The sequence below is a fragment of the Pelagovum sp. HNIBRBA483 genome (assembly GCF_040931995.1).
Classification (GTDB): domain Bacteria; phylum Pseudomonadota; class Alphaproteobacteria; order Rhodobacterales; family Rhodobacteraceae; genus JAEPMR01.
Genome location: NZ_CP162412.1, coordinates 1,629,787 through 2,390,000 on the forward strand (window position 1 = coordinate 1,629,787; position 760,214 = coordinate 2,390,000).

Consider the following 760,214-nt stretch of genomic DNA (forward strand, 5'->3'; position numbering starts at 1 on the left):
GGCAGGGCGGATGCTGAACATCCATCCGTCACTTCTGCCCAAATACCGCGGACTTCATACACATCGCCGTGCGCTTGAGGCGGGTGACCATGAGCATGGCTGTAGCGTGCATGAGGTGACAGCAGAACTTGATGGCGGGCCGGTTCTCGGGCAGGCGCGCTTGCCGGTGCTGCCAGACGACACCGAAGAAACGCTTGCTGCCCGCGTGTTGGAGATGGAGCATAGGCTCTATCCGGAGGTTTTGCGCCGCTATGCCGCTGATGACCGGACCCCGGTGGTGATGTCCAGTTCTTCCTGAATGAGACTGCCCTCATAGGCTTTCAGACAGGGGCGAACGGTTTCGGGGATCCTTTGACCATCGCGGACATCGGGGAAGAGGTCCAAGATTTCCCGCGCAGTTTCTGCGCCGAGAAGTTTGAGAGACTCCTGTCCGAGATGGAGTGACTCGGTCGCGATTCCTTCGGAGAAGATCGCTTGGTGGCTGTCGAGCGCCAAATGGTAATACCGCACAGTAGGGCGCGGATCGAAACGGACAGTCTTTCCGTTTACGAGATATTTGGCAGAGACAAGAACTTGCGGATCACCAAAAAACAGCGAATTATTATGATTATTGATTAAAATGCGATGCAGCGGCGAGACGTATAGATCGCGGTAGTTCCCCAGTACCCCAGCAGCAAAGCGAACGGGCGCATAGTCGCCAGATGCGTCGAATTCAGAATTGCCGATCCAGCGGATTGCCATCGGGCCGTTATCAAGCGTCATAACGCTATCGCCGGGGCGCAACGTTTCGATCGGCAGGGGGCCGTATTCTGTCTCGATCAATGTGCCACGCACAAAACAGGTCGCCTGATCGCGCTGCAAATGCGGCGGTTTGGCCTGTTCTGGTAAATCAAGGCTTTCGAGGACTTCGTTGCTCTTGCCACGAATCTTAGGAGGCATCTGCGCCTCCTATTAGCCGAACGCTGATCGGATCCTGCCTTAACGCCGCTTTAGCGACCTGATCGTAATGGTTGCCCACTATGCTGCCTATTTGCCAAGTGCCCCCCCAGGCGTGGCGATAGCAATATCTATATGTATACATGCACTACCACTAATGAGCAATATCCATGGGTCACCCACAATCTTTGGCATGCACTTCCATTCCTGCTTGCCTTGACCTATCAGGGGCAGGAGATGTTTCATCGCAGTGTAGAAATCGAGATCTGACGCCAATGGATATTATTCGTACAACCGAAGCACTGGCCGCGTTTTGCGACCGGGCCGCGCAGCGCCCATATGTCACTGTTGATACGGAATTCCTGCGGGAGCGGACCTACTACTCGAAGCTGTGCCTGATGCAGATGGCCTATTCAGACGAAGACGGCGGCGAAGCGGTGTTGATTGACACCTTGGAAGAGGGGCTTTCTCTTGCGCCGGTTTACGAGCTGTTCCGCAATACGAATGTCGTGAAGGTGTTCCACGCTGCGCGGCAGGACATTGAAATTTTCGTTGTAGACAAGGGTGTTGTGCCTGATCCACTGTTTGATACGCAAGTTGCGGCTATGGTTTGCGGCTATGGCGAACAGGTTGGCTACGAGACACTTGTGCGAAAAATTGCGAAAGCTGATCTCGACAAATCTTCCCGTTTTACCGACTGGTCGCGGCGACCGTTGACCGATGCGCAGGCACAATATGCTCTTGGGGATGTTACGCATCTTCGTCAGATCTACGAGGTTCTTTCAAACAGGCTGGAGAAGACTGGCCGCGCGCGTTGGCTCGCTGAGGAAATGGCGATCCTGAAGGATCCGGATACCTATCGCGTTCACCCTGATAATGCATGGAAACGGGTTAAGACGCGCACGCAATCAGCCAAATTCCTCGCTATTGTGAAGGAGCTTGCAGCCTTCCGAGAAGCCTACGCCCAACAGCGGGACATTCCGCGCAACCGCGTTTTCAAAGATGATGCTTTGGTTGAGCTTGCTTCCACAAAGCCGCGAAATGAAAAGGATTTAGGCCGTTCGCGCCTGTTGTTAAGAGAGGCGCGGAAGGGCGATATCGCTGAAGGTATTCTGAAGGCGATCACGGCGGGGGTTGAAATGCCTGCCGATCAGATGCCGCAGCCCGACAAACATCCGAAATCCGGCGCGCAGGTCAATTCGGCGCTCTCGGATATGCTGCGCGTACTGCTGAAAGCCAAATCTGAAAATGCAGACGTGGCGCAGAAGCTGATTGCCAGCGCTTCCGACCTTGACCTGATGGCAAGTGGCGAGCGCGACCTGCCCGCACTTAAGGGTTGGCGGCGCGAGGTATTTGGCGACGATGCATTGCGTCTATGCGAGGGGAAGATTGCGCTCGCGGTGCAAGGTCGTCGGGTCATCACAATGGCCATTGATGCCTGAGTGATTTGCCCCCGCATAGCGGATTTTTCGGGTTCCAGAACAGGCATATCATTGCAAGCTGTACACTTGGAAGCGTGAGGGCGTACTGGACCTTTGCGGGGTTGGCACCTAGATAAACCGAAAGAAAGAGGTGGCACCAATGACGACCGATGCTTTTGAAGAAATCGCGGATACTTTTGACTTCCTCGATGATTGGGAGGACCGCTATCGTCATGTGATCGACCTTGGCAAGGCGATGCCGCCTTTGGAGGATGCATTTAAGGTCCCTGCAACGAAAGTTGACGGCTGTGCCAGCCAAGTTTGGCTGGTTCCTGAAATCAGTGGCGAGGGGAACGCCGCGACATTTGATTTCCGCGGGGATAGCGACGCCATGATCGTGCGTGGTTTGATCGCGGTTCTGAAGGCACTTTATGGTGGGGTTGCGGTTGGCGAGGTTGGCCGGATCGACGCACATGCAGAACTCGGGCGTCTGGGCCTTAACGACCACCTGTCGGCACAGCGGTCAAACGGTGTGCGCGCGATGATCGAGCGTATTCGCAGCACCGCAGCGGCACATCATTCCTGAGCAGAAAGGGCTGTTTCGAGGTCGCCATATCCAGTGAAGCGGCGCTCGAATTGAAGGCCAAGACGCTCCGCGCAGTCCTTGGCTTTGCTCGTTAGTGCCGGATCATCGGTCTGTGCCTGATAAACAAGCTTGGTGTAATTGCCGAAATACATGTCGCGCAATTGCGGATGACGGTCGAGGCCGAGAGGTTTCCAGACAAAGGCATCGAACTGGCGTACAAGAAAATCGGTGAGGTAGAACGCGGTAATCTCGTCACGCGCTGAGAAAGCCGCGTTGCCTTCGAAAAACGAATAGCAATGTGGCCCCTCGATCATCTCGACGCCCAGTTCGTCGCAGGTTTTTTGAAGGTGACCGCCGGTGCCGCAGTCCGCGTAGACAACAAAGATCTTTTGATAGGCTGCGCGATTTTTCATCACTGCGTCGCGGACCCCATCGGGGAGTTTATCAGGCGTGTTGTGCCATATGGCAGGCAGGCATGTGAGGTCGAGATGGAACCAGCTGTTTGCTTCTTTGATGGCTAAGATCTCACTCGCAAGTGCGCCGCAAGCCACGAGAAGAACGCGACCTTTGCCTTCGGGCGAAAGGCCATTCTCTGTTAGCTCCTGATCGGTCAGTGTCATTCGGTGATCACCGCTGTCCCGTAGGCCACGATTTCAGAGGCGCCGCCCATGATCGTCGATGTTTCGATGCGGATCCCGATGATCGCGTTCGCACCGAGCCGGGAGGCTTCGTCACACATCCGATCGATAGCCTGTTCTCGAGCACCGGCAAGAAGCGAGGAATAGCTAGCGATTTCACCGCCGACCAAATTTCGCAGGCCGGCAACGATATCGGTGCCGATATGCTTTGCGCGCACCGTTGAGCCCCGCACAAGGCCCAGGGTTCGGATGATTTTATGATCAGCGAGGGTATCGGTGGTGACGAGCAGCATTATTTCTCTATCCTGTCATAATGGTCGTCCTCACGGTTGGAGAGGCGGTCGTTGATTACCCTCACAACGATATAGAGGACGAGAGCGATCGGGAGCAGAACTGCGATAGAGAGAACCGGATTCAGGCTGAAAGCCGCTAGCAGCATGCCGGCAATCCAAATAGTCAGACCCGCCGCAGCAATGACGGCGACCAAAATCAGAACGAGACGATCCAAAGGCATGATAGGCCTCCCTTCGCACTCAAGATGGGGATGAAATGGCCAAAAGAAAAGGCTCCGCAAAAGCGGAGCCTTCAATAACTTTCAGCAGGATCAAGCAGTCGCGCCTTGATTATGCTTTCTGGCGACAAGTGTTTTTGCGGTTTCCACTGCGACAGCGGCGTCACGGCAATAGGCGTCCGCGCCGATGGCTTTGCCAAATTCTTCGTTCAGCGGGGCGCCACCAACCAGAACGATGTAATCTTCACGAATGCCTTTTTCGACCATCGTATCGATCACGACTTTCATATAGGGCATTGTGGTTGTCAGCAGAGCAGACATGCCGAGGATATCGGGCTCTTCAGTTTCCAGAGCCTCGAGATAGTTTTCGACCGGATTATTGATACCGATATCGACAACTTCGAATCCGGCGCCTTCCATCATCATCGAAACGAGGTTTTTGCCGATGTCGTGAATGTCGCCCTTCACGGTGCCGATCACCATCTTACCGACGCGCGGAGCGCCAGTTTCTGCGAGAAGCGGCTTGAGAATGGCCATGCCGCCCTTCATCGCGTTTGCTGCAAGAAGCACTTCAGGAACGAAAAGAATACCGTCGCGGAAATCCTGACCCACGATGGTCATCCCGCCGACCAGTGCTTCAGTCAGAATGCGGTATGGTGCCCAGTCCCGCTCCAGCAGGATGTTCACACCTTCTTCGATTTCCTCTCGTAGACCATCGTAAAGGTCGTCGAACATCTGTTGGACGAGCTCTTCGTCATCGAGCTCGGAAAGGATGATGTCGTCTTCGTCGGACATGGGCATTCTCTCATTCATGTGCGGCATGGCGCAGGTTGATATACGGATTTGCCCTTTTCGAGCGCAATCGGTCTGAACCGATTGCGACACTGCCTGCCCCTGAACCGACCAGATTACAAATGAATAATTTTGAACACTTGGCTGATTATGCTTCATTTGTTCTTCTTATGTTCTATACTGGCGCAATGAGCGAGCCAATTACGACTATCCCAGCAAAGTATCGGCGCGGACGCGGCGCCTTGGGCAATCCTGCGAACCGGTTTGAAGCCAGATCGGTTGAAGACCTGCCGGAGCGTTGGGAAGCAGACGGGGAGGGTGCTGGCCGAAGCATTGTTTTCGAAGAAATTGCGAAAACAGCGATTACTTACAACAGGTCACCAGACATCTCGTTCGACCGCTCAATCAATCCGTATCGTGGGTGCGAGCACGGCTGCACTTACTGCTTTGCCCGCCCGAGCCATGCCTATCTTGGCTACTCGCCGGGGTTGGATTTTGAGCGAATTTTGGTGGCGCGACCGAATATCGCCGACGTTTTGCGCAAGGAGTTAGCCGCAAAGCGATATGCACCTGCACCTTTAGCGATTGGCACCTCAACTGATCCATATCAACCCATTGAAAACGAGCGCAAAATCATGCGCGATGTGTTGCAGGTTTTAGGCGAAACCAATCACCCTGTTGGGATCACAACGAAGGGGTCACTTATCGAACGCGATATCGACCTGATCGCGCCGTTGGCAGAAAAAGGGTTGGCGCGGGTCGGGATCTCAATCACCAGTTTGAACAAAGATATTTCGCGCGCAATGGAGCCGCGCGTCCCCAGCCCGCAAAAACGCTTGCAAACAATAGAACGGTTAGCAAAGAGCGGGATCCCTGTGCGGTTGATGATCGCGCCAATCGTTCCGGGCCTGACCGATAGTGAGCTGGAGAGGATCATTGCAGCGGGTGCGGACGCAGGCGCTTGCGCTGCTTCGACGATCAATTTGCGCTTGCCCAGAGAGGTCGCGCCGATATTTGAGCAATGGCTCAGAGAATCCTTCCCCGAGCGGGCTGAAAAAGTGCTGGCAAGAGTGCGAGATGTGTACGGCGGCAAGCTATATGACTCGCGCTGGGGACATCGGTTCAAAGGGCAGGGCATCTGGGCGGACTTACTGCGACAGCGTTTCGATGTGGCCATTGCCAAGAACCGGCTAAAACATCGGCTGCCCCCTCTGCGCACGGATTTGTTCCGTCCGCCGAGGGGTGAGAGTGCTCAATTATCGCTTTTCGACGAGATGCCCTAAGAGCGGCTCCTACGGCGGCCGCCACGCGCGGCGCGTTCCGGGGTGGCACCGTCTGTCCCGTCAGACGCAGACGAGAAGGCGCCGAGTTTTTCGGTGATCAACTCAAGCGAAGGGCGTTCACCGCGGGGCTGTGTCTCCAGCGCGGCGCGCATCTTCACGAGGTGTTCTGCGGTCGTACCACAGCAACCACCAATAATCGTTGCCCCGCTATCGCGTGCGAGAACTGCGTAGTCTGCCATCAGTTCCGGCGTACCGTCATAGTGGATATGACCGTCGTGATATTTGGGTATGCCGGCGTTGCCCTTCGCGATGATCGGGGTTTCCGGCCCAGCAGCGGAAAAACCCAACACCGTCCGTAAAAGATCAGATGCGCCAACGCCGCAATTTGCGCCAAATGCCAGCGGCGGCCAGTCAAGTTTTCCTACGAGCTTCACCAGCTCCGCTGAGGTCAGGCCCATCATTGTCCGGCCAGCCGTATCGAAGCTCATAGTCCCGCACCACGGCATGCCGGCCAGTTTGAAGGCTTCAGCGGCGGCTTTAAATTCCTCGCCCGCGGAGATTGTCTCGACCCAGAGTACATCAGCGCCGCCAGCTTTGAGGCCTTCTGCCTGTTCATGGAACATTTCGACAGCGGCATTATGCGTGAGGCTGCCCATTGGGGCCATGATCTCGCCAGTCGGGCCAACAGACCCAGCCACGACAACCTGACGCCCCGCGGCATCGGCGACTTCACGCCCGATTTCCGCGGCGATCTTGTTCAGTTCATGCACGCGCCCTTCAGCCCCGTGCAGTTTGAGCCGAGATGCATTGGCGCCGAAGCTGTTCGTCAAGAAGATATCCGAGCCTGCATCGACCGCGCTCTCGTAAAGTTGGTGAATGCGGTCGGGATGATCGACGTTCCACATCTCGGGCGCGTCACCTGAGGCGAGGCCCATGTTGAACAGGTTCGTACCGGTCGCACCATCCGCGAGCAGCCAATCGCGGGTCTGGAGAAGTGTTGAGAGCGCGTTTGTCATATTCATCGTCCTATTGCAGGGCCGAGCGAGCGGCGATCACCTATTCAATCGCATGGGGGAGCACTGAAACACAACGCGATTGAAATGCTGTGCAGTACTGGCCAATTTCCCATAGAAAAACGGCCCGACAACGGGCCGCTTCAACAATCGTAGAGAACCATCAGTGCTCGTTAAGGAGCTGATCTTTAGCGACGGCGAGCAGTTCTTTCATCTTGGCGCGAATGGTCGCTTCATCGCAAGCCTCGCCCAAGTCGCCCGCAAGTTTGCGGTAGACGTCTTCGTCGCCTGCCTCTGCGAAGTCGGCCTTGATGACGTCCTGTGCATAAGCATTGGCGTCGTCGCCTGTTTTGCCCAGAAGTTCAGCCGCCCACAGGCCGAGCAGCTTATTTCGGCGCGCCTCGGCTTTGAACTGCATTTCAGCGTCATGGGCGAATTTGGCTTCAAAGGCGTGTTCGCGGTCGTCAAAAGTGGTCATTTGCCAGCCCTCGTTATGATTTATCGTCAAAAGAGATATGCCTGTGGTTCCGCTTGCCCGCAAGGGGGGCATCGCGTATGACGCGCTCAATTCGCCGTGTTAGAGGCCCTGCCACCGAAGGCCGCCGGCGTTTGAGAGGTCACTATGGCACGTCGCAAAAAGATTTACGAAGGCAAAGCTAAGATTTTGTATGAAGGCCCCGAGCCGGGCACAATCGTGCAATACTTCAAGGACGATGCGACTGCTTATAACGCAGAAAAAAAAGCTGTTATCGAGGGCAAGGGCGCGCTGAACAACCGCTTGTCTGAGTACTTCATGACCGGCTTGCAGGCGATTGGCATTCCGACTCACTTTATCAAGCGACTGAACATGCGCGAGCAGTTGGTGCGGCAAGTGGAGATCATCCCGCTTGAGGTGATCGTGCGCAATTACGCCGCAGGGTCGATGGCGAAGCGTCTCGGGCTTGAGGAAGGTACCCAACTACCGCGCCCGATTGTTGAGTTCTCCTACAAGGACGACTTGTTGGGCGACCCGCTGGTGCCGGAAGAATACATCATCGCTTTTGGCTGGGCGTCGCAGCAGGATCTGGATGACATCGTGTCAATTGCACTGCGGGTCAATGATTTCATGTCTGGCGTGATGCATGGCGTCGGCATTCGTCTGATCGATTTCAAGATCGAGATTGGCCGCATTTGGGAGAACGAATTCCAGCGGCTTGTCGTTGCGGATGAAATCAGTCCTGATTCCTGCCGCCTGTGGGACATCGAAACCAAACAGCGGCTTGATAAGGACGTGTTCCGGCGCGATTTGGGAAATTTGGCGGATGCCTACACCGAGGTTGCGCGGCGCTTGGGTGTTCTGCCTGCGGCAGCCACCCACGCGACGAAGCCGACGCTGATCAACTGAGACACAACTCCAAGGGAAGAAAAATGAAGGCCAAAGTACACGTTATGCTGAAGAATGGCGTTCTTGACCCGCAGGGCGAGGCAGTGCGGCACGCACTTGGTGCTCTCGGCTTCGAGGGTGTCGAGGGTGTTCGTCAGGGAAAGGTGATCGAGCTGGAACTGAGCGAAACCGATCCGGCCAAAGCGGAAGAGAACGTGCGCGCTATGTGTGAGAAGCTGCTCGCGAATACGGTGATCGAAAGCTACTCGGTGAAGTTGGCCTGAACCGATGCGCGCCGCCGTCCTAACCGGCTTTCGCCAAGAGCTGACGGTCGGGACGACCGCGGATCCTGCCTGCCCATCTGACGGTGTTGTCATTCGAGTCCTGGCGTCGGGTATTTGCCGATCTGACTGGCATTGCTGGACTGGTGCTGATCCTGACGTCAGCCTCCCCCACATACCCGGTCATGAATACTGTGGTGAGATTGTTGAGATTGGGCCAGAGGTTCGGAGCTGGTCAGTCGGAGACAGGGTTATTGCGCCGTTCATTCTAGCGTGTGGGCGCTGCGCGGATTGTTCTGCCGGACATCAAACAATTTGTTCCACCCAAGTTCTGCCCGGTTTCACCGTGAATGGAAGCTTCGCGGAATACGTTGCGGCGCCGCATGCCGACGCCAATCTGAGTCGCCTACCGGATGATCTAGACCCTGCAGTTGCGGCCGCACTTGGCTGCCGTGTGACGACAGCTTGGCATGCGCTTACAGGTCGAGCGGCGTTGAAAGCTGGCGAGTGGCTGGCGGTTTTTGGCGGCGGCGGTATTGGCATTTCTGCGTTGCTCCTCGGACGAGCCATTGGAGCACGGGTAGCGGTTGTCGATGTAGTACCTGCGAAACTCGACTACGCGAAATCGCTGGGCGCTGATGCGGTTTTCGATGCTCGTAGCGGCAATGCACCAGAGGCGATCCGTACGCTGACCGGCGGTGGTGCGGATGTTGCGGTAGAAGCGCTGGGGATTGCGGAGACAACGCGCGCTGCCTTGGGTTCGCTGCGGAAACTTGGGCGCATGGTGCAAGTCGGGATGCCGACAGGGCCGCATGCAACCATGGAAATCCCGATGGATCAGCTCTATGCAGACCAGCTTGCAATTTACGGAACGCGCGGAATGCCGAGCTGGCGTTATCCAAGTCTGCTGTCGCTGGTTAGTGCGGGGCATGTGGACTTTGCACCGCTGGTGACGCGACGTGTTAAACTATCGGATGTGACAACAGAACTTGCCGCATTTGACGGACCGGCAGCGCCGGGCGTCGCGGTCATTACGGAATTTTGAAAGTTAGGATCAGGCACATGAAAGCTGCAGTCATCGTATTCCCCGGCTCCAATTGTGATCGTGATATGGCGGTTGCGCTGCGTCAGGCTGGTGCCGACGTTTCGATGGTTTGGCACAAGGATGCCGATTTGCCGAAAGTGGACATCGTAGCGGTGCCGGGTGGGTTCTCCTTTGGTGATTACCTGCGCTGTGGGGCGATTGCGGCACAGTCACCTATCTGTAAAGCGGTCGTGTCGCACGCGGAAGCTGGAGGCTATGTGCTTGGTGTTTGCAATGGCTTTCAAGTTTTGACCGAAACGGGGCTTCTCCCCGGCGCATTGATGCGCAACGCGGGGCTTAAGTTTGTGTGCAAGACTGTTGGGCTGAACGTCGAGACGACAGACAGCCCGTACACCAGCGAGTATAAGGCTGGGCAAGTTGTGGATATTCCGATTGCGCACCATGATGGCAATTACTTCGCCGATGACGACACGCTTGCGCGTTTGAAGGGCGACGACAGAATCGCGTTTACCTATAGCCAGAATCCGAACGGTTCAGTTGCGGATATTGCTGGTATCCTGTCTGAAAACCGTCGCGTGCTTGGCATGATGCCGCATCCCGAGCGCGCTGTAGAAGCGGGTCATGGTGGGACAGATGGACAGGCGCTTTTCCGCGGATTGGCGGGGATTTTGGCCGACGCCTAACGAGCGCGATTGCGGGTCCTTCCAACGAGTCATAAACTGACAGGATGGACGCGAAACACTTTGCGAGAATTGCGCGGAATTGGTTTTGGGTGTGGGCGAGCAGGCTTGCACTCATCGCATTCTGCATCGTCGCTGTCGCTGTCATCTACTTTACGAATGCACTGCTGACAGAGCGGTACACTGAAGCAACGCGCAATCGCGCAGAGGTGCGCCTTACACTTTATGCAGGAAACCTGATCAGTGAACTGCAACGGAACTCAATTGTTCCGCAGCTTCTTTCGCGCGACCAAGAACTGATAAACGCGCTCAGAAACAATGATTTTTCGACCTCAAGCCAAAGGCTTTTGTCTTTCGTGGACGAAATTGGTGCGGCCTCGTTGATGATGTTTGACCGTGATGGTCGGATCGTGGCCGCCACAGATCGCAACCGGCTGGGGGAGAACCATCGCGGCACCCCATATTTCCTTGATGCTTTGCGCAGTAATCAAACTGTATTTACCTCTCAAGTCGAGGAAAACGGTGCGTATGCGTTTGCCTACTCTCGGCGGATCGAGGACGCAGGAGCGGGTCTCGGCGTGATCGTTGTCGAGGTTGACCTGCGCAAGCTGGAGCGTGGTTGGGCGAGCATTTCAGATGCGGTCTTTGTGACCGATAGTGAAGGCAGAATCATTCTTTCAACCGAGGGGCGGTGGCGCGGTAAGATGGAAGAGGAGGCGCTGGCTACGCTGTCTCCTTCAGTTGCCATCGAGCGTTCTATCCAGCGCCAAATCGACTGGACAACCATCCCGATCGACGCGTTCTTGCGTGGGGATAGCCTGTTGCGCAGGGAGATGCGGATTCCGTTTCAAGGTTGGCGGATCGTCGGTTTTACGACCTACGCCTCGGTGCGCGAGCGGGTGAATGGTATTCTCGCGCTCGAAATTATGGGATTTGCTATCCTTTTGTCGGTTGGAGTGTGGTTGTCGTCGCGCAAAACAGCGTCTCGGATGGTGTTCTTTCAGCGTGAGTCTGCCGAGCTGAGAAAGTTGAACATCCGCATGCAACGCGAGATTGCCGAACGTCAAAAGGTCGAGCGAACACTTGAAGTTGCGGAACAGACATTGGCGCAATCATCAAAGCTTGCAGCCTTGGGGGAGATGTCCGCTGCGGTGAGCCACGAGCTGAATCAACCTTTGGCTGCAATGAAAACATATCTTGCGGGTGCGCGGCTTTTGCTAACGCGGAATCGCCCGCAAGAGGCGCTGGCATCGTTTCACAGGATAGATGATTTGATCGACCGGATGGGCGCGATCACGCGTCAGTTAAAATCCTACGCGCGCAAGGGTGCGGAAAAGTTCAGCGCAGTCGATGCAAGAGAGGCAGTGATTTCAGCGATTTCGATGATGGAACCGCAACTGCGGAGCAGGAAGGTCGAGATTACGCGGACTCTCCCCAACGGTCCTGCAATGATTTACGGAGATCGGCTGCGATTGGAACAAGTGATCGTGAACCTCTTGCGCAACGCGCTCGATGCGACCAAGTCTTCTCCTGAGCCGCGCGTGGATGTGATCCTTGCCGTTGGTGAAACCGTTCACCTGATGGTGCGGGACAACGGACCGGGTATCGAAGACCTGGATGCGCTCTTTGAGCCCTTCTACACGACCAAGCAACCGGGTGATGGTGTTGGTCTTGGGTTGGCGATCAGTTCTGGGATCGTCGGCGATTTGGGTGGGCGGTTGACGGCGCGAAATGGCAGTTCACAAGGCGCGGTGTTCGAAGTCGAACTACCGATTTACGAAGAAGAGATTGACGTAACAGCGGCTGAATAGGAACGACGCATGAGCAAAGCGATGAAAATTGCCATCGTGGACGATGAAAAAGATATGCGGCAGTCGATCAGCCAATGGTTGGCGCTGTCGGGCTTTGATACAGAGTCGTTTTCCGGCGCGGAAGAGGCATTGAAGGTGCTTGGTCCGGACTACCCTGGCATTGTCGTGACCGACATCAAGATGCCCGGCATGGACGGGATGCAGTTCTTACGCAAAATCAAAGGCGTGGACAGTTCGATTCCGGTGATCATGATCACAGGTCATGGCGATGTGCCGATGGCGGTGGAAGCGATGCGGATCGGGGCGTTCGACTTCCTTGAAAAACCATTCAACCCCGACCGCATGACAGAGCTGGCCAAAAAGGCAACGCAGTCGCGCAGGCTGACCTTGGATAACCGCACGCTGCGTAGAGAGCTTTCGGATGCCGGTGCATTGATGAAGAAGCTCGTGGGGGAAAGCAGCCCGATGAAGCGGTTGCGCGAAGACATCCTCGACTTGGGACAGGCTGACGGGCATGTCCTAATCACTGGGGAGACTGGAACCGGCAAAACGCTCGTCGCGCATGCTCTCCACGCGGTAGGTGCGCGTGCGAACAAACGGTTTGTACTATTTTCTTGTGCCGCATTTGATGAGGATACATTGGCCCGTCGATTGTTGGGGCCAGCGCAGGATGATGAGCCGATCCCTGCGATTGAAGAAGCACGCGGCGGTACACTTGTGCTTGAGGACATCGAAACGCTCAGTCCAGCATTGCAGCTCAAGTTACTGTCCGTCATGAACGAGCAGGGCACACCACCGGAAACCCGCATTATTGCGATCTGCAACCTTCAAGAACAGGGAAAAACCTGTGAAAGCGTGTTGCGACCGGATCTGTTCTACCGTCTTGCAGCACTGCAAATCACGGTGCCGCCCCTGCGCCAAAGGGGTGAAGATATTCTTGTGCTATTTACCCGCTTGGCGGAAGAATTTGCCGACGAATATGGATGCGAAACGCCGCAGCTTTCTGCGCAGGAAGCCGCTCAGGTCTTGCAGGCGCCTTGGCCGGGTAATGTGCGCCAATTGATCAACATGGCCGAGCGCGCCGTTTTGCAGAGCCGTCGCGGTAGCGGTTCGATTACTTCGTTGCTGATGGGCGATGAAGAACAACAGAAGGCAGCGATTACTACCGAAGGGAAGCCTTTGAAGGAGTTCGTCGAGGCTTTTGAGCGCATGCTGATCGATAACACGATGCGACGGCATAAAGGGTCCATTGCGTCAGTAATGGACGAGCTATGCTTGCCGCGCCGGACACTGAACGAAAAAATGGCAAAATACGGCCTTCAACGCTCGGATTACCTCTAATCTTCGTCATCGTATCGTTTGACCATTGTCATTTGCGCCGCGCATCACTTATGTAGAGGATACGGTTGGCCGTGCGATGCTGCGCGGTGGCGACCGGACAGTTTCAAGGTTTCGGACAGGTCGGCGCATTGTTCGCTGCGTCCTAAACCAAGAGATTTGGCCCCAAAAGGCCAGAGGAACGCCCCGAAGCGGCATGAAAATGGCGGTTGCGGGCATATAACGGGCGCTGACCAACACAAGGCAGCGTCGGAGACCAAACGCGATGAACCGCGCAGAACAGAGATACCGCGAGATAGACGCCGATTCCGGCCGCCGCGCTGTCTGTGAGCGGATCGCCTCAATACATCACGCCTTCGATCAACTGACCCCACCCGGGCGGCAATCAAGGCGTGGATCGGGATATAATGGCAAAGAAGATGTTAATCGATGCCACGCACGCGGAAGAAACCCGCGTCGTCGTGGTAGATGGCAACAAGGTCGAAGAATTTGATTTCGAAAGCCAGTCGCGCAGGCAGCTGGCAGGAAATATCTTTCTGGCAAAAGTGACACGGGTAGAGCCGTCACTACAAGCCGCCTTCGTAGACTATGGTGGAAACCGGCATGGTTTCCTCGCGTTCTCGGAAATCCATCCGGATTACTACCAGATTCCTGTCGCGGATCGGGAAGCGCTGATTGCTGAAGAAAAAGCTTATGCAGAAAGCCTCGCCGCAGAGGCGGAGAAGGAAGCTGAACAACCATCGAGATCCAAGCGGCGGCGCCGTTCGCGCGGCAAGGCAGCCGCGAAGGAAGGTTCAGCAGATGCAGTCCTGACACAAGAAGTGGCGAATGAAACCGTGGATGGCAGCATCACGGGTATGGAAACCATCGATTTTGGTGACGATGACGCCGATGACAATGCGCTGGTTTCTGAAGTTGCTGCAACTGAGCCTGAAGGCGAGGCAGGCGCAACTGAAGTCAGTTCCGTAAATGCGAGCGAAGATCAGACCGGCTCTTTCTCCGAGCAGGACGATGATGGCGTCGAGGAAAATGATGACAGCGCGGATGACGAGAACGCCGCTGATGACGACGGGTCCGAGGACGATGGTATCGAGAGCGTTGCTGACGAGGATGACAGTGACGATGTGCGCCCCGTTCGTAAGCCGCGCCCGAAGCGCTACAAGATTCAAGAAGTTATCAAGGTCCGTCAGATCCTGCTGATTCAGGTTGTGAAGGAGGAGCGCGGCAACAAAGGGGCGGCGCTGACGACATATCTTTCTCTGGCTGGCCGATATTGTGTCTTGATGCCGAACACTGCGCGCGGTGGTGGGATCAGCCGCAAGATCACCAATGCCAACGACCGCAAGCGTCTGAAACAAATTGCCAACGAACTGGATGTGCCCGAAGGTGCCGGACTGATTGTGCGGACAGCGGGTAGCCAGCGGACGAAGGCGGAAATCAAGCGCGACTATGAATATCTTCAGCGTTTGTGGGAGCAGATTCGCGAACTGACGCTGAAATCTATCGCGCCAAGCAAGATCTACGAAGAAGGCGACCTGATCAAACGGACAATCCGTGATCTCTACTCCAAGGAGATCGATGAGGTGATTGTCGCGGGTGAGCAGGGTTATCGTGTGGCCAAGGACTTCATGAAAATGATCATGCCGTCCCACGCGAAGAACGTTAAACAATATGCCGACCAGCTGCCGCTTTTTGCCCGTTATCAGGTTGAAGGGTATCTTGCGGGAATGTTCAATCCGGTGGTTCAGCTGCCCTCCGGCGGCTACATCGTAATCGGTGTGACCGAGGCGCTTGTGGCGATTGATGTCAACTCTGGCCGCGCCACCAAGGAAGGCTCAATCGAGCAGACCGCGCTCAAGACCAACCTTGAGGCCGCTGCTGAAGTTGCCCGTCAATTGCGATTGCGTGACCTTGCGGGTCTGATTGTAATTGACTTCATCGATATGGACGAACGGCGTAACAACAACGCTGTTGAAAAGCTCCTGAAAGACAAGCTCAAAACGGACCGCGCCCGTATTCAGGTGGGCCGGATTTCTGGCTTTGGCCTGTTGGAAATGAGCCGCCAACGTTTGCGCCCGGGTATGCTGGAGGCCACGACGCAACCTTGTCCGCATTGTCATGGGACCGGCTTGTTGCGTTCGGATGAAAACGTGGCACTGGCAATCCTACGGCAGTTGGAAGAAGAAGGTGTGCGTGGTCGGACCAAGGAAGCCTTGGTCAGGGCACCGATCAGCATCGTCAACTTCCTCATCAACCAGAAGCGCGAGCATGTTGCCGATATTGAAGCGCGCTACGGGATGTCGGTCCGTATTGAGGTGGACCCGTCGCTGGTGTCGCCCGATTTTGCGATTGAGAAATTCAAGACGGCAACCCGCGTTGTCGCGGAGGTAGAGCCTGTGGTGACGGCAACGTCCGAGATGATGGATAGTGTCGACGACGAGCCTGAGGTTGAACAGGAAGCCGAAACCACGGAAGACGACTCCGCGAGCGACAAGCCCAAAAAACGGCGCCGGCGGCGGCGGCGGCGGCGGAACTCGGGCGGCGAAGATGAGAACGGCACAACGCAGAACACCGAGGAACAGAGCGAGTCTTCTACTGAAGCTGCGAGTGCGACGGAAACCAGCGGGGCCGAAGAAGGCACAACTGAACCGGCAGAGGAAGACAAGCCCAAGAAACGGACCCGTTCGCGCCGGAAGAAGACGGATACCGTGGTTGAGGCGGCCGAGACTTCTGAAGACAGCGCCCAAGCTGATGACACCGCTGCGGCACCTGCGGTGGAGCAAGCTGAGGAACAAGAGAAGCCAAAGCGCAAACCTCGCGCCCGTAAAAAGAAAAGCGAAGTAGATGAGGTTGCGACGCCTGCGGCAGACGGTGCGGAAACCGCTACGGTAGAGCCTGCGGCTGCCGAGGCAGAAGAGAAACCGAAGCGTCGCCGCACCCGCAAGAAAGTGGAACCTGAGAAGGCGCAAGAGGCACCTCAGAGTGCGCCGGAGGCGGCGGCTGAGCCAGAGAAGGGCGCTTCAGAAGAGGCGCAGCCGGGAGCAACTGAAGCACAGCCAACTGTTGAAGAAGCGGTGGCTGTGGTCGAAGAACCGCCTGCGGAAGCGAAGCCAAAACGCCGCGGCTGGTGGTCTTTGGGAAAATAGAGACTTAAAAACAAAGGGCGGGGATTTGGGTTCCCGCCCTTTTGGTTTTTCACGGGATTGTCAGGTTTCGGCAGTGCGATTTCCAATGACAGTTTTTCGCTTCTCGCGTATCTCACGATGACGGAGGACGATAAATGATCGACGCTGGACTTGTGCTTGATGCAGGGCTGTTGCCCGCGATGTTGGTGGCCGCGCTGGCAGGGCTTCTGTCGTTCATGAGCCCATGTGTTTTGCCGATTGTGCCGCCGTATCTGGCCTATATGGGCGGGGTAACGGTGTCGGAGCTTGACGGCGGGAAAGAGGCTCGCAGGAAAGTGTTTCTTGCGGCGTTATTTTTCGTCCTCGGGTTATCGGTCGTTTTTCTGACGCTCGGGTTTGCCTTTTCGGCCATTGGGCGGCTCTTCCTACAAGCGCAGGATGTTTTGTTGATGGTCGCCGGTGTGACCATCATGATTTTTGGTGCGCATTTTGTGGGCGTGTTCCGCATTCCATTCCTTGACCGTGATTTGCGCGTTGAAGCAGGTGATCAGGGTGGCTCTGCATTCGGCGCGTTTATTCTTGGCCTCGCGTTTGCCTTTGGTTGGACGCCATGCCTTGGGCCAATCCTGGGGGCTATTCTGGGCTTGGCAGCCACTGAGGCAGACATGGCGCGCGGCACAGTGTTGCTGGGGATGTATGCCGCCGGATTGGGTGTTCCGTTCCTGCTGGTGGCGGCATTCTTCCCGCGTATGAAGGGAGCCATGAACTGGATGAAAAGGCATATGGGGCGCATTGAACGCACTTCCGGCCTGTTGCTTTGGACGGTCGGACTGATGATGCTGACCGGACAATTCACTGCATTCAGCTTCTGGCTTCTTGAGACATTCCCGTTTTTGGCAAGCGTCGGCTAAAAACTGACGAAACGGCTTATTCTTGCCCAAAGGCCGCGTTACAGTCGTGACAACGACAGCGGCCAAAGGCACAGGCATGAGCGATACCGGCAGCAGGATTGGGCAAAGGGTCAGGAAACGGCGGGTGTTTTATATCCCCGGTTATGATCCGTTTCATCCGCGCCGCTATCGCGAGCTTTACCGCAGTGAAGGGGCCGAGCAGGCGCGGATCAGTGGCTATAGCATTGCCGTTGCGGGCCGGTCTGGAGAAGGTAAACCGCACAGCTGGCACGTTGAGACAGAGATCGAGGGCTTACGAACGGAAGCCGATGTCGATGTGCTGGTGTGGTCGGACATTGTGCGCGACTCGATGTCGAACAGCATTCCGGCGACCTATTGGCAATTGGTCCGGACCGCGTGGACTTATATCGCTTCGGGTGCATTGCGCCGGTTAATGTGGTTGCGCAAGGGGCCGGTGATTGCTGCACTGTACCCGATTGGAATGCTCTTGCTACAACTGGCGCTTGCTATCTTAATTGGGTGGGGGAGCAGTGCACTCGTCGCGTGGATGGTCGATTCTCTGCTTGGCCTTATTGGGGTTCACTTGCCTGCCATTGCGCATGGCGCGCGGCTGGCCGTGGGGCTTGCCTTGGCGGTGTGGATCCTTCGTTGGTTCAAGAAGAAGGACGGCAAGTTCTTCGCCTATTATTTGATGCATGATTACGCCTATTCCGCCCGCTGGAAGGGCGGGAACCCGCCAGAGTTGGAAGAGCGTATGGCGGCGTTTGGCGAGACGATTACGGAGGCGTTCGCCGACCCAGAAGTGGATGAGGTGCTGGTTGTTGGCCATTCGTCGGGCGCGCATTTGGCTGTGTCCATTCTGGCGGACCTTATTCGCGATGAACGCCTGAAGGAGCCACGCGCGAAGCTGGGCTTTCTGTCGCTTGGGCAGGTGGTGCCGATGGTGAGCTTTTTGCCGAAGGCCTACAGGCTCCGCAATGATCTGTATTTCTTGTGTCAACGCGATGAACTGACATGGCTTGATGTCACGGCACCGGGTGATGGCTGTGCCTTCGCGCTATGCGATCCGGTTTTAGTGACGGGGCTGAAGCCACCTGCGAAAAAATGGCCGCTCATCATTTCGGCAGCCTTCACCCAGTCCCTGTCGCCGGAACGGTGGAAGGAATTGCGGTGGCGGTTTTTCAGACTGCATTTTCAGTACCTTTGCGCGTTTGATCGACCGAAAGACTATGACTACTTCCAGATCACGGCAGGCCCGATGACGCTTGCGGAACGATATGCTGAGCGGGTGCCATCAAAGAGCCGGATCGATGTTGCCGCGTCGAAATATAGGGCTCTTGCGCCATGATCCCGCCCAAGCCGGAAAGCCGTCAGGAACGGGTGTCTCTTTGGCGCTATATGCGACTGTTCCGGCGGGACATCCTCTCGGCGCAGCCGCAGAAGCTTTATCATGCTTGGATGGCCGAGTTTAAGACGCCGTTTTTTCGGAGCTATATGGTCAATGATCCAGCGCTGATTGATGTGGTTTTGAAGCTGCGGCCTGACGATTTCCCGAAGTCGGATCGTGTTGGGGCAGGCTTGCGGCCGGTGTTGGGGAACTCTGTCTTCCTGACCAATGGGGAGGTTTGGAGGCGCCAGCGACGCATCATTGATCCTTCTTTTGAAGGCGGGCGGCTGCGCGAAACATTCGACGCGATAAATGCGGCAGTGGATGCCGCACTCGTGCGGTTGGCGGCGGCACGGAACCCTTGTGAGGTGGAGTTCGAGGCCAGCCATGCAACGGCGGATGTGATCTTTCGTACGCTGTTCTCGGTGCCGATCGAGGACAAGATCGCGGCGCAGGTTTTTGATGCGTTCCGGCGGCATCAGCGGAGCCAGCCGATCTTGAATCTTGCGGCGTTCATTCCACTTCCTCGTTGGGCGCCACGGTTTTTTAAACGAGAGTCACTTGAGACGGCGCAGACCATCCGCAGCTTGATCCGTGAGATGACCGAGAAGCGGCTGAAGGAAATAGATGCCGGAACCGCGCCGGATGATCTGGCAACGAAGATCATGACGACCGTTGATCCGGAAACAGGTGACAGGTTCGACGTGGAGGAAATGATTGATCAGGTGGCGATCTTTTTCCTCGCCGGTCACGAGACGAGTGCTGCGGCGCTCTCTTGGGCGCTGTACCTGTTGGCGACACATCCCGAATGGCAGGACAGGGTTGCCGAGGAGGTGGCGGATTGGGAGCCGTCATTCGCGGCGCTATCGCAATTACGGGTGACGCGGAATGTGTTTCGGGAGACGTTACGGCTTTATCCGCCGGTGCCGATGATGGTGCGGGAGACAGTACAGCCTGAGGAGTTCCGCAAACGAGTGGTGCGCAAAGGGGCGCAGGTGGTACTGTCGCCTTGGCACTTACACCGGCATGAGCGGCTTTGGGATCGGCCCGATATTTTTGACCCTTCGCGGTGGGACGACCCCGCTTCGCAAGAGAGCCAGCGGCAAGCCTATATGCCGTTTTCGGCAGGGCCACGGGTGTGTACGGGGGCGGGATTTGCGATGGTGGAGGGTGTACTTCTCATCGCGCGGTTAACCAAATATTATCGATTTGAGCCGGTTGATGGGCGTGTTCCGGTGCCGGAAGCGCAACTGACCGTCAGATCGCGCGATGGAATTTGGCTGAAGGTCACTCCGCGCGGGTAGCGGCGGCACTGCGATAATGCTCCAATACAAAAAGTCGGATCGCGGAGGCGAGGCCGATGTCACCGCGAGATTCGTCGATCTGGGCAGCAAGTTCGTTAATCGGGGTCTGCTGCTGGTCAGCGATTTCGCGAAACGCTTTCCAGAACGGGTCTTCCAACGAGACACTGGTACGATGCCCGCGCAGGGTTAGGGAGTGTTTAACGGGGCGGTCCGTGCTCATTCGTCTTCGAACTTTAGATTGTCGAGCCGCTTCTTGGCCTGTTCGGCGCGGGCGACATCGAGCAATCTTTCGGCTTTTGTCCGCCCGAAGGCGACTGCATTCTCATTCGCTTTGGCAACCCGCTCTTCGCGGGCTTTTTGTTTGCGAACTTTGTTGAGATTGATCGGAGCGGACATAACGACCTGCAAGGAAGAGGGAAGTGCCAACCGGCCCGAACCGGTTGGCCAACGGGTTATTTGGGGCCGATCATATCTTCGGGACGGACGATACGGTCGAAGGTTTCCTCATCGACGAAGCCCAGCTTGACGGCCTCTTCACGCAGCGTGGTGCCGTTTTTATGCGCGGTCTTGGCGACCTTGGTGGCGTTGTCGTAGCCGATGGTCGGTGCCAGAGCGGTCACGAGCATCAGCGACTCGCGCATGAGCTTTTCAATCCGTTCAACGTTGGCCTGTGTTCCATTGAGCATACGCTCGGTGAAGCTATCTGCCGCGTCACCCAAGAGCTGCATGCTTTGTAGAAGGTTGTAGGCCATCATAGGGTTATAGACGTTCAGCTCGAAATGCCCCTGCGAACCGGCAAAGGAAATAGCTGCGTCATTGCCGAGGATATGAGCGCAAACTTGCGTGAGCGCTTCGGCCTGTGTGGGGTTCACCTTGCCCGGCATGATCGACGAACCTGGCTCGTTTTCGGGCAGGATCAGCTCCCCCAAGCCGGAGCGCGGGCCGGAGCCGAGGAAGCGCATGTCATTGGCGATCTTATAAGCTGCCATTGCGGTTGTTTTGATCGCACCTGACATGAACACCATCGCGTCATGAGCGGCCAGCGCTTCGAATTTGTTGGGCGCGGTGACGAAGGGCAGGCCAGTGATCTCTGCCATATTGGCGGCGACGGTGGTGTCCCATCCTTTGTCAGTGTTGAGGCCGGTGCCAACGGCAGTGCCGCCTTGGGCCAGCTCATAGATGCCGGGGAGGGCCATCTTGATCCGCTCGATGCCGTTGCGGATTTGCTTGGCATAGCCGGAGAACTCCTGCCCCAAGGTTAGCGGTGTTGCGTCTTGTGTATGGGTGCGGCCGATCTTGATGATATCTTTGAATTCTTCCGACTTCTGCTCCAGCGCGGCGGCGAATTTCTCAAGGCCGGGGAGGAGCACGTCGCGCGCGGTCATTGCGGCGGCGATGTGCATGGCAGTTGGGAAGGTGTCGTTCGAGCTTTGACCCATATTGCAGTGATCGTTCGGGTGGACGGGGTCTTTGGAGCCGATCACGCCGCCGAGGATCTCGATCGCGCGGTTAGAAATCACCTCGTTGGCGTTCATGTTCGACTGGGTGCCAGAGCCAGTCTGCCAAACCACTAGCGGGAAATGGTCGTCCAGTTTGCCGTCAATCACCTCGCCAGCGGCCTCGATCATTGCGTCGGCCAGTCTCGCATCAAGATTGCCGGACGCCTTGTTCGCCATAGCGCAGGCTTTCTTGATGACACCAAGCGCGCGGACGATGGCGACGGGCTGCTTTTCCCAACCGATGGGGAAGTTCATCAACGAACGCTGGGTCTGGGCGCCCCAATAGCGATCGGAAGGAACTTCAAGGGGGCCGAAACTATCGGATTCCGTGCGGGTGCTGGTCATGGTCGATCCTTGGATTGGTATACGCTTGTATGCCGTTTACAAGCTGGCGCGTTTTGCCGCAACGCTCAGGTTGCCGCTGGTTATTTGCGAAAGCTGTCGAGGCTGACGACTTCGGCGTCCTTGTGGCCGGTATCTTCATCATCCGCTTCGGCCATTTCGTCCATTGGGGCTTCGTCATCATCGTCGACATCATCGCTGTCGTCGTCTTGGGTTTCGAAGCGGAGGCCAAACTCGACGGAGGGATCAACGAACGTTTTGATCGCCTCGTACGGAATATAAAGCGGCTCGGGCGAATTGCCGAAGTTCAGCGTCACGGCGAAGCCTTCGTCGGTGACATCAAGGTTATCGAACCAATGCTGGATAACGATTGTCATTTCACCCGGGTAGCGATCAGACAGCCAGTCGGCCAGTTCCACATCAGGATGAAGCGTGTCGAAGGTGATGAAGAAATGATGCGCGCCGGGCAGGCCTTCCTCGGAAATACGGGTCAGCACCTTCTGGATAAGGCCACGCATGGCCTCGTGCATCAGGTTTCCATAGTCGATTGACGCGGTCACGTCTGTTCTCCCCTTGGTGTGTGCTCAGCATACGGGATTCGATGGCGGATGAAAGAGGGGATCAAGGCATTCCCGTCAGGAAAACCGAGAGGCCAGCACAAATGGCAAGGCAGAAAGGCAGCGGGGTTTTGCGCCACAAAAGCAGGGCGGCGGCCACCAGCGAGAGGGAGAGCGGTACTGGCAAGATGGTGCCGATGGCGGGCAAGGTCAGGGTGCCGAGGGGCAGGGGAATTGCGTGGGTGTGCGCGAACCAGACATTCAGCGCGAACCAAACGGAGAGGTTGAGAATCACGCCCACGACGGCGGCCGTGACACCGGCAAGCGCGGCTTGCAGGCGCGGGTTTCCAGCGATGGATTCAAGGGAGGGGCCGAAGAGGAAAATCCAAATAAAACAGGGGATAAACGTCACCCACAGGACCACCAGACCGCCCTTGAAACCGGCGGATAGGGTGCCGACGAACTGGGTGACGAGGATCAGCGGGCCGGGCGTGGTTTCGGCGAGGCCCAGCGCATCAATCATTTGGGTGGTGGTGATCCAGCCGTAATCGCGCACCACTTCTTGGGTCATGTAGGTGAGGACGGCGTATGCGCCGCCGAAGGTGACGACCGCTAGCTTGGTGAAGAAGAGGCCGATCTCTTGCAGCAGCGTGTCGCCCGCAAGTGCTGCGGCGAGGATGGGCAGCGGCCAGAGGAGGAAGCCAGCGATGATGGCGGGCCAGTTCCGTGTGGGGGTGTGCCTGGCGGGGGGTGATGGCGTGTTGTTGGTGGGGCGCTCAGTCACGGCGGCGATCAGGGCCGCGGCGGCGAGTACAAGCGGAAAGGCGAGGTTGAACACATAAAGCGCGATGAAGGATGCCAGTGCCAAGCCCTTGAAAAGCGGGCCTGAAAGGGCTTTGCGCGACAGTTTGAGAAGCGCGGAAATGACGATGATCACCACGCAGGCCTGAACGCCGGTGAACATCGCGGCCACCCACGGCACGCTGCCGAACCCCATATAGGCCCATGCCAGCAGGAAGATCACCAGAGCGCCCGGGAGGATGAACAACCCGCCCGACACCAAGCCGCCGAGAATACCCCGTTGCTTCCAACCGGCATAGGTGGCGAGCTGCATGGCCTCGGGGCCGGGGAGCAGCATGGTCAGCGATAGGGCGCGGAGGAATTCGTCCTCTGCGAGCCATTTGCGACGGTCGACATATTCCTCGTGCATCAGGGCGATCTGGGCGGCGGGGCCACCGAAGGACAGGAGCCCGATCCGAAGGGAGACGCGAAAAATGTCGCTCAAAGGGGTCATATCGCGCCTGTCTTGGAAAGGATTTATTAAGCTCTCAACAATCTCCATGCATATAAAAATGTCAAATCGTGACCGGCGCATTTGCTGCATTGCGGCAAAGAAGCCAGCCAAGACCACAATACACTGCCGCGCTTACGGCGGGGTTAAGCCATCGGCGTAGCGAGAAAGTGCAGGAAAAACAGGAGTTTGAAATGCAGGCTTCTGTTGCCAGGTGCCTGCGAACCCCGCCAGACCTTGCTAGAGGGCTGGGCTTAATTTTCGGTTTTTCGCACCGCTTACGCGGCGAGAGCTACCGGAGCACGATTGTCGTTGGCAATTATGCTTAACGGACCGATATCGGTGGTACCTCACCGAGACAAAGCATTCCTCTTTACACGTTCGTCTATCCTGTTTCGGCCCCTAACACCCTCCAACGAAAGGGAATTTGGTGGAGCCGCCGGGTACCGCCCCCGGGTCCGATCCGCTTATTACAGGCGCGTTTATGTCCATAGTCCCGAAGGACAGTTTCAATATAGGGACGCAGAGGCGCAGGCTCAAGGGGCGATCTGCGGAGCCGGAACCGGCGATGCACAAGTGATGCACAATCCATGCACATCCTATGCATATCGCACCCGCAGAAAGATGAAGGAAGGGTTAAGGAATGGGGGAACTGGGTGCGAGACTAGTCTCTTGTGAATTTCAGATTTTGCCAAAACTCATCTGCGCGGCTCCTACAAATTCTTCGAACGTCGTTATTCAAATCGTAAGAGATGCCATTCACACTGCTGTATAGAATTTCACAAACTGCGACCGTGTCCTGCAGTAACTCATCGAGGTCCGTAATGGTCAGTTGAACAGATTTACTACTTTTAGGATCGCGAAGATATTCGAGAAAGTGAGCGCTGAGGTCACGGTATTTTTTCGCGTTTTCCACTACACTTTGGCTCAAAATTGCTCGCGCATCGGCGATGCAGTTGTAAAGGTTTGTAGTGTTTGCGACTGCCATATTATTTGCTCGAGACTGCTGACCTTCCGATACAGCTTCGATCATTGCTCGTTGAAGCGAGGGGTCATGCTGGTTATTGAGAATTCTGAGCTGTCTGGCCCCAATCTTTTCCTTCATGCGGTTTTCGAGCGCCGCAAAAACTCTGTGATCGTCAACGAGTAAAATAATTGTCGGAATTGAGTAGGAATTCTCGGCTGGCTTTTCCCAGATAGAAAGGAGCCGAATAATACTAAAGGAAAGGGCATCGTGTCGAAGTTGATCAAATGCTATCGATGCTGGTCAAATAATACTTTCGAGGAACAAGTTTTGTTCCAAGAACATGTGTCTAATGTTCTCCCAACGTTGAAGGGACTGGTCCAGTTCTTTCGTTACCTCTTTAATAGCTATCTCTGCGCGTTCTATGCGCTTTCCAGGCGACCAATTCGAAATCGTGGAATTGAAATTTCTCCTCGTCATCGACTGTTGCCTTGTGCAGAAAGAGGTCAGCGCAAATTTTTGATATCTAGTTAACCTAAACAGCACAGAAATTAGCGTGGCGTCAACGAACGTTCAACCTTGCGCAAGCCGCGCGTCGGCGGGTAGCGGTGCGGCGAACGGGCGTTGGACAGGCAGTGCTTTATGCCGTCACATCCGAATGAGGTCAGATCATAGCGCTTGCGACAGACAAATCGCCGCGCCGGGGGGCGGCCCGGCGATGCGCGGCGGCCTTCGGCCTTGATCCCGCGCGGAAGAGCACCGGGGGAACTTGGGGTATTCACGTCCGCACGGAAACGTGGGGGCTTCAATTGTAGAACCACTTCATCCCTTGAGTTGAAGTGGCTCCTTTGCCGACTGCGACATTAGATGCAGTGTGAGTTTCACACCGTGAAAGGCCAAGCCATGCGCGGGCGGGCATGGCGGCTGACAGGGTGGCACCGAGCATCGGCGGGGCGCGGTGCGGCGAGGGAGCGTCTGAGCGCCAGCGCTTTATGCCGACACGTCCGCGATAGATCAGATCATAGCGCTTGCGACAGACAAATCGCCGTGCCGGGGGGCGGCCCGGCGATGCGCGGCGGCCTGCGGCCTTGGTTCCGCGTGGGCCTGATGGGGGGCGGACGCGCCGGAGGAGACTTTAGATCGCGGAGATGTTGAGGCCGAGGGCGAGCGCTGCGACAGCGGCCTCGATGCCGAAGAAGACCCATTTCTTTTGGGTTTGGCCGTCGAGCACCAGAGAGGTTGCGCGGCCCAGAGCGGCACCGGCCCAGCAGGCGCCGAGCATGGCGTAGGCCTCATAAGAGCCGAAAAACAGCGCGCCAAGCCCCATGCCGACGAAGAGCGCACCGGCGCTGGCGCGAATTTCGGAATAGCCCATCGTCGTCGTTCCGGCTTGCAGATCGACGACGGTCAGCGTGTAGCGGGGGAAGAGCCAGCCGTAGACTCCGAGCACAATACTGAACAAGGCAAATAGCGGGTTGAGAATATCCATCGTAGTCTCCGTCGACAGGTTCTTTTCTGCTTATACGGGAGGTTTCACCCCGTTGGATCAAAATGAACGAGCAAATCTTCAAGAAAATGTGAGGGGCCGGAAAATGTTGCACAACAAGGCGTAGGGGGCTGCCGAAGGGAGCTTAAGAATATTGCCCAAAAAGCCGCATTCGCGGGCCTCAAACCGGCGCGGACACGGGCATTTCGGGCGGTAGAACATCATAAAAGCGACATGTTTTATGTCGCTTTTTGGGCAAATGTTACCTCCTTTGGTTGTTTTTTGCGACTACGGGCTGTTAGCATGGGTGTGTGCTCTGGGTCGTAAATGACCTTGAAACACCCATAAAACGGCGCGTGAAACCGGCGAACAGGCTGAATTTCATCCAAAAAGCGCCAGATTAGGAGGGAAGAATGTTCAGCAAGATCATGGTTCCGGTCAATTTGGAACATGCCGACAAGCTGACAGCGGCTTTGCAGGTCGCGGCGGATCTCACGAAAACCTATGGCTGTGGGCTCTGCTATGTGGGGGTGACGGCCGCAGCCCCTGGCACGGTGGCGCATAATCCGGTGGAATATGCGGACAAGCTCGCCGCCTTCGCGGCGTCGCAAGCGGCACTGGCAGGCATTGAGGCCAGCAGCCATGCCGTTGTCACCCACGATCCGGCCGTCGATATGGACGCGGCGTTGGTGCAGGCGGTGGCGGATATCGGGGCAGATCTGGTGGTGATGGCAAGCCATATCCCGAATGTGGCCGATCACCTGTGGCCGAGCCACGGAGGACAGCTTGCGCGGCAATCGGCGGCATCCGTCTTCCTCGTCAGGGCGTCCTGAGCACGCTGGAACCAAAAAGACCGCAAGCCGGAACGCGCGGCCTGCGTGACATGCAACAAAATACAGGAGGGGCCATCCTATGGCCGACACATCCAACAATCAGGGGATTCCCGAGCCGGAAGGCGCGTCGGACCTCATTGAGACCGATTACGAGATCGGTCAGGACAATATTGAAACCACGGTGGGGCCGATTCCGCTCGACATTCACAATCCAGTCTTTCTGATTTCCGGTCTGTCTGTCGTCGCCTTCGTGATCTACGCGCTGCTGGCGCCGGATCAGGCGGCCAGTTTCTTTGGCTGGTTGCGACCGACGCTGACGAGCAGTTTTGACTGGCTGTTCTTGATGGCGGCGAATGTGTTTGTGCTGTTCTGCCTGCTCCTGATCGTCACGCCTGTGGGGTCGATCCGGCTGGGCGGCGCGGATGCGCGGCCCGACTATGGTTATCTGGGCTGGTTTGCCATGCTGTTTGCCGCCGGTATGGGCATCGGGCTGATGTTCTTTGGCGTGTTGGAGCCGGCTTACTATTTCGGAACCCCGTGGGGTGACGAGCCGCTTGGGGCTGTCCGACCCTTTGGCGAAGACGGTGCGCTGATCGCCGCGAATGTCGAAGAAGCGCGGCGCATGGCGCTGGCGGCGACCTCCTACCACTGGGCGCTGCATCCTTGGGCGATTTATGCAGTGGTGGCGCTGTCGCTGGCGCTGTTCACCTATAACAAGGGCTTGCCGCTTTCGATCCGCTCGGCGTTTTATCCGATCCTTGGAGATCGCGTTTGGGGCTGGTGGGGCCATATCATCGACACGCTGGCGGTTTTTGCGACGCTGTTTGGCCTAGCGACATCGCTGGGGATCGGGGCGCAACAGGCGAATGCCGGTCTGGAATTTGTCTATGGCATTCCCAACAACATCACGGTGCAGGTGATCCTGATCATCGGTATTACCGCTATTGCGCTGGTATCGGTGCTGCGCGGGCTTGATGGCGGGGTGAAGGTGCTCTCCGAGATTAACATGGTGATCGCGACGCTGCTGCTTCTGTTCGTGCTGTTCGCAGCGGGTGCTGGTGGCATTCTGGCGGATTTCGTAGCGGGGCTGGGTGCCTATGCGCGCGAAGTGGTGCCGCTGTCGAACCCGTTTGGCCGCACCGATGACGGCTACCGCGAAGGCTGGACCGCGTTCTACTGGGCGTGGTGGATCAGCTGGTCACCGTTTGTTGGTATGTTCATCGCGCGCGTTAGCCGTGGGCGGACGGTGCGCGAGTTCGTGACTTGCGTGCTGATCATTCCGAGCCTTGTCTGTGTGTTCTGGATGGCTGTTTTCGGCGGCACGGCAATCAACGACATGATCGCCAATCCCGAAACATCGCTGGTGAAAGCCAATGTGATCGACGCCTATAAGCCGGAGCTGTCGCTCTTTGCGATGCTGGAGAGCCTGCCACTGACGGCGATCACCTCGACCATCGGGATCGTTCTGGTGATCGTGTTCTTCGTCACCTCATCGGACTCGGGCAGCCTCGTGATCGATACGATTACAGCGGGCGGCAAGGTCGATGCGCCGGTGCCGCAGCGGGTGTTCTGGTGCACGTTTGAAGGGCTTGTTGCGATTGCGCTGCTGATCGGTGGCGGGCTTGGCTCGCTACAGGCGATGGTTATCTCGACCGGACTGCCGTTCACGATCGTCCTGTTGATGATGTGCTGGGCCATCTGGAAGGGGCTGCAAGCCGAACGCAGCTAGACCCGCCTACATCAACGATAATAACGTCCCCGCCAGCATGTTTGGCGGGGACTTTTTTATGCAACACACTTGCCGCGAGGTGATCTGCGCTAGCTAATGCCCAAAATACCGAGGGCAGCATGGCAGATATGTCTCCGATCCTGATCTGGTACCGCCGCGATCTGCGGTTGGGCGACCATCCGGCGTTGTACGCCGCCGCCGAGAGCGGGCGGGCGGTGATCCCTGTGTTTATCCATGATGAAACGGTCGAAGCGCTCGGCGCGGCCCCGAAGATGCGGATTGGCGCGGGGGTGGCGCATCTGGCGCAAGCGTTGGAGGCGAAAGGCAGCCGGTTGATCCTGCGGCGCGGCACGGCGCTGGACGTGCTGCAAGCATTGATCGCGGAAACCGGCGCGGGCGCTGTCTATTGGACACGGTGCTATGATCCCGAGGCCGTTGCGCGCGACGCGGAAGTAAAGGCGACACTGAAAGAGCAGGGCATCGAGGCGCGCTCTTTCGGGGGGCATTTGCTGTTTGAGCCGTGGACCGTGCAGACGGGAACCGGCAGCTATTACAAGGTGTATTCCCCCTACTGGAAGGCGGTGCGCGGCAGAACGGTCGAAACCCCATTGCCTGCACCCGAAACACTTTGCGCCGCAGGCGCGTGGCCGGAGAGCGACGCGCTGGAAAACTGGCAAATGGAGGCCGCGATGCGGCGCGGCGCGGATGTATTGCGTCCCTATATGGTGGTGGGTGAACACGCGGCGCAGGAGCGGCTCGCGCGGTTTATCGACGCGAAAGTCAACCGCTATGCGGCGCAGCGCGACCTGCCAGCGGTGGACGGCACATCGGGCCTGTCCGAAAACCTCGCATGGGGGGAGATTTCCCCGCATCAGTGTTGGCACGCTGGGATGCGGGCGATGCAGGACGGTGCGCAAGGTGCGGAGACGTTCCTTAAGGAACTTGTCTGGCGCGAGTTTGCCTATCACCTTGTGCATCATACGCCGCAAATCACAACGCAGTGCTGGCGGGCGGAATGGGAAGCCTTCCCGTGGTCAACAGACGAGACACGCGACGCGGTGCAGCGATGGAAGCAGGGGCGCACCGGCATGGGCTTTGTCGATGCGGCGATGCGGGAGATGTATGTCACCGGAAAGACGCACAATCGCGGGCGGATGATCGTGGCCTCCTACCTTACCAAGCACCTGATGGCCGATTGGCGGATCGGACAGCGGTGGTTTGCGGAGTGCCTGATTGACTGGGATCCGGCATCGAACGCGATGGGATGGCAGTGGGCTGCGGGTTGTGGGCCGGATGCGGCGCCTTATTTCCGCGTGTTCAATCCCGAAACGCAGCTGAAAAAGTTCGATCCGGACGGAGCCTATAGCCGCGCGTGGATCGCGGAAGGGACGCGCACTCCGGCGGCGACGGCGCTTGCCTATTTCGACGCGGTCCCGAAATCATGGGGGCTGACAGCCACGCAAGGCTACCCTTTGCGGCCTATCGTGAGCGCCGAGGACGGGCGACGGATTGCACTTTCTGCCTATGAAAACCGTCACTTCTAAGCCACGGCTGAAGCGAAGTGATATGAAATTGGTGACTTCTCGGAGCGGCGTATTAGAATGTTGCCGACATTCGGGGCCAACTCGAAGATGAACAAGGATGTAGGGGGGACCATGATCCTGACGACGACCAAAGGGCAATCGAATTTGCCGCGTTACTTTGCGCCGGTTTTCGACGTGATCCGCACGCTCAAGCGGGGGCGGGTCGATATCATTTTGCCCGATGGCCGCCATTTCCGCGCCGAGGGGCAGGAACCGGGCTATGTGGCCGAATTGCATGTGCATAATGCGGATTTGTTCGCGCGGACGGTGCGCGAGGGCGATCTGGGCTTTTGCGAAGCCTATATGGATGGCTGGTGGTCAACCCCCGACCTGATGGCTTTCATGGACCTGATCCATGACGATGCCGACCAGATCTATGACGGCTTCCCGGGCAAGGCGCTGGTGCAGGCCTATGAGCGCCTGCGGTTCTGGCTGCAATCGAACACCAAGCGGCAGGCGAAGAAGAACATCTCTTATCATTATGATCTGGGGAATGATTTCTACGGGCTGTGGCTCGACGAGACGATGACCTACTCCAGCGCCAAGTTTGAAACGGGGCAAGAGAGCCTCGAAAAGGCGCAGACGCAGAAATATGCCAGCATGATCGATCAGATGGGGGCGCAACCGGGCGATCATATCTTGGAGATTGGCTGCGGTTGGGGCGGGTTTGCGGAATATGCCGCCAAGGAGCGCGGTATGCAGGTGACATGCCTGACGATCTCGGAGGAACAGTATAAATACGCAGTGGAGCGCATTGAAAAGGCGGGGCTTTCGGATCGCGTCACCTTCAAGTTGCAGGATTATCGCGACGAAACGGGGATGTATGACGGGATTGCTTCGATCGAGATGTTTGAAGCTGTGGGCGAGAAATACTGGCCCGTCTATTTCGAAACTTTGCGCGAGCGGTTGAAGCCGGGGAAATGCGCGACTTTGCAGATTATTACCGTATCTGATGCCCGCTGGGAGATTTATCGCAGGGGCGTGGACTTCATTCAGAAATACATTTTCCCCGGTGGGATGTTGCCCGCGCCGAAGGTGCTGCGCGCCGAGATCGAGAAGGCGGGGCTGGAATATGTAAAGTCCATCGAGTTTGGCGAGAGCTACAGCCAGACCCTGCGCCGCTGGTACGATACTTTTAACGACAAATGGGACGAGGTTGCGCAGCAGGGGTTTGACGAACGGTTCAAGCGGATGTGGAACTTTTACCTCACCTCCTGCGCGGGCACGTTCCATGCGGGCAATTGTGGTGTCACCCAAGTCACCGTGGCGCGCCCTGCACAATAAGCGCGCAGCTTCAAACCGCGCGGCCAAGGGCTTGCGCGGTGCGGCGGCTTGGACCATCCTGTGACAAAGCCGCGAAAGGCGGCGATTGAGGGAGGGCGGACCATGCCAACCGCAGGACGGCTTGCAGGAGCGATCACTTTTGGCGCATTGGCGCTGTACCTATCCGAACTGTTGCGGCCCGTCTTTGAAGAAGAAGGGCTGACATTGACCTTCACTTTGGCGAATGGCGTGATCGGCATTCTCGTCGGTTGGGTCATTGCGGGGAGCCGCGCGGGGCGGGGCTATCCGGCCGCGATAGGCTACGGGATCACCGCAGGGGTGGCGCTGGTGTTCTGGATCGCGTTCGTCTGGAGCTTTCTGGAAATGCTCGAACGCTCGCTGGCCAAGCGCTATCGCGGGGCGCTGGAGGCGGTGACGGATATTTTCCAGTTGAGTATGGATTCGGTTGTTGAAGGGGCCACGCCGCAAGTGCTGGTGACTTTGGCCGTTGGGGCGCTGATCGCGGCTTTGGTGACGGATTTCGTAGGGCAGCGCCTTCCGTGAACCATCTTTTCGTTTATGGAACATTGTGCCATCCGCCATTGATGGCCCTGATCGCGGGCGGCCCGCATGGGCGCGCCGCGCCTGCGCGGCTGCGGGATCATGCGGTCTATCGGCAGGCGGACGGGGTTCTGCCCGTTTTGGCCCGCGCGGAGGGGCATCTGGCGCAGGGAACGCTGTGGCGCAATGTGGGGGAGCGGGCGCTCAAGCGGATCACCGATTACGAGGTGCCGTTTGGCTATGTGCCGGTGATGGTATCGGTCGAGACGGATCTGGGCAGGGAAGCGGCTGTGTGTTTCTTCCCGCCGGCCGAGCTGCGCCGCAGTGCGACGTTTTGGGATCTGGACGCATGGCGGGAGGCTGACGGCGCGGTGACGCTGCACATGGCTGCTGAGCTGGCCGCGCACGACCCAATGCCCGACGCAGACGCGCTGCGGCGTGAATGGCGGATGATGCGGCATCGGGCGGAGGCGCATCACCGCGCTGAAACCGAACCGGCACCGACCACGCTCCGCCGCGCAATGGAAGCGGGGGATGCGGAGATTATCGAAGAGGCACCAATTGCAGGGGCGTTCTTCAAGTACCGGACGGTACAACTACGCCATAAGCGGTTTGACGGTGGTGATAGCGGCCCGTTGAGCCGTGAAGGGTTTCACGGGGCCGAGGCGGCGCTGTTGCTGCCCTATGACCCGAAAACCGACAAGGTTCTGCTTGTTGAACAATTTCGCGTTGGGCCGTTCCTGCGCGGAGATGCCGAGCCGTGGACGCTGGAGCCGGTGGCGGGCATGATCGACCCCGGCGAAAGCCCAGAGGCCTGCGCCGTGCGGGAATGCCGCGAGGAAGCGGGGCTGGAAGTCTTGCAGACGGTATTCATTGCTGGTTTCTACCCCTCACCGGGAGCCAGCACCGAATACCATCATGCGTATCTCGGGATCGTGTCGTTGGAGGGGGAGATCGCCACCAGCGGCGGCCTTGATGAGGAGGCAGAAGACCTGCGCTTGCATGTCCTACCGTTTGACGCCGCGATGCGGCTGGTAGAGACTGGGGAAATCAATGCAGGACCGTTGATAACGATGATGTTTTGGCTGGCGGGCGCACGCGCGCGGTTGCGTGCTTGAGTTCCCTGACGGGGACACATAGAGAAGGCACGAAAGCAGAGAAGGCGACACGCGATGATGATAAAAGCTGACCTCCCCGATGCGATCGGAAACACGCCGTTGATCAAGCTGCGGCGGGCATCGGAAGAGACTGGATGTACGATCCTTGGCAAGGCCGAATTCATGAATCCCGGTCAGTCGGTGAAAGATCGCGCGGCCTATTTCATCATCAAGGATGCGTTGGCCTCTGGCGCGTTGAAACCGGGCGGAACGATCGTTGAAGGCACGGCGGGCAACACCGGCATCGGGTTGGCGCTGGTGGGTGCGGCGATGGGCTTCAAGACGGTCATCGTGATCCCTGAGACGCAGAGCCAAGAAAAGAAAGATATGCTGCGGTTGGCGGGTGCGGAACTGGTGCAAGTGCCGGCAGCGCCGTATCGCAACCCGAACAACTATGTCCGCTATTCGGGCCGCTTGGCCGAGGAACTGGCGAAGACGACGCCTGAAGGCGTGATCTGGGCGAACCAGTTCGACAACGTGGCGAACCGTCAGGCGCATGTGGAAACCACCGGACCGGAGATCTGGACCCAGACCGGCGGCAAAGTTGATGGATTTATCTGTGCTGTCGGTTCCGGCGGGACGCTGGCGGGTGTGGCCCAAGCGCTCCAGCCCAAGGGCGTGAAGATGGGCTTGGCCGATCCCGAGGGCGCGGCGCTTTACAGCTATTTCACCACTGGCGAATTGAAATCGCAGGGTGGGTCGATCACCGAGGGGATCGGGCAGGGGCGGATCACCGCGAACCTTGAAGGGTTCACGCCTGATTTCAGCTACCAGATCCCTGACAGCGAGGCGCTGCCCATCGTTTTTGACCTGTTGGCGGAAGAAGGCCTTTGCCTTGGTGGGTCGTCGGGTATCAACGTGGCCGGCGCGATGCGCATGGCCAAGGAAATGGGTCCGGGTCACACGATCGTAACGATCCTGTGCGACTACGGCACGCGCTATCAATCCAAACTGTTCAACCCCGAATTCCTGAAGGATAAGGGCCTGCCGGTCCCAAGCTGGCTGGACGCTGCGCCTTCATCGATCCCGGGTGTATTCGAGGACGCATGACCGCTCCACGCCGTTGGCTGACAGGCATTCTTGCCGCGTTGTGCGTGGCAGGGTTGGGTGTTGGCGCGGCACAGGCGCAGGATGCATCGGGCGCGGCGGAGGCCGAGGCGCCGCCTGTTGAGGTAACTGTCGACGCGGCTGCCCAGAACTTCACCGATGTGGATACCGGCGAGACAGGCATTGATTATGTGCTGTGGGACCGGCTGGCGACGCGGGTTGAGCAATCGGTGACGCAGGACGCCAGCTCGACATTTTCGTTGGAGCGGCTGCGCAATGAGTTGGTCACATGGCGGGATCGCTTTCTGGCCGCGCAATCGCTCAATGACGGGCGCATCGCGACGGTGCGGGCACAGCTGGACGCCTTGGGCGCGGCGCCCGACGACGGCAGCACCGAAGATCCGAGTATCGCCGGACGGCGCAGCACGCTGGAAAGCCAGTTGGCGCGGCTGCGCGCGCCTGTGGTTTTGGCGAACGAGGCATATGCGCGCGCTGACGGGCTTATCAGCGAGATCGACCGGATTCTGCGCGCTCGCGAGGCAAGCCGCCTGACGACGCGCGGACCATCGCCGCTGAACCCCGAACATTGGCCTTCGGGGCTATCGGCACTTGGTTCAGGATTTGCCGGGGTCTGGAGTGAAATCTCGGCCGCATTCGTCAGCCGCGCGCGCAACGGCACGCTCACTGAAAACGCCCCGCAAGCAGTGCTGTGGCTACTGGTGGCAATCGGGCTTTGGGCGCGGGGACGCACGATATGGGACGGTTTGCGCGGCCAGGTGGTGCGCCGCGATGGACGCGGTGCGCGGGCGTGGAATGCATTCTTTTCGCTCGGCGTGGTGATTGTGCCTTATCTGGGGCTGGTGGCCTTTGCCAAGGCATTGACCGCGCTTGATATTCTGGGGTTTCGTGGAAACGCGCTGCTGGACCTGTTGCCGGATGCGGGGCTGTATGTGCTGGTGGGGCGCTGGCTCAGCGGGCGGTTCTTTGACCGTGGCGCACATGGGGAGAACCTGCTGAAACTGCCGCCGGAGGTGCTTGAGCGCGGGCGACGGATCGTGGCGGGGCTTGGCTGGGTGCTGGCCTTTGGTGCGCTGTTCATTCCGCTGGTGCGGATGGGCGATGCCTCGACCGTTTCTGCGGCGGTCATGACGTTGCCGGTCGAGATCGTGATGGCGGTATTCTTGTTCAGACTGGGGCGGCTCTTCGTTAAAAACGTAGACGACGCGCCGGACACGCAAGAGAAAGGCGATGACTGGATCGCTCCACCGCCAAGCTACCGTAGCCGGTTCATGGGGCTGCTGGGCCGAGCAAGCATGCTCGTGGCGGTGGTGGCGCCGGTGCTCTCGTCTGCGGGCTATGCGGCGGCCTCGGAGGCGATCCTCTATCCGGCGGTGACGACGCTGGCGCTGCTGGCAATGTTGTTGCTGTTGCAGCGCTTTGTTTCCGACGTTACCGAAGCCTTCTCAGGGCCGCGCGAGGACGGCCAAGACGCCCTGTTGGCGGTGCTGCTGGGGCTATTCCTGTTCGTGCTGGCGCTGCCGGTATTTGCGGTGATCTGGGGCGCGCGGGTCGAAGACCTGCTGGAGATCTGGACCCGTTTCCGCGAGGGGTTCGAACTGGGTGAGACACGCATTTCGCCAAGTGACTTCCTGACATTCGCGATGGTGTTCGTGATCGGCTATATGGCGACGCGGCTGGTGCAAGGCACGTTGCGGGCGTCCGTCCTGCCGAAAACCAAGCTGGATATCGGCGGGCAGAATGCGATTGTCAGCGGGCTGGGCTATGTGGGTATTTCGCTAGCGGCAGTGGCGGCGGTCACGGCGGCGGGGATTGATCTGTCGTCGCTGGCGATTGTCGCTGGTGCGCTTTCAGTCGGTATCGGCTTTGGCTTGCAGAATGTGGTGTCGAACTTCATCTCCGGCATTATCCTGCTGATCGAGCGGCCGATCTCGGAAGGGGATTGGATCGAGGTGTCGGGGCAGATGGGCTATGTGCGGGATATTTCGGTGCGCTCGACGCGGATCGAAACTTTTGACCGCACGGATGTGATCATCCCCAATGCCGACCTGATCAGCGGGCAGGTGATCAACTGGACGCGGGGCAACTCGGTCGGGCGGGTGATCGTGCCGGTGGGTGTGGCCTATGGCACCGATACGGACCGCGTGGCAGAAATCCTGCAAGAGATCGCGGAGGCGCATCCGATGGTGGTGATGTCGACGCCGCCGGCTGTGGTGTTCCAAGGCTTTGGCGCGGATAGTCTGGACTTCGAGATCCGCGCGATCTTGCGGGATGTGAACTGGGTGCTGAGCGTGAAATCGGACCTTAACCACGCGATTGCCAAGCGCTTTGCGGAAGAAGGCATCGAGATCCCGTTCGCGCAGCGGGATATTTGGTTGCGGAACCCCGAGGTACTGCGCGGGGCAGACGGACAGAAAACAAAAAACGACGGAGGAACAGAAGCGTGAGCTACATGCTGTTTCGCAACAATGCCTATCAACGCGATGCCAAGGGCATGGTTCTGGCGCTGACGGGGGAAGGTGGGATCATCCTCGACCAGACGATTTTTTACCCCACCAGCGGCGGACAGCCGGGTGATAGCGGGCGGCTGGAATGGGACGGCGGCGCGATAGAGATTGCCACGACGGTGAAGGGCGACGGCGCGGACATCATTCTGGTGCCTGCGGAGCCTGCACCGTTGCCGCCAGTTGGCACGGAAGTCAGCCAAGAGCTGGATTGGGAGCGGCGGCACCGGCACATGCGGGTGCATACAGCGCTACATCTGCTCTCGGTCGTGATCCCGCTGCCGGTGACGGGTGGGTCTATTGGGGCGGACAAAGGGCGGCTCGATTTCGACATGCCGGAAGCGCCAGAGGACAAGGACGCGCTGACGGAAACCCTCAACAAGATCATCGGGCGCGATTTGTCTATCACCGAGGAATGGATCACCGACGAGGAGTTGGACGCCAATCCGGGGTTGGTGAAAACCATGTCGGTGCAGCCGCCGCGCGGCAGCGGGCGCATTCGGTTGGTACGGATCGGGACCGAGAGCGAAACGGTGGACCTACAGCCCTGTGGTGGCACACATGTGGCGCGCACGAGCGAGATCGGGCGGGTGCGGATCGGCAAGGTCGAGAAGAAGGGCAAACAGAACCGGCGGGTCTATCTGCACCTCGAGTGAGGGTCAGGCGCTGGCGGCGTCGCGCGCTTGGGCCAATGCATCCAGCGTGGCGTCGAAAGCCAGCAGAATCGAAGCGTGGCGGTTCTTGTAATCGCGGGCCGGTTCGAGCACTTCCAGCCCGTCAAAGGGCGCGGCGGGCGCGGGGCCGTTTTCCTTCAGCATGGCGAAAAGTTCATCGCGGCCTTTTTGGACCTCGGCCTCGGTGCGGCCAATGATATTGGAACCAATGACGGACGCGGCGGCCTGACCGAGCGCGCAGGCTTTGACGTCCTGACCGAAATCGATGATCACGCCGTCGTTGACCTGAATATCAACGGTGACGTTCGACCCGCAGAGCGGCGCGCGCTTTTTGGCGCTGGCGGTTGGCGCGGTCAGACGCGCGGTATGCGGGATCTCGGTGGTGAGTGCGAGGATCCGTGCGGAATAAAGCTTGATCAGGTCGGTATCTGACATGTTGGCCTCTTGCCTGTGACCTGACATAGATAGGCAGGAATGCCGGTAATTCAAAAGGAAAATCTGATGACCTTCGCCCCCGATACCCTGCGCTACAATGACGCCGGACTGATCCCCGCAATCGCGCAGGATGCCGAAAGCGGAGAGGTATTGATGATGGCGTGGATGAATGCCGAGGCCGTGGCAAAGACGCTGGAGACAGGCCGCGTGACCTATTGGTCCCGCTCACGGCAGGCATTTTGGGTGAAGGGGGAAAGCTCGGGCCATGTGCAGGAGCTGATTGACTTCCGCGTGGATTGCGACAGGGACTGCCTACTGGTGATGGTGCGCCAGACCGGCCCCGCCTGCCACACCAACCGGCGCAGCTGCTTCTATACCGCCGTGCGCGAGGGCGCAGAGGTGGAGCTGATGGCGCCGGAGGGGTGACGAGACTGAAGCATAATAAAAAAGCCGGCCACTGGGGCCGGCTTTTGTGATTTTGGGCGGAGGATTATTCCGCCGCAATTTTGATAACGGGTTCCATAGAGTCGAGTTCCTCCTGCGAGAGGTGGCATTTGACCTGATGGCCGTCTGCCAATGTGCGCATGGGCGGCACTTCCTTTTCACAAAGGCCACCGCCGACCTTATCCTTCCAGCGGCAGCGCGTTTGGAAGGGGCAGCCCGGGGGCGGGTTCATCGCGGAGGGGATGTCGCCTTCGAGGACGATGTGCTTCTTTTGGACCTTGGTATCAGCGATGGGAACTGCCGATAGCAGCGCCTCGGTATAGGGGTGGTAGGGAGGCGAGAAGACCTGATCGGTCGTACCAAGTTCCACCACATGGCCGAGATACATCACCATCACGCGATCGGAGAGGTAACGGACGATGGAAAGATCGTGGCTGATGAAGAGGAGAGTTGTCTTCTCTTCGCGCTGGATCTCCATCAGGAGGTCTGTCACCGCTGCCTGAACGGAAACGTCGAGCGCGGAGACGGGCTCGTCCGCGACCACGATCTTGGCGCCGCCGGCGAAGGCGCGGGCGATGCCGACGCGCTGTTTCTGCCCGCCCGAAAGCTGGCGCGGCATACGATCCGCGAAGGCGCGGGGCAGCTTGACCAGATCGAGTAGGGTGAGCATTTTTTCGCGGCGCTCGGCGTCGTTCTTGCCGATGCCGAAGATCTCCAACGCGCGGATGATCTGGCGGCCAACGGTCATGGACGGATTGAGCGTATCGAACGGGTTCTGGAAGACCATCTGCACATCGGCGACCGTGCGGGTGTCGCGCCGTTCGATGGGGATATCCTGAATTTCGCGGTTATCAAGGATGATCTTTCCGTCGGTCGCGGTTTCGAGGCCCATCAGCACCTTCGCGAAGGTGGATTTGCCGCAGCCCGATTCCCCCACGATGGCGAGGGTTTCAGATTCACGAGCCTCGAAAGAGAGCGTTTCGTTGGCTTTGACGACCTTTTTGTTGCCGCCACCGAAGAGGGCATTGGCGGCGACCTCGTAGTATTTCTTGAGGTTGTCCATCTTCAGGACCACGTCGCCAATCTCGCCTTTGGTTTTTTGCTCCATCAGCTCAAGCGGGGCTTGCCAGTCGATTTCCTTGAACTTCAGACAGCGGGTTTGGTGGCGGTCATCACCTTCGACCTCGACCATAGCGATATCGCCCGCATCGCAGCGGCCCGCTTCGAAATAATCGCAGCGGGGGCCGAAGTTACAGCCGCGTGGGCGTTCATGCGGTAGCGGGAAGTTGCCCGGAATGGCCTTGAGCGGGCGGGCGTTTTTGTCGGCGCCCGGAAGCGGGATCGAGCGGAACAGCGCCTGCGTGTAGGGGTGCTGCATCTTGTCGAACACGTCTTCGATGGAGCCGCGCTCGACGGCCTCGCCGGAATACATCACGCAGATACGGTCGCAGGTTTCGAGCACCAAACCGAGGTTGTGCGATATGAACAGCATGGAAGTGCCGTATTTCTTGCCCAAGTCCTTGACCAGTTCGACCACGGCGGCCTCGACCGTTACGTCGAGCGCGGTGGTCGGCTCGTCGAGGATCAGGAGCGATGGCTTGGACATCAGCGCCATAGCTATGACGATACGCTGCTGTTGACCGCCCGATAGCTGGTGCGGGTAGCTTTTCAGCATCCGTTCAGGGTCCGGCAGCTTCACGTCGCCAACCACTTCGAGGGCGCGTTTGTAGGCCTCCTCTTCGGAGATGCCTTCGTGGATCATCGGCACTTCCATCAACTGGCGACCGATTTTCATCGCCGGATTGAGGGAGGCCATCGGCTCCTGATAGATCATGGCGATTTCGGAGCCGCGAATATCGCGCAGCTCTTCTTGCGTCATGGTATTCAGGTCGCGGCCCTTGAACTTGATCGAACCGCCGACGATGCGGCCGTTGACGCCCAAATCCTGCATCACGCCGAGCGCGACGGTGGATTTACCGCAGCCGGATTCGCCCACGAGGCCCAAGGCCTCGCCGGGCATGATCTTGGCGGAGAAATCCATCACCGCCGGAATTTCCCTCAAACGTGTGAAGAAGGAGATGGACAGCTGGTCGATGTCGAGGATCGGGCCGTCATAATCCGATTTCTGCATGTCTCTCTCCTTAGTCCTTCAGGCTTTCTTCGCGCAGGCCGTCGGCCAGCAGGTTCAGACCGAGCACGAGGCTGAGAAGCGCAAGCGCGGGCGGCAGAACGGGATGGATGTAGATCTGGAGCAGGCGGCGACCTTCGTTGATGGTCGACCCCCAGTCGGGGCTTTCGGGCGGGAGGCCCAGACCGAAGAAGCCCAAAGTCCCCAGAAGGATGGTGGTGTAGCCGATGCGCAGACAGAAATCGACGATCAGCGGGCCGCGCGCGTTGGGAAGGATTTCCCACAGCATGATATACCACGGGCCTTCGCCACGGGTTTGGGCAGCGGCAACGTAATCGCGGGTCTTGATGTCCATCGCGAGGCCACGGACGATCCTGAACACGGTGGGCGAGTTCACGAACACCACCGAGACGAACACCACGAGGATACCGCCCGGAACGTTGAAGAGATCAAGCCCTGCGGGCAGGAAGTTCATCACCGTGGCGGGTTGCGAGATCAGTGACAGGTAGAGCCAGACCATGACCACGAGCGCTATGCCAAGCATGATGTTGCGTTTCTGTGGCTGAGTGTGGAAGCGGCTGTTGATCAAAACCGTCACGAAGATGATCGGGAACAGGAACAGGGCAGCGGCCATGAAGCTGGGCAGACCTGTCTGGGTCATCTCCGGCGTGACGAGCAGGTAGAACAGCAAGATCACGGGGAAGGCGAGGATCAGGTTGGCGAGGAAGGACAGGAAAGTGTCCAGCTTGCCGCCGTAGTAGCCAGCGGGCAGGCCCAGCGTGATGCCAACCATGAAGGCGAACATCGTTGCCAGCGGCGCGATCCGCACCACCACCCACGAGCCGTGGATCATCCGGCTGAAGTTATCCCTCGCGAGGTTATCGCCGCCGAGCAGGTAATGCGGCCAGAGGCCTTCGTCCTCAGCGCCGCGAATGTAGGTGCCGGGGACTTTGTTCTTCATCACCGCTTCTTGTGCCAGCGGATCATGCGTGGCGATCAGGTCGAACACGCCGGCAAAGACGGCGGTGAACACCCAGAACATGACAAGCGCGAAGCCGATCATGCCGACGGTGCTGTCAAACAGCTTACCATAGAGGCCGAGGCGGCGCTTGTAGGTGATCGACAGGGCGAAGGTCACGACCAATGCGACCCAAACCGGCAGGAATTGTTTTGCCATCGCACCGATGATGCCTGCCGCGCCGTAGGGCATGACGACACCGCCGATGATATAGGCGGAGAGGACTGCGACCGTGCCGAGAAATGACCAGTTGGTCACTTTCGACACAAGGCCATAGGCGCCGCCACGGGCGATGAGGCTGCCGTCGGGGTTGGATTGCAGGGTCGGTGCCTCGATGAACAGCGACATGATGATTTGCACCACGATGCTGATGGCGAGGATGGTGACCAGAACGAAGAGGATCGGGTCAAGTATGGTTCCAAGGGAACCGGTCCAAGTCAGATTATCCATAATCTCGGCTCCTTAGGAAATGCGAATGCGCGGGTTGAGGAAAACGTAGCCGATATCGGAGATCAGCTGCGTAAACAGAACCACGAAGACCGACACCACCGAGACGCCGAGCAAGAGCTCGATGTCGTTATTGCCGGCAGCCTGCACTAGCGTCCAGCCGAAGCCCTTGTAGTTGAAGAGCGTCTCGACGATGACGACGCCGTTCAGGAGCCACGGGAACTGCAACATGATGACGGTGAACGGGGCGATCAGCGCGTTGCGCAACGCGTGGCGCATCACGATATTGCGGAAGCTCACGCCCTTGAGGCGCGCGGTGCGGATGTATTGCGCGGTCATCACCTCGGTCATCGACGCGCGTGTCATACGGGCGATGTAGCCCATGCCGTAGAGCGCGATCGTCATCACCGGCAGGGTGAAGTTGACGAACGTAATGTCATCGGTGGCGCTGGTAGCGGAGCCGTTGAACCATTTGAGGCCAACAGCAGAAGAGGTGAAAATCGCGATGAATACAACGCCGGAGACATATTCTGGCGTGGCGGTGGTGAGGATCGACACGGTGGAGAGGGAGCGGTCAAGCTTGGACCCTTCGCGCATACCCGCCAGAACGCCGATGATCAGCGCACCGGGCACCATGACGAGCATCACATAGAGCATCAGCCATGCGGTGAGGCCAAGGCGCTGGGTCACAATCTCCCACACACCGTCCTTGAACACGGTGGAGAAGCCCCAATAGCCCTGCAAGACACCGCAGAAGCGGTCTGAATCTTCGGCAGTTCCGTCGCTTGGGATACAGCGGCCGCGGACTTTGCCTTCTTCATCTTCGATCACATAGCCGGGGAGAACGCCGAGCCATTCGCCGTATTTAACAAATACATTGCGATTGTAGCCACGATTCTCGAGCCACGAGACAACCTGCTCGTCGCTCATCCGCATGCTTGCTTCGGTTTTTGCGAGTTTTTCGAGGTTCGGTTGGAGGTTCGTGAGAAAGAACACCACGAATGTGAGGCAAAGCGCCGTGAGGAGCATAACCCCTAACCGGCGAATGATGAAAAGTCCCATGGACGCCCCTGTCAGTTCTGTTTGCAGTGGCGCTGGCCGCCACTTTTTCATTTGCAAGTTGAGTGCGCGACTCAAAAAAGGCCGCCCCCGAGGGGACGGCCCATGTTCACTGAGAGATTAGGCCGAATAGCCGATCTTGTGTACGTGAATTTCGAATGCCGGATGCATATCGGCGCCGAACATACCCGGACGATAGTGACGATAGAGCGAACGCCAGTAGGACTGGATGATCACTGCATCGTTCTGGAAGATCGTCTCGATCTCGCGCATCACTTCGCGGCGTGTATCCGCATCCGCGATGGAGAATGCCTTGTCCAGAAGGGCATCGAACTCGGGGTTCGCGTAGCCAGCTTCGTTCCACGGCACGCCGGACTTATAAGCCAGAGCGAGAACCTGAACGCCGAGTGGGCGGTGGTTCCACTCCGTCGCGGAGAACGGGTACTTGGCCCAGTCGTTCCAGAAGGTGGAGCCGGGCAGAACTGTCCGCTTGATGTTGATGCCAGCATCACGCACCTGCGCTGCAACTGCATCGCCGGTGTTCTTGTTGAAGCCGTCATCGAGCGTGATCAGTTCGAACTCGTAATCCGCCATGCCCGCTTCGGCCATCAGGGCCGCAGCGCCATCGGGGTCATACTTCGGACGACCGATATCGGCATATTCGGGGTGAACAGGGGCGACGTGGTGGTTGTCGGCCTGAACGCCGCGGCCGTTGTAGCCCAGTTCGAGAACGACGCTGTTATCAACCGACTGGCTGATTGCCTGACGGACGCGGTGATCTGCGTAGATCGCCTTGCCGTCAACTTCGGTCTGCTGGTTGAAGCGAACAACGACGGTCGCGCCGGTGACAACTTCGGACTTTTCCCAGCCGATGGCGTCTGCGATGTCGATGAACTCGTTGACGTTCTGGTAGAGCAGATCAACTTCATCGGATTCGATGGCTGCGAGCCAGGAAGACGGGTCGGTGCCGTAGTCGATGAACTCGATGCTATCGACATAAGCGCCGTTGTAGCCGTCTACGCTGTTGCCCCAGTACTCGTGATCAGCATTTTTGACCAACGTGCCTTTGACGCCCACTTCCATCTCGGTCGGAAGATAGGCACCCGTGCCAACCGGCGTCGACATAATGTCGTCGAGGTTGGTGCTGGGGTGGATAACGGCCGCCGGATAGTCAGCCATGCCGGGGATGATGGTGATGTCTGGGTTGGGCAGGTTCAGCGTAACGCTGTGGCTGCCGGTGACTTCGATCGCGCCGTCGCGGGCAACGCCGGTATCGGGGTCGATCAGCGAGCCCATGCGGGTGGCCATCGAGTTACCTTCAACGCCGCTGTCACACCAGTAGTTGATCAGCCATGCGATGTGCTCGGCGTTCAGTTCTTCGCCGTTGTTCCACATCACGCCCTGACGGACGTTGAGAACATACTGGGTGGCGTCGTCGTTAACATCCCAGCTTTCGAGAAGCATCGGGCGGACGGAACCGTCGGTCTGTGTTTCGACGAGATATTCAAGCCAGCCGCGGCAGAAGTTGGAGATCTGGGTCCAGTCCCAAGTGCGCGGATCTTTCAGCGGGCGCACTTCCTGCTGGATGCGCAGAACGCCGCCCATCTGGGCGTGTGCCGCCGCCTGCACCGGCGCTTCGAGGCCGAGCAGACCATATGCAGCGGCCGTCGTCACACCGAGTGCGGTGGTACGGGTGAGGAATTCACGGCGGCTGAGTTCTCCGCGCTTGACCTCGTCTGCATACATATAAGCCGCGTGGTGCAGCTTCTTGGTTTCGTGCGTCATATTTATCTCCCTGTGACACATCATTCGTTTAGGGCCGGAAATCCAGTTCGCAATCCTCAAGAGAAACCGCGCAGAACTCCCCACTCGTGCCCATTGCGCATCTTTTTTAAACTGGCGTCAATGATTGCTTTCGTCATATTGCGCACCAAAAGCGACGGCACCCTAGCAAAATAACGACATTCTGCATCTTAAAATTTCTGTGTTCCTACAGATTATCCGCAGCACTTTCAGCGGAATTGAAATAATATACGGCAGGATTGAATTTTTTACCCGCGAGAGGCTAGCCGCGCCGGAAAGCCGAGGGCGTTTGCCCTGTCGCGGCTTGGAAGCTGCGGGTGAAATAGGCCGGAGAGGTGAAGCCAAGCGATTTCGCGATATCCTGAATCGGCGTGCGGGTTTCCCGCAGGAGAACACGGGCCTCGAACAGCACACGATCATTCAGCAAACTGAGCGCGGAACGGCCGCAGGTTTGTTTGCAGCAGCGGGTCAGGTGGGTGGGGGTGACGCCGAGGGCGGCAGCATAGTCGGCAACGCCATAAGACTTGCGGAAATCCCGCTCGATAAGATCGGAATAGGCCGCGACAAGGCGGGCGGAGGCGCTGCGGGCGCGCTCGAGTTCGCTACTGTTATCAGGCTGAAGCGCGAGCTGACGTTCAAAATAAACACTGAGGATGCCAAGGTAATGATGTGCCGCGCGGCTGTGGCCAGAGCGATCAGACTTCAATTCGCGCTCGAGATTATCGAAATGGCCGACCAGCTCTTTTTGGGTAATCACATCCCGCAGACGCAGGTGAACAGGCTCCTCAGGCCAGTCAGCGGCCATAGCAGAGGGGATCGTGAGCATCTGGCCGTAGACAGTGGGGCCAGCCTCGTAGCCGTACATGGTGCCGGCCGGAATGAAGATCAGGTTATTCGGGCCGTAGCCTGACGTGAGGCCCGCGATGGTGATCCGGCCTTGGCCTTTACCGATATACATCAGGCGGGGTGAGGTGTGGCTCCGCATGGCTTCGGTGCGCCATTTACCCGCCTGAGCGTTGTGCGAAATCGGCGTCAAAGACAGGCGCGCTGCGGCAGAATGCGATGTTTCAGGGCGATCAAGGGCCATTTTTCCCCTCCGCGTAGGTTCGATAAGTGAAATTGTTGCGCGGAATATGGCCTCAGACAATGGCAGAAATGTGGAAATAGAGAAATAACTGGGGGTTAACCTGTGGATAAGTCGGGGATAACCCGCCAATTGCGCATGCGCGCCTTGAACCATGTGCGCTGTCGCTTGGCGAATTGGCGCGTGGCGATGACCGCCGCTTGACGGGCCTCGTCGAGGGTCATTTCGCCGCGCAGATGGGCGATCAACTCCGGTGCGCCGATGGCTTTGGAGGAGAGGAGCGCGGGATTCCAGCGGGGCAGCATGGCGCGGGCCTCCTCCAACGCGCCGCCCGCGAGCATCAGATCGAAGCGCCGTTCGATGCGGGGATCGAGCCAGTCTTTGGGCGCGTCGAATAGGAACGGTTCGGCCTGTGACAGCGGCAAAAGCGGCGGTGGTGTCTCGTCCTGCCATGTGGCGAGCGGGCGGCCTGTGGCGTGGAGCACTTCCCATGCGCGCTGGACACGCGCGCGGTTCTTGAGGTCGATCCGGCTAGCAGTTTCGCTATCGAGCGCGGCAATCAGAGCGGGGAGGGGGAGCGCGTCTGCCTCTTGCCTGATGGCGGGAGGGGTGGGGGGTATCTCTGCCAGACCCTCGGTCAATGCGGTGAGATAAAGGCCGGTGCCGCCGACGATAATGGGGCGCGTATCGCCCGACAGATAGGGCGCCACTTCGCGGAGCCAGTGACCGACAGAGTAATCGCCATCGTACGGAATATGGCCATAAAGGGCGTGTGGCGCACGGGCGAGATCAGCGGCCTCGGGGCGGGCGGTGAGCACTTGCCAGCCGTCAAACACCTGCAACGCATCGGCATTGAGGATCACACCGCCTGCGGCTTCGGCAATTTCCAGCGCCAGAGCGGATTTGCCGCTGGCGGTCGGCCCTGCGACGAGGACCGGACGGTCGGGCGGCAGGTGCTCCAGACCGAGACGGGAAATTAGGGATGCATTTGCGGCCATTTCAGTTTCATACGCCATTGAACCTCACAGCCTTTTGGGACATTTTGCACGGCAGTAAAAGACTCCCCAGCGAAAAGAGGTCCGCGATGAGCCAAGAACCCAAGACAACGTTCAAGAGGGTGATGCTCAAAATCTCGGGGGAGGCTTTGATGGGGGATCAGGGATTTGGCCTGCATCCGCCGACCGTTCAACGCATCGCCGAAGAAGTGAAATCCGTCCATGATATGGGCGTTGAGATTTGCATGGTGATCGGTGGCGGCAATATCTTTCGCGGGTTGCAGGGCAGCGCGCAGGGTATGGAACGCACCACGGCGGATTACATGGGTATGCTTGCCACGGTGATGAATGCGCTGGGGATGCAAGCCGCGCTGGAAGGCTTGGGTGTATACACCCGCGTGATCAGCGCGATTCCGATGGATCAGGTGTGCGAGCCTTACATCCGCCGCCGCGCGGTGCGCCACCTAGAGAAAAAGCGGGTTTGTATTTTTGCGGCTGGGACCGGCAACCCGTACTTCACCACCGATACGGCCTCGGCGCTGCGGGCGAGTGAAATGGCCTGTGAAGCGATCTTCATGGGCAAGCAGGTGGATGGCATTTATGACAGCGACCCGAAAACCAACCCCGAAGCAAAGCGCTTTGACCGGATCAGCTATGACGAGGTTTTGCGGCAGAACCTGAAGGTGATGGATGCCAGTGCAATTGCCCTTTGCCGTGACAATAAGATGCCGCTGATCGTGTTCTCGCTGGACGAACCGGGCGGGTTCAAGGGCATTCTGGCAGGGGAAGGCACCTATACAACGGTACATGCCTGAGGCTATAGCGGGGCGGAGCGGCCGCGCGGCCAGAGATGAAAGACCCGAGAAGAAGGGGAAGAGCGGATGAGCGACGATTTCGAACTCGATACTGATGACCTGACACGCCGGATGGACGGGGCGCTTGCGGCGCTGCGTACGGAATTCGCCTCGCTGCGGACGGGGCGGGCATCTGGCTCGATGCTGGAGCCGATCATGGTCGATGCCTATGGGAGCATGACCCCGATCAACCAAGTGGGCACCGTTAACGTGCCGGAGCCGCGCATGGTGACGGTCAACGTGTGGGACAAGAGCCTTGTGGGTAAGGTCGAAAAAGCGATCCGCGAGAGCGGCTTGGGCATTAACCCGCAGCTCAATGGCACGATCATCATGTTGCCGATCCCCGAGTTGAACGAGGAGCGCCGCCGCGAACTGACCAAGGTTGCCGCGCAATATGCAGAACATGCCCGCGTTGCGATCCGAAACCTGCGTCGCGACGGGATGGACCAGATTAAGAAGGCCAAGGCCGACGGTCTGTCCGAGGACGATCAGAAGTTCTGGGAATCCGAAGTGCAGGAATTGACCGACACTTATGTCAAGAAGGTCGATGACGCGCTGAACACCAAACAAGAAGAGATCATGCAGGTGTGACCTGCGTGATCGTTCGCGAGGAATACGAATATGGCTGCCGCTGAGGGTGCTTGGTCCGATCTGAGGACGCGGCTGCTCTCGGCGGCAGTTCTGCTTTTGGTGGCGGGTTTTGCCGTGGCGCTTGGCGGTGTGTGGTTCACGCTCTTGGTGCTGGTGGCTGTCGCGCTGATGGTGTGGGAATTGGTGCCGCTCTTTGGCACGGCACAGATGCCCGTGCGCGGCGGTTTGGCGGCCTTGGGCGCGGGGAGCGTGGTTTATCTTGCCTTCAGCCAGACGGAAATGGCGTTTCTCCTCCTTCTGACCGCGCCGGTTTTGCTGGCAGTGCGGGCAGCGCGCGACCGGATTGCTGGGTTTTGCTACGCATTGGCGGTGCTGGCGGCGGGGGCGGGGTTGATCTTCCTCCGGCAAGAGGGATTGGCCGCGGTTTTGTGGCTGATCGCGGTGGTTATAGCCTCTGACGTTATGGGATATTTCGCAGGGCGGATGCTGGGAGGGCCAAGGTTCTGGCCCGCAGTCAGCCCGAAAAAGACATGGAGCGGCACGATTGCCGGATGGATCGGCGCGGCGCTGGTTGGCGCGGGGTTCGTGATCTGGGCCGATGCGGGCTGGGGGCTGGTGCTTTTGTCGGCGGTGACGGCGCTGGCGGGGCAGATGGGCGACATTGCCGAAAGCGCGCTAAAACGGCGGGCAGGGGTGAAGGACAGTTCCAACCTGATCCCAGGGCATGGCGGTGTATTGGACAGGTTTGATGCGATCCTTGGCGCCGCTTTGGTGTGGCTGGTGATTGCGGGCACGCCCCTCGCGGGAGTGCTGCCGTGAGGCGGGTGTCAATCTTCGGTGCGACGGGGAGTATCGGGCAAAACACCATCGACCTGATAGCGCGAGACAAAGACGCCTATCAGGTGGTCGCCTTGACGGGCGGCAAGAATATCCACCGCTTGGCGAAAGATGCGATCCGACTGGGGGCTGAGGTCGCTGTGACGGCTGACGAAAGCTTGCTGACGCCGTTACGAGATTTGCTGGCTGGATCGGGCGTTGAGGCTGCGGCGGGCAGGGCGGCGCTTATTGAAGCTGCTACGCGACCGGCGGATTGGGTGATGTCGGCCATCGTTGGTGCGGCAGGGCTGGCACCGGGGCTGACGGCGCTGGAGCAGGGCGGGACATTGGCCCTCGCCAACAAGGAATCGCTGGTGACAGCAGGCCGTTTGATCATGAACACCGCCGAGCAAAACGGCGCGACGATCCTGCCGGTGGACAGCGAGCATTCGGCTGTGTTTCAGGCGCTGGTCGGTGAGGCGATCGACGCGGTGGAGCGGGTCATCATTACCGCATCGGGCGGGGCGTTCCGCGACTGGCCGTTGGAAAAACTCGTGGAAGCCACGCCGGAGCAGGCCGCCACGCACCCGAACTGGGATATGGGGCAGCGGATCACGATTGATTCCGCCTCGATGTTCAACAAGGCGCTGGAGCTGATAGAGACGCGCGAATTTTTTGGCATTGATCCGAAAAAGATCGAAACCATCGTGCATCCGGAAAGTCTGATCCATGCGCTGGTTGGCTTTAATGACGGGGCGATGATGGCGCATGTCGGTGCGCCGGATATGCGCCATGCGATCGGTTATGCGCTGCATTGGCCGGAGCGCAGGGAACTGCCCGTCGCGCGGCTCGACCTTGCCACAATTGGGACTCTGAACTTCCGCCCTGCGGATACCGCGCGGTATCCGGCGCTCGATATTGCGGCAAATGTGATGGAAATCGGGGGGTTAGCTGGCGCGGCCTTTAATGCCGCCAAGGAGCAGGCGCTCGATGCGTTTATCGCGCGGGAAATTGGATTTACCCAAATGGCCGAGATTGTTGGCCGTGTTATTGACAAATTGTCGTCCCGCGAGGGGCTGCAAAATGTCGAGATGACGTTAGATATAGTGGAAGAAGTAGATCGCGCGGCCCGCAGAATGGCCGTGGCGGAAATCAACAATATTTAGGTTTGTATCAGTGGATCTTTCGACTTTCTTGCCCAGCTTTGGAAACCTGAGCCTGACGCTTCTGGCTTTTATCGTGGCACTTTCAATCATCGTCGCCGTGCATGAGTACGGTCATTACATCGTTGGCCGGTGGAGCGGCATTGATGCTGATGTGTTCTCGCTCGGTTTCGGGCCGGTGTTGTTCAGCGTAACAGACAAGCGCGGCACCCGTTGGCAATTGGCGGCGATCCCCTTGGGCGGCTTTGTGAAGTTTCGCGGCGATTCTGACGCGGCGAGCGCATCGGGAAAGAATTTAGGCCGCAATACCATGCTGGGCGCACCGCTGTGGGCGCGTTCATCGACTGTGGCGGCGGGGCCGATCTTCAACTTTATCCTGAGTATCGTGGTTTTCACCGGCATCGTGATGAATACCGGCATCGCCACCGACCCGATGGTGCTGCGCGGCACGCCGGATTTACCGCCGCATTACCAGAATGAATTGCAGGCAGGCGACGAAATACTGGCGATCGACGGGATTGCGATCAACAGTGTGAGCGAGGTTGAACGGATCGTTGACGAGATATCGGAACAGCCGGTGCTGGAATACGACATCCGCCGTAATGGCAACCGGATGACCGTAACCGGCCCGTATCCGGTGACCACAATGGCGCTCAATGTGAGCCCCACCGGCGCGGCGCAAGTTGCGGGCATCCGGCGCGGGGATGTTGTCACCGCGATTGACGACCAGCCTGTCTGGAAGTTTGACCAGATGGTGGAGATAGTCTCTGCCTCTGAAGGCCGTGTGCTGGATGTGGATGTCTGGCGGAATAGTGAGACGCTGCGATTCGAATTGGAGCCTGCGTTGCTCGACCTGCCGCGCGCGGATGGGAGCTTTGAGCGGCGCTACCTGATCGGTATTACCGGTAATGTCTTTTACGATGTGGAGACGGTATCGCCGGGGTTCTTTACCTCGATCCAGCTGGGTGCAGAGCAGTTGTGGTATATCCTGCGCATTTCGCTTTCGGGCATGTGGAAGATGGTGGCGGGAGAGCTTTCGACCTGTAACCTTTCCAGCCCTGTACAGATCGCCCAGACATCGGGTGCAATGGCGCAGGCGGGGTTGGTGGATTTCATCAGCTTTATCGGGTTCTTATCCGCTGCTGTCGGTTTGCTGAACCTGCTGCCGATACCGGTGTTGGATGGCGGGCATCTGGTGTTTCATGCCTATGAAGCCGTGACACGACGCAAGCCAAGCGATACAGCGCTGCGGGTGCTGATTGCCGGAGGGCTGGGCCTGATCTTTACGATCATGGCAGTGGCGCTGGCGAATGACCTCGGGATCAATGCTTGCCCCTGATTTGACGACAGACTGCCATTTTTGCGCCATATTCCGGCGTGACTATCAGCTTACAAGCTGAATGGAGAGGTCTTATGCAAACCCTATCGAGCGGCGTTCGTAGTCTATCTTTCCTCATTGGTCTGAATGTGGATCGGCTGATTTATGCGGCCCTGATCCTCGGTGCTCTGTTTTTGGGCGCTGCCTTGGGGGGCATCTAGACCGTTTGCATATCTTCTTTGACAGGTGCGCGCTCCCTCAAAAGGGGGCGCGTTCTTGTATGGGCGGCACGCTTCCGCTTTTGCGCGCACCGGAACGAATGAGCGCCGCCAGCTAACACCTTGCAAGAAAACGCTCGGATGCGTGGCGGCGGGTTACTTGCTTTTGACAAGCGGGCTGGGAGCCGATACTCATTTGGATACCTGGGATGTCTGAAGTTGGCGGTATCAATGAACGCTCAAGAAAGAGGCGTGACTGCGCGCCTATCGTCGTATGCACGCGGTCTGATTGTTGTTTCTTTTGTTGGGCTTAGTGGCCTGACCTCCAGCGCTGCTCTGGCGCAGGATTTTGCCTTTGGGTCGATCCGCGTTGAGGGAAATACGCAGATCGAGTCGGCCAATATCCTCGGGATCGGGGGAATCGCCGCAGGGCGGAGCTATTCGGCGGCAGAGCTGAACGCGGCGGCGCAGGCGATCCGTGAAAGCGGGCTGTTCGAGTCGGTGGATGCGATCCCTTCGGGCGGGACGCTGATCATTCGCGTGGTAGAATACCCGATCATCAACCGCATTAATTTTGAAGGGAACCGCGTTCTCAGCGACGCGGAACTTTTCAGACTGATCGCTTCGCAGCAGCGCCGTGTGTACAGCCCGTCGCAGGCCGAGGCGGACGTGCAGGCATTGGTTGACGCCTATGCCGCCAAGGGCCGCATCAATGCGATGGTCACGCCAAAAATCATCCGGCGCTCGGAGAGCCGCGTTGATCTTGTGTTCGAGATTGACGAAAGCACTGAAACCGAAGTGGAGCGGATCAGCTTTATCGGCAACCGCAGCTATTCTGACCGCCGTTTGCGCAGGGTATTGGAAACGAAGCAGGCGGGTTTCCTACGGGCTTTGATCGGGAGCGATACCTTTGTTGAGGACCGGCTGGAATTTGACAAACAGGTGCTGACCGATTTCTACCAGTCGCGTGGCTTTGCGGATTTCGAAATTCTGAGCGTCGATGCGACCCTGACCAATGAGCGCGACGGTTTCCTGATGACCTTTGCGGTGCAGGAAGGGCGGCAGTTCCGTTTCGGGGATGTGAGTGTCGTCAGTGAGATCGAAGGGGTCGACGCTGCGGCCTATGAAGCGGCGCTGCGGTTCCGCGAAGGCGCGGCATATACGCCGGTGATGATCGACACGAACATCGCGCGGCTGGAGCAACTGGCGCTGCGCGAGGGTGTGAGCTTCTTGCAAGTTGAGCCGCGAGTCACCCGCAATGACCGCGCATTGACGCTGGATGTCGAGTTTGCGCTGGTGCGCGGGCCGCGTGTGTTTGTTGAGCGGATCGACATTTCGGGCAACACCTCGACGCTGGACCGCGTGGTGCGCAGCCAGTTCCGCGTCGTGGAAGGTGATCCGTTCAATCCGCGCCTGATCCGGCAGAGCGCGGAGCGTATTCGGGCGCTTGGCTTCTTCTCCGACTCATCGGTGCAAACGCGCGCTGGCTCGGCCAGTGATCAGGTGATCATTGATGTGGATGTGGCCGAGGCGCCGACAGGCTCGTTCACCTTTGGGGGCAGCTATAACACCGATGTGGGCTTTGGCCTGCTGGCAGAGTTCAGCGAGCGCAACTTCCTTGGACGCGGGCAGCAGCTTGATTTCCGGATCTCGACGGCGCTGACCAACCGCCGGTTCAACCTGAGCTTCACCGAGCCGTACCTGCTGGGCCGCGACTTGGGCTTTGGGCTAGATACGTCTTATACGACAACGGACAACGAGAACGCGGATTTCGACACGACCGAGTTCCGGTTCAGCCCGTCGATCAGCTTCCCCGTGAGCGAAGATGCGCGGCTGAAGCTGTATTACGGCCTGAACTACGGCAACATCACTGATGTGTCGGCCTCGGCATCTGACTTCCTCAAGGCGGATCGTGATCTGGGCGGCATCTGGACCAATTCGCTGGGCTACAACTTCAACTGGGACAACCGCTTGACCGGCCTGAACCCCAGCGGCGGCGTTGTGCTGCGCTTTGGGCAAGAGCTGGGTGTGGGTAGCACGTCCTTCCTCAAGACAACGGCGCTGGCCGGTATCGAGCAAAGCGTGTTGAGCGAGGAAGTGACCCTGCGTGCCAGCGTTGAGGGCGGGCATCTGGCCTACTTCACCGGCCGCAGCCGGATCATCGACCGTTTCAGCCTGAACTCGAACACGATGCGCGGCTTTGAGCCGGGTGGAATCGGGCCGCGTGATACGGCGACGGGTGACGCGCTTGGCGGCGAGACCTATGCGGTTGCCAGCGCGGAGGCGGAGTTCCCGCTCGGACTGCCGGAGGAGTTTGGCATCAAGGGCGGTGCGTTCGTGGATTACGGCGCGTTGTGGAACACAGGGCTGGGTGCTGGTGTTGAATATGACGCCTTCACGCCGCGCTCGGTCGCGGGTGTCTCGGTGTTCTGGGATACACCGATCGGGCCGCTGCGGTTCAACTGGACGCAGCCGTTGCAGACGGAAGCCAATGACCAGACGCGGAACTTCGACATCACTATCTCGACGAGCTTCTGATATGCGTCTCGCGGTGCTGTTGCGCCATTGCTTAGCGGGCGTCGCGCTGGCCATCGCGGTGGCGAATGGCACGGCAGCGCAGCAGGCGGACGCGGGGCAGGAAGCGTCTGCGCTGCGCAGTCCGGTTCTGCTTATTGATCCGGAGCGGTTGTTTCAGGAATCGCTTTTCGGGCAGAGAGTGCTGGACGAACTGCGGGCCGAGAGCGAGGCACTGGCCGCCGAGAACCGCCGCATCGAAGCTGACCTGACCGAAGAGGAACGCAGCCTGACCGAGCGCCGCCCCACGATGGAGGCGGAGGCTTTCCGGCAGGCGGCAGACGCTTTCGACGCCAAGGTGCAGGACATCCGCCGCGCGCAGGATGCCAAAGAAAAAGCCCTGCAAAACGCGGTCACCGAGGGGCGCGAAGCGTTCTTTGCCGCCGCGCAAAACATCATCGGGCAGTTGATGGTCGATGCGGGCAGCGTTGTGGTGCTGGACAGGCGCAGCGTGTTTCTGTCTGTCGGGGCGATCGACATCACCGACAGCGCATTGGAGACGGTGAACGCGACGCTCGGAAGTGGTGAGGAGACTGCCGCGCAGTGAGTGGGCAATCTTGCTCCGTCGCGCGGGGGCTGCTACGCAAGCGGTAACAAAGAATGCGCCCGATGCGCACCGCAACGAGAGGACACCCAATGCCCGAGGCACCCACATCCGCAGATATCCAGCTGATCCAGCAAATCCTGCCGCATCGTTATCCGTTTTTGTTGGTGGACCGCGTGCGTGACATCAACGGCACAAGCTCTGCCGTGGGAATCAAGAACGTGACGATGAACGAGCCGCATTTTCAGGGGCATTTCCCCGGATCGCCGATCATGCCGGGCGTTACCATCGTTGAGGCGATGGCGCAGACAGCTGGCGTGATGGTCGGCGCGACGATGGGGCTGATCAATGGCGATCTGCTGATCTATTTCATGGCAATCGACAAGTGCAAGTTCCGCCGCAAGGTCGTGCCGGGTGACGTGCTGGAGATGCATGTGGAAACCACGCGCGGCAAGCCGGGCGGTAAGGTTTGGAAGTTCAAAGGCGTGGCCACGGTCGAAGGCGAAATGGCGGCGGAGGCCGAATTTACCGCCATGCTCGACCTCTGACGCTGATGGGGGCGATCCATCCTTCTGCCGTCATCGAGGACGGGGCCGTGTTGGGGCAGGGCTGTCGCATAGGCGCGTTTGCCTATGTGGGTCCGCAGGTCGTCTTGGGCGACAATGTGGAGCTGAAACCCTACGCGATGGTCACAGGGCGCACGGAGATCGGTGCCGAGAGCACGGTGTTCTCTTTCGCCGTGGTGGGGGAGATCCCGCAAGACCTTAAATTCAGCGGCGAAGACACGCGGCTGGAGATCGGCGCGCGGGCACGTATCCGCGAGCATGTGACCGTCAATACCGGCACCGAGGGCGGTGGTGGCCTGACGAAGATTGGCGATGATGTGCTGCTGATGGCGGGGTGCCATGTAGCGCATGACGCGCATCTGGGCGACCGCGTGATCATCGTCAATAATTCCGCCGTGGCGGGGCATTGCATCATCGAGGATGACGTGATCGTGGGGGGCTTGTGTGGCATTCACCAGTTTGTCCGCATCGGGCGCGGCGCTATCATTGGTGCGCTGAGCATGGTGACGAAGGATGTGATCCCTTATGGGCTGGTGCAGGCGCCAAGGGCGGAGCTGGACGGGCTGAACCTTGTGGGCCTGAAGCGGCGCGGCGCGGATCGCGCCGAAATCGCGGCGCTGCGGGCGGCGCTTGAAGAATTGCGCAGCGGCGAAGGCACCTTCATGGAGCGGGCTGCGCGGTTGGAAACGGGCGCGGATGCAGAAAAGGTCAAGGAAATCATGGCCTTTATCCTTGGGGACAGCGACCGCAGCTTCCTGACGCCGAGGTGACGCGATGCTGGCTCTGATCGCCGGACGCGGGCAACTGCCGGTAAATGTGTACCATCAAGCCACGGGGGCGGGCGAAGAGGTGATCGTTTGTGCCTTGGATGGTATCGACACCGATTTGCCCGTCGATATCCGGTTCAGGATCGAGAAACTTGGCGGATTGCTGAAAACTCTGCGCAAGCGCGGTGTGACGCGCGTGTGCCTTGCCGGTGGCATTGACCGGCCGAAGGTGTCGCTTGCCGCGCTGGATGCGGCGACCTTGCCGCTGCTGCCAAGGGTAAGAGCGGCGCTAAGCAAGGGAGATGATGGGGCGCTGCGCGAGGTGATCGCAATCCTTAAGGACAAAGGGTTTGAGGTGGTCGCGGCGCATGATCTGGTGCCGGATGCGCTGCCGGCGGCAGGTGTGCTGGCTGGTGCCGCGCCGACACCCGACATCGAAAGCGATGCCGCGAAAGGGGCGGTGGTGGCGGCGGGGCTTTCGGCGCTGGATATCGGGCAGGCATGTGTGATCCGTGGCGGGCAGGTCGTGGCCGTTGAAGCGCAACCCGGGACGGACTGGATGTTGCGCAGCCTTGCGGGGGGCGAGGCTGTGGGGGGTATCCTTTATAAAGCGCCCAAGAGCGGGCAGGACCGGCGCGCCGATCTGCCGGTGATCGGGCCGGAAACCGTGCGCAATGCTATTGCCGCGCAGCTTGCGGCGATTGTGATCGAGGCGGGCGGGGTGATGATCCTCGATCTTGCCACATGCCGCGCGGAGGCCGATTCTGCGGGTCTGACGATCTGGGTGCGCGGCTGATGCGGGTTTTCCTGATTGCCGGTGAACCGTCCGGCGACGCGCTCGGCGCGGCACTGATGGCGGGGCTGAGGCAACTGGTTCCAGATGTGCGGTTTGACGGGGTGGGCGGCCCTGCGATGCAGGGCGCGGGACTCACGAGCCGTTTCCCGATGGAGGAGCTGTCGGTGATGGGGATTGCCGAGGTGCTCCCCAAATACAGGGCGCTGAAACGGCGGATTGCACAGATGGCGGATTTAATCTGTGCCACGTCGCCGGATGTGGTGGTGACAATCGACAGCCCTGACTTCTGCCTGCGGGTGGCGAAGATGGTGAAGGCAACGCGGCCAGATATCCGCATCGTGCATTATGTGGCACCGTCGGTCTGGGCTTGGCGGCCCAAACGGGCGGACAAGATGGCGGCGCGGGTGGATCAGGTGCTCGCGCTGTTGCCCTTCGAGCCACCCTACATGGAGGCGGCGGGCGTGGCGTGTGATTTCGTCGGGCATCCGGTGGCGACGATGCAAGTGGCGACGGAGGGCGAGATCGCGGCATTCCGATCGCGCTACAGCTTGGGCGACGGGCCGGTGCTGCTGGTGCTGCCCGGATCGCGGCGCGGCGAGGTGCAGCGATTGACCGAACGATTTGGCGCGGCGCTGGCGGAGTTTTGTGCGCGGCACCCTCAGATGCGGGTTGTGCTGCCCTGCGCGGCGCCTGTGGCTGGCCTTGTGCGGCAGCTGACTGCTGAATGGCCAGTGAAGCCCGTATTGATTGATCCGGCGGAGGACCGTGACGGCGCAATGAAGCGCGCGGCATTCGCGGTGGCTGATCTGGCGCTGGCGGCTTCAGGCACGGTGTCGCTGGAACTGGCCGCCAATGATGTGCCAATGGTAATCGCCTATGACATGAGCCCGGTCAGCCGCGCGATCATCAGCCGGATGGTGAAGATCGACACGGTGACGTTGGTTAACCTTGTCTCGGATACACGGGGGGTGCCGGAGTTCATTGGCAAAGCCTGCACGCCAGAGAAAATCGCGGCGGGGCTTGAGGCGGTTTGGTGCGCGCCGGAGGCCCAGAAAGACGCGATGCGGCTGACGATGGACCGGCTGGGGCGGGGTGGCGAGGCACCGGGGCTGCGCGCGGCCCGCGCGTTGTTGGCAGGGCTGAAATAACAGGCAAAATGAAAACGCCAGACATGCGGACTATGCACGAGGCGCAAGGCGGACATTCCGTTTTGTCTGTTTTTTCTGCGCTGCGGCGAGACTATCTCTCCTTTAACATAAAGGAGCAAAAAAGATGACTGTCGATCACATTGCAATTCTCAATCAGGCACAAGCTATGCGCGCCGCTTACATCCGCACTCTTTTCGTGCGGTTCTTCCAGCGCAACACGGGCAAGGTTGTGGCTGCACAACACGCCTAAGCTGCGGCTTGGAGAGACGAAAAGGCCTCTGCGTTCTGCCGGACGCGGGGCCTTTTGCTTTGGTGCGGTGTTAAAGGGTAGGGGCGCGGGCAGGTTGTCTGCCAAAGGGCAGGAGCAGCACCGCGAGGAATGCCGCATTGCCGAGGATATTGAGCGGCGCACCGGCGGCGAGTGACCCTGCGCCATCCACCAAAAACCAGACCCAATAGGCGCGGATGACGATCAGGCGCAGCGCGTCGGGCTGGGTCGCGCCGAAACTGCGGGCGAGGCCGATTTGCAGCACGCCCCATGCGCAGGCAATACCGCCGGTGACAGCAACGACGAGGCGTGCCTCGGTCACGGTGAGGTAGCTGCCATGGTCTTTTTGCCAGATCACCAGATCGAGCATCCGATCCATGTAGGGATTGAGGCCCGGCAGGTTGCCGATAGAGAGGATCAGGCCGAAGCCGAGGATCAACCAGCCGCCGATCAGCGTGGCAGAGCGTGTGTCATACATGGGATGTCCTTTCGCATTTGTCCTGTACAGTGAGCCGGAGCGGGCGCGGCAAAACAATTACGTCGGAGGTAAGTGTTTTGCGATGGCAAGTGGCGTAAGCTGGGGGCATGACAGATTTCGCGACCCTTTTGCGCCAGTGGCGGCGCAGCCAACGCCACAGCCAGTTGAGCCTTGCCCATGAGGCGGGGATTTCGGCGCGGCATCTTTCGTTTCTGGAATCGGCGCGCGCGCGGCCCAGCCGGAACATGGTCATGCAACTGGCACAGGCGCTGGACCTGCCGCGCGTGCGGGTCAATGAGTTCCTCACCGCCGCCGGATTTGCGGCCGCTTACAGCCAAACGCCGCTCGATGCCGAGGCGCTTGCCCCAGTGCGGGCGGCATTGGAACGGGTGATGGAGAACCATGCGCCGTATCCGGCGGTTCTGATGGACCGTGACTGGGGGATTCTGGGTATGAACGGTGCGGCGGAGCGGCTGTTTGGCATGGCGGGGATCGGCATGGGCGGCAGTGGGCTGGCGCTCCTCGATCTCCCGGAGGGGCCGGCGGCTTGGATCGAGAACTGGCCGGAGGTTGGGCATCATTTGCTAACGCGGCTGGAGGTAGAAAGCCGCGCGCTGGGTGGGCGCAGGGTGTTGGATCGGGCCGCGGATCGGCTGCGCAGCGATCCGGCGGTCGCGGAGTTTGCGCCGGAAGGCCCGCTGCCGCCGCTGATCCCGACGATCTATCGCGCGGGTGAGATGCGGTTGTCGCTGTTCTCGACCTTCATGCAGCTTGGCGGAACCGAGGACATCACGCTCAGCGAATTGCGTGTCGAATTGATGTTCCCTGCTGATGAGGCCAGCAAAGCTGTGTTGGCGGCGATGGGTTAGGCACCCTTCCAGATCCAGCCGCCGCCGAGGATGCGGCTGCTGTCAGGGTCGTAGAACACGCAAGCCTGACCGGGGCTGACGCCTTCTTCGGCGACGGCAAGTTCTACCTCGGCCTCGGTCGCGGAAATGGGGCGGATGATCGCCTCGGTCGGCGGGCGGGTCGAGCGGACCTTGACCGCGACGTGGTGTTCGGCGGCATCAGTGAAGGGGGCATCGCCCAGCCAGTTGATCTCCCGCACGGGAACGCGGCGGGTGGCGAGCATGTCTTTCGGGCCGACGATGACGCGGCGGTTTTCCACATCGAGCTTCACCACATAGAGCGGGTCAGCCAAGCCGCCGATGCCGAGGCCACGACGCTGGCCGATGGTGTAGTGGATCACCCCGCGATGGGCGCCGAGGACGTTGCCCTCATGATCGACGATCTCACCCGGCTCAGCGGCGCCAGGGCGGAGTTTTTCGATCACGCTGGCGTAATTGCCGTTGGGGACGAAACAGATGTCCTGACTATCGGGTTTGTCGGCCACGGAGAGGCCATAGCGGGCGGCAAGCGCGCGGGTGGCGTCCTTGGAGGGCAGGTGGCCCAGCGGGAAGCGCAGGTAATCAAGCTGCTCCGGTGTGGTGGAGAAGAGGAAATAGGATTGATCGCGGTTGGCGTCGGCGGCGCAGTGCAGCTCCGGCCCGTCGGAGCCCATCTTGCGCTGGATGTAATGGCCGGTCGCCATGCAATCGGCATCTAGATCGCGGGCGGTTTCCAACAGATCCTTGAACTTGACCCGCTCGTTACAGCGGATGCAGGGAACGGGGGTCGCTCCGGCGAGGTAGCTATCGGCGAATTCGTCAATGACGGCGTCGCGGAAGATATTCTCGTAATCGAGGACGTAATGCGGGAAGCCCATTTCCTCGGCCACGCGGCGGGCATCGTGGATATCGCGCCCCGCACAGCAGGCGCCTTTTTTGGCCAGAGCCGCGCCGTGATCGTACAGCTGGAGGGTCACGCCCACCACATCGTAGCCTTCCTCGGCCAGTTGCGCGGCGACGACCGAGCTGTCCACGCCGCCGGACATGGCAACGACCACGCGGGTTTCGCTGGGCGGTTTGGCAAAGCCAAGTGAGTTAAGTGCCGGATCAAGGGGCATGACATATCCGTTCGCGGACAGGAGGAGATGTCGCGCAATATATGAAAATGCTGCCTATTCTCAAGGGGCGGTTTGGTTTGTTGTTTACCCCTTTGGCGCAGGCTGTTGCCATCAACACAAGGGGTGAGTGATGTATCTAAAGAGAGTGGACGGGCCGCGCACGGTGCGGCTGAAGGACGGGCGCAGCCTGACCATGGCAGATTTGCCACCGGCGGATGTGCGCCGCTGGGTGGCCTCGCGCAAGCGGGTGGTGGTGGAGGCCATTGGCGCGGGGCTGATCTCGCGCAAGACCGCCTGCAGCCGCTATGCGCTGACGGATGAGGAATTACAGTCGTGGGAGGCGGATTTTGCCGCGCATGGGCCGGACGGCTTAAAGGTCACATTGCAACAAAGAATGAAACAACCCGGAGTTGATTTGCGCCGTTCGTCAGTGGTAACCAGAGATTAACCTTGTTGCCTTTACACTTGCGGTGAACAAGTGATGACGGAGCAAAAAGCATGCGAATTCTGTTGGTTGAGGATGATCCGACAACGGCGAAAAGCATCGAAATGATGCTGACCCACGCCAATCTCAATATCTACGTCACGGATATGGGGGAGGAAGGTCTCGATCTTGCGAAGCTTTATGATTACGATTTGATCCTTCTTGATCTGGATTTGCCGGATATGAGCGGGCTGGAGGTGCTGCGTCATGTGCGGATGGCACGGGTTGAAACGCCGATCCTGATCCTCTCTGGCGATGACGGCACGGAGGCGAAGCTCAAGGGCTTTGGCCTTGGCGCGGATGACTACCTGACGAAGCCGTTCCACCGCGATGAATTGATCGCGCGTATTCATGCAATTATTCGCCGCTCGAAAGGGCATTCCCATTCGCAAATCCAGATTGGCAAGGTTGCGGTCAACCTCGATGCCAAAACGGTCGAGGTGGCAGGCGATCCGGTGCATCTGACCGGCAAGGAATACCAGATGTTCGAACTGCTGGCGCTGCGCAAGGGGACGACGCTGACTAAGGAGATGTTCCTCAACCATCTTTATGGCGGGATGGATGAACCGGAGTTGAAGATCATCGACGTGTTCATCTGCAAACTGCGCAAGAAGATCAGCGTGGCGACAGGCGGCGACAACTACATCGAAACGGTCTGGGGCCGTGGCTATGTGCTGCGCGATCCGAACCCGAAAACACAAGACCCTGCGCCGCTTGCCGTCAGCGCCTGACGACACCCGAGGCGCCGCGCAAACGTATCAACGGACTGGACGCGGGGCAGGTGCCCGCCTAGAACCTCACCAAAGAGGCGGTGAAACCGCCGGAAGTGGGGAGGCCGGATACGGTGGCGCAAACAGGCGAGGATCACGAAAAAGCCGTTGAAACGCTGACGGAGGCAGAGGCCGCGCAGGAACTTGCGGAACTGGCCGAAAAGCTCGGCGCCGCCAACCTTGCCTATCACCGCGATGATGCGCCGGAAATCAGCGATGCCGCCTATGACGCGCTGAAGGCCAGAAACGCGGCGTTGGAAGCCCGCTTCCCCAAGCTTAAACGCGCCGACAGCCCCAGCGAGCAGGTGGGTGCCCCACTGGCGGAGGGATTTGGCAAGGTGCGCCATGCGGTGCGGATGCTGTCGCTCGCCAATGCGTTTGACGATGAGGATATCACCGATTTCGATGCCCGCATCCGCCGCTACCTCAACCTCGCTGATGACGCGCCGCTCACCTATACCGCCGAGCCAAAAATTGACGGGCTGTCGCTGTCGTTGCGCTATGAGAACGGCACATTGGTGCAAGCCGCCACGCGCGGCGACGGCAGCGAGGGCGAAAACGTCACCGAGAATGCCCGCACCATCGCGGATATCCCTCAAAAGATCGAAGGCGCGCCGGAACTGCTGGAGGTGCGCGGCGAGGTGTTCATGAGCCACGCCGATTTCGAGGCGCTCAACACCCGCCATGCCGCCCAAGGCGGCAAGACCTTTGCGAACCCGCGCAACGCCGCTGCCGGATCTTTGCGCCAACTTGACCCTGAGATCACCCGTGCGCGGCCCTTAAGCTTCTTCGCTTATGCGTGGGGGGCGCTTTCCGCACCGCTCGCCGATACACAATCAGGCGCGATTGCGCGGCTGGCGGCGATGGGCTTGCGCACCAATCCGCTGACAAAGCGCTGCGAAGGGCCGATGGAACTCCTCGCGCATTACGGAGAGATCGAACAACAGCGCGCAACGCTCGGCTACGATATCGACGGGGTGGTCTACAAGGTCGATGTTCTGGCGTTGCAGGGGCGGCTCGGCTTCCGTTCAACAACGCCGCGCTGGGCGATTGCGCATAAATTCCCCGCCGAACTGGCGTGGACGCGGCTTGATGCGATTGACATTCAGGTGGGCAGAACCGGCGCGCTATCGCCCGTGGCGCGGCTGTCACCCGTGACCGTTGGCGGGGTCGTGGTCAGCAATGCGACGCTACACAACGAGGATTACATCGCAGGGATGGACAGTACCGGCGCACCGATCCGCGACGGGCGCGACATACGCATAGGCGACTGGGTGCAGGTCTACCGTGCGGGGGACGTGATCCCGAAAATCAAGGATGTGGACCTAAGCCAAAGGCCAGCAGATGCCGCGCCGTACAGCTTCCCCGAAACCTGCCCTGAATGCGGATCAGAGGCGATCCGCGAGCCGGGAGATTCGGTGCGCCGCTGTACGGGCGGGATGGCATGTCCTGCGCAAGCCATTGAAAAACTGAAGCATTTCGTGGGACGAACGGCTTTTGATATTGATGGCCTCGGCGCGCGGCAGATCGAGATGTTCTTTCATGACGAGAGCCTGCCGATCCGCGAACCGGCGGATATTTTCACGCTGGAGGCCCGTGACGCAAAGAACCTCGCCAAGCTGCGCAACCGCGACCGATTTGGCGAAAAAAGCACGGCCAATCTCTTTGCGGCGATTGACGAAAAGCGCCGCATCCCACTGGCGCGGGTGATCTTTGCGCTTGGCATCCGCCATGTGGGGGAAAATGCCGCGAACTTATTGGCCAATCACTACAGCTCGTGGACAGCTTTTGCCGCGGCGCTGGACCAAATCGAGATCGGGGCAGGGGCCGAGTGGGAGGAGCTGATCAGCATCGACGGGGTTGGCGCGGTGATGGCGACATCGCTGGTGACGGCTTTCCGGCAAGAGGCGGAACGCGCGGTCATTGATCGGCTGGTTGCGGAACTGGACATCCAAGACGCGGAAGCGCGGAACACGGACGGTAGCCCCGTCGCGGGGCTGACAGTGGTGTTCACCGGCACGCTCGAAAAGATGACCCGCGCCGAAGCGAAGGCCCGCGCCGAGGCGCTCGGTGCAAAGGTCGCAGGTTCGGTCAGCGCGAAGACCGATCTGGTGATCGCGGGGCCAGGCGCGGGGTCAAAAGCGAAAAAGGCCGAGGATCTGGGTGTCGAACTGATCGACGAGGATGCGTGGCTGGCCTTGATCGACGGCCAATGAGCGGGCGGCCGGAAGCCCTTTTCCCGCTTTTCGGGGCGGTGGAGACGCTGGACGGGATCGGCCCGAAGACGGCGCAAATCCTTGAAAAAGCAGGCGTCACCAAGCCGCGCGACATCCTGATGACTCTGCCGCATAACGCGATTGACCGCAGCAAGCGCCAGAGCGTTGCCGATGTCACGCCGCCCGTCACGGTGACGGTGGTTGTCACGGTCGAGGCGCATTACCCACCGCGCGCCAAGGGGCGGCCCTATCGGGTGGCGGTGCGCGATGCGGCGACGCAGTTCCAATTGGTGTTCTTTCATGCACGCGGCGACTACCTCAAAAAGCAACTGCCGGAAGGTGGGCGGCGGGTTGTTTCGGGTAAGGTCGAGAGCTTCGACGGGGTGTTCCAGATGGTGCATCCGGATTACATGCTGCTCGAGGAGAAGATCGACACGATCCCGACATTCGAGCCGGTCTACCCGCTGCATGCGGGCATCACCCAAAAAGCGATGTGGAAAGCGACGCGGTCAGCGCTGGCGATGGCGCCGGAACTGGCGGAGTGGGCGGACCCGACGCTGCTGGCGCGGCAAGGCTGGCCTGCATGGCGCGAGGCATTGGCGCAGTTACATGCGCCGGAAGATGCGGGCGGGCTGTCGCTCACGCATCCGGCGCGGCAACGGCTGGCTTATGACGAGTTGCTGGCGCATCAAATGACGCTGGCGCTGGCGCGACGAAAGGCGCGACGGCGGGCAGGGCGCGCCTCCCAGGGAACGGGGCGGTTGACGCAAGCCGTGATCAAGGCGCTGCCCTATGCGCCGACAGGTGCGCAGACGCGGGCATTTGCCGAGATCGCCGCCGATCTGGCGGATGAATTTCGCATGAACCGCCTGCTGCAAGGCGATGTGGGCGCGGGGAAAACACTGGTGGCGCTGGTGGCGCTGCTGACGGTGGTAGAGGCCGGCGGGCAGGGCGTGATGATGGCGCCGACGGAGATTTTGGCGCGGCAGCACTATGACGGGCTGGCGCCTTTGGCGGCAGAGGCCGGTGTGCGGATCGAATTGCTGACGGGCCGCGACAAGGGCCGTGAGCGGGCCGAGAAACTCGCGGCGCTGGCGGCGGGTGACATTCACATTCTGGTCGGTACGCATGCGGTGTTTCAGGATGATGTGCATTTTGCCGACCTGAGGCTCGCGATCATTGACGAGCAGCACCGCTTTGGCGTGGCGCAGCGCATGGCGCTGGGGGCCAAGGGGCAGGCGGTGGATGTGCTGGTGATGACAGCGACGCCGATCCCGCGGAGCCTCGCGCTGGCGCAATATGGCGATATGGATGTGACGGTGCTGGACGAAAAACCACCCGGACGAACGCCAGTGAAAACCGCGCTGGTATCAAAAGGACGGATGGAAGAGGTCGTCTCGCACCTGCAAAAGGCGATTGCAGATGGGCGGCAAGCCTATTGGGTTTGCCCGCTAGTGGAGGAAAGCGAGGTCGTCGAAATGACCGCCGCCGAGGAGCGCTTCAAACGGTTGCGGGCGGCATTGGGCGAAGGCGTTGTGGGGCTGGTTCATGGGCAAATGCCTCCGGCGGAGAAAGACGCCGCAATGGCAAGGTTTGTTGCTGGTGAGACGAAGGTGCTGGTCGCGACGACGGTGATTGAGGTTGGTGTGAACGTGCCAAATGCGTCGATCATGGTGATCGAACATGCGGAAAATTTCGGGCTGGCGCAGCTACACCAGTTGCGCGGGCGCGTCGGGCGCGGATCGGACGCCTCGACCTGCCTGCTGATGTATGAAGCGCCGCTGAGCGAGACGGAGCAACGGCGACTGGAAATTCTGCGGGAAACCGAGGACGGCTTCAAAATCGCGGAAGAAGATCTGAGCATGCGCGGTGCGGGTGATATGATTGGCACCGCGCAATCGGGTCTGCCGCGTTTCAGGATCGCGGATATCGAGCGGCAACCGGACTTAATGCGGATCGCGCAAACGGATGCGCGCGCGTTCTTGGAAAAAGATCCGGACCTTGCGAGCCCGCGCGGGCAGGCGATGCGCCTTCTTTTATGGCTTATGGAGCAGGACAAGGCCATTCAGCTGATTGGAGTTGGTTAGGGTTTACTTCTTTTGTTCTCATTTGTTCTTTACTTGTTCTCAAATTTGTGGAACATAATGAGAACAGATGAGGAGGTAGACCCATGGCTAAAGACATCAAACGAGCGATTTTCCGTTCGAAATCAACGCTGCTGGGTGATTTCGCTGGTGCGGCCTCATTGATGGGTCTGCTTTACGCGGCACTGTGGATCCCGGGGATCGGTTGATCTAGGGCGCTGCGTGAGAAATCCACTGTAAGCTTATGATTTAGAATGCAATTTAATGAAATGCTATCGCCTATATAGGCGGTACCGCTTGGCTGAATGCATATCCACGGCAATACAATATTTAACATAATACATATTATGCGAATTACGGATATGGGGATTTAGGGTACCCTGCCTATGGTTTGCACAGCTCTGGCATCTCGGCGCTGGCATCGATTGACAACCCGCTGGGCACAGATACCGGTATCCCGAACCGCCCTGAGAGCGCGTCGCAATCTGTCAGCGCATCGAGGAACGCGACGATCTCGCCCACTTGTGCATCCGAAAGCGCGACCGGCACGATATCTTGCGCAGCGCGTTGACGTGGCATTTCGCGGCTGTCTTCCCAGATCACGAAATCGACGAACTCCAGCTCCGGCGCGGGTGTGAGGACCACCTGCCCCCGATCCCATTCATCGAAGCTCTTTTGTGGATCAAGATGATGGCGGACGATGCCCTCAAGCGTTGCGAAAGTGCCGTTGTGCCCCCAAGGCCCCGTCATCGCGACGTTGCGCAAGGATGGCGTGCGGAAACGGTATGCGTCCTCAAGGAGATCAGATTCAGACATGCGCCCGACATCGCGCGCAATATGCTCAAAACGCCGATTGCGGCCCGGGCCAAGTGGCGGCAGCGTCAGGGCGTGGAAATCCTGATCGGTCAGCAATGGGCCGCTGTGACAGTCGGCGCAGCCAGCATCACCGTAGAACAGCGCCATCCCTGCCCGCGCATCGTCGCTCAAAGCGCTCTCATCGCCTGCGAGATAGGCATCAAACGGGCTTGAGAAGCTGCGCCATTCGGCGTTTTGGAAATCGTCGAGGGCATTTGCGATGTGAACTGGCGAGATGTCGCGGGCGTCAGACAGCTCGGAATAGGCTTCCATGAACAGATCGACATACTCCGGCACCGCCAGAATGCGGGCCACGATCGCGGGCCACGCCTGATCAATGCGGCGGTTGATGGCGGCGGCGAGCTCGTTTTCATCGGTTTGGCCGGCCATTTCGACCTTGGAAATCACAGGCATGAGCGCTTGCGCCGCGACGACGCTTTGCAAGCCTTCGGGCAGCCATTCCTCGACCGGAGAATTGAAACCAACGCCGTAGCTGTCATCGGCCGATACGCGCCCGTCATGGAACATGATATCAATCGAACGGTGGCCGAGATTGAACAGTGATGTGGCGTTGCGCGGGACGCGCTTGAACGGGTGATCTGGGCCGGACACCACGCGCCGTTCGGGGCCGAGGCCGACGCCCCCTTCCCCGATTCCGAGCGACAGGCCATCAGATGTGCCATGCGCCACGGCATGACAGGTCGAACAGGCGATATTGCGGTTGCCTGACAATATCTTATCATAAAACAATAGCTGGCCGAGGGCTGCGCGCTTTTCATCGAACGGACGAAAATCCGAGGCGGAAATCGGCGCAGGAAGTTCAAGGCCAGAGGGCTGATCCGCGTGGGAAACAGACGCGCCAAGGAGGACACCGCAAGCGATGAACGTGCAAGTTTTGAAACGGGCAGCCTGTATCATGGCGCTGAGTATTGCGCCTAATTTTGCGTTTTCCAATAGTGCTTTAGAAGAGGCGCGTGATTTAATGGAGAGCGATCAATACGAGGCGGCGATGGAGGCGATGCTGCCCCTCGCCCGCGCTGGGAATGCCGATGCGGAAGAGCTGATCGGCGTGATGTATGCGCTTGGTTTGGGCGTTGAAAAGGATCAGGAACGGGCGTTTGAATGGTACTTACGTTCAGCCATGAAGGGCCATCCCGGGGCGCAATCGGGCGTGGGCTGGTATTATGAGGTTGGCCTCGGCATGCCGTCGCCCGATTTGGTGCGGGCATATATGTGGTATGTGCTGTCGGCGATGGGCGGGGACGTGGATGCGGCGATCAGTCAGGAAGAAGTCATTAAGAAAATGACGAAAGAAGAGATCGACCGCGCGCATGTGTTGGTGAAGGACTATCAGGGCTGGATGTACCCGTTCCGCTGACCCCTACCCGACGGGCTTGGCATAGCGCTTTGGGGCGCCGGTGGCCGGGTCAATGATGACCTCTGGCGAGTATTGCGCGATGAAGGCGCGGCGGGGTGCATCGGTGGTGTTTTCGCCGGAGCGGTGTAAGGTCAGACTGGAAAAGGCCACGACCGAACCGGCGGGACATTCAACAGGAATGCCCGGTTCATCGCCGAAATAGCCGTTCAGTTCGTTCGTCTCATCCTGCCATTTATGCGGATCGAGGTGCCCTTCGGTACGCAGATCACGCGGGAGGATTAAAACGCAGCCATTGGCGACGGTGGCTTCGTCGAGCGCAATCCAGATGGTGACATAGGGTTTGTGATCGAAGCCGACATAGGCGCCATCCTGATGCCATGCGAAACTGGCCCCCTTGCGCGCGCCCTTGACGACGAATTGTTCGTTGAAGAGATAGGCACTGCCGCCCAGAAGCTCCGCCGCGATGCGGGCGGGCGTTCCGCGCAGGAGGCATTCTTCGAGTTCGGGGAACTCTTCGTGGCGGTGGGCCAGAAAGCGGCGGCGCTGCCCCAGCCCGATGGTGTGTTTGCCCTCGCCACCATCCTCGGCAGGCTCGGCAAGCAGGGTTTCACACACATGACGCATGAGATCCAGCTCGGCCATTGTGAGCGAAACAGGGCTGACGGTGTAGCCGGTTGCGGTGAAGTCGTCCCGTGTCTGGTGCATGGTGGTTGGTCCTTGCGAAGTATCCTTTGGATTACATTAATGGCGGTTAAGGCTAATAATCCTTGCGTTTTTCGCGCAGAACTTCTCATAATTTGATATGGGAACTGACCATCCCCTTCTCGAAGGACATCCGCTGAAGCACTGGCGGCGGAGCACGCGACGCCGTTTTGCCGCGCGGCCCGAAAGCCATGACCTGCTGGTGGTTCTGTTGGGGATTCGGGGACGGATGAACTACCTGATTGATGGGCAAGTGGTGGGCGTTGAACGGGGCTCGCTGCTCTTCGCTCATGCCGGACAGGCGCATGTGTTGCTGTCGGAAACGCGAAACTTTGACATGTGGGTTGTCCTCGCATCCGAGCCGGCGTTGGCGGCGGAGGGGCTTCCGCCTTTCGCGGTGCCGGAAGGGTTTGGGCAAGGGCCGCGCCGTATTGGCGAGGCTGGCTGTGCAGAGTTGGAACAAATGGCACAAGGCTTGACCGAAACGGCGGGAGACGCGGTACGGTGTGACGGGCTGCGCTATTGGTTGGCGCGGGCCTGGGCGCTTTGGTGCAAGGCAGATACAGAGAGCGGGGCGCATCTTCACCCCGCCGTAGAAAGTGCCGTGCTGGCACTGAAAGCGGACCTGACTTTGGGCGCCGCGGCGCTGGCTGAAAGATCAGGCATACGCGCCGAGACACTTGGGCGGCTGTTTCGCGCGCAGATGGGGGAAAGCCTTGTTAAGTTCCGTAATCGCGCCCGATTGGAGGCCGTTGACCGGATTGCAGAAGGCAAAACCGCACGAAACTTGACCGATGCGGCGCTGGAAGCGGGGTTTGGCTCCTACGCGCAGTTCTTTCGTGTGTTCCAGGCATTGCGGGGAATGGCGCCACATGCCTACTATCAGGAAAAAAGGGGGCCATTCGATGAGCAACGCGCGAAACGCCACGATGTATCAGGATCTTGACCCGACCACCCGCGCGGCGCTGCAGTTGTCGCGGGCGGATCTCTCTGTTCGTCTGCGGGAACGGGCGCGGATTTATCAGAGCAATGAGGACATGATCGCCAATATGGCCGAAAAAATCCTAGAGGATTATCTGGCGGCATTGGCGACGGGCCGCGAACAGGTGGCGATGATCGTCCCTGTCGGACCTGTTGGACAATATGGGCAACTGGCCGCGCTCTGCGTTGAACGTGATGTGTCGCTCGACCGGCTGACGCTATTCGTAATGGATGAATATCTGACCGATAGCGGCGCGTGGATCTCTGAGGATGATCCGTTGAGCTTCCGTGCGCATATGTGGCGAAATTTGCTGGATAAGCTGCCTGATGATATGCGCCCTGCCCTTGTCGTCCCCGATCCGCATGACCTTGGCGCTGTGGGGCGGTTGATCGCGGATGTGGGGGGGATCGATGTCTGCTATGCAGGGGTCGGGATCACGGGGCATCTGGCATTTAACGAACCGATGACCGGCGCCGTTGATGCGGCCTATTTTGCTGATTTGCCGACGCGGATCGTACCGCTTTTGCCGGAAACACGGCTGATCAATGCGGTGACGGCAGCGAGGGGCAATGTGGCGCGGATTCCGCGAATGGCGGTGACGATCGGTATGCGGGAAATCCTCGGCGCGCGAAAGCTGCGCCTGTTCATGAACCGTGAATGGCAGTCGGCGGCGATCAGGCGTTTGGCGGCGGGGCCAATTACGGCAGATTTTCCGGCATCGTTGGTGCAGACCCATGCTGACTGGAGCTTACATGTGGTGGAGCATGTTCTGGACGCGCCCGAACCGAGGCTGGCATGAAACTTCTCGCGCATCTTGATGACGTTGGATGCACGCATGGATCGGTGGTCGCGTGGCAAGCACTGCGGGCGGCAGGAACGGTGCGTTCGGCATCGGTCATGGTCCCCTGCCCTTGGTATCCGCTGGCGCGGGACGATTGGCGCGAAAATCCGACGCAGGACATGGGCGTGCATATCACGCTGACATCGGAATGGAGTGCTTATCGCTGGAGGCCGATGCTCGGGGCGCGTGGCGGCTTGGCCGATGCGGACGGGTTCATGCACCACAGGCCAGAGCAAGTGGTGGCCGAGGCCGACCCGATTGCGGTGGCAGACGAGATGTTGGCACAGGTGGAACGGACACTGGCAGATGGGTTCCGCCCTACGCATCTGGATGCGCATATGGGAACGGCTTTGCTGCCGGAATTCGTCTGGTCGCTGATGGATGCCGGATCGCGCTATAACATTCCAGTGCTGGCTTGTGCCGATCTCGGCCCGCTCTCAAATGCGGTGCGTATGCAAGGTGTGGATGCGGGCTTCCTTTCGGAAGTTGCGGCAGAGGCGAAGCGGCGCGGTTGGCCGGTATTTGATCGGTTCATGATCGGTTTCTGCCCCGAAGACATGCCGTTTGAAGCGCATCTGGAAGGGCTGCTTTCGGAAAGCGGCGACGGGATGGTCTATTACGGGATGCATGCCGATACTGCCGAGGGCATGGATGCTTTCGCGCCGCACCACACCCGACCACGGCGCAAGGAATATGATTTTTTCAGTGCGGCCGCCTCCGCCAGCTTTCTTGAAAAACGCGGCGTTGAGGTCATCACTTGGGGCGAGGCAAACGCCCAATAAAAAAGCCCCGGTCACTGCCGGGGCTTTCTCTTTTCAACGCGACCGCGCTTAGTTGGCGGAGAGATCGTTCAGAGCGTCGATCTCGGCTTCGGCTGCGGCTGCGGCTGCAACCATTGCGTCAAACACTTCTTCGCCACCGTCAACATTGGCTTTGAACCAGTCATAAACAGGAGCCGCAGCGTCACGGAACATCTGCTTTTCTTCAGGTGTCGGGACGTAGAGGCTACCGCCGCCAGCGACAAAGTCCTGATAGGCTTGGATGGACTTACGCTTCGGCGAGGCGAAAGTTGCCTGCTGGAGTGCATAGAAGCCATCGGCCACGACACGGCGCAGACCTTCCGGCAGGCCCATGTAGGATTCGTTGTTCATCCACCACAGGGCGCCCATGTAGGCGTGACCGTCGAGGGTGACGTACTGGAGGCCCGCATCGGGGAACTTCATGCCCATGATGTCAGTGATGCCGTTCTTGGAACCCTCAACAACGCCGGTCTGGAGCGAGGTGAACAGTTCGGGCCACGGGATCGGGGTCGGCGATGCGCCGAGGGCGCGAACCAGTTCCTGCGGCAGGTCAGCCACAACGGTGCGGATCTTCATGCCAGCTAGATCGTCTGGGGTTTGCACAACACGCTGGGTGTTGGCGAAGTTGCGCCAGCCGCCGGTGTTGCCGATGGTCATCAGGCGGATGGTGCCGCCGGAATCCTCAAGCGCCTTCTGGCGGAGGAGGTTGACGAATTCGCCGCGCAGAACTTCCTCGGCCACGCGGTCGTCACGCAGCAGGTACGGAAGATCGAAGATCTGCACATAGGGGAAGATGCCCGCAGCACCGCCGGAGGTGGAGATATACACATCAAGCGAGCCGTCAGCGATACCTTGCAGACACTCAGCACCGTTGGCGCAGAGCGAGGTGCCAGCGAAGATTTCAACCTCGATCGCGCCGTTGGACGCGGCTTCGACGAAATCTTTGAACACCACGATGCCGTCGTAGTCTTCGTCGTTGACGTTCGAGCCGACGACGGCGCGCAGGTTATAGTCCGCTGCGAATGCCGGAAGGGCAATCGCTGTCGCGGCCAGTGTTGTCATAAGTTTTTTAATCATATTTTCCTCCCTTTGGATTCTTCAGTAGGTGTTTTCGGGCTATTTCAGGAACCCGAAGAACTCGGGCACTGCCAAGGACAATGCCGGAATGTAGGTGATCATAAAGATCACGACGATTTCGATGGCCAAGAACGGTAGAATGGTCTTGGCGATGGTTTCCACCTTTTCGCCGCTGACCGCACTGGCCACGAATAAGATCAGCCCCATTGGTGGGGTTGCCAGTCCCACCGTAAGGTTGACGCTCATGATGATCGCGAAATGGACGGGATGAACGCCCAGCTCGATAAAGATCGGCGCGAGGATCGGTCCGAGGATGATGATCGCAGGCCCAGCATCAAGGAACATGCCGATGATGAACAACAGGATGTTAATCAGGAACAGCAAGATCAACGGGTTGTCAGTGAGCGAGATCACCCATTCCGCCAGCGTCTCAGGCAGGTGCGACAGGCCTACGACCGCCTTGAACGCCATCGCGGCGCCCACGAGCAGCAGCACAACCGCGCTTGTCATCGCCGCGCGAGACAGTACGGCGGGGAAGTCTTTGAGCTTCATCGTGCGCAGAACGAAGAGCGAGATGACGAACGCGTAGCCGACGGCAACGGCGGAAGCCTCGGTCGGGGTGAATACGCCGCCCAAGATGCCGCCGAGGATCAGAACCGGCGTTTGCAGCGGCAGGACCGCCCGCTTGCCGGTGAGACGGAACGCAGGCGAGACAACACGGCGCAAGGCGATCAGGGCGAAATGGGCCACGATCAGAGCGCCGAGGAACACGGCCCAACGGCTCGTGGTGCTTGCTTCCTCTGCCAGCGGCCAGACCAGATAAACAAAACCGCCGAGGTTGAGCCGCGCGAGCACGAAGCTTAGCCAGTATTCCGGCGCCTTGAGCGGGGTATCATCCAGCTCGACCTTTTTCGCGGCGGGCAGTTCATATTTATCGGCCAGCAGCCGCACCATGACCATGAGGCCGATGCCAACCATCAAGCCGGGGATGATGCCGCCGAGGAACAGGGCCGCGACGCTCTCGCCCATCACATAGGCGTAGATGATCATAATGCCCGAAGGCGGAATGATCGGTCCGATGACGGAAGATGCAGCGGTGATCGCGGCGGCGAAGCGGCGGGTGTAGCCTTCCTTCTCCATCGCGGGGATAAGCATCGAGCCGAGCGCAGAGGTATCCGCCACGGCAGAACCGGAAAGGCCCGCGAAAAGAATGGATGACAGGATGTTCACCTGCGCCAAACCGCCACGCAGATGGCCCATCAGCGCTTGAGAGAATTGGACAAGGCGGGTGGTGATGCCACCGCGGTTCATCAGCTCGCCCGCGAGCATGAAGAACGGAATCGCCATCAGGGGAAAGCTGTCCATCCCGTTGTAAACATTGCGATAAAGCAAGTTCCAGTCGCGGGTGGAATCGGTGATCAGCAACAAGATACCGGGTGACGCCAGCATCGCGAAGAATACCGGCATACCGATCAGTAGTAAGACGAGGAAAAGCGGAAGAAACCAAACGAGCATAGCGTTACTCCGCCGACATGACACGTTGGTCAGGGACATCGCCGTAATCGACATCGCTGAACAGCATGTGAAGGTTTTTGAGGATCATTTCTACGTTCACGATGATCATGCCAATGAAACCGACGTAAACGGACATATACATCCAAGCGAGTTTCAGGCGGATCGGATCGCCGCCGATCAGGTTCAACGGAACTTTAAGCGAGCTGGAATTGAACAGCCAGCCGGAATTGATGTGCTTGAGGCCGAGTTGCATGGCGATCATCAGCACACCAAAGGAAATGACAAGGATCACGAGGTTAAGGATCAACCCTGCCCTGCGGCCGAGCATATCACGGAACATATCAATCGAGACGAAACCGCCCCAGCGATAGGCAGACGGCGCCATGAAACCTGTCATCCACAGCATGCAAAAGCGCGCGGCTTCATCGGGCCATGCTTGGGCGTTGTTCAACACATACCGGAAAAAGACCTGAATCAGGATCACGATCACCATCACGGCAATCGCACCCGTTGCGATCCATCTCCCGAGCCGCAACCCATAAGTGATCACGAGCTCTAGTGGGCTGATAATCACATGCATCGGCGTAGCCTCATGCTTCCCTCCCAAAAAGCGCGCCCTTTTTCGGCGTCTGGGATGATCCTGTGAGACTTTTCCCGTTCGCGCAAGCCGCACGTTCACTCTTGCCATTCGAAAAGCGAGATTCGATAGCGCAATCGGCGCGTTCCTTTCTTTACAAAGGGTAAAATTTTTCGTTTTAATCGAAAAACGAAAAGGATGCCCCATGTCAAACGCGAAGCGACACGAGCAAATTCTGACATTATTGACTCATCAGGGCCGCGCATCCGTTGAGGAAATCGCAACCGCAATCGGACGGACACCGCAGACGATACGCCGTGACCTGACGGAACTGGCCGGTCAGAACAAGATCGTTCGTTATCATGGCGGCGCATCCCTTCTGGCGGGGATCGAATATACCGGCTATGAGGCCCGCCAGAAGATCGCCGCCGAACAGAAGGCTCGGATCGGGGCGGCTTGTGCGGCGCTGATCCCCAATAACGTGGCGCTGATGATAAATTCAGGCACCACGACCGCTGCCGTGGCGCGGGCGCTTTCCGGCCATACTGGCCTGCGGGTTGTGACGGATTCAGTCAAAATATCCCATGAGATATGCGGTTATTCCGGTGTCGAGGTTATGGTACCCGGGGGGCGGGTGCGCCCCTCGGATGGCGCTATTGTCGGCCACCATGCGATTGAGTTCCTCTCCCAGTTCCGGCCCGATTTTGCAATCATCGGGGCCTCGGCGATTGCGCGAGACGGGGCATTGTTGGATTACGACATCGCGGAAGTCGCAGTGGCACGCGCCATGATCGCGCATGCGCGCAATGTGATCTTGTGCGTGGACAGCGCGAAGTTCAATAAGATGGCACCCGTTCGGGTGGCGGGACTGGCCGAGGTCGATGTGATGGTGACAGACACGCGCTGCTCGGAAGTCTTGCGACAAATGTGTCAGGCAGAGCGCGTAAAAGTGATTGAAGCATAGTTTCGATAATATTTTCGTTTCGAAAAATTACTGAAAATAACGATCACAGTAGCGGTTCGGACGCTTGGAACTGCTCGGGCGCTCGCGTTTAATGCGTGGTGACATGGCCCAGAACACCGAGACACCAGTGCGCGACGCGAAACATCCAATTTTGGCTTCATCAGCTGGCCGGAGGCAGGAATGACCTGCGTTTATGTGGTGGGTGTTGCGGTGGTGGATTATGTGTTCACGGTGGCCGATTTCCCAAGCGGGGCAGAGAAATACCGTGCCGAGCATGCAACTGTCGTTGGCGGCGGATGCGGCGCAAATGCTGCGGTAGCGATTGCGCGACTAGGCGGGACGGCGCTGCTCGCCGCGCGGTTGGGCGGCGACTCGGTTGGTGAGGCGATTCTCTCCGATTTGCGGCGGGAAGGCGTCAATGTGAGCCATTGCGACCGGACGGGGGAGATTTCTTCGTTTTCATCCGTTTTGGTGAATGGCGAAGGCGAACGGCAGATTGTGAATTTTCGCGGCGCGGGGCTGGTGGAAAGCACCGGACATCTGGCCCCTCCCCCCGAAACGCACGCGATATTGGCTGACACTCGTTGGAGCGCTGGCGCGCTTGCAGCGATGGAAACAGCGCGAGAGCGCGGCATTCCGGGCGTTCTCGATATTGAGGCACCAGCAGAGCGCGCGCCGTTTGATGCGGCGAGCCATCTGGCCTTTTCCGAGCAGGGATTGGCGCATTTTCATCCCGACCTGTCACCAGAGGAAGCGATCACGCAGATCGCCGCGACACATGGCGGCTGGGTGTGCGTAACGCGCGGTGCGGATGGGGTGAATTACTGTGGCCCAGATGGCGCCGGGCATATCCCGGCCTACAAGGTAGAGACAGTCGATACGCTTGGCGCAGGGGACGTGTGGCACGGAGCTTTTGCCATGCGGCTCGGCGAAGGCGCGGACGAGATTTCAGCGGTACGATTCGCCAACGCGGTATCGGCCATCAAATGTACACGGCGCGGCGGGCGCAGCGGCACACCGACACGCGCCGAAACCGACGCATTCATCAAGGAGACAGGGCCATTCAACTGACATCAGGAAAGCTATGGGGCCTGCGCAGAATGGCTGATGCGCGGGGAATTTTCAAAATGACGGCAGTGGATCAGCGCCCGCCGATCAAGGGGCCGATTGCCAAGCACCTTGGCGTGGAGCAGGCACCTTGGGATCAGGTGGCGCGGTTCAAACGGCTGTTGGTAGAGACGTTGCAGGACCAATCCACGGCGATGCTCTTGGACCCGCATTACGCGATCCCGCACGGGATCGATGCGCTCTCCCCCACCAAGGGGCTGATCGTGACGTTGGAGGATTCGCTGTTTGAAGAGCAGGACGGCGGGCGACTTTCGGCAAATATCGACGATTGGTCGGTGGAAAAGATCAAGCGGATGGGCGGCGACGCGGTGAAGGTGCTGGCGTGGTATCGCCCTGATGCCGATGCCAGTGTCTGCCAAGCGCAGCAGGATTATGTGAAGCGGATTGGCGAGGCTTGTGCAAAGTTCGACATCCCTTTCCTGTTTGAATTGCTGGTCTATCCGCTGGCGAAGGACGCGCATCAAACCAAAGATTACATCGAGATGCAGGGCAAAAAGGCGGATGACGTGCTTGGCTCTGTAGAAGAATTTGCGAAGCCCGATTACGGGGTGGATGTGTTCAAGCTCGAAAGCCCCGTGAATGCGGCGGATGCGGATGGTTCAGCGGCGGTGCAGGCAGTGTTTGACGAAATGGGCCGTTTGGCGGGCAGACCGTGGGTGATGCTCTCCGCAGGGGCAGGCAAGCCGGAATTCAAAGCGGTGCTGGAGCATGCTTTTGCGGCGGGTGCTTCGGGCTTTTTGGCGGGGCGCGCGATCTGGCTGGATGCGTTCAACCATTACCCCGATTGGGACGCGATCGAACGTGACCTGCGGGATGGGGCGAGCAGCTACATGCAGGAGATCTCTGACCTTGCGGACCAGCAAGCGGCAGCGTGGCAAAGCCATGCCTGTTATGGCGCGGGTGGTGCGCGGTTCTTGCCGGATGATGCAAGCTTCCGGCATCAGTATTCGGGGTTTTAGCCATGAAAATCGGCATTCTTCCTTTGGGACGCCCGACCTTTGACGTCCCCTTTGCGGAGGAGAACCTTGCCGCAATGCTCGCCGCACTGGATGGCAGCGGGCATGAGATCATCGGCCCGCGGGGGCTGTTGTTTGACGGCACGGCGACGCGGGCGGCGATTGCAGAGCTGAAGGCCGCGGAGATTGACTTCCTGTTGCTCCTGCAAGTGACCTTTACCGATGCCTCAATGACAGTTGAGGCGGCGGCGGCGCTCGATATGGATATGGGGATTTGGGCAATACCAGAGCCGCGTATCGGCGGCAGGTTGCGGTTGAACTCCTTCTGCGGGCTTAATCTGGCAAGCCATGCGCTAGGGCTGAACGGGCGGCGGTTTTCGTGGCTCTATGCCGACCCGAAGAGCGATATTGCCGCTGACTTGTCGGCGCTGCTGGCTGGTGAGCGGGAAGCGGGCCGGTTGGAAGGCAAAGCAGCTGGTGACGGTTCCGCGGAGGCGGCGGCGCTGGTCGCGCGGATTTCGGGGCGGCGGATCGCGCGGCTGGGGGCGCATCCGGACGGGTTTGATACCTGCGCGTATGATGCGGAGAATCTGAAGGCGCTGGCAGGCGTGGAGGTGGATGCGCTGGAATTGGAGGCGCTCTTTGACGAAGGGCGCGCGGCGAATGCGGCTGATGTTGCAGTTCTGCGCGAAACCGTTGCCGCGCAGGGACTGGAAGAGGTTGACCAAACCGAGCTGGACCGCTCGCTGCGGCTGAAGCTGGCGTTGGATGCGATCCGTGCGCGGGGGGCTTATGATGCCTTCGCAATCCGGTGCTGGCCCGAAACCTTTACCGAATATGGCGGCGCGGTGTGTGGGCCTGTCTCCTTGATGGGAGAAGCGCGGGTGCCTTGCGCCTGTGAGGCGGATGTCTATGGCGCGCTGACGCAGATGATCTTGCAGGAAGCCTGCGGAAGTGCAGTTTTCCTTACCGATCTGGTGGATATGGACAGCGCGGATAACACGGGCGTGGTGTGGCATTGCGGGCAAGCGCCGCTTTCCATGCTGGCGGAAGGGGATGCGGCGGAGGCCACGATCCATACCAACCGGAAGATGCCTTTGCTTTTCGAATTCCCGCTGAAACCGGGGCGGGTGACGTTCATGCGGATCAGTCAGGCTTTTGGCACGCCGAAGATGGTGCTGTCGGGTGGCGAAATGCTGGACAGGCCGAAATCCTTTACCGGAACATCGGGTGTTGTGCGGTTCGACCGTGCCGCATCTGCGGTGCTGGACGATCTGATCGACAGCGGATTGGAGCATCATATGGCGCTGGCTTACGGCGAGCACCGCCCTACCCTTTGCGCAGTGGCGGCCGAGATGGGCCTGCCCGTTCTGGAGCTTTAACAAAATGATAAGATACGGATTTGTCGGCGCGGGAATGATGGCGCAGGAGCATATGCGTAATATTGCTTTGATCGACGGTGCATGTGTGACTGCCTATGCCGATCCCAACGAGGGGATGCGGGGTTTGTCGGCACAATTGGTGCCGGAGGCGCAGGGCTTTGCCGATTATAAGGACATGCTGTCAGCCGATCTGTGCGATGTGTACATGGTGGCAAGCCCGAACGATCACCATCACGCCGCGATGCTGGACCTTTTGCCGACGGGCAAACCTATCTTGTGTGAGAAGCCTGTTTGCACAACCGGCGAAAATGCGCGCGATTTGCTGCAGCGGGCTGAGGGGCGCGCCGCGCCTGTTTGGGTGGCGATGGAATACCGCTACATGCCGCCCGCGCAGCGCCTTTTGGCGGAGATAAAGGCAGGGCGCATCGGCACGCCGCAGATGTTTGCGATCCGTGAGCATCGCTTCCCGTTCCTTGATAAGGTGGATGCATGGAACCGTTTCTCGGCCCGCACGGGCGGAACGATGGTCGAGAAATGCTGCCATTTCTGGGACTTGATGCGCCTCGTGTTAGAGTGCGATCCGGTACGGATTTACTGCTCCGGCGCGATGAATGTGAACCATCAAGGAGAACTTTACGAAGGGCGCAAGCCGGACATCATCGACAATGCCTATGCTGTCGTGGATTTCGAGAGCGGCGCGCGGGGGATGTTGGACCTGTGCATGTTTGCCGAGGGCTCATATTGGCAAGAATTGTTGACCGTGACCGGCGAGAAGGCGCGAATCGAGGCGCGGGTACCCGGCCCTGCCCGTTTCTCTGCCGATAAGAAGGAACGCCATTCGGAGATCTGTATTTCGGACCGCGCGACCTTGCGGGAGAAAACGTTTGAGGTTGAAGTGGATGCGTCGATCCTGCAAGCAGGCGATCATCATGGTTCGACCTTCTTCCAGCATCAGAAATTTGTCGAACTGGTACGCAGCGGCAAGGGAACGCCGGAGGTGAGCCTGAAAGACGGATTATGGGCCGTGATCATCGGTGAAGCGGCAGAAGAGAGCGCCCGCACCGGACATGCCATCGACCTGAAGGGGCGTATTTAATGACCGAAGTGTTCGGAAAAACCACCAGCGGCGAAGATGTTCATCGCGTGGTGCTGGAGGCCGGCGGCCTGCAAGCGAGTGTGATTACATGGGGTGCCGTTTTGCAGGACTTGCGGCTGGCAGGGCATGCGCCCGCCTTGGTCTTGGGGCTGCCACGGTTCGACGATTATCCAGTACATTCGCCCTATTTCGGTGCCTTAGCGGGGCGTTGCGCGAACCGTATTGGCGGCGCGGCGTTCGAGCTGGATGGAAAGCACTATGAGCTGGACGCCAACTTCCTTGGCAAACATCAGTTGCATGGCGGCAGCGTGGGGTGCGGCAAGCGCAACTGGACGCTCGGAGGTTATGACAAACGCAGCGCCCAGCTGACGCTTGAAATGGCCGATGGCGATATGGGCTTCCCCGGCGATCTGTCGGTGCAGCTGACCTATACGCTGCTTGACGGTGGGGTGCTGGATATTGACATCAAGGCGACCACCAACGCGCCGACCTTGTGTAATTTCGCGCATCACAGCTATTTCAACCTTGATGGCAGTGCCTCGATCCTCGATCACAAATTGCAGATGGCGGCTGAAGGCTTTTTGCCGGTGGATGGGGAGCTGATCCCGACCGGCGAAGTGACGCCCGTTGCGGGAACACCGTTTGATTTCCGTTCCGGCCAATCGGTGCGCGTTGCCAGCGAGAGCGGGCTGTTGGATCATAACTTTTGCCTTTCCGAGCGCGCAGGAGCGATACGCCCTGTAGCGACGCTTTCGAGCGCGGCATCGGGCGTGGAGATGGAAATTCGCACGACCGAGGCGGGGCTTCAGGTTTACGACGGGGCGAAGCTGGATGTGCAGCCCTTGGGGCTGGACGGGCAGGCAATGGGCAAGCATGGAGGAATCGCGCTTGAGCCGCAGTGCTGGCCGGATGCCATTCATCATCCGCACTTCCCGCAGGCGGTGTTGCGACCGGGTAAGCAATATCACCAGCACTCGCAATTTGCGTTTTCCAAATAGGGTTGGGGCGCGGAATGAAAATCATCATCAGTGAATTCATGGATGAGGCAGCGGTTGCGGAGCTGTCCGCGCGGTTTGATGTGACCTATGACCCGAGCCTTGCCGATGCGCAGGAGACGATCCCTGCCCTGTTGGCCGATGCATCCGCGCTGATTGTGCGGAACCGGACGCAGGTAACGGACGCCTTGCTCGCTGCCGCGCCGCAGCTGCGCTGCGTCGGGCGCTTGGGTGTCGGGCTCGACAATATCGACCAAGAGGCCTGTGCCGCGCGGGACGTCACCGTTTATCCGGCATTTGGGGCGAACAACCTTTCGGTGGCGGAATATGTGATCACCACTGGCGCGATGCTCTTGCGCGGGGCCTATGACCGGCGTGCGGAGATGTGCGCCGGTGCTTGGCCGCGGCAGGCCGCAAGTGGGCGCGAGATTTCCGGCAAGGTGCTCGGGCTGGTGGGCTATGGCGCGATTGCGCGTGACACCGCGCGGATCGGTCGTGCGCTGAGCATGAAGATTATCGGTTATGACCCGTTCCTGCCCGCCGATCATGCGGCGTGGGAAGGTGCAGAATGCGCGCCCCTTGGCGAGGTACTGAAAGCGGCGGATGTGATCAGCTTGCATGTGCCACTGACCGACTCAACGCGGCATATGATAGATGCGGTCGCGCTTGCGGGGATGAAAGAGCGCGCGGTTTTGATCAATGCGGCGCGGGGCGGCGTGGTGGATGAACTGGCCTTGGCAGCCGCGCTGAAAGCCGGAAAACTGGCCGGTGCGGCGCTGGACGTTTTTGAAAACGAGCCGTTGGATGCCGAAACCGCAGCACGCTTTGCCGATGTGCCGAACCTGATCCTGACACCGCATATCGCTGGGGTAACCGAGGAAAGCAACGAACGCGTGAGCGCGATGATTGCCGAACAGGTCAGCGCACATCTGACGCAAACCTAAAAAAAGGGAGCGCCGGAGCGCTCCCTTGCAGGATCAGATCCCGCCGATACAGACGTATTTGGTATCGAGATAGTCGGCAATGCCTTGGCTGCCGCCCTCTTTGCCCAAGCCACTTTCTTTCATGCCGCCGAAAGGGGCCTCGACGGTGGTGATCAGGCCCTCATTGATACCGATAAGGCCGTATTGCAGGCCGGTATTCATCCGGAAAGCGCGGGCGAGATCGGTGGTGTAGACATAGGCAGCCAGACCGAAATCGGTGTCGTTGGCAGCGGAGACAACTTCCTCTTCTGTCTCGAACTTGAAGATCGCGGAAACGGGTCCGAAGATCTCCTCGCTGGCGATCTTCATATCGGTGGTGACGCCGGTGAGAACGGTTGGCTGGAACCACGTTCCGCCGAGGGCGTGACCCCCGCCGCCAGCGGTGCAGGTTGCGCCGTGGGCCATCGCGTCGTCCACCAGTTCTTTCACCTTATCGAAGGCGCCCTGATCGACGAGCGGGCCCTGCTCGACGCCCGCCTCATTGCCGGGACCGACTTTCAGCGCGTCGGTCGCCTCGCTCAGGCGCTTCACGAAGGCATCGTAGATGCCGGACTGAACGTAGATGCGGTTGGCGCAGACGCAGGTCTGGCCGGAGTTGCGGTATTTGGCGATCATCGCGCCGGCAACGGCACGGTCGAGATCGGCATCATCAAAGACGATGAACGGCGCGTTGCCGCCCAGCTCCATCGATACTTTCTTCACCGTGTCGGCGGACTGGCGGATGAGTTCCTTTCCGACCTCAGTAGAGCCGGTGAAGGTGACTTTGCGGACGCGGCTGTCTTCCATGATCGTGCCGCCGATGGCGCGGGCGGAGCCGGTGACAACGTTCACGACGCCTGCGGGATAGCCGACATCCTCGGCCAGTTTACCCCATGCGAGGGCGGAATAAGGCGTGAGCGACGCGGGCTTGACCACAGTGGTACAGCCAACCGCCAGCGCAGGCCCGAGTTTGCGCGCGAGCATGGAGGACGGGAAGTTCCACGGTGTGATTGCGCCGACGACACCAACGGGGTGGTGCGTGACCAGCAGGCGGCGGCCATTGACCGGAGAGGGAACGATTTCGCCCTTGGTGCGGCGCACCTCTTCGGCAAACCACATGACATAGGCGGCACCGATGGCGATTTCGCCACGGGATTCGGCCAGCGGCTTGCCTTGTTCGGCGGTAAGAAGCGCGGCGAGCGCTTCCTGATTATCCATCAAGGCATCATGCAATTTGCGCAGGAGGCCGACGCGGGTGTTGAGATCGCTGGCGGCGAAATCAGGAAAAGCAGCATGTGCCGCATCAATCGCCTCGCGCGTTTCGGCAGAGCCGAAATTCGGGACCGTGCCGAGCACCTCGCCGGAAGCCGGATTGGTGACCGTGATCGCGCTGTCAGCAGCAGGCGAACGCCACTCTCCGCCGATCAGGTTTACGTCGATCTTGAATGCTGAAAAGTCCGTCATTCGACTGTGTCCTTCTGCTTTTGAGGCATGGCGATTTGCGCGAAGTTTACGGGGGATTTCCAAAGAGGCAATGGGCGGAGCGACCCTATTGCCGATTTTTGATCAAATTCCGTATTTTTGCGCCAAATAATCTATTTCATCAGCTTTTAAGGGGGATCGCACCGGATCAAATGACCAGTTACGAGCGGCAGATAACGCCAGTTCGCGCCGGATATTCGCGGCGCATAAAACCAGCCCCAAATGAAAAAGGGAGCGGAATGTCCGCTCCCTTTATTACTGTGCAAATTTCTAGCGCTTTTTATTGACCGATGGTCTTTCCGGCCTCAAACGCGGCGCGGGTTTCTGCCAATTTTGGATCGGCAACCAAGCCAAGTGGCTGGAGCGTGCCGCCGGCACCGGCGACCGCATCAGAGATGAAGAAATTCACCCAATCACGCAGGCTTGGGACCACATCCAGATGCGCCGCCTTCACATAGAAGTACAGCGGGCGACCAAGGTGGTAGGAGCCGTCTGCGATTGTTTCAGCGGAGGGATAGACACCCATCACCGTGGAGGGCAGCAGCTGGGTAAAGTTATCGAGGAACATGCTCAGGGAGAACGCACCGATGCCGTTCACATCTGCTTGGAGCATGGTCACAGTGGTCGCAAGAGTGGGCGTGTTATTCTCCATCACGACGCCGTCCGTCCGGAGTGCGAGGCAGGCATCATCAGCGCGCGCAACGCCGAGGATCTTGACGAACTCGTCGCGAGCGCCGCTTTCGACGCAGCCTTCTTCCATCATCTTTTCGTCAAGAAGTTCACGCGTGGCATGGATGGTGCCCGGAACGTGAATGCTGAGCGGCAGCGGTGAGAATGCTGGGTTTACATCCGACCACATGCTGTTGGGGTTGGGAACCAGCTGCCCGTCGACTGGTAGCTGTTCGACGGTTGCCGCGAAGTAGTCAGATGGGGTCAAATCAAGCGCCGAACCGCCGAAACCGGAGGCAAAGACAACGCCATCATAACCGAAGCGAATTTCGATGATGTCGGTCACGCCGTTTGCTGCGCAAGTGGCGATTTCACTTGCCTTGATCGGGCGGGATGCATGGGCAATGTCTGACGTTTCGACGCCAACGCCCGCACAAAAGAGCCGCAGACCACCCGAGGATCCACCAGAGGAGATCTCGGGGGCGGGGCCGGAGAAATTCGCGGCAACTGCATCTGCAAACGGGCGCACAGTTGACGAACCGGCAGCGACGACATTGTCGCGGGCCACGGCGGAGCCAGCGGCGGCGACTAACGCAGCGGCGATAATTGGGAAGGCATAACGCATTTTCTGTCCTCTCGATAAACTCGAATAGAACAACGGTGCTTTGCGCCAGAAAGTTAGCGGAGTTTCTGCATCATACGATTAGAGCGCTAGACCAAAGGGAGTAGTACCTTGATTGTGGTCCCCTGCCCTAATGTGCTTTCGATCCGCATGCGGCCACGATGGCGGTTCACGATGTGCTTGACGATCGCGAGGCCAAGACCTGTTCCGCCGGCCTCGCGCGCGCGGTGACTGTCAACACGGTAGAACCGCTCCGTCAGGCGGGGAAGGTGATGCGACGCGATTCCCGGACCTTGATCGGCAACCCGAAGGCACACGCCCTGCCCGCTGAGAAGACTCTCCACTTGGGGGCCTTCGAGCGACACGGTGACAGGTGTACCGCCACCGTATTTCAGGGCGTTTTCAATAAGATTCGAGACGACCTGTTCAAGTTGCTGCGCCGAACCGCGCACTTGCTGGAAATCTTTCGATACGGACACTTCAACGCGGGAGGCGCTCTGCGCAATCATTGGTTCAAGTCGCGCCACGACATTCTCGATCACCTTGGGCAAGTCCACTGGATCGGACGGGCGCTGGCGCTCGGTGGCCTCAACACGGCTGAGAGACATGAGATCTTCGACCAGCATGATCATCCGCCTGCTCTCACGTTCCATGATCGCCAGCAGGCGCTGCTGGCCCTCGGGATCGTTCCGCGCAGGCCCGCGCAGGGTTTCAACAAAGCCGATCAGCGAGGTTAAAGGAGAGCGCAATTCATGGCTGAGATTGGCGATGAAATCGCTGCGCATGCGGTCTGCTTCCTCGACGGCGCTGGTATCTTCGAAGGAGACGAGAAGTGCTTCGTTTCGGCCCTCGATCGCCAAAGGCGCGATGGTGACACGAAACGCAATTTCCTGACTGCCGGATCGCCCGAGGTAGCGTGCATCACGTCGCGTACCGCTTTGCAATGCCACTTCGATTTCATCGAGAACAGCAGGCTGGCGCACGGCGCGGATGTAATGGCGGCCGATCATATCCGGCCCGAATAGCGCCTCGGCGGCGGCGTTAATCGCAACGATACGCTCATCGCCCCCAATTGCGATTTGGGGCAAGGGAGAAGCGGCAAGCAGATCGTTCAAATCAACTTTCATGCGCGAGCCATAGCGGAGAACCGCACCGCTTTGAACACAAATATCAAAAAAGCATGCGGCGTACTTTGCAGGGCGCAAACATGCGGATATGCTCGGATTCGGGGAAGAAAGCTGAAACCGCATCAGGGTTTTTGCACAAAAGGGTTTGGCTTTGTTTTGGGGGAGTGTGCCGTGTTGGGGATGACCAGCGCCGCTGCGAAACCGAGTGAATTGCCGTCGATGCTCATCGTCGGCAGGTATCGGTTTGGAGATGTTTATAAGCTGCCTGCTGTGCGCAGCGACGGGTATCACTTTGTTGATATTGCAGATTTGAGTGTTGAGACGGTGCGAAAAATCACACCGGATGTGGTGTTATCCGCGCTGATCGGCAATGGGTTTGACGCGACGGAGATCGCGCAGGTGCTTGAGGCGGCAGGTTTTCCGGGACGGTATCGGGTGATTTCTGATCCGGTCGAAAGCAGCGGCTTGATCGTGCAAGAGGTGACACGGCTCGCACCGAGCGTCGATTTTGAAATCCTAGAACTGACGCCGGAACTGCTGCAGACGATGGCGCTCTAGCGGGAAAGAACTGTCAGCCCACTGCGGAAGCGGCGGGCATTGCTCTGATAACCGAGCGCAGATTTACGCAAGCCCTCTATGGCGGCCTCGTCCAGCGTGCGGATCACTTTGCCGGGCGCGCCGACGACGAGGCTGTTATCGGGGATTTCCTTGCCTTCTGTCACCAAAGCCCCTGCCCCGATCAGGCAATTGCGCCCGATCTTGGCGCCGTTGAGCACCGTTGCGCCCATACCGATCAGCGAATTCTCACCGATGATGCAGCCGTGCAGCATCGCTTTATGCCCGATGGTACAGCCCGCGCCAATCACCAACGGGAATCCCATATCGGTATGAAGTACGGCGTTTTCTTGCACGTTGCTCCCCTGCCCGACAGTGATGTCTTCGTTGTCGCCGCGCAGCGTTGCGCCGAACCAGACGGAGCTGTCAGCCTCTAGAATGACCCCACCGATGATATTGGCATCTGGCGCGACCCAAGCAGTGGGGTCAATTTGGGGTGTACGGCCATCGAGCGCGTAGATCATTACTGTGCCTCATATTCTGCGTTCAGTTTACGCACGAACTCGTTGAGCCAAGGCTGGCGGTCGCGGCGCAGACGCTCGGCTGTGAGAATTGTTTTCAGCTCTTCGGTGCATTGATCGACATCTTCGTTAACCAGCACATAGTCATATTCGGCCCAATGGCTGACCTCGGCCAAGCTCTTTTGCATGCGGCCATCGATGACCTCGGCGCTGTCTTGCCCACGGTCGCGGAGGCGGCGCTCCAGCTCGACCATTGAAGGCGGCAGGATGAAGATTGATACGACATCCTTCCCAAGGCTGGAATTTCGGATCTGTTGGCCGCCCTGCCAATCGATATCGAAGAGCGTATCGCAACCTTCGTGCATCGCGTCCTCAACGGGGCCGCGGGGACTACCGTAGAGATTGCCAAAGACCTCGGCATGTTCGAGCATATCACCGTTGCGGACCATTTCCTGGAAAGTGTCGCGGCTGCGGAAGTAGTATTCGCGGCCATCTTCCTCGCCCGAGCGCGGGGCGCGGGTTGTGGCGGAGACGGAAAAGCGGATGGAGGGATCCCATTCCCGCAACCGGCGGGAGAGCGTCGACTTTCCGGCGCCGGAGGGTGATGAAACAATGATCAGCAGGCCACGGCGGGCGCCGGTATCGGTCATGGTTACTCCAAGTTTTGTATTTGCTCGCGCATTTGTTCGATCGCGGCTTTCAAATCAAGCCCTATGGAGGTGAGCTCCTTGGACTGGGATTTTGAACAGAGGGTATTGGCCTCGCGGTTAAATTCCTGCGCGAGAAAATCCAGCTTGCGCCCGACAGCGCCACCTTTCTCCATCAGCGCACGCGCGGCGGCGATATGGGCGCGGAGACGGTCGATCTCTTCGGTGACATCGGCCTTGATGGCGATCAGGGCAAGTTCTTGATGGAGGCGTTCGGGATCAACCTCTGCGCCGGTATCGAGCACGCGGGCAAGCGCATCGGTGACGGCTTGTTTTTGGACGTCGCGGCGGCTCTCGGCGGCGGTTTGGGCTTGAGCGACGAGGCTTTCAATTTCGGTCAGTTGACCGATGAGCACATCGGCGATCAATGCCCCTTCGCGGGCGCGCATTGCGAGGAAATCTTTGAGGAGGCTCTCAAGGTCGGCTTGCAAAGTGGGAAGCAGGCTCTCGGTAGTGCTGTCATCCTCACGGGCGGTCATCACGCCGCGCTGGGATAGGATTTCGGCGGGCGACGGGGCAGAAAGATTGACCCCGATGCGGCCTGCGCGCTCTTGCACAAGGCGAAGCGCTTCAAGTGTGCGGTCGAGTTGCGCGGGATCGAGGGTCAGTGGGACGTCGCTGGCTTCGCGCGCCATCTTCAAGCTGAGCGAGATACTGCCGCGCTTCATCGCCGCGCTGATCGCGCCGCGCACAGCTTGTTCGAGCCCTTCAATGCCTTCGGGCAAGCGCAGCCGTATATCGAGGCCGCGTGCGTTGACGCTGCGCAGATCCCACACCCAAGCAAGGCCCTGCTCGGTGCTGCGTTTGGAGGCGAATGCCGTCATTGAATGGATCATGGCTGGCCCTCCGATAAATCGAAAAGCGGCCCGCGGCGATCTTGCAGCGGGCCGTTTGCTGTGTTTTCCGCGCCTAAACTGCCGCGGCGTCGGCCAGCTTGGTGCGCCGGTTGGAAAGCTCCTCGGCGACAAGGAAGGCCAGTTCAAGCGATTGCGAGGCATTCAAACGCGGGTCGCAAGCGGTGTGGTAGCGATCGGAGAGGTCTTCATCCGTTACCGCACGGACACCGCCGGTGCATTCGGTCACGTCCTTGCCGGTCATCTCGAAGTGGACACCGCCGGGGATCGTGCCTTCGGCATTGTGCACTTGGAAGAACTCGCGGACTTCGCGCAGAACGCTGTCGAACGGGCGGGTTTTGTAGCCGGAAGTGGATTTGATCGTGTTGCCGTGCATCGGGTCACAGGACCACACAACATTTGCGCCCTCTTCCTGGACTGCCTTCACGAGGCGCGGCAGGTGCTCGCCTACCGAACCCGCGCCGAAGCGTGCAATCAGGGTCAGGCGACCCGGCTCGTTTTCGGGGTTCAGCGCGCTCATCAGCGCCTTGAGGTGACCGGAAGTCATCGAGGGGCCGCATTTTAGGCCGATCGGGTTTTGCACGCCCTTGCAGAACTCGACATGCGCGCCGTCAGGCTGGCGGGTACGATCCCCGATCCAGATCATGTGGCCGGAACCGGCGAGCCATTTGCCGGAGGTGGAATCGAGACGGCAAAGCGCTTCTTCGTATTCCAGCAAGAGCGCTTCGTGGCTGGTGTAGAAGTCAACGGTGCTCAGCTCGTGGTTCGTCTCGCCGGTCAGGCCAGCGGCAGTCATGAAATCCAGCGAGTCAGAAATGCGCTGGGCCATCTCGCGGTACTTCTCGGCCTCGGGCGCATCGGTGAAGCCAAGGGTCCACTGGTAGACGCGGTGGATATCGGCAAAGCCACCCGTGGAGAAGGCACGCAGAAGGTTCAGCGTGGCGGCCGCTTGGGTGTAGGCTTGCAGCATGCGGTCCGGATCAGGGATGCGGGCATCGGTGTTGAAATCGAAGCCATTGATGATGTCGCCGCGGTAGCTGGGCAGTTCGACGCCGTCGATCGTCTCGGTGGGAGCCGAGCGCGGTTTGGCGAACTGGCCGGCCATGCGGCCAACTTTGACTACCGGAACTTTCGCACCGTAGGTCAGGACCATCGCCATCTGCAGCATCACCTTGAAGGTGTCGCGAATTTGGTCGGCAGAAAATTCAGCAAAGCTTTCGGCGCAGTCACCGCCCTGAAGCAAAAACGCTTCGCCACGGCTCACGGCACCAAGATGGGCTTTCAGGCGACGTGCCTCCCCTGCAAACACCAACGGCGGATACCCTGCCAGCTTGCCTTCAACGGCTTTCAGGCTGGCTTCGTCGGTATACTCGGGCATCTGAACGCGAGGCTTGTTGCGCCAGTCAGATTTTTGCCACTCACTCATTGGTGTCTCCATTGTTCACTTTAACAGGTGCTTTCGCTGGTTAGCGGTATCAGGACGCGCTTATAGACCGGCTGGCGTGGAGGGCCAATCGAAAAAGGCGGTCCGGCGATGCCGCAGGGGAGCGAAACGACACGGTTTGACGCTTTCAATACCCCTTGAACCGCGCGTGTAAAACTGGTCATGGTGAATTCATTGCCATTTGTAGAAGTAAAAGTTGCATGGAAATCCAGCCACAGATCGTTGAAGTGGATGCGCCAAGTAAGCCAAAACGTTACGTTTTTGTGCTTCTCGACAATTTCACAATGCTTTGTTTCGCCTCGGCTGTCGAGAGCCTGCGAATCGCTAACCGCATGGCGAACAAGAAACTCTACGATTGGGTGCTTGCAGGCGAAGATGGCGATACCGTGATCTGCTCGAACGGAACCGAGTTCAAACTCCAGATGGAGTTGGGCGAGTTGTCGCGTGACGACGTGGTTATGGTTTGCGGCGGTGTGGATGTGCAAAAGGCCACCACCAAGCGGATCGTCAGCTGGCTCCGCCGCGAAGCGCGGCGCGGGGTACGGATGGCGGGCCTTTGTACCGCTGGCTACACATTGGCAAAGGCGGGCCTGCTGGATGGGAAGAAAGCAACGATCCACTGGGAAAATCAGGACAGTTTTGCTGAAGAATTCGAAGAAGTGACGCTGACGAAGTCGGTCTTTGTGGTGGATGGCAACCGCATGACAACCGCGGGCGGCACGGCCTCCATCGACCTGATGCTGAAGATCATTGCGGACGATCACGGCGAAGAACTGGCCAATGCCGTGGCGGACCAGTTGATTTACTCGTCCATCCGCACTGACCAAGATACGCAGCGCCTTTCGATCCCGACGCGGATCGGGGTCCGGCATCCGAAACTGAGCCGGGTTATCCAGATTATGGAACAAAACATCGAAGAGCCGATCAGCCCTGCTGTACTGGCAAAGGATGTGGGCATGTCGACGCGGCAGCTTGAACGCTTGTTCCGTCGCTATCTGAACCGCAGCCCGAAGCGCTACTACATGGAACTGCGCCTGCAAAAGGCGCGCAACCTGTTGATGCAGACGGATATGAGCGTGATCAACGTGGCCTTGGCTTGTGGTTTTGCCTCGCCGTCGCATTTTTCGAAGTGCTACCGGTCCCACTATGACACGACACCCTATCGCGAGCGGGGCAGCCACGCGACGCGGCTCTCGATCTGATCACCTGCGATTGCGCAGTGACGCGGCGTCAATTTCCCGCAACTTACCAAAAAACAGGCCGATTTCCTGCGCGGGAACGCTTCCATTTTGTATTTGGGCTGCGTAATCTGGCGAACGGACAATGATCCGATAGGGAGAAAATGATGAAAAAGATTCTGACTGCCACCGCGACGATGGCACTGCTTGCCGGAGCCGCGCAGGCCGACGAAATCAAACTCGGTGTGCTTTTGGGCTTCACCGGCCCCGCTGAATCGCTCGCCGTTGGTATGGCTGGCGGAGCTGAAGCAGCGATTGCCGAAGTTTCCGAAAGCGGCCTGCTGCTGGGTGGCACGACTGTTTCAGCCGTTCGCGGCGACAGCACGTGTATTGACGCCAGCCTTGCAACCGCCGCTGCTGAACGCTTGATCACCACTGAGGGTGTATCCGGTATCGTTGGTGCGCTGTGCTCCGGCGCGACCACCGCAGCCTTCCAGAACGTTGCACGGGCAAACGGTATGGTGATGATTTCGCCGTCCGCGACCTCGCCTGCGCTTTCGACGATCGAAGATGACGGCCTGTTCTTCCGTACCGCTCCATCAGATGCGCGTCAGGGCGTTGTGATGGCTGAAGTGCTGCTTGAGCAGGGCATCAACTCGGTCGCTGTGACCTATACCAACAACGACTATGGTAAGGGCTTGGCCGACAGCTTCCAATCTGCTTATGAAGAGCGTGGCGGCACTGTCACCATCAACGCCGCACACGAAGACGGCAAGGCCGACTACTCGGCTGAAGTGGCGTCTTTGGCTGCTGCTGGCGGTGATCGCCTCGTTGTTGCCGGTTACATCGACCAAGGTGGCCCGGGCATCATCCGCGCCGCGCTCGACACCGGTGCATTCGACACGTTCCACCTGCCTGACGGCATGATCGGTGACTCCCTGCAGGAGCGTTTCGGTGATGAGATCGAAGGATCGACCGGTCAGGTTCCGGGCACAGACAGCCCGGGCGCTGCGATGATGGAAGAGGTTGGTGCGAAGTACGATTTCCAGGGTACGGCACCGTTTGCACCTGAGAGCTATGACGCAGCTGCGCTGATCATGCTCGCCATGCAGGCAACCGGCTCCACCGACCCGATGGTCTACAAGGATGCGGTGATGGATGTTGCCAACGCTCCGGGTGAAGTGATCTATCCGGGTGAACTGGCCAAGGCACTGCAAATCCTCGCCGATGGCGGCGAAGTGGATTATCAGGGCGGCTCGGCTGTTGAGCTGATCGGTGGCGGCGAGAGCGCCGGTAACTACCGCCAGATCGAAGTGATCGACGGCGTTATCACAACTGTTCAGTTCCGCTGATCGTGCACCATTAACGACAGAACGGCGCGGGGGGCCCCCCGCGCCGTTTGCATAACCGATGACTGCCTATTGGGGCAAAACTGGGGGCAAACGCGATGATCGTCGTCGAGGATCTTCACAAGCATTTTGGCGGCTTTCATGCCGTGGACGGGGCGACCCTGAAGATCAATCCAGGCTCCATTACCGGCCTGATCGGACCAAACGGTGCCGGAAAAACAACTCTTTTCAATGTGATCGCTGGCGTTCTTAAACCAACGAGCGGGCGTGTCACGATGGCAGGTGAGGATATCACCGGCCTGCCGCCCCATGAGCTGTTTCATAAAGGATTGCTGCGGACCTTCCAGATCGCGCATGAGTTCCATTCGATGAGCTGCCGCGAAAATCTGATGATGGTGCCGAGCGGCCAATCGGGCGAACAGCTCTGGAATACTTGGTTTGGCCGCAAGCGCATCGCCGATGAAGAGCGCGCGTTGCGGGCGAAAGCCGATGAAGTGCTGGAATTCCTGACCATCGAGCACCTTGCCGATCACAAGGCGGGGCAAGTCTCTGGCGGGCAAAAGAAGCTCCTCGAATTGGGACGCACGATGATGGTGGATGCCAAGATCGTGTTCCTTGACGAAGTGGGTGCGGGCGTGAACCGGACGCTGTTGAACACAATCGGCGATGCGATTGTGCGCCTGAACAAAGAACGCGATTACACCTTCGTCGTGATTGAACACGACATGGATTTCATCGGGCGGATTTGTGATCCGGTGATTTGTATGGCCGAGGGCAAGGTGCTCGCAGAAGGAACGCTCGATGAGATCAAAGCCAACGAGCATGTGATCGAGGCCTATTTGGGCACAGGGCTCAAGAACAAGGATAAGGTGGGGGCATGAGCGAACCGTTTCTCATCGGCGACAGCATGACCGGCGGCTATGGAAAAGGGCCGGACATTCTGCATGACTGTACGATTGCCGTGAACCCCGGCGAGATTGCCGTGATCGTTGGCCCGAACGGCGCCGGAAAATCGACCGCGATGAAGGCGGTTTTCGGGATGCTGGATGTGCGTTCCGGCGCAGTTCGGCTCGGTGGTGAGGACATCACCAAGCTGACGCCGCAGGAGCGCGTGGTGAAGGGGATGGGCTTTGTGCCGCAGACCTCGAATATCTTCACCTCGATGACGGTGGAAGAGAACCTCGAGATGGGTGCGTTCATCCGGCGGGATGACTTCCGCGACACGATGGAGCAGGTCTATTCGCTCTTTCCCATCCTCAAGGAAAAGCGCAACCAAGCGGCGGGCGAACTTTCAGGCGGGCAGCGCCAACAGGTCGCCGTTGGCCGCGCCTTGATGACCCAACCGAAGGTGCTGATGCTGGACGAACCGACCGCGGGTGTGAGCCCGATTGTCATGGACGAGTTGTTCGACCGGATCATCGAAGTGGCCCGCACGGGCATTCCGATCCTGATGGTCGAACAGAATGCACGGCAGGCGCTGGAAATCGCGGATCGCGGCTATGTTCTGGTGCAAGGTCGCAATGCACATACGGGCACTGGCAAGGAGCTTCTTGCCGATCCCGAAGTGCGCCAGAGCTTTTTGGGAGGATAAGGGATGATCGACTTCCTGAACGGGCTGGTGGCCCTGACCAATTTTGTGATCATTCCGGCCACGGCCTATGGCGCGCAGCTGGCGATCGGCGCGTTGGGCGTGACGATGATCTACGGCATCCTGCGGTTTTCGAACTTTGCGCATGGCGACACGATGGCCTTTGGAACGATGGCGACGATCCTCGTGACGTGGTGGTTTCAATCGATGGGGCTTAGCTTGGGGTTCTTGCCGACAGCCTTGCTCGCCCTGCCCTTTGGGATCGCGGCGACCGCGGCGCTGGTGCTTTTTACGGATAAGACTGTTTATCAGTTTTACCGACGCCAGAAGGCCAAGCCGGTGATCCTCGTGATCGTGTCAATGGGTGTGATGTTTGTGCTCAACGGGGTGGTACGCTTCATCATTGGTGTGGACGATCAAAACTTCAATGATGGCGAACGCTTCATTATTACCGCGCGTGAGTTCAAGCAGATGACGGGGCTGAGTGAGGGTTTGGCCTTTAAGACCTCGCAAGGGTTGACCATCGTAACGGCGGTGATCGTTGTGGCGGTGCTGTTTTGGTTCCTCAACAAGACCCGCACCGGCAAATCAATGCGCGCGTTTTCGGATAACGAGGATTTGGCGCTGCTTTCGGGGATCAATCCAGATCGCGTTGTAATGGTGACTTGGCTGATCGTTGCAGCACTGGCGACCGTGGCAGGGACGCTCTACGGGCTTGATAAATCCTTCAAGCCGTTCACCTATCTGCAATTGCTTCTGCCAATTTTTGCTTCGGCCATCGTAGGCGGCTTGGGAAGCCCGCTTGGCGCGATTGCCGGCGGTTTCGTGATCGCGTTTTCGGAAGTGACGATCACATATGCATGGAAAAAGGTGCTGACCTACTGGGCGCCGGAATCGTTGGAGCCTTCGGGCCTGATGCAACTTCTTTCCACCGATTACAAATTTGCGGTGTCATTCGCGATCCTTGTGGTCGTTCTTCTGTTTAAGCCCACAGGCCTGTTCAAGGGGAAATCGGTATGACCAACAACATGCGAACTGTTGCGCTTTTCGCCGGTATGGCGGTTTTGCTGATTGGCACCGGAATGGTGCAAGGCTGGAACACGGCGCTCCTCGTCCTGAACATGGGGCTGATCTCGGCGATCATGTCGCTGGGGGTGAACCTGCAATGGGGTTTTGCGGGGCTGTTTAACGTCGGTGTGATGGGCTTTGTCGCGCTGGGTGGCTTGGCCACTGTGCTGGTCGCAATGGCGCCCGTAGGCGAGGCTTGGGCTGCTGGCGGGTTGCGGGTGCTGGCGGGGCTGGCGCTTGGTGCCGCGACGATTGTCGGCATGGTGCTTATTGCAAAGCGGATGGCCGCGGGGCGGACCCGCACCATCGCGATGATCGCGTGGCTGATTGTGGGCTTTTTCCTCTACCGTGCGGTGTTTGACGGTGGCGTCGGCGCTGTTGAGGCGATTGACCCCGCAGCGACGGGCTATCTCGGCGGGCTGGGGTTGCCAGTACTGCTCGCGTGGCCGGTTGGCGGGGTGCTGGCGGCAGGTGCAGCGTGGATCATTGGCAAAACGGCCTTGGGCCTACGGTCGGATTATCTGGCGATTGCCACGCTGGGGATTGCAGAAATCGTCATTGCCGTCATGAAGAACGAGGACTGGCTGGCGCGTGGCGTGAAAAACGTCATCGGTATACCGCGGCCGGTGCCTTATGAAGTTGACCTCCAGCAAAGCGAGAGCTTTGTCGAGCGTGCAGCCGGATTGGGGATGGACCCGACCTATGCCTCCACGATCTTTGTGAAGCTGTCTTACGGCGTTTTGTTCACCATCGTTCTCGTCATCCTGTTGTGGATGGCGCAATCGGCGCTCCACAGCCCTTGGGGCCGGATGATGCGGGCGATCCGTGACAACGAAACCGCCGCTGAAGCAATGGGCAAGGATGTCACGCGGCGGCATTTACAGATCTTTATTCTGGGGTCCGCTGTCTGTGGTATCGCTGGCGCGATGATGACGACGCTGGACGGGCAGTTGACACCGGGCACCTACCAGCCACTGCGCTTTACCTTCCTGATCTGGGTGATGATGATTGTCGGCGGTTCGGGGAACAACTTTGGCGCGGTGCTGGGCGGTATGTTGATCTGGTGGCTGTGGGTGATGGTGGAGCCGATGGGCCTGAGCTTTATCCAGTTCATCACTTCGGGCATGGCCGAGGATAGCGGCCTGCGGGCGCATCTGCTGGACTCGGCTGCGCATATGCGCCTGATGACGATGGGCTTGATCCTGATTTTGGTTCTGAGATTTTCGCCGCGCGGGTTGATCCCCGAGAAATAAGCATTGCATAAGCACGAAAAAGGGCTGCGAAATAGCTTCGCGGCCCTTACTATTTGGAGGGATTACTCAGCTGTCGAGCTTGCGCAGGCGGGCAAAGAGCGAGGAGGTATCCCATCGGCCACCGCCCATCTTTTGCACTTCTTTGTAGAACTGATCGACAAGCGCTGTGACCGGAAGGCTGGCGCCGTTTTCCTCTGCTGTATCGAGGCAGATGCCCAGATCCTTGCGCATCCAATCAACTGCAAAGCCGTGCTCGAAATGACCGTCAAGCATCGTTTCGTGACGGTTGACCATTTGCCAGCTACCAGCGGCACCACCGCCGATTACCTCGATCACGGCGCGACCATCCAGACCGGCCTTTTCGGCGAAATGCAGCCCCTCAGACAGACCCTGAACGAGGCCCGCGATGCAGATCTGGTTTACCATCTTGGCAAGCTGACCTGAACCGCTCTCACCAAGGCGCTTGCACAGCTTGGCATAGGCATCAATCACCGGCTCGGCGCGGGCATATTCGGCCTCATCGCCACCGCACATGACCACAAGCTGGCCGTTCTCCGCACCCGCTTGGCCACCGGAAACAGGGGCATCAACGAACGCAATCTGCGCATCGGCCGCAGCGGCGAACATTTCGCGGGTGACAGCGGCGGAAACGGTGGTGTGGTCCACGAAGACAGTCCCAGCCGCCATCGCGGAGAATGCGCCATCTGCCCCAGTGCAGACAGAGCGGAGATCATCGTCATTGCCGACGCATGCCATGACAAACTCTGCGTCCTTGGCCGCCTCGGCAGGTGTTTTGCCGAAGTTGCCACCAAATTCGGCAACCCATTTTTCGGCCTTGGAAGTGGTGCGGTTATAAACTGTGACCTCGTGTCCGGCCTTTGCCAAATGACCGGCCATTGGGTAGCCCATCACCCCTAAGCCAAGAAACGCTACTTTCGCCATAACTTCTCCACTCCCTCTTTCCCGTTGATGTTGTTCCAGATAGGTAACGACAAGCAAGGCAGGGTCAATAGCAGACAAGTAGACGCGGGATGGGCACAGTCATCAAATGGCTTTTCAGAGTGACGGCAGGGCTGTTTGGCCTGCTGGTCGTGGCTCTGTGGATCGCCTATCTTTTTGCCGCGCGTTCGTTACCCGATTATGACGAGGATTTCACGGTGCGGGGGATCATGGCCCCTGTCGAGATCGTGCGGGACAATTCCAACGTGCCGCATATCTTTGGGGCGAGCGATCCGGATGTCTATTATGCTTTGGGGTTTGCCCATGCGCAGGACAGGTTCTGGCAGATGACAATGCTGCGGCGCACCGTACAGGGCCGCTTGTCTGAACTGTTCGGGCCGCGCACGCTGGAAATCGACAAACTGTTGCGGCGGCTTGATCTGCACAGTCTGGCGCGGGAATCGGTCGCGGCGCAAGATGACTACACGACCGCCGCGCTGGAGGCCTATGCGGCCGGTGTGAATGCGTGGCTGGAGCAGATCAACAACGGCGCGCGTGGGCGCGGAGCGCCGGAGATGTGGGTGTTCAATCACCCTGTCGCGCCGTGGCAACCCGCGGATTCTATCGCGATCTCGAATCTGATGGCGGTTCAACTATCAGGCAACATCCAAGACGAGGTTTTGCGGGCGCGGCTATCGCTGATGGCGGGCGCGGAGAGCGTACCGGACCTGATGCCCGACGCACCGGGGGACGCGATCACGGCCCTGCCCCGCTATGCGGAACTCGTGCCAAATACGCCGCTCTACACGCCTAACATGCGGATGGCAGAAAACGCGCTGTCACCTGTTTCGACGCGGGAGCTTGCAGGTGCATCGAACGCATTCGCGGCCGCGCCATCGCGCTCAACAACCGGATCGACCCTGCTGGCAAACGATCCGCACTTAGAGCTGACAGCGCCCGCGATCTGGTATCTTGCGCGCCTTGAGCTGCAAAGCGGTGGGGTCATCGGCGCGACGATCCCCGGGATACCTGTGATCCTGAGCGGAAGGAACACGAACCTCGCTTGGGGGGTGACATCGGCCTATCTCGACGATCAGGATGTGTTCATCGAGGAGGTCAATCCGCGTAACCCCGATGAATACCGCACAAGCGAGGGCTGGGCGCCGTTCCGCACGCGGGACAGTATTATTCCGGTTGCTGGTGAGCCTGCGGTCACGATCAAACTGCAATGGACGGAAAACGGGCCGGTTCTACCGCCCGATCAATATGACCTCGGGACGATCCGGCCCCCCGGCCATGTGACGACCGTTGGCTGGACCGTCTTTGACCCTGCAAACACGAACCTGACCGCCGCAATGCGGTTGATGCGGGCCGATAGCGTTGAGGCGGGCATCGCCGCGATGGAGGGTTATACTGCGCCCGCGCAAAACCTGATGCTGGCAGATCGCAACAGCATCGGTTTCAAGCTTGTTGGGCGCATGCCAGCGCGTGACCCGAACCATCAGAGCCTCGGACGCCTGCCCACCTTCGGCTACCTGCCTGAGAACCAGTGGAAAGGCACCCTGCCCTATGCCGCCAATCCCGAGTTCATCGACCCTGATGGCGGCATTTTAGGAAATACCAATAACAAGACGGTTGATCGCCCCTTCCCCGAGCATGTGTCGTTCAATTGGGGAGATACGCAACGGATCAACCGCTGGCGGCGATTGATGCAGGTGCGCGAAGTGCATACGCGCGAAAGCTTTATCGAAGCGCAACTTGATACGGTAAGTTTCACCGCGCGCGCGCTGTTGCCGTTGGTCGGCAAAGATCTGTGGTTCACTGGCGAAGCCGCGCCAGAGGGTACGATCGAACGCAAGCGGCAGATCGCGCTGGAAATGCTCGCTGAATGGAATGGCGAAATGAACGAACACCTGCCGGAGCCGCTGATATACGCGACGTGGATGCGGCATTTGCAGGATCGCTTGATCCGCGACGAGCTAGGCCCGTTGGCGGATGAGTTTACGCATGTCGAGCCGCTGTTTATCGAGCGGGTGTTCCGCGACACCGATGGCGCAGCGCGCTGGTGTGATGTGCTCCAGTCGGCGCCGGAGGAAAGCTGTACCGATCTGGCGCGGATTGCGCTGGATGAGGCGATCATCTGGCTGGACGAACGCTACGGCACCACGCTGGAATCCCTGCGCTGGGGAGATGCGCATGAGGCGACACATGATCACCCTGTACTGGGCGAAGCGCCGCTCCTGAACTGGTTCGTGAATATCCGACAATCGACATCGGGCGGCGACAACACCCTGATGCGCGGCAAAACTGCCGGTGAAGGGCCAGATCCGTATCAGAATGTGCACGCGGCGGCCTATCGCGGTGTTTATGATCTGGCGGACCCTGATAGCTCTGTCTTCGTGATCTCTACAGGACAATCGGGACACCCACTGAGCCGCCATTATGACGATCTGGGTCAGCTTTGGAGGCGGGGCGAATATGTGCCGATGGCGCTTGATCCCGCGTTGGCGCGGGCGGCGGCGGTGGGGATTTCTGTCCTCACGCCGGAAAGTAGCGCCCGCTAGAGGCGCGAAAAGCGGGTTGCCTGTAGGCCGCTCCAGAGCACGTTCAAGCGGTAGCCTTCATCGGTCATTTCTTCGCTTTGCACGACGCCTTGATCATAGAGCCAAGCGCGCTTGCGGCCCTCGTTGAAGCCGAGTGTGAACTCGGCCTCGGTCCGCGCGGGTTTGAGACGCTCGGCAATCGTGGCAACGAGGTCGTCGATCCCTTCGCCCGTCCACGCTGACAGCGCAAGGATGTCATCGCGGCGCGCGGCAACCTCGCGGGTGGCGGCGCGCTCTTCGTCTGGCAACAGGTCGATCTTGTTCCAAATCTCCAACTGCGGCGTTTCGTTTGTTACGCCGAGACTGCCAAGGATGGCGAGCACGTCCTCGGATTGCTCATCGGATTGTTCGTGACTGATATCGCGGACGTGCAGGATGAGATCGGCCTCGAGCACCTCTTCCAGCGTGGCGCGGAAAGCGGCGACAAGCTCTGTTGGAAGATCGGAGATAAAGCCCACGGTATCTGACAGGATGACCTCGCTGCCATCTGGCATTTCCACGCGTCGCATCGTTGGGTCCAATGTGGCGAAGAGCATATCTTTCGCCATCACATCGGCACCCGTCATACGATTGAAAAGCGTGGACTTTCCGGCGTTGGTGTAGCCGACCAGCGCGACAATCGGGAAAGGTACCTTAGCGCGGGATTTGCGGTGCAGTTCGCGGGTTTTGACGACGCGGTCCAGCTGCCGCCGCAGCCTGACAAGTTGTTCGTCAATGGCGCGCCTGTCGGCCTCGATCTGGGTTTCGCCGGGACCACCGACGAAGCCAAGGCCGCCGCGCTGACGTTCGAGGTGGGTCCATGCCCTGACGAGGCGCGTACGCTGATAGCTGAGCGCCGCCATTTCGACCTGAAGCACGCCCTCGCGGGTCCGTGCGCGGTCGCTGAAAATTTCGAGAATGAGGCCTGTCCGGTCGAGAATTTTGACCTTCCACGCCTTTTCGAGATTGCGCTGTTGGACGGGCGTCACCGGACCGTCAATCAACACCAGCTCCACCTCATTATCGCTGAGCAGCGTTGCAAGCTCCTCGACTTTGCCGGAGCCAAACAACATGCCGGGCTGCGCCTTTGGCAAGGGCACGACGGTCGCGCCGACGACATCGAGATCGGGCAAAGCGGCAGCAAGCGCCACGGCTTCTTCGAGCGCAGGCCCGCTATCACGCCGCGACCTGTCGTTCTTCAGCTCGGGATGCAGAACCCAGGCCCGTGTGACGGGCCTATCATGCTCCATTCCGGTTACTCTTCCCCATCATAGAGATTGATTGGCTGTGCCGGCATGATCGTGGAAATCGCGCTTTTATAGACCAATTGCGACTGCCCATCGCGGCGCAGCAACACGCAAAAGCTGTCAAACCAAGTGATGACGCCTTGCAACTTCACGCCATTGATCAAGAAAATTGTGACTGGAACTTTTATCTTCCGGACGTGATTCAAGAACGCATCCTGAAGGTTTTGTTTATCGGCAGCCATCGATTATCCCTTTATTCTTGTCGTCGTGGACCGGTCGCCCTCGTGCTGTAAGTATGTAGAAGCTATGGCGGAGTTTCCAGAGCAAAATTCAACCGATCAGCGACGCCAGAATTCCGGATTCAGCATCGCAATAATGGCAAGCGCTTCGAGACGCCCCAAGATCATTGCCAAGGAAAGCACAACCAATGCGGGATCAGGCAAGCCAGAGAATGCAATCGGCGCTTCGCCTGCGATCTCTGCCAGCGGGCCTGTATTGGACAGTACAGCAACGGTGAGCACCATGCCTGTCTCGAATTGGACACCGAAGAGCGAGAGCAGCACGATGGTGGCGGCGATGGAAAAGGCAAACAGCATGAAGAAGATCCACGCGACATATGCCCCCTCGCGCCGAATCCGGCGTGCGGTCTGCCCTGCGCCACCGATGGAATGGGGATGGACGAGGCGCTCCAACTCGCGCTGGCCATGTTTCATCAAAGCGTAAACCCGGAGGAGTTTGACCCCGCCTGCCGTGGTCGCGATACCGCCGCCGATGAGGGACAAGCCGACAAGAAGTAGCCCCGGTGTCGAGAGGCCGGACCAATCGGTCGCCCCGAGCCAATGGGCAGATTCGAAGCCGGTCGTCGTCAGAAACGAGGTGACGGTGAATAACCCGCCCCAGAACGCGAGAAAAATATTCGTGGCTTCTCCAGATGCCTCGGCATCGTAAGCGCCAAGGAAATGCCGCGCAAAAAGAGCGACCGAGACAAACCCTGCAAGAGAAAGCCCGAGCCGCAATTCGGAATCACGCCAAAAAGGGATGCGTTCCTCCGCAATAAGGCCACGGCTGTAAGTCAGGCGCGATAAGGCGAAGACAAAAAAAGCAAAGACCAGAACTTCACCTACCAGCCCTGACTCCGCGCGATAAAACCCGCCAACGGCAGAAATGCCAGAGGTGGATAAGGTCGACATCGCATGCACCAGTGCGGCTGTTGGGGCCTCACCGGCGATGAGAAGCGCGATCCAGAGCACGACCGTTAACGTTGCATAGAGCGGTGCGAGAGCAACACTTATCCGGCGCAAGCGGTCGGCGGGCGCGACGCGCTGCACGCCGCCAATTTCCGACCAATCTGACATCTCGGAAAACCGGTCACGAATTTCGAACCCACCGATCGACATTGGTGCAAAAATCGCCAGCGCGCAGATCCAGAACAGTAAACCACCCAGCCATGCGACAATGCCACGCCAGAGATGGATCGTGGAGGGCAAGAGCCAATAGGCATCGAAAACCGTTGCGCCTGTTGTCGTCAGGGCGGACACCATTTCGAACCACGCATCAAGGAAGGAGGCGTATTGCACCACCTCGTTCACTGGCACAGCCAAGACAGCGGGCAATACCACGAAGGCAGCCAGAAGCCCGACAAGCAAAGACGGCGCCTCCCGCGCGGGGCGGTAGTTTAAGGTGCTGATGACGAGAAGCCCTGTGAAGATGACGACCAAGAGGCCGGAGTAAAAGAACACCCGGCTTGTTTCGATGTCACCGATCGCAGCGCCATGAGCCGCGGGAACGAACATCGCCAGACCGCCGATGCCGATCAACACGACGAGGAATGGAAGCTCTGCAATCCGCGCGAACATTAGAAGTAGTCAATCGACACTTGCAGGAGGCGCTCAACCTCGGGAACATCACTTGCCATTGCGAAGATCGCGATGGAGTCGCCTTCGTCGATGCGCAGAGAGCCGGTTGGCTTCACGACCTTTCCGTCCTTCAGCACACCACCCAAGAGCACGCCTTCGGGAAAGGCGATATCGCGCAGTTTTTGCCCCGCGATGGGGCTGGTGCCGAGAACTTGCGCTTCGATCATTTCAGCCTCGGCATCACCGATGGAATAGACACCACGAACGCGCCCATGACGGATGTGGCGGAGGATGGAGCTGACGGTGGTGGCGCGCGGGTTGATGTAGGCGTCGATATCCAGCGGGCCCATTAATGGAACCAGAGTGGGATCGTTCGTGAGACAGATCGCCATCGGGCAGCCTTGCGACTTCGCCCGCACTGACGCCAGCATGTTGGTCTTATCGTCATCCGTAACCGCCAGAACCGCATCTGCGGACGAAACGTTCGCTTCCTCCAGAAGGGCGGCATCCAGACCATCGCCGTGGAGCACGATTGTCCGCTCAAGCGCGTCGGCGGCGCGTTCGGCTTGTGCGCGGTCACGCTCGACCATCTTTACGCGCACGCGGTCGGCGCGGCGCTCAAGGCGCTTGGCAACGGCGAGGCCCACATTGCCGCCACCGATAATCACCACACGCTCCTGTTTGGCTTGACGTTTACCAAAAATTTCCAATGTGCGGTTCAGGTCTTCGCGGTCGGTAAAGACATAACAGCTATCACCGGCAAATATCTGATCGCCCGCCTCGGGCGCGAAGAGCGTACCATCGCGGCGGATTCCGACGACGATTGCTTTCAGCGTCGAAAAGAGATCGGTCAACTGGCGCAGCGGTGTGTTGATTACAGGGCAGGTTTCATCAATGGTGATGCCGATAAGCTGGCCCTTGCCATCGAAGAAGTTCTCCGTATCGAACGCCGCAGGTGCTGCGAGGCGCTGCAAAGCGGCTTCGGCGACCTCTTTCTCAGGAGAGATCACCACGTCAATCGGCATGTGATCGCGGCGGTACAGATCGGAATAGATCGCGTCCAGATAGCCCTGCGCCCGCAGGCGGGCAATCTTGCGCTGGATCGAAAACACCGAATGCGCGACCTGACAGGTCACCATGTTCACTTCGTCGGAATGGGTGGCGGCGATGATCATATCCGCATCGCGGGCGCCGGCGCGGTCGAGCACGTTGGGGTAGCTGGCATGGCCCACGATGCCGTTCACATCCAATGTCTCGGATGCGCGGCGCACCAATTCGGGATTGTTGTCTACCACGGTGACGTCGTTACGCTCACCGGCAAGGTGACGCGCGATTTGCCAACCGACCTGCCCTGCGCCGCAGATGATGACCTTCATGATCCAAGACCCCGTCTGTCAGAGCAAAAGGCATGGCAGATGGCTGTTGTTGGGTCAATTCCAATGTGCATTTTAGCTGTCGTTACTATCGACGTGGGCCACGCGCGCGCCGGATTTGTTGGAGGTGACGACGCCAAGCGACTTCAGTTTGCGATGCAAGGCGGAGCGCTCCATTCCAACGAATGCGGCGGTACGGCTGATATTGCCGCCGAACCGATTGATCTGGGTAAGCAGATACTCCCGCTCGAACAGTTCTCGGGCCTCCCGCAACGGCAAAGTTGCCAGTGCGCCACCGAGAACGATCGGGCCTTCAGCATGATCGCCTGAAGGATCGTTTTGCGGCAATTCACGGGCCGAAATGGGGGACTCGCCATCGCCGAGGATCAGCACCCGTTCCATAAGGTTCTTCAATTGGCGCACGTTACCGGGCCAGTGCATCGTCTGCAAAAGGGCGCGGGCATCATCAGCCAGTTCGCGGATGGGGAGCCCTTGAGTCTCTGATAGCTCCTTTATGAAATGCTCCGAGAGAAGCGGGATGTCCTCTCTGCGTTCTTCAAGTGAAGGCACCGAAATGGGCACCACATTCAGCCGATGAAACAGTTCCTCGCGGAAGCGGCCCGATTGAATTTCGGCTGTTAAGTCCTTGTTTGTGCTTGAAACAAAGCGGATATCAACCTGAATTTTGTCACTGCTGCCAACCCGCTGGAAACGCTGGTCTACAAGAACGCGCAAAATTTTGGACTGCGTTCCGAGGGGCATATCCGCCACTTCATCTAGGTAGACGACTCCACCATTCGCCTGCTCAAGCATGCCCAACTCGACGGCGCCCTCCTCGCCCTCACGCCCGAAGAGAATGACCTCCATCTGCTCCGGTTCTATGCTGGCGCAATTGATCGTCACGAAGGGCGCAGAGGCGCGCGAGGAATTCTGGTGGATATAGCGGGCCGCAACCTCCTTGCCCGACCCTGCCCCGCCGGAGAGCATCACACGGCCGTTCGACTTGGTGACCTTGTCGAGCTGGATACGCATGGCCTTGAAAGCGGCGCTCTCACCGATCATCTGCGCGACAGGCTTATCTGCTTGCTTCAATTCCTTGTTTTCGCGCCGCAAACGCGAAGTTTCCATCGCGCGGCGGATGACGACGAGGAGCTGGTCGATATTGAAGGGCTTTTCGATGAAATCGTATGCGCCCTGCTTGATCGCTGCGACGGCAATTTCGATATTGCCGTGGCCTGAGATGATCACCACTGGCACCTCGGGGTGATCGCGTTTGACGCTTTTGAGGATGTCGATGCCGTCCATCCCGCTGTCCTTGAGCCAGATGTCGAGGATCATCAAAGCAGGCTTGCTCTTTTCAATCTCTGCCATGCATTCATCGGACGTCCCCGCAAGGCGTGTTGTGTAGCCCTCATCCTTGAGAATGTCCGAGATCAGTTCGCGAATATCACGTTCGTCATCAGTAATCAGAATATCGCCCATATCATCCTCATCCTTTTTCTTCACTGCCCGTGACGCTATTGGCTGCGGCTTCGAGTACTGGCAAAATCACAACGACCCGCGCGCCTGCGTGGCCGGTTCCATCGAAGGCCTCGGCGGTTTCCAGAACCAGAGTTCCGCCATGTTCCTCGATGATCTTCTTCACGATTGGCAAGCCGAGGCCGGTTCCCTTGTCGCGGGTGGTCACATAAGGCTCGAAAAGCTTTGCACGGTCCTCCGGCAGACCAATTCCGTTATCTTCGATCTGGATCCGTGCCGTGGCGCCATCGACCGTCAGGGAAACACGGATTTGCGGATCTACAGGAAGAGTAACAGACTTTTCTACCCTTGTTTCAATAGCTTCACCGGCATTCTTCAATAGATTTGTGAAGGCTTGAGTGATCATCGTCGCATCGATATCCGCCTCTATTTCTGCATCAGGCAGCGCGACAGTAAAGGCAACGTCGGGTTGCCCTGCCTCCTGTAGCGAGAGAACATCGGCGAGAACCGCGCGTAAATTATTGCGGATCCGATCGGGTTCCGGCATCCGCGCAAATTTTGAAAATTCATCAACAATGCGCCGCAAGTCATTGGTTTGCCTTACAATAACGTCGGTCATCTGAGCTAGATCAGCGCCATCATCGCCGAGCGCGGGCGTGAATTTGCGTTTGATCCGCTCGGCTGAAAGCTGGATCGGGGTGAGCGGGTTCTTGATCTCATGCGCAATCCTGCGCGCGACATCGCCCCAAGCGGCCAAGCGCTGTGCTGACACAAGGTTCGTGATGTCGTCAAAGGCGACGACATAGCCTTCCAGTTTGGCGTCGTCCCCGCGCCGCGTCGATAGCCGGACCAGAAGCGATTCCTGCTGACCGTTGCGGACCAAATTGATTTGATCTTGCACCACTTCGCGCCCTTCGGCGCGGAGACGGTCGAAGAGCGGGCCGAATTCAGGAACGGCAACAGAAAGCGCGTGTGTGCCATGATCATCTTTAGCGATATCAAGCAGACGCGTGGCGCTCTTGTTGACGAAAGCAATATCACCGGATGCATCAAGCCCAACCACACCGGAGGTGATGGAACTGAGAACAGAGTCGAACAAGCGCCCGCGCCGTTCGATCTGGCGGCTGTTTTCGACGAGACGGTCACGCTGCTCCCGCAATTGGGCCGTCATATCATTGAAGTTTTTGCCAAGAAGCGAAATCTCATCATCGCCGTCGTCTTCGATCACGCGGACGTTGAGATCCCCTGCACCGACCTGCTGCGAAGCCGTGACAAGGCGCCCAACGGGGCGCGAGAGACGCTCGGCAAACCACAGCCCAAGCCAAATGGCGGCGAGAATGAGGATCGCGGCAAAGCCAAGGTACAAGAGGCCAAACTCGAAGAGGAGACGCCCGCGATCCGCTTCAAGCTGCTCGTAGAGGCCAACTGTTTCGCGGGTATCGTCCAGAAGCGAGAGAATCTCGCCATCCACCTCGCGGCTAACGAAGAGGAAACGATCCACGAAGGTTTCCAGCGGGATCAGGGCGCGGAACTCGTTATTTTCCCAATCTTCGATAATTAGGATGCCCTCGCGCAGGGCAGTGTCGATCTCGGCGGACGTGACGGGTTCATAGTCAAAAAGATATGAGCGCGTGCCGCGGGCGGTTATCTCGCCTGCGCCATCCAGGACAAAGACTTCGCTCAAACCGCGTTCGATTTGCGCCTGTACTCTTCCGAGCGCTTGGCGTACCTCGCCGTCGCTCATGAAGAAGGTCGCCTGCCGCTCAGTGTTCAGATAGGCAGCAAGGGCCAGACCATCGCGCTGCAATTCGCTGCGGTGCTCTTCCTCATAGGCTTGTGCAGCACGAAGGGAGGTCGCGAGCACATTGCGCACGCGATCGGAAAACCAGCCTTCAAGACCGATATTGATGGAAAGGGTGGCGAAGACAGCGACGAGGATAGTTGGGATCAGCGCCAATAGCGCGAAAACACCTGTCAGGCGCAAGTGCAGCCGCGAGCCAGCAGATTTGGCGCGGCGGGCGGCAATCATGCGCGCAACCCGCTGCATGACCAGCGCTGCGATCAGCAAGACGTAGACCAAATCCGCAAGGAGCGTCAGCCTTAGCCCCAACGCACTGGCGCCTTGGTCAAGCGGCCCGAGCACGATAAATGTCAGCCCTGCGAGCACGGGACCGAGCACCACCAAGCTCAGCGTCAAGGCGTTTTGAACACCTTTACGCCGCCGCAAATGTGCGACACGAGATAAACTCAGACCAGTTCCCGCTCGTAGCAACAAATCCGCCTGTTCCGCGGGTGAACCCCGCTTTTTCATCACCGCGACTCATGGATGCGGCATGATGGACACATTGTGTTGCGGTTTTACATCAATTTGCGGCGGCGTGTCACCTCAATATCGAGGTCGGTGATCTTCTTTCGCAATGTATTGCGGTTAATCCCAAGAAGATCAGCGCATTTGGCCTGATTTCCGCCGGTTGCATCCAATGCGATTTCGAGCAGCGGGCCCTCAACTTCGCGCAAGATACGCTGATAAAGACCGGGTGGAGGCAATGCGCCGCCGTGCAGATCGAAATATCGGCGGAGGTGCCGCCCAACGGAGGCAGAAAGACGGTCGCCCTCGCTCTCCCCACGCAGCGGTTCCATTGCGGGCTGGTTGGAAAGCATCAGTTCCATTTCGGCGCGTGTGATCTCTTCTTCCGCGGCGGTCACAACGAGCCTGCGCATGGCGTTTTCCAGTTGCCGGACGTTACCCGGCCAGCTGTAGGCGCGGGTCAGATCGACAGCTTCCCGCCCTAGACGGCGTAGCGGGAAGCCATCTTTCTCGGCCTTCAACAGGAAGTGTTCAGCGAGGAGTGGAATGTCATCGACCCGCTCACGCAAGGCAGGAACAGCGAGGGTTACGCCGCTCAAACGGTAATAGAGATCTTCGCGGAAGGTGCCATTTTGAATACGGGTGGTCAGATCATCCTGACTGGTGGCCATAATCCGCGGAGAGGTATCATCAAGCACGTCCAACATACGAACGATCCGGCCTTGGGTCGCGTCATCGAGATCGCCCACTTCGTCAAACAGGATCGACCCGCTGCGAGCACGCGCAAGAACGCTGGCAGGGCCATCCATGCCTTGGAGATCAGAAGCGCTGACCACAACGAATGGCGCGTTACGACGATCCGAGAAATCATGGATTGCGCGCGCGATGAGGGATTTTCCGGTGCCGCTCTCGCCGGTAATCAGAACCGGCAACGGTGCGTTCATCACCCGCGCAACGACACGGTAGAGCGCCTGCATCGCTGGGGTCCGTCCGACCAGCGGTAGGTCTGTCGAGCGGTCATCAGGGATACTTTCGCGCTGGCTTGGCGCACGGCGCTTGACCTCTAACGCACGGGCCGCACGCTTCATCAGATCGGGGAGGTCGAACGGTTTAGGCAGGTAGTCATATGCCTCGGCCTCGGCGGCCTGAATGGCGGTCATGATCGTGTTCTGAGCGGAGATGATGATCACCGGCAGACCTGGCCGCGCTTCGGCGATCTTTGGCAACTGCTCAAGACCGTTGCCATCGGGCATGACGACATCCGAGATGACCAGATCGCCTTTTCCCTCTTCGACCCAGCGCATCAGGGTCATCATGGAGGAGGTGGCGTGTACCTTGCATCCAGCGCGGGTCAGCGCTTGGGTGAGCACAGTACGAATGGTGCGGTCATCATCAGCGACCAAGACGGTCCCGTCCATCAGCTGTCTCCTTTATCGGAAGTGTGGGAAAGGTCGCGGGGCACAAGGGGCAAGGAAATGCGGAACACCGTTTTGCCCGGAGAAGAATCGACAGATATCCAACCTCCGATATCGCCAATGAGTTTTGACACCAGCGCAAGGCCAAGGCCGGTGCCGTTCTCGCGCCCTGAGACGAAAGGCTCGAATACATCGCCCGCGATCTCGGGCGGCAAACCGGGGCCATCGTCGACCACCTCGACCTGAAGCGGCAATCTTGCGTGGTTGCCATCCGCCCGACGGATGCGCAGCGACGGATCGTAGAATGTACGCAAGCGGATGGAGCCGCCGTCCCCGCCTGCCTCGGAGGCGTTCTTCAGCAAGTTGAGAAAGACCTGAAGCAGTTGATCGCCGTCCGCGAAGGTTGGAGGCAGGGATGGGTCGTAATCCTCGATGAACATCATATGCGCCCCGAAGCCCACGGACGCGGACTGACGTGCGCGGTCGAGCACATCGTGGATGTTGACGGGTCTGCGCTCAGCCGGACGGAGATTGCCAAACTGTTCGACCTGCTCGAGCAGCTTCACGATGCGGCGGCTTTCTTCGACGATGAGATCGGTCAATTCCTGATCCTCGGGCGGCAGGTTCATTGACAAAAGCTGCGCGGCGCCGGTGATACCTGCGAGCGGGTTCTTGATCTCGTGCGCGAGCATTTCGGCCATGCCGATGGCGGATTTCGCGGCTCTGCCGGAATGGGCATTCGTCGTCATTCGGCTCGCGATTTCGCGGGGGCTGATCATCATGATCATGATGTTGTCGCTGCCGGTCAGAGGGGCGAACTGGATGTTGCATTGCATAGGCGGGCGCTCGCCGGAGCCGACATCCACATCATTAACGAAGAGCGAGGAGAGATTGGCGCGCGCGCGGACGAAGGCCTCCTCGAGCGGACTGTCGATCATCACCTTGTCCCAAACCGGCGCACCGATCAGGGATTTGGCGGAGAGGTTGAGAAAGCTTTCAGCGGCGGGGTTGGTGTCGAGAATGCGATCATCCGCACCAAGCAGCAAAGCGGGGACAGGAAGAGACACCCAGAGAGGTTTATCGACAATCATACTGGCTCACTTTCCGGACAGAGCAGCGCGTCTTCAAGGTTCAAAAACACCTCTTTGGGGGAGGCCGTAAGGATTTTGCGACGCAGCGAAGCGGGTGTGCCCGCGTCGTCCATGTACCAACCCAGATGTTTGCGGGCGACGCGGGAACCGAGATCAGTGCCGTAGAAGGAGAGCATCGCTTCATAATGGCCTTTCACCATCTCGACGAGCGCCGCGCCGCGCGGGATCACCGGAGCGGGTGTGCCAAAAAGCCGAAACGCGATCAGAGCCGGCATCCAAGGGCGCCCCTGCGCCCCACGACCGACCATCACACCAGATGCACCAGACGCCGACATCGCTTGCAACGCTGCTGCTGCATCGGTGATGTCGCCATTGGCGATGACGGGAATTTTCACCGCCGTGACGACCGCACGGATCGCAGCCCAATCGGCCCTGCCCTTGTAAAATTGACAGCGGGTGCGGCCATGAATCGTGAGCATCTTAACTCCGGCGGCCTCTGCCCGCGCGGCCAGTTCAGGGGCGTTGAGCAGCGTATCATCCCAACCAAGGCGCGTTTTGAGCGTTACGGGGATGGAAACGGCGCTGACGACCGCTTCGATCAAAGACACCGCGTGATCGAGATCCTTGAGAAGGGCCGAGCCGGAGTAGCCGTTCGTGACCTTCTTTGCGGGGCATCCCATGTTGATGTCGATCAGACGGGCGCCCTGCCCTTCGAGCTGGCGCGCGGCTTCGGCCATCCAATAGGCTTCGCGGCCCGCGATCTGCACGGCGGTACGCGCTTGATCTGCGCCGATCTCGGCGCGTTCGCGAACGCCGGGCCTGGCCTGCACCATTTCCTGGCTGGCGACCATCTCCGAGACGACCCAGCCAACTCCAAACCGCGCGACAAGCTGACGGAAAGGCAGATCAGTGATCCCGGCAAGCGGCGCAAGCGCCACTGGCGGCTCAAGAATGAGATCTCCTATTGAAAGCGGGGCGGGTTGCACAATTCTTCACCGGTTGACGCGACTACAGATCATGTAGACGCCCAATCGACGGGCTACAATCAAAACAGTGCATTTTTTGTGCATAAATATTACTTTGCCTATTTTTTAACCACAAACATTTCTGAACAATCTATTTCATCGCCAGCATCCGGAAAGTATGAGAACGCAATGAGAGTGGAGTTGGCATGACGACAGATGCGGTCATCGTTGCGGCGGGACGCGGCATCCGCGCAGGCGGCGGGATACCGAAGCAATGGCGGATGCTCGCCGGACGACCCGTGCTCACGCATGCCTTCGAGGCGCTTGCAAATTTGGCTGAGATCCGCCGCATCGCCATCGTGGTCCACAAAGACGACATGCAGCAAGCTACAGAAATATTGGGGCATTCTGGCGCCCTGCTCGTGGCTGGCGGGGCCAATCGAGACGACTCCGTACGCGCTGGCTTGGCGGCGCTCGCGGCATATGACGACCGACCCAAAAATGTACTCATACATGACGGCGCCCGCCCCAACCTGCGGCCGGAAGTCACCCGCCGCGTACTGGCAGCGCTCGAAACCGCCGCCGCCGCCGCGCCGGCGATTCCGGTAAGTGACGCGCTGTGGAAGGGCGAGTTCGGCCATGTGCGTGGCGTTGTCCCGCGTAACGCTCTGTTTCGGGCGCAAACACCGCAGGGATTTCACTTCGAGGCAATCTATGCAGCACATCAAGAGCAGGACACGCCTGCTGCTGACGATGTGGAAGTGGCGCGGCGTGCGGGGATGGACGTGGTCATCGTGGAAGGCGACGAGGCCAACATTAAAATCACGCGGCCCGAGGATTTTGCACTTGTGGCGCCCTTTCTGAAAGCGACGGTTGATATGGATATACGCACGGGCAATGGCTACGATGTTCACCGCTTCGGGGAAGGCGATCATGTTTGGCTTTGTGGGGTAAAGGTGCCGCACATCAAGAGCCTAATCGGTCATTCGGATGCGGATGTGGGCATGCACGCAATTACTGATGCGATTTATGGCGCGCTTGGCAAAGGCGACATTGGACAGCATTTCCCACCGTCCGACCCGCAATGGAAAGGCGCGGAAAGCCATATCTTCCTCCGGCATGCTTGCGCTTTGGCCACGGAAATGGGCTACCGTATTTCAAACGTTGATTGCACTTTGGTCTGCGAGCAGCCCAAGATCGGCCCGCATCAGGCGGCCATGCGCGGAGCCCTCGCCGAGATCATGCAGCTTGATGAGAGCCGGATCGGGGTGAAGGCGACCACTTCCGAAAAACTGGGCTTCACCGGACGTGAAGAAGGCATTGCGGCACTGGCCACCGCCACATTGATCGGGAAGAGCGAATGAACAAACTGATCGCGACAGTCTGCTACACTGGATACCTCAGGCCGGCGCCGGGGACATGGGGATCACTGGCGGCATTGCCTCTCGCGTGGCTGATCTATGAAGCGGGCGGTTATTGGCTGCTCATTGTTTTGGGTGTTGTGGTGTTCTTCGCAGGGGTGAAGGCAACAGAACATATGGCCGCAGAAACCGGCGATCACGATCCTTCATGCGTGGTGGTTGATGAAGTTGTCGGCCAGTGGGTGGCGCTGTTGCCAGTCGTAATTGGTGCCAGCAATGCGCAGGTGGAGATCACGGCCCTCTGGCCCGGCTGGGTCGCGGCCTTTATCCTGTTCCGGCTGTTTGACATCTGGAAGCCCGGGCCGATCGGCTGGGCCGACCGGAAGGAAACCGCGGTGGGCGTGATGCTCGACGATGTTTTCGCAGGTATTTTCGCGTCGATTGGAGTGGTGGTCTTGGCAGGTGTTGCGCATCTATGGCTGATGTAGCGCCCCTCGGACAGCGCCTCTTGGAAAAGGCTCGGATGGCAGGTGTGCAGATCGCCACTGCCGAGAGCTGCACCGGCGGCATGGTGGCAGCGGCGATAACTGATTGGGCCGGCAGCTCTGCCATTTTCGACCGCGGCTTCGTCACCTACACCAATGAAGCGAAACAGGAGATGCTTGGTGTATCCGCAACGACGCTCGATGCGCATGGCGCCGTCTCGGAGCCGGTTGCGCGGGAAATGGCGCACGGCGCCCTGAAGAATTCCAACGCGACAGTCGTTGTCTCAATCACCGGCATCGCAGGGCCAGGTGGATCTGAGTTCAAGCCCGAGGGACGGGTCTGTTTCGGCCTCGCCTCAGATGGTCGCTGCCAGACCGAAACGATAGAATTCGGCGCGTTGGGGCGTGCGGAGGTACGGACGAAAGCCCGCGATCATGCGCTGGAACTCCTCCTCACAGCCTGCGAACACGTTTTGGCTAAATAACGCGCACCTGCCCTAAATTACGCCTTCTTTTTAGGCTTTTTCAGAATTGCGTATGTTTTTGGCACTTAATCTAAACATTGCTTCTTTTCTCCGCTGTTGGTTCGGGCTTTCTGCCCCAAAATCAAGATAACCTCGGAAGGAAAGATCCATGAACGGAGCAGATACCGCCTGGATTATTGTGGCAACGGCACTTGTCCTCTTCATGACATTGCCGGGCCTTGCGCTCTTTTACGGCGGGCTTGTGCGTGCACGAAATGTGCTCAGCGTATTTATGCACTGCTACGCGATTGCCTGTTTGATGAGCATTTTGTGGTTGGTTGCCGGCTACTCTATCGCCTTTGGCGACGGTAACGCGATCTGGGGCGGGCTTGGTAAGATGTTCTTGAACGGCATCACGGCCGACAGTCTGTCAGGCACTTTGCCAGAGGTGCTCTTCTTTGCCTTCCAGATGACTTTTGCGATTATCACGCCCGCGCTGATTGTCGGCGCTTATGTGGAACGGATCGGTTTCGGTTTTGTGTTGCTGTTCTCTGCTTTGTGGATGCTGTTCGTTTATGCGCCAGTGACACACTGGATCTGGGGCGGTGGGTTCCTCGCCGATGGCGGGATCTTCGGTGAAACCGGCGTGAAGGACTTTGCCGGTGGCATCGTCGTTCACGAAACGGCGGGTATCGCCGCGCTCTTGCTGGCTGTCTTCCTTGGACCGCGCAAAAACCGCACCACACCACCGCATAACCCTGGGATTGTGATGATCGGTGCCGCGATGCTTTGGGTTGGTTGGTTCGGCTTCAATGGCGGGTCGCAATTGGCGGCTGATGGTGGAGCGGCGATGGCACTGACCGTGACGCATATCTCTGCCGCGACTGCGTCTCTTTCTTGGGCGCTGTGGGAAAAGATCAAGTTTGGCCGCGCATCGCTTGTTGGCATCGTGACAGGAACGATTGCCGGTCTGGCCTCGATCACGCCTGCATCCGGCTTTGTTGGCCCCGTTGAGGCGCTGGTCATTGGCGCGATTGCTGGTGTGCTGTGTCAGGAAGCGGTCAATGTGATCCGGAACTGGCTCAAGATCGACGATACGCTAGACGTTTTTGCAGTACATGGCGTTGGTGGCATTTTTGGAACGATCATGATTGCGGCCTTCGGCGCTGGCAGCTGGGCGGCGCAGCTGGGCAGCTTGATTATCGTCGGTGTGTTTACCATTGTTGCGACGTCGGTTCTGATCATGATCGTGAAAGCGATCACGCCGCTGCGGGTTGATCAGGAGACAGAGACAAACGGTCTGGACCTGAGCGTCCACGGAGAACGGGCCTACGAATTCAATTCGTAATCCGCCAAAACTTTTCGAAGCCGGCTCCGTTTCGACGTGGGGCCGGCTTTTTTGTGCCTTAGCCGTAAAGCTCTTTGGCGCGCGCCTCGAAGGCAGAAACGATGCGGTGCATAGCCTCGTTGAAGAACATGCCTGCCGCGCCCTGTAGAAGGCGGTTCTTGAACTCGAAATCGACCGAGAAGAACACCTCGCAACCGCCTGCGCATTCCGTGAACTGCCAAGTGCTTTCAAGGTGGTGGAACGGGCCATCAATGTATGACGTGTCGATTTTCTTCACGTCACGCCAAAGTACCACGCGACTGCCAAACGACTCGCGGAACACTTTGAAACTCACCACTAGATCCGCGAGCATAATCTCATAATCTTCGTGTTGGGTTCGTGAGCGGATGCGGGCGGCCGCGGTCCAGGGGAGGAACTTCGGGTAGCTGGCGACATCCGCGACGAGATCGTACATTTGCTGCGCGCTGTACGGTAGTTTTCTCGTTTCGGAATGCTTGGGCATGCGGCTCGGTCTTCGTCTGGATTGCGTTACCGTGATGTCGTAGAGATGGGTGTGGAAATCAACCCATGAATCGAAAGACAAAGGAAGACTGTCCATGTCCAAGCCAGCATATGTCATCGACGAGATGATCTCGGCAAAATCCATTGCCGCACGGATCGAAGAGTTGGCGCGAGACATTAGCAGCGAGTTTGAAGATACCGACAAGCTTGTAGTCGTCGGACTTTTGCGAGGGTCTTTCGTCTTTATCGCCGATCTCGTGCGGGAGTTGGACTTGCCCATCGAGGTCGATTTCATCGAGGCGTCATCATATGGCGACGGAATGGAATCGACACGAGAGGTGCGAATTCTTAAAGACTTACGCGGGCAGATCGAGGGGCGTGATGTGCTTGTTGTCGAGGATATCGTCGATACAGGGCATACGCTTTCGCATATCACGGAATATCTCGGAACGCGCCACCCTGCCCGCCTCCGCACCATTGCGCTCTTGGATAAGCCAGCGCGGCGGGAGGTGGATTTCAAAGCGGATTGGACCGGTTTTGAGATCCCTGATGAGTTCGTTGTCGGTTACGGGATCGACTACGCCCAGCGGAACCGCAACTTGGGCTTTATTGGCAAGGTGCGTTTCGTCGGCGAGGATGGATGAACCAGATCCGGCTGCTCCTTCGCGCCAAACGGTTAGCGCAGAACCCGCCGCCGGCGCGGAAGGCGGCTTTTGTATTGGCGGTCATTTTGATCTTTGTGGGCATGGCTATGGCTGAAAAGGCGGGTTGGTTGCCAGAATGGTTCGCCACAAAACCACTCATGCTGATCGTCTGACGGAGGCAGTGCTGCCGATGCGCATCGCAAGGATGGGGGAATTGGGGGCACGCAATTCTGGTGTAGAGCCAGCGACGAAACACCTGCCGATCATTGCGTCCGAACTCACGCAGAGCTGACCGTAACACGGCATCAAATTTCTCAGGGTTTGCACCGCGGATGATCGTAGGACTGGTACTTGAGTGCTTATATGGGGCGCATTTCGCCCTACCATGAAGCACCGCCTTACCCTGCCCACCTCGAGCTAAGTTTCTCTAATTGGAGCCGATGTAGGCGTTGCCGTCTGATCAGATCCCTCGCCGATTTGATCCGATAGAACCCCTATTGACGAAGCGGCCAAGTGTTCATCGCCTCAATCGTATCCTCAAAGGAGGAAAGCTGGCCCATTGAACCCAAACCCATCGCAACTTTCGCGGCTACAGCGTTTGCAAAACGGGCAGCTTCTCGGATTGACCACCCCTTGGACAGACCAACGATGATTCCGGCGGTGAAGCTGTCACCGCAGCCAGTGGTATCGACCACATCTATTTCGTGTGCGGGGAGATGAAATGGCGCGCCCTCTTCCGGATCGACCCAAACGCCATCACCTTCTAGGGTTAGAATGGCGTTCCTGACACCTTGCGACTTGAACCATCGCGCCACGGTTGCAGGATCCGTTTCGCCCGCCATCGCCGCCGCCTCAACGATCGAGGGGACAAAATAGTCGATGTAGGGCAGCAAAGGCTTCACACAGGCAATCGTTTCTGGCGTGGCTTGGATCAGGTCAAAGACGGTGGTGCGGCCCAGTTCCCGCGCGCGCTTAAGAAGCGCCAGCGAGGGTGCCCCATCAAGTGCCGTCAGCAAACCACTGCCGCCAAGGTGGATAATCTCGGCGTCTAGAACATCGTCAAATTGCTCTGGTGTAATTGTAAGCGTCTCGGTCGTACCTGGAACGAAGAAACCCGAACGCGATCCGTCTGGCCGGATTGGTAACATGCTGGCAGAAGTCTGAATGGTGTCGTCAATTTGAATCAAGTCAGTATTGACGCCGTATGCTGCGATCTTCCGGCGAAGGAACTCACCCATGTCATCATTTCCGACGCGCGCGACCAGTTGTCCGTTCAATCCCAGAATTGCGCAATCGACCGCTGTTGCTCCCGCCGTTCCAGCGACCGTCATCGTGATTTGCTCAACAAAGGTCGCGCCACCTGGTGGCGGCATTTCTTCAGCGTAGCGACAAAGAACGTCGAGGACCACGAATCCGACGGCGGAAAAATCATGGCTTGGCATCTGCGGGCTCCTTCTTGGCAGTGTCGCTGAGGCCGTAGCCTGCAATCTTGTCGATAACGTCCTGAATTTGCTGATCCGATAACAGTGGAGGCTCGCCGATTTGCAAGGCTCCGTGATATTGCCGCGCCAGCGTCTCTAGCTCGGTCGCCATCCAAAATGCTTGCTCCATGGAGGAGCCGACGGCGATCATCCCATGGTGCTCAAGCAGACAAGCGGTGCGATCTTTCAATGCAGATACCGCAAAATCCGAAAGCTCCTGACTGCCGTAAATCGCGTATGGGGCCACGCGGATGTTTGGCCCGCCGAAGATGGCCATCATGTAGTGAATTGCAGGAATTTCGCGGCCGTGGATTGATAGAACCGTGCAATAAGTCGGATGCGCATGCACAACCGCCATCACATCCGGTCGCGCAGCCAAAATATCGTGATGGAACCGCCACTCGCTCGACGGGTTCCAGCGGCCTGTCGCCTCTCCGCCGAATGCAACATAAACAATATCTTCCGGGGTCATGCTGTCGTAGGGGCGCGAAGCGGGCGAGATCAACATTCCATCCCCGTGCCGAATGGAAATGTTCCCAGAGGTGCCCTGATTTAGCCCGCTGCTGTTCAACTTGCGGCAATGCTCGATGATTGACGCGCGTTTCTTGAGTTCTTCTGGATCAGTCGTCATCGATGATGGATCCTTCCATTGATAGAGCGGCTCCCTCGGTATTCAGCGTGAAAACGGGCGCGCCCGCGATCACCCGCCGATATGGCCATCCAAGGGACAGCATCAAACGCATCTTTTGCCCCCGTCAACGCGACGCTTGGTTCATCAGCGCCAAGCTGCACGATCGTTGTCACGCCACCTCCATCGGATGGGTTCAAAACATTGATGGCGTCGGCACTTTCACCTTTTTCCGCGCTTGTGCGGAGGGTTTGTCCGGCGGGGCTAAAGACCGCACTTTTCGGGAAGAGTGCATGGTTAGACATGAGACATCATCCGTGCCTGTTCCCTTTCGCGCAGGGCGCGCCGGCTGATCTTGCCAGAAGATGTCAACTCGAAAGCATCGACGAACTCGACCTCTCGCGGAGCCTTATAGCCAGCCAATCGGGTCTTTACATGGTCCTTCAGCGACTGGGCCAGAGCGTCATCGCCTGTCACACCTGCCCGCGTTTTGACGATTGCTTTGACGATGGACCCTCGGTCGAGATCAGGCTTTGCGATCACCGCTACCTCTGCGACGCTCCCGTGCGAAAGAAGACATTCCTCAATCTCAGCCGGGCCGATGCGGTATCCAGACGACTTGATGAGATCGTCTGACCGCCCCTTGTACCAAAAATACCCGTCTTCATCCCGTATCGCGAGATCATGCGTGCGCCAGTAGTCGCCCAGCTTCATCTCGTCGGTCTTTTCCGAATTGTTGTAATAGCCAAGGAATTGGGTTGGCGAGCTTAGTGGCGTCACCACTTCACCAGGTTCACCATCGGCAACTTCCTGACCGTCCGCGTCAACCAGAAGAACCTTGTGGCCGGGATAAGCGCGCCCCATCGACCCCGGCTTGCGCGGGTAGAGCGCGGCGCAGTTTCCAATCAGGTGATTGACCTCGGTCATGCCGTAGAACTCGTTGCACACGACACCCAGTTTGGTTTCGGCCCAGTTGAGCGTTTCGGAGGCCAGTGCCTCGCCGCCGGTGCAGATGACCCGCAGTGACAGATCATACTGCTCGCGAGGGTTGGCTATTTGAGCCAACCGTTTGATTGCCGTGGGGGCGAGAAATGTATGCGTAACACGGTGCCGGCTCATGAAATCGTAGGCATATTCAGCGTTGAACCGCTCGAGCGAGGTCACAACAGGTCGCCCTGCCATCCACGCAGGAAACAGCATATCAAGCAGGCCACCGACCCAAGCCCAATCAGACGGTGACCAGAATACAGCGTCCTCATCCTCAATCGAAAGGTCAAAGAACAAATTTATCGAGGGCGTATAGGCAGCAAGAATACGATGCGCATGAATGATGCCCTTTGGCTTGCCGGTGGAACCCGAGGTATACATCAACAGGGCTGGGTCATTGGCCCCGCCAAACGCTGGCTCAAAGTCATCTGGAACCGTGTTCATTGCCGCTTCAAGGTCAAAATCGTCCGCGCCGGGATCACGCATAAGGACGTGAGTCAGATGCGGAAAGGTTTCTGACCTCAGGGGCTCCCATGCAGTGCGACACGTCAGGATAACGGCTGCCTCACAATCGTTAAGCGCATGTGCCAATGTATCGGGGCCATAAAGCTGCGATAGAGTCACTGCGATACCGCCGATTTTGCAGATTGCCATATGGCCAATCGCCGTATCGGGATGCTGCCCAGTATGAAGCGCGACCGGATCACCTTTGCCATACCCCAGATCCCGAAGTTTCGCAGCAAGCCCAGTGGCGGCGGCATCCACTTCCGCGAATGTCATTCGAATGACGTTGCCTTCGCTGTCTTCAAAGATCATCGCGGGGCGGTCACGATGCTCCGGATCAAGATATCGCCCAACGGTGGCGCCGTAGAGGTTGTAGTCCGCTGGCCATGTAATATCGAAATACCCCTCTGAGTTTTTCATCAGATTGAGTTCGGCCAAGCGGTCTTGGCCGAGGGTTTCGAGCGCATTGGTCATCTGGTGTCATCCGATTCCAGCTGTAGAGAGGGGGGGCCGTCGATACTGGCGCGCAATCTGCCAAGTTCCGCGCCGAATGGCAGGTGGTCGGCGCGTAGCACCGTGGAGCCTTCAGCCCCTTCGAACTGGGCGAGCACAAAATCACCATCGGCCCCGGACGTGCGAAAGAGGACTTCTGCACGTCCCGAAAGGGAGATCCAGCTATCCGATTGCGCGCGACAGTTGGGACATGTTCGAAGAGGCGGGAAACGAGATGAGTGGCACGCCGAGCAATGTGATGCCACGGCCTGACCCTTGCGAAGGCCATCGATCCAAGGGCTCAACCAGCCTTCAGCCAGTTCATAGTCAAGCGTAAGTCGGTGTTTCATGCATTCGCCCCCGCGCCCAGAACCGTGACAGCACAGGTTGTGGCAAGGCCACCGTGGGACTCGGCCAGAGCATAACCAAGGGGGGACTTTGGCTGTAAATCCGGATGGTAGCGCCCCTCTAGGAGTAGAGCACAGGTTGCCGCTTGGCCCACTCCGGTTGCGCCCACCGGCGCGCCCTGCCCCATAAGACCGCCGGACAGGTTGATGGGACACGCCCCGTCTGCGTCAAATACCCCGTCACGCAGGGCCGCGAGGGGATCATCGACAAGGCCAAGCGCGGCAATCGCCTGCAATTCGGCACCTGCATAGGCGTCGTAGACTTCGGCCAGAGCAATGTCGGAAGCGCTGATGCCTGCCATTGCCAGCCCGCGCGCAGCGGCGTTGGACTTGGCCCTAAAGAAACCCGGAGCGGACCGGTGCCCCAGCCCCGGTAGGTCCGATCCAGCGCCAAGCCCCATGATCAGCGGCGCGACGTCCTTACGGGCCTCAGGCGCTGCATCCTCGGAGCAAAGGATGAGGGCGGCAGCGCCATCACTTAGCGGCGAACAATGCAGGCGCCGATACGGTGAAGCAATCAGCGGTGAGGCGTTGATTTCAGCGAAACTATGATCTCTTGGAAGATGTGCGCCAGGATTGTGCTGCGCATTCCTGCGGTTTTTGGCGGTAATGAGGGCAAGATCCTCTTCGGACCCTCCGGTCACCGCCGCGAAAGCCTGCCATGACAGTGCATATAACGCGGTCGATGTGGCGCCCGACAAGCCATCGGTCCAAAAATCAAAAGAGTAGCCATATAATTCTCGGATACTGTAGCCGCCGAGCGCACTCGCCGAAGGATCGACCCCCACGACCGCCACCCGCTTGGACCGCCCCGACAGGATCCGCTCAACCCCAGCATGGACCGCGAATTGTCCAGACCCGCCACCGCCCTCAACACGAAGTGTCGCGGCACCTACCAGGCCAAGATCTTGCGCGAGCACGGATGCAGGGTTGAGCTGCAAGGTGAAAAAGTCGCTCTCAGAAGATACGATCAGGGCGTCGATGTCACCGGGACCAAGACCCGACATCTGCAGCGCGTTGGTGAACGCCTGAAGCGACCAATCGCGAAAGCTCGATCCATCGCGTCGCCGGTTGAATGGCGTCAATGCTGCTCCGATCACGAGAACCAAGGTCTGTTCCTCCTGACTTTTATATTGACTCATAAAATTTGTTCATACAAGTCTGTATACGCAAATCGCTTTGGAGACCCAAGGCTTGACGGGTTCTAACCAATCTTGGATGAACGCCACCCTGCCGATCTTGGGCTGCTTCGGTGGCGGCAGCCTCTATGGTTGGTCCGGCTTATCACCGACCGTACAGATCGCGTTCAACGTCGGCAGCGGGCTGGCATCGATGGTTTTTTCGTTTGCGCTCGCGAGCTTCACAATCGGTGTATTGCTCAGCCCAATGCTGTTAGGCCGCATTCCGAGCCGTTACCGCCTTTCCTTCGCAACGGCGCTCGCAGCGGCGAGCCTTGCCGCCTCATGCGTGGCGCCAAGTTTTGGCATATTTGTAGTGACCTACGGCATTGGGTTCGGGTTTTCGTCGGGCGCCATTTACAGCCTTGCGATTGCACATGCCTCTGCATCGCGCCGCCCAAATCTCTTCGTGCCGATTAGCGTGGCGGCTTTCGGATTAGGTGGTGCGGTTTTTGGCCCGATGGGCATCTGGCTCGCCGCGCTGGGCTGGTCAGTTTGGTCGACGCTCCCAGCACTATGTTGCCTCGCATTTGTTGCGACCGCCAACTTGCTAACCACGCAAAAACCACACGAATACAGTTTAGTAGCTGATAATAAACATATTTTTGTCAATCCAGGCAGGACAATCCTGATACTCTGGATGGTTTTCGCGACTGGATCATGCGCCGGCTTGATCGTCCTAGGGCTGGCATCGAACTTCTTAGTAACGAACCCCGCAAGCCAAGCCGCCGCGATCTTTGCAGCTGCCGCTGGCAACACAGCAGGCAGACTTTCGGCCTCGGCAGTTGCCTCTTGGTGCGGCCCAAAGCCGGGCATCCTGGGCGCCCTCTCGGCCTCGATACTATCTTTGACCGCTCTCGGCTTTGCCACGGCTCCGGTCATGATCGTGGCGTGGCTGTTCTTAATAGCTTTTTCCTACGGTCAAGTCGCATCTCAAACGCCTTTGCTCGTATCGAGGCACTTCTCTGGTTCAGCGTTTCCAAGTGCTTTTGGCTGGGTATTCACGGGCTGGGGCGTCGCAGGATTGCTCGGCCCGTGGGGCGCCGGCTGGGTGCTGGAGATGACGGGCGACCTGCGTTTTGCGCTCCTTGGATGCATCTTGATTTGCCTTCTTGGCCTTTGGCTCACCATCCGCCTTCCCGAACCCAAAGCGAAGATTGCGGAAGGATAATTCATATTGACAGGTTTAATTTGTTAATACTAATGTGAATCGACAACGATAGCTGGGGAACCCGCCTTCGACTTTACGCAGAACCGAGAACGTCATCCGTGACCTGGGAGGAAGCTCTATGGAAAATGCAAAGTACAAACAGGTTCAGGATGAAATTCTAAGCCGGTTGCAGTCCGGTCAGTATGTCATTGGAATGCGCCTTCCCACCGAAAGCGAAATGTCCAAGTCCTTCGGGGTCAGCCGTGTCACCGTGAGAAAAGCGCTAGAGCTGTTGGTGCGCGATGGGTATCTGACCTCTCGTCAAGGCAGCGGCTACAATGTTGCGGCAGTATCTCCGCCCACGACGACCTGCCTTGCGTCTTACACGGATCAGATCCTTCGCGAGGGTCGCGTGCCGGGCGCGAAACTCCTGCGTTTGGAGGCGCATGCGGAACAAGTGCCCGCGTCGGTAAAGAGCTTCTTTGATGAGCCATTGTCGATGGTCGAGCGATTGCGAACCGTGGATGGGCAGCCGACGATGCTCACCCAGACCTGGATCCCACGGCGCCGCGCACCGAGAATTCTCGAGAGCGACTTTCCGGAGTCGGGTCAAAACCAATCGATTTTGCGCATCTTGCGACAGGTCTTTGAGTTGGCGTGGACCAGCGCCTGCGAGTCTATGGACAGCATAATCCCAGACCCTGAGATGGCGCGGCTGTTAAAGCTCGAACCTGGCACACCGATCCTGTCCCAAGCATGTACCGCCTTCGATTCAGATGGGCGTCCGGTTTTCTTCGATCAGGTCTATCGCAAAGGACCAATAACATTTGATCTGGCTGGGCCTGCCCCTCGCCAGACTTCCTGAGTGATCAGCTTATGTCACTAACGATCGGCCTCATAAATGCATCGCTTCCGAGCTACTTCCCGCAGAAGCACGGAGTATTTCACGCATGTGGCGATTGGCTTGAGGCACTTGCAACGGCGCAAGGCGCCTCCGTAGTCACGGCCGGCGCCATCCCGATGAACGCAGCAGAAGCACGCGCCGCGGCGCAGGAAATGAGCGAAAAGGGTGCGGATTTCATCTTACTTCTGCACGGCGGCTTCACGATGGGCGACGTGATCCGAGAATTGGCCCGGATTGATCTGCCGCTTGGGGTATGGGCAACGCCCGAACCAACATTGGTGGATGACATTCAGCTGAATAACTTCGTCTCACTCAATATGTCCATGTCCATTGCGCGGGGTGTACGCGACCTGAAGGCCTACCCTGTACAATGGTATTTGGGCGCTCCCGGTGACGATGCACTTGCCGAGCGTTTGGGACAGACCATCCAAGCCCTGACAGCGCGAAAGGCGCTGAACGGGGCGCGCATCGGCGTCATCGGTGGTCTGGCGATGACGTTCTACAACATGGAAGTATCGTCAGACAGTTTGTTCCGGCAGCTGGGTGTCTGGTCAGAACACATTGATATCCACCACATGACCGACCTGATGGAAGCGCAGTCCGATGCGGATGTTGCCACCGAACTTGCGCGCATGACCCAGGCAGCGTCGGTTAAGGGGGTTTCGGACGACCAAATGAACCTTACGGCCAGGGCTGCGCTTTCGCTGCGGCGAATTGCGGCCGAAGGTGGTTACGATGCTCTGGCCGTCTCGGACTGGCCAGCACTGCAGAAGAGCCCAGGAATGCACCCTGGCGCGGCTTTCAGTTGGCTGGAAGAGGCTGACCGTCTGCCCATTGCCTCCGAAGGCGACATCCTCGGCGCCGTTACGCAGCTTGTTGCAAAATCCCTGACCGGAAAGGTCGGCTGTCTGCACGACATGACATCCCCGGACCTTGAGAATGACCAGATTTTGATGTGGCATGGCGGCGGTGGGCCGCTGTACATGGCGCGTGATAACGCGAGTTGGATCAATCACCCGATGATCGGGCGCGGGACGGATGCCGGCCCGATCTATGGCGCCATTGCCGACTTCGAATTTGCCTATGGGGCTTGCACGGTCCTGAGAGTGGCCCGCAACGGTACTGCATACTTTGCAATTGAAGGCGAAGTCGCCGAAGGACCGGCCTCTGGCTTTACCGGGTGTCGGGGATGGGTTGGGCGCTTTTCTGATGAGGTTGGCCCACGCAGCGCGCGCGACGTGGTCACGACTGTGCTGGAGCACGGGCTTGAGCATCACTTCATCCTTTTGCCGGGGCGCCATCGCGCTGTTTTTGACGAATTTTGCGGGTGGTGCGGGCTTTCGGCTTTGCCAGTCCTTCCAGCTCACAACTCTCTGCCACGAGGGAGCGCAATATGACCACAGTTCTGCTGAAGGGCGTTCGCAAGGACTTTGGATCTTTTACCGCCATCTCTAACATCGACCTCGACATTGCGTCGGGCGAGCTTGTGGCCTTGCTTGGCCCGTCGGGATGCGGCAAGACCACAACACTTCGCATGATTGCCGGATTAGAGATCCCTTCGGCAGGTCAGATTTGCTTCGATGGGAAGGACGTATCCGAAGTCCCTGTGCAAGATCGCAACGTCGGCATGGTATTCCAGCGGTATGCCCTATTTCCGCATATGACAGTCGAGAAGAACGTCCTTTTTGGCCTAAAGGTACGCGGGGTGGGCAAGACCGAAGCGGCTGAGCGGCTCGAAGAGATCCTCGATGTCGTGCAACTTCAGCAGTTTCGTCACAGGTTCCCAGCTCAGCTATCGGGCGGACAGATGCAGCGTGTGGCGATCGCTCGTACCTTGATTACAAACCCGTCCGTTCTGATGATGGACGAACCACTGGCGAACCTTGACACGAAGCTACGCGGCGAGATGCGGCGGTTCATCCGAGATCTGCAACAGCGCCTTGGCATTACAACGATATTCGTCACCCATGACCAGATCGAGGCGATGGAACTGGCTGACCGCGTTGCGGTAATCTTTGACGGCAAACTGGCGCAATTCGATACGCCGGACACACTCTACAAGCACCCCAACAGCATTGAGATCGCGGACTTCATGGGAGCTACCAATGTGTTTCCCGCGCAGATCAGCGGAAACTCTGCTGTGCTGGAATTCGGTACGCTTACGCTCAACGGAAATCCTCCAGAGGGAAGCCAATCCGTCATGCTGCGAAGCGAGGCAATTGACCTGCATTTGGAGCAACCGGAAGGAGCCCAGAACGTCGTTGAGGGAACAATAGCTACCCGAGATTTCTTTGGCGCCAACATCACCTACGGCGTGACGTGTGGCGGCAATACGGTGAACGTCACAGAACAATCTCGGCGGATCGTCGACGTCGGTCGTCCGGTCTGGCTGTCAATTTCGCCCGAACGCATCTGGGCCATCAAAGGGACTGCCTGAACGTATCGAAACCTAGGAGGAGAAGACCATGAAGAAGCTAAGCTATACGGTCGCGCTGATTGGGGGGCTGATGAGCAGCACCGCAATGGCGCAGGATCTTGAGGCGTTCCGCGACGCTGTCACGTCCGGTAATGCCACATGGGAGGACATCGAAGCCCGCGCCAAGGAAGAGGGTGTCGTCAACCTCTACTATTGGGGCGGAAGCGATCAGATCAACATCTGGATGGATCGTTTTGCGACGCCGGGCCTTGCAGAGTCGGGTGTCACACTGAACCCGGTGCGTATCACCGGCACCAAGGATGCCGTCGACCTCGTTCTGGCAGAGCTTGGCGCTGGCAAGGGCCTCGGGGAAGGCAGCGTAGACGCGATTTGGGTCAATGGTGAAAACTTTGCCACCCTAAAACGGCAGAACGCCCTGTTTGGCGCCTTCGCAGACAAGCTGCCAAACAGCGCGAATATCGAGTGGAACGCTGAAGATCCGCGTGCACTCTTGAACCTGCGTGACTTTGGCATCGAAACCAACGCATCCGAAATGCCCTGGTCTGGCGAACAGTATGTTTGCGCGGTGAATACCGCCCGGGTGGCCGAGGACGACATCCCGAACACGTTTGCCGAACTGAAGGACTACCTGACCGCCAATCCCGGCAAGTTTTCCTATGTCAAACCGCCCCATTATATCGGGAATACCTTTGTCCAGGCGGCTGTCTACGCTCACAACCCAGATGGAAACGGCGCGGTGCCGTTCCAAAGCTCGGTTGACGAGCTTGGCGCGGCCGAGCTGGCCCGATTGATCACCCCTGGCCTTGAGTATCTGAAGGAACTGGATGGCTTGGTTTTGGGCGGGGCGAGCGGAAACGCACGGTACCCTGAAGACCCCTCGGCGCAGGATGGTCTGTTCTTAAATGGTGAGATCGATTTCTCTTGTGGCTTCGGCCTTTATCGTGTGGCCGTCGGCTTGCGTGACGGCACCTATCCTGAAGGCGCTGAACAGTTCGTCTTTCCAGAAGGCAACATGATCAAGAACAAGAACTATCTCGTTATCCCGGCAAATGCCCCCAATCCTGCCGCGGCATTGGTCATGACGAACTACATGGCGTCGGTTGCGGCACAGGCCTCTAAGCTGGAGATCGCTGGCATGCCTCCGGGAATCGATCCGTGGCTTCTTGCGGATAATGCGGTTGCCGCACTGACCGAGGCGTCACCTGGGTTTGTTGGCATCACTCAGGCGGAACTGGACGCAAACACAGCGCCAGACACGAACGCGACGCTGGTTGATGTCATCGAAGCCACTTGGCTGGAGTACATCGAGCGCGACAGCTCCGATCCGATCGACGTGATCGTAGAACGCGCGGTGGCAAACCTGAAGTAGTAACGCAAACGCGTGGCCCCTGCCCTGCGCAGGGGCCTCCTTCAAGGGGAGATCACCGGATGAGCAACACCCATGAATTGGCGCGTCTGCGTCGAGAAAAACGATTGATGTGGCTTCAGCTGATGCCGGTCATGATCGTGCTCGTCGTCCTGTTTGGGGGCGCTTTGGTTCTTGGCGTTGCGCAATCACTGGGTTTTGCGCCGTGGTTCGGCGTCAACACATTTCCTGATTTCACCTACTTTGGCGCCCTTTGGGGCGACGCTTCATTTTGGACATCGCTTTGGCTGACGCTCTATTACGCGATTGTCTCAACCGTTCTCTCACTCATATTCGGGATTCTTTTGGCGCTTGCACTGGTGCGCAAGTTCCCGTCCAAAACGCTGTATAAGTATCTCTACAAACTCCCACTCATGATCCCCTACACCGTTGGGATTGCGCTGGCTGTTATCATGCTGGGCAATGGTGGCATGCTGTCACGGCTGATGGCTTTTGTCGGGATGATCGACGACCCTTCGCAATTTCCGCAGATTTTGAAAACCCATATGGGCTGGGGAATTATTGCGGTCTACGTCTGGAAACAGACACCGTTCGTTGCACTGACGATCTATGCAGTTCTTCTCGGGGTTGGACGAGAAACTGAAGAGGCCGCAGCAATCCTTGGCGCAAATAAACGGCAGATCTTTTTTCAGGTTACGTTGCCGCAGATCCTACCCGGCGTGATCTCGTCGACCCTCATCATTTTTGCTTTTAACATCGGCGCATTTGAAGCACCGTTCATCCTCGGTGGCGGCTTCCCTGACACGTTGCCGGTCGTCGCATGGCGGTATTTCAACGATGCCGATTACACGCTTCAACTGCAGGGCATGGCGACGGTCGTTTCCATTGCGCTTATCGCCGGCGGCATTCTCTATTCGTACCTGGCGATCTATCGCCGCTACGAACGACGGATCGGGAGGCAATGATCATGGCCAATAAACGCGCGTCGGTCATCGCGCTCAGCGACCGCTTATCACCATTTCAGAAGATCTATCTTTGGCTTGTTGCCGGTTTCATCCTCGGGCCATTCATCCCGCTGATCATTCAGAGCTTCGCGTTCCGCTGGGCTTGGCCTGACCTATTGCCCAGCACCTGGTGGCTCACCCAACGTGAAAAATCACCGCTTCCACTTGCTTGGGACTACGTCTTTTCACCTTACAGTCTGGTCGTGGAAGCAACGCTCAACACGGTCTTCATCGGATGTGTTGTAACGGTGATCTGCTTGATGATTTGCCTCCCTGCCGCCCGCGTCCTTGCACGCGAGAAATTCCGTGGAAAATCATCTTTCGAATTCTTCCTATCAATGCCCTTGATCGTACCCGAGGCAGCCATCGGCATCGCCTTATTGATGATCTTTATCTATATCGGTCTGGCAGGCACCTACCTCGGCATCATCATCGTTCATCTTATCCCGACGATCCCTTACATGATCCGGATGCTGACAGCCGTATATCAGGGGCTTGGCCGCGATTTCGAGGAACAGGCGATGATCCTTGGCGCGAACCGCTGGCAAATCCTCCGCATGGTCACTTTGCCGATGCTGCTTCCTGGTGTTGTCGCGGGCGCACTCTTCACGTTTCTGGTGTCGACCAACATCTTCCTGCTGACGTTCTTCATGGGGCAAGGAAAGATCATCACGCTTCCCACCCTTTTGTTCTCGAAGATTTCTGGCGGGACATTGGATGCGTCGGCGGCAGGCATCACGCTGGTGGTGACCGTGCCTGGCATCATCCTGCTACTCATCACCGAACGTTTCATCAAGGAAGAAGCCTTTGGAAAAGGTTTCGGAAACTAGGAAGGTTTTCACATGACCACATTGGAAGAGGCCGTCAGGCTGTTCAAACCGCTTGATCCCAGCTTGATGAAGCAACGCCTTGCGCGTCCCGGGGCGATGCCAAGGGTCATTATCGATACCGACACCGCGAATGAAATCGACGATCAATACGCGGTGGCATGGGCACTTTTGTCACAAGATCGCATGCGGCTCGAAGGTGTGACCGCAGCTCCATTTTCTTTCACGCATCATCGCGAGGGCCTTTACCAGGCCGTCGCCGCTCTACAGTCCGGCGCTGAGAGCAACCATGATAGCAAGTTCGTTGGCCCATTCGCAGGCTGGGCAAAGCGGCTTCTAGCGGATGGAAGAACCGCAGATGACATAGAATTTGTTACCGCTGACGTGGGTGAACAGCGTTCATACGAGGAAATCTTGCGCGTCTTTGATGCGTGCGGAGAAGACGCAACCGGCAAGGTCTTTCGCGGCTCCCCCCGCCACCTCCCGTCCTACGACGAACCCGTTGAATCTGATGCCGCGCGATTCATTATTGATCAGGCACGCAAACGTGACGACGGTCCGGTCTATATCCTCGCAATGGGTGCGTTGCCGACTATCGGCTCGGCCTTGCTGATGGCACCCGATATAATTGACAATATCGTCGTGGTTTGGACGTCAGGCTTTCCCAGCTATGCGCCGTTTTCGAACGAACCGTCATTGAATCTGGTGCAAGACCGCTTGTCGTCCCGTCTGCTTTTTGAATGCGGGGTGCCGCATGTCTATTTGCCGGGTTATCATGTGGGCGCCCAACTTACCATTTCACATCCCGAGATGGAAAAATTCGTCAATGGGCGCGGCGATATTGGAGACTACCTCTGGGATCTTTACACCAACAATCCCTTGCACAAGAAATACGCAATATCTGATCACGAGACGAAGACATGGGTGATTTGGGACATCATAAATGTGGCGTGGCTCCTCAACGACGCCTATGTGCCCACATATTTGACGACGTCACCGCATCTGAACGAGGACCTCTACTGGCAAGGTGATGCGTCGCGGCACATGATGCTGGAAGCCTACGATGTCGCGCGGGATGCCATTTTTGAGGACTTTTACGATACCCTGAAGCGCGCGCCACGGAAATAATGCTCGCCGGCCGTTGGTTGGCGTTCGGCGTTGACATGTTCTTGGACGCAGGAATTCACGGCGACAATCTTCTGAAGAGTTCACATTCGATGGAACCGCAGCATCGCGTGCTCCCTTCGTCGGAAAGTCAGATGGCATTGGTAGACCCCATTTAACCCAAGAATGGCCCGCGCTTAGACCTCATCGAACGTAAGTGAATGGATTATGGCGGAGCGACAGGGATTCGAACCCTGGAGACGGTCTCCCGCCTACACACTTTCCAGGCGTGCGCCTTCGACCACTCGGCCACCGCTCCGTTGGCGCCGTTTACCCAGAAACCCGCACCCTTTGCAAGGGCTTCTGACGTTAAATTCTAGTGCATTGTCAATCGCGACAACTCGGCCATATGATGAGGTAATGAACGAGACGCCGACACAGAACAAACGCAGGAACCGGCCGCCCCTTTCCAACGAGGAATGGTCGCAGCATCGGCGCATCCAAACGGCGGCGCTGATCATAATCGCTTTTGCTGTTGTCCTTTTTCTACTGGTGCAGGCGCGGTTCCTTCTGATCTCGTTGGCGACCGCGATTATCCTGTTTTCGCTGACCTCGGATGTTATCAATTTCATCGCAAGGCAACGTATCGGTGTGCTGCGAATACCCAATTGGCTGGCCAGCCTGTTTGCCCTCGCTCTTATCACGACGGCGCTCTTGACGCTGAGTTCGATTCTTCTTGCGCAGGTGAACACGGTTCTGATGACGACGCTCTCCTATGCCGAACGGGCTCCGAGTGCGATCGCTTCGCTGTTTAGGTGGATGGGAGAGGATGTCGAGGTTGCTGTGCTGAACTCGCTCCGCTCGATTGAAGTTTCCGGCTATGTACGCACAGTCGCCGGACAGGCAGGCAACCTGACATCGGCGACGGTTTTGGTGATCCTTTTTGTGGGCTTTCTTTTTGCTGAACGCATTTGGTTTGGCACCAAGCTCAACAACTTCTTTCAAGACGAGGCGCAGGCCGAACGTGTCAGCCTAATCATCGCCTCGATCATACATCGGGTTAACTATTACCTCCTCGTCAAAGGATTTGTCAGCCTCGTCACGGGTGTGATGGTCTATGTTGTTGCCACCCTGTTTGAATTGGAACTCGCTGTGGCGCTGGGTGTGCTGACCTTTGTGCTGAATTTCATTCCGAATGTCGGCTCCATCGTTGCGACCGGCATGGTGGCGCTGGTGGCCTATGTACAGACCGCCGATGCAACCGTGACGACTGCGATCTTCATCATCACTGGGGTGATCCAGTTCGTGAACGGCAATGTTATCGACCCAATGCTCATGGGGCGGGCGCTGAGATTGTCGTCTTTCGGTATCATCATCAGCCTTGCCTTCTGGGGCGCGGTGTGGGGCATACCCGGGATGTTCCTTTCGGTGCCAATCATGGTGATGATGATGGTCGTTTGCAGCCAAGTGCCGACGCTGCGGCCGGTGGCTGTGCTATTGTCCCGCGAAGGGTTGCCGGAAGAAGAGCAGGATTTGCGGCAACCAGTCAAAACGATGGGACGCCAAAATTCAAAGTTGCGGGAAACCGGATAGATGGACAAAAAGGTCGCTGATCGGGGTCTGCACCCCTGTGAGGGGAGTATGCCCAAGCACAGGAACCGGCCCGCGAAGGATCTGGCGGTGCTGCTCAACAGCTATGCCGAGGCAGAAAGCATCGAAGAGTTGTGGTCGTTGCATACTGGAGAGATGGCTTCATTCGGCCTCCCTCTTCTGCTTTATGGCTTCACATATGAGTTTTCAGATCCTTCGTTCGGACGGCCAGACGACCTGATCATCCTGTCCAATCACAGCCGACAGTATCTTGAACCCTACATCGCAAAACAGATGTATCTGCATGCGCCAATGATGCGCTGGGTCAAGCAGGACGCCGGCGCTTACAGTTGGCGCCTCGTTCAGGAAATGTATCGAAACGGCGAATTGAGCCATCAGGAACAGCGCGTCGTGGCCTTTAACCGCTCGATGGATGTTACGGCAGGTTATACCTTGAGCTTTCGCTCCGCCAACAAGCGAAACAAAGGTGGCATCGCCCTTTCCCCTCCGCCGGGTACGTCACAAGACGGGGTTGAAGCGATCTGGCGGCGCAACGGTCGCGAGATCACTGCCATCAACAACTTCTTTCACCTGAAGCTCCATACAATGCCCCGCAAGGCGGGACAGACGCTCACAGTGCGGCAGCGTGAGGTGTTGGAATGGGTTGGCGACGGAAAGACAATTCAGGACATCGCAACATTGATGGACCTGAACCCCAGTACAGTTGAGAAACACCTCAGGCTCGCCCGCGAAGCGCTGGACGTGGAAACAACAGCGCAGGCAGTCGTCAAGGCGACTTTCTTCAATCAGATCCATATCCTCGAACCGAAAGAAGATGGCTCGAGGTAAGGTTTCCCTTACTTTTGTAAAAACGAGGTCAGTGGCAAACTTAGGCTGTTCCGTGAGTGATAGCCTAAGGCTATGGAACTGGTGAAAAAGAGGTCACGATATTTCAAGTGATTTCTAATTCGCTTTCCGGGCGACCGGTTTGTTAGCGGGTGATGTATTCCCAATCGCTTGCCAACAATTGTTCGGACGGTGCTTCTTCCCATCGCATTGTTCGCGCAGATTAAGCGGTGCCGAGGTTCGCCTTGGTGCCGCTTTTTAATTGAAAAGAAACAAAAAAGGCCCGCAGAGGACTGCGGGCCTTTCGTGTATTTAGTCTGGAAGGCAATTAGCCCTGAACGGCTTTCGCCACTTCAGCAGCGAAATCTTCCTGCTCTTTTTCGATGCCTTCACCGACTTCGAGGCGCACGAAACCAGTGATCTCAACACCGGCTTCTTTTGCTGCTGCGCCGACAGTCAGATCGGGGTTGATGACGAATGCCTGATTCACCAGCGTGATCTCTGCCATGAACTTTTTCATGCGGCCTTCGATCATCTTCTCGATCACGGCTTCCGGCTTGCCGGATTCGCGAGCGATGTCGATCTGGACCTGCTTTTCCTTCTCAACGACAGCGCCATCCAGCGATGCCTCGTCGAGCGCGGCAGGATTCGTTGCGGCGATGTGCATCGCGACCTGACGGCCGAAAGCAGCGTTATCGCCATTCATGGCAACGAGAACACCGATCTTGCCCATGCCGTCAGCGGCAGCGTTGTGGACATAGGAAACAACGGTCGCGCCTTCGACAGAAGCCATGCGGCGCAGCGTCATGTTTTCGCCGATCTTGGCAATGGCGTCGGTCACAACGGTTTCGACCGGCTTGCCACCCATATCGGTAGCTTTGAGCGCATCGATGTCGGAAGCGCCGAGTGCAGTCTGGGCGATGCCAGCAACCATTGCTTGGAATTCGCTGTTCTTAGCGACGAAGTCAGTCTCGGAGTTCACCTCGACAGCAACGCCCTTGCCGCCTTCAACAGCGACAGCGACAAGGCCTTCGGCGGCAGTACGGCCGGACTTTTTCGCGGCCTTTGCGAGGCCTTTGGTGCGGAGCCAATCGACTGCGGCTTCCATGTCGCCATCAGTTTCGGTCAGGGCTTTCTTCGCATCCATCATGCCTGCGCCGGTGGATTCACGCAGTTCTTTCACCATTGCTGCGGTGATTGCCATTGTTCTTCTCCTTAGAAAGGTTCTACCGGGCGCGTAGCAGCGCACCCGGCTCACACTCTTCGATTTACGCGATTATTCAGCGGTCGCTTCTTCTGCGACAACTTCCTCGACGAGATCTTCAACCGCGCCAAGGTCAACACCAGCGGCGCCGAGCTGTGCGGACATACCGTCAAGAGCGGCACGAGCGACGAGATCACAGTAAAGGGCGATCGCGCGCGCTGCGTCGTCGTTGCCCGGGATGACGTAATCAACACCAGCAGGCGAGCAGTTGGTATCGACAACGGCAACAACCGGAATGCCGAGCTTCTTGGCTTCGAGGATCGCGAGGTCTTCTTTGTTGACGTCGATCACGAAGAGAAGGTCCGGAACGCCACCCATTTCGCGGATGCCGCCGAGGGACGCTTGCAGTTTGCCCTGCTCACGCTCCATACCGAGGCGCTCTTTCTTGGTAAGGCCTTCGAAGCCGCGCTCGGCAGCCTCGTCAATCGCCTTGAGACGGTTGATCGACTGGGAGACGGTCTGCCAGTTGGTCAGCGTGCCGCCGAGCCAACGGTGGTTCATGTAGTATTGTGCGCAACGCTCAGCGGCATCTGCGACGGGCTTCTGAGCCTGACGCTTGGTGCCGACGAAGAGGATGCGACCGCCTTTGGCGACGGTTTCACGCACAACGTTCAGCGCAGCATCGAGCATCGGGACCGTCTGTGTGAGGTCCATGATATGGATGCCGTTACGGCTGCCGTAGATAAATTCTTGCATCTTCGGGTTCCAGCGCTGGGTCTGGTGGCCGAAGTGAACACCAGCTTCAAGCAGCTGGCGCATGGTGAACTCGGGAAGAGCCATGTCCGTTTCCTTTCCGGTTTAGCCTCAGCGGGGTATCAGGGCATTTGCCCAACCGGTGGACGATATGGGATGTCTCCCCATAGCGCCCGACCCCACCTGCGGGTTTCGAGTGCCGCGCGTATAGACAGGGTTTGGGTGCTTGGCAAGAGCTAGAGGAAGGTTCTTTCAATAAACCACCACGACGCGATCAGAGCGATCGCTGCGGACCCGGGAGTGGAAATGACACGCCGGTACCAGCTCTTGTTCCGGAACCACAATCCGACCGCTAAGAAAGCCACCGCGATGACAGCCAATTGGCCAACCTCAACCCCGATGTTGAACCCGATCAATGCCGGAATAAATGCGCCTTCAGGTAAGCCAAACTCGCCCAAGACACTGGCAAAACCGAGCCCGTGCAAAAGGCCGAACCCGAACACAACCAAAGGGCGCCAGCGATTGAGGTGATCTGTCATCATGTTCTCAACCGCGACGAAGACAATAGACGCGGCGATCAAGGGTTCCACGATATTGCCCGATACGTTGACATACCCCAGCGCGGCAAGCGCGAGCGTGATCGTATGCGCAAGCGTGAATGCCGAAATCTGCCAGAGCAGCGGACGCATCCGCGCGGCGAGGAAATAGAGGCCGAGGACAAAGAGGATATGATCCAACCCGAGCGGTACGATATGTTCAAAACCGACGGGAATATATCGAAAGAAAGTTTCCCATCCGCTTGCCTGATCACCACCCGCGAGCTGGATTGGCCCCGACATTGAACCCGCATCGAGATAGCCGTCATAGGGCGCCGCTACGCCCTGCTGCCGGAGGATCAGGGTGCCAAATTCCTTGGCCCAACCGACGTCCACAGATGTTGCATCGGCCGGAAGAGTCGCCGAGAAACGCAGCTCAGAGGTGCGGACGAATTCAGGATCGCCAACCTCCGGCACCGCGAGAGAATCGAGGCTGAGCGGCAGCGCTGACCCATTGACGATCACAGAAATACCTTGCTGCATTTCCGGCCAAAATCGTGAGAAGCGCGCGGAAATATCGTTGCTCTCCAAAGCCCTCAGTTCATCGTAATCATTTGCTTCAGGGGCCGCATTGGTATCTTCCACCTCGCTAAGGTCGATGCCAGCCAAAAGCCCCTCGATGTTCAGACGCACATTGAATTCAAGACGCCCATCGACCTGTGTCATGTCAGCGATGGCCGGCAAGACCTCATGCGCACGCAACGGGCTGGAAAGAAGTACCAAGATGAGAGTGATGCTTGACAACACCTTGCCAAGGGTCACCCTTGGGCCATCAAGAAAGGACTGTTCCATGCGCCTCATCCCCACGTTATTTGCCTGTTTGTCCGCGTTACCGGCGACAGCCCATGAATTATGGATCGAACCACTGGCATTTCAAATTCAGCCGGACAGTAAGTTCGAAGCGCATATTGTCAACGGCCAAGAGTTCAACGGTATGCGACTTGCCTACATTCCGCGCCGGTTCGAAAACTTTGTTGTTGTAAATGACGCAGGGATACAGGCTATCGATGGCCGCATTGGCGACGTACCTGCCGTACAAGCTGACGCCCTGCCCGAGGGGCTGAACGTCTTGGCCTATAAGTCGCGGGTGGCAACGGTCGAATACGAAACCTATGATAAGTTCCAATCGTTCGTCGATCACAAAGCACTTGGGATCACGCAGGAAGACCACGAAGCGCGCGGTCTGCCGGTGGAAAACTTTTTTGAGGCCTATTGGCGCTATTCCAAATCACTCGTGGCGGTCGGTGACGGCGCAGGGGCGGATCGAAGATTGGGGCTGGAGACGGAAATCGTCGCTTTGGAAAATCCGTATGCCGACGAGATAGGCGATACGCTTGATGTCCAGCTTTTCTATCTCGAACAACCCGTCGCGGATTATCAAATCGAAATCTTTGAGCGGGATATGGAAGGCGCGGTCACAATCCAGACAGTGCAGACCAACGACGAAGGTATCGCATCGATCCCGGTCCGTGCTGCACATGACTACATGCTGGATGCGGTCATTCTGCGCGAGCCGTCGGCGGAACTGGCCGAAAAAACCCAAACGGTTTGGGAAACACTTTGGGCAAACATGACTTTCACGGTGCCTGAGTAACGATATGCAGGAGGACATTCTCTGTATCGGTTCGGTGCTATGGGATGTCATAGGCCGATCAGCCTCGCACATGCGGGCAGGCTCTGACGTCCCCGGACGTATCACCCGCGTACCAGGTGGCGTGGCAATGAACATCGCCATGACGCTGCGCCGTTTCGGGATGAAGCCGGTACTGCTGACCGCAATCGGGCGGGATGCCGAAGGTGACGGGCTTGTAGCGGAGGCGAAGCGGATGGGGCTAGACACCGCATTTGCCTATCGCTCGGAGGATTTACCAACAGACGTATATATGGCGATCGAAGGCGCTAACGGCCTGATTGCAGCAATTGCCGATGCACATTCTCTAGAGGCGGCGGATGACAAAATCCTCAAGCCGCTGTTCGACGGACGGCTTGCCACTGAGATGACCCCATATGGCGGCGTGGTCGCGCTGGATGGCAATTTGACCACAGACCTCCTCAGCCGGATTTCGCAAAGCGCTGTTTTTTCAGCGGCAGACCTGCGTATTGCACCGGCCAGCCCCGGAAAGGCCAACCGCCTGCTGGCGCTTTCAACACATCCGCGCGCGACCTTTTACGTCAATAAGGAAGAGGCCGGACTGCTCTGCCAAACTGAGTTTGAGGATGCGGCAACCGCTGCGGGACGGCTGGTCAGCTCAGGTGTCCGGCGCGCACTGGTGACCGACGGCGGAAAAACGGCTGCCGAAATGACCGCTGGTCAGGAGATAATCACCGCAGAACCGCCAGAGGTTATGGTGACGCGGGTCACCGGCGCGGGCGACACCTTCATGGCGGCGCATATCGCCCATGAGATGGCTGGCGCCGACCGGCAAACGGCGCTACGACAGGCGCTGCAAGCTGCCGCCAACTACGTCGCCGGAGAGACCCCTTTATGAATACGCTCAAAGTGGAAATGAAATTTTCCGAGGACGTTGCCAAGGCTAAAGAAACCGGCGGCCCAATTGTTGCGCTTGAAAGCACCATCATTACCCACGGGATGCCCTACCCGCAGAACGTAGAGACGGCGCGCTTGGTCGAAGATACGGTCCGTGCAGCTGGCGCGACACCAGCGACAATCGCCGTGATCGGTGGCTGCCTTCACATCGGGCTGGACGACAACGAATTAACCGAACTGGCCCTTAGAGACGATGTTGCCAAGCTGTCACGCGCAGATATTGCCGCGTGCATGGCACGCAAAGGAACAGGTGCCACAACCGTCGCTGCGACGATGATTGCGGCACATTATGCAGGCATCGCGGTCTTTGCCACCGGCGGGATCGGCGGGGTCCATCGCGGGGCGGAGAGCAGCTTCGACATTTCAGCCGATCTGCAAGAGCTGGCGCAAACGCCCGTGAATGTTGTTTGTGCAGGCGCAAAAGCGATTTTGGACCTTCCCAAGACCTTTGAAGTTCTCGAAACACTTGGTGTCCCGGTCATTGCATACGGACAGGACGAATTGCCTGCCTTCTGGTCCCGCCAATCGGGTTTACCAGCCCCGCTTAGGTTCGACACTGCGGATGAAATTGCTGCCGCTTTTGTCATGCGCCGAAATTTCGGGGTTCCAGGCGGGCATCTGATTGCCAATCCGATTCCCCAAAAAGCGGAAATTCCCGCCGAGACTGTCGCGCCGTGGATCGAAACCGCGCTTGCAGAAGCTGCAGAGAAAGGCATTTCCGCAAAAGCAGTCACGCCATTCCTTTTGCAACGATTGTTCGAACTGTCCGAGGGTGCCAGTCTTGCGGCAAATATTTCACTTGTCTTGAACAACGCGCGGCTTGCGAGTGAGATTGCAATTGCATTGTCGCGCTTGCCGGAAGACGCCGTGGCGACCATATAAGGCGCGACAACGCGAAGAGCTTTTCCCGCAGGAGAAAATGACGTGCCCAACGAGCCACAAATCGAGCTGCATCGCCGCAGGCATGGTATTTTTACCGGCCTGCGCAATAATTTCCTCGCTGGGCTCGTCGTCATCGCGCCGATTGGACTGACCCTCTGGGTGATCTGGAGCGTAGTCGGCTGGATCGACGGGTTCGTCCTGCCATTCGTTCCCTCGGCCTATCGACCTGATACGTTCATCCAACATTGGTTCGGCGTCGAGGTGCCAACTGATGTGCGCGGTGTCGGCGCGATCATCTTCATAGTTTTCACGGTTTTTGTCGGATGGATCGCCAAGGGTTTGATCGGGCGCTCATTTCTGCGTTGGGGTGAAGAGCTCGTGGGGCGGATGCCGATCGTGCGTTCGATCTACAACGGTGTCAAACAGATTGCCGAAACAGTCTTTGCGCAGTCGGAATCTAACTTTGATAAAGCCTGTCTGATTGAGTATCCGCGAAAAGGCATTTGGGCCGTCGCGTTCATATCGACGAAAACCAAAGGGGAAGTGGCCGAGAAACTTCCAGGTGACGAGTTGGTTACGGTGTTTCTGCCTACGACTCCAAATCCTACATCGGGCTTCCTTCTGTTCCTCCCCAAAGAAGATGTCAGGGAACTTGATATGACGGTTGAGGATGCTGCAAAGCTCGTCATATCTGCGGGGCTTGTATACCCTGACGGGAAGTCGAAGCGCCCATCACGAAAGCGCGGCGAGGAGTAGGCTATAACGCCGTCCAGCCGCCATCTACGCTGATCGTCGTGCCAGTGATTTGCGCCGCCGCTTCGGAGCAGAGGAACGCGGTGGTGCCGCCAATTTGCTCAACCGTCGCGAACTCTTTCGATGGCTGTCGCGCGAGCATGACGTCCCTGACCACCTGCTCACGGTCCATGCCGTGCGTCTTCATCTGATCAGGAATTTGCGCCTCGACCAGTGGCGTCAGAACGTAACCTGGGCAGATCGCGTTACAGGTGATCTTTTCCTCGGCCGTCTCAAGCGCGGTAGTTTTGGTGAAACCAACGACACCATGCTTTGCTGCGATATATGCGGATTTGAATGGTGAGGCCGTGAGGCCATGAGCCGACGCCACATTCACGATGCGCCCCCACCCGCGCGAACGCATCAATGGCAGCGCTGCAGCGGTTGTATGAAAAACCGAGGACAGATTGATCGCGATGATCCGGTCCCATTGCTCCACCGGAAAATCCTCGATGGGCGCAACATGTTGAATACCTGCATTATTGACGAGGATATCGCATGCGCCAGCGTTTTCGATCAGCTGCCGCGCCGCGTAGCCATCGCTGAGATCGGCCTGAATATAGCGTGCTTTGACGCCAAATTCAGCAGCGATTCCCTCTGCGAGGGCGTGATCTTCGTCTCGATCAGTGAAAGAGTTCAGGACCAGTTTCGCGCCTGCCTCGGCGAGGCATCTTGCGACCCCCAAGCCAATTCCAGAATTCGATCCGGTAACAACAGCGGTTTTTCCAGCAAGGCTCATCTGCTTCTCCTGTCAGCGACCAGGCGAAGCATCGCATGCTGCAGGTGCAAAGAAAATGATTCCGCGAACCCAATTAACCAAAAAAACGCCGGCACGAAGCCGGCGCTAAGTTATTGAGGCAGGTTTCATACAGGCAAGAAACCTATCGAGCAGTGAGTCCGTTATAAGGGGTTCTTTAAGTTGATCCAAGTGCTAATTGCGGGGCCCACGAATTTAATCGCATGAGCCTTCGCCTGTAACCCGCTGTTTTTCATAAGATTGTATTAAAACAGGAACCAATCTTCGCACTCTCGATCCGATTGCCGTTTTTCGACTTCGATGCGACCGCCACGGGAAGAATAAAGTGCTCTCTTGGGGCGGGATGGCGAACAGATACTGGATATTGTGCCTTGGGCCTGAATTGCCATTCCCACTCTTCCAGCCACGCGAATCATCTACGAGAGGGAAGTGACCCAGAGAATCGTTGCGTCCTCTGCACTGGTTGAGATGACATTGTGCCCCATAGCGGCATCGTAATAGACGCTATCGCCCCGCTTCAGATCCATCGGTTCGTAGAATTCTGTGAAAAGCCGAATCGTTCCTGTCAAAACGTAAAGGAACTCTTCACCCTCGTGCCTCACCCAGCCGTCAAATTCCTCAAACCGGCGGGCACGGACCCGCGCGCGGTAGGGCAACATCTGCTTTTTCGTCAATTGATCAGCCAGAAGGACGTGCTCATAGGTGGTGGTATTGTGAGTGGCACCCTCGCCCAAGCGGTTCACAGCCAGCCGACCGTTTACCTGATTGGAAGCAGTCGGGGTGAAAAGTTGGGGAACGGTAATCCCCAGCCCAACCGCAAGCTTTTTCAGCGCGTCAAAGGTTGGTGACATCTGGCCGTTTTCAACTTTGGACAAGGTTGAGCGCGCAAGCCCTGCGCGTTTGGCAGCTTCTTCAAGCGTCCATCCTTTCGCCCGCCTCAGCTCACGCACCCGCACTGCGAGGTCAACCGGCGCGGCGGTTTCTGCCTCGCCGCCTGCGCGCGCGACATGAATGAGTTGGCTGGGGCTGCGATCCGTCATTGGCTTCTTTTCATCCTCTCGGGTGCTTGCAACAGTCCGGCACCGGATATAGCGACATAACATGATCTCGGAACAAGACACTAGCCCAGCACCCGCTTGCCCGTCGCCTTTCAACATGGCGGCTGCGATCTTGGCCCATGCAAACGAAACCCCTGATAAGATTGCGCTTTCAGTGGTTTCGCTGTCAAAATCCCAGCGCTGGAGCTACGCTCGCCTCAAATCGGCGGTACTGGCAGCAGGAACCGGTTTCTTGCAGGCGGGGCTTTCGGCAGACGACCGGATCATGCTCAGGCTCGACAATACGCCCGATTTCCCCATCGCATTTCTTGGTGCGATTGCGATAGGCATGATACCGATCCCGACCTCGCCGCAGCTTACCGCGCCCGAAATCACAAAACTCGCCGCGAAAACCAACCCCAAATTGATCATTGTTGGCTCGGCGCAGATTGCGCTCCCGAATGGCGATTGGCCGGTGATTGATGTCACGACGTTCCGCACATGGGAAGACTTGCCCGAGGCGGACATCGTTCTGGGTGATCCTAACCGCCCTGCATATATCATTTTTACCTCCGGCACTGGCGGCACGCCGCGCGCCGTTGTCCATGCGCATCGAGCGATCTGGGCGCGGCGCATGATGTGGCGCGGGTGGTACGACCTCAAACAATCCGATCGGATATTGCACGCGGGTGCCTTTAACTGGACCTTCACATTGGGCACTGGCCTGATGGACCCTTGGAGCATCGGTGCAACCGCCTTAATCCCCGCGCCGGGTATTACACCGCAGGAGTTGCCGCTCCTCCTCAAGCGCCATGATGCAACGTTATTTGCCGCTGCACCGGGTGTTTACCGTCAAATGTTGAGGGGCACCTTCCCTACCCTCCCGAAGCTGCGGCACGGGCTTTCAGCCGGTGAAAAAATGCACGAAAAGACGCGACAAGCGTGGATCAACGCAACCGGCACGGCTGTCCACGAAGCTTACGGAATGTCCGAATGCTCGACTTTTATCTCAGGCTCACCTGACCGCCCCGCACCAAGCGCCAGCCTCGGTTACGCGCAGGACGGGCGACGGATTTCGATCAGGGAGTCTGGAAAAGCGGTTCCCTTGAATGAGCACGGCATGATTGCTGTCCACCGCAGCGACCTTGGCTTGATGATTGGCTACCTTGATGATGAGGAAGCAATGAATGACAAGTTTGAGGGTGAATGGTTCCTGACCGGGGATCTCGGCGTGATGGGCGAGGATGGCGCAATCACATATGCTGGCCGCGCTGATGATATGATGAATGCAGGCGGGTTTCGTGTATCGCCACTCGAGGTTGAAAACGCGATGCTCGAACATGCCGCAATCAGCGAGGTGGCGGCGTGTGAACTCACCGTGAACGAAGGGGTCGGGATTATTGGCCTTTTTTATAAGGCGCATAAAGCAATCGACTCCGCTGAACTCGAAGAATTTGCACGCACTCGATTGGCCCGCTACAAGGTGCCGCGCGCCTATATCGCGGTTGATCAGCTGCCCCGAGGCACAAACAACAAACTTCTGCGTCGTAAGCTGCGTCAGGATTGGGAGTCCCAAAATGGTCAAACTTGATATTCTTTCCGATCCGATTTGCCCGTGGTGCTATATCGGCAAAGCCTATCTTGATCGCGCGTTGGAAAAGGCAGGAGATCACCCATTTGCAATCGAATGGCACCCGTACCAGCTGAACCCAGAAATGCCTGCCGAAGGGATGGATCGCCGCGAGTATCTCGAAACAAAATTCGGAGGGAAGAAAGCAGCTGTCGATGCTTACGCACCGATCGCGGAGCATGCGGAAAAGGCCGGTATCAAGCTCAATCTTGATCAGATCCAGAAAACGCCAAACACAATTGATGCACATCGCCTGATCCATTGGGCAGGGATCGAACAAAAGCAGACTTTTATCGTTTCGGCACTGTTCAAGGCCTATTTCGAGGACGGCCGCGACATCGGAGATCGAGACGTACTTGCGGATATTGCTGACAGCTCGGGCATGGATGCGGCGCTTGTGCGGCGCTTGCTCGGATCGGACTCAGATATCGAGGATATCCGCGCGCGCGACGCACATTCGCGCAAGATGGGCATTACTGGTGTGCCAATGTTTATTGTGGGTCAGCAACATGCTGTACCCGGCGCCCAACCGACCCATCTTTGGGAAACCGTGATTTCCGAGATCATGGAGCAAGAAAAAGCGGAGACTGACTAGGACGCTGCTTTTGCTTTCTTGGCGGCAACAGCCTTTTCAGCCAGATCGCGCGCGATGGCGAAAGCGCCTTTGATCTTGTCGCTGTCCTTCTTCCAGTCGCGGCGCACCACGATCTTGTTGTCTTTTACCTTCGCCAAGCCGCGTTGATCATTGATGAATTCAACAAGCCCTTGGGGTGAGACGTATTTATCATTGTGGAAGCGGATCGTCGCGCCTTTTGGCCCGCCATCAAGATGAGAGATTCCAGCACGCTTGCACATTGCCTTTATCCTGACGATCAGCATGAGGGTGTTCACCTCTTTGGGTAATTTGCCAAAACGGTCAATAAGCTCAGCGGCGAAGCCTTCCAGTTCTACTTTTGTCGTTAGATCGGAAAGCCTGCGATACAGGCCGAGACGCACATCAAGGTCGGGAACATATTCCTCGGGGATCAGCACGGGAACGCCGAGATTGATCTGTGGCGCCCATTGGTCGCCGTCGTCGACGATGCCTTCGGCCTCGCCAGACCGGATCTTGGCGATCTGCTCCTCGAGCATGGACTGATAGAGCTCGTAACCCACCTCGCGCACATTGCCGGACTGTTCTTCGCCCAGCAGATTGCCCGCGCCGCGAATGTCGAGATCTTGACTGGCCAGCGTAAAGCCAGCGCCGAGTGTATCGAGGCTCCCAAGAACGCGGAGGCGTTTCTCTGCAGCAGGGGTCAGACGCGCGCGTGGCTTGGTCGTGAGATAAGCATAGGCGCGGGTTTTGGAGCGCCCGACACGGCCACGGATTTGATAAAGCTGCGCCAAGCCGAACATATCGGCGCGATGAATGATCATTGTGTTGGCGGTCGGAATATCGAGCCCGGACTCGACGATGGTTGTTGCCAAAAGAACATCGTACTTACCGTCGTAGAAGGCGTTCATTCGGTCGTCGAGTTCGGTGGGTGTCATTTGCCCGTTTGCCACCACAAAACTCACCTCGGGCACTTCGCGGGTGAGCCAGTCCTCAATCTCTGGCAAGTCAGCGATACGCGGCACGACAAAGAAGCTTTGCCCGCCCCGATAATGCTCGCGCAACAGCGCCTCGCGAACAGTGATCGTGTCAAATTCACTGACGTAGGTGCGGATCGCTAGACGGTCGATCGGTGGCGTACCGATGATCGACAATTCACGCACGCCCGAAAGCGAAAGCTGCAACGTGCGCGGAATTGGCGTAGCCGTCAGAGTGAGGACATGAACATCCGAACGAAGTTGTTTGAGCCGTTCTTTATGTCGAACGCCGAAATGCTGCTCCTCGTCGATGATGAGAAGGCCAAGGTTCTTGAATTTGACGCTTTTTGCCAAAAGAGCGTGCGTGCCGACGACGATGTCCACCTGCCCTGCGGCGAGGTTTTCGCGCGTCTTGTTCGCATCAGAGTTGGTGACAAACCGCGACAGTGGCGCGACATTGATTGGAAAGCCGCGAAAACGCTCGGCAAATTCCTTATAATGCTGGCGGGCAAGCAAGGTCGTTGGAGCAATGAGCGCGACTTGCACGCCTGACATGGCAGCTACAAATGCCGCGCGGATGGCGACTTCAGTCTTACCGAAGCCAACATCGCCACAAACGAGGCGGTCCATGGGACGCCCACTTTCCATGTCGTCCAGAACATCACTGATCGCTTGCAGCTGATCATCGGTTTCCTGATATGGAAAGCGGGATAGGAATTGATCCCACATCCCATCTGGCGGGGTGAGAACCTGCGCAGTGCGCAGTTCGCGCTCGGCTGCAACGCGGATCAGCCGTTCTGCCATCTCGCGGATGCGTTCTTTCAGCCGCGCTTTTTTCGCCTGCCAAGCACCTCCGCCTAAGCGATCCAGCAACCCTTCGTCGTGCCCGAAGCGCGACAAAAGTTCGATGTTCTCGACAGGCAAGTAAAGCTTCGCCCCTTCCGCATACTCAAGCGCAAGGCATTCATGCGCAGCGCCGGCAGCGGTAAGCACTTCCAAACCGATGTAACGCCCAACGCCGTGATCCACATGGACAACCAGATCACCGATATGCAGGCTTTGGGTTTCGGTTAGGAAGTTCTCTGCGCGGCGCTTTTTCTTCGTCTGGCGGATCAGCCGGTCGCCTAGAACATCCTGTTCTGAAATCACCGTGAGTGAGTCTGTTTCAAAACCGTGATCCAGCGACCAGACAGCAAGGTGCAAACCGCGCCCACGGATGCCGTTGAAATTCTGAATCTGGATCGTTTCAGCCAGACCTTCATCTTCGATCAGGCCTGCCAAACGCTCGCGGGCGCCATCCGAATAGGATGCGATGACCACAGGGCCGGTTTGCATTTTTTTGCGCAGATGATCTGCGAGCGCACCGAAAAGACTGATTTTTTCCTGCTGTCGCTCAGGTGCGAAATTGCGCCCGATCCGGCCACCTGCATCAATGACCCCAGGGCCGCTGGCCTTGGGCAGAGGGCTAAACTGAAGGATACGTCGACTTTCTACTGCCTGTTCCCACGCGCCGTCGTCCAGATAAAGACCGGCTGGCGGGGCCGGCTTGTAGACCGTATCCACCCTACCCTTTTGTTCGAGAGCAAACTTTCGCGCCTCGTATTGATCAATTATGCTATCCCAACGGCTCAGACGGGCGGCAGTTACCTGATCATCCATCGTGATAGAGGCGGTCGGTAAATAATCGAAGAGCGTCTCCAGCCCGTCATGAAAGAACGAAAGCCAATGTTCCTGACCAGCGTGCTTGCGCCCTGCGCTGACCGCTTCGTAAAGGGGGTCGTCGGTCCCCGCAGCGCCGAATTCGATGCGGTAATTCTGCCTGAAACGGGTTATCGACGCATCATCGAGAATAACCTCTGACACAGGTGCCAGCTCGACCATTTCCAGCTTCTCGGTCGTTCGTTGCGATACCGGATCAAAGCGGCGGGCTTCGTCCAGAACGTCCCCGAAAAGATCGAGCCGTATCGGACCGGCCTCGCCCGGCGGGAATATATCGATGATCCCGCCGCGCACCGCAAAATCACCCGGTTCCATGACCGTTGAACTTTGGCTGAAACCCATGCGCGCGAGATAGGATCGCAGTGCAGCTTCGTCGATCCGGCTGCCGACGCGGGCAGTAAAGGACGAATTCTTGATGACAGCGCGGGAAGGAATCCTTTGCATTGTCGCATTTATGGTCGTGAGAAGAACGAACTGCTTTGGTGCTCCGTGACAAAGCGTTGCCAGCGTTGCCATCCGCGCCGCAGACAAATCGGGGTTTGGCGACACGCGGTCATAGGGAAGGCAATCCCACGCGGGGAATGTCAGAACAGGCATTTGCGGTTCAAAGAAGCGCAGTGATTCCTGCACAGACTGCAAGCGCTTGTCGTCGCGGCAGATGTGCACAACGGGTGCCGCGCCACGCTGCACCTCTTGCAAGATCAGTTGCGCATCAAGGCCCTCGGGGGCACCGCCGACGGTTATTCTGTTTTTCTCAGCCATAGCGCCTGACCTACGCGCGCGGGGGCCGGAGTCAACATCCGGACAAAGCTTTTATCGCTAGAAACCGGGCATTGAGGCGAGGTTCTGGTACATGCCCCACATAGCAGTCACAAAAATCGCGATCATGCCGATGATTTGCGTTTTTAAACGATGTCGCATGAGGATCTTTTGCAAATCCGCGCCTTCTGGTGCTGACGTTTCAATGAACCGTGCGGTCGACAGGCTCACGGCCCCCACGAGCGACATCGGTACTGCGATGAGCGCAAGCGCCTGCGCAAATTCCACATCATACCACCAGCCAAGCACGATCAGGGCTGTGTGCAAAAAGCTGACAAATCCAAGCAGCCATATCCCCGCGCCACGACCGATATACAGCAGACGGTTCACGTTGATCCTAACGAGATCCTGCAAGTCGCCTTCTGCCTGCCCGCCTTGGCGAGCGGCGCGTTGAATCAAGTCGAAAGGAACGCCAAGCACCCAGTGGCTCGCTGTCGACCAGAAAACAGCAAGCGCAATCCAATACCAAAGGTTGGAAAAGGATCGCATATCGATCACTTCGAAAACTGTTTGCGTCCAGTCCAAGAAACACCGCTCCGTTTATTTGAACCAAAACTAGCCTTCCCGAAAAGGATTGCCCATAGTCAGCAATTGGGAATATCGACCATATTCAGAAAAAGCGACAGAAAGATCATCGGCATGACACCACTGGTTCCCTCTTTTCCAGCAGCGCGCCTGCGGCGGCTGCGGAAATCGCCAGCACTCCGAGCAATGGTAAGCGAGAATCATCTTTCGCCAGCTGACTTTATCTGGCCGGTCTTTGTGATGGCAGGGTCGGATGACGAGACTGCCATTCCCTCGATGCCAGGGGTGACACGAAAAACGGTGGATCGCATCGCCGAAGCCGCTCGCGAAGCGGCGGATCTCGGTGTGCAGGCAATGTGCATTTTTCCATATACCGCGATGGAGCACCGGACCGAAGACTGCGCCGAAGCATGGAACCCCGACAACCTATCGAACAGAGCAATCCGCACGATCAAAGACGCTGTCCCCGAAATGGCGGTAATGACAGATATCGCTTTGGACCCATATAACATCAACGGGCATGACGGGTTTGTCGAAAACGGTGAGATCGTCAATGACCGCACCGTCGATGCTCTTGTGAAAATGGCTTTGGCACAGGCCGAGGCAGGTGCGGATATTCTTGGCCCGTCAGACATGATGGATGGCCGCATCGGCGCCATCCGCACAGCACTTGAGGAAAACCACAACCCTGACGTCGCGATCCTGAGCTATTCCGCCAAATATGCCTCCGCCTTTTACGGCCCGTTCCGCGATGCCGTTGGTGCCTCTTCCGCCCTCAAAGGGGATAAAAAAACCTACCAAATGCAGCCTGCAAACTCCGATGAAGCGATGCGGTTGATCGCGCGCGATATTTCCGAAGGCGCGGATATGGTGATGGTGAAACCGGGGATGCCGTATCTCGACATCTGCCGCAGGGCAAAAGACACATTTGGCGTGCCGACCTTTGCCTACCAAGTGTCAGGCGAATACGCGATGTTGACCGCCGCCGCGCAGAACGGCTGGCTTGATCGCGAAAAGGTCATGTTAGAGAGCCTTTTGGCATTTAAGCGTGCCGGGTGCGACGGTATCTTAACATATTTTGCCATCGACGCCGCAAAGGCACTGAATGGCTGAACTTCGCCTACCTCTTCGAACCGCGTGACAGGCAACCAAACAACAGCTAATATACTACAAAATCCCGCGTTAGACGGGCAAATTAGTGAGGCAAATCATGAGCATTCTTTCACGACGGAATTTTGCATTGGGCACCGTCGCTGCTGGCGCATTAGCTGCCTGTAGCAATGGTATCGGCGGTTCAGGCCAGCAGACAATCGATGCACGGGTTCAGCGAACCCTCAACTACATGTACCAGACCTATCCCGGCACGCGGGATCTGGCAGAAAAATCGGCCGGTATGATCGTCATGCCGGTGATGACCGAAGCCGGTTTCGGGATTGGCGGCTCCTATGGGCGCGGCGCGCTCCAGATCTCTGGAACCACGGTGGACTATTACTCCGCAGCTAGCGCCAGCGCTGGGCTACAAATTGGTGCGCAGCAGTTCAGCCATGTGCTCTTTTTCATGACGAATGAGGCGCTGATGAACTTCCGCCAATCCAGCGGATGGGCGGCAGGTGCTGACATAGAATACGCCCTCAACGACACCGGCGACGGCATTCGCGCCGACACGACGACGACGCGGTCGCCTGTTATCGCGGTGGTTTTTGCTCAGGCAGGCATCCGCATCGGTGCCTCGCTTGAAGGCATCAAATATTCCCGCATCATACCTTAACCAGCGCAGATTTCGTGCCGTGAAGGCTCCGTCTAGTGACGGAGCCTTTCGCCTTTCGGGTCGAAGGGTGGCTCGGCCAAAACCACACCGCGATGCGGCTGGCCCAGGATCATGACGTCGACCTCTGCCCCTGGGGCAACGCCCTTCAGGTATCCAAGCGCTAGGCTCATGTTGACGGTGTAGCCAAAAGTTCCGCTTGTGACGCGACCGACAGGTGTGCCGTCGGGCAGAAAGATTGGTTCGCCGCCAGTCGCATCCGCATCGCTGACATTCTGCACATGAATGAGCGACAGCTGCTCTCGCGGCGCATTATCCTTTAGCTTGAGGTAGGCGTCCTTGTTCAGGAAATCCTTTTCGAGCTTGATCAAACGATCCAAGCCGACCTCCTGTGGCCAATATTCGGGGCTGTATTCGCGGCTCCACGATCCGTAACCTTTCTCAACCCGCAGGGACATCAGCGCACGACTACCGACAGGGCCAGCGCCGAACTCTTTTCCTGCTTCAAGAAGGGCGTCGTACAGGCGCAGTTGATCTTCGCTCTGGCAATGCAGCTCCCAGCCGAGATCACCCGTGAAAGAGACGCGCAAAGCCACGACTTCCACGCCGGCAATTTCGATGGTCTTCGAACGCATGAAAGGAAAGGCTTCAGTTTCAAGTGATGCGTTCGTCAGGCGTTGCAGCAAGGCCCGAGACTGCGGACCCGCGACGTTGAATCCGCAGTAATCTTCTGTACAGCTTTCGAAAGTCACACCGTCTGGCAAGGGCACTTCTGCCCAGAACCGCTGGTGGTAGCGCTCAGCCATACCTGAACCGATGATCCAGAACTCGTCCTCTGCGAGGCGAGTGACAGTAAAATCACCTGCGATACCGCCGCGAACCCCGATGAGCGGCGTCAAGCAGGAGCGCCCGACCTCCTTAGGCATATTATTGGCAAAAACGGCATTGAGCCAAATATCCGCTTTCGCACCTTTGACGCGGTATTTGGCGAAGTTGGAAATGTCGATAATGCCTGCAGACTCTCGCAGCATACGGCATTCCCGCCCCACTGGCTCAAACCAATTCTGCCGCGTGAAGCCGTTGGTATCTTTCGCACCTGGCGCATCGGCGAACCACAGCGGATGCTCCCAACCGTAATTCAGGCCAAACACAGCGCCCAATTCCTGTTGCCGCTCATAAACAGGGCGAACACGCACTGGACGACCTGCTTCGCGTTCCTCGTTGGGGAAATGGATAGAGAAACGATGCGCGTACTGGTCGCCCACACGCGCCTTGGTGAACGCATGATCAGCCCATTTGCCAAAGCGCGCGACATCCCATGCAAACATATCATACTGGCTTTCGCCTTCGATCATCCATTGCGCGGCCATCAAGCCCATGCCACCGGACTGGCTGAACCCTGGGATAATGCCATTACAGCAGAAGTAATTCCGCAGATCGGGATGTGGACCGTAAAGCACGTTCGAGTCAGGCGACCAGATCATCGGTCCATTTATGACGCGCTTGATCCCCGCCATCCCAACGGCAGGTACACGATCAATCGCGCGCATCATGTTCTCTTCAATCCGCTCAAGATCATCTGGGAACAGATCATGCGCGAAATCGAGCGGCGTGCCGTTTTCGGCCCAGAGGCGGTAGTCACGCTCGTAGGCGCCGACCAACAAGCCCTTTCCTTCCTGCCGCAAATAGTACTCGCCATCGCGGTCAGCCACGGACGGCAAACGGCGATCGAGCGCCTCGATTTCGGCGATGGCCTCGGTCACGAAATATTGGTGCTCGGTGGGCTGGAGCGGCAATTCGATACCTGCCAGCCGTGCCACTTCCCGCCCCCATAGGCCCGCCGCGTTGACAACCCATTGGGTGTGGATGTTTCCCTTTGGCGTTTCAACAATCCAGCTGCCATCCGGTTGCTGCACTGTTGCCGTCACCGGCGTAAAACGATGAATCTCCGCACCGCGTTGCCGCGCACCAACGGCATAAGCATTTGTCACGCCGGAAGGATCAACATTACCGCCATCGGGTTCATACATGATGCAGCGAATCCCGTCGAAATTTACCAATGGATGCAGTCGCTCAGCCTCATCCCGCGAAATTTCATGGAAGTTCATCTTGTAAAACTTGGCCTTAGCCGCCTGCAAGCGCAACTGATGCTCTCTGGCCTCGGTCTGAGCAAGATAAAGCGAACCGGGCTGGAAGACACCACAGCCCTGCCCCGTTTCAGCCTCCAGATCCTTGTACAGGTTCATCGTGTAGTGCTGAATACGGCTGATATTCGTACTGTCGTGCAGACCGTGGATATTCGCCGCGGCGTGCCAGGTGGAGCCGGAGGTGAGTTCATCTCTTTCGAGCAGAACGACGTCACTCCAACCAAGTTTGGTCAGATGATAGAGGATTGAGCAACCAATGACACCACCGCCAATAACAACGGCTTGTGCGTGAGTCTTCATATCGCGGGCCTTTCGGGCACAGTTTGAGTCGATGCCGAGACTGCCCTCTGTCTCCTGCCAGGGTTTGCCTCAAGGCGACACGATTTGTCGTTTCGAGGCAATTCAGCAAAGTGAGTGATGCCATGATGCTGAAAACAATTCGGAGTTATTCCATGAAATCTACCACGCGCGTGGCGATCATCGGCGGCGGGGTCGTCGGCTGTTCTGTTTTATATCACCTGACAAAACTTGGGTGGAGCGATGTCATGCTTATTGAGCGGTCGGAATTGACGTCAGGCTCAACATGGCACGCAGCTGGGGGATTTCACACGCTGAATGGCGATACCAACATGGCGGCGCTTCAGGGCTACACGATCCGACTGTACAAAGAACTGGAAGAAATAACCGGCATGTCTTGCGGCCTGCACCATGTTGGCGGTGTAACGCTTGCCGACAACAGGGACAGGTTCGATATGCTCGTCGCGGAACGTGCGAAGCACCGCTACATGGGGCTCGAGACAGAGATCGTCGGCCCAGATGAGATTGCGAAGATTGCGCCTATCGTCAATCTGGAAGGCGTCATCGGCGCACTCTATGACCCACTCGATGGCCACCTTGATCCATCCGGCACGACGCATGCCTACGCGAAAGCCGCGCGAATGGGCGGTGCAACCATAGAGACGCATTGCAAGGTTATTGCAACAAACCAGCGCGCGGACGGCAGTTGGGACGTGGTGACTGACAAAGGCACAATCCACGCCGAGCATGTGGTCAATGCCGGCGGGCTTTGGGCGCGTGAGGTTGGCCAGATGGCCGGAATATACTTCCCTCTCCATCCTATGGAACATCAGTACCTCGTGACAGACGAAACGCCCGAAATCTATGAGCGGGACACGGAGCATCCGCATGTTATGGATCCTGCCGGTGAAAGCTATCTCCGCCAAGAAGGGCGCGGCCTTTGTATCGGCTTTTATGAACAACCTTGCCGCCCATGGGCGGTTGACGGCACCCCGTGGGACTTTGGCCATGAGCTCCTACCCGATGATTTCGACAAGATCGAAGAGAGCATCAATTTCGCATACAAACGCTTCCCTGTCTTGGAACGGGCTGGAATAAAGTCGGTGATCCACGGTCCGTTCACTTTTGCGCCGGACGGAAATCCGCTCGTCGGGCCGGTACCGGGTGTGCGGAATTATTGGTCTGCTTGCGGTGTCATGGCGGGCTTTAGCCAGGGAGGCGGCGTGGGCCTCACCCTCGCCCAGTGGATGATTGAAGGAGAGCCCGAGCGCGATGTAACGGCGATGGATGTCGGGCGCTTTGGGGATTGGATCACGCCCGGCTATACGCGCCCCAAGGTGATCGAAAACTATCAGCGCCGCTTTTCTGTCTCCTATCCGAATGAAGAGCTTCCAGCGGCACGTCCTCATAGAACGACGCCCATGTATGATATTTTTGACAGCATGGGAGCGGTTTGGGGGCATCAGTTCGGCCTCGAAGTGCCAAACTATTTTGCTAAAGATGGCGAGACGCGCCATGAAACACCTTCGTTCCGGCGCTCCAATGCATGGGATGCCACTGCCCGTGAGGTGGCCGCCGTTCGCGAAAACGTGGGTATCAACGAGGTTCACAACTTTGGGAAGTTCCGAGTCCGCGGCAGCAATGCGCGCGCTTGGCTCGATAAGATCATGGCGGGGCGCGTCCCGCAGCCCGGACGCATGAGCCTTTCACCGATGCTATCGCCCAAGGGAAAGCTGCTGGGTGATTTCACGATCTCCTGCGTTGCAAAGGATGATTTCCGCCTGACGGCGTCTTACGGAGCGCAGGCAATTCATATGCGGTGGTTCTTGAGCCAACAATCGGATGGCGTGATCATTGAAAACACATCCGACAAGCTAACCGGCTTCCAGATTGCCGGGCCTAGGGCGCGGGAAGTGCTGAAACAATGCACGCGCAGTGATGTGGATAGCATGCGCTTCCTCGACGTAATTCAAACAGTTGTCGGTCAAGTTGACTGCATCGTGCAACGTGTGAGTTACACTGGCGATTTAGGTTTTGAGATCTTTTGTGACCCGATGGACCAGCGCCAACTATGGGCAACACTTTGGAACGCCGGAGCACCGTTCGGGATGAGGCCATTCGGGATGCGCGCGATGATGTCCCTGCGGCTTGATCGCTATTTCGGCTCATGGATGCGCGAATTTTCACCCGACTATACGGCTGCCGAAACAGGGATGGATCGGTTCATTTCATGGAAGAAGAACGTTGACTTTGTCGGCCGAGCCGTTGCCGAGGCCAAACGCGCGACGCCACCGGACCGTCAGCTCGCCGTATTCGAAGTGGACGCCAACGATGCAGACGTGGTTGCCTACGAGCCAATCTTCATTGACGGAGAGGTAAAAGGTTTCTGCACATCGGGTGGGTATTCCCACCATACGCAACGCTCAATAGCGTTCGGCCTCGTTCCGAGAGTCGAGATTCGTGATGACTTGGAGGTGGAAATCGAAATTCTCGGAGAGCGGCGTGCGGCAAGGATCCTTCGGGAGCCGATTTTTGACGCTGATGGTATCAAGTTTCAATGACACCGCTTATCCTCATCCCCGGAGCTGGCGCCTCAAGTCGCATGGGAGAGAAAGACAAGCTTCTCGAGCAGGTCGACGGGCTGCCCTTAATTGCACGCCAAGCGCGCGTGGCCTTGGCAACGGGCCTTCCTGTGGTCGTCACGATCCCCGCCGGAAATTTACCGCGCGCAACTGCCCTGACGCTGGTTGCGCATCAGAACCTGAGCGTGCTTGTGATCGAACAGCCGGAAAACGGCCTGTCAGAATCCATAAGACAAGGCGCTCAAGCTGCCGCGCGTTATGACGGGATGATTATCGTCCTTGCTGACCTACCCGAACTAGAACCGGATGACCTCATACATTTCGCGAGCGAGGTCGCGAAGAAGCCTGATACCGTAACTCGCGCAACGGATGAAACGGGGGGCAAGGGCCATCCGGTATTCGTTCCTCATTCTCACTTATCGAAGGCCGAGGGATTATCTGGGGACAGAGGGCTGGCTGAATTACTGGAGAATGATGCGCCGCGGCGAATACTGCTGCGGGCGGCTAAAGCCACGACCGATCTCGACACGCCGGAAGAATGGCAAAACTGGCGGGCTGGTTACACTGGCGGGCGATATTAAAAACGCGGGGCCGTCTCCGACCCCGCGCTGCAAAACAATCAATAGTGGACACATAGATGTTATGGTTGGAACATCGCCTGCGCTTCCTCTTCCCGCAGCGAACGGCGCGCGGTTTCATAGGCTGCAACGCCACGCTTTTCCTCTAGCTCCGGGAACAGCTCAAAGATCTCGTTCCGTTGGGAATTTCCGACACCTTTCAGGCTGAAGTCATCCGGCTGGAAGCTTTCTGTCCATGCCCCGTTCGACAAAACAACTTCATGCCGCTCGAACATGAAATGGATGTATGTCGTCGCAATCACATCGACCTCATGAACACCCGCCGTGCCAAGTAGATGCTTTGAAGCGACCAAGACCTCGCTCTCGTCAAAGAAAAGATGTGTACGATCATTTGCGACGAGTACGCGATGGTTTGGCGAAACGAGCATATCTGTCTCAGGAAGCCCGTTCCCCAGCGAACCTGCCTTGATTAGAATTGGCTTCAGATGCGGATTTGCCTTCAACACCGTTCCAGGCATCTGAATCTGGCCGACCCAGGCAATTTCCTGCAATCCGTTATCGCGGGTGATTACGCGATCACCAGACCGCAGTTCTTCCACTGGACGCTCACCTCGCGGCGTGGCAATCTTTGTCCCGGGCGTAAAGCACGGGATTACTGCCTCAAGATCCTGAAATTGCATCCTCGCGCCACTGTCGAGCAGAACCTCGCCATGTATTGCGCCATCATCCACGAAAGAAACTGAGTTAAAGCCCCCGGTGCGCGTCACCATCAGATCCGAAGTGGCCAAAGTGGAGCTGTTCCCACCTACAGGCTCAACGTGATCAGTCATTTTACTTCCCCCAACACGGTCTATCGTTACTGAATGGGCGCGCCTACTTTCACGCACAAACAATCCCTGCCGTCCAAAACGATGGACAACCAATTCACGCAAAGTGGAAAGACCACGATGCAGACTCGCTTCGGTCCAAGAAGTTTGGTTTTGGACCCGGCCACCCCATTTGGCCGAACGCCCCCCAGCTGGGCTACCTAAATGGATATACCCCTTAGCCTTTCGAATAAAGGAAAAATTGTGTCAAACTGTGCTACCCTTTGCCACATTTCACGTTTAGGTAGAGCGCCTTAGGCGCGTAGCTGATGGGATTGTCAGGCAAGCGCGAACAATAAAGGCCAATATTGCTAAAGCATCAGGCAATTGAGTGCCATAAGCTCCTTTTTTAAGAAATTGTTGTCTCCAAAGAGGGAACAATCCATGTATCGACACAATCTGGACGCAATTCGCATTAGGGGGAACAATAGGCGTCCGATGCACTGATTGTGTCAAAATTGAAGACCAAAAAACACCCTATGCGTGTCAAAAGGCGAATGATCAAAAGTATAGTTCGCCCCGATAACTGCCGCGCTGTTGCCGTTCAGAGCCACAAATCGGCGCTATTTTGACCCCAGTTATGGACAGGCGGCATATTTCCCGCACAGTATGATTCTGCCCCATAGTTAAACGGAGTAACACCGACCATGATTTCGATAACCAAAACCTTTCCGCTCTTGGTAGCTCCGATTCTTCTTTCAGGATGCTCTTTGCTTGCGACTTTGGAAGATGCGCAAGCGATCGAGGAAGTCGTGAATGACCTGCCGAACTACACAGAAGCTACCGCCGATGATATTCGTCCATCGGGCACCGCCAGTTTTTCAGGGCACCTCGCGCTCGGCGACACCGACGCCGAATTCATTCTCACCGACCTAGATGCCAATGTTGATTTTGGCGCTAGCACCTTTGATGGCGACGCCTCTCAAATTCGCCTCATCGACGGCACTGCTGAAAATCCGCTTCAAGCGATTAAAGAAAACTTTAGCGGAACGGTACCGTGGACTGGCACGATCACAGGTACGACTGTCGCCTCAAGAGGTTCCGGCAGCATTTCAGCTAGTGGCACCGACTATACGCTCTCGTTCAACGCTAATGGTGATTTCTATATGAACGGTGACGGCAAGCTTACATTGGCTTCTGAAGATGGGGTGACAGGCTCACTGACGCCAGCAGGTGGTACCGAGACCTCTTACACGACGGGTGCATTTTACGCGGCAGAGCAGTAGCCTGGGATGCTATAAGATAAAAAAGAACGGCGCCCAAGGGCGCCGTTTTCTTGTGGTGCCGGTGGGGAGACTCGAACTCCCACGATGTTGCCATCGGCGGATTTTGAATCCGCTGCGTCTACCATTCCGCCACACCGGCTCGCGACACCCTCTAGCGCTCTCGAACAGCGTCGTCAACGCAGGATCGTGATGCTTGACCTTCTCCCTCAGTCATGGCCTAAGCCGTGGCGATAAAACGAGGTTTCGCATGATCCGCAGGCTCTACGATTGGACAATGTCGCTGGCCGACACACGGTACGCCCTGTGGGCGCTGGCATTCATCGCTTTCATCGAAAGCTCGGTGTTTCCAATCCCGCCGGATGTCTTGATGATCCCGATGATTATCGCCCGCCCCTCGCGCGCATTCCTGATTGCAGCGGTCGCAACGGTGTCCTCGGTTCTCGGCGGACTTCTCGGTTACTACATCGGGTTTGGTCTGCTTGACACGATTGGCAGGCCGGTTTTGGAGTTTTATGGCAAAGCGGCGTATTTTGACGATTTCGCGAGCCGTTATAATGAATATGGCGCTTGGGCGGTGCTGATCGCGGGCGTAACCCCCTTCCCGTTCAAAGTGATCACGATTGCATCCGGCGCAACCCAACTCAGCCTCCCCGTATTTGTGATATCGGCGTTGCTGGCTCGGGCACTGCGGTTCTTTCTCGTCGCTACGTTGTTGTGGAAGTTCGGGACACCGATCCGCACCTTCATTGAACGTTATCTCGGCTACCTGTTCGTGCTGTTCTGTGTTTTGCTGGTAGGTGGCTTCTATCTGGTGAAATATCTATGAATACGCTCTCCCCTCGAAACCTGATCGTCCTTGCGGGTGCTGGATCTCTGGCTCTTTTGATCGGTGCGTTCATTTTTCAGGCGCTTGGCTATGCGCCTTGTGCCATGTGCATCTGGCAGCGATGGCCGCACGGCGTGGCGATAGCGTTGGGGGCGATAGGATTCTTTGTTCCTGTCTTTTTTATCGCGCTTCTGGGCGGCGCCGCTGCGCTGACGACCGCTGTCATCGGAGTCTATCACACCGGCGTTGAGCGGGATTGGTGGGAAGGCCCGACCAGCTGCACGAGCGCCGGTGACGGCATTGGTGGACTAACCGGCGGCGACTTGCTCGCCACGTCAGGGCCGAAGTTGATCCTGTGCGATCAAGTGAGCTGGGAGCTTCTATCCCTCTCCATGCCGAGTTGGAACGCGCTATTCTCGTTCATCCTCGCAGGTATTTGGCTTTACGCCGCTTGGCGCATCCTTCGCGCCTGATTTAGCGCCGAACGGCACGACGGGTGGACAGCAGCAGGTTTGTCTCGCTGCGGGTAATACCGTCGATACGACGTATCGCGAAGAGAACCTTATCCAGCGCTTCGAGGGTGCCGGTCCCAATTTCCGCAATCAAATCCCAAGTGCCATTCGTGGTATGCACCGCTGTCACTTCCGGCATGCCGGTAAGCCGCTGGATGATTTTCTCGGTTCCCCGCCCTTCAATGCCCAGCATCATCAAACCGCGAACGGGGCTTGCCGCGACATCGCTCCGCGTCAAAACGGTGTAGCCTGCAATTTCCCCGTCATGCGAAAGTTTCGCCATGCGCGCACGCACGGTGGTTCTGGTTACACCAAGGTCAGCCGCAAGCTCAGACAATGATGCGCGCCCGTCCCGCTTTAGAAGTGCGATCAGCCTTTGATCCAAATCATCCATTTAAAGTATCCAATTTGATCAGTTAAATAACGTTATGAGCAATTTGACCGCTTCTGTCATCCCCGATTTGAAACCATGATACGCGCATGGCTACGAAAGATATCATACTCATCGGTGCACCGATCGACTCAGGCAAACGGCGGCAGGGATGCCTTATGGGGCCGGATGCCTACCGCACGGCAGGTATCGTCGATGCGCTTTCCTCTCTGGGACACCGCGTCACGGATTCTGGCAATCTTGCCCCTGACAGCGTTGCAGCTGATAGCGTGTCGTCACCGAATTCCTCCATTCACGGGCTTGCCGAAACGATCGGCTGGACGCGCGCACTCAAACGCACAGCTGAAACGCTTCCAGCGGATACACTCCCGGTGTTTATGGGCGGGGATCATGCGCTCTCGCTTGGCTCCGTGGCTGGAATGGCAAATGTCGCGCATGCAGCGGATGCGCCTCAATTCGTGCTGTGGCTGGACGCGCATAGCGACTTTCACACGCCTGCAACGACCGATAGCGGGAATCTGCACGGAACGCCCGTGGCCTACATCACCGGGCAGCGCGGCTTCGAGCACTTCCCAAAGCTTGAGACAACGGTACCGACCGAAAATATCTGTATGATCGGCCTGCGCTCTGTCGACGCCGCAGAGAAAGCCGCACTGGAAGCGCTCGACGTGGACCTCGCCGACATGCGGTTGATCGATGAGTACGGCATCAAGAAACCCTTGGAGGCATTTCTTGAGCGCGTGGCAGCGGCAAACGGACGGCTACATGTGTCGCTCGACGTTGATTTCCTCGATCCAAGCATCGCGCCCGCGGTCGGCACCACTGTTCCTGGGGGTGCGACAGTACGAGAGGCGCATCTAACGATGGAGCTTCTGCACGATAGCGGCCTTGTGACCTCGCTCGACCTTGTTGAGTTGAACCCCTTCCTCGATGACCGCGGGAAGACAGCATCCCTGATGGTCGACCTTACGGCATCACTTTTGGGACGACGTATTTTTGACCGTCCAACACGGAGCTTTGCATGATTCTCCCCTCTCAAAAGGCCATGGTGCCCTTCGTCAGCGTTGAAAACATGATGCGCCTCGTGCATGCGCGCGGGCTTGAAACGATGATTTGCGAATTGGTTGACTTTATCGAGGCCGATTTCCGCAGATGGCCCGACTTTGACAAGACGCCGCGCGTTGCCTCGCATTCTGATATTGGTGTGATCGAGCTGATGCCAACGTCTGACGGCGCGCATTACGGTTTCAAATATGTAAACGGCCACCCGTCAAACACCAAGACAGGTTTGCAGACCGTTACCGCATTTGGGCTCTTCGCGGATGTCCAAACGGGCTATCCGATTTTGTTGACGGAGATGACGTTGCTGACTGCTCTGAGAACAGCAGCAATGTCCGTACTCGCAGGGAAGCTCCTTGCCCCCAAGAACGCGAAGACGATGGCGATGATCGGTAACGGCGCTCAGAGCGAGTTCCAATGCATCGCCTTTAAAGCGGTTTGCGGCATCGAAACTATTCGCCTTTATGATGTCGACAGCGCCGCGACACGGAAATGCGCAGCAAATCTGGCTGCGAGCGGATTAACGGTTGTGATGTGCGACTCTGCCGAAGAGGCCGTCGAAGGCGCACAAATCGTAACCACTTGCACCGCCGACAAGCAGTACGCGACGATATTGACGGACAACATGATCGGCTCCGGCATCCACATCAACGCAATCGGGGGCGACTGCCCCGGCAAAACAGAGCTGCATCGCGATATCCTGCTGCGCTCCGATATCTTTGTCGAATACCCTCCCCAGACGCGTATCGAGGGGGAAATCCAGCAACTTGAGGCCGATCACCCCGTTACCGAGCTTTGGCAGGTGATTTTGGGTCAACAGAATGGCCGCACCGATGACAAACAGATCACACTGTTTGACAGCGTAGGCTTCGCGATCGAAGACTTCAGCGCCTTGCGTTACATTCACCAAGCTGTTCAGGGTACCAACTTCTGCGAGATGCTCGACATGCTCGCAGATCCCGACGACCCGCGTGATCTATTCGGCATGCTGGAACGCGCCCGAAGCGCGCAAGCAGCATGATGCGGGTGACGGGGTGCCAAAATCAATGATAGGTGAATTCACCAACGATTTGGCGCCATTCTCCGGCAGAGATCATCTTTCGATGGACAAACCTGACTGAGTGTAGCGGCCCTTCAATTTCATCGCGCCAGAAATCTATAAATGCCAGCAGTTTTGGGTGGTCCGGTGCAAGATCATACTCCTGCCAGATGAACGAATTCAGGACGCGCGGGTAATCCGGAAGGCAATAAAACAACTCCGCTGTCGTAAGCCCATATCCGCGCAACATCAGCTCTGTTTCGGTCATTGTCTTGACTCCCCCTGTTATGGGATCTGCAATCGCCCTGACACCAGTGTGCCAAGAAATAATTTTAAATCAATAAAAACAGAGTATTAGTCATATTATGGGGTGGCGTTTCCGGCATCAGGGCCTAGCCCATTGCACACTACATCCGGCGTCTGTTATACCTCTGTAGTCAATATCTAGAGCCACCGTGCAGACAGGCAGAAAACGTGAACGATACTCCGGAAGATACTGATAACAATAACGAATCTGAAAAGCGCCCGGTTTATACTGGGCCGCAGATTTCGATTATTGATGAAATGAAGACGTCGTATCTCGATTACGCGATGAGCGTGATCGTCAGCCGCGCCATTCCGGACCTTCGCGACGGGCTTAAGCCGGTCCACCGCCGCATTCTCTATGCGATGCACGAGACAGGCAATACGCACGACAAAGCATACAGAAAATCCGCGCGCCCTGTGGGTGACGTGATGGGTAAATACCACCCCCACGGTGACAGCGCGATTTACGAAGCCCTCGTGCGGATGGCGCAGGACTTCTCGATGTCGCTGCCGCTTCTGGACGGTCAGGGCAACTTCGGCTCGATGGATGGCGATAACCCTGCCGCCATGCGTTACACCGAGGTGCGCATGGATAAGCCCGCAGCCTATCTGCTGGCGGACATCGACAAAGATACCGTCAATTTCCAAGACAACTATGACGGCAAAGACCGTGAACCTACTGTTTTACCTGCCCGTTTCCCCAACATGCTTGTCAACGGCGCGGGGGGCATCGCCGTGGGCATGGCGACTAATATTCCGCCGCATAACCTTGGCGAAATTGTCGATGCAACCCTCGCGCTGATCGACAATCCGGATCTCTCGACCGAAGATTTGATCCAATTCGTACCAGGCCCAGACTTCCCCACCGGCGGCATCATGCTCGGGCGTTCGGGTGCACGAAAAGCGTATTTGGAGGGGCGCGGCTCGGTGGTGATCCGCGCCAAGACGCATGTCGAGGAAATCCGCAAGGATCGGTTCGCCATCGTGATCGACGAGATCCCCTATCAGGTGAACAAAGCGTCGATGATCGACAAGATCGCAGAGGCGGCACGCGACAAACGCATTGAAGGCATCGCACATGTGCAGGACGAAAGCGACCGCGCGGGCGTTCGGGTGGTTGTTGAGCTGAAACGCGATGCAACAGCCGAGGTCGTGCTGAACCAGTTGTTCCGTTTCACGCCGATGCAGACCTCTTTCGGGTGCAATATGCTTGCGCTGAATGGCGGCCGACCAGAACAACTCACACTTCGGAACTTCCTGCATTACTTCATTGATTTCCGCGAAGATGTGGTCGCACGCCGCACGGCCTATGAACTACGCAAGGCCCGCGAGCGCAGCCATATCTTGTGTGGTTTGGCTGTTGCTGTGTCGAATGTAGATGAGGTCGTCGCGACGATCCGCGGCTCCAAAGATGCGGCCGACGCACGCGAAAAATTGATGACTCGGCGCTGGCCCGCTGCATCTATCGCGGAATATATTCGCCTGATCGACGATCCGACCCATACGATCAACGGCGACGGAACCTATAATCTATCCGAGCTTCAGGCGCGCGCCATTCTTGATCTTCGCTTGCAGCGACTGACCCAAATCGGGGTTCAGGAAGTGACTGATGAACTTCAGGAACTGGCCGGAAAGATTAAGGAATATCTTGCGATCCTCGCGAGCCGCGAGCGGATCATGGGGATCATCTCCGACGAGCTGCGTGAGGTGCGCGAACTTTTCGCCGTCGATCGGCGGACTGAAATCGTTGACTGGGCCGGTGACCTTGAGGACGAAGACCTCATCGAGCGCGAAGAAATGGTCGTGACCGTCACGCAAGGCGGCTACATCAAGCGTACAGCCCTCGCTGATTTCCGTTCCCAGCGGCGCGGTGGCAAGGGCCTGTCGTCGATGGCGACGAAGGACGAAGATGTCGTCACCACGCTGTTCGTGGCCAACACGCATACGCAGTTGCTGTTCTTCACAACCGACGGGATGGCCTACAAGCTCAAGACATGGCGGCTTCCGCTTGGCAGCCGCACCTCGCGCGGCAAAGCCATTGTGAACATACTGCCCATTCCGCAAGGTGTCTCGATCGCAGCAATTATGCCGGTAGATCGCCCTGAAGAAGAGTGGAACGATTTGCAAATCGTATTTGCGACCTCGGCAGGTGATGTGCGCCGCAACGCGCTCTCCGATTTCACCAATGTGAAGAGGAACGGCAAGATCGCGATGGAATTGTCTGACGGGGTAAGCCTCGTCAATGCGCGTATCTGCTCGGAAGATGATGACATTATGCTGGTCACGAATTCCGGACGTGCAATTCGCTTTGCCACCACCGATGTTCGCGTTTTCAAGGGGCGCAAATCTACCGGCGTTCGCGGTATCAGGCTTTCGGGCGAGGATCGCGTGGTGTCGATGTCCGTCATACATCATTTCGAAGCAAGCCCCGAGGAGCGCGTTGCCTATCTCAAGATGCGCCGCGCTATGGCTGGCCTACCTGATGAAGCCGAGGGTGAAGAAGACGACGATATCGTCGCAGGCGCAATCAGCCCAGAGCGCTACGCCGAAATGTCCGCAGCCGAAAACCTCTTGTTGACGATCACCGCGAATGGATCAGGCAAGCTGTCATCCAGCCATGATTACCCTGTTCGGGGACGCGGCGGGATGGGCGTTACTGCAATGGATAAGGCCATGCGCGGTGGCGAGATCGTCACCTCCTTCCCTGTCGATTTGCAGGATCAAATCATGCTGGTCACGACCACCGGCCAATCGATCAGGGTTCCGGTTGAAGGCATCTCGTTCCGTTCACGCAGCGCAGGCGGTGTGCGCGTTTTCAATACGGCTCAAGGCGAAGAGGTTGCCTCAGTTGCTTGGATTGCCGATCAAGGCGATGAAGAGGTACCTGAAGGTGAACCTATTGAAGTGTCGAATGACGCCGAAGCATGAGGGAGTGACCTACTGAAGGGCCGTTCGCGGCCCTTTCCATCGCGCGGTAAAAACCCTATGTCCACGCTATGACACAAGAGATACATATCGTTGGCGGCGGCATGGCCGGCTCAGAAGCCGCATGGCAAGCTGCAGAGGCAGGCGCACAGGTCGTCATTCACGAAATGCGCCCAAAAGTTGGGACTTTTGCACATCGGACCGGCAATCTTGCCGAGATGGTTTGCTCAAACTCGTTCCGATCTGATGATGACGAGCAAAACGCGGTTGGCCTGCTCCACTGGGAGATGCGTCAGGCGAACGGTCTAATCATGAGTACTGCCGCGCGCCACAGGCTTCCCGCCGGCGGGGCATTGGCGGTGGACCGCGATCCATTTTCGGAAACGGTCACAAACACCCTCAAGGCGCACCCGAATATCAAGATTTCCTACAAGGAGATCACTGATCTACCCGAGGACGGGCACTGGATCATTGCCACAGGCCCGCTTACATCGGAAGGGCTTGGTGCCGCTATCGCGCGCGAAACCGGACGCGATGCGCTGGCCTTTTTCGATGCGATTGCGCCGATTGTCTATTTCGACAGCTTGAATATGGATGTTGCTTGGCTCCAGTCCCGCTATGACAAAGGGGACACTGAGGAAGAACGCACGGCCTACATTAACTGCCCGATGACAAAGCCCCAATACGAGGCTTTCATTGATGCGCTGCTCGACGCTGACAAGACTGAATTCCACGAAGGCGAAACAGCTGGCTATTTTGACGGTTGCCTTCCTATCGAAGTGATGGCGGAACGGGGGCGCGAGACACTGCGTCACGGGCCAATGAAACCCATCGGCCTAACGAACAAGCATCACCCCGATGAGAAGCCCTATGCAGTCGTGCAGTTGCGACGCGATAATGCATTGGGAACATTATACAACATTGTCGGGTTTCAAACCAAGATGAAGTACGGCGCGCAAACATCTGTTTTCAAGATGATTCCGGGCCTCGAAGATGCGCAATTCGCAAGGCTTGGCGGCATTCATCGGAACACATTTATCAATTCCCCAACGCTATTGGACGCTCAAATGAGGCTGCGTTCCAAACCGAACATCCGGTTTGCCGGTCAGATCACCGGCGTTGAGGGATATGTCGAAAGTGCCGCAATTGGTCTGCTCGCCGGACGCATGGCGGCGGCCGAGATCTGCGGCCAGACGCTTCCGCCTATCCCTGTGACAACCGCGATGGGAGCTCTTGTCTCACACATTACCGGCGGGGCGGATGCCAAGACCTTCCAACCGATGAACGTCAACTTTGGCCTGTTTCCACCGCTGGATGGGGTCAAGGGTGGTCGTCGCGGACGGAAAGAGCGCTACAAGGGATATACTGATCGGGCCAAGGCGGATTGGAGTTCTTGGCTGGCGCAATCCTCACTGGACGCAGCCTAGTTTTTGCTCATAGCTTTGCGTTATGAGCGAAACTCCGCGTTTTGAACCGCATCTTTGGACAGAGCGATCTGTCGAAGAAACACTCTCGGTCTACAAAAATTGGGCTGCGAGCTATGATGAAGATATCGCCGCGCGTGGATACCGTACCCCTGCCCGCATTGCCGATATGCTAACGCGGTTTCTTCCTGCTCAACACGGCCCAGTGCTCGACTACGGCTGCGGGACCGGCGTGTCAGGCGAAGCACTTGCAAATGTTGGAATTGGCCCCTTGCATGGGACTGATATCTCTCAAGAAATGATTACTATCGCGGAAGCGAAGGGTGTATACGAACGCCTTTGGAAATCTAAGCCTGAACACCCCCCCGCGCGCGCTGGTGATTATGCCGCAATCGTTGCGGCCGGTGTCATCAGCGTCGGCGCCGCGCCTCCGGAAACCGTGCCCCTCCTCGCTTCGTGTCTAGCACCTGGAGGACTGTTGGTATTTTCGTTCAACGATCCAACTCTGGCTGATGGCCGATTTGACGCCTGCCTTCAATCGACCATCGATGATGGCACAGTGGCACAGGTGGCGAGAGAAACTGGCCCGCATCTGGAAAACAGCGGCATGAACGCCGACGTGATCTTGCTGCGGCGCCTATGAAGACCCGATTTGCACCCTCACCTACCGGCCCATTGCACCTCGGCCACGCGTTCTCGGCAATCACCGCGTATAACCTCGCGCAGACCGAGAGCGGTGAGTTCCTTCTGCGGATCGAAGATATCGATCAAACGCGAGCCCGCGCGTATTGGGAGGAGCAGATCTATACTGACCTGAAATGGCTGGGCCTGTCATGGCCTGATCCGGTCATGCGGCAGTCAGAGCGTCAAGAAACCTATGAGCAAGTGTTGGACCGCCTTTGGAATGATGGGTTCCTTTTCGCATGCGATTGTTCGCGGCGTGATATCAAGGAAGCTGCATCGGCGCCGCAAGAAGGCGGGGCACCTGTCATCGGTGCTGACGGTATTGTCTATCCCGGTACTTGTCGTGATAAACTCCGCCCTCCAAGGCGCCCTGCCCTCGCCCTCCGCCTCAACATGGCCAAGGCAGTCGCGCGAGTGCCGAAAGTCCTGAAATGGGCAGAGTTTGGCGAAGACGGGGGCGTGATCGAAATCGCAACCGAGACGCTGATCGAGAACATTGGCGATGTGGTGCTGGCGCGACGGGATATGGGGGTTGCCTACCATCTGGCGGTCGTCATCGACGACGCTGAACAAGAGATTTCACGCGTTGTGCGTGGAGCAGACCTTCAACCGGCGACACCAATCCATGTCTTGCTTCAGCACCTTTTGAACCTGCCAGTACCGGATTACCATCACCATCGGCTTATCAGGGACGAGACGGGGAAACGGCTCGCCAAACGGGACGATGCGCGGGCAATTGGCAAGTACCGCGACGAGGGATTCTCACCAAATGAGATTAGAAATTTGATCGGGTTATAGGATATTATCAACAAATTCAGCTTTCATTAACGCTCTCAGAGTGGTGTAACGAGACGAACAAAATCCTAAGATTCGAAATACAGGGGCAAGTGCATGGCCGGTTCTGTCAATAAAGTTATCATCGTTGGAAATCTCGGGCGCGACCCTGAAGTCCGCACATTCCAGAACGGCGGTAAGGTGGTTAACCTTCGCATCGCCACCTCCGAGACGTGGAAGGACAAGAGCACTGGCGAACGCCGCGAACGCACTGAATGGCACTCCGTGGCAATCTTCTCTGAACCTGTTGGCCGGATCGCAGAGCAATATCTGCGTAAGGGATCGAAGGTTTACATCGAAGGCCAGCTTGAAACCCGTAAATGGCAGGACCAGAGCGGGCAAGATCGGTACACAACGGAAGTGGTCTTGCGCCCCTATCGTGGCGAGCTCACTTTGCTTGATGGACGCAACGACAGCGGCGGCGGGGGCGGTGATGGTGATGGTGATGATCGCGGCGGCTATGGCGGCGGTGGAAGCTATGGTGGTGGCGGATTCGACGGTGGATCGTCGCAGCAAGGTGGCGGCCGCAGCGACATGGACGACGAAATCCCCTTCTAAGGTTTCGAAAATTGATGCATCAAAGCCAGCCCACTTCGGCTGGCTTTTTTTATTGTCGAGCGTTTAGAGCATCACTCAGCACAGCAAGCACCGCATCCTTGGGTACATCCGAGGTTACAAATGCAGCGCCCAAACCGCGTGCCATGATGAACCGCAGCTTGCCGTCTTGAACCTTTTTGTCTTGCGCCATCAGCGCCAACAAACCGTCGGCATTAGGAAGCTCACCCGAGATATCGGCAATGTCGGTTTTCATTCCCATTGCCTTGAGGTGCGCGCGCACTCGGCTCGGATCTTCCTGCGAACATAGCCCCAGACGGGCGGAAAGCTCGAAGGCAAGGGCGCAGCCTATTGCCACGCCTTCACCATGTAGAAGGCGGTCAGAGTAGCCCGTAGCGGCTTCCAACGCATGACAGAATGTATGCCCAAGGTTAAGAAGCGCGCGGTCCCCCTGCTCCGTCTCATCGCGCACCACGATGTCGGCCTTCATCTCACAGGAGCGCCGCACCGCGTAGTTGCGCGCATCGTGATCTCCCTTTGCGAGGAGCGGGCCATTCACCTCAAGCCATTCGAAGAAAGCGGCATCACCAAGCAGGCCATATTTGACCACCTCACCGTAGCCGGCGAGAAAATCCCGCTCAGATAACGTGTCGAGGAGCGCGGTATCAGCAAGAACACTAACCGGCTGATGAAAAGCACCAACGAGGTTCTTCCCCTGGCGCGTATTAATGCCTGTTTTACCGCCGACGGAGCTATCGACCTGCGCAAGAAGGCTGGTCGGTATTTGCACAAAACGGATCCCCCGTCTGACAATCGCTGCGGCGAAACCCGCCAAATCGCCAATTACGCCCCCACCGAGCGCAATCACCAGATCACTACGTTCGATCTGCTGCTCCAAAATCCATTCAACAGCCTGAGTTAGGCCGTCCCAAGACTTTGTGGTTTCGCCTGCGGGGAGGATAAGCGACGCCACCTTCACCCCTGCCGCTTCGAGATTTTGCGTCAGTTGTTGGAGGTGAAGTGCGGCGACATTAGCGTCTGTTAGGATTGCGACGCGCTGTCGCTTCAGGAACGGTGCAATTTCTTCACTTGCGCGATCAAGCAGTTCGCGACCAACGCGGATGTCATATTCGCGCCCCGGAAGGCCGACGTGAATAGTTTCGATGCTCATTCTGCGCGCTCCAACACATCCGGCCGAGCAAGCAATGCCTCGATTACTTTGTCGGTTGTTTTCTCAATTGAATAGCCTGCCCGCGTTAAGACGGCGATATCTGCTTGACGGTAAAATGGCACACGAGCCTCGATCAGATCCCGGAGTGTTTGTCTGGGGTTCTCCGTTTTCAAAAGCGGGCGGGTATCTTTATTTTTCACCCTTTCCCACAACAGATCAACGTCAGCGTCCAGCCAGACTGAAATGCCTTTGTCGTGAATCTGACGACGGTTTCGCTCGGACAAGAATGCACCTCCACCGGTTGAGAGAATGCACGGTTCACCAGAAAGCAGACGCCCAATCACTTCGAACTCTCTGTCGCGAAAGAACGCCTCTCCGTCCCTTGCGAATATTTCAGCAATGGATGCGGCGGCAGCAGTTTCAATCTCCGCATCAGAATCCAGGAACTCAGTGTTCAAGCGATTTGCCAACGCGCGGCCAATTGCCGTTTTGCCGGAGCCCATCATCCCGACCATGACCACCGTGCGATGAAGCGCAAAGCGCGGTTCCTTGGTTGATGCGCTATTGTTTTGGCTGTGAATATGCTGGCCCGTCATCTCATCCACGTCAGTCGCTCGGCACAATCCTGCCTGAGCATGGTCGAAAAATTTCTTTTCCTCTATGGCGTGATATTACGCGAAAGGCCATATATACTCCGTCTCAAAAGACGGAAAAACACGTCCTGAGAGCAGAGGCAAGGGAGCGAAATATGTTGTGGCGACTGATTAAAGCACTTGTTTTCCTATCGGTAGTCGGGGGCATTGGTCTGGTAATCTATGCCTATGTTGGTCCGATCTTTTTCCCAGCCGATTTCACTGCTCCTAGTACTGAAATCATAGCTCCCGTCCCACTTGACCCGAAATGAACCTGACAGCTGGTCTCTTTTGCATCGCAGCCGTGGTGAGCGGAACCGTCGCATACGCACAGCAAGTATCAGACGGAGCCCCACTCTCGGCCATCAACTGGCTTTCGCGCAGTGTTGAGCCGTCGAACGTTCTGCCGCCAGCGCGCGAAGCCAGCCCAACAGAAACCACGGCAAACCCGCCGGACGTCCGCGTGGCCCTTTTGGACCGCCGGTCCCCTAATACGGTGGGATTATTACCTCCTTCCCTTACAGGGCTGCCGCGGAGTTTATGGCGGCACACGCCTGAAGATGTGCTCGTGTCGCTGGTGTTGAGTGAAGATGAAGACACACTGCCCGCGCTGCATGACATGCTTCTCACCCTACTACTCGCAGATGCCGACCCGCCATTTGCCGCAAGTTCGGATGCGCCTCTCTTTCTGGCAAGGGTGGATAAACTTCTAGCTCTTGGCGCAATCGAACAGGCGCAGGCACTGCTGCAAGCTGCGGATCCGGATACTCCCGAGCTTTTCCGTCGCATGTTTGACGTGGCCCTATTGAACGGGACCGAAGCCGAGGCCTGCAAGGTCATTGAAGCAAAGCCAAGCATTGCACCCACTTACCCTGCCCGTGTCTTTTGCATCGCCCGCGCAGGGCAATGGCGGACTGCCGCCCTCATACTCAATACCGGCCGCGCGCTTGGAGACATCTCCGAGGAAGAGGATGCGCTTCTTTCGCGCTTTCTCGATCCGGAACTCTTTGAAGACGAGCCCCCTCTTCAGCCGCCCTCAAGGATAACTCCGTTGACTTTCCGGTTGCGAGAAGCGGTTGGCGAGCGCCTTGCCACACATGGATTGCCTCTCGCTTTTGCACATGCAGATTTGCAAGACAGCGCCGGCTGGCGCAACCAAATTGAGGCCGTTGAGCGCCTGTCGCGACGGCAAGCTGTATCCGAAAACCTGCTTCAGGCAATCTACACGGCCCGTGAACCAGCCGCATCAGGGGGCGTTTGGGATCGGATCGCGTTGTTCCAGAAGTTCGATAAAGCTTTGTCGCAGGGCGACGCCACAACTGTTGCCGACATTCTCCCATCGGTCTGGAATGCGATGGCAGATGCTCGGCTGGAGACAGTTTTTGCAAGTCTGTATGCCGAGGAAATAGCTCGCCTTACTTTGCCGCAGGCTCTTGCTTCGACTGTTTTGCGTATATCACTTTTGTCGACCCGCTATCAAAACGTCGCCCGCTCCTTTGCAGCACAAGATGAAACAGACGCCTTCCTACAGGCACTGGCACTTGGGGCGTTTTCGACGGTCGGAACCCCGACCTCGCCAAGAGAACGCGCTGTACTGGAGGGTTTTACAACCGCATCACCCTCAGCCGAGCAGCAAGAGAGGTTGCAGAGTGGCCGGATCGGCGAGGCACTTCTTGTTGCGCTCAAAGCTTTTGAAGAGGGCCGTCATGGCGATCCCCAGCAAATCGCTCCGATACTTGCTGTTTTACTAGAGGTTGGTTTGGTTGATTTTTCGCGCCGCGTGGCCCTTCAATACCTTCTGTTGGACCGCGACACATGACCCCGCCAAGGGACACCAAACAATGGATCAGCATATTTCTTGATGCGCAGGCATCGGAACTTGCCGCAGCGCAAAATACGCTTTTGGCTTACGGGCGTGATCTTCTCGACTTCTACGCATATCTGAAAAAATCCAAGCAAGATTTCAGCAGTTGCGCACAAAACAATATTGAATCGTACCTTGAAAGATGCGCAGCAAGCGGGCTCGCACAGTCAACCCGTGCGCGGCGCCTTTCGTCTATCAAGCAGTTTTTCCGCTTTTCCTATGACGAAGGATGGCGCAGCGATAACCCTGCTCTTAAAATTGGTGGCCCAAAAAAGACGGCGTCGTTACCAAAGACGCTTTCTCATGCCCAAGTGAACGCCCTCCTGAAAGCTGCGGAGAAAAGTGGACCGGAACCGGCGCGAACCAATTGCATGCTGCAAGTCCTCTATGCCACCGGATTGCGGGTTTCCGAGCTTGTCAGTTTGCCGCGCTCGGCTGCGGAGGGCGACCCCAAGCTGCTTTATATTAAGGGGAAAGGCGGAAAAGAACGTATTGTACCGCTATCCACTCCTGCGCGCAGTGCGCTAAATGCATGGCGCGACCGTCTTGAGGAAATCGATGCGGAACGCGCTCAAAAAGGCGTGGCACGTTCTAAGTACCTGTTCCCGTCAACCGGAAAGTCCGGGCACCTCAGCCGCATACGATTTCACGGCATAATCAAGGATCTCGCCATACAAGCGGGGATTTCACCTTCGATGGTTTCACCACATACGCTCAGGCACGCTTTCGCCACCCACTTACTAGAGGGAGGAGCGGACTTGCGGAGTATCCAAGCTCTACTTGGGCATGCGGATATTGGAACCACGGAAATTTATACCCATATCCTCGAAGAGCGGCTAAGAACCCTCGTTACAGATCATCACCCACTGTCCAACGCAGGTAAGCACAGCTAAAGCGAGACGCCAAAGCCGCTGACATTTGTATCGGAGACGAAGGAAGATATGGAAACCAGTTTTTCGGATTTCGCGTTTTGGGGAACCGCCCTCGCGATTTTGTTGCTTCTTGTTCTATCGGCCTTCTTTTCTGGCTCCGAGACTGCATTGACAGCGGCGTCACGCGGCAAACTGCGCTCCGCTGCGGACAAAGGATCGGCCGGTGCCGGCCACGCGCTGAAAGCCACCGAAGATAACGAGCGGCTGATCGGCTCCATCCTGCTTGGCAACAATGTCGTCAATATTCTAGCTACCTCCCTCGCGACGGCCATTCTGACCAAACTATTCGGCCAAAACGGCGTCGCACTTGCTACCCTTGTCATGACCCTACTGGTGCTGATTTTTGCGGAGGTCCTTCCTAAAACATATGCGATCACCAATCCGGAAACTGTCGCTTCCCGCGTGGCGCGGCCAATCCGGCTTGTCGTGCTGGTTTTTTCGCCCATTGTCTCGGCGGTACGGTTGCTGGTGCGTGTGGTGTTGCGTTTGTTTGGTGTGAAGACCGACCCTGACAGCCACATTCTCGCCGTGCGCGAAGAGATCGCTGGTGCACTGCAGCTCGGACACTCGGAAGGCATTGTCGAAAAAGAGGATCGTGACCGTATCCTCGGCGCACTCGACCTTGGCGACCGTACGGTCGAGGAGGTGATGTTACATCGCTCCGGTATAGAGATGATCGACGCGACCCTGCGCCCTGAAGAGATTATGTCCCGCTGCCTCGAGAGCAGTTACACGCGCATCCCCCTCTTCCGTGACGATCAGGAAAATATCGTTGGGGTCATTCACGCCAAAGACCTCTTGCGCGCGATGCATAAGTTGCTCGACTCCAAGGGACAACTTGACGCCGAAGGCCTTCGTGATTTTGACGTCCTTTCAGTCGCAATGCCTCCCTATTTTGTGCCAGAGACCACCACGCTCGACGACCAAATGCGCATGTTCCTTAAGAGGAAGTCCCACTTCGCGCTCGTCGTTGATGAATATGGTGGACTGCAAGGTTTGATCACACTCGAAGACATCATTGAGGAAATCGTCGGGGAAATCGCCGATGAATTCGACATTGAAGAGGACGCGATGATCGCGCGGGCGGCTGACGGTTCCTACATGGTTGACGGCACAATAACGATCCGTGATCTCAATCGCGCACACGATTGGAATTTACCGGATGAAGAAGCGAATACTGTAGCTGGCCTGGTCATCCACGAGGCGCAGATGATCCCTGTAAAAGGTCAGGTTTTTTCCTTCCATGGTTTTCGCTTCGAGGTGATGGACAAAGAAGAAAACCGGATCACAAAGCTGAAAATCCGGCCCCTGTAATCCGACGAACGTTAGCAAAGCAAATCATTAACTTTCCTATGAAAGTGTTGGAAGATCGGCTCTGGCCGATATCCTCCCTGTCAGACTGGCCGCGCCATTGGCGCGGCTTTTTTCATCTAAATGGAACAAAGCACCGACAGGGAATGAAGAGAAAGATTCCCTGTTGACGGACTGCGATTCATTGCGTAGCGTCACTCTAATTCGTCGGCGAAGTCCGACAGGGAGAGACGGGAAAAGAGGTTCTAGGGACCTCTTTTTCTTTTTTGAACAGAGCTTTACCCAAGATAGCTCGGCAATGGCTCGCCAGCAGCGCGGAAGAAACCTGACATTGCCCCAAGGCCGTGCTAGCCATGATCACAGCAAAATAATCAAGAGTTGAGGCGACGATGAAAAAAACTGCGGTTCTGATTTTTGCGGCAATTCTGGCTTCTCCAGCCGTTGCTCAGGAAAGCGATAGCACATCTGAAGAAATTCAGATCGGTGCGCCCTATATCCTCGAATCTCATGGTGACTGGGCTGTGCGCTGTTTGCGCTCTGAGGATGACCAAGACCCCTGCCAGATGTATCAGGTCATCGGCGACGAAAACGTGGGCAGTTTGGCTGAGTTCACCCTGCAACCAACGCCGAATCCCGAAGAAGGTGCCCCTGCGGCAATCGCAACAATCGTTGCCCCGCTTGAAACCCTTCTCCTCGAGGGTTTCATCGTGCAGGTCGATGACAAGGATGCCAGGCGCTACAGCTTCAGCTATTGTAACCGTGGCGGCTGTGTTGTTCGCGTCGCCTTATCTGCCGAGGAAATTGAAGAATTCCGCAGAGGCACAGAAGCATTGGTAAGATTGGTTCCAGTGGCGACACCGAACTCACCAGTCGTGGTTCCGATGTCTCTCTCCGGCTTTACCGCTGGTTTCAATGCGGTGACCGAAATCATGTCCGGTGAATAGCCGGTACACCTTTCAAAATTTTATGAAAATCGCTTGAGCGCCAAAACGGCGTTCAAGCCACCGAACGCAAAAGCGTTCGACAGGGCAACATCAACTTTTGCTTCGCGCGCAACGTTGGGCACAACGTCCAAAGCGCATTCTGGGTCAGGTTCTTCGTAACCAATCGTCGGTGCGATGACGCCCTCTTGCAAAGCCATCAGACACGCCAAAAGCTCGATGGCACCTGTGCCGCCGATGGCGTGACCATGCATTGACTTGGTTGAGGAGATCATCAAGTCATCGGCATGCTGACCAAATACATCTGCAATCGCCGCGCATTCCGTCTTATCATTCACAGCGGTTCCGGTTCCGTGAGCGTTAATATATTGGACATCCGCAGGCGAAAGGCGGGCATCCTTCAGTGCGCCGGAGATTGCACGCGCAGCGCCTTGTTTCGAAGGCGTAACGATATCCGATGCATCCGATGACATTGCAAAACCCGCGACTTCGGCCAAGATCGGCGCGCCCCGTTTGCGCGCGTTTTCCAGTTCTTCGAATACAAAGATGCCGGCACCTTCTCCTTGTACCATACCATTCCGCGTTGCACTGAAGGGGCGACAGCCATCTTTGGACATCACGCGCAGCCCTTCCCACGCCTTGACACCTCCGAAGCACAGCATCGACTCCGAACCGCCCGTAACCATTGCATCGGCCATCCCTGACCTGATCATTTGAAACGCGAGGCCCATTGCGTGGTTCGAAGAGGCGCAGGCAGTCGCGACTGTGAACGAGGGACCGCGCAAGTTCCAATTCATCGATACATGGCTGGCTGCCGCGTTATTCATCAATTTTGGGACGATGAACGGATGAACACGGTTTTTGCCTTCTTCGTATACAGCGCGGTAGTTTTCATCTTGGGTCGTGAGGCCGCCGCCGGAGGTACCCAGCACAACACCGGATCGGTCGGCGAATTCTCCACGAAACTCGACCCCTGCCTGTGCAATAGCTTCGCGTGCAGCAAGCAAGGTAAACTGGGTAAAACGGTCATAGAGCGCAATTTGCTGACGATTAAAATGGGCTTCCTGCTCGTAGCCCTTTACCTGAGCGCCTATCTGTACGGAAAGCCGTTCAACGTCTCGAATTCTAAGCTGCTCAATTCCGCAATGACCCGCGGCGAATGCCTCAAAGGTCTGCGCAACAGAATGCCCGAGGGCATTGATTGACCCTGCCCCAGTGATAACAACCCGCCGCATGACCAACTCAAGATTGCTGAGATATCAATGAATTAACCGCGACAGTAATCGTCGCGACCGACGAGATATCAAAATCGCTTTCAGACGGGTCATTCGCATTGAATGGGATCGAAATATCGAATTCCTCCTCAATCGCGAAAATACATTCAACTAGCCCCATGCTGTCTATACCGAGCTCTTCAAGAGTGCTTTCGGGTGTCACGTCGCTCACGTCAAGCAGCGCCTGTGCCGCGATGATCTCGATAATTCGATCCTGAACGCTCATGGGACTTTCCAATGCTGTTCTATATGGGGCTGATCTATCTCTAATTATCCGGCTTTGAAACTGATTTCTGCAAATGCGACAGCACCCGCAGCGCTTTTGGAAGCCGTCTCAGCGCCTTGTATGTTTCCACATGCGTTTCGATTTTCACCGCTGGTGAACCCATCATCACGCGGCCACTCGGTACATTCGACATCACTTTGGTGGCGCCGGTGATAACGACATCGCTTCCGATGTTCAGGTTATCGCCGATACCAGCCTGCCCACCGAGCACCGTTCGATCACCGATAACAGACGAACCGGCGATGCCCACCTGACCGCATAGCAGGCAATCCTCACCAACGATTACATTATGACCTACATGGACGAGATTATCGATCTTGGTGCCACGTCCGATTTTTGTCGGTCGAATGGTGCCTGCGTCTATGGTTGTGCCGGCACCCACCTCTACATCGTTACCAATCTCGACGCCGCCTAATGAATGGATACGGTGCCAGACCGACGAGCTCGGATTGGCGACGACCGCCTCGGAATGCATTTCTTTGCGTGCACGCTCAACGTTCGACTGTTCTTCAGTTACGAATGAAAATCCATCGCTCCCGATCACCGCATTAAATTGAACGAGCGCATTTGTACCGATCACCACGTTCCGGCCAACACGGACGCCGTCGCAGAGCACCGTTCCTGCACCTATTCGAGCGCCGGTGCCAATCGTGACATTCGCGCCGATACGGCATCCCTCACCGATGACCGCTTCAGACCCAACCGAGGTGAATGGACCGACAGACACGTTTGCAGACAGCACTGCATTTGCGTCAATCAGCGCACTGGAGTGAATCCCAGTATACTCCGGTGACGGGTCAAACGCCTGGGTCAGTCCAGCCATGGCGAGCCGTGCGCGCGGCACAAAAATAGCGGCCACGAGCCCCAACGCCCTCCAGTTACACTCAGGCCACACAACAGCGGCCTTCGCGTTTCCCGATGCCAATTTCTCAGCATAGGACGGGTGCATAGCCAGCGCGAGTTGGTTTTCCTTCGCAATACTCGGCTCGGCGAGGCCGGTTACAACAAAATCGAGGTCACCTTCCGCACTTGCGCCTATCGCAGCAGAAATATCTCTCACCGAAATTGTCATATTCATTCCCAGAAAGGGCGGCTTAGCCGTTTACAGCGCCAATTTCGACACCCAGAGCCGCAAGGGCTGCCCAAATCTTTGCGTCGCGTCCGTAAATATCCCGACGGAACTGCAACTCACCATCCGTATGCGTGAAGGCCGTTCGATACGCAAGGTGGACAGGAAGCGGGGTTTCGAGGTTAACTTGCGTTTCTTGTCCAGTCTCAAGGATCGAATGGAAGTAATCGACGGGGTCCGCAGTTTGCTTTGCCAGCAAGGCATAGGCGAAATCAAACGGATCGTTCAACCTGATGCAGCCATGGCTGAAGGCGCGCACTTCCCGTCCGAAAAGGCTCTTCGCCGGTGTGTCATGAAGGTAAATGTTATAGCGATTGGGGAACATGAACTTCACCAGACCCAAGGCATTACTGTTGCTCGGCGGTTGTTTCATCCCGAATGGGAAAGTCGACGCGGTGAACTGCGTGAAATCGACACCAGCCCGATCTATAACGTTGCCGCTCTCATCAATCAGATTGATATAGGACGCAGAGGTAGGATCAGCCTGCAATTGCGGAAGGTATTCGCCGACGATGATCGAGCGTGGCACATACCAACTTGGATTGATGACCATGTAGTCCATGCGATCTGAGAATTCTGGAGATTGGCGATCCGAGGTATTTGCCCCGATCACCGAGCGGGTACGGAAAGTCACCTCCCCATGATCAACAATCGTTGCCGAGAAATCCGCGAGATTTACCCAAATGTGCCGCTCGCCGCGATCACGGTTCATCCATCGCTCGCGCTCAAGGGCCACGACGATTGATTTCAGCCGCTGGTCAACGTCAACATTCACTTCAGAAATCGTGCTGGACCCAGCAATGCCATCAGCAAGCAATCCGTGGCTTTCCTGAAAATCCACAACGGCTGACTGCAATGCTGCGTCGTAGCTACGCCCGACGCTGTTGGGCATATATCCCATCGCAATCAGGCGATCCCGTAGAGCAATGACCCTTGGCCCAGTATCGCCAGGCCTCAACGTATCGGAGCCCTGGATCGTCGGTCCCCATCCGCCATCTGCGAGCACCTGCTCCAACCGCGCTTTTTCGCTCAGAAGCCTTGCATATTCGGGCGTCGACGGAGCCAGCTCGCGGATAAAGGAAAAAGGATCCGGCCCCAACAATCCGGAGAGCAATACTCTATCGTGGTCCCTGTTCACGCGCCGTTTGATGTTATCATCCACCGCCGCCGGCTCAACCAGACCAGATTGGACGGCGTGCCCATAATCGAGGAATGCGCGCGTCAGGCGCACATCTGCCAAGCCAAGTTGATGGTTTGATCGCTCGGACAGAATTAATTCTTCCAGTGCATTGGCATCAAATCGCGAAGCGGGAAGCCCATGCTTTTCTGCGGCATCGAAGGCGGCAAAAAGAGCATTCCGGCGCGCAATTGCATCGGTGTCACTTCCGACCCAGATACCTGCATAGTCACGCGCGCTGTAGAATTCAGCTATGTCCTCGTGCCCCGAAGCTGCTTCCGCAACAGCCACCTTGAAACTCACCGATTGAGCCGCCGCAGCTGTTGCCCCTACGGAAAATACAAGGACCACCGCAAATTGGGCGCATATCCTACGAAAAACCGCACTCATTTTGCCAACCATCACATACATTCTGATACTCGTCTTTCGCGACCGAAACTGCTCCCCCTGAGGTATGCGCAGCAATTTCGGAGGTCCATTCACAAATCCGACATGCCAAAAATTGCTTCGCCGATGTTGCCTCCGCGCCATCGGGCTAGAACCCGGGATCAGTCTGAACCCAGCATTTGCGCAAAAAACTGCCGATTTGTCGCCCAAACGTCAACAAAGCAGCAAGGTGGCTTGGTATATGATTCGAAACATGTCATAAAATGCTCAGCCGCCTGGGGAGATGGCAAACCGCTTGCATGGAAACGGCAAGCATTGGGAATACAGGATTTGTTTCTATGACCACCTTGAGTATGACCCGTCGCGGGCTCCTTCGTGCATTTGCGGCGACTGCGGTAGTTGCTGCGCCGACCTATTCAAATGCATTCGGTTTCCTCCGTGGCGCCGGCGACATACGACGGCTCAAGATGTATTCGGGACGAACGGGTGAAAGCGTTGATACCATTTATTGGATCGAAGGCGATTACATCGACGAAGCAATCCAACAGATCAGCTACTTCATGCGAGACTGGCGAACGGATGAGGTTAAGCGCATCGATACACGCACGATTGATATCATGGCTGCTGCGCACAATATCCTTGATGTTTCCGAGCCGTATATGCTGCTCTCAGGATACAGAACGCCCGCAACAAATGCGATGCTGAGACGGCGCTCGTCCGGCGTTGCACGCAATTCCCTTCACATGCAGGCGCAAGCAGCCGACTTACGTTTGGCAAGCCGCTCGGTTCGTCAAATGGCAAATGCGGCTTCGTCGTGCAACGCCGGTGGCGTAGGCAAGTATTCCGGCTCGGATTTTGTCCATATGGATTGTGGTCCAGTTCGGAATTGGGGCGCCTAAGGCCCCGAACTCAGATCGCGCGGCAAAAGCTTTAGAAAAAGTGCGATATCGTCAGGCTTAGACTGCGCGACGGGCCGACGAAATTGCCGCTTCCTAGTGATGTTTCACGCCCGCCGAATTCAGTGCCGTCAGCGCCAAACGGGTTCGAGTAATTCAGCGACACATCCGTATTATCTCCAAGAGTGTAATTTGCAGTCACGCTCAACAATGCGCTACGATCATCAGCATTAACAATGACAGTCGGTGCGAGCATCAGATCTAGGGTCACAAACGCCTGTGCTCCCGCCGCCCAGAAATTCCGTCCAGCAAAGAAGACCTGCCCCGTTGCCATTCGTGAGGACAAGGCCACAGGCAAAGCAGCCAAAGTCGTATCCGAGGCGGTACCGAAACCATTTTGATAGGCCTCCACAAAATAGGAAACGCCAAGATCTCCAAAGCTGGCAAAGTTGGAGTAGTTCACCACCCAAGACGGATCAATAGAACCGCCAAGCGGATCCCATAGAACGATATCGCCTTTCAACGCGCCCTCACCCAGCGCGCCGCTGCCGCCTAACGCAAAAACCAGATCTCCGCGGTCTTTCGCGAGCATTGCGGTGACGTCGAGCCCACCCACATTTGCATATCCACGCAAGGCGGTTGTGGAGGCATCAGCGCTTACCGCACCGCCGACGATCTCGGGTCGCGGAATATAAACCGCCTGCAAATCCGCACCATTATCAAAGAGATACTGCGCATAGATCATATCCGTACCGGTCTTGTAGCTCCGGTCGATCGCGTTCGGTGAAAACGGCGCAACAACATCGGATGGAGCGAAGACCAGCCCGTTGCCCCAAGTGATTGCCTGCCGCCCTACCTTGAAAACAAAACTGTCCGTGGTCCATGTCAGGTTCAGCCGATCAATGCCCCACTGCAATGCCGTGTCCCCGGAAATGTTTTCCCCGCTGAGGTCGAAAAGAGTCGCTGGGGGTGATGAAGGGCTCATGCCCGCTAATGCAGATTGCAGCGCGATATTGTCACCATTGACCCGATTAACCGCTCCATGCAGCTCAAACTGTCCGCCAAGAAGCTCGGCGTCCACCATCGCCCGCAGGCCTGCACGATTGGTTTGCAGAGAGGAAAAGCCAAGTGCCGCCTCCAGACTAGAGCCATCGGGCCACTGCAAATCGGATCCGAGTTCGACTTTGAATCGCAACTCCTGAGCAAGCACTCCCCCAGCATAGCCGGCAAGCACACATGAAACGATTAATGTCTTAAACGCGCTCATCGGTTGCTATACCCCCGTCCAACATCGTTATGCGCCGCTGGCTGTTTTCAAGCACGCGGGTGTCGTGCGTTCCTATGAGGAAAGTTGTTCCATGCTCCTCATTCAACCGCCTCATCAAGGCGACGAGATCGTAAGCAGTTGCGGAGTCCAGGTTGGCGGTCGGTTCATCGGCCAGTACGATTGACGGGTTACTCACCAATGCGCGCGCAACAGCCACGCGCTGCTGCTGGCCACCCGACATTGCGCCAGGCCTGCGATGCGCCAGCTCTTCAATACCTACATCATTCAAGATCGCCAGCGCTCTGTCCCGCCTCTCTGCCCGTGGCATTCCCTGAAGTTCGAGGACGAACTCGATGTTCTCAGCAGCGGACATCACCGGGATCAAATTGAAGGACTGAAACACAAAACCTATCTTGGTCAGTCGGACCTCCGATAATTCGGCTTTCGACATCTCACCGAGGTTCTCGCCATCAACGATGACTTCACCGCTGCTTGGGCTGTCCAATCCCCCAATCATATTCAGGAGGGTCGTTTTGCCGGAACCCGATGGGCCCGCAAGGGTTGCGAAATCGCCTTGCAGAATATCGAGATCTACCGCCCTAAGCGCATGAACCGCCAGTTCCCCCTTCCCAAAAGTCTTTCGGACACCGCGACACGTTACTATGGCCTGCATCACTTTATCTCCTTAAGTGTCCCTGCGCATCACTTCGACGGGGCTGTATTTCGATGCCTTTCTCGCAGGCCACAGAGCGACCAAAATCCCGAGAATCCAAATGATTAATGAGAAGAGAACAAAACTGCCAAAATGAAAATCCGGATACAAAACATTGCCGCCTTGGATCATTTCCATTGCCTGGGCCCAGCGGCTAAGATCAAGGCCGTCCGAAAGTGACCAAATCGTCAAAGCCGATAATCCGGCGCCAATAAGAACACCTATTCCGATTAGCAGCGCAGACTCTAGCGTCACCATCAGCAAGACCAGCCGAGGCCGCATGCCAAGCGCGCGCAACAGGCCGAACTCACGCATCCGCTCGAACACTGCCATCAGTTGCGTATTGATGATGCCGATAGCCATCAGCGCGAACACCACGCCGAGCCAAATGAAAATGATGCTGCCCATGAACGCATCTGTCGTCGCAAGCAACAAATTAAGGTCTTTCCAGCTCCTTACATCGAGTTCGGGCGCCGCCTCCTTCAAGGTATCGATAGTCGGTTCGAGCGGCGCATCATCTTGCAACGCGAAAACAATTTCAGTCACTTGATCTCGCAAACCCACGAAGGATTGCGCCGCAGACAATCCCGTGAACGCGAAGAAGTCTTCGGTCGCCTGATCAGAGTCAAAAAGGCCTACCACATCGAAACTACGCTCCGACATCGTGCCGTCGGTGTTTTGAGACATCAAGATCACGCGCCGCCCAACGCCCGTCTTCAACTGCTCCGCAAGGTGCAGCCCAATGACAACGCCATCATCTTCATGGCTTGCAAGGTAGCGCCCCTCAACGACCTTTTGGGGAAGCACTGAAACCTGACTTTCCCCTGTGGGGACAACACCTGTCATCGTAACAGGCAGGGTCTTGTATTCGCTCAAAATAACAGCCGGCAGACCGAGCCGACGAGTCCAGCCGGAAAACTGCGCACCTGACAATGCTTCAACCAAAGCCTCGTCAGGCGCCTCCATAACCAGATCAATATTCGGATCATCCATGAACCCTTCGGCATGGATCTGACCAGAACCAGTCAAAATCTGTAGCGCAGTGTCCTTGCTCGATTGCATCCAAGCAATCATGAACGAATTGAAAAACAAGATAGACCACAGACCCACGGATACCACGATGAGTGTGATCGATGTCCTGCGCGGGTTCCGCCAGACGTTCCGCCATGCAAGCGGGAGGAAGGTTCGAAGTGTATCGCTCATCCTGCCATCGCCTCCACAGGTTCGAGCCTCAGAACCCTCCGATAAGGGATGATACCCAGCAATGCGATCGACCCGACTATGGCCACAGGTCCCACCAAAACACGCTCAATCGTCATGATGGGATAGAACCGTGACGGAAGACCCCACTCCGCATAGACATCTCCCATACCCTCGATTCCAATACCGACATTTTGAAAATAGGCTGTCAGAGCGATGCCCAGAACAATGCCACTACCGGCCCCAAGTACCGACAGAAAGACCATTTCGACCCAGACCATACGGCCGATCTGCGCCGGTTTCATTCCAAGCGCCAGCAACATGCCAAATTCCCGTGTTCGCTCCAATACAGACATGTAAAGGGTGTTCAAAATGACGAAAACCACCACAATGACCAATGTCCCATAGACCAATATGGCTGTGGACTGGTCGAGTGAAATGGCCTGCTTAACTTCGGGCCGCAGCACATCCCAACTCAGATAGGTCGCGCCAAACTCCGCTGCGATATTTTCAAGCTCGCCACTCTTGCGTTCAACATGGGGCAGATCACTGCCCTTAACGGCCACTAAATGCGCGGTTCCTTCCATGAAGAACGTTTCGTCGAAACGCGAAAGCGGCATTTGCGCGATCTGACGATCAAGTTCGGGGACACCTGCGCCGAAAATACCGACAAGTGTCAACACGTCGGCGGCAACCGACCCATCAACCGCACTCCCCAACAGCGTAACCTGATCACCCAATTCCAGCCTCAGATTTCGGGCTAACCCCTCGCCCAACACAATACTGGCATCGTCGTCGGGCTGCAGTGGGCGGCCCGACTTTATCATCGTCGAAATCTTCGCGACCTGAGGATCGGCTTCCGGATCTAAGCCAATGATCGCAGCGGCAAAGCTCCGCTCGCCATGCGCCAACAAGCCGAATCCATTCGCTCGAACGGCAGCGGCATCGATGCCGCCAATTTCGCGAGCGCGTTCGGCTATCTTGTAGGGCTGCTCCAGCGTCGTCGCCATATCAGGCGAGTCGTTGTAACCCTCCGCCTGAAACTGGCCATAGCCGTCATTAATCCCCAGCATGCTTTCCTTCATCGTGTCGTAAGAACCGAACTGGAAAGACACCATGAAAACCAACAGCATTGAGGTGAACGACATACCCGTCACCGACAGCAGCGTTCTCGTCGGCTGTCTCCAAACATTGCGCCAAGCGATAGCAGTGATCATATCAGTCCCGCGGATTTTGCAGGTTCGAGCGCGTGAAGAGGTAACTTGGAATATCGATATTGAATTCCGCATCGACCGTTCTGACGGTCGTATATTCGCCAGGTTCATCATCTCGGCGCATCGTCATCTCTACAGGATACGGCCGCCCACCAAGTGTGCCGATGCGCCCTGATCGCATTTCACGCACGCGTTTCCCGAGCTGATCGAAATACTCCACAGACAGCAACACCCCATCGCTGCGCACAGTTAAAACCTGTTTACCCCACACAACCGGAACGCCACGCTTCGGAACAGACTCGATGACGTAGGCTTGCGCGCCCGAGACTGTGCGCGTCTCAAGAACGCGATGTGTATAATCGTCGATCACGCCTTCTGAACGGGCGAGATCATCATATGAGAAATCCGACCCCATCCAGCTCTGCGACATCGCACTCGCAGGTAGTTTGATAATCTGGTTGAGCCGCGGATTGAAAACGTATGTCGCCCCATCAAGCTGCAAGGTAGCGTTGCCCGCATCTCGCGCCGGCGCTGTAAAACGGACGAGCGCACGATCTTCCCCTTGAGTCCAGCTTTCAAAGGTCATTGTGCGCGTCCCATTGCTGCGCTGAACGACCATCTCAACTTTTGCGTACGAACTATCCGCGCGCCAATTATCAAAGGCCGCGCGCAGTATTTCGCGCGCATCTTGTGCAAGAACGGCGCTTGGCAAAATCGCGACCAATATCGTTCCACCTAATGCAGAAAATAGTGTTCGACGGGTGAAATATCCGGTCATGCGCACCTCCGATTTGGAAATCGGTCTGTTCAACTCCCAACCGAAAACACATTGAAACGGTAAGGAGCACCATGATCCAAGTCAACTTCAGGCGGAAAGTTGAAAAGTAGACGAGGACAAGGACAGTTATGATTTATTGCTTGCTTCCGCCGCATGACTCGCGATCAGTCGACCAATTAACCAGCCGAAATCCTCACCTTTTCGCATGCAATACCGCATCTCGAAGCGATGGCTTGTCACGGAAGATCGGGGATATGGCGGACCCAAGAGGATTCGAACCTCTGGCCTCTGCCTTCGGAGGGCAGCGCTCTATCCAGCTGAGCTATGGGTCCGCTGAGCCGCTCTATATCGGCACTACTTTAACACCGCAATCGGAAAAGCACCCGTCTTAACAGGAGCTTTTAGCCAAAAAGATCATGGCAAAGCTCTAGGCCGTCGACCAACGCATCCACCTCTGCGCGCGTGTTATACAGCCCAAAGGACGCACGACACGTTGCCGAAACGCCCAAATGCGCCATCAACGGTTGCGCACAATGATGCCCAGCACGCACAGCGATGCCCTTTTTATCGAGAACGGTCGAAATGTCGTGGGCATGCGCTGCCCCATTCATCGTGAATGAGAAGATCGCCGCTTTGTCAGGAGATTTTCCCTGAATATTCAACCAATTCAAACCGCTCAGGCGCTTCTCGGTGTATTCTTTCAGATCGCGTTCGTGGAGAGCGACATTCTCCATACCCAGATCCATCAGATATTCAAGCGCGACGCCCAAGCCGATCTGCTGCACGATCCCAGGTGTCCCCGCTTCGAATTTCATTGGCGGTTCGTTGTAGGTCACAACTTCTTTCGAGACTTCGCGGATCATATCGCCCCCGCCCATGAACGGGCGCATTTCAGCGAGCCGTTCATCCCGAATATAGATCGCACCCGAGCCGGATGGACCATAAAGCTTGTGACCGGTGATGGGGTAAAAGTCACACCCGATATCCTGCACATCGACAGGCGCGTGGACGCTGCCTTGGCTGCCATCGACCAAAGTGGCAACGCCCATTTCTCTCGCGGCGGCGCAGATCGTCTTTACATCGACCTGTGTGCCCAGGACGTTGGAAAGCTGCGTAATGGCGACCAGCTTGGTTTTCTGTCCGATCGCATCAATGACCGCTTGGGCGTCCAGTTCACCTTCCGGCCCGACATCCACCCACTTGAGTACGACACCCAGCCGCTCCCGCAGGAAATGCCACGGCACGATATTGGCATGATGCTCAAGCACTGAGAGGACGATCTCGTCACCCGCCTGAAAGCGCGGCATTGCCCAGCCGTATGCAACGAGATTAATCCCTTCCGTAGTGCCGGTGGTCATCACAATCTCGTCTTCGCTCCCAGCATGCAAGAAACGCTGGATGATGCCGCGGACGCCTTCATACCTTTCCGTTGCGAGGTTAGAGAGGTAGTGCAGACCGCGATGAACATTCGCGTACTCGTGGCTGTAGGCCCGTGTAACTGCGTCAATCACCACGCGCGGTTTCTGGGCGGATGCGCCGTTATCGAGGTAAACCAAAGGCTTACCATTCACTTCGCGCTTCAAAATAGGAAAGTCGGCGCGGACTTTTTCGATATCAAGCATCTGAACGGCCCTTCTCAGCTTCGATCAATCCCAAAATCCAAAACAGAACCAACGCCCCAAGCCAAACCATACCAACAAGCTGTGTACCGATGGCTGCGCCGTTGAACCCCATCAACAAGCCGTAAAGGAGCATTGCAGGAGAGCTCGCCAAAAGCGCCCAAAACAACGCCAACCGAGCACCAAACCACGTCCCTTTTCCGCCCAGCACTTTCGCAATCAGATGGGAAATCCCAGCAATGATGTAGAACATGAGCGGCCAGACAACGATCCAGCTCACAAACTCGTACGATATCAAACGAGACAGCTCGGGGACTTCGGCCCCCGCAGACACCCCTATCCCCTCTGACAAACGTACGAGGCGTGGCCACTGACCGATAAAGATCAACAAACACGCAGCCATAAGAAAAGCCAGTGCGCGATCCTCGCGCTGCCCCATTTCCAGCAGGCGCCGCATCACCTGGCGCGGTGCGCGCCAGGTCCTTAAGATATCCGTTGAAACGGTCATTTAACGCGCCGGTTCAGCCAGTTTGACAAGCGTTCGTACAGATCATCCGCAAAGGCTTTATTCTCAATTTCATCAAGAGCCTCTGCGAGAAACGCGAGCGTAAGTAGGTTCGTCGCTTCATGATGCGGCACGCCGCGCGATTTGAGATAGAACAATGCATCCTCATTGATCGCACCTGATGTTGATCCATGGCTACAGGCAACATCGTCGGCATAAATCTCAAGCTCTGGCTTGGCGAGGAACTGGCTGTCATCATCCAGCAAAAGCGATTGGCTGATCTGATATCCATCAGTCTTCTGCGCATCCGGTCTGACGAGGATTTTGCCCTGAAAGACACCAACAGCACCATTTCGCAGCACTTTCTTGAACACTTGACGGCTTTCGCAGCCAACGGCATCATGGGTGATGAACACCGTGTCGTCGTGAAGGAAGTCAGATCCGTCGCCAACGGCCGCACCTGCAATGTGCGTTACAGCATTATCGCCAGTCAGCTCGATGACACTTTCATTTCTTGTCAGAACCCCGTTCGCTGTAAGCGTGAAGGACTTGTATGTTGATCCCTCACCAAGGCGACCGAACTGTGCGGTGTAGGCGCGACGTTCATGATCGCGGCCCTGCGCCCTGACATGATGAAATGCGCCACCATCAGCAACATCGACCTCCATCACCTTCGAGAAACGGGCGGCAGCAGGTCCGGTTTCCAAAAGTGTGAACTCGGCGCCACCTTCAACCTTGATGCAATGATGTAAGTAGGCGTCTGAAACCTTTGATTTATGTAGATAAATCAAATTTACTGGCTTCGTGACCTTCGCCGTTGCGCGGATGCAAACACCATCGAGCGCAATTGCCGTATTCATCGCGGCCAATGGCCGTGGAACGGCGCCCTGTGCGTTGCGCCCTTCAAGCACCCCAAAGAGGTCTTTGACCCAATGGTCATCGCTTTCGACAGCCTTGGCGAGGCGTTCGATCTCCAAACCCTCAGCAGACAAATCCGACGACGCAGCAGCGTCGAATACACCGTCTACAAAGACGATCTTAATCCGGTCAATCGCATCGAATGCCGGGCCTTCGTCATTCTCGAACAAGGCCGCCTCAGGTGCCTGAGCCACAACAAGCGAGCTTGGATCGGTGTACTTCCAATATTCGTCTCGCCGGTGAGGAAGCCCGGTTTCCGTAAGGCGGGCGAGCGCCTTGTTACGCGCTTCAACCGCCCACGAAGCCCCTTGAGGCACTTCATACTCGGCTAACCGATCAGTTGTCGCGTCAGCCTTGGCCTTTACCAGTGCGGCTCTCGCAACCATCAAACGGCCTCCGCAAGCAGATCGCCATAACCGTTATGCTCCACTTCAAGCGCGAGCTCGGGGCCACCCGTTTTGATAATGCGCCCATTGGACATGATGTGCACAACATCGGGTTTGATGTGGTCCAACAAGCGCTGATAGTGGGTAATAACGAGGAAACCGCGTCCCTCGTCCCGCAGGGCGTTTACACCCTCGGCAACCAGCTTCATCGCATCAACGTCAAGACCAGAGTCCGTCTCGTCGAGGATGCACATAGTCGGCTCCAGCATTGCCATTTGGAGAATCTCGTTTCGTTTCTTTTCACCACCCGAGAAACCAACATTCACCGGGCGCTTGAGCATTTCGGCGTCAATTTTGAGCGTCTTCGCCTTCTCGCGCACAACTTTCAGGAAATCGGCGGCACTCAGTTCTTCCTCGCCACGCGCTTTGCGTTGTGCGTTCACAGCCGTCCGCAAGAATGTCATGTTCCCAACGCCCGGAATCTCGACCGGATATTGAAAGGCCAAGAACAGACCCGCGGCGGCGCGCTCTTCCGGCTCCATCTCTAGGATATCCTCACCTGAAAGGGTGGCCTCACCATCGGTGACTTCATAGCCATCTTTGCCAGACAGGACGTAAGAAAGCGTCGACTTCCCGGAACCGTTCGGCCCCATGATCGCATGCACCTTCCCAGCCTCAACAGTCAGGTTCACACCCTTCAAAATCTGCTTGTCTTCTTCTTCAAGCTTGACGTGTAAGTTCTTAATTTCCAGCATTTTCTTCTCCTCAGCGTAGCTTCACCACGCCAAATAAACCGAATTGTAGAGCGCGTTAGCCCACGGACCCTTCCAAGGAAATCGCAACCAATTGCTGCGCTTCCATCGCAAATTCCATCGGAAGCGCCTGAAGCACTTCCTTACAGAAACCATTCACGACCAGCGCGACAGCCTCCTCCTCGTCCATGCCGCGTTGACGGCAGTAAAAGAGTTGGTCGTCATCAACTTTTGAGGTGGTCGCCTCATGTTCGACACGGCTCGAATTGTTCTTCACCTCGATATACGGAACCGTGTGCGCGCCGCATTTATCGCCGATCAGAAGGCTGTCACATTGCGTGTAGTTGCGACTGTTCTTCGCTTTCGGATGCATGCTCACCAATCCACGATAGGTGTTCTGCGCCTTCCCAGCGCTGATCCCCTTCGAGACAATCCGCGATTTTGTATTGCGGCCAAGATGAACCATCTTCGTGCCGGTATCGGCCTGCTGCATATTGTTGGTGATCGCAATTGAATAGAACTCACCTTGGCTGTCATCGCCACGCAGAATACAGCTAGGGTACTTCCATGTTACAGCCGAGCCCGTCTCCACCTGTGTCCACATCACCTTGGAACGATCGCCGCGGCAGTCGGCGCGCTTGGTCACAAAGTTATAGATGCCGCCCTTGCCTTCCTCATCACCGGGGAACCAATTCTGAACGGTGGAATATTTCACCTCGGCATCTTCTTCGATGATGATTTCGACGACCGCCGCATGGAGCTGCGCGGTGTCGCGCTTCGGTGCGGTACAGCCCTCAAGGTAAGAGACGTACGACCCCTTATCGGCAATGATCAACGTGCGCTCGAACTGTCCGGTATTCTCCGCGTTAATCCGGAAATATGTCGACAGCTCCATCGGGCATCGAACGCCTGGTGGCACATAAACAAAAGATCCATCCGAGAACACCGCACTATTGAGCGTGGCGTAGTAGTTGTCCGACGGCGGAACGACCGATCCTAGGTATTTCTTTACAAGCTCGGGGTGGTTTTTGATCGCTTCCGAAATTGAACAGAAAATAACCCCCGCTTTCTCCAACTCTTTTTGGAAGGTTGTACCCACCGAGACAGAGTCAAAAACCGCATCCACAGCGACTTTGCGCCCTTCTGCTGGCGCATCTTCAGCGCCCTCGACGCCGGCGAGGATCATTTGCTCTTTCAGAGGGATACCAAGCTTTTCATAGGTCGCCAGCAATTTAGGGTCCACGTCATCCAACGACTTCGGCTTCTCCTGCATGCTCTTCGGGCGCGCATAGTAGTACTGATCCTGAAAATCAATTTTCGGGTAGGAAACCATCGCCCAATCGGGCTCTTCAAGGTTTTCCCACCGCGCAAAGGCCTGAAGACGCCATTCCGTCATCCATTCAGGCTCTTCATTCTTATCGGAGATCAAGCGAACAATGTCCGGGTTCACACCTTTCGGTGCGTAATCCATCTCAATCTCGGTTTCCCAGCCGTACTTGTACTTGCCAGACAATTTGGCGACGGCATCCACGGTATCCTGATCGACACCGTCCTTCACCTGACTTTGGTCCAATGCAACCATTTGCTTACCTCTCAAGCGCTGCGTCTGCGCTGTCTCTCCAATTTGTTCGTCCAAGCCTCTGCAAATTGCAGAACTTCGTCCTTCGTCGTTTCAGGGCCGAGCGAAACCCTGACGCTGCAACTCGACTCCTCAACTGAGTAGCCCATCGCACGCAAGGTTCGGCTCGCCTTCACCTTGCCACTCGAGCATGCCGACCCTGCCGATATGGCAAAACCCGCGAGATCCATCGCCATGACCTGAGTTTCGCCTTTCCATCCCGGTGTGACAAAACAGCTGGTATTTGGCAGCCGGCTCACCTCTTTCCCGACAAAAATAGTATCCGGAGAGCCGGCCTCAATGGCCTTTTCTAGAATATTTCTAAATTCTTCAACCTTAGCCCACACACCTTCGGCAAGATCCTTCAAAGCGGCCTCAACAGCTGCCGCGAATCCGGCAATTCCTACAAGGTTTTCTGTACCTGAGCGGCGGCCCATTTCCTGTCCGCCACCGCGGAGATGGGCAACAACATCCACACCTTGCGGGACGATCAATGCGCCGACACCTTTCGGTCCACCAACTTTGTGCGCTGATAGAAATGCCGCGCCGATGCCACTCCAACTAAATGAAAAGGGCACACGACCTATCGCCTGCGTCACGTCAGAAGCGGCAAGCCCTTTCGGCAGATCCTGAATGATACCAGTCTCCGAGTTCGCAAGTTGCAGGGCCGTTCTTTCCGGCTCCATCACGTCAACGCGACCGAACTGATCAACGGGAAGTGACGGCGCGATCCAATTGTGCACGGCGTCATGCTCGATGTCCGCGCCAAGCAGATCCTTATCCCTGAGCGCCAAAGCTGCGGCCTCGGTCGCACCTGAGGTAAAGATGATGTCTGCGTTCCCAGCCCCAAGCGCTTCGGCCAGCTTGGAACGCGACTGTTCGAGTAACGCTTTGGCCGCGCGCCCTTCCGAATGTACGGAAGACGGATTTCCCACCAGATCCATCGCCGCAATCATAGCGGCGCGGGCTTCTGAACGCAGTGGCGCCGTGGCATTATGATCCAGGTACGACCGCATCAGCGCAGCGCCTCTACGCGTGAGCCAGCAATATGAGTTACCCGTTGGTTCATTCGTCAACCACTTCAAAAAGCGCTGGCACCGCCGGACAGGGCGCCAACCCATTGCCAACCACGTCCGAAAGCCGGGCTTGATGCAAAAAGACGTAGACATGGGCCGAAAGCCCTTCCCACAGTCGGTTTGTCAGAGACTGAGCGCGGCTTCCGGATGCCGCTCCGCTTGCGCCCGCGCCTTTGTGCATCGCGCTCACTGTCTCATCTACAGCGCCAAGCACATCTGAGACACGGATTTCAGACGCCGGCCGTGACAGCTTATATCCGCCACCCGGCCCCCTGACGCTCTCGACAAGATCAGCCCTGCGGAGTTTCACGAAAAGCTGTTCAAGATAAGCTAGAGAGATGTCCTGCCGCTTTGAAATCTCTGTTAAAGTGACCAATCCGCCCTCAGGCTGCAAAGCCAAGTCGGCAAGAGCGACCATCGCATACCGGCCTTTTGTGCTCAACTTCATGAAATCGCCTCACATCTCGCGGCTGTTTGGCTCAAATACATTGACGCCCGCCCCAGCCCTGAGTAACCACGGTAAAACCCGACCAGCCGGTTGGGGTTAGAATCTTTCTAAAGTGTCCGAGAGTTTTCGTCAAGAATTCTCCGGATTAAATGACCGAGAAATGGGACACATATGCCCGAAGTAATATTTCCCGGCCCTGAGGGTCGGCTCGAAGGCCGTTATCACCCACAAAAAGATCGTGACGCTCCAATTGCGATCGTTTTGCATCCGCACCCGCAGTTTGGCGGGACGATGAACAATCGCGTCGTCTACAATCTGCACTACGCATTCTACAACATGGGCTTCACCGTTCTGCGCTTCAATTTCCGTGGCGTTGGGCGCAGTCAGGGCGAATATGATCAGGGCATTGGCGAATTGTCGGATGCCGCGTCGGCCCTAGATTATCTCCAGTCCATGAACTCAAATGCAAAGCATTGCTGGGTCGCAGGGTTTTCGTTCGGTGCTTGGATCGGCATGCAGCTCTTGATGCGACGCCCGGAGATTACAGGTTTCATATCGGTGTCTCCGCCCGCCAATATGTACGATTTTTCCTTCTTGGCGCCCTGCCCGTCTTCTGGCCTCATCATCAACGGCACATCGGACCGCGTCGCGCCACCTGCTGATACGCATTCACTCGTGAACAAATTGCACGAGCAGAAGGGCATCACGATTACGCATACAGAAATCGACGGGGCGGGCCACTTCTTCGAAGAACCACATATGGACACGATGCTGGATCATGTCTCGACTTATGTGAAGCGTCGCCTAACGGAGAATACCCGCTAACCATGGCATTTCTGGACGACATGGCGGACGAAATTGCGCAAATGGCGCTTGCTGATGAGGCGCGCAGTGGTGACGATCAAATCGTCGCAAATGTAGGAGAGATCCTAGGCGCCTCATCGCAAACGCTTCAAGAGGCCTATAATACCGCGATCCGCGTGCGGCGCGCGGAAAAACGCGCCAGACAACTGTTGACCGAACGGATGCAAAAACACAAAGCGCGGACCGCCGATTAGGAATTCAAGAAGCGACTAGCGAAATAAAAAAGGCCCTCCAAAATTTCCGGAGGGCCTTTTTGTTTTTATCACACCTATCCAATAAGCGCGTTCAGAGTGGCGCTGGGACGCATAACCGCCTCTGTCTTTGCGGGGTCGGAATGATAGTACCCACCCAAATCCGCCACCGCACCTTGCGCTGCTTCTAATTCTTGCAAGATCACGCTTTCATTTTCAGCTAGCGCCGCAGCGATCGGTGCGAAATGCGCCGCCAGATCTTTGTCATCGCCTTGCTGCGCGAGTGCTTCAGCCCAGTACCGCGCGAACCAGTAGTGGCTATCACGATTGTCAGGCTGGCCAACCTTACGCGACGGCGAACGGTTATGATCCAGAATACCTTGTGTTGCAACTTCAGCCGCTGCGCCAAGCACCGCCGCTTTCGCATTGCCACGCGTGTCAGCGAGGAAATTCAAGCTCTCACCAAGTGCACAGAACTCACCCATCGAGTCCCAGCGCAGGTGGTTCTCTTCCATCAACTGTTGGACGTGCTTGGGTGCCGAGCCGCCTGCACCAGTTTCGAACAGGCCGCCGCCGTTCATTAGCTTCACGATCGAGAGCATCTTCGCAGAGGTGCCAAGCTCGAGGATCGGGAACAGGTCGGTGAGGTAATCACGCAGAACGTTACCTGTAATCGCGATGCTATCTTGACCCGACGTGATCGTCTCAAGCGACTGCCGCGTCGCCTCACGCGGTGCAAGGATCTGGAACTTGTCAGACACCCCAGCAGAGGCGAGAGCTGGCTCGACATATTTGATCAGCTCCGCGTCATGTGCGCGGTTGCTATCGAGCCAGAAGATTGCCTCCGAACCGGTCAGACGCTGACGGTCGAGCGCCAGCTGGATCCAGTTCTCAATGGGCGCCTTTTTTACAGTGCATGCGCGCCAGATATCGCCGGCTTCCACCTCGTGTGCATGGAGTGTCTCACCATTCGCCAGAACGACACGGATTGTCCCATCGGCGGGAGCTACGAAAGTCGTTGGGTGGCTTCCATACTCCTCGGCCTTTTGAGCCATCAGACCCACATTTGCCACAGCGCCTGCGGTTGCAGGGTTCAGCGCGCCATTCTCTTTGAAGAACTTGATAGCTTGGTCATAGACAGGCGCATAGCAATTGTCGGGGATCACGCAATTTGTATCGCCTTTGTTACCGGCCCCGTCCCAGCCTTTGCCACCAGCGCGGATAACCGCCGGCATCGAAGCGTCGATAATGACATCTGAGGGCACATGCAGGTTGGTAATACCTTTGTCCGAGTCAACCATATACATTTCGGGGCGCTCAGCGCGAACAGCTTCAATCGCCGCAAGGATTTCAGCGTTGCCTTTAACGCGCTCGAGCAGATCGCCCATGCCCGCACTCGCGCTCACACCCAGTTCCGCCAATTGATCTCCAAATTTCTCGAAAACAGGCGCCAGCCACGCTTTGACGGCGTAGCCAAAGATAATCGGGTCAGACACTTTCATCATCGTCGCTTTCATATGAAGCGAGAACATCGTGCCGTCCGATTTGGTGTCTTCGATGGCATCTGCCAGAAATGCGCTCAGCGCCTTGACGGACATGAACGTTGCATCGGCAACAGTCCCGGCTTCGAGTTCCCATCCGTCTTTGAGCACGGTTGCTGCGCCATCTGCATCGACAAACTCGATTTTCGCCTTACCTGCCTGAGCTGCAGATATCGTCGCCGACTTCTCATTGGCGTAAAAGTCGTTGCCGGGCATCGAGCTGACTTTAGTTTTACTATCTGCGCTCCATTCGCCCATCGAATGCGGGTTTGCCTGCGCAAACTTCTTCACAGCGCGCGCCGATCTCCGGTCCGAGTTGCCCTCACGGAGAACAGGGTTAACCGCCGAGCCCTTGATAGCGTCATACCGAACCCCAATAGACTTTTCGTCGTCGCCCGATGGCTCATATGGATAATTCGGCAAAGCATATCCCTGCCCCTGCAACTCCTTGATTGCCGCCACCAACTGGGGCTCGGAGGCCGAAATGTTGGGCAGCTTGATGACGTTCGCTTGGGGTTCCTTCACCAATTCGCCCAACTCGGCCAGATCATCGTTCTGCCGCTGCTCTTCGGAAAGAAATTCCGGGAATGCCGCGATGATCCGACCCGCGAGAGAAATATCTTTGGTTCCGACCGAAACACCAGCCGCGGAAGCAAATGAGCGAATGATGGGCAAAAACGACGCGCTCGCAAGTTCGGGCGCCTCATCAACCTTGGTATAGATGATGTCGGGAGTGTTGGGATTCGTCATTATTGCCACCTATTGGAACGAATGTTTCGAACATGCGGCGTACTGCGGGTCATTACACCAACCCAAGCCGCTCTTGGCCTGCCAGATACCCAACGGGTCAGTTCAAGTCAATGCATACCACGGTATACAAAATATATTTTCCAGCAACTTTGAACGAATTATCGCCCGCGCCCATCACACAACTCTGCCAATTGGCGTACAGTTTGGCTCGCTGTTCGCTCAAAAGCGCAAGGAAAAATACCATGTATCAGCGCTGCTAGTCCTGCGAGAATGAGGCGAAAAGAGAATTTCAGCGCAAAACGGAGATGCGCGAAGTAGCTCTCATCAACAGAGCGAGGGTGATCAAGAAAAACACGAGAGAACATATCAAACTCCATATTATGCTTCTCGCAATATTTACACTTTAGTCAGGGTGAATTACTCCCAAATATCATGTACTATACGAACATGTTGAGAAATTATCCCAATACTTAAGGTATCCATGAAAATTGATTCTATAGACCGAAGACTATTAGGCGAGCTTCAGCGTGACTCGGCACAGTCTCTGGAAGAACTCGGCGAAAAAGTCGGCCTTTCCAGAAATGCCAGCTGGCGACGCATCAGAGCCTTAGAGGAACAAGGTGTCATCAAGAAGCGCGTCGCCTTGCTCGACCCCGAAACGATGGGTCTTCCGCTCACTGTATTTCTTATGGTTAAAACCCGCGAACATAACGCCGATTGGCTCGAGAAATTCTCGCGCGCAACCCGCGCGATGCCAGAGATCTTGGGTGTTTACCGGATGTCTGGTGAGCTAGACTACCTCATACGCGCCCGCGTCGCTGATATGCCGGCTTACGACCGGCTGTATAAGCGACTGATCGACAAAGTTGAGCTTTCAGATGTGTCGGCTAGCTTCGTGATGGAAGAAATCAAAGAAACGACCGCGCTCCCGCTCTAACCATTCCCATATGCGAGTAATCAGATGAGCCTAACCTACGTCTACCTCCTCATCGCCGTCGCGGCTGAGACCGTCGGCACCTCCGCGCTACAAGCCAGTCAGCAATTCACCCGCTTGGGGCCATCGCTGTTCGTTCTCTTCGCATATGCTGGCGCGTTCTACTTCCTCTCATTGACCCTGCGCGAGATGCCGGTTGGTGTAGTCTATGCGTTGTGGTCGGGGCTTGGCATCATTTTCATTGCCCTGATCGGCTACTTCGTCTTCAAGCAAACCCTTGATCTGCCAGCCGTACTGGGCATGGGTTTGATCATTGCGGGGATTGCGATAATCCACCTGTTTTCCAAGGCCACGCCCCACTAACCACAGAACATATCTGCATTGCAGCATTAGCACTGGCTTTTGTGGTGAATGCGCTGTATTGCGCGCCCAACTCCACAAAAGGCAGACCTATGGACATTCGCAATATCGCGATCATCGCACACGTTGACCACGGCAAGACGACACTTGTCGACGAACTTCTCAAGCAATCCGGCGCTTTCCGCGAGAACCAAGCGGTTTCAGAGCGCGCGATGGATTCCAACGATATTGAGCGCGAGCGCGGGATCACAATCCTTGCCAAAGCAACCAGCGTCGAATGGAATGGCACGCGCATCAACATCGTCGACACTCCCGGTCACGCTGACTTTGGTGGAGAGGTCGAGCGCATCTTGTCGATGGTCGATGGCGTTGTTCTACTTGTCGATGCGGCAGAGGGCCCGATGCCGCAGACGAAGTTCGTTACCTCAAAAGCACTGGCACTTGGCCTGCGCCCGATCGTCGTCCTCAACAAGGTCGACAAGCCGGACGCCGAACCTGATCGTGCGCTTGACGAGTGTTTTGACCTCTTTGCCAACCTCGGCGCAGACGACAACCAGCTGGACTTCCCGCACCTCTACGCTTCCGGCCGCTCTGGATGGGCTGACGCGGAACTCGATGGCCCACGCAAAGACCTTAAGGCCCTGTTTGAACTCGTGGTCAAACATGTGCCTGCGCCAAAGCAGGTCGCCCATCGTAGCGAGCCCTTCCGGATGTTGGCAACGACCCTCTCGGCTGATCCGTTCCTCGGGCGCATCCTGACGGGTCGCGTCGAAAGCGGCACCCTGCGCGCCGGTGAGACGCTGAAAGCGCTCTCCCGCACGGGTGACAAGATTGAACAGTTTCGCGTCACCAAGATCATGGCGTTCCGTGGTCTATCGCAACAGGCGATTGATGCTGCGGAAGCAGGCGACATTGTCACGCTTGCCGGTATGAGCAAAGCCACCGTCGCAGATACGCTATGCGACCCCTCTCTCGATTCCCCGCTGCCCGCGCAGCCGATCGACCCGCCAACGATCTCGGTTACTTTTGGGATTAATGACAGCCCGCTGGCCGGACGGGATGGCAAGAAGGTACAATCCCGCGTCATCAGGGATCGCCTGATGAAAGAGGCCGAATCCAACGTCGCCATCAAAATCGAAGACACCCCCGGCGGCGAAGCGTTCATCGTTTCAGGGCGCGGCGAATTGCAGATGGGTGTCCTAATCGAAAATATGCGCCGCGAAGGTTTCGAACTTTCGATTTCGCGCCCGCAGGTAATCTTCCGGGAAGAAAATGGCGTTCGCATGGAGCCCGTCGAAGAAGTGACCATCGATGTTGACGACGAGTACACAGGCGTCGTGGTCGAAAAGCTCACAGGCGCGCGCAAGGGTGATCTGGTTGAAATGAAGCCTGCTGGCGCAGGTAAGACCCGCATCGTCGCCAACATACCTTCGCGCGGTTTGATCGGCTATCACGGCGAGTTTCTGACAGATACACGCGGCTCGGGTGTACTCAACCGCATCTTCCACGGCTGGACCCCGCATCGTGGCCCGATCCAAGGGCGGCGTCAGGGCGTGTTGATTTCGATGGAGAATGGCGACGCTGTCGCCTATGCGCTCTGGAACCTCGAAGAGCGCGGCAAGATGTTTATCTCTCCGCAGGAAAAGGTCTACGAGGGGATGATTATCGGCGAGCATAGCCGCGACAATGATCTTGAGGTCAACCCCCTGAAGGGCAAGAAGCTCACCAACGTGCGGGCTTCCGGCACTGACGAAGCGGTCCGCCTCACTCCCCCGACGACCCTCTCGCTCGAACAAGCGATTGCCTACATTGATGACGACGAACTCGTAGAGGTGACGCCGCAATCAATTCGCCTGCGTAAGCGGTTCTTGGACCCCCACGAGCGCAAGCGCCAAGCAAGGGCGGCAAGCTAAAAAAAGGGCCTCGATCAACGAGGCCCTTTTTTACTTCAGGGGGGTCTCGACTAGCGCGTAAGTTCTTCCACGATCACAAGATCACGAACGGAGGCCCCTTTGGCAAAGCCAAGCGCTTCTTGATAGGCCGCCGAATTGTAGCACGCGCGCGCGGTATCGAGTGAGGGGAACCTCACCACCACGTTGCGCGGGCGCGGTTCCCCTTCGAGTTGCTCAAACGCGCCGCCGCGGGCAAGGAAAATTCCACCATGATCCGCAATTGCGACGGTCGCGCGCTTTGCGTATTCGGCATAAGCGGCGTCATCGGTAACGGTCACATGGGCAATCCACAACGCGCTCATTTTGCACCTCCAATCACTGATTCAGCGGCGGCAAAGGCAGCGTCCGCGTTCTCAGCCGATGCGCCTCCCCCTTGCGCCATGTCAGGTCGTCCACCGCCACCTTTTCCGCCAAGCTCAGCAACAGCCGCCCGTAAAACATCAACAGCCGACACCTTGCTGGTCAGGTCTGCGGTTACACCGGCTGCGACGGCAGCCTTTCCGCCGGCATCAGCCACCAAAAGCACGACACCGCTGCCCAATTCGGCCTTCATTTCATCAATCAAAGCAGGCAGGTCTTTTCCTGTTACCCCTTTGATCACTTGCGCCTTGAATGCGATGCCCCCTACGTCGCGCGCGGGATCGGAACTTGCATCGCCACCGGACATCGCGAGCTCACGGCGCAACTGAGCGACCTCATTGGCCAGCGCCTTCCGTTCCTCCAATAGCGCTTTCACCTTATCGACCGCCTCACCAACCGGGGCTTTCAACGCGGCCGCAATTTCTGATAGCGCGCGCTCTTGATCTGCAAGATAGGCCAATGCTTTCTCGCCCGTCAGCGCTTCGACGCGCCGAACACCTGCAGAAGAGGCACTATCTCCTAACACCACGAAAGCCCCAATATCGCCGGTTTGGCGCACATGGGTTCCACCACAAAGCTCGATGGAGTAAGTCTTCCCGTTCTGCCCTTTGCCGGTCGGTGCCTCGCCCATCGAAACAACACGAACTTCGTCACCGTATTTCTCACCAAACAGCGCCTGCGCGCCAATTGCCCGCGCGTCGTCAGGTGTCATGATCCTTGTTTCGACCAACGAATTCTGCCGGATCATTCGGTTCACCTCGGCCTCAACCCGATCAATCTGCTCAGCTGACAGCGCATTGCCATGGCTAAAGTCGAACCTGAGGCGATCCGGGGCATTCAGCGAGCCACGTTGAGCGACATGCTCACCAAGGGCATTGCGGAGCGCCTCGTGAAGCAGGTGCGTCGCGGAGTGGTTGGCGCGGATCGCACTCCGGCGTTCATGCTCAACTGTCAATTCAGCACCCTTCCCTACTTCGATTGACCCTTCGACCACGTCTGCAAAGTGTATAAAGACGCCCGCAACTTTTTTGGTATCGGTAATCTTCGCCTTACCCGTTTCAGTCGCCAGCACTCCTTTGTCGCCAACCTGACCGCCGCTTTCTGCATAGAAAGGCGTCTGATTAACAACAATCTGAACCTTTACACCAGCTTCCGCCTTCTGGGTCTTGTCTCCCTCGGAAACGATGGCTTGAACCCGCCCTTCCGCGACTTCCGTATCGTATCCTAGGAACTCAGTGACACCCTCAGCCTCGGCAAGGTCGTACCATATCGTTGCATCGGCAGCCTCGCCTGATCCGGCCCATGCAGCGCGCGCTTTGGCCTTTTGCTCGGCCATAGCCGCGTCAAACCCATCGGTATCGACAGCGCGCCCTTTTTCACGCAGCGCATCTTGCGTGAGGTCGAGCGGGAAACCGTAGGTATCATACAGCTTGAATGCTGCAGTACCCGAAAGGTTGGCGCCCTCAGGTAGATCAGCCAACTCTTCATCGAGCAACTTCAGCCCGCGATCCAGCGTTTGCTTGAAGCGTGTCTCCTCGGCGCGCAGCGTTTCTTCGATCAACGCGCGGGCATGATGCAATTCAGGGTACGCATCCCCCATCTGACGCACCAACTCACCCACAAGCCTGTGCATCAACGGATCTTTAGCGCCCAAAAGGTGCGCATGGCGCATCGCTCGCCGCATAATGCGCCGCAGCACATAACCGCGCCCGTCGTTAGAGGGCATCACACCGTCGGCGATCAAGAAGGACGTCGAACGGAGGTGATCAGCAATCACGCGATGGTGCACATTTCCCGCGCCATCGGGGTCAACGTTGGTCGCGTGCGCAGACGCCTCAATGAGTGCGCGCATCAAGTCGGTGTCATAATTGTCGTGCTTGCCTTGTAGAAGCGCCCCAATACGCTCAAGCCCCATGCCCGTATCGATCGACTGCATATCCAGAGGCACCATAGAGCCATCTTCGAACTGCTCGTTCTGCATGAAGACAACGTTCCAGATCTCGATGAAACGGTCCCCGTCCTCCTCAGCCGATCCAGGAGGGCCTCCCCAAATGTGGTCGCCATGGTCGTAAAAGATCTCGGTGCACGGCCCGCACGGCCCAGTCGGCCCCATTTGCCAAAAATTATCGCTGGTCGCGATCCGGATGATCCGATCCTCCGGTACGCCAACCTTCTTCCAGATTTCGAACGCTTCATCATCTGTATGGTAGATTGTGGTCAGCAGCCGTGACGGATCGATGCCGAATTCTTTGGTGATGAGTTCCCAAGCAAACGGAATGGCTTCGGTTTTGAAATAATCCCCAAAGCTGAAGTTTCCCAACATTTCAAAGAATGTATGGTGCCGCGCGGTATAGCCCACGTTATCTAGGTCATTGTGCTTGCCACCGGCCCGAACGCATTTTTGGCTCGTGGTCGCGCGCACATAATCGCGCCTCTCAACACCTGTGAACAGGTTCTTGAACTGGACCATTCCCGAGTTCGTGAACATGAGAGTCGGATCATTGCGCGGCACAAGCGGGGAACTATCGACGATCGTATGACCGTTGCGTTCAAAATAGTTCAAGAAAGTAGAACGGATATCGTTGAGGCTGGTCATCAGGGGATAGCTTCCGCATGTGTTGGAATGTTCTGCCCCGTTTAACTTTTGAGACAGCCACTGTCCACAACCTCTCGCGCAAACGAAAGTATGCTCACGTTGAGATGAGCCTGAAAGTAAAAAGGCCTTCGCAAACATCAGCGAAGGCCTACTGTCAGAACGTTTATGATGGACTAGCCATCAAGAACTTCGTCATTGAAATCTTCCGACGAGTCAAAGTCCAAGCCATGTGCAGCGCGGATCTTGTCTTCGATATCGAGTGCCATATCTGGATGATCCCGCAAGAACTGTTTAGCGTTTTCACGCCCCTGCCCGATGCGTTCGTCCCCATAAGAGAACCAAGCGCCAGACTTTTCGACAACACCCGCTTTGACACCGAGATCGAGCAATTCACCTGTCTTGGAAATCCCCTCGCCATACATGATGTCAAATTCCACCTGCTTAAAGGGGGCGGCAACCTTGTTCTTGACCACCTTTACCCTTGTGGCGTTCCCAACGACTTCGTCACGGTCCTTGATCGCGCCAATTCTACGGATGTCCAGACGGACCGAAGAATAGAACTTAAGGGCGTTTCCGCCTGTTGTTGTCTCGGGGCTGCCAAACATCACACCAATTTTCATCCGGATCTGGTTGATAAAGATCACCATGCAATTGGAACGGGCAATTGAGCCGGTCAATTTGCGCATCGCTTGACTCATTAAGCGGGCATGAACACCAACGCTCGAGTCACCCATGTCGCCTTCAAGTTCGGACTTAGGGGTCAGCGCCGCGACCGAATCGACGATGACCATGTTTACCGCACCCGACCGCACCAACGTGTCGGTGATCTCCAAAGCCTGCTCGCCGGTGTCAGGCTGGGAAATGAGCAGCTCGTCAAGGTTTACGCCAAGCTTTTTGGCATACTGGGGGTCCAACGCGTGCTCTGCGTCAACAAATGCACAGACACCGCCCTTTTTCTGCTCCTCCGCCACACAATGAAGCGTCAGCGTTGTCTTGCCGGACGATTCCGGTCCGTAAATCTCAATGATCCGCCCCTTCGGCAAACCACCGATCCCGAGCGCAATGTCGAGCCCCAGAGAACCTGTAGATGTGGCCTCGATATCGCGCATCACATTGTCGCCGCCAAGGCGCATGATCGACCCTTTGCCGAATTGGCGCTCGATCTGGGAAAGCGCGGAATCAAGGGCCTTTTGTTTTTCTGCCGATTTCTTGTCAGTCATGTCCAAAATATCCGCCATTGCCATTATTTCGCTCCTTATTTCACACCCGCACTCGGGCGGCAATTACTGCTTATGTTCGCCTCTTGTTCCGCTCTGTATGCGGACAAAAGTAGAACATTTCAAGTCAAATTTATTCGAAGGAAGCTTTCAACACACATGGTTAACGGCTAGTTTATACCTGATGGAAAACTGAAATAACGTGAAGGAACAGGGTCAAGGTGCTTGTTTTTTGGAAAGAAAATCTTGTTTTCCTTGCCGTTCCGAAAACCGGAACGACCGCTATAGAGGGGGCGCTCTCACCGCATGCGGCGATCATTTTCAGGGATCCCCCGATTCTCAAACATGTTCCACTCTACCGATACCGGCGTTTCGTCGAGCCGCTGCTGGATAAAGCAGGAGATGCATCACGCTTGGAAACGCTTGCCGTTATTCGGCACCCCTTGGATTGGCTCTCGAGCTGGTACAGATATCGCCACCGTGAAGAACTGATCGGCCAACCGAACAGCACGAGAAATCTTTCGTTCGACGAGTTTGTCTTGGAGTTTTGCAAGAGAACGCCAGCGTCTTTTGCCGCAGTCGGCAGTCAGGCCAAGTTTCTAACTGACACAGAAGATGGCCCTGGAGTCACCCATCTCTTCCAGTACGAAAACCAGCGCGGCCTTATCGCTTTTCTTGAAAATCGACTGCAACGGAAGATTGATCTCCCTCTCAAAAACGTATCCCCCAAAATCGACCTCTCAATCCTGCCGAGTACAGTTTCTAAGCTCGAAAAAAGTCGGGATGAGGAGTTCGAGATGTGGGAGAATGCCGCGCATGAGGCGCCATTCGGATAACTTGAACGGGCTTCGGCAAGTTGGCGAAGCGGTACGAAAGCACACAGTACACCGGCGCACACGCAACCCCAAATTGCATAACCTCATTCCAAGCTCCACTCCTCATATTGGTTCGGCAAGGTAGGCCAGTCGGGGTCTATCCCCTCCATCAAAGCCTGCCTCACTCAAAATCAGTATAGACGCCCTTCAAAATCAGCCCTGACGGTCAAATTTTACGCCTAACGTATATATTTTTCACCCAAAGAGACGCTGTTATTACTTATGAAATTTTGGTTTATACTTGAGACAAACGCGTGATCGAAAGGCGGAGAAATGAAAATTCGTATATTGAGGCGTCTCGCACAGGGTTTCATCTTCACCGCCTGCACCATCTTTGCTTCATCAACGATCGCGGATGAGGATCGCGTTTACTCTCTCGGCGTCGTTCCCCAGTTTGAACCGCTGAAACTGGCGAGCATATGGACGCCGATATCAGATGCAATTTTTGAACAATCCGGCGTTCGATTGGAGCTTTCGGGATCATCAACGATCCCTGAGTTTGAAGAAAGGTTCCTCGCTGGTGACTTCGACTTCGCTTATATGAACCCGTACCACTCGATCATGGCGCGCGACGCTCAAGGGTACGTGCCCATTCTGCGCGATGGATCACGAAGTCTCTTCGGTATTCTCGTTGTGCGCAATGATGACTCGGCACTTACGGTGTCTGATTTGGAAGGCTCACGGATCGCCTTTCCGGCGCCCAATGCCCTGGGTGCATCGCTGATGATGCGCGCCAATCTTGATCGCATTCATAAGCTCGATTTCGAGCCAGTCTATGCCGAGACTCATACCTCCGCCTACCTCAACGTTCTTCTTGGAGAAGCACGGGCAGCGGGCGGTGTCATGTCGACCTTCCGTAATGCCGAGCCTGCGATTCAGGATAATCTCCATGTTATCTACGAGACAGCACGCGTGGCCCCGCATCCGCTAACGGCGCACCCGCGGGTCGCGCACGAGATCGTCGATTTGGTACGCGAAGCAATGTTGGCAATAGCGCAAAATGATGAGGGCAAGGCCCTGTTATCGCAAATTCCCATGCATGAACCGGTTTCATCGAACGAGGCTGAATATCAAGCCCTTCGTGAAATGGAACTTGAGCAGTATTTGGTTCTATCGGCGCAATAGTGAATGACCGAGCCCAAGCATAACCCTGCCGGCGGCCAGCAAATGGCGTCAGCTCCGCGCTGGTCGATCCGGTGGCGGATCACTTTGGGCGTCGTGATCTTTGCGGCGATCGGCTTCGGAATGCTCTACTCTATTGGCTATCCGAGGGTGACCGGTGTTCTCATCGATACCCGCGGGCGCGAGGTTCAGCGCCAGCTCGAAATCGTCGGCAATGCGGTCCTGCCATTTATCCTGCAAAGCCAACTTGGGGCGACGCATGAAACGCTTGATCAAGTGCTTAGCCAGAACAGTGACTGGAAATCGATAGAACTAAAAAGACCTGACGGCCGGAGACTCTATCCGATCACGCCACCGCCTGTCGGCTTTGAAGGTGAAATCATATCAGCAGCGCATGCCATTTCGTTTGAAGGCGAAACCGTCGCGATTTTGACTGCAGATATTGATCTCGGCGAGACTCTCGCAACGCTTCGAGGTCAGGTAAACAGCATCCTGTGGACGGTTATTGCCTCTGTTACAATCGCTTGCGGATTATTGGCCTACACCTTGGATGTCTTCGTTGGGCGCCGACTTACGAAACTCTCCATTGCCTCGCGGCGCTTGGCGAATGGTGACTTTGACGCTGAACTCCCCAAGGATTTGGGCGATGAAATCGGCGCACTGTCATCAAGCTTTGGCTATATGCGCAGCGTGGTGCGGGACAAGGAAGTTTCTCTCAGAAGGGCTCGGAACACTGCTGAGCGCGCCGCCCAAATCAAAAGCCAGTTTCTGGCAACGATGAGCCACGAGATTCGCACACCGATTAACGGCATCATTCCGGTAGCCGACCTCCTCCTGGAAAAGGAACAGTTAACAGCCGGTCAAAGACAAAAGCTGGAGACGATACGATCCTCTGGCAGCGCTCTCCTTGCCGTTATTGATGATATCTTGGACGTTTCAAAACTTGAGTCAGGCCGCCTCGAACTGCGACAGGAACAGTTCGACCTCCGCGCATTAGTCGATAGCGTGCTCGACATGCTTCGGGTGAAAGCGAATTTGGGGGGCATCGAGTTGCGTGGGCGCGTTTCGTCAAATGTGCCATCCGCCCTGATCGGTGACGAGAACCGTATCCGGCAAATTCTCATCAATCTTGTCGGGAACGCGATAAAGTTCACCAGCGATGGATATGTTTCGGTTGAAATCCGTGTGCGGCCGGATGTGAAGCGCGGATTGGGTATTGTCCCTCTTTCGTTCAAAGTCACCGACACAGGCGTTGGTATCGACAAAAAGCACCACGCCGAGGTTTTCGAACGGTTCTCTCAAGTGGAAAACAGCCTCTCGCGCCGTCATTCCGGAACGGGGCTTGGCCTTTCAATTACAAAGGCCTTGATTGACGCAATGGAAGGCGAAATTGGGATCGACAGCGCGCTGGGTGAAGGCAGCACTTTTTGGTTCAACATCGATCTCCCCAAAGCAAAGGTGTCAAATTTCCCGAAGCTGAAAATCAAGACGGCAAATGAAATGAGGGCGCAGGTGACGCCGCTGAAGATCCTGATCGCCGAGGACAATCACATCAATCAGGAAGTGTTGCGGTCAATGCTCGAAAACACACCACATTCCGTAAGCATTGTTGATGATGGCAAGAAAGCCGTCGAAGCCGTTGAAAATAATGATTTCGACATCCTGCTCGCGGATTTGCAAATGCCAGTGATGGGCGGTCTTGAAGCAGCCCGACTTGTCCGCGAACTTCCAGAACCCAAAAGAAATCTCAGGATAGTCGGCGTCTCGGCATCAGCGTTCGAGCAGGACAGACGCGATTGCTTCGACGCCGGAATGGATGATTTCCTCGCCAAACCGATTTCTCGGAAAGCACTATTTGAGATGCTGGAACGCCAATCCAGCCAGCCTCGGCTATCTGAAGGTGAAGAGGTTCGCTGAGTCGTTTTAACAATTATTTCGCATGGGGGCTGAAAAGCTTCAGCTGATCCCTATCTCTCCACTAACAGGAGGAAAACATGTCACAAGATCGCGCAGTGCTAGCAGGTGGATGTTTTTGGGGAATGCAGGATTTGATCCGGCGCATTCCTGGTGTTTTGAACACGCGCGTTGGGTACAGCGGCGGCGACGTGCCCAACGCGACATACCGCAACCATGGAACCCATGCGGAAGCGATAGAGATCGTGTTCGACGATACGATTGTCACCTATCGCAAATTGCTCGAATTCTTCTTCCAAATCCACGACCCGTCCACGCCAAATCGGCAAGGAAACGATCTGGGGCCTTCCTATCGCTCAGCTATTTTTTATTGCTCCGAGGCACAACGGGACATCGCCATCAAGACCATCGACGATGTTAATGCATCCGGTCTTTGGCCGGGGCCGGTTGTAACGGAATTAGCACCTGTTGGCGATTTTTGGGAGGCCGAGGTAGAGCACCAAGATTATCTTGTGAAACATCCAAACGGTTACACATGCCATTTCCCAAGGCCCGACTGGGTGCTTCCGTCCGGTGCCGATTAACCCCGAAAACCTGTCGCAACGACAAATTTCTCCGAACTATCCGAACGCGAAGACGGTGGCTTTACGTTGGCGACTTTCTCAAACCGTTGTTTGAGCAGCTTTTGCAGATCACCTTCAGCACCACCTGCCAACACCTTTGCGACGAAAGTTCCTCCCGGAGACAGAACGTCGAAAGCAAAATAGGCGGCGGTCTCGCAAAGCGCGATAATCCTCAGGTGGTCGGTCTGTTTATGGCCGCTTGAGGCCGCCGCCATATCCGACATCACGACATCCGCTTCACCGCCAAGCCATTCCTTCACCTGCGCATCGGCATCGTCAGCCATAAAATCCAACTGATGTATTTCTGCGCCGGCGATCGGCTCGACTTCCTGAAGGTCAACGCCCAAGACCCGACCAATCGCTTTTCCCGATTTCTCTCCGAGCGCATTCGCACGCGCAACAGCAACCTGACACCAGCCCCCGGGCGCACAGCCGAGATCAACAATCCGCGCACCCGGAACCAAAAACCAGAACTTGTCATCCAACTCAAGGATCTTGAAAGCCGCGCGACCGCGATAGCCCTCGGCCTTCGCGCGTTTGACATACGGGTCATTGAGTTGCCGCTGAAGCCAGCGTGTGGAGGAGTTCTTTCGCCCGCGCGCGGTCTTAACTTTGACCTTAAGGTCGCGCTGTCCGCGTCCACTGGTGTTTTTTCCTGGTGTATTTGCCATTGCCAATTTCCGGTTGTCCCACCCCGCATAGTGGGCTGAGCGCCAACACTCAAGTATCGCATCGCAGGATCAGTAAGGCGTGTCTTCCAGAACACCATCCTCGCTCATTTGCGCGTAGAGCAGCCCTTCCCGCAAACCACGATCCGCAACTGAAAGCCTGTCAGTCGGCCAAATACGCATCAGGGCCTGCAATATCGCGGCACCTGACATGATCAGCGAGTGACGGTCGCGCCCGATCCGCGGGTCTGCGCGGCGCCCTGCTGGGCCGAGCTGAAGGTAGGACTGGATAACCGCATCAATCTGATCACTCGTCATGCGCAATCCATCAACTTTATTGCGGTCATAGCGCTTAAGGCCAAGATGGCTGGCAGCGACCGTGGTAACAGTGCCGCTTGTTCCGATGATTTGGAAACCGTCCCGCACCTGTTCGGCTGAGTAAGGGCTGAATTTCACGAGATTTTCTTCGAAGAACCAACTCATCAGCGCAAACCGCGCCGCATCATCCTGTACGTCTTCGAATTGATCGCGCAATGTGGCGACACCGAGCGGCACGGAAATCCAGTCGACCACCTTCGCGGCAGCGAATGGGCCAGGATCCTGAACAAAACCCCTGTGAAGGCGCATAATTGCCCCAGGGCGCTCTCTCGCAGGAACGTTATTCAGGTCGATCCAGACAAGCTCGGTGGACCCACCGCCAATATCCACAACGAGAAGCTGCGATGTCTTGGTCGAAACAAGTGGCGCACATGAAATCACCGCCATCTGCGCTTCCTGCTCGGGCGATATAAGTTCAAGCGACAAACCGGTTTCACGGCGCACTTGGTTCAGGAAATAGGCGCCGTTCTTGGCCCGTCGGCACGCCTCCGTCGCAACAAGGCGCATCCGCTTCACGCGATGCCGCGCGAGCTTTTGGCGGCAAACCCGCAGCGCACTAATCGTTCGCCCCATCGACGCACGCGACAGTTTGCCGGAGGTTTCAAGACCATGCCCCAACTGTACGGACTTTGAAAAGCTGTCAACAACATGGAATTGACTGCCCTTGGGCTGGGCAATCAGCATGCGACAACTATTTGTCCCCAGATCCAGTGCCGCATAAAGCGTGTCAGGATCCGCGGTGTGAGGCGCTGGGCGCTCGACCGGTTTCGGGAACGCGCCACCGCCTCGGCGACGCTTGGGCGCCATGACTCACGCCCTCCATTTCGAGTTAAGTCTAGGTTAGGCTTCTGCTGGCTCCCACGCAAGGCTCTGTTCTTGCACTGCCGCCAAAAGTTGAGCATGCCTCAGAATGGATATGAAATATTCGGATGCAACGCGCGTAGCCAGCGTTTCGCTCTCCTGATATGTGAGCACGGTCGTTACACGCGCCCACCATGTCGAAAACCGACCCCGTGTCGGATTCGGAGCGGTTTAGAAGGCTGAGAGATAACCAACGAGGAATCAGCAATGCCCGACGTGACCATCGTTTACTGGCGCGACATTCCGGCCCAGGTGATTGTGGGTAAAGGTCGCCGCGGGGCCAAGGTCCAATTGCCAGAGCGTTTCGAGCAGGCGATTGATCGTGCCGCCATGAAAGTTGGCGCTGATGGCACGGATGACTATCTCGCTGAATGGCGGAAAGCCGCCCCATTTACTATCGAAGGTGACCCTCATGAAATCGCCGCCAACGAAGCGGCGAAGATTGATGCCGAATATGATCAAGAGCGCATCAAAGCCCTCATCGCGAATGAAGGTTGGAATTGAGCTCATCAGACGAAACCCCGCTCCCTGCCCGCCTAAAGGAGGCCGTCGTGTCCTTGCTGTCATTTAGAAAAAAGAAAGAAGCCCAAACCACCGCGCCCACCTTGAACGCGGATGTTGAGGCGTTCCTCAAAGGCTACTCGATTGAAGTTATGCCGCGGACGGCCGAAAAGGTTGAGAACTTCCGCGATCTCTTGCCTACCGGTACGCGCGTTTACATCGCGCATATCGAGGGCACGCCGATCGAAGACATGGTCGCCACCGCAAAACGCCTCGCCAACGAAGGCTATCCTGTGATGCCGCATTTCCCAGCGCGGATCATCAAGGATCAAGCGACCCTTGCGGACTGGATCGCCCGTTATCAAGGCGAAGCTGGCGTTGAGCAAGCTTTGTTGCTTGCCGGCGGTGTGTCTAACCCGCATGGCGATTATCATTGCTCGATGCAACTTTTGGAGACGGGCGAGTTCGACAAAGCAGGATTCAAGCGCCTTCACGTCGCCGGTCACCCTGAAGGCAATAAAGACATCGATCCAGACGGCTCTGACAAGAACGTCATTGATGCGCTACGCTGGAAGCAAAGGTTCTCCGAAACCACTGACGCAGAGATGGCACTCGCCACGCAATTCTGCTTCGACGCAGGGCCGGTCATTGCTTGGGCGGATCGCTTGAAATCCGAAGGCATCGACCTCCCGATCCATATCGGCGTCGCAGGCCCGGCCAAGCTTCAGACCCTCATCAAATTCGCCATCGCCTGCGGTGTCGGTCCGTCACTCAAGGTTTTGCAGAAGCGCGCTATGGACGTCTCCAAACTGCTCCTGCCTTACGAGCCGGACGAGTTCATCGGTCAACTTGCGGCGCATGCGGCGAAAACGCCAGACTTCAACATCCAGAAGGTCCATTTCTTCCCGCTGGGTGGAATTAAAACGAACGCAAACTGGGCCATCGAAAACGGCGGTTCCTCCACGGTTCCGGCCTCCCAAAACTAAGGAAATCTCATGACCCGTACGATCGTCGAGTCCAAATCGAAAACGGCCATTATTGGCTTTGACCAACCGTTCTGCGTCATTGGCGAGCGGATCAACCCGACCGGCCGAAAGAAACTGGCAGCCGAGCTCGAAGCTGGCGATTTCTCAACCGTGGAAAAGGACGCGCTGGCACAGGTCGCTGCTGGTGCAACCATCCTCGATATCAACGCCGGTGTTGTCTATAACTCCAACCCCAACCCGAACGAGACTGAGCCACCGCTCATGACGAAAATCGTCGAGCTGGTGCAGGGTCTGGTCGACATTCCGCTCTGCATTGACAGCTCGGTCCCTGCGGCTCTCGAAGCAGGGCTGAAGGCTGCAAGCGGTCGCCCGCTTCTTAACTCCGTCACCGGAGAGGAAGAGCGTCTGGAGTTCGTCCTGCCGCTCGTCAAAAAATACAACGTTCCGGTTGTTGCAATCTCTAACGACGACACTGGCATCTCAGAAGATCCCGATGTCCGCTTCGAAGTTGCCAAAAAAATCGTTCAGCGTGCTGCCGATTTCGGCATTCCAGCTCACGACATCGTCGTCGATCCGTTGGTCATGCCGATCGGCGCAATGGCAACGGCTGGTCAGCAGGTGTTCGCATTGGTGCGCCGCTTGCGCGAGGAACTGGGCGTCAATACGACTTGCGGCGCTTCCAACATTTCCTTCGGCCTGCCGAACCGCCACGGCATCAACAATGCGTTCCTTCCGATGGCGATGGGCGCGGGCATGACCTCCGCAATCATGAACCCCGTCGCACTTCCAGCCGCCGCATCGAAGATCGCCGAAAAACGTGCGGAAGTTGAGGCCGCCGGCATCATCCTTCCCGCAGATATGGACGATGAGGCGTTCTGTCAGATGTTCGGGCTCGGCTCGACCCAGTTCCGCGCAGGCAAGGAAATGGAAGCAATCCGCGCCGCGAACCTACTGACGAACAACGACCCCCATGGCGGCGACTGGATCCGTTTTAACAAGCCACCATCCGCACAGGGCACAGACAGCGGCCGCTCGAGCGGGCGCAGAGGCGGACGCCGTCGCTCTGCCTAAGCGAACAAACACAACCAAATTTTCGGGCAGGCCTTGGCCTGCCCGTTTTGTTTCGAAGGGTCATATATTCAGAATGGTGCCTTCTGACTAGCAATCATTTTGGATTGCACTTGAACCAGCGCCAAAAAGTAGTCTATGACGCCAGCCAAATTGTTATCGCTAACAAGCGCAAATCGCGTGCGGAGAAGTCATATGACCAACGCTTCGAAAAGCTTCAGCCTTGTCGCTGATATTGGCGGGACCAATACCCGAGTTGCCCTTGCCGAGGGCCGCAATGTGCGCCCAGAAACGATCCGCCGTTATTCAAATGCCGACTTCCCGGGGCTCGAGACGGTTCTCCGCCGTTACATCGCTGACGAGAACGACGTCAAACCGCTTGCTGCTTGTGTTGCTGTAGCAGGACCGGTTCGCGAAGGTCGTGCCGATATGACCAACCTCGACTGGACAATAGACAAAGACACGCTCGCCCGGGCAACCGGCGCGGCGACAACCGCCATTCTGAACGATTTGCAGGCTCAGGGCCACGCGCTCGGCCACATCGCGGACAGCAACATTATGCCGGTATTGAAAGGCAACCCAGGTAATCAGCATGCGGCAAAACTGGTTATTGGTGTGGGCACTGGCTTTAACGCCGCGCCCGTTTTTGAAACGGAAAGCGGACGCGTCGTGCCGCCGTCAGAATCCGGCCATGCCAATCTGCCGATCCGCAATGCGGAAGAATTACGCCTTTGCGAATTTGTGTCCACTGCCCATGGTTTCCCGGCTGTCGAAGACGTGTTGTCCGGTCGCGGCCTTGAGCGGACCTACGCATGGCTTTGCAGCGAACGCGGCACCCCAACCGAACTCTCCGCGAAAGAGATCATGGATCGGGTTTCGGAAGGCCATGACGACATTGCAGCCGAAGCACTGCGCATTTTCATTCGCATTCTTGGTACGGTCGCTGGCAATCTGTCATTGATCCAACTGCCGTTTGGAGGTGTCTACCTTGTCGGTGGTGTAGCCCGCGCTGTTTCGCCTTTTCTGGCAGATTTCGGTTTTGCAGATGCATTCCGCGATAAGGGTCGCTTCGCAGGGTTCATGGGGAACTTCGCCGTCTCGGTGGTCAATGATGATTATGCCGCCCTCACCGGTTCAGCGGCGCACCTGACCGAATTGCTCGCGCATCAAAAACCCGCCTGAAACCGGGATTTTCTAAATCTGGCGGACCCGAAACTGGGCGGCCACCGTGTCAGCGAGTTTCTCAAGTGAGAACGGCTTCGGTAGAAAGACAGCGCCGGGGATGTCACATTGATCCGCAGTAACAGGATCATGCGCATAGCCAGAGACAAATATCACACGGGTATCCGGGCGTTCGGCCAGTGCCTTTCGCACCCAAGTAGGTCCGTTGCTCCCCGGCATGACTACGTCAGATATAAACACATCGACTTGAAGCTGTTCATCCTCAAGCAGTTTCAGCGCATTGTCCCCATTGTCAGCTTCGACGACAGTGTACCCACGGCCTTCAAGTACGCGAGAGGCAAAATTCCGTACTGGTGCTTCATCTTCGACAAGTAAGATGGTCCCTGTACCCTCCACCGGCTCGGAATATTCTCTGAATATGTTGTCCTCGGCCTTTTCTGGTGCATCACTTTCAAGCTCCGCATCGGCATTGAGGGCAAATTTATCAAGAGCCTCGATTGTTGGGTCAGGATGGTGAACGGGGAAATATAACGAGAATATCGCACCAATCCCCGCATCGCTTTCGGCAAAAATGTAGCCGCCCGATTGTTTAACGATCCCATAGACCGTCGAGAGGCCAAGCCCCGTTCCCTGCCCCGCGCCCTTTGTCGTATAGAAGGGCCCAAATATCTTGGAAAGTTTGTCCTTCGGGATGCCTGTTCCCTCGTCGATCACCTGCACCAGTAGGTAATCTCCGGCGGGAACCGTTGCACGCTGCCGTATCATCGGCTCAACCAAGGTACACGCGCTGCTGCTGACCAAAATTTCCCCGCCCGCGGGCATTGCATCACGCGCATTGACGACGAGGTTCATGATCACCTGCTCCAACTGCCGGCGATCAACGCGGATTTGCACCTTTGCACCGTGATGTTCAGCCTTCAGCCGAATTTTCTCACCCACCAACCTGCTTAAAAGATGCATGAGATCAGGAAGCACTTCTTCAAAACGGATCACCTCCAATCGGAGGTTTTGCTTCCGCGAAAATGCCAAAAGCTGGGACACCAGTGCCGCAGCGCGATTGGCATTGATATGGATTTGCATCAAATCCCCATAGTCATCGTGATCGCTCGAATGCCGCAACAGCAAGAGATCACAATGCCCTGAAATCGCAGTCAGCAAGTTGTTGAAATCATGCGCAACCCCACCAGCAAGCTGACCAACTGCCTGCATTTTCTGGCTTTGAACGAACTGAGCCTCTAGAGCCTTGAAATCGGTCCTGTCGGCAAGAACAGCTAAAACCTCGCTATTATTTTCATCGCCGGTGCGCACCAGCCGCACCTCAAGAAACATGTCCTCCGCCTCACCGACGCCTCTGAGGAACTCACTCTCCGTCGCCCCAAGATTTCTGCAGGAAAGTTCATGGACCCAATCCTTGACGGGGCGGCCCAAGCCTTCGACGTGATCGCTCAATCGCCTTTTTGACTTGAAGTCATTCTTCAGCAGTAATCGCGCTTCACGATTTGCGGCGAGTACATCCCCCCCTGCGCTCAATTTCAGGAGAGGAACAGGCAACTCTTCAACCTCAGACCAAGGCGCATGGGCAATCTCCGCCTCAAAGTCGGACGAAAAACAAAAAACCTCAACCCGCCCACCGCGCAACTGGCGATGAAGGACCATGCAGTCTTTCCACCGCGCCTGATTCAACTTGGCGATCCCCCCAGAAACCGGCAGGTCGTCCTCAAAAATGCTGTGCAAGGTCGTGGGTCGCCGCCCGAACAGCTCTTTTGCCGCGTTGTTGAGATATGTGACGGTGCCGCTCGGACCAGCAATCAGATGCGCGATTGCATCACGGTGCTCTAACTCGTCTGGCGCGCGTTTGGGCAAGTCGAGGCGCCATAGATAACAATCGGTACGAAGTTCGAGTACCGAAACACGCGAAGTGCCATTCTTGGTATAAATGATTTCGCTCGCACGACCGACGGCATGAGCGACCGCTTGAAGTCGAAAGAGCATTTCCGCCGGTTCCGCCGCTGCGAATTTCAACTTATGCGTTAGTATCATCATCGCGTTGTCAGTGTCGCCAGTCACGTCTTCGGCGACCGCACTCGCGACAATGAGTTTGCCAACGCCGTCCGCAATCAGCGCGAAACCGGTTTCTTCAGCCACTAAAGTGCGCGCAGTTGCAATAAGGAACCTTTCGGCCATCCACCTCGAAACGCCATACAAGAGCAATGAGACGGCAACCAGAACAGCCAGCCCAACGGAAATCAAACTATTGATATTGAGAGATATCCAATCCTGATGGAGAGCGAAAATCACGGCAATCGCAATCAGACCGACGCTCGCACCGAGGCGGATCGTTGTCCGAATTGAAGGTGCAGCTAGTGAACCACGCAGCACGATAACCCCGCAAATTACCGCGCAAGCAAAAACGATTAAGATTAATCAAAAGTAAAAAAGTGCGCGATACAGCCAAATACAACTTTAAAGTGTATTTTGCTTTTGCAGGATTGCAAGATAAAAGCCGTCGCCTTCCTCACTGACCGGCCAGCTATGGTCATCCACCAAAGAAAACTCACCTGAGTCGTCAACAAACGCTTTGACCTGCGCGAAATTTTCAGCCCGCAGGATCGAACACGTTGCATAAGCAAGAAAGCCGCCAGCCCTTACAAGTGGCGCGGCTTTGCGCAGCACCTCTGCTTGCTGAGCCTGCAATGCCACCATCCGAGCTTCACTGAAACGCCACTTCATATCCGGCGTTCGTCGCCACGTTCCGCTACCTGAACAAGGCGCATCACAGAACACCAAATCATACAGTTGCTCTGGTGGCTGCTGATGACATGTGATCTCGGCCCCTGCCCGTGTCGCTCTCGAGGGAATATCCTTCATCCTCCCGAACGAAATGTCGTATGCATCGACCTGAGATTTCGTCCTCGCGGCAATCGCGAGCGCCTTTCCCCCGCCGCCGGCGCAATAATCGAGCACATTATCACCTTGCTCTAACGGCAATAGCGCCACAGCAGCCTGCGAGGAAGCATCTTGAACTTCAACATAGCCTTCCTGATAAGCCGTTGACGATGCAAGCAGTCGCGCGCCCTCAGTAATTTTGATCGCCGTTCGCACATGCGGGTGAGGCACACCAATGACCCCTTCAGCGCCGAGCCTCTCAATGGCATTCTCAGGCGTTGCCTTCAAAAGGTTCGCCCGCACGAACACCTGCGCGCGTTCCTCAAGGGCAACGCCGATTTCCTGCGCTGCCTCCTCGCCATTCTCATCAGCGATTTGCGTGACAACCCAATCAGGCAGATTGATCACCTTCTCCGCCAAGTCTTGCGAGATAGCTTTCCTTTCCGCCTCGGAAAGCTCCGCAAGCGCAAAGCGCTCCCCCGAAAAAATCTCTTCGACAGGCTCACCTTGCAGCACTGCCCGCCCCAACATCACCGCACGACCGGTCAGTGCGCCACCGCGCGCAGCATAACTGTTTCTCTTACGAAGAGCATCAAACACGATATCCCTGATTGCCGCGCGATCTTTGGAACCGGCAAAACGGGAACGTCGCGCCCACCCCGTCAGCACTTTTTCCGCAGGCTCGCCTGAAAAAATGTAATCGAGGATTTCCGCGGCAGCGGCGATACGAGCAGCAGGTTTCATGGCAGCCCCAATCTCTAAAACTTCGTTCGACCTGCCACACCCGATAGACCAAGACAACTGCCGAGGTTAGGTTGAAACATGAACAAGAATTCGCCAATCACCTCACTCCGCAACCTCGGCCCCGCCATGGCGAGCGCATTCGAACGCGCAGGCATTCATACTGCGGAAGAAATAATCGCGCTCGGCGCCGATGCCGCCTATGCGGCGCTCATTGAAAGCGGAACGCGGCCGCATTTCATCGGGTACTACGCGCTTGTGATGGGTCTTCAGGGGCGCGCTTGGAACGATCTCGCCCCTGCCGAAAAGAAAACCTTACGCCTCAGGTTCGATCAAATCGTCAGTGCGCGCAAACCCGCTGCGGACAATAAACTCGAAGAAATGCTCAACCGGATCGGTGTCATCGACCTGCAAAAATGAATACGACCCGCAACAATTACGCTGCGGGCCGTAGTCATAAAGCGGAATTCAAAGAGAATTAGCCAACCAGTTCGAGACCGGAGAAGAAGAATGCGATCTCTTCTTTCGCGGTTTCCGGTGCGTCGGAGCCGTGTACGGAGTTTTCGCCAACCGACTCGGCAAATTCAGCGCGGACAGTGCCGGGTGCCGCATCAGCCGGATTGGTTGCGCCCATGACTTCGCGATTCTTCGCGATAGCGCCTTCACCTTCAAGCACCTGCACAACAACTGGAGCCGACGCCATGAACTCGCACAGCTCGCCGTAGAACGGGCGCTCAGCGTGAACGGCGTAGAACTGGCCAGCCTGTGCCGGCGTCAGTTGGATGCGCTTCTGTGCCACGATGCGCAGGCCAGCGTCTTCGAATTTTGCGTTGATCTTGCCAGTCAGGTTACGCTTCGTTGCGTCCGGCTTGATGATGGAGAGTGTGCGTTCAATCGCCATGTCGTTCCTCTAGTGCTTTGGGCCAGAGCCCGGTGAAATTTGGCGCTGCCCTAGCACGCGCCCTACTCTTTGAAAAGGTGCGATTGACGCGACTGCTGGCTTGGTGCAAGCACATCCAATGCTTAGAATTTCTGGAATATCCTACTCGATTGACGGGCGCCCATTGCTGGAAGACGCCTCCGCGACCATTCCCACCGGCCACAAGGTCGGCTTGGTAGGGCGCAATGGAACCGGCAAAACAACACTTTTTCGCCTGATCCGTGGTGAGTTAACCCTCGATAGCGGCTCAATCGAAATTCCAAGAGGCTGGAAGATCGGCGGCGTGAGTCAGGAAGTGCCGGGGAACGAGGTATCTCTGCTCAACACCGTTCTTGCTGCTGATACCGAGCGCGCGGCGCTGCTCACCGAACAAACAGAAGACCCCAATCGCATTGCCGAGATCCAGACCCGTCTGGCAGACATTGATGCATGGTCTGCCGAGGCACGGGCAAGCGCGATTTTACGCGGACTGGGCTTCACCCATGACGAGCAACATATGCCTTGCTCGGCCTTTTCCGGCGGTTGGCGGATGCGCGTCGCGCTTGCAGCGGTACTCTTTTCCGAACCCGATTTGCTCCTCTTGGACGAACCAACCAACTATCTCGACCTCGAAGGCGCATTGTGGCTCGAAAGCTATCTGGTCAAGTATCCACACACCGTCCTGATTGTGAGCCACGACAGAGCGCTGCTCAACCGCTCGGTTGGCGGGATTCTGCATCTCGAAGACCTCAAACTGACGTTCTACACCGGCGTTTATGACCAATTCGCCCGCCAACGCGCCGAAACACGCGCACTCATTGCGCAAGCGGCCAAGAAGCAGGAAGCACAACGCGCGCACCTTCAATCCTTTGTTGATCGCTTCAGGGCCAAAGCCACCAAGGCAAAGCAGGCGCAAAGCCGTGTAAAGATGCTTGAAAAGATGGAGACGATCCGCATGCCCGAAGATGCGGCAAGGACAGTCTTCAGCTTTCCATCACCCGAGGAACTCTCGCCTCCGATCCTCGCGACAGAAGACGCCCGAGCGGGGTACGGCTCCCATATAGTGCTCGACAGGCTCGATCTCCGCATCGACCAGGACGACCGCATTGCTCTGTTGGGGCGGAACGGAGAAGGTAAATCAACGCTCGCCAAGCTGCTTTCGAACCGGCTTCCATCGCTAACAGGGACGATCACCCGTTCCTCGAAGCTGCGTATCGGCTTTTTTGCGCAGCATCAGGTTGATGAACTGAGAGTTGAGGAAACGCCCCTCCAACACCTCCAGCGGGAGCGGCCGGCAGAAGCCCAGTCGAAGCTTCGCGCGCGATTGGCGGGTTTTGGATTGCTCGCAGCTCAAGCGGAGACAGAGGTAGGGCGTTTGTCAGGTGGCCAAAAAGCGCGCCTGTCTCTCTTGCTTGCAACACTCGATGCGCCGCACCTGCTTATCCTTGACGAACCGACCAACCACCTTGACATCGAAAGCAGAGAGGCGCTTGTCGAAGCACTTAATGCGTACCGCGGCGCGGTTATTCTTGTGAGCCACGACTTGCACCTCCTTGCACACGTCGCTGACCGCCTCTGGTTGGTGAAAGACGGACGGGTCACGCCATACGACGACGATCTCGACACCTATCGCCGGATGCTCCTCTCGCAGGACAAGCGGGAACAAAAAAAGCAGGCACCTAAACCCAAGACCGAGAAACCCTCGCGCGACGCTATCCTTTCCCTACGATCAGAGGTCCGCAAATGCGAGGAGCGGGTCAACAAGATCACAGAGATGCGTGAAAAACTCTCTAAGAAACTCGCGATGCCCGAGCTGTATGAAGAGAGCCGTTCCGGAGAACTGGAAACCTGGAATCGGAAATACGCAGAAGTGGTGGAAGGGCTGGAGCGCGCAGAAGCACTTTGGATAAAAGCACTCGAAAAGCTCGAATACGCGGAACAACAACTCTGAGGAAGTTCTGGATAATCCGAGCCGAATAGGAGACAAAGCGGGATGGAAACCGCAATGATCATCACCGCTTTCACGACACTTCTCGTTGTCATTGATCCGATCGGGCTAATGCCCGTGTTCCTTGCACTGACCCAAGGCGCCACGCCGGCTGCCCGTCGTCGCATCGCCATTCATGCTTGCTTCACGGCGGCTCTGATCCTTTTGGGCTTTGCAATGCTCGGTGAGGAATTGCTCGGCTTCATCGGTATCTCCATGCCTGCCTTCCGCATTGCAGGTGGCGTACTCCTGTTTCTGACTGCGCTCGACATGCTCTTCGAGCGGCGCCAAAAGCGTCGCAAATCTCAAACCGAAGAAAGTGAGGAAGAAGCCAGCGATGATCCCTCGATCTTCCCACTGGCTATACCGCTCATCGCGGGACCGGGTGCGATTGCCTCAATCATCCTGCTGACGGGACAAACATCATCGCCCCTTGGATTGGCATCTGTACTCGGCGTGATGCTGGCGGTGATCGGGCTTGTATTCGCCTTCTTTATGGCCGCCGGCTATCTTGAAAAGCTGCTTGGCAAGACGGGCATCACCGTCGCAACCCGCCTTCTGGGCATGTTGCTGGCGGCGCTTTCCGTACAGTTCATTCTGGACGGTTTGGCCTCATTCGGCTTCGTGAACTAACCCTGCGTCGATTCAATGACAACAGACCAATTCGCGCGCCTCGCCTACCTTGGCCTCCTCCTTATCGCTATCGTTGGGTCGCTTTTCCTTCAAAGTCGGTCACAGCGCTCCAAAATGCTCCAACAAGCAACGATCTGGGGTCTGATTTTCGTCGGCGTGATCGGCGCGGTCGGTCTTTGGAATGACATAAGGCGTGACGTCTTTCTGACCTATGAAGTCAGTCCAAAAGGCGAGATTATCGTTCCACGACAGAGCGACGGTCATTTTCATCTGATCGCTGAAGTCAACGGAACCCCAATTGAGTTCATCCTCGACACAGGCGCAAGTCAGATCGTCCTTTCCAAGAAAGATGCGTTGAACGCAGGAATTGAAACCGCGGAATTGGTCTTTTCCAGCACGGCACTTACCGCGAATGGGACCGTCCGAACCGCGCCTATCCGGCTTGACGCATTCGAAATCGGTCCGTTCTTTCAGGAGAACGTGAGGGCCGTCGTAAACGCAGGAGAACTTGATATCTCCTTGCTCGGAATGGATCTTCTCAACAGGTTCAGCAGCATCGAAATACGAGACGGGTCGCTGTTTCTACGGCTCTGATTTGCTTTCGGCTTTCATTGTCCATCGGCCTCCCTCTTGCCCCCAATACTGCGCGCTGCATCCATCAGCGACCAGTTGCTTCCACTGACCACGCGCGGCTTGTAGCGCCTCCGGATCCGCACCGTCGAAAATCACACAAGCACGTTCCAGCGCCATCACCTCAGACGCCGACAGCGGCGCGCCTTCAACGCACATCACGCAGTCAAATTCCCCCTCGGAAGGCACCGCGCCTTGTTCACACGCGCCGGTAAGCAAAATCGGCTGGTCGTCGTCTTGTGTGCTGCCTGAAATTCCATGCGGCAAAAAATTCTCGGGTGCCCCACCCCAAAGCATCCGGTCAATCAACCTGGCCTTATCCAAAGAGCCGGAACGGACTTCGATGCGCCATTCGTTGGCCCGCGCCCGCTCCAAAAGAGCGGGCAAGGTCGCCTCGAGCGGTTTCTCTGTCAGGTGATAGAAAAACACTGCCCCCATGTAGAACCCTCTCGTTTGTCCACCGCGCCAAAACTTGCCTGCCATCGACCCATGATCGAAGATACAGGTTCAATACATCGGCACCATAAGGTACTGTCACCCCGTCTGCCAGACGAGACTATGAGGGGGAACCGGTGCCGCGATTCGACAGATATTTATTGTCGCAATATGTGGCGGTATTTGGGGTTTCCGCGCTGATCCTCATTCTCGTCTATTGGGTCAATCAGGCCGTTCGTCTTTTTGATCAGCTGATCGCCAATGGTGAGAGCGCCAGCGTCTTTTTTGAATTCACAGCGCTATCTCTGCCGACAGTGATGCAGATTGTTCTGCCAATTGCATCATTTGTCGCCAGCCTTTTCGTAACCAACCGGCTCATAAATGAATCCGAATTGGTAGTCGTGCAGGCGACAGGGTATTCGCCTTACCGTCTCGCACGACCTGTGGCGCTCTTTGGCATCCTAGTGATGCTGATGATGGGCATTTTGATGCATTGGCTCTCACCTGCCGCCAATCGCGCGCTCGCCACGCGGAGCGTCGAGGTCAGCCAAAACATTTCAGCGCGATTACTCACCGAAGGTCGTTTCGTTTCTCCATCTCCCGGGATCACATTCTACATTCGCGAAATTACCTCAGATGGAAGGCTGCTTGATATATTCCTCTCTGATAATCGTGCCGCAGATCAGAGCATGATCTATACTGCCGGCAGCGCCTACCTTGTGCGTGGGTCCGCTGATTCAACCAACCTGATCATGCTAGACGGGCTGGTGCAGTATTTTGACACCGACAATCGCAGCCTATTCACCACCCGTTTCCGCGAATTTGCTTACGATCTAAAGGGGCTTCTCCCCGATAGCACAACGCCACAGCGATCGGCGGCACAGCTGTCGACCTTAGAGCTGCTCTCAGCGGACGAAGGGCTCTCTGCCGAAACTGGCCAAACATCTGCTTTCCTGATGGCCGAGGCCCATAATCGAAACGTACAGGCTCTTATGGCTTTCGTCGGCGCAATGCTGGGCTTTTCATCGCTCCTCACCGTCCGATTCAGCCGGTTCGGAGTATGGCCACAGATCGGTCATGCGCTCATATTCGTCGTACTGATCAAACTGGCAGAAACAACCGGCGGGCAGTTGGCCCGCCAGACCTTGGGATATTGGCCGGCCGCTTACTTACCAATCTTTTTCGGGGCGGCAGTTATAGTCGTGCAATTGATGCGCCTTGCACATCCAAACTGGTTTCAACTTCGCAGGAGTGTATCAGCGTGATCCTCCAGCTGTATTTGGCCAAACGGTTCACTTTTGCTTTCCTGGGTGTTTGGGGGGCCTTCTTCGTCGTGAACGGCCTCTTGGACATGGTCGAGCAATTGCGCCGTTTCGGAGGGAGTGACAGCAGCCTCTCTGAAGTCATAATACTGAGTGCGCTGAATATGCCGGGCGTTATGTACCAACTCCTTCCGCTTGTTCTGATCCTGAGCACCATTTTGTGCTTTCTGTCGCTGTCGCGAAATTCGGAACTTGTCATCATCCGCGCATCGGGGAAATCAACGGCACGCATGCTTTTTGCACCGGTGATGGCAACAATACTTATCTCTTTGCTTGCGGTCGCAGTCCTGAACCCGATCGTTGCGGCCACTTCCCGAGCCTATGAAAGCAAGACAACAGCGCTAAGCGAAGAGGCCAGCACCTTGGCAATTTCCGAAGACGGTCTTTGGCTCCGTCAAGGTGGCGAAGCCCAAACTGTCATTCGTGCTCAGTCCAGTAATTTGGATGGCACATTGCTTGGTTCGGTCACCTTCCTACAATCATCGCCAACATCGGGTGTGACAGAACGCATTGAGGCTGAAAAAGCCGAGCTGATCGACGGCGCCTGGCGCATGTCGGGCGTGAAGATTTGGCAGTTAGTCGACAGCACAAATCCAGAAAAAACAGCGCTGACATTGCCAAGCTACGAAATACCATCAACCCTAACTGCGGACGAAATCAGGGACAGCTTCGGCGAGCCGTCTTCCATTTCGATCTGGGATCTACCGGCATTCATTGAAAACCTACGCCTCGCGGGTTTCGCGGCGCGGCGTCACTTGGTCTGGTTTCACAGTGAACTTTCGCAACCAATCATGTTCCTTACAATGGTGATCCTCGGAGCGGCATTTAGCATGCGGTTTCAGCGTGGCGGCGGAACGACATTTCGGGTGATGACAGCAATTTTGCTGGGCTTTGCATTCTATTTCATTCGGAACTTTTCCATGTTGCTGGGCGAAAGCGGCCAAATACCTTCAATCCTCTCGGCATGGGCGCCTCCCCTCGCTGGTTTGGCATTCGCGTTGGCCATTCTTCTGCAATTGGAGGACGGATGATCCGCGCATTATGGATAGGTCTATTCGTCCTTCTTGGGTATGTTTCGGCAGCTGCCGCCCAAGACAGAGCCGCTCTGCTGGCAGATACAATATCTGTGGAGCCAGGCCCTAGGCTTGTTGCCAGCGGAAATGTCGAAGTCTTTTTTGAGGGGACCCGCCTTTCAGCCGACAGGATCATTTTTGATCGCAGGTCTGAGCGCCTGATCGTTGATGGACCGATCTTCATCGCCGATGCAGCGGGCAATGTGATCAACGCAACCCGAGCAACCTTGGACGCCAGATTGGAATTTGGCCTCCTGGAAGGCGCACGCGCCTTGTTGGATAGGCGTCTGCAACTCGCCTCCGACACTGTCGCCAAAGCCGGTCGAATGACCCAATTTGACCGCGTTGCCGCAACGTCGTGCGCAGTGTGCGGAAATCAAGCGCCTCTCTGGTCGATCGAGGCTGCCCGCGTCACTCATAATGAAACCGAAAGTCGGCTCTATTTCGAGGACGCGCGGCTGCTGCTACGCGGTTTACCCATCTTTTGGCTACCAAGAATGCGTATGCCCGATCCCACCGTCCGGCGTGCAAGTGGGTTTCTCGTCCCTGAAATTCGGACCTCAGACCTTCTGGGGATCGGTATCCGAATACCCTATTTCGTCGAATTTGGAGCCTCTCGGGACATATTGCTAACGCCCTATTCATCCCCCGTCACCAAGACGCTGGAAGCACGATATCGCCAAGCCTTTTTGAGGGGCGAGATTCAGATCGATGCGGCAGCAAGTTCAGACACCATCAGACCCGATACCATGCGCGCCTATCTGTTCGGTAAAGGGCGCTTCGATATTCTTCGAGATACCGAACTGCGGTTCGACGCCGAATTCGTTAGCGACAAGGCATATCTGCTTGAGTACGGATTCTCGGATCGAGATCGACTGGACAGCTCGATCGCATTCAATTCGGTAACAGAGGCGAGGCTCGCCCAAGGTGAGGTTACCTTCTATCAAACACTGCGGAGCGACGAAACGAACCTCAGCCTGCCCCCTTTGCTGACCGAATTCTCGTATATTCGCGAATTTGACGCTGCCGACATGGGGGTCGTCACTTTTTCATCTGGTGTCGATGCCCATTTCCGCTTCGATCGGGCTACAGGCGATCAGGGCCGCGACGTCGTTCGTGTCGGATCGGCACTATCGTGGGAAAAAGATTGGGATACCCGCACCGGCGTGCTCCTGAACGCGACGGGCCAGATCGCCGCTGACGGCTACTACACGCAACAAGATATATCCAACAATGGTTTGGCATGGCGCATCGCGCCATCTACGGGCCTGACGCTCCGCTGGCCATTCCAGCGGAGTACATCGAATGGTACTCATCAGGTTTTCGAACCAATTATTGGGCTTGCATGGTCCACAACCTCCACCAACGGCACGATCGTCAATGAAGACAGCACCCGCGTCGAACTTGATCAGGCGAATCTTTTCGCCCTGGACCGCTTTCCCGGCGATGATCGCAAGGAAACCGGCGCGCGCGCTGCAATTGGCGCGACTTGGACGAGCATTGCACCAAGCGGGCGCTCCACGCGCATCACCGCAGGGCGAATCTACCACAGCGAACCATTATCATTCGCACAAAGCACCGGCTTAAACTCATCGCCATCCAGCTGGCTCATCGCGGCCCAACTGGAATTTGCAGGCGGCCTTGGCGCTGAGCTGAGAAACATCCTCGATGACGATTTCGAAAGCTCCCTCTCAGAAGCGCGTGCGACATGGAACAACGACTGGATGGACCTGAGCGCTTCCTACATTTGGCTCGAAGCGGATCCGCAAAGGGATCGCCTCTCCTCGATCTGGGAATGGACTGTCGCGAGCGAGTTCCAAATAAACGACCGTTGGCGAGCGGGCCTTGGTGCCCGCTACGATGTCGTAAGCCAATCACCAGCACGAGCGAACGCTTCACTTGGCTGGCAAAATGAATGCGTCGATGTAGAGCTTTCTGCCTCGCGTCGGTTTACGTCTTCAACTACTGTGCAGCCATCGACCGACTACCAATTGACCGTGCGGCTACTTGGCTTTGCGGCAAATGAAGGCAATAGTGCTCAAGCGCGATCCTGCCGGAACTAGGACAACGAATACATGACTGCTGTGCACCGCTTCTTTCTGATCATCTTCAGCATCAGCTTGCCAACCATTATGATGGCGCAATCGCTGTTCTCTCCGGCAATCACGGTGAATGACGATGTCATAACCTATTACGAGCTGGACCAACGCGAGAAGCTCCTGGCCGCATTTGGAACACCGGGCGACCTTCAGGAGCTTGCCCAGCAACAACTCATCGACGAAAGCCTGAAACTCTCGGAATTGTCCCGTCGGGGGTTGTCACTGACAGATGCAGGTTTTGAGAGAGCGCTAGCGGATTTCCTCGCGCGCAATGAAACCACCGAAAACGACCTTTACCGTGAGCTGGCCGCTGCCGGTGTCGATAGCCAGACCTTCCGAGACTTCCTCTACGCGAACTCAGCATGGCGCGACTTTGTTCGCCAAACCTATGCGGGGCGTATCGAGATTTCCCCCGAAGATATCGACCGTGTGCTTGGACAGCGCTCTGACTCCGCGACAAAAATTCAGGTACTCCTGTCCGAAATAATTTTGGCTGCGCCACCTGAACGAATGGAAGAGGCGATGGATGTGGCTCAACAGATAGCCAACCTCCCAAGCCAGGAAGCGTTTGAAGACGCCGCGCGTCAGGTGTCTGCACTGCCTTCACGCGCAAACGGAGGTCGGCTTGATTGGGTCGATCTTGATAACTACCCACCTGCCCTCCGCGGCCTCATGCTCGGCCTGAAACCAGGAGAGATATCCGATCCGCTGCCAATCCCTAATGGTGTCGCGCTATTTCAATTGCGCGGCCTGAGAGAGGTTGAGCGGGTGTCGAGCGCAGGCGGAGCTATTGAGTTTGCAACACTCTTCTTGCCCGATGCCATCTCCGGCAAAGCGGCAGAGAATGCGCGTTCAATCGCCCGCGGCATCGACACATGTGACGATCTTTACGGAATTGCGCGCGATATGCCCGAAGAAGCACTGGAGAGGGAAATTCTTCCCGTACGCTCTATTCCCCAAGATATCGCGATCGAACTCGCGAAACTGGATCCCGATGAAATCTCGACATCGCTTCGCACCGACGATGGTGACACGCTCATCTTCTTGATGCTTTGCGCCCGCCTGTCTGAACCAAGCGCACTCGAAGAAGACCGTGTTGCGGTGGGCAATGAACTGCGTTCTGCGCGTCTCAGCGGTTATGCAGATGCCCTTCTTGCAAACCTTCGCGCATCGGCGACGATCACTATCGAATGACCGTCGCCATTTCATGCGGCGAGCCAGCGGGCATTGGGCCGGAGATCGCGTCGGCGGCTTGGAAGCACCTCCGCTCAAAGATACCGATGTTATGGATAGGTGATCCTCTTCACCTCCCCGCAGATCTGCCTACAGTTCGGGTGCATGAGGCCCAAGACGCAGCCGCTCTATCTGAGAACGCGTTGCCGGTGCTGGCTCTTGACATGGCCCCGCCAAGGACGCCGGGGACACCCGTTGCTGCCCACGCAAAGGGCGTGATCGAATCGATTGAAATTGGGGCGAAATTAGCAAAGTCGGGCGCATGCACCGCACTCTGCACTTCTCCCATTCACAAACAGGCACTGGCCGAAGGTGCCGGTTTTCGCTTTCCCGGTCATACGGAGTTCCTCTGCGAACTGGATAATAAAGACCATGTCGTGATGATGCTGGCTTGTCCCGAGCTGCGCGTCGTGCCAACCACGATCCACATCCCAATCAGTGACGTACCAAAACGCTTCACAGCAGAGCTTTTGGAGCGCACCATCCAGCAAACGATATCCGCTCTCAGAACCGAATTTGGCATTAGAACGCCCCGCATCTCCGTCGCTGGATTGAACCCCCATGCCGGTGAAGGTGGCCGTATGGGGAGGGAAGAATTGGAAGTCATGCTTCCGGTGATTGAACGACTGCGCAGCGAGGGACTATCTATAAACGGACCATTGTCGGCGGATACGATGTTTCATCCCATCGCTCGCAAGAGCTACGACGCAGCAATTTGCGCCTATCACGATCAAGCGTTGATCCCGATCAAGACGCTCGATTTCTCGGGCGGTGTGAATATCACGCTGGGGCTTGATTTTGTCCGCACATCGCCCGATCACGGAACCGCTTTTGATATTGCGGGCAAGGGACTTGCGGACCCAACTTCAATGATTGCAGCCATTGCGATGGCGTGGGAAATGGGAAACAACAGGCAGAAGCGATGAGCCAAATTGACCAAATCCCACCTCTAAGAGACGTGATCGCGACGCATAACCTTTCCGCGAAAAAATCTCTTGGGCAGAACTTTCTGCTCGATCTCAATCTCACCGCCAAGATTGCGCGTCAGGCGGGTGACCTCGCGTCCAGCGATATTCTAGAAATCGGCCCCGGCCCCGGCGGCCTCACGCGCGGCCTTCTCGCCGAAGGCGCCCGCCGCGTCCTCGCGATTGAGAAGGACGCCCGCTGCATACCCGCATTGGAAGAAATCGCCGCGCATTACCCTGATCGTCTACAGATCATCAACGGCGATGCGCTTGAGGTGGATCCCCTCGCCCATCTCACCCCACCGATCAAGGTCGCAGCCAACCTCCCCTATAACGTTGGCACCGAATTGCTCGTTCGATGGCTTACACCAGCACAATGGCCTCCGTTCTGGAGCTCCCTGACATTGATGTTCCAAAAGGAAGTTGCGCAACGCATCGTCGCAGAGCCAGGCAGTAAGGCTTATGGGCGGCTCGCTGTCCTTGCCCAATGGCGCAGTACGGCCCGCATAGTGCTTGATCTGCCGCCACAAGCCTTCACACCACCGCCGAAGGTATCGTCCGCAGTTGTCCATCTCGAAGCGCTTCCAGAGCCCCGATATCCCGCCGATCCACACATGCTTTCGAAAGTGGTCGCCGCCGCCTTCAACCAGCGGCGCAAGATGCTCAGGTCATCCTTGAAATCCGTATCACCGGATATTGAGGCGCATCTCAAAAATGCCGACATCATGCCGACAGACCGCGCGGAGCAAATATCGCTCGCACAATTCTGCGCCTTAGCCCGCAGCCTTAAGGCCGCTGACAGCCGCCCCTAATAGACTATTCTGAAGCTTGCGGTTCCTCAGCCGGTGCAACCTCTGGCCCGTCTTGAGATGAGGATTCACTCTTAGGCGCACGCGGCTTCCGAGCGCGCGGCTTTTTTGGCTTAGGTTGGCTTTCTGGTGTTTCCACCAACGTGCTGTCGCCGTTCTCCGGCTCGGCATTCTGCTGGTCCGCGGGCTGTTGTGATGTGCCTTCCGAACCGTTTGCAACGGCTTCCTGCGCCTTAAGGCGTTCGGCCCGTTCGCGATCGCGTTCGGCCTGACGGCGGCGGTTCTCTTCTTCCTGCTCTTCGCGGGCCTTATCCATCTCGCGCTGAGCCTCTGCCAACATGCGCAGGTAATGTTCGGCATGCTGAGCAAAGTTCTCGGCGGCGACACGGTCGCCAGAAAGCTGAGCGTCGCGATGCAATTGGTTGTACTTGTCGATAATTTGCTGCGGCGTACCGCGCACTTTCCCGTCCGGGCCGGAACTATCAAAGACCCGATTTATGATGTTACCACCAGACGGGCGATTGTTGCGGTTCTTGCCCCGCGAACGTGACTTGGATGATCTCATGAAAGTGCTTTCGTTCGGCCTGTGATTCAGTTGCGCTGAGGTCCCTGTACGCTCCTGCGTACACTGATAGACTAAGTTCTCTTGGCGACGCACCGTGGGAGGTTGCCCTCACCAAGCGGTAGACATGACTAATCATGTAAGAAACAGGTGAGCAAGCGCAAATTGCCCAGCAGCAGCGTTTTCAGCGCGATTTTTTCGATAATTGAAGCAATTTACCCATCATTTGCCGGCATTTCGCCAACAACGACGCGATCTTTGCTATCCAGATCGGGGATAATACTGACGTTCTCAAATCCGACGAAGTCCAGCAGCTCGGCAACCGCCCTGCCCTGAGTGTGACCGACCTCCAGCATCAGGCGGCCGCCTGGCATCAAAAGCGGCGGCACCATTTCGCAAATTGCCCGATAAGCTCCCAAGCCGTCACCGCCATCGGTTAGCGCATGGTATGGCTCCCAGTCGCGCACCTCGGGCGCAAGCCCGCTCATCTCGGCCAATGCAATATATGGCGGGTTGGAAACGACGAGGTCAAAATGGCCTGCAATATTAGCGGTCCAGTCGCTTACCAGAATTTCTGCACGCTCTGCCACACCATGGCGGTGGGCATTTTTGCCTGCGATCATGCAAGCCTCAGGCGAGATATCAGCCCCAACGCCACGCGCCTCAGGCATTTCGCACAAAAGGCTCACCAATATACATCCTGAACCTGTGCCCAAATCCAATACTCGACGAAAGCGTTTCTGGAGCGCAATCTCGACCAGAATCTCAGTTTCCGGCCGTGGATCAAGAACATCTTTGCTAACGAGAAAATCGCGGCCATAAAAACTGCGCGACCCGATGATATGGCTTACTGGCTCCCGATTAACACGCCGCGCTATTGCATTAGTAAAACGATCTTTCGCCTCCTCGGAGACGGGGGCAGGCAAACAAAGCGTCAGCCTTCCTGCCTCAACGCCCAAAGCATACGACAAAAGGCGCCGTGCATCCCGCGCCGGATCATCAATACCTACGCCCTTCAATTGTTGGACCGCTTCAACCAGTAACTGCGTGCCTGTCCGAGGCATTAGCCTTCCATCTCGGCCAGAAGCGTCGCTTGCGCGTCCTCGGTTAGCGCATCAATAATGTCATCCAGATCGCCCTGCATAACCTGATCCAGCTTATAAAGCGTAAGGTTGATGCGGTGATCCGTCAGGCGTCCCTGGGGAAAGTTATATGTGCGAATACGTTCGCTGCGATCCCCGCTCCCAACTTGCATCTTCCGGTCCGCAGAACGCTCGTCATGCGCGCGTTGTCGCTCCATGTCATAGAGCCGCGTCTTCAAGACCTGCATGGCAATCTCACGATTGCGATGCTGGGATTTTTCCGAGCTCGTCACCACGATGCCCGTCGGGATATGCGTAATGCGTACCGCTGAGTCGGTGGTGTTGACATGCTGCCCACCAGCACCGGACGCGCGCATCGTATCGACGCGGATCTCACTTGGATCAATCGCGATATCAACATCTTCGGCTTCTGGTAAAACCGCCACCGTGGCGGCCGATGTGTGAACACGCCCACCGCTTTCCGTCGCAGGAACGCGCTGCACCCGATGCACACCACTTTCGTATTTCAGGCGGGCAAACACGCCGGTCCCTGCGACACGCACAACAACTTCCTTGATGCCTCCGAGCTCGGTCGCCTGTTCTTCGAGGATTTCAAACTTCCAACCGTTCGCTTCCGAATACCGCTGGTACATACGCAGCAAATCCCCCGCGAACAGTGCAGCTTCTTCACCGCCGGTCCCCGGCCGAATTTCAATCAAAGCGGGGCGGTTATCAGCGGCATCTTTCGGCAGAAGCGCAAGCCGCACCTCATTTTCGGCCGCCTCAAGATCTTCGCGCAATGATGGCAGCTCCTCCTGCGCCAAAGCACGCATTTCCGGATCATCCATCATGGCCTCAGCATCAGCAATATCAGAAACGATCCGGCGATAACCCATCACCGTTTCAACAACCGGTTTCAACTCGGCATATTCCCGGCTGACATCGGCGATTTCCGAGCCACTCAAAGAGGTTGATAGTTTCGCTTCCAAAAACTGGAATCGCTGGACAATTTGTTCAAGCTTCTCGGCAGGTATCATGCATTTCCATTCCCCTATACGGACCTATTGGTCAAGAGGCTGCACATCACTCACCAGCTGGGTAATCCACGCATCAACACGCCGCTTGTTAACCCCGAGGTCCCCTCCACCAAACCGCAATCGCGCCAAAATAACGGGCGCGCTTCCGCCATTTCTTAGCTCAACGGCAACGGTGGTATAATCGGGAAAGCCGATCCACTTCGTCCGCGTTACATAGGTGATACGCCCCTCGTCAGCACTTCCGGCCAATTGACGTGTTCTCGGCCACTGCATGGCAATCACGTCAATTCTCTCAAGCAATTCAGCAGGTTCCAGCGCAAACGTCGGGCCAGGGTTGAGCAGGTAACCAGCACCGCCGGGATCATTCGCAGTCGACGGGTCAATGTGCCAGCGCGCCGGATCGCTTGGGGCCAGCCGCACATAGGCCAAGAACAGCGCCGCCGATAAAAACAGCAATACCAAAAACAGCTTCATTCTTCGCCCTCAACCTACGTTTGGGCGGAAGGTAGCCTCCAAATGGGCAAAGTCGAGCGAGTTCAAACCCCCGGCAAAACGCATAACATTTCATAGAGCAGATTTGCTGCCGTCAGCGCCGTATTGCCACTCGGATCATATGGCGGCGATACCTCCACCAAGTCACAACCAACGAGATTAACGCCGCGCAAACCTCTGATCAGCTGCAGGGCCTGTGGGGGCGTTAGACCAGCAATTTCCGGCGTTCCAGTGCCAGGCGCATAGGCTGGATCGAGGCTATCAATATCAAAACTCAGATATACTGGGCGATCACCCAAGCTGTTACGGATCTGTTCAGCGAGGGGGCGCAAAGATTGCTGCCAAATCGTATCGCAGGTCACAACATTGAAGCCCCACCCAAGCGCTTCGTCAAAATCCTGCGCTGAATAGCCGGTCCCCCTGAGGCCAATCTGCCAAACATGCTCAGGTTGCAGCAGGCCCTCTTCATAGGCGCGGCGAAAAGGGGTCCCGTGCGCGATGGTTTCACCAAACATCCGGTCGTTGATATCCGCGTGCGCGTCAACGTGCACTAAGGCGACAGGTCCATGCTTTGCCGCTGCCGCCCGCAAAACGGGCAGCGTCAACGTGTGATCGCCGCCCATCGTCATTGGCTTCACACCTGCCCCGAACACGCGAGAAAGATGTGTCTCAATCCGCAGGACGCTATCCTTGAGATCAAATGTATTGATCGCGACATCCCCAATATCACCGCAATTCAGCGCATCAAAAGGCGCCGCGCCTGTACCCATATTATAGGGTCGGATCATCGCGCTCTCGGCGCGGATCGCTTTTGGCCCGAACCGTGTCCCCGACCGCCATGATGCACCGATATCCATCGGAACACCCAGAAAGGCGACATCCAGCGCATCTAGATCTTCGCTGGCGGGCAGCCGCATGAAAGTGTTCGGCCCACCAAAGCGCGGCATCTCGTTGCCGCCGAGCGGTTGATTGAACATCACGTCGCCTTTCGGTTCCAAAGCGCGAGGCAGCACAGGTCCAGCGCAATATGCGCACCCGCAATCGCCGTCGCACCCGTCGTATCAAAAGGAGGCGACACTTCAACAATGTCACCGCCGACGAGATTAATTCCTGCAAGGTCGCGCAAGATGGCCGCGGCCTGCCAGCTTGCCAAACCACCCCAAACCGGCGTGCCCGTCCCCGGGGCAAATGCGGGATCCAAAGCATCAATATCAAACGTGATATAACATGGCCGGTCCCCGACCCGCGCCTTGACCTGCTCAGCAACCCACAGTGCTCCTTTCTCGTGCGCGCTGCGGGCGTCAATATAGGGCATACCGCAATAATCAGCACATTCAGTTCTGATACCGATCTGAAGCGAATGTTCCGTATCAACAATCCCCTGCTTCACCGCTTTGTACATGAACGTTCCGTGATCAATGCGCTCGGGGTCATCGTCGGGCCAAAGATCAGAATGCGCATCAAACTGGATGACGGCGATTGGGCCAAATTTCTCGGCGTAGGCCCGCAGGATTGGCAGCGTGATGGAATGATCTCCACCGAGTGTCACCGTACCGACACCCGCAGCGAGAATGCCGCCGATATGCTGCTCGATAAGGCGTGGCACCTCGCTGACCTTCGCGTAGTCAAAGGCCATATCTCCATAATCGGTGATGGCAAATTCGCTCATAGGGTCAAAACCCCAGCCAAAAGGCGGGTCGCAGGGAAGTAACGCGGAAGCTTCCCTAATAGCCCGCGGGCCAAAGCGTGTGCCCGGGCGATTAGTGACCGCCTGATCAAAAGGGATACCCGTTACCACCAGATCAACCCCTGCCAACTCTTTACTATACCGGCGGCGGAGGAACGATGGCGCCCCTCCAAACACGTTTTCGTAACTCAGCCCCTTCGCATCTTTGCGCGTAAAAGCGTCATCTATTTGCCGCGAAGCATCCTCGAGCGCCATATCTCATCTCCAAAAATTTGATCAAATTTACGACATCGCCTGAAGACGTCAAGCAGGAGGTTGCAGTCTCTCGACCAACCGCGCGAAGAAAGACGCCCCGATTGGTGCTACCTCGTCGTTGAAATCAAACTTTGGATGGTGGCATGACGGCCCAATCCCCTGACCGAGGAACAAATACGCACCGGGCCGCGCTTCAAGCATGTAGGAGAAATCTTCCGCGCCCATTTCGGGGCGAATATCCGTGCGAACACGGTTTTCTCCAACAATCTCCACTGCCACCTTTGCAGCTTTTTCGACCTGAGCCGCATGGTTCACCGTGGCCGGATAGTTGCGTTCAAAATCGAGCTTACAGGTCACGCCAAAAGTCTTCTCAATACCTTCGACGATTTCGCGGATGCGCTTCTCAGCTAAATCTCTCATTTCTGGCGAGAATGTCCGCACAGTGCCGCCCAACGTCGCCTCATCGGGAATAACATTATTCGCGCTTCCTGCATGAATCTTCGTGACAGAGATCACAAGCTGATCCAGCGCAGACGCATTCCGGCTTACAACACTCTGCAAAGCAGTCACCATCGCAGTCGCGGCAACAATCGGGTCGACGCATTCCTCCGGATAGGCCGCGTGCCCACCGACGCCTGAAATTCGCACATCAAAATCGTCAACGGCTGCCATAAGCGGGCCAACGCGGGTTTCCAAATTCCCCGCCTCAGCAAACGGATCGGTATGCAGCGCATAAACCTCGGAAATGTCAAAACGCTCCATGATTCCTTCTTCGACCATGATCTGCGCACCGCCAATTGTTTCCTCGGCGGGCTGGAAAATCAAAGCCACCCTGCCGGCAAAATTCCTTGTTTCTGAAAGGTATCGCGCAGCGCCAAGCAGCATCGTCGTATGACCATCGTGCCCGCAAGCATGCATCCGCCCTTCAACCTGCGAACTCCACTCCGCGCCGGTTTCTTCATCCATCGGGAGCGCGTCCATATCGGCCCTGAGTCCGATTGTTGGCCCGTACCCTTTGCCGTTAATGATGGCTACAACACCGCTCTCGGCGATCCCTGTGAAAATTTCAACAACGCCAAATTCTTCGAGCCGCTCTTTGACGAATTTCGCCGTTTCGTGGCAGTCCAGGCTCAGTTCCGGATGTTGATGGAGATAGCGCCTCCACCCTTTCATATCGTCTGCGAATTCGGCAATTCGATTGATGATCGCCATGGGTTGGCCTTCCGTCACTGACACAATACGCTCACACAAAATCGCAAACACCGGATAGACGCAATGGATCGAGCAGCTTCAGACAAAATCGTTCACAATCCCAACGGAGGAATGCCGCGATTGTTGGAGATCATGCGGCGCTTACGCGATCCGGAAAGCGGCTGCCCTTGGGATATCGAGCAGGATTTCTCCACCGTAGCGCCCTACACGATCGAAGAAGCCTACGAGGTTGCAGATGCGATCGAGCGCCAGTCATGGGACGAACTTCGTTCCGAGCTGGGTGATCTGCTCTTTCAATCGGTCTTTCATGCCCAGATGGCAGAAGAAAAGGGACTGTTTTCGTTCAACGATATCGCAGACGGCATGTCCGATAAAATGGTGGCGCGTCATCCCCATGTCTTTGGCAACGAGAGCCGCGAAAAATCTCCAGAGCAACAAACCCGGGACTGGGAGCAGATCAAGGCCCAAGAGCGCGCAGCGAAAGCGGAAAATCGCACCTTAGACGGCGTTGCCCTTGGCCTGCCCGCGTTGATGCGCGCCGTTAAACTGCAAAAACGCGCCGCGCGCGTTGGGTTCGACTGGCCGTCTACCGATCAAGTTATCGCAAAGATCATCGAAGAAGCCGAGGAACTGGTCGAAGCGCGCGCGCACATAGGCCAAGACGCCATCGAGGAGGAATTCGGCGATCTGCTCTTCGTGGTTGCCAACCTTGCCCGCCATCTGAAAATTGATCCGGAAGCCGCGTTGAGATCAGCAAACGCGAAATTCACCCGCCGTTTCGCGGCTGTCGAAGACGCGCTTTCAGAACGCGGAAAGCGCCCCGAACACAGCTCTTTAGAGGAAATGGACGCCCTCTGGGACGCGGTGAAACTTCAGGAAAAAAGTTAGAGATTCTTTTCCGATAAAAAAAATCAGGTATTGACCTGACTAAAAAAGTCAGATTTATCGAACTCCATCAAACCAATGGAGTTTACAATGAGCATGCGCACCCTCTTCCTTGCTTCTGCTGCAACAATCGTCGCCGCACCGGCTATCGCGGATGTGAATATCTACACCGCCCGCCAGCCCGAGCTGATCCAACCTGTCATGGACGCGTTCACCGAATCTACCGGCATCAGCGTGAATCTCGCCTATGTCGAAGACGGAATCGTTGAGCGCTTGAAGGCCGAGGGCCGGCGCTCCCCTGCCGATCTCGTGATGACCGTCGACATCGCAAACCTGAAGCAAATCGTTGACGCCGATGTCGTCCAGCCAGTTGACAGCGACGTTCTCAGCGCCGCCATCCCTACCGAACTGCGTTCAGACGAAAACCTCTGGTTCGGCCTGACAACCCGCGCCCGAATCGTCTACGCCTCCAAGGAGCGTGTCGCCGATGGTGAAGTAACGACCTACGAAGACCTCGCATCCGACAAATGGGAAGGACGCATCTGCACCCGCTCCGGCCTTCATAATTACAATCTCGCGCTCACCTCAGCGATGATTGCCCACCATGGCGAAGACTATGCCCGCGACTGGGCAGCAGGCGTCAGAGAAAACCTCGCCCGCAAACCCGAAGGTAACGACCGCGCTCAGGTCAAAGCGATTTGGGCCGGCGAATGCGATATCAGCCTTGGCAACACCTATTACATGGGGCTGATGCTCGGGAACGAAGACCAACGCGCTTGGGCGGACAGCGTTCGCATTATCTTCCCGACCTTCGAAAACGGCGGCACGCACGTCAACGTATCAGGCGCCGCGATGACGAAGGCCGCCCCGAACCGCGACGAAGCGCTAGAATTGATGGAATTCCTTGTCTCACCCGCCGCGCAAGCGATCTATGCAGAACTGAACAACGAATACCCCGTGTTAGAGGGTGCAGCAGTGTCTGAGCTGGTCGCTGCTTGGGGTAGCTTCGAAGCCGACACGACCGACCTCTCCGCAATTGCGTCCGAACGTCCGAACGCCCTTCGCGTTATGGAAGAAGTGAACTTCGACGGCTAAATCATTGATTTAAAATAAAAGCGGGCAGATCAGTTGCCCGCTTTTTCCTCCAAAACAAGCCATTCATCCTCAGCATCCGCGAGCTTAGCCTGCCGCTCAGTGAGTGCTTCGGTCGCCTTCTGGAACTTCACTGGATTTGCCGCATAAAGGTCCGGATCGGCCAATAGCTCTTCAAGCTTCGCGATTTCGGCCGATAGCCTATCCATGACTTGCGGCAGCTCGGCGAGGCGGTGCTTCTCGGTGAAACTCAGACCAGCCGGTTGCAGCTTTTCCGGCGCACGCTCTTTGCGCTGCTTCTCCGTTTTGACCTTCTCAGCCTTTGCAGCGGTCGGTATCTCACCGCGCTGCGCCTGATAATCCGACCAACCGCCAGCATAAATCACCGCACGGCCATTCCCCTCCATCGCCACGGTCGTCGTCGCCACCCTGTCGAGAAAATCACGGTCGTGGCTCACCAAGAGCACAGTTCCATCGTAATCGTCGAGAATTTCCTGCAAAAGGTCCAGCGTCTCGATATCGAGATCGTTCGTCGGCTCGTCTAACACCAGCAGGTTCGATGACTTCGCCATCAACTTTGCAAGCAAGAGCCGCGCTTTTTCCCCACCCGAAAGCGAGCGCACCGGCGCGCGGGCCTGCGCCTCATCGAAAAGGAAGTCCTTGAGGTAGCCAACGACATGACGCGGCTCGCCTCGCACCATGACCTGATCAGCGCGTCCTCCAACCCGCATGTCGGGGTCGCCGGTGAGGCTTTCCCAGAGGCTCATCTCAGGGTTAAGTTGCGCACGGGCTTGATCAAAGACCGCTACTTTCAGATTGGTTCCGTGTCGGATTGTTCCCTGATCAGGTGGCATTTCCCCAAGCAAAACCTTGATCAACGTTGTCTTTCCAACGCCATTCGGCCCGACAAATGCAATGCGATCCTTCCGCTGCACCGTCAGATCAAAAGCGCGCACCAGCACGCGATCGCCAAATGCCTTCGAGACATCTTTCGCCTCGATGACCTTCTTTCCCGATGCTGGACCGCTCTCAAGTGACAGCGCCGCCGCGCCTTGGCGCCTGATTTGCGCTGCCCGCTCTGCGCGCAAATCTTGTAGTGCCCGCACCCGCCCCATATTACGCTTTCGCCGCGCACTGATCCCCTCAACCGCCCAGCGCGCTTCGGCTTTGATTTTTCGGTTCAATTTGTGGCGGGCTTGATCTTCCTCTTCCCAGATCTTGTCGCGCCACGCCTCGAACCCTTCGAAGCCGGTTTCCTGACGGCGCACCTCACCACGGTCTATCCACAAGGTAGCTCGCGTCAGATTGCGCAAAAATGTCCTGTCATGAGAGATCAGAACATAGGCCGACGAGGTGCGCGAAAGTTCAGCCTCAAGCCACTTGATCGCCTCGATATCGAGATGGTTGGTCGGCTCATCAAGCAACATCAAATCAGGTGTCTCGGCCATCAGTTTGGCAAGCGCGGCACGCCGACGCTCGCCCCCCGATGCGGTCGCAACATCGCGTTCAGGATCAAACTTCAGCCCCTGTGCGACCATCTCCACCCGATAAGCATCTGCTTCAGTGAGGCCGCTCAGCGCAAAGTCTCCCAAGGTCGCGCAACCCTCCATCGTCGGCTCTTGCTCCATGTAGCCCACCGCGACCCCGGGAGAGAGTACCCGTTGCCCTGAATCGGGCTCAACGATTCCACCGAGGACTTTGAGCAATGTGGACTTCCCCGAACCGTTCCGGCCAACCAGTGCCACCCGATCCCCGGACTGAACAACGAGGCTCAGCGTGTCGAATACAGGATTACCCCCGAATGTGAGGGATATATCGGTGATCTGGAGTAGAGGTGCGCGCGCCATAATGCTGGGCTATTCGCCATCCACAGAAAGATCAATGCTTTGTCGACCTCGCAGAATTAATTTGGCACTCGGGCTTGCTGCTGCGATTGTCGTCAGATGAACCCGCGCCGTAAACTCATTAACTGGGCCAACATCGCCACCAAATTGGCAACGCTTGCGGCGGTCGGCTTCGCCATTCATATCGCGATCGACTGGGCCATGGCGCAGATTTCAAAACTTGAAAGCGATCAGGCAGCATTGGCAATGTTCAGCATGATGATTATCGCGCTGATCGCCTACGCGATCTTGATGGCCACCCCTTTCGTTCCGGGGATAGAGCTGGGCATTTCCCTACTCGTCCTTCGGGGCGCAGAGATCGCTCCTTTCATCTATCTATCAACCGTTTCCGGCCTGTTGCTTGCCTATTTTGTGGGCCGTTATATGCCCCTGATTTGGTTCTCGAATTTTTTAAGTGAGCTTGGCCTGAGACGGGCAGCTGATTTGATCGAAAACCTCGCACAGCGTGGTCCGGACGCCCAAGAATCAGAACTGCACGCGCGCGTTCCGAATTGGCTGCGGCCATTCATTACCAAATGGCGCTACCTTACGTTGGCGGCACTTCTCAACATCCCCGGCAATGTGGTTCTCGGTGGCGGCGGTGGCATCATGCTCGCATCAGGTTTGAGCCGCAGATTTAGTATTCCCTTTACCGCACTCACGGTTGCGCTGGCCGTTGCGCCGGTGCCGTTATCGGTCTGGCTCTTAGGGGTCGAGATTCTGAATTAGTCCGCGATTTGACTCTTTTATGACGCATGTCGCCTTTCCCTAATGATCTTCCCTGTTACATTCCGCTCAGAAATTGATTGAGGCGTTGTAATGAGCACTGATCCACTCGTCATCTTCACTCCCTCCGGCAAGCGCGGTCGCTTCCCTGTAGGCACACCAATCCTTACAGCAGCTCGGCAGCTTGGTGTCGATCTCGACTCGGTTTGCGGTGGCCGCGGTATCTGTTCGAAATGCCAGATCACGCCCTCTTTCGGCGAGTTTCCCAAGCACGGCGTCACGGTCCATGAAGATGCACTCAACGCGTTCAACGCCGTTGAAGAAAGATACGACCGCATTCGCGGCCTGAAAGCCGGTCGCAGGCTCGGTTGTCAGGCCACCGTCCAACGCGACGTGGTGATAGACGTTCCGCCCGAAAGCCAAGTTCACCGGCAGGTTGTCCGCAAAGCTGCCAGTACTCGGGCGATGATAATGGATCCGGCGACCAAGCTGTTTTACATCGAAGTACAAGAGCCGGACATGCATGAGCCAACCGGCGACTTGGAGCGCGTGGCCCGCGCCCTTAAGGAACAATGGAACATCGAGAATGTCAGCGCGGCACTCCCGATCTTGCGCAAGCTCCAACCTGCTCTGCGTAAAGGTGGATGGACCGCTACAGTCGTCCTGAATAAAGGCCACCGTGATACGGCCTACAGGATCCTCGACATCCACCCCGGCTTCCATGAAGAACGAATCTACGGCCTTGCTATCGATCTTGGCTCAACGACCATTGCCGCACATCTTTGCGACCTCAGGAACGGCACGGTCATCGCTTCAGCGGGCGTGATGAACCCCCAGATTCGCTTTGGCGAAGACCTCATGAGCCGCGTTTCCTACTCCATGATGAACCCAGGTGGCGATCTTGAGATGACCAACGCCGTCCGCGATGCGATCAACACGCTCACCACGGAAATTGCGGCCGAGGGCAACATCGAGCCATCGCAGATCATGGAGGCGGTCTTCGTCTGCAACCCTGTGATGCACCACCTCCTCCTTGGGATTGATCCCGTCGAGCTTGGGCAAGCGCCATTCGCCCTCGCAACCTCGGAAAGCGTCAGCCTCGGCGCGAGCGAGATGGGGCTCTCCTCAATGAACGATTCCGCGCGCGTGTTCATCCTACCCTGTATCGCGGGCCATGTCGGAGCCGATGCCGCCGCGGTAGCGCTGTCCGAGGAGCCAGGTAAATCCGATGACCTTGTGCTGATCGTCGATGTCGGTACCAATGCCGAAATTCTTCTCGGCAACAAAGAGCGCGTTCTCGCATGTTCCTCACCGACCGGCCCTGCCTTTGAGGGCGCTCAAATCAGTTCCGGCCAGCGCGCCGCTCCCGGCGCCATCGAGCGTGTTGAAATTGATCCGGCAACTAAGGAGCCGCGTTTCCGCATAATTGGCTGTGACCTCTGGTCCGACGATGACGGCTTCATGGAGGCAACCAAAGGTTCCGGCATCACCGGCATCTGCGGCTCCGGCATCATCGAAGCCGTCGCTGAAATGCGTATCGCCGGCATCCTCGACCCCAAAGGGCTGATCGGCTCCGCTGAACAGGTCGGCACTTCCAGATGTATCGCAGAAGGGCGCACACACTCCTTTGTGCTGCATGACGGCACCGCCGACGGCGGCCCCCTCATTAGCGTAACCCAAAGTGACATTCGCGCCATCCAGCTGGCAAAATCTGCCCTCTACGCTGGTGCGCGCCTCCTTATGGATGAAATGGACGTGGACACCGTCGATCGCGTCGTCTTAGCGGGTGCCTTTGGCGCCCATATCTCGCCGAAACATGCCATGGTCCTCGGTATGATCCCCGACGCGCCACTGGATAAAGTGGCCTCAGCCGGTAATGCGGCCGGAACAGGCGCGCGTATCGCGTTGTGCTCCGTCGAAGCCCGCCAAGCCATCGAAAAAACCGTTCGCGAAATTACCAAAGTCGAAACTGCTATTGAGCCGAAGTTCCAGGAGCATTTTGTCAATGCCAACGCAATCCCACATGCAACCGATCCGTTCCCGCACTTGGGCGAAGTGACCACCCTCCCCGAGGTTAATTTCAACCAGCAGAAGGGGGGATCAGAGGAAAGTGGACGTAGGCGTCGGCGGCGCGGCTAGGCTGTCTTAGGCGCTGTTTCAATCTTGACGCCCCGTCGCACCGCGACTACGTCAGATTGGTGAACGCGGGTATGGTGAAAAGGTATCACGCGAGCTTCCCAAGCTTAAGTTACGGGTTCGATTCCCGTTACCCGCTCCACTCTTCCTAAGACCCACCTAGCGTCGCTTACACGCGGTGCGCAAAAAACCAGTCTATGTCATCCGAAGCGACTATAGGCCTCGGGTGCGAAGGAACTGCACCAGCCCAGCAGTTGAGCCATCCTTGCCGTCAGCACTTTCGCGCCCTTCAACGATGGGCTGAAGCGCTGTCGCCAACTCTTTACCAAGCTCAACGCCCCATTGGTCGTATGAATTGATGCCAAGGATGGCCCCCTCGACAAACACCCGATGCTCATAAAGAGCAATGATCTGGCCCAGCGTGAAAGGGTCAAGTTGCGGATAAGCCAAGGTCGTGGATGGGCGATTACCAGGGAACACCCGATGCCGCGCCTGACGCTCTTGCTCCCCGCCCTCAAAATCAAGCCGCCCAGCGATTTTCATTGCCTCATCTAGCGAGCGTCCCTTCATGAGCGCTTCGGACTGCGCCAAGCAATTCGCGACAAGCAATTGATGCTGATGATGCAAATCATCCTCATGTCCGCGCGCCGCAACCATGAACTCACACGGAACGATGCGCGTACCTTGGTGGATCAACTGATAAAACGCATGCTGCCCGTTGGTACCAGGTTCCCCCCATACGACAGGTCCGCTATCGACAGGCAGATCAGCACCGTCAATGCTCACACGCTTGCCATTACTCTCCATTTCAAGCTGCTGAAGGTAGGCCGGCAGCCGCGCTAGGCGATTATCATATGGCAGAACGGCGCGGGTCGTGTATCCGCAGATCTGATTGTGCCACACACCAACCAAAGCCAGCATCGCAGGCATGTTCTCTTCCCACTTGGCCGAACAGAAATGTCGGTCCATCGCCTGTCCGCCGCGCAGGAACGCCCTGAATGCATTGGAGCCAATAGCGATCATCAGGCTAAGCCCGATTGGACCCCACATGGAATAACGTCCTCCGACCCAATCTTCGAAGCCGAAAACATGCGCATCCGGGATACCGAACGCACTCGTTTTGTCTCCCGCGGTGGAAAGGGCTGCGAACTGCTGCGCGGGATTTTCTACGCTCTGCCCCATCCATGCCTTTGCGGTACGCGCGTTTGTCATGGTTTCGATGGTGGTAAAGGTCTTGGACGCAACGATGACGATCGTTGTGGTCGGGTCACAGCCGCGCAGAACTTCCGCAATATCTGCCGGATCGACATTCGAAACGAAATGGCATCGCGGTCCGTCATGAAATGGCGAAAGCGCTCGCACCGCCATCGCAGGGCCAAGATCGGACCCTCCAATGCCGATATTCACGACATCAGTGATTTTCCCGCCAGCGCCAGTGTATGCACCCGAGCGAACGTCTTCGGCAAACCTCTCCATCCGGTCGAGCGTTCCGAGCACTTCTGGCATCACATCAGCACCCGAGACAACGACGCCGTCGCCATCAAGGTTGCGCAGCGCCGTATGCAAAACTGCACGATCCTCGGTTACATTGATCCGGTCGCCCCGAAACATCGCATCCCGCTTGGCTGCAACGTCCGCAGCATCGAGAAGCGCAACCAACAAGGCGCGCCCGTCCGCATCAATATTGGTCTTTGAATAATCAAAGACCATATCGCCGCAGCTTACGGAAAACGATCCTGCCCTCGCCTCGTCGAAAAGGGTTTCAAACCGGCGGTCCTGTACCGCCTGAAAGTGTTGCTTTAGATCATTCCACATCGTTCAAACCTCTGCCCAATGAACCACCGCATCAGCAAGCACGGCGGCTATCGGTGCCTCCTCCGGCGGAAGCGAGATCGCTTTTTCAAGTGCTGCACGCTTCTTCTCACCTATAATGACCACATGGCACGAAAGGGCGCCCTGCAAGACCTTTGCCGAAAGGGTAATCCTCGGCTCCGGCGCGCCAGGTGCCCGCATGGGATACAGGATGCCGTCGCCAAAAAGGGCGTCATTAAGTCGGTCGGCTTCTGGGAAGATCGACGCCGTATGCATGTCATCGCCCATGCCAAGCAAACACACGCTTAACGGCAGATGCGGCGCAATCCCCTCTGCCAGAGCATTCAATTTTTCTTCTGGCGCATCAGCCTGCTGATAGAGCGGCAACAACGTTGCCGCCGACGCCCTCCCCGTGAACAAGCGTTCGCGAATCAAACGCGTATTAGATCGGTCCGAATCTTCGGGCACCCATCTTTCGTCCGTAAGGACAACATTAACGCGGTCCCATGGGAGGTCAGCGGCACAAAGGCTATCAAAAATCGGACCTGGAGTCGTTCCACCAGGAACGGCAAGTGTGATGCTATCTTCGTGGAACAGCGCCTGCTCCAATTCACCCGCGATCCGGTTCGCAACATCAACCATCATGATATCGGAGTCGACATATTCGATGAGTTCCATTGGCGTGTCATCCCCCCTGTTCAGGCTTCGCTTTGCACATCCGCGTATGCATGGGTTGTGCATCGATTGTGCATCAGTTGTGTATGGCCGAAAATCCGAAACTTTAACGAATTTCCCGCCACTTTCGGCCGTCTCGATGCATCAACATCATAGAATCCTCAGGCCCCGCCGACCCCGCTTCATAAAGCTTGGGAACATCATTTCGTATCTCCCAACCTTTTATGATCGGATCAGTCCACTCCCACGCAGCTTCGACCTCATCCCCTCGCATAAACAGCGTTTGATTGCCTCGGATCACGTCCATGATCAGACGCTCATACGCATCGGGTACGTCGTCTACATCCGCGCCGAGCGCATCGGCAAACGTCATGTCCAATGGAACATCGATCAAACGCATGCCGCCTGGGCCAGGCTCTTTGATCGTCATTTGTAGGTCAATGCCCTCATTTGGCTGAAGCCGGATCGATAAAATATTTCGATGACGAGCCTCATCGCCCTCAAAGATCGAATGCCCCAAGTCCTTGAAAACGACGGCAATTTCAGAGGAACGGGACCGAAGGCGCTTGCCAGTTCTCAAGTAGAATGGAACACCCGCCCAACGCCAATTATTTATGTGACACTTCATCGCGATGAAGCTTTCAGTGAAGGAACGCGCATTTTCAGCGTCTTCACGATAACTCGGCCCCTCCGATCCGGCATCATACTGCCCTCTGACAATGTGATGAGGATCAACGGGCTGTAAGGCACGGATAACTTTTAACTTTTCATCTCTGACTTCATCCGCACCAAATTTGTTCGGCGGCTCCATCGCGATCAGGCAGAGCAGCTGCATTAGGTGGTTCTGCACCATATCACGCATGGCACCTGAATTGTCATAATAGCTTCCGCGCCCACCTACGCCGACGGTTTCTGCGACCGTGACTTGGATGTGATCAACATAGTGGCTATTCCACAGAGGCTCGAACAGAACATTGCCAAACCGTATGGCCATAAGGTTTTGAACTGTCTCTTTTCCCAAATAGTGATCAATGCGATAGATTTGGCGCTCATCAAAGTGCTTCGCCAAGATTGCATTCAATGCACGCGCTGTGGGCAGATCATGCCCAAAGGGCTTTTCGACGACGATACGACTTTCAGAGGTCGCAATAGCATATTCATGCAATTTATCAGCGAGCGCACCAAAAAGACTTGGAGCGACCGAGAAGTAAAACGCACGAACGACACCGTCCCGCATGAGTGATTTGAGGTGGTCCCAGCCGTCACCCGCGACCGCATCAACCGCAACGTAATCAATCATATTGAGGAACGCAGCCAGTTCGTCTGCCCCCGACTTTTCGTCGCCACCAAACTCTTTAATCGCTTCTTCTAATAGAGATTTGTACTCAGCTGGTTCCATCGAGGAACGGGCTGCGCCAATGATCCGACTGTCTGCCGGAAGTTGTCCGGAGAGAAAACGGCGGAACAACCCAGGGATAATTTTTCGCCGAGCAAGATCGCCAGTCCCGCCAAAAATAACTAGGTCAAAGGGATCGACGGGTATGACACGCGAAACCATAACAATTCTCCAATGATCTCCACTAGCACCATTGCGTTAGCGCTAACGAGTGCGTGATAACTTGGTTGCTTCGCAGTGTCTAGGGCGCGCCGAAAAGAGTTTCACTCCTGAAGCTCAGTATCCCAGTACAAAAAGTCCAACCAGCTATCGTGCAAATAATTGGGTGGGAATTTTCTTCCAAGGTTTCTGAGCTGCTCCGCTTCAGGGCGCCGAGGTAGCTTCGTCAATCTAAGTCCTGAGCTCCTCAGATTCTTGGATCCTTTCCGAAGGTTGCACGCCGCACAAGCCGCGACAACATTTTCCCAACTGGTCACTCCACCCTTGGAACGAGGAATCACATGATCAAAGGTTAGATCAGTTTTTGCCCCACAGTACTGACAACTGAATTCGTCACGAAGAAACAAATTGAACCGCGTGAAAGCAACGCTCTTTTGTGGGCGAACATAGTCTTTCAAGACAACAACAGAGGGTATCCTAATCGTCGTTGACGGGCTTCTCACAACCCTTTCATATTCCGCAACCGTGGTAACCCTGTCTCGCCAAACGGCCTTGATCGCGTCCTGCCAAGGCCAAACCGATAAGGGGTAATACGATAATGGCCGATAGTCAGCATTGAGAACCAAAGTTGGGTTCTTACAAGATGCAGTAATCGCAAGTTTGTCGGCGCTGTGATGTTGTATATTCATCCCGCGACAATCTCCCTACCTTGACCTCTCATCAACTTCTGGCACCAGAATGCTGCCTCTCTACTAGCCTAGTGTAACGATATATTGACGGCACCAACAAGCAAGCACAATATATGGTCACACTTTCAATCTCAGCATTCAGAAAGCAGATTTCGCATTACACGCATTCGGTTTGCAGGAATGTTCTCAAGTTCGATGGCTGTGAAAACATGAACGGTATCCAAAAAATCATCCACAACAGCATGGTCACTTACCCAAGCACCCATTGCCAGATAACTTCGCATCAAATGTGGGACTTGGGCTAAAGATGCGGTGTCATGGCATTTGCTCTCCAAAAGTTCGTCGAATTTCACAACATTAGTTGCTTTCACTATCGGCACCCTTTCAGACGGCCCGACCGAAGTTCTCGCCAAGTAGCGAAGGGCACCTTGGTGGAGATACGGATTATTCCCCAAAAAGCTCGTACAACCAAAAATGGCGCTCGCGTTTGTAATTTGGGACAGGCTTATCAAATATGCCCAAAGCAATCGCACCACAGCAGGAACCATTTTCTTTTGGGGAACGCAGAGCCTACCCATCTCCATCAGAGACGAGTGATGTACCGTGAGCGGCGTTAAATCATAGAAACTTCCGGTGTATCCTGAGAGGATTTCACACGGATTTCGATAGGAACGGACCCTAACCACGCCGACCAAATCCCCAGTTTGCGAATCTTGAATGAGAATATGCTCGAACTCACCGTCAAACTGGTCACCGTCGGAATGCGCCGGTGGGGAGGCCATGCGCCCAAAGGTTTGAGAGCGAAAAGCAATCGCCTCATATGCCTCATAGCTTGACGACGCAGCCCTCACCACTAATTTCGAAATAGGATCTCGTAGTTGACGAGTGGCTAACATCTTGTTCCCCCATACGTCGCCGAACGTCACCAAACTTTTTGTAGGTTACCAGAATATGACCGAAAAAATCATAAAAACTGATGATGAGTGGCGCGCCCAACTCTCAGATTTGGCGTTTCGCGTCACCAGAAAACACGGGACTGAAAGAGCGGGAACACATGATAACTTCCCGAAAGCAGCTGGAACCTTTGCCTGTGTGTGCTGCGGCCAGAAACTCTTTAGCAGTGCGGATAAATTCGAAAGTGGAACGGGATGGCCATCGTTCACACAGCCCATTGACCAAAGCGCTGTTGGCGAAAGTGTCGACCGTTCTTGGTTTATGAAACGAACAGAAGTACACTGCGATCGATGCGATGCACATTTAGGGCATGTGTTCCCCGACGGCCCGGCGCCAACAGGTTTACGATATTGTATAAACGGGGTCGCACTGAGTTTTCTAGAGGAAGGCTAAGGCCGCAACGCCGAAGGACGAGCGATCTTTGCTCCACCCACGGGCGCAGCTACGCCTGTGTTGTAAGGACAACTGGTCGGAAGTGAAACGAAATTTCGTGCCGCGCAAAAAGCAATTGCTGCAGCAGAGTAACTAGCCGGCACCAACCCGAGCCGCTCAGTTGTTGCCAAATCAATTAGGGACAGGACTCGGCACACCAGATCATCCGGCCCGGCAACGAAAACGTTCTGTGGTCGCAACCCAGCGAATTCAAAGGCGGTTTCAAGTTCATTTCTCAGGATATCCTCCCACCCCTTCTGCGCCTGATTCCGCACATTCTCGATGATGTAACGTCTCGGCGGCTCTCTCATCTTGAAAATTTCCGCAGTTGGCCCCTGCCATACGCCCTCACGCCAGCCAGCACCAATGTCGAAGGCAATCAAACCTCCTTTCAGAATGGACTTGTCGCTCGAGTCACATATCACCAAACGCAGGCTTTCACCGACCAATAAGATAGCGAAGGTTTCTGGCAGATTTGAGTTCATACTGGCGAGGGCAAAAGCCAGAAAATCGAAAGCACCCCCACCCTGTCCGCCCAGATCAATATCGCTCTGGTCAAAGTCATGTAGGATTGGTTTTCCTGAGAGTTCCGCCAGAATCTCTGGCGTATCGGCGATGTTTTGCCCAACAACGCCAAAACAAGCAGGGTCACCTCCGAAAGAAGAAACGACCTTTGCAAATGCAACCTCGACTGGATCACCCTCGACCTCAGAAACGAGCTTGATCTCTACAAAATTCTCTATAGCGAAAACTGCGTGCCCATCAGTCTGAACCGAAATCCCCTGCACTACTTTTCTCTCTCGATCGCATACCGCGCCGACAGAAACGAAAGGGCTTCTCTGCATCGAACGGCTCAACAGTGACTTTCCCTCTGTTTTTTCCGCCTCTATAGAGTGCTCCGGAGTATCACCGGCGGCAAGAGTGGAATTTACCATGAACTACAAACCAAAATCAGACTTTATGGAAGTTATGCTCAGCCGTGGCTTTCTTGCGGACTGCACGGACTTCCAATCATTAGACGAAGCATTGTCTAGCGGAATAGTCCCTGGCTACATTGGTTTTGACGCGACCGCTGAGTCTCTTCATGTTGGTTCGCTCATTCAGATCATGATGTTGAGATGGCTGCAAAAGACCGGTCACAAACCTATCGTTCTGATGGGAGGTGGAACAACTAAGGTTGGAGACCCGTCTTTCCGTGCCGATGAGCGGCCGCTGCTGGGCCCCGAACAAATCGACAGTAACATTGCCGGCATAAAGCAAGTTTTCGATTCATACATATCTTTTGGAAATGGTGAAACCGACGCCCTCTTGCTCAACAATGCTGAGTGGCTCGACGGGCTCAACTATCTCGATTTCTTGCGCGATATTGGGCGTCACTTTTCCGTTAATCGAATGCTATCGTTTGAAAGTGTGAAGTCGCGCATTGACCGCGAGCAATCCCTTTCTTTCCTCGAATTCAATTACATGATCCTACAGGCCTATGATTTCCTTGAATTGAATCGCCGTTACGGGTGCCTGCTCCAGATGGGTGGCTCAGATCAGTGGGGTAACATCGTCAACGGCATTGATCTTACGCGCCGAGTTCTTGATCACGAAATCTACGGCCTCACATCACCGCTGTTGACGACCTCCGACGGAAAAAAGATGGGCAAGTCCCAAGATGGTGCAGTTTGGCTTAATGCATCTATGAAATCACCGTATGAATTCTGGCAATTCTGGAGGAACACCTCCGACGCTGATACCGAAAGATTCCTAAAGCTCTACACCGAACTGCCCATCGAAGAGTGTAACAGGCTGGGTTCTTTGGAAGGCGCGGAAATCAACGAAGCGAAGATCATTCTGGCCAACGAAGTGACTACCCTTCTTCATGGAGCCGACGCTGCGCATGCAGCAATGAAAACGGCTAAGGAGGTTTTTGAAAAAGGCGGCGTAGGCGAGGAACTGCCAACGTTCACACTGGCAGCGAATGATGTTGGCGATGGTGTTTCCATTGTACAGTTGCTTGTGAAATCTGGGCTTGCATCATCGGGCAAGGAGGCAAAGCGTCTCATCGCCGACAACGGCGCGCGCCTGAATGATGAGTTGATCTCAAATGCCGCCATGTTGCTGACTGTCGATCAGATTCGATCGTCACTCAAACTCTCAGCGGGGAAAAAACGGCACGCGGTGGTCTTTCTGGCGGACTGAACATAACCTTTTCGATAAAGCAGGTTTGCTCTTTTCCGGCAGATTTGAGGTTGTAGGGTGAGACAATGACAGGGACCATTCTATCGAGGTGCGAAGACAAGGGTCTGCGCATGACAGACCAGCGCCGAACCATTGCTTCGGTCTTGGAAGAGTCTTTGGATCATCCCGACGTCGAGGAACTCTATCGTCGCGCAAGCTCAATTGACGCCAAAATCTCACTTGCCACTGTGTATCGCACCGTCAAGCTCTTCGAAGAGACAGGAATACTCGACAAACACGAATTCGGGGACGGCCGGGCTCGATATGAAACCGCGGATCGTGAGCATCACGATCATTTAATAGACATTGAAACCGGAGAAGTTATTGAGTTCGTTGATGCCGAGATTGAGCACCTGCAGGAAAAAATAGCGCAAAAGCTTGGTTTTGATCTGATCGGTCACCGCCTAGAACTCTACGGTAGACGTAAAAAGAAATCCTAGGAGTGATCCCTTTACCTTTGCATCGAGCGCCGGTAACAGATCCACATCCCAAAACCGGACTTACCAATGGACAATCTGCGTGGCGCTCTACTCATGGTCATCTCAATGGCCAGTTTCGCCCTCGAAGATATGTTCATCAAGCTGATGCGAGAAACGTTATCGGCAGGGCAGATATTTATTTTTATTGGCTTGGGTGGCGCTGCCGCATTTAGCATCCTGATAATTAGTCGCGGCGAGGCGCCGATTGATCGCAGCCTGAGCGACAGACTAGTACTGCTAAGGACCATTTTTGAGCTGATTTCGAGCACGGGGTTTGTTGTTGCTCTAGCCTTTGTTCCGATCTCCTTAATGACAACAATTATCCAAGCAAATCCGGTCTTGGTTACATTGGGCGCAGCACTCTTTTTTGGTGAAGTCGTGGGAAGACGCCGTTGGACAGCGATTCTGCTTGGCCTCCTAGGTGTGCTGATCGTCCTAAGGCCTTGGGAAACAACATTCGACAACGCCGCTTTGCTCGTGATCCTAGGGGTCATATTCCAAGCAGGCCGTGACTTGGTGACGCGACGGATCAAATCTAAAGTGGGGTCATTGCAGCTGTCGGTTTTTACACTTCTAGCGTTTGTTCCATTCGGGGCCATGCTAATGGTCGCGCAACAAACGCCTCCGGTAATGCCCAACAAGGAAACCATTATATATATTCTCGCGGCAATCGCGGTTTCGCTTCCCGCATTCTATTGCATCGTCGCAGCGATGCGGATTGGAGAAATATCGTTTGTGGCTCCATTTCGCTACACACGCATCGTGTTCGGGCTTCTGATTGGCACGATGATATTCAGCGAAAAATTGGACGGCATCATGCTTTTCGGTGCGGCTCTTATTGTCGGCTCTGGCTTCTATACCATCATCCGCGAAGCGCAGCTCCGCCAACGACCTTCTCATCCGCCGCGAACCAACGTATAACGCGCGCAGTTACCGCTAACACAACGCTCCAGGAGTAGACATGAGTACTATCATCGACATTCACGCCCGCGAAATTTTGGACAGCCGAGGCAATCCGACGGTTGAGGTTGACGTGACACTCGAAGACGGCACATTCGGTCGCGCCGCCGTCCCTTCTGGAGCATCGACTGGTGCATATGAAGCGGTAGAAAAGCGCGACGGCGATAAATCGCGTTATGGCGGCAAAGGTGTGCTGGATGCAGTCTTGGCTGTAAACGGTGAAATTGCCGAGGCCCTGCTTGGCAATGATGCGACCGAGCAAGTGGAAATCGACGAAGTTATGATCGAGCTTGATGGCACGTCGAATAAGAGCCGCCTTGGAGCAAACGCAATTCTTGGCGTTTCGATGGCTATTGCAAAAGCAGCCGCAGAGTTCACTGCGCAGCCCCTCTACAGATATGTTGGCGGCACCTCGGCGCGCGTTCTCCCAGTTCCTATGATGAACATCATCAATGGTGGAGAGCACGCCGACAATCCCATCGACATCCAAGAATTCATGATAATGCCCATTGCAGCGGAAAATATTCGTGATGCAGTTCGCATGGGTGCGGAAGTATTCCACACCCTTAAGAAAGAGCTCTCCAATGCCGGCTTCTCCACGGGTATCGGAGATGAAGGCGGCTTCGCACCAGCGCTCGCCTCAACGCGTGATGCATTGGATTTTGTTCTCAAGGCGATCGAAAAATCAGGTTACAAGCCAGGCGACGACATCTGCCTTGCTTTGGATTGTGCATCGACCGAATATTTCAAAGGCGGCGTATACGAGATGACTGGCGAAGGTCTCAGCCTCTCACCGGAAGAGAACGTTGATTTCCTCGAGAGCCTTTGCAACGCCTATCCTATCATTTCAATCGAAGACGGCTGCTCAGAAGATGATTGGGATGGCTGGAAACTTCTGACGGAACGGCTTGGTGACAAAATCCAGCTTGTAGGTGATGATCTGTTTGTAACCAACCCAGTTCGCCTAGCAGACGGAATTAGTAAGGGAGTTGGGAACTCCCTACTCGTAAAAGTAAATCAAATCGGCACCTTAACGGAAACTCTTAAAGCCGTCGATTTGGCCCATCGTGCGAAATACACTTGTGTGATGTCGCATCGCTCCGGTGAAACCGAGGATGCCACGATCGCGGACCTTGCCGTAGCGACTAATTGCGGTCAGATCAAAACAGGTTCGCTTTCTCGTTCGGATCGCCTCGCAAAATATAACCAACTCATTCGGATCGAAGAGATGCTCGGAACCAGCGCAGAGTTTGCCGGACGTTCGATCCTCAAGTAAGCGCTTTCCAATATGATCAACAATCGAAGGGGGGCGTTCAGGTGCCTCCCTTTTTTTTCGATCATACTGCCGCTGTAAGAACCTTAATTTTAGGGATCGACCCTATAAACGGAACGCAAATGACCAAACAATTTCTCACCCAACTAACAGAAGAGGATCAATTGTTACTCGGCGTAAGCCGTCCGGCACCTTTTGCATTTGCTGACAAGGTTAGGTTCGCAGAACTGGATCCACTCAATCATGTAAACAATGTTGCCTATCAGATCTGGTTCGAAACGGCTCGGGTGCAGTATTTCACTGCCTGGGGCCTTTCGAATTACCGGCTCGACGGCACGGAACCGCTACTGGTCATTCGGAGGGGTGAGACAGATTACCTCAAAGAGATGAAGCATGGCGAAGAGTATGTCGTGACCTGCCGAACCATCGCCTACAGAAGAACGTCGTTCACCATACAAAATGAAATATGGAGCAACGGCCGTTGTTGCACGGTCTACCTCGGGGTGGTCGTGCTGCTCGATCCGGCGACCAATGAAAAAATGCCGCTACCGTATGAATTCAAGAAGAAAATAACCGAAATTGATGGCGCTCGGTTCACGCCGTCGCAATAAAAATGAGGCGGCAGAAGCCGCCTCAGTTTCGCCGTTCAGGCTCACTTATATGTACCGCTCGGTGTTTCTGCCTGCGGCCTGAACGTCGGCGGTGCGGGCGCACCCGCACCTGACCTTTAGCTACATCCCGAGGTGGAACCACAGGTGTTGCACTTCATACACGTTCCGTTGCGGACCAATGTGTAGTTTCCACAGTCTCCACACGGATCACCTTCGTATCCCTGCATCTTCGCCTTGTCCCTTGCGGACATCTCGAGCGTCGCAGTGGATGTCGAAACGACTGTGCTGGCAGCCACTTCGGCGGCGCCAAGATCCGTTTCAACGGCTGCAACGCTCCCTTGTAAAACCATCAACTCTTGAGGTAGGCGCTTTCGCAGATAGCCAGTCGATGAAATCTGCTTCAGTACCTCGAGTGAACGCGATGCTGCATTCTCACTCGGTGCCGATACGTTGGACACACCTTCTTCCTCGCCACGGCCGATATCGTCAAAGGTCGCGCCCTCAGGTTTCACATGTGCCAGGTCGGTGCGGTCAAGATAAGACACGGCAAGTTCACGGAAAATATAGTCAAGAATTGAAGTCGCATTCTTGATCGAGTCGTTGCCTTGAACCATGCCTGCAGGCTCGAATTTTGTGAATGTGAAGGCATCAACAAATTCTTCCAACGGAACGCCGTATTGAAGACCGACGGACACCGCGATGGCAAAGTTATTCATCATCGCCCGGAAGCCGGCACCCTCTTTGTGCATATCGATAAAGATTTCGCCCAGCGATCCGTCACCATATTCACCCGTACGGAGGTAGACCTTGTGCCCCCCAACAATGGCTTTTTGAGTATAGCCTTTGCGACGTTCTGGAAGTTTTTCCCGATGAGCACGCACGATCTCTTTGACTATGATCTTCTCAACAACTTTTTCAGCCAATGTGGCAGCCTTCGCAGTCGTCGAGCCCGATGCAAGGATTTCAGCCGCTTCCTCGTCATCTTCGACCAAAGCCGCTGCGAGAGGCTGGCTCAATTTCGATCCGTCGCGATACAGGGCATTAGCCTTAACACCCAGCGACCATGACAGTTCATAGGCCTTCTGGCAGTCCTCGATCGTTGCGTCATTGGGCATGTTGATCGTCTTGGAGATCGCGCCTGAGATGAACGACTGCGCGGCGGCCATCATGGTGATATGACTATCGACACTCAGGAACCGCTTGCCGCGTTTGCCGCAGGGATTTGCGCAATCGAAAACGTGGTAATGTTCCGGATCAAGATGCGGCGCGCCCTCAAGGGTCATCGTCCCGCAGACATGATCGTTGGCGGCGTCGATTTCCGCCTTCGAGAAACCAAGATGACGAAGCAAATCGAACGTGGGATCATTAAGCTTTTCAGCCGGAATGCCCAAGGTTTTGGTGCAGAAATCCTCCCCTAGTGTCCATTGATTGAACACAAATCGGATATCAAAAGCCGACTTTAGCGCCGCTTCGACTTTGTCCAGTTCGCGTTGCCCAAAACCATGCCCTAGAAGCGCTGTATGGTTGATGCTGGGTGCCTGTCCGATGCTGCCATGGCCGACGGCGTAAGCGACAATCTCTTCGATCTCGGAAGAGCGATATCCAAGTTTCTCAAGCGCCGCAGGAACGGAGCGGTTGATAATCTTGAAGTACCCACCGCCAGCAAGTTTTTTGAACTTCACAAGGGCGAAATCAGGTTCGATGCCCGTGGTATCACAATCCATGACCAAGCCAATGGTACCCGTTGGCGCAATCACTGTGGCTTGGGCATTTCTGAAGCCGTTCTTTTCACCAAGACGAAGGGCTTCGTCCCAGCTTTCTTTCGCGATCTGGACGAGACGCGCATCAGGGCAGTTCTTTTGATCCAGCGGCACGGGCTTCACAGCGAGCGCTTCGTATCCACTTGTTTTGCCGTATGCGGCATTCCTGTGGTTTCTGATCACGCGCAACATGTGCTCCTTGTTGCGCTCGTACCCTGCAAACGGCGACAGCTCGCCAGCAATCTCGGCCGATGTTGCATAAGACACACCAGTCATGATCGCAGTGAGCGCGCCGGCCAGCGCACGACCTTCATTACTGTCGTAGCCGAGTCCCATGTTCATTAAGAGCCCGCCAATGTTGGCATAACCCAATCCGAGAGTTCGGAAATCATATGAACGCTGCGCAATTTCCTTCGATGGAAATTGAGCCATCATGACCGAAATCTCGAGGGTCAACGTCCACAGCCGCGTCGCGTGCATATAGTCGTCAACGGCGAACTCACCGTCCTTGTGGAACGCAAGAAGATTCATCGAGGCAAGGTTACATGCAGTATCGTCGAGGAACATGTACTCCGAGCAAGGGTTGGAGCCGCGAATCTCACCGTCTTCTGGGCAGGTGTGCCAAGAGTTCACGGTATCATGGTACTGGATACCTGGATCCGCGCAGGCCCAAGCTGCGTGACCGACCTGTTCCCAAAGGTCACGCGCTTTGATCGTCTTAGATACTGTGCCGTCGCGGCGATTAACCAACTCCCAATCCGCATCATCGCGCACCGCTTGCAAGAAAGAATCGGTTACTCGGATAGAGTTATTGGAGTTTTGGCCAGAAACAGAGTTGTAAGCTTCGGAGTCCCAGTCTGTGTCATATGTCGGGAACTCAATGCTCGAATAGCCCTGCTTAGCATAGTCAAGTACCCGCTTGATGTATGTTTCGGGGATTGCGACACGCTTTGCCTCGCGAATTGCCTCTTTCAAGTTGGCATTCGTGTTTGGGTCAGCGGCATGCTCAAGAGTGCCATCCCAGCTTTTGATCGCAGAGAAGATACCGTTCAGCCGTAGCTCGTGCATCTTTGAACCGGCGACAATCGATGCCACTTTTTGCTCTTCGATAACCTTCCAGTTGATGAAATCTTCAATATCGGGGTGATCAGCATCAACGATGACCATTTTCGCCGCACGGCGGGTCGTACCACCAGACTTGATAGCGCCAGCAGCGCGGTCACCGATCTTAAGGAAACCCATCAGGCCAGAGGATTTGCCTCCACCGGAGAGGTTTTCTCCTTCACCGCGCAAGCTCGAAAAGTTTGTTCCGGTTCCCGACCCGTACTTAAACAAACGCGCCTCGCGCACCCAGAGATCCATAATGCCGCCGTCATTGACCAAATCGTCAGCGACCGACTGGATGAAACATGCATGCGGCTGCGGATGCTCATACGCACTATTGGACTTAACGAGTTTGCCGGTTTTGTAGTCAACATAATGGTGACCTTGTGCCGGACCATCTATGCCATATGCCCAATGCAGACCCGTGTTGAACCACTGCGGGCTGTTAGGTGCCGCGCGTTGCGTAGCAAGCATGAAGCGCATTTCGTCAAAATAGGCGCGCGCGTCTTCTTCTGAAGAGAAATAGCCGCCCTTCCAGCCCCAATAGGCCCAAGCGCCCGCCAAGCGATCAAAAACCTGCTTCGCCGAAGTTTCTCCGCAGAGCTCTGCGCCTTCAGCCGGAACCGATCGCCATAGAAACTCCGGAACGCCCTTTTCTTTGACTTTCTTGACAGCTGTTGGGACGCCGGCCTTCCGAAAATACTTTTGAGCAATGACATCAGACGCCACTTGGCTCCATTTTTGCGGGACTTCGCATTCGTCTAATTTGAAGACGATCGTACCATCTGGATTGCGAATCTCTGACGATACAGTTCGGAACTCGATGTCCGCGTATGCATCCTGCCCGGACTTTGTGAAGATACGTTCAATTTTCATCTCGATTCGCCTCTTTATTGGCTTCCCAACTCACAGACCCAGTTGGGCCTAAACAGCGCCGATACCTTTGACCCACGCAGGAAGAACCGCCCGTACTCATGCACGAGTGACGAACGCAAAACTCGCGCTCGACAACAAAACGGGATTCGCCCCTGCGCCGTCGTGATACCAAATATTGTAGACTTTCGATCGGCCCGCACAACATCGCCCAACTAGGTATAGTGGGTCAACGGGTTTTTTGGTCTATATTTGGGAAAAAAATCTTGACCCCAACAAAAACCAGCAAAAATCGATGGCCGTTGATTCAGTGCAATCCATGAACACACGGCAAACGTGCAAGCTGTGCGATGTCAGCAACCGATAACCGCCAATTTTTTGCTATTTCAGATGAGGGAGGGGGTGATGGTCGGGGCGAGAGGATTCGAACCTCCGACCTACGGTACCCAAAACCGTCGCGCTACCAGGCTGCGCTACGCCCCGACGAGGCTTCCTTAAGGGCCAGCGCCAGAATTGAAAAGACTTAATCGCAATCTTCCGAGTAATTTGAAGTGAACGCAGGGTGAAGCAATAAATCCCCGGGCGCCAACTGCAACTTTTCAACTTCTCCGGCGTTGAGCTCAAGCACCCCGAGGACGTCAGTTCCACCGTCAATTACTGTTTCATCATGCGGCACTGCTTTTTCGTGAATGTGCCGAACAGTTCCGTCACGCCCAGCAAAAACCATATCCAACGGGATGTAGGTGTTCTTCATCCAGAACCGCGCCGTTTGCGGCTCGGAGTATACAAAGAGCATACCTTCATTTGCAGGCATATTCTGCACATACATCAAACCCCGGGCACGGGTCTCGGGGGTATCAGCCAGACGAACGGTATATGCGGTTTCACCTGCCTGTGAGCGAACAACGACAGTCTCCAAATCGCAAGTGCGCGCATCCTTTGCAGCAGCTTGCGCTACAACGAACCCGTAGATCGCAGTCGCAGCGATTATCCGATGGATGCGAATTCCCACCCTAGAACCTCAATAGCCATTTTGCCGCGGTTGCCATCGATAACCCTCATTGCGACGGCTTCACCCGGCTGCAAATCAGCCAGCCCAGATCTGCGCAATACTTCAATATGAATGAAGATATCCTCTTGATTGCCGAAGACATTGCCAAAACCAAAACCTTTGGTTTTATCAAACCACTTCACACGCGCTGGCTGAAGTTGCGTATCTCGATAAACGTCTTCCGACAATTGAGCCAAATCATCGATACCAGAGGAGCCATCCTGCTCAGGAGGACGTTTGATATCGAGTATTTCGGTCGCCTGCATTCCCCTCTCGGTAAACTTTGCTACCAAAACGATAGCAGCCCCATCGCAAACAGAGCTCTGGCCAAAGTTGCGCAGAACATTCGCGTGAAGAAGGATGTCCTCTGATGAGTCATCCGCAATTACAAACCCAAATCCTTTACCAGGATCAAACCACTTAACCGTACCCTCGATGCGAGCCGCATCCGATTGATTTTCGGTTGTCATAACTGTCCCTCTGAGCAGCATGGACCTGCTCTACAGACACAGAAAAAAACGTCCGCGCCAGAAATTGCAAGGTAATTCCCATCAAAAAAAGAATTTCAGGTATCGACACTAGGGATTCAAACGACAGATCTCCCAATTTTCCGACGGATCTGATCTCTTCCACCGGAAGCGATCGTGAAGCCGAAACTCACCATCTGCCCAGAATTCAAACTCAAGAGGAATAATCTTGTACCCCCCCCAAAAGGGAGGTCGCTCAGGGTTGAGGCCTTTCTGAGTGGAAATTTTTGCAACCTCAGCAATCAGACTCGACCGCGACTTAAGTGGCTCGGATTGCCGCGATGCCCAAGCGCCGAGCCGGCTTTTGAGCGAGCGCGATCTAAAATACTCGTCAGCAGCAGGACCATCCTCTTTCGTCACCACTCCCCTTACCCGCAACTGTCGACGCATGCTCTTCCAGTGCAACACCAAGGCGGCTTTCCCGTTTGCATCAAGCTCTTGGGCTTTTTGACTGCCGTAGTTGGTATAGAAGACGAAAGCTTCATCGGTGATAACTTTTAGGAGCACCATTCGTACATTTGGCAAATCGTCTCGATCAACGCTGGCAAGCGCCATCGCATTCGGGTCGTTTAGTTCGGATTTTTCTGCTTCCGAGAGCCAATTTCGAGAAATCTCGAAAGGGTCGTCGCCCGAAAATATACCTGTTCTGTCAGCCAATTCTGTGTCTCCAAACAAAAGCACCAAAATCCCGATAGCCTCTTGGACTTGATGCATTTCTGTCAATCGCCTAAACCGGAACGAAATATCGCCAACACGGCAAAGGGGACATCAATGTCAGCAGGTCTGATGCACGGAAAACGTGGCCTAATAATGGGGCTAGCGAATGACAAGTCAATCGCATGGGGTATTGCGAAAGCCTGCGCAGATGCTGGTGCTGAACTTGCGTTCTCCTATCAAGGCGAAGCGTTGAAGAAACGTGTGGAACCTCTGGCCAGCAGCGTTGGTTCTGATCTCGTGCTGCCATGTGATGTGGCTGACATGGAAAGCATCGACGCCCTCTTCGAAGGGCTGGAAAAAGTCTGGGGGCGTCTAGATTTCGTCGTCCATGCTATTGGGTTTTCGGATAAGAATGAGCTTCGCGGCCGTTACGTCGACACCAGTCGCCAGAACTTTCTCACTTCGATGGACATTTCCGTCTATTCATTTACCGCCGTTGTAAAGCGGGCAGAGCGGCTTATGACAGACGGAGGGTCTTGCGTAACACTGACTTACTACGGCGCCGAACGGGTCATGCCTCATTACAATGTGATGGGGGTCGCAAAAGCTGCTTTAGAAGCATCTGTCCGGTATTTAGCAGAAGATCTCGGAAAGGATGGTATTCGCGTGAACGCCATTTCGGCGGGGCCGATCAAAACTTTGGCTGCATCCGGAATCGGGGATTTCCGCTATATCCTCAAATGGAACGAGTATAATTCGCCCCTTCGAAAGAACGTTTCAATTGAGGAGGTGGGGAAATCCGCACTCTATCTGCTCTCGGATCTCTCATCCGGCGTTACTGGCGAAACCCATCACGTCGACGCAGGCTATCACGTCGTCGGGATGAAGGCCGTCGATGCGCCTGACATGAACAAGTAGTTCTCTGGTGTCGCTCGCAGCGTTCTGGGCAATCGTACTCATCCATCTGGCGGCTGCAATAAGCCCCGGGCCATCTTTTGTTGTCTCCGCTCGCTCCGCGGCGACACAAGGTTTCCAATACGGTGTCGCCCTCGCTGTAGGGTTCGGTTTGGGCGCGCTGCTCTGGGCCACGGTCGCGTTAGCAGGCATTTCACTTATTTTTGAATTGGTCCCTGGGATTCACCACGCTTTGAAAATCACTGGTGCCGGATTTCTTTTCTATCTGGCCATTCGCATGTGGTTTTCGGCGACCGAACCAGTCGAAATGCAGAGAATCTCACGCGCGAGCAGAACGAAATTTGAAGCATTCCGGCTAGGATTTTGGGTCTTTGCGACAAACCCAAAACCGGCGGTTTTCTTTGGAGCAGTGTTTGCGGGCCTCGTTCCGACCGACGCACCATTACCTTGGCTGGCGGCGATTGTCTCGGCTGTATTCATCAATGAAACAGGATGGTATATCATTGTTGCACGGGTCTTCTCGCTCCCCCGCGCTCAACGGATTTACCTAAAAATGAAAACAACATTTGACCGAGTGTTTGCGGGTGTCCTCGCGATATTGAGCATTCGGCTCGTATCTAGCTAGCTGGAGGTTTCAATGGCTGACCGTCTCCCTCATGAAAAGGGCTTTCATGTAAGTTGGGATCAAATTCATAGAGACAGCCGTGCGCTTGCTTGGCGTCTTGATGGACGAGGCCCGAACAACGGTGAATGGAAGGCCGTTGTGGCAATCACCCGTGGTGGTATGGCACCGGCGATGATCGTCAGCCGAGAACTGGGAATTCGAACCGTTGATACGATCAGCGTAAAAAGTTACGACTACCAGAACCAGACAAAGGCCGAGGTACTGAAATCACCTGACAAAGACATGATGGGTGATGGCGAAGGTATCCTGATTGTCGATGACCTTGTGGATACCGGCAAGACGTTGGAGCTTGTCCGCCAACTTTATCCCAAAGCTCACTTTGCGACCGTCTATGCAAAACCCAAGGGTGAACCGATGGTTGATACATTCATTACGGGCGTAAGTCAGGACACATGGATCTTCTTCCCTTGGGATATGGCCTTACAATACGTTGAGCCATATCGCGGCAACGACTGACCAATAATACTCGCGACAACTTCGGTAGCACAGAGATTTTCTGATTTTCTCGTAGCCTTTTCGGGGCTGCAAAACACCGTTGCGGCGCTTGCGATTAACGTCGGGGCCGCATATTCAAGTGCTGCGGTGATGTAGGCCGATCAACATTAAGAAAGAGCAAGGCATCAAGATGGCAAAGAAGACAGGCGGAAAGATTTTTCTTTGGATCATAATGGGATTGCTCTTCTTCGGTTTGGTTGGCTTCGGCGCAACGGGACTGACAGGAAATGTCAGATCGGTCGGAACCGTTGCCGGCCAAGAAATCTCCATAAATCGTTATGCACGCGAACTTTCTAGCCAACTTCGCGCATTTGAGGCCCAAGCCGGTAGCTCGATTAGCTTCGTCCAAGCGCAACAGTTTGGTTTGGACAGGCTTGTCTTGGATCAGCTGATACTTGAGCGCGTACTGGATGACCAAAACAACAAGTTCGGCCTCTCCGTCGGGGATCAAAATGTTCGCGATCAGATCCTCACCATCGCTGGCTTCCAAGACCTGAGCGGGAACTTCAGTCGCGAAACTTATCGTGATGCCTTAGACCGCATGGGTGAGAGCGAAGAAAGCTTCGAAACCTCGCTGAGGGATGAAATCTCACGGACAATTCTTCAGGCAGCCTTGCTGGCGAACGTACCCACGTCGGAAACCTATCGCTCACTGTTGATCGAATTTGCGGGGGAACGCAGAACTGTCACTTGGGCCGAACTAGATGCGGGCTCTTTGGATGAGCCCCCTGCCCAACCTAGCGGAACGGATCTGCAGACCTTCTATGATGAGAACCCTGATCAGTTTATGGCCCCAGAGGCGCGCGAAATAACTTACGCGATTCTAACGCCTGATATGCTGCAGAGCAGTCTTGATGTCGACGCTCAAAGCGTCGCAGCGCTCTATCAGGAACGGTTTGACGAATTTAACCAACCAGAAAAAAGAATTGTCGAACGGCTAGTCTTTTTCGATATGGAAGAGGCAAACACCGCTTTTGAGCGTTTGACTTCTGATGATCTCACTTTCGAAGAACTTGTCATGGAGAGAGGCCTCTCACTGTCAGACATTGACCTAGGGGATATTACTCAGGGTGATCTTGGCGCTGCAGGAGAAGTTGTATTTGCCACCGACCTTCAGGGCATTACTCCACCGATCGAAACTGACCTCGGCAGCGCCATATTCAGAGTCAATGCAATCATCGACGCCCAGAGTCAGTCTCTTGAGGAAGTCGCAGAACAATTAGAAAGCGAGATAGCCATGTCGCGCGCGGTGCGGCTTATCGATCAAGAGCGAGAAGCAATCTTGGACCTCCTCGCTGGTGGTGCAAAACTTGAAGATATCTCCGAGCGCACTCCGATGGAAATCGGGACACTCGTGTGGAGCGAAGGAAGCACCGACGGTCCTGCAAAATATGATAGTTTCCGCACCGTTGCCGAAACGACCGAACCTGGTGATTACCCCGACATCGAAGACCTGTCAGATGGCGGAATTTTTCTTCTGAGAGTAGATCAGGTGATTGCGCCCAAAATGAAAAATTTTGACGAGATTCAAGAAGAAATATCGGAGAAATGGGTCGTAGCGGAATTGCAAAGTGCCATCGCCAAGAAGGCGTCGGAACTGGTAGAACAAATACTGCCTCTCTCCAACTTCGAAAGCTTCGGTCTGAATGCAAACCAAGAAGCCGATCTCACAAGACGAAGCTTTGTTCCCGGAACACCCCCTGAGTTTGTCACTGAGGTATTCGCCGCTGAATTAGGTGAAGCATTTGTCATCAACGCTGGCGACAGTCACATAATTGTACGGGTCGACGGGGTTGCTGCTCCGGACCTTGAAGACCCAGACGTACAGACATTGGCCCGCACTTTGGCAGACCGACAAGCGAATTCGGTTGCGCAAGATCTTTTCGAGCGCACGACCTCCGCGCTTAGAAGAGAGGCTGATATCCGAATTGATGAAGCCGCTGTTCGTGCCGTTCACGCCAATTTCCAGTAGGTCGCCAATGTCACTTCAGCCATCATTTGACGAATTCGCCACTGCCTACTCTGGGGGCCAAAATCAGGTCGTATTCACGCGCCTTGCGGCAGATTTGGACACGCCGGTCTCGATCATGTTGAAGCTTTCTGCCGCTGGACAGAATGCTTTCATGCTCGAAAGTGTAACAGGGGGAGAAGTGCGCGGCCGATATTCAATCATCGGGACGAACCCTGATTTAATATGGCGGTGCAATGGGACAACTTCTGAGATTAATCGTAATGCACAGAAAGATTTGGAAGACTTCCTAGCCGAAGACGACCATCCTCTGGAAGCATTCAGAAAATTGCTTGCCGAATGCAGCATGACGCTACCCGACGACCTCCCAGCAGCGTCTGCCGGTCTTTTTGGATATCTCGGATACGACACTATTCGCTTGGTAGAAAATATCCCCAGTGCAAATCCTGACCCTATCGGAGTTCCAGACGGAATATTTCTTCGCCCTTCGATCATCGCAGTAGTCGATGGCGTAAAGGGTGACGTAATCGTTGTGGCACCCGTCTGGGCGAGCCAAGAGGCTGATGCCGACATCGCATATGAGGAAGCATGCCAAAGAGTGAAAGAGGCGCAAAAATCACTTGAGAAACCGCTTCCTTCCTCCGGCCGCGAACTGAAGAAAACGAGCGACAGTTCGCTCACCACTTCGAATTTTGCGAAAGACGAATACATCGCCGCAGTCGAACGTGCGAAAGACTATATTCGAGCAGGAGATATATTTCAGGTCGTGCCCGCACAAAGGTGGACACAAGACTTTCAATCCCCACCCTTCTCGCTTTACCGGTCACTCAGACGAACCAATCCGTCACCCTTTATGTTCTATTTCAATTTTGGTGACTTTCAGGTTATCGGCGCCAGCCCCGAGATTCTGGTACGGGTTTTCGGAGACGAGATAACCATTCGCCCAATTGCCGGCACCCGCCCCCGTGGAAAGACCCCACAAGAAGACCTCGAAAACGAGCGAGAATTACTTGCTGACAATAAAGAACTCGCGGAACACCTCATGCTTCTGGATCTGGGCCGGAATGATGTCGGCCGGGTAGCGGAGATTGGGACAGTCAAGCCGACCGAAGAATTTGTAATCGAACGATACAGCCATGTAATGCATATCGTCTCAAACGTCGTCGGCAAGCTTGCTCCAGAGCACGATGCTCTCTCAGCGTTTTTTGCGGGAATGCCTGCTGGTACAGTCTCCGGAGCACCGAAAGTGCGCGCGATGGAAATAATAGACGAGCTCGAGCCGGAGAAGCGCGGCGTTTATGGAGGCGGTGTCGGTTATTTCTCTGCAAACGGCGATATGGATATGTGTATCGCCCTTCGCACCGCTGTTCTAAAAGATGGCAATCTGTACATCCAAGCTGGTGGGGGCGTTGTTTTCGACAGTGATCCCGAAGCAGAATTTATGGAAACAGTTCACAAGTCCAATGCGATCAGACGCGCTGCGGAAGAAGCTTCAATGTTCGACGATGGTTTGACACAGAACTAGTCGGTACGCTCAGCGCTCTCTTTGGAAACTGAACGCCAGAAGTCAGGTCAGATATTCGGTTGGATCGACGACCTGTGCGATATGGAAGGCTTCCCGTCGCTCAATGCAGGTTCCGCACCGGCCGCAATGCCTTTCTAGCCCTTTGTAGCAAGACCAAGTGCGATCGAAGGGAACCCCAAATTGGTGTCCTTGCAAGACAATATCCGCCTTACTTTGCTCAGCAAATGGAGCATACAGCTTTACCGAGGAACACTCTCCTAACGCCTCATTCTGCATCATCTGAAAACTTGACAAAAACGCGGGGCGGCAGTCTGGGTAGATGAAATGGTCACCGCCGTGCACGGCAATAGCGACGGCATCAAGCCCTCGCGCCGATGCAGCGCCAAAGGCTACTGTCAGCATGATCGCGTTGCGATTAGGTACTACGGTTGCCTGCATGTTGTCTTGTTCATAACGGCCGTCAGGTACCTCCAAATCGCCGGTCAGGGCGGACCCCGACAGCAGCGCCCCCAAACCGTTGAAATCAACACGATCAAACGAGCACCCGAGTCGATCTGCCGTAGCAGCCGCGAATTCCAGTTCTTTGCTATGCCTTTGTCCGTAATCGAACGAAATAATCCCCGAAAGTTCGAAGTTTTCAGCAATGAGGTGCGCCAGACAAACGGAGTCCAAACCACCAGAACATACGACCAAAGTTTTCATCGGTGCCCCCAAAATAAAGAGGCGCAAGCAAATGCTTGCGCCTTCAATATAATTATATCTTTCTAGTTAGCCTCTGGCGTGGCCTACCAACTTCCAAATGCCGGGGATAAGAAGTGCGGCTAGCCCAATTTTCAACGCGTCGCCGATCAAGAAAGGAGTGAGACCCCAAGACAAGATCTGACCAAAAGACGCCTCGCTGTACAAAACCGCAAGCCATGCAAGGCCAGGGAGGTAAATGAGGGCATTAGCACCAACTAGGCTCAACGCGGTGCCCGAGAAAGTACGGTCCCAGCCATTTCTAGCCGCCATACCCAGTGCAACTGTCGCTAGGGCATAACCGACCAAATAGCCACCTGTGCCTCCCATCATGTATGCAAGGCCACTGGCCTCTGCCGATGAACTTGCAAAAACGTCAAAACCAAGAGCGCCCACCAAAAGGTATGCCGCCACCGTTACAAGCCCAAGGCGAGGCCCGTAAGCGACCCCAAGCGTTAAAACCGCGAAAGTTCCCATCGTGATCGGTACAGGCCACATCGGCACCTTGATTTTGGCCGCAATCGCGAGCGCCAGAATACCCACAACGATCAAAGCTACTTGTTTGACGCGAAGTCCAACACCTTGAGACGGGCCTAAAACATCGATGAGGACTTTTTCGTTAAGTGCGAGGGTCATTGGACGCTCCCTTTCTGATATGTTTCCGTTTTCTTGCCTCACAAACATCGCGGAGGCAAGTCTGGTTGCGCAATCAACTATGCGCGTCGAATACGGAAATCGACCGATAATCCTTTCGTGGACCTTTGACCTCCCATGTCATTGTCCATTTCCTCCATTTACGAAAGTCATATTTGACGTCATAGACATCAGGCCCACAGAGATGCCTCGCCCCCCAACTCTCGGAGCTCGGGTGAAAAGAATGAAATGGCGAACCGTCGGAATAGGAGACAAAAACTTCTCCTTCAACAAAGCTCCAGCGATATTCACGAGTCGCGGTGATTGACTTCTGATCGGGTATGAAAAGCTCGCCAGTTTCGACGTAACCCAATGTATTGAACCCTTGGTCAGTGAAGCGAGCAAGACCAGTGAAGCGTACCTCATGATTAAGCATCCTGTCGTGTATCCGGCGCTCAATGCGCCAGTCGCCGACAAAGTCATGTTGTCCAAAGAGGTGCACGAGTTCGCTCTTAATCGCAGAAAAGCCTTCGACCGAGATCTCTATATCAACGGAAAATCCGGCACAACGCTTGTCCCTTTTTTTTCTGCCGCGTATAGCCAAGCTAAGCCAAGCCATACCACTCGAAAAAAGAAAGTATTCTGATGATACCGCGCTACGCTCGCTCTGAAATGACGCAAATCTGGGAACCCGCTACGAAGTTCAGAATATGGTACGAGATCGAAGCACATGCCTGCGATGCACAGGCTCAGCTAGGAGTGATCCCTGAAGCAAACGCAAAAGCTGTATGGACTGCTCAGAGTACAACTTTCGACGTTGAGCGGATTGATGAAATCGAAGCTGTTACCAAACACGATGTGATCGCATTCCTTACCCATCTGGCAGAAATCATTGGCAACGAAGAAGCCCGCTTTGTCCACCAAGGGATGACATCGTCAGATGTTCTGGATACGACGCTCAACATTCAGTTGGTCCGTGCAGCCGATATACTGCTCGCCGATATGGACCGGCTCCTTGCTGCGCTGAAGAAGCGCGCGTTCGAACACAAGGAAACCGTGCGTATCGGACGCTCGCATGGAATTCACGCCGAACCAACAACGATGGGGCTCACATTCGCGCGCTTCTACGCTGAGATGGATCGAAATAAAGCCCGTCTCCAAAATGCGCGGAAGGAAGTCGCTACTGGTGCCATCTCAGGGGCGGTTGGCACTTTCGCCAATATTGATCCATTCGTAGAAGAGCACGTCTGTCGTAAACTAGGGCTGGAACCGGAACCAATTTCCACACAGGTTATTCCGCGCGACAGACATGCGATGTTTTTCGCAACACTCGGCGTGATTGCGTCATCAATTGAGAATGTCGCAATCGAAATCCGCCATATGCAACGAACTGAAGTACTTGAGGCCGAGGAGTTCTTCTCCAAAGGGCAAAAAGGTTCTTCAGCGATGCCGCATAAGAGAAACCCAGTTCTGACCGAAAACCTCACGGGCCTCTCCCGGCTCGTGCGGATGACAGTCATACCAGCCATGGAAAATGTAGCTCTCTGGCATGAGAGAGATATCTCGCATTCGTCCGTCGAAAGGGGCATAGCGCCGGACGCGACTGTGACGTTGGATTTTGCGCTCAACCGTTTGGCAGGAGTCGTTGAAAACTTGGTAATTTACCCAGAAACGATGCTGGCCAACATGAACAAATTCAAAGGTCTTGTGATGTCACAGCGCGTTCTGCTCGCTCTCACTCAGGCGGGCGTCAGCCGTGAAGATGCCTATCGTCTTGTACAAAGAAACGCGATGAAGGTGTGGGAAGAAGGGGCGGATTTTCGCGAACAATTACTTGCCGATCCTGACGTCACCCAAGCTCTGAGCGCCGAAGAAATCAACGAAAAGTTTGATCTTGGTTACCATACCAAACACGTCGAGACGATATTTTCGAGAGTGTTCGGAGCATAACACTCCGATCAAAAGCCGAGCAAAGAGCCAAATTCTTTACTCGGCTAGATTAATCCATAATTCTCAGCCAAGGAGGCAGCCTGAACACTGGTTGTTGCGCCGAGCTTTCCCTTAGCATTCTTGAGGCGTTGTTTTACAGCACCTTCGGAAATCTCCAATTCGAAAGCAATTTGCTTCAGACGCAACCCGTCACGCAACATCCGCACGGCCTCCAACTCGGCACAGGTCAAATTCTGTGGGGGGGCCATCTGATCGTGTAGTTGGCTCACGCCCTCAAACAGAAGTGCCAATTCATCGCGCGTAAACTCCCTGTCGGGTCTTGAAAACATTCCAAAAGACCTTTGGGCACTATTACCTCCATCCGCGACGGAGACAGCAGCTCCAAAGCGCATTCCAAATAGTGCAGCTTGATCAATGACGTTGTTCTCGTCATCGACGCTATCTATCTCTGACCACCTTATCGTGCCGGTATTCGCATAATTCCAACGCAAGACGGGATCAGTCAGCACGAAACGGTTCGTCATATAGTGCTGCACCCACTGCTCCGGGAGCTTGTTCACGTCTTCCAAGGGGAAAGCAAACCCGACCCGTAGAGCAATGTGATACCCTGCTGGCGCCAGCAGATGAAACCGTTTTGATGCAGTCGCCGTAATCATGAAACCTGTTCGCTGTCTTTCGCCCTATGCGATCCTGACCTAACCTAAAGACAACACTAAGTCGAAAAAAGCCTTATTGTAAAACATTAGTAAATTTGACTAGCTTCTCAACCTGCGAGGGAGTTTGACGGAGCTTATGTCAACAAAAACTGTAATCCATACAATAATGGAGAGGCTGAGCATCCTGTGTCCCGAAGGTTACGCACTTGGACTCAATATATCGCTTCATTCACCTCGGTTCCTGATACAAACCTACGCCAGATCGTGGGCAGAGGAATACGCACGAGAAGGTCTCCTTGTTTTTGACCCAACCGTCATTTGGGCCGTGTCTTCAACAGGATGGAAACGTTGGTCCGAATTTTCTGAAGATCACGACAACAAAAATACGTTGAAACGAGCTGCGAGCCACGGACTGCACTACGGTGTGGTGGCATCCGTTCATGGTTCAGATAATCATTCACTCGGCGGTTTTGCCCGCTCTGATCGAGAGTTCACAAACGGGGAATGTGACGAACTTTTGGAATTACTGTCGAGAATTCACGAAATTACAGACGCTTTGGAACAGATGCCCGATGAAATGATAACTTCACTGCGGGAGCTTTCGGTGCGGCTTAGTCGTAGCGACCAACAACTTCACTAACGATACGGCTGTAAGCTGCTTGTTAAGACTCCAGAGATATCGAAGGGGGAGAGTTTAAAAGGGTAAGGCGGTGACCAGTAATCTCGACAAGAAGCAATACGTCAGGGGTGCTGCGATACTGACACAGGTGTTCTTGGACGAGAACAATGATATTGCCCTCCATTCACTGCCGGATTCCACGCGGCGTGAGCTCCTCGCTGCGATCGAAGATATTTCGCTTGTCGAAAAGGACGAACTGAAAACTGTCGTTGATGCATACTTGGCCGCTTTGGATCGAGTTGGTTTTACTGCACGCATTGACGATGAAAAATCAACAAGGTTTTTCGAGCGGACGCCCCCAAACCATATGCAGCGAAAAGCATCTAACGACGCAGAAGCTCTGGATCATGATTTGGTCGATTCGCTTGTGCATATGCCGATGCAGGTACAGATTGCATTGATCAATCGCGAAGCTGACGAGGTTGCGGCAATTTTATTGTCAGCCTTGCCAACTCAAGCCGCCGCCCAAATCCTAAATGCTCTAGACGGCATTCACGCCAGACAGATTACGTTTGCACTCTCACAATTAGGAGCTCGCTCGCGCGAGAACAAGCGACAGAACACAGTGCTGCGTCACGCGCAAAATCACGATGGACCTGTTGAAATAGCGGAGACGCAGGAAAGTTCAGTGAACAAGAACATCGGCGCCCTCCTCAGCACAGTGACTTCGGAACAAAGACAAAGCATAATCGATGGTCTGACAGAAATTGACAGTGAATTCGGCCGGAAGATCAGGCAAGAGATCTTCACATTTGAACTTATTCCTGCCCGTGTTTCATCTAAAGATATTCCCCTCGTAACTCGGCGTATTGGGTCTGAAAACCTGCTGAAAGCGCTTAAGCACTGCCAAGCCACAACATCCACTTCAGCAGAAGTCACCGACTATTTCACCAACAATTTGCCGAAACGAATGGCAGAGCAGCTTTTCGAGGATCTATCCGCTCAGGATGCCATTCCTGTCGAGGACGGTGAAAAAGCGCAGGCAGAAGCGATAAATGTTATTCAATCGCTCGTAGACTCGGGCGAAATTGCACTGGCTGCGGCCACTGATCCATAATCCATCGCTTCCTGGTCTTGCCGTACTCTTTGCAAGCCCATATTCATCGTTCGATGAAAACCAAGCGCTCCACAAAAGAAAAACTGATTGATGAGGCCAGCATCAGATTGCTGGACGCCATCATTCGTCGCGCTCACCGGCTGCCCTATGAAGAGCGCATAGAATGGTTCGCCAACAAGGCCGAAAAAGTGATTGCGCCACTAGCTGGGTATCGACGGCGAACGCTCGAGAATTTGGAAATGGTATTTCCAGACCGCTCTCGCGCGGAAAAACGCGAGATCGCGTCGAAATCGTTGAGGAACTTCGGGCGTACTCTGATTGAGTTCTACTCTCCCGAAGACTTCAAAAACCACATACGCGCAGGCGGCGCATCGCTGGAAGGCGATGGCGTTCAGGAACTTCACAACGCTCGCAAATCCGGGCGCCCAGTCTTGATGGTGGCGGGTCATTTCGGTAATTATCTGGCCAGCGCTTGCATGGTATCCGATTTTGGTTATCCGGTAGCCGGACTGTACCGCCCATTCACCAATCCGCTATTCGACAGCAAGTACCGCAGCACCTTATTGCAACACCTCTCCTTCGTTTTTCCTCAAGGGAAAAGGGGTACTTTCGCTTTCAATAAACACCTGCTGGGCGGGGACCTCTGTGCGATCTTCTCAGATGTGAACGAGCCAGAAGGTGAACTTATCAATTTTTTGGGTGTGCCCGCCCCGACGGCAGTGTCCGCCGCGCGCCTTGCGCTACGAACCAATGCACTTGTTCTGCCTTTTTTTGACATTCGTCAGGAGGATGGCATCTCGTTCCGCTCGGTCATTGAGGCACCGATCGCGCACGACGATCCCGTCTCGATGACGCAAGCAATAACAGACCGGCTCGAAGCAAGGGTTCTTGAGAATCCTGACCAGTGGTTTTGGGTTCATCGCCGCTGGAAACGCGGTTCAGTCTAGCCACTCAGCGGCGACAATCCGCCCCTGCCCTGCCTGCTGGACAAGGACGACAGACCGATTTTCGTCGCCAACTTCAAGAAAAACCTGCTGGCTATGCACCCCGTCCCAAAGGCCAATCAGCTCCCAATCGTAAACGACATTGGTATGTATCAGCGTTTTGCCAGCATTCTCACCTGCGCGAACATTCACCACTTTCTCCGGAAACACTTTAACCAGCTGCACTTCGAATGGTCCGGCCTCTGCGCTGCCAAACCGCTTTAGGTTGAGTTCAAAGCCATTGTCACTGCGTTCGACGTCAATCAGTACAGGTCGTGGTGAGGTGCTTTCGTCCGAGATTGAACTTAAGACGTCTAAAGGCTGCCTGGCTGAAACCTCTGTCTCACCTTGGATGATGATCTGAGGGGTGTAGACCATTCGTCGTCCTGCGCGAGTGGCATATCTCTTTTGCCTCTCCGAATATTTTGCGTTCGCGAAGAGATCTGTCCAACCAATATAGTCCCAATAATCCACATGAAGAGATAATGCGATGACGTTATCAATTTGTGAAATTTGACTGATCAACTCCTCGGCTGGCGGGCAAGACGAACAGCCTTGTGACGTAAACAATTCAACGACCGTATTGGCCCCGTCCGCATTTACCGCGGAACAAGGAAGTAGAAACGCCATGGCGATACTGGTGATTTTGTTCATCAGTTCTCTCAACTTTTGAGTACTTCGGTACGACAAGAAGCACCGCATTACCAATCAATCATTCGCGATAACGAGATAATCTGCAATTTTTGATCCCAATGTGTGCAATGGTATACAAAAAAGTTGTGTACCCTCTTGATTGCGCTCAGCGGTTCAGGCAGAACCCTCCCAACACTTGGACTGCCACATCGAGGAGCGCCTTAAATGCCTATCAAGGTCGGTACAGACACAGCGGGAACCAGACACACTCTGACGGTTGGCTCGCAAAGCGTAGAATACTATTCAATACCTGCGGCAGAAAAAGCCGGTTTGGGAGATTTCTCACGTCTGCCGGCGGCGCTCAAAGTCGTGTTGGAAAACCTACTCCGCTTCGAGGATAACGGTTACTCAGTTTCAACAGACGACATTCGTGCCTTTTCAGAATGGGGCAAGAACGGAGGCAAAAATCCACGCGAGATAGCGTACCGACCGGCACGCGTGCTGATGCAGGACTTTACAGGTGTGCCCGCAGTCGTTGACCTCGCTGCAATGCGCGACGGCATCAAAGCACTGGGCGGAGATGCGCAGCAAATCAATCCGCTGAACCCCGTCGACTTGGTTATCGACCACTCTGTGATGATCGACGAGTTTGGGAACCCCCGCGCATTCCAAATGAACGTTGACCGCGAATACGAGCGCAACATGGAGCGCTACCAGTTTTTGAAGTGGGGCCAAGGCGCATTCAATAATTTCCGTGTTGTTCCCCCGGGGACAGGGATTTGCCACCAAGTCAATCTTGAATACCTTGCTCAAACGGTATGGACAGACACTGATCAAAACGGGAAGACCGTTGCTTACCCTGACACACTTGTTGGCACCGATAGCCACACCACTATGGTGAACGGTCTGGCGGTTCTCGGATGGGGCGTCGGCGGCATCGAAGCTGAGGCAGCAATGCTGGGGCAGCCGGTTTCCATGCTGATCCCGGAAGTCATTGGTTTCAAACTCACCGGCGAAATGGTCGAAGGAACAACGGCGACCGACTTGGTCCTGAAAGTTGTGGAAATGCTGCGCGCGAAAGGCGTAGTTGGAAAGTTCGTTGAATTCTACGGATCCGGCCTCGATAGGCTACCGCTTGCTGACCGTGCAACGATTGCCAACATGGCGCCCGAATACGGCGCAACCTGTGGCTTCTTCCCGATCGACGACGAAACGCTGCGTTACATGAAGCAAACCGGACGTGAAGAAGAGCGCATTGCACTTGTTGAAGCCTATGCAAAGGCGAACGGCTTCTGGCGCGGAGCGGACTACGAACCGATCTACACCGACACGCTCGAATTGGACATGTCGCAAATCGTTCCGGCAATCTCCGGCCCGAAACGGCCACAGGACTATTTGCCCCTCACCAACGCGAAGGAAGCCTTCGCTAAAGAGATGGACACCACCTTCAAGCGCCCTCTTGGCAAAGAGGTGCAAGTCGCTGGTGAAGAATACACGATGTCTTCCGGCAAGGTCGTGATTGCGTCGATCACATCCTGCACAAACACCTCAAACCCATACGTTCTCATCGGTGCAGGGTTGGTTGCGCGGAAGGCCCGGCAGCTTGGCCTCAACAGAAAGCCTTGGGTAAAGACTTCGTTGGCACCAGGGTCACAAGTGGTTTCAGCCTATCTTGAAGCTGCCGGTTTGCAGGAAGACCTCGATGCAATCGGCTTCAACCTCGTGGGTTACGGTTGCACGACTTGCATCGGCAACTCTGGACCTCTTCAAAAAGAGATTTCCGACGCGATTAACGAAGGTGATCTCGTAGCGACCTCCGTACTTTCCGGAAATAGAAACTTCGAAGGCCGGATTTCACCAGATGTTCGTGCAAACTATCTGGCATCCCCTCCGCTCGTCGTCGCGTACGCGCTTGCAGGGGATATGAACATTGATCTCTCCAGCGAGCCACTGGGCACTGACAAGAACGGTGATGACGTCTACTTGAAAGATATCTGGCCAACCAACAAAGAAATATCCGATCTCGTGAATCAGGTCGTTACCCGCGAACAATTCCAGTCGAAATACGCAGATGTATTCAAAGGTGACGAGAAGTGGCAGGCGGTCGAAACGTCTACGGGCGAGACATACGACTGGCCTGCAAGCTCTACCTATGTGCAAAATCCCCCGTACTTCCAAGGGATGTCGAAGTCGGCTAGCACCGTAAGCGACATTGAAAACGCACGGGTGCTGGCAATTCTCGGCGATATGGTGACCACCGATCATATTTCGCCCGCCGGCTCATTCAAAGACACAACTCCCGCCGGACAATACCTCATCGAGCGCCAAGTGCCGGTTCGGGAATTCAACTCATACGGCTCACGTCGAGGCAATCACGAAGTAATGATGCGCGGCACTTTCGCGAACATTCGTATTAAGAATGAGATGCTTGATGGCGTTGAAGGCGGCTATACGCTCGGGCCAGATGGTCAACAGACGTCGATCTTCGATGCCGCAATGGCATATCAAGAGAACGAAACACCTCTCGTCATTTTCGCCGGCGAGCAGTACGGGGCTGGGTCTAGCCGCGACTGGGCCGCGAAAGGGACCGCTCTTCTTGGTGTGAAGGCTGTTATTGCTGAGAACTTTGAGCGTATTCACCGCTCCAACCTCGTCGGGATGGGTGTCATTCCGTTCGAATTTACTGGCGGCGATACGCGCAAAACGCTCGGCCTCAAAGGCGACGAGACGGTTTCTATCAAAGGCCTCGCTGCTGTTGAGCCGCTTCAAGAGGTTGGCGCAACGATCACCTTCAGCGATGGCGCAGTGAAAGAAGTAACTTTGAAATGCCGGATCGATACGGCGGTTGAGAAAACCTATATCGAAAATGGCGGCGTTCTTCACTTCGTTTTACGAAACCTTGCTCAGGCATCGTAATTGAAAAGAGCCCTGCGCACCACGACCGTGCGCAGGGCGCAAATGCCTACTCGAAAAGCAATTGCGCCGCGATGCTTTCGCGGTTGATGGACGTCTGACCTAGTTGCGCCAGGCCGATATCCGCTTCTTCAGATACAACATCCCAAATCTTATGAAGGCCTTCTTCGCCCCCTGCGGCTATTGCGAAGAGCAATATGCGCCCCAGAAATGCAAAATCGGCGCCGCCGCCCAAGACTTTCAAGACATCTTCACCTGAGCGAATTCCGCTGTCGAAAAACACCGGAAAATCTTCTCCGACTGCAGCTCTGATGGATTTAAGGGCCAGAAATGGAGATCGTGCGGATTCAAGCTGGCGCGCCCCGTGACTGGATACTTGAATCGCGTCTACGCCTTCAGCTTTTAGTCTCTTGGCATCGTTGGCCGACAGTACACCCTTGACCACCAGTCGCCCTGACCAAATTTCACGCAGTTTGGCCAGTGTGTTCCAATCCGCGCCGGCGCGGCTCTCGGTACGATCAAATTCAAATCCTGGCGCACGAAAATTTGCCATTTCGGGACGCCCGCTCATCAATGTCCGTATTGACCAATCAGGGTGCAGCGCAAAATCAACAAACTGTTTTGGACCAATCCGAAACGGCATTTTGAAACCGTGTCGCAATTCCCTTGGGCGTCGTCCAACCTCGGGAACATCAACAGTGAGGACCAAGGTTTCATAACCTGCCGCGCCTGCCCGCTCAACAAGCTGAAATGTCGTCGCCCCATCTCCGCTGAAATAAAGCTGAAACCAAGCATGCCCTTCGGCAACCTCAATCAGGCGCTCAAGTGGAGTGGAAGCAACGGTCGAAACGCCAAGCGGGACATTGTATCTTGCAGCAAGGCGCGCAAGCATTTCATCAGCACCGGGAGCGGAGAGATTGCACATCCCCATTGGACTAATTCCAAATGGCCGATCCGTTGGCTTTCCAAAAACGGTTGAGGCCAGCGACCTCTCGCTGACATTGCGAAGAACCGACGTTTCAAAGGAAACCTTATTGAGCTCGCTACGGTTCTTTTGGGCGGCGAGCTCTCGGCCCGCCGCTCCGTCGATATAATCAAACACCATCCAAGGAAGCTTGCGCTGAGCAAGCTTGCGCGCGTCCTCTGCGGAATGGATTTGATCCTTTGCGAACATGCCTTTTAGCTATTCACAACCGCCATGAAGCGATCCCTGATCGTCACAGGATCCATTGTGATTACTGGCATTTTTTCATTGCCGCTTTCGCACTTTGCAACAATGATGGTCATCTTCCTTGCTTCTACCGCGGCCTTGAGTTGCGCATGCACATCTTCTGCGTTGCACTCGACAACGTTGTCACAGCCACTGGCTTTAGCAATTCCTGCCAGCGAGGTTTTCTTGCCCGTGTAGGTCGGCTGATCACCGGTTGAACCGTAGCTGCCATTGTCGACAATCAACAAAATAAAGTTAGGCGCATCGTTGTTCGCAATTGTGGGAAGTGTACCAAGGTTGGTCAGGATCGACCCATCCCCATCGATGACGATTACGGTCTTCGGCTGAGCAAGTGCCAACCCCAATCCGATGGATGACGCCAGCCCCATGGTGCCAAGCATATAGAAGTTGCTCGGTTGGTCATCAATAGCGTGCAGTTCTTGGCTTGGGATACCAATATTACAAACGGTCAGATGCTCTCTCAAGAGCGGTGCGATTTCTCTCAGAATATCAGCGCGTCTCATATTAGTAGCCTCCCCAGAAAGTAGCATCAGTCAAAATGGCAACTGGTTTGTTTGCCATGAAGGTATATTTGAGGATCCTGTCGAATTCCTCAGCGTCGCTCGCCTTGTGGAAATGATACGTCGGGATATTCAATTGCGCCAATAGAGCCTTAGTGTGCACAGCCATTTCGACTTGGCAGGCAACGGGCTCGCCGAGCTCCCCACGATAGGAAATCAGCATCGGCAGCGGCATGCGGTAAAATTGCGTTAGCGTCACAAGAGTGTTGATCGTGACACCAATGGCTGTGTTCTGCATGATGATTGCAGGCCGCTTGCCGCCCATAAACGCACCGGAACAAAGGCCAATGCCCTCGTCTTCTTTGTTCGAGGGAATATGGTAGATGGAGGAATTATTCTCGATCTCGTCGATCACACCGGCAAGCTGCTTACACGGCACCGTGGTAATAAAATTGACGTCGTTTGACACAAAGTCATCGACGAGTTTCTTCGCTAAGTTCATCAGAGCACTCCAGTTTCTCTTTCTGATTCTACATCTTAAACCGGCCAAACCTTTGCCCCTTGCACGATTTGTCGGACCGGAAATCTTTGCCTGAATTGGCGTACTATTTTCGCCTTCACCTCTTAGGTTCGGTCGGCAACCAACCAAGGATCCAGAATAATTTTTGGGACTATAGTTCTCCTTTCAACTAAGTCCGAAAACGCGCATGCGCCCTCTTCAAGGGGCCGGATTTCAATCCAATCCAACGCCCCAAGCCGCCCTTCAAACAACGCTTGAGCCGTTTGTCGAAAGTCATGTGCTGTATATGTATAGGTGCCTACGAAGGTGATTTCCTGCAAAGTCATCCTGCGTATATCCAACCCACCCAAAGACTCACCAAGGCCAATATGCGCGATAACACCGCCCGGTCGCACAAATTTGCTAGCCATCTCGCGAGTTGAGGCATAGCCAACCCCGTCGACGACCAGATCAACCAGGGTGTCGTCTGGCAATGCATCGGGAGAACAGACCTCAAATCCGGTCTTTTCCGCGACAAAAGCAGCACGGTCCGCGTTCGGCTCCACTATCAAAACATTTGATGCATTCATCGCCCGCAAACATAATGCTGCGCCAACCCCAATTGCTCCAGCGCCAATCACAAGCGAAGCGGCACCTTCGACAGAAACGACTTCGCTGGCCTTCCTGGCTGCATGCCAGCCGCAGGCAATTGGCTCGACCAGTGCCGCTTTAGAAAGCTCGACGCCATCTGGAACGGCAACAAGGTTTCTCTCGGGCATGCAAACGTATTGAGCAAAAGCACCCGCCCTAGGCGGCATGGAAATTATCTGCCGTTGTTCACACAGATTGTCGTTACCTCGCCGGCATGCATCGCAGTCTCCGCAGGTCACAAGTGGATTGATCGTAACTATTTCGCCGTCGCGAGGGCCTCCAACGATTGTGCCGGCAGCTTCGTGCCCAAGGACCAGTGGCGCAGGGCGTCGTTCGTCATGGCCAAGATATGCGTGCATATCTGAACCACAAATTCCAACAGCCTCAACGCGGATAAGATGCTCTCCCGTTAAAGGTTCAGGAGTTTCCAGCTCACGCAACTCCAGCTGTTTTACACCTTCATAAACAAGAGCCTTCATTTCGCGGTGAACCCCCCATCAACCATTAGAATTTGGCCAGTCACATAATCGGATGCTCTTGATGCAAGGAACAGAATTGGCCCGTTGATATCCTCTAGCGACCCATTTCGACCGAAGCACGTCTGCGCCGCATTTCGTTGTGCAATCTCTTCGTTTTCGAACACGGGCTGGGTCAATTCGGTCGGGAAAAACCCTGGCGCAATAGCGTTAACTGATATCCCGTAGCGCGACCATTCTTCAGCCATAGCACGAGTCAATTGCCCTACACCGCCCTTTGACGCGCCATATGGGATACTGTTGGGAAAAGCTCTGAAGGTCTGCAAGGACGCAAATGTGATTATCTTCCCCCAGTGCCTTTCTTTCATGCACGATACCAGTGCGCGACTTAAGAAAAACGGGATGCTCAAATTAAGATGAAGGGTAGCATCCCAGCTCTCAAACGAGACATCATCGGCAGGCTCACGCAGATTGATCCCTGCAGCATGAACAACAATATCAGGCGGGCCGAACGGCTCTGAAACCACTTGCGCGACTGCGTCATAATCCGACACCGCGCCCAAATCGACCGATATGGGTGAGAAATCCGCCCCGACCTCGCTCTGTAACTGCCTCAAAGCATCGTTTCGACGGGCGAGCCCGACAACTTGAGCACCAGCTTCCAATAAGATCCGCGCAGCCTGACGGCCCAGACCTGAGCTGGCTCCCGTCACCAGCGCAGTTTTTCCGGTCAAATCAAATAGGGCACCCGACTCACTCATGAGATGACAGATCGAAAGTCTCGTTTGGGAAATATTTCGCCAAACGTACATCGGCAGCACGCGCGTGACCTTCCATGCCCTCCAGCCGAGAAATTCGTGCAGTTGCCTCAGCGACTGGCTTTGCACCCTCTCGGGTCGCTCTCTGCCAAGTCACAATTTTCATATACTTATGGACTGAAAGACCGCCTGTGTAACTTGCAGCCCGCGATGTTGGAAGCACATGGTTGGTTCCCGACGCCTTGTCCCCAAAGGAAACAGTGGTTTCTTCGCCTAGGAAAAGCGATCCATAGCAAGTTAACCGTTCAAGCCACCAGTCAAGATCCTCTGCCTGAACTGTCAGATGTTCCGGTGCATATTCATCAGAGGTGGCAGCCATTTCTTCGCGATCGGCACAGAGAATTACCTCTGCATAGTCCCTCCAAGCTGCGCGCGCATTATCCCTGTTCAATTCCGGCAAGTCTTCGATAAGTCCGGGAACCTGTCGCATGACCTCGTCTGCGAGTTTTCTGTCGTCTGTCACCAACCATACCGGTGAGTTATAGCCGTGCTCGGCCTGCGACACGAGATCAGTTGCGACGATGTGCGGGTCCGCCGACGCATCGGCGAGGATTAAACTATCGGTTGGCCCGGCAATCATGTCGATACCCACGCGCCCAAACAAAATACGCTTCGCTTCAGCAACAAACTGGTTCCCAGGTCCCACCAGAATGTTAGCCTCCGGCATACCAAACAGGCCAAAAGTCATCGAAGCCACAGCCTGCACGCCGCCCATCGCCATAATGGTATCGGCTCCGCAGAGATGCGCCGCATAAACGATCGCAGGTGCGACCCCAACTCCTGGCCGGGGCGGCGAGCAGGCCATGATATGTCGGCATCCAGCAACTTGAGCTGTGGTCACGGTCATAATTGCACTAGCGACGTGACTATACCGCCCACCCGGGATGTAACATCCAGCAGCATCAACAGGGATCGCCTTCTGGCCAGCCACGAGCCCCGGAACAACTTCAAGCTCAAAGTCGGTTACCGTTTGCTTTTGGGCCTCAGCAAATTTCTTAACATTTTCATGCGCAAAACGAATATCGGCTTTCAGTTTTTCGGGCACGAGCGCACAGGCCGCTTCGATCTCCTCTTTTGATAGGATGACATTGCCCTCATATCGATCAAACTTGGCCGCATATTCGAGTGCTTTTGCATCTCGGCCGGACTCGATATCGTCGAGAATCCCCTGAACCAACTCGTGCACATCAGTCGCATCTGAAGTTGAAGTTAGCGACGCTTTCTTAAGATACTCGCGTGTCAATGGCCCAAGCTCCTCAGTTCCAACCCGTTATTGACGCCTTTCTGAACAAAAGAATAAAATTTTTCGCCAGTAGCGCCGCCAAGGGTCACGATTCGCGTCAATTGTAAGCGCTTACACCAATGCAATGCAAGCCTTTACATTTTCGCACTGAAGGACCAACTTAAAGCCTGTTGGTACAATCAAAATGACTAGAAATATGAAGCCAAGAACGCCCGCAACACTTATTGATGTAGCCAAAGCTGCCAGCGTATCCACGGCGACGGTGTCGCGCTGCATCAATTCGCCTGAGAAGGTCGTAGCCTCAACGCGCGAAAAAGTGTCGGCGGCAATCACTGAATTAGGTTATATGCCAAATTTCGGTGCGCGGGCGATGGCCGTCCGTAAGACCAATACCATCGGCGCAATTATCCCGACCATGGAAAACGCCATCTTCGCGCGAGGCTTGCAGGCGTTTCAGGAAGAATTGCGAAATCAAGGCTTTACGCTACTTGTTGCGAGCTCTGCCTATGACCTCGACGTCGAGGAAGAGCAAATTCGTTCCCTCATTGCGCGGGGCGCAGACGGACTCCTGCTCATCGGTCATGACCGAAACCAAAGGATACTGTCCTTCATCAAACAGAACCAAATACCAGCCATCGCTGCTTGGACATACGAGAGCGGAACCACCCTGCCCTCCGTAGGCTTCGACAACAAAAAAGCGATGCAAGAAATGGCAAATCATGTCGTCGAACTAGGTCACAGCCAAATCGGAGTTATTTCCGCACAGACTTCAAACAACGATCGCGCGCGTCAGCGCCTTGCAGGGATTCGAGAGGTGTTCAATGCGCGAAACTTGGTTGAAGATCAGTTAACAGTCATTGAGACCGCCTACGGCATCGAAGAGGGTGGGCAAGCCTTTGAAAAAATCGTTAGACGGCAACCGCGTCCCACGGCGATAATTTGTGGCAACGACGTCATCGCGGTCGGCGCAATAAAGAGAGCAAGGGAGCTTGGGATCAGAGTTCCGGACGAAGTTTCCATCACCGGTTTCGATGACATAGAGCTCGGCCAAGTCACGTTTCCCACGCTAACAACCGTTCATGTACCTCACCGAGAGATGGGTATTGCCGCGGCTAAATCCCTTATCGCCTTGCTTTCAGACCCGAAGGCAACAAAATCAGTTAAATTAGAGACTTCCCTGATCATTCGGGAGTCTTTAGCCCGCGCGCCTGTCGAACACACTTAGTTAATCGAGATGGCTTCATTTAACGCAGGTAGGAATCTTTGTTCGTAATCAGAACCTATGAGAGGGCCTGCGAAACGGAACAAGACGGTTCCTTCGCCATCAACAATAAAAGTCTCAGGCGGCGCGGTGACGCCCCAATCAATCGAGGTCCGTCCTCTGGGATCAAACCCATGAGCAAAAAACGGATCACCTTCAGCATTCAGGTATTCCAATGCATCGTCCTGCTGATCGCGAAAGTTTACCCCTGCCACTCTCAACCCTTGGTCGGAAAGTTCCGTTAAAGTCGGATGTTCGGCCCTGCACGGCGGGCACCAACTCGCCCAAAAATTGACAATGGTGAGCTCACCGGATGCCAAATCACTGCGCTCAAGAATTGGCTTTCCAATCAACCCATCAGCAGGCAACGCAGGCGCCGTCTTTCCCACCAGCATCGAAGGGAGATCGTCTCCGTCTCCCCAGAACATACCTGCTACGAACAACCCGCCCACAGCTGCAAAAACAACGGGAGGAAGTAGCGCGAGAACTGGCAGCTTAACTCCCACCAGTTTCACCTTCGGCCTCTTTGAGTTCGCGCATTGAACGGACGGATTGCCGCCAACTCGCGTAGACCAACACCGCCAAGACAATCACTGTGACAGCATAGGCACTAAGTACTGGAACGGCGTATTCGCCTAGACTAGCCATTTGCTCTCCTTGCCCGAATTCTCAGCGCGTGGGAACGCCTGAAACGAATTTCAGAGCGTGTCCTCAGCAGCACCAGCCCAAGGAACAAGATCACGAACCCAGCAATGCTGAGAAGTAACGGGTGATAAAAAACATCCGCTACGTTCTCCTCCTTGTCGAGACTCAGCGATGCTCCTTGATGCAGTCCTTGGTTCCAAAAATTCACAGCATACCGGCTCAGCAGCGCGAAGACGGACCCTACAATGCACAGCACACTCGTCAGATCGGCTGCGGTATCCGGGTCTTCTATAGCGGACCATAACGCCACATAACCCAAGTAGAAAAAGAACAATATAAGAAACGAGGTCAGGCGCGGATCCCACGCCCAATACGTCCCCCACATAGGTTTGCCCCAGATCGCTCCCGTCAAAAGCGCAATGATCGTCATCGCGATCCCGACCGGCGCCGCAGCTTTGGCAGCGAGCGCGCTTACATGGTGCCTGCGTATCAGCCAAATAAGGGAGGCAACAAGCATCATGAGCCAGGCATTAATCGCCATTAATGCAGAGGGCACATGCAGATATATGATCTTAACCGTTGCACCTTGTCGGTAATCCTCCGGCGTAAAGAAGAACCCCCAGATCAATGCGGCGGTTAACAAGAATGCTGACAAAGCGAACAACCACGGCAACAAAGGAGTCGTGGTCGCCATGAATTTCTTCGGATTGGCATATTCCCAAACTGACATGTGTTTCATCTAACCTTTATCAACCACAGCAACAAGAAGTATCAGCGTAAATTGATTTTGAGCGTTTTTGCCGCTGCGAATGGAAGCAGAGCGATAGTTCCCGCAGTGATACCAGCGAGCATCAGAAGGGTTGTCTTTGGATCGCTCCCCATCATGACCCGCCGGACGGTTTCCGCACCAAAAATTAGGGTGGGCACATATAATGGCAGTACGAGAATTGAGAGCAGGAGCCCTCCCCTACGAACACCAACCGTCAGTGCCGCGCCAAATGAACCAATAAATGATAATGCAGGCGTTCCGATCAACAACGTCAATAACAGGTAGGTATAGGCCTCAGGCGGCAAATGCAGCAAGAACCCCAAGAACGGTGCAGCCACCGAAAGCGGCAGCCCAGTCGTAAACCAATGGGCAAGCGCCTTGGTCAGAGTGACACCCTCTAGGGGCAAGGGTGATGTTGCCAACAACAACAAGGAACCGTCCTCGAAATCGAGAGCGAAAATCCGATCAAGGGACAGCAACGCTGCGAGCAAGGCACCAATCCACAATACTCCTGCGCTGATCCGGCCCAACAGCTCTTTTTCGGGTCCAATGGCGAAGGGGACCAACACCACAACAATCAAGAAAAACGCCAGTCCGAGCCCAAAGCCACCTCCCGCCCGTACAGAGAGGCGTATATCTCGTATGAGAAGAGCAATCATAGAAAAGCCTCATCACCACCCACGAGCGGCGCCGCTTTCGATAGGTGATTTGCAAGATCAAGGCAGGCCATCTCCAAGCCTATATCAATGTGCGACACCACCAATGCAGAGCCGCCACTCTTAAAATGCTCGTCGGTAAGGAACTTCGCGAATAGCGCGACCGATTCCCGATCCAATGAAACGGTCGGCTCATCCAGCAACAGTATCTTTCGACGAAGTACAGCTAACCGCGCTAGGCCCACACGTCGGGTCTGCCCCGCAGAAAGCGTACCAGCATAACGGTTTCGCAGCGCCTCCAAATTAAAGGCAGCGTAGACCCAGGAAGGAACCTGACTTCCGTAGACGTTTGCCCAGAAAGTTAGGTTTTCTTCGACAGTCAACGCCGATTTAACGCCGTCCTTATGGGTCGCCAGAGCAATTTCACCCTCGTCGAAAGCAATCTCGCCTTCAGTCGGTTCCTGAAGTCCCGCGATCGTTCTCAAAAGGGTCGTTTTGCCAATACCGTTTGGGCCCGTTATCTTCAGAGCCTCGCCACCTTGGAGCTGGAAATTCACGCCTTCGAGAATTTTTATCCCGCCGCGATGGACTGACAAATCTGAAACGCGCAAATTCATTAACAGTTCGCCTGCTTACACAGGAAGCAGCGCCAGTCCGATCCGACGCCCTTCAGATAGCAAAATGTTGTAGGTTCGGCACGCCGTCGGTGACGCCATAGGCTCAATCCCGATATTTGCCCCTTCGACCGTGGTTCGGAAATCAACTGGCAAGGGTGAAAGGCTCTCGCCCGTACCAACCAGCAAAACATCTATCTGGCTTGCGGCAGCAACGATTTCCGAAATATCGGAAAAGCCGCCCCATTGCTTGACACCAGACGGCAGGACGAGCGCAGCACCAGCGACCACTTCTCCGCCGATGCGAAAGAAGCCGCTCCCATAGCCATCAACAGGCACCCCTGTATTAAAAACAACCTCATTCAATCTCATAGGCCGTTCTCCGCAGCATAGCCAACATCTGTCGGGAGCATCACAGGTACACGATCACGCATCGACGTTCGCAAACGTGGTACCGCCTTTACTGCCTGTATTGCCCCAGTCGCGCTTAACACCGAGCATCAATACCACATTTTTTGCGATATAAATGGAGGAGTAAGTACCGACGATAACCCCCCAAGTAATCGCAAAAACAAATCCTCTCAGGACATCACCTCCAAATACCAACAGTGCAATCAAGGCGAGGAGAGTCGTCCCAGATGTCATCAACGTGCGGCTCAGGGTTTCGTTGGCAGAGATGTTGAGCACATCTCTCAGTGATTTTTTCTTATGTTTGATGAGATTTTCACGAGCCCGATCAAACACCACCACCGTATCGTTGATTGAATAGCCCACGATTGTCAGCAGCGCGGCAATGATTGCAAGGTCAAACCGGATTTGGAACAAAGAGAAAATTCCGATCGTCAGGAGAACGTCATGAACGAGTGCGGCGACCGCCCCAATCGCAAACTGCCACTCGAAGCGCAGCCAAATATAAATAACAATTGCAAACAGCGCACCTGTAACCGCTAGAATTGCCTTAGTAATAAGTTCTCCTGAAACCGTCGGCCCAACACTTTCCACCGACGGGAAAGTGATCATAGGATCAATTGATTTGAGAGCTCGTTCGACCAATTCAATGGTAGCGCCCCCTACACTCTCCTCGCCTTCCTGAGCCTGAATCACCACCATCGCCACATGCTGATCCTCGTCAAAGCTTGGATCATAAACCTCCGTTATTGATACATCACCAAGGCCAAGTTCAGCCAACGCTTCTCGATAAGCGCCCACATCAACCGGAATCTCCGAGTCAGTCCGGATCGTCGTTCCTCCGCTGAAATCGATACCGTAATTCAACCCGAGGACCAAAAAGCAAGCAATGCCTGCCATCACCGCAACGATTGAACCACCGAAGGTAACGCGCGCCCATCTAAAGAAGTCAAAGTTGGTTTGGCTCGGAACGAGTCGTAAGCGCATCGTACTAGACCTCAATTGTTTTGGGGCGTTTGCGACGGAACCAGATCACAACGAACAAGCGTGTGACAAAAATCGCAGTGAATACAGACGTAAGGATTCCGATGCCCAATGTAATCGCGAACCCTCTGACTGGCCCCGACCCTACCATGAAAAGAATGGTCGCAGTTATAAAAGTAGTGACGTTCGCATCGAGGATCGCGGAAAGCGCGCGCTCATATCCCAATTCTATCGCTCTCGCTGGTCCCTTTGCGGTCCGGAGCTCTTCACGGATTCGCTCGAACACAAGTACGTTGGCGTCGACAGCCATGCCGATCGTCAGGACGATACCAGCGATCCCCGGCAATGTAAGCGTCGCGCCCAACACAGAAAGCGTTCCAAAGATCAAAGCTACGTTTATGAGAAGAGCCAAATTTGCCATCAGACCAAAGACGCCGTAGCTCAAGAACATAAACAGAAGAACGCCCGCCATACCGATGAGTGCGGCTATTTTCCCCGCGTCAATACTGTCCTGACCAAGTTCAGGTCCAATCGTGCGCTCCTCCAAAAAGGTCAGTTCCGCAGGAAGTGCCCCTGCGCGCAGCAACACTGCCAGATTGGTTGACTCTTCCACGGTGAAGTTGCCGGTAATGATCCCCGATCCACCCGGAATGTGGCTTTGAATGGTCGGCGCACTAATGACCTCACCGTCGAGCACAATTGCGAAAGGGGCGCCGATATTATCGGCGGTGTAATCACCAAATGCCCTTGCCCCTTTGGGATTGAAACGGAAGTTTACGGCGGGCCGACCGTTCTGATCGAACGCCGGCTGAGCATCGACCAGTTCTTCACCCGTTACTACCGGCACCCTTTCCAGCACATAAAACGTGCCTTCACGGTCCAGGGAGGGAAGTATTTCTTCGCTCGCACTGGATCCCTCGTCGAGCGAACTGGCAAGCCTGACAACTGGCTGGAAGGTCAGCTGCGCCGTCGTGCCGATAATGTCCTTTACTTCTTGGGCGGAACCGACCCCCGGAACCTGCACCAAAATCCGGTCTTGACCTTGCCTTTGAATGCTAGGCTCTCTGGTCCCCACTTCATCAATCCTGCGCCGGACAATCTCCAGCGCTTGCTTGATCGTGCGATCAGCAGTTGCGGCCTTTTCAGGCTCTGACAACGACACAGTTATAACCTGTCCCGACGCGGAAACGACCAAGTCAGAAGCCGCAGCACCTGTTAAAGAGGTTACAGGTCGAGCAAGCCCCCTGACGAGCTCCAGCGCGCGTTCAACACCATCCGCATTTGATACATTGAAGCGGAGTAGGTCGTCGGGCGCATTCTCATCGCGTGTAACAAAACCGACAGTATCGCGCTCCGTCAGAATGGTTTGCCGAACTTCCTGCCAGAGTGCATCCATGCGTGCGACATAGACATCCTCGACTTCGACCCTTGCAAGAAGATGGGCCCCTCCGCGCAGATCAAGCCCAAGATTTATCAAGCTAGAAGGCAGGATTTCGGGCCAAAGGGCCGCCTCCCCCTCAACTCCCTCCCGCTCGATGCCGCGCTCAATTTCTATACGCGCATCGTTGGATTTTTCGACGCGCTCATAAAAGAGGTTTGGCAACGCAAAAAGCAACCCGACGAGACAAATTGCGCCAATAAGCAGTTGCCGGAACGCTGATATCTGGAGCATCGGGCTTCTTTCGTTTGGTGTTATTTCGCAGGTTCGGTTTTGCTAACTACCGATGCAATCGTCGAACGCACAACTCGGATCGAAACACCCGACGCGATCTCGACCTCAATCTCGTTGTCATCCTTTACCTTCATCACCTTACCGATGATCCCACCTTGAGTAACAACCTGATCACCACGCCGAAGGGCCTCGACCATCTGCTGGTGTTCTTTAATTTTCTTCTGCTGGGGACGGATCAAGAAGAAGTACATAATCGCAAAAATGGCCGCGATAAATGGCAGTTGTGCAAGCGCCGAAGAGTCCATTCCTTATCCCTCATGTAACTGGAACGCGCTATCGCGGGGCGATTGAACGCGAAATTCGCGGCACGTTAATTCGCTGGATGGGGAATGGCAACTCAAAGACTGAGAGTTTTCGATCAAGTATCCGCGCGTCAGACTACAACTTCAAAAGCGTTTCGCGTATCACAATCCAGCGACTCAATAGAATGGACCAAGCCCATGCATGACATCAGAGCAATCCGCGAAAATCCTGCAGCATTTGATGCGGCATTGTCTCGGCGTGGCTTGCCTCCGATGTCTTCCGAGATTCTCTCGATTGACGAGACTCGCCGCGCAAAAATTCTCGCTGCGGAAACGGCGCAGGCTGAGGCAAACAAGGCCGCTCAGGAAATTGGTGCAGCTAAGGCGCGCGGCGACGAGGAAGAATTTGCGAGATTACGAAACGCGGTCGCGGATCGGAAATCGGACATCGCACGCCTGAACGATGAAGCAAAAAAACAAGATGCACGCTTGCAAGAGTTGCTTCTGGGTATACCCAATATGCCTTACGAAGACGTTCCGTTTGGTGAGGACGAGGAGCAGAACGTCGAAATTCGCAAATGGGGAACACCGAAAACTTTCGATTTCACTCCGCTCGAGCATTTTGACATCGCCGCAGTAAAGGGCGGGATGAACTTTGACCTCGGCGCCAAGCTTTCGGGCAGCCGCTTTGTTGTGCTCTCTGGTTCGGTCGCTCGGCTCCATAGGGCACTGGCCCAATTCATGATCGACTTCCATATCGACGTACACGGCCTTGTTGAGGCCAACACACCGGTTCTTGTCAAAGAAGAAATGATGGTTGGCACTGGTCAGCTTCCAAAGTTTGGCGATGACAGTTACCAAACGACGAATGGTTGGTGGCTCATTCCGACGGCTGAAGTGACGCTTACCAATACTGTTAACGGCGAGGTAATTAACGAATCTGACCTTCCAAAGCGCTACGTTGCGCATACACAATGTTTCCGCTCCGAGGCGGGCAGCGCAGGCCGGGATACAACTGGAATGCTGCGTCAACACCAATTCGAGAAGGTCGAAATGGTTTCAATTACGCATCCGGATGCTTCGGAAGAAGAACACCTCCGCATGACAAATTGTGCGCAAGCAATTCTTGAAGCACTCGAATTGCCCTATCGGACGGTTATTCTCTGCACAGGAGACATGGGCGCGGGTGCGCGCCGCACGCATGATATTGAGGTCTGGCTGCCCGGACAGAACACTTATCGGGAAGTTTCTTCAGTTTCCACATGCGGAGACTACCAAGCACGCCGCATGGATGCCCGCTTCAAACCAACAGACGGGGGCAAACCGCAATTCGTGCACACATTGAATGGTTCCGGCTTAGCCGTTGGTCGTGCGCTGATAGCCGTTCTCGAAAATGGCCAACAAGAAGACGGATCTGTTTTGATCCCTTCTGCGCTTCAACCTTATGTAGGTGGGAAAACAAGGCTGCTTGCGAATGGGCGCCTTGCATAGTGCTTGCTGAAAAGGCGACCTAACGGTCGCCTTTTCCGATATGCTTCTTGAGGCGTGAAGGTTGCTTCTTCTTGCGGTCTTTGTAGGGGTTCTTATCGCCCTGATCCCGCAAATACAGCCTTATAGGTGTGCCGGGCATATCGAACCCCTCCCGCAACCCGTTGACCAAATAACGCGAATAGCTGCTTGGCACGACGTCCGGATGCGATGTCATCACAACAAAAGCCGGCGGCCTTGTCTTCACTTGTGTCATATAACGCATCTTGATCCGTCGTCCCTGCGGGGCAGGAGGCGGATGTTGCTCGAGCATTCCAACAAGCCATCGGTTAAGCGCGGCAGTTGGCACCCGTCGGTTCCACACTCCATAAGCCCGCATGATTGCATCGTGTAGGCGCTCCAGTCCGCGTCCGGTTTTGGCCGAAACTGTAACAAGCGGTGCGCCCCTTAATTGAGGAAGGAGGCGCTCGAAGTCAGCCCGCAGCTGCTTAAGTTTTTCCTGCTTTTCATCCTCGATGTCCCACTTGTTGACAGCGACAACAACGGCACGTCCTTCCCGCTCTGCAAGGTCCGCGATCCTGAGATCCTGTTGTTCGAACGGGATCTCTACATCGAGTAGTACAACAACCACTTCAGCAAATTTTACGGCACGCAAACCATCCGAGACTGAAAGTTTCTCCAGCTTGTCTTGGATCTTTGCCCTTTTCCGCATGCCAGCAGTATCAAAGATCCGCATTGGAGTCTCATTCCAATCCGTCCGCACTGAAATCGCATCGCGTGTGATCCCGGCTTCGGGGCCGGTCAGCAACCTTTCCTGGCCCAGGATCTTGTTGATCAATGTTGACTTGCCAGCATTTGGCCGCCCGACGATCGCGATTTGTAGCGGCTTATCGGCAGTCGGTGCGCTGACTGTGTCATCAAACTCATCGTCGTCGCTGACATCGACATCAAGCTCGGGCAGCGTTTCCTCGATTTTCTTCTCCGCTGCTTCGGCAAATGGCATGAGTTCTTCAAGTAGCTCGCCCATCCCCTCTCCATGCTCGGCGGAAAGGCGGATCGGTTCCCCAAGCCCAAGGCTAAAAGCCTCCAGTAGACCGGACTCGCCCGCACGTCCCTCGGCCTTGTTCGCCGCGAGAATGACATGCGCGCCCTTTTTCCTAAGGATATCCGCGAATATTTCATCGGCAGGGGTCACACCTACTCTCGCGTCGATCATGAACAAACAGACATCTGCCATATCGACGGCCTGCTCTGTCAATCTTCGCATCCGGCCCTGAAGGCTATCATCCGTTGCGCTTTCAAGGCCCGCTGAGTCCATCACCGTAAACCGCAGTGGCCCTAGGCGCGCATCTCCTTCTCTTAGGTCGCGTGTAACACCCGGTTGATCATCGACAAGTGCAAGTTTCCGCCCGACGAGGCGATTAAAAAGGGTCGATTTTCCCACATTTGGGCGCCCGACAATGACCAACGTAAACGACATAGCTTTCCGATCCACTATTCAAGAACGCGCGTCTATACCAAACGAAAGTCAACGGAAAGCGGCGAGTTGTCCTTCAGTGGTCACCACGAACAGAGTACCGCCAACGACGATTGGTCGACTAGCAGCGCCACTCGGCAAAGCCACTTGCGAAACCAGCACACCGTCAACAGGGTTGTAAGATCTCAGGAAGCCGTCGGACGATGCGACAATAAGGCGACCGCCTGCCAATACAGGGCCATAATGAGCGGTAATCTCGCGATCACGCCCCCAGCCAAGCCTGCTTCCATTGTCACGTCCGTCCGGCAAATCAACGGCCCATATCGCCTCACCATTACGCGCATCCAATCGTATCAGTTGGGACAGATCATTGACCGCGAATAAATCATCACCGGCCGGCCAGATCGGGCCTGTGGCGCCATGGAGCGCGGTCCAAACGCGCTCGCCCGTCTCTAAATCGAGCGCAGCAATCCGCCCTGAAAAATTACCCACATAAACTTTATCGCCAACGATCACCGGATCGCCTGAAATTTCAGAGACTGTCGAGGCCGCACTTCCCAAGCGCTGCCCTCTCACGACTGACGACCATCTCTCTAGCCCTCCGCGTGGGAAAACAGCAGAGATCTCGCCTGATGCAAAGGGGATGACCGCAATGCGTTGATTGGCTGCGACGCTCGCCCCGAACCCAAAACTCGATCTGGACGGAGTTGCATCCGCACTCCATTCAATGCGCCCTGAGCCGACATTGACAGCCCAAGCCGTGCTCTCCCGATCGACGACGAAGGCGAGGTCGCCCAAAACTGTCGGTGCACTAAGACCCGTCGCATTCAGGTCTTGTCGCCAATCAATAGTTCCTGCCATCAAATCCAGAGCGATCATCTCTCCAAACCCGGTTGTGGCCAAAAGTTTACCACCACCGATAGCAAGCCCACCTCCCGATGTGACGCTGTTATCCCCCGCCAGATCGGAGAGCTCAGTCTGCCACCGCAAGGTACCGTCATTGGAAACTGACGATACGGTCCCAAGAGAGTCCATAACGTAGATCACGCCGTTGGAGGCGACAGGGTCAGCAGAAATACGCGCACGTCTGGTGTTCCCCTGCCCTACATCAGCGACAAATACTTGGGAAAGTTCATCAGCTAATGCGAGATGTCCGCCCGCATGATCCGGCGAAAGATTTTTGTGCGTCCAATCGTCGTTGGAATTCGCCGCTCCCAAACGTACAGCCTGAACGCGGTTTTGGAACTCAGTCGTCTCGCCAGAAATCCCGGCCCGATGATCAAGCCTGTCACCTTCCAGAATAATTTCCTTTTCACCACATGCGGCAATAAGAAACAGTCCAGACAAGACAAGGTGATAAGCTTTCAACATCTAAGTCCCCACATGTAATAGGTGAAACAGATCTCTGCTGATTTCGTCCCGAAAGATCACAGATCTCCGCCCAGGGCCACAATCATCTGTTGCGAACGTTCACGCAAGCTTTGTGTCACAGCAGCGTCTTCGAGCACTCGTTTGAGCGTCGCAATCGCCGCTTCATCGTCGCCCATTTCCACCTGAGCAAGCGCCAATTGTTCTTTGGCAAGAAGTGCAAATGGCCTCCCGGGGGCAGTCAACGGAATAAGCTTCTCTGCACGATCTTCTGCTGAAGCGATACCTTCCGACACCATCACCTGCTTCAGGAGCGCCAATTCCTTGTAAAGTTCGGATGTTCCCTCTTCGTCGATGATCCCCTGAAGCAGCTCGATTGCCAAGTCGGCATCGCCTGTCTCACGCGCTGCGGATGACGCAAGCATTGAGGTGACCAAATTCGCGGGGAGTCGCTGAAGCTCTGCGAGAACATCCTCGGGGTTATCCATCGAGAGCGCATCGATAATAGCGTCACCATTAGCCTGCGCCGAAGCGCGTTCTTGCGAACGATTGTATTCGGTCCAAGCCGCCGCACCGACTAAGATAAGTACCGCCAAAACCGCAATCCAGCCGTACCGCCGGATATATCCGAACAACTGATCGCGCCGCACTTCTTCGTTTACTTCATCTATGAAGCTTTCGTTGTTACTCACCTCAATACCCTTCCAAGGATCGTGCGTTTGCCCCAATTAGCCGCATCAACGCGCATTTGCCAAGAGCCAGCCGCGCCGACAAGTGATGCGGCAATGCAGCAAACGTCAAAAAAAATGATCTGAACTGATCAGTTTAGCGTAATCTATGAACAAACGGCTTGCTCATCGTCGTAGAGAGCATATCTCCAAGGCCGCAAAGGTACACGAAGGACCAGTAAATGAGGATCTTCCCGATCATTTCCGCGATTGTTGCAGCGATCGCTCTATATTTCATCGTCATTGAGCGGGACATGCTCTTTGACTTCGTGTCCCAACAAAACAGCGCAGCGTCTACGGATGAAACCGCAGATTCCGGTGATACTGCAGTTTCGTCGAGCGATGCGACACCAACTGAGATACAAGTGTCACCCGAAAACTTGGTGAAAGTTGTCGCCAGAGACTCAGTCGCGCGCCCGCTCGAAAACGCCGTCATCGTAAGAGGTCGCACCGAAGCGGCGCGGCAGGTAGAACTGCGGGCAGAGACGAGCGGTAAAGTCATTTCAGAACCGCTTCGCAAAGGCTCCCGCGTTCAAGAAGGCGAGGTAATTTGCCGACTGGATCCGGGAACGCGTCAAGTCGCGCTCGCGGAGGCAGTGTCGAGGCTGGCGGAGGCCAAAGCTCGATTGCCTGAGGCGGAGGCACGGATTCCCGAAGCCGAAGCGCGTTTGCTGGAGGCTCAATCCCGCTTGGCCGAGGCGATGGCGCGCCGGAGCGAAGCAATCGCTCGGCTTGAAGAAGCCGATCTCAACGCACGCACAGCCCAAACCCTCGAGACCGAAGGGTTTGCGTCGAAAACCCGTGTAGCAAACGCCCTGGCAGCACTCGAATCCGCAAAGTCAGGGGTCAGCAGCGCAGAGAGCGCCTTGGAGGGTGTTGGTGCATCCATTGCCAGCGCTGAAGCTGGTGTAGCGTCAGCATCATCCGCCGTCGAGAGCGCCAAAGCAGGCATAGCATCGGCCGAAGCGTCCGTTGCTCGCGCACGGACCGAGCTTGAAAGATTGGAAATCGCCGCCCCGTTCTCGGGCATTTTGGAGACAGACGCCGCGGAGCTAGGTGCTTTGCTACAGCAAGGCTCACTGTGTGCGACTGTTATACAACTGGAGCCAATCAGGTTGGTGGGTTTCATCCCTGAAACCGACGTATCAAAAGTCAGCATTGGCGCACCTGCCGCAGCTCGGCTGGCTACGGGCGAGGAGGTTTTCGGCAATGTAAACTTCCTATCGCGCTCGGCAGACGAAGCAACCAGAACCTTCCGTGTCGAAGTTGAGGTCGCTAACGGTGAAGGCCGTATTCGTGATGGACAGACTGCTGAAATGCTGCTCGCCACAGCGGGGCAAACAGCACATCTTTTGGCACAATCGTCCCTCACACTTAACAATGAAGGGCTGCTAGGCGTGCGCGTCGTCGATGAAAATGATATCGTCCGGTTTACACCCGTCGATATTGTTCGCGACAGTAAGGAAGGCGTATGGGTGACCGGCCTTCCCGAAAGCGCGCGCATTATCACCATCGGCCAAGAATATGTAACAGATGGCGTACAGGTGGCTGTAACTCTTGAGGAGACAAAGTCGTGACCGGATTGGTTGATTGGGCGGCCTCCAGAGCCCGCATGATCCTCGCATTTATTGCGCTTTCACTGCTCGCTGGCGGCTACGCCTATGTTGGCCTGCCTAAAGAGGGCGAACCCGACATCGAAATCCCCGCTTTGTTTGTGTCTGTTCCATTTCCCGGGATTTCGGCCGCTGATGCGGAAACTCTTCTTGTGAAACCAATGGAAGCGGAACTTGCGGATCTCGACGGCCTCAAAAGCATGAGGTCGACAGCCTCGGAGGGCTATGCAGGTGTGGCGCTGGAGTTCGAATTCGGCTGGGACAAGACCCGCACAATGGCCGACGTCCGCGACGCCATGAACAGTGCCGAAGCACAATTCCCATCTGGCGCCGACAAATATTCCGTAAACGAAATCAACTTTTCGGAATTTCCCATTATCGTCGTCAATTTGACCGGCAGCCTCCCCGAACGGACCTTGATCCAAGTCGGCAAGGATATGCAAACCCGTTTGGAGAGCCTTGACGCTGTCCTCGAAGCGCAGCTCACGGGACAGCGGGATGAAATGCTTCTTGTGGAAATCGATCCACTGCGACTGGAAGCCTATAACGTCACTGCCGGTGATCTCATCAATGTAGTGACACAAAATAACCTGCTCATTGCAGCGGGTGAGGTGACCTCCGATCAAGGTACATTTGCCGTCAAGATCCCCTCTTCTTTTGATGAACCGCAAGACATCTACAGCTTGCCTATCAAAACGAACGGCGACCGTGTCGTCACTTTAGGGGATTTGGCCGAAATCCGTCTCGCTTTCGAAGACCGTGTTTCGACAGCGCGCTTCAACGGGGAAAATACCGTGGCGCTTCAAGTCGTGAAGCGAAAAGGGTTCAACCTCATTGATACCGCTACACTGGTAAAAGAAACCGTTGCCGAGATCGAAACTGGCTGGCCGGAAGAACTGCGGTCCGCCATCAGCGTTGGAACTTCCAACGACCAAAGCCGTAACGTTTCCTCGATGGTGAGCCAACTTGAAGGCTCCGTCCTTACGGCGATCGCTCTTGTCATGATCGTCGTGCTCGCCTCGCTCGGACCCCGACCAGCTCTTCTGGTTGGCTTCGCGATTCCAACATCATTCTTGCTGACTTTCGCACTTCTGGCGGTAACAGGAATTTCCATTTCCAATATCGTTATGTTCGGCCTCATTCTGGCCGTTGGCATGCTCGTAGATGGTGCAATCGTCGTCGTTGAATATGCCGACAAGCGGATCACTGAGGGATCCGGCCCGATGCACGCCTATGTGGAAGCCGCAAAGAGAATGTTCTGGCCGATTATCTCCTCGACGGCCACAACACTTTGCGCATTCTTGCCAATGCTCTTCTGGCCGGGAGTTCCGGGCGAGTTCATGGGAATGCTGCCAGTAACACTGATTTTCGTTCTATCCGCTGCATTGGTCGTTGCGCTTGTCTACCTTCCGGTCGTTGGCGGCGTATCGGGTAGGGTCAGTCGCGTGTTCACGCGTTCCTCAAACGCCCTTAGACACTCTACGCCTTGGATCGTCCGCGCCGCTTTGGTTGTTGCGTCAGGCATCGCAGTCTTTACCGGCGCTATGTTGACCCTCAACCCCGGCTACTTTTCGGGCGTAGCGCGCCAGACGAGTGGGCTCGTTGACTCCCTTCCCGGCATTATTTTGTTCCTCGTAGGATGTGTTTCCATTTCGATCACCATTGGCGCTGCACGTTTCGAACGGAAAGATCGCAAGGTTAATGCAGGTTACAAACGCTCCGTCTTCGGACATTGCATTCATTTTATCGCCGGCAATCCAATCATGCCGCTGGTTTCCATCGCAGCGGTTGGCTTCTTCATTGCTTGGGTCTTCGCGCTCTATTCCGACAACAACAAAGGTGTCGAATTCTTCGTCGAGACGGAACCGGAACAGGCCATCGTCTATGTGCAGGCGCGCGGAAATCTCTCGCTTGTTGAAAAAGACGCATTGGTCAAGCAAGCGGAAGAAATCGCCCTAACCGTCGAGGGGGTCCGCAGCGTATTCTCGTTCGCTGGTGCCGGTGGCCTCAATCAAAATACAGCTGGTGCAGGCGGACCGGGCGACGCTATCGGGCAGCTCCAACTGGAATTGGTGCCATGGGAAGAGCGCGCCGAATTTGCAGCGTCTAACCCCGATGTTTCAATTGCTGACCTTGGTGGCAATGCAGTCATAAAGACACTTCAGAACCGGCTGAACGAGATCCCAGGAATTGAGACAGAAATCCTGAATTTGGCGATGGGTCCAGCTTCGTCAAAGCCGGTTCACTTACGCTTGAAAGGCGACAACTGGTCGGAACTGATCAATTTGACGGCGCGTGTGCGCGAAAAATTTGACAGCATAGACGGCCTAACTCTTGTCGAAGACACCCGCCCCCTGCCCGGTATTGACTGGCAACTTGATGTCGATGTCGAAAAGGCAGGTCGGTTCGGGGCCGATGTGGCGACAGTCGGCGGCATGGTGCAGTTGGTGACCCGCGGGATCTTCCTCGACACCATGCGGGTCGACACATCTGACGAAGAAATCGAAATTCGGGTACGTCTCCCCGAAGAGTACCAAGTCTTGTCCACACTCGATACGCTAAGGGTCAGGACACCATCCGGCCTGATCCCATTGTCCAACTTCGTGACACGGACGCCCGTTCCCAAACTGGCGCAAATCGATCGCGTAGACCAAATGCGCTATTTTGATATCCAGGCGGGTGTCGAAATGGGACTTGTTAAAATCGTGGACAGCGCAACAGGAGAAGTTCGTCAAATTCTTGCTGAGACAGATCTTCAGTCGAACGAAGACCTGATGTCTGGGATAAATGACGGCAGCCTAAAGTCGATCGCTGTAAACGCCAACGAGCGGATCGAAGTGATTGAGGAATGGCTCTCAACCGAAGCCAACCTGCCTTCAACTGTGACATACAGTTGGGTTGGCGACCTCGCAGATCAGCAGGAAAGCACCGCCTTCCTAGCAACAGCCTTCGCAGGTGCGCTCGGCCTCATGTTCATCATTTTGCTGGCGCAATTTAACAGCTTCTACAACTCCGCTCTGGTGCTTCTGGCAGTTGTGATGTCAACTGCTGGTGTTCTGATCGGCATGGTTGTGATGGATCAGGCTTTTTCGATCATCATGACGGGCACCGGTATTGTCGCGCTGGCTGGTATCGTGGTTAACAACAACATCGTGTTGATCGATACCTATCAAGAATACGAGCAGTACATGCCCCGTATCGAGGCAATTACACGGACCGCAGAAAGCCGCATTCGGCCCGTTTTGCTCACCACGATTACAACGATGGCTGGTCTAACACCTATGATGTTCGGCTTGAGCTTGGACTTCTGGAACGGCGGATACACAATCGACAGCCCAACCGCTCTTTGGTGGAAGCAGCTCGCAACTGCGGTCGTATTCGGCCTCGGTATCGCGACAGTCCTGACCCTTATTTTCACCCCATCGATGCTGGCTCTACGAGTTTGGGTCACAACTTATGCACGATGGGCCGCTCGGCTGCTGGCAAAGCTGTCGTTTGGTCGCGGCAGCCAAGCCGCAAGAGACTGGGCAACGATGCGCGAAGCACGCGGTGTCAAATCACCCGAGATCATTTGGTCGGAAGACTCGACCAGTACGTTCGGCACGACCCAAACTCTGCGCGCCGCCGAATAAACCTTGGAGTCCGCCTAGCGATAGCCTAGGCGGTCCTGCATGAAGGCAAGCGCAACTTGAAGCCCGTCGGGAGCGATCCCGTGACCTGTGCCTTTCATGACATGTGCAAATACGTCTTCCCAACCCGCTTCTTGCAGACCTGTAGCCGCGGCAGGAAGTGCCTGAATCGGAACGACGTCATCCTGATCACCGTGGACCAGTAAAACCGGCGGACGCGACAGAACATCATCTTTCAGAAATTCCGGTTCAAGCAAACGCCCTGAAAAGGCACAAATCCCAGCAATTGCATCCTCACGGCGGGGTAGCACATGAAGTGCCATCATGGTTCCTTGCGAAAACCCCAGAACAAAAACCTGCTCAGGCAGCACATCTTCATCGACCATGACGCCATCAAGAAATGCGTCCAGATCATCTGCCGCACGATATAATCCTTGGCGGCTCTCCTCTTCACTTGATCCGTCAATCCATGGGATCGGGAACCACTGAAATCCGTAAGGGGCACCCGCACATGCCTCAGGGGCATCTGGTGCTAGAAACAAGGTATCTGGCAAATGTTCAGCCAATGGATCGGCCAGCGCCATCAAATCCGCGCCATTTGCGCCGTAACCGTGCAAAAAGATCACGACCGATCTCGCTTCACCTGATAAAGGTTCGCGGCGGAGCGCTTCCAGAACTCTACTCATCTCTTTACCTCGCCTTTGATCACGGCACCGTAGTAGGCCCATAGAAGCCGCGCGGCAACCGCCCTCCAAGGCGACCACTCTTCCGCCAGAGCACGCAACTCAGTCTTACGAGGCGGTTCGGAAAGGTCCCAAATCTCCTGCACCGCCTTCCGCAGAGCCAGATCTCCAGCAGGGAAGACATCCGCACGGCCCATTGCTGTCAAAAGGTACACCTCCGCCGTCCACCTGCCGATCCCCTCCAAAGAAACGAGAACAGAAATAGCGTCTTGGTCATTCAATTTATTCAACTGGGTAAAATCAACATCGCTCTCCACAAGCCGCCGCACATAATGTCTCTTGCGGTAGGACAAACCGGTCTGAATCAAGTCTTCATCGGTTGCCGACAACAACGCTTCTTTTGTGATCAGGCCCTGTGCGACAAGTTTCCGCCAGATGCTCTCAGCTGAAGCGCGACTGATATGCTGAAACACGATTGCTTTGACAAGCGCCTGAAAACCCGCCTCAATTCGCCGCAATGGCGGCATTCCAAGTTGGGTAAAAAGCTCTCCAAAGCGAGGCTCAAGGCGAGCCAACTCTTCCAGTCCTTTATGTAAGTCATTTTGGGTGTTGATTACCTTATGACTGCCTTGATGTGACATGGTCATTTGTAATGTTGCTCCACCCAAGCAATGACCTGACTGTATGAGCTCACAGATTCAATTTCATTTGGCTGATTTGGGCGAGAAATTAGTAACACCTCTACCCCCAACTCCCTGGCAGCTATCAATTTACTCGCCCCGTCGACTCCACCCGAGTCCTTAGCCACCAAAATATCGATACCATTTTCCCGGAGAACCCTGCGCTCCTCATCGAGAGAGTAAGGCGGTCGCGCGGTCAGAATATACCAGTTCGCGAACGGAAATGGTTTTTGAGGGTGTTCAATTTGACGAGCGAATACCTTGCAGCCTCGCAACTCACCAAAATCAGAAAAGGTTTTGCGTCCCGTAGCGATAAAGACCGAAGTTCCCTCTCGACACGCCAGCGCAGCATCGCGGATCGTATCAAAGTACCGCCAATTGTCATGAGTTTCCGGTGACCATCTGCCACGTTCAAATCTCACGAAAGGCAACGCCAATGCCTGACAGATTGCATATGTTCGTTCTGTAATCTTAGAGGCAAAAGGATGCGTAGCATCGACAACCATGCCGATATTGTTCCTTTGAAGAAACTCCACAAATCCGGCCTCGCCTCCGAAGCCCCCCGAAACGGTCGGGATCGGCAGCTTTGCCGGATCATCTGTTTCACCTGCTAGTGATGCAATCGCAGGAATTTTCAAAGTATGAAACTGTTGGGCGATTTGGCGGGCGTCTCGCGTTCCCGCGAGTAACAGAACCGTCATCCCTCCACCTTGGCGCGCACATTACCAGATCGATCGATCACGACTATGTTTAACTTTTCAGGAGGAAAATAACCTTCGAATTGGGAGAGAGTGTTTCGCTTGGCGGCTTCAGCGACCCTCAAAGCCATTTTCTCCCCTACGCGCTCATATGCATCCAATGCACTGTTCGCTCCATCTATTCGATCATCGCCAATCAGTTCGCTCAGTTTTTTAAAGTCAATTTGGCTTCGGGAAGAGTGCAGATCCATCGCTCCGAGTGCAAGCTTGCTCATCTTCCCTATCCCACCACCGATCGTCAGCTGCGGAACAGGATGTCGTCGCAGGTACTTGAGCATTCCCCCAACAAAATCGCCCATATCAAGCATAGCATGATCTGGCAGCGAGTAGAGATTCTGTACGACCTTTTCACTCGTCGCGCCGGTCGTTCCCGCAACATGCATGAGGCCATCAGCGCGCGCGACGTCAATTCCCCTGTGAATAGAGGCAATCCAAGCGGAGCAAGAAAACGGTCTAACAATTCCGGTTGTGCCTAGGACCGACAATCCATCCACAATGCCCAGCCTCGGGTTCCAAGTTTTTTTTGCAATTTCGCGTCCACCAGGGATTGAGATCTCGACTCGAAAATCTGGACTTATTCCATAGTCGACAGAGATTTCCGAAATCACTTCGTCCATCATTTGCCGTGGGACAGGATTGATCGCGGGTTGCCCCACGTCGAGAGGAAGACCTTTCCGCGTCACCCTGCCAACGCCCTCGCCAGCAGCAAATTGCACCCCACCGTCTGAAGACCGCACACGCGCAACAATCAAAAGGCCATGCGTGACATCCGGATCATCACCTGCATCCTTGATGACACCGGCTTCAGCCCAACCATCTCCGGAAGCATGATGCGTGATGTCAAAGACAGGCATTTCTCCTCTTGGCAGTCGGATTGACACGGTGGAAACTGGCTTACCCGTCAACAGCTCAAGCAACGCTGCCTTTGTCGCAGCGGTCGCACAGGCCCCCGTCGTCCACCCACGGCGCAGATTATTAGATGAAGTATCGCTCACAGCCGAACTATAGAAACCCCGTTAAATGCCGCCAATCCACTTTTCTTTGTCGTATGCAATCTTTATCAGCGGCAAGACACAAGGCATAACGTCCCCATGAGCAACTCTTTTGATTTTCCGACAATGGATTGGCCAATTCTTGAGCCTGGCTGGGTGTGGTTATGCGGTGCGGGTCCAGGGGATCCCGGCCTGCTAACAATACACGCGCTAAATGGCCTTCGGCAGGCCGACGTGGTTATTTTTGACGCATTGGTGCAAGAAGAAATTCTTAAATGGGCACCGCAAGCAAAGCACATTTATGCGGGCAAAAGAGGCGGTAAACCATCTGCAAAACAGCGTGACATCTCCCTTCACCTCGTTGATTTAGCCAATCAAGGCAAGCGCGTGTTGCGCCTCAAAGGCGGAGATCCGTTCGTCTTCGGGCGCGGTGGGGAGGAAGCGCAAACGCTTGTACAACATGGTATCCCAATTAGAATTATCCCCGGAATATCGGCTGGTATCGGCGGCTTGGCATATGCTGGCATCCCAGTGACACACCGAGACGTAAACCAATCCGTTACATTTGTGACCGGCCATGATCAAACCGGCGAAACGCCTGATTCTCTCAACTGGGCAGCAATTTCGAGAGGGAGCCAAGTCATCGTCATTTACATGGGAATGAAGCACATCTCCCAGATTCAAGCAGCGCTGATCAAGGCAGGCAGATCGCTCTCTGAGCCGGTAGCCGTGGTATCGAACGCAACCACGGAAAAACAATCGGTACTCGAAACCACGCTAGGCGCTGTCGTCGCGGACATCGAGGCTGAGGGGTTTGAGCCTCCAGCGATTATTTGCGTCGGTCGTTCTGTACAAATGCGACAAGTTCTAGACTGGCAAAGTCAGGGCCGAGGAGAAGCCCCGCGCAACTTGGATCCGTTGGGCAGAGGACGCCCTGCCGAGGCATCCTGAACGTGTTGGGCCGAGGTGTCATCATAGCTGCACCGTCTTCGGGAAGCGGCAAGACCACGATTACCCTCGGCCTCTTAAGAGCGCTTAAACAACGCGGGCGGAGCGTTTCAGCTGCCAAATCCGGTCCTGATTATATCGATCCGCAGTTTCACGAAGCGGCTTTGGGAGCAACATCCCTCAACCTGGATGCCTGGGCTATGGCTCCTGATACGCTACGAATTCGCGCAGCCGAGCATGCCTCCGGAAGCCTGCTCATTATTGAAGCTGCGATGGGGCTGTTTGATGGCGCCCCGCCCGACGGTCGCGGATCAGCAGCCGACCTCGCAAAGGCTCTGGGACTTCCGGTTCTTCTCGTAGTCAATGCAGCAAGTATGGCCCACTCCATCGCTCCGCTTGTAAAAGGGTTCGCCAACTTTGATCCCGAGGTGCGGATAGGCGGAATTATCTTAAACAACGTCGGCTCTCCCCGTCATGAGCGCATCTTGAGAACGGCACTCTCGAACCAACCGATCCCGGTCGCCGGTTGCGTATACCGATCCACTACTTTGTCTCTCCCGTCGCGGCATCTCGGCCTCGTACAGGCATTGGAACATGAAGATATCGACGGCTTCAGCAACACAGCCGCAAGGCAGATTGAAGAGTCCGTTGACATCGATGCCGTCGAGCAAATTGCGGCTCCACTTCACAAGCCTGGCACCCGTTCCGATAAAACTCCTCAAAAAAGTTATGACAGCATCGCCGTCGCTAAGGACAAAGCCTTCGCTTTTGTCTACCCTCATCTCATAAAAAACTGGCAGGAAACCGGAACTGAAATTCGTTTCTTTTCACCTCTGGCCGACGATCCTGTCCCCGACGCCGATCAAGTTTACCTTCCGGGGGGGTATCCGGAACTCTTTGCTGAAACGATAGCGTCCGCATCTACATTCCTAACGTCTCTACGACGTACTGCCCTCACTACTAAAATATACGGAGAGTGCGGCGGCTACATGGTATTGGGGCATACCTTAACCTCAGCCGATGGTCGCGATCATCGAATGGCAGGCCTGCTCGACCTCCACACAAGTTTCGCGCAACGAAAGCTGCACCTCGGTTATCGCACCCTGAAAAGGTTCGGGAACAAAGATACAGCACAGATCGCCGCGCACGAATTTCATTTTGCCACGACCGTACAGTCGACTGGCACACCATTATTTCAGGCTTGGGATGCGGAAGGGGCCCCCCTACCAGACATGGGCCTCTGCGACGGAAATGTGAGCGGCTCCTTTGCCCACATAATCAACCCAACGATTTGAGTAACAATCAAACATTGCGATCTTTTTATAATTATCTACAGATGGGCTCATGACCGCTTTTTCAACTACCGACGCAAAGCGAAATGTCCTGATCCTTGTAATCGCACAGGCGACACTAGGCTCACAGTTGCCGATGATTTTTGTGATCGGCGGCCTTGCGGGGAGCATGCTGGCGTCAAACCCCTGCTGGGCGACCCTTCCTATCTCGATGGTGATTTTCGGCTCGATGACAACCGCACCTTGGCTATCCCCACTAATGCAGCGGAGGGGCCGTCAATTTGGTTTTACAATTGGCACATTCGCGGGTGCGGCAGGTGCTATGGTTTCAGCTATCGGTCTCTATCAGGGTTCTTTCCTGATATTCCTAACAGGCAGTTACCTCTCCGGCATATATATGTCTGCACAGGGCTTTTTCAGATTTGCAGCCGCGGACTCCGCGTCTGAGGCATTCCGCCCTCGCGCCATTTCCTATGTTTTGGCAGGTGGACTGATCTCGGCGATATTGGGCCCCCAGCTCAATAAATTGGTCCAAGATACCTTTGTCGTTCCATTTCTAGGCAGCTATGTGGTCATCGTCGTCATAAACCTTTTGGGGCTTTTTCTGTTCTTCGGATTGAAATCAGGAACGCAATCGCCTGACGAAACGACCAAAGCAGTGGTGCGCCCCTCGCGCACTCGCCGCGAATTGTTGACCGATCCAAAAATCAAAGTCGCAATAATTGTCGCCATGGTAAGCTACGCGTTGATGAATCTTGTCATGACCGCAACGCCCCTCGCCGTCGTTGGTTGCGGATACACCACGAACAATGCCAACGATATCGTGACCGCTCATGTACTTGCGATGTTCCTCCCCTCGTTCGTAACCGGACACCTGATCAACCGGTTCGGCACCTACAAAATAATGGCCGCAGGCTTGATCATTCTGTCCGGCGCAGGTGTCGTTGGGATCATGGGTGTGGAGCTTGAGAACTTCTTTTTAGCTCTCGCACTCCTTGGGGTTGGATGGAACTTTGGATTCATTGGAGCGACAACCCTTCTATCCTCGGCGCATAACGACCAAGAAAAAGGCGCGGTTCAGGGCATGAATGACCTAATCGTGTTTGGTTGCGTTACGCTCGCCAGCCTTGCATCGGGCGGGCTTATGAATTGCGCCGGAAGCACACCGGAAACAGGTTGGACCGCCGTCAACATTGCGATGCTGCCTTTACTGACTCTGGCGGGTGCAGCTCTGATCTGGCTGGCAATGCTCGCCAAATCTGCAAGCCCCGTGAAGGGCAAAGTGATTAAGTGAATAGCAGTCGAAAGCGTTTTTGAAACTCTGAAAACTCCAGACCACCTGTATTCACAGCATCAGGATTTCGCACAACCTTTTCAAGGGTCGGCCGAGCCAACCAGCCAAAACGATGCACCAGCCGAAGGGCCGAACCCTTGCGCGCTGGTATCGCCGCAAGTTCAGCCAAAGCCTTTTGAGCCAAATCGCGAATGACTGGCACATCACTTTCGTGGAATAGGCGCTTTCCGCTCGCTTCAAGGCGCGGAACTGCGCGTAGAAAGTTTGCCAAACCGGCCCACTTACCCAGCGTCTGGGCAAACGAAAGGTCAGCGGCGTTGCAGGAAAGAGCTTGCGCAGCCGCCACGAAGAGACCGCCAGAAGTCTGCTCAAGGTAGCGTTCGAAGTGAACCATATCCTCAAAAGGTTCCATGTAGATGTCCCAGCGCCGAGCGGCGATCATCTGATCGAGGCACTCTGTATCGATCTCACTTTCGCGCACAACGAGCGCAAGTGGTACTGTTACCTCATGATTTCGGATCAGCCCGCCAGCGCCAATTTCCGCGATGGCGTCGCGCCACCATTGCAGGCGCATTTCCGCGATCATCGGCTCCTTGGTCATCCAGGGCGCTCTGGAAACTTCAACATTGAAAGCAAAGAGCGGCATCAACCTCGCCCGCATCTCGGGCGCAAGTGACATCAGCACACGAAACCTCTCAGTATCTCCGCTTTCAACGAGCCTAGCGCACCCGTCGATGTTCAAGGCTGGGCCCCATCCCGCAAGAGTTTCCAATTGATTGCATCAACGAGCGCGTCAAATGAAGCATCGACGATATTTGCCGAAACCCCAACCGTCGCCCAGCGGCGCCCCTTGCCATCCTCGCTGTCGATAATAACCCGCGTAACGGCCTCGGTGCCGCCGTTAGTGATGCGTACCTTGAAGTCCACAAGCCGCATATCTGCGATATACTCTTGAAACCGCCCCAAGTCTTTACCCAACGCCATGCTCAAAGCGTTAACTGGGCCACTATCGCCCAGCGCGCCCCCATGCTCGTTCTCATAGAAAGACGTTGTTTTCTCGGCCCCCATCTGAACAGTCACCACTGCTTCGGAAACGGTCACAATTTCACCACGGGCATTCCTGCGACGCTCAGAGATGACCCTGTAGCGCTCAACTTCGAAGAAATGCGGCATCGTGCCCAACTCTTCACGCGCCAGCAATTCGAACGAGGCTTGAGCCGTATCATAAGAATACCCGCGGGCTTCTTGCTCTTTGATCCGCTCAAGAATTCTGGAGAGCGCCGGATCACCACGCTCAACTTCCAATCCAGCGTCTTTCAAACGCATCAGCAGATTTGACTGTCCAGCCTGATTGGACATCGGGACAATGCGGCTATTGCCGACAAGAGCTGGATCGATGTGCTCATATGTTGTCGGATCTTTCGCAATCGCGCTTGCATGCAAGCCAGCCTTGTGCGCGAACGCGGACGCTCCGACATAAGGCGCCTGCTTTGCAGGTAGACGGTTCAAAATATCGTCCAGCATACGGCTCAACCGCCTCAAACCTCTCAGCTCGTCACTTGTAACCCCTGTTTCATAACGGGACTTGTATGGTTCTTTGAGCAGCAGCGTCGGGATTATCGTTGTCAAATTCGCATTTCCACAACGCTCGCCTAGGCCGTTTAGAGTACCCTGAATTTGCCGTGCGCCAGCATCTACAGCAGCGAGACTGTTAGCAACGGCGTGATCCGTGTCATTATGCGTATGAATTCCGAGACGTTCGCCGGGAATCCCAGCGCCGACAACGGCACTAACAATATCATAAACCTCGGACGGGAGCGTGCCGCCATTTGTATCGCAAAGAACGATCCACCGCGCACCGGCGTCAAACGCAGCTCGGATCGCCTTCAACGCATAATCAGGGTTTGCCTTATAACCGTCGAAAAAATGTTCCGCGTCAAAATGCGCTTCTCTGCCTTCAGCGGTTACATGAACTATTGACGCTCGGATGTTTTCTAAATTTTCATCCAGAGTAATGCCCAGCGCTGTTTCTACATGAAAATCATGGGTCTTGCCGACTAGACATACGGCATCTGTTTTCGCGTTCAGAACCGCAGCCAACACATCATCATTTTGAACCGAGCGTCCTGCTCGCTTGGTCATGCCGAAAGCAGTCAACACCGCTTTTGTTTTTGGGGCGTTGTCAAAAAAGTCGCTATCTGTCGGGTTTGCACCTGGCCATCCACCTTCTATGTAATCGACACCAAGCCTATCGAGCGCCTCAGAAATGCGAATTTTCTCAGCCGTCGAAAACTGAACGCCTTGTGTCTGCTGCCCATCCCGCAGCGTCGTATCATAAAGATACAGCCTCTCTTTTGGCATCAAACTTCCTCCAGCTTTCCCGCATCAAAATCGCTGCCGGGAACGAGTTCGACCCCTGATTTTGACATTCGCACCTCAACACCCGCGTCAAGCAATCTAGCTTTCAGCCGATCAACTTCTGAAAAATCCTTGGTCATCATGGCGGCCTTTCGAGCAGCTGTCAGACGCTCGGCGTGACGTGACAGATCCACATCCGGTGAAACTGCCCACTCCGGTTTATGGTCACCCACCAACCCGAGTAGGGTCAGTGACGATGCAAGATCGGCAAATCTCCCTGCGCTCACAAATTCATGCAACAAAGACAGCACACGCGGTGTATTCAAATCCTCGCCAAGCGCATTAAGGATTTCGGCAGGGACAGGTCCGGAGGTGTCATTTGCGTCCACTTTTGCGTACCATTTCCGGAGCGTTTTATCGGCTTCCTGCGCTTTCTCAGCGGTCCAGTCCATCGGTTTCCGATAATGCGTGCTCAGCATCACAAATCGAATAACCTCGCCCGGGACACCTGAATCGAGAAGATCGCGGACGGTAAAGAAGTTGCCGAGGGACTTGGACATTTTCTTGCCCTCGACCTGCAACATCTCGTTATGCATCCAGAAACGTGCAAAATCTCCACCGGGATGAGCGCATTTTGACTGCGCTATTTCATTCTCATGATGCGGAAATTGAAGATCATTGCCGCCTCCGTGAATATCAAAGCTTTCCCCAAGCAACTCATATGACATCGCAGAGCATTCGATGTGCCAGCCTGGCCGCCCACGGCCCCACGGGCTGTCCCATCCCGGAACATCTTTGTCAGATGGCTTCCACAGAACAAAATCCATCGGGTTTCGTTTATACGGTGCCACCTCGACGCGGGCGCCGGCAATCATGTCGTCGACACTGCGCCCTGACAGCGCTCCATATTCAGAGAAACTTTCTACAGAAAAAAGGACGTGACCGTCGGCCACATATGCGTGCCCTTTTTCCACGAGATCAGCGATCATATCCACCATCGCGCCAATCCACTCGGTCGCCCTCGGCATATGCGTCGGTTCGAGAACCCCGACAGCAGCCATATCTTCCATGTACCAAGCAATCGTCGTGTCAGTAATGTCTCGGATCGAAAGCCCCGTCGCTGCCGCGCGCGCATTGATCTTGTCATCCACGTCTGTGAAGTTACGCACATAAGTGACCTGACCCGCGCCGAAAACTTCGGTAAGAAACCGATAAAGAATATCAAACACGATTGCCGGGCGGGCATTGCCAAGATGAGCGCGTTCATAAACCGTTGGCCCGCAGACATACATCCGCACGTTTTTTGGGTTGATCGGTACGAATTCCTCCCGCGAGCGGGTTTTGGAATTGTATAATCGGATCATAGTCATAGACTTCTCCCAAAGACGGTCTTCGCCCGCGGGCATAACAATTTACATTTCAGAGGAAAACGTCAAAGAGCAGCCCGCGCAACAAATGTTAGCGCGCGCAAATGCAGCCGATAATGATGCACATTTTTTCTCTCATGAAGGTTAAGTAGCATTTGCTGCTCAGTTGGTCTAGCACCACTATTCCATGAATTGCACGCAAGCAGTGATCCATAGGATTGACAGCTACTTGTTCATTCCATCTCTCTAAGTTGATGAAACCATCAAAACAAATTTCAAACTTGACACCTTCCGGCTCTGACGGATGGGAAATTGTCTATGAAAGTTGGAAACTCGCCGCCGCGGGGGAGAAGATCATCTCCTTAGCGGTAGGTGAACACGACATTCCGACGTCCAAGCCAATCCTCGACAACATGTTCACCAGCGCCCAAGCTGGAAATACAGGCTACACCCCTGTCGGCGGCGTTCCTGCGCTCCGGGAAGCAATTGCCGACAAGATAACAAAAACGACTGGCGTCAAGACAGCGGCGGAAAACATCCTCGTCACGCCGGGCGGACAGTTCGCACTGTTTATTGCCCACATGATAGCGCTGGACCCAGGGGATCGCGCCCTTTTTCTTTCCCCATACTACGCAACCTACCCCGGCACGATCCGCTCAGTCGGTGGCGCGCCAATAGAGATCGATCCAAAACCAAATTCTGGTTTCCAGCCCAACCTCGCGGAAATCGCGCAAAAAGCCAAAACCGCTCGTAGCCTGCTGATCAATACGCCGAACAATCCCTGTGGCGCAGTATACGCACCAGACACTATGGAAAGCATTCGGGATATCTGCCGCGCACACGATCTTTGGCTGATCTCCGACGAAGTTTACGAGGCCATGATTTGGAACGGGCATCACACCTCGGCTTGGCACGATGCCGGAAACTCGGCGCAATCGATGGTTGTCGGCTCGTTTTCCAAAAATTTCGCGATGACTGGTAGCCGGGTAGGATGGTTATGCGGCCCACCGGACGTGATTGCCCTTGCCGAGAACCTCGCCACTCACACGACCTACGGCACCCCGGGATACATTCAGCAAGGCGCTTTGCGTGCGCTCGCGCTCGGAAAGGCGTTGGAGAAAGAAGTCACAGCCCCATTTGAGCGCAGGCGGAACATGGCGCTCGAACTCTTATCCGCACATCCCGACGTCGATTTCTTGTCGCCTGATGGGGGCATGTATTTGATGCTCGACATTCGCAAGTCAGGGCTCTCCAGCATAGAGTTCGCGCACCGCCTGCTTCATGAGCACAAGATCGTTATCATGCCCGGAGACAGCTTTGGCAAGGCCGCCCGCGGATATGTGAGGATCGCGTTCACCGCCAGCGATGAACAGTTTGCATTTGGGTTTCATACGATCGTCAAGTTCCTAGAAGACCTCGCAAGTGCATAATGTGACGCCTCACGGCCCAAAAACGACCTTTGGTCGCTTTCAGGCCAGATCATTTGTTGATCACAGATTGATATCGTGTGGAGACACAACGCACATTGAGGCGAAAAGATCATGGTTGGTGGCGCGAAACTGCATCTCGTGATGCTTACGATCGGAGCCCGCAGAGGCCGTGCCGCGCGTGGCCGTCCGCACTGATTGCTTGACCCCTACGCAGCAATCCCCAATCACCCCCGTTTACGGAAATTCAGATGACCCAATCTCAAGCCAAGGGACGCAGCTCCGGCCGTTCCGGCGGTCGCGCAGCCCGCACAGCACTTCGCGCAGCCCCACTCGCGGAAAACCTGCGCCCGGTGCGCGCCGGAATGAGCGGCGGTTTTTACAAACCTCTTTCAGAGAACGATATTCAGCGCATTCATCGAGCGGCCCTTCAGGCACTCAGCGAAATTGGTCTTTCAGGCGCGCCACAAAGCGGCATTGAAGTGATGACAGCCAACGGCGCAGAACTCGGCTCTGATGGTCGCCTCAGATTCTCGGAGACGCTGGTCGAGGACATGCTCGCAAAAGCCGCCAGAGGGATCACTCTCTACGGTCGCGACAGCCGAAACGATTTGCAGCTCTCAGGCACCCGTGTGCACTACGGAACCGCCGGTGCGGCGGTTCATGTGGTCGATGTCGATGGCCGGAATTACCGCGAGTCCCTACTGCAAGATATCCATGACGCAGCAAGAATCGTTGAGACGCTGGATAACATCCATTTCCTGCAACGCCCCATGGTCGCCCGAGACATTACGGACCCGCTTGAGATGGATCTCAACACAATCTATGCTTGCTGCTCCGGCACCAAGAAGCATGTCGGCACTTCGTTTACAGACGTGAACTCGGTGCCGTCGGCGTTTGAGATGCTGCATATGATGGCCGGTGGAGAGGATAAATGGCGCGAGCGTCCCTTCGTTTCCAATTCGAATTGCTTTGTCGTCCCGCCAATGAAATTCGCCACCGAAGCATGCCAAGTCATGGAAATGTGCATCGAAGGCGGTATGCCCGTCCTACTTCTCTCCGCTGGTCAAGCCGGTGCCACCGCCCCTGCCCCGATTGCCGGCGCGATCGTGCAAGCTGTGGCGGAGTGTCTGGCCGGCGTTGTTTATGTAAATAGCATCAAGCCGGGTCATCCCGCGATCTTTGGCACTTGGCCGTTTGTATCGGATCTTCGAACCGGCGCTATGTCGGGCGGTTCGGGCGAACAAGCCCTCCTAACCGCCGGTTGCGCGCAAATGCATCAATTCTACGGCTTACCTGGCGGCGCAGCCGCAGGAATCGCGGATGCCAAACTGCCAGATATGCAGGCCGGTTGGGAGCAAATGTGTTCCAATGTAATGGCAGGGCTTTCCGGGCTGAATATGGTCTATGAGGCGGCAGGTATGCACGCCTCGCTTCTCGGTTTCTGTCTGGAGAGCCTAATACTCGGCGATGACCTGATCGGACAGGCCCAGCGCTGCGTCAGAGGCATCGAGGTCTCGGACGAAACGCTCGCTCTCGAAACGATGAAATCGGTATGTCTCGGCGGACCAGGTCACTACTTGGGATCAGACCAGACTTTGGCACTGATGCAGACCGAATATATCTACCCTGTCTCGGCGGACCGTTCCTCTCCAAAAGAATGGGAAGAGCGAGGCCGCCCCGATCTTTTGGCGATGACGACCAGCCGGAAAAACAAGATCCTTTCAGAACCGGCCAGCGCACGTTTTGATGACCTGACGGACTCAGAAATTCGAAAGAAGTTTCCAATCCACCTGAGCTAATTCAGTGCATCGCGCCAAAGCGGTCCAGCCTGGCTAGCCGTCAACGAGGGCACCGGGCTGGATATTGCCAAGGTTCCCAAAGAGCTGCTGAATCAAGCCAACATCGCTCAGTCCCGTATCCGTTACACGGCGCGAAAGCGCCACAACACGGCCTTCCTCCAACCCGAACTCTTCTACATTCGACACCACATCCAACGAGTTGAAAGATATCGCAACGACGCGCCGTTCTATTTCGTTGGGTGCAAAAGGCCCAACCCGCTCAAAGCGACTTGCAACGTAATATATGGTATCATCGCCAAGTGTGCCCAAGGTAGTGGGCGAGCCGAGCTTTTCCTCAACCGAGCTGCGCGTATCCCGACCAAGAACAATGGAGTCTATTTCACTATCGAGAGGAACATATCCATGGTTGCTTACCATGGGTGAGCAGGCCGTAAGTCCAAGCGTTAAAACCGATGCGAAAGCAGCAGATCTCATCAATCCATATTTGGATCTCATGTTTGTTGGCATTTGCTACCCCTTGTAATGCGGCTTCGGCCCTCATATCCCCGATACATCAAGCATAGAGGCACACGCAAGAATGGAAGAAAGATCAGGCGCCCAACCAACCACAAAACTCATTCGCTTCAAAGAGCTGAGAAGCGATGAGAGAAACGATTTCTCTTTCTCGCCAAACGCAGAGGAACGGCAAAAGATCGCAGATTTTTTGAACCTTCTTGGGTTGAAAAAGGCAACGCTAAGCGGTTCGATAAACCCTATCGGCAAAACGGACTGGGAACTGAAAGCTAAGATTGGTGCAACGGTTTCCCAGCCATGCGTCATCACCCTTGAGCCGGTTACGACCAGAATCGATGAAACCGTCAGGCGATTGTACCTCAAGGACCTCCCCGTCCCCGAAGGCGACGAAGTCGAAATGCCCGAAAACGATGAGGAAGAACAGCTTCCTAGCACGCTCGACCTCGAAGATCTGTTTGTTGAGGCCTTGTCACTTTCGCTCCCCACCTTCCCGCGGAAAGAGAGCGCCGAATTGGATGAAACTCAATTCACCCGACCGGGATTGAAAGCCATGACTGACGAAGACACACGGCCTTTCGCCGGATTGTCCGCCTTGCGCGAAAAACTCGAGAAAAAATCGAACTCCGACTGAGATCACCACATAATAGGGCTTGCGAAACGAAGAAATCGCAGTATGTTCCCGACCTCCTCCGACCAAGCGGATTCATATACGAAACTGATGCGACTAGCACTCGACATGGAGCATCTAATGTCATATGAGCCGCCATCACGTCGAGAAACGAAATCTGGGCCATGTGTGCCCCCGAAATATTGAAGGTTGAGACATGGCCGTCCAACAGAACAAAGTATCAAGATCGCGCCGCAACATGCGTCGGGCCCACGACTCCCTCACGGCAGCTAACCCGAACGAATGTTCTTCTTGCGGCGAACTGAAGCGCCCGCATCACGTTTGCCCTTCCTGTGGTCACTACGCTGATCGCGAAGTGATCGCACAGGCTGACGAGATCGATCTGGACGAAGACGCAGCGTAAGCTGCGTTTGCGGCGGCTCCCGATGACCATCTCCCGGACCGGCGCTGAAGCTACCCCTCAGGGGAAGGCGAAAACCGTTCTGTCCGTGGATGCAATGGGTGGCGACAAAGGGCCTGCAACGCTCGTTGCGGGCCTCTCTCGTTTTTTGTCTGACGTTTCTGACGCGCGCGCGATTCTTCACGGTCCAAAAGCTGAACTCGAGAAACTTGTCGAGCGCTATAAGCTGGCTGATCGGGTTACTGTCCGGGACGCGGTAGATGTCGTACAGATGGCTGACAAACCCAGCCACGTCCTCCGGCACGGCAAACAAACATCCATGTGGTCGGCCGTTGACGCCGTGCGCAACGGAGAAGCTGATGTCTGCGTGAGCTGCGGCAACACAGGCGCATTAATGGCGATTTCCATGATGCGTCTGCGCAAGGCAGAAGGCGTGAAACGCCCAGCAATAGCCTGCCTGTGGCCTTCCCGAAATCCTTCGGGGTTTAATGTTGTGCTTGATGTCGGTGCCGATATCCGCGCTGATCAAGATGACCTCCTGACCTATGCAATGATGGGATCATCATACGCACGCAATGGAATGGGTATCGAAAGGCCACGGGTTGGTCTCCTGAATGTTGGCGTAGAAGAGCACAAGGGCCGCGCCGAACTCAAAATCGCCAACGACCTGATCGAACGAGCCGCTCCGCGCGGAGACTTCGACTACCTCGGCTTCGTCGAAGGGGGCGATATTCCCTCGCAGAAAGTAGATGTCATCGTAACCGACGGTTTTACAGGCAACGTCGCGTTGAAAACGGGCGAAGGTACAGCCACACTCATTTCGGGCCTTCTTCGAGAAGCCTTCATGAAGACCCCACTGTCTCGAATTGCCGCGCTTCTCGCAATGACGTCACTGGGTCGCTTGCGCAAAAGAATTGATCCGCGCGGCGTGAATGGTGGCGTGTTTCTCGGCCTGAATAAGACAGTGGTCAAAAGCCACGGGTCCGCCGACTCTACCGGCGTTGCGGCTGCGCTTTCGCTTGCGCACCGTCTCGCCACCCTTGGCTTTTCAGACAAGCTTGCGGCACGGGTTGCATCTGCCGCGGCTCTTGCCCAAGATAACCAAACAAAAGGGGACGAAACCCCCATGGGTGAGGGCACAGAAAGCCAATGACTATTCGCGCCGTGGTAAAGGGCGTCGGGCATTACCTACCCGAACGCGTCGTGCCGAATTCTGAATTCGAAAAGACGCTAGATACCTCGAACGAATGGATCATTTCCAGATCGGGGATCGAGCGCCGGCATTTTGCAGCGGAAAACGAAACCACTTCCGAACTTGCAGCGCACGCAGCGCGTGCAGCCCTCTCGGCAGCGGGTGTGGAGCCAAACTCGGTCGATGCGATTATTGTCGCAACCTCAACCGCAGATAATACCTTTCCTTCTGCCGCCACGATGGTTCAAAACCTGATCGGAAACACCAAAGGCTTTGCATTCGATGTACAAGCGGTTTGTGCGGGTTTCGTCTTCGCTCTCAGTAATGCGAATGCACTCATCGTGTCTGGCCAAGCCCGCTCGGTCCTTGTCATCGGCGCTGAAACTTTCAGTAGGATCATGGATTGGACCGATCGCTCCACATGTGTTCTCTTCGGGGACGGTGCAGGTGCGCTCCTCCTCGCAGCGGAAGAAGGCCAGGGTACCAATGCCGATCGAGGCATCCTGTCCACAGACCTGAATTCCGATGGCCGCTATAAAGACATTCTCTATGTTGACGGCGGCGTTGCAACGCAGAACACCGGCGTTCTCAAGATGGAAGGCCGTGAAGTCTTCAGGCATGCAGTGGAAAAATTGGCTGCCACCGCCCACACAGCGCTGAGCAAAGCGAATCTTGGCGCCGATGACGTGGACTGGGTGGTCCCTCACCAGGCAAATATCCGCATTATTCAATCGACAGCGAAAAAGCTTGGCGTCGGCATGGATCGTGTTGTCGTCACTGTTCAAGATCACGGCAATACATCTGCGGCCTCCATCCCACTTGCGCTTTCTGTTGGGGTCGAACGCGGACAGATCAAGCCGGGCGATCTCATTGTAACAGAAGCAATTGGCGGTGGACTCGCATGGGGTTCAGTCGTCCTGCGTTGGTAGGCATTGAGTTTGAAATATTGACTCTCAATTTACCCCTCGCCTAAGGTTGCAACGCATAAGCGAGGGAGTCCCATGTCAGAAAAGACGTTGACCAGAATGGATCTGGCCGAAGCAGTCCATGCCGAAGTGGGATTATCCCGGAACGAAAGCGCCGATCTTGTGGAAAGTGTTCTCGGGCACATCTCGGATGCACTCGTTAGCGGCGAGTCTGTCAAAATTTCCTCATTCGGTACATTTGCCGTGCGGCAAAAAACTGCGCGCGTTGGACGCAATCCTAAAACGGGCGAGGAAGTCCCCATTCACCCACGCCGTGTGCTGAGCTTCCGCCCTTCACACCTTCTCAAGGATCGGGTTGCCACCGGCAACCGGAGCTAGGACATTTGGGGATGCAAAAGTCCCGCGATGCATTTCGAACAATCAGCGAAGTCGCCGACTGGTTAGACACGCCTGCGCATGTGCTTCGTTTCTGGGAGAGTAAGTTCTCTCAAATCCGCCCACTTAAACGTGCTGGCGGTCGGCGTTATTATCGGCCTGAGGACATGGAACTTCTGTCAGGTATAAAGTTTCTGCTCCACGAGCAGGGCATGACGATCAAAGGCGCCCAAAAACTACTCAGAGAGAACGGCATCAAGCATGTTGCCAGCCTTGGAAGAACGCTCAATCTCGCCAATGAAAGCGCGCCAGCAGACCCAAATACCGAGGTAATGGAACCAAGCGCAGCTGCACCGGCGGAGCCGCGCGCGAGCACCCCCATCGTCACTGAAAATGGGAACTCCGTTGACGCTGATACTCTCCTTGGCACACCTGACAGAGAAGAAATTTCCAACGTAGTCCAAATGGAAACTTCAGCGCCCCTTCAACCCACAGAACAGGTGCGCAGTGACACCCTGCCCCACGCTTCACAATGGCAGGAAAAGGCGCAGGAGATTCTATCCGGGGTCGACGATGCCGCCGCACATGTTCAAGAGCCGATAAGCGCCGGGGCTTTGGCTTTTCTCGCGAACCAGTCAAGGTCACGCCTTACATTAAGGAAGCATCGCATTGCGCCCCTCTACAGCCGACTGTCCTCCATCAAGAAACGCATCAGCGACGGCGTCTAGATGTTGAAATGCCGGATGATGATGAGCCAGTTTGTAAAATGCGGTACTTTCAGCCTTGCTCTCGCCACTCAAATCAGTATTTACACCCGCAGTCGGGCTATAGCGCAGCCTGGTAGCGCGTCCGTCTGGGGGACGGAAGGTCGCAGGTTCAAGTCCTGCTAGCCCGACCAAAAAATCGCCCGCCCGCTCCATGCGGTGCGGGCGTTTTTGTAAAGCCAAGGGGATCGCAGATGACAGGTGTTCTACCAAGCCAACACATCAAGGAAATGATCTCATCCGGGGTCATATCTGGCACACCTGCGGTCATTCCCGAACAAATTCAGCCCGCCAGTTTGGACCTTCGCCTCGGCAAGATTGCCTACCGCGTCAGGGCCTCATTTTTGGCTGGAGAAGATGCAAGTGTATCCGAACGGATCGCAGAGTTTGAAATGCATCGCGTCGACCTAGAGGGCGGCGCCGTCTTGGAAAAAGGTTGCGTTTACGTCGTTCCATTGATGGAAGAACTTGACCTGCCCAATCACATTCAAGCTGTTGCAAACGCGAAAAGCTCGACTGGTCGGCTGGACCTTCTGACCAGAACCATCACAGACGGCGGAGTCGAGTTTGACCGAATTGCGCCGGGCTACAAAGGCCCCCTCTACGCGGAAATCTGCCCGCGCTCCTTCAGCGTCCTGGTGCGCCCGGGCATGCGCTTGAACCAGATACGATTCAGAGACGGTCAGACCGTGCTTTCAGATAGCGAACTGCAAGAACTGCATTCCGAAGTCCCGCTAGTCGATTGTGCGCCTATCATCAACGAAGGCTTGGGCTTTTCCGTCGATCTATCCCCTAAAAACGGAACGCTCGTCGGCTACAGGGCGAAGCCTCATACCGGCGTAATCGACCTTGATCTGATCGACCACTATGACCCTGCCGAATTCTGGGAACCTGTCTATTTAAAGGAAGGGCGCGTCATTCTCGACCCGGGCGCGTTTTACATTCTTGTCAGCCGTGAAGCGGTCACCATACCTCCTGAATTCGCAGCCGAAATGGCCCCCTACCTTGCAATGGTCGGTGAATTCCGCGTCCACTACGCTGGCTTTTTCGACCCAGGATTTGGCCACCATTCCGCAGGAGGCGCTGGCTCCCGTGGCGTCCTAGAAGTGCGTTGCCACGAAGCACCCTTCGTGCTCGAGCATGGCCAAACCGTCGGACGTCTTGTCTACGAACGCATGTCGGACGTGCCGGAACAGCTTTACGGACGCGAGATCGCGTCGAACTACCAAGGGCAAGGCCTCAAGCTTTCCAAACACTTCAAGACTGCGGAAACTGCATTCTAATCTTCGAACAGTTCGCTTTGGTGATCAATTTCAGCGACTTCGTCATCTTCGGTGGACGTGCTAGTTGGCGACGGTCTGCTTTCCAGCAGCCCTGCGGCGCGCAGTTCCTTCAAACCAGGTAGGTCGCGGGCACTTTCCAGTCCGAAATGATCAAGAAACCCCTGTGTCACAACGAAAGTAACCGGGCGCCCAGGGGTCATTTTCCGCCGCCCGAATTTTATCCAGTCCATTTCGAGTAGTTGATCTACCGTTCCACGGCTTACTGAAACGCCCCTGATTTCCTCAATCTCGGCGCGGGTCACAGGTTGATGATAGGCGATGATTGCAAGAGTTTCGATGGCAGCACGACTTAACTTTCGCGTTTCAACCGTTTCCTTTTGCATCAAAAAACCAAGATCCGCAGCTGTTCTGAACGCCCATGAATCACCAATCTTCATCAAGGAAATGCCGCGACCCTCGTATCGTTTCCGCAAATGAACAAGCGCCTCGGCAGGGTCGCAACCGTGGGGCATACGGCTTTCTATTTCCCGAACCGTTATCGGCTCTGCAGTGGCAAATAGAATTGCTTCCACCATGCGCTCTTGTTCACCCATTGGCGGGGCCTCGAAAAGGCTATCTCTCTCCGGCGAACTCTCGTCAGACATCTCGATCTTTCTTTCTTCGGATTTGAATTGGCGCAAAGATTTCTCCCTGTCGAATTTCGATCTTCCCTTCTTTGGCCAGTTCCAAAGACGCGGCGAAATTCGCTGCGGTGGCCGATCTCCGCCGCCTTGGCTCGGCGCCCCATCCATCCGGAAGATAGGTCGAAATATCGGTCCAATCTCCCGCAAAGCCAATCAGCTTTCGCATCCTGTCCAGCGCCTGTTCCATCGTCATTATCGCATCACGATCCATGACATATGGCCGGAATTCATCCTTCGTGCGGATACGCGCATACCCTTGCATCAGATCCAGCAACGTGGCGGTGTAAGTCACGCGCTTTACGCGGGCAACGTCCTCGGTAATTCCCCTTGAGAAAAAGTCCCGCCCAAGCTGATCTCGCGCGAGGAGTTTCGCTGCGGCTTCACGCATGGCCTGTAACCGTTCCAATTGAAACGCCAGATGCGCCGCAAGTTCTTCACCGCTCGGCCCCTCTTCGGTCGGATCGGGAGGAAGCAGAAGGCGTGATTTGAGGAATGCCAACCAAGCAGCCATAACCAGATAATCTGCGGCCAGTTCCAGTCGCAATTGCTTGGCACGTTCCACGAAAGCAAGATATTGTTCCGCCAAGGCCAATATCGAAATTTGACGGAGATCGACCTTTTGCGTGCGGCTGAGTGTCAAAAGAAGATCAAGCGGGCCTTCAAACGCCCCCACATCAACAATGAGTGACTCCGCAGCGAGGCGCTCGGTGACACTCATTTGATCTTCTGCGAATTCTTCAGCCAAATATGCCTCTGTCTTCCGGTCGAACACCCCACCGCCACAGATTTAGCGCGGACGCATGATCGTCCGCAGCTTCTAATCGAATGTCAATGAAGCAAAGCGCTACCGGACAGATACCGGTGTACACTCCACGTTTTGCGTTAGGAAGGTCGAGCACAACCGCCGCGCCTCATCAGCGCCAGAGAACCCCATAGCACGCAGCCTGTAGAACGAGACACCACCGCTTGTCGCCTCAAGGATTACACGCGTTTTTCCGTCAAGATATGCCGGGAAGAGCTGGCTCAATCGCTGCCATTCATGTGCGGCTATTTCGGTGGTGCTAAATGCCCCAAGCTGAATCAGATTTGTACCAACCGGCAATGCCCCTTGATGCACCAGCGATTGAGGAACGTCAGATATCGCAACTGGAGAAGAAACTAGATCTCCACTCACCTCCAATGAAGCCAAGAGCGTTTCGGGTCGCGCGCGCGGCCTTATCGTCCGGTTAAGCCCAGGGACCGATGCAGGGAGTATGTCAGAAGGTGTAGCCTGATCCATCGAAACGGCTGAACCCGCCTCCGCTGAACTGTCCAAAGTGATTTTCTCTACCAACGCAAGGATTTGAGCGTCATCAACATTGGCGTTCAAAACTGCGGCGTCCTGGTCGGACTCAGTCAATGACACCGATTGAATGTCCGTCAAATCACCTTCGAACGTTTCGCTCTCTGATGAAAACAAAACTGCCTCAATGGGCTCATCAGGCACCAAAGCCAATTCCGGCGCAACTAGATCACCAGGCTCAATGATCTCCCCCTGAGGGGCCAGGAGAAGCGCATCAGGAGCCGGCGCCGCTTCCCCCTGCGCCGAGATATGGTTCACCGCAAGACCAGTATTTTCCGAAACGTCGCCACCGGGATTTGTCGGCATGATCCGCAGCGGACCTTCCGCAGCTTTGACTACCGGAATTCCCGAAACATCCCGTACCACCAACTCATAGCCCCAAAACCCAAGGCCGACGATCAGCGCAAAGGACGCCGCTGCCGCAGAAAGGTTCATCAAAGATGTCGTACGAATCGCACTGGGGGCGACAAAATCCGCCTCGTAGTTAACGCTTGCCATACCTGCCTCATACACCCGCACTTATGCGGGGATTTTTTGCCTCATGCTCAGGCCGGCACCGTGCGTTTACCGCATCTCTGTAACCGGCTTGACTCCCAGAATAGCAAGACCGCCCGAAATAACAACGGCTACGGAACGAATCAGCGCAATTTTTGACTGGGACGATGCAATATCATCAACCTGCAAGAAACGCAGCGAAGCGTCATCATTGCCTCTATTCCACAAGCCATGGAACTCGGAGGCCAATTCATAAAGGTAGAATGCAATCCGGTGCGGCTCATGGCCTTTTGCCGCAATCTCCACAAGCCTCGGCCACTCGGCCAACTTCTTGGCCACGGCCAATTCAGCATCATGTGCCAGCTTTGAGAGGTCCGCCGCACTGAGATCGGTATCGGATACAGGAATACCCTCTTCCCTCGCCTTTCGGAGAACCGAACAAACCCGCGCGTGGGCATACTGCACATAGAAGACCGGATTATCCTTGGACTGCTCGAGCACTTTGTCGAAATCGAAATCCAGCGGTGCGTCATTCTTACGGGTAAGCATATGGAACCGCGTTACATCAGGGCCAACTTGATCGACGACGTCACGCAAAGTGACGAAATTCCCTGCCCGCTTTGACATTTTGAACGGCTCGCCATTCTTCCAAAGCTTCACGAGCTGGCACAATTTTATATCCAAAGGAACCCTGGCATCGGAAAGCGCGCTCACTGCGGCCTTCATGCGTTTCACATAGCCACCGTGGTCCGCACCAAACACATCGATCAGTTGGTCAAAGCCGCGTGTGACTTTATCGTAGTGATACGCAATATCTGGAGCGAAATAGGTCCAACTACCATCCGATTTCATCACGGCACGATCAACGTCGTCTCCATGCTCGGTCGATTTAAAAAGCGTCTGCTCGCGCGGCTCCCAATCCTCAGGCACCTTCCCCTTCGGAGGCTCAAGTACGCCCTTGTAAATCAGACCCTTTTCCTCCAACGCGGTGAGAGCACTTTCGATACGCCCGGTTCCATAGAGCGATTTCTCCGAGAAGAATGTGTCCATCTTGACGCCCAGCGAATTCAGGTCGTCGCGGATCAGATCCATCATAGCTTCGGTCGCGAATTCCCTTACCTCAACGAGCCAGACACTCTCAGGTTGCCCGACAAAAGCGTCCCCAACTTTTTCTTTCAGGGCTTCCCCAACGGGCACGAGGTAGTCTCCGGGATAGGTTCCGTCTTCAAACGCAACATCCTGCCCATGCGCCTCGAGGTATCTCAGATATACAGAGCGCGCCAAGACATCGACCTGCGCGCCACCATCGTTGATGTAATATTCGCGCGTCACGTCATAGCCAGCAAAATCGAGAAGGCTCGCCAAAGCATCCCCGAATACTGCACCCCTTGTATGGCCGACATGGAGTGGCCCTGTTGGGTTTGCGCTCACATATTCGACGTTAACCTTCTGGCCACTTCCCAGCATCGACCGACCATAATCCTTGTTCGTCAAAACATCTTTGACCAACGCCTGCCAAACCTGATCATTCAGCCGCAGATTCAAAAATCCCGGGCCGGCAACGTCAGCTGTGTCCACACGATCATTAGCCCGCAATTTCGCAGCCAGATCCTCTGCGATATCGCGCGGCTTCTTGCCAGCTGGCTTTGCAAGAACCATCGCAGCATTGGTCGCCATGTCGCCATGCAGCGGGTCGCGCGGCGGCTCCACCGCAATTGCCGAAAAGTCGAGCCCTGATGGCAAGGCACCATCAGCGACAAGACTTTCGAGGCTTTCAATTACCAACCGTCTGATTTCTGCGAATAGGTTCATCATCTTTTCTTTCTGGCGTTTCTGTCCGTTTAGCACGGCATTCCAAGAGGTCAACGACGCCCAAACGCCTCCCGCCCCGTGAAATTTGATTCAATTGGTGACCCGCGTGCGCTCGATGATATCCGAGCCGGTCAGTCTCGCATGTTCTTGGATCGCAAAGCGGTCCGTCATGCCGCTGATATAGTCGGCAACGAGACGCGCCAGTTGTTCTTCGGAACGCACCTCCGAGACATCCTTTCGCCATTGCTTGGGCAGGTTTTCAGGGTGCGCCATAAAAAGCGGGAAAAGCTCCTTTACAGCGGCTGTCACATGTCGCCGCATCTCAACGACGCCTGGCGCACGATACATCCGATGGAAAAGGAAATTTCGTATGACTTTCAGATCGCCCCAAAGCGCAGGTGTGAAGCGTACAACCATTCGTCCCGCTCCACGAACATCAGCAACACTCTGAGGATCCAGCTCTTTCAGATTCCGCCCAGCGACCTGAATGACGTCCTCGACCAAAATTCCAAAGAACCTCCGCAGGGCCTCATGGCGCCGACGATAAATATTCAGTCCGGGGTATTTACGGTCAACCTCGGCAAAGCACTCTCTCAGCACCGGAAGCTCAGCTAATTCCCCCGTGGAAAACAATTCCGCACGAAGGCCATCATGAAGGTCATGATTATTATAGGCGATATCGTCTGCCAATGCGGCGACCTGTGCCTCCGCGCTAGCGTGAGTGCCCAATTCAAGATCATGTTTCTCGTTATATGCCGCGAGTGCATAGGGATATGGCTCAGCAACAGGTCCATTGTGTTTGGCAATGCCTTCAAGCGTCTCCCAAGTCAGGTTCAACCCATCCCACTCAGCATAGTGTCGCTCAAGCGAAGTGACGATGTGGATCGCCTGCGCGTTGTGATCAAAGCCCCCATATGGCTGCATCAACGCATCCAAAGCATCCTCGCCCGTATGTCCGAAGGGCGGATGCCCCAAATCATGCGCGAGGGCGACCGCTTCGGTGAGTTCAACATTCAAACCGAGTGCCGCCGATATCGTTCGCGCGACTTGCGCAACCTCAATCGAGTGCGTGAGCCGCGTCCGGAAATAGTCGCCTTCATGTTCAACAAAAACTTGGGTTTTATGCTTGAGACGTCGAAAAGCGCTCGAATGGATAATCCGATCACGATCCCGCTGGAACGGAGAGCGAAATGCGCTCTCCTCTTCCGCATAAAGTCGTCCGCGCGAAGTTTTCGGATCCGTTGCATACTTGGCCAGCATCAGCTCTCCGTTACTTGCTTTGACTTGTTGTTGAAAGACAGGGCCTCTATATTCTAAGCAGACGCAAACCGATAGGTCGGAATATGCTAAATCTGCCACCAAAAGTTACTGAGCGCGCATTTGCCAGACTTGCTGAAATAGGAGCCTCCGCCGATGGAAAGGCTCTCCGCATTGCGGTTGAAGGCGGCGGTTGCTCGGGCTTTCAATACGATATCGTGCTGGACGCACCGACAGATGATGACATTGTTCTGGAGAGCGGCAATGGAGAAAAAGTTGTCGTGGACAGCGTTTCCCTACCATTTCTCGCTTCTGCTACCATTGATTTCTCTGACGAGCTGATCGGCGCGAGGTTCGTGATCGACAACCCGAACGCAACATCTTCCTGTGGCTGCGGGACGAGTTTTTCTATGTAATCGGTTAGGGATCAAACCGGAAAAGCACCCCAAGGTCGGCCACATTCGTTCCCGTAGGTCCGGTAATCAGCAAATCACCCGCATGCCACAGTGCCTCATAGCTGTCGTTGCACCGAAGAAGGCTGTGAATATCCTGTCCGGACATCTGGATCCGTGTGAGCGTCCCACCATCCACCAGCGCTCCGGCTGCATCAGTAGGGCCATCCCGCCCGTCGGTTCCAGCTTGTAGGCAAACCCAATTCCCGCTCCAGCCGCGCCGCTGTGCTTCCAAGGCGATCCATAAAGCCATCTCCTGATTGCGGCCGCCTTTCCCGTTTCCTCGAAGTTTGACTGTGGTTTCACCGCCCCAAAGCGTAATGCCCCGCTCAGCTTGATCGCAAACATAGCGCGCCGCATCTTCGACATCGCCTTCAATTGGCGTAGAGATACGAACAGCATTCCCCCCTGCGGCCTCAAGCATGGCCTCGACGCTCTTGCCATTCGACCCGATCAACTGGTTTACAGCGACAGGAACAGGATCCGGATCTGGTGCGGTTTCCAGGTAGCGCCGCACAGATTCAGGGACCCTTTCCCAAAGATCGAAACTTTCGAGAAGTTTTCTGGCCCCCAACGGGTTCGAAATAGGCGGCACGGTAGGGCCGCTCGCGATGACCGAGAGATCATCCCCGATAACATCGGACAGAATCAAGGCGGTCACCTTGGCTGGCGATGCAAGGCGCACCAATCCGCCACCTTTCAAACGTGATATTTGTTGCCGGATCAGATTCATCTGTCCGATATCAGCGCCAGAAGCGAGAAGAAGGCGGTTCACCTCAGCCTTTTCAGCAAGCGTCACCCCCGCCACCGGCGCGGGTAAAAGTGCCGATCCGCCGCCCGACACCAAGACGAGAACCTCCTGTTCGTCACTGACATGCTCAAGTGCTTCAATTACCGTGTGCGCAGCATATTCGCCTTTCGCATCAGGCACAGGATGACCAGCAGGCAGAATCGTCGCACCGTCAAGTGCCTCAGCGTTTTCGTAATTGGTCACAACAATGGTTTGCACACCTGGATGCACCGAAAGCGCCGCCTCCGCCATGCGGCGTGCTGCCTTTCCAATTGCGATAATCAAGCTCGGTTGAACCGCTCGCCTTTCCAGCTCGGTGATAACCGCTTGATATGGGTCAGCGGCAGCGACGCCGGCCATAAAGAGTCTGCGCGCCTCCGTGCGCGCCTGATCAATATCCATTCGCTCCCCCCTTGTAGGCCTGCGATCACCGTAGTGATAAGCCCTCCCTATCCAAGCGAAAACCCCTTTCCACCCCTTCAGATATTTGACGCGCATCCTTCAAAAATATAGAACAAAAAGAGAACATGGAGATTCTATTGAAAAGCGCACCACCGCCCCTCAAAACAAAGCTGGACACTCTGCGCACCCGCTCACGGCGGCTGGAAACACCTACGCAATCACAACCTGCAACCTTGATAGAGGTCTTTTCCAGCGCCCCGACAGACGGCGCCGCAACCGGCTTTACCCTTGCCAGCCTCGGCCACATCACAAAACCGGTCCTCTGGATACAAGACCACCTAAGCAGGCGCGAATGCGGTCAGCCTTATTTTCACGGCCTTCCATATAAAGACAACGACATTCTATATTTGGAAATATCACGCCCAAAAGATGCGCTATGCGCCGCCGAAGAAGGCCTGAGATGCCACTCTCTCGGTGCTGTCATCACGGAAATCTGGGGCAATCCCAACGTTGTTGACTTCACAGCAACCAAACGTCTCGCCTTACGCGCCGAAGCATCAAGAGTTCCGATCTGGTTCTTGCGACATGCAGCCGAGGCAGACCTCAGCGCGGCCCGCGAGCGTTGGCGCTTATCCTCTCTCCCAAGTCACCGCCACCCATATGACATGCGCGCCCCGGGCGCTGAAATCTGGAAGGCACACTTATTTCGGGCGCGCTGGCGTCCGACAGGAGAATGGGTCGCCAGTGTAGAGCAAGGCCGCCTGCACCTCCAACACGCCACCGAACACAACACACATCAGCTTGCGATCAATGCTCTGTAAAAACTGAAACCATAGGAGAACCAAAAGTGAAGCGCGAGGACCAGCTGCCGGATCTCGCCCAGCGCCTAAGCCGCCAAACCGCACCACACTCCATTAAAGAACGCAGAATACTCGCCGTTCACCTCCCGGAATTTGCGATCGAAAGGTGGCAGATATGGTGCGCAAGACACGCAAGCACTCTGCCTGAAGAGTTGCCCGTCGCGTTGGCCGTCGATACCGCCCATGGCCCCGTCGTCCACGCGACAAATCGTGCGGCGGCAATAGCGGGTGTTCGTCGCCATGCGCGCATTGTCGATATGCGCGCACTCTGCCCCGAGCTGAAGGTCGAATATGCCGATACCCTTGGCGATGAAAAACTATTGGAAAACCTAACATTCTGGAGCCGTCAATGGGGGCCGTGGAGCGTTGCAGACGCACCCGATGGCCTCTTTTGCGACACCTCAGGCGTGGCACACCTACATGGCGGAGAGGACAGGCTCCTCAGGAATGTCGAAGAACGCTTTTCCAAAATCGGCTTCCAAACCCAGCTCGCCTTAGCACCAACACCCGGCGCGGCATGGGCCTTGGCACATTACGGCCCAGTCCGCAGCACCGCCACTTCCGCCAACCTTATGCGGATGCTGGCCCCTCTCCCCGTCGCGGCACTACGCCTATCGCCCAAAACGGTCACGACGCTTCAACGCCTCGGGCTGAAAACGATTGGAGCGCTGGCGGATGTACCGCGCATTGCGCTCGCGCGGCGGTTTCGCGATCATGCCGATCCTTCAGACACGCCGCTGCACCGCCTCGATCTCACCCTTGGGAGGCAGGCAGATCCACTCAACGCACAAGCCGATCCGATACGTTTCGTTACCACGGAAAATCTCACAGAGCCGGTACTGGACCCCGCGCCCTACCTTCCCGATCTTTGCGAAAAGTTATGTGTACAACTGGCGCGATCTCAGCATGGGGTACGGCGCCTGCGCTTATCCGCATACCGCACGGACGGCATGGTCGCGACCAGCTTCTTGACCACGGCACAACCCAGCAACAATCCCGAACACCTGCACAGCCTTCTCCTTGGCAAGCTTGACCACATAGATCCAGGTTTTGGCTTTGATGTTCTCACGCTAACCGCCGAGAGCACTGAAAATCTCGACATCGTGCAAACACGTCTGGATGGAAATCCCGATGACGGCACCGAACTCGCCCGATTAATTGACCGCCTTGCCGCCCGTTTCGGCCCAAACAAACTTCAGCGCGTTGCCCTGTCCGGCAGTCACATTCCCGAGCGCGCCGCCAATTGGCACCCAGCACCACAGCAATATGCTTCCCCCCTTCCCTCGACACAGCGCCGCCCGATACGCATTTTCGCCCCGCCAGAAGAAATTCGTGTGCTTTACGCAGTGCCGGAAGGTCCGCCAGCAAAATTCATCTGGCGCCGCGTGACGCATCGCGTCATCCGTTTTGCAGGGCCGGAAAGGGTCGCCCCTGAATGGTGGCATGACCGTCCCGGAACCCGCTTGCGTGATTATTACCATATCGAAACCGAAACAGGCCGCCGCCTTTGGATTTATCGCAATGGACTGCATGGCGATGGGCGTGGCGGTGAACCATCGTGGTTTTTGCATGGTGTTTTCGCATGACCCAAAGAAAAAAACCAATAATCACCAATACCGCATGCGTTTTTCTAACCATCTGCATTTGTGCGGCAGGAGCATTGTGAATGCCGGAAAACCTCACTCACAAACCGCGCACATCCTTACCGGAAGGTTATAAATCCGCACCCAACGCGCGTGCTCCATTTGTCGAACTTGGGCTGGCAAGCTGTTTCTCCTTCCTGCGTGGCGCTTCCGAAGCCGATGAATTGACCCATACAGCAAATGAACTCGGATATGACGCGCTGGGAATTGCCGATCTCAACAGCTTCGCGGGGGTTGTCCGCTTTCACACCGCCGCACAAAACCTCTCTCTCCGGCCGATCATCGGCACACGGATAAAGCTGATATCCGGAGAGGTATTTCTGGCCTACCCGACCAATCGCGATGCCTATGGCCGCCTGTCCCACCTGATCTCGAAAGGGCGCCGATACCGGCCAGACGGCAGCTGGCAATCAAAAGGGGAATGCGATCTCACGCTTGATTTGCTCGCAGCACATTCCGAAGGCAGTATCCTGATCCTCATCCCCGAGGTATCCCTCACAGGTCTGGAGCGCACCCTGCCCAGCCTCTGCGCCGCCCTGCCACAACTGGCATACATTGCCGCGTGCTGGCACTATCAAGGCAATGATCGCGCCCGCATAAACAGGTTGGATCAGCTAGCCACACAAAACGGGCTTTCAATCCTCGCGACAAATGACGTTCTCTATCATGCACCGGACCGACGCCCTTTACAGGATGTGATGACGTGTATCCGCGAAAAGGCGCACCTCGCAGATGCGGGGCGCCTCCTTCTCCCCAATGCGGAACGTCATCTTAAAGCACCCGCAGAAATGCAAAGGCTCTTCGCGGAATGGCCGCACGCGATCAGGGCAACCCGCATCGTTGCGGATCAATGTCGCTTTGACCTCCGCGAACTCGCCTATGAATACCCCCGTGAAGTGGTGCCGGAAGGCATGACACCGCAAACCCGCCTTGAACAGCTCACATGGTCCGGCGCCGAAACCCGCTACCCTGACGGCATCCCTACGGAGACACAAAATACCCTGAAAAAAGAGCTTTCCATGATCAAAAAGCTCAATATCGCCCAATATTTCCTTACAATTCACGATATCATCCGCTTTGCGCGAGAGGATTGCACCCCACCAATCCTTTGTCAGGGTCGTGGTTCTGCCGCAAACTCGGCCGTCTGTTACGTCTTGGGCATTACATCCGTCGACCCTGCAAAACATCAGCTGTTGTTCGAACGCTTCATCAGCGAAGAACGCAAAGAACCCCCGGACATTGATGTCGATTTCGAACATGAGCGCCGCGAAGAGGTCATCCAACACATTTACCAGAAATACGGACGGGATCGCGCTGGCCTTTGCGCAACCGTGATCCATTATCGCCCACGCTCCGCCATCCGCGAAGTGGGCAAGGTGATGGGTCTGTCGGAGGATGTCACAAGCGCGCTGGCCAAAACAGTCTGGGGTAGTTGGGAAAGCGACCTCGACAACGACCAAGCCAAAGAAGCCGGCGTCAATCTGCATGATCCACACCTCCGCAAGGTTCTCCATATCGCCCGCCAACTTATCGGCATGCCGCGCCATCTCGGGCAGCATGTCGGCGGCTTCATCCTGACCGAACGCCGCCTGAGCGAAACTGTCCCCATCGGCAACGGCGCGATGGCCGATCGTTCCTTCATCGAATGGGACAAGGACGATATCGACGCCCTCGGCATTTTGAAGGTCGATATCCTCGCCTTGGGAATGCTCACCTGCATCCGCAAATGTTTCGATCTGATCGACGCCCATTATGGTCGCCGGTACACACTCGCCAGCGTGCCTCAAGACGACGCCCGCGTTTACGAAATGCTCTGCCGCGGCGACAGTATCGGCGTGTTCCAAGTGGAAAGCCGCGCGCAGATCAATATGCTTCCCCGTCTCAGGCCGCGCGAATTCTACGATCTGGTCATCGAAGTCGCCATTGTACGCCCCGGCCCCATTCAGGGGGATATGGTGCATCCATACCTCCGCCGCCGAAACGGAGAAGAGGCCGTCGAATACCCATCGCCCACTCCGCCTAATGACCCAGCAGAGCTTAAAAACATTCTCAGCCGCACACTCGGCGTTCCGATCTTTCAGGAACAAGCGATGAAAATCGCGATTGATGCAGCGCAATTCTCCCCCGCAGAAGCCAATGAATTACGCAAGGCAATGGCGACCTTTCGCTCCAAAGGCACAATTGGCCGCCTAGAGGAAAAAATGGTCACACGCATGACAGCACGCGGTTACGAGGAGGATTTCGCCACACGATGCTTCAATCAGATCAAAGGTTTCGGAGAATACGGCTTCCCCGAAAGCCATGCCGCAAGCTTTGCACATCTGGTCTACGTTTCCAGTTGGCTCAAATGTCACTACCCCGCGGCCTTCACATGCGCCCTTCTCAACTCCCAACCGATGGGCTTTTATGCCCCCGCGCAACTGGTCCGCGATGCACGCGAACACGGCGTCCAGGTCCGGCCTATAGATGTCAATTTCTCGCAATGGGACAGCACACTCGAACCGGCTTCCCTGCGCAGTGACCACGGTACCGAACCGCATGGACCGGAAACGTTACCACCCCCACCCACCTACGCATTACGCCTCGGCTTTCGCCAAATTACCGGGTTCCGCAAAGAGAGCGCAGACAAACTGCTTTCCACCCGCACATCCCCCTTTCCGGACGTGGAAACACTGCACCGACAAAGCCGCCTGAGTGCCGCCCCCATCCGCAAACTCGCCGAAGCGGATGCCATGCGCTCCATGTTCATCGACCGCCGCCAAGCTCTATGGGAGGCCCGCGCCCTCAAGGACGCCCCCGCCCTGCCACTCTTTAATGAAACCGCCGATGAAGGAGCGGAAATTCCCGTACCCCTGCCCGAAATGCCGGTCTGCGAACAGGTGGTCAACGATTACCAAACCATGCGCCTCTCCCTAAAAGCGCATCCCATGACGTTTTTCCGATCAAGCCTCCACGAACAAAACGCCACCACCTGCGCAAACTTACAGAACAGTCGAAACGGACAACAAATCACACTTGCAGGCTTGGTCCTGATCCGCCAGCGACCCGGCAGCGCAAAGGGTGTTTGCTTCATAACCATCGAGGATGAAACCGGTGTCGCCAATATTGTCGTCTGGCCGCAAACGATGAAGGCCTACCGCAGCGTCGTCATGCAGGCGCGACTGCTTCTTGTACAAGGGCGCATCCAAAGGGATGTCGACATTATTCACGTCATCGCCGACCGCCTGGAAGACCGGTCCGACCGCCTTCTTGCCCTCTCGAAAGATCGCGAGTTGCAAAGTACGCCCGCAGCCGCGTCTCACGGCCACCCACGAAACAACAGGATCATCCCCCATAGCCGTGACTTCCACTAAACTTGGCGTCACGGCCCACCAACGAGGGCAAGATCCCAACAGCGCTCACGACAAAATATCGCGCTCAACACTCGCCGTGTTTCTCAACCCGTGCTACAAAATGAGAAAAGAGCACAAGACATGACAAAATCAGAGAAACCTTACAGCCGCATTCAAAAGCAAAATCGCGAGAAAATCCTCGATGCGGCTCTCGTCGTCTTCTCACAATTCGGCTTTCGCGGCGCGACACTCGATCAAATCGCCACGGCGGCAGGCCTGTCAAAGCCCAATATTATTTACTATTTCAACGGCAAAGAAGATATCCACCGCACTCTGTTGGAACATCTACTAGACGCATGGCTCGCCCCGCTCCGCGCACTAGACCCAAACGGCGACCCCCGCGAGGAAATCCTCAAATATGTCCGGCGCAAATTGCAAATGAGCCGCGAAATGCCGCGTGAAAGTCGCCTTTTCGCCAACGAAGTCCTGCAAGGCGCGCCACGACTGGGCGAAATCCTCGGCAGCGATCTCAAGGAACTCGTTGATGAAAAGGCATCGGTGATCGCGCAGTGGTCATCCGAAGGCAAGATCGCAAACATAGATCCGTACCACCTGATATTCTCGATCTGGGCTCTCACCCAACACTATGCGGATTTCGACACCCAAGTTCGCACAATCTTGGAAAATCAGGATCCTTTTCCGGGAGCAACGGATTTCTTAGAACACGTCTACACGAGTATTCTGAGAGCCTAGACGGCCACACATAGGAGTTCCCTCCTACGCCTAATTCGTCTCGACCATTCTAGCGGCGCCACAAATTTATAACCGCAACAAGAATTCACCTACACCATTACATTAGTGGAAACCCTCCATTGATTTGCACTTAGGTTTTGATCTCATACTAAACGCCATTTATCGAAGGCGAGGTGTATGTTTGATAGTGTAAATCAAGCAGAAATTGCAGTACAGAGCATCGAGAAAATTCTGCTCAGCAATAGCCTTTGCGATGCTTGGGAAAGCCTAAGACGACCCCTTGAAAGCTTCGGCCTGAACAGGATCATTTATTGTCAAACAAGCGCCCAACTCGGACAAGGCACGACCAGCGAGGCTGAATGCCTGATTTTCACAAATCACGATAAAGATTACTCAGACTTCTTCATTGACTCATTCCGTTATCAATATTCCCCATTCTTTATTTGGAGCGTCAGAAATCCAGGCTTTATCAGTTGGGAAGTACTTACCAGCTACAAACTCCCCTCAAGCATGGAAAAAGCAGCGAAGAAAATTTCAAAGAGATTCTCAGAGTTCGATATTAGAGCCGGATATGCGGTAAGCTTTCCAAACACCACTCAAGGCAGAAAATCTGCAGCGTCTATATGCGGCAAACCCGAAGTTACGCAATCTGAGCTGGACGATATTTGGGAGAAGAATAGATTATTGATCGAAACACTCTTGTTAGCATTTGACAGCAAGGTCGCAACACTACCACATCCTGAGAACAAAATAAGTTTAACGAAGCGCCAGAAGCAAGTGCTCTCATGGGTCGCCCAGGGAAAAACCAATCAGGATATATCTGATATTATGAATATTTCCACCAGTACAGTAGAAAAGCATTTGAGTGCAGCACGAGACGCCATGAATGCAACAACCACAACGCAAGCGGCAACCAAACTCGCGCTACTCAATAATTTAATATTAGAATAAAGCCATTCTATTCAGTTATTTTTGAGCTACAGTTCTTCCGCTGTCACTTTATCGAACATAAACCCACCCAATTCGCAAAAGAGTTCTCGATCCAGCCTGACCAGTTTCTTGCGCCGGTTTGCAGGATCAGGTTCAACCACGATGACACCAGCATCTTTCAAACGATTGATAAAACGGCCAAAAGCCTCCCTATGCGGCCGGCCATTCCGGATCATCATCCAAAGCTCATCTATTCCGAGACTGCTATCATCATAGACGTACAAATAAAGCAGAACCTCAAAGCCGTATGCCCGCTCATTGAATGGGTGGCATAATTTTAAAAAATCGTTGAAACTATCAAGTAATATTCTGTCAGCCGACGGTATTCTAAACCTGTCCTCTACGAGATCACTCCTAAAACCAGGCATTTAGAACCGTCCCACAACTTCTTTTCTTTAAGGTACCTGAAACGTTATAGCAAATAACTAGCGGAAAACCGGAGAAAATGGCTGAAATATACGATATATCATTATCTTTATTCCGTATTTTCTTTCCGCATGGACGACCGATATTGCAGGTAGCTCCTCGTTTGGTCACTTCATGAAAAAAACACTCATCTTCCTCGTCGCGCATTCATACATCGCTGTGATCGGGTATCTCATGTTCACGGCAATGGCTGCACTGGCCGACACTCAGCCTCAAGATACCGACGAAAACTTGAACCTAGCAGAATTCGCTGCCTTCGTTAGCAAATACTCACCGGCTGTTGGTACCGGTCAGGCAGTTCAAGTTCTTCGGAACGATCACTACAGCTGCCGATCTCTTTACTTTAATGCGTATATTTGCAACCAATCTGGCAGAGTCGGAGATATCACCCTCCTGCCCGGCAAATCCGGCGTCGGAACAATATACGTTATCGATTGCTCATATTTTAGGTTGTGCTCGATGCCTGACGAGGACGTCATTGCGCACACGAAAAGGATTATCGAACCCAAAAACGACCGCCCTGCCTCTATCTTTCAGGTGCCACCAAGGTCGTTAGCATTGCCAGAACTCGGGGCGCGTGTAGCTTATTTTAACTTTGCCGCACGGATTTACCCAATCAACTCAAACTAGACTTAACTTTTCCACATTCCGCCGATACGGAGAGGCAAATATAGGCACCGCAACCATTCTGTCGTACCAATCCAATATGCGGCGAAAATGGCTCTGATCATACGCGTGATGCCGATTCAGCACCGGAGAGACGCTTTCATCCGCCGGTTCATAGACATTTCCCTACGAGAGATACATCGCGGCGATTCCATGTCGACTGGTGTTCAAATACTTTCAGCAGCCTAACAAACCAAGGATGCGACAGCTTTTCCTGGCACTGAAGAACAATAGAAATCTGACCTAAGGCTTTGACAAAATAAGATATTTTTGAAAATGGTGCCCCCACACGGACTCGAACCGCGGACCTACTGATTACAAATCAGTTGCTCTACCAGCTGAGCTATAGGGGCACTGACCGCCGTTTAATCGTTCATTCTTCCGGACGCAAGCCTCAACGATTGGCTCTTGCAAGGAAGATTACCGCCACGAGCCCGACCCCCGTAATCATCAAAGATGCTGTCGATGCTTCGGCAATTTTCTCCAACGACGCTTTTTCATGAACGAGCGTGGCCAGGGTATTATAGTTGAATGGGCGCAAAAGCAGCGTCGCAGGAAGCTCTTTCACCGCATCTACGAAAACCAACAACAGCGCGGAGCCGACCGAGGCGCTCATAAGCGGAAGATAAACGCGCCTCAATGCACCGCCCGCCCCTTGCCCGAGCGATCTGGCGGCCATCGGCAAACTCGGTGAAATGCGCCCAAAGGCGGCATCAACCGTTCCCTGCGCAATCGCAAAGAACCGCACGACATAAGCCAATACCAAAGCCGCCGCCGTTCCGGTAAAGAGCAACCCCGGATCCCACCCGGAAAGCGCGAGAATGCCATCCGCGAACCAGTTATCGAAGGCGGCAAGCGGCACCAAGATTCCCAGCCCCAGAACAGCCCCGGGCGCGGCATAGCCAATCGCTGTGACAGGCATCAGCATGGACGGCAGTTTCCGGCGCGAAATTCTCACCCCGTAGACCATAAATACGCCGCCGATGACGGTCAAAAGCGCCGCTACCCCGCCGACGAACACCGTATGCCAAAGCGCTCGCAACAGTCCGGGGCGGGCCCAGTCTGCCGCATCAAGCGAGTGCGAGATCAACACCGATACCGGCAACAAAAAGCCCATAAAAAACGGCAAGAAACAGGCAATAGCCGCCGCCGCCGCCCGCATTCCCTGCAAAGGCGTGCGCACAACCGGCCTAAAGCCGCGGGCCGAGCTGGAGAACTGGCTTCGCCGCCTACTCAGTTTCTCCAATGTGACCAAGATCACGATAAGCGCGAGAACACAGGTCGCAATCTGGGCCGCACCACCTAGGTTGCCCGCCTGTAACCAAACCGAGAAGATCCCCGTCGTCAGTGTTTGAACCGCAAAAAAATCGACCGTCCCAAAGTCATTGACAGTTTCCATCATCACGACTGCAACGCCCGCCATGATCGCAGGTCTTGCAAGCGGTAGGCCCACGCGAATGAACCGTCCAAGCGGCCCTGCCCCAAGCGCACGCGCGACCTCAAATGGAGCGCCGCTCTGCTCGCGAAACGCTGCTCTCGCGAGGATATAAACATACGGAAAAAGCGCACCACTCAGGACAACAACAGCCGCGCCTCGCGACCGGATCGGGGGGAACCAATAGTCCCGCGAACTTTCCCAGCCGAAAAGGCCGCGCAGTCCTGTCTGAACTGGGCCTGCGTACTCTAAAAAGTCAACGAGAGCGAAAGCGCCGACATAGGCTGGGACTGCTAAAGGTAACAACAACGCCCACTCCAGCCAACGGCGCATCGGAAAATCATACATAACAATCAACCAAGCCGCGCCTGCTCCGACCGATGCCGTTATCGCCCCCACGCTGAACATCAAGATCAGCGAATTAGCGGCGTAGCGAGGCAGCGTGGTCGCCAAGAGATGCGGCCAGATGTTCTCGCTTGGAAAAAATGCAAAGTAGAAAACCGCAGCAATCGGCAATAGAACCAATATCGCGATGACGGCAGCGCCGATTGACCACGGATCTGCGCGTTTGACAGAGCGGCCTTTCGCTAAAAACTGACTCGTTTTATCAGACATATCGAGCGGTTACCGAAATCCGGTTTCGCTGTCCAGAAATGTCCTTATATTGAGAACAAACAACAGACAGGCAAAGACCATGCAAATCGCCTTCCACATTGGCGCCAATTGCACCGACGATGACCAGCTCATCAAGTCGATCCGTAAAAACGCAGCCGCGCTCGAGATGGAAGGTATCCATGTCCCGCCAATAGGGCGGTATCGCAGAATTATCCGTGAAACCGTTCAGAACCTCGACAGCCCGCAACCCCATATCGACGTTCGCGAAAAACTCCTCGACGCGATCATCGATAACCCGCATCACACTGAGCGCCTCGTTCTGTCGAACAGCGCATTCCTATGCGTCTCTAACAGAATATTTGAAGGGGCTAGTTTCTACCAACTCGCCGACGAAAAGATTGAAGCCATCAGCAGGATATTCGCCAACGACGAATTGGAGCTGTATTTAGCCATCCGGAATCCTGCCAGCTTTGTCCCCGCGGCTTACATGGAATCCAAGAAAGCCACCTTCGGCGCATACATGCACGGCATGAACCCGAATGACATTAGATGGTCCGAGCTGATCACGCGTATCCAAGCGCTGGCACCCAATGCCACCCTAACCGTTTGGGCCAATGAAGATACACCTCTTATTTGGGCTGAGTTGATGAGAGAGCTGTCCGGGGTTGACCCTCTCACCCGCATCACAGGCGGGTTTGATCTGCTCGCAACCATCATGTCAAAGGCTGGGATGCAACGCTTTACCAGTTACCTGAAGAGCCATCCCCCCCAGAGCGAAGCCCAAAAAAGGCGCGTGATTTCCGCCTTCCTCGACAAATTCGCTCTTGAGGAAGAAATCGATCAAGAGATCTCGATCCCAGAATGGACCGAAGCGCTCGTCGACAAACTCACGGAGACGTACGAAGACGATCTCGTCACGATTCAACAAATGCCGAATGTGCGATTCATCGCGCCCTAGGTTGCCTCACATCCCAAGCGCGGCCTTGTACATATCCAAAACAGCTTCTTCTTCTGCGATGTCATTGGCGTCCCGCTTGCGCAGCGCAATCAGCTTACGCATAACTTTAGTGTCGTAGCCGCGGCCTTTTGCTTCAGCCATCACTTCTTTTTGGGCGTCAGCGATATCTTTCTTTTCGATTTCCAAGCCCTCATAGCGCTCGACAAATTGCCGCAATTCCTGTGCAGCTACCGAAGATTGTGCGTCGGTTACGTCATCGCTCATGTTTTTTCTCCTACCCCGATATTGGTTCGCTCTGCGTCCTATTCGCTGCCGTTCAAACGCACAAGCCCACCCTTGTCAAAGCCACAATCCATCGCTACGCCAGCTGCAACAAAATCGAAGGAAATTGGCATGGAATGGCTCGTCTACATCGGCGCTCTTATCTCGGCGATCGGCCTGTTCGGAATTGTATGGACAATCACAAAGGTCGCCTCAGCCCGCCGCGCGAAACTCGAAGACGCAGAACTGCGCGCCCGCCTTTCACGCATTCTTCCAATCAACATCGGAGCACTGCTTTTTTCCATCATCGGCCTTATGATGGTCGTGGTAGGTGTTCTATTGGGCTGACGGCTCAGTCGATATCGCAGAAAACCTCGTAAAGCCGCTCCAGAATTGGATGAACCCGTTGGTCTGCAATTCGATAGCGGATCACCCTGCCCTCACGCGTCGCGGATACGAGCCCTTCAGCCCGCATCTTCGCAAGCTGACCCGAAACATACGACTGACTGGCACCGAGCGCTTCCTCTATGTCTCCGACACACTGCTCCCCCGGCAAGAGGGCACACATTATTCTGAGCCGTGCAGGATTTGCGAGCACCTTGAGCAGTTCAGCGGCCTCATCAGCGGCTGCATCCATGGCGTTTGCTTTTTCTATCATGTCCATCGGATTCACCATTCACATACATACCTGATTTTTTATATTTTAATATTGAAATATATAAGCACACGATCTAACTAGTTCCAGTAACAATTCATCTTGCGGTTCGCGTCAACTGTGAACTGCCAGAGGTGAAGGGTTTACCTTGTAAAACCACCCCTGGTTGATCGAGGTCGCAATAGAAACTGTAGCGAAACGGACACGCGCAATGCAGCAAGAATGGATACTCGGCCTCATAGGAGGCGGAATTATTGGCTTAGGAGGAGCAATATATCTCCTTTCGAACGGTAGGATCATGGGCGCCTCGGGCATCATAGGCGGCGTCGTAGATGGTTCGGCAGGGAATCAACGCAATGAACGGCTCGCATTTATTGTAGGGCTGTTCCTCGTACCAACCATCATCGCTTTGTGGGTTGGCGGCTTTGACACCCATGTCACTGATAACCTTGTGGTGCTTGTCGCTGCGGGCCTCTTGGTCGGTATCGGGACCAGATTCGCGAATGGTTGCACCTCTGGTCACGGTGTTTGCGGCATTTCGCGCCTCTCTCTGCGCGGGATTGTTGCAACAGTTTTCTACATCGGGGCCGGTGGTTTGTCTGTCGTCCTCTTCCGCCATCTTTTGGGAGTGATCTGATGCGAAATTTCATGGCATTCATCGCCGGCAGCACTTTCGGCACCGGACTGCTGATTTCTGGAATGACCGATACGACCAAGGTTCAAGGTTGGCTCGATATTTTTGGCGCATGGGACCCGACGCTCGCATTCGTAATGTCAGGCGCAATCATTCCGATGGCTATAGCATGGCGCCTTGCAGCTGGCCGAACACCGCTTCTAGGCGGGCTTTTCCCTCCTCGCCCAGAACCCCGTCTCGGCCGCAACCTGATCATTGGTTCAACGCTATTTGGCGTAGGCTGGGGCTTGGCCGGTCTTTGCCCGGGCCCGTCAATCGCCGCGCTCGGCTTCAGCGGCATCGGCGGAATCACATTCGTGGTGAGCATGTTGCTCGGGATGTGGCTGGCACCTTTTATCCGGGCGCAAATCGATCAACTGAGCCCAGTCTCTGCCTAATCATTGGCCTCGCCTGTTCTGCAGGCGAGGCTCTTCATTATCGATACGCGGGTTTCAACACCCGTTTCGGGTTGAAAGCAGGGCCTCCCCCAAACGGTCGATCCGAACGGCCCGTTGCCTTTCATCAGCCCCCAAAACCCCACTAAAAACCGCAGCACCACCCGCCGAAACCATGTCGACCGACGGCGAATGCGCAGACTGTTCCAGCGGGATCACCTGCCCCTTCGACATTTGCTCGACGATTCCCAAAGCGACCGTCGCGCGCAAATTTACCGATAAACGCAGAGCAATATCGCCCGACCGTGCAGCAAGGCTGTGTGGCGTTAGTAAACCGCTCTCAACCTCGGCGGACTGACGAGGCACCGCTGATTTCCGCGCGAAGGTAATCACATCCTGGGGCTGGTCCTCTGCAAACAGGATCGAAAGTCGCAACCAAGAATAGTGGCCAGCGGAGAGTAAGTCCCGAGCAACATCCTTGTCACCAAGCCCAGAGCCGCATTGGCAGCTTGAGAGCAAAGTCCGCGCTCCGTCTCCCTCCGGAAGATCTCTACAAATTTCCTTGAGCAAGCCCTCCATGAACAGCCCTATAAGCGCAAAGTCTATCCCTGTCGGCGCACGAGCGAGTTGTTCTGCGCTGTTTGGAACACCGCACCCCTCGCGACGCAGAGCGCCAAGTACATATGCACGCACTCCGCGGCTCATTGCGACGAAACCGTCACAATCATCCAATGTCTCAGATTCCGAAAAACGACAGATCAGGTCGCGCTCTCCCATCGCATCAAAAATCTGATCGAGCGCCATCTCACCAACCTCCACCTCAATTTCAAGCGGAACGCAGGACAGCGCATCGCGCGCGGCCCTGCGAACTGAACGCGCAATAAGGTATGCAGCGGAGTCGTCGCCTCTCGGCGCCTGTTCGTGCCTGCGTAGAATGTTTCGTATCAAGCCGTCCGGCATGCCCGCCCCTTCTCATTCTGGGGCAAATCTCAGCCAAAAACGTAAAGAATTCCCTAGGCTTCCAGTGAATAGGGAACGGTAATTCGGAACGCGGCACCACCTTGGCCAGGCAGATAGGCCACGCTGCCGCCAAGACGTTGCATGATCTCCAAGCAGATCGCCAACCCCAAGCCCGCGCCCCCTGCCTTTCGATGATCAGTCAATCGGGAAAATTTCTCGAAAATCATATTCTGGTTCTCGACAGAAATTCCCGACCCATTATCAACGAAGTCAATCACGATGGCATGCGCCGTTTTCTTTGCGCTGATCGCCAGCGTGGGTCTTTCCGCATCACAATATTTGGCAGCATTCGAGATGAGATTGATAAAGACCTGCGAAAGGCGATCAGGATCGGTTTTCAAAGCAATATTCTCACTTTGAACGTCCCTCGTTATCCTCAGCCTTTCATCTTCCGCCCGGAAACCGGCTGATGACACCGCGCGGTCAATCAACTGCTCAAGCGAAACCTCCTGCACATTCAAGACTACCTTCCCGTTCTCAAGAATGCTAAGGTCGAGCAGATCATCCAGCAAACGGGTCAACCGCATTGTCTCGTCGTGAATGATGCCGGCGTATCTCAGGCGTTGCTCCTCATCGGCATCCACATCCTGCAAAATCTCCGAAAAGGACCGGATCGACGTCATCGGCGTCCGCAATTCGTGGCTGATCTGGCTTAAGAAAGCATCTTTTTGCACGGACAAAGCTGTTAGTTTTTCATTCGCCTGCCGCAATTGCCGCGCCGTCCGCTCCTGCTCTTGGGATTTTTCCTCCAAACGGTTGGAATATTCCATTATCTGCGCTGCTTCGTCAGCAACCGCCATAAGGTCTTCTACAGAAACCGTCGCCCCGGGCAGCAATTGGCCGATCATCGCATGCGCCGTCGCAGCCCCGACCGAGCCGGCAAGAACGCGCTCCAGTTGCTGAATAAATTCCGGCGTCACATCCGGCAGATAGCCGGTCTTTCCTTGCTGGGCGGCGGCATTTTGAAAAACGTTTTGCGCCTCGGCCGCCCCCAATAATCGTTGCGACATGATAAGCAAATCATCAGCGGCCGCGGCACTCGGCGTCCAGTTCTGTGAACCAGCGGTATTTTCAAACACATTTACAAATTGCGCACCCTGCAATCGTTCCAATGGCGTGGGGAAGCTGAAGACCGACCCCAAAATGAACGTGAGCGCGTTCAAACTTACGGACCAGAAAACGCCGTGCAAGAGCGGGTCCTGACCAGCCATGCCGAAGAGTGCCTGCGGGCGCAGCCAGTCCAGCCCGAACGGCCCCGAAACCATGACGCTTTGCGACAGAAACGCATCCACACCGAAGCTCGGCAAGAACAAAGTCCATGCCCAGACAATCAACCCGACCGTCAGACCAGCAGATGCGCCCACCCGTGTGGCCCCGCGCCAAAAGAGTGCGCCAATGATTGCGGGCAAGACTTGTATTGCGCCGGTGAAAGAGATCAAACCAATGGCAGTCAATGCAGTACCGCCGCCTGAGCTTCGGAAGTACAAATAGCCCAGCGCCAATACCGCAATGATCGAAAAGCGGCGCGCACCTATCACGACCGAACGCACATCACCCGAAACCAATGCCCCTTCCCGCTGGCTCGATAGCCAGATCGGCACAACGATATGGTTGGACACCATCGTCGCCAACGCAATCGTCGCGACGATCACCATCGACGTGGCGGAGGAAAATCCTCCCAGAAATGAGAATGCGGCAAGCCCTTCCTTCGACTCCGAAAGCGGCAGCGTGAGAACGAATAGGTCAGGGTTGCTGCCTTCGGGCAATCGGTCTAGGCCAACAACCGCGATTGGCAGAACGAACAGGCTCATCGCCAGCAAATATAAAGGGAAGGCCCAACTCGCTGTCGCAAGATGGCTTTCGCTCTCGTTCTCGACGACCATCACTTGAAACATTCGCGGCAAACAGACGAATGCAGCGGCAGAGACAAAGATCAATCCTGCCCAGCGCCCTCCCGACTGCTGCCATTCGGAGATAGGGGAGGCGTCAATCATCGCGAGTGTTTCACGCACTCCGCCCGACAGACCCCAGACAACGAAGGTGCCAACAGCCACAAGGGCGCACAGCTTCACAATCGCTTCAAGCGCAATGGCGGTAACGATCCCGTGGTGCTTCTCGTTGGCATCGAGGTTTCGGGTGCCAAACAAAATGGTAAATATTGCAAGCCCTATAGACACCCAAAGGGCCGAGCGGTTCACTTCCGCAGCGCCCCACGGCTTACCAGAATTCTCTGAAAACACTGCCAGTGACTGAACAACCGATTGTAACTGAAGCGCAATGTATGGGGTGGCTGCAATAATCGCGATGATTGTCACCAGAACCCCTAATGGCGTCGATTTCCCAAAACGCGATGAGATCAGGTCAGCGATCGACGTCACGCGCTGCGCGCGCCCAACCCAAACAAGTTTTCTCAAGAACCACCACCACCCCACCATCACAAGCGTGGGGCCCAGATAAATGGTGGCGAACTCCAGCCCGTTGCGCGCAGCATTCCCAACCGCGCCGTAAAACGTCCAAGCCGTACAATAAATCGAAAGCGACAATGTGTAGACCGCCGGAGAGCCAAGCCAGCCTGCCCTCCCGCTTTTCGCGCGACTGTCGGCGATAAAGGCAACCAAAAATAGGAACCCAGCATATAGAAACGCGATAACGAGGAGGAGGTTAAAGGACATCACCGTCCTTTTTCCCATTATCGGGGCCGTTTTCGCTCTCTTGCGTTGGCTTTCCTAAAAGAGCCGCAATCACAACCAAAACAAACCAAACGGCAAAGACAAACGTCATCGCATCGGCTGTTCCGCGTGTTGTTTCCGTGTCCTGTAACCAAAACAAAGGGATCATGAACAGAACAAGCCCTGCGACGGGCAGGACACGCGAGGCGTCACGCAAACGACGCCGCTGATAGGACTTCCGGGCAAGAAAAATCGGCGCCTTCTTGTCAGCCATCAGTCAACAAGGCCGCGAATGTTTTCCAAGACCTCTGCATTGGAAAAGGGCTTACTCATGAATTTTGTCGCCCCTAACTCCTCTGCAAGTTCTCGATCTCGGGCTTGCCCCCTCGCCGTCAGCATCAATACAGGAATTTCGGCGACATCTTGATCGGCACGCAAATCCCGCAAGATATCGTAGCCGCTCTTCCCAGGCAGCATGACATCCAAGATGATCACGTCCGGCGGTGTCGCTTTGATCCGGCCGTTTGCAGTTTGGCCGTCACTATGCGTGTGCACAGTCCAACCGTCGCGCGACAGGATGAAGCTGATCGCCTCTATTATGTTCGGTTCATCCTCGATGACCAAAACCCGTTTCGCCATCCCGAAGCCCCTCCCCTGGCACCGACATGAAACATATTCCTCGACTATTATGAGAAACGATCGCCGAGTCAAAGCGATGTCGACGTTACACGCGCAGCAGTTGTGACGAGCAGCGACGGCTCCCGCCGCATCAAGCAGCCTTGCAGCACACAAAATCGGCACCCCGGTCCGACTTCTGTTTCAACAGCGCCCTCAGGTGCATCTGTTGGCAGCACGACCAGATATCCACGGAGCGCCTGCGTCGCTGCATCTACGAACACGCCGCCCGTCGCCTCATACAAGATCTTCTCGCGCCCAACGAAACAGATGATTTGGCGCAGCAGCACTCCGGGCTGTGCTTGCGCCGCAAATACGGGCCATTTCGGGCAAAGCTCCGCAGCAGCCGTCAGACCAAGTCCCAAGGAGTCATCCGCGCGAGCTATTTGCCCCGCGCTGTCAAACTCGAAATAACTGTAGTCACTGGCAGCATCTTTCTCGATACGTTTCCACAAAGCGTAGCGCCGCAAAACAAGTGGAATCGACCTGCCCGAGCGCGCGATCAACTCATGCAGGTCGCCGCCCGCCTCCTCCGCGCTCGACTGCACCTCTTGATAGGGCCATAACCGCTCGTCGTTCCTGAGCCCCTCAATCATACGCTCAAGCCGAAAACGTGCCGCCTCCCCAACGGCGAAAGTAACACCGTCATCTTCTTCGGCGGCGCGCTCTTCGCAGGAAAGGCTTTGCACACCAACAGTGTCCAGAGCCAATGAGAGTGCTCGTTCAGCTTCCTCGACAGGCGACAGTAATACATCCGGATCATCGCCCTGCTTTTCCAGAAACGAAACAAGCGCGCGGCTCTGCTCGGCCAAGCGAAGACTATCTTGATAGACGTTCTTATGAAATCGCTCTGTCCATTCCCGATCGAGCTCCCCCCCTTCGACAAGAATTGACGCCGTTGACCTGATGGAGGTCACCGCCGTGATCACCTCATGGAGCGCCTCGGCAAGTTTTGGATCGTGAGACAGACGGTCGCCAAGCAATTTGACCCTGCCCTCAAGCGACTCGATTGCCGCTTGGAGCGAAAGCACCATTTGTGCCCACCCAGGGAATTGGCTGGCAAACGCCTCTGTTCGCCCTGCATCCAACGTGTCCAGATCGTGGCTTTGTGCAATCTCGGCAAGCTTCCCCAACAGAGTCGCCTCACCTCCATCGGCGAGATGACTCGGATCGAGATCAAGCGCGCGGGCTATTCGGTTAAGCACCCGCCCGCCGATTTTGCGGCGATTATGTTCGATGAGATTTAGGTAAGACGGTGAAATGCCCGCCTCGTGGGCCAATTCCGTCTGCCGCATTCCACGACTGATGCGCCAGTCACGGATACGATTTCCGGTAAGCAAACCAACCATTTCCACCCCCTGTTGCCGCTCGGAGCGCAAGTCGGCGCCAGCGATTTTGTAAATTAATTTACACAAAATCTGCGTGAGGTGTCTACATTTTTTACAAAATAATCGTTCTTAAAAAAGGCTTTGTTGCGAACTTTTCGAACCCGCGCTGATAATAGGTCAGCATTGAAAAATGCGCGTCGGACGGGTGAGGAGGCCCGCACGACAAATCATCAAAGGGAGGATATCTATGTCCAAAACGAACTTCTCGCGCCGCGGCGTCCTGAAGACCGGCGCCATTGGTGGTGCTGGCCTCGCGCTTCCGACGATCTTCACTTCGTCTGCCTCGGCTTTCACAAACGAGCCCACTGGCTCGAGTGTGAAATTCGGCTTCAACGTACCGCAGACCGGCCCCTATGCCGAAGAAGGCCTCGACGAACTGCGCGCACAGGAACTCGCTGTCGAACACCTGAACGGTGAAGGTGACGGCGGCATGCTCAACACTTTCAGCTCGAAAGCACTTGGCGGTGACGGCATCCTCGGCAAGAAAGTCGAATTTGTCACCGGCGACACGCAGACAAAGTCTGACGTTGCCCGTGCTTCTGCGCAGTCGATGATCCAGAAAGACGGCGTGATCATGATCAACGGCGGCTCGTCCTCGGGCGTTGCAATCGCTGTTCAGGGCCTCTGCCAAGAAGCTGGCATCATTTTCATGGCCGGTCTGACCCACTCGAACGACACCACCGGCAAGGACAAAAAAGCCAACGGCTTCCGCCACTTCTTCAACGGCTACATGTCCGGTGCCGCACTTGGTCCGGTGCTTCAGAACGAGTACGGCAGCGAGCGCCGTGCCTATCACCTGACTGCCGACTACACTTGGGGCTGGACCCAGCAGGAATCGATGGCAGCCGCCACCGAAGCGCTCGGCTGGGAAACCGTGAATAACGTCCTGACGCCGGTTGGCGCAGGCGACTTCTCGTCCTACATCGCTCCGGTTCTGAATTCCGGCGCCGATACGCTGATCCTCAACCACTACGGTGGGGACATGGTGAACTCGCTGACTCAGGCAGTGCAGTTCGGTCTGCGCGACAAGCAGGTCAACGGCAAAGACTTCACGATCATCGTTCCGCTTTACTCTGAACTGATGGCCGCAGGTGCTGGCGACAACATCCAAGGCGTGTTCGGCTCCATGAACTGGAACTGGCAGCTGCAGGACGAAGGCACCAAAGCCTTTGTGAAGTCCTTCGGTGAGAAGTATGGCCGTCCGCCATCTGGCTCGGCTCACACCTGCTATGTACAGACACTGCTCTATGCAGATGCTGTGACCCGTGCAGGTTCCTTCGCACCTTGTGCGGTTGCCGAAGCGCTCGAAGGCTTCGAGTTCGACGGTCTTGGCAACGGCCCGACCCTCTACCGCGCCGACGACCACCAGTGCTTCAAAGACGTTTTGGTCATGAAGGGTGCGGAAAACCCGACGAACCAGTACGACACTCTGGAAATCGTCGAAGTTACGCCAGTTGAGCAGGTCACCTATGACCCCGATCACCCGATGTTCGCCGGTGGCGATCTCGGTGAATGCAACAACGGCGCATAATCCGTCTAGCAAAAAGGACCGGTCGCCCTGCGTGACCGGTCCATCTCGAAAAGCGGCTGCTTACGGCTGCTTTCACTTCCAGCCATTCCTAAGTCAGGGCGGGACCAATGGACGCAATCATCCTTCAAATTCTCAACGGGCTCGATAAGGGCTCGGCCTATGCGCTGATTGCGCTCGGCCTCACTCTCATTTTCGGCACCCTCGGCGTTGTTAACTTTGCGCACGGCGCCTTGTTTATGGCCGGCGCCTTCTGCACGGTGACCATGCAGCGGATACTCAATCTGTCTCAAACCGTGGTCGACGAAACGCAGACAGACTTTTTGGGCAACCCACTCAAGGTCGAAGTCCCCTACGTCCAATCATGGTTCGGCAACGAATTTGGCGCTGCCCTGCAAGACTGGTCCGTTCTCCTCGCAATCTTCCTGACTGTGCCAGTGATGTTCTTCCTCGGTTGGGCAATGGAACGCGGTCTGATCAAGCATTTCTACAAGCGCCCACACGCAGACCAGATCCTCGTCACTTTTGGACTTGCCATTGTGATTGGTGAAATCATCAAGGCGTTTTTTGGTGCAAACCCAATTCAGACACCGATGCCGAGCGCGTTCGTCGGCACTGTCGATCTTGGCGCATGGCTCGGTTTTGACTCTGGGACGATCCTCTATCCAACATGGCGCTTGGTCTATTTCTTCTTCTCCGCCGTCATCATCGCCGCGGTGTTCGCCTTCCTGCAATTCACAACTTTCGGCATGGTCGTCAGAGCGGGCATGGCTGATCGCGAGACCGTAGGTCTTCTCGGTATCGACATCGACAAGCGTTTTACACTGATGTTCGGCCTCGCCGCCTGCGTGGCTGGTTTGGCGGGTATGATGTACACGCCGATCCTGTCACCCCACTACAACCTCGGCATGGACTTCCTCGTGCTCAGCTTCGTGGTGGTGGTAGTGGGCGGCATGGGTTCCCTACCCGGCGCGGTTGCCGCAGGCTTCCTGCTCGGCATTCTGCAAAGCTTCGCATCCATGAACGAGGTTAAAGCCATCATCCCAGGTATCGACCAGATCATCATCTATCTCGTCGCCATTATCATTCTGCTGACACGTCCCCGTGGCCTTATGGGTCGCAAGGGCGTGATGGAGGACTAAGACCATGCTCGGATTGAATTCCAAAGATTTCAAGCTCTTCGCGATCGTTGTCGTGCTTGCGCTTGTCGCCCCGATCCTCCTCAACCCGTTCCCAGTCGAGAGCTCGCTGGGCCAGAGCTTCAACGCAGGTTATCCCGCACTCATGCAGCGGTTCATGATCTTCGGCCTGCTGGTAATTGGCTTCAATATTCTATTCGGCTTGACTGGCTACCTCTCCTTCGGCCACGCGGCCTTTCTGGGTGTCGGCTCGTTTGCGGCTGTTTGGATGTTCAAGCTCCTTAGCTATAACATCGTTCCAGCCATCATCCTGTCTGTGGTCGTCGCTGGGCTGTTCTCGGTAATCATCGGCTTCATCGCTCTACGGCGCTCCGGCATCTACTTCTCGATCCTGACCCTCGCCTTTGCGCAGATGATGTACTCGATTGCCTACTCGGACCTCATCGGCAAGTTCTTCGGAACCGTGATCACCAATGGTGAAACTGGCCTTCAGGTATACAATGACGACCCGCAAATCTTGATGGGTGCAGGCGATCCGAAAGTACCGCACCTCTTCGGGCTCGAAATGAACGCACAAAGTGTCATGAATGTCGGCGGGTGGCAGTTCACATTCCAGAACGGTTATTACCTCTCTGCAATCTTCATGATCCTTGGTTTCTATCTGGCGATCCGCATTTTCCGCTCGCCGATGGGTATGATGCTGCGCGCAATCAAGTCCAACCAAACCCGCATGCACTACACCGGCGTAAACACGAAGCCGTATATGCTAGCCGCTTTCGTCATCTCTGGCATGTACGCCGGCCTCGCGGGGGGGCTACTGGCTGCAATGGACCCGCTGACCGGCGCGGAACGTATGTTCTGGACGGCGTCAGGCGAGATCGTTGTTATGTCGATCCTGGGTGGTGTCGGTACTCTGATCGGACCTGTCGTCGGCGCTGGCGTCATCAAGTATCTTGAGAACATCGTCTCCAAGATCAACGATGGCATTCTGCACAACTGGTTCGCCTTCATGCCGGATTGGCTGGACAATCTGCTCGTGACAATCATTCACCCCTTCATCGGCAAAGGCTGGCACCTTACGTTAGGCCTGCTGTTCATGGCCGTGGTCATCTTCCTTCCAGGCGGCCTCGTTGAGGGCGGTCAAAGGATCGGCAAGCTGTTCCGTGGTCGTAAAAGCAAAGCCTCCGGAAGCGACAAAAGCGCCGCCGGTCAACCCAACACCCCCGCCGAATAAGGAGACTGACCTATGGGTATTCTAGAAGTCAAAGGCGTCAACAAGCGCTTCGGCGGGTTGCAGGCACTTGGTAACGTGAACCTTTCCGTCAAGGAAAACACCTGCCACGCAATCATCGGCCCCAACGGCGCAGGTAAGTCCACCCTACTGAACTGCCTCGTCGGGAAACTGATCCCAGATTCTGGATCGGTGATGTTCGATGGCCAGTCCGTTCTCGGGCGCAAACCATTCGAAATCAACCAGATGGGTATCAGCCGCGTTTTCCAGACCCCCGAAATTTTCGGAGATCTAACTGTCATAGAAAACGTCATGATCCCGTGCTTTGCAAAGCGCGACGGTGCCTTCCGTATGCATGCCTTTGAAAGCGTCGCACAAGAAGTGGAAATTCGCGAACAGGCCGAAGCGATCCTCGCCGACGTCAACATGCTCGAAAAGCTGAACATGCACGCGGCCAGTCTTTCTCGCGGTGATAAACGCCGCCTTGAGATGGCGATGTGCCTCGTCCAAGAGCCGCGCCTGCTGCTGCTCGACGAACCAACAGCAGGCATGGCGCGTGCCGACACCAACAACACGATCGATCTTCTAAAGGAGATCAAGGAAAAGCGCGACATCACGATGGCGATCATCGAGCATGACATGCATGTCGTGTTCTCGCTTGCCGACCGCATCACGGTTCTCGCGCAGGGTACGCCCCTCGTGGAAGAAACCCCTGACAACATCAAAGGCCATCCAAAGGTACGCGAAGCGTATCTGGGTGAAGCGCAGGTTTAAGGAGCGCAGATATGACGACCGAAACCGTGACAAATCAGCCAGATACCACACCGGGCTTTGACCCGAATGCCAATCACGCATCGACCCATCCCGCCTTTCTATCGGTATGGGATGTGCAGGCCTATTACGGGGAAAGCTACATCGTTCAAGGCGTCAGCTTTAACATCCACGAAGGCGAAATCCTGGCCCTTCTGGGTCGGAACGGCGCAGGCAAAACCTCGACACTGCGTACGATTGCGCGCCTCGATAATCCGGAAATCCGCCATGGCGAGATCTGGCTTGACCACAAACCACTGCATGAGATGAAATCCCATCAGGCAGCTGCCGCAGGCATTGCTCTGGTGCCGGAAGACCGCCGCATTATCCCAGGCCTTACTGTGGAGGAAAACCTGCAACTGGCGCAAATCGCGCCACCAAAAGGCTGGTCCTTGGAACGCATTTACGAGCTCTTCCCCCGCTTGGGCGAACGTCGCAAACAAGAGGGCGTTACCCTCTCCGGCGGTGAACAACAGATGCTCGCCATCGCACGCGCTTTGGCCAGAGACATCAAGGTTCTTCTCCTCGACGAGCCATATGAGGGGCTCGCACCTGTCATCGTCCAAGAAATCGCAAAGACGCTAAAAATTATTCGCGATCAGGGCATCACAACGATCATCGTCGAGCAAAACGCCGTCGCGGCGTTGAAACTTGCTGATCGTGCTGTCATCCTCGACACCGGAACCGTCGTTTTCGACGGTGACGCAAAAGAAGTTCTTGAAGACGAAGAGCTTCGCGCGAAATATCTCGCAATCTAAATTCCTGCGCCCGCACCCCGAGCGGGCGCACCCCATTCCAAGACCAAAGGGATTGCTATGACCACCAGCTCGACCTACCCCCCTTCTTCCGAAGTCGCCGCAAAAGCCCACATCGATGCGGCGAAATACGAAGAAATGTACGCCGCATCAATTAATGACCCAGAGGCCTTTTGGGGCGAGCACGGCAAGAGAATTGACTGGATCAAGCCCTACACCAAGGTCAAGAACACGAACTATGATTTTGGCTCTGTCTCGATCAACTGGTACGAAGACGGCACGCTAAACATCGCCGCAAATTGTATTGACCGCCACCTCGCCACCCGTGGCGATCAAACCGCCATCATTTGGGAACCTGACAGCCCCGACGACGAAGCCCTTCACATTACCTACAAGCAGTTGCATGAAGAGGTTTCCCGTTTCGGCAACGTGTTGCGCGATATGGGCGTAAACAAGGGCGACCGCGTTGTCCTTTATCTTCCGATGATCCCACAAGCAGCCTATGCAATGCTAGCCTGCGCACGCATTGGCGCGATTCATTCGGTGGTCTTTGCCGGCTTCTCGCCCGATGCCCTCGCCGCCCGCGTGAATGGCTGCGACGCAAAAGTCGTCATCACCGCAGACGAAGCCCCACGCGGCGGCCGCAATACACCTCTCAAGACCAATGCCGACAAAGCTTTCGCCAAGGTCGATGGCGATGCCAAGATGCTCGTGGTGCGCAGAACCGGCGGAGACGTCCCCATGCAGGAGGGTCGCGACTTCTGGCTCGATGAACTCGAAGCGAATGTCAGCGCTGATTGCCCACCCGAGGAGATGAACGCAGAAGATCCGCTGTTCATCCTCTACACATCAGGTTCCACCGGCCAGCCCAAAGGTGTCGTTCACACCAGCGGTGGCTATCTCGTGTTTGCCTCAATGACCCATGAATATGTCTTCGACTATCATGACGGCGATATCTACTGGTGCACCGCCGACGTGGGTTGGGTCACGGGTCACAGCTATATTGTCTACGGCCCACTCGCCAACGGCGCGACGACCCTTATGTTCGAAGGTGTCCCCACCTACCCTGACGCATCACGCTTCTGGCAGGTCTGCGAAAAGCATAAGGTAAACCAGTTCTATACCGCCCCCACGGCCATTCGCGCGCTGATGGGACAAGGTAACAGCTTCGTCGAGAAGTGCGACCTCTCGTCCTTGCGTATTCTGGGCACCGTGGGTGAGCCGATCAACCCGGAAGCATGGAACTGGTACAACGATGTCGTCGGTCATGGCCGTTGCCCCATCGTTGATACTTGGTGGCAAACCGAAACCGGCGGCCATCTCCTCACCCCGCTCCCCGGCGCAACCCCGCTCAAGCCGGGATCGGCAACGAAGCCGTTCTTTGGCATTCAGCCGGTCATTCTCGATCCGCAATCCGGCGCAGAGATTTCCAGCACCGAAGCCGAAGGCGTCCTCTGCATCAAAGACAGTTGGCCAAGCCAGATGCGCACCGTATGGGGCGATCACGAACGTTTTGAAAAGACGTACTTCTCTGACTATAAAGGCTACTATTTCACTGGCGACGGTTGCCGCCGCGATGCAGATGGAGACTACTGGATCACTGGCCGCGTCGATGACGTGATCAACGTCTCCGGTCACCGGATGGGCACAGCCGAGGTCGAAAGCGCACTTGTCGCACACAAGGCCGTCTCGGAGGCCGCGGTGGTCGGCTACCCGCACGAGATCAAAGGACAGGGCATCTACGCCTACGTTACCCTTATGGGCGGCGAAGAGCCTTCAGAGGCGCTGCGCAAAGAACTTGAAACATGGGTGCGCTCCGAAATTGGACCAATCGCCAAACCAGACCTCATCCAATGGGCTCCCGGTTTGCCAAAGACACGCTCGGGCAAGATCATGCGCCGCATTCTGCGCAAAATCGCTGAAAATGACTACGGCTCCCTTGGCGATACGTCCACGCTTGCGGATCCATCAGTCGTCGATGATTTGATCGAGAACCGCATGAACCGCGGCTAAGTCGGCCCAAATCTCCTCGATAGCACCGGGCATTGCCCGGTGCTTTTCGTTTCAAATAGCACTTTCAGCGGCACCGCTCAAAAATCCTGAAAGCGAATGCTTTCCACCCAATTCACCTTCGCGTATAACAAGCTGCTAGACGCGCCTCTCCAAACAGAGCCGCGCAATTTGGATAACGGGCAAAGCCGAGGACAACATGAGCACCAAAAAAAACCACGACGGCGATGTAGGTTTCATCAAAGCGCTCGCAGAGCTCCTGCGCGACAACGATCTGACAGAACTCGAAGTTCTGCGTGAATACAGCGAAAATGATAGCCTTAACGTTCGCGTCAGCCGTCAGACACAGGTTGTCTCGCAAGTTGCTGCCCCTGCTGCCGTTGCAGCACCCGTGCAAGCCGCGGCTCCGGCCGCCGCTGCAGCCCCCGCGCCCGAATCGGCCGATCCGGTCGATCACCCCGGCGCGGTGACATCGCCAATGGTCGGCACCGTTTACCTGGCGGCCGAGCCTGGCGCCGCACCGTTTGTTTCTGTTGGCAGCAAAGTCAACGAAGGCGACACGCTGCTGATCGTAGAAGCAATGAAAACGATGAACCAGATCCCTGCCCCGCGCGGCGGAACTGTGACGCGGCTCCTCATCGAAGACGGCGCTCCTGTCGAATTCGGTGCGCCCCTGATGATCATCGAATAAGGCCTTGGCAATGTTCGATAAAATCCTGATCGCCAACCGTGGAGAGATCGCTCTCCGTGTCGTCCGCGCCTGTCGCGAAATGGGTATCAAATCCGTTGCGGTCCATTCCACGGCTGATTCCGATGCGATGCATGTGCGTATGGCCGACGAGGCCGTCTGCATCGGGCCGCCCTCCTCCGCGCAAAGCTATCTCAGCTTTGCTGCGATCATTTCAGCTTGTGAGATCACAGGCGCGCAGGCCATCCACCCTGGCTACGGCTTTCTCTCCGAAAACGCAGCCTTTGTGCAAGCGCTCGAAGATCACGGCATATCCTTCATCGGCCCCACTGCGGAACATATCCGCATCATGGGCGACAAGATCACCGCAAAGGAAACAGCTGAAAAGCTTGGTATTCCGGTGGTTCCGGGCTCGGACGGCGGCGTGAAAGACATTGCCGATGCAAAGCGCGTCGGCAAGGAAATCGGTTACCCCGTGATCATCAAAGCCACGGCAGGTGGCGGCGGTCGCGGGATGAAAGTCGCCCGCAACGAAGCCGAGATGGAAACAGCCTTCTCGACCGCGCGGTCCGAGGGCAAGGCCGCGTTCGGCAATGATGAGGTCTATATCGAAAAGTACCTCACGACCCCGCGCCATATCGAAATTCAGGTCTTTGGCGACGGCAAAGGCAACGCGGTTCACCTTGGCGAACGTGATTGTTCATTGCAGCGGCGTCACCAAAAGGTGTTCGAGGAAGCCCCAGGCCCCTGCATCACCGAAGAGGAACGCCAGAAGATTGGTAAAATCTGCGCCGATGCTGTGGCAAAAATCAATTACATCGGCGCGGGCACGGTCGAGTTCCTCTACGAGAACGGCGAATTCTACTTCATCGAGATGAACACCCGCCTTCAGGTCGAACACCCGGTCACTGAGGGCGTCTTCGGTCAGGATCTCGTACGCGAACAAATCCGCGTCGCGGCTGGTTTGCCGATGTCGTTCACGCAGGATGATCTGGTTCTGTCCGGCCACGCAATCGAAGTCCGCATCAATGCCGAACGGTTACCGAACTTCTCGCCCTGCCCCGGTAAGATCACCCAATATCACGCTCCGGGTGGTCTCGGCGTCCGCATGGATTCCGCCCTTTATGATGGCTACTCTATCCCCCCCTACTACGACAGCTTGATCGGTAAGTTGATTGTACACGGGCGCGACCGACCAGAGGCATTAGCACGGCTCAAAAGGGCTTTGGGTGAATTGATTGTCGATGGCATCGACTCGACCATCCCGCTTTTCCACGCCTTGCTGGAGGAAGAAGCCGTCCAAACAGGTGAATACAACATTCACTGGCTCGAACATTGGCTTGAGCAAAATCTATCCGCCTAAAAGTCGGTTACACCACATTCAGGATCGTCGATGAAAGACGAACCGTTCGAAATAACAACGGAAATCTTGCTGAGGGCTTACACCCTCGGCATTTTTCCGATGTCCGAATCCCGCGACCAACATGAAATCTTCTGGGTCGATCCGAAACGGCGCGGCATTCTCCCAATCGAGAGGTTTCATATCTCGCGATCCCTCCGCCGCAAAATACTGAAAAACCCTTTCCGCATCACCTTCGATAAGGCTTTTACGCAAGTCATCTCCGGTTGCGCGGACCGTCAAGAGACGTGGATCAATACCAAAATAGCCAGCCTCTACGAAGGTCTGTTCGATCAGGGCCACGCACATTCAATCGAAGTCTGGAACGACGATAGGCTTGTCGGGGGCGTCTACGGCGTTGCAATCGGTGCAGCTTTCTTTGGCGAGAGCATGTTCTCGCGGCAGACCGATGCCTCGAAGATCGCCCTCGCCTACCTGACGCATCGACTATGGAAAGACGGATTCACTTTATTTGATACGCAGTTCATCACCGATCATCTGCTATCACTCGGCGCCGAGGAAATCTCCAAATCAGATTATCACAAACGGCTCGACGCTGCGGTGATCCGACACGCGCTATTCAGAGCAAACGCCCCGCTACCATCACCTTACGAAATCACGCAACCAAGAACCCAGACATCATAGCGCGGATGGTCCATTGCGTTCAGCGCGGGCGCAGAGGCAATCATCCACCCGCGGAAGACAGGCTCCTCGATAGACTGATAAGTAATCGTCAAACCGGCATAGGCGTTACCGGCTGGGTTATTTACCGGATAGCGGCAGTCGATCGAAGCAATTGAAATAAGCCCGACCCGTACCGCGCCACCGGAAGGCACATCAATATCCGTCACAGCACCGGTGATCTTATCAAGAACACGGACAAGAGCAGCGCCAGATGACTCCACGCGCTCGGAAAGTGGCAGCTCTTCAATTTCCTCGAATTCCGGCCCAACCAAGGGGAGCACCCCTTCGCCTTCCGCAGGCGCCAAAGGTGTCTCGATCACCTCCTGCGCCAATAGGCTTCCTGCAGCGCCAAACGCAAACCAGGTACCGACCACAATACCCCGCATCAAGCTCACTCTTCGCCCCCCCCTCCAGAGGCAAACCGCAGCAGCAATGTGACCAAGCTCACCGCGCCCTGAGTATCGAGGATTTCTGCGCCCTCGGCGTAATTATCGAACGAGCCGCCCGGCATGATTTCTATGAAGGTTCCGCCCAGCAGCCCTTCAGAGGCCACAACAGCGGTGCTGTCATCAGGGATCAAGACATCATCGCTGATCTGCAAAGCGGTCACCGCGCGGAACGTCTGCGGATCAAGGTTCAAGTCCGTAACGGTTCCAACTTTCACGCCTGCAAGCCGCACATCTGTTCCGACGCTCACCCCCTCGGCAGAACGGAATGCCGCATTGAGCATATAGCCCTCTGAACGGCCACCACTGCCAGTCGTTTGCATCGTGAAAATAAGAAACGCCGCTGCCACGATGACAACGGCCGTTCCAACCAGGGTTTCAACAATGTTTTCGCGCATGTCGCTCCCGCCTTATTCGGGCGTCCAGGCCTCGTAGTCGCTCCGGTCCGCCGGCCGTGCATTCCGAATGGAACCTGCGGGCGCATACGCCAGCGCCGTTCCAGTCAGGTTCTCCTGATGCGGCTTCTCCCACGCCTTATGCACCAATGGTTTATCACTCGGCGTTTCATCCCAAGTGCGGTGCAACCAACCATGCCAATCTGGGCTAATGCGGCTACCTTCGATCTCACCATTGTAGATGACCCAGCGCTTGCTGTCGTCGGCTGTGCGGTAATAGGTGTTGCCTTGGTCGTCTGCGCCGACCTTGACCCCTTTGCGCCATGTGAAAAACTGGGTGTTCAGGGTTTGACCGTCCCACCAAGTAAAGATGCGGCTTATCGCGCTCACAATGCCCATTTCATCGCTCCGTTGCTTGGCCCCCTCTTGCCTCAAACCAACGCGAAGGTCCAGAGGTAACCACTTTATTTACTTGGCGCGTCACCGCCCTGATCACGCTCACGAAAGCGTGCTGTTACTTCAATTTCGATCTTCATTTCAGGCTCCTGTAATCCTGCCACGAACATCGTCGCGGCAGGTCGTGCATTTTCGAAAGCCTTTGATGTTTCGGGCCAGCATTTCGGCCAATCTTGCGGATCAGGCAGTATGTAGCGCACCCGCACCACATCATCCATCGATGCCCCTGCCTCTGCCAAAGCGGCAGAGATGGTCGCCAATGCATTGCGGCACTGCATATTCACTTCATCGGGGATCGTCATCGTTGCGTAATCGTAGCCGGTTGTTCCCGCCACAAAAATCCAGTCACCGTCGATGACGGCCCGAGAGTAGCCAATCCGCGCCTCGAAAGGCGAGCCTGTCGAAATGTGGCGCCGGTCGCTCATCACATCCTCTCCCAAACAAAAAAGACCGGCTCAAATGAGCCGGCCTCCAAATTCGATTCTCGCGATCATCAGGCCCGCGCTTCGCTCTTCTCGGGCTCGTCGGCATAGATCATCAGCGGCTCAGCGTCGGGGCCAACGGCCTCTTCGTTCACGACAACCTCGGTCACATTTTCCATACCGGGCAGATCGAACATCGTATCAAGGAGAATGTCCTCCATGATCGACCGCAGGCCACGCGCGCCTGTCTTCCGCTCGATGGCCCGCCGCGCAATCGCGCGCAACGCATCATCGGTGAAGGTTAGCTTCGTATCCTCAATGACGAACAAACGCTGATACTGCTTCACCAGCGCGTTCTTCGGCTCGCTGAGGATGGTAACAAGCGCGTCTTCATCCAGGTCTTCCAGCGTCGCGATCACTGGCAGACGCCCCACGAACTCAGGGATCAACCCGAACTTTAGCAAATCTTCAGGTTCCAGATCATGGAACACCTCACCGACATTACGCTCGTCTACCTCGCGCACATCCGCGCCGAAGCCCATGGCAGAGCCTTTGCCCCGCTGAGAGATGATCTTGTCCAGCCCCGCAAATGCGCCACCACAGATGAACAGGATGTTGGTTGTATCAACCTGAAGGAATTCCTGCTGCGGATGCTTACGTCCGCCCTGCGGCGGCACGGAGGCAACCGTGCCTTCCATGATCTTCAAGAGCGCCTGCTGCACACCCTCACCCGATACATCACGGGTGATCGACGGGTTGTCCGACTTGCGGGTGATCTTGTCGACCTCGTCGATATAGACGATCCCGCGCTGCGCACGCTCTACATTGTACTCGCTGGCTTGAAGCAGCTTGAGAATGATGTTCTCAACGTCCTCACCCACATAGCCAGCTTCCGTCAGCGTGGTTGCATCGGCCATCGTGAACGGCACATCCAAAATCCGTGCAAGCGTCTGAGCCAAAAGCGTTTTGCCGCAGCCGGTAGGACCAACAAGAAGGATGTTGGATTTCGACAACTCAATGTCAGAAGTTTTGGCCGAATGGTTGAGCCGCTTGTAGTGGTTATGCACCGCAACCGCCAAAACGCGCTTCGCATGCACCTGTCCGATCACATAGTCATCTAGTACCGCACAAATCTCACGCGGGGTCGGCACCCCTTCCGAGGACTTCAGCCCAGAGGATTTCGTCTCCTCACGGATGATGTCCATGCACAGCTCTACACACTCATCGCAGATAAATACGGTCGGTCCCGCAATCAGCTTCCTCACCTCATGCTGGCTCTTGCCACAAAAGCTGCAATACAGGGTGTTTTTGCTGTCGCTGCCTGACGAATTCGCCATGTTTCCCCTTTCGGCACAGTGCCGTTTTACGTTCGGACCGTTCCCTAACAGTAAGACAGGCGCTTCAGGTCCACAACGCCAAAATGCCCGTCTTCTGCCACTCTATCGGGACCGTTATTCCCCAGCGTCGTCGCGCCGCGTCAGAATTTCGTCAATCAGGCCCCAGTCTTTTGCATCTTCGGGCGACATGAAATTGTCACGCTCCAGCGCCGCTTCGACCTTCTTCAGGGTCTGCCCGGTATGGGTGACGTAAATCTCATTCAGGCGCGTTTTCAGCTTCTGCGTCTCTTGCGCGTGGATCATGATATCTGTCGCCTGCCCCTGATAACCGCCCGAAGGCTGGTGCACCATGATGCGGCTGTTCGGCAGCGAGAAACGCATTCCAGGCTCGCCTGCGGTCAACAGCAGCGACCCCATTGACGCAGCCTGCCCCACACAAAGCGTCGAAACCTTGGGCCTGATGTATTGCATGGTATCATAGATCGAGAGCCCCGAAGTCACCACGCCGCCCGGGCTGTTGATATACATGCTGATCTCTTTCTTGGGGTTCTCGGCCTCAAGATGCAACAACTGCGCAACGATCAACTGGCTCATCCCGTCATGCACGGGGCCAGATACAAAAATGATCCGCTCCTTCAAAAGACGCGAGAAAATATCGTAGGCCCGCTCCCCGCGTGCAGTCTGCTCAACCACCATGGGAACAAGGTTCATATACGTTTCAATTGGATCTTTCATTCTGCCCGCCTCATTTTCGGATTTCTAAACAATAACCGGAGTATCTTGAGGGAATCTTAGTTTGGCGCTGCGGGGGCTTCAAGGCCCGTTCGTGTATCTCGGCGGGTTGAAGACAATTCCGCGAAGACTAGCTCCGCGACATGTCAGAACACACCCCATTCGCCCTGCCGTCATTTCTCGCAGCGCAAGACAAAATGCGCAGCTTCGCGCCCTTGGCAGGGCACGATTACGCGCGCTTGCGCAACTTCGATATACCCAATCATCCTCATGTTTCCGGCCTCTCACCCTACCTGCGCCATCGCATGATCACGGAGGCGGATGTCCTGAAGGAAACGCTGGCGCTTCACCCCCCTGCTCAGCAGAAGAAATTCGTCCAAGAGGTTGTCTGGCGCACCTATTGGAAGGGCTGGTTGGAAATGCGCCCTGCCGTCTGGACCCAGTACCAAACTGGCCTCCATGCCGCATTGAACCGTATCCAGACCGAATCTGCCTTGCGCCAGCAATGGCAGTCCGCCTGTGAGGGAACCACAGGAATTGACGGATTTGATCATTGGGCAAAAGAACTTCGCCAGACCGGCTATTTACACAATCACGCGCGAATGTGGTTCGCGTCGATTTGGATTTTCACGCTGCGCCTGCCGTGGGAGCTCGGCGCTGATTTCTTCCTGCGCCACCTGCTCGACGGTGACCCAGCTTCTAATACGCTGTCATGGCGCTGGGTTGGAGGCATTCAAACAGAAGGTAAGGCCTACCTCGCCAGCCGTAGCAATATTGCGCAATTCACCATTGGACGCTTTGCGCCAAACAGCCTTATCGAATCCGCACAGCCGCTTGCATTTACCCCGCACCCCGAGCCCGCTCCGCTCCCTGCCGCAACCAAACCCGCCGCTAACGCCCGCACGCTTTTTCTCATCACCGAGGAAGATTTATCGCCCGAATGGGTGTTGAACGGCGCTCCCGCGCCATATCTCATCGCCACATTGAATTCGACAAAAGCCCGCAGCCCATTGCACATCAGCAATGACCTTTCCGCATGGACGGATGCCGCCATGACCGATTGCCTCGCACGCCACGGCTGGTCAGGAGCGATCAAATTGCAAGGCGCCCCCGACTTGGCAGAAGTCGTGAAAGCACACAACATAGAACAGATCGTCACCAGTTACCTGCCGATAGGCCCCGCGCGCGACACACTTTCAGCAGCAAACCTCGACACTCCGTTGGTTCAGGTAATGCGCGCTTATGATCGGCGCTGGTGGCCTCACGCGACACATGGTTTCTTCAGGTTCCGCAAAATCATCCCTCAAATCCTCGAAAGTCTGGCATAGGGGCACGCCCGTCTTGTCGTGGCGTGGCGGCTGACATAGGAATGTCCACAATACTTGCAGGAGGTTCCATGCGCATTCTCATCACCAACGACGACGGCATCAACGCGCCCGGACTGGTCGTACTTGAGAAAATCGCGACAGAGTTGGCCGGCCCCGATGGCGAGGTTTGGGTCGTCGCGCCTGCATTCGAGCAGTCAGGTGTCGGCCACTGCATCAGCTACACGCACCCGATGATGATTGCGGAACTTGCTCCGCGCCGTTTTGCTGCCGAGGGCTCACCCGCCGATTGTGTTCTGGCCGCTCTTTACGATGTTATGGCGGATTGCCGCCCCGATCTTGTGCTTTCCGGCGTCAATCGCGGGAACAACGCCGCTGACAACGTGCTCTACTCCGGCACGGTCGGCGCGGTTATGGAGGCCGCCCTGCAAGGCCTCCCCGCAATTGCGCTTTCGCAGTACTACGGGCCCGCAAACGCCAAACTGGACGACCCTTTCGAAGCCGCATCCGTTCATGGCGTCGAAACAGTGCGCAAACTTCTCGATCACGGCCACTGGGACACCTCTGACTATCGCCTGTTCTACAATGTTAACTTCCCGCCGGTACCCGCCAATCAAGTCAAAGGCATCGCCCCGACCTATCAGGGCTTCCGTAAGGACAGCTACTTTGCAGCCGAGCCACACATGTCGCCGTCGGGGCGCAAGTTTCTTTGGATCAAAGGCGGCGCGCAACACGGCCCAACCGGCACAGGCTCCGATGCTCAGGCTAATCTAGACGGCTACATCTCCGTAACACCGATGCGCGCCGATTTGACAGACCATTCCACCCTCGCGGATCTGCGAAAGGCGCTCTCGTGACAGATGACGTAGGCGCCATCGCCGAGCGGAAAATGCAGTTCCTTTTCGCGCTCCGCAGCCGCGGCGTCACAGATGCCCGCGTACTGACCGCGATGGAGCGCATCGACCGCGCACATTTCGTCAAAGGCCTTTTCGCGGACAAGGTCTATACCGACGTGCCGCTTCCCATCGCGTCGGGGCAAACCATTAGCCAACCATCTGTCGTGGGGCTAATGACACAAGCGCTCGATGTTTCGCCTCGTGACAAGGTTCTCGAGGTCGGAACCGGTTCCGGTTACCAAGCAGCGATCCTTAGCGTACTTGCCCGCAGGGTCTACACGATCGATCGCTTCAAGCGCCTTGTCGCGGATGCCCGCGCGATCTTCGAGGAAGAGGGCTTGCACAACATCACCGCCATCACCGGCGACGGCAGCTTTGGCTATCCCGAACAGGCGCCGTTTGATCGCATTCTTGTGACAGCCGCCGCCGAAGATCCACCAAGCCCGCTCTTGGCGCAATTGCGCGTAGGCGGTATCATGGTGTTGCCTGTAGGCCAGTCTGACGCGGTACAAACCCTGATCCGCGCCACACGAACAGAGACAGGCTACGAGTACGAGGAACTACGCCAAGTAAGATTTGTCCCCTTAATTGAAGGACTTGGCGACTAGAGTTAATGCAGAATAATCCGGCGAAACGACCGGTATATATATTGAGGCCCTTGAATGTCCGCGACACGATTTCACCTGCGCTCGGCGTTACTTCTGAGCTCCGCGCTCTTTGTTGTCTCAGCCTGTTCTGAGCAGTTTGACCTTGATCTGCGCAACTTCGGCGGGAATACGCTCGCCGCTAACGACGTTGCCACAATGCCTTTGGAGCGCCCGACGCCGGACAGCCGCGGCCTCATCACCTATTCCACCTATCAGGTCGTGGTCACGCGCCCTGACGATACGATCACCGCGATTGCCCAGCGGCTTGGGATCGAAGCACAAAGCCTAGCGGAATATAACGGCATCGCTCCAAACGTCTTGCTCCGCGCTGGTGAGATCATCGCCCTCAATCAACCCGTCGCCACCGAAAATGCCACAACTGGTGCGGCCAACGGTGGATCAGGCACTTCCCGTGTCGATGTCACCACGCTCGCAGAGGATGCGATCAATCGCGCGGCGCCTTCCGCAACAGAGACGACCCTGCCGCCAGCCCCCGCGGCCACACCCGCCCAAACAGGGCCAGAACCAATTCAGCACCGCGTCAGGCGCGGTGAAACCGCCTTCGGCATCGCGCGGCGGTACAATATCCCCGTCCGCGTCCTCGCAGAATGGAACGGCCTCGACTCCGAACTTTCCGTGCGCGAGAACCAAACACTCCTCATCCCCGAAAGCGCCTCCGGAAGCGCGCCAACTACCCCCCAACCGGCGGCCGAAGAAGAGGCTGTGACGCTGCCCGGAACAGGTACTACCGCCCCCGAGCCGCCCTCGGCTGCCGACCCCCTCCCCGAGGACGACAGCACGACCACCGAACCAGCAGTTGCACTTGAGGCACCAGCACTGGCCGCGCCCGAGCCAGAAGAACAGGAAGCCGCTGATACGCCGTTCATCTATCCTGTGTCGGGTTCCATTATCCGTGACTACGCCAAGGGGCGGAACGAAGGCATTGATATCGGCGCAGCAGCTGGAACACCCGTCAAGGCAGCGGCCGATGGCGTCGTCGCCGCAATCACCCGCGACACAAACGGCGTCGCGATCCTCGTACTCCGCCATAGCGACGGACTTCTGACCGTCTACACGAACCTTGAAGAAATCACCGTCGCAAAGGATGACCGCCTAACACAAGGCGCAAGTCTGGGCGTTGTCCGCGACACCTCGCCAAGCTTCCTGCATTTTGAAATCCGGCGCGGACTGGAAAGCCTCGATCCCAAGGATTTCCTCCCCTGAGCTGCGTACCGGCGTGCGACTATCCCTTGATGCGTACGCCCCGCCTGCCCGCGAGATCGGTAAAATACTGCCACGCGACGCGCCCTGAGCGCGATCCGCGTGTTGCCTGCCATTCGATGGCCTCTGCACGCAGAACCTCATCAGGGATATCGATCCCGTAGGCATCACAATAGCCGCGTATCATTTCCAGATATTCGTCCTGACTACAGGGGTGAAAGCCCAGCCACAGCCCGAACCTGTCAGAAAGCGATACTTTTTCTTCAACCGCTTCGGCAGGATTAATGGCCGACGAGCGCTCGTTCTCAATCATGTCGCGCGGCATCAGGTGGCGCCGGTTTGATGTCGCGTACAACACGACATTCTCCGGTCGCCCCTCGATACCACCATCCAAAACCGCTTTGAGAGACTTGTAATGAGCATCATCATGCCCAAAAGACAGGTCATCGCAAAACAGCAGGAAACGTTCCTGCGCACCTCTCAACAGGTTAAGGCAGCGCCCGATGGATGGCAGATCCTCGCGTTGAATTTCGACGATCTTCAACTGCGGGGACTTTTCGTTAACAGCGCCATGTACTGCTTTGACAAGGCTTGATTTCCCCATCCCGCGCGCGCCCCACAGGAGCGCATTATTCGCAGGCATCCCCTTCGCAAACTGACGGGTATTCGCGAGCAGCGTGTCACGCGAGCGATCATTTCCCACCAGCAATGACAGCGAGATACGGGACACGTCCTTGACCGGCACAAGGCGGTCCGGCTCCGTGTGCCAGACAAACGCTGACGCCTGCCCGAAATCCGGCGCCGCTTCGGGCGGTGGGCTGATCCGTTCGAGTGCTTCCGCTATTCGCGTCAATGCGTCGGCGGGCCCGTCCAGTTTCATGGCTTCTCGTCCTCATCGAAGTCCTCATCAAAGAGGCTCTCACCCTCTCCGATAACTCCCTCGGCGCGCGCTGCTGCGTCCTTTTTCTTCTCCACGCGGCGCACCAGCTGGATCGAAATCTCATAGAGCCCGTAGACAACCACGAACAGGATCACTTGGCTAATGACATCAGGAGGCGTCGCCAAAGCGGCGAGCAATAGGATACCAACCACTGCATATTTGCGCATGTTTCTCAGGCCGCGAGAGCTGACCAGCCCTGCCTTTCCCATCAGGGTCAGCAGTACCGGCAGCTGAAAGCACAGCCCAAACGCCACGATAAACTTGATCGTCAGCGACAGATAGGCCTGTGCCGACCCTTGGAACGCTATCCCCGCAACGCCTGTTGCCCCGTCCGTCCCCTCCATGAGCGTGCCAGGCTGCTGGAAGCCTAGGAAGAAATCGAACGCCAGCGGTGTGATTGCGAAATAGGCAAACGACGCCCCAAGAAAGAACATGAACGGCGACGCCACGAGGAATGGCAAAAACGCATTCTTTTCAGTCCGGTACAGTCCGGGCGCCACGAAGCGCCACATCTGGTAACTAATCACAGGAAAGGACAGCACCAAACCGCCAAGCAACGAGATCGAAATCGCAACGAAGAAGCCCTCTTGCAGCGCAATAAGCACCAATCCACAGTCATCTTGTCCGCGCGCGGCAAGCGCATCACAAAGCGGCAAGGTCAGGAAATCAAAGATAGGGTTCCAAACCGCAAAACAAATCACCATCCCCACGATGAATGCCAGCAAGGATCTGATCAGTCGGTTGCGCAGCTCGGCAAGATGCTCGATCAACGGGGCCGCGCTATTCTCCATGTCATCACTCGCGCTCATGATTTGTCCTCGGTTTTATCCTCGGCCGGCTCAGCAGGCTCGGTGGATGCAGCGCTTTCCTGTTCCGCCTCGGCCGCAGCCTCTTTTTCCTTCCGCGCCGCAGCGGCTTTCGCACTGGCTTCCTTGAACTTCGCTGCAGATTCAGCGCGCTCTTTCGAAAGCGCTTCAGTCGCCCCGCCCGGCTTGAAGCTCGTCGTCGCGGCCTTCTTGAGGCTATCAGTACCGAATTTAGTCGGGTTCGCCGCCGCTTTAATGGTCTTGGAGATATCCTTCACACCAGCATCATCGGCCGCCGACTCCATTGCGCGGCTGAATTCGCGTGCCATACCACGCGCCTTTCCGCTGAGCTGCCCAAGCGTCCTGAACATTCCGGGGAGGTCTTTCGGACCAACAACAATCAGCGCAACGATGCCGATCAGCACCATTTCACTCCAGCCAAGACCAAACATCGGCGGCACCCTCCTCAGAGCAGACAATGAAAATCAGGCGAGGCGCTTTCAACGCTCCCGACCCGCCAAAGCTTACGCCTTGTCTTTTTCATCCTCGGGGGTGACGTCCTTGGCCGCAGCCGCTTGTTCTTCGATTTCTTGCTTGCCGTCATCAACACCCCTCTTGAAGGCGGTGATGCCCTTGCCAACCTCGCCCATCAGCGACGAGATCTTTCCACGACCGAAAAGAACCAGAACAACAACCGCGATCAGAAGAAGTCCCGGAAGACCGATATTGTTAAGCATGTTTTTCTCCCTGACATGGGCGCAGCGTCATGCACCCGAATAAGTTCACCTCACCCTATGGCGCGGCTCACGCGCACAAAAGCCTGAAAATGCTCCTCTGCCCCGGAAACACCGCTTGCAACGCAAGCCTGCTGACAGCAAATTGTCAGTTGCCCACAAATATAGAACCCTTGCGTGCAGGCCTATTCTACCTCGCATGCCATAGAAACTGACACATGAACAGAGATCGGAGACCGCCATCGCACGCAATGACCGCCTTTTCGAACTGATCCAGATTTTGCGCGACGGCCAGCTCCATCGCGCGGCGGATTTGGGGCGGCGGCTTGGCGTTTCGACCCGCACAATTTGGCGTGACATGGCAACTTTGAGCGGCTCCGGCATCCCGATTGAGGGTGAACGCGGCGTGGGTTACGTCCTGCGTGCGCCGGTGAGCCTGCCACCAATGGCACTCAACCGTGATGAATTTGAAGCGCTGCGCCTTGGAATGATCCTCGTCGCAACCAGTGAAGACACAACCCTCGCCGCTGCTGCGCGCAGCCTGCGTGGCAAGATCGGCGCAGTCACGCCACAGGGTATGCAAGACGACGGCGCCGATACTTTCGTCTATTCAAGTCCGGAAGCGGCGGCCTCGGCCCGCCACCTCGCTACTCTCCGCCGCGCCCTTCGTGAACACCTGTTTCTCGATCTAACCTTAACTGGGCAAGACGAGTCGATGCGTGTCCGACCGCTTCACCTTGAGTATTGGGGGCGCCTCTGGACCCTAACCTCGTGGTCTGAAAACGGCAATAAATTCATAAGTTTGCGCGTTGATCTTATCGCGAAAATCGCACTTTCAGGCGGCGCATTTCTACCCGAACCCGGCAAAACGCTCGACGACTTTCTCGAACACTTTACCGCCGCGCACTAGCCTCGCACCGGAAAGACGTGGCACCGATCCCGCCGGAACATCAGCCAAAGCGGCGTGCCTGGATCGGGCAAAAAGACAGACGGGACAGCGGCGCGCAGCGTAGAGCCGTCAAAGTCCATCTTGAAATCGACAATACTCTCAGACCCGAGATACCGCGCCCGCTCGACGATACCACGCGCGGCCGTGCCGTCTTTCGGCGTCGGATCTGGCCCACGCCCCCCACGATCAAAATCAATCCTCAAATGCTGCGGTCGGATCACGATCTCGACCGTCGTACCGTCCGGCACCCCCGGCGCAAGGAACTGCCCAAACGGCGTCTCCGTCAGCGCCCCTTCAACAACGCCGCGTATCAGGTTGATATCGCTAAAAAAAGCAGCTGCTTCGCGATCCGCTGGAGCGTTGTAGATATTATAGGGCGCCCCGCGCTGCACGATTTGACCATTGCGCATCAGCGCAATTTCATCAGCCATGCGCATGGCTTCCGCTGGTTCGTGCGTCACCAGCAGAACGGAGGTTCCTTCCCCCTTGAGCACCTGCAACGTTTCATCGCGAATGTCGTCGCGCAGACGATCATCTAGCCCGCTGAACGGCTCGTCCATCAATAGAATTCGTGGCCGTGGCGCAAGCGCGCGCGCCAGAGCCACGCGCTGTTGCTCACCGCCAGACAATTGATGCGGATAAGCGTCGATATGGCGGGCCATGCCAACCTTTTCGAGCAATTCGCCCACACGCTCACGGTTGCTGCGTGCCGATCCGGTCAGCCCGAACGCCACATTCTCCGCAACGCTCAAGTGCGGAAACAGCGCAAAGTCCTGAAACATCAGGCCGATTTCGCGGCTCTCAGGGGGAACGCGCGTGATCGTGTCGCAGACAAGTTGCCCATCCACATAGATCTCACCACTGTCTTGCATCTCAACGCCCGCGATCATGCGCAAGGTCGTGGACTTACCGCAGCCCGACGGGCCAAGAAGGCAAATCACGCTCCCGGGCATGACCGAAAGCGACACATCATTCACCACCCGCAGCCCGTCATAGCTGCGGATGAGATTTTTCACTTCGAGGCGTGGTGTAGTATGCACAAATGTATCCGACGAATTAGCTCGGGTAAATTCTCCCTACCAACGCGGGGTGGGAGGCACAAGCGTCAGAGCGTCGCGTTTACGGCACCGCCATCCAATAGGATGTTCTGCCCCACGATAAACCCGGCATGCTGCGAACACAAGAAAGCGCATGTCGCGCCAAATTCCTCGGCCGTGCCATATCTGCGGGCCGGAATGGTCTGTTGGCGGTTTTCACGCGCCTGATCGATATCAATCCCCGTGTTTTCCGCGACCCCTTGATCAAGGCTCTTGGCGCGGTCCGTGGCGTGAATGCCCGGCAGCATGTTATTGATGATCACCCCATAAGGCGCAACCTGCCGCGATGTGCCCGCGACATAGCCGGTCAAACCGGCCCGCGCGGAATTCGACAGTCCAAGCTGCGGGATAGGTGATTTGACCGACTGGCTCGTGATGTTCACCACACGGCCCCAGCCCCGCTCCATCATCTGTGGAACGAGCGCTTTGATCATCGCAATAGGCGCCAGCATATTTGCGTCCAGCGCCTTGATGAAGTCCTCGCGATCCCAATCTGTCCACATACCCGGGGGCGGGCCACCCGCATTGTTCACAAGGATGTCGATATCACCGGCAGCGTCCAAAACTGCCGCACGCCCCTCTTCGGTCGTGATATCAGCGGCGACAGCCACCACAGTGACGCCATAGGTCGTGCGGATTTCTTCGGCAGTTTTCTGCAGCGCTTCCTCGCCCCGCGCGTTGATCACCAGATCGACACCCGCCTCGGCCAATGCCATCGCACACCCGCGCCCAAGTCCCTTGGACGCCGCGCAAACCAGCGCCCGTTTTCCTTTAATTCCCAAATCCATGCAAACCTCCCTCGCATCACCGTCAGAGCTAGGTTACAAAACTGACTATGGCAAGGGTCGGGCCATCACGACACCGCCGCCTCATCGTCCACCACGCCGCCACAGCCAATACCAAAGAAATGACAGATCCGGATCATACAGGCCCACAACTGCTGAACCTTTACCGCTCAGACGCCTTCGCAGTTACGGCGGGCGCGGCTGAGAGCGATCCGCTGGTCTTTGCAGACGAACTGATCATGGATGATATCTACGGCCTGGTCGACCCGTCCCTGCGCGGCGAAATCTCTGTTACAGTCGATGGCAAGGATGCTGGCTTTGCCATCACACCCCAATCGGCTTGGGGCGCGCCTGAGCACCGGCTCTATCTCGACAGCTGCATCACATTCATGACACCCGATGGCACAACACAAGAGGCCATCATTTTCGTCGAAGTCGGTGGCGGGATCGCGGTGGAAATCTACCTCCTGCCACTTGCTGAAATGCATGTAGATACCGATTACCGGCTGGTCGGCATCGACCGCACGACCGCAACGCGCCGCTTCGCCGAGGCCGCCTTCGTTTCCTTCGCCGCCGGCACCCGCATTACACTGGCATCAGGCGAAATGCGCGCTGTCGAGGATCTTGCCGTCGGCGACCGTGTTCTCACGCGCGACGATGGCCCCCGCGCAATCCGCTGGATCGGCCACACGACGTTCCGCGCGACCGGCACATTCGCGCCGGTCAGCATTGCCGCAGGTGTCCTGCACAATGACCGGGAGCTTCGCCTCAGCCCTGACCACCGCATTTTCGTCTACCAGCGCTCCGATAATCTCGGCGCAGGCAGGCCCGAGGTGTTGATCAAGGCTCGCAATCTCGTCAACGGGACCACCATCCAGCAGACAGAAGGCGGCTTTATCGACTATTACCAACTGCTCTTTGACGACCACCACATCATCTATGCCGAGGGGATCGCAGCGGAATCCCTGATGATCGACCCGCGCACCACCAAGGCCCTACCAGATGACATCCGCGAACGCCTCGCTGCTACGGGCGGCATTCACGAAAGACGTCGCCACCACGACTACGAAATCGCTGAATCGCTCGTTGGCAACGATGACATTGCCGAACTTCTGCGCCGCGCGTCGCAAAGCTGAAACCACGCCAATTGCCCTTTTCCAAACGCCCGCCTATAGGGACGTCATGACAAATCGCCCGACCCTTCCGCCCGAAATCGCCCGCCGCCGGACATTCGCGATCATCTCGCACCCCGACGCAGGCAAAACCACCCTTACCGAAAAGTTCCTGCTCTTCGGTGGGGCGATTCAAATGGCCGGTCAGGTCCGCGCGAAAGGCGAAGCACGGCGCACCCGTTCAGACTTCATGCAGATGGAAAAGGACCGCGGCATTTCCGTCTCGGCCTCAGCGATGTCCTTTGACTTTCGCAATTTGCGCTACAACCTCGTCGATACGCCCGGCCACTCGGACTTCTCCGAGGATACTTACCGGACCCTGACCGCAGTTGACGCAGCGGTCATGGTGATCGATGGTGCCAAAGGCGTCGAAAGCCAGACCCAGAAACTCTTCGAAGTCTGCCGCCTGCGCGATTTGCCGATCCTGACCTTCTGTAACAAGATGGACCGCGAAAGCCGCGATACCTTCGAAATCATCGACGAAATACAGGAAAACCTCGCGATCGACGTGACGCCTGCAAGCTGGCCGATCGGCATGGGCCGCGATTTCCTCGGCTGCTACGACCTGATCAATGACCGGCTGGAACTGATGGATCGCGCCGACCGCAACAAAGTCGCCGACTCGATCCAGATCAATGGCCTCGACGACCCCAAAATGGCTGAACACATCCCCGCAGCCCAGCTCGAAAAGCTGCGCGAGGAAGTCGAGATGGCGCGCGAGCTTCTACCCACCCTTGATCCCCAAGCGGTGCTCGATGGCTCCATGACGCCAATTTGGTTCGGCTCTGCGATCAACTCCTTCGGCGTCAAGGAGCTGATGGACGGCATCGGCGCCTATGCGCCTGAACCACAACCCCAAAAGGCCGAGCCGCGCGAAATTGCGCCAGAAGAAAAGAAGGTCGCAGGTTTCGTATTCAAGGTGCAGGCCAACATGGACCCGAAACATCGTGACCGCGTTGCTTTCGTGCGGCTCGCATCCGGTCACTTCACCCGTGGTCAAAAGCTTCTTCATGTCCGGTCGAAAAAGCCAATGGCCGTCACCAACCCCGTGCTGTTTCTCGCCTCCGATCGCGAACTGGCTGATGAAGCATGGGCTGGCGATATCATCGGCATCCCGAATCATGGTCAGCTGCGGATCGGCGATACATTGACAGAGGGCGAACAACTCAAAGTCAGCGGCATCCCCTCCTTTGCGCCTGAATTGCTGCAAAACTGTCGTGCAGGCGATCCAATGAAGGCAAAACACCTCGAAAAAGCACTGATGCAGTTCGCAGAAGAAGGCGCGGCGAAGGTTTTCAAGCCTACCATCGGTGCGGGCTTTATCGTCGGCGTCGTCGGTGCACTCCAGTTCGAGGTGCTCGCTAGCCGGATCGAGCTGGAATACGGCCTTCCCGTTCGCTTTGAGGGGTCACAATTCACCTCCGCACGCTGGGTTTCTGGCCCAAAGCCCAAGGTCGATGCCTTCGTGCAGGCGAATAAGCAGCATATCGCCACGGACAATGACGGCGATCTTGTATACCTCACCCGCCTGCAATGGGATATTGACCGTGTGTCGCGCGACTACCCCGATGTCACCCTCTCAGCGACGAAAGAAATGATGGTCTAGCACCAAGCGCGGCTTGAAAACCACAAACCACCGCCAAAATACTCCAACTTGGCGTGTTTCTTGACCTCTTCGTGCCAGAGGCGTAACACAGCCTCAATATTAGCGCCTCCGGCAATCCGGCCAGAGGCTGGCCGCGTGACAAAGCGGCCCTGACGCCGCAAACACGCGAAAGGTATCAATGACCCAATTCAATGACTTGAACCTCGATAAGAAGGTTCTAAAAGCCGTATCCGAAGCTGGATACGAGACACCGACCCCTATTCAGGCAGGGGCCATCCCCCCCGCTCTCGAAGGGCGCGATGTTCTCGGAATCGCCCAAACAGGCACCGGCAAAACCGCAAGCTTCACCTTGCCGATGATCTCCATGCTGCATCGTGGTCGCGCTCGCGCCCGCATGCCACGCAGCCTTGTTCTGTGCCCGACGCGCGAACTGGCCGCTCAGGTCGCAGAGAACTTCGACACCTACGCGAAATATTCCAAGTTGACCAAGGCGCTCCTCATTGGGGGTGTCAGCTTCAAGGAACAGGACGCTCTCATCGACCGTGGCGTCGATGTTCTGATCGCCACACCAGGCCGTCTCCTGGACCATTTCGAACGTGGTAAGCTCCTGCTGACCGGTGTTCAGATCATGGTCGTAGATGAGGCCGACCGGATGCTCGACATGGGCTTTATCCCCGATATCGAGCGCATCTTCGGCCTAACCCCATTCACGCGCCAAACGCTGTTCTTCTCCGCCACGATGGCGCCAGAAATCGAGCGGATCACCAATACATTCCTCTCCGCGCCAGCACGAATTGAAGTCGCCCGCGCAGCGACCACCGGCGAAAATATCCGCCAAGGTGTGGTCCATTTCAAACCCTCCCGCCGCGACCGCGCCGATAAAGAAAAGCGCGCGCTTCTACGCGCCATGATCGACGGCGAAGGCGAGAGCTGCACCAACGCGATCATCTTCTGCAATCGTAAAATTGATGTCGATATCGTCGCCAAGTCTCTGATAAAGCATGGTTATAACGCCGCGCCCATTCATGGTGACCTCGATCAAAGTCAACGCATGAAGACCTTGGATGGCTTCCGTGAAGGCAATGTGCATTTTCTCTGCGCCTCTGACGTAGCCGCCCGCGGCCTCGACATTCCCGCCGTGAGCCATGTGTTCAATTACGACGTGCCTTCGCATGCCGAGGACTATGTTCACCGCATCGGGCGGACTGGTCGTGCAGGCCGCAAAGGCGCGGCCGTGATGATCTGCTCTCCGCGCGACCAGAAATATTTCGAGGCTGTTGAAAGCCTCGTCCAAATGACCATTCCGGTGATGGAGAACCCGCTCGGCACGGCCACGGAAGCGGAAGTGACCTCGCCACAGCCCGAAAAAGCGCCAGAAGCAAAGCCCAAGCGCAGCCGTTCTCGGAAGAAAGCTCCCGAAGAAACCGCCACCGCCAAACCAGCGGAAGAAACAGCCACCAGTGATGCGGCCGTGCCTGAGAAAAAGGCCGAACCGGCGGAGCGTAAAAACCGCGGTCGCGGACGCCAAGACAACAATCGCGATCGCGTTGTTGGCATGGGCGACGACGCTCCGGCCTTCATCCGCCTCAGCTTTTCCGAGCGCCGCTCCTCCTAAAGATCAGTCGATCAGCGCGTCACTCCGCAGCCCTGCCCGTTCAAGATGAATGGGCAGAACGCGGCCATAAAGCTGCCTCGTCCGCTCTGGCGCACCTACCATGTCTGGTTGATCCACATAGGAGAAGATCGCCACATGTCGTGGCGTTGCGCCCTTCAGCGGCGCCACACGATGCAGCGAATATCGGCCGCGAAACAGTTGCAAATCACCCGGTTCCAATCGCAATGACACAACCCTGTCAGACGTGCCATCAAGCACCTTCGCCACAGCATCGAAATTCTCGTCGTCTTTGCGAATGTTCGGTGCATATTCGAACTCACCGCCACTTTCCGCGTTTTGGATGGCCAGTGTCACGGTGAAGTTGTTCGTGTCGAAATGCCAAGGAAAGCCGTTGCCCTCGCCCGCCGTGTTGACGATCACATCAGCCAAAGGATCGGCGTAGCGATAGAATGCCTCCTCTTCGAGACATTCCTGAATAAAGGCATCAAAGCCCGGGAAATCATGCACGCTGCGCAGCGGCCCATCCGGTAGGAAGTTATCGGCGGGTATGAAGGCGTTTGAACGGTCAAAGAAACGCCGCACCGGATGGCTTTCGGGCAGCGCCGGATCATCTTTTGAAAAATAAGCGTTGGTGCGGTTGCGGCTATGATGCCCCAAATGCGCCACCGCATCGGCTTCGGCACGCAATGCCGCCACGCCAGCTTCGGTCAGGAACCCTTTGACAACCGCGCAGCCATCTTGCCTCAGGCTCTGCCGCACCTGAGCAACAATCTCCTGCCGCTTCTCAGCGTCATGGATCGGATATCGCTCAAGCGAAATATATTGATGTGCACCCATCTGTTTCCCTCCCTCTGTAAGGGAAGGAAACGCCGCACTCAGCCTACCGTCTCCACCTAACGCGACATCGCTTTGGTCGCGAATGAGACGTCAGCTCAACCTGCTTACCACAACGGTAACCTCGGGCTTCTTGCCAATCTCGTTCTGGGCTGTCTGACGCACGATCTTTTTCAGCTCTTTTTCCAAGCGCTCGTCGTCCATCAAGGTCCGGTCCTTTGCCCGCGCAAGGAACTGCGCCAGATCTGCCTCAAGCACATCCACCAACGGCGCATTACCCCGTCCTACCTCGGCAAGCCCCATAACCTCGCACCACGGATCACCGAGCGGTTCGTCCTCCTCATCCATGATCAAGGTCACCACAACATGACCGTTCAGCGCCATCCGGATGCGGTCGCGAACGATCCCGTCCAATGCCCCAACTTGCACAGCACCATCGAGATAGGTCCGCCCCGTCTCGACATATTCCTCAACCTTGGGCGCGTTGCCAGAAAGGTTGATCATCATGCCATTGACAGCAACAACACCTGTCATGCCTTTGGCCTCGGCGATCTTCACATGCTCGCGCAAATGGCGATGTTCCCCGTGCATAGGGATCAGCATTTGCGGCCGCATGATGTCATGCATCTTTTCGAGGTCGGGCCGGTTCGCATGGCCGGATACATGGTATTTTCCACCGGCATCATCAATCACATCCACACCCATCTCGGAGAGGTTGTTCATGATGCGGATCACGCTTTTCTCGTTTCCGGGGATCGTCTTGGACGAAAAGAGGAATGTATCACCCTCTTTCAACCGCAGCCCGAGGTATTTGCCCTGCGACAGCTGCGCGCTCGCCGCGCGTCTCTCTCCCTGAGATCCCGTCACAAGAAGCAGCAGGTTCTCGCGCGGCACCGATTGCGCATCCTCAGGGGAAATTGTTGGTGGGAATCCGTTCAACAGACCGGTTTCAATCGCCGCTTCCGTCATCCGCCGCATGGCCCGCCCAAGCAGACAAACCGACCGACCCGCGTTTCGACCGGCAATCGCCAGCGTTTTCAAGCGCGCAATGTTCGATGCAAACGTCGTTGCAACAACCATCCCGCTTGCCTCGCGCATCAGCGCTTCAAGCGGTTCTGCAAGGCCCGCCTCCGAGCGCCCCGCATGCGGAGAAAACACGTTTGTAGAATCGCATACCAACGCTTTGATGCCGTCCTTCGCCACGCTGGCCCACAGTGCCTCATCGAACGGATCGCCAACCACGGGTGTATGGTCGATCTTAAAGTCCCCCGTATGCACCAGGCGCCCATCTGGGCTGTCGATCACCAGTCCCGCGCTTTCGGGGATGGAATGGCTCACCGGCAAAAATCCCACGGTGAACGGACCAGCCTTGACCGTTTCCGGCCACGCCTGCACCGTTTCAACGGCGCTTTCTGGTTGGCCGGCTTCTGCCATCTTGCGCCGCGCGATATTGGCGGTAAAGACCCGTGCGTAAACCGGCGCGCCCAGCCGTTCCCAAATATGCCCGATCGCGCCCACATGGTCCTCGTGGGCATGGGTGATAAAGATCCCTTCAATGCGGTCCTTACGCGCTTCCAGCCACGCAATATCAGGGAAGATCAGATCCACACCGGGTGATCCGTCCATATCGGGGAACGTCACCCCAAGATCGACCACAATCAGCCGCTCCCGATCCGGTGCGCCATAGCCATAAACATAGGCGTTCATCCCAATCTCGCCCGCCCCGCCTAGGGGAAGGTAGATCAATCTTTCACTGCTCATTGGTTATCCTTGTTGAATTGGCTGATGACCCGCAATCCATGCATCGTCAGATCGTCTTCAATATGGTCAAAGAGCATATCTCCTTGCGCGAACAAAGGCGCAAGCCCTCCAGTCCCGATAATAGTCATTTGCGCGCCACGTTCCGCAATAACTTGCTCACATACGCCGCGCACAAGCCCCACATAGCCCCAAAAAATACCAGACTGCATGCAGTCCACGGTATTGGTGCCGATCACATTGGTCGGCTTGGTCACATCAACATGCGGCAATGCGGCAGCGGCTTGGTGTAACGCCTCAAGGCTTAAATTGACCCCCGGCGCAATCACCCCGCCTACATAGGCGCCATCGTGGTCAACCACATCGAAAGTTGTCGCCGTGCCAAAATCGACCACGATCAGATTACCACCGTGCCGATCGAATGCACCCGCCGTATTCACTAAGCGGTCAGGCCCCACCTGCGTTCCAAAATCGACGCGCGGCTCCACCGGCAACTTGCATTCCGGCTTGCCGACCACCAACGGGCGCAGTCCGAAATAACGATCAGCAAATACCCGCAAGTTAAAAACCACGCGCGGCACAGTGGAGGAGATCACGATATCACGAATATCGGCATCAACCTTGTGATGCGCAAGCAACGTGGAAAACCACACGAAGTACTGGTCCGCGGTGCGCTGATGTTCCGTAGACGTGCGGAAAGTCACCGCAAACTTTTCGCCGTCCCATAGCGAAAAGACAGTATTCGTATTGCCGCAATCAATCGCCAAAAGCATCCGTCAGTTCCTAGAAATATATATCGGCGGCCGGAATGGATTTCGGGCCGGTGCCAGTGATCAGGATCAGGTTTCCATCGTCGTCAATCGTGTCGAACACGCCGCGAATTTCCTCTCTGGCGGTACGCGCAGTGATCACATCACCCAACCGCGCCGCATGCCGCAGCCAATCTTCGCGAATACGCGCAAAACCGAATTTCTCCAGTTTCGCCTCTTGCGTTGCGTAGCTTGAAGCAAGAACTGAAAGAAAAGTCTCCGCACTTACCTCGTCGCCGCCCTCACCGCTCAGGCTCACCGGCCCGAAGGACGCGTTCTCGATACCTTCCGGCACCGTGCTGAGGTTCACACCGATCCCAATCGACAGCCAGTCGAGGAACGGCCCATTGCCAGCGCTCTCCAGCAGAATACCCGCAACTTTACCTTCGTTCAGCAAAACATCATTCGGCCATTTGAGCGATAAGCGGCTGCGATCAATGTAGATCGCTAAAGCTTCGAACAGGGCATTAGCTGCAAGGAATGAGCGCCGCGCGCCCTCAGCCGCGGTGCAATAAGGTCTAAACACAAGCGTTGTAGCCAGATTGCCGTTACCGGCAGCCCAGCTCCGCCCCCTGCGCCCGCGCCCAGCAGTTTGCCTGTGCGCCATGATCCAGAGCGGTTGAGTTAAGCCCGCCTCGGCACGGCGGCGGGCCTCGGCCATGGTGCTGTCCGTTTCGTCGAGGATGACCCGCGCGAAACTGGCGGGCCAGAACACGTCTTTATCCGCGTCAGTTGACAAGCGTTTCCGCCGCCGCTGCTGCCAGCGGCTCAATGCCAAACAGATTGATCACCCCGAACACCATCACAGCAGCCGAGATCATCAACGCGCCCCACAGCGCAGGTGACATCTGCCCGTCCAAAGGCTCTTCCGACTCTCCAAAATACATGAAGTAGACGATCCGCAGGTAATAGAACGCACCTATGACCGATGCCACAACACCCGCGATAGCGAGCCATGCCAAACCAGCATCATAAGCGGCGCGCAGCACATAGAACTTGCCGAAAAAGCCGACCATCGGCGGCACACCGGCAAGGCTGAACAAAAGAACCAGCATCGCTAGCGCCTTCAGCGGCTCATTGCGGGAATACATCTTGAGCGACGCAATATCCGTGACCGGGCGCCCGTCCCGCTCCATTGAGAGGATGAAGGCAAAGGTGCCGATATTCATCGTCACATAGATCGCCATATAGATCAGCATCGCCTGAACACCGAATGCCGTGCCAGCTGCCAACCCCATGAGCGCAAAGCCCATATGCGCGATGGAGGAATAGGCCATCAGGCGCTTAATGTTCGTCTGTCCGATCGCAGCAATTGCACCAAGGAACATCGAAACAACGGCAAGGAAGGCAATGATCTGCTGCCAGTCACCAACATTTCCGCCAAAGGCGTCATGCACAACGCGCGCAAACAAGGCCATCGCCGCCACCTTCGGCGCAGTCGCGAAGAACGCGGTCACAGGCGTTGGCGACCCTTCGTAAACGTCCGGCGTCCACATGTGGAACGGCGCGGCGGATACTTTGAACGCAAAGCCCGAGATCAAGAAAACAAGGCCAAAGATCAGGCCGAGCGAAGGCTCATGCCCCGCTGCTTCGATGATCCCCGAGAACAGCGTCGTTCCCGAGAAGCCATAAGTCAGCGACGCGCCGTAAAGGAGCAGGCCGGAGGACAGCGCACCAAGCACAAAGTATTTCAGACCGGCTTCCGTCGATTTCGCGCTGTCGCGGCGCAATGAGGCCACAACGTAGAGGGACAGCGATTGCAGCTCCAAGCCCATGTAAAGCGCCATCAAGTCGCCGGCGGAAACCATGACCATCATACCCACCGTGGCGAGCGCGATCAGCATCGGATATTCGAAGCGCAACAGGTCGCGCTTCTCAAGGTAGTCGAGGCTCATCACCAGAACAGCCGCCGCCGACAGGAGAATGGTGACCTTGGCAAATCGGGCGAAACCGTCATCAACAAACGCACCTTCAAACGCGACTTTCGTGCCGTCGCCGCCTGTCCCGATCCAAAACGCGAGGAGGACGAACACAGCAGCCGTCAGCCATGTCAACATCGGTGCAAGTTTGTCCTTGGCGGTGTAGACCGCCACAATCAACGCAACCATCGCAAAGATCGACAGCACGATCTCAGGCAGAATGATCGAAAGGTCAGTAGAGATCATGTCCGTCGCTCCTTATTGCGCGGCAAGTTGGTTTGCGGCTGCGTGGGCGGCCTGTGCCATATCCACCTGCCCGATCAGCGCTTCCACGCTCGGTCCAATGATATCAAGCACCAGCGCCGGATAGACACCCAGCAACAGGGTCATCACAACGAGCGGCGCAAAGATCATCTTTTCGCGGCCTGTCATATCGGTGATCGCCTTGAGGCTCTCTTTGATCAGATCGCCCATTACCACGCGGCGATAGAGCCACAGCGCATAGGCAGCCGACAAGATCACACCCGACGTCGCGAATGCGGCAACCCAAGTGTTCACCTGGAAAATCCCCATCAGCGTCAGGAATTCCCCAATAAAGCCCGAGGTACCCGGCAAGCCGACGTTCGCCATAGTGAAGAACATGAAGATCAAGGCGTAAGCCGGCATCCTGTTTACAAGGCCACCATAGGCATCAATCTCGCGGGTGTGCATCCGGTCATAAATCACCCCCACACAGAGGAAGAGCGCGCCAGAGATAAAGCCGTGGCTGAGCATCTGGAAGATGGCCCCGTCGATCCCCTGCTGGTTTGCTGCGAAAATGCCCATCGTGACATAGCCCATATGCGCAACCGATGAATAAGCGATGAGCTTCTTCATGTCCTCCTGCACCAGCGCAACGAGGCTTGTGTAAACAATCGCGATGGCCGACATCCAGAACACCAGCGGCGCAAGAACGTCAGAAGCAACAGGGAACATCGGCAACGAAAAGCGCAGGAAGCCGTATCCACCCATCTTCAGCAGGATCGCCGCCAGAACAACGGATCCGGCCGTCGGCGCCTGAACGTGCGCGTCGGGCAGCCAGGTATGCACGGGCCACATCGGCATCTTGACGGCAAACGAGGCAAAGAATGCCAGCCACAGGATCGTCTGCATACCACCGACGACGTGGATACCAAGAAGGTCGAAGCTTTCCGAGCCGAAATTATGCGTCAACAGCGCCGTGATATCGGTCGTCCCCGCATCCGCGAACATGCCCACCATCGCAACGAGCATCAGCACCGATCCGAGGAAGGTATAGAGGAAGAACTTGAACGCCGCGTAGATACGATCCTTCCCGCCCCAGATCCCGATGATCAGGAACATCGGGATCAGGCCCGCTTCAAAGAACAGGTAGAACAGCACCAGATCGAGCGCCATGAACACGCCCAGCATCAGCGTTTCCAGAATGAGGAACGCGATCATGTATTCCTTGACGCGCACCTTCACATCCCACGCGGACCAGATCACCAGCGGCATAAGGAAGGTAGTGAGCATCACGAACAGGATGGAAATCCCGTCAACGCCCATTTTATATTGCATGCCCAGCAGCCATTCGGCCTCTTCCACGAACTGGAAGCCGGTATTCTCAGGGTCAAATCCGAACAGGATGAACAGCGATACAAGGAATGTTGCCACCGTCGCGATCATTGCGACCCACTTCGCATTACGCTGTGCCGCTTCGTCCTCACCGCGCAAGAAAACCGCAAGGATGGCAGCCGCAAGGAGCGGGATAAAGGTCGTGATGGAAAGAAGGTTATCCATTAGTTCGCTCCCCCGGAGATCGTCACCCAGGTCAGAATAATTGCGATACCCAGCACCATGGCAAAGGCATAGTGGAAGACGTAGCCGGACTGCGCGCGGCCAGCGATGCGTGTCAGGAACGGAATGATACCCATCGCGAGCCCGTTGATGCCGCCATCAATCACCGCACCGTCGCCACGCTTCCACAAGAAGCGGCCAAGCGCCTTTGCGGGACGCACAAAGATGAAGTCGTAAATCTCGTCAAAGTACCACTTGTTCAGCAGGAACAGGTACAGCGGCCGCTGATTTTCCGCGAGCTTCGCAGGCAGATCGGGGCGGCGGATATACATCTGGAAGGCCGTCAGGAAACCAATGACCATAGCGACAAACGGGGAGAGCTTCACCCATGTCGGGACATAATGCGCCTCATGGAGTACGGTATTCTCTGGCGCGATATAAATCGCGGCCTCACCCGGTTTGCTCTCCATGACATAGTGCAGCTCAGATGCCTTCGGGCTGCGCTTAGCAACGGTCTCGACCAGCTCATGCGCAGGCTCGCCGTATTTTCCACCGAAGAATTTAACCACCTCGTTGGTCTTGCCAAAGAAGCTGCCATACCAGATCGCCCCAGCGAAAATCGCGCCAAGCGCCAGCACACCCAACGGCACGATCATAACGGTCGGGCTTTCATGCGCATGGTCATGCGTATGCTTGTTGCCGCGTGGTTCGCCCCAGAACGTCAGGAACATCAGACGCCAAGAATAGAAAGACGTGAACAGCGCCGCGATGACGAGCATCCAATAGGCATATCCACCCGCACTGCCGACAAACGCGCTCTCAATCACCGCGTCTTTTGAGGCAAATCCGGCAAAACCGATCCAACCTGTCAGCGGGATACCAACGCCGGTAATCGCCAGCGTCCCGATCAGCATCGCCCAGAAGGTCAGCGGCAGCTTTTTCCGCAGGCCGCCATAGTTTCGCATATCTTGTTCGTGGTGCATCCCGTGGATAACCGAACCGGCACCGAGGAACAGCATCGCCTTAAAGAACGCATGCGTCAGCAGGTGGAACATCGCCACCGAGTAAACGCCAACACCAGCTGCAACGAACATGTAGCCCAACTGCGAACAGGTCGAATATGCGATCACCCGCTTGATGTCGTTCTGCACAAGGCCAACAGTCGCCGCAAAGAACGCGGTCGTCGCACCGAGGAAGACGACGAATTGCTTCGCTTCCGGTGCAAATTCAAACAGCGGTGACATCCGGCAAACGAGGAACACACCCGCCGTCACCATCGTCGCCGCGTGGATGAGCGCCGAAACAGGCGTTGGGCCTTCCATCGCGTCAGGCAACCATGTGTGCAGGATCAACTGCGCCGATTTACCCATCGCACCGATGAACAGCAGAACAGCCAGCAGGTTTGCTGCATTCCACTCTGCCCAAAGGAAGCTGATTTCAGTTTCAGCCAGCGCAGGTGCCGCTGCAAAGATATCTTCGAAGCGCACCGAGTCCGTCAGCATGAACAGCCCGAAAATCCCCAACGCAAAGCCGAAGTCACCAACACGGTTGACGACAAATGCCTTGATTGCCGCAGCATTGGCGCTCGGCTTGCGGAAGTAAAAGCCAATCAGCAGGTAGGAGGCAACACCCACACCTTCCCAGCCGAAGAACATCTGAATGAGGTTGTCAGATGTCACGAGCATCAGCATCGCAAAGGTGAAGAACGACAGATACGCAAAGAACCGCGGGCGATAGCTCTCGTCATCGGCAAAATTTTCGTCATGCGCCATGTAACCAAAGGAGTACAGGTGCACGAGCGCCGAAACCGTAGTGATCACGATCAACATGATCGCGGTCAAGCGGTCGAGGCGGATCGCCCAATCGGTGCTCAGCGTGCCACTTTCGATCCAGCGCAGGATCTGAATCTGCTCCGTAACACCATCATGGCCAAGGAACACAATCCAGCTCAGGAGCGCTGCAAGGAACAGAAGCCCCGTCGTAATCCACTGCGCGGCTTTCTCGCCAGTGATCCGCCATCCAAAACCGGCAATCAAGGCTCCAACGAGCGGCGCGAAAAGAATAATCGTTTCCATGGGTCGTTAGCCTTTCATCACGTTGACGTCTTCAACGTCGATGGTGCCGCGGTTGCGGAAGAAACAGACGAGGATCGCCAATCCAATCGCCGCCTCTGCCGCAGCAACCGTCAACACGAACAGGGTGAACACCTGCCCGACGAGGTCGCCAAGGAACGAGGAGAAGGCAACGAAGTTGATGTTGACCGACAACAGGATCAGTTCGATCGACATCAGCAAAATGATGATGTTTTTCCGGTTCAGAAAGAGCCCGAAGATCCCGATGACGAACAGCGCCGCCGCTACGGTAAGGTAATGTTCAATTCCGATCATATCGTCTGTCCCAGCGTCTTTTGTGTCGCGGTCGTATTGTTTAGAGGCCCTGCCCCGGTTTCACGTCTTTCAGCTCCATAGCCTTGGCCGGATCGCGGTACATCTGGGCAAGGATATCCTGCCGCTTGATGTCCTGACGGTGCCGCAAGGTCAGCACAATCGCCCCGATCATCGCCACCAGCAGGATCAAACCCGACAGCTGGAAGAGCATGAAGTATTTGTCATAAAGGAGCGTTCCCAGCCCCGCCGTATTCTGGATGCCACCGTCAACGGGTGCCGCCAAACGTGTCTCGATGCCATCCGAATAGCCCCATGCCCCGAACGCGAGCGCCAGCTGCATCAGAATGATCACCCCGATCAACAGCGCCAGCGGCATGTATTTCGTCATCTCGGCTTTCAGCTCAGCGAAATCGACGTCGAGCATCATCACCACAAAGAGGAAGAGCACCGCCACCGCGCCGACATAGACGATCATCAGCAGCATGGCGACGAACTCAGCGCCGAGCAGGATGAACAAGCCCGCTGATGACAGGAAGGCAAGGATCAGCCACAGCACCGAATGCACAGGGTTGCGGCTCACCACGGTGAACAACCCGCCTACCAAAGTGCTCAGCGCAAATACATAAAAGATGAAATCGGCTACGGTCATTGGTCCTCGTCCTCTTCCATGACCTCATTGGCGAGTTCCATCGCCTTGGTCATCGCCGGAATACCGCCAAACATACCCATCTGCGCGATGGTCTCGGCAATCTCTTGTTTCGTGGCCCCTGCCTCGCGGGCATGGCGCACGGTAATGCGGATCTGCGCTTCCGCCTGCGCACCCAGCACCGTCAGTCCCGCCAGTGTCAGCAACAGCCGTGTTTTGGCGTCCAACCCTTCGGGGTTGAACGTCTTGCCCATGACAGACTCCATCATGTCCTTAGGCATCGTCGGCCACATCGCTTCGAATCCTTTGGGCGTGAAGGATTCCAGCGCCGGATTGAGCGCCTTCGCCCAGTCCTGCCCTGCCTTCATCATGGCCTCAAAAGGGTTCGTCGGGTTGCTCATCGGTACGGTGCGTCCACTTCAAGGTTACGCGCAATCTCTGCTTCCCAACGTTCACCGTTAGCCAGCAGCTTGTCCTTGTCGTAGTAAAGCTCCTCGCGCGTCTCGGTCGAAAACTCGAAGTTCGGCCCTTCAACAATCGCATCCACCGGACATGCTTCCTGACAGAAACCGCAGTAGATGCACTTCGTCATATCGATGTCGTAGCGCGTTGTCCGGCGGCTGCCATCCTCACGCGGTTCAGCATCGATGGTGATCGCCTGCGCGGGGCAAACCGCTTCGCACAGCTTACAGGCGATACAACGCTCTTCACCATTCGGATAACGGCGCAGCGCATGCTCACCACGGAAACGCGGGCTCAGCGGTCCCTTTTCATGCGGGTAGTTCAGCGTGGCCTTCGGTGCAAAGAAGTATTTGAACCCCAGCCTAAAGCCCGCAATGAAATCAGCGAGAAGGAAGTATTTGGCCGCACGGCCATAGTCGATCTGCGTCATCTATCAGCCTCCGATCGTCCAGCGTGCCCAAAAGCCGCCGAGAACTTCAAATTTCGCAAGGAACGCCACGATCACGACCCATGCCAGCGACATCGGCAGGAAGACTTTCCAGCCAAGGCGCATCAACTGGTCGTAGCGGTAGCGCGGGGTGATCGCCTTCACCATCGCGAAGATGAAGAAGCAGAACACCATTTTCAGGATCATCCAGATCACGCCATCTGGAAGGCCCGGAATGGGCGACAGCCAGCCGCCAAGGAACAGCAGCGACACCAGCGCGCACATCAGCACAACAGCGGTCAATTCACCGATCATGAACAACAGGAACGGCGTAGAGGAATATTCCACTTGGTAGCCAGCAACCAATTCCGATTCCGCTTCCGGAAGGTCAAACGGCGGGCGGTTCGTTTCGGCCAGCGCCGAAATGAAGAACAGGAACAGCATCGGGAAATGCGCAACCCAGTACCAGTTAAACAGGCCCGCATTACCGTCCTGCGCATTGACGATATCGCCAAAATTCATCGAGCCAGTGGAGATAATCACACCAATGATGATCAGGCCGATCGACACTTCATAAGAGATCATCTGCGCCGCTGAGCGTAGCGAGCCGAGGAACGGGTATTTCGAGTTCGACGCCCAGCCCCCCATAATGACGCCATAAACCTCCAAAGAGGAAATCGCGAAGACATAGAGGATCGCCACGTTGATATCCGCCAGCACCCAACCGTCATTGAACGGGATCACCGCCCAAGCGATCAGCGCCAGAACGAAGGAGATCATCGGCGCGAGGAAGAACACTGTCTTATCCGCACCCGCAGGAACGACGATCTCCTTGAACACATATTTCAGAAGGTCAGCAAACGACTGCAACAAGCCAAACGGGCCAACCACGTTCGGACCACGGCGCATCTGCACAGCAGCCCAGACCTTGCGGTCGGCATACATCAGGAACGCCAACGCCCCCAACAAAGGCAGGATCAGCAACAGGATCTGACCCAGAGTCAGCAGCACGATCCCGAGATTTGTCGTGGTGAAAAACTCTACCATGTTCGTTCCCTCATATCGTCGGCACGCCTGTGGCCGCACAATCGGCCACTGTCACCTCGGCGTCTATTGTCTTGAGCCCGCGCGGCAGCGCCGGCGAGATGGTGTAAACAGCATCCGCTGACCATATGCCAGCCTCTTGCGCCACATTCGTGCGCACATGACGGGCAAATCCGTAACCGCGGATCAGCGTGTATTGGGCCGCCGCGCATTCCGCGTAGCGGGCCACGTCCTCTGCGTTGCGCGCGCCGCGCATCGCCACCTTGAAATTGACCAAATCCCCATCCATCAGCCGCGTCTCGACCCCCTCGTAAGAGGGGTCGAACGCTGCCCGCGCGGCGGTATCCGGCGCCTGTGACGCCGCACACCCCGCGAGGGCTAAAAGCGATATGAGGACGAGCCGCAATCAAATCACTCCGCCGCGATCTTTGCTGAGGCGCGCGCTTTGGCATTGGCCGAAAGTTCAGCCATCAATTGGCTGGCCCGCGCGATCGGGTTGGTCATGTAGAAGTCGCTCACCGCGTTGCGGAAGTCCGCCTTGCCAAGCTTCTTCGCCGGCAGCGGCGTCCATTCATTCTCCGGTACGGTGTCGATCTCAGCCAGATGCGGCACGGCTGCGACCAGAGCCTGACGCAGCTGCGCAAGGCTGTCATACGGCAGCGTCTCGCCCAGTTCGGCAGAAAGCGCCCGCAGGATCGCCCAGTTTTCTTTGGCGTCACCCGGCGCAAAGCCCGCACGCATCGCTAATTGCGGGCGGCCTTCGGTGTTCACGAACAGGCCGTTTTCCTCGGTGTAGGCGGCACCCGGCAGGATGATATCCGCACGGTGCGCACCACGGTCGCCATGGCTACCCTGATAGATGACGAATGCACCGTCAGCGATCTCAACTTCATCAGCACCGAGGTTATAGATCACCTCCGCACCCTCAATGGCAGCATCCATGCCACCTGCAGTCACAGCTCCCACATCCATCGCACCAACGCGGCCAGCAGCCGTGTGCAGCACCATCAGTTTGGAGCCGGATGCTTCAGCCAGCGCCATTGCCTCGGCCAGAACAGCTTCACCATCGGCCTCACGCAGCGCGCCCTGCCCCACGATCACCACGCTATCAGCGCCCTCGGCGTCCTTGGCGAGCGACGATTTCGCGCGGGCCAATTCATCACGTCCCGTGCCGAAATGTGCATAATCATATGTCAGATCAACAGCTTCGCCGATCAGGCCAACCTGCGCACCAGCGAGCCATGCCTTGCGGATACGCGCATTCAGAACCGGCGCCTCAGTGCGCGGGTTGGTTCCCACCAGCATCACAAACTTGGCGCTATCAATGTCTTCGATCGCTGCAGTGCCGACATAGGCCGAGCGATTTCCGGCAGGCAACTTCGCGCCGTCCGTCCGGCACTCAACGCGCCCACCCATGCCTTCGATCATCTGCTTGAGCGCAAACGCCGCTTCGACAGGCGCCAAATCACCCACGAGGCCAGCAACAGCCTTACCTTTCATCGCGGCGGCGGCAGCTGCAAGCGCCTCCCCCCAGCTCGCCTTGCGCAGCTTGCCGTTCTCACGAATGTAGGGTGTATCCAAACGCTGGCGCCGCAGTCCGTCCCAAACAAAGCGCGTCTTGTCGGAAATCCATTCCTCGTTCACGCCGTCATGGTTGCGCGGCAGGAAGCGCATCACTTCGCGCCCCTTCGTGTCCACACGAATGTTCGAGCCAAGCGCGTCCATCACGTCGATGGATTCGGTCTTGGTCAGCTCCCACGGACGCGCTGTAAATGCGTAGGGTTTCGATACCAGCGCACCGACGGGGCACAGATCAATGATGTTGCCCTGCATGTTGCTTTCGAGCGTCTCACCCAGATAGCTGGTGATCTCCGCATCCTCGCCACGGCCCGTTTGGCCCATCTGGCTAATGCCAGCGACCTCGGTGGTGAAGCGCACGCAACGTGTGCAGGAAATGCAGCGGGTCATATGGGTTTCAACGAGCGGCCCAAGATCGAGATCTTCCGTCGCCCGCTTCGGCTCGCGGAAACGGCTAAAGTCGACGCCATAGGCCATCGCCTGATCTTGCAGGTCACACTCGCCACCCTGATCGCAGATCGGGCAATCCAGCGGGTGGTTGATCAGCAGAAATTCCATCACGCCTTCGCGCGCCTTCTTCACCATCGGCGAATTGGTCTTCACGACGGGCGGCTGCCCCTCAGGACCAGGCCGCAAATCACGCACCTGCATGGCGCAGCTGGCGGCGGGCTTCGGCGGGCCGCCAACAACTTCAACAAGGCACATGCGGCAGTTACCGGCAATCGACAGCCGCTCATGATAGCAGAAGCGGGGCACTTCGATTCCCGCCTGTTCACAGGCCTGAATCAGGGTCATGCTCCCTGGTACTTCCAGCTCGTTTCCATCGATGATGATTTTGCGCAGATCAGACATGGCCAGCCTATCGTTCCCGTTTGCATGACCTGCGTCAGCCGCTTGGGACATCACAGGTCGTTTGCAGTCGGGGCCTTCTAACGTGCTAACGCGCCCGATGAAAGGCGCTTCATGCCCAAATTAGCAGGAAATTTTGCCTCCGAGGCCAATCATTTTCAGCGCAACAAGCGTCCAATCTGACTTTCAGCCGCGATCTCACGCGCGCCAACCGCACAATGGCTCGCAACATCACCCGGAATTGCGCCCAAATCGGCAAGCCGCGCGCGGGCGACCTCCTCCAATGCATCCTTCTGCACATCGTCAGCGATGAACGCCGAAACCTCTTCCTTGGAATAGCCCATTTGCCGCGCCTTCTGCTCCAGTTCGGCAAGATAAAACACACCGCGCACAATCCGCGCGCGGATATCGGGGCACACTTCAGAAATTTCGTAGGCGATTCCCGTCGCGATCAAACCTTCCCTGATTTCAAACACTTGCGAGAGCGGCTTCTTCCCGCTCTCGACGGTCTGCGCGACAGCCACCATAGGCAATGCAGCGATTGCAACCGCCATACCAGCGCCCGCGACGGCCCTCAAATTTGTGATGTTATGATGCCTGCTCATGGAGCGAATGTCGGTCTTTGCCGTTTGATATTCAATATCCTTGTGCGAAAACCCTACCCCAAATGCAAAACGCCCCTGTCTGGGACAAGGGCGTTTCATACAGCATTCCCGAAGATCACTCGGCGGCGAGCGCCTTGCCTTTGATCCGGTCTTCGATCTCGTCGCGGAAATTGCGGATAAGGCCCTGAATAGGCCACGCCGCCGCATCACCCAGCGCACAGATCGTATGGCCTTCAACCTGCTTGGTCACGTCGAACAGCATGTCGATCTCCTCAACCGATGCATTGCCCTGCACCAAGCGCTCCATGACACGCATCATCCAGCCGGTGCCTTCACGGCAAGGGGTGCACTGGCCGCAGCTTTCATGCTTGTAGAATTTCGAAAGCCGCCAGATCGCCTTGATGATATCGACAGAGTTGTCCATCACGATCACCGCAGCGGTGCCAAGGCCGGAGCCAAGCTCACCCCGCAGGTAATCGAAATCCATGATCGCGTCTTTCATCTTCTCACCGCGCACGCACGGCACAGAAGACCCACCCGGGATAACCGCTTTCAGATTGTCCCATCCACCACGGATGCCACCGCAATGCTTCTCGATCAATTCCTCAAACGTGATCGACATCTCTTCTTCGACGACACATGGATTGTTCACATGACCCGAGATCGCAAACAGCTTGGTGCCCGCGTTATTTGCACGCCCAAATCCCGAGAACCAGCTCGCCCCACGGCGCAGGATCGTCGGCACAACAGCAATTGATTCCACGTTGTTCACCGTGGTCGGGCACCCATAAAGGCCAGCGCCCGCAGGGAACGGCGGCTTCATCCGCGGCATGCCTTTCTTGCCTTCAAGGCTTTCAAGCAGCGCGGTTTCCTCACCACAGATGTAAGCACCGGCACCGTGATGCAGGTAGAGGTCAAAATCCCAGCCCGATCCGGCAGCATTCTTGCCCACAAGGCCCGCGTCATAGGCCTCGTCGATCGCCGCCTGAAGCGCTTCGCGCTCACGAATGTATTCGCCACGAATATAAATGTAGCAGGCATGCGCATTCATCGCGAAGCTGGCAATCAGGCAGCCTTCGATCAGCGTATGTGGGTCATGGCGCATGATCTCGCGGTCTTTACAGGTGCCCGGCTCGGATTCGTCGGCGTTCACTACCAGATAGGACGGACGCCCATCGCTTTCCTTCGGCATGAAAGACCACTTTAGGCCTGTCGGGAAGCCCGCACCACCACGGCCGCGCAGACCGGATGCTTTCATCTCGTCGATGATCCAGTCGCGGCCTTTCTTGATGATCGCGCCAGTGCCATCCCAATGCCCACGCGCCTGCGCGCCTTTCAGCGTGCGCTCATGCATACCGTAGATATTGGTAAAAATCCGGTCCTGATCCTTGAGCATGGCCTTACCCTTTGTCCTTCTGACGCTTCCGCCAGATGTCATATGTCATCCACAACGCCCAGCCAAAACCGGCCAGAGCCATCAGATCAAAGAGCGCCCGTACCCGTCCGGACAAGCCCAACTCCGATCCTGCATAAATAGCGACAATCCAGAAGATCCCCGTTCCAGCCATCAGCAGCGCCGCGCGCCGCCCAGCCTGTGCCAGTTCCTGATCTCTGTTCTGCGCCATCCTCGTTTTCCGCCCCCGCCCTCCGGCGACGGCTACTCCTTAATTACTTACCGCCAGCCAGCGCAGCGGCCTGATCAACCCAGCCATCACGCTCAATGCGCCCGCGTGCTTTGGCGGCATCGTCAACCCATGCAACCTCCGCCGGCGACCACTTTGCAATCTGGTCGTAATGAAAAATGCCCAACCCGTTGAGCGTCTCTTCCATCTTCGGTCCCAATCCGGTGATCTTTTTCAGATCGTCCGCGCCCGCCTTACGCGCCGCTTTCAGGACACGGGGCTTTTTCGCAGCCACCTTCGCTTCATCAGCTGTCTCAACTGGCGCTTTGGCGGCCTTCGGTGCCGCAGCTTTCTTCGCTACCGGCTTCTTGGCTGTCGCTTTGCTCTTGTCCAGCCACGGTGTCAGTATTGGCACTTCGGTGCCGTCAATCCGCTTGACGGTATCGCCAATGTCCTTTGCCAACTGGGCCGATGCGTTGAACTGCTGCCGCCCGCTTTCATGATCCGTCAGGCTGGTCAGCCCCTTCAACGGCTCCGCTGCATAGCGTCCGTTCTGCGGGCCGGGCGTCGGCACCTTGCCAGCGGCCAGTTCATCGAGGATTTCGGCAAACCGTTCCGCTGTCAGATCCTCGTAGTAATCCTTGCCGATTTGCACCATCGGCGCGTTCGAACAAGCGCCAAGGCACTCGACCTCTTCCCAGCTGAACTTCCCATCAGCCGAAACGACATGCGCCTTATCAGCGATCTTTTCCTTGCACACAGCGATCAAATCTTCCGCGCCGCAAATCATGCAGGACAGCGTCCCGCAGACCTGCACATGCGCCACGCTGCCCACCGGCTGAAGCTGGAACATGAAGTAGAAAGAAGCCACTTCCAGCGCACGAATGTAGGCCAAGCCCAACATATCCGCGACCGCTTCGATAGCAGGGCGGCTCAACCAGCCCTCCTGCTCCTGCGCCCGCCACAGGAGCGGAATAATCGCAGAGGCTTGGCGGCCTTCTGGGTACTTCGTGATCTGCGCCTCAGCCCATTTCTGGTTCTCGGGCGTAAAGGCAAAGCTCTCGGGCTGTTCATGATAGAGACGACGAAGCATCAGATCGAACCTTTGGTCTGTGCCAGCCGCCCATGGCAGCCAGCGAAAGTATAATCACATATTTCGGTATCCAATCGGATCACCGGTCGATTTCTCCGAACACAACATCCATCGTGCCGATGATGGCCGACACATCCGCCAACTGGTGGCCCTTACAGATGTGATCCATCGCCTGAAGGTGCAGATAACCCGGCGCGCGCAGCTTGGCGCGATACGGCTTGTTGGAGCCATCTGCCACCAGATAGACGCCAAACTCACCTTTCGGTGCTTCGACAGCGGCATAGACCTCACCCTCAGGGACGTGGAAGCCTTCGGTATAAAGTTTGAAGTGATGGATCAGCGCTTCCATCGACTGTTTCATGTCGGTCCGCTTCGGCGGCGTGATCTTACCACGCGCCAGCACATCGCCCTGCCCTTCAGGGGCGCGCAGCTTTTCTATCGCCTGCAAGATGATCGAGGTCGACTGGCGCATCTCTTCCATCCGGCAGAGGTAACGATCATAGCAATCGCCGTTCTTGCCGACGGGTATCTGGAACTCGAACTCGTCATAGCACTCATAGGGCTGCGCACGGCGCAAATCCCACGCAAGGCCCGAGCCGCGCACCATTACGCCAGAGAAGCCCCATTGCTGGATTTCCTCTTCCGTGACGACGCCGATATCCACGTTCCGCTGCTTGAAAATCCGGTTTTCGGTCAACAGCCCGTCGATGTCGTCAAGCACATTGGGGAATGCCTTCGCCCAAGCTTCGATATCGTTGAGCAGCGCTGGCGGCAGATCCTGATGCACACCGCCCGGGCGGAAATAGGCCGCATGCAAACGCGCACCACAAGCACGCTCATAGAAAACCATCAGCTTCTCACGCTCTTCAAAGCCCCAGAGCGGCGGCGTCAGTGCGCCCACGTCCATAGCCTGTGTCGTCACGTTCAGAAGGTGGTTCAGCACGCGCCCGATCTCGGAATACAGAACACGGATCAGCGACGCGCGGCGCGGCACTTCAACGCCGGTCAGCCTCTCGATGGCCAAGCACCATGCATGTTCCTGATTCATCGGCGCCACATAGTCGAGGCGGTCGAAATACGGCAGGTTTTGCAGATAGGTGCGGCTTTCCATCAGCTTTTCGGTGCCACGGTGCAGCAGGCCGATGTGCGGGTCGCAGCGTTCCACGATCTCGCCGTCCAGCTCCAGCACAAGCCGCAAAACACCGTGCGCCGCAGGGTGCTGCGGCCCGAAGTTGATGTTGAAATTGCGGATCTTCTGTTCGCCCGTTACGGCGTCTTCAAATCCCTTGGTCCCGTCCATCATGCACTTGCCCTCGCAAGGTTGGCCCGCCGGTCGGCAGGCAGGGTGGCAACAGTTTCAGCCGCCCGATTGTGTTGAAGTTTCAGCACCGCCACGCGCCTACCCCTTTGCCTCAGCCTTGTCATCGCCCGGAAGGATGTATTCTGCACCTTCCCATGGGCTCATGAAATCAAACTGCCGGTATTCCTGCACCAGTTTGACCGGCTCATAGACGACCCGCTTCTGCACCTCGTCATAGCGCACTTCGGTGTAGCCGGTTGTCGGGAAGTCCTTGCGCAGCGGATACCCGCGGAAGCCATAATCCGTCAGGATACGGCGCAGGTCCGGATGGCCGGTAAACAGAATGCCGAACATGTCGAAAACCTCGCGCTCGAACCAGTTCGCGCTCGGATGCACCTCGAGTATCGACGGTACCATCTCCTCCTCGCGGATCGAAACCCGCAACCGGATACGGTGGTTTTGGTACATGGACAGCATGTGGTAAACGACGTCGAACCGTTTTGCACGGCCCGGATAGTCCACCGCCGTGATATCCACGAGGGTCGAAAACTGACAATTGCTATCGGTCTTCAGGAATTCGACAAACGCCACGAGGTTTGACGGCGCCACATCCACATTCAGTTCGCCGTGGGTCACATCCCAGCCCAGAACACAATCGTTCCGCTTCAGCTCGAGAAGCTCGCCCAGTTCTTTCAGCGCATCAGACATCTCGTCGCTCCCTTAGCGGATAATGGTTCCGGTACGGCGCATTTTGCGCTGCAATTGCAGGATACCGTAGAGCAGCGCCTCTGCCGTCGGCGGGCAGCCAGGTACATACACATCTACCGGAACGATCCGGTCACAGCCACGCACAACAGAATAGCTGTAATGATAGTAGCCACCACCATTCGCGCATGATCCCATCGAGATCACATAGCGCGGCTCCGGCATCTGGTCATAGACCTTGCGCAGCGCAGGGGCCATTTTGTTGGTCAGCGTCCCCGCAACGATCATCAGGTCGGATTGGCGCGGCGACGCACGCGGCGCAGTACCAAAACGCTCAAGGTCATAACGCGGCATCGAGGTGTGCATCATCTCGACCGCGCAGCAAGCCAGACCAAAGGTCATCCAGTGCAGCGAGCCGGTCCGCGCCCAGTTAATGATGTCAGCCGTCGAGGTGACGAGAAAGCCCTTGTCCTGCAACTCCGCGTTCAGCGCCTGAGTCGCAACTTCGCGATCGGCACCAGCGGTGTTGGCTCCGGTCATCACTCCCATTCCAGCGCTCCCTTCTTCCATTCATAGGCGAAGCCGATCGTCAGCACGCCGAGGAAAACCATCATCGACCAGAACGCCACCATCGACAGGTCTTTAAACGCCACTGCCCACGGGAACAGGAACGCGACCTCAAGATCGAAGATAATGAACAAGATCGACACCAGATAAAAACGGACATCGAATTTCATGCGTGCGTCGTCGAATGCGTTGAACCCGCATTCGTAGGCCGAGACTTTCTCGAGGTCCGGGTTGCGCACCGCAATCACCGCAGCAGCGACGATAAAGACCAGGCCAAGCACAATGGCGAGGCCAAGAAAAATCAGGATCGGGAGGTATTCGCGAAGCAGGTCTTCCACGACTGTTCCTTTCTCATGCTGCGAGGTCCCGAAAGTGCAACCGCTCTGGAACCCGCACCAGACGTCATTTGGCTGCGCCGTGCATACCGCCGCACCCTGAAAGGGTCAACCGAGCCGCACCGCAATATATACCTAAAATCGCGTCTCTACCCGCATATTTAAGTTCTGCGCCCCTACTGCGCCGCGGCGGCATGTCGCGCCATGGCCTCATCGCGGATAATCCGCGCGATTAACGCGCAGTCTTCAATGCTGAAGGTCAGCGGTAAACGCATGTCTATCAGCCCCGCCAAAACCGAATCCGTGCGCGGCATCGGCGCACTTTCCGCATAGCGCCAGCTATCGTAGCGCGAGGTAAAGCCAACCGGCTCCGCGCCGCCGAACCATTTCAGCTCGACACCCCGCGCCGCGCAGCCTTTCAGGAAGTCCTGAACCGCCTCAGGCGCCCAATGTGGCAACAGGAACTGGATCGAGGACGCGACATAGCCTTCCTTTTCAGGACGCTCCACAATCGCCAGCCCGGGCGTGTTGCGCAGGCCTTCCTCGACCACCTTGTATAGCGCGTTCCAGCGTTGGCACTGCCGCGGCAAATCCTTGATTTGCGGGCGGAGAATCGCCGCCCGCAGGTTATCCATGCGCCCCGAGATATTCGGCGTGACGTATTTCACCTGCTCAAACACCTCGCGCGATGGCGCAGCACGGTGGCGTTCGTAGAGCATATAGCTGCCAGAGAGGATGATAGCCCGCGCCATGCCTTCTTCGTCATCCGTAATGAGGAAGCCCCCCTCACCTGAGTTCACATGCTTATAGGTCTGGGTCGAATAGCACCCGAACTTGCCCCACCGCCCTGAGGGCACGCCGTTCCAGTCCGCGCCCATCGTGTGCGCACAATCCTCGATCACCGTCACACCGGCGTCGTCACAGATCTGCATGAGCCGTTCCATATCACAGATATGGCCCCGCATATGCGACAACAGCAGAACATTCGCCTGGTCGATCTTTTCTTCAAGATCATCGAGGTCGATCACTAACCCCTCTGTCACGCCCACAAAAATCGGGCGCCCACCGACAGCCGCAATTGCTCCCGGCACCGGTGCCAGCGTGAATGCATTCGTCAGCACCGCATCCCCCGGCTCAACGCCACTGGCGCGCAGCGCCGTGGTCATCGCATAGCCGCCGGATGCAACTGCAAGGCAGTAGGATGCGCCGGTTTGCGCCGCAAATTCCTCTTCGAGCAACGCCGTCTGCGCGATCTCGCCGTCAATTGTGTTATAGCGGTGCAGTCGACCGCTTTTCATCACCCCCAACGCCGCCGCGATCCCGTCCTCGGGAATCGGCTCCTGCTGGGTGAAACTGCCTGTGAATATCTCTGTCATGGCGGCACATTGATAAGTTGGGCAAGCGTCGTCAATGCTGTCATGCGACCCGCCATGTCGCGATTGATCCAGACTTCTCACTGTCTCTCGCTGACGCTCTGCTCAACGGAGGCCCTCATGACCCAAACACCCGCACCGCTCGATTTCGCCCTGTCCCTCGCATGGGATGACCTCCCTTCCGACTGCCAAGCGCGGGCGCGTCTGTGCCTGCTCGATCTTGTCGGCATCGCTATCGGCGGCGCGCAAACACGTCTCAGCACCATCATTCGCGACCACGCCCATGCCGAATTTGGCGGCAATTTCCCGATGCTGCTCGATACCCGCAGCTCCAGCGCCTCTGGCGTCGCCTTGGCGGCCGGCATGACGATTGACGCGCTCGACGGCCATGACGGCTACAACCCCGCCAAAGGCCATATCGGTAGCCCAACCTTTGCAGGCCTCTGGCCCCTCGCCCACCGGCACGAAGCGGATGGCCGCGCCTTCCTCACCGCGCTTGCCGTTGGTTACGAATTCGGCGCCCGCGTGGCCGAGGCACAGCACGCCACCGCCCCCGACTATCACACCTCCGGCAGTTGGGGTGCCGTGGCCGTCGCGGCTTCTGGCGCTCGCCTTGCGGGGCTGTCGCCCGATCAAACACGCCACGCCCTCGGCATTGCCGAGTATCACGGCCCGCGCAGTCAAATGATGCGCTGCATTGATCACCCGACCATGCTCAAAGACGGCTCCGGCTGGGGCGCCATGTGCGGCGTCTCCGCCATCGACCTCGCCGCCCGCGGTTTTACCGGCGCACCTGCGATCACTGTTGAGAATGCGCCCACCTACTGGGCGGACCTCGGCAGCCGTTGGGCGATCATGGAGCAGTATTTCAAGCCCTACCCTGTCTGCCGCTGGGCACAGCCGCCTGTTGAGGCGCTTCTCACACTCCGCCGCCAGCATGGTCTGACCTCCGATCAGGTCGCGCGGATCGAGGTCGAAAGTTTTCACGAATCCACCCGCCTCGCGACCCGCCGCCCCGCCTCGACCGAAGAGGCCCAGTATTCGACCTCCTTCCCCTGCGCCGTGGCGATGGTGCGCGGCGGCATCACACCCGCCGACATTTCCGACGATGCGCTGACCGACCCCGAAATCCTGCGCCTGTCCGACAGCATGATCATGCGCGAAGCAGAGGTCGCCAATGCTGCATTCCCCAATCGTCGCCTCGCCCGCACGACCTTGGTGTTGACGGATGGGAGCGAACTGCAAAGTGAGTGGCACGAGCCTCGTTGGGATGCCACGTCGCCGCCAACCGATACCGAATTGCGCGCGAAGTTTCACTCAATCGCAGATCCGGCAGTAGGAACCGCACGCGCCGCCGCAATCGAAAACGCGATCAACGCACTGGATACCACGCCCCTCTCGGAACTCTCGCGCCTACTGTCTCAGCCAATCAACGCCGAAACCACATCCGGCAGTTCCGCGTAATCGTCCAACAAAGCTTGTGGCAGCATCTCGCGCACCGCATCGCCCAGCGGCCCGAATGTCACGAGGATCGAGGCGATGCCCGCCGCCCGCGCTGTCTCACGGTCGGTGATCGTGTCTCCCACCAGAACCGCGCGCGCAGGGTCACCGCCCGCCCGCTTGATTGCTTCGCGCAATGGTGCGGGGTCAGGCTTGCGTACAGGGAGCGTATCAGCCCCAACAAGCGAGCCGAATAAATCCCGCACCCCAAGGCTGACCATCAACCGTTCCGCTAGCGCTTCGGGTTTGTTCGTGCAAATCCCCACGCAATAGCCCAGCGCCGAAAGCTCTTTGACCGCCTCTGCCACACCGGGGAAAAGCGTCGTATGATGATCCAGCGCCTCCGAATAAGCCTCCAACAGACGCGGATACTGCCACTCAATTTCTGCGTCACCATAGCTTCCCGTTCGCCGGAAACCCTCGCGCAGCATCGCCTTGCCGCCCTGCATTCCCACCCAGCCATCCGTCAGCGGGTCCAACACATCGCCTAAACCCAAGTCGCGAAAACAGACATTCGCCGCGTTGATCAGGTCGCGGCTCGTATCCGCCAAGGTTCCATCAAGATCAAAAATGACACTGCGCATGGCGTCTCCTATTGCTCCCCGCACATGTAACGTTTCGAAAGGTCTTGTGAAGCCACTTCGCTTGCGCTGGCACGAAAGCCATGTAGTAAGAGTGCAAAAATATGTTTCGATAGAGGTATTATGAGCGTCGCTTGCGTAATTCTTGCCGCAGGAATGGGCACCCGAATGAATTCGGACCTTCCAAAAGTGCTCCATCAGGTCGCCGGTGCGCCAATGGTCGTTCATTCGATCAAGGCAGCCACCGCCATCGAGGCTGAGCGGATCGTCGTCGTCACCGGCCACGGCGCCGCGCAAGTCACCAAGGCCGTGCAGGATTGGAACCCAGACACCGCCACCGTCGAACAGACCGAGCAACTCGGCACCGCGCATGCCGTCCTTCAAGCGCGTGACGCTTTGGCTGGGTTTTCAGGCGACGTGATCGTTCTCTACGGTGACACCCCCTTCATCCGCCCCGAGACGCTCGAAACCATGCGCGCCGCGCGTCAAAGCCACGCCGTTGTCGTCCTCGGCTTCGAGGCCGCCGATCCGGACCGCTACGGCCGCCTGAAAATGGCAGGTGACACGCTCGACTCCATCGTCGAATTCAAAGATGCAACCGATGCTGAGAAAGCCATTACCTTCTGTAATTCCGGCGTTCTCTGCGCGGATGCAACGACACTCTTCTCCCTTCTCGATGAGGTCGGGAACGACAACGCATCAGGCGAGTTTTACCTGACCGACATCGTCGCCATCGCCAACGAGCGCGGGCTGTCCGCCACCGCCGTCACCTGCCCCGAGGCAGAGACGATGGGCGTCAACGACCGCGCACAACTGGCCGCCGCAGAACGCATCTTTCAGGCTAACGCCCGCGCCGAGGCGATGGAAAACGGCGTTACGCTCACCGCGCCTGAAACCGTCTTTTTCGCCCATGACACGGTGATTGGCCGCGACACCATAATCGAACCGAACGTGATCTTCGGCCCCGATGTCACAATCGAAAGCGGCACCCGCATCCGCGCTTTCTCTCATCTCGAAGGCTGCCACGTCAGCCGCGGCGCGACTGTCGGCCCCTTCGCCCGCCTCCGCCCCGGCGCGGAGCTGGCCGAGGATGTCCATGTCGGCAATTTCTGCGAGATCAAGAACGCCACCATCGACGAAGGCGCGAAGGTTAATCACCTCTCCTATATCGGCGATGCCTCGGTCGGTGCGCGCACCAATATCGGCGCGGGCACCATCACCTGCAACTATGACGGCGTGTTCAAACACCGCACTACGATAGGTCGCGAGGCGTTCATCGGCTCCAATACCATGCTCGTGGCCCCCGTCACCGTTGGCGACCGCGCCCTCACTGGCTCCGGCTCGGTCATCACACAGGATATTCCCGCTGATGCCCTTTCCGTCGCCCGCGCAAAACAAGTGAACAAACCCGGCCTTGGAAAGCGCCTGATGGATTCGCTCCGCGCCCGCAAATCCGCAAAGAAGGAGCAGTAACATGTGTGGTATCGTCGGCATCCTAGGCCAGCACCAGGCCGCTCCGATCCTCGTTGAAGCGCTCCGCCGCCTCGAATATCGCGGCTATGACAGCGCAGGCATCGCCACCGTCGATGACGGTGCGCTCGATCGCCGCCGCGCGGTGGGCAAACTCTACAATCTGGCTGATCTGCTCGTCACCGAGCCGCTCTCCGGCACCGCAGGCATCGGCCACACCCGCTGGGCCACCCACGGCGCACCGACGCTCGTGAACACCCACCCGCACAGCGCCTCCGATGTCGCGGTCGTCCACAACGGGATTATCGAAAACTTCCGCGAATTGCGCGCATTCCTCGCTGAAAACGGCATCGCCCATCAGACCGAGACCGACACAGAAACCGTCGCCCTCCTCGCCCAATACTACCGCGATCAGGGCCTCGCCCCGCGCGACGCCGCCGAACAAACCATCGCCCGCCTTGAGGGTGCCTATGCGCTGGCCTTCCTCTTCTCCGGCGAGGACGACCTCATGGTCGTCGCCCGCAAAGGCTCCCCCTTGGCAATCGGCCACGGCGACGGCGAGGTCTTCGTCGGCTCCGACGCCATCGCGCTGGCCCCTCTGACCGACCGGATCACCTATCTGGACGAAGGCGATTGGGCCATCCTCACCCGCAACAGCATCGAAATCCGCGACAGCGACGGCAATCTCGCCAACCGCCCCGTCAAACTGGTGCAGATCGACACCGCCCAGATCGACAAAGGCGGCTACAAGCACTTCATGGCAAAGGAAATCGCTGAACAGCCCGTCGTTCTGGCCGACGCCCTCGCCCACTATATCCAGAACGATGCCATCACCCTCCCCGGCGCTGGGCTCGATTTCACCAAGATCGACCGCCTCACGATGGTCGCCTGCGGCACCGCCTATTTCGCCTGCATGGTCGCGAAATACTGGTTCGAGCAGGTCGCTCGTATCCCGGTCGAGCTCGATGTCGCGTCCGAATTCCGCTACCGCGAACCACCTATTACTAAAGGCACAGTCGCGCTCTTCGTTTCCCAATCGGGTGAAACCGCCGATACCCTTGCCGCCCTGCGCTACTGCGCGGGTAAGGCCGACCAGATCGTGTCTGTCGTCAATGTGCAGGAAAGCTCCATCGCCCGCGAAAGCGACCTTGCTTTGCCGATCTACGCTGGCGCAGAAATCGGCGTTGCCTCGACCAAAGCATTCACCTGCCAGCTTGCTGTTATGGCGCTCCTCGCCATCGAAGCCGGTCGCGCCCGCGGCCATCTGACCGCCGCCGAAGCAGCCGCGAAAACCGCATCTCTCAAAGCCCTTCCCGGCCTCTTCAACCACGCACTCGGCACCGAAGAGGCCTGCGCGGAAAGTGCCCGCAAGTTGTCAGAGGCCCGCGACATCCTCTTCCTCGGGCGCGGCGCGATGTATCCGCTCGCCCATGAAGGTGCGCTGAAACTCAAGGAAATCAGCTACATCCACGCCGAAGCCTACGCGTCTGGCGAGCTGAAACACGGCCCTATCGCCCTGATCGACAAGAAAGTGCCCGTAATCGTCATGGCCCCTACCGATGCCCTCTTCGACAAGACAGTCTCGAACATGCAAGAGGTCATGGCACGCGGCGGCAAGGTGCTCCTCGTCACCGACAGCAAAGGCGCCGAAACCGCTGGCGAGGGCGTGTGGAACACAATCATCATGCCGCAGGTCGATCCGTTCCTCGCACCGATCCTCTACGCCATCCCCGCGCAGCTCTTGGCCTATCACACTGCTGTGGTCAAAGGCACCGATGTCGACCAGCCGCGCAATCTGGCGAAATCGGTCACGGTGGAATGACACCTGAAGCCGCCATTGCCGCGCTCGAAGCGCAGGAAAACCCGCAAAAAGCAGCGGAAATGGCCGCCTATCACAAGATTCCCCGCCGCTACCTCGGGCTGTCCACACCCCAGATCGACGCGCTGACAAAGGAATGGCGTGCAGCGGTGGACCTCCCCACCCGCCTCGCTCTCGCAGACGGGCTTTGGCAGAGCGACATTTACGAAGCCCGCGTCGCCGCTGCCAAACTGCTCATTCAAGCCCGCATCCGCCCCGAAGATACCGCCGCATGGGAGCTGATCTGCTCTTGGGTGCCCGATTTCGATAGCTGGGCCATTGCAGATCACGCCAGCATGGCCGGCCAGCGCCGCCTCCTGGCTGATCCGACGCGGATCGCCACCCTCCGCGACTGGACGACATCGGATCACCTCTGGACCCGCCGCGCGGTGCTTGTCATGACCTTGCCTTGGACCAAGATGCCCCACCCAAAGCCCGCGGACCTCGCCATCCGCGAAGTGGTGCTCAGCTGGGCCGCAAGCTACGTCCCCGACCGGCGTTGGTTCATCCAAAAGGCAATTGGCTGGTGGCTACGCGATCTGTCACCGCGCGATCCGGACCGCGTGCGCGCTTTCCTCACCGAGCATGGCGACGCGATGAAACCCTTCGCGCGAAAAGAGGCCGCGCGCCTCCTCCCAGCCTAATTCACAAAAACAGCGACTTCGACAACATCCGCCAGTGACAGCCCCAAAAGCCGCATCGCGGCAAGGCTCATCTGGCTACCCGAACCCACCGCACCGCCACTTGGCCGTAGTTCAATGTTGATGCTCTCACCGCCTGCCACGGCACGTCCCATTTGCAACTCAGTCACCAAAGGCGTCCGCAGCCAAATCCCCGCCTGCGCGATATCGCCCAAGGTCACGGTCGTCACACCAAGCGATCCGCTATTGCCGCTCTCCACCGCCAGCGCGGCCGCGCGATCGGCATCATCTGTGGTGTCGAATTCCTCGACCGTGCTCGCCCCCTCCGGCGGCGGCGGCGGCGGGGAATCATCCAGCGTCTGCTCGCTGACCGCTTCCGGCGCAGGGAGGAGCCCATCGCCCCCACCGCCAAAAAGTCCCGAAAACCTGTCCGGCAATGCAGCACAACCGGACAAAATGACCATGGACGCAAGCCCGAGATAGAATGAAACGCGAGTCATAAGCCGAGGCTATGCCAGCAGCGCCCCAAGACGCAACAATCTCGGTCATTTGACTTGCGGCTGAACCGCACACGACCTAGCTTTCACTTATGACACAGCCTCTCGTCGATCCCTTTCAGCGCGCAATCACCTACCTGCGCCTCTCGGTCACCGACCGCTGCGATTTCCGCTGCGTCTACTGCATGTCGGAGAACATGACATTCCTTCCCAAGAAGGAACTTCTGACACTTGAGGAACTCGATCGCCTCTGCTCCGCCTTCATTGGCCTCGGAGTCGAGAAGTTGCGCATCACCGGCGGCGAGCCGCTCGTCCGCCGCGATATTCTGACCTTCTTCGACGGCATGTCGCGCCATCTTGAAAGCGGCGCGTTAAAAGAGCTGACCCTCACCACCAATGGCAGCCAGCTCGAACGCTTCGCAGATCAGCTCTATGCCGCTGGCGTGCGCCGCGTGAATGTCTCGCTCGATACGCTGGACGAGCAAAAATTCGCGGATATCACCCGCTGGGGCCGCCTGCCACAAGTTCTGCGCGGCATCGATGCCGCCCAGCGTGCCGGTCTGCGCGTGAAGATCAACACCGTCGCTCTCAAAGGCTTCAACGAAGACGAGCTGTTCACCCTCGCTGAATGGTGCGCCTCGCGCGATATGGACCTCACCTTCATCGAAGTTATGCCGATGGGCGATATTGGCAATGAGGACCGCCTCGGCCAATACTGGGCGCTGAGCGACCTCCGCGCGCGCCTCGCCGAACAATACACCCTGACCGATCTGGCAGAGCGCACCGGCGGCCCCGCCCGCTACGTCCGGCTCGAAGAAACCGGCCAGAAGATCGGCTTCATCACGCCGCTCACGCATAATTTCTGCGAAAGCTGCAACCGCGTGCGGATCACCTGCACAGGCGAGATTTACACCTGCCTTGGGCAAGAGGGCCATTGCGACCTGCGCAAACCGCTGCGCGCCTCACAGGATGACGCAGTTCTTGAAGACGCCATCCGCGCGGCCATTTCGCTGAAACCGCGCGGTCATGACTTCGATTACTCCCGTCAGGATGTCGCCGGTCGCGTCAGCCGCCACATGAGCCACACAGGCGGCTAATCATCGCGCCTAGCGCAACGGCATCCTCCGTTCGGCAATCTCCGCCCACCAGCTGCACCCTGCTGGTATCGCCTCATCGTTGAAGTTGTATTCAGGATGATGCACCGGCGCCGTGTCGCCATTGCCCACAAGGATATAGGCACCCGGGCGCTCTTCCAGCATATAGGCAAAATCCTCGCCCCCCATCACGAGCGGCGCTTCCGCGCAATCGCCCGAAACGGCCCGCGCGACCTCGGCGGCGAATTCCGTCTGCTCATCATGGTTGACCATCACTGGATAGCCGCGATGGTATTTCAGTTCCGCCTCCGCGCCAAAGGCCTCGGCCACCGAATGCACGATCGTCGTAAGCCGCCGCTCCGCCATCGCCCGCATCTCGGGCGAAAGCGTCCGCACAGTGCCTTTCATCGCGTGGCGCGGCGGGATCACGTTGAACGCTTTCGATGAACTTTCCATAGAGGTCACAGACACGACAACCTGCTCCACCGGATCGGCATTGCGGCTGGCGATGCTCTGCAGCGCGACCACGATCTGCGCCGCCACAAGGTTCGCGTCAATCGTCTCATGCGGTTTCGCGGCATGCCCGCCCTTACCCTTTACCGTGATTTCGAACTGATCCGTGCTGGCAAAAAACGGCCCCGGCCGGATCGCGAAACTGCCCATCGGCACTCCGGGCCAATTGTGCATCCCGTAAACTTCCTGAATGCCCCACCGCGCTATCAGCCCGTCTTCACACATTTCGCGCCCACCGCCGCCGCCCTCTTCGGCTGGCTGGAAGATCACCACGACCGTCCCGTCAAAATTCCGCGTCTCAGCAAGATACTGCGCCGCCCCAAGCAGCATCGCCGTATGCCCGTCATGGCCGCAAGCATGCATCGCGCCTTGGGTCTTGGAGGCATAGGGCAACCCCGTCGCCTCCTCGATCGGCAGCGCATCCATATCCGCCCGCAAGCCAATCACGCGGCCAGAGCCGGTTTCCTTGCCCTTGATCACCCCAACGACACCCGTGCGTCCGATCCCCTCGGTCACCTCATCCACACCAAAGGCGCGCAGCTTTTCAGCCACCAGCGCCGCCGTCCGATGTGTCTCGAAAAGGATCTCGGGATGGGAATGAATGTCTCTCCGCCATTCCGTGATATCGGGCATCAGTTCGGCAAAGCGGTTCTTGATGGGCATATCCAGTCCTCGATCTGTCAGATGTGAAATGACCCACGCCGCAGCGCGGTGATGTCGTACAATCTATGCCCATTAGCGGCGGGTGCAATGGGCTACAGGTTCGGCCCCGGAACGAGCCGCGTCCCGTCATGGAACCGCCCGTAGCGGAACCGGCTCATATCATGACCTAACTCTCCGCCGGTCGCCATCGCCACCGCGATCTGCCCAAAGGCCGGCCCGATTCCGAATCCATGCCCGCTCATCCCCGTCACAACCGTCAGCCCCGGCAGGTCAGAGATCGTATCCACCACCGGCACGACGTCCGGCATGGTGTCGATCATCCCTGCCCAACTGGCCGCAATCGGTACCGGCCCCAATTCGGGATATGCTGCCTCGAAACGTCGCTTGATCTCGGCCACCTTCGCCTCATTCGGCGCAGGGTCCAGAATCCGCATCCTCTCGAAAGGGCTCTCCCCATCCAGCGCCCATCGGCGCGACGTGCCCCACCCATCGGGGAAACCGCGCGGCGCGAGCGGGCGATAAACCGTTCCCATCGGGTCCGCCCAAAGCTGCGGCAGATACCCCCTGAACGCCCGAAATGCATCTGGTCCGATATACAGCTCATGATACCCCGCTGGCGCAAGGCTGTAGCCCCCGTCCATCCGGCGCCGGAAAGCCAGTTTTGAATCGACCGCCCCGCCGGTGAAAATCTCTGGCATCGGCCCCGTTGCCGCGACCGTGCACCTTACCGAAAGCTGCGGGATGAAAACCCCGTGCCGCCGCAACAAAAGCGACGACCACGCACCACCGGCAAGGATCACCGCATCCGCGCGAATGGTCCCGCTTTCGGTGATCACTCCGCTTACACGCCCGGCTGCGATATCCAGCCCACGCACCGCGCAGCCCTCACGGATCAACGCACCTTTTTCCGCCGCCATCCGCGCCAGCGCGGGCACCGCCAGCCACGGCTCGGCCCGCATGTCATCTGGTGTCCACAACGCCCCGCGATAGGCGTTCCGGTTGCCCGGCAGCAGGTCTGCAGCCTCCCTAGCCGATAGGATGCGCGTACTCATGCCATGCGCCTGCGCGTTCGGCAGCCATTCGGCATATTTCGCGACAGTGGCATCGTCCTCGGCCAGATAACAAACACCCGTCTGCTGCAACCCCGTCGCGCCACCAAGCGCCGCATCCCATTTCCGCCAATGGCCACCTGCTTCCAGCATCACAGGAATTTCCGCCGCATCCCGCCCCTGCGCGCGGATCCAGCCCCAGTTGCGGCTCGATTGCTCGCCCGCAATCCGCCCCTTCTCCAGCAGCACGACCCGTAGCCCTTGCTCGGCCGCGAAGATCGCCGCCGAGACACCTGCAATCCCGCCACCGATCACCACCACATCTGCCGCCTCCGGCAGCGTGGCACTATGCGTCATTGGTGTCTGATCATTGATGGGGAATCGCATTGCCGCTCCGCTTGTTGTTTCAGCGCAGCCTATCCCGCATTCCCGCCAGCGCAAGCCAGCGTGGCGTCAGTGCATTTTCTTGTGGATCCGCTGAATCATCAGCCACACGCCCGCGATCACCACCGGCGTCACCGCCGCCGCAACAAAGGGCTTCGGAACGCCAAATAACTTCTCCAACGGCCCGAGAAGATACATCGCCAAACCGACCCCATAATAACTTATCGCCACCACCGATAGCCCCTCGACAGTGCGCTGCAAGCGCAGCTGCATATCCGCCCGCTGGTCCATCGACTTTAGCAAATCCTGATTTTGCGCGGAGCGCTCCACATCCACCCGCGTCCGCAACAACTCGCTTGCGCGGATCGCCCGCGCCGCCATCTTTTCCAGCCGCGCCTCGGTGGATTTGACTGTTCGCATCGCCGGATCAAACCGCCGCATCATGAATTCAGCAAACGTCTGGCGTCCGTGAAACCGCTCCTCGCGCAGCACTTCGATCCGCTGGTTCACAATCGTCTCATAGGCGCCCGTCGCGCCGAACCGAAAGCTCGATTTCGCAACGATATGCTCCAGCGCCGATGAGATTTCCAACAAGGAGTGCAGCGTCTCACTTGGGCTTGTCATCGGCCCCGACATATCCGCGACAAGTGCCGAAAGCTGCTTTTCCAGCAGGCCCATCTGCGCGCCCAACTCGCGCGCCTTCGCAAGCCCCAGCATCGACATCGCCTTGTAAGTCTCGATCTCGCAGAGCCGCTGGACCACCCGCCCGATCCTGCGCGCGCCAGTGGAGGGGCGGGCAAACAGCGCGAACCGCATATGTCCTGCCTCATCAATACGAAAATCGGCAGCCACCACCAGATCGTCATCCAGCATCCGGCTAATGGCGAGGCTTTCTGGCACGAACCAATCGCGCACTTTGTCAATGATCCCCTCATCGCCTTCTGCCTGTTCAACGCGGATCAAGGCCGACGTCATGCGCGTCCCAGGCGCCACGTCCAGCCAGTCTTGCGGAAAGAGCGCGAAAGTCGCGGCATCAAATGGCCGCTCAGCGATGCCCTCACCAAAAATGGTGTAAGTCACAAATTCCGTATGGCTTTCCCATTTCAGCACATGCCGCCCGATCTGGCCGAAATAATGCGTGGCATCCGGCTGCGGATGGGGCGCGCCGAACCTGTCCAGCAAGTCAATCAGGTGCGCACGCTCCGCGTCACGGTCCCGCCCAGCTGCATTATGCGCGGGCTTGAGGGCGAGATACGCCGCCCGCCCTGGCGCCTCGACCGATGGGAAAGGCCGCGCATGCAGCTCATTGGCCAGCGCATAGCGAAGCGGATGATCTTCGATTTTCGCCATAATCTCTCAGCCATAGCAGTTTTCCCGCACCGTAGCGAGAAATTCCCCCAAGTCCACAATAAAATTGTTCATTATCAATAAGTTATCTGCACACCATTGCATACGATACCCGCAGAGCGCTGTACAAACGAAAACGCCCGGCGCGTGTCTCCACCGCCGGGCGCTCTCTATCTTGTTGGGAGGTCTTAGATCGTCACAACGTCCAGCGGCGGGAAGCCATTGAAACAAACCGAAGAATAGGTCGAGGTATAGGCACCAGTATTGCGGATCAGCACCCGATCACCTGCCTTCAGCGTCAGCGGCAGCGGCATCGGGCGCTTCTCGTAAAGCACATCCGCGCTGTCGCACGACGGCCCCGCCATGATGCACGGCCCCATCGGGTCTGCGTCTTTCGCTGTCTCAAAATGGTAACGGATCGCCTCGCCCTCGGTTTCCGCCAAGCCAGAGAAACGGCCAATATCGAGATAGACCCAGCGGTGCAGGTCACGGTCCGATTTACGGCTGACCAGCATCACTTCCGATACGATCACACCCGCCTCGGCCACCATGCCACGGCCCGGCTCGGCCATGATGGTTTCCACATCACCAAACCGCGCGAGAACCATATCCATAACACCGGCAGCATAGGCCGTCGGCGCTTCGATCTCTTCGTCGTAGAATGCCGGAAAGCCACCACCGATGTTCAGCAGGCGCAGCGCATGCCCTTCCGCTTTGGCGGCGTGCCAGATCGCGGCCAGCCCATCCAGCGCCGGTCCCCACATCGCGGCCTGCCGCGTCTGGCTGCCCACATGAAACGAAAAGCCAACCGGATCCAGCCCCAACGCCTTCGCGTAGCCAAGCAAACGGATCGCGGTATCACGGTCACAGCCGAACTTGCGGGTCAACGGCCAGTCGGCCTCGCTCACCTCAACGATCAGGCGGATATAGACCTGCGCACCAGGCGCATGTTCGGCGATCTTTTCCAGCTCTTCCTCGGCATCGGCTGCAAAAATCCCAATCCCCGCGTTCCATGCAAAGGCGATGTCGGAGGGCCGCTTGATGGTGTTGCCGAAGGAGATGTGCTCCGGTTTCGCGCCTTGGCTCAGGCACAGCTCGATCTCGGCGCGCGACGCCGCATCAAAATGCGACCCCAGCGCCACCAGCCGCGCAATGATGTCCCGCGCAGGGTTAGCTTTGACCGCGTAGTGAATGTCGGCACGGCCCAACCCCGCCTTCAGCGCATGATACTGCTGCTCGACACGGTCGACATCAATCACCAGCGTCGGCCGGTCAAATACAGTTTCCGCGACGAACTGATCGAGGCGAGAGGGATTTACAATAGCTTCGGAGGCGGACGCCCCCGCAAAATGCATCGTCATGGTCATCTCCTATAGACCCGGCCATCTATGACCGCTCACTTCCAAGGGAGACGTTACCGTCGCTGCGTAAACGCGTGTCGGGAGATGCGCCCGATCGTGGCCAGAGGTGCGTGCGTTGGCGTCTGTGCGCGGGCGTTTGTCGCTTTTGTTGAGTCGTTTCAAGAGAAATTTTTTGATTTCCAAAAATTTCCGCAAAAATCGGCAAAAACCCCCGTTTTCCACTATAAAATGATCAAATTATGCCTTCTTTCACCCCGTTCTTGGGCGTCCATCAGCGTCAAAAATCACCTGAAATCCAGCAACGAATTTATGCTGCACTCTTCCGGGGAGCAGCAAACTGTCAAACGGATCTGCTTCTACCAAATCACCCCGCCCCAGCGCATAGGCATCGACGTGATCCACCGTCCCGTTGCGGATGATTTTGTCGCTACCACGAAAGGCGTAGCAGATCTCCCGCGCAGGGTCTTCTGTCTCCACCAAGACCCGATCAGGTCCAGAGAGAGACACCCGCGTGACGCGGGTTCTGGGCGCATAGAACCCGTGCAAAATCCCCACCTCTTCCGGCTGGCGCGGCAGGATTTCCGGCACGAGCGTCACAGGGCCAGAGAATTGCAACATGATCTGCTCCGCATCACGCTGCGCGGATGTCACCGCAACCGGCTTCCACTCGTCCCCTCGGTCCACCGCCGCCATCGCACTGCCAAAGACCTCGCCCAGCAACACCTTTCCCAGGCTGCTAGTATGGATCGGATCCTGAAAACCATCCTCATGAGTGTAGAACGGAAATTGGTAGCGAGGCCCGACAAAGGTGCAATCGATACGGCGGTCACAAAGCGCGCGCACCGCCAACCGATTAGGCCAGTTGTTACCCGTCCCCGGCGCACCCGTTCCTGCGGGCTGATCGAGGAACCAGTGAATGGGAAGGTCCAACTCTGAAAGATCGGCTTCAATGTCCGCCATCAGCGCCAGCAGATGTTCTTCATATGCCGCGCCACTCATCGTCCGGTCATTCTCGCCATGACTGAACGCAATGAATATCTTCGATGCGGGCCTCCCACGGGCTTCTGACAGCGCCGCCCCATGTTGGATCGCAGCAATAAGGTTCACATACACATGCGATTTCTCGCCATTATCGGCGTAGCGGTGAATGCCGTTCTTATCTACAAAGCCCTGCCCACCGATGCCCGCAGTCCGCACCAGCACATCCGGCCGCACGCCTTCGCAACGTTGTAAGAAAGCCTGCCCAGTAGCCCGCACAATTGATTGCACGCCGGTCGCCTCATCCCGTGCGGGTATAAGCCGCTCCGCTTTCGTAACAGGCGGATGCCCCAAAAACCCCCGCGTGCCGCCAACAGTTTCACGAAACACATCATCGAACGTGAGAACCTTATGATCCCATCGAGTTCGCACATCGATAACCGGCCCCGAAGGCGCCACTCCCGAGTTCGACTGGCCATAGTGAAAACACAAAACCGTGTCGCCACGGTCCTTGGCCTTTGGCGCATAATCATCAGTCAAAATGCAATTCGCCATAATCGCCATCAATGGCTGCGAGGGTCGAACATCACGCACCACAAATCAAGAACTTCAGCAGCCCATCCCGTCATGGCAAACAAAAACCCCCGCCGAAGCGGGGGTTTCTCAAATCCAATCTGCCTGCCCGTTAACTGATTTTTGTCAGCAGGGTATCGAGGCTTGCTTTGGCATCGCCGTAGAACATGCGCGTGTTTTCTTTGTAGAAGAGCGGGTTTTCGATGCCCGAATAGCCCGTGCCCTGTCCCCGCTTGGAGACGAACACCTGCTTGGCCTTCCAGCATTCCAGCACCGGCATACCCGCGATGGGGCTGTTCGGGTCTTCTTGTGCCGCAGGGTTCACGATGTCGTTGGAGCCGATCACGATGGCCACGTCCGTTTCAGGGAAGTCCTCGTTGATCTCGTCCATCTCCATCACGATGTCATAGGGCACCTTCGCTTCCGCCAACAGCACGTTCATATGCCCCGGCAAGCGCCCCGCAACGGGGTGAATGGCAAAGCGCACGTTCTTGCCCTTGGCCCGCAGGCGGCGGGTCAGTTCCGCCACGTTCTGTTGCGCCTGCGCCACCGCCATACCGTAGCCCGGGATGATGATCACGCTGTCGGCCTCGTCCAGAGCCTGCGCCACACCATCCGCCTCGATCGCGATCTGCTCGCCCTCGACCTCCATCGCCGGCCCCGCAGCGCCGCCAAAGCCCCCGAGGATCACGCTGATGAACGACCGGTTCATCGCCTTACACATGATGTAGCTGAGGATCGCGCCCGACGAACCGACCAAGGCACCCACAACGATCAGCAGGTCGTTGCCGAGGCTGAAGCCAATCGCCGCCGCGGCCCACCCCGAATAGGAGTTCAGCATCGACACAACCACCGGCATGTCCGCGCCGCCGATCCCCATGATCAGGTGATAGCCGATGAACAGCGCCGCCGCCGTCAGGATCAACAGGGGCAGCATCGCGCCCGCGTTCAGATACCACACAAGGCACACGACCGAGAGCAAAGCCGCCGCCGCATTCAGCAGATGCCCGCCCGGCAGCTTTGTCGCAGCCGAGTTCACCTTGCCCGCCAGCTTGCCATAGGCAATCACCGAGCCGGTGAAGGTCACCGCACCGATCCAGATGCCCAGCGACAACTCGATCTTCAGGATCGCGATCTCAATCGGCTCTTTCTTGGCGACCAACAGCGCAAACGCGCCCTCAACGCCTTCGCCCGCAGCCTTCGCCGCTTCAACGAGGTTAATGGTCATCTCGGCATTGAAGCCCACGAACACCGCCGCAAGGCCCACCAGCGAGTGCATCGCCGCCACCAGCTGCGGCATCTCGGTCATCTGCACCCGCATCGCCACATAATAGCCGATCAGGCCACCCGCTGCGATCAGCACCAGCGACAGAAGCCACAGCCCCGCCCCCGGTCCAACCAGCGTCGCAAAGACCGCAATCGCCATCCCCACGATGCCGTACCACACCGCGCGTTTCGCGCTTTCCTGCCCAGACAATCCCCCCAGCGAGAGGATGAACAGAACACCGGCAACGACATAGGCTGCCATGGTAAACGAATTTTCCATTGTTCTGGCTCCCCCTTAAGATTTCTGGAACATGGCGAGCATGCGCCGGGTGACAAGGAAGCCACCAAAGATGTTGATACCCGCCATAAAGACCGAGATGGCCGCCAACAGGATCACGAGGAACCCGCCCGATCCGATCTGGATCAAGGCGCCCAGAATGATGATCGACGAGATCGCGTTCGTCACCGCCATCAGCGGTGTGTGCAGCGAATGCGCGACGTTCCAGATCACCTGGAAGCCGATGAACACCGACAGAACGAACACGATGAAGTGCTGCATGAAGCTCGCCGGCATATCCGGGATCAGCCCCACGCCAAGGATCAGCGCCGCGCCGATGGCCAGCAGCGTCACCTGGTTCTTGGTCTGCGCCTTGAAGGCCGCAGCTTCCGCCGCGCGCTTCTCCTCCGGCGTCAGCTCCTTGGCCGCTTCCTTCTTCGGAGCAGCCGCAATCGCCTGCACCTTCGGCGGTGGTGGCGGGAAGGTGATCTCCCCCTCATGGGTGATCGTGGCACCACGGATCACGTCATCGTCCATATTGTGGTTCGGCGTGCCGTCCTTCTCGGGCGTCAGGTCCGTCATCATATGGCGGATGTTCGTCGCATAGAGCGTCGAGGCCTGCTGCGCCATCCGGCTGGGGAAGTCGGTATAGCCGATGATGATCACGCCGTTATCGGTCACGATCCGCTCGTCGGCCTTGGTCAGCTTGCAGTTGCCGCCCCGCTCTGCCGCCAGATCGACGATCACCGACCCCGGCTTCATCGCCTGCACCATGTCCTCGGTCCACAGCTCCGGCGCCTCGCGGTTCGGGATCAGCGCGGTGGTGATGACGATATCCATTTCAGGGGCCAACTCGCGGAACTTCGCCAGCTGCGCCTCACGGAATTCCGGCGAGGAAACAGAGGCATAGCCGCCGCTGGCAGATCCATCCTGCTGTTCTTCCTCGAAATCGAGATAGACGAACTCAGCGCCCATCGATTCCACCTGCTCGGCCACTTCCGGCCGCACGTCGAAGGCATAGGTCATCGCGCCCAGCGAGGTCGATGTCCCGATCGCCGCCAGACCGGCCACACCAGCGCCCACGATCAGCACCTTCGCCGGCGGCACCTTGCCCGCCGCCGTCACCTGCCCGGTGAAGAACCGGCCAAAGTTGTTGCCCGCCTCGATCACCGCGCGATAGCCCGCGATATTCGCCATCGAGGACAGCGCATCCATCTTCTGCGCGCGGCTGATGCGCGGCACCATGTCCATCGCAATCACGCTCGCGCCCTTCGAACGCGCCAACTCCATCAGCGCCTCGTTCGACGCAGGATAGAAAAACGAAATCAAAGTCTGACCCTTCGTCAGACGCTTGGCCTCCGTCTCCGAAGGCGGACGCACCTTCGCAACGATGTCTACGGCCTTGAACAGCGCTGCGCCGGTCTTCACCACCTCGACGCCAGCCTCCTTATAGGCCGCGTCGGTAAACCCAGCAGCTTCCCCCGCTTTTGTCTCGATCACGCATTCGTAGCCGAGCTTCTGCAATTCCTTGGCCGAGGCAGGGGTCATCGCGACCCTGTTCTCACCAGCGAATGTTTCCTTTGGTGCGCCGATTTTCACGGACTGTCCCCTTTGGTTGATTGTCCTGTCGCCCTTCCACTATCGCGCGCAACAAAGTTTCTCAAGCAACGAAAAACCAATTTTCGACACTTTGTGCGCTAACAGCGACTTTGGCGCGCGACTGGCCACACCAGATCACAGCCAGCGGCGCGTCTTTTCGCAGTATCGGGCAAAATCAGCGCGGAACTTCCGGCGCAAACGGTCCTCTTCGGGAATGATGAAACGCCGTTCCAGAACCCACGCCAAAACAGGCACGAGAACCAGCCCCAACACCGCATCCATCCACAAGATAACCCCTGCCAAAAGCAGGACATCGCCCAGATAAATCGGATTGCGGCTCCGCCGGAAGATCCCGCTTTGCACCAGCCTGTCCGCCTCCCTGTGCGGGATGATCGTCGTGCGTTGGCGGCGCATCTCGGTTGCTGCCAGCAACATCAACAGAACTCCGCCACCGATCAGGATACCTGCAAGAAATTGCGTGACCGGATGCGCCAGCGATAAGTTCCAAGGGTCAATCCGCGCCACCCCGTATGCCAGTACAGCAAACAGCAAGGTCCAAAGCGGCGGAAGATCGATCATTTTCATAATCCCACCCTGCCCGCCTTCGTGTGCTTTGTCACCCCGAACCTGCGCTTTTCATGACGCCACGAAACACCTTCAACCTCTTGCCTCTGCAATCAAAAGCCCCATCTTTGCGTTAACGTCACGCATTCGCGGCAACAAAGAAATACCGGAGGCAGCAGTGTCCACTCCCCTTTCTGTCAATGGCACCGATTACCAGATAGATCTCCCCGATGATGTCCCCCTCCTTTGGGTTCTGCGGGACGAAATCGGCCTCACCGGCACCAAGTACGGCTGCGGCGTCGCCGCCTGCGGCGCTTGCACAGTCCATATCGACGGCGAAGCCGTGCGCTCCTGTCAGGTCGCTCTGGCCGATGTCTGGGGGCCGGTCACCACGATCGAAGGTCACGGCACTCCCGATGCCCTTTCCGCACTTCAGCAGGCATGGATCGACCATCAGGTCGCCCAATGCGGCTACTGCCAATCCGGCCAGATCATGCAAGCCGCCGATCTCCTCGCGCGGCACCCGTCCCCGACCGACGCAGATATTGACGATGCGATGGAGGGAAATCTCTGCCGCTGCGGCACCTACCCCCGTATCCGCGCAGCAATCCACACCGCCGCTGCCAAGATCGCGGAGAACTGAGATGTCCAAAATTGGAAAAATCGCCCGCCGTAGCTTCCTGATCGGGTCGGTCGCCGTCGCTGGCGGCGTCGCCTTTGGCGTCTATCAGGTCAAGAAGCCAGCACCGAACCCGCTCACCTCCTCCGCGGGCGAGGCCGTGCTGAACCCCTTCGTTGTGATCAACAAGGACGGCGTCACCCTCATCGCCCCGAAAGCTGAAATGGGCCAAGGTGTCCATACAACTTGGGCTGCGCTGATTGCTGAAGAGCTCGACGTCGCATGGGAAGATATCACCGTCCTGCATGGCCCTCCTGCCAAAGCCTATTTCAACTCCGCGCTGTTTGGCCTTGGCTTGCCTTTCCTCGATTACGAGGTCGGCGATTTCCGTCATGGTTTGCGCACCCAAGTTGGCGAAATCGCGAAGCTCGTGGGCCTGCAGCTCACTGGCGGCTCCACATCAATGAAGGATGGCTTTGTCCGGATGCGCGAAGCGGGTGCCACAGCCCGCGAAACCCTCAAGCTCGCAGCCGCCGCGCGGCTTGATCTGTCCGTCAATGACCTCACAACCGAGAATGGCAAAGTCATCGCCCGCGATGGCACAGCCCTTTCCTACGCCGAACTCGCCGCAGAAGCCGCCGCGATCACCCCGCCCCGCGTGGCGCTCCGTGACCCCTCCGAATGGAAGTACCTCGGCAAAGACATGCCGCGCGTCGATATGCTCGGCAAAGTCACTGGCACCGCCCGCTTCGGCATCGACACGCGGATGGAGGGAATGCGCTTCGCCACCGTCCGGATGGTGCCGAATGGTGGTGGCATGGCAAGCTATGATGACAGTGCCGCCCGCTCCATGCCGGGCGTCGAAGCGATCATAGACCTCGGCGACGGCATCGCCGTTGTGGCAACCAACACTTGGCTCGCCTTCCGCGCCGCCGAAGCGGTCGACATAACTTGGGGGCCGTCCCCGCGCCCTGCCACCAACGAGGCGCTTTTCGATGTGATCGCCGCAGAGCTTGACACCGGCACCCCAAATGCAACGCCCCGCGACGAAGGCGATGTAGATAGCGTGACCGACGGCACCGAGATTACCGCCGAATACCGCATCCCTTGGCTGGCGCACGCAACGATGGAACCAATGACCGCGACCGCGCGTGCCTCTAATGGCAACATTGAACTATGGGTTGGCAACCAATCCCCCACCCTGACGCGCGACAAGGTCGCCGAGGCGCTTGGCATCGCGGCCGAAAATGTCACCGTCGAAACACCGATCATGGGCGGTGGCTTCGGTCGGCGCGGTGAGACGGATTTCTCCGTTCTGGCCGCGCGCATTGCGCAAGCCGTGCCGAACACTCCCATCAATGTCACTTGGACCCGCGAAGAGGATATGCGGCACGATTTCTACCGCCCCGCCGCCATCGCCCGTTTCCGAGGTCTTGTAAAAGACGGTCAAGCAATCGCGCTTGATGCGAAAGTCTCCGGCCATTCAGTCATGAAAGCCTCCGCCGAGAAGATGGCCGGCAGCGAGACACCCGGCCCCGACCGCGAGCATGTCTCCGGCGGCTTTGATCAACCCTACGGCATCCCCAACTTCCGCTATACGGGCTACCTTGCCCCGACGAATATTCCCGTCGGCTATTGGCGCTCGGTGGGCGCCTCGATGAACGGTTTCTTCTTTGATACCTTCATCGACGAAATGGCCCATGCGGCCGATCGCGACCCTCTGCAATTCCGGCTCGAACTGATCCGGCGCGAGCATGAGCCTTCCGCCAAAGTGCTGGAAAAAGTGGCCGAAATGTCTGGTTGGACAGGCCAAACGCCAGCCGGAACAGGGCGTGGAGTGTCTTTCTGCTATAGCTACGGCACACCCGTCGCCCAAGTCTGCGAGGTGGTCGAAGAAAACGGCCGCATCCGCATCACCAACCTTTGGATCGCCTGCGATGTCGGCACCGCGCTTGACCGCCGCAATATCGAAGCACAGATGACCGGCGGTGCGCTGTTCGGCCTTTCCGCTGCCATGATGGGCGAGATCACCTTCACCGACGGCGCAGCCGATCAGTATAACTTCCCCGATTACGACGCGCTGCGCATGCACACGGCGCCAAAGATGTCGGTCGCGATCCTCGAAAACAATCGCCATCTTGGCGGCGTGGGGGAGCCCGCGACACCGCCCGCGCCCGCCGCTCTTGGTAACGCCCTTTTTGATCTGACCGGCCAGCGCCTACGCGAAACCCCGTTTAACAAGGCGGTATCGTTCTACGGCGTCTAATCTTGTGAAAGATGCGCACAGGCGGCGGTGAGGTAGCCACAATGGTGGCGCACATCCGCCGCCTCGTGCCGTCCAAGCGCAAATTCCCGCGCCGGTTAGTCGATGCCGTTCTCGCGCTGCAACGCGCGAACATAATCGACGATATTCGCCACATCCGACGGCGTAAGCCCGCTTTGCGGCGGCATGTCGCCAAACGGCCAGTGATGCGCACGCACGCCCCGCTGGACAGCCATCAGGAACGCCATATCCCCATGATGACTCGGCTCATAAATTTTGTGCACCAGCGGCGGGCCCATACCCAAACGGCCAGTGGCATTCTCGCCATGGCAGTCGGCACAGACAGCATCAAACGCACGTTTGCCCATTTCCTGTTTCGCGGTCAGGCTCTCGGGCAATGTGATCTCGACCAGCGGCGCGCCCTCTGCGCCGTTTTCCTGCGCTATCGCCTGATCTGTGCCGCCCACTATCATCCATACCGCACCGCCCAGCGCCAATGCCGCAACTGCCCCCATGATTACTGAATTCCGCTTCACGAAGCTCTCCCTGTCTCACTGTATTTGATCTGCTAGAGGTTCCAGCAGGGGGAAGGTCAAGCGACCCTATGCCGTCTGACGAAGATGTGAGCGCCCTGCGGCCCATGCATGTACTGCCGCGCCGAAGGCGGCGAAAAGCGGGCGCGACACCGGATCATTGGCAGCGTTCCATTCCGGATGCCACTGCACGCCCAGCGCAAAGCCCGGCGCATCCTTGATGTAGATCGCCTCCGGCGTTCCGTCCGGTGCGTAGCCGTCGATCACGACCCGCTCGCCCGCATCCTTGATGCCCTGCCCGTGCAGTGTGTTCGTCATCACTTCCCGCGCCCCCATCAGCCGATGGAAAACACCACCGTCAGAGAAGGTCACGCTATGACGCAGCGCAAACTTTTCCTCCAGCGTCCCGTCCGGCGGCATGCGGTGATTATCCCGCCCCGGCAGATCGCGGATCTCGGGGTATAGGGTTCCGCCCATCGCAACGTTCATTTCTTGAAAACCACGGCAGACCCCCAAAACCGGCTGCCCCCGCGCCACGCACTTGCGCACCAGCGGCAAGGCCACGGCATCGCGGCAGCGATCAAATGCCCCATGCGCTTCGGTTTCCGCCTCGCCATATTCCTCGGGGTGCACATTCGGCCCACCACCCGGCAGGAAAATACCGTCACAAATCTCTAGCAGGTCGTCAACATCGACGGCACTCGGCATCCCCGGCACCAACAGCGGCAGGGCGCCGGTCACATCCGCAATCGCGGCAAGAACCATTTCACCCGCCGCTTGTGCCGGATATTGATCATGCACGAGGGTAAAATTCCCGACCACTCCGACCACAGGTCGCGTCATAACAATATGCATCCATCTCTGACTGTTATGGCGAGCATATCCCCCAGCTTCGCAATAGAAAAGGGCGCAGCTTCAGCCGCGCCCTCAATCAACCCCAAAACAAGTAGGCGTTATTCTTCTGCGGTCAGCCCCACGGCCTCGATCCCCGCAACGGCGGCGATCACGTCGTTATCCGATGTATCGCCCGTCACACCGACAGCGCCGACGATCTTGCCCGCCTTGTCACGCACCAAAAGCCCGCCCGGCACCGGAACTACCTTCCCGCCGTAGACGCCATTCATCGCCGCCATGAAGTAGGCTTGCTGCTCGGCCCGCGCCATCTGCGCACGCCCTGCCATCCCCAGCATGATTGCGCCATGGGCCTTGCCTTGCGCGATCCCGAACCGGCCCGGCGCCGCGCCGTCCTCACGCTCAAAAGCTTTGATATGCCCGCCGGTGTCCAACACCACGACCGAAAGCGGCTTGAAGCCCTCCTCACGCGCCTTGGCGAGCGTCTTTCGAATGATTGTCCGTGCGCGGTTGAGTGAAAGTTCCGCCATTTGAGTCTCCCATGAAAAGAAAACCCGCCGCCACAACCGTGGCCGCGGGTCTGTTATTTAGTTGGCGTTTGCCGCTTTCAGCTCCAACCGGCGGCGATGCAGCACCGGCTCGGTATAGCCCGAAGGCTGCTCGCGCCCTTTGAACACCAGATCACATGCCGCTTGGAACGCGATCCCGTCAAACTCAGGCGCCATCGGCTGATAAAGCGGATCGCCTTCGTTCTGGCGGTCCACCACGGCAGCCATCTTCTGCATTGCTGCCATGACTTCCTTCTCGCTGACCACACCATGATGCAGCCAGTTGGCCAGGTGCTGCGAGCTGATCCGGCAGGTCGCGCGGTCTTCCATCAGGCCCACGTCATTGATGTCCGGCACTTTGGAGCATCCAACACCCTGATCAATCCAGCGCACCACATAGCCCAGAATGCCCTGCGCGTTGTTCTCGACTTCCTTGATGATCTGTTCTTTCGACCACTTCCGGTAGCTCGCCATCGGGATATCCAGCAGCGTATCGACAAAGGCACGCCGCCCGCCCTTCTTAAGCTTTTCCTGCACCGCGAACACATCGACCTTATGGTAATGCAGCGCATGCAGCGTCGCGGCGGTGGGAGACGGCACCCACGCACAGTTCGCACCGGATTTCGGATGCTCGATCTTCTGCTCCATCATCGCGGCCATCAGGTCGGGCATCGCCCACATGCCCTTACCAATCTGCGCCTTGCCGGACAGTCCGCATTCAAGGCCGATATCCACGTTCTGGTTCTCGTAGCCGCCAATCCATGCCTTGCGCTTGATAAAGTCCTTCCGGCTGAACGGCCCTGCTTCCATGCTGGTATGGATCTCGTCGCCCGTCCGGTCGAGGAAGCCGGTGTTGATGAAAGCCACGCGCGATTTCGCTGCGCGGATACATTCCTTCAGGTTCACACTGGTGCGGCGCTCTTCGTCCATCACACCGATCTTCACGGTGTTTTGCGGCAGGCCGAGGAAGCTCTCGACGCGGGTGAAAATCTCGTCGGCAAAGCCCACTTCTTCCGGCCCGTGCATCTTCGGCTTCACGATGTAGACAGACCCATGTACCGAATTGCCGCTTTCGCGCTTCAGGTCGTGAATGGCGATCAGCGTCGTGATCGCGGCATCCATCAGCCCCTCGGGGATCTCGTTGCCATCCGCATCAAGGATCGCAGGGTTGGTCATCAGATGGCCCACATTGCGCACCCACAGGAGCGCCCGCCCCTTCAGCACCAACTCGCTGCCATCCGGCGCGGTGTAACGGCGGTCATCGTTCAGGCGGCGTGTAATGGTCTTGCCACCCTTCTCCAGCGTCGCTTCCAGATTGCCCTGCATCAGGCCGAGCCAGTTGCTATAAGCCTGCACCTTGTCCTCGGCATCCACGCAGGCGACCGAGTCCTCGCAATCCATAATAGCCGAAACGGCGCTTTCGATCTGCACATCGGCGAGCAAGGCCTGATCGCGGCAGCCAATCGGGTGCGCACGGTCGAAAACCAGCTCCACATGCAGCCCGTGATTGCGCAGCAAGATCGCATCCGGCGCTTTCGGGTTGCCTTTGTAGCCGACAAATTTCTCCGGCTGCGCCAGCGGGCAATCATCCACCAACAGCGCCCCGTCCTGCACATAGTAGCGGTGCACATCCGCATGGCTCGCGCCTTGGATCGGGAAAGCTTCGTCAAGGAACACCCGCGCCCGCGCCACAACCCGCGCACCGTGGCCACGGTCATAACCGCCCTTCGGCGCAGGCGTGCCCATCGCGTCTGTGCCGTAGAGGCAGTCATAAAGGCTGCCCCAACGTGCATTCGCCGCGTTCAGCGCGTAGCGGGCATTGGTGATCGGCACCACCAACTGCGGCCCGGGAACGGAGGCAATCTCAGGATCCACATTCGCGGTATCAATCTCGAAGTCGGGGCCTTCCTCAACCAGATAACCGATATCCTTCAGGAACCGCTTATAGGCTTCGTGATCATGCGGCTGGTTGCGATGGCGCACATGCCAGTCGTCGATCTGGCTCTGCAATTCTTCGCGCTTTTCGAGGAACGCTTTGTTTTTCGGGGCCAAGTCACCGATCATCTCCGCAAAACCGGACCAGAACGCCTCTGCCGACACATCCGTCCCCGGCAGCGCTTGCTCGTCCACGAAACGGGCCAGTTCCTCAGCCACTTGCAGGCCATTCTTGTCGATGCGGTTTACCATGTCGCGTCCCTCCAATTATGCTCTGGCATACATTCGCATGCCGGTCGCCCGCTAAATAGCTCTCAAGTTTCCGATAGGCAACAAAATTGGTAAAACTATTTTACCAGTATGGCGCAGCTGTTTCATGATTTCCTTGAAAAAGACGGGGACCGCGCCTGACCACGGCATCGGTCAGAGCAATAGCGCACCTCGTCCCAGACCTTCGCCCACTTTTTCCGCCACGCGAAGGGCCGCCCACAGGTCGCGCAGGTCTTGCTCGGCAGATCAGCCTTACGGCGCATCTTTCCCATTGGAACGACTCCCTGATGACTGGGCCGCTACCTATACCGTCACTCACTTACGGCAATAGGGCTGTGCGCGGGTCCATTCCACCATATCCGCCCGCTTCCGCTCCGAAAGGAACGGCGCCCAATCGGCTGCCAGCCCCGCGCGGCCCGTTCCCACCATGCCGTCCCGCGTAACCGTCACCGCCGCGATCCGCACCCCGCACGAGAGGTTCGCCGCGCCATCCTTCAGCGCCTCGGCGTCACGCGCCACACAACCGTAATGCCGCGCTGTCGGCGGGGCGATCTGCAACAACCCGATCCAACGCCCGCCCCCGCCTGACGCACGCGGGTTCCATGTGCTCTCATGTTTGGCCAATGCCGAAAACAGGCCCGTCCAAAACAACTCCCGCGCGCCGCGATCCGCAGTCTCATAGGCAGGGCACCATGTATCAATGTCCTCCGGAACCAAATCCACCAGCGCCGCGCCATGACTGGCCAGCGCGCCGCGCGTCGCCATTGTCCATTCCGCCGCTTCGGGCCGGTGATCCCAACGCATCACCACAGGCTCTTCCCCCGCCTGCACCGTCGCGCACCCCGCCAAACCGGCAGCAAGCGCCACTGCCCGAATCCATATCTTCATTCTCCGCTCCGCGCGATTGTTCCTCTTGCCGCCTACCCTGCACCGCGCACCCTCGCCAGCGTCACGCGCAGCAGCGGCAGGTTTCGGCATCTCTCCGCCACGCCTGAGCAAACATCCGCCACTTGCAGCGCCGCCGCCTCTCGCCTAGAGAATGCGCAACACTTTTCTGCCCAAGGGCCACGACTGATTAGCGGAGATAGTCCAGCCAATGCTCGATCTGACCTACGAAGCCCCGAAACCGAAAACCATCGCAGGCGCAACCGGCGATTGGGAGCTTGTCATCGGCCTCGAAGTCCACGCACAGGTCGCGACCAAGGCCAAATTGTTCTCCGGTGCCTCCACTCGTTTCGGCGCCGAGCCAAACTCCAATGTGGCCTTCGTCGATGCCGGCATGCCCGGGATGTTGCCGGTGATCAACGAGGGCTGCGTCGCTCAGGCCGTCCGCACCGGCTTGGGCCTGAAGGCCGAGATCAATCTCTGGTCTGCCTTCGACCGCAAGAACTACTTCTACCCCGATCTGCCGCAGGGCTACCAGATCAGCCAGCTCTACCACCCCATCGTGGGCGATGGTGAAGTCATCGTCGATATGGCCCCGGGCATCGCGCGGCGCGTCCGCATCGAGCGCATTCACCTCGAACAGGATGCCGGCAAGTCGATCCACGACATGGACCCGCATATGTCCTTCGTCGATCTCAACCGCACAGGCGTCGCCCTGATGGAGATCGTCTCCCGCCCCGACATCCGCGGCCCCGAAGAGGCCGCAGCCTATGTCGGCAAGCTGCGCCAGATCATGCGCTACTTGGGCACCTGCGACGGCAACATGCAAAACGGCAACCTCCGCGCCGATGTAAACGTCTCCGTCTGCCGCCCCGGTGACTACGAGAAGTATCAAGAAACGCAGGATTTCTCCCATCTCGGCACCCGCTGCGAGATCAAGAACATGAACTCCATGCGCTTCATCCAGATGGCGATTGATTTCGAGGCCCGCCGCCAGATCGCGCTTCTGGAGGATGGCAAGGAAGTCGTGCAGGAAACACGCCTCTACGATCCCGACAAGAACGAGACTCGCTCCATGCGCTCCAAGGAAGAGGCGCACGATTATCGCTACTTCCCCGACCCCGATCTCCTTCCCTTGGAGATCGAGCAGGCGTGGGTGGATGACATCGCCGCCTCCCTCCCCGAACTGCCCGACGAGAAGAAAGCCCGCTTCGTCACCGAATTCGGGCTCTCGGAGTATGACGCAGGCGTGCTGACCGCCGAAGTCGCCAACGCCACCTATTTCGAAAAAGTCGCCGAAGGCCGCGACGGAAAGCTCGCCGCCAACTGGGTGATCAACGAGCTGTTCGGTCGCCTGAAGAAAGAAGATCACAGCATCGACGACTCGCCCGTCTCGCCAGAGCAACTCGGCAAGATCGTCGGCCTGATCACTAAGGGCGATATCTCCGGCAAGATCGCCAAAGACCTTTTCGAGATCGTCTACGCTGAGGGTGGCGATCCAGAAGCCATCGTCGAAGAACGCGGCATGAAGCAGGTCACCGATACCGGCGCTATCGAAGCCGCCGTTGATGAGGTCATCGTAGCCAACCCCGCGCAGGTCGAAAAGGCGCAGCAAAACCCCAAGCTGGCTGGCTGGTTCGTCGGTCAGGTGATGAAGGCCACCGGCGGCAAGGCAAACCCCGCCGCCGTGGATGCTTTGGTCAAGGCAAAGCTTGGCCTCTAACCACCCTGCGACATGAACACCGTCGGGCGCGCAAGCGCGCGGCGGTGTCTTTTCACTCTTCCATATTCCGCGTCGCGGTTTTCAAAACCGCCGCGCGCCGCTCCAAGCTCTCGGGCGAAAAGTGCTCTTTCGCGTCGTAGTATTCCTCATGCACATTCGCGTCAGGCGGCAGCACCACCCACGGCTGCTTGGTTGAGGTGTAAATATGGATGTCCGGCGGGAAACGGTCGGGATCATCCAACGTCCCCACCCTGATGAACTTGAAGGCCTCCCGATACCCACCAAAGAAGTAATGGCTCCAAACCGTGACTTGGCATTTCGGGCAACGGACCATCAACTGCCCCTTACCACCGGGCGACGGAATCATCGTCTCTTCCACAGCGCCCGCCAGCAACACGACCCGATCACTCTCGATAACCGCGTTGATCGCAAAAGCGCTGCCCGATTGCCGCTGGCACCAACGGCAATGGCATCCATGCACGGTGAACGGCGTATCCTGCATCCGGTAGCGCACATGGCCACAGGCGCAGCCTCCGTCAAAACTTTCTGGCATGGTCCCTCTCCCTTCGTATTCGGTGTACACGCTAGCACAAGCCACCTGCCAAACCTAGGATCACCACCGCCTCTGTTTAGGGGCTGTTCTTTCCCCGCTTTCTGCTAACGTCCGCCGCAAAAGGAGAGTCGCCGATGCTAGCTGGGCTGGAAACCGCAGATTTCATTATGCTGTCATTCGCGGCTTTCCTCGCCTCAACCGTTCGCGGGTTTTCCGGCTTCGGTTCTGCCTTGATCTATTTGCCGTTAGCTGGGCAAGTCCTCACCCCGTTTCAGGCGATCACAACGATCATCATCTTTGACCTTGTTGGGCCATTGCCGCTGGTGCGTCGCGCCATGCGCAATTGCGAGGGCCGTGATCTCATGCGGCTCGTGACGGGCCTGATCGTCGCCCTGCCCGTCGGCCTCTATATCCTGACCATCGCCCCACCCGAGGTGTTCCGCTACGCCGTATCGATCATTGCACTTGTGATGCTGGGCTTCCTGATCTCCGGCCTGCGGTATCGCGGGCCGCTTACCCCGCCGCTGATCTATGGCACCGGCACCGCATCCGGCTTCCTGCAAGGGGTCGCAGGCTTGCCCGGGCCGCCGGTGATCCTCCTCTACATGGCCAGCACCCGCCCGGCAGAGGTGATCCGCGCCAACACGTTTCTCTTCCTGTTTATCACCGATGTCGTGCTTTTACCGATGCTCTGGCTCTACGGCGAGCTGCAACTCACAGCCGTGCTCTGGGGCGTTATGCTGATCATCCCCACCTTCGCGGGCAGCATGATCGGCAACTGGCTGTTCCGTCCCCGCTTCGAGCGCGCCTATCGCACAGCTGCCTACCTGATCATCGCCGCGACAGCGCTCTCCGGCCTGCCACTCTGGGGCTAGCTAGGGCGCGGTGTAAGCCTCCAGCGTCGCCTCGACCCCCTCCGCCCAGATCTTCGCCAGCCAATAGGCAAAACATGCGCCGAACTGGTCGTGGTCCGCGAGGTCGCCATAATAGACCCGCTGCTCCAACCACGCCTGCGGGTCAGATTTGGCCGCTTTGGCCGCCGCATTCAATGCAGTCCAAGCCGGATCATTCGGCGCAATGACCGTTCCGTCCTCTCGGGTGCCTTCACACATCCGCGCCCAAAGCGCCTCGACCAAGGCAATCCCGTCCACCGGCCCGCCAGCCGCAATCGCCTCGCGCAGCACCGGCAGCAAAAACCCCGTATGCCGTGACGACCCGTCAAACGCGACCCGCCGCGTCGTGTCACGAATGGCAGGGTTCGCAAAGCGCCGCGCGGTTTGCGTGACATAGGCCTCCGGCGTCATCCCGGGCACCGCTTTCACATAGGGCGTGATCTCTTCCGCTTGCACCTTATGAAACAGCGCTGCGATCAACGGATGCGCCATGCAGCCGTCAATCGTCTGAACCGAAAGCAACTCCCCCGCATTCGCGAGAACCTGATGCCCCGCGTTCAAAATGCGGATTTTCATCTTCTCATAGTCATGCACCGCATCGGTGAAGGTCGCGCCAACCTTGTCCCAGTCAGGGCGGCCCGCGCAGAAATCATCCTCGATCACCCATTGGCGGAAGTTCTCATGCGTCACCGGCGCTTTGTCGTCGATGCCAAGGCTCCGCACCAGCTCCAGTTCGTTCGGGCCGGTCGCCGGCACGATGCAATCCACCATCGAATTGGGGAAGCTACACTGCGCATCAATCCAGTCAGCCAGCGCCGGATCGCTCATCCGCGCGAGCGACACCACCGTCTGCCGCGCAATCGCGCCGTTGCCTTGCAGGTTGTCACAGCTCTGCACCGTCAGCGGCCCACCCCCTGCATCACGACGACGACGCATCGCCTCGACAATCGCGCCGAATGCACTGCGGGGGCTTTGCGGATTAGCCGCATCATGCACCATATCGGGATGCGCGGCATCAAATCCGCCACCCGCAGGCTCAATATAATAGCCGCCCTCCGTCACCGTCAGCGCCACGATCCGAATGGCCGGTTCCGCCAACTGAGCGATCAGGCTGGCGTTGTTTTCTTCCACAGGCAAGAACCCAATCATTGAGCCCGTCACCTCGGCCGCGCGGCCCTCGGGCGACAGCTCTATCAAGGTGCTCAAACAGTCCTGCGCTAGCAATCGGTCACGCTGCGCCGCGTCACCTGCCCGCACCCCTGCGCCAATGATTGCCCAATCGTGGCACAGGCCTTGCCCCATCAAGCGGTGCAGATACCACGCCTGATGCGCCCGATGAAAATTCCCCAGCCCGATATGCACGATCCCCGGCGTCAGCGCAGTGCGGTCGTAAGACGGACGCCGCACCCCTTCTGGCAAGCGGGCAAGCGTTTCATTGAGGAGTGGAATCAGCTCATCCATTGGCCACCGTCCACATTATAGGTCTGCGCCACGATGTATTCCGCCTCGTCACTGGCCAGAAACACCGCCATGCCGGTCAGATCATCGGCAACGCCCATGCGCCCATACGGAACCGAAGCCCCAACCTCTTTCTTCTTTTGGCCCGGCGCCTTGTTCTCGTATTTCGCAAAAAATGCGTCCACGCCGTCCCAATGCTCGCCATCCACCACGCCGGGCGAAATCGCGTTAACATTGATGCCATGCTGGATCAGGTTCAGCCCCGCCGATTGCGTGAGGCTGATCACCGCTGCCTTGGTCGCACAATAAACCGCAACCAGCGATTCACCGCGCCGCCCTGCTTGGCTCGCCATATTGATGATCCGGCCCCTGACGCCGGCTTCGATCATATGCTTCGCCACCGCTTGCAAGGTGAACAGCGTGCCACCGAAGTTCACATCAAACACCCGCGCATAATCTTCCCGCGTGATCTCAACAATCGGTGCCGCCGTGAACAATGCAGCATTATTTATAAGTATGTCGATCTGCCCGAATTCCGCGGCAGTTGCCGCGACAGCCGCATCAATGCTGGCTTGATCGGTCACATCCATATGCACCGCAAATGCACCGATCTCACTGGCTGTTTCAGTCGCCCGCGCCAAATCCACATCGCCAATCGCCACGCGCGCACCTTCGCGGATATACGCCTCGGCAAAAGCCCGCCCAATACCCCGCGCAGCGCCCGTGATCAGCGCCGTTTTACCCGCAAGCCGGCTCATATCAGGCGCATACCGTCAGCGCCAAAGCGATGGATCACTTCAGCGCGCGGCTTCAGGTGGATAGTGTCACCATGGCGCAGCGAAACTTCGCCATCCGCCCGCACGGTGATTGTCTCACCCAAACCAGTATCATGAATATGGAAGAACGTATCCGATCCAAGATGCTCCGAAACACCAACAACGCCGGTCCAAACCCCTTCACCGGCGGCCTCAACCACATCAATATGTTCGGGGCGGATGCCAATCGTATGAGCACCGTGTTTCTCGGCTTCCGCGCCAGCGATCAGGTTCATCTTCGGCGAGCCAATGAAGCCTGCAACAAACAGGTTTCGCGGCGTCCGGTACAGCTCCAGCGGGCTGCCCACCTGCTCGATATTACCAGCACGCAAAACCACGATCTTGTCGGCCATCGTCATCGCCTCGACCTGATCGTGCGTCACATAAATCATCGTTGTATCCAGCTTCTTGTGCAGCTCCGAAATCTCCATCCGCATGCCAACGCGCAGCGCGGCATCGAGGTTCGAAAGCGGCTCGTCAAAAAGGAACGCCGCAGGCTCGCGCACAATTGCACGGCCAATCGCCACCCGCTGCCGCTGCCCACCCGAAAGCTGCCCGGGGCGGCGATCAAGATAATCCGTCAGGTTCAGCACCGATGCTGCGTTTTCAACGCGGCGATTGATCTCAGCCTGATCCATCTTCGCCATCTTCAGCGGAAAGGCGATGTTCTTGCGCACCGACATATGCGGATAGAGCGCATAGGACTGGAACACCATCGCCAGACCCCGCTTCGCAGGGGGAATGTTCGTCGCGTCTTTACCGTCAATGCGGATCGCCCCGTCCGTCACATCTTCCAGCCCAGCGATCAGGCGCAAAAGCGTGGATTTACCACAGCCCGACGGACCAACAAAAACGACGAACTCGCCATCTTCGATTTCCAGATCCAGCGGCGGAATGACAGTTACGTCGCTGAAGCTCTTTTTTACTTTATCGAGTACAATGCGTCCCATGTCTCTTTCCTCACTTCACCGCGCCGAATGTCAGGCCGCGTACGAGTTGTTTCTGGCTGAACCACCCCAAGATGAGGATCGGCGCAATGGCCATGGTCGATGCCGCTGATAGTTTCGCGTAGAACAGTCCCTCAGGGCTGGAATAGCTGGCGATGAACGCCGTCAGAGGGGCCGCCTTTGCCGCCGTCAGGTTCAGTGTCCAGAACGCCTCGTTCCACGCCAGAATGAAGTTCAGCAATATGGTCGAGGCGATACCGGGGATCGCCATCGGCGTCAGCACATAGAGGATTTCCTCACGCAAGCTGGCCCCATCCATCCGCGCCGCTTCCAAGATCTCACCCGGAATTTCGCGGAAATAGGTATAGAGCATCCAAACGATGATCGGCAGGTTGATCAGCATCAGAACGATGGTCAGCCCCAAGCGCGAGTCCAACAAGCCCAGCTGGATGAACAGCAAATAGATCGGGTAGAGCACGCCAACAGCGGGCAGCATTTTCGTAGAGAGCATCCACAGCAGAATGTCCTTAGTGCGCCGTGAAGGCACGAAAGCCATCGACCACGCCGCAGGCACGGCGACCAAAATCCCAAGAAGCGTAGAGCCGCCGGCAAGGATGATCGAGTTCGTGAGGAACCGCATATAATCAGAGCGTTCCTGCACAATCCCGTAGTTTTCCAGCGTCCAGATCGAGGACAGCACCGTCAGCGGTGTCTTAATCGCGTCGGCCTCTGTCTTGAGCGAGAGCACGAAAATCCACAAGATCGGGAAGAATATCAGCAAGCCGACAGCCCAAGCGAGGGCGGTATTCAGTGACTTGCGGCGGTTGGTAACAGCGCGTGCCATGGGCCTTCCCTCCTCAGTTATCCAGGTTCTTGCCGACGATGCGCATCAGGAAGATGGCAACGATATTCGCAAGGATGATCGCATAAACGCCGCCCGCCGATCCAAGCCCGATATTTTGGCTCTCCAGCACTCTTTGGAAGATCAGATAAGTCAGCGTTTTGGTGCCGAATGCACCGCCAGTGGTGACGAAAATCTCTGCGAAAATCGACAACAGAAAGATCGTCTGGATCAAGATCACGATCGTGATCGCGCGGCTCAAGTGCGGTAGAATGATATACCAGAACCGCTTCAGCGGCGTTGCACCATCCATCTCGGAGGCTTCCAGCTGCTCACTGTCGAGCGACTGGATCGCGGTCAAAAGGATCAGTGTCGCAAACGGCAGCCATTGCCAGCTCACGATCATGATCAGCGACGGAAGGCTCGCTTGGCTTAGCCACTCTACGGGCGCGGCACCAAAGGCCCGCCAAACATGGGCGAAAAAGCCGTTCACCGAGTCCATGAAAAGGTTCTTCCACACCAGCGCCGAAACCGTCGGCATCACAAAGAACGGCGCAATCACCAGAATGCGCACAATCCCCTGCCCCCACATTGGCTGGTCCAGAAGCAACGCCAGCAGAATGCCCAGAACCACCGTAATAACCAGCACACCCCCTACGATGATCAGCGTGGTAACAACACTTGGCCAGAACGAACTGCTGGAAATAAAACGGACGTAGTTATCAAATCCCACCCAGTCGAGCCCGTCACCCAACGAATCCCCGCGCAGCGGCAGGTATTTCTTGAAACTGAAAAACAGCGTCAGCGACAGGGGCACAAGCATCCACCCCAGAAGCAGAACGACGGCAGGTGCCATCATGATACGCGCAGCGGAACGGGAATGTTGGGTGGCCATTGGTACATTTCCTCTGTTGGTAGAGTGACCCTACCTTACGGGAATGAAAGCATATTGCTTGAGAGAATTCTAAGGGAGGGCGATCCGAAGACCGCCCTCGCCATCGGGAGGATTAGCGGTAGCCCGCAGCTTCCATTGCGTCGTTCGCGATGTCCTGTGCCTTCGCCAGAGCTTCCTCAACGGTCTGCTGACCGGCATAGGCTGCGGCGAACTCCTGGCTCACGTCGGTTGCAATACCGGCGAATTCAGGGATCGCAGCGAACTGGATGCCAACATACGGAACCGGATCAACAGTCGGGTTCAGCGGATCAGCTGCCAGAATCGCGTTCAACGTCATCTGTGCGAACGGAACGTCCTGATAGATTTCGTTGTCATAGAGCGACTGACGGGTGCCCGGAGGAATTGCCGCATGGCCATTCTCGAAGGCAACGAGGCGCATGTAGTCCGGACCGGTTGCCCAAGCCATGAACTCTTTCGCAGCGTCAACTTTCTGCGAACCTGCCGGAATGGCGAGCGCCCATGCCCAGAGCCAGCCGGAGTTCTTGCCCAAGCCGGTGTTCGGAGCCACAGCCCAGCCGATGTTGCCAGCAACATCGGATGCACCGCCCTTGCCGTCTTCAGCCAGCCAGCCAGCAGCAACGGTTGCGTCCATCCACATGCCGCACTTGCCCTGACGGAACAACGAGAGGTTCTCGTTAAAGCCGTTGGTCGCGTAGCCTGTCGGGCCGGATTCAGCCATCATCTCGGTGTAGAAGGTCAGAGCGTTGTTCCACTCTTGGCTGTCGAACTGTGCGTTCCAGTCCTCATCGAACCAGCGCGCGCCGAAAGCATTGCCAAGAACGGTCGCAATCGCGCCGCCTTCGCCCCAGCCTGCTTTACCACGCATACAGATACCGTTGATATCGTTCTCACGATCGGTCATCGCAGCAGCGGCTTCGCGGATGAACTCCCAGGTCGGCTCGTCCGGCATGGTCAGGCCAGCTTTTTCCATGAGGTCGGTGCGGTAATGCACCATCGAGCTCTCTGCGTAGAACGGTGCAGCATAGAGTGTACCGTCATAGGACAGACCGCCGCGAACTGCCGGCAGGATGTCCTCAACATCGTAATGCGCAGGCATGTCATCCAGCGGCACCAGCCAGCCATTCTTGCCCCAGATCGGTGTTTCGTACATACCGATCATCATTACGTCGAAAGCACCGCCCTTAGTGGTGATGTCGGTCGTAACACGCTGACGCAGAACGTTTTCTTCAAGCGTCACCCACTCGACCGTGTGGCCCGTGCGGGCCTCGAAGTCGTGGGTCAGGCCCTGCATCTTGATCATGTCGTCGTTATTCACCGTCGCGATGGTGATGGTGTCTGCAAATGCGGCGCTTCCCGATACCAGGGCAAACGCAGTCGCTGCACGAAGTGCATTCTTCAGGTTCATGTGATTCCTCCCATTGAGTCAAAACCCAGCGACAGATAGCCACATCCCCTTACCGCGCGTCAACTAAATTTTTACGCGCGAAAACTTTTTTCTTATCACGCGGAGGCTCTTAGGATCAGACGCGCGGCAAAAAGTGTTTCTTTTCGGTCGCCTAGCATGCCCCCGCTCTCGATCAGCTCGAACAAGGTTTCAACCGTCCGATTGGCGACCGAGTCGTAATCATGCGCTGCAGTGGTCAGCGACGGGCAGGTAAATTTCGCAAACGGGTGGTCGTCATGGGATGCCACGCGCAGCCCGCAATCGTCACCGATTCCCACACGGATGGATTTCTCGTAACAGGCCGAGAGCAATCCAATGGCCAAGCGATCGTTGCTGCACAGCACCGTGCGGGTCGGCAGCTTTCCGCGCTCAATCGCATCAAGCCCCCCTTGCCGCCCAATCTCCTCGAAGGCCCACCCCTCGCCCGGCACGCTGATCACATGCGGCTCATAGCCCAAGGATTCCATCCGCTTGATATACGCAATGCGGCGCTTGTTGGCATTCGGGTTCGCAGGGTGCCGCATCTCGAAAAAGCAAGGCGGCTCTCCTGACCGCACCAGATAATCTACCGTTTGATCCACAAAACTCGAATTATCCGATCCGATAAACGCAGCGCCCATGCCCTCGATATTACTGTCAAATAGCACCGTTGGCACATCACGGCAGAACCGCTCCACCTCCGCCTTGTTCGAGGCCCTGCCCAAGGGCGCCAGCAAAACACCGGCGGGCTTCAGGGAACGTAGCGTATCAAAAATATCGACCTCCAGCGCCGGGTCGCCATGCGCGCTGAACAAGGTGGGATGATAACCGGCGGCGATACACCGCTGCTCGATATTCCGCGCGATCTCGGCAAAAAACGGATCCGCGAGGTACGGAACCACGATGCCGACATTCTTCGTCAGTTTGCGGTTCTGATTCATCGCAAAGATATTGGGCCGGTAATTGTACTGCTCCAACGCGGCTTCGATCTTCTCCCGCGTGGTTTTACGAACGCTTTGCGGATCGTTGAAATACTTGGAGATCGTCGGGCGCGACAGTCCACTGACCGCCGCGAACTCGTCCATATTCCTGATCTTCGTTTCGGACATCCCGACTGTGCCTCCGTCGCACTCATAAAAAAGAGCGTTTATCGCCTCTTAAAACTTTACACGAAGTTATCGCGCGGAAAGATTTGAGGCAACCCGTTAGCACTCTCTTAATCTTTCTGCAGGTGCGATATGCATAGGTTGTGCATCAGTTGTGCATCACTTGTGCATCGGCTTTTTCGCCAAAACTGGGGGAATTTCTTGGGGTTCACCCCCTTTACGAAATCCTGTAAGTTAAACCGCTGTTAAGAACGCTAGGACGCATCAGAAAGCATCATGATTACTTTTAAATCAATGCGTTATAGCATTTTATTGGTGTTGTTCTCAACAACACTCGCCGTGGCCGGAGAATCCCCAACCCGTGGCGAAGATTTATTCGAGAAAAGCTGCGCCGCATGTCACTCGATCATCGCAGAAAATGGCCGCCTAATCGCTGGAAATGGTCGCGATAATGCGCCTAATCTCAACGACTTAACAGAAAGAGCCCCCGGCTCGGACAGCAGCTACCGCTACGGTGTATCACTGGCCAGCTACTCCGCCCAAACCCCGCGCTGGGATCAGGAGGCATTCGTCGCCTACGTTATGGATCCGACCGGCTTCCTGCGCAGCAGGCTTGGCGACCGCCGCGCCCGAAGCCGCATGGCTTATCGCGTTAGGTACGAAGCAGATGCCATTGATCTATATGCATTTATCCTCGAAACTCAAAATCGCTAGGCTGCCCCATGTCCCAGTATGAATACAAAGTCGTTCCCGCCCCGAAACGCGCCAACAAGGCCCGCGGCATCCGCGGTCAGGACGCCCGATTCAGCCAGACGCTCGAAGAGCTGTTGAACGACATGGTCCTCGACGGCTGGGAATACATACGCGCCGATACCATGACCGTCGAAACCGGCGGATTGCTGCGCGGCAGCAAAAGCCAACAAAAGACCATGCTTATCTTCCGCCGCAACTCCGCCCCCCAAGACAGCCAACCGCTTGTTTCAGAAGTACATATTGCTGCTCCCGCTGGCGAAACCGGCAGCGCGCTCAGGGCCAGCAAGGAGCGCCCCGAACCATCGATAAACGCCCCTCGCGCAAGCCGCGACGAGGTCTAACGGAACTCGATCGCCAGCGCGTGAATGCGCGCGATGATATCCTTCCCTATTCCATCATGCATTGCACGGTGACGCGCCAGCCGTGACTTGCCCTCAAAAGGCTGCGCCGAGATAACAATCCGCCAATGACTCTCGCCACCCTCCTGATAGCCGGCATGGCCACGGTGCATTTCACTTTCGTCAATAACTTCCAAGTAGTCTGGTGCATATGTATCCCGCAGCCGGTTTTCGATTTCTTGCGCAAGTGCCATTATTTTTCCTCTGCCCTCTTCAATCTCTGTCTACAGCGATTAAACTGCTGCGTCCGAGTCGAAAAGTGAGGCAGGCCATGTCAAAGACAGATCCTTTTGGATTTGATATCTCCGTTTCCGCCGCGAAAAAGAACAAACCGCGCGGGCGTCGCGGTATGTCCGGCGCATTCGAAACCTCCATGCGGGTGTGTGAGCACCCCGGATGCGAGGAATCGGCGCAATATCGCGCACCTAAAAGCCCAGATGTGCTCGACGACTATTTTTGGTTCTGCAAAGAGCACGTTAGGGAATATAATCTGAAGTGGAATTTCTTCGAGAATGCCACCGACCAGGAATTCGAAGAACAAGTCGATGATGACCGCGTTTGGGGCCGCAAGACGAAACCCTTCGGCAAAAAATCGGAAGAACAGCGCGCTTGGGCGCGCCTTGGCGTTGATGATCCGCATCAAGTCCTCGGTGAAAATGCGACTCGTAATCCAGGCAAGTCAATCACGGGCACCCGTCGCCTGCCGCCGACCGAACGCCGCGCCATCGAGATTCTCGAAGCCAAAGATCATTGGACCAAGCCAGAGATTAGGAAGGTCTACAAAGCGCTCATCAAGGTTCTTCACCCTGATATGAACGGCGGCGATCGCAGCCAGGAAGAGCAGCTAGCCGAGGTCGTCTGGGCGTGGGATCAAATCAAGGAAAGCCGTCACTTCAAAGATTAAGAAGCGCGTTTATACCCGAAGTTTGTCCGGACGCGCATCGCACGATGCGCGAGCCGCTCACGGGCAAGCAAAATATGCGCAGCCGAAAGGGCCAAGAACCAAACCGCCAGAACCGAGGGCGCCGCTATCAACACAGTCACCGCGATAAGCGGCCCGAACATCGTCCCGTACACCGGCAGCGAAAGCGTGCCTGCAACAAGAGCGGCAAAGAAAGCCGCGCTTACCATCCCATTCACCGCCCGCAAATACCCAGCGCCTCCAGGGTGTCCGAAGCTGTGAAGCATTCGCAGAACTGCCAAAGCGCCCGCTAAAAGACTGGCAACCGGCACCCAAAACTTGAGAAAAGTAGGCAGTTCACCCCCATCAAGAGTCGCAACGGCCGCCACGCCGCAAACACATCCCGCAGCCGCACCGAGGCCGACTGCCGCGCAAACGCGCGCAGTAAGCATTTCCAGCGGTTGAATCATGTCGCACCGATCCCATTCATCGGCCTGATCATTCATCAATCCGCTGAAATTGCCAATAATTTGAGAGAAACGAACTGTTTCTTTCAATCGGCCTGCACCAATACTCCCGAGGCTAGGGTCTGACCGGTCGGCCTTTTGCTGATCGAACCGCCGAGCCTTTCCTCAGTCAGGATCACTTGCCCACCGGCAATCGAAGCACGCAGTTCGGCCGGAATAACGATACTCTCCCCCTCACGGTTACCGACCACCCCTAGCGAGATCGGCGTATCGCTCCCAGAAGGCATAAGCCATAATTCCAACGCTTTCCCGCTCGGCGCCGAACCAGAAAGATGCCGAATGGCCAGAACGCCGCTTTCTCCAGTATAACCCACATCAACAGAAATCCCGCCCTCCGCCTCGCGCAAAGCCACGCCGTAATCCGGCTGCGGCCGCTCCGGTTCCATGCGCAAATCAACAAAGGACAAAACCAAAAGCGCCATTACCAAGCCAAATGCCGCATAAGGCACGAGCCCGATCCGGCTCCATAGCCGACGTTTTTGAGGCTCGCTGCCAGTGTCAGTCTGCGCGGCATTTGGTTGTCCTGTTTGAACATCAAGGTCGGTAGCTTCAGGCAAGCGCTCACAAATCCGATACCACAGTGCTTCCACGCGTTCGGCTGGCGCTGGCAACTGTGCAAGAATGGCGCGCCAGGTTTCCTTTTGTTCGCGCAGGGAACTGTCCACCTCCGCAACCGCATCAAATGCTGCACGCTCACTTTGTGTCAGCAATCCCAGAGCGGATTCTGCGGCCAGCAGGTTAGCCTCTTGCACCTGTTCATCGCGTGGCTCTCCGTCCTTATTCACGCAGGCCTCCAGCGCCGACAAGCCGTTCCGAAACCAGGGGCGAACGTCTCCTACGGGGATTTTCAAGGTCAGCGCTATATCTTCGTATGAAGATGTTTCTTCCTTAGCCATGACCAAGGCATCTTTTTGGTCCGCCGCCAACTTTTCGAAACACTCCAGAACCTTTTGATCACTTTGATCAACGTTCGTCGGGAGGTCGGCAAAACACCCGAGCATCCACTCAGTCGCGGAACCTTCTTGCGCTTCAAATTCCGAAGTGCGGCGCCAAACCGCTTCAAAACCAGCGATAAACCACGCATCGGCGGTCGCAGAAACCGTGTACGCCTGCTCACACATCGCCAACAGCTCCTTTGCGCGCGCATCATATAGCTTCTTGAAAGCGGACCTGTCCCCCGCTGCGACACGACCAATCAACAGACCGGTATCGTCCTCAGTCTCCATCCGGCTCCCCACCCCATATCGCCTGCGATATCATGGCCTATTGGTTGAAAATTGCAAATACAGCCTATTTCCTGCTGACAAATTGATGATGGACAAAATATCGAGAAAGGTTCTGCTTTCCCTTGCAGCCGCAAACTATATGCTGCATCCGAAACGCGAGAACTTCAAAACCATAAGAGATAGAATGGCAGACGGCATGACCGATGTGACCACCAAACCAACTGAAGACATTTCCGTTCGGGAAGTTTTCGGCGTCGACACCAATATGACCGTGAAGGGCTTCGCGGAACGCACAGACCGCGTTCCGGAAATCGACCCAACCTACAAATTCGATCCGGATACGACACTCGCGATCCTGGCCGGTTTTGGATACAACCGTCGCGTCATGATCCAAGGCTATCACGGCACAGGCAAGTCGACACATATCGAACAAGTGGCAGCACGGCTGAACTGGCCCTGCGTTCGCGTCAACCTTGACAGCCACATCAGCCGCATCGACCTGATCGGCAAAGATGCTATCAAACTCAAGGATGGCAAACAGGTAACCGAGTTCCACGAAGGCATCCTCCCGTGGGCGCTGCGTAATCCTGTGGCGATCGTATTTGATGAATACGATGCCGGCCGCGCTGACGTTATGTTTGTCATCCAGCGTGTGCTTGAGCATGACGGAAAGTTGACGCTGCTGGACCAGAACGAAATCATCACTCCGCACCCATCCTTCCGCCTGTTTGCAACTGCGAACACCGTCGGCTTGGGCGATACAACAGGCCTCTACCACGGCGTGCAGCAAATCAACCAAGCGCAAATGGACCGCTGGAGCCTCGTTGCCACGCTGAACTACCTTAGCCACGACGCCGAAACCGCTATCGTTCTATCCAAAGCGCCGCACTACAACACCGCTGAAGGCCGCAAAATCGTCAGCCAGATGGTGACCGTTGCTGATCTCACCCGCACTGCTTTCGTGAATGGCGACCTATCAACAGTGATGAGCCCGCGTACCGTCATCGCTTGGGCCGAGAATTCTCGCATTTTCCAGGATGTTGGTTATGGCTTCCGACTCACATTCCTCAACAAATGCGATGAACTCGAGCGCCAAACTGTGGCCGAGTTCTATCAGCGCTGCTTCGACGAAGAACTGCCCGAAAGCGCAGCGAGCCAGAGCAATGGCTAGTCGGATGCGATCACTCTGGGCCGCATTATGCATCAGCGCTGCCGCGACGACGGTAGTGCATGCGCAAGGCTTGGAGTCTTTAAACGAGACAGAGGCGGTCGGATATTGCGCAACGTTCTACCTCGCTAAAATGGAACACTTCGCTGAGGATGATGCCGAAGGCACCATTCGTGCCGAAGCTGATGGCTTCGTCGCGGCTGCCGCCTCGGTAGCTGGCAAAACGACCGAGACGATGACCGACGATCTGAGCCAAGCGGCTGGAATGATGCGCAATTTCTTTCGCCTCGCAAACTTGAGTGATGACGCAAAAACAATGGTCGATCAGTCAGAGGCATTTTGCAGAACGCTTGCACCGCAGTACCCACAGACGATTGAGCTGTTTCAGTGAACAAGCCCTCGGATAATCCGGCCGACCCGTTCAAAAAGGCCCTTGCCGAAGCGACCAAAGTGCTCGCAGACGATAGCGAGCTGACGGTCAGCTATTCGGTAGACCCTCCGGGCCAGTCCGAGGACAGTATTCGCCTGCCGCAAGTCTCGCGCCGCATGACGCGCGAAGAGGTACTTCTTGCACGCGGCACTGCCGATGCATACGCCCTTCGACATAAGTTCCACGATCCGAAACTGTCCTCCCGCTACATGCCGCAAGGCCAGTTGGCGCGTGATCTCTTTGATGCGATGGAGGGCGCGCGGATCGAAGCTGTCGGCGCTCGCTACATGCCGGGCACCGCTGGCAACATCGACGTAAAGATCCAGACAGAAGCTCTTCGCAAGGGCTATGATCAGGTGACACAAGCGTCCGAGGCACCGCTTGCAACCGCCGCCGGATATCTCATCAGGCATCTTGCCACCGGCCGCGAACTGCCCCCCGCCGCAGGTAATGTTATGGAACTGTGGCGCGGCTTCATCGAAGAACAGGCCGGCGAAAACCTTGAGCGGCTTGAGCAAGTCCTCGACGATCAACAAGCATTCGCGAGATTCGCGCGGGATCTGATTGCAGATCTGGGCTACGGTGATCAGCTTGGCGATGATCCCGATATGGAAGATCAGGATCAGGAGGACACCGCAGAAGAAGACAATAGCGAACAAGACGATCCTGACAGCACTGGCGAAGAGGACGGCGACGACGATCAGACCGAAGCATCGCCCGAGCAAAGTCAGGATCAACAGCAAGACGAAAGCCAAGCACAAGTCTCTATGGACGAGACTGATGATGGCGAGCCGGAGGAAGAAGCCGAGCTGCCAGAGGGAGACGCTCCTATGGAGCCGCCTGCCCCACAGCCTGTGTCTGACGCCGATCCGAGCTACAAGGTTTATCTTGGTGAGTTTGATGAGGAGATTGGCGCAGAGGAGCTTGCCGAGCCCGCCGAGCTGGAACGCCTTCGTGCATATCTCGATCAACAGCTGGAACCGCTGAAGGGTGCCGTCAGCCGTCTCGCGAACAAGCTGCAAAGACGCCTGCAAGCCCAGCAGAACCGCAGTTGGGAATTTGATCGTGAAGAGGGCATACTCGACGCAGGGCGCCTTGCGCGTGTCGTGGCAAACCCCACCACGCCACTGTCATTCAAAGTCGAGAAAGATACAGAATTTCGCGATACAGTCGTGACGCTCCTTCTGGACAATTCCGGCTCCATGCGTGGTCGTCCGATCTCCATCGCGGCCATTTGCGCAGATGTCCTCGCCCGCACGCTTGAAAGATGCGACGTCAAAGTCGAAATCTTGGGCTTCACCACAAAAGCGTGGAAAGGTGGACAAAGCCGCGAAAAGTGGCTTGCCGACGGCCGCCCTGCGCATCCCGGACGGCTGAATGATTTGCGCCATATCGTCTACAAGAGCGCCGACGCGCCGTGGCGTCGCACACGCGCTCATTTGGGACTGATGATGAAAGAGGGCCTCCTGAAAGAGAACATCGACGGTGAAGCGCTTGAATGGGCCCATCGTCGGATTCTTGCCCGCCGCGAACAACGCAAAATCCTGATGGTAATTTCGGATGGCGCACCAGTGGATGACTCGACGCTGTCGGTCAACCCAGCCAACTATCTGGAAAAGCACCTGCGCGACGTGATCGAGATGGTCGAGCGTAAAAAGCTGATTGAGCTGATCGCGATAGGTATCGGCCACGATGTGACACGATACTACCAACGTGCGGTTACGATTACCGATGTTGAGCAACTTGCCGGCGCGATGACCGAGCAACTTGCAAGCCTTTTTGACAGCGACCCGCGCAAACGCGCCCGCGTCTTGGGAATGAAGAAAGCCATTTAGCTTAGAGAGGGTTCCATTGTTCCAGAATTTCACGTCAAGCGCCTCGCCGGAACATGGAGCCTCAAGGCTCGAAGCCCTACGAAAATGCGTGGCCCAACGAGGCCTGTCCGGCTTTATCATTCCAAGGTCGGATCGGTTTCAGGGCGAGTATGTAGCGCCTTGCGATGAACGGCTTGCGTGGCTGACCGGTTTCACCGGATCCGCTGGTTACTGTATTGTTCTTGAACAGAAAGCGGGCATCTTCGTTGATGGTCGCTACAGGCTACAAGTGCGCGAACAAGTTGACCTTGCTCATTTTCAGCCGGTCGATTGGCCCGAAACGACGCTTCAATCATGGCTGTTGGAAAATGTTTCGGAGAAGAGTAAGATTGGTTTCGATCCGTGGTTGCACACCCCCTCCCAAATAGAAGAAATCGAAAAGGCGCTATCATCGGGTAACATTTCGCTTGTCCCCTGCGAAAACCTCGTTGATGCAATTTGGGAAGATCGTCCGCCAGCTCCTTCTGCCCCGTTCTTTGTTCATCCCGATACATTTGCTGGCGAAACCCATCACGAGAAAAGACATCGCTTAGCTGCCGAACTCAGATCCACAGGCGTCGCAGCCGCAGTTATCTCACTTGCCGATAGCGTCGCATGGCTTTTCAACATTCGCGGCAACGATATCGAAAAGAACCCAGTGCCCCACGCACAAGCAGTGCTCTTTGCTGATGGTCATGCCCAACTTTTCGCCGCAGAGGGAAAATCAAGCGCAATCGAAGATCATCTTGGGGACGAAGTGACCGTGCACGATGAAAGTGCGCTTCTCGAGGCTCTTTCAAGAGTCCAAGGTGTGATCCAGATTGACCCTGCATCAACACCAGTTGCAGTTCTGCGACATCTCGAAGAGGCGCAAACCGTGGTCGTGCGCGGACAAGACCCGTGCGTTCTCCCCAAAGCGCGCAAGAATGAAACCGAGGTCGCAGGCATGCACGAGGCCCATCTCTTGGACGGCGCCGCTATGGTCAGGTTCCTCGCGTGGATGGAAGAGCAGGAAGGTCGGTCTGATTTGACCGAAATCGATATCGTCACTGCGCTTGAAGGGTTTCGTCGAGAAGCTCCAGAACTGCGAGACATCAGCTTCGATACGATCTGCGGCTCAGGGCCCCATGGCGCAATCATGCATTACCGCGTTACCAACGAGAGCAATCGCCGGATACAAGACGGTGATTTGATCGTCGTGGACTCTGGGGGCCAGTATCAATGCGGCACAACAGATATCACGCGCACGCTCTGCATCGGATCACCGCTGCCGATACACCGGACCTGCTACACGCGGGTTCTGCAAGGACTGATCGCAATTAGTCGCGCTCGCTTCCCAAAGGGTGTTGCGGGCGGCCACCTAGACGCCCTCGCGCGTGCCAACCTCTGGCACGATGGCCTCGATTTTGATCACGGTACGGGCCATGGTGTAGGCGCCTATCTCTGTGTACACGAAGGACCACAACGCCTGTCGCGTGTTTCGACCACGCCTTTGGAACCAGGGATGATCCTCTCAAATGAACCTGGATACTATCGTAATGGTGCGTTCGGAATCCGGCTCGAGAATCTGATCGTCACGGTTGATGCGCCTGCTCTCCCTGAAGGAGACGCACACAGAACGATGTTTTCCTTTGAAAACCTAACTTGGGGCCCATTCGAAAGACGCCTAATTGATCCAACTTTGCTTACAGAGGCCGAACGAGACTGGATCAATCTCTATCATGCGCATACGTTGGAGAAGATTGGGCCCCGTGTCGATGCAGCGGCGCGCGCATGGCTTGAGAAGGCGTGCCGCCCTCTTAGCTCGTAGGCTTGTCCGTCAACAGTGCGGCACATACAAAGGACGACATTATGACCGAGACCATTTCAATTAGGCCTATTGACGGAACATGGGTCGTGCGCGCGGGTGGTGCGGTCATTGGCGAGAGCACAAATGTCTTGGAATTGACCGAGGGCGATTTTTCGCCTGTGCTCTATTTTCCGCGCAAAGATATTGCCATGGCCTTCCTGGACGGAAACGAAAATACATCACGCTGCCCGCACAAAGGTGTGGCGCAATATTTCAACATCATTGCGAAAAGCGGGCCGCTCGTTGATGCCGCTTGGTCCTACACCGACCCGACCCCGCAAGCTGAAGAAATTCGCGACCACCTCGCATTCTACACCAGTAAGGTGACACTCGAAGAAGTCTAGATCAGGAATGCTCTTCCCGTGCCGTCTCCGATAGCGCGCGATTAACCTCACGCAATGCGTCTACTTGGAAAAGAGCCCCTTGCAGTTCAGGAGGTGTATCTTGACCAGATATGTGCACGATCGGGAGGCATGCTTGCCCAGTTCTTTCAAATTTAGGAAGCGCTTCCTCCAGCGTTGCGGTCGCCGCTAAGTACTCGCCATCATCAATCATTTGCCAGCAATCATCCTCGCTCGCGCAGTGAGGGTGATCAAATTTCCGCATGACTTGAGCCACCGATACTGTCGCTGGCAGATAGGCTTGTGGACCGGCCGCCAAGTGAACATTCTTTCGCTCAAGCTGAGTAAGGAAAAATGAGCGATCTACAAGTCGAGACGACAACGCCGTCGATAGAGACACTGCAATCATCACGGCAAGCCCCGTTTGCCAATCCCCAGTCAATTCGAAAACGATAAGCGTGGTCGATATCGGTGCACCCAGAACTGCCGCCGCCACTGCCCCCATACCTGCCAGAGCGTAAAGGCTTCCAGATCCTGAGACATGAGGAAAAATCGATGTAGCGACGATCCCAAAAGCCAAACCAGTAAGTGCTCCGACCATCAAAGACGGAGAAAAAATGCCGCCGCCCATGCGCCCACCGATCGTTATAGCAACGGCCACAATCTTCAGGATCACAAATACAACCGCCTCGCCGAACAAGAGGCGACCGGTCAGGGCATCGGAGGTTGTTTCATACCCCACTCCGATTATGTGCGGAAAAACGATAGCAAGAGCACCCAGCAAAGCGCCTGCCACCATAGGGCGGAGATAGCGCGGAGCGGAAGTCATCTCTTGCACCCGCGAGGCGAAATCTTCAGTCAAGAAAATCGCACGCATCAGGACAACAGCGACAAGGCCACACAGAAGCCCCAACAAAACAAACGCGGGTAGCTCTACATAGAAGGCCAGAGATGTTTGCGAGGGCAACACATACTCGGTCACATCACCAAGCAACAGGCGCGAAACCACCGTTCCCGTGACACTAGCAATAACAATTGGCGCGAAAGCATGAACCGCAAAGTGCCGCAAAACGACTTCGAGCGCGAAAAGTGCTCCGGCAATCGGTGCATTGAAACTTGCTGAAACAGCGGCGGCGACAGCGCACCCCAACAGATCGCGTCCGGTCACCCCGTCTGCCCTGATCCAGTTCGACACGCGAGATGCCAAAACCGCGGCAAGGTGCACAACTGGCCCTTCACGTCCGCTCGAACCACCCGTGGACAATGTGATGAAACTCGCGGCAGCAGATGCCAAACCCTCTTTCTGCTCTACTCGACCTTGCTTGAGAGCCGCTCCTTCAATGACGTCAGCCACAACACGGACACGCGCATCCGGTGTAAAGTAATGCAATATTAGACCAACCCCCAATCCACCAGCGACGGGAAGCGAAAACACAAGATACCAATCAAGTTCTGCAGCAAAACTTTTGAGGCGCGACACATCATCGACCCCGTACAGGAAGGCCTGCAGGCTTTCGACACCAAGTCGGAACATCAACGCAGCAAAGCCTGCCGAAATGCCAATCAATAGCGCAATTATCCAGAACTGAATCTGACTGGGACCATTCTGTCGAATAATTCTGAGAGCTTGCAGAGCGTAGTCGGCCGCCTCCTGCAACCCTTGCCGGATAGGCTTGACGACCGGATCAAGCATTTCGCTCCGCCTTCTCTTGTTTTCTATGCGCGCCTAATCCGACGAACCACGCCAAAAAATGATCTGCGTTCATTTCTAGGTGATTGTCGCGCCCAGTCCAAGCCCACTACACATGTAATCTTGGAGGCAAAACTAGTTTCGTTGCGCGGTTTCCAACAGGGCCTTCGCAGCTGCCACTGCTTCTGGCGTGATGGTATCGCCCGAAATCATGCGAGCAATTTCATCCGGTCGCTCTGCTTCGCTCAAAGGAACAACAGTCGTTTTTGTATCTTCATCAGATTGAAGTTTCGTCACGCGCCAATGACTGTTGCCGAATGCGGCCACTTGTGGCGAATGGGTAACGACGAGAACCTGCCCACCTTCTCCCAGACGCTGCAACCTCCGGCCAACAGCATCAGCAGTCGCACCGCCGACACCGCGGTCAATTTCATCGAAAATCATCGTGACCTTCGAGTCATCACGGGAAAGGCTGACCTTCAGAGCAAGCAGGAAGCGACTTAGCTCACCACCGGAAGCGACCTTGTTCAACGGCCCCGCAGGCGCTCCTGGATTGGTCGCAATGGTAAATGTAACATTGTCAATTCCGGCAGCCGCCATATCAGCTTCGGTGACCTCGGTGCGAAATAGGGCCCTTTCCATCTTTAATGGGGCCAGCTCAGCGGCAATCGCCGTATCCAAACGTGCGGCTGCCTCCTGACGAGATTTCGAGAGCACCCGAGCTGCCAAGTCATAGGCCTCCCGATCCTTCCGCAGCTGAATTTCTAATTCCTCCAGCCCGTTCTGACCATTTTCCAAGATATCGAGACGGGCCTGCATCTCGGATGTGAACGGCGCAAGGTCATCGGGGAGCACGCCATGCTTTCGGGCAATCGCCCGAATGGCAAACAAACGCTCCTCTACCTGCTCGAGTTCAGATGGATCAATACGCAACACGTCGAGACACCTTTCAATGCCTTGCTGCGCCTCGCCAAGTTCTGAGAGCGCGCGAGAGATTGCCGCTAAAGGCTCATCCAAATGCCCCTCGGTCTGCCCTGCCGCAGACTCCAGCCACCGCGCGGCGTCTGACAGCATGCCCTCTGCCCCTTCACGGCTGATCGCCTGCTCAGCCTTGATCACGTCATCCCTGATGCGTGCCGCAGCCTGCATCAAACGACGACGTGAATCCAACTCCGCCTCTTCGCCCTCCGATGGATCCAATCGTTCCAGCTCATTTACGGAATGGCGGAGGAAGTCCTCCTCCTCCTGCATAGCAGAATACTGTTCCTTCAGCGCTTTTTGTTTCTTCGTTGTTTCCCTCATCGTGCGCCACGCGGTGCCGCAGGCAGATAGAAGTTCGTGATGTCCAGCGAATTCATCAAGCAAACGCATATGATTGCGAGGGTTAAGTAATCCGCGGTCATCCTGTTGGCCATGTAACTCAACCAAGACGTCTGAGAGCCTTCTCAAGACATCGCCCGAGACACGCCGATCATTTACCCAAGCAGTCTTGCGCCCTTCTGAGGTGTTGACCCTTCGAATGATCAACTCATCGTCCGCTGGGATACCAAACTCATCGAGAATGGCAAAAATGTCAGGCTGGGAAGCAACGTCGAAGACAGCAACAACCTCGCCTTGCGAAGCACCCTTGCGAACAAGATCTGCTCTTCCTCGCCAACCAAGTACAAAGCCAAGCGCATCCAAAAGAATTGATTTTCCGGCGCCCGTTTCCCCAGTCAGCACATTCAGGCCGCGCTGAAAGTCGAGAGACAGCCAATCAATGATCAGGATGTCCCGAATTTCTAGTGTACGGAGCATACACAAAAATCCCGAATTAAGGTCACCCGCGGATCACAACCACTCACCGCGAACGGTTTGACGATAGATGGTTGTCAGCCAACCATCTCCGCGCGCCTCTGCTTCGAGGTTTTGCGCAGCGAGCAATCTATAACTCTCCTCGTACCATTCTGATGAGCGGTAATTATAGCCCAAGATCGCACCTGCAGCCTGTGCATCGCTAACGGCGCCTAGTGCAAGGTAGGATTCGACCAAGCGATGTAGGGCTTCGGGGGTGTGCGATGTGGTTTGGAAAACCTCTACAACCGTACGGAACCGCGATGCCGCCGAGGCATAATGCCCTCTTTTCAGGTAGTAACGGCCGACTTCCATCTCTTTGGCGGCGAGATGATCGAACGCCAGATCGTACTTCAATTCGGCAGAACGCGCATATTCGCTATCCGGATATCTCTCCAAAAGATCGCGGAATGCTTTTAATGCGTCGCGCGTGACCCCTTGATCCCGTCCGACATCATCAATCTGATCGTAATAGCTTAGTGCCAAAAGGTATTGCGCATAGGCAGCATCGCCGTCCGCAGGGTAAATGCTCAAAAACCGTTGGGCAGCCGCGCGGCTACGATCATACTCGCGATCCTGATGATAGGCGTAGGCTTGCATTATCAAGCCACGCTTCGCGTATTCCGAGTAAGGGAATAATCTTTCAATTTCTTCAAAATAGCCCGCCGCATCATTGGCATCACCGCGCGCTAATTCCAACTCACCCTGTTCAAAGATCTCGCGAGCCGAGGACTGTTCAAGATCCCCAACCTTCGAACCAGACCCACCCGAGCAAGCTACCAGAAACGGAACCGTCGCAACAACGAGGATAAACGCTCTGATTTTGCGATCATTGCCTTGCTGCATTATGTACCCCGCCAAATGGAAGCTGCTCATTTCATATTGGGGTCTAGCATAGAAATTTTTCCGGCAAAATGGCTTTTGCCACCATCGCGCCTCATGCGACCGCGCGCAGATCCGCCAAGCTAACCGATGCCCCTGGAAGATTGTCTGCAACACGCTTTTCACACTCGATGAAGCGCCACGCATCCGGTGTTGCAAATAACTTTCTCAGCAACGCATTGGTAAGGGCGTGCCCCGCACGAACACCGTGATAAGCGCCAATAATCGGCGCCCCGGCCATTGCCAAATCGCCCAATGCATCAAGCATCTTATGTCTGACTGGCTCGTCCACCCTTCTTAACCCGCCGGGAGACAGGACACGGTCACCGTCGAAAACAATCGCGTTTTCGAAGCTGCCTCCCAAAGCCAGACCGGCGGCATGCATTTTATCAACGTCCGATTTCATGCAAAATGTCCGGCAATCCGCTAGTTGGCGAAGAAACTGGCCGTTCTCCATCGACAGGCTAGCCTTTTGGCGCCCAATACTTGGAGCCTCAAAGTCGATTTCAAATGAAATGGACAGCCGATCCGATGGCGTCAATTCTGCACGGGCGCCATCGCGTTCGACGCGCACGCTGTCGAGGATTTCAATCGCCCTAACCGGAGCGTCAGTGTCCGCGACACCTGCACGCAAGAAGGCCCTGACGAACTCCGCCGCACTTCCATCCAGAATTGGCACTTCAGGGCCAGAAACCAAAATTTCAGCGTTCACGATACCAAGCCCAGCAAGGGCTGCCATCAGGTGTTCGACAGTCCCAACCGAAACGCCGTCTTCGTTCTGCAAACGTGTATTCAAAGGTTCTTGAACAACGTTCGACCAAGTCGCCGGAATGACTGAAAGACGAGCATCGACGTCGGTGCGGCGGAATGTGATCCCACTATCACCTTTTGCGGGGCAAATCTGCACTCTGACCGGAGCGCCGGAATGCAATCCTACGCCTTCGATCACGACAGGCTTCGCCAGAGTTTTCTGATGCGTGTTCGCCATAGTGCTAGAAGCTTTAACCCTAGTGGAAAACCGCCACAATTCACGCTTTGCGACGGTATGAAACATCTGAAAAAAGAAAGGGCGGCAAAGCTGCCGCCCCTATTTCAAAAGGATTTTAGCTGGCTCAATTCGCCTGGCGGCGCAGGAAAGCGGGTATTTCAATCTTTTCCTGTTCAGGATCGGCTTGAGCAGCCGGTTCCGGCTGGCTGGCGCGGACTGCTGGCTGCATACGTTCCCCTGCATTTTCAGCGGATCCTCCGGCCATTCGGTTGATCAACGAATTGATACCGAATCCGGCTCTACGCTCCGCTTGCTGCGGGCGGTTAGGCTCAGGCTGCTGGGCTTGGCTTGTCACGGTCGGCTGATGATTGACCGCCGTATGGAGCCTTTGCAGCGCTTCTTCTGTCGGTTGACCGGGTGCCTGCGACCTCGGCGCGACGAACTGATCCGCTGCGGCACTTTCGAACGGCACTTCATGGCTACGGGGCTGGTAAGCAGGTTGCGGCATCGCACTTTGAGCGGGCATCGACTCATCAATGTTCTCGAAAATGTCTTCAGCCTGTTCGGCTGCGATCTGCGAATGCTCGTCCTCATCAAAAAGCGACGGCTCTGCTGTCTCTACGACAGTAGCTTGAGCAACGGCAGCGGCCGGCGCAGGAGCATCACTTATCCTAAGCGGCTGCTGAGCTGGCTCCTGCTGAATGGTCCGGCGTGGCAAAGGCTCGGTCTGGCGCGCAGCTGCATCGATGCCAGTGGCAACCACAGAAACCCGCATCAAACCTTCCATATTGGGGTCCAAAGTTGAGCCAACAATGATGTTCGCGTCAGGGTCAACTTTCTCGCGGATCTTGTTTGCAGCTTCGTCCAACTCGAACAACGTCAGGTCGTAACCACCTGTAATATTGATCAGGACGCCTTTTGCACCCTCAAGGCTGATTTCATCCAAGAGCGGGTTCGCAATTGCTTTCTCGGCGGCGTCAACGGCACGATTTTCGCCTTCAGCCTCTCCGGTTCCCATCATCGCCTTGCCCATTTCGTCCATCACGGCACGAACGTCGGCGAAGTCCAAGTTGATCAAGCCCGGACGCACCATAAGATCGGTGACACCCTTTACACCTTGATAAAGAACATCATCTGCCAGCGCGAATGCTTCAGTGAAGGTTGTTTTCTCATTCGCGAGTCTGAACAAGTTCTGGTTTGGGATGATAATGAGCGTATCGACAACTTTCTGGAGCGCTTCAACACCGTCCTCGGCCTGACGCATCCGCTTGCCACCTTCGAACTGGAATGGCTTTGTCACCACGCCGACTGTGAGAACCCCCAATTCGCGCGCAGCTTGCGCGATGATCGGCGCCGCGCCAGTACCCGTTCCGCCGCCCATACCCGCAGTAATAAAGCACATATGCGCGCCAGCCAGTTGATCGACGATTTGCTCAATCGATTCCTCAGCGGCAGAGGCGCCGACCGAAGCGCGCGCTCCTGCGCCGAGTCCTTCAGTGACTTTGACACCCATCTGGATTTTTGCCGGAGCACGCGATTGCTGCAACGCTTGCGCGTCGGTATTTGCGACAACAAACTCCACGCCTTCGAGTGCTTTCTCGATCATATTGTTTACGGCGTTGCCGCCAGCACCACCGACGCCAAAAACCGTGATACGAGGCTTCAACTCATCGTGCCCGGGCATTGAGAGGTTCAAAGTCATGTCAATCCGCCTGTTTATTTACCCCATTCAAACGGGGCTACTGCAAAACTCGTTTTGTTAATCCTAGCGATTCATGCTCCGGACGTCACGGAAAAAACGAAAATTACCTACAAAATATAGGGTGTTCATCGTTAGTTCCGCGCCAATCTAGGCAGTTAGGCAAAATATTGCGTACTACCAGTTGTCTCTAAACCATTTGACCGCACGTCGCAGGGAACGCGCTGGATAACCCTCGGCCGGGATTTCGAAATCCCACCATTCATCCTGCGGGTTTGCCGCATAGAGCGACAACCCCACTGTAGACGCAAATGCAGGACCAGTCGCAGCTTGGGGCAGGCCATAGACCCGCATTGGGCGACCGAAACGCACTTGTTGCCCAAGAATGCGGCTGGCCAAACCGTCCAACCCGGGAATTTGGCTCGCGCCGCCAGTCAGCACGATCTTCTGGCTTGGAAGGCTGTCAAATCCTGCGGCGTCTAGAAGCGAGCGTGCCTCTTCCAGTATTTCTTCGACTCGGGGCCGCATGATCCCGATCAGTTCGGCACGGCTTACGGTCCGCCGGTCATGCTCCCAGTCACCAGAGTCACCTCCAATATCGATCATTTCCCGATCGTCCATCCCCGTGGCCACAACACCACCGTAGATCGTTTTGATCCTCTCAGCGGTCGAAAGCGGAACCTGAAGCCCCATCGAAATGTCCGAGGTCACATGATCACCGCCCATGCGGACGCAATCAGCAAAAATCATATGTTTCTTGAGAAAGATCGACAGGCTGGTCGTACCACCGCCCATATCCAGACAGGCCGCACCCAACTCCTGCTCGTCTTCAACGAGCGCCGAAATGCCCGAAACATAGGCCGACGAGGCGACGCCAGCCAATTCGAGGTCGCAGCGTTTCAAGCAATACATGAGGTTCTGCAACATGGTACCATCCACTGTAAGCAGATGCATATCCGTGCTGAGCGTGTTCCCATACTGCCCACGCGGATCGGAGAGCCCGGTCCGATGATCCAAGGTGAAATTCACCGGCTGCGCGTGCAGCACTTCTCGGCCGGAACCGATGTCGGGCACATCACATGCGGCAAGGACCCGTCCGATCTCGTTATCGGAGACAACGGATGTTTCGAGTGCGATTTGCCCGTCCAAACCGTAAGAACGCGGTCGCGCCCCTGAAAAACAAGCAATGACATGATCGACCCTCACGTCCGCCATCTTTTGCGCTGCTTGGACGGCGGTTCTGATAGCGCGCTCAGCCTCCTGCATGGCCTCGATTTCGCCAAAACGGATGCCCCGCGACTTTGTCGTTGCTGCGCCGATCACCCTGAAGGCACTTTGGCCGGCCAAAGAGCGGAGCCCGTCAACGTCGTCGACGCGATCCGCCCCATCGAACCTCAGGACAAGACAGGCAACCTTCGATGTTCCGATATCAAGGATAGCGACAACACCACGTTGCATTGCCGCCTTTCGCAGGGCGCGCATAGATCTTTGCGATTCATATAAGTTTTTCATTATTGTTGCCCCGTTTCAAAACTCGTTGCCGTAATCCGCCGAAATTCCGCAACAGCCGTCTCGCTCAACCTAATAGTGGGCCTTTGCGGAATTCTGAGGTCAATCGCCGCAATATCTCGTTCGAGCAAATCTCTCGTCTCGCTCATCACGATAATCGCTTCCAACGTTGAAATCGGACTCTCCACCGGCAACATAATGCGCCGGCCCCTATCAAGCAGGATGTCCCACCGCCGCTCTCCAACCCGAAGGAGGCCATAAACCTGATTTCTGATCGGCCTTGCGGCGTCTAACAGCAGAAGAGCCTCCTGCGCATGCGCGCGGGCGTCCTTACCTGCGATCAGCGGCAGATCTGCGCGATCCTCGCGCTGCGGTAGAACCATTATAATTGCACCGGTCTCGTCGATCAGTCGCAAGCCATCCGCCCCGCGCCAGACAGCAACAGGGAGCCTTTGCGTTATCGAGACTTCAAGCAACCCCTGACCGCCGATACGCAGCTCGGCGTTCTTTACCGGCCCAAGAGTCTCGAGCCGATCTCTCAGCTCGTTCAGATCAAGCTGGAAAGACGAAACCGGAAATTCCAAGCCCATTATCTCTCTTAGCTGGCCATCCAGCTCTTCGCTAACGCCCGTGATATGCATCGCACGCACAGCGAATTCGGGTCGCTGCTCGATGGTATACCACATCGCGGCGATCTGCTGGTCTAGGGCTTCGCGGCGCGAAGCATCCGACAAGAACACGAGGATGGGCAGAGTGATCAGCAGCAAAGGTGCACCGATACGGATCAATTTTCGCACGCCGCGTGTGAGCAGAAGCCGCTGTACGCGATACGCCCAAAGTGAAGGCGCCGGATCGACATTCCGTTGTGACCTTCCGCCTAGCGCGAACATGATGCGTCCTCCACCAACCAATCGCACAGCGCCTCGAATGACATTCCAATATGTGCAGCTTGTTCCGGGACCAAAGACGTTGGCGTCATCCCCGGTTGGGTATTGGTTTCCAAAAGCACCAATCCGTCGATGCCCATGGTTTCGTCCCATCGGAAGTCCGTCCGACTGGCGCCGCGACACCCCAACGCATCATGCGCCCTTATTGCGTAATCCAAGCAAGACTGAAAAATCTCTTTCGGTACTTCCGCAGGCACCACATGGCGCGACCCGCCGACTTGATACTTGGCATCGTAATCGTACCAGCCATCGGTGAAGATGTCCGTCACGGTCAAAGCGCGATCGCCAATGACAGCCGTCGTCAATTCACGCCCGGGGACAAAAGTTTCGACAAGGACATGTTCCGGCATATCGCTCGAGAGCGCCGGCGGCCTATTCGCACCTGCCTCGACCAGATAGACCCCAACGCTCGACCCCTCATTATTCGGTTTGATCACATAAGGAGGTTCAAGCACATGCGCCGCTTGCGCTGCTGTCTTGGAGACAATCCGGCTATCGGCAACGGGCAAACCGACAGCACGATAGACATCCTTTGTGCGTTGTTTGTCCATCGCGAGCGCCGATGCCAACACGCCAGAATGGGTATATGGAATGCGGAGCCATTCAAGAATGCCCTGCACGCAGCCATCTTCGCCCCACCGCCCGTGTAGAGCATTGAAAACGACGTCTGGCTGGGCTTTCTGTAAATCCGCGACGAGGTTCTCACCGGCATCAATTTCGACGACAGTGTAGCCTGCGCTGCGCAGTGCACGCGCACATTCGCGCCCTGAGCTGAGAGAAACCTCTCGCTCGGCGGATGGACCACCCATCAAAACCGCAACAATACGGCTTGCCTTCGACGACATGCCTTTGCCTCTACCGCCGGAAAAACCGGTCAATTTGATTGTCACCCTATTCGGGCTCGGCTCTTTTGGCCGATAACTGCTCTTTTAATTTTTCAAACGCTCTTTTCACCGATGCGTTTGATTTCCCATTCTAGCGTTATACCGCTTGAATCGTAAACCTTTTTTCGCACCAACTCGCCCAAAGCTTCCAGATCTGCGGCGGTAGCGTTTTCGGCATTAGTCAGGAAGTTGGGGTGCTTCTCGTTCATCCATGCGCCGCCGAGTCTGGCGCCGCGCATGCCTGCATCCTCGATCACTTTCCACGCCTTCAACTCATGCGTGTCATCAGCGCGGCCAGTGCTCGAATATCCTGCCGGATTGCGAAAGGTTGAACCAGCTGTTCTGTCCTTTGTCGGCTGGCTCTCGTCGCGCCTGCGGAGCTGATCGTCCATCCGCGCGTTCAACGCATCGGGATCACCCCGCTCCGGCTTGAAATCAGCAGAAACGATGACGCTGTCGGCAGGCAACTCCGAGGAGCGATAGTCAAGCCCCAAATCCGCGCATGCCAATGTTTCGATCCCGCCATCCCTGTGAACGACGCGAATATTATCCAGCACATCAGCGACATAGGAGCCGTAGCAGCCTGCATTCATCCGAACGGCGCCGCCGATCGATCCTGGGATGGTTCGTAAGAATGTGAGGTCAAACCCCGCAGCAGCTGCTTTCTTCGCCGCGTGCGCATCCAGTGAGGCGGCTCCCAACCGAACGAGATCGCCGTGGAACTCGATCCCGTTGAAACCACGCCCGAGCCTAATAACCACACCGCGAATTCCGCCATCTCTGACGATAAGGTTGGAGCCGATACCCATCGGGAATACTGGGATTTCAGATGGCAGTTGACGGAGAAAATCCGAAAGGTCTGCCTCATCCAAAGGTTGAAAAAACCAATCAGCCGGTCCGCCAACGCGCAACCATGTCAAATCGGCAAGCGAACGCCCTTGGGAGAGCTTTCCGCGGACGGGTGGCATATCAATGTGTTCATTCATATTTGACCCCAAATGCCCGTTTGCCCCAACGCCAAAGATAGATAACCGGCCAGCGCAATATCGACGCTCCTGCCACCAAGAAAACCAAACCAATGACAATACCGTTTTCGTAAACGACAACCCCGAGCAAAGGAATGCCGAACCCAATGAGGAAGTAGGCTCGTCTCCAATGATTGTCCTTACTTGGCAACATCCCGAGCAGATTGGCTACAATCAACCAGAGGAATGCAAAGACCAAGGATAACGTCATCAGATGCCCTCTACGCCGCAGATCGATGCCTTACTCTGCCAAGCGGGCGGGAAGATTGTGCGCCCAAGCGGAAATCGTACCTGCACCCAAACATACCACGATATCGCCACTCCTCGCAGAGTCTTTAACAAGCTTAACAAGATCGGCCTCAGTCTCTAGTGCCTGTGCATTCCGATGGCCGTGACCAATCAGGCCGCGCACCAGATCATCACGCGTCGCACCGGGAATAAGTTCCTCACCCGCCGCGAACACCTCGGCAATTCCGACGACATCGGCCTCATTGAAACAAGCGCAGAAATCCTCGAACAGGGAAGAAAGGCGGCTGTATCTGTGTGGTTGGTGGACAGCAATAACACGCCCTTCGCTTGCCTGACGTGCCGCTTTGAGGACCGCAGCGATTTCAACAGGGTGATGACCATAATCATCAATAACAGTGATTCCGTTGACTTCGCCTACCTTTGTAAAACGCCGGTTCACCCCACCAAATTTTGCCAAAGCTGCGCGAATTTGGGCCTTTGTCATCCCCAAATGCCGCGCGACAGCGACCGCAGCGAGCGCATTGGAAACGTTATGATCTCCCGGCATCGGCAGGGTGCAACCTTCAATGACCTGACCTTCGGCTTGGAGAGCGACATCGAAATGCGCGACGCCCTTGCGATAGGTCAGATTAACCGCACGCACGTCAGATTGCGCGTTAAAGCCAAAGGTGACGACGCGGCGGTCTGAAATACGGCCTACGAGATTTTGCACCTCGGGGTGATCGGTGCAGCAAACAGCCAATCCGTAAAACGGTATATTTGAGACGAAATCGTAAAAACCCTGCCGCAGATTTTCAATCGTTCCCCAATGCTCCATGTGCTCGGGGTCGATATTCGTCACAATTGCGATCGTTGCGGGCAAGCGATTGAAAGTGCCGTCACTTTCATCCGCTTCCACAACCATCCACTCGCCATCACCAACCCGGGCGTTCGATCCATAGGCGTGAATGATCCCGCCATTAACCACAGTGGGATCGAACTCACCATGATCCAGCAGGGCGGATACCATCGTAGTGGTTGTGGTTTTTCCGTGTGTGCCGGCGACTGCGACGTTTGACTTGAGGCGCATCAGCTCTGCGAGCATTTCGGCGCGACGCACGACAGGCAAGCCACGACGACGCGCCTCATCAAGCTCTACATTGCCCGCCTTGATTGCGGATGACACGACGACAACTTCGGCATGCTCCAGATTATCAACCGACTGGCCCTCGAAAATCGTCGCACCCATTTCCGCGAGACGATCCGTGATCTTCGACCGTTTCAAATCAGATCCCTGCACAACATATCCGTGGTTGATGAGAACCTCGGCTATCCCCGACATCCCAATGCCGCCGATACCCACGAAATGGATTGGGCCGACGTCTAAAGGGAGCTTCGTTGCGGCGTTCATTTGCTGTCTTTCGTTCCTGCGACCCGCTCCACCATCGAAACGAGCCTTTCGGTTGCATCCGGCACCCCACACTGGAGCGCAGCCTTTGCCATATTGCTCGCTTGCTCCGGATTCGAGAGGATTTCTGCTAATTGCGCGGTCAATGTCGCGGGATCAAGCTTTTCCTCAGGGATCAATTTTGCTGCACCAGCCTCGACCAACGCCCGCGCATTGGCAGTTTGCTCATCACGGATCGCGGCTGCGAGCGGCACAAAAATGGCCGGCCGACCGACGATCGCGACATCAGCAACAGTAGACGCACCGGAACGGCAGACGACGACTTGCGCTTGCGCGAGACGATCCGGAATATCCGCGTAGAAGGTTTGCACCTCCGCTTGGATACCTGTTCCCACATAGTGCTCGGACACCCGCGCGACATCCTCCGGCCGCGCTTGTTGAACGACATGCACTCGTTCGCGCAGTTCGCGGGATAGGTTGGAAATGGCTTCCGGCACAACATCAGAAAGAATGCGCGCTCCCTGACTACCGCCGACCACAAGGATGGTGATTGGGCAGTCATTCCCCGTTTCATAGGGCGCTGCTGCGCGTGTCAGGATCGCCTCACGAACGGGATTACCTGTATGCTCGGAAATGACACCCTTTGGCAATTTGGTATCGGCTGTTCCACAGGCGACGGCATGCACATGGCGCGCGAAGAGTTGGTTCACGCGGCCCAGGACACCGTTCTGTTCGTGCAGCATGCGCGGCACCCGTGCCAAAAAGGCGGCCCCCATCGCAGGAATTGCGGGGTATCCGCCGAAGCCCACGACAACGTCGGGGCGCTCTCTCAGAAAACCCAGCAATGCCGCCAGAATACCTCCAATAAGCTGCAGCGGCACCAAAACCTTTGCAACAAGGCCGCCTCTTGCCAAGGTGCCGCTGCGCAGCGTCACGACCTCAACAGCAGCCGGAAAGCCGCTCGTATAGCGCGCGCCGCGCTTGTCGGTGGTTAGCCTGACGCGCCACCCTTTTGCGAGCATCGCTTCGGCCAGTGCCTGAGCGGGGAACATATGGCCGCCCGTACCACCAGCGGCGATGACAAGTAGCCTACCGGACATCAGTGGCGTCTGCCGAATGCATCGGCGATCTCGCCCTGCGGACGTACCCGCGTGAAAGCCAACAACATGCCAATCGCAATACCGCCAGCAATCAGCGAAGAGCCGCCATATGATACGAACGGCAAGGTCATCCCTTTGGCAGGCAGGAGGCGCACCGCAACGCCCATGTTGATCATTGCTTGAACACCGAACCCGCAAGCGAGGCCCGTACCAGCCAAACGCACGAAGGGATCTCTTTCACGCATCAGCCGCAAAATCGATCTTACCACAACAATCGTATACAGAGCGATAATGGCCAGAACGCAGACTAGCCCGTACTCCTCTGCCGCCACGGCGATGATGAAATCAGTATGCGCATCCGGCAAGGACCACTTAACCTGCCCCTCCCCCAACCCGACGCCGAAAAAACCGCCTTCACGGATGGCATTTGTTGCATAGCCAAGTTGCGTCGTCGGGTCGATTTCGGGGTTGAGAAAGCCATCAATGCGACGGGCGAAGTGTTCCGAGTTTTGATAGGCAAATCCGCCAGCGAGCACCACAACGCCCCCAAGCCCGATCAACAATAACATCGGCGCCCCTGCCACAAAATACATCACGGACCATGAGAAGAGGACCAAAGCCGCCTGACCAAAATCAGGCTGAAAAGCCAATAAAACAACGATGATAATAGCCATCAGGAAGGAATAGAGGCGCCCAGGTGGGCCGCCGATTTCGAAACTGGCAGCCATGAACCAAGCGGCTGTTACGACGAATAGAGGCTTAAGGAATTCGGAAGGCTGGACCGACGCAAAGCCAAGTGAATACCAACGGATAGCACCCTTGCCAAAATCCGTCCCGAAAGCGGGCAGCATTGCGAGTGCAGCAAATGACGCAACGAAACCGAGGACGGCCAAGCGACGCACTATGGTTGGCGACATCATTGAGGTGATAATCATTACAACCATCGCGATGCCGGCGAAAAAACCTTGCCGCAAAACGTAGTGAAATGGCTCAAGACCGTTGCGCGTTGCAAGCGGCGGGGAAGCTGCGAAACCCAACAGCAAGCCAATGCCTACAAGCATGAAAATGCAGCATAATGTCCATTTATCTATCGTCCGCCACCATCGCGGAAGGACGGGCTCACTGACACGGGCCGCACCGGCACCGTATACCATCTCAGTCATGGCTAACCTGCTTTATCGCCTCATCATCGCCCGTTTTCCGGGTCTGGGTCATACGGTACCGGCTGCGCGCCGAAAATTCCAGTAAAAACAAGCAGGCACTGTGATCCGAGTTTTCTTGCACCGATCAGAAAAACAAGGCACGAGCATGATATGCATAAAAGAACCTTGATCATTGGAGCTGGGGCGGCGGGCCTATTTTGTGCAGGGATGAGCGGTGCGGATACGCTTGTCATTGATCACGCGAAAGCTGCGGGGGAAAAAATTCGAATTTCCGGCGGTGGTCGCTGTAATTTCACCAATATACATACCTCGTACGATAATTTTATCTCGCAAAACAGACATTTCTGCAAATCTGCCTTGAGTAGATACACCCAGTGGGATTTTCTTGATCTTGTTGAGCGATACGGGATCGGTTGGCACGAAAAAACGCTTGGACAATTGTTCTGCGACAACAGCGCGAAAGACATCATCCAGATGCTTCTGAGCGAAATGGCTGATGCCGAACTTTGGCTGCAAACCACTGTAATCAATATAGAAAAGAGAGATCAGGGCTTTAGCGTCAGGGTGCAAAAGCAGGGTCGCGAGATGACCATTACATGCGACCATCTGGTGATTGCGACGGGGGGAAAGTCGATCCCGAAGATGGGGGCGACGGGGTTTGCCTATGAGGTGGCGGAACAGTTTGGAATGGACGTTATCGAGCCGCGTGCGGGATTGGTTCCATTTACGTTTTCTGACAATAAATTCAGAGAGTTGTCCGGAGTGGCGACACCTGTTCGCGCGGTAGCAATGCACGGTCCTGACTTTGAAGAAGCGCTGCTTTTCACCCATCGCGGGCTTTCGGGGCCGGCGGTGCTGCAAGTCTCAAGTTATTGGAAAGAAGGGGAAAATTTATCCCTCAACCTCCTCCCGAATGTGGATATTGTCAAAATGCTGCAAGCGCAGCGTCAGGTCGCGGGGAGGAAGTCGATCGGAAAAGTTCTCGCAAATCACCTCCCCAGCCGACTCGTCGAACATCTTAGCGACGCGCTTCCGCTCAAAGAAAACGTTGCAGATCAAAGCGATACGAAGATTTTTGCCTTGGTAGACGCGTTGCAGAACTGGCGTGTCAAGCCGACCGGGACCGAGGGATTCCGCACGGCGGAGGTGACGCTAGGCGGCATTGATACCGACGGGTTATCATCAAAAACGATGATGTCGAAAACCGTTGAAAACCTTTATTTTATTGGGGAAGCCGTTGATGTGACCGGCTGGCTTGGCGGCTATAACTTCCAATGGGCATGGTCATCGGCCTATGCGGCGGGAACGGCCATCGCGGGTGCTGAAAAGCCGATGCACAAGTGATGCACAACTGATGCACAACCTATGCATATCGCACCTGCAGCATATTAACCAAATCGGCTGATACGTTCATCAAGGTAAACGAAACCCAAATTTTGACAGCCGCGCAAAATAAAGACCCGCGCCATAGAGCGCGGGCCTCTTTTTCGTTTCACTTGCCGTCGCGGCTCGAGTTACTTTTTCGTCTTCAACAGGCGGCCAAGCGCGCGGTTGGTATTGTCGATCCGACCGAGGATTTCCGTTACCTCGCGCTGGAAGTTCGCGAGATCATCGAGCACGTCGATCAGGCTCTTGCCATCGGCACCAATGCGGGAGCATTCGATCACGCCCATGACGCGAACAACCTCAAGCCCGGAGGCAAGACGCTTCATCTGCTCGGTGCGCTTGAAGAAATCTGCCGTGTCTTCGGCGATGGCAGCGACCTGCTTGATCGCCTCTTCCTGATAGCCAGCCTGTTGCGCCGACAGGAACGCAACCTCGAGGTCACGATTGATATCGAGCGGCAGGTCTGTCTCTTCCGCGAATTGTTTGATTAGCTCGCTCTGCAGGCGTGCGGTCATCGACAGGAAGCTGCCCCGTGCCACGCTGGACGCAAGCTTGCGCGCACCCTGTGCGAAGGCGAGCATCTCTTCCTTCATCACGGAGGACTGTTGGTTGTAGTTGTTAGAGATCACGCCAACCGAGCGCCCCGCCGCGCCGAGACGTGCGGCGCGAACTTGCATGTTCAGGGCGACAAACTGATTCGCCTTGTAGGGACGTTCGATTTTTTGGGCCTCTTCGAGCAGCGTAGAGCCAATATCGCTCAGCTCTTTGAAGCGGCGGGTATCGGCGGTGGCTTCGACGTTCATTGCCTCATCGCGGGCACGAACCTCGATCGCGAGGGCTTCGGACATGAAGTGATCGTAGTCGCGGAAGCCGTGGGTCGAAAGCTGGTCGATCAGAATGTTGGCGCTGTCTTCGGGTTCGAGCTCTTCAGTCCGCTCCCGTTCGCGGAGGGCGGCATATTCCTTTTCGACCTTGGCAAGAAGCGGGCTGGTTGGCTTGAACTGGACCGAGAGGTAGCCCCCTTCGGCGGGCGTGACGACGGCAAAAACCCAATAGTAGCGCCCGTCAGCGGCGCAGTTCTTAACATAGGCACCAATCGGCTTGCCCGCCTTGATGTAATCCCACATGAGGGAGAACAGCCCGCGCGGCATATCTGGGTGCCGGATGATCCGATGCGGCGCTTTGAGAACCTTCTCCCACGGATAACCCGAAATGCGCTGGAATACTTCATTCGCAGTGAAGATGACACCGCGTTGGTCGGTTCTGGAGAAGAACAGTTCATCGACCTGAAAGGGGGCCGGCTCGTTGATCGTCTTTTTTTCGGCGCGGATGTTTGAAGCGGCAACGGGCACTGCTTCGACTGCGGAGATCGGCCCAAGGTCGTTCATGATGCTTCCTTCGAGGTCAGTAGAGTTCAAGAAAGCGGATCGAATACCCGCTCGCATGGTTTAACGTCCTCGGGAAGGAATATTTCATGCCAGTGGATGGGAAAGCCCGTTTGGGTGGGCGCGAAGCCCCGCTTTACGACAGGTTGCCCGTCACTGCGGCCACGAAATCCGCGCCGCGCTCCTCGAAATTATCGTATTGGTCGAAGCTGGCGCAGGCGGGGGCGAGCAGGACGACCTCGCCGCTTTGCGCCTCGGCTGCTGCGCGGGCGACGGCGACGGCCATCGTGGTGCAAATCTCGGCATCAATTCCGGGCAATTGGCGGGCAAAATCTGTCGCTTCGCGCCCGATAACGTAAGCTTTTACGACGCGCCCAAGATGCGGATGCAAGGCGTCCAGCCCGCCTTCCTTTTGCAGCCCGCCGCAGATCCAGCGGATGCGATCGAAGGCTTGCAGCGCTTTGGCGGCACTATCGACGTTGGTGGCTTTGGAATCGTTGATGAAGCGGATGCCGTTTTCTTCAGCCACCAGTTGGCTGCGATGGGGAAGGCCCGGGTAGCTGTGCAGGGCGGCCTCGATTTGCCGTGGACCGATGCCGAGCGAACGGGCGGCGGCATAGGCGGCACATGCGTTTTGGTGGTTGTGCGTCCCCGGAAGGCCCGAAACGGCGCGTAAATCGACCGAAGCCATCTGACGGCCTTTCCGATACTCGGACAGGAAGCCTTTACGGGCAAAAACGCTCCAGCCTTCGCCGGCCAGTTTGCGATTGGCGGAGATGGAGATCAGGCGGTCATCGTGCAGCCCTTCGGAGAGTTGGTTGGCGAGGAATTGGCCCTCGACCTCATCAACGCCGATGATCGCGCGGTCGGGGCCACCTTCGGCAAAGAGCCGCCGTTTGGCGGCGAAGTAGCCGCCCTGCCCGCCGTGGCGCTCCAGATGATCGGGGGTGAGATTGGTAAAGACGGCGATATCAGGGGTGAGCGCGCGGGCGAGTTCGGTTTGATAGCTGGAAAGTTCGAGCACAATCACCTCGCCATCTTGCGGCGGGGTGATGGAAAGCACGCCGGTGCCGATATTGCCCGCGAGCTGGCTGGGGCGGCCGCATTCGAGGAGGATGTGGTGCAACAGCGCCGAGGTCGTGGATTTGCCATTGGAGCCGGTCACGGCGATGACCTTGGGCGGGCTGTCGAATGCGGCGAAGTCAGCGCTGCCGAAGGAGCGGAAGAACAGGCCGATGTCGTTATCGACGGGAATCCCTGCGAGAAGCGCCTGCGCAATCGCCGGATTGGGCGCGGGATAGAGATGCGGGATGCCGGGGGAAACGATCAGCGCGGCAACGCCATCCAGCGCACCGTCGCGGGAGAAGTCGCGCAAGGTGATGCCCTCCGCCTCGGCTTGGGCGCGGGCCGGTTGGCTATCGTCCCATGCCAGAACATTTGCGCCACCCGCAACGAGCGCGGCGATGGTCGCGCGCCCGGAGCGGCCCAACCCCAGAACGGCGACGGTCTGGTTTTCGAAGCCTTTGACAGCGATCACGGGGCAGTTCCTTTCGTCATCTCCGCGGCAGCGATGCGCGCGCGGGATCGTAGCAGGGTGAGGGCCTTTTCCGCCTGTGATGCGGGCACGAAGGCATGATCGTGATGATACGCCGCAACCATGTTGCACGGGATGCATGCCGCTGCCAAGGCGGTGGCAACGGCGGCGGTGAGGCCGACGCCATCAAGCGCGGAATGGACCGCAAGGGTAATCCGGCGCATGGGAAGGTCAGTGGCAAATCCGGCCTCTGAGGCAACGGCAATCGGCAGTATCAGGGTCTGGCCCTCGGCTTCGTTGAACGTGGCAAGGGCGCGGTCATGCAGCCGCGCGCCCGATGCAGCTTCTGCCACCGTGCAAAAAACATAAGCCTCAGGGTCCAGATGCGGTGACATTCCCGCGATCATGGCCTGTGTCTCCTGAACGGGGATTGGGGCCATTACCGAACCTTGAGCGTGGCCAATCCGATCATCGCGAGGATCAGCGAGATGATCCAGAACCGGATCACGATCTGCGGTTCTGCCCAGCCTTTCTTCTCGTAATGATGGTGGATCGGAGCCATCAGAAACACACGCTTGCCGGTGCGCTTGAAATAGAACACCTGAACGATCACCGAGAGCGCCTCGACCACGAAGAGGCCGCCGACGATGGCAAGAACGATCTCGTGCTTGGAGGCCACCGCGATTGCGCCCAGCGCGCCACCAAGGGCGAGCGAGCCAGTATCGCCCATGAACACTGCCGCAGGCGGGGCATTATACCACAAGAACCCCAAGCCGCCGCCGATCAACGCGGCGCAGAAGATCAGCAACTCGCCGGTATCGGGGACATAGTGCACATCGAGATATTCGGTGAAGTCGACGCGACCCACGGCATAGGCAATCACACCAAAGGTGCCCGCGGCGATCATCACTGGCATGATTGCCAGCCCGTCAAGGCCATCGGTGAGGTTCACCGCATTGGCCGCGCCAACGATAACGATAATGGAGAATGGTACGAACAAAACACCAAGGTTGATCAGCGTGTCTTTGAACACCGGCAGGGCGAGTTGGTTGGTCAGGTCGGCAGGATGCTGGCTCGCGGCCCAATAGGCTGCAATGCCCGCGATCACCACGCCGATCAGCAGCCGAACCTTGCCCGACACACCGGCAGAGCTTTGTTTGCTGACCTTCGCGTAATCATCGGCAAAGCCAATGGCGGCGTAGGAAAGGGTTACGAAAAGCACCATCCAAACGAAGTGATTATCGAGACGGCCCCAGAGCAATGTCGACGTTACCAGCGCGCCAACGATCAGCAATCCGCCCATCGTCGGCGTTCCCGCCTTTGACAAATGGCCTTCGGGGCCATCATCACGGATCGGTTGCCCCTTGCCCTGCCGACGCCGCAGCACGTTGATCAGCGGCGGGCCAAAAATGAACCCGAAGAGCAGCGCTGTGAAGAACGCGCCACCAGCGCGGAACGTGATGTAGCGAAAGAGGTTGAAAAAATCCCCGCCATCGGAGAGCGCCGTCAGCCAGTAGAGCATTTATTATCCTTCGCTGTCGCTTTGGGGGCTGCGTTGCCCCAATTTACGGATGGCGTCAACGATAAGGCTCACCCGCGACCCTTTGGAGCCTTTGACCAATACCACATCACCGGCATCGAGTCTCCGCAACACCTGCGCGGAAAGCGCATCGGCAGTTTCTGCCCAGAAGCCTTTTTGCTCGTCCGGCAGAACATCCCATAACGCCCGCATACGCGGCCCCGTGCAGTGCACGACGGAAACTGCGCGGAGAGATGGGTCATCGGCAACGGCCTTGTGCAACGCTCTCTCGTCTGCGCCAAGTTCAAGCATATCGCCCAGCACGGCGATGCGCCGCCCCTTCATCGTGCGCCCGACGCCATCACGCGGAACGCTGGCGGCCAATACCTCGAGCGCGGCGGCCAGAGATGTCGGGTTGGCGTTGAAAGCGTCGTCGATCAGCTCGAACCATTCGCCCGAACGGGCGGGATCGGTCACGATCCGTTCGCGGACCCCACGGCCGGCGGGCGGCTGCCACGATCCCAAATCCATGATTGCCTGCGCCGTATCGAGGCCCAGTGCCTGCCCGACGGCAAGACAGGCCAGCGCATTAAGGGCGAAATGGCGCCCCTCGCTGGCCACTTTGAAAAGAAGCGGTCCTTCAGGCGAGGAAGCACGCGCGATGGTTTGGCCATCACGAATGCGGGCATCATCAAGGTGGTAGTGGTTCTCGGCCTTGGTGCCGAAAGACAGGATACGGGCTTGTGCAGCCTGAGCGGCGGAAAACAGCAGCGGCGATGTTTCGAGATCACCATGCAGGACGGCGGTGCCATTTGGCTCCAGCCCCTCGCAGATGGAGCCCTTCTCTATGGCGATTCCTTCGAGCGCGCCGAAGGCCTCAAGATGCGCGGCGGCGACTGTCGTGACCATTGCAACATGGGGGCGGGCCATACGCGCAAGGGGCGCGATCTCGCCGGGGTGGTTCATGCCGATCTCAAGGATGGCGAACTCTGTCTCCGCAGGCATGCGGGCAAGCGTCAGCGGCACGCCCCAGTGATTGTTATAGGAGGCCTCCGCTGCGTGGGTGCGCCCCTGCCCTGCGCAGATGGCGCGGAGCATTTCTTTCGTCGAGGTTTTGCCGACAGAGCCAGTCACGGCGACGACTTTTGCCTGTGTGCGGGCGCGGGCCGCGCGACCGAGATCTTCCAGCGCGGCCAAGACATCGGGCACGATCAGCAGCGGCGCATCTGCTGGCACGTCATCGGGGCGGTGGGTCACAAGGGCGGCGGCGGCCCCTTTTTGCAAGGCTTGGGCGACGAATTCATGGCCATCGCGCGCGGCTTTCAGCGCGACGAAGAGATCACCCTTGGCGATGGTGCGGGTGTCGATCGAGACGCCGGTTGCCGCGAATGGCTGGGTGATCTCACCGCCTGTGGCGGCGGCGGCATCGGCGGCTGTCCATAGCGGGGCCATCAGAGCCGCCCGTCCAATGCCGCGACGGCAACGCTGGCCTGTTCGACGTCATCAAAGGGCAGTACATCGTCACCGATGATCTGGCCGGTTTCATGCCCTTTGCCCGCGATGAGGAGCGCGTCACCTGCCCCGAGCATATCAACGGCGCGCAGGATCGCTTCGGCGCGGTCGCCCGCTTCGGTGATCTTGGTCGGGTCGCTTGCGGCCTCAAGAGCGCCAGCGATAACGGCGGCGCGAATGGCGGCGGGGTCTTCGCTGCGGGGGTTGTCATCGGTGACGATCACCAGATCGGCGTGCTCTGCTGCGGCGCGGCCCATGAGCGGGCGCTTGCTGGTATCGCGGTCGCCGCCCGCGCCGACGATGGCGATCAAGCGGCCCATGACATGCGGGCGCATCGCCTGAAGCGCGGTGGAAACGGCATCGGGTGTATGGGCGTAATCGACGAACACCGCCGCGCCGTTTTCGCGGGTTGCGGCGAGCTGCATCCGGCCACGCACGGTTTGCAGGTAGGGCAAGGTATCGAACACCTCTGCCGGATCGCCACCAGCGGCGATGACCAGACCTGCGGCGAGGAGGGCATTTTCGGCCTGAAAGCCGCCGATCAGCTTGAGCCGCGCCATATGCGGGGCGCCTTGCCACTCGAACCGGATGTCCTGCCCCGTGGCATCGAACCGCTGCGCGGTCAGGCGGAGGCGGGCATCGGGCGCGCGGCCAACCCCGATGACCTCTTGCCCGTTGGCGGTGACGGTTTGCATCAAATCGCGGCCTTTTGGGTCATCAATATTGATCACGGCCACGCCCTCATCCGGCAGAAGGCGGGTAAAAAGCGCTGCCTTAGCCGCAAAATAAGCCTCGAAGGTTTTGTGATAATCGAGGTGATCCTGCGTGAAATTCGAGAACCCGGCAGCCGAGAGCATCACACCGTCAAGCCGCCGCTGATCGAGCCCGTGGCTGGAGGCTTCCATCGCAAGATGGGTGATACCGTTGGCGCGGGCTTCGGCCATCACGCTGTGCAGGGTGATTGGATCGGGGGTGGTATGGCGCAGGGGGTGGGTCCATGCGCCTTCGACGCCGGTGGTCCCGAGATTGACCGCGGCTTCGCCCATCTCGACCCAGATCTGGCGGCAGAAGGTGGCGACGGAGGTTTTGCCATTGGTGCCGGTGACAGCCACGAGATGCGCGGGATGCGGGCCGAACCAAAGCGCGGCGCAGTGGGCGAGCACCTGACGCACATCTTCGACGACCACGAGCGCAGCGGGACTTGCCTTTAGCACATCGGCCGCGAGGCGGGCGCCTTCGGCATCGGTGAGGATGGCGGCTGCCTCCATGCGCAGGGCATATTGGATGAACTCAGCGCCGTGGACCTGCGTACCGGGGAGCGCGGCGAAGAGGCTTCCGGGCTTGACGGTACGGCTGTCGATGGTGAGGCCGGTGATCTCGACATCCAGCCCGCCTTGGGCTTTGAGGCCGAGATCAGACAGCATCGCCGTTCGTGTGTGCCCTGCTGCGCTGCCGTTCATGTGCCTGCCCCCGAGATTCAGTTTGCGCTGAGTGATACACCTGTCAGCATGGGCTGCGCAATCTGTGGCCGCAGCCCCAGTAACGGCGCGATGCGGCGGATGATTTCACCAGCGACAGGAACGGCTGTCCAGCCTGCGGTGCGGCGCGGCTCGTCGCCAACGGTATCGACCGGAGAATCGAGCGTGGTGATCAGAACGTAGCGCGGTGCTTCGGCGGGAAACACCGCGGCAAATGTATTGAGGTTGCGATCTTCATAATAGCCGCCCGTGGGCTTGGGCTTATCGGCGGTGCCGGTTTTGCCACCGACGGCGTAGCCCTCGACCTCGGCGAAGGTGGCGGTGCCGCGCACGACGACCTGACGCAAAATATCGCGGGCAATGGCGGAGGTTTCTGCGCTGATCACGCGCGGGCCTGTTTGCGGCGCGGTGCGGCGCATGATCGTGGGCTCGACCAGCGTGCCGCCATTCACAATCGTCGCGTAGGCGGCCGCGAGATGCAGCGGCGAGGAGGACAACCCGTGACCGTAAGAAGTTGTCATCGTCACGATATCGGACCAATTGCTTTGCACCAAGGGGCGGCCGGTGGGAGCTTCGGCCAGTTCGACCGAGGTTGGCTCCAACAGCCCCAGCTCTGCGAGGAAGGCGCGCTGGCGCTCGGCGCCGATTTGCAGCGCTATCCGCGCGGTGCCGGTATTGGACGATTTGACTACGACATCCGTGACCGAAAGCTCTGGCCCGTAGTTGCGGTAGTCGCTGATCCGGTGGGGACCCCAGCGCATGGGCGTGGTCGTGTCGACTATTGTTTCAGGCGAAAAAAGGCCCAGTTCAATCGCCTGAGCGACGGTGAAGATCTTGAACACCGATCCAAGCTCGTAAACGCCCTGAACCGCGCGGTTGAAGATCGGGCTGTCAGCGGGATCGCCCTCAAGGGCCGGTCGTGGCCGGTTGTTGGGGTCAAAATCCGGGAGCGAGGCCATCGAGATCACCTCGCCCGTATGCACATCCATCAACACAGCGCTGGCGGCCCGGGCGTTCAGTAGTGACATCCCGCCTTCCAGCACCTGCTCGACGGCGGCCTGAACGGTCAGATCAACCGACAGTTCCAGCGGCGCACCTTCGTTGGCGGGATCGCGAAGATATGCATCGAAAGCACGCTCGACACCGGCGACGCCGATTACCTCGGCGGAATCGACGCCTTCGCGGCCATAGCCTGCGCCACCCAGAATATGTGCAGCGAGCCGACCGTTGGGATAGAGGCGCATTTCGCGTGGGCCAAAGAGCAAACCCGGATCACCGATGTCAAACACCGCCTGCATCTGCTCGGGGCTGATCTGACGCCGTAGCCAGAGGAACTTCCGCCCGCCGGTAAAGTCGGCATAGAGCTTATCGGCGTCCATTTCGGGGAAGATTGCGGCAAGCCCGTTGGCGGCAGCGCGCGGATCGACCATCTGCGGCGGCTGGGCGTAGAGCGAATGGATTTCGAGATTGGTCGCGAGGATGCGGCCATCGCGGTCGAGAATATCGGCGCGCTGGCTGATGATCGGGTTGCCGACATCCGCGGTGCGCGGCTCTTCCGGCACGGAGGCCGAAATGGTGCCCATGCGGACACCAATGGCAGAGAACGCGAGCAGGAAGCATGCCCCAAGCACCAGCAGGCGGCCCTCGGCGCGGCGGCGGGCGCGGTCTGCCATTTCCGCATGGCGCTGGCGCTTGTTTTCGGCCTCGATCTCATCAGGGTTTTGGCCGGTAGATCGCGCCCTGATAATCCGGGCAAGGGGGCGCAGGGGGGTGCGGATCATAGCGGCTCCTCCCCGTCAGGTGCGTTGCTGCTGGACAGTTCGATAGAGCGGACAATCGGATCAAGCGCCGCAGGCGGATAGGTGATCTGTTCGATCGTGCCGAAGTTTTGCGGACGAAGCGGCAGAAGGCCGAGGCGCTCGAAGTTCAGGTCGGCGAGATCGCGCAGCCGGTCGGGGCGGTTCAGATAGGCCCATTCGGCACGCAGAACGCGCAGCCTTGCGTGGGCCTCGCCGATTTCGCTGTGCAGTTTGCGGACCTCGCCGATTGTTTCTTGGGTACGGTAATTTTGCTGATAGGCCCAGAATCCCAGAACAATCACGATAACAGCCGACAAGACATAGAGAACTCCGCGCATTACGACCTTCCCTTCTTTTTCGGAATGGATTGCTGAGGCATGCCCAGCGCTGTGCGGTCGACCTCTTCGGCAGGCGCATCGGTGCGCCGCGCGACCCGCAGCCGCGCCGAACGGGCGCGGGGGTTTGCGGCCAGTTCGGTATCATCGGCGCTGACGGCTTTACGGGTTACGATCTCGAAGGCCGGTGTGTCTTTTTCCTGCTGCGGGGCGAAGCGGTTGGCATTGGCGGTGCGGCCTGCGCGGATCTGCATGAAGCGCTTGACCATGCGGTCCTCGACGGAGTGGAAGGTCACAACCGCAAGCAGCCCACCGGGGCGAAGAGCACGCTCAGCCGCCATCATGCCTGCGGCCAATTCGCCGTATTCATCGTTCACCGCGATGCGCAGCGCCTGAAAGGTGCGGGTCGCGGGGTGGCTTTGGCCCGGCTTGGGGCGCGGCAGGCAGGAGGAGACGACCTCTGCCAGATGCAGGGTGCGGGTGATCGGGCGAGCCGCGACGATGGCGCGGGCGATGCGACGGGAGGCGCGCTCTTCGCCGTAAAGATAGATAATATCAGCCAGCTCGCCCTCGGGCAGCTCATTAACCAGATCAGCAGCGGAGCGGCCCGACTGGCTCATCCGCATATCGAGGGGGCCGTCCTTCATGAAGGAGAAACCGCGCTCGGCAAGATCGAGCTGCATGGAGGAGACGCCGATATCGAGAACGACGCCATCGAGATCATGGCCGTACTCATCAAGGCGGGAGAAAGTGCCTTCGACCATTTCGAGGCGGTCGCCATATTCCGCAGCCCAGCCTGCGGCCATTTCGAAAGCGAGCGGGTCACGGTCCACCGCGATTACCTTTTCCGCCCCTGCGGCAAGGAGGGCGCGGGTATAGCCGCCGGCGCCGAAGGTGCCATCAAGCCAAGTGCCGGAGACAGGCGCGACCGCCTCTAGGAGCGGCCGCAGAAGGACAGGAATGTGAGGGGAGTTTGCGGCAGCAGATGACATTGGCTAGCTGCCCCCGCCCTGCCCCAGCAGGCTGAGCGGATCGAAATCGTCCGGCTGATCGGCAAGCCAATCGGAGAGCGACTGGCCAACGGTATCGCTGAAGGTTTCTGCTTTCCAAATCTCGAAATGATCGCCGACACCGGAAAAGTAGACCTCGCCCTCGGTCAGACCAAGCTTCTGGCGCTGGCGGATCGGCATAACCACACGGCCATCCTTATCGACATCCATGCGGATCGACTGACCAAGGATCAGGCGCGACAGGCGGGTCCGGTTCGGATCGCCAAGGGGCATGCCGGTGATGCGGTCGGCGATTTCCTGAAAACCGGCCACGGTATAGACGTGGAGCGTCTCTTTCAGGTGATCACCGTAAAGAAGGTAGAGGCGGACAGGGAGGCCATCGGTCCAGTCGGCGTCTCCGGCTTCGAGCACACGGCGAAAATCAGCCGGAATGGACATCCGACCTTTGCTGTCCACCTTCTGGACATATTCGCCTGTAAAACTCAGAACCACGCCAAGCGGCCCCTCTCCTGTTAATGCGCCCCTTTCGGGGCCTTGAACCGAAAGCGGCGGATCGAGCTGCTGCCACTGCTCAATCCGCCGCGCTCGTCCCTTACGGGAAGTCCGACTGCGCGCGCCACCTGGGGGGATGTCTGCTCGCTCGCGCGCCGGATCTCTTTCGTTCGGATGAAGCGGGTGCCTGTATGAAACCTGCTATTTTTTTCGCCGATGGGGTTCTTTTTTGCCCCCTTAATCGATGTCCTGCTTTATCCGATGAATTAGGGATGCCATGGGAATTCATGGTAATCAACAGAATATTTTGGGAATTCTGATGTTTACGAAGGTGCAGCAGTGAGACAAATTGAGAAAAGAGATGGTATTTGACGTAATTTGCAACTCATATTGTGCTCATATAAAAGTGAGACACTACATATTGTCACCTTTGTGACTGTTCAAAAAATTCCCAAAAAATCCCAATCAAACACAAGGCATTGAGAACATTAACAGAACATTAAGTTCGAACCCATTTCGAAACACTGAATTCCCATGAAATTCCGCGCGGGTTCAGGATGTGATTCGGAACTTGGAGGGATTTAGACCATGAAATCCCAGAGGCGACTTAATCGAGGTGTCGATACATCACGACAGCATCGACAAAACCTTCGCTCGGGTGGTGGAAAGCCTTGGGAAGACGGCCGACGGTGTCGAACCCGAGGCTCTCCCACAAATGCAGCGCAGCTTTATTCGTGGTGACAACGAAATTGAATTGCATTGCTTCGTAGCCCAGCGCGCGGGCCAGCGGCAGGGATTCGATGCACATTTGCCGTGCGATACCCTGCCCGCGGGCGCTCGGTGATGTGGCATAGCCGCAATTACAGACATGCGCGCCGCCACCCTGCTGGTTGGTGCGGATATAGAAGGTTCCGAGGATCGCACCGTCACGTTCGGCAACGTAAGGACGACCGGTCGTCATCCAGTAGCGCTCTGCATCCGCCTCGGAAATATCTGGGTCTATTGTGTAGGTATCGCCCGCGCGGAAGACAGGCGCGAGGATGGCCCAGATCGCCGGCCAATCGGCGGTTGTTGCCGGACGAATGGCGACGGGTGTCATCAAGCCATACCTGCCGCGACAAGACCCTTGGCCAGTTGCCGGTAAGCATCGGCCACCGGCCCTTCGCCCGTTGCGACGGGCGCACCGCTGTCGCCAGCGAGACGGGTATCAAGGTCAATCGGCAAAGCACCCAAGAGCGGCAGGCCAAGCGCCTCGGCCTCATGTGCGACGCCACCGTGACCGAAGATTTGTGTCTCCTCCCCGCAATGCGGACAATGGAATGTCGACATATTCTCGATCATGCCAAGAACCGGCGTGTTGAGCGTGCGGAACATATCGAGCGCCTTCCGGGCGTCTATCAGGGCCACGTCTTGCGGGGTCGAGACGACAATAGCGCCGGTCACATGCGCTTTTTGGCAGAGGGTCAGTTGCACATCGCCCGTACCGGGGGGCAGATCGACGAGAAGAACGTCCAGCTCGCCCCATTGCACCTGAGACAGCATTTGTTGCAGCGCGCCCATGAGCATCGGGCCGCGCCAGACAACGGCTTTTTCGGCGTCGACCATCAGGCCAATCGACATCACGGTGACGCCATGCGCGTGTAGCGGATTGATCAATTTACCGTCGGGCGATGAAGGCCGACCGGAGACACCCATCATCTTGGGCAATGACGGGCCATATATATCGGCGTCGAGAAGCCCGACGCGCCGCCCTTCACGCGCCAGCGCGACAGCGAGATTGGTGGAGACGGTGGACTTGCCCACACCTCCCTTACCGGACCCGATTGCAAGGATGCGATCCACACCCGCGACAGGCGCCGGGCCTGCTTGCGGCGTGGGGTGGCGGCCAACCTTCAGCGATGGCGGCGCACCCGCGCCACCGGAAGGCGCGGCGGCGGGCTTGGACGCAGCGGGCGCGCTATGGGCCGTGAGCACGACAGAAACCGACTCGACGCCGTGAATCGCCCGCACGATCTGCTCGGACAACTGGCGCACCGGCTCCATTTTGGCAGCCAGCTCCGGCGAGGGCGCCTCGATCACGAAGCGGACCACTCCACCCTCGATTGAGAGGGCGCGAACGAAGTCCCGCGAGACGAGCGTTCCACCATCGGGGAGCGCTACTTTTTCGAGTTCGGAGATCACGGTTTCGCGAGTGAGAGACATGGGAGACCCTTTTCAAACTGCCAGTTTTAAAGGCAAATATGCCTTATTTTCGTGAAATCACGGTTAAACGCCGCATGAATTGGCAGTGTGCTACCTGATTGTGTGGCCGCATGCCAGTTCCCATGCAATTGCTGCATAGCGGCATTGATAAAACGGTGGATTGTGCAATCGCAGCAAACGACTATTTCTCCTCTCAACGGCGCAAACGACAGCGCTAACAGTTTCAACCGGCCGGACACATCCGGCACCTGACGAAGAAGAGAAAGATATAGAAATGGCATACGCAAACGACATCCGCATCGCCTCTGGTTTCAACCTCGTTGAGCGCTTCGCTACGCTCCGTGCATCCATCGCAGACCGCCTCGCAAAGCGCGCTGTGTACCTGCGCACGCTGAACGAACTGGAAGCACTTAACGACCGTGATCTGGCCGATCTGGGCATCGCCCGCTCGAACATCCAGTCGCTGGCAAAAGAAGCCGCCTACGGCGTGTAATTCCCATCGGGGCGCAATCCTCCTCCTCCCTGATTGCGTCCTGACATATCGGACCGCTCCTCTCCTCCTACCTTGGAGCGGCCCGAATTAGCGGCGGTGGCGTCTTCCTCCTCCCTGACGCCACCGCCCGCACCAAAGAATTCGGCGCTCCGTCCTCCTCCCTTTGGGGCGCTGATGTTCTGGACCGGATGCCCCGCTCCTCCTCCCTAGGGGCATCCGGATACCGGAACGCAAATACGACGCATGGCAACCTCCTCCCTTAGCCCTGCGCCGTAAATCCGGGACGGCCTCCCTCCTCCTCCCTTGGGGGTCCGGCCCGACAACGAACGCGACGCACCCCTCCTCCTCCCTTGGGTGCTGCGACGTGCAAAAAGAACGGCGATGACCCTCCTCCTCCCTGGGTCGTCGCCGTTTTCGTTTGCGGGGCTTGCCCTTGCCGCGAAAAACGGAAATGCAAGCGCATCACGAGGGAGACTCCCATGCCGATAGAATTGCTGACCGCACTGATGGGCTTTGCTTTTGTCAGTTCCATCACGCCCGGGCCAAACAACATGATGCTGATGGCATCGGGGGCGAATTTTGGCGTGCGCCGGACCGTGCCGCATATGATGGGCGTGGGGCTTGGGCATTCGTTCATGATCGTGGTGCTGGGTGCGGGGCTGGTGCAGGTCTTCGAGACATACCCGCTGACGCTGACCGTGATGAAATGGGTATCGGTCGGGTATCTGCTGTACCTGTCATGGAAAATCGCCAATGCCGCGCCAAAAGCACCGGATGCGCCTGAAACCGGCGGGCAGCCGTTCACCTTCCTACAAGCTGCGGCGTTTCAGTGGGTGAATCCGAAGGGGTGGTTCATGGCATTGACGGCGATCAGTGCTTACACCGGCAACCAGACGATGCGGGAAGTGGTGATTGTGGCGGTGGTTTTTGTCTGCACCAACATCCCTTCGATCAGCTTCTGGACCGTGCTCGGGCAGCAGATGCGGAAGTTCCTGACATCGCCGGTACGGCTGAGGACATTTAACATCGTGATGGCGCTATTGTTGGTGGCGACACTGATCCCGATTTTGCGCGGACATTAGCGCAAGCGCGATTGAGCGTTGCCGTGCGCGGCAGATTGGGCCAAAACCATCGCCATGGCAAAAGACCTGAATTACTCCTGTACGGCCTGCGGCGCGACCTATTCGAAATGGTCGGGCAAGTGCGATGGCTGTGGGGCGTGGAACTCCATCATCGAAGATCAGCCGCTTGCCGCCGGGCCAGCCGCGAAATCGCTTGGCGCGAAGCGCGGGCGCAGTGTGGCGCTGACCGATCTGGCGACCGAAGAACCGGAACCGCCCCGCACGCTGGCGGGGGTCGAGGAGCTGGACCGCGTGCTGGGCGGCGGATTGGTGAAGGCATCGGCGTTGTTGCTGGGCGGCGATCCCGGAATCGGGAAATCGACGCTGCTGCTGCAAGCGGCGGCGCGGTTTGCGCGCAACGGGCTGAAGGTGATCTATTTCTCGGGCGAGGAATCGGTGAGCCAAGTGCAGATGCGGGCGCGGCGGCTGGGACTGACGAAAAGCCCCGTGCAATTGGCCTCGGCCACCAATCTGCGGGACATCCTCACCACGCTCGACAGCGAAAAACCTGACCTCGCGATCATCGACTCGATCCAAACGATGTGGGCCGACAATGTGGAAAGCGCGCCCGGCTCGGTGAGCCAAGTGCGGGCCTGCGCCCATGAGCTGACCAGTTTTGCCAAGCGGCAGGGTATTGCGATTGTCATGGTCGGGCATGTGACCAAGGAAGGCGCGATTGCGGGGCCGCGGGTGGTGGAGCATATGGTTGATACCGTGCTCTATTTCGAAGGCGAACGGGGCCATCAATTCCGCCTCTTGCGCGCGGTGAAGAACCGCTTTGGCCCCGCTGACGAGATCGGCGTGTTCGAGATGACCGGAAAAGGCTTGGTCGAGGTCAAGAATCCCTCTGCGCTGTTCCTGTCCGAGCGCGGCAAGCCCGCGCCGGGATCGGTGGTGTTTGCAGGGATCGAAGGCAGCCGCCCGATGTTGTGCGAATTTCAGGCGCTGGTCGCCCCCTCGCCCACCGCGCAACCGCGCCGCTCAGTCGTCGGCTGGGATGGCGGGCGCTTGGCGATGATCCTCGCCGTGCTGGATGCACGCTGCGGGGTCAGCTTTGCGGGGCTGGATGTTTACCTCAATGTGGCGGGCGGGCTGCGCATCTCCGATCCGGCAGCAGATTTGGCCGTCGCGGCGGCGCTGGTTTCGGCCAGAGAGGATGCCACGGTGCCGCCAGATTCGGTCATTATGGGTGAAATATCGCTCTCGGGAGGGCTTAGACCAGGCTCACAGACGGAAAACCGGTTGAAAGAAGCCCAAAAACTTGGTTTTTCCTCTGCAATCCTTCCGCAACTTCGCAAAGAGGTTACGGGAGCCGGGCTTTCTCTCCGCCAGATGGAGGACCTTCCGGGCTTTGTGGAAGAGGTTTTCGGCCCCGGACCGAGGGCGGCGCAAGAATAGGACAAGGGACAGGCATGGAAGGTTTCACCATAATTGACGGGGTTGTTGCGATCATTGTGATCGTTTCGGCGCTGCTGGCCTATTCCCGCGGGTTCATGCGCGAATTGCTGGCGATTGCAGGTTGGGGCGGTGCGGCCATTGTGGCGTTTCTTTACGCCGATCTTGCGCAACCGCTGGTCAAGCAGGTGCCGGTATTGGGTTCCTTCATCGGTGACAGTTGTGAATTGTCGATCATCGCCGCATTCGCGGGCGTGTTTGCCATCGCTTTGGTGATCTTCTCTATCTTCACGCCGCTTTTCTCGTCGCTCGTGCAGCGCTCAGCGCTCAGCGGGCTGGATCAAGGCGCGGGCTTCTTGTTCGGGGTGGTACGGGCGCTGATCCTCGTCGCGGTTGGCTTTTTCGTCTATGAGACGATTTTGGAGACGCAGGACTTTGCCATGATCGACGACAGCCGCGCGGCTGTGATCTTTGGCCAATTCACCGACCGCATCGCCGAACAAAATCCAGAAGCGGCTTTGGGCTGGATCACCACCCAATACGAGCAACTGGTCGGTGTTTGCAGCGCGTTCTAGACCCAACACGAGACTAAGCCGCCACGCCTGTGCATCCGCGCGATTTGCCGCGCATTGGACACGCAGAAAATATGATAGTTTCGTGACAGTCGCGGCTTGAACGACTATACGGGCCGCGACCGCTATCAATTGGATTCGGAGCCAGACCTCGTGTCCCATCAAATGCCGCCCGCCCATCCCTTCGACGATGATAAACTCAGAGAGGAATGCGGCGTTTTCGGCGCAATCGGTGTCTCTGACGCAGCCAACTTCATCGCCCTTGGCCTGCATGCCTTGCAGCACCGTGGGCAAGAAGCTGGCGGGATCGTTACCTATGATCCGGAGAGCGGATTTAACTCCGCGCGGCGCATGGGCTATGTGCGCGACAACTTCACCAGTCATGAGGTGATGCAGACCCTGCCGGGGAGCCTTGGTATCGGGCATGTGCGCTACTCCACCGCCGGATCAAAGGGGCAGACAGCGATCCGCGATGTGCAGCCGTTTTTCGGCGAGTTTGCGATGGGTGGCGCGGCGATCGCGCATAATGGCAACATCACCAATGCGGACGCACTGCGCCGTGAGCTGATCGAGCGCGGCTCGATCTTCCAGTCCTCGTCAGATAGCGAATGCATCATTCACCTGATGGCGCGGTCGATGGGGCGGAATATCCCCGACCGGATGGAAGAAGCGCTGCGCAAGGTCGAAGGCGCGTTCTCCGTCGTAGCGATGACCCGCACCAAGCTGATCGGCGTGCGCGACCCGCTGGGCGTGCGGCCGCTGGTGCTGGGCAAAGTGGGTGACGGATGGGCGCTGGCATCGGAAACCTGTGCGCTCGACATCATCGGTGCCGAATTCGTGCGCGAGATCGAACCGGGCGAGATGGTGGTGATCAACGCCGAAAAAGGTGTGCAGAGCCATTTCCCCTTCCGCCCGCAGAAATCGCGTTTCTGCATCTTTGAGCATGTCTATTTCTCCCGCCCCGACTCGATCCTCGGCGGGCGTTCGGTTTATGAAACGCGCGAAAACATCGGGCGCGAGTTGGCGAAAGAAGCGCCGGTTGACGCGGATGTGGTCTGCCCCGTGCCGGACAGCGGCACACCTGCCGCGATTGGCTATAGCCTGCAATCGGGCATCCCCTACGCGATGGGGATTATCCGCAACCAATACATGGGCCGAACCTTCATCGAACCGACCGAGCAGATCCGCAATATGGGTGTGCGCCTGAAGCTGAACGTCAACCGTGCGCTGATCCGTGGCAAGCGGGTGATCCTCGTGGATGACTCGGTGGTGCGCGGCACGACCAGCCGCAAGATCAAGGAAATGATCCTTGATGCCGGTGCGGCGGAGGTGCATTTCCGCATTGCGTCACCGCCGACGGCTTGGCCGTGCTTCTATGGCGTGGACACGCCGCAGCGCGAGAAGCTCCTTGCCGCGACGATGAGCGAAGAGGAAATGACCAAGCATCTGGGTGTGAACAGTTTGAAGTTCATCTCGCTCGACGGGTTGTACCGTGCGGTGGGCGAGGCTGGTGGCCGCGACCCGAAAGCGCCGCGCTACTGTGATGCTTGTTTCTCGGGTGAATATCCGGTTGCGCCGAGCGATATGATTGAGAAGGGATTCGAGCTGAAAGCCGTGGGATAAAGCGCCACTACGCTTGACCTTTGACGGCTGAGGCTCCAAACCGCCGCTATGATACAGATTGCCCTGATTACTGGCGCCAGCCGCGGGCTGGGTGCCGCTCTTGCAGAGGCGCTTGCGCCGACCCATCACATTATCGCTGTTGCCAAGACGGTCGGCGCGCTCGAAGAGCTGGACGACCGGATCAAGGCCGCTGGCGGGCAAGCGACGCTCGCACCGATGGACATCACGGTAGAAGCGGCGATGCAGCAGCTCTGCCGTTCGATCTTTGATCGTTGGGGAAAGCTGGACCTGTGGGTGCATACCGCGGTGCATGCAGGGCCGTTGGCCCCTGCAGGGCATCTGGCAGATAAGGACTTCGACAAGTCGATGGATACCAACGTCAAGGCGACGGCGCGGCTGATCGCCTATGCCGCGCCGCTGATTGGCGAGAGCGGGCGGGCGATCTTCTTTGACGATCCACGCGGCGGGCAGGCGTTTTTCGGCCATTACGGAAGCTCGAAAGCGGCGCAGGTTGCGCTGGCGCGCAGCTGGCAGGCGGAAAGCGCCAAGACGGGGCCGCATGTGCGGATCTTGACACCGGAACCGATGCCGACGGCGGTGCGGGCGCGGTTCTTCCCCGGTGAAGCGCGTGATGATCTGGCCGATCCGCGCGATGAAGCGGCGCGGCTCTTGCCGCAAATCCTCGCCTAACTGCTTTCGATCTCGCGCATCTCTGACTGCGCCTGTGCGATGATCCAATCGCGCACGGCTTCCGCCTGTGGAATGAGCGGCCGCGTCTTGGACCAGACGAGGTAGAAACCTGCGCCAGTGCGCCACGCCCATTCGGGCCGCGCGGCGAGGAGGCCCTGCCGGATCAAGCCGCGGGTGACGTGCTGCCAACCGAAGGCGAAACCCTCCCCCGCGATGGCGGCTTGCAGGACCAGCGCGTAATCATTGAGCCGCAAACCCGCGACCGGCTCGCGGTTGTGCACATCGTGATGGGCGAACCATTGCCGCCATGTGGGGCGCGCGCGGATCGGTTCTTCGAGGTGGATCAAGCGCTCGTGGAGCAAGTTCGGCACGGAACGGAGGTTGCGGGCGGAGGCCATGACGAGGGGGCTGGCGATCGGGAAGATCACCTCATCCGCGATTTTGGCGGCGTGCACGTCGGGCCAATCCCCCTGCCCCCGCCGGACGGCGAGGCTGATGTTCTCGGCGTCGATGTCCGGCTCGTGGTCGCTGGACTGGAGGCGGAGGTCGATCTGGGGGTGATCGCGGTGCAGTTCCTGCAAGCGAGGCATCATCCAGTAATATGCAAAAGCGGATGACGCATTGAGCGTGACGTGATCGCTGCGCCCGTATTGCCGGACCTGCCGCACCGAACGGAGCACATCCTCGAACGCGCGGGTGACATCGGCGTGGAGGCGGCGGCCTGCATCGGTCAGCGTGACCTTGCGATGCGTTCGGTTGAACAGAAGAACGCCCATTGCCTCCTCCAACTGGCGGATCGCGGCGCTGACGGCGGGTTGCTGTACATTCAACTCTTGCGCTGCAGCGGTGAAGGAACCGAGCCTTCCTGCGGCTTCAAAGACGCTCAAGTGGCGCGGCGAGGGGAGGATTTTCCAAAGCTCTTGCATAACTGAGGATTATCCAAAGCATCGGAATTTTCAAGCGTCACAAGCATCTGTCGCCGCATTACCATCACGCGAGAGCTTTCAGGATGATCCCCATGGCCAGACGCGCCCGCCCGAACCGATCACATTCCACCGCGCTCGGTGCGGCGCCACCGTCACCCCATATCCGCCGTACCTTGCCCTTCTTTGATGTGCTTGACGACGAGCAGATCGAGAAGCTGGAACGGCAGGTGGACTGGCTTTTAGAAAATGTGGGCATCGCCTTCCGTGACGACCCTGAAGCACTGGAGGTCTGGCAGCAGGCCGGAATTACGCCGGATGGCGACCGAATCCGCGCTGATGCGAAATGGATCCGTGCGCTCTGCGCCAAAGCGCCGCGCCATTTCATCCAACACGCCCGCAACCCCGACCGCAGCGTGGTGATCGGGGATGGAAATCAGGTTTTCGCGCCGATCTATGGTGCGCCGTTTGTGCGCGATCTGGAAAATGGCCGCCGCTACGGAACGATGGCCGACCTCGAAAACCTGATCAAGCTTTCCTACCTGCACCCGAACCTGCACCACACGGGGCTAGTGATCGTCGAGCCATGTGATGTGGCGGTGAGCCATCGGCATCTGGACATGCTGTTCCTGCACATGACGTGCTCGGACAAGCCGCATCTGGGCGCTATCACGGAAATGAGCCGCGCGGAGGACAGCGTGGCGATGGCGGAAATCCTGCACGGCGCCGACGGGTTAGAGGAGCGCTGCGTGATCATGGGTAACGTCAATACCAACTCACCCCTGTTGGTGGATAAGGTGGTGACGCAAGCGATCCGCGCCTATTGCGGGCGGGGTCAAGGGATCGTGGTGGTTCCGTTCATCCTCTCAGGTGCGATGGGGCCGGTTTCCACTGCTGCGAGCGTGGCGCAAGCGATGGCGGAAGCGATGATCTGCTGTGCTTTTGCGCAGCTCGTGCGGCCGGGTGCGCCGTTTGTACTGGGGAACTTCCTCTCATCCATGTCGCTCAAATCGGGCGCACCGACCTTTGGCATGCCGGAGCCGGTGATCTCGAACTACGCGATCGGGCAACTTGCGCGGCGGGCGGGCCTGCCCTTGCGCTGTGGTGGCTCGCTCACGGCCTCGAAAATTGAGGATGCGCAGGCGGCCTATGAAAGCGCGGATTCGATGCATTCCACCATGTTGGCGGGTGCGAATTTCGTCCTGCATGCGGCGGGGTGGCTGGAGGGGGGCCTTTGCACCGGATACGAAAAGCTGATCATGGATGCGGACAGGCTGGGCAGCTACCAAAAGGTGCTCGCGCAGGGGTTGGATTGCAGCGATGAGGCGATGGCGCGGGATGCCTATGATGAGGTCGCGCCGGGTGGGCATTTCCTTGGCTCCGGCCATACGATGCGCAATTATCAAACCGCTTTTTATGAGCCTGCACTGAGCAACAGCGAAAACGTGGAAAGCTGGGAGGAAGCCGGCAGCGCCGATATGCGGATGCGGGCCAATAAACGCTGGAAGGACATGCTGGCCGCTTATGAAGCGCCGCCAATAGACCCCGCGGCCAAGGAAGCGCTGGCGGCTTATGTGGCCAAGCGCAAGGAAGAAATCCCCGAAGCCTGGTACTAGGCCGGAAACCCAAAGAGGGAGGAAAACATGCCCGAGATACAAAAAGAGGTCGAAACTGGCGGCAAGGCGCTGCCCTCTCATGCGAAGGTGGTGGTGATCGGCGGTGGCGTTGTCGGCTGCTCGATCCTGTTCCATCTGGCGAAGTTCGGCTGGAAGGATGTTGTGCTGCTGGAACGTGATGAGCTGACATCCGGCTCCAGCTGGCACGCGGCGGGGCAGATCCACACGATCAGTTCCGACCCGAATATCAGCCGCCTACAGGGCTATACGATCGACCTTTACAAAGAGATCGAGGAGACATCGGGCCATTCCGTCGGCCTGCATATGACCGGCGGGTTCTACGCGGCATCGACGAAGGAGTGGTATGATTACCTGAAGCGCGAGCGCTCGAAGGCGCGGTATATGGGGCTCAATCAAGAATTCATCAGCCCCAAGGAGCTGGCTGAGCGGCACCCGCTGATCGACCCGAAGCACTATTACGCCGCGCTGTGGGATGATCAGGACGGCGATCTCGACCCCTCTGGCGCGACATATGCTTTTGCCAAATCGGCGCGGGTGCATGGGGCGCAATATTTCACCCATTGCGGGGTCACGGCGATGACCCAGCGGCCGGACGGCTCGTGGGATTTGACCACACCGAAGGGCGTGATCAATGCCGAGCAGGTGGTGAACTGCGGCGGGCTTTGGGCGCGTGAGGTCGGCCATATGTCCGGCATTCACCTGCCGGTGCAGCCGATGGAGCACCATTACCTGATCACCGAGGCGATCCCGCTGATCAAGGAGCGGATGGAGAGCATGGGCGAGGCAGGCCGCCTGCCCGCTGGTATTGATTACGAGGCGAATATCTACTTCCGGCAAGAGCGGCAGGGGATGCTGCTGGGCACTTATGAGCCGAAATCGACGCCGTGGAAGGTCGACGGTACACCTTGGGACTTTGGCCATGAGTTGTTGCAACCGGATCTGGACCGGATCGCGGACCGGCTGGAGATGTCCTTTGAGCGCATACCGACCATCGGCGAGGCGGGGATCAAGGATATGATCAACGGGCCATTCACCTTTGGCCCTGATGGCAACCCGATGATCGGCCCCGTTCCGGGGATGCGGAACTACTGGGTCGCGGTGGGTGTCATGGCGGGCTTCTGCCAAGGCGGCGGCGTGGGCCTGACCATGGCAGAATGGATGATCGACGGGGAACCGTCGATTGACGTCTGGGCGATGGATGTGGCTCGTTTTGGTGAGTTTGCGACGCCGGACTGGGGGACGGTGAAATCATCCGAAAACTACGAGCGGCGCTTCGTGATGACTTTCCCCAACGAAACGCTGCCCAAGGGCCGGATGCAGAAAACCACCGCGCTCTATGACCGATTGGTGGCGAAAGGCGCGCGGATGGGTCAGGGCTTTGGCCTTGAAAACGCGCTGTGGTTTGCCGACGGGCCCGAAGATGCCCATGAGGAGCCGACCTTTGAGCGCAACCGGAGCCACGATTACGTTGCGCGGGAGGTGAAGGCGGTACAGGAAGCCGTGGGCGGGATCGAGATCGCCAACTTTGCCAAGCATGAGTTCAAAGGCGCGGGCGCGCGGGCCTATCTGGACCGGACGCTGGCGGGCTATGTGCCAAAACCCGGGCGGCTGACGCTGACACCGATGCTGACGCCGAAGGGGCGGCTCTATGGTGATTTGACGGTGGCGTGTTTGGCAGAGGATCATTTCATCCTCTTCGGCTCAGGCGCGATGCAGGAGGCGCACCGGCGTTGGTTCGAAAAAGACCTGCCGGATGATGTGCGCTATCGGAACGTCAGCGATGATTGGCACGGGATCGCGCTCTCTGGCCCGAAATCGCGGGCGCTGCTGCAACGGCTGATGCGGGAGGATGTCTCTGCCGAGGCGTTCAAGTTCCGCGACCTGCGGCAGACATTCGTCGCAGGCGTGCCGGTAATTTTGAACCGGATCAGCTTTTCCGGTGAGTTGGGTTACGAGATCTATTGCAAACCGCAATACCTGTTGCGGCTTGCAGAGGCGATCGAGGAAGCGGGTGCTGATCTGGGCTACCGCTGGTACGGGGCGCGGGCGCTGATGTCGATGCGGCTGGAGAAGTGCTGGGGCGCGTGGACGCTGGAATTTCGCCCCGACTTCAACGCGGTTGAGAGCGGCATGGATGCGTTCATTAACTGGAAGAAGGACTTCGTTGGCAAGGAAGCGACAGAAGCCCTCCGTGCAGAAGGCCCTGCCCGCAAGCTGGTGACGCTGACCATCGACGTGGAAGGCATCGACGTATCCGCCGATGAAGCGATCCTGAAAGATGGCGCGGCGGTGGGCTATGTCTCCTCCGGCGGCTATGCGCACAGGGTCGGGAAATCCATGGCGATGGGCTATGTCGCGGCGGAACATGCGACAGCAGGAACGAAGCTACAGGTGGAAATCCTTGGTGAGATGTATGGCGCCGAGGTGCTCGCTGGCCCGCTTTATGATGCGAATGGCGGGTTGATGCGCGGGTAGATCACATTGCAATCGGTTGCACTTTTTCGTGCAATATGAGAGGCTCCCCGTGCAAATCGGGGAGCCTTTTTCATGCGGGTGACATTACGGGAAGTGGCAGAGAAAGCGGGCGTTTCGCGCTCCGCCGTGTCGCGGACCTTTACCGAGGGGGCTTCTGTCTCCCCCAAGACCCGCGCGAAGGTGATGAAGGCGGCGGAGGCGCTCGGCTATCAACCCAATGCGCTGGCCTCATCGCTGACCACGGGGCGGACAAAGCTGATCGGACTGATCTCTAACAACTTCAAGAACCCGTTCTTCCTCGAAGTGTTCGACCTGTTCACCCGTGGGCTACAAGAGGCCGGATTGCGACCGCTGCTCGTCAATCTCACTGATGAAACAGACCCCGAACAATCGCTGCGGATGTTGCGGCAATATTCGGTGGATGCGGTGATTGTTGCCTCCTCGACGCTGCCGACCTCATTCGCTACGGCCTTTCGCGTCGCAGGGGTGCCGGTGCTGCACTGCTTTGCCCGCGCCAGTGACAACCCCGATGTCCATGTTGTAGGGATCAACAACGTCGCGGCGGGGCGGCTGGCGGCGCGGGAGATGAAGGCACGCGGCTACAGCAAGGTGGGTTTCTTGGGCGGGCCGGATAGCGCCACCTCCACCCAAGACCGCCTGCAAGGATTTGCGCAGGAAGCACAAGCGCAGGGGATGCAGGTCACGGCCACACATGCGCGCAGCTACAGCTTTGCGGCGGGGCGCGCGGCGATGCTGTCTCTGTTAAAGCACACGCCTGCGGAGGCATATTTTTGCGGCGATGACGTGATCTCGATCGGTGCGCTATCTGCACTGCGGGACAGCGGCTTGCGCGTGCCGGAGGATATTGGCCTGCTTGGGGTCAACGATATGGAGATGGCGGGCTGGAACGGCATCGACCTGACAACGATCCGGCAACCGGTGAAGCAGATCGTGGAGGCGGCGATCGCGCAATTGGGGCTGCTGCTGGAAGATCCGCAGCGACCGCCCGAGGCGCGGCTTTTTAGCTGCGAGGTGGTCGAACGGGCAACGCTCAGGCCGCCCGTTCAGGAATGATCAGCGGAACATTGGCGGGCGGGCATCGACCCAAGCGCCTTGCTTTTTGGAGCTGTCGACAGCGGCATGGACGGCTGCCATAGAGCGCAAGCCATCCTCTGCCTTGGGGAAGAGATTGGCGGCAGGATCCATCGCGCGGCCTTCCTTTTCTGCGTTAATAGCTTCCGCCAAGTCATTGTAAATATTTGCAAAAGCAAGTGGCATGCCCTCGGCATGACCCATCGTGACACGGCTTGCGCGGTCGGCCTCGGGGGAAAGGCCCGCTTCGCCGCGCTCGATGATCTGGTTGCGGCCTGCAACTGGGGTCCAGATCAGCTGGTTGGGCTGTTCCTGCGCCCAGCGAACGCCGCCTTTGGAGCCGAAAACCTGCAAGGTCAGGCCATGCATCCGGCCAACAGCAATCGAAGACGTCCACAAACGGCCCGCAGCGCCACCGTCGAAGCGCAGGTTAACCATCGCATCATCTTCGAGCGTGCGGCCTTCGATGGTTGCGACAAAATCTGAAGAAAGGGTCGTAACCTCCTGCCCCAAAACGAAACTTGCCATATGCAGCGCATGGATACCGCAATCCGCGAACTGGGCGGAGACGCCCGCCTGGGCGGGATCATAGCGCCAGCGGACGCGGGGGTTATCCATGTCAGCGGCATTGGCGTGATGGCCGTGGGAGAACTCAGCCATGACCATGCGGATATCGCCCAGATCACCGCGCGCCACCATCGCTCGCATGTGCCGCACCAGCGAGTAGCCGCTATAGCCGTAGTTGACCGCGCAGATGCGGTCCGTCGCGCGGGAAATGCGGACGATTTCTTCGCCTTCCTCGACGGTCATTGTCATCGGTTTTTCGCAGAGCACATGGAAACCTGCCTCAAGGAACGCCTTGGTGATCTCGAAATGCGTGGCATTGGGGGTGGCGACCGTCACCAGATCAATCCGGTCGTCGCGGTTACGCTCACCTTCGAGCATTTCGCGCCAGTCGCCATAGGCGCGGTCGGCGGCGATGCCGAGCCGCTGGGCATAGGCGCGGCCTGCTTCAGGATTGGCGTCTAAAGCACCGGCTTCAAAGGAGAAATACCCATCAAGACCAGCGCCAAGACGGTGTGCTGGACCAATCTGGCTGCCTTCACCGCCGCCGATCATGCCCCATTTGAGTTTCTTCATTTTGATCCCTCAGATTTCAGAAACGTTGACCCACCGGCGCCCGCTTTCAGAGGCGCGCGCAGCGGCGATGATACGATTGACCTCGTGCCCCTCACGGAAGGTCGGCCAGACCGGTTCGCCAGTATGGATCGCTGTGAGGAAGTCTTTGGCCTCGATTATGATGGTGTCATTATAGCCGGTGCCATGCCCCGGCCCCTGACAGAACGGCGCGTAATCGGGGTGCGCGGGGCCGGTAAGGATTTTGCGGTAGCCGCGCTCTGCCTCTGGTCCGTCAGCGAGGTATAGCTCGAGCGCGTTCTGGTCCTCCTGATTGAAGCGCAGTGCGCCTTTGGTGCCGACAACCTCGTAAATATAGCCCATCTTGCGGCCGTGATGGGTGCGGCTGAAGTAAAGGTGGCCCTGCACGCCGCTCTCGAAAGTGACGAGCATTTGTGCCTGATCGTCGTTCTTCACCGCGACGCCGCCGCGCTGCGCATGGACCGTTTTGCGGTCGGCCATGACCTCGGCAATTGGGCCGAGAAGCGCGCGGGCCGCATTGACCATGTGCGGCGCGAGATCACCCAAGCAACCTGCGGCCTCCGTCTCTGTCCGCCAGTTGGCGGGGGCTGCAGGATCGGCGAGGAAATCCTCGGAATGTTCGCCACGGAACCATGTGACATCGCCAATCAACCCATCCGCGATCAGCTTGCGGGCATATTGGGAGGCGGGTGTGCGGATGTAGTTGAACCCGACCATGTTGGCGACGCCTGATTTCTCGGCGGCGGCGACCATTGCGGCGCTGTCTTCGAGGCTTTCGCCCAAGGGCTTTTCGCAGAGCACATGCTTGCCGTGCTCGATTGCGGCAAAGGCTATCTCGCGGTGGGTGGCTTGCGGGCTGGCGATGACAACGGCCTCGACGGCCGGATCAGCGACGAGTTCACGCCAATCGGCGGTGCCGCGCTTGAAGCCGTAGGCGTGACGGTATTTCTCGGCCGATTGCGGAGAGGTGGCGGCGATCATTTCGAGCCGTGGGCGCAGGGGTGTGTCAAAAACAGCCGCCACGGAGGCCATCGCCACCGAATGGGCTTTTCCCATGTAACCACCGCCGATGATACCGATGCCGATGTCCGCCATTTTCTCCTCCCAAGTGTATTGAAACCGGTTGCAATTCAGGTATCGTTATTCAGACAGAGTCGTCAATGCAAAAGGAGTGTGCCTTGGCAAAAGTAAGCGAGCGCCTGCGCGGTCGGGCGATCCTTGTGATGGGGCGTGCGGGGCTGGACCTCTACCCTGCCCCTGCCGGCACGAAGATCGAAGATGCGACGAGCTTTACCGCTGGCTTGGGCGGCTCGGCTGGCAACATTGCCGCGGCGCTGGCGATTGCGGGCACGGAAACAGCGATGCTGTCCTGCGTCTCGGACGATGCGGTGGGGCGCTACACGCTGAAGGAGCTGGCGCGGCGCGGCATCGACACAAGCTATGTGCGCACCGTTGGCGGGGAGGCGCGCAACACGCTGGCGCTTTCGGAAAGTGTGTTCGAAGGCCACGAAACGGTTGTGTACCGCAACGGGGCGGCGGATTTTGAAATGGGCATCGACGATGTGCGAGCTGTTGATTTCAGCGCCTATGGCGGGATGGTCACAGCTGGAACGGTGTTGGCAGCAGAGCCTGCACGCAGTGCGGCGCTCAGCGGGTTTGACCGTGCGCGGGCGGCGGGGTGCCTTTGTATCCTCGACGTGGATTACCGCCCTTATAGCTGGCCCAGCGCGGAGGAGGCTTCGCGCATTCTCAGCCAAGCGGCGGTCAAGAGCGATGTTATCGTCGGCAATGACGACGAGTTCGGCTTTATGGCGGGCGCTTATGAGAAAGGCTTTGCCAAAGCGCGGGAACTGGCTGCCGAGGGGCGGCTGGTGATTTACAAAATGGGCGAACGCGGCGCGATCACCTTGCAGGGCGACGCGCAGATCGAGACGCCGGTTTTCCCCGTCGATACACTCAAGCCGGTGGGCGCAGGCGATGCCTTCCTTGGCACCATGCTGGCGGCGCTCGTGAAAGGCACCGCGCTTGATGATGCCGTGCGGCGCGGCGCTGCGGCGGCGGCAGTGGTTGTCACGCGCCCGGGCTGCTCAATCGCCCTGCCGACCCCTGAAGAACTGGACGCGTTCATCGCGCAAAGGAGCTGACATGCATATCCCCCCCTATGACAATAAAAACGCACCGATCGTCGATGTGGGTGACGCGCGGGTGCCGCTCAACTACTTCAACATCGTCAAACTGACGAAGGGGCAGGCATTCACTTATCAGGTGCCGGGGTTCGAAACCTGCGTCGCCCCTGCGACGGGGTCTGTTGACCTTGATATTGAAGGCTATGAGGTCAAAGCACTTGGCAATCGCGGCGTCGATGTCTGGGACGGGGAGCCGGAAGGCACCTATGTGCCATCTGGAGCGAAGGTGACGATGGTGTGCGTTTCCGACAGTGCGGAAGTGTTCGTTGCGGGCGCAAAATACGACGAGGTGCTGGACCCGTTCACCGTGCGGCCTGATGAGATTGATCTGGTGCAATACGGATCGGACGACACCAAGACGCATCGCAAGATCAAGCACATCCTTGGCCAGAAGCAGCATGGCAAGGTGGGGCGCCTGTTGGTGAGCGAGTTGTTTACCGTCGGGCAAGGCGGCTGGTCCGGCTTTCCGAGCCATAAGCATGACACCGACCGCCTGCCGAACGAAACGCGCCATGACGAAACCTATAACTTCCGGTTCCGGCCCAATCACGGCTCGGGGATGCAGATGCTCCAGCGCGAGGATGGCGCTGTTGGCGAGGCTTATCACATCGTCGATGGATCGACCTTTGTGATCGATAATGGCTATCACCCCTGCTGCGCCCTGCCCGGCTACGAGATGTATTACTTCACCATTCTGGGCGGCCTCTCGCAGCGGAGCCTTGTGCAGTATTTCCAGCCGACCCATGCCTATCAGGTGGAAACAATCCCCGGCATCAAGGACATGGTGGCGAAGTTCAAATGACGGTTGCGACGCTGGCAGAGGTGCTGCGCCCCGCGATGCGCGAGGGCTATGCGGTTGCTGGGCTGGTGGTGCTGGGTTGGGAAGACGCCCGCGCCTATATCACCGCCGCCGAAGCCGCCGGAATGCCGGTGATCCTGCAAGCGGGGCCAGGGTGCCGCGCCAACACGCCATTGCCGATCTTGGGCGCGATGTTCCGGCATCTGGCGGAGGGGGCGTCGGTGCCAGTGGTGAGCCTTTTGGACCATGGCAAGACGCTGGAGGAATGCCGGATCGCGCTGGAGAGCGGGTTTTCCTCGATCATGTTTGACGGGTCGCGCTTGCCGTTAGACGAAAACATCGCGCAAACGGCAGAGGCGGTTGCGATGGCGCATCGCGCAGGGGCCAGTTGCGAGGGCGAGATCGGGTTCGTGGGCTACGATGCCGGCGAGGAAAGCCACGGGACCGACCCGCAGGAGGCCGGACGATTTGCGCGGGAAACCGGCATCGACGCGATGGCGATCAGTGTGGGCAACGTGCATTTGCAACAGGAAGCGGCGGCGGTGATTGACCGCGCGCGGCTGGCCGCAGTTCAGGCGGCCGCGCCTAATGTGCCCTTGGTGATACATGGCGGCTCTGGCGTTTCGGAAGCGGACCGTATCGCTTTGGCACGGGAAACGGCGGTCGCGAAATTCAACATTGGCACGGAATTGCGCCAGACATTTGGCGCGAGCTTGCGCGCAACGTTGGAAGAAAACCCTGCGCTGTTTGACCGGATTGGTATCCTCTCGCAAGCGGAAGCGGCGATGGCGCAGACCGCCGAGAATATAATCGGCGCTTTCGGCCCCAAGTAAGAAAATCCTTTATTGCGCGACGTTTTCGCGGTTCACTGAGCCTATGGGTAGGCCGGCGACGAGGAAATCAGTACGCACGCAGCGAAAGCGGCAAAGCATGTCCGCTGCCGGCGGTCTACGCGCACTCCAGAGCTTTTTCTTGACGGCTGAGGGGTAACTGGTGCATTTGCGGGGAAATGTTAACGCTAACACATCCTGTGGAAGCACATGACGTAAACAGCAAGGAAGCACAGTGCCGGACGCAGAACTCCCCATTGATGAGGCCACGGCTTGGCAATTGACGGATGGCACGCATCCCGCGCCGCAAGACTTGCTGGGAACCCGAAAATTTGGTCGCGCGACGTGGCTTACGGCGATTGATCCGGGTGCGGAGCGGCTAGAAGCGAGGATCGGCGCGAAGAGCTACCCATTAGAAAAGGTCGCTGGTGCGGTTTTCTGCGGCAAGGTTCCAGCGGGTCGGGCCTATCGCTTGGTCGGGCATAGCGGCGATCAGGTTTGGGAATATGAGGATGCCTACCGTTTCCCTGCAATGCTGGGCGACATGGATTTGCATCTGATCGGGGAAGGCACGCATCTGCGGCTTTGGGATGCCCTCGGCGCTCACGTCACCACGATTAAGAAAGTCGCAGGAACGCATTTTGCTGTTTGGGCACCCAATGCGCGGCAGGTTTCTGTCGTTGGGGATTTCAACCATTGGGACGGACGCCGCCACCCGATGCGCCCGCGTGGAAGCTCGGGCATCTGGGAGCTGTTCGTTCCCGGTGCTGGCGATGGGCAGAGCTATAAATACCAGATCACGAATTACGACGGGCACCTTCTGCCATTGAAGGCCGATCCGATGGGCTTTGGGGCGCAGCATCCGCCGGAAACCGCAAGCGTGATCCGAGATATCAGCGGATATGGCTGGCGCGATAGCGACTGGCTGGAGAAACGCGCCAAAACCAATGACCGCAACAGACCGGTTTCCATCTACGAAGTGCATCTTGGCAGCTGGAAGCGGCGCTGGGAGGATGGTGGACGCCCGCTCTCTTACAAGGAAGCCGCGCAAGAGCTGGTGGGGTACGCCAAAGATATGGGTTTTACCCATTTAGAGTTACTGCCGGTGTCGGAGTTCCCCTTCGATGGCAGCTGGGGCTATCAGCCGGTAGGCCTTTATGCGCCGACGACGCGCTTCGGGCCACCGCATGAATTCCGCGATTTGGTGGATGCCGCGCATCGGGCGGGGCTGGGAATCTTACTCGATTGGGTGCCGGGGCACTTCCCTTCCGATGTGCATGGGCTGGCGCAGTTTGACGGGTCGCATCTGTATGAGCATGCGGACCCGAAAGAGGGATTTCATCAGGACTGGAATACCCTGATCTACAATTATGGCCGCACCGAGGTCGCCAACTTCCTGATCGCTAATGCGGTGTACTGGCTGGAGGAATACCATATCGACGGGCTGCGCGTGGATGCGGTGGCCTCAATGCTCTACCGCGATTACAGCCGCGCCGTTGGCGAGTGGATCCCGAACGCGCATGGCGGGCGGGAGAACCTTGAAGCAATCGCGTTCCTCAAGCGGATGAACAGCGCCGCCTATGCCGCGCAAGCGGGCATTATGACGGTGGCGGAGGAATCAACGTCCTTTCCGATGGTTTCGGCCCCTGTGGATGCGGGTGGCTTGGGCTTTGGCTTTAAGTGGAACATGGGCTGGATGAACGACACGCTCGACTATATCCAGCGTGATCCGATCTACCGCCAGCATCACCATCACCAACTGACCTTCGGCTTACACTACGCCTTCAGCGAGAATTTCGTGCTGCCGATCAGCCATGACGAGGTCGTGCATGGCAAAGGCTCAATGCTGGAGAAGATGCCCGGGTCGGATTGGGAAAAGTTCGCCAACCTACGCGCCTACTACGCGTTCATGTGGGGGCATCCGGGGAAGAAACTGCTGTTCATGGGCTGCGAATTTGCCCAGCCCGAGGAATGGAACCACTCGGATGACCTGAACTGGGACGCCGCCGCAAGGCCACCGCATAAGGGCGTGCAAGACCTCGTGCGCGACCTGAACCGGATCTATGCCACGACGCCCGCGCTCTACCGGAAGGATTGCGAAGCGGATGGGTTCGAGTGGGTCGAAGCGAATGATGCCGCGCAATCGGTCTATGCCTTCCTGCGCTATGGCGACAAGGGCGATCCGCCGGTGTTGGTGCTGTGCAACTTTACGCCAGTGGAGCGGACGGGGATGCGTTTTGGCGTGCCCTACGCGGGCCACTGGGAGGAAATCCTAAACACGGATGCCGGAATTTACGGCGGGGGGAACCGTGGCAACATGGGCGGCGTGGACAGCACACATATGCCCGCGCACGGGAAGGCAAACTCGATTGAGGTGACGCTGCCGCCGCTGAGCGTGGTGATGTTCAAGGTGGCGCATAAAGGCGACTTGGGAGGACAAGGGAATGGTTGAAAATCGCAGGCTGACGAACCGGTCTATGGCGTTTGTGCTGGCGGGAGGGCGCGGCAGCCGGTTGAAGGAACTGACTGACAGGCGTGTGAAACCGGCAGTCTATTTTGGGGGAAAGACGCGGATCATCGATTTTGCGCTCTCAAACGCGATGAATTCGGGCATTCGGAAAATGGCGATTGCCACGCAATACAAGGCGCATAGCCTGATCCGGCATTGCCAGCGGGGGTGGAACTTCTTCCGTGCGGAGCGGAACGAATTTCTGGATATCCTGCCCGCCTCGCAGCGCAATGACGACCAGTCATGGTATCAGGGCACAGCAGACGCGGTCACGCAGAACATCGACATCGTGGACAGCTACGGGATTGATTATGTGATCATCCTCGCGGGCGATCATATCTACAAGATGGATTACGAGATCATGCTGCGCCAGCATGTGGAGACTGGCGCAGACGTGACCATTGGCTGCCTGACCGTGCCACGCATGGAGGCGACGGCCTTCGGCGTAATGGCGACAGATGCGAGTGGGCAAATCACGTCGTTCCTCGAAAAACCGGCCGACCCACCGGCGACGCCGGAAGACCCAACCAAGGCGCTGGCCTCGATGGGGATCTATGTTTTCAACTGGAAATTCCTGCGCGAGTTGCTGCTGAAGGATCGTGATGATCCGAATTCCAGCCATGATTTCGGCAATGATCTGATCCCCGAGATCGTGAAAAACGGAAAAGCGATGGCGCATCGCTTTGACGAAAGCTGCGTGCGCTCGGACGGCGCACCGGCATATTGGAAGGACGTAGGTACGGTGGACGCCTTTTGGGAGGCAAATATCGACCTGACCGATTTCACGCCGGAACTGAACCTGTGGGATCCGGAATGGCCGATCTGGACCTATTCGGAGAGCGTGCCGCCTGCGAAATTCATCCATGATGAAAAGGATCGGCGCGGGATGGCGATTTCATCGATGGTATCGGGCGGCTGCATCATCTCGGGGACGGAGGTGCGCAATTCGCTGTTGTTTACCGAGGTGCATACCAACTCCTATGCAGTGCTCGATCATGCGGTGGTGTTGCCGTATGTGACGGTCAATCGCCGTGCTCGGTTGCGTAAGGTTGTGATTGATCGTGGTGTTATCATTCCCGAAGGGCTGGTGGTCGGAGAAGATCCGGACGAAGATGCAAAGTGGTTCCGCGTGACCGAGAAAGGCACGACGCTTATCACGCAAGACATGCTCGACAGGAGAGCCGCCGAACGATGATCCGTGTCCTTTCCGTTGCTTCTGAATGCGCGCCGTTGATCAAAACAGGCGGTTTGGCCGATGTGGTGGGCGCCCTGCCCGCTGCAATCGCGGCGAACGGTGTCGAGATGCGTACGCTCTTGCCCGGGTATCCGGCGGTGCTGGAGGCCTTAGGGAAAACCAAGACGATCGCCAAATATGACGACCTGTTCGGGGGAACGGCGACGCTGATGGCCGCTAAAGTGGCGGGGCTTGACCTGTTGGCGGTCAAGGCGGCGCATCTTTATGAGCGGGTGGGCAATATCTATCTGGGGCCGGATGGCAAGGACTGGCCGGACAATCCCGAGCGCTTTGCCGCGCTGAGCAAGGTCGCGGCCGAGATCGGCCTGCAAGGTGCGGGCGGCTGGGTGCCTGATGTGCTGCACGGGCATGACTGGCAAGCCGGTTTGATGATGGAATACCTGCCCGACGAGGGGCGCCCCGCGACGGTGATGACGATCCATAACATCGCGTTTCACGGGCTTGCGGGCGCGGAGAAGATCGCGGACCTGCACCTAGACCCGCTTCGGTTCACGCCGGAGGGATACGAGTATTGGGGCAAGGTATCGGCGCTCAAAGCGGGGTTGATGCGCGCTGACCGTTTGACAACCGTTTCAAAGACTTATGCCGCAGAACTGATGCGCCCCGAGTTTGGCATGGGGCTGGACGGGGTGATGCGGTCACGGCGAGGCGTTCTGACAGGCATCCTCAACGGGATTGACGAGACAGCATGGAACCCCGAGACGGACCCGCTGATCGCGCCATACAAAACATTGAAGGGCAAAGCGGCCAATACCGCTGCATTGCGCGCCGAGATGGGCCTGCCGGAGGCAGAAGGGCCGCTGTGCGTGGTCGTCTCCCGCCTGACGGAACAGAAGGGGCTGGACCTTTTGCTGCAAGCCCTGCCGACACTGTTGGAACGTGGCGGGCAACTGGCGCTTTTGGGCAGTGGCGAGCCAAGCCTCGAAGCCGCATTCCGCGCGGCGACGCGCGATCCAAATGTCGCGGTACGGATCGGATATGACGAAGCGCTGTCGCACCGGATGATTGCAGGCGGCGACGCGATCCTTGTGCCGTCGCGCTTTGAGCCATGCGGGCTGACGCAGCTTTACGGGTTGCGCTACGGTACGGTGCCGCTTGTCGCCCTCACCGGCGGGCTGGCGGATACGGTGATCAATGCCTCGCCCGCAGCGATGGCGAAGGGGGTGGCAACTGGCGTTCAGTTCTCACCGATCACTGCTGAGGCATTGCGCGTGGCGCTGGATGACCTTTGCGACCTCTACGCGGAAAAGGCGCAGTGGCAGAAGCTCCAGCGCAATGCGATGAAACAGCCGGTCGGCTGGGACCGTTCCGCCGCTGCCTATGCGGCACTCTATGCGGAGGTTCTGGGCCGGTAATGGCTGGAAATCTGGCGATCACGGCTGGCCGACCCTACCCGCTTGGCGCGCGCTTCGATGGTGAGGGGGTGAATTTCGCGGTCTTTTCGGCGCATGCGACGCGGATCACGCTGTGCCTGTTCGATGACGAAGGGCGCGAGAACCTGCTGATTGATCTGCCGGAGCGGGATGGCGATATCTGGCATGGCTATGTCAGTGGCCTGCGCCCGGGGCAGCATTACGGCTACCGCGCACATGGCCCCTATCGGCCCGACGAGGGACATAGGTTCAACCCGCATAAGCTGTTGCTGGATCCCTACGCCAAGCAGATCTCTGGCCATCCTGAATGGCACCCTGCCCTGTTCGGGTACGATGCCACGGCTGAACATGGCGACCTGACCTTTTCGACCCGCGACTCGGCACCGTTTATGCCGCGCAGCGTGGTCGCGGATACCAGCTTTAGCTGGGGCCGCGAAACACCGCCCAATGTGCCGTGGTGCGATACGGTGATCTATGAAGCGCATGTGAAGGGGCTGACCGCCATGCGCAAAGACATCGACGCGCCCGGGAGCTTTCTGGCAATGGCGTCTGACCCGATCATCGAGCACCTGCTTGCCCTCGGGATCACGACGCTTGAACTGTTGCCAGTGCAAGCCTTCCTCAATGAGGGGTTCCTGATTGATAAGGGGCTGACGAATTACTGGGGGTACATGACCCACGGGTTCTTCGCGCCCGACCCGCGTTACCTTAAAGGGCAATCGCTGGCGGAGTTCCAGTTCATGGTTGCGCGCCTGCATGCGGCGGGGATCGAGGTTATCCTCGATGTGGTTTACAACCATACGTCCGAAGGCAACCAGATGGGGCCGACGCTCTCATTCCGCGGCTTGGATAATGCAAGCTATTATCGGCTGGCGGAATCCAAACGCTATTACATCGACGATACCGGCACCGGAAACACGCTGAACCTTGAGCATCCGATGGTTATGCGGATGGTGCTCGATTCACTGCGTTATTGGGTTGAGGAGATGCATGTTGACGGCTTCCGCTTCGACCTCGCGTCAACGTTGGGGCGGCGGCATGACGGGTTTGATCAGAATGCGCCTTTCCTCGCGGCAATCAGGCAAGACCCCGTGTTAAGCCGTGTGAAGCTGATCGCAGAGCCGTGGGACGTCGGCCCGGGCGGGTATCAACTGGGAGCCTTCCCGCCGCCATTTGCTGAGTGGAACGACAAATACCGCGATCAGATCAGGCGGTTCTGGCGCGGCGATACGGGCCATGTGCGGAAGCTGGCAACGCGCGTTTCAGGTTCGGCGCTGCGCTTCGACCATTCGGGACGGCCTGCGACCGCGTCGATCAACTTTTTGACCGCGCATGACGGTTTTACCCTCAGCGATCTCGTCAGCTACAATGAGAAGCATAACGAGGCCAATGGGGAGGCCAACCGCGACGGGCATAGCCACAACTACTCGGACAACTGCGGCACCGAGGGGCCGACCGACGACCCAGAGATTAACGCCCGCCGCGCCCGCCGCCGCCGCAACATGATGGCGACGCTACTGCTGAGCCAAGGCACGCCGATGATCCTTGCCGGTGACGAACTGGGCAACAGCCAAGGCGGCAACAACAATGCCTATTGTCAGGACAATGCGATCAGCTGGATTGATTGGTCGGCGGTTGATCACGAGTTTCTGGCCTTCTGCAAGCGGCTCATCGCCTTTCGCAAAGCGCACCCGATTTTGCGGCAGAAGCGCTTCCTGCATGCGCGGCCAAGGCTGGTGGACGGGCAACCGGATATGTTCTGGCGGCGGGCGGATGGAAGCCCGATGTCGGATGCCGATTGGAATGACCCTGCCTTGCGGCATTTGGCCGTTGAACTGCGCATGGCGTCTGGCACGCCGGAATATGCGCCACGGGAGGGCGCGTTGTTCGTGGTGTTCAACACCGGCCGCCGCTTTAACGTGACGCTGCCGGAGCCGGAAAAAGGGCATCATTGGGTGCGCCATCTCGACACCGCACGCCCTGATGCTGCACCAAAGCCAGCGCATGGGCGCAAGCGCATTCATACGAATTCTGTTGTGGTATTTGTTCAGGAGAAAGACAGAAGCTGATCTGTCTTGAGGGAGGGAACCAATGGAAAAACTCACGATTTCGACCCAGCCGATCGCAGGGCAAAAGCCGGGGACGAGTGGGTTGAGGAAAAAGACCAAGGTTTTCATGGGGCCGCATTTCCTCGAAAACTATGTGCAGGCGATCTTTGACGGGATCGGTGGCGTTGCGGGAGCGGTATTGGTTGTGGGGGGCGACGGGCGCTACTTCAACGACCGCGCCATTCAGGTGATCCTGCGGATGGCGGCGGCCAACGGGGCGGCGAAGGTTATCGTGGGCAAGGATGGCGTTCTGTCGACGCCCGCTGCATCACACCTGATCCGCAAGAACAAGACCGAAGGCGGCTTGATCCTTTCCGCCAGCCACAATCCGGGCGGCATCGACGCGGATTTCGGGCTGAAATACAACGGCCCGAACGGTGGGCCTGCGGCGGAAAACGTGACCGATAAGATCTATGCCGCGACGCAAACGCTGACCGAATACCGGATCATCGAATGCATGGACATCGTCATCGGGGCCATCGGAACGCAATCCTTAGGCGCGATGGCGATTGAGATCGTTGATCCGGTGACGGATTACGCCGCATTGATGGAGGAACTTTTCGACTTCGGCGCGATCCGCGCGCTGTTTGACAGCGGTTTCACGATGCGGTTCGACGCGATGCATGCGGTGACGGGACCATATGCCAAGGAAATCCTCGAAAATCGCCTTGGCGCGGCGGCGGGGACGGTGGTGAACGCAGTGCCCTTGCCCGACTTTGGGAACGGCCATCCAGACCCGAACCCGATCTGGGCGAAGGATTTGATGGACCTGATGATGGGGCCGGACGCGCCCGATTTTGGCGCGGCATCGGATGGCGATGGCGATCGAAACATGATCGTCGGACGTGGTGCATATGTGACGCCCTCGGACAGCCTCGCCGTGCTGACGGCCAATGCGCATCTGGCCCCCGCTTATAAGAAAGGCCTTGCCGGTGTCGCCCGTTCGATGCCGACTTCTGCCGCTGCCGACCGCGTGGCCGAGGCGATGGGCATTGCCCATTTCGAGACGCCGACCGGCTGGAAATTCTTTGGTAATCTGCTGGATGCGGGCCGCGCGACTCTTTGTGGCGAGGAAAGTGCTGGCACCGGCTCTGACCATGTGCGCGAGAAGGACGGGCTTTGGGCCGTTCTGTTGTGGCTCAATATCCTTGCGGAGAAGCGGATATCGGTCAGTGATATCCTCACCGCGCATTGGGCGACCTACGGGCGCAACTATTACTCGCGGCACGATTATGAGGCTGTCGCCTCTGATGCCGCGAACGGGTTGATGGACGCCTTGCGAACCGCCCTGCTCGATCTGGCGGGTAAATCGGTAGGCGAACTGACAGTGGCGATGGCGGACGAGTTCTCCTATCTCGATCCGGTTGATGGCTCGACATCCGCAGGACAAGGTATCCGCATCAGCTTTACCAATGGGGCGCGGGTTGTCTTTCGCCTGTCGGGAACCGGAACCGAGGGTGCGACGCTGCGGGTGTATCTTGAACAGTTGGAGCTTGACCCCGCGCAGATGAACCGCGACCCGCAAGAGGCATTGGCGCCGGTGATCGCCGCTGCCGACGAGCTTGCCGGGATAACGACGCGCACTGGTCGTGCAGCGCCTGACGTGATTTCCTAAGGCGCGATATGCAATGAGACGGGGGGCAGACCATCGATCTGCCCTTCGATCCAATCCCCTGCGACCACGGGGCCAACGCCTGCGGGTGTTCCGGTCATGATCAGATCACCCGGTTGGAGGTGATAGAGCGTCGAAAGATGCGAGATCACCTCTGGCACAGACCAGACCATCTCGGACAGCGATGCATCTTGCCGCGTTTCGCCATTGACCGAGAGGGTGATGCGACGGTCCGCGAGGGAACCGAATGAAGCCGCAGGGCAAAGGGGGGCCAGAACTGCCGATGCGGCAAAGTTCTTGGCCGTGTCCCACGGGCGGCGTTTTTCCTTCGCGGCGGCTTGCAGATCGCGGCGCGTCATATCAAGCCCCGCGCCGTAGCCGAAGACGTGATCCAGCGCGTTTTCGCGCGGGATATGCACGCCCGACGCGCCGATCGCAACGACGAGCTCCATCTCGTGATGCAGGTCGGATGTACCGAGCGGATAGGGAACAGATTCGCCCGTGCCAATAACGGCTTGCGCGGATTTCATGAAATAAAACGGCGCCTCGCGGTCAACCTCGTTGCCCATTTCGGCGGCATGTGCGGCGTAATTGCGGCCAACGCAGAAGATTCGACCCACCGGAAAGCGCGCCTCTTCGCCGAGGACGGCAAGCGCCGGATTTGGAGGAAGATCAAAGAGAAAAGTCATGGTATCCTCGCTATGCTTGGTGTGTTCATAGGCGCAGGACCGTTTGAAAGCCAGAGATGGGCCGAAATTGCACGAATTATCGCGCGGGCGGTGTTGACATCCTCGCTACACGACCCCATACATTAGGAAATCAAAATGTTTTAATGCGTAACGGCTCAGCCAGCGTAAAAGATGGAGAAAGAAATGGCAAAAATCACCCAGCGCCCCGATGTCAAAGCGTTCTTCGATCCGGCGACGAATACGATCAGCTATGTGGTCAAAGACCCCGACTCCAACGCCTGTGCGGTCATCGATTCCGTTATGGACATCGACTACGCAGCCGGTCGCATCACCTATGAAAACGCCGACGAGATCATCAAATACATTGAAGATAATGGCCTGAAGCTCGAGTGGCAGATCGAAACTCACGTCCACGCCGACCACCTCTCCGCTGCGCCGTACATTCAGGAAAAACTGGGTGGCAAGATCGGCGTTGGTGAGAACATCACTGTTGTGCAGGACGTTTTTGGCAAGGTGTTCAACGAAGGCACCGAGTTCCAGCGCGACGGATCGCAGTTCGACCGGCTCTTCAAGGAAGGCGACACTTACGAGATCGGCAATCTGAAGGCCTATGCCATCCACACCCCGGGCCACACGCCGGCTTGTATGACGCATGTGATCGGTGATGCAGCCTTTGTCGGTGACACACTATTCATGCCCGATGGCGGCTCCGCGCGCGCCGACTTCCCCGGTGGCGATGCGGGCATTCTCTTTGATAGCATCCAGCGCGTTCTGGCTCTGCCGGATGAAACGCGGCTTTTCATGTGCCATGACTACGGCCCGAACGGGCGCGACATCCAGTGGGAGACCACCGTGGCCGACGAAAAGGAACACAACATCCATGTGGGCGCCGGAAAGACAAAGGAAGAGTTTGTCAAATTCCGCACCGAGCGCGATGCGCAGCTCGCCATGCCGAAGTTGATCATTCCGTCTTTGCAGGTCAATATGCGTGCAGGTGAGATCCCGACCGATAAAGACGGACGCCCGATGCTGAAAGTGCCGGTGAACGGACTTTGATCGCGGTCCAAGGAGACATATGAAATGACCCTTACCCAACTCAGTGATCAAGTTTCGGTTTGCGGGCAGATTTCGGTTGCCGATGTGGCCGACATCGCGGCGCAAGGCTTCGGCACAGTGATCTGCAACCGCCCTGACGGTGAAGGCCCCGACCAAACGCCGTGGGCAGAGATCGAAGCGGCGTGCAAAGCGCAAGGCATGGTGGCGCATTACATTCCGATGTCACCGATGGGCCTTGCCGGCACCGAAGTGCCCGCTTTTGCTGAAGCGCTGAAAAGCGCGGAAGGCAAGGTCTTGGCCTATTGCCGCACCGGAAACCGCAGTTCGATTCTTTGGCAACAGGCGGTCAACACCGCCTAAGCCTGCCTCCCCCACTCTCGCCAGACAATCGGCTGGAAGCGTGCTTTCAGCCGACGCTCTCCCTTTTTCTCTCACCACCGGACGAACACAATGTTCAAGTCTTCCCTTGCCCGTTATCTGCCGATCCTTGATTGGGGCCGCAGCTACAATCGCGATGCCTTTTCCAACGATATGATTGCGGCGGTGATCGTGACGATCATGCTGGTGCCGCAGTCGTTGGCTTATGCGCTGTTGGCGGGATTGCCACCGGAAGCAGGGATTTATGCCTCGATCGTGCCAATCGTGCTTTACGCGATATTCGGTACCAGCCGAGCGCTGGCAGTAGGGCCTGTTGCGGTGGTTTCCTTGATGACCGCCGCCGCAATTGGCAACGTCGCTGAAAGCGGCACAATGGGCTATGCGATGGCGGCGCTGACGCTTGCGGCCTTATCTGGTGCGATTTTGCTGGTCATGGGCGTATTGCGGCTTGGGTTTCTTGCAAACTTTCTGTCGCATCCTGTCATCGCGGGTTTCATCACCGCCTCGGGTATCCTGATCGCGGCGAGCCAGTTGGGGCATATTCTGGGGATCAAAACCCACGGTCACACGCTACCGGAACTTCTGATGAGCCTTCTGCATGGGCTGGGTGAAATGAACCTCTATACGCTGGTCATTGGCGCGGGCGCGACGGGCTTCCTCTTTTGGGTGCGCAAAGGGCTGAAGCCGCTTTTGCGGGGGCTTGGCGTCTCCCCCAAATTGGCGGATGTGGCGACAAAAGCCGGACCGGTCGCAGCTGTGGTGGCAACCACTGTGGCTGTCTGGGGGTTTGGCCTTGCGGAGCGGGGTGTGAAGATCGTGGGCGACGTGCCGCAAAGCCTGCCGCCGCTGACGATGCCGGATTTCTCCCCCGATCTGATTTCGGCGCTCTTTGTGCCTGCGCTGCTGATTTCGATCATCGGGTTTGTGGAATCCATTTCCGTTGCGCAAACTCTGGCCGCCAAGAAGCGCCAGCGGATCACGCCGGATCAGGAATTGATCGGTTTGGGTGCGGCGAATATCGGTGCCGCGTTTACCGGCGGATTTCCGGTAACGGGTGGTTTCTCCCGTTCTGTGGTCAATTTCGACGCCGGTGCCGAAACCCCTGCGGCGGGTGCTTTTACGGCCGTTGGGTTGGCAATCGCCGCCGTTGCGCTGACGCCGCTGGTCTACTTCCTGCCGAAAGCCACGCTTGCGGCAACGATCATCGTGGCGGTGCTGAGCCTTGTCGATCTGGGCATTCTGAAGCGGGCTTGGGGCTATTCGAAGAAAGACTTCATGGCCGTTGCAACGACCATCGCTTTGACGCTTGGCTTTGGTGTCGAGATCGGCGTTTCGGCAGGGGTGATCCTGTCGATCCTGCTCTACCTTTACAAAACTTCGCGCCCGCATATCGCGGAGGTGGGGCTTGTTGAAGGGACGCAGCACTTCCGCAACATCAAGCGCCATGCTGTCCGCACGGAAGCCAGTCTGCTGACCATCCGCATCGACGAGAGCCTTTATTTCGCCAATGCGCGCTATCTTGAAGATCACCTCTACAATCGCGTCTTGCAGGATTGCCCTGTGCGCAATGTGGTGCTGATGTTCTCAGCGGTGAACGAGGTGGATATGTCTGCGCTCGAAAGCCTTGAGGCGATCAACACGCGGCTGGGCGAGATCGGGATCAAGCTGCACCTCTCAGAGGTGAAAGGCCCTGTAATGGACCGGCTGAAGCGCTCGCATTTCCTTGACGAACTAACGGGCGAAGTGTTCCTCTCGCAATATGATGCGATGGCTGCGCTAACCGAAATCCTGCCAGATAGTGGCAAGCGCCCGTCGCTCACGGCTGCGTGAGGGTTGATCAAGATCAAATTAGGGTTCGGCTTTCGCGACTAACCTACCTGCATGGGAAAAGGAGATTGACGTGAAACAGCTTTGGATACCAATTGCCGCCCTGTTGATGCCAAAGGTCGCGCTGGCTGACCCTGACGGCACATATGGCACACATATGCACGGCTATGGAGGCTGGTTCATGGGGCCGTTCGTGTGGCTCCTCGTAATCGCCGCGATCCTGTGTTGTGCCTATGTCATCTTCCGCCCGAGCATGGGACGGCCCGAGGAAAAGGGGCCGACGGCGCTCGACGAGTTGGACTTGCGGCTGGCGCGAGGGGAGATCGACCCCGAGGATTATGAGGCGCGGCGGAAGCTCCTTTCAAAAAGCTGACCGCCACGCCGTTTTGCTAGAGCTGGGCTACAGCGGCCAAGCCGCGCGCGCGCGCAACCCGCGCGGCGACCTGCGCAACGGCGAGATCCTGCAAACCGACGCCGGTGCCGTCAAACAGGGTGATTTCCGCGTCTGTCTGACGGCCTGCGTTGGTGCCGTTGATGACATGGCCGATAGGCGTGATCTCCTCCGCTGAGATCATGCCTGCCTGAACCGCATGCTGTGCCTCACCCAGGGTGATGCTTTGGGCGACCTCGTCGGTAAAGACGGTCGCGCGGGCGAGAAGTGCCGGATCGACCTCTTGCTTGCCGACCGTATCAGTCCCCATGCAGGCGATATGGGTGCCGGGCTTGATCCAATCCGCCATCAAAAGCGGCTCGAAAGCGGAGGTGATGGTGATGATCACGTCAGCCTGTGCGCCCAACTCCTCACGCGTGACCGCCTCGAACGGCAGGCCAAGCTCTTCGGCCACGGCGCCAAGCTTGGGCAGCATGTCAGGATGCGGATTCCATGCGACGACCTTTTCAAAATCGCGCTGCTCGGCAGCCGCGCGCAGCTGGAAGGTGGATTGATGCCCTGCCCCGACCATGCCCAGAACGCGCGCGTCCTTGCGGGCCAGATGGTCGATGGAGACAGCAGAGGACGCCGCTGTGCGCACGGCGGTGAGGTAATTGCCGCCCACAAGCGCGGAAAGCTGGCCTGTGTCGGGGTCAAAGAGGAAAACCGTGGACTGGTGATTGGTCAGGCCCCTTGCCATATTCCCCGGCCAGTAGCCGCCGGATTTGACGCCCAGCGCCATGCCTGCGCGATCAAAGCCCGACTTGAAGCCATAGAGCGCATCTGCATGGCCCAGTGCCTCGCGCACTACGGGGAAGTTCCATGCGTCCCCCTGCGACATGGCGGCGAAGACGTTCTCCACCGCTGCGAAAGCGTCAGAGCGGCTGACGACCTGCTGGCAGATGTCCTCTCCTACAATCAAGATCTCGGGCATTAGTAGGCCTTTCCACGCGCGGAGACGGGCCAGAGCGTCTCGACCTTGTCGCCGCGCAGGCCGACATACCAATCATGCACATTGCAGGTGGGGTCACAGTGACCGGGGACGAGCTTGAGCTTGTCGTTCACCTTCAGCACGCCGTTCAAGTCTTCGACGACGCCATGTTCATCGGAGCATTTGATGTATTTCACATCTGTACGCCCGTAGATGACCGGCAGGCCGCTATCGACGGATTGCGCTTTCAGCCCCGCATCGACGATGGCTTTCTCGGCCTTGGCGTGGCTCATGACGCTGGTGAGGATAAAGAGCGCGTTCTCCCACTCGCCATCGTCGATCCGGTTGCCCTTTTCATCGAGGATGCGCCCGTAATCCGCATCCATGAAGGCGTAGGAGCCGCATTGCAGCTCGTTATAAACGCCCGAAGTTCCTTCGAAATAGTAGGAGCCAGTGCCGCCGCCACCGACGATGTCACATTCCAGCCCGACAGCGGCGAGGCCGTTCACCGCGTCGCGGACCATCTCGACGGCAATCTCGATCTTGGCTTTGCGGTCGGCGTAGCTGTCGAGGTGCTGCATGGCGCCTTGATAGGCTTGGATGCCGGCGAACTTCAGCCCTTCGGCAGCGTCAATCGCCTGTGCAATCTCAACGACATCAGCGGTGCGCGTCACACCGCAGCGGCCTGCGCCGCAGTCGATCTCGACGAGGCATTCGATCTCGGTTCCGTGGCGCCGGGCAGCGGCGGAAAGATCGCCGACATTCGCCAGATCATCGACACAGCAGATCGTGCGCGCGCCGAGCTTGGGCAGACGGGCAAGGCGGTCGATCTTGGCCGGATCGCGCACCTGATTGGAGACGAGCACATCCTTGATGCCGCCACGGGCAAAGACCTCGGCCTCGCTGACTTTCTGGCAGCAGACGCCGCAGGAACCGCCAAGCTCCTCCTGAAGCAGCGCCATATCGACGGACTTGTGCATCTTGCCATGCACGCGATGACGGACGCCATGCGCTTTGGCCCAATCGCCCATCTTCATGATGTTGCGCTCCAGCGCATCGAGATCAAGCACGAGGCAAGGTGTTTGAATGTCAGCCGCATCCATGCCCGGCAGGGCGGGAACATCGTAGCCGACTTCAAGATCGGAAAAATCAGTGGTATCTTTCATGGGTCTTCCTCCTAGCCTTTGATCCAAGGCAGTTTGTCCAGATCGACGTTGCCGCCGGTGATGACCACGCCAACGCGCTTGCCGCGATAGGCGTCAGGGTTTTTGAGAATAACGGCGAGCGGGACCGCGCAGCTGGGCTCCATAACGATCCGCAGGTATTTCCAAGTGATCTTCATGGCGTCGATGATCTCCTGCTCGCTGGCCGTCTGAATGTCGGTCACATAGCGGGAGACGAAGTGCCATGTGTTTTCCTTGAGCGGCACTTTCAGCCCGTCGGCGATGGTTTCGGGGGCGTCATCGGCGATGATATGGCCCGCTTTGAACGAGCGGAAGGCGTCATCGGCCTGTTCCGGCTCAGCGGCGTAAATTGCCGTATCAGGCGCGAGGTTTGAAAGCGTCAGGCAGGTACCGGAGATCATACCGCCACCGCCAATGGGAGCGACAACGGCATCAAGGCCGCCGGTTTGTTCCAGAAGCTCTGCCGAACAGGTGGCCTGCCCCGCGATCACGCGCGGGTCGTTATAGGGGTGAACGAACTCACCGCCTGTGCGCGCCTGCACTTCGGCAAAGACGGCCTCGCGCGATGTGGTGGAGGGCTCGCATTCGGTTATCGTGCCACCGAAGCGGCGCACGGCGTCCTTCTTGGCTTGTGGCGCGGTGCGGGGCATGACCACATTACAGGGAATACCCCGCCGACCGGCGGCATAGCTGAGCGAGAGCGCGTGGTTGCCGGAGGAATGGGTGCAGACCCCCTTTGCGGCGGCGGCATCGCTGAGGCCAAAGACCGCGTTACACGCGCCGCGCACCTTGAAGGCGCCTGCTTCCTGAAAGTTCTCACATTTGAAGAACAACTGCGCGCCGGTGAGGTCGTCAAGGTATTGCGACCGTAGAACCGGCGTGCGGTTGATATACGGTTCGATACGCTCGTGCGCGGCGCGCATATCGTCGATGGTCAGCGTCTCGGCTGGGGTGTTGATGTCGAGCATGTTGTGTCCTCAAGCAGCGGATTGGGCTGGCAGCGTGTGCGCCGTGCGGAAATGTTCCTGTGAGGCGGCGACGCCGGTACCAAGGCGGATCGGATAGCCCAGATCGGCCATCGCCATTTCGATTGTTGCCAGACCGGAAAGCACCATCGGCTCGGTCAGGCTGCCAAGATGGCCGATGCGGAAGGCTTTGCCGTTCATCTCGCCCAAGCCGATGCCGAAGGACACCCCGTAGCGGTGGAAGGCGTGATCGGTGAGCGCGTTACTGTCTAATCCATCGGGAACATAGATCGCGCTGACCGTATCGGAATAGAGATCGGGCATTTCAGCCACGAGGCGCAAGCCCCATGCGCGCACCGCTTGGCGGACGCCTTCGGCCAGATGGGTGTGGCGGGCGTAGACGTTTTCCAAGCCTTCCTCTTCGAGCATCGCGAGGCTTTCGCGCAGGCCGTAGATCAGCTGCAAGGGCGGCGTATAGGGGAAGCCGCCGGTGGCGTTTGCCTTCATCATGTCGCGGAAATCGAAAAATGTGCGGTGTAATTTCGCGCTTTCCATCGCGGCGAGCGCCTTGGGGCTGACCGCGAGAATGGCCATGCCGGTGGCAAGCATGAAGCCCTTTTGACTGCCGGAGACACAGATATCGACGCCCCATGCATCCATCTCGAAAGGCATGGAGGCCAGCGACGACACCGCATCGACGAGCAGAAGCGCAGGGTGGCCTGCGGCATCCATCGCGGCGCGGACGGCGGCGATGTCGGATTTCACGCCGGTGGCGGTTTCGTTATGGGTGACGAGGACGGCCTTGATCGCTTGTGCTTTGTCAGCGGTCAGGCGCTCCTCGAAACGCGCGGCGGGCGCGCCCTGCCCCCACGGAGTTTCGATCACTTCGACATCCAGCCCGTGACGCTGGCAGAGATCGATCCAACGGTGCGAGAACATACCATACCGCGCGATGAGCACCTTATCGCCGGGAGAGAGCGTGTTGCTGATTGCCGCTTCCCATCCGCCCGTTCCGCTGGCCGGAAAGGTGATGACGGTGCCGTCGGTGGTTCCGAAGACGGCCTTCGATTTCTCCAGAACCGGCGCGAAAGTTTCAACGAAATCCGGTGCGCGGTGATCTTGGGTCTGGACCATCATCGCGCGGCGCAGACGATCGGGGATGTTGGTCGGGCCGGGAATGAATACAGGGTTCTGATCGGACATGGTGTGGTCCTCCTTTGCCCTGATCATCCGCGAGTCCGAGGTATTTCGCAATTTTTTCAAAATTATTTTTCAAAAATGAGATTTTCTTTACAAACATCTGTTTTATATTATATTTTTTATTTTCAAGGTGAACGGTATACATTGGTATGAAATATTTTTTCATTTTGCAGGTGCAGAAATGACGACCCAAGCGCGGCGCGGGCGCGGACGCCCGAAATCCAGTTTCAAAGAAACAACTGCCCCAACGATGCAGGTTCTGGATCGGGCGTTGACGGTGCTTGACGCACTGGCAAACGGGGGCGCGACGACGCTGACGGTACTCTCTGAGGAGTGTGACATCCCCACGGCAACAACGCACCGGATTTTGAGCACCTTGCAACAACGTGGCTATGCGGCGTTCGACGACATAACGCAGGAATGGGCCATCGGTATTGCTGCCTATCGGACGGGAACCGCCTATCTGAACCGGACAACGCTTTTGGATGTTTCGCGCCCCGTGATGCGGCGGTTGATGGAGGAAACGGGCGAAACCGCGAACCTTGCCGTGCGGGATGGCATGACGGTGGTGTTCATCGGGCAGGTAGAAGCAACCCATCCGATCCGCGCTTTTTTCAACCCGGGCACACGCACCGCGATGCATGCATCCGGCACCGGCAAGGCCATTCTGGCGGCCCTGCCACCAACAACCATAGACGCATTGCTGGCACAGACCACACTTGAGCCGTTTACCGAACGGACCCTCGCGACCCCTGCTGCGCTCGCCAATGACCTCGCCCGCACGAGGGAGCGTGGATGGTCATTTGACCGCGAAGAGCGCCATGCGGGTATGTCCTGCATCGGCGCAGCGATTCAAAACGCGGCGGGCGAAGTGATTGCGGGTGTGTCGATCTCGGGGCCATCAAGCCGCTTTACCGATGACCGGATCACTCTGTTTGGGGCAATCGTGCAGCAAGCGGCGGCAGAAATCACCGAAGCGCTCGGCGGCAAGGGCAATGAAGCCTAACAAACGCAGCGCCTAAACTATTGCCATTGGGTGGAAATTCCGACTTTTATAAGGTTCGGGGCAGCGCTGGAGGGGCGATCATGGCGCATGATGTGGTGATTTTGGGGGTGTTCGCGGGAGACGCGACCTTTAAAGCAGCGCGCTTGCCGGTCTTGGGAGAAACACTGCTTGGCGACGGGTTCTCGCTCGGCCCTGGCGGAAAAGGCTCCAATCAAGCGATTGCCGCCGCAAAGGCTGGCGCCGACACGGCCTTCATCACCCGCCTCGGGGATGATGCGTTTGCCGCGCTCGCCTATGAGACATGGAAGACAGCAGGCGTGACGCCCTTGGTGCGCACAATGCCCGATGAGGCCACGGGAGCGGCGTTCATCTTCTTGGAGCAAGGCACCGGCCAGAACGCGATCATCGTCTGCCCTGGTGCAGCGACGGGTATCGCAGCGGATGACATGGACGCGCAGGCTGAAGCGATCAGCGGCGCGAAGGTCTTTGTCGCGCAACTGGAACAGCCGTTGGAAGCCGCGCAACGTGGATTGGAGATCGCTCGGGCGGCGGGTGTGACCACGATCCTGAACCCAGCCCCCGCACGCGCCCTACCGGACGACGTGCTGAAACTTTGCGATCTGTTGACCCCGAATGAATCCGAGACGGAGATTTTGACCGGTCTGCCGGTCCGCACCATTGAGGAAGCAGAAACCGCTGCGCGTGCTTTGCAGGCGCGTGGGCCTAAGAACATCATCCTGACATTGGGGGAAAACGGTGCGCTCTGGTATGACGGGGACCACATGCGGATGATCGAGCCAATGCACGCGGGAGACACTGTAGACACAACCGGCGCAGGCGATGCCTTCAACGGTGGTCTGGCAACAGCATTGGCCGAGGGGCGCCCGCTTGACGATAGCCTGCAATTCGCCACCGCTGTCGCGGCAATTTCTGTCACCCGACGGGGCGCGGGACAAGCGATGCCTTCTCGCGCGGAGGTTGAAGCGTTACTGGCCAAAAAAGGCCTATAAAACGGCGAATGGGGATGACAGGAATGGCTCCCCTTGATAGGGGAAAGGTCGATAACGAGCGGACCTTTTCATGACCAAAAAAATTCGCAAAGCGGTATTTCCTGTGGCGGGGTTGGGAACTCGGTTCCTGCCTGCAACGAAAGCCATGCCGAAAGAACTCCTGCCTATCGTCGACAAGCCGATCATTCAATATGCGGTGGAAGAGGCGATCGCGGCGGGCATTACTGATCTGATCTTCGTCACCGGCCGCACAAAGAGGGCCATCGAGGATCATTTTGATGCCAATCTGGAACTTGAAAGCGCCCTAAGCGCCAAGGGCAAAGACGATCTGCGGGAAATGGTGCGCAATATCGTTCCTGAAGGGGTGAATTGCATCTTCATCCGGCAGGCGGAGGCATTGGGTCTGGGTCATGCGGTGCTGTGCGCCGAACCGGTCGTGGGTAATGAGCCTTTTGCGGTATTGCTGGCAGATGACCTGATCCGTGGTGAAACCCTGCCGACACAGGCGCTCGTGACGGCCTATGAAAAGATACCTGCGACGACGCTCTCCGTTACGCGGGTACCAAAGGACGAGGTGGACAAATACGGCATCGTTGCGCCCGACGGAACGGTCAATGGTGGCATTGTGCCGGTGGCTGGCATCATTGAAAAGCCGCCTGTTGCGTCCGCGCCATCCGATCTGGCGTCGATCGGGCGGTACGTTCTGGAGCCGGAGATCTTTGACATTTTGCGCAACCAGCCGCCGGGGCATGGGGGCGAAATCCAACTGGCAGACGCGATCAACACGCGCGCCAATGCAGGCAAGGTTCAGGCCGTTGCGCTCACTGGCGACCGTTATGACTGCGGATCGAAATTCGGCTATTTGCAAGCGATTGTTGATTTCGCGCTCGATGACCCCAATTTTGGCGCAGATTTCCGACGGTTCATTGCTGCGCGCGCGCAAGGACTGGCCGCTGAATGACGGCCACACGCGGAAATGTCCTCGTCACCGGCGGGGCCGGCTATATCGGTTCCCATGCGTGCAAGGCACTGGCGGCCGCTGGGTTTACGCCGATAGCGTTCGACAACCTATCGACGGGCTGGCCGCAGGCGGTGCAGTTCGGCCCGCTTGAGATCGGTGATCTCATGGATCGGGCGCGGCTGGACACGGTTTTTGCCACACACCAGCCTATTGCCGTCATGCACTTCGCAGCGCTGTCGCTTGTGGGCGAGTCGATGGAGAAACCCGGAAAATACTGGCGCGAGAACGTCACCGGCGCGCTGAACCTCATCGAAGCGGCGCTGGCCAGCGGCTGCAAGGAGTTCATCTTCAGCTCCACGTGCGCCACCTTTGGCGACCATGACGGCGTGACGCTGACCGAGGATACCGCGCAATATCCGATCAATGCCTATGGCGGCTCGAAAAAGGCGATTGAGGAAATCCTCAAGGACTTTGCGGCGAGCGACGGGCTGAACCATGTAATCTTCCGTTATTTCAACGTGGCAGGCGCCGATCCGGAAGGGCAGATCGGCGAATTGCACGAGCCTGAAACCCATCTCATCCCCATTGTGATAGATGCCGCGCGGGGAAAGCGGGACTCGGTTGCGATCTATGGAGACGACTACGCAACGCCGGACGGAACCTGCATTCGCGACTACGTTCATGTGATGGATCTGGTTGATGCTCATCTGGCAGGGCTGGAATGGCGGCTGGCCGGGTGGGAGAACCGCGCGTTCAATCTCGGGACGGGACATGGCTATTCAGTGCGGGAGGTGATCGATACGGTCAAGCGCGTGACCAATGTGCCGTTTACCGTTAACAACGCGGCGCGACGGGCGGGGGATGCCGCTTTTCTGGTCTCCGGCTCTGAACGGGCCTTGAACGAGCTGGGCTGGAGCCCGAAACGCTCAGCGCTTGAAACGATCGTGCGCGATGCGCATCGCTGGCACCTCTCCGGCATTGCCGAGACATGGGCGGCGCAAGGGCGTGCTCCAGCAAAACGCTAGGCGCTAGTCGTTATCGGTGGTTCCAGCGCCAGCGCCTTTGGCGCGGCTTTCCTCTGTTGCAGGCGCATAGGTGCGGGCCGCAAATGCGTTTAGTTGTTCATAGGTATCGTAGGAAACGGCGCAACGGCTTGCCTGTTCTGACAAATCAACAAGGCTCGGGTCGTCACTTGGCGTAATCTTGACGTGGTCACTGTTTGACACACGGCGGCGCAGCCCTGACCAAGCGATATCGCCGTTGGGCCGCGCTGCCGCAGTAAAACCGAACCAAGAAAGGGTCAACGGTCGGCCGAGCGTTTGGGCCGCTCGCGCGACCGCGGGCAGGAGCAATAAGGGCCACTGAATGGGACCAATATCAATCTGACTGTCAAAAATCGCCGGTCGGTCAGCAATTGCGCGGGCAGTGGTGATCGGGCATAACATCCCGTCTTCGGCAGGTTGGATGCGTTGGCCAAAGAGATTGGGCGGCAGGGGTGCTTTTCCGTCTGGTGCCTCGTTATCGATCAACAGGGCCGCAAGCACGCCTGCGGCAGAAAATCCGTGGTGCTCCAGCCAACGGATATCGCGCGCCGCTTCGTCTGCGACACCCCAGCTGAACCCTGCGCCCCGAGCCGCCTTGCGGGCGAGCGCTTCGATCTCACCAAGGGACAGGTCCATCTACTGCTTTCCAATCGTCGGATAAGACCAATCATCGGCGGCAAGTTGATCACGCTCCCACGGCATCGGCGCGTTCTGGAACATGTTGATCCGCAACCAACGGTCCGAACGCGGATCGAAATGTTGAGCACCAAAAAAGGCCAGTTTTGCCCGCAACAGATCAATCGGCATCATCTCTTGGCTGATCGTGTTGTCACGGATTTCTGCATATGGATGGGAGGCTAAAAGCTGTACGCGGCGCACGGCATGGCGGTGTTCCGGACGGCGCAGCAGTATATCGGCGACGGGCTCGTCAGGCGCATGTTTTCGCAGTTCCCGATACAGAGCCGCGACATCTCGCCCCGGCGCCAAAGGTTGTTCGTAGTCAGCGATATCTTCTTCGAACCGCTCGCCGAGGCGGGGTTCGAGCTTTTCTTCAGAGACGTACCACGCGCGGGCTGTTTCGGATCTTTTGTCCCAATCAACGTTCAGTGCCCAGTCGTAGCGGGACTCGATCAAATGACAGATCTGGGACACCCGCATCCGGCCGTCGATCTCGGCGACCGCGCTTTCATCGGCGGCCATTGAATCGGCCAGCGGATCAACCAAGGCTGGATAAGGCTCCAACATCAGGGAAACGAGGAGTTCCTGCCCTTCGAGGCTGAGGTTCTCGCACCCCCAGTTATAGAGCCGGTCCCAAGGCCCAAAATTCCAGATATTCGCATCGTCGATCACCTCAACGATTTTTTCAACGTTGAGGCGCAAATCCGAAAGCTTAGCGAGCTGATAATCGCTCGTGGTGAACCAATCGGCAACGTTCAGCGCGGCACGCGCGACAAGATCGCGAAAGCGGGCGGCTTCGTCCGTGCTTGCATTTTCGAGGCGACGGACACGGGCCAATGCTTCCTCGCGCGCGGCGATCCAGTTGTTCAGAAGAGCTGGATGGTTGATCAAGAACGGGGCCATGCCAAGGCCCGTTGAATTGCCTATACCGAGCCGGCGGCGCAACTCCGGCGCAAGGGGCACGGCCGTATCAGGCGCGCGAACGCGGGCCAGATGTTCGACCAGATCACCGACGAACACCCGCGTGAGATAGACGGACATCATTTCGACCTGGAAAGGCGCAACAAACTCGGGGCGGTTAGCGATCTGCGTACGATCTGCGGCACCGAACTTGCCGGAGCCATAAACCGCCGTCGTGCGCATCAGGTAGCCGATGGAGGTCACCATTTCAGTATCTGGCTGGCGGCCGGCGGCCAGATGGCCAACCACATGCTCCCATAGGCGCACCGAGCGGTTCGCACGGGAGAGGCTCAGTTCTTTTTCGGAAATTCGGCCCGCTTCTTGTTTTGGGACGTTCTGTGACAAACGTTTTATGTCTTCGGCGGTGGGAACCCCGTCAAACAGGGTAAACGTGGCGTCCCAAGCGGTGGCGATCACGCGATCGGAGCGTTGTTCGGCGGGCAAATCATGCGCAAAGGCGATGAGCGAGTAACTATGCGCGGGGCCATGCAGGGTGTAGACAGCGTGACCTTCGCCCTTGCCATTGATCTCGAACGCGCCGCGCTCGAAACGCCAGTTCTCAGCGACGATGCGGCGCAGAAGAATCCGCATGAAGGACAAACGATGCTGGTGGATAGACCCAAGCCGCGCGAGGGTCATTACCTCGGACGGGTCGCGCATACCGACGATCTCACGAACGTTGTCTCTCGCCAGATTGTTCATCACTTAGCTCCAAAGTTCTCATCAAAGAAGCGTAGCCAGTTTTCGCCCATAATCGCCGCAACTTCGGTTGCATCGAAGCCTGCTGCGGCAAGGCCTTGTTCGATACTGCCGAAATCGCGGTTATCTTTGAACCAGTCGGGCATCGGCGGAAAGCCAGGCGCGCTGGCCGAACCTTCGCCGTAGTCAATCTCCTTGGTCCAGCGACCGACTCGCATCCATTCAACGACAGTATCAGGCTGATCCTGACAAAGGTCGGAGCCGATGCCTAGATGCTTCACACCGAATTTATCGGCCGCATCCGCAACCATCTGGCAAAAGCTCGCCAGCGTGCAGGCGCTCTTGTCTTTCAAATGGTGCGGGTAAAGCGAAAAGCCGATCATACCGCCGTTTTGCGTCACCGCGCGGATGACGTCGTCTTTCTTGTTGCGCAGCGCGGGGTGCCAGCTGTGGGGGTTGGCATGGGTGATCGCGATGGGACGCTCCGAGATGTCCGCTGCCTCGATGGTCGAACGGTCTGCCGAGTGGGACATGTCGATGACGAGCCCTACCCTGTTCATCTCTTTGATCACCTGCTTGCCCATACGGGTGATGCCGGGGTCTTCGGCCTCGTAGCAGCCTGTGGCGAGGAGCGACTGGTTGTTGTAGCTCAGCTGCATGAACCGCGCGCCGAGGGTGTGGAGGATCTCCACCAACCCGATATCATCCTCTATCGGGCTTGGGTTCTGAAACCCGAAAATGATTGCCGTGCGGCCATCCTGCTTTGCCTGCCGCACATCCGCGCCGGTGCGGGCTTGGCAGATTAGATCGGGGTATTGCTCGAACCAGCGGTTCCATTGCTCCATATTGAGCACGGTTTCGCGGAAGTTCTCGTGATAGGCGATGGTCACATGCACCGCATCGACGGCCCCTTCGCGCATCTGGCGGAAGATCTTCTCGGACCAGTTGGCATATTGCAGGCAATCGATGCGGTGGGCGCTCATTCCGGTGTCCCCGCGCTGATATAGGCGGTTTTGACCGTGGTATAGAACTCTGCCGCGTAGCTGCCCTGTTCGCGCGCGCCGTAGCTGCTTTCACCGCGCCCACCGAAGGGGACGTGATAATCGGTGCCTGCGGTGGGCAAGTTCACGGTGACGACGCCGGTGCGGGCGTTGCGGCGAAAATGCGTGGCGCGCGCGAGGCTTTGAGTGACGATCCCGGAGGTGAGGCCGAACCGGGTATCGTTGACGACGCTCAGTGCCTCGTCATAGCTGCCGACCTTGATAACAGAGGTCAGCGGCGCGAACATTTCCTCGCGGTTGATCTCCATCTGGTTGGTGGTGTTGAGGAACACGCCGGGCGACATGTAATAGCCTTCGGTGTCGCGGTTCAGCCGTTCGCCGCCGCAGGCGAGTTCGGCGCCTTCGCTGCGGCCCTTTTCGACCCAAGCGAGGTTTTCATTAAGTTGCCCTTCGCTGACCACTGGACCGATCTGCGTGCCGTCTTTAAGCGCGTGATCGACGACCATCGCCTGTGCGCCTGCGACGAGTTTATCGACGAAAGCATCATGGATGCCCTCATGAACCACGAGCCGCGAGGACGCGGTGCATTTCTGCCCTGTGCCGCCAAAGGCACCGCCCAAGGCAAGGGCAACTGCGAGATCGAGATCGGCATCATCCATCACGGCGAGCGCGTTCTTTGACCCCATCTCCATCTGCACTTTCGTCAGGTTCTGGATGGCGGCGGCGGCGATGCCTTTGCCCACCGGCACCGAACCGGTGAAGGAAATGGCGTTCACGCCCGTGCTTTCGACAAGGCGCTGACCGACCGAACCACCCGACCCCATCACGAGATTGAAAAGTCCCTTTGGGATGTCCTGACGGGAGATGATCTCGGTCAGGGCATGGGCCGATGCGGGGGTGAGGTTGGCCGGTTTCCAGATCACAGCGTTACCAAACGCCAGTGCGGGCGCGATCTTCCAGCTCGCGGTGGCGGTGGGGAAGTTCCAAGGGCTGATCACAGCGACGACGCCCACCGGCTCGCGGCGCACGTCGATCTCGACGCCCGGGCGAACGCTGTCTGCCGTATCACCGATCTGGCGGAGCACTTCGGCCGCGTAATAGGTGAAGAACTGACCGGCGCGGAACACCTCGCCCTTGCCTTCGGCAAAGGGTTTTCCCTCTTCGCGGCTGAGAAGCGTACCCAGTTCCTCGGCCCGCGCCATCAGCTCGTTACCAATCGCCATCAGGACGTTTTGCTTACGCTCCAGCGGATAGGCGGCCCATTCGCGCTGGGCGGCATGAGCGGCATCCAGCGCGGAGTCCAACTGCGCGGCGCTGGCCTGCGCAAAATGACCGATCAAATCGGATAAATCAGAGGGGTTCCGGTTCTCGATTGCGGCATCACCCGCCACCCAGTCACCAGCGATGTAGTTCTTAAATTCTTGCGCCATATTGCCTTTCCCATTGCGTTGGAGCGACCCTATCGCGGCAGGGGATTTCAGGCAAAAGCAAAGTTATTTAGAAAATTTCAGATTTTCTGATCTTCGGGCGCCGGCCGTGCCGCTTCAATCCGTTCGGCCAGAGCGCGGGCGGCAGGGATCATCTCCTCGCGCGGTGGGGTAATGATCGACACCTCGCGCCGTTCGCTCATATCGCGGAGCGGAAGGAACGCCAGATCACGCAGATTGGTGCGCGCGACGAGCCTCGGCAGGATCGTGATGCCGATGCCTTCGCGCACCAAAGCCACTAAGGAGGCGGTATTCGGGACATGCATACGCGCCCGCGCCCGCAGCGGCGCAAAAGATGGGTCACGGATCAGGGCGCAGAGGTCATTGGTGATCAGGTCAACATCGGTCAGGTCGTCCCATGTCAGGCTGTCCCAGTTCTGTGCCAACGGGTGATCTGCCCTGCACACCACGCCAAAACGGTCTTGCATGAAGGGGCGCCGCTCCAACCCCGGCATGACCGGAACGGTGGCGAGGCCGATGTCGGCCTGCTCCTGCTCCATCGCTTGTTGGACGCCGATGGAGTTCATATCCCGCAGTTCGATGCGCACGCGGGGATGCTCGGCAAGGAAGGCCCGCAGAACAGGCGGCAGAACCGCCATCGCGACAGACGGCGTCGCGGCCAGACGCACAAGGCCCATTTCTGCCTGACTGAGCGCCTCGATCATGTCGAGCGTGCGGTCGAAATGCTCCAGCTCCCGCTTCGCCGCCGCGTGGACAGAAGTGCCCAGCGCTGTAAGCCGCGCCTTGCGGCCGCTCTCAAACAAAGGCGCGCCGATGTGATCCTCGAATTGCTTCAATGTCATGGAGACAGCGGACGGTGTGCGCCCCAGCACCTCGGCTGCCGCCGCGAGGCTGCCTTGATCGACCACCGCGCGGAAGACGCGCAACATTTCGAGCTTGATTGCCATTTCAGCCACGCTGCAAAAAGAAAAAGCCGACGACAGTTTTGCTGAACTATCGTCGGCTGTAAAGAGCGTGTCAGGCGGTTAGCCGTTCCAGGGGCGATCTTCACCTTTGAACTCGACGCGCGTGGGCAGGCCGATTTCGTCAAGGATTGTGAAGAACGGCTTCGGGTCCAGCTCCTCGACGTTGACCATCGTGCCGGTATCCCAGTCGCCTTGTGCGATCAGCATGGCGGCGGCGACGGGCGGCACACCAGCGGTGTAACTGATGCCTTGGCTGCCAACCTCGTTATAGGCTTCCTTGTGATCGGCGACGTTGTAAACAAAGACTTCAACCTCTTCGCCATCCTTCACGCCTTTGACCAGATCACCGATGCAGGTCTTGCCGGTGTAGTTGGGTGCCAGCGAGGACGGATCAGGCAAGCAAGCCTTGACCACCTTGAGCGGAACGACCTCTTGGCCTTCGGCGGTGGTGACGGGTTGCTCGGACAAGAGGCCGATGTTCTTCAACACGGTGAAGACGTTGATGTAATGTTCGCCAAAACCCATCCAGAAGCGGACATCAGCATGGGGGTAGTTGGTGGCGAGGCTATGCACCTCGTCATGGCCGGATTGATAGGCCCGCTGTGTGCCGACGACAGGCAAGTCCCAATCGCGGCCAGAGGCGAACATGGTGGTTTCTTTCCACTGCTGGTCTTCCCAGTAGTAGACGACGCCGGTGAATTCGCGGAAGTTAATCTCTGGGTCGAAGTTGGTCGCGAAGTATTTGCCGTGCGAGCCTGCATTGATGTCCACGATGTCGATCGATTTGACCTCATCCATGAACTCATCAATCGCGAAGCGGGCGAAGGCGTTCACGACGCCCGGATCGAAGCCCGCGCCGAGGATCGCTGTTACGCCCTTTTCGGCGCACCGGTCGCGGCGCTTCCACTCGTAGTTGCCATACCACGGCGGGGTTTCGCAGATTTTATCCGGCTCCTCGTGGATCGCAGTGTCGATATAGGCCGCACCGGTTTCGAGACAGGCTTCCAGCACAGACATGTTCACGAACGCAGTGCCAACGTTAATGACGATCTGCGCGCCGGTTTCGCGGATCAACGCGGCGGTCGCGGGGACGTCTTTGGCATCCAGTTCATGGGCTTTGAAAACGCCCTCCTGCTTCATGGCGGATTTTTCGTGCACGGAAGCGATGATCGCCTCACATTTCGAAACCGTCCGGCTGGCAATATGCAGGTCGCCTAGAACATCATTGTTCTGCGCACATTTATGCGCCACGACCTGAGCGACGCCACCAGCGCCGATGATAAGCACGTTGCGTTTCATTTCCCCGATACCCTCCGTATTATGAATGGGGTTCGTTCACGACAGCGCGGCCGCGAAATCCTCGTAGCCAAATTCCTTGACCAGTCGTTCTGTCCCGTCGAGCTCGCGAATGGCGATCGACGGCATTTTCACACCGTTGAACCAGTTCTTCTTGACCATAGTGTAACCGGCGGCATCCTGAATGGACAACCTGTCCCCTGCATTGATTGGCGCGGGGAAGCGGAATTCACCAAAAATATCGCCCGCGAGGCAGGATTTGCCGCAGATCATCCACTCTTCCGGCCCTGCGTTCGGGTGCATCTTCGCGCTTTCACGATAGATCAGCAGGTCCAGCATATGCGCCTCAATGCTGCTGTCGACGATGGCGAGGTTCTTGCCGTTATAGAGCGTGTCGAGAACCGTCACCTCGAGCGTGGTCGAGTTGGTGATCGCCGCTTCACCCGGCTCAAGGTAGACCTGCACCTCATTTTCACCTGCGAAACGCTTGAGCCGTTCGGCCAGCTTTTCGAGCGGGTAGTCGGCGCCGGTGAAATGGATGCCCCCGCCGAGCGACACCCAAGAGACGCGGCGGATCAGGTGGCCGAAACGCTCTTCGATCAGCGTCAGCATTTCGTCAAACCGCTCAAAATCGGCGTTCTCACAATTGTTGTGGAACATGAAGCCCGAAACACGGTCCAGAACCGCCTCGATTGCTGCCGGATCATGCTCGCCAAGCCGGGAAAACGGGCGCGACGGGTCGGCCAGATCGAAGCCACTGGTCGAGACACCCGGATTGACGCGCAGACCGCGAATGTGGTCGCGGCTGGCAGTCTCGAAGCGGTCAAGCTGGCCGATTGTATTGAAAATGACCTTATCCGAGTGAGTCAGAACCTCGGCAATCTCGTGATCCGCATAGGCCACGGAATAGGCATGGGTTTCGCCGCCGAATTTCTCCCGCCCGAGGCGGACCTCGTAAAGCGAGGAGGACGTCGTGCCGTCCATATACTCGCGCATCAGGTCGAACACGGACCATGTGGCAAAGCACTTGAGCGCCAGAAGCGCCTTGGCGCCGGAGGCCTCCCGCAGATGGGCGATCTTTTCCATGTTCGGAAGCAAACGCGACTTGTCGATCAGGTAGTAAGGCGTCTGGATCATGTTCCCCCCGCAGAGAAAGGACGTGAAAATGGAACCGCCCCAATAAGGGGTTTGCCGCTGTCAGACAATGGTTTTTTGCGCCGTCCGGCGCCACCCCGCTATGACGGCGGGATGGCGCGAGGAGTTTATTCCGCTGCGTCGAGATACTCTTCGAGCGGCGGACAGGTGCAGATCAGGTTGCGGTCGCCATAGACGTTGTCTACCCGATTGACCGGCGCCCAATATTTATCGACGCGGAACGACCCACGCGGGAAGCAGGCTTCTTCGCGGGTGTAGGGGCGATCCCATTCGCTGACCAAGTCCTCAACCGTGTGCGGCGCATTGCAGAGCGGGTTGTTGTCCTGCGGCCAATCACCGGATTCAACCTTGGCGATCTCGTCACGGATGGCGAGCATCGCATCGCAGAAGCGGTCCAGCTCGGCCTTGGTTTCGCTCTCCGTCGGCTCCACCATCAGCGTACCGGCAACGGGCCAGCTCATCGTCGGCGCATGGAACCCGTTGTCGATCAAGCGCTTGGCGATGTCATCGACAGTCACATGCGCACTGTCGGCAAAGGGGCGTGTATCGAGAATGCACTCATGCGCGACGCGGCCCTTGGAGCCTTTGAACAGCACGTCATAGGCGCCCTCAAGCCGCTTGGCGATGTAGTTGGCATTCAGGATTGCCACTTTCGTCGCCTGAGTGAGCCCCTTACCCCCCATCAGGAGCACATAGGCCCACGAGATCAGGAGGATCGAGGCCGAGCCCCAAGGCGCAGCACTCACCGGCCCCTCGCTGCCGCCGGTTTCAGGGTGACCAGGCAGATAGGGCGCAAGGTGGGATTTCACCCCAATCGGCCCCATGCCGGGGCCACCACCGCCATGCGGGATAGCAAAGGTCTTGTGCAGGTTGAGATGGCTGACATCGCCGCCCACATCACCCGGGCGGGCGAGGCCGACCATAGCATTGAGGTTGGCACCATCGATATAGACCTGCCCACCAAATTCATGGGTGATCTCGCAAACCTCGCGGACGGTTTCCTCGAACACGCCGTGGGTGGAGGGATAGGTGATCATGCAAGCGGCAAGCTTATCGCCTGCGGCCTCGGCCTTGGCGCGGAAGTCTGCCACATCGATATCGCCGTTCTCCGCCGATTTGACGACCACAACATCCATGCCGCACATCTGTGCCGAGGCAGGGTTGGTGCCGTGAGCGGAAACGGGGATCAGGCAGATACGGCGCTGATCGTCACCGTTGGCGCGATGATAGGCCATGATCGTCAACAGACCGGCGTATTCCCCCTGCGCGCCAGAGTTCGGCTGCATCGACATCGCGTCATAGCCGGTGGCGACGCAGAGCTTCTCGGAGAGGTCCGCGATCATGTCTTGGTAGCCAGCCGCCTGATCCACTGGCGCGAACGGATGCATGAAGGCAAACTCGGGCCAAGTAATCGGCATCATCTCAACAGCGGCGTTGAGCTTCATCGTGCAGGAGCCGAGCGGGATCATCGCGCGGTCGAGCGCAAGGTCGCGGTCCGAGAGGCGGCGCATGTAGCGCATCATCTCGGTTTCGGCGCGGTTCATGTGGAAGATCGGATGGGTCAGGTAATCCGATCTCCGATGCAGTGCATCCGGCACGCGATAACGGTGGGTCAGGTCGTCATCCTTGCGGTCGATACCGAAGGCGCGCCAGACGCTCTCGATCGTGCGGCGGCGGGTGCGCTCATCGAGGCTGATGCCAACTTTTGTTGTGCCGACCTTGCGCAGATTGACGCCATTTTCGACAGCGAGTTGCATTACCGCGCCCTGAAGTGGGCCAACCTCGACGGTGATCGTATCGAAGAATACCTCCGGCTCGACCTTGAAGCCTGCCTTTTCCAGCCCCTCAACGAGACGCACGGTCTTGCGGTGGATACGCTGCGCGATGGCTTTCAGGCCCTTTGGCCCGTGGAACACCGCATACATCGACGCCATCACCGCCAAGAGCGCCTGCGCGGTGCAGACGTTCGACGTGGCTTTCTCGCGGCGGATATGCTGCTCGCGGGTCTGGAGGGACAGGCGATAGGCCTTGTGGCCGTGGCTATCGACCGAAACGCCAACAATCCGGCCCGGCATGGAGCGCTTGTAGGCGTCCTTGCAGGCGAAATAGGCAGCGTGCGGGCCACCATAGCCAAGCGGCACGCCGAAGCGTTGCGTGGAGCCGACGGCAATATCGGCGCCCATTTCGGCCGGCTCTTTGAGGAGCGTCAGTGCAAGCGGGTCCGCGATCACGATGCCGATGGCCTTTGCCTCGTGCAGCCGCGCGATATGGTCGGTGAAGTCACGCACATGGCCATGGGTGCCCGGATACTGGAACACAGCGCCAAATACGGCGCTGGCATCCATGTCGTCTGGGTTGCCGACGATGATCTCGATGCCGAGCGGCTCCGCACGGGTGCGGATCACTTCGATGTTTTGCGGGTGGCAATCCTGATCGACGAAGAACGCCTTGGCTTTCGACTTCGCGACGCGCTGCGCCATTGTCATCGCTTCGGCTGCGGCGGTGGCTTCGTCCAGCAGCGAGGCGTTGGCGATCTCCAGCCCTGTCAGATCGGTGATCATTGTCTGGTAGTTCAGCAGTGCCTCAAGGCGGCCTTGGCTGATCTCCGGCTGGTACGGCGTGTAGGCGGTGTACCAAGCGGGGTTTTCAAGGATGTTGCGCTGGATCGCTGGCGGCGTGACGGTGCCGTAGTAGCCCTGCCCGATCAGCGAGGTCAGCACGGTGTTCTTCTTGGCCGTTTGGGTCAGGAAATGCAGCAATTCCCCTTCCGACTTTGGCTTGCCGAAATCGAGCGGCTCTGCCTGACGGATCGCGGCGGGCACCGTTTCGTCGATCAGGGCATCGAGACTGTCAACGCCGATGACCGACAGCATCTCGGTCATTTCCTCAGGCGACGGGCCGATATGGCGGCGGTTGGCAAAATCGTAGGGAAGGTAGTCCGTTGGCGCGAATGGCATGGGGGCCTCACTGGTGTCGGGGGAAAAGATGGCGCGCGGCCGCGCCATCCGATGTTTTGCGGTCAAGAACGGCAGATCCGCGGATCAGCCGATGAAATCCTTGTAGCCGGCTTCGTCCATCATATCGTCGAGCGGCGACAGGTCTCCGACCTTCATCTTGAAGAACCAGCCATTGCCGAGCGGGTCTTCGTTCACGAGGGCAGGATTGTCGTCGAGCGCCGTGTTCACTTCCACGATCTCGCCGTCAATCGGGGCGAGGATATCGGATGCGGCCTTGACGCTTTCGATCACCACGACTTCGTCATCCTTGGAGACGGTCGTGCCTTCGTCGGGAAGCTCGACAAAGACAATATCGCCCAATTGCTCGCTGGCGTGTTCGGTGATGCCGACAACGACGAGATCATCCTCGACGCGGAGCCATTCGTGTTCTTCGGTGTATTTCATCGGAGGGTCTCCTGTTGGACTTAACGTTTATATGTTGACGGGCGGAATGGCATTTCCGCGACCGTGACGGGAAGGCGTTTCCCCCGCACTTCACCCCACAGCTCTGTTCCTAGCGCGGCAAAAGCCGTCTGCACATAGGCCATCGACATCGGGCGGGCGATTGTGGGGCCGAATGCGCCGGAAGTAATCTCTCCAACTTCCGCGCCACCTTCGGCGGCGTCATAGAGGTTGGTACCGGCCCGCATTGGGGCGCGGCCTTCGGGCAAGAGGCCTACGCGCTGGCGTGCAGCACCATTAGAAAGTTCGGCAAGGATGCGGGCTGCACCGGGGAAGCCGCCTTCGCGCGCGCCGCCCGCGCGGCGGGCTTTTTGCATGGCCCAATTCAGGGAAGCTTCGACGGGGCTGGTGGTTTGGTCAAGATCGGAGCCGTAGAGGCACAGGCCCGCCTCCAGCCGCAGGCTATCCCGCGCGCCAAGGCCGATTGGGGCCACGTCGTCCCGCGCCAAGAGCGCTTTGCAGAAGGCCTCGGCCTGATCTTGCTGCACCGAAATTTCGTAACCGTCCTCACCGGTATAGCCGGAACGGGAGATCCAGAGCGCACCGAAGCTGCTATCAACCACCGCCACATCCATAAAACGCATCTCCGCCGCGGCGGGAACGAGGGAGGCAAGCGCGGCCTCTGCCGACGGGCCTTGCAAGGCAACCAGCGCGCGGTCTGTGATCTCCTCGACCACGCATTGCGCACCGATATGCGCCTGCAGATGGGCAATGTCCTGCTCTTTGCAGGCGGCATTGACAACGAGGAACAGGTGATCGCCGCGATTGGCAACCATCAGGTCATCGAGGATGCCACCATCGTCATTGGTGAACAGCGCATAGCGCTGGCGGCCTTCTTTAAGGCCGAGGATGTCCACGGGAACGAGGCTTTCCAGCGCGAGCGCCACATCCGAAACGGTGCCGCCCTCAAGCGGGCGCAGGATCACCTGCCCCATATGGCTCACATCAAAGAGGCCGGCCTTCTCACGGGTGAAATTATGCTCCTGCATGACCCCCATCGGGTATTGCACGGGCATTTCGTAACCGGCGAATGGCACCATCTTCGCGCCAAGTTCACCATGCATATCGAACAGGGACGTTCGCTTCAGATCAGTCATGCCACCTCCTGTGACGGGCCAAGCGCATGACGGAATCGCTCGGCATCATTCTCGGACGGAATCGTCCGAACGTTGATGCCCCCTCTGTCCTTTCGCCTGAGATCGTTATCCCTTCGGCGGACGCAAATGCGCCTCTCTCCAGAGTCTTACGCACATCACGGTCCTTGTGCCTGAGAGTTTGCCGGGGCGCTTGCTCCTTCGGCACTGGTAAACCAGTTCTCCCGTGATGTGCTGCCTGTCTACGGTATTCGGGAGTGATGTCGCAAGATGTTTTTGCATGCGACGGGATACATCGAAACCGATGCACCATCAGCGTGATTGCTTTGTCGGGACGAAAGATATAATCTAAAATATGAATATAATGATGGGAGGAAGCAATGCGCCTGACGAGACGACAATTCCTATGGAGCAGCTCTGCAACGGCTGCGGGATCGCTTTTGGGCCTGCGCGCGCATGCCCAAGCGATGATTGGCGAAATGCAGATCGACACGCTCAGCGATGGCAATCTCGTTTTGCCGAAGAGTTTCGCGCTCGGCAGCCATAGCGAAGCAGAGGTGCAACCGATTCTCGACGGCTACGGTCTTAGCGCCGAACAACTCACGCCAGACTGCAACGTCACGCTGTTGCAGGTGGGCGACCGGAAAGTGATGTTCGACGTTGGCGCGGGGGCGAATTTCATGCCGTCAGCAGGCAAGTTGCTCGATGCGCTCGACGCGCTGGGCGTTTACCCTGAGGAGATCACCGATGTGATCTTCACCCATGCGCATCCCGACCATTTGTGGGGCGTTTTGGATGACTTCGACGATCTCCTGTTCCCCGAGGCAGAATATCGTATCGGGCAGGTCGAGCGCGACTACTGGCTCGACCCAACGACGCCAGACACAATCAGCCCCGAACGGCTTGCCTTTGTTGGCGGTGCGATCCGCTATCTTGGCGCGGTGGAGGACCGGCTCACCACATTCGAAGATGGGGAGGAAATCCTCCCCGGCGTGACGGCGAAAGCGACTTACGGACACACGCCCGGGCATATGTCTTTCCAGATTGCGCAAGGGGGCGAGAGCCTCCTCATCGTGGGCGATGCGATTGGCAATCATCATCTGGCCTTCGAACGGCCAGACTGGACCTCTGCCTCCGACCATGACGGCGAGGTAGGTGCTGCAACGCGCGTGGCGCTGATGAACGAACTGGCGGATAGCGGGCAAGGGATCATCGGCTATCATCTGCCCTTCCCCGGAATTGGACGCGCTGAACGCACGGGCGACACCTTCCGCTTCGTCCCCGCCTAAGAGAAAACCCGGCGATCACATCGCCGGGTTTCCCAATCCGTCAAATATCTTGGTAGCCTACTGCGCCGCGAGTGGCTGGCGGGCCAATTCGCACTGCGCCCACAACTCACCCAGCGCAGCGACAAGCTTGCCGATATCCGCCTCCGTGTGAACGGGTGATGGCGTGATCCGCAGACGCTCGGTCCCTTTGGGAACGGTCGGGTAGTTGATCGGTTGGATGTAGATGCCGTAATCGCGCATCAGCACATCCGAGATATATTTGCACTTCACCGGATCACCGACCATGACCGGAATGATGTGGCTGGGATTTTCGATATGGGGGATGCCCATGTCATCGAGCGCGGCGCGCACTTCGTTGACGCGCTGTTTCTGGAGATCGCGCTCGCTCGCGGATGCCTTCAGATGGCGGATCGACGCACATGCGCCAGCGGCCACGGCGGGAGGAAGCGCCGTGGTAAAAATAAAGCCGCTGGCGAATGAACGCACGAAATCCACAAGTTCGGCAGAGGCCGCGATATAGCCGCCGACCACGCCAAAGGCTTTGCCAAGCGTACCCTCGATGACGGTGAGGCGATCCATCAACCCCTCGCGCTCAGCGATCCCTGCCCCGCGCGGGCCATACATGCCCACGGCATGCACCTCATCGAGATAGGTCATCGCGTTGTATTTATCCGCCAGATCGCAGATCTCTTTGATCGGTGCGATGTCGCCATCCATCGAATAGACGCTCTCGAACGCGATCATCTTTGGCTGTTCAAGAGGCAGCGCCGCAAGGTGGCGCTCAAGATCGGCGAGATCATTGTGCTTCCATATGATGCGCTGCGCTTTTGAATGGCGGATGCCTTCGATCATTGAGGCATGATTGAGCGAGTCCGAGAGGATCACCATGCCGGGTATCTTGGCGCCCAGCGTGCTCAGCGCAGCCCAGTTCGACACATAACCGGAAGTGAACAGAAGCGCGGCTTCCTTCCCGTGCAGGTCGGCCAATTCGCGCTCGAGCAAAACATGATGATGGGTCGTGCCGGAGATGTTGCGCGTACCGCCAGCACCAGCGCCGACGCGATCAATGGCATCATGCATTGCCGCCAGCACATCGGGGTGCTGCCCCATGCCGAGGTAATCGTTCGAGCACCAGATGGTCACATCGCCGCCGGCATCGTGATTTTGCGCCTTAGGGAACGCCCCGCGATGACGCTCCAGATCCGCAAAGACGCGGTAGTTCCCCTCGTCTCTCAACTCATCCAGACGCGCACGGAAAAAGGCTTGATAATCCATCGTTCCCCCTAGAACTCTACCGCTTCGCGGGCAATTGCGTCGAGCAGGGCTTCGACCTCTTTCATCGGTCCTTCCGGCATTACCCGATAGCCGACCTCGACATTGCCCTCACGCTCGAATGCGAACACGCCATAAGGGCAATGGGCGATGTTATAAGGATCGGCTTCCATCATCTTGCGCGACAGGCTTGCCGAGCAGAACATGAAAATATCCGCCTGATCAAAGATCACCACATCGCTGCCCACGACCTCTGCTGTGCGATTCAGCATTTCACCGACATGGCTGACCCAATCAACCACCAAACCGCGATCGACTATGGCGGTTTCGATATTGAAAGTGGCATCCTCAAAAGAGCCGCCATAGGGATAAGTGACCGCATGACTGTCGGCCTGAGCGATGGAAACGCCCAATCCGACCGTGCAAGCTGCCGCTGTCAGAATTCTGAACATTCATGTCTCCCGTTGGTCTGTCCGCCGGCCTCTTTTCGGGCATTTCGGCCGGTCCTACTTTGATCTGGATCAGATCACGGGCAGGACCGGCCCGGAGGAGTCGGTTATAGATCGCCTCCAACACTGGTGAGGTAGGCGATCACGGCGTCGATATCATCCTGTGAGCCAAGCCCACGGAAGGTCATTTTGGTCCCAGACATCGCACCGCGCGGATCGGCAAGGAATGCCGAAAGGTTTTCGTGGTTCCATACTTCGCCCGCCGCTTGGGCATCCGCGAAAACGCCCGAGTAGCGGAAACCGTCGACGCCACCGATAGTGCGGCCCATGAGCCCGTTCAGTTGCGGGCCGGAGCGGTTTGTAGCGCCCTCACCCACTTGGTGACATGCCGAGCACTTGCGGAAGACACCTTCGCCCTTTTCCACGAGGGCGGGATCAACCGCTGCAACCGCGACTTCAGCGTCAGCTGCCGCTTCTGTTGTCTCGGTCGCGCCTTCCGTGGCAGGCAGTTCCTCAGCGGCGCTGGCTTCTTCAACGGCGGGGACGGCGGCCTCTTCGGTGCCGTCTTCTTCCGGCGTCACGTCCAGCACGGTTGCGCGCATGGTGATTTCGACTGTCTCTTTGCAGTTTTCCATGCAAATTTCCGGTCGCACGAAAACAGGGAATTCTGTTTCAAGCCGGTCGTCGAGATAGAAATTTTCCTCGTTCGGTAAGCGCATTTCGGTGAAGTTCTCGTTGTTCAGCACGAAGTCGTCTTCGACGAGGTTGTTCAGATACAGGAGGTATGCGGTGATCGCGTAGATCTCATCTGGCTCAAGCGACTGGGCATAGCCAAAGGGCATCGCCCTGTTGACGTAGTCATAAACGGTCGAAAGGTAGGGCCAATAGGAGCCGATGGTTTTCACCGGATCGGCGTCCTCAAGGGTATTCCACCCGCCTGCGAGCACCGGCCAGCGGCCAACTGCCTCGCCGAAATCACCGTGACAGACGGCGCATTTCTCGACGAATACTTCTTCACCAGTCCAGACATCTCCTTCACCAGCCGGAAGGCCCTGCCCGTCGGGGCGGACATCGATATCCCATGCGGCGATTTCAGCAGGATGCGCCTCGCGCCCCAGACCATACCCCCCCGGAATGCTCGGTACCGAGGCCTCGGCAAACGCAGCAACCTGCACGACAGGCGCTTCTGCCACAGGTGTTGGCTCTGCCGCCGGCGCGGCATCCTGTGCCTGAGCCGGCTGCACAGCGACGGCATCACGCAGCGGCGCGGGAAGATCGACGACAAATTGATCGGCCAGAACATAGGCCAGTGTCAGAACCGAGGCTGCGCCTGCTGCGGCGGGTGCGAAAATTTTAAGAAATTTCGACATTTTCGGCGATCCCTTGTTCGTTGACGTACCAGGTTTGGATACCGTTGTTGTGGTAGATCGAGTTTTCACCCCGAATGGCGCGCAGCTCGTTCTTCGTGGGCTGCACATAGCCCGTTGAGTCATGTGCGCGGCTCTGCAAAAGCAGCGGTGAACCGTCCCATTCAAATTCGTAATAGAAGCGGTGCATGGACTTGTTCATGCTCGGGCCGGACATACGGGCCTGATGCCAGTTCTTGCCACCGTCCAGAGTCACATCCACGCGGGGGATTGTCCCGCGACCGGACCATGCGACGCCAGTGAGAACTGTCCAGCCCTTGCGGTGGGTCAGCGGCGCTTGCGGGCTGGGGTTGGTGATGACGGATTTTGCGTCCATCTCCCAAGTGAAGCGACGGGCTTGACCGTTTTCGAAAAGATCGGTGTATTTCGACGTTTCTTCGCGCGCGTGCCACGGCTGATCGCCCACTTCGATGCGACGGAGCCATTTGATCCACATATTGCCTTCCCAGCCGGGAACGACGAGGCGCACGGGGTAGCCTTGCTCCGGGCGCAGCGCTTCGCCGTTCATCTTGAACGCGACAAGGCAGTCATCGAGCGCTTTTTCCATCGGGATGGAGCGGTTCATGCCAGATGCATCCGCACCCTCGACCATGATCCATTTACCATTGGCTTTGACGCCAGCTTCCTCAAGCAACAGGCGCAGCGGAACGCCGGTATACATGACGTTATGGATCATGCCGTGCGTGAACTGGCATCCGTTCAGCTGGGCACCTGCCCACTCCATGCCGCTATTGGCCGCGCATTCGAGGAAATAGACGTGGTTCTCACGCGGGTACCGCATGAGGTCTTGCATGGTGAATACCAGTGGCTTGTCGACCAGACCGTTGATCATGATCCGGTGATCGGCAGGCTCGACCTCGGCGATACCGCCGTGGTGCCGCTCAAAGCACAGACCGTTGGGCGTGATAATGCCGTCCAGTTCGTGCAACGGTGTGAAGTTGACCGAGGAGATCGGATCGGCAGTCAACCATTCGACGCTGCGGCGCACCACATGTGCTTCGTGCTTGCTCGGAGAGCCATAAGGAAACGCATCAACCCCTTCGCCAAGGTATTGGCTCCAAGGCTGCTTTTCGGTGATGACTGCTTCCTGCGCCTTCACCACGCCGGCGTTGGCAGCGGCGCCACCTGCGGCGAGTGCCCCGGAGAGAAAGGCGCGGCGCGAAGGTTTGGTTCCTTTGAATTTAATATCCATTTTCGTTCCCTTCAAACCGTCAGTTCCCAGTCACCTGAACAGAGGTGTTGGTGCCGACAGAAACGGTGCCCAATTTACGAATGTGGCTTTCCACGACATCCCAGATATCGGGGCCTTCGGTGCCCTCGTTGACACTGGCCCAACCGGCGACGACATAGGATTTCGCGTCATCCAGCGCCTCGCCTGTTGCGAGGAGCGTGACATCCGAAATGCGCTCGCCAATGGGTTTGCTGACATCGACGCGGTAGCCTAGACCGCCCAAGCGCACCATGTCCCCGCCCTGCTGGTAATAGGGATCCGGGTTGAAGATATTGTCGGCAACATCTTCCATGATGACCTTGATGAATTCGCCGGTCATTTCGGTGCGATACGCCTTGGGGTAGGTCATCGATGTAACGTTCCAGATATCCTCGCGGGTGATATCCTGCCCCGGCATGATCGACGGTCCCCAGCGGACGCCGGGCGACATGGCAATCTGCGCATCCCGCTCGGAGAGCAGCGCGTCGCAGATCAGATCGTCCCACGAGCCGTTGAAATTGCCGCGACGGTAAAGGAGCGTCTCATCGTCGGTCTTGCCGATCACTTCGTTCAACGCGGCCTCATAGGGCGCGCGCTGCTCATCAATCAGAGCGGAGACGGAGGCATCCGGCGCAATCACATCTGCAAAGATCGGGATCAGCTTGTGACGGAAGCCCATCAGGCGGCCATCGCGCACGTCGAGATCAACGCGGCTGACGAATTTGCCGTTGGAGCCGGAGGCGACGATCAGCGTATCGCCAGACAAAACAGGCTCTGGAATGGCATCATGGGTGTGGCCCGAAAGGATGACATCAATGCCGGTCACTTTCGTGGCCATCTTCTTGTCCACGTCGAAGCCGTTATGCGACAGTACGACGACAAGGTCCGCGCCTTGCGCGCGCACTTCATCGACCATCTCCTGCATGCGTTGATCGCGAATACCGAAGGAGAAGTCAGGGAACATCCAACCTGGGTTGGCGATGGGCATATAGGGGAAAGCCTGCCCGATCACGGCGATCTTTGCGCCGCCACGTTCGAACCATGTATAGGGTTCAAACTCGGGCGCGGGCTCATCCCACATGGCATCAAAGATATTCTGGCCGAGTGCTTTGAACGGCAGATCACCGACGATATCGCGGACGCGATCCTGACCGAGCGTAAATTCCCAGTGGAAGGTCATCGCGTCGGGCTTCAGCGCGTTCATCACGTTGACCATATCCTGCCCTTCGGTCTGGTAGCAGGTGTAGGAGCCGTGCCATGTGTCGCCACCATCGAGCAAAATCGCATCGGGGCGGTCAGCGCGGATTGCGTTGATCACGGTCGCCACACGGTCAAGCCCGCCCATCTTGCCATAGGCGCGGCCCAGCGACGTGAAATCGTCATAGGTCAGCGCATAATGGCTGGGGCTGTTATCAGCGATGCCATAGGCGCGGCGGAAATCAGCGCCGGTAATATGCGGCACTGCGCCCTTGTTCCCACCGACGCCCAGATTGATCTCCGGTTCACGGAACCAGATCGGCTTCATCTGCGCGTGAATATCCGTCACATGGATCAAGGAGACATTGCCGAACGTATCAAACTGCAAAAGCTGGTCTTGTGTCAGAGCCTGCTGCGCCGCAAGCCGGGACCAATTTCCGAAACCGGACGCCCCGACAAGAGCCGATGCTGCCATACTCACTTGCAGAAAGTCTCGCCTCGAAATCATCGTCTGACCCTTCGCATTCTGTTTTTTGAATATTTTAAGGTAAAGAAAAGCTCACACCGGAGATCCCAGTGTGAGCCTCTAGCTTTAGTTTCTGACGGACGGACCTTCGACGGAAAGACCATTGCCACGCGATGCGACATATAGCTCAAGCGCCACGAATTCGGGGCTACCGGGGCTATAAGTCTCGGCCATCGTATCCCGCACGCAGCCTTTGAAGCGGCCCTGAACACCGTTCAGCTTTGCGTTTTTCAGGCGGTAGGTCGGGAAACCGTTGATCTGACCTTGGCTGAGGTGGTCCGCACGGATCAGGTTGCCGTAGTTCTGCTCGTGGCAGTTAGCACAGCTCAGATCCAGCTGTCCGGTCCGCTCATAGTACAGGTCGCGCCCTTGCTCCCAAATCTCCTGCACGGGGCCGTCGATCGCTACATTAACGATCGTGCCGCGGCCCACTGCGGAGATATAGGCTTCCATGCTGAGCATGGCGCCAGCGTCGGTCTTCAGTGCATCAGCGCCCATCTGCTCGGTGCGGCAGGCATTGATCTGCATTTGCAGGGTGCGCAGTTCACCAGCATCGTCGTTCCACTTCGGATAGACGGCGCGGACTTCGCGCATGCTGTCCTCAGCGTCACCATGACAATCTGCGCAGGATTTGCCTTCGGTGCCTTCAGGCGTGTTCCATGCGACCATCGCTTCCTCGACGAAGATCATGCCGGGGTTGTCGAAGTCGTCCATCTGCATGGTTTGTGTCTCGTCCGACCGGAAGACCCAGCCAGAATATATCGTCCGCAAGGCACCATCGAGATGGGCCGGAGCGGGCGCTTCGGTGACGATCTCAAGTTCGCCATTGATGACGAGGCTGGCATCTTCATCGGCGGCGGCGAACTGGGCGAAACCGCCCAGCGCTGCTGCATAAATCGCACCTTTCAGAAGTGCTTTTGTCATTTGTCTTCCTCCCGTTGCCGCCGCGATCAAGCGAGCGCGATGTCCTTGGATTCGGTGTAGACCGAGCCGTCATCATCGTACCAAGTGAACTCGAAGGTTCCGGCCTCAGGGACCAAGGCCTCGAACTCAAAGAACGGGTTGGTGGAGATTGCCGGCTCGAGAGCCACTTCAATCACGGACTGTCCGTTGAACGCGCATGTAAAGCGGTTGATGATCGACCGCGGGATCGGGTTGCCATCGCTGTCTTTGCGCTGGCCCGACTCCATCGGGTGCGAAATCATTGACTTGATGGTAATCGTCTCACCAGCAGCAGCGCTGCGGGGGACACGGACGCGGGGGGTAACGTTATCTGCCATTTTCCATATCCTCCTTTAATCAGCCGCCGCAGCCGCCGATGGTCACTTTGACTTCTTGCGAAGCCCTCACATAGCTGCCGTCCGCCATGCGGGCGACGGCCACAACATTTTGCGTACCCGCCAGACGAATGCGAGTGGACGCCAATTGCGTTGCGGCCAGCGGGCCGAACGAGAACGTCGCCACATCGGGTGTCGGGTTGCCCATTGCGAAGAGTGCAATCGCAACTGCGCCCGGCGCTACGGCAGACACCGGCACCGAGTTCCCGTTTTCGGCGATTTCAGGAGCGGTCAGCGTGATGCCGCCCTCGCCTGCCTCGGCGCCGCCAGTGAACGCGGAAATCGCGTCTTCTGCGGCAGCGGATGCACGAAATGGCAGGATGGCGGCAGCGGCCGTTCCCATCGCCATCAGCAGGGTATCCCTACGAGTAAAAGTCATGACTTCTCCTTCTCAATCCTTGGCCCAGCTCACTGCAACGTCATGAGGTAGGCGATAACATCTTCGATTTGCTGTGCGGTCAGGAGCGGCGAGGCCGGCCCTTCCAATGCTTTGCCGGTGAAGCCGTCGCCAAGCCGGTTGAACCCGTCGACCTTGTAAAAAGCCGGCATCATCGTATCGGGGAACACGTTCTTCGCGTTGACGAGGATGCCGCGCAGGTCTGCCTCGGTCCAACGTTCGCCAACATAGTCAAGCGAGGGGCCAACCTCACCGTGGAAGGGGAACACTTCCAGAAGCTCTGTCACCTGATGACAGGCGACGCAGTTGCCTGAACCCTTGTTCATTACCGCGCGCCCTGCTTCGGGATCGCCAGCGACACCGGTGAGCGACTCGACGACCTCGCCGTAATCACCAAAAACGACGTCGCCCGGCGCGACCTCGGCAACAGCTGCTGTCGCCGTGATGGCCAGCCCTGCTACAAATTGGATAGTGCGTTTCATTTGCCCTCCCTGGAGATCCCATCTTATTCATATTTGTGCATACAATAGAACACAGCCTGAGATTTTCGCAACATTAAATTCAAATAATTGAATATTCTGCGCTGCGGCGAAGGCTCAAGCTGCGCTGCGGCGCGGGCTACTGCCGACGCTCGTTGAACTTACGCGCATGATATTTCTGGAAATTTTCTCCGCTCTCGTAGCCGTGCTCCAGAACCCAGTTCAGCATGTTACCGAACATCTCGACGCCCAATGCCCCGGGAACATAGGCGACCCTCGCCTCATGGGCGGGTACACCTTCGGACACCTCTTCAGGGAAGAAGAGAATCGTTGGCGTGTACATCGCGCCCCACTTCAGCACGGCTTCTTTCTCCGTCAGGATTTCACCGTCGAAATCCGTGACCTCGAAATCACCGAACATGTTGATCTGAACGACGTAGAAGTTCTCGCTCAGGATCGGGTCAATGGCGGGGTCGGGATAGACCTCTTCATGCATCTTGGTGCAATAGATGCAGCCGCGCTGCTCGATCATCACCATCAACCTACGGCCTTCGGCATTGGCCTCGGCGAGATCCTCCCGCAAGTCTTTGAAGGTGTCGCGCATCCACGGCGCCTTGTGTAGGCCATCATCGCCCAACACTGCAGCCGATAGGGAAGTGGCCACAGCAATGAGGCCCGCAGCGATTGGTAATAAACGATTCATAGTCACTCCTTTCAGCCCAAACCCGAGAACGACGGGAAGGCATCGATCATCCATTGTGCGATAAGATTGACGCTGTTGGTCGCGATCAGCGCCGCGAACAGCAACAGCATGAGGCCCATGATCCGCTCGGCATAGGCCAGCGCCCCACGATGACGGGCCACCCACGCAAGAAACGGGCGCGCAAACAAGGCGGCAATTACAAAGGGGGCCGTCATCGCCACCCCATAAACAGCCAGAAGCGCCGCGCCCTCCCATAGGTTGCCCATGCCGCCCGCAATCATCAGGATCGAGGCCAAGGCAGGGCCAACGCATGGGGTCCACCCGAAACCGAAGGCGAGCCCCATCACATAGGAACCGGCAATCCCGCGCGGCTCCCCAGTGGTTTCAAGCCGCGCCTCGCGATACAGGAGCGGAATGCGCATCACGCCCAAAAAGTGCAGCCCGAAGAGCGCTAAAACCGCAGCAGCGAGGTAGGAGAGCGGCTGCTTCCATTGCAGGAAAAGCTGTCCTAGCGCCGTTGCGCCCATGCCCAGCAGCACAAAAATCGTGGTGACGCCCAAGGCGAAGGCAATGGACGAAAGCACCAGTCGCCGCTGAGCACCAGCCGCGATTCCGCCTTCGTCGCGCAGTTCCGACATGCTCAATCCGGCCATGTAGCACAGGTAGAACGGAACCATCGGCAGAACGCATGGGGTGAAGAAAGACAAAAGCCCCGCCACGGCCGCCCCGATGTAACTGATTTCCAACATGCGCCATCCCTGCCTTATTCAAATCTTGTCTTATTCATATATTCAAATTATGATAAGTGTTCAGCTATCCGTCAATCGGGATTCAAATCATGCGTGCGTTTCTTCTTAGCCTGCCGCTGGTCTGGCTTCCGCTCCTCGCCAGTGCGGAAACCGTCAATCTGTTGATGGCGGAGGAAGATGGCTGCATGTGGTGCGCGCGCTGGGAAAGCGACGTCGGCATCGAATACCCGAAAACCGCTGAAGGCGCTTCTGCCCCGTTGATCAAACATGACATCCACGCTGATCTGCCGGAGGGCGTCACCCTGACCCGCCCTCTCCAGTTCACGCCAACCTTCGTGCTGCTTGTTGATGGTGCAGAGGTCGGACGGATCGAAGGCTATCCGGGTGAAGATTTTTTTTGGGGATTGCTCTCGAAGATGATTTCGGACGCGGGTATAGAGCCTGTGCAGAAACCGGAAGCCTCTAGCTGACCGGCCAAGCCAAGGAACACACATCGAAAAATTGTGTTTCTTGCGAGTATATGGTAGGCAAAGCTATACTTAGCATAATAGCGCGCAGGGACGCGGACTATGGGTATTCCAATTATTGACGACCAAATTGACGAAGCCGGTCTGGACGAATTGGTAAGCAACGCGACGGATGCGGCGAATTTCCTGAAAGCGATCAGCCATGAGGGACGGCTGATGATTTTGTGCCATCTGGCATCGGGAGAAAAATCGGTCACCGAACTCGAAGACCTGCTCTCGGCGCGGCAGGCGGCTGTTTCGCAACAGCTCGCGCGGCTGCGGCTCGAAGGGCTTGTGACGCCGCGACGTGACGGCAAGACGATCTACTACCGCTTGACGGACGACAGACCGCGCCAGATTATTGATTTGGTCTACGACCTATTCTGCACACGATAAGGAGGAAACCGCCGTGGTAACGGCGGTTTCGATGGGAGGACGCCGTGTGGATTGATGTTATCGGCGAGGGAAACCTCGCTGCGATTATTGGCGGGATCGGTGGTATCCTGCTCGGGCTTGCTGCCCGATTGGGCCGCTTTTGCACACTCGGCGCCATCGAGGATTTCTTTTACGGTGAATCTGACATTCGCCTGCGGATGTGGGGCGTCGCACTAGGGGTAGCGATCATTGGCACTTTCGCCTTGAGCGCGACTGGGCTGCTGTCCCTGCCCGAAACAATCTACCTTGATTTCCGGTGGATGCCGCTTGCGAGCATCGCGGGCGGGCTTGTATTCGGGTACGGCATGGCACTCGCGGGCAATTGCGGCTACGGCGCGTTGGCGCGTTTGGGTGGCGGTGACCTGCGCAATTTCATGATCGTCCTCGTGATGGGCATTGCAGCCTATGCAACGATCTCCGGTCCATTTGCCTATGTCCGCGTTTGGCTATTTCCGGCCGAGCGCGCAGCTGAGCATATTCCGGGAATTGCCCACAGCATTGCCAATTGGACAGGCTTCGCGCCTTCTACAATCGGGATTATCATTGGCGCGCTTATCCTCGGGTTCACCCTTGCTCCCGCGCGGGTCAGGCAGGAACGAAAAACTATTTTCTGGGGGGCCATCGCGGGGCTATCGGTGATCATTGCATGGGCCGGAACACAGTGGATCGCCCGGAATGGCTTTGAGGAGCTTCAGGTTGTTTCCCACACATTTGCAGCACCGCTCGGCGAGTCCATTCTTTGGACAATGACCGCGTCAGGCACCACGCTCAGTTTTGCGCTCGGCTCGGTCGCGGGGGTTTGGATCGGCGCGTTCATCGGTTCGCTGATCAAAGGGCATTTCCGCTGGGAAGCTTGTGAAGATCCGCGCGAATTGCGGCGGCAAATCTTTGGCGCGGCGTTGATGGGTGTTGGTGCGGTTGTGGCGATGGGATGCAGTATCGGGCAAGGGCTGTCGGCCTTCTCGGTGCTGGCGTGGTCCGCGCCGATCACCGTCATGGCGATCTTCGCAGGGGCGGCCTTGGGACTGAGGCAGTTGATTACCGGATTTTCGATCGCAGAGTGACGCTAAAGCGTTGCGACCGTGACAGTCTCGCAGCGCCCGTAGCCGTTAAACCGCGTGGTAACGCCTGTCAGATAGGCTCCCATCGACCGGAACAGGAGCCAGTCATCCTCCCGTGTATCAGAGGGGAGCTCCAACGCTTCTGGCAATTTGTCGATGCTGTCACAGGTCGGGCCAAAGGCGACACGGGCGACACTTTCGCCGGTGCGCGGTGTACCGTCCCTGCTGATCACCTCGAACGTAGGCATATGCATCGATAGGAATTCCGACAGCCCGCCATAGATGCCGTCATTCAGGTAAACCCGTCCCGCGCGCAGTGATTTGATGCGGACGGCATAGGCATAGCTGTCAGCAACAAGCGCCCTACCCGGCTCACACAAGAGCGCGGGGCGGTCAGCAAAAGCCGCATCAACTGCCTCTTTGATCGCCGCGAAGAAGCGGCCATACTCCGGTGCTGCGCCCTGCCGCGCAGACGGGAAACCGCCCCCAACATTGAGCCGCGAAATGCGAACATCGGCACGCTGCGCGATATCCGCAGCAGCTGCGATGTAGCGGGCATATGCCCCCGGCCGTTGGCATTGTGTGCCAACATGAAAGGTCAGCGCCGGTCGCCAACCTGCCTCGGAGACGCATCGCAACAACGCCACCGCCTGATCCGGCGTGGCGCCGAATTTATCGCCAAAATTGTAATGCCCGCCTTCGACGTCGAGGCAGAAGCGCACGCTGACTTCATTGTAAAGCTCAAGCCCCGCCGCAGCCATTTTCCGCAACTCGCCCGCATCGTCAACCGACCATGACCGCACCCCCGCGCGACGGGCTGCCGCGATCTCGGCGCTGCTGCGCACGGGATTGTTGTAGTGCATTGGTACGGCGGACCCGCAGAGCCGCTGTACGCTCTCTATCTCCGTCGGGGAGGCAACATCGAAACCGGCAAGCCCCCTGCCCCAAAGCCGCGCCACGACCCGATCAGACGGGTTCGCCTTGACCGCATAGGTCACATCCCCCGCGAAGCCGTTCACGAAATCATCCAACCGCCGGTCCAGCGCTGCGGGCGCGAAAAAATGCACCGGCATATCCGGTTGGAAACGCTGCAAATAAGATGCTGGGCAATCTGCTTTTTCCAAGCGCTGCAACATGGGAACCTCCGCCTCGATCTTTATTATTGCTCTTAGTTTACGGTGGGAAATGTCAGACTGACTCAGCACTTTGCGCAAAAATGCTTATCATTAATCAATAATGCCGATAATATCGGCATTATGACGGAACTGGATGACATCGACCGCCGCTTGATCGCAGAACTTTCCGCCAATGCGCGATTGCCGACTTCGGCGCTGGCGGCGCGTGTCGGAATTGCCCGCACCACCGCCCAAGCACGGATCGAGCGGTTGGAGCGGGCGGGCGTGATTGCGGGTTACACGCTGCGACTGAGCGAGGACACGCTGCGCAATGCTATCCGCGCGACGGTGCTCGTCCATATCACCCCCGCCGCGCAAACCAATGTGCTGAACCAACTGCGCCGCCTGCCTGCGGTGGAGCGCGTACACACAACATCGGGGCGCTTTGATCTGGCTTGCCAGTTGCGCACCGAGTCCACCGGCGCGCTGGACGATACGCTCGACCGGATCGGTGCGATTGACGGGGTGATGGCGCTGGAAAGCCTGATCCACCTCTCGACCAAGATCGACCGTAGCGCCTAAGGGCGGCAGAGAGGGCTTTTCCTCCGCCGCCCCCCGCGTTAGATGGTCCCGACGAATAAGGGACCGCGATCATGGCAATGGAAAAGACCTTTAACGCAGCCGAGGCTGAAGCCCGCATTTTTGAGGCTTGGACCAATTCTGGCAGCTTCCGCGCAGGCGCGAACGCGAAGCCGGATGCAGAGAGCTTCACCATCATGATCCCGCCGCCGAACGTGACCGGCGCGCTGCATATGGGCCATGCGTTCAACAACACGTTGCAGGATATCCTGATCCGCTGGCACCGCATGCGCGGCTTTAACACGCTCTGGCAACCGGGGCAGGACCATGCAGGCATCGCGACGCAGCTTCAGGTCGAGAAAATGCTCGCCGCCCAAGGCAATGCGGGCCGCCGCGAACTCGGGCGCGAGAAGTTCCTTGAAAAGGTCTGGGAGTGGAAGGGCCAATACGGTGACACCATCGTCAATCAGCTCAAACGGTTGGGCTGTTCCTGCGACTGGGAACGCAACGCCTTCACCATGTCCGGAGCGCCGGGTGCGCCCGAGAGCGACCAGAGCGGCAACTTCCACGATGCGGTGATCAAGGTCTTCGTCGATATGTACGAAAAGGGCCTGATCTATCGCGGCAAGCGGCTGGTGAACTGGGATCCGCATTTCGAGACAGCGATTTCTGACCTCGAGGTCGAGAATATCGAAGTCGACGGCCATATGTGGCACTTCAAATACCCGCTCGCAGGTGGCGAAACCTACACCTATATCGAGAAGGACGAGGACGGGAATATCATCCTCGAAGAAGAGCGCGATTACATCTCTATCGCCACCACCCGCCCCGAAACGATGCTGGGCGATGGCGCGGTCGCGGTGCATCCCTCTGATGAACGCTATGCGCCGATCGTGGGCAAGCTGTGCGAAATTCCGGTTGGGCCAAAAGAGCATCGCCGCTTGATCCCGATCATCGTCGATGAATACCCCGATCCGACCTTTGGCTCCGGCGCGGTGAAGATCACCGGTGCGCATGATTTCAACGACTATCAAGTCGCCAGGCGTGGCGGCATCCCAATGTACCGCCTGATGGACACGCGCGGCCAGATGCGGGCCGATGGCGCGCCCTACGCCGAGGAAGCCGCAAAGGCGCAGGGCTTTGCCAAGGGTGATGCATTTACCGAAGCCACCGTCGATGCGATCAACCTCGTGCCGGAAGAATATCGCGGGCTGGACCGCTTCGAGGCACGCAAGCGCGTCGTGGCCGACATAGATGCCGAAGGGCTGATGATCACCATTGAAGACAAGAAGATCATGCAGCCGTTTGGCGACCGCTCAGGCGTGGTCATCGAGCCGATGCTGACCGACCAATGGTTTGTCGATGCGCAGAAGGTTGTTGGCCCCGCGCTGGATGCAGTGCGCGAAGGGCGCACCAAGATAATCCCTGAAAGTGGCGAAAAGACTTACTACCATTGGCTCGAAAATATCGAGCCGTGGTGTATCTCCCGCCAGCTTTGGTGGGGGCACCAGATTCCGGTTTGGTTCGATGCCGAGGGCAACGAATACTGCGCCGCGACCGAGGAGGAAGCGCAAGCCAAAGCAGGCGCTGGCGTCGCCCTGACCCGCGACCCTGACGTGCTAGATACATGGTTCTCTTCCGGCCTTTGGCCCATCGGCACGCTCGGCTGGCCCGAAAAGACGCCGGAGATGGAGAAATACTTCCCCACCGATGTGCTGATCACCGGATTTGACATCCTGTTCTTCTGGGTGGCGCGGATGATGATGATGCAATTGGCCGTCGTCGATCAGGAGCCGTTCCACACGGTCTACCTGCATCAATTGGTGCGGGACGAAAAAGGGCAGAAGATGTCCAAGACCAAGGGCAATGTCATCGACCCGCTTGAAATCATTGATGAATACGGCGCAGACGCACTGCGCTTCACCAATGCCTCGATGGCGGCGATTGGCGGTGTGCTGAAGCTTTCGAAAGATCGCATTCAGGGCTACCGGAACTTTGGTACCAAGCTATGGAATGCCTGCCGCTTTGCCGAGATGAACGGCGTCTTCGAATCGCATTCAGGCAGCACCGCGATCCCGACCGCCACGCAAACGGTGAACAAGTGGATCATCGGCGAAACCGCCCGCGTGCGCGAAGAGGTGGATGCCGCGCTAGAAGCCTATCGCTTCAACGATGCCGCCAATGCGCTGTACGCCTTTGTTTGGGGTAAGGTCTGTGACTGGTATGTGGAGTTCTCCAAGCCGCTCCTGATGGATGGATCCGATGCTGAGAAGCTGGAAACCCAGCAGACGATGGGCTGGGTGCTGGGTCAATGTCTGGTTCTGCTGCACCCGATCATGCCTTACATTACAGAAGAGCTTTGGGGGCTGATGGGCACACGTTCGAAAATGCTCGTCCATGCGGATTGGCCGAACTATGCCGCTGCCGATCTGGTTGACGCTGCCGCAGACGCGGAGATGAACTGGGCGATTTCGCTGATCGAAGGTGTGCGTTCTGCCCGCGCCCAGATGAACGTGCCGGTGGGTCTGCGCATTCCGGTGCTGCAACTGGATGCGGACGATGCCGCCAAAACCGCGCTTGCCAACAATGAAACCCTGATCAAGCGCCTTGCGCGGATCGAAGGGATCGACAGCGTCGAGAGCGCCCCGAAAGGCGCGATCACGGTGCCTACGGCGGGTGCAACCTTTGCCCTGCCGCTGGCCGACATCATTGATGTGGACGCTGAAAAGGCACGCCTATCGAAAGTGCTCGGCAAGCTGGAAAAGGAGCTTGGCGGCCTGCGTGGGCGGTTGAACAACCCCAAATTCGTGGCCTCCGCGCCCGAAGAGGTGGTCGAAGAAGCCCGCGAGAACCTGCGCCTGCGCGAAGAGGAAGAGGGCCAGCTGAAAGCCGCCCTTGCGCGGCTGGAGGAAATCGGTTGATAGCTGCCCTGCGGATGACCTGAAACAGAAGCCCGCGCCACCCGCGCGGGCTTTTTCTTTGCTCTTGTTCTGCCGGATTTCTCATGTCTAATTCGCGCCATGACACAGAATGATCCCCGCCTGACACCGCTTATCGCCGCCCTGCCCTCGACCATGCCGTTCAATTGCCCCGACGATGTGGAGCGCGCCCTCGAACGCCCTTTCGCAGCGCGGATCGGGGCCAATGAATGTGGTTTTGGCCCCTCGCCCAAAGCGCTCGAAGCGATCAGCAAAGCTGCGCCCGAGATATGGAAATACGGTGACGGTGATTGCCACGATCTGCGCATGGCATTGGCGGACCATCACCAGATCGGGCCTGAGCATATCATGATCGGTGAGGGAATCGACGGCTTGCTGGGCCAGCTCGTGCGCCTGACCGTGACTGAGGGCACGCCGGTGGTGACGTCGCGCGGCTCCTACCCCACCTTCAACTACCATGTGAAAGGCTATGGCGGGGTGCTGCATGAGGTCCCTTATACCGGCGACCACGAAGACCCCGAACGCCTGATTGCCAAGGCCCGCAGCACCGGCGCGCGGCTGATCTATATTTCCAACCCCAACAACCCGATGGGGAACTGGCATGATGCGGATGTCATCGCGCGGATGATCTCCGAGGTCCCAGAAGGGGCGTTGTTGATCCTCGATGAAGCCTACTGCGATTTTGCGCCAGCATCAGCGACCCTGCCCATCGTTCCAGATGATCCGCGCGTGATCCGCATGCGCACCTTCTCAAAGGCCTATGGGCTGGCCGGTCAGCGCGTTGGTTACGCGATCGGCGCGGTGCCGATTATCTCGGCCTTTGACCGCATCCGAAACCAGTTCGGGGTCAATATGCTCGGTCAGGTCGCCGCGTTGGCCGCGCTTCATGATCGTGACTGGTATACCAATATCCTTCAATGGACGTCCGAAGCGCGCGCCCGTATCGGCAGCATCGCCGAAGCAAACGGGCTGCGACCGCTGACATCCGCCACCAACTTTGTGACCATCGACTGTGGCGCGGATGGTGAGCTGTCAAAACGGATCGTTGCCGAGCTGGGCAAAGACGCAATTTTCATCCGCATGCCGTTCCAACCGCCGCAGAACCGCTGCATCCGCGTCAGCACAGGCAACGCCGAAGCGCTTGATGCATTCGAGGCTGCGCTTCCTGCCGCATTGGAGCGCGCACGCAAAAGTTAAGTGGCATTTTAACCCGCTGGGCTAGGATTATGGCAGAAGAGGTCTGCCATGTCGTCAACACCGCGCCGCGTCGAAGATTTTACAACGCCATTTCTCGTCACCACTGGCGTGACGTTGTTCTTTGCGCTGTGGACCCTCGCGGCGCTTGGCGGCTTCCCTGCGGTGCTGATTGCGGCGCTCACTGTTGACCGTTTGATTTCCCTAATCGGGGCAAGGCGCGCGCAACGCCGTTGAGATCACGTCACCGGCAGCAGCAGCCCCGCCCCGCCCATGCGGGATACCAAGCGCGGTAAGCCCTGCTTCCATCGTACCGAGCGCACCGAGGATCATATGGGCATTCACATGGCCCATGTGGCCCACCCTGAGGTAATCCTCCTCCGGATGCCGCCCCAACCCGATCCCGAGCGTGAGGCCTGCCTGATGTTCGCACCATTTCCGCAGCTTGGTTGCCGCGCCACCGCCCATGCGTATCGAGGTGACGGCATGCGAACGCTGGTTCGCATCCGCAACGTTCAAGGCGATATCGCCACTTTTGCCCCAGCACTCTACCGCCGCCCAAACAGCCCGCGCCAAGATCTCATGACGCTGCCAGACATGCGGCAGGCCTTCCTCTTGGATCATGTTCACTGCTTCCCGCAGGGCAAACAGCTGGTGCGTCGGGGCTGTGCCATCCCAGTATTCGTAGAACAATTCAGGCTTCGCACGCGGGCGCCAATCCCAATATCGGGTCGCACAATCGGCATGCTCCCGCCGCGCATCAGCACGGTCATTGAACCAGACGAATCCCATTCCCGGCGGCGCCATCAGGCCTTTCTGCGAGGCGGCTAAGAGCACATCGACACCCCATGCATCCATCTCGATCCGGTCGCAGCCGAAGGAGGCGATCGCATCGAGCATGAGGAGCGCCGGATGCGACAGCTCATCAAGCACCGCGCGCAACGGCGGCACCGCGCTGCGCAAGCCCGTCGAGGTATCCACATGCACCGTCAACACGGCAGCAATTTCGTGTTCTTTGTCCTGCGCCAATCGCGCCCGCAGCCGCGCCGGATCAATCGTTTCATGTTCGCCAAAATTGATGATTTCGGCATCCAGCCCCATGCCACGGGCCATTTCTTCCCAGCCAAACCCGAACCGCCCCGTGACCAGCACCAACACCTTATCACCGCGCGACATCGTGTTGGCGAGCGACGCCTCCCAAAGACCGTGCCCATTAGAGATATACATCGCCAAATGCCCCTCTGTCCCTGCAAGGCGCTTCAGATCGGGGACGAGACTGGCCGTGATATCGGGCAGTTTGCCTTCGTAGATGTTTGGTGATGGCTGCACCATAGCCCGCAAGACCCGCTCGGGCAGAACAGACGGACCGGGAATAGCGAGGTAGGATACGCCTTGGGAAAGCGACATTTCAGCTCCTGTAGCAATGCGCGAGGCGGACGTTAGCTTTTTTATGGATGGCGTCAATCGTGCGCCGCTTGCCCCGCCTCGGAGCAGCAGATAGACCAAGACGGACCGATTAGGAAAGCCAGATGTCCGACACCGCAAATCCCCCCGAACAGCCGCGCATTTCGGCCCGCGCACTCTTTGGCTGGCTATGGCGCGGTTACTTGCGGAAGTACAAGCTGCCGCTCGGGATTTCGGTATTCCTGATGATGCTCGAAGGCTCGATGCTGGGCCTGTTAAGCATCGTAATGAAGCCGATGTTCGACGATGTTTTCGTCAATGGCGACTCCTCGGCGCTATGGCCGGTGGGGCTGACGATCCTTGCCATCTTTACCGTGCGGGCATTCAGTTCCGTAGGCCAGCAAGTGCTTCTAACGCGTGTCAACGAAAGCACAGCCGCTGATATACGCGCCGCTTTGCTACGGCATTTGATGCGATTGGAGATCGCCTTCCACCAGACCAACCCACCCGGCTACCTCATCGAGCGGGTGCAGGGCGATGTCCAATCCATTGGCACCGTCTGGACGGGCATCGTTCAAGGGATTAGCCGCGACGCCGTCGCGGTGCTCTGGCTCTTTGGTGTGGCGCTTTGGGTCGATTGGAAATGGACTGTCGCGGCGCTGATTGGCATCCCGCTCTTGATTGCGCCCTCGCTGTTGGCGCAAGCCTATGTCCGCAAACGTGCGCGGGATGCACGCGAAGTGGCGGGCAATATGTCAACGCGGCTCGACGAGGTGTTTCACGGCATCGCCCCGATCAAGCTCAACGCGCTGGAAGACTATCAGGCCCGCCGCTACGAACGCTTGATCCGGTCGCGCGTGGTGGCAGAGGTACGGGCGGCTTTCGGGCGGGCATCTATCCCCGGCTTGATCGATCTGATGACCGGCGTGGGCTTCCTCTTTGTGCTGCTTTACGGCGGCAAACAGATCATCGAAGGCAGCAAAACCGTTGGCGAGTTCATGGCATTTTTCACGGCAATGGCCTTGGCCTTTGAACCGCTCAGGCGGCTTGGCGATATCTCGGGTCTGATTCAAGCGGCAGCGGCGGGTATCGAGCGCATACTAGCAATTTTCGAGACTGAGCCGGCGCTGAAAGAGCCTGCGAAGCCGGTCGCAACACCGACAGGCGCACCCGAGGTTGCGTTCAAAGATGTTACGCTCTCCTACGGAGATCATGCGGTTCTGCGCGGGCTGAGCTTTATCGCTGAGGCGGGCAAAACCACGGCACTTGTCGGTGCATCGGGTGCTGGCAAGAGCACGGTGTTCCACGCACTGACGCGGCTGATCGAACCACAATCGGGCCAAATCACCGTCGGCGGCGAACCTGCCAATTCGCTTCGTCTGGCTGATCTCCGCGCGCTTGTTTCGGTGGTATCGCAGGACGCGGCGCTGTTTGATGAAACCGTGCGCGAAAACATTCTGCTCGGGCGCAGGGATATCGCGCCAGAGCACCTCGAGCGGGTGCTCAAGGCTGCGCATGTCGCGGACTTCCTGCCCAACCTGCCGAACGGCCTCGACAGCCCCGCTGGGCCGCGCGGATCGAACCTTTCCGGCGGGCAAAGGCAACGCATCGCCATCGCGCGTGCGCTGCTCCGTGATACCCCGATCCTGCTCTTGGATGAGGCGACCTCTGCGCTTGATACCCGTTCCGAGGCAATCGTGCAGGAGGCGCTTGAGACGCTGGCCGAAGGCCGTACCACGCTCGTTATCGCGCATCGCCTCTCCACCGTGCGTAACGCTAACAAAATCATCGTGATGGATCGTGGACAGGTGATTGACCAAGGCAGCCATGAAGCGCTTTTGGCACGCGGCGGCGCGTATCGGGAATTACACAGCCTCCAGTTCGATGATCGTGGCGAAAAAAGCGGCGCCGGGGATGAAGTCTAGGCCGCGCCGACCTATATCGCGAGTCAAAGGCCGATGAGGGAAAACATGGAAAGCCGAACTGTTTTGGCCATCTATGGCAAAGACCGCGAAACGTTCCTGCAGGGGCTCGTCACCAATGATGTGACGAAAGCCCTGCCGGAGAAGGATGGCATTTGCTATGCGGCGCTGCTGTCCCCGCAAGGTAAGTTCATCGCGGATTTCTTCCTGATCGGGCGGGAAGATCATATCTTGCTCGATGTCGCCAGCGACGTGGCGCCTGCCTTGGCGCAGCGGTTGTCGATGTACAAACTGCGGGCCGATGTGCGGATCGAGGAAACCAGTCTGGTCGTCTCCCGTGGGTGCGGCATCGCTCCTGAAACGGCGCTCACCGATCCCCGCCACCCAGACCTTGGCTGGAGGGACTATGCGCATGACGACCATTCCGACGATACCGATTTCGAGGCCTTGCGCGTGCGCCTTGCCGTGCCCGAAATGGGCGCGGAACTCTCTGGAGAGAGCTACATCCTCGAAATGGGATTCGAGCGGCTCAACGGCGTCGATTTCCGCAAAGGATGCTATGTCGGGCAGGAAGTCACGGCTCGTATGCACCACAAGACCGAATTGAAGAAAGGGCTGCGCCGTGTGCGCCTGCATGGGTCAGCGGAAAGCGGCAGCGCGATCACCACAGGCGAAAAGATCGTTGGCACTTTGCACAGCATTCACGGGAATGAGGGGCTGGCCTATCTTCGGTTCGACCGCGTTTCAGACAACATGACCGCCGGAAATGCGCGGGTCGAGATTGCCGACTGATCAACTGCCGATCTGCGGATCAGGGTTGACCGTGTGGCCGTCAACAGGGATCGACTGCCCCGAAATCCGCGCCGCCGCATCGGAGGCAAGGAACACCGCGACGGCAGCAATATCTTCAGCTGTGACCCATGTTCTAAGCGACGTTCCGCTGGCGTAACCTTCATAAACCGCATCGCGTGTCATGCCCTTGGCGGTGGCTTCTGCCTCAAGCACCCGCTCCATGCGCGGCCCTTCCACCGCACCGGGAAGGATCGCGTTAGCGCGGATGCCAAACGCCCCCAATTCCATCGCGGCGGTTTTCATCAGGCCGATGATCGCCCATTTCGCGGCCGAGTACGGGCTGCGATAGGGGTAGCCGTACATCCCCGCCGTAGAGGAGGTGAAGATCACCGCGCCCTTTCCAGCTGCTTTCATCATTGGCGCAGCATGTTTGAGCGTCAGAAACGCCCCGTCGAGTGTCACAGCCGTACATGCGCGCCAATCTTCCAGCGCGACATCCTCGATCGCGGCGGTCGGGCCTTTGGTGCCCGCATTCACGCATAAGGCGTCCAAGCCACCTTTTGCAGCGATCTCGGCCATGAAGGTCGATATCTGCGCCTCGTTCGAGACATCAGCCAACCGGCCCTGCCAACCCTCCGGCAATGCGCCCAGCGCGGTCTGGTCCACATCCGTGACCCAGACCTCGTAGCCCGCAGCGGCAAAAGCCGCACCCATCGCGTAGCCGATACCGGACGCCCCGCCGGTGATCAGTACCCGTTTCATCTCTTGCCAACGGCTGCGCCAAGCCCTTCGGGGCGTGGCAAATTGGAATGGGCAGCCGCAGCGCGCGCCAAACGCTCGGCAACCACCGGACCGGGCTGCGAGGATTTGCGCGTCTCTAGGCTCACATGGATCAACATATGCTCGCCGGTTGCCAACAGCCTGTCACCTTCAAACATCTGGTGGAAAAGGTGCATTTTCTTGCCCTCACCCAGAATACATAACGTCTCGACCCTGATCGTTGCGCCGGCATGAACCTCGTCCACATGGCGGATATGGGTTTCAGCAGTGAAATAGCTGCCTGTGGACTGGATGTAATCGCCGTCACAGCCGACCATCATCATGAAACGATCCGTTGCATCCCCAAAAGCCTGAAGATACCGCACCTCATTCATGTGGCCGTTATAATCGGTCCAATCGAGGGGAACCGCCCGCTCGACCGTGAGAATAGGCTTTGAGAGATCAGCCACATCGTCAAGCTGCGCGGGGATCGGATCAATCTGCTTGTCACGCGCTTTGAGTAGTGCGCCCGCGCCCCAATCCTGTGCCTTCAACCCACGCAGGATCGAAACGAGGTTGTTGTCACGAATGCGCTCCAACTCGCGGATGGAATGATGGCCTGATTGCGCGTCTGATTGACCAGCAATCGCGTCGATCAGCTCATCCGTCAGATCAGGTACATCCATCAGTTTTGTCCATGGCCACTCCAAGCAAGGACCGAACTGGGCGATGAAGTGGCGCATGCCCGCCTCGCCGCCTGCAACGCGATAAGTCTCGAAGAGACCCATCTGCGCCCAGCGCAAGCCAAAGCCGTAACGGATCGCGTTGTCGATCTCTTCGGTGGTGGCGATGCCGTCATTTATCAGCCAGAGTGCCTCGCGCCAGACGGCTTCCAAAAAGCGGTCAGCGATATGGGCATCGATCTCGCGCTTGAGGTGGAGCGGGTACATCCCGATCCCTTGCAGCACATCCTTTGCCTGCTGCACCACCTCCGGCGCATTGGCCTCGGTGGTCACGAGTTCGACCAACGGCAGCAGATAGACGGGGTTGAACGGGTGCGTGACGACGATCTGTTCAGGACGCGATGCGCAGCCTTGCAGCTCGGATGGCTTGAAGCCGGAGGTGGACGAGCCGATCACCGCGTCAGGCGCGCAATGGGCCTGCAAGGTCTGATAGACCTTTTGCTTCAGTTCCAAGCGTTCGGGCACGCTTTCCTGAATATAGATCGCCCCATCAACCGCCTCTGACATCGTCTCGTGGAAGGAGAGCTTTCCCTCCGCAGGCATCGCCACATCCGACAATCCGGGCAGCGAGCGGCGGGCATTGGCGAGCACCTCGCCGATCTTCCTTTCGGCTTCAGGGTCAGGGTCGAAAACCCGCACATCCCAACCCGCAAGCAAGAACCGCGCAGCCCAGCCGCCCCCGATCACGCCCCCGCCAATAATCGCCGCCACTTGTGCCATTGTCGTTCTCCTTAACCGGCAACGGGTGCGCGCTTGGTCAGGCCAAGCTTCTCGCGCACCTCGGCGGGGCCAATCACGCGGGCGCCGAGGTTTTCGATGATCCCAACGGCGCGTTCGACGAGCTGTTCGTTGGTCGCCAGTACACCTTTGTCGAGCATAAGATTGTCCTCAAGCCCAACCCGCACGTTGCCACCAGCAAGAATCGATGCCGCAACATAGGGCATCTGGTTCCGGCCCAACGAAAAGGCCGAGAAGGTCCATTCATCCGGCACATTGTTGACCATCGCCATGAATGTGTTGAGGTCATCAGGCGCACCCCACGGCACCCCCATGCAAAGCTGCACCAGTGCGTTGGGTTCGAGAATGCCATCCTTCACCAGCTGCTTGGCATACCAAAGATGGCCGGTATCAAATGCCTCGATCTCCGGCTTCACGCCCAGATCGGTCATCATCTTGCCCATCGCCTGTAGCATGCCCGGCGTGTTGGTCATCACATAATCCGCTTCGGCAAAGTTCATCGTGCCGCAATCGAGCGTGCAGATTTCGGGCAGACATTCCGCCACATGCGCCACGCGCTCTTCTGCGCTGGCCATATCGGTGCCTGCGGCGGGCGGCAGCGGCTTGTCGACACCGCCAAACACAATATCGCCCCCCATGCCGGCTGTCAGGTTCAACACGACATCGACCGCTGAATCGCGGATGCGATCAGTCACTTCGCGGAAATACGCCAAATTGCGGCTCGGGGTGCCTGTCTCGGGGTCGCGCACATGGCAATGAACGACCGCTGCACCTGCCTTTGCTGCCGCAATGGCGCTATCGGCAATCTCTTTCGGGCTGCGCGGCACATGCGGGCTGCGGTCTTGGGTGGATCCGGATCCGGTGACGGCACAGGTGATGAATACGTCGCGGTTCATTTGCAATGGCATGACTGGCTCCTTGGATAGCGTCCGACTCATGCGGATTATTCTTGGCCTTGCGTGACTTTTCTTTCCACTTTACGAAACCAATATGTCAAATACCGCAAAATCTCTGTTTCCCGACGAGGTCGGCGCGGGGCAACGCCCGATGACTGTTGGCGTCCTTGTCATGGACCGGACCAATCTCCTCTCGCTCGCCGCAGCCGTTGACCCGATGCGCGCCGCCAATCGCCGTGCGGGGCGAGACTTGTTTCAGTGGCAATTCGCTACCCCGACACCGGCCACCGCCAACCTGACTGCCGGAATACCGATTTCAGGCACAGCAGTCGCCAGTTTGCCAGTGCCGGACCTGCTGCTGATCGTCTCCAGCTTCGCCATTGAAGCGCAAACGACACCCAATCTCTGCGCGACCCTGCGCCGCCTCGCGCGCGGCGGGGCGATTATCGCTGGTGTGGATGGCGGCAGCCAGATCATGGCCCGCGCGGGGCTTTTGGATGGCCTGCGGGCGACAACCCACTGGGAAGACCTCGAAAGTTTCGCGGCACAATTTCCGCGCATCACGGTTGTGCGGGACCGTTTCATCTTGTCTGGCCGCACGCTGACCACAGGCGGGGCGAGCCCTTGCCTCGATATGATGCTACATTTGATCTCAAGCCTGCACGGGAGGGAACTGGCGGCGCGGGTCGCCTCGGCGTTTATTTATGATCCCGTCTATGCAGGGCATGAGCCGCAGCGCCTTGCGCAATCCTCGGCGCTCACCAAACGCGCACCATTGGTGGCAAAGGCGATCCAGATCATGGAAGAGCAGCTGGAAAATCCGCTCCCGATTGGCGATCTCGCGTTGCGGCTTGGTATTTCTCGCAGGCGGCTGGAACAACAATTTCAGGAAACGCTCGGGACAACACCGCACGCCTTCGGACTGACATTACGGCTGGCAGAGGCGCGGCGGCTCGCCACCGATACCAACCGCGCTGTGCAGGATATTGCGCTGGCAACGGGCTTTAGTTCGCACGCCGCTTTTGCCCGCGCATTTCAGCGTGAATTCAGCCTCTCCGTCCGCGAAATCAGGCGGGCGCGTGGTCCGCTGACCTAAGGTTAATAAGGCATCGGGTGCTGCTTGTGGGTGAGGGTGATCTCCTCCAGCACCTCATCCGACAACACCAGATCATCACCTTTGAGGATATGAGCAAGCTGTTCAGCGGTCGTTGCGCCAAAGATCGCCGAGATCGGGAACGGCCGTGTCCGCTGCCATGCCATCGCCATATGCACGGGGTCCAACCCATGCCGCTTGGCAATATCCAGATAGGCCTGCGTCGCGGGCAGCACCCGCTCCGTCAAACGGCCTCCCATATCGCCATTCAGGCTCATCCGGCTGCCCTCCGGCACTGCGCCGCCCTGATACTTGCCGGTCAGGAATCCTGCGCCCAATGGCGAGAAGGACAGCAACGTCACTTCCTCGTTCACCGCCGTCTCAGCCAGATCGGTATCGAAAAGCCTGCACAGAAGGGAATATTCGTTCTGGATCGATGCCATGCGCGGCAAACCGTGCTGCTCGGCCAGATTGACCCAAGTGGTAGTGCCCCAAGCACTTTCGTTCGATAGCCCGATCGCGCGCAGCTTGCCCTCTTTGATCAGGTCGTCCAGCGCGCGCAATACGTCGAGCATATGATCGACAGTTCTTGCTCGATCCTGCCCAGAAGGATCATAGCGCCAGTTCTTGCGGAACATGTAGGAGCCGCGCATCGGCCAATGCAACTGGTAGAGGTCGATGACATCGGTTTTCAGACGCCGCAGCGACTGCTCGACAGCGGCACGGATCACGGCACCGTCATAGCCAGCGCCACCACGCATGAAGCCACCGTTGTCGCCCGTGACCTTGGTTGCAACGACGATCTCGTCGCGCCGCCCGCTTGCAGCAATCCATTCGCCGATGATATCTTCGCTGCGGCCCACCGTCTCGGCGCGCACGGGGTTCACCGGATACATTTCTGCCGTATCGAGGAAGTCGATGCCGGCCTCAAGCGCCATATCAATCTGCCGATGCGCATCCTCGACCGGCGTTTGGTTGCCAAATGTCATGGTACCAAGGCACCAGTCCGAAACAGAAATCCCCGTCCGCCCAAGATCAACTTTTTTCATGTCCGCTCCTATCGATGCCGCGCGGACTTTACCGAACGCGCACGGTTCCACAACCCTCGCCGCGCACAAGCGACCTACACACGAAAAATCACTTCAAAATCATCGCATTGCACCCAAAGCGACATTTCACGGCGAATTTGGCATGGAAACCACCCGCAGAGGCTTCATAAAGGGCCCATGAGAATGATGATCTCCTTCGCCGCGCTGTTCCTGTCGGTTGTTATGCTGCAACTGTCATCCGGCGGTGTGGGGCCGCTGGACGCGCTGTCGGGTTTGGCGAACGGCTTTTCAACCACGGATGTCGGCGTTCTCGGTTCAGCGCATTTTGTGGGCTTTTTCATCGGGTGCTGGTGGGCACCGCGCCTGATGGGAACCGTCGGCCATTCGCGGGCCTATGCGAGCCTCACGGCGATGGGGGCCATCGGCCTTGCCGCGCATGTCCTTGTGACCGATCCTGTGTGGTGGGCGCTGTTTCGTGTTGCGACGGGCATCTGCGTGGCCGGTTGCTACACGGTGATCGAAGCGTGGCTGCAATCGAAGGTCACCAACGAGACGCGCGGTCGCGCCATGGGGATTTACCGCGTGGTCGATATCTCTGCTTCTTTCGCGGCCCAGTTCATGATCGGCACGCTGGCCTCGATGGAAACTTATATCGCCTATAATCTGCTCACCATCCTATGCTGCGCGTCGATGCTGCCGCTGGCCATCACCCGCATGCCCCAGCCCGATAACCACGGCGCGCCGCGCCTGCGGCCCGCGATTGCGTGGCAAATGTCACCCTTGGCGACGCTGGGCGTTGTTGTGGCCGCGCTTTCGGCGGCCTCGTTCCGTATGGTCGGACCAATTTACGGCCAAGGGGTCGGCCTCGCGGCAGATCAGATTGGCTATTTCCTCGCCGCTTTCGTGGCAGGTGGTGCAGTGGCGCAATATCCGATCGGCTGGCTTGCCGATAAATATGACCGCCGCTGGGTGCTGATCGGCCTGTCGGTTGCAGCAGTCTTTGCCAGTGCCATCACCATCGGCGCGGCCCAAACTGGCGAAACAGGAGTGATGATCGCGGCAGCCATTTTCGGCTTTACCACCTTCCCGATCTATTCGGTCTGCGCCGCACACGCCCATGACTTCGCCACTTCAGAACAACGCGTCGAGCTATCTGCCGCGCTGATGTTCTTCTACGCGGTGGGCGCGATCGCTGCGCCCTACGCGACATCGGCTCTGATCGAAGTGTTCGGACCACCCGCACTCTTTATCGTGATCTCCGCGGGACATATCCTGCTGATCGCCTTTGGCGTGACACGGATGCGCGCACGCCCGACCGCCGCTGAGCGGACGCCCTATGTCTATGCGCCGCGCACGTCATTCCTCGTTGGGCGGCTCCTGCGCGGCTCGCGCGACCCCGACACCTGAGCAACAGCCGCAAACAGGGGGTTTTGATTCCCGCTCAGGGCCGCTAAATCCTTCGCAACTCGAATTGGAAGGTTGCATACCCTATGGCCCGTCACCTGATCACCTCGGCAATCCCCTACATCAATGGGATCAAACATCTCGGGAACCTTGTTGGCAGCCAGCTCCCTGCTGACCTCTATGCGCGATACCTGCGCCGGCGCGGCAATGAGGTACTGTTCCTCTGCGCGACTGACGAGCACGGCACGCCCGCCGAACTCGCCGCAGCCAAGGCCGGAAAGCCCGTCGCCGACTACTGCGCCGAGATGCACGCCGTTCAGGCCGAGATCGCGGACGGCTTCCGCCTGAGCTTCGATCACTTTGGCCGCTCCTCCAGTGACCAAAACCACCGCCTGACCCAGCATTTCGCTGCCCGCCTCGCCGATGCGGACCTGATCCGCGAGGTCAGCGAAACGCAGATGTATTCAAAGGCCGATGGCCGTTTCCTGCCGGATCGCTACATCGAAGGCACCTGCCCCAATTGCGGCTTTGACAGCGCCCGTGGCGACCAATGCGACAACTGCACCAAGCAGCTTGATCCGGTTGATCTCATCAACCCGCATTCCACCATTTCCGGCTCGACCGATCTGGAAATGCGCGAGACAAAGCACCTTTACCTGCGGCAGTCGCAGATGAAGGATCAGTTAGAGGAATGGATCGACACCCGCGAGGGCTGGCCCGTCCTGACCACCTCCATCGCCAAGAAATGGCTCAACGATGGCGACGGCCTGCAAGACCGTGGCATCACCCGCGATCTGGATTGGGGCATCCCCGTCAAGCGCGGCGAGAGCGACTGGCCGGGTATGGAGGGCAAGGTTTTCTACGTCTGGTTCGACGCGCCCATCGAATATATCGCCTGTGCGCAGGAATGGGTCGATGCTGGCAAGGGCGCCGATTGGGAGCGCTGGTGGCGCACCGACAAAGGCGCGGACGATGTGACCTACACCCAGTTCATGGGTAAGGATAACGTGCCATTCCACACGCTTTCCTTCCCCGCCACGATCCTTGGTTCTGGCGAGCCGTGGAAGCTCGTGGATTATATCAAATCCTTCAACTACCTGAACTATGATGGCGGCCAGTTCTCAACCTCGCGCGGGCGCGGCGTGTTCATGGATCAGGCGCTGGAAATCCTCCCCGCCGATTACTGGCGCTGGTGGCTACTGAGCCATGTGCCGGAAACATCTGACAGCGAGTTCACTTGGGAGAGCTTCCAATCCGGTGTGAACAAGGACTTGGCCGATGTCTTGGGCAATTTCGTCAGCCGCGTGACCAAGTTCTGCCGTTCAAAGTTTGGCGAAGTGGTGCCGGAGGGCGGCGATCTGGGTGCGCCTGAAAAGGCATTGATCGCCACACTTCAGGACAGGCTTACCGCTTACCAGTCCCACATGGATTCCATCGAAATCCGCAAAGCGGCGGTCGAGCTGCGGGCGATTTGGGTTGCGGGCAACGAATACCTGCAAGAAGCCGCGCCGTGGTCGACCTTCAAAAACGATCCAGAAGCCGCCGCCGCGCAAATCCGCTTCGCACTGAACCTGATCCCCTTCTACGCGGTGCTCTCCGCGCCGTTCATCCCTGATGCTGCGGCGCGGATGCTGGTGGATATGAAGGCTGACGACTGTGCATGGCCTGCTTCTGTCGAAGAGGCACTCACCCAACTCAAGGCAGGCCACGCTTTCACCGTGCCTGAAGTCCTGTTTGCCAAGATCACTGACGAGCAGCGCGAGGATTGGCAGCAGCGCTTCGCCGGCAAGCGGAACTAAAACCACCATAAAAATAAAGAAACGCCCCGGAAATCCGGGGCGTTTTTCGTTGCAAGATCGCGAGTATTAGGCCGTGGCTTTTGCCAATGCCTGATCCAGATCGGCGATGATGTCATCAGCGTCCTCGATGCCGATGGACAAGCGCACCACATTCGGCGACGCGCCAGCGGCTTCCTGCTGCTCCGGCGACAACTGGCGGTGGGTGGTGGAGGCCGAGTGGATGATCAGCGAGCGCGCATCGCCAAGGTTGGCAACGTGGCTGAACAACTCAAGGCTATCAACCAACTTCACACAAGCATCATAGCCGCCCTTCACCGCAAAGGTGAACAGCGCCCCTGCCCCTTTCGGGCAGATCTTCGCCACGCGGTCCTTGTAGGGGCTGGAATCGAGGCCCGCATAGGTCACGTAATCAACGCGCGGATCGGCTTCGAGCCAGTTCGCCACTTTCACGGCGTTGGCGACGTGCTTCTCCATCCGCAGGCTCAGCGTTTCGATGCCCATCAGCGTGTAATGCGCGGCTTGCGGGTTCATCGTCATGCCCAGATCACGCAGGCCAACCGCAATACCGTGGAAGGTGAACGCCATCGCGCCCAGCGCCTCGTGGAAGTTCAACCCGTGATAGGCCGGTTCCGGCTGCGAGAGAGAGGGGAACTTGTCACTTGCAGACCAGTCGAACTTACCAGAATCGACAACACAACCGCCGGTGACGGAGCCATTCCCTGTCAGGTATTTGGTGGTGGAGTTCACAACGATTGTCGCGCCGTGCTCGATCGGGCGGCACAGATAAGGCGTGGCCGATGTGTTATCCACGATCAGCGGAATGCCAGCCGCGTCCGAAATCGCCGAAATCGCATCAAGATCGGTGATGTAGCCGCCTGGGTTCGCGATGGATTCACAGAAAACGGCACGGGTGTTATCGTCAATCGCTTCTTTCACTGCATCCAGATCATCGAAATCAACGAACTTGCAGGACCAGCCAAAGCGCGAAATCGTCCGGCCGAACTGGGTGATCGTCCCACCATAGAGGCGGTTGGAGGCCACAATATTCAGCCCCGGCCCCATCAGCGGGAACAGCGCCATGATCTGCGCCGCATGGCCCGACGAACAGCAAAAGCCGCCGACGCCGCCCTCAAGCGTGGTGATCCGCGCGGCCAGAGCATCAACCGTCGGGTTAGTCAAACGCGAGTAGATGTAGCCAACCTCTTGCAGGTTGAACAAACGCGCGGCGTGCTCGGCATCTTTAAAAACAAATGATGTGCTTTGATAGATCGGCACCTGGCGCGCGCCGGTCGCCGCGTCCGGCGTGTTTCCGGCATGCACCTGAAGCGTGTCGAAACCGTGTTCTTTGGTCATGGAAGTCTCCCGTTTGGATGATCGCCGTGACGCTACGGCACGGGGGGCGGGCTTGCAATGGCCCAGAGAAGACCTTCAAAAAATTGGATATATTTATGTTAACCTAACGGTGATGATCGTCGGGCCATTGGCTTTCAGGCCTTTGGCGGCAACGCTCAACAGGCCTGAACAACCAAGACTTCGTATGGTACCCGCGGCCGGACTCGAACCGGCACGGCACTAAGGCCAAGGGATTTTAAGTCCCCAGTGTCTACCATTCCACCACGCGGGCACGGGCGTTCAATTGGCAGGTTTCACCGAGCGAGGCAAGAGCCTCCGCTAGTTCCTGTCACCAATGATCGCGATATAGCTGAAGTCGTCGCCAGCCCGCGTACCGCTAACACCGGCGCCCGTCACATAGTCCGCATTTTTGCCGTGAAAACTGCCGTAGAGGTCAAGGCTGCGGGTATCACCACTACCAGCGGTGACAACCAATGTGCCGCCCTGCCCGTCAAACAATCCGGAGGTTTCGATCTGCATATTGGTGTGGGAGTAGCTGGCATTGTCAGAGGTGACGCTCATGTTCGCGGTACGATCGATAAAATCCGCCTCCAGCGCGAAAGTGCCTGTTTCGCTGTAGTCTTCCCCATCAATCAGGAACTCCACAACTGCCAGCCCGTCGTAGCTGTAGGACGCGCCAAGCGGCAGCCCCTCGGGTGCAGATCCACCCACGACAATGGCCGGATTATCAGTACCGAACCGGCCATAAATACCCGCGACATCACTGTAGAAATAGGCGGAAACCTGTTCCCGCTCGCCATTGGCATATTCGACCTCGATCACGCCGGTGCTCAGGCCGTTTTCGTCTGTCGTTGCCGAGACAGACCGGACAATCGAAAGATGAGCATAATCTTTGGGGGATTCGATGTCGGGAATGATAGCAATGAAGTTCCCGTCGCCCGTGACTGCCCGCGCCACGCCCGCGCTAGCACCGAAAGGAGCGGTGGAAAGCACCTCCACATCGGCCGATGATCCGAAACACCCCGACAGCGCCCCGAAGGCGCCAAGAAAAAACAAAATACGATTGCCCATATCAAATACCTTTTGGGAAGTGACTGCTCAGCTCTCTTGGCCTCTTATTCGGGCCGTGAATGCAGTCAGTGTGCGCCATTTCGCCCTTTCAAGCAAGTTCCGTGCTCACGCATCGCCTGTGGTGACAGCCGACTGCCCAAAGCCCTCTTCCTTCACCGCCTGCATGGCAACATAGGTCGAGGTATGCGCGAGGTATGGAAGGAGCGATATTTTCTCAGCAAGAACCAGCCTGTAGCCTGTCATGCCGGAGGTGCGGACCTTCAGCAAATAATCGAACTGGCCCGCAATCAGATGGCATTGTTCGACCTCGGGTATCATCAAAACCGCCGCATTGAACTGAGCCAACGCGGCTTCGCGCGTGTCGGTCAATTTCACCTCGACAAATACCACATGATCACGCCGCAAGCGGATCGGGTCAAAAAGCGCGCGATAGCCGCGAATGACACCGCTATCTTCAAGTCTTTTGAGGCGGGCTTGGGTCGGTGATTTGGACAGGCCGATACGCCGCGCCAGTTCGGTTACGCTGATCCGCCCCTCAACCGCCACAATGTCGAGAATCTTGCGGTCAAATCCGTCCAGTTCAGAAGTCAATTTGCTCACCCAATCTGCAAAATTTCAGTCGCAAATAATAGTTTGCGCGCAATTAGCAGGAAAAACGCCTTTTATCAATCCTGTATTCTGGGACAAACGGAGATACCCAAAATGCCTCGTAAATTTGATAACCAGATCCGCGCAACCATCGACGCCAACATCTATGCCGAGGAAACTGCGATCGTCGAGACCCTGATCGACGTGGCCGCTCTGCCCGCCGCCGAGCGCCATGCCATTTCTGCCGATGGCGCAGAGCTTGTCCGCGCCATCCGCGGTGCCTCGGAGCCAGGGATGATGGAAGTGTTCCTTGCCGAATACGGCCTGTCAACCGAGGAAGGCATCGCGCTCATGTGTTTGGCGGAAGCGCTCCTACGGGTGCCGGATGCAGAAACCATTGATGCGCTGATCGAAGACAAGATCGCCCCTTCCGACTGGGGCAAGCATCTTGGCCATTCCTCCTCCTCATTGGTCAACGCTTCAACATGGGCGTTGATGCTGACGGGCCGCGTCTTGGACGAGCGTCACCAGCCTGGCCCCGCCAAAGCGCTGCGCGGCGCGATCAAGCGTTTGGGAGAGCCGGTCATCCGCACTGCCGTCGGGCGTGCGATGCGCGAAATGGGGCGGCAGTTCGTCCTCGGCGAGAATATCGGCGCAGCGATGAAACGCGCCGAAGGCATGCAGAAACTCCGTTTCACCTATTCCTATGACATGCTTGGCGAAGCTGCCCGCACCGAGCGCGATGCCCGCCAGTACCATCTGGCCTATTCCCGCGCGATCAGTGCCATTGCCGAAGGCTGCAAATCAGATTCCGTGGCCGAAAACCCCGGCATTTCGGTCAAACTGTCAGCCTTGCATCCCCGTTACGAGGAAGCCCAGCGCAGCCGCGTGATGGACGAGCTGGTCCCCCGCGTACGGGCGCTGGCGCAGCTGGCGAAAGCCGCCGGCATGGGCTTCAACATTGACGCCGAGGAAGCCGACAGGCTGTCACTATCGCTCGATGTGATCGAGGAAGTCCTCGCCGATCCGGGCCTGCGCGGATGGGATGGCTTCGGCGTGGTTGTTCAGGCCTACGGACAACGCGCGGGACATGTGCTCGACTGGCTCTATAACACCGCAGAACGGCTTGATCGGAAGATCATGGTGCGCTTGGTCAAGGGCGCCTATTGGGACGCCGAGATCAAACGCGCGCAGGTCGAAGGAATGACGGGCTTCCCCGTCTTCACCCGCAAGCAAGCCACTGACATTTCCTACATCGCGAATGCCCGCAAGCTGCTGTCGATGACCGACCGTATCTACCCGCAATTTGCGACGCATAACGCCCATACGGTCGCGGCGGTGCTTCATCTGGCAAAGACGATGGACAAACCGACAGACAGTTTCGAGTTCCAGCGCCTGCACGGGATGGGCGAAGCGCTGCACAAGATCGTGCTCAAGCGTGACGGCACCCGCTGCCGCATCTATGCCCCCGTTGGCGCGCATGAGGATTTGCTGGCATATCTCGTGCGCCGCCTGTTGGAAAACGGGGCGAACTCTTCTTTCGTCAATCAGATCGTCGATGAAACAGTCCCTGCCGAGAAGGTCGCGTCCTGCCCGTTCGAGACGCTCGGCAAAGGCCCTGATCTGCCCACCGGCCCTGCGCTTTTCGCGCCGGAGCGAACCAATTCCAAAGGATGGGACATCACCCATACCCCAACGCTTGAGGCAATCGACAAAGGCCGCGCCGATTTTGCAACTGGTGCCAAATGGCAAGCCAGCCCGCTGCCGGCGGCCGCGTTTTCCGCCACTGGCGCGGCACAACCAGTCACCAACCCCGCCTTGCCTGATGATGTTGTTGGTCACGTCACCGCTTCCACGCCGGAAGACATCGCCACCGCGCTGGACCGCGCCGCGCCTTGGGATACCGATCCCAGCACCCGCGCCGAGGTCCTCAACCGCGTAGCAGATGCCTATGAGGCGCATGCCGACGAGCTGTTTGCCTTGGTTGCGCGTGAAGCGGGCAAATCCCTTTCCGATGCAGTAGGGGAGCTGCGCGAGGCGGTTGATTTCCTCCGCTACTATGCCGCGCAAGCCCGCGATGGGGCGTCCAATCGCGCGGCGCGCGGCATCTGGACCTGTATCAGCCCGTGGAACTTCCCCCTTGCGATTTTCACAGGTCAAATCGCTGCCGCCTTGGCTGCCGGAAATGGTGTCCTTGCCAAACCGGCGGAACAAACGCCACTGATCGCGGCCCGCGCCGTTGCGCTGATGCATGCGGCCGGTGTGCCTGACGATGCCATCCAGCTGCTCCCCGGTGGCGGCGGCGTCGGCGCGGCACTTACGGCCGATGCACGGATCGCTGGCGTCGCCTTCACCGGCTCGACCGCCACAGCGCTGAAAATCCGCGCCGTCATGGCCACACATTGCCTGCCCGGCACGCCGTTGATTGCCGAAACCGGCGGCCTCAACGCTATGATCGTAGACAGCACCGCACTGGCTGAACACGCGGTGCGCGATATCGTTATGTCGTCCTTCCGGTCCGCAGGTCAGCGCTGCTCAGCCCTGCGCTGCCTCTATGTGCAGGAGGATATCGCCGAAAAGCTGCTGGAGATGCTCAAAGGCGCAATGAACGAGCTGGTGGTTGGCAATCCGTGGCATCTTGCCACCGATGTCGGTCCCGTGATCGACGCCACCGCCAAAGCAGGGATCGTCGCGCATATCGAGGCAGCCCGCAGCGAAGGCCGTATCCTGCACGAACTCGCCGCACCTGCCGCTGGCACTTTCGTCGCACCAACCGTTATCCGCATCGACGGCATTGCCGATCTTGAGCGCGAAATCTTCGGCCCCGTGCTGCATGTTGCCACATTCAAAGCCACCGAGATCGACGCCGTGATCAATGCGATCAATGCCACCGGCTACGGACTCACATTCGGCCTGCACACGCGGATCGACGATCGCGTTCAAACCATCGTTGAGAATGTGCATGCCGGAAACATCTATGTGAATCGCAACCAGATCGGCGCGGTTGTCGGCTCGCAACCGTTCGGGGGCGAGGGGCTTTCGGGCACGGGGCCGAAGGCAGGCGGCCCGCATTACCTGCCCCGCTTCCACCAGCCGCAACCCGCCCCTATCAGCGGTGCCGCATGGCAATCACCCGCTGATAATGGTCAACTGACCAAGGCACTGGAGGCTCCGACGACCCCACCCAGCCTCCCAGATCGCGACATGCCCGGCCCAACGGGCGAGTCCAACCGCCTGAGCGCCACTGCGCGTGGGCCGATCCTCTGCCTTGGACCTGGCGCCGAGGCGGCGGCAGCCCAGAAGGTCGCTGTCGAAGCTTTGGGCGGAATTGCCGTGACAGCGCACGGCGATCTGACACCTGACGCATTGGTAACGCTGCCGGATCTCGGCGCGGTGCTCTGGTGGGGCGACACGGAGACAGGCCGCGCAATCGAGAACGCGCTCGCGCAGCGCAACGGGCCGATTGTGGCACTAATCACCGCGATGCCGGATGCCGCCCATGTGCTGCATGAACGGCATGTCTGCATCGACACCACCGCATCAGGTGGCAATGCAGCGCTTCTTGCCGCCGTGGCGGAGGCTTAGAGCCTTTCACCATCTTGACCGCACCGTCGCCTTGGCAGACGGTGCGGCTCATGTTCCCGATCCGCGATCATAACCCCTCAATCCGAACACCGGTGATCACCTATCTGCTGATCGCGGCGAACATCAGTGTCTACCTGTTCGCGCAGATGCCGCTGACCTCGGAGCGCGATGTCGCCTACTTCTTTTACGAATATGCCCTCATCCCCGCTCGCATCAGCGCTGGTGAGAACCAGCAGGCGTTCGTCACGTCGATGTTCCTGCACGGCGGGCTGGCGCATCTGGGGAGCAACATGCTGTTCCTGTGGATTTTCGGAGACAACCTCGAAGACCGCATGGGCCGCTTGGGTTTCCTGCTCTTTTATGCGCTCTGCGGCATTGGCGCGGGCTTTGCTCAATATGTCACCGAACCCAGTTCGCAAATCCCTATGGTTGGCGCTTCGGGCGCGATCTCGGGGGTGATGGGGGGATACCTGTTGTTCTTTCCCCGTGCGCGGGTTGATATCCTGATCATCTTTATCCTGTTCATCCGCATCCTTCCGGTGCCCGCATGGATGATGTTGGGGCTGTGGTTCCTGATGCAACTGGTCGGCGGGCTGGGCACGGCGGCCGGTGGCGGCGGTGTCGCCTATTGGGCGCATGCCGGCGGGTTTGTTCTGGGAGTGGTGTTTGCAATCCCTGTCTGGCTGCGCGCGGGCGCATCGGATTATTGGCAGGCGACCGCTGGCGCACCACCGCACCCTGCTGCACGCTATCCGCTGCAACGCTCAAACGTGCCACGAGTCGCGCGGCACAAAGCCCCGCGCCGACCGCGCGGGCCTTGGGGTTAGGTCAGTTGCCGTCGCTCACTCGCGGCGGCGGCGCAGAATTTGTCGACCAATCGAACTCGATATTCGCGATGCTCTCGCTCACCCGATCAGCAAGAATTTCGACGCCAGAGCCGACCGTCTCCATCACAGCCAGTCCGAGCCCGACAGCGGCAGCCGTACCAACGACCCAATCAACGGTCGCTGCACCGGATTCGTCGCGAACGAAAGCCGCAATGCGGCTCCTATCAGAAAAACACCAATTCATCCGCCTCGCATAGCAGGCGAATGCGGCATCAATTTGTCGTCGATTATCTAGCTGCGGATGGCTTTTGCGAACTGCGGGAAAATCGCCTCATTGGCGCAGATGACCTCACCGTCGGCAAAGATATCGCCACCTTCGCGGAGCGGCTCGACAAAGGCACCAGCCTCACGCGCGATGACGAGGCCCGCCGCCATATCCCATGCATTCAGCTTACGCTCCCAGAAGCCATCGTAACGACCGGCCGCCACATAAGCCAGATCAAGCGCAGCGGCACCAAACCGGCGGACACCAGCACAGGTCGGCAGCAGGCGCCCAAGGTCTTTCAGCGTTTCGGGCAGGTCTGCGCGGCCGCCAAATGGCAGACCCGTCGCGAAAATGCTCTCGATCATGCGCGAACGGCCAGAGACGCGAATTCGCTGCTCGTTCATCCAAGCGCCTTCGCCTTTTTCGGCAAAGAACAGCTCATCCTTCACCGGATCATAGATGACGCCGGCGACAACCTGCCCCTTATGCTCCAGCGCAATGGACACAGCCCAATGCGGCAGGCCGTGCAGGAAGTTCGTCGTCCCGTCCAGCGGATCGACGATCCAGCGGCGGGTCGGGTCTTCGCCTTCAATTTCGGCGCCTTCTTCGCCCAAGAACCCATAGGTCGGACGGGCTGTCATCAGCTCTTCGCGGATCGTTTCCTCCGCGCGCAGATCGGCGCGGCTCACGAAGTCACCCGGGCCTTTGGTGCTGGCTTGCAGGTTTTCCACCTCGCCAAAGTCTTTCAGCAGGCCGCGTCCCGCCTTACGGGCGGTTTTCATCATGACGTTAAGATTTGCGCTTCCGGGCATGAAGAACTCCGTTCGGGGCCATAAGGGTGGGATCAGGCCGCGCGTATAGGCGCTCGCGGCCCTCTGGGCAAGAACAAAGAACGCCGCTCCGCCATGCACGAAACGCATGGGATGGGCGCCGCTGCACCGCGCGTTAACCTTTTCTTTACCTCCGGCGGCCAAAAGTCATCCAGTAGCTAAGAGGCGCCTATGTTACTGCCAAAATTGGATTATCTGCGCTACCAGACCCGCTTTGCCGTCCATATCGCCGCGCGTGACCTCGGAAAGCGCCTTTCCACTGCTGCGCTGATTGTTGGGCTGGTTTTTTGGGTCAAGGGCGCCGAACACGCAGCTGGCATCGGGCTGGTTCTGGCGGCCTACGAGATCGCAGGAATATGGCTTTACCGCCGGATCGCCGATCTCGATGAAGACATCTCCCTGCGATACATTCTCGCCGTTTGGGCCGTAAATTGGAGCTCGGTCATAGCCTATGCTTGGCCTGCCTTCGTCCTCTCGCAGGAGCCCTCTGCCGCTTTGCTGCTTGGGGGGTTCCTTTGGCTGTTTGGCGTGTTCGTGCATATCTCGAACAGCTTCGCATCCCTTCCGTTCTTCAACTGGAGCCTGATGGTTCCGTCCTTTGCCTCTGCCTTCGTGGTATTCTACCTCGCCGCGCGCAATGAATTCCTCCGTGGCTCCCCGCTGGAATGGGCTGTCACCACGGGCTTGATGGGGATTTACATCCTCAACAGTCTCGACACGTTGCATAAGCAAAAAGACACCCAAAAAGCGCTCGAAGCGGCGCGGGAGGAAGCCCAGCAACGCCTGAATGCGCTCGAATACATGTCCCGCCACGACCCGCTTACAGGGCTGCTGAACCGCCGCGCCTTTGATGAGGATCTGGCGAAACTCCTGTCACAAAGCCCCGATCCCAGTGCTGTCGGGGTGATGTTGATCGACCTCGACGGTTTCAAACCGATCAACGACACCCATAGCCATGATGCGGGGGATCACCTCCTGCGCGAAATCGGGCACAGGTTGCGTAATGTAGCCCGCGAGATCGGCCTTGCAGCGCGGCTCGGTGGCGACGAATTCATCATCGCGATCCCCGACCTCAGTTCGGACAATCTCGCAGAACGCCTTGCGCGCCTCACCTTGGAGGAAGTCGAGCAACCCTACCTCTACAATTTGCAGACGGAATTGCGGGTCAGCGCCAGTGTTGGCATCGGCATCTGCCGCCATACCGGCGCCGAGGTTGAGGCGCTTTGTTCGGCGGCGGACAAGGCGATGTACATTGCCAAAACCTCCACGACTGAAAAAGTCGTCCTGTTTTCACCGACACGATTTTCCTCTTCGGTGACGCCGCAGCAACGGCTCGCCCTGTTGGCGGCGGTGCACCAAGGTGACATCAAGCCTTATTTCCAACCCATCATCTCGACTGAGGACGGAACTTTGTTCGGGGTTCACGTCCACGCGCGATGGCAAAACCAACCGCCTGCCTGTAAACCAGTCACTGCATTGAACGACGCAATCCGTGAAATCGGCGCCGAGTCAGACTTTTTCGCCGCACTGCTTGGGGAACTGTGCCTCGAATTACGCGAGAACCCTTGTGATGGTGGTTTCGTCTTTCTTGAGGTTCCAGCCCGTTTGCTCACCACGGCAGCAGGCCGCGACCTTCTCAAAAACAAACTGACGGCCCTGTCGCCTGATCTCAGGCGCAGCCTTGTCCTGACCATCGGAAAGGATGCTTTCACCGATCGCTTGGCAGCATCTGTTATCGCTGGCGTGCGCGGGATATCACATACGGGTATTTCCTTTGCGATGAGCGGCTTCGGCCACGGTCAAATGCCAATCGACGCGCTGGAAGCCGGTCTATTTGACTATATCATTTTCTCACCGCTCGCCGTCGCACCATCGAACGTATCTAAGAACGCGATTGCCATGCAGCGCAAACGCACACTCCTTGCCGGAATGGTTGCTCTCGTGCGATCGACGCAGGCCACACCGGTAATTGCCAACGTGGAAACGAAAGAAATGCTGACCGCCGCGCAGGAGGCGGGGCTGTTCACCATGTACGGGCCGATCATCGCCAGCAAGGGATCGCTCTCCACCGTGCTGTCACGGCAGATCGTCCGCCGCCCGAAGGACCAAGCCGCGCTCCGCGCCTGAGCGCCTACCTGCGCTGCAATTTAACCGCTTCGCTCCGCGCAAGGCGCACAAAATGGGCCATGAACGGCCGGCTTGCCTCATCTTCGCGGGTCGCCGCGTAGAGCCGTTTGCTCAGACCGTTGGCCGTGATCCGCCGCGTGACATAATCACTCGAGCTGCGCAGCTGCCGCACCACCCAGTCGGGCAATACCGTCACTCCGCGATTGGAGGCGACCAACATCAAAATCACTGCGGTGAGTTCAACCTGACGGATCGCTGCCGGTTCAACGCGCGCAGGCGCCAGCAATTCGGTAAACACATCAAGCCGCGTCCGATCGACCGGATAGGTGATCAGTGTTTGACCGCGAAAATCCTCCGCCTCGATGACGTCTTTCTCGGCCAACGGATTCTGCGCGGAGGCCACGAAAACCGGCTCGTAATCAAAGAGCGGGTTAAATTCTATATCGTCCATTGCTCCCGGATCGGAGGAGATCACGACATCCACATCCTCGCGACGCAAGGCAGGCAAAGCGTCAAAAGCCAAACCGGGGCGGATATCCACATCCACATCCGGCCATGCCTTCCGAAACGCTTCAAGAACAGGCAACAGCCATTCAAAACACGCATGACATTCTATCGCGATATGCAGCCGCCCCGCCCGCCCCTGCACCAAGCCCGAGAACTCGGCTTCCAGATCAGCGACCAAGGGCAAGATCCGCTCCGCAGCCGCGAGCAGCTTTTTGCCCGCAGCCGACAGCCGCAAGGGCTTCGAGCGGCGCACAAAGAGATCGACGCCCGCCTGTTCCTCAATACCCTTGATCTGATGGCTCAGCGCCGATTGCGTGATGTTCAACTGATCAGCCGCCCGCGCAAGGCCGCCGGTATCGTGTATCGCCTTAATCGTTCGCAGATGGCGGAACTCGATATGCATATGTGAGAAACTTTCATTATCTTGGTGAGAGTTATGAATTTGTCTCACATCGCGTTTTTGGAGACAAGAGGGCAACCAAAATAGGAATCGCCCAATGACCCGCCCGTCCATCTCGTTTGAATTTTTCCCTCCCAAATCGCTCGAAGCATCGTTCCGGCTTTGGGATACGATCAACACGCTGTCACCGCTCGCGCCGGAGTTCGTCTCGGTGACATATGGCGCGGGGGGCACGACCCGCAAACTGACGCATGATGCAGTCAGCACGATCCACAAGCGCACCGGCCTGAACGTTGCCGCACATCTGACTTGTGTTGATGCCAGCCGCGACGAAACACTCGAAATCGCACGCGCCTACAAGGCCGCGGGCGTCTCGGATATTGTCGCCCTCCGTGGCGACCCGCCGAAAGGCGCCATAGGGTTTACCCCACACGCCGCAGGCTTCAGCTCGTCTGTCGAATTGATTGAGGCGCTGGCAAGTGAAGGCAGCTTTAACATCCGCGTCGGCGCCTACCCCGAGAAGCACCCCGAGGCCGCGTCCGATCAGGCGAATATCGACTACCTCAAGCGCAAGATAGACGCCGGCGCGACGAGCGCGATTACCCAGTTCTTTTTCGAAGCGGAGACTTTCTTCCGTTTTCGTGATGCATGCGTGAAAGCGGGAATCGACGTGCCTATCATCCCCGGCATTCTCCCCGTCGAAAACTGGGCAGGAACCCGCCGTTTCGCAGCGCAATGCGGCACATCCATCCCGAAGGTGGTCGAAGATGCCTTTGAACATGCAGAAAGGGACGGCACGAGCGATCTTCTCGCCACCGCCCTTGCCAGCGAACTGTGCGATGATCTTCTCGGTGGCGGCGTGGAGCACCTTCATTTTTACACGCTCAACCGCCCCGAGCTGACTCGCGACGTCTGTTTCGCGCTCGGCATCACACCCGAATTGCAACTGGAAAACGTTGCCTGACGCCACTTCAACTTGGTTCGACTCCCCGTGAACCTCTCCGCCTGTCGTCATTTCCGGCAGGCGGTTTTTCTTTGCGCCGATGGGCGGAAAAACGCTGTCCCTCCCTGCATTTACTAGAAACGAGACTGGCGCCCAGTATATCAGCCGGATAGGGTGCTCGGCACAGGAAATACGGATCAGGCAGGAATGAAGGCCAATTTCGCTCTCTCGCTCACTGAAGACGGTGTCCGCCTGTTTCAGCGCGTTTCGCGCGGCTGGGCAGTCGTGGGCGAGGTCGCCCATGCGGACCCAGAAGCGAGCGCGAAAATGGCCGCGCTGCGCCGCGAGGCGCTGGCGCGTGAACCATCCGGCCTGCGTACCAAGCTCCTGATCCCAAACGAGCAGATCAAGTACATCTCCCTGCAAAACCCGATCGCCACCACGGCCGAGATCGACGCTGCTCTGCAAAACGCGACAGCCTACCCGATCAGCGAAATCGTGCACGACCACAGCCGCGACGAGAACCAAACCTTTGTCGCCGCCGTCACCCGCGAAACTCTCGACGAGGCCGAAAAATTCGCTGAGACGCACCAGTTCATGCCGGTTTGCTTTGCCGCCGTGCCCGAGAAGGGCACCTATGTAGGCGAAGTTTTCTTCGGTCGCACCCTCGCCGCCCTGAGCCTGCTCGGCCCCGGACAAGTGATCGAGCGGGACGATGTACCAGTCAGCCTGACCGACGACTTGGCAGACCTACCACCATCACCTGATGCCAGCGCGCAAGCGCCGGTCGAGGATTCCACACCGGAGGAATCGTTCGCGGAAATTTACGATGAAATGGTGCAGCCGCCCCTGTCAGAACCTGTATCCGAAGCGCCGCAGGCGTCAGATGTGACCACCCCGCGCCAAAGCGCTTCTGCCCGCTTCACCCCTATGGCTGTTCTTGGCACTGGCGTTGCAGACTCAGCAGCTGAAGAAGGCCCCGCAGCGCCGACCGAGCCTGTACTTTTCGCGCACACAATCAGCGACACACCCGCCCCGCCCCCCGAGGCAAAGGCGCTCTTCGGTGCCAAACGGGATGACGATAGCACCGCGCAACCAGACCCAGCAGACGTCGCAAGCCGCTTGACAAAAGCCGCCGGCCGCCTCGCCAAAACGATCAGCGCGACCTCACCGGCCACCGACGAACAAGACACGCCAGCAACAGGCAGCCTAAAGGCGCTCTTTGCATCTACCCGCACAAAACCGGCAACCGCGCCGGAGCCCCGCAACGAGCCGCTGGTCCGAAAAGATCCGCCTGCGGTGCAACCGGCAATGTTGCCCCCCGTGCCGCCGCCAGCACCCTTCGCCAGCCGCCCAACGGCTGGAAACGATGAGCGACGCTTCACGGTTTTCGGCGCGAGAGATCGCCAGCCGCGCAGCATGCGCGACCCGCGCTTCCTTTCGCTGCTGGCTTCGAGCATCATTTTTGCCTTCGCGGTTGGCTACCTGGGCTTTGCGGGATGGGATCGCCTCAGCAATGGCGCAGAGCCGGAACTTTCCAGCGTCGAGCCGGTCGTTGCTGAAATCCCGCCCGAGGCTCCGCAAATGCCCAGCGAAACGGATGGGCGGTCCTTCGATCCCGTGTCGGAGCAACCAGTCACTGCCGTCCAAGACCCGACATTCCCCGCCCCAGATGCAACCACGCCCGCTTTGCCCGATGTCGCGGACACAGCCACGCAAAGCGCTGCTGCCGCGCCGGAAGCAGAGCAGGTACCTGTCATCGCGGGGCGCGTTCTGACCCCGGATGAGGCGCAAACAATCTATCAGCGTACCGGCGTCTGGCAGCGTGCGCCGCGCTTTGCCGCCATCCCGCAAATCCTCTCCGAAGAAAGCGGCGCAGGTGCACCGATCTCGATGCCTACAGCATCGCAAGAGGTGCTGCCGCTTCCCGTTATCGCCGGTTCAACGCCTGATCAGGTTATGCTGGCACCGCTGGACCCGCCGCCCGCAGGCACAAGTTTCGCGCGGGATGCGCGCGGCTTCATACTGGCCACGGCGGAAGGAACGCAGCTTCCCAACGGCGTTACCGTCTATGCGGGCCAGCCCGACGTTCCGTTCCGCGCCCGTCCGGGGACGGAGCTGCCGCCTGACCCGCCATCCCTCCAGCCCGGCGCACAGATCACCGAAAGCGGCGCTTTGCTTCTGGCTGTGCGGCCGGTCGTAACCCCGCCAAACCGCCCTGCGGGGATCGCGCCCGAGCCGGCGGTTGAAACCCCGCCCGAGCCGGAAGCGGCGGCGGAGGCGACGGCCATAACGCCCGCCGAAACCGAAGCCACGGTTGTTCCCGCCCCGATCGACCCCGAAACCGGCCTGCCGCTCACCATCATCGAAGGCTCTCCCGACCTTCCCCCACCCAACCGCCCTGCCGGCCTCGCGCCTGAGCGGATCATTGAACCCGAAACCGGCCTACCAATATCGATCACCGACGAACCGCCTGCGGTCCTTCCCCCGGCACGGCCGGATGGGCTCGCACCTGAAGACACAGCTCCGCCGGATCAGACCGACGCGACGAATGCTACCGATGCCACTACAGGCGTTGATGAGGCGCTCGCTGACGCCACTTCAGCCGATGATGAGGCACTCGCCGATGCGGACCTCGTCGCCCTCTTCGACAATCCCGGAGGGGTCGGTTTCGCTGCGCTTCAGCCGCCCGCCCGCCCTTCAGGGTTAGTGGCGACCGCCCCGTCATGGTCGCGCGCGGATCTCGGCACCGGATCGCCTCCTGCCCGCCCTGCTGATCTGATCGCTTCCGCACTGCCCGACAATGACGTGCTGGCGATTTCGGCAGCCCTGAACTCGGCAAGGACAGCAGTAGCCAGCAGCGATCTGGTTCCCGATCTGACCATCGTGCCGGAACCGCGCCCGCGCAACTTCGACCAAATCGTCGCCAATGTGCGCCAGATCGCGGCAACCCGCCCCGTCGCGGCCTCGCAAGCTGCCGCGCCTTCCGGTTCTGTCCCCCGCTCTGTGGCCGACGCCGCCACCGAAGAATCCGCAATTTCCCTGCGCGGCTTGGCATTGCTCGGCATCTTCGAAAGCGGAGGCAACCGCACCGCGCTGGTGCGGCTTCCCAATGGCCGGATCACGCGGGTTGGCAGCGGAGACAGGCTTGATGGCGGACAAGTCGCCTCAATCGGTCAAACCAGCCTGACATATCGCTCTGGTGGCCGAACATTGACGCTCGAAATGCCGTAAACACTCGATAGAGACGCCCGTTTCAAACCGTTGTCATTCCGTGCCGCGATTGCGATAGTAAAATTATGGAAAGTTTCCTCTTTCAAGCCACGATCTATCTCGGTGCTGCGGTCATTGCCGTGCCGCTTGCCGCCCGCCTCGGGCTGGGCTCTGTCCTCGGCTATCTTGCCGCAGGCATTGTGATCGGACCGCTGACAGGGCTCGTCGGCAGCGAAACCCAAGATCTTCAGCATTTTGCCGAATTTGGCGTGGTCATGATGTTGTTTCTCATCGGGTTGGAGCTGGAGCCGCGCACCCTATGGGCCATGCGCATGCGCCTGTTGGGGCTTGGAGGGTTGCAAATCGTTTTGACCGCCGGCGCCATCACCGGCGGCCTGATCTTCATGGGCACCTCCACGGCAACCGCGCTCGCTATCGGGATGATCCTGTCGCTGTCATCGACCGCAATCGTTCTGCAAACATTGTCGGAAAAGGGACTGGTGCAAACCTCGGGTGGGCGCAATGTCTTCTCGGTTCTGCTGTCGCAGGATATCGCCGTGATCCCGATGCTGGCAGTTTTGCCCCTTTTTGCGGTTTCACTGCCGGTATCGCTCTCGCCTGACGGGTCCATCGCCCGCGAGACGGCCACCAACGGCAGTGATCACGGCGCAAGTGATGCCCATTCCGCGGCATTCGATTTTGTGCAAGGGCTGCCCGGTTGGGGGGTGACGCTGATTACCGTCGCGGCAATCGCAGCAATCATCCTCGCTGGCAGCTTCCTCACACGACCGGTATTTCGCTACATCCACCTCGCGCGCCTGCGTGAGATGTATACCGCGCTCGCGCTTCTCATGGTGGTGTCCATTGCGGTTCTGATGGATTTCGTCGGCCTCTCCCCCGCGCTCGGAACCTTTCTGGCGGGCGTTGTCCTTGCCAATTCCGAATTCCGCCACGAGCTGGAAAGCGACCTTGAGCCATTCAAAGGGCTGCTGCTCGGCCTGTTCTTCATCACCGTGGGCGCGGGCTTCGACTTCGCCGCCTTCTTCCAAGAGCCGTTCCGGATCATTGGCCTAACGCTTCTGCTGATCGTCCTCAAATTCTCGGTGCTGTTTCTTCTGGCACTGGTCTGGAAAATCCGCAAACGGGACCGCTGGCTGTTCACCCTCGGTCTGAGCCAGGCAGGTGAGTTTGGCTTCGTCCTTGTCTCGTTCGCTCTGGCTACAGGCGTATTGACTCAAGCGCTCGGTCAGAACCTGATCCTCGTGATCGCGCTATCGATGCTGATCACCCCGTTGCTATTCATCCTTTACGAATATCTGAGCCGCCGCTCGACCGAAGAGACGACAACCACCGCTGCCGACGAGATCGACAAGCAAGGGCCCGTCATCATAGCGGGCATCGGGCGCTTCGGGCAGATATCGAACCGCCTGATCCAAAGCGCCGGTTTCCAAACCATCGTGCTCGACAATGATCTGGAGACGGTTCAGATGATGCGCAAATTCGGCGCGCGCGGGTTCTTTGGCGATCCAACCCGCCCTGACCTGCTGAAAGCCGCCGGTATCGAAACCGCCCGCGTGCTTCTAGTCGCGGTGGACGACAAGCACACCGCCGTTAAGCTGGTGAGCTACGCCCGCAAATTGCGGCCCGATCTGCACATTATCGCCCGCGCCCGCGACCGCGTGCATGTCTACGAGCTCTACGCCGCCGGCGCCAATGACATCGTGCGCGAACTTTTTGACAGCTCTCTACGCGCAGGGCGCTACGCGCTCGAAAATCTCGGCCTCTCCGAATACGAGGCGGCTGAGGCACAGGAAGTGTTCTACCACCATGACCGTGACAACCTGCGCGAACTGGCCGAACTGTGGAAACCGGGCGTGCCGATTTCTGAAATTCCAGAATATGTGAAGCGCGCCCGCGAACTGAACAACGATCTCGAAACGGCATTGGCAACGCGCCAGCAAAAGCGGGATAAGACCGCTGCGCCACCCCTGCACGAGACACAAGCGCCCCCTCCAGCCGGTTCAGGTGAAGGGGACGATCTCTCCTCCCCACCCGCCGCTGAAAAGGGCGACGCCTAGACCTCTAGCCGTCGCTCACGCCCGCTTCCGCAAATGTCGCCATGCCCGAATGGCACGCAATCGCGCCTTTAAGCACACCGATTGCCAGTGCCGCGCCCGAGCCTTCGCCCAACCGGAGGCCGAGATCGAGAAGCGGCTGTTTGCCAATCGCATCAAGCAAACGCATATGCGCGCCCTCCGCGCTCTTATGCCCCGCAACAGCGTGATCCAACGCGCCATCGGCGGTTTTGGCCAGAACGAGCGCCGCGGCGGTGCAGATAAAGCCATCAATAATGACCGGAATGCGGTGTTGATGCGCCGCCGCCATCGCGCCCGCCATTGCTGCGATCTCGCGTCCGCCAAGGCAACGTAGCGCTTGCAGCGGGTCAGCGCGCGCCTCCGGATTACGCGCCAGACCATCGGCAACGGCCTGCGTTTTGCGGGCAAGGCCTGCGTCATCCACTCCAGTGCCACGCCCTGTCCAGTCCGCCGGATCGCCACCAAGTATAGCCGCAGCAATCCCCGCAGCCGACGTGGTGTTGCCAATGCCCATCTCGCCCGTGACCACGAGATCAGCCTTCGGGTCAACAGCCTCCCAGCCAGCCGCCAGTGCAGCGACAACCTCGACCTCGCTCATCGCGGGGCCTTGGGTGAAATCGTTCGTCGGGTTATCAAGCTCCAGCGCATGCACATCCATCTTCGCGCCAAAGGCCTTGGCCAGCTGGTTGATCGCTGCACCACCGTGCTCGAAATTGGCCACCATCTGCACCGTGACCTCCGGCGGAAAGGCCGACACACCTTGCGCACAAACGCCATGATTTCCTGCAAAGACAAGCACCTGAGGCGCTGCCAGTTGGGGCTTCTGGTCACCGCGCCACGCGGCATACCAAATCGCCAAATCCTCCAGACGGCCCAACGCTCCCGGCGGTTTGGTCAATTGCCCGTTCCGCGCCTCCGCAGCATCTTTCGCCGCAGTGTCGGCTGTGGGCAGGGCTGCCAGAACCGCGCGAAACTCTTCAAGTGTCAAAAAGGGAACTGTCATCTCGTCCTCATTGATTTTCAGCTGGCATCTGTCTATCGCTCCTCGCCGAGAATGAAAGCACAGAAAGGGCGCACCGATGCGCAACCGCGACACCCGCCTGCAAGATTTCGAACGTGCCGACATCGCCCGCGCATTGGGCCTGATCAGCCGCCTTCCAGTGCGCGTTGACCCTGATAGCGCGCAGGCGCGCGGGGGCGCCGCCGCGTGGGCATGGCCTGTTGCAGGCGGCATCATCGGCGCGATTGCCGCCCTCGCCGCCGCGATCGCACTCGGCTTGGGCCTCGGCCCCGCGATCGCGGCGGCTCTGGCACTTGCAACCCTCGTCGTGATTACCGGCGCGATGCATGAAGACGGGCTGGCCGATTGCGCAGACGGTTTCTGGGGCGGATGGGAAAAAACCCGCCGCCTCGAGATCATGAAAGACAGCCATATCGGCGCCTATGGCGTCGCGGCGCTGATCCTCTCTTTCCTGCTGCGCTGGTCCGCGCTGACGATGCTCTTTGCGGAAGGCTACGTCTGGACGACACTCATCGCCGCCGCAGCGCTGAGCCGTGCACCGATGGTGGTGCTGATGCGGCAGCTTCCCAACGCACGCGGCACGGGCCTTTCCCAATCGGTTGGCCAGCCAACGCTACGCGCTATGCAAGGGGCTTTGATCGCCGCACTTGTCATCGGATTTCTGACGACCGGATTTCAGATCATCCTGCTGACCATCGTGGTCGCCCTCGCGACGCTTGGCGTTGCCGCCATCGCGCGGGCCAAGATCGACGGACAGACTGGCGATGTTCTGGGTGCAACCCAGCAGGTTGCTGAAATCGCCGTTCTGCTTGGCCTCGTCGCGCTTAACAGCTAAGTGCGGCGGCCAGCGACACCGGTGAATAGGCGCCAAGGCTGCGATGGGTCAGCACCCCGTCAACGAGCCGCGTCGCCACAATCTGCTGCCAATTAGCATCGGCAGTGATCATCTCGGTGCGTCCGCCGCAGGTGCGAATCCCCCCTTCGATTATGTCGGCCCCGAATTGGTGATTGGTCAGCCCGCTTGCCTCCGCCACAGGGTGCAAAACGCCGTTTTCAAAGCGCCACACCCGCAGCACCTTAGCCAAATGCGGGCGATCAATATAGGCGATCTCGATCCAACCGTCGCCATCCAGATCAGCCGCACCCAGCGGCGCCAGCCACCGGAAACGCGTCCCGATATGGGGCGTCGCCGCGATCATACCGCTGGGACCATAAATCACCAGCCGCGCGCCCCGTTTCGTGTCGCTCTCGACGGCGATGACCTCCATCATACCGTCCCGATCGACATCAAACAGCCGTGGCGCCGTATCTTCAAAGACCGCACTCTCTGGCAGCGTCAACCGCCGCACCGCGCCTGTCTCACTTTGCAAAACAAGCGCACCCCATTCAATCGGATCGCCCAGTGCGCCATGCGGATAGCGCTCGGTGGGGGCTTCATAGCGTGCCGAGGCAATGGAAAACGGGTCCGCCTGCGCCGCCCCTGCCCAAAGAGCAAGGAGCAGCACCAGCGAAACCCGTCGCATTAAATCTGCTTTTCCGGCATCTGCACGACAAGCCCGTCCAGCGCATCAGAGACTTTCAACTGGCATGTCAGGCGCGAGCGGCGCGGATCCGGCTCGTAGGCAAAATCCAGCATATCCTCTTCCATGTCATCGCGTGCGGGCAGCTTTTCGACCCACTCCTCGGCAACATAAACATGGCAGGTCGAGCAGGCACAAGCACCGCCACAATCCGCTTCAATCCCCGGAATGCCATTGTCACGGGCCCCTTCCATCACGGTCAGTCCGTTGGCGACCTCGACAACATGCTCAGTGCCACCGTGCTCGATGTAGGTGATCTTGGCCATCGTGCCTTCACTCCTTTGAAATCTCTTTCGTTGCGTTGCCGCTTATCTAGGGCGTTCAAAGAAGCGGTTCCAGTCAAAATCCCGAAAGAATGTGGGTTGTTCGCGACATCTTGAAGTGTCCATAACCCTACCATGCCTTTTTCCTGTATTTTCACGACGCGTCAGGTAGCATGCCCCCACAAAAAAGGACGGGCATAGATGCAGTTGAAACTTCGCTTTTCCAGCCTCGTGGCGCTGACAGTTACGGCGGCCTGTTCCGCGCCGATCCCGGGTCTGGATGCCCTGTTGCCACCAGAGACGACCGAGACAAGCATCGCCCAAGGGCTCGACGGCACCTGTCAGGCCCGCAGCATCACCCCCGCGATTATCGAGACAGTGACCGAACAAATCGTCGTGCAGCCTGCCGAACTTTCGGCAGAGGGTGAGGTGCTGGAGCCTGCCACCTTCCGCACTGTCACCCGCCAAGCGATTGTTCAGGAACGCCGTGAGGTGCTGTTTGATGCAGTTTGCCCCACTGATCTGACGGTGGAATTCGTCTCTGGCCTGCAACGCGCCTTGATCGTGCGCGGTTTTCATGCGGGCGGTGTGACGGGCGACTATGACAGGCTGACCCGCGCTGCCGTTCAATCCTACCAGAGGCGCACAGGCGGGCCAGACACTTCAACCCTGTCGCTGGCCTCGGCGCAGAGCCTTGGCCTCGTCGCCATCCCCCGCAGCGAGCTGTAATAAAAAACCCGGCCCGCAGATAGCGGACCGGGGTGTTTTTGCATTCTTGGCGGGATTACTCGTTAACGAGAAGCGCCATGAATTGCGGCTGTCCCTGACGGCGGATCAGCAGCAGGATCGACTTCCGGCCACCGTCGCGCGCCTCTTGAACACGCTCCTCGAACTCGGCGATGCTCGTCACCTTCTGCTGGCCTGCTTCGGTAATCAGGTCGCCAGGCATGATCCCTTTGATCGAGGCATCGCTCTCGGGCATGACATCAAGCACGACCAAGCCGCTGTCCTGCGCAAGCTGGAAGCGCTCCGCAAGCTCTGGCGTCACCTCTGACAGCATCAGCCCCAGAACTTCCTGCGGCTCTGCCGGATCAGGCTCTACCGTATCGGGAAAGGCGACCGGCTCCATCGTTTCGCGTCGGCCCAGTGTCACCGCAAGCCCGACCTCATCGCCTGCGCGCAGCACGATCACATCAACCGTTTTGCCCACCGGCGCATTGCCGACCATCCGTACAAGCTCCCGCGTGTCAGGCACGTCCATTCCGTCAAAACTCAAGATCACATCGCCCGCCAGCAAGCCGCCATCCTTGGCAGGCCCGTCCGGTACTTCTGTCACCAAGGCACCGCGGGCCATGTCGAGCCCTTCAATCGCCTCGACCATGTCATCCCCAACATTCTGGATACGCACACCCAGCCAGCCACGGCGTGTCTCGCCGTATTCCTGCAACTGGTCGACGACGTTCTTGACCACGTTCGACGCCATCGAGAAGCCAATGCCGATCGAACCACCGTTGGGCGACAGGATCGCGGTGTTCACCCCGATAACTTCGCCTTCCATGTTAAAGAGCGGGCCACCGGAGTTGCCACGGTTAATCGCCGCATCGGTCTGGATATAGTCGTCATAGGTGCCCGACAGCTCACGGTTTCGGGCGGAAACGATCCCCGCGGATACAGAAAAGCCCTGCCCCAGCGGGTTGCCCATGGCAATCACCCAATCACCCACGCGCGATCCCATGCCATCACTATCCCCGAAGTTGACGAAATCGAGATTTTCGGCATCCACCTTCAAGAGCGCAATATCGGTGTTTGGGTCAGTGCCAATCACCTCGGCGGGCATCTCATCGCCCGAGAAGAACTCGATAAGGATCTCGTCGGCATCCTCGATCACATGGTTGTTGGTCACCACATAGCCATCCGCCGAAATCACAAAGCCGGAGCCGAGCGCCGAGGAGCGGCGCGGCTGGCCGGGGCCATTATCGAAATCGCGGAAGAAATCCTCGAAAGGCGAGCCTTCCGGAACCATCCCCTGCGGGCCCATGCGGTCTGCGACCATGGTGGTTGTGGTGATGTTAACCACCGCAGGGCTCACCCGCTCTGCCAGTTCAGCAAAGCTGACAGGGCGGTCCTGCGCGGCGGCCGGTGTTAGCTGGGACAGCACCAAGGCCATTCCCAGAAGCACCGCTGAAAGAAATGCCAGCGCAGCAGGGCGCTGGTCTTGTCTGACTGCAATTGCCGTCGGTTTCACTGGCAATCTCCCTTGTTCTAGACAGTGCCCGGTAAACGCCGAGCTTACTTAAGCGAATGTAGGCCTCGGAACGAAAGGCGCAATCGCCACGGCCGCAGCGTCACCGAGATGTGAACGCGCGTGGCACGGGTTCACCCTGCCGCCACCATGCGCGCATACCAGACGAGCGCAAGCCCGATTGTAAGCGCGATCAGCCCGGTGAGCCTCCGCGCCTCGGCAGGCATATCCCGCAACAGGCGTAGCAGGTCTTCAATAACGTGAGGGGCCAGCACATAGACCAGCCCCTCGACAATCAATACAAGACCCAACGCATACAGCGCTTCGGTCATCATTGCGCGGCAGCACCATCCGCCGAATACAGGTAGTCAAAGAAACTGCTGTCCGGCGTCAGGACCAGCGAGGAATTCCCCCCCTGGATCGCAGATTCGTAAGCCTGCATCGACCGGTAGAAGTCGAAGAACTCCGGATCGGCACCAAATGCTTCAGCAAAAATCGCGTTACGGCGGGCATCTGCTTCACCTCGGGCGACCTGTGCTTCGCGTTCGGATTCCGAAAGCGTTTCGACAACGGTACGATCAGCCAATGCGCGCACCCGCTGCGCGGCTTCGTTACCACGCGCGATTTCGTCGGCGGCTTCACGCTCACGCTCTGCGCGCATCCGTGCGAATGTGGCTTCGAGGTTTTGCTCAGGCAGGTTCGTCTGCTTCAAACGCACGTCGACCACATCAAGCCCCAACGACACCGCGCTGGCCTGTGCCTGATCGCGGATTCGCGTCATCAGCGAGCGGCGCTCGGAGGAAAGGATCGAGTCCGAAGTCACCTGATCAGCACCCAAAACCTCACGGATTTGCGCGTTCAGGATCGAGCTCAGCCGGTCCTCAGCCGCCCGCAGACCACCGACACCGACAGCCTGACGGAATTGCACCACATCTGTGATCCGGTAACGCGCAAACGCATCGACCACCAAACGACGGTCATCAGAGGGCGTCACCTCGATCGTGGCGGTGTCCAGCGACAGGATCCGATCGTCATATCTCACGACCTCCTGAATCAGCGGGATCTTAAAGCCCAAACCTGGCTCCTCTTTGACGGCCTTGATCTGGCCGAACTGGAGCACCAGCGCCTTTTCGCGTTCGTCAACGATGTAGATCGAAGACATAAGCCCGGCGATCAGCACCACGAGGACGGGGAGAAGAAAAGTTGTCTTACGCATCTCTTAGTTCCCTCCACCAGAATTACGGTTCAGCTCGTTCAGCGGCAGATACGGCACCACGCCATTTCCATCGCCCCCCGCGAGGGACGGATCGAGAATGATCTTATCCACATCGCCAAAGACCTTTTCCATCGTTTCCAGATAGAGACGGCGCCGCGTCACATCTTCGGCCTTGGAATATTCCTCAAGCACGGCGCTAAAGCGGCTCGCTTCACCCAATGCCTGATTCACGACCTGCGCACGGTAGCCTTCGGCCTGTTCAAGGATCTGCGCGGCTTCACCACGCGCCTCGGCCAATACGCGGTTCGCATAAGCATCCGCCTGCCGTTGCAACCGATCACGCTCCTGTTCAGCAGCCTGAACCGCACGGAAGCTGTCGATCACTTCGCGCGGCGGGTCAGCCTTGTCGAGGTTCAGACGCACGATCGAAATACCGCTGTCATAGCCGTCCAGAATGGCCTGAATTTCAGTCGCCGCTGTATCCGCGATCAAGCCACGGTCACGGTTGAGGATCGGCGCCAGCGGTGACGCGGCGATGATCTCGCGCATCACGGATTCCGATACTGCTTGAACCGTCAATTGCGGGTCACGAATGTTAAACAGCAGCTTAGCCGGATCGTTGATGTTCCACACAACTTGGAAATCAATATCCACGATATTCGCGTCGGTCGTTAGCATCAGGCCGCTCGCATCGCGGCTGTTGGCGCCTACGCCGATATCTTCTGTCCGTTCGGAAGTGACGTTGATCACGTCTGCCGTCACAAAAGGCCAAGGTGCAAAGTTCAAGCCCGGCTGCCCGGTTTTGTAATAGCTCCCGAGAAACAGCTCTACCGACTGCTCTTCCGGTTTCACGGTGTAGAAGGATGCCATCCCCCACAGCACCACTGCTGCCAGAGCACCAAGCCCGATAGTGCCACGGGTCAGTCGCGGGCCACCGCCGCCGCCCTGACCGCCACCGCCGCGCTGGCCACCGCCACCGCCGCCGCCCATCAGAACGCGCAATTGCTCGCGCCCCTTGTTCACCAGTTCGTCGATCTCGGGGATCTGCCCGCCATCTTGACCGGGCCTGCGCCCGCCACCATTTGGCGGACGCTCGCGGTCATCGCCGCCCCCGCCTCTGTTTCCGCCGCCGCCCCAAGGGCCACCGTTATTACCAGCCATATCCTGTCGTTCTTCCTTTTTGATCTCCGGCTTCGCCGGTTGCATGTTCTCAGACTTGTGCGTCCCTACACAAAATTCAAGCCGTTCGCACGGGCGCTTTCATCGTAACAAGTTCTTCTGCCATCGTCGGATGCACCGCGACGGTGCGGTCAAAGTCCTCTTTCGTGGCACCCATCTTGACCGCAATACCAACCATCTGGATCATTTCACCCGCCTGATCCGCGACGATATGACAGCCCAGCACCTTCCGCGTCTCGCGGCTGACGATGAGTTTCATCAGCACGCGGTCACTACGTCCGGCAAAGGCATGGTTCATCGGCCTGAACGACGTGCAGAAAACCTCTATCGGTTCCTGATCGCGGGCTTCCTCTTCGGTCAGGCCCACGCTCCCCAGTTCCGGCTGGGTAAAGACCGCCGAGGGGATCAGCTTATGGTCAACAGGTGTCGGGTTGTCATTAAATACCGTCTCGACATAGGCCATACCCTCGCGGATCGCGACCGGCGTCAACTGCACCCGCCCTGTCACATCGCCAATGGCATGGATCGACAGCACCGCCGTGGCGGAATAGTCGTCGACAAGAATTTCGCCGTTGCGGCCCAGCGCCACGCCAACCTCTTCCAGCCCCAAGCCTTCGGTATTTGGCTTGCGCCCGGTGGCGAACATCACCTGATCAAAGACGCGCTCCATTCCGTTCGTCGCCTTCACCCGCACGCCGTCGCCGTCTTTCTCCATCGCCACGATGTTGGTGCCACAATGGAGATCGACACCTTTTGCCTTCATCGAATCCGCAATCAAGCCGCGCGCCTCGTCATCGAAGCCCCGCAGGATTTGAGCACCACGATAAAACTGCGTCACTTCAACGCCCAACCCGTTGAGAATGCCAGCAAATTCGCAGGCGATATAGCCGCCGCCCACAATAAGGATGGACTTCGGCAACGTCTCAAGGTGGAAAATGTCGTTCGAGGTGATGCCCAGATCGGCATTCGCCATCTCTGGAACCACAGGCCGCCCGCCGACCGCGATCAAGATTTGCTTGGCTGTGATTTCCTCTCCGGTGGAGAGCCGCACCGTATTGGCGTCTTTGACCGTGGCACGCGCGTCGTAAGTCGTAACGCCGGATCCTTCCAGCAACTTGCGGTAAATCCCTTCGAGCCGGTCGAGTTCGGCCTCCAGCTTGGCCCGAAAGCGCGGCCATTCAAACGTGCCCGCCTCAAGCGACCAACCATAAGCCTGCGCATCGTCGAACATCTCGCGGTAGCCAGATGCGAAAACCATCAGCTTTTTCGGCACGCATCCACGGATCACGCAGGTGCCGCCCATCCGGTCTTCTTCCGCCAGCGCGACTTTAACGCCGCCTGCCGCTGCGACCCGCGCCGCTCTTACGCCACCGGAGCCACCCCCGACGACAAACAAATCATAATCAAATGCCATTCTTAGTCCGTTAGGTCCGAAAACAGGTTGTCGTCATCCAAAATATCAAAGCGTGTCACGTCATTCGTGCCTTCAGTAATGTCGAACACTTCGACTTTGCCGTCGCCATGCCCGATCACCACTGCATCGCAGATATCTATGAACAGCCCGTTTTCAACCACCCCCGGCACCTGATTGAGCACAAGGCTCAGCTGTCGCGGGTTACCGATCCGGCGCAGATGGAGGTCAAGGATATGGTTGCCCTCATCGGTGACAAAGGGGCGGTCCCCATCCATGCGCAAATTCACCTCGCGGCCCAATACATCCATGCCGATCAGCAATTCTTCCACCAGCGTTTTCGACGTCTGCCATCCGAACGGGATCACCTCGATCGGCAAGGGGAAAGCGCCCAGCGTTTCGACCTTTTTCGACAGGTCCGCGATCACGACCATTTTATCGCTCGCGGTGGCAACAATCTTCTCCTGCAAATGCGCACCGCCGCCGCCCTTGATCAGCGTCAGGTCCGCGTCGAACTCGTCCGCGCCGTCAATCGTCACGTCAAGCCACTTCGCTTCATCGAGGCTGATCACCTCGATCCCGACCTCGCGCGCCATCTTGGCCGTGCGGGAGGAGGTAGGGACACCTTTGATCTGCAATCCTTCGTCACGAACCATCTCACCCAAGCAGCGCACCAGCCACGCCGCTGTCGAGCCGGTTCCCAGCCCGACACGCATGCCGCTTTCCACAAACTGAGTCGCGCGCTTGGCGGCCGCGAACTTGGCCTTATCGATGGGTGACAGTGATCCGGGCATTGGGCAGCTCCCTCTATATTTCGGCACGGTTATAGGCCAGATGCCCGAGGGGTGCGAGGGGAAGATTGCTCCATCTGCGCTAACCAGCTTACGCGTCGTTTGCGCGAATTTCCTAGGAATGGTCGTTTTCCACTAAAGGCCGTTGCAACACATCGCTATGGTCGCGCCATGTCACAAACGCTGCGCCTTCATTACGCCCCTGACAACGCCTCGCTTTGCGTGAGGTTGGCGATGGAGGCTTTTGCCATTCCTCACGAACTCGTTCCGGTAGATCGCGCCAGCCGCGCTCAGAAAAGCCCGTCCTATCTGCGGATCAACCCCAACGGGCTGATCCCCGCATTGGAAACGCCGCATGGCCCGCTGTTTGAGACGGCGGCGATTCTCCTATGGCTCTCTGATATCTATCCGGGGCTGATGCCCCCGCCCCGTAGCGCGGAGCGAGGCGAGGCGCTGAAATGGCTCTTCTGGATGTCCAACACCCTTCAGGCAACCGAGCGCCTGCTGTTTCACCCCGATGATCTGGTGACCACCGAAGCCGCCAAGCGGGAAGTCCAGCACGGCCTGCGCGAGGCGGTGAATCGCCAGCTGACCGTGATCGAGCATTCGGGTGGAGCATGGATCGACACCGCCGCGCCCTCGGCACTGACCGCAATGCTCGCCCCGCTCCTGCGCTGGCCAGCGCTCTACCCAGATGGCGATGGATACAATCTCGCGGGCTATCCCCGCCTTTTCCGTTTCGCCCAAGCCTTCGAAAAGCACAACTTTGTTGTGACAGTCGCCGCATCCGAAGGTCTCGGCGCCACGCCATTTTCAACCCCCTCATACCCCAACCCACCCTTAGGGAGTGCCACCTGAATGTTTCTTTCGGTCTTTGATATGTTCAAAGTCGGCGTCGGCCCGTCCTCGTCGCACACCATCGGCCCGATGGTCGCAGGCGCTCGGTTCCTCGATCACCTGCGCGCCCAGCCGTTTCAGGTTGCGGGTGTGCGCGCCACTCTGCACGGCAGCCTCGCCTTCACTGGCGTCGGCCACGCCACTGACCGCGCGGTGATCCTTGGCCTCGCCGGTTTCCGCGCCGATGACTACGACGCCGCAAAAGCCGAAGCCGAATTGGAGCGTATCCGCGACGAAGGCACCCTCCACCCCGAGGACTTGCCGCAACTCGCATTCCAGCCGAAGGATGATCTGATCTTCGATTACGGCCCAAACCTACCCGGCCACGCGAACGGCCTCGTCATTCGCGGCACCGACGCCCAAGGCGACGTGATCACCGAAGTGACCTACTATTCCATCGGTGGCGGCTTCGTCCTCACCGCCGAAGAGTTGGAAGCGGGCAAAGATCAGGATGACGGCCCGCCCGTGCCCTACCCTTTCAAATCCGCCGCCGAAATGCTCGAAATGGCCCTGCGTTCGGGTAAATCCATCGCCGAGATGAAGCGTGCAAACGAGCTGAGCCGGATGCCAGGCGCCGATCTCGATCGCGGTATCGCCCGCATTTGGGAAGTGATGAACGATTGTATCGAACGCGGCCTTGCCACCGATGGCATCTTGCCCGGTGGGCTCAATGTGCGCCGCCGCGCCAAGGGTATCCATGACGCATTGCAAGCCGAACGCGGCCGCAATCTCACCGCGCCACACACGATCAACGACTGGATGTCGACCTATGCGATGGCGGTGAACGAAGAGAATGCCGCCGGAGGTCAGGTCGTCACCGCCCCCACCAACGGGGCGGCAGGCGTCATTCCCGCTACCATCCGCTACTGGCTGGATCACGTCCCCGGCGCAACCACGTCACGAGTGCCTGATTTTCTCCTCACAGCGGCGGCGATTGGCGGGTTGATCAAGTTCAATGCCTCAATCTCGGGCGCTGAATGCGGCTGTCAGGCCGAGGTCGGCTCCGCCTCCGCTATGGCCGCCGCAGGACTGGCTGCCGTCATGGGCGGCACACCAGAGCAGGTTGAAAACGCTGCCGAAATTGCACTGGAGCATCACCTCGGCATGACCTGCGACCCGATCCGCGGCCTTGTTCAGGTGCCTTGTATCGAGCGTAACGGCCTTGGCGCGATCAAGGCCGTTTCTGCCGCGTCGCTTTCATTGCGCGGGGATGGTCAACACCTCGTCCCGCTCGACGCCGCGATTGAAACCATGCGCCAGACCGGCAACGACATGAGCGAGAAATACAAGGAAACCGCGCTCGGCGGCCTCGCCGTTAACGTTCCGAACTGCTAAAGCCGCCATCCGTCGCAAACAGACAAGACCGCCTGCGCCTGACGGGGGAAGAGCAACCATGAACACAGATCGCATTCTCCTTGGCGTGGCGCTGATGATCGGTTTCTGCGCCACCGCCCCGCTGATTGACGTCGCCTCCAAACTCGCGACGGCAGCGCTCCCTGTTGGCGAAGTGACGACCGCCCGTTTCATCGTGCAGTCCGCGCTCATGGCGCCGGTTTGCCTCGTCATGGGCCTCGGCCTGCGCCTGCCGCAAGGCACGCTTGGGATGATGACCCTGCGCGCGATCTTTCTGATTTTGTCCACCTATTGCTTCGTCGCCGCGATCGAAGTCATGCCGATCGCCGACGCGCTCGCTATCGCCTTTGTCGAGCCGTTCCTTCTGCTGATCCTCGGTCGCGCACTGTTTGGTGACGAGGTCGGCCCCCGCCGAATCGGTGCCAGCATCGTCGGCTTCGGCGGCTCCATGCTGGTTATTCAGCCGAGCTTTGCAGCCTTCGGCGCTGTGGCCTTCTACCCCTTGGGAACGGCGCTGTTCTTTGCCGCCTACATGCTGGCAACCCGTAGCCTGTCGCGCCGCGCCCATCCCGTTGCGATGCAGTATCATACCGCGCTTCTTGCCTCGCTGATCTGCATTCCGGTTCTGGGGATCGGTGCGATTGCCGATCTTGCCCCCATCGCGCCGGTCAAGCCCGAAGGCATATTCTGGCTCTGGCTTTTCGGCGTTGGCGCAGCGGCATCCGTTTCACATATGATGATGACCATCGCCCTGCGTTTTGCGCCTTCGGCCACCCTTGCGCCGCTGCACTATCTTGAAATCGTCTCCGCCGCCGTGCTGGGCTATCTCGTCTTTGGTGATTTCCCAGATGCGCTGACTTGGACAGGTATCGGCATCATCGTTGCATCGGGCCTCTACATCGTCCACCGCGAACGGATCACTGCCAAGCGCGGCTCGGTCATCCTCCCGACCGTTGCCAGCCGCCCGCCGCAAGGCTAGCCTCCCTTCATGACAGATGACCGCCCCTTCCTGGGGATCTTGTTCATGCTCGGTTTTTGCGTGCTCGCGCCCCTCGGGGACAGCGTGGCAAAACTGCTGGGCGGCAGCGTCGCGCTGGGTGTCCTTCTGCTGGCGCGCTTCGGCTTTCAGGCGCTGCTGTTGCTGCCCGTGGTTCTCGCCTCCGGCAGCCGCCCGCAGCTGACACCGCGCCTGTTGGCAATCACCGCGCTGCGCACCGTTCTGCATATGCTGGGTATCGGTGCGATGTTTGCCGCCCTGCGCTACCTGCCGTTGGCCGATGCCCTCGCCATTACCTTCGTCATGCCCTTCCTGATGCTCCTGCTGGGCTGGCTCTTTCTGGGCGAGGAGGTCGGCCCGCATCGCCTCGCCGCCTGCGCCGTGGGCTTCGGCGGCACGCTCCTCGTGATCCAGCCCAACTTCGCCGAGGTGGGCGCACCAGCCCTCCTGCCGCTTGTCGTTGCGGTGGTTTTCGCTGTCTTCATGCTGGTCACCCGCCTGATCGCAAAGCAGATTGATCCGGTTACACTGCAATGCCTGAACGGGTTTCAAGCAAGCCTCGTGCTGGTGCCCGCTTTCTTCCTCTGGCCGGCATTCGGCGGCGCAACTCTCACGCAAGCCCCCGCCTCCACGCTTGTTCTCCTCACGGCAATGGGCATCACCGGCACCGCCGCGCACCTGATGATGACATGGAGCCTCAGGCTGGCCCCGTCAGCCACACTCGCCCCGATGCAATATCTCGAAATTCCGTTCGGCACGCTCCTCGGCTGGCTGATCTTCAGTGATCTCCCCGATGGGCTTGCCGCAGTTGGCATCTTGGTCACGATCTCGGCAGGGCTCTACATCATCCTGCGCGAGCGCCGCCTTCAGCAACAGGCGCCATTACCGCCCCATGCGCCGCCAGCGGCAGAGTGATCAGCAGCGGCGCATCCGTCTCGATCCGCACCTCGCCAGACCCGACAACCTTGTTCGACACACTGATCATCGCATCAGGACTCATCGCAATCTTTTCCAAGGGCCACGCAAGCCCTGTCGCACTCACCCCGGCCTCCCCCAACGGAAACAACGAAATCCGTGACCCGTGATCCAGCTGAAGCAGGTGCGCGCCCGCCTCCAACGCGAAAACCACATCCTCCTCCGAGAGCAGGAACACCGGCCGCGCCGCGAAACGGACAAGGACGTTCAGCACGGCCATCGTGTGATCGAGCCGCCCCCCCAAAAAGCCGACCCCTACCATCAGGGGCGCTTCGACGCGGGTGAGCACCTTTTCGAAATCGGTGGTTTCCTGCTCGGCAATCGGGTGAACACGCGCCGCAAAGTCCCGCAGCACCTCTTCTGATGCGCTGTCGAGATCGCCTATCACCGCCTCTGGCATGAGTCCCCGCGCATGCAAAAGCGCGGCACCACCATCCGCCGCAACCATCCTTGGCGAAATCGCCTGAGCAATGTTAAACTCAACAACGTTAACAGGGCCGCCCCCGACCAGAACTATTGGCTCATTTGAACAAACAATCACAACGCCGCACCTCGATTGGCCACAATTTGGAAACATGCCCCAAAACAGCCATGAAATAATACCGTTATAAACCTCTTTCCGTTCCCGATTACGAACCAATTGCTGGTAAAAAGGACGGACCCCGCACTGGGAGAAAGTGAGCGATTAATGGTTAGTACGAGCAAAATTCTAACGGTTTCCTATGGCACATTCTCGTGCACGCTAGAGGGATTCGACGATTCGTTCGACACGATGAAAGCAATCGCCGAGTATTTTCGTGATCTCGCCGCAGATGACAGATACTTCGGTGCTGAGCCACCCACGCCAGATGCCGATATGCTTGCCCGTATCGCCGAGCGTGAGATGTCCCGCCGCGTCGAAGCCCGCATGGAGCGCACCGGAATCGTCCTGCGCCCCGCTGCCGTGGACGAGGCAGCGCCGGCCACAGAAACACCCGCTGCGCAGGCAGCACCGACCGAGGCACGCGCCCCGGCTCCCGCTCCGGCAGCTTCCCCTGCGCCCGCAGCCGCCGCTCCTTCCCTGCTGGACGACAGCGAGGACGACAGCGCCGCCACCTTCTTTTCCCAGCCGCAAACCGCTGCCGAACCCGCCTCTGGCGATAGCCTGATCGAACGCCTCAAGCGCATCCGCGCCGCCGCTGCCGCACAGGCCGCCGAGGCAGCGAACGAGGTCGACGCCGCAGAAGAGACACCGGCAACCATACGGCCCGAGGTAACGCCCGCACCCGCAGTAACGACCGAAGAGGCCACTGAACCGCCCGTAGCGGATGAGACACCTTCCGCCCCCGCAGAGGCAGAAGCCGCCCAAATCGAGGAAGAAGCCGCCGACGATAGCGGCGAAGATGATACCGCCCTGATCGCCGCCCTCGCCAGCACTCCTGCGCCTGCGGCAAGCCCCGTGACAGGCCCTATGACAGGCGCCGTGACAGACGATGCACCAGAAGATGACATCGCCACCGCAGCCACCGCAGAGGAACCGGAAACCGCAAGCGACGCCACAGCGGAGGACACTGCGGAGGACACCGCCGAGGAAGCCCCTGCTCCGGCCCATGTCAGCATGAGTTTCGACGCTTTCACCCAAGATGTGACCGAGCGGCTTTCCGAAACCCCGTCCGATGCCACCCCGTCCGATGACCCAGTCGAAGCCGAAAGCTCCGAAGCTGAAACCGTCGCGGAAGACAGCGACGAGGAAGAAGAGGTCACCGTCGAAATCGCAGTCGAGGGGGAGATCGTCGAAAACTGGTTCGACGAAGCCGCGACCGAAGACGCAGAAGAACCTGCCGCCAATTTTGGCGTCAATCTCGCCAGCCTAGACGGCCTCGAAGATTACGAAGACACCTCCGACAAACCCGAAGCAGCACTGCTTTCTCCCGAGGAAGAAGAAGAGCTGGCGCACGAGCTGGCTGAACTGGCTACAACGCCCGCAGAGGAAGTGGAAACAGCAATCAGCGATGACGACGACGAAGTCGAAGAGGACACACCCGCTGCCGCCGTCGACGACCGCCGCGGCCGCGACATCCTCGAAGGCCAGCCCAATGGCGATGGCGATGTCGACCGCATCATGTCCCGCACCGACGATCACCTCTCCGAGCCGGAAGGTGAGCGCCGCCGCGCTGCCATCGCGCAGCTGCGCGCCGCAGTCGCCGCCACCGAGGCCGCGCGACAGCTAGGCGACAAGCCTGAAGATGCCGAAGCGGCCAAGGAGCCTTTCCGCGACGACCTCAAGAAAGCGGTCAAGCCGCGCTCCGCCTCTGGCCTGTTAAAGGCGATCCGTGGCAGCCGCTCCAAGACAGACACCCCGCGCCCCGAGCGTCCGCGCCCCGCGCCGTTGCGTCTTGTGGCGGAGCAGCGCGTCGACGACACCGCGCAACCGGCTGCCACCCAGGCGCCGCGCCCTGCGCGCCCAGTCGCCACGCCGCGCGCGGCGGCAACGCCTGTGATCAGCGGTTATGATAGCTTCTCCGATTTCGTCGAAAGCATGGGCGCGCACGGGCTTGGTGACCTTCTCGAAGCCGCCGCCGCCTACACCGCTTTCGTTGAGGGCGCGGAGGATTTCTCCCGCCCCGAACTGATCCAAAAAGTGCGCGAAGTGCATGACGAAAACTTCAGCCGCGAAGACGGCCTGCGCTTCTTCGGCACCCTTCTGCGTGAGGGCCGGATCAACAAGGTCAGCTCCGGCCGTTTCCAAGTGGCCGATTCGACCCGCTTCCGGCCCACCCAGAAAGCCGCCAGCAACTAGGCGCGGCGCAGATCGAAAACCTCGTCGGGCGGCCAGTTGGCCGCCCGTTTTCGTAACGCAACGTCATTTGACGCATTGCTCTGTCCGCCCCCTGACAGTAAACAGCGGCCAACTTTAATATCCAGCCGTCGGGGGGCATGCCCGTGCCAACACTCGTAATGAAATTCGGTGGAACGTCGGTCGCCAATATCGACCGCATCCACCGCGCCGCCAAGCGCGTCGCCGTCGAGGTGGCGAAAGGCTATGATGTGATCGTGATCGTGTCGGCGATGTCGGGCAAAACCAACGAGCTTGTCGGCTGGGTCAATGAGACATCCCCGCTCTACGATGCGCGTGAATATGATGCCGTTGTGGCGTCGGGTGAAAATGTCACCGCTGGCCTGATGGCGCTGCGCCTTCAGGAAATGGACATCCCCGCACGCAGTTGGCAGGGCTGGCAGGTGCCGGTGCTCACCACCTCGGCCCATTCCTCTGCACGGATCGAAGACATCCCGTCCGAAAACATCACCCGCAAGTTTGGCGAGGGCATGAAAGTCGCCGTGGTTGCGGGCTTCCAGGGCCTCTCGCCCGAGGGCCGGATCACCACGCTGGGCCGTGGCGGCTCCGATACCACCGCCGTGGCCTTCGCCGCAGCCTTCGGCGCGGAGCGTTGCGATATCTACACCGATGTGGACGGCGTCTACACCACCGACCCCCGCATCTGCGACAAGGCCCGCAAACTCGACAAGATCGCCTTTGAAGAAATGCTGGAACTAGCCTCCCTTGGCGCCAAGGTTCTGCAAACCCGCTCCGTCGAGCTTGCCATGCGGTACAAAGTGCGCCTGCGGGTGCTCTCCAGTTTTGAAGAACAGTCCGACGAAGCAGGAACGCTCGTATGTGACGAGGAGGAAATCATGGAAAACAACGTTGTCTCCGGCGTCGCCTATAGCCGCGACGAAGCCAAAATGACGCTGATCTCGGTGGCCGACCGCCCCGGCATCGCGGGCAAGATCTTCGTTCCGCTGGCCGAAGCTGGCGTAAACGTCGATATGATCGTGCAGAACATCTCCGAAGATGGCCGCACCGACATGACTTTCTCCTGCCCCGTAGATCAGGTTATCCGCGCCAAGAAAGCGCTGGAAGAGGCGCATGCCCGCGGCGATATCAACTTCTCTGAACTTGTGACAGATGATGGCGTCTGCAAAGTCTCGGTCGTCGGCATCGGCATGCGCAGCCATACCGGCGTCGCGGCCAAGATGTTCGAAGCGCTCGCTGCTGAAGGCGTGAACATCAAGGTCATTTCGACCTCCGAAATCAAAGTTTCCGTCCTGATCGATAGAAAATACATGGAACTTGCAGTCCAAGCACTCCATGATGCCTTCGAACTGGAAAAAGTGGCCTAGCGCTTTGCTGCGTAGGGCTGCACGGGGAGCGTGATGCCCGAGACACGGACCGAGAGCGAAAGCCGCAAGCTGCTGGGGCGTCTGAGGGACGCACTGGCAGAGGATAGCGCCGGTCAGGCCCGCCTTGACCATGTGGTGAACATCATCGCCTCGTCCATGCAGACCGAGGTTTGCTCCATCTACCTCTTCCGCGACGAGGACACGCTTGAGCTTTGCGCCACCGAGGGCCTTGCTCCCGACGCGGTGCACCAAACCCGCATGCGGCTCGGTGAAGGCCTTGTCGGCAGCGTCGCCCGTAGAAAGCGCATCATCAACACCGCCAACGCGCCCGCCGCCAAGGGCTTCCGTTACATGCCGGAAACCGGCGAAGAACGGTTCTCCTCCTTCTGCGGTGTCCCGATCCAGCGCCTCGGCGACGTGCTCGGCGTTCTGGTCGTCCAGTCCAAAGCTGCCCGCGAGTTCACGCCTGACGAAGTGTACGCCCTCGAAGTCGTCGCTATGGTGCTGGCCGAAATGACCGAGCTTGGTGCCTTTGTTGGCGAAGGCGCGGCGCTTTCTGCACGTCACCAGCAAGCTGTCATGTTCCGTGGCACTGTCGGTCAGGAAGGCGCCGCCGAAGGCCGTGTCTATTTGCATGAGCCGCGCGTGGTTGTGACCAACCCGATCTCCGACGACCCAGAATCCGAGGCCAAGCGCCTGACAGAAGCCGTCGAAACCCTGCGCGTCAGCGTCGATGACATGCTCGCCGACGCCACGGGCGGAAATTCGGAGCAGACGCAAATCCTCGAAGCCTATCGCATGTTCGCCAATTCCAAGGGCTGGATGAAGCGCATGCTCGAAGACGTCGAAAACGGCCTTTCGGCCGAAGCTGCCGTGGAAAAGGAGCAGTCCCTCGCCCGCACGCGGATGAGCCAAGCGACGGACTCCTACCTGCGTGACCGCCTGCACGATCTTGATGATCTCTCCAACAGGTTGCTGCGCATCCTGACCGGCCAAGGCTCCTATACTGGTGCCGAAATGCCCGATAATCCGGTGCTGATCGCCCGCAATATTGGCCCGGGTGAACTGCTTGATTACGGCAAGAAACTGCGCGGCATCGTGCTGGAGGAAGGCTCCGTCGGCAGCCACGCGGCGATCGTTGCGCGTGCATGGGCGATCCCGCTGATCATCAATGTCAAAGGCATCACCACCGAAGCGCTAAACGGCGATCCGATCCTGATCGACGGTGATCAAGGCATCGCCCATTTGCGCCCTGACGAAACCGTCAAAACGGCCTTCCGCGACAAGATGGCGATGCAGGCCCGCGCCCAACAGCGCTATGCCTCAATCCGCGACCTGCCCGCCACCACGTTGGATGGCACCACCGTCGCGCTGCACATGAATGCCGGTTTGATGGCCGATCTCCCCTCGCTCGAAGGCTCCGGCGCCGAAGGCGTGGGCCTTTTCCGCACCGAATTGCAATTCCTCATCCGCAACCAGATGCCCAAGCGGGCAGAACTGTCCGCGCTCTATTCGCATGTGATGAAGGCGGCTGGCGGCCGTCGCGTTGCCTTCCGCACGCTCGATATCGGCTCGGATAAAGTGCTCCCCTACATGAAGCCGAACGACGAGCCGAACCCTGCGATGGGCTGGCGTGCCATTCGCGTGGGGCTCGACAAACCGGGCGTTTTGCGGATGCAGATTCAGGCGTTGATCCGAGCCGCCAATGGCCGCCCGCTGACGCTCATGTTCCCCTTCATTGCGCAACTCCAAGAATATGATGCCGCCCGCGCCGAAGTGGACAAAGCCCTCGAACGCGAGCGCATCCTCGGCCATCCGATCCCCGAAAAGCTCGAAGTTGGCGCGATGCTGGAAACACCGTCGCTCGCCTTCGCGCCGGATGATTTCTTCAATCGCGTCGATTTCCTATCCATCGGCGGCAATGACCTCAAGCAGTTCTTCTTTGCCGCCGACCGCGAAAACGAGCGCGTGCGCCGCCGCTACGATACGCTCAATGTCAGCTTCCTGAACTTTCTGGAAATGATCGCCGAGCGCTGCGCAGCCTCCAACACGCCCCTTTCCTTCTGTGGCGAGGATGCCGGACGCCCCGTCGAGGCACTGTGTTTCGCGGCTATCGGCATCTCGATGCTGTCAATGCGCCCGCCCTCCGTTGGGCCGGTCAAGCACCTGCTGCGCCGCTCGAACCTGCACGAAGTGAAACAGGTGATCGACAGCGCCCGTTCCGAGGGCGCGCAATCCGTGCGCCCCGCCGTGATGGAATGGCTCTCGAAGCAAAGCTGACTTAGGGCAAGCTTCGCGTCATCAATGCAGCGTGAAAGGCGTCCAGAACCGCCTGTTCATCATGGTCCCGCGCCAGCCGCCGCAGCCCAAAATGCACCTGCGCCACCTCTGTGTAGTAGCGGATAAAGGCATAATTCGTGCCCGCCCCCGCCGCCGCGCCCAAAAGCGGCACAGCTTGGCTGGCCAGCTTTTGCGAAAGAACGGCGGCAAACTTCGGTGCCACGCGCGAAATCACGCCCTGCACCGCCGCGCCGGTAATCGAAAGCCGCGCCCCGATGAAACTTGTATCGACACCATCATCCATGCCACCCGGTCCGCCTGCGCCGAACACCCGCAAGCATTCAATCCGCGTTTCCTCGCTGGTCGGGTCTTCGCCGTGGGTTTCGGCGATATCCTGCACCGCTCGAAAAATGACAGTGGTTGTCACCGGCAATTCCAACAACGCCGTCGGCAAGCCACCTAGGCCGCCAACCGCGCAGCTAACCGTGCCCATGATCCGGTGCGCGCGGTCGCCTCTTGCAAGGTCCGCCATCGCACCCTCGCGGCTTCGCGCGGCATATTCATAACTGCGCAATAGCGCCTTGCGCGCCGCGCTTTCAAGGCGGTCGCGCTGCTCTGCTGGGAGCATTTTCAGGCCGTCCTCGACCTGCCCACCCACCAGCATCACCGCTTTCATCAACATCCCGCCGGCAGCCGCCTGTCGCTGGGCCAGCGCGGTCACCTCGGCGTGTGCGGCATCGGGCAGGGGTACGACCGGTACAACCGCCGTCGCCGCGACCGCGCTTTCCAAAGGTGAGTTTTCGTCTGTTTCCGGTGCGCCCATGGCTCATTACATGGGGAAATCAGGTCGGAATACAATCCCCGTCATAGCGGCTGACCATGCCGCTGATGCCGTTCCACGCCCCATCCACGAGCGCTTGCCCCAGCACCCGATCAGGGTTCGTCGGTGGCGGCATCTCGACGCCTTGCAGCTTGCGGAAGCCAAACCGCGCGTAATAGGGCGCATCACCGACCAACATCACCCGCTGCCAGCCCAGCTCGGTCGCGCGGTTCAGGCAGCGCTGCATCAACAGCCCGCCGACGCCCTCGCCCTGCCGCGTCGGATGCACGGCAATCGGCCCCAGCAGGACCGTTACATGCTGCCCACCAACACAGACCGGCCAGTTCCGCACTGCCCCTGCCAAGATACCATCGGCATCCCGCGCAGTGACGCATAGCTGCGGAATTGGCGCGACGCCCTCGCGCAAACGATAGGATGAAAGCGCCATACGCCCCGGTGCGAAGCACAGGTCATAAAGCGCCTCCACCTCCCACCAGTCCTCTGCCTGCTCTTCGGCGAGATTGAGCATCTCCGCGCCGCCCCTGTTCGTCGCTGCACTTTACCTCCGACTAACACGACGCTACCTCCTGTTCCAAGCCCAGCCATGAAAGGAAGCGATATGTTTTACACGACCGAGGACGGACACCCGCTCCCGCACAATCCGTTCAAGGCCATCGTAAGCCCGCGCCCCATAGCGTGGATTTCCACCCGCGATGCCGCTGGCCGCGATAATCTCGCTCCTTATTCGTTTTTCAACGCCGTTTCCGATGCCCCGCCACAGGTGGTGTTTTCCTCCACATCCGCAAAAGAGGACCGTGGAGACACCAAAGACACCGTCGCCAATATCCGCGATACGGGCGCGTTTTGCGTCAATATCGTTTCCTATGCGCTGCGGGACGCGATGAACCGCAGCTCCGGCGCATGGGGCCGCGATGTGGATGAGTTTTTAGATGCAGGCATTGAAAAAGCGCCCTGCAAGACGATCTCCTGCGCCCGCGTCGCCGCCGCTCCCGCCGCGCTGGAATGCAAGCTCCTGTCGATCACCCAACTGAAGGGCAAAAACAGCTTCATGGTTCTGGGCGAAGTCACCGGCACCTATCTGGCCGATGACTGCATCGTTGACGGGCGCTTCGACGTCACCCGGTATGAGCCACTGGCACGCCTCGGCTATCGCGATTATGCCCGCGTATCTGAAGTGATCAGCCTCAAGCGCCCCAACGATTAACCGCGTAGGGCAGGTTCTGGCGGCCTAGTGGCCGCCGATAATGCCCGTCCGCACGCCATAATCCGCCGCGATCTCGTAATCGGGGTCGTCGTCGCTATCGACCATCAAATGCCCCGCTTTGGTCAGCAGGCGGTGACAATCACGGCTCAGGTGGCGCAGCATGATCCGCTTACCCGCTTCCTCGTATTTCGTGGCCAGCGCCTCAACGGCCTGTAACGCGGATTGATCCACCACGCGGCTCGCCGCAAAATCGACGATCACAGTGTCGGGGTCGTTTTCGATATCGAAAATCTCGGCAAACCCGTCCGTCGAGCCAAAGAACAGCGGCCCTTGGATTTCGTAGACTTTCGCGCCTTCTTCGGTGTTAGAAGGCCGCGTGATCGCATGAATGCGCTTGGCATTATTCCACGCATAGGCCAGCGCCGAAACGATGACCCCGACGATAACCGCCGTCGCCAGATCGGTCGCCACGGTCACAACGGTCACCAGCACCGTCACAAATGCATCCGTCAGCGGCACTTTGGCGAGGATCTTCAGCGAGTTCCACGCAAACGTCCCGATCACCACCATGAACATCACGCCCACCAGCGCCGCGAGCGGGATCTGTTCGATCAGCGGCGCGGCAAACAGGATGAAGATCAGCAAGAACAACGCCGCGGCAATACCGGCCACGCGGGTCCGGCCACCGGATTTGACGTTAATCATCGACTGGCCGATCATCGCGCAGCCGCCCATCCCGCCGAAAAAGCCCGTTACAGTGTTGGCAACGCCTTGCGCCATGCATTCCTGACTGGCGCCGCCACGCCGTCCCGTCAGATCGCCCACAAGGTTCAGCGTCAGCAGGCTTTCGATCAGGCCGATGGCTGCAAGGATTAGCGCATAGGGTAGGATGATCTCGAAGGTTTCAAAATTCAGCGGCACCATCGGCACATGGAACGCCGGCAGCCCGCCCTCGATCGAAGCCATATCGCCCACGCGCGGCACATCCAGCCCGAAGCCGATCACCACGGCCGCCACAATGCCGATCCCCGCCAGCGGCGCAGGAATGATCGTCGTTATCTTCGGCATGCCCCAGATGATCACCATCGTCAGCACCACCAGCGCCAGCATCATGTAAAGCGGCATGCCAGACAGCCACTCCCCGCCAGACATCCCGTGGCCTGAGGCTTCCGCCGTGCCGGGCACTTGGAATTGCGTCAACTGTGCAAGGAAAATCACAATCGCCAGCCCGTTCACAAAGCCCAGCATCACCGGATGCGGCACCAGCCGGATAAACTTGCCCCAATGCATCGCACCAACGATGATCTGGATAATCCCCATCAGCACAACGGTCGCAAAGAGGTACTCAACCCCATGCTGCGCCACGAGGCTCACCATGACGACCGCCAAAGCGCCCGTCGCGCCCGAGATCATCCCCGGTCGCCCACCGATCAGCGCGGTGATCAGCCCCACGATGAAAGCTGCATACAGCCCTACCAGCGGATGCACACCCGCGACAAAGGCAAAGGCCACCGCCTCCGGCACCAGCGCAAGCGCGACGGTCAGGCCCGAAAGCAGTTCGATCCGCAGCCGCGAGGCCGTGAAATCATCCGGTTCGGGGGCAAATGACATTCGGTCGGCAAGAGCCAACAGTGACGGCTTCGTCATGGATCAAGGTCCGTTCTATGGGAATTTCCCTGCCCCCTACCCCGCCACGGGCGTGATGTCACCCCCTCCCCCTTAAAAACTGCCCACCACCTTGCCACGCGAGCGCGGCTCTGCTTCTCTGCGATGCAGGGCTTGAGAGGGGCATCCATGAAAGCAAAGCTTGGCATCATCGGCGGTTCGGGGCTCTACGCGCTCGACGCCCTTTCAGGGGCCGAATGGCGCATCGTTGACAGCCCGTGGGGCACACCTTCCGATGCGCTTCTGTGTGGCGAAGTCGCGGGCGTGGAGGTCGTGTTCCTCCCCCGCCACGGGCGCGGCCACCGGCTCAGCCCCGATGCCATCCCCTACCGCGCCAATATCGACGCGATGAAGCGGCTCGGCGTGACCGATCTGGTTTCCGTCTCCGCCTGTGGCTCGTTCCGCGAGGACATGGCACCGGGTCATATCGTGCTGCCTGACCAGTTCATCGACCGCACCTTTCAGCGCCCACCCAGCTTCTTTGGTACCGGCTGCGTCGCGCATGTGAGCCTCGCCCATCCCACTTGTGCGCGGCTGGGTGATCTGTGCGAGGCCACCGCCCGCGATCTCGGCGCGGCCGTCCACCGCAATGGCACCTATCTGGCGATGGAAGGCCCGCAGTTTTCCACCCGCGCCGAAAGCCGCCTTTATCGCGAGGTCTGGGGCGCGGACATCATCGGCATGACCAACATGCCCGAGGCCCGCCTCGCCCGCGAGGCCGAGCTGTGCTACACCACCATCGCTATGGTCACTGATTATGACTGCTGGCATCCCGATCACGGCGCGGTCGATGTCAGCGAGGTGATCGCCACCCTCACCGCCAATGTCGCAACCGCCCGCGACCTCGTCGCCCGCCTGCCGTCGGGCCTCACCGCGCGGCCATCACCCTGCCCCTGTGGCTGCGACCGCGCCCTCGATCACGCGATCATGACCACGCCCGACACCCGCGACCCCGCCCTCCTTGCCAAGCTTGATGCTGTCGCGGGGCGAGTTCTCAGCAATTAACAGCCATTGAGAAGATTATGAAATTTCAACAAGGATCGACTGGTTCACTTAACAAATTTGAGAAAAGAATTGCAAAACGCCTACTGAACGACGGCTTAAATAGCCAAGACGTCCACGCGCGAATACTTTTTGGACGGAAAACTAGTGTAAATTTTGCACGAGTGACGTCAGTCAAAGCTGACCTACAGCAATTATCGGCAACAGACGAAGAGCTTGAAGATTTTTTGCTTTTTAAGCGAATGCATGACCCAAGCACCGGCCTAAACCCGTTTCAAGATGAACGACTTGTCAGGTCCCGAGAGGCGATGAAACTCGCCGTTGGCGTATTTAACAACCCTTCAATCCTATTTCGAACCCAAGCGTTTACTGTCCTGTCGGTAATCGCTTGGACTTATGCCGTCCTTGAGTACGCCCATCGGAAAGGCCTTCCAACAGAACGAAGAGACGGAAAGGCGATCTCCCTTTCTGATTTCTTGGGGCTGCCAGAATGCCCACTTTCCGACGGTGTATCCAACAACCTTAAGTCTGTTATACGTCTAAGAGATTTAGTTGAGCACCGCCTTCTATCAGCAGAAGATCCAAAATGGATTTCGCTATTCCAGTCGTGCTGCCTGAATTACGAAAAATTCATCACTGAACAATTCGGAAAATCTGTTTCGCTAGCTGAAGATTTGAGTTTCTCTCTACAATTTTCCGGCCTATCTCTCGACCAAGCAACAAATATGGTTCGCGCAGGGCTATCAAACGAGGTCCAAGCAATCAACCGAGAGCTGTTTGATCATATGACAGATGCTCAGCGGTCTGATCAGGAGTTTCAATTTTCGGTTATTTTTACAACTATTGCTGCTTCAAAATCTAAAGCTGCTTTTCAGTTTTTGTCAGCTGACTCCCCCGAGGGGAAGGAGATTTCGCAAGTATTGGTGAAACATAAACCATCGGCCGAGACTCACCCTTTTCGAGTGAAGGATGTGGTCGCAGCCGTTAAAAAAAGGACGGGAAAGAACTTCAACACCACCAAACATACCACTGCATGGAAAGAGAATGAAGTTCGTCCGGATGGAAACTCTGCATCACCAGAAAAAACAAAAACGGACTATTGTTTCTACAATCCAACATTCAGAGAATACTCGTATAGTCAAATGTGGATCGACTTTTTAGTGAACAATCTGAATGAAAACGGGATCGATGAATAGCTATGCCCACCGTCAAAAACTTCATCCGCACCATCCCCGATTTCCCCAAGCCCGGCATCCAGTTCCGCGATGTCACCACCCTCTTCAACGATGCCCAAGGCTTCCGCATGGCGGTCGATCAGCTTCTGCATCCCTATGCTGGGGCGCAAATTGACAAGGTTGCAGGGCTGGAAGCACGCGGCTTCATCCTCGGCGGCGCTGTCGCGCATCAGCTGGGCAAGGGCTTTGTCCCGATCCGCAAGAAGGGCAAGCTCCCTGGCAAAACAATCGAGCAAGCCTACCAGCTCGAATATGGCGAAGCGGTGATGGAACTGCATGATGATGCCCTCCAACCCGGCGAACGGGTGCTCTTGGTGGACGATCTCCTCGCCACCGGCGGCACGGCGGAGGCAGGCATCCGCCTAATCGAAAAGCTCGGCGCCGAAGTGATCGCCTGCGCCTTTGTGATCGACCTGCCCGATCTGCGCGGCAGAGCCCTGTTGGAAAAGCTTGGCGTTCCGGTCCACGCGCTTTGCGCCTTCGAGGGCGATTAACGCCCCTCAACAAGCGAAGCACAATTAGCCAACCAACGCCCTACCCCGCCCGCAGTACCGCGCCGGGATTGAGGATGCCTTTCGGATCGAGCGCATCTTTGATCGCCCGCATCATCGCCAGCTTCACCGGATCGCCATAGCGCTCCAGATCAGCGACCTTCAGCCGCCCGATCCCGTGTTCAGCACTCACCGAGCCTTCCATCGCGCGAACCAGATCATGCACACAGCGCTTCACGTCACCGCGCAAGCTCTCGTAATCCGCGCGGGTTTTGCCCTCGGCAGGGAACACATTGTAATGCAGGTTCCCGTCCCCGAGATGCCCAAAGCAATTGATCCGAAAATCCGCGATATCCCGCAGCTTCGGCCCCGCCACCTCGATAAATTCGGGGATTCGCGAAAGCGGCAGGGAAATATCATGCGAGCTGACAGACCCGATCCGCCGGTTCGCCTCGGGGATCGTCTCACGGATCGCCCAAAGGTCCGCCCGCTGCGCCTCATTTTGTGCGATCACCCCGTCATAGGCCAGATCAGCCTCAACCGCCGCCTCAAAAAGCCGCTCCAGCGCTGCTTCCGGCTCCAAGCCTTCCGGCAGGCCCACGTCGATCAGCACGCCCCATTCGGGCATCGGCTCCAGCGGCCAGCGCATGTCAAAACCCGCCTCGCGCAAGAAATCGAACCCCTGCCGGTGCATCATCTCAAAGGCAGATATCCCCTCGCCAATCAGCTTCCCCGCCAAAGCGAGCAGTTCAAGCGCCGCCTGCGGGCTGGATATGGCGAAGAACGCAGTCCCTTCCCGCGCCGGCACCGGCATCAGCTTCAACGCCGCAGCGGTGATGATCCCGAGCGTCCCCTCGGAGCCGATCATCAGATCGCGCAGGTCATAGCCGGTATTATCCTTCCGCAGCCGCGTCAGCCCGTGCCAGATCGCGCCATCGGCGGTCACCACCTCCAGCCCAAGGCACTGCGCCCGCGCGCTGCCATAGCGCAAGACATTCAGCCCGCCCGCATTAGTCGCCAGCAATCCGCCGATCCGCGCTGACCCTTCCGAGGCCAGCGACAGCGGAAACAGCCGCTCAACCCCCTGTGCCACCGCCTGAATATCGGCCAGAATACAGCCTGCCTCAGCAACGAGTACATTCTCGTCGGCCCGCACATCGCGAATGCGGTTCATGCGTTCCAGCGAAAGGATCACCGGCGCGGCACCACCTTCCTGCATCTGCCCACCGACAAGGCCCGTACCGCCGCCGTAAGGCACAATCCCGACACCAGCTTCCGCACAGGCCCTCACGACAGTCGCCACTTCCTCAACAGAGGCAGGCGCAATCACCCGCCCCGATCCCTGAAAGCGGCCACGCGGTTCGGTCAGGTAGCTATCGGTTGTTTCACGCACTGCGCCCGCGCCCAAACGCTGCGCAAGCGCGTGGATAAATCCGTCCGTAACCGCATTCAGGGTCATCGCGCCACCTTTCGAAACTCCGCGCCCAAACGTAAACGTCGCGCCGTTAGCCCGCGTCTGTCCGCCCACGCCGATCGCTGCGCAAATTGGCATAGAGCACATGGTTCCGCCAGCGCCCATTGATCTGCAAATAGCTCTGCGCCACGCCTTCGTATTTGTAGCCGCAGCTTTCCAGCAAGCCACGCGATGCGGCATTTTCCGGCAGGCATCCGGCCTCAAGACGGCTGAGGTCCATCACGGTGAACGCATAATGCACCAGCGCCTTCAGCGCCTCTCGCATATAGCCGTGGCGGGCATAGCGCTCGCCGATCCAATAGCCCGTGGTGCCAGCCTGTGCGGGGCCACGGCGGATATTGTCGAGCGTCAGCGCGCCGACCAAGCGCTCGCCCTCGCGCTCGAACAGGAACAACGGCACCGCAGCCCCGTTGGCAATCGACCGCTGCGCCCAGTACACGCGATTGGTGAACCCCTTGCGCGACAGATGATCGCTCGCCCATGTCGGCTCCCACGGCGTAAGGAATTCGCGGCTCTCACTGCGCAGGTTGGCCCATTGCCGGTGATCGCCATGCTGCGGCGGGCGCATAACAAGACGCTCCGTCTCGATCTGTATCTTCGGCCGCCGCCCCAGCATTACGCTGCAAACCTGTCCCGCAAATCGCCGAGGCTGGGGGCATCGCCAGCAGGCCCGTAAAGCGCCATCGAGGTGCCGCAGCTCCCCGCCATGCGTGCGCCAAAGGCCCGCGTATCGGCCAGCGTCACGGCGTCGATCCGTTCGACTGTCTCTTCAATCGAACTCACCCTCCCGAAAACCTGCAACATCCGCACAAGGCGTTCGGCGCGGTTCGACGGGCTTTCCAATCCCATCAGCATCCCTGCCTTGATCTGCGCCCGCGCGCGGGCCAGCTCGGCCTCGCTCATATCGTCAGCGGCGCGCTTCATTTCGTCCACCGTCACCTCGGCCAACTCGCGGATCAGCCCGCCCGATGTGCCCGCATAGACGGTCATCATGCCGGTATCCTCATAGGCGCCAGCTTGCGCAAAAATCGTGTAGCACAGCCCGCGCCGCTCCCGCGCTTCCTGAAACAGCCGTGATGACATCCCCCCGCCCAGAGCCGTCGCATATATCTGCGCGGTATAAATCGCCGGATCGTAGAAATCCGGCCCCTCGAAGGCCAGCGCCATATGCACCTGCTCCAGCGCCTTGTCCTCGCGGTACTCACCACCTGTCCAGCGGGCAGGCACCAAGCCATGCGCCTTCGGGCGTGGCTTCAAATGGCCGAAGATTGCCTCCGCCTGTTTCATGATCGCGTTATGATCCACCGCACCCGCCGCGGCCAGTACCATCTGCTCCGGCCCGTAATGTTCGGCCACGAAGCCAGCCAGATCATCACGGCCAAAGCTGCGCACCCGCTCGGCGGGGCCAAGGATCGTGCGGCCAATCGGCTGATCGGCATAAGACACTTCCTGCAACCAGTCGAAAATGATGTCGTCAGGCGTATCGAGCGCCTGCCCGATCTCCTGCAAGATCACCCCGCGCTCCACCTCGATCTCCGCCGGATCAAAGACAGGGTTCAGCAAGATATCCCCGATCAGGTCCAGCCCGAGCGGTATGTCCTGCTGCAAAACCCGCGCGTAATAGGCGGTCATCTCGCGGCTGGTATAGGCGTTGATATAGCCGCCCACATCCTCGATTTCCTCGGCGATCTGGAGCGCGCTGCGCCGCGCCGTTCCCTTGAACGCCATATGCTCAAGGAAATGCGCAATGCCGTTCTGCTCAACCCGCTCATGGCGGCCACCCGCCATCACCCACACGCCGATAGAGGCCGATTGCAGCCCCGGCATATGTTCGGTGACGACCCTCAATCCATTGGGTAACGTATCAAACCGGACGCTCAATTCTGCACCTTTTCGGCTATCCGTGCGCGGATGATGGATTGCAGCGACGCAAGATCATTCGCCACCCGCGTCACCCGTTCTTCACGCTCGAACAGGTCCGCCATGCGCGGCGGCAGCGCCGGATGCACGCCCGTCGCCGCTTCCACTGCGGCGGGGAATTTCGCCGGATGCGCGGTCGCCAGCGTGATCATCGGCACGTCGGAGAGATGCGCCTCCGCCACCTTCACGCCCACCGCCGAATGCGGGCAGAGGATTTCGCCGGTCACATCCCGCTGCGCAGTGATCGTGGCGCTGGTTTCCTCTTCCGAGGCACGGCCACTGTCAAAATGGCCCTTGAGCCACTCGAACGCACCCTGACTGATTGCAAAGCCGCCCTTATCTTTCAGGTCGGCCATTTGTTCAGCCACGACCTTGCCGTCACGCCCGTAGGCATCAAAAAGCGCGCGCTCGAAATTCGACGACACCTGAATATCCATCGACGGGCTGATAGACGGGGTCACGCCCTCTTTCGTCTGGGTGCCGGTTCCCATCGTGCGGTGCAGAATGTCGTTCTGGTTTGTCGCAATCACCAGCCGCTCGACAGGCAGCCCCATCATCTTGGCAATATAGCCCGCGAAAATGTCACCGAAATTGCCAGTCGGCACAGTAAAGCTCACCTTGCGGTGCGGCGCGCCAAGGCTCACAGCCGAGCTGAAGTAATACACCACCTGCGCCAGCACACGGCCCCAGTTGATTGAGTTCACCCCCGCCAGCGCCACTTCATCGCGGAATTGGAAATCGTTGAACATATCCTTCAACGCCGCTTGGCAGTCGTCAAAGTCACCATCAACGGCCAGCGCATGCACGTTGGCCTCGCTCGGCGTCGTCATCTGGCGGCGCTGCACTTCGCTCACCCGCCCATGCGGGAAAAGGATGAACACATCTACATTGTCCAGTCCACGAAACGCCTCGATCGCCGCACTTCCCGTATCGCCACTTGTCGCACCAACAATGGTGATCCGTTTGCCCGACCGCGTGAGCGATGCCTGAAACATTTGCCCAATGAGCTGCATGGCGAAATCCTTGAACGCCAGCGTCGGCCCGTGGAACAGCTCCAGCAGGAAATGGTTCGGCCCCAGTTGCACCAAAGGCGCCCGTGCGGCATGACCAAAGCCTGCGTAAGCGGCGTCGATCAAGCTGCGAAACTCCACGTCAGTAAATGTCTCGCCAATAAATGGCCGCATCACGCGAAAGGCGATCTCCTCATAGGACTGCCCCGCCATCGCAGCGATCTCGTCTGTGCTCAGCGTCGGGATCGTCTCGGGCACATACAGCCCCCCGTCACGGGCAAGGCCGGTCATCATCGCCTCTTCAAAGGTCAGGGCCGGAGCCTCACCCCGTGTCGAAATATAGCGCATCGCGTATCAGTCCTTTCGGCGTGCAATTCGGGTCAGCAGATACAAGGTCATCGCCGCCCATACAGCCGCCAGCAAGAACCATGTTATCGCGTATTCTCTGTGATCGTTCTTGATCCCGCGCGTGTCTACCGGCAGCGGCGTCAAACGCGGGTCGGGTTGCGACGTGCTGCGCAACACCACCATCAATCGCTCGGTGTCCAGCGCCTCGGCCATCGGGCCAATGTCACGGGCAAACCAGATGTTCTTTTCCAGATCGGGCGCAGGGGTGGAGGAGTTCACATCATCCGGCCAGATCAGGTTCGCCGTTACCTGCACCGGCGCGCGGGGGCTGACCTGATCCTTCGCTTCCAGCGGCAACAGGCCATGATCCATCAGGATGCGGCGGCCTTCGTCGGTCTCGAAGGCGGTGATCACGCGGTAGCCGGTGCCCGCAGCGGTGCCGCTCACGAGCACATGCAATTCCCGTTCGCCCGCCGTCCCGCTCAACGTCACCGCGCGATATTCATCGTCCAATTCGTTGGGCGCCTCTTTCAGCGCCACCGGCTCCGCCGCGATGCGCGCCTCGATCTCGTTCAGGATGCCCCGCTTCCAGTCAAGCCGCTGCACCTGCCAGACCCCAAGCGTGATCAGTACAGCACAGCCCGCAAGCCCGAGCAAAACCGGAAATATATACCGCCGCATGTCGATCCCCGAACTGGACCCTAAAATGAGAAACGCGCGGAGCACTGGCCCCGCGCGTTGCGTCTTATCCTGTCTCAGCGGAGGGGGGAACCCTCCCCGATACGTTAGCCGCCCCAGATGTAGACAGCGGCGAAGAGGAACAGCCACACAACGTCAACGAAGTGCCAGTACCAAGCTGCCGCTTCGAAGCCCACATGCTGCTCCGGCGTGAAATGGCCGCGCAGGACACGGAACAAACACACCAGCAGGAAGATCGTCCCGATCAAGACGTGGAAGCCGTGGAAGCCCGTCGCCATGAAGAAGTTTGCGCCGTAGATGTTGCCAGAGAAGCCAAAGGCAGCGTGGCTGTATTCGTAGATCTGGAACACGGTGAACAGCGCACCCAGAGCAACGGCCAGAATCAGGCCCAACTTCGTGTCTTCGCGGTTGTTTTCATGGGACAGCGCATGGTGTGCCCATGTCGCAGCCGCGCCCGAGCACAGCAGGATCAGCGTGTTGATCAGCGGCAGGTGCCAAGGGTCGAATGTCTCGATGCCAGCGGGCGGCCAAACGCCGTCCACCATCGGGCTGTCCGGCCCCATCGGGTACATGGCATGCTTGAAGAAGCTCCAGAACCACGCGGCAAAGAACATCACTTCCGACATGATGAACATGATGAAGCCATAGCGAAGGCCGATCCGCACCACGGGGGTGTGGTCGCCGGTCTGGCCTTCATGCACAACGTCCGACCACCAGCCATACATGGTGTAAAGCACACCAACAAAGCCGACGAGGAAGGCCCACGGACCGCTATCCTTCATCCACAGGACGGCGCCAAAGAGCATAACGAATGCCGACACCGAGCCCAACAGGGGCCAGATCGACGGTTGAAGAATATGGTAATCGTGGTTCTTTTCGTGCGCCATGTCGGTTTTCCCTGGGGCCTTTTCTCTAGTTAGTCTCTATGGCGTCTGGCGACGCGGTTGTCAAAGCCGCCTGCACTTCTTCTTCAGGCAGGTCGATCTGGTAGAATGTGTAGCCGAGCGTGATGGTGTGGACGTATTTGCCCTCGCGGTCGTCCACGATTGCAGGATCCACAAAGAAGCTCACCGGCATTTGCACCGTTTCACCCGGTTGCAACACCTGTTCGGTGAAACAGAAGCATTCGATTTTGTCGAAGAAAACGCCAGCCTCATATGGGGCAACATTATAAGCTGCCTGCCCTGCCACCGGCTGATCGGTCGGGTTATGCGCCTCATAAAACGCCAGCGCCGTTTCCCCAATGCGCACGGTCATTTCCCGTTCTACGGGCGTGAAGGTCCACGGCATGTCTCGCTCAAGCGAGGCGTCGAAGCGCACCTTAATCGTCTGATCCAGAATCACGTCGCTGCCTGCCTCGGCAACATTTGTTACCCCGCCAAAGCCCGTCACGCGGCAGAACCAGTCGTAAAACGGCACCGACGCCCACGCCAGCGAGCCCATCAAAACAACCACACCAACCGCTTGCACAGCGGTCTTTTGAGGGCCTTCCAATGTCTTGCCAAACAACCGCATTACTGTGCTCCGTCCTCCGTACCTGTCTGCGCGTCAGGCACGAGCTGTGGTCGTGCCACATGATCGAAACGTTCAAATTTGCCAGCTTCACCCAGCTGGATGACCTTCACCACCGTGAGGCCAAAAACAATCGCGATGAACACGGCGAGGATGGCCCCCACCCCCAGATTGCGCCCCTTGCGGCGCGTATGGATCTCATGCTCGACCTTTATTGCCATCACCAGCCTCCCAATCCCCACGGGGCCAGCGCAGTCTCTGCCAGCAGCGCACTGAAATGTGCAAAAAGATAATAGAGCGAAATGCGGAACACGCGCTTTTCGACGGCGTGATTGTCCGCTTCCGAGGCCGCGTCGTCACGCTTCCACAGCGCCACAGCGCCTTTCAGGAACCATGCGTTCATCACTACCGCCACGGCGAGGTAGATCGGCCCGCCGATCGAGGTGAACGCGATGCCCAACGCCACCGGCACCAGCGCCAGCGTGTAGCCGAGGATATGGTTGCGCGTCACGCGGCGGCCATGCGTCACGGTCAGCATTGGCACGCCCGCATTGCCGTAATCGGATTTCACAAACAAGGCCAAGGCCCAGAAATGCGGCGGCGTCCACATGAAGATCAGTGCGAACATCAGCGCGCTTTCCACGCTCACGCTCCCCGTCGCAACGGCCCACCCCACCATCGGGGGGAATGCACCAGCAGCACCACCGATGACGATGTTCTGCGGCGTCGAGCGCTTGAGCCACATCGAGTAGACAACCGCGTAAAAGAAAATGGTAAAGGCCAGCAAGCCCGCCGCGACGAAATTCGTCGCCAGCGCCAGCAACACAACCGAGAATACCGAAAGCGTCAGCCCGATGGCGAGCGCTTCTTCCGGTGCCACGCGGCCCGAGGGGATGGGCCGCTTCGCGGTGCGCTTCATCTTCACGTCGATGTCCGCGTCCCACCACATGTTCAGCGCACCAGATGCTCCCGCGCCGACAGCAATGCACAGGATGCCAACAAAGCCGATATAGGGATGCACCGGCACCGGCGCGACCAACAGGCCAACGAGCGCGGTAAAAATAACCAGCGACATCACACGCGGCTTCAGCAGGGCGAAATAATCGCCCATGCCTGCTTCGCGTCCGGTGTCTTGTGCACTGATATCTGTCATCACTGATCCAGATAGAAGGCGGGAGCGCCAGTTACAGATCGGGCGACATTATGCCGCCCGAAGTCGTTGGTATCGGGTCTTAGACGCCGTATTCCAGCTTGGCTTCTGCCAGCCATGCGTCATAGGTTTCTTGGCTAACGACCTTGACGGTGATCGGCATGAAGGCGTGATCTTTACCGCAAAGCTCGGAACACTGGCCAAAGTAGATGCCTTCCCGCTCAGCGGAGAACCAAAGCTGCGCCAAACGGCCCGGAACGGCGTCTTGCTTCACGCCAAAAGCGGGGATCGTCCAAGAATGGATCACATCGGCGCCCGTAACAGTCATCACGACGGTCTTGCCGACCGGCACCACAACGGCGGTATCGGTTGCCAGCTTGAATTCCTGATCCGAATAGCCTGCTTCTTCGAGCTGCGCAGAAATCGAGTCGTTCAGGTTGCCTTCACCATAACCAATCATGAAACTGTCGAAGGCCACGCCTTCGTCAACATATTCGTAACCCCAGTACCACTGGTAGCCGGTGACTTTGATGTTGATGTCGCCTTCGGGGATTTCCTGCTGCTTGAACAGGACCGGCAGCGAGAAAGCACCGATAAAGACGAGAATCACGATCGGGATGATTGTCCACGCAACCTCGAGGGGCGAGTTGTGCGTAAAGGTCGCCGGTGTCGGATTCACGCGCTTGTTGTAGCGAACGATCACATAAGCCAGCAGGCCGATCACGAAAATGGTGATGCAGGTGATAATCACCAGCAGCAGGCCGTCGAGCCACTGGAGGTCGCGGGCCAGTTCAGTAGCAGCCGGTTGGAAACCGAGCGCCTGATCGATGGGAGCCCCGACAATGTCGAGATCCTGATTAACGGCCTGCGCAGAGGCAGCAGCACCCGAGAGGATCAGGCCGGCGGTTGCCGCAAGCTTGGTGACGAAATTGGTCATACGCATGTCATACCCTGTTCTGTCTGGCGCATTCGCGCCCCTGAAGGACACCATACCCTGCACGCGGGCAGGAATCCCGTTGTATCCGGCGATGCATGTCCCATATCCTGAGCAACAACTCAAGAAGTAGCATTGCGGCAAACGGCCGCTTTTCGTGATTGAAACGTACCTGCAAGGAAAAAAAGCATGTCCGATACTCCGTTTCGCCCGTTCGAAAGCCATCTGGACGCTGAAACCGCCCTCTCGCTGCTGCGCGAAGCCACCCTTGGTGCCGATGATGGCGAGCTGTTTTTCGAACGCCGCCGCTCGGAAAACCTCAGTTTCGATGACGGACGGGTGAAAAACGCCAGTTTCGATGCCTCCGAAGGATTCGGCCTGCGCGCCGTGCGCGGCGAAACGGCGGGCTATGCCCATTCCTCGGCGATCGACGAACATGCCCTGCGCCGCGCGGTTTCCACCGCCCGCCTTGCCGTGGGTGAGGGCGGCGGCACGATGGCCGCAAGCCCGCAAGCCACCAATCGCAAGCTCTATTCCGATGCCGACCCGATGTTGGACGCGACATTCCCCGCCAAAATCGACATCCTGCGCGAAATCGACGATTACGCCCGCAGCCGCGATGCCCGCGTCGTGCAGGTCAGCGTCAATCTCGCCGCCTCCCATCAGGAAATCGTCATTCTGCGCCCCGAAGGAACCCAAGTCGGCGACATCCGCCCGATGGCGCGGCTCAATGTTTCGGTGATCGTCGAGCAAGACGGCCGCCGCGAAAGCGGCATGTCCGGCGGCGGCGGGCGCACCGGCCTCAGCGGCTTGATCGATCCCGCGCATTGGAAGCCTGCCGTCGACGAAGCCCTGCGCATCGCGCTGGTAAATCTCCGCGCCGAACCCGCGCCAGCGGGCGTGATGGATGTGGTGCTTGGCCCCGGCTGGCCGGGCATCCTGCTGCACGAGGCCATCGGCCACGGGCTGGAAGGTGATTTCAACCGCAAAGGCACCTCCGCCTTCGCCGGTCTGATGGGCCAGCGAATCGCGGCACCGGGCGTGACGGTCCTCGATGACGGTACGATTCCCGACCGGCGCGGCTCTATTACCATCGACGACGAAGGCACCCCGTCGGCCAAGAATACACTGATCGAGGACGGCATCCTCGTGGGCTATATGCAAGACCGCCAGAATGCCCGCTTGATGGGCGTCGCGCCCACCGGCAACGGCCGCCGCGAAAGCTACGCTCACGCCCCGATGCCGCGCATGACCAACACCTATATGCTTGCAGGCAATGCCGATCCCGCCTCCCTCGTGGCCGAATTGAAGGACGGCATCTACGCCGTTGGCTTCGGCGGCGGTCAGGTCGATATTACCAACGGAAAATTTGTATTTTCCTGCACCGAGGCCTACCGCGTGAAGGACGGCAAAGTCGGCGCGCCCGTGAAAGGCGCAACCCTCATTGGCGACGGCGCCACCGCGCTGCAACAGATTCGCGGCATCGGCAATGACCTGCAACTCGATCCGGGTATCGGCAATTGTGGTAAGGCCGGCCAATGGGTGCCGGTGGGTGTTGGTCAGCCCTCGCTGATGATCGGCGGGCTGACCGTTGGCGGTGCTGCCGCCTGATAAGAGCGCCCTTCACGGCCTCTTTTGCCGTTTACATGCCGTTAACTCCGCCCGTTCTACAACTGCGTTGCAACAGGCGGAGCACGGGATGACCGACCCTTGGCATCTTTCAACTCACCCCCCACTCCCACCCACCACGGAGGATGACAGGATCTCTGCGCTCCGCCTGTTGCGATCACCGCGCATCGGGCCGCGCAGCTATCACCGTCTGTTGGCCGAATATGGCAGCGCTGCCGCCGCCCTTGCCGCCCTGCCCAAAATCGCCCGCGCCGCAGGGAACCTGCACTATCACCCCTGTACGGAGGCCGACGCCCTCCGCGAACTGCGCGCCGGCAAAAAAGCGCACGCCCAACTGATCGCCTTCGGCACGCCCGCCTATCCGCCACTCTTATCGCAGATCGACGATCCACCGCCCCTCCTCTGGGCCATCGGGGATCTCTCGCTGCTCACCCGTCCCGCCATCTCCATCGTCGGCGCGCGCAATGCCTCGTCGCTTGGCCGCCGCATGGCCCGCCGTTTGGCGGCTGAATGCGGCGAGGCGGGTATTGTCGTTGTGTCGGGCCTTGCCCGCGGCATCGATACCGAAGCGCATCGCGCCGCCCTTTCACATGGCACAATCGCCGTGCAACCCGGCGGCATAGATGTGCTCTACCCCCGCGAAAATACTGAACTGGCAGGCGAGATTGCCCGCCACGGCCTACGCCTCTCCGAGCAGCCCATCGGCATGGCCCCGCAAGCGCGGCATTTTCCCGCCCGCAACCGCATTGTTTCCGGTCTGTCGCTGGCGACGTTGGTGGTAGAGGCCGCGCAGCGCTCGGGCAGCCTCATCACCGCCGACCACGCCGCCCGCCAAGGGCGCGAGGTGCTCGCCGTGCCGGGCCACCCGCTTGATCCGGCATCCGGTGGCAGCAACCTCCTGCTGAGGGACGGCGCCACGCTGATCCGCTCCACCGCCGATATTCTCGACGCGGTGCCTGCCTTCCGTGAGGCCCCCAGCCCCCGCAAGCGCCCGCTTCCAACCCCAAATCCCCTGCGCCCGCTGCGCGAGATTGCCGATCTGCACCGCAAAATTCTCGCCCGCATCGGTCCCGCCCCAATCGCCGAAGATCAACTCGCCCGCGACCTTGGCGCCGCGCCGGAGCGCCTCGCCCCCGCGCTCACCGATCTTGAACTGGACGGTGAAATCGCCCGCCATTCCGGCGGCACCGTGCGCAAAGCGAAATAGCGCAACAGCATCGTCCGCCAGCTCTTTCGTCGACAGCGCATTGACAATCCCTAGCCCGCACCCACATCTTGCGCCGCCATAGCACCTAGCGCATTTCAAGGATTCCCATGCCCGTTGTCGTCGTCGAATCACCGGCTAAGGCCAAGACAATAAACAAATATCTTGGCGACGATTACACCGTCCTCGCTTCTTACGGTCACGTTCGCGACCTGCCGCCCAAAGATGGTTCCGTCGATCCCGAAGACGATTTCGCGATGAAATGGGAGATCGCCGCCGACAGCCGCAAACATGTCAAAGCCATCGCCGACGCGCTAAAAGACGACCCTTCCCTGATCCTCGCCACCGACCCCGACCGCGAGGGCGAGGCGATTTCATGGCACCTGCAAGAGGCGCTCACCGCCCGCAAGGCGATCAAGAAAACCACCGAAGTGAAGCGCGTCACGTTCAACGCCATCACCAAGGCCGCCGTGACCGAGGCAATGGCCAACCCGCGCGAGGTCGATGCGCCATTGGTCGAGGCCTATCTCGCCCGCCGCGCGCTGGATTATCTGGTGGGCTTCAACCTCTCGCCCGTCCTCTGGCGCAAACTCCCCGGCGCGAAATCGGCCGGCCGCGTGCAATCCGTTTGCCTCCGCCTGATCGTCGAGCGCGAGATGGAGATCGAGGCCTTCCGCCCGCAGGAATACTGGAGCGTCAAAGCCCTCCTCGACACCCCGCGCGGCAAAAGCTTCGAGGCCCGCCTCACCACGCTGGCTGGCAAGAAACTCGACAAGTTCGATCTCGGCACCTCCCTTCAGGCCGAAATGGCCGTGCAGGCGATCACAAGCCGCGATCTCTCCGTCACATCGGTTGAGGCCAAGCCCGGCACCCGCAACCCCGCACCGCCCTTCATGACCTCCACGCTCCAGCAAGAGGCCAGCCGCAAATTTGGCATGGGCGCACGGCAAACCATGAGCGCCGCCCAGCGCCTCTACGAGGCAGGCCTGATCACCTACATGCGGACGGACGGCATCGATATGGCGCCCGAGGCCGTGATGGCCGCGCGCGACGCGATCAAGGAGAAGTTCGGCGAGAACTACCTCCCGCCCTCGCCGCGCATGTATAAGAACAAGGCGAAGAACGCGCAGGAAGCCCATGAATGTATCCGCCCCACGGATATGATGCGCGGCGCAGAGACGCTCCGCATTACCGACGCCGATCAACGCAAGCTTTACGACCTCATCTACAAGCGCACCATCGCCAGCCAGATGGCCGCCGTCCGGCTCGAGCGTACCACTGTCGAGATCGGCTCCGCTGACGGTCAAGTCGGCCTCCGCGCCACTGGTCAGGTCATTCTGTTCGACGGTTTCATCGCCATCTACGAAGAGGGCCGCGACGACACCGGCGATGACGAAGACAGCAACCGCCTGCCCCAACTGTCCGAAGGTGACGCGCTGAAGAAGCATGACATCACGCCCGAACAGCACTTCACCCAGCCCCCGCCCCGCTACACCGAGGCGACGCTGGTGAAACGGATGGAAGAGCTCGGCATCGGCCGCCCCTCCACCTATGCCTCCATCGTCACCACCATTCAGGAACGCGACTATGTCGCCAAGGACAAAGGCCGCCTGATCCCGCAAGACAAAGGCCGCCTCGTGACGGCCTTCCTGTCAAACTACTTCCGCAAATATGTCGGCTATGAATTCACCGCCCAGCTTGAGGACCAGCTCGATCAGGTCTCCGCTGGTGATGCTGACTATAAAACAATCCTCTCCCGCTTCTGGCGCGAATTTTCCGCTGCCATCGCCGAAACATCCGAGCTGCGGATCACGGATGTCTTGGATAAGATCAACGAGGTGCTTGAGCCGCACCTATTCCCGCCCACCGAGGACGGCACCGATCCCCGCCTCTGCCCCAATTGCGGCGCGGGCAAGCTCTCCATGCGCACCGCCCGCTCCGGTGGGGCCTTCATCGGCTGTTCGAACTACCCCGAATGCCGCTTCACCCGCCCCTTCGGCCCGCCGGGGATGGAAGATACCTCCATCGGCCCCGATGGGCGGCTCCTCGGCCATGACAACGGCGACCCGATCACCCTGCGCGATGGCCACTTTGGTCCCTACGTCCAGCGCGGCGAGCCGACGGAAGACACCCCCAAGCCCCCCCGCGCCAGCATTCCAAAAGGCTGGGAGCCGCTCGATACCGATCTGGAAAAGGCGCTGATGCTCCTTTCCCTGCCGCGTGAAATCGGCCCCCACCCCGATGATGGCGAAGTCATCGAGGCTGGCATCGGCCGTTATGGCCCATATGTGAAGCATGGCCGCGTCTACGCCAATATCAAGGAAGTGGACGAGGTGTTCACCATCGGCATGAACCGCGCGGTTGAGGTTCTGGCCCAGAAAGCCGCCTCCCGCGGCGGTCGCGGCGCTGCCGCCAAGCCCTTGCGCGAATTGGGCGATCACCCCGATGGCGGCGCGATGAACGTGATGGACGGTCGCTACGGCCCCTATATCAAGTGGGAGAAGGTCAACGCCACCCTGCCGAAAGACACCTCCCCCGAGGACGTGACGATCGAAATGGCGATCGAGTTGGTGAATGCCAAGGCGTCCAAGGGCGGCAAAAAGACCGCGCGCAAGAAAGCCCCCGCCAAAAAAGCCGCGCCGAAAAAGACCGCCGCGAAGAAGACAACCGCCAAGAAAAAGGCCGAATAGAGCCTCCCGTGTCGCGGCGCAGGCAAAAACTGCGCCGCAGCACTTGTTTCCGATCAGGCAACAACATCATATTATTGCCTAAATCTGTCTCTAGACGGGCAACATGACAGCGCCAAATGTCTCCCCCACCGGCCCCCTCTCTGATGGCCGCCCCCTGCCCCGCGGCCGCCGCCGCTGGCGGGATGTGGCTGTTCTGGCTGGGCTTTTTGCGCTCGTCCTCGCCGGTTTGGCCGGTCTGGCCGCCGCGACAGGCTGGGAAGAAACCCTCGCCCAGCTCACACAGCTCGGGCCTTGGCAGCTCGCCGCACTCCTCGCCCTCAGCCTCGTAAATTATGTCTTTCGCGGGCTGCGCTGGCACCTTTTCGCCCAGCGCTTAGGCCTCGCGACGACGCTTCCGCAAAACCTGCGCCATTTCATCGGCGGCTTTGCCATGTCGGTCACCCCCGGGCGCGTGGGCGAATTGATCCGCATGCGCTGGCTCCGCCGCGAGACAGGCTGGCCTGTTGAGCGCACCGCGCCCTTGGTGCTGATGGACCGCGCCTCCGATCTGGCCGCTATGGGCCTTTTGCTCGCGCTTGGCCTCGCCCTTGCCGCCGAAGGCATCGCCTTTGCGCTGCCCGTCGCCGTCATCGCTCTGATCGCGGCTTATGTCGCCACCCGCCCGCGCCTCCTCGCCGCGCTGGTCACGATGGCCTATCGTGTCACCGGCCTTCTGCCCCGCTTGATGGGCCGCATCCGCGCCGCCGCCCGCTCGCTCGCCGTATTCTCAACCCCGCGCATCGCCGCCACCGCACTCGCACTCGGCCTGATAGGATGGGCGGCGGAAGGCGCGGCCTTTCATCTGCTCCTTCTCTGGATGGGCGCTGATATCGGCCTCGCAATGGCCGTTGCCATCTTCACCTTTTCCACCCTCGCAGGCGGATTGACCGGCGCGCCGGGGGGTGTCGGCGGGGCTGAAGCCGCGATGATTGCGCTACTGTCGCTGCAAGGCATCGGGCTTGAGGTGTCCCTCCCCGCCACCGCCGTGATCCGCGTCACCACGCTTTGGTTCGCCATCGGCCTCGGCCTTCTGACCTTCCCACTGGCCGAACGTGCCTCCCTCAAAGCAGAGGCCGCCGCATGACCGATCTGCGTTGGAAAACCACCCCCTACGCTGGCTGGGGCCGTGCGTTAAAGGCAACTGGCCCCCTCGCCCGCCCCGATACCCGCAACGAGCTGACCGAGGCCGCCTTCCCCGCCCACGGTAATCGCCGCTCCTATGGCGACGCACCGCTCAACAGCGCCGGCGCGGCGCTCGATATGTCGCGGCTCGACCGGATCATCGCGTTCGACACCAAGACCGGCGTGCTGGAGGCGGAGGCAGGCGTCACCATTTCCACCCTTGCCCGCATCTGCCCCGTAAAGGGCTGGCTTCCCGCCGTTATGCCCGGCACCGGCTTTGCCACCATTGGCGGCGCCATCGCTATGGATGTGCATGGTAAAAACCACCACAACAAAGGCAGCTTTGGCCAGCATGTGAAGGCGATCACGCTCCTTCAAGGCAGCGAAACCCGCACCATCACCCCGAAGGATAAAACCCTCTGGCAAGCCACCGTCGGCGGCCTCGGGCAGACCGGCATCATCCTCTCGGCCCGTATCCAGCTTTCCCCCTGCGCGGGGCGTCAGATGCGCGTCACGGAAACCCGCGCCAGCGATTGGGCCGAACATATCGCCCTGCTCGATGCCTCTGATGCCACCTATTGCGTCGGCTGGATCGACGCCACCGCAACGGGCGACGCGCTCGGCCGCGGCATTGTCGAAGAGGCAGAGATCGCCGCCGGCAGCCTGCCCCCCGCACAAACGCCAACAAGCCGCGCCGTGCCGTTCAACGCACCGCATTTCGCGCTTGCCGCCCCCATCGTCCGCGCCTTCAACCAACTTTACTACCACCGCGTACCTGAAGAGGGCCGCACGCTCCTGCGCCCGATGCAGGATTTCTTCTTCCCGCTGGACCGCATCCATGACTGGAACCGCCTCTACGGGCGGCGCGGCTTTCACCAGTTCCAATGCGTCGTGCCTCCTGATCAGACAGACGCCCTCCGCGCGATGGCCGAAGCCATCGCCACTTCCGGCCTCGCCTCGCCGCTCGCCGTGCTCAAGAAAATGGGCAAGGGCCGCGCAGGCTACCTTTCCTTCCCGATGGAGGGCTTCACCCTCGCCGTCGATTTCCCCAACCGCCCCGCCGCAGTCCAGCTGATCGCCGAATTGGACCGCCTCACCGAGGCCGCAGGCGGACGCATCTATCTGGCCAAGGACTCGCTCGGCTCCGGCAGCACCGTCCGCGCCATGTATCCCGATTATGCCGCTTGGCGCGACGCTGTCGAAAAAGCCGACCCTGATCAGCGCCTCGCCACCGACCTTATCCGCCGCCTCGGCCTCAGGAGCCCCTCATGAACAACACTTGGATCATCCTCGGCGCCACCTCCGGCATGGCCCGCGCCTTTGCCCGTCAGCAAGCCGAGGCAGGCGACGCGCTCGTCCTGTGCGCCCGCAACACCGACGAGGCCAAAGCCCTCGCCGCCGATTGCTCCGCCCGTGGTGCCGCCGATGCCTCCACTTTCCCCATCGATATACGTAATGCAGCGAGCTTCGATCCGATCCTGGAAGACGCCCGCAGCCGCGAGGGTGTCATCAACGTCGCTGTTTTCGTTGGCTCCATGCCCCAGCAGGACGCAATTGACGCCGATCCCACCCTGATCGCCGGCACCGTGACCGATAGCTTTTCCGGCCCAGCCGAGTTCCTAACCCGTATCGCCCCGCAGCTCGAAGCACGCGGGCGCGGTGCCGTCGTGGGTATCAGCTCCGTCGCAGGGGATCGCGGGCGCTTGGGCAATTACGTCTATGGCGCAGCGAAGGCGGGCTTCACCGCTTATCTCTCCGGCCTCCGCAACCGCCTTGCCCGTTCCGGCGTGCATGTGATGACCGTCAAGCCCGGCCCCGTGGACACGCCGATGACATGGGATCTCGGCCCACACCCCTTCATGTCCACGCCCGAAGCCGTCGCCGCCGATATCGCCAAGGGCCTGCGCTTGGGCTGGAACACCCTCTACACCCGCCGCATCTGGCTTTTGGTGATGATGGTGATCCGCCTGATCCCAGAACCGATCTTCAAACGCCTGAAAATCTGACCCTCAGAACAACCAGTCCGGCCCCAATCCGGCGGCATAGAGCATCAGCGCCAGCGTGAGCAGCAACAGCCCGATGCCGCGAATATCCTTCATCGCAAAAACAATCGGGTCATAATCCTGCTTGCCCAGATAGCCGAGCCGGATCATCCGCAATAACCAGCCGCCAACGGGCAGCAGCGCCAGCCATAAAATCCACTGTTTCGGATAGAGCGCCACCGCCTGCGCGCTAAAGGAATAGAGGAAAAAGATCACCAGCGCGCCGACCATGCCCAGCCCTGCGACGTTCAGCAGGTCGCCTCGATCCGCGCGGCCATAACCGCGCCCCGGCAGGCGCTCGTCGCTCGTGGCCAGCGTCAGTTCCGTCAGCCGCTTCACACAGCCAAGGCTCACGAAAACGGGGAAAATAAAGATCAGCATATAGACCGACGCATCCACCCCACTCGCCGCCGCCCCTGCAACGACCCGCAGCGTGTAGAGCGTCGCCAGCGTAAAAATATCCACCCAACGCATCCGCTTCAGCTTCAGCGAATAGCTGAGCGACAGCAGCATATAAAGCACGATAACCCCAAGGAACGCCGTCCCGAGCGAGAACGCGATGCCGATGGCAAGTGCGGCCAGCAGCACGAAAGTCAGCATTCCCACCCGTATCGGCACCGCGCCACTGGCAAAGGGACGGCGGCATTTCGTCGGGTGCAAACGGTCCGCCTCCAGATCGAGCAGGTCATTGACCACATAAATGCTCGACGCCGCCGCCGAGAAGGCAACGATCCCAAGCAGAACCGCCATCAACGTCGTCAGGTCCGCATTATGCGCCGCCACCATCGGCAAGAGCAGCAACACGTTCTTAACCCACTGATGCGGCCGGATCGCTTTCATCAGCGCCAGCATCCGCCAGCCACCCGCCAATTCGGTGACGCCTTTTCCAGCGGCCTTCAGCTTCGCCGCAGCGCCGCCCGCGCGGCCCACGACGATCGAATAACTGGCCTGCTCCCAAATTGGCATATCCGCGCGGCTGTCACCGGCATAAAGATATCCGCCCGCGCCAAACTCGTTGTTCAGCGCCTCGGCCTTGGTCGGGCCTTTCAGGTTTTCACCGGGTGCGGAGCCGAGCGCGCCGTCAAATCCGTGATGGTCAGACACCGCCTTCACCAACCGCCAGTCAGAGGCAGAGGCAAGGATGATCTCCCGCCCCTCTTCCCGAGCACCTTGCGCCAGCGCCGCGATCTCGCCATTCACCGGCAACAGGTCCGCGCGGATCGGTGCAATGTCGTGCAGCTTGGCCTTCAACATCGCCGGATCGTTCAAATGCCGCAGGCTGGCGAGGATCGTCGCCACCGGCGCCGTGCCCAACCCTGCCCAAAAACTCTCATACAGCATGTCGGTGCGCAGAAAGGTTCCGTCCACATCCAGCACCAGCGGTCGTCTATCGGCCACCCTCAGCCTCCCATTCTCTGAAATACGCAGCCATCACTGACCAGTTCCGGTGGCGTGATACACAAGGCGCGCGCCACCTTCCATGCCAGAAGCACTTTTGGCACATAGGCGCGGGTTTCTGCATAGGGTGGCACCCCGTCATGATCCCTGACCGATCCCTCGCCCGCATTGTACCCCGCCAGCACGAGTATCGGGTCATTGTCGAAATGCCCCATCAACCAATCCAGATAGGCCACGCCTCCCGCGATGTTCTGATCCGGGTCGAGCGGCGTGATCACGTCAAACCGTGCCGCCGTCGCGGGCATCAACTGCATCAACCCGATGGCCCCCGCGCGGCTCACGGCACTGCTGCGCCCCGCGCTTTCTACCGCGATCACCGAAAGCGCCAACGCGGGCGATACCTTTGTTCCCACCGTTTCACGCAAGAGCGCCGGCCCGAGCCTTGCCGCCAGTTCCTGCATCGCGGCCAGCCGTGGCGCAGTCAATCCAGCCGCTTCCGGCGCCGTATCCAGAACGGCAAGCGCCTCCGCCAGCCGCCCCGGCCCGCTCTCTGCGCGGGCGGGCGACACACGCTCCCAAAACCAATCCGCGGTGCCCACGCGCGGGCTCATACCCGCCACGCCTGATGACGGTGCCGCCCGTGGCAATGCCTCGGGCGGTGGCGCGGTCTGCGCCTGTGGGTCGATTTGCACGGTAATGCGCTGCGTCGTGCCCGGCGGCGGCGGGGTCACACGGCGAAAGGTGAAATCCGGTTCGCCCCACGCGGTCGTCTGCGCCTGCACCGCGCCAAAGGCACCAAGCGCCAGCGCCAAGGCTGCTATCTTGCCGTAGACCATGTTCCGGACCGCCCGCCCCGTTTCGTCACGTTTCTGCACTTGCCCCCGACTATACGACTCACAAAGAATCAGGGGAAATTTTTTCGCTTTTCGCGTTCCCGACACCCGCGAACCGATACCAGATGCACATATAATACCCTTATTTTTAAAGGGTTTCACACGCTTCATACCGAAATTAGTAAAAAATGCATTGATGCAAAAATGCACGAAACCTGCCCAAATCCCGCCCTATTCGAAAGGTTATATCACCCTATCCTAAGCGGGAAAGCACGACACGAGACCGTGTGGCGCCATCCGCAAGGAGATGCAAACGAGCTACCCTTAAGGAGGGAAACCAAATGCTTAACTTCATCAAAAACTTCCGTCGTGAAGAAGATGGCGCCGTCACGGTCGACTGGGTCGTGCTGACCGCTGCCATCGTTGGCCTCGGGATCGCAGTTCTCAGCTCGGTGGGCGCAGGCACCACCGCACTGGGCGACAAGATCTCGGGTGAGCTCTCCGCTCGCACCCTCGAATACTAATCCTACCAATTCCTAAACTGGAGTAAGACAATGACCAACTTCATCAAAAACTTCCGCCGCGACGAAGACGGCGCCGTCACCGTAGACTGGGTCGTTCTGACCGCTGCCATCGTGGGCCTCGGCATTGCCGTTCTCAGCTCCGTCGGCGCAGGCACCACGGCTCTGGGCGACAAGATCTCGGGCGAGCTGTCGGCTCGTACCCTGGAGTACTAAGCAGATCGCCGATTGTTCGGCCTTGGAAACCGCGCCATCCCATTGGTGCGGTTTTCACTTTTTCAGGGCGTCACCCAAAGTCGCGTGACCATGAAGTTGTCATGATTTGCCCGAAGTTCCGGCATGATCGTCGGAAAGTGTGAGTGATCTGGTGGCAATCCGTCGCCTAAGGAGTGAGTTATGTTGAACTGGATCAAGCGTTTACGCACCGATGAAAATGGTGCCGTGACCGTCGATTGGGTCGTCTTGACCGCAGCAATCGTTGGTCTGGGTGTCGCGGTGATCGCCAGCGTCTCGAAAGGGGCACTGGATCAATCGAACGGCATCGGCGCCCATCTAAGCGCACAGACCCTCGTAGACTTCTGATTTCGGGCGGCAACACTTCCGCCCGAAATCATCGTTTACATTTCTGCAAAAATTCACGCGCTTGCCCATCATTGGGCCAGATTTCGCCAAAGTTGCGCACAATCATTACCTGAAGAATACGGGGCACCTCCGCCCCAACAGTAGCAAAGGTCCACATCATGCGAGCAGTATTTGGTCTTGTTCTAGTTATCGGCATGGGGCTTGCGGGCTTTGCAGTCTACATGGTCAAAGGCTATTTCGAACAGCAACAGGTGGCCCTCGCCCGTGAGCGCGCCGCCTCAGCACAACAGGTTCCCACCGTCGAGGTGATCGCCGTCAACCGCGCCATGACCTATGGCGAACAGATCACCAAAGACGATGTCCAATTCATCCGCTATGCCGAGCCCTTCCTCCCCGAAGGTGTGTTCTACACCGGCGATGAGCTTTTCCCCGAAGGCGGCGATACGCTGCGCACCGTTCTGCGCCCGATGGAGCCGAACGAGCCGATCCTTGCCGTCAAAGTGACCGAACCAGGTCAGGGTGCGGGCATCACCTCGCGCCTCGGCGCAGGCATGCGTGCCTTCGCGATCAAGGTTGATGTCTCAACCGGCGTTTCCGGTTTCCTCCGTCCCGGCGATAGCGTCGATGTCTATTGGTCCGGTCGCGTACCCAGCGGCAATGGTGATGGTCAGATCCCCGTTACCCGCCTGATCGAAACCGGCATCAAGATCGTCGCCGTCGATCAGAGCGCCGATGACACGCTCAACCGCGCTATGGTCGCCCGTACTGTTACGGTCGAGGTCACACCGCAGCAGGTCGCCGCACTGGCACAGGCGCAGAACACCGGCGCGCTGTCCCTCTCCCTCGTCGGGCTGACGGACGATACGGTCGCAGAAGCGATCCAAGTCGATCAGGTGTCGCTCCTCAACCTGCAAGTCAGCAGCGGCCCCGCACCCGTCGCCCCCGCCGAAGAGGTCTGCACGATCCGTCAGCGCAAAGGCGCAGAACTCGTGGTCACGGAGATCCCCTGCACCGACTGATCCGAGCGGTCAACGCGACCACATCGCAACACCTAAAAGAACGCCGCGCCCCAAGCGCGGCGTTTCCTCTTGGCAACCCAAGGCTGAATATGCGACCATCGATCCAATCGGCAGTGTTGCCAGTTATCCACATAAACTCCCTCCTACAGGGCATTGATTCTTGCAAAAAAGTTGTTTTCAGCGCAGGTTGGGCACAAATGACGGAAAAATATTCCGCGCGAGACAGTGATCGGAGAAGGCAGGTCACATGAAAACCACTGATTGTATAAGGGCGGCGCTTTTCGGTGCATCGCTCCTCATGGCACAGACAGGGACCGTCGCAACGGCGGAAACATTGACCGTAATGGAAGGCACCGTGTCTTCCGCGCTCAATGTCCCGATGAACCGTGCCGTCGTTGTCGAGAGCGAAACTCCATTCGCGGAACTGTCGATCGCCAATCCTGGCATCGCGGATATCTCGTCGCTCTCGGATCGCACGATCTACGTTCTGGGCAAAGCCCCGGGCCGTACCTCGCTGACCCTGCTAGGCGCCGATGGCCGGCTGATCACTAATGTCGAGGTCCACGTCACCCCTGACATCGCTGAGTTCAAAGAACGCCTGCAACAAATCCTGCCGGACGAAAATATCGAAGTCCGCACCGCTAATGATGGTATCGTGCTCTCTGGCACGGTCAGTTCAACTGCCAAACTGGACCGCGCGCTCGAACTGGCGCGCCGGTACGCGCCGGAGCGCGTGTCGAACCTGATGATGGTCGGCGGCACCCAGCAAGTCATGCTAAAAGTCCGCTTTGCCGAGATGCAGCGCTCTGTTTCCAAGTCTCTAAGCAGCTCCATCGGCATTCAAGGCACCGCCTTCGGTGATAATCTCGGCCTCGCGCTCGGCACCAACACACTCGGCAACGCTGCTGCTGTCGCCGCTGCCACCGATGGCGCCCTGCCCGGCGCAACGGACAGCAACGGCGCGATGCTTTTTGGCTTCAATGCCGGCGGCCTCGAAGTGGGCATCTTGCTCGAAGCCCTCGAGTCCCGCGGCGTCGTCCGCACCTTGGCCGAGCCTAACCTCACCGCCCTTTCCGGACAGGAGGCCCGCTTCCTCGCCGGTGGCGAATATCCGGTTCCGGTGTCGCAGGATGGCGGCGCTGTCGTGGTTGAATTCAAGCCCTTCGGTGTCGAGCTGAACTTCGTTCCGCGCGTGGTCGATGGCGAGATCATCAATCTTGAACTGGAAGCCGCGGTTTCCTCTATTGATCCGTCCAACGGCTTCTCCTCCGCAGGCTTCACCGTTGATGCCTTCCGCAAGCGGCAAACCTCCACCACCGTCGAAATGCGCGATGGGCAGAGCTTTGCCATCGCAGGCCTTCTTTCCGATGACTTCACCGATCTCAGCGGACAGGTGCCGTGGCTTGGCGATGTGCCGGTGCTCGGCGCCCTGTTCCGCAGCGCCGAATATAACCGCGCGCAAACCGAACTGGTAATCATCGTCACCCCGCATCTGGTCACGCCGTCGCGTGGCGAGGCACTCGCCCTGCCCACAGACCGCGTCCGCCCGCCGACCGAGGCAGAGCTGTTCCTCTTCGGTCAGGTCGCCAATGAAACCGGCCGCGGCGCCAATCTCCAAGGCGCTGCAGGCGAGGTCGCCCGTCAGGATTTCAGCGGCTCCTACGGCTACATCCTCGACAACAACAATTAAGGTGAGGTGAAGAAACCCATGATGAAACCGATCCTCACCTCCGTCGCCGCGCTGGCCGTCCTTACGGGCTGCACCGGCGACCGCACCGGCCTGACCAGCTTCTACCGTGAGGCAGGCGCCGTGGTGGACAGCGGCAATTTCGGCAATGCCACGATGAATAACATCCTCGTGCAGACCAATCCGGAAGAATTCGCGCTCAACCTGAACCGCCGCTTCTCCGAAGAGGTGCCAACCACGGTCAACTTTGCCTTCAACTCGACCGCGCTTGACGATCAGGCCCGCGCCGTACTGGTGCGGCAGGCCGACTGGATCCTGCAATTCCCCGAGGTCCGGTTCAAGGTCTACGGCCATACCGATCTCGTCGGCACCGATGCCTATAACCGCAATCTCGGCCAGCGTCGTGCCAATGCGGTCGTCGATTTCCTCGTCGCGCAAGGCATCGCGCGCAGCCGCCTCGAAGCTGCTGTCAGCTTTGGCGAAACCCAACCGCTGATCGTCACCGAGGGCCGCGAACGCGCCAACCGCCGCACCGTCACCGAGGTTCTGGGCTGGGTCGCCGATCATCCGCTGGTTCTCAATGGCAAATACGCCGAAGTGATCTTCCGCGAATACATCGCCAGCGCCGTACCAGGTAAGACGATAGCAGGGGTCAGCTCCGAATTCGGAGGGTAACCACCACTCCTTTAGAGTAGGTCGATTGAATGGGCGTCAACACTGGCGCCCATTTGTTGTTATCGTAGATCAATTCCGCACAATTACAGTCTTTTGGCCCCAATCTCGTCATGATTGGCGGCGAACGTCCTTCTCATGGGATATTTACGTCCGGTTGATTCCGGACATCCCGCCACGCAGCAGCACTGCGTCGCGCGGGTCACATGACAAGGATGTTCAGGATGAGCAGTAACGCCGCACAAATCGAAGACCAGGCTCCGATCATCGCCTGCACCGTCAGCCGTGATATTCAGATCTTCGACCTTCTGATCGAGGACATGGAAACCGCCCTTCAAACCCAATGGGGCGACCTCAACTTCGAAGACGCCCTCGCCTTCGTCAATCATCCAGAGTCTGACACGTTGCAGTTTCTGGCGATCGCGCTCGATAAAGAGGACGAAGCAGACCTCGGCAAAGCCACCAACGTGATCGCCGCCGCCAAAGCGCGCGGCATCAAGGTCATCCTGATCACCGAGGATGTCTCCCCCGCCTCGCTGCACCAGCTCTTGCGCGAAGGCGGTGACGAATTCGTCCCCTACCCGCTCCCCGAAGGTGAATTGCAAAGCGCCATCGACCGCGTTCAGGCCAAGGCCGAGCAGATGGAGATCGCCCCCGAAATGCAGAACACCCTCAAAGCCACGAATAATTTCGATGGCGTGGTGATCCCTGTTCAAGGCCTCGCCGGCGGCGTCGGCGCAACCACATTCGCGGTCAATCTGGCGTGGGAACTGGCAAGCATCGATGCAGAAAACCCGCCGCGCGTCCTCTTGCTGGATCTCGATCTCCAGCAAGGCAGCACCGCCACCTATCTCGACCTTCCCCGCCGCGAAGCTGTCCTCGAACTGCTGACCGATACCGAGAATATGGACAGCGAAGTCTTCATGCAGGCGCTTCTCAGCTTCAACCAGCGCCTTCAGGTGTTGACCGCGCCTTCCGAGATGGTCCCGCTCGACATCATCAGCCCCGATGACATCGACCGCCTGTTGGAAATGGCCCGCGTCAATTTCGATTACGTCGTCATCGATATGCCCACAACGATGGTCGAATGGTCGCAAAACGTGCTGGAGGCCGCGCATATCTATTTTGCGCTGCTGGAGCTGGATATGCGTTCCGCCCAAAACACCCTGCGCCTCAAGCGCGCCCTGCAATCAGAGGAACTACCGTTTGATAAAATGCGCTTCCTGCTGAACCGTGGCCCTAAATTCACCGATCTCAGCGCCCGCTCCCGTGTCAAACGTCTGGCCGAAAGCCTCGGCATCTCGATCGATGTGCAGCTCCCCGACGGCGGCAAGCAGGTCACGATGAATGCCGATCACGGCCTGCCACTGTCCGAGGGCCAGCCGAAAAACCCGCTCCGCAAGGAAATCGCCAAGCTCGCCCAAGGCGTGCACGAGGTGAATGTCGAAGAAACCCGCGCGACGGGCACACGCTAAGGAACGCTCATGTTTTCCAAGTATAAAAAGACCCCCGCGAAAAACGGCACGCCAGTCGCGGCTATGGCCGCCGCCTCCAAAGCAGCCGCCCCTGCCGCCCCTGCCGCCGCTGCGCCCGAAACCGAGCGCAAATCGCTGATGCGCCAGATGCCGGCCAAGAAAGTGGCCGAACCCATCGCCGTGGATAAAGAGCGCAAGCGCAAGGAAAAGCTGGGCGAGATCAAGCTGGAGGTCCACAAGGCGCTTCTTGATAACCTCAACCTCGCCGCGCTCGACAAAGCCACCGAGCAAGACTTGCGCAACGAGATCAATGCCATCGCCGCCGAAACGCTCGAAGACATCGGCGCCGCCCTCACCCGTGAAGAACGTCAGGCCCTCAACCAGGATCTCTACCACGAAGTCACTGGCCTGGGCCCGCTCGAGGCCTTGCTGAAGGACGACACGGTCAACGATATCCTCGTAAACGGCCCGCAGCAGATCTTCGTTGAACGTGACGGCCGCCTCGAGATGACCGACATCACCTTTAAGGACGAACGCCACCTCCTGCGGATCATCGATAAGATCGTCTCCGCCGTGGGCCGCCGCGTCGATGAATCGAACCCCTATGTTGACGCCCGCCTCGCTGACGGTTCGCGTTTCAACGCGATGGTCGGCCCGATCGCGGTGGATGGCTCGCTTGTCTCCATCCGTAAATTCAAAAAAGAGAAGCTTGGGATCAGCGATCTCGTGAAGTTCGGCGCGTTTTCCGAGGAAATGGCCGCCTATCTTCAGGCCGCTGTCTCTACCCGCCTGAACGTGATCGTGTCGGGCGGTACCGGCTCGGGTAAAACCACCACGCTCAACGCCCTGTCCAGCTTCATCGACGACGCAGAGCGCATCCTCACCATCGAGGACACGGCAGAACTTCAGCTGCAACAAACCCATGTGGGCCGCATGGAAAGCCGCCCGCCCAACGTCGAAGGCAAAGGCGCTGTCACCCAGCGCGACTGTCTGCGTAACGCCCTGCGGATGCGTCCTGACCGGATCATCGTCGGCGAAACGCGCGGCGAGGAAGTGATCGACATGTTGCAGGCCATGAACACCGGCCACGACGGGTCGATGACCACGATCCACGCCAACTCCGCCCGCGACGGTGTCAGCCGTCTCGAAAACATGATCGCGATGGCCGGTATTGAAATGCCGATCAAGGCCGTCCGCAGCCAGATCGCATCGGCTGTGAATCTCATCGTGCAGGCCTCGCGCTTGCAGGACGGCTCCCGCCGCATGGTTTCCATCACCGAAATCACCGGCATGGAGGGCGACGTGATCTCCATGCAGGAGGTGTTCCGCTTCCAGCGCGTTGGCCTCACCCCAGAAAACAAGATCATCGGCCATTTCACCGCCACCGGCGTTCGCTCCCACTTCTCCGAGCGCTTCCGCCTTTGGGGCTATGACCTGCCTGCCGAAATCTTTGAACCGACGAACGGAGTCTGATCATGACCGGCATCAATATCGAGGTGATCATCTACGGCGTGATCTTCGTCGCCGTTCTTGTCCTCGTCGAAGGCATCTACCTCACCGTCTTCGGCAAATCGATCAGCCTCAACAGTCGCGTCAACCGGCGGCTCGAACTGCTCGAAAAGGGCGCCAATCGCGAGCAGGTGCTCGAACAACTCCGCAAGGAGATGACCCAGCACCTCAAATCGCAGTCGATCCCGCTCTATTCGATCCTCGCGACCAAGGCACAAAAGGCCAATATCGCCTTCAGCCCGCCGCAGATCATCATGCTGATGGGCGGTCTTGCGGTGATGTCCTACGTCATGCTCACCGTCGGCACATCCGCCTCCACCCCGATCCGCATCGCCGTGGCCATCGCGATGGGCATCGGCGGCGTTTATATGTGGATCAACAACAAGGCCAAGAAGCGCCTGAGCATGATCGAAGAGCAGCTCCCCGATGCGGTCGAGCTGATGGTGCGCTCCCTCCGCGTCGGCCACCCGTTCTCTTCCGCGATCAACATAGTCGCCAAAGAGGTGCCCGATCCCCTCGCTTCTGAAATGGGTGTGATCGCGGATGAGGCCGCCTATGGCCGCGATATGGGCGAAAGCCTCAAATCACTGGCCGAGCGGATGGATATGCAGGATTTGCGCTTCCTCGCCGTGGCCGTGACCATCCAGCAGCAATCGGGCGGCAACCTTGCCGAAATCCTCGATGGCCTGTCAAAAGTGATCCGCTCCCGCTTCAAGCTGTTCCGCCGCGTAAAGGCGATCACTGCAGAGGCCAAATGGTCCGGCATGTTCCTTTCCGGCTTTCCCATCGTGGCGCTGGTGATGATCAACGTGATCCAGCCCAACTACTACGACGACGTGAAAGACACTTCCGTTTTCATTCCCGCCTGTCTCGTCGTTGCCGCCTTCCTCGTCGCGAACGTGTTCGTGATGCGGACCCTCGTGAACATCAAGGTCTAGGAGCCCGCCATGTCCCTTATGAGTAATGTGAACCAGATGGTCACAGACATGCTCGGCCCCTTCGGCTGGCTGATGATCGTGGGCGTTCTGGGCTTCATGCTGGTGCTGATCGCGCTGCCGGTGGTGATGCAAAAAGAGGAAGACCCCCTCGACAAGCTGAACAAGGAAAACCGCGCCAAAGCCAAAGCCGCCGAGCTTGCGGGCCGAGAAACTCGCCTGCGCACGGCCAATGGCAAGGATAAGCTGGAGAAATATTCCAACTTCCTCGAACCCCAAAACGCCGAGGAATACAGCGCCGTTAAACTCAAGCTCCTGCAAGCGGGCTATAAGTCCAAAAATGCCGTGCGAATGTATCACTTCTCGCAATTCGCACTTGGCATCACCCTCTTGCTCGCAGGCCTCGCCTATACGCTCTACAAGATCAACATCGCCCCCGATGGCGAGGAGATGAGCACCCAATCCATGATCATGTCTGCCGCCCTGCCCGGCGTGGTGGGTTACATGATGCCCAAATACTGGGTTACGCGCCGTCAGGCAGAGCGTCAGGAACAAATCATCAATGGCTTCCCCGACAGCCTCGATATGATGCTCGTCTGCGTCGAAGCGGGCCAATCGCTTGACCAGTCGATCATCCGCGTCTCCCGCGAAATCCGCGCAGGCTTCCCCGCGCTGGCGGAAGAGTTCGAGATCGTCAGCTACGAAATGAAAGCCGGTAAAGACCGCATTCAGGTGCTGCGCGATATGTCCGAACGCGCCGGCGTGGCCGATGTGCAGAGCTTCGTCACCGTACTGATCCAGTCGCAGCAATTTGGCACCTCGATCGCCGAAGCCCTGCGCGTCTATTCGTCTGAGATGCGTGACAAGCGCGTGATGCGCGCCGAAGAGAAAGCCAATACCCTACCCACCAAGATGACCCTTGCGACGATGATGTTGACGGTGCCGCCGCTTCTGATCATTCTGATCGGACCATCGGTCTACGGAATTGCGGAGACCCTGTCGAACGCCAATTTCTAGGGGGCGCATGCAGCGCATTGTCTGGGTTCTTGCCGCGACGGCCCTCGTCGCTCTGGCCGCCTGTAATCCGGGCGGCCTGAACCGTCCTGACGGGCTCTACGCGCCCGGAGTCACGATAGGCGACGGCACGGATCACCTCGCCGCAGGGCACCGTGCGATGGCTGGCGGTGAATATGAGCTTGCGCTGAAATCCTTCACCCGCGCCGCCGCGCAACAAGGGTTGAATGCCGAAATCCTCGCCGCCCTCGGCTCCGCCAACCTGTCGCTCGGGCGGCTTGGTCAAGCCGAAGACTTCCTACGCCGCGCGCTGGAAGAGGATGGCGACTTCCCCGAAGCATGGAACAATCTCGGCGTCGTCCTGATGGAAAAAGGCCAGATCGCCGAAGCCACGTTCGTGTTCCGTCGCGCCTATGCAACGGACAACGGCGATTCCGACGAAATCAGAGACAACCTGCGGTTGGCACTCGCCATGATGGACGAGAGCCGCTATTCTCAGGAACCAGAAACCGCAGAGTTCCAGTTGATCCGGCGCAACTATGGCGACTATGTCCTGCTGCCGGCAAATTGAGAGACGAGCAACAAAAGGACGCAGGCAAATGCGCCATTCCATCGCGATACTGGCCGGAGTAGCCGGATTGCTGACCCTCTCCGCCTGCCAGCAAACAGGCGATCAGGTCGTGGCCGAGGCCATGAAGGACGTCAACGTCATCGACGAGAGCAACCTCAACGATGTGATGCTCACCGTCGCAGACCCCGAAGAGGCCGTCGCCTATTTCCGCCGCACGCTTGCGGGCCAGCCGGAACGGATCGACCTGCGCCGCGGCCTTGCCAAATCGCTCACCCGCGCCCGCCGCACGACCGAGGCCGTCGCCGCATGGAAGGCCGTTGTCGAACATCCCGACACCACCGATGATGACCGCGTCGATCTTGCTGATGCTCTGATCCGCGACAATCAGTGGGAAGAGGCCGAGCAAGTGCTCAATGCCGTCCCCCCCACGCATGAAACCTATGCCCGTTACCGGCTCGAAGCGATGGTCGCTGACAGCAACGAGCAATGGGACCGTGCCGATAGCTTCTATGAAACCGCCATCGGCCTCACCACCCGCCCCGCCAGCGTGCTGAACAACTGGGGCTTCTCAAAACTCACGCGCGGCGATTTCGTCGGTGCCGAAACCCTCTTCGCCGATGCGCTGAACGCCGATCCGGGCCTCTTCACCGCCAAGAACAACCTCGCGCTGGCGCGTGGAGCGCAGCGTAACTACGATGTTCCTGTGGTCACGATGACCCAGATCGAGCGCGCCCAGATCCTCCACACGCTGGCGCTTACCGCCGTAAAGCAAGGCGATGTCGTCATCGCAAAAGGGCTGTTGCAGCAAGCGATTGATACCCACCCGCAGCACTTCGAGGCGGCCGTCCGCGCCCTGCGCGCGCTCGAGTCGAGCGGCACCTGATGTCGGCCGGTCTGACCGCTGCCCAAGCGCTCTGGTTTCTGCCAGTGGTGCTGCCGCTGTCCTTCTACACCGCCTACACCGATCTCAGCACCATGAAGATCCGCAATCACGCGGTCGTGGCGCTGGTGATCGGCTTCGCGGTGCTTGGTCTCTTTGCGCTCCCTTTCGAGGATTACCTCTGGCGATGGAGCCATTTGGCTGTGGTGCTGGTCATTGGCATCGGCCTGAACGCCATCGGCGCGATTGGCGCCGGTGACGCCAAATTCGCCGCCGCCGCCGCGCCCTTCATCGCCTTGGCAGATGTCAGGCCGCTGCTCTATCTCTTTGCTGGCTGCCTGATCACCGGCTATCTCGCCCACCGGCTTATCCGCGGCTCGCCGCTGCGCAAGCTCGCGCCGGAATGGGAAAGCTGGTCCGCAGGGCGCCGCTTCCCGATGGGCCTGCCCTTGGGCATGACCCTCTCGCTCTACTGTCTCCTGCCGTTCCTCGGCTAGCCGCGCTGGCGCTCGTACAGGATGTAGATCGGCGTCCGCCGCACCTCCACCAACTCATCCGCCGCGCCGCTGGCCTCCAGCTCGTCAAGGATGTCCGCCTGCACCGAATGCGCGATGGGGCAGAGCGGCACCACCACATAATCCACATTCTCATACCCCGGCAGCCCGCCATAATACCACGGCGCGGCACCCTCGATTGGGGCGAAATCCGCGAACAGCCAATAGGACGAGAGCAAATCCGCCGCCATCAACCGCGCGCCCTTGCCGCCGTAACCCGCCGCGGCGATATCCTGCGCAGTGATGTCCAGCACCGAAGTCAGCCCTATCTCGGTCGTGCAATAGGGGAAGGTTTCACCCTTGAAATCCGCGACCTTCTCCCGCTCCTGCGGCTCCAGATACGCGGCATAGGCACTGTCAGGCCCGTCCAGCGCGACCCGCGCATCAATACGCTGCACACGAATATCACCACCCTGTAAATCCGCATGCACCCCACCGCGCGGCATCAGGGGCACAAACTGTTCAAGCGGCGTCAGGTAATGCCGGAACGGGCTGTAGGCCACGTTCACAAGGCTCGGCGTCCCCATCGCCACGGCAATCGCTGCCGTGACACCCAGCGCCTGCCGCATCGACCACCCGCTGCCATTGAGCACGTCATGCACCGGGCGGCTCGCCAGCAGCAACACCGCCACAAGGATCAGCCATTGCGGATCGTTGCCGTAGTTCTGGAACGTCACGAAAAAGAACCCCGGCACCAGCGTCAGCAGGATCAGCCCGCCATGTTCGTCGCGGGCTTGGCGCAAAAAGACCACCCCCGCCAGAAGTGTCAGCGATGCACCCAGATGCGACGGCGACGCCACCACCTCGCCCAAATCGCCGCTGGGCTGGGGGCGGATCTCCGACCGTGCCACCGTCAGCAGGTCGTCGATATAGGCCAACCAATAGCCAAACCCCAGCCAGAGCGTCAGCAAAGCGGCAATCACCCCGCCCGTCACCAACGCCCATAAGAGCGCCTTGCGCTGTTCCGTCACCCAAAGCGCAAAGGCAATCGGCGCGACGAAGGCAACGGCATAAGTCACTTTGATCATCACCAATGCCGCGACCAAAGCGCCGATGATCACCCCGTCCAGCACCGGCAAATTCGGGTGCACCGGCCTGCGAAACGCCGCAAGGATCGCCACAAAAGCCGCCGCCCACGCCCAACGATTATAATGCATCGAAACCGAGATCCCCGCCTCGGCTTCCCCATGCACCAAGGCAAGGATCAGGATCAGCACGAACCCGCCAAAAACCGGCGCCAGCCGTGGCGAGAGGCGGCTCATGCTCACCCACCACACCGCCGGCAGCATCACCGCCGCAACCAGTATCTGGCTCCAGATCAGCGCATGGCCGATCCCCATGCCCGCCTTCACCAACAGCACAATCGGCGCAAAGGCCAATGCGCCAATCGGCGTCATGAAATCCAGATGCGGGCGCTGCCCTTCGGCCATGCGGAAGATGATCTCGACCAGATGCAGCGTGTCGCCCTCGTGCTTGGCGATGTAAAGCCCATCGCGCAGCACACTGATCCCCGACCAGACAAAGAAGATCCCCACCAGAATCCCCAGTAATATCACCGGATTTGGTCTACTCATGCCTGCCTCGCCCATAGATTGTCCATTTTTTCGCCACAATAACCCTGCAAGCTCAAGCTGACAAAGCGTGACCGCCTGCCTTCGGTGCTTCTGTTGCAAGGCGAGTCACTTGTGCCACAACCCTAGGCAGACGCGCAGAGGCCACAGATGAATATGGAAACCACCGCCATCATGGCGCCCCCCGCCCCGAAATCGTTGGAGCAGATGCAACTGCCCACGGTGATGATGCGGGATATCCTGCTGAAAACCATCTTCCGCATGAACCTGTCGATGGTGAGCGAACTGTCCCGTGCCATCTGCCTGCCAGTGCCAGTGACGCAAACCCTGATCGACCTCGCGCGCAGCCAGCGGCTTCTTGAAGCGACCGGCACGCTCAATCCGCTGGCGGGCGATGAAATGGGCTACCAACTTACCGATAACGGCAAGGCCCGCGCGCTCGATGCGCTGGCCCAGTCCGAATATTACGGCGCGATGCCGGTGCCGATGGCCGTTTATGCCGAACAGGTGAAGCGCCAGTCGATCCGCAACATTCAGGTCACACGCGACCAACTCACCGGCGCAATGGGTCATCTGGTGCTGCCGGATGATCTTCTTTCAAATCTTGGTCCCGCTGTCTCCGCTGGGCGCTCGGTGCTGATGTACGGCCCACCGGGCAACGGTAAATCCTCCATCTCCAACGGCATCCGTGACGCTCTTGGCGATAAAATCTACATTCCCCGCGCCATCGAATATTCCGGTCAGGTGATCACCGTGTATGACCCGATCGTGCACACCGCCGCCGAAGAGCAGGTCGATGACCCCAACGCGCTGCGCCGCAGCTCCAACCGCTATGACACCCGCTATGTCCGCTGCGACCGCCCCACCGTGATCACCGGCGGCGAGCTGTCGCTCGATATGCTCGATCTCGTCTACAACCCCGTCGCCCGCACCTATCAGGCACCCTTGCAGCTTAAGTCCACCGGCGGCGTATTCATCATTGACGACTTGGGCCGCCAAGAGGAGCCACCGCAGAAAATCGTCAACCGCTGGATCGTTCCGCTAGAGGAAAACCGCGATATCCTCGCCCTGCAATCGGGCGAGAAATTCGAGGTTCCCTTCGATACGCTGGTGATCTTCTCGACGAACTTCCACCCGAACGAGATTTTCGACAAAGCCGCGCTGCGCCGGATTTTCTACAAGATCAAGATCGACGGCCCCAATAAGGAAAACTTCCTCAAGATCTTCGCGATGGTCGCCCGCAAGAAGGGCATGCCGCTGGATGAAGCCGCGTTGCTGCACCTGCTCAATGTCAAATACCCGACGATCGATAACATCTACGCCAACTACCAGCCGGTGTTCCTGATCGACCAAATGATTTCCATTTGCGAGTTCGAGGGAATTCCCTACCAGATGACGCCAGAGCTGATCGACCGCGCATGGGCCAATATGTTTGTCCGCGAGGAAACCATCGTTCACTAGCGCCACAGCGCCAGCGCCTGCCCGTGGGATGGCGCCGCGCCGCTTGAACGCCAGCGTTTTATCGGCCCACGAACATGTAACCTCCGAGGTCACTGCAAACGTCGCCAAAGCGCCAGCCCGACGAGACGGGCAGGCGCTGGCGCGGCGGCCTGCGGCCTTGTTCCGCGCCCGCCAAACGCAAACCATTGTCCTTTCCCCCCGCTTGGGGGATGAAAGGGCATGCAAGCGCCCCTGCCGATAGACGCCGTGATCCCCGACCTCCTCGCCGCCCTCAGCGGCGCAGGCCGCGCTGTGCTGCAAGCCCCTCCCGGCGCGGGCAAAACCACCCGCGTACCGCTGGCGCTCCTGCATGAGGGCCGCATCCAAGGCCGCATCCTGATGTTAGAGCCGCGCCGCCTCGCCACACGCGCCGCCGCCGAGCGCTTGGCCGAACAACTGGGCGAGAAACCCGGCGCAACCGTCGGCTACCGCATGCGCGGCGACAGCCGCACCGGCCCCCAAACCCGTATCGAGGTCGTGACCGAAGGCATCCTCACCCGCATGATCCAGTCCGATCCCGAGCTTTCCGGCATCGGCGCGGTGATCTTCGACGAATTCCACGAGCGCTCCCTCCACGCCGATCTCGGCCTAGCGCTCGTCGGGGAAATCCGCGCCGCCCTGCGCCCTGATCTTACGCTTCTCGTGATGTCCGCCACGCTCGACGCCGCCCCCGTCGCCGCACTCCTTGACGACGCCCCGATCATCACCTCCCAAGGCAGCAGTTTCTCCGTCGAGATCCGCCACCGTGATGCACCTTGGCCCAAAACCGCGCGGATCGAGGCCGTCACCGCCGATGCGGTGCGCGACGCCCTCGCAGCGGAAGACGGAAACATCCTCGTCTTTCTCCCCGGCGAGGGAGAGATCCGCCGCACCCAAGCGCGGCTCGACGGCACCCTGCCCGCCGATGTCACCCTCGCGCCTCTTTACGGGGCGCTGCCCTTCGCCAAACAACGCGCCGCCATCGCCCCGCCCGCCACGGGGCGCAAGATCGTGCTCGCCACCTCCATCGCCGAAACCTCGCTGACCATCGAAGGCATCCGCGTGGTGATCGACGCAGGCCGCGCCCGCCGCGCCCGCTTTGACCCCGGCTCCGGCATGTCGCGGTTGGTGACAGAGCGCGTCACCCGCGCCGAAGCCGACCAGCGTGCAGGTCGCGCCGGTCGCCTCACCCCCGGTGTCGCCTACCGGCTCTGGACAAAGGGCGAAGAAGGCGCGCTCGCCGCCTTCCCGCCCGCCGAGGTCGAATCCGCCGATCTCGCGCCGCTGGCGCTGGAACTGGCGCTCTGGGGCTCCGCCGATCTGCCCTTCCTCACCGCGCCGCCCGCCGGTGCGCTGGCAGAGGCACAGGCGCTTCTCACCGCCCTTGGTGCGCTCGATGATCAGGGCCGCATCACCGCCCACGGCCGCGCCATCGCCGCGCTGCCCCTGCACCCGCGCCTTGCACATATGGCGCTCACGGCGGGCCGCCCCGCAGCCCCCCTCGCCGCCCTTCTGGCCGAGCGCGACCCTCTCAGCAACGCACCAAGCGACATCACCCTGCGCCTCAAGGCGATCAATGGCCGCTACGACGGCCCCGGCACCGCCAACCCCGCCGCGCTGGAGCGTATCCGCGCCGAGGCCAAGCGCCTCGCCCGCGATCTGCCCGACCGCCCCGCGCTCTCGGCGGGCGAAATGCTGGCGCTTGCCTACCCCGACCGTATCGGCCTGCGGCGCAAAGGGGACGCGCCGCGCTATGTGCTTTCGGGCGGCAAGGGCGCGGTGCTCCCTGATGACGACCCGCTCGCCGGTCAACGCCTGATCGTCGCCTGCGATCTCGATGGCGACCGGCGCGAAGCCCGCATCCGCCTCTGCGCGCCCATGACCGACAGCGCCCTGCGCGCCCAATTCGGAGATCGCATCGCATGGCAGGACCATTGCGGATGGTCCCGCCGCGAGCGCCGCGTCTTGGCCCGCCAGCAGGAGGTCTTCGGCGCACTGGTGCTGGATGACCGCAACTGGCCCGATGCCCCGTCCGAGGCGCTCTCCCGCGCCATGTGCGACGGCATTCGCGAGCTGGGCCTGCGGCTCTCCCCCGCAGCCGAGCGCTTCCGCGCCCGCGTATCCCTGATCCGGCAGGAAGCACCCGATGCCCTGCCGCCCGTTGACGACGCCCATCTCCTCGACACGCTGGCGGAATGGCTCACCCCTTATCTCACCGGCGTCACCACCGCCGACGACTGGAAGCGCTTCGACGCGCTCGACGCGCTCCGCGCCCGCCTGACATGGGATCAGATGCAGATGCTCGACGCCGCAGCGCCTGCCCATTTCGAAACGCCCCTCGGCCGCCGCATCCCCATCGATTACGCCTCCGACCCGCCCGAAATCACGCTCCGCCTGCAAGAGATGTTCGGCGTCACCCGTCACCCCACGGTGGGCGGCACAGCGCTCAAGGTCACGCTCCTCTCACCGGGGCAGAAGCCGGTGCAAACCACGACCGATATCCCGGGCTTCTGGCGCAGTTCTTATGCTGACGTGCGCAAAGACATGCGCGGCCGTTACCCCAAACACCCGTGGCCCGAGGACCCCATCGTGGCCGACCCGACCCTCCGCGCCAAACCCCGCAAAGGGTAATCCCCAAGGCGCGCGCGGCGGCCTTCGGCCTTTACTCCGCGCTCAGGCATTCCGCTTGATCCAGAAACAAACGACCAAACGCGCGAAACAGCGGTGCGCCCCGCGCACCGCCGCGCAGCGTCCGACCGCCCCCTCGGGCGGACGCTTTTTCACCCTCTCCGAACGCTCACAATGAGGGATTAGATGTCACCATCAAGCGGCGACCACTCAACAGTGGCGCGTCCACCCGCGGCCGGACACTCCGCGCCTCACTCCCACCACGGCCCGTGGCTGCCCGCATCGCCCCCCAGCCGCACAAACCCGTGCCGGCCAAAGAAATCCCGCTGCGCCTGAATGAGGTCCGTCGTCCCCCGCGCCTGCGCCATCGTGTCGATCCACGCCAGCGCGGCCGAGAACGCAGGCACCGGATGCCCCGCCTGCACCGCCGCCGCGACCACCGCCCGCAACGCAGGCAGGCTCTCCCGCAGCCGCGCGGCAAAGGCGGGCGCGAAAATCAGCGCCCCCTGCGGCATCTCCCCCCTGAACGCTTCTGAAATATCGTCGAGCAGCGCCGAGCGGATGATACATCCCGCCCGCCAGATCTCCGCGATCCGCGCGAAATCGAGCGCCCAGTCATATTCCTCCGACGCCGCGCCAAGGATACGGAACCCCTGCGCATAGGCGATGATCCGCGCCGCCAGCAGCGCCTGCTCATACGTCTCGGCGGCAATCTCCACCGCGCCACGCCGCGTGCCGAGGATCTCCTCCCCCGCGACCCGTGCCTCTTTCTCCGAGGACCACCCCCGCGCACCGACCGCCGCTTCAATGGCGCTGGCCGACTGGCCCATCTTCAGCGCTTCGATCACCGTCCAGCGCCCCGTCCCCTTCTGGCCCGCGCTGTCGAGGATCACATCCACCGCCGGATGGCCCGTCTCCCGATCCACCGCCTGCAAAACCTTACCACTGATCTCCACCAGATAGCTTTTCAGCGCGCCCTGATCCCACGCCTCGAAGCGCGCGCCGATCTCGGCAGGGGTCATTCCGCCACCATAGCGCATCAGCCCGTAGGCCTCGGCCAGCATCTGCATGTCGGCATATTCGATCCCGTTATGCACGGTCTTGACGAAATGCCCCGCCCCATCCGGCCCCAGATGATCGGCACAGGCCTCCCCCTCGAACTTCGCCGCAATCGCGGTGATCACCGGCTTGATCTTGCCATAGGCCGCAGGCGTGCCGCCCACCATGATCGACGGACCATACCGCGCGCCTTCTTCACCGCCGGAGACACCCATGCCGATAAAGGTCAGGCCCCGCGCCTCAACCATCGCCGTGCGGCGGCGGGTGTCGTGAAAATCGGTATTGCCGGCATCAATGATCGTGTCACCGGCCTCCAACGCATCGCAGAGCCGCTCAATCGCGTCATCCACCGGCGCTCCCGCAGGCACCATCAGGATAATCGCCCGCGGCGCGGGCATCTCGCGGGCCATCGCCTCAAGGCTGTCATGCACCCGCAGCCCTGCGCCCAATGGTCCGGCTTCGGCCCTGAAGCGCTCGGTCACTTCTGGCGTCCGGTTCGCTACATGCAACGCGAACCCGTTATCGAGAATGTTCAGCGCCAACGCGCTTCCCATCGTCCCCAGCCCGTAAAGCCCCAAGCTCGCCACATCCGCCATCTGATCCCCTCCATACCACGCCACACCGGCTAACCGCCTGATTTGCTTGTTTCCTATGACTGTGATAAACTCAATCTCACAAAATAAAAATAACCAGGCAGTAAATCACATGACCGACTTTCTCCGCACGGCTTGGTCCGAGCTCCTCTCCCCGTTTCTCCGGCGTCCCCCGATGCTGCAAATGGCCGCCCTTTGCCACCGCGAAGGCGCGAACGGGCGCGAAATTCTTCTCGTGACCTCCTCCTCAGGCAATTGGATTCTGCCCAAGGGCTGGCCCATCGAAGGCACCGATGGCGGCGGCACCGCGATGCAGGAAGCCTTCGAAGAAGCAGGCGTCAAAAAGGGCGACGTCGCCCCGACCCCCATCGCCCGCGTTGAAACGGTCAAGCGCTTCGATGATGGCAACGAGGCCCCCTGTACGCTGGAGATCTACCCCGTCGCCGTCGCTGAAATGACCGATGACTACCCCGAAAGCCACCGCCGCGAGCGCCGCTGGGTGCCGGTCAGCGAAGCCGCCAACCTGATCAACGAACCGGCTCTGGCCGAGGCAATCGCAACACTCTGAGCACCGAATCCGCCGCTCCGAGCGCACGAAACCGAGGGCCGTCATCACGCCGCGCTCCCACCGCTTGCGCCGAGCGCCGTCCGGTCAGACGCTCTTCTGTTACAAAACTGTCATAATTGTTGCGCCACGGGGCCAGACCCGTTAACCGGCAATGGTTTGTGATTGACCTGAACGGAGCGCCACATGGCCGACAATACCCCACCGCCGAACCAGTGGCGCACGCTCGACCGCGACCTACGCCGCCTTTCCAGCCTCGAATACGCCACCAACGCCGTCGCACGTCCGATGGTAGGTTTCGGCGTCTCGCTGGCTTTCATGGTTCTGGCGGGGATCGGCGCAGCCCTATTCTTCAGCGTTGATGGCAATAACGTCATCGTTGTCGCCGCTGCGATATTCGGTGCCTATATGGCGCTCAACATCGGCGCCAATGACGTGGCCAACAACATGGGCCCAGCGGTTGGCGCCAATGCCCTCACCCTTGGCGGCGCCATCGTCATCGCGGCGCTGTTTGAAAGCGCAGGCGCGCTTCTCGCTGGCGGCGATGTGGTGTCGACCATCTCCAAAGGCATCATTGATCCGCAAAGCGTCGCCGATACGCAGATTTTCATCTGGGCGATGATGGCCGCACTGATTTCCTCGGCGCTTTGGGTCAACCTCGCCACTTGGGTTGGCGCGCCGGTTTCCACCACCCATTCCGTCGTTGGTGGCGTCATGGGCGCAGGCATCGCCGCTGCCGGTTTTGCCGCCGTGAACTGGCCCACCATGGGCACCATTGCCGCAAGCTGGGTGATCTCACCTGTTTTGGGCGGGGCTATCGCCGCGGCCTTCCTCGCCTTCATCAAGGCAAAAATCATCTATCAGGACGATAAGATCGCCGCCGCCCGCCGCTGGGTGCCGGTGCTGATCGGCATCATGGTCGGCGCATTCTCGGCCTACCTTGCGCTGAAAGGCCTCAAGAAAATCATTAAGATCGACATGGGCACAGCGCTGATCATCGGCGTCATTCTCGGTGCCGTGGCCTATGTTGTGACCGCACCGCTCATCCACCGCCAATCCGAAGGGCTGGAAAACCGCAACAAATCCCTCAAGGTGCTGTTCTCGATCCCGCTCGTCATTTCTGCGGCACTCCTTTCCTTTGCTCATGGCGCGAATGACGTGGCCAATGCCGTCGGCCCCTTGGCCGCCATCGTCCACGCTTCTGAATTCGGCGAGTTCGCAGGCAAAGTGTCGATCCCCACATGGGTCATGGTCATCGGTGCATTCGGCATCTCCTTCGGGCTTGTTCTCTTTGGCCCAAAACTCATTCGCATGGTCGGCAGCCAGATCACCAAGCTGAACCCGATGCGCGCCTATTGCGTGGCGCTTTCGGCAGCGATTACCGTGATCGTCGCCAGCTGGCTCGGCCTGCCGGTGTCCTCCACCCATATCGCCGTTGGCGGGGTGTTTGGCGTCGGCTTCTACCGCGAATGGCACATGGAACGCCGGATCAAAAAGCTCGGCCTGTCGCGCCGTGCCGCCGCTGCCGATGCGGGGATCGAGCCGCTGCCCGAGCAGGAGCGCCGCCGCCGCAAACTGGTGCGCCGCTCGCATTTCATGACCATCATCGCCGCATGGGTGATCACCGTCCCCGCCGCAGCGCTGCTCTCGGGTGTGATCTTCCTCGCGCTGAATGGCGTGTTCGGCTAGGGCTCACAGCCCACTGATCTCCGCCCGCCTCTGGCGCAACGCATCGGCGATGAAATCCACCAACACACGGACCCGCGCCACATGGCGCAGGTCTTCGTGCAACAGCAGCCATGTGGAACGGCTGTAATCCACCTCCGTTCCCGGCACCCGCTGCAATTCGGGGAAGACACTCTGCGTCCACAGCGCAAGGAACGACATCCCCATCCCTGCACGCACCATATGCATATGCATCTCTGGGTCTTCGACCTGATGGCGGATCTGCGCCTTAGGGAAGGGCGCATGGGCAATCCAGCGCTGCATCTCCGGCGCAGGCCCGTAGCCGATCCACGATAGCCCCTCGCCCCCCTTGCCCGCTTTCGGCAATTCGGCATCAATGTAGCGCCGCGCCGCCATGATCGCGATGCCCAGCGGAAAGAGCTTTCGCGCCACCACATTCTCCATCGGGTCGGCGGCATGGCGGATCGACACATCGGTTTCCAGCTTCGATAGGTGATCCACCTGAAAGCCCAACCGGATTTCCAGCGAAATATCAGGATAGAGCGCCGAAAACTCCGCCAAGATCGGCGCCATCAGGAAATGCGCCGTCATCGGGTCCATCGACAGCCGCACCGTGCCCCGCGCCTCGCGGTCCTTGCCCTGCACCCCATGGCGCCCGCGCAAGATCACCTGCTCGGCTTCCACGGCGGCTGGCAGCAGCGTCTTGCCCGCCGCAGTCAGATGCAGCCCGTCCTGCCCCCGCCGGAACAGCTTCACCCCGTAGCTGTCCTCCAACGCCTCCAACTGGCGGCGCACCGTGGCATGGGTCGCGTCCGTCTGCTCGGCCGCCGCCCGCAGTGAACCGCCCCGCACCGCCGCGAGGAAATAGGGCAGCAACTTCCAATCCTGCATCACCTCACCTGTAACGTTTTTGATCCACCATGGGGATATTTAGCCAATTATCGGAACATTTTTCAAACGCTATTCCATTTCCATCAACTCAACCAATGAGGTTCCCAAATGCAAATGACCGCCGCTTTCATCCCCACCTACGGATCGCCAGACAAAATCCGCATCCGTGCCACCACCCGCCCTGACCCAAAGAAAGACGAAGTTCTGATCCGTGTCATGGCCTCCGGCGTGACTAAGGCCGACACCATGATGCGTTCCGGCACGCCCTATTTCGCCCGCCTGATGGTCGGCTTCCCGCGCCCGCGGCACCCGATCCTTGGCACCGGCTACGCCGGCATCGTCACCGAGGTCGGCGCGGATGTGGCCGGCTTCCGTGTGGGCGATCGGGTCTACGGCAATGCGGGCCTCACCTTCGGGGCCAATGCCGATTACGTCACCGTCAAACAGTCCGAACTCATCGTGCCCATGCCCGATGGCCTCAGCTTCGAGGATGCCGCCCCCCTCACCGATGGCGCGCTCACCTCACTGACCTTCTTGCAGGAAATCGCCCACCTCCAACCAGGGCAGCGCGTTTTGATCATCGGCGCGACGGGCGCGCTCGGCGCCGCCGCCGTGCAAATAGCCAAGTCGATGGGCGCTCATGTCACCGGCACCGCGCGCGCCGCCAATTTCGGTTTCCTGCGCGATCTCGGTGCCGATGCGGTGATTGACCACGGCATTCGCGATGTCAGCCAGATGACAGGCCAATATGACGTGATCTACGATACCCCCGGCGTCGCGCCGTTTCGCAGCATCCGTCACCTGCTCACACCCAAGGGGCTTTATATGTCCCCCGTGCTGGGCTGTGATCTCCTGTTCCGGATGCTCATGTCGCGCCGCTCAAAAGGCCGCCGCGCAGTGTTTTCGGCCACCGGCCTGCGCTCCGTCGCACAGCAGCGCCCGCTCTGTGATCAGATCAATGAGTTGATGACCTCCGGCCAGCTGCGCGGCCTCGTCGAGCACCGTTTCCCGCTCAGCGATGCGGCCCGCGCCCACGCATTGGTGGACGCCGGGCACAAGCGCGGCAATGTGGTTCTGACCTCGGCTTAAACGCCGAGGCACCACCGCATGATCGCCTTCTGCGCATGAAGCCGGTTTTCCGCTTCATCAAAGATCACCGACTGCGGCCCGTCCATCACTTCGCTGGTGGCTTCGTCATCACGATGGGCGGGCAGGCAATGCATGAACAGCGCATCAGGGTTCGCCTTCGCCATCAGATCGGCATTCACCTGATAGGGGCGCAACTGGTTATGGCGCCGCTCCCGCGCGGATTGCGGATCATGCATGCTCACCCAAGTATCCGTGACCACCAGATCAGCGCCATCAACGGCCTTGTGCGGGTCACGCTCGATGGTGATGTTCACCCCCTTCGCCCGCGCCTCATTGACGAAGCCCGCCTCAGGGTCCAGCGTTTCCGGCCCTGTAAAGGTCAGGTCAAAGCCAAACTGCCCCGCCGCATGGATAAAGCTCGCACAGACGTTGTTGCCATCGCCCGACCACACGACCTTCTTGCCCGCAATCGGCCCGCGATGCTGCTCGAAGGTCATGATATCAGCCATGATCTGGCAGGGGTGGCTGCGGTTCGTCAGCCCGTTTATCACCGGCACAGAGGCATATTCCGCCATCTCGAGCAGGGTCGCTTCCTCAAAGGTGCGGATCATGATCAGGTCCACATAGCGGCTCAGCACGCGGGCAGTATCGGCGATCGTCTCGCCATGGCCCAGCTGCATATCGGCCCCCGACAGCACCATCGTCTGCCCGCCCATCTGCCGCACGCCGACGTCAAAGGATACCCGCGTCCGTGTTGAAGGTTTCTCGAATATCAACGCCACCATATGCCCCTCCAGCGGGCGGGTGTCATCAGGCGTACCCTTCGGGCGGCCATTACGGGCGGTGCGCATCGCATGCGCGCTGTCGATCATCACCCGCAGGTCTTCCGGCGTCGTCTTGTTGATATCAATAAAGCTTTGCATCTTCTTCGTCTTTCATCAGCGGGCGGCGCTGCCTGCCCTTTCACTATCTCTGGGTTAGTTCGCGCTCAGGCTCTTGGCCGCGCGATCCAGCCGCGCCACCGCCTCCGCGATGTCCTCATCGGTGATCGTCAGCGGCGGCAGCAGGCGCAGCACATTATCCGCCGCAGGCACCGTCAGCACCTCCGCCGCATATCCGGCCGCCATCACCTCGGCGTTCACCGCCTTGCACTTCAGCCCCAGCATTAGCCCCGCGCCGCGCACAGACTCGAACACGTCAGGGTTATCAGCCACCAGCCCTTCCAGCTTTTGCCGGAACAGCCCCGCCTTGCGGTTCACTTCAGCGAGGAAGGCATCGTCTGCCACGATCTCCATCACCTTGTTGCCCACCGCACAGGCCAGCGGGTTGCCGCCATAGGTCGAGCCATGTGTGCCCGCCGTCATGCCGCTTGCCGCATTTTCAGTCGCCAGCACCGCCCCCAGCGGGAAGCCCCCGCCAATGCCTTTCGCCACCATCATGATGTCAGGCGCAATTCCGGCCCATTCATGCGCAAAAAGCTTGCCCGTCCGGCCCACGCCGCATTGCACCTCGTCAAAGATCAGCAGCAGCCCGTGCGCGTCGCACAGGTCGCGCAACCCCTTCAGGCACTGGTCAGGCACGGGGCGAATGCCCCCTTCGCCCTGCACCGGCTCAATGAGGATCGCCCCCACATCACCCGCCGCAGCCGCTTCCCGTAGCGCGTCATGATCGCCAAACGGCAAATGCCGGAACCCCGGCAACAGCGGCGCGAAGCCCTTGGTCATCTTCTCCGACCCCGCCGCCGCGATCCCTGCCGCAGAGCGCCCGTGGAACGAGCCCTCAAACGTCAGGATCGTGCTGCGCTCGGGCTGGCCCTTCTCGTGCCAGTATTTCCGCGCCATCTTGACCGCCAGTTCACAGCTCTCCGTGCCGGAATTGGTGAAAAACACCGTATCGGCAAAGCTCGCCGCCACCAGCCTGTCCGCCAGTTCCTGCTGCGCGGGAATCTGGTAGAGGTTCGACACATGCCACAGCTTACCCGCCTGCGCGGTCAACACCTCAACCAACGCAGGGTTCGCATGGCCCAGCGCGTTCACCGCAATGCCCGCGCCCAAATCGAGAAAACGTCGCCCGTCGGCTTCCACGAGCCAGCTGCCCTCGCCCCGCTCAAACGAAAGCGGCGCACGGTTATAGGTCGGAAGCACGGTGGGGATCATCTGTTTTCCCTTTTTTAAAAAGAAGCCCGAGGGATGCCGCAGGCATCAGGGCAAGTCAACGATTTATGGAAGGTCATGACAACGGCAAACGCCGCCGAAAAGCGCGTTTCAGCGTCGGCGTCGGTTGATCGCGATATGCAAGCCGTGTGTCATACCGCCCTCATAGGGCGCGGCACCGGCCCGCACAAGCGTTTTCAGGATTTCAGCCGGTAGCCGATGCGGACCCAGTGCCAAACCAGCGCCACCACCAGCGCCGCCGCCAGCGAGGCGATCCACAATCCCTGCCACGGCGAGCTGTCCGAGACACCGATCATGCCGTAGCGCACCCCGTCGATGATATAGAAGAACGGGTTCGCATGGCTCATCGCCTGCATCACCGGCGGCAGCGCCTCGATCGAATAAAACGTGCCCGAAAGGAACGAGAGCGGCGTCACAACAAAGTTGGAGATCGTCGCCAACTGATCGAATTTATTGGCAAAAATCGCGGCCACCATGCCCAGTGCGCCCATAAAGACAGAGCCAACAACCACGAACACCAGCATCCACAGCGGCGATTGCGGCACGATCCCGAGGAACAGCCAAACACCGACCGTGATCGCCAGTGCCACAATCGTCCCCCGCGCCACCGCGCCGAACAGATAGCCGAACGTGATTTCCGCAGGGCTTAACGGCGGCATCAACGTATCAACGATATTACCCATCACCTTGGCCGATGTCAGGCTTGAGGAGGTGTTGGCAAAAGCGTTCTGGATCACCGTCATCGTCAACAGCCCCGGCGCGAGGAAGGTCATGAACGGCACGCCCATCACCTCGCCCCTGCGGCTGCCAATGGCGATGGCGAAGATCACCATGAACAGCGCCGCGTTGATCAGCGGCGCGATGATCGTTTGCGAATACACATTGAGGAACCGCCGCGTCTCCCGCTGCGCCAGCGTGTAGCTGCCCAGCCAGTTGATCCGCCCGAAGCGGCGCACGCCCATTTCTGTTCTTTCCATCGGCCTGCCTCCTCAATTCATCACTATGCGATTCGGGTGCTTGTATCCCACGCACGGGTGTCTAGAATAGGGGGCTGACCGTGAAGAGATACTCCCGGGCTGATGAGGCCCGATGATTTAACCAAAGGAAACCATATGTCCTGGACCGACGAACGTGTCGAGCAGCTCAAGAAGATGTGGGGCGAAGGCCTCTCCGCCAGCCAGATCGCCAAGGAGCTCGGCGGCGTCACCCGTAATGCCGTGATCGGCAAAGTGCATCGCCTCGGCCTGTCGAACCGCACCGCAGGCGGCAGCGCTGCCGAAGCCAAGCCCGCCAAACCGGCGGCAAAGGCAAAGCCGGCAAAACCTGCCGCGCCCAAGGCCGCCGCGAAGCCCGCCGCCGAAACGGCAAAACCGGCAGCCGCGGCCAGCAGTAATAACGCCGCCAGCAGCGATGACGATAACAGCCCCGCGCCGATCCCGATGAGCGCCGCCCGCCGCGCGATCATCCCCGCAGGCCAGCCGCTTCCGCCGCAGCCCTCGGCAAACGAGATCGACCCAGAGGCCCTCGCCCGCGTCTCCGAGGTGGAGAAAACCGCCAAGCGGCTCAACCTGATGGAACTCACCGAGCGTACCTGCAAATGGCCGGTCGGTGATCCGGCAACCGATGATTTCTGGTTCTGCGGTCTGCCCTCTGAGGCCGGAAAGCCCTATTGCGAAGCGCATGTCGGCGTGGCGTTCCAGCCGATGAGCAGCCGCCGCGACCGCCGCCGCTGATCCGGCCGCACCAGTACCACAAACGAAAAGGCCGCCTCTCGGGGCGGCCTTTCCGTTAATGAGCAGCAAATTTTATCGGTTCGGTAGGGGCGCGCCGCGCGTTGCCTATGAGCGTTAGCCTAGCCGCATTTCTCCGCCAGCCATTCGCCGACATCCATATTCTGGGCGCGCGGCCAGATATCCATCCAGGTATGCACGTTTCCACCTGCCGGATACCCGGCAATGGTCGGGTTATCCTTGATGTAGCGCATCATCTGCCCCGGATTGCGGAAGGTCATTCCATTGATATTCAGCATGCAGCCCTGCATGCCCTTGTTCAAATGGCCATCAGCGTTGCTGTAGCTCGAATTGCTGCTGCTGTAATCGGCCATGGCGGCTTCGGCGGCAACAATCAGCCCGATACTCATCCCTATCGCCATGACAAAACGCGTCCCCTTCATAGCATTCTCCTTCGGGTCGCGCCCCCACGCTCCTGACACATCCTAGCCGCGTATGTGGCGGAACTTGGGCACGGATCTGGCTTTTCGTGGTCACATTTTCCGCCTATATGCCGGTCCATGTCTCAGAACCCGCCAAACCTCCGCCCCGATATCGCGCCCCGCGCGCGGATTGCCGATGCCCCCCGCCCCGCAGGGCGCGACAGCCAGCCGACCATCGGCATGGTCAGCCTCGGCTGCCCCAAGGCGCTGGTCGATAGCGAGCGCATCCTCACCCGCCTGCGGGCCGAAGGCTACGCCATCTCCCCCGATTACGCGGGCGCCGATGCGGTGATCGTCAATACCTGCGGCTTTCTCGATAGCGCCAAGGCCGAAAGCCTCGATGCCATCGGTGAAGCGTTGACCGAAAACGGCCGCGTCATCGTTACCGGCTGTCTCGGGGCCGAGCCGGAATACATCACCGGCACCCATCCGCGCGTCCTCGCCGTCACCGGCCCGCACCAATATGAACAGGTGCTCGATGCCGTCCATACCGCCGTGCCACCCGCGCCGGACCCGTATATCGATCTCCTGCCCGCCTCCGGCGTGTCGCTCACGCCGCGCCATTACAGCTATCTGAAGATTTCCGAGGGCTGTAACCACAAGTGCAAGTTCTGCATCATCCCCGATATGCGCGGGCGCTTGGCGTCCCGCCCCGCCCATGCAGTGCTGCGTGAGGCTGAACAGCTCGTCGAGAATGGCGTCAAAGAGCTTCTGGTGATCTCGCAGGACACCTCCGCCTATGGCGTGGACCTCAAACACGCCGAAGAGCGCGGCCACCGTGCCCATATCACCGATCTCGCCCGCGATCTGGGCAGCCTCGGCGCATGGGTGCGCCTGCACTACGTCTATCCCTACCCGCATGTGCGCCAACTCATTCCGCTGATGGCCGAGGGGCTGGTCCTGCCTTACTTGGATATCCCCTTCCAGCACGCCCATCCCGACACGCTCAAGCGGATGGCCCGCCCCGCCGCCGCCGCCCGCACGCTGGACGAAATCGCCGCGTGGCGCCGCGATTGCCCCGATATCACCCTGCGCTCCACCTTCATCGTCGGCTACCCCGGCGAAACCGAGGAGGAGTTCCAGACATTGCTCGACTGGCTGGATGAAGCACAGCTCGATCGGGTCGGTTGCTTCCAATATGAGAACGTCGCAGGCGCCCGTTCCAACGACCTCCCCGACCATGTGCCCGATGAGGTCAAGCAATCGCGCTGGGATCGCTTTATGGAAAAATCTCAGGCAATTTCGGCCACCAAACTGGCTGCCAAGGTTGGAAAAGTGCAAGAAGTTATCGTAGACGAGATCGACGAAGACGGCATCGCGACCTGCCGCACATGGGCCGATGCACCTGAAATTGACGGCAATCTCTTCATCGACGACGGCACCAAGGCGCTGCGTGTCGGTAACATCATGAAGGTCGAGGTGGACGAGGCAAGCGAGTACGATCTCTGGGGGCAGATCGTCCCCAGCTAGGTGATCAGCGCCGCGCCCGTCCCGGGGCGGGCGCATCTCCCCACCTAGGCACCAAGGGACGCGCCCGTCCCTGGGTGGGCGCCTCACCACGCCCGATCAACAGCACTTTATCCTCACACCCCGCCGCACATCGAAGCGGAGCGCGACCCACGGGCCAGCCACTCTCCCTCCCCACCGAGGCACCAAGGGCCGCGCCCGTCCCGGGGTGGGCGCCTCAACCCGCCCGATCAACAGCACTTTATCCCACCGTCTCGCTGGCCACCCGAGCAAGACGCAAACCCCACCATGCGCCCGCCCAAGGGGCGGGACGGGCGCGGCCCGGGCTAGTCGCCCGTGCCAAAATCAACTGGAAGTTGTACCAAAGGTGATGCGCAACGAAGTCTGATTTGCCATACTCGCAGTTAGCATTTCATCACCAAAAGCGAGACATTCCTTGCAAACAGATACCCCCAAAGGAAAAATTGACGCCTATATTTTCAACAACCCAAGCCTGATGGTCTTGTTTGGCACCTTCTTAGGAGGAGGCTTCGTCCTCTCCCTTGGCGCAGAGATTTCAGCAGAAACGCGCGAATATCTCCTGTATGCATTAACAGCGATCATAACGCTTTTCGCCTCTGCAATGGCACTCTTCGGGACATTCCGATTGGTCAATCATCAAAAGGAAATTGAAGCCGAAAACCGCCGCAGACGACTTGACGCTGCCCGCGCCACCCTCCCTCTAGCATTATCGGAAATGCTAAATTTTTGTGAAAAGATTCACGCGACGTATGCCGATCTACAAAAAATTCATAGCGATCAAGAACTGGCCCGTCAAACAGTCGAGGACGTAAAACTAGAGGCAGAAACGCTAAGTATCATTCGCAATTGCATCCAACACTCGGAGCAGCCAGCAAGCATATGGTTGTCCACCATCGTAGCTCATGCACAAATCATGACGAGCAGAATTTCCGACAGTGCTATGGACCTCAATATGATCACGCCGGATCACCGTCGAGCAAAAGAAATGGTTTTTGCTGCTGAAACTGCTATGATTTGCGACCATTTATTTGACTTCGCACGTGTCGGGAGCACACCGAGCAATCAGATCGCGCCTGAGAAACTTCGAGCTTTCGTCAAGCTCGGCATGTGGAGCACAGGGTTGGAAAAGCAGCTCTCTGAGAGTGTTAAGCAAACTCGTAAATATTATGACGAAACCGGCGGCTGGTCCGCCCAAGCCTTCCGCAATCGCCTCGGGTCGCCTGAACACATTCCTGATTAGAACCCTTGCCACATCCCCCATCCTCCCCCAAACTCACGCCATGAAACGCCTGCTCCCCTTCGCGACACTCCTGCTGCTCGCCGCCTGCGCCACCGCCCCTCCGGGGATCGAGGGAACGCGCGGTTTCTTCTGGGGGCTGTTCGATGGCGCGGTCGCGCCGATCTCTTTCATCCTGTCGCTGTTTTCCGACACGATTGCCGTCTACGGCGCGCCCAATTCCGGCGGCTGGTATGATTTCGGCTTTCTGTTGGGCGTTGGCTGCTGGGCCGGTGGCGGCGCAGGTGCCGCGAAACGCAAAAGATAGGCGCTCGCCCTCCGGTCAACACAGCATTTGGTGATTTCAACTTTGAGGCGTATACTCCCCCTGCCGGCCGAGGGACCGGTGCTTTTAAGGGACTACTACTATGAACGTCGCACGAAACTTTCTCGTCATGGGGTCACTCTATCTGGTGATCGGCATCGCAATCGGCATGTATATGGGCGCCGCTGGCAACCACGACCTTGCCATCGTTCATGCACATATAAATCTGTTGGGCTTCACCCTGATGGCAGTGTTCGGCATCGCGTATAAGGTGTTTCCGGCAATGGCCGAGGGCAATCTGGCCCGCTACCATTTCTACCTGCACGCTGTCGGGTCGCTGATCCTGCTGGTGCTTCTGTTCTTGCTGATGTCCGGCATGGCTGGCGAGGCAATCATGATGCCGCTGGCCCCGATCTCCGAACTTCTGGTGTTCATCGGCGTTCTGATCTTCGCCTATAACGCCTACAGCAAAGCGAACTGATCTTCCGCGCGGGCGGCCTCAGCGCCGCCCCGCCTCTGCCTCCAGATAGATCCGCACCGCTTCCTGCACATGGCGGAACCGGTCACCCCCCAAATGCTTGCCGCCAAACCAGCGCGTCACGCAAACCAGATGCCCCTCCACGCCCTCGCGCTCCAGCATCCGCAGGATCACCATCCCCGCGCCGGCCTCGCCATCATCATTCTTAAGCGGCCCCTCGGGCAGGAGCACCGCCCATGTATTATGCGTGGCCTTGGCGAATTTCTTTTTCCGGCACAGCTCTTTGATAAAGGCCTTTGCGGCGTCGGCACTGGCAACCGGCCCGCCAGATACCGCGTATTTCGAACCACGGTCGCTAATGATATTATCCAGAATGCGCATGGCCATCCGCCTACCCGCTCCGCCCCGCGCCGTCCAGTCGCAGGGGGCTTGTCCCGCGCCCACGCGCGCTATCTCCCTGCCTATGAAATCGTCTGGCGAAATCGAAGTGCTCTACAACGCGGACTGCCCCGTCTGCCGGATGGAGATCACCCATTACGAGCACCGCGCCCGCCAAACCGGCGCGCCGCTCGGCTTCACCCCGATCACCGGCGACAGCCTCGCGGATTGGTCCCTGCCCCCTGAGACAGCCCTCAAGCGCCTGCATATCCGCCAAGGCAGCACACAGCTCTCCGGCCTGCCCGCCTTCATCGCGATCTGGGAAGAACTCCCCCGCATGCGCTGGCTTGCCCGCCTGATGTCCCGCCCGTTGCCACACGCAATCGGCACACGCGTCTACGACCACATCCTCGCACCACTCCTCTACCGTTGGCATCTCCAGCGGCAAAAAAAGAGGGCCGGCGCTCGAAGGAAGAGCATAACCGGCCCGTAGAGGGAAGAAAGACACCGGCACCAGGATCCGGAGCTTTCGGTCAACAGGGCGACCCTTGGGGAGGTGGTCACCACAAGACCCACTCTACCGGCTCAAACACATGTAGACTTTGCGATAGATCAAATTCCGAACAGATCGGTTCAGAAAATCAGCCGCGTCAAAATGCAAAGCCACGCGGCCAGCACCCCCAAGCCGCCAATCGCCACCGCCGCAGAGCCCGCATCCTTCGCCTGCCCAGCGCGGTCGCGGGTTTCTTCCGAAATGTCATCGACCACCCGCTCGATGGCGGTATTGATGCACTCCAGCGCCAGCACGAAAATCCCGCCCATCAACAGGATCGCCCGCTCCCACGCCATCAAGGGCAGCGCAAAGGCCAGCGCGGCCGAGGCGACATTGGCCCAAATCCACTGATGCAGCGAGGCCTCGGTGCGCCACACATGCACCGCACCCTGCCATGACCACACCACCCGCAGCCGAAACCGCTCCCATTCGCGCCGGATCATTCCGCCCTCCCTTGCGCCCTCGTCCCGCCACGATGCGGCAAGTTCCCGCTGATGCCAAGCCTCCGTTACGTCACCACCCATTGGCGCAGCGCCACACCTACGCTAGCTTCAAGTCATGCCCGAGGATGCCCGCCCCACACCCGCCAACCCCGATGCCTACCCCACCTATGCCCGCGCCGAGCGCCGTGCGGATGCGGTGATGCATGTGCTTGGGCTTGCTTTCGCGGTGATTGGCGGGGCGCTCCTCATCCCCTTCACCGCGCTTTTCGAAGGCGGCGCGCGCACGGCGGCGGTGTCGGTCTACTGCGCCGCCCTCCTCGCCAGTTTTCTGGCCTCGACGCTCTATCACTTCCCCCCGCGCGAAACCCTGCGCCCGCTCCTGCGCCGCTTTGATTATGCCGCGATTTTCCTCAAGATAGCAGGTACTTACACCCCCCTCGTGGTGCTGATCGGCTCGGCCTTCGCCTATGGCGTGCTGGCCGTCGTCTGGGCCGTGGCGCTGTTTGGCGCGGGCCTGCGGTTGTTCTTCTGGCGCACCCCCGGCCCGCTGGGGCCGCTCCTCTACCTTGGCCTCGGCTGGGCCAGCCTTGCGCTGGTCTGGTCGCTGTTTCCCGTCCTGCCACTGGCGGCCGCGCTCCTCGTGGTGGCGGGCGGATTGCTCTACAGCCTTGGCGTACTGTTCTTCCGCATGGAGCGGCTGCGCTACGCGATGGCGATCTGGCACGGCTTCGTGCTGGCGGCATCGGCCTGCTTCTTCACCGCGATCAGCCTCGGCACCTTCCTCGCCGCCTGATCCGCGCGTAATCCGCTTGCGTCCCGCCGCCGCTGGGATAGGGTCATCCCATGTTTACCATCGAGCATGATTTCGACGCCACGGTCGTCACCCTCGTTGACGAAGGCAGCACCCACCTCAAAGAGGACGTGGTGATCAACGCCTTCGACGATTGCATCACCCTCGAACAATACGACCCGCGCAAAGATTCGGTCGTGCGCATCACCCTGTCGATGAGCCAGCTGCAAGACCTCGGCGCAGCGCTCGACCTGCCCGAAGGGGTCTACCGCCTGCGCCGCGAGAAAGACGCGGACTAGTCCGCGCGGGTTCAAAGCCGAAGGCCGCCGCGCATCGACGGCGCGCCACCGCCACGCCCCTCACCCGACGCGAAACACCTTCTGCCGCGCCGTCGCCCCGCGCACCAGTTCCAGTCCGCTCTTCGGCACGCCCAGCGCTCGCGCCAGCATCTTCTGCACCTCGGCTGTCGCCTTGCCCCCTTCCGGCACGGCGGTCACATAAACCCGCAGCACATCCCCTTCCGCCACGATCCGGTTCCGCGCCGCTTTCGGCGTCACCAGTACCGCGATCTCCGCCCCCGCGACCGCCAGATGCGCCAATTCGCCCTTTTCCATTGCGCCCCGCCTCTGTCCTTGGCACCGTTCACATGACCCGCACCCTAGGCGGCAGACCCAACACAGGAAAGACTTCATGCGCACCGGCTTTTATTGGGATGAGAAATGTTTCTGGCACTCGGGCGGCAATTACGCGGGCCTCCTGCCGGTGGGTGGCCTCGTGCAACCCTCCGTCGCCAATGGCCTGCCAGAAAGCCCCGAAACCAAGCGCCGCCTGAAGAACCTGATTGATGTCACCGGCCTCTCCCACGAATTGCAGATGCGCGGCGCAGCCCCCGCCAGCACCGAAGACCTGCTGCGCATCCACCCGCAAAGCTATCTCGACCGCTTCAAATCGGCGTCTGATGCAGGCGGCGGCGAACTGGGCCGCCGCACTCCCTTCGGCCCGCAAGGCTATGAGATCGCAGCCCTTTCCGCCGGACTTTCCATCGCCGCGCTGGAGGCCGTGCTCACCGGCGATCTGGATAACGCCTACGCCCTCTCCCGCCCGCCCGGGCATCATTGCCTGCCGGATTACCCGAACGGCTTCTGCCTCTTCGCCAATCTCGCGCTCGCCATCGAGTCCGCCCGCGCCGAGGGGCTTGCCACCCGCTTCGCCGTGCTCGATTGGGATGTCCACCACGGCAACGGAACCGAGGCGATCTTCTATGACCGCGCCGATGTGCTCACAATCTCCATGCATCAGGACCGCAATTACCCGATGGATACTGGCGCTTTTGCAGATCGCGGCACCGACGCGGGCGAGGGCTTCAACCTCAATATCCCCCTGCCCCCCGGCTGCGGCCATAATTCCTACCTCGAAGCACTCGACCGGCTCGCCCTGCCCGCGATCCGCGCCTTCCAGCCCGATGTGCTGATCATCGCCTGCGGCTATGACGCGGGCGCCAACGATCCCTTGGGCCGAATGCTCTGCCATCAGGGGACATTCTCCGCCATGACCCGCCGTGTGCTGGACCTCGCCGCCGATATCTGCGGCGGCAAGGTGATGATGGCCCATGAGGGCGGCTATTCCGAGGCCTATGTCCCCTTCTGCGGCCATGCCGTGCTGCAAGAAATGTCCGGCAGCGCGATCCACGCCGCCGACCCCTTTGGCGATGTATTTCCGCTGCGCCAGCCCGATGCCACGTTCGAGTCTTTTGTGTCTTCGCAGCTTGCAGATATGGCATCCGCGCTTGCCTGACCTTATCTAACCCGAAACACCTTCGGAGGCCCCATGCCCACACCCAACGCCGCCGCGCTCGATTTCCTGCTGACGCGCCGCTCCTGCCCCGCCAAAACACTAACCACCCCTGTCCCCGACAGGCTGGAGCTGGAGCCGATCCTTACCGCCGCCGCCCGCACCCCCGATCATGGCAAGCTGGAGCCGTGGCGCTTCCTCGTGCTCGAACGCCCCGCGCTGGAGCGGATCGCCGCGCTGATCCCCGCCCACGGTGCGCGCCTCGGCATCGCGCCTGATAAAATCGAGAAAGCCATCGCCCAATATGGTGACGCACATCTGGTCGTCGCCGTTGTGGCCGCGCCCGTTCCGTCCGAAAAAATCCCCGCCATCGAGCAAACCCTCTCCGCCGGTGCCGTTTGCCTCTCGCTCCTCAATGCTGCACTCGCTTCCGGCTGGGGCGCCAACTGGCTCACCGGCTGGGCCAGCCATGACCCGCAGTTCGCGGCAGAGGCATTTGGCATCGCGGCTGATGAATCCATCGCGGGCCTGATCCACATCGGCACCGCGCGCGCCACCCCGCCGGACCGCCCCCGCCCCGACCTCGGCGCAAAGGTCACATGGGTCTCCGCATGATCCTTCTCGATTTCACCCGCGCCCTTGCCCAGCTTTCCGATCCGCGCTTCCGCCGCGTGATCTTCCTCGGCATCGGCCTGACCGTCGGCCTCCTCGCAGCGATCTACGCGCTCTTGGTGCTCGCCGTCGGTATCTTCGCGCCCGAAACCGTCACCCTGCCGCTTTTGGGCGAGGTCACATGGGTGCGCGATCTCCTCAGCTGGGGCTCGCTCTTCCTGATGCTCGGGCTGTCGGTCTTTCTGATGATCCCCGTCGCCTCCGCGATGAGCGGTATCTTCCTTGATGACATCGCAGAAGCGGTCGAGGAGGCCCACTACCCCGGCCTTCCCACACCGCCGCGCCCGCCCCTGATGGACGCGCTGCGCGATGCGCTGACCTTCCTTGGCGTGCTGATCGGGGCCAATATCCTCGCTTTCGGGGCGTATCTGATCTTCCCCTTCGCCGCGCCGCTGATCTTTTACGGGCTGAACGGCTACCTGCTGGGCCGCGAATATTTCCAGATGGCGGCAATCCGGCGCGAGGGCCGCTCAGGGGCAGACAGCTTGCGCAAGCGCCATACCGTGCAAATATGGGCCGCAGGTTGCCTGATGGCCCTGCCACTGACCGTGCCGCTGCTCAATCTGCTGGTGCCGGTGCTTGGCGCGGCAACCTTCACCCACTTCTATCACCGCGTGGCGGCGAAGGGATAAGCGTTACTGCTGGCTCACTTCCGGCGTCGCCATCCGGTTAAACCAATCCAGATCACGCACCGTGATCAGCCCCGAAAGGATCGTCCCCGCAATCACGATCCACAGGCCCACCGCCCAGATCGTCGTGATCTTCGCCTTGCGCTTGATCTGCGCGTCCGCTGGGGCAGAGGCATGCGTGCCCGGCACGATCTCACCATCCTCGCCCTGCGTCGTCAGGCGCAGCGGCAGCACGATGAAAAACACCATGAACCAGATCACGGCAAACAGCACGAGCGCGGAAGTCGGTCCCATCAGGGTCTCCTGTCAGTAAGGCGTTACACCTGTTCTAGTTCGATCAGGCAGCCGTTGAAGTCTTTCGGATGCAGAAAAAGCACCGGCTTCCCATGTGCGCCGATCTTCGGCTCGCCTGTGCCCAGTACCCGCGCCCCGCTTTCCGTCAGCTTGTCGCGGGCGGCGAGGATGTCATCCACCTCGTAGCACACATGATGAATGCCTCCTGATGGGTTCTTCTCCAAAAAGCCGTTGATCGGGCTGTTGTCGCCCAGCGGGTACAGCAGCTCGATCTTGGTATTCGGCAGCTCGATAAACACCACCGTCACCCCGTGGTCCGGCTCGTCCTGCGGTGCGCCGACCGTGGCGCCCAATGCATCGCGATACTGCGCCGATGCCGCTTCCAGATCCGGCACCGCAATGGCCACATGGTTCAGACGTCCGATCATAGCTTGCTCCTCCTCGGTTGCGCCGCTTATCGCCGGATTTCCGCGCTGCAGCAATATCCCTGTTGCGGGCAAAGCGTCACACTGCGCCCGCATCGCGCAGCGGCATTAACCGCAGATTCACCATTCCTGCGTTTTCATGATCTCACCTTGCGAAGGAGAGCTGGAATGGAAAGCCTTGCCGATATCCTGATGAGCCGCCCGCCCACGCCCGCGCGCCCGCTACTGGGGCTGACGATCCTCGTGGTGGAGGACAGCCGCCATGCATGCGAGGCGCTGCGCCTTCTGGCCCTGCGCTCCGGTGCGCGGCTGCGGCGGGCCGATACGCTCGCCCACGCCCGCCAGCACTTGCGGGTCTACCGCCCTGCGGTGGTGATCGTTGATATCGGCCTGCCCGATGGCTCTGGGGCGGAATTGCTGTCAGAGCTTGCCAATGCCTCCCCCCGGATCGAGGCGATCCTCGCCACCTCCGGCGATCCCGCGACCGAGCCACTCGCCTTCGCCGCCGGTGCCGATGGCTTCCTCGCCAAGCCGGTTCGCGGCCTCTCCGAATTCCAGCAGGTAATCCTTGCCCATCTCCCCCCCGAGCGGCACCCCGGCGGCCCGCGTCCGGTTTTTGCAACAGAGGTCGAGCCCGACCCCCTCGCCCTGCATGAAGACCTCGAAGAGGCGCTTGACCATCTCGACGGCCTGCTCACCGCACCGGCAGATGCCCCGCCCGATCCGGATCGGCTCTCCTATGTCTTGGGGTTTCTCATCACGCTCGCGCAGGACAGTGGCGATACCCCCCTGCTGGAGGCAGCCTCGGCGTTACGCGCCACCGCCGCACCCGCACCGGATGATCTGCACCAGCTGCGGCGCCTCATTGATACCCGCATCGCGGGTGGCACAGGGCGCTTCACTTCCTTTTAGGGGCATTTTCGTCAGAAAATTCCAACCCCCTGCCACCTCTACGCCCAATTTGCACGAAAGGTTACGCCCATGTGTACCAGTAAAATTTTTGAGGTTTTGAGATGAATCTGCGCCAAAGGCTGTTCCGCCTCCAAACCCCCGGCGACATTATCGACTATATGTTCCTAATTGCAGGCGCGTTCATGCTGTGTCTCTTGGTTGCCGCCATCGCGATGCAGATCAACCGCCCCCCAGTTTAATAAAACGGGCCCAACACCGCTGGGCCCGTTTTTTCCTCGGCGCTATGTTCTAGGCCGCGTTCGGCACCGCCCGCGCGGCAAAACGCGCGGCCAGCGCATCGAGCCGCAACGCCACATGGCTCAGCGCCCGTGCAGTCGCCCCGCACATCGCGGCAATCGCACGGCAGGCACCGCAGCGGATCGGCGTTCCAATCTGCGCCAGCAGTCGTGCCTCTTTTTGGGGCATGGTTTCCATGCCGCCACTCAGCATCATCAGGTCAAGGTTCGTCAGGTTTGTGTGGGTCTTGCGGGTCATGATCTTGCTCCTTTTTCCGGTCTGTCTCGCGCCGCAGCGCCTGTCCTGAACCAACCCTAGACTCTCCCAATGATTGACAACAAACGACCGTTTCTCACACCATGCGTTAGTTTTACTAACCCATGAGGGCCGCCATGCAGCTCCGCCGCCTGCCCAATCTCAACCAGCTCCGCGCTTTTGAGGCCGCCGCCCGCAACGAAAGCTTCAAGGACGCCGCCGAGGAACTGCACGTCACCCACGCCGCCATCAGCCACCAAATCAAGGCGCTGGAGGAAGACCTCGGCACCCAGCTCTTTCACCGCCGCGCCCGTGGCGTCGCGCTGATGGGAGAGGCCGCCGCACTGGCCCGTGATCTCACCGAAACGCTGAACCGGATGAATGACGCCGTGCGCCGCTTCACGGCTCAAGGCATGGCAGGCACGCTCCACATCACCTCCGCGCCGTTTTTCGCAAACCGGCTCGTGATTCCCCGCCTGCCGGAATTCCACGCCCTCTACCCCGACCTCACGATCAAACTCGATCTCACCCGCTCCGTCCTGAATTTCCGCAAGGAAAACGTCGATGCGGGCCTGCGCCACGGCAACGGCACATGGCCGGGCCTCACCGCCAAGCCTATCTACATGGACACGCTCACCCCGATGGCGTCGCCCGCGCGGCTGGGTGATCGGCCCCTTCCCCTGTCACCCGACGAGATCGTCAAAATGCCGCTCGCCCGCGTGATGTCCGAGGATGCCGACTGGAATATGTGGTTCGATGCCGTAGGCTACACCCCGCCCGAGGACATCACCATCATCGGCTATTCAGATCGCGGCCTGTCGCATGACATGGCGCAATCCGGCCTCGGCGCGGCCCTGATCGACACGAAAATCTCCGTCCCCGATATCGCCCGTGGCTGGCTCAAACGCCTGCATCCCGCCAGTATCACTAGCGGGAACGGCATGTTCCTCGTCTATCCCGAAACGGATTTCCCCGATCCCCGCGTCCTTGCCTTTGGCGCGTGGCTCGACAGCGTGGTGAACGCTTAGTCCTCCGGCGGCAACACCCGCAGGCGCAATTCGCGCAGCTGCTCGTTCGTCGGCTCGTTCGGTGCGCCCATCAGCAGGTCTTCGGCCCGCTGGTTCATCGGGAACATGATCACCTCACGGATGTTCTGCTCATTGGCCAAGAGCATCACGATCCGGTCGATCCCTGCGGCGCAGCCACCGTGCGGCGGAGCACCGTAGTTGAACGCGGTGAACAGCCCGCCAAAGCGCTTCTTCACCTCGTCTTCGCCGTAGCCCGCAATTTCAAAGGCCTTGAGCATAATCTCCGGCTTGTGGTTCCGGATCGCACCGGACACCAGCTCATAGCCGTTACACGCAAGGTCATACTGGAAGCCACGCACCTCAAGCGGATCGCCGTTCAGCGCCTCCAACCCGCCTTGCGGCATGGAGAACGGGTTATGCTCGAAGTCGATCGCACCAGTTTCCTCGTCACGTTCATAGATCGGGAAGTCCACGATCCACGCAAAGGCAAAGCGGTCCATATCCGTCAGGCCCAGCTCTTCGCCGATCACGTTCCGCGCCTTGCCTGCAACACCTTCAAATGCCTTCGGCTTGCCACCAAGGAAGAACGCCGCATCACCCACTCCAAGGCCCAGCTGCTGGCGGATCGCCTCGGTCCGCTCCGGCCCTATGTTCTTCGCCAGCGGTCCAGCGGCTTCCATCCCGTCACCCTGATCGCGCCAGAAGATATACCCCATCCCCGGCAGGCCTTCCTTCTGGGCGAAGGCATTCATCCGGTCACAGAACTTCCGGCTGCCACCCGTCGGCGCGGGGATCGCGCGAATTTCGGTGCCTTCCTGCTCCAACAGCTTGGCGAAAATCGCAAAGCCGGAGCCACGGAAATGCTCGGAACAATCCTGCATCTTGATCGGGTTGCGCAGGTCCGGCTTGTCGGTGCCATACCACTTCGCCGCATCCTTGTAGGAAATCTGCGGCCACTCGGTATCGACCTTCTTGCCGCCGCCAAATTCCTCGAACACGCCCGCCAGCACCGGCTGGATCGTGTCGAAAACGTCCTGCTGGGTGACAAAACTCATTTCCAGATCCAACTGGTAGAAGTCCGTCGGCGAGCGATCCGCGCGCGGGTCTTCATCGCGGAAGCACGGCGCAATCTGGAAGTATTTGTCGTAGCCCGACATCATGATCAGCTGTTTGAACTGCTGCGGCGCCTGCGGCAGCGCATAAAACTTGCCCGGATGCAGGCGCGACGGCACGAGGAAGTCGCGCGCCCCTTCGGGGCTAGAGGCGGTGATGATCGGCGTCTGATATTCGCGGAAACCCGTGTCCCACATCCGCTTGCGGATCGAGGCAACAACATCGGAGCGCAGCTTCATGTTCTCCTGCATCGCCTCACGGCGCAGGTCGAGGTAGCGATAGCGCAGGCGCGTCTCTTCGGGGTATTCCTGATCGCCGAACACGATCAGCGGCAGCTCTTGCGACGCGCCCAGCACTTCGAGATCGCGCACAAACACCTCGATCTCGCCGGTCGGGATCTTCGGGTTCACAAGGCTCTCGTCCCTCGCCTTCACATCGCCATCGATGCGGATACACCACTCAGAGCGCACCTTTTCCAATGCACTGAAAGCGGCGCTATCGGGATCACAGATCACCTGCGTCACGCCGTAATGGTCGCGCAGGTCGATGAACAGCACGCCACCGTGATCGCGCACGCGATGCACCCAGCCAGACAGGCGGACAGTCTCGCCCACGTTTTCCTTGGTCAACGCGGCACAGGTATGGGTGCGATAGGCGTGCATTTTCAGGCTCCGGATCGGTTCTCTAGGGTCGCGCCGATACATCGCGCCTGAGCACGGAAGTCAAGGGCAACACCGCGTTCCCCGCCAGATCAGGTCCAATTCACCCCGATTGCCCGCCCAAGCTGGCAATCAGCGCCGCGATCATCCCCTCTTCGGCGTGTTTGAGCGGGTCGTTCACCGCATCCGCCAGCGCAAACATCAGCACCAGCCCCAAGACCGCGCCATGCACCGCCACCGCCTCCCGCCGCGCCTCCGCACCACTGCCGCCCATGTGCTGGGCCAGCGCGGCATAAAGCCGGTCGGTGATCGGGTGGATGTCCTGCATCAACGGCCGGTCCGCCGCCCGCGTTCCGCCGCGTGCCGTTTGCGGCAGCAGATACATCATGCGGTAGCGGTCCAAATCGCCCAGATGAAACGCCGCCACCGCCCGCACAAACCGCGCGATCGCATCGGCCCGCCCGTCTACTACTTTCAGCGCCTCCTCCGCGACCGCGACCTCCGCCTCCAACGCCGGCAAAAACAGCGCCGCCAAGAGCGCGGATTTCGTTGGGTACCAATAGAGCACCGCTTGCTTTGTCTTGCCCAGCCGCTTGGCAATCGCATCGAAGGACAGCGCCACCGGCCCGCCCTCCGCCACGATCTCGCGTGCCACGTTCAGGATCTGCTCTTGCGCCGCCATGCGCCCTCACTTGACCGACTTACCATCGGTAAGCTAGCTTACCTACCATTGGTAAGTAAACCCCGATTCCCATGAGGCCACCCCATGCAAGCGCTCACCTTCGACAATCCGCTCCTCACCACCTACGCCATCGCCGCCGCGCTGACGGTGATGAAGGTCATCGGTCAGGGCTGGATCACCGTGGCGATCATGATGCGCGCCCATTCCGGCTGGGCCGCGCCCGAGGACATCCGCCCCGGCCCGCTGAACCCAAACCCCGCGCCCGAGCAACTCGCACCGCATGAGGGCGTCGAACGCGCCCGCCGCATCCACCGTAACGATCTCGAAAACATCCCCGCCTTCTGGGTCGCGGGGTTCCTGTTCATCCTCACCGCGCCGCCCTTGTGGCTCGCGCAACTGGCGCTCTACGGCTTCGTTGCCGCCCGCGCGGGGCATTTCTTCGCCTATGCCACCGCCCGCAGCCACGAGCTACGCGCCACCTTCTACACCATTGGCACGCTGATCACCGCCGCCATGGCGCTCTATGTCATCGTGGCGGCAGTGGTATAGGCACCGCACGCCCACGCGACGCGCGTTAACCTCGATGAACAATCCATCAAGAAAAAGACCCACCGTGACGGTGGGTCTATCATTCAGGCCGTTTTGTTCATGTTTCTGCGGGTGCGATATGCATCAGATGTGCATGGGTTGTGCATCACTTGTGCACGCCCCTTTCCGCCCCGATCAGGTGTTAAAGAGGAAGTGCATCACATCGCCATCCTTCACCAGATAGCTCTTGCCTTCCGCGCGCATCTTGCCCGCTTCCTTCGCACCGCCCTCGCCGTTGCAAGCGACGTAATCGTCATAGGCAATAGTCTCAGCACGGATGAAGCCGCGCTCAAAATCGCCGTGGATCACACCTGCCGCTTGCGGCGCGAGTGTGCCTTCCCGGATCGTCCATGCACGCGCCTCTTTCGGGCCGACGGTGAAATAGGTTTGCAGATGCAAAAGCTTGTGACCCGCCTTGATCAAACGGTCCAAGCCCGCCTCATCCAGCCCCATTTCCTCAAGGAACATCTCCGCTTCCTCGGCATCCAACTGGCTGATCTCTTCTTCGATCTTGGCCGAGATCACCACATGGATATTGCCCTGCGCCGCAGCCATCTCGCCCACCTTTTCGGAAAGCGCATTGCCGCTCGCCGCGGCCTCTTCCTCAACGTTACACACATAAAGCACCGGCTTCGTGCTCAACAGTTGCAGCATCTTCCACGCCTTGCGGTCCTCGTCATCAATCTCGACAACCCGCGCAGGCTTGCCCTCTTCAATCGCCGCCTGCGCCATCGCCAGCAGGCGGTCCTGCTGCTGGGCTTCCTTGTCGTTGCCCTTCAGCTTGCGCACCAGATTGGCGCGGCGCTTCTCGATGCTCTCCAGATCCGCGAGCATCAGCTCCGTCTCGATGGTTTCTGCATCCGCCACCGGATCAACGCGCCCCTCCACATGGGTCACGTCATCATCCTCAAAGCAACGCAGCACATGGGCAATCGCATCCACCTCGCGGATATTGGCAAGGAACTGGTTGCCCAAGCCCTCACCCTTCGAGGCACCCTTCACCAGCCCCGCGATGTCCACAAAGGTCATGCGCGTCGGGATGATCTGCGCCGATTTCGCAATCGCCGCCAGCTTGTCCAGCCGCTCGTCCGGCACCGCCACCTCGCCCACATTCGGCTCAATGGTGCAGAAGGGGAAGTTCGCCGCTTGCGCCGCCGCGGTCTTCGTCAGCGCGTTAAACAGCGTGGATTTGCCCACATTCGGCAATCCGACGATACCCATCTTGAAGCCCATGACCCATTCTCCTTGGCTGAGGTGCGCGGGCATCTACGGCCCCACCCCCCCGATGGTCAAGCGTTTCGCCCCGCTTTTCGCGCCTTTACGCCGTTCGCCCATTGATTTTCCGCCAGCCATGGCGCAAACCCGACGCGGTTCATGAGGAAGGACAGCAGATGACTCGGATCGACGCCAAATTCGCAGCCCTCAAAGCCGAAGGCAAAAAAGCTTTCGTCGCCTATGTGATGGCTGGCGATCCCGATTATGAGACGTCGCTAGAGGTGGTCAAAGGCCTCCCCGCTGCCGGTGTCGATGTGATCGAACTGGGCCTGCCCTTCACCGATCCGATGGCCGATGGCTCCACCATTCAGCTCGCCGGTCAGCGCGCGCTCGAAGGCGGCCAGACACTCATCAAGACCCTCGAACTGGCCCGCACCTTCCGTGAGCAGGACGACACCACCCCGATCGTTCTGATGGGCTATTACAACCCGATCTATTCCCACGGCGTTACGCGTTTCCTTGACGATGCCAAGGCCGCTGGCATCGACGGTCTGATCGTCGTCGATCTCCCACCCGAAGAGGATGTCGAGCTGTGCATCCCCGCGCAGGAGGCAGGGCTGAACTTCATCCGCCTCGCCACGCCCACCACCGATGACAAGCGCCTGCCCAAGGTGATGACCAACACGTCCGGCTTCGTCTATTACGTCTCGATCACCGGCATCACTGGCGCAGCCAATGCCGTCGCCACCGATGTCGGCCCCGAGGTCGCGCGGATCAAGGCCGTTTCCGATCTGCCCGTGATCGTCGGCTTCGGCATCAAGACACCCGAAGCCGCCCAGCAGATCGCCTCCGTCGCGGATGGTGCCGTTGTTGGCTCCGCCATCGTCGAGCGCATCGCCAACGGCGACAGCCCCGCCGATGTGCTGGCCTTCGTCAAAACCCTCGCTGACGGCGCCCACAGCGCTTAAGCCCGCCCGCTTCAGCTTTTGCCAACTTTCCCGTGCAATACTGGGGTTGCGCGGCGCCTATTTCTGCGCCGCAGCGGTCCGGTTGCGGCAAAACATGCATACACACGCTTCGCGCTTGCCGGTGGGGTCATAAATTGGTAAGGGATTTTAACCAATTTTAACCTTTCGGAGCGCGGCCATGCCCGTCATCACGACCATCGACGACCTCAAGAAGATCCACCGCCGCCGCGCTCCCAAGATGTTTTTCGACTACTGCGAATCGGGCAGTTGGACCGAGCAAACCTTCCGCGACAACACCTCCGATTTTGCCGAAATCCGCCTCCGCCAAAGGGTCGCGGTGGACATGTCAAACCGCACCACGCGCAGCACGATGGCCGGTCAGGATGTCGCCATGCCAGTGGCCCTCGCGCCCGTCGGCTTCACCGGAATGCAATGCGCCGATGGCGAGATCAAAGCCGCCCGCGCCGCCGAGAAATTCGGCGTCCCCTACACGCTTTCCACCATGTCGATCTGCTCCATCGAAGACGTCCGCGAACACACGAAAGAGCCGTTCTGGTTCCAGCTTTACGTCATCAAGGACGAGGAATTCGTCGATAACATCATCGCCCGCGCCAAGAACGCAGGCGTCTCCGCCCTCGTCATCACGCTCGATCTTCAGGTGCTCGGCCAGCGCCATAAAGACATCAAGAACCAGCTCACCGCCCCGCCCCGCATGACGCCGCGTGTTATCGCTGATCTGGCGATCCGCTGGCGCTGGGGCTTGGGCATGCTCGGCACCCGCCGCCATACCTTCCGCAACATCGCCGGCCACGCCAAAGGCGTCAGCGATCTGCGTTCTCTCTCCAGTTGGACCGCCGAGCAGTTCGAGCCAAAGCTCGACTGGTCGATGATCGCCAAGCTGAAAGAGAAATGGGGCGGCAAGGTCATCCTCAAAGGCGTTCTCGATGCCGAAGATGCCCGCAAAGCAGTGGAAATCGGCTGCGACGCGATCGTCGTCTCCAACCACGGCGGCCGCCAGCTTGACGGCGCGCTGTCCTCCATCCGCATCCTGCCGTCCATCGTCAAAGCGGTCGGCGGCCAGACCGAGATCTGGCTCGACAGCGGCATCCGCACTGGTCAGGACGTGCTCAAAGCGCTCGCCCTCGGCGCGCACGGCACGATGATCGGTCGTGCCTATATCTACGGCCTCGGCGCGATGGGGGAGGCAGGCGTCACCAAAGCGCTCGAAGTGATCCACAAGGAACTCGACACCACGATGGCCCTCTGCGGCGAGCGGGACATCCACAACCTGTCGCGCGATAACCTCCTGCTGCCGCAGGATTTTACAACCCGCTGGACCTGACCGCCGACGGCCCGCGCCGCTGGAGCACCAGCGCCAGCGGCACCGAGAAACACAGGAACACCCCGACACCGGCAAAGGCTGCGCGCAGCCCGAACATCTCGCTCATCAGCCCCATGAAGACCGGCGCGAAAAAGAACCCCGCAAAGCCCATGACCGCGCCCTTGCTGATGGCTTCGGTCCGCAGATGCGGCGGCACCAGCTTGCCCACCAGCGCTAGTGCCATCGGCCCCACGACCGAGACCCCCAGCCCCATCGTGCCAAAGCCCACATAGGCGATCAGCGGGCTTGGCGCGAGCGCGGCAATCACCGCCCCCGTGCCCGAAATCAGCGACGCCCAGATGATCACCGGCAACTCGTGGAACCGCTCCGCCACAGCCTGCCCCGAGAAGCGGCCAAAGGCCATCGTCAGTCCCAACATCGCCGGCCCCAGCGCCCCTTGCGCCGCGCCGCCGCCCAGCGTCCGCTCCACATGCAGCGCCGACCACGATTCCACCGTCGCTTCAGAGGCAAACGCAACGAATACGATCGCCCCGCACAAGAGGACTGTCACCAGTGGATAGCCACCAGAATAGCCTTCCTCCGCACTCACCATCGCTGCCGGAACCCGCAAGAACATAACGACAGCGACCGTCAATAGCGCCAAGGCACCAAAGACCTCCGACGGCCCCATACCCACCTCCCGCGCGATCCCTGTCGCAATCGCCGAAAGCGCATATCCCAGAGAAAACATCGCGTGATTGACGTTCATCAGCGACCGTCCCGTCCGCGCTTCCAATTCGCTCACCCGCGAATTCATGATCACGTCCAGCAAGCCCGAAAACATCCCCAGAAATACCATCAGTCCGGCAAACATCCACGGCAGGCTCACCAGCCCCATCCCCTGCCACATCACCGCCATTCCCAACGCTGCGACCTGCATACCCCGCGCGCCAAGGACACGGTCCGCACGCGGCGCCAACCACATCGCCGAAACAAGTCCCACCGCAGAACCAAGAAGCAACAGGCCAAAGACCCCGTCATCGACCCCCAGCCCCGCCTTGATCACTGGGACAAGTGCCGCGAATCCCCCCCAGAACGATCCGAGAAGAAAGAACGCCGCTGAGGTCCGGCGCGAGAGGTTGAGAGCGCTAACAATAGACATGTCGCCCATTTGACCGCAGGATCGCAATCTGGCAAGCCTCTATCCGCAAGCAGGGCCGCTTTTTACCCTTTTCAAACAGGCCAAACCGCCCTATACGCGCGGCTTCACTGGGCCGTACACCCTTGGAGGACGGCCCCTCAATTTTGGAGAAATACCCATGGCTCGTGAGATCCCTGATCTTCACGCCACGGTACGGACGGGGACAGGCAAGGGGGCCGCTCGTCAATCTCGCCGCAACGGCGACGTACCTGGCATCGTATATGGCGGCGGTTCCGATCCGCTCGCAATCAATATCCCCTTCAATGCCCTGCTCAAGCGCCTCAAGGCTGGCCGCTTCATGTCGACACTCTTCAACCTCAAGGTTGAAGGTCAGGAAGACGTGCGCGTGATCTGCCGTGGTGTGCAGCGTGACGTGGTCAAAGACCTGCCGACCCACATCGACCTGATGCGCCTGAAGCGTACCAGCCGTGTGAACATCTTCGTGCATGTCGAGTTCGAAAACGAAAAAGCCGCACCCGGCATCAAGAAGGGCGGCGTTCTGACCGTCGTTCGTCCGGAAGTCGAGCTGAGCGTTATTGCTGGCGACATCCCCGAGCAGATCGTTGTCGATCTGACGGGCAAAGAAGTCGGCGACGTAATCCACATCAGCGATGTCGATCTGCCGGCTGGCGCCAAGCCGACCATCGATCGTGACTTCGTGATCGCCAACATCTCCGCTCCGTCGGGCCTGCGTTCCGCTGAGAACGAAGAGGACGGCGACGAGGCTGCAGAAGAGGCCGCAGAAGAGTAATCTTCCGCACCTTCAGCAAAAGATCAGAACGGGGCGCCTCGCGCCCCGTTTTCTTTTTCCGGCCTACTGGTCCGCCCCGCCTTCCGCCGCTAGATTAACCGCATGAAACTTTTTGTCGGCCTCGGAAATCCTGGCGGGAAATACGCCCGCAACCGCCATAACATCGGCTTCATGGCCGTTGATCGCATCGCCGATGATCACGGTTTTGCGCCTTGGCGCAACAAGTTCAACGGCCAGATCAGCGAAGGGCGTCTTGGCTCCGAAAAGGTGCTGCTTCTGAAGCCCGAAACCTTTATGAACCTTTCCGGCCAATCGGTCGGGGAAGCCATGCGGTTTCACAAGCTGGAATCGCAGGACGTCACCGTCTTTCACGATGAGCTGGACCTCGCCCCCGGTAAATGCCGCGTCAAAACAGGCGGCGGCCATGCCGGTCACAACGGCTTGCGGTCAATCCACGCGCATATCGGTGCGGAGTACCACCGCTTGCGCCTTGGCATCGGGCATCCGGGGCGGAAGGAACTTGTCTCCCCCTACGTTCTGCACGATTTCCCAAAAGCGGAGATCGAAGGCTGGCTCGATGACCTCCTGCGCGGCATCAGCGACGGCATCGCCTCTCTCGCCGCCGATGATACGCCCGCGTTTCTGAACGCCGTCGCGCGCCGTGTGGCCCCTGCCCGTTCCTCCACAACCGCCAAAAGCGACGCCACGCCTACACCACGCCCCGCCGCCGCGCCTGCTGCCCCGTCCCCACAGGAGGAGGACAAGCGCTCTCCGCTGCAAAAGCTCGCTGATAAATTCCGATAGGTGTCCCCGTGCCAGAAATCGCAACATCCGTGAACGTCCTTGGAACCACGCTGGATAGCTGCTCCACCGATCCCATGACCGGCTTCTTCCGCAACGGCGCGTGTGATACCTGCGCCGAGGATCACGGCAGCCACACCGTCTGCGCAATCATGACCGCCGAGTTCCTCGCCTTCTCGAAATATGTTGGCAACGACCTCTCCACGCCACGGCCCGAATTCGGTTTCCCCGGCCTGAAACCGGGCGATCGCTGGTGCCTCTGCGCGGGCCGCTTCCTGCAAGCACATGAAGATGGTTGCGCGCCTCGCGTGCGGCTTCAGGCAACCCACCGCCGCGCGCTCGAAATTGTCCCGATGGAAGTGCTCCAGCGCTACGCCCTGCGCTAGTCGGCTGCCGCCTCGGCCATTGCTTGTGGTGCCAATGGCTCGCCCAACAGATCTTCGACGAAAAGGCTCATAAGCTGACCCCGCCCTGTCACACCCGCCTTGCGGTAGATAGCATTTGTCTGGGCTTTCACGGTGCCCTCCGATTTGCCGCGAAATCCCGCAATCTCGGCAGTGCTGAACCCTTTGAGAACGAACATCGCAACGTCGCGTTCGGCAGGTGTTAACCCCCAATCGGTAAAACGGTCCTCAATGAGATCAAGAAACGCGCCCGAGGCCACGCGCAGCCGGTTCTGAACGTCCCGATAGCGCCGCATCGACCACCGCAACATCATAGCGCCGGAGACAACCCCCAGCATCAGCCCCACTGCCGCGCCCAGCTCGATAAACTCACTGATCTGCCAGCTGATCGGCGCGAAGCCCAAGATCGACCACAGAATGTTCAGCACGAAGAATATCGCACACACTATTTGAACCGATAGGATCGCAACGATCCAGTAATTCCTCATTAACCTGCCTGCACTAATTTAGTCATCTTCCTCGTCGTCTTCGTCGTCGTCCTCGTCTTTTTCGTCGTCTTCATCGTCTTCGTCGTCTTCATCATCTTCGTCGTCATGATCTTTAGATGAGCCGCTATTATCGCTGTCATCGTCATCGCGCTCGTCATCGTCGTCACCGTCGCTACCAGAGCCCGAGTTGCTCGTCTTATCATCATCATCGTCATCATCATCCGATGCGCCGTTTCTGTCGCGATCCCGGTCCCGGTCGTCATCGTCATCGTCCAAGTCCAACAACTGCCCGAGCACCCCGGCGCTCCGGTCATCATCGTCGCCCAACATGCGCAGATAATCCCGCAAAATCTCACCCGTTGCCGGATTAAAGACGATTTCACGGACCCGGTCCCCGCCATAAGCTATGAACCGATACCGCCCGAGCCATGTCTTAGAAACCTCGACACGCTCATATCCCTGCTCGGCCAATTGCTGAATGATTGCATCGCGCACCTGATCAGCCGCCGCCATCGCGGGCAGACAGACGGCAAGCAAAAGACCGGCGACGCTATTTCGGAGTTTCGACTTCATTTATCCCAATCCGCAACCCCCGCAACCAAAGGCGCGGGGGTCTGTTTCTTCGATCTAAGACACGACCTTAATCGTCGTCGTCATCTTCGTCATCATCGTCATCATCATCTTCATCGTCGTCATCGTCGTCATCATCTTCGTCATCGTCGTCATCGTCGTCATGGTCATCATCGTCATCATGACTGCCACGACCGCTATTGTCATGGTCATCATCATCATCGTCGTCATGATCATCATCATGATCATCATCGTCGCTTTCATCTTCGAACTCGAACGACGTCCCTTCGGACATCACGCCGGTATACTCTTCGTATTTCACCGCAGATAGGCTCGTATTGTCGTAAACCACCTCGACCTTGCGCCCATCAGAATAGATCACTTCAATTTTGGTCTGGGTCGGGCCGCGCTTGACCTCGATCTTCGTCGCACCCGAAAACGCTTCCTTGATCGAGTCGACATCCAGCCCACTAATCGGCTGCGTATGTAAATCCGCGAATGCGGATGTCGCGGCGAGGCCAATAATCGCGGTTGTGGTAAAAAGCAGATTTTTCATTTTCAACTCCTGTAAACGCGGCCTGCAAACGCCGCCGGTGGAAGGAGCGTTCCACATCCCGACCGACCTGCCTATAAACTGAGGGTACAGTTTGCCCCGCGTAAACCCCTGAAATAGGCCCATAAACCCCAGTTTATAACGAAAAAGGCGCCCCAACGGAGCGCCTTTCCAACGTAAAGCCTTGTTTCAGCTTACATATCGAAGCCCAAATGCTTCGCGACCGTAAAGATGTCCTTATCGCCACGCCCGCACATATTCATGCAGATGATGTGGTCCTTCGGCAGCTCAGGCGCGATTTTCATCACATGGGCCAGCGCATGGCTTGGCTCCAGCGCGGGGATAATCCCCTCCTGCTCACAGCTGAGCTGGAAGGCTTCGAGCGCTTCCTTATCGGTGATCGAGACATATTCCGCCCGCCCGATGTCATGCAGCCAAGCATGCTCCGGCCCGATCCCGGGATAATCTAGCCCAGCAGAGATCGAGAAGCCTTCAAGGATCTGCCCGTCGTCATCCTGAAGCAGATAGGTCCGGTTGCCATGCAGCACCCCCGGACGACCGCCCGTCAGTGACGCACAATGCTCCATCTTCGCATTCACACCCTTGCCGCCAGCCTCTACGCCGATAATCCGCACGTCCTTGTCATCAAGGAAGGGGAAGAACAGGCCCATCGCATTCGATCCGCCGCCAATCGCGGCGATGATCGTATCCGGAAGACGCCCTTCAGCGGCAAGCATCTGCTCTTTGGCTTCCTTGCCGATGATCGACTGGAAATCGCGCACCATCGCTGGGTAAGGGTGCGGTCCGGCAACCGTACCAATGCAGTAGAACGTATCGCGCACGTTCGTCACCCAATCGCGCAGCGCATCGTTCATCGCATCCTTGAGCGTGCCGCGCCCACTGGTGACAGGCACGACCTCAGCGCCCAGCAGCCGCATGCGGAACACGTTCGGCGCCTGCCGCTCAACGTCATGCGCGCCCATATAAACCACGCATTTAAGCCCGAACTTGGCGCAAACCGTGGCTGTTGCCACACCGTGCTGCCCCGCGCCGGTTTCAGCGATGATCCGCGTCTTACCCATGCGGCGGGCAAGAATGATCTGGCCCAACACGTTGTTGATCTTGTGCGCGCCGGTGTGGTTCAACTCATCGCGCTTCAGATAGATCTTTGCCCCACCCAAATGCTCGGTCAGGCGCTCCGCAAAATAGAGAGGCGACGGACGGCCCACATAATGGGTCCATAGATCGTTCATTTCCGCCCAGAAAGTTTCATCCGTCTTGGCGTTTTCATATTCCGCTTCAAGCTCGAGGATCAGCGGCATCAATGTTTCAGAAACAAAGCGGCCTCCAAAATCGCCGAACCGGCCGTTTTCATCCGGTCCAGTCATGAAGCTGTTGACGAGATCTTCGGGCATGGCCACCTCTCCTATCCGTTTCCCAATCAACTAGCGCCATGCACTTGCTGGGTAAAGGATGGATGTTGCCGAAAGGCGCGTTTTCAAGGGCATTTCTGCCCGCAGTCAGAGCGTTGACCCACAAGTTCCCAACAACGCCTCTACCGCAGATTTACCCGCTCCCTTGTCAGCGAAATGTTCGGCGGCAAAACGGACCAATCGCCCCAAACGCGGCAGCAAACCTCAGCTTGGGTCAGTACCGCGCGCAGCTACTAGGAACCGCTTCATCAGGGCTGGATCTTTCTGCCCAGGTGCAGCTTCCACACCGGAGGACACATCCACCTGCCGCGCGCCAGTCATCGCGATGGCTTCCGCCACATTCTCCGGCGTCAATCCCCCCGCCAGCATCCACGGGCGGCGCCAGTATTTTCGCTTCACCAGCCGCCAGTCGAAGGAAAGCCCGTTGCCCCCCGGCAAGTCAGCATTCTTTGGCGGTTTCGCGTCGATCAACAATTGGTCGGCTACGTCCGAATAAGCCTCTATCGCCGCCACATCGCTTTCGTCAGCGATGCCGATAGCTTTCATCACAGGCAGCCCATAACGCGCACGAATTTCCGCGACCCGCTCAGGGCTTTCCGCGCCGTGAAGTTGCAAAATATCGAGTGGTACGGTTTCCGTGATTTCATCCAGCTCCGCGTCTGTCGCGTTGACCACCAGCGCCACCTTCGCCACCCCGAGCGGCGCGGCAAGCGCCAGCTCCGCCGCCTGCGCTGGTGTCACGGCGCGTGGTGATTTCGGGAAAAATACAAAACCGACATAGGCCGCCCCCGCCTCGGCGGCAGCCGCGACTTGCGCAGGCGTCGTCAGCCCGCAGATTTTGACGCGCACATGATCCGTCATCGCCTAGTTAGAGCTCTCCAGCAGCGCCAGCACTTCGTCCTTGCCCGCATGCTTTTCACCGCGCAGCCTGTCAACCTCGCGGCGCAGGTCAGCGGCTTCACGCGCCTTCGCACGTCCGTCAGCCCGCAAGCGGTGCTCCCGCAGCCATTCCCACAAGAAACCGATCAACAGCCCAATCGCAACACCAAGGAAGATGACGACAAACAACGGCAGCGAAATGTCGGGGGAAATCCCGAACCATTTCGCCAGCGCCTCCGGCATCGCCCGCAGTGTCACCATATCCCGATTGGCCAAACCCAGAACAATCAGGACCAAGCCAACAATAGCCCAGAACCCGTATCGGATCGTTTTCATCAATGCCTCGTTATCTCGGCGTCAGTCACCGTTCAGGCGGTCACGCAGCAGCTTTCCGGTCTTAAAGAAAGGAACATGTTTCTCCTCGACCGGAACAGCCTCGCCAGTGCGCGGATTGCGCCCCATGCGACTGTCGCGTTTCTTCACGGAAAATGCCCCGAATCCACGCAATTCCACACGTGATCCCCCAGACATAGCATTCGTGATTTCGTCAAAGATCGTGTTCACGATCTTTTCGACGTCACGCTGATATAAATGCGGATTTTCCTCCGCAATCTTTTGGATCAGTTCTGACCTGATCATGCGTCCCCCCGCTATCTATCGGCACGAGCCCTTTCGGCATTCTTCGGACGACTATAAGCAGCTTATTTCTTTCGGGAAATAGGCGCGTCCCTCGTTGAGCGCCATTTCCAGCTTTAATGGGACTAAACTCGCAGATTTTTTGTCACTTATCCTGACTTTTTTCCGTTCGACCCATTCCAACCCCGCTTTTGGCGAGGCCGATTCGCAATAAAAAGACCCCGCCGAACCTGTCGGCGGGGTCGATGTTGTTCGCTGCCTGAGTGGCAGATATTCGATTACTCGTCGCCCTTCAGCGCAGCACCGAGGATGTCGCCGAGCGAAGCGCCGGAGTCGGACGAACCGTACTGCTCAACAGCTTCTTTCTCTTCTGCGATCTCGCGTGCCTTGATCGAGAGGCCCAGCTTGCGCGACTTGCTGTCGACGTTGGTGACGCGAACGTCTACCTTGTCGCCAACGCCGAAGCGCTCAGGGCGCTGCTCGGCACGGTCACGGCTGAGGTCGGAGCGGCGAATGAAGGACTTCATACCTTCATATTCCACTTCGATGCCGCCATCTTCGATCGCGGTGACGTTCACGGTGATGATCGAGCCGCGCTTCACGCCGCCAACGGCATCAGCAAACGGGTCGCCGTCCATGGCTTTGATCGAGAGCGAGATACGCTCTTTCTCGACGTCCACTTCCGAAACCTTCGCCTTGACCATGTCGCCCTTGCGGTAGTTCTGGATGGCGTCTTCGCCACGCTCGTCCCAGCTCAGGTCGGAGAGGTGAACCATGCCGTCGATGTCGCCCGGCAGGCCAATGAACAGACCGAACTCGGTGATGTTCTTGACTTCGCCTTCGACCTCGGTACCTTCCGGATGCGACTCCGCAAAGACTTCCCACGGGTTGCGCATGGTCTGCTTGAGACCGAGCGAAACACGACGCTTCGCGCTGTCGATCTCGAGAACCATGACCTCAACCTCTTGCGAGGTGGATACGATCTTGCCCGGATGGACGTTCTTCTTGGTCCAGGACATCTCGGAGACGTGGACCAGACCTTCGACGCCAGCTTCCAGCTCGACGAATGCACCGTAGTCGGTGATGTTGGTCACGCGGCCATTGTGCACGCTTTCCAGCGGGTACTTGCTCTCGACGGAATCCCACGGATCGTCCTGCAGCTGCTTCATGCCGAGGCTGATGCGGTGGGTGTCTTTGTTGATCTTGATGACCTGCACCTTAATCGTCTCGCCGATGGAGAGGATCTCGGACGGGTGGTTCACACGGCGCCATGCCATGTCGGTGACGTGCAGCAGGCCGTCAACACCGCCGAGATCAACGAACGCACCGTATTCGGTGATGTTCTTGACAACACCGTCCACAGCCTGACCTTCGGAAAGGTTGCCGATAACTTCGGCGCGCTGTTCTGCGCGGGACTCTTCGAGGATCGCACGGCGCGATACCACGATGTTGCCACGGCGACGGTCCATCTTGAGGATCTGGAACGGCTGCTTGAGACCCATCAGCGGACCAGCGTCGCGTACGGGGCGTACGTCAACCTGCGAGCCCGGAAGGAACGCAACAGCGCCGCCAAGATCAACAGTGAAGCCACCCTTAACGCGGCCAAAGATCGCGCCTTCAACGCGCTCTTCGTCAGCATAGGCTTTTTCAAGACGGTCCCATGCCTCTTCGCGGCGGGCCATCTCACGGGAAATCACGGCTTCGCCGCGGGCGTTTTCAGCCGCACGGAGGAAGACTTCTACCTCGTCGCCAACGCTGATGTCGGGTGCTTCACCGGGATTTGCGAATTCTTTGAGTTCAACGCGGCCTTCCATCTTATAGCCGACGTCGATGATGGCGTAGCCAGCTTCAACTGCGATGACTTTGCCTTTGACAACCGAACCTTCTTCCGGCGTGTCAATTTCGAAGCTTTCGTTAAGGAGGGCTTCGAACTCCTCCATGGTTGCTTTAGCGCACATTCGTATTCAGTTCCTTTACGTTTTGCTATTCGGGCCGCGCGGTTGTCTCCGCGGGTCTTTGGGTTTCAATTGGTCTCGGCTGAACGGAAAACAAAGAGGGCCGGACGCTTCCGACCCTGCTCCACATCTCCGCTCGCGGCTGTGCCGCCGCTTCAACAGGCGCGCGTATAGGGGAATTACCCTCCGCAAACAAGGGGTTTTTGCCTGCAAATCACCGTTCAGCCAGCGCCCTGCCCTCTGGCTTGTTCAATCGCGGCGACCGCACGGGCAATCGCCTCCTCAATAGTCAGATCGGATGTATCCAAGAGCACCGCATCATCCGCCCGCCGCATTGGCGCATCCTTGCGCCCCTCGTCACGGGTATCACGCGCCTTCACCTCGGCAAGAACGGTATCATAATCAGCGTCCCCTCCGGCAGAGCACAGCTCTTCCCACCGCCGCTTAGCCCGCACTTCGGCACGCGCCGTGACAAAGAGCTTCACATCCGCATCAGGGCAAATCACCGTGCCAATGTCGCGCCCGTCCAGAACCGCGCCGCCCTCCTTAGCCGCGAAGTCTCTTTGAAATTCCACCAAAGCCTCTCGCACCTGCTGATTAGTTGCCACATTGCTGGCCGCATCCGCCACAGCCTGTGTGCGCAAATCCTGTCGCGCGAGGTCTTTGGTATTAAGCGATTGCGCTGCCGCGACAGGCTCCTCGCCCTCGGCCACCCGCGCACCCACCGCACGATAGAGCAATCCGGTATCCAGATGCGCAAAGCCAAAGCGCTGCGCCACCGCCTTGCTAATGGTTCCCTTGCCAGCCGCCGCTGGGCCGTCGATTGCCACTGTAAAACTCACGAACTTCCCTCCTTCACGCGCCGCCATAGCCAAACCGCACCGAGCACAAGCGCGACAACGGCTAGCACGATAAACTTTGCTTGCGTCAACGCGGACGCTCCCGCAGCAAGCGCCGCATCATTCTGCGCTATCATCGCTCCGACGCGCGCATTTTCCCACAGGTCGAAGACCACATACAAAATCGGCAAACTGGCTGCGACGGGCCACCCCGCCTTCGGCAAAGCCACACGGCAAAGCAGGCTCAAAAAGGCGCCAAACACCACCGGAAACACCGTATCAAGCAGACGCACCGGCCCGAGATAAGCTGCACGCCCTTCTGCGCTTATGGCGTCGATGAATATCTGCGCCTGCACCGCGTCATAGCCGCCAATGCGCAGATCAAAGGGCAATAGCCCCCCCGTTTCCGGCACCAAGAGAACCTGCGCCACCCCGATCAACGCAGCATAGGCGACCAAAGCCGCCCCGCCGCTCAACCAAAGGGCGCTCCGCTTCACTGGTGCGAACGGGTAATCGCCGCGCCAAGCCCTGCCATCAACGGCTCAAAGATCGGGAACGAGGTGGCAATCGGGCCACCATCATCGACCGTCATCGGCTTCTCGGTCGCCATGCCCATTACCATGAAGGACATCGCGATCCGGTGATCAAGGCGGCTCTCCACCGTCACGCCGCCGGTCACATTGCCATGGCCGCGCCCGTGCACGATCCACCAATCCTCACCCTCTTCAACCTCAACGCCAGCGGCCCGCAGGCCCTTCGCCATCGCGTCGATCCGGTCGCTCTCCTTGACGCGCAGCTCTTTAACCCCACGCATCACGGTCGCGCCTTCAGCGAACGATGCAACAACAGACAGCACCGGATATTCGTCGATCATGCTGGCCGCCCGCGCAGGTGGCACTTCGATGCCCTTGAGGTCGGGCGAGAATTTCGCCCGCAAATCCGCCACCGGCTCACCACCCTCTTCGCGCAGGTTCTCATAGGTCAGGTCCGCGCCCATTTCCTTCAGCGTTGTAAATAGCCCCGCGCGCGTTGGGTTCAGCCCGATATTTGGCACCAGCACATCCGATCCTTCCGTCAGGATCGCGGCGCAAACAGGGAAAGCCGCCGAGGAAGGATCGCGCGGCACAACGATGGTTTGTGGCTGTAACTCCGGCTGGCCGGTCAGCGTGATCACGCGACCCTCGTCGGTTTCTTCCACCGTCAGCTCCGCACCAAAGCCTTGCAGCATCCGTTCGGTATGGTCGCGCGTCGCTTCCTTCTCGATCACGACAGTCTTGCCTGGCGCGTTCAGGCCGGCGAGCAGCACAGCTGATTTCACCTGCGCCGAAGGCACCGGCACCACATAGCGCACCGGCATCGGCTCCCGCGCGCCCACGATTGTCATCGGCAGCCGGCCGCCTTCGCGCCCGTAAGCCTGCGCCCCAAATTCCGCCAGCGGGTTCGTCACCCGCCCCATCGGCCGCCCGTTGAGCGACGCATCGCCGGTGAACGTGGCGGTAATCGCCGTTGTCGCCATCGCCCCCATGATCAAACGCACGCCCGTGCCGGAATTACCGCAATCAATCACCTGCTCAGGTTCGGCAAACCCGCCAACGCCGACACCATAAACAGACCATTCGCCACCGCCATGATCCGTCACTTCGGCCCCGAAAGCCCGCATCGCCTTCGCCGTATCCAGAACATCCTCGCCTTCCAAAAGGCCGGTGATCCGCGTCTCGCCAACGCTCATCGCGCCCAAGATCAGTGACCGATGCGAGATTGATTTATCTCCCGGAACATTGGCCACGCCCTTGAGCGCAGTCACCTTGCGGGAAGTCATCGGGATCGGGGTGCCATGTCCAGACATTTGGGCCTCGTCAGCTGCTGTTAGCGCCCTCATAAACCAGCATCAAAGCAGCGTCCATCACCAGAACGCCGGAAGCATCACCCACGCAGAAATGTCATGTAATGCGGCACGCGCCCCTCGCGCAGCGCCTTTTGCTCATAGCGGGTGGAAAGCCAGTCTCCCCAAGGCTCCCGCCAGTCATCCGCGCATTCTGCCGTCCAGATGAAGCCTGCCTTCGGCACTTCCTGCATCGTTTGGCGCACATAATCTTCGATATCGGTCGCCACGCGGAACTCCGCACCCGCTTTCATCACGCGGTGAAGCGGCTGCAAATGCTCTTGCGTCACAAACCGGCGCCGATGGTGTTTCTTCTTCGGCCACGGGTCAGGGTAGTTGAGGAAAGCCTTCGAGATTGCCCCCTCCGGCAACACATCAAACAAATCTCGTGCATCGCCGGGATGCACAGCCAGATTGGTCACACCCGCATCGCGGATCTTGCCAAGCAGCATGGCAACGCCGTTGATGTAAGGCTCACAGCCGATGATCGCGACCTGCGGATTGTTGGCCGCCATATGCACCAGATGCTCACCGCCGCCAAAGCCGATTTCCAGCCAGATCTCCTTGGCTTCGGGAAAACGGGTCGCCAGATCAAGCGGCAAACGATCAGGGTTCACGTCCCACCCCACAGCTCCGGGTGACAACGCGGCGAGGTCCTCATCCAGATAGGCTTCCTGCGATTTCCGCAGGCCCTTGCCCTTCAAACGACCGTAGAAATTGCGCCAAGGTGCGCCGGTGGGGTGTGTTTTCTTCTCATTCATGCGCGGCCCTTAGCGCGGCAAAGCAAACGGATCAATGGGGTCAACGCCAGCGCGCAATTGGCACCATTGGGCTGGCACCATGTGCGTTTTCGCACAGAAGGCCGCTAAATTTGCCGAATTCAACCGCTCGAAGAACCCACCTAAGTCAGCGTCAGGTTCTAAACGAAAGGCAAACCGAATGACTCAGTCCTTCACATCCCTCGCCGCGCCCGCAGGTCGGCTTCTGCTCGCGTTCATTTTCATTATGGCTGGCGCGCAAAAGATCACCGGCTACTCCGGCACCGCTCAATATATGGAAATGATGGGCGTTCCCGGCGCGCTTCTTCCCCTCGTGATCCTGACAGAACTCGGCGGCGGCATCGCTCTGCTTATCGGATGGCAGACCCGCATTGTTGCGTTCCTTCTGGCCGGTTTCAGCCTTATCTCCGGCATCCTGTTCCACCTCGTCCCGTCCTTCGGGATGGAGGGCATGGCCGCTCAAGGTGAAATGATCAACTTCATGAAGAACGTCTCCATCGCAGGGGGTATGCTGATGGTCGTCGCACTGGGCGCAGGGCGCATATCACTCGATAACCGCGCCGCCGCTGCCTGATCTTCCCCGCCCCCGATCCAAACCGGGGGCGGTTCGCCCGCTACGGGGCGTATTCCGTGGTCACATAGCGCTCGTCGGTGAACTCAACCGCGATGGACACATAGCACCGCACCGGCAAATGCGCAGTCAGTTCCACCTCCAACAGCGCAAGAAGGGCATCGCTCCACGCTTTGTCACGATGCGCTTTCGGCAACACCGATACAGTCAGCAGGCAATGAGTGTGATGAAAGACCGCCGCCGGGTAGGCACGGCCCTTACACACACCCGCGCCCGCATCATGACGCGCGATGACCGCCTCGACACCACGCAAAACAGCGCCGGCATCAAGCGCGAGATCAGCCGAATATTTCAGCTCTGCATGTGGCATGGTGCGCCCCTCAGACCGCCGCCTTCAGCGCATCCACCAGATCGGTGCGCTCCCAGCTGAAGCCGCCATCGGCTTCCGGTGCGCGGCCAAAATGCCCGTAGGCGGCCGTGCGCTGGTAGATCGGGCGGTTCAGGTCCAGATGGGTGCGAATGCCGCGCGGCGTCAGGTCCATCACCTGCGCAACCGCCCGCTCGATCACCTCGGGCGCCACTTCGCCGGTGCCATGCGTATCAGCATAGATCGACAACGGCCGCGCCACGCCAATTGCATAGGACAGCTGGATCGTGCAGCGCTCTGCCATTCCCGCAGCAACCACGTTCTTCGCGAGATACCGCGCCGCATAAGCGGCCGAGCGGTCCACCTTTGTCGGGTCTTTGCCCGAGAACGCACCGCCACCATGCGGGGCCGCGCCGCCATAGGTATCCACGATGATCTTGCGCCCCGTCAGGCCCGCATCCCCATCCGGCCCGCCGATCACAAACTTGCCGGTCGGGTTCACCCACCATTTTGTTCCAGCGCTGATCCAGCCTTCCGGCAGGGTTTCACGGATGTATGGCTCCACCACCGCGCGCACATCATCGCTGGTCATGTTTTCATCCAGATGCTGCGTCGACAACACGATAGACGTCACGCCCACCGGCTTGCCATTCTCGTAACGCACCGAAAGCTGCGATTTCGCATCCGGCCCCAGCGTTGGCTCCGCACCGGATTTCCGCACCTCAGCCAGCCGCCGCAGGATCGCATGGCTGTACTGGATGGGCGCAGGCATCAGGTCAGGCGTCTCGTCCGTCGCGTAGCCGAACATGATCCCCTGATCGCCAGCGCCTTCGTCCCCACGCTCGCCCGTCACACCCTGCGCGATATGCGCGGACTGCTCGTGCAAGAGGTTGGTGATTTCCACCGTCTCGTGGTGGAACTTGTCCTGCTCGTAGCCGATATCCTTGATACAGGCGCGGGCGATATCTGGGATCGCCTCCATATACCGGCTCAGCGTCGCCTGATCCGATAGTCCCACCTCGCCGCCGATCACCACACGGTTCGTCGTCGCAAAGGTTTCGCAGGCCACACGCGCTGTCGGCTCTTCGGCCAAGAACGCATCCAGAACCGCATCCGAAATCCGGTCGCAGACCTTATCGGGATGCCCTTCCGAGACTGACTCGGAGGTGAAAGTGTAATCGGGTCTTGTCATGGGAAACGCTCCATTCAGTAACACCGCCACGCCAGGAAGCCGTTGTGACGGGTGATTGAAAACTCCAGCTAGGGTGCCTCGCGGCGCTGGTCAATCATTTTCCGCGCGTTTGCCGCGAGGATCAGTATAATTCCCACAGTAATCAGGGCCAGAACCAGCCAATCACCCAATCGGGCATAAGGCGGCACCCAACCAAGCGCCGCCGGAACCGCGACATCGATCACCCCCTGTTGCCCCATGCCGATCTCGCCAACGATCCGGCCATAAGGATCAATCATCGCCGTCACGCCGGTATTGGCAACGCGAATCATCGGAACCCCTTGCTCGATCGCCCGCAGCCGTGCTTGCGCAAGATGTTGCCGTGGCCCTGCCGAGGGGCCAAACCACGCATCATTGGTGATCAGCACCATCGCCCGCAGGTTGGAAGCGCCAATCTCTTCGGGGAAAATACCCTCGTAGCAAATCAACGGCCGCACCCGTCCGAGCACCGGCACCTCAAGGCTGCCGCCCGCCGGCCCGGCGGTGTAGCCACCCCCTTCGCTCGCCGCCAATCCGTGCAGGCCAAAGGCTTTGAGCCACTCGCCCAAAGGCAGGTATTCGCCAAACGGCACCAGATGGGACTTATCATAGACCGCGCTGACCGCGCCCGCGCTGTCCAGCAGCACCATCGCGTTAAAGAATCGCGCCCCTTCCCGCCGGTTCATCCCCAACAGCGCTGGCCTGCCCCCTGCCGCGCGGGCAATCGCGGTGCGGGTGTTGACGGAATTGCCCAAGAGCGGCTGCACCGCCGTTTCCGGCCAGATCACAACCTCCGGATCACCTTCCGCACCAAGCGGGCTGCGCGTCAGCATCAGCAAACGGTCAAGAAACTCACGCCCGCGTTCAGGGTTCCATTTCTCGGACTGGGGTACATTCGGCTGCACCAGGCGCACGACCGGCCCTGCATCCGCCAGCGGCCGCGCCATATACCAACGCCCAGCGCCCTCGCCCGCCAATAACAACACGGCGCTCACACCAATGCCCAAAAGCCAGCCTTTACGTTGCCCCAAACCGACAGCCAGCGCCACGGCCAACAAGGTAACGAGCGTCAGGCCATGCATACCAACAAGCGCTGCCGCCTGCCCCAAGCCCCATCCGGCCCAAACCTGTCCAACCACCGCCCAAGGAAACCCCGTCAGCACATGCGCCCGCAGCAAATCCGCCACCGTGAGCAACAGCGCCGCCCAAACCAGTCGCCCCGCCAGACCGCGCCCCAAGCGCCACGCAAGCCCGAGCGGAACCGCCCAAAACAGCGCCAGCCCCGCCACCATCAACACGAGTGCAAACGGCGCCATCCAGCCGGTTGCCAATGGCGCCACAAGAAACGGGAACACGATCCAATGCATCGCAACGGTAAAGTAACCAGACGCCAATGCCGCGCCATCAACCATCACCGCCCGCACGTTTGCCGCCCGCATGCACCGCCACAGGCCAATGCCCAAGGCCAATACGGTCACCGGCGCCAAACCAAACGGCTCAAGCCCAAGTGCGGCAATCGCTCCCAGTAAAACCAGCGGCAGGCGCGGCCGAATCGCCGCAAGCATCCGCTGGACCTGCCCCCTCACGTCAGCTGCGCGCAACCGCATGCGGCAACCGCACCCGCAGCCGCTTGATCCGGCGCGGATCGGCATCGACGACTTCGAATTCGGCCCCATCAGGGTGCTGGATCACCTCGCCCCGCGCCGGCACATGGCCCGACAGCATGAAAACAAGCCCCCCCAGCGTATCCACCTCTTCGTCATCGACTTCCTCATGCGCGGTAAGGTCAACACCCACCTCCGCTTCGAATTCCTCAAGCGGAGTTTTCGCCAAGGCCAGCCAAACGCCAGCGGTTTCCTCGATGAAAGTATCCTCTTCCTCGATGTCGTGTTCGTCCTCGATCTCGCCGACAACTTGCTCGATCAGATCTTCGATCGTCACCAGCCCGTCAGTGCCGCCATATTCATCGATCACCAACGCCATGTGGATCCGCTCGGCCTGCATCTTTTGCAGCAGCACACCAATCGGCATCGACGGCGGCACATACAGCAACCGGCGCACGATTTCCCGCAGCGCCAGCTCCGAGCCGCCGTTGAACCCGTGCTTGAGGGCAAAATCCTTCAGGTTCACGAACCCGATCGGCGTGTCCAGCGTTCCGTCGAACACAGGCAAGCGCGTGAGCCCGCTTTCACGGAACACACCCACCAGATCATCCTTCGAAATCGTCACCGGAACCGCCACGATATCCGCTTTCGGGATCGCCACATCCTCCACCCGCATGCGGCGCAAGTTCAGCATGCCCGGTGTCGTGGAGGTATTCGCGGTGTCAGGAACTGGCGTCAGATCATATCCGTTCGCCGCTGCTTCTGATGGGCTTAGTGCATCAAATATGCGGCCCAGAAAGCCCTTACTCTGCCCTTCAGTGTCTTCATCTTGCGCGCTATGCGCTGCGCTAGAAGGCCCGTCTATCGAGTCGCCCATCGTCTCCTACCTGCATTGGGATGCCAAAAAGCGGCCTATCCCGGTTTTCCTAATCTCTATATGGGTCGGCAATACCCATTTTGCCAAGTATCTCCGTTTCCATTCCTTCCATGAGGGTGGCGTCTTGGTCACGCTCATGGTCAAAACCCAGCAAATGCAGCGTGCCATGAACCAGTAAATGGGTGGCATGATCTGGCAGCGATTTGCCCGCCTCGGCAGCCTCCCGCGCGCAAGTCTCATAGGATATTGCAACGTCGCCCAACTCGCATTCACCAAATGTGTCCGGCTCCGGCGCTTCAGGCATCGCCCCATCCTCCGCCGCACCCCGCTCGGCCGATGGCCAAGACAGCACGTTTGTGGCCTTGTCCTTTTGCCGAAAGTCAGCATTCAAAAGGGCAATGCGCTCATCATCGCACCCCAGCAGGCTGATCTCGCACTCCTCCGGATCAAGCGAAAGGTGCTCCAGCGCGGCGGCGCAGGCCCGCTCGGCAAGCGCCTCCAGATCAACCGCTTCCCACCGCTCGTCCTCGATGGTGACGAAAACGCTCATTCCCGCGCGGCCTGCCCTTTGGCAGCTTCGGCTCTTTCGCTGTCACGGTCATAAGCATCGATGATCGCCGCGACCAACGGATGGCGCACCACATCCTTGGAGGTGAAATAATTGAAGCTAATCTTTGGAATATTCTGCAAGAGCCGCTCGGCGTCCCGCAGACCCGACTGCACGCCCCGCGGCAGGTCCACCTGGCTGCGGTCGCCGGTGATCACCATGCGCGAACCTTCACCCAAACGGGTGAGGAACATCTTCATCTGCATCGTCGTTGCGTTCTGTGCCTCATCCAACACGACGAAGGCATTCGCCAGCGTCCGCCCGCGCATAAACGCCAGCGGCGCAATCTCGATCCGCTTTTCTTCGATCAGCTTGGCCGTCTGCTTGCCGGGCAGGAAATCGTTCAGCGCATCATAAAGCGGCTGCATATAGGGATCGACCTTGTCTTTCATATCGCCTGGCAGATAGCCGAGCTTTTCACCCGCCTCCACCGCAGGACGGGACAGGATAATCCGGTCAACCTTTCCGGCAATAAACATCGATACGCCAACCGCGACCGCCAGATAGGTCTTGCCCGTACCCGCAGGGCCGATCCCAAATGACAGCTCGTTTTCAAAGAGGTTCAGCACATAAGCCTTCTGCGCATCGGTGCGCGGCTCAACAAGCTTCCGCCGCGTCTTGATCTCGACCGGCCCGCCCTTGAACATCTCCATCTGATCGCCCGCTTCCGGCGCACTGCCGGTTTCGGAACTGCCCATCCGCAATTCGCGATCCAGATCGGAAGGCTCGATCGCGCGCCCAGCCTCCAGCCGCGTGTAGAGGGCGTTCAACACATCCCGCGCAGTGGCGCAGGCATCCGCTTCTCCGATCAGCGCCAGATGATTACCGCGCCGCAGAATCTGAAGCCCGAGTTTGTCCTCCAGCTTGGCCAGATTGCTGTCGTGCTCACCACACAGATCAATCAACAAGAAATTATCGGGAAACTCGAGCGTGGTTTCGTTGATGTCAGAACTCCGCGGGGGCAGGACACTGGTAGCCAAGCACGACTCCTTTACGACTATATATTGTGATGGTGGCAAGAAGATCGCCCCTGCGCAAGGGGGAGCATGCAATTGTAACAGACAGGTGTCCGTAACGGCGAAATCGCGCCAAAAACACAACAGGCGCCCCCAAAGGGGCGCCTGTTTCAAAGCAGCGGCGCGCAGCCGCGCGACTCAGAGCGTGTCGGGGATCGGTGATCCGTCTTTGAATGGGCCGGTCGCCGTGGTCGGCGCGGCAACGCCAGAGCAGACAGGGCGGCCGTCCGGTGTCAGGCGCTCACTCAGATAGCCCTCAAAGCCATCGTCGATGATCCAGTGGTCACACCCGTTCGGATCAACCCAAATGCCTGCCACCAAGGTCGAAAGGTGGTGCGCGTTGATGCCACGGTCCGTGGTTTTGTCCGTGCCAATGCCTTCCAGCGCGTTGTCCATTTCACAGGCAGATAGCACCGTGACAACACCGAGAAGACCCAAAATCTTGATCGTTTTCATGGTTATTCTCCTCAGCGCAGGCAATAGATTTCGACGCGGCGATTCTGCTGCATCCCTTCGGCGGTGCTGTTCGTGGCCCGCGGCATACGCTCGCCAAAGCCCTTCACCTCAACAACCTTACCACCGGCGGCCAGCGCCACCTCCGCCACTGCATTGGCGCGGTTGTCTGAAAGACGCATGTTATATTCATCCGAGGCACGGCTGTCCGTATGGCCATAGATCAGGAAGCCATACGCCTCCGCATCCTTGAAGAACTGGGTGAGACGATCACGGCCAGCGCGGTTAATCGCGTATCGGTCCGTGGCGAAAAGTTGGTCCGTCGGCACCACGCCGCAGATCTCGCTGCGATGGCAAACGGGCGATCCGTCGCGGTTGCGGTGCGGAGACATGAAGCCCTCGGCCCCGTCATCCATAACCCAATGCTCACATCCATCAGGGTCGATCCAGATCGTCGGTTCGTAAATCTCGTCAGCCGCAGCCGCGCCTGCTGTCATCATTATTGCCGCTGCCGCCCCCAAAAACGGCGCAAGCATTGCCCCTCGTCTCATTTCAGAACCTCCTAACAGAATCCGGTTCGCGCCATTATACCTGAGACGGAGCCGACTCCACTGCATTACCCCTTCTGATTGTTACCATTATTTTGCCTCAAAAAAAGCATAATTCAGTCGCGTTTACCGGCACATAGCGCGACAGTCCCACCGAGGCGAGCCAATTGTTGCCATTGCAAGGTCAATCAACGCAAGCGCGTCAGGCGCTCAGCACACCGCCAAGCGAGTTCGGTCCGCTCTCTTTTATCTGCACCCGTGCGATCTCACCAATCAGCGACTCGGGCGCGATGGCATGCACGGCATGCAAATATTCCGACTTGCCAACCAACTGCCCGTCAAGGCGGCCACGCTTCTCGAACAGCACCGAAACTTCGCGCCCGACCATGCTGTCTTGCAGCGCCTTTTGCTGACTGCTGATCTGCTCCTGCAACCGGTAGAGCCGCTCGGATGCCACATCTGGATCAACCATCTTATCGGTCTTTTCAGCCGCCGGCGTACCGGGGCGCGGCGAATATTTGAACGAAAACGCGGTCCCATATCCCGCTTCACGCAAGATGCTCATCGTATCTTCGAAATCAGCATCCGTCTCACCGGGGAAGCCGACAATGAAATCCCCCGAAAGGTGCAGATCCGGCCGCGCCTCCCTGATCCGCGCGATCAGCTTGAGATAGCTTTCAGCCGTATGCTTGCGGTTCATCGCTTTGAGGATGCGGTCCGAGCCGGACTGCACCGGCAAATGCAGGTAAGGCATCAGCTTGCCACAAGTGCCATGCGCCTCGACCAGCGCATCATCCATATCGTTGGGATGCGAGGTGGTGAACCGGATGCGCTCAAGGCCATCCATTTTGTCCAGCTCCCAGATCAACCCAGCCAGCCCCTTCTCATGCCCGTGATAGGCATTCACATTCTGGCCCAAGAGTGTGATCTCGCGCACGCCTGCTTCAACCAGCGCCCGCGCCTCGGAGAGCACCCGCTCGGCAGGGCGGCTCACTTCAGCGCCGCGCGTGTAAGGCACCACACAGAACGAGCAGAATTTGTCACACCCCTCCTGCACCGAAAGGAACGCCGTCGGGCCACGCTTGGACTTCGGGCGCTCCTTGAGCACCTCGAACTTGTCCTCTTCAGGGAAATCCGTATCCAGCGCCCGAGTTCCGCTACGAACAGCTTGCTCCATCTGCGGCAGGCGGTGGTAGCTCTGCGGGCCAACCACCAGATCAACCATCGGCTGGCGCTTGATAATCTCTTCGCCCTCGGCCTGCGCTACGCAGCCTGCCACACCGATCTTCAGGTCAGGGCGTGCTTCCTTCAATGGCTTGAACCGCCCAAGCTCCGAATACACCTTCTCTGCCGCCTTCTCACGAATGTGGCAGGTGTTGAGCAGAATCATATCGGCGTCTTCGGGGGTCTTAGTCTCGACATACCCCTGCCCGCCCAGCGCTTCCGCCATACGTTCGCTGTCGTATACATTCATCTGACAGCCATATGTCTTGATATAGAGCTTCTTTGGTTCGGCCATGATCCATGCTCCCATCGCGCGGGTTCGAGATTTCTGCGCTTCCTAACCGCTCGCCCCTTTGCTTGCAATGGAGCGTGATTTGGCCAAATGTCTGGGCAAGAGGAAGGCGGCCGATGCGTTTTGACAATCTAAAGAGTTTCTTGCGAGCCGAACCTGCCGCCTTGGCCAAGGGACCGGTCGCGCTCATCTTCATCGAAGACGAGGTCGAAATCGCCTCCACCCTCCGCCATCATATTGATTGCGGGTTCCGCAAGGTAATCGCATTCGCCCCGGCGCACATAGAGATACCCGACGAATTTGCCGACGAAGTCAGCACCGTTTCACTCGATTTCGGGCGCCAGAACGCCCTATTCGAGACGGTCAACAGCGTCATCGCCGCCGCCACTTCGGGTGTGTGGCTCTACTACTGCTATAACGCCGAATATCTTTTCTTCCCGTTCTGCGAACACCGCACCGTTGGCGAACTGGTGTCCTTCGTCACAGAGGAACGACGCGACGCCGTGATGACCTATGTAGTCGATCTCTATGCGGGTGATCTTCAGGCCCACCCCTCAGCAGTAGATCTGAAAAACGCGCATCTGGATCGCTCGGGCTATTACGCTCTCTCCCGCACCGACCGCTGGAACAACGCGCTCGAACGGCAAATGGATTTCTTTGGCGGCCTGCGTTGGCGGTTCGAGGAACATATCCCTGCCAACCGCCGCCGTATTGACAGGATCAGCCTGTTCCGCGCGCAAAACGGGCTGACCCTCAGACCGGATTTCACCCTCAGCGAGCCGGAGATGAACACCTATCAATGCCCGTGGCATAACAACACATCTGCCGCGATCTGCTCGTTCCGCACCGCCAAGGCGCTCAAGCGCAACCCTGGCTCGACCTACGATATATCGACTTTCACATGGTATAACTCTGTGCCCTTTACATGGCACTCACAGCAATTGCTTGATCTCGGTTTGATGGAACCCGGTCAGTGGTTCTGATCGTGTGCGGCGCGGCCTAGCGGCGGCGCAACCGGATCACCACGTCCACAGCAGCCACCTCGGCCCCTTCCGGCGCGCTCGGCAAGCGGGTGATCTCCAATTGCTCGCTTGGCGCATCGGTCAAGCGGGCATTGTCTTCCCAATAGAAATGCGGGTGGTTCGAAGTGTTCGTGTCGAAATAACTTTTCGATCCATCGACGGTGATTTCGCGCAGCAGCCCCGCGTCGCAAAAGGCGCGCAGCGTATTGTAAACCGTGGCGAGCGAAACTTTCTCATCGGCATCCGATGCCGCCTCGAAAAGGCTCTCTGCCGTGACGTGGCGGTCCTGACCATCGCCTACAAGCAGCTTGGCAAGCGACAAGCGCTGGCGCGTTGGCCGAAGCCCCGCCCCCGCAAGCCATTTTGTCCCGCGTTCACCGGCTGTCTGCGTCATCATCTCTGCCACGATCCGGATTCCTTTTCCTTCGCACCCCATTAATATGGGATTTTACCCCCATCTTTCAATTGAAAATCAGTCGCACCCCATAGCGCACCACACTTGCTCTCGCGCGCTACAGGGTGCTAGACGCAAAGGACCAGTAACGACAAATGGATGGACCAACCCGCATGGCCGATTACCCGAGCAGTTTCGATAAGGACGACCTTCTCAAATGCGCCCGAGGCGAGCTCTTCGGTCCCGGCAACGCGCAGCTTCCCGCCCCGCCGATGCTGATGATGGACCGGATCACCGAAATCAGCGGTGATGGCGGTGCGCATGGCAAGGGCCATGTCGTTGCCGAGTTCGATATCACACCGGACTTGTGGTTCTTTGACTGCCACTTCCCCGGCAACCCGATCATGCCTGGTTGCCTCGGGCTCGATGGCCTTTGGCAGCTCACGGGCTTCAACCTCGGCTGGCGCGGCTGGCTGGGGCGCGGCTATGCGCTCGGCGTGGGCGAAGTAAAGCTCACCGGCATGGTCCGCCCCGATCGTAAGATGCTGACCTATAAGGTCGATTTCACCAAAGCCGTACAAACCCGCCGCCTGACAATGGGCGTGGCCGACGGTATCGTCGAAGCCGATGGCGAAGTGATCTATCAGGTCAAGGATATGAAAGTGGCGCTCAGCGAAAGCTAAGCGCCTAGCCCTCCGGCAAATAGCAAATTACCGTAGCAAAAACGCGCCAGGCGTCCCGTACGGCTTCTAACCGCTTGCTCCCTCACCTCCCCTGTCATACACAAGATCGGGAATAAAAAGGGGAGCCACATATGCGCCGCGTCGTCGTGACTGGGTTGGGAATCGTATCGCCCATCGGGAACAATGCCGAAGAAGTCGAAGCCGCCCTCCGTGCAGGCCAATCGGGGATCGAAGCCAGCGACGTGATGGCCGAATACGGCTTCCGCAGCCAGATCGCCGGCACGCTGAAGATAGATGTCGCAGAGCATGTCGATAAACGCACCCTGCGCTTCATGGGGCCGGGTGCCGCTTATGCCCATATCGCGATGCAGCAAGCCATCGCTGATTCAGGCCTTGAGGAAAGTGACGTTATCAACCCGCGCACCGGCCTTGTGGCTGGTTCGGGCGGCCCGTCGACCTCCTCGATGTTCGCCGCGCACCAAACGGTGCTGAAATCCGGCTCGCCCAAGCGGATCGGGCCGTTCGCCGTGCCGAAATGCATGTCGTCCACGATCTCGGCCAACCTCTCCACCGCCTTCTCGATCAAGGGTATCAACTACTCGATCACCTCCGCCTGCTCCACCTCACTGCACTGCATCGGCAACGCCGCCGAACAGATCATGATGGGCAAGCAGGACGTGATGTTCGCCGGTGGCGGCGAGGAGCTGGACTGGACCCTTTCCTGCCTCTTTGATGCGATGGGTGCGATGTCCTCCAAATATAACGACACACCAACCAAAGCCTCCCGCGCCTTCGACGCAGGGCGCGACGGGTTCGTGATCGCAGGCGGCGGCGGCATCGTTGTGCTCGAAGAGCTTGAACACGCCCGCGCGCGCGGCGCAAAAATCTATGCCGAGGTGACGGGATTTGCCGCCACCTCCGATGGTCACGATATGGTCGCCCCCTCGGGCGAAGGCGGCGAGCGCGCCATGCGCCTCGCGCTGCAAACCATCCCCGAAGGCCGCAGCGTCAGCTATATCAACGCCCACGGCACCTCCACGCCGGTTGGCGATGTGGGCGAGGTCGAAGCGGTCCGTCGTGTCTTTGGCGACGGCAGCACCCCGCCGATCAGCTCGACCAAATCGATGACCGGCCACAGCCAAGGCGCGACCGGCGCACAGGAAGCCATCTACTGCCTCCTGATGCTCAAGGGTGACTTTATCGCCCCTTCGATCAACGTCGAGACCCTCGACCCCGCCCTGAAGCCCGCCGAAATTGCCACGACCCTCGTGGAGAAAGCAGGCCTCGATACGGTCATGACCAATAGTTTCGGCTTTGGTGGCACGAATGGTTCGATGCTGCTTTCAGCCTTCCGAGATTGATAACAGCAGGACATTCAAGATGACCATTTCAATGCAAGGGAAACGCGGCCTGATGATGGGGGTCGCGAATGATCGCTCGATCGCATGGGGTATCGCCCAAGCCATGCACAACGCAGGCGCGGAACTGGCCTTCACCTATCAAGGCGAGGCTTTCGGCAAGCGCGTCGAGCCGCTCGCGGCATCGGTTGGCAGCGATATTCTCGTTGATGCCGATGTGATGGACGACGCCTCCCTAGACCGCGCTTTTGCCGCCCTGAAAGAGCGCTGGGGCACGATTGATTTCCTCGTCCACGCCATCGCCTATTCCGATAAATCGGAGCTGACAGGCCGTTTCATCAACACCAGCCGCGAGAACTTCCGCAATTCGCTGACGATCTCCTGCTATTCCTTCATCGACGTGGCCCGCCGCGCCTCGGAACTGATGCCCGATGGCGGCACGCTTCTGACCATGACCTATCAAGGCTCCAACCGCGTCACCCCGTTCTATAATGTCATGGGCGTCGCCAAGGCCGCGCTTGAAAGCTCGGTCCGCTACCTTGCCAACGATCTCGGTCCGCAAGGTATCCGCGTCAACGCGATCTCCCCCGGCCCGATGAAGACATTGGCCGGAGCCGCCATCGGCGGCGCACGCAAGACCTACAAACACACCGATCAGAATGCGCCGCTGCGCTCCAACGCGACGCTGGAGGCCATCGGCGGCACCGCCGTCTATCTGGCGTCAGATGCCGGTGCCTGCACCAGCGGCGAGATCATCACCGTCGATGGCGGTTATCATGTGCTCGGAATGCCCCAGTCCGAAAACCTCTGATCGCCATCCTCTGAATCAAAACGGCCCGCTGTCTCCAGCGGGCCGTTTCGTTTGCTAAGGTGCAAAAATCAAGCGGCGTTGATACCGACGATCTCGATGGCAAAGATGAGATCCTTGCCCGAGAGCGGGTGGTTGGCATCGAGCACAACCTCTTCTTCATTGGCAGACACAACAACAACCGGCACAACCTGCCCCGATGGCGCCTGCATCTGCAATTGTGTGCCCGGCTCTACCGGAATGTTCTCGGGGATCTGTCCGCGCGGGATGGATTGCATCGCGCTCGGGTCGCTTTCGCCATAGGCTTCCACGCAGGGGACTTGTACCGTTTTCTTTTCGCCCATCTCCATACCGGGGAGCGCCTTGTCGAGGCCCGGAATGATCTGGCCGGAGCCGACCACGAACTCCAGCGGGTCGCGCCCTTCAGAGCTGTCGAAGGTTTCGCCAGTGGTAAGAGTTCCGGTGTAATGAATGCGCACGGTGTCGCCCGCTTTGACCTGGGTCATATATAAATCCGTTATTTGGGGGGGTGAATTGCGGAGGCCGCGTCTTGCAGGTTCTCCGATGGATGGCGCAAACCTAGTCATGATCGTCACGGAATGCAAACAAGGCCCCTTTTCGCCCGGATATGATCGTGACAAATTCCTCCCAACTCCCGAAAGGATGCCCCGTGCCGATCATCACTTGTATTTTCGATGCCTATGGAACGCTCTTCGACGTGGCCGCTGCCGCCCGCAACGCCGCCGCTGAGCCGGATTTCACAGCCCTTGCGGATCATTGGCCCGCCGTCGCGCGGGATTGGCGGCTCAAACAGCTTCAATACACATGGCTCCGCGCCACCGCCGACCGCCACGCCAATTTCGAGCAAGTCACCGCAGACGGGCTGGATTGGGCGCTCGAGAACAACAGCCTCGACGGTGATCCCCTGCTGCGCGAACGCCTGCTCGCCCTCTATTGGGAGCTGGACGCCTATCCCGAGGTGCCAGAGGTGCTCGCCACCCTTACCGAGCGCGGCCTCACCTGCGCGATCCTCTCCAACGGTACGCCCGACATGATCGCCGCCGCTGCCCACAGCGCGGGGATCGATGGTTTCCTTGCCGCCCAATTGTCTGTCGAGAGCGTCGGCGTCTACAAACCCCACGCCCGCGTCTACGAATTGGTCGAAACGCAGTTCGGCTGCGCCCGTGACGAGGTGCTATTCGTATCGTCCAACGGATGGGACGCCGCCGGTGCCGCAGGATTCGGCTTTCAAACCGCATGGATCAACCGTGCAGACGAGCCGCAAGACCGCCTCTACGCCGCTCCACACCACACTTTCGCGAGCCTCACCCCGCTGTTGGAGCTCGTCTGATGCCTTTCTTCACTGCCTCCGACGGCACCGAGCTTTATTACGAGGACACCGGCAAAGGCCCCACCGTTCTGGCGCTCTCCGGCCTCACCCGTAACCTGCGCGATTTCGATTTCGTTGCGCCGCGCCTCTCGCGTCTGCGCCTGATCCGCATGGATTACCGTGGGCGCGGCAAATCCGGCTGGTCCGATCCCGCGCTCTATTCCATCCCGCAGGAGGCCGCTGATGCCTTGGCGCTGCTCGATCACCTTTCCCTGCCCCGCGCCGCGATCCTCGGCACCTCTCGCGGCGGCTTGATCGGCCTCTTCATCGGTGCAACCCAACCCGCGCGGCTTACAGGGCTTGCGCTGAATGATATCGGCCCCGAGCTGACCGCCGCAGGCCTTGCCGATATCGCCGCCTATATCGGCAAACGCCCCGCCGCCTCCACTCTCGACGCCGCGGCCCGCGCGCTCCCGAAATCGCTACACGGCTTTGCCAATGTCCCGCATGAGCGCTGGCTGGAAATGGCAGGCCAGCTCTACGCGCAAAGCGATGACGGCCTTACCCTCCGCTACGATCCCGCCCTCGCGGACGCCTTCCGCGCAGCCTATGACCCCGCAACACCCCCGCCCGATGCGTGGCCCCTGTTCCACGCGCTGCCGGATATCCCGCTCGCCCTGATCCGTGGCGCCAACTCGCCGCTTCTCAGCCGCGATACCGCCGCAGCCATGCAAGCGGCCCGCCCCGATATGCTCTTTGCCGACGTGCCCGATCGCGGCCATGTCCCCTTTCTCGATGAACCCGAAGCCCTCGCCACGCTTTCCCAATGGAGCCAGCGCCTCTCATGAATATCGACCGCATCCGCGCCGCCGCCGAGCGGCTCAACGGCCATGTCCGTACCACGCCCCTCCTGCATAACGAAGCGCTCGACGCCATCGCCGGTCGCCGCGTCTGGGTGAAGGCCGAATGCCTCCAACACACCGGATCGTTCAAGTTCCGTGGCGGCTGGTCGGCTGTCTCCGCTCTGTCCAGTGAGGTCCGCAAACGCGGCGTCATCGCCTTCTCCAGCGGCAATCACGCCCAAGGCGTCGCCCGCGCTGCCCGCGCCCACGGCGCGCCTTGCGTCATCATCATGCCAGCCGACGCCCCCGCCGTTAAAATCGCCAACACCCGCGCACTCGGCGCCGAAGTCGTCCTCTACGACCGCGCGACCGAGGACCGCGACGCCATCGGCGCAAGCCTGTCGGCCGAGCGCGGCCTGACGCTTGTCAAACCCTTCGACGAACCTGAGGTCATCGCAGGCCAAGGCACCTGCGGCCTCGAAATCGCCACCCAAGCCGCTGCCCAAGGCATCACCAAGGCCGATGTTCTTATCTGCTGTGGTGGCGGCGGCCTGACCTCCGGCATCGCGCTGGCACTGGAGGCCGACGCCCCCGCCCTCACCGCCCGCCCCGTCGAGCCGGAGGGCTTTGATGATGTCACCCGCTCGCTCGCCTCCGGTCAGCGCCAGCGCAACGCGGCAATGACCGGCTCCATCTGCGATGCCATCGTCACCCCCACCCCCGGTGAGCTGACCTTCCCGATCATGCAACGACTCTGCGGCGCGGGCCTCGTCGTGACCGAAACAGAGGTCAAAGCCGCCATACGCGCCGCTTTCGACCACCTCCGCATCGTCGTCGAACCAGGTGGCGCCGTGGCCCTCGCCGCAGCGCTCTTCCACCCGAATGAGATCACGGGCGAGGACGTGATCGTCGTCACCACCGGCGGCAATGTCGATGCCGCATTCTTCGCCAACGTGCTGACCGAATCAGCCTGACCGCGCGAAAGGATCCCCATGCAGGAACAGATGATCACCCGCGATGGCGTCACTCTCTACGCGCGGCTCGACGGGATGGAAGACCCCCACGCCCCGACCATCGTTTTCGCCAATTCCCTCGGCACCGATCACACGCTTTGGGATCCGATCCTGCCACACTTGCCAGCGGGCCTCAGGATCATCCGCATGGATAAACGCGGCCACGGACGCTCCGACGTACCAGAAGGGCCGTATACAATGGGCGCTCTGGTCAGCGATGCCGAGGCCGTCTGCACTGCCTTCGAGGTCAAGGATGCCATGTTCGTCGGCCTCTCGGTCGGTGGCCTGATCGCACAAGGGCTGGCGGTGAAGCGCATGGATATGATCCGCGCCTTGGTCCTCTCCAACACCGCCGCCAAGATCGGCAACCCGAAACTTTGGCAAGACCGGATCGACACCGTCCGTTCCAAAGGGCTGGAGGCAATGGCCGATGGCATCATGCAACGCTGGTTCGGCAAAGCCTTCCGCGAAAGCCCCGCCACCGCCCCGTGGCGCGACCTGCTGATCCGCACGCCCGTGGAGGGCTATGCCGGTGTCTGCGCCGCCATATCCGGCACTGATTTCTACACCCCGACCTCCGGCCTGCGCCTGCCCACGCTGGGCATCGCGGGCAGTCATGACGGCGCGACGCCGCCCGATCTGGTGCGCGAAACCATTGACCTGATCCCCGGATCACGCTTCGAGCTGATGCGCCGCTCGGGTCATCTGCCCTGCGTCGAAGAGCCGGAAGCCTATGCCAACCTCCTCACCACCTTCATGAACGACATTGGCCACCTCTAGCCTGACGCAACGGCGCAGCTTGCATTACCTGAGGAAGCCGCTAGAGCCGGGGCGTCTATAGTTGAGTTCCGGTCATGCGCCTCCCAGTCTTGTTCATCCTGATTACGATTGTGATCGATTCAATGGGGATCGGGCTGATCATGCCCGTCATGCCCGACCTGATCCGCGAACTGCATGGCGGCTCGCTTGGTAACGCCGCAATCTGGGGCGGCATCCTGACCACCGCGTTCGCCGTGATGCAGTTCCTCTTCGGGCCAACGGTCGGAAACCTGTCTGACTGGTACGGCCGCAGGCCGATCCTGCTTGTCACACTGGTTGTCATGGCCGCTGATTACATGGTGATGGCCGTCGCTGGCACCATTTGGCTCTTGTTCATCGGGCGCATCGTGGCGGGCATCACTGCTGCCACCCACTCCGCTGCCTCCGCCTATATGGCCGATATTTCAAAGCCCGACGAGAAGGCTGCCAATTTCGGCCTGATCGGCGCGGCCTTTGGCGTGGGTTTCGTGCTCGGGCCAATGATCGGCGGCCTTTTGGGCACATTCGGCACCCGTGCGCCGTTCTATGCCGCTGCGGCGCTGGCGATCCTTAACGCGGGCTTTGGCTATTTCGTTCTGCCGGAAACGGTGACAGATCGTATTCGCCGCCCTTTCGAATGGCGCCGCGCGAACCCGCTCGGCGCATTCAGGTACGTCGGATCACTCCCCGGTTTCGCGCCACTCCTTGTTATGCTCTTTCTGGCAGGCATCGCCTTCTTCGTTTATCCGGCAGTCTGGGCCTTCTACGGGCAGGAGCGCTTCGGCTGGGGTCCGGGCCTCATCGGCCTTTCGCTTGGCGCCTATGGCATCGGCACCATCTTTGCCCAAGGCCTGCTGATCCGCCCCGTGTTGAAGCGCTTTGGCGAATATCGCACTGTGCTGATCGGCCTCACGATCGACATTATCGCGTTTGTCTCATTCGCCTTTGTGACCAACGGCTATGTGGCGCTGGCCCTCGCGATCTTTGCCTCAATGGGGTCCATCATGGGTCCGGCCCTGCAAGCGATCCTGTCCCGCGCGGCGGATGACAATCAACAAGGCGAGCTACAAGGCACAATGGCCGCGATCAACGCGCTCGCGTCAATCGTCGCGCCGCTGATGATGACCGGCATCTTCGCCTATTTCACTGCGGCTGGCGCAAGGATCTACCTGCCCGGAGCGCCGTTCCTGCTCTCAGCCGCGCTGGTGATCGGCGGGTTGTTTCTCTTCACGGCGTCCTCCACCGCGCGCAAAGTATCATAAATTTCCGACGCCCGCGTCGCTTTCAGGATTGATCCCCGCACCGCACCGTCGCAGGCTCGCGCGGAATGCAAGGGCCACGCCTCTTGGTGCGGCCACCCTAATCCGTCTACCGACTGAGCAGCCCGAAAGGAGCCGCCCGTGAAACTCGCAGATCTTGATGTCATCGTCACCGCGCCCCCCGCCCCCGGATGGGGCGGGCGCTACTGGATCTTGGTGAAAGTCACCACCAACACCGGCATCACAGGCTGGGGCGAATGCTACGCCTCCAGCGTCGGGCCACAGGCAATGACCCATGTGATCCGCGATGTGTTCGAGCGCCACATGGCCGGCACGAACCCCGAAGATATCGAGCTGATGTTCCGCCGCGTCTATTCCTCCGGCTTCACCCAACGCCCTGATCTAACGGTGATGGGCGCATGGTCCGGCTTGGAAATCGCCTGCTGGGACATCCTCGGCAAGGACCGTGACCGCCCCGTTCACGCCCTGATCGGCGGCAAGGTCAACGACCGCATTCGCGCCTATACCTACCTCTACCCCACCCGCGCGAGCCACACCTTGCCGGAGTTCTGGGTCACAACCGCCATGGCCGCCGAAAGTGCCGCCGATATGGTCGCCAAGGGCTACACAGCGGTGAAATTCGACCCCGCCGGCCCCTACACCATCCGTTCCGGCCATATGCCCGCGATGCGGGACATCTCCCGCTCCGTCGAATTTTGTGCCGCAATCCGTGAAGCGGTAGGCGACCGCGCCGACCTGCTGTTCGGCACCCACGGGCAATTCTCCACCGGCGGCGCATTGCGCATGGGCGCTGCCATCGCCCCCTATGACCCGCTTTGGTACGAGGAACCGATCCCGCCGGATACGCCCGAGGAACTGGCCCGCGTCAGCGCTGGCTTGACCATCCCCGTCGCCACTGGCGAGCGCCTGACAACGCGCGGCGAGTTCATGGCCGCGCTGCGGGCGGGCGTGTCGATCCTGCAACCGGCGCTCGGGCGTTCCGGCGGCATCTGGGAGAGCAAGAAGATCGCCACACTGGCCGAGGCCTTCAACGCGCAAATGGCGCCTCACCTCTACGCAGGCCCACTTGAGTGGGCGGCGAACGTGCAACTCGCCGCGTCGCTGCCCAACATCCTGATGGCCGAAACCATCGAAACCGATTTCCACAGCGCGCTGATCCGCAACGGGTTGCGGGTGGAAGGTGGCTACATTCCGGTGCCCGAGGGCGCAGGTCTTGGTATCGAGGTGGACGAAGCACTGGCCCGCGCGCATCCATATACCGGCGACGGCCTCCACCTTCAGGCACAAGAGGCACCCGTCAGCTATCACGAGGAAAACGTGTTCGAAGGCGGCGCCCCCTCAAAAACCTAAGCTGTTCGAAATCAGGATCCGCTAAGGAACGATCAATTCCACAAGCCCCGCAAGCTGGGTCTTGATGGTTTCACTGCGCCTGAGAATCTGCGAGCCAAGCTCCGCCGCCGCTTCCAGCCCCTGCCACTGAGCGGCATTCAGGCCCTCAACACGCGCCCGCGCGTCCGCTACCAACATCCCCCCGACGACAACCCCATGCACCTTGAACGGCACACGCGCAATATAGCCCAGCTCCACGCCCTGCCGGTCGAGATGCATCCCCTTGCGGATTTCCTCGTCCAGAAACTTGATTTCATGTTTCTGATACGGGTCAAACGGCCGCGGGCGATCAAGCACCACCTCCCGCACGGGGAAATTATAAACCCCAATCGAGAATAGCCGCTGTTCCGTGATCAGGTTGATCGAGGCAAACTGGCACTCCAGCATCTGCGCCGTCGCCGCGCACAATAGATCAAGCCGCTTGTCCCCCTGCGGGAACAGATGCACGATTTCGCTAAAATAACGGAGCCGCTGCGCGGCTGCAAAATCACGTTTCATAGTGGGATTTAACTCATTCTCACCGCACCGTCGGGCGGCGTCCCTTATCTCACAGCCACTTCAGCCAAGCCTAACAGCTGCGACCGGATGGCCATGCTTTCCGTTATGATCTCCGCTGCAAGCTCCGCAGCTGCCGAGCGGCCGCGTCACTGTGGTTCCGACAGTTATGTCACGCGCGGCATCTCAACACGACTGCATCACCTAAAATACGCTCTCTCCCATGCCTCTGTCAAAATCGCTACCGCACGATCAATTCCGCAAGTCCGGCCAAATGCGCCTTGATCACCGAACTGCGATTCAAAATCTTTTCGGCCAGCTCCGCAGCAGCCCGCATGCCCTCCCACTGCTGTTGCGCCAGTCCGTCCAACCGCGGTCGATGATCAAACACCACCAAGGAACCAACCGGCGTTCCATCAAGGAAAACGGGAACGCGGCAAACGTAATCGATAAAAAGGTTATGGCGATCACTATAAAATTCGTACCGTTGCGCGTCCGTGAGCGACCGCGATTCCAATTCCATGTCACCCAAAAATCTGCGAGGCCGATCTCGAGAAACTGTTCTGAAGGGGAGGCCATGCACGCCAAGAGCAAAAACCAGACTGCCTTCGCTGAGTGAAATCAGAGCCCCTTCACACTCCAGCAATCCAGCGATCGTTCTGCATAAAACATCAAGTCTCTCGATCCCATCGGGAAAGAGATCTCTAATTTCCTTAACATATTTTTCCCGCCGCAGTTCGGCTAAATCGTCATTCATCACACGCCCTCAACATACCAATCGTCGCTACGGAACGATCAGATTGGCAAGCCCAATGAGATTGGACCTGATCGCAGAACTTTGGGTCAAAATGCTCGACCCCAGCTCAGCCCCAGCGCGCAACCCTGCCCATTGCTTCTCGGTTAACACTTCCGCGCGTGGTTCGTCGTCAAACACAAACAATGACCCCACCGTGGTTGACCGCACTTTGAGCAGGACACTGGCAAGATATTCAATCGGCATTCCGTGCCTATCGACGTAAAGCCGTTGATGGTCCGCAACCGTGACCTTGCTCATTTCAATCTCTTCATCCGATACGAAATTCGGGCACCTGTCTCGCCTCACATTTCGGCCAGTGACACCGCAAGCGCCCACCGTGAAGTAAAGATCGTCGGTCGCAAGGCAGATTACCGAATGCAGACATGCGAAGCTTCCAGCAATAGTCTCACAGAGCTTATCGAGCCGGATGATACCGTTTGGGAAGAGCGCGATGATTTCTTCAAAATACCGTCGCCTTTGGGCCGCTGCTAAATCTTCCACGCCTTCAGCCCCACAAATAGACGATGCTCGCCTAACCAGCGGTTACAGGTTCCACAACCCGCCCAGCAATTCCCGAATACGCGCTTGCGTTTCCAGATAGTCTCCCGCCGTACACGCGAGCAATCTAAGCGCCTCCTTATGGTGCGCTGTGAATTCCTTCCGTGCAAGCATTACAGTCCCGAGATGCCCAACGATCTCGCTCCGCATCACGATTGGGGTTAAGATAAGATCGTCAAATGCGCCGATCACAGGCCACAGCGCCGCATGCTCATCAGCATTCGCGGCAGCCGGATAGCCGTCCTTAGCGACCGTCACATTGAATTCACGCGCCGCTTCACGTTTGGGCAAACCACTGCGCGCAACGACCCTCCATCCCTCGCTCCCCTCCAGCGCGAGGTAGCCGCCTTCAGCACCAACGATAACCGCGGCGAGATGCGCAAAATTCTCAAGCCGTTCATCGCAATTTGCGCCAATTGCACGCAATGCACGACGCGGCTGAAAATGCCTGTCGGTATAACCCATGACACGTCCCTGACATATTTTTGTTGACTATCAGCGCTAGCACCCTATTCCCTGCCCGCAAACGACCCATCAGAATATCTAAAATTCTCATATGGCGTAACCAAAGCTCCAAAGGTGTAACGGTGCCGGTCGGACCTTCCGCGATGGCAAGAACTTCCGGGATTGCAAGAATACGGCGCGGGCGAAGGAAAATGCGGCAGTTGCGAAAGATTATGCTGCAGGTGCGATATGCATAGGATGTGCATCAATTGTGCATAGGTTGTGCATCGCCCTTTTTAGCAAAAATGACCACTTTCTCTGCACCTGCAATCATGCCAATTTGCGGCAAATGGGAGGGACGCATGTTTGACTTTGCAATCATCGGCGGCGGCATCGCAGGCACCAGCGCGGCGGCGCGGCTGTCACATTTGGGGGGGGTGATTCTCCTCGAAGGCGAGGACTCGCTCGCCTATCACGCCTCCGGCAGATCCGCCGCTTTGTTCGAACGGAACTACGGCAAACCACCCGTCATTGCGCTCAACATGGCGAGTCTCGACTACCACCGTGATGCCAACGGCGGCGTGCTCTCTCCGCGCGGTTTGATGTTGGTCGGATCGGCCGAATTAGAGGACCGCTACACCGCCGATCTCACCCGCATGAGCCTGACCCCGATCACCGTCGAAGAGGCCCGTGCCTTCATCCCGATTCTTGACCCTTCGGTGGTCGACCGCGCCGCGTATGACGCCGAGGCATGGGACATCGACACCGACCGCCTAGTCCAGAATTTCGCAAAGGAAACAAGGGCTAACGGCGGAGAGGTCCGCACCAAAAGTGCGGTCACCGCGATCCGCCGGACGCCCTCTGGCTGGGTGCTGACCCTCAAGGACGGAGCAGAGATCGCGGCGCGAAATTTGGTCAACGCGGCTGGCGCGTGGGTCGATGTCGTGGCCGAAATGGCAGGCATCCCTCCGCTTGGCTTCACCCCCCTGCGCCGCTCGATGGCGCGGCTTCCCGCACCGGGGGGATTTGACGTGTCCTCATGGCCGATGGTCTTTGGCCCGGGAGAGGACTGGTACGCCAAACCCGACGCCGGCGCGCTCATCGTCTCCCCCGGAGAGGAGGACCCCAGCACCCCGCATGACGCCTTCGCCGATGACATGGTTCTAGCCGAGGGTCTGGCCCGGTATGAAGAATTCGTGACAGAACCGGTCACAAGGCTTCTGGCGAACTGGGCAGGCCTGCGCACCTTCTCCCCCGACCGCAACCTGGTCCTAGGCCCCTCCCCCCATGATGCACATTTCATCTGGTGCGCCGGCCAAGGCGGCTACGGCTTCCAAAGCGCCCCCGCCGCCAGCCAACTGCTCGCCGATCTGATCGCAGGAAGGCAGCCGGAACTTGATGCTCAAACGGTTTCCGCTCTGAACCCACAGCGCTTCAACCGCCAATAAAATAAGGGCGCCAGATCGCTCCGACGCCCCAATTCTAATCAGCGAGGAAGTTAGCCGTCTTTACGGATGACCTCGTTTTTGGGGTCATATGGGCTGTCCTGAACGATCTCGGCATCCCACAACTGACCCAGCATTTTGACCTGCAATTTGGTGCCAATTTCGCTGTGCTCAGGCTTCACATAACCCAAGCCAATCGACTTCTCGAAGTGCACCGAATACCCGCCAGAGGTCAGGCGCCCGACCCGCGTTCCATCTGTTGTATAGAGCGCTTCGCGGCCCCAAGGATCAGAATCAGCAGGTCCGTCGATCAGCAGCGTAACGCATTTCACGCGCACACCCGTTTCGACCAGTTTGTCCTTCCCGTGGAAGTCCTTCTCCAGATCAACGAAGCGCGGCAGATCCGCCTCCAACGGGGTCGCATCGCGCCCCAGCTCATTACCAAACGCACGATAGGATTTTTCCTGACGCAGCCAGTTCTGCGCCCGCGCACCGACCAGCTTCATGCCGTGCTTTTCACCAGCCTTTTCAAGCAGATCAAACAGGTAGTTCTGCATTTCGATCGGGTGATGAAGCTCCCAACCAAGCTCACCAGTATAAGCAACACGGATCGCGTTTACAGGGCACATGCCCAGCTCGATCTGACGGGCAGATAGCCAGGGGAAGCGCTTGTTGGAAAGCGCTGTTTCCGGGTCAGCGTCCTTGATGACTTCTTTCAATACATCGCGGGATTTCGGGCCTGCAATGGCGAAAACGCCCCATTGCGTCGTGACGTCCTGAATTTCGATGTAGCCGAATTCGTCCATCTTGTCTTCGGCGGCCTTGCACAGGAAGTCCGCGTCATACTCGGTCCAGGCACCGGCAGAGACGAGGTAATAGTTGTTCTCGCCATTACGCACGATGGTATATTCGGTGCGGGTCGTGCCGAATGCCGTCAAAGCATAGGTCAGGTTGATCCGGCCGACTTTGGGCAGCTTGTTGCAGGTAAACCAGTCGAGGAACTGCGTCGCGCCCGGTCCTTTGACAACATGCTTGGTAAAGGCCGTTGCGTCGATAAGGCCGACGCCGTTGCGGATCGCCTTCGCCTCTTCAACGGCATAATTCCACCAGCCCCCACGGCGGAAGCTGCGGGCATCATGATCGAAGTTCTCAGGCGCGTCAGTCGGGCCGTAATAATTGGGCCGCTCCCAACCATTAACCCAACCGAACTGAGCGCCGCGTGCCTTCTGGCGATCGTAGGCAGGCGCCGTGCGCAACGGGCGGCAGGCCTCGCGCTCTTCATCGGGGTGGTGCAGGATATAGACGTGCTCGTAGCATTCCTCATTCTTCCGCGCTGCAAACTCGGTGGTCATCCACGATTGCGAGTAGCGCTTCGGGTCGAGGCTCGCCATGTCAATCTCAGCTTCGCCATCGACCATCATCTGGGCAAGGTAATACCCCGTCCCACCGGCAGCGGTGATGCCAAATGAGAAGCCTTCAGCCAGCCACATGTTGCGCATTCCGGGCGCGGGGCCAACAAGCGGGTTGCCGTCCGGCGTGTAGCAGATCGGACCGTTAAAATCGTCCTTCAAGCCGCTTTCCTCGCACGACGGCACGCGGTGGATCATCGCCATATATTGATCTTCAATGCGCTCCAGATCGAGCGGGAACAAGTCCGCGCGGAAGCTATCGGGCACACCATATTCAAACACTGCCGGCGCACCGCGCTCATAGACGCCAAGGATCCAGCCACCACGCTCTTCACGCACATAGGACTGCGCATCAGCGTCACGCACAACAGGATGCTCCGCGCCCCCGCTCTGGCGGTACTTCACCAGCTCAGGGTCTTGATCCATGACGATAAACTGGTGCTCAACCGGGATCGCCGGCATCTTGATGCCCAACAGCTTCGCCGTCCGCTGGGCATGGTTGCCCGACGCGGTCACAACGTGCTCGGCGCTCACGACAATCTGCTCTTCACCCGCAACGAGGTTGCCGCCCTTTTCGACCATCTTGGTGAGCGTCACATCCCAGTGATCGCCCTTCCATTCGAAACCATCGGCCTGCCACTTCCGCTCAATCATCACACCCCGCTGGCGGGCGCCCTTAGCCATCGCCTGCGTCACGTCGGCAGGGTTAATATAGCCATCTGTGTTGTGGTAAATTGCGCCCTTCAGATCCTCGGTATTGATCAATGGCCAGCGTGCTTTGATCTCATCCGGAGTCAAAAATTCGTAGGAAACGCCGCAAGTTTCGGCGGTCGACGCATAGAGCCGGTATTCATCCATACGCTCGTCTGTCTGCGCCATACGCAGGTTCCCAACAACCGCGAAGCCCGCGTTCAATCCAGTTTCTTCCTCTAGCGTTTTGTAGAAATCGACCGAGTATTTGTGGATATGAGTTGTCGCGTAGGACATGTTGAACAGCGGCAAAAGCCCCGCCGCGTGCCAAGTGGAGCCAGAGGTCAGTTCATCACGCTCGATCAGCATCACATCATCCCAACCCGCCTTAGCGAGATGATAGGCGATCGATGTTCCAACGGCACCGCCGCCGACAACAAGAGCTTTGACTTGGGTTTTCATAGGGCCGACTCCATCAGGCGAATTTGACTGCAATCTGTCGAAATCCGAAATTTCGATCCCTTACCATCCGACATGTCAATGCACGAATGCGACAGCATGATGTTGTCCAGCGCCCGAATGCGCTTTATCAAACAGGCAAATCATCGCTCTGGGTCGCTCAATGCATATCAGCCGCACAATTTCCGATATTCGCGCAACCGTTGGTGCTTTCCGACAGGCAGGCGAATCCATCGGCCTCGTCACGACGATGGGCGCGCTACACGATGGCCACCTTGCGTTAATTTCCGAGGCCCGCGCAGCGCATGAACGCGTTATCGCTACGATTTTTGTCAATCCCACCCAATTCGGGAATGCCAGCGACCTCAAGAATTATCCGAGAACGGAAGCAAGCGACATCGCCAAGCTGGAGGCAGCTGGAACGGACGCTGTTTTCATACCTGAGAGCCGCGAAATATATCCCGACGGTGACGAAACTTTCGTCGAAACAGAGCGACTTGCAAATATGTTGCATGGCCTCGTCAGACCGGGCCACTTTCGCGGGGTGGCGACTGTCGTCGCCAAACTGTTTAATATCATTCAGGCCGATGCGGCCTATTTCGGTGAAAAAGACTACCAGCAACTACAGGTCATTCGGCGCATGGTCCGTGACCTGCATATACCCATCTCGGTGCGCGGCGTTACAACTGTCCGCGAGTCGGACGGGCTCGCGATGTCTTCGCGCAATGTGCGCCTTGCGCCCGAGGATCGGATAGCTGCCCGCGTCCTCAACAAGGCCCTTGAGAACGCGGAAGCCATCGTCAAAAACCGACCGGATGTCGCCACACTTACAAACGAAATCTCAGCAATGATCAGCGCGGAACCTCGCGCGCGCCTTGTTGGCATCGACATCACCGAAGCCACGACCCTCGCACCCCTTGCAGGACCGATCAACCAGCGGGTCGCCATAATGATTTCGGTTGCATTCGGCGAAGGTGACAACGAAGTTCTCCTCATAGACCAAAGGGAAATCGAACCATGAGCAGCCATCCCGAAAAAGTTCGCCGCACAACAGTTCCGGAGATCGCGCGGCGCAAAGGTGGCGAGCCGATTGTCTCCCTCACCTCCTATCACGCACACACCGCCGCGATTGTCGACCGCCACGCCGATTTCATTCTTGTGGGCGATAGCCTCGGCATGGTGATGCACGGTATGGAGAGCACCGTCGGTGTGCCGTTGGACCTCATGATCATGCACGGCAAGGCGGTCGTACGAGGCACGAAAAAGGCGCTGATCGTCGTTGATATGCCCTTCGGAGCCTATGAGGAAAGCCCGAATATGGCCTTCCGCAATGCTGCGAAGATCATGAAAGAAACTGGCTGCGGCGCCGTTAAGCTCGAAGGTGGTAAGCGCATGGCCGAGACCATTCGCTTTCTTGTAGAGCGCGGCATTCCTGTGATGGCCCATATTGGGCTCACGCCTCAGTCAAGCCATGTGCTTGGCGGCTTCAAGACCCAAGGTCGGGACGAAGACACTTGGGCAGATCACATGGCGGACGCTCATGCCGTTTCTGAGGCGGGCGCATTTTCAGTCGTTCTGGAGGGAATGGTAGAGCCGCTCGCTCGCAAGATCACCAACGAAATTGACATCCCAACGATCGGCATCGGTGCCAGCGTGGAGTGCGACGGACAAATCCTCGTGCTCGAAGACATGCTCGGCCTCAATCCATGGACTCCAAAATTCGTGAAAGTCTATGGCCAGTTGGGTCCGATGATCGAGGACTCCGTGCGGCGTTATGCCGAGGATGTCCGCAACCGTGCATTTCCTACGGATGACGAAGTTTATAAATAGCGCATTTTGATCGCTTAGATCATGCTTGGCACAACGAGGTCGGGCGGGCGGTGACCGTCCTCAAAGGTCTTGATATTGATCAAGACCTTCTCACCCATTTCGTTGCGCCCTTCGACTGTCGCCGATCCCATATGCGGCAAGAGCACGACATTCGGCAGCTCCCGCAAGCGCGGATTGATCTCGCTTCCATGTTCAAAAACATCGAGCCCCGCACCTGCGATCTCTCCGGCACGGAGCATGCGTGTCAAAGCGTTTTCGTCGATCACTTCTCCGCGCGAGGTATTCACGATAACTGCATCCGGTTTCATCAGCTTTAACCTGCGCGCGTTCATTAAATGGAATGTCGCTGGGGTGTGTGGGCAGTTGATCGACAAGATGTCCATACGGGCAACCATCTGATCGAGGCTTTCCCACCACGTCGCTTCAAGCTGATCTTCAACCTCGGGCCGCAACCTGCGTCGGTTGTGGTAATGAATACTCATACCAAAAGCCCGCGCCCGCTTTGCAACGGCTTGACCAATGCGCCCCATTCCCAAAATGCCGAGACGTCGCCCCGTGATCCGCCCGCCGAGAAACGCCGTTGGCGACCAACCGGCCCAATCACCAGTTTGCATCACCGCCAGCCCCTCAGGAATGCGGCGCGCCACCCCGAGGATGAGCGCCATGGTCATGTCAGCTGTGTCTTCCGTCACCACACCGGGCGTGTTCGAAACCAAAATGCCACGTTGCCGCGCAGTGTGTACGTCAATGTGGTCAACGCCTGCACCATAATTGGCGATCAACTTGAGGCGCTCACCCGCCTGCCCAAGTAATGGAGCGTCAATCGTGTCAGTCAGGGTCGGGACCAGCACATCAGCGTCTTTCAACGCATCAACCAGCTCCTCACGGGTCATCGGCCGGTCATCATCCCGCAGGCGCACATCAAACAGTTCCTTCATGCGCGTCTCAACTGCGTCGGGTAACCGTCGCGTCACGACAACACTTAGCTTCTTGCTTGGCATACGGAGCACTCCCTACCTTTGCTTCGACGTCGCATAATGTCAGATTGCCCCCAAGATAATCGGCTTACAAGGGGCGCACCCCGCAAGTCTCCAAGAAACAAAAAAACAAGTGATCGGTCAGGCATGATCCGTGTTCTATTACTGATAGTTGCGCTCGCTCTGCCTCTCAGCGCAACAGGGCAGGTATCCGAGCCTGTGGCGAACGGCGTCATGGGGGCAGATGGTGTTTTGCGCGGTCCCGAAACCAACCTCCCGATCCCGCGATTTGTTTCGCTCAAAGCTTCCGAAGCGAATGTTAGGCGCGGGCCATCTCTTTCGCACCGAATCGACTGGGTCTTCATGCGCGAAGGGATGCCGCTAAGAGTGATCGGAGAGTACGGCCATTGGCGCCGCGTCGTCGACAACGAGGGCGTTGGAGGCTGGATCCATTACTCGCTGATATCCGGCAAACGAACGGTGATGATTGCGTCCGAGGATACCTCGATCCTGATGCGGCCGGAGGCGAAAGCCCCAGCCAATGCTATTTTGGAGGTCGGCGTCGTTGCAGAGTTGAAAGAATGCAATCAAGACTGGTGCCTGATCGAAGCCGATGGCCATGACGGCTGGGCAGTCAAGAATGCTCTGTGGGGCGTAGACCAAACCGAAATCTTGGAATAGCCTGCGTCTTCAGGACAGGCGCATGACGACAACAAACACGAAACTCAATTTCTCGGCGGGATTATTATCAGTCGCAGTTGCCGCAACGCTCGTGCTGTTGAAGCTTTGGGCATTGAAGGAAACCGGCTCTCTTTCTGTTGCCGCCACCCTGATGGACTCTGCGCTAGATTTGATGATGTCTCTTAGCGGGCTCGCCGCAATCGCTTACGCGGCAAAACCGGCGGACGACGATCACGCGTTCGGCCACACATCGGCAGAAGACCTTGCCGCGTTGGCCCAATCCATTTTCATCTTGGGTTCCGCGATTGTGATTGCCTATCTGGCCGCCCAACGCCTTTTCGCAGGCGACGTCCCGCTCCCGCAGCAGGAAGAAAAGGGCATCGCTGTTATCGTTATCTCCATCATCCTGACGGGTGCTTTGGTGCTGTGGCAACGAAGCGTGGCGAAAAGAACCAAAAACAAAGTCGTCGAAGCGGATTGCCTTCACTACATTGGCGACTTGGTCCCCAATGTAGGCGCTATCCTTGCCTTGATTGCTTCGCGCACCTTGGGCATCGGTCAAGTCGACAGCGTCGTGGCAATTGCGGCCGCGCTTATCCTCGCGATTGGTGCGATTCGTATCGGCAGATCCGCGTGGGACGCCCTTATGGATCGCGCCGCCGACGACGAAACCATCGCTTCTATTTCAGAAATCGTAGGCGACTTTGATGGGGTCCACGGCTTTCATGACCTGAAAACGCGGAAAGCCGGCAGCCGCGTTTTCGTCAACTTGCATATCGAGCTGGATGGCGATCAGTCGCTCTTTGACGCGCACGAAATAGGCGCCGCTCTACGCCGCGCTATCGTGCGAGAGCACCCCAATGCGGATGTCCTGATCCACAAGGATCCGCGCGGCGCACCGCCGCATCCCGAAGATGAGCGCGTTAAGCCTCACTAGCCATCAAACCACGTCCGCGTAAAAGGGCCTCCACGCCCGGCATGCGGCCCCGAAAACGGGTGTAAAGTGCGCTTGCATCCTCGGATCCGCCTTTCGAGAGGATGTCTTCCTCCAGTTTCCGCGCCAAAGTGGGATCAAACGGATCACCAACCTCCTCAAAAGCCGCAAATACGTCAGCATCCATGACCTCGGACCACATGTAACTGTAGTAGCCGGAGGAGTAACCATCCCCTGAAAACACATGCGCGAAATGTGGTGTCGCATGGCGCATCCCGATCGCACGCGGCATCCCGATTTCCTCTAGCACTTCGGCCTGTTTTTGCATCGGGTCCGCTGGAGCCGGACCGTCATGAAACGCAAGGTCGACCAACGCAGAAGCAACGTATTCAACGGTTTGGAAGCCCATATCAAAAGTTGAAGCCGCGAGGAGCCTTTGCATCATTTCCTCAGGCAGCGGGGCATCTGTTTCGTAATGCCGAGCGAACTCCGATAGGACTTCGGGCACCTCCAGCCAATGTTCGAACAACTGGCTGGGCAGCTCGACGAAGTCTCGCGCAACGGAGGTGCCAGAGATTGACTCATAGATGACATCCGACAGCATTTGGTGCAGCGCATGGCCGAGTTCGTGAAACAGCGTGCGCGCATCGTCAAACGAAAGCAGCGAAGGCTCCCCCTGCGCGGGTTTGGCGAAGTTACACACATTCACGACAATCGGTCGAATATTTCCCGCAAGTTTTTGCTGGCTGCGCATCGCCGAACACCATGCGCCTGAGCGCTTCGATGCGCGCGCGAAATAATCACCGAGGAACAAAGCAACGTCTTGCCCATCGCGCGTGACTTTCCACGCACGCACATCCGGATGGTATTTCGGGACGTCGACCTCCTCGAATTGCAGGCCAAAAAGCCTGTGCGCACAAGCAAAAGCCGCAGCCAGCAAATTATCTAACTGGAAGAATGCCTTGAGCTCTGTTTCGTCAATGTCGTGAACCTTTTTGCGGGTGCGCTCGGCATAATAGCGCCAATCCCACGGCTCAAGCGGTCCAGTATAGCCGTCGGCAAGCAAAAGCTTGTCATATTCAGCAGCGTCCTTTTCCGCGGCGCGAACAGCAGGTCGCCAAACATCCATCAAAAGCGCTTTGGCCCTTTCGGGTTCCTCGGCCATTTCGGTTTCAAGTTTGTATTGAGCGAAGTTTTCGAACCCAAGTAACTGCGCACGTTCTTCCCGCAGGGACAGAATCTCTGCCGCCACCGCGCGGTTGTCTGTTTCGCCGCCATTCGCTCCTCGCGCCGTCCACGCTTCATACGCTTTCCGCCGGAGCGCGCGATCAGAACAGTATTGCAAGAAGGGGACGATAAGCGACCGAGACAGCGTCAAGACAGCGCCGCCCTCGCCGCGCTCTTCACCAACAGCCCGCGCGGCGGAAGCGACAAACCCGGGCAGCGAGGAAAGCGTCAAGTCACTCAATGGCATCGACCATGCGCGTTCATCGGCCAAAAGATTTTGAGTGAATTTCGTTCCCAATTCGGCCAGTCGCTTCTTAATATCGGCATGGCGCTTGGCTTCTGCGCCGGAAAGCTGCGCACCGGCACGAACAAAGCCACGCCTCGTCAGCATCAAAACGCGCTGCTGTTCGTCCGTTAAATCCAAACTGTCGCGTGTATCCCAAAGCGCTTCAATACGCGCGAAAAGTTTTGAATTCGATGCGATCTCGGAACTATATTCGGCCAGCATCGGCGAGAACTTTCGCGTAAATTCCTCGCGCGCGGGTGTGCTGTCTGCGCCCGCCAGAGCGTAGAAGGCTCCAAGAACACGACCGAGCAACTGATCGGCCAGTTCCAAAGCTTCGATTGTATTTTGAAAGCTGGGTACGTCATCGGCGTCAGAAATGGCACTCACCCGCGCCCTTGCCTCTACCAAAGCGACGTCTACCGCTGCCTCGAAATCTTTGTCGTCGATCCTGTCAAAAGGCGGCATACCGAATGGCGTCGCCCATTCTTCGAGCAATGGATTTGTCATCGCGTTACTTTCCAAGTTTTTCGTTTACGTCACCGCAAACGGGACAACTTTCTCTTGGCTTCAGCTTCATAATCCGGCTGTCGGCGTAGAGCGCGTCATAGATCATCATGCGCCCCAGCAGTCCCTCGCCAGCACCAGTGATAACTTTCACCGCCTCAACAGCCATAAGGCTCCCAATAACGCCTGGTAACGGACCAATAACCCCTGCTTCAGCACAAGTCGGCGCTAAGCCCTCTGCAGGGGCTTCAGGGAATATGCATTCGTAGCACGGCGTGCCCCGAGAGGGATCAAAAACGCTGATCTGCCCCTCCCACTGGCTGATCGCGGCGGCAACAAGCGGCTTGCCCGCCCTGACTGCGGTGCGGTTGACCAGATAGCGGGTTGCGAAGTTATCAGTGCCGTCAAGGATCAGGTCAAAATCCGCGAAAAGCTGTTCGCTGATCTCCTCGGTCAAACGGCGGTTGAAGGGCCACACGTCGATGAACGGGTTCAACTCTTTCAGCGCAACCTCGGCCGAATGCACCTTTGGCATCCCGATATGAGCGTCACGGTGAATGATTTGCCGTTGCAGGTTCGATCCGTCCACAACATCATCATCGATGATGCCGATCGTTCCCACACCAGATGCAGCAAGATACATCAAAGAAGGCGATCCCAAGCCTCCAGCCCCGATCACCAGCACCTTGGCGTCTTTCAAACGCTTCTGACCAAGCCCGCCCACCTCACGCAAGATCATATGGCGCGCATAGCGGTTGATCTCGGTTGCCGAGAAAGGCTCCGCTTTCGAAGGCACCGCCGCTTGCTCGGAGCGGTCTTGAGAAATGCGCGCGCGCAACCGCCGCAGGATTGTACGATATCCCATGATCAATATCGCGAATCCAATCAGCAGAAGCCAAAGCCGCGCGTCACCACCCGTGGCCTCGCGAAGCGGATTGCCTTCTGGCAAAACAAGCTGTGCGATGATCACTGCCGCAAGCAGTACCGCGATCATGATCCAACGCTGCCTTTTCGGCGCGCCAAGCCCCCAGCCCAGCGCCCAAATCGCGCCCATCATCGCCAAGACAACGATCATGCCGTCTCTTCCCTCACGCCAGTCGAGCCAAAGCCCCCTGCGCCGCGTTTGGTGTCGGTCAGGGTATCTGCGATCTCGAACTGCGCCTGCATCACCGGCGCAATAACGGCTTGTGCGATCCTGTCACCATGCTTGATAGAAACCGGCTCATCCCCATGATTGATCAGAACCACACCAACCGGCCCCCTGTAATCCGCATCAATTGTACCTGGACTGTTGAGAAGGGTGATCCCCTGCTTGAGCGCCAAACCCGATCTGGGCCTGAGCTGCATTTCGCACCCCTGCGGCAACTGAATTCTTATCCCTGTCGGCACAAGAACCCGCTCCCCTGGCGCGAGCCTAAGCCCGTCCTGCCGCTGTGACTCGTCAAGATTGGCCCGTAGATCCGCCCCTGCCGCCCACTCTGTCTCGTAGCGCGGCAACGGAACCAACGGGTCCGACCCTTCGATGCGTTCAACGAGTACCCGCAAACTCATGCTTTTTCTCCGCCAAACCGCTTGGCGATGCGCTCGACCAGCCGCTTTGCGACCTCTTCCTTTCGCATGCGGGGCCAATACTCCGGCGCGGCATCAGAAATAAGCACCACACTATTGTCAGTCCCGCCCATGATGCCTGTATCGGGAGACACATCGTTCGCCACGATCCAGTCGCACCCTTTTCTTGCGCGTTTCTGAGTTGCATTTTCCACGACATTTTCCGTTTCGGCTGCGAAACCCACAACAAGCTCCGGCCTGTTGCCCCCACGCGCTGAAACGCTTGCCAAAATGTCGGGGTTTTCAACGAAGGAGAGGCTGGGGATTTCGCCCTTAACTTTCTTCAGCTTCTGGGGTTGAGCAGTATCCACCCGCCAATCCGCAACCGCCGCCGCAAAAACACCAATATCAGCGGGGAGCGCCCGCGATACAGCAGCTTCCATTTCCCGAGCCGTTTCTACATTGATAACCTTAACGCCAGTTGGCGGAGCAATTGCGGCGGGGCCGGTCACGAAGGTAACACTCGCGCCTGCATCGCGCAGCGCGGCAGCAATTGCACTCCCCTGCGCGCCGGATGACCGGTTCGCGATGTAGCGCACGGGATCGATCGGTTCATGCGTCGGGCCAGAGGTCACAATCGCATGGCGTCCTGCCAATGGACCTGACGAGAATCGCGCTTCGATTGCCGCAAGTATCTCCATTGGCTCGGACATCCTGCCAGGCCCGTATTCACCACAAGCCATGTCCCCCTCGTTGGGGCCGATGAACGCGATACCATCTGCGCGGAGTGTCTCAAGATTTCGCTGCGTCGCGGGGTGTTCCCACATACGCACATTCATCGCCGGCGCAACGATCACAGGCGTGTCGGTCGCAAGCAGCAGGGTCGAGGCAAGATCATTGGCCAATCCATGAGCCATCTTTGCCAACAAATCCGCAGTCGCAGGCACGACAACAACTAGGTCAGCCGAGCGGGAAAGCTGTATATGCCCCATTTCCGCCTCTGCGCCCAAGTCGAATAATGCTTGGTGGACGGCCTCTCCCGCCAGCGCTGAAACGCTCATTGGCGTCACAAATTCAGCAGCCGCGCCCGTCATGACTGGTGTAACAGCCGCACCGCGCTCACGCAGGCGCCTGATCAGCTCCAATGTCTTATAGGCGGCAATCCCGCCGCCTATAATCAAAAGGATACGTTTGTCTTTTAGCATGGTCGTTCCACCTACTGTTCGCTTTGACATTAGGCAGAAGCTGCGCCATGGGCAATCAAGTCGCGCCGAGCGTTATTAGCTCAGAGAAAGACCCGAATTTCGCGGTTCTGACCCTCAAGCGCCTTGCGCATCTTATTGAATGCTGCCGCTTCGAGTTGCCGCACCCGCTCTTTTGAGAGGCCCAGTTCGATCCCCAAGCTTTCCAACGTTCGCGCTTCCTCGCGCAGCTTGCGCTCTCGCACAATGAAACGTTCACGCTCATTCAGGCCTGCGAGCGCTTGTGATAGCCATTGCCGCAGAGTCTCGTTATCGTGGTTGTTTTCCACATACTCGCTGGCTTGCTCGCAATCATCTTCAAGCGCATCGATCCATTCACGCCCGTCTTCATCGGTTGACTGCGTCGCATTGAGCGAAAAGTCGGAGCCGGAAAGACGCCCCTCCATCATTTCGACATCCGCCAGCGGCACACCGATTTCAACAGCAATCCGCTTGTGGAGTTCATGGCGCTCAAGCGTTTCGCCAACCGCCGCAGCTTCTCTCTCTAGCCGTGCCTGAACGCGGCGCATGTTGAAGAACAGCGACTTCTGAGAACTGGTCGAACCGGTGCGAACCATTGACCAGTTCCGCATCACATAGTCCTGAATGGATGCCTTGATCCACCAAACGGCATAAGTCGAAAAACGCACTCCACGATCAGGATCGAACTTATCCGCTGCCTTCATCAAACCAAGTGATGCTTCTTGGATCAGGTCGTTCATCGGTGCGCCGTAGCGCTTGAACTTCGCGGCCATCGAGATCGCCAAGCGCATGTAGGCTTTGATCAAACGGTGCAAGGCCTGCTCGTCACGATTATCGCGCCACGCATAGGCAAGTGCCAGCTCGGTTTCAGCATCGAGCAATTCCGCTTTCATCGCCTTGCGCGACAAGTTGTGATCGAAACTTCCGTCCAGTGCCATTCCGTCTTTCTCCCATCAGGAACGCGTTCTAGCGTTTATTGTTGTCTCGTAATGTCCTACGCAGTGTGTCGGAAAGCGGATCACTTTGAGGTGCGGGAATGGATCTAGCAGGGCTAACACTCGTCATCGGGGGCGCCGCCTCTGGCAAATCCCGCATCGCGGAAGAAATGATAAAAGCGTCGGGTCGCCCAAAGATTTACGTCGCTACTGCGCAGATATTCGATGACGAGATGGCCGAAAAAGTCCGCACCCATCGCCGCCAGCGCGGTGCTGACTGGACGACACATGAAGCACCACTTGATCTGCCTGCGGCCCTCGCAACCGTGCAAGAGGATCAAGCCATACTTATCGATTGCCTGACGCTCTGGCTCACGAACCATATCCTCGCAGAAAGTGATATCGAGGCCGAGACAAAAAAACTCTTCGCCGCCATAGACGCCTGCCCAGCACCCATCGTTCTCGTAACAAACGAAACCGGTGGAGGCATCGTACCTGAAAACGCGCTTGCCCGGCGTTTCCGCAATGCGCAGGGGCGGCTTAATCAGGCAATGGCAGCAAAGGCGGAACGGGTCATCGCGGTAATTGCGGGACTTCCACTGACGTTGAAGGACATTTCCGCATGATCCGTCTGTGGTTCGTCCGGCATGGGCCAACCGGCATCAAGGCTATGGTCGGTTGGTCTGACCCTCCGGCAATTCTCGATGACCGCCCCGCGCTTGACCGTCTTTCATCATTTCTGCCGGACAAAGCGTCCGTGGTTTCTTCAGATTTGCAACGCACTGTGCAAACCGCCGACGCCATCTGCAATGGCCGCCCGCGCTTGCCGCACGATGCCGGACTACGCGAAATCTATTTCGGCGCGTGGGAGATGTGTGATTTTGCAGAAATCGAAAGCAAAGACCCCCAGCGCATCCGTGCCTTTTGGGAGCGACCCGGTGACATCGCACCGCCTGACGGCGAAAGTTGGAACCAAACCAGCCAACGGGTTTCGGTCGCCGTGGACAAGTACGTTGCCCGCGGGGATCGCGACCTCATCATCGTTTGCCACTTCGGCGCGATTCTCTCTCAACTTCAGCGCGCGACCGGAAAGTCAGCCTATGAGACTTTCGCACAGCCCATCGCCAACTTGTCTGTCACCCGCATCGATTGCACGCCCGAGGGATGGTCAGCACCGCTGGTCAACCACCTCCCCTAGGTTATTAACCTCTCGGAAACCATGACCGGTTAACCAAGATCCCATCAATCCGGAGGGGTCATGGTTTCGCGTGCATATACGGTCGCGTTCGAAGGCATTGATGCCCGCGTGGTTGAGGTTCAGTGCTCGCTGAGCCCGGGCATCCCTAACTTCTCTATCGTGGGCCTGCCCAATAAATCTGTATCGGAAGCACGCGAACGCGTGCGCGCAGCCCTCGGCGCCCTGTCCATAGGACTTCCCGCAAAACGGATCACGATCAACCTCTCGCCCGCGGATTTGCCTAAGGATGGTTCCCATTACGACCTTCCCATCGCACTCTCCTTGCTCGGCGCGATCGGGGCAATCGACAGCAGCGAACTGGATAAGATCCTCTCTCTGGGCGAGCTTTCTCTGGACGGCCGCTTGGTCGCCGTGTCAGGCGCTTTGCCTGCCGCTATGGCCGCCGCCGAACGCAGCCTCGATTTGATCTGTCCTCAAGAATGCGGGCATGAGGCCGCATGGGTTGGCGGAACGAGGATACTCGCGCCGGAGTCACTATTGGCCATTGTACAACATTTCAAAGGGCGCCGCCCCCTCGCTGCTGCACAACCGAAAGAAATCACCGACAACGCCGCCCATAACGACTTGCAAGATGTCAAAGGACAAGAAAGGGCGAAGCGCGCGCTGGAAATTGCCGCCGCAGGGCGTCACCATTTGCTCATGGTCGGCCCACCGGGTTCTGGCAAATCCATGCTGGCGGCGCGCATGGCAGGCTTGTTGCCGGATCTCAAGCCGCATGAGGCGCTTGAAACTTCCATGGTCCATTCCATTTCGGGCCTACTCGAAAACCAAGGCATTACACGCACCCGCCCCTTTCGCGCACCGCACCACACAGCGTCGATGGCCGCAATCGTCGGCGGCGGTCGCGGCGCCAAACCCGGGGAGATCAGCCTCGCGCACAACGGTGTCCTCTTCATGGACGAATTTCCGGAATATGCCCGCACCGTGCTCGAGACACTCAGACAGCCGATTGAAGAAGGTCACGTCACTGTCGCGCGGGCAAATGCGCATGTGCGCTATCCCAGCCGCTTTTTGCTCATTGCGGCTGCAAACCCTTGCCGCTGCGGGCACATGACTGACGCGAGCAAGGCCTGTGGTCGCGCACCCATTTGCGGCGCCGACTACCTTGGCCGGATCTCTGGCCCGCTGCTTGACCGGTTTGACCTACGAGTCGAAATTCCGCCCGTGTCATTCACTGATTTGCAAACTGCGCGATTAGGCGAGCCCAGCGCCGCGGTGAGAGCCCGCGTCGCTGCCGCCCGCGCCATGCAGGAAAAACGCTTCACATCCCATTCAGACATTCATCAAAACGCAGATGCGGAGGGAAAGTTGCTCGACGCGATTGCCCCGCTGAATTCAGAAAGCAAAAACTACCTCAGTCGCGCAGCTGACAAATTCGGCCTTTCCGCCCGCGGCTACCATCGCGTTTTGCGGGTGGCGCGCACCATTGCCGATCTTGCCGCGCAAGAGCATATCTCCCGCGATCATATCGCCGAGGCAGTCAGTTTCCGTCTGATCAATGCGCGGGGCTAGTCCGCAGCAGCCAACCTACGGGAAATTGCGTCCCAGATCGCACCAGCAACATTGATCCCATCGAAGCGTTCAAGTTCCTGAATGCCCGTGGGCGATGTGACGTTAATTTCCGTTAGCCAGTCGCCGATTACGTCGATACCCACAAATATCTGCCCTTTTTCGCGCAAAAGCGGCCCAATCCGTTCGCAGATTTCCATGTCGCGCGGTGTCAGATCAACCTTTTCCGGCCGGCCACCAACGTGCATATTGGAGCGCGTCTCACCCTTCGCCGGAACACGGTTGATCGCGCCGATCGGCTCACCATCGATTAGGATTACACGCTTGTCGCCCGCGGATACAGCGGGCAGGAACTTCTGCACAATCAAAGGTTCGCGACTGATTCCCGTGAACATTTCATGCAGCGACGCCAGATTCCCATCTGTCTGATTAAGCTTAAACACCCCAGCCCCGCCATTCCCGTAAAGAGGTTTCAGGATGATATCGCCGTGACGATCGCGGAATTCACGCAACATCTGAAGATCGCGCGCGATCATCGTCGGCGGGGTCAAATCGGGGAAATCGAGGACCAGAAGCTTCTCAGGATAATTGCGAACCCAGAAAGGGTTGTTAACCACCAGCGTATAGGGCGCCAACCTGTCGAGAATATGCGTCGTGGTGATATATCCCATATCGAAGGGAGGATCTTGGCGCAGCCAAACCACGTCGAAATCACTGAGATCGACTGTTTCTTCGTCACCAAGGCTGAAATGATCCCCGTGCTGTCGCCGTACCGAAAGCGGCCATCCCCGCGCGACAACACGCCCCTCGTCATAGGCCAGATTATCGGGGGTGTAATAGAACAGCTCGTGCCCGAGAGCCTGCGCCTCCTCTGCAATTCTGAAGGTGCTGTCTGCGTCGATATTGATCGCACCGATCGGGTCCATCTGAAAAGCGATTTTCAAGGGCATGTCTTCACCTAGTTCTGCATTCACCTCCGTGAACTAGTCGCTCTGAAAGGCTTTTGCCAGAGAGCAATCGGCAAATGCCCAAATCACAAAAGGGCATTTTCGACGATCCGAATTTGCATCTCTTGATTGACCAACGCGACATCGAAGCGGGCCGCGACCAAAGACGAGCCAAAATGCGCCTCCAGAAACTCCTCTCCGGCATTCACAAGCCGCTTAATTTGACGGGTGTGCAACGCGGCGAGCGCGCGCTCATGCGTTGCACTGGCTTTGACCTCTACAAAGATCACCTCCTCCATCTGGAAGACAAGGTCTATTTCCCCGGATTTGCCCCGCCACCGCTCGGCAAGTAGCCTGCCCCCAAGTCGCGCAAAATGATCAACAACCGCCTTTTCCGCGAACATTCCCCGCAGGTGGTTGCGAGCCCCTCTTATTGTTTTTTGCTGAGCGACAGGGCAACTTGATATACTTGTCGCCTTGGCAGCCCCATTGCCCCCGCAACCGCCGTCGCCGCGTCTTTGACCCGCATAGTCAGCAATGCCTCTTCCAGCGCGGTTGTCACGTCTGCCTCCGATACCGTCTCCTCCTCGGCTCTGCCCACAAGTACGACGAATTCGCCTTTGTGCTTAAGGTTATCGAGATCAGCCACAAGCGTTTCCAGCGTACCGCGCCGGACTTCCTCAAACTTCTTGGTCAGTTCACGGCAAATTGCAGCGGGCCGGTTTCCACCCAATATTTCGGCGGCGCACCTTAACATTTCATCAACGCGCTTCGGCGATTCGTAGAAAACGAGTGTCGCAGCAACATTTCGCAATTCGGCAAGCTCACTTTCCCGTTGCGCATTTGACGCAGGAAGGAACCCAACAAAATGGAACCTGTCAGTTGGCAAGCCGGACACCGTCAGCGCCGTTACTGCAGCTGACGCGCCGGGCACGGCTGTGACCGATAACCCTTCAGCGATGGCCGCTCTCCCCAGCTCAAAGCCCGGATCCGCGATCATTGGTGTCCCCGCTTCGGAAACATAGGCGAGTGACTTTCCTTCCCGCATCAGCGCGATCAAGCCCTGTACGCCCGTATCACCGGAATGGTCGTGATGGGCCATGACCGGCCGCCCCGCGAGCGGCAAACCGTGGATCTCCATCAACTTTCGCGCCGTGCGCGTGTCCTCAGCCGCGATCAAATCCGCCGAGGCGAGAACATCCAACGCGCGCAACGTGATGTCGCGGGCACTTCCGATTGGCGTCGATACAAGATAAAGACCGGGAGAAAGAGGCTTGGTTTCAATTTTCATAATTGGACCTTATGCTTTGCCGACCGCCCTGTAACATGCTCTTGTTTCACGGCATACCGAAACCGCCATATGACCGGAGGCGAACCGAGTAATGTATTCTCGTCTGACCAGCACCCGCCGCGCCATCTTAATGGGCTTTTCAATTCTGGCGATGGCTGTCTTGGCCAGTTGTGTCGCATCCGTCCCCTCGGGAAGCAATACCGGTCAGCGGATCAACGCAGGCGAGCCTGTCGAGGTTGCCCTTCTTGTTCCGGGAGGGAGCCTGTCTGAAGCTGACAACTTCCTCGCAACCAACCTTGAAAACGCCGCACGCCTTGCCATTGCCGATCTGAACGGTGTGGCCATTGAACTGCGCGTCTATAATACCAGCGCAGACGCAGAAACCGCGGCACAGGCCGCGCGACAAGCGGCCAACGACGGGGCAAAGATTATCCTCGGCCCGCTCTATGCCGAAGCCGCGAACGCAGCAGGCGTCGCCGTGGCCGCCCGCAACGTGAACGTTTTGGCTTTTTCCAACAATACGTCGATTGCAGGCGGTAACGTCTTTATTCTCGGGCAGACCTTCCTCAACACTGCCAACCGCCTCGTACGCTTCGCAACAGCAACGGGCTCAAGCAATTACATGATCTTGCACGGAGACGATTTGCAGGGCGCTTTCGGTCGTGACGCAATTGAAACCGCCATCCGACGCAATGGCGCGACGATCTCCAGTATCGAAAGCTATCCGCTTTCGCAGCAGGCCATCGTTGATCGTGCGCCAGAAATTGCTGACGCCGCCGAACTCACCTTTACCGATACGGTCTTCATGACCGCCGGCGTCAACGCGGACCTCCCGATTGTCGCAACAGTCCTGCCTGAGCGTGGACTTTCTTCTGAGACGGTGCGCTACATCGGACTCACACGCTGGGACGCAGCGCCGCAACTCCTTGCCTTGCCTGCCCTTCAAAATGGCCTGTTTGCCGTACCAGACGCGCAAATGTCCGCGCTTTTTGAGGCCCGTTACGAGGCCACATTTGGCGCGACCCCGCACCCTCTCGCGGGATTGGCATATGACGGGATCGCTGCAATTGGTGCGCTTGTCGCCACGGGAAAGAGCGATGCCCTAACGGCTTCTTCGCTGACGCAGGCGCAGGGCTTTCAGGGCACTTCCGGCATTTTCCGCTTCCTACCCGACGGCTCTAACGAACGCGGCCTTGCGGTTGCAACTGTAGAAAACAATCAGGTTGTCATCCTTGACCCAGCACCCAGAAGTTTCGGACGCGCCGGTTTCTGAAGGCGTCAATCCCTTCGAAAATATTGCGCAAGATCTCAGCGGCATGATTTGCCCTGCTGAGGCTATCTTTGATGAGGTCGCCTTTGAACGCGAGCTCACCGCCGCCTTGGCGGAGGCCAAAGATCATCGAGAAATACGCACAGCTGTGGTCACGCTCCTGAATGACATGCGCAAGAAAGGGAATGCCGCTATCGCGGAGGCATTTTCGAGCAGCCCATTTGCGTCACGCGCCACGACGCGCGCCTATAGCTACCTGACCGACCAAGTGGTGAGTGTTGTCTTTCGGGTCGCGCACGAAATCCTACATCCACTCGCAACACCGACCGAAGGCGAACGTATCGCGCTCCTCGCCGTGGGAGGCTACGGGCGGGGCGAAATGGCCCCCCATTCGGATGTCGACCTTCTATTCTTGACCCCATACAAAATCACCCCTTGGGCAGAGAGCCTCATCGAGTCGATGCTTTACATGCTTTGGGATCTGAAGCTGAAGGTCGGCCATGCGAGCAGAACAACCAAAGACTGCCTCAGGCTGGCGCGAGAGGATTACACCATCCGCACGAGCCTCGTCGAACACAGGCATCTGGCAGGTGATCGCGCGCTATCCGAGCAGCTTGCGGAGAGGCTCTGGAGCGATCTCTTCAAATCGACCGCCTCTGACTTCATCGAGGCCAAATTAGCAGAACGCGCTGAACGGCATCGCAAACAAGGCGGTCAGCGATACGTCGTAGAGCCGAACGTGAAAGAGGGCAAGGGCGGACTGCGCGATTTGCAATCGCTCTACTGGATCGGAAAATATGTGCACGGCGTTCGTCGCGCCCACGACCTTGTCGACGCGGGGCTTTTCACGGCGGAAGAGTTTTCCACCTTCGTTAAAGCCGCTGATTTCCTCTGGGCGGTACGATGCCACCTCCATATTCTAACCAGCCGTGCTATGGATCAGCTCACATTCGACCTGCAAGTCGAAGTAGCCGAAAGGATGGGGTTCGTCGATCAAGGCGGCCGCCGCGGTGTTGAGCATTTCATGCAGGCCTATTTCCGGCACGCGACCCGTGTCGGCGAACTGACACGCATCTTCCTGACCAAACTCGAAGCCGACCACACAAAATCGGCCCCAATGTTTACTCGCCTGCTGACACGCAAAAAACGCGCGCGCGCGCCCTACGCGATTTTGCAAAACCGGCTGACGATTTCTTCGAAACAGGCCTTTTTCAATGACAAGCGCAATCTCATAAGGATTTTTGAAGAGGCCCTCAGGACGGGGACCCTTCTACATCCGGACGCCATGCGGGAAATCGCCAGCCATCTGGACTTGATTGATCAGGAGGTGCGCGAAGATCGGGAAGCGCTCCGCTCATTTTTCGACATGCTTCTCAAGCATGGGAACCCAGAGCGCGGCCTCAGACGGATGAACGAACTCGGCGTCTTGTCGGCGTTCATTCCGGAATTTGCGCCCATCGTCGCAATGATGCAGTTCAATATGTATCATCACTACACGGTTGATGAGCATACGATCCAGTGCATCTCGAACCTCGCACAGATCGAGCGCGATGAACTCGTCGAAGAACTTCCCGTAGCCTCCAGCATTCTTAAAAAGGGCATCAACCGAAAGGTCTTGTACACGGCGCTCCTGTTACATGACATCGGGAAGGGCCGCGATGAGGACCATTCCGTCCTCGGCGCGAAAATCGCGCGAAAAGTCGCCCCGCGGCTTGGTCTGAATAAAAAGGAATGTGAAACCGTCGAATGGCTTGTCCGATATCATCTCCTGATGTCCGACATGGCCCAGAAACGGGATATCGCCGACCCGCGTACCGTGCGGGATTTTGCGAAGGCCGTACGCACTGAAGAACGGCTCGATCTGCTCTGTGTGCTGACGGTATGTGATATTCGCGGCGTCGGACCAAATACCTGGAACAATTGGAAGGCCACGCTGCTCCGGGCGCTCTACCGGCAGACCCGCACCGCATTGCGCGACGGGTTGGAGGCAATCAACCGTGAGGAACGCGGTGCAGAGGCCCGAAAGAACCTGCGCGAACGGCTCACCGACTGGCCAGAAAAAGACATCCGGCACGAATTGCAGCGCCATTACCCGCCCTATTGGCAAGGTTTGCACGTCACCGCCCATGTCGATTTTGCCGACCTCCTGCGCGGCATCTCGAATGACGAGATAAGAACCCGCCTGACCCTCGATCATGACCGCGATGCGACCCGTGTATGCTTTGCAATGGCTGATCACCCAGGAATTTTCAGCCGTATGTGCGGTGCGCTCAGCCTTGTCGGAGCCAACGTGGTTGATGCCCGAACGTTCACCAGTAAGGACGGCTACGCCACTGCCGCATTCTGGATCCAAGATGGAGACGGCCATCCCTATGATGAAAAACGCCTCCCCCGCTTGCGATCGATGATCGAGAAGACGACACAAGGTCAGGTGGTCGCCCGTGACGCTTTGGCCGACCGTGACAAAATGAAGAAGCGCGAGAAAGCATTCCGCGTCCCGACCTCGATCAGCTTCGATAATGATGGATCTGAAATTTATACCATCATCGAGGTCGATACGCGCGATCGCCCCGGCCTTTTGCATGATCTGACCCGCACGCTTGCCAACAGCAACATCTATATCGCGTCGGCCGTTATCGCGACCTATGGCGAACAAGTCGTCGATTCCTTCTACGTGAAAGACATGTTTGGCCTGAAATTCCATTCGCCCAGCAAATGCGCGGCCCTCGAACGCAAACTGAAGGAAGCGATCACCTCCGGAGCGGAAAGAGCGCGTTCATGAAATTGGCAGCCGCCTTTTTGACAGTCAGCCTCTGGACGCTCCTCTCCCGCGTATTCGGTTTTGCACGGGACATAATGATCGCAGCGTTCTTGGGGTCTGGGCCGGTGGCAGAGGCATTCCTGATCGCCTTCACCCTGCCTAACATGTTCCGCCGGTTCTTTGCCGAGGGCGCCTTTAATATGGCCTTCATCCCGATGTTTTCAAAAAAACTCGAAGGGGATGAAGACGCCCATGGCTTTGCCCAAAACGCGTTTTCCGGGATGGCCCTGTTTCTCGTTGTGTTTTCCGCACTGGCCCTTCTCGCAATGCCTTGGCTTGTGTTCCTTATGGCGAGCGGATTTGTGGGTGACGAGCGCTTCGACATGACGGTTTTGATGGGGCGCATCGCGTTCCCTTATATTCTTTTCATTTCCCTCGCCGCGCTGCTCTCCGGCATTCTGAACGCGACTCGCAGGTTTGTCGCGGCGGCGGCCTCTCCTGCCCTTCTCAACTTCCTGTTTGTGATTGCGCTCCTGACCGCGGATTTTATGTCGTGGGACCTTGGCCTCGCGCTCGCTTGGACGGTCCCAGTCGCGGGCATCTCGCAACTGGCATTGGTATGGATCGCAGCCCATCGCGCCGGGTTCACTCTCCGCCCTCAACGCCCCGTTTTGTCCCCGGATATGAAACGCCTTGCCATCATCGCGGCACCAGCGGCAATGGCAGCCGGCGTCGGGCAAATAAACCTTCTCGTAGGGCGGCAAATGGCGAGTTTTTTCGAAGGCGCCGTTGTCTGGCTGAGCCTCGCAGACAGGCTGTACCAACTGCCGCTTGGCGTAATCGGCATCGCTATCGGTGTCGTCCTCTTGCCCGAGTTGTCGCGGAGACTGCGTGCGAATGATACCGTTGGCGGTCGTCATGTCTTCAATCGTGCCAACGAAATGTCGCTGGTGCTCACCATACCTGCGGCGGTTGCTCTGGTTGTGATTCCTGTCCCCCTCGTTGAGGTGCTTTTCGAACGCGGCGCCTTCACTGCACAGGACACCCAAAACACCGCCCTCGCCGTCGCTGTCTATGGGCTTGGCTTGCCCGCCTTCGTTCTACAAAAGACGTTCATTCCCCTGTTTTTTGCGCGAGAGGATACCCGAACGGCTTTTCATTCGTCGTTGTGGGGGATGATCAGCAATGTCGTAATTATCTTGGCCGCGGCACCGTTCATTGGCTTCATCGCTTCCGCAATCGGCACGAGTATTGCCGCGTGGCTTACCCTTGGTTACCTCTGGTACCGTTCGCGGCGCCTTGGTGACGCCGCATCGTTTGACAGTCGCTTCAAACGTCGCCTTCCGCGCATTCTCGGGGCAGCGCTGGCGATGGGCGCAGTCATTAAAGCGATCGAATTGCTCGCGCCCGCACTGCTCTACAACCTTTTCGGCCTCATCTTCATTGTATCGCTTGGCATGGCCAGCTACGCCTTTTTTGCGTGGGCTTCGGGAGCCGTTGAAAAATCAGACCTCCAGATGCTCAAGCGTCAGAGAAAAACTCCCTGAGCCACGGCCCCGCCAACAGCTGCTACAAACAAAAGCGTTAAGATCTTCCCCTTGTTCAAGAGAAACCAGCAGCAATATCGGCATCGAAATTTGCCAGAATGTTCTTTCTCGCGTAGCCCAAACCCCTCGCTTGAACCTCGCCCTTAAATTCCTAGCCCTGATAAAATGCCGTTGGCATCCGCAGGATCGTCGTCCCGCCGCCAGATCGCCTTTCGCGCCTAAAATGCCAAAGCTCCCTGCAGAACAGCATAGCCCGCGGCGGCTCTTCGCCCTTCACCAAACGCCTCAAATTTCGCCCATTTTTTGATCTCGAAATACAATTTCATCCAAAATTTAGGCGATTTCGGGGTTTTGCCTCTCTGTCAGGCCGCGTTTCTGGTCACTTCCTGGCCCGCATGATCAAAACTAGGGCAAGCATTGTCGCGGGGCTCGGCATCACACTTATGATCAAGCATATCACACTCACCCCGCCCCCTCGCGCGCAGGGGCACGCCATCTTGTCGTCCAAAGTTGTTGAAGGACGCAGCGTGCTGGCAGACTTGCGCCAAGCAGGCGCGTTCAAGCTTGTATTCCCCCGCAATGGAAAAACTGTCGAGGCGATCCTTGTGAACACCGCAGGCGGGATCACCGGCGGCGACTGCTTCTTTCTTGAGATTGATGTCGCCGCGAATAGTTGCATCAGCCTGACGACCCAAGCCGCGGAGCGCGCCTACCGCGCGCAACATGGCGAGGTTGGTCATATCCGGACAACGGCCAAAGTGGGTGACGGCGGCAATCTACACTGGCTCCCACAGGAACTGATCCTCTACGACAGATGTGCATTGGATCGACGGCTCCGCATCGACCTTGCCGCCAACGCACAGCTTTTAATGGTCGAGCCTGTCATCTTTGGCCGCACCGCGATGGGCGAAGCCATCACAAATGCGCAGTTCCATGATCGCATTGAAGTCACCCGCATGGGGCAACCGCTCTATTTTGACGCGATGCGCTTGGAAGGCAATATCGCTGCCAGTTTGGCGCAATCCGCTACTGCCAACGGGGGTGTTGCAATGGCCAGCGGGCTCTATGTCGCGCCCGACGCCGAAGCGGTGATTGACGATGTCCGGCGGCACTTGGGCGATTTCGGTGGTGCGAGCCTTTTGCAACCTGACGTCTTGGCGCTCCGCTTGGTTGCAGCCGACAGCCACGTCCTGCGAACGCACCTGTTGCCGGTACTCGATCAATTGAGCAAATCCACACTTCCCGTTTCTTGGAGGCTATAACCAATGAACCTGAGCCCGCGAGAGAAAGACAAACTTTTGGTCGCCATGGCTGCTGAAGTTGCACGCAAGCGGTTAACGCGCGGAGTGCGCCTCAACTACCCTGAAGCGATCGCCCTGATAACCGATGCCGTTGTCGAGGGCGCCCGCGATGGCCGTTCCGTGGCGGACATGATGGAGGCCGGCGCCAAGGTGATCACCCGCGCTCAATGCATGGACGGGATTCCTGAAATGATCGACGAAGTTCAAGTCGAAGCGACTTTTCCGGATGGAACGAAGCTCGTCACAGTCCACAACCCAATTCGATAGGAGCTAATATGCGATATGCCCTTCTCCTCATGGTGTTTGCCATCCCTGCCGCCGCGGTTTCGGTCGCGGCAGCGATGCAGGTTTCTGCCCTTAAGGTGCGCAAATGATCCCGGGGGAACTCGTCACAGCGGAGGGCAGTTTGACCCTCAATGAAGGAGCATCAGTCACGATCCTGATGGTCGCGAATACTGGCGACCGTCCCGTGCAGGTCGGCAGCCATTACCACTTTGCCGAATCCAATCCTGCCTTGGATTTTGACCGCGCCGCAGCCCGTGGGATGCGGCTCGACATCGCCGCAGGTACCGCCGTCAGGTTCGAACCAGGCCAGCGGCGTGAGGTAAATTTGATCGCAATCGAAGGCGCGCGCCGCATCTTCGGGTTCAATCAACAGGTTATGGGAGATCTCTGATCATGCCTGCTACGATCAAACGAAGCGACTATGCCGCCATGTTTGGCCCTACCGTCGGTGACAAGGTAAGGCTCGCCGATACCGACCTGATTATCGAGGTCGAGCGCGACCTGACAGCCGAAAGGGTCGGTCTGGCACGCATGGGCAAGGAGGCCGAAGGCAGCCTATCATACGGTGAAGAGGTGAAATTCGGTGGTGGCAAGGTGATCCGCGACGGGATGGGGCAATCCCAAGTGACCCGCGCAAACGGCGCGGTTGACACGGTAATCACCAACGCCCTGATCGTTGATTATACCGGCATCGTCAAAGCCGATGTGGGCCTCAAGGATGGCCGGATCGTCCGGCTTGGCAAAGCGGGCAATCCTGACACCCAACCTGGCGTCGATATCATCGTCGGTCCGGGGACAGAAGTGATCGCTGGCGAGGGTCGTATCCTCACCGCTGGCGGTTTTGACAGCCATATCCATTTCATCTGCCCCCAACAAATCGAAGACGCCCTCCATTCAGGTTTGACCACCATGTTGGGTGGCGGTACCGGCCCCGCCCACGGTACGCTCGCAACCACTTGCACGCCCGGACCATGGCATATCGGGCGAATGCTACAGGCAGCAGACGCCTTCCCGATGAACCTTGCCTTCGCTGGCAAAGGCAATGCCTCACTGCCGGCAGCCATTGAGGAACAGGTAAATGCCGGCGCGTGCGCCCTGAAACTCCACGAGGATTGGGGCACAACACCAGCCGCAATTGATTGCTGTTTATCGGTGGCCGATGCGATGGATGTGCAAGTCATGATCCATACGGATACGCTGAACGAGTCCGGCTTTCTGGAAAACACCGTCGCCGCTCTCAAAGGTCGCACGATCCATGCGTTCCATACCGAGGGCGCAGGCGGCGGTCATGCGCCCGATATCATCCGACTGTGTGGCGAAATGAACGTCCTGCCATCATCGACCAATCCAACACGGCCATTCACCGTGAACACGGTCGAAGAACATCTCGACATGCTGATGGCCTGCCACCACCTCGACAAATCGATCCCAGAGGATGTCGCCTTTGCCGAGAGTCGCATCCGGCGCGAAACCATTGCCGCCGAAGATATCCTGCACGACATGGGGGCGTTTTCTATCATTGCCTCCGACAGTCAGGCCATGGGCCGCGTCGGCGAAGTGCTGATCCGCACATGGCAGACCGCCGACAAAATGAAAAAGCAGCGCGGCCGCCTCCCCGAAGAGCAAGGCGACAACGACAACTTCCGTGTCCGCCGCTACATCGCGAAGTACACCATAAACCCAGCGATCGCGCATGGGATCGCCCAAGAGATCGGATCTATCGAGGTTGGCAAACGCGCCGATCTTGTTTTGTGGAAACCCGCGTTCTTTGGCGTAAAGCCCGAAATGGTGCTGCTGGGCGGCACAATCGCCTGTGCCCAAATGGGTGATCCGAACGCCTCGATACCGACCCCGCAACCAGTGTACAGCCGCCCGATGTTCGGGGCCTTTGGCCGTTCGGTTGAGCAGTCGGCCGTCTGCTTCGTCTCGGAGGCAGCCCAAGCGAATGGAATTGGGGATAAGCTTGGACTCGCCAAGCAAACACTCGCCGTCAAACGCACGCGGGACATCGGAAAGTCGGACCTCAAGCTAAATACGGCAGCGCCGAAGATTGAGGTCCACCCGGAAACTTATGAAGTCCGCGCCGATGGCGAACTGCTAACCTGCCAACCCGCAGAAACGCTCCCCATGGCGCAACGCTACTTCCTGTTCTGAGGTCGAAAATGAGCCAACTTCCAATCGCGCAAACCCTTCATCGCAATGGTCACTGGCACGGCGACGCCGATACCTGCACCTTGACCTACGATGCGCGGTTTCTGCGGCGCAAACGCCTCGTAACCGACACCGGCCTGAGCTTTGTCATCGATCTGGATAAAACAACATCACTCGAACACGGCGATGCATTAGAGCTCGATGAGGGCACCCGCGTGATGATCAAAGCCGCGCCTGAAGCGCTCTATGTCGTGACGGGTGAAAATCTGGCCCGCCTCGCTTGGCATATCGGAAACCGGCACACCCCGTGCCAGATCGACGATGACCGGCTTCTGATCCAGAACGATCCGGTGATTGCCCATATGCTCCGGCATTTGGGCGCCACGATCACCGAAGCTGAGCTGCCGTTCACCCCTGAAGGCGGCGCATACGGCCACGGGCGAACCCATGCCCATGAGCATGGGGCAAGTGCACATGCGCATTGATCAGAAAATGCTAATGTTGACGCAATGGTTGTCGCCATCCTACCCCACCGGCGCCTTCGCGTGGTCCCACGGGCTGGAAGCAGCGATCCAGGCACGATGGGTGCATGATGCAGCGTCGCTTGAAAACTGGCTTGCCGACCTTTTGCAAGATGGTTCGGGGCGGTCTGACGCCGTCTTCATCGCCTTGGCCGAGGCCTGCGGCTCCAACCGCGAACTGCGCATCATCGACCAAAAAGCCCGCGCCTTTGCCCCTTCCGCCGAGCGCTTGCGTGAAAGCGCGCGTCAAGGGGCGGCCTTCACCCGCGTCACACGCGCTGTCTGGAATATGGATTTACCCGACCTTGTACTGCCCGTCGCGCTTGGTCGCGCGGCCCATTTGCAAGCCTTACCTGTGGCCGATACAGCAGCTCTGTATCTCCAAAGTTTCGCCTCGAACCTGATTTCAGCCGCACAGCGTTTGATGCCACTGGGTCAAACCGACGGACAAGCGGTTCTCGCCCATCTTTCACCGCTTTGTGAAGCTATCGCCTCGGAGGCTATCACCGCAGGAGAGGACGCGATCTACTCGAATTGTTTCTTGTCGGACATTGCAGCGATGCAGCACGAAACCCATCAACCAAGGCTTTTCCAGTCATGAGCAAAATGAACGGTCCACTACGCATCGGCATCGGCGGTCCTGTTGGCGCAGGCAAAACGACCTTAACCGCACGATTGGCCGAAAAGCTCCAGGAGCACTGGTCCATCGGTGTCATCACCAATGACATATACACCCAAGAAGACGCCGAAGCCCTAATGCGCATGCAAATTCTACCCTCCGACCGCGTGATTGGCGTCGAGACAGGCGGATGCCCGCATACAGCAATCAGAGAGGATGCCAGCATCAACCTTGCAGCGGTGGCCGAGATGCAATCACGTCACCCCGAACTGGAGGTCGTTTTGATTGAGTCCGGCGGCGACAACCTCTCAGCCACCTTCAGCCCCGAACTCGCCGATCTGACCATCTATGTCATTGATGTGGCCGCGGGCGAGGAAATACCCCGCAAGGGCGGCCCCGCGATCACCCGCTCGGACATTCTCGTGATCAATAAGACCGACCTCGCGCCCTATGTTGGCGCGTCGCTTGACGTAATGAAACACGACGCCACCCGGATGCGAAAAGGGCGCCCATTCGTCATGGCCAACCTCAAGCATGGGAATGGCGCCGCGGAGATCATTAACTTGATCTGTCAGATCTCGGGGCTTCAAACCGCACCAAGAACGGTAGCATAGCCTCGCCCTGAGCATGGCTCTAGGCGCTTGTTCGTGATGGTATGATTTGGTTGCGGGGGTGGGATTTGTGCACCTTCGACCTTCAGATGATAGGCCCGTTATTCAGGTATCAATGTAAATTAGATTTATCAAAGGCACAGACTATAAGTCACCGAATGCACGAATTTTTACCTTGAAATCAATGCCATCAACCCACAGCCGCTCTGCCTCACATTCAATAAATAATGGACGCTCGTTGATATGAATGATCGCCGACGAACAATGGAAATTCGCTTTCGGACCTTTCCGGTCATTCACCGACAGTCGCGCGCCGTGGGTTTTTTTAATACTGCTTGCTGTCTGCGATGCGTTCGCGCTGATTGCCCAGAATGTCGCGTTATCATGGTACGGGCTGGCTCTCAGCATTGATAATTTTCTTGGCAACGCTAAACGCGGCCCCCAGAACGGGATGCGTGCTATCCGCAGTCGGCGTCGGCCCCTACGGCGATGATGATGGCTACAGCGATGAGGGGTGAGGCCAACGTCCAAACCTTTACCCCGCGGCGCTCAGGCACAGGTCAATAGGTCAAGGTTTGGAAAAACCGTAATCTTCATTGCGCCTCGGCGAATTGGCGTGTGGGTCGTCCTGTCTCTGTTAGTATATTCTGCCACACCAAATATGTTTTTCGCAAAGTACGCATGCTTCATCTTATGGGAATTCAATGAGATACGCTCACGTTCGCAGTGACGGATGAAATCAACGTGTTCACTGCGTCTGCGCCCAAATCTCGCATCATTTCGACCGGACCTTTGGCAAATCCAAACGCGCGACAAGCGCCAAGATCGATTGCCCCGGCAGTTGCGACCTCCTCAGCAAGTTCCTGTTTCACAGCAAAGAAGATCGCGCCGAGTAGGCGGTCCGTGATGACTTGGCGCGCACTCGCGCCGAGCGTCGCGGGAGCGTCGGAAATCTCCCAGCTTGCATCAGCATCTCCAATTGCGCTCATGCTACGGGCGGGCTCATAAAATGGACCTAAATGCGCCAAATTGCGGATCGCAGCGAGGTTGATGCGCGGTTTGACGATGTTCATTACAAAGAATGGCCCCACCGGCACGCCAAGTACTTGTTTTGCAACGTCATCTATCTGGGCAGGCGTTCCAAGGCCGTCATCGATGCAGCGTGCGGCCTCGTTTGTATATGGGCAAAAGAACCGGTTTAAGGCAAATCCGCTTTGATCTTTGCATTCGATTGGAATTTTCCGACAGGTGCCTAGAAAGGACAATGTCGCGGTAACAGTGCTGCCTTGGGTCATGTCACTGCGCACAACTTCCACGACAGGGTTCACCTCTGCAGGACTAAAGTAGTGCAACCCACAAAAACGATCAGGATACTCCAGAGCGCTCGCGATCTCGGAGACTCTAAGTGCGCTGGTGTTGGTGGCCAGATGGCAGGTTCGGGAAACAACTTGCTCTAACTGTGAGAACACAGATTTCTTGATGTCAAGATCCTCGAATACCGCCTCGACCACCAGATCGGCGTCGCTGGCTGCGGAGAGAACAGTCGAAACTTGTAGGCACGACAGCGCATTTTCGCGATCCTGCGCCGACATCCTCTCCTTTGAAACCTGACGGTCAAAGTACTTATGCACACGCGCCTGTGCTTGTTCCAATGACGCATCGGATGTGTCGACCAGAACCGTCTTTAGTCCGCCGCTCAACGCCGAGATCGCGATGCCGCCACCCATTGTTCCCGATCCGATGACTGCGATTTTCTGGATCACAGTCATCACTTTGCCTCAGGGTTTTCTACGATCATAGCAATGCCCTGCCCGCCGCCGATACACATCGTCGCAAGGCCAAAGCGCCCGCCGGTACGCCGTAATTCGTAGATCAATTTTATCAGGATTATGGCACCGGATGCCCCAACGGGATGGCCAAGAGCAATGGCCCCGCCATTGGGGTTGGTAATTTGAGGTGGAAAGCCAAGTGCATTTGACACAGCGCAGGCTTGGGCCGCAAAAGCCTCGTTAGATTCAATACAAGACAGATCTGAAACCTTCAGACCAGCACGATCTAGGGCGAGCGTTACCGCCGGAACCGGCCCCATCCCCATGACCTCTGGCGCAACGCCACCAAGGGCAGACGCGCGGATAATGGCCAATTTAGGCATGCCATTTTTGTCCGCGACATCCTCGGATGCCAGAACAAGCGCCGCGGCCCCGTCATTGATACCTGATGCATTGCCCGCCGTGACTGTGCCGTCTTTCCTAAAGGCCGGACGCAGTTTTTCGAGATCTTCGGCCTTCAGATCAGCGCGCACATGTTCATCAGTGTCAAACACCACGTCTTTGCGGCCTTGCCTGACGGTCAGAGACAGAATTTGTTCTTTAAAATGCCCTGCCTTTATCGCAGCGGCGGCCCGCTGATGGCTCTCAAAGGCGAGCGCGTCTTGGGCGCTGCGATCAATGCCGCTTGCCGCCGCCACATTTTCCGCGGTCACGCCCATATGGCCATTGCCAAAGGGGTCCGTCAGCGCGCCGGTCATCATGTCGGTGGCACTCACATCACCCATTTTTGCGCCAAAACGCGCAGCAGACATCAAGTGGCCGACCCGGCTCATGTTTTCAGCGCCGCCAGCAAGGGCGATATCACCGTTGCCCAATATGATCTGTTCGGCGGCGGTAATAACGGCCTGCAATCCGCTGCCGCACAAGCGGTTCAATGTCAGCGCGGGCGATGACTCAGGAACGCCCGCCCCAATGGCGGCGACCCGCGACAGGTACATGTCGCGTGGTTCTGTGTGGATGACGTTACCGAATACCGATTGATTGATAAGTGCGGGAGAAACCCCTGCCCGCGCGATGGCTTCTTTGGCAACTTCGACAGCCAAATCACAGGGCGGCAAGCCCGCAAGCGCGCCGCCAAAATCCCCGATCGCAGTCCGGACACCGGATGTAATGACAACCCTGCTCATTATTTAATGTCTCCCAGCGGCCCATCTGCTTTTCTCCACGCAGTTCTGCCACCGGATAGGTTCACCACGGGCGGTGGTTCCATTCCAACAGCGCACGGAATGATGCCCGAGTTAGCCTCTTCCCTCCCATCGCGCAGATCGACGACCACATGCGTGTCACTGCCAACCAGTGGCAAGGCCCCTTCCACACCGATGGCACCATTCACCGACAATGCGACTTTGGCGGTACCCTTGGGGCTGTTCGTGATGTTCTGGGCCATTGGGTTTCCTTGGGATTAGATTTGCAGATCGAGCCTTGGTTTCCAGAACGGGCGGAAGAGTTCGATTTTGGGGCAACGGTTCATGATCACCTCAAGGCCCGCATCTTGCGCCAGTTTCGCGGCGGCATCGTCGTAGACGCCAATCTGCCCCCACAAAACCTTGGCTTTGATGGCAATCGCCTTTTCCGCAAAACTATAGAATTCCTCCTTCGGGCGGAACACGTCGACCATGTCTACGGGGCGATCAATCTCTTCAAGCGAATGGTAAACCTTGATGCCGCGGATTTCGGTCAGGTTCGGGTTCGGGTTGACGGGGATCATGTCATAACCGGTTTCATGCAGCACACGCAGCACACCGTAGCTGAACTTGGTTTTGTCCCCACTGGCACCGACCATGGCAATTGTCTTCACCGATGACAGAATGTCAGCTAGGTATTTGGCATCGTAGTCATAGATGCGGTCAACATCAGCTTCGGGCATCTATGCCTCCTGTTCGTTGTGGCCCACCGCTTTGCGACTTGAGGGCGCGGGCGTGGCGATATCCGCCTTGAGTTCGTGGGGTTTGAGCGGATCCAAAAACGGATTGCGATAGAGTTTGTCATGGCTCTCAACGCCGATTTCCAGTGTGATGTCTGTCGTCGGGCGCGCCACGCAAAGGATGACATAACCGTCGTTGATCTGTCGGTTGTTCAGCGCGACTTGGCGACGTTGGTCGACTTCACCGGTGGTGAGTTTGGCGGCACAGGTAATGCAACCGCCGTATTTACATCCAAACGGCAAATCTACCCCTTGATCGCGCAAGCTATCGAGCAGCGGCTTGCGCGGATCCACCACATAGCGCGCGCCATCGCGATTGGCGATCGTCACAATCATAGCCAGATGTCACTTGTGCAATCGCCGCCGGGATAACGCGCCTCATGGCAGCGGGAAGGGCCGTTGGGTTCTTGGCCAAAGTCCACAATGAAATCAGGGTTCAGGGTCATCCCGCCGTTCACAGGGTCGCAGTCAATCATTACCATGACGCCACCTCGCTCGCGAATTTCCGGGTAGAACTGGTTGTCCCAAGTGCTGAACAGGCTGGTCGTCACATAGAGCCGTTTGCCATCAAGGCTCAGCTGGAACATCTGCGGTCCACCCGCCATTTTGACACCGTTGACCACTGGTGCGCGTCCCAGCAAGCCTCCCATCCAGACCTGACCCGTGAGAATGGGATTGTGCGGATCAGAGATGTCGTATTGGCGCATATCTCCGTGCAGCCAATTGTTCAAATAGAGGTATTTGTCGTCCATCGAGATCAGGATGGCAGACATGACGCCGGGAACCGGGATCGGCCAATCAGGATGCGGTTCATTGGCGACGTCGATAATCTTTTCCCACTGCCACTTGCCTGCATCATCCTTCCACCAATGAATGACATTTGAAGATAACGCCGCGCCGCAGAACCCGTGGGTGCTGTCAGGATCATGGTGGAATTTGACCTCCAGCGGCAGCAAGCCGTCCTCACCCAGATACACCGTCTCCATCGGGACTTTCTTCTCAAAATCCCAGAAATGCAGCTCGCGCCCGTATTTTAAATGACCAACTTCTTCCAGATCGAAGCCCGGCATAAAGGTGTTCGGCGCGGCCCATTCGGAACTGACCATCACGTTGTGGCGCGGCTGGTACCAAAAGTCATAGCCGAACTTGATGTTGCCCATCGAGCTTTCCCAACGGCCCTGAATTTCGAAGTCTTTGTTGAGATGGAGATACCCTCCCGGTGCCTCGCCCTTTGCGTCGCCCAGCATTGAGATTATGATTTCGGAGCCCAGACAATGCACGGTGTGAGGGCCAGAGAGGTTGGTCTTGGATTTAATCTCAGCGCCGTCGATCACCTTGTGAAGACGCGGCGCTCGCGGGTCGGTCGCAGTGTCAACGATATGGATGTTGTTAGAGCGCACGCCGGGCAACAGCAGATACTTGCGCGACATGGAACCATCGTCAAAACATGAGGAACAAGCATTCCAGCCCATATGGTGCAGTTCATCGCCAATCCCAGGCATTTCCAGCCTGTGGATGACCTGCGAATAGGTTGGACTGTCAGGATCTACATCCACTGTCGCCAGATAGTCCGGCTTTTGAATGCCCGTGCCAGTGTAGATGGCAATTGTGTACAGCAGCTTCTCGCGCGGCGCTTTGATCGCATCGGCAGGCGACGCATATCCAGGTCCACAACATTCCATCTTCTTTCCTCCCGACAATTACCCGCACATATCAACCGAAATCAGCCGCAGGTTTGGCTGGCTCTTTTCGGCATGGACCCTAATGCTGTCTCCGACATCACGTTCCATTATATTCAAAAGCAGCCGCCAGTGACATCCCGCAGCAGTCACAAAGCTTTGTACCAGGCTTACCGTTCCCGATGCGCAAATCGCACTGTTCAGGCGATCCAACATTGCAACCAACAGGCAGTTTCGCGCATCGGGGCGATTCATAGTGCGGCGTGCCACCGTACCCTTTGTTTCACAGTGAACAATGTTTACCATAAATGCCATCGTCATTCCCTGAACAATCCACGCGCGATGACGAGCTTCATGATCTCATTCGTGCCCGCATAAATGCGCTCAATCCTGTTATCACGGTACATGCGCTCCAGCGGATATTCTGCCATCACGCCGTAACCGCCGAAAAGCTGAAGACAGCGGTCGATAATTTTGGCCTGCAGGTCGGTTAGCCAATATTTTGCCATCGACGCTTTTTCCGTCGTCAGCTTGCCTTCCAAATGTTCAGCAATGCAGGCGTCCAGAAAAGTTTTGGCGATGGTGGCTTCGGTCGCGCTTTCTGCCAGCACGAACTGGGTGTTCTGAAACTCGGCTATCTTTTTACCAAAGGCCGCACGTTCTTTGACATATTCAAGCGTCACCTGCAGCGCACGTTCTATCCGCGCCACCGCATAAACGCCGATCAACAGCCGCTCTTGCGGCAATTGCTGCATCATCTGGGCAAACCCGTCCCCCTCTTGTGGGCCAAGCAACGCCGATGCCGGCACCCGCATGTCATCAAAGAACAACTCGGATGTATCGTTGGATTTCATCCCTAATTTGTCGAGGTTTCGCCCGCGCCGAAACCCCTCCAGACCATCGGTTTCCACCAGAAACAACGAGGTGCCGCGCGCCCCTGCCTTTGGTTCAGTCTTGGCCGCAACGATGATCATATTCGCCAAGGCGCCATTGGTGATAAATGTTTTTGAGCCAGAAATCCTGTAGTGATTGCCATCTTTGATGGCCGTGGTTCTGATGTTCTGCAAATCAGACCCGGCCCCCGGCTCGGTCATCGCAATCGCGCCGATCAGTTCGCCGGAGATCATGCGCGGCAAGATTGAATGTTTCTGCTCATCCGAGCCGTAGTGGATGATATAGGGGATCACGATCGAGTTGTGCAGACCGCCGCCCCAACCATCAATTCCCGCCAGATTCCCCTGATAGGCGATCACCGCATCATGCGCAAAAGTGCCACCAAGTCCCCCAAATTCTTCGGGGACCTCCGCCCCCAGCAACCCCATCTCGCCTGCCTACTGCCAAAGCGCACGCGGGAACGACCCAGCTTTCTCCCAATCCTCGTAGTAGGGTGCGCATTCGCGCGCGTAGAATTGGCGACACGCATCGCTTAACATTTCCAGCTCATCGTCCATCCAGGGCGATCGGGGCAATTTAAATTCAGTCATCAACTACCGGCCAAATGATTAGAATGCGTATGATTTCAAACAAAAGTCTAGAAAATCACTCGCGCCGCAGCCAATCGAATTAGCAGATACACCCATAGCTAAAGCAGATGAAAAGCTCCGACCTATACAAGGGCGAAAGAGATGAATACTTTTATTCATAGTCATTCCTGAGGATCAGGCCGCCAATGAACCTACGTCAACTCGAGGCATTCAGAGCAACCATACGTTGCGGCTCCATCACCGAAGCTGCGAAGATGATGCATATCTCACAGCCGAGCGTGAGCCGGCTCATCGCAGATCTTGAACAGTCCGCTGGGTTTCCCCTGTTCTTGCGTGTTGGGCGTGGGCTGACACCAACAGTAGAGGGGCGCCATTTCTACGAAGGTGTCGAAGGCATGTTTGTGGGGATCGACCGCTTGCAGGATTTGGCGAAATCAATTCGCACGTCGCAAGGTGGGGCGATCTCAATCGGGACGATCCAGTCCATTGCAACGATAGAGTTGCCGGTCGCCATCAGCCGCCTTTACCGCGAGAACCCCGACATCGAGTTTATCGTGCAGTCACGCAATACACCTGCAATCCTCGATGCGGTCCAGACGCGCCAGATTGATCTCGGCATTGTCGGGCGCGAGCCGGATTATGCAGGTGTCGAAGTGTTGTATCAGACGTCTGCTGCCTATGTTTGCCTGATGCCCGAAGACCACCCGCTGGCCAGTGAATACGGGCCGGTCGATCTTCAAGAGCTGGTCAAGACAGAGACATTTGTCACCTTTGGCGCCAGCTACCCGGACTCAATGATGTCGATTAACCCCGAACTGTCTAATAAGCTGCGGGCGCGGTCCCGCCTTTCGGTGGCCAATATGCCCTTGGCAGGTGCCTTGGTGCGCGAAGCGTCCGTGCTCGCCATTGCCGATCCATTTTCAGCCGAGCAGGCCGTGCGGATGGGTGGTGTTGTATTCCGGCCAATCAAACAAAAACTGACGTACTTTGTTGCTGTTGTTGCCGCCCGCCGCGAAGATTTGACGCGTGAGGCATTGAAGTTCGTCGATCTGTTTAGCCAGCAATTGCAAGCCCGGGTCGACAAGGTGGAGAGCATGAGAGGCACACCGTAACACCCAGGCGTTTCGCGCAGGTATAGGTCTGGCGTATGGGTCAGAGATGTTTTTCGATTGGTCGGCCCAGCCAAACTCTTTGTAGGTTTGGGAAGCTCTTGCAAAACCCTGAGGCAATCGCGCGCATGATGCGGAAAAACAGCAGAATATTCTCGACCGAGGACGCGCGACGGCAAGCAAAACGGCGCCTGCCCCGTCTGATCTTTGACTTTATCGAAGGGGCAGCAGGGCGCGAAACCGGCTCTGCGCGTAATGTGTCACAGTTCGATAACATCATGCTGCAACCCCGCGTGATGGCGGATGTTGCGCAGTGTTCGTTAGCAACGGAACTGATGGGGCAGTCTTACAAGGTGCCGTTTGGAATTGCCCCGATGGGCATGTGCAACCTTGTCCATCCAAAGGCTGACACATCGCTAGCCGATACCGCAAAGGCGATCGGTTTCCCTGTGTGCCTGTCCTCAGCGGCATCAACCTCAATCGAGGACATGGCCGGCATGGCGGGATCGCACGCGTGGTTTCAACTCTACTTTGGAGCCTCTGAGGAAGCGTCTTTGGCAATGGTCGACCGCGCCCGAGTTGCCGGTTACGACACGCTCGTTTTGACTGTGGATGTACCACAAGTCTCGCGGAGGGTGCGCGATCTACGCAACGGTTTCACGGTCCCTTTTGCAATGACGCCCAGCGCGTTTATGGACTTCGCAACCCACCCGCGTTGGTCTTTGAGCACACTTGCCTTTGGCGCACCGCGCCCGATGAATTTTACTGATAGCAATGGGGTAAACACCTTCGACCGCGGGGCAAGCCGGTCTGGCGCCGATTGGGCCTTTTTGGAGGCCTTGCGGGGCAAGTGGCCAGGCAAGCTCATAGTCAAAGGCGTCACATCTGCCACAGACGCCCGTCGGATCCGCAGTCTTGGCGCGGACGCAATTTACGTTTCCAACCATGGCGGGCGGCAATTGGACTCTGTGCCGCCTGCGATCAGTCTTTTACCTTTGATACGCGAGGCAGTTGGCCCGGATTTCCCATTGCTTTTTGACAGTGGCATTCGCAACGGGGAAGATATCATCAAGGCCCTCGCTCTTGGCGCTGATTTTGTCATGATAGGACGCCCTGCCCTGTTTGCACTGGCGGCAGAAGGCGCTGCCGGATTGAACGCACTGCTTAAGTGCTTCGAGGCAGAAATCAGCGTTGTGATGGCACAACTGGGTGTCACCTCTATCAGCCAACTCGGGCCAAACGTCGTGTTTGATAACGCGGCTGCTAAGGGCGATGGCCTTGAAAAAACACCGCGAGCGGCTTTGCAACTTGCCGCCAAAACCTAAAGTGAGACATATCAAATGACAGATCCCAGGTTGATAAGAGGCGGCGCCCTATTGGCCCGCGCCTTCAAAGAAAAAGGCGTAGAGCATGCCTTCACGCTAGCGGGTGGCTTCTGCAATCCGGCACTTGAAGGGTTCATGGAATGTCAAATGCCTGTGATCAACACGCCTCATGAACAAATCGCGGGGCATTTGGCAGATGGTCATGCTCGGATAACCCGTAAACCTGTGGTCTGCCTTGTTGGCCCTGAAGGATTTGCCAACGCCGTCCCCGCGATGCTGGAAGCCGGAGGCGAGCGCAGCCCGGTGATTTTTGTAACTGGCTCCTCAACGCTCAAACGCCAAGGCGCAGGGGGGTTCAAAGAAATCGACGATGTGGCAATCGCGGCGCCCTTGGTCAAATATTCGGTCCAGATTACTGACGGCGAACGGATCAGCGAATTTGTGAATCGCGCATGGACCGCAGCCACAACCGGCTACCCTGGCCCCGTCCATATTTCGCTGCCAGTGGACATCATGTTCTCATCATTCGCTGCAGACGCTGGGTTGGAAGAACGTCCGTTCAATCGCAGCGACCGCCCCGTTGCAAGAGCGTGGCCTGATCCCTCAGCCTTGGCTGTTGTTTTGGACAAGGTGAAGCAAGCCGAACGCCCCGTCATCATTGGCGGCCACGGCGTCTGGTGGTCAAAGGCCGAAGACAAACTTGAACAGGTCGGCAAGGCTTTGCGCCTGCCCATTTTCAATGTTCCCTACCATTCCAAACTTCTGGGCGAAGAATCCGAGGCCTACATGGGTTTGGCTGATTTCCATCAATATCATCCATCGAAACCGGCGATACACGAGGCTGATCTGGTGCTGATGATCGGCGGGCGCTTGGACAACCAGATGAACTTTGGCAATCCGCCGTTCTTTCCAAAAGATCAAACTCTCATCTGCATCAACGGTAGCCATGAAGAATTGGAATACAATCAAGCCGCCGATGAGGTGCTGTTATCTGACCCCGGTGCTTTCCTGGATGCCCTCGGTGGGGTGGGTAAAACCTGGCCCGATTGGTTCGATCTGCAACGAACCCGCCGTGCCGCTTGGGTTGATGAATGGTACGAACACATCGAAGCCGAGTCCGCCAAACCCGGCAAGATGCATCCGCTGCAACTCTCGCTGGATGTGCAGGACCAAATGGGCGACGAGGACTGGTTGATTTTTGACGGTGGCAACACCCATTTCTGGTCAGAAATCGCAGTCAATATGGCCGGATGGCGAGGTCAAAAACTGGGTGGCATCATGCATCCCGGCAATTACTCCCTGCTGGGGGTCGGCGTGTCTTTTGGCATCTCGGCCAAGGCGCTCAACCCGGATAGCAATGTAGTAGTCATTTCTGGTGACGGGGCGTTTCTTTCCGGTGGCCTTTCGATTGAATCCGCCTTTCAGGAAGGCCTGCCGATCACCATTGTCATCGACAACAACAACGGCCTTGATTGCATCAGCCAACAACAAGAACGCCTTTTCAAAAACGGAAAACACTTCGCAACTGATTTCCGGGATATCCCGTTCCATACAATGTGCGAAGGCATGGGCGGGCATGGGGAACTGGTCGAAACCCGCGACCAGCTTGCCCCCGCCTTGAAACGTGCGATGGCCAGCGGCAAGGTCGCAATCGTCAACGTCAAATGCCGCGGTGTGATCAGTCCGATTGTGGCCGCGACATCAGACAAGCGAGACAAGGCTTCGATAGAATAATGGCGATACTTTCCTCACACACTCTGAATGGCACTGATGGCACCCACGCGGGAGAAATTGCTGTGACGCTCACAAACCTGACCAGCGGCGCAGTCGTACTGAGCGCCGCGATGGATGCCGGTGGGCGGCTGTCTCAAGACATTCCGGCGGAACAGATTGACCCGAATGCGACTTACGAGCTGGTTTTTGACACCGCCAACTATTGGGCAGCGCGCAAAATCCCCGCCACTGTGAGCCAGATCGCCTTGCGGTTCACCATGTCAGACCCCGAGGGGGCATATCATATGCCGATTATTCTAAACCCCAATTCCTATTCAATGTGGATGTCCGCCTAATGGATGGTCTGAATATGTCTCGGCGCATCCGCCGCACCCCCTATACTGACCGTGTCGAACAGGCCGGCGTTCGCGGATTCTCTGTCGTCAACCATATGCTGTTGCCCAAGGCGTTCCAAACAACGGTCGAACAAGACTACTGGCACCTTCGGGAACACGTCCAGCTCTGGGACGTGTCTTGCCAGCGTCAAGTCCAGATCACGGGACCAGATGCCTCCACCCTCGTCCAATGGATGACACCGCGCAATATTGCGCGCGCCAAGGTTGGTGATTGTTTCTATATCCCTATCATCGACGCGCAAGGCGGGCTGATCAACGACCCTGTTATGCTAAAACTAGCTGAGGACTGCTTTTGGCTGTCCATCGCGGATAGTGACGTGTTGCTATATGCAATGGGTCTGGCGCTTGGCCGCGGCTGGGATGTCGAGGTGAGCGAACCAGACGTCTCGCCACTGGCCATACAAGGCCCCAAAGCTGAAGACCTTCTAGCCGGACTGTTTGGCGCCCATATTCGCGACATGGGGTTTTTTAAATATGGCTGGATTGACTTTCAGGGCACCAAACAATTGATCGCCCGCTCGGGCTATTCCCGCCAAGGTGGGTTCGAGATTTATTTGAACGGGGGGCATCTTGGACCAGCCCTGTGGGACGCAATCTGGGATGCAGGTCAGGCGCACCGCATCACCCCGGGTTGCCCCAACCTGATCGAACGGATTGAAGGCGGCCTTTTGTCATACGGCAACGAATTCACCCGCGAGAACAATCCGTTTGAGATTGGGCACGGCAAGTTTTGCGTCATAGATGGCTCGATCGACTATGTCGGCCGCGCGGCTTTGCAGAACATCGCAGCGAACGGTGTGGCCCGCGAAATTCGAGGAGTGAAGTTCGATGGTGGGCCTTGTCCGACCTGCTCAAAACCATGGCCTGTGATGGTTGGCGACACGCGCGTTGGTCAGATCACCTCTGCCATCTGGTCCCCGCGCCTGAAATGCAACGTTGGGCAATCCATGATTGACCGTGGTTTTTGGGACGCAGGCCAGTCGGTCACCGTCCACGCGCAGGACGGGACAGTGCGCTCAGGTCATGTCTCGTTGTTGCCCTTCGCCTGACCATTTTGCAGCGGCCCAGATCGCACCCAATGCGCGGACGGAAAGTTCCACGGCAACATCTTACTTTGGTGCTGCTGCCACAACTGCCTCTTTTGCAACAGCCTTTGCAAGTTCGCCTATCCGGCTGAAGACATCGACATTCACAGCTGCGGCGGAATACCTAGCCACTCTGAAGCGCGCGCACGATGCCAAGGACAACATGATCAGGCGCGTTGTTCCTTGGCTTCCTGACTTTGCACTGCTGCAAGCTCTGCAATGGAATGGTGGCACCTTATCGCATGGCCCTCTGTGCCATGCTGCCAAGGCGGCATGTCAGTGTCACAAATCCGCCCGATCTTGCGCGGACAACGGCGTTGGAACGGACACCCTTGCGCGGGCGGTGACAGCTCTACTACATCATCAGCGCTCAGCGTCGGAGCAGTGTCAGGATCAGGTTCCAATACCGCTCCCAAAAGAACCTCGGTATAGGGATGCGAGGGCGTGGCGTAGACATCTGCCGAGGGTCCCAATTCACATAATCGCCCCTGATACAGCACCGCAACGCGGTCGGATAGCGCCCGCACAACTGCGAGGTCATGACTGACGAAAACATAGGTCGTACCTTGGGTCGCCTTGAGACTATTCAGCAGGTCCAAAACGGCGGCTTGAACAGATACATCCAGCGCCGATGTCACTTCGTCACACAGCACAAGATCCGGTTCAGCGGCGAAGGCCCGCGCGATGGCAACCCGTTGCTTTTCACCGCCCGAAAGCTGGCTGGGCAAACGGTCCAGATAATGCGCGCCAAGACGGACCCGGTCCAAAATCTCGGCAGAGCGTTGATGCAGTGCCTCCCCGGTCAGCCCAAAATACAGCTTCAACGGCTGTTCAAGAATTTGCGCAATGGTTTGGCGTGGATTGAGGCTGTCATCAGGGTTTTGGAAAATCAGCTGAATCTTGCGCAGATGATCCGGGCTACGCTGTTCAACCTTTGGTGCCAAAGCACCGTCGCCGGCGACAGTGATATTGCCACCAGATGGCGGAAGTAGCCCCGCGATAGATTTGAGAATTGTCGATTTACCTGATCCGCTTTCTCCCACAAGGCCCAGTGTTTCGCCTTTTGCAATGGTAATCTCGATACCATCAACCGTAGCGACATGGTCGCCATGCCTTCTCAGGATTTTGTCGAGCAGCCCAGGTTGATTATAGCTGATCGACACGTCTCGCAAATGCAATGCAGCGGGTGCGTTTTCGTCAAAGGTCGCTGGAATTACGCCGCTGCCAACCAAGGACAGTTTATGCGCGTCCTGGTGATGAAAGCATCGCACGGCTTCGCCGCTCGGCAAGCTTTCAAGCTCAGGGCGACAATCGCAACATGCGTCCTGCGCCAAAGCGCATCGATCAACAAAGGAACAGCCGTTCCCCGCGCCTCCCGGCGACGGAGGGCGCCCGTCCAATGCAACCGGCAACCTTGGATCGCTGAGCTTTGGGATCGAGGCCAGAAGCCCGCGCGCATACGGGTGGATCGGCGCCTTCAGCACCTGTCGAGCAGCGCCTTCCAGCACGACCTCACCCGCATACATTACCACAACACGGTCACAGACCCGCGCAATCGCGCCAAGATCGTGGCTGACATAGACCATCGCCATGCCGCGATCCCGTGCGATGTCGCGGAGTAATTCAAGGATATGGGCTTGCGTTGTGACATCGAGTCCAGTGGTTGGTTCGTCCAGCAACAACGCGGTTGGTTCACCCGCCAATGCCATCGCGATTGCCGCGCGTTGTTGTTGCCCGCCGGACAACTCATGTGGAAAACGAGTCATGATCGCCTGTGGATCAGGCAAGCGCACTTGTCCGAGGAGTTCCACAGCCTTGGCGGGGTAGTGTTCTTCAGCCACCTCAGAATGCAGGCGCAATGCCTCAATAAGCTGCGCGCCAATCCGTAGGGTCGGCGTCAGAGATTGTCCCGAATTCTGCGGAATCAGCGCCAGTTCGCCGCCTCGAATTTTCTCAAGCTCGGTACGGGTGCGGGCGAACATATCTTGCCCCTGAAAAGTGACCGACCCCTCGAGCAACTTCAACCCTCGTTTCAGATAACCCATAGCAGCGAGCGCGAGCGTAGATTTACCCGACCCGCTCTCACCAACGATGCCGATGCTTTCGCCGGCATTCACGGTCAAATCAATGTTGCGCAGCACGGGTAACGTTGCGCCGGACATGCCCTTAAATCCTACCGAAATGTTTCGGATTTCTATCAATGGTGTCGTCATACTGGTGCCTTTTGCGCACGATCGATGCCAAGGGCTTTGGCTAAAGCGTCTGCAGTTAGATTGATCCCGATGATCAATGAAGAAAGTGCGATAACAGGCCCCAGAACGCCCCAGGGCGCAAAGGACATGAACCCGCGCGCATCGGCAATCATCAGACCCCAATCAGGTGTTGGCGGCGACACGCCAAAACCAAGGAAAGACAGGGATGAAAAGGCCAGCAACATCCACGACCAGCGCATCGCACCTTCGACCATCAACGTGTCCAATACATTAGGCAGCAATTCATGGCGGATAATCGTCAGGCGGCTGTGCCCACGCGCCCTTGCGGCTGAAACAAAATCGCGTGCAACAACGTCATGTGTCGCAGCGCGGGCAATGCGGATCACTGGTATGCCGTAAAAGAAGGCTAGCGTCGGGATCAAAACCTCGATGCCCGTGCCGAATGTCACAATCAACACCAACATCTTCAAAATCCACGGCAAAGAAAGGAAGGCATCCACAACACGCATCAGAACCTCATCCACGCGCCCGCCAACCAGCCCAAAAAAGATGCCAAAAAGCCCTCCCCATGCGACCGCTATTGGAGTTGCGATGCCTGTAACCAGCAGCGCCTCGCGCCCGCCCAGCAAGACGCGGGTAAACACATCGCGGCCGAGATGATCCGTGCCCAACCAATGGCTAGCCTCTGGCGCTGTGAGCATCATCGCACTGTTCATCGCCTTGTAGTCATAGGGCACAATCCACGGGCTGACCAAGGCCAGCACAACATGGAATACCACCAAGAACAGACCAATCGCACCTGAGGGACGCGAGACAACATCTCGCAACACCGAAAGGATTCGCATCAAACGAGTGTTTTGCCGTGGAACTACTGCTGTAAGGGTCATCCGCGCCTCATATGCAATGTGCGTAGCCGGGGGTTGGCAAACATGGTCAGGATATCGGCAGATAGGTTCACACAAACGTAAACCGTTGCGACGATCAGGGCGATGGCCTGCACAACCGGCAAATCGCGGTCCGAGATGGCGTCAATCATCATCCGGCCCAAACCGGGGTAGTTGAACACGACTTCGATCACGACGACCCCGCCCAGAAGCCAAGCAATCGTCAGGGCCACAACATTGATCGCAGGTAACAAAGCGTTAGGCAAAGCATGTCTGAACACGATACGCCAGTACGGCACACCCTTCAGCGTCGCCATTTGAATGTAGTCGCCCGCCATCACCTCGATCACTGATGATCGGACCATGCGGAGGATATGCGCAGTCATCACCATTGTGAGCACTGAAACGGGCAGAATGATTTCGGGGAAAAACTCTGAAGCCGGCGCATTCGCCGAGGTCAATACAATGCCTGGCAGCCATCCCAACCAGACCGAGAAGACAAGGATCAACACTGTGGCTGAGACAAACTCAGGTATGGTCATGGCAAAAATCGCCAGTGTCGAGATCGTCAGATCTACGGGTCGGTCGCGCCAAAGTCCTGTCACAACGCCAAGAAAAATCGCCAATGGGACGCCTAAAGCGAGGGAACAGGCGGCCAACAAAAGTGAGTTCTTAAGGCGGCTCCCAACCAACTCAGCGATGCTCTTTTCACCATTGGCAGACACGCCCAAGTCACCACGGACTGCACTGGTGGCCCAGTCAAGGTAGCGTTCAACCGCGGGGCGGTTCAGACCCTGCGCCTCACGACAATTTTCCAGCAGTTTACCTTTGGCCTCGCGCTCCAAAAACGCGGTGCAACTGTCGCCTGGCAACATTTCAACGCCTGCGAAAATGATCATTGAAACGATCCAGACCGTGACAATGCCCAAAAACAATCGACGGAGCAGCATGGCAAGCATTGATCAAAACCTGACTGTTTGGAAAAGACGGGGCGTAAGGATACCCTCACGCCCCTTTTCGTTGGTTATGCCAAGATTGCAGTTACTCGACCGTGATCATATGCCAGCGGACAGCATCATTCTTGACCTCATCAAGGTTCGAAACCCGCGACGATACCCCGACAAGCCTTGTCACTGTGTAGGGGATAAGCGTTCCAGACGTCTCAAGCAGATGCTCTTGGGCCGCGACATAGATTGCGCGACGTTTTTCGAAGTCCAGTTCGCGGCGTGCATCTGCCAACATTGCGTCAAATGCCTCGTCCTTGTAGTAGCTCTCGTTCCATTTGGCCGTCGAGAGGTAGATCTCGTGCAGCGCTTGGTCCGCAGGACGCTCGTTCCAGCGGGTCGCGGACACGTCCTTCTTCATCCATACCTCCGACCAGTAACCATCGGTCGGCGCTTGCACCACGTTAACGCGGATGCCTGCAGCTGCGGCCTGCTCCTGATAGGCGACGGCAAGCGTGGGCCATGTCGGCTCCAGAGTCGAGACATGGACATCAATGTCGATGCCATCCGGGTATCCTGCTTCGGCCAGCAGCGCCTTGGCTTTCTCGATGTCCTGCGGGCAGCTCAGGTCAGCACGATACTGGTCGTTTGGTTCGACGGGAGTATCACAGGACACGATGCCTTCGCCGCCCAGAACCAGCGCGACCAACTCTTCCCGATCGGCGGCCATTCGCACCGCCTGACGAACGCGGATGTCATTGAACGGCTCCACGTCAGTGCGGAATACAAGGCCACGCCAGTTCCCTGTGGGAATGGTCTGAACCGTGAAATTGTCAGAACTGGTCAACATAACCCGCTGTTGAGCGGTGATGCCGCGCTCCATATCAATCTGACCACCCAAAAGCGCCTGCAAACGGGCTTGGCCGTCGGCGATACCGATGATTTCCATACGCGCCACACCGGGTGCGCCTTCCCAATAATCGGGATTGGCTACCAGCACAGTGGTGCCCTCGGGATCAAAGGTCTCGACCATAAAGGGGCCAGTGCCATTGCCGGATACTGCGATATTATCACCAGACCCTTCGTTCAGCATCCGGAGGCGGTAGTCCATCAACTGCAAGGGCATGTCTGCGAAAGGCGTGTTCAGTGTGAATTGAACAGTCATGTCGTCGAGCGCCTCAACGCCAGTGATCATCTGTACTGCTGAACGCGCCGGGCTGTCACTTTCGGGATCAAGCACGCGGTTGATCGAATAGACCACATCATCCGCTTCAAATGTAGAACCATCATGGAACGTCACACCGTCGCGAAGCTTGAAGGTCCAAACCGTCGCGTCCTCATTTGCTTCCCAGCTGGTCGCCAGATCTGCTTGCGGCCTGCCATCCAGACCGGGACGGACAAGGCGGCTCATGATCTTCTCGGTGATCTGGAACACACGTCCTTTCGAAATCGGGTCCAAGCTGGATTGTGCGCCAAAGCCAAGCTCGTGCGCCTGACGGAACGTTCCGCTTGGTTCGGCCGACGCAATCCCTGCGGACAGCGCAATCACCGAAGCCATCGTGATCAGTTTTCTCATTTATCTTCCTCCCATTTGTCGCGCAGCTTTGTTGCTGTCGCTTTGACAAGATGTTCCGCCTGGCGCTCGCTCATCGACAAGCACAAATTGGGCTACTGATAGATATGAAAAACAATATCCATCACTGTTTTTCGGCACACATCATCCAACAAGTCTTTTCGCTTTACAGTCTCAGAACAAATACAGTTCTTTGAGGATTCCATTTGTAAAGAACATGAAAAGGGCAGCGTGCGAGGCATCAACTGGCTCTGCGCATGCCCAAGATGCTATCGCGCAAGACCGGATCCGGCGCCAATTATCGTCTTCGTTTCATTCCTCCCCTAGGCGCCGCTTGTTCAAACTCATTCGGCGCGTACCGCTGAAATCAATTGTCGAGCGGGCGGGTGCGTTCCGTCAAATGTAAAAAAAGCGCTCCATAGATAAAAAAATCGCCATCTATTCTCGACCGAAAGCTGTGTTGTAAAATAGAAATTTAGTTGGGATCTGTATAAGAGCATCGAGTAATTGAGGGCACTGCCGGTGAAAAAAGCAGGAAAAATCATTGCGATTGGCGGCGGGGGCTTCACGCATGGGCTCGATCCCACCTTGGACGACTTCTGCCTCGACTTTGTTCCGCCGCAACCCAATGTGGGTTTTGTCGGGCTTGCCAGCCTTGAGTCCGAAGAAAAAATTGAACGTTTTTACGACCGTTTTGGTGGATCTGCCGCATCGCTCTCGCATTTGTCGCACGACGCATCAGCGACAGAGTCGAAACTCTGGCTCGCTGGCAAGCATCTCGTCTATTTCGGCGGCGGCAACACCGCCCACCTCATTGCACAGCTCAAAAGCAGACACCTCGCTCAGCTTTTCAGGCACGCAAATGCCGACGGCCTTGTGATTGCGGGAGTAAGTGCCGGTGGCGTCTGTTGGTTTGATTGGGCGCTCTCAGATTCAGGCGGCAAGGGCTACGCGCCGCTAGCGGGGCTAGGATTTGTGGCGTCAGGTGTATGTCCTCATTATAGCGAAGAACATCAACGCGCGCCCGTGTTTGAACGGCTGATCACGGAAGACCCGACCCTTTCAGGCTACGCCATAGACGATGGTGCCTGCCTTGTTGCGCAGTCAGGCAAGGCGGTTGGATCATTCTCAGCGCGCGAAAATGCGGCGGTGCATTTCGTAGAAAATGTCAAAGGCACAGCTACATCTCGCAAGCTTGCACCCTACAGCTTTAATAGCTGAACCGCCCGTCAGCTTTGCATAAATTGGCGAGCCTGCTCTTCTATCCACTCGCAAACAATGCGCAGCTCTTTACGCTTTCGTGCTTCATTGCGTGTCAACAGATAGAACGCGCGGCTCGGAGCCAGATCAATCGCGAATGGCTTTGCAAGTTGGCCCTTCTCCACATCACCATCCATCAATGGAAACACCCCAAGCGCAACACCCTGCCCGTCTTTCACCGCGCGCTGAACCATGTTTGAATCCACGATGACAACTTCGCTTTCGGGCTGAAGGTTTGGGCAGCCAGCCTGCGCGAACCAGTTACGCCATTCGCTGCGGTCGTGTTGATGAATTATGGGCCAATTGACTAGGTCAGAGGGCTGAGAAAGCATCCCGCCCTGTTCAAGGAGCTGCGGGCTCACAATGGGCGAATAACACACATCCATAAGCTTCGTAGCTTCGAGCTTTTTCCAATCCCCCATACCCCAGTCAACAGCTATATCGGTTGTCATTTGCGCAGCACTCGTGATGCGCCCGCCATGGTGCACGATAAGTTCGATATTGGGGTGTTCTTTGGCCAGCTTTGACAATCGTGGCCCAAGCCAGCGCGAGCCAAAAATCGGGCCCACAGCGATCGTCACAGTTCTGCGGCTTGCACCGGAATGCAGCTCCACTTCCGCCCGAATATCTTCAAATGCGCGCGACAACACCTTGGCCAGCGAGCGGCCCGCGTCCGTAAGATCCACAGCACGGGTATGCCGGTGAAAGAGTTTGCAGCCCCAATCTTTCTCTAGCTGCCTGATCTGGTTGCTTACAGTTGTAGCACTGACAAGTAGCTCTTCGGCAGCATGCTTAAAGCTCAGATGCCGCGCAGCTGCTTCAAAAGTGCGCAGGGCCGTCAGGGGCAATCGTCTCGTCGGAATGGCCAAGGCTGCAACTTCATGGATAAAAATTTCATAATCTATAGGGTTCGCAAATCTCGTTTGTCAATGCCGATGAAAATCATGACTTTTTAGAAGAAACGCTGGTTGAGAGACACAGCACAAGTTTTGATATCGAGAGGCAAAAGTCCGTGAAGATTGCAGTATTCGGCGCAGGCGCGATGGGGTCTCTCTATGCTGCCCGCTTTGCAATGGCAGGCCACAGTGTTGTCGTTGTCGACCCTTGGGGGGCGCATATCGCCGCAATCAACGCCAGTGGTCTGCGCCTGCGCGGGCCCGATGGCGAGCATCATATCGAGGGCATCCAAGCGTCAGTTTCGCCAGATATTGCCGAAGCAGCCGAGCTAGTCGTCATCGCAACAAAGGCGTCCGCGGTTGGTACGGCAGCAAAGGCGATTGCCCCTCTCATTAGGGCTAACACAACGGTGCTGACGATTCAGAATGGCCTCGGCGCAGGCGCGCGAATTGCCGATCACTTGCCGCCAGAGAGCACGCTTCTTGGCGTAGCCGACGGCTTCGGAGCCTCGATGGTTGAGCCCGGTTTTGTGCAACACACGGCTATGAAGCTGATACGCCTCGGCGAAGTTAGAGGCGGCATGACACCCCGCCTCAATTCGATGGAAAAAACATGGCAACAAGCAGGTTTCAATGCCAAAGCATTTGACGATATCCACCAGCTGATCTGGGAAAAGCTGCTTTGCAATGTGACACTATCGGCACCTTGCACGGTCTATGATTGCACTGTTGGAGAGCTTCTTGCAAATGCTGAGCCATGGGCGAATGCGCTTGCTTGCACACAGGAGGCCTATGCCTGCGGGCTGGCCGAGAACATCCGCTTCTCGTTCGATGATCCAATCGACTACGTCACCAAATTCGCCGAAGTGGTCGCCAAAGCCAGCCCCTCAATGCGACTTGATCACATGGCGCGGCGTGCGTCAGAAATTGACTTCATCAACGGCGCGATCCCGCCGCTTGGGAAAAAGCACAATATCCCGACACCGATGAACGAAAAATTTTCCGCCGACGTGCGGCGACTGGAAGAAGCCTTCCTTGAAGATGCCTCATGAAAATCGCAAGTTTCCAACACGAAGGCCGCGCGCTTTATGGTTTGGTTGACGGCGAAAGCGTGCGCCCAGTCTCCGATGTTAATCTGGCGGTTTACCCAACGTTGCGCGCACTTCTTGACGCAGGAACGCTTGCGGACCTGCCGAGTTTATGCGCCTCAAAATCGGTGCCCCTCGCCTCTGTGCAGCTTTTGCCTCCTGTCCCTAACCCGTCAAAGATCTTATGCATTGGGTTGAATTACAAAAAGCCCTATCCCCTCCCCGGCACCACGTTTGACACCGACAATATTGTCATTTTCGGCCGGCATAATGACAGTTTCGTCGCCCACGGTCAGCCACTGGAAATGCCGGTTGGAGAAGCGGGGCTCAGCTACGATTTTGAAGGTGAAATAGCCGTCGTTATCGGCACGACCTGCCGCCATGTTCAACCTACGACCGCTCTTAATCATCTGGCTGGATATGCCTGCATGAACGAAGGGTCCGTCCGGGGCTGGCAAAAGCACTCGATCCATGCAGGTAAGAACTTCCATGCCTCTGGCGCTTGGGGCCCTTGGTTGGCAACAGCTGACGAGACTGCCCCGATCGAAGAGATGCGCCTTGTTACGCGCGTCAACGGAACTGTCATGCAAGAGACAACTGGGGCGCAAATGATCCACAATCTGCCAAAGCTGATTTCCTATCTGTCGCACATCACCCAGTTAAACCCAGGAGATGTAATCGCCACCGGCTCGCCCGATGGCACAGGCGGAAGTCGCACGCCAACCGCATTTCTAAAACCCGACGATGTGGTCGAAGTCGAAGTTTCGACTGTCGGCACACTCGCAAACCCCGTTGCCCACCCCCAGAACTGAGCAAGCAAGGACACGCGCGATGCACGCCTCTCTCAAGAAACTCCGCTTTTCTGTGAAACCAATTCCTGTCGAGGGCGATCGCCCCGTAGAACTGGCGCGCACGATGGCAGTTCATCCCCTGACCTATCAGGAGTTGCCCTATGACCCTGAGTATTCGCTCTATGCAGGCCGCCTAACGCCAGAGAAAATGTCAAATGCCACGCCTGATGAAATGTATTGGAAAGCGCGCCAGGAGATCATTTTTCGCCATACCGGCGAACATCCTTACCAAATTGCCGGACCAGATGCGCTAGCGCTCTTGCAGCGCATATTTCCGCGCGATGTGTCCAAGGTCAAAACAGGCCGTTGTTCCTATCAATTCGCCTGCTACGATGACGGAGGCATGATCACAGACGGCCTTTTGCTGCGTATCGCGGACGATGTATTCTGGTTTGCTCAGGCTGATGGCGATCTCTTCTCATGGTATAAAGCACACGCAATCGATCTTGATGTCACGATCAGTGATCCTGAAGTCTGGGTGAGTCAAATTCAGGGCCCCCGCTCCATGGAGCTTTTGGAGCATCTGCTCGACGGCGAAATGCCCAGCCCGTGGCGCTATTTTGATTGGGCCGAAGTCTCGATGGCCGGTGAAAAGGTGATTATCAGCCGCACCGGCTTTACCAACGAGTTGGGCTGGGAGATTTATTTCCGCCCCGAAAACAAAATCGAAATGCTCGGAGATCTGATCCTTGAAGAAGGCGCCAAAAAAGGAATGATCCTGACGGCGACGCCCGGTTTTCGTTGTCGCAGGATAGAGGCAGGCTTGCTATCTGCGGGTCAGGACTTCACCCCAGACACAACGCCATTCTCAGTTGGCTTGGGTAAGTTTATCGACTTTGACAGCGGCGATTTTATCGGTCGCGAGGCCCTCATGGTCGCCGACAAAACCTGCCGCAGTTGGGGCATGCGCGTAGAGGGCGGCATAGCCCTTCGTGGTGACACGCTGGAGCAAAACGGCAAGATCGTTGGCCGCGTCACCTCGAGCACTTGGTCACCGTTTCAAGTGTGTGGCGTCGGAATCGTCCATCTGACGGGAGCCGACCTCGGGCCAGGCGATATCGTCGATGTTCATTGCAATGATGGCAACCTGCACCGCGCTCAGCTGTGCACATTGCCGATGTATGACCCAAAGGGCGAACTTGTTCGCGGCATCAACACGACCATCCCCCGCGCGCCTGAGCCTTGGGCGGGCATCCCAAGTACCGAAAGGCTGGCGACTGCCACCTAACCCTTCACACAAAATTCAGCCGACATGGGAGCACATGCAATGTTGCGCGACGTGGAGCTATCAGATCGGTATGATCTGACGAAATCGTCTGTCCTTCTGTCGGGCACACAGGCCCTCGTGCGAGCGACATTGATGCAGCGCGCGCGGGATAAGGCGGCAGGCCTAAACACCGCAGCTTATGTCTCTGGCTACCGAGGGTCGCCGTTGGGCGCCGTTGATACGGCGTTTCAAAGCGCAGCGAAGCTGCTTGAGCCTGCAAACATCAAGTTCCAGGCAGGGCTGAACGAAGATATTGCCGCCACCGCGATTTGGGGAACACAACAAGCCGAACTTCGTGGCGAAGGGCTTTATGACGGGGTCTTTGGCTTTTGGTATGGCAAAGGCCCTGGCGTCGACCGCTCTGGCGATGTGTTGCGCCATGCAAACCTTGCAGGCTCATCGGCCTTGGGCGGTGTGCTAATTGCGGCAGGTGACGATCACACATGTGAAAGCTCCACCACCTGCCATCAATCCGAGCTCGCGTTGATCGACGCCATGATCCCGATCTTGTCTCCCGCCGGGGTTCAGGAGCTGCTGGATTATAGCATTCATGGTTGGGCCATGAGCCGATTTTCTGGCTGTTGGGTCGGGTTGAAATCAGTCAAAGACACCATCGAGGCGACAGCTGTTGTCAACGCCGACCCATCGCGTGTGAAACAGCAAATCCCCTCAGATGTCGTATTGCCAGTTGGCGGGCTAAACATTCGTCTGGGCGACTCGCCACAAGAGCAAGAAGCCCGGCTTCATGACTACAAGATCCCCGCAGCGCAGGCCTATGCACGCGCTAACGCATTGGATCATCGCGTGCATGGAGCAGCCTCGGCGCGGATCGGCATCGTCTCTTCTGGCAAGAGCTGGCTTGATACAGCGCATGCGCTGGAAATGTTGGCGCTCAGCGCGGCCGATCTCGAGCAAATGGGCGTCACAACCTACAAGGTCGGGCTCGTCTGGCCGCTCGACCAGCAGAACTTTCAAGACTGGGCCGCAGGTCTTGATACCATCATCGTGGTTGAGGAAAAGCGTCCTATACTTGAGCCGCAAGTGCGCGAAGCCGCTGCGCGCGCAACCGTGATTATCGGTGCCAAAGATACAAACGGCGATGTCCTTTTCCCCTCGAAAATGGATTTGAACCCCGCAAAGATTGCACTTGGGCTGGCGCGGGCCTTTGGTCAGAGCGGACTCGATATGTCCATGACGCTTCCAAAAATCGAGCGTTTACAAGAGCTCGCGCTGCACGACGCGCCCTCAGCTTTGATAGAGCGCAAACCATGGTTCTGCGCGGGCTGCCCCCACAGTAGCTCGACGAGATTGCCCGACGGAGCACGCGCCTATGCGGGTATTGGCTGTCATTACATGGCGCAATGGATGGACCGTGAAACCAGCGGCCACACCCATATGGGCGGCGAAGGAGCAAACTGGATCGGCGAATCCCAGTTTTCCAAACGCAGCCACGTTTTTCAAAATATGGGAGACGGAACCTACAACCACTCCGGCAGTCTGGCCGTTAAGGCTGCTGTCTATTCCGGCGCGAAAATCACTTACAAGATCCTCTACAACGATGCCGTAGCCATGACAGGCGGACAGACGCACGAGGGCGCAATGTCACCCTTCCACATCGCCGCCGAGCTAACCGCCTTCGGGGTTCGCAAAGTCGTTGCCGTCATCGATGAAAAAGAAGATGTCCCCGCCCTTCCCCCAAATGTGCCCGTCGTTTTGCGCAAAGAACTGGAGCGCGTTCAAAACGAGTTGCAAGCCATCGAAGGCGTTACCGCGATCATCTACATTCAAACCTGCGCAGCCGAAAAGCGCCGCCGCCGTAAGCGCGGTCAATTTTCCAATCCGGACCAGCGCGTGTTCATCAACCCAGCCGTCTGCGAAGGCTGTGGAGATTGCGGCAAGGCTTCCAACTGTGTCGCCATTCTGCCGCTCGAAACGCCCTTGGGGCGCAAACGCAAGATCGACCAATCAAGCTGCAACAAAGATTTCTCTTGTCTCAATGGTTTCTGCCCGAGCTTCGTTACCGTTTCAGGAACAAAACCAAAGGTTCAGCTTCCTTCCGAGCTATCGCTGCCTGATTTGCCCGATCCTGTTCTGCCTGCACTCGACGGCGTATGGAGCATCTTGATCACTGGGATAGGCGGAACGGGTGTTGTGACCGTTGGCGCACTCCTCACGATGGCGGCGCATCTGGAAGGTAAAGGCGCAGCAGAGTTGCAGATGGCCGGGTTGGCCCAAAAAGGCGGTGCAGTTTCGATTCATTGTCGAATTGCGCCTACACCCAATGACATCAAGGCAACTCGACTGGCCGTGGGGGAGGCCAACGCGGTCATAAGCGGCGATATGGTCGTCACTGGAGCGCAGAAATCACTTGAATTAATGCAGCGTGGCAGGACGCGCGTTCTGGCCAGTACACATGAGGCGATGACGGGTCAGTTCACCCTTGAGCCAGAGCTTCGTATTCCCCACGACCGTTTGCTGCAAGCCGTAGAAAAGCGTGTAGGCGCAGACGCAGTGCAAAGGATTGATGGCGTCGCAGCCTCCAAGCAGTATTTGGGCGATAGCATCTATAGCAATGTCCTGCTCCTGGGCGCCGCGTGGCAAGCGGGCCTTATCCCCCTGAGCCGCGAAGCTCTCCATATGGCGATTAGGCTCAACAGGGCAGGCGTTGAAGGCAACATGCGCGCCTTTGAAATCGGTCGCTGGATGATTGCCGCCCCTGCCCAGCCAAAGCCAAGCTTGTTGACAGCGTCATCAGAAGAAAACCGGCTCGAAAGCCTCGCAAAATTCCTGGTGGATTACCAAGGGCCCAAATTGGCCAAACGTTTTCTGACCCTCGTTGACCAGGCTGCACAAGCCGAAAAAGCAAAGCGGCTTAACGGTTTTTCAGAGGCCGTCGCCGAAGGCTACTTCAAGCTTTTGTCCTATAAAGACGAGTATGAGGTCGCACGGCTCCACAGCAAATTTTTGGATGACGCTCTCGCTCAAGAGTTTGAAACCGTTGGCAAGATAAAGTTCCATCTCGCACCACCAATTTTTGCACGCAAAGACAAAGCTGGCCATCCGATCAAAACAGAATTTGGTCCATGGATGCGACCTGCCTTCCGTTTGTTGGCAAAGCTCAAGATTTTGCGTGGTACGATGTTCGATGTTTTCGGCTTCACGTCAGAAAGGCAATTCGAGCGACGTTTGATCGAAGCCTATGAGCGAGATATCATCGCAATCTTTCAAAGGCTCTCCGTCGATAATTTACATGACGCGATTGCGCTCGCAAAACTGCCCACAATGATCAAAGGCTTTGGGCATGTGAAACAGGCGAACGCCGAGCGCGCCGCGCTGGAAAGGGCCCGCCTAATCGCTCAATTCCACACCCAAAAGTGACTGTCTAAGCAGTGTTCGCATATAGCGCCCTTCGCCATAAAAGATCGATGGTGAAAGGGCGGCCTCGGTCACGCCGTCGGTGCAGGTCGGGCAGACTGAATCCGGGGGGGCGCGGTGACCATGATGCGCAACTGAACTGGCACGACATACTTGGCACCCTTAGTTCAACTTGGGTTAATGCGTATGGGAGAAGCCAGCGGCCTTAGCACGCACACCGGACCTATCCCATGACGGAAGCGGTCGGGATTGGCAGCCATCATCCGGCCAAAACATCCCGTTTCAATATGCCTCATTATCACAGAGCATCACTGTGCGCCGCTGACTAGCAATGATTTCGTCTTTCGGGGGGGCTCGGAAAAGGTTGACATCGCGTGGCCAGAGCAATGCGCCATAGCAAACATCCCCACGCAACATGGGGTCAGCATTTCTTTCGAGAGTTTATATTTGGTTGCGGGGGTAGGATTTGAACCTACGACCTTCAGGTTATGAGCCTGACGAGCTACCGGGCTGCTCCACCCCGCGTTGGGTATTGGGGTATCGTTAAGAGAGATCTGAGGACTTTTCTAGGTCTGGCGGTGACTTACTCTCCCACGTCTTAAGACGCAGTACCATCAGCGCGACGGCACTTAACTGCCGAGTTCGGAATGGGGTCGGGTGTTTTGCTCGTGCTATAGCCACCAGACCAAGGAAAGTCCTCATTTTTTAAGTCAAGTTTACTGTATTGTGTGTGTATGCTTTTGATTTGAGTAACGTCTTGTTGTTACTGGATCAAATCAAGCCTATCGGACCATTAGTACCGGTCAACTGAACGCATTGCTGCGCTTACATCTCCGGCCTATCGACGTGGTGGTCTACCACGGTCCTCAAGGGATACCTTGTTTTGAGGGGGGCTTCCCGCTTAGATGCCTTCAGCGGTTATCCTGTCCGATCATAGCTACCCTGCACTGCCGTTGGCACGACAACAGGTCCACCAGTGGATCGTTCACCCCGGTCCTCTCGTACTAGGGGCAACTCCTCTCAAGTATCCTACACCCACGGAAGATAGGGACCGAACTGTCTCACGACGTTCTAAACCCAGCTCACGTACCTCTTTAAATGGCGAACAGCCATACCCTTGGGACCTGCTCCAGCCCCAGGATGAGATGAGCCGACATCGAGGTGCCAAACGATGCCGTCGATATGGACTCTTGGGCATCATCAGCCTGTTATCCCCGGCGTACCTTTTATCCGTTGAGCGATGGCCCTTCCACGCGGGACCACCGGATCACTATGGCCGTCTTTCGACTCTGCTCGACTTGTCAGTCTTGCAGTCAGGCTGGCTTCTGCCATTGCACTCAACGAGCGATTTCCGACCGCTCTGAGCCAACCTTCGCGCGCCTCCGTTACTGTTTGGGAGGCGACCGCCCCAGTCAAACTACCCACCACGCAGGGTCCCGGACCCGGATAACGGGCCGCGGTTAGACATCAAGCAGAACAAGGGTGGTATCTCAAGGGAGGCTCCACAGAGACTGGCGTCCCTGCTTCGAAGCCTACCACCTATCCTGCACATGTTGTGCCTGATGCCAGTGCGAAGTTGTAGTAAAGGTGCACGGGGTCTTTCCGTCTAACCGCGGGTAGCCTGCATCTTGACAGGCAATTCAATTTCGCTGAGTCGATGTTGGAGACAGCGGGGAAGTCGTTACGCCATTCGTGCAGGTCGGAACTTACCCGACAAGGAATTTCGCTACCTTAGGACCGTTATAGTTACGGCCGCCGTTTACCTGGGCTTCAATTCGGAGCTTGCACTCCTCCTTTTAACCTTCAGGCACCGGGCAGGCGTCAGACCCTATACGTCGTCTTGCGACTTCGCAGAGCCCTGTGTTTTTAGTAAACAGTCGCCACCCCCTGGTTTGTGCCCCCAGCTCCAAGTTGCCTTAGAACCGGGCCTCCTTCTCGCGAACTTACGGAGGTATTTTGCCGAGTTCCTTCAACATCGTTCTCTCAAGCGCCTTGGTATTCTCTACCAGTCCACCTGTGTCGGTTTAGGG

Annotated in this window: 721 protein-coding genes, 9 tRNA genes, 2 rRNA genes, 1 other RNA gene, 3 pseudogenes and 2 riboswitches (2 of these 738 only partly in view); of the genes and pseudogenes, 349 read left to right on the forward strand and 387 right to left on the reverse strand. The window is 58.0% G+C overall.

Features of this window, described 5'->3' with window-relative positions:
* Positions 1 to 298 carry the 3' portion of a phosphoribosylglycinamide formyltransferase gene (gene purN / locus AB1E42_RS08085; protein ID WP_368346391.1) on the forward strand. It extends 260 nt beyond the left edge of the window, so the window shows 298 of its 558 coding nt (coding positions 261-558); the start codon falls outside the window, past its left edge; the stop codon is at positions 296 to 298.
* On the opposite strand, the gene AB1E42_RS08090 is transcribed toward purN, so the two are convergent.
* Positions 250 to 939 carry a Hint domain-containing protein gene (locus AB1E42_RS08090; RefSeq protein ID WP_368343742.1) on the reverse strand — a complete coding sequence of 230 codons (690 nt, stop codon included), beginning with the start codon at positions 937 to 939 and terminating at the stop codon, positions 250 to 252. The two genes, purN and AB1E42_RS08090, sit on opposite strands and share 49 nt — an antisense overlap.
* A 272-nt stretch (positions 940 to 1,211) precedes the next feature.
* Between AB1E42_RS08090 and rnd the strand changes: the two genes are divergently transcribed.
* Positions 1,212 to 2,378 carry a ribonuclease D gene (gene rnd / locus AB1E42_RS08095; RefSeq protein WP_368343743.1) on the forward strand — a complete coding sequence of 389 codons (1,167 nt, stop codon included), beginning with the start codon at positions 1,212 to 1,214 and terminating at the stop codon, positions 2,376 to 2,378.
* Between the two features lie 139 nt (positions 2,379 to 2,517).
* The gene (locus AB1E42_RS08100; protein ID WP_368343744.1) at positions 2,518 to 2,943 is read left to right on the forward strand and encodes a SufE family protein; all 426 of its coding nucleotides are present in this window, start codon (positions 2,518 to 2,520) and stop codon (positions 2,941 to 2,943) included.
* On the opposite strand, the gene AB1E42_RS08105 is transcribed toward AB1E42_RS08100, so the two are convergent.
* The 4 genes from AB1E42_RS08105 to AB1E42_RS08120 form a co-directional block, all read right to left on the reverse strand.
* Positions 2,934 to 3,563, reverse strand: coding sequence for a DUF1638 domain-containing protein (locus AB1E42_RS08105; protein WP_368343745.1), 630 nt, complete (start codon positions 3,561 to 3,563; stop codon positions 2,934 to 2,936). The genes AB1E42_RS08100 and AB1E42_RS08105 overlap by 10 nt on opposite strands.
* Complete coding sequence (locus tag AB1E42_RS08110; RefSeq protein ID WP_368343746.1) at positions 3,560 to 3,874, reverse strand: YbjQ family protein; 315 nt, start codon at positions 3,872 to 3,874, stop codon at positions 3,560 to 3,562. The genes AB1E42_RS08105 and AB1E42_RS08110 overlap by 4 nt, the downstream gene beginning before the upstream one ends.
* A complete protein-coding gene (locus AB1E42_RS08115; RefSeq protein WP_368343747.1) occupies positions 3,874 to 4,095 on the reverse strand; it encodes a hypothetical protein in 222 nt (73 codons plus the stop codon). Before AB1E42_RS08115 ends, AB1E42_RS08110 begins: the two co-directional genes overlap by 1 nt.
* A gap of 90 nt (positions 4,096 to 4,185) precedes the next feature.
* Positions 4,186 to 4,887 carry a corrinoid protein gene (locus tag AB1E42_RS08120; RefSeq protein WP_368343748.1) on the reverse strand — a complete coding sequence of 234 codons (702 nt, stop codon included), beginning with the start codon at positions 4,885 to 4,887 and terminating at the stop codon, positions 4,186 to 4,188.
* A 185-nt stretch (positions 4,888 to 5,072) separates the two neighbouring features.
* On the opposite strand from AB1E42_RS08120, the gene AB1E42_RS08125 reads away from it, so the two are divergent.
* Positions 5,073 to 6,167 (forward strand): PA0069 family radical SAM protein, encoded by a 1,095-nt coding sequence (locus AB1E42_RS08125; RefSeq protein WP_368346392.1) that lies wholly within the window; start codon positions 5,073 to 5,075, stop codon positions 6,165 to 6,167.
* On the opposite strand, the gene bmt is transcribed toward AB1E42_RS08125, so the two are convergent.
* Positions 6,164 to 7,183 carry a betaine--homocysteine S-methyltransferase gene (bmt, locus tag AB1E42_RS08130; protein WP_368343749.1) on the reverse strand — a complete coding sequence of 340 codons (1,020 nt, stop codon included), beginning with the start codon at positions 7,181 to 7,183 and terminating at the stop codon, positions 6,164 to 6,166. The two genes, AB1E42_RS08125 and bmt, sit on opposite strands and share 4 nt — an antisense overlap.
* Positions 7,184 to 7,343: 160 nt before the next feature.
* Positions 7,344 to 7,658: a DUF1476 domain-containing protein gene (locus AB1E42_RS08135; protein WP_368343750.1), complete on the reverse strand. Its 315-nt coding sequence runs from the start codon at positions 7,656 to 7,658 to the stop codon at positions 7,344 to 7,346.
* A 144-nt stretch (positions 7,659 to 7,802) separates the two neighbouring features.
* On the opposite strand from AB1E42_RS08135, the gene purC reads away from it, so the two are divergent.
* From purC to AB1E42_RS08185, 10 genes are all read left to right on the forward strand, one after another.
* Entirely contained in the window at positions 7,803 to 8,564 is a 762-nt protein-coding gene (gene purC, locus AB1E42_RS08140) for a phosphoribosylaminoimidazolesuccinocarboxamide synthase (protein WP_368343751.1), read from the forward strand.
* Between the two features lie 23 nt (positions 8,565 to 8,587).
* Positions 8,588 to 8,827 (forward strand): phosphoribosylformylglycinamidine synthase subunit PurS, encoded by a 240-nt coding sequence (gene purS / locus AB1E42_RS08145; RefSeq protein WP_368343752.1) that lies wholly within the window; start codon positions 8,588 to 8,590, stop codon positions 8,825 to 8,827.
* Between the two features lie 4 nt (positions 8,828 to 8,831).
* Positions 8,832 to 9,869: a zinc-dependent alcohol dehydrogenase family protein gene (locus AB1E42_RS08150; protein ID WP_368343753.1), complete on the forward strand. Its 1,038-nt coding sequence runs from the start codon at positions 8,832 to 8,834 to the stop codon at positions 9,867 to 9,869.
* Between the two features lie 17 nt (positions 9,870 to 9,886).
* Positions 9,887 to 10,552 (forward strand): phosphoribosylformylglycinamidine synthase subunit PurQ, encoded by a 666-nt coding sequence (purQ, locus tag AB1E42_RS08155; protein WP_368343754.1) that lies wholly within the window; start codon positions 9,887 to 9,889, stop codon positions 10,550 to 10,552.
* Positions 10,553 to 10,641: 89 nt separating this feature from the next.
* Positions 10,642 to 12,360 carry an ATP-binding protein gene (locus tag AB1E42_RS08160; RefSeq protein ID WP_368343755.1) on the forward strand — a complete coding sequence of 573 codons (1,719 nt, stop codon included), beginning with the start codon at positions 10,642 to 10,644 and terminating at the stop codon, positions 12,358 to 12,360.
* Between the two features lie 9 nt (positions 12,361 to 12,369).
* The gene (locus AB1E42_RS08165) at positions 12,370 to 13,701 is read left to right on the forward strand and encodes a sigma-54-dependent transcriptional regulator (RefSeq protein ID WP_368343756.1); all 1,332 of its coding nucleotides are present in this window, start codon (positions 12,370 to 12,372) and stop codon (positions 13,699 to 13,701) included.
* A 404-nt stretch (positions 13,702 to 14,105) separates the two neighbouring features.
* A complete protein-coding gene (locus AB1E42_RS08170) occupies positions 14,106 to 16,844 on the forward strand; it encodes an Rne/Rng family ribonuclease (protein ID WP_368343757.1) in 2,739 nt (912 codons plus the stop codon).
* Positions 16,845 to 16,978: 134 nt separating this feature from the next.
* Positions 16,979 to 17,734, forward strand: coding sequence for a cytochrome c biogenesis CcdA family protein (locus tag AB1E42_RS08175; protein ID WP_368343758.1), 756 nt, complete (start codon positions 16,979 to 16,981; stop codon positions 17,732 to 17,734).
* A 76-nt stretch (positions 17,735 to 17,810) separates the two neighbouring features.
* A complete protein-coding gene (locus tag AB1E42_RS08180) occupies positions 17,811 to 19,082 on the forward strand; it encodes a hypothetical protein (RefSeq protein WP_368343759.1) in 1,272 nt (423 codons plus the stop codon).
* Complete coding sequence (locus AB1E42_RS08185; protein WP_368343760.1) at positions 19,079 to 20,425, forward strand: cytochrome P450; 1,347 nt, start codon at positions 19,079 to 19,081, stop codon at positions 20,423 to 20,425. Before AB1E42_RS08180 ends, AB1E42_RS08185 begins: the two co-directional genes overlap by 4 nt.
* Here the strand turns inward: AB1E42_RS08185 and AB1E42_RS08190 are convergent.
* The 8 genes from AB1E42_RS08190 to AB1E42_RS08225 all read right to left on the reverse strand — a co-directional run bounded on the left by AB1E42_RS08190 (position 20,409) and on the right by AB1E42_RS08225 (position 26,567).
* Entirely contained in the window at positions 20,409 to 20,645 is a 237-nt protein-coding gene (locus AB1E42_RS08190; RefSeq protein ID WP_368343761.1) for a ribbon-helix-helix domain-containing protein, read from the reverse strand. The genes AB1E42_RS08185 and AB1E42_RS08190 overlap by 17 nt on opposite strands.
* Entirely contained in the window at positions 20,642 to 20,821 is a 180-nt protein-coding gene (locus tag AB1E42_RS08195; protein ID WP_368343762.1) for a DUF4169 family protein, read from the reverse strand. Before AB1E42_RS08195 ends, AB1E42_RS08190 begins: the two co-directional genes overlap by 4 nt.
* A gap of 56 nt (positions 20,822 to 20,877) precedes the next feature.
* Complete coding sequence (fumC, locus tag AB1E42_RS08200; protein ID WP_368343763.1) at positions 20,878 to 22,269, reverse strand: class II fumarate hydratase; 1,392 nt, start codon at positions 22,267 to 22,269, stop codon at positions 20,878 to 20,880.
* An 80-nt stretch (positions 22,270 to 22,349) separates the two neighbouring features.
* Positions 22,350 to 22,826 (reverse strand): SspB family protein, encoded by a 477-nt coding sequence (locus AB1E42_RS08205; protein WP_368343764.1) that lies wholly within the window; start codon positions 22,824 to 22,826, stop codon positions 22,350 to 22,352.
* A 61-nt stretch (positions 22,827 to 22,887) separates the two neighbouring features.
* Entirely contained in the window at positions 22,888 to 24,117 is a 1,230-nt protein-coding gene (chrA, locus tag AB1E42_RS08210) for a chromate efflux transporter (protein WP_368343765.1), read from the reverse strand.
* A gap of 190 nt (positions 24,118 to 24,307) precedes the next feature.
* Positions 24,308 to 24,658: a transfer-messenger RNA gene (ssrA, locus tag AB1E42_RS08215) on the reverse strand.
* 120 nt (positions 24,659 to 24,778) lie between these two features.
* Complete coding sequence (locus AB1E42_RS08220) at positions 24,779 to 25,219, reverse strand: hypothetical protein (RefSeq protein ID WP_368343766.1); 441 nt, start codon at positions 25,217 to 25,219, stop codon at positions 24,779 to 24,781.
* A 994-nt stretch (positions 25,220 to 26,213) separates the two neighbouring features.
* Complete coding sequence (locus AB1E42_RS08225) at positions 26,214 to 26,567, reverse strand: DUF4345 family protein (RefSeq protein ID WP_368343767.1); 354 nt, start codon at positions 26,565 to 26,567, stop codon at positions 26,214 to 26,216.
* 410 nt (positions 26,568 to 26,977) lie between these two features.
* Between AB1E42_RS08225 and AB1E42_RS08230 the strand changes: the two genes are divergently transcribed.
* The 9 genes from AB1E42_RS08230 to AB1E42_RS08270 all read left to right on the forward strand — a co-directional run bounded on the left by AB1E42_RS08230 (position 26,978) and on the right by AB1E42_RS08270 (position 37,915).
* On the forward strand, positions 26,978 to 27,397 hold the full coding sequence (locus AB1E42_RS08230) for a universal stress protein (protein ID WP_368343768.1): 420 nt from the start codon (positions 26,978 to 26,980) through the stop codon (positions 27,395 to 27,397).
* Between the two features lie 79 nt (positions 27,398 to 27,476).
* Complete coding sequence (locus tag AB1E42_RS08235) at positions 27,477 to 29,126, forward strand: BCCT family transporter (RefSeq protein WP_368343769.1); 1,650 nt, start codon at positions 27,477 to 27,479, stop codon at positions 29,124 to 29,126.
* Between the two features lie 119 nt (positions 29,127 to 29,245).
* Positions 29,246 to 30,670, forward strand: a complete 1,425-nt coding sequence (locus AB1E42_RS08240; RefSeq protein WP_368343770.1) for a deoxyribodipyrimidine photo-lyase — start codon at positions 29,246 to 29,248, stop codon at positions 30,668 to 30,670.
* A 111-nt stretch (positions 30,671 to 30,781) separates the two neighbouring features.
* Positions 30,782 to 31,993 carry a class I SAM-dependent methyltransferase gene (locus AB1E42_RS08245; RefSeq protein ID WP_368346393.1) on the forward strand — a complete coding sequence of 404 codons (1,212 nt, stop codon included), beginning with the start codon at positions 30,782 to 30,784 and terminating at the stop codon, positions 31,991 to 31,993.
* 102 nt (positions 31,994 to 32,095) lie between these two features.
* A complete protein-coding gene (locus tag AB1E42_RS08250; RefSeq protein ID WP_368343771.1) occupies positions 32,096 to 32,536 on the forward strand; it encodes a TrgA family protein in 441 nt (146 codons plus the stop codon).
* Positions 32,533 to 33,651, forward strand: coding sequence for an NUDIX domain-containing protein (locus tag AB1E42_RS08255; RefSeq protein WP_368343772.1), 1,119 nt, complete (start codon positions 32,533 to 32,535; stop codon positions 33,649 to 33,651). Before AB1E42_RS08250 ends, AB1E42_RS08255 begins: the two co-directional genes overlap by 4 nt.
* Positions 33,652 to 33,705: 54 nt before the next feature.
* Positions 33,706 to 34,740 carry a cysteine synthase A gene (locus tag AB1E42_RS08260; protein WP_368343773.1) on the forward strand — a complete coding sequence of 345 codons (1,035 nt, stop codon included), beginning with the start codon at positions 33,706 to 33,708 and terminating at the stop codon, positions 34,738 to 34,740.
* On the forward strand, positions 34,737 to 37,202 hold the full coding sequence (locus tag AB1E42_RS08265; protein WP_368343774.1) for a DUF3772 domain-containing protein: 2,466 nt from the start codon (positions 34,737 to 34,739) through the stop codon (positions 37,200 to 37,202). The genes AB1E42_RS08260 and AB1E42_RS08265 overlap by 4 nt, the downstream gene beginning before the upstream one ends.
* The gene (locus tag AB1E42_RS08270; protein WP_368343775.1) at positions 37,199 to 37,915 is read left to right on the forward strand and encodes an alanyl-tRNA editing protein; all 717 of its coding nucleotides are present in this window, start codon (positions 37,199 to 37,201) and stop codon (positions 37,913 to 37,915) included. Before AB1E42_RS08265 ends, AB1E42_RS08270 begins: the two co-directional genes overlap by 4 nt.
* 3 nt (positions 37,916 to 37,918) lie before the next feature.
* Here AB1E42_RS08270 and AB1E42_RS08275 read toward each other — a convergent pair whose 3' ends face one another.
* Positions 37,919 to 38,368 carry an iron-sulfur cluster assembly scaffold protein gene (locus tag AB1E42_RS08275; RefSeq protein ID WP_368343776.1) on the reverse strand — a complete coding sequence of 150 codons (450 nt, stop codon included), beginning with the start codon at positions 38,366 to 38,368 and terminating at the stop codon, positions 37,919 to 37,921.
* Positions 38,369 to 38,434: 66 nt separating this feature from the next.
* On the opposite strand from AB1E42_RS08275, the gene hisI reads away from it, so the two are divergent.
* Entirely contained in the window at positions 38,435 to 38,794 is a 360-nt protein-coding gene (hisI, locus tag AB1E42_RS08280) for a phosphoribosyl-AMP cyclohydrolase (protein ID WP_368343777.1), read from the forward strand.
* A 64-nt stretch (positions 38,795 to 38,858) separates the two neighbouring features.
* Here hisI and AB1E42_RS08285 read toward each other — a convergent pair whose 3' ends face one another.
* The 6 genes from AB1E42_RS08285 to miaA all read right to left on the reverse strand — a co-directional run bounded on the left by AB1E42_RS08285 (position 38,859) and on the right by miaA (position 47,349).
* A complete protein-coding gene (locus AB1E42_RS08285; protein WP_368343778.1) occupies positions 38,859 to 40,943 on the reverse strand; it encodes a dipeptide ABC transporter ATP-binding protein in 2,085 nt (694 codons plus the stop codon).
* A gap of 10 nt (positions 40,944 to 40,953) precedes the next feature.
* A complete protein-coding gene (locus AB1E42_RS08290) occupies positions 40,954 to 42,408 on the reverse strand; it encodes an ABC transporter permease (protein WP_368343779.1) in 1,455 nt (484 codons plus the stop codon).
* Between the two features lie 12 nt (positions 42,409 to 42,420).
* Positions 42,421 to 43,467 carry an ABC transporter permease gene (locus AB1E42_RS08295; protein ID WP_368343780.1) on the reverse strand — a complete coding sequence of 349 codons (1,047 nt, stop codon included), beginning with the start codon at positions 43,465 to 43,467 and terminating at the stop codon, positions 42,421 to 42,423.
* Between the two features lie 117 nt (positions 43,468 to 43,584).
* A complete protein-coding gene (locus AB1E42_RS08300; RefSeq protein WP_368343781.1) occupies positions 43,585 to 45,249 on the reverse strand; it encodes an ABC transporter substrate-binding protein in 1,665 nt (554 codons plus the stop codon).
* A 280-nt stretch (positions 45,250 to 45,529) separates the two neighbouring features.
* Positions 45,530 to 46,354 carry an AraC family transcriptional regulator gene (locus AB1E42_RS08305; RefSeq protein WP_368343782.1) on the reverse strand — a complete coding sequence of 275 codons (825 nt, stop codon included), beginning with the start codon at positions 46,352 to 46,354 and terminating at the stop codon, positions 45,530 to 45,532.
* A 95-nt stretch (positions 46,355 to 46,449) separates the two neighbouring features.
* Positions 46,450 to 47,349, reverse strand: coding sequence for a tRNA (adenosine(37)-N6)-dimethylallyltransferase MiaA (gene miaA / locus AB1E42_RS08310; RefSeq protein ID WP_368346394.1), 900 nt, complete (start codon positions 47,347 to 47,349; stop codon positions 46,450 to 46,452).
* An 86-nt stretch (positions 47,350 to 47,435) separates the two neighbouring features.
* Between miaA and pyrH the strand changes: the two genes are divergently transcribed.
* From pyrH to AB1E42_RS08375, 13 genes are all read left to right on the forward strand, one after another.
* On the forward strand, positions 47,436 to 48,161 hold the full coding sequence (gene pyrH, locus AB1E42_RS08315; RefSeq protein ID WP_368343783.1) for a UMP kinase: 726 nt from the start codon (positions 47,436 to 47,438) through the stop codon (positions 48,159 to 48,161).
* 66 nt (positions 48,162 to 48,227) lie between these two features.
* On the forward strand, positions 48,228 to 48,791 hold the full coding sequence (gene frr, locus AB1E42_RS08320; protein ID WP_368343784.1) for a ribosome recycling factor: 564 nt from the start codon (positions 48,228 to 48,230) through the stop codon (positions 48,789 to 48,791).
* Between the two features lie 30 nt (positions 48,792 to 48,821).
* Complete coding sequence (locus AB1E42_RS08325) at positions 48,822 to 49,610, forward strand: phosphatidate cytidylyltransferase (protein WP_368343785.1); 789 nt, start codon at positions 48,822 to 48,824, stop codon at positions 49,608 to 49,610.
* Complete coding sequence (gene dxr / locus AB1E42_RS08330; RefSeq protein ID WP_368343786.1) at positions 49,607 to 50,773, forward strand: 1-deoxy-D-xylulose-5-phosphate reductoisomerase; 1,167 nt, start codon at positions 49,607 to 49,609, stop codon at positions 50,771 to 50,773. Before AB1E42_RS08325 ends, dxr begins: the two co-directional genes overlap by 4 nt.
* A gap of 10 nt (positions 50,774 to 50,783) precedes the next feature.
* On the forward strand, positions 50,784 to 52,109 hold the full coding sequence (gene rseP, locus AB1E42_RS08335) for an RIP metalloprotease RseP (RefSeq protein ID WP_368343787.1): 1,326 nt from the start codon (positions 50,784 to 50,786) through the stop codon (positions 52,107 to 52,109).
* A 74-nt stretch (positions 52,110 to 52,183) separates the two neighbouring features.
* Positions 52,184 to 52,309 (forward strand): hypothetical protein, encoded by a 126-nt coding sequence (locus AB1E42_RS08340; protein WP_368343788.1) that lies wholly within the window; start codon positions 52,184 to 52,186, stop codon positions 52,307 to 52,309.
* A 228-nt stretch (positions 52,310 to 52,537) separates the two neighbouring features.
* Positions 52,538 to 54,844, forward strand: a complete 2,307-nt coding sequence (gene bamA, locus AB1E42_RS08345; protein WP_368343789.1) for an outer membrane protein assembly factor BamA — start codon at positions 52,538 to 52,540, stop codon at positions 54,842 to 54,844.
* 1 nt (position 54,845) lies between these two features.
* Complete coding sequence (locus tag AB1E42_RS08350; RefSeq protein WP_368343790.1) at positions 54,846 to 55,427, forward strand: OmpH family outer membrane protein; 582 nt, start codon at positions 54,846 to 54,848, stop codon at positions 55,425 to 55,427.
* 89 nt (positions 55,428 to 55,516) lie between these two features.
* Positions 55,517 to 55,972: a 3-hydroxyacyl-ACP dehydratase FabZ gene (gene fabZ / locus AB1E42_RS08355; RefSeq protein ID WP_368343791.1), complete on the forward strand. Its 456-nt coding sequence runs from the start codon at positions 55,517 to 55,519 to the stop codon at positions 55,970 to 55,972.
* A gap of 5 nt (positions 55,973 to 55,977) precedes the next feature.
* Complete coding sequence (lpxA, locus tag AB1E42_RS08360; protein WP_368343792.1) at positions 55,978 to 56,760, forward strand: acyl-ACP--UDP-N-acetylglucosamine O-acyltransferase; 783 nt, start codon at positions 55,978 to 55,980, stop codon at positions 56,758 to 56,760.
* Positions 56,761 to 56,764: 4 nt separating this feature from the next.
* Positions 56,765 to 57,553: an LpxI family protein gene (locus AB1E42_RS08365; RefSeq protein WP_368343793.1), complete on the forward strand. Its 789-nt coding sequence runs from the start codon at positions 56,765 to 56,767 to the stop codon at positions 57,551 to 57,553.
* Positions 57,553 to 58,701: a lipid-A-disaccharide synthase gene (gene lpxB / locus AB1E42_RS08370; RefSeq protein ID WP_368343794.1), complete on the forward strand. Its 1,149-nt coding sequence runs from the start codon at positions 57,553 to 57,555 to the stop codon at positions 58,699 to 58,701. Before AB1E42_RS08365 ends, lpxB begins: the two co-directional genes overlap by 1 nt.
* A 124-nt stretch (positions 58,702 to 58,825) precedes the next feature.
* Positions 58,826 to 58,951, forward strand: a complete 126-nt coding sequence (locus AB1E42_RS08375) for an RSP_7527 family protein (RefSeq protein ID WP_368343795.1) — start codon at positions 58,826 to 58,828, stop codon at positions 58,949 to 58,951.
* Positions 58,952 to 59,021: 70 nt separating this feature from the next.
* Here AB1E42_RS08375 and AB1E42_RS08380 read toward each other — a convergent pair whose 3' ends face one another.
* Positions 59,022 to 59,447 carry a hypothetical protein gene (locus AB1E42_RS08380; RefSeq protein WP_368343796.1) on the reverse strand — a complete coding sequence of 142 codons (426 nt, stop codon included), beginning with the start codon at positions 59,445 to 59,447 and terminating at the stop codon, positions 59,022 to 59,024.
* A gap of 107 nt (positions 59,448 to 59,554) precedes the next feature.
* Between AB1E42_RS08380 and AB1E42_RS08385 the strand changes: the two genes are divergently transcribed.
* Positions 59,555 to 60,316 (forward strand): helix-turn-helix domain-containing protein, encoded by a 762-nt coding sequence (locus tag AB1E42_RS08385; RefSeq protein ID WP_368343797.1) that lies wholly within the window; start codon positions 59,555 to 59,557, stop codon positions 60,314 to 60,316.
* Here the strand turns inward: AB1E42_RS08385 and mnmA are convergent.
* Positions 60,313 to 61,452, reverse strand: coding sequence for a tRNA 2-thiouridine(34) synthase MnmA (mnmA, locus tag AB1E42_RS08390; protein WP_368343798.1), 1,140 nt, complete (start codon positions 61,450 to 61,452; stop codon positions 60,313 to 60,315). The two genes, AB1E42_RS08385 and mnmA, sit on opposite strands and share 4 nt — an antisense overlap.
* A gap of 130 nt (positions 61,453 to 61,582) precedes the next feature.
* Here mnmA and AB1E42_RS08395 point away from each other — a divergent pair, with 130 nt between their 5' ends.
* The 5 genes from AB1E42_RS08395 (at position 61,583) to AB1E42_RS08415 (ending at position 67,215) form a co-directional block, all read left to right on the forward strand.
* A complete protein-coding gene (locus AB1E42_RS08395; protein ID WP_368343799.1) occupies positions 61,583 to 61,900 on the forward strand; it encodes a DUF1153 domain-containing protein in 318 nt (105 codons plus the stop codon).
* Between the two features lie 50 nt (positions 61,901 to 61,950).
* Positions 61,951 to 62,667, forward strand: a complete 717-nt coding sequence (gene ctrA, locus AB1E42_RS08400) for a response regulator transcription factor CtrA (protein WP_368343800.1) — start codon at positions 61,951 to 61,953, stop codon at positions 62,665 to 62,667.
* Positions 62,668 to 62,780: 113 nt separating this feature from the next.
* Entirely contained in the window at positions 62,781 to 64,922 is a 2,142-nt protein-coding gene (ligA, locus tag AB1E42_RS08405; protein WP_368346395.1) for an NAD-dependent DNA ligase LigA, read from the forward strand.
* A complete protein-coding gene (gene recG / locus AB1E42_RS08410; RefSeq protein WP_368346396.1) occupies positions 64,919 to 67,009 on the forward strand; it encodes an ATP-dependent DNA helicase RecG in 2,091 nt (696 codons plus the stop codon). The genes ligA and recG overlap by 4 nt, the downstream gene beginning before the upstream one ends.
* Positions 67,010 to 67,092: 83 nt before the next feature.
* Positions 67,093 to 67,215, forward strand: coding sequence for a hypothetical protein (locus AB1E42_RS08415; protein WP_368343801.1), 123 nt, complete (start codon positions 67,093 to 67,095; stop codon positions 67,213 to 67,215).
* Positions 67,216 to 67,390: 175 nt separating this feature from the next.
* On the opposite strand, the gene AB1E42_RS08420 is transcribed toward AB1E42_RS08415, so the two are convergent.
* The gene (locus tag AB1E42_RS08420; protein WP_368343802.1) at positions 67,391 to 68,779 is read right to left on the reverse strand and encodes a cytochrome-c peroxidase; all 1,389 of its coding nucleotides are present in this window, start codon (positions 68,777 to 68,779) and stop codon (positions 67,391 to 67,393) included.
* Here AB1E42_RS08420 and AB1E42_RS08425 point away from each other — a divergent pair.
* Positions 68,778 to 69,239, forward strand: a complete 462-nt coding sequence (locus AB1E42_RS08425; RefSeq protein ID WP_368343803.1) for a tetratricopeptide repeat protein — start codon at positions 68,778 to 68,780, stop codon at positions 69,237 to 69,239. The two genes, AB1E42_RS08420 and AB1E42_RS08425, sit on opposite strands and share 2 nt — an antisense overlap.
* Before the next feature lie 3 nt (positions 69,240 to 69,242).
* Here the strand turns inward: AB1E42_RS08425 and AB1E42_RS08430 are convergent, their stop codons facing one another.
* Positions 69,243 to 69,944, reverse strand: a complete 702-nt coding sequence (locus tag AB1E42_RS08430; RefSeq protein ID WP_368343804.1) for a phytanoyl-CoA dioxygenase family protein — start codon at positions 69,942 to 69,944, stop codon at positions 69,243 to 69,245.
* A gap of 97 nt (positions 69,945 to 70,041) precedes the next feature.
* On the opposite strand from AB1E42_RS08430, the gene AB1E42_RS08435 reads away from it, so the two are divergent.
* The 3 genes from AB1E42_RS08435 to AB1E42_RS08445 are packed head-to-tail and all read left to right on the forward strand — an operon-like array spanning position 70,042 to position 72,546.
* Positions 70,042 to 70,887, forward strand: a complete 846-nt coding sequence (locus AB1E42_RS08435) for a helix-turn-helix domain-containing protein (protein ID WP_368343805.1) — start codon at positions 70,042 to 70,044, stop codon at positions 70,885 to 70,887.
* Positions 70,847 to 71,722 (forward strand): hypothetical protein, encoded by an 876-nt coding sequence (locus AB1E42_RS08440; protein WP_368343806.1) that lies wholly within the window; start codon positions 70,847 to 70,849, stop codon positions 71,720 to 71,722. The genes AB1E42_RS08435 and AB1E42_RS08440 overlap by 41 nt, the downstream gene beginning before the upstream one ends.
* On the forward strand, positions 71,719 to 72,546 hold the full coding sequence (locus AB1E42_RS08445) for a ChbG/HpnK family deacetylase (protein ID WP_368343807.1): 828 nt from the start codon (positions 71,719 to 71,721) through the stop codon (positions 72,544 to 72,546). Before AB1E42_RS08440 ends, AB1E42_RS08445 begins: the two co-directional genes overlap by 4 nt.
* Before the next feature lie 48 nt (positions 72,547 to 72,594).
* Here AB1E42_RS08445 and dctP read toward each other — a convergent pair whose 3' ends face one another.
* Genes dctP through AB1E42_RS08460 form a run of 3 tightly spaced genes read right to left on the reverse strand, consistent with a single transcriptional unit; the run spans position 72,595 to position 75,736 of the window.
* Positions 72,595 to 73,641, reverse strand: a complete 1,047-nt coding sequence (gene dctP / locus AB1E42_RS08450; protein WP_368343808.1) for a TRAP transporter substrate-binding protein DctP — start codon at positions 73,639 to 73,641, stop codon at positions 72,595 to 72,597.
* Positions 73,642 to 73,680: 39 nt separating this feature from the next.
* Positions 73,681 to 75,156: a TRAP transporter large permease gene (locus AB1E42_RS08455; RefSeq protein WP_368343809.1), complete on the reverse strand. Its 1,476-nt coding sequence runs from the start codon at positions 75,154 to 75,156 to the stop codon at positions 73,681 to 73,683.
* 4 nt (positions 75,157 to 75,160) lie between these two features.
* The gene (locus AB1E42_RS08460; RefSeq protein ID WP_368343810.1) at positions 75,161 to 75,736 is read right to left on the reverse strand and encodes a TRAP transporter small permease; all 576 of its coding nucleotides are present in this window, start codon (positions 75,734 to 75,736) and stop codon (positions 75,161 to 75,163) included.
* A 202-nt stretch (positions 75,737 to 75,938) separates the two neighbouring features.
* On the opposite strand from AB1E42_RS08460, the gene AB1E42_RS08465 reads away from it, so the two are divergent.
* The 7 genes from AB1E42_RS08465 to AB1E42_RS08495 all read left to right on the forward strand — a co-directional run bounded on the left by AB1E42_RS08465 (position 75,939) and on the right by AB1E42_RS08495 (position 83,198).
* On the forward strand, positions 75,939 to 76,697 hold the full coding sequence (locus AB1E42_RS08465; RefSeq protein ID WP_368343811.1) for a DeoR/GlpR family DNA-binding transcription regulator: 759 nt from the start codon (positions 75,939 to 75,941) through the stop codon (positions 76,695 to 76,697).
* 180 nt (positions 76,698 to 76,877) lie between these two features.
* Positions 76,878 to 77,768 carry a PfkB family carbohydrate kinase gene (locus tag AB1E42_RS08470; RefSeq protein WP_368343812.1) on the forward strand — a complete coding sequence of 297 codons (891 nt, stop codon included), beginning with the start codon at positions 76,878 to 76,880 and terminating at the stop codon, positions 77,766 to 77,768.
* A gap of 29 nt (positions 77,769 to 77,797) precedes the next feature.
* Entirely contained in the window at positions 77,798 to 78,784 is a 987-nt protein-coding gene (locus AB1E42_RS08475) for a tagatose 1,6-diphosphate aldolase (RefSeq protein WP_368343813.1), read from the forward strand.
* Positions 78,785 to 78,786: 2 nt separating this feature from the next.
* Complete coding sequence (locus AB1E42_RS08480; protein WP_368343814.1) at positions 78,787 to 80,163, forward strand: L-fucose/L-arabinose isomerase family protein; 1,377 nt, start codon at positions 78,787 to 78,789, stop codon at positions 80,161 to 80,163.
* A gap of 4 nt (positions 80,164 to 80,167) precedes the next feature.
* Positions 80,168 to 81,259 (forward strand): Gfo/Idh/MocA family protein, encoded by a 1,092-nt coding sequence (locus AB1E42_RS08485; protein ID WP_368343815.1) that lies wholly within the window; start codon positions 80,168 to 80,170, stop codon positions 81,257 to 81,259.
* On the forward strand, positions 81,259 to 82,257 hold the full coding sequence (locus AB1E42_RS08490; RefSeq protein WP_368343816.1) for an aldose epimerase family protein: 999 nt from the start codon (positions 81,259 to 81,261) through the stop codon (positions 82,255 to 82,257). Before AB1E42_RS08485 ends, AB1E42_RS08490 begins: the two co-directional genes overlap by 1 nt.
* Positions 82,258 to 82,271: 14 nt before the next feature.
* Entirely contained in the window at positions 82,272 to 83,198 is a 927-nt protein-coding gene (locus AB1E42_RS08495; RefSeq protein ID WP_368343817.1) for a hydroxyacid dehydrogenase, read from the forward strand.
* 33 nt (positions 83,199 to 83,231) lie between these two features.
* On the opposite strand, the gene AB1E42_RS08500 is transcribed toward AB1E42_RS08495, so the two are convergent.
* The 3 genes from AB1E42_RS08500 to AB1E42_RS08510 all read right to left on the reverse strand — a co-directional run bounded on the left by AB1E42_RS08500 (position 83,232) and on the right by AB1E42_RS08510 (position 87,116).
* Positions 83,232 to 84,680, reverse strand: a complete 1,449-nt coding sequence (locus tag AB1E42_RS08500) for an NAD-dependent succinate-semialdehyde dehydrogenase (protein ID WP_368343818.1) — start codon at positions 84,678 to 84,680, stop codon at positions 83,232 to 83,234.
* A gap of 298 nt (positions 84,681 to 84,978) precedes the next feature.
* Positions 84,979 to 85,992 carry a substrate-binding domain-containing protein gene (locus AB1E42_RS08505; RefSeq protein WP_368343819.1) on the reverse strand — a complete coding sequence of 338 codons (1,014 nt, stop codon included), beginning with the start codon at positions 85,990 to 85,992 and terminating at the stop codon, positions 84,979 to 84,981.
* 86 nt (positions 85,993 to 86,078) lie between these two features.
* The gene (locus AB1E42_RS08510; RefSeq protein ID WP_368343820.1) at positions 86,079 to 87,116 is read right to left on the reverse strand and encodes an ATP-binding protein; all 1,038 of its coding nucleotides are present in this window, start codon (positions 87,114 to 87,116) and stop codon (positions 86,079 to 86,081) included.
* Positions 87,117 to 87,287: 171 nt separating this feature from the next.
* Between AB1E42_RS08510 and AB1E42_RS08515 the strand changes: the two genes are divergently transcribed.
* Positions 87,288 to 87,674: a hypothetical protein gene (locus AB1E42_RS08515; protein WP_368343821.1), complete on the forward strand. Its 387-nt coding sequence runs from the start codon at positions 87,288 to 87,290 to the stop codon at positions 87,672 to 87,674.
* Here the strand turns inward: AB1E42_RS08515 and AB1E42_RS08520 are convergent.
* From AB1E42_RS08520 to AB1E42_RS08535, 4 genes are all read right to left on the reverse strand, one after another.
* Complete coding sequence (locus AB1E42_RS08520; RefSeq protein ID WP_368343822.1) at positions 87,671 to 88,195, reverse strand: gamma carbonic anhydrase family protein; 525 nt, start codon at positions 88,193 to 88,195, stop codon at positions 87,671 to 87,673. The genes AB1E42_RS08515 and AB1E42_RS08520 overlap by 4 nt on opposite strands.
* Positions 88,195 to 88,842, reverse strand: coding sequence for a guanylate kinase (gene gmk, locus AB1E42_RS08525; protein WP_368343823.1), 648 nt, complete (start codon positions 88,840 to 88,842; stop codon positions 88,195 to 88,197). Before gmk ends, AB1E42_RS08520 begins: the two co-directional genes overlap by 1 nt.
* Before the next feature lie 2 nt (positions 88,843 to 88,844).
* On the reverse strand, positions 88,845 to 89,735 hold the full coding sequence (locus AB1E42_RS08530) for a YicC/YloC family endoribonuclease (RefSeq protein ID WP_368343824.1): 891 nt from the start codon (positions 89,733 to 89,735) through the stop codon (positions 88,845 to 88,847).
* A gap of 73 nt (positions 89,736 to 89,808) precedes the next feature.
* The gene (locus AB1E42_RS08535) at positions 89,809 to 91,179 is read right to left on the reverse strand and encodes a class II 3-deoxy-7-phosphoheptulonate synthase (protein ID WP_368343825.1); all 1,371 of its coding nucleotides are present in this window, start codon (positions 91,177 to 91,179) and stop codon (positions 89,809 to 89,811) included.
* Between the two features lie 218 nt (positions 91,180 to 91,397).
* Here AB1E42_RS08535 and AB1E42_RS08540 point away from each other — a divergent pair, with 218 nt between their 5' ends.
* The 6 genes from AB1E42_RS08540 (at position 91,398) to AB1E42_RS08565 (ending at position 97,633) form a co-directional block, all read left to right on the forward strand.
* Positions 91,398 to 92,399 carry a GlxA family transcriptional regulator gene (locus tag AB1E42_RS08540; RefSeq protein WP_368343826.1) on the forward strand — a complete coding sequence of 334 codons (1,002 nt, stop codon included), beginning with the start codon at positions 91,398 to 91,400 and terminating at the stop codon, positions 92,397 to 92,399.
* 143 nt (positions 92,400 to 92,542) lie between these two features.
* Positions 92,543 to 93,727 (forward strand): ABC transporter substrate-binding protein, encoded by a 1,185-nt coding sequence (locus tag AB1E42_RS08545; protein WP_368343827.1) that lies wholly within the window; start codon positions 92,543 to 92,545, stop codon positions 93,725 to 93,727.
* Between the two features lie 95 nt (positions 93,728 to 93,822).
* Positions 93,823 to 94,605: an ABC transporter ATP-binding protein gene (locus AB1E42_RS08550; protein ID WP_368343828.1), complete on the forward strand. Its 783-nt coding sequence runs from the start codon at positions 93,823 to 93,825 to the stop codon at positions 94,603 to 94,605.
* The gene (locus tag AB1E42_RS08555; RefSeq protein WP_368343829.1) at positions 94,602 to 95,315 is read left to right on the forward strand and encodes an ABC transporter ATP-binding protein; all 714 of its coding nucleotides are present in this window, start codon (positions 94,602 to 94,604) and stop codon (positions 95,313 to 95,315) included. Before AB1E42_RS08550 ends, AB1E42_RS08555 begins: the two co-directional genes overlap by 4 nt.
* 6 nt (positions 95,316 to 95,321) lie before the next feature.
* Positions 95,322 to 96,332, forward strand: a complete 1,011-nt coding sequence (locus AB1E42_RS08560; RefSeq protein ID WP_368346397.1) for a branched-chain amino acid ABC transporter permease — start codon at positions 95,322 to 95,324, stop codon at positions 96,330 to 96,332.
* A complete protein-coding gene (locus AB1E42_RS08565; protein ID WP_368343830.1) occupies positions 96,329 to 97,633 on the forward strand; it encodes a branched-chain amino acid ABC transporter permease in 1,305 nt (434 codons plus the stop codon). Before AB1E42_RS08560 ends, AB1E42_RS08565 begins: the two co-directional genes overlap by 4 nt.
* 66 nt (positions 97,634 to 97,699) lie before the next feature.
* Here the strand turns inward: AB1E42_RS08565 and AB1E42_RS08570 are convergent, their stop codons facing one another.
* A complete protein-coding gene (locus tag AB1E42_RS08570; RefSeq protein WP_368343831.1) occupies positions 97,700 to 98,575 on the reverse strand; it encodes an NAD(P)-dependent oxidoreductase in 876 nt (291 codons plus the stop codon).
* Between the two features lie 89 nt (positions 98,576 to 98,664).
* Between AB1E42_RS08570 and AB1E42_RS08575 the strand changes: the two genes are divergently transcribed.
* The gene (locus tag AB1E42_RS08575) at positions 98,665 to 101,136 is read left to right on the forward strand and encodes a penicillin acylase family protein (RefSeq protein ID WP_368343832.1); all 2,472 of its coding nucleotides are present in this window, start codon (positions 98,665 to 98,667) and stop codon (positions 101,134 to 101,136) included.
* On the opposite strand, the gene hflX is transcribed toward AB1E42_RS08575, so the two are convergent.
* The 9 genes from hflX to dusB form a co-directional block, all read right to left on the reverse strand.
* Positions 101,133 to 102,404, reverse strand: a complete 1,272-nt coding sequence (gene hflX, locus AB1E42_RS08580) for a GTPase HflX (RefSeq protein WP_368343833.1) — start codon at positions 102,402 to 102,404, stop codon at positions 101,133 to 101,135. The two genes, AB1E42_RS08575 and hflX, sit on opposite strands and share 4 nt — an antisense overlap.
* 5 nt (positions 102,405 to 102,409) lie before the next feature.
* A complete protein-coding gene (hfq, locus tag AB1E42_RS08585; RefSeq protein WP_368343834.1) occupies positions 102,410 to 102,643 on the reverse strand; it encodes an RNA chaperone Hfq in 234 nt (77 codons plus the stop codon).
* A gap of 96 nt (positions 102,644 to 102,739) precedes the next feature.
* On the reverse strand, positions 102,740 to 104,257 hold the full coding sequence (locus AB1E42_RS08590; RefSeq protein WP_368343835.1) for a TrkH family potassium uptake protein: 1,518 nt from the start codon (positions 104,255 to 104,257) through the stop codon (positions 102,740 to 102,742).
* Positions 104,257 to 105,633, reverse strand: a complete 1,377-nt coding sequence (gene trkA, locus AB1E42_RS08595; protein WP_368343836.1) for a Trk system potassium transporter TrkA — start codon at positions 105,631 to 105,633, stop codon at positions 104,257 to 104,259. The genes AB1E42_RS08590 and trkA overlap by 1 nt, the downstream gene beginning before the upstream one ends.
* A gap of 72 nt (positions 105,634 to 105,705) precedes the next feature.
* On the reverse strand, positions 105,706 to 107,112 hold the full coding sequence (locus tag AB1E42_RS08600) for a sigma-54-dependent transcriptional regulator (RefSeq protein ID WP_368343837.1): 1,407 nt from the start codon (positions 107,110 to 107,112) through the stop codon (positions 105,706 to 105,708).
* 7 nt (positions 107,113 to 107,119) lie between these two features.
* Complete coding sequence (locus tag AB1E42_RS08605; RefSeq protein WP_368343838.1) at positions 107,120 to 109,306, reverse strand: ATP-binding protein; 2,187 nt, start codon at positions 109,304 to 109,306, stop codon at positions 107,120 to 107,122.
* Between the two features lie 161 nt (positions 109,307 to 109,467).
* Entirely contained in the window at positions 109,468 to 110,835 is a 1,368-nt protein-coding gene (locus AB1E42_RS08610; RefSeq protein WP_368343839.1) for a response regulator, read from the reverse strand.
* The gene (locus AB1E42_RS08615) at positions 110,835 to 111,923 is read right to left on the reverse strand and encodes a nitrogen regulation protein NR(II) (RefSeq protein WP_368343840.1); all 1,089 of its coding nucleotides are present in this window, start codon (positions 111,921 to 111,923) and stop codon (positions 110,835 to 110,837) included. Before AB1E42_RS08615 ends, AB1E42_RS08610 begins: the two co-directional genes overlap by 1 nt.
* Entirely contained in the window at positions 111,920 to 112,912 is a 993-nt protein-coding gene (dusB, locus tag AB1E42_RS08620; RefSeq protein ID WP_368346398.1) for a tRNA dihydrouridine synthase DusB, read from the reverse strand. Before dusB ends, AB1E42_RS08615 begins: the two co-directional genes overlap by 4 nt.
* Before the next feature lie 182 nt (positions 112,913 to 113,094).
* On the opposite strand from dusB, the gene AB1E42_RS08625 reads away from it, so the two are divergent.
* From AB1E42_RS08625 to AB1E42_RS08640, 4 genes are all read left to right on the forward strand, one after another.
* Positions 113,095 to 114,252, forward strand: coding sequence for a bifunctional 2-C-methyl-D-erythritol 4-phosphate cytidylyltransferase/2-C-methyl-D-erythritol 2,4-cyclodiphosphate synthase (locus AB1E42_RS08625; RefSeq protein WP_368343841.1), 1,158 nt, complete (start codon positions 113,095 to 113,097; stop codon positions 114,250 to 114,252).
* The gene (locus tag AB1E42_RS08630; protein ID WP_368343842.1) at positions 114,249 to 114,737 is read left to right on the forward strand and encodes a phosphatidylglycerophosphatase A; all 489 of its coding nucleotides are present in this window, start codon (positions 114,249 to 114,251) and stop codon (positions 114,735 to 114,737) included. Before AB1E42_RS08625 ends, AB1E42_RS08630 begins: the two co-directional genes overlap by 4 nt.
* Positions 114,725 to 115,219, forward strand: a complete 495-nt coding sequence (locus tag AB1E42_RS08635) for a CinA family protein (protein ID WP_368343843.1) — start codon at positions 114,725 to 114,727, stop codon at positions 115,217 to 115,219. Before AB1E42_RS08630 ends, AB1E42_RS08635 begins: the two co-directional genes overlap by 13 nt.
* A 148-nt stretch (positions 115,220 to 115,367) precedes the next feature.
* Positions 115,368 to 116,546: an ammonium transporter gene (locus AB1E42_RS08640; RefSeq protein WP_368343844.1), complete on the forward strand. Its 1,179-nt coding sequence runs from the start codon at positions 115,368 to 115,370 to the stop codon at positions 116,544 to 116,546.
* 58 nt (positions 116,547 to 116,604) lie between these two features.
* Here the strand turns inward: AB1E42_RS08640 and AB1E42_RS08645 are convergent, their stop codons facing one another.
* The gene (locus AB1E42_RS08645; RefSeq protein ID WP_368343845.1) at positions 116,605 to 117,048 is read right to left on the reverse strand and encodes a type II toxin-antitoxin system RatA family toxin; all 444 of its coding nucleotides are present in this window, start codon (positions 117,046 to 117,048) and stop codon (positions 116,605 to 116,607) included.
* A gap of 94 nt (positions 117,049 to 117,142) precedes the next feature.
* Here AB1E42_RS08645 and hpt point away from each other — a divergent pair, with 94 nt between their 5' ends.
* Both hpt and AB1E42_RS08655 read left to right on the forward strand, forming a co-directional pair.
* Positions 117,143 to 117,691: a hypoxanthine phosphoribosyltransferase gene (hpt, locus tag AB1E42_RS08650; protein ID WP_368343846.1), complete on the forward strand. Its 549-nt coding sequence runs from the start codon at positions 117,143 to 117,145 to the stop codon at positions 117,689 to 117,691.
* Entirely contained in the window at positions 117,688 to 117,864 is a 177-nt protein-coding gene (locus tag AB1E42_RS08655; protein WP_368343847.1) for a hypothetical protein, read from the forward strand. Before hpt ends, AB1E42_RS08655 begins: the two co-directional genes overlap by 4 nt.
* A 321-nt stretch (positions 117,865 to 118,185) precedes the next feature.
* On the opposite strand, the gene AB1E42_RS08660 is transcribed toward AB1E42_RS08655, so the two are convergent.
* Genes AB1E42_RS08660 through AB1E42_RS08685 form a run of 6 tightly spaced genes read right to left on the reverse strand, consistent with a single transcriptional unit; the run spans position 118,186 to position 123,332 of the window.
* Positions 118,186 to 119,133 (reverse strand): carbohydrate kinase family protein, encoded by a 948-nt coding sequence (locus AB1E42_RS08660; protein ID WP_368343848.1) that lies wholly within the window; start codon positions 119,131 to 119,133, stop codon positions 118,186 to 118,188.
* A complete protein-coding gene (locus AB1E42_RS08665; protein ID WP_368343849.1) occupies positions 119,120 to 119,803 on the reverse strand; it encodes a class II aldolase/adducin family protein in 684 nt (227 codons plus the stop codon). Before AB1E42_RS08665 ends, AB1E42_RS08660 begins: the two co-directional genes overlap by 14 nt.
* Entirely contained in the window at positions 119,800 to 120,105 is a 306-nt protein-coding gene (locus tag AB1E42_RS08670; RefSeq protein WP_368343850.1) for a hypothetical protein, read from the reverse strand. Before AB1E42_RS08670 ends, AB1E42_RS08665 begins: the two co-directional genes overlap by 4 nt.
* Positions 120,098 to 121,765: an acyl-CoA synthetase gene (locus tag AB1E42_RS08675; RefSeq protein WP_368343851.1), complete on the reverse strand. Its 1,668-nt coding sequence runs from the start codon at positions 121,763 to 121,765 to the stop codon at positions 120,098 to 120,100. The genes AB1E42_RS08670 and AB1E42_RS08675 overlap by 8 nt, the downstream gene beginning before the upstream one ends.
* Positions 121,762 to 122,133: a Zn-ribbon domain-containing OB-fold protein gene (locus AB1E42_RS08680; protein ID WP_368343852.1), complete on the reverse strand. Its 372-nt coding sequence runs from the start codon at positions 122,131 to 122,133 to the stop codon at positions 121,762 to 121,764. Before AB1E42_RS08680 ends, AB1E42_RS08675 begins: the two co-directional genes overlap by 4 nt.
* The gene (locus AB1E42_RS08685; protein ID WP_368343853.1) at positions 122,130 to 123,332 is read right to left on the reverse strand and encodes a thiolase family protein; all 1,203 of its coding nucleotides are present in this window, start codon (positions 123,330 to 123,332) and stop codon (positions 122,130 to 122,132) included. Before AB1E42_RS08685 ends, AB1E42_RS08680 begins: the two co-directional genes overlap by 4 nt.
* A gap of 76 nt (positions 123,333 to 123,408) precedes the next feature.
* Here AB1E42_RS08685 and AB1E42_RS08690 point away from each other — a divergent pair, with 76 nt between their 5' ends.
* The 8 genes from AB1E42_RS08690 (at position 123,409) to AB1E42_RS08725 (ending at position 132,184) form a co-directional block, all read left to right on the forward strand.
* On the forward strand, positions 123,409 to 124,539 hold the full coding sequence (locus tag AB1E42_RS08690; protein WP_368343854.1) for a hypothetical protein: 1,131 nt from the start codon (positions 123,409 to 123,411) through the stop codon (positions 124,537 to 124,539).
* A 118-nt stretch (positions 124,540 to 124,657) separates the two neighbouring features.
* A complete protein-coding gene (locus AB1E42_RS08695; RefSeq protein WP_368343855.1) occupies positions 124,658 to 125,383 on the forward strand; it encodes a GntR family transcriptional regulator in 726 nt (241 codons plus the stop codon).
* Between the two features lie 11 nt (positions 125,384 to 125,394).
* Positions 125,395 to 126,819, forward strand: coding sequence for an L-fucose/L-arabinose isomerase family protein (locus tag AB1E42_RS08700; RefSeq protein ID WP_368343856.1), 1,425 nt, complete (start codon positions 125,395 to 125,397; stop codon positions 126,817 to 126,819).
* A complete protein-coding gene (locus AB1E42_RS08705) occupies positions 126,816 to 127,859 on the forward strand; it encodes an ABC transporter ATP-binding protein (RefSeq protein ID WP_368343857.1) in 1,044 nt (347 codons plus the stop codon). Before AB1E42_RS08700 ends, AB1E42_RS08705 begins: the two co-directional genes overlap by 4 nt.
* A gap of 28 nt (positions 127,860 to 127,887) precedes the next feature.
* Positions 127,888 to 129,228, forward strand: a complete 1,341-nt coding sequence (locus tag AB1E42_RS08710) for an ABC transporter substrate-binding protein (RefSeq protein ID WP_368343858.1) — start codon at positions 127,888 to 127,890, stop codon at positions 129,226 to 129,228.
* Positions 129,229 to 129,287: 59 nt separating this feature from the next.
* Positions 129,288 to 130,190, forward strand: coding sequence for an ABC transporter permease (locus AB1E42_RS08715; RefSeq protein WP_368343859.1), 903 nt, complete (start codon positions 129,288 to 129,290; stop codon positions 130,188 to 130,190).
* Between the two features lie 2 nt (positions 130,191 to 130,192).
* A complete protein-coding gene (locus AB1E42_RS08720; protein WP_368343860.1) occupies positions 130,193 to 131,059 on the forward strand; it encodes an ABC transporter permease in 867 nt (288 codons plus the stop codon).
* 12 nt (positions 131,060 to 131,071) lie between these two features.
* Positions 131,072 to 132,184, forward strand: coding sequence for a nucleoside hydrolase (locus tag AB1E42_RS08725; protein WP_368343861.1), 1,113 nt, complete (start codon positions 131,072 to 131,074; stop codon positions 132,182 to 132,184).
* A gap of 205 nt (positions 132,185 to 132,389) precedes the next feature.
* Here the strand turns inward: AB1E42_RS08725 and AB1E42_RS08730 are convergent.
* Positions 132,390 to 132,479: transfer RNA gene (locus AB1E42_RS08730), tRNA-Ser, on the reverse strand.
* 101 nt (positions 132,480 to 132,580) lie between these two features.
* On the opposite strand from AB1E42_RS08730, the gene AB1E42_RS08735 reads away from it, so the two are divergent.
* Both AB1E42_RS08735 and AB1E42_RS08740 read left to right on the forward strand, forming a co-directional pair.
* A complete protein-coding gene (locus AB1E42_RS08735) occupies positions 132,581 to 133,753 on the forward strand; it encodes an AI-2E family transporter (protein ID WP_368343862.1) in 1,173 nt (390 codons plus the stop codon).
* 48 nt (positions 133,754 to 133,801) lie between these two features.
* Positions 133,802 to 134,599: a LuxR family transcriptional regulator gene (locus tag AB1E42_RS08740; protein ID WP_368343863.1), complete on the forward strand. Its 798-nt coding sequence runs from the start codon at positions 133,802 to 133,804 to the stop codon at positions 134,597 to 134,599.
* Positions 134,600 to 134,924: 325 nt separating this feature from the next.
* Here the strand turns inward: AB1E42_RS08740 and tsf are convergent, their stop codons facing one another.
* The 3 genes from tsf to AB1E42_RS08755 all read right to left on the reverse strand — a co-directional run bounded on the left by tsf (position 134,925) and on the right by AB1E42_RS08755 (position 137,941).
* The gene (gene tsf / locus AB1E42_RS08745; protein WP_368343864.1) at positions 134,925 to 135,800 is read right to left on the reverse strand and encodes a translation elongation factor Ts; all 876 of its coding nucleotides are present in this window, start codon (positions 135,798 to 135,800) and stop codon (positions 134,925 to 134,927) included.
* A gap of 72 nt (positions 135,801 to 135,872) precedes the next feature.
* Positions 135,873 to 136,640: a 30S ribosomal protein S2 gene (rpsB, locus tag AB1E42_RS08750; protein ID WP_368343865.1), complete on the reverse strand. Its 768-nt coding sequence runs from the start codon at positions 136,638 to 136,640 to the stop codon at positions 135,873 to 135,875.
* A gap of 149 nt (positions 136,641 to 136,789) precedes the next feature.
* Positions 136,790 to 137,941: a HupE/UreJ family protein gene (locus tag AB1E42_RS08755; protein ID WP_368343866.1), complete on the reverse strand. Its 1,152-nt coding sequence runs from the start codon at positions 137,939 to 137,941 to the stop codon at positions 136,790 to 136,792.
* Here AB1E42_RS08755 and AB1E42_RS08760 point away from each other — a divergent pair.
* From AB1E42_RS08760 to AB1E42_RS08775, 4 genes are read left to right on the forward strand one after another with little or no spacing between them, the layout of a single operon-like run.
* Positions 137,940 to 138,743 carry a DUF4198 domain-containing protein gene (locus tag AB1E42_RS08760; RefSeq protein ID WP_368343867.1) on the forward strand — a complete coding sequence of 268 codons (804 nt, stop codon included), beginning with the start codon at positions 137,940 to 137,942 and terminating at the stop codon, positions 138,741 to 138,743. The genes AB1E42_RS08755 and AB1E42_RS08760 overlap by 2 nt on opposite strands.
* Before the next feature lie 4 nt (positions 138,744 to 138,747).
* Complete coding sequence (locus tag AB1E42_RS08765; protein ID WP_368343868.1) at positions 138,748 to 139,638, forward strand: PfkB family carbohydrate kinase; 891 nt, start codon at positions 138,748 to 138,750, stop codon at positions 139,636 to 139,638.
* Positions 139,635 to 140,579: a pseudouridine-5'-phosphate glycosidase gene (locus AB1E42_RS08770; protein ID WP_368343869.1), complete on the forward strand. Its 945-nt coding sequence runs from the start codon at positions 139,635 to 139,637 to the stop codon at positions 140,577 to 140,579. The genes AB1E42_RS08765 and AB1E42_RS08770 overlap by 4 nt, the downstream gene beginning before the upstream one ends.
* A 42-nt stretch (positions 140,580 to 140,621) precedes the next feature.
* Positions 140,622 to 141,335, forward strand: coding sequence for a DUF502 domain-containing protein (locus AB1E42_RS08775; RefSeq protein ID WP_368343870.1), 714 nt, complete (start codon positions 140,622 to 140,624; stop codon positions 141,333 to 141,335).
* A 1-nt stretch (position 141,336) separates the two neighbouring features.
* Here the strand turns inward: AB1E42_RS08775 and AB1E42_RS08780 are convergent, their stop codons facing one another.
* Both AB1E42_RS08780 and AB1E42_RS08785 read right to left on the reverse strand, forming a co-directional pair.
* Entirely contained in the window at positions 141,337 to 142,110 is a 774-nt protein-coding gene (locus AB1E42_RS08780; RefSeq protein WP_368343871.1) for a 3-hydroxybutyrate dehydrogenase, read from the reverse strand.
* Positions 142,111 to 142,544: 434 nt separating this feature from the next.
* Positions 142,545 to 143,168, reverse strand: coding sequence for a helix-turn-helix domain-containing protein (locus tag AB1E42_RS08785; RefSeq protein ID WP_368343872.1), 624 nt, complete (start codon positions 143,166 to 143,168; stop codon positions 142,545 to 142,547).
* Positions 143,169 to 143,283: 115 nt separating this feature from the next.
* Here AB1E42_RS08785 and AB1E42_RS08790 point away from each other — a divergent pair, with 115 nt between their 5' ends.
* A complete protein-coding gene (locus tag AB1E42_RS08790) occupies positions 143,284 to 144,756 on the forward strand; it encodes a class I adenylate-forming enzyme family protein (protein ID WP_368343873.1) in 1,473 nt (490 codons plus the stop codon).
* Positions 144,743 to 145,390 (forward strand): DsbA family oxidoreductase, encoded by a 648-nt coding sequence (locus AB1E42_RS08795; protein ID WP_368343874.1) that lies wholly within the window; start codon positions 144,743 to 144,745, stop codon positions 145,388 to 145,390. The genes AB1E42_RS08790 and AB1E42_RS08795 overlap by 14 nt, the downstream gene beginning before the upstream one ends.
* On the opposite strand, the gene mfd is transcribed toward AB1E42_RS08795, so the two are convergent.
* Positions 145,387 to 148,845, reverse strand: coding sequence for a transcription-repair coupling factor (gene mfd, locus AB1E42_RS08800; protein WP_368343875.1), 3,459 nt, complete (start codon positions 148,843 to 148,845; stop codon positions 145,387 to 145,389). The two genes, AB1E42_RS08795 and mfd, sit on opposite strands and share 4 nt — an antisense overlap.
* A gap of 57 nt (positions 148,846 to 148,902) precedes the next feature.
* Positions 148,903 to 149,427 (reverse strand): component of SufBCD complex, encoded by a 525-nt coding sequence (locus tag AB1E42_RS08805; RefSeq protein WP_368343876.1) that lies wholly within the window; start codon positions 149,425 to 149,427, stop codon positions 148,903 to 148,905.
* A gap of 114 nt (positions 149,428 to 149,541) precedes the next feature.
* On the opposite strand from AB1E42_RS08805, the gene hemB reads away from it, so the two are divergent.
* Both hemB and AB1E42_RS08815 read left to right on the forward strand, forming a co-directional pair.
* Positions 149,542 to 150,540 carry a porphobilinogen synthase gene (gene hemB, locus AB1E42_RS08810; RefSeq protein WP_368343877.1) on the forward strand — a complete coding sequence of 333 codons (999 nt, stop codon included), beginning with the start codon at positions 149,542 to 149,544 and terminating at the stop codon, positions 150,538 to 150,540.
* Between the two features lie 97 nt (positions 150,541 to 150,637).
* Positions 150,638 to 151,195 (forward strand): YSC84-related protein, encoded by a 558-nt coding sequence (locus AB1E42_RS08815; RefSeq protein WP_368343878.1) that lies wholly within the window; start codon positions 150,638 to 150,640, stop codon positions 151,193 to 151,195.
* A 32-nt stretch (positions 151,196 to 151,227) separates the two neighbouring features.
* Here the strand turns inward: AB1E42_RS08815 and AB1E42_RS08820 are convergent, their stop codons facing one another.
* The gene (locus AB1E42_RS08820) at positions 151,228 to 153,639 is read right to left on the reverse strand and encodes an FAD-dependent oxidoreductase (RefSeq protein WP_368343879.1); all 2,412 of its coding nucleotides are present in this window, start codon (positions 153,637 to 153,639) and stop codon (positions 151,228 to 151,230) included.
* A 152-nt stretch (positions 153,640 to 153,791) separates the two neighbouring features.
* Between AB1E42_RS08820 and AB1E42_RS08825 the strand changes: the two genes are divergently transcribed.
* Together AB1E42_RS08825 and AB1E42_RS08830 are read left to right on the forward strand one after the other, a co-directional pair.
* The gene (locus AB1E42_RS08825) at positions 153,792 to 156,197 is read left to right on the forward strand and encodes an FAD-dependent oxidoreductase (protein WP_368343880.1); all 2,406 of its coding nucleotides are present in this window, start codon (positions 153,792 to 153,794) and stop codon (positions 156,195 to 156,197) included.
* Positions 156,194 to 156,799 carry an NTP transferase domain-containing protein gene (locus AB1E42_RS08830; protein ID WP_368343881.1) on the forward strand — a complete coding sequence of 202 codons (606 nt, stop codon included), beginning with the start codon at positions 156,194 to 156,196 and terminating at the stop codon, positions 156,797 to 156,799. Before AB1E42_RS08825 ends, AB1E42_RS08830 begins: the two co-directional genes overlap by 4 nt.
* A 59-nt stretch (positions 156,800 to 156,858) precedes the next feature.
* On the opposite strand, the pseudogene AB1E42_RS08835 reads toward AB1E42_RS08830, so the two are convergent.
* Positions 156,859 to 157,479, reverse strand: a pseudogene (locus AB1E42_RS08835) (Hint domain-containing protein); the annotation flags it as partial.
* Between the two features lie 830 nt (positions 157,480 to 158,309).
* On the opposite strand from AB1E42_RS08835, the gene AB1E42_RS08840 reads away from it, so the two are divergent.
* Positions 158,310 to 158,888 (forward strand): hypothetical protein, encoded by a 579-nt coding sequence (locus tag AB1E42_RS08840; RefSeq protein ID WP_368343882.1) that lies wholly within the window; start codon positions 158,310 to 158,312, stop codon positions 158,886 to 158,888.
* A 53-nt stretch (positions 158,889 to 158,941) separates the two neighbouring features.
* Here AB1E42_RS08840 and AB1E42_RS08845 read toward each other — a convergent pair.
* Positions 158,942 to 159,027: transfer RNA gene (locus AB1E42_RS08845), tRNA-Leu, on the reverse strand.
* Between the two features lie 108 nt (positions 159,028 to 159,135).
* On the opposite strand from AB1E42_RS08845, the gene AB1E42_RS08850 reads away from it, so the two are divergent.
* Entirely contained in the window at positions 159,136 to 159,714 is a 579-nt protein-coding gene (locus AB1E42_RS08850) for a YqaA family protein (RefSeq protein ID WP_368343883.1), read from the forward strand.
* On the forward strand, positions 159,711 to 160,187 hold the full coding sequence (locus AB1E42_RS08855; RefSeq protein ID WP_368343884.1) for a disulfide bond formation protein B: 477 nt from the start codon (positions 159,711 to 159,713) through the stop codon (positions 160,185 to 160,187). The genes AB1E42_RS08850 and AB1E42_RS08855 overlap by 4 nt, the downstream gene beginning before the upstream one ends.
* Before the next feature lies 1 nt (position 160,188).
* On the opposite strand, the gene AB1E42_RS08860 is transcribed toward AB1E42_RS08855, so the two are convergent.
* Complete coding sequence (locus AB1E42_RS08860) at positions 160,189 to 160,620, reverse strand: Lrp/AsnC family transcriptional regulator (protein WP_368343885.1); 432 nt, start codon at positions 160,618 to 160,620, stop codon at positions 160,189 to 160,191.
* A gap of 86 nt (positions 160,621 to 160,706) precedes the next feature.
* Between AB1E42_RS08860 and rocF the strand changes: the two genes are divergently transcribed.
* Positions 160,707 to 161,642 (forward strand): arginase, encoded by a 936-nt coding sequence (gene rocF / locus AB1E42_RS08865; RefSeq protein WP_368343886.1) that lies wholly within the window; start codon positions 160,707 to 160,709, stop codon positions 161,640 to 161,642.
* The gene (locus tag AB1E42_RS08870; RefSeq protein WP_368343887.1) at positions 161,639 to 162,697 is read left to right on the forward strand and encodes an ornithine cyclodeaminase; all 1,059 of its coding nucleotides are present in this window, start codon (positions 161,639 to 161,641) and stop codon (positions 162,695 to 162,697) included. The genes rocF and AB1E42_RS08870 overlap by 4 nt, the downstream gene beginning before the upstream one ends.
* 22 nt (positions 162,698 to 162,719) lie before the next feature.
* Here AB1E42_RS08870 and AB1E42_RS08875 read toward each other — a convergent pair whose 3' ends face one another.
* Positions 162,720 to 162,983, reverse strand: a complete 264-nt coding sequence (locus AB1E42_RS08875; protein ID WP_368343888.1) for an usg protein — start codon at positions 162,981 to 162,983, stop codon at positions 162,720 to 162,722.
* A gap of 206 nt (positions 162,984 to 163,189) precedes the next feature.
* Between AB1E42_RS08875 and gyrA the strand changes: the two genes are divergently transcribed.
* From gyrA to ssb, 5 genes are all read left to right on the forward strand, one after another.
* Complete coding sequence (gene gyrA, locus AB1E42_RS08880) at positions 163,190 to 165,949, forward strand: DNA gyrase subunit A (RefSeq protein ID WP_368343889.1); 2,760 nt, start codon at positions 163,190 to 163,192, stop codon at positions 165,947 to 165,949.
* 68 nt (positions 165,950 to 166,017) lie between these two features.
* On the forward strand, positions 166,018 to 167,373 hold the full coding sequence (gene trmFO / locus AB1E42_RS08885) for a methylenetetrahydrofolate--tRNA-(uracil(54)-C(5))-methyltransferase (FADH(2)-oxidizing) TrmFO (protein ID WP_368343890.1): 1,356 nt from the start codon (positions 166,018 to 166,020) through the stop codon (positions 167,371 to 167,373).
* Positions 167,374 to 167,395: 22 nt separating this feature from the next.
* Entirely contained in the window at positions 167,396 to 168,013 is a 618-nt protein-coding gene (locus AB1E42_RS08890) for a class I SAM-dependent methyltransferase (protein ID WP_368343891.1), read from the forward strand.
* Positions 168,010 to 168,852: a tRNA glutamyl-Q(34) synthetase GluQRS gene (gluQRS, locus tag AB1E42_RS08895; RefSeq protein ID WP_368343892.1), complete on the forward strand. Its 843-nt coding sequence runs from the start codon at positions 168,010 to 168,012 to the stop codon at positions 168,850 to 168,852. Before AB1E42_RS08890 ends, gluQRS begins: the two co-directional genes overlap by 4 nt.
* 93 nt (positions 168,853 to 168,945) lie before the next feature.
* Positions 168,946 to 169,446 carry a single-stranded DNA-binding protein gene (gene ssb, locus AB1E42_RS08900; RefSeq protein ID WP_368343893.1) on the forward strand — a complete coding sequence of 167 codons (501 nt, stop codon included), beginning with the start codon at positions 168,946 to 168,948 and terminating at the stop codon, positions 169,444 to 169,446.
* A 49-nt stretch (positions 169,447 to 169,495) separates the two neighbouring features.
* On the opposite strand, the gene aroB is transcribed toward ssb, so the two are convergent.
* Both aroB and AB1E42_RS08910 read right to left on the reverse strand, forming a co-directional pair.
* On the reverse strand, positions 169,496 to 170,614 hold the full coding sequence (gene aroB, locus AB1E42_RS08905; protein WP_368343894.1) for a 3-dehydroquinate synthase: 1,119 nt from the start codon (positions 170,612 to 170,614) through the stop codon (positions 169,496 to 169,498).
* Positions 170,611 to 171,210: a shikimate kinase gene (locus AB1E42_RS08910; RefSeq protein ID WP_368346399.1), complete on the reverse strand. Its 600-nt coding sequence runs from the start codon at positions 171,208 to 171,210 to the stop codon at positions 170,611 to 170,613. The genes aroB and AB1E42_RS08910 overlap by 4 nt, the downstream gene beginning before the upstream one ends.
* A 304-nt stretch (positions 171,211 to 171,514) precedes the next feature.
* On the opposite strand from AB1E42_RS08910, the gene AB1E42_RS08915 reads away from it, so the two are divergent.
* The 4 genes from AB1E42_RS08915 to AB1E42_RS08930 all read left to right on the forward strand — a co-directional run bounded on the left by AB1E42_RS08915 (position 171,515) and on the right by AB1E42_RS08930 (position 176,297).
* The gene (locus AB1E42_RS08915) at positions 171,515 to 173,065 is read left to right on the forward strand and encodes a hypothetical protein (RefSeq protein WP_368343895.1); all 1,551 of its coding nucleotides are present in this window, start codon (positions 171,515 to 171,517) and stop codon (positions 173,063 to 173,065) included.
* The gene (locus AB1E42_RS08920; RefSeq protein ID WP_368343896.1) at positions 173,062 to 174,003 is read left to right on the forward strand and encodes a site-specific tyrosine recombinase XerD; all 942 of its coding nucleotides are present in this window, start codon (positions 173,062 to 173,064) and stop codon (positions 174,001 to 174,003) included. Before AB1E42_RS08915 ends, AB1E42_RS08920 begins: the two co-directional genes overlap by 4 nt.
* 48 nt (positions 174,004 to 174,051) lie before the next feature.
* Positions 174,052 to 175,356 (forward strand): HlyC/CorC family transporter, encoded by a 1,305-nt coding sequence (locus AB1E42_RS08925; RefSeq protein ID WP_368343897.1) that lies wholly within the window; start codon positions 174,052 to 174,054, stop codon positions 175,354 to 175,356.
* Between the two features lie 386 nt (positions 175,357 to 175,742).
* A complete protein-coding gene (locus AB1E42_RS08930; protein ID WP_368343898.1) occupies positions 175,743 to 176,297 on the forward strand; it encodes an invasion associated locus B family protein in 555 nt (184 codons plus the stop codon).
* Positions 176,298 to 176,317: 20 nt separating this feature from the next.
* On the opposite strand, the gene AB1E42_RS08935 is transcribed toward AB1E42_RS08930, so the two are convergent.
* Genes AB1E42_RS08935 through AB1E42_RS08950 form a run of 4 tightly spaced genes read right to left on the reverse strand, consistent with a single transcriptional unit; the run spans position 176,318 to position 180,550 of the window.
* A complete protein-coding gene (locus AB1E42_RS08935) occupies positions 176,318 to 177,529 on the reverse strand; it encodes a beta-ketoacyl synthase (RefSeq protein ID WP_368343899.1) in 1,212 nt (403 codons plus the stop codon).
* Between the two features lie 7 nt (positions 177,530 to 177,536).
* Positions 177,537 to 177,794, reverse strand: coding sequence for an acyl carrier protein (locus tag AB1E42_RS08940; RefSeq protein ID WP_368343900.1), 258 nt, complete (start codon positions 177,792 to 177,794; stop codon positions 177,537 to 177,539).
* A gap of 40 nt (positions 177,795 to 177,834) precedes the next feature.
* Positions 177,835 to 178,926, reverse strand: coding sequence for a UDP-3-O-(3-hydroxymyristoyl)glucosamine N-acyltransferase (locus AB1E42_RS08945; RefSeq protein ID WP_368343901.1), 1,092 nt, complete (start codon positions 178,924 to 178,926; stop codon positions 177,835 to 177,837).
* A gap of 22 nt (positions 178,927 to 178,948) precedes the next feature.
* Positions 178,949 to 180,550, reverse strand: coding sequence for a murein L,D-transpeptidase (locus tag AB1E42_RS08950; RefSeq protein ID WP_368343902.1), 1,602 nt, complete (start codon positions 180,548 to 180,550; stop codon positions 178,949 to 178,951).
* A 335-nt stretch (positions 180,551 to 180,885) separates the two neighbouring features.
* Here AB1E42_RS08950 and AB1E42_RS08955 point away from each other — a divergent pair, with 335 nt between their 5' ends.
* Positions 180,886 to 181,446, forward strand: a complete 561-nt coding sequence (locus AB1E42_RS08955) for a YcbK family protein (protein ID WP_368343903.1) — start codon at positions 180,886 to 180,888, stop codon at positions 181,444 to 181,446.
* Between the two features lie 31 nt (positions 181,447 to 181,477).
* Here AB1E42_RS08955 and AB1E42_RS08960 read toward each other — a convergent pair whose 3' ends face one another.
* From AB1E42_RS08960 to AB1E42_RS09020, 13 genes are all read right to left on the reverse strand, one after another.
* On the reverse strand, positions 181,478 to 182,710 hold the full coding sequence (locus AB1E42_RS08960; protein ID WP_368343904.1) for a hypothetical protein: 1,233 nt from the start codon (positions 182,708 to 182,710) through the stop codon (positions 181,478 to 181,480).
* Positions 182,697 to 183,383, reverse strand: coding sequence for an ABC transporter ATP-binding protein (locus AB1E42_RS08965; protein WP_368343905.1), 687 nt, complete (start codon positions 183,381 to 183,383; stop codon positions 182,697 to 182,699). Before AB1E42_RS08965 ends, AB1E42_RS08960 begins: the two co-directional genes overlap by 14 nt.
* A gap of 12 nt (positions 183,384 to 183,395) precedes the next feature.
* On the reverse strand, positions 183,396 to 184,625 hold the full coding sequence (locus AB1E42_RS08970) for an ABC transporter permease (RefSeq protein WP_368343906.1): 1,230 nt from the start codon (positions 184,623 to 184,625) through the stop codon (positions 183,396 to 183,398).
* Positions 184,622 to 185,839: an ABC transporter permease gene (locus AB1E42_RS08975; protein ID WP_368343907.1), complete on the reverse strand. Its 1,218-nt coding sequence runs from the start codon at positions 185,837 to 185,839 to the stop codon at positions 184,622 to 184,624. Before AB1E42_RS08975 ends, AB1E42_RS08970 begins: the two co-directional genes overlap by 4 nt.
* Position 185,840: 1 nt before the next feature.
* Positions 185,841 to 186,614: an outer membrane lipoprotein-sorting protein gene (locus AB1E42_RS08980; protein WP_368343908.1), complete on the reverse strand. Its 774-nt coding sequence runs from the start codon at positions 186,612 to 186,614 to the stop codon at positions 185,841 to 185,843.
* A 255-nt stretch (positions 186,615 to 186,869) separates the two neighbouring features.
* A tRNA-Arg gene (locus AB1E42_RS08985) sits at positions 186,870 to 186,946 on the reverse strand.
* Positions 186,947 to 187,015: 69 nt separating this feature from the next.
* Entirely contained in the window at positions 187,016 to 188,236 is a 1,221-nt protein-coding gene (locus tag AB1E42_RS08990; RefSeq protein ID WP_368343909.1) for a cysteine desulfurase, read from the reverse strand.
* Positions 188,229 to 188,741 carry a YIP1 family protein gene (locus AB1E42_RS08995; RefSeq protein ID WP_368343910.1) on the reverse strand — a complete coding sequence of 171 codons (513 nt, stop codon included), beginning with the start codon at positions 188,739 to 188,741 and terminating at the stop codon, positions 188,229 to 188,231. Before AB1E42_RS08995 ends, AB1E42_RS08990 begins: the two co-directional genes overlap by 8 nt.
* Positions 188,738 to 190,042 (reverse strand): SufD family Fe-S cluster assembly protein, encoded by a 1,305-nt coding sequence (locus tag AB1E42_RS09000; protein ID WP_368343911.1) that lies wholly within the window; start codon positions 190,040 to 190,042, stop codon positions 188,738 to 188,740. The genes AB1E42_RS08995 and AB1E42_RS09000 overlap by 4 nt, the downstream gene beginning before the upstream one ends.
* Entirely contained in the window at positions 190,042 to 190,797 is a 756-nt protein-coding gene (sufC, locus tag AB1E42_RS09005) for a Fe-S cluster assembly ATPase SufC (RefSeq protein WP_368343912.1), read from the reverse strand. Before sufC ends, AB1E42_RS09000 begins: the two co-directional genes overlap by 1 nt.
* Before the next feature lie 55 nt (positions 190,798 to 190,852).
* Positions 190,853 to 192,376: a Fe-S cluster assembly protein SufB gene (gene sufB, locus AB1E42_RS09010; RefSeq protein WP_368343913.1), complete on the reverse strand. Its 1,524-nt coding sequence runs from the start codon at positions 192,374 to 192,376 to the stop codon at positions 190,853 to 190,855.
* A gap of 11 nt (positions 192,377 to 192,387) precedes the next feature.
* Entirely contained in the window at positions 192,388 to 193,428 is a 1,041-nt protein-coding gene (locus tag AB1E42_RS09015) for a cysteine desulfurase family protein (protein ID WP_368343914.1), read from the reverse strand.
* A gap of 49 nt (positions 193,429 to 193,477) precedes the next feature.
* Positions 193,478 to 193,936 carry an Rrf2 family transcriptional regulator gene (locus AB1E42_RS09020; RefSeq protein ID WP_368343915.1) on the reverse strand — a complete coding sequence of 153 codons (459 nt, stop codon included), beginning with the start codon at positions 193,934 to 193,936 and terminating at the stop codon, positions 193,478 to 193,480.
* Between the two features lie 171 nt (positions 193,937 to 194,107).
* On the opposite strand from AB1E42_RS09020, the gene AB1E42_RS09025 reads away from it, so the two are divergent.
* Together AB1E42_RS09025 and AB1E42_RS09030 are read left to right on the forward strand one after the other, a co-directional pair.
* Positions 194,108 to 194,761, forward strand: coding sequence for an alpha/beta hydrolase (locus AB1E42_RS09025; RefSeq protein WP_368343916.1), 654 nt, complete (start codon positions 194,108 to 194,110; stop codon positions 194,759 to 194,761).
* A gap of 2 nt (positions 194,762 to 194,763) precedes the next feature.
* Positions 194,764 to 194,994, forward strand: coding sequence for a hypothetical protein (locus AB1E42_RS09030; RefSeq protein WP_368343917.1), 231 nt, complete (start codon positions 194,764 to 194,766; stop codon positions 194,992 to 194,994).
* Positions 194,995 to 195,068: 74 nt separating this feature from the next.
* On the opposite strand, the gene AB1E42_RS09035 is transcribed toward AB1E42_RS09030, so the two are convergent.
* Together AB1E42_RS09035 and AB1E42_RS09040 are read right to left on the reverse strand one after the other, a co-directional pair.
* Entirely contained in the window at positions 195,069 to 197,282 is a 2,214-nt protein-coding gene (locus tag AB1E42_RS09035; protein WP_368343918.1) for an NADP-dependent isocitrate dehydrogenase, read from the reverse strand.
* Between the two features lie 158 nt (positions 197,283 to 197,440).
* Positions 197,441 to 197,659: a DUF6356 family protein gene (locus AB1E42_RS09040; RefSeq protein WP_368343919.1), complete on the reverse strand. Its 219-nt coding sequence runs from the start codon at positions 197,657 to 197,659 to the stop codon at positions 197,441 to 197,443.
* A gap of 104 nt (positions 197,660 to 197,763) precedes the next feature.
* On the opposite strand from AB1E42_RS09040, the gene AB1E42_RS09045 reads away from it, so the two are divergent.
* The 3 genes from AB1E42_RS09045 (at position 197,764) to typA (ending at position 200,489) form a co-directional block, all read left to right on the forward strand.
* Entirely contained in the window at positions 197,764 to 198,219 is a 456-nt protein-coding gene (locus tag AB1E42_RS09045; RefSeq protein WP_368343920.1) for an Lrp/AsnC family transcriptional regulator, read from the forward strand.
* 24 nt (positions 198,220 to 198,243) lie between these two features.
* Positions 198,244 to 198,579 carry a multidrug efflux SMR transporter gene (locus AB1E42_RS09050; protein ID WP_368343921.1) on the forward strand — a complete coding sequence of 112 codons (336 nt, stop codon included), beginning with the start codon at positions 198,244 to 198,246 and terminating at the stop codon, positions 198,577 to 198,579.
* Between the two features lie 89 nt (positions 198,580 to 198,668).
* Positions 198,669 to 200,489 (forward strand): translational GTPase TypA, encoded by a 1,821-nt coding sequence (gene typA / locus AB1E42_RS09055; RefSeq protein WP_368343922.1) that lies wholly within the window; start codon positions 198,669 to 198,671, stop codon positions 200,487 to 200,489.
* A gap of 50 nt (positions 200,490 to 200,539) precedes the next feature.
* Here typA and AB1E42_RS09060 read toward each other — a convergent pair whose 3' ends face one another.
* The 3 genes from AB1E42_RS09060 to recA form a co-directional block, all read right to left on the reverse strand.
* A complete protein-coding gene (locus AB1E42_RS09060; protein WP_368343923.1) occupies positions 200,540 to 200,830 on the reverse strand; it encodes a DUF1330 domain-containing protein in 291 nt (96 codons plus the stop codon).
* The gene (gene alaS / locus AB1E42_RS09065; protein ID WP_368343924.1) at positions 200,827 to 203,484 is read right to left on the reverse strand and encodes an alanine--tRNA ligase; all 2,658 of its coding nucleotides are present in this window, start codon (positions 203,482 to 203,484) and stop codon (positions 200,827 to 200,829) included. Before alaS ends, AB1E42_RS09060 begins: the two co-directional genes overlap by 4 nt.
* Positions 203,485 to 203,657: 173 nt before the next feature.
* Positions 203,658 to 204,728 carry a recombinase RecA gene (recA, locus tag AB1E42_RS09070; RefSeq protein ID WP_368343925.1) on the reverse strand — a complete coding sequence of 357 codons (1,071 nt, stop codon included), beginning with the start codon at positions 204,726 to 204,728 and terminating at the stop codon, positions 203,658 to 203,660.
* A 194-nt stretch (positions 204,729 to 204,922) separates the two neighbouring features.
* Here recA and AB1E42_RS09075 point away from each other — a divergent pair, with 194 nt between their 5' ends.
* The 4 genes from AB1E42_RS09075 to msrA all read left to right on the forward strand — a co-directional run bounded on the left by AB1E42_RS09075 (position 204,923) and on the right by msrA (position 209,196).
* Positions 204,923 to 205,537, forward strand: coding sequence for a gamma-glutamyl kinase (locus AB1E42_RS09075; RefSeq protein ID WP_368343926.1), 615 nt, complete (start codon positions 204,923 to 204,925; stop codon positions 205,535 to 205,537).
* A gap of 312 nt (positions 205,538 to 205,849) precedes the next feature.
* Entirely contained in the window at positions 205,850 to 206,701 is an 852-nt protein-coding gene (locus AB1E42_RS09080; protein WP_368343927.1) for a phosphate/phosphite/phosphonate ABC transporter substrate-binding protein, read from the forward strand.
* A gap of 3 nt (positions 206,702 to 206,704) precedes the next feature.
* The gene (locus tag AB1E42_RS09085) at positions 206,705 to 208,615 is read left to right on the forward strand and encodes an ATP-binding protein (RefSeq protein ID WP_368343928.1); all 1,911 of its coding nucleotides are present in this window, start codon (positions 206,705 to 206,707) and stop codon (positions 208,613 to 208,615) included.
* A gap of 77 nt (positions 208,616 to 208,692) precedes the next feature.
* Positions 208,693 to 209,196: a peptide-methionine (S)-S-oxide reductase MsrA gene (msrA, locus tag AB1E42_RS09090; RefSeq protein ID WP_368343929.1), complete on the forward strand. Its 504-nt coding sequence runs from the start codon at positions 208,693 to 208,695 to the stop codon at positions 209,194 to 209,196.
* On the opposite strand, the gene AB1E42_RS09095 is transcribed toward msrA, so the two are convergent.
* On the reverse strand, positions 209,193 to 209,906 hold the full coding sequence (locus tag AB1E42_RS09095; RefSeq protein WP_368343930.1) for an RlmE family RNA methyltransferase: 714 nt from the start codon (positions 209,904 to 209,906) through the stop codon (positions 209,193 to 209,195). The genes msrA and AB1E42_RS09095 overlap by 4 nt on opposite strands.
* Positions 209,907 to 209,975: 69 nt before the next feature.
* Positions 209,976 to 211,088, reverse strand: coding sequence for a Ppx/GppA phosphatase family protein (locus AB1E42_RS09100; protein WP_368343931.1), 1,113 nt, complete (start codon positions 211,086 to 211,088; stop codon positions 209,976 to 209,978).
* 261 nt (positions 211,089 to 211,349) lie between these two features.
* Here AB1E42_RS09100 and AB1E42_RS09105 point away from each other — a divergent pair, with 261 nt between their 5' ends.
* The 4 genes from AB1E42_RS09105 (at position 211,350) to AB1E42_RS09120 (ending at position 214,879) form a co-directional block, all read left to right on the forward strand.
* Positions 211,350 to 211,646 (forward strand): virulence factor, encoded by a 297-nt coding sequence (locus AB1E42_RS09105; protein ID WP_368343932.1) that lies wholly within the window; start codon positions 211,350 to 211,352, stop codon positions 211,644 to 211,646.
* 47 nt (positions 211,647 to 211,693) lie between these two features.
* Positions 211,694 to 212,629: a methylenetetrahydrofolate reductase gene (locus AB1E42_RS09110; protein ID WP_368343933.1), complete on the forward strand. Its 936-nt coding sequence runs from the start codon at positions 211,694 to 211,696 to the stop codon at positions 212,627 to 212,629.
* Positions 212,630 to 212,638: 9 nt separating this feature from the next.
* On the forward strand, positions 212,639 to 213,700 hold the full coding sequence (locus AB1E42_RS09115; RefSeq protein ID WP_368343934.1) for a methyltetrahydrofolate cobalamin methyltransferase: 1,062 nt from the start codon (positions 212,639 to 212,641) through the stop codon (positions 213,698 to 213,700).
* Between the two features lie 192 nt (positions 213,701 to 213,892).
* Entirely contained in the window at positions 213,893 to 214,879 is a 987-nt protein-coding gene (locus tag AB1E42_RS09120; protein ID WP_368343935.1) for a glucokinase, read from the forward strand.
* A gap of 12 nt (positions 214,880 to 214,891) precedes the next feature.
* Here AB1E42_RS09120 and AB1E42_RS09125 read toward each other — a convergent pair whose 3' ends face one another.
* Both AB1E42_RS09125 and AB1E42_RS09130 read right to left on the reverse strand, forming a co-directional pair.
* The gene (locus AB1E42_RS09125) at positions 214,892 to 217,258 is read right to left on the reverse strand and encodes an ATP-binding protein (RefSeq protein ID WP_368343936.1); all 2,367 of its coding nucleotides are present in this window, start codon (positions 217,256 to 217,258) and stop codon (positions 214,892 to 214,894) included.
* 84 nt (positions 217,259 to 217,342) lie between these two features.
* On the reverse strand, positions 217,343 to 218,509 hold the full coding sequence (locus tag AB1E42_RS09130) for an RsmB/NOP family class I SAM-dependent RNA methyltransferase (RefSeq protein WP_368343937.1): 1,167 nt from the start codon (positions 218,507 to 218,509) through the stop codon (positions 217,343 to 217,345).
* Between the two features lie 78 nt (positions 218,510 to 218,587).
* On the opposite strand from AB1E42_RS09130, the gene AB1E42_RS09135 reads away from it, so the two are divergent.
* Positions 218,588 to 218,926: a TfoX/Sxy family DNA transformation protein gene (locus tag AB1E42_RS09135; RefSeq protein ID WP_368343938.1), complete on the forward strand. Its 339-nt coding sequence runs from the start codon at positions 218,588 to 218,590 to the stop codon at positions 218,924 to 218,926.
* 58 nt (positions 218,927 to 218,984) lie between these two features.
* Here AB1E42_RS09135 and ndk read toward each other — a convergent pair whose 3' ends face one another.
* Positions 218,985 to 219,407 (reverse strand): nucleoside-diphosphate kinase, encoded by a 423-nt coding sequence (gene ndk / locus AB1E42_RS09140; protein WP_368343939.1) that lies wholly within the window; start codon positions 219,405 to 219,407, stop codon positions 218,985 to 218,987.
* 118 nt (positions 219,408 to 219,525) lie between these two features.
* On the opposite strand from ndk, the gene AB1E42_RS09145 reads away from it, so the two are divergent.
* Genes AB1E42_RS09145 through AB1E42_RS09155 form a run of 3 tightly spaced genes read left to right on the forward strand, consistent with a single transcriptional unit; the run spans position 219,526 to position 222,639 of the window.
* Positions 219,526 to 221,376, forward strand: a complete 1,851-nt coding sequence (locus AB1E42_RS09145; RefSeq protein ID WP_368343940.1) for an ABC-F family ATP-binding cassette domain-containing protein — start codon at positions 219,526 to 219,528, stop codon at positions 221,374 to 221,376.
* A gap of 42 nt (positions 221,377 to 221,418) precedes the next feature.
* A complete protein-coding gene (locus AB1E42_RS09150) occupies positions 221,419 to 222,045 on the forward strand; it encodes a MarC family protein (protein WP_368343941.1) in 627 nt (208 codons plus the stop codon).
* A 15-nt stretch (positions 222,046 to 222,060) separates the two neighbouring features.
* Complete coding sequence (locus AB1E42_RS09155) at positions 222,061 to 222,639, forward strand: TIGR02281 family clan AA aspartic protease (protein ID WP_368343942.1); 579 nt, start codon at positions 222,061 to 222,063, stop codon at positions 222,637 to 222,639.
* On the opposite strand, the gene AB1E42_RS09160 is transcribed toward AB1E42_RS09155, so the two are convergent.
* Positions 222,628 to 223,113: a DNA polymerase III subunit chi gene (locus AB1E42_RS09160; protein WP_368343943.1), complete on the reverse strand. Its 486-nt coding sequence runs from the start codon at positions 223,111 to 223,113 to the stop codon at positions 222,628 to 222,630. The genes AB1E42_RS09155 and AB1E42_RS09160 overlap by 12 nt on opposite strands.
* A gap of 134 nt (positions 223,114 to 223,247) precedes the next feature.
* Here AB1E42_RS09160 and lptF point away from each other — a divergent pair, with 134 nt between their 5' ends.
* The 6 genes from lptF to rsmA are packed head-to-tail and all read left to right on the forward strand — an operon-like array spanning position 223,248 to position 230,614.
* The gene (gene lptF / locus AB1E42_RS09165) at positions 223,248 to 224,375 is read left to right on the forward strand and encodes an LPS export ABC transporter permease LptF (RefSeq protein WP_368343944.1); all 1,128 of its coding nucleotides are present in this window, start codon (positions 223,248 to 223,250) and stop codon (positions 224,373 to 224,375) included.
* A complete protein-coding gene (gene lptG, locus AB1E42_RS09170) occupies positions 224,372 to 225,463 on the forward strand; it encodes an LPS export ABC transporter permease LptG (protein ID WP_368343945.1) in 1,092 nt (363 codons plus the stop codon). The genes lptF and lptG overlap by 4 nt, the downstream gene beginning before the upstream one ends.
* On the forward strand, positions 225,460 to 227,568 hold the full coding sequence (locus AB1E42_RS09175) for an LPS-assembly protein LptD (protein WP_368343946.1): 2,109 nt from the start codon (positions 225,460 to 225,462) through the stop codon (positions 227,566 to 227,568). Before lptG ends, AB1E42_RS09175 begins: the two co-directional genes overlap by 4 nt.
* 12 nt (positions 227,569 to 227,580) lie before the next feature.
* Positions 227,581 to 228,798 (forward strand): peptidylprolyl isomerase, encoded by a 1,218-nt coding sequence (locus tag AB1E42_RS09180; protein ID WP_368343947.1) that lies wholly within the window; start codon positions 227,581 to 227,583, stop codon positions 228,796 to 228,798.
* Positions 228,795 to 229,763 (forward strand): 4-hydroxythreonine-4-phosphate dehydrogenase PdxA, encoded by a 969-nt coding sequence (gene pdxA, locus AB1E42_RS09185; RefSeq protein ID WP_368343948.1) that lies wholly within the window; start codon positions 228,795 to 228,797, stop codon positions 229,761 to 229,763. Before AB1E42_RS09180 ends, pdxA begins: the two co-directional genes overlap by 4 nt.
* Positions 229,760 to 230,614 carry a 16S rRNA (adenine(1518)-N(6)/adenine(1519)-N(6))-dimethyltransferase RsmA gene (gene rsmA / locus AB1E42_RS09190; protein WP_368343949.1) on the forward strand — a complete coding sequence of 285 codons (855 nt, stop codon included), beginning with the start codon at positions 229,760 to 229,762 and terminating at the stop codon, positions 230,612 to 230,614. The genes pdxA and rsmA overlap by 4 nt, the downstream gene beginning before the upstream one ends.
* Positions 230,615 to 230,618: 4 nt before the next feature.
* On the opposite strand, the gene AB1E42_RS09195 is transcribed toward rsmA, so the two are convergent.
* From AB1E42_RS09195 to AB1E42_RS09225, 7 genes are all read right to left on the reverse strand, one after another.
* Complete coding sequence (locus AB1E42_RS09195) at positions 230,619 to 231,176, reverse strand: DUF4167 domain-containing protein (protein ID WP_368343950.1); 558 nt, start codon at positions 231,174 to 231,176, stop codon at positions 230,619 to 230,621.
* A gap of 212 nt (positions 231,177 to 231,388) precedes the next feature.
* Positions 231,389 to 232,237, reverse strand: a complete 849-nt coding sequence (gene prmC / locus AB1E42_RS09200) for a peptide chain release factor N(5)-glutamine methyltransferase (protein ID WP_368343951.1) — start codon at positions 232,235 to 232,237, stop codon at positions 231,389 to 231,391.
* Entirely contained in the window at positions 232,237 to 233,292 is a 1,056-nt protein-coding gene (gene prfA, locus AB1E42_RS09205; RefSeq protein WP_368343952.1) for a peptide chain release factor 1, read from the reverse strand. The genes prmC and prfA overlap by 1 nt, the downstream gene beginning before the upstream one ends.
* Before the next feature lie 24 nt (positions 233,293 to 233,316).
* The gene (locus tag AB1E42_RS09210) at positions 233,317 to 233,766 is read right to left on the reverse strand and encodes a DUF1499 domain-containing protein (RefSeq protein ID WP_368343953.1); all 450 of its coding nucleotides are present in this window, start codon (positions 233,764 to 233,766) and stop codon (positions 233,317 to 233,319) included.
* A 62-nt stretch (positions 233,767 to 233,828) separates the two neighbouring features.
* On the reverse strand, positions 233,829 to 234,761 hold the full coding sequence (speB, locus tag AB1E42_RS09215; RefSeq protein WP_368343954.1) for an agmatinase: 933 nt from the start codon (positions 234,759 to 234,761) through the stop codon (positions 233,829 to 233,831).
* The gene (gene speB, locus AB1E42_RS09220) at positions 234,761 to 235,726 is read right to left on the reverse strand and encodes an agmatinase (protein ID WP_368343955.1); all 966 of its coding nucleotides are present in this window, start codon (positions 235,724 to 235,726) and stop codon (positions 234,761 to 234,763) included. Before speB (AB1E42_RS09220) ends, speB (AB1E42_RS09215) begins: the two co-directional genes overlap by 1 nt.
* 48 nt (positions 235,727 to 235,774) lie before the next feature.
* Positions 235,775 to 236,938 (reverse strand): M20 aminoacylase family protein, encoded by a 1,164-nt coding sequence (locus tag AB1E42_RS09225; RefSeq protein WP_368343956.1) that lies wholly within the window; start codon positions 236,936 to 236,938, stop codon positions 235,775 to 235,777.
* A 111-nt stretch (positions 236,939 to 237,049) separates the two neighbouring features.
* Here AB1E42_RS09225 and mazG point away from each other — a divergent pair, with 111 nt between their 5' ends.
* Positions 237,050 to 237,826: a nucleoside triphosphate pyrophosphohydrolase gene (gene mazG / locus AB1E42_RS09230; protein WP_368343957.1), complete on the forward strand. Its 777-nt coding sequence runs from the start codon at positions 237,050 to 237,052 to the stop codon at positions 237,824 to 237,826.
* 87 nt (positions 237,827 to 237,913) lie between these two features.
* Positions 237,914 to 238,918: a Fe(3+) ABC transporter substrate-binding protein gene (locus AB1E42_RS09235; protein ID WP_368343958.1), complete on the forward strand. Its 1,005-nt coding sequence runs from the start codon at positions 237,914 to 237,916 to the stop codon at positions 238,916 to 238,918.
* 29 nt (positions 238,919 to 238,947) lie between these two features.
* Here AB1E42_RS09235 and AB1E42_RS09240 read toward each other — a convergent pair whose 3' ends face one another.
* On the reverse strand, positions 238,948 to 240,762 hold the full coding sequence (locus AB1E42_RS09240) for an ABC-F family ATP-binding cassette domain-containing protein (RefSeq protein WP_368343959.1): 1,815 nt from the start codon (positions 240,760 to 240,762) through the stop codon (positions 238,948 to 238,950).
* Positions 240,763 to 240,858: 96 nt separating this feature from the next.
* Between AB1E42_RS09240 and AB1E42_RS09245 the strand changes: the two genes are divergently transcribed.
* From AB1E42_RS09245 to AB1E42_RS09255, 3 genes are all read left to right on the forward strand, one after another.
* Positions 240,859 to 241,527: a hypothetical protein gene (locus tag AB1E42_RS09245; protein ID WP_368343960.1), complete on the forward strand. Its 669-nt coding sequence runs from the start codon at positions 240,859 to 240,861 to the stop codon at positions 241,525 to 241,527.
* A gap of 90 nt (positions 241,528 to 241,617) precedes the next feature.
* Positions 241,618 to 243,663: an ASKHA domain-containing protein gene (locus AB1E42_RS09250; protein WP_368343961.1), complete on the forward strand. Its 2,046-nt coding sequence runs from the start codon at positions 241,618 to 241,620 to the stop codon at positions 243,661 to 243,663.
* Between the two features lie 65 nt (positions 243,664 to 243,728).
* Positions 243,729 to 243,802, forward strand: a tRNA-Gly gene (locus AB1E42_RS09255).
* 71 nt (positions 243,803 to 243,873) lie between these two features.
* Here AB1E42_RS09255 and pgi read toward each other — a convergent pair.
* From pgi to AB1E42_RS09280, 5 genes are all read right to left on the reverse strand, one after another.
* Positions 243,874 to 245,475, reverse strand: coding sequence for a glucose-6-phosphate isomerase (pgi, locus tag AB1E42_RS09260; RefSeq protein WP_368343962.1), 1,602 nt, complete (start codon positions 245,473 to 245,475; stop codon positions 243,874 to 243,876).
* A 3-nt stretch (positions 245,476 to 245,478) separates the two neighbouring features.
* On the reverse strand, positions 245,479 to 246,150 hold the full coding sequence (gene pgl, locus AB1E42_RS09265) for a 6-phosphogluconolactonase (protein WP_368343963.1): 672 nt from the start codon (positions 246,148 to 246,150) through the stop codon (positions 245,479 to 245,481).
* Positions 246,151 to 246,253: 103 nt separating this feature from the next.
* Positions 246,254 to 247,705, reverse strand: coding sequence for a glucose-6-phosphate dehydrogenase (zwf, locus tag AB1E42_RS09270; protein ID WP_368343964.1), 1,452 nt, complete (start codon positions 247,703 to 247,705; stop codon positions 246,254 to 246,256).
* A gap of 101 nt (positions 247,706 to 247,806) precedes the next feature.
* Positions 247,807 to 248,391 carry an HNH endonuclease gene (locus AB1E42_RS09275; protein ID WP_368343965.1) on the reverse strand — a complete coding sequence of 195 codons (585 nt, stop codon included), beginning with the start codon at positions 248,389 to 248,391 and terminating at the stop codon, positions 247,807 to 247,809.
* Between the two features lie 131 nt (positions 248,392 to 248,522).
* A complete protein-coding gene (locus AB1E42_RS09280) occupies positions 248,523 to 249,287 on the reverse strand; it encodes a GNAT family N-acetyltransferase (protein WP_368343966.1) in 765 nt (254 codons plus the stop codon).
* 55 nt (positions 249,288 to 249,342) lie between these two features.
* On the opposite strand from AB1E42_RS09280, the gene msrB reads away from it, so the two are divergent.
* Positions 249,343 to 249,738, forward strand: coding sequence for a peptide-methionine (R)-S-oxide reductase MsrB (msrB, locus tag AB1E42_RS09285; protein WP_368343967.1), 396 nt, complete (start codon positions 249,343 to 249,345; stop codon positions 249,736 to 249,738).
* Here the strand turns inward: msrB and AB1E42_RS09290 are convergent.
* On the reverse strand, positions 249,735 to 250,712 hold the full coding sequence (locus AB1E42_RS09290) for a hypothetical protein (RefSeq protein WP_368343968.1): 978 nt from the start codon (positions 250,710 to 250,712) through the stop codon (positions 249,735 to 249,737). The two genes, msrB and AB1E42_RS09290, sit on opposite strands and share 4 nt — an antisense overlap.
* Between AB1E42_RS09290 and tyrS the strand changes: the two genes are divergently transcribed.
* The 5 genes from tyrS (at position 250,711) to AB1E42_RS09315 (ending at position 255,326) form a co-directional block, all read left to right on the forward strand.
* Positions 250,711 to 251,964, forward strand: coding sequence for a tyrosine--tRNA ligase (gene tyrS, locus AB1E42_RS09295; protein WP_368343969.1), 1,254 nt, complete (start codon positions 250,711 to 250,713; stop codon positions 251,962 to 251,964). The genes AB1E42_RS09290 and tyrS overlap by 2 nt on opposite strands.
* 65 nt (positions 251,965 to 252,029) lie before the next feature.
* Complete coding sequence (locus AB1E42_RS09300; protein WP_368343970.1) at positions 252,030 to 252,443, forward strand: Fur family transcriptional regulator; 414 nt, start codon at positions 252,030 to 252,032, stop codon at positions 252,441 to 252,443.
* Between the two features lie 66 nt (positions 252,444 to 252,509).
* Positions 252,510 to 253,403, forward strand: coding sequence for a DMT family transporter (locus AB1E42_RS09305; protein ID WP_368343971.1), 894 nt, complete (start codon positions 252,510 to 252,512; stop codon positions 253,401 to 253,403).
* A gap of 40 nt (positions 253,404 to 253,443) precedes the next feature.
* On the forward strand, positions 253,444 to 254,718 hold the full coding sequence (gene eno, locus AB1E42_RS09310; protein WP_368343972.1) for a phosphopyruvate hydratase: 1,275 nt from the start codon (positions 253,444 to 253,446) through the stop codon (positions 254,716 to 254,718).
* Between the two features lie 119 nt (positions 254,719 to 254,837).
* Positions 254,838 to 255,326 (forward strand): acyl-CoA thioesterase, encoded by a 489-nt coding sequence (locus tag AB1E42_RS09315; protein ID WP_368343973.1) that lies wholly within the window; start codon positions 254,838 to 254,840, stop codon positions 255,324 to 255,326.
* 116 nt (positions 255,327 to 255,442) lie between these two features.
* On the opposite strand, the gene AB1E42_RS09320 is transcribed toward AB1E42_RS09315, so the two are convergent.
* The 5 genes from AB1E42_RS09320 to pdxH form a co-directional block, all read right to left on the reverse strand.
* Complete coding sequence (locus AB1E42_RS09320) at positions 255,443 to 259,066, reverse strand: vitamin B12-dependent ribonucleotide reductase (protein ID WP_368343974.1); 3,624 nt, start codon at positions 259,064 to 259,066, stop codon at positions 255,443 to 255,445.
* A gap of 403 nt (positions 259,067 to 259,469) precedes the next feature.
* A tRNA-Pro gene (locus tag AB1E42_RS09325) sits at positions 259,470 to 259,546 on the reverse strand.
* Between the two features lie 40 nt (positions 259,547 to 259,586).
* Positions 259,587 to 259,892 (reverse strand): DUF192 domain-containing protein, encoded by a 306-nt coding sequence (locus AB1E42_RS09330; protein ID WP_368343975.1) that lies wholly within the window; start codon positions 259,890 to 259,892, stop codon positions 259,587 to 259,589.
* Positions 259,893 to 260,050: 158 nt separating this feature from the next.
* A complete protein-coding gene (locus AB1E42_RS09335) occupies positions 260,051 to 260,584 on the reverse strand; it encodes a cold-shock protein (protein ID WP_368343976.1) in 534 nt (177 codons plus the stop codon).
* A gap of 108 nt (positions 260,585 to 260,692) precedes the next feature.
* Complete coding sequence (gene pdxH / locus AB1E42_RS09340) at positions 260,693 to 261,298, reverse strand: pyridoxamine 5'-phosphate oxidase (RefSeq protein WP_368346400.1); 606 nt, start codon at positions 261,296 to 261,298, stop codon at positions 260,693 to 260,695.
* A 114-nt stretch (positions 261,299 to 261,412) separates the two neighbouring features.
* Here pdxH and fabI point away from each other — a divergent pair, with 114 nt between their 5' ends.
* The 5 genes from fabI to trpE all read left to right on the forward strand — a co-directional run bounded on the left by fabI (position 261,413) and on the right by trpE (position 266,887).
* Positions 261,413 to 262,216, forward strand: a complete 804-nt coding sequence (gene fabI, locus AB1E42_RS09345; protein WP_368343977.1) for an enoyl-ACP reductase FabI — start codon at positions 261,413 to 261,415, stop codon at positions 262,214 to 262,216.
* Positions 262,217 to 262,223: 7 nt separating this feature from the next.
* Positions 262,224 to 262,838 carry a LysE family translocator gene (locus tag AB1E42_RS09350; RefSeq protein WP_368343978.1) on the forward strand — a complete coding sequence of 205 codons (615 nt, stop codon included), beginning with the start codon at positions 262,224 to 262,226 and terminating at the stop codon, positions 262,836 to 262,838.
* A 12-nt stretch (positions 262,839 to 262,850) separates the two neighbouring features.
* Entirely contained in the window at positions 262,851 to 263,354 is a 504-nt protein-coding gene (gene gpt / locus AB1E42_RS09355) for a xanthine phosphoribosyltransferase (RefSeq protein ID WP_368343979.1), read from the forward strand.
* Between the two features lie 169 nt (positions 263,355 to 263,523).
* Positions 263,524 to 265,365, forward strand: coding sequence for a SurA N-terminal domain-containing protein (locus AB1E42_RS09360; RefSeq protein ID WP_368343980.1), 1,842 nt, complete (start codon positions 263,524 to 263,526; stop codon positions 265,363 to 265,365).
* Positions 265,366 to 265,372: 7 nt separating this feature from the next.
* Positions 265,373 to 266,887, forward strand: a complete 1,515-nt coding sequence (gene trpE / locus AB1E42_RS09365; protein WP_368343981.1) for an anthranilate synthase component I — start codon at positions 265,373 to 265,375, stop codon at positions 266,885 to 266,887.
* Here trpE and queC read toward each other — a convergent pair.
* The 3 genes and pseudogenes from queC to AB1E42_RS09380 form a co-directional block, all read right to left on the reverse strand.
* A pseudogene (gene queC / locus AB1E42_RS09370) lies at positions 266,884 to 267,589 on the reverse strand (7-cyano-7-deazaguanine synthase QueC). The gene trpE and the pseudogene queC overlap by 4 nt on opposite strands.
* A 66-nt stretch (positions 267,590 to 267,655) precedes the next feature.
* A complete protein-coding gene (locus AB1E42_RS09375; RefSeq protein ID WP_368343982.1) occupies positions 267,656 to 268,261 on the reverse strand; it encodes a biotin transporter BioY in 606 nt (201 codons plus the stop codon).
* A gap of 73 nt (positions 268,262 to 268,334) precedes the next feature.
* On the reverse strand, positions 268,335 to 268,877 hold the full coding sequence (locus AB1E42_RS09380; protein ID WP_368343983.1) for a DUF6314 family protein: 543 nt from the start codon (positions 268,875 to 268,877) through the stop codon (positions 268,335 to 268,337).
* Positions 268,878 to 268,903: 26 nt separating this feature from the next.
* Here AB1E42_RS09380 and purB point away from each other — a divergent pair, with 26 nt between their 5' ends.
* The gene (purB, locus tag AB1E42_RS09385) at positions 268,904 to 270,208 is read left to right on the forward strand and encodes an adenylosuccinate lyase (RefSeq protein ID WP_368343984.1); all 1,305 of its coding nucleotides are present in this window, start codon (positions 268,904 to 268,906) and stop codon (positions 270,206 to 270,208) included.
* A 44-nt stretch (positions 270,209 to 270,252) separates the two neighbouring features.
* Here purB and AB1E42_RS09390 read toward each other — a convergent pair whose 3' ends face one another.
* Positions 270,253 to 270,864, reverse strand: a complete 612-nt coding sequence (locus tag AB1E42_RS09390) for a helix-turn-helix transcriptional regulator (protein WP_368343985.1) — start codon at positions 270,862 to 270,864, stop codon at positions 270,253 to 270,255.
* Between the two features lie 136 nt (positions 270,865 to 271,000).
* Here AB1E42_RS09390 and AB1E42_RS09395 point away from each other — a divergent pair, with 136 nt between their 5' ends.
* The 3 genes from AB1E42_RS09395 (at position 271,001) to AB1E42_RS09405 (ending at position 273,547) form a co-directional block, all read left to right on the forward strand.
* Complete coding sequence (locus tag AB1E42_RS09395; protein ID WP_368343986.1) at positions 271,001 to 271,504, forward strand: autoinducer binding domain-containing protein; 504 nt, start codon at positions 271,001 to 271,003, stop codon at positions 271,502 to 271,504.
* Between the two features lie 70 nt (positions 271,505 to 271,574).
* On the forward strand, positions 271,575 to 272,600 hold the full coding sequence (locus tag AB1E42_RS09400) for a FliG C-terminal domain-containing protein (RefSeq protein WP_368343987.1): 1,026 nt from the start codon (positions 271,575 to 271,577) through the stop codon (positions 272,598 to 272,600).
* Between the two features lie 53 nt (positions 272,601 to 272,653).
* Positions 272,654 to 273,547: a lysophospholipid acyltransferase family protein gene (locus AB1E42_RS09405; protein ID WP_368343988.1), complete on the forward strand. Its 894-nt coding sequence runs from the start codon at positions 272,654 to 272,656 to the stop codon at positions 273,545 to 273,547.
* On the opposite strand, the gene AB1E42_RS09410 is transcribed toward AB1E42_RS09405, so the two are convergent.
* Positions 273,539 to 274,237, reverse strand: coding sequence for a DUF1223 domain-containing protein (locus AB1E42_RS09410; protein ID WP_368343989.1), 699 nt, complete (start codon positions 274,235 to 274,237; stop codon positions 273,539 to 273,541). The two genes, AB1E42_RS09405 and AB1E42_RS09410, sit on opposite strands and share 9 nt — an antisense overlap.
* A gap of 204 nt (positions 274,238 to 274,441) precedes the next feature.
* Here AB1E42_RS09410 and acnA point away from each other — a divergent pair, with 204 nt between their 5' ends.
* The gene (acnA, locus tag AB1E42_RS09415) at positions 274,442 to 277,132 is read left to right on the forward strand and encodes an aconitate hydratase AcnA (RefSeq protein ID WP_368343990.1); all 2,691 of its coding nucleotides are present in this window, start codon (positions 274,442 to 274,444) and stop codon (positions 277,130 to 277,132) included.
* 46 nt (positions 277,133 to 277,178) lie between these two features.
* Here acnA and AB1E42_RS09420 read toward each other — a convergent pair whose 3' ends face one another.
* From AB1E42_RS09420 to hisD, 6 genes are all read right to left on the reverse strand, one after another.
* Complete coding sequence (locus AB1E42_RS09420; protein WP_368343991.1) at positions 277,179 to 278,303, reverse strand: alpha-hydroxy acid oxidase; 1,125 nt, start codon at positions 278,301 to 278,303, stop codon at positions 277,179 to 277,181.
* A gap of 5 nt (positions 278,304 to 278,308) precedes the next feature.
* Positions 278,309 to 278,863, reverse strand: a complete 555-nt coding sequence (comE, locus tag AB1E42_RS09425; protein WP_368343992.1) for a sulfopyruvate decarboxylase subunit beta — start codon at positions 278,861 to 278,863, stop codon at positions 278,309 to 278,311.
* A 1-nt stretch (position 278,864) separates the two neighbouring features.
* Positions 278,865 to 279,362 carry a sulfopyruvate decarboxylase subunit alpha gene (gene comD / locus AB1E42_RS09430; RefSeq protein WP_368343993.1) on the reverse strand — a complete coding sequence of 166 codons (498 nt, stop codon included), beginning with the start codon at positions 279,360 to 279,362 and terminating at the stop codon, positions 278,865 to 278,867.
* Positions 279,363 to 279,484: 122 nt separating this feature from the next.
* Positions 279,485 to 280,489: a zinc-binding dehydrogenase gene (locus tag AB1E42_RS09435; protein ID WP_368343994.1), complete on the reverse strand. Its 1,005-nt coding sequence runs from the start codon at positions 280,487 to 280,489 to the stop codon at positions 279,485 to 279,487.
* Complete coding sequence (locus AB1E42_RS09440) at positions 280,486 to 281,247, reverse strand: SDR family NAD(P)-dependent oxidoreductase (protein ID WP_368343995.1); 762 nt, start codon at positions 281,245 to 281,247, stop codon at positions 280,486 to 280,488. The genes AB1E42_RS09435 and AB1E42_RS09440 overlap by 4 nt, the downstream gene beginning before the upstream one ends.
* The gene (gene hisD, locus AB1E42_RS09445) at positions 281,240 to 282,547 is read right to left on the reverse strand and encodes a histidinol dehydrogenase (RefSeq protein ID WP_368343996.1); all 1,308 of its coding nucleotides are present in this window, start codon (positions 282,545 to 282,547) and stop codon (positions 281,240 to 281,242) included. Before hisD ends, AB1E42_RS09440 begins: the two co-directional genes overlap by 8 nt.
* 184 nt (positions 282,548 to 282,731) lie before the next feature.
* Between hisD and AB1E42_RS09450 the strand changes: the two genes are divergently transcribed.
* Complete coding sequence (locus AB1E42_RS09450) at positions 282,732 to 283,772, forward strand: LacI family DNA-binding transcriptional regulator (protein ID WP_368343997.1); 1,041 nt, start codon at positions 282,732 to 282,734, stop codon at positions 283,770 to 283,772.
* On the opposite strand, the gene AB1E42_RS09455 is transcribed toward AB1E42_RS09450, so the two are convergent.
* The 9 genes from AB1E42_RS09455 to yajC are packed head-to-tail and all read right to left on the reverse strand — an operon-like array spanning position 283,769 to position 289,861.
* The gene (locus AB1E42_RS09455; protein WP_368343998.1) at positions 283,769 to 284,323 is read right to left on the reverse strand and encodes a DsbE family thiol:disulfide interchange protein; all 555 of its coding nucleotides are present in this window, start codon (positions 284,321 to 284,323) and stop codon (positions 283,769 to 283,771) included. The two genes, AB1E42_RS09450 and AB1E42_RS09455, sit on opposite strands and share 4 nt — an antisense overlap.
* The gene (gene ccmD / locus AB1E42_RS09460; protein WP_368343999.1) at positions 284,304 to 284,456 is read right to left on the reverse strand and encodes a heme exporter protein CcmD; all 153 of its coding nucleotides are present in this window, start codon (positions 284,454 to 284,456) and stop codon (positions 284,304 to 284,306) included. Before ccmD ends, AB1E42_RS09455 begins: the two co-directional genes overlap by 20 nt.
* Complete coding sequence (locus AB1E42_RS09465) at positions 284,449 to 285,183, reverse strand: heme ABC transporter permease (RefSeq protein ID WP_368344000.1); 735 nt, start codon at positions 285,181 to 285,183, stop codon at positions 284,449 to 284,451. Before AB1E42_RS09465 ends, ccmD begins: the two co-directional genes overlap by 8 nt.
* A 41-nt stretch (positions 285,184 to 285,224) precedes the next feature.
* Positions 285,225 to 285,881 carry a heme exporter protein CcmB gene (gene ccmB / locus AB1E42_RS09470; RefSeq protein ID WP_368344001.1) on the reverse strand — a complete coding sequence of 219 codons (657 nt, stop codon included), beginning with the start codon at positions 285,879 to 285,881 and terminating at the stop codon, positions 285,225 to 285,227.
* Positions 285,878 to 286,495: a heme ABC exporter ATP-binding protein CcmA gene (gene ccmA / locus AB1E42_RS09475; protein WP_368344002.1), complete on the reverse strand. Its 618-nt coding sequence runs from the start codon at positions 286,493 to 286,495 to the stop codon at positions 285,878 to 285,880. The genes ccmB and ccmA overlap by 4 nt, the downstream gene beginning before the upstream one ends.
* 15 nt (positions 286,496 to 286,510) lie before the next feature.
* The gene (locus AB1E42_RS09480) at positions 286,511 to 286,864 is read right to left on the reverse strand and encodes an Mth938-like domain-containing protein (RefSeq protein ID WP_368344003.1); all 354 of its coding nucleotides are present in this window, start codon (positions 286,862 to 286,864) and stop codon (positions 286,511 to 286,513) included.
* Between the two features lie 54 nt (positions 286,865 to 286,918).
* Positions 286,919 to 287,887, reverse strand: coding sequence for a protein translocase subunit SecF (gene secF, locus AB1E42_RS09485; RefSeq protein ID WP_368344004.1), 969 nt, complete (start codon positions 287,885 to 287,887; stop codon positions 286,919 to 286,921).
* A gap of 4 nt (positions 287,888 to 287,891) precedes the next feature.
* A complete protein-coding gene (gene secD / locus AB1E42_RS09490) occupies positions 287,892 to 289,556 on the reverse strand; it encodes a protein translocase subunit SecD (protein ID WP_368344005.1) in 1,665 nt (554 codons plus the stop codon).
* Positions 289,557 to 289,576: 20 nt separating this feature from the next.
* On the reverse strand, positions 289,577 to 289,861 hold the full coding sequence (gene yajC, locus AB1E42_RS09495; RefSeq protein WP_368344006.1) for a preprotein translocase subunit YajC: 285 nt from the start codon (positions 289,859 to 289,861) through the stop codon (positions 289,577 to 289,579).
* A gap of 195 nt (positions 289,862 to 290,056) precedes the next feature.
* On the opposite strand from yajC, the gene serS reads away from it, so the two are divergent.
* Positions 290,057 to 291,349: a serine--tRNA ligase gene (gene serS, locus AB1E42_RS09500; protein WP_368346401.1), complete on the forward strand. Its 1,293-nt coding sequence runs from the start codon at positions 290,057 to 290,059 to the stop codon at positions 291,347 to 291,349.
* 19 nt (positions 291,350 to 291,368) lie between these two features.
* Here the strand turns inward: serS and der are convergent, their stop codons facing one another.
* From der to AB1E42_RS09515, 3 genes are read right to left on the reverse strand one after another with little or no spacing between them, the layout of a single operon-like run.
* Positions 291,369 to 292,826 (reverse strand): ribosome biogenesis GTPase Der, encoded by a 1,458-nt coding sequence (der, locus tag AB1E42_RS09505; protein WP_368344007.1) that lies wholly within the window; start codon positions 292,824 to 292,826, stop codon positions 291,369 to 291,371.
* Positions 292,827 to 292,874: 48 nt separating this feature from the next.
* Positions 292,875 to 294,194: a PQQ-binding-like beta-propeller repeat protein gene (locus tag AB1E42_RS09510; protein WP_368344008.1), complete on the reverse strand. Its 1,320-nt coding sequence runs from the start codon at positions 294,192 to 294,194 to the stop codon at positions 292,875 to 292,877.
* Between the two features lie 56 nt (positions 294,195 to 294,250).
* Positions 294,251 to 294,883: a tetratricopeptide repeat protein gene (locus AB1E42_RS09515; protein ID WP_368344009.1), complete on the reverse strand. Its 633-nt coding sequence runs from the start codon at positions 294,881 to 294,883 to the stop codon at positions 294,251 to 294,253.
* 218 nt (positions 294,884 to 295,101) lie between these two features.
* Here AB1E42_RS09515 and AB1E42_RS09520 point away from each other — a divergent pair, with 218 nt between their 5' ends.
* A complete protein-coding gene (locus AB1E42_RS09520) occupies positions 295,102 to 296,496 on the forward strand; it encodes an efflux RND transporter periplasmic adaptor subunit (RefSeq protein WP_368344010.1) in 1,395 nt (464 codons plus the stop codon).
* Positions 296,493 to 300,164: an efflux RND transporter permease subunit gene (locus AB1E42_RS09525; RefSeq protein WP_368344011.1), complete on the forward strand. Its 3,672-nt coding sequence runs from the start codon at positions 296,493 to 296,495 to the stop codon at positions 300,162 to 300,164. Before AB1E42_RS09520 ends, AB1E42_RS09525 begins: the two co-directional genes overlap by 4 nt.
* Positions 300,165 to 300,178: 14 nt before the next feature.
* Here the strand turns inward: AB1E42_RS09525 and AB1E42_RS09530 are convergent, their stop codons facing one another.
* Genes AB1E42_RS09530 through AB1E42_RS09545 form a run of 4 tightly spaced genes read right to left on the reverse strand, consistent with a single transcriptional unit; the run spans position 300,179 to position 303,277 of the window.
* Positions 300,179 to 300,847 (reverse strand): alpha/beta hydrolase, encoded by a 669-nt coding sequence (locus tag AB1E42_RS09530; protein WP_368344012.1) that lies wholly within the window; start codon positions 300,845 to 300,847, stop codon positions 300,179 to 300,181.
* The gene (locus tag AB1E42_RS09535; RefSeq protein ID WP_368344013.1) at positions 300,844 to 301,491 is read right to left on the reverse strand and encodes a DNA-3-methyladenine glycosylase; all 648 of its coding nucleotides are present in this window, start codon (positions 301,489 to 301,491) and stop codon (positions 300,844 to 300,846) included. The genes AB1E42_RS09530 and AB1E42_RS09535 overlap by 4 nt, the downstream gene beginning before the upstream one ends.
* Entirely contained in the window at positions 301,488 to 302,225 is a 738-nt protein-coding gene (locus tag AB1E42_RS09540; protein WP_368344014.1) for a cobalt-precorrin-6A reductase, read from the reverse strand. Before AB1E42_RS09540 ends, AB1E42_RS09535 begins: the two co-directional genes overlap by 4 nt.
* Positions 302,222 to 303,277: a cobalt-precorrin-5B (C(1))-methyltransferase gene (locus AB1E42_RS09545; RefSeq protein WP_368344015.1), complete on the reverse strand. Its 1,056-nt coding sequence runs from the start codon at positions 303,275 to 303,277 to the stop codon at positions 302,222 to 302,224. The genes AB1E42_RS09540 and AB1E42_RS09545 overlap by 4 nt, the downstream gene beginning before the upstream one ends.
* 96 nt (positions 303,278 to 303,373) lie before the next feature.
* Here AB1E42_RS09545 and cobA point away from each other — a divergent pair, with 96 nt between their 5' ends.
* Genes cobA through AB1E42_RS09560 form a run of 3 tightly spaced genes read left to right on the forward strand, consistent with a single transcriptional unit; the run spans position 303,374 to position 306,808 of the window.
* A complete protein-coding gene (cobA, locus tag AB1E42_RS09550; RefSeq protein WP_368344016.1) occupies positions 303,374 to 304,225 on the forward strand; it encodes a uroporphyrinogen-III C-methyltransferase in 852 nt (283 codons plus the stop codon).
* 5 nt (positions 304,226 to 304,230) lie between these two features.
* Positions 304,231 to 305,517 carry a cobyrinate a,c-diamide synthase gene (locus tag AB1E42_RS09555; RefSeq protein WP_368344017.1) on the forward strand — a complete coding sequence of 429 codons (1,287 nt, stop codon included), beginning with the start codon at positions 304,231 to 304,233 and terminating at the stop codon, positions 305,515 to 305,517.
* A gap of 49 nt (positions 305,518 to 305,566) precedes the next feature.
* Positions 305,567 to 306,808 carry an MFS transporter gene (locus tag AB1E42_RS09560; RefSeq protein ID WP_368344018.1) on the forward strand — a complete coding sequence of 414 codons (1,242 nt, stop codon included), beginning with the start codon at positions 305,567 to 305,569 and terminating at the stop codon, positions 306,806 to 306,808.
* Here the strand turns inward: AB1E42_RS09560 and AB1E42_RS09565 are convergent.
* From AB1E42_RS09565 to cysS, 3 genes are read right to left on the reverse strand one after another with little or no spacing between them, the layout of a single operon-like run.
* The gene (locus tag AB1E42_RS09565) at positions 306,801 to 307,580 is read right to left on the reverse strand and encodes a phytoene/squalene synthase family protein (RefSeq protein WP_368344019.1); all 780 of its coding nucleotides are present in this window, start codon (positions 307,578 to 307,580) and stop codon (positions 306,801 to 306,803) included. The two genes, AB1E42_RS09560 and AB1E42_RS09565, sit on opposite strands and share 8 nt — an antisense overlap.
* Positions 307,547 to 309,169, reverse strand: a complete 1,623-nt coding sequence (cimA, locus tag AB1E42_RS09570; RefSeq protein WP_368344020.1) for a citramalate synthase — start codon at positions 309,167 to 309,169, stop codon at positions 307,547 to 307,549. Before cimA ends, AB1E42_RS09565 begins: the two co-directional genes overlap by 34 nt.
* Positions 309,169 to 310,536, reverse strand: a complete 1,368-nt coding sequence (gene cysS, locus AB1E42_RS09575; protein WP_368344021.1) for a cysteine--tRNA ligase — start codon at positions 310,534 to 310,536, stop codon at positions 309,169 to 309,171. Before cysS ends, cimA begins: the two co-directional genes overlap by 1 nt.
* A gap of 278 nt (positions 310,537 to 310,814) precedes the next feature.
* On the opposite strand from cysS, the gene AB1E42_RS09580 reads away from it, so the two are divergent.
* Both AB1E42_RS09580 and AB1E42_RS09585 read left to right on the forward strand, forming a co-directional pair.
* Positions 310,815 to 311,963 (forward strand): pyridoxal phosphate-dependent aminotransferase, encoded by a 1,149-nt coding sequence (locus AB1E42_RS09580; RefSeq protein ID WP_368344022.1) that lies wholly within the window; start codon positions 310,815 to 310,817, stop codon positions 311,961 to 311,963.
* A 248-nt stretch (positions 311,964 to 312,211) separates the two neighbouring features.
* Positions 312,212 to 313,762, forward strand: coding sequence for a trimethylamine methyltransferase family protein (locus tag AB1E42_RS09585; protein ID WP_368344023.1), 1,551 nt, complete (start codon positions 312,212 to 312,214; stop codon positions 313,760 to 313,762).
* A gap of 33 nt (positions 313,763 to 313,795) precedes the next feature.
* Here the strand turns inward: AB1E42_RS09585 and AB1E42_RS09590 are convergent, their stop codons facing one another.
* Complete coding sequence (locus AB1E42_RS09590; protein WP_368344024.1) at positions 313,796 to 314,179, reverse strand: outer membrane protein assembly factor BamE; 384 nt, start codon at positions 314,177 to 314,179, stop codon at positions 313,796 to 313,798.
* A gap of 301 nt (positions 314,180 to 314,480) precedes the next feature.
* Here AB1E42_RS09590 and AB1E42_RS09595 point away from each other — a divergent pair, with 301 nt between their 5' ends.
* The 8 genes from AB1E42_RS09595 (at position 314,481) to AB1E42_RS09630 (ending at position 319,843) form a co-directional block, all read left to right on the forward strand.
* Entirely contained in the window at positions 314,481 to 314,906 is a 426-nt protein-coding gene (locus AB1E42_RS09595; protein ID WP_368344025.1) for a DUF177 domain-containing protein, read from the forward strand.
* 193 nt (positions 314,907 to 315,099) lie between these two features.
* Positions 315,100 to 315,306, forward strand: a complete 207-nt coding sequence (gene rpmF / locus AB1E42_RS09600) for a 50S ribosomal protein L32 (protein ID WP_368344026.1) — start codon at positions 315,100 to 315,102, stop codon at positions 315,304 to 315,306.
* Between the two features lie 22 nt (positions 315,307 to 315,328).
* Complete coding sequence (gene plsX, locus AB1E42_RS09605; RefSeq protein WP_368344027.1) at positions 315,329 to 316,456, forward strand: phosphate acyltransferase PlsX; 1,128 nt, start codon at positions 315,329 to 315,331, stop codon at positions 316,454 to 316,456.
* The gene (locus tag AB1E42_RS09610; RefSeq protein ID WP_368344028.1) at positions 316,453 to 317,424 is read left to right on the forward strand and encodes a beta-ketoacyl-ACP synthase III; all 972 of its coding nucleotides are present in this window, start codon (positions 316,453 to 316,455) and stop codon (positions 317,422 to 317,424) included. Before plsX ends, AB1E42_RS09610 begins: the two co-directional genes overlap by 4 nt.
* 72 nt (positions 317,425 to 317,496) lie before the next feature.
* Positions 317,497 to 317,799: an integration host factor subunit alpha gene (ihfA, locus tag AB1E42_RS09615; RefSeq protein WP_368344029.1), complete on the forward strand. Its 303-nt coding sequence runs from the start codon at positions 317,497 to 317,499 to the stop codon at positions 317,797 to 317,799.
* An 11-nt stretch (positions 317,800 to 317,810) separates the two neighbouring features.
* The gene (locus AB1E42_RS09620) at positions 317,811 to 318,524 is read left to right on the forward strand and encodes a MerR family transcriptional regulator (protein ID WP_368344030.1); all 714 of its coding nucleotides are present in this window, start codon (positions 317,811 to 317,813) and stop codon (positions 318,522 to 318,524) included.
* A 93-nt stretch (positions 318,525 to 318,617) separates the two neighbouring features.
* Positions 318,618 to 318,694 (forward strand) — tRNA-Pro (locus AB1E42_RS09625).
* Between the two features lie 60 nt (positions 318,695 to 318,754).
* Complete coding sequence (locus AB1E42_RS09630) at positions 318,755 to 319,843, forward strand: 2'-deoxycytidine 5'-triphosphate deaminase (protein WP_368344031.1); 1,089 nt, start codon at positions 318,755 to 318,757, stop codon at positions 319,841 to 319,843.
* Here AB1E42_RS09630 and scpB read toward each other — a convergent pair.
* The 5 genes from scpB to AB1E42_RS09655 all read right to left on the reverse strand — a co-directional run bounded on the left by scpB (position 319,840) and on the right by AB1E42_RS09655 (position 325,435).
* Positions 319,840 to 320,487 (reverse strand): SMC-Scp complex subunit ScpB, encoded by a 648-nt coding sequence (gene scpB / locus AB1E42_RS09635; RefSeq protein WP_368344032.1) that lies wholly within the window; start codon positions 320,485 to 320,487, stop codon positions 319,840 to 319,842. The genes AB1E42_RS09630 and scpB overlap by 4 nt on opposite strands.
* Positions 320,480 to 321,244 carry a ScpA family protein gene (locus tag AB1E42_RS09640; protein WP_368344033.1) on the reverse strand — a complete coding sequence of 255 codons (765 nt, stop codon included), beginning with the start codon at positions 321,242 to 321,244 and terminating at the stop codon, positions 320,480 to 320,482. Before AB1E42_RS09640 ends, scpB begins: the two co-directional genes overlap by 8 nt.
* A 126-nt stretch (positions 321,245 to 321,370) precedes the next feature.
* The gene (locus tag AB1E42_RS09645; protein ID WP_368344034.1) at positions 321,371 to 322,366 is read right to left on the reverse strand and encodes an SPOR domain-containing protein; all 996 of its coding nucleotides are present in this window, start codon (positions 322,364 to 322,366) and stop codon (positions 321,371 to 321,373) included.
* A gap of 66 nt (positions 322,367 to 322,432) precedes the next feature.
* Entirely contained in the window at positions 322,433 to 324,175 is a 1,743-nt protein-coding gene (gene argS / locus AB1E42_RS09650; RefSeq protein WP_368344035.1) for an arginine--tRNA ligase, read from the reverse strand.
* A 90-nt stretch (positions 324,176 to 324,265) separates the two neighbouring features.
* Positions 324,266 to 325,435, reverse strand: a complete 1,170-nt coding sequence (locus tag AB1E42_RS09655) for a deoxyguanosinetriphosphate triphosphohydrolase (RefSeq protein WP_368344036.1) — start codon at positions 325,433 to 325,435, stop codon at positions 324,266 to 324,268.
* Between the two features lie 83 nt (positions 325,436 to 325,518).
* Between AB1E42_RS09655 and AB1E42_RS09660 the strand changes: the two genes are divergently transcribed.
* Positions 325,519 to 325,848: a HesB/IscA family protein gene (locus tag AB1E42_RS09660; RefSeq protein WP_368344037.1), complete on the forward strand. Its 330-nt coding sequence runs from the start codon at positions 325,519 to 325,521 to the stop codon at positions 325,846 to 325,848.
* Between the two features lie 4 nt (positions 325,849 to 325,852).
* Here the strand turns inward: AB1E42_RS09660 and AB1E42_RS09665 are convergent, their stop codons facing one another.
* Positions 325,853 to 327,076: a glycerate kinase gene (locus AB1E42_RS09665; RefSeq protein ID WP_368344038.1), complete on the reverse strand. Its 1,224-nt coding sequence runs from the start codon at positions 327,074 to 327,076 to the stop codon at positions 325,853 to 325,855.
* Positions 327,077 to 327,923: 847 nt separating this feature from the next.
* Here AB1E42_RS09665 and AB1E42_RS09670 point away from each other — a divergent pair.
* The 4 genes from AB1E42_RS09670 to AB1E42_RS09685 all read left to right on the forward strand — a co-directional run bounded on the left by AB1E42_RS09670 (position 327,924) and on the right by AB1E42_RS09685 (position 334,615).
* Complete coding sequence (locus tag AB1E42_RS09670) at positions 327,924 to 329,522, forward strand: DNA polymerase Y family protein (protein ID WP_368344039.1); 1,599 nt, start codon at positions 327,924 to 327,926, stop codon at positions 329,520 to 329,522.
* 80 nt (positions 329,523 to 329,602) lie between these two features.
* The gene (locus AB1E42_RS09675) at positions 329,603 to 332,932 is read left to right on the forward strand and encodes an error-prone DNA polymerase (RefSeq protein WP_368344040.1); all 3,330 of its coding nucleotides are present in this window, start codon (positions 329,603 to 329,605) and stop codon (positions 332,930 to 332,932) included.
* A 120-nt stretch (positions 332,933 to 333,052) separates the two neighbouring features.
* Positions 333,053 to 333,664: a TetR family transcriptional regulator C-terminal domain-containing protein gene (locus AB1E42_RS09680; protein ID WP_368344041.1), complete on the forward strand. Its 612-nt coding sequence runs from the start codon at positions 333,053 to 333,055 to the stop codon at positions 333,662 to 333,664.
* 177 nt (positions 333,665 to 333,841) lie between these two features.
* The gene (locus AB1E42_RS09685; protein WP_368344042.1) at positions 333,842 to 334,615 is read left to right on the forward strand and encodes a helix-turn-helix transcriptional regulator; all 774 of its coding nucleotides are present in this window, start codon (positions 333,842 to 333,844) and stop codon (positions 334,613 to 334,615) included.
* 26 nt (positions 334,616 to 334,641) lie between these two features.
* Here AB1E42_RS09685 and AB1E42_RS09690 read toward each other — a convergent pair whose 3' ends face one another.
* Positions 334,642 to 335,022, reverse strand: a complete 381-nt coding sequence (locus tag AB1E42_RS09690) for a hypothetical protein (RefSeq protein WP_368344043.1) — start codon at positions 335,020 to 335,022, stop codon at positions 334,642 to 334,644.
* A gap of 172 nt (positions 335,023 to 335,194) precedes the next feature.
* On the opposite strand from AB1E42_RS09690, the gene AB1E42_RS09695 reads away from it, so the two are divergent.
* On the forward strand, positions 335,195 to 335,710 hold the full coding sequence (locus AB1E42_RS09695; RefSeq protein ID WP_368344044.1) for a hypothetical protein: 516 nt from the start codon (positions 335,195 to 335,197) through the stop codon (positions 335,708 to 335,710).
* A gap of 313 nt (positions 335,711 to 336,023) precedes the next feature.
* On the opposite strand, the gene AB1E42_RS09700 is transcribed toward AB1E42_RS09695, so the two are convergent.
* Positions 336,024 to 336,099, reverse strand: a tRNA-Thr gene (locus AB1E42_RS09700).
* A 41-nt stretch (positions 336,100 to 336,140) separates the two neighbouring features.
* Positions 336,141 to 337,796 (reverse strand): ABC transporter permease, encoded by a 1,656-nt coding sequence (locus AB1E42_RS09705; protein WP_368344045.1) that lies wholly within the window; start codon positions 337,794 to 337,796, stop codon positions 336,141 to 336,143.
* Between the two features lie 79 nt (positions 337,797 to 337,875).
* On the opposite strand from AB1E42_RS09705, the gene AB1E42_RS09710 reads away from it, so the two are divergent.
* Positions 337,876 to 338,754, forward strand: a complete 879-nt coding sequence (locus tag AB1E42_RS09710; RefSeq protein ID WP_368344046.1) for a hypothetical protein — start codon at positions 337,876 to 337,878, stop codon at positions 338,752 to 338,754.
* 6 nt (positions 338,755 to 338,760) lie between these two features.
* Here the strand turns inward: AB1E42_RS09710 and AB1E42_RS09715 are convergent, their stop codons facing one another.
* Complete coding sequence (locus tag AB1E42_RS09715) at positions 338,761 to 339,018, reverse strand: DUF2312 domain-containing protein (RefSeq protein ID WP_368344047.1); 258 nt, start codon at positions 339,016 to 339,018, stop codon at positions 338,761 to 338,763.
* 129 nt (positions 339,019 to 339,147) lie between these two features.
* Between AB1E42_RS09715 and AB1E42_RS09720 the strand changes: the two genes are divergently transcribed.
* Positions 339,148 to 339,363, forward strand: a complete 216-nt coding sequence (locus tag AB1E42_RS09720) for a hypothetical protein (protein ID WP_368344048.1) — start codon at positions 339,148 to 339,150, stop codon at positions 339,361 to 339,363.
* Between the two features lie 4 nt (positions 339,364 to 339,367).
* Here the strand turns inward: AB1E42_RS09720 and AB1E42_RS09725 are convergent, their stop codons facing one another.
* Positions 339,368 to 339,679: an ArsR/SmtB family transcription factor gene (locus AB1E42_RS09725; protein WP_368344049.1), complete on the reverse strand. Its 312-nt coding sequence runs from the start codon at positions 339,677 to 339,679 to the stop codon at positions 339,368 to 339,370.
* 202 nt (positions 339,680 to 339,881) lie between these two features.
* Here AB1E42_RS09725 and AB1E42_RS09730 point away from each other — a divergent pair, with 202 nt between their 5' ends.
* Together AB1E42_RS09730 and AB1E42_RS09735 are read left to right on the forward strand one after the other, a co-directional pair.
* Complete coding sequence (locus tag AB1E42_RS09730) at positions 339,882 to 340,307, forward strand: YeeE/YedE family protein (RefSeq protein WP_368344050.1); 426 nt, start codon at positions 339,882 to 339,884, stop codon at positions 340,305 to 340,307.
* The gene (locus AB1E42_RS09735) at positions 340,307 to 340,741 is read left to right on the forward strand and encodes a DUF6691 family protein (protein ID WP_368344051.1); all 435 of its coding nucleotides are present in this window, start codon (positions 340,307 to 340,309) and stop codon (positions 340,739 to 340,741) included. The genes AB1E42_RS09730 and AB1E42_RS09735 overlap by 1 nt, the downstream gene beginning before the upstream one ends.
* A 54-nt stretch (positions 340,742 to 340,795) precedes the next feature.
* On the opposite strand, the gene AB1E42_RS09740 is transcribed toward AB1E42_RS09735, so the two are convergent.
* From AB1E42_RS09740 to AB1E42_RS09760, 5 genes are all read right to left on the reverse strand, one after another.
* On the reverse strand, positions 340,796 to 341,698 hold the full coding sequence (locus tag AB1E42_RS09740) for a FliM/FliN family flagellar motor C-terminal domain-containing protein (RefSeq protein WP_368344052.1): 903 nt from the start codon (positions 341,696 to 341,698) through the stop codon (positions 340,796 to 340,798).
* 53 nt (positions 341,699 to 341,751) lie between these two features.
* Complete coding sequence (locus tag AB1E42_RS09745) at positions 341,752 to 344,433, reverse strand: ATP-binding protein (RefSeq protein ID WP_368346402.1); 2,682 nt, start codon at positions 344,431 to 344,433, stop codon at positions 341,752 to 341,754.
* Complete coding sequence (locus tag AB1E42_RS09750) at positions 344,420 to 344,701, reverse strand: hypothetical protein (RefSeq protein ID WP_368344053.1); 282 nt, start codon at positions 344,699 to 344,701, stop codon at positions 344,420 to 344,422. Before AB1E42_RS09750 ends, AB1E42_RS09745 begins: the two co-directional genes overlap by 14 nt.
* Positions 344,701 to 345,066, reverse strand: a complete 366-nt coding sequence (locus AB1E42_RS09755) for a response regulator transcription factor (protein ID WP_368344054.1) — start codon at positions 345,064 to 345,066, stop codon at positions 344,701 to 344,703. Before AB1E42_RS09755 ends, AB1E42_RS09750 begins: the two co-directional genes overlap by 1 nt.
* A gap of 68 nt (positions 345,067 to 345,134) precedes the next feature.
* Positions 345,135 to 346,451, reverse strand: coding sequence for a helix-turn-helix domain-containing protein (locus AB1E42_RS09760; protein WP_368344055.1), 1,317 nt, complete (start codon positions 346,449 to 346,451; stop codon positions 345,135 to 345,137).
* A gap of 226 nt (positions 346,452 to 346,677) precedes the next feature.
* Here AB1E42_RS09760 and AB1E42_RS09765 point away from each other — a divergent pair, with 226 nt between their 5' ends.
* The 9 genes from AB1E42_RS09765 to aat all read left to right on the forward strand — a co-directional run bounded on the left by AB1E42_RS09765 (position 346,678) and on the right by aat (position 356,695).
* A complete protein-coding gene (locus tag AB1E42_RS09765) occupies positions 346,678 to 348,021 on the forward strand; it encodes a substrate-binding protein (RefSeq protein WP_368344056.1) in 1,344 nt (447 codons plus the stop codon).
* 107 nt (positions 348,022 to 348,128) lie between these two features.
* Entirely contained in the window at positions 348,129 to 349,160 is a 1,032-nt protein-coding gene (locus AB1E42_RS09770; protein WP_368344057.1) for a branched-chain amino acid ABC transporter permease, read from the forward strand.
* Positions 349,161 to 349,164: 4 nt separating this feature from the next.
* Positions 349,165 to 350,391, forward strand: a complete 1,227-nt coding sequence (locus AB1E42_RS09775; RefSeq protein ID WP_368344058.1) for a branched-chain amino acid ABC transporter permease — start codon at positions 349,165 to 349,167, stop codon at positions 350,389 to 350,391.
* A gap of 12 nt (positions 350,392 to 350,403) precedes the next feature.
* Positions 350,404 to 351,162, forward strand: coding sequence for an ABC transporter ATP-binding protein (locus AB1E42_RS09780; RefSeq protein ID WP_368344059.1), 759 nt, complete (start codon positions 350,404 to 350,406; stop codon positions 351,160 to 351,162).
* A gap of 11 nt (positions 351,163 to 351,173) precedes the next feature.
* Positions 351,174 to 351,956: an ABC transporter ATP-binding protein gene (locus tag AB1E42_RS09785; protein ID WP_368344060.1), complete on the forward strand. Its 783-nt coding sequence runs from the start codon at positions 351,174 to 351,176 to the stop codon at positions 351,954 to 351,956.
* A gap of 57 nt (positions 351,957 to 352,013) precedes the next feature.
* Positions 352,014 to 353,966, forward strand: coding sequence for an acetate--CoA ligase (gene acs, locus AB1E42_RS09790; RefSeq protein ID WP_368344061.1), 1,953 nt, complete (start codon positions 352,014 to 352,016; stop codon positions 353,964 to 353,966).
* 196 nt (positions 353,967 to 354,162) lie between these two features.
* A complete protein-coding gene (accB, locus tag AB1E42_RS09795) occupies positions 354,163 to 354,654 on the forward strand; it encodes an acetyl-CoA carboxylase biotin carboxyl carrier protein (RefSeq protein ID WP_368344062.1) in 492 nt (163 codons plus the stop codon).
* 10 nt (positions 354,655 to 354,664) lie between these two features.
* Positions 354,665 to 356,014 (forward strand): acetyl-CoA carboxylase biotin carboxylase subunit, encoded by a 1,350-nt coding sequence (accC, locus tag AB1E42_RS09800; protein WP_368344063.1) that lies wholly within the window; start codon positions 354,665 to 354,667, stop codon positions 356,012 to 356,014.
* 30 nt (positions 356,015 to 356,044) lie between these two features.
* Complete coding sequence (gene aat, locus AB1E42_RS09805) at positions 356,045 to 356,695, forward strand: leucyl/phenylalanyl-tRNA--protein transferase (RefSeq protein WP_368344064.1); 651 nt, start codon at positions 356,045 to 356,047, stop codon at positions 356,693 to 356,695.
* Here the strand turns inward: aat and AB1E42_RS09810 are convergent.
* The 6 genes from AB1E42_RS09810 to AB1E42_RS09835 form a co-directional block, all read right to left on the reverse strand.
* Entirely contained in the window at positions 356,659 to 357,120 is a 462-nt protein-coding gene (locus AB1E42_RS09810) for a DUF2155 domain-containing protein (RefSeq protein ID WP_368346403.1), read from the reverse strand. The two genes, aat and AB1E42_RS09810, sit on opposite strands and share 37 nt — an antisense overlap.
* A 5-nt stretch (positions 357,121 to 357,125) precedes the next feature.
* Positions 357,126 to 357,578 (reverse strand): outer membrane lipid asymmetry maintenance protein MlaD, encoded by a 453-nt coding sequence (gene mlaD, locus AB1E42_RS09815; RefSeq protein ID WP_368344065.1) that lies wholly within the window; start codon positions 357,576 to 357,578, stop codon positions 357,126 to 357,128.
* Between the two features lie 12 nt (positions 357,579 to 357,590).
* On the reverse strand, positions 357,591 to 357,974 hold the full coding sequence (locus AB1E42_RS09820) for an NADH:ubiquinone oxidoreductase subunit NDUFA12 (RefSeq protein WP_368344066.1): 384 nt from the start codon (positions 357,972 to 357,974) through the stop codon (positions 357,591 to 357,593).
* A gap of 65 nt (positions 357,975 to 358,039) precedes the next feature.
* The gene (locus tag AB1E42_RS09825) at positions 358,040 to 358,456 is read right to left on the reverse strand and encodes a RidA family protein (protein ID WP_368344067.1); all 417 of its coding nucleotides are present in this window, start codon (positions 358,454 to 358,456) and stop codon (positions 358,040 to 358,042) included.
* A 68-nt stretch (positions 358,457 to 358,524) separates the two neighbouring features.
* Entirely contained in the window at positions 358,525 to 359,790 is a 1,266-nt protein-coding gene (clpX, locus tag AB1E42_RS09830; protein ID WP_368344068.1) for an ATP-dependent Clp protease ATP-binding subunit ClpX, read from the reverse strand.
* A 114-nt stretch (positions 359,791 to 359,904) separates the two neighbouring features.
* On the reverse strand, positions 359,905 to 360,525 hold the full coding sequence (locus AB1E42_RS09835; RefSeq protein WP_368344069.1) for an ATP-dependent Clp protease proteolytic subunit: 621 nt from the start codon (positions 360,523 to 360,525) through the stop codon (positions 359,905 to 359,907).
* A gap of 140 nt (positions 360,526 to 360,665) precedes the next feature.
* On the opposite strand from AB1E42_RS09835, the gene AB1E42_RS09840 reads away from it, so the two are divergent.
* From AB1E42_RS09840 to AB1E42_RS09855, 4 genes are all read left to right on the forward strand, one after another.
* Positions 360,666 to 361,850: an FAD-binding domain-containing protein gene (locus AB1E42_RS09840; RefSeq protein ID WP_368344070.1), complete on the forward strand. Its 1,185-nt coding sequence runs from the start codon at positions 360,666 to 360,668 to the stop codon at positions 361,848 to 361,850.
* A 68-nt stretch (positions 361,851 to 361,918) separates the two neighbouring features.
* Complete coding sequence (gene surE / locus AB1E42_RS09845; protein WP_368344071.1) at positions 361,919 to 362,704, forward strand: 5'/3'-nucleotidase SurE; 786 nt, start codon at positions 361,919 to 361,921, stop codon at positions 362,702 to 362,704.
* A 32-nt stretch (positions 362,705 to 362,736) separates the two neighbouring features.
* Positions 362,737 to 363,351, forward strand: a complete 615-nt coding sequence (locus AB1E42_RS09850; protein WP_368346404.1) for a protein-L-isoaspartate(D-aspartate) O-methyltransferase — start codon at positions 362,737 to 362,739, stop codon at positions 363,349 to 363,351.
* A 54-nt stretch (positions 363,352 to 363,405) separates the two neighbouring features.
* On the forward strand, positions 363,406 to 364,614 hold the full coding sequence (locus tag AB1E42_RS09855) for a LysM peptidoglycan-binding domain-containing protein (RefSeq protein ID WP_368344072.1): 1,209 nt from the start codon (positions 363,406 to 363,408) through the stop codon (positions 364,612 to 364,614).
* 19 nt (positions 364,615 to 364,633) lie between these two features.
* Here the strand turns inward: AB1E42_RS09855 and AB1E42_RS09860 are convergent, their stop codons facing one another.
* From AB1E42_RS09860 to AB1E42_RS09875, 4 genes are all read right to left on the reverse strand, one after another.
* Positions 364,634 to 365,491, reverse strand: a complete 858-nt coding sequence (locus AB1E42_RS09860) for an ATP-binding protein (protein WP_368344073.1) — start codon at positions 365,489 to 365,491, stop codon at positions 364,634 to 364,636.
* Positions 365,488 to 366,360: a twin-arginine translocase subunit TatC gene (tatC, locus tag AB1E42_RS09865; protein ID WP_368344074.1), complete on the reverse strand. Its 873-nt coding sequence runs from the start codon at positions 366,358 to 366,360 to the stop codon at positions 365,488 to 365,490. The genes AB1E42_RS09860 and tatC overlap by 4 nt, the downstream gene beginning before the upstream one ends.
* A complete protein-coding gene (tatB, locus tag AB1E42_RS09870) occupies positions 366,357 to 366,809 on the reverse strand; it encodes a Sec-independent protein translocase protein TatB (RefSeq protein ID WP_368344075.1) in 453 nt (150 codons plus the stop codon). Before tatB ends, tatC begins: the two co-directional genes overlap by 4 nt.
* Before the next feature lie 72 nt (positions 366,810 to 366,881).
* Complete coding sequence (locus tag AB1E42_RS09875; RefSeq protein WP_368344076.1) at positions 366,882 to 367,094, reverse strand: twin-arginine translocase TatA/TatE family subunit; 213 nt, start codon at positions 367,092 to 367,094, stop codon at positions 366,882 to 366,884.
* Between the two features lie 277 nt (positions 367,095 to 367,371).
* On the opposite strand from AB1E42_RS09875, the gene AB1E42_RS09880 reads away from it, so the two are divergent.
* On the forward strand, positions 367,372 to 368,001 hold the full coding sequence (locus AB1E42_RS09880) for a helix-turn-helix transcriptional regulator (protein ID WP_368344077.1): 630 nt from the start codon (positions 367,372 to 367,374) through the stop codon (positions 367,999 to 368,001).
* On the opposite strand, the gene AB1E42_RS09885 is transcribed toward AB1E42_RS09880, so the two are convergent.
* Entirely contained in the window at positions 367,998 to 369,080 is a 1,083-nt protein-coding gene (locus AB1E42_RS09885) for an ABC transporter ATP-binding protein (RefSeq protein ID WP_368344078.1), read from the reverse strand. The two genes, AB1E42_RS09880 and AB1E42_RS09885, sit on opposite strands and share 4 nt — an antisense overlap.
* A 65-nt stretch (positions 369,081 to 369,145) precedes the next feature.
* Positions 369,146 to 369,925 carry an SDR family oxidoreductase gene (locus AB1E42_RS09890; RefSeq protein WP_368344079.1) on the reverse strand — a complete coding sequence of 260 codons (780 nt, stop codon included), beginning with the start codon at positions 369,923 to 369,925 and terminating at the stop codon, positions 369,146 to 369,148.
* Positions 369,926 to 369,972: 47 nt separating this feature from the next.
* On the opposite strand from AB1E42_RS09890, the gene AB1E42_RS09895 reads away from it, so the two are divergent.
* The 3 genes from AB1E42_RS09895 to AB1E42_RS09905 all read left to right on the forward strand — a co-directional run bounded on the left by AB1E42_RS09895 (position 369,973) and on the right by AB1E42_RS09905 (position 374,315).
* Positions 369,973 to 371,058, forward strand: coding sequence for a Hint domain-containing protein (locus AB1E42_RS09895; protein ID WP_368344080.1), 1,086 nt, complete (start codon positions 369,973 to 369,975; stop codon positions 371,056 to 371,058).
* 46 nt (positions 371,059 to 371,104) lie between these two features.
* The gene (locus tag AB1E42_RS09900; RefSeq protein ID WP_368346405.1) at positions 371,105 to 372,700 is read left to right on the forward strand and encodes a peptide chain release factor 3; all 1,596 of its coding nucleotides are present in this window, start codon (positions 371,105 to 371,107) and stop codon (positions 372,698 to 372,700) included.
* Between the two features lie 178 nt (positions 372,701 to 372,878).
* A complete protein-coding gene (locus AB1E42_RS09905; RefSeq protein WP_368344081.1) occupies positions 372,879 to 374,315 on the forward strand; it encodes a DEAD/DEAH box helicase in 1,437 nt (478 codons plus the stop codon).
* Between the two features lie 3 nt (positions 374,316 to 374,318).
* Here the strand turns inward: AB1E42_RS09905 and AB1E42_RS09910 are convergent, their stop codons facing one another.
* The 23 genes from AB1E42_RS09910 to AB1E42_RS10020 all read right to left on the reverse strand — a co-directional run bounded on the left by AB1E42_RS09910 (position 374,319) and on the right by AB1E42_RS10020 (position 396,428).
* Positions 374,319 to 375,152: a hypothetical protein gene (locus AB1E42_RS09910; protein WP_368344082.1), complete on the reverse strand. Its 834-nt coding sequence runs from the start codon at positions 375,150 to 375,152 to the stop codon at positions 374,319 to 374,321.
* A 90-nt stretch (positions 375,153 to 375,242) separates the two neighbouring features.
* On the reverse strand, positions 375,243 to 376,910 hold the full coding sequence (locus AB1E42_RS09915) for a ribonuclease J (RefSeq protein ID WP_368344083.1): 1,668 nt from the start codon (positions 376,908 to 376,910) through the stop codon (positions 375,243 to 375,245).
* Entirely contained in the window at positions 376,907 to 377,680 is a 774-nt protein-coding gene (locus tag AB1E42_RS09920; RefSeq protein ID WP_368344084.1) for a type III pantothenate kinase, read from the reverse strand. The genes AB1E42_RS09915 and AB1E42_RS09920 overlap by 4 nt, the downstream gene beginning before the upstream one ends.
* Before the next feature lie 10 nt (positions 377,681 to 377,690).
* Positions 377,691 to 378,377 (reverse strand): biotin--[acetyl-CoA-carboxylase] ligase, encoded by a 687-nt coding sequence (locus tag AB1E42_RS09925; protein ID WP_368346406.1) that lies wholly within the window; start codon positions 378,375 to 378,377, stop codon positions 377,691 to 377,693.
* A 67-nt stretch (positions 378,378 to 378,444) separates the two neighbouring features.
* The gene (gene nuoN, locus AB1E42_RS09930) at positions 378,445 to 379,881 is read right to left on the reverse strand and encodes an NADH-quinone oxidoreductase subunit NuoN (protein ID WP_368344085.1); all 1,437 of its coding nucleotides are present in this window, start codon (positions 379,879 to 379,881) and stop codon (positions 378,445 to 378,447) included.
* A gap of 12 nt (positions 379,882 to 379,893) precedes the next feature.
* Entirely contained in the window at positions 379,894 to 381,435 is a 1,542-nt protein-coding gene (locus AB1E42_RS09935) for an NADH-quinone oxidoreductase subunit M (protein WP_368344086.1), read from the reverse strand.
* Positions 381,435 to 383,507, reverse strand: coding sequence for an NADH-quinone oxidoreductase subunit L (gene nuoL / locus AB1E42_RS09940; protein WP_368344087.1), 2,073 nt, complete (start codon positions 383,505 to 383,507; stop codon positions 381,435 to 381,437). The genes AB1E42_RS09935 and nuoL overlap by 1 nt, the downstream gene beginning before the upstream one ends.
* A gap of 6 nt (positions 383,508 to 383,513) precedes the next feature.
* Complete coding sequence (gene nuoK / locus AB1E42_RS09945) at positions 383,514 to 383,819, reverse strand: NADH-quinone oxidoreductase subunit NuoK (RefSeq protein WP_368344088.1); 306 nt, start codon at positions 383,817 to 383,819, stop codon at positions 383,514 to 383,516.
* A gap of 40 nt (positions 383,820 to 383,859) precedes the next feature.
* Positions 383,860 to 384,468 carry an NADH-quinone oxidoreductase subunit J gene (locus AB1E42_RS09950; protein WP_368344089.1) on the reverse strand — a complete coding sequence of 203 codons (609 nt, stop codon included), beginning with the start codon at positions 384,466 to 384,468 and terminating at the stop codon, positions 383,860 to 383,862.
* On the reverse strand, positions 384,465 to 384,866 hold the full coding sequence (locus tag AB1E42_RS09955) for a carboxymuconolactone decarboxylase family protein (protein WP_368344090.1): 402 nt from the start codon (positions 384,864 to 384,866) through the stop codon (positions 384,465 to 384,467). Before AB1E42_RS09955 ends, AB1E42_RS09950 begins: the two co-directional genes overlap by 4 nt.
* The gene (gene nuoI, locus AB1E42_RS09960) at positions 384,863 to 385,357 is read right to left on the reverse strand and encodes an NADH-quinone oxidoreductase subunit NuoI (RefSeq protein WP_368344091.1); all 495 of its coding nucleotides are present in this window, start codon (positions 385,355 to 385,357) and stop codon (positions 384,863 to 384,865) included. The genes AB1E42_RS09955 and nuoI overlap by 4 nt, the downstream gene beginning before the upstream one ends.
* 3 nt (positions 385,358 to 385,360) lie before the next feature.
* Positions 385,361 to 386,401: an NADH-quinone oxidoreductase subunit NuoH gene (nuoH, locus tag AB1E42_RS09965; RefSeq protein WP_368344092.1), complete on the reverse strand. Its 1,041-nt coding sequence runs from the start codon at positions 386,399 to 386,401 to the stop codon at positions 385,361 to 385,363.
* Between the two features lie 10 nt (positions 386,402 to 386,411).
* Positions 386,412 to 386,804, reverse strand: a complete 393-nt coding sequence (locus AB1E42_RS09970; RefSeq protein WP_368344093.1) for a hypothetical protein — start codon at positions 386,802 to 386,804, stop codon at positions 386,412 to 386,414.
* Positions 386,805 to 386,809: 5 nt separating this feature from the next.
* Positions 386,810 to 388,828 carry an NADH-quinone oxidoreductase subunit NuoG gene (nuoG, locus tag AB1E42_RS09975; protein ID WP_368346407.1) on the reverse strand — a complete coding sequence of 673 codons (2,019 nt, stop codon included), beginning with the start codon at positions 388,826 to 388,828 and terminating at the stop codon, positions 386,810 to 386,812.
* Between the two features lie 155 nt (positions 388,829 to 388,983).
* Positions 388,984 to 389,379, reverse strand: coding sequence for a DUF5333 domain-containing protein (locus AB1E42_RS09980; RefSeq protein ID WP_368344094.1), 396 nt, complete (start codon positions 389,377 to 389,379; stop codon positions 388,984 to 388,986).
* 166 nt (positions 389,380 to 389,545) lie between these two features.
* On the reverse strand, positions 389,546 to 390,826 hold the full coding sequence (gene nuoF, locus AB1E42_RS09985; RefSeq protein ID WP_368344095.1) for an NADH-quinone oxidoreductase subunit NuoF: 1,281 nt from the start codon (positions 390,824 to 390,826) through the stop codon (positions 389,546 to 389,548).
* 4 nt (positions 390,827 to 390,830) lie between these two features.
* A complete protein-coding gene (locus AB1E42_RS09990) occupies positions 390,831 to 391,055 on the reverse strand; it encodes a DUF5337 domain-containing protein (RefSeq protein WP_368344096.1) in 225 nt (74 codons plus the stop codon).
* Between the two features lie 43 nt (positions 391,056 to 391,098).
* On the reverse strand, positions 391,099 to 392,145 hold the full coding sequence (nuoE, locus tag AB1E42_RS09995; protein WP_368344097.1) for an NADH-quinone oxidoreductase subunit NuoE: 1,047 nt from the start codon (positions 392,143 to 392,145) through the stop codon (positions 391,099 to 391,101).
* 79 nt (positions 392,146 to 392,224) lie between these two features.
* Entirely contained in the window at positions 392,225 to 393,445 is a 1,221-nt protein-coding gene (locus AB1E42_RS10000) for an NADH-quinone oxidoreductase subunit D (protein WP_368346408.1), read from the reverse strand.
* A 99-nt stretch (positions 393,446 to 393,544) separates the two neighbouring features.
* Positions 393,545 to 394,153, reverse strand: coding sequence for an NADH-quinone oxidoreductase subunit C (locus AB1E42_RS10005; protein ID WP_368344098.1), 609 nt, complete (start codon positions 394,151 to 394,153; stop codon positions 393,545 to 393,547).
* A 12-nt stretch (positions 394,154 to 394,165) separates the two neighbouring features.
* A complete protein-coding gene (locus AB1E42_RS10010; RefSeq protein ID WP_368344099.1) occupies positions 394,166 to 394,699 on the reverse strand; it encodes an NADH-quinone oxidoreductase subunit B family protein in 534 nt (177 codons plus the stop codon).
* Positions 394,690 to 395,055 (reverse strand): NADH-quinone oxidoreductase subunit A, encoded by a 366-nt coding sequence (locus tag AB1E42_RS10015; protein WP_368344100.1) that lies wholly within the window; start codon positions 395,053 to 395,055, stop codon positions 394,690 to 394,692. Before AB1E42_RS10015 ends, AB1E42_RS10010 begins: the two co-directional genes overlap by 10 nt.
* 173 nt (positions 395,056 to 395,228) lie before the next feature.
* Positions 395,229 to 396,428, reverse strand: a complete 1,200-nt coding sequence (locus tag AB1E42_RS10020) for a DegT/DnrJ/EryC1/StrS family aminotransferase (protein ID WP_368344101.1) — start codon at positions 396,426 to 396,428, stop codon at positions 395,229 to 395,231.
* Between the two features lie 117 nt (positions 396,429 to 396,545).
* Between AB1E42_RS10020 and AB1E42_RS10025 the strand changes: the two genes are divergently transcribed.
* Positions 396,546 to 397,889 (forward strand): MmgE/PrpD family protein, encoded by a 1,344-nt coding sequence (locus AB1E42_RS10025; RefSeq protein ID WP_368344102.1) that lies wholly within the window; start codon positions 396,546 to 396,548, stop codon positions 397,887 to 397,889.
* On the opposite strand, the gene AB1E42_RS10030 is transcribed toward AB1E42_RS10025, so the two are convergent.
* Positions 397,847 to 398,509: an HAD-IA family hydrolase gene (locus AB1E42_RS10030; RefSeq protein WP_368344103.1), complete on the reverse strand. Its 663-nt coding sequence runs from the start codon at positions 398,507 to 398,509 to the stop codon at positions 397,847 to 397,849. The genes AB1E42_RS10025 and AB1E42_RS10030 overlap by 43 nt on opposite strands.
* A 120-nt stretch (positions 398,510 to 398,629) precedes the next feature.
* Between AB1E42_RS10030 and glmU the strand changes: the two genes are divergently transcribed.
* The 3 genes from glmU to AB1E42_RS10045 are packed head-to-tail and all read left to right on the forward strand — an operon-like array spanning position 398,630 to position 402,478.
* Positions 398,630 to 399,979, forward strand: a complete 1,350-nt coding sequence (gene glmU / locus AB1E42_RS10035; protein ID WP_368344104.1) for a bifunctional UDP-N-acetylglucosamine diphosphorylase/glucosamine-1-phosphate N-acetyltransferase GlmU — start codon at positions 398,630 to 398,632, stop codon at positions 399,977 to 399,979.
* A 1-nt stretch (position 399,980) separates the two neighbouring features.
* Complete coding sequence (gene glmS / locus AB1E42_RS10040) at positions 399,981 to 401,798, forward strand: glutamine--fructose-6-phosphate transaminase (isomerizing) (protein ID WP_368344105.1); 1,818 nt, start codon at positions 399,981 to 399,983, stop codon at positions 401,796 to 401,798.
* Positions 401,795 to 402,478, forward strand: a complete 684-nt coding sequence (locus AB1E42_RS10045) for a DNA alkylation repair protein (RefSeq protein WP_368344106.1) — start codon at positions 401,795 to 401,797, stop codon at positions 402,476 to 402,478. Before glmS ends, AB1E42_RS10045 begins: the two co-directional genes overlap by 4 nt.
* Here AB1E42_RS10045 and AB1E42_RS10050 read toward each other — a convergent pair.
* Positions 402,475 to 402,975 carry a D-galactarate dehydratase gene (locus AB1E42_RS10050; protein ID WP_368344107.1) on the reverse strand — a complete coding sequence of 167 codons (501 nt, stop codon included), beginning with the start codon at positions 402,973 to 402,975 and terminating at the stop codon, positions 402,475 to 402,477. The genes AB1E42_RS10045 and AB1E42_RS10050 overlap by 4 nt on opposite strands.
* 89 nt (positions 402,976 to 403,064) lie before the next feature.
* Here AB1E42_RS10050 and moaA point away from each other — a divergent pair, with 89 nt between their 5' ends.
* Positions 403,065 to 404,069, forward strand: a complete 1,005-nt coding sequence (gene moaA / locus AB1E42_RS10055) for a GTP 3',8-cyclase MoaA (protein ID WP_368344108.1) — start codon at positions 403,065 to 403,067, stop codon at positions 404,067 to 404,069.
* A gap of 9 nt (positions 404,070 to 404,078) precedes the next feature.
* Here moaA and AB1E42_RS10060 read toward each other — a convergent pair whose 3' ends face one another.
* The 8 genes from AB1E42_RS10060 to AB1E42_RS10095 all read right to left on the reverse strand — a co-directional run bounded on the left by AB1E42_RS10060 (position 404,079) and on the right by AB1E42_RS10095 (position 414,661).
* Entirely contained in the window at positions 404,079 to 405,242 is a 1,164-nt protein-coding gene (locus AB1E42_RS10060) for a M20 aminoacylase family protein (protein ID WP_368344109.1), read from the reverse strand.
* 92 nt (positions 405,243 to 405,334) lie between these two features.
* A complete protein-coding gene (locus AB1E42_RS10065) occupies positions 405,335 to 406,648 on the reverse strand; it encodes an NAD(P)/FAD-dependent oxidoreductase (RefSeq protein WP_368344110.1) in 1,314 nt (437 codons plus the stop codon).
* Between the two features lie 96 nt (positions 406,649 to 406,744).
* Positions 406,745 to 408,025, reverse strand: coding sequence for a DUF3422 family protein (locus tag AB1E42_RS10070; protein WP_368344111.1), 1,281 nt, complete (start codon positions 408,023 to 408,025; stop codon positions 406,745 to 406,747).
* 185 nt (positions 408,026 to 408,210) lie between these two features.
* Complete coding sequence (locus AB1E42_RS10075) at positions 408,211 to 409,383, reverse strand: type III PLP-dependent enzyme (RefSeq protein ID WP_368344112.1); 1,173 nt, start codon at positions 409,381 to 409,383, stop codon at positions 408,211 to 408,213.
* Between the two features lie 249 nt (positions 409,384 to 409,632).
* The gene (locus tag AB1E42_RS10080) at positions 409,633 to 410,901 is read right to left on the reverse strand and encodes a hypothetical protein (protein ID WP_368344113.1); all 1,269 of its coding nucleotides are present in this window, start codon (positions 410,899 to 410,901) and stop codon (positions 409,633 to 409,635) included.
* Positions 410,902 to 411,046: 145 nt separating this feature from the next.
* Positions 411,047 to 412,480, reverse strand: a complete 1,434-nt coding sequence (locus AB1E42_RS10085; protein WP_368344114.1) for an NAD(P)(+) transhydrogenase (Re/Si-specific) subunit beta — start codon at positions 412,478 to 412,480, stop codon at positions 411,047 to 411,049.
* A 15-nt stretch (positions 412,481 to 412,495) separates the two neighbouring features.
* A complete protein-coding gene (locus AB1E42_RS10090) occupies positions 412,496 to 414,076 on the reverse strand; it encodes a Re/Si-specific NAD(P)(+) transhydrogenase subunit alpha (protein ID WP_368344115.1) in 1,581 nt (526 codons plus the stop codon).
* A 135-nt stretch (positions 414,077 to 414,211) separates the two neighbouring features.
* The gene (locus AB1E42_RS10095) at positions 414,212 to 414,661 is read right to left on the reverse strand and encodes an isoprenylcysteine carboxylmethyltransferase family protein (protein ID WP_368344116.1); all 450 of its coding nucleotides are present in this window, start codon (positions 414,659 to 414,661) and stop codon (positions 414,212 to 414,214) included.
* A gap of 157 nt (positions 414,662 to 414,818) precedes the next feature.
* On the opposite strand from AB1E42_RS10095, the gene AB1E42_RS10100 reads away from it, so the two are divergent.
* A complete protein-coding gene (locus AB1E42_RS10100; RefSeq protein ID WP_368344117.1) occupies positions 414,819 to 415,283 on the forward strand; it encodes a (2Fe-2S)-binding protein in 465 nt (154 codons plus the stop codon).
* A 1-nt stretch (position 415,284) separates the two neighbouring features.
* A complete protein-coding gene (locus tag AB1E42_RS10105; protein ID WP_368344118.1) occupies positions 415,285 to 417,525 on the forward strand; it encodes a molybdopterin cofactor-binding domain-containing protein in 2,241 nt (746 codons plus the stop codon).
* A 95-nt stretch (positions 417,526 to 417,620) separates the two neighbouring features.
* On the opposite strand, the gene AB1E42_RS10110 is transcribed toward AB1E42_RS10105, so the two are convergent.
* The 6 genes from AB1E42_RS10110 to AB1E42_RS10135 form a co-directional block, all read right to left on the reverse strand.
* The gene (locus AB1E42_RS10110) at positions 417,621 to 417,995 is read right to left on the reverse strand and encodes a cytochrome c (protein ID WP_368346409.1); all 375 of its coding nucleotides are present in this window, start codon (positions 417,993 to 417,995) and stop codon (positions 417,621 to 417,623) included.
* Between the two features lie 129 nt (positions 417,996 to 418,124).
* Complete coding sequence (locus tag AB1E42_RS10115) at positions 418,125 to 418,898, reverse strand: gamma-glutamyl-gamma-aminobutyrate hydrolase family protein (RefSeq protein WP_368344119.1); 774 nt, start codon at positions 418,896 to 418,898, stop codon at positions 418,125 to 418,127.
* 110 nt (positions 418,899 to 419,008) lie between these two features.
* On the reverse strand, positions 419,009 to 419,437 hold the full coding sequence (locus tag AB1E42_RS10120) for a heme-binding protein (RefSeq protein ID WP_368344120.1): 429 nt from the start codon (positions 419,435 to 419,437) through the stop codon (positions 419,009 to 419,011).
* A gap of 57 nt (positions 419,438 to 419,494) precedes the next feature.
* Complete coding sequence (locus AB1E42_RS10125) at positions 419,495 to 421,642, reverse strand: malate synthase G (protein WP_368344121.1); 2,148 nt, start codon at positions 421,640 to 421,642, stop codon at positions 419,495 to 419,497.
* A gap of 122 nt (positions 421,643 to 421,764) precedes the next feature.
* Complete coding sequence (locus tag AB1E42_RS10130) at positions 421,765 to 421,932, reverse strand: DUF2256 domain-containing protein (RefSeq protein WP_368344122.1); 168 nt, start codon at positions 421,930 to 421,932, stop codon at positions 421,765 to 421,767.
* Between the two features lie 43 nt (positions 421,933 to 421,975).
* Positions 421,976 to 422,548: a transglycosylase SLT domain-containing protein gene (locus AB1E42_RS10135; RefSeq protein ID WP_368344123.1), complete on the reverse strand. Its 573-nt coding sequence runs from the start codon at positions 422,546 to 422,548 to the stop codon at positions 421,976 to 421,978.
* 208 nt (positions 422,549 to 422,756) lie between these two features.
* Here AB1E42_RS10135 and gatB point away from each other — a divergent pair, with 208 nt between their 5' ends.
* On the forward strand, positions 422,757 to 424,268 hold the full coding sequence (gatB, locus tag AB1E42_RS10140) for an Asp-tRNA(Asn)/Glu-tRNA(Gln) amidotransferase subunit GatB (protein WP_368344124.1): 1,512 nt from the start codon (positions 422,757 to 422,759) through the stop codon (positions 424,266 to 424,268).
* Positions 424,269 to 424,320: 52 nt separating this feature from the next.
* On the opposite strand, the gene AB1E42_RS10145 is transcribed toward gatB, so the two are convergent.
* Entirely contained in the window at positions 424,321 to 424,821 is a 501-nt protein-coding gene (locus AB1E42_RS10145) for a GFA family protein (protein WP_368344125.1), read from the reverse strand.
* A gap of 134 nt (positions 424,822 to 424,955) precedes the next feature.
* Here AB1E42_RS10145 and AB1E42_RS10150 point away from each other — a divergent pair, with 134 nt between their 5' ends.
* Positions 424,956 to 425,696 carry a TSUP family transporter gene (locus tag AB1E42_RS10150; RefSeq protein WP_368344126.1) on the forward strand — a complete coding sequence of 247 codons (741 nt, stop codon included), beginning with the start codon at positions 424,956 to 424,958 and terminating at the stop codon, positions 425,694 to 425,696.
* Here AB1E42_RS10150 and AB1E42_RS10155 read toward each other — a convergent pair whose 3' ends face one another.
* From AB1E42_RS10155 to AB1E42_RS10185, 7 genes are all read right to left on the reverse strand, one after another.
* Positions 425,697 to 427,175, reverse strand: a complete 1,479-nt coding sequence (locus tag AB1E42_RS10155) for a mannitol dehydrogenase family protein (protein WP_368344127.1) — start codon at positions 427,173 to 427,175, stop codon at positions 425,697 to 425,699. It abuts the gene before it with no gap.
* A complete protein-coding gene (locus AB1E42_RS10160; protein WP_368344128.1) occupies positions 427,163 to 427,930 on the reverse strand; it encodes an L-iditol 2-dehydrogenase in 768 nt (255 codons plus the stop codon). The genes AB1E42_RS10155 and AB1E42_RS10160 overlap by 13 nt, the downstream gene beginning before the upstream one ends.
* Positions 427,927 to 428,937 carry an ABC transporter ATP-binding protein gene (locus tag AB1E42_RS10165; RefSeq protein WP_368344129.1) on the reverse strand — a complete coding sequence of 337 codons (1,011 nt, stop codon included), beginning with the start codon at positions 428,935 to 428,937 and terminating at the stop codon, positions 427,927 to 427,929. The genes AB1E42_RS10160 and AB1E42_RS10165 overlap by 4 nt, the downstream gene beginning before the upstream one ends.
* Before the next feature lie 10 nt (positions 428,938 to 428,947).
* The gene (locus tag AB1E42_RS10170; protein WP_368344130.1) at positions 428,948 to 429,778 is read right to left on the reverse strand and encodes a carbohydrate ABC transporter permease; all 831 of its coding nucleotides are present in this window, start codon (positions 429,776 to 429,778) and stop codon (positions 428,948 to 428,950) included.
* Between the two features lie 13 nt (positions 429,779 to 429,791).
* The gene (locus tag AB1E42_RS10175; protein WP_368344131.1) at positions 429,792 to 430,670 is read right to left on the reverse strand and encodes a carbohydrate ABC transporter permease; all 879 of its coding nucleotides are present in this window, start codon (positions 430,668 to 430,670) and stop codon (positions 429,792 to 429,794) included.
* Positions 430,671 to 430,782: 112 nt separating this feature from the next.
* Positions 430,783 to 432,096, reverse strand: coding sequence for a sugar ABC transporter substrate-binding protein (locus AB1E42_RS10180; RefSeq protein ID WP_368344132.1), 1,314 nt, complete (start codon positions 432,094 to 432,096; stop codon positions 430,783 to 430,785).
* A gap of 95 nt (positions 432,097 to 432,191) precedes the next feature.
* Complete coding sequence (locus tag AB1E42_RS10185) at positions 432,192 to 433,223, reverse strand: LacI family DNA-binding transcriptional regulator (RefSeq protein WP_368344133.1); 1,032 nt, start codon at positions 433,221 to 433,223, stop codon at positions 432,192 to 432,194.
* A gap of 273 nt (positions 433,224 to 433,496) precedes the next feature.
* Here AB1E42_RS10185 and AB1E42_RS10190 point away from each other — a divergent pair, with 273 nt between their 5' ends.
* Complete coding sequence (locus AB1E42_RS10190; RefSeq protein WP_368344134.1) at positions 433,497 to 433,934, forward strand: cytochrome c family protein; 438 nt, start codon at positions 433,497 to 433,499, stop codon at positions 433,932 to 433,934.
* An 8-nt stretch (positions 433,935 to 433,942) separates the two neighbouring features.
* Positions 433,943 to 434,314, forward strand: coding sequence for a hypothetical protein (locus AB1E42_RS10195; protein ID WP_368344135.1), 372 nt, complete (start codon positions 433,943 to 433,945; stop codon positions 434,312 to 434,314).
* On the opposite strand, the gene AB1E42_RS10200 is transcribed toward AB1E42_RS10195, so the two are convergent.
* Complete coding sequence (locus AB1E42_RS10200; RefSeq protein ID WP_368344136.1) at positions 434,311 to 434,565, reverse strand: BolA family protein; 255 nt, start codon at positions 434,563 to 434,565, stop codon at positions 434,311 to 434,313. The genes AB1E42_RS10195 and AB1E42_RS10200 overlap by 4 nt on opposite strands.
* A 77-nt stretch (positions 434,566 to 434,642) precedes the next feature.
* Between AB1E42_RS10200 and AB1E42_RS10205 the strand changes: the two genes are divergently transcribed.
* Complete coding sequence (locus AB1E42_RS10205) at positions 434,643 to 435,275, forward strand: DnaJ domain-containing protein (RefSeq protein WP_368344137.1); 633 nt, start codon at positions 434,643 to 434,645, stop codon at positions 435,273 to 435,275.
* Here AB1E42_RS10205 and AB1E42_RS10210 read toward each other — a convergent pair.
* Together AB1E42_RS10210 and AB1E42_RS10215 are read right to left on the reverse strand one after the other, a co-directional pair.
* A complete protein-coding gene (locus tag AB1E42_RS10210) occupies positions 435,272 to 435,829 on the reverse strand; it encodes a hypothetical protein (RefSeq protein ID WP_368344138.1) in 558 nt (185 codons plus the stop codon). The genes AB1E42_RS10205 and AB1E42_RS10210 overlap by 4 nt on opposite strands.
* On the reverse strand, positions 435,826 to 437,025 hold the full coding sequence (locus AB1E42_RS10215; protein WP_368344139.1) for an anti-sigma factor: 1,200 nt from the start codon (positions 437,023 to 437,025) through the stop codon (positions 435,826 to 435,828). Before AB1E42_RS10215 ends, AB1E42_RS10210 begins: the two co-directional genes overlap by 4 nt.
* A gap of 184 nt (positions 437,026 to 437,209) precedes the next feature.
* Here AB1E42_RS10215 and cobS (AB1E42_RS10220) point away from each other — a divergent pair, with 184 nt between their 5' ends.
* From cobS (AB1E42_RS10220) to AB1E42_RS10240, 5 genes are read left to right on the forward strand one after another with little or no spacing between them, the layout of a single operon-like run.
* A complete protein-coding gene (gene cobS, locus AB1E42_RS10220) occupies positions 437,210 to 438,196 on the forward strand; it encodes a cobaltochelatase subunit CobS (RefSeq protein ID WP_368344140.1) in 987 nt (328 codons plus the stop codon).
* The gene (locus tag AB1E42_RS10225) at positions 438,189 to 438,584 is read left to right on the forward strand and encodes a hypothetical protein (protein ID WP_368344141.1); all 396 of its coding nucleotides are present in this window, start codon (positions 438,189 to 438,191) and stop codon (positions 438,582 to 438,584) included. The genes cobS (AB1E42_RS10220) and AB1E42_RS10225 overlap by 8 nt, the downstream gene beginning before the upstream one ends.
* Positions 438,581 to 440,458, forward strand: coding sequence for a cobaltochelatase subunit CobT (cobT, locus tag AB1E42_RS10230; RefSeq protein ID WP_368344142.1), 1,878 nt, complete (start codon positions 438,581 to 438,583; stop codon positions 440,456 to 440,458). The genes AB1E42_RS10225 and cobT (AB1E42_RS10230) overlap by 4 nt, the downstream gene beginning before the upstream one ends.
* Before the next feature lie 16 nt (positions 440,459 to 440,474).
* Positions 440,475 to 442,286: an aminopeptidase P family protein gene (locus tag AB1E42_RS10235; RefSeq protein WP_368344143.1), complete on the forward strand. Its 1,812-nt coding sequence runs from the start codon at positions 440,475 to 440,477 to the stop codon at positions 442,284 to 442,286.
* A gap of 41 nt (positions 442,287 to 442,327) precedes the next feature.
* Positions 442,328 to 442,669, forward strand: a complete 342-nt coding sequence (locus tag AB1E42_RS10240; RefSeq protein WP_368344144.1) for a DUF427 domain-containing protein — start codon at positions 442,328 to 442,330, stop codon at positions 442,667 to 442,669.
* A 1-nt stretch (position 442,670) separates the two neighbouring features.
* Here AB1E42_RS10240 and AB1E42_RS10245 read toward each other — a convergent pair whose 3' ends face one another.
* The 13 genes from AB1E42_RS10245 to ftsW all read right to left on the reverse strand — a co-directional run bounded on the left by AB1E42_RS10245 (position 442,671) and on the right by ftsW (position 458,022).
* The gene (locus AB1E42_RS10245) at positions 442,671 to 444,359 is read right to left on the reverse strand and encodes a chloride channel protein (RefSeq protein ID WP_368344145.1); all 1,689 of its coding nucleotides are present in this window, start codon (positions 444,357 to 444,359) and stop codon (positions 442,671 to 442,673) included.
* A 132-nt stretch (positions 444,360 to 444,491) separates the two neighbouring features.
* A complete protein-coding gene (recN, locus tag AB1E42_RS10250; protein ID WP_368344146.1) occupies positions 444,492 to 446,153 on the reverse strand; it encodes a DNA repair protein RecN in 1,662 nt (553 codons plus the stop codon).
* 33 nt (positions 446,154 to 446,186) lie between these two features.
* Positions 446,187 to 447,038 carry an outer membrane protein assembly factor BamD gene (locus AB1E42_RS10255; RefSeq protein ID WP_368346410.1) on the reverse strand — a complete coding sequence of 284 codons (852 nt, stop codon included), beginning with the start codon at positions 447,036 to 447,038 and terminating at the stop codon, positions 446,187 to 446,189.
* An 88-nt stretch (positions 447,039 to 447,126) separates the two neighbouring features.
* On the reverse strand, positions 447,127 to 448,059 hold the full coding sequence (lpxC, locus tag AB1E42_RS10260; RefSeq protein ID WP_368344147.1) for a UDP-3-O-acyl-N-acetylglucosamine deacetylase: 933 nt from the start codon (positions 448,057 to 448,059) through the stop codon (positions 447,127 to 447,129).
* Positions 448,060 to 448,183: 124 nt separating this feature from the next.
* Positions 448,184 to 449,761: a cell division protein FtsZ gene (gene ftsZ / locus AB1E42_RS10265; protein ID WP_368344148.1), complete on the reverse strand. Its 1,578-nt coding sequence runs from the start codon at positions 449,759 to 449,761 to the stop codon at positions 448,184 to 448,186.
* 174 nt (positions 449,762 to 449,935) lie between these two features.
* Entirely contained in the window at positions 449,936 to 451,270 is a 1,335-nt protein-coding gene (gene ftsA, locus AB1E42_RS10270; protein WP_368344149.1) for a cell division protein FtsA, read from the reverse strand.
* Positions 451,270 to 452,157 (reverse strand): cell division protein FtsQ/DivIB, encoded by an 888-nt coding sequence (locus AB1E42_RS10275; RefSeq protein ID WP_368344150.1) that lies wholly within the window; start codon positions 452,155 to 452,157, stop codon positions 451,270 to 451,272. The genes ftsA and AB1E42_RS10275 overlap by 1 nt, the downstream gene beginning before the upstream one ends.
* The gene (locus AB1E42_RS10280) at positions 452,145 to 453,059 is read right to left on the reverse strand and encodes a D-alanine--D-alanine ligase (protein ID WP_368344151.1); all 915 of its coding nucleotides are present in this window, start codon (positions 453,057 to 453,059) and stop codon (positions 452,145 to 452,147) included. The genes AB1E42_RS10275 and AB1E42_RS10280 overlap by 13 nt, the downstream gene beginning before the upstream one ends.
* A gap of 92 nt (positions 453,060 to 453,151) precedes the next feature.
* Positions 453,152 to 454,084 carry a UDP-N-acetylmuramate dehydrogenase gene (murB, locus tag AB1E42_RS10285; protein WP_368344152.1) on the reverse strand — a complete coding sequence of 311 codons (933 nt, stop codon included), beginning with the start codon at positions 454,082 to 454,084 and terminating at the stop codon, positions 453,152 to 453,154.
* Positions 454,077 to 454,334, reverse strand: a complete 258-nt coding sequence (locus tag AB1E42_RS10290; protein WP_368344153.1) for a DUF2484 family protein — start codon at positions 454,332 to 454,334, stop codon at positions 454,077 to 454,079. Before AB1E42_RS10290 ends, murB begins: the two co-directional genes overlap by 8 nt.
* Positions 454,335 to 454,364: 30 nt before the next feature.
* Positions 454,365 to 455,762: a UDP-N-acetylmuramate--L-alanine ligase gene (gene murC / locus AB1E42_RS10295; RefSeq protein ID WP_368344154.1), complete on the reverse strand. Its 1,398-nt coding sequence runs from the start codon at positions 455,760 to 455,762 to the stop codon at positions 454,365 to 454,367.
* A complete protein-coding gene (gene murG, locus AB1E42_RS10300) occupies positions 455,759 to 456,859 on the reverse strand; it encodes an undecaprenyldiphospho-muramoylpentapeptide beta-N-acetylglucosaminyltransferase (protein WP_368344155.1) in 1,101 nt (366 codons plus the stop codon). Before murG ends, murC begins: the two co-directional genes overlap by 4 nt.
* Complete coding sequence (gene ftsW, locus AB1E42_RS10305) at positions 456,859 to 458,022, reverse strand: putative lipid II flippase FtsW (protein WP_368344156.1); 1,164 nt, start codon at positions 458,020 to 458,022, stop codon at positions 456,859 to 456,861. Before ftsW ends, murG begins: the two co-directional genes overlap by 1 nt.
* Before the next feature lie 150 nt (positions 458,023 to 458,172).
* Here ftsW and AB1E42_RS10310 point away from each other — a divergent pair, with 150 nt between their 5' ends.
* On the forward strand, positions 458,173 to 459,366 hold the full coding sequence (locus AB1E42_RS10310; RefSeq protein WP_368344157.1) for an NAD(P)/FAD-dependent oxidoreductase: 1,194 nt from the start codon (positions 458,173 to 458,175) through the stop codon (positions 459,364 to 459,366).
* A gap of 170 nt (positions 459,367 to 459,536) precedes the next feature.
* Here the strand turns inward: AB1E42_RS10310 and AB1E42_RS10315 are convergent, their stop codons facing one another.
* From AB1E42_RS10315 to AB1E42_RS10370, 12 genes are all read right to left on the reverse strand, one after another.
* Positions 459,537 to 460,796: a PAS domain-containing protein gene (locus tag AB1E42_RS10315; RefSeq protein ID WP_368344158.1), complete on the reverse strand. Its 1,260-nt coding sequence runs from the start codon at positions 460,794 to 460,796 to the stop codon at positions 459,537 to 459,539.
* 133 nt (positions 460,797 to 460,929) lie between these two features.
* Positions 460,930 to 462,330 carry a UDP-N-acetylmuramoyl-L-alanine--D-glutamate ligase gene (gene murD, locus AB1E42_RS10320; protein WP_368344159.1) on the reverse strand — a complete coding sequence of 467 codons (1,401 nt, stop codon included), beginning with the start codon at positions 462,328 to 462,330 and terminating at the stop codon, positions 460,930 to 460,932.
* Entirely contained in the window at positions 462,327 to 462,767 is a 441-nt protein-coding gene (locus tag AB1E42_RS10325; RefSeq protein ID WP_368344160.1) for an ACT domain-containing protein, read from the reverse strand. Before AB1E42_RS10325 ends, murD begins: the two co-directional genes overlap by 4 nt.
* Positions 462,767 to 463,849: a phospho-N-acetylmuramoyl-pentapeptide-transferase gene (mraY, locus tag AB1E42_RS10330; RefSeq protein ID WP_368344161.1), complete on the reverse strand. Its 1,083-nt coding sequence runs from the start codon at positions 463,847 to 463,849 to the stop codon at positions 462,767 to 462,769. Before mraY ends, AB1E42_RS10325 begins: the two co-directional genes overlap by 1 nt.
* A 3-nt stretch (positions 463,850 to 463,852) precedes the next feature.
* Positions 463,853 to 465,298: a UDP-N-acetylmuramoyl-tripeptide--D-alanyl-D-alanine ligase gene (gene murF, locus AB1E42_RS10335; RefSeq protein WP_368344162.1), complete on the reverse strand. Its 1,446-nt coding sequence runs from the start codon at positions 465,296 to 465,298 to the stop codon at positions 463,853 to 463,855.
* Positions 465,298 to 466,818, reverse strand: a complete 1,521-nt coding sequence (locus AB1E42_RS10340) for a UDP-N-acetylmuramoyl-L-alanyl-D-glutamate--2,6-diaminopimelate ligase (protein WP_368344163.1) — start codon at positions 466,816 to 466,818, stop codon at positions 465,298 to 465,300. The genes murF and AB1E42_RS10340 overlap by 1 nt, the downstream gene beginning before the upstream one ends.
* 17 nt (positions 466,819 to 466,835) lie before the next feature.
* Entirely contained in the window at positions 466,836 to 468,617 is a 1,782-nt protein-coding gene (locus tag AB1E42_RS10345) for a peptidoglycan D,D-transpeptidase FtsI family protein (protein WP_368344164.1), read from the reverse strand.
* A complete protein-coding gene (locus AB1E42_RS10350) occupies positions 468,614 to 468,973 on the reverse strand; it encodes a cell division protein FtsL (protein ID WP_368344165.1) in 360 nt (119 codons plus the stop codon). Before AB1E42_RS10350 ends, AB1E42_RS10345 begins: the two co-directional genes overlap by 4 nt.
* Entirely contained in the window at positions 468,973 to 469,962 is a 990-nt protein-coding gene (rsmH, locus tag AB1E42_RS10355; RefSeq protein WP_368344166.1) for a 16S rRNA (cytosine(1402)-N(4))-methyltransferase RsmH, read from the reverse strand. Before rsmH ends, AB1E42_RS10350 begins: the two co-directional genes overlap by 1 nt.
* A gap of 3 nt (positions 469,963 to 469,965) precedes the next feature.
* A complete protein-coding gene (locus tag AB1E42_RS10360; RefSeq protein WP_368344167.1) occupies positions 469,966 to 470,472 on the reverse strand; it encodes a division/cell wall cluster transcriptional repressor MraZ in 507 nt (168 codons plus the stop codon).
* 607 nt (positions 470,473 to 471,079) lie between these two features.
* On the reverse strand, positions 471,080 to 471,571 hold the full coding sequence (locus tag AB1E42_RS10365) for an N-acetyltransferase family protein (RefSeq protein ID WP_368344168.1): 492 nt from the start codon (positions 471,569 to 471,571) through the stop codon (positions 471,080 to 471,082).
* Complete coding sequence (locus AB1E42_RS10370; protein ID WP_368344169.1) at positions 471,571 to 472,674, reverse strand: P-loop NTPase; 1,104 nt, start codon at positions 472,672 to 472,674, stop codon at positions 471,571 to 471,573. Before AB1E42_RS10370 ends, AB1E42_RS10365 begins: the two co-directional genes overlap by 1 nt.
* Before the next feature lie 274 nt (positions 472,675 to 472,948).
* On the opposite strand from AB1E42_RS10370, the gene AB1E42_RS10375 reads away from it, so the two are divergent.
* The 6 genes from AB1E42_RS10375 to AB1E42_RS10400 all read left to right on the forward strand — a co-directional run bounded on the left by AB1E42_RS10375 (position 472,949) and on the right by AB1E42_RS10400 (position 478,568).
* On the forward strand, positions 472,949 to 473,167 hold the full coding sequence (locus AB1E42_RS10375) for a DUF1127 domain-containing protein (RefSeq protein ID WP_368344170.1): 219 nt from the start codon (positions 472,949 to 472,951) through the stop codon (positions 473,165 to 473,167).
* Between the two features lie 479 nt (positions 473,168 to 473,646).
* Entirely contained in the window at positions 473,647 to 474,249 is a 603-nt protein-coding gene (locus AB1E42_RS10380) for a LysE family translocator (protein WP_368344171.1), read from the forward strand.
* 54 nt (positions 474,250 to 474,303) lie between these two features.
* Positions 474,304 to 475,686, forward strand: a complete 1,383-nt coding sequence (gene radA / locus AB1E42_RS10385) for a DNA repair protein RadA (protein WP_368344172.1) — start codon at positions 474,304 to 474,306, stop codon at positions 475,684 to 475,686.
* Between the two features lie 14 nt (positions 475,687 to 475,700).
* Positions 475,701 to 476,258: a CvpA family protein gene (locus AB1E42_RS10390; protein ID WP_368344173.1), complete on the forward strand. Its 558-nt coding sequence runs from the start codon at positions 475,701 to 475,703 to the stop codon at positions 476,256 to 476,258.
* A 162-nt stretch (positions 476,259 to 476,420) separates the two neighbouring features.
* On the forward strand, positions 476,421 to 477,878 hold the full coding sequence (gene purF / locus AB1E42_RS10395) for an amidophosphoribosyltransferase (RefSeq protein ID WP_368346411.1): 1,458 nt from the start codon (positions 476,421 to 476,423) through the stop codon (positions 477,876 to 477,878).
* Positions 477,879 to 477,926: 48 nt separating this feature from the next.
* Positions 477,927 to 478,568, forward strand: a complete 642-nt coding sequence (locus tag AB1E42_RS10400) for an SDR family oxidoreductase (protein WP_368344174.1) — start codon at positions 477,927 to 477,929, stop codon at positions 478,566 to 478,568.
* Here AB1E42_RS10400 and AB1E42_RS10405 read toward each other — a convergent pair.
* Positions 478,565 to 479,494, reverse strand: coding sequence for a LysR substrate-binding domain-containing protein (locus AB1E42_RS10405; RefSeq protein WP_368344175.1), 930 nt, complete (start codon positions 479,492 to 479,494; stop codon positions 478,565 to 478,567). The genes AB1E42_RS10400 and AB1E42_RS10405 overlap by 4 nt on opposite strands.
* Before the next feature lie 92 nt (positions 479,495 to 479,586).
* On the opposite strand from AB1E42_RS10405, the gene AB1E42_RS10410 reads away from it, so the two are divergent.
* From AB1E42_RS10410 to AB1E42_RS10420, 3 genes are all read left to right on the forward strand, one after another.
* The gene (locus tag AB1E42_RS10410) at positions 479,587 to 481,107 is read left to right on the forward strand and encodes a trimethylamine methyltransferase family protein (protein ID WP_368344176.1); all 1,521 of its coding nucleotides are present in this window, start codon (positions 479,587 to 479,589) and stop codon (positions 481,105 to 481,107) included.
* Positions 481,108 to 481,134: 27 nt separating this feature from the next.
* A complete protein-coding gene (locus AB1E42_RS10415) occupies positions 481,135 to 483,603 on the forward strand; it encodes an FAD-dependent oxidoreductase (protein WP_368344177.1) in 2,469 nt (822 codons plus the stop codon).
* A 72-nt stretch (positions 483,604 to 483,675) separates the two neighbouring features.
* Positions 483,676 to 484,677, forward strand: a complete 1,002-nt coding sequence (locus AB1E42_RS10420) for a LacI family DNA-binding transcriptional regulator (RefSeq protein WP_368344178.1) — start codon at positions 483,676 to 483,678, stop codon at positions 484,675 to 484,677.
* On the opposite strand, the gene AB1E42_RS10425 is transcribed toward AB1E42_RS10420, so the two are convergent.
* Both AB1E42_RS10425 and AB1E42_RS10430 read right to left on the reverse strand, forming a co-directional pair.
* On the reverse strand, positions 484,678 to 485,835 hold the full coding sequence (locus AB1E42_RS10425) for a Gfo/Idh/MocA family protein (protein WP_368344179.1): 1,158 nt from the start codon (positions 485,833 to 485,835) through the stop codon (positions 484,678 to 484,680).
* A gap of 9 nt (positions 485,836 to 485,844) precedes the next feature.
* The gene (locus AB1E42_RS10430; RefSeq protein WP_368344180.1) at positions 485,845 to 486,948 is read right to left on the reverse strand and encodes a Gfo/Idh/MocA family protein; all 1,104 of its coding nucleotides are present in this window, start codon (positions 486,946 to 486,948) and stop codon (positions 485,845 to 485,847) included.
* Between the two features lie 83 nt (positions 486,949 to 487,031).
* Between AB1E42_RS10430 and AB1E42_RS10435 the strand changes: the two genes are divergently transcribed.
* The 8 genes from AB1E42_RS10435 to AB1E42_RS10470 all read left to right on the forward strand — a co-directional run bounded on the left by AB1E42_RS10435 (position 487,032) and on the right by AB1E42_RS10470 (position 498,528).
* Complete coding sequence (locus AB1E42_RS10435) at positions 487,032 to 487,997, forward strand: PfkB family carbohydrate kinase (protein ID WP_368344181.1); 966 nt, start codon at positions 487,032 to 487,034, stop codon at positions 487,995 to 487,997.
* Position 487,998: 1 nt separating this feature from the next.
* Positions 487,999 to 488,841: a 5-deoxy-glucuronate isomerase gene (locus tag AB1E42_RS10440; protein WP_368344182.1), complete on the forward strand. Its 843-nt coding sequence runs from the start codon at positions 487,999 to 488,001 to the stop codon at positions 488,839 to 488,841.
* On the forward strand, positions 488,838 to 489,671 hold the full coding sequence (locus tag AB1E42_RS10445) for a class II fructose-bisphosphate aldolase (RefSeq protein WP_368344183.1): 834 nt from the start codon (positions 488,838 to 488,840) through the stop codon (positions 489,669 to 489,671). Before AB1E42_RS10440 ends, AB1E42_RS10445 begins: the two co-directional genes overlap by 4 nt.
* Before the next feature lie 232 nt (positions 489,672 to 489,903).
* Entirely contained in the window at positions 489,904 to 492,120 is a 2,217-nt protein-coding gene (glgB, locus tag AB1E42_RS10450) for a 1,4-alpha-glucan branching protein GlgB (RefSeq protein WP_368344184.1), read from the forward strand.
* Positions 492,113 to 493,372 carry a glucose-1-phosphate adenylyltransferase gene (glgC, locus tag AB1E42_RS10455; RefSeq protein ID WP_368344185.1) on the forward strand — a complete coding sequence of 420 codons (1,260 nt, stop codon included), beginning with the start codon at positions 492,113 to 492,115 and terminating at the stop codon, positions 493,370 to 493,372. Before glgB ends, glgC begins: the two co-directional genes overlap by 8 nt.
* Positions 493,369 to 494,787, forward strand: coding sequence for a glycogen synthase GlgA (gene glgA, locus AB1E42_RS10460; RefSeq protein ID WP_368344186.1), 1,419 nt, complete (start codon positions 493,369 to 493,371; stop codon positions 494,785 to 494,787). The genes glgC and glgA overlap by 4 nt, the downstream gene beginning before the upstream one ends.
* Complete coding sequence (glgX, locus tag AB1E42_RS10465; protein ID WP_368344187.1) at positions 494,787 to 496,874, forward strand: glycogen debranching protein GlgX; 2,088 nt, start codon at positions 494,787 to 494,789, stop codon at positions 496,872 to 496,874. The genes glgA and glgX overlap by 1 nt, the downstream gene beginning before the upstream one ends.
* Positions 496,875 to 496,896: 22 nt before the next feature.
* Positions 496,897 to 498,528, forward strand: coding sequence for an alpha-D-glucose phosphate-specific phosphoglucomutase (locus AB1E42_RS10470; protein WP_368344188.1), 1,632 nt, complete (start codon positions 496,897 to 496,899; stop codon positions 498,526 to 498,528).
* On the opposite strand, the gene AB1E42_RS10475 is transcribed toward AB1E42_RS10470, so the two are convergent.
* A complete protein-coding gene (locus AB1E42_RS10475; RefSeq protein ID WP_368344189.1) occupies positions 498,525 to 499,214 on the reverse strand; it encodes a fumarylacetoacetate hydrolase family protein in 690 nt (229 codons plus the stop codon). The two genes, AB1E42_RS10470 and AB1E42_RS10475, sit on opposite strands and share 4 nt — an antisense overlap.
* Before the next feature lie 183 nt (positions 499,215 to 499,397).
* On the opposite strand from AB1E42_RS10475, the gene AB1E42_RS10480 reads away from it, so the two are divergent.
* From AB1E42_RS10480 to AB1E42_RS10495, 4 genes are all read left to right on the forward strand, one after another.
* Positions 499,398 to 500,270 (forward strand): MBL fold metallo-hydrolase, encoded by an 873-nt coding sequence (locus AB1E42_RS10480; protein WP_368344190.1) that lies wholly within the window; start codon positions 499,398 to 499,400, stop codon positions 500,268 to 500,270.
* A 24-nt stretch (positions 500,271 to 500,294) separates the two neighbouring features.
* Positions 500,295 to 500,630, forward strand: a complete 336-nt coding sequence (locus tag AB1E42_RS10485; protein ID WP_368344191.1) for a TIGR01244 family sulfur transferase — start codon at positions 500,295 to 500,297, stop codon at positions 500,628 to 500,630.
* Between the two features lie 90 nt (positions 500,631 to 500,720).
* Positions 500,721 to 502,478 carry a SulP family inorganic anion transporter gene (locus AB1E42_RS10490; RefSeq protein ID WP_368344192.1) on the forward strand — a complete coding sequence of 586 codons (1,758 nt, stop codon included), beginning with the start codon at positions 500,721 to 500,723 and terminating at the stop codon, positions 502,476 to 502,478.
* 70 nt (positions 502,479 to 502,548) lie between these two features.
* Entirely contained in the window at positions 502,549 to 502,848 is a 300-nt protein-coding gene (locus AB1E42_RS10495; protein ID WP_368344193.1) for an SHOCT domain-containing protein, read from the forward strand.
* Positions 502,849 to 502,864: 16 nt separating this feature from the next.
* Here AB1E42_RS10495 and bhcD read toward each other — a convergent pair whose 3' ends face one another.
* Genes bhcD through bhcA form a run of 4 tightly spaced genes read right to left on the reverse strand, consistent with a single transcriptional unit; the run spans position 502,865 to position 507,188 of the window.
* Positions 502,865 to 503,839 (reverse strand): iminosuccinate reductase BhcD, encoded by a 975-nt coding sequence (bhcD, locus tag AB1E42_RS10500; protein WP_368344194.1) that lies wholly within the window; start codon positions 503,837 to 503,839, stop codon positions 502,865 to 502,867.
* Positions 503,839 to 505,002, reverse strand: a complete 1,164-nt coding sequence (gene bhcC / locus AB1E42_RS10505) for a 3-hydroxy-D-aspartate aldolase BhcC (protein WP_368344195.1) — start codon at positions 505,000 to 505,002, stop codon at positions 503,839 to 503,841. The genes bhcD and bhcC overlap by 1 nt, the downstream gene beginning before the upstream one ends.
* Positions 505,003 to 505,013: 11 nt before the next feature.
* Positions 505,014 to 505,988, reverse strand: coding sequence for a beta-hydroxyaspartate dehydratase BhcB (gene bhcB / locus AB1E42_RS10510; protein WP_368344196.1), 975 nt, complete (start codon positions 505,986 to 505,988; stop codon positions 505,014 to 505,016).
* Positions 505,989 to 505,997: 9 nt separating this feature from the next.
* Positions 505,998 to 507,188: an L-aspartate--glyoxylate aminotransferase BhcA gene (gene bhcA / locus AB1E42_RS10515; protein ID WP_368344197.1), complete on the reverse strand. Its 1,191-nt coding sequence runs from the start codon at positions 507,186 to 507,188 to the stop codon at positions 505,998 to 506,000.
* A gap of 178 nt (positions 507,189 to 507,366) precedes the next feature.
* On the opposite strand from bhcA, the gene AB1E42_RS10520 reads away from it, so the two are divergent.
* The 4 genes from AB1E42_RS10520 to galE all read left to right on the forward strand — a co-directional run bounded on the left by AB1E42_RS10520 (position 507,367) and on the right by galE (position 511,187).
* The gene (locus AB1E42_RS10520; RefSeq protein ID WP_368344198.1) at positions 507,367 to 508,191 is read left to right on the forward strand and encodes an IclR family transcriptional regulator; all 825 of its coding nucleotides are present in this window, start codon (positions 507,367 to 507,369) and stop codon (positions 508,189 to 508,191) included.
* Between the two features lie 80 nt (positions 508,192 to 508,271).
* Positions 508,272 to 509,201 carry a ribokinase gene (gene rbsK, locus AB1E42_RS10525; protein ID WP_368344199.1) on the forward strand — a complete coding sequence of 310 codons (930 nt, stop codon included), beginning with the start codon at positions 508,272 to 508,274 and terminating at the stop codon, positions 509,199 to 509,201.
* Between the two features lie 70 nt (positions 509,202 to 509,271).
* Positions 509,272 to 510,162, forward strand: coding sequence for a UTP--glucose-1-phosphate uridylyltransferase GalU (galU, locus tag AB1E42_RS10530; RefSeq protein ID WP_368344200.1), 891 nt, complete (start codon positions 509,272 to 509,274; stop codon positions 510,160 to 510,162).
* Positions 510,159 to 511,187 (forward strand): UDP-glucose 4-epimerase GalE, encoded by a 1,029-nt coding sequence (gene galE, locus AB1E42_RS10535; RefSeq protein WP_368344201.1) that lies wholly within the window; start codon positions 510,159 to 510,161, stop codon positions 511,185 to 511,187. Before galU ends, galE begins: the two co-directional genes overlap by 4 nt.
* Positions 511,188 to 511,190: 3 nt before the next feature.
* Here galE and AB1E42_RS10540 read toward each other — a convergent pair whose 3' ends face one another.
* The 10 genes from AB1E42_RS10540 to gcvT all read right to left on the reverse strand — a co-directional run bounded on the left by AB1E42_RS10540 (position 511,191) and on the right by gcvT (position 523,962).
* Entirely contained in the window at positions 511,191 to 511,841 is a 651-nt protein-coding gene (locus AB1E42_RS10540; RefSeq protein ID WP_368344202.1) for a DUF3726 domain-containing protein, read from the reverse strand.
* Positions 511,842 to 513,545: a hypothetical protein gene (locus tag AB1E42_RS10545; protein WP_368344203.1), complete on the reverse strand. Its 1,704-nt coding sequence runs from the start codon at positions 513,543 to 513,545 to the stop codon at positions 511,842 to 511,844.
* Positions 513,545 to 514,525, reverse strand: a complete 981-nt coding sequence (locus AB1E42_RS10550) for a membrane dipeptidase (RefSeq protein ID WP_368344204.1) — start codon at positions 514,523 to 514,525, stop codon at positions 513,545 to 513,547. The genes AB1E42_RS10545 and AB1E42_RS10550 overlap by 1 nt, the downstream gene beginning before the upstream one ends.
* A complete protein-coding gene (locus tag AB1E42_RS10555) occupies positions 514,522 to 515,973 on the reverse strand; it encodes an aldehyde dehydrogenase family protein (protein ID WP_368344205.1) in 1,452 nt (483 codons plus the stop codon). The genes AB1E42_RS10550 and AB1E42_RS10555 overlap by 4 nt, the downstream gene beginning before the upstream one ends.
* A 77-nt stretch (positions 515,974 to 516,050) precedes the next feature.
* Positions 516,051 to 516,938, reverse strand: coding sequence for a LysR family transcriptional regulator (locus AB1E42_RS10560; RefSeq protein WP_368344206.1), 888 nt, complete (start codon positions 516,936 to 516,938; stop codon positions 516,051 to 516,053).
* Positions 516,939 to 517,016: 78 nt separating this feature from the next.
* Complete coding sequence (locus AB1E42_RS10565; protein WP_368344207.1) at positions 517,017 to 518,255, reverse strand: saccharopine dehydrogenase family protein; 1,239 nt, start codon at positions 518,253 to 518,255, stop codon at positions 517,017 to 517,019.
* Between the two features lie 36 nt (positions 518,256 to 518,291).
* Positions 518,292 to 519,386 carry a carboxynorspermidine decarboxylase gene (locus tag AB1E42_RS10570; protein WP_368346412.1) on the reverse strand — a complete coding sequence of 365 codons (1,095 nt, stop codon included), beginning with the start codon at positions 519,384 to 519,386 and terminating at the stop codon, positions 518,292 to 518,294.
* Between the two features lie 128 nt (positions 519,387 to 519,514).
* Positions 519,515 to 522,364, reverse strand: coding sequence for an aminomethyl-transferring glycine dehydrogenase (gcvP, locus tag AB1E42_RS10575; RefSeq protein ID WP_368344208.1), 2,850 nt, complete (start codon positions 522,362 to 522,364; stop codon positions 519,515 to 519,517).
* A gap of 84 nt (positions 522,365 to 522,448) precedes the next feature.
* Entirely contained in the window at positions 522,449 to 522,808 is a 360-nt protein-coding gene (gcvH, locus tag AB1E42_RS10580; protein WP_368344209.1) for a glycine cleavage system protein GcvH, read from the reverse strand.
* Between the two features lie 20 nt (positions 522,809 to 522,828).
* The gene (gene gcvT / locus AB1E42_RS10585) at positions 522,829 to 523,962 is read right to left on the reverse strand and encodes a glycine cleavage system aminomethyltransferase GcvT (RefSeq protein WP_368344210.1); all 1,134 of its coding nucleotides are present in this window, start codon (positions 523,960 to 523,962) and stop codon (positions 522,829 to 522,831) included.
* A 148-nt stretch (positions 523,963 to 524,110) separates the two neighbouring features.
* Positions 524,111 to 524,196: riboswitch (glycine riboswitch) on the reverse strand.
* A gap of 143 nt (positions 524,197 to 524,339) precedes the next feature.
* On the opposite strand from gcvT, the gene AB1E42_RS10590 reads away from it, so the two are divergent.
* Entirely contained in the window at positions 524,340 to 525,248 is a 909-nt protein-coding gene (locus tag AB1E42_RS10590; protein ID WP_368344211.1) for an MBL fold metallo-hydrolase, read from the forward strand.
* Between the two features lie 57 nt (positions 525,249 to 525,305).
* Here AB1E42_RS10590 and hemA read toward each other — a convergent pair whose 3' ends face one another.
* The 11 genes from hemA to AB1E42_RS10645 form a co-directional block, all read right to left on the reverse strand.
* Positions 525,306 to 526,523, reverse strand: a complete 1,218-nt coding sequence (gene hemA, locus AB1E42_RS10595; protein ID WP_368344212.1) for a 5-aminolevulinate synthase — start codon at positions 526,521 to 526,523, stop codon at positions 525,306 to 525,308.
* An 8-nt stretch (positions 526,524 to 526,531) separates the two neighbouring features.
* Positions 526,532 to 526,972, reverse strand: coding sequence for a DUF302 domain-containing protein (locus AB1E42_RS10600; RefSeq protein ID WP_368344213.1), 441 nt, complete (start codon positions 526,970 to 526,972; stop codon positions 526,532 to 526,534).
* Positions 526,973 to 527,076: 104 nt separating this feature from the next.
* Positions 527,077 to 528,339 (reverse strand): c-type cytochrome, encoded by a 1,263-nt coding sequence (locus AB1E42_RS10605; RefSeq protein ID WP_368344214.1) that lies wholly within the window; start codon positions 528,337 to 528,339, stop codon positions 527,077 to 527,079.
* Positions 528,323 to 529,588: a sulfite dehydrogenase gene (gene soxC, locus AB1E42_RS10610; protein ID WP_368344215.1), complete on the reverse strand. Its 1,266-nt coding sequence runs from the start codon at positions 529,586 to 529,588 to the stop codon at positions 528,323 to 528,325. The genes AB1E42_RS10605 and soxC overlap by 17 nt, the downstream gene beginning before the upstream one ends.
* A 19-nt stretch (positions 529,589 to 529,607) precedes the next feature.
* Positions 529,608 to 531,311, reverse strand: a complete 1,704-nt coding sequence (gene soxB, locus AB1E42_RS10615) for a thiosulfohydrolase SoxB (RefSeq protein WP_368344216.1) — start codon at positions 531,309 to 531,311, stop codon at positions 529,608 to 529,610.
* Between the two features lie 84 nt (positions 531,312 to 531,395).
* Complete coding sequence (gene soxA / locus AB1E42_RS10620; protein ID WP_368344217.1) at positions 531,396 to 532,253, reverse strand: sulfur oxidation c-type cytochrome SoxA; 858 nt, start codon at positions 532,251 to 532,253, stop codon at positions 531,396 to 531,398.
* A gap of 26 nt (positions 532,254 to 532,279) precedes the next feature.
* A complete protein-coding gene (gene soxZ / locus AB1E42_RS10625; RefSeq protein ID WP_368344218.1) occupies positions 532,280 to 532,609 on the reverse strand; it encodes a thiosulfate oxidation carrier complex protein SoxZ in 330 nt (109 codons plus the stop codon).
* Between the two features lie 19 nt (positions 532,610 to 532,628).
* Positions 532,629 to 533,045 (reverse strand): thiosulfate oxidation carrier protein SoxY, encoded by a 417-nt coding sequence (gene soxY, locus AB1E42_RS10630; RefSeq protein ID WP_368344219.1) that lies wholly within the window; start codon positions 533,043 to 533,045, stop codon positions 532,629 to 532,631.
* Positions 533,046 to 533,074: 29 nt separating this feature from the next.
* A complete protein-coding gene (gene soxX, locus AB1E42_RS10635; protein ID WP_368344220.1) occupies positions 533,075 to 533,545 on the reverse strand; it encodes a sulfur oxidation c-type cytochrome SoxX in 471 nt (156 codons plus the stop codon).
* Between the two features lie 136 nt (positions 533,546 to 533,681).
* Positions 533,682 to 534,245, reverse strand: coding sequence for a thioredoxin family protein (locus AB1E42_RS10640; RefSeq protein ID WP_368344221.1), 564 nt, complete (start codon positions 534,243 to 534,245; stop codon positions 533,682 to 533,684).
* A gap of 11 nt (positions 534,246 to 534,256) precedes the next feature.
* Positions 534,257 to 534,994, reverse strand: a complete 738-nt coding sequence (locus AB1E42_RS10645; protein ID WP_368344222.1) for a cytochrome c biogenesis CcdA family protein — start codon at positions 534,992 to 534,994, stop codon at positions 534,257 to 534,259.
* Positions 534,995 to 535,083: 89 nt separating this feature from the next.
* Between AB1E42_RS10645 and AB1E42_RS10650 the strand changes: the two genes are divergently transcribed.
* The 3 genes from AB1E42_RS10650 to AB1E42_RS10660 all read left to right on the forward strand — a co-directional run bounded on the left by AB1E42_RS10650 (position 535,084) and on the right by AB1E42_RS10660 (position 536,999).
* Positions 535,084 to 535,464 (forward strand): hypothetical protein, encoded by a 381-nt coding sequence (locus AB1E42_RS10650; protein WP_368344223.1) that lies wholly within the window; start codon positions 535,084 to 535,086, stop codon positions 535,462 to 535,464.
* Positions 535,465 to 535,563: 99 nt separating this feature from the next.
* Positions 535,564 to 535,896, forward strand: a complete 333-nt coding sequence (locus tag AB1E42_RS10655; protein ID WP_368344224.1) for an ArsR/SmtB family transcription factor — start codon at positions 535,564 to 535,566, stop codon at positions 535,894 to 535,896.
* A gap of 44 nt (positions 535,897 to 535,940) precedes the next feature.
* A complete protein-coding gene (locus AB1E42_RS10660) occupies positions 535,941 to 536,999 on the forward strand; it encodes a YeeE/YedE family protein (protein WP_368344225.1) in 1,059 nt (352 codons plus the stop codon).
* Positions 537,000 to 537,001: 2 nt separating this feature from the next.
* Here the strand turns inward: AB1E42_RS10660 and AB1E42_RS10665 are convergent, their stop codons facing one another.
* Positions 537,002 to 538,132, reverse strand: coding sequence for a type III PLP-dependent enzyme (locus AB1E42_RS10665; protein ID WP_368344226.1), 1,131 nt, complete (start codon positions 538,130 to 538,132; stop codon positions 537,002 to 537,004).
* A 120-nt stretch (positions 538,133 to 538,252) separates the two neighbouring features.
* Between AB1E42_RS10665 and AB1E42_RS10670 the strand changes: the two genes are divergently transcribed.
* The 4 genes from AB1E42_RS10670 (at position 538,253) to AB1E42_RS10685 (ending at position 543,060) form a co-directional block, all read left to right on the forward strand.
* Entirely contained in the window at positions 538,253 to 538,693 is a 441-nt protein-coding gene (locus tag AB1E42_RS10670; protein ID WP_368344227.1) for an Lrp/AsnC family transcriptional regulator, read from the forward strand.
* 71 nt (positions 538,694 to 538,764) lie between these two features.
* Positions 538,765 to 541,611, forward strand: coding sequence for a valine--tRNA ligase (locus tag AB1E42_RS10675; protein WP_368344228.1), 2,847 nt, complete (start codon positions 538,765 to 538,767; stop codon positions 541,609 to 541,611).
* A 99-nt stretch (positions 541,612 to 541,710) separates the two neighbouring features.
* Positions 541,711 to 542,826 carry a pyridoxal phosphate-dependent aminotransferase gene (locus AB1E42_RS10680; protein WP_368344229.1) on the forward strand — a complete coding sequence of 372 codons (1,116 nt, stop codon included), beginning with the start codon at positions 541,711 to 541,713 and terminating at the stop codon, positions 542,824 to 542,826.
* Between the two features lie 48 nt (positions 542,827 to 542,874).
* Positions 542,875 to 543,060: a hypothetical protein gene (locus AB1E42_RS10685; RefSeq protein WP_368344230.1), complete on the forward strand. Its 186-nt coding sequence runs from the start codon at positions 542,875 to 542,877 to the stop codon at positions 543,058 to 543,060.
* Here the strand turns inward: AB1E42_RS10685 and AB1E42_RS10690 are convergent.
* A complete protein-coding gene (locus tag AB1E42_RS10690; protein ID WP_368344231.1) occupies positions 543,028 to 544,230 on the reverse strand; it encodes an alanine--glyoxylate aminotransferase family protein in 1,203 nt (400 codons plus the stop codon). The two genes, AB1E42_RS10685 and AB1E42_RS10690, sit on opposite strands and share 33 nt — an antisense overlap.
* 122 nt (positions 544,231 to 544,352) lie before the next feature.
* Here AB1E42_RS10690 and AB1E42_RS10695 point away from each other — a divergent pair, with 122 nt between their 5' ends.
* Positions 544,353 to 546,152 carry an ABC transporter ATP-binding protein gene (locus tag AB1E42_RS10695; protein ID WP_368344232.1) on the forward strand — a complete coding sequence of 600 codons (1,800 nt, stop codon included), beginning with the start codon at positions 544,353 to 544,355 and terminating at the stop codon, positions 546,150 to 546,152.
* A gap of 45 nt (positions 546,153 to 546,197) precedes the next feature.
* Complete coding sequence (locus tag AB1E42_RS10700; protein WP_368344233.1) at positions 546,198 to 546,941, forward strand: folate-binding protein YgfZ; 744 nt, start codon at positions 546,198 to 546,200, stop codon at positions 546,939 to 546,941.
* On the opposite strand, the gene AB1E42_RS10705 is transcribed toward AB1E42_RS10700, so the two are convergent.
* From AB1E42_RS10705 to AB1E42_RS10715, 3 genes are read right to left on the reverse strand one after another with little or no spacing between them, the layout of a single operon-like run.
* The gene (locus AB1E42_RS10705) at positions 546,942 to 547,703 is read right to left on the reverse strand and encodes an SDR family oxidoreductase (RefSeq protein WP_368344234.1); all 762 of its coding nucleotides are present in this window, start codon (positions 547,701 to 547,703) and stop codon (positions 546,942 to 546,944) included.
* Complete coding sequence (locus AB1E42_RS10710) at positions 547,700 to 549,163, reverse strand: carnitine 3-dehydrogenase (RefSeq protein WP_368344235.1); 1,464 nt, start codon at positions 549,161 to 549,163, stop codon at positions 547,700 to 547,702. The genes AB1E42_RS10705 and AB1E42_RS10710 overlap by 4 nt, the downstream gene beginning before the upstream one ends.
* A gap of 11 nt (positions 549,164 to 549,174) precedes the next feature.
* Complete coding sequence (locus AB1E42_RS10715; RefSeq protein ID WP_368344236.1) at positions 549,175 to 550,089, reverse strand: 3-keto-5-aminohexanoate cleavage protein; 915 nt, start codon at positions 550,087 to 550,089, stop codon at positions 549,175 to 549,177.
* A gap of 82 nt (positions 550,090 to 550,171) precedes the next feature.
* Here AB1E42_RS10715 and AB1E42_RS10720 point away from each other — a divergent pair, with 82 nt between their 5' ends.
* Positions 550,172 to 551,173, forward strand: coding sequence for a GlxA family transcriptional regulator (locus AB1E42_RS10720; RefSeq protein ID WP_368344237.1), 1,002 nt, complete (start codon positions 550,172 to 550,174; stop codon positions 551,171 to 551,173).
* 2 nt (positions 551,174 to 551,175) lie between these two features.
* On the opposite strand, the gene AB1E42_RS10725 is transcribed toward AB1E42_RS10720, so the two are convergent.
* Complete coding sequence (locus tag AB1E42_RS10725; RefSeq protein ID WP_368344238.1) at positions 551,176 to 552,219, reverse strand: aldo/keto reductase; 1,044 nt, start codon at positions 552,217 to 552,219, stop codon at positions 551,176 to 551,178.
* 177 nt (positions 552,220 to 552,396) lie between these two features.
* Between AB1E42_RS10725 and AB1E42_RS10730 the strand changes: the two genes are divergently transcribed.
* Together AB1E42_RS10730 and metG are read left to right on the forward strand one after the other, a co-directional pair.
* Positions 552,397 to 553,626 (forward strand): MFS transporter, encoded by a 1,230-nt coding sequence (locus AB1E42_RS10730; RefSeq protein WP_368344239.1) that lies wholly within the window; start codon positions 552,397 to 552,399, stop codon positions 553,624 to 553,626.
* 83 nt (positions 553,627 to 553,709) lie between these two features.
* Complete coding sequence (gene metG, locus AB1E42_RS10735) at positions 553,710 to 555,422, forward strand: methionine--tRNA ligase (protein WP_368344240.1); 1,713 nt, start codon at positions 553,710 to 553,712, stop codon at positions 555,420 to 555,422.
* Positions 555,423 to 555,488: 66 nt separating this feature from the next.
* Here metG and AB1E42_RS10740 read toward each other — a convergent pair whose 3' ends face one another.
* The 4 genes from AB1E42_RS10740 to AB1E42_RS10755 form a co-directional block, all read right to left on the reverse strand.
* Complete coding sequence (locus tag AB1E42_RS10740) at positions 555,489 to 556,775, reverse strand: O-acetylhomoserine aminocarboxypropyltransferase/cysteine synthase family protein (RefSeq protein ID WP_368344241.1); 1,287 nt, start codon at positions 556,773 to 556,775, stop codon at positions 555,489 to 555,491.
* Positions 556,776 to 556,960: 185 nt separating this feature from the next.
* Positions 556,961 to 557,046, reverse strand: a tRNA-Leu gene (locus tag AB1E42_RS10745).
* 47 nt (positions 557,047 to 557,093) lie between these two features.
* Positions 557,094 to 557,846, reverse strand: a complete 753-nt coding sequence (locus AB1E42_RS10750; RefSeq protein WP_368344242.1) for a hypothetical protein — start codon at positions 557,844 to 557,846, stop codon at positions 557,094 to 557,096.
* Between the two features lie 105 nt (positions 557,847 to 557,951).
* Positions 557,952 to 558,446: an Lrp/AsnC family transcriptional regulator gene (locus tag AB1E42_RS10755; RefSeq protein ID WP_368344243.1), complete on the reverse strand. Its 495-nt coding sequence runs from the start codon at positions 558,444 to 558,446 to the stop codon at positions 557,952 to 557,954.
* A gap of 102 nt (positions 558,447 to 558,548) precedes the next feature.
* Between AB1E42_RS10755 and putA the strand changes: the two genes are divergently transcribed.
* Together putA and AB1E42_RS10765 are read left to right on the forward strand one after the other, a co-directional pair.
* Positions 558,549 to 562,019, forward strand: coding sequence for a bifunctional proline dehydrogenase/L-glutamate gamma-semialdehyde dehydrogenase PutA (putA, locus tag AB1E42_RS10760; protein WP_368344244.1), 3,471 nt, complete (start codon positions 558,549 to 558,551; stop codon positions 562,017 to 562,019).
* A 50-nt stretch (positions 562,020 to 562,069) separates the two neighbouring features.
* Positions 562,070 to 562,846 (forward strand): rhomboid family intramembrane serine protease, encoded by a 777-nt coding sequence (locus AB1E42_RS10765; RefSeq protein WP_368344245.1) that lies wholly within the window; start codon positions 562,070 to 562,072, stop codon positions 562,844 to 562,846.
* Between the two features lies 1 nt (position 562,847).
* Here the strand turns inward: AB1E42_RS10765 and AB1E42_RS10770 are convergent, their stop codons facing one another.
* Together AB1E42_RS10770 and AB1E42_RS10775 are read right to left on the reverse strand one after the other, a co-directional pair.
* Positions 562,848 to 563,090 carry a Flp family type IVb pilin gene (locus AB1E42_RS10770; RefSeq protein WP_368344246.1) on the reverse strand — a complete coding sequence of 81 codons (243 nt, stop codon included), beginning with the start codon at positions 563,088 to 563,090 and terminating at the stop codon, positions 562,848 to 562,850.
* A gap of 47 nt (positions 563,091 to 563,137) precedes the next feature.
* Positions 563,138 to 563,923 (reverse strand): inositol monophosphatase family protein, encoded by a 786-nt coding sequence (locus AB1E42_RS10775; protein ID WP_368344247.1) that lies wholly within the window; start codon positions 563,921 to 563,923, stop codon positions 563,138 to 563,140.
* 189 nt (positions 563,924 to 564,112) lie between these two features.
* Here AB1E42_RS10775 and AB1E42_RS10780 point away from each other — a divergent pair, with 189 nt between their 5' ends.
* Positions 564,113 to 566,068, forward strand: coding sequence for a diguanylate cyclase (locus AB1E42_RS10780; protein WP_368344248.1), 1,956 nt, complete (start codon positions 564,113 to 564,115; stop codon positions 566,066 to 566,068).
* 4 nt (positions 566,069 to 566,072) lie between these two features.
* On the opposite strand, the gene AB1E42_RS10785 is transcribed toward AB1E42_RS10780, so the two are convergent.
* The gene (locus tag AB1E42_RS10785; RefSeq protein WP_368344249.1) at positions 566,073 to 566,978 is read right to left on the reverse strand and encodes a LysR family transcriptional regulator; all 906 of its coding nucleotides are present in this window, start codon (positions 566,976 to 566,978) and stop codon (positions 566,073 to 566,075) included.
* Positions 566,979 to 567,072: 94 nt separating this feature from the next.
* Between AB1E42_RS10785 and metF the strand changes: the two genes are divergently transcribed.
* The 3 genes from metF (at position 567,073) to AB1E42_RS10800 (ending at position 573,209) form a co-directional block, all read left to right on the forward strand.
* Positions 567,073 to 567,939: a methylenetetrahydrofolate reductase [NAD(P)H] gene (gene metF, locus AB1E42_RS10790; RefSeq protein ID WP_368344250.1), complete on the forward strand. Its 867-nt coding sequence runs from the start codon at positions 567,073 to 567,075 to the stop codon at positions 567,937 to 567,939.
* A gap of 186 nt (positions 567,940 to 568,125) precedes the next feature.
* Positions 568,126 to 571,152, forward strand: coding sequence for a hypothetical protein (locus AB1E42_RS10795; RefSeq protein ID WP_368344251.1), 3,027 nt, complete (start codon positions 568,126 to 568,128; stop codon positions 571,150 to 571,152).
* A gap of 65 nt (positions 571,153 to 571,217) precedes the next feature.
* A complete protein-coding gene (locus AB1E42_RS10800) occupies positions 571,218 to 573,209 on the forward strand; it encodes a cation:proton antiporter (RefSeq protein ID WP_368344252.1) in 1,992 nt (663 codons plus the stop codon).
* Between the two features lie 4 nt (positions 573,210 to 573,213).
* Here the strand turns inward: AB1E42_RS10800 and cobT (AB1E42_RS10805) are convergent, their stop codons facing one another.
* Entirely contained in the window at positions 573,214 to 574,230 is a 1,017-nt protein-coding gene (gene cobT / locus AB1E42_RS10805; protein ID WP_368344253.1) for a nicotinate-nucleotide--dimethylbenzimidazole phosphoribosyltransferase, read from the reverse strand.
* Between the two features lie 76 nt (positions 574,231 to 574,306).
* Between cobT (AB1E42_RS10805) and cobS (AB1E42_RS10810) the strand changes: the two genes are divergently transcribed.
* A complete protein-coding gene (gene cobS / locus AB1E42_RS10810; RefSeq protein ID WP_368344254.1) occupies positions 574,307 to 575,083 on the forward strand; it encodes an adenosylcobinamide-GDP ribazoletransferase in 777 nt (258 codons plus the stop codon).
* Here cobS (AB1E42_RS10810) and AB1E42_RS10815 read toward each other — a convergent pair.
* Complete coding sequence (locus AB1E42_RS10815; RefSeq protein ID WP_368344255.1) at positions 575,073 to 575,771, reverse strand: FG-GAP repeat domain-containing protein; 699 nt, start codon at positions 575,769 to 575,771, stop codon at positions 575,073 to 575,075. The two genes, cobS (AB1E42_RS10810) and AB1E42_RS10815, sit on opposite strands and share 11 nt — an antisense overlap.
* Positions 575,771 to 576,094: a 2Fe-2S iron-sulfur cluster-binding protein gene (locus AB1E42_RS10820; protein ID WP_368344256.1), complete on the reverse strand. Its 324-nt coding sequence runs from the start codon at positions 576,092 to 576,094 to the stop codon at positions 575,771 to 575,773. The genes AB1E42_RS10815 and AB1E42_RS10820 overlap by 1 nt, the downstream gene beginning before the upstream one ends.
* A gap of 198 nt (positions 576,095 to 576,292) precedes the next feature.
* On the opposite strand from AB1E42_RS10820, the gene AB1E42_RS10825 reads away from it, so the two are divergent.
* Entirely contained in the window at positions 576,293 to 576,820 is a 528-nt protein-coding gene (locus AB1E42_RS10825) for a peptidoglycan-binding protein (protein WP_368344257.1), read from the forward strand.
* Between the two features lie 55 nt (positions 576,821 to 576,875).
* On the opposite strand, the gene AB1E42_RS10830 is transcribed toward AB1E42_RS10825, so the two are convergent.
* The 6 genes from AB1E42_RS10830 to rpiA form a co-directional block, all read right to left on the reverse strand.
* Positions 576,876 to 578,258: a Do family serine endopeptidase gene (locus AB1E42_RS10830; protein WP_368346413.1), complete on the reverse strand. Its 1,383-nt coding sequence runs from the start codon at positions 578,256 to 578,258 to the stop codon at positions 576,876 to 576,878.
* A gap of 209 nt (positions 578,259 to 578,467) precedes the next feature.
* Complete coding sequence (locus AB1E42_RS10835) at positions 578,468 to 578,665, reverse strand: DUF2065 domain-containing protein (protein ID WP_368346414.1); 198 nt, start codon at positions 578,663 to 578,665, stop codon at positions 578,468 to 578,470.
* The gene (gene hflC, locus AB1E42_RS10840; protein WP_368344258.1) at positions 578,665 to 579,549 is read right to left on the reverse strand and encodes a protease modulator HflC; all 885 of its coding nucleotides are present in this window, start codon (positions 579,547 to 579,549) and stop codon (positions 578,665 to 578,667) included. Before hflC ends, AB1E42_RS10835 begins: the two co-directional genes overlap by 1 nt.
* Before the next feature lie 3 nt (positions 579,550 to 579,552).
* Positions 579,553 to 580,710, reverse strand: a complete 1,158-nt coding sequence (gene hflK, locus AB1E42_RS10845) for an FtsH protease activity modulator HflK (RefSeq protein ID WP_368344259.1) — start codon at positions 580,708 to 580,710, stop codon at positions 579,553 to 579,555.
* A 76-nt stretch (positions 580,711 to 580,786) separates the two neighbouring features.
* Positions 580,787 to 582,142, reverse strand: a complete 1,356-nt coding sequence (gene gor, locus AB1E42_RS10850; protein WP_368344260.1) for a glutathione-disulfide reductase — start codon at positions 582,140 to 582,142, stop codon at positions 580,787 to 580,789.
* 2 nt (positions 582,143 to 582,144) lie between these two features.
* Positions 582,145 to 582,933 carry a ribose-5-phosphate isomerase RpiA gene (gene rpiA, locus AB1E42_RS10855; protein WP_368344261.1) on the reverse strand — a complete coding sequence of 263 codons (789 nt, stop codon included), beginning with the start codon at positions 582,931 to 582,933 and terminating at the stop codon, positions 582,145 to 582,147.
* Between the two features lie 168 nt (positions 582,934 to 583,101).
* On the opposite strand from rpiA, the gene AB1E42_RS10860 reads away from it, so the two are divergent.
* The 4 genes from AB1E42_RS10860 to AB1E42_RS10875 are packed head-to-tail and all read left to right on the forward strand — an operon-like array spanning position 583,102 to position 587,092.
* On the forward strand, positions 583,102 to 583,788 hold the full coding sequence (locus AB1E42_RS10860; protein WP_368344262.1) for a glutathione S-transferase family protein: 687 nt from the start codon (positions 583,102 to 583,104) through the stop codon (positions 583,786 to 583,788).
* The gene (locus AB1E42_RS10865; RefSeq protein ID WP_368344263.1) at positions 583,789 to 585,162 is read left to right on the forward strand and encodes an L-serine ammonia-lyase; all 1,374 of its coding nucleotides are present in this window, start codon (positions 583,789 to 583,791) and stop codon (positions 585,160 to 585,162) included.
* A 58-nt stretch (positions 585,163 to 585,220) separates the two neighbouring features.
* On the forward strand, positions 585,221 to 586,159 hold the full coding sequence (locus tag AB1E42_RS10870) for a DMT family transporter (RefSeq protein ID WP_368344264.1): 939 nt from the start codon (positions 585,221 to 585,223) through the stop codon (positions 586,157 to 586,159).
* A 9-nt stretch (positions 586,160 to 586,168) separates the two neighbouring features.
* On the forward strand, positions 586,169 to 587,092 hold the full coding sequence (locus AB1E42_RS10875; protein ID WP_368344265.1) for a DMT family transporter: 924 nt from the start codon (positions 586,169 to 586,171) through the stop codon (positions 587,090 to 587,092).
* On the opposite strand, the gene AB1E42_RS10880 is transcribed toward AB1E42_RS10875, so the two are convergent.
* A complete protein-coding gene (locus AB1E42_RS10880; RefSeq protein ID WP_368344266.1) occupies positions 587,022 to 587,693 on the reverse strand; it encodes a thiamine diphosphokinase in 672 nt (223 codons plus the stop codon). The two genes, AB1E42_RS10875 and AB1E42_RS10880, sit on opposite strands and share 71 nt — an antisense overlap.
* A gap of 147 nt (positions 587,694 to 587,840) precedes the next feature.
* Here AB1E42_RS10880 and AB1E42_RS10885 point away from each other — a divergent pair, with 147 nt between their 5' ends.
* From AB1E42_RS10885 to ptsP, 3 genes are all read left to right on the forward strand, one after another.
* Positions 587,841 to 589,931, forward strand: coding sequence for a hypothetical protein (locus AB1E42_RS10885; protein WP_368344267.1), 2,091 nt, complete (start codon positions 587,841 to 587,843; stop codon positions 589,929 to 589,931).
* A gap of 143 nt (positions 589,932 to 590,074) precedes the next feature.
* Positions 590,075 to 591,313 carry an aspartate kinase gene (locus tag AB1E42_RS10890; RefSeq protein ID WP_368344268.1) on the forward strand — a complete coding sequence of 413 codons (1,239 nt, stop codon included), beginning with the start codon at positions 590,075 to 590,077 and terminating at the stop codon, positions 591,311 to 591,313.
* A 33-nt stretch (positions 591,314 to 591,346) separates the two neighbouring features.
* Positions 591,347 to 593,593 carry a phosphoenolpyruvate--protein phosphotransferase gene (ptsP, locus tag AB1E42_RS10895; RefSeq protein ID WP_368344269.1) on the forward strand — a complete coding sequence of 749 codons (2,247 nt, stop codon included), beginning with the start codon at positions 591,347 to 591,349 and terminating at the stop codon, positions 593,591 to 593,593.
* Between the two features lies 1 nt (position 593,594).
* On the opposite strand, the gene AB1E42_RS10900 is transcribed toward ptsP, so the two are convergent.
* The gene (locus tag AB1E42_RS10900) at positions 593,595 to 594,416 is read right to left on the reverse strand and encodes an EcsC family protein (protein WP_368344270.1); all 822 of its coding nucleotides are present in this window, start codon (positions 594,414 to 594,416) and stop codon (positions 593,595 to 593,597) included.
* Between the two features lie 19 nt (positions 594,417 to 594,435).
* Complete coding sequence (locus AB1E42_RS10905; protein WP_368344271.1) at positions 594,436 to 594,942, reverse strand: GNAT family N-acetyltransferase; 507 nt, start codon at positions 594,940 to 594,942, stop codon at positions 594,436 to 594,438.
* Positions 594,943 to 595,032: 90 nt separating this feature from the next.
* On the opposite strand from AB1E42_RS10905, the gene AB1E42_RS10910 reads away from it, so the two are divergent.
* The gene (locus AB1E42_RS10910) at positions 595,033 to 595,638 is read left to right on the forward strand and encodes a flavin reductase family protein (RefSeq protein WP_368344272.1); all 606 of its coding nucleotides are present in this window, start codon (positions 595,033 to 595,035) and stop codon (positions 595,636 to 595,638) included.
* Positions 595,639 to 595,662: 24 nt separating this feature from the next.
* Here AB1E42_RS10910 and AB1E42_RS10915 read toward each other — a convergent pair whose 3' ends face one another.
* Positions 595,663 to 597,285, reverse strand: coding sequence for a SulP family inorganic anion transporter (locus AB1E42_RS10915; RefSeq protein ID WP_368344273.1), 1,623 nt, complete (start codon positions 597,283 to 597,285; stop codon positions 595,663 to 595,665).
* Between the two features lie 147 nt (positions 597,286 to 597,432).
* Between AB1E42_RS10915 and AB1E42_RS10920 the strand changes: the two genes are divergently transcribed.
* The 3 genes from AB1E42_RS10920 to AB1E42_RS10930 are packed head-to-tail and all read left to right on the forward strand — an operon-like array spanning position 597,433 to position 600,034.
* On the forward strand, positions 597,433 to 598,308 hold the full coding sequence (locus AB1E42_RS10920) for an S-methyl-5'-thioadenosine phosphorylase (RefSeq protein ID WP_368344274.1): 876 nt from the start codon (positions 597,433 to 597,435) through the stop codon (positions 598,306 to 598,308).
* Positions 598,309 to 598,325: 17 nt separating this feature from the next.
* Positions 598,326 to 599,501, forward strand: coding sequence for a DUF3644 domain-containing protein (locus AB1E42_RS10925; RefSeq protein ID WP_368344275.1), 1,176 nt, complete (start codon positions 598,326 to 598,328; stop codon positions 599,499 to 599,501).
* Between the two features lie 2 nt (positions 599,502 to 599,503).
* Positions 599,504 to 600,034: an adenine phosphoribosyltransferase gene (locus AB1E42_RS10930; RefSeq protein ID WP_368344276.1), complete on the forward strand. Its 531-nt coding sequence runs from the start codon at positions 599,504 to 599,506 to the stop codon at positions 600,032 to 600,034.
* Positions 600,035 to 600,074: 40 nt separating this feature from the next.
* On the opposite strand, the gene AB1E42_RS10935 is transcribed toward AB1E42_RS10930, so the two are convergent.
* The 10 genes from AB1E42_RS10935 to coxB all read right to left on the reverse strand — a co-directional run bounded on the left by AB1E42_RS10935 (position 600,075) and on the right by coxB (position 609,087).
* Positions 600,075 to 601,490, reverse strand: a complete 1,416-nt coding sequence (locus tag AB1E42_RS10935) for an FAD-binding oxidoreductase (protein WP_368344277.1) — start codon at positions 601,488 to 601,490, stop codon at positions 600,075 to 600,077.
* A 46-nt stretch (positions 601,491 to 601,536) separates the two neighbouring features.
* Positions 601,537 to 602,121 carry a GNAT family N-acetyltransferase gene (locus AB1E42_RS10940; RefSeq protein ID WP_368344278.1) on the reverse strand — a complete coding sequence of 195 codons (585 nt, stop codon included), beginning with the start codon at positions 602,119 to 602,121 and terminating at the stop codon, positions 601,537 to 601,539.
* The gene (locus tag AB1E42_RS10945; protein ID WP_368344279.1) at positions 602,121 to 603,386 is read right to left on the reverse strand and encodes a M16 family metallopeptidase; all 1,266 of its coding nucleotides are present in this window, start codon (positions 603,384 to 603,386) and stop codon (positions 602,121 to 602,123) included. The genes AB1E42_RS10940 and AB1E42_RS10945 overlap by 1 nt, the downstream gene beginning before the upstream one ends.
* Entirely contained in the window at positions 603,383 to 604,783 is a 1,401-nt protein-coding gene (gene thrC / locus AB1E42_RS10950; RefSeq protein WP_368344280.1) for a threonine synthase, read from the reverse strand. Before thrC ends, AB1E42_RS10945 begins: the two co-directional genes overlap by 4 nt.
* A 6-nt stretch (positions 604,784 to 604,789) precedes the next feature.
* On the reverse strand, positions 604,790 to 605,464 hold the full coding sequence (locus tag AB1E42_RS10955) for an SURF1 family protein (RefSeq protein ID WP_368344281.1): 675 nt from the start codon (positions 605,462 to 605,464) through the stop codon (positions 604,790 to 604,792).
* A gap of 104 nt (positions 605,465 to 605,568) precedes the next feature.
* Positions 605,569 to 606,369, reverse strand: a complete 801-nt coding sequence (locus AB1E42_RS10960) for a cytochrome c oxidase subunit 3 (protein WP_368344282.1) — start codon at positions 606,367 to 606,369, stop codon at positions 605,569 to 605,571.
* Positions 606,370 to 606,394: 25 nt separating this feature from the next.
* Complete coding sequence (locus tag AB1E42_RS10965; RefSeq protein ID WP_368344283.1) at positions 606,395 to 606,997, reverse strand: cytochrome c oxidase assembly protein; 603 nt, start codon at positions 606,995 to 606,997, stop codon at positions 606,395 to 606,397.
* On the reverse strand, positions 606,997 to 607,215 hold the full coding sequence (locus tag AB1E42_RS10970) for a hypothetical protein (RefSeq protein ID WP_368344284.1): 219 nt from the start codon (positions 607,213 to 607,215) through the stop codon (positions 606,997 to 606,999). Before AB1E42_RS10970 ends, AB1E42_RS10965 begins: the two co-directional genes overlap by 1 nt.
* Complete coding sequence (gene cyoE / locus AB1E42_RS10975) at positions 607,215 to 608,147, reverse strand: heme o synthase (RefSeq protein WP_368344285.1); 933 nt, start codon at positions 608,145 to 608,147, stop codon at positions 607,215 to 607,217. Before cyoE ends, AB1E42_RS10970 begins: the two co-directional genes overlap by 1 nt.
* Before the next feature lie 79 nt (positions 608,148 to 608,226).
* Positions 608,227 to 609,087 carry a cytochrome c oxidase subunit II gene (coxB, locus tag AB1E42_RS10980; protein WP_368344286.1) on the reverse strand — a complete coding sequence of 287 codons (861 nt, stop codon included), beginning with the start codon at positions 609,085 to 609,087 and terminating at the stop codon, positions 608,227 to 608,229.
* Positions 609,088 to 609,267: 180 nt separating this feature from the next.
* Here coxB and tldD point away from each other — a divergent pair, with 180 nt between their 5' ends.
* The 6 genes from tldD (at position 609,268) to AB1E42_RS11010 (ending at position 617,768) form a co-directional block, all read left to right on the forward strand.
* Positions 609,268 to 610,689: a metalloprotease TldD gene (gene tldD, locus AB1E42_RS10985; protein WP_368344287.1), complete on the forward strand. Its 1,422-nt coding sequence runs from the start codon at positions 609,268 to 609,270 to the stop codon at positions 610,687 to 610,689.
* Positions 610,690 to 610,777: 88 nt separating this feature from the next.
* Positions 610,778 to 611,914 (forward strand): DNA-processing protein DprA, encoded by a 1,137-nt coding sequence (gene dprA / locus AB1E42_RS10990; protein WP_368344288.1) that lies wholly within the window; start codon positions 610,778 to 610,780, stop codon positions 611,912 to 611,914.
* Positions 611,915 to 612,021: 107 nt separating this feature from the next.
* Positions 612,022 to 614,601: a type I DNA topoisomerase gene (gene topA / locus AB1E42_RS10995; protein ID WP_368344289.1), complete on the forward strand. Its 2,580-nt coding sequence runs from the start codon at positions 612,022 to 612,024 to the stop codon at positions 614,599 to 614,601.
* Positions 614,602 to 614,704: 103 nt separating this feature from the next.
* Complete coding sequence (locus AB1E42_RS11000; protein WP_368344290.1) at positions 614,705 to 615,724, forward strand: YbhN family protein; 1,020 nt, start codon at positions 614,705 to 614,707, stop codon at positions 615,722 to 615,724.
* Positions 615,721 to 617,034 carry an FAD-binding protein gene (locus AB1E42_RS11005; protein ID WP_368344291.1) on the forward strand — a complete coding sequence of 438 codons (1,314 nt, stop codon included), beginning with the start codon at positions 615,721 to 615,723 and terminating at the stop codon, positions 617,032 to 617,034. Before AB1E42_RS11000 ends, AB1E42_RS11005 begins: the two co-directional genes overlap by 4 nt.
* Positions 617,031 to 617,768, forward strand: coding sequence for an SDR family NAD(P)-dependent oxidoreductase (locus AB1E42_RS11010; RefSeq protein WP_368344292.1), 738 nt, complete (start codon positions 617,031 to 617,033; stop codon positions 617,766 to 617,768). The genes AB1E42_RS11005 and AB1E42_RS11010 overlap by 4 nt, the downstream gene beginning before the upstream one ends.
* A gap of 3 nt (positions 617,769 to 617,771) precedes the next feature.
* Here AB1E42_RS11010 and AB1E42_RS11015 read toward each other — a convergent pair whose 3' ends face one another.
* On the reverse strand, positions 617,772 to 619,202 hold the full coding sequence (locus AB1E42_RS11015) for a UbiA family prenyltransferase (protein WP_368344293.1): 1,431 nt from the start codon (positions 619,200 to 619,202) through the stop codon (positions 617,772 to 617,774).
* 2 nt (positions 619,203 to 619,204) lie between these two features.
* Entirely contained in the window at positions 619,205 to 620,077 is an 873-nt protein-coding gene (locus tag AB1E42_RS11020; RefSeq protein WP_368344294.1) for a lytic transglycosylase domain-containing protein, read from the reverse strand.
* Between the two features lie 299 nt (positions 620,078 to 620,376).
* Between AB1E42_RS11020 and AB1E42_RS11025 the strand changes: the two genes are divergently transcribed.
* The 13 genes from AB1E42_RS11025 (at position 620,377) to AB1E42_RS11085 (ending at position 631,397) form a co-directional block, all read left to right on the forward strand.
* Positions 620,377 to 620,559, forward strand: coding sequence for a Flp family type IVb pilin (locus AB1E42_RS11025; RefSeq protein WP_368344295.1), 183 nt, complete (start codon positions 620,377 to 620,379; stop codon positions 620,557 to 620,559).
* Between the two features lie 30 nt (positions 620,560 to 620,589).
* Positions 620,590 to 620,772, forward strand: coding sequence for a Flp family type IVb pilin (locus AB1E42_RS11030; protein ID WP_368344296.1), 183 nt, complete (start codon positions 620,590 to 620,592; stop codon positions 620,770 to 620,772).
* 180 nt (positions 620,773 to 620,952) lie between these two features.
* Positions 620,953 to 621,138, forward strand: a complete 186-nt coding sequence (locus AB1E42_RS11035; RefSeq protein ID WP_368344297.1) for a hypothetical protein — start codon at positions 620,953 to 620,955, stop codon at positions 621,136 to 621,138.
* Between the two features lie 158 nt (positions 621,139 to 621,296).
* Positions 621,297 to 622,157, forward strand: coding sequence for a Flp pilus assembly protein CpaB (gene cpaB / locus AB1E42_RS11040; protein ID WP_368344298.1), 861 nt, complete (start codon positions 621,297 to 621,299; stop codon positions 622,155 to 622,157).
* A gap of 247 nt (positions 622,158 to 622,404) precedes the next feature.
* Positions 622,405 to 623,847, forward strand: a complete 1,443-nt coding sequence (locus AB1E42_RS11045) for a type II and III secretion system protein family protein (protein WP_368344299.1) — start codon at positions 622,405 to 622,407, stop codon at positions 623,845 to 623,847.
* A gap of 21 nt (positions 623,848 to 623,868) precedes the next feature.
* Positions 623,869 to 624,519: an OmpA family protein gene (locus AB1E42_RS11050; RefSeq protein WP_368346415.1), complete on the forward strand. Its 651-nt coding sequence runs from the start codon at positions 623,869 to 623,871 to the stop codon at positions 624,517 to 624,519.
* A 221-nt stretch (positions 624,520 to 624,740) separates the two neighbouring features.
* On the forward strand, positions 624,741 to 625,991 hold the full coding sequence (locus AB1E42_RS11055; RefSeq protein ID WP_368344300.1) for a CpaE family protein: 1,251 nt from the start codon (positions 624,741 to 624,743) through the stop codon (positions 625,989 to 625,991).
* 9 nt (positions 625,992 to 626,000) lie between these two features.
* A complete protein-coding gene (locus AB1E42_RS11060; protein WP_368344301.1) occupies positions 626,001 to 627,464 on the forward strand; it encodes a CpaF family protein in 1,464 nt (487 codons plus the stop codon).
* A 2-nt stretch (positions 627,465 to 627,466) separates the two neighbouring features.
* Positions 627,467 to 628,438 carry a type II secretion system F family protein gene (locus tag AB1E42_RS11065; protein WP_368344302.1) on the forward strand — a complete coding sequence of 324 codons (972 nt, stop codon included), beginning with the start codon at positions 627,467 to 627,469 and terminating at the stop codon, positions 628,436 to 628,438.
* Positions 628,439 to 628,447: 9 nt separating this feature from the next.
* Entirely contained in the window at positions 628,448 to 629,452 is a 1,005-nt protein-coding gene (locus AB1E42_RS11070) for a type II secretion system F family protein (RefSeq protein WP_368344303.1), read from the forward strand.
* Positions 629,453 to 629,459: 7 nt separating this feature from the next.
* Positions 629,460 to 630,020 carry a tetratricopeptide repeat protein gene (locus tag AB1E42_RS11075; RefSeq protein ID WP_368344304.1) on the forward strand — a complete coding sequence of 187 codons (561 nt, stop codon included), beginning with the start codon at positions 629,460 to 629,462 and terminating at the stop codon, positions 630,018 to 630,020.
* 28 nt (positions 630,021 to 630,048) lie between these two features.
* Positions 630,049 to 630,903, forward strand: coding sequence for a tetratricopeptide repeat protein (locus AB1E42_RS11080; protein ID WP_368344305.1), 855 nt, complete (start codon positions 630,049 to 630,051; stop codon positions 630,901 to 630,903).
* Positions 630,903 to 631,397: a prepilin peptidase gene (locus AB1E42_RS11085; protein ID WP_368344306.1), complete on the forward strand. Its 495-nt coding sequence runs from the start codon at positions 630,903 to 630,905 to the stop codon at positions 631,395 to 631,397. The genes AB1E42_RS11080 and AB1E42_RS11085 overlap by 1 nt, the downstream gene beginning before the upstream one ends.
* On the opposite strand, the gene AB1E42_RS11090 is transcribed toward AB1E42_RS11085, so the two are convergent.
* Complete coding sequence (locus tag AB1E42_RS11090) at positions 631,394 to 633,028, reverse strand: hypothetical protein (protein ID WP_368344307.1); 1,635 nt, start codon at positions 633,026 to 633,028, stop codon at positions 631,394 to 631,396. The genes AB1E42_RS11085 and AB1E42_RS11090 overlap by 4 nt on opposite strands.
* A 147-nt stretch (positions 633,029 to 633,175) precedes the next feature.
* On the opposite strand from AB1E42_RS11090, the gene AB1E42_RS11095 reads away from it, so the two are divergent.
* On the forward strand, positions 633,176 to 634,486 hold the full coding sequence (locus AB1E42_RS11095) for an ATPase (RefSeq protein ID WP_368344308.1): 1,311 nt from the start codon (positions 633,176 to 633,178) through the stop codon (positions 634,484 to 634,486).
* Between the two features lie 219 nt (positions 634,487 to 634,705).
* Positions 634,706 to 637,135, forward strand: coding sequence for an ATP-dependent helicase HrpB (gene hrpB / locus AB1E42_RS11100; RefSeq protein ID WP_368344309.1), 2,430 nt, complete (start codon positions 634,706 to 634,708; stop codon positions 637,133 to 637,135).
* A gap of 248 nt (positions 637,136 to 637,383) precedes the next feature.
* On the opposite strand, the gene gndA is transcribed toward hrpB, so the two are convergent.
* Positions 637,384 to 638,787, reverse strand: a complete 1,404-nt coding sequence (gene gndA, locus AB1E42_RS11105) for an NADP-dependent phosphogluconate dehydrogenase (RefSeq protein WP_368344310.1) — start codon at positions 638,785 to 638,787, stop codon at positions 637,384 to 637,386.
* 109 nt (positions 638,788 to 638,896) lie between these two features.
* On the opposite strand from gndA, the gene AB1E42_RS11110 reads away from it, so the two are divergent.
* Both AB1E42_RS11110 and AB1E42_RS11115 read left to right on the forward strand, forming a co-directional pair.
* The gene (locus AB1E42_RS11110) at positions 638,897 to 639,352 is read left to right on the forward strand and encodes an NUDIX hydrolase (protein WP_368344311.1); all 456 of its coding nucleotides are present in this window, start codon (positions 638,897 to 638,899) and stop codon (positions 639,350 to 639,352) included.
* 183 nt (positions 639,353 to 639,535) lie between these two features.
* Positions 639,536 to 641,038 carry an inorganic phosphate transporter gene (locus tag AB1E42_RS11115; RefSeq protein WP_368344312.1) on the forward strand — a complete coding sequence of 501 codons (1,503 nt, stop codon included), beginning with the start codon at positions 639,536 to 639,538 and terminating at the stop codon, positions 641,036 to 641,038.
* A gap of 3 nt (positions 641,039 to 641,041) precedes the next feature.
* Here the strand turns inward: AB1E42_RS11115 and AB1E42_RS11120 are convergent, their stop codons facing one another.
* On the reverse strand, positions 641,042 to 641,926 hold the full coding sequence (locus tag AB1E42_RS11120; protein ID WP_368344313.1) for a LysR family transcriptional regulator: 885 nt from the start codon (positions 641,924 to 641,926) through the stop codon (positions 641,042 to 641,044).
* Between the two features lie 108 nt (positions 641,927 to 642,034).
* Between AB1E42_RS11120 and AB1E42_RS11125 the strand changes: the two genes are divergently transcribed.
* Positions 642,035 to 643,015, forward strand: coding sequence for an NAD(P)-dependent alcohol dehydrogenase (locus AB1E42_RS11125; RefSeq protein ID WP_368344314.1), 981 nt, complete (start codon positions 642,035 to 642,037; stop codon positions 643,013 to 643,015).
* Here AB1E42_RS11125 and argF read toward each other — a convergent pair.
* The 3 genes from argF to AB1E42_RS11140 all read right to left on the reverse strand — a co-directional run bounded on the left by argF (position 643,012) and on the right by AB1E42_RS11140 (position 646,166).
* Positions 643,012 to 643,938, reverse strand: a complete 927-nt coding sequence (argF, locus tag AB1E42_RS11130; RefSeq protein WP_368344315.1) for an ornithine carbamoyltransferase — start codon at positions 643,936 to 643,938, stop codon at positions 643,012 to 643,014. The genes AB1E42_RS11125 and argF overlap by 4 nt on opposite strands.
* 54 nt (positions 643,939 to 643,992) lie before the next feature.
* On the reverse strand, positions 643,993 to 645,171 hold the full coding sequence (locus tag AB1E42_RS11135) for an aspartate aminotransferase family protein (protein WP_368344316.1): 1,179 nt from the start codon (positions 645,169 to 645,171) through the stop codon (positions 643,993 to 643,995).
* Positions 645,172 to 645,365: 194 nt separating this feature from the next.
* Positions 645,366 to 646,166: an ABC transporter permease gene (locus AB1E42_RS11140; protein ID WP_368344317.1), complete on the reverse strand. Its 801-nt coding sequence runs from the start codon at positions 646,164 to 646,166 to the stop codon at positions 645,366 to 645,368.
* Between the two features lie 135 nt (positions 646,167 to 646,301).
* On the opposite strand from AB1E42_RS11140, the gene AB1E42_RS11145 reads away from it, so the two are divergent.
* Positions 646,302 to 646,922 carry a GcrA family cell cycle regulator gene (locus tag AB1E42_RS11145; protein ID WP_368344318.1) on the forward strand — a complete coding sequence of 207 codons (621 nt, stop codon included), beginning with the start codon at positions 646,302 to 646,304 and terminating at the stop codon, positions 646,920 to 646,922.
* A 119-nt stretch (positions 646,923 to 647,041) separates the two neighbouring features.
* Here the strand turns inward: AB1E42_RS11145 and AB1E42_RS11150 are convergent, their stop codons facing one another.
* Entirely contained in the window at positions 647,042 to 647,362 is a 321-nt protein-coding gene (locus tag AB1E42_RS11150; protein ID WP_368344319.1) for a hypothetical protein, read from the reverse strand.
* 117 nt (positions 647,363 to 647,479) lie between these two features.
* On the opposite strand from AB1E42_RS11150, the gene rimO reads away from it, so the two are divergent.
* The 4 genes from rimO to AB1E42_RS11170 all read left to right on the forward strand — a co-directional run bounded on the left by rimO (position 647,480) and on the right by AB1E42_RS11170 (position 650,911).
* Positions 647,480 to 648,871, forward strand: coding sequence for a 30S ribosomal protein S12 methylthiotransferase RimO (gene rimO / locus AB1E42_RS11155; protein WP_368344320.1), 1,392 nt, complete (start codon positions 647,480 to 647,482; stop codon positions 648,869 to 648,871).
* Positions 648,872 to 649,304: 433 nt separating this feature from the next.
* Complete coding sequence (locus tag AB1E42_RS11160) at positions 649,305 to 650,129, forward strand: hypothetical protein (protein ID WP_368344321.1); 825 nt, start codon at positions 649,305 to 649,307, stop codon at positions 650,127 to 650,129.
* A gap of 40 nt (positions 650,130 to 650,169) precedes the next feature.
* A complete protein-coding gene (locus AB1E42_RS11165) occupies positions 650,170 to 650,433 on the forward strand; it encodes a hypothetical protein (RefSeq protein ID WP_368344322.1) in 264 nt (87 codons plus the stop codon).
* Between the two features lie 100 nt (positions 650,434 to 650,533).
* Entirely contained in the window at positions 650,534 to 650,911 is a 378-nt protein-coding gene (locus tag AB1E42_RS11170) for a hypothetical protein (protein ID WP_368344323.1), read from the forward strand.
* Positions 650,912 to 650,929: 18 nt separating this feature from the next.
* Here the strand turns inward: AB1E42_RS11170 and AB1E42_RS11175 are convergent, their stop codons facing one another.
* Positions 650,930 to 651,289: a YigZ family protein gene (locus AB1E42_RS11175; protein WP_368344324.1), complete on the reverse strand. Its 360-nt coding sequence runs from the start codon at positions 651,287 to 651,289 to the stop codon at positions 650,930 to 650,932.
* Here AB1E42_RS11175 and AB1E42_RS11180 point away from each other — a divergent pair.
* Positions 651,288 to 651,779 carry a thiol-disulfide oxidoreductase DCC family protein gene (locus AB1E42_RS11180; RefSeq protein WP_368344325.1) on the forward strand — a complete coding sequence of 164 codons (492 nt, stop codon included), beginning with the start codon at positions 651,288 to 651,290 and terminating at the stop codon, positions 651,777 to 651,779. The genes AB1E42_RS11175 and AB1E42_RS11180 overlap by 2 nt on opposite strands.
* Before the next feature lie 140 nt (positions 651,780 to 651,919).
* On the opposite strand, the gene AB1E42_RS11185 is transcribed toward AB1E42_RS11180, so the two are convergent.
* Complete coding sequence (locus AB1E42_RS11185) at positions 651,920 to 652,363, reverse strand: diacylglycerol kinase (RefSeq protein WP_368344326.1); 444 nt, start codon at positions 652,361 to 652,363, stop codon at positions 651,920 to 651,922.
* A gap of 34 nt (positions 652,364 to 652,397) precedes the next feature.
* Between AB1E42_RS11185 and AB1E42_RS11190 the strand changes: the two genes are divergently transcribed.
* Both AB1E42_RS11190 and AB1E42_RS11195 read left to right on the forward strand, forming a co-directional pair.
* Entirely contained in the window at positions 652,398 to 653,075 is a 678-nt protein-coding gene (locus AB1E42_RS11190) for a hemolysin III family protein (protein ID WP_368344327.1), read from the forward strand.
* A gap of 50 nt (positions 653,076 to 653,125) precedes the next feature.
* Complete coding sequence (locus AB1E42_RS11195) at positions 653,126 to 653,371, forward strand: hypothetical protein (protein ID WP_368344328.1); 246 nt, start codon at positions 653,126 to 653,128, stop codon at positions 653,369 to 653,371.
* 60 nt (positions 653,372 to 653,431) lie between these two features.
* On the opposite strand, the gene AB1E42_RS11200 is transcribed toward AB1E42_RS11195, so the two are convergent.
* Positions 653,432 to 653,686: a DUF167 domain-containing protein gene (locus tag AB1E42_RS11200; RefSeq protein WP_368344329.1), complete on the reverse strand. Its 255-nt coding sequence runs from the start codon at positions 653,684 to 653,686 to the stop codon at positions 653,432 to 653,434.
* A 76-nt stretch (positions 653,687 to 653,762) separates the two neighbouring features.
* Here AB1E42_RS11200 and AB1E42_RS11205 point away from each other — a divergent pair, with 76 nt between their 5' ends.
* From AB1E42_RS11205 to AB1E42_RS11215, 3 genes are read left to right on the forward strand one after another with little or no spacing between them, the layout of a single operon-like run.
* A complete protein-coding gene (locus AB1E42_RS11205; RefSeq protein WP_368344330.1) occupies positions 653,763 to 654,866 on the forward strand; it encodes a class II histone deacetylase in 1,104 nt (367 codons plus the stop codon).
* Between the two features lie 33 nt (positions 654,867 to 654,899).
* Positions 654,900 to 655,478 carry a nitroreductase gene (locus tag AB1E42_RS11210; protein WP_368344331.1) on the forward strand — a complete coding sequence of 193 codons (579 nt, stop codon included), beginning with the start codon at positions 654,900 to 654,902 and terminating at the stop codon, positions 655,476 to 655,478.
* Positions 655,475 to 656,167, forward strand: a complete 693-nt coding sequence (locus AB1E42_RS11215) for an EI24 domain-containing protein (protein WP_368344332.1) — start codon at positions 655,475 to 655,477, stop codon at positions 656,165 to 656,167. Before AB1E42_RS11210 ends, AB1E42_RS11215 begins: the two co-directional genes overlap by 4 nt.
* Before the next feature lie 3 nt (positions 656,168 to 656,170).
* Here AB1E42_RS11215 and AB1E42_RS11220 read toward each other — a convergent pair whose 3' ends face one another.
* Positions 656,171 to 656,458 carry a DUF1467 family protein gene (locus AB1E42_RS11220; RefSeq protein WP_368344333.1) on the reverse strand — a complete coding sequence of 96 codons (288 nt, stop codon included), beginning with the start codon at positions 656,456 to 656,458 and terminating at the stop codon, positions 656,171 to 656,173.
* 23 nt (positions 656,459 to 656,481) lie between these two features.
* Positions 656,482 to 656,886, reverse strand: a complete 405-nt coding sequence (gene mce / locus AB1E42_RS11225) for a methylmalonyl-CoA epimerase (protein WP_368344334.1) — start codon at positions 656,884 to 656,886, stop codon at positions 656,482 to 656,484.
* A 165-nt stretch (positions 656,887 to 657,051) separates the two neighbouring features.
* On the opposite strand from mce, the gene AB1E42_RS11230 reads away from it, so the two are divergent.
* Together AB1E42_RS11230 and AB1E42_RS11235 are read left to right on the forward strand one after the other, a co-directional pair.
* Positions 657,052 to 657,795, forward strand: a complete 744-nt coding sequence (locus AB1E42_RS11230) for a response regulator (RefSeq protein WP_368344335.1) — start codon at positions 657,052 to 657,054, stop codon at positions 657,793 to 657,795.
* Between the two features lie 101 nt (positions 657,796 to 657,896).
* Positions 657,897 to 658,034: a hypothetical protein gene (locus tag AB1E42_RS11235; protein WP_368344336.1), complete on the forward strand. Its 138-nt coding sequence runs from the start codon at positions 657,897 to 657,899 to the stop codon at positions 658,032 to 658,034.
* A gap of 49 nt (positions 658,035 to 658,083) precedes the next feature.
* Here the strand turns inward: AB1E42_RS11235 and AB1E42_RS11240 are convergent, their stop codons facing one another.
* Positions 658,084 to 658,329: a hypothetical protein gene (locus AB1E42_RS11240; RefSeq protein ID WP_368344337.1), complete on the reverse strand. Its 246-nt coding sequence runs from the start codon at positions 658,327 to 658,329 to the stop codon at positions 658,084 to 658,086.
* A 134-nt stretch (positions 658,330 to 658,463) separates the two neighbouring features.
* Between AB1E42_RS11240 and AB1E42_RS11245 the strand changes: the two genes are divergently transcribed.
* Complete coding sequence (locus tag AB1E42_RS11245) at positions 658,464 to 659,354, forward strand: LysR substrate-binding domain-containing protein (RefSeq protein ID WP_368344338.1); 891 nt, start codon at positions 658,464 to 658,466, stop codon at positions 659,352 to 659,354.
* On the opposite strand, the gene aspS is transcribed toward AB1E42_RS11245, so the two are convergent.
* Complete coding sequence (aspS, locus tag AB1E42_RS11250; protein ID WP_368344339.1) at positions 659,351 to 661,129, reverse strand: aspartate--tRNA ligase; 1,779 nt, start codon at positions 661,127 to 661,129, stop codon at positions 659,351 to 659,353. The two genes, AB1E42_RS11245 and aspS, sit on opposite strands and share 4 nt — an antisense overlap.
* A gap of 100 nt (positions 661,130 to 661,229) precedes the next feature.
* Positions 661,230 to 661,808 (reverse strand): TetR/AcrR family transcriptional regulator, encoded by a 579-nt coding sequence (locus AB1E42_RS11255; protein ID WP_368344340.1) that lies wholly within the window; start codon positions 661,806 to 661,808, stop codon positions 661,230 to 661,232.
* A gap of 84 nt (positions 661,809 to 661,892) precedes the next feature.
* Between AB1E42_RS11255 and AB1E42_RS11260 the strand changes: the two genes are divergently transcribed.
* A complete protein-coding gene (locus AB1E42_RS11260) occupies positions 661,893 to 662,357 on the forward strand; it encodes an MAPEG family protein (RefSeq protein ID WP_368344341.1) in 465 nt (154 codons plus the stop codon).
* Positions 662,358 to 662,531: 174 nt separating this feature from the next.
* Here AB1E42_RS11260 and ychF read toward each other — a convergent pair whose 3' ends face one another.
* Entirely contained in the window at positions 662,532 to 663,629 is a 1,098-nt protein-coding gene (gene ychF / locus AB1E42_RS11265; protein WP_368346416.1) for a redox-regulated ATPase YchF, read from the reverse strand.
* Between the two features lie 158 nt (positions 663,630 to 663,787).
* Between ychF and trpA the strand changes: the two genes are divergently transcribed.
* Positions 663,788 to 664,579 (forward strand): tryptophan synthase subunit alpha, encoded by a 792-nt coding sequence (gene trpA / locus AB1E42_RS11270; RefSeq protein WP_368344342.1) that lies wholly within the window; start codon positions 663,788 to 663,790, stop codon positions 664,577 to 664,579.
* A gap of 178 nt (positions 664,580 to 664,757) precedes the next feature.
* Positions 664,758 to 665,921 carry an L-lactate dehydrogenase gene (locus AB1E42_RS11275; RefSeq protein WP_368344343.1) on the forward strand — a complete coding sequence of 388 codons (1,164 nt, stop codon included), beginning with the start codon at positions 664,758 to 664,760 and terminating at the stop codon, positions 665,919 to 665,921.
* Here AB1E42_RS11275 and AB1E42_RS11280 read toward each other — a convergent pair.
* Positions 665,902 to 667,062 (reverse strand): MFS transporter, encoded by a 1,161-nt coding sequence (locus AB1E42_RS11280; RefSeq protein WP_368344344.1) that lies wholly within the window; start codon positions 667,060 to 667,062, stop codon positions 665,902 to 665,904. The genes AB1E42_RS11275 and AB1E42_RS11280 overlap by 20 nt on opposite strands.
* Before the next feature lie 157 nt (positions 667,063 to 667,219).
* On the opposite strand from AB1E42_RS11280, the gene AB1E42_RS11285 reads away from it, so the two are divergent.
* From AB1E42_RS11285 to AB1E42_RS11295, 3 genes are all read left to right on the forward strand, one after another.
* Positions 667,220 to 667,852 (forward strand): 50S ribosomal protein L25/general stress protein Ctc, encoded by a 633-nt coding sequence (locus AB1E42_RS11285; protein ID WP_368344345.1) that lies wholly within the window; start codon positions 667,220 to 667,222, stop codon positions 667,850 to 667,852.
* Positions 667,853 to 667,954: 102 nt separating this feature from the next.
* Positions 667,955 to 668,656 (forward strand): aminoacyl-tRNA hydrolase, encoded by a 702-nt coding sequence (pth, locus tag AB1E42_RS11290; RefSeq protein ID WP_368344346.1) that lies wholly within the window; start codon positions 667,955 to 667,957, stop codon positions 668,654 to 668,656.
* A gap of 74 nt (positions 668,657 to 668,730) precedes the next feature.
* Positions 668,731 to 669,039 (forward strand): DUF2237 family protein, encoded by a 309-nt coding sequence (locus tag AB1E42_RS11295; RefSeq protein WP_368346417.1) that lies wholly within the window; start codon positions 668,731 to 668,733, stop codon positions 669,037 to 669,039.
* Here the strand turns inward: AB1E42_RS11295 and AB1E42_RS11300 are convergent.
* The 12 genes from AB1E42_RS11300 to trmB form a co-directional block, all read right to left on the reverse strand.
* Positions 669,036 to 669,545 (reverse strand): helix-turn-helix transcriptional regulator, encoded by a 510-nt coding sequence (locus tag AB1E42_RS11300; RefSeq protein WP_368344347.1) that lies wholly within the window; start codon positions 669,543 to 669,545, stop codon positions 669,036 to 669,038. The genes AB1E42_RS11295 and AB1E42_RS11300 overlap by 4 nt on opposite strands.
* An 18-nt stretch (positions 669,546 to 669,563) precedes the next feature.
* On the reverse strand, positions 669,564 to 670,118 hold the full coding sequence (locus AB1E42_RS11305) for a hypothetical protein (protein ID WP_368344348.1): 555 nt from the start codon (positions 670,116 to 670,118) through the stop codon (positions 669,564 to 669,566).
* Positions 670,119 to 670,185: 67 nt separating this feature from the next.
* On the reverse strand, positions 670,186 to 670,671 hold the full coding sequence (locus AB1E42_RS11310; RefSeq protein WP_368344349.1) for a hypothetical protein: 486 nt from the start codon (positions 670,669 to 670,671) through the stop codon (positions 670,186 to 670,188).
* Positions 670,672 to 670,862: 191 nt separating this feature from the next.
* Positions 670,863 to 672,083: a tryptophan synthase subunit beta gene (trpB, locus tag AB1E42_RS11315; protein WP_368344350.1), complete on the reverse strand. Its 1,221-nt coding sequence runs from the start codon at positions 672,081 to 672,083 to the stop codon at positions 670,863 to 670,865.
* Between the two features lie 222 nt (positions 672,084 to 672,305).
* Positions 672,306 to 672,962 (reverse strand): phosphoribosylanthranilate isomerase, encoded by a 657-nt coding sequence (locus AB1E42_RS11320; RefSeq protein ID WP_368344351.1) that lies wholly within the window; start codon positions 672,960 to 672,962, stop codon positions 672,306 to 672,308.
* Positions 672,963 to 672,965: 3 nt separating this feature from the next.
* The gene (locus AB1E42_RS11325) at positions 672,966 to 673,316 is read right to left on the reverse strand and encodes a lipopolysaccharide assembly protein LapA domain-containing protein (RefSeq protein WP_368344352.1); all 351 of its coding nucleotides are present in this window, start codon (positions 673,314 to 673,316) and stop codon (positions 672,966 to 672,968) included.
* Between the two features lie 21 nt (positions 673,317 to 673,337).
* On the reverse strand, positions 673,338 to 673,619 hold the full coding sequence (gene ihfB / locus AB1E42_RS11330; protein WP_368344353.1) for an integration host factor subunit beta: 282 nt from the start codon (positions 673,617 to 673,619) through the stop codon (positions 673,338 to 673,340).
* A gap of 275 nt (positions 673,620 to 673,894) precedes the next feature.
* Positions 673,895 to 675,556 (reverse strand): 30S ribosomal protein S1, encoded by a 1,662-nt coding sequence (gene rpsA / locus AB1E42_RS11335; protein WP_368346418.1) that lies wholly within the window; start codon positions 675,554 to 675,556, stop codon positions 673,895 to 673,897.
* A gap of 236 nt (positions 675,557 to 675,792) precedes the next feature.
* Positions 675,793 to 676,413 carry a (d)CMP kinase gene (gene cmk / locus AB1E42_RS11340; protein WP_368344354.1) on the reverse strand — a complete coding sequence of 207 codons (621 nt, stop codon included), beginning with the start codon at positions 676,411 to 676,413 and terminating at the stop codon, positions 675,793 to 675,795.
* Positions 676,410 to 676,886, reverse strand: a complete 477-nt coding sequence (locus AB1E42_RS11345; RefSeq protein WP_368344355.1) for a hypothetical protein — start codon at positions 676,884 to 676,886, stop codon at positions 676,410 to 676,412. Before AB1E42_RS11345 ends, cmk begins: the two co-directional genes overlap by 4 nt.
* Before the next feature lie 17 nt (positions 676,887 to 676,903).
* Positions 676,904 to 678,256, reverse strand: coding sequence for a 3-phosphoshikimate 1-carboxyvinyltransferase (aroA, locus tag AB1E42_RS11350; protein ID WP_368344356.1), 1,353 nt, complete (start codon positions 678,254 to 678,256; stop codon positions 676,904 to 676,906).
* Positions 678,257 to 678,333: 77 nt separating this feature from the next.
* On the reverse strand, positions 678,334 to 679,053 hold the full coding sequence (trmB, locus tag AB1E42_RS11355) for a tRNA (guanosine(46)-N7)-methyltransferase TrmB (protein WP_368344357.1): 720 nt from the start codon (positions 679,051 to 679,053) through the stop codon (positions 678,334 to 678,336).
* Between the two features lie 178 nt (positions 679,054 to 679,231).
* On the opposite strand from trmB, the gene AB1E42_RS11360 reads away from it, so the two are divergent.
* Complete coding sequence (locus AB1E42_RS11360; RefSeq protein WP_368344358.1) at positions 679,232 to 679,645, forward strand: DoxX family protein; 414 nt, start codon at positions 679,232 to 679,234, stop codon at positions 679,643 to 679,645.
* Positions 679,646 to 679,685: 40 nt separating this feature from the next.
* Here the strand turns inward: AB1E42_RS11360 and AB1E42_RS11365 are convergent, their stop codons facing one another.
* The 9 genes from AB1E42_RS11365 to miaB all read right to left on the reverse strand — a co-directional run bounded on the left by AB1E42_RS11365 (position 679,686) and on the right by miaB (position 687,843).
* Positions 679,686 to 680,012 carry a hypothetical protein gene (locus tag AB1E42_RS11365; RefSeq protein WP_368344359.1) on the reverse strand — a complete coding sequence of 109 codons (327 nt, stop codon included), beginning with the start codon at positions 680,010 to 680,012 and terminating at the stop codon, positions 679,686 to 679,688.
* Positions 680,013 to 680,022: 10 nt separating this feature from the next.
* Entirely contained in the window at positions 680,023 to 681,201 is a 1,179-nt protein-coding gene (metK, locus tag AB1E42_RS11370; protein WP_368344360.1) for a methionine adenosyltransferase, read from the reverse strand.
* 6 nt (positions 681,202 to 681,207) lie between these two features.
* Positions 681,208 to 681,255, reverse strand: a riboswitch (SAM-SAH riboswitch).
* A gap of 14 nt (positions 681,256 to 681,269) precedes the next feature.
* Positions 681,270 to 682,826, reverse strand: coding sequence for an apolipoprotein N-acyltransferase (lnt, locus tag AB1E42_RS11375; protein WP_368344361.1), 1,557 nt, complete (start codon positions 682,824 to 682,826; stop codon positions 681,270 to 681,272).
* The gene (locus AB1E42_RS11380) at positions 682,807 to 683,700 is read right to left on the reverse strand and encodes a transporter associated domain-containing protein (protein WP_368344362.1); all 894 of its coding nucleotides are present in this window, start codon (positions 683,698 to 683,700) and stop codon (positions 682,807 to 682,809) included. The genes lnt and AB1E42_RS11380 overlap by 20 nt, the downstream gene beginning before the upstream one ends.
* 49 nt (positions 683,701 to 683,749) lie before the next feature.
* Positions 683,750 to 684,250 (reverse strand): rRNA maturation RNase YbeY, encoded by a 501-nt coding sequence (ybeY, locus tag AB1E42_RS11385; protein WP_368344363.1) that lies wholly within the window; start codon positions 684,248 to 684,250, stop codon positions 683,750 to 683,752.
* Positions 684,247 to 685,287 carry a PhoH family protein gene (locus tag AB1E42_RS11390; protein ID WP_368344364.1) on the reverse strand — a complete coding sequence of 347 codons (1,041 nt, stop codon included), beginning with the start codon at positions 685,285 to 685,287 and terminating at the stop codon, positions 684,247 to 684,249. Before AB1E42_RS11390 ends, ybeY begins: the two co-directional genes overlap by 4 nt.
* Positions 685,288 to 685,461: 174 nt before the next feature.
* Entirely contained in the window at positions 685,462 to 685,779 is a 318-nt protein-coding gene (locus AB1E42_RS11395) for a hypothetical protein (protein ID WP_368344365.1), read from the reverse strand.
* Positions 685,780 to 685,790: 11 nt separating this feature from the next.
* On the reverse strand, positions 685,791 to 686,276 hold the full coding sequence (locus tag AB1E42_RS11400) for an OmpA family protein (protein ID WP_368346419.1): 486 nt from the start codon (positions 686,274 to 686,276) through the stop codon (positions 685,791 to 685,793).
* 250 nt (positions 686,277 to 686,526) lie between these two features.
* Positions 686,527 to 687,843: a tRNA (N6-isopentenyl adenosine(37)-C2)-methylthiotransferase MiaB gene (gene miaB, locus AB1E42_RS11405; protein ID WP_368344366.1), complete on the reverse strand. Its 1,317-nt coding sequence runs from the start codon at positions 687,841 to 687,843 to the stop codon at positions 686,527 to 686,529.
* Positions 687,844 to 687,956: 113 nt separating this feature from the next.
* On the opposite strand from miaB, the gene AB1E42_RS11410 reads away from it, so the two are divergent.
* Positions 687,957 to 688,823, forward strand: a complete 867-nt coding sequence (locus AB1E42_RS11410; protein ID WP_368344367.1) for a hypothetical protein — start codon at positions 687,957 to 687,959, stop codon at positions 688,821 to 688,823.
* Positions 688,824 to 688,839: 16 nt separating this feature from the next.
* Here AB1E42_RS11410 and irrA read toward each other — a convergent pair whose 3' ends face one another.
* Entirely contained in the window at positions 688,840 to 689,256 is a 417-nt protein-coding gene (irrA, locus tag AB1E42_RS11415; protein WP_368346420.1) for an iron response transcriptional regulator IrrA, read from the reverse strand.
* Positions 689,257 to 689,429: 173 nt separating this feature from the next.
* On the opposite strand from irrA, the gene fabA reads away from it, so the two are divergent.
* The 3 genes from fabA to AB1E42_RS11430 all read left to right on the forward strand — a co-directional run bounded on the left by fabA (position 689,430) and on the right by AB1E42_RS11430 (position 692,108).
* Positions 689,430 to 689,939 carry a bifunctional 3-hydroxydecanoyl-ACP dehydratase/trans-2-decenoyl-ACP isomerase gene (gene fabA / locus AB1E42_RS11420; protein WP_368346421.1) on the forward strand — a complete coding sequence of 170 codons (510 nt, stop codon included), beginning with the start codon at positions 689,430 to 689,432 and terminating at the stop codon, positions 689,937 to 689,939.
* A 131-nt stretch (positions 689,940 to 690,070) separates the two neighbouring features.
* Positions 690,071 to 691,300, forward strand: a complete 1,230-nt coding sequence (gene fabB, locus AB1E42_RS11425) for a beta-ketoacyl-ACP synthase I (RefSeq protein ID WP_368344368.1) — start codon at positions 690,071 to 690,073, stop codon at positions 691,298 to 691,300.
* A gap of 19 nt (positions 691,301 to 691,319) precedes the next feature.
* Positions 691,320 to 692,108, forward strand: a complete 789-nt coding sequence (locus AB1E42_RS11430) for an enoyl-ACP reductase (RefSeq protein WP_368344369.1) — start codon at positions 691,320 to 691,322, stop codon at positions 692,106 to 692,108.
* Between the two features lie 68 nt (positions 692,109 to 692,176).
* Here AB1E42_RS11430 and AB1E42_RS11435 read toward each other — a convergent pair whose 3' ends face one another.
* A complete protein-coding gene (locus tag AB1E42_RS11435) occupies positions 692,177 to 692,611 on the reverse strand; it encodes a peptidylprolyl isomerase (protein WP_368344370.1) in 435 nt (144 codons plus the stop codon).
* Between the two features lie 164 nt (positions 692,612 to 692,775).
* On the opposite strand from AB1E42_RS11435, the gene AB1E42_RS11440 reads away from it, so the two are divergent.
* The 6 genes from AB1E42_RS11440 (at position 692,776) to AB1E42_RS11465 (ending at position 698,718) form a co-directional block, all read left to right on the forward strand.
* Positions 692,776 to 693,456, forward strand: coding sequence for a haloacid dehalogenase type II (locus AB1E42_RS11440; RefSeq protein WP_368346422.1), 681 nt, complete (start codon positions 692,776 to 692,778; stop codon positions 693,454 to 693,456).
* Positions 693,456 to 694,283: an alpha/beta fold hydrolase gene (locus AB1E42_RS11445; RefSeq protein WP_368344371.1), complete on the forward strand. Its 828-nt coding sequence runs from the start codon at positions 693,456 to 693,458 to the stop codon at positions 694,281 to 694,283. The genes AB1E42_RS11440 and AB1E42_RS11445 overlap by 1 nt, the downstream gene beginning before the upstream one ends.
* On the forward strand, positions 694,280 to 695,251 hold the full coding sequence (locus AB1E42_RS11450; protein WP_368344372.1) for a threonine/serine dehydratase: 972 nt from the start codon (positions 694,280 to 694,282) through the stop codon (positions 695,249 to 695,251). Before AB1E42_RS11445 ends, AB1E42_RS11450 begins: the two co-directional genes overlap by 4 nt.
* Positions 695,252 to 695,269: 18 nt before the next feature.
* A complete protein-coding gene (pcaD, locus tag AB1E42_RS11455) occupies positions 695,270 to 696,070 on the forward strand; it encodes a 3-oxoadipate enol-lactonase (protein ID WP_368344373.1) in 801 nt (266 codons plus the stop codon).
* A 74-nt stretch (positions 696,071 to 696,144) separates the two neighbouring features.
* On the forward strand, positions 696,145 to 697,350 hold the full coding sequence (locus tag AB1E42_RS11460) for a TCR/Tet family MFS transporter (protein WP_368344374.1): 1,206 nt from the start codon (positions 696,145 to 696,147) through the stop codon (positions 697,348 to 697,350).
* Positions 697,351 to 697,488: 138 nt separating this feature from the next.
* On the forward strand, positions 697,489 to 698,718 hold the full coding sequence (locus tag AB1E42_RS11465) for a mandelate racemase/muconate lactonizing enzyme family protein (protein WP_368344375.1): 1,230 nt from the start codon (positions 697,489 to 697,491) through the stop codon (positions 698,716 to 698,718).
* A gap of 21 nt (positions 698,719 to 698,739) precedes the next feature.
* Here the strand turns inward: AB1E42_RS11465 and AB1E42_RS11470 are convergent, their stop codons facing one another.
* The 4 genes from AB1E42_RS11470 to AB1E42_RS11485 form a co-directional block, all read right to left on the reverse strand.
* The gene (locus tag AB1E42_RS11470) at positions 698,740 to 699,255 is read right to left on the reverse strand and encodes a hypothetical protein (RefSeq protein WP_368344376.1); all 516 of its coding nucleotides are present in this window, start codon (positions 699,253 to 699,255) and stop codon (positions 698,740 to 698,742) included.
* 238 nt (positions 699,256 to 699,493) lie between these two features.
* A complete protein-coding gene (locus AB1E42_RS11475; RefSeq protein ID WP_368344377.1) occupies positions 699,494 to 700,012 on the reverse strand; it encodes a hypothetical protein in 519 nt (172 codons plus the stop codon).
* A 24-nt stretch (positions 700,013 to 700,036) separates the two neighbouring features.
* A complete protein-coding gene (locus AB1E42_RS11480; RefSeq protein ID WP_368344378.1) occupies positions 700,037 to 700,549 on the reverse strand; it encodes a hypothetical protein in 513 nt (170 codons plus the stop codon).
* 42 nt (positions 700,550 to 700,591) lie between these two features.
* Positions 700,592 to 701,071 (reverse strand): hypothetical protein, encoded by a 480-nt coding sequence (locus AB1E42_RS11485; RefSeq protein WP_368344379.1) that lies wholly within the window; start codon positions 701,069 to 701,071, stop codon positions 700,592 to 700,594.
* A gap of 341 nt (positions 701,072 to 701,412) precedes the next feature.
* On the opposite strand from AB1E42_RS11485, the gene AB1E42_RS11490 reads away from it, so the two are divergent.
* Entirely contained in the window at positions 701,413 to 702,498 is a 1,086-nt protein-coding gene (locus tag AB1E42_RS11490) for an NAD(P)/FAD-dependent oxidoreductase (RefSeq protein WP_368344380.1), read from the forward strand.
* 50 nt (positions 702,499 to 702,548) lie between these two features.
* On the opposite strand, the gene AB1E42_RS11495 is transcribed toward AB1E42_RS11490, so the two are convergent.
* Positions 702,549 to 705,056, reverse strand: coding sequence for an FAD-dependent oxidoreductase (locus AB1E42_RS11495; RefSeq protein WP_368344381.1), 2,508 nt, complete (start codon positions 705,054 to 705,056; stop codon positions 702,549 to 702,551).
* A gap of 160 nt (positions 705,057 to 705,216) precedes the next feature.
* Here AB1E42_RS11495 and panC point away from each other — a divergent pair, with 160 nt between their 5' ends.
* Both panC and panB read left to right on the forward strand, forming a co-directional pair.
* On the forward strand, positions 705,217 to 706,074 hold the full coding sequence (gene panC / locus AB1E42_RS11500) for a pantoate--beta-alanine ligase (RefSeq protein ID WP_368344382.1): 858 nt from the start codon (positions 705,217 to 705,219) through the stop codon (positions 706,072 to 706,074).
* A complete protein-coding gene (gene panB, locus AB1E42_RS11505; protein ID WP_368344383.1) occupies positions 706,071 to 706,883 on the forward strand; it encodes a 3-methyl-2-oxobutanoate hydroxymethyltransferase in 813 nt (270 codons plus the stop codon). The genes panC and panB overlap by 4 nt, the downstream gene beginning before the upstream one ends.
* Before the next feature lie 14 nt (positions 706,884 to 706,897).
* On the opposite strand, the gene AB1E42_RS11510 is transcribed toward panB, so the two are convergent.
* Positions 706,898 to 707,884: a 2-hydroxyacid dehydrogenase gene (locus AB1E42_RS11510; RefSeq protein WP_368344384.1), complete on the reverse strand. Its 987-nt coding sequence runs from the start codon at positions 707,882 to 707,884 to the stop codon at positions 706,898 to 706,900.
* A 123-nt stretch (positions 707,885 to 708,007) separates the two neighbouring features.
* On the opposite strand from AB1E42_RS11510, the gene AB1E42_RS11515 reads away from it, so the two are divergent.
* Both AB1E42_RS11515 and AB1E42_RS11520 read left to right on the forward strand, forming a co-directional pair.
* Positions 708,008 to 708,541: an SH3 domain-containing protein gene (locus AB1E42_RS11515; protein WP_368344385.1), complete on the forward strand. Its 534-nt coding sequence runs from the start codon at positions 708,008 to 708,010 to the stop codon at positions 708,539 to 708,541.
* A gap of 22 nt (positions 708,542 to 708,563) precedes the next feature.
* Positions 708,564 to 709,478 carry a cation diffusion facilitator family transporter gene (locus AB1E42_RS11520; RefSeq protein ID WP_368344386.1) on the forward strand — a complete coding sequence of 305 codons (915 nt, stop codon included), beginning with the start codon at positions 708,564 to 708,566 and terminating at the stop codon, positions 709,476 to 709,478.
* On the opposite strand, the gene AB1E42_RS11525 is transcribed toward AB1E42_RS11520, so the two are convergent.
* The 5 genes from AB1E42_RS11525 to AB1E42_RS11545 form a co-directional block, all read right to left on the reverse strand.
* On the reverse strand, positions 709,465 to 711,495 hold the full coding sequence (locus AB1E42_RS11525; RefSeq protein ID WP_368344387.1) for a M3 family metallopeptidase: 2,031 nt from the start codon (positions 711,493 to 711,495) through the stop codon (positions 709,465 to 709,467). The two genes, AB1E42_RS11520 and AB1E42_RS11525, sit on opposite strands and share 14 nt — an antisense overlap.
* Before the next feature lie 4 nt (positions 711,496 to 711,499).
* Entirely contained in the window at positions 711,500 to 712,567 is a 1,068-nt protein-coding gene (locus tag AB1E42_RS11530) for a ThiF family adenylyltransferase (protein WP_368344388.1), read from the reverse strand.
* Positions 712,564 to 713,043 carry a dUTP diphosphatase gene (gene dut / locus AB1E42_RS11535; protein WP_368344389.1) on the reverse strand — a complete coding sequence of 160 codons (480 nt, stop codon included), beginning with the start codon at positions 713,041 to 713,043 and terminating at the stop codon, positions 712,564 to 712,566. The genes AB1E42_RS11530 and dut overlap by 4 nt, the downstream gene beginning before the upstream one ends.
* Positions 713,040 to 714,245 (reverse strand): bifunctional phosphopantothenoylcysteine decarboxylase/phosphopantothenate--cysteine ligase CoaBC, encoded by a 1,206-nt coding sequence (coaBC, locus tag AB1E42_RS11540; protein ID WP_368344390.1) that lies wholly within the window; start codon positions 714,243 to 714,245, stop codon positions 713,040 to 713,042. The genes dut and coaBC overlap by 4 nt, the downstream gene beginning before the upstream one ends.
* Before the next feature lie 80 nt (positions 714,246 to 714,325).
* Positions 714,326 to 715,201, reverse strand: a complete 876-nt coding sequence (locus AB1E42_RS11545) for an RNA polymerase factor sigma-32 (protein ID WP_368344391.1) — start codon at positions 715,199 to 715,201, stop codon at positions 714,326 to 714,328.
* Positions 715,202 to 715,299: 98 nt separating this feature from the next.
* Here AB1E42_RS11545 and cobU point away from each other — a divergent pair, with 98 nt between their 5' ends.
* Genes cobU through AB1E42_RS11560 form a run of 3 tightly spaced genes read left to right on the forward strand, consistent with a single transcriptional unit; the run spans position 715,300 to position 717,968 of the window.
* Positions 715,300 to 715,824 (forward strand): bifunctional adenosylcobinamide kinase/adenosylcobinamide-phosphate guanylyltransferase, encoded by a 525-nt coding sequence (gene cobU / locus AB1E42_RS11550; protein ID WP_368344392.1) that lies wholly within the window; start codon positions 715,300 to 715,302, stop codon positions 715,822 to 715,824.
* Positions 715,821 to 716,396 carry a histidine phosphatase family protein gene (locus AB1E42_RS11555; RefSeq protein ID WP_368344393.1) on the forward strand — a complete coding sequence of 192 codons (576 nt, stop codon included), beginning with the start codon at positions 715,821 to 715,823 and terminating at the stop codon, positions 716,394 to 716,396. The genes cobU and AB1E42_RS11555 overlap by 4 nt, the downstream gene beginning before the upstream one ends.
* A 60-nt stretch (positions 716,397 to 716,456) precedes the next feature.
* Positions 716,457 to 717,968: a YifB family Mg chelatase-like AAA ATPase gene (locus tag AB1E42_RS11560; protein WP_368344394.1), complete on the forward strand. Its 1,512-nt coding sequence runs from the start codon at positions 716,457 to 716,459 to the stop codon at positions 717,966 to 717,968.
* On the opposite strand, the gene gshB is transcribed toward AB1E42_RS11560, so the two are convergent.
* The 3 genes from gshB to rsmI all read right to left on the reverse strand — a co-directional run bounded on the left by gshB (position 717,965) and on the right by rsmI (position 720,203).
* Positions 717,965 to 718,915: a glutathione synthase gene (gene gshB, locus AB1E42_RS11565; protein WP_368344395.1), complete on the reverse strand. Its 951-nt coding sequence runs from the start codon at positions 718,913 to 718,915 to the stop codon at positions 717,965 to 717,967. The two genes, AB1E42_RS11560 and gshB, sit on opposite strands and share 4 nt — an antisense overlap.
* An 83-nt stretch (positions 718,916 to 718,998) precedes the next feature.
* Positions 718,999 to 719,316 carry a YraN family protein gene (locus AB1E42_RS11570; RefSeq protein ID WP_368344396.1) on the reverse strand — a complete coding sequence of 106 codons (318 nt, stop codon included), beginning with the start codon at positions 719,314 to 719,316 and terminating at the stop codon, positions 718,999 to 719,001.
* Between the two features lie 26 nt (positions 719,317 to 719,342).
* Positions 719,343 to 720,203 carry a 16S rRNA (cytidine(1402)-2'-O)-methyltransferase gene (gene rsmI, locus AB1E42_RS11575; protein WP_368344397.1) on the reverse strand — a complete coding sequence of 287 codons (861 nt, stop codon included), beginning with the start codon at positions 720,201 to 720,203 and terminating at the stop codon, positions 719,343 to 719,345.
* Between the two features lie 91 nt (positions 720,204 to 720,294).
* Here rsmI and AB1E42_RS11580 point away from each other — a divergent pair, with 91 nt between their 5' ends.
* The 10 genes from AB1E42_RS11580 to ureG all read left to right on the forward strand — a co-directional run bounded on the left by AB1E42_RS11580 (position 720,295) and on the right by ureG (position 731,272).
* Complete coding sequence (locus AB1E42_RS11580; protein WP_368344398.1) at positions 720,295 to 721,476, forward strand: penicillin-binding protein activator; 1,182 nt, start codon at positions 720,295 to 720,297, stop codon at positions 721,474 to 721,476.
* A gap of 43 nt (positions 721,477 to 721,519) precedes the next feature.
* The gene (locus AB1E42_RS11585) at positions 721,520 to 724,255 is read left to right on the forward strand and encodes a [protein-PII] uridylyltransferase (RefSeq protein ID WP_368346423.1); all 2,736 of its coding nucleotides are present in this window, start codon (positions 721,520 to 721,522) and stop codon (positions 724,253 to 724,255) included.
* Entirely contained in the window at positions 724,252 to 725,781 is a 1,530-nt protein-coding gene (gene murJ, locus AB1E42_RS11590; RefSeq protein WP_368344399.1) for a murein biosynthesis integral membrane protein MurJ, read from the forward strand. Before AB1E42_RS11585 ends, murJ begins: the two co-directional genes overlap by 4 nt.
* A 443-nt stretch (positions 725,782 to 726,224) precedes the next feature.
* Positions 726,225 to 727,043, forward strand: a complete 819-nt coding sequence (locus AB1E42_RS11595) for an urease accessory protein UreD (RefSeq protein ID WP_368344400.1) — start codon at positions 726,225 to 726,227, stop codon at positions 727,041 to 727,043.
* A 3-nt stretch (positions 727,044 to 727,046) separates the two neighbouring features.
* Entirely contained in the window at positions 727,047 to 727,349 is a 303-nt protein-coding gene (locus AB1E42_RS11600; RefSeq protein WP_368344401.1) for an urease subunit gamma, read from the forward strand.
* 103 nt (positions 727,350 to 727,452) lie between these two features.
* Positions 727,453 to 727,758, forward strand: coding sequence for an urease subunit beta (locus AB1E42_RS11605; RefSeq protein ID WP_368344402.1), 306 nt, complete (start codon positions 727,453 to 727,455; stop codon positions 727,756 to 727,758).
* Between the two features lie 2 nt (positions 727,759 to 727,760).
* Entirely contained in the window at positions 727,761 to 729,521 is a 1,761-nt protein-coding gene (gene ureC / locus AB1E42_RS11610) for an urease subunit alpha (RefSeq protein WP_368344403.1), read from the forward strand.
* A gap of 8 nt (positions 729,522 to 729,529) precedes the next feature.
* Positions 729,530 to 730,003 (forward strand): urease accessory protein UreE, encoded by a 474-nt coding sequence (locus AB1E42_RS11615; protein ID WP_368344404.1) that lies wholly within the window; start codon positions 729,530 to 729,532, stop codon positions 730,001 to 730,003.
* A 13-nt stretch (positions 730,004 to 730,016) separates the two neighbouring features.
* Positions 730,017 to 730,640: an urease accessory protein UreF gene (locus AB1E42_RS11620; protein WP_368344405.1), complete on the forward strand. Its 624-nt coding sequence runs from the start codon at positions 730,017 to 730,019 to the stop codon at positions 730,638 to 730,640.
* Entirely contained in the window at positions 730,637 to 731,272 is a 636-nt protein-coding gene (gene ureG, locus AB1E42_RS11625; RefSeq protein ID WP_368344406.1) for an urease accessory protein UreG, read from the forward strand. Before AB1E42_RS11620 ends, ureG begins: the two co-directional genes overlap by 4 nt.
* A 141-nt stretch (positions 731,273 to 731,413) precedes the next feature.
* Here ureG and AB1E42_RS11630 read toward each other — a convergent pair whose 3' ends face one another.
* The 9 genes and pseudogenes from AB1E42_RS11630 to AB1E42_RS11670 all read right to left on the reverse strand — a co-directional run bounded on the left by AB1E42_RS11630 (position 731,414) and on the right by AB1E42_RS11670 (position 738,185).
* A complete protein-coding gene (locus tag AB1E42_RS11630) occupies positions 731,414 to 731,677 on the reverse strand; it encodes a hypothetical protein (protein WP_368344407.1) in 264 nt (87 codons plus the stop codon).
* Positions 731,678 to 731,970: 293 nt separating this feature from the next.
* Positions 731,971 to 733,038 (reverse strand): 3-hydroxyacyl-CoA dehydrogenase NAD-binding domain-containing protein, encoded by a 1,068-nt coding sequence (locus AB1E42_RS11635; protein WP_368344408.1) that lies wholly within the window; start codon positions 733,036 to 733,038, stop codon positions 731,971 to 731,973.
* The gene (gene bktB / locus AB1E42_RS11640; RefSeq protein ID WP_368344409.1) at positions 733,038 to 734,225 is read right to left on the reverse strand and encodes a beta-ketothiolase BktB; all 1,188 of its coding nucleotides are present in this window, start codon (positions 734,223 to 734,225) and stop codon (positions 733,038 to 733,040) included. Before bktB ends, AB1E42_RS11635 begins: the two co-directional genes overlap by 1 nt.
* Positions 734,225 to 734,485 (reverse strand): hypothetical protein, encoded by a 261-nt coding sequence (locus AB1E42_RS11645; protein ID WP_368344410.1) that lies wholly within the window; start codon positions 734,483 to 734,485, stop codon positions 734,225 to 734,227. The genes bktB and AB1E42_RS11645 overlap by 1 nt, the downstream gene beginning before the upstream one ends.
* 15 nt (positions 734,486 to 734,500) lie before the next feature.
* The gene (locus AB1E42_RS11650; protein ID WP_368344411.1) at positions 734,501 to 734,965 is read right to left on the reverse strand and encodes a CoA-binding protein; all 465 of its coding nucleotides are present in this window, start codon (positions 734,963 to 734,965) and stop codon (positions 734,501 to 734,503) included.
* Entirely contained in the window at positions 734,966 to 735,358 is a 393-nt protein-coding gene (locus AB1E42_RS11655; RefSeq protein WP_368344412.1) for a 2Fe-2S iron-sulfur cluster-binding protein, read from the reverse strand. It abuts the gene before it with no gap.
* A complete protein-coding gene (locus tag AB1E42_RS11660) occupies positions 735,355 to 736,704 on the reverse strand; it encodes a selenium-binding family protein (protein ID WP_368344413.1) in 1,350 nt (449 codons plus the stop codon). The genes AB1E42_RS11655 and AB1E42_RS11660 overlap by 4 nt, the downstream gene beginning before the upstream one ends.
* Before the next feature lie 18 nt (positions 736,705 to 736,722).
* Positions 736,723 to 737,016 carry a hypothetical protein gene (locus AB1E42_RS11665; RefSeq protein WP_368344414.1) on the reverse strand — a complete coding sequence of 98 codons (294 nt, stop codon included), beginning with the start codon at positions 737,014 to 737,016 and terminating at the stop codon, positions 736,723 to 736,725.
* Between the two features lie 2 nt (positions 737,017 to 737,018).
* Positions 737,019 to 738,185, reverse strand: a pseudogene (locus AB1E42_RS11670) (acyl-CoA dehydrogenase family protein).
* 185 nt (positions 738,186 to 738,370) lie between these two features.
* Between AB1E42_RS11670 and AB1E42_RS11675 the strand changes: the two are divergent.
* The 5 genes from AB1E42_RS11675 (at position 738,371) to AB1E42_RS11695 (ending at position 743,797) form a co-directional block, all read left to right on the forward strand.
* On the forward strand, positions 738,371 to 739,297 hold the full coding sequence (locus AB1E42_RS11675) for a LysR family transcriptional regulator (protein ID WP_368344415.1): 927 nt from the start codon (positions 738,371 to 738,373) through the stop codon (positions 739,295 to 739,297).
* A gap of 125 nt (positions 739,298 to 739,422) precedes the next feature.
* Positions 739,423 to 740,619, forward strand: coding sequence for an alpha-hydroxy acid oxidase (locus tag AB1E42_RS11680; protein WP_368344416.1), 1,197 nt, complete (start codon positions 739,423 to 739,425; stop codon positions 740,617 to 740,619).
* Positions 740,620 to 740,634: 15 nt separating this feature from the next.
* Positions 740,635 to 742,353, forward strand: a complete 1,719-nt coding sequence (locus tag AB1E42_RS11685; RefSeq protein WP_368344417.1) for a thiamine pyrophosphate-binding protein — start codon at positions 740,635 to 740,637, stop codon at positions 742,351 to 742,353.
* A 62-nt stretch (positions 742,354 to 742,415) separates the two neighbouring features.
* Complete coding sequence (locus AB1E42_RS11690; RefSeq protein WP_368344418.1) at positions 742,416 to 742,688, forward strand: hydroxyisourate hydrolase; 273 nt, start codon at positions 742,416 to 742,418, stop codon at positions 742,686 to 742,688.
* A 14-nt stretch (positions 742,689 to 742,702) separates the two neighbouring features.
* On the forward strand, positions 742,703 to 743,797 hold the full coding sequence (locus AB1E42_RS11695; protein WP_368344419.1) for a dimethylsulfoniopropionate demethylase: 1,095 nt from the start codon (positions 742,703 to 742,705) through the stop codon (positions 743,795 to 743,797).
* Positions 743,798 to 744,000: 203 nt separating this feature from the next.
* Here the strand turns inward: AB1E42_RS11695 and AB1E42_RS11700 are convergent, their stop codons facing one another.
* The 4 genes from AB1E42_RS11700 to AB1E42_RS11715 all read right to left on the reverse strand — a co-directional run bounded on the left by AB1E42_RS11700 (position 744,001) and on the right by AB1E42_RS11715 (position 749,450).
* Complete coding sequence (locus AB1E42_RS11700) at positions 744,001 to 746,046, reverse strand: ABC transporter ATP-binding protein (RefSeq protein WP_368344420.1); 2,046 nt, start codon at positions 746,044 to 746,046, stop codon at positions 744,001 to 744,003.
* Positions 746,043 to 746,933, reverse strand: coding sequence for an ABC transporter permease (locus AB1E42_RS11705; RefSeq protein WP_368344421.1), 891 nt, complete (start codon positions 746,931 to 746,933; stop codon positions 746,043 to 746,045). Before AB1E42_RS11705 ends, AB1E42_RS11700 begins: the two co-directional genes overlap by 4 nt.
* Entirely contained in the window at positions 746,930 to 747,829 is a 900-nt protein-coding gene (locus AB1E42_RS11710) for an ABC transporter permease (RefSeq protein WP_368344422.1), read from the reverse strand. Before AB1E42_RS11710 ends, AB1E42_RS11705 begins: the two co-directional genes overlap by 4 nt.
* 142 nt (positions 747,830 to 747,971) lie before the next feature.
* Positions 747,972 to 749,450 carry an ABC transporter substrate-binding protein gene (locus tag AB1E42_RS11715; RefSeq protein WP_368344423.1) on the reverse strand — a complete coding sequence of 493 codons (1,479 nt, stop codon included), beginning with the start codon at positions 749,448 to 749,450 and terminating at the stop codon, positions 747,972 to 747,974.
* Between the two features lie 519 nt (positions 749,451 to 749,969).
* On the opposite strand from AB1E42_RS11715, the gene AB1E42_RS11720 reads away from it, so the two are divergent.
* Positions 749,970 to 750,668: a Type 1 glutamine amidotransferase-like domain-containing protein gene (locus AB1E42_RS11720; RefSeq protein WP_368344424.1), complete on the forward strand. Its 699-nt coding sequence runs from the start codon at positions 749,970 to 749,972 to the stop codon at positions 750,666 to 750,668.
* Between the two features lie 8 nt (positions 750,669 to 750,676).
* On the opposite strand, the gene AB1E42_RS11725 is transcribed toward AB1E42_RS11720, so the two are convergent.
* Positions 750,677 to 751,576, reverse strand: coding sequence for a LysR substrate-binding domain-containing protein (locus AB1E42_RS11725; protein ID WP_368344425.1), 900 nt, complete (start codon positions 751,574 to 751,576; stop codon positions 750,677 to 750,679).
* Between the two features lie 143 nt (positions 751,577 to 751,719).
* On the opposite strand from AB1E42_RS11725, the gene AB1E42_RS11730 reads away from it, so the two are divergent.
* The 4 genes from AB1E42_RS11730 (at position 751,720) to AB1E42_RS11745 (ending at position 758,187) form a co-directional block, all read left to right on the forward strand.
* A complete protein-coding gene (locus AB1E42_RS11730; RefSeq protein ID WP_368344426.1) occupies positions 751,720 to 752,655 on the forward strand; it encodes a ketopantoate reductase family protein in 936 nt (311 codons plus the stop codon).
* Positions 752,652 to 753,503 carry a fumarylacetoacetate hydrolase family protein gene (locus AB1E42_RS11735; protein WP_368344427.1) on the forward strand — a complete coding sequence of 284 codons (852 nt, stop codon included), beginning with the start codon at positions 752,652 to 752,654 and terminating at the stop codon, positions 753,501 to 753,503. Before AB1E42_RS11730 ends, AB1E42_RS11735 begins: the two co-directional genes overlap by 4 nt.
* 103 nt (positions 753,504 to 753,606) lie before the next feature.
* A complete protein-coding gene (locus AB1E42_RS11740) occupies positions 753,607 to 754,770 on the forward strand; it encodes an aminomethyltransferase family protein (RefSeq protein ID WP_368344428.1) in 1,164 nt (387 codons plus the stop codon).
* 39 nt (positions 754,771 to 754,809) lie between these two features.
* On the forward strand, positions 754,810 to 758,187 hold the full coding sequence (locus tag AB1E42_RS11745) for an indolepyruvate ferredoxin oxidoreductase family protein (protein WP_368344429.1): 3,378 nt from the start codon (positions 754,810 to 754,812) through the stop codon (positions 758,185 to 758,187).
* Between the two features lie 445 nt (positions 758,188 to 758,632).
* Here AB1E42_RS11745 and AB1E42_RS11750 read toward each other — a convergent pair.
* The 3 genes from AB1E42_RS11750 to AB1E42_RS11760 all read right to left on the reverse strand — a co-directional run.
* A tRNA-Met gene (locus tag AB1E42_RS11750) sits at positions 758,633 to 758,709 on the reverse strand.
* 45 nt (positions 758,710 to 758,754) lie between these two features.
* A 5S ribosomal RNA gene (rrf, locus tag AB1E42_RS11755) occupies positions 758,755 to 758,869 on the reverse strand.
* 87 nt (positions 758,870 to 758,956) lie between these two features.
* Positions 758,957 to 760,214 (reverse strand): 23S ribosomal RNA (locus AB1E42_RS11760) (it continues 1,576 nt past the right edge of the window).

Coding starts and splice junctions, on each gene's coding strand:
- AB1E42_RS08505 (WP_368343819.1), bottom strand. CDS start 85,992: ATGCGTTATGCCTTCCCAATTATCGCCGCTGCGTTAGTCGCCGCCGCT.
- AB1E42_RS11095 (WP_368344308.1), top strand. CDS start 633,176: ATGAATATGGAAACCACCGCCATCATGGCGCCCCCCGCCCCGAAATCG.
- AB1E42_RS10215 (WP_368344139.1), bottom strand. CDS start 437,025: ATGGAGACTGAGGACGATACCGGTCTGTTGATTGGTCGTGTCGCAGCG.
- AB1E42_RS10430 (WP_368344180.1), bottom strand. CDS start 486,948: ATGGCGGACATCGGCATCGGTATCATCGGCGGTGGTTACATGGGAAAA.
- AB1E42_RS10900 (WP_368344270.1), bottom strand. CDS start 594,416: ATGGGCGCACCGGAAACAGACGAAAACTCACCTTTGGAAAGCGCGGTC.
- AB1E42_RS09860 (WP_368344073.1), bottom strand. CDS start 365,491: ATGAAACTGGACGGGCCCGCCGACGCATTGACGCGAATAGCGGAAGCA.
- AB1E42_RS09690 (WP_368344043.1), bottom strand. CDS start 335,022: ATGCCTGGTTTTAGGAGTGATCTCGTAGAGGACAGGTTTAGAATACCG.
- AB1E42_RS09535 (WP_368344013.1), bottom strand. CDS start 301,491: ATGACCATGTCACATCAAGGCAGTCATAAGGTAATCAACACCCAAAAT.
- AB1E42_RS11450 (WP_368344372.1), top strand. CDS start 694,280: ATGAATATCGACCGCATCCGCGCCGCCGCCGAGCGGCTCAACGGCCAT.
- AB1E42_RS10245 (WP_368344145.1), bottom strand. CDS start 444,359: ATGCTTGATCCGGTCGTCAAGCCTATCCGGCAAGGGTTGCAGGAGGCG.
- AB1E42_RS11700 (WP_368344420.1), bottom strand. CDS start 746,046: ATGACGACACCATTGATAGAAATCCGAAACATTTCGGTAGGATTTAAG.
- ureC (WP_368344403.1), top strand. CDS start 727,761: ATGCCTGCTACGATCAAACGAAGCGACTATGCCGCCATGTTTGGCCCT.
- AB1E42_RS09095 (WP_368343930.1), bottom strand. CDS start 209,906: ATGGCAAATACACCAGGAAAAAACACCAGTGGACGCGGACAGCGCGAC.
- AB1E42_RS08940 (WP_368343900.1), bottom strand. CDS start 177,794: ATGAGCGTTCAGGATCGAATTATCGAGATCATCGCGGCACAGGCGCTG.
- AB1E42_RS10960 (WP_368344282.1), bottom strand. CDS start 606,369: ATGGCGCACGAAAAGAACCACGATTACCATATTCTTCAACCGTCGATC.
- rpsB (WP_368343865.1), bottom strand. CDS start 136,640: ATGGCTCTTCCCGAGTTCACCATGCGCCAGCTGCTTGAAGCTGGTGTT.
- AB1E42_RS11260 (WP_368344341.1), top strand. CDS start 661,893: ATGCAAGCGCTCACCTTCGACAATCCGCTCCTCACCACCTACGCCATC.
- nuoG (WP_368346407.1), bottom strand. CDS start 388,828: ATGTCTGATCTGCGCAAAATCATCATCGATGGAAACGAGCTGGAAGTA.
- AB1E42_RS09610 (WP_368344028.1), top strand. CDS start 316,453: ATGACTATTCGCGCCGTGGTAAAGGGCGTCGGGCATTACCTACCCGAA.
- AB1E42_RS09390 (WP_368343985.1), bottom strand. CDS start 270,864: ATGATTACGGCGACTGCATCAAAACGGTTTCATCTGCTGGCGCCAGCA.
- AB1E42_RS10910 (WP_368344272.1), top strand. CDS start 595,033: ATGTTTTACACGACCGAGGACGGACACCCGCTCCCGCACAATCCGTTC.
- surE (WP_368344071.1), top strand. CDS start 361,919: ATGCGCATTCTCATCACCAACGACGACGGCATCAACGCGCCCGGACTG.
- AB1E42_RS09695 (WP_368344044.1), top strand. CDS start 335,195: ATGAAAAAAACACTCATCTTCCTCGTCGCGCATTCATACATCGCTGTG.
- AB1E42_RS08575 (WP_368343832.1), top strand. CDS start 98,665: ATGGGCACAGTCATCAAATGGCTTTTCAGAGTGACGGCAGGGCTGTTT.
- galE (WP_368344201.1), top strand. CDS start 510,159: ATGACGGCCACACGCGGAAATGTCCTCGTCACCGGCGGGGCCGGCTAT.
- AB1E42_RS11430 (WP_368344369.1), top strand. CDS start 691,320: ATGACCATTTCAATGCAAGGGAAACGCGGCCTGATGATGGGGGTCGCG.
- hflK (WP_368344259.1), bottom strand. CDS start 580,710: ATGGCTGGTAATAACGGTGGCCCTTGGGGCGGCGGCGGAAACAGAGGC.
- AB1E42_RS11445 (WP_368344371.1), top strand. CDS start 693,456: ATGCCTTTCTTCACTGCCTCCGACGGCACCGAGCTTTATTACGAGGAC.
- AB1E42_RS10145 (WP_368344125.1), bottom strand. CDS start 424,821: ATGCCAGAAAGTTTTGACGGAGGCTGCGCCTGTGGCCATGTGCGCTAC.
- AB1E42_RS08495 (WP_368343817.1), top strand. CDS start 82,272: ATGAAAATCATCATCAGTGAATTCATGGATGAGGCAGCGGTTGCGGAG.
- trpB (WP_368344350.1), bottom strand. CDS start 672,083: ATGCCCGAAGATCTCGTCAACAGCTTCATGACTGGACCGGATGAAAAC.
- AB1E42_RS08700 (WP_368343856.1), top strand. CDS start 125,395: ATGTCACTAACGATCGGCCTCATAAATGCATCGCTTCCGAGCTACTTC.
- AB1E42_RS08920 (WP_368343896.1), top strand. CDS start 173,062: ATGACCCCGCCAAGGGACACCAAACAATGGATCAGCATATTTCTTGAT.
- AB1E42_RS10445 (WP_368344183.1), top strand. CDS start 488,838: ATGACGGTTGCGACGCTGGCAGAGGTGCTGCGCCCCGCGATGCGCGAG.
- AB1E42_RS10275 (WP_368344150.1), bottom strand. CDS start 452,157: ATGTTCGCGCTAGGCGGAAGGTCACAACGGAATGTCGATCCGGCGCCT.
- fabB (WP_368344368.1), top strand. CDS start 690,071: ATGCGCCGCGTCGTCGTGACTGGGTTGGGAATCGTATCGCCCATCGGG.
- AB1E42_RS11125 (WP_368344314.1), top strand. CDS start 642,035: ATGCAAATGACCGCCGCTTTCATCCCCACCTACGGATCGCCAGACAAA.
- AB1E42_RS09850 (WP_368346404.1), top strand. CDS start 362,737: ATGCAGTTCCTTTTCGCGCTCCGCAGCCGCGGCGTCACAGATGCCCGC.
- AB1E42_RS08945 (WP_368343901.1), bottom strand. CDS start 178,926: ATGACAATTTCGGTGAGAGATATTTCTGCTGCGATAGGCGCAAGTGCG.
- tyrS (WP_368343969.1), top strand. CDS start 250,711: ATGAACTACAAACCAAAATCAGACTTTATGGAAGTTATGCTCAGCCGT.
- AB1E42_RS08300 (WP_368343781.1), bottom strand. CDS start 45,249: ATGACGCACGAAACCAAGAAGCTGCACCACGCGGCTTATATGTATGCA.
- AB1E42_RS10070 (WP_368344111.1), bottom strand. CDS start 408,025: ATGGCGAAAATCGAAGATCATCCGCTTCGCTATGCGCTGGCCAATGAG.
- cobU (WP_368344392.1), top strand. CDS start 715,300: ATGGATCTAGCAGGGCTAACACTCGTCATCGGGGGCGCCGCCTCTGGC.
- AB1E42_RS09210 (WP_368343953.1), bottom strand. CDS start 233,766: ATGAAGCTGTTTTTGGTATTGCTGTTTTTATCGGCGGCGCTGTTCTTG.
- AB1E42_RS08635 (WP_368343843.1), top strand. CDS start 114,725: ATGGCTGATGTAGCGCCCCTCGGACAGCGCCTCTTGGAAAAGGCTCGG.
- AB1E42_RS11205 (WP_368344330.1), top strand. CDS start 653,763: ATGCGCACCGGCTTTTATTGGGATGAGAAATGTTTCTGGCACTCGGGC.
- AB1E42_RS09620 (WP_368344030.1), top strand. CDS start 317,811: ATGCAAAAGTCCCGCGATGCATTTCGAACAATCAGCGAAGTCGCCGAC.
- AB1E42_RS09275 (WP_368343965.1), bottom strand. CDS start 248,391: ATGAATATACAACATCACAGCGCCGACAAACTTGCGATTACTGCATCT.
- trkA (WP_368343836.1), bottom strand. CDS start 105,633: ATGAAGGTCATCATCTGCGGCGCAGGGCAGGTCGGTTGGCAAATCGCG.
- mnmA (WP_368343798.1), bottom strand. CDS start 61,452: ATGCCCCTTGATCCGGCACTTAACTCACTTGGCTTTGCCAAACCGCCC.
- AB1E42_RS11460 (WP_368344374.1), top strand. CDS start 696,145: ATGCGCCTCCCAGTCTTGTTCATCCTGATTACGATTGTGATCGATTCA.
- miaB (WP_368344366.1), bottom strand. CDS start 687,843: ATGGCCGAACCAAAGAAGCTCTATATCAAGACATATGGCTGTCAGATG.
- soxY (WP_368344219.1), bottom strand. CDS start 533,045: ATGACTTTTACTCGTAGGGATACCCTGCTGATGGCGATGGGAACGGCC.
- AB1E42_RS08565 (WP_368343830.1), top strand. CDS start 96,329: ATGACCAACAACATGCGAACTGTTGCGCTTTTCGCCGGTATGGCGGTT.
- panB (WP_368344383.1), top strand. CDS start 706,071: ATGAGCAGCCATCCCGAAAAAGTTCGCCGCACAACAGTTCCGGAGATC.
- metG (WP_368344240.1), top strand. CDS start 553,710: ATGGCCCGTCACCTGATCACCTCGGCAATCCCCTACATCAATGGGATC.
- AB1E42_RS09480 (WP_368344003.1), bottom strand. CDS start 286,864: ATGAGATTGAATGAGGTTGTTTTTAATACAGGGGTGCCTGTTGATGGC.
- AB1E42_RS09950 (WP_368344089.1), bottom strand. CDS start 384,468: ATGACCGTAGCCGATTTCATCTTTTATGTATTTGCGCTGAGCACTTTG.
- AB1E42_RS11745 (WP_368344429.1), top strand. CDS start 754,810: ATGTTGCGCGACGTGGAGCTATCAGATCGGTATGATCTGACGAAATCG.
- AB1E42_RS08820 (WP_368343879.1), bottom strand. CDS start 153,639: ATGAAGACTCACGCACAAGCCGTTGTTATTGGCGGTGGTGTCATTGGT.
- comE (WP_368343992.1), bottom strand. CDS start 278,863: ATGAGACGCGCTGATATTCTGAGAGAAATCGCACCGCTCTTGAGAGAG.
- AB1E42_RS08480 (WP_368343814.1), top strand. CDS start 78,787: ATGAAAATCGGCATTCTTCCTTTGGGACGCCCGACCTTTGACGTCCCC.
- trpA (WP_368344342.1), top strand. CDS start 663,788: ATGACTCGGATCGACGCCAAATTCGCAGCCCTCAAAGCCGAAGGCAAA.
- AB1E42_RS09045 (WP_368343920.1), top strand. CDS start 197,764: ATGAAAATTGATTCTATAGACCGAAGACTATTAGGCGAGCTTCAGCGT.
- AB1E42_RS09040 (WP_368343919.1), bottom strand. CDS start 197,659: ATGGAGTTTGATATGTTCTCTCGTGTTTTTCTTGATCACCCTCGCTCT.
- AB1E42_RS11060 (WP_368344301.1), top strand. CDS start 626,001: ATGTTTTCCAAGTATAAAAAGACCCCCGCGAAAAACGGCACGCCAGTC.
- AB1E42_RS09320 (WP_368343974.1), bottom strand. CDS start 259,066: ATGAAAATTGAACGTATCTTCACAAAGTCCGGGCAGGATGCATACGCG.
- AB1E42_RS08090 (WP_368343742.1), bottom strand. CDS start 939: ATGCCTCCTAAGATTCGTGGCAAGAGCAACGAAGTCCTCGAAAGCCTT.
- AB1E42_RS09395 (WP_368343986.1), top strand. CDS start 271,001: ATGTCAACAAAAACTGTAATCCATACAATAATGGAGAGGCTGAGCATC.
- AB1E42_RS09910 (WP_368344082.1), bottom strand. CDS start 375,152: ATGGGTGCACATCAATATATTTCGCTTGAGCGATATCCGATCCATGAC.
- AB1E42_RS11600 (WP_368344401.1), top strand. CDS start 727,047: ATGAACCTGAGCCCGCGAGAGAAAGACAAACTTTTGGTCGCCATGGCT.
- AB1E42_RS11695 (WP_368344419.1), top strand. CDS start 742,703: ATGTCTCGGCGCATCCGCCGCACCCCCTATACTGACCGTGTCGAACAG.
- AB1E42_RS11085 (WP_368344306.1), top strand. CDS start 630,903: ATGTCGGCCGGTCTGACCGCTGCCCAAGCGCTCTGGTTTCTGCCAGTG.
- AB1E42_RS10115 (WP_368344119.1), bottom strand. CDS start 418,898: ATGACGCGACCTGTGGTCGGAGTGGTCGGGAATTTTACCCTCGTGCAT.
- AB1E42_RS08555 (WP_368343829.1), top strand. CDS start 94,602: ATGAGCGAACCGTTTCTCATCGGCGACAGCATGACCGGCGGCTATGGA.
- AB1E42_RS09155 (WP_368343942.1), top strand. CDS start 222,061: ATGACAACAGACCAATTCGCGCGCCTCGCCTACCTTGGCCTCCTCCTT.
- AB1E42_RS08910 (WP_368346399.1), bottom strand. CDS start 171,210: ATGACGGGCCAGCATATTCACAGCCAAAACAATAGCGCATCAACCAAG.
- AB1E42_RS08690 (WP_368343854.1), top strand. CDS start 123,409: ATGAACGCCACCCTGCCGATCTTGGGCTGCTTCGGTGGCGGCAGCCTC.
- AB1E42_RS08640 (WP_368343844.1), top strand. CDS start 115,368: ATGAACGGAGCAGATACCGCCTGGATTATTGTGGCAACGGCACTTGTC.
- AB1E42_RS11555 (WP_368344393.1), top strand. CDS start 715,821: ATGATCCGTCTGTGGTTCGTCCGGCATGGGCCAACCGGCATCAAGGCT.
- AB1E42_RS09775 (WP_368344058.1), top strand. CDS start 349,165: ATGCTCGGATTGAATTCCAAAGATTTCAAGCTCTTCGCGATCGTTGTC.
- AB1E42_RS10665 (WP_368344226.1), bottom strand. CDS start 538,132: ATGTTGCAGCGCTTGGAAAAAGCAGATTGCCCAGCATCTTATTTGCAG.
- AB1E42_RS10775 (WP_368344247.1), bottom strand. CDS start 563,923: ATGCCCGGAAGCGCAAATCTTAACGTCATGATGAAAACCGCCCGTAAG.
- lpxA (WP_368343792.1), top strand. CDS start 55,978: ATGGGGGCGATCCATCCTTCTGCCGTCATCGAGGACGGGGCCGTGTTG.
- AB1E42_RS10240 (WP_368344144.1), top strand. CDS start 442,328: ATGACCGAGACCATTTCAATTAGGCCTATTGACGGAACATGGGTCGTG.
- AB1E42_RS09020 (WP_368343915.1), bottom strand. CDS start 193,936: ATGAAGTTGAGCACAAAAGGCCGGTATGCGATGGTCGCTCTTGCCGAC.
- AB1E42_RS09360 (WP_368343980.1), top strand. CDS start 263,524: ATGGCAAAGAAGACAGGCGGAAAGATTTTTCTTTGGATCATAATGGGA.
- bhcD (WP_368344194.1), bottom strand. CDS start 503,839: ATGCCCGAGATCTTGATTGTAGGAGAGGACATCTGCCAGCAGGTCGTC.
- AB1E42_RS09780 (WP_368344059.1), top strand. CDS start 350,404: ATGGGTATTCTAGAAGTCAAAGGCGTCAACAAGCGCTTCGGCGGGTTG.
- AB1E42_RS08675 (WP_368343851.1), bottom strand. CDS start 121,765: ATGACCAATGCGCTCGAAACCCTCGGCCAAGACCGCTTGGCCGAACTC.
- AB1E42_RS10205 (WP_368344137.1), top strand. CDS start 434,643: ATGTCAAAGACAGATCCTTTTGGATTTGATATCTCCGTTTCCGCCGCG.
- AB1E42_RS09150 (WP_368343941.1), top strand. CDS start 221,419: ATGGAAACCGCAATGATCATCACCGCTTTCACGACACTTCTCGTTGTC.
- speB (WP_368343954.1), bottom strand. CDS start 234,761: ATGTTCAATCAACCGCTCGGCGGCAACGAGATGCCGCGCTTTGGTGGG.
- nuoF (WP_368344095.1), bottom strand. CDS start 390,826: ATGCTCAAGGATCAGGACCGGATTTTTACCAATATCTACGGTATGCAT.
- AB1E42_RS08960 (WP_368343904.1), bottom strand. CDS start 182,710: ATGAGCGCGTTTAAGACATTAATCGTTTCATGTGTGCTTGCCGGCTAT.
- AB1E42_RS09890 (WP_368344079.1), bottom strand. CDS start 369,925: ATGGATTTGGGAATTAAAGGAAAACGGGCGCTGGTTTGCGCGGCGTCC.
- AB1E42_RS10315 (WP_368344158.1), bottom strand. CDS start 460,796: ATGAACGACCTTGGGCCGATCTCCGCAGTCGAAGCAGTGCCCGTTGCC.
- AB1E42_RS10550 (WP_368344204.1), bottom strand. CDS start 514,525: ATGAGCGCCCACCGCATCGATTGCCTGCAATATGCCAACTGGTCCGAG.
- ftsW (WP_368344156.1), bottom strand. CDS start 458,022: ATGACTGAGATGGTATACGGTGCCGGTGCGGCCCGTGTCAGTGAGCCC.
- mce (WP_368344334.1), bottom strand. CDS start 656,886: ATGATCGGACGTCTGAACCATGTGGCCATTGCGGTGCCGGATCTGGAA.
- AB1E42_RS09630 (WP_368344031.1), top strand. CDS start 318,755: ATGACAGGTGTTCTACCAAGCCAACACATCAAGGAAATGATCTCATCC.
- AB1E42_RS08105 (WP_368343745.1), bottom strand. CDS start 3,563: ATGACACTGACCGATCAGGAGCTAACAGAGAATGGCCTTTCGCCCGAA.
- gatB (WP_368344124.1), top strand. CDS start 422,757: ATGCTCGATCTGACCTACGAAGCCCCGAAACCGAAAACCATCGCAGGC.
- radA (WP_368344172.1), top strand. CDS start 474,304: ATGGCAAAAGACCTGAATTACTCCTGTACGGCCTGCGGCGCGACCTAT.
- pdxA (WP_368343948.1), top strand. CDS start 228,795: ATGACCGTCGCCATTTCATGCGGCGAGCCAGCGGGCATTGGGCCGGAG.
- ftsZ (WP_368344148.1), bottom strand. CDS start 449,761: ATGACTTTGAACCTCTCAATGCCCGGGCACGATGAGTTGAAGCCTCGT.
- AB1E42_RS09680 (WP_368344041.1), top strand. CDS start 333,053: ATGACAAAATCAGAGAAACCTTACAGCCGCATTCAAAAGCAAAATCGC.
- aat (WP_368344064.1), top strand. CDS start 356,045: ATGAAAGACGAACCGTTCGAAATAACAACGGAAATCTTGCTGAGGGCT.
- AB1E42_RS11170 (WP_368344323.1), top strand. CDS start 650,534: ATGAACGTCGCACGAAACTTTCTCGTCATGGGGTCACTCTATCTGGTG.
- AB1E42_RS11295 (WP_368346417.1), top strand. CDS start 668,731: ATGACCGGCTTCTTCCGCAACGGCGCGTGTGATACCTGCGCCGAGGAT.
- AB1E42_RS08295 (WP_368343780.1), bottom strand. CDS start 43,467: ATGGGACTTTTCATCATTCGCCGGTTAGGGGTTATGCTCCTCACGGCG.
- AB1E42_RS09715 (WP_368344047.1), bottom strand. CDS start 339,018: ATGAGCGATGACGTAACCGACGCACAATCTTCGGTAGCTGCACAGGAA.
- AB1E42_RS10160 (WP_368344128.1), bottom strand. CDS start 427,930: ATGAGCCGGCTTGCGGGTAAAACGGCGCTGATCACGGGCGCTGCGCGG.
- purB (WP_368343984.1), top strand. CDS start 268,904: ATGATACCGCGCTACGCTCGCTCTGAAATGACGCAAATCTGGGAACCC.
- glgA (WP_368344186.1), top strand. CDS start 493,369: ATGATCCGTGTCCTTTCCGTTGCTTCTGAATGCGCGCCGTTGATCAAA.
- ndk (WP_368343939.1), bottom strand. CDS start 219,407: ATGGCGATTGAACGCACACTCTCCATCATCAAGCCGGACGCAACGAAG.
- AB1E42_RS08715 (WP_368343859.1), top strand. CDS start 129,288: ATGAGCAACACCCATGAATTGGCGCGTCTGCGTCGAGAAAAACGATTG.
- AB1E42_RS11035 (WP_368344297.1), top strand. CDS start 620,953: ATGTTGAACTGGATCAAGCGTTTACGCACCGATGAAAATGGTGCCGTG.
- AB1E42_RS08770 (WP_368343869.1), top strand. CDS start 139,635: ATGAATACGCTCAAAGTGGAAATGAAATTTTCCGAGGACGTTGCCAAG.
- AB1E42_RS10000 (WP_368346408.1), bottom strand. CDS start 393,445: ATGGACGGGACCAAGGGATTTGAAGACGCCGTAACGGGCGAACAGAAG.
- AB1E42_RS10695 (WP_368344232.1), top strand. CDS start 544,353: ATGTCCGACACCGCAAATCCCCCCGAACAGCCGCGCATTTCGGCCCGC.
- AB1E42_RS10110 (WP_368346409.1), bottom strand. CDS start 417,995: ATGATAGTGGGCGGCACAGATCAGGCGATAGCGCAGGAAAACGGCGCA.
- AB1E42_RS11300 (WP_368344347.1), bottom strand. CDS start 669,545: ATGAGGAATTACTGGATCGTTGCGATCCTATCGGTTCAAATAGTGTGT.
- AB1E42_RS09710 (WP_368344046.1), top strand. CDS start 337,876: ATGCAAATCGCCTTCCACATTGGCGCCAATTGCACCGACGATGACCAG.
- AB1E42_RS10590 (WP_368344211.1), top strand. CDS start 524,340: ATGCGCCTGACGAGACGACAATTCCTATGGAGCAGCTCTGCAACGGCT.
- argF (WP_368344315.1), bottom strand. CDS start 643,938: ATGCAAAGCTTTATTGATATCAACAAGACGACGCCGGAAGACCTGCGG.
- AB1E42_RS08265 (WP_368343774.1), top strand. CDS start 34,737: ATGACCGCTCCACGCCGTTGGCTGACAGGCATTCTTGCCGCGTTGTGC.
- AB1E42_RS08695 (WP_368343855.1), top strand. CDS start 124,658: ATGGAAAATGCAAAGTACAAACAGGTTCAGGATGAAATTCTAAGCCGG.
- AB1E42_RS09195 (WP_368343950.1), bottom strand. CDS start 231,176: ATGAGATCATCCAAGTCACGTTCGCGGGGCAAGAACCGCAACAATCGC.
- AB1E42_RS11400 (WP_368346419.1), bottom strand. CDS start 686,276: ATGATGACAGCAGGCGCGGCTGCGGCTGACGAGATTTACGAACCGACG.
- AB1E42_RS10195 (WP_368344135.1), top strand. CDS start 433,943: ATGTCCCAGTATGAATACAAAGTCGTTCCCGCCCCGAAACGCGCCAAC.
- panC (WP_368344382.1), top strand. CDS start 705,217: ATGCATATCAGCCGCACAATTTCCGATATTCGCGCAACCGTTGGTGCT.
- AB1E42_RS08680 (WP_368343852.1), bottom strand. CDS start 122,133: ATGAAACACCGACTTACGCTTGACTATGAACTGGCTGAAGGCTGGTTG.
- AB1E42_RS09980 (WP_368344094.1), bottom strand. CDS start 389,379: ATGGCGGTTGCAATCGCTGCATTGCCTATGGTGGCTGTCGCGCAGACC.
- AB1E42_RS08735 (WP_368343862.1), top strand. CDS start 132,581: ATGAACGAGACGCCGACACAGAACAAACGCAGGAACCGGCCGCCCCTT.
- AB1E42_RS11165 (WP_368344322.1), top strand. CDS start 650,170: ATGAAACGCCTGCTCCCCTTCGCGACACTCCTGCTGCTCGCCGCCTGC.
- AB1E42_RS10485 (WP_368344191.1), top strand. CDS start 500,295: ATGACCCTTACCCAACTCAGTGATCAAGTTTCGGTTTGCGGGCAGATT.
- irrA (WP_368346420.1), bottom strand. CDS start 689,256: ATGACGCAGACAGCCGGTGAACGCGGGACAAAATGGCTTGCGGGGGCG.
- AB1E42_RS11255 (WP_368344340.1), bottom strand. CDS start 661,808: ATGGCGGCGCAAGAGCAGATCCTGAACGTGGCACGCGAGATCGTGGCG.
- AB1E42_RS08830 (WP_368343881.1), top strand. CDS start 156,194: ATGACACCGCTTATCCTCATCCCCGGAGCTGGCGCCTCAAGTCGCATG.
- hflC (WP_368344258.1), bottom strand. CDS start 579,549: ATGCGTAAGACAACTTTTCTTCTCCCCGTCCTCGTGGTGCTGATCGCC.
- AB1E42_RS09225 (WP_368343956.1), bottom strand. CDS start 236,938: ATGGCGATCATCAATCGAATTGCCGAATTCGCAGACGATATGAAAGGG.
- AB1E42_RS08705 (WP_368343857.1), top strand. CDS start 126,816: ATGACCACAGTTCTGCTGAAGGGCGTTCGCAAGGACTTTGGATCTTTT.
- AB1E42_RS10475 (WP_368344189.1), bottom strand. CDS start 499,214: ATGACTTTTCTCTTTGATCTTCCTCCAAATCCGGCGCTTGCCGTCCTC.
- AB1E42_RS08570 (WP_368343831.1), bottom strand. CDS start 98,575: ATGGCGAAAGTAGCGTTTCTTGGCTTAGGGGTGATGGGCTACCCAATG.
- AB1E42_RS10560 (WP_368344206.1), bottom strand. CDS start 516,938: ATGGCAATCAAGCTCGAAATGTTGCGCGTCTTCCGCGCGGTGGTCGAT.
- AB1E42_RS09755 (WP_368344054.1), bottom strand. CDS start 345,066: ATGGCGAAACGGGTTTTGGTCATCGAGGATGAACCGAACATAATAGAG.
- AB1E42_RS10605 (WP_368344214.1), bottom strand. CDS start 528,339: ATGTCGAAATTTCTTAAAATTTTCGCACCCGCCGCAGCAGGCGCAGCC.
- AB1E42_RS08980 (WP_368343908.1), bottom strand. CDS start 186,614: ATGACCGGATATTTCACCCGTCGAACACTATTTTCTGCATTAGGTGGA.
- AB1E42_RS11240 (WP_368344337.1), bottom strand. CDS start 658,329: ATGACCCGCAAGACCCACACAAACCTGACGAACCTTGACCTGATGATG.
- AB1E42_RS11530 (WP_368344388.1), bottom strand. CDS start 712,567: ATGATCGTTGTCTTGGCGATGATGGGCGCGATTTGGGCGCTGGGCTGG.
- AB1E42_RS10420 (WP_368344178.1), top strand. CDS start 483,676: ATGCGGGTGACATTACGGGAAGTGGCAGAGAAAGCGGGCGTTTCGCGC.
- AB1E42_RS11630 (WP_368344407.1), bottom strand. CDS start 731,677: ATGCTGAGAGCCAGCCCGTACCATGATAACGCGACATTCTGGGCAATC.
- AB1E42_RS09105 (WP_368343932.1), top strand. CDS start 211,350: ATGCCCGACGTGACCATCGTTTACTGGCGCGACATTCCGGCCCAGGTG.
- purS (WP_368343752.1), top strand. CDS start 8,588: ATGAAGGCCAAAGTACACGTTATGCTGAAGAATGGCGTTCTTGACCCG.
- AB1E42_RS08790 (WP_368343873.1), top strand. CDS start 143,284: ATGGCGGCTGCGATCTTGGCCCATGCAAACGAAACCCCTGATAAGATT.
- AB1E42_RS11245 (WP_368344338.1), top strand. CDS start 658,464: ATGCAGCTCCGCCGCCTGCCCAATCTCAACCAGCTCCGCGCTTTTGAG.
- acs (WP_368344061.1), top strand. CDS start 352,014: ATGACCACCAGCTCGACCTACCCCCCTTCTTCCGAAGTCGCCGCAAAA.
- cobA (WP_368344016.1), top strand. CDS start 303,374: ATGAGCAACTCTTTTGATTTTCCGACAATGGATTGGCCAATTCTTGAG.
- cimA (WP_368344020.1), bottom strand. CDS start 309,169: ATGCCAAAAGAGAGGCTGTATCTTTATGATACGACGCTGCGGGATGGG.
- AB1E42_RS10470 (WP_368344188.1), top strand. CDS start 496,897: ATGGAAAAACTCACGATTTCGACCCAGCCGATCGCAGGGCAAAAGCCG.
- AB1E42_RS08475 (WP_368343813.1), top strand. CDS start 77,798: ATGGCTGATGCGCGGGGAATTTTCAAAATGACGGCAGTGGATCAGCGC.
- rpsA (WP_368346418.1), bottom strand. CDS start 675,556: ATGGAGGAGTTCGAAGCCCTCCTTAACGAAAGCTTCGAAATTGACACG.
- AB1E42_RS10010 (WP_368344099.1), bottom strand. CDS start 394,699: ATGGGAGTGATGACCGGAGCCAACACCGCTGGTGCCGATCGCGAAGTT.
- AB1E42_RS08375 (WP_368343795.1), top strand. CDS start 58,826: ATGACTGTCGATCACATTGCAATTCTCAATCAGGCACAAGCTATGCGC.
- hpt (WP_368343846.1), top strand. CDS start 117,143: ATGTCCAAGCCAGCATATGTCATCGACGAGATGATCTCGGCAAAATCC.
- AB1E42_RS10155 (WP_368344127.1), bottom strand. CDS start 427,175: ATGGATGAGCTGATTCCACTCCTCAATGAAACGCTTGCCCGCTTGCCA.
- AB1E42_RS08965 (WP_368343905.1), bottom strand. CDS start 183,383: ATGCAGGCCATAGTAACGTGTCGCGGTGTCCGAAAGACTTTTGGGAAG.
- AB1E42_RS09450 (WP_368343997.1), top strand. CDS start 282,732: ATGACTAGAAATATGAAGCCAAGAACGCCCGCAACACTTATTGATGTA.
- AB1E42_RS09240 (WP_368343959.1), bottom strand. CDS start 240,762: ATGGCGCGCGCACCTCTACTCCAGATCACCGATATATCCCTCACATTC.
- AB1E42_RS08380 (WP_368343796.1), bottom strand. CDS start 59,447: ATGTATGACACACGCTCTGCCACGCTGATCGGCGGCTGGTTGATCCTC.
- AB1E42_RS08825 (WP_368343880.1), top strand. CDS start 153,792: ATGAAATCTACCACGCGCGTGGCGATCATCGGCGGCGGGGTCGTCGGC.
- AB1E42_RS08925 (WP_368343897.1), top strand. CDS start 174,052: ATGGAAACCAGTTTTTCGGATTTCGCGTTTTGGGGAACCGCCCTCGCG.
- AB1E42_RS08275 (WP_368343776.1), bottom strand. CDS start 38,368: ATGTCAGATACCGACCTGATCAAGCTTTATTCCGCACGGATCCTCGCA.
- hemA (WP_368344212.1), bottom strand. CDS start 526,523: ATGGATTATCAAGCCTTTTTCCGTGCGCGTCTGGATGAGTTGAGAGAC.
- murB (WP_368344152.1), bottom strand. CDS start 454,084: ATGAATGAACACATTGATATGCCACCCGTCCGCGGAAAGCTCTCCCAA.
- AB1E42_RS09280 (WP_368343966.1), bottom strand. CDS start 249,287: ATGTTAGCCACTCGTCAACTACGAGATCCTATTTCGAAATTAGTGGTG.
- AB1E42_RS11365 (WP_368344359.1), bottom strand. CDS start 680,012: ATGCCACATGCAGAGCTGAAATATTCGGCTGATCTCGCGCTTGATGCC.
- gluQRS (WP_368343892.1), top strand. CDS start 168,010: ATGAAGACCCGATTTGCACCCTCACCTACCGGCCCATTGCACCTCGGC.
- AB1E42_RS08630 (WP_368343842.1), top strand. CDS start 114,249: ATGAACAAACTGATCGCGACAGTCTGCTACACTGGATACCTCAGGCCG.
- AB1E42_RS11680 (WP_368344416.1), top strand. CDS start 739,423: ATGATGCGGAAAAACAGCAGAATATTCTCGACCGAGGACGCGCGACGG.
- trmFO (WP_368343890.1), top strand. CDS start 166,018: ATGACACAAGAGATACATATCGTTGGCGGCGGCATGGCCGGCTCAGAA.
- AB1E42_RS09560 (WP_368344018.1), top strand. CDS start 305,567: ATGACCGCTTTTTCAACTACCGACGCAAAGCGAAATGTCCTGATCCTT.
- moaA (WP_368344108.1), top strand. CDS start 403,065: ATGACACAGCCTCTCGTCGATCCCTTTCAGCGCGCAATCACCTACCTG.
- AB1E42_RS10875 (WP_368344265.1), top strand. CDS start 586,169: ATGACAGATGACCGCCCCTTCCTGGGGATCTTGTTCATGCTCGGTTTT.
- AB1E42_RS08170 (WP_368343757.1), top strand. CDS start 14,106: ATGGCAAAGAAGATGTTAATCGATGCCACGCACGCGGAAGAAACCCGC.
- AB1E42_RS08540 (WP_368343826.1), top strand. CDS start 91,398: ATGGAAATCCAGCCACAGATCGTTGAAGTGGATGCGCCAAGTAAGCCA.
- AB1E42_RS08305 (WP_368343782.1), bottom strand. CDS start 46,354: ATGGCCCTTGATCGCCCTGAAACATCGCATTCTGCCGCAGCGCGCCTG.
- AB1E42_RS09585 (WP_368344023.1), top strand. CDS start 312,212: ATGACCCAATCTCAAGCCAAGGGACGCAGCTCCGGCCGTTCCGGCGGT.
- AB1E42_RS11620 (WP_368344405.1), top strand. CDS start 730,017: ATGTTGACGCAATGGTTGTCGCCATCCTACCCCACCGGCGCCTTCGCG.
- AB1E42_RS10725 (WP_368344238.1), bottom strand. CDS start 552,219: ATGAAAAAAGTTGATCTTGGGCGGACGGGGATTTCTGTTTCGGACTGG.
- AB1E42_RS11030 (WP_368344296.1), top strand. CDS start 620,590: ATGACCAACTTCATCAAAAACTTCCGCCGCGACGAAGACGGCGCCGTC.
- AB1E42_RS10680 (WP_368344229.1), top strand. CDS start 541,711: ATGACACAGAATGATCCCCGCCTGACACCGCTTATCGCCGCCCTGCCC.
- murC (WP_368344154.1), bottom strand. CDS start 455,762: ATGAACGCCGCAACGAAGCTCCCTTTAGACGTCGGCCCAATCCATTTC.
- ccmA (WP_368344002.1), bottom strand. CDS start 286,495: ATGAATTTGCGCGTTTCAGATTTGTCAGTCCATCGCGGCGGGATAAAA.
- AB1E42_RS08485 (WP_368343815.1), top strand. CDS start 80,168: ATGATAAGATACGGATTTGTCGGCGCGGGAATGATGGCGCAGGAGCAT.
- AB1E42_RS08425 (WP_368343803.1), top strand. CDS start 68,778: ATGGCGCTGAGTATTGCGCCTAATTTTGCGTTTTCCAATAGTGCTTTA.
- AB1E42_RS10440 (WP_368344182.1), top strand. CDS start 487,999: ATGCATATCCCCCCCTATGACAATAAAAACGCACCGATCGTCGATGTG.
- AB1E42_RS08600 (WP_368343837.1), bottom strand. CDS start 107,112: ATGGGCGATATTCTGATTACTGATGACGAACGTGATATTCGCGAACTG.
- AB1E42_RS11490 (WP_368344380.1), top strand. CDS start 701,413: ATGTTTGACTTTGCAATCATCGGCGGCGGCATCGCAGGCACCAGCGCG.
- AB1E42_RS10200 (WP_368344136.1), bottom strand. CDS start 434,565: ATGGCACTTGCGCAAGAAATCGAAAACCGGCTGCGGGATACATATGCA.
- miaA (WP_368346394.1), bottom strand. CDS start 47,349: ATGGCCGCAAATGCATCCCTAATTTCCCGTCTCGGTCTGGAGCACCTG.
- rsmA (WP_368343949.1), top strand. CDS start 229,760: ATGAGCCAAATTGACCAAATCCCACCTCTAAGAGACGTGATCGCGACG.
- glgC (WP_368344185.1), top strand. CDS start 492,113: ATGGTTGAAAATCGCAGGCTGACGAACCGGTCTATGGCGTTTGTGCTG.
- AB1E42_RS09665 (WP_368344038.1), bottom strand. CDS start 327,076: ATGGATATTGATCAGGCGCGCACGGAGGCGCGCAGACTCTTTATGGCC.
- AB1E42_RS09290 (WP_368343968.1), bottom strand. CDS start 250,712: ATGGTAAATTCCACTCTTGCCGCCGGTGATACTCCGGAGCACTCTATA.
- mraY (WP_368344161.1), bottom strand. CDS start 463,849: ATGCTCTACTGGCTGACGGCGCTCTCCGATGGCGGGGATTTTTTCAAC.
- AB1E42_RS10645 (WP_368344222.1), bottom strand. CDS start 534,994: ATGTTGGAAATCAGTTACATCGGGGCGGCCGTGGCGGGGCTTTTGTCT.
- AB1E42_RS08710 (WP_368343858.1), top strand. CDS start 127,888: ATGAAGAAGCTAAGCTATACGGTCGCGCTGATTGGGGGGCTGATGAGC.
- AB1E42_RS08995 (WP_368343910.1), bottom strand. CDS start 188,741: ATGACCGTTTCAACGGATATCTTAAGGACCTGGCGCGCACCGCGCCAG.
- AB1E42_RS09465 (WP_368344000.1), bottom strand. CDS start 285,183: ATGTCAGTTTGGGAATATGCCAATCCGAAGAAATTCATGGCGACCACG.
- AB1E42_RS09300 (WP_368343970.1), top strand. CDS start 252,030: ATGACAGGGACCATTCTATCGAGGTGCGAAGACAAGGGTCTGCGCATG.
- AB1E42_RS08550 (WP_368343828.1), top strand. CDS start 93,823: ATGATCGTCGTCGAGGATCTTCACAAGCATTTTGGCGGCTTTCATGCC.
- soxB (WP_368344216.1), bottom strand. CDS start 531,311: ATGATTTCGAGGCGAGACTTTCTGCAAGTGAGTATGGCAGCATCGGCT.
- AB1E42_RS11110 (WP_368344311.1), top strand. CDS start 638,897: ATGACCGACTTTCTCCGCACGGCTTGGTCCGAGCTCCTCTCCCCGTTT.
- fabZ (WP_368343791.1), top strand. CDS start 55,517: ATGCCCGAGGCACCCACATCCGCAGATATCCAGCTGATCCAGCAAATC.
- AB1E42_RS11280 (WP_368344344.1), bottom strand. CDS start 667,062: ATGTCTATTGTTAGCGCTCTCAACCTCTCGCGCCGGACCTCAGCGGCG.
- AB1E42_RS10375 (WP_368344170.1), top strand. CDS start 472,949: ATGGCATACGCAAACGACATCCGCATCGCCTCTGGTTTCAACCTCGTT.
- AB1E42_RS11595 (WP_368344400.1), top strand. CDS start 726,225: ATGATCAAGCATATCACACTCACCCCGCCCCCTCGCGCGCAGGGGCAC.
- AB1E42_RS10190 (WP_368344134.1), top strand. CDS start 433,497: ATGATTACTTTTAAATCAATGCGTTATAGCATTTTATTGGTGTTGTTC.
- nuoH (WP_368344092.1), bottom strand. CDS start 386,401: ATGGTAGAGTTTTTCACCACGACAAATCTCGGGATCGTGCTGCTGACT.
- frr (WP_368343784.1), top strand. CDS start 48,228: ATGAGCGACGATTTCGAACTCGATACTGATGACCTGACACGCCGGATG.
- AB1E42_RS11135 (WP_368344316.1), bottom strand. CDS start 645,171: ATGATCCCCACCGTGCTTCCGACCTATAACCGTGCGCCGCTTTCGTTT.
- AB1E42_RS08290 (WP_368343779.1), bottom strand. CDS start 42,408: ATGGATAATCTGACTTGGACCGGTTCCCTTGGAACCATACTTGACCCG.
- zwf (WP_368343964.1), bottom strand. CDS start 247,705: ATGGTTTCGCGTGTCATACCCGTCGATCCCTTTGACCTAGTTATTTTT.
- AB1E42_RS09405 (WP_368343988.1), top strand. CDS start 272,654: ATGAAAACCAAGCGCTCCACAAAAGAAAAACTGATTGATGAGGCCAGC.
- AB1E42_RS10885 (WP_368344267.1), top strand. CDS start 587,841: ATGGTTAGTACGAGCAAAATTCTAACGGTTTCCTATGGCACATTCTCG.
- AB1E42_RS11705 (WP_368344421.1), bottom strand. CDS start 746,933: ATGACCCTTACAGCAGTAGTTCCACGGCAAAACACTCGTTTGATGCGA.
- AB1E42_RS08120 (WP_368343748.1), bottom strand. CDS start 4,887: ATGTCCGACGAAGACGACATCATCCTTTCCGAGCTCGATGACGAAGAG.
- AB1E42_RS11525 (WP_368344387.1), bottom strand. CDS start 711,495: ATGACAAATCCATTGCTCGAAGAATGGGCGACGCCATTCGGTATGCCG.
- AB1E42_RS11515 (WP_368344385.1), top strand. CDS start 708,008: ATGATCCGTGTTCTATTACTGATAGTTGCGCTCGCTCTGCCTCTCAGC.
- AB1E42_RS08545 (WP_368343827.1), top strand. CDS start 92,543: ATGAAAAAGATTCTGACTGCCACCGCGACGATGGCACTGCTTGCCGGA.
- ybeY (WP_368344363.1), bottom strand. CDS start 684,250: ATGAGCGTTTTCGTCACCATCGAGGACGAGCGGTGGGAAGCGGTTGAT.
- AB1E42_RS08645 (WP_368343845.1), bottom strand. CDS start 117,048: ATGCCCAAGCATTCCGAAACGAGAAAACTACCGTACAGCGCGCAGCAA.
- mazG (WP_368343957.1), top strand. CDS start 237,050: ATGCCGCGATTGTTGGAGATCATGCGGCGCTTACGCGATCCGGAAAGC.
- cysS (WP_368344021.1), bottom strand. CDS start 310,536: ATGACTATGATCCGATTATACAATTCCAAAACCCGCTCGCGGGAGGAA.
- AB1E42_RS10325 (WP_368344160.1), bottom strand. CDS start 462,767: ATGGCCCCAATCCCCGTTCAGGAGACACAGGCCATGATCGCGGGAATG.
- nuoL (WP_368344087.1), bottom strand. CDS start 383,507: ATGGAAACGATTATTCTTTTCGCGCCGCTCGTTGGAGCCTTGATTGCC.
- AB1E42_RS11645 (WP_368344410.1), bottom strand. CDS start 734,485: ATGGCCCAGAACATCACGAACAGCCCCAAGGGTACCGCCAAAGTCGCA.
- AB1E42_RS09080 (WP_368343927.1), top strand. CDS start 205,850: ATGAAAATTCGTATATTGAGGCGTCTCGCACAGGGTTTCATCTTCACC.
- AB1E42_RS11065 (WP_368344302.1), top strand. CDS start 627,467: ATGACCGGCATCAATATCGAGGTGATCATCTACGGCGTGATCTTCGTC.
- AB1E42_RS10640 (WP_368344221.1), bottom strand. CDS start 534,245: ATGAATCGTTTATTACCAATCGCTGCGGGCCTCATTGCTGTGGCCACT.
- AB1E42_RS10740 (WP_368344241.1), bottom strand. CDS start 556,775: ATGACCAAAGAACACGGTTTCGACACGCTTCAGGTGCATGCCGGAAAC.
- AB1E42_RS10405 (WP_368344175.1), bottom strand. CDS start 479,494: ATGCAAGAGCTTTGGAAAATCCTCCCCTCGCCGCGCCACTTGAGCGTC.
- ftsA (WP_368344149.1), bottom strand. CDS start 451,270: ATGAAAAACTTATATGAATCGCAAAGATCTATGCGCGCCCTGCGAAAG.
- AB1E42_RS09160 (WP_368343943.1), bottom strand. CDS start 223,113: ATGGGGGCAGTGTTTTTCTATCACCTGACAGAGAAACCGCTCGAGGCG.
- AB1E42_RS10555 (WP_368344205.1), bottom strand. CDS start 515,973: ATGGCGCAAGAATTTAAGAACTACATCGCTGGTGACTGGGTGGCGGGT.
- AB1E42_RS08870 (WP_368343887.1), top strand. CDS start 161,639: ATGATTCTCCCCTCTCAAAAGGCCATGGTGCCCTTCGTCAGCGTTGAA.
- AB1E42_RS11360 (WP_368344358.1), top strand. CDS start 679,232: ATGACTCAGTCCTTCACATCCCTCGCCGCGCCCGCAGGTCGGCTTCTG.
- AB1E42_RS11145 (WP_368344318.1), top strand. CDS start 646,302: ATGTCCTGGACCGACGAACGTGTCGAGCAGCTCAAGAAGATGTGGGGC.
- AB1E42_RS09730 (WP_368344050.1), top strand. CDS start 339,882: ATGCAGCAAGAATGGATACTCGGCCTCATAGGAGGCGGAATTATTGGC.
- rimO (WP_368344320.1), top strand. CDS start 647,480: ATGTCTCAGAACCCGCCAAACCTCCGCCCCGATATCGCGCCCCGCGCG.
- mlaD (WP_368344065.1), bottom strand. CDS start 357,578: ATGCGCGAAAACATTGTTGAAACCCTGGTTGGAACGGCCGTTGTCATC.
- secF (WP_368344004.1), bottom strand. CDS start 287,887: ATGCGCTTACGACTCGTTCCGAGCCAAACCAACTTTGACTTCTTTAGA.
- AB1E42_RS10170 (WP_368344130.1), bottom strand. CDS start 429,778: ATGGCACGCGCTGTTACCAACCGCCGCAAGTCACTGAATACCGCCCTC.
- AB1E42_RS10930 (WP_368344276.1), top strand. CDS start 599,504: ATGCCCACCGTCAAAAACTTCATCCGCACCATCCCCGATTTCCCCAAG.
- nuoI (WP_368344091.1), bottom strand. CDS start 385,357: ATGACGCAGATCGACTATGGCCGTGCGGCCAAATACTTCCTTCTCGCT.
- AB1E42_RS11180 (WP_368344325.1), top strand. CDS start 651,288: ATGGCCATCCGCCTACCCGCTCCGCCCCGCGCCGTCCAGTCGCAGGGG.
- AB1E42_RS11665 (WP_368344414.1), bottom strand. CDS start 737,016: ATGGCATTTATGGTAAACATTGTTCACTGTGAAACAAAGGGTACGGTG.
- AB1E42_RS10280 (WP_368344151.1), bottom strand. CDS start 453,059: ATGTCGTCGAAGGCAAGCCGTATTGTTGCGGTTTTGATGGGTGGTCCA.
- AB1E42_RS08990 (WP_368343909.1), bottom strand. CDS start 188,236: ATGCTTGATATCGAAAAAGTCCGCGCCGACTTTCCTATTTTGAAGCGC.
- plsX (WP_368344027.1), top strand. CDS start 315,329: ATGACCATCTCCCGGACCGGCGCTGAAGCTACCCCTCAGGGGAAGGCG.
- AB1E42_RS09180 (WP_368343947.1), top strand. CDS start 227,581: ATGACTGCTGTGCACCGCTTCTTTCTGATCATCTTCAGCATCAGCTTG.
- AB1E42_RS08490 (WP_368343816.1), top strand. CDS start 81,259: ATGACCGAAGTGTTCGGAAAAACCACCAGCGGCGAAGATGTTCATCGC.
- AB1E42_RS08720 (WP_368343860.1), top strand. CDS start 130,193: ATGGCCAATAAACGCGCGTCGGTCATCGCGCTCAGCGACCGCTTATCA.
- rsmH (WP_368344166.1), bottom strand. CDS start 469,962: ATGTCATCTGCTGCCGCAAACTCCCCTCACATTCCTGTCCTTCTGCGG.
- AB1E42_RS11230 (WP_368344335.1), top strand. CDS start 657,052: ATGGAAAGCCTTGCCGATATCCTGATGAGCCGCCCGCCCACGCCCGCG.
- AB1E42_RS10785 (WP_368344249.1), bottom strand. CDS start 566,978: ATGCATATCGAGTTCCGCCATCTGCGAACGATTAAGGCGATACACGAT.
- scpB (WP_368344032.1), bottom strand. CDS start 320,487: ATGTCTGACGAGAGTTCGCCGGAGAGAGATAGCCTTTTCGAGGCCCCG.
- ccmD (WP_368343999.1), bottom strand. CDS start 284,456: ATGGCTAGTCTAGGCGAATACGCCGTTCCAGTACTTAGTGCCTATGCT.
- pgi (WP_368343962.1), bottom strand. CDS start 245,475: ATGTGGAATGATCTAAAGCAACACTTTCAGGCGGTACAGGACCGCCGG.
- AB1E42_RS10520 (WP_368344198.1), top strand. CDS start 507,367: ATGACGACCCAAGCGCGGCGCGGGCGCGGACGCCCGAAATCCAGTTTC.
- nuoN (WP_368344085.1), bottom strand. CDS start 379,881: ATGATCTCTACTGACCTTTCGATCATTCTGCCTGAGATCGTGCTGTCG.
- cyoE (WP_368344285.1), bottom strand. CDS start 608,147: ATGACAGATATCAGTGCACAAGACACCGGACGCGAAGCAGGCATGGGC.
- AB1E42_RS08430 (WP_368343804.1), bottom strand. CDS start 69,944: ATGCACCAGACACGGGACGACTTCACCGCAACCGGCTACACCGTCAGC.
- galU (WP_368344200.1), top strand. CDS start 509,272: ATGACCAAAAAAATTCGCAAAGCGGTATTTCCTGTGGCGGGGTTGGGA.
- AB1E42_RS11410 (WP_368344367.1), top strand. CDS start 687,957: ATGCGTTTTGACAATCTAAAGAGTTTCTTGCGAGCCGAACCTGCCGCC.
- AB1E42_RS08420 (WP_368343802.1), bottom strand. CDS start 68,779: ATGATACAGGCTGCCCGTTTCAAAACTTGCACGTTCATCGCTTGCGGT.
- AB1E42_RS08175 (WP_368343758.1), top strand. CDS start 16,979: ATGATCGACGCTGGACTTGTGCTTGATGCAGGGCTGTTGCCCGCGATG.
- AB1E42_RS10390 (WP_368344173.1), top strand. CDS start 475,701: ATGGAAGGTTTCACCATAATTGACGGGGTTGTTGCGATCATTGTGATC.
- AB1E42_RS08535 (WP_368343825.1), bottom strand. CDS start 91,179: ATGAGTGAGTGGCAAAAATCTGACTGGCGCAACAAGCCTCGCGTTCAG.
- AB1E42_RS09875 (WP_368344076.1), bottom strand. CDS start 367,094: ATGCTTAACAATATCGGTCTTCCGGGACTTCTTCTGATCGCGGTTGTT.
- AB1E42_RS08185 (WP_368343760.1), top strand. CDS start 19,079: ATGATCCCGCCCAAGCCGGAAAGCCGTCAGGAACGGGTGTCTCTTTGG.
- AB1E42_RS09050 (WP_368343921.1), top strand. CDS start 198,244: ATGAGCCTAACCTACGTCTACCTCCTCATCGCCGTCGCGGCTGAGACC.
- AB1E42_RS08230 (WP_368343768.1), top strand. CDS start 26,978: ATGTTCAGCAAGATCATGGTTCCGGTCAATTTGGAACATGCCGACAAG.
- rnd (WP_368343743.1), top strand. CDS start 1,212: ATGGATATTATTCGTACAACCGAAGCACTGGCCGCGTTTTGCGACCGG.
- AB1E42_RS08100 (WP_368343744.1), top strand. CDS start 2,518: ATGACGACCGATGCTTTTGAAGAAATCGCGGATACTTTTGACTTCCTC.
- AB1E42_RS08815 (WP_368343878.1), top strand. CDS start 150,638: ATGAGCATTCTTTCACGACGGAATTTTGCATTGGGCACCGTCGCTGCT.
- sufC (WP_368343912.1), bottom strand. CDS start 190,797: ATGCTGGAAATTAAGAACTTACACGTCAAGCTTGAAGAAGAAGACAAG.
- AB1E42_RS10815 (WP_368344255.1), bottom strand. CDS start 575,771: ATGCGACGGGTTTCGCTGGTGCTGCTCCTTGCTCTTTGGGCAGGGGCG.
- gor (WP_368344260.1), bottom strand. CDS start 582,142: ATGGCATTTGATTATGATTTGTTTGTCGTCGGGGGTGGCTCCGGTGGC.
- AB1E42_RS08950 (WP_368343902.1), bottom strand. CDS start 180,550: ATGAGTGCGGTTTTTCGTAGGATATGCGCCCAATTTGCGGTGGTCCTT.
- AB1E42_RS10905 (WP_368344271.1), bottom strand. CDS start 594,942: ATGCTCAATCTCGCCGAAGAGCAGGCAGAGGACTGGTGGGAGGTGGAG.
- ccmB (WP_368344001.1), bottom strand. CDS start 285,881: ATGATTGCTCTTCTCATACGAGATATACGCCTCTCTGTACGGGCGGGA.
- AB1E42_RS09175 (WP_368343946.1), top strand. CDS start 225,460: ATGATCCGCGCATTATGGATAGGTCTATTCGTCCTTCTTGGGTATGTT.
- AB1E42_RS10290 (WP_368344153.1), bottom strand. CDS start 454,334: ATGACGTTATCCTTGGTCTTTGCATTCCTCTGGTTGATTGTAGCCAAT.
- AB1E42_RS08325 (WP_368343785.1), top strand. CDS start 48,822: ATGGCTGCCGCTGAGGGTGCTTGGTCCGATCTGAGGACGCGGCTGCTC.
- AB1E42_RS10400 (WP_368344174.1), top strand. CDS start 477,927: ATGATACAGATTGCCCTGATTACTGGCGCCAGCCGCGGGCTGGGTGCC.
- AB1E42_RS10185 (WP_368344133.1), bottom strand. CDS start 433,223: ATGTCCGAAACGAAGATCAGGAATATGGACGAGTTCGCGGCGGTCAGT.
- AB1E42_RS08465 (WP_368343811.1), top strand. CDS start 75,939: ATGTCAAACGCGAAGCGACACGAGCAAATTCTGACATTATTGACTCAT.
- AB1E42_RS10340 (WP_368344163.1), bottom strand. CDS start 466,818: ATGAACGGCAGCGCAGCAGGGCACACACGAACGGCGATGCTGTCTGAT.
- AB1E42_RS08385 (WP_368343797.1), top strand. CDS start 59,555: ATGACAGATTTCGCGACCCTTTTGCGCCAGTGGCGGCGCAGCCAACGC.
- AB1E42_RS09855 (WP_368344072.1), top strand. CDS start 363,406: ATGTCCGCGACACGATTTCACCTGCGCTCGGCGTTACTTCTGAGCTCC.
- AB1E42_RS10345 (WP_368344164.1), bottom strand. CDS start 468,617: ATGATCCGCACCCCCCTGCGCCCCCTTGCCCGGATTATCAGGGCGCGA.
- AB1E42_RS11520 (WP_368344386.1), top strand. CDS start 708,564: ATGACGACAACAAACACGAAACTCAATTTCTCGGCGGGATTATTATCA.
- AB1E42_RS10965 (WP_368344283.1), bottom strand. CDS start 606,997: ATGCGGTTGTTTGGCAAGACATTGGAAGGCCCTCAAAAGACCGCTGTG.
- AB1E42_RS08245 (WP_368346393.1), top strand. CDS start 30,782: ATGATCCTGACGACGACCAAAGGGCAATCGAATTTGCCGCGTTACTTT.
- AB1E42_RS10165 (WP_368344129.1), bottom strand. CDS start 428,937: ATGGGACGCATTGTACTCGATAAAGTAAAAAAGAGCTTCAGCGACGTA.
- AB1E42_RS10425 (WP_368344179.1), bottom strand. CDS start 485,835: ATGAAGAAACTCAAATGGGGCATGATCGGCGGCGGTGAAGGCAGCCAG.
- AB1E42_RS11635 (WP_368344408.1), bottom strand. CDS start 733,038: ATGACTGTGATCCAGAAAATCGCAGTCATCGGATCGGGAACAATGGGT.
- AB1E42_RS09035 (WP_368343918.1), bottom strand. CDS start 197,282: ATGACGAATCCCAACACTCCCGACATCATCTATACCAAGGTTGATGAG.
- AB1E42_RS11090 (WP_368344307.1), bottom strand. CDS start 633,028: ATGAGTAGACCAAATCCGGTGATATTACTGGGGATTCTGGTGGGGATC.
- AB1E42_RS09060 (WP_368343923.1), bottom strand. CDS start 200,830: ATGAGCGCGTTGTGGATTGCCCATGTGACCGTTACCGATGACGCCGCT.
- AB1E42_RS08530 (WP_368343824.1), bottom strand. CDS start 89,735: ATGATCCATTCAATGACGGCATTCGCCTCCAAACGCAGCACCGAGCAG.
- AB1E42_RS09440 (WP_368343995.1), bottom strand. CDS start 281,247: ATGAGTGAGTCGGGTGCCCTATTTGATTTGACCGGAAAAACTGCGCTG.
- AB1E42_RS10860 (WP_368344262.1), top strand. CDS start 583,102: ATGTCACAAACGCTGCGCCTTCATTACGCCCCTGACAACGCCTCGCTT.
- AB1E42_RS11210 (WP_368344331.1), top strand. CDS start 654,900: ATGCCCACACCCAACGCCGCCGCGCTCGATTTCCTGCTGACGCGCCGC.
- pgl (WP_368343963.1), bottom strand. CDS start 246,150: ATGGAACTCATCGAATATGTCGACTCCGATATCATGATGGTTGATGTT.
- AB1E42_RS09030 (WP_368343917.1), top strand. CDS start 194,764: ATGGCATTTCTGGACGACATGGCGGACGAAATTGCGCAAATGGCGCTT.
- AB1E42_RS09725 (WP_368344049.1), bottom strand. CDS start 339,679: ATGGACATGATAGAAAAAGCAAACGCCATGGATGCAGCCGCTGATGAG.
- bhcA (WP_368344197.1), bottom strand. CDS start 507,188: ATGTCCGATCAGAACCCTGTATTCATTCCCGGCCCGACCAACATCCCC.
- AB1E42_RS09000 (WP_368343911.1), bottom strand. CDS start 190,042: ATGGTTGCGAGAGCCGCACTGGTAAAGGCCAAGGCTGACGCGACAACT.
- AB1E42_RS09100 (WP_368343931.1), bottom strand. CDS start 211,088: ATGGCGCCCAAGCGTCGCCGAGGCGGTGGCGCGTTCCCGAAACCGGTC.
- aspS (WP_368344339.1), bottom strand. CDS start 661,129: ATGCACGCCTATCGCACCCATACCTGTGCCGCGTTGACCAAGGAAAAC.
- typA (WP_368343922.1), top strand. CDS start 198,669: ATGGACATTCGCAATATCGCGATCATCGCACACGTTGACCACGGCAAG.
- AB1E42_RS11650 (WP_368344411.1), bottom strand. CDS start 734,965: ATGCCCGAAGCTGATGTTGACCGCATCTATGACTACGATGCCAAATAC.
- serS (WP_368346401.1), top strand. CDS start 290,057: ATGCATGACATCAGAGCAATCCGCGAAAATCCTGCAGCATTTGATGCG.
- purQ (WP_368343754.1), top strand. CDS start 9,887: ATGAAAGCTGCAGTCATCGTATTCCCCGGCTCCAATTGTGATCGTGAT.
- AB1E42_RS08115 (WP_368343747.1), bottom strand. CDS start 4,095: ATGCCTTTGGATCGTCTCGTTCTGATTTTGGTCGCCGTCATTGCTGCG.
- AB1E42_RS09935 (WP_368344086.1), bottom strand. CDS start 381,435: ATGGATAACCTTCTTTCCATCACGACCTTTATCCCGCTCCTTGCGGCT.
- AB1E42_RS11285 (WP_368344345.1), top strand. CDS start 667,220: ATGGCTCGTGAGATCCCTGATCTTCACGCCACGGTACGGACGGGGACA.
- AB1E42_RS10675 (WP_368344228.1), top strand. CDS start 538,765: ATGGCAATGGAAAAGACCTTTAACGCAGCCGAGGCTGAAGCCCGCATT.
- secD (WP_368344005.1), bottom strand. CDS start 289,556: ATGCTCCAGATATCAGCGTTCCGGCAACTGCTTATTGGCGCAATTTGT.
- AB1E42_RS11275 (WP_368344343.1), top strand. CDS start 664,758: ATGCCCGTCATCACGACCATCGACGACCTCAAGAAGATCCACCGCCGC.
- AB1E42_RS11215 (WP_368344332.1), top strand. CDS start 655,475: ATGATCCTTCTCGATTTCACCCGCGCCCTTGCCCAGCTTTCCGATCCG.
- AB1E42_RS08225 (WP_368343767.1), bottom strand. CDS start 26,567: ATGGATATTCTCAACCCGCTATTTGCCTTGTTCAGTATTGTGCTCGGA.
- AB1E42_RS08500 (WP_368343818.1), bottom strand. CDS start 84,680: ATGACGGACTTTTCAGCATTCAAGATCGACGTAAACCTGATCGGCGGA.
- recG (WP_368346396.1), top strand. CDS start 64,919: ATGAGCGGGCGGCCGGAAGCCCTTTTCCCGCTTTTCGGGGCGGTGGAG.
- AB1E42_RS08520 (WP_368343822.1), bottom strand. CDS start 88,195: ATGATCTACGCGCTCGATGGCCGTACACCCCAAATTGACCCCACTGCT.
- AB1E42_RS08220 (WP_368343766.1), bottom strand. CDS start 25,219: ATGAAGGAAAAGATTGGGGCCAGACAGCTCAGAATTCTCAATAACCAG.
- AB1E42_RS09520 (WP_368344010.1), top strand. CDS start 295,102: ATGAGGATCTTCCCGATCATTTCCGCGATTGTTGCAGCGATCGCTCTA.
- AB1E42_RS10970 (WP_368344284.1), bottom strand. CDS start 607,215: ATGGCAATAAAGGTCGAGCATGAGATCCATACGCGCCGCAAGGGGCGC.
- AB1E42_RS09135 (WP_368343938.1), top strand. CDS start 218,588: ATGAACAAGAATTCGCCAATCACCTCACTCCGCAACCTCGGCCCCGCC.
- AB1E42_RS10540 (WP_368344202.1), bottom strand. CDS start 511,841: ATGGACCTGTCCCTTGGTGAGATCGAAGCGCTCGCCCGCAAGGCGGCT.
- cobS (WP_368344140.1), top strand. CDS start 437,210: ATGGCAGACGGCATGACCGATGTGACCACCAAACCAACTGAAGACATT.
- AB1E42_RS09760 (WP_368344055.1), bottom strand. CDS start 346,451: ATGGTTGGTTTGCTTACCGGAAATCGTATCCGTGACTGGCGCATCAGT.
- AB1E42_RS08915 (WP_368343895.1), top strand. CDS start 171,515: ATGAACCTGACAGCTGGTCTCTTTTGCATCGCAGCCGTGGTGAGCGGA.
- yajC (WP_368344006.1), bottom strand. CDS start 289,861: ATGGACTCTTCGGCGCTTGCACAACTGCCATTTATCGCGGCCATTTTT.
- AB1E42_RS11485 (WP_368344379.1), bottom strand. CDS start 701,071: ATGGGTTATACCGACAGGCATTTTCAGCCGCGTCGTGCATTGCGTGCA.
- AB1E42_RS08455 (WP_368343809.1), bottom strand. CDS start 75,156: ATGCTCGTTTGGTTTCTTCCGCTTTTCCTCGTCTTACTACTGATCGGT.
- AB1E42_RS10765 (WP_368344245.1), top strand. CDS start 562,070: ATGTTCCCGATCCGCGATCATAACCCCTCAATCCGAACACCGGTGATC.
- AB1E42_RS08625 (WP_368343841.1), top strand. CDS start 113,095: ATGACGACAGATGCGGTCATCGTTGCGGCGGGACGCGGCATCCGCGCA.
- AB1E42_RS09915 (WP_368344083.1), bottom strand. CDS start 376,910: ATGAGCAGTGAAAGATTGATCTACCTTCCCCTAGGCGGGGCGGGCGAG.
- ptsP (WP_368344269.1), top strand. CDS start 591,347: ATGCCCGAGACACGGACCGAGAGCGAAAGCCGCAAGCTGCTGGGGCGT.
- AB1E42_RS11570 (WP_368344396.1), bottom strand. CDS start 719,316: ATGTTCGCGGAAAAGGCGGTTGTTGATCATTTTGCGCGACTTGGGGGC.
- AB1E42_RS11050 (WP_368346415.1), top strand. CDS start 623,869: ATGAAACCGATCCTCACCTCCGTCGCCGCGCTGGCCGTCCTTACGGGC.
- recA (WP_368343925.1), bottom strand. CDS start 204,728: ATGGCAATGGCGGATATTTTGGACATGACTGACAAGAAATCGGCAGAA.
- metF (WP_368344250.1), top strand. CDS start 567,073: ATGACCCGCCCGTCCATCTCGTTTGAATTTTTCCCTCCCAAATCGCTC.
- AB1E42_RS10940 (WP_368344278.1), bottom strand. CDS start 602,121: ATGCTGGGGCGGCGGCCGAAGATACAGATCGAGACGGAGCGTCTTGTT.
- AB1E42_RS08760 (WP_368343867.1), top strand. CDS start 137,940: ATGCGCCTCATCCCCACGTTATTTGCCTGTTTGTCCGCGTTACCGGCG.
- AB1E42_RS10085 (WP_368344114.1), bottom strand. CDS start 412,480: ATGGAAAATTCGTTTACCATGGCAGCCTATGTCGTTGCCGGTGTTCTG.
- lpxC (WP_368344147.1), bottom strand. CDS start 448,059: ATGGCGAACACGCATCAGAAAACTCTGGCGAAGCCTGTCGTGATCGAA.
- AB1E42_RS10750 (WP_368344242.1), bottom strand. CDS start 557,846: ATGGGCAATCGTATTTTGTTTTTTCTTGGCGCCTTCGGGGCGCTGTCG.
- tatC (WP_368344074.1), bottom strand. CDS start 366,360: ATGAGCGCGAGTGATGACATGGAGAATAGCGCGGCCCCGTTGATCGAG.
- AB1E42_RS09990 (WP_368344096.1), bottom strand. CDS start 391,055: ATGGCGCAGAACAGAGATCAGGAACTGGCACAGGCTGGGCGGCGCGCG.
- murG (WP_368344155.1), bottom strand. CDS start 456,859: ATGTCCGGTAGGCTACTTGTCATCGCCGCTGGTGGTACGGGCGGCCAT.
- AB1E42_RS09675 (WP_368344040.1), top strand. CDS start 329,603: ATGCCGGAAAACCTCACTCACAAACCGCGCACATCCTTACCGGAAGGT.
- AB1E42_RS09770 (WP_368344057.1), top strand. CDS start 348,129: ATGGACGCAATCATCCTTCAAATTCTCAACGGGCTCGATAAGGGCTCG.
- ctrA (WP_368343800.1), top strand. CDS start 61,951: ATGCGAATTCTGTTGGTTGAGGATGATCCGACAACGGCGAAAAGCATC.
- thrC (WP_368344280.1), bottom strand. CDS start 604,783: ATGCGCTATATTTCGACACGGGGTGAGGCTCCGGCCCTGACCTTTGAA.
- purC (WP_368343751.1), top strand. CDS start 7,803: ATGGCACGTCGCAAAAAGATTTACGAAGGCAAAGCTAAGATTTTGTAT.
- AB1E42_RS10020 (WP_368344101.1), bottom strand. CDS start 396,428: ATGACAGAGATATTCACAGGCAGTTTCACCCAGCAGGAGCCGATTCCC.
- gcvT (WP_368344210.1), bottom strand. CDS start 523,962: ATGACTGATCTGAAGCGAACGTCCCTGTTCGATATGCATGGTGAACTT.
- msrA (WP_368343929.1), top strand. CDS start 208,693: ATGTCACAAGATCGCGCAGTGCTAGCAGGTGGATGTTTTTGGGGAATG.
- rbsK (WP_368344199.1), top strand. CDS start 508,272: ATGGCGCATGATGTGGTGATTTTGGGGGTGTTCGCGGGAGACGCGACC.
- AB1E42_RS10925 (WP_368344275.1), top strand. CDS start 598,326: ATGAAATTTCAACAAGGATCGACTGGTTCACTTAACAAATTTGAGAAA.
- AB1E42_RS08195 (WP_368343762.1), bottom strand. CDS start 20,821: ATGTCCGCTCCGATCAATCTCAACAAAGTTCGCAAACAAAAAGCCCGC.
- hrpB (WP_368344309.1), top strand. CDS start 634,706: ATGCAAGCGCCCCTGCCGATAGACGCCGTGATCCCCGACCTCCTCGCC.
- AB1E42_RS08875 (WP_368343888.1), bottom strand. CDS start 162,983: ATGACCGAAACAGAGCTGATGTTGCGCGGATATGGGCTTACGACAGCG.
- coaBC (WP_368344390.1), bottom strand. CDS start 714,245: ATGCTAAAAGACAAACGTATCCTTTTGATTATAGGCGGCGGGATTGCC.
- AB1E42_RS10225 (WP_368344141.1), top strand. CDS start 438,189: ATGGCTAGTCGGATGCGATCACTCTGGGCCGCATTATGCATCAGCGCT.
- gmk (WP_368343823.1), bottom strand. CDS start 88,842: ATGACCGATACCGGCGCCCGCCGTGGCCTGCTGATCATTGTTTCATCA.
- AB1E42_RS10565 (WP_368344207.1), bottom strand. CDS start 518,255: ATGAAACGCAACGTGCTTATCATCGGCGCTGGTGGCGTCGCTCAGGTC.
- AB1E42_RS11120 (WP_368344313.1), bottom strand. CDS start 641,926: ATGCAGGATTGGAAGTTGCTGCCCTATTTCCTCGCGGCGGTGCGGGGC.
- AB1E42_RS11005 (WP_368344291.1), top strand. CDS start 615,721: ATGACCGATCTGCGTTGGAAAACCACCCCCTACGCTGGCTGGGGCCGT.
- AB1E42_RS08610 (WP_368343839.1), bottom strand. CDS start 110,835: ATGGACGGGACCGTCTTGGTCGCTGATGATGACCGCACCATTCGTACT.
- AB1E42_RS11735 (WP_368344427.1), top strand. CDS start 752,652: ATGAAAATCGCAAGTTTCCAACACGAAGGCCGCGCGCTTTATGGTTTG.
- AB1E42_RS10865 (WP_368344263.1), top strand. CDS start 583,789: ATGTTTCTTTCGGTCTTTGATATGTTCAAAGTCGGCGTCGGCCCGTCC.
- AB1E42_RS11150 (WP_368344319.1), bottom strand. CDS start 647,362: ATGAAGGGGACGCGTTTTGTCATGGCGATAGGGATGAGTATCGGGCTG.
- AB1E42_RS10720 (WP_368344237.1), top strand. CDS start 550,172: ATGTCAAATACCGCAAAATCTCTGTTTCCCGACGAGGTCGGCGCGGGG.
- AB1E42_RS08110 (WP_368343746.1), bottom strand. CDS start 3,874: ATGCTGCTCGTCACCACCGATACCCTCGCTGATCATAAAATCATCCGA.
- AB1E42_RS09640 (WP_368344033.1), bottom strand. CDS start 321,244: ATGAGTGTCACCGAGCGCCTCGCTGCGGAGTCACTCATTGTTGATGTG.
- AB1E42_RS10835 (WP_368346414.1), bottom strand. CDS start 578,665: ATGACCGAAGCGCTGTATGCGTTGGGTCTTGTATTGATTGTCGAGGGG.
- aroA (WP_368344356.1), bottom strand. CDS start 678,256: ATGTCTGGACATGGCACCCCGATCCCGATGACTTCCCGCAAGGTGACT.
- AB1E42_RS08850 (WP_368343883.1), top strand. CDS start 159,136: ATGATCCGCAGGCTCTACGATTGGACAATGTCGCTGGCCGACACACGG.
- AB1E42_RS08435 (WP_368343805.1), top strand. CDS start 70,042: ATGGGAACTGACCATCCCCTTCTCGAAGGACATCCGCTGAAGCACTGG.
- AB1E42_RS09925 (WP_368346406.1), bottom strand. CDS start 378,377: ATGGCCGAGGCCCGCCGCCGTGCCGAGGCGGGCTTAACTCAACCGCTC.
- AB1E42_RS09305 (WP_368343971.1), top strand. CDS start 252,510: ATGGACAATCTGCGTGGCGCTCTACTCATGGTCATCTCAATGGCCAGT.
- AB1E42_RS08930 (WP_368343898.1), top strand. CDS start 175,743: ATGAAAAAAACTGCGGTTCTGATTTTTGCGGCAATTCTGGCTTCTCCA.
- AB1E42_RS10780 (WP_368344248.1), top strand. CDS start 564,113: ATGTTACTGCCAAAATTGGATTATCTGCGCTACCAGACCCGCTTTGCC.
- pyrH (WP_368343783.1), top strand. CDS start 47,436: ATGAGCCAAGAACCCAAGACAACGTTCAAGAGGGTGATGCTCAAAATC.
- alaS (WP_368343924.1), bottom strand. CDS start 203,484: ATGACCAGCCTCAACGATATCCGTTCTACTTTCTTGAACTATTTTGAA.
- AB1E42_RS11560 (WP_368344394.1), top strand. CDS start 716,457: ATGGTTTCGCGTGCATATACGGTCGCGTTCGAAGGCATTGATGCCCGC.
- AB1E42_RS10655 (WP_368344224.1), top strand. CDS start 535,564: ATGGGTATTCCAATTATTGACGACCAAATTGACGAAGCCGGTCTGGAC.
- bhcC (WP_368344195.1), bottom strand. CDS start 505,002: ATGAAAGATACCACTGATTTTTCCGATCTTGAAGTCGGCTACGATGTT.
- hisI (WP_368343777.1), top strand. CDS start 38,435: ATGACCTTCGCCCCCGATACCCTGCGCTACAATGACGCCGGACTGATC.
- eno (WP_368343972.1), top strand. CDS start 253,444: ATGAGTACTATCATCGACATTCACGCCCGCGAAATTTTGGACAGCCGA.
- AB1E42_RS09085 (WP_368343928.1), top strand. CDS start 206,705: ATGACCGAGCCCAAGCATAACCCTGCCGGCGGCCAGCAAATGGCGTCA.
- AB1E42_RS09955 (WP_368344090.1), bottom strand. CDS start 384,866: ATGAGCAACCCGACGAACCCTTTTGAGGCCATGATGAAGGCAGGGCAG.
- AB1E42_RS08970 (WP_368343906.1), bottom strand. CDS start 184,625: ATGAGCGATACACTTCGAACCTTCCTCCCGCTTGCATGGCGGAACGTC.
- AB1E42_RS08365 (WP_368343793.1), top strand. CDS start 56,765: ATGCTGGCTCTGATCGCCGGACGCGGGCAACTGCCGGTAAATGTGTAC.
- pth (WP_368344346.1), top strand. CDS start 667,955: ATGAAACTTTTTGTCGGCCTCGGAAATCCTGGCGGGAAATACGCCCGC.
- AB1E42_RS11380 (WP_368344362.1), bottom strand. CDS start 683,700: ATGGGCGACTCGATAGACGGGCCTTCTAGCGCAGCGCATAGCGCGCAA.
- putA (WP_368344244.1), top strand. CDS start 558,549: ATGCCTCGTAAATTTGATAACCAGATCCGCGCAACCATCGACGCCAAC.
- AB1E42_RS11075 (WP_368344304.1), top strand. CDS start 629,460: ATGCAGCGCATTGTCTGGGTTCTTGCCGCGACGGCCCTCGTCGCTCTG.
- AB1E42_RS11310 (WP_368344349.1), bottom strand. CDS start 670,671: ATGAAAAATCTGCTTTTTACCACAACCGCGATTATTGGCCTCGCCGCG.
- AB1E42_RS08785 (WP_368343872.1), bottom strand. CDS start 143,168: ATGACGGATCGCAGCCCCAGCCAACTCATTCATGTCGCGCGCGCAGGC.
- AB1E42_RS10670 (WP_368344227.1), top strand. CDS start 538,253: ATGACGGAACTGGATGACATCGACCGCCGCTTGATCGCAGAACTTTCC.
- AB1E42_RS09115 (WP_368343934.1), top strand. CDS start 212,639: ATGACCCGTACGATCGTCGAGTCCAAATCGAAAACGGCCATTATTGGC.
- AB1E42_RS08740 (WP_368343863.1), top strand. CDS start 133,802: ATGCCCAAGCACAGGAACCGGCCCGCGAAGGATCTGGCGGTGCTGCTC.
- AB1E42_RS09660 (WP_368344037.1), top strand. CDS start 325,519: ATGCTAAATCTGCCACCAAAAGTTACTGAGCGCGCATTTGCCAGACTT.
- AB1E42_RS08765 (WP_368343868.1), top strand. CDS start 138,748: ATGCAGGAGGACATTCTCTGTATCGGTTCGGTGCTATGGGATGTCATA.
- AB1E42_RS10025 (WP_368344102.1), top strand. CDS start 396,546: ATGACCCAAACACCCGCACCGCTCGATTTCGCCCTGTCCCTCGCATGG.
- AB1E42_RS10175 (WP_368344131.1), bottom strand. CDS start 430,670: ATGGCCACCCAACATTCCCGTTCCGCTGCGCGTATCATGATGGCACCT.
- AB1E42_RS09900 (WP_368346405.1), top strand. CDS start 371,105: ATGACAAATCGCCCGACCCTTCCGCCCGAAATCGCCCGCCGCCGGACA.
- AB1E42_RS09905 (WP_368344081.1), top strand. CDS start 372,879: ATGACCCAATTCAATGACTTGAACCTCGATAAGAAGGTTCTAAAAGCC.
- AB1E42_RS10490 (WP_368344192.1), top strand. CDS start 500,721: ATGTTCAAGTCTTCCCTTGCCCGTTATCTGCCGATCCTTGATTGGGGC.
- AB1E42_RS08440 (WP_368343806.1), top strand. CDS start 70,847: ATGAGCAACGCGCGAAACGCCACGATGTATCAGGATCTTGACCCGACC.
- AB1E42_RS09840 (WP_368344070.1), top strand. CDS start 360,666: ATGTCAGAACACACCCCATTCGCCCTGCCGTCATTTCTCGCAGCGCAA.
- AB1E42_RS10935 (WP_368344277.1), bottom strand. CDS start 601,490: ATGACCCTGAATGCGGTTACGGACGGATTTATCCACGCGCTTGCGCAG.
- AB1E42_RS08615 (WP_368343840.1), bottom strand. CDS start 111,923: ATGATTGTCGATAAACCTCTCTGGGTGTCTCTTCCTGTCCCCGCTTTG.
- AB1E42_RS09510 (WP_368344008.1), bottom strand. CDS start 294,194: ATGTTGAAAGCTTATCACCTTGTCTTGTCTGGACTGTTTCTTATTGCC.
- AB1E42_RS09330 (WP_368343975.1), bottom strand. CDS start 259,892: ATGTATGTGCAGAATATGCCTGCAAATGAAGGTATGCTCTTTGTATAC.
- AB1E42_RS09380 (WP_368343983.1), bottom strand. CDS start 268,877: ATGGCTTGGCTTAGCTTGGCTATACGCGGCAGAAAAAAAAGGGACAAG.
- bmt (WP_368343749.1), bottom strand. CDS start 7,183: ATGACAAACGCGCTCTCAACACTTCTCCAGACCCGCGATTGGCTGCTC.
- AB1E42_RS08395 (WP_368343799.1), top strand. CDS start 61,583: ATGTATCTAAAGAGAGTGGACGGGCCGCGCACGGTGCGGCTGAAGGAC.
- AB1E42_RS11190 (WP_368344327.1), top strand. CDS start 652,398: ATGCCCGAGGATGCCCGCCCCACACCCGCCAACCCCGATGCCTACCCC.
- AB1E42_RS09540 (WP_368344014.1), bottom strand. CDS start 302,225: ATGACGGTTCTGTTACTCGCGGGAACGCGAGACGCCCGCCAAATCGCC.
- AB1E42_RS11470 (WP_368344376.1), bottom strand. CDS start 699,255: ATGAAACGTGATTTTGCAGCCGCGCAGCGGCTCCGTTATTTTAGCGAA.
- tatB (WP_368344075.1), bottom strand. CDS start 366,809: ATGTTTGGTCTTGGCTGGAGTGAAATGGTGCTGATCGGCATCGTTGCG.
- AB1E42_RS08855 (WP_368343884.1), top strand. CDS start 159,711: ATGAATACGCTCTCCCCTCGAAACCTGATCGTCCTTGCGGGTGCTGGA.
- AB1E42_RS10685 (WP_368344230.1), top strand. CDS start 542,875: ATGTCGTCAACACCGCGCCGCGTCGAAGATTTTACAACGCCATTTCTC.
- glgX (WP_368344187.1), top strand. CDS start 494,787: ATGGCTGGAAATCTGGCGATCACGGCTGGCCGACCCTACCCGCTTGGC.
- AB1E42_RS09590 (WP_368344024.1), bottom strand. CDS start 314,179: ATGGTAAGCAACCATGGATATGTTCCTCTCGATAGTGAAATAGACTCC.
- AB1E42_RS10705 (WP_368344234.1), bottom strand. CDS start 547,703: ATGAAACGGGTACTGATCACCGGCGGGGCGTCCGGTATCGGCTACGCG.
- AB1E42_RS11080 (WP_368344305.1), top strand. CDS start 630,049: ATGCGCCATTCCATCGCGATACTGGCCGGAGTAGCCGGATTGCTGACC.
- AB1E42_RS08665 (WP_368343849.1), bottom strand. CDS start 119,803: ATGACGACTGATCCAGAAGAACTCAAGAAACGCGCGTCAATCATCGAG.
- AB1E42_RS10715 (WP_368344236.1), bottom strand. CDS start 550,089: ATGCCATTGCAAATGAACCGCGACGTATTCATCACCTGTGCCGTCACC.
- AB1E42_RS10060 (WP_368344109.1), bottom strand. CDS start 405,242: ATGCCCATCAAGAACCGCTTTGCCGAACTGATGCCCGATATCACGGAA.
- AB1E42_RS09920 (WP_368344084.1), bottom strand. CDS start 377,680: ATGCTTTTGGCGATTGATTGCGGCAATACGAATACTGTCTTTTCGCTA.
- AB1E42_RS10045 (WP_368344106.1), top strand. CDS start 401,795: ATGACACCTGAAGCCGCCATTGCCGCGCTCGAAGCGCAGGAAAACCCG.
- AB1E42_RS08180 (WP_368343759.1), top strand. CDS start 17,811: ATGAGCGATACCGGCAGCAGGATTGGGCAAAGGGTCAGGAAACGGCGG.
- AB1E42_RS08890 (WP_368343891.1), top strand. CDS start 167,396: ATGAGCGAAACTCCGCGTTTTGAACCGCATCTTTGGACAGAGCGATCT.
- ihfA (WP_368344029.1), top strand. CDS start 317,497: ATGTCAGAAAAGACGTTGACCAGAATGGATCTGGCCGAAGCAGTCCAT.
- gpt (WP_368343979.1), top strand. CDS start 262,851: ATGGCTGACCGTCTCCCTCATGAAAAGGGCTTTCATGTAAGTTGGGAT.
- AB1E42_RS10350 (WP_368344165.1), bottom strand. CDS start 468,973: ATGCGCGGAGTTCTCTATGTCTTGTCGGCTGTTATCGTGATTGTTCTG.
- AB1E42_RS10915 (WP_368344273.1), bottom strand. CDS start 597,285: ATGACGAAGCCGTCACTGTTGGCTCTTGCCGACCGAATGTCATTTGCC.
- AB1E42_RS11740 (WP_368344428.1), top strand. CDS start 753,607: ATGGCAGTTCATCCCCTGACCTATCAGGAGTTGCCCTATGACCCTGAG.
- AB1E42_RS11510 (WP_368344384.1), bottom strand. CDS start 707,884: ATGCCAAGCAAGAAGCTAAGTGTTGTCGTGACGCGACGGTTACCCGAC.
- purF (WP_368346411.1), top strand. CDS start 476,421: ATGCCGCCCGCCCATCCCTTCGACGATGATAAACTCAGAGAGGAATGC.
- AB1E42_RS08150 (WP_368343753.1), top strand. CDS start 8,832: ATGCGCGCCGCCGTCCTAACCGGCTTTCGCCAAGAGCTGACGGTCGGG.
- AB1E42_RS10820 (WP_368344256.1), bottom strand. CDS start 576,094: ATGGCCAAGATCACCTACATCGAGCACGGTGGCACTGAGCATGTTGTC.
- mfd (WP_368343875.1), bottom strand. CDS start 148,845: ATGGCTGAGAAAAACAGAATAACCGTCGGCGGTGCCCCCGAGGGCCTT.
- AB1E42_RS11140 (WP_368344317.1), bottom strand. CDS start 646,166: ATGGAAAGAACAGAAATGGGCGTGCGCCGCTTCGGGCGGATCAACTGG.
- AB1E42_RS11070 (WP_368344303.1), top strand. CDS start 628,448: ATGTCCCTTATGAGTAATGTGAACCAGATGGTCACAGACATGCTCGGC.
- AB1E42_RS08260 (WP_368343773.1), top strand. CDS start 33,706: ATGATGATAAAAGCTGACCTCCCCGATGCGATCGGAAACACGCCGTTG.
- der (WP_368344007.1), bottom strand. CDS start 292,826: ATGTCGTTTACGTTGGTCATTGTCGGGCGCCCAAATGTGGGAAAATCG.
- prmC (WP_368343951.1), bottom strand. CDS start 232,237: ATGCCTCGGACAGGCACGCAGTTACTGGTTGAAGCGGTCCAACAATTG.
- accB (WP_368344062.1), top strand. CDS start 354,163: ATGAGCACCAAAAAAAACCACGACGGCGATGTAGGTTTCATCAAAGCG.
- AB1E42_RS08725 (WP_368343861.1), top strand. CDS start 131,072: ATGACCACATTGGAAGAGGCCGTCAGGCTGTTCAAACCGCTTGATCCC.
- fabA (WP_368346421.1), top strand. CDS start 689,430: ATGGCCGATTACCCGAGCAGTTTCGATAAGGACGACCTTCTCAAATGC.
- AB1E42_RS08135 (WP_368343750.1), bottom strand. CDS start 7,658: ATGACCACTTTTGACGACCGCGAACACGCCTTTGAAGCCAAATTCGCC.
- AB1E42_RS11675 (WP_368344415.1), top strand. CDS start 738,371: ATGAACCTACGTCAACTCGAGGCATTCAGAGCAACCATACGTTGCGGC.
- AB1E42_RS11045 (WP_368344299.1), top strand. CDS start 622,405: ATGAAAACCACTGATTGTATAAGGGCGGCGCTTTTCGGTGCATCGCTC.
- AB1E42_RS11615 (WP_368344404.1), top strand. CDS start 729,530: ATGAGCCAACTTCCAATCGCGCAAACCCTTCATCGCAATGGTCACTGG.
- AB1E42_RS09645 (WP_368344034.1), bottom strand. CDS start 322,366: ATGGCAAGCGTTAACTACGAGGCGGATTTTGTCGCCCCCAGTGCGATT.
- AB1E42_RS10365 (WP_368344168.1), bottom strand. CDS start 471,571: ATGACACCCGTCGCCATTCGTCCGGCAACAACCGCCGATTGGCCGGCG.
- AB1E42_RS08860 (WP_368343885.1), bottom strand. CDS start 160,620: ATGGATGATTTGGATCAAAGGCTGATCGCACTTCTAAAGCGGGACGGG.
- soxX (WP_368344220.1), bottom strand. CDS start 533,545: ATGAAACGCACTATCCAATTTGTAGCAGGGCTGGCCATCACGGCGACA.
- AB1E42_RS09245 (WP_368343960.1), top strand. CDS start 240,859: ATGAACCCGCGCCGTAAACTCATTAACTGGGCCAACATCGCCACCAAA.
- AB1E42_RS10065 (WP_368344110.1), bottom strand. CDS start 406,648: ATGACGCATAGTGCCACGCTGCCGGAGGCGGCAGATGTGGTGGTGATC.
- prfA (WP_368343952.1), bottom strand. CDS start 233,292: ATGATACCTGCCGAGAAGCTTGAACAAATTGTCCAGCGATTCCAGTTT.
- AB1E42_RS08975 (WP_368343907.1), bottom strand. CDS start 185,839: ATGATCACTGCTATCGCTTGGCGCAATGTTTGGAGACAGCCGACGAGA.
- gndA (WP_368344310.1), bottom strand. CDS start 638,787: ATGGCGGATGTGGCGAGCTTGGGGCTTTACGGGCTGGGGACGATGGGA.
- AB1E42_RS11195 (WP_368344328.1), top strand. CDS start 653,126: ATGTTTACCATCGAGCATGATTTCGACGCCACGGTCGTCACCCTCGTT.
- glmU (WP_368344104.1), top strand. CDS start 398,630: ATGAGCGTCGCTTGCGTAATTCTTGCCGCAGGAATGGGCACCCGAATG.
- AB1E42_RS10005 (WP_368344098.1), bottom strand. CDS start 394,153: ATGTCTGATGCGCTGAAAGAACTGGGCGAGCTTCTCGAGCTGAAGCGG.
- AB1E42_RS09250 (WP_368343961.1), top strand. CDS start 241,618: ATGAGCACTGATCCACTCGTCATCTTCACTCCCTCCGGCAAGCGCGGT.
- hemB (WP_368343877.1), top strand. CDS start 149,542: ATGACACCACTGGTTCCCTCTTTTCCAGCAGCGCGCCTGCGGCGGCTG.
- AB1E42_RS10370 (WP_368344169.1), bottom strand. CDS start 472,674: ATGTCTCTCACTCGCGAAACCGTGATCTCCGAACTCGAAAAAGTAGCG.
- argS (WP_368344035.1), bottom strand. CDS start 324,175: ATGAACCTATTCGCAGAAATCAGACGGTTGGTAATTGAAAGCCTCGAA.
- AB1E42_RS08510 (WP_368343820.1), bottom strand. CDS start 87,116: ATGAAAGTTGATTTGAACGATCTGCTTGCCGCTTCTCCCTTGCCCCAA.
- tldD (WP_368344287.1), top strand. CDS start 609,268: ATGTCCGATACTCCGTTTCGCCCGTTCGAAAGCCATCTGGACGCTGAA.
- aroB (WP_368343894.1), bottom strand. CDS start 170,614: ATGAGCATCGAAACTATTCACGTCGGCCTTCCGGGGCGCGAATATGAC.
- AB1E42_RS09145 (WP_368343940.1), top strand. CDS start 219,526: ATGCTTAGAATTTCTGGAATATCCTACTCGATTGACGGGCGCCCATTG.
- AB1E42_RS10135 (WP_368344123.1), bottom strand. CDS start 422,548: ATGAAGATATGGATTCGGGCAGTGGCGCTTGCTGCCGGTTTGGCGGGG.
- dprA (WP_368344288.1), top strand. CDS start 610,778: ATGACCGACCCTTGGCATCTTTCAACTCACCCCCCACTCCCACCCACC.
- AB1E42_RS08165 (WP_368343756.1), top strand. CDS start 12,370: ATGAGCAAAGCGATGAAAATTGCCATCGTGGACGATGAAAAAGATATG.
- AB1E42_RS10545 (WP_368344203.1), bottom strand. CDS start 513,545: ATGAACAATCTGGCGAGAGACAACGTTCGTGAGATCGTCGGTATGCGC.
- murJ (WP_368344399.1), top strand. CDS start 724,252: ATGAAATTGGCAGCCGCCTTTTTGACAGTCAGCCTCTGGACGCTCCTC.
- AB1E42_RS09235 (WP_368343958.1), top strand. CDS start 237,914: ATGAGCATGCGCACCCTCTTCCTTGCTTCTGCTGCAACAATCGTCGCC.
- dctP (WP_368343808.1), bottom strand. CDS start 73,641: ATGATTAAAAAACTTATGACAACACTGGCCGCGACAGCGATTGCCCTT.
- AB1E42_RS09375 (WP_368343982.1), bottom strand. CDS start 268,261: ATGACCCTCGCACTTAACGAAAAAGTCCTCATCGATGTTTTAGGCCCG.
- AB1E42_RS10125 (WP_368344121.1), bottom strand. CDS start 421,642: ATGGTAAACCGCATCGACAAGAATGGCCTGCAAGTGGCTGAGGAACTG.
- AB1E42_RS09765 (WP_368344056.1), top strand. CDS start 346,678: ATGTCCAAAACGAACTTCTCGCGCCGCGGCGTCCTGAAGACCGGCGCC.
- ureG (WP_368344406.1), top strand. CDS start 730,637: ATGAGCAAAATGAACGGTCCACTACGCATCGGCATCGGCGGTCCTGTT.
- AB1E42_RS10105 (WP_368344118.1), top strand. CDS start 415,285: ATGTCCAAAATTGGAAAAATCGCCCGCCGTAGCTTCCTGATCGGGTCG.
- AB1E42_RS10130 (WP_368344122.1), bottom strand. CDS start 421,932: ATGGGAAAGATGCGCCGTAAGGCTGATCTGCCGAGCAAGACCTGCGCG.
- ssb (WP_368343893.1), top strand. CDS start 168,946: ATGGCCGGTTCTGTCAATAAAGTTATCATCGTTGGAAATCTCGGGCGC.
- AB1E42_RS10095 (WP_368344116.1), bottom strand. CDS start 414,661: ATGAAAATGATCGATCTTCCGCCGCTTTGGACCTTGCTGTTTGCTGTA.
- lnt (WP_368344361.1), bottom strand. CDS start 682,826: ATGCGGTTGCGCGCAGCTGACGTGAGGGGGCAGGTCCAGCGGATGCTT.
- AB1E42_RS10650 (WP_368344223.1), top strand. CDS start 535,084: ATGCGTGCGTTTCTTCTTAGCCTGCCGCTGGTCTGGCTTCCGCTCCTC.
- AB1E42_RS10180 (WP_368344132.1), bottom strand. CDS start 432,096: ATGAACCTGAAGAATGCACTTCGTGCAGCGACTGCGTTTGCCCTGGTA.
- gcvP (WP_368344208.1), bottom strand. CDS start 522,364: ATGCCATTCGCGCCAACGGACTACCTTCCCTACGATTTTGCCAACCGC.
- clpX (WP_368344068.1), bottom strand. CDS start 359,790: ATGGCGAATTCGTCAGGCAGCGACAGCAAAAACACCCTGTATTGCAGC.
- AB1E42_RS08285 (WP_368343778.1), bottom strand. CDS start 40,943: ATGCAGAAATCGGATTATGACGGCCCGATCCTCGACATCGACCAGCTG.
- bhcB (WP_368344196.1), bottom strand. CDS start 505,988: ATGCTCGACATCAACACCCCAGCCGAGACGCTGACCATCGACGATATG.
- soxA (WP_368344217.1), bottom strand. CDS start 532,253: ATGACAAAAGCACTTCTGAAAGGTGCGATTTATGCAGCAGCGCTGGGC.
- AB1E42_RS09015 (WP_368343914.1), bottom strand. CDS start 193,428: ATGCGGTCGTACCTGGATCATAATGCCACGGCGCCACTGCGTTCAGAA.
- AB1E42_RS08755 (WP_368343866.1), bottom strand. CDS start 137,941: ATGGAACAGTCCTTTCTTGATGGCCCAAGGGTGACCCTTGGCAAGGTG.
- cobS (WP_368344254.1), top strand. CDS start 574,307: ATGCGCAACCGCGACACCCGCCTGCAAGATTTCGAACGTGCCGACATC.
- AB1E42_RS08685 (WP_368343853.1), bottom strand. CDS start 123,332: ATGAGTCAATATAAAAGTCAGGAGGAACAGACCTTGGTTCTCGTGATC.
- AB1E42_RS08250 (WP_368343771.1), top strand. CDS start 32,096: ATGCCAACCGCAGGACGGCTTGCAGGAGCGATCACTTTTGGCGCATTG.
- rsmI (WP_368344397.1), bottom strand. CDS start 720,203: ATGAAAATTGAAACCAAGCCTCTTTCTCCCGGTCTTTATCTTGTATCG.
- fumC (WP_368343763.1), bottom strand. CDS start 22,269: ATGACCAGCACCCGCACGGAATCCGATAGTTTCGGCCCCCTTGAAGTT.
- sufB (WP_368343913.1), bottom strand. CDS start 192,376: ATGGTTGCATTGGACCAAAGTCAGGTGAAGGACGGTGTCGATCAGGAT.
- AB1E42_RS09705 (WP_368344045.1), bottom strand. CDS start 337,796: ATGTCTGATAAAACGAGTCAGTTTTTAGCGAAAGGCCGCTCTGTCAAA.
- AB1E42_RS09785 (WP_368344060.1), top strand. CDS start 351,174: ATGACGACCGAAACCGTGACAAATCAGCCAGATACCACACCGGGCTTT.
- AB1E42_RS08190 (WP_368343761.1), bottom strand. CDS start 20,645: ATGAGCACGGACCGCCCCGTTAAACACTCCCTAACCCTGCGCGGGCAT.
- AB1E42_RS11200 (WP_368344329.1), bottom strand. CDS start 653,686: ATGGAAAAGGGCGAATTGGCGCATCTGGCGGTCGCGGGGGCGGAGATC.
- AB1E42_RS10920 (WP_368344274.1), top strand. CDS start 597,433: ATGAAAGCAAAGCTTGGCATCATCGGCGGTTCGGGGCTCTACGCGCTC.
- cobT (WP_368344253.1), bottom strand. CDS start 574,230: ATGACAGTTCCCTTTTTGACACTTGAAGAGTTTCGCGCGGTTCTGGCA.
- soxC (WP_368344215.1), bottom strand. CDS start 529,588: ATGGATATTAAATTCAAAGGAACCAAACCTTCGCGCCGCGCCTTTCTC.
- topA (WP_368344289.1), top strand. CDS start 612,022: ATGCCCGTTGTCGTCGTCGAATCACCGGCTAAGGCCAAGACAATAAAC.
- AB1E42_RS08240 (WP_368343770.1), top strand. CDS start 29,246: ATGGCAGATATGTCTCCGATCCTGATCTGGTACCGCCGCGATCTGCGG.
- coxB (WP_368344286.1), bottom strand. CDS start 609,087: ATGCGTATGACCAATTTCGTCACCAAGCTTGCGGCAACCGCCGGCCTG.
- AB1E42_RS11025 (WP_368344295.1), top strand. CDS start 620,377: ATGCTTAACTTCATCAAAAACTTCCGTCGTGAAGAAGATGGCGCCGTC.
- AB1E42_RS10730 (WP_368344239.1), top strand. CDS start 552,397: ATGAGAATGATGATCTCCTTCGCCGCGCTGTTCCTGTCGGTTGTTATG.
- AB1E42_RS08415 (WP_368343801.1), top strand. CDS start 67,093: ATGGCTAAAGACATCAAACGAGCGATTTTCCGTTCGAAATCAACGCTG.
- AB1E42_RS10800 (WP_368344252.1), top strand. CDS start 571,218: ATGGAAAGTTTCCTCTTTCAAGCCACGATCTATCTCGGTGCTGCGGTC.
- AB1E42_RS11605 (WP_368344402.1), top strand. CDS start 727,453: ATGATCCCGGGGGAACTCGTCACAGCGGAGGGCAGTTTGACCCTCAAT.
- AB1E42_RS11220 (WP_368344333.1), bottom strand. CDS start 656,458: ATGGGACCGACTTCCGCGCTCGTGCTGTTTGCCGTGATCTGGTTCATG.
- AB1E42_RS11435 (WP_368344370.1), bottom strand. CDS start 692,611: ATGACCCAGGTCAAAGCGGGCGACACCGTGCGCATTCATTACACCGGA.
- fabI (WP_368343977.1), top strand. CDS start 261,413: ATGTCAGCAGGTCTGATGCACGGAAAACGTGGCCTAATAATGGGGCTA.
- AB1E42_RS09530 (WP_368344012.1), bottom strand. CDS start 300,847: ATGAGTAGAGTTCTGGAAGCGCTCCGCCGCGAACCTTTATCAGGTGAA.
- AB1E42_RS10770 (WP_368344246.1), bottom strand. CDS start 563,090: ATGAATTGGTGTTTTTCTGATAGGAGCCGCATTGCGGCTTTCGTTCGC.
- AB1E42_RS09750 (WP_368344053.1), bottom strand. CDS start 344,701: ATGGCTGACAAGAAGGCGCCGATTTTTCTTGCCCGGAAGTCCTATCAG.
- AB1E42_RS11655 (WP_368344412.1), bottom strand. CDS start 735,358: ATGATTGTGACGATCGCCAATCGCGATGGCGCGCGCTATGTGGTGGAT.
- tsf (WP_368343864.1), bottom strand. CDS start 135,800: ATGGCAATCACCGCAGCAATGGTGAAAGAACTGCGTGAATCCACCGGC.
- bktB (WP_368344409.1), bottom strand. CDS start 734,225: ATGAGCAGGGTTGTCATTACATCCGGTGTCCGGACTGCGATCGGGGAT.
- AB1E42_RS10030 (WP_368344103.1), bottom strand. CDS start 398,509: ATGCGCAGTGTCATTTTTGATCTTGATGGAACCTTGGCGGATACGAGC.
- AB1E42_RS09025 (WP_368343916.1), top strand. CDS start 194,108: ATGCCCGAAGTAATATTTCCCGGCCCTGAGGGTCGGCTCGAAGGCCGT.
- AB1E42_RS08840 (WP_368343882.1), top strand. CDS start 158,310: ATGATTTCGATAACCAAAACCTTTCCGCTCTTGGTAGCTCCGATTCTT.
- AB1E42_RS11320 (WP_368344351.1), bottom strand. CDS start 672,962: ATGACGGATCATGTGCGCGTCAAAATCTGCGGGCTGACGACGCCTGCG.
- AB1E42_RS11545 (WP_368344391.1), bottom strand. CDS start 715,201: ATGGCACTGGACGGAAGTTTCGATCACAACTTGTCGCGCAAGGCGATG.
- AB1E42_RS10310 (WP_368344157.1), top strand. CDS start 458,173: ATGCATAAAAGAACCTTGATCATTGGAGCTGGGGCGGCGGGCCTATTT.
- AB1E42_RS11325 (WP_368344352.1), bottom strand. CDS start 673,316: ATGAAAACGATCCGATACGGGTTCTGGGCTATTGTTGGCTTGGTCCTG.
- AB1E42_RS10120 (WP_368344120.1), bottom strand. CDS start 419,437: ATGGCGGAACTTTCACTCAACCGCGCACGGACAATCATTCGAAAGACG.
- AB1E42_RS09810 (WP_368346403.1), bottom strand. CDS start 357,120: ATGCGGGGTATTGTGGTCGGTACCTGGTTTGCGTTTGGCGCTGCAGGA.
- AB1E42_RS10830 (WP_368346413.1), bottom strand. CDS start 578,258: ATGGCCTTGGTGCTGTCCCAGCTAACACCGGCCGCCGCGCAGGACCGC.
- AB1E42_RS09825 (WP_368344067.1), bottom strand. CDS start 358,456: ATGAGCGACCGGCGCCACATTTCGACAGGCTCGCCTTTCGAGGCGCGG.
- soxZ (WP_368344218.1), bottom strand. CDS start 532,609: ATGGCAGATAACGTTACCCCCCGCGTCCGTGTCCCCCGCAGCGCTGCT.
- AB1E42_RS09895 (WP_368344080.1), top strand. CDS start 369,973: ATGGCAAGGGTCGGGCCATCACGACACCGCCGCCTCATCGTCCACCAC.
- bamA (WP_368343789.1), top strand. CDS start 52,538: ATGAACGCTCAAGAAAGAGGCGTGACTGCGCGCCTATCGTCGTATGCA.
- trpE (WP_368343981.1), top strand. CDS start 265,373: ATGTCACTTCAGCCATCATTTGACGAATTCGCCACTGCCTACTCTGGG.
- AB1E42_RS09720 (WP_368344048.1), top strand. CDS start 339,148: ATGGAATGGCTCGTCTACATCGGCGCTCTTATCTCGGCGATCGGCCTG.
- AB1E42_RS10795 (WP_368344251.1), top strand. CDS start 568,126: ATGAAGGCCAATTTCGCTCTCTCGCTCACTGAAGACGGTGTCCGCCTG.
- AB1E42_RS10150 (WP_368344126.1), top strand. CDS start 424,956: ATGCTAGCTGGGCTGGAAACCGCAGATTTCATTATGCTGTCATTCGCG.
- AB1E42_RS11495 (WP_368344381.1), bottom strand. CDS start 705,056: ATGAAAACCCAAGTCAAAGCTCTTGTTGTCGGCGGCGGTGCCGTTGGA.
- dut (WP_368344389.1), bottom strand. CDS start 713,043: ATGAGTTTGCGGGTACTCGTTGAACGCATCGAAGGGTCGGACCCGTTG.
- AB1E42_RS09435 (WP_368343994.1), bottom strand. CDS start 280,489: ATGAAGGCTCTTGTTTATGAAGGTGTAAAACAGCTGGAGTTGCGTGAG.
- nuoK (WP_368344088.1), bottom strand. CDS start 383,819: ATGATCGGAATTGAACATTACCTTACCGTAGCGGCGGCGCTGTTCGTC.
- AB1E42_RS10075 (WP_368344112.1), bottom strand. CDS start 409,383: ATGACGATGCATTTTGCGGGGGCGTCCGCCTCCGAAGCTATTGTAAAT.
- AB1E42_RS11115 (WP_368344312.1), top strand. CDS start 639,536: ATGGCCGACAATACCCCACCGCCGAACCAGTGGCGCACGCTCGACCGC.
- accC (WP_368344063.1), top strand. CDS start 354,665: ATGTTCGATAAAATCCTGATCGCCAACCGTGGAGAGATCGCTCTCCGT.
- AB1E42_RS08780 (WP_368343871.1), bottom strand. CDS start 142,110: ATGAGCCTTGCTGGAAAAACCGCTGTTGTTACCGGATCGAATTCTGGA.
- AB1E42_RS10050 (WP_368344107.1), bottom strand. CDS start 402,975: ATGACTCGCGTTTCATTCTATCTCGGGCTTGCGTCCATGGTCATTTTG.
- AB1E42_RS10710 (WP_368344235.1), bottom strand. CDS start 549,163: ATGGCACAAGTGGCGGCGATTATTGGCGGGGGCGTGATCGGGGGCGGC.
- gshB (WP_368344395.1), bottom strand. CDS start 718,915: ATGCCCTTGAAAATCGCTTTTCAGATGGACCCGATCGGTGCGATCAAT.
- AB1E42_RS10410 (WP_368344176.1), top strand. CDS start 479,587: ATGGCCAGACGCGCCCGCCCGAACCGATCACATTCCACCGCGCTCGGT.
- AB1E42_RS08795 (WP_368343874.1), top strand. CDS start 144,743: ATGGTCAAACTTGATATTCTTTCCGATCCGATTTGCCCGTGGTGCTAT.
- AB1E42_RS10415 (WP_368344177.1), top strand. CDS start 481,135: ATGCCCGAGATACAAAAAGAGGTCGAAACTGGCGGCAAGGCGCTGCCC.
- AB1E42_RS11395 (WP_368344365.1), bottom strand. CDS start 685,779: ATGAAAACGATCAAGATTTTGGGTCTTCTCGGTGTTGTCACGGTGCTA.
- AB1E42_RS08460 (WP_368343810.1), bottom strand. CDS start 75,736: ATGCATGTGATTATCAGCCCACTAGAGCTCGTGATCACTTATGGGTTG.
- AB1E42_RS10600 (WP_368344213.1), bottom strand. CDS start 526,972: ATGTTCAGAATTCTGACAGCGGCAGCTTGCACGGTCGGATTGGGCGTT.
- glmS (WP_368344105.1), top strand. CDS start 399,981: ATGTGTGGTATCGTCGGCATCCTAGGCCAGCACCAGGCCGCTCCGATC.
- AB1E42_RS08590 (WP_368343835.1), bottom strand. CDS start 104,257: ATGTTCGCGCGGATTGCAGAGCTTCCATTCCTCGTCGTGTTGATCGGC.
- AB1E42_RS09120 (WP_368343935.1), top strand. CDS start 213,893: ATGACCAACGCTTCGAAAAGCTTCAGCCTTGTCGCTGATATTGGCGGG.
- AB1E42_RS10480 (WP_368344190.1), top strand. CDS start 499,398: ATGGCAAAAATCACCCAGCGCCCCGATGTCAAAGCGTTCTTCGATCCG.
- AB1E42_RS09130 (WP_368343937.1), bottom strand. CDS start 218,509: ATGAAACCTGCTGCTCGTATCGCCGCTGCCGCGGAAATCCTCGATTAC.
- AB1E42_RS08935 (WP_368343899.1), bottom strand. CDS start 177,529: ATGCGGCGGGTTGTTATCACTGGGGCAGGGTCAATCAATGCCCTCGGG.
- AB1E42_RS11580 (WP_368344398.1), top strand. CDS start 720,295: ATGTATTCTCGTCTGACCAGCACCCGCCGCGCCATCTTAATGGGCTTT.
- ihfB (WP_368344353.1), bottom strand. CDS start 673,619: ATGATCAGGTCAGAACTGATCCAAAAGATTGCGGAGGAAAATCCGCAT.
- AB1E42_RS09655 (WP_368344036.1), bottom strand. CDS start 325,435: ATGCTGGCCAAGTATGCAACGGATCCGAAAACTTCGCGCGGACGACTT.
- AB1E42_RS11000 (WP_368344290.1), top strand. CDS start 614,705: ATGACAGCGCCAAATGTCTCCCCCACCGGCCCCCTCTCTGATGGCCGC.
- rpiA (WP_368344261.1), bottom strand. CDS start 582,933: ATGCCCGGATCACTGTCACCCATCGATAAGGCCAAGTTCGCGGCCGCC.
- hfq (WP_368343834.1), bottom strand. CDS start 102,643: ATGGCTGCCGATAAACAAAACCTTCAGGATGCGTTCTTGAATCACGTC.
- AB1E42_RS08125 (WP_368346392.1), top strand. CDS start 5,073: ATGAGCGAGCCAATTACGACTATCCCAGCAAAGTATCGGCGCGGACGC.
- AB1E42_RS09315 (WP_368343973.1), top strand. CDS start 254,838: ATGACCAAACAATTTCTCACCCAACTAACAGAAGAGGATCAATTGTTA.
- AB1E42_RS11715 (WP_368344423.1), bottom strand. CDS start 749,450: ATGAGAAAACTGATCACGATGGCTTCGGTGATTGCGCTGTCCGCAGGG.
- comD (WP_368343993.1), bottom strand. CDS start 279,362: ATGAACTTAGCGAAGAAACTCGTCGATGACTTTGTGTCAAACGACGTC.
- rpmF (WP_368344026.1), top strand. CDS start 315,100: ATGGCCGTCCAACAGAACAAAGTATCAAGATCGCGCCGCAACATGCGT.
- AB1E42_RS08350 (WP_368343790.1), top strand. CDS start 54,846: ATGCGTCTCGCGGTGCTGTTGCGCCATTGCTTAGCGGGCGTCGCGCTG.
- AB1E42_RS09735 (WP_368344051.1), top strand. CDS start 340,307: ATGCGAAATTTCATGGCATTCATCGCCGGCAGCACTTTCGGCACCGGA.
- cpaB (WP_368344298.1), top strand. CDS start 621,297: ATGCGAGCAGTATTTGGTCTTGTTCTAGTTATCGGCATGGGGCTTGCG.
- AB1E42_RS10870 (WP_368344264.1), top strand. CDS start 585,221: ATGAACACAGATCGCATTCTCCTTGGCGTGGCGCTGATGATCGGTTTC.
- ychF (WP_368346416.1), bottom strand. CDS start 663,629: ATGGGCTTCAAGATGGGTATCGTCGGATTGCCGAATGTGGGCAAATCC.
- metK (WP_368344360.1), bottom strand. CDS start 681,201: ATGACAAGACCCGATTACACTTTCACCTCCGAGTCAGTCTCGGAAGGG.
- rocF (WP_368343886.1), top strand. CDS start 160,707: ATGGCTACGAAAGATATCATACTCATCGGTGCACCGATCGACTCAGGC.
- AB1E42_RS09820 (WP_368344066.1), bottom strand. CDS start 357,974: ATGGGCATTGTGAGCGCGATAAGCCGCATCTTTACTTGGTGGGACGGT.
- AB1E42_RS08470 (WP_368343812.1), top strand. CDS start 76,878: ATGACCTGCGTTTATGTGGTGGGTGTTGCGGTGGTGGATTATGTGTTC.
- pcaD (WP_368344373.1), top strand. CDS start 695,270: ATGCAGGAACAGATGATCACCCGCGATGGCGTCACTCTCTACGCGCGG.
- AB1E42_RS11235 (WP_368344336.1), top strand. CDS start 657,897: ATGAATCTGCGCCAAAGGCTGTTCCGCCTCCAAACCCCCGGCGACATT.
- AB1E42_RS11175 (WP_368344324.1), bottom strand. CDS start 651,289: ATGCGCATTCTGGATAATATCATTAGCGACCGTGGTTCGAAATACGCG.
- AB1E42_RS11055 (WP_368344300.1), top strand. CDS start 624,741: ATGAGCAGTAACGCCGCACAAATCGAAGACCAGGCTCCGATCATCGCC.
- speB (WP_368343955.1), bottom strand. CDS start 235,726: ATGGCGCTCGAGGATGCTTCGCGGCAAATAGATGACGCTTTTACGCGC.
- AB1E42_RS11185 (WP_368344326.1), bottom strand. CDS start 652,363: ATGGGTGGTGACGTAACGGAGGCTTGGCATCAGCGGGAACTTGCCGCA.
- AB1E42_RS10955 (WP_368344281.1), bottom strand. CDS start 605,464: ATGCGGCGGTATATATTTCCGGTTTTGCTCGGGCTTGCGGGCTGTGCT.
- AB1E42_RS08660 (WP_368343848.1), bottom strand. CDS start 119,133: ATGCCAAGCCATGATTTTTCCGCCGTCGGATTCGTGGTCCTCGACGTT.
- acnA (WP_368343990.1), top strand. CDS start 274,442: ATGCCTATCAAGGTCGGTACAGACACAGCGGGAACCAGACACACTCTG.
- trmB (WP_368344357.1), bottom strand. CDS start 679,053: ATGAATGAGAAGAAAACACACCCCACCGGCGCACCTTGGCGCAATTTC.
- AB1E42_RS08655 (WP_368343847.1), top strand. CDS start 117,688: ATGAACCAGATCCGGCTGCTCCTTCGCGCCAAACGGTTAGCGCAGAAC.
- chrA (WP_368343765.1), bottom strand. CDS start 24,117: ATGACCCCTTTGAGCGACATTTTTCGCGTCTCCCTTCGGATCGGGCTC.
- gcvH (WP_368344209.1), bottom strand. CDS start 522,808: ATGAAATACACCGAAGAACACGAATGGCTCCGCGTCGAGGATGATCTC.
- AB1E42_RS08340 (WP_368343788.1), top strand. CDS start 52,184: ATGCAAACCCTATCGAGCGGCGTTCGTAGTCTATCTTTCCTCATTGGT.
- AB1E42_RS09410 (WP_368343989.1), bottom strand. CDS start 274,237: ATGAACAAAATCACCAGTATCGCCATGGCGTTTCTACTTCCTTGTTCC.
- AB1E42_RS09835 (WP_368344069.1), bottom strand. CDS start 360,525: ATGAAAGATCCAATTGAAACGTATATGAACCTTGTTCCCATGGTGGTT.
- AB1E42_RS09685 (WP_368344042.1), top strand. CDS start 333,842: ATGTTTGATAGTGTAAATCAAGCAGAAATTGCAGTACAGAGCATCGAG.
- AB1E42_RS11585 (WP_368346423.1), top strand. CDS start 721,520: ATGATTTGCCCTGCTGAGGCTATCTTTGATGAGGTCGCCTTTGAACGC.
- AB1E42_RS11710 (WP_368344422.1), bottom strand. CDS start 747,829: ATGATCATTTTCGCAGGCGTTGAAATGTTGCCAGGCGACAGTTGCACC.
- murF (WP_368344162.1), bottom strand. CDS start 465,298: ATGGCCCCGCTATGGACAGCCGCCGATGCCGCCGCCGCCACAGGCGGT.
- AB1E42_RS11660 (WP_368344413.1), bottom strand. CDS start 736,704: ATGGAATGTTGTGGACCTGGATATGCGTCGCCTGCCGATGCGATCAAA.
- AB1E42_RS09335 (WP_368343976.1), bottom strand. CDS start 260,584: ATGACAACCGAAAATCAATCGGATGCGGCTCGCATCGAGGGTACGGTT.
- lpxB (WP_368343794.1), top strand. CDS start 57,553: ATGCGGGTTTTCCTGATTGCCGGTGAACCGTCCGGCGACGCGCTCGGC.
- AB1E42_RS09420 (WP_368343991.1), bottom strand. CDS start 278,303: ATGTTCGCAAAGGATCAAATCCATTCCGCAGAGGACGCGCGCAAGCTT.
- AB1E42_RS11685 (WP_368344417.1), top strand. CDS start 740,635: ATGACAGATCCCAGGTTGATAAGAGGCGGCGCCCTATTGGCCCGCGCC.
- AB1E42_RS08445 (WP_368343807.1), top strand. CDS start 71,719: ATGAAACTTCTCGCGCATCTTGATGACGTTGGATGCACGCATGGATCG.
- nuoE (WP_368344097.1), bottom strand. CDS start 392,145: ATGCTTCGTCGTCTCTATCATGAACAGCCCGAGAGCTTTGCCTTTACG.
- AB1E42_RS10825 (WP_368344257.1), top strand. CDS start 576,293: ATGCAGTTGAAACTTCGCTTTTCCAGCCTCGTGGCGCTGACAGTTACG.
- AB1E42_RS08235 (WP_368343769.1), top strand. CDS start 27,477: ATGGCCGACACATCCAACAATCAGGGGATTCCCGAGCCGGAAGGCGCG.
- recN (WP_368344146.1), bottom strand. CDS start 446,153: ATGCTCCGTACACTAGAAATTCGGGACATCCTGATCATTGATTGGCTG.
- AB1E42_RS09740 (WP_368344052.1), bottom strand. CDS start 341,698: ATGCCGGACGGCTTGATACGAAACATTCTACGCAGGCACGAACAGGCG.
- AB1E42_RS11305 (WP_368344348.1), bottom strand. CDS start 670,118: ATGAAGTCGAAACTCCGAAATAGCGTCGCCGGTCTTTTGCTTGCCGTC.
- AB1E42_RS10380 (WP_368344171.1), top strand. CDS start 473,647: ATGCCGATAGAATTGCTGACCGCACTGATGGGCTTTGCTTTTGTCAGT.
- hflX (WP_368343833.1), bottom strand. CDS start 102,404: ATGGAGCATGATAGGCCCGTCACACGGGCCTGGGTTCTGCATCCCGAG.
- AB1E42_RS10690 (WP_368344231.1), bottom strand. CDS start 544,230: ATGTCGCTTTCCCAAGGCGTATCCTACCTCGCTATTCCCGGTCCGTCT.
- msrB (WP_368343967.1), top strand. CDS start 249,343: ATGACCGAAAAAATCATAAAAACTGATGATGAGTGGCGCGCCCAACTC.
- AB1E42_RS08955 (WP_368343903.1), top strand. CDS start 180,886: ATGACCACCTTGAGTATGACCCGTCGCGGGCTCCTTCGTGCATTTGCG.
- AB1E42_RS10700 (WP_368344233.1), top strand. CDS start 546,198: ATGGAAAGCCGAACTGTTTTGGCCATCTATGGCAAAGACCGCGAAACG.
- AB1E42_RS08670 (WP_368343850.1), bottom strand. CDS start 120,105: ATGTCTAACCATGCACTCTTCCCGAAAAGTGCGGTCTTTAGCCCCGCC.
- AB1E42_RS11010 (WP_368344292.1), top strand. CDS start 617,031: ATGAACAACACTTGGATCATCCTCGGCGCCACCTCCGGCATGGCCCGC.